The 922746-nt window shown below is 60.4% G+C and carries 839 protein-coding genes, 13 tRNA genes, 2 other RNA genes, 3 pseudogenes and 2 riboswitches; of the genes and pseudogenes, 468 read left to right on the top strand and 389 right to left on the bottom strand.

Annotated features, from left to right (window positions below; genetic code table 11):
• Window positions 1–66 precede the first annotated feature (66 nt).
• Both ABDK06_RS04285 and ABDK06_RS04280 read left to right on the top strand, forming a co-directional pair.
• Window positions 67–714, top strand: a complete 648-nt coding sequence (locus tag ABDK06_RS04285) for a helix-turn-helix domain-containing protein (protein ID WP_394939260.1) — start codon at window positions 67–69, stop codon at window positions 712–714.
• 2 nt (window positions 715–716) lie between these two features.
• Window positions 717–914, top strand: coding sequence for a hypothetical protein (locus ABDK06_RS04280; RefSeq protein ID WP_394939258.1), 198 nt, complete (start codon window positions 717–719; stop codon window positions 912–914).
• A gap of 9 nt (window positions 915–923) precedes the next feature.
• Here the strand turns inward: ABDK06_RS04280 and ABDK06_RS04275 are convergent, their stop codons facing one another.
• Together ABDK06_RS04275 and ABDK06_RS04270 are read right to left on the bottom strand one after the other, a co-directional pair.
• The gene (locus ABDK06_RS04275; RefSeq protein ID WP_394939256.1) at window positions 924–1406 is read right to left on the bottom strand and encodes an Lrp/AsnC family transcriptional regulator; all 483 of its coding nucleotides are present in this window, start codon (window positions 1404–1406) and stop codon (window positions 924–926) included.
• 119 nt (window positions 1407–1525) lie between these two features.
• Window positions 1526–2527, bottom strand: coding sequence for a nitronate monooxygenase (locus ABDK06_RS04270; RefSeq protein WP_394939254.1), 1002 nt, complete (start codon window positions 2525–2527; stop codon window positions 1526–1528).
• 28 nt (window positions 2528–2555) lie between these two features.
• On the opposite strand from ABDK06_RS04270, the gene ABDK06_RS04265 reads away from it, so the two are divergent.
• Window positions 2556–3473 carry an N-acetylglucosamine kinase gene (locus ABDK06_RS04265; protein WP_394939251.1) on the top strand — a complete coding sequence of 306 codons (918 nt, stop codon included), beginning with the start codon at window positions 2556–2558 and terminating at the stop codon, window positions 3471–3473.
• 35 nt (window positions 3474–3508) lie between these two features.
• Here ABDK06_RS04265 and ABDK06_RS04260 read toward each other — a convergent pair whose 3' ends face one another.
• Complete coding sequence (locus ABDK06_RS04260) at window positions 3509–4489, bottom strand: pirin family protein (RefSeq protein ID WP_394939249.1); 981 nt, start codon at window positions 4487–4489, stop codon at window positions 3509–3511.
• Window positions 4490–4580: 91 nt separating this feature from the next.
• Here ABDK06_RS04260 and ABDK06_RS04255 point away from each other — a divergent pair, with 91 nt between their 5' ends.
• From ABDK06_RS04255 to rsgA (ABDK06_RS04245), 3 genes are all read left to right on the top strand, one after another.
• Entirely contained in the window at window positions 4581–4760 is a 180-nt protein-coding gene (locus ABDK06_RS04255; protein WP_394939247.1) for a hypothetical protein, read from the top strand.
• 123 nt (window positions 4761–4883) lie between these two features.
• Window positions 4884–5357, top strand: coding sequence for an NUDIX hydrolase (locus ABDK06_RS04250; protein ID WP_394939245.1), 474 nt, complete (start codon window positions 4884–4886; stop codon window positions 5355–5357).
• A gap of 151 nt (window positions 5358–5508) precedes the next feature.
• Window positions 5509–6564 carry a ribosome small subunit-dependent GTPase A gene (rsgA, locus tag ABDK06_RS04245; RefSeq protein ID WP_394939243.1) on the top strand — a complete coding sequence of 352 codons (1056 nt, stop codon included), beginning with the start codon at window positions 5509–5511 and terminating at the stop codon, window positions 6562–6564.
• A 77-nt stretch (window positions 6565–6641) separates the two neighbouring features.
• Here the strand turns inward: rsgA (ABDK06_RS04245) and ABDK06_RS04240 are convergent, their stop codons facing one another.
• The 6 genes from ABDK06_RS04240 to ABDK06_RS04215 form a co-directional block, all read right to left on the bottom strand.
• A complete protein-coding gene (locus ABDK06_RS04240; RefSeq protein WP_394939241.1) occupies window positions 6642–10598 on the bottom strand; it encodes a LamG-like jellyroll fold domain-containing protein in 3957 nt (1318 codons plus the stop codon).
• A 227-nt stretch (window positions 10599–10825) separates the two neighbouring features.
• Window positions 10826–11827: an ABC transporter permease gene (locus ABDK06_RS04235; protein WP_394939239.1), complete on the bottom strand. Its 1002-nt coding sequence runs from the start codon at window positions 11825–11827 to the stop codon at window positions 10826–10828.
• On the bottom strand, window positions 11824–12798 hold the full coding sequence (locus ABDK06_RS04230; protein ID WP_394939237.1) for an ABC transporter permease: 975 nt from the start codon (window positions 12796–12798) through the stop codon (window positions 11824–11826). The genes ABDK06_RS04235 and ABDK06_RS04230 overlap by 4 nt, the downstream gene beginning before the upstream one ends.
• The gene (locus tag ABDK06_RS04225) at window positions 12782–14371 is read right to left on the bottom strand and encodes a sugar ABC transporter ATP-binding protein (protein ID WP_394939235.1); all 1590 of its coding nucleotides are present in this window, start codon (window positions 14369–14371) and stop codon (window positions 12782–12784) included. The genes ABDK06_RS04230 and ABDK06_RS04225 overlap by 17 nt, the downstream gene beginning before the upstream one ends.
• Before the next feature lie 70 nt (window positions 14372–14441).
• Window positions 14442–15512 carry an ABC transporter substrate-binding protein gene (locus ABDK06_RS04220; protein WP_394939233.1) on the bottom strand — a complete coding sequence of 357 codons (1071 nt, stop codon included), beginning with the start codon at window positions 15510–15512 and terminating at the stop codon, window positions 14442–14444.
• Between the two features lie 185 nt (window positions 15513–15697).
• On the bottom strand, window positions 15698–16618 hold the full coding sequence (locus tag ABDK06_RS04215; protein ID WP_394939231.1) for an aldose 1-epimerase family protein: 921 nt from the start codon (window positions 16616–16618) through the stop codon (window positions 15698–15700).
• A 331-nt stretch (window positions 16619–16949) separates the two neighbouring features.
• Between ABDK06_RS04215 and ABDK06_RS04210 the strand changes: the two genes are divergently transcribed.
• From ABDK06_RS04210 to ABDK06_RS04185, 6 genes are all read left to right on the top strand, one after another.
• Window positions 16950–18017 carry an ABC transporter ATP-binding protein gene (locus tag ABDK06_RS04210; RefSeq protein WP_394940794.1) on the top strand — a complete coding sequence of 356 codons (1068 nt, stop codon included), beginning with the start codon at window positions 16950–16952 and terminating at the stop codon, window positions 18015–18017.
• A 1-nt stretch (window position 18018) separates the two neighbouring features.
• Window positions 18019–18708: an ABC transporter permease gene (locus tag ABDK06_RS04205; protein WP_394939229.1), complete on the top strand. Its 690-nt coding sequence runs from the start codon at window positions 18019–18021 to the stop codon at window positions 18706–18708.
• An 8-nt stretch (window positions 18709–18716) separates the two neighbouring features.
• Window positions 18717–19484, top strand: a complete 768-nt coding sequence (locus ABDK06_RS04200; RefSeq protein ID WP_394939226.1) for an ABC transporter permease — start codon at window positions 18717–18719, stop codon at window positions 19482–19484.
• On the top strand, window positions 19481–20434 hold the full coding sequence (locus tag ABDK06_RS04195; protein ID WP_394939224.1) for an ABC transporter substrate-binding protein: 954 nt from the start codon (window positions 19481–19483) through the stop codon (window positions 20432–20434). Before ABDK06_RS04200 ends, ABDK06_RS04195 begins: the two co-directional genes overlap by 4 nt.
• Window positions 20435–20592: 158 nt before the next feature.
• On the top strand, window positions 20593–21810 hold the full coding sequence (locus ABDK06_RS04190) for a pyridoxal phosphate-dependent aminotransferase (RefSeq protein WP_394939222.1): 1218 nt from the start codon (window positions 20593–20595) through the stop codon (window positions 21808–21810).
• 69 nt (window positions 21811–21879) lie between these two features.
• A complete protein-coding gene (locus tag ABDK06_RS04185) occupies window positions 21880–22734 on the top strand; it encodes a polyphosphate kinase 2 family protein (protein ID WP_394939220.1) in 855 nt (284 codons plus the stop codon).
• A gap of 52 nt (window positions 22735–22786) precedes the next feature.
• On the opposite strand, the gene ABDK06_RS04180 is transcribed toward ABDK06_RS04185, so the two are convergent.
• Entirely contained in the window at window positions 22787–23011 is a 225-nt protein-coding gene (locus tag ABDK06_RS04180; protein ID WP_394939218.1) for an exodeoxyribonuclease VII small subunit, read from the bottom strand.
• Entirely contained in the window at window positions 23008–24321 is a 1314-nt protein-coding gene (gene xseA / locus ABDK06_RS04175) for an exodeoxyribonuclease VII large subunit (protein WP_394939216.1), read from the bottom strand. The genes ABDK06_RS04180 and xseA overlap by 4 nt, the downstream gene beginning before the upstream one ends.
• A 167-nt stretch (window positions 24322–24488) precedes the next feature.
• Here xseA and ABDK06_RS04170 point away from each other — a divergent pair, with 167 nt between their 5' ends.
• The gene (locus ABDK06_RS04170) at window positions 24489–25319 is read left to right on the top strand and encodes a hypothetical protein (protein ID WP_394939214.1); all 831 of its coding nucleotides are present in this window, start codon (window positions 24489–24491) and stop codon (window positions 25317–25319) included.
• 72 nt (window positions 25320–25391) lie between these two features.
• A complete protein-coding gene (locus ABDK06_RS04165) occupies window positions 25392–26477 on the top strand; it encodes a 4-hydroxy-3-methylbut-2-enyl diphosphate reductase (protein ID WP_394939212.1) in 1086 nt (361 codons plus the stop codon).
• Between the two features lie 13 nt (window positions 26478–26490).
• On the opposite strand, the gene ABDK06_RS04160 is transcribed toward ABDK06_RS04165, so the two are convergent.
• Window positions 26491–27627, bottom strand: a complete 1137-nt coding sequence (locus tag ABDK06_RS04160; protein ID WP_394939210.1) for a DNA recombination protein RmuC — start codon at window positions 27625–27627, stop codon at window positions 26491–26493.
• 221 nt (window positions 27628–27848) lie between these two features.
• On the opposite strand from ABDK06_RS04160, the gene ychF reads away from it, so the two are divergent.
• Window positions 27849–28934, top strand: a complete 1086-nt coding sequence (ychF, locus tag ABDK06_RS04155) for a redox-regulated ATPase YchF (RefSeq protein ID WP_394939208.1) — start codon at window positions 27849–27851, stop codon at window positions 28932–28934.
• A gap of 201 nt (window positions 28935–29135) precedes the next feature.
• On the opposite strand, the gene ABDK06_RS04150 is transcribed toward ychF, so the two are convergent.
• Window positions 29136–30230, bottom strand: a complete 1095-nt coding sequence (locus ABDK06_RS04150) for a type I restriction endonuclease (RefSeq protein ID WP_394939205.1) — start codon at window positions 30228–30230, stop codon at window positions 29136–29138.
• Window positions 30231–30810: 580 nt separating this feature from the next.
• Here ABDK06_RS04150 and ABDK06_RS04145 point away from each other — a divergent pair.
• A complete protein-coding gene (locus tag ABDK06_RS04145; protein ID WP_394939203.1) occupies window positions 30811–32589 on the top strand; it encodes an ABC transporter family substrate-binding protein in 1779 nt (592 codons plus the stop codon).
• A gap of 53 nt (window positions 32590–32642) precedes the next feature.
• On the opposite strand, the gene ABDK06_RS04140 is transcribed toward ABDK06_RS04145, so the two are convergent.
• Window positions 32643–33233 carry a PH domain-containing protein gene (locus ABDK06_RS04140; protein ID WP_394939201.1) on the bottom strand — a complete coding sequence of 197 codons (591 nt, stop codon included), beginning with the start codon at window positions 33231–33233 and terminating at the stop codon, window positions 32643–32645.
• A gap of 182 nt (window positions 33234–33415) precedes the next feature.
• Here ABDK06_RS04140 and ABDK06_RS04135 point away from each other — a divergent pair, with 182 nt between their 5' ends.
• The 6 genes from ABDK06_RS04135 (at window position 33416) to ABDK06_RS04110 (ending at window position 42374) form a co-directional block, all read left to right on the top strand.
• Window positions 33416–35095, top strand: coding sequence for a peptide ABC transporter substrate-binding protein (locus tag ABDK06_RS04135; RefSeq protein WP_394939199.1), 1680 nt, complete (start codon window positions 33416–33418; stop codon window positions 35093–35095).
• 167 nt (window positions 35096–35262) lie between these two features.
• The gene (locus tag ABDK06_RS04130) at window positions 35263–36192 is read left to right on the top strand and encodes an ABC transporter permease (RefSeq protein ID WP_394939197.1); all 930 of its coding nucleotides are present in this window, start codon (window positions 35263–35265) and stop codon (window positions 36190–36192) included.
• Window positions 36182–37138, top strand: coding sequence for an ABC transporter permease (locus tag ABDK06_RS04125; RefSeq protein ID WP_394939195.1), 957 nt, complete (start codon window positions 36182–36184; stop codon window positions 37136–37138). Before ABDK06_RS04130 ends, ABDK06_RS04125 begins: the two co-directional genes overlap by 11 nt.
• Window positions 37135–38862 carry a dipeptide ABC transporter ATP-binding protein gene (locus ABDK06_RS04120; RefSeq protein ID WP_394939193.1) on the top strand — a complete coding sequence of 576 codons (1728 nt, stop codon included), beginning with the start codon at window positions 37135–37137 and terminating at the stop codon, window positions 38860–38862. Before ABDK06_RS04125 ends, ABDK06_RS04120 begins: the two co-directional genes overlap by 4 nt.
• 286 nt (window positions 38863–39148) lie before the next feature.
• The gene (typA, locus tag ABDK06_RS04115; protein ID WP_394939191.1) at window positions 39149–41074 is read left to right on the top strand and encodes a translational GTPase TypA; all 1926 of its coding nucleotides are present in this window, start codon (window positions 39149–39151) and stop codon (window positions 41072–41074) included.
• A 4-nt stretch (window positions 41075–41078) separates the two neighbouring features.
• The gene (locus ABDK06_RS04110) at window positions 41079–42374 is read left to right on the top strand and encodes a PIG-L family deacetylase (protein WP_394939189.1); all 1296 of its coding nucleotides are present in this window, start codon (window positions 41079–41081) and stop codon (window positions 42372–42374) included.
• Between the two features lie 42 nt (window positions 42375–42416).
• On the opposite strand, the gene ABDK06_RS04105 is transcribed toward ABDK06_RS04110, so the two are convergent.
• Window positions 42417–43238 carry a PfkB family carbohydrate kinase gene (locus ABDK06_RS04105; RefSeq protein WP_394939187.1) on the bottom strand — a complete coding sequence of 274 codons (822 nt, stop codon included), beginning with the start codon at window positions 43236–43238 and terminating at the stop codon, window positions 42417–42419.
• Window positions 43239–43457: 219 nt separating this feature from the next.
• Window positions 43458–43679, bottom strand: coding sequence for a putative acetyltransferase (locus ABDK06_RS04100; RefSeq protein ID WP_394939184.1), 222 nt, complete (start codon window positions 43677–43679; stop codon window positions 43458–43460).
• Between the two features lie 167 nt (window positions 43680–43846).
• On the opposite strand from ABDK06_RS04100, the gene fdxA reads away from it, so the two are divergent.
• The 4 genes from fdxA (at window position 43847) to ABDK06_RS04080 (ending at window position 47417) form a co-directional block, all read left to right on the top strand.
• Entirely contained in the window at window positions 43847–44176 is a 330-nt protein-coding gene (fdxA, locus tag ABDK06_RS04095; protein WP_394939182.1) for a ferredoxin, read from the top strand.
• Window positions 44169–45302 (top strand): succinyldiaminopimelate transaminase, encoded by a 1134-nt coding sequence (gene dapC / locus ABDK06_RS04090; protein WP_394939180.1) that lies wholly within the window; start codon window positions 44169–44171, stop codon window positions 45300–45302. Before fdxA ends, dapC begins: the two co-directional genes overlap by 8 nt.
• Before the next feature lie 106 nt (window positions 45303–45408).
• Window positions 45409–46692: a citrate synthase gene (locus ABDK06_RS04085; protein WP_394939178.1), complete on the top strand. Its 1284-nt coding sequence runs from the start codon at window positions 45409–45411 to the stop codon at window positions 46690–46692.
• A 113-nt stretch (window positions 46693–46805) separates the two neighbouring features.
• Window positions 46806–47417 carry a hypothetical protein gene (locus ABDK06_RS04080; RefSeq protein WP_394940793.1) on the top strand — a complete coding sequence of 204 codons (612 nt, stop codon included), beginning with the start codon at window positions 46806–46808 and terminating at the stop codon, window positions 47415–47417.
• A 128-nt stretch (window positions 47418–47545) separates the two neighbouring features.
• On the opposite strand, the gene ABDK06_RS04075 is transcribed toward ABDK06_RS04080, so the two are convergent.
• A complete protein-coding gene (locus ABDK06_RS04075; RefSeq protein ID WP_394939176.1) occupies window positions 47546–48418 on the bottom strand; it encodes a hypothetical protein in 873 nt (290 codons plus the stop codon).
• Window positions 48419–49408, bottom strand: coding sequence for a 2,3,4,5-tetrahydropyridine-2,6-dicarboxylate N-succinyltransferase (gene dapD, locus ABDK06_RS04070; RefSeq protein WP_394939174.1), 990 nt, complete (start codon window positions 49406–49408; stop codon window positions 48419–48421).
• 200 nt (window positions 49409–49608) lie between these two features.
• Between dapD and dapE the strand changes: the two genes are divergently transcribed.
• A complete protein-coding gene (dapE, locus tag ABDK06_RS04065) occupies window positions 49609–50700 on the top strand; it encodes a succinyl-diaminopimelate desuccinylase (RefSeq protein ID WP_394939172.1) in 1092 nt (363 codons plus the stop codon).
• Window positions 50701–50703: 3 nt separating this feature from the next.
• Here dapE and ABDK06_RS04060 read toward each other — a convergent pair whose 3' ends face one another.
• From ABDK06_RS04060 to ABDK06_RS04045, 4 genes are all read right to left on the bottom strand, one after another.
• Entirely contained in the window at window positions 50704–51594 is an 891-nt protein-coding gene (locus ABDK06_RS04060) for an amino acid ABC transporter permease (protein ID WP_394939170.1), read from the bottom strand.
• The gene (locus ABDK06_RS04055) at window positions 51591–52244 is read right to left on the bottom strand and encodes an amino acid ABC transporter permease (RefSeq protein WP_394939168.1); all 654 of its coding nucleotides are present in this window, start codon (window positions 52242–52244) and stop codon (window positions 51591–51593) included. Before ABDK06_RS04055 ends, ABDK06_RS04060 begins: the two co-directional genes overlap by 4 nt.
• 64 nt (window positions 52245–52308) lie before the next feature.
• A complete protein-coding gene (locus ABDK06_RS04050; RefSeq protein ID WP_394939166.1) occupies window positions 52309–53202 on the bottom strand; it encodes a glutamate ABC transporter substrate-binding protein in 894 nt (297 codons plus the stop codon).
• Window positions 53203–53255: 53 nt separating this feature from the next.
• Window positions 53256–54008 (bottom strand): amino acid ABC transporter ATP-binding protein, encoded by a 753-nt coding sequence (locus ABDK06_RS04045; protein WP_394939164.1) that lies wholly within the window; start codon window positions 54006–54008, stop codon window positions 53256–53258.
• A 167-nt stretch (window positions 54009–54175) separates the two neighbouring features.
• Between ABDK06_RS04045 and ABDK06_RS04040 the strand changes: the two genes are divergently transcribed.
• From ABDK06_RS04040 to ABDK06_RS04020, 5 genes are all read left to right on the top strand, one after another.
• Window positions 54176–54922 carry an LOG family protein gene (locus ABDK06_RS04040; protein WP_394939162.1) on the top strand — a complete coding sequence of 249 codons (747 nt, stop codon included), beginning with the start codon at window positions 54176–54178 and terminating at the stop codon, window positions 54920–54922.
• Window positions 54923–54978: 56 nt separating this feature from the next.
• Window positions 54979–55509 (top strand): DivIVA domain-containing protein, encoded by a 531-nt coding sequence (locus tag ABDK06_RS04035; protein ID WP_394939160.1) that lies wholly within the window; start codon window positions 54979–54981, stop codon window positions 55507–55509.
• Entirely contained in the window at window positions 55506–56081 is a 576-nt protein-coding gene (locus ABDK06_RS04030) for a DNA-3-methyladenine glycosylase I (RefSeq protein WP_394939158.1), read from the top strand. Before ABDK06_RS04035 ends, ABDK06_RS04030 begins: the two co-directional genes overlap by 4 nt.
• On the top strand, window positions 56068–57336 hold the full coding sequence (locus tag ABDK06_RS04025) for a hypothetical protein (RefSeq protein ID WP_394939156.1): 1269 nt from the start codon (window positions 56068–56070) through the stop codon (window positions 57334–57336). Before ABDK06_RS04030 ends, ABDK06_RS04025 begins: the two co-directional genes overlap by 14 nt.
• A 155-nt stretch (window positions 57337–57491) precedes the next feature.
• Window positions 57492–57659, top strand: a complete 168-nt coding sequence (locus ABDK06_RS04020; RefSeq protein ID WP_394939154.1) for a DUF3117 domain-containing protein — start codon at window positions 57492–57494, stop codon at window positions 57657–57659.
• On the opposite strand, the gene ABDK06_RS04015 is transcribed toward ABDK06_RS04020, so the two are convergent.
• Window positions 57639–59351, bottom strand: coding sequence for a S53 family peptidase (locus ABDK06_RS04015; RefSeq protein ID WP_394939152.1), 1713 nt, complete (start codon window positions 59349–59351; stop codon window positions 57639–57641). The two genes, ABDK06_RS04020 and ABDK06_RS04015, sit on opposite strands and share 21 nt — an antisense overlap.
• Before the next feature lie 51 nt (window positions 59352–59402).
• Window positions 59403–60035, bottom strand: a complete 633-nt coding sequence (locus ABDK06_RS04010; RefSeq protein ID WP_394939150.1) for an O-methyltransferase — start codon at window positions 60033–60035, stop codon at window positions 59403–59405.
• A gap of 136 nt (window positions 60036–60171) precedes the next feature.
• On the opposite strand from ABDK06_RS04010, the gene sigE reads away from it, so the two are divergent.
• The 3 genes from sigE to ABDK06_RS03995 are packed head-to-tail and all read left to right on the top strand — an operon-like array spanning window position 60172 to window position 61533.
• Entirely contained in the window at window positions 60172–60777 is a 606-nt protein-coding gene (gene sigE, locus ABDK06_RS04005; protein ID WP_394939148.1) for an RNA polymerase sigma factor SigE, read from the top strand.
• Window positions 60778–60790: 13 nt separating this feature from the next.
• Entirely contained in the window at window positions 60791–61111 is a 321-nt protein-coding gene (locus ABDK06_RS04000) for a hypothetical protein (RefSeq protein WP_394939146.1), read from the top strand.
• A 35-nt stretch (window positions 61112–61146) separates the two neighbouring features.
• Complete coding sequence (locus tag ABDK06_RS03995; RefSeq protein WP_394939144.1) at window positions 61147–61533, top strand: Sec-independent protein translocase family protein; 387 nt, start codon at window positions 61147–61149, stop codon at window positions 61531–61533.
• 167 nt (window positions 61534–61700) lie between these two features.
• Here ABDK06_RS03995 and ABDK06_RS03990 read toward each other — a convergent pair whose 3' ends face one another.
• Genes ABDK06_RS03990 through ABDK06_RS03980 form a run of 3 tightly spaced genes read right to left on the bottom strand, consistent with a single transcriptional unit; the run spans window position 61701 to window position 64748 of the window.
• Window positions 61701–62816, bottom strand: a complete 1116-nt coding sequence (locus tag ABDK06_RS03990; protein ID WP_394939142.1) for an Mrp/NBP35 family ATP-binding protein — start codon at window positions 62814–62816, stop codon at window positions 61701–61703.
• The gene (locus ABDK06_RS03985) at window positions 62813–63475 is read right to left on the bottom strand and encodes a DUF1003 domain-containing protein (protein WP_394939140.1); all 663 of its coding nucleotides are present in this window, start codon (window positions 63473–63475) and stop codon (window positions 62813–62815) included. Before ABDK06_RS03985 ends, ABDK06_RS03990 begins: the two co-directional genes overlap by 4 nt.
• Window positions 63468–64748 carry a magnesium transporter MgtE N-terminal domain-containing protein gene (locus tag ABDK06_RS03980; RefSeq protein WP_394939138.1) on the bottom strand — a complete coding sequence of 427 codons (1281 nt, stop codon included), beginning with the start codon at window positions 64746–64748 and terminating at the stop codon, window positions 63468–63470. Before ABDK06_RS03980 ends, ABDK06_RS03985 begins: the two co-directional genes overlap by 8 nt.
• A 173-nt stretch (window positions 64749–64921) precedes the next feature.
• Between ABDK06_RS03980 and ABDK06_RS03975 the strand changes: the two genes are divergently transcribed.
• Window positions 64922–65764, top strand: coding sequence for a YflT domain-containing protein (locus ABDK06_RS03975; RefSeq protein ID WP_394939136.1), 843 nt, complete (start codon window positions 64922–64924; stop codon window positions 65762–65764).
• Window positions 65765–65868: 104 nt separating this feature from the next.
• Here the strand turns inward: ABDK06_RS03975 and ABDK06_RS03970 are convergent, their stop codons facing one another.
• Window positions 65869–67428 (bottom strand): aminopeptidase P family protein, encoded by a 1560-nt coding sequence (locus ABDK06_RS03970; protein WP_394939134.1) that lies wholly within the window; start codon window positions 67426–67428, stop codon window positions 65869–65871.
• Window positions 67429–67528: 100 nt separating this feature from the next.
• Between ABDK06_RS03970 and ABDK06_RS03965 the strand changes: the two genes are divergently transcribed.
• The gene (locus tag ABDK06_RS03965) at window positions 67529–68374 is read left to right on the top strand and encodes a PHP domain-containing protein (protein WP_394939132.1); all 846 of its coding nucleotides are present in this window, start codon (window positions 67529–67531) and stop codon (window positions 68372–68374) included.
• 56 nt (window positions 68375–68430) lie between these two features.
• On the opposite strand, the gene ABDK06_RS03960 is transcribed toward ABDK06_RS03965, so the two are convergent.
• Window positions 68431–69153 carry a biliverdin-producing heme oxygenase gene (locus ABDK06_RS03960; RefSeq protein WP_394940792.1) on the bottom strand — a complete coding sequence of 241 codons (723 nt, stop codon included), beginning with the start codon at window positions 69151–69153 and terminating at the stop codon, window positions 68431–68433.
• 80 nt (window positions 69154–69233) lie between these two features.
• Between ABDK06_RS03960 and ABDK06_RS03955 the strand changes: the two genes are divergently transcribed.
• Genes ABDK06_RS03955 through ABDK06_RS03940 form a run of 4 tightly spaced genes read left to right on the top strand, consistent with a single transcriptional unit; the run spans window position 69234 to window position 73988 of the window.
• Window positions 69234–70961: an HtaA domain-containing protein gene (locus tag ABDK06_RS03955; protein WP_394939130.1), complete on the top strand. Its 1728-nt coding sequence runs from the start codon at window positions 69234–69236 to the stop codon at window positions 70959–70961.
• The gene (locus ABDK06_RS03950; RefSeq protein WP_394939128.1) at window positions 70948–72075 is read left to right on the top strand and encodes a heme/hemin ABC transporter substrate-binding protein; all 1128 of its coding nucleotides are present in this window, start codon (window positions 70948–70950) and stop codon (window positions 72073–72075) included. Before ABDK06_RS03955 ends, ABDK06_RS03950 begins: the two co-directional genes overlap by 14 nt.
• Window positions 72076–72078: 3 nt before the next feature.
• Window positions 72079–73128 (top strand): FecCD family ABC transporter permease, encoded by a 1050-nt coding sequence (locus ABDK06_RS03945; RefSeq protein WP_394939126.1) that lies wholly within the window; start codon window positions 72079–72081, stop codon window positions 73126–73128.
• Window positions 73125–73988 (top strand): heme ABC transporter ATP-binding protein, encoded by an 864-nt coding sequence (locus tag ABDK06_RS03940; RefSeq protein ID WP_394939124.1) that lies wholly within the window; start codon window positions 73125–73127, stop codon window positions 73986–73988. Before ABDK06_RS03945 ends, ABDK06_RS03940 begins: the two co-directional genes overlap by 4 nt.
• Window positions 73989–73995: 7 nt before the next feature.
• Here ABDK06_RS03940 and ABDK06_RS03935 read toward each other — a convergent pair whose 3' ends face one another.
• The 4 genes from ABDK06_RS03935 to ABDK06_RS03920 all read right to left on the bottom strand — a co-directional run bounded on the left by ABDK06_RS03935 (window position 73996) and on the right by ABDK06_RS03920 (window position 79908).
• Window positions 73996–74859 carry a DNA-methyltransferase gene (locus ABDK06_RS03935; protein ID WP_394939122.1) on the bottom strand — a complete coding sequence of 288 codons (864 nt, stop codon included), beginning with the start codon at window positions 74857–74859 and terminating at the stop codon, window positions 73996–73998.
• A 6-nt stretch (window positions 74860–74865) separates the two neighbouring features.
• Window positions 74866–76470 (bottom strand): DEAD/DEAH box helicase, encoded by a 1605-nt coding sequence (locus ABDK06_RS03930; RefSeq protein ID WP_394940791.1) that lies wholly within the window; start codon window positions 76468–76470, stop codon window positions 74866–74868.
• A 295-nt stretch (window positions 76471–76765) separates the two neighbouring features.
• Complete coding sequence (locus tag ABDK06_RS03925) at window positions 76766–78367, bottom strand: MinD/ParA family ATP-binding protein (protein ID WP_394939120.1); 1602 nt, start codon at window positions 78365–78367, stop codon at window positions 76766–76768.
• Window positions 78368–78405: 38 nt separating this feature from the next.
• Entirely contained in the window at window positions 78406–79908 is a 1503-nt protein-coding gene (locus ABDK06_RS03920; RefSeq protein WP_394939118.1) for an RNB domain-containing ribonuclease, read from the bottom strand.
• Window positions 79909–79988: 80 nt separating this feature from the next.
• Here ABDK06_RS03920 and ABDK06_RS03915 point away from each other — a divergent pair, with 80 nt between their 5' ends.
• Complete coding sequence (locus ABDK06_RS03915; protein ID WP_394939116.1) at window positions 79989–80609, top strand: ferritin-like fold-containing protein; 621 nt, start codon at window positions 79989–79991, stop codon at window positions 80607–80609.
• A gap of 93 nt (window positions 80610–80702) precedes the next feature.
• Here ABDK06_RS03915 and ABDK06_RS03910 read toward each other — a convergent pair whose 3' ends face one another.
• The 4 genes from ABDK06_RS03910 to ABDK06_RS03895 all read right to left on the bottom strand — a co-directional run bounded on the left by ABDK06_RS03910 (window position 80703) and on the right by ABDK06_RS03895 (window position 83575).
• Entirely contained in the window at window positions 80703–81005 is a 303-nt protein-coding gene (locus ABDK06_RS03910; protein WP_394939114.1) for a hypothetical protein, read from the bottom strand.
• Window positions 81005–81229 carry a DUF3107 domain-containing protein gene (locus ABDK06_RS03905; protein WP_394939112.1) on the bottom strand — a complete coding sequence of 75 codons (225 nt, stop codon included), beginning with the start codon at window positions 81227–81229 and terminating at the stop codon, window positions 81005–81007. Before ABDK06_RS03905 ends, ABDK06_RS03910 begins: the two co-directional genes overlap by 1 nt.
• A gap of 83 nt (window positions 81230–81312) precedes the next feature.
• The gene (locus ABDK06_RS03900) at window positions 81313–81924 is read right to left on the bottom strand and encodes a TetR/AcrR family transcriptional regulator (RefSeq protein WP_394939110.1); all 612 of its coding nucleotides are present in this window, start codon (window positions 81922–81924) and stop codon (window positions 81313–81315) included.
• A 265-nt stretch (window positions 81925–82189) separates the two neighbouring features.
• Window positions 82190–83575 (bottom strand): glutamyl-tRNA reductase, encoded by a 1386-nt coding sequence (locus ABDK06_RS03895; RefSeq protein ID WP_394939108.1) that lies wholly within the window; start codon window positions 83573–83575, stop codon window positions 82190–82192.
• A gap of 112 nt (window positions 83576–83687) precedes the next feature.
• On the opposite strand from ABDK06_RS03895, the gene hemE reads away from it, so the two are divergent.
• The 9 genes from hemE (at window position 83688) to hemL (ending at window position 93662) form a co-directional block, all read left to right on the top strand.
• Window positions 83688–84761, top strand: coding sequence for a uroporphyrinogen decarboxylase (gene hemE, locus ABDK06_RS03890; protein ID WP_394939106.1), 1074 nt, complete (start codon window positions 83688–83690; stop codon window positions 84759–84761).
• Window positions 84762–84832: 71 nt separating this feature from the next.
• Window positions 84833–86248: a protoporphyrinogen oxidase gene (hemG, locus tag ABDK06_RS03885; protein ID WP_394939104.1), complete on the top strand. Its 1416-nt coding sequence runs from the start codon at window positions 84833–84835 to the stop codon at window positions 86246–86248.
• 74 nt (window positions 86249–86322) lie between these two features.
• Window positions 86323–87048 (top strand): hydrogen peroxide-dependent heme synthase, encoded by a 726-nt coding sequence (gene hemQ / locus ABDK06_RS03880; RefSeq protein ID WP_394939102.1) that lies wholly within the window; start codon window positions 86323–86325, stop codon window positions 87046–87048.
• Complete coding sequence (locus ABDK06_RS03875; protein ID WP_394939100.1) at window positions 87045–88307, top strand: ferrochelatase; 1263 nt, start codon at window positions 87045–87047, stop codon at window positions 88305–88307. Before hemQ ends, ABDK06_RS03875 begins: the two co-directional genes overlap by 4 nt.
• Window positions 88300–89241: a hydroxymethylbilane synthase gene (gene hemC, locus ABDK06_RS03870; protein WP_394939098.1), complete on the top strand. Its 942-nt coding sequence runs from the start codon at window positions 88300–88302 to the stop codon at window positions 89239–89241. The genes ABDK06_RS03875 and hemC overlap by 8 nt, the downstream gene beginning before the upstream one ends.
• A 4-nt stretch (window positions 89242–89245) precedes the next feature.
• A complete protein-coding gene (locus ABDK06_RS03865) occupies window positions 89246–90196 on the top strand; it encodes a uroporphyrinogen-III synthase (RefSeq protein ID WP_394939096.1) in 951 nt (316 codons plus the stop codon).
• Window positions 90193–91170, top strand: a complete 978-nt coding sequence (hemB, locus tag ABDK06_RS03860; RefSeq protein ID WP_394939094.1) for a porphobilinogen synthase — start codon at window positions 90193–90195, stop codon at window positions 91168–91170. The genes ABDK06_RS03865 and hemB overlap by 4 nt, the downstream gene beginning before the upstream one ends.
• Window positions 91171–92289, top strand: coding sequence for an LLM class flavin-dependent oxidoreductase (locus tag ABDK06_RS03855; RefSeq protein WP_394939092.1), 1119 nt, complete (start codon window positions 91171–91173; stop codon window positions 92287–92289).
• A gap of 20 nt (window positions 92290–92309) precedes the next feature.
• Complete coding sequence (gene hemL, locus ABDK06_RS03850) at window positions 92310–93662, top strand: glutamate-1-semialdehyde 2,1-aminomutase (RefSeq protein WP_394939090.1); 1353 nt, start codon at window positions 92310–92312, stop codon at window positions 93660–93662.
• Window positions 93663–93720: 58 nt separating this feature from the next.
• Here the strand turns inward: hemL and ABDK06_RS03845 are convergent, their stop codons facing one another.
• The 7 genes from ABDK06_RS03845 to ABDK06_RS03815 all read right to left on the bottom strand — a co-directional run bounded on the left by ABDK06_RS03845 (window position 93721) and on the right by ABDK06_RS03815 (window position 102343).
• A complete protein-coding gene (locus ABDK06_RS03845) occupies window positions 93721–94266 on the bottom strand; it encodes a GNAT family N-acetyltransferase (RefSeq protein WP_394939088.1) in 546 nt (181 codons plus the stop codon).
• 63 nt (window positions 94267–94329) lie between these two features.
• The gene (locus ABDK06_RS03840; protein ID WP_394939086.1) at window positions 94330–96525 is read right to left on the bottom strand and encodes a phosphocholine-specific phospholipase C; all 2196 of its coding nucleotides are present in this window, start codon (window positions 96523–96525) and stop codon (window positions 94330–94332) included.
• A gap of 54 nt (window positions 96526–96579) precedes the next feature.
• Window positions 96580–98496 carry a hypothetical protein gene (locus ABDK06_RS03835; protein WP_394939084.1) on the bottom strand — a complete coding sequence of 639 codons (1917 nt, stop codon included), beginning with the start codon at window positions 98494–98496 and terminating at the stop codon, window positions 96580–96582.
• 350 nt (window positions 98497–98846) lie between these two features.
• Entirely contained in the window at window positions 98847–99611 is a 765-nt protein-coding gene (locus ABDK06_RS03830) for an amino acid ABC transporter ATP-binding protein (RefSeq protein ID WP_394939082.1), read from the bottom strand.
• Complete coding sequence (locus ABDK06_RS03825; RefSeq protein WP_394939080.1) at window positions 99608–100387, bottom strand: amino acid ABC transporter permease; 780 nt, start codon at window positions 100385–100387, stop codon at window positions 99608–99610. The genes ABDK06_RS03830 and ABDK06_RS03825 overlap by 4 nt, the downstream gene beginning before the upstream one ends.
• Window positions 100388–100476: 89 nt before the next feature.
• The gene (locus tag ABDK06_RS03820) at window positions 100477–101403 is read right to left on the bottom strand and encodes a substrate-binding periplasmic protein (protein ID WP_394939078.1); all 927 of its coding nucleotides are present in this window, start codon (window positions 101401–101403) and stop codon (window positions 100477–100479) included.
• Between the two features lie 253 nt (window positions 101404–101656).
• Complete coding sequence (locus ABDK06_RS03815) at window positions 101657–102343, bottom strand: 3'-5' exonuclease (RefSeq protein ID WP_394939076.1); 687 nt, start codon at window positions 102341–102343, stop codon at window positions 101657–101659.
• A gap of 391 nt (window positions 102344–102734) precedes the next feature.
• Between ABDK06_RS03815 and ABDK06_RS03810 the strand changes: the two genes are divergently transcribed.
• From ABDK06_RS03810 to ABDK06_RS03800, 3 genes are read left to right on the top strand one after another with little or no spacing between them, the layout of a single operon-like run.
• The gene (locus tag ABDK06_RS03810; protein ID WP_394939074.1) at window positions 102735–103139 is read left to right on the top strand and encodes an MGMT family protein; all 405 of its coding nucleotides are present in this window, start codon (window positions 102735–102737) and stop codon (window positions 103137–103139) included.
• A complete protein-coding gene (locus ABDK06_RS03805; protein WP_394939072.1) occupies window positions 103136–106354 on the top strand; it encodes an ATP-dependent helicase in 3219 nt (1072 codons plus the stop codon). The genes ABDK06_RS03810 and ABDK06_RS03805 overlap by 4 nt, the downstream gene beginning before the upstream one ends.
• Entirely contained in the window at window positions 106351–109683 is a 3333-nt protein-coding gene (locus ABDK06_RS03800; protein WP_394939070.1) for an ATP-dependent helicase, read from the top strand. The genes ABDK06_RS03805 and ABDK06_RS03800 overlap by 4 nt, the downstream gene beginning before the upstream one ends.
• Before the next feature lie 37 nt (window positions 109684–109720).
• Here ABDK06_RS03800 and ABDK06_RS03795 read toward each other — a convergent pair whose 3' ends face one another.
• Complete coding sequence (locus tag ABDK06_RS03795; RefSeq protein ID WP_394939068.1) at window positions 109721–110896, bottom strand: macrolide 2'-phosphotransferase; 1176 nt, start codon at window positions 110894–110896, stop codon at window positions 109721–109723.
• A 236-nt stretch (window positions 110897–111132) separates the two neighbouring features.
• Between ABDK06_RS03795 and nudC the strand changes: the two genes are divergently transcribed.
• Complete coding sequence (nudC, locus tag ABDK06_RS03790) at window positions 111133–112068, top strand: NAD(+) diphosphatase (RefSeq protein WP_394939066.1); 936 nt, start codon at window positions 111133–111135, stop codon at window positions 112066–112068.
• On the top strand, window positions 112068–114230 hold the full coding sequence (locus ABDK06_RS03785; RefSeq protein ID WP_394939064.1) for an ATP-dependent DNA helicase UvrD2: 2163 nt from the start codon (window positions 112068–112070) through the stop codon (window positions 114228–114230). The genes nudC and ABDK06_RS03785 overlap by 1 nt, the downstream gene beginning before the upstream one ends.
• A 34-nt stretch (window positions 114231–114264) precedes the next feature.
• Here the strand turns inward: ABDK06_RS03785 and ABDK06_RS03780 are convergent, their stop codons facing one another.
• Complete coding sequence (locus tag ABDK06_RS03780) at window positions 114265–114546, bottom strand: hypothetical protein (protein ID WP_394939062.1); 282 nt, start codon at window positions 114544–114546, stop codon at window positions 114265–114267.
• A 389-nt stretch (window positions 114547–114935) separates the two neighbouring features.
• Here ABDK06_RS03780 and ABDK06_RS03775 point away from each other — a divergent pair, with 389 nt between their 5' ends.
• On the top strand, window positions 114936–115547 hold the full coding sequence (locus tag ABDK06_RS03775; protein ID WP_394939060.1) for a M48 metallopeptidase family protein: 612 nt from the start codon (window positions 114936–114938) through the stop codon (window positions 115545–115547).
• Here the strand turns inward: ABDK06_RS03775 and ABDK06_RS03770 are convergent.
• Window positions 115496–116866 (bottom strand): zinc-dependent metalloprotease, encoded by a 1371-nt coding sequence (locus ABDK06_RS03770; RefSeq protein ID WP_394939058.1) that lies wholly within the window; start codon window positions 116864–116866, stop codon window positions 115496–115498. The two genes, ABDK06_RS03775 and ABDK06_RS03770, sit on opposite strands and share 52 nt — an antisense overlap.
• A 196-nt stretch (window positions 116867–117062) precedes the next feature.
• Between ABDK06_RS03770 and ABDK06_RS03765 the strand changes: the two genes are divergently transcribed.
• Both ABDK06_RS03765 and ABDK06_RS03760 read left to right on the top strand, forming a co-directional pair.
• A complete protein-coding gene (locus ABDK06_RS03765) occupies window positions 117063–118205 on the top strand; it encodes a YlbL family protein (RefSeq protein WP_394939056.1) in 1143 nt (380 codons plus the stop codon).
• An 83-nt stretch (window positions 118206–118288) separates the two neighbouring features.
• The gene (locus ABDK06_RS03760) at window positions 118289–121306 is read left to right on the top strand and encodes a UPF0182 family membrane protein (RefSeq protein ID WP_394939054.1); all 3018 of its coding nucleotides are present in this window, start codon (window positions 118289–118291) and stop codon (window positions 121304–121306) included.
• A gap of 226 nt (window positions 121307–121532) precedes the next feature.
• Here the strand turns inward: ABDK06_RS03760 and ABDK06_RS03755 are convergent, their stop codons facing one another.
• Entirely contained in the window at window positions 121533–121760 is a 228-nt protein-coding gene (locus ABDK06_RS03755) for a hypothetical protein (protein ID WP_394939052.1), read from the bottom strand.
• Window positions 121761–121826: 66 nt separating this feature from the next.
• Between ABDK06_RS03755 and ABDK06_RS03750 the strand changes: the two genes are divergently transcribed.
• The 7 genes from ABDK06_RS03750 (at window position 121827) to ABDK06_RS03720 (ending at window position 129359) form a co-directional block, all read left to right on the top strand.
• A complete protein-coding gene (locus tag ABDK06_RS03750) occupies window positions 121827–122180 on the top strand; it encodes a beta/gamma crystallin domain-containing protein (RefSeq protein WP_394939050.1) in 354 nt (117 codons plus the stop codon).
• A gap of 338 nt (window positions 122181–122518) precedes the next feature.
• Window positions 122519–122592, top strand: a tRNA-Met gene (locus ABDK06_RS03745).
• A gap of 1046 nt (window positions 122593–123638) precedes the next feature.
• On the top strand, window positions 123639–124007 hold the full coding sequence (locus tag ABDK06_RS03740) for a beta/gamma crystallin domain-containing protein (protein ID WP_394939048.1): 369 nt from the start codon (window positions 123639–123641) through the stop codon (window positions 124005–124007).
• Between the two features lie 922 nt (window positions 124008–124929).
• A complete protein-coding gene (locus ABDK06_RS03735) occupies window positions 124930–125295 on the top strand; it encodes a beta/gamma crystallin domain-containing protein (protein WP_394939046.1) in 366 nt (121 codons plus the stop codon).
• A 164-nt stretch (window positions 125296–125459) separates the two neighbouring features.
• Window positions 125460–125747, top strand: a complete 288-nt coding sequence (locus ABDK06_RS03730; RefSeq protein ID WP_394939044.1) for a hypothetical protein — start codon at window positions 125460–125462, stop codon at window positions 125745–125747.
• Between the two features lie 398 nt (window positions 125748–126145).
• Window positions 126146–127336 carry an SGNH/GDSL hydrolase family protein gene (locus ABDK06_RS03725; RefSeq protein WP_394939042.1) on the top strand — a complete coding sequence of 397 codons (1191 nt, stop codon included), beginning with the start codon at window positions 126146–126148 and terminating at the stop codon, window positions 127334–127336.
• Window positions 127337–127649: 313 nt separating this feature from the next.
• Window positions 127650–129359: a S8 family serine peptidase gene (locus tag ABDK06_RS03720; RefSeq protein ID WP_394939040.1), complete on the top strand. Its 1710-nt coding sequence runs from the start codon at window positions 127650–127652 to the stop codon at window positions 129357–129359.
• Window positions 129360–129461: 102 nt separating this feature from the next.
• Here the strand turns inward: ABDK06_RS03720 and ABDK06_RS03715 are convergent, their stop codons facing one another.
• Together ABDK06_RS03715 and ABDK06_RS03710 are read right to left on the bottom strand one after the other, a co-directional pair.
• Complete coding sequence (locus tag ABDK06_RS03715; RefSeq protein WP_394939038.1) at window positions 129462–130280, bottom strand: PspA/IM30 family protein; 819 nt, start codon at window positions 130278–130280, stop codon at window positions 129462–129464.
• 134 nt (window positions 130281–130414) lie between these two features.
• Window positions 130415–132559: a TPM domain-containing protein gene (locus ABDK06_RS03710; protein ID WP_394939036.1), complete on the bottom strand. Its 2145-nt coding sequence runs from the start codon at window positions 132557–132559 to the stop codon at window positions 130415–130417.
• A gap of 251 nt (window positions 132560–132810) precedes the next feature.
• Here ABDK06_RS03710 and ABDK06_RS03705 point away from each other — a divergent pair, with 251 nt between their 5' ends.
• A complete protein-coding gene (locus ABDK06_RS03705; RefSeq protein ID WP_394939034.1) occupies window positions 132811–134709 on the top strand; it encodes a S1C family serine protease in 1899 nt (632 codons plus the stop codon).
• A 75-nt stretch (window positions 134710–134784) separates the two neighbouring features.
• Here the strand turns inward: ABDK06_RS03705 and ABDK06_RS03700 are convergent, their stop codons facing one another.
• Together ABDK06_RS03700 and ABDK06_RS03695 are read right to left on the bottom strand one after the other, a co-directional pair.
• Window positions 134785–136164 carry an FtsX-like permease family protein gene (locus ABDK06_RS03700; protein ID WP_394939032.1) on the bottom strand — a complete coding sequence of 460 codons (1380 nt, stop codon included), beginning with the start codon at window positions 136162–136164 and terminating at the stop codon, window positions 134785–134787.
• A complete protein-coding gene (locus ABDK06_RS03695; RefSeq protein WP_394939030.1) occupies window positions 136161–136904 on the bottom strand; it encodes an ABC transporter ATP-binding protein in 744 nt (247 codons plus the stop codon). Before ABDK06_RS03695 ends, ABDK06_RS03700 begins: the two co-directional genes overlap by 4 nt.
• A gap of 167 nt (window positions 136905–137071) precedes the next feature.
• On the opposite strand from ABDK06_RS03695, the gene ABDK06_RS03690 reads away from it, so the two are divergent.
• Both ABDK06_RS03690 and ABDK06_RS03685 read left to right on the top strand, forming a co-directional pair.
• Entirely contained in the window at window positions 137072–137863 is a 792-nt protein-coding gene (locus tag ABDK06_RS03690; protein ID WP_394940790.1) for an electron transfer flavoprotein subunit beta/FixA family protein, read from the top strand.
• Window positions 137864–137876: 13 nt separating this feature from the next.
• Window positions 137877–138854 (top strand): electron transfer flavoprotein subunit alpha/FixB family protein, encoded by a 978-nt coding sequence (locus tag ABDK06_RS03685; protein WP_394939028.1) that lies wholly within the window; start codon window positions 137877–137879, stop codon window positions 138852–138854.
• A gap of 77 nt (window positions 138855–138931) precedes the next feature.
• On the opposite strand, the gene ABDK06_RS03680 is transcribed toward ABDK06_RS03685, so the two are convergent.
• The 7 genes from ABDK06_RS03680 to ABDK06_RS03650 all read right to left on the bottom strand — a co-directional run bounded on the left by ABDK06_RS03680 (window position 138932) and on the right by ABDK06_RS03650 (window position 144587).
• The gene (locus ABDK06_RS03680; protein WP_394939026.1) at window positions 138932–139696 is read right to left on the bottom strand and encodes a MerR family transcriptional regulator; all 765 of its coding nucleotides are present in this window, start codon (window positions 139694–139696) and stop codon (window positions 138932–138934) included.
• Between the two features lie 154 nt (window positions 139697–139850).
• Window positions 139851–140717: an anti-sigma factor gene (locus ABDK06_RS03675; RefSeq protein ID WP_394939024.1), complete on the bottom strand. Its 867-nt coding sequence runs from the start codon at window positions 140715–140717 to the stop codon at window positions 139851–139853.
• Window position 140718: 1 nt separating this feature from the next.
• Window positions 140719–141309, bottom strand: coding sequence for an ECF RNA polymerase sigma factor SigK (gene sigK, locus ABDK06_RS03670; protein ID WP_394939022.1), 591 nt, complete (start codon window positions 141307–141309; stop codon window positions 140719–140721).
• A 135-nt stretch (window positions 141310–141444) separates the two neighbouring features.
• Window positions 141445–142218 (bottom strand): class I SAM-dependent methyltransferase, encoded by a 774-nt coding sequence (locus tag ABDK06_RS03665; RefSeq protein ID WP_394939020.1) that lies wholly within the window; start codon window positions 142216–142218, stop codon window positions 141445–141447.
• Between the two features lie 3 nt (window positions 142219–142221).
• Window positions 142222–143031, bottom strand: coding sequence for a class I SAM-dependent methyltransferase (locus ABDK06_RS03660; RefSeq protein WP_394939018.1), 810 nt, complete (start codon window positions 143029–143031; stop codon window positions 142222–142224).
• A gap of 20 nt (window positions 143032–143051) precedes the next feature.
• Window positions 143052–143519, bottom strand: coding sequence for a tRNA (cytidine(34)-2'-O)-methyltransferase (locus tag ABDK06_RS03655; protein ID WP_394939016.1), 468 nt, complete (start codon window positions 143517–143519; stop codon window positions 143052–143054).
• Between the two features lie 174 nt (window positions 143520–143693).
• Window positions 143694–144587, bottom strand: a complete 894-nt coding sequence (locus tag ABDK06_RS03650; protein ID WP_394939014.1) for a J domain-containing protein — start codon at window positions 144585–144587, stop codon at window positions 143694–143696.
• 152 nt (window positions 144588–144739) lie between these two features.
• Between ABDK06_RS03650 and ABDK06_RS03645 the strand changes: the two genes are divergently transcribed.
• The 8 genes from ABDK06_RS03645 to ABDK06_RS03610 all read left to right on the top strand — a co-directional run bounded on the left by ABDK06_RS03645 (window position 144740) and on the right by ABDK06_RS03610 (window position 153213).
• Window positions 144740–145633, top strand: coding sequence for a diacylglycerol/lipid kinase family protein (locus tag ABDK06_RS03645; protein WP_394939012.1), 894 nt, complete (start codon window positions 144740–144742; stop codon window positions 145631–145633).
• The gene (locus ABDK06_RS03640) at window positions 145633–146127 is read left to right on the top strand and encodes a GNAT family N-acetyltransferase (RefSeq protein WP_394939010.1); all 495 of its coding nucleotides are present in this window, start codon (window positions 145633–145635) and stop codon (window positions 146125–146127) included. Before ABDK06_RS03645 ends, ABDK06_RS03640 begins: the two co-directional genes overlap by 1 nt.
• 66 nt (window positions 146128–146193) lie before the next feature.
• Window positions 146194–146490, top strand: a complete 297-nt coding sequence (gene gatC / locus ABDK06_RS03635; protein ID WP_394939008.1) for an Asp-tRNA(Asn)/Glu-tRNA(Gln) amidotransferase subunit GatC — start codon at window positions 146194–146196, stop codon at window positions 146488–146490.
• A gap of 20 nt (window positions 146491–146510) precedes the next feature.
• Entirely contained in the window at window positions 146511–148121 is a 1611-nt protein-coding gene (gene gatA, locus ABDK06_RS03630) for an Asp-tRNA(Asn)/Glu-tRNA(Gln) amidotransferase subunit GatA (RefSeq protein WP_394939006.1), read from the top strand.
• Entirely contained in the window at window positions 148121–149626 is a 1506-nt protein-coding gene (gatB, locus tag ABDK06_RS03625; protein WP_394939004.1) for an Asp-tRNA(Asn)/Glu-tRNA(Gln) amidotransferase subunit GatB, read from the top strand. Before gatA ends, gatB begins: the two co-directional genes overlap by 1 nt.
• Before the next feature lie 80 nt (window positions 149627–149706).
• Window positions 149707–150882: a Gfo/Idh/MocA family protein gene (locus ABDK06_RS03620; RefSeq protein WP_394939002.1), complete on the top strand. Its 1176-nt coding sequence runs from the start codon at window positions 149707–149709 to the stop codon at window positions 150880–150882.
• Between the two features lie 10 nt (window positions 150883–150892).
• Window positions 150893–151939: an L-threonine 3-dehydrogenase gene (tdh, locus tag ABDK06_RS03615; protein ID WP_394939000.1), complete on the top strand. Its 1047-nt coding sequence runs from the start codon at window positions 150893–150895 to the stop codon at window positions 151937–151939.
• 35 nt (window positions 151940–151974) lie between these two features.
• Window positions 151975–153213 carry a glycine C-acetyltransferase gene (locus ABDK06_RS03610; RefSeq protein WP_394938998.1) on the top strand — a complete coding sequence of 413 codons (1239 nt, stop codon included), beginning with the start codon at window positions 151975–151977 and terminating at the stop codon, window positions 153211–153213.
• A 278-nt stretch (window positions 153214–153491) separates the two neighbouring features.
• Here the strand turns inward: ABDK06_RS03610 and hutH are convergent, their stop codons facing one another.
• Window positions 153492–155051 (bottom strand): histidine ammonia-lyase, encoded by a 1560-nt coding sequence (hutH, locus tag ABDK06_RS03605; RefSeq protein WP_394938996.1) that lies wholly within the window; start codon window positions 155049–155051, stop codon window positions 153492–153494.
• A gap of 216 nt (window positions 155052–155267) precedes the next feature.
• Here hutH and ABDK06_RS03600 point away from each other — a divergent pair, with 216 nt between their 5' ends.
• From ABDK06_RS03600 to ABDK06_RS03555, 10 genes are all read left to right on the top strand, one after another.
• A complete protein-coding gene (locus ABDK06_RS03600) occupies window positions 155268–156023 on the top strand; it encodes an IclR family transcriptional regulator (RefSeq protein WP_394938994.1) in 756 nt (251 codons plus the stop codon).
• Window positions 156007–157755 carry a urocanate hydratase gene (hutU, locus tag ABDK06_RS03595; protein WP_394938992.1) on the top strand — a complete coding sequence of 583 codons (1749 nt, stop codon included), beginning with the start codon at window positions 156007–156009 and terminating at the stop codon, window positions 157753–157755. The genes ABDK06_RS03600 and hutU overlap by 17 nt, the downstream gene beginning before the upstream one ends.
• 199 nt (window positions 157756–157954) lie before the next feature.
• On the top strand, window positions 157955–159166 hold the full coding sequence (locus tag ABDK06_RS03590) for an allantoate amidohydrolase (RefSeq protein WP_394938990.1): 1212 nt from the start codon (window positions 157955–157957) through the stop codon (window positions 159164–159166).
• Window positions 159163–160458, top strand: coding sequence for a formimidoylglutamate deiminase (locus ABDK06_RS03585; RefSeq protein ID WP_394938988.1), 1296 nt, complete (start codon window positions 159163–159165; stop codon window positions 160456–160458). Before ABDK06_RS03590 ends, ABDK06_RS03585 begins: the two co-directional genes overlap by 4 nt.
• Before the next feature lie 134 nt (window positions 160459–160592).
• Window positions 160593–161786 (top strand): imidazolonepropionase, encoded by a 1194-nt coding sequence (gene hutI / locus ABDK06_RS03580; protein WP_394940789.1) that lies wholly within the window; start codon window positions 160593–160595, stop codon window positions 161784–161786.
• 209 nt (window positions 161787–161995) lie between these two features.
• Window positions 161996–162922 carry an SIS domain-containing protein gene (locus tag ABDK06_RS03575; RefSeq protein WP_394938986.1) on the top strand — a complete coding sequence of 309 codons (927 nt, stop codon included), beginning with the start codon at window positions 161996–161998 and terminating at the stop codon, window positions 162920–162922.
• Between the two features lie 9 nt (window positions 162923–162931).
• Window positions 162932–163927: an ROK family protein gene (locus tag ABDK06_RS03570; RefSeq protein ID WP_394938984.1), complete on the top strand. Its 996-nt coding sequence runs from the start codon at window positions 162932–162934 to the stop codon at window positions 163925–163927.
• A complete protein-coding gene (locus tag ABDK06_RS03565; RefSeq protein WP_394938982.1) occupies window positions 163924–164862 on the top strand; it encodes a 1-phosphofructokinase family hexose kinase in 939 nt (312 codons plus the stop codon). The genes ABDK06_RS03570 and ABDK06_RS03565 overlap by 4 nt, the downstream gene beginning before the upstream one ends.
• Window positions 164862–165701, top strand: coding sequence for a class II fructose-bisphosphate aldolase (locus ABDK06_RS03560; protein ID WP_394938980.1), 840 nt, complete (start codon window positions 164862–164864; stop codon window positions 165699–165701). The genes ABDK06_RS03565 and ABDK06_RS03560 overlap by 1 nt, the downstream gene beginning before the upstream one ends.
• Window positions 165702–165713: 12 nt before the next feature.
• Window positions 165714–166505, top strand: coding sequence for a DeoR/GlpR family DNA-binding transcription regulator (locus tag ABDK06_RS03555; RefSeq protein WP_394938978.1), 792 nt, complete (start codon window positions 165714–165716; stop codon window positions 166503–166505).
• A gap of 31 nt (window positions 166506–166536) precedes the next feature.
• Here the strand turns inward: ABDK06_RS03555 and ABDK06_RS03550 are convergent, their stop codons facing one another.
• The 5 genes from ABDK06_RS03550 to ABDK06_RS03530 all read right to left on the bottom strand — a co-directional run bounded on the left by ABDK06_RS03550 (window position 166537) and on the right by ABDK06_RS03530 (window position 171669).
• Entirely contained in the window at window positions 166537–166773 is a 237-nt protein-coding gene (locus ABDK06_RS03550; RefSeq protein ID WP_394938976.1) for a PLDc N-terminal domain-containing protein, read from the bottom strand.
• 56 nt (window positions 166774–166829) lie between these two features.
• Window positions 166830–168101: an iron uptake transporter deferrochelatase/peroxidase subunit gene (gene efeB, locus ABDK06_RS03545; RefSeq protein WP_394938974.1), complete on the bottom strand. Its 1272-nt coding sequence runs from the start codon at window positions 168099–168101 to the stop codon at window positions 166830–166832.
• Window positions 168102–169310 carry an iron uptake system protein EfeO gene (gene efeO / locus ABDK06_RS03540; protein WP_394938972.1) on the bottom strand — a complete coding sequence of 403 codons (1209 nt, stop codon included), beginning with the start codon at window positions 169308–169310 and terminating at the stop codon, window positions 168102–168104.
• The gene (gene efeU / locus ABDK06_RS03535; protein WP_394938970.1) at window positions 169303–170886 is read right to left on the bottom strand and encodes an iron uptake transporter permease EfeU; all 1584 of its coding nucleotides are present in this window, start codon (window positions 170884–170886) and stop codon (window positions 169303–169305) included. Before efeU ends, efeO begins: the two co-directional genes overlap by 8 nt.
• Window positions 170887–170985: 99 nt before the next feature.
• On the bottom strand, window positions 170986–171669 hold the full coding sequence (locus ABDK06_RS03530; protein ID WP_394938968.1) for a histidine phosphatase family protein: 684 nt from the start codon (window positions 171667–171669) through the stop codon (window positions 170986–170988).
• Window positions 171670–171702: 33 nt separating this feature from the next.
• Here ABDK06_RS03530 and ABDK06_RS03525 point away from each other — a divergent pair, with 33 nt between their 5' ends.
• The gene (locus tag ABDK06_RS03525) at window positions 171703–172470 is read left to right on the top strand and encodes a CPBP family intramembrane glutamic endopeptidase (protein ID WP_394938966.1); all 768 of its coding nucleotides are present in this window, start codon (window positions 171703–171705) and stop codon (window positions 172468–172470) included.
• A 98-nt stretch (window positions 172471–172568) separates the two neighbouring features.
• Here ABDK06_RS03525 and ABDK06_RS03520 read toward each other — a convergent pair whose 3' ends face one another.
• Window positions 172569–173213: a VOC family protein gene (locus ABDK06_RS03520; RefSeq protein ID WP_394938964.1), complete on the bottom strand. Its 645-nt coding sequence runs from the start codon at window positions 173211–173213 to the stop codon at window positions 172569–172571.
• A gap of 187 nt (window positions 173214–173400) precedes the next feature.
• Window positions 173401–173551, top strand: a riboswitch (SAM riboswitch).
• A gap of 63 nt (window positions 173552–173614) precedes the next feature.
• Between ABDK06_RS03520 and ABDK06_RS03515 the strand changes: the two genes are divergently transcribed.
• Window positions 173615–174934 (top strand): bifunctional o-acetylhomoserine/o-acetylserine sulfhydrylase, encoded by a 1320-nt coding sequence (locus tag ABDK06_RS03515; RefSeq protein ID WP_394938962.1) that lies wholly within the window; start codon window positions 173615–173617, stop codon window positions 174932–174934.
• Window positions 174934–176067, top strand: coding sequence for a homoserine O-acetyltransferase MetX (metX, locus tag ABDK06_RS03510; protein ID WP_394938959.1), 1134 nt, complete (start codon window positions 174934–174936; stop codon window positions 176065–176067). The genes ABDK06_RS03515 and metX overlap by 1 nt, the downstream gene beginning before the upstream one ends.
• A 34-nt stretch (window positions 176068–176101) precedes the next feature.
• On the opposite strand, the gene ABDK06_RS03505 is transcribed toward metX, so the two are convergent.
• Together ABDK06_RS03505 and ABDK06_RS03500 are read right to left on the bottom strand one after the other, a co-directional pair.
• Window positions 176102–176560 carry a hypothetical protein gene (locus tag ABDK06_RS03505; protein WP_394938957.1) on the bottom strand — a complete coding sequence of 153 codons (459 nt, stop codon included), beginning with the start codon at window positions 176558–176560 and terminating at the stop codon, window positions 176102–176104.
• Between the two features lie 80 nt (window positions 176561–176640).
• The gene (locus tag ABDK06_RS03500; RefSeq protein WP_394938955.1) at window positions 176641–177474 is read right to left on the bottom strand and encodes an SGNH/GDSL hydrolase family protein; all 834 of its coding nucleotides are present in this window, start codon (window positions 177472–177474) and stop codon (window positions 176641–176643) included.
• Between the two features lie 135 nt (window positions 177475–177609).
• Between ABDK06_RS03500 and ABDK06_RS03495 the strand changes: the two genes are divergently transcribed.
• The gene (locus ABDK06_RS03495) at window positions 177610–178329 is read left to right on the top strand and encodes a hypothetical protein (RefSeq protein WP_394938953.1); all 720 of its coding nucleotides are present in this window, start codon (window positions 177610–177612) and stop codon (window positions 178327–178329) included.
• 12 nt (window positions 178330–178341) lie between these two features.
• Here the strand turns inward: ABDK06_RS03495 and ABDK06_RS03490 are convergent, their stop codons facing one another.
• Both ABDK06_RS03490 and ABDK06_RS03485 read right to left on the bottom strand, forming a co-directional pair.
• Complete coding sequence (locus ABDK06_RS03490) at window positions 178342–179529, bottom strand: MFS transporter (protein ID WP_394938951.1); 1188 nt, start codon at window positions 179527–179529, stop codon at window positions 178342–178344.
• A 187-nt stretch (window positions 179530–179716) separates the two neighbouring features.
• A complete protein-coding gene (locus ABDK06_RS03485; protein ID WP_394938949.1) occupies window positions 179717–180535 on the bottom strand; it encodes an MBL fold metallo-hydrolase in 819 nt (272 codons plus the stop codon).
• Window positions 180536–180624: 89 nt separating this feature from the next.
• Between ABDK06_RS03485 and ABDK06_RS03480 the strand changes: the two genes are divergently transcribed.
• The 9 genes from ABDK06_RS03480 to ABDK06_RS03440 all read left to right on the top strand — a co-directional run bounded on the left by ABDK06_RS03480 (window position 180625) and on the right by ABDK06_RS03440 (window position 190760).
• Complete coding sequence (locus ABDK06_RS03480) at window positions 180625–181899, top strand: cysteine desulfurase family protein (protein ID WP_394938947.1); 1275 nt, start codon at window positions 180625–180627, stop codon at window positions 181897–181899.
• 28 nt (window positions 181900–181927) lie between these two features.
• Window positions 181928–183040 carry a tRNA 2-thiouridine(34) synthase MnmA gene (gene mnmA, locus ABDK06_RS03475; protein ID WP_394938945.1) on the top strand — a complete coding sequence of 371 codons (1113 nt, stop codon included), beginning with the start codon at window positions 181928–181930 and terminating at the stop codon, window positions 183038–183040.
• 7 nt (window positions 183041–183047) lie between these two features.
• Entirely contained in the window at window positions 183048–183446 is a 399-nt protein-coding gene (locus ABDK06_RS03470; RefSeq protein WP_394938943.1) for a DUF1801 domain-containing protein, read from the top strand.
• Between the two features lie 229 nt (window positions 183447–183675).
• On the top strand, window positions 183676–185313 hold the full coding sequence (locus tag ABDK06_RS03465; RefSeq protein WP_394938941.1) for an ABC transporter substrate-binding protein: 1638 nt from the start codon (window positions 183676–183678) through the stop codon (window positions 185311–185313).
• Window positions 185314–185398: 85 nt separating this feature from the next.
• Window positions 185399–186499: an ABC transporter permease gene (locus ABDK06_RS03460; RefSeq protein WP_394938939.1), complete on the top strand. Its 1101-nt coding sequence runs from the start codon at window positions 185399–185401 to the stop codon at window positions 186497–186499.
• A gap of 1 nt (window position 186500) precedes the next feature.
• Window positions 186501–187541, top strand: coding sequence for an ABC transporter permease (locus ABDK06_RS03455; protein WP_394938937.1), 1041 nt, complete (start codon window positions 186501–186503; stop codon window positions 187539–187541).
• Window positions 187534–189210, top strand: a complete 1677-nt coding sequence (locus tag ABDK06_RS03450) for a dipeptide ABC transporter ATP-binding protein (protein ID WP_394938935.1) — start codon at window positions 187534–187536, stop codon at window positions 189208–189210. Before ABDK06_RS03455 ends, ABDK06_RS03450 begins: the two co-directional genes overlap by 8 nt.
• A 181-nt stretch (window positions 189211–189391) precedes the next feature.
• On the top strand, window positions 189392–189766 hold the full coding sequence (locus ABDK06_RS03445; RefSeq protein ID WP_394938933.1) for a chorismate mutase: 375 nt from the start codon (window positions 189392–189394) through the stop codon (window positions 189764–189766).
• Entirely contained in the window at window positions 189759–190760 is a 1002-nt protein-coding gene (locus tag ABDK06_RS03440; RefSeq protein ID WP_394938931.1) for a uroporphyrinogen decarboxylase/cobalamine-independent methonine synthase family protein, read from the top strand. Before ABDK06_RS03445 ends, ABDK06_RS03440 begins: the two co-directional genes overlap by 8 nt.
• A 74-nt stretch (window positions 190761–190834) precedes the next feature.
• Here ABDK06_RS03440 and ABDK06_RS03435 read toward each other — a convergent pair whose 3' ends face one another.
• The 7 genes and pseudogenes from ABDK06_RS03435 to ABDK06_RS03405 form a co-directional block, all read right to left on the bottom strand.
• Window positions 190835–191542, bottom strand: a complete 708-nt coding sequence (locus ABDK06_RS03435) for a DUF4166 domain-containing protein (RefSeq protein WP_394940788.1) — start codon at window positions 191540–191542, stop codon at window positions 190835–190837.
• A 207-nt stretch (window positions 191543–191749) separates the two neighbouring features.
• Window positions 191750–192361 (bottom strand): annotated as a pseudogene (locus tag ABDK06_RS03430) (phosphotransferase); the annotation flags it as partial.
• 178 nt (window positions 192362–192539) lie between these two features.
• Window positions 192540–193832: a DUF58 domain-containing protein gene (locus ABDK06_RS03425; protein ID WP_394938929.1), complete on the bottom strand. Its 1293-nt coding sequence runs from the start codon at window positions 193830–193832 to the stop codon at window positions 192540–192542.
• Window positions 193833–193843: 11 nt separating this feature from the next.
• Complete coding sequence (locus tag ABDK06_RS03420) at window positions 193844–194911, bottom strand: AAA family ATPase (protein ID WP_394938927.1); 1068 nt, start codon at window positions 194909–194911, stop codon at window positions 193844–193846.
• A gap of 4 nt (window positions 194912–194915) precedes the next feature.
• A complete protein-coding gene (locus ABDK06_RS03415) occupies window positions 194916–196184 on the bottom strand; it encodes a DUF4350 domain-containing protein (RefSeq protein WP_394938925.1) in 1269 nt (422 codons plus the stop codon).
• Window positions 196181–196858, bottom strand: a complete 678-nt coding sequence (locus tag ABDK06_RS03410; protein WP_394938923.1) for a DUF4129 domain-containing protein — start codon at window positions 196856–196858, stop codon at window positions 196181–196183. Before ABDK06_RS03410 ends, ABDK06_RS03415 begins: the two co-directional genes overlap by 4 nt.
• Entirely contained in the window at window positions 196855–198246 is a 1392-nt protein-coding gene (locus ABDK06_RS03405) for a glycerophosphoryl diester phosphodiesterase membrane domain-containing protein (RefSeq protein WP_394938921.1), read from the bottom strand. Before ABDK06_RS03405 ends, ABDK06_RS03410 begins: the two co-directional genes overlap by 4 nt.
• A gap of 175 nt (window positions 198247–198421) precedes the next feature.
• Here ABDK06_RS03405 and mtrA point away from each other — a divergent pair, with 175 nt between their 5' ends.
• The 7 genes from mtrA to secA all read left to right on the top strand — a co-directional run bounded on the left by mtrA (window position 198422) and on the right by secA (window position 208693).
• On the top strand, window positions 198422–199096 hold the full coding sequence (gene mtrA / locus ABDK06_RS03400) for an MtrAB system response regulator MtrA (protein ID WP_394938919.1): 675 nt from the start codon (window positions 198422–198424) through the stop codon (window positions 199094–199096).
• Window positions 199097–199100: 4 nt separating this feature from the next.
• Window positions 199101–200831 (top strand): MtrAB system histidine kinase MtrB, encoded by a 1731-nt coding sequence (gene mtrB, locus ABDK06_RS03395; RefSeq protein WP_394938917.1) that lies wholly within the window; start codon window positions 199101–199103, stop codon window positions 200829–200831.
• Complete coding sequence (locus tag ABDK06_RS03390) at window positions 200821–202560, top strand: LpqB family beta-propeller domain-containing protein (protein WP_394938915.1); 1740 nt, start codon at window positions 200821–200823, stop codon at window positions 202558–202560. The genes mtrB and ABDK06_RS03390 overlap by 11 nt, the downstream gene beginning before the upstream one ends.
• Before the next feature lie 75 nt (window positions 202561–202635).
• Window positions 202636–203562, top strand: coding sequence for a ComF family protein (locus ABDK06_RS03385; protein ID WP_394938913.1), 927 nt, complete (start codon window positions 202636–202638; stop codon window positions 203560–203562).
• Window positions 203563–203744: 182 nt separating this feature from the next.
• A complete protein-coding gene (gene hpf / locus ABDK06_RS03380; RefSeq protein WP_394938911.1) occupies window positions 203745–204449 on the top strand; it encodes a ribosome hibernation-promoting factor, HPF/YfiA family in 705 nt (234 codons plus the stop codon).
• An 86-nt stretch (window positions 204450–204535) separates the two neighbouring features.
• The gene (locus tag ABDK06_RS03375) at window positions 204536–205759 is read left to right on the top strand and encodes a winged helix-turn-helix domain-containing protein (RefSeq protein ID WP_394938909.1); all 1224 of its coding nucleotides are present in this window, start codon (window positions 204536–204538) and stop codon (window positions 205757–205759) included.
• A gap of 150 nt (window positions 205760–205909) precedes the next feature.
• A complete protein-coding gene (gene secA / locus ABDK06_RS03370) occupies window positions 205910–208693 on the top strand; it encodes a preprotein translocase subunit SecA (RefSeq protein ID WP_394938906.1) in 2784 nt (927 codons plus the stop codon).
• A gap of 14 nt (window positions 208694–208707) precedes the next feature.
• On the opposite strand, the gene ABDK06_RS03365 is transcribed toward secA, so the two are convergent.
• Both ABDK06_RS03365 and ABDK06_RS03360 read right to left on the bottom strand, forming a co-directional pair.
• Window positions 208708–209199, bottom strand: coding sequence for an Rv3235 family protein (locus ABDK06_RS03365; RefSeq protein WP_394938904.1), 492 nt, complete (start codon window positions 209197–209199; stop codon window positions 208708–208710).
• Window position 209200: 1 nt separating this feature from the next.
• Entirely contained in the window at window positions 209201–210025 is an 825-nt protein-coding gene (locus ABDK06_RS03360; protein ID WP_394938902.1) for a LysM peptidoglycan-binding domain-containing protein, read from the bottom strand.
• A gap of 93 nt (window positions 210026–210118) precedes the next feature.
• On the opposite strand from ABDK06_RS03360, the gene ABDK06_RS03355 reads away from it, so the two are divergent.
• Window positions 210119–210691 carry a hypothetical protein gene (locus ABDK06_RS03355; RefSeq protein WP_394938900.1) on the top strand — a complete coding sequence of 191 codons (573 nt, stop codon included), beginning with the start codon at window positions 210119–210121 and terminating at the stop codon, window positions 210689–210691.
• Window positions 210692–210698: 7 nt separating this feature from the next.
• Window positions 210699–211157, top strand: coding sequence for a MarR family winged helix-turn-helix transcriptional regulator (locus tag ABDK06_RS03350; protein WP_394938898.1), 459 nt, complete (start codon window positions 210699–210701; stop codon window positions 211155–211157).
• Between the two features lie 26 nt (window positions 211158–211183).
• On the opposite strand, the gene ABDK06_RS03345 is transcribed toward ABDK06_RS03350, so the two are convergent.
• Window positions 211184–211402 (bottom strand): helix-turn-helix domain-containing protein, encoded by a 219-nt coding sequence (locus ABDK06_RS03345; protein WP_394938896.1) that lies wholly within the window; start codon window positions 211400–211402, stop codon window positions 211184–211186.
• Between the two features lie 139 nt (window positions 211403–211541).
• On the opposite strand from ABDK06_RS03345, the gene ABDK06_RS03340 reads away from it, so the two are divergent.
• From ABDK06_RS03340 to ABDK06_RS03325, 4 genes are all read left to right on the top strand, one after another.
• Entirely contained in the window at window positions 211542–212177 is a 636-nt protein-coding gene (locus ABDK06_RS03340) for a hypothetical protein (RefSeq protein WP_394938894.1), read from the top strand.
• On the top strand, window positions 212174–213394 hold the full coding sequence (locus tag ABDK06_RS03335) for an AAA family ATPase (protein WP_394938892.1): 1221 nt from the start codon (window positions 212174–212176) through the stop codon (window positions 213392–213394). Before ABDK06_RS03340 ends, ABDK06_RS03335 begins: the two co-directional genes overlap by 4 nt.
• Before the next feature lie 109 nt (window positions 213395–213503).
• Window positions 213504–218423: an NAD-glutamate dehydrogenase gene (locus ABDK06_RS03330; protein ID WP_394938890.1), complete on the top strand. Its 4920-nt coding sequence runs from the start codon at window positions 213504–213506 to the stop codon at window positions 218421–218423.
• Window positions 218424–218435: 12 nt separating this feature from the next.
• Window positions 218436–219896: a sensor histidine kinase gene (locus tag ABDK06_RS03325; protein WP_394938888.1), complete on the top strand. Its 1461-nt coding sequence runs from the start codon at window positions 218436–218438 to the stop codon at window positions 219894–219896.
• A 90-nt stretch (window positions 219897–219986) separates the two neighbouring features.
• Here ABDK06_RS03325 and ABDK06_RS03320 read toward each other — a convergent pair whose 3' ends face one another.
• Window positions 219987–220235: a WhiB family transcriptional regulator gene (locus ABDK06_RS03320; protein WP_394940787.1), complete on the bottom strand. Its 249-nt coding sequence runs from the start codon at window positions 220233–220235 to the stop codon at window positions 219987–219989.
• Window positions 220236–220484: 249 nt separating this feature from the next.
• Here ABDK06_RS03320 and ABDK06_RS03315 point away from each other — a divergent pair, with 249 nt between their 5' ends.
• The 6 genes from ABDK06_RS03315 to ABDK06_RS03290 all read left to right on the top strand — a co-directional run bounded on the left by ABDK06_RS03315 (window position 220485) and on the right by ABDK06_RS03290 (window position 226443).
• Window positions 220485–220916: a hypothetical protein gene (locus ABDK06_RS03315; protein ID WP_394938886.1), complete on the top strand. Its 432-nt coding sequence runs from the start codon at window positions 220485–220487 to the stop codon at window positions 220914–220916.
• Between the two features lie 176 nt (window positions 220917–221092).
• Window positions 221093–222277, top strand: coding sequence for a UDP-galactopyranose mutase (glf, locus tag ABDK06_RS03310; RefSeq protein WP_394938884.1), 1185 nt, complete (start codon window positions 221093–221095; stop codon window positions 222275–222277).
• Window positions 222274–223140 (top strand): ABC transporter permease, encoded by an 867-nt coding sequence (locus ABDK06_RS03305; protein ID WP_394938882.1) that lies wholly within the window; start codon window positions 222274–222276, stop codon window positions 223138–223140. The genes glf and ABDK06_RS03305 overlap by 4 nt, the downstream gene beginning before the upstream one ends.
• Window positions 223137–223871, top strand: coding sequence for an ABC transporter ATP-binding protein (locus ABDK06_RS03300; protein ID WP_394938880.1), 735 nt, complete (start codon window positions 223137–223139; stop codon window positions 223869–223871). Before ABDK06_RS03305 ends, ABDK06_RS03300 begins: the two co-directional genes overlap by 4 nt.
• Window positions 223872–223913: 42 nt before the next feature.
• Entirely contained in the window at window positions 223914–225551 is a 1638-nt protein-coding gene (locus ABDK06_RS03295) for a glycosyltransferase (RefSeq protein ID WP_394938878.1), read from the top strand.
• Window positions 225541–226443: a glycosyltransferase family 2 protein gene (locus ABDK06_RS03290; RefSeq protein ID WP_394938876.1), complete on the top strand. Its 903-nt coding sequence runs from the start codon at window positions 225541–225543 to the stop codon at window positions 226441–226443. Before ABDK06_RS03295 ends, ABDK06_RS03290 begins: the two co-directional genes overlap by 11 nt.
• A gap of 259 nt (window positions 226444–226702) precedes the next feature.
• On the opposite strand, the gene ABDK06_RS03285 is transcribed toward ABDK06_RS03290, so the two are convergent.
• Entirely contained in the window at window positions 226703–228751 is a 2049-nt protein-coding gene (locus tag ABDK06_RS03285) for an acyltransferase family protein (protein WP_394938874.1), read from the bottom strand.
• A gap of 186 nt (window positions 228752–228937) precedes the next feature.
• On the opposite strand from ABDK06_RS03285, the gene ABDK06_RS03280 reads away from it, so the two are divergent.
• The gene (locus ABDK06_RS03280; protein ID WP_394938872.1) at window positions 228938–230959 is read left to right on the top strand and encodes a DUF6541 family protein; all 2022 of its coding nucleotides are present in this window, start codon (window positions 228938–228940) and stop codon (window positions 230957–230959) included.
• Window positions 230960–230974: 15 nt separating this feature from the next.
• On the opposite strand, the gene rfbA is transcribed toward ABDK06_RS03280, so the two are convergent.
• Window positions 230975–231838, bottom strand: coding sequence for a glucose-1-phosphate thymidylyltransferase RfbA (gene rfbA, locus ABDK06_RS03275; protein ID WP_394938870.1), 864 nt, complete (start codon window positions 231836–231838; stop codon window positions 230975–230977).
• Window positions 231839–231955: 117 nt separating this feature from the next.
• On the opposite strand from rfbA, the gene ABDK06_RS03270 reads away from it, so the two are divergent.
• Entirely contained in the window at window positions 231956–233053 is a 1098-nt protein-coding gene (locus tag ABDK06_RS03270; RefSeq protein WP_394938868.1) for an acyltransferase family protein, read from the top strand.
• A 169-nt stretch (window positions 233054–233222) separates the two neighbouring features.
• Here ABDK06_RS03270 and ABDK06_RS03265 read toward each other — a convergent pair whose 3' ends face one another.
• Genes ABDK06_RS03265 through ABDK06_RS03250 form a run of 4 tightly spaced genes read right to left on the bottom strand, consistent with a single transcriptional unit; the run spans window position 233223 to window position 236392 of the window.
• Window positions 233223–234317 carry an NAD-dependent epimerase/dehydratase family protein gene (locus ABDK06_RS03265; protein ID WP_394938866.1) on the bottom strand — a complete coding sequence of 365 codons (1095 nt, stop codon included), beginning with the start codon at window positions 234315–234317 and terminating at the stop codon, window positions 233223–233225.
• Window positions 234318–234341: 24 nt separating this feature from the next.
• Window positions 234342–235226, bottom strand: coding sequence for a glycosyltransferase family 2 protein (locus ABDK06_RS03260; protein WP_394938864.1), 885 nt, complete (start codon window positions 235224–235226; stop codon window positions 234342–234344).
• Window positions 235227–235679 carry a DUF2304 domain-containing protein gene (locus ABDK06_RS03255; protein WP_394938862.1) on the bottom strand — a complete coding sequence of 151 codons (453 nt, stop codon included), beginning with the start codon at window positions 235677–235679 and terminating at the stop codon, window positions 235227–235229.
• Window positions 235679–236392, bottom strand: coding sequence for a glycosyltransferase family 2 protein (locus ABDK06_RS03250; RefSeq protein ID WP_394938860.1), 714 nt, complete (start codon window positions 236390–236392; stop codon window positions 235679–235681). The genes ABDK06_RS03255 and ABDK06_RS03250 overlap by 1 nt, the downstream gene beginning before the upstream one ends.
• A 232-nt stretch (window positions 236393–236624) precedes the next feature.
• On the opposite strand from ABDK06_RS03250, the gene ABDK06_RS03245 reads away from it, so the two are divergent.
• From ABDK06_RS03245 to ABDK06_RS03235, 3 genes are read left to right on the top strand one after another with little or no spacing between them, the layout of a single operon-like run.
• Window positions 236625–237788, top strand: coding sequence for a glycosyltransferase family 4 protein (locus tag ABDK06_RS03245; protein WP_394938858.1), 1164 nt, complete (start codon window positions 236625–236627; stop codon window positions 237786–237788).
• A gap of 56 nt (window positions 237789–237844) precedes the next feature.
• Window positions 237845–238822, top strand: coding sequence for a GDP-mannose 4,6-dehydratase (locus tag ABDK06_RS03240; RefSeq protein ID WP_394938856.1), 978 nt, complete (start codon window positions 237845–237847; stop codon window positions 238820–238822).
• Complete coding sequence (locus ABDK06_RS03235) at window positions 238819–239841, top strand: GDP-mannose 4,6-dehydratase (protein ID WP_394938854.1); 1023 nt, start codon at window positions 238819–238821, stop codon at window positions 239839–239841. The genes ABDK06_RS03240 and ABDK06_RS03235 overlap by 4 nt, the downstream gene beginning before the upstream one ends.
• On the opposite strand, the gene ABDK06_RS03230 is transcribed toward ABDK06_RS03235, so the two are convergent.
• A complete protein-coding gene (locus tag ABDK06_RS03230) occupies window positions 239825–241090 on the bottom strand; it encodes a hypothetical protein (protein WP_394938852.1) in 1266 nt (421 codons plus the stop codon). The genes ABDK06_RS03235 and ABDK06_RS03230 overlap by 17 nt on opposite strands.
• A gap of 137 nt (window positions 241091–241227) precedes the next feature.
• Entirely contained in the window at window positions 241228–242895 is a 1668-nt protein-coding gene (locus ABDK06_RS03225; RefSeq protein ID WP_394938850.1) for a GH25 family lysozyme, read from the bottom strand.
• Between the two features lie 186 nt (window positions 242896–243081).
• Between ABDK06_RS03225 and rfbB the strand changes: the two genes are divergently transcribed.
• The 5 genes from rfbB to ABDK06_RS03200 all read left to right on the top strand — a co-directional run bounded on the left by rfbB (window position 243082) and on the right by ABDK06_RS03200 (window position 248823).
• Window positions 243082–244080: a dTDP-glucose 4,6-dehydratase gene (rfbB, locus tag ABDK06_RS03220; RefSeq protein WP_394938848.1), complete on the top strand. Its 999-nt coding sequence runs from the start codon at window positions 243082–243084 to the stop codon at window positions 244078–244080.
• A complete protein-coding gene (locus tag ABDK06_RS03215) occupies window positions 244080–245492 on the top strand; it encodes a sugar nucleotide-binding protein (RefSeq protein WP_394938846.1) in 1413 nt (470 codons plus the stop codon). Before rfbB ends, ABDK06_RS03215 begins: the two co-directional genes overlap by 1 nt.
• A 297-nt stretch (window positions 245493–245789) precedes the next feature.
• On the top strand, window positions 245790–247031 hold the full coding sequence (locus ABDK06_RS03210; RefSeq protein ID WP_394940786.1) for a CpaF family protein: 1242 nt from the start codon (window positions 245790–245792) through the stop codon (window positions 247029–247031).
• On the top strand, window positions 247031–247885 hold the full coding sequence (locus tag ABDK06_RS03205; RefSeq protein WP_394938843.1) for a type II secretion system F family protein: 855 nt from the start codon (window positions 247031–247033) through the stop codon (window positions 247883–247885). Before ABDK06_RS03210 ends, ABDK06_RS03205 begins: the two co-directional genes overlap by 1 nt.
• Window positions 247882–248823 carry a type II secretion system F family protein gene (locus ABDK06_RS03200; protein WP_394938841.1) on the top strand — a complete coding sequence of 314 codons (942 nt, stop codon included), beginning with the start codon at window positions 247882–247884 and terminating at the stop codon, window positions 248821–248823. Before ABDK06_RS03205 ends, ABDK06_RS03200 begins: the two co-directional genes overlap by 4 nt.
• 167 nt (window positions 248824–248990) lie before the next feature.
• On the opposite strand, the gene ABDK06_RS03195 is transcribed toward ABDK06_RS03200, so the two are convergent.
• Entirely contained in the window at window positions 248991–249449 is a 459-nt protein-coding gene (locus tag ABDK06_RS03195) for a hypothetical protein (protein WP_394938839.1), read from the bottom strand.
• Window positions 249430–249912 (bottom strand): hypothetical protein, encoded by a 483-nt coding sequence (locus ABDK06_RS03190; protein WP_394938837.1) that lies wholly within the window; start codon window positions 249910–249912, stop codon window positions 249430–249432. Before ABDK06_RS03190 ends, ABDK06_RS03195 begins: the two co-directional genes overlap by 20 nt.
• 818 nt (window positions 249913–250730) lie before the next feature.
• Here ABDK06_RS03190 and ABDK06_RS03185 point away from each other — a divergent pair.
• Window positions 250731–251633: a hypothetical protein gene (locus ABDK06_RS03185; protein ID WP_394938835.1), complete on the top strand. Its 903-nt coding sequence runs from the start codon at window positions 250731–250733 to the stop codon at window positions 251631–251633.
• 42 nt (window positions 251634–251675) lie between these two features.
• Window positions 251676–251915: a hypothetical protein gene (locus ABDK06_RS03180; RefSeq protein WP_394938833.1), complete on the top strand. Its 240-nt coding sequence runs from the start codon at window positions 251676–251678 to the stop codon at window positions 251913–251915.
• An 83-nt stretch (window positions 251916–251998) separates the two neighbouring features.
• Here the strand turns inward: ABDK06_RS03180 and ABDK06_RS03175 are convergent, their stop codons facing one another.
• The 17 genes from ABDK06_RS03175 to ABDK06_RS03095 all read right to left on the bottom strand — a co-directional run bounded on the left by ABDK06_RS03175 (window position 251999) and on the right by ABDK06_RS03095 (window position 268238).
• Window positions 251999–252469: a hypothetical protein gene (locus ABDK06_RS03175; protein ID WP_394938831.1), complete on the bottom strand. Its 471-nt coding sequence runs from the start codon at window positions 252467–252469 to the stop codon at window positions 251999–252001.
• Between the two features lie 8 nt (window positions 252470–252477).
• Window positions 252478–253854: a hypothetical protein gene (locus ABDK06_RS03170; RefSeq protein WP_394938829.1), complete on the bottom strand. Its 1377-nt coding sequence runs from the start codon at window positions 253852–253854 to the stop codon at window positions 252478–252480.
• Complete coding sequence (locus tag ABDK06_RS03165) at window positions 253854–255854, bottom strand: phage tail protein (protein ID WP_394938827.1); 2001 nt, start codon at window positions 255852–255854, stop codon at window positions 253854–253856. The genes ABDK06_RS03170 and ABDK06_RS03165 overlap by 1 nt, the downstream gene beginning before the upstream one ends.
• A gap of 170 nt (window positions 255855–256024) precedes the next feature.
• A complete protein-coding gene (locus ABDK06_RS03160) occupies window positions 256025–256312 on the bottom strand; it encodes a hypothetical protein (RefSeq protein WP_394938825.1) in 288 nt (95 codons plus the stop codon).
• Window positions 256313–256335: 23 nt separating this feature from the next.
• Entirely contained in the window at window positions 256336–256746 is a 411-nt protein-coding gene (locus ABDK06_RS03155; RefSeq protein ID WP_394938823.1) for a hypothetical protein, read from the bottom strand.
• Window positions 256747–257172, bottom strand: a complete 426-nt coding sequence (locus ABDK06_RS03150; protein WP_394938821.1) for a hypothetical protein — start codon at window positions 257170–257172, stop codon at window positions 256747–256749.
• A gap of 5 nt (window positions 257173–257177) precedes the next feature.
• Window positions 257178–257519 (bottom strand): hypothetical protein, encoded by a 342-nt coding sequence (locus ABDK06_RS03145; protein WP_394938819.1) that lies wholly within the window; start codon window positions 257517–257519, stop codon window positions 257178–257180.
• Window positions 257516–257830, bottom strand: a complete 315-nt coding sequence (locus ABDK06_RS03140) for a hypothetical protein (protein WP_394938817.1) — start codon at window positions 257828–257830, stop codon at window positions 257516–257518. Before ABDK06_RS03140 ends, ABDK06_RS03145 begins: the two co-directional genes overlap by 4 nt.
• 2 nt (window positions 257831–257832) lie before the next feature.
• Entirely contained in the window at window positions 257833–259266 is a 1434-nt protein-coding gene (locus tag ABDK06_RS03135) for an HK97 family phage prohead protease (RefSeq protein WP_394938815.1), read from the bottom strand.
• A complete protein-coding gene (locus tag ABDK06_RS03130) occupies window positions 259263–260396 on the bottom strand; it encodes a phage portal protein (RefSeq protein ID WP_394938813.1) in 1134 nt (377 codons plus the stop codon). Before ABDK06_RS03130 ends, ABDK06_RS03135 begins: the two co-directional genes overlap by 4 nt.
• 195 nt (window positions 260397–260591) lie before the next feature.
• The gene (locus ABDK06_RS03125; RefSeq protein ID WP_394938811.1) at window positions 260592–261992 is read right to left on the bottom strand and encodes a hypothetical protein; all 1401 of its coding nucleotides are present in this window, start codon (window positions 261990–261992) and stop codon (window positions 260592–260594) included.
• Between the two features lie 34 nt (window positions 261993–262026).
• Window positions 262027–262287, bottom strand: coding sequence for a hypothetical protein (locus ABDK06_RS03120; RefSeq protein ID WP_394938809.1), 261 nt, complete (start codon window positions 262285–262287; stop codon window positions 262027–262029).
• A 190-nt stretch (window positions 262288–262477) separates the two neighbouring features.
• The gene (locus ABDK06_RS03115) at window positions 262478–262753 is read right to left on the bottom strand and encodes an HNH endonuclease (RefSeq protein WP_394938807.1); all 276 of its coding nucleotides are present in this window, start codon (window positions 262751–262753) and stop codon (window positions 262478–262480) included.
• Complete coding sequence (locus ABDK06_RS03110) at window positions 262750–263196, bottom strand: M23 family metallopeptidase (protein ID WP_394938805.1); 447 nt, start codon at window positions 263194–263196, stop codon at window positions 262750–262752. The genes ABDK06_RS03115 and ABDK06_RS03110 overlap by 4 nt, the downstream gene beginning before the upstream one ends.
• An 852-nt stretch (window positions 263197–264048) precedes the next feature.
• Window positions 264049–265170 (bottom strand): AAA family ATPase, encoded by a 1122-nt coding sequence (locus ABDK06_RS03105; protein ID WP_394938803.1) that lies wholly within the window; start codon window positions 265168–265170, stop codon window positions 264049–264051.
• 989 nt (window positions 265171–266159) lie between these two features.
• The gene (locus ABDK06_RS03100; RefSeq protein WP_394938801.1) at window positions 266160–266636 is read right to left on the bottom strand and encodes a hypothetical protein; all 477 of its coding nucleotides are present in this window, start codon (window positions 266634–266636) and stop codon (window positions 266160–266162) included.
• Window positions 266637–266699: 63 nt separating this feature from the next.
• Complete coding sequence (locus ABDK06_RS03095; protein ID WP_394938799.1) at window positions 266700–268238, bottom strand: recombinase family protein; 1539 nt, start codon at window positions 268236–268238, stop codon at window positions 266700–266702.
• Between the two features lie 167 nt (window positions 268239–268405).
• Between ABDK06_RS03095 and ABDK06_RS03090 the strand changes: the two genes are divergently transcribed.
• The 11 genes from ABDK06_RS03090 to ssrA all read left to right on the top strand — a co-directional run bounded on the left by ABDK06_RS03090 (window position 268406) and on the right by ssrA (window position 277344).
• Window positions 268406–268813 carry a TadE family protein gene (locus tag ABDK06_RS03090; protein WP_394940785.1) on the top strand — a complete coding sequence of 136 codons (408 nt, stop codon included), beginning with the start codon at window positions 268406–268408 and terminating at the stop codon, window positions 268811–268813.
• Window positions 268794–269369 carry a hypothetical protein gene (locus ABDK06_RS03085; protein WP_394938797.1) on the top strand — a complete coding sequence of 192 codons (576 nt, stop codon included), beginning with the start codon at window positions 268794–268796 and terminating at the stop codon, window positions 269367–269369. The genes ABDK06_RS03090 and ABDK06_RS03085 overlap by 20 nt, the downstream gene beginning before the upstream one ends.
• Window positions 269366–269806, top strand: coding sequence for a pilus assembly protein TadG-related protein (locus ABDK06_RS03080; protein WP_394938795.1), 441 nt, complete (start codon window positions 269366–269368; stop codon window positions 269804–269806). The genes ABDK06_RS03085 and ABDK06_RS03080 overlap by 4 nt, the downstream gene beginning before the upstream one ends.
• A 41-nt stretch (window positions 269807–269847) precedes the next feature.
• Entirely contained in the window at window positions 269848–270963 is a 1116-nt protein-coding gene (gene prfB / locus ABDK06_RS03075) for a peptide chain release factor 2 (RefSeq protein WP_394938793.1), read from the top strand.
• 202 nt (window positions 270964–271165) lie between these two features.
• Window positions 271166–271909, top strand: a complete 744-nt coding sequence (gene ftsE, locus ABDK06_RS03070) for a cell division ATP-binding protein FtsE (RefSeq protein WP_394938791.1) — start codon at window positions 271166–271168, stop codon at window positions 271907–271909.
• Complete coding sequence (gene ftsX, locus ABDK06_RS03065; protein ID WP_394938789.1) at window positions 271906–272820, top strand: permease-like cell division protein FtsX; 915 nt, start codon at window positions 271906–271908, stop codon at window positions 272818–272820. Before ftsE ends, ftsX begins: the two co-directional genes overlap by 4 nt.
• A 1-nt stretch (window position 272821) precedes the next feature.
• A complete protein-coding gene (locus tag ABDK06_RS03060; protein ID WP_394938787.1) occupies window positions 272822–274222 on the top strand; it encodes a peptidoglycan DD-metalloendopeptidase family protein in 1401 nt (466 codons plus the stop codon).
• Window positions 274223–274285: 63 nt separating this feature from the next.
• Window positions 274286–274756: an SsrA-binding protein SmpB gene (gene smpB, locus ABDK06_RS03055; RefSeq protein ID WP_394938785.1), complete on the top strand. Its 471-nt coding sequence runs from the start codon at window positions 274286–274288 to the stop codon at window positions 274754–274756.
• On the top strand, window positions 274757–275647 hold the full coding sequence (locus tag ABDK06_RS03050; RefSeq protein WP_394938783.1) for a cytochrome c oxidase assembly protein: 891 nt from the start codon (window positions 274757–274759) through the stop codon (window positions 275645–275647).
• The gene (locus ABDK06_RS03045; RefSeq protein ID WP_394938781.1) at window positions 275644–276927 is read left to right on the top strand and encodes a glycoside hydrolase family 3 N-terminal domain-containing protein; all 1284 of its coding nucleotides are present in this window, start codon (window positions 275644–275646) and stop codon (window positions 276925–276927) included. The genes ABDK06_RS03050 and ABDK06_RS03045 overlap by 4 nt, the downstream gene beginning before the upstream one ends.
• A gap of 49 nt (window positions 276928–276976) precedes the next feature.
• Window positions 276977–277344: a transfer-messenger RNA gene (ssrA, locus tag ABDK06_RS03040) on the top strand.
• Window positions 277345–277446: 102 nt separating this feature from the next.
• Here ssrA and ABDK06_RS03035 read toward each other — a convergent pair.
• Together ABDK06_RS03035 and ABDK06_RS03030 are read right to left on the bottom strand one after the other, a co-directional pair.
• Entirely contained in the window at window positions 277447–278787 is a 1341-nt protein-coding gene (locus ABDK06_RS03035) for a lipase family protein (RefSeq protein ID WP_394938779.1), read from the bottom strand.
• A 144-nt stretch (window positions 278788–278931) separates the two neighbouring features.
• Window positions 278932–279690, bottom strand: coding sequence for a hypothetical protein (locus tag ABDK06_RS03030; protein WP_394938777.1), 759 nt, complete (start codon window positions 279688–279690; stop codon window positions 278932–278934).
• 132 nt (window positions 279691–279822) lie between these two features.
• Here ABDK06_RS03030 and ABDK06_RS03025 point away from each other — a divergent pair, with 132 nt between their 5' ends.
• Both ABDK06_RS03025 and ABDK06_RS03020 read left to right on the top strand, forming a co-directional pair.
• Window positions 279823–281235 carry an MFS transporter gene (locus tag ABDK06_RS03025; RefSeq protein WP_394938775.1) on the top strand — a complete coding sequence of 471 codons (1413 nt, stop codon included), beginning with the start codon at window positions 279823–279825 and terminating at the stop codon, window positions 281233–281235.
• Window positions 281236–281288: 53 nt separating this feature from the next.
• Window positions 281289–281768: a YrdB family protein gene (locus ABDK06_RS03020; protein ID WP_394938773.1), complete on the top strand. Its 480-nt coding sequence runs from the start codon at window positions 281289–281291 to the stop codon at window positions 281766–281768.
• On the opposite strand, the gene ABDK06_RS03015 is transcribed toward ABDK06_RS03020, so the two are convergent.
• From ABDK06_RS03015 to ABDK06_RS02965, 11 genes are all read right to left on the bottom strand, one after another.
• Entirely contained in the window at window positions 281655–282038 is a 384-nt protein-coding gene (locus tag ABDK06_RS03015; RefSeq protein ID WP_394938771.1) for a fluoride efflux transporter FluC, read from the bottom strand. The genes ABDK06_RS03020 and ABDK06_RS03015 overlap by 114 nt on opposite strands.
• Entirely contained in the window at window positions 282035–282454 is a 420-nt protein-coding gene (locus ABDK06_RS03010) for a fluoride efflux transporter FluC (RefSeq protein WP_394938769.1), read from the bottom strand. Before ABDK06_RS03010 ends, ABDK06_RS03015 begins: the two co-directional genes overlap by 4 nt.
• Window positions 282451–283182: a metal-dependent transcriptional regulator gene (locus tag ABDK06_RS03005; RefSeq protein ID WP_394938768.1), complete on the bottom strand. Its 732-nt coding sequence runs from the start codon at window positions 283180–283182 to the stop codon at window positions 282451–282453. Before ABDK06_RS03005 ends, ABDK06_RS03010 begins: the two co-directional genes overlap by 4 nt.
• 34 nt (window positions 283183–283216) lie before the next feature.
• On the bottom strand, window positions 283217–284518 hold the full coding sequence (locus ABDK06_RS03000; RefSeq protein WP_394938767.1) for an Nramp family divalent metal transporter: 1302 nt from the start codon (window positions 284516–284518) through the stop codon (window positions 283217–283219).
• 220 nt (window positions 284519–284738) lie between these two features.
• A complete protein-coding gene (locus ABDK06_RS02995) occupies window positions 284739–284972 on the bottom strand; it encodes a putative acetyltransferase (protein WP_394938765.1) in 234 nt (77 codons plus the stop codon).
• Between the two features lie 156 nt (window positions 284973–285128).
• Entirely contained in the window at window positions 285129–285893 is a 765-nt protein-coding gene (locus tag ABDK06_RS02990) for a class I SAM-dependent methyltransferase (RefSeq protein ID WP_394938763.1), read from the bottom strand.
• A gap of 43 nt (window positions 285894–285936) precedes the next feature.
• The gene (locus ABDK06_RS02985) at window positions 285937–287310 is read right to left on the bottom strand and encodes an aminotransferase class V-fold PLP-dependent enzyme (RefSeq protein ID WP_394938761.1); all 1374 of its coding nucleotides are present in this window, start codon (window positions 287308–287310) and stop codon (window positions 285937–285939) included.
• A 39-nt stretch (window positions 287311–287349) separates the two neighbouring features.
• Window positions 287350–287462, bottom strand: a riboswitch (SAM riboswitch).
• A 115-nt stretch (window positions 287463–287577) separates the two neighbouring features.
• Complete coding sequence (hisN, locus tag ABDK06_RS02980; RefSeq protein ID WP_394938759.1) at window positions 287578–288390, bottom strand: histidinol-phosphatase; 813 nt, start codon at window positions 288388–288390, stop codon at window positions 287578–287580.
• 84 nt (window positions 288391–288474) lie between these two features.
• On the bottom strand, window positions 288475–289527 hold the full coding sequence (gene rsgA, locus ABDK06_RS02975; protein ID WP_394938756.1) for a ribosome small subunit-dependent GTPase A: 1053 nt from the start codon (window positions 289525–289527) through the stop codon (window positions 288475–288477).
• Complete coding sequence (gene aroA, locus ABDK06_RS02970; protein ID WP_394938754.1) at window positions 289527–290831, bottom strand: 3-phosphoshikimate 1-carboxyvinyltransferase; 1305 nt, start codon at window positions 290829–290831, stop codon at window positions 289527–289529. Before aroA ends, rsgA (ABDK06_RS02975) begins: the two co-directional genes overlap by 1 nt.
• Window positions 290828–291364, bottom strand: a complete 537-nt coding sequence (locus ABDK06_RS02965) for a DoxX family protein (protein WP_394938751.1) — start codon at window positions 291362–291364, stop codon at window positions 290828–290830. The genes aroA and ABDK06_RS02965 overlap by 4 nt, the downstream gene beginning before the upstream one ends.
• Before the next feature lie 140 nt (window positions 291365–291504).
• Here ABDK06_RS02965 and ABDK06_RS02960 point away from each other — a divergent pair, with 140 nt between their 5' ends.
• A complete protein-coding gene (locus ABDK06_RS02960; protein WP_394940784.1) occupies window positions 291505–292269 on the top strand; it encodes a sigma-70 family RNA polymerase sigma factor in 765 nt (254 codons plus the stop codon).
• Window positions 292266–292526: a mycothiol system anti-sigma-R factor gene (gene rsrA, locus ABDK06_RS02955; RefSeq protein WP_394938749.1), complete on the top strand. Its 261-nt coding sequence runs from the start codon at window positions 292266–292268 to the stop codon at window positions 292524–292526. The genes ABDK06_RS02960 and rsrA overlap by 4 nt, the downstream gene beginning before the upstream one ends.
• A gap of 67 nt (window positions 292527–292593) precedes the next feature.
• On the opposite strand, the gene ABDK06_RS02950 is transcribed toward rsrA, so the two are convergent.
• The 7 genes from ABDK06_RS02950 to ABDK06_RS02920 form a co-directional block, all read right to left on the bottom strand.
• A complete protein-coding gene (locus ABDK06_RS02950; RefSeq protein ID WP_394940783.1) occupies window positions 292594–292668 on the bottom strand; it encodes a 50S ribosomal protein bL37 in 75 nt (24 codons plus the stop codon).
• Window positions 292669–292743: 75 nt separating this feature from the next.
• Entirely contained in the window at window positions 292744–292875 is a 132-nt protein-coding gene (locus ABDK06_RS02945; RefSeq protein ID WP_394938747.1) for a hypothetical protein, read from the bottom strand.
• A 1-nt stretch (window position 292876) separates the two neighbouring features.
• Entirely contained in the window at window positions 292877–293497 is a 621-nt protein-coding gene (locus ABDK06_RS02940) for a PadR family transcriptional regulator (RefSeq protein ID WP_394938745.1), read from the bottom strand.
• Window positions 293497–294318: a DUF4097 family beta strand repeat-containing protein gene (locus tag ABDK06_RS02935; protein WP_394938743.1), complete on the bottom strand. Its 822-nt coding sequence runs from the start codon at window positions 294316–294318 to the stop codon at window positions 293497–293499. The genes ABDK06_RS02940 and ABDK06_RS02935 overlap by 1 nt, the downstream gene beginning before the upstream one ends.
• Before the next feature lie 32 nt (window positions 294319–294350).
• Window positions 294351–295133 carry a DUF4097 family beta strand repeat-containing protein gene (locus ABDK06_RS02930; protein WP_394938741.1) on the bottom strand — a complete coding sequence of 261 codons (783 nt, stop codon included), beginning with the start codon at window positions 295131–295133 and terminating at the stop codon, window positions 294351–294353.
• A 232-nt stretch (window positions 295134–295365) separates the two neighbouring features.
• Window positions 295366–295965, bottom strand: a complete 600-nt coding sequence (locus ABDK06_RS02925; RefSeq protein ID WP_394938739.1) for a GDSL-type esterase/lipase family protein — start codon at window positions 295963–295965, stop codon at window positions 295366–295368.
• Between the two features lie 111 nt (window positions 295966–296076).
• A complete protein-coding gene (locus ABDK06_RS02920; RefSeq protein WP_394938737.1) occupies window positions 296077–299895 on the bottom strand; it encodes a multifunctional oxoglutarate decarboxylase/oxoglutarate dehydrogenase thiamine pyrophosphate-binding subunit/dihydrolipoyllysine-residue succinyltransferase subunit in 3819 nt (1272 codons plus the stop codon).
• 294 nt (window positions 299896–300189) lie between these two features.
• Between ABDK06_RS02920 and guaB1 the strand changes: the two genes are divergently transcribed.
• From guaB1 to ABDK06_RS02890, 6 genes are all read left to right on the top strand, one after another.
• Window positions 300190–301665, top strand: a complete 1476-nt coding sequence (gene guaB1, locus ABDK06_RS02915) for a GMP reductase (RefSeq protein ID WP_394938735.1) — start codon at window positions 300190–300192, stop codon at window positions 301663–301665.
• Between the two features lie 242 nt (window positions 301666–301907).
• Window positions 301908–303233, top strand: a complete 1326-nt coding sequence (locus ABDK06_RS02910) for a hemolysin family protein (RefSeq protein WP_394938733.1) — start codon at window positions 301908–301910, stop codon at window positions 303231–303233.
• Entirely contained in the window at window positions 303230–304273 is a 1044-nt protein-coding gene (locus tag ABDK06_RS02905; protein WP_394938731.1) for a hemolysin family protein, read from the top strand. The genes ABDK06_RS02910 and ABDK06_RS02905 overlap by 4 nt, the downstream gene beginning before the upstream one ends.
• 99 nt (window positions 304274–304372) lie before the next feature.
• Complete coding sequence (locus ABDK06_RS02900) at window positions 304373–305314, top strand: metal ABC transporter solute-binding protein, Zn/Mn family (RefSeq protein ID WP_394938729.1); 942 nt, start codon at window positions 304373–304375, stop codon at window positions 305312–305314.
• A gap of 45 nt (window positions 305315–305359) precedes the next feature.
• Window positions 305360–306169 (top strand): metal ABC transporter ATP-binding protein, encoded by an 810-nt coding sequence (locus tag ABDK06_RS02895; protein ID WP_394938726.1) that lies wholly within the window; start codon window positions 305360–305362, stop codon window positions 306167–306169.
• Window positions 306166–307065, top strand: a complete 900-nt coding sequence (locus tag ABDK06_RS02890; protein WP_394938724.1) for a metal ABC transporter permease — start codon at window positions 306166–306168, stop codon at window positions 307063–307065. The genes ABDK06_RS02895 and ABDK06_RS02890 overlap by 4 nt, the downstream gene beginning before the upstream one ends.
• Window positions 307066–307116: 51 nt before the next feature.
• Here the strand turns inward: ABDK06_RS02890 and ABDK06_RS02885 are convergent, their stop codons facing one another.
• The gene (locus tag ABDK06_RS02885) at window positions 307117–307548 is read right to left on the bottom strand and encodes a Fur family transcriptional regulator (protein WP_394938722.1); all 432 of its coding nucleotides are present in this window, start codon (window positions 307546–307548) and stop codon (window positions 307117–307119) included.
• Between the two features lie 143 nt (window positions 307549–307691).
• On the opposite strand from ABDK06_RS02885, the gene ABDK06_RS02880 reads away from it, so the two are divergent.
• Window positions 307692–308348 (top strand): MBL fold metallo-hydrolase, encoded by a 657-nt coding sequence (locus tag ABDK06_RS02880; protein WP_394938720.1) that lies wholly within the window; start codon window positions 307692–307694, stop codon window positions 308346–308348.
• A gap of 17 nt (window positions 308349–308365) precedes the next feature.
• Window positions 308366–308836, top strand: a complete 471-nt coding sequence (locus tag ABDK06_RS02875; RefSeq protein ID WP_394940782.1) for a GNAT family N-acetyltransferase — start codon at window positions 308366–308368, stop codon at window positions 308834–308836.
• A 12-nt stretch (window positions 308837–308848) separates the two neighbouring features.
• On the opposite strand, the gene cds1 is transcribed toward ABDK06_RS02875, so the two are convergent.
• Window positions 308849–309934: an L-cysteine desulfhydrase Cds1 gene (gene cds1 / locus ABDK06_RS02870; RefSeq protein WP_394938718.1), complete on the bottom strand. Its 1086-nt coding sequence runs from the start codon at window positions 309932–309934 to the stop codon at window positions 308849–308851.
• 49 nt (window positions 309935–309983) lie between these two features.
• Here cds1 and ABDK06_RS02865 point away from each other — a divergent pair, with 49 nt between their 5' ends.
• From ABDK06_RS02865 to ABDK06_RS02855, 3 genes are all read left to right on the top strand, one after another.
• Window positions 309984–310835 carry a sulfurtransferase gene (locus ABDK06_RS02865; protein WP_394938716.1) on the top strand — a complete coding sequence of 284 codons (852 nt, stop codon included), beginning with the start codon at window positions 309984–309986 and terminating at the stop codon, window positions 310833–310835.
• A gap of 391 nt (window positions 310836–311226) precedes the next feature.
• On the top strand, window positions 311227–312276 hold the full coding sequence (locus ABDK06_RS02860) for an NAD(P)-dependent alcohol dehydrogenase (RefSeq protein ID WP_394938714.1): 1050 nt from the start codon (window positions 311227–311229) through the stop codon (window positions 312274–312276).
• A 76-nt stretch (window positions 312277–312352) separates the two neighbouring features.
• On the top strand, window positions 312353–312781 hold the full coding sequence (locus tag ABDK06_RS02855; RefSeq protein WP_394938712.1) for an HIT family protein: 429 nt from the start codon (window positions 312353–312355) through the stop codon (window positions 312779–312781).
• A gap of 19 nt (window positions 312782–312800) precedes the next feature.
• Here ABDK06_RS02855 and hrpA read toward each other — a convergent pair whose 3' ends face one another.
• Both hrpA and ABDK06_RS02845 read right to left on the bottom strand, forming a co-directional pair.
• On the bottom strand, window positions 312801–316748 hold the full coding sequence (gene hrpA, locus ABDK06_RS02850) for an ATP-dependent RNA helicase HrpA (protein ID WP_394938710.1): 3948 nt from the start codon (window positions 316746–316748) through the stop codon (window positions 312801–312803).
• 198 nt (window positions 316749–316946) lie between these two features.
• Entirely contained in the window at window positions 316947–317927 is a 981-nt protein-coding gene (locus ABDK06_RS02845) for a helix-turn-helix transcriptional regulator (protein WP_394938708.1), read from the bottom strand.
• A gap of 95 nt (window positions 317928–318022) precedes the next feature.
• Here ABDK06_RS02845 and ABDK06_RS02840 point away from each other — a divergent pair, with 95 nt between their 5' ends.
• Complete coding sequence (locus ABDK06_RS02840) at window positions 318023–318223, top strand: helix-hairpin-helix domain-containing protein (RefSeq protein ID WP_394938706.1); 201 nt, start codon at window positions 318023–318025, stop codon at window positions 318221–318223.
• 70 nt (window positions 318224–318293) lie between these two features.
• Here the strand turns inward: ABDK06_RS02840 and ABDK06_RS02835 are convergent.
• The 4 genes from ABDK06_RS02835 to ABDK06_RS02820 all read right to left on the bottom strand — a co-directional run bounded on the left by ABDK06_RS02835 (window position 318294) and on the right by ABDK06_RS02820 (window position 321303).
• Window positions 318294–318366, bottom strand: a tRNA-Arg gene (locus ABDK06_RS02835).
• 56 nt (window positions 318367–318422) lie between these two features.
• Complete coding sequence (locus ABDK06_RS02830) at window positions 318423–319931, bottom strand: FAD-dependent oxidoreductase (RefSeq protein ID WP_394938704.1); 1509 nt, start codon at window positions 319929–319931, stop codon at window positions 318423–318425.
• Window positions 319931–320824, bottom strand: a complete 894-nt coding sequence (locus ABDK06_RS02825) for an FAD:protein FMN transferase (protein WP_394940781.1) — start codon at window positions 320822–320824, stop codon at window positions 319931–319933. Before ABDK06_RS02825 ends, ABDK06_RS02830 begins: the two co-directional genes overlap by 1 nt.
• Window positions 320825–320832: 8 nt before the next feature.
• Complete coding sequence (locus ABDK06_RS02820) at window positions 320833–321303, bottom strand: FMN-binding protein (protein WP_394938702.1); 471 nt, start codon at window positions 321301–321303, stop codon at window positions 320833–320835.
• A gap of 176 nt (window positions 321304–321479) precedes the next feature.
• Here ABDK06_RS02820 and ABDK06_RS02815 point away from each other — a divergent pair, with 176 nt between their 5' ends.
• The 25 genes from ABDK06_RS02815 (at window position 321480) to ABDK06_RS02695 (ending at window position 348247) form a co-directional block, all read left to right on the top strand.
• Window positions 321480–322715: a CynX/NimT family MFS transporter gene (locus ABDK06_RS02815; RefSeq protein WP_394938700.1), complete on the top strand. Its 1236-nt coding sequence runs from the start codon at window positions 321480–321482 to the stop codon at window positions 322713–322715.
• Between the two features lie 137 nt (window positions 322716–322852).
• Complete coding sequence (locus ABDK06_RS02810) at window positions 322853–324247, top strand: HNH endonuclease family protein (protein ID WP_394940780.1); 1395 nt, start codon at window positions 322853–322855, stop codon at window positions 324245–324247.
• A 156-nt stretch (window positions 324248–324403) separates the two neighbouring features.
• Entirely contained in the window at window positions 324404–326065 is a 1662-nt protein-coding gene (argS, locus tag ABDK06_RS02805; protein WP_394938698.1) for an arginine--tRNA ligase, read from the top strand.
• A gap of 2 nt (window positions 326066–326067) precedes the next feature.
• The gene (lysA, locus tag ABDK06_RS02800) at window positions 326068–327528 is read left to right on the top strand and encodes a diaminopimelate decarboxylase (RefSeq protein WP_394938696.1); all 1461 of its coding nucleotides are present in this window, start codon (window positions 326068–326070) and stop codon (window positions 327526–327528) included.
• A complete protein-coding gene (locus ABDK06_RS02795; protein ID WP_394938694.1) occupies window positions 327525–328871 on the top strand; it encodes a homoserine dehydrogenase in 1347 nt (448 codons plus the stop codon). Before lysA ends, ABDK06_RS02795 begins: the two co-directional genes overlap by 4 nt.
• Window positions 328872–328877: 6 nt before the next feature.
• On the top strand, window positions 328878–329978 hold the full coding sequence (gene thrC / locus ABDK06_RS02790) for a threonine synthase (protein ID WP_394938692.1): 1101 nt from the start codon (window positions 328878–328880) through the stop codon (window positions 329976–329978).
• A 9-nt stretch (window positions 329979–329987) separates the two neighbouring features.
• Window positions 329988–330962 (top strand): homoserine kinase, encoded by a 975-nt coding sequence (gene thrB / locus ABDK06_RS02785; protein WP_394938690.1) that lies wholly within the window; start codon window positions 329988–329990, stop codon window positions 330960–330962.
• A gap of 253 nt (window positions 330963–331215) precedes the next feature.
• Complete coding sequence (rho, locus tag ABDK06_RS02780) at window positions 331216–333258, top strand: transcription termination factor Rho (RefSeq protein ID WP_394938688.1); 2043 nt, start codon at window positions 331216–331218, stop codon at window positions 333256–333258.
• Window positions 333259–333409: 151 nt separating this feature from the next.
• Entirely contained in the window at window positions 333410–334483 is a 1074-nt protein-coding gene (prfA, locus tag ABDK06_RS02775; protein WP_394938686.1) for a peptide chain release factor 1, read from the top strand.
• A gap of 26 nt (window positions 334484–334509) precedes the next feature.
• Window positions 334510–335394, top strand: a complete 885-nt coding sequence (gene prmC, locus ABDK06_RS02770) for a peptide chain release factor N(5)-glutamine methyltransferase (protein ID WP_394938684.1) — start codon at window positions 334510–334512, stop codon at window positions 335392–335394.
• Window positions 335391–336224 carry an L-threonylcarbamoyladenylate synthase gene (locus tag ABDK06_RS02765; protein ID WP_394938682.1) on the top strand — a complete coding sequence of 278 codons (834 nt, stop codon included), beginning with the start codon at window positions 335391–335393 and terminating at the stop codon, window positions 336222–336224. The genes prmC and ABDK06_RS02765 overlap by 4 nt, the downstream gene beginning before the upstream one ends.
• Window positions 336221–338029 (top strand): glycosyltransferase, encoded by a 1809-nt coding sequence (locus ABDK06_RS02760; RefSeq protein ID WP_394938680.1) that lies wholly within the window; start codon window positions 336221–336223, stop codon window positions 338027–338029. The genes ABDK06_RS02765 and ABDK06_RS02760 overlap by 4 nt, the downstream gene beginning before the upstream one ends.
• A gap of 131 nt (window positions 338030–338160) precedes the next feature.
• Complete coding sequence (locus ABDK06_RS02755) at window positions 338161–338349, top strand: hypothetical protein (RefSeq protein ID WP_394938678.1); 189 nt, start codon at window positions 338161–338163, stop codon at window positions 338347–338349.
• Window positions 338350–338547: 198 nt separating this feature from the next.
• Window positions 338548–339651 carry an MraY family glycosyltransferase gene (locus ABDK06_RS02750; RefSeq protein WP_394938676.1) on the top strand — a complete coding sequence of 368 codons (1104 nt, stop codon included), beginning with the start codon at window positions 338548–338550 and terminating at the stop codon, window positions 339649–339651.
• Between the two features lie 198 nt (window positions 339652–339849).
• Window positions 339850–340305 carry a hypothetical protein gene (locus ABDK06_RS02745; protein ID WP_394938674.1) on the top strand — a complete coding sequence of 152 codons (456 nt, stop codon included), beginning with the start codon at window positions 339850–339852 and terminating at the stop codon, window positions 340303–340305.
• Window positions 340298–340612, top strand: a complete 315-nt coding sequence (locus ABDK06_RS02740; protein ID WP_394938672.1) for an AtpZ/AtpI family protein — start codon at window positions 340298–340300, stop codon at window positions 340610–340612. The genes ABDK06_RS02745 and ABDK06_RS02740 overlap by 8 nt, the downstream gene beginning before the upstream one ends.
• A gap of 103 nt (window positions 340613–340715) precedes the next feature.
• Window positions 340716–341516 carry a F0F1 ATP synthase subunit A gene (gene atpB / locus ABDK06_RS02735; protein ID WP_394938670.1) on the top strand — a complete coding sequence of 267 codons (801 nt, stop codon included), beginning with the start codon at window positions 340716–340718 and terminating at the stop codon, window positions 341514–341516.
• Window positions 341517–341597: 81 nt separating this feature from the next.
• On the top strand, window positions 341598–341804 hold the full coding sequence (locus ABDK06_RS02730; RefSeq protein WP_394938668.1) for a F0F1 ATP synthase subunit C: 207 nt from the start codon (window positions 341598–341600) through the stop codon (window positions 341802–341804).
• 53 nt (window positions 341805–341857) lie between these two features.
• A complete protein-coding gene (locus ABDK06_RS02725; protein WP_394938666.1) occupies window positions 341858–342427 on the top strand; it encodes a F0F1 ATP synthase subunit B in 570 nt (189 codons plus the stop codon).
• Window positions 342427–343242, top strand: a complete 816-nt coding sequence (locus ABDK06_RS02720; protein WP_394938664.1) for a F0F1 ATP synthase subunit delta — start codon at window positions 342427–342429, stop codon at window positions 343240–343242. The genes ABDK06_RS02725 and ABDK06_RS02720 overlap by 1 nt, the downstream gene beginning before the upstream one ends.
• A gap of 64 nt (window positions 343243–343306) precedes the next feature.
• Window positions 343307–344944, top strand: a complete 1638-nt coding sequence (atpA, locus tag ABDK06_RS02715; protein ID WP_394938662.1) for a F0F1 ATP synthase subunit alpha — start codon at window positions 343307–343309, stop codon at window positions 344942–344944.
• 144 nt (window positions 344945–345088) lie between these two features.
• On the top strand, window positions 345089–345982 hold the full coding sequence (locus ABDK06_RS02710) for a F0F1 ATP synthase subunit gamma (protein WP_394938660.1): 894 nt from the start codon (window positions 345089–345091) through the stop codon (window positions 345980–345982).
• 59 nt (window positions 345983–346041) lie between these two features.
• Window positions 346042–347496, top strand: coding sequence for a F0F1 ATP synthase subunit beta (atpD, locus tag ABDK06_RS02705; protein ID WP_394938658.1), 1455 nt, complete (start codon window positions 346042–346044; stop codon window positions 347494–347496).
• A 1-nt stretch (window position 347497) separates the two neighbouring features.
• Entirely contained in the window at window positions 347498–347788 is a 291-nt protein-coding gene (locus ABDK06_RS02700) for a F0F1 ATP synthase subunit epsilon (RefSeq protein ID WP_394938656.1), read from the top strand.
• Between the two features lie 27 nt (window positions 347789–347815).
• On the top strand, window positions 347816–348247 hold the full coding sequence (locus ABDK06_RS02695) for a DUF2550 domain-containing protein (protein WP_394938654.1): 432 nt from the start codon (window positions 347816–347818) through the stop codon (window positions 348245–348247).
• A 222-nt stretch (window positions 348248–348469) separates the two neighbouring features.
• Here the strand turns inward: ABDK06_RS02695 and ABDK06_RS02690 are convergent, their stop codons facing one another.
• The 3 genes from ABDK06_RS02690 to nucS all read right to left on the bottom strand — a co-directional run bounded on the left by ABDK06_RS02690 (window position 348470) and on the right by nucS (window position 350852).
• Complete coding sequence (locus ABDK06_RS02690) at window positions 348470–348673, bottom strand: cold-shock protein (protein WP_045074651.1); 204 nt, start codon at window positions 348671–348673, stop codon at window positions 348470–348472.
• Between the two features lie 258 nt (window positions 348674–348931).
• Window positions 348932–350161: an N-acetylglucosamine-6-phosphate deacetylase gene (locus tag ABDK06_RS02685; protein WP_394938651.1), complete on the bottom strand. Its 1230-nt coding sequence runs from the start codon at window positions 350159–350161 to the stop codon at window positions 348932–348934.
• Window positions 350162–350165: 4 nt separating this feature from the next.
• Complete coding sequence (gene nucS, locus ABDK06_RS02680; RefSeq protein WP_394938649.1) at window positions 350166–350852, bottom strand: endonuclease NucS; 687 nt, start codon at window positions 350850–350852, stop codon at window positions 350166–350168.
• Window positions 350853–350884: 32 nt separating this feature from the next.
• Here nucS and ABDK06_RS02675 point away from each other — a divergent pair, with 32 nt between their 5' ends.
• Complete coding sequence (locus tag ABDK06_RS02675) at window positions 350885–351208, top strand: hypothetical protein (RefSeq protein ID WP_394938647.1); 324 nt, start codon at window positions 350885–350887, stop codon at window positions 351206–351208.
• A gap of 66 nt (window positions 351209–351274) precedes the next feature.
• Complete coding sequence (locus ABDK06_RS02670; RefSeq protein WP_394938645.1) at window positions 351275–352060, top strand: alpha/beta hydrolase; 786 nt, start codon at window positions 351275–351277, stop codon at window positions 352058–352060.
• A gap of 45 nt (window positions 352061–352105) precedes the next feature.
• Here the strand turns inward: ABDK06_RS02670 and ABDK06_RS02665 are convergent, their stop codons facing one another.
• The gene (locus ABDK06_RS02665; protein ID WP_394938643.1) at window positions 352106–353344 is read right to left on the bottom strand and encodes an AI-2E family transporter; all 1239 of its coding nucleotides are present in this window, start codon (window positions 353342–353344) and stop codon (window positions 352106–352108) included.
• Between the two features lie 217 nt (window positions 353345–353561).
• On the opposite strand from ABDK06_RS02665, the gene ABDK06_RS02660 reads away from it, so the two are divergent.
• From ABDK06_RS02660 to ABDK06_RS02625, 8 genes are all read left to right on the top strand, one after another.
• Window positions 353562–355256: a hypothetical protein gene (locus tag ABDK06_RS02660; RefSeq protein WP_394938641.1), complete on the top strand. Its 1695-nt coding sequence runs from the start codon at window positions 353562–353564 to the stop codon at window positions 355254–355256.
• Between the two features lie 17 nt (window positions 355257–355273).
• A complete protein-coding gene (locus ABDK06_RS02655) occupies window positions 355274–356242 on the top strand; it encodes a co-chaperone YbbN (RefSeq protein WP_394938639.1) in 969 nt (322 codons plus the stop codon).
• Window positions 356243–356307: 65 nt separating this feature from the next.
• Window positions 356308–357414 (top strand): NADH:flavin oxidoreductase/NADH oxidase, encoded by a 1107-nt coding sequence (locus ABDK06_RS02650; RefSeq protein ID WP_394938637.1) that lies wholly within the window; start codon window positions 356308–356310, stop codon window positions 357412–357414.
• Window positions 357415–357474: 60 nt separating this feature from the next.
• Window positions 357475–358248 (top strand): ABC transporter ATP-binding protein, encoded by a 774-nt coding sequence (locus tag ABDK06_RS02645; protein ID WP_394938635.1) that lies wholly within the window; start codon window positions 357475–357477, stop codon window positions 358246–358248.
• Window positions 358233–359807, top strand: a complete 1575-nt coding sequence (locus ABDK06_RS02640; RefSeq protein WP_394938633.1) for a transporter — start codon at window positions 358233–358235, stop codon at window positions 359805–359807. The genes ABDK06_RS02645 and ABDK06_RS02640 overlap by 16 nt, the downstream gene beginning before the upstream one ends.
• Window positions 359808–359909: 102 nt before the next feature.
• The gene (gene nagB / locus ABDK06_RS02635; RefSeq protein ID WP_394938631.1) at window positions 359910–360692 is read left to right on the top strand and encodes a glucosamine-6-phosphate deaminase; all 783 of its coding nucleotides are present in this window, start codon (window positions 359910–359912) and stop codon (window positions 360690–360692) included.
• 70 nt (window positions 360693–360762) lie between these two features.
• Window positions 360763–361065, top strand: coding sequence for a DUF3039 domain-containing protein (locus tag ABDK06_RS02630; protein WP_394938629.1), 303 nt, complete (start codon window positions 360763–360765; stop codon window positions 361063–361065).
• Window positions 361066–361110: 45 nt separating this feature from the next.
• Window positions 361111–362907, top strand: a complete 1797-nt coding sequence (locus tag ABDK06_RS02625; protein ID WP_394938626.1) for a DEAD/DEAH box helicase — start codon at window positions 361111–361113, stop codon at window positions 362905–362907.
• Between the two features lie 60 nt (window positions 362908–362967).
• Here the strand turns inward: ABDK06_RS02625 and ABDK06_RS02620 are convergent, their stop codons facing one another.
• Together ABDK06_RS02620 and ABDK06_RS02615 are read right to left on the bottom strand one after the other, a co-directional pair.
• A complete protein-coding gene (locus tag ABDK06_RS02620; protein WP_394938624.1) occupies window positions 362968–363597 on the bottom strand; it encodes a nicotinamidase in 630 nt (209 codons plus the stop codon).
• An 8-nt stretch (window positions 363598–363605) separates the two neighbouring features.
• Window positions 363606–364919: a nicotinate phosphoribosyltransferase gene (locus ABDK06_RS02615; protein ID WP_394938622.1), complete on the bottom strand. Its 1314-nt coding sequence runs from the start codon at window positions 364917–364919 to the stop codon at window positions 363606–363608.
• A gap of 36 nt (window positions 364920–364955) precedes the next feature.
• On the opposite strand from ABDK06_RS02615, the gene clpS reads away from it, so the two are divergent.
• The 6 genes from clpS to rdgB all read left to right on the top strand — a co-directional run bounded on the left by clpS (window position 364956) and on the right by rdgB (window position 369211).
• Complete coding sequence (clpS, locus tag ABDK06_RS02610; protein ID WP_394938619.1) at window positions 364956–365258, top strand: ATP-dependent Clp protease adapter ClpS; 303 nt, start codon at window positions 364956–364958, stop codon at window positions 365256–365258.
• A complete protein-coding gene (locus ABDK06_RS02605) occupies window positions 365251–365898 on the top strand; it encodes a DUF2017 family protein (RefSeq protein WP_394938617.1) in 648 nt (215 codons plus the stop codon). The genes clpS and ABDK06_RS02605 overlap by 8 nt, the downstream gene beginning before the upstream one ends.
• Entirely contained in the window at window positions 365895–366839 is a 945-nt protein-coding gene (gene murI, locus ABDK06_RS02600; protein WP_394938615.1) for a glutamate racemase, read from the top strand. Before ABDK06_RS02605 ends, murI begins: the two co-directional genes overlap by 4 nt.
• Window positions 366840–366885: 46 nt before the next feature.
• A complete protein-coding gene (locus ABDK06_RS02595; protein ID WP_394938613.1) occupies window positions 366886–367683 on the top strand; it encodes an MBL fold metallo-hydrolase in 798 nt (265 codons plus the stop codon).
• Between the two features lie 131 nt (window positions 367684–367814).
• A complete protein-coding gene (gene rph, locus ABDK06_RS02590) occupies window positions 367815–368576 on the top strand; it encodes a ribonuclease PH (RefSeq protein WP_394938610.1) in 762 nt (253 codons plus the stop codon).
• A gap of 2 nt (window positions 368577–368578) precedes the next feature.
• Window positions 368579–369211 (top strand): RdgB/HAM1 family non-canonical purine NTP pyrophosphatase, encoded by a 633-nt coding sequence (gene rdgB / locus ABDK06_RS02585; RefSeq protein WP_394938608.1) that lies wholly within the window; start codon window positions 368579–368581, stop codon window positions 369209–369211.
• 48 nt (window positions 369212–369259) lie between these two features.
• Here rdgB and ABDK06_RS02580 read toward each other — a convergent pair whose 3' ends face one another.
• Window positions 369260–369979: a VTT domain-containing protein gene (locus ABDK06_RS02580; RefSeq protein WP_394938606.1), complete on the bottom strand. Its 720-nt coding sequence runs from the start codon at window positions 369977–369979 to the stop codon at window positions 369260–369262.
• Between the two features lie 103 nt (window positions 369980–370082).
• Complete coding sequence (locus tag ABDK06_RS02575) at window positions 370083–371963, bottom strand: Na+/H+ antiporter (protein WP_394938604.1); 1881 nt, start codon at window positions 371961–371963, stop codon at window positions 370083–370085.
• Window positions 371964–372106: 143 nt separating this feature from the next.
• Between ABDK06_RS02575 and ABDK06_RS02570 the strand changes: the two genes are divergently transcribed.
• On the top strand, window positions 372107–372859 hold the full coding sequence (locus ABDK06_RS02570; RefSeq protein WP_394938602.1) for a hypothetical protein: 753 nt from the start codon (window positions 372107–372109) through the stop codon (window positions 372857–372859).
• Here ABDK06_RS02570 and ABDK06_RS02565 read toward each other — a convergent pair.
• A complete protein-coding gene (locus tag ABDK06_RS02565) occupies window positions 372789–373217 on the bottom strand; it encodes an NUDIX hydrolase (protein WP_394938600.1) in 429 nt (142 codons plus the stop codon). The genes ABDK06_RS02570 and ABDK06_RS02565 overlap by 71 nt on opposite strands.
• A gap of 134 nt (window positions 373218–373351) precedes the next feature.
• On the opposite strand from ABDK06_RS02565, the gene ABDK06_RS02560 reads away from it, so the two are divergent.
• Genes ABDK06_RS02560 through ABDK06_RS02550 form a run of 3 tightly spaced genes read left to right on the top strand, consistent with a single transcriptional unit; the run spans window position 373352 to window position 375401 of the window.
• Entirely contained in the window at window positions 373352–373753 is a 402-nt protein-coding gene (locus ABDK06_RS02560) for a GntR family transcriptional regulator (protein ID WP_394938598.1), read from the top strand.
• The gene (locus ABDK06_RS02555) at window positions 373750–374715 is read left to right on the top strand and encodes an ABC transporter ATP-binding protein (protein WP_394938596.1); all 966 of its coding nucleotides are present in this window, start codon (window positions 373750–373752) and stop codon (window positions 374713–374715) included. Before ABDK06_RS02560 ends, ABDK06_RS02555 begins: the two co-directional genes overlap by 4 nt.
• Window positions 374712–375401, top strand: a complete 690-nt coding sequence (locus ABDK06_RS02550) for a hypothetical protein (protein WP_394938594.1) — start codon at window positions 374712–374714, stop codon at window positions 375399–375401. The genes ABDK06_RS02555 and ABDK06_RS02550 overlap by 4 nt, the downstream gene beginning before the upstream one ends.
• Window positions 375402–375468: 67 nt before the next feature.
• Here the strand turns inward: ABDK06_RS02550 and ABDK06_RS02545 are convergent, their stop codons facing one another.
• Window positions 375469–376056 (bottom strand): HAD family hydrolase, encoded by a 588-nt coding sequence (locus tag ABDK06_RS02545; RefSeq protein ID WP_394938591.1) that lies wholly within the window; start codon window positions 376054–376056, stop codon window positions 375469–375471.
• A gap of 63 nt (window positions 376057–376119) precedes the next feature.
• Between ABDK06_RS02545 and ABDK06_RS02540 the strand changes: the two genes are divergently transcribed.
• Complete coding sequence (locus ABDK06_RS02540) at window positions 376120–377085, top strand: exonuclease domain-containing protein (RefSeq protein ID WP_394938589.1); 966 nt, start codon at window positions 376120–376122, stop codon at window positions 377083–377085.
• Here the strand turns inward: ABDK06_RS02540 and ABDK06_RS02535 are convergent.
• Window positions 377082–377969: an SDR family NAD(P)-dependent oxidoreductase gene (locus ABDK06_RS02535; protein WP_394938587.1), complete on the bottom strand. Its 888-nt coding sequence runs from the start codon at window positions 377967–377969 to the stop codon at window positions 377082–377084. The two genes, ABDK06_RS02540 and ABDK06_RS02535, sit on opposite strands and share 4 nt — an antisense overlap.
• A gap of 239 nt (window positions 377970–378208) precedes the next feature.
• Here ABDK06_RS02535 and ABDK06_RS02530 point away from each other — a divergent pair, with 239 nt between their 5' ends.
• Window positions 378209–378793: a DUF4395 domain-containing protein gene (locus tag ABDK06_RS02530; protein WP_394938585.1), complete on the top strand. Its 585-nt coding sequence runs from the start codon at window positions 378209–378211 to the stop codon at window positions 378791–378793.
• Between the two features lie 84 nt (window positions 378794–378877).
• Here ABDK06_RS02530 and ABDK06_RS02525 read toward each other — a convergent pair whose 3' ends face one another.
• Window positions 378878–379930: an ADP-ribosylglycohydrolase family protein gene (locus ABDK06_RS02525; RefSeq protein ID WP_394938583.1), complete on the bottom strand. Its 1053-nt coding sequence runs from the start codon at window positions 379928–379930 to the stop codon at window positions 378878–378880.
• 94 nt (window positions 379931–380024) lie between these two features.
• On the opposite strand from ABDK06_RS02525, the gene ABDK06_RS02520 reads away from it, so the two are divergent.
• From ABDK06_RS02520 to ABDK06_RS02505, 4 genes are all read left to right on the top strand, one after another.
• Entirely contained in the window at window positions 380025–381002 is a 978-nt protein-coding gene (locus ABDK06_RS02520) for an MIP/aquaporin family protein (protein WP_394938581.1), read from the top strand.
• Window positions 381003–381054: 52 nt separating this feature from the next.
• The gene (locus ABDK06_RS02515) at window positions 381055–382209 is read left to right on the top strand and encodes an exonuclease SbcCD subunit D (RefSeq protein WP_394938579.1); all 1155 of its coding nucleotides are present in this window, start codon (window positions 381055–381057) and stop codon (window positions 382207–382209) included.
• Window positions 382206–385292, top strand: a complete 3087-nt coding sequence (locus ABDK06_RS02510) for an AAA family ATPase (RefSeq protein ID WP_394938577.1) — start codon at window positions 382206–382208, stop codon at window positions 385290–385292. The genes ABDK06_RS02515 and ABDK06_RS02510 overlap by 4 nt, the downstream gene beginning before the upstream one ends.
• Before the next feature lie 144 nt (window positions 385293–385436).
• On the top strand, window positions 385437–386786 hold the full coding sequence (locus ABDK06_RS02505; protein ID WP_394940779.1) for an MFS transporter: 1350 nt from the start codon (window positions 385437–385439) through the stop codon (window positions 386784–386786).
• Here ABDK06_RS02505 and ABDK06_RS02500 read toward each other — a convergent pair.
• Complete coding sequence (locus ABDK06_RS02500; protein WP_394938575.1) at window positions 386778–387512, bottom strand: IclR family transcriptional regulator; 735 nt, start codon at window positions 387510–387512, stop codon at window positions 386778–386780. The genes ABDK06_RS02505 and ABDK06_RS02500 overlap by 9 nt on opposite strands.
• A gap of 181 nt (window positions 387513–387693) precedes the next feature.
• Between ABDK06_RS02500 and ABDK06_RS02495 the strand changes: the two genes are divergently transcribed.
• The 4 genes from ABDK06_RS02495 to ABDK06_RS02480 all read left to right on the top strand — a co-directional run bounded on the left by ABDK06_RS02495 (window position 387694) and on the right by ABDK06_RS02480 (window position 391739).
• Window positions 387694–388215, top strand: coding sequence for a flavin reductase family protein (locus ABDK06_RS02495; RefSeq protein ID WP_394938573.1), 522 nt, complete (start codon window positions 387694–387696; stop codon window positions 388213–388215).
• Window positions 388216–388292: 77 nt separating this feature from the next.
• Window positions 388293–389747, top strand: coding sequence for a 4-hydroxyphenylacetate 3-monooxygenase, oxygenase component (gene hpaB, locus ABDK06_RS02490; protein WP_394938571.1), 1455 nt, complete (start codon window positions 388293–388295; stop codon window positions 389745–389747).
• Between the two features lie 124 nt (window positions 389748–389871).
• Window positions 389872–391005, top strand: coding sequence for a Gfo/Idh/MocA family protein (locus ABDK06_RS02485; RefSeq protein ID WP_394938569.1), 1134 nt, complete (start codon window positions 389872–389874; stop codon window positions 391003–391005).
• Window positions 391002–391739, top strand: a complete 738-nt coding sequence (locus ABDK06_RS02480) for a ThuA domain-containing protein (RefSeq protein WP_394938567.1) — start codon at window positions 391002–391004, stop codon at window positions 391737–391739. The genes ABDK06_RS02485 and ABDK06_RS02480 overlap by 4 nt, the downstream gene beginning before the upstream one ends.
• Here ABDK06_RS02480 and ABDK06_RS02475 read toward each other — a convergent pair.
• The 7 genes from ABDK06_RS02475 to ABDK06_RS02445 all read right to left on the bottom strand — a co-directional run bounded on the left by ABDK06_RS02475 (window position 391736) and on the right by ABDK06_RS02445 (window position 400137).
• Entirely contained in the window at window positions 391736–393070 is a 1335-nt protein-coding gene (locus tag ABDK06_RS02475) for an MFS transporter (RefSeq protein ID WP_394938565.1), read from the bottom strand. The two genes, ABDK06_RS02480 and ABDK06_RS02475, sit on opposite strands and share 4 nt — an antisense overlap.
• A gap of 234 nt (window positions 393071–393304) precedes the next feature.
• The gene (gene hpaD / locus ABDK06_RS02470; RefSeq protein WP_394938563.1) at window positions 393305–394411 is read right to left on the bottom strand and encodes a 3,4-dihydroxyphenylacetate 2,3-dioxygenase; all 1107 of its coding nucleotides are present in this window, start codon (window positions 394409–394411) and stop codon (window positions 393305–393307) included.
• Window positions 394408–395964: a 5-carboxymethyl-2-hydroxymuconate semialdehyde dehydrogenase gene (gene hpaE, locus ABDK06_RS02465; RefSeq protein ID WP_394938561.1), complete on the bottom strand. Its 1557-nt coding sequence runs from the start codon at window positions 395962–395964 to the stop codon at window positions 394408–394410. The genes hpaD and hpaE overlap by 4 nt, the downstream gene beginning before the upstream one ends.
• On the bottom strand, window positions 395961–396938 hold the full coding sequence (dapA, locus tag ABDK06_RS02460; protein ID WP_394938559.1) for a 4-hydroxy-tetrahydrodipicolinate synthase: 978 nt from the start codon (window positions 396936–396938) through the stop codon (window positions 395961–395963). Before dapA ends, hpaE begins: the two co-directional genes overlap by 4 nt.
• Window positions 396935–397633 (bottom strand): GntR family transcriptional regulator, encoded by a 699-nt coding sequence (locus tag ABDK06_RS02455; protein ID WP_394938557.1) that lies wholly within the window; start codon window positions 397631–397633, stop codon window positions 396935–396937. The genes dapA and ABDK06_RS02455 overlap by 4 nt, the downstream gene beginning before the upstream one ends.
• A complete protein-coding gene (locus tag ABDK06_RS02450; protein WP_394938555.1) occupies window positions 397630–399132 on the bottom strand; it encodes a fumarylacetoacetate hydrolase family protein in 1503 nt (500 codons plus the stop codon). The genes ABDK06_RS02455 and ABDK06_RS02450 overlap by 4 nt, the downstream gene beginning before the upstream one ends.
• 153 nt (window positions 399133–399285) lie before the next feature.
• Complete coding sequence (locus ABDK06_RS02445; RefSeq protein WP_394938553.1) at window positions 399286–400137, bottom strand: serine/threonine-protein kinase; 852 nt, start codon at window positions 400135–400137, stop codon at window positions 399286–399288.
• A 222-nt stretch (window positions 400138–400359) separates the two neighbouring features.
• Here ABDK06_RS02445 and ABDK06_RS02440 point away from each other — a divergent pair, with 222 nt between their 5' ends.
• Together ABDK06_RS02440 and ABDK06_RS02435 are read left to right on the top strand one after the other, a co-directional pair.
• Window positions 400360–401985, top strand: a complete 1626-nt coding sequence (locus ABDK06_RS02440) for an alpha/beta hydrolase (RefSeq protein WP_394938551.1) — start codon at window positions 400360–400362, stop codon at window positions 401983–401985.
• Between the two features lie 89 nt (window positions 401986–402074).
• On the top strand, window positions 402075–402512 hold the full coding sequence (locus ABDK06_RS02435; RefSeq protein WP_394938549.1) for an LppA family lipoprotein: 438 nt from the start codon (window positions 402075–402077) through the stop codon (window positions 402510–402512).
• A gap of 51 nt (window positions 402513–402563) precedes the next feature.
• Here the strand turns inward: ABDK06_RS02435 and ABDK06_RS02430 are convergent, their stop codons facing one another.
• The 6 genes from ABDK06_RS02430 to ABDK06_RS02405 form a co-directional block, all read right to left on the bottom strand.
• Entirely contained in the window at window positions 402564–403361 is a 798-nt protein-coding gene (locus ABDK06_RS02430; protein WP_394938547.1) for an alpha/beta fold hydrolase, read from the bottom strand.
• A 3-nt stretch (window positions 403362–403364) separates the two neighbouring features.
• Window positions 403365–403694 carry a biotin/lipoyl-containing protein gene (locus ABDK06_RS02425; protein WP_394938545.1) on the bottom strand — a complete coding sequence of 110 codons (330 nt, stop codon included), beginning with the start codon at window positions 403692–403694 and terminating at the stop codon, window positions 403365–403367.
• A gap of 2 nt (window positions 403695–403696) precedes the next feature.
• Window positions 403697–404686, bottom strand: a complete 990-nt coding sequence (locus tag ABDK06_RS02420) for an alpha-ketoacid dehydrogenase subunit beta (RefSeq protein WP_394938543.1) — start codon at window positions 404684–404686, stop codon at window positions 403697–403699.
• Window positions 404679–405761 carry a thiamine pyrophosphate-dependent enzyme gene (locus tag ABDK06_RS02415; protein WP_394938541.1) on the bottom strand — a complete coding sequence of 361 codons (1083 nt, stop codon included), beginning with the start codon at window positions 405759–405761 and terminating at the stop codon, window positions 404679–404681. Before ABDK06_RS02415 ends, ABDK06_RS02420 begins: the two co-directional genes overlap by 8 nt.
• A 105-nt stretch (window positions 405762–405866) precedes the next feature.
• On the bottom strand, window positions 405867–407255 hold the full coding sequence (locus tag ABDK06_RS02410; protein ID WP_394938539.1) for an amino acid permease: 1389 nt from the start codon (window positions 407253–407255) through the stop codon (window positions 405867–405869).
• Window positions 407256–407434: 179 nt separating this feature from the next.
• A complete protein-coding gene (locus ABDK06_RS02405) occupies window positions 407435–408406 on the bottom strand; it encodes an alpha/beta hydrolase family protein (RefSeq protein WP_394938535.1) in 972 nt (323 codons plus the stop codon).
• Window positions 408407–408643: 237 nt separating this feature from the next.
• On the opposite strand from ABDK06_RS02405, the gene ABDK06_RS02400 reads away from it, so the two are divergent.
• Genes ABDK06_RS02400 through ABDK06_RS02380 form a run of 5 tightly spaced genes read left to right on the top strand, consistent with a single transcriptional unit; the run spans window position 408644 to window position 414515 of the window.
• Window positions 408644–409414, top strand: a complete 771-nt coding sequence (locus ABDK06_RS02400; RefSeq protein WP_394938533.1) for an NUDIX hydrolase — start codon at window positions 408644–408646, stop codon at window positions 409412–409414.
• Complete coding sequence (gene nadA / locus ABDK06_RS02395; RefSeq protein WP_394938531.1) at window positions 409411–410718, top strand: quinolinate synthase NadA; 1308 nt, start codon at window positions 409411–409413, stop codon at window positions 410716–410718. The genes ABDK06_RS02400 and nadA overlap by 4 nt, the downstream gene beginning before the upstream one ends.
• On the top strand, window positions 410715–412382 hold the full coding sequence (gene nadB, locus ABDK06_RS02390) for an L-aspartate oxidase (protein WP_394938529.1): 1668 nt from the start codon (window positions 410715–410717) through the stop codon (window positions 412380–412382). The genes nadA and nadB overlap by 4 nt, the downstream gene beginning before the upstream one ends.
• Window positions 412383–412432: 50 nt before the next feature.
• Window positions 412433–413323, top strand: coding sequence for a carboxylating nicotinate-nucleotide diphosphorylase (gene nadC / locus ABDK06_RS02385; protein ID WP_394938527.1), 891 nt, complete (start codon window positions 412433–412435; stop codon window positions 413321–413323).
• 34 nt (window positions 413324–413357) lie between these two features.
• Entirely contained in the window at window positions 413358–414515 is a 1158-nt protein-coding gene (locus ABDK06_RS02380) for a cysteine desulfurase family protein (RefSeq protein WP_394938525.1), read from the top strand.
• 1 nt (window position 414516) lies between these two features.
• On the opposite strand, the gene ABDK06_RS02375 is transcribed toward ABDK06_RS02380, so the two are convergent.
• From ABDK06_RS02375 to ABDK06_RS02335, 9 genes are read right to left on the bottom strand one after another with little or no spacing between them, the layout of a single operon-like run.
• Window positions 414517–415008: a GtrA family protein gene (locus tag ABDK06_RS02375; protein ID WP_394940778.1), complete on the bottom strand. Its 492-nt coding sequence runs from the start codon at window positions 415006–415008 to the stop codon at window positions 414517–414519.
• Window positions 415009–415057: 49 nt separating this feature from the next.
• A complete protein-coding gene (locus tag ABDK06_RS02370; RefSeq protein WP_394938523.1) occupies window positions 415058–415792 on the bottom strand; it encodes a DUF1684 domain-containing protein in 735 nt (244 codons plus the stop codon).
• A gap of 51 nt (window positions 415793–415843) precedes the next feature.
• Window positions 415844–416752 carry a MurR/RpiR family transcriptional regulator gene (locus ABDK06_RS02365; RefSeq protein WP_394938521.1) on the bottom strand — a complete coding sequence of 303 codons (909 nt, stop codon included), beginning with the start codon at window positions 416750–416752 and terminating at the stop codon, window positions 415844–415846.
• On the bottom strand, window positions 416745–417680 hold the full coding sequence (locus tag ABDK06_RS02360; RefSeq protein ID WP_394938519.1) for a metallophosphoesterase: 936 nt from the start codon (window positions 417678–417680) through the stop codon (window positions 416745–416747). The genes ABDK06_RS02365 and ABDK06_RS02360 overlap by 8 nt, the downstream gene beginning before the upstream one ends.
• Window positions 417677–418570, bottom strand: coding sequence for a phosphonate ABC transporter, permease protein PhnE (phnE, locus tag ABDK06_RS02355; protein WP_394938517.1), 894 nt, complete (start codon window positions 418568–418570; stop codon window positions 417677–417679). Before phnE (ABDK06_RS02355) ends, ABDK06_RS02360 begins: the two co-directional genes overlap by 4 nt.
• On the bottom strand, window positions 418567–419394 hold the full coding sequence (gene phnE, locus ABDK06_RS02350) for a phosphonate ABC transporter, permease protein PhnE (protein ID WP_394938515.1): 828 nt from the start codon (window positions 419392–419394) through the stop codon (window positions 418567–418569). Before phnE (ABDK06_RS02350) ends, phnE (ABDK06_RS02355) begins: the two co-directional genes overlap by 4 nt.
• Window positions 419391–420227, bottom strand: coding sequence for a phosphonate ABC transporter ATP-binding protein (phnC, locus tag ABDK06_RS02345; RefSeq protein WP_394938513.1), 837 nt, complete (start codon window positions 420225–420227; stop codon window positions 419391–419393). Before phnC ends, phnE (ABDK06_RS02350) begins: the two co-directional genes overlap by 4 nt.
• Window positions 420227–421261, bottom strand: a complete 1035-nt coding sequence (phnD, locus tag ABDK06_RS02340; RefSeq protein WP_394938511.1) for a phosphate/phosphite/phosphonate ABC transporter substrate-binding protein — start codon at window positions 421259–421261, stop codon at window positions 420227–420229. Before phnD ends, phnC begins: the two co-directional genes overlap by 1 nt.
• A 6-nt stretch (window positions 421262–421267) precedes the next feature.
• Window positions 421268–421999, bottom strand: a complete 732-nt coding sequence (locus ABDK06_RS02335; protein ID WP_394938508.1) for an HAD family hydrolase — start codon at window positions 421997–421999, stop codon at window positions 421268–421270.
• Between the two features lie 118 nt (window positions 422000–422117).
• Between ABDK06_RS02335 and ABDK06_RS02330 the strand changes: the two genes are divergently transcribed.
• Together ABDK06_RS02330 and ABDK06_RS02325 are read left to right on the top strand one after the other, a co-directional pair.
• A complete protein-coding gene (locus tag ABDK06_RS02330; RefSeq protein ID WP_394938506.1) occupies window positions 422118–423479 on the top strand; it encodes a M20/M25/M40 family metallo-hydrolase in 1362 nt (453 codons plus the stop codon).
• A 9-nt stretch (window positions 423480–423488) separates the two neighbouring features.
• Window positions 423489–424292 carry a transglutaminase-like domain-containing protein gene (locus ABDK06_RS02325; protein ID WP_394938504.1) on the top strand — a complete coding sequence of 268 codons (804 nt, stop codon included), beginning with the start codon at window positions 423489–423491 and terminating at the stop codon, window positions 424290–424292.
• A gap of 54 nt (window positions 424293–424346) precedes the next feature.
• On the opposite strand, the gene ABDK06_RS02320 is transcribed toward ABDK06_RS02325, so the two are convergent.
• On the bottom strand, window positions 424347–424793 hold the full coding sequence (locus ABDK06_RS02320; RefSeq protein ID WP_394938502.1) for a MarR family winged helix-turn-helix transcriptional regulator: 447 nt from the start codon (window positions 424791–424793) through the stop codon (window positions 424347–424349).
• Complete coding sequence (locus tag ABDK06_RS02315) at window positions 424790–425881, bottom strand: CE1758 family FMN-dependent luciferase-like monooxygenase (protein ID WP_394938500.1); 1092 nt, start codon at window positions 425879–425881, stop codon at window positions 424790–424792. The genes ABDK06_RS02320 and ABDK06_RS02315 overlap by 4 nt, the downstream gene beginning before the upstream one ends.
• Before the next feature lie 118 nt (window positions 425882–425999).
• Between ABDK06_RS02315 and ABDK06_RS02310 the strand changes: the two genes are divergently transcribed.
• Both ABDK06_RS02310 and ABDK06_RS02305 read left to right on the top strand, forming a co-directional pair.
• Complete coding sequence (locus tag ABDK06_RS02310) at window positions 426000–427469, top strand: MFS transporter (RefSeq protein ID WP_394938498.1); 1470 nt, start codon at window positions 426000–426002, stop codon at window positions 427467–427469.
• A gap of 88 nt (window positions 427470–427557) precedes the next feature.
• Entirely contained in the window at window positions 427558–429135 is a 1578-nt protein-coding gene (locus tag ABDK06_RS02305; RefSeq protein WP_394938496.1) for a hypothetical protein, read from the top strand.
• Here the strand turns inward: ABDK06_RS02305 and ABDK06_RS02300 are convergent.
• The 4 genes from ABDK06_RS02300 to ABDK06_RS02285 form a co-directional block, all read right to left on the bottom strand.
• Entirely contained in the window at window positions 429132–432332 is a 3201-nt protein-coding gene (locus tag ABDK06_RS02300; protein WP_394938494.1) for an efflux RND transporter permease subunit, read from the bottom strand. The genes ABDK06_RS02305 and ABDK06_RS02300 overlap by 4 nt on opposite strands.
• Before the next feature lie 51 nt (window positions 432333–432383).
• Window positions 432384–433871 (bottom strand): malate:quinone oxidoreductase, encoded by a 1488-nt coding sequence (locus ABDK06_RS02295; protein ID WP_394938492.1) that lies wholly within the window; start codon window positions 433869–433871, stop codon window positions 432384–432386.
• A 107-nt stretch (window positions 433872–433978) separates the two neighbouring features.
• On the bottom strand, window positions 433979–435640 hold the full coding sequence (locus tag ABDK06_RS02290; protein WP_394938489.1) for an ABC transporter substrate-binding protein: 1662 nt from the start codon (window positions 435638–435640) through the stop codon (window positions 433979–433981).
• A gap of 146 nt (window positions 435641–435786) precedes the next feature.
• Window positions 435787–436455, bottom strand: a complete 669-nt coding sequence (locus tag ABDK06_RS02285) for a fasciclin domain-containing protein (protein ID WP_394938487.1) — start codon at window positions 436453–436455, stop codon at window positions 435787–435789.
• A gap of 222 nt (window positions 436456–436677) precedes the next feature.
• On the opposite strand from ABDK06_RS02285, the gene ABDK06_RS02280 reads away from it, so the two are divergent.
• Entirely contained in the window at window positions 436678–438435 is a 1758-nt protein-coding gene (locus ABDK06_RS02280; protein ID WP_394938485.1) for a cytochrome c biogenesis protein DipZ, read from the top strand.
• 27 nt (window positions 438436–438462) lie between these two features.
• Window positions 438463–439203, top strand: coding sequence for an SGNH/GDSL hydrolase family protein (locus ABDK06_RS02275; protein WP_394938483.1), 741 nt, complete (start codon window positions 438463–438465; stop codon window positions 439201–439203).
• Window positions 439204–439228: 25 nt separating this feature from the next.
• On the opposite strand, the gene ABDK06_RS02270 is transcribed toward ABDK06_RS02275, so the two are convergent.
• The 4 genes from ABDK06_RS02270 to bcp form a co-directional block, all read right to left on the bottom strand.
• Window positions 439229–440113, bottom strand: a complete 885-nt coding sequence (locus ABDK06_RS02270) for a dihydrodipicolinate synthase family protein (protein ID WP_394938481.1) — start codon at window positions 440111–440113, stop codon at window positions 439229–439231.
• A gap of 123 nt (window positions 440114–440236) precedes the next feature.
• Window positions 440237–440749: a hypothetical protein gene (locus tag ABDK06_RS02265; RefSeq protein ID WP_394938479.1), complete on the bottom strand. Its 513-nt coding sequence runs from the start codon at window positions 440747–440749 to the stop codon at window positions 440237–440239.
• 123 nt (window positions 440750–440872) lie between these two features.
• Window positions 440873–440954: transfer RNA gene (locus ABDK06_RS02260), tRNA-Leu, on the bottom strand.
• 32 nt (window positions 440955–440986) lie between these two features.
• The gene (bcp, locus tag ABDK06_RS02255) at window positions 440987–441460 is read right to left on the bottom strand and encodes a thioredoxin-dependent thiol peroxidase (protein WP_394938477.1); all 474 of its coding nucleotides are present in this window, start codon (window positions 441458–441460) and stop codon (window positions 440987–440989) included.
• A 175-nt stretch (window positions 441461–441635) separates the two neighbouring features.
• Here bcp and ABDK06_RS02250 point away from each other — a divergent pair, with 175 nt between their 5' ends.
• Both ABDK06_RS02250 and ABDK06_RS02245 read left to right on the top strand, forming a co-directional pair.
• A complete protein-coding gene (locus ABDK06_RS02250) occupies window positions 441636–442847 on the top strand; it encodes an acetyl-CoA C-acetyltransferase (RefSeq protein ID WP_394938475.1) in 1212 nt (403 codons plus the stop codon).
• 27 nt (window positions 442848–442874) lie between these two features.
• Window positions 442875–445070 carry a 3-hydroxyacyl-CoA dehydrogenase NAD-binding domain-containing protein gene (locus ABDK06_RS02245; RefSeq protein WP_394938473.1) on the top strand — a complete coding sequence of 732 codons (2196 nt, stop codon included), beginning with the start codon at window positions 442875–442877 and terminating at the stop codon, window positions 445068–445070.
• Between the two features lie 6 nt (window positions 445071–445076).
• Here the strand turns inward: ABDK06_RS02245 and ABDK06_RS02240 are convergent, their stop codons facing one another.
• On the bottom strand, window positions 445077–445667 hold the full coding sequence (locus ABDK06_RS02240) for a helix-turn-helix domain-containing protein (protein ID WP_394938470.1): 591 nt from the start codon (window positions 445665–445667) through the stop codon (window positions 445077–445079).
• A 95-nt stretch (window positions 445668–445762) separates the two neighbouring features.
• Between ABDK06_RS02240 and ABDK06_RS02235 the strand changes: the two genes are divergently transcribed.
• Complete coding sequence (locus ABDK06_RS02235; RefSeq protein WP_394938468.1) at window positions 445763–446461, top strand: class I SAM-dependent methyltransferase; 699 nt, start codon at window positions 445763–445765, stop codon at window positions 446459–446461.
• Window positions 446462–446543: 82 nt separating this feature from the next.
• Here ABDK06_RS02235 and ABDK06_RS02230 read toward each other — a convergent pair whose 3' ends face one another.
• The 4 genes from ABDK06_RS02230 to ABDK06_RS02215 are packed head-to-tail and all read right to left on the bottom strand — an operon-like array spanning window position 446544 to window position 451719.
• Entirely contained in the window at window positions 446544–447542 is a 999-nt protein-coding gene (locus tag ABDK06_RS02230) for a carbohydrate ABC transporter permease (protein ID WP_394938466.1), read from the bottom strand.
• Window positions 447542–448549 carry a carbohydrate ABC transporter permease gene (locus ABDK06_RS02225; protein WP_394938464.1) on the bottom strand — a complete coding sequence of 336 codons (1008 nt, stop codon included), beginning with the start codon at window positions 448547–448549 and terminating at the stop codon, window positions 447542–447544. The genes ABDK06_RS02230 and ABDK06_RS02225 overlap by 1 nt, the downstream gene beginning before the upstream one ends.
• 9 nt (window positions 448550–448558) lie before the next feature.
• Window positions 448559–449929, bottom strand: coding sequence for an ABC transporter substrate-binding protein (locus tag ABDK06_RS02220; RefSeq protein ID WP_394938462.1), 1371 nt, complete (start codon window positions 449927–449929; stop codon window positions 448559–448561).
• 59 nt (window positions 449930–449988) lie between these two features.
• Window positions 449989–451719, bottom strand: a complete 1731-nt coding sequence (locus ABDK06_RS02215) for a glycoside hydrolase family 13 protein (RefSeq protein ID WP_394938460.1) — start codon at window positions 451717–451719, stop codon at window positions 449989–449991.
• Between the two features lie 132 nt (window positions 451720–451851).
• Between ABDK06_RS02215 and ABDK06_RS02210 the strand changes: the two genes are divergently transcribed.
• Together ABDK06_RS02210 and ABDK06_RS02205 are read left to right on the top strand one after the other, a co-directional pair.
• Window positions 451852–452859 (top strand): LacI family DNA-binding transcriptional regulator, encoded by a 1008-nt coding sequence (locus tag ABDK06_RS02210; RefSeq protein WP_394938458.1) that lies wholly within the window; start codon window positions 451852–451854, stop codon window positions 452857–452859.
• 133 nt (window positions 452860–452992) lie between these two features.
• A complete protein-coding gene (locus tag ABDK06_RS02205; RefSeq protein ID WP_394938456.1) occupies window positions 452993–455206 on the top strand; it encodes a right-handed parallel beta-helix repeat-containing protein in 2214 nt (737 codons plus the stop codon).
• A 157-nt stretch (window positions 455207–455363) separates the two neighbouring features.
• Here ABDK06_RS02205 and ABDK06_RS02200 read toward each other — a convergent pair whose 3' ends face one another.
• Window positions 455364–455516 (bottom strand): hypothetical protein, encoded by a 153-nt coding sequence (locus tag ABDK06_RS02200; protein WP_394938454.1) that lies wholly within the window; start codon window positions 455514–455516, stop codon window positions 455364–455366.
• Between the two features lie 103 nt (window positions 455517–455619).
• Window positions 455620–456126 (bottom strand): hypothetical protein, encoded by a 507-nt coding sequence (locus ABDK06_RS02195; RefSeq protein ID WP_394938452.1) that lies wholly within the window; start codon window positions 456124–456126, stop codon window positions 455620–455622.
• 311 nt (window positions 456127–456437) lie between these two features.
• Here ABDK06_RS02195 and ABDK06_RS02190 point away from each other — a divergent pair, with 311 nt between their 5' ends.
• Window positions 456438–457685: an MFS transporter gene (locus ABDK06_RS02190; protein WP_394938450.1), complete on the top strand. Its 1248-nt coding sequence runs from the start codon at window positions 456438–456440 to the stop codon at window positions 457683–457685.
• 242 nt (window positions 457686–457927) lie between these two features.
• Here the strand turns inward: ABDK06_RS02190 and ABDK06_RS02185 are convergent.
• Window positions 457928–458003, bottom strand: a tRNA-Lys gene (locus tag ABDK06_RS02185).
• A gap of 242 nt (window positions 458004–458245) precedes the next feature.
• On the opposite strand from ABDK06_RS02185, the gene ilvD reads away from it, so the two are divergent.
• From ilvD to metG, 6 genes are all read left to right on the top strand, one after another.
• Complete coding sequence (gene ilvD, locus ABDK06_RS02180; protein ID WP_394938448.1) at window positions 458246–459961, top strand: dihydroxy-acid dehydratase; 1716 nt, start codon at window positions 458246–458248, stop codon at window positions 459959–459961.
• 416 nt (window positions 459962–460377) lie between these two features.
• Window positions 460378–462285 carry an acetolactate synthase large subunit gene (locus tag ABDK06_RS02175; protein WP_394938446.1) on the top strand — a complete coding sequence of 636 codons (1908 nt, stop codon included), beginning with the start codon at window positions 460378–460380 and terminating at the stop codon, window positions 462283–462285.
• Between the two features lie 3 nt (window positions 462286–462288).
• Window positions 462289–462801, top strand: a complete 513-nt coding sequence (gene ilvN / locus ABDK06_RS02170; RefSeq protein ID WP_394938443.1) for an acetolactate synthase small subunit — start codon at window positions 462289–462291, stop codon at window positions 462799–462801.
• Between the two features lie 65 nt (window positions 462802–462866).
• Window positions 462867–463892: a ketol-acid reductoisomerase gene (ilvC, locus tag ABDK06_RS02165; RefSeq protein WP_394938441.1), complete on the top strand. Its 1026-nt coding sequence runs from the start codon at window positions 462867–462869 to the stop codon at window positions 463890–463892.
• A gap of 111 nt (window positions 463893–464003) precedes the next feature.
• Window positions 464004–465611: a phosphoglycerate dehydrogenase gene (gene serA / locus ABDK06_RS02160; RefSeq protein WP_394938439.1), complete on the top strand. Its 1608-nt coding sequence runs from the start codon at window positions 464004–464006 to the stop codon at window positions 465609–465611.
• A gap of 63 nt (window positions 465612–465674) precedes the next feature.
• Window positions 465675–467222: a methionine--tRNA ligase gene (metG, locus tag ABDK06_RS02155; RefSeq protein WP_394938437.1), complete on the top strand. Its 1548-nt coding sequence runs from the start codon at window positions 465675–465677 to the stop codon at window positions 467220–467222.
• Between the two features lie 85 nt (window positions 467223–467307).
• Here the strand turns inward: metG and ABDK06_RS02150 are convergent, their stop codons facing one another.
• The 4 genes from ABDK06_RS02150 to ABDK06_RS02135 form a co-directional block, all read right to left on the bottom strand.
• Window positions 467308–469755: an ABC transporter permease gene (locus ABDK06_RS02150; RefSeq protein WP_394938435.1), complete on the bottom strand. Its 2448-nt coding sequence runs from the start codon at window positions 469753–469755 to the stop codon at window positions 467308–467310.
• Window position 469756: 1 nt separating this feature from the next.
• Complete coding sequence (locus ABDK06_RS02145; RefSeq protein ID WP_394938433.1) at window positions 469757–470527, bottom strand: ABC transporter ATP-binding protein; 771 nt, start codon at window positions 470525–470527, stop codon at window positions 469757–469759.
• A 128-nt stretch (window positions 470528–470655) separates the two neighbouring features.
• Window positions 470656–471381 carry a response regulator gene (locus tag ABDK06_RS02140; protein ID WP_394938431.1) on the bottom strand — a complete coding sequence of 242 codons (726 nt, stop codon included), beginning with the start codon at window positions 471379–471381 and terminating at the stop codon, window positions 470656–470658.
• A 39-nt stretch (window positions 471382–471420) separates the two neighbouring features.
• The gene (locus tag ABDK06_RS02135; RefSeq protein WP_394940777.1) at window positions 471421–472605 is read right to left on the bottom strand and encodes a sensor histidine kinase; all 1185 of its coding nucleotides are present in this window, start codon (window positions 472603–472605) and stop codon (window positions 471421–471423) included.
• A 225-nt stretch (window positions 472606–472830) separates the two neighbouring features.
• On the opposite strand from ABDK06_RS02135, the gene ABDK06_RS02130 reads away from it, so the two are divergent.
• From ABDK06_RS02130 to ABDK06_RS02110, 5 genes are all read left to right on the top strand, one after another.
• The gene (locus ABDK06_RS02130) at window positions 472831–473886 is read left to right on the top strand and encodes a 3-isopropylmalate dehydrogenase (RefSeq protein ID WP_394938429.1); all 1056 of its coding nucleotides are present in this window, start codon (window positions 472831–472833) and stop codon (window positions 473884–473886) included.
• Between the two features lie 106 nt (window positions 473887–473992).
• Window positions 473993–475105 (top strand): branched-chain amino acid aminotransferase, encoded by a 1113-nt coding sequence (locus ABDK06_RS02125; RefSeq protein WP_394938427.1) that lies wholly within the window; start codon window positions 473993–473995, stop codon window positions 475103–475105.
• A 186-nt stretch (window positions 475106–475291) separates the two neighbouring features.
• The gene (locus tag ABDK06_RS02120) at window positions 475292–476062 is read left to right on the top strand and encodes a fumarylacetoacetate hydrolase family protein (protein ID WP_394938425.1); all 771 of its coding nucleotides are present in this window, start codon (window positions 475292–475294) and stop codon (window positions 476060–476062) included.
• A gap of 77 nt (window positions 476063–476139) precedes the next feature.
• Window positions 476140–477630, top strand: a complete 1491-nt coding sequence (gene gltX / locus ABDK06_RS02115; RefSeq protein WP_394938422.1) for a glutamate--tRNA ligase — start codon at window positions 476140–476142, stop codon at window positions 477628–477630.
• 8 nt (window positions 477631–477638) lie between these two features.
• The gene (locus ABDK06_RS02110) at window positions 477639–478364 is read left to right on the top strand and encodes an HAD family hydrolase (RefSeq protein ID WP_394938420.1); all 726 of its coding nucleotides are present in this window, start codon (window positions 477639–477641) and stop codon (window positions 478362–478364) included.
• Between the two features lie 128 nt (window positions 478365–478492).
• Here ABDK06_RS02110 and ABDK06_RS02105 read toward each other — a convergent pair whose 3' ends face one another.
• The gene (locus ABDK06_RS02105) at window positions 478493–480205 is read right to left on the bottom strand and encodes a hypothetical protein (RefSeq protein WP_394938418.1); all 1713 of its coding nucleotides are present in this window, start codon (window positions 480203–480205) and stop codon (window positions 478493–478495) included.
• Window positions 480206–480541: 336 nt separating this feature from the next.
• Between ABDK06_RS02105 and ABDK06_RS02100 the strand changes: the two genes are divergently transcribed.
• The 4 genes from ABDK06_RS02100 (at window position 480542) to ABDK06_RS02085 (ending at window position 482553) form a co-directional block, all read left to right on the top strand.
• Window positions 480542–480613 (top strand) — tRNA-Gln (locus ABDK06_RS02100).
• A 28-nt stretch (window positions 480614–480641) separates the two neighbouring features.
• Window positions 480642–480714 (top strand) — tRNA-Glu (locus ABDK06_RS02095).
• Between the two features lie 806 nt (window positions 480715–481520).
• A complete protein-coding gene (locus ABDK06_RS02090) occupies window positions 481521–482084 on the top strand; it encodes a hypothetical protein (RefSeq protein ID WP_394938416.1) in 564 nt (187 codons plus the stop codon).
• 52 nt (window positions 482085–482136) lie between these two features.
• Window positions 482137–482553, top strand: a complete 417-nt coding sequence (locus ABDK06_RS02085; RefSeq protein ID WP_394938414.1) for a hypothetical protein — start codon at window positions 482137–482139, stop codon at window positions 482551–482553.
• Between the two features lie 40 nt (window positions 482554–482593).
• Here the strand turns inward: ABDK06_RS02085 and ABDK06_RS02080 are convergent, their stop codons facing one another.
• Window positions 482594–483133, bottom strand: coding sequence for a DUF1697 domain-containing protein (locus ABDK06_RS02080; protein WP_394938412.1), 540 nt, complete (start codon window positions 483131–483133; stop codon window positions 482594–482596).
• A 33-nt stretch (window positions 483134–483166) separates the two neighbouring features.
• Between ABDK06_RS02080 and ABDK06_RS02075 the strand changes: the two genes are divergently transcribed.
• Window positions 483167–483763, top strand: a complete 597-nt coding sequence (locus ABDK06_RS02075) for a dihydrofolate reductase family protein (RefSeq protein WP_394938410.1) — start codon at window positions 483167–483169, stop codon at window positions 483761–483763.
• Window positions 483764–483777: 14 nt separating this feature from the next.
• Here ABDK06_RS02075 and ABDK06_RS02070 read toward each other — a convergent pair whose 3' ends face one another.
• Window positions 483778–484497, bottom strand: a complete 720-nt coding sequence (locus tag ABDK06_RS02070) for an IclR family transcriptional regulator (protein ID WP_394938408.1) — start codon at window positions 484495–484497, stop codon at window positions 483778–483780.
• A gap of 124 nt (window positions 484498–484621) precedes the next feature.
• On the opposite strand from ABDK06_RS02070, the gene leuC reads away from it, so the two are divergent.
• The 6 genes from leuC to ABDK06_RS02040 all read left to right on the top strand — a co-directional run bounded on the left by leuC (window position 484622) and on the right by ABDK06_RS02040 (window position 491156).
• Window positions 484622–486064 carry a 3-isopropylmalate dehydratase large subunit gene (gene leuC / locus ABDK06_RS02065; RefSeq protein WP_394938406.1) on the top strand — a complete coding sequence of 481 codons (1443 nt, stop codon included), beginning with the start codon at window positions 484622–484624 and terminating at the stop codon, window positions 486062–486064.
• Between the two features lie 32 nt (window positions 486065–486096).
• Window positions 486097–486711 carry a 3-isopropylmalate dehydratase small subunit gene (gene leuD, locus ABDK06_RS02060; protein ID WP_394938404.1) on the top strand — a complete coding sequence of 205 codons (615 nt, stop codon included), beginning with the start codon at window positions 486097–486099 and terminating at the stop codon, window positions 486709–486711.
• 212 nt (window positions 486712–486923) lie between these two features.
• Window positions 486924–488261 (top strand): UDP-N-acetylglucosamine 1-carboxyvinyltransferase, encoded by a 1338-nt coding sequence (gene murA, locus ABDK06_RS02055; protein WP_394938402.1) that lies wholly within the window; start codon window positions 486924–486926, stop codon window positions 488259–488261.
• Window positions 488258–489022, top strand: a complete 765-nt coding sequence (locus ABDK06_RS02050) for a lysophospholipid acyltransferase family protein (RefSeq protein ID WP_394938400.1) — start codon at window positions 488258–488260, stop codon at window positions 489020–489022. The genes murA and ABDK06_RS02050 overlap by 4 nt, the downstream gene beginning before the upstream one ends.
• The gene (locus ABDK06_RS02045) at window positions 489019–490041 is read left to right on the top strand and encodes an NAD(P)H-dependent glycerol-3-phosphate dehydrogenase (protein ID WP_394938398.1); all 1023 of its coding nucleotides are present in this window, start codon (window positions 489019–489021) and stop codon (window positions 490039–490041) included. The genes ABDK06_RS02050 and ABDK06_RS02045 overlap by 4 nt, the downstream gene beginning before the upstream one ends.
• Window positions 490038–491156 (top strand): D-alanine--D-alanine ligase family protein, encoded by a 1119-nt coding sequence (locus ABDK06_RS02040; RefSeq protein WP_394938396.1) that lies wholly within the window; start codon window positions 490038–490040, stop codon window positions 491154–491156. Before ABDK06_RS02045 ends, ABDK06_RS02040 begins: the two co-directional genes overlap by 4 nt.
• A 180-nt stretch (window positions 491157–491336) precedes the next feature.
• Here ABDK06_RS02040 and ABDK06_RS02035 read toward each other — a convergent pair whose 3' ends face one another.
• The gene (locus ABDK06_RS02035; protein ID WP_394938394.1) at window positions 491337–491825 is read right to left on the bottom strand and encodes a DUF3515 family protein; all 489 of its coding nucleotides are present in this window, start codon (window positions 491823–491825) and stop codon (window positions 491337–491339) included.
• Window positions 491826–491921: 96 nt separating this feature from the next.
• Between ABDK06_RS02035 and ABDK06_RS02030 the strand changes: the two genes are divergently transcribed.
• Genes ABDK06_RS02030 through rsmD form a run of 4 tightly spaced genes read left to right on the top strand, consistent with a single transcriptional unit; the run spans window position 491922 to window position 496861 of the window.
• Window positions 491922–493025 carry a thiamine-phosphate kinase gene (locus tag ABDK06_RS02030; protein ID WP_394938392.1) on the top strand — a complete coding sequence of 368 codons (1104 nt, stop codon included), beginning with the start codon at window positions 491922–491924 and terminating at the stop codon, window positions 493023–493025.
• Window positions 493015–493995 (top strand): DAK2 domain-containing protein, encoded by a 981-nt coding sequence (locus tag ABDK06_RS02025; protein WP_394938390.1) that lies wholly within the window; start codon window positions 493015–493017, stop codon window positions 493993–493995. Before ABDK06_RS02030 ends, ABDK06_RS02025 begins: the two co-directional genes overlap by 11 nt.
• Complete coding sequence (locus ABDK06_RS02020; protein WP_394938388.1) at window positions 493982–496243, top strand: ATP-dependent DNA helicase RecG; 2262 nt, start codon at window positions 493982–493984, stop codon at window positions 496241–496243. The genes ABDK06_RS02025 and ABDK06_RS02020 overlap by 14 nt, the downstream gene beginning before the upstream one ends.
• A 27-nt stretch (window positions 496244–496270) precedes the next feature.
• Window positions 496271–496861 carry a 16S rRNA (guanine(966)-N(2))-methyltransferase RsmD gene (gene rsmD / locus ABDK06_RS02015; protein ID WP_394938386.1) on the top strand — a complete coding sequence of 197 codons (591 nt, stop codon included), beginning with the start codon at window positions 496271–496273 and terminating at the stop codon, window positions 496859–496861.
• Window positions 496862–497017: 156 nt separating this feature from the next.
• Here rsmD and ABDK06_RS02010 read toward each other — a convergent pair whose 3' ends face one another.
• Complete coding sequence (locus tag ABDK06_RS02010) at window positions 497018–497773, bottom strand: spermidine synthase (protein WP_394938384.1); 756 nt, start codon at window positions 497771–497773, stop codon at window positions 497018–497020.
• Window positions 497774–497778: 5 nt separating this feature from the next.
• Complete coding sequence (locus tag ABDK06_RS02005) at window positions 497779–498975, bottom strand: aminotransferase class I/II-fold pyridoxal phosphate-dependent enzyme (protein ID WP_394938382.1); 1197 nt, start codon at window positions 498973–498975, stop codon at window positions 497779–497781.
• A 107-nt stretch (window positions 498976–499082) separates the two neighbouring features.
• Between ABDK06_RS02005 and coaD the strand changes: the two genes are divergently transcribed.
• From coaD to smc, 6 genes are all read left to right on the top strand, one after another.
• Entirely contained in the window at window positions 499083–499562 is a 480-nt protein-coding gene (coaD, locus tag ABDK06_RS02000; RefSeq protein WP_394938380.1) for a pantetheine-phosphate adenylyltransferase, read from the top strand.
• 167 nt (window positions 499563–499729) lie between these two features.
• Entirely contained in the window at window positions 499730–500230 is a 501-nt protein-coding gene (locus ABDK06_RS01995) for a YceD family protein (RefSeq protein ID WP_394938378.1), read from the top strand.
• A 63-nt stretch (window positions 500231–500293) separates the two neighbouring features.
• The gene (gene rpmF, locus ABDK06_RS01990) at window positions 500294–500497 is read left to right on the top strand and encodes a 50S ribosomal protein L32 (protein ID WP_179388368.1); all 204 of its coding nucleotides are present in this window, start codon (window positions 500294–500296) and stop codon (window positions 500495–500497) included.
• A gap of 37 nt (window positions 500498–500534) precedes the next feature.
• The gene (gene rnc, locus ABDK06_RS01985) at window positions 500535–501245 is read left to right on the top strand and encodes a ribonuclease III (RefSeq protein WP_394938375.1); all 711 of its coding nucleotides are present in this window, start codon (window positions 500535–500537) and stop codon (window positions 501243–501245) included.
• A complete protein-coding gene (gene mutM / locus ABDK06_RS01980; RefSeq protein ID WP_394938373.1) occupies window positions 501245–502210 on the top strand; it encodes a bifunctional DNA-formamidopyrimidine glycosylase/DNA-(apurinic or apyrimidinic site) lyase in 966 nt (321 codons plus the stop codon). Before rnc ends, mutM begins: the two co-directional genes overlap by 1 nt.
• A gap of 115 nt (window positions 502211–502325) precedes the next feature.
• Window positions 502326–505916 (top strand): chromosome segregation protein SMC, encoded by a 3591-nt coding sequence (smc, locus tag ABDK06_RS01975; RefSeq protein ID WP_394938371.1) that lies wholly within the window; start codon window positions 502326–502328, stop codon window positions 505914–505916.
• A gap of 132 nt (window positions 505917–506048) precedes the next feature.
• On the opposite strand, the gene ABDK06_RS01970 is transcribed toward smc, so the two are convergent.
• Window positions 506049–513602: a choice-of-anchor G family protein gene (locus ABDK06_RS01970; protein WP_394938369.1), complete on the bottom strand. Its 7554-nt coding sequence runs from the start codon at window positions 513600–513602 to the stop codon at window positions 506049–506051.
• A gap of 237 nt (window positions 513603–513839) precedes the next feature.
• On the opposite strand from ABDK06_RS01970, the gene ABDK06_RS01965 reads away from it, so the two are divergent.
• The 4 genes from ABDK06_RS01965 to ABDK06_RS01950 all read left to right on the top strand — a co-directional run bounded on the left by ABDK06_RS01965 (window position 513840) and on the right by ABDK06_RS01950 (window position 517842).
• On the top strand, window positions 513840–514592 hold the full coding sequence (locus tag ABDK06_RS01965) for a LuxR C-terminal-related transcriptional regulator (protein ID WP_394938367.1): 753 nt from the start codon (window positions 513840–513842) through the stop codon (window positions 514590–514592).
• Window positions 514593–514665: 73 nt separating this feature from the next.
• On the top strand, window positions 514666–515844 hold the full coding sequence (gene ftsY, locus ABDK06_RS01960) for a signal recognition particle-docking protein FtsY (protein WP_394938365.1): 1179 nt from the start codon (window positions 514666–514668) through the stop codon (window positions 515842–515844).
• Between the two features lie 304 nt (window positions 515845–516148).
• Window positions 516149–517507: an ammonium transporter gene (locus ABDK06_RS01955; RefSeq protein WP_394938363.1), complete on the top strand. Its 1359-nt coding sequence runs from the start codon at window positions 516149–516151 to the stop codon at window positions 517505–517507.
• Window positions 517504–517842, top strand: a complete 339-nt coding sequence (locus tag ABDK06_RS01950; RefSeq protein ID WP_394938361.1) for a P-II family nitrogen regulator — start codon at window positions 517504–517506, stop codon at window positions 517840–517842. Before ABDK06_RS01955 ends, ABDK06_RS01950 begins: the two co-directional genes overlap by 4 nt.
• 84 nt (window positions 517843–517926) lie before the next feature.
• Here the strand turns inward: ABDK06_RS01950 and ABDK06_RS01945 are convergent, their stop codons facing one another.
• Window positions 517927–519354, bottom strand: coding sequence for a glucose-6-phosphate dehydrogenase (locus tag ABDK06_RS01945; protein WP_394938359.1), 1428 nt, complete (start codon window positions 519352–519354; stop codon window positions 517927–517929).
• Window positions 519355–519441: 87 nt separating this feature from the next.
• Between ABDK06_RS01945 and ABDK06_RS01940 the strand changes: the two genes are divergently transcribed.
• The 19 genes from ABDK06_RS01940 (at window position 519442) to ABDK06_RS01850 (ending at window position 534264) form a co-directional block, all read left to right on the top strand.
• Window positions 519442–520038: a GNAT family N-acetyltransferase gene (locus ABDK06_RS01940; protein WP_394938357.1), complete on the top strand. Its 597-nt coding sequence runs from the start codon at window positions 519442–519444 to the stop codon at window positions 520036–520038.
• Between the two features lie 105 nt (window positions 520039–520143).
• Entirely contained in the window at window positions 520144–521718 is a 1575-nt protein-coding gene (gene ffh, locus ABDK06_RS01935; RefSeq protein WP_394938354.1) for a signal recognition particle protein, read from the top strand.
• Window positions 521719–521824: 106 nt separating this feature from the next.
• Window positions 521825–522733, top strand: coding sequence for a VOC family protein (locus tag ABDK06_RS01930; RefSeq protein WP_394938352.1), 909 nt, complete (start codon window positions 521825–521827; stop codon window positions 522731–522733).
• Entirely contained in the window at window positions 522726–523154 is a 429-nt protein-coding gene (locus ABDK06_RS01925; protein ID WP_394938350.1) for a hypothetical protein, read from the top strand. Before ABDK06_RS01930 ends, ABDK06_RS01925 begins: the two co-directional genes overlap by 8 nt.
• Window positions 523155–523321: 167 nt before the next feature.
• Complete coding sequence (locus ABDK06_RS01920) at window positions 523322–523678, top strand: VOC family protein (RefSeq protein WP_394938348.1); 357 nt, start codon at window positions 523322–523324, stop codon at window positions 523676–523678.
• Window positions 523679–523902: 224 nt separating this feature from the next.
• The gene (rpsP, locus tag ABDK06_RS01915; RefSeq protein ID WP_394938346.1) at window positions 523903–524328 is read left to right on the top strand and encodes a 30S ribosomal protein S16; all 426 of its coding nucleotides are present in this window, start codon (window positions 523903–523905) and stop codon (window positions 524326–524328) included.
• Window position 524329: 1 nt separating this feature from the next.
• Window positions 524330–524572, top strand: a complete 243-nt coding sequence (locus ABDK06_RS01910) for an RNA-binding protein (RefSeq protein ID WP_394938344.1) — start codon at window positions 524330–524332, stop codon at window positions 524570–524572.
• 133 nt (window positions 524573–524705) lie between these two features.
• The gene (gene rimM, locus ABDK06_RS01905; RefSeq protein WP_394938342.1) at window positions 524706–525233 is read left to right on the top strand and encodes a ribosome maturation factor RimM; all 528 of its coding nucleotides are present in this window, start codon (window positions 524706–524708) and stop codon (window positions 525231–525233) included.
• Window positions 525234–526010 carry a tRNA (guanosine(37)-N1)-methyltransferase TrmD gene (gene trmD / locus ABDK06_RS01900; RefSeq protein WP_394938340.1) on the top strand — a complete coding sequence of 259 codons (777 nt, stop codon included), beginning with the start codon at window positions 525234–525236 and terminating at the stop codon, window positions 526008–526010. It begins immediately after the preceding gene.
• Between the two features lie 219 nt (window positions 526011–526229).
• Window positions 526230–526592 carry a 50S ribosomal protein L19 gene (rplS, locus tag ABDK06_RS01895; protein ID WP_394938338.1) on the top strand — a complete coding sequence of 121 codons (363 nt, stop codon included), beginning with the start codon at window positions 526230–526232 and terminating at the stop codon, window positions 526590–526592.
• A gap of 25 nt (window positions 526593–526617) precedes the next feature.
• A complete protein-coding gene (gene lepB / locus ABDK06_RS01890) occupies window positions 526618–527298 on the top strand; it encodes a signal peptidase I (protein WP_394938336.1) in 681 nt (226 codons plus the stop codon).
• Entirely contained in the window at window positions 527298–528257 is a 960-nt protein-coding gene (lepB, locus tag ABDK06_RS01885) for a signal peptidase I (protein ID WP_394938333.1), read from the top strand. Before lepB (ABDK06_RS01890) ends, lepB (ABDK06_RS01885) begins: the two co-directional genes overlap by 1 nt.
• A gap of 3 nt (window positions 528258–528260) precedes the next feature.
• Window positions 528261–528968 (top strand): ribonuclease HII, encoded by a 708-nt coding sequence (locus ABDK06_RS01880; protein ID WP_394938331.1) that lies wholly within the window; start codon window positions 528261–528263, stop codon window positions 528966–528968.
• 7 nt (window positions 528969–528975) lie between these two features.
• The gene (locus tag ABDK06_RS01875; RefSeq protein WP_394938329.1) at window positions 528976–529302 is read left to right on the top strand and encodes a DUF2469 domain-containing protein; all 327 of its coding nucleotides are present in this window, start codon (window positions 528976–528978) and stop codon (window positions 529300–529302) included.
• Window positions 529303–529419: 117 nt separating this feature from the next.
• Window positions 529420–529776: a YraN family protein gene (locus ABDK06_RS01870; RefSeq protein ID WP_394938327.1), complete on the top strand. Its 357-nt coding sequence runs from the start codon at window positions 529420–529422 to the stop codon at window positions 529774–529776.
• Entirely contained in the window at window positions 529773–531311 is a 1539-nt protein-coding gene (locus tag ABDK06_RS01865) for a YifB family Mg chelatase-like AAA ATPase (protein ID WP_394938325.1), read from the top strand. Before ABDK06_RS01870 ends, ABDK06_RS01865 begins: the two co-directional genes overlap by 4 nt.
• Window positions 531308–532555, top strand: coding sequence for a DNA-processing protein DprA (dprA, locus tag ABDK06_RS01860; RefSeq protein ID WP_394938322.1), 1248 nt, complete (start codon window positions 531308–531310; stop codon window positions 532553–532555). Before ABDK06_RS01865 ends, dprA begins: the two co-directional genes overlap by 4 nt.
• A gap of 116 nt (window positions 532556–532671) precedes the next feature.
• Window positions 532672–533598, top strand: a complete 927-nt coding sequence (locus ABDK06_RS01855; RefSeq protein WP_394940776.1) for a tyrosine recombinase XerC — start codon at window positions 532672–532674, stop codon at window positions 533596–533598.
• Between the two features lie 162 nt (window positions 533599–533760).
• Complete coding sequence (locus ABDK06_RS01850) at window positions 533761–534264, top strand: DUF3145 domain-containing protein (protein WP_394938320.1); 504 nt, start codon at window positions 533761–533763, stop codon at window positions 534262–534264.
• Between the two features lie 113 nt (window positions 534265–534377).
• Here ABDK06_RS01850 and fabF read toward each other — a convergent pair whose 3' ends face one another.
• The 6 genes from fabF to aceE all read right to left on the bottom strand — a co-directional run bounded on the left by fabF (window position 534378) and on the right by aceE (window position 542526).
• Window positions 534378–535613: a beta-ketoacyl-ACP synthase II gene (gene fabF / locus ABDK06_RS01845; RefSeq protein WP_394938318.1), complete on the bottom strand. Its 1236-nt coding sequence runs from the start codon at window positions 535611–535613 to the stop codon at window positions 534378–534380.
• Between the two features lie 142 nt (window positions 535614–535755).
• On the bottom strand, window positions 535756–536001 hold the full coding sequence (locus tag ABDK06_RS01840; RefSeq protein ID WP_394938316.1) for an acyl carrier protein: 246 nt from the start codon (window positions 535999–536001) through the stop codon (window positions 535756–535758).
• 130 nt (window positions 536002–536131) lie between these two features.
• Window positions 536132–537190 carry a beta-ketoacyl-ACP synthase III gene (locus ABDK06_RS01835; RefSeq protein ID WP_394938314.1) on the bottom strand — a complete coding sequence of 353 codons (1059 nt, stop codon included), beginning with the start codon at window positions 537188–537190 and terminating at the stop codon, window positions 536132–536134.
• On the bottom strand, window positions 537190–538143 hold the full coding sequence (locus tag ABDK06_RS01830; RefSeq protein WP_394938311.1) for an ACP S-malonyltransferase: 954 nt from the start codon (window positions 538141–538143) through the stop codon (window positions 537190–537192). The genes ABDK06_RS01835 and ABDK06_RS01830 overlap by 1 nt, the downstream gene beginning before the upstream one ends.
• A 135-nt stretch (window positions 538144–538278) precedes the next feature.
• Entirely contained in the window at window positions 538279–539469 is a 1191-nt protein-coding gene (locus ABDK06_RS01825) for a PucR family transcriptional regulator (RefSeq protein WP_394938309.1), read from the bottom strand.
• Between the two features lie 303 nt (window positions 539470–539772).
• Entirely contained in the window at window positions 539773–542526 is a 2754-nt protein-coding gene (aceE, locus tag ABDK06_RS01820) for a pyruvate dehydrogenase (acetyl-transferring), homodimeric type (protein ID WP_394938307.1), read from the bottom strand.
• A 290-nt stretch (window positions 542527–542816) separates the two neighbouring features.
• On the opposite strand from aceE, the gene ABDK06_RS01815 reads away from it, so the two are divergent.
• The 6 genes from ABDK06_RS01815 to gndA all read left to right on the top strand — a co-directional run bounded on the left by ABDK06_RS01815 (window position 542817) and on the right by gndA (window position 547669).
• Complete coding sequence (locus ABDK06_RS01815; RefSeq protein ID WP_394940775.1) at window positions 542817–543236, top strand: DUF3052 domain-containing protein; 420 nt, start codon at window positions 542817–542819, stop codon at window positions 543234–543236.
• A complete protein-coding gene (locus tag ABDK06_RS01810; RefSeq protein WP_394938305.1) occupies window positions 543233–543694 on the top strand; it encodes a redoxin domain-containing protein in 462 nt (153 codons plus the stop codon). Before ABDK06_RS01815 ends, ABDK06_RS01810 begins: the two co-directional genes overlap by 4 nt.
• Window positions 543691–544650: an NAD-dependent protein deacetylase gene (locus ABDK06_RS01805; protein WP_394938303.1), complete on the top strand. Its 960-nt coding sequence runs from the start codon at window positions 543691–543693 to the stop codon at window positions 544648–544650. Before ABDK06_RS01810 ends, ABDK06_RS01805 begins: the two co-directional genes overlap by 4 nt.
• Before the next feature lie 30 nt (window positions 544651–544680).
• Window positions 544681–544756 (top strand) — tRNA-Val (locus tag ABDK06_RS01800).
• 293 nt (window positions 544757–545049) lie between these two features.
• Window positions 545050–545787, top strand: a complete 738-nt coding sequence (locus tag ABDK06_RS01795; protein ID WP_394938301.1) for a hypothetical protein — start codon at window positions 545050–545052, stop codon at window positions 545785–545787.
• A gap of 445 nt (window positions 545788–546232) precedes the next feature.
• On the top strand, window positions 546233–547669 hold the full coding sequence (gndA, locus tag ABDK06_RS01790; protein WP_394938299.1) for an NADP-dependent phosphogluconate dehydrogenase: 1437 nt from the start codon (window positions 546233–546235) through the stop codon (window positions 547667–547669).
• 178 nt (window positions 547670–547847) lie between these two features.
• On the opposite strand, the gene epsC is transcribed toward gndA, so the two are convergent.
• The 3 genes from epsC to msrA form a co-directional block, all read right to left on the bottom strand.
• Complete coding sequence (epsC, locus tag ABDK06_RS01785; protein WP_394938297.1) at window positions 547848–548435, bottom strand: serine O-acetyltransferase EpsC; 588 nt, start codon at window positions 548433–548435, stop codon at window positions 547848–547850.
• A gap of 3 nt (window positions 548436–548438) precedes the next feature.
• Window positions 548439–549374, bottom strand: coding sequence for a cysteine synthase A (cysK, locus tag ABDK06_RS01780; protein WP_394938295.1), 936 nt, complete (start codon window positions 549372–549374; stop codon window positions 548439–548441).
• A gap of 99 nt (window positions 549375–549473) precedes the next feature.
• Window positions 549474–549998 (bottom strand): peptide-methionine (S)-S-oxide reductase MsrA, encoded by a 525-nt coding sequence (gene msrA, locus ABDK06_RS01775; protein WP_394938293.1) that lies wholly within the window; start codon window positions 549996–549998, stop codon window positions 549474–549476.
• Between the two features lie 83 nt (window positions 549999–550081).
• Between msrA and ABDK06_RS01770 the strand changes: the two genes are divergently transcribed.
• Together ABDK06_RS01770 and ABDK06_RS01765 are read left to right on the top strand one after the other, a co-directional pair.
• Complete coding sequence (locus tag ABDK06_RS01770) at window positions 550082–550984, top strand: Nif3-like dinuclear metal center hexameric protein (RefSeq protein ID WP_394938290.1); 903 nt, start codon at window positions 550082–550084, stop codon at window positions 550982–550984.
• 47 nt (window positions 550985–551031) lie between these two features.
• Window positions 551032–551766, top strand: a complete 735-nt coding sequence (locus ABDK06_RS01765; protein WP_394938288.1) for a zinc ribbon domain-containing protein — start codon at window positions 551032–551034, stop codon at window positions 551764–551766.
• 22 nt (window positions 551767–551788) lie between these two features.
• Here ABDK06_RS01765 and ABDK06_RS01760 read toward each other — a convergent pair whose 3' ends face one another.
• Entirely contained in the window at window positions 551789–552580 is a 792-nt protein-coding gene (locus ABDK06_RS01760) for a YaaA family protein (protein ID WP_394938286.1), read from the bottom strand.
• 177 nt (window positions 552581–552757) lie between these two features.
• On the opposite strand from ABDK06_RS01760, the gene ABDK06_RS01755 reads away from it, so the two are divergent.
• The 5 genes from ABDK06_RS01755 (at window position 552758) to rnpB (ending at window position 556878) form a co-directional block, all read left to right on the top strand.
• On the top strand, window positions 552758–553831 hold the full coding sequence (locus ABDK06_RS01755) for an alkene reductase (RefSeq protein ID WP_394938284.1): 1074 nt from the start codon (window positions 552758–552760) through the stop codon (window positions 553829–553831).
• Window positions 553832–553966: 135 nt separating this feature from the next.
• A complete protein-coding gene (locus ABDK06_RS01750; protein WP_394938282.1) occupies window positions 553967–555412 on the top strand; it encodes a glyceraldehyde-3-phosphate dehydrogenase in 1446 nt (481 codons plus the stop codon).
• Window positions 555413–555539: 127 nt separating this feature from the next.
• A complete protein-coding gene (locus ABDK06_RS01745; RefSeq protein WP_394938280.1) occupies window positions 555540–556274 on the top strand; it encodes a GAF domain-containing protein in 735 nt (244 codons plus the stop codon).
• A 13-nt stretch (window positions 556275–556287) separates the two neighbouring features.
• Window positions 556288–556470, top strand: a complete 183-nt coding sequence (locus tag ABDK06_RS01740) for a hypothetical protein (protein WP_394938278.1) — start codon at window positions 556288–556290, stop codon at window positions 556468–556470.
• A gap of 30 nt (window positions 556471–556500) precedes the next feature.
• An RNA gene (rnpB, locus tag ABDK06_RS01735) (RNase P RNA component class A) lies at window positions 556501–556878 on the top strand.
• Window positions 556879–556919: 41 nt separating this feature from the next.
• Here rnpB and ABDK06_RS01730 read toward each other — a convergent pair.
• The 3 genes from ABDK06_RS01730 to ABDK06_RS01720 form a co-directional block, all read right to left on the bottom strand.
• Entirely contained in the window at window positions 556920–557225 is a 306-nt protein-coding gene (locus ABDK06_RS01730) for a chorismate mutase (protein ID WP_394938276.1), read from the bottom strand.
• A 171-nt stretch (window positions 557226–557396) separates the two neighbouring features.
• Window positions 557397–558113, bottom strand: coding sequence for a S1 family peptidase (locus tag ABDK06_RS01725; RefSeq protein WP_394938274.1), 717 nt, complete (start codon window positions 558111–558113; stop codon window positions 557397–557399).
• Between the two features lie 513 nt (window positions 558114–558626).
• Window positions 558627–559364 (bottom strand): trypsin-like serine protease, encoded by a 738-nt coding sequence (locus tag ABDK06_RS01720; RefSeq protein WP_394938272.1) that lies wholly within the window; start codon window positions 559362–559364, stop codon window positions 558627–558629.
• Between the two features lie 713 nt (window positions 559365–560077).
• Here ABDK06_RS01720 and ABDK06_RS01715 point away from each other — a divergent pair.
• Both ABDK06_RS01715 and ABDK06_RS01710 read left to right on the top strand, forming a co-directional pair.
• On the top strand, window positions 560078–560656 hold the full coding sequence (locus ABDK06_RS01715) for an HNH endonuclease family protein (RefSeq protein WP_394938270.1): 579 nt from the start codon (window positions 560078–560080) through the stop codon (window positions 560654–560656).
• Between the two features lie 52 nt (window positions 560657–560708).
• Window positions 560709–560891: a hypothetical protein gene (locus ABDK06_RS01710; RefSeq protein WP_394938268.1), complete on the top strand. Its 183-nt coding sequence runs from the start codon at window positions 560709–560711 to the stop codon at window positions 560889–560891.
• Between the two features lie 27 nt (window positions 560892–560918).
• On the opposite strand, the gene ABDK06_RS01705 is transcribed toward ABDK06_RS01710, so the two are convergent.
• The 5 genes from ABDK06_RS01705 to orn all read right to left on the bottom strand — a co-directional run bounded on the left by ABDK06_RS01705 (window position 560919) and on the right by orn (window position 564315).
• Entirely contained in the window at window positions 560919–561746 is an 828-nt protein-coding gene (locus ABDK06_RS01705; protein ID WP_394938266.1) for an acyltransferase domain-containing protein, read from the bottom strand.
• 4 nt (window positions 561747–561750) lie between these two features.
• Entirely contained in the window at window positions 561751–562323 is a 573-nt protein-coding gene (def, locus tag ABDK06_RS01700) for a peptide deformylase (RefSeq protein WP_394938264.1), read from the bottom strand.
• The gene (locus ABDK06_RS01695) at window positions 562320–563483 is read right to left on the bottom strand and encodes an acyl-CoA dehydrogenase family protein (RefSeq protein ID WP_394938262.1); all 1164 of its coding nucleotides are present in this window, start codon (window positions 563481–563483) and stop codon (window positions 562320–562322) included. The genes def and ABDK06_RS01695 overlap by 4 nt, the downstream gene beginning before the upstream one ends.
• Window positions 563484–563583: 100 nt before the next feature.
• Window positions 563584–563659: transfer RNA gene (locus ABDK06_RS01690), tRNA-His, on the bottom strand.
• A gap of 23 nt (window positions 563660–563682) precedes the next feature.
• On the bottom strand, window positions 563683–564315 hold the full coding sequence (gene orn, locus ABDK06_RS01685) for an oligoribonuclease (RefSeq protein ID WP_394938260.1): 633 nt from the start codon (window positions 564313–564315) through the stop codon (window positions 563683–563685).
• A gap of 130 nt (window positions 564316–564445) precedes the next feature.
• On the opposite strand from orn, the gene mptB reads away from it, so the two are divergent.
• A complete protein-coding gene (gene mptB, locus ABDK06_RS01680) occupies window positions 564446–566011 on the top strand; it encodes a polyprenol phosphomannose-dependent alpha 1,6 mannosyltransferase MptB (RefSeq protein WP_394938258.1) in 1566 nt (521 codons plus the stop codon).
• Here the strand turns inward: mptB and ABDK06_RS01675 are convergent.
• Window positions 566008–567228: a glycosyltransferase 87 family protein gene (locus ABDK06_RS01675; protein WP_394938256.1), complete on the bottom strand. Its 1221-nt coding sequence runs from the start codon at window positions 567226–567228 to the stop codon at window positions 566008–566010. The two genes, mptB and ABDK06_RS01675, sit on opposite strands and share 4 nt — an antisense overlap.
• Window positions 567229–567317: 89 nt before the next feature.
• A complete protein-coding gene (locus ABDK06_RS01670; RefSeq protein ID WP_394938253.1) occupies window positions 567318–567980 on the bottom strand; it encodes a DNA alkylation repair protein in 663 nt (220 codons plus the stop codon).
• Between the two features lie 63 nt (window positions 567981–568043).
• Here ABDK06_RS01670 and map point away from each other — a divergent pair, with 63 nt between their 5' ends.
• Window positions 568044–568811, top strand: a complete 768-nt coding sequence (gene map, locus ABDK06_RS01665) for a type I methionyl aminopeptidase (protein WP_394938251.1) — start codon at window positions 568044–568046, stop codon at window positions 568809–568811.
• Between the two features lie 28 nt (window positions 568812–568839).
• Here map and ABDK06_RS01660 read toward each other — a convergent pair whose 3' ends face one another.
• Together ABDK06_RS01660 and ABDK06_RS01655 are read right to left on the bottom strand one after the other, a co-directional pair.
• Window positions 568840–569394, bottom strand: a complete 555-nt coding sequence (locus tag ABDK06_RS01660) for a mycothiol transferase (RefSeq protein WP_394938249.1) — start codon at window positions 569392–569394, stop codon at window positions 568840–568842.
• A 122-nt stretch (window positions 569395–569516) separates the two neighbouring features.
• A complete protein-coding gene (locus ABDK06_RS01655; protein WP_394938247.1) occupies window positions 569517–570413 on the bottom strand; it encodes an SDR family oxidoreductase in 897 nt (298 codons plus the stop codon).
• 96 nt (window positions 570414–570509) lie between these two features.
• On the opposite strand from ABDK06_RS01655, the gene ABDK06_RS01650 reads away from it, so the two are divergent.
• From ABDK06_RS01650 to ABDK06_RS01640, 3 genes are all read left to right on the top strand, one after another.
• On the top strand, window positions 570510–571109 hold the full coding sequence (locus ABDK06_RS01650) for a TetR family transcriptional regulator (protein ID WP_394938245.1): 600 nt from the start codon (window positions 570510–570512) through the stop codon (window positions 571107–571109).
• 229 nt (window positions 571110–571338) lie between these two features.
• Window positions 571339–571596, top strand: a complete 258-nt coding sequence (locus tag ABDK06_RS01645; RefSeq protein WP_394938243.1) for a PLD nuclease N-terminal domain-containing protein — start codon at window positions 571339–571341, stop codon at window positions 571594–571596.
• A 110-nt stretch (window positions 571597–571706) separates the two neighbouring features.
• Window positions 571707–571779: transfer RNA gene (locus ABDK06_RS01640), tRNA-Arg, on the top strand.
• A gap of 118 nt (window positions 571780–571897) precedes the next feature.
• On the opposite strand, the gene ABDK06_RS01635 is transcribed toward ABDK06_RS01640, so the two are convergent.
• On the bottom strand, window positions 571898–572857 hold the full coding sequence (locus ABDK06_RS01635) for an NADP-dependent oxidoreductase (RefSeq protein WP_394938241.1): 960 nt from the start codon (window positions 572855–572857) through the stop codon (window positions 571898–571900).
• A gap of 93 nt (window positions 572858–572950) precedes the next feature.
• On the opposite strand from ABDK06_RS01635, the gene ABDK06_RS01630 reads away from it, so the two are divergent.
• The 6 genes from ABDK06_RS01630 (at window position 572951) to ettA (ending at window position 578297) form a co-directional block, all read left to right on the top strand.
• Complete coding sequence (locus ABDK06_RS01630; protein ID WP_394938239.1) at window positions 572951–573523, top strand: TetR/AcrR family transcriptional regulator; 573 nt, start codon at window positions 572951–572953, stop codon at window positions 573521–573523.
• Between the two features lie 176 nt (window positions 573524–573699).
• Window positions 573700–574323, top strand: a complete 624-nt coding sequence (locus tag ABDK06_RS01625) for a single-stranded DNA-binding protein (protein WP_394938237.1) — start codon at window positions 573700–573702, stop codon at window positions 574321–574323.
• Window positions 574324–574582: 259 nt separating this feature from the next.
• Window positions 574583–575488: an MFS transporter gene (locus ABDK06_RS01620; RefSeq protein WP_394938235.1), complete on the top strand. Its 906-nt coding sequence runs from the start codon at window positions 574583–574585 to the stop codon at window positions 575486–575488.
• A complete protein-coding gene (locus tag ABDK06_RS01615; RefSeq protein ID WP_394938233.1) occupies window positions 575473–576033 on the top strand; it encodes an MFS transporter in 561 nt (186 codons plus the stop codon). Before ABDK06_RS01620 ends, ABDK06_RS01615 begins: the two co-directional genes overlap by 16 nt.
• 4 nt (window positions 576034–576037) lie before the next feature.
• Window positions 576038–576541 carry a DUF6993 domain-containing protein gene (locus tag ABDK06_RS01610; RefSeq protein WP_394938231.1) on the top strand — a complete coding sequence of 168 codons (504 nt, stop codon included), beginning with the start codon at window positions 576038–576040 and terminating at the stop codon, window positions 576539–576541.
• 73 nt (window positions 576542–576614) lie between these two features.
• On the top strand, window positions 576615–578297 hold the full coding sequence (ettA, locus tag ABDK06_RS01605; protein ID WP_394938229.1) for an energy-dependent translational throttle protein EttA: 1683 nt from the start codon (window positions 576615–576617) through the stop codon (window positions 578295–578297).
• 195 nt (window positions 578298–578492) lie between these two features.
• Here the strand turns inward: ettA and ABDK06_RS01600 are convergent, their stop codons facing one another.
• Window positions 578493–579377 carry an acyl-CoA thioesterase gene (locus tag ABDK06_RS01600; protein ID WP_394938227.1) on the bottom strand — a complete coding sequence of 295 codons (885 nt, stop codon included), beginning with the start codon at window positions 579375–579377 and terminating at the stop codon, window positions 578493–578495.
• A 191-nt stretch (window positions 579378–579568) separates the two neighbouring features.
• Here ABDK06_RS01600 and ABDK06_RS01595 point away from each other — a divergent pair, with 191 nt between their 5' ends.
• Entirely contained in the window at window positions 579569–580252 is a 684-nt protein-coding gene (locus ABDK06_RS01595) for a hypothetical protein (protein ID WP_394938225.1), read from the top strand.
• Here ABDK06_RS01595 and ABDK06_RS01590 read toward each other — a convergent pair.
• Entirely contained in the window at window positions 580249–580707 is a 459-nt protein-coding gene (locus ABDK06_RS01590) for a globin (protein WP_394938223.1), read from the bottom strand. The two genes, ABDK06_RS01595 and ABDK06_RS01590, sit on opposite strands and share 4 nt — an antisense overlap.
• A 2-nt stretch (window positions 580708–580709) precedes the next feature.
• Window positions 580710–581393, bottom strand: a complete 684-nt coding sequence (locus ABDK06_RS01585) for a mechanosensitive ion channel family protein (protein WP_394938221.1) — start codon at window positions 581391–581393, stop codon at window positions 580710–580712.
• 73 nt (window positions 581394–581466) lie between these two features.
• On the opposite strand from ABDK06_RS01585, the gene ABDK06_RS01580 reads away from it, so the two are divergent.
• Window positions 581467–582477 (top strand): NAD-dependent epimerase/dehydratase family protein, encoded by a 1011-nt coding sequence (locus tag ABDK06_RS01580; RefSeq protein ID WP_394938219.1) that lies wholly within the window; start codon window positions 581467–581469, stop codon window positions 582475–582477.
• On the opposite strand, the gene ABDK06_RS01575 is transcribed toward ABDK06_RS01580, so the two are convergent.
• Together ABDK06_RS01575 and pepN are read right to left on the bottom strand one after the other, a co-directional pair.
• Entirely contained in the window at window positions 582447–582923 is a 477-nt protein-coding gene (locus tag ABDK06_RS01575; protein ID WP_394938217.1) for an OsmC family protein, read from the bottom strand. The genes ABDK06_RS01580 and ABDK06_RS01575 overlap by 31 nt on opposite strands.
• A 183-nt stretch (window positions 582924–583106) precedes the next feature.
• Window positions 583107–585665 (bottom strand): aminopeptidase N, encoded by a 2559-nt coding sequence (gene pepN, locus ABDK06_RS01570; protein WP_394938215.1) that lies wholly within the window; start codon window positions 585663–585665, stop codon window positions 583107–583109.
• An 85-nt stretch (window positions 585666–585750) separates the two neighbouring features.
• On the opposite strand from pepN, the gene ABDK06_RS01565 reads away from it, so the two are divergent.
• The 4 genes from ABDK06_RS01565 (at window position 585751) to ABDK06_RS01550 (ending at window position 589000) form a co-directional block, all read left to right on the top strand.
• Entirely contained in the window at window positions 585751–586545 is a 795-nt protein-coding gene (locus ABDK06_RS01565; protein ID WP_394938213.1) for an aspartate dehydrogenase domain-containing protein, read from the top strand.
• 21 nt (window positions 586546–586566) lie between these two features.
• Complete coding sequence (locus tag ABDK06_RS01560; protein WP_394938211.1) at window positions 586567–587574, top strand: hypothetical protein; 1008 nt, start codon at window positions 586567–586569, stop codon at window positions 587572–587574.
• A 62-nt stretch (window positions 587575–587636) separates the two neighbouring features.
• Entirely contained in the window at window positions 587637–588119 is a 483-nt protein-coding gene (locus tag ABDK06_RS01555; protein ID WP_394938209.1) for a ribose-5-phosphate isomerase, read from the top strand.
• Window positions 588120–588130: 11 nt separating this feature from the next.
• Window positions 588131–589000 (top strand): Fpg/Nei family DNA glycosylase, encoded by an 870-nt coding sequence (locus ABDK06_RS01550; protein ID WP_394938207.1) that lies wholly within the window; start codon window positions 588131–588133, stop codon window positions 588998–589000.
• A 36-nt stretch (window positions 589001–589036) separates the two neighbouring features.
• On the opposite strand, the gene ABDK06_RS01545 is transcribed toward ABDK06_RS01550, so the two are convergent.
• Window positions 589037–589110, bottom strand: a tRNA-Gly gene (locus tag ABDK06_RS01545).
• Between the two features lie 144 nt (window positions 589111–589254).
• On the opposite strand from ABDK06_RS01545, the gene ABDK06_RS01540 reads away from it, so the two are divergent.
• The 7 genes from ABDK06_RS01540 to ABDK06_RS01510 all read left to right on the top strand — a co-directional run bounded on the left by ABDK06_RS01540 (window position 589255) and on the right by ABDK06_RS01510 (window position 595361).
• Window positions 589255–589327: transfer RNA gene (locus ABDK06_RS01540), tRNA-Pro, on the top strand.
• A 62-nt stretch (window positions 589328–589389) separates the two neighbouring features.
• Window positions 589390–590799: a trigger factor gene (tig, locus tag ABDK06_RS01535; RefSeq protein WP_394938205.1), complete on the top strand. Its 1410-nt coding sequence runs from the start codon at window positions 589390–589392 to the stop codon at window positions 590797–590799.
• Window positions 590800–591203: 404 nt separating this feature from the next.
• The gene (locus tag ABDK06_RS01530) at window positions 591204–591797 is read left to right on the top strand and encodes an ATP-dependent Clp protease proteolytic subunit (protein WP_394940774.1); all 594 of its coding nucleotides are present in this window, start codon (window positions 591204–591206) and stop codon (window positions 591795–591797) included.
• A gap of 15 nt (window positions 591798–591812) precedes the next feature.
• On the top strand, window positions 591813–592511 hold the full coding sequence (locus ABDK06_RS01525) for an ATP-dependent Clp protease proteolytic subunit (protein ID WP_394938202.1): 699 nt from the start codon (window positions 591813–591815) through the stop codon (window positions 592509–592511).
• Window positions 592512–592645: 134 nt separating this feature from the next.
• The gene (gene clpX / locus ABDK06_RS01520; RefSeq protein ID WP_394938200.1) at window positions 592646–593929 is read left to right on the top strand and encodes an ATP-dependent Clp protease ATP-binding subunit ClpX; all 1284 of its coding nucleotides are present in this window, start codon (window positions 592646–592648) and stop codon (window positions 593927–593929) included.
• A gap of 27 nt (window positions 593930–593956) precedes the next feature.
• On the top strand, window positions 593957–594592 hold the full coding sequence (locus tag ABDK06_RS01515) for an RDD family protein (protein ID WP_394938198.1): 636 nt from the start codon (window positions 593957–593959) through the stop codon (window positions 594590–594592).
• A gap of 127 nt (window positions 594593–594719) precedes the next feature.
• The gene (locus tag ABDK06_RS01510) at window positions 594720–595361 is read left to right on the top strand and encodes a mycothiol-dependent nitroreductase Rv2466c family protein (RefSeq protein ID WP_394938196.1); all 642 of its coding nucleotides are present in this window, start codon (window positions 594720–594722) and stop codon (window positions 595359–595361) included.
• Window positions 595362–595480: 119 nt separating this feature from the next.
• Here ABDK06_RS01510 and valS read toward each other — a convergent pair whose 3' ends face one another.
• Complete coding sequence (gene valS, locus ABDK06_RS01505; protein WP_394938194.1) at window positions 595481–598117, bottom strand: valine--tRNA ligase; 2637 nt, start codon at window positions 598115–598117, stop codon at window positions 595481–595483.
• A 245-nt stretch (window positions 598118–598362) separates the two neighbouring features.
• Here valS and ABDK06_RS01500 point away from each other — a divergent pair, with 245 nt between their 5' ends.
• Complete coding sequence (locus tag ABDK06_RS01500) at window positions 598363–599217, top strand: DUF559 domain-containing protein (RefSeq protein ID WP_394938192.1); 855 nt, start codon at window positions 598363–598365, stop codon at window positions 599215–599217.
• 72 nt (window positions 599218–599289) lie between these two features.
• Here ABDK06_RS01500 and ABDK06_RS01495 read toward each other — a convergent pair whose 3' ends face one another.
• Complete coding sequence (locus tag ABDK06_RS01495) at window positions 599290–599901, bottom strand: short chain dehydrogenase (protein ID WP_394938190.1); 612 nt, start codon at window positions 599899–599901, stop codon at window positions 599290–599292.
• A 163-nt stretch (window positions 599902–600064) separates the two neighbouring features.
• On the opposite strand from ABDK06_RS01495, the gene ABDK06_RS01490 reads away from it, so the two are divergent.
• Entirely contained in the window at window positions 600065–600835 is a 771-nt protein-coding gene (locus ABDK06_RS01490) for an SDR family oxidoreductase (RefSeq protein ID WP_394938188.1), read from the top strand.
• A 3-nt stretch (window positions 600836–600838) separates the two neighbouring features.
• Here the strand turns inward: ABDK06_RS01490 and ABDK06_RS01485 are convergent, their stop codons facing one another.
• A complete protein-coding gene (locus ABDK06_RS01485; RefSeq protein WP_394938186.1) occupies window positions 600839–601825 on the bottom strand; it encodes an endonuclease/exonuclease/phosphatase family protein in 987 nt (328 codons plus the stop codon).
• 272 nt (window positions 601826–602097) lie between these two features.
• Here ABDK06_RS01485 and ileS point away from each other — a divergent pair, with 272 nt between their 5' ends.
• From ileS to trpS, 5 genes are all read left to right on the top strand, one after another.
• The gene (gene ileS, locus ABDK06_RS01480; protein ID WP_394940773.1) at window positions 602098–605463 is read left to right on the top strand and encodes an isoleucine--tRNA ligase; all 3366 of its coding nucleotides are present in this window, start codon (window positions 602098–602100) and stop codon (window positions 605461–605463) included.
• Window positions 605460–606815 (top strand): bifunctional folylpolyglutamate synthase/dihydrofolate synthase, encoded by a 1356-nt coding sequence (locus ABDK06_RS01475; protein ID WP_394938184.1) that lies wholly within the window; start codon window positions 605460–605462, stop codon window positions 606813–606815. The genes ileS and ABDK06_RS01475 overlap by 4 nt, the downstream gene beginning before the upstream one ends.
• Before the next feature lie 109 nt (window positions 606816–606924).
• Window positions 606925–607356, top strand: a complete 432-nt coding sequence (locus ABDK06_RS01470) for a DUF4233 domain-containing protein (RefSeq protein WP_394940772.1) — start codon at window positions 606925–606927, stop codon at window positions 607354–607356.
• 48 nt (window positions 607357–607404) lie between these two features.
• Window positions 607405–607836 carry a nucleoside-diphosphate kinase gene (gene ndk, locus ABDK06_RS01465; protein WP_394938182.1) on the top strand — a complete coding sequence of 144 codons (432 nt, stop codon included), beginning with the start codon at window positions 607405–607407 and terminating at the stop codon, window positions 607834–607836.
• A 537-nt stretch (window positions 607837–608373) separates the two neighbouring features.
• Window positions 608374–609414, top strand: coding sequence for a tryptophan--tRNA ligase (gene trpS, locus ABDK06_RS01460; protein WP_394938180.1), 1041 nt, complete (start codon window positions 608374–608376; stop codon window positions 609412–609414).
• Between the two features lie 22 nt (window positions 609415–609436).
• On the opposite strand, the gene ABDK06_RS01455 is transcribed toward trpS, so the two are convergent.
• Window positions 609437–610066, bottom strand: coding sequence for a vitamin K epoxide reductase family protein (locus tag ABDK06_RS01455; protein ID WP_394938178.1), 630 nt, complete (start codon window positions 610064–610066; stop codon window positions 609437–609439).
• A gap of 339 nt (window positions 610067–610405) precedes the next feature.
• On the opposite strand from ABDK06_RS01455, the gene ABDK06_RS01450 reads away from it, so the two are divergent.
• The 12 genes from ABDK06_RS01450 (at window position 610406) to ABDK06_RS01395 (ending at window position 622067) form a co-directional block, all read left to right on the top strand.
• A complete protein-coding gene (locus ABDK06_RS01450) occupies window positions 610406–613297 on the top strand; it encodes an Rne/Rng family ribonuclease (protein WP_463401500.1) in 2892 nt (963 codons plus the stop codon).
• A 310-nt stretch (window positions 613298–613607) separates the two neighbouring features.
• Window positions 613608–613916: a 50S ribosomal protein L21 gene (rplU, locus tag ABDK06_RS01445; RefSeq protein ID WP_394940771.1), complete on the top strand. Its 309-nt coding sequence runs from the start codon at window positions 613608–613610 to the stop codon at window positions 613914–613916.
• Window positions 613917–613959: 43 nt separating this feature from the next.
• Entirely contained in the window at window positions 613960–614211 is a 252-nt protein-coding gene (rpmA, locus tag ABDK06_RS01440; RefSeq protein ID WP_394938173.1) for a 50S ribosomal protein L27, read from the top strand.
• Window positions 614212–614335: 124 nt separating this feature from the next.
• The gene (obgE, locus tag ABDK06_RS01435) at window positions 614336–615943 is read left to right on the top strand and encodes a GTPase ObgE (RefSeq protein WP_394938171.1); all 1608 of its coding nucleotides are present in this window, start codon (window positions 614336–614338) and stop codon (window positions 615941–615943) included.
• Window positions 615933–617063: a glutamate 5-kinase gene (proB, locus tag ABDK06_RS01430; RefSeq protein WP_394940770.1), complete on the top strand. Its 1131-nt coding sequence runs from the start codon at window positions 615933–615935 to the stop codon at window positions 617061–617063. The genes obgE and proB overlap by 11 nt, the downstream gene beginning before the upstream one ends.
• 50 nt (window positions 617064–617113) lie before the next feature.
• The gene (locus tag ABDK06_RS01425) at window positions 617114–618454 is read left to right on the top strand and encodes a glutamate-5-semialdehyde dehydrogenase (RefSeq protein ID WP_394938169.1); all 1341 of its coding nucleotides are present in this window, start codon (window positions 617114–617116) and stop codon (window positions 618452–618454) included.
• Between the two features lie 70 nt (window positions 618455–618524).
• The gene (locus ABDK06_RS01420; RefSeq protein WP_394938167.1) at window positions 618525–618770 is read left to right on the top strand and encodes a hypothetical protein; all 246 of its coding nucleotides are present in this window, start codon (window positions 618525–618527) and stop codon (window positions 618768–618770) included.
• 10 nt (window positions 618771–618780) lie between these two features.
• Window positions 618781–619401, top strand: coding sequence for a nicotinate-nucleotide adenylyltransferase (gene nadD / locus ABDK06_RS01415; protein WP_394938165.1), 621 nt, complete (start codon window positions 618781–618783; stop codon window positions 619399–619401).
• 33 nt (window positions 619402–619434) lie between these two features.
• Complete coding sequence (locus ABDK06_RS01410) at window positions 619435–620871, top strand: hypothetical protein (protein WP_394938163.1); 1437 nt, start codon at window positions 619435–619437, stop codon at window positions 620869–620871.
• Window positions 620872–620887: 16 nt separating this feature from the next.
• Window positions 620888–621250: a ribosome silencing factor gene (rsfS, locus tag ABDK06_RS01405; protein ID WP_394938161.1), complete on the top strand. Its 363-nt coding sequence runs from the start codon at window positions 620888–620890 to the stop codon at window positions 621248–621250.
• The gene (locus tag ABDK06_RS01400; protein ID WP_394938159.1) at window positions 621247–621918 is read left to right on the top strand and encodes a histidine phosphatase family protein; all 672 of its coding nucleotides are present in this window, start codon (window positions 621247–621249) and stop codon (window positions 621916–621918) included. The genes rsfS and ABDK06_RS01400 overlap by 4 nt, the downstream gene beginning before the upstream one ends.
• A 76-nt stretch (window positions 621919–621994) precedes the next feature.
• Window positions 621995–622067: transfer RNA gene (locus tag ABDK06_RS01395), tRNA-Ala, on the top strand.
• A gap of 304 nt (window positions 622068–622371) precedes the next feature.
• On the opposite strand, the gene ABDK06_RS01390 is transcribed toward ABDK06_RS01395, so the two are convergent.
• From ABDK06_RS01390 to ABDK06_RS01365, 6 genes are all read right to left on the bottom strand, one after another.
• Window positions 622372–623616: an MFS transporter gene (locus ABDK06_RS01390; protein WP_394938157.1), complete on the bottom strand. Its 1245-nt coding sequence runs from the start codon at window positions 623614–623616 to the stop codon at window positions 622372–622374.
• Entirely contained in the window at window positions 623613–624902 is a 1290-nt protein-coding gene (locus ABDK06_RS01385) for a phenylacetate--CoA ligase family protein (protein WP_394938155.1), read from the bottom strand. The genes ABDK06_RS01390 and ABDK06_RS01385 overlap by 4 nt, the downstream gene beginning before the upstream one ends.
• Entirely contained in the window at window positions 624895–627402 is a 2508-nt protein-coding gene (locus ABDK06_RS01380) for an acyl-CoA reductase (protein ID WP_394938153.1), read from the bottom strand. Before ABDK06_RS01380 ends, ABDK06_RS01385 begins: the two co-directional genes overlap by 8 nt.
• Window positions 627399–628571: a LuxE/PaaK family acyltransferase gene (locus tag ABDK06_RS01375; protein ID WP_394938151.1), complete on the bottom strand. Its 1173-nt coding sequence runs from the start codon at window positions 628569–628571 to the stop codon at window positions 627399–627401. Before ABDK06_RS01375 ends, ABDK06_RS01380 begins: the two co-directional genes overlap by 4 nt.
• Window positions 628568–629710 (bottom strand): hypothetical protein, encoded by a 1143-nt coding sequence (locus ABDK06_RS01370; protein WP_394938149.1) that lies wholly within the window; start codon window positions 629708–629710, stop codon window positions 628568–628570. Before ABDK06_RS01370 ends, ABDK06_RS01375 begins: the two co-directional genes overlap by 4 nt.
• A 347-nt stretch (window positions 629711–630057) precedes the next feature.
• A complete protein-coding gene (locus ABDK06_RS01365) occupies window positions 630058–631185 on the bottom strand; it encodes an FAD-dependent oxidoreductase (RefSeq protein WP_394938147.1) in 1128 nt (375 codons plus the stop codon).
• 83 nt (window positions 631186–631268) lie between these two features.
• Here ABDK06_RS01365 and ABDK06_RS01360 point away from each other — a divergent pair, with 83 nt between their 5' ends.
• The 3 genes from ABDK06_RS01360 (at window position 631269) to ABDK06_RS01350 (ending at window position 633380) form a co-directional block, all read left to right on the top strand.
• Complete coding sequence (locus tag ABDK06_RS01360) at window positions 631269–631940, top strand: TetR/AcrR family transcriptional regulator (RefSeq protein ID WP_394938145.1); 672 nt, start codon at window positions 631269–631271, stop codon at window positions 631938–631940.
• A 150-nt stretch (window positions 631941–632090) separates the two neighbouring features.
• The gene (locus tag ABDK06_RS01355) at window positions 632091–633038 is read left to right on the top strand and encodes a helix-turn-helix transcriptional regulator (RefSeq protein WP_394938143.1); all 948 of its coding nucleotides are present in this window, start codon (window positions 632091–632093) and stop codon (window positions 633036–633038) included.
• A gap of 120 nt (window positions 633039–633158) precedes the next feature.
• Entirely contained in the window at window positions 633159–633380 is a 222-nt protein-coding gene (locus tag ABDK06_RS01350) for a hypothetical protein (protein ID WP_394938141.1), read from the top strand.
• 116 nt (window positions 633381–633496) lie between these two features.
• Here the strand turns inward: ABDK06_RS01350 and ABDK06_RS01345 are convergent, their stop codons facing one another.
• Entirely contained in the window at window positions 633497–634411 is a 915-nt protein-coding gene (locus ABDK06_RS01345; RefSeq protein ID WP_394938139.1) for an alpha/beta hydrolase, read from the bottom strand.
• Window positions 634412–634576: 165 nt separating this feature from the next.
• Between ABDK06_RS01345 and ABDK06_RS01340 the strand changes: the two genes are divergently transcribed.
• Both ABDK06_RS01340 and ABDK06_RS01335 read left to right on the top strand, forming a co-directional pair.
• Window positions 634577–635248 (top strand): GDSL-type esterase/lipase family protein, encoded by a 672-nt coding sequence (locus tag ABDK06_RS01340; protein ID WP_394938137.1) that lies wholly within the window; start codon window positions 634577–634579, stop codon window positions 635246–635248.
• Window positions 635249–635410: 162 nt separating this feature from the next.
• Complete coding sequence (locus ABDK06_RS01335; RefSeq protein WP_394938135.1) at window positions 635411–636541, top strand: class I SAM-dependent methyltransferase; 1131 nt, start codon at window positions 635411–635413, stop codon at window positions 636539–636541.
• 70 nt (window positions 636542–636611) lie between these two features.
• On the opposite strand, the gene ABDK06_RS01330 is transcribed toward ABDK06_RS01335, so the two are convergent.
• On the bottom strand, window positions 636612–637496 hold the full coding sequence (locus ABDK06_RS01330) for an aminoglycoside phosphotransferase family protein (protein WP_394940769.1): 885 nt from the start codon (window positions 637494–637496) through the stop codon (window positions 636612–636614).
• 148 nt (window positions 637497–637644) lie between these two features.
• Here ABDK06_RS01330 and ABDK06_RS01325 point away from each other — a divergent pair, with 148 nt between their 5' ends.
• Window positions 637645–638847: an ROK family transcriptional regulator gene (locus ABDK06_RS01325; RefSeq protein WP_394938133.1), complete on the top strand. Its 1203-nt coding sequence runs from the start codon at window positions 637645–637647 to the stop codon at window positions 638845–638847.
• Between the two features lie 204 nt (window positions 638848–639051).
• Here ABDK06_RS01325 and ABDK06_RS01320 read toward each other — a convergent pair.
• Window positions 639052–640690: pseudogene (locus tag ABDK06_RS01320) on the bottom strand (AMP-binding protein).
• Window positions 640691–640809: 119 nt separating this feature from the next.
• Here ABDK06_RS01320 and ABDK06_RS01315 point away from each other — a divergent pair.
• From ABDK06_RS01315 to ABDK06_RS01270, 10 genes are all read left to right on the top strand, one after another.
• Entirely contained in the window at window positions 640810–641817 is a 1008-nt protein-coding gene (locus ABDK06_RS01315) for an AAA family ATPase (RefSeq protein WP_394940768.1), read from the top strand.
• A gap of 4 nt (window positions 641818–641821) precedes the next feature.
• Window positions 641822–642709, top strand: coding sequence for a DUF58 domain-containing protein (locus tag ABDK06_RS01310; RefSeq protein ID WP_394938131.1), 888 nt, complete (start codon window positions 641822–641824; stop codon window positions 642707–642709).
• Window positions 642696–643169: a hypothetical protein gene (locus ABDK06_RS01305; RefSeq protein WP_394938129.1), complete on the top strand. Its 474-nt coding sequence runs from the start codon at window positions 642696–642698 to the stop codon at window positions 643167–643169. The genes ABDK06_RS01310 and ABDK06_RS01305 overlap by 14 nt, the downstream gene beginning before the upstream one ends.
• Window positions 643160–644143 carry a vWA domain-containing protein gene (locus ABDK06_RS01300; protein ID WP_394938127.1) on the top strand — a complete coding sequence of 328 codons (984 nt, stop codon included), beginning with the start codon at window positions 643160–643162 and terminating at the stop codon, window positions 644141–644143. The genes ABDK06_RS01305 and ABDK06_RS01300 overlap by 10 nt, the downstream gene beginning before the upstream one ends.
• A complete protein-coding gene (locus ABDK06_RS01295) occupies window positions 644140–645162 on the top strand; it encodes a vWA domain-containing protein (RefSeq protein WP_394938125.1) in 1023 nt (340 codons plus the stop codon). The genes ABDK06_RS01300 and ABDK06_RS01295 overlap by 4 nt, the downstream gene beginning before the upstream one ends.
• Window positions 645159–645941, top strand: a complete 783-nt coding sequence (locus ABDK06_RS01290) for a tetratricopeptide repeat protein (RefSeq protein ID WP_394938123.1) — start codon at window positions 645159–645161, stop codon at window positions 645939–645941. The genes ABDK06_RS01295 and ABDK06_RS01290 overlap by 4 nt, the downstream gene beginning before the upstream one ends.
• A gap of 32 nt (window positions 645942–645973) precedes the next feature.
• Window positions 645974–646387: a DUF1304 domain-containing protein gene (locus tag ABDK06_RS01285; protein ID WP_394938121.1), complete on the top strand. Its 414-nt coding sequence runs from the start codon at window positions 645974–645976 to the stop codon at window positions 646385–646387.
• 233 nt (window positions 646388–646620) lie between these two features.
• Window positions 646621–647607: a methylenetetrahydrofolate reductase gene (locus tag ABDK06_RS01280; protein WP_394938119.1), complete on the top strand. Its 987-nt coding sequence runs from the start codon at window positions 646621–646623 to the stop codon at window positions 647605–647607.
• A complete protein-coding gene (gene metE, locus ABDK06_RS01275) occupies window positions 647604–649925 on the top strand; it encodes a 5-methyltetrahydropteroyltriglutamate--homocysteine S-methyltransferase (protein WP_394938117.1) in 2322 nt (773 codons plus the stop codon). Before ABDK06_RS01280 ends, metE begins: the two co-directional genes overlap by 4 nt.
• Before the next feature lie 77 nt (window positions 649926–650002).
• A complete protein-coding gene (locus ABDK06_RS01270; RefSeq protein WP_394938115.1) occupies window positions 650003–651376 on the top strand; it encodes an aldehyde dehydrogenase family protein in 1374 nt (457 codons plus the stop codon).
• A 147-nt stretch (window positions 651377–651523) separates the two neighbouring features.
• On the opposite strand, the gene ABDK06_RS01265 is transcribed toward ABDK06_RS01270, so the two are convergent.
• A complete protein-coding gene (locus tag ABDK06_RS01265; RefSeq protein ID WP_394938113.1) occupies window positions 651524–652498 on the bottom strand; it encodes a LysR family transcriptional regulator in 975 nt (324 codons plus the stop codon).
• Between the two features lie 133 nt (window positions 652499–652631).
• On the opposite strand from ABDK06_RS01265, the gene ABDK06_RS01260 reads away from it, so the two are divergent.
• From ABDK06_RS01260 to ABDK06_RS01155, 22 genes are all read left to right on the top strand, one after another.
• Window positions 652632–653924: an NAD(P)/FAD-dependent oxidoreductase gene (locus tag ABDK06_RS01260; protein ID WP_394938111.1), complete on the top strand. Its 1293-nt coding sequence runs from the start codon at window positions 652632–652634 to the stop codon at window positions 653922–653924.
• On the top strand, window positions 653912–654691 hold the full coding sequence (locus tag ABDK06_RS01255; protein WP_394938109.1) for a DUF1365 domain-containing protein: 780 nt from the start codon (window positions 653912–653914) through the stop codon (window positions 654689–654691). Before ABDK06_RS01260 ends, ABDK06_RS01255 begins: the two co-directional genes overlap by 13 nt.
• Complete coding sequence (locus tag ABDK06_RS01250; protein ID WP_394938107.1) at window positions 654688–655965, top strand: class I SAM-dependent methyltransferase; 1278 nt, start codon at window positions 654688–654690, stop codon at window positions 655963–655965. Before ABDK06_RS01255 ends, ABDK06_RS01250 begins: the two co-directional genes overlap by 4 nt.
• Window positions 655962–657188: a class I SAM-dependent methyltransferase gene (locus tag ABDK06_RS01245; RefSeq protein ID WP_394938105.1), complete on the top strand. Its 1227-nt coding sequence runs from the start codon at window positions 655962–655964 to the stop codon at window positions 657186–657188. Before ABDK06_RS01250 ends, ABDK06_RS01245 begins: the two co-directional genes overlap by 4 nt.
• Window positions 657189–657580: 392 nt before the next feature.
• The gene (gene nrdH / locus ABDK06_RS01240; protein WP_394938103.1) at window positions 657581–657835 is read left to right on the top strand and encodes a glutaredoxin-like protein NrdH; all 255 of its coding nucleotides are present in this window, start codon (window positions 657581–657583) and stop codon (window positions 657833–657835) included.
• Between the two features lie 79 nt (window positions 657836–657914).
• Window positions 657915–658331: a class Ib ribonucleoside-diphosphate reductase assembly flavoprotein NrdI gene (gene nrdI, locus ABDK06_RS01235; protein ID WP_394938101.1), complete on the top strand. Its 417-nt coding sequence runs from the start codon at window positions 657915–657917 to the stop codon at window positions 658329–658331.
• A complete protein-coding gene (gene nrdE, locus ABDK06_RS01230; protein WP_394938098.1) occupies window positions 658325–660541 on the top strand; it encodes a class 1b ribonucleoside-diphosphate reductase subunit alpha in 2217 nt (738 codons plus the stop codon). Before nrdI ends, nrdE begins: the two co-directional genes overlap by 7 nt.
• Before the next feature lie 172 nt (window positions 660542–660713).
• Window positions 660714–661691 (top strand): class 1b ribonucleoside-diphosphate reductase subunit beta, encoded by a 978-nt coding sequence (gene nrdF, locus ABDK06_RS01225; RefSeq protein WP_394938096.1) that lies wholly within the window; start codon window positions 660714–660716, stop codon window positions 661689–661691.
• A gap of 450 nt (window positions 661692–662141) precedes the next feature.
• A complete protein-coding gene (locus ABDK06_RS01220) occupies window positions 662142–663728 on the top strand; it encodes an amino acid adenylation domain-containing protein (protein ID WP_394938094.1) in 1587 nt (528 codons plus the stop codon).
• On the top strand, window positions 663725–665113 hold the full coding sequence (locus ABDK06_RS01215) for a citrate/2-methylcitrate synthase (RefSeq protein WP_394938092.1): 1389 nt from the start codon (window positions 663725–663727) through the stop codon (window positions 665111–665113). Before ABDK06_RS01220 ends, ABDK06_RS01215 begins: the two co-directional genes overlap by 4 nt.
• Window positions 665110–667620, top strand: coding sequence for an aconitate hydratase (gene acnA / locus ABDK06_RS01210; protein WP_394938090.1), 2511 nt, complete (start codon window positions 665110–665112; stop codon window positions 667618–667620). The genes ABDK06_RS01215 and acnA overlap by 4 nt, the downstream gene beginning before the upstream one ends.
• Window positions 667617–669008, top strand: coding sequence for a DUF6025 family protein (locus ABDK06_RS01205; RefSeq protein ID WP_394938088.1), 1392 nt, complete (start codon window positions 667617–667619; stop codon window positions 669006–669008). The genes acnA and ABDK06_RS01205 overlap by 4 nt, the downstream gene beginning before the upstream one ends.
• Entirely contained in the window at window positions 669005–670015 is a 1011-nt protein-coding gene (locus tag ABDK06_RS01200) for a mandelate racemase/muconate lactonizing enzyme family protein (protein WP_394938086.1), read from the top strand. The genes ABDK06_RS01205 and ABDK06_RS01200 overlap by 4 nt, the downstream gene beginning before the upstream one ends.
• On the top strand, window positions 670008–670979 hold the full coding sequence (locus ABDK06_RS01195) for a D-2-hydroxyacid dehydrogenase family protein (RefSeq protein WP_394938084.1): 972 nt from the start codon (window positions 670008–670010) through the stop codon (window positions 670977–670979). Before ABDK06_RS01200 ends, ABDK06_RS01195 begins: the two co-directional genes overlap by 8 nt.
• Window positions 670980–670992: 13 nt before the next feature.
• Entirely contained in the window at window positions 670993–672327 is a 1335-nt protein-coding gene (locus tag ABDK06_RS01190) for an LLM class flavin-dependent oxidoreductase (protein ID WP_394938082.1), read from the top strand.
• A 21-nt stretch (window positions 672328–672348) separates the two neighbouring features.
• Window positions 672349–673581 (top strand): ATP-grasp domain-containing protein, encoded by a 1233-nt coding sequence (locus ABDK06_RS01185; RefSeq protein ID WP_394938080.1) that lies wholly within the window; start codon window positions 672349–672351, stop codon window positions 673579–673581.
• 34 nt (window positions 673582–673615) lie between these two features.
• Complete coding sequence (locus tag ABDK06_RS01180; RefSeq protein ID WP_394938078.1) at window positions 673616–674899, top strand: ATP-grasp domain-containing protein; 1284 nt, start codon at window positions 673616–673618, stop codon at window positions 674897–674899.
• A 26-nt stretch (window positions 674900–674925) separates the two neighbouring features.
• Complete coding sequence (locus ABDK06_RS01175; protein ID WP_394938076.1) at window positions 674926–676131, top strand: MFS transporter; 1206 nt, start codon at window positions 674926–674928, stop codon at window positions 676129–676131.
• On the top strand, window positions 676118–676630 hold the full coding sequence (locus ABDK06_RS01170; RefSeq protein WP_394938074.1) for a flavin reductase family protein: 513 nt from the start codon (window positions 676118–676120) through the stop codon (window positions 676628–676630). Before ABDK06_RS01175 ends, ABDK06_RS01170 begins: the two co-directional genes overlap by 14 nt.
• A 63-nt stretch (window positions 676631–676693) precedes the next feature.
• The gene (locus tag ABDK06_RS01165; protein WP_394938072.1) at window positions 676694–677170 is read left to right on the top strand and encodes a DedA family protein; all 477 of its coding nucleotides are present in this window, start codon (window positions 676694–676696) and stop codon (window positions 677168–677170) included.
• Window positions 677171–677180: 10 nt separating this feature from the next.
• Window positions 677181–677972 carry a thioesterase family protein gene (locus ABDK06_RS01160; RefSeq protein WP_394938070.1) on the top strand — a complete coding sequence of 264 codons (792 nt, stop codon included), beginning with the start codon at window positions 677181–677183 and terminating at the stop codon, window positions 677970–677972.
• Between the two features lie 35 nt (window positions 677973–678007).
• Window positions 678008–678709, top strand: a complete 702-nt coding sequence (locus ABDK06_RS01155; RefSeq protein WP_394938068.1) for a lipoate--protein ligase family protein — start codon at window positions 678008–678010, stop codon at window positions 678707–678709.
• Between the two features lie 11 nt (window positions 678710–678720).
• Here ABDK06_RS01155 and ABDK06_RS01150 read toward each other — a convergent pair whose 3' ends face one another.
• Window positions 678721–678984 carry a mycoredoxin gene (locus ABDK06_RS01150; RefSeq protein WP_394938066.1) on the bottom strand — a complete coding sequence of 88 codons (264 nt, stop codon included), beginning with the start codon at window positions 678982–678984 and terminating at the stop codon, window positions 678721–678723.
• A 61-nt stretch (window positions 678985–679045) separates the two neighbouring features.
• Complete coding sequence (locus tag ABDK06_RS01145; RefSeq protein ID WP_394938064.1) at window positions 679046–679549, bottom strand: GNAT family N-acetyltransferase; 504 nt, start codon at window positions 679547–679549, stop codon at window positions 679046–679048.
• Window positions 679550–679784: 235 nt separating this feature from the next.
• Here ABDK06_RS01145 and ABDK06_RS01140 point away from each other — a divergent pair, with 235 nt between their 5' ends.
• Window positions 679785–680081, top strand: coding sequence for a hypothetical protein (locus ABDK06_RS01140; RefSeq protein ID WP_394938062.1), 297 nt, complete (start codon window positions 679785–679787; stop codon window positions 680079–680081).
• A gap of 1 nt (window position 680082) precedes the next feature.
• On the opposite strand, the gene ABDK06_RS01135 is transcribed toward ABDK06_RS01140, so the two are convergent.
• Window positions 680083–681072: a helix-turn-helix transcriptional regulator gene (locus ABDK06_RS01135; RefSeq protein WP_394938060.1), complete on the bottom strand. Its 990-nt coding sequence runs from the start codon at window positions 681070–681072 to the stop codon at window positions 680083–680085.
• A gap of 70 nt (window positions 681073–681142) precedes the next feature.
• Here ABDK06_RS01135 and ABDK06_RS01130 point away from each other — a divergent pair, with 70 nt between their 5' ends.
• From ABDK06_RS01130 to ABDK06_RS01115, 4 genes are all read left to right on the top strand, one after another.
• Window positions 681143–681973: a DinB family protein gene (locus ABDK06_RS01130; protein WP_394938057.1), complete on the top strand. Its 831-nt coding sequence runs from the start codon at window positions 681143–681145 to the stop codon at window positions 681971–681973.
• On the top strand, window positions 681958–682641 hold the full coding sequence (locus ABDK06_RS01125) for an alpha/beta fold hydrolase (RefSeq protein WP_394938055.1): 684 nt from the start codon (window positions 681958–681960) through the stop codon (window positions 682639–682641). The genes ABDK06_RS01130 and ABDK06_RS01125 overlap by 16 nt, the downstream gene beginning before the upstream one ends.
• A complete protein-coding gene (locus ABDK06_RS01120; RefSeq protein WP_394938053.1) occupies window positions 682638–683216 on the top strand; it encodes a GNAT family N-acetyltransferase in 579 nt (192 codons plus the stop codon). The genes ABDK06_RS01125 and ABDK06_RS01120 overlap by 4 nt, the downstream gene beginning before the upstream one ends.
• Window positions 683217–683403: 187 nt before the next feature.
• The gene (locus ABDK06_RS01115; RefSeq protein WP_394938051.1) at window positions 683404–685794 is read left to right on the top strand and encodes an ATP-binding cassette domain-containing protein; all 2391 of its coding nucleotides are present in this window, start codon (window positions 683404–683406) and stop codon (window positions 685792–685794) included.
• A 124-nt stretch (window positions 685795–685918) separates the two neighbouring features.
• Here the strand turns inward: ABDK06_RS01115 and ABDK06_RS01110 are convergent, their stop codons facing one another.
• Window positions 685919–686848, bottom strand: coding sequence for an endo-beta-N-acetylglucosaminidase H (locus ABDK06_RS01110; protein ID WP_394938049.1), 930 nt, complete (start codon window positions 686846–686848; stop codon window positions 685919–685921).
• A gap of 322 nt (window positions 686849–687170) precedes the next feature.
• On the opposite strand from ABDK06_RS01110, the gene ABDK06_RS01105 reads away from it, so the two are divergent.
• The gene (locus ABDK06_RS01105; RefSeq protein WP_394938047.1) at window positions 687171–688199 is read left to right on the top strand and encodes a phosphatidylinositol-specific phospholipase C; all 1029 of its coding nucleotides are present in this window, start codon (window positions 687171–687173) and stop codon (window positions 688197–688199) included.
• A gap of 74 nt (window positions 688200–688273) precedes the next feature.
• Here the strand turns inward: ABDK06_RS01105 and ABDK06_RS01100 are convergent, their stop codons facing one another.
• Window positions 688274–689296 (bottom strand): VOC family protein, encoded by a 1023-nt coding sequence (locus tag ABDK06_RS01100; protein ID WP_394940767.1) that lies wholly within the window; start codon window positions 689294–689296, stop codon window positions 688274–688276.
• 240 nt (window positions 689297–689536) lie between these two features.
• Here ABDK06_RS01100 and ABDK06_RS01095 point away from each other — a divergent pair, with 240 nt between their 5' ends.
• The gene (locus ABDK06_RS01095) at window positions 689537–690445 is read left to right on the top strand and encodes a LysR family transcriptional regulator (protein WP_394938045.1); all 909 of its coding nucleotides are present in this window, start codon (window positions 689537–689539) and stop codon (window positions 690443–690445) included.
• 114 nt (window positions 690446–690559) lie between these two features.
• Here ABDK06_RS01095 and ABDK06_RS01090 read toward each other — a convergent pair whose 3' ends face one another.
• From ABDK06_RS01090 to ABDK06_RS01080, 3 genes are all read right to left on the bottom strand, one after another.
• Entirely contained in the window at window positions 690560–691717 is a 1158-nt protein-coding gene (locus ABDK06_RS01090; protein ID WP_394938043.1) for an FAD-dependent oxidoreductase, read from the bottom strand.
• A 24-nt stretch (window positions 691718–691741) separates the two neighbouring features.
• Window positions 691742–692503, bottom strand: coding sequence for a TetR/AcrR family transcriptional regulator (locus ABDK06_RS01085; protein ID WP_394938041.1), 762 nt, complete (start codon window positions 692501–692503; stop codon window positions 691742–691744).
• 85 nt (window positions 692504–692588) lie between these two features.
• Window positions 692589–693239, bottom strand: a complete 651-nt coding sequence (locus ABDK06_RS01080) for a maleylpyruvate isomerase family mycothiol-dependent enzyme (RefSeq protein WP_394938039.1) — start codon at window positions 693237–693239, stop codon at window positions 692589–692591.
• A gap of 807 nt (window positions 693240–694046) precedes the next feature.
• On the opposite strand from ABDK06_RS01080, the gene ABDK06_RS01075 reads away from it, so the two are divergent.
• Window positions 694047–694568, top strand: a complete 522-nt coding sequence (locus ABDK06_RS01075) for a M23 family metallopeptidase (protein WP_394938037.1) — start codon at window positions 694047–694049, stop codon at window positions 694566–694568.
• Window positions 694569–695600: 1032 nt separating this feature from the next.
• Window positions 695601–696749, top strand: coding sequence for a S1 family peptidase (locus ABDK06_RS01070; protein ID WP_394938035.1), 1149 nt, complete (start codon window positions 695601–695603; stop codon window positions 696747–696749).
• A gap of 308 nt (window positions 696750–697057) precedes the next feature.
• Here ABDK06_RS01070 and ABDK06_RS01065 read toward each other — a convergent pair whose 3' ends face one another.
• A complete protein-coding gene (locus ABDK06_RS01065; protein ID WP_394938033.1) occupies window positions 697058–697249 on the bottom strand; it encodes a DUF4177 domain-containing protein in 192 nt (63 codons plus the stop codon).
• A gap of 25 nt (window positions 697250–697274) precedes the next feature.
• Window positions 697275–697760, bottom strand: a complete 486-nt coding sequence (locus ABDK06_RS01060; RefSeq protein ID WP_394938031.1) for a hypothetical protein — start codon at window positions 697758–697760, stop codon at window positions 697275–697277.
• A gap of 46 nt (window positions 697761–697806) precedes the next feature.
• On the opposite strand from ABDK06_RS01060, the gene ABDK06_RS01055 reads away from it, so the two are divergent.
• Window positions 697807–698493 carry a Pr6Pr family membrane protein gene (locus ABDK06_RS01055; protein ID WP_394938029.1) on the top strand — a complete coding sequence of 229 codons (687 nt, stop codon included), beginning with the start codon at window positions 697807–697809 and terminating at the stop codon, window positions 698491–698493.
• A gap of 192 nt (window positions 698494–698685) precedes the next feature.
• Here the strand turns inward: ABDK06_RS01055 and ABDK06_RS01050 are convergent, their stop codons facing one another.
• Window positions 698686–699471: an SDR family NAD(P)-dependent oxidoreductase gene (locus ABDK06_RS01050; protein WP_394938027.1), complete on the bottom strand. Its 786-nt coding sequence runs from the start codon at window positions 699469–699471 to the stop codon at window positions 698686–698688.
• A 97-nt stretch (window positions 699472–699568) separates the two neighbouring features.
• Here ABDK06_RS01050 and ABDK06_RS01045 point away from each other — a divergent pair, with 97 nt between their 5' ends.
• Window positions 699569–700099, top strand: coding sequence for a MarR family winged helix-turn-helix transcriptional regulator (locus ABDK06_RS01045; protein ID WP_394938025.1), 531 nt, complete (start codon window positions 699569–699571; stop codon window positions 700097–700099).
• 134 nt (window positions 700100–700233) lie between these two features.
• On the opposite strand, the gene ABDK06_RS01040 is transcribed toward ABDK06_RS01045, so the two are convergent.
• Window positions 700234–700851 carry a nuclear transport factor 2 family protein gene (locus ABDK06_RS01040; protein ID WP_394938023.1) on the bottom strand — a complete coding sequence of 206 codons (618 nt, stop codon included), beginning with the start codon at window positions 700849–700851 and terminating at the stop codon, window positions 700234–700236.
• 124 nt (window positions 700852–700975) lie between these two features.
• Here ABDK06_RS01040 and ABDK06_RS01035 point away from each other — a divergent pair, with 124 nt between their 5' ends.
• On the top strand, window positions 700976–701449 hold the full coding sequence (locus ABDK06_RS01035; RefSeq protein ID WP_394938021.1) for a MarR family winged helix-turn-helix transcriptional regulator: 474 nt from the start codon (window positions 700976–700978) through the stop codon (window positions 701447–701449).
• 668 nt (window positions 701450–702117) lie between these two features.
• Here the strand turns inward: ABDK06_RS01035 and ABDK06_RS01030 are convergent.
• Together ABDK06_RS01030 and ABDK06_RS01025 are read right to left on the bottom strand one after the other, a co-directional pair.
• Window positions 702118–702876, bottom strand: coding sequence for a hypothetical protein (locus tag ABDK06_RS01030; RefSeq protein ID WP_394938019.1), 759 nt, complete (start codon window positions 702874–702876; stop codon window positions 702118–702120).
• Between the two features lie 313 nt (window positions 702877–703189).
• Entirely contained in the window at window positions 703190–703750 is a 561-nt protein-coding gene (locus tag ABDK06_RS01025; RefSeq protein ID WP_394938017.1) for a DinB family protein, read from the bottom strand.
• Window positions 703751–704036: 286 nt separating this feature from the next.
• Between ABDK06_RS01025 and ABDK06_RS01020 the strand changes: the two genes are divergently transcribed.
• The 4 genes from ABDK06_RS01020 (at window position 704037) to ABDK06_RS01005 (ending at window position 706832) form a co-directional block, all read left to right on the top strand.
• Window positions 704037–704915 carry an EamA family transporter gene (locus tag ABDK06_RS01020; RefSeq protein ID WP_394938015.1) on the top strand — a complete coding sequence of 293 codons (879 nt, stop codon included), beginning with the start codon at window positions 704037–704039 and terminating at the stop codon, window positions 704913–704915.
• 50 nt (window positions 704916–704965) lie between these two features.
• Window positions 704966–705751 (top strand): alpha/beta fold hydrolase, encoded by a 786-nt coding sequence (locus tag ABDK06_RS01015; RefSeq protein ID WP_394938013.1) that lies wholly within the window; start codon window positions 704966–704968, stop codon window positions 705749–705751.
• 64 nt (window positions 705752–705815) lie between these two features.
• The gene (locus tag ABDK06_RS01010) at window positions 705816–706673 is read left to right on the top strand and encodes an aminoglycoside phosphotransferase family protein (RefSeq protein ID WP_394938011.1); all 858 of its coding nucleotides are present in this window, start codon (window positions 705816–705818) and stop codon (window positions 706671–706673) included.
• 3 nt (window positions 706674–706676) lie between these two features.
• The gene (locus ABDK06_RS01005) at window positions 706677–706832 is read left to right on the top strand and encodes a zinc transporter permease (RefSeq protein WP_394938009.1); all 156 of its coding nucleotides are present in this window, start codon (window positions 706677–706679) and stop codon (window positions 706830–706832) included.
• Window positions 706833–706949: 117 nt separating this feature from the next.
• On the opposite strand, the gene ABDK06_RS01000 is transcribed toward ABDK06_RS01005, so the two are convergent.
• Together ABDK06_RS01000 and ABDK06_RS00995 are read right to left on the bottom strand one after the other, a co-directional pair.
• Window positions 706950–707330, bottom strand: a complete 381-nt coding sequence (locus ABDK06_RS01000; protein ID WP_394938007.1) for a hypothetical protein — start codon at window positions 707328–707330, stop codon at window positions 706950–706952.
• A gap of 80 nt (window positions 707331–707410) precedes the next feature.
• Window positions 707411–708055: a TetR family transcriptional regulator gene (locus ABDK06_RS00995; protein WP_394938005.1), complete on the bottom strand. Its 645-nt coding sequence runs from the start codon at window positions 708053–708055 to the stop codon at window positions 707411–707413.
• Window positions 708056–708196: 141 nt separating this feature from the next.
• Here ABDK06_RS00995 and ABDK06_RS00990 point away from each other — a divergent pair, with 141 nt between their 5' ends.
• The 4 genes from ABDK06_RS00990 to ABDK06_RS00975 are packed head-to-tail and all read left to right on the top strand — an operon-like array spanning window position 708197 to window position 714379.
• Window positions 708197–709537, top strand: coding sequence for an ABC transporter substrate-binding protein (locus tag ABDK06_RS00990; RefSeq protein ID WP_394938003.1), 1341 nt, complete (start codon window positions 708197–708199; stop codon window positions 709535–709537).
• Window positions 709534–710436, top strand: a complete 903-nt coding sequence (locus tag ABDK06_RS00985; RefSeq protein ID WP_394938001.1) for a carbohydrate ABC transporter permease — start codon at window positions 709534–709536, stop codon at window positions 710434–710436. Before ABDK06_RS00990 ends, ABDK06_RS00985 begins: the two co-directional genes overlap by 4 nt.
• Entirely contained in the window at window positions 710433–711311 is an 879-nt protein-coding gene (locus ABDK06_RS00980) for a carbohydrate ABC transporter permease (protein ID WP_394937999.1), read from the top strand. Before ABDK06_RS00985 ends, ABDK06_RS00980 begins: the two co-directional genes overlap by 4 nt.
• Window positions 711308–714379 (top strand): glycoside hydrolase family 2 TIM barrel-domain containing protein, encoded by a 3072-nt coding sequence (locus ABDK06_RS00975; RefSeq protein ID WP_394937997.1) that lies wholly within the window; start codon window positions 711308–711310, stop codon window positions 714377–714379. Before ABDK06_RS00980 ends, ABDK06_RS00975 begins: the two co-directional genes overlap by 4 nt.
• An 11-nt stretch (window positions 714380–714390) precedes the next feature.
• Here the strand turns inward: ABDK06_RS00975 and ABDK06_RS00970 are convergent, their stop codons facing one another.
• On the bottom strand, window positions 714391–714819 hold the full coding sequence (locus tag ABDK06_RS00970) for a VOC family protein (RefSeq protein ID WP_394937995.1): 429 nt from the start codon (window positions 714817–714819) through the stop codon (window positions 714391–714393).
• Window positions 714820–714878: 59 nt separating this feature from the next.
• Here ABDK06_RS00970 and ABDK06_RS00965 point away from each other — a divergent pair, with 59 nt between their 5' ends.
• The gene (locus ABDK06_RS00965; protein ID WP_394937993.1) at window positions 714879–715325 is read left to right on the top strand and encodes a hypothetical protein; all 447 of its coding nucleotides are present in this window, start codon (window positions 714879–714881) and stop codon (window positions 715323–715325) included.
• A gap of 101 nt (window positions 715326–715426) precedes the next feature.
• Window positions 715427–717151 (top strand): ubiquinone-dependent pyruvate dehydrogenase, encoded by a 1725-nt coding sequence (gene poxB / locus ABDK06_RS00960; protein ID WP_394937991.1) that lies wholly within the window; start codon window positions 715427–715429, stop codon window positions 717149–717151.
• A gap of 65 nt (window positions 717152–717216) precedes the next feature.
• On the opposite strand, the gene ABDK06_RS00955 is transcribed toward poxB, so the two are convergent.
• Window positions 717217–718056: an NmrA family NAD(P)-binding protein gene (locus ABDK06_RS00955; protein WP_394937989.1), complete on the bottom strand. Its 840-nt coding sequence runs from the start codon at window positions 718054–718056 to the stop codon at window positions 717217–717219.
• Window positions 718053–718478: a nuclear transport factor 2 family protein gene (locus ABDK06_RS00950; RefSeq protein ID WP_394937987.1), complete on the bottom strand. Its 426-nt coding sequence runs from the start codon at window positions 718476–718478 to the stop codon at window positions 718053–718055. The genes ABDK06_RS00955 and ABDK06_RS00950 overlap by 4 nt, the downstream gene beginning before the upstream one ends.
• 91 nt (window positions 718479–718569) lie before the next feature.
• On the opposite strand from ABDK06_RS00950, the gene ABDK06_RS00945 reads away from it, so the two are divergent.
• A complete protein-coding gene (locus ABDK06_RS00945) occupies window positions 718570–719160 on the top strand; it encodes a TetR/AcrR family transcriptional regulator (protein ID WP_394937985.1) in 591 nt (196 codons plus the stop codon).
• Here the strand turns inward: ABDK06_RS00945 and ABDK06_RS00940 are convergent.
• The 4 genes from ABDK06_RS00940 to ABDK06_RS00925 all read right to left on the bottom strand — a co-directional run bounded on the left by ABDK06_RS00940 (window position 719157) and on the right by ABDK06_RS00925 (window position 722467).
• The gene (locus ABDK06_RS00940) at window positions 719157–719882 is read right to left on the bottom strand and encodes a siderophore-interacting protein (RefSeq protein ID WP_394937983.1); all 726 of its coding nucleotides are present in this window, start codon (window positions 719880–719882) and stop codon (window positions 719157–719159) included. The two genes, ABDK06_RS00945 and ABDK06_RS00940, sit on opposite strands and share 4 nt — an antisense overlap.
• A gap of 93 nt (window positions 719883–719975) precedes the next feature.
• Window positions 719976–720980 (bottom strand): sugar phosphate isomerase/epimerase family protein, encoded by a 1005-nt coding sequence (locus ABDK06_RS00935; RefSeq protein ID WP_394937981.1) that lies wholly within the window; start codon window positions 720978–720980, stop codon window positions 719976–719978.
• Between the two features lie 130 nt (window positions 720981–721110).
• The gene (locus tag ABDK06_RS00930; protein WP_394937979.1) at window positions 721111–721836 is read right to left on the bottom strand and encodes an SRPBCC family protein; all 726 of its coding nucleotides are present in this window, start codon (window positions 721834–721836) and stop codon (window positions 721111–721113) included.
• Between the two features lie 16 nt (window positions 721837–721852).
• A complete protein-coding gene (locus ABDK06_RS00925; RefSeq protein ID WP_394937977.1) occupies window positions 721853–722467 on the bottom strand; it encodes a winged helix-turn-helix domain-containing protein in 615 nt (204 codons plus the stop codon).
• Window positions 722468–722594: 127 nt separating this feature from the next.
• Here ABDK06_RS00925 and ABDK06_RS00920 point away from each other — a divergent pair, with 127 nt between their 5' ends.
• A complete protein-coding gene (locus ABDK06_RS00920) occupies window positions 722595–723113 on the top strand; it encodes a sigma-70 family RNA polymerase sigma factor (RefSeq protein WP_394937975.1) in 519 nt (172 codons plus the stop codon).
• The gene (locus ABDK06_RS00915) at window positions 723110–723838 is read left to right on the top strand and encodes an anti-sigma factor family protein (protein ID WP_394937973.1); all 729 of its coding nucleotides are present in this window, start codon (window positions 723110–723112) and stop codon (window positions 723836–723838) included. Before ABDK06_RS00920 ends, ABDK06_RS00915 begins: the two co-directional genes overlap by 4 nt.
• On the opposite strand, the gene ABDK06_RS00910 is transcribed toward ABDK06_RS00915, so the two are convergent.
• Window positions 723835–724566, bottom strand: a complete 732-nt coding sequence (locus ABDK06_RS00910; RefSeq protein WP_394937971.1) for a 2-phosphosulfolactate phosphatase — start codon at window positions 724564–724566, stop codon at window positions 723835–723837. The two genes, ABDK06_RS00915 and ABDK06_RS00910, sit on opposite strands and share 4 nt — an antisense overlap.
• Window positions 724567–724673: 107 nt before the next feature.
• Here ABDK06_RS00910 and ABDK06_RS00905 point away from each other — a divergent pair, with 107 nt between their 5' ends.
• Window positions 724674–725093: a DUF3054 domain-containing protein gene (locus tag ABDK06_RS00905; protein ID WP_394937969.1), complete on the top strand. Its 420-nt coding sequence runs from the start codon at window positions 724674–724676 to the stop codon at window positions 725091–725093.
• 9 nt (window positions 725094–725102) lie between these two features.
• Window positions 725103–725384, top strand: a complete 282-nt coding sequence (locus ABDK06_RS00900; protein ID WP_394940766.1) for an Lrp/AsnC family transcriptional regulator — start codon at window positions 725103–725105, stop codon at window positions 725382–725384.
• A gap of 45 nt (window positions 725385–725429) precedes the next feature.
• On the opposite strand, the gene trpD is transcribed toward ABDK06_RS00900, so the two are convergent.
• Complete coding sequence (gene trpD / locus ABDK06_RS00895; protein WP_394937967.1) at window positions 725430–726485, bottom strand: anthranilate phosphoribosyltransferase; 1056 nt, start codon at window positions 726483–726485, stop codon at window positions 725430–725432.
• Window positions 726486–726639: 154 nt separating this feature from the next.
• On the opposite strand from trpD, the gene ctaE reads away from it, so the two are divergent.
• From ctaE to qcrB, 4 genes are all read left to right on the top strand, one after another.
• On the top strand, window positions 726640–727278 hold the full coding sequence (ctaE, locus tag ABDK06_RS00890) for an aa3-type cytochrome oxidase subunit III (protein ID WP_463401499.1): 639 nt from the start codon (window positions 726640–726642) through the stop codon (window positions 727276–727278).
• A gap of 78 nt (window positions 727279–727356) precedes the next feature.
• Window positions 727357–728145 (top strand): cytochrome bc1 complex diheme cytochrome c subunit, encoded by a 789-nt coding sequence (qcrC, locus tag ABDK06_RS00885; protein WP_394937963.1) that lies wholly within the window; start codon window positions 727357–727359, stop codon window positions 728143–728145.
• Window positions 728146–728227: 82 nt separating this feature from the next.
• The gene (gene qcrA, locus ABDK06_RS00880; RefSeq protein ID WP_394937961.1) at window positions 728228–729271 is read left to right on the top strand and encodes a cytochrome bc1 complex Rieske iron-sulfur subunit; all 1044 of its coding nucleotides are present in this window, start codon (window positions 728228–728230) and stop codon (window positions 729269–729271) included.
• 2 nt (window positions 729272–729273) lie between these two features.
• Window positions 729274–730989 (top strand): cytochrome bc1 complex cytochrome b subunit, encoded by a 1716-nt coding sequence (gene qcrB, locus ABDK06_RS00875; RefSeq protein WP_394937959.1) that lies wholly within the window; start codon window positions 729274–729276, stop codon window positions 730987–730989.
• A 69-nt stretch (window positions 730990–731058) separates the two neighbouring features.
• Here the strand turns inward: qcrB and ABDK06_RS00870 are convergent, their stop codons facing one another.
• The 3 genes and pseudogenes from ABDK06_RS00870 to ABDK06_RS00860 form a co-directional block, all read right to left on the bottom strand.
• Window positions 731059–732099, bottom strand: a complete 1041-nt coding sequence (locus tag ABDK06_RS00870) for an SDR family oxidoreductase (RefSeq protein ID WP_394937957.1) — start codon at window positions 732097–732099, stop codon at window positions 731059–731061.
• Window positions 732100–732521: 422 nt separating this feature from the next.
• Window positions 732522–732803: pseudogene (locus tag ABDK06_RS00865) on the bottom strand (YdcF family protein); the annotation flags it as partial.
• A gap of 22 nt (window positions 732804–732825) precedes the next feature.
• On the bottom strand, window positions 732826–733722 hold the full coding sequence (locus tag ABDK06_RS00860) for an alpha/beta hydrolase (protein ID WP_394937955.1): 897 nt from the start codon (window positions 733720–733722) through the stop codon (window positions 732826–732828).
• Between the two features lie 41 nt (window positions 733723–733763).
• On the opposite strand from ABDK06_RS00860, the gene ABDK06_RS00855 reads away from it, so the two are divergent.
• The gene (locus ABDK06_RS00855) at window positions 733764–734240 is read left to right on the top strand and encodes a MarR family winged helix-turn-helix transcriptional regulator (protein WP_394937953.1); all 477 of its coding nucleotides are present in this window, start codon (window positions 733764–733766) and stop codon (window positions 734238–734240) included.
• A gap of 49 nt (window positions 734241–734289) precedes the next feature.
• Here ABDK06_RS00855 and ABDK06_RS00850 read toward each other — a convergent pair whose 3' ends face one another.
• Window positions 734290–734862, bottom strand: a complete 573-nt coding sequence (locus ABDK06_RS00850; protein WP_394937951.1) for a TetR/AcrR family transcriptional regulator — start codon at window positions 734860–734862, stop codon at window positions 734290–734292.
• A gap of 61 nt (window positions 734863–734923) precedes the next feature.
• On the opposite strand from ABDK06_RS00850, the gene ABDK06_RS00845 reads away from it, so the two are divergent.
• Together ABDK06_RS00845 and ABDK06_RS00840 are read left to right on the top strand one after the other, a co-directional pair.
• Window positions 734924–735850, top strand: coding sequence for an SDR family oxidoreductase (locus tag ABDK06_RS00845; RefSeq protein WP_394937949.1), 927 nt, complete (start codon window positions 734924–734926; stop codon window positions 735848–735850).
• Window positions 735851–735948: 98 nt separating this feature from the next.
• Window positions 735949–736386: a VOC family protein gene (locus ABDK06_RS00840; protein WP_394937947.1), complete on the top strand. Its 438-nt coding sequence runs from the start codon at window positions 735949–735951 to the stop codon at window positions 736384–736386.
• 6 nt (window positions 736387–736392) lie between these two features.
• Here the strand turns inward: ABDK06_RS00840 and ABDK06_RS00835 are convergent, their stop codons facing one another.
• From ABDK06_RS00835 to ABDK06_RS00805, 7 genes are all read right to left on the bottom strand, one after another.
• Entirely contained in the window at window positions 736393–737181 is a 789-nt protein-coding gene (locus tag ABDK06_RS00835) for a GntR family transcriptional regulator (protein ID WP_394937945.1), read from the bottom strand.
• A 155-nt stretch (window positions 737182–737336) separates the two neighbouring features.
• Complete coding sequence (locus tag ABDK06_RS00830; RefSeq protein WP_394937943.1) at window positions 737337–738026, bottom strand: hypothetical protein; 690 nt, start codon at window positions 738024–738026, stop codon at window positions 737337–737339.
• Window positions 738027–738870: 844 nt separating this feature from the next.
• Window positions 738871–739272 (bottom strand): cytochrome c oxidase subunit 4, encoded by a 402-nt coding sequence (locus tag ABDK06_RS00825; protein WP_394937941.1) that lies wholly within the window; start codon window positions 739270–739272, stop codon window positions 738871–738873.
• Between the two features lies 1 nt (window position 739273).
• The gene (ctaD, locus tag ABDK06_RS00820; protein ID WP_394937939.1) at window positions 739274–740995 is read right to left on the bottom strand and encodes an aa3-type cytochrome oxidase subunit I; all 1722 of its coding nucleotides are present in this window, start codon (window positions 740993–740995) and stop codon (window positions 739274–739276) included.
• Window positions 740996–741007: 12 nt separating this feature from the next.
• Window positions 741008–741880, bottom strand: a complete 873-nt coding sequence (ctaC, locus tag ABDK06_RS00815) for an aa3-type cytochrome oxidase subunit II (protein WP_394937937.1) — start codon at window positions 741878–741880, stop codon at window positions 741008–741010.
• Between the two features lie 229 nt (window positions 741881–742109).
• Window positions 742110–742484 carry a HesB/IscA family protein gene (locus tag ABDK06_RS00810; RefSeq protein ID WP_394937935.1) on the bottom strand — a complete coding sequence of 125 codons (375 nt, stop codon included), beginning with the start codon at window positions 742482–742484 and terminating at the stop codon, window positions 742110–742112.
• A gap of 60 nt (window positions 742485–742544) precedes the next feature.
• Complete coding sequence (locus ABDK06_RS00805; protein WP_394937933.1) at window positions 742545–743972, bottom strand: dipeptidase; 1428 nt, start codon at window positions 743970–743972, stop codon at window positions 742545–742547.
• 64 nt (window positions 743973–744036) lie between these two features.
• Between ABDK06_RS00805 and ABDK06_RS00800 the strand changes: the two genes are divergently transcribed.
• Window positions 744037–744627: a DUF3043 domain-containing protein gene (locus ABDK06_RS00800; protein WP_394940765.1), complete on the top strand. Its 591-nt coding sequence runs from the start codon at window positions 744037–744039 to the stop codon at window positions 744625–744627.
• A 59-nt stretch (window positions 744628–744686) separates the two neighbouring features.
• Here ABDK06_RS00800 and ABDK06_RS00795 read toward each other — a convergent pair whose 3' ends face one another.
• Window positions 744687–745754, bottom strand: coding sequence for a quinone-dependent dihydroorotate dehydrogenase (locus ABDK06_RS00795; protein ID WP_394940764.1), 1068 nt, complete (start codon window positions 745752–745754; stop codon window positions 744687–744689).
• Window positions 745755–745835: 81 nt separating this feature from the next.
• On the opposite strand from ABDK06_RS00795, the gene ABDK06_RS00790 reads away from it, so the two are divergent.
• The 3 genes from ABDK06_RS00790 to ABDK06_RS00780 are packed head-to-tail and all read left to right on the top strand — an operon-like array spanning window position 745836 to window position 749562.
• Window positions 745836–747494 (top strand): FAD-binding dehydrogenase, encoded by a 1659-nt coding sequence (locus ABDK06_RS00790; RefSeq protein WP_394937931.1) that lies wholly within the window; start codon window positions 745836–745838, stop codon window positions 747492–747494.
• A gap of 5 nt (window positions 747495–747499) precedes the next feature.
• Window positions 747500–748525: an alpha/beta hydrolase gene (locus ABDK06_RS00785; protein ID WP_394937929.1), complete on the top strand. Its 1026-nt coding sequence runs from the start codon at window positions 747500–747502 to the stop codon at window positions 748523–748525.
• Window positions 748522–749562, top strand: coding sequence for an alpha/beta hydrolase (locus ABDK06_RS00780; protein ID WP_394937927.1), 1041 nt, complete (start codon window positions 748522–748524; stop codon window positions 749560–749562). Before ABDK06_RS00785 ends, ABDK06_RS00780 begins: the two co-directional genes overlap by 4 nt.
• Window positions 749563–749588: 26 nt before the next feature.
• Here the strand turns inward: ABDK06_RS00780 and ABDK06_RS00775 are convergent, their stop codons facing one another.
• From ABDK06_RS00775 to leuA, 4 genes are all read right to left on the bottom strand, one after another.
• The gene (locus tag ABDK06_RS00775; RefSeq protein ID WP_394937925.1) at window positions 749589–750404 is read right to left on the bottom strand and encodes an isoprenyl transferase; all 816 of its coding nucleotides are present in this window, start codon (window positions 750402–750404) and stop codon (window positions 749589–749591) included.
• Window positions 750405–750410: 6 nt separating this feature from the next.
• A complete protein-coding gene (gene recO / locus ABDK06_RS00770) occupies window positions 750411–751166 on the bottom strand; it encodes a DNA repair protein RecO (protein WP_394937923.1) in 756 nt (251 codons plus the stop codon).
• A gap of 131 nt (window positions 751167–751297) precedes the next feature.
• Window positions 751298–752482 carry a hypothetical protein gene (locus ABDK06_RS00765; protein WP_394937921.1) on the bottom strand — a complete coding sequence of 395 codons (1185 nt, stop codon included), beginning with the start codon at window positions 752480–752482 and terminating at the stop codon, window positions 751298–751300.
• 258 nt (window positions 752483–752740) lie between these two features.
• Window positions 752741–754489, bottom strand: a complete 1749-nt coding sequence (gene leuA / locus ABDK06_RS00760) for a 2-isopropylmalate synthase (RefSeq protein WP_394937919.1) — start codon at window positions 754487–754489, stop codon at window positions 752741–752743.
• 297 nt (window positions 754490–754786) lie between these two features.
• Between leuA and ABDK06_RS00755 the strand changes: the two genes are divergently transcribed.
• Entirely contained in the window at window positions 754787–756748 is a 1962-nt protein-coding gene (locus tag ABDK06_RS00755; protein WP_394937917.1) for a M13 family metallopeptidase, read from the top strand.
• Between the two features lie 114 nt (window positions 756749–756862).
• On the opposite strand, the gene ABDK06_RS00750 is transcribed toward ABDK06_RS00755, so the two are convergent.
• The 5 genes from ABDK06_RS00750 to ABDK06_RS00730 all read right to left on the bottom strand — a co-directional run bounded on the left by ABDK06_RS00750 (window position 756863) and on the right by ABDK06_RS00730 (window position 762305).
• Window positions 756863–758437, bottom strand: a complete 1575-nt coding sequence (locus ABDK06_RS00750) for an LCP family protein (RefSeq protein WP_394937915.1) — start codon at window positions 758435–758437, stop codon at window positions 756863–756865.
• Between the two features lie 101 nt (window positions 758438–758538).
• Window positions 758539–759480 (bottom strand): GTPase Era, encoded by a 942-nt coding sequence (gene era / locus ABDK06_RS00745; protein ID WP_394937913.1) that lies wholly within the window; start codon window positions 759478–759480, stop codon window positions 758539–758541.
• On the bottom strand, window positions 759473–760807 hold the full coding sequence (locus tag ABDK06_RS00740) for a hemolysin family protein (RefSeq protein ID WP_394937911.1): 1335 nt from the start codon (window positions 760805–760807) through the stop codon (window positions 759473–759475). Before ABDK06_RS00740 ends, era begins: the two co-directional genes overlap by 8 nt.
• Window positions 760804–761277, bottom strand: a complete 474-nt coding sequence (ybeY, locus tag ABDK06_RS00735) for an rRNA maturation RNase YbeY (protein WP_394937909.1) — start codon at window positions 761275–761277, stop codon at window positions 760804–760806. Before ybeY ends, ABDK06_RS00740 begins: the two co-directional genes overlap by 4 nt.
• A complete protein-coding gene (locus tag ABDK06_RS00730; protein ID WP_394937907.1) occupies window positions 761274–762305 on the bottom strand; it encodes a PhoH family protein in 1032 nt (343 codons plus the stop codon). The genes ybeY and ABDK06_RS00730 overlap by 4 nt, the downstream gene beginning before the upstream one ends.
• 359 nt (window positions 762306–762664) lie before the next feature.
• Here ABDK06_RS00730 and ABDK06_RS00725 point away from each other — a divergent pair, with 359 nt between their 5' ends.
• Entirely contained in the window at window positions 762665–763492 is an 828-nt protein-coding gene (locus tag ABDK06_RS00725; protein WP_394937905.1) for a GerMN domain-containing protein, read from the top strand.
• Window positions 763493–763516: 24 nt separating this feature from the next.
• Here ABDK06_RS00725 and ABDK06_RS00720 read toward each other — a convergent pair whose 3' ends face one another.
• The 3 genes from ABDK06_RS00720 to hrcA all read right to left on the bottom strand — a co-directional run bounded on the left by ABDK06_RS00720 (window position 763517) and on the right by hrcA (window position 766564).
• On the bottom strand, window positions 763517–764290 hold the full coding sequence (locus tag ABDK06_RS00720) for a 16S rRNA (uracil(1498)-N(3))-methyltransferase (RefSeq protein WP_394937902.1): 774 nt from the start codon (window positions 764288–764290) through the stop codon (window positions 763517–763519).
• A 93-nt stretch (window positions 764291–764383) separates the two neighbouring features.
• Window positions 764384–765514, bottom strand: a complete 1131-nt coding sequence (dnaJ, locus tag ABDK06_RS00715) for a molecular chaperone DnaJ (RefSeq protein WP_394937900.1) — start codon at window positions 765512–765514, stop codon at window positions 764384–764386.
• Window positions 765515–765553: 39 nt separating this feature from the next.
• Window positions 765554–766564 carry a heat-inducible transcriptional repressor HrcA gene (gene hrcA / locus ABDK06_RS00710; RefSeq protein WP_394937898.1) on the bottom strand — a complete coding sequence of 337 codons (1011 nt, stop codon included), beginning with the start codon at window positions 766562–766564 and terminating at the stop codon, window positions 765554–765556.
• Between the two features lie 149 nt (window positions 766565–766713).
• Between hrcA and ABDK06_RS00705 the strand changes: the two genes are divergently transcribed.
• Window positions 766714–767586: a DUF3097 domain-containing protein gene (locus tag ABDK06_RS00705; protein WP_394937896.1), complete on the top strand. Its 873-nt coding sequence runs from the start codon at window positions 766714–766716 to the stop codon at window positions 767584–767586.
• 112 nt (window positions 767587–767698) lie between these two features.
• A complete protein-coding gene (locus tag ABDK06_RS00700) occupies window positions 767699–768055 on the top strand; it encodes a DUF4870 domain-containing protein (protein WP_394940763.1) in 357 nt (118 codons plus the stop codon).
• Here the strand turns inward: ABDK06_RS00700 and hemW are convergent.
• Both hemW and lepA read right to left on the bottom strand, forming a co-directional pair.
• Window positions 768044–769273 (bottom strand): radical SAM family heme chaperone HemW, encoded by a 1230-nt coding sequence (hemW, locus tag ABDK06_RS00695; RefSeq protein WP_394937894.1) that lies wholly within the window; start codon window positions 769271–769273, stop codon window positions 768044–768046. The two genes, ABDK06_RS00700 and hemW, sit on opposite strands and share 12 nt — an antisense overlap.
• Before the next feature lie 33 nt (window positions 769274–769306).
• A complete protein-coding gene (gene lepA, locus ABDK06_RS00690) occupies window positions 769307–771169 on the bottom strand; it encodes a translation elongation factor 4 (RefSeq protein ID WP_394937892.1) in 1863 nt (620 codons plus the stop codon).
• Window positions 771170–771238: 69 nt separating this feature from the next.
• Here lepA and ABDK06_RS00685 point away from each other — a divergent pair, with 69 nt between their 5' ends.
• On the top strand, window positions 771239–771655 hold the full coding sequence (locus tag ABDK06_RS00685; protein ID WP_394937890.1) for a type II toxin-antitoxin system PemK/MazF family toxin: 417 nt from the start codon (window positions 771239–771241) through the stop codon (window positions 771653–771655).
• A gap of 173 nt (window positions 771656–771828) precedes the next feature.
• Window positions 771829–772092 carry a 30S ribosomal protein S20 gene (gene rpsT, locus ABDK06_RS00680; protein ID WP_394937888.1) on the top strand — a complete coding sequence of 88 codons (264 nt, stop codon included), beginning with the start codon at window positions 771829–771831 and terminating at the stop codon, window positions 772090–772092.
• Between the two features lie 334 nt (window positions 772093–772426).
• Here rpsT and holA read toward each other — a convergent pair whose 3' ends face one another.
• Complete coding sequence (holA, locus tag ABDK06_RS00675; RefSeq protein ID WP_394937886.1) at window positions 772427–773428, bottom strand: DNA polymerase III subunit delta; 1002 nt, start codon at window positions 773426–773428, stop codon at window positions 772427–772429.
• Between the two features lie 171 nt (window positions 773429–773599).
• On the opposite strand from holA, the gene ABDK06_RS00670 reads away from it, so the two are divergent.
• Window positions 773600–774820 (top strand): endo-1,4-beta-xylanase, encoded by a 1221-nt coding sequence (locus ABDK06_RS00670; RefSeq protein ID WP_394937884.1) that lies wholly within the window; start codon window positions 773600–773602, stop codon window positions 774818–774820.
• 77 nt (window positions 774821–774897) lie between these two features.
• On the opposite strand, the gene ABDK06_RS00665 is transcribed toward ABDK06_RS00670, so the two are convergent.
• Window positions 774898–775866, bottom strand: a complete 969-nt coding sequence (locus ABDK06_RS00665; protein WP_394937882.1) for a ComEC/Rec2 family competence protein — start codon at window positions 775864–775866, stop codon at window positions 774898–774900.
• A 33-nt stretch (window positions 775867–775899) separates the two neighbouring features.
• Between ABDK06_RS00665 and ABDK06_RS00660 the strand changes: the two genes are divergently transcribed.
• Entirely contained in the window at window positions 775900–776442 is a 543-nt protein-coding gene (locus ABDK06_RS00660; protein ID WP_394937880.1) for a hypothetical protein, read from the top strand.
• A 417-nt stretch (window positions 776443–776859) separates the two neighbouring features.
• Here ABDK06_RS00660 and ABDK06_RS00655 read toward each other — a convergent pair whose 3' ends face one another.
• The 3 genes from ABDK06_RS00655 to leuS all read right to left on the bottom strand — a co-directional run bounded on the left by ABDK06_RS00655 (window position 776860) and on the right by leuS (window position 781177).
• Entirely contained in the window at window positions 776860–777618 is a 759-nt protein-coding gene (locus tag ABDK06_RS00655) for a ComEA family DNA-binding protein (protein ID WP_394937878.1), read from the bottom strand.
• Window positions 777619–777709: 91 nt separating this feature from the next.
• Window positions 777710–778654, bottom strand: coding sequence for a DegV family protein (locus ABDK06_RS00650; protein WP_394937876.1), 945 nt, complete (start codon window positions 778652–778654; stop codon window positions 777710–777712).
• Window positions 778655–778666: 12 nt separating this feature from the next.
• A complete protein-coding gene (gene leuS, locus ABDK06_RS00645; protein WP_394937874.1) occupies window positions 778667–781177 on the bottom strand; it encodes a leucine--tRNA ligase in 2511 nt (836 codons plus the stop codon).
• A gap of 453 nt (window positions 781178–781630) precedes the next feature.
• Between leuS and ABDK06_RS00640 the strand changes: the two genes are divergently transcribed.
• A complete protein-coding gene (locus tag ABDK06_RS00640) occupies window positions 781631–785095 on the top strand; it encodes a bifunctional proline dehydrogenase/L-glutamate gamma-semialdehyde dehydrogenase (RefSeq protein WP_394937872.1) in 3465 nt (1154 codons plus the stop codon).
• Between the two features lie 268 nt (window positions 785096–785363).
• On the opposite strand, the gene glpK is transcribed toward ABDK06_RS00640, so the two are convergent.
• The 3 genes from glpK to ABDK06_RS00625 all read right to left on the bottom strand — a co-directional run bounded on the left by glpK (window position 785364) and on the right by ABDK06_RS00625 (window position 789529).
• Entirely contained in the window at window positions 785364–786878 is a 1515-nt protein-coding gene (gene glpK / locus ABDK06_RS00635; protein WP_394937870.1) for a glycerol kinase GlpK, read from the bottom strand.
• A gap of 44 nt (window positions 786879–786922) precedes the next feature.
• Window positions 786923–787675: an MIP/aquaporin family protein gene (locus ABDK06_RS00630; RefSeq protein ID WP_394937868.1), complete on the bottom strand. Its 753-nt coding sequence runs from the start codon at window positions 787673–787675 to the stop codon at window positions 786923–786925.
• An 81-nt stretch (window positions 787676–787756) separates the two neighbouring features.
• Window positions 787757–789529, bottom strand: coding sequence for a glycerol-3-phosphate dehydrogenase/oxidase (locus tag ABDK06_RS00625; RefSeq protein WP_394937866.1), 1773 nt, complete (start codon window positions 789527–789529; stop codon window positions 787757–787759).
• Window positions 789530–789571: 42 nt separating this feature from the next.
• Here ABDK06_RS00625 and ABDK06_RS00620 point away from each other — a divergent pair, with 42 nt between their 5' ends.
• Genes ABDK06_RS00620 through ABDK06_RS00605 form a run of 4 tightly spaced genes read left to right on the top strand, consistent with a single transcriptional unit; the run spans window position 789572 to window position 793445 of the window.
• Window positions 789572–790588, top strand: coding sequence for a sugar-binding transcriptional regulator (locus tag ABDK06_RS00620; RefSeq protein ID WP_394937864.1), 1017 nt, complete (start codon window positions 789572–789574; stop codon window positions 790586–790588).
• A gap of 9 nt (window positions 790589–790597) precedes the next feature.
• The gene (locus tag ABDK06_RS00615) at window positions 790598–791431 is read left to right on the top strand and encodes an aldo/keto reductase (RefSeq protein ID WP_394937862.1); all 834 of its coding nucleotides are present in this window, start codon (window positions 790598–790600) and stop codon (window positions 791429–791431) included.
• Window positions 791428–792366, top strand: a complete 939-nt coding sequence (locus ABDK06_RS00610) for an alpha/beta fold hydrolase (protein WP_394937860.1) — start codon at window positions 791428–791430, stop codon at window positions 792364–792366. Before ABDK06_RS00615 ends, ABDK06_RS00610 begins: the two co-directional genes overlap by 4 nt.
• Window positions 792363–793445 (top strand): glycosyltransferase family 4 protein, encoded by a 1083-nt coding sequence (locus ABDK06_RS00605; RefSeq protein WP_394937858.1) that lies wholly within the window; start codon window positions 792363–792365, stop codon window positions 793443–793445. The genes ABDK06_RS00610 and ABDK06_RS00605 overlap by 4 nt, the downstream gene beginning before the upstream one ends.
• Window positions 793446–793467: 22 nt before the next feature.
• Here the strand turns inward: ABDK06_RS00605 and ABDK06_RS00600 are convergent, their stop codons facing one another.
• Window positions 793468–794037 (bottom strand): TetR/AcrR family transcriptional regulator, encoded by a 570-nt coding sequence (locus tag ABDK06_RS00600; protein WP_394937856.1) that lies wholly within the window; start codon window positions 794035–794037, stop codon window positions 793468–793470.
• Window positions 794038–794084: 47 nt separating this feature from the next.
• Here ABDK06_RS00600 and ABDK06_RS00595 point away from each other — a divergent pair, with 47 nt between their 5' ends.
• Window positions 794085–794948 carry an SDR family oxidoreductase gene (locus ABDK06_RS00595; RefSeq protein WP_394937854.1) on the top strand — a complete coding sequence of 288 codons (864 nt, stop codon included), beginning with the start codon at window positions 794085–794087 and terminating at the stop codon, window positions 794946–794948.
• A 42-nt stretch (window positions 794949–794990) separates the two neighbouring features.
• On the opposite strand, the gene ABDK06_RS00590 is transcribed toward ABDK06_RS00595, so the two are convergent.
• Entirely contained in the window at window positions 794991–795419 is a 429-nt protein-coding gene (locus ABDK06_RS00590; protein WP_394937852.1) for an EVE domain-containing protein, read from the bottom strand.
• A gap of 28 nt (window positions 795420–795447) precedes the next feature.
• Window positions 795448–795816 carry a VOC family protein gene (locus tag ABDK06_RS00585; RefSeq protein WP_394937850.1) on the bottom strand — a complete coding sequence of 123 codons (369 nt, stop codon included), beginning with the start codon at window positions 795814–795816 and terminating at the stop codon, window positions 795448–795450.
• A 59-nt stretch (window positions 795817–795875) separates the two neighbouring features.
• Between ABDK06_RS00585 and ABDK06_RS00580 the strand changes: the two genes are divergently transcribed.
• On the top strand, window positions 795876–796334 hold the full coding sequence (locus ABDK06_RS00580) for a MarR family winged helix-turn-helix transcriptional regulator (RefSeq protein WP_394937848.1): 459 nt from the start codon (window positions 795876–795878) through the stop codon (window positions 796332–796334).
• Between the two features lie 7 nt (window positions 796335–796341).
• On the opposite strand, the gene ABDK06_RS00575 is transcribed toward ABDK06_RS00580, so the two are convergent.
• From ABDK06_RS00575 to ABDK06_RS00545, 7 genes are all read right to left on the bottom strand, one after another.
• Window positions 796342–798375 (bottom strand): primosomal protein N', encoded by a 2034-nt coding sequence (locus ABDK06_RS00575; protein ID WP_394937846.1) that lies wholly within the window; start codon window positions 798373–798375, stop codon window positions 796342–796344.
• A 97-nt stretch (window positions 798376–798472) separates the two neighbouring features.
• Window positions 798473–799684: a methionine adenosyltransferase gene (metK, locus tag ABDK06_RS00570; protein WP_394937844.1), complete on the bottom strand. Its 1212-nt coding sequence runs from the start codon at window positions 799682–799684 to the stop codon at window positions 798473–798475.
• 44 nt (window positions 799685–799728) lie between these two features.
• Window positions 799729–800973 carry a bifunctional phosphopantothenoylcysteine decarboxylase/phosphopantothenate--cysteine ligase CoaBC gene (gene coaBC / locus ABDK06_RS00565; RefSeq protein WP_394937842.1) on the bottom strand — a complete coding sequence of 415 codons (1245 nt, stop codon included), beginning with the start codon at window positions 800971–800973 and terminating at the stop codon, window positions 799729–799731.
• Window positions 800974–800987: 14 nt separating this feature from the next.
• Window positions 800988–801266, bottom strand: a complete 279-nt coding sequence (gene rpoZ, locus ABDK06_RS00560) for a DNA-directed RNA polymerase subunit omega (protein ID WP_394937840.1) — start codon at window positions 801264–801266, stop codon at window positions 800988–800990.
• Between the two features lie 24 nt (window positions 801267–801290).
• Window positions 801291–801869 carry a guanylate kinase gene (gene gmk / locus ABDK06_RS00555; RefSeq protein WP_394937838.1) on the bottom strand — a complete coding sequence of 193 codons (579 nt, stop codon included), beginning with the start codon at window positions 801867–801869 and terminating at the stop codon, window positions 801291–801293.
• On the bottom strand, window positions 801869–802204 hold the full coding sequence (mihF, locus tag ABDK06_RS00550) for an integration host factor, actinobacterial type (protein ID WP_394937836.1): 336 nt from the start codon (window positions 802202–802204) through the stop codon (window positions 801869–801871). The genes gmk and mihF overlap by 1 nt, the downstream gene beginning before the upstream one ends.
• A gap of 230 nt (window positions 802205–802434) precedes the next feature.
• Window positions 802435–803427 (bottom strand): helix-turn-helix transcriptional regulator, encoded by a 993-nt coding sequence (locus tag ABDK06_RS00545; protein ID WP_394937834.1) that lies wholly within the window; start codon window positions 803425–803427, stop codon window positions 802435–802437.
• A gap of 106 nt (window positions 803428–803533) precedes the next feature.
• Here ABDK06_RS00545 and ABDK06_RS00540 point away from each other — a divergent pair, with 106 nt between their 5' ends.
• Both ABDK06_RS00540 and ABDK06_RS00535 read left to right on the top strand, forming a co-directional pair.
• Window positions 803534–803992 carry a VOC family protein gene (locus ABDK06_RS00540; RefSeq protein ID WP_394937832.1) on the top strand — a complete coding sequence of 153 codons (459 nt, stop codon included), beginning with the start codon at window positions 803534–803536 and terminating at the stop codon, window positions 803990–803992.
• 330 nt (window positions 803993–804322) lie between these two features.
• A complete protein-coding gene (locus ABDK06_RS00535) occupies window positions 804323–805801 on the top strand; it encodes an MDR family MFS transporter (RefSeq protein WP_394937830.1) in 1479 nt (492 codons plus the stop codon).
• Between the two features lie 103 nt (window positions 805802–805904).
• Here ABDK06_RS00535 and pyrF read toward each other — a convergent pair whose 3' ends face one another.
• The 7 genes from pyrF to pyrR are packed head-to-tail and all read right to left on the bottom strand — an operon-like array spanning window position 805905 to window position 814765.
• Window positions 805905–806750 carry an orotidine-5'-phosphate decarboxylase gene (pyrF, locus tag ABDK06_RS00530; RefSeq protein WP_394937828.1) on the bottom strand — a complete coding sequence of 282 codons (846 nt, stop codon included), beginning with the start codon at window positions 806748–806750 and terminating at the stop codon, window positions 805905–805907.
• Window positions 806747–810055 carry a carbamoyl-phosphate synthase large subunit gene (carB, locus tag ABDK06_RS00525; RefSeq protein WP_394937826.1) on the bottom strand — a complete coding sequence of 1103 codons (3309 nt, stop codon included), beginning with the start codon at window positions 810053–810055 and terminating at the stop codon, window positions 806747–806749. Before carB ends, pyrF begins: the two co-directional genes overlap by 4 nt.
• On the bottom strand, window positions 810055–811329 hold the full coding sequence (gene carA, locus ABDK06_RS00520; protein WP_394937824.1) for a glutamine-hydrolyzing carbamoyl-phosphate synthase small subunit: 1275 nt from the start codon (window positions 811327–811329) through the stop codon (window positions 810055–810057). Before carA ends, carB begins: the two co-directional genes overlap by 1 nt.
• Window position 811330: 1 nt before the next feature.
• Window positions 811331–811852, bottom strand: coding sequence for a PH-like domain-containing protein (locus tag ABDK06_RS00515; protein WP_394937822.1), 522 nt, complete (start codon window positions 811850–811852; stop codon window positions 811331–811333).
• Entirely contained in the window at window positions 811852–813171 is a 1320-nt protein-coding gene (locus tag ABDK06_RS00510; RefSeq protein WP_394937820.1) for a dihydroorotase, read from the bottom strand. The genes ABDK06_RS00515 and ABDK06_RS00510 overlap by 1 nt, the downstream gene beginning before the upstream one ends.
• Window positions 813168–814172: an aspartate carbamoyltransferase catalytic subunit gene (locus tag ABDK06_RS00505; protein ID WP_394937818.1), complete on the bottom strand. Its 1005-nt coding sequence runs from the start codon at window positions 814170–814172 to the stop codon at window positions 813168–813170. Before ABDK06_RS00505 ends, ABDK06_RS00510 begins: the two co-directional genes overlap by 4 nt.
• Window positions 814169–814765, bottom strand: a complete 597-nt coding sequence (pyrR, locus tag ABDK06_RS00500) for a bifunctional pyr operon transcriptional regulator/uracil phosphoribosyltransferase PyrR (RefSeq protein ID WP_394937816.1) — start codon at window positions 814763–814765, stop codon at window positions 814169–814171. The genes ABDK06_RS00505 and pyrR overlap by 4 nt, the downstream gene beginning before the upstream one ends.
• A 133-nt stretch (window positions 814766–814898) precedes the next feature.
• Here pyrR and ABDK06_RS00495 point away from each other — a divergent pair, with 133 nt between their 5' ends.
• A complete protein-coding gene (locus ABDK06_RS00495) occupies window positions 814899–816536 on the top strand; it encodes a PrsW family intramembrane metalloprotease (protein ID WP_394937814.1) in 1638 nt (545 codons plus the stop codon).
• A 99-nt stretch (window positions 816537–816635) separates the two neighbouring features.
• Here the strand turns inward: ABDK06_RS00495 and nusB are convergent, their stop codons facing one another.
• The 13 genes from nusB to rpsD all read right to left on the bottom strand — a co-directional run bounded on the left by nusB (window position 816636) and on the right by rpsD (window position 827899).
• Window positions 816636–817085 (bottom strand): transcription antitermination factor NusB, encoded by a 450-nt coding sequence (gene nusB / locus ABDK06_RS00490; RefSeq protein WP_394937812.1) that lies wholly within the window; start codon window positions 817083–817085, stop codon window positions 816636–816638.
• Window positions 817085–817645 carry an elongation factor P gene (gene efp / locus ABDK06_RS00485; protein WP_394937810.1) on the bottom strand — a complete coding sequence of 187 codons (561 nt, stop codon included), beginning with the start codon at window positions 817643–817645 and terminating at the stop codon, window positions 817085–817087. The genes nusB and efp overlap by 1 nt, the downstream gene beginning before the upstream one ends.
• A 109-nt stretch (window positions 817646–817754) precedes the next feature.
• The gene (locus tag ABDK06_RS00480; protein ID WP_394937808.1) at window positions 817755–818270 is read right to left on the bottom strand and encodes a tetratricopeptide repeat protein; all 516 of its coding nucleotides are present in this window, start codon (window positions 818268–818270) and stop codon (window positions 817755–817757) included.
• Window positions 818267–819358: a 3-dehydroquinate synthase gene (aroB, locus tag ABDK06_RS00475; protein ID WP_394937806.1), complete on the bottom strand. Its 1092-nt coding sequence runs from the start codon at window positions 819356–819358 to the stop codon at window positions 818267–818269. The genes ABDK06_RS00480 and aroB overlap by 4 nt, the downstream gene beginning before the upstream one ends.
• A complete protein-coding gene (locus tag ABDK06_RS00470) occupies window positions 819355–819909 on the bottom strand; it encodes a shikimate kinase (protein WP_394937804.1) in 555 nt (184 codons plus the stop codon). Before ABDK06_RS00470 ends, aroB begins: the two co-directional genes overlap by 4 nt.
• Window positions 819906–821105: a chorismate synthase gene (gene aroC / locus ABDK06_RS00465; protein WP_394937802.1), complete on the bottom strand. Its 1200-nt coding sequence runs from the start codon at window positions 821103–821105 to the stop codon at window positions 819906–819908. The genes ABDK06_RS00470 and aroC overlap by 4 nt, the downstream gene beginning before the upstream one ends.
• 31 nt (window positions 821106–821136) lie before the next feature.
• A complete protein-coding gene (locus tag ABDK06_RS00460; RefSeq protein ID WP_394937800.1) occupies window positions 821137–821997 on the bottom strand; it encodes a shikimate dehydrogenase in 861 nt (286 codons plus the stop codon).
• Window positions 821988–823169 (bottom strand): endolytic transglycosylase MltG, encoded by a 1182-nt coding sequence (gene mltG / locus ABDK06_RS00455; protein ID WP_394937798.1) that lies wholly within the window; start codon window positions 823167–823169, stop codon window positions 821988–821990. Before mltG ends, ABDK06_RS00460 begins: the two co-directional genes overlap by 10 nt.
• Window positions 823170–823213: 44 nt before the next feature.
• Entirely contained in the window at window positions 823214–823744 is a 531-nt protein-coding gene (gene ruvX / locus ABDK06_RS00450) for a Holliday junction resolvase RuvX (protein WP_394937796.1), read from the bottom strand.
• A complete protein-coding gene (alaS, locus tag ABDK06_RS00445; RefSeq protein WP_394937794.1) occupies window positions 823744–826434 on the bottom strand; it encodes an alanine--tRNA ligase in 2691 nt (896 codons plus the stop codon). The genes ruvX and alaS overlap by 1 nt, the downstream gene beginning before the upstream one ends.
• Before the next feature lie 19 nt (window positions 826435–826453).
• Window positions 826454–826675, bottom strand: coding sequence for a hypothetical protein (locus ABDK06_RS00440; RefSeq protein WP_394937792.1), 222 nt, complete (start codon window positions 826673–826675; stop codon window positions 826454–826456).
• 17 nt (window positions 826676–826692) lie between these two features.
• Window positions 826693–827070 (bottom strand): DUF948 domain-containing protein, encoded by a 378-nt coding sequence (locus ABDK06_RS00435; protein ID WP_394937790.1) that lies wholly within the window; start codon window positions 827068–827070, stop codon window positions 826693–826695.
• 202 nt (window positions 827071–827272) lie between these two features.
• Entirely contained in the window at window positions 827273–827899 is a 627-nt protein-coding gene (gene rpsD, locus ABDK06_RS00430) for a 30S ribosomal protein S4 (protein WP_394937788.1), read from the bottom strand.
• Window positions 827900–828267: 368 nt separating this feature from the next.
• Here rpsD and ABDK06_RS00425 point away from each other — a divergent pair, with 368 nt between their 5' ends.
• Complete coding sequence (locus tag ABDK06_RS00425; RefSeq protein ID WP_394937786.1) at window positions 828268–828912, top strand: hypothetical protein; 645 nt, start codon at window positions 828268–828270, stop codon at window positions 828910–828912.
• Here ABDK06_RS00425 and ABDK06_RS00420 read toward each other — a convergent pair.
• The gene (locus tag ABDK06_RS00420) at window positions 828886–830259 is read right to left on the bottom strand and encodes a replication-associated recombination protein A (RefSeq protein ID WP_394937784.1); all 1374 of its coding nucleotides are present in this window, start codon (window positions 830257–830259) and stop codon (window positions 828886–828888) included. The genes ABDK06_RS00425 and ABDK06_RS00420 overlap by 27 nt on opposite strands.
• Before the next feature lie 70 nt (window positions 830260–830329).
• Here ABDK06_RS00420 and ABDK06_RS00415 point away from each other — a divergent pair, with 70 nt between their 5' ends.
• The gene (locus ABDK06_RS00415) at window positions 830330–830992 is read left to right on the top strand and encodes an acVLRF1 family peptidyl-tRNA hydrolase (protein WP_394937782.1); all 663 of its coding nucleotides are present in this window, start codon (window positions 830330–830332) and stop codon (window positions 830990–830992) included.
• Window positions 830993–831007: 15 nt separating this feature from the next.
• Window positions 831008–831427 (top strand): GNAT family N-acetyltransferase, encoded by a 420-nt coding sequence (locus ABDK06_RS00410; RefSeq protein WP_394937780.1) that lies wholly within the window; start codon window positions 831008–831010, stop codon window positions 831425–831427.
• A 196-nt stretch (window positions 831428–831623) separates the two neighbouring features.
• Here ABDK06_RS00410 and aspS read toward each other — a convergent pair whose 3' ends face one another.
• Together aspS and hisS are read right to left on the bottom strand one after the other, a co-directional pair.
• Window positions 831624–833417, bottom strand: coding sequence for an aspartate--tRNA ligase (aspS, locus tag ABDK06_RS00405; protein WP_394937778.1), 1794 nt, complete (start codon window positions 833415–833417; stop codon window positions 831624–831626).
• 154 nt (window positions 833418–833571) lie between these two features.
• Window positions 833572–834921 carry a histidine--tRNA ligase gene (gene hisS / locus ABDK06_RS00400; protein WP_394937776.1) on the bottom strand — a complete coding sequence of 450 codons (1350 nt, stop codon included), beginning with the start codon at window positions 834919–834921 and terminating at the stop codon, window positions 833572–833574.
• A gap of 195 nt (window positions 834922–835116) precedes the next feature.
• On the opposite strand from hisS, the gene ABDK06_RS00395 reads away from it, so the two are divergent.
• The 3 genes from ABDK06_RS00395 (at window position 835117) to ABDK06_RS00385 (ending at window position 838113) form a co-directional block, all read left to right on the top strand.
• Window positions 835117–835926 carry a peptidylprolyl isomerase gene (locus ABDK06_RS00395; RefSeq protein WP_394937774.1) on the top strand — a complete coding sequence of 270 codons (810 nt, stop codon included), beginning with the start codon at window positions 835117–835119 and terminating at the stop codon, window positions 835924–835926.
• Between the two features lie 10 nt (window positions 835927–835936).
• The gene (locus tag ABDK06_RS00390) at window positions 835937–837382 is read left to right on the top strand and encodes a DUF349 domain-containing protein (protein ID WP_394937771.1); all 1446 of its coding nucleotides are present in this window, start codon (window positions 835937–835939) and stop codon (window positions 837380–837382) included.
• 92 nt (window positions 837383–837474) lie between these two features.
• Complete coding sequence (locus ABDK06_RS00385; RefSeq protein WP_394937769.1) at window positions 837475–838113, top strand: hypothetical protein; 639 nt, start codon at window positions 837475–837477, stop codon at window positions 838111–838113.
• A 17-nt stretch (window positions 838114–838130) separates the two neighbouring features.
• On the opposite strand, the gene ABDK06_RS00380 is transcribed toward ABDK06_RS00385, so the two are convergent.
• The 9 genes from ABDK06_RS00380 to pdxT all read right to left on the bottom strand — a co-directional run bounded on the left by ABDK06_RS00380 (window position 838131) and on the right by pdxT (window position 848144).
• The gene (locus ABDK06_RS00380; RefSeq protein ID WP_394940762.1) at window positions 838131–840419 is read right to left on the bottom strand and encodes a RelA/SpoT family protein; all 2289 of its coding nucleotides are present in this window, start codon (window positions 840417–840419) and stop codon (window positions 838131–838133) included.
• A 227-nt stretch (window positions 840420–840646) separates the two neighbouring features.
• Window positions 840647–841675, bottom strand: coding sequence for a protein translocase subunit SecF (secF, locus tag ABDK06_RS00375; RefSeq protein ID WP_394937767.1), 1029 nt, complete (start codon window positions 841673–841675; stop codon window positions 840647–840649).
• Window positions 841675–843453 (bottom strand): protein translocase subunit SecD, encoded by a 1779-nt coding sequence (gene secD, locus ABDK06_RS00370; RefSeq protein WP_394937765.1) that lies wholly within the window; start codon window positions 843451–843453, stop codon window positions 841675–841677. Before secD ends, secF begins: the two co-directional genes overlap by 1 nt.
• 105 nt (window positions 843454–843558) lie before the next feature.
• Window positions 843559–844002 (bottom strand): preprotein translocase subunit YajC, encoded by a 444-nt coding sequence (gene yajC / locus ABDK06_RS00365; RefSeq protein WP_394937763.1) that lies wholly within the window; start codon window positions 844000–844002, stop codon window positions 843559–843561.
• Window positions 844003–844125: 123 nt separating this feature from the next.
• Entirely contained in the window at window positions 844126–845256 is a 1131-nt protein-coding gene (ruvB, locus tag ABDK06_RS00360; protein ID WP_394937761.1) for a Holliday junction branch migration DNA helicase RuvB, read from the bottom strand.
• On the bottom strand, window positions 845249–845911 hold the full coding sequence (ruvA, locus tag ABDK06_RS00355; protein WP_394937759.1) for a Holliday junction branch migration protein RuvA: 663 nt from the start codon (window positions 845909–845911) through the stop codon (window positions 845249–845251). Before ruvA ends, ruvB begins: the two co-directional genes overlap by 8 nt.
• Before the next feature lie 180 nt (window positions 845912–846091).
• Window positions 846092–846676: a crossover junction endodeoxyribonuclease RuvC gene (ruvC, locus tag ABDK06_RS00350; protein ID WP_394940761.1), complete on the bottom strand. Its 585-nt coding sequence runs from the start codon at window positions 846674–846676 to the stop codon at window positions 846092–846094.
• Between the two features lie 46 nt (window positions 846677–846722).
• Window positions 846723–847481 (bottom strand): YebC/PmpR family DNA-binding transcriptional regulator, encoded by a 759-nt coding sequence (locus tag ABDK06_RS00345; RefSeq protein WP_394937757.1) that lies wholly within the window; start codon window positions 847479–847481, stop codon window positions 846723–846725.
• A gap of 15 nt (window positions 847482–847496) precedes the next feature.
• On the bottom strand, window positions 847497–848144 hold the full coding sequence (gene pdxT / locus ABDK06_RS00340; protein WP_394937755.1) for a pyridoxal 5'-phosphate synthase glutaminase subunit PdxT: 648 nt from the start codon (window positions 848142–848144) through the stop codon (window positions 847497–847499).
• Between the two features lie 179 nt (window positions 848145–848323).
• Between pdxT and asnB the strand changes: the two genes are divergently transcribed.
• The gene (gene asnB / locus ABDK06_RS00335; protein WP_394937753.1) at window positions 848324–850990 is read left to right on the top strand and encodes an asparagine synthase (glutamine-hydrolyzing); all 2667 of its coding nucleotides are present in this window, start codon (window positions 848324–848326) and stop codon (window positions 850988–850990) included.
• A gap of 120 nt (window positions 850991–851110) precedes the next feature.
• On the opposite strand, the gene ABDK06_RS00330 is transcribed toward asnB, so the two are convergent.
• Window positions 851111–851296 (bottom strand): YegP family protein, encoded by a 186-nt coding sequence (locus ABDK06_RS00330; protein WP_394937751.1) that lies wholly within the window; start codon window positions 851294–851296, stop codon window positions 851111–851113.
• Between the two features lie 142 nt (window positions 851297–851438).
• Here ABDK06_RS00330 and ABDK06_RS00325 point away from each other — a divergent pair, with 142 nt between their 5' ends.
• Both ABDK06_RS00325 and ABDK06_RS00320 read left to right on the top strand, forming a co-directional pair.
• Window positions 851439–853472 carry a M3 family metallopeptidase gene (locus ABDK06_RS00325; RefSeq protein ID WP_394937749.1) on the top strand — a complete coding sequence of 678 codons (2034 nt, stop codon included), beginning with the start codon at window positions 851439–851441 and terminating at the stop codon, window positions 853470–853472.
• A gap of 21 nt (window positions 853473–853493) precedes the next feature.
• Window positions 853494–854177: a GNAT family N-acetyltransferase gene (locus ABDK06_RS00320; protein ID WP_394937747.1), complete on the top strand. Its 684-nt coding sequence runs from the start codon at window positions 853494–853496 to the stop codon at window positions 854175–854177.
• Between the two features lie 77 nt (window positions 854178–854254).
• On the opposite strand, the gene ABDK06_RS00315 is transcribed toward ABDK06_RS00320, so the two are convergent.
• Window positions 854255–854515 (bottom strand): Txe/YoeB family addiction module toxin, encoded by a 261-nt coding sequence (locus tag ABDK06_RS00315; RefSeq protein ID WP_394937745.1) that lies wholly within the window; start codon window positions 854513–854515, stop codon window positions 854255–854257.
• Window positions 854516–854518: 3 nt separating this feature from the next.
• Window positions 854519–854776: a type II toxin-antitoxin system Phd/YefM family antitoxin gene (locus ABDK06_RS00310; RefSeq protein WP_394937743.1), complete on the bottom strand. Its 258-nt coding sequence runs from the start codon at window positions 854774–854776 to the stop codon at window positions 854519–854521.
• A 387-nt stretch (window positions 854777–855163) separates the two neighbouring features.
• Here ABDK06_RS00310 and ABDK06_RS00305 point away from each other — a divergent pair, with 387 nt between their 5' ends.
• The 4 genes from ABDK06_RS00305 (at window position 855164) to ABDK06_RS00290 (ending at window position 861650) form a co-directional block, all read left to right on the top strand.
• Window positions 855164–856915 carry a type I restriction-modification system subunit M gene (locus ABDK06_RS00305; protein ID WP_394937740.1) on the top strand — a complete coding sequence of 584 codons (1752 nt, stop codon included), beginning with the start codon at window positions 855164–855166 and terminating at the stop codon, window positions 856913–856915.
• Entirely contained in the window at window positions 856912–858117 is a 1206-nt protein-coding gene (locus ABDK06_RS00300) for a restriction endonuclease subunit S domain-containing protein (protein ID WP_394937738.1), read from the top strand. Before ABDK06_RS00305 ends, ABDK06_RS00300 begins: the two co-directional genes overlap by 4 nt.
• Window positions 858118–858219: 102 nt before the next feature.
• Window positions 858220–858537, top strand: coding sequence for a hypothetical protein (locus ABDK06_RS00295; RefSeq protein ID WP_394937736.1), 318 nt, complete (start codon window positions 858220–858222; stop codon window positions 858535–858537).
• Window positions 858534–861650 carry a type I restriction endonuclease subunit R gene (locus tag ABDK06_RS00290; protein WP_394937734.1) on the top strand — a complete coding sequence of 1039 codons (3117 nt, stop codon included), beginning with the start codon at window positions 858534–858536 and terminating at the stop codon, window positions 861648–861650. The genes ABDK06_RS00295 and ABDK06_RS00290 overlap by 4 nt, the downstream gene beginning before the upstream one ends.
• A 128-nt stretch (window positions 861651–861778) precedes the next feature.
• Here ABDK06_RS00290 and pdxS read toward each other — a convergent pair whose 3' ends face one another.
• The 4 genes from pdxS to thrS form a co-directional block, all read right to left on the bottom strand.
• Entirely contained in the window at window positions 861779–862687 is a 909-nt protein-coding gene (gene pdxS / locus ABDK06_RS00285) for a pyridoxal 5'-phosphate synthase lyase subunit PdxS (protein WP_394937732.1), read from the bottom strand.
• Between the two features lie 166 nt (window positions 862688–862853).
• Window positions 862854–863474, bottom strand: coding sequence for a phosphatidylinositol phosphate synthase (gene pgsA, locus ABDK06_RS00280; RefSeq protein ID WP_394937730.1), 621 nt, complete (start codon window positions 863472–863474; stop codon window positions 862854–862856).
• 2 nt (window positions 863475–863476) lie between these two features.
• Window positions 863477–864028 (bottom strand): HIT family protein, encoded by a 552-nt coding sequence (locus tag ABDK06_RS00275; RefSeq protein ID WP_394937728.1) that lies wholly within the window; start codon window positions 864026–864028, stop codon window positions 863477–863479.
• Window positions 864025–866034 (bottom strand): threonine--tRNA ligase, encoded by a 2010-nt coding sequence (gene thrS, locus ABDK06_RS00270; RefSeq protein ID WP_394937726.1) that lies wholly within the window; start codon window positions 866032–866034, stop codon window positions 864025–864027. Before thrS ends, ABDK06_RS00275 begins: the two co-directional genes overlap by 4 nt.
• 210 nt (window positions 866035–866244) lie before the next feature.
• On the opposite strand from thrS, the gene ABDK06_RS00265 reads away from it, so the two are divergent.
• On the top strand, window positions 866245–866763 hold the full coding sequence (locus ABDK06_RS00265) for a gluconokinase (RefSeq protein ID WP_394937724.1): 519 nt from the start codon (window positions 866245–866247) through the stop codon (window positions 866761–866763).
• Here the strand turns inward: ABDK06_RS00265 and ABDK06_RS00260 are convergent, their stop codons facing one another.
• Complete coding sequence (locus tag ABDK06_RS00260) at window positions 866764–867162, bottom strand: hypothetical protein (RefSeq protein ID WP_394937722.1); 399 nt, start codon at window positions 867160–867162, stop codon at window positions 866764–866766.
• A 42-nt stretch (window positions 867163–867204) separates the two neighbouring features.
• Here ABDK06_RS00260 and ABDK06_RS00255 point away from each other — a divergent pair, with 42 nt between their 5' ends.
• The gene (locus tag ABDK06_RS00255; protein ID WP_394937720.1) at window positions 867205–867834 is read left to right on the top strand and encodes a peptide deformylase; all 630 of its coding nucleotides are present in this window, start codon (window positions 867205–867207) and stop codon (window positions 867832–867834) included.
• 11 nt (window positions 867835–867845) lie between these two features.
• Here ABDK06_RS00255 and ABDK06_RS00250 read toward each other — a convergent pair whose 3' ends face one another.
• Window positions 867846–869900: a S9 family peptidase gene (locus tag ABDK06_RS00250; protein WP_394937718.1), complete on the bottom strand. Its 2055-nt coding sequence runs from the start codon at window positions 869898–869900 to the stop codon at window positions 867846–867848.
• 264 nt (window positions 869901–870164) lie between these two features.
• Here ABDK06_RS00250 and ABDK06_RS00245 point away from each other — a divergent pair, with 264 nt between their 5' ends.
• Window positions 870165–871067, top strand: a complete 903-nt coding sequence (locus ABDK06_RS00245; RefSeq protein ID WP_394937716.1) for a putative RNA methyltransferase — start codon at window positions 870165–870167, stop codon at window positions 871065–871067.
• On the opposite strand, the gene yczE is transcribed toward ABDK06_RS00245, so the two are convergent.
• Window positions 871015–871695 carry a membrane protein YczE gene (gene yczE, locus ABDK06_RS00240; RefSeq protein WP_394937714.1) on the bottom strand — a complete coding sequence of 227 codons (681 nt, stop codon included), beginning with the start codon at window positions 871693–871695 and terminating at the stop codon, window positions 871015–871017. The genes ABDK06_RS00245 and yczE overlap by 53 nt on opposite strands.
• Window positions 871696–871788: 93 nt before the next feature.
• On the opposite strand from yczE, the gene yczR reads away from it, so the two are divergent.
• The 4 genes from yczR (at window position 871789) to ABDK06_RS00220 (ending at window position 875252) form a co-directional block, all read left to right on the top strand.
• Window positions 871789–873198 (top strand): MocR-like transcription factor YczR, encoded by a 1410-nt coding sequence (gene yczR / locus ABDK06_RS00235; RefSeq protein ID WP_394937712.1) that lies wholly within the window; start codon window positions 871789–871791, stop codon window positions 873196–873198.
• A gap of 114 nt (window positions 873199–873312) precedes the next feature.
• A complete protein-coding gene (locus ABDK06_RS00230; protein WP_394937710.1) occupies window positions 873313–873804 on the top strand; it encodes an NfeD family protein in 492 nt (163 codons plus the stop codon).
• Between the two features lie 33 nt (window positions 873805–873837).
• Window positions 873838–874791, top strand: a complete 954-nt coding sequence (locus ABDK06_RS00225; RefSeq protein WP_394937708.1) for an SPFH domain-containing protein — start codon at window positions 873838–873840, stop codon at window positions 874789–874791.
• Window positions 874792–874898: 107 nt separating this feature from the next.
• Entirely contained in the window at window positions 874899–875252 is a 354-nt protein-coding gene (locus ABDK06_RS00220) for an RNA polymerase-binding protein RbpA (protein WP_394937706.1), read from the top strand.
• A gap of 99 nt (window positions 875253–875351) precedes the next feature.
• Here the strand turns inward: ABDK06_RS00220 and ABDK06_RS00215 are convergent, their stop codons facing one another.
• From ABDK06_RS00215 to ABDK06_RS00190, 6 genes are all read right to left on the bottom strand, one after another.
• Window positions 875352–876080: a polyprenol monophosphomannose synthase gene (locus tag ABDK06_RS00215; RefSeq protein WP_394937704.1), complete on the bottom strand. Its 729-nt coding sequence runs from the start codon at window positions 876078–876080 to the stop codon at window positions 875352–875354.
• 403 nt (window positions 876081–876483) lie between these two features.
• Window positions 876484–878106: an amidohydrolase gene (locus ABDK06_RS00210; RefSeq protein ID WP_394937702.1), complete on the bottom strand. Its 1623-nt coding sequence runs from the start codon at window positions 878104–878106 to the stop codon at window positions 876484–876486.
• A 36-nt stretch (window positions 878107–878142) separates the two neighbouring features.
• Complete coding sequence (locus tag ABDK06_RS00205; RefSeq protein ID WP_394937700.1) at window positions 878143–880989, bottom strand: DEAD/DEAH box helicase; 2847 nt, start codon at window positions 880987–880989, stop codon at window positions 878143–878145.
• A gap of 62 nt (window positions 880990–881051) precedes the next feature.
• Entirely contained in the window at window positions 881052–881846 is a 795-nt protein-coding gene (gene tatC / locus ABDK06_RS00200; RefSeq protein WP_394937698.1) for a twin-arginine translocase subunit TatC, read from the bottom strand.
• 47 nt (window positions 881847–881893) lie between these two features.
• Entirely contained in the window at window positions 881894–882190 is a 297-nt protein-coding gene (gene tatA, locus ABDK06_RS00195) for a Sec-independent protein translocase subunit TatA (RefSeq protein WP_394937696.1), read from the bottom strand.
• Between the two features lie 27 nt (window positions 882191–882217).
• Window positions 882218–882643 carry a hypothetical protein gene (locus ABDK06_RS00190; RefSeq protein WP_394937694.1) on the bottom strand — a complete coding sequence of 142 codons (426 nt, stop codon included), beginning with the start codon at window positions 882641–882643 and terminating at the stop codon, window positions 882218–882220.
• A 29-nt stretch (window positions 882644–882672) separates the two neighbouring features.
• On the opposite strand from ABDK06_RS00190, the gene cycA reads away from it, so the two are divergent.
• On the top strand, window positions 882673–884097 hold the full coding sequence (cycA, locus tag ABDK06_RS00185; protein ID WP_394940760.1) for a D-serine/D-alanine/glycine transporter: 1425 nt from the start codon (window positions 882673–882675) through the stop codon (window positions 884095–884097).
• Window positions 884098–884166: 69 nt separating this feature from the next.
• Here cycA and ABDK06_RS00180 read toward each other — a convergent pair whose 3' ends face one another.
• From ABDK06_RS00180 to ABDK06_RS00125, 12 genes are all read right to left on the bottom strand, one after another.
• On the bottom strand, window positions 884167–886140 hold the full coding sequence (locus tag ABDK06_RS00180) for a helix-turn-helix transcriptional regulator (protein ID WP_394937692.1): 1974 nt from the start codon (window positions 886138–886140) through the stop codon (window positions 884167–884169).
• A gap of 58 nt (window positions 886141–886198) precedes the next feature.
• Entirely contained in the window at window positions 886199–886594 is a 396-nt protein-coding gene (locus tag ABDK06_RS00175) for an FKBP-type peptidyl-prolyl cis-trans isomerase (protein WP_394937690.1), read from the bottom strand.
• 57 nt (window positions 886595–886651) lie between these two features.
• A complete protein-coding gene (locus tag ABDK06_RS00170; protein ID WP_394937688.1) occupies window positions 886652–887638 on the bottom strand; it encodes an FKBP-type peptidyl-prolyl cis-trans isomerase in 987 nt (328 codons plus the stop codon).
• Window positions 887639–887764: 126 nt separating this feature from the next.
• Window positions 887765–889132, bottom strand: coding sequence for a Pup--protein ligase (pafA, locus tag ABDK06_RS00165; RefSeq protein WP_394937686.1), 1368 nt, complete (start codon window positions 889130–889132; stop codon window positions 887765–887767).
• Window positions 889133–889234: 102 nt separating this feature from the next.
• Window positions 889235–889963 carry a proteasome subunit alpha gene (prcA, locus tag ABDK06_RS00160; protein ID WP_394937683.1) on the bottom strand — a complete coding sequence of 243 codons (729 nt, stop codon included), beginning with the start codon at window positions 889961–889963 and terminating at the stop codon, window positions 889235–889237.
• A 1-nt stretch (window position 889964) separates the two neighbouring features.
• The gene (gene prcB, locus ABDK06_RS00155) at window positions 889965–890789 is read right to left on the bottom strand and encodes a proteasome subunit beta (RefSeq protein WP_394937681.1); all 825 of its coding nucleotides are present in this window, start codon (window positions 890787–890789) and stop codon (window positions 889965–889967) included.
• A 6-nt stretch (window positions 890790–890795) separates the two neighbouring features.
• Window positions 890796–890996: a ubiquitin-like protein Pup gene (locus ABDK06_RS00150; protein WP_394937679.1), complete on the bottom strand. Its 201-nt coding sequence runs from the start codon at window positions 890994–890996 to the stop codon at window positions 890796–890798.
• 82 nt (window positions 890997–891078) lie between these two features.
• Complete coding sequence (gene dop, locus ABDK06_RS00145) at window positions 891079–892689, bottom strand: depupylase/deamidase Dop (RefSeq protein WP_394937677.1); 1611 nt, start codon at window positions 892687–892689, stop codon at window positions 891079–891081.
• Between the two features lie 52 nt (window positions 892690–892741).
• The gene (gene arc, locus ABDK06_RS00140) at window positions 892742–894478 is read right to left on the bottom strand and encodes a proteasome ATPase (RefSeq protein WP_394937675.1); all 1737 of its coding nucleotides are present in this window, start codon (window positions 894476–894478) and stop codon (window positions 892742–892744) included.
• Window positions 894479–894648: 170 nt separating this feature from the next.
• The gene (locus tag ABDK06_RS00135; protein ID WP_394937673.1) at window positions 894649–895686 is read right to left on the bottom strand and encodes a tRNA (adenine-N1)-methyltransferase; all 1038 of its coding nucleotides are present in this window, start codon (window positions 895684–895686) and stop codon (window positions 894649–894651) included.
• Window positions 895687–895749: 63 nt separating this feature from the next.
• Window positions 895750–896937, bottom strand: a complete 1188-nt coding sequence (locus tag ABDK06_RS00130; protein WP_394937671.1) for a site-2 protease family protein — start codon at window positions 896935–896937, stop codon at window positions 895750–895752.
• Window positions 896934–897695 (bottom strand): HAD family hydrolase, encoded by a 762-nt coding sequence (locus ABDK06_RS00125; protein WP_394937669.1) that lies wholly within the window; start codon window positions 897693–897695, stop codon window positions 896934–896936. Before ABDK06_RS00125 ends, ABDK06_RS00130 begins: the two co-directional genes overlap by 4 nt.
• A 126-nt stretch (window positions 897696–897821) precedes the next feature.
• Here ABDK06_RS00125 and ABDK06_RS00120 point away from each other — a divergent pair, with 126 nt between their 5' ends.
• Complete coding sequence (locus tag ABDK06_RS00120) at window positions 897822–898712, top strand: PAC2 family protein (protein WP_394937667.1); 891 nt, start codon at window positions 897822–897824, stop codon at window positions 898710–898712.
• A gap of 47 nt (window positions 898713–898759) precedes the next feature.
• Here the strand turns inward: ABDK06_RS00120 and mshC are convergent, their stop codons facing one another.
• Both mshC and ABDK06_RS00110 read right to left on the bottom strand, forming a co-directional pair.
• Window positions 898760–900013, bottom strand: a complete 1254-nt coding sequence (mshC, locus tag ABDK06_RS00115) for a cysteine--1-D-myo-inosityl 2-amino-2-deoxy-alpha-D-glucopyranoside ligase (protein ID WP_394937664.1) — start codon at window positions 900011–900013, stop codon at window positions 898760–898762.
• Entirely contained in the window at window positions 900010–900846 is an 837-nt protein-coding gene (locus ABDK06_RS00110; protein ID WP_394937662.1) for an undecaprenyl-diphosphate phosphatase, read from the bottom strand. Before ABDK06_RS00110 ends, mshC begins: the two co-directional genes overlap by 4 nt.
• A gap of 72 nt (window positions 900847–900918) precedes the next feature.
• Between ABDK06_RS00110 and ABDK06_RS00105 the strand changes: the two genes are divergently transcribed.
• The gene (locus tag ABDK06_RS00105; RefSeq protein ID WP_394937660.1) at window positions 900919–901848 is read left to right on the top strand and encodes an aldo/keto reductase; all 930 of its coding nucleotides are present in this window, start codon (window positions 900919–900921) and stop codon (window positions 901846–901848) included.
• Between the two features lie 122 nt (window positions 901849–901970).
• On the opposite strand, the gene ABDK06_RS00100 is transcribed toward ABDK06_RS00105, so the two are convergent.
• Window positions 901971–902246, bottom strand: coding sequence for a hypothetical protein (locus tag ABDK06_RS00100; RefSeq protein ID WP_394937658.1), 276 nt, complete (start codon window positions 902244–902246; stop codon window positions 901971–901973).
• 39 nt (window positions 902247–902285) lie between these two features.
• Here ABDK06_RS00100 and ABDK06_RS00095 point away from each other — a divergent pair, with 39 nt between their 5' ends.
• Window positions 902286–902552, top strand: coding sequence for a DUF5703 family protein (locus ABDK06_RS00095; protein WP_394937656.1), 267 nt, complete (start codon window positions 902286–902288; stop codon window positions 902550–902552).
• 40 nt (window positions 902553–902592) lie between these two features.
• Here the strand turns inward: ABDK06_RS00095 and ABDK06_RS00090 are convergent, their stop codons facing one another.
• On the bottom strand, window positions 902593–903765 hold the full coding sequence (locus ABDK06_RS00090) for an acyl-CoA dehydrogenase family protein (protein WP_394937654.1): 1173 nt from the start codon (window positions 903763–903765) through the stop codon (window positions 902593–902595).
• On the bottom strand, window positions 903765–905069 hold the full coding sequence (locus ABDK06_RS00085; RefSeq protein ID WP_394937652.1) for a M20/M25/M40 family metallo-hydrolase: 1305 nt from the start codon (window positions 905067–905069) through the stop codon (window positions 903765–903767). Before ABDK06_RS00085 ends, ABDK06_RS00090 begins: the two co-directional genes overlap by 1 nt.
• Before the next feature lie 156 nt (window positions 905070–905225).
• On the opposite strand from ABDK06_RS00085, the gene ABDK06_RS00080 reads away from it, so the two are divergent.
• Window positions 905226–905308, top strand: a tRNA-Leu gene (locus ABDK06_RS00080).
• Window positions 905309–905384: 76 nt separating this feature from the next.
• Here the strand turns inward: ABDK06_RS00080 and ABDK06_RS00075 are convergent.
• From ABDK06_RS00075 to ABDK06_RS00050, 6 genes are all read right to left on the bottom strand, one after another.
• Window positions 905385–905903 carry an SRPBCC family protein gene (locus ABDK06_RS00075; protein WP_394937650.1) on the bottom strand — a complete coding sequence of 173 codons (519 nt, stop codon included), beginning with the start codon at window positions 905901–905903 and terminating at the stop codon, window positions 905385–905387.
• Between the two features lie 4 nt (window positions 905904–905907).
• The gene (locus tag ABDK06_RS00070; RefSeq protein WP_394937648.1) at window positions 905908–906252 is read right to left on the bottom strand and encodes an ArsR/SmtB family transcription factor; all 345 of its coding nucleotides are present in this window, start codon (window positions 906250–906252) and stop codon (window positions 905908–905910) included.
• Between the two features lie 79 nt (window positions 906253–906331).
• Window positions 906332–907576 carry a kynureninase gene (kynU, locus tag ABDK06_RS00065; RefSeq protein WP_394937646.1) on the bottom strand — a complete coding sequence of 415 codons (1245 nt, stop codon included), beginning with the start codon at window positions 907574–907576 and terminating at the stop codon, window positions 906332–906334.
• Between the two features lie 116 nt (window positions 907577–907692).
• Window positions 907693–908604: a MaoC family dehydratase gene (locus ABDK06_RS00060; RefSeq protein ID WP_394937644.1), complete on the bottom strand. Its 912-nt coding sequence runs from the start codon at window positions 908602–908604 to the stop codon at window positions 907693–907695.
• Window positions 908601–909968 carry a 3-oxoacyl-ACP reductase gene (locus ABDK06_RS00055; RefSeq protein WP_394937642.1) on the bottom strand — a complete coding sequence of 456 codons (1368 nt, stop codon included), beginning with the start codon at window positions 909966–909968 and terminating at the stop codon, window positions 908601–908603. The genes ABDK06_RS00060 and ABDK06_RS00055 overlap by 4 nt, the downstream gene beginning before the upstream one ends.
• 1 nt (window position 909969) lies before the next feature.
• Window positions 909970–911385 (bottom strand): acetyl-CoA C-acetyltransferase, encoded by a 1416-nt coding sequence (locus tag ABDK06_RS00050; protein ID WP_394937640.1) that lies wholly within the window; start codon window positions 911383–911385, stop codon window positions 909970–909972.
• A 105-nt stretch (window positions 911386–911490) separates the two neighbouring features.
• Here ABDK06_RS00050 and ABDK06_RS00045 point away from each other — a divergent pair, with 105 nt between their 5' ends.
• Together ABDK06_RS00045 and ABDK06_RS00040 are read left to right on the top strand one after the other, a co-directional pair.
• Window positions 911491–912252: a TetR/AcrR family transcriptional regulator gene (locus tag ABDK06_RS00045; protein ID WP_394937638.1), complete on the top strand. Its 762-nt coding sequence runs from the start codon at window positions 911491–911493 to the stop codon at window positions 912250–912252.
• The gene (locus tag ABDK06_RS00040; RefSeq protein ID WP_394937636.1) at window positions 912245–914329 is read left to right on the top strand and encodes an acyl-CoA dehydrogenase family protein; all 2085 of its coding nucleotides are present in this window, start codon (window positions 912245–912247) and stop codon (window positions 914327–914329) included. Before ABDK06_RS00045 ends, ABDK06_RS00040 begins: the two co-directional genes overlap by 8 nt.
• A 208-nt stretch (window positions 914330–914537) precedes the next feature.
• Here ABDK06_RS00040 and glgA read toward each other — a convergent pair whose 3' ends face one another.
• Complete coding sequence (glgA, locus tag ABDK06_RS00035; RefSeq protein ID WP_394937634.1) at window positions 914538–915749, bottom strand: glycogen synthase; 1212 nt, start codon at window positions 915747–915749, stop codon at window positions 914538–914540.
• Window positions 915750–915849: 100 nt separating this feature from the next.
• Between glgA and glgC the strand changes: the two genes are divergently transcribed.
• Together glgC and ABDK06_RS00025 are read left to right on the top strand one after the other, a co-directional pair.
• Window positions 915850–917226 (top strand): glucose-1-phosphate adenylyltransferase, encoded by a 1377-nt coding sequence (gene glgC, locus ABDK06_RS00030; protein WP_394937632.1) that lies wholly within the window; start codon window positions 915850–915852, stop codon window positions 917224–917226.
• Window positions 917227–917309: 83 nt separating this feature from the next.
• Window positions 917310–918788: an SDR family NAD(P)-dependent oxidoreductase gene (locus tag ABDK06_RS00025; RefSeq protein WP_394940759.1), complete on the top strand. Its 1479-nt coding sequence runs from the start codon at window positions 917310–917312 to the stop codon at window positions 918786–918788.
• Window positions 918789–918891: 103 nt separating this feature from the next.
• Here ABDK06_RS00025 and ABDK06_RS00020 read toward each other — a convergent pair whose 3' ends face one another.
• The 4 genes from ABDK06_RS00020 to ABDK06_RS00005 form a co-directional block, all read right to left on the bottom strand.
• On the bottom strand, window positions 918892–919272 hold the full coding sequence (locus ABDK06_RS00020; protein WP_394937630.1) for a hypothetical protein: 381 nt from the start codon (window positions 919270–919272) through the stop codon (window positions 918892–918894).
• A 438-nt stretch (window positions 919273–919710) separates the two neighbouring features.
• Window positions 919711–920148, bottom strand: coding sequence for a hypothetical protein (locus ABDK06_RS00015; protein ID WP_394937628.1), 438 nt, complete (start codon window positions 920146–920148; stop codon window positions 919711–919713).
• A gap of 1850 nt (window positions 920149–921998) precedes the next feature.
• Window positions 921999–922322 (bottom strand): hypothetical protein, encoded by a 324-nt coding sequence (locus tag ABDK06_RS00010; protein ID WP_394937626.1) that lies wholly within the window; start codon window positions 922320–922322, stop codon window positions 921999–922001.
• A 42-nt stretch (window positions 922323–922364) separates the two neighbouring features.
• Window positions 922365–922746, bottom strand: a 382-nt coding sequence (locus tag ABDK06_RS00005; protein ID WP_394937624.1) for a polymorphic toxin type 50 domain-containing protein, incomplete at its 5' end; no start/stop codon positions are given.

Raw genomic sequence — 922746 nt, 5'->3', positions numbered from 1 at the left:
TGTGGTCTCCCTCACAATTGCAAAGAAACGTTTGCAAAGAAATCTTTGCAATGCTAGAGTGGTCCTATGAGCGAGATAGAACACCAAGAGACCGAGGCGGCTGATTCAGTTGCCCGTGATCTGGATGTCAGCTCGCTCAAGGCTCTGGCTCATCCGATGAGAGTGCAGATCCTGGACAGCTTGACTCGTTATGGAGCGCAGACCGCTAGCAGCTTGGGGGAGTTGCTCGGTGAGTCCAGTGGTTCGACGAGTTATCACTTGAGGCAGTTGGAGAAGCATGATTTCGTCCGCTGCATCGAGGGTAAAGGCACTGCTCGGGAACGCTGGTGGGAGCGTTCTCCGGGCCGGCTCAGCTTCGGTGGACGGGAACAGTACCGCAATCCGGAGACGGCCGAAGCGGTGCGAATTATCAACCGTGAGTTCATCAGTAATCGTGCCGCCTATTTAGAGGATTATCTGAGCCGGGGAGATGAAGTGCTCACCGATGAATGGATCGATGCAGGTGCACTGAGCACCATCACGGTTCAGATGACCGCCGAACAGCTCGCTGATTTCAACCAGAAGATCGATGACTACGCCCAGCGACTGGTGAACGAGATCAAAGGCCGAGGGGAACTCCCTGAGCAGCGAGCCGTGCAAGTGCACATCGACGCCTTCCCGATCCTGGATTCCAGGCTAGACAAAGACCAACCCGATACCGCATCGAAGGAATGACCATGAACACCTCAGAAGAACGTGTACCCCGTAACCGCCGTAACATGATCGCTGCGCTCGTCAGCCACGCTGGAGTTGCTTTGCAGGAGTGGGCTGATCGCCGAGATCGCTCGCACATCAGCAATACCATCTACCGGGAGCGCGTCGACCAGGAGACCGAGCTGCACCGCACGCTGCTCAAGCACAACGCGATGCGCTAAAACGCAGAACTATCCGGCCAACGGCCCGGAGTACCCCGGTATCCGTTCGAAGACCAGGGTGGTCTCGGTATGGCCAACCACGGGATCAGTGGTGAGATTGTCCAGTACCCAATCACGCAGGGTGTCAGTATTGGCCACCGCGATATGCAGCAGATAATCCACCGATCCGGAGGTGTGGAAAGTGGTCAGCACTTCCGGTAGCTGAGGCACCGTCGAGGTGAAACGATCGATCTCCACCCGATCATGGGCTTTGAGTTGCACAGCGACCAAGGCCTGTACAGCCCGGCCGACCGCCGACATACTCACCGAGGCCTGAAAACCCACCAGGATCCCGCGTTCCTGCAACGAACGAGTCCTGGTCAGCGCGGTTGACGGCGCAATGCCGACGGCATCAGCCAGATCCCGGTTAGTGATCCGGGCGTCCTGCAGCAACAGGTCGATGATCTTGCGGTCGATGATATCCAGACCGTGTGGTTCAAGTGCTTGAGTCACGGTCTCACTATAGACGTTCCGGCATCGTACAAGGCGAAGGAATCTCTAAGAATTCTTGGCCGGAGCCTGCTCCGAACTCTCCCGCCGGGGCTTCCAAGCGACCAAGCCAGCCAGCCGATTCATCCGGCCAATTCCGCCAATAAATCCGCCAGCGGTGCGGAACGTGCCTTGCGGAAAGCCGTTCCAGCCCAGAGATTCACCCCGTGCGGATCTGCCGCTCTGGCTGCGGCGGCTCGCAACGGGCTCGTCAGATGATGGATCTGGGGATAACCCTGCGGTGCATCCTGATGTTCCCGGAGGAATCTGTTCTCCAAGCCCCTCGCCCAACGCCCGCTGAAAGCGCGGGTGCGCGCGGTGCGAGTGAAGCCCGGATCGCTGAGCGCTGTTCGGTGCACTTCGCGAGTGCCCGCCTCATGCGCTCGCAGGAAGGCAGTGCCGAGTTGCACCGCCGTCGCACCCTTTTGCAGGGCTTGAGCTATTCCAGCGCGATCGCCGAGACCTCCTGCGGCGATCAGTGGCAGTGAGCTCGCCTGCCTGATGCTGCCCAGCAGCTCATGGAGGCTTCCGGTCCAGGGCCGTTCATCAAGATGCAGGAAGGCTGCCGAGTGCCCGCCCGCATGAGGGTGCTGCACAATCAAGGCATCGACTCCGCGCGCTGTCGCCGCAGAAGCCTCTTCCGCCGTCGTCACGGTGGCTAGCAAGGTACTGCCTTGGCGGTGCAGCTCTTTCACGATGCCCGCTGATGGCAGTCCGAAGGTGAAACTCAGATAGGCTACTGGCCGCTCGATCAGGAGTTCTATCTTGGCCTCCCAATCGTCGTTATCCGCTGTTGGCGGCACCTCCGGAAGCTCTATTCCATACCTGATCGCTTCGCTGCTCAGTTCTTGCCGGTAAGCCAGCAGCGCGGCCTGATCTGCTGCGCGATCATCGGGCACGAAAATATTCACCCCGAAATCGCTCGACTCGATGTGAACCGCGGTGATCTGCTGGGCGAGCTCCACGGCCGTTTGATACCCCGCCGCCAGAAAAGCCAGGGTGTCTTGCTGAGCCGCTGCGATCACCAATTCGGGGCTGCTCGGGCCACCTGCCATGGGCGCCACGATCAAGGGTGAACTGAACATTGTGATTCCTCCAACTATCCTTAGGGACGTGAGTTCAACTCCTGAATCCCCCTCGACCCCTGTGGAAACCATCATCGGCCTTGATATCGGTGGTAGTAAAACCCGTGGCATCCTCTGGCGCAATGGGGAGGTGCTCGCTGATCGAGAAACCGGTAGCGCAAACGTGCAGAACGTCAGCGTCCAGGAAGCCGCGGCGAATCTGAGCGCGCTCTTCGAAGGCTTCCCGGAGCTTCCCGTCGATCAGGTGTTCGCCGGTGCCGGCGGCATCGATACCGAGGCAGATGCCGAGGCACTCGCCGCTCTGATCAGACCGAATGTTCCCGGTACACCGGTCACCGTGGTCCATGACACCAGGCTTTTACTGGCTGCAGGGCACGCCAGCACCGGAGTGGCGGTGATCGCGGGAACCGGTTCGGCGGCCTGGGGCATCAATCAGGACGGCGATCAGGCGCGAGCCGGCGGCTGGGGGTATCTACTGGGCGATGAGGGCAGTGGATACTGGTTCGGGCGTGAAGCGGTCAGGCACAGCCTGCACCGGATGAATCTGGGCCTCGAGCCGGACGTCCTGACTCAGGCTCTGTTGGAAAAATGCGAACTCAAAGAGCCCGGGGAACTCATCGCGCATTTCCACTCGGGCACCTCGCGCCGTTACTGGGCCGCTATGTCGCCATTGGTTTTCGATGCCGCACGAGTCGACCATCAAGCCAGTTTGCGGATGATCGCCCGGGCTGGGAAAGACCTTGCCGACCTCGCCGCGCAAGTGGCGCATCAACTCGACCTCGAGGGGCCGATCGTGCTCGGCTCCGGGTTGGGAATGCATCAGCCGCCCCTGCAAGAAGTCTTCCGGGAACAACTCGCGGCTCACGGCTTACACCAGGTCCGGGTACTCGATCAGGATCCCATCTTCGGAGTGCTGGACCTCGCCCTGCAAAGCCGTAAGGCTTAGCCGTGCTGTTTAGTTGCGCTGCTTAGCCGGACTGTTTAGCCGCGTCTGCGCGGAGTCAGCCTGACATTGGGCAGCGGCGGGGCCGGGATTCTCCCGGCTTCCGCTCCCGCCTCCGGGCCGTGCCCGGCGACGGCGGGAAATCTGCCGGACTGAGCTTCCCAGTCCTGGCGGGCGGCTTCGATGTCTTCCTGACTGCGGGCCACGAAGTTCCACCACATCACGAGTTCTTCGGTGAAGGGCTCGCCGCCGATCAACACGAAGCGACTGCCGGTCTCCGCCTCGAGTGATAGCTCGTGCCGACCCGCGCCGAGAAAGGCCAGTGGCCCGGGGGCGATGTCCTGGCCGTCGATCCGCAAGGAACCGTCCAGCACCAACAAGGCGTGCTCGAAACTGGGTTCAAGGGGAAGCATATTGACGCCGTCCGTGGTCGCCGAGATCTCCGCGCCCACCAGCGGGGAGAACGTAGTTGCCGGAGAGCGATGACCGGCCAGTTCCCCCAGCAGCACTCTGATCCTGAGACCGCCGCTATCGAAATCCGGAAGCTCGCGATGCTGCTCGAAAGCAGGCTCGTCATGCCTTGAACTCTCTGGGAGCGCCACCCAGAACTGCAGACCTCGCATCGGTTCGGCACTGGAAGAATCCTCCAGCCAGGAGAATTCACTGTGCGCTATACCGTTTCCTGCGGTCATCAGATTGAGTTCGCCTGGCCTGACCAGAACATCCGAGCCGAGTGAATCCCGGTGCCGGATTACCCCGGAAAGCGGCCAGGTGACGGTTTGCAAGCCGATATGCGGGTGCGGCAGCACCGACATCTCGGGCTCTGCCGGGCCGAAACTGTCCAGAAAGCACCAGGCGCCGACGGTGGGCAGGCCCCGTTGCGGCAAAGTCCTCGATACTGAGACGCCGCGGACCCCGCCGAGTGGCACCTCGCGCGCGGGCCAGAGCTGAACGCAAGGGCCATGCGCCGTCGCGGCCGGGCAGGTGATGGTTTCGGGATTTTCCTCCGCATTGCTCACCGCTTAACCGTCACACGCTTGGCGGGTGGTGGCAAACCTCCTCGTCATGTATTCAACCTCGGCACTGCCGTTCTCGAGGAGTTGATCGCCGATGGCCCTTACTGCATCAGACCCGCGAAAAAGTCTGTTCTCCTTGATCCAGCGGGCCAACGACAACCACGAAGCCATCGAGATTCTCTCCAAAATTGGCACGTCAATGACCGGGCCCAGCTCAGACGAATCAACGAGGAGCACCGGTGGGGTGACGCCGTCGAGGTGGACCGGCTGGTGAATATCGCTGCTCGTGACGAGCATTGATCTCGGAAATCGGCGGGGTTTTATCCGCGGATGAATTGCCCGGAGCGTTTCACTTGTCATGACAAGGCCGGCACTCGCCGTCCTCTAGGCTGGGAGCATGCCTCTGAGTTTCGATACCCGGCCAGCCGCTTACGCCGTCATCGTCAAAGATCATCAGATTCTGCTGGCTTACTGGTCGGAGAACGGTCAGGAAGGCTGGACGATGCCCGGGGGAGGGCTGGACCTTGGCGAGCATCCGGTGGACGGAGCGATCAGGGAAGTCTTCGAAGAGACCGGATACCACGCCAGGGTCACCCGGATGCTGGGCATTGATGTGATGTTCTGGCCAACGGACGAGAGGGCAGAGGCTTCAGCGGCTTCGGAAAAACCTTTTGAATCTTTGCGCTTCCTCTATCAGGCAAGTATCACCGGCGGTGAGCTGACAGCGGAGCAGGACGGCACCACGACGCACGCGGCGTGGATCCCGCTGGAGGAAGTGGCTTCTCTCAACCGAGTTTCCCTGGTTGACATAGCGATCAAGCTCTGGTTGCAAAAACCCGATGATGGAAAGCTGCTCGATTTCCGGCTATGATTTCTTCAACCGTGATCGAAGGAGGTGAAGACGATGACTTTATTCAGCGTGTGCGCATGCACCCAGAACTCATCCCCGTCATATTCTTCTGCCTCGATCACTACGCGCCATTAAGGCTGCGCACTGCGGGGCATGACCCCGAGGTTTAATAATGAATTCTTCGTCCTCTGACGAGCTTCTTTCCTATGGCTTTACACCCCGTATCGCTGAGCTTTATCGTCATTTTCCGCAGCTGGAGCCCGCCAGAGTGGTCCGGGTGGATCGCTCCCATCTGCAGATCATCACCGCTCGAGGCCTGATGCTGGTCAAACCAGCATTTTCCTGTGCCACTGGCGATTGGCTTGGTCTCAAGCAAGCCGAATCGGGGGAGATCGTCATCGATCTTGTGCTGCCCCGCTCTTCACAGTTGGTTCGCAAGGCGGCTTTTGACCAATCCACTGAGTCGCAGGTATTGGCTGCGAACGTGGATCTGATCGGCGTCGTGGTGCCGATCGACCGGCCGCATTCTCCAGGACGTCTGGAGCGCATGCTGGTGGCCGCCTGGGATTCAGGGGCCACTCCTGTGGTGATCCTGACCAAAGCGGATCTGGCGGACGGCATCAATGGCAATCAGGACGTCGTCTCCGCAGTGCTCGAGCAGGCCGCGGGGGTTCAAGTGATCACCACCAGCGCGGAGCACGGCGACGGAATAGAGGCTCTGCGGCAGCAGATCCCAGCCGGCGCCACTTTGACCTTTCTGGGACCTTCAGGGGCGGGGAAGTCGAGCCTGATCAATGCCCTGATCGGAACCCGGGTACAGGACACCGGAGCAGTCCGAGAGGGTGACTTCAAGGGTAAGCACACCACCACTTCGAGAGAACTGCTGCCGCTGCCAGGCGGTGGGGTGCTGATGGACTCCCCGGGAGTTCGCGGTTTTGAGGTGGTGGACGCCGGAGAAGGAGTCACTAAGGTCTTCGGCGATATTGAAATGCTTTTCGAGAACTGCCGCTTCAGGGACTGCCAACACCGCTATGAACCCGATTGCGCCGTGCAGCAGGCGTTAGCCGAAGGCGCACTGGAACTGCGTCGTTGGGAGAGCTATCAGAAAATGCAACGGGAAATGGCGCGGCTGACGAAGCGAAAGGACGTCGCTCAGCAGCGGGGTGAATCAAGGGCTGCGGGCAGAGCGTATCGATCCTTCAAGAAGATTCAAGGCACCCGAGGCTAGAACTTCAGTTGAGCAACGCCGTAGCAGCGGCGGTGCTGTTCTCGCTGGGGCTCAGCGAGAACAGCACCGCTCTGCCGCTAACGGCGCAGTACGGTGAGCACTGTGTTGGCAACGGCCTGTGATTGCTGGCCGATGGCCCGGACTTGGTACTCGCCGGGAGCGGTCCGGAACGGGATGGTAATCGACAGCGGCCAGCCGTATTGTGACTGCGGTGTGAAGCTGACGGTCTTCAGCGGCGTCAGACCCGCGGGACCACTGAGGCTGAGAGTCACCTTTTCTCCCGGAGGGAAGCCCTTGAGCGTGACACGGGTTGAGCTTCCAGCCTTCACCTTGTCGGGCTGCAGGCTCACGCTGGCGGAATTCACTACGAAAGTCGCGTCGCACTGTTTGAGGATCGCGGTATTCGAAGCTTTGAGTCGAGCGATATCGATTTTCGTCACTCTCCGGTCGTACGTCATCAGACCATTGATCTCGCGCTCCACATCGGTGGTCTGAGTGTAGACGCTGCCAGACATATAGCACTTCGGCGAGTTGTAATCGAGCAATGACTTATTGTTCGCCTCAATACTCGCGGTGATATCCGTCGCCAGGCTGTAGATCACCCGGAGGTTTTCCCAGGAGTGACCCGGAACATAATAGGAGTATCCGCCGTGCTCGCCATCCATGAAGGCGCGCCGATCGTCCGGGCGGCCCAGAGCCGGCCCCGAGTACTCATGCCGGTCGACAAGTTCACCAGCATTGATGGGGTTCCCCTTGCCGTCCCCGATGAAGCCGATGTCGGTGCGACCAGCCACGTTCTGCCCGGTGTGCGGCAGGATCAACCGACTCGGATCCCAGCTCGCTATGATGCGCACCATATCGGCTGCCTCTGCGTTCGGTGGCGTACCCCAACCCTCATTGAAGGGCACCCAGGTCACGATCGAGGGGAAGAAGGAGAGATCCTTCACCACGCGCTCAGCTTCAGCCAGATAACGGATCTTTGCCAGCGGGGTGAGGCTGTTGCCAGTGCGGGAGGTCGGCATGTCCTGGAGCACCAAGAGCCCTAGCGCGTCCGCATCGGCGTACCACAGATCGGGTTCGGTCTTGATGTGCTTGCGGATCATGTTGTATCCCATGTCCTTTTGCTGGCTCAGATCGAACTTGAGTGCCTCAGGGCTAGGCGCGGTGTATAGCCCATCGGGCCACCAGCCCTGGTCCAAGGTGCCGACCATGAAAGTGGGCTTGCCGTTGAGTTTCACCCGGGTGGTACCGCTGGGATCCTGTCCGACTTCGATCTTCCGCAAGGCGAAATAGGAGTGCACGGAATCGTTGCGAGTGCTGACCTTGAGCTGATAGAGATAAGGGTTCGACGGCGACCACAGCAAAGCGTTCGGCACCGGGATGGTGAGCTGCTGGCCGGTCTTGCCTTGAGCCTTGGCAATGAGCTTCCCCGCGCTGTCCAGCACCTCGACGCTGGCGTTGGTCGCCGTACCGGAGGCCGCAACGGTGAGTTGCACGGCGGCCTTGCTCAGGGCACCTGAGGTCTGCTCGAAGCTCAATTCAGGGGTGACCGCGAGATAATTCACCGCCTTCTCCGGACGCGGCTCCGCCCATACCGTCTGCCAGATTCCGGAAACGGTGGTGTAGTCGATGCCATTGGCAATTGTGTTTTGCTTTCCGACCTGCTGATCCTCGAGATCTGTGGTGTCCTCGACCTTGAGTACCAGTTCCTGAGGTCCGCGGCCCTTCAGATAATCGGTGACATCGACGCTGAAACCTGCGTAGCCCCCGACGTTATTGGGAGTCCCCGAGTGCAAGGGAGTGGTGTCCGGCATCGGTGTGCCGTTTTTGGTATAGGTGTCCGAAAGCTTGACTCGCTGACCATTGACGTAGATCCAGGTGGCGAAATCTACGGCGCCGAAATTGATGAAATAGCGATTTCCTTTGCCGATGCACCAGCTGGAATCAACGCTGAAGTTCTTCCGGTAGAGCGAGTAGTCATGGTGATCCGCGATCCGGGACAGTGCCGATTCCATCGGGTAGGGAACCACGATGGTGTCGTTGAGCTTCTGCGCGCTGGGCACGACTGCGTCCTTGCTGGTGGCCTGGAATTCCCAGATGCCGTTGAAGTTCGCCCACTGCTGGCGTTGCAACTGCGGCCGGGGGTAGGCATCTTTATAGGGCTTGTGGCTGCCGTTGAGCTGCGTCTCGCTCAGCTTGGAGACTTCTTCACCCCACGTCGAATACAGCGGCGCTGAGAAGTCTCCGATTCGGTTGACCGTAGTGCTGACCGGGCCGCTCAGGATCACGGTGAGCGCGATGCGGGGATTGACCGCGGCCGCCGTGGTGACTCGCAAGAGCGTGGAATCCTTAGGATCAGTGCTGATCGCGGTCACCGCGAGCGGATTCGCCGTGTCATTGCCGACGAGCACCTTGACATTGTCCTTGGTCAGGCTGCCGGGAACCGCTCCGTCCAGTCGAACCTGGATGGCTTTGCCCTGATCCAGAATGCGCAGCCGGTCATCATTGGAAATCGGGTAGCTGAAAGCGCTGTTTGGAACGCTCGAGTGCTGCTGGCTCGGGCTGGACCAATTCAGCACAAAGCGGTCGTTGCCGCCAGATTCGGTGACCGAGGCTCCGAAGGTGGCTTGGACGGCAACCGGCCGATGTGCGATCAGCCCGGAGATCTTCACCGGGTTCCCCGGCACGATGGTGACGCCGTTAATGGTCACCGATCCGCTTTGAGCATTGTTCGCCAGCAGTTCGAAGGTGTAGTCCTCTGAGTACTTCGGAGTGAGCAGGCCTGAGGCGCTGATGCTGCCGAGGTTGTTTCCCAAAGCCGCAAAGACCCCCGAGTTGGTCGGATAATTCAGATTCGCCGAATCAGCCAGTCCTTTGCTCCCGGTGCTGATCAGCAGACCGGGGGACTGCGAGGTCTCATTGCCGGTGAGTGCCTTCACCGTGACCTGGAAGCTGAACACCCGGGTCTCGAGCCCGAGTTTCAAGGTTGCCGTCAGAGTTGCTTTTGCATCGGCCTGGCCTACTGCGGGTCGATGAATAAAGCCCGAAGGCTCAACGACGGCGGGGTCGGAGCTCACCCAGGAGATGTCGCTGCCTCGCTCCGTGGTGGAAGGCAGGTTCATCGAGGTGGTCCGGACTACGGATGAGCCATAGGTATCCTTCAGTACCTTGAGATCTGCTTCCACGTTCTCACTTCCGTGATTGCTCATCAGGTTGGTTACTTCCGTCGCGCTCAACGAGCGATTGTAAATTCTGAAATCATCGATCCCTCCTTGCAGGGAAGGGTCCGGCCAGACGGCTTTGCCGAGATAATTTGCGTCGGTAAGCCCCATGTCCTTGGGAGTGGCCGAGAAGTTCTCGTTCGTCCCTACCAATCTGCCATCCAGGTAGAGCGCCGCTTTGGTGCCGCTCAGCGTGAAGGAGACATTCGACCAGACGCCGACCTTGAGATCGTCGGCGTGCGCAGCGGATACTCGTTGTTCGCTGCCGGTAGCTGTTTTGAGCACCACGCCCACCCCGGAACCAACGGGCTGATCCGCGCTGGAATGCATGATGAAATACGTCGTCGGGCTGCCGCTGGCGGGTTTCACCGCGGAGGTGAACAAGGTCTGCCAGCGGAGCAGCCGATCCGGTTTGACCCACATCGAGACTGAGAAGTCAGTCAAATTCGACATCAGATTGGACGGCAAGCCGACGTAGTCGTTATCACTGCCTTTGAGGCTCACAGCGTTTCCGCCGTCGACGCCCTTCCCCCAACTGCCATTGCCGATCAGGGTGCCGTTCGCGGGGCCGCCGGGAACGCTCTGGGCCACCGAGGTGCCCGCTGTCTCGTTCAGCGCATAACCGGCGAACAGACCATCGGTTTCGGCCGCTGAACTGGCCGGGGCGATCGCTAATCCGATCATTCCCAGCAGGGCCAGAGCGGCCGTGACTTTCGACGTCGTCCGGCTCACGGATGGCGGAAGGCCCCAGTTCTTTGGGCCGGCTTGCTTCGTGGCAGATGCGTGGTGGGAAAGTTTTTTTCTGAGGTGCATCTCAACATCCTTGGTGAGGTGAAAGTAACAAAATCAATCACTATAGAACCTAATGGAACATAATATCTCGCAAACTTTCGCTCTGTCTATGGAAATTCACAAGCAGTAGTGCACTTTAAAGGCGTTAGAACCTCTGGTTGCGAGGGGTGCTGCCCAGCACTCAGTCACCGGTAGCGGAACACTGCCGGTGACTGAGTTCCCAGGCTTCAAGACGCCCTGATCTGCGGTTAGATTCGCTGGGTGCGGGCCAGTATGGTCTGGATGATCACCACGATTGCGAGGAAGCCTCCCGAGACCAGAGCTTGGATCGAGGAACTGAGTGAGCCCACCTGATTGATGAAATTCTGGATCACGCCGAGTAGCAGCACACCGGCCGTGGTGCCGATCAGATTCCCTTTTCCGCCGGTCAGCAGAGTGCCTCCGATTACCACTGCCGAGATGATGGTCAGCTCCAAGCCGACCCCCACGGTAGGTACTCCAGAAGAGGAATAGCTCGCATTCAGGGCACCGGCAAAGCCCGCGCAGAGGCCACTGATCAAATAGACGCTGAACTTAGTTCGGTTCACCGGTAAGCCCATCAGACTTGCGGCATTCTCTGAGCCGCCGATCGCCAGCAGGCCCTGAGCGCCGCTCAGCCGGGAGAGCAGAACGCTGCCGATCACGATCAGTGCCACTGCGATGACCACGGTCCAGTGAATTCCGAGAAACCCGCCCTGACCGATCGCGACGAAGGCCGCGTCATCGATCAGAGGCGTATCTTTGCCGCCATTGGTGATCGCCAGAACCACCCCGCGTACCCCCAGCAGACCGGCCAGCGTAACGATGAAAGGAGCCATCCGGGCATAGGCGACGAGGAGGCCTTGTAGAGCGCCGATAGCCCCGCAGACCAGGAGCGGCAGCAGCAGACCGCCGAGCAGGCCGAAAGCACTGCTGCCGTAAGCCGCCAGCACCCCGCCGAGAGCGAAAACTGAGCCGACGGAGAGATCGATTCCGCCGGTCAGGATCACCATGGTCATCCCAGCGGCGATGATCAGCAAGAACGAGGACTGAGTGGCGATATTGGAGAAATTCGTTGCGGTCGGGAAAGCCGGGAAGACGATACTGCCGATCACCAACATGATCGCCAGCACGATGGCGGCCCCGTAGCTCTGCGCGAAACCGGCGAGACGTTCCCTGCCGAACTTTTTCTCCGGCGTCCTCACCGGATCGGCCAGCTCCAGCTGTGTCATCGGACGAAGACCTTTCCGCGTTGAATGTAGACCGCGAGCAAAATAATGACCGCCTGAGCTATTTGCGAATAGGAATCAGGGACATTGTGCTTGATCAAGGTCGCACTGATGATCTGCAGCAAGAGCGCCCCTGCTACGGTACCGACGACCCTGATCTGACCTCCGCTGAGCGGCGTTCCGCCGATCACGACGGCGGTGATCGCGGAGAGCTCGATCAGGTTACCCAGCGTGGAGGGCACCGAGGCGCCAAGCCGGGCGGTGCCGATCAACCCGGCGATCCCGGCCAGCCCGGCGCACAGGATATAGGTGGTCAACAGGACCCTTCGCACCGGCAGCCCGGCACGGCGTGCCGCGACCCGGTTCCCGCCGATCGCCACGAGTTGCTTTCCGAAGGTGGTTTTCCCGACCAGGAAGATGACGAAGACCGTGAGTATCAGGGCGATCAGCACACTGTAGGGGATGCCGAGCAGGGACTCCCTGCCCAGGGCCAGGATTCCTGGATTGGTTACCGGCTGGAGCTGCTCATTGGCCACCAGGAGCGCGATTCCGCGGCCTGCCACCATGAGCGCCAGGGTGGCCACAATGGGTTGCACCCCGATCAGGGCGATCATGGTTCCGTTGATCGCGCCGATCAGGCAGCCGGCGAGCAGCGCGAAAATCGCCGCCGGCAGGGCACCGTAACCGATGTAGAGCGGGATGATCGCCGCAACCAGGGCCATCACTGCGCCAACCGAAAGGTCAATGCCCTCGGCCCCGATCACCAAGGCCATTCCCAGCGCTACGATCAGCACCGGCACCACTTGGACTAATTGGGTGCGGATATTGTCCACCGAGAAGAAGTTCTGAGTGAAGCACAGATTGAACAGCAGAAGCAGCAGGATGGCGAGATAGACGCCGTATTTCTGCAGAAAAGCCAGTGCGTTCAGTCTGACCGGCGAGGCAGAGCGGAGTCGGCTAGTCTGAGTGCTCATCCTGGGTTCCTTCCGGGATCGATGATGAATTGCCAGCCACATTGCCTGCCAGCGCGGTCATTAAGACCGCTTCATCCACTTGTTCGGCGACCAGTTCCGTTTCTATTCGGCCATCTTTGAGCACCAAGATGCGGGCCGAGCCCTCCACTACTTCTTCCAGCTCGGAGGAAACCAGGACAATGGCGAGGCCCTCCTCTGCGAGTTCATCGATCAGCTTCTGCACCTCGGCTTTTGCGCCGACATCGATTCCTCGAGTCGGCTCATCCAGGAGCAGCACCTTCGGGCTCATCGCGAGCCAGCGGGCGATCATCACCTTCTGCTGATTGCCACCGGAGAGTTCGGAGACCACCTGATCCGGGCTGGAGGCCTTGATCTGCAAGCGTTCCATGAAGATCTTCACCACCGCGTCCTGACGGCGTCGCGAGGTGAACCCCCAGCGGGAAAGCCGGGGCAAGGCGGCTAAGACGATATTGTCCCGGACCGAGAGGTAGGGGATGATCCCCTCGATCTTGCGGTCTTCGGGGACCATCACGACGCCGCTTTTGATGGCAGCCGGGATCGATCCGCTGCGCAATGGCTTTCCAGCGACGCTGATCTCTCCCTGATCCAGCGGCATCACTCCGGAGAGTGCTTTGAGGGTCTCGGAGCGTCCCGAGCCGAGCAGGCCACCCAGCCCGAGCACCTCGCCGGGACTGATGCTGAGATTCATATCGCTGATCTGATGCTTCCTGCTCAGTCCTTTGGCTACTAGCACCGGCGGAGCTGCGCTGGCTTCGGTGTTCTTGAAAGACGTGGCACCCTTGCGTTTGACCTGGGCAACGTCCCGTCCCAGCATGAGCGAGATCAGCTCGAGCCGGGAGAGCGCCGATAGCGATCCGGAATGCACTGATTTTCCGTCCCTGAGCACTGCGACGGATTCACAAACCCGGTAGATCTCCTCCATCCGGTGGCTGACATAGACGATGGCGATGCCTTCGGCTCGCAGCGCGGCGATCACCCGGAACAGTGTTTCAACCTCGCGGGCTTCCAGTGAGGACGTCGGCTCGTCCATGATCACCACTCTGGCATTGATGCTCACAGCACGGGCCAAAGCCACCATCTGCTGTGCTCCGAGGGCCAGCGCGCGCAGCGGCTTCCTGACGTCCAGCTGGATGCCGTACTCGTCGAGCAGCGCTGCGGCGTCCTGGTTCATCTTGCGAAAGTCGATCAGCCCCCAGCGGGTTTTCGGCTCTCGACCCAGATAGATATTCTGTGCCACTGACATCAATGGAATCAGGTTGACCTCTTGGTAGATGGTCGAGATTCCTGAACGCTGAGCTTGCAGCGGCTGGCTGAAGGTCACGGTCTCGCCAGCCAACCGCAGCTCCCCTTCATCGGGTTGATAGACCCCGGTCAGCAGCTTGATCAGCGTTGACTTCCCGGCGCCGTTCTCACCCATCAGGGCGAGGCTCTCACCCGCATGCAGGGTGAAGTCAACGGAGTCCAGGGCGGTGACTCCGGCAAACCTTTTGCTGACCTTGACTGCCTGCAAAACGGGCACAGCCGGAGAGCCGCTTGATCCTTGCTGGGTCACGCGCGGGCCTTTCCACTATGTATCTCGATAACGGGAGGAGGGACGATTGTCCGGGGATGCGTGCTGATCCTCAGTAGGCGGAATCGACCTTGCTCGCTGCGTTATCGGGAGTGTATTCAGAGTCCTCAATCACGATCGACTGGCCCACCGGCTCACCGGAGAGGAAACTCTTCAGGGTGGAGAAGGCGAGCGGACCGAAACGTGGATTGGATTCGACGACTCCGTTATACGCCCCGGCCACGATCTGCGATACCGCGTTCTTAGTGCCGTCCACTGAGTAGATCTGAATGTCCTTACCCGGCTGCTTGCCGGCCGCGATGACCGCTGCCTGAGCGCCGAGCCCCATCTCATCGTTTTCTGCGTAGATCGCGCTGATGTTCGGGTTGGCCTGGAGCAATTGCTCGGTCACGGACTGTCCCTTATCGCGGGCGAATTCACCGGTCTGCTGCGCGACGATCTTGATATCAGGGGCTTTTGCGGTGATCTGATCGATGAATCCCTTGGTGCGATCAGTGGTCACGCTATTACCGGAAGAGCCCAGCAGGATCGCCACGTTCCCCTTGCCGCCGGTGCCCGCGATCAACTGATCCGCCGCTCGCTTACCCTGCGAGACGAAATCGGAACCGAGGAAGGATACGTAATCGGAGCACGCCTTGGCGTTGAGCTGACGATCGATGGTGAGCACCGGGATGTTCTTTTCGCGCGCTGTCTTGAGGGCCGGTTCCAGGCCGTTCGAATTGAGCGGAGCGACGATCAGCACCTGGGCGCCCTGAGAGATCAAATCCTGAATATCTGAGATCTGCTTCGACAGGGTGGACTGAGCGTTCGTTTTGATCAGCTTCTTCACCCCGATCTTCGCCGCTTCGTCGGTGATGGACTGGGTCTCCGCGATGCGGAAGGGGTTGTCTTCTTTTTCCGACTGAGAGAATCCGACCACGGCGTCCTTCAAATCGATCTTGGGACCTTTGTAGTCGGAGAGACTGCACGTCGGTCCAGTTGCCGCTTTGACGGACTGAGTGGCCGGTGCCGCATTGGAGCTGCCTCCCGTGGGAGCGCCGGTATTGGTGCACCCGGTGAGGGCAAGCCCTATGGTGGCCAGACCGGCCAGCACTCCAAGTGATAGGCGAGGCGAGAGCTTCATGAGCGAGGACCAACTTCCTTGTCGATTCTGAGCTGAAATCCACAGCTAGGGACTATTCGATCAAAATAGCTCATTTTCGACCAAATACGCAAGAGGTATTTGTTACTAAAGGTTCTTTAACGCTTCTCGGCTCGGTTGGCTATGAGGGCTCGTTGCAGCCGGGAAGTGCCGGAATGCCAGACTCTTCAGCTGACTACAGCGCTGATCGTCCAGGATGTTTGATCGCTCGCCCCGGGGAGGAGCTCTATGAGATCAAGCCCGGAGTTGAAAGCGTCCGGAGGGCAGGTCATCGGCTCAATCGCCAGGCCGCGTCTGCTCTTGAGCGGATCGGGCAGATCTGCGGTATGAATCTGTACCCAGGGGCACTTTGCGTCCCAGCTGACTCTCACGCCGTCGCCATTGCGGTCTTTCACCGTTGCGCTGGGGGCCTTGTCTGCTGGAAATCCGGAGAAAGCGTGATCGATCTCGATGCCGCGCAGTGACTTTGCCGACGCAAAATCGAACAGGGAACCCGGAGCGATCTCAACGATCTCAGTAGGGATCAGCCTGTCCGGGGTGACCAATTGCAGCTGGGCTGCTTCGAATTCCAGCTCCCAGTCGTCGACGACGCCTTCGCCCGCCACCAGATATGGGTGGGATCCGGCGCCGTAGGGCGCGGTCTGATCGGAAATGTTGGTGGTCTCGATCATCACGTCCAAGCCCTGCGGCGTCAGTGAGTACTCAACCGCGATGCTTAGGCGGTAAGGATAGCCCTCCTGAGGGACGAGCACGGTTTCCAAGCGGGTCCGCCCAGCTTCTTGCAGCACCACATCCCAGTCCTGCCAGGCGACCAAGCCGTGCAGCGCATGCCCTCGGCCAGGCTCGCTCAGCGGCAATTGATACTGGTTGCCCTGAAAACTGTAGCGACCATCGATCACCCTATTCGGCCAGGGAGCCAGGATCGCACCGCGATAGACCGGGCGGAGTTCCTCGGCTCGATAGGAAACGATCAGTGGACGATCGGCGAAGCTCAGTGATCTCAGCGACGCCCCCACACTAGCGACGACGGCGTGATACTGCCCCGACCGAAGCTCGATATCAATTCCACTCACCGGAAGAACGCTCACGAGTTACCACCTTTCGCACAGTCGCCCAGGAAGGAGGCAACGGATCAGGCAATAGATTACCGGTTCGGCCGGGTCATAATTCTACTTCTCCGGACACAGGGGAAAACATTCTCAGCTTTCCGCGGTTCTGGCGCAGGCAACGCGCCGGGAAACCGAAGGCAGGCTCCGAGCAGACTTCATATTGTCGGTGGTGCTGGCTAGACTCAACAGAACGTCGGTGAGAGCCGACCAGAAGGCTAGAGAATGCTCGACCGCCCAACGATGACGACGGCGCCGCCTACAGTGAGGGACCATCATGGCACCAGCACACTCCGCAATTACCCCTGAGCCGATGATCGTTTTCGATTCCGTCACTAAACGCTATCAAGCAGGTCAGGGCGGATTAGCAGCCGTTGATCATCTCTCGATGACCATCGACAAGGGTGAGATCACCGTTTTCGTCGGCCCTTCCGGTTGTGGCAAAACCACCTCACTGCGGATGATCAACCGAATGGTCGAGCCTACTGAGGGCCGTATTACGGTTGATGGCCAGGACATCTCGGGAGTGCCGGCTCCGGCCCTCCGCCGCTCAATGGGTTACGTCATGCAGTCCTCAGGGCTGCTGCCGCACCGCACCGTGATCGACAATGTGGCGACCGTGCTAAGGCTCAATAAAGTTCCGAAAGCCAAAGCCGAAGCACGGGCACACGAGTTGCTCGACGTCGTCGGGCTTTCGCAGTCCTTCGCCAAGCGCTACCCCGCCCAGCTCTCCGGTGGTCAGCAGCAGCGCGTCGGCGTGGCAAGAGCCTTGGCCGCCGACCCGCCGGTGCTGTTGATGGACGAACCGTTCAGCGCCGTCGATCCGGTGGTGCGCGCTGAGCTTCAAGAAGAACTGCTGCGGCTACAGCGAGATCTGGCAAAGACCATTGTGTTCGTCACCCACGATATTGATGAAGCGACCATCTTGGGCGATAAAGTAGCCGTCTTCGCGGTCGGCGGACATCTAGCGCAATACGCCACCCCGGAAGAGATCCTGCGGGCTCCGGTGGATGATTTCGTGGCCAGCTTCGTCGGCCGCGACCGAGGCTTCAGGCACCTTTCCTTCAGCGAAGGAACTCAGTTGCAGATCCATCCGGTGGAAACCCTCACCGAAGCGCAGCCAGTCTCGGACTGGACCCTGCTGGTGTCGGCTGAGCGGCACCCGCTGGGCTGGCTTTCACCGAAACGACCGACTGAAGTAGTGGCCGGTGGCTCGCTCTTCCGCGAGGGTGACTCGCTGCGCAGTGCCCTCGATGCGGCGCTCTCCTCTCCCGCTGGCCTCGGCGTCACCATTGACGACGACGGCGTGGTCAGTGGTGTGGTGAAGGCACCGGAGGTGCTTGCGGCCATTGAACAAGCCCGGATAGCTCGCGAGGGTTGAGATGGCCTGGTTCATTGCAAATCTAGGATCGATCCTCGGCAACGCCGGATTGCATCTTTATCAGGCGCTCTTGCCCCTCGTGCTGGGGCTCATCATTGCGATTCCGCTGGCCCAGCTGGCCCGGGTCAGCAACATCGCGCGCGGCATTATCCTGTCGCTGGGATCACTGCTCTACACCATTCCCTCCTTGGCGCTTTTCGTGGTGCTACCGGTCGTGCTGGGCACCCAGATCCTGGACCAGACCAATGTCATCGTGGCCCTGACGATCTACGCGGTGGCGCTCCTGGTGCGCACCACGGTGGACGCGCTGAACTCAGTCGATAACGACGTGAGGCAGGCCGCTGTGGCGCTCGGCTACAAGGCAGTGCCGCGGTTCTTCGCGGTGGATCTGCCGCTTTCAGTCCCGGTGCTTTTCGCCGGTCTGCGCGTGGTCTCGGTGAGTAATATCGCCTTAGTCAGCGTTGGGGCGGTGATCGGGGTGAAGAACCTGGGCTACTACTTCACCGACGGCCTGCAGCGAGATTTCTTGGTGGAGATCCTGGTGGGCATCATCGGCACGCTGGTGCTCGCGGTGCTGATGGACGTCATTCTGGTCTTGCTGCAGCGTCTTCTGACGCCCTGGTTGCGCAGCGTCGCCGGGCCGGAGAAAGCGATACCGGCTGCGGAGCCGGAGACGGCGGTGGTGCACTGATGCTGGCGATGACTGAATACACCACGAACGATCCGATCAGCCAGGGCATTCAATGGCTCGGTGACGCGCAGAACTGGCAGGGCGCCGATGGCATTCCGAGCAGGCTGGTGGAACATCTCGGATACAGTGCTTTGACCTTGGTGATCTCGCTCGCCATCGCCGTGCCGATCGGTCTCTACGTCGGGCACACCGGACACGGCCGGGTGGTGATCGTCTCGATTGCCGGGATGCTGCGGGCCTTGCCGACGCTCGGCATGATCACGCTGTTCGCTTTGCTCTCCACGCTGGGTCTGATGCCCGCGATCTGGGCTCTCGTGCTGCTGGCCATCCCACCGCTGCTCACCGGGGTCTATGCAGGGATCTCCTCGGTGAACCAGGGTATTGTCGATGCCTCCCGGAGCATGGGAATGACCGAGTGGCAGATTCTGTTCCGAGTGGAGGTGCCCAACGGCCTGAAAGTCATGCTCGGCGGGTTCCGTGGCGGGGTGTTGCAAGTACTCGCTACTGTTGCTGTCGTGGCGTATTTGCCGCTCGGAGGCCTCGGCCGGTACCTGATCGACGGATTGAGTGCCAATGATTACGGCCAGGTTTTTGGTGGCGCTGTGCTGATCGCCGTGGTGGCGATCCTCATTGACGGACTCTTAGCTCTGCTGACCCGTTACTCGGTTTCGCCGGGTTTGCGGGTCAGCTCTCAACCCACTGCTCAGAACTCGGGCAATGGGATATCAAAGGCCAGCGGCGGAACAGCCGTTGGTGTACAAGGAGGAACATCATGAAGCTAGCTGGATCGACATTTGCCAGGCGCGCCTTGCTCCCAGCGGGTGCGCTGATGGCAGCTGCCCTCACGCTGACCGGGTGCGGCGGCAATCCTCTCAATAATTCTTCGTCCTCGGCTGCATCCGGCGGAGCTTCCGGCACGGTGACCGTGGGATCCGCCAATTTCCCGGAGAGCCAAGTGATCGCGCAGATTTATGCCGGAGCCCTCGAAGCCGCCGGGGTGACCGTGACACCGAAACTCAATATCGGTTCACGTGAGGCGTATGTCGGCGGCCTCAAGGACGGCTCGATCGACTTGATCCCCGACTACACCGGTAACCTCTTGGGCTACCTGGACAGCAAGAACACCCTTTCGGACAAGGACGAGATCGTCAAGGCACTGCCGGCGAAGCTTTCGCCCCAGGGCCTTGCCGTACTGGATCCGGCTGCTGCCGAGGACAAGGACGCCCTGGTGGTCACCAAAGCAACCGCGGCTAAGTACAACCTCAGCTCCATTGAGGATCTGGCCAAGGTCTGCGACAAGGTTGCCCTGGCCGCGCCTCCGGAGTTCTCCGCCCGTAATTACGGTCTGCCCGGGCTCAAGAGCAAGTACAACTGCGTGCCTTCCAAGTTCCAGCCGATCACCGATGGTGGTGGCCCGCTGACGGTCAAGGCCCTGATCGGAGATCAAGTGCAGGTGGCCGATATCTTCACCACCAGTCCGGCGATTCAGGACAACAACCTGGTGGTGCTGAGCGATCCGAAGAACAACTTCCTGGCTCAGCAGGTGATCCCGCTGTACAAATCCGATAAGCTCTCGGACGCTGCGAAGCAAGCCTTGAACAATGTCTCGAAAGTTCTCACCACCGATGATCTGGTCAATCTGAACCGCCAGATCTCCGGCGATCAGAAGCTCGATCCCAAGGACGCCGCTCAGCAGTGGCTCAAGGACAAAGGCATTGTGAAGTAAGACGAGCTAGAGCACGTGGGGCTTTCGTGCTTTTGCGGCAGCCCCACGAACTTGAAGAGGAAAGGTACGTCGGTCAGGCGCCACTTATTGCGTATTGGCCTGCGTGCCTTTCCTCTTTTTGTTGCTGATCCGGGCGGCTGATGTGCCATTCTTGAGAAATGTCAGATTTCTCGCAATCCTCGAAACTCGCCAGCGTTCGTTATGACATCCGTGGTCCCATCCTGCAACGAGCGCAGCAACTCGAGGCGGAGGGGCATCGGATTCTCAAGCTGAACATCGGCAACCCGGCGCCCTTCGGTTTCGAAGCGCCGGACGCGATTTTGGTGGATATGATTCGGCATCTGCCCACCGCGCAGGGGTACAGCGATTCGCGAGGGATCTTCTCGGCGCGCACCGCCGTCGTGCAGTACTACCAAACCCGGGGCATCGACAATATTCACGTCGATGATGTCTATCTCGGCAACGGAGTCAGCGAGCTGATCCAGATGTCCCTGCAAGCGCTGCTCAATGACGGGGATGAAGTGCTCATTCCCACTCCTGACTATCCGCTGTGGACCGCCTGCGTCAGTCTCTCCGGCGGGAGACCCGTGCACTACCTCTGCGATGAAGAGCAGGATTGGCAGCCCGACCTCGCTGACCTGGAAGCGAAAATCACCCCTCGCACACGGGGCATGGTGATCATCAACCCGAATAATCCCACCGGTGCGGTCTACCCTCAGGCCACCGTGGAGGCGATGGTGGAACTCGCCCGCAAACACGGCCTGGTGATTTTCTCCGACGAGATCTACGAGAAGATCCTCTACGACGATGCCGTGCATTACAACACCGCCCTGGCGGCTCAGGACGATGTGCTGTGTCTGACCTTCAGCGGGCTCTCCAAGGCTTACCGAGTCTGCGGTTATCGTTCAGGCTGGCTGGCCATCTCCGGCCCTAAATCCAAGGCCAGCGACTATCTGGAAGGCATCAATCTGCTCTCCAATATGCGGTTGTGCGCCAATGTTCCTGGTCAGCATGCGATTCAGACGGCGCTCGGCGGCTACCAGAGCATCAACGATCTGATTCTGCCCGGCGGACGCTTGCGCGAGCAGCGGGATACCGCGTATCGCTTGCTCAATCAGATCCCCGGGGTCTCCACCAGGCAGGCCAAGGGAGCGCTCTATCTGTTCCCCAAACTCGATCCGGAGATGTACCCGATCAAAGACGACGAGAAGTTCATTCTCGACCTCCTGCAGGAACAGAAGATCCTGCTTTCGCACGGCAGCGGCTTCAACTGGATCAACACCGATCACTTCCGGCTGGTGACTTTGCCCAGTGTGCCCGATCTGGAAGAAGCGATCGGTCGGATCGGGGAGTTCCTCAGCCATTACAAACCCTGATCGGGCGCGAAGCCGGTCTTTCTAGTACGGTTGTGATGATGTGACCGACGTCTGACGAAGGGGCCGACCATGGCATCCAAACACGGCTTTAAGAAGAGTCCCCGGGATTTGCTGGTGGTCGGGCAGGATTTTCAGCTCGACCGGGTGGAGAGCTCTGCAGCTCCCGGATTCAGCGGGAAAAAGCGTGACGCCGAGCAGCTTTTGGCGGATCGCGCGCGACGGCTTGGGGTGCTTCAGGAACAGCTCTTCGCGGAGAGCAAATTCGGCGCGGAGAAATCCGTGCTGCTCGTCTTGCAAGCCATGGACACCGCGGGCAAGGGCGGCATCGTCTCGCACGTGGTGGGTTCGGTTGACCCGCAGGGGGTGCAATTGCACGCTTTCAAGGCTCCCACCGATGAAGAGAAGAGCCACGACTTCCTCTGGCGAATTCAGAAGGAAGTTCCCCGGCACGGCATGTTGGGGGTTTTTGATCGCTCGCACTACGAGGATGTACTGATCCACCGGGTGCACGGCTGGGCGGATGAGGCAGAACTGACCCGGCGCTATGCGGCTATCAACGACTTCGAGGCAGGCCTGAACGAAGCCGGAACTAAGATCGTCAAGGTCATGCTGCAGATCAGCCCGGAAACTCAGAAAGAGCGGCTCAGCGCCAGGCTCGCTGATCCGATCAAGCACTGGAAATACAGCCCCGGAGATCTCACCGAGCGGGCTTTCTGGCCACAATACATGGAGGCCTATCAGAAGGCCTTCGAACAGACCTCGACCGAGACTGCACCGTGGTACGTGGTTCCCGCGGATAAGAAGTGGTACGCCCGGTTGGCGGTTCAGGAGCTGCTCATCGACGCCTTTGAATCCATGAAGCTCGACTGGCCGAAGGGCGATTTCGATCTCGCGACAGAGAAGAAACGCCTAGCTGCTTCCTAGGCCTCGTTGCTTTCTGGGCCTCGTTGCTTTCTGGGGCCTTTGGCCGGTGGCCTTATGCAGAGTCGCCGCTCTGGGCCCTGGCTTTAGCGGTATCGAGTCGCTGTTGCACGCCATCCAGCCATTGCTCGCAGCGGGACGCCAGAGCTTCGCCGCGTTCCCAGAGTGCAAGCGAATCCTCAAGACTCGCACCACCGGCTTCTAACTGCGCCACGACGGAGACCAGTTCTTCACGGGCCTGTTCATAACTCAGTTCTGCAATATCGTCTTGGTTTGTCATATTCGTTCCGTCTTTCCTCGGCTTTCCGGGTTGGCGGCTGCTACGCCGTCCTTCAACTGCTTAGTTGACTCCGCGCCTAGCATTCCTTGAGCCAGCCGGATCTTCAGGGCCGTGCCGGGTGGGGCATCGGCTGCCGAACGTAGCACCCGACCGTCGTCGAGCTGAACGACAGCGTAGCCCCGGTCCAGGGTCTTCTGCGGTGACAGTGAACGCACCTGGGCCAAAAGGTGTGACAGCGAGTCACGGTGCCGCGTCGTCATCAGGGAGATCGAGCTAAAAGCTCGATCCTGCAGTCGCCTCAGATCCTCCGCCCTGACCGTGATCATGCCATCTGGATTCGCCAGTACCGGGCGGGAGCGGAGCTGGGCTAGCCGCTCGCGTTCCCGATCCGCGAGAAGCTCGATGCCCCGACGGAGCTGGTTCCTCATTCGCTGCACACCGTCCAGCTCTTCCCGCAGATCGGGCACAATTCTCTTGGCAGCATCGGTGGGCGTCGAAGCCCGCAGATCGGCCACCTCATCGAGTAAAGGGCGGTCCGCTTCGTGCCCGATCGCGCTCACCACCGGGGTTTGCGCGGCCGAAACCGCACGCACCAAGGATTCATGGCTGAAACCGAGCAGATCCTCCAGGGAACCGCCGCCGCGAGCGATCACGATCACATCGATTCGCGGATCGGGGTCGAGCTCGGCCAGCGCGCCGATGATCTGGGCGACCGAGTTGACGCCCTGCACCGGGACCTCTCGAACTTCGAACTGCACGGCAGGCCAGCGTAACGCGGCATTGCGCAAGACGTCTTTCATAGCATCTGAATCTCGGCCGGTGATCAACCCGATTCGCTGGGGGAGCAGCGGCAGCTTCTTCTTCCGTTCGGCGGCGAATAGTCCCTCCGCCGCCAGGGCTTGTCGCAATGCCTCGATCCGGGCCAGTAGCTCGCCGAGGCCGACCGCCCGGATGTGCTTGCCCTGCATCGATAACCTGCCGGTTTTCAGCCAAAAATCGGGTTTCAGCTGGGCGACTACACGCGCCCCTTTCTCCAGCGGAACCTCCAGCGAATCCAAGGTTGAACCGAAGAGAGTAACGCTCAGTGAGATTTCCGCATCGATGTCCCGTAAGGTCAGATAACTGACATTAGCCCGGCGATTCAATTCGATGATCTGCCCCTCAACCCAGGCAGCGGGAGCTCGATCGATATGTGCCTTGAGTTTCTCGGAGAGCAATCGAAGCGGCCAGGGCCGGTCTGCGCTGGTTTCGGCGGCGGTTGCGGGAACCGAGCTGGATTCCGGGCTTGCTGCTGACAGCTCCTCGCTCATTGCTGGTTCCACCTCTCTCGGCCGTGATTGAACTCCTGCTGCTCACTACTGGTCGATAACAGCCTACCCAAGCCAACAGACAAACTATGCGAGAATCGTCCAGTCTTCTCTTGGCGGTTGCACAGGACAGCTCGCTAAAGTTGGCTCGAATAACCTACAGGAGACATATGCGCAGCTTCTTCTCTGCCGCTGCCGCGGTAGTGGCCTTGGTCCTGGCGGGAGTCTCGGTCCCGGCTATTTGGGCTGAGCGAACGGTGATCAATCAAGACGGCTTCCTCGCGATGGCCACGCCCCTGGGCAATGATCCCAAGTTCCAAGCCGCCCTGGCCGCAGCGACCGCGAAAACTGCTACTTCTAAGCTGGACGCCGTTCCCGGGCTGGTGACTGCAGCGGCCCCGTTGATTGAAAGCGCGGTGAAAGATCTCGCCAGCGATCCCGAGTATCCGGCGGCCTGGGCAGAGACCTTGCGGCGTAGCCATGAACTGACGCTGGTCAATCCGGCGGCCAATGCAAATGACCAGGGGGTGCTGAATCTTGACGTCGCCCCGCTGTTGCAGCTCGTGCTCAAGAAGGTCGGCAGCAGCCTGGGTCAGCAAGTCCAAAGCCCGGCTCAGGTGTTGATCACTCTGGGCACCAAGAGCCAGCGAGAGGTGCTGGTACATTTGCGAGAACTCGCTCCGCTGGGGGCCTGGGGAGCTATCGGAGCCGGTTTGGCTGCGGCTCTGGCACTCTTGATCGCGCGTCGCAGATCAACCACTCTCGCTCTACTAGGCCTGGGCGGTCTGGTGATTGTCGCGGCCTGGAAGGTGCTGCTCAACCTGGTGTCGCAGAGCGTGCTGAATTCCTCGGGTGGTAATCCGGTCGCGGATCTCTTCAAACAGGAATACGTCGGGGTGGCCGGGGGCAGCTTCGATGTGTGGATCCTGGTCGGAGCCATCGCCGCGGGTGCGCTGCTGTTGATCGGGCTGAGCGGCAGGGTAGCGACTCGCCGACGCTGAGCTCTGAGGGCGAAGATCTGACAAGGGGCTGCGCGGTGAGACCGTTTAGAGGGCTGGACGTAGAATAGAAGAATGACCAGCACCGCAGTGTCCGTACCGATGCCAGCCATCCCTCGTAAGCGTCGCAGTCCAGAGGAGATCGAAGCGGCGGCTCCGGTCAGCGTGCAGAAAAAGGTCCTGTTGGCTGCTCCGCGCGGGTACTGCGCCGGTGTTGACCGGGCCGTGATCGCCGTCGAAAAGGCTCTGGAGCACTATGGCGCACCGGTGTATGTGCGCAAGCAGATCGTTCACAATGTGCACGTCGTCTCATCGCTGGAATCCAAGGGCGCCATCTTCGTCGAAGAGAACGACGAGGTTCCCGAAGGCGCTCTGGTGATCTTCTCGGCTCACGGGGTTTCGCCCGCCGTCGTGCAATCTGCGGCTGATCGAGGCCTGCGAACCATCGACGCGACCTGCCCCCTGGTCACCAAGGTCCACCGGGAAGCGGTGCGCTTTGCGCGCGATGACTTCGACATCCTGCTGATCGGGCACGAGGGTCACGAGGAAGTCGAAGGCACCTCGGGGGAGGCTCCGGAGCATATCCAGATCATCAATGGCCCGCACGAAGTCGATCAAGTCACGGTGCGTGACCCCGAGAAGGTGATCTGGCTTTCACAGACCACCCTGAGCGTCGACGAGACAATGGAAACCGTGCGTCTGCTCAAGGACCGGTTCCCCACTCTGCAAGACCCGCCGAGCGACGATATCTGCTATGCCACCACCAATCGCCAGGTGGCGATCAAGAAGATCGCTCCGCAGGCCGATTTGGTGATCGTGGTGGGTTCGGCGAATTCCTCGAACTCGGTTCGGCTCGTCGAAGTGGCCCTGGAGTACGGTGCGAAAGCCTCCTACCGGGTGGACTTCGCCAATCAGGTCGATGAGTCCTGGTTCGAAGGGGTGTCCACCGTCGGAGTTACTTCCGGGGCATCGGTCCCTGAGGTCTTGGTCAAGGATGTACTCGCGCTGCTATCCGACTACGGCTACGGCACCGTGGAGGAAGTGGTGACCGCCGAGGAAGATCTGCTCTTCTCCTTGCCCAAGGAACTGCGCGCCACCCTGAAACAGGCGGGGGATTCTTCCAGGGCGCTTGGCGGTCGCGGCGCACGGCCGCAGAACTGACGTTTCCGTCACTCTAAGGTCTTTCGAGGAGCTCGGGAGCGCTGAGTGAACGAGGCTGCTGCGGAATCGCCTGCGGATCCGGTAACTTCTCGGGGTCCAGGCTGTTGAGTTTTCGAGCGGTGGGCAGCACCCGGCTCTCCAAGGAGCCGACCAGGGCGTTGTATTTATCCACTGATGACCTGATCGAGCCACCCAGCTTCTCAACGTGCTCACCTAATTTAGAGAGCCGTTCGTAGAGCTGGTTCGAGGTTTCGAAGAGTTCTTTGGCGCTTTCGGTCAGCACGTCTTGCCGCCAGGAGAAAGCTACCGCTTTCAGCACCGCGAGCAAGCTCACCGGTGAGGCCAGCACGACCCCCTTGCTGAGCGCATAGTCCAGCAGCTGGGCATCGGCGTTCAAGGCCACGGACAGAATCGATTCGGCGGGTAGGAAGCAGATCACCACCTCCGGGCTGGTTGAGGAACCGTTCCAGTATCTTTTGCCGGCCAATGCATCGATGTGGACTCGCACCGCCTTGGCATGGCGTGACAGCGCGCTCGCGGTGGCAGCTTCATCGTCAGTTTCTTGGGCCTCCAGAAAAGCGCTCAACGGCACCTTGGCGTCCAGCACCAGTTCCTTGCCGCCCGGAAGCCTGACCACCATGTCCGGGCGCTGCATTCCGTGTTCAGCGAGTTGCTGGACTTGCTCCGTGAAATCGACGTGGCTCAGCAGGCCCGCGGATTCGACCACCCTGCGTAACTGCACCTCGCCCCAGCGGCCGCGGGCGCTCGTGGATCGTAGGGTGGACGCTAGGGACTGAGTGGTCTGTAGCAGCAGGGCATCAGAGGCCTTGGCGTCTTTGAGCTGCTGGGCCAATTGGCCGTACTGTTCCATCCGGTCGCGTTCCAGGAGAGCCACCTGGCGTTGCACATCGCTGAGCTTTTCGGCGACCGGGCTGAGCGCGCGCAAGACCGAGGAGTCCTGTTGGCTCTGTGCGGTCAGCAGCCGGGATTCTGCCTCCGCCGCGGCCAGAGCCGCATTCGCCTCGTTCAGCCGGGCTGAAGTCTCGGTGAGATCTTCCTGTAACTGTTGCTGGCGACGTCGTAAGAGCAGATAGGCGCAGACCATCCCTACCGCCAAACCGATCAGCACGCCGAGAAGAATTCCGTCCATAAGCTCAGCTTTGCACGAGGCACCGACAAAAGGTTGCAGGGGTTGTGGTTTGTCCGTGATGCGGGTGGAGTGGGAGCTGAGCCGTGAGTCGTGAGCTCTGCCCACTGAATCGGCGCATTCAGTGGGCTAAGCCGTTCCAGCCCAGTGAAACGGTGATTCGGTGGGGTGGGGTAGCTAGTTCGTTCCTCACTGCTAGGCACCTGCCGCTAAACTTAGTTCCCGTGGCTCTTACTATTGGCATTGTCGGACTGCCTAATGTCGGCAAATCAACCCTTTTCAATGCGCTGACCCGCAATAACGTGCTCGCGGCGAACTATCCGTTCGCCACCATCGAGCCCAATGTCGGCGTCGTCAACCTTCCGGATCCCCGGCTCGGCAAGCTTGCCGAGCTGTTCGGTTCAGCACGGTTGCTGCCCGCTGTGGTGTCTTTCGTCGATATCGCGGGCATCGTCAAGGGTGCCAGCGAGGGGGAAGGTCTGGGGAACCAGTTCCTGGCCAATATCCGTGAAGCGGAGGCGATCGCCCAGGTGATCCGGGTGTTCGACGATCCGGATGTGGTCCACGTTGACGGCAAAGTCGATCCGCGTTCCGATATGGAGACCATCAATACGGAACTGATTCTGGCCGATCTGCAGACCATTGAGAAGGCTTTGCCCCGCTTGGAGAAGGCGGTCAAGCTCAAGCAGAAGGAAGCTGCGGAACTCGCCGCGGTGCAGGCTGCCCAGCAGGTTCTGGAACGCGGAGATACCATTTTCTCCTCGGTGGCCAGTGACAAGCTGGAACTGGAGTACTTGAAAGAGCTCAGCCTGCTCACCGCGAAGCCTTTCATCTACGTCTTCAATGTCGACGACGCCGTGCTGGGCAACCCCGAGCGGCAAGCCGAGCTGCGGGCCCTGGTGGAACCCGCTGACGCGATCTTCCTGGATGCCAAATTGGAAGCCGATCTGGTCGAGCTCTCCGAGGAAGAGGCCCGGGAGATGCTTGAGATGAACGGCCAGGAAGAATCGGGCCTCGACCAACTTGCCAGGGTGGGTTTCCACACCCTCGGCTTGCAGACCTACCTGACGGCGGGTCCCAAAGAGGCCCGAGCCTGGACGATTCGCCAGGGCGATACCGCTCCGGTGGCGGCCGGCGTCATCCACACCGATTTTCAACGAGGATTCATCAAGGCCGAGGTGGTGCACTTCGAGGACCTGGTGGAAGCTGGCTCGATGGCCGAGGCCAAAGCCAAAGGCAAGGTCCGGATCGAAGGCAAGGACTATGTAATGGCCGACGGCGACGTGGTGGAGTTCAGGTTTAACGTCTAGCAACCTGCAGGGGAACGTTCCTTTGGCCAACTAAGTTTTGGATAGTAGGTTTTGGCTTAGGATCTCCGGATTGGCTCCTGGAATTGAGTATTTTTCGGAGAAATCACAAGAGACATCAGCTTTGCAGCAGCGGCGATAGCTATCCAGGAAACGAGTAGGCCTTGGCTGCTGTGCGAAGGCCCGCTCGTTTCATACAGAGATTTACTGATAGCGGCGTACTGCCTCTCGGATTTCCTCAACGAAGGTATATATCTCTTCAAGCGAGTTGAGGGGATGTCTGGTTTCATTCTTGTCTTCATCCAGAAGCCCCAGATATTTTTGGCGTGCAGAGTTGAAATGAAGACGAGCGATCGGTTTCCTGTTGTTATCGTCCAGCAGGATTGCGAAGTAACTCTTTGAGTCCCGGTGGGTGATCCGTTGAGGCTTGACATCTGCACAAGCGATGGCTTTGACAATCTGGTAACCCTCGAGCTCCTCAAGAGTTGTTTCGATTTCAGTATCTCGATCGAGATCGCGTTCGGCAACGCTTCCACTATCTACGGAAGCGTCGGATGGGGATTCTGCGGACGGCACCTGGGTTCCTGCGCCAAGTGCGGTTTTCAACCGGTCGTTTACTTGGTCTGTCAGAAACTGCTTCGCGGCCTTCGTGACAAGCACAGAAAATTGTTCACGAACACGCTGCGTGAATAAACCGTCATAGACGCGAGTTGCAATAAACCTTACGAACTCATCACTAGGTTCACGGAACTGCGCAGCGATCTCTCGTTTAAGCGCACCGACATATTTCAGCTCTTCCGCAGTGCTGATGATTGACTCCAGGTTGAAGTCGTCTTTGCTAAGTTTTTGGATCTCGGGGATTAATATTTCGTCGATGTCGCTGAGATCGAGTACCAGGAATGGTTTCGAGTCCATTCGATTCGGCGCGTCAAGATCGGTGTAGAACTGCCAGATGATCCCGTTCGTAAGGGCGGCTATCCTGGCATTGGTGACTCCGAAGTATCGGTACAGCTGCGAGGCATTCTCTAAGGTGAGTGCTGACTTCGATGTTTTACATTCAATGAGGATTTGCACTTCTCCTTCGCGCATCACTGCGTAGTCGATTTTCTCCCCTCGTTTTGTGCCGACGTCAGCTGTGAACTCTGGTACGACCTCTAGAGGATCAAAGACGTCATAGCCCAGGATGGATGAGATGAACGGCATAACGAACGCATTCTTTGTCGCTTCTTCTGTCGCGATGGCCTCTGCCTGATTGCCGATTTTCGTACCAAGTGCCCGAAGGCGTTCATTGAATTCCATCTGCACTCCTAAGGTGTGAATAGTGCCTTGACGCTAACACGATTCCATAGTGAAATTGCTGCTCATCTTAACTAGTGCCTCAGATATCATGCCGGGAGATGCTAGCTTCATGACAAATGAGATCATGGTTTGGTCTTATTGTCAGTGGGGTCTACTCGATGAGGCATGCTGATTAGGTAGCTGACAGAGAGTAAATGAACCAGGAAGAAACTGTTCTGCTCGGGGGCTTAGAGGGTCTGAAGTGCTAGCTTTAGGCTTTGTAGGTGACCTCGGGTGCTGGTCTTCGCTTCTGGCGTTTCTGGCCCACGGCGACGTCGTCCAGTTCAGGTTTAACGTCTAGTCCCCTTCCGTTCTGAGCACTCCTCTCCCTTCGAGTGTGGAGATCTGCACCTAAAAGAGCCTCAAAACGTGTGGATCTGCACACTCGATGCGTTCTTCCTGCTTTACTCCTTCGCACTGGCAGGTATCTTGGAGTAGGGGTTCCTCGCTAATATCGTTGGCCGCATCGGAGCGGTCAGCAACTTGAATGATTCTGGCGAGGTGCGATGGGGGCGCCGTTGAGCGCGAGCTAGGAGGCATAATGCGGGTGGGTCGTGCCGTTAAGGCGCTGGGTCTGACGACGATTGTCGCGATGGCTTTGACCGGTTGCGAGGGGAGTACGAACAACCTAGAGAGTCCCGAGATCAGTGAGCTTCAGGGCGGAACCGTGACTGTCGCTGAAGCCAATAGCTTCAGCAGCTTCAATTCGAACACAGCGCACGGCAATCTGGACATCAACTCCAAGGTCTCTTATGCCACCCATTCAGGATTCGGCTACCTCGACCAGAACCTGAACGTGGTGCTCAATGATAAATTCGGAAAAATAGAGAAGATTTCCGATTCTCCCTTGACCGTGAAGTACACCATTAACGACGACGTCAAATGGTCAGATGATGCTCCGGTGGATGCCAATGACCTCATTTTGGAATGGGTGGTCTCCTCCGGTTATTTCAATGATCGGAATGAGGCCTCGGCCAAGGGCACTAACTATTTCACCTTTGCGGGGGATACCACTGGTCTAGCGCTCTCGGACTTTCCCGAAATTGGCAATAACGGGAAAAGTATCACGCTAAAATACTCGCAACCCTATGCGGATTGGCAGACCGCCCTGGGGTTTCCCACGGTTTCTGCGCCCTCTCATGCACTGGCTCAAAAAGTAGGGCTAAAAGATGCTGCAGCCTTGACATCTCTTTTCAAGAACACTCCTCGAGGAAATCCACAATCTCCCGCCCCGGTCAATCCTCAACTGAAAAAGGTTGCCGATTTCTGGAATACCGGATTCGATGCTCAGACCTTGCCGACGGACACTTCCCTGTTCCTTTCCAACGGTCCATATGTGGTCAAATCCATCGGATCTGATCAGTCCATGACCTTGGTGAAGAACCGTGACTACAGCTGGGGACCGGCGGTGCATCTCGATCAGATCAACATCCGGTATATGCCCGATGCCTCGGCTCAAGTGGAAGCTCTGAAGGAGGGGCAAGCGGATATTGTGGTGCCCGCGGCCTCCGCTGAGGTGATTAACCAGATTGACTCGATGACAGGCAGCGGAGTCTCGATGGTCAAGGGTGAACAGCTTTCCTACGAACACCTTGATCTCGACTTCACCGGTGTGTTCGCGAATAAGAACACCAGGCTGGCCTTCTTGAAAACCGTGCCACGTCAGGACATCGTCAATAAATTCATCAAGCAATTGGATCCGGAGGCGAAGCCGCTTGATTCTCAGCTATTCGTGCCAGCTCACGCTAAATACCAGGATTCAGCGGCGAATAATGGATCTGCCCAGTTTCAGGTGCCCGATATTGCGGGAGCCAAAAAACTCCTAAACGGAGCGAAACCGAAAGTCAGGATCCTTTTCGACCGAAATAATCCGAGCAGGTATGACATTTTCAGGATTATTGCCAGCTCTGCTGCGCAGGCCGGTTTCGAAGTGCTTGACGCCAGCCTGCCAGGGGACGGTTGGTCCAAGGCGCTCGGCGGAGATTCTTACGACGCCGCCATCTTCGGCTGGAGTAATCCGGGAATTGGCGTGAGCGATGTGCCGCAGATCTTCAAAACCGGCGGTGAAACGAATTTCAATCAATTCAGCGATAGCAAAGTCGACGAGCTGACCAAGACTTTGATCACCACTTCGGATGCGACCCAGCAGGAAGACCTGAAGCTCCAGATTGACAAGCTGATCTGGGACGACGCCTATGGATTCCCGCTCTTCCAATGGATCGGACTCAATGTCTTCAGCAGGCACGTCACCGGAATCAAATACAACCCGACTCAGCTAGGAGTCTGGTGGAACGTCTGGGACTGGGCCGCTCGCGCATAACCGAATTGGCCCGGCGTCCGTTGGTCCGGCGTTCGTGGGTCCTGTCGAGGAAGCTATCTGACGAAAAGGGCGCAAAGAACGATCGCCAAGACCAAGCCGAGAGCGATTCCGGTCTGTAACCAGTTGACCTCAGTGCTGACTTTGTCGGCTTTGAAGCCGTGGTGAGGTGAGTCCTGGTGCGCCGAAGTGCCCAGTACCGGCGTCGAAGCTCGATTTGAGGACGCCGAAGAGGCGGTTTCGCCGAAAGCTTTCCAGCGCGCTCGTACCGCGAGCACCGCAGGTGTCTCGGGATCTTTACGGCTGGCCGCGCCCGGCGCAGGAGCAGCCCAAGCGCTGTACTTTCCTGAATCGGTGACCAGGGTGAGGGAGTATTTAGTGCCCAGCGAGCGTAAGGCAAGCCAGGGGACTGAAGCGGTTCTCACCGGATTGACCACCAGGATCCCCTGGTCGGTCACGGTCACCACCGGGAACCAGAACAGCCAATAACCGCTATAGGCGACCAGTGCGAGTACCGGCAGGCTGAGCACTAGATCGCGGGCCGCAAAACCACTCAAAAATGCCAGGAGCAGCCCGGCCACCGCGATCACATAGAGCACTATGGCCATAATTTTGGCGCTGCGTGGACGAAAATGCTCAATGGGCATGGGTCCATGCTGTCAGATTTCCTGTTGGAAGCTAACTTTTAGCTAACGAAAATACCCAAAATTACCGTTAGCGGGCCACGGGTATTAGTCTGTACCCAGTGTTTGTTGCGTGCGTCACCTTCGCGCGCAGGAATATTGCCGGGTGGAACCCGGGACCTCGCACAACAATCCTAGGAGGCGGAATGCGTTTCTCGCGCACTTCCAAAGCAATCGGCGTTGCGGCCATCGCTGCACTCGCTCTGACCGCGTGTGGCGGTGGGGGCGGGGGAACGTCTTCATCCGGCTCGAACGCGTCAGGTAACGCAGAAGCCATCGTTTCAGCCTTTGGCGGCGAACCGCAGAAGTCTTTGATCCCCGCTAACACCGGTGAAGTTTTCGGTGGCCGGGTCGTGGAGTTGCTCTTCCAAGGCCTGCTCAGCTATGACGCCAGTGGCAAGCCGGTGAATGAGCTCGCTGAATCCATCGATAGCTCGGATCAGCAGACCTACACCATCAAGATCAAGACCGGCACCAAGTTCACCAACGGTGAAGACGTCACCGCCAAGACTTTCGTGGACAGCTGGAACTTCAGCGCTTTGAGCACCAATGCACTGACTAACTCGTCGTTCTTCGCGCCTATCGAGGGCTATGATGACGTCAGCGCAACCACTGGTGAGGGAGATGCGGCTAAGCCGGCTCCCAAGGCCCAGACCATGAGTGGTCTGAAGGTTGTTGACGACTCCACCTTCACCGTCAAACTGACTGCGCCGAACTCGGACTTCAAGCTGGGCCTCGGCTATTCGGCCTTCGATCCGATCCCCTCGGCTGCCATCAAGGATCCGAAGACCTACGGTGAGAAGCCGGTTGGCAACGGCCCCTACAAGATGGGCCCCGATGGCTGGCAGCACGATAAGTCCATCTCCTTGGTGAAGAACCCTGATTACAAGGGCCCGCGCGAAGCCAAGAACGGTGGCATCACCTTCAAGATCTACACCGACACCGCTGGCGCTTACGCAGATGCTCAGTCTGATAACGGCAACTTGGACGTGATGGACGGTGTTCCTGGAAATAACCTGACCACTTACCAGAACGATTTCCCGGACCGCAATCTGAACAAGTCTTCCGCGTCAAACGCGAGCTTGAACGTGCCTAGCTACGTTCCCGGGTTCAGCGGTGAAGAAGGCACGCTGCGCCGTCAGGCCATCTCGCTCGCCATCGATCGCGCTGAAATCTGCAAGGTCATCTTCAGCGGTACCCGTTCCCCGGCACAGGGCTTCACGGTCAGCACGCTGCCTGGCTTCGATGCCAATATTGCGGGATCCGACGTCCTCAAGTTCGATGCTGCCAAGGCCGCCGATCTGTGGGCTCAGGCCGATAAGATCAAGCCGTGGGATGCTTCCAAGCCACTGACTATTGCCTATAACACCGATGGTGCCGGCAATAAGGAATGGGTTGACGCGGTTGCCAACCAGTTGAAGAACAATCTGAAGATCAACGCTGAGGGTAAGCCTTACCCGAAGTTCGCGGCCATGCTGGATGATCGTCAGAAGCAGAAACTGACTGGCCTGGTTCGCGCCGGCTGGCAGTCTGACTACCCGTCGATCTACAACACGCTGAGCCCGCTGTTCTCCACCGGCGCTTCCTCCAACTACGAGAAGTACTCGAACCCGCAGGTTGACCAGTTGCTCCAGGATGGGCTGAAAGCTGGTTCCGCCGATGAGAGCGCTAAGAAGTGGAATGAAGCTGAGGCGATCCTCTACAAGGACCTGCCGAACCTGCCGCTCTGGGACACCCAGCAGCAGGCGATTTGGGGCACCAAGGTCAGCGGCGTCGATCTCGATTGGCGCGGTGCGATCATCTACAACCAGATCGTCAAGAGCTAATCTGAACACCCTGAAGTACTAAGCGGTGGGGCCCGGTCCGCGGACCGGGCCCCACCGCTTAGTACTTCAGGGTGTTCAGATTANGACCGGGCCCCACTCGCATGACTGCTGGAGAAACGAATTAAGATGCAAACAATAAGACAGACGCAGAAGGGGGTGCTCGACTAGTGCTTCGCTATATTTTGCGACGTTTGCTGCAGATTATCCCGGTGTTCATTGGTGCGACCTTATTGGTCTACTACTTAGTCTTCGCCCTGCAAGGTGACCCTATCCGTGGTCTCTTTGGCGAGCGGCAGCCCAGTGAAGCAGTGATCAATGCGCTGCGAGCCCAATACAACCTCGATCAGCCTTTCTTCATTCAGTATCTGCTGTTCTTGAAGAACGTCGTTACTTTCAATCTCGGCGTGGACTTCACCGGTCGGCCGATCGCCGACATCCTGGCCTCGATCTATCCGGTGACCGCGCAGCTTGCCGTGATGGCTCTGGTCATTGAATCCTTCTTCGGAATCATCTTCGGCCTCTTCGCCGGACTCCGTAAGGGAAAGATCTTCGACGCCACGGCGCTGGTGGCCTCTTTGGTCGTGATCGCCGTCCCCACCTTTGTCATCGGCTTTGTCTTGCAGCTGGTTTTCGGCGTAAAACTCGGCTGGGTGAAACCGACGGTCGGCGTCACAGCCGATTTCAACTCTCTGCTGCTGCCGGCCATCGTGCTGGCAGCGGGTTCCTTCGCCTATATTCTGCGTCTGACCAGGGCCTCGGTCGCTGAAGGGATGAACGCCGATTTTGTGCGCACGGCTACAGCGAAGGGCCTCAGCAGGCCTCGCGTGGTGACAGTTCACATCCTGCGGAATTCGCTCATCCCGGTAATCACTTTCATCGGGGCGGATTTGGGGAACCTGATGGGCGGGGCGATCGTCACCGAAGGAATCTTCAACGTTCCCGGCGTCGGCAATAAACTTTTTCAGGCCGTGAATCGCGGTGAGGGAGCGACGGTGGTGGCAATCGTCAGCGTTCTGGTGATGGTCTTCGTGATCGCCAACCTCCTTGTCGATCTGCTCTACGCCTGGCTCGATCCGAGGATTCGATATGTCAAATAAGAGAAAGATTGAACATTTTGTCGCGCCGCTAGAGGAGACTCCGCTTCAGGCAACCGATAGCGCGGTGAGTGATGCAGCCCCCGCCAGCTTATGGCTGGAGGCCTGGCGCAATCTGCGTAAAAAGCCGTTGTTCATCATTTCTGGCTTATTGATTTTGCTGATCATCCTGGTTTCGCTTTTTCCGCAGCTTTTCTCTCCTGTGGACCCCACCGCTCTGGACGCCTGCAAGCTAGGAAACTCTTTGCAGCCGCCGAGCCCGGGCCACATCCTGGGGTACAACAAACAGGGCTGCGATATCTATGCTCGGGTGATCTATGGAACCAGGGCTTCGGTGTCGGTGGGCATCCTCTCGACCATCGGCGTGGTTCTGATCGGTGGCATCCTGGGTGCTCTAGCCGGTTACTTCGGTGGCTGGCTCGATGCGATCATCGCTCGACTCGGTGATATTTTCTTTGCCCTGCCGCTGGTCCTGGGCGCACTGGTTGTTGCCCAGCTGCCGTACTTCCGCGAAAATCCGGGCGTTCTTGCCGTGGTTGTTATTCTGGTGACTTTCGGCTGGCCCAATATCGCCAGAATCACTCGAGGCGCGGTGATCGAAGTCAAGAACAATGATTTCGTCACTGCCGCTACTTCCCTGGGTGTTTCCCGCTTTGGCAGCCTGATCAAACATGCCATTCCCAATGCCCTGGCGCCGATCATCGTGGTCGCCACGGTGAGCTTGGGCACCTTCATCGTCGCGGAAGCCACGTTGTCCTTTCTGGGCATCGGTCTTCCGGGAAGCGTGATGGCCTGGGGACAAGATATCTCCACAGGTCGAGAAGTTTTACGCACTAATCCCGAGGTGTTGATCTACCCCGCCGCCGCTCTGTGCATCACGGTGCTGAGCTTCATCATGCTCGGCGATGCGGTCAAGGATGCTCTGGACCCGAAAGCGAGGAAGCGATGAGTCACGCAGCTCAGAATCCGCAGCAAGTGCGGATCGTAGAAGATACCCAGGGCCAGGATGTGCCGCTGCTGGATATCCGTGATCTTGACATCACCTTCAACACCGCAACCGGGCCGTCAAAAGCGGTACGTGGTGCGAACCTGACGGTGATGCCCGGTCAGACTGTGGCGATTGTGGGCGAGTCGGGTTCCGGCAAATCCACCACGGCGCTCGCCGCCATCGGATTGCTCGCGGGCAATGGCTCGGTCACCAACGGACAGATCCTGTTCGACGGCGAAGACCTGGCCACTGCCGGGAGCAAACGAATCGTGGCTCTGCGCGGCAATTCGATCGGCATGGTTCCGCAGGATCCGATGTCCAATCTCAACCCGGTCTGGAAGATCGGTTTCCAGGTCAGGGAGACCCTCAAGGCCAATGGTTTGCCGTCTTCCAAGGCCGACGTCGCCCGGGTACTCTCCCAGGCAGGGCTGCCCGACGCCGAACGGCGTGCCGCGCAATACCCGCACGAGTTCTCCGGTGGTATGCGACAGCGTGCACTGATCGCGATCGGTCTCTCCTGCCAGCCCAGATTGCTCATCGCGGACGAGCCGACTTCAGCGTTGGACGTCACCGTGCAGCGGCAGATCCTCGATCACTTGGATAAGATGACCAAGGAACTGGGCACCGCGGTGCTGTTGATCACTCACGATCTGGGTCTTGCTGCTGAGCGGGCCGAGAAGGTCGTGGTGATGTACAAGGGGCAGGTAGTCGAATCGGGCCCCGCGCTTGAGCTTCTGCAGAACCCGCAGCACCCCTACACGAAGCGATTGGTTGCCTCGGCGCCTTCCTTGGCTTCACGCCGCATTGAGGTTGCCAAGGAAGCCGGTGAAGAGGCCGATAATCTCTTGGCCAGCACAGCCGAGCAGGTCAAAGCCGCTGACGAGATCATCGAGGTGAAGAACCTCAGCAAGGTCTATCAGTTGAGGCAGGGCGCACTCGGTCGCAGCGTTGGGTTCAGTGCGGTTGACGATGTGTCCTTCTCCGTCAAGCGGGGCACCACCACGGCAGTGGTGGGGGAGTCCGGCTCGGGTAAGTCCACGGTGGCCAAAATGCTGCTGAACCTGGAGAAGCCCACCAAGGGAAATATTATTTTCGACGGCGTGGATATGACCGCGCTGGACCGCTCACAGCTGTTCCATTTCCGGCGTCGGGTGCAGCCGATCTTTCAGGATCCGTACGGTTCCTTGGATCCGATGTACAACATCTATCGGACCATTGAAGAACCGCTTCGGGTCCATAAGGTGGGCGACAAGAAGTTTCGTGAGGCCAGAGTCCGGGAGCTCTTGGAACAGGTCGCTTTGCCGGCTTCCATGATGCGCCGGTTCCCGAACGAGCTCTCGGGTGGTCAGCGTCAGCGTGTGGCCATTGCCCGGGCGCTCGCGCTTGAGCCCGAGGTGATCATCTGTGATGAGGCGGTTTCCGCGCTTGACGTGTTGGTGCAGGCTCAGGTGCTGAACCTGCTCGCGGATCTGCAGTCACGACTCGGCCTGACTTATGTCTTCATCACCCACGACTTGGCGGTGGTGCGTCAGATCGGCGACAACGTCTGTGTGATGGAAAAAGGCCGGATCGTGGAGACCGGAACGACCGATGAGGTCTTCGAGAATCCGCAGACCGAGTACACCAAGAAGCTCTTGGCCGCTATTCCAGGCCGCGATCTGGAACTGCACTCAGAGGCTTCGTAGCTCTAAGGAATGATGGATTAGGGGTGTTGGGCTTTCCCAGGGAAAGCCCAACACCCCTAACATTTAATCTGCTTCTCCGCCTGAGGCATTATCAGTCTTCAAAAGCCGGTGATGCTCAGTAACCACCCGCTGCCTAGCTGGTTCGCCCACTCCTTTTAGGCCGCATCGCGCAAAGCGACTAGAATAGTGATGTACTCCGCCCGGCGCGCGGTCGCGCCGTTACCTGAGCTGCACTAGAGTCCGCTCCGGACGCACCCACTGGAAACAGGAAACGAGATCTTCAAGCATGTCCAATAACACCGCCTCGCGCAGCGACCTGCGCAACGTAGCCATCGTCGCGCACGTTGACCATGGCAAGACCACTCTTGTGGACGCGATGCTGAAGCAGACTCACTCCTTTGCCGAACACGGCGTGGTGGCCGACCGGGTGATGGATTCCGGTGACCTGGAACGCGAAAAGGGCATCACCATCCTGGCGAAGAACACCACGGTGGCTTACAACGGTCCCTCGTCCAACGGTGAGACCGTCACCATCAACGTGATCGACACCCCTGGCCACGCCGACTTTGGCGGCGAGGTGGAGCGCGGCCTGTCCATGGTGGACGGCGTCGTACTCTTGGTGGACGCCTCTGAAGGCCCGCTGCCGCAGACCCGTTTCGTGCTGCGTAAAGCGCTCGCCGCGAAGCTTCCGGTGATCCTGCTGGTGAACAAGACCGACCGCCCGGACGCCCGGATCGACGAGGTCGTCCACGAGTCCATGGACCTGCTGCTCGGCCTGGCCAGCGATCTAGCCGACGAAGTGCCCGATCTCGATCTGGACGCCGTGCTGAACGTGCCCGTGGTCTACGCCGCCGCCAAGGTCGGCGCCGCTTCGCTCGACCAGCCCGCCAACGGCAGCGCTCCGGACAACGACAACCTGGAACCGCTCTTCAAGGCGATCCTGGAGCACATCCCGGCTCCCACTTATGACCCCGAGGGAGTGCTTCAGGCCCACGTGACCAACCTGGATGCTTCTCCCTTCCTGGGCCGTCTCGCGCTGCTGCGCATCTTCAACGGCACCTTGCGCAAGGGGCAGACCGTCGCTTGGGCACGTCACGACGGCAGCCTGAAGAGTGTCAAGATCACCGAGCTGCTGGCCACCAAAGCCCTGGAACGCGTTCCCGCCGAATCCGCTGGTCCCGGCGAGATCGTCGCCGTCGCCGGTATCGAAGACATCACCATCGGCGAGACGCTGACCGATCTGGAGAACCCGAAGCCGCTGCCGCTGATCACGGTTGACGATCCGGCGATCTCAATGACCATCGGCATCAACACCTCCCCGCTGGCCGGTAAGGTCAAGGGTGCCAAGGTCACCGCGCGTCAGGTGAAGGATCGCCTGGACAAAGAGCTGATCGGTAACGTCTCGCTTCGCGTGCTGCCGACCAGCCGTCCGGATGCCTGGGAGGTCCAGGGCCGTGGTGAGCTCGCGCTCGCCATCCTGGTCGAGCAGATGCGCCGCGAAGGCTTCGAGCTCACCGTCGGCAAGCCCCAGGTGGTCACCAAGACCATCGACGGCAAGGTCAATGAGCCGATGGAACACATGACCATCGACGTCCCCGAAGAATACCTCGGTGCCGTCACCCAGTTGATGGCCGCTCGCAAGGGCCGGATGACCAATATGGCCAATCACGGCACCGGCTGGTGCCGGATGGAATTCATCGTCCCGGCCCGTGGCTTGATCGGTTTCCGCACTAAGTTCCTCACCGACACCCGCGGTGCCGGCATCGCCTCCTCGATCGCCGAAGGCTACGAGCCGTGGGCCGGACCGATCGAATACCGCACCAACGGATCACTGATCGCCGACCGCTCGGGTGTTGTCACACCGTTCGCGATGATCAAACTGCAGGAGCGCGGCTCGTTCTTCGTGCAGCCCACCTCTGAGGTCTACGAGGGCATGATCGTCGGCGAGAACTCTCGTGCTGACGATATGGATGTCAACATCACTCGCGAAAAGCAGCTCACCAATATGCGCGCCGCTTCTTCGGACAGCTTCGAGAACCTCACGCCGCCGCGCGTACTGACCCTTGAGGAATCCTTGGAATTCGCTCGTGAAGACGAGTGCGTCGAGGTCACCCCGGAATCGATTCGAATCCGTAAATTGATCCTGAACGCCGGTGACCGCGTCAAGGCCGCCCGGGCACGTAACCACGCCTCGGCAGCGAGCAACTCCTAAGCCAGTGATCCCTCCGGGATTCTTGCCAGCCGCCCCGGCATCTGCGGACGGCCGGTACCGGCTGCTGTTCGTGCACGCTCATCCCGATGATGAGTCGATCGTCAGTGGCGCCACGATGTCCTACTTCGCCCGTTCCGGGGCGGAAGTCACGCTGCTGACTTCCACCCGGGGCGAGCTGGGCGAGGTGATCCCGGATGAACTCAAGCACCTTGAGCAGGGGCTTCCGAATTCCGTGCGCGACGGCGGTCAAGGACTCGCCAGAGTGCGTGCCGCGGAGCTGGAGCAGGCCGCTGCCGCCCTGGGCGTAAAGCAGCGATACTTTCTCGGTGAAGGTTTGGCTCTGAGCCCGGGCAGCACCGATACCGTCTATCGGGACTCTGGGATGTCCTGGGGACCTGATGGCAGAGCCCAGGCTTCGGCAACCGTGCTGCCGGGGTCGTTCTCCCGAGCTCCGCTGGAGGAAGTGGCAGCGCATACCGCAGCTTTGATTCGAGCGCTGCGACCAGACGTCGTGGTGACCTATGCTCCGGACGGCGGCTACGGCCACCCGGATCACGTCCGCACCCACCAGATGACGATTGCAGCGGTGGAACTCGCCGCCGCAGCGGGGGATTCACGCTCTGCGGCATGGAATGTTCCGCTGACCCACGCCATTCTCTCGGATCGCCCCGAACAGCCACACGATCCGGCTGCGCCGGTGTTCTGGATCGATGGTGATCTGGCGGCTAAGCGCGAGGCGATGCGTGCTCATCAAACCCAGATCGTGGTAGAGGAAGATCGCTTTGCGCTGAGCGATTTGGTCTTCCGACCGCTCACTGGAAGAGAGGGATTTCAGCTCTTCAGGGTTGCCTTGACCCCCTTCGGATTCCAGCCGGTCAATCCACTAGCAAAGACCCCACCGGCCAAGCGAACTTTTGTCGACTGGCTCGGCTACACCTCATCCGCGGTCTTTGCCGGAGTGCTGGTGGCGGCGCTGGGCACCATGCTGCATTCCCGGACTAGCGCCATCGGATCCTGGCAGGCACCCTGGGGAGCACTACTGGCGCTTCTTCTGCTGGCCTCCAGCATGATCTTGCTGAGGGCTTGGTCGAGGTCAGTTTCAATGGCGTTGGTGCTCGGAATTATTTCATATGCCACATGCGTTATGTTTTCTTTTCCGCATGGCCAGGTTGCCCTGATCATGGGTGATCTGCCGGGCTCCCTATGGCTCTATGGGATTGCCGTGGTGCTACTGCTTTTCATGGTGCAGGCCTTAATCAGCACTTGGTTCAAAGCGGTTAAGCGGCGTCCACGGGTCTGAGGGTCCCGGGCTGAGCTTGTGAAGTCTGGGTAGACGCGGGGACTAGCTAGCGCCTTGCCAGACGGCGTCGAACGGGGCGTGAGAACCGAGCCGGGACCGGATCGCTTGAGTGACGAAGTGCTTTGCGGCACGTGCGGCGTCCAGAGCGGAGGCCCCTTTGGCCAGTTCGGCCGCAACCGCGGCCGCCAAGGAACAGCCAGCCCCGGAAACAGCGACGTCGCCGACCTTGGGACTGCTGAGCACTTCGAGGACTGAACCGTCGTAGAAGACATCGACGGCCTCGCTGCCCACGAGTCTCACCCCGCCTTTGGCGAGCACCGTGGCGCCCGACGCATCGTAGATGCGCTGCGCAGCTTCTTTGAGCTGGCCAACGCTGCTGATCTCGTCCATGCCGGAGAGCGAAAGCGATTCGAAGTGGTTGGGTGTGACGAAACTCGCCTGAGGCAGGATCTCCCGTTTCAGCGCCTGATCAGTGTCCAGGGCGGCCCCTGGTTCCTGCCCTTTGCAGATCAAGACCGGGTCAAGCACCACATTCTTCCAGTCACGGCTTGCCAGGGCCTCGCTCACCGTGGCAATTGTAAGAGGAGTTCCCAACATACCGATTTTCACGGTATCCAGTTGATCTGGCTGATAGGCGGCGGTGATCGCTTCAAGCTGATCGGAGATCACTTGTGCCTCCACCGGTACGAAGCGGTGATTCCAGTTCTGTTTCGGATCAAAGGAGACGATGCAGCTCAGTGCCACGATGCCGAAGACCCCGAGCTGCTGAAAGGTCTTCAGATCGGCTTGCGCTCCCGCCCCGCCGGTGGCCTCAGAACCGGCAATGGTCAGCGCAATGGCGGGATTGTTCTGTGTGGACGTCATGACACCACTTTACTGTTCTGGGCTCACTTCATGGTTTTGCTCTTTGGCTCGGGACAGTCCTGCGACGTCTGCCTAGTCCTGCGACGTCGGCCTAGTCCTGCGACGTCGGGATAGCGCACCGCTGGCCGATTGGGCTATCCCGACGATACGGAGCTATCCCGGAAAGGAAGCGGAAAGGATGCAGCATGCGGTTCCGCTCCGAGCGCCCTAGCAAACCTGCTAGGCCCGCTGTGCACGACGTCGCGCGGCTGCTGGGACTGCTTTTGCCGCCACAATATCCGAACTCCGGATCACCACGACCCCTCGTTTGGTCTGCACGCTGATGCTCTCTGCGTCCTTGGACAGCAGCACCCCGAGGGCATCGGTGAGTGGCAGCGGCCCGTCGATTCGGTACCGCACCACGATCCTGCTGCCCGGCTCAAGGCCTTCAGGAAGAGTCATCCCCTCATGCTATGGCCTGGCGTGATCAAAGCAGATGATCGTGAGCGGGAGGCTCGAAGATGTTCGCAGCAGGTGACGGAAAGCACTGCGCGATGAAAGAAGGAACCACCTCGGTGGGGGATAATGGATTTATCTGCTCTCAGAGCGCAGGATGGAAAGGTTGGGACGTGACGTACGTAATCGCACAGCCGTGCGTGGATGTAAAAGACAAGGCATGCATCGATGAATGCCCAGTTGACTGTATTTACGAAGGCGAACGATCGCTCTACATCCATCCTGATGAATGCGTTGACTGCGGAGCTTGCGAACCGGTCTGCCCGGTTGAGGCGATTTATTACGAAGATGACGTTCCCGACGAATGGGCTGACTACTACAAGGCCAATGTCGAGTTCTTCAACGAGCTAGGATCCCCGGGCGGAGCCGCGAAGGTCGGGAACACCGGCTACGATCACCCCTTCGTCGCTGCTTTGCCGCCGCAGAATCAAGACCATGCCTAAAGCATTCGGCTTGCAGCTTCCCGAGTACCCCTGGGAATCGGTGGCCCCCTACGCCGAGCGGGCCGCTCAGCACCCAGGTGGCATCGTCGATCTGTCCATCGGAACTCCGGTGGACCCCACCCCGCTGCTGATCCAGGACGCGCTCAAAGCCGCCACCGACGCCCACGGCTATCCCACCACTCAAGGGCCGGTGGAACTGCGTGAAGCCATTGTCCAGTGGTTCGCGCGGCGCAGGAATGTGCCAGGGCTCTCCGCTGAACAAGTTCTGCCCACCGTGGGCTCCAAGGAAATGGTGGCCTGGCTGCCGTTATTGCTCGGCCTGGGGCCCGGCGACGTCGTAGTGCGGCCTGCGGTGGCTTATCCCACTTACGACATGGGTGCTGTTTTCGCCGGGGCTACTTCGGTTGCTGCGGATTCGCTGAGTGAATTGGATGCTCAGACCCGTTCCAAAGTCCGGTTGGTCTGGGTGAATTCACCCGGCAACCCCACCGGCGAGGTGCGCGGCAGCTCCGAATTGGCGGCTCTGGTAGCCGAGGCCAGGGAACTCGGCGCGGTGGTCGCCTCAGACGAATGCTATGCCGAGCTCGGCTGGGGGCAATGGGAATCGGGAGTGCCCAGCATTCTTGACCCGGCGGTGACTCAGGGCTCTTTCGATGGGCTGCTCGCCCTGTACTCGCTTTCCAAGCAGTCGAATCTCGCTGGCTACCGGGCGGCTTTTATCGCCGGTGATCAGCAGCTTGTACTGAACCTGCTCAACAGCCGTAAGCACGCCGGAATGATCGTGCCGGGGCCGGTACAGCAAGCCATGCGGATCGCCCTGCACGACGACGCGCATGTTCAGGCGCAGAAGGGTCTCTACCGAGCCCGTCGGGAGGCCTTGCGCCCTGCCTTGGAATCCTTCGGCCTGGAGATCCACGGCTCAGAAGCAGGACTCTACCTCTGGGCGCGGCCCGCGCAGGATCAGCCGCCCGCTGATTCCTGGGCTACGCTCGGCCGGTTCGCTGATCGAGGCATTCTGGTGGGGCCCGGAGTTTTCTATGGCGAAGCCGGCCAGGGTTTCGTCAGAGTGGCGCTCACCGGGAGCGACGAACGCATTGCGGCCGCCGTCGAACGCCTCCTCCGCTAGCGACCACCCGGTGAGCGGATTAGTGCTCTGGGCAACTGGGCGGTAGTTTCTTAATGCGACTATTTTTGGAATGTATCAAAGCCGCGCGATACCGAAAGGGATCTTCATGACTGAAGCAACGGGCGCCACGCTCAATTTCGAGGGCGGGCAGCTGGATCTGCCCCGAGTTAAGGCCGCCGAGGGCAATGACGGCTACGACGTCTCCAAGCTGCTTTCAAAGACCGGTGTGGTCACCTATGACCCGGGGTTCATGAACACAGCGGCGACGACCTCCGCCATCACCTACATTGACGGCGACGCCGGAATTCTGCGCTATCGGGGTTACCCGATCGAGGAACTGGCCAAGCATTCCAGCTTTCTGGAAGTCTCTTACCTGTTGATCTACGGCAATCTTCCGACGCCGAGTGAACTGAGTGCTTTCGATGAGCGAATCCGCCGGCACACTCTGCTGCACGAGGATCTGAAGGGCTTCTTCGCAGGATTCCCGAGGGACGCGCACCCGATGCCGGTGCTCTCTTCAGCGGTTTCGGCGCTCTCCACTTTCTACCAGGACTCCCTTGACCCCTTTGATGAGGATCAAGTAGAGCTTTCGACGATCCGCTTGCTCGCTAAGCTGCCGGTGATCGCAGCTTATGCGCATAAGAAGTCCATCGGTCAGGCCATGCTCTATCCGGACAACTCGATGAACCTGGTGGAGAACTTCCTGCGGCTCTGCTTCGGCCTGCCGGCCGAGCAGTACGAACTCGACCCGGTGATGGTCAAGGCACTCGACCTGCTGCTCATTCTGCACGCGGATCACGAGCAGAACTGTTCAACCTCAACGGTGCGCCTGGTCGGCAGCTCGAACGCCAATATGTTCGCCTCTATCTCGGCGGGCGTCAATGCGCTTTTCGGTCCGCTGCACGGCGGCGCCAACGAGGCGGTGCTGAATATGCTCCGGCAGATCCAGGCCAGCGGCGAACCGGTTGAGAAGTTCGTCGAGCGGGTGAAGAACAAGGAAGACGGCATTAAGCTGATGGGCTTCGGGCACCGGGTCTACAAGAACTACGACCCGCGCGCCAAAATCGTCAAGGCCACCGCGAACGAGATCCTCTCCCGGCTGGGCGGCAATGATGAATTGCTGGATATCGCGATGAAACTAGAAGAAACCGCCCTGACGGACCAGTACTTCGTCGATCGCAGGCTTTATCCCAATGTGGACTTCTATACCGGCGTGATCTATAAGGCGATGGGCTTCCCTGAGAAGATGTTCACCGTGCTGTTCGCCATGGGCCGACTGCCCGGCTGGATCGCGCAGTGGCGTGAGATGATCCAGGATCCGGCCACCAAGATCGGCCGTCCTCGCCAGCTTTACACGGGTGAGCAGGAACGAGCTTACCCCTCACGCTAGAAGGCAGCGACACCCTGTTTTTCCACACTGGACCCGGTTTCGGCGAAACCGGGTCCAGTTCTTTTCCGCTGAGAGTATTCTGGTGGCGGGAAGCGTTTCAAGGAGGCGGCACTATTCATCACACGGGTGGCCCTGGCTGGCGGATCACGGTGGATGCTTCTGCACCGCTGATGATCGCTCTTTACCTCCGAGACGCTTCCGGGCTGATTGGCGCCGGTATGCCGTCGATTTCTGCTATTCACCCGCCGATTAAAGCCGTCGAGCCCCATCAACTGACGTCTCAGGTGGGCGGGATGGAATCATTGCGCTTCGAATGGGAGCAGTGGTGGGCCCAGTTACTCGGTGTGTTCCCGGGCCGACCGCCACAACTTACGGCACCGGATTTCCAAGAGTTCGCCGGGCATCCGGCGCTGCAACGGGTGGTACAGGCGCACTTCGGGGCGGCCCTCGACTGGACCAGGCAGCAACTGGCTCAGTACGAACTGATGGCGGCTCAGCGCGAGACGATGGGGGACCTGAAGATCCTGGCCCAGCTCGTTCAGGACCGGGAATTGGAACTCGGGCGGAACGCCCGGGATTTCAATCTCAGCATTCTCGAACTGCCCATCGCCGAACAGCGCGCCTGGTTTTTAGAACCGAATAGGATCGTGATGAGTCAGCATCTGCTCGACGATCCGGAAGTCTTCAGGAGCTATGTGCAGCCCGTGGTGGAGATGCTGGTCTGACGACTCAGGATGACTCAGGATTCCATATTTCTAGTTGGTTTCACGAGCCACCTGTGGCGGCGAAGCCAACATAGCTGGCTCGTGTCCAGGGATGGAAGATGCGCACATTGTGCATCACGTAATCGAGATTAACCCTTGGCCTGCAAGACGATCGTCACTTGCTGGCCGCTCGCGCTCTCAGCGCTCTGCCAACCGCGGTTTTCTGCGCCGTCATTGTTGTTCCGCTGCCAGCTCTTCCCGGCGAAGCTGACCTGGGTGATGCCGAGCGCATCGGCATTGGCCACCGCCCACTGTGCAAAAGACCACCCGGCGGCGTCCTTCGCATTGATCCGCACCGTTGATCCCTGCTGGCTCGCCCCGATTGGCCCGAAAGCGTTCTGCAGTTTGCTGATCACGGTTGCCGGATCGCCCGGGGCGCCGGGCTGGTTCAGGGTGCAATTGAGCGCTGCCGGGGAGTACCCGGTAAGCGCAGAGGCAAAAGCCCGGGCCATTGATTCGTGTTGTCCATAAGCCTCAGGATAGGCCGAACGCTGCACCGCTTGCCCGGCGGCGGTGACGGTCATCTGCTGGTACCCGGGAACGGTGATCAGCACATCGTAGAACGCATTGGTGGCGTAGACCGGATCCATGATCTGTTCCGCGGTTCCCCACTCCTGTGAAGGCCGCTGTTGGAAAAGGCCCAGTGAGTCGAGGTCCCCGTAGTTGATATTGCGCAGCTTGGACTCCTGCATGGCGACCGCGATGGCAATCGTCGCGGCCCGTGGAGGCAGCCTGCGCCGCTGCGCAATAGCGGTGATCAGAGCAGCATTCGCGCTCTGGTCGGTGGCCAGGGAATAGTGATTGGAGTCGAGCGGAGCGGTGCAGGCGATGATCAGGGGTGCGGGTGCCAGCTTGAAGGCGTTCACCGCCCAGGCACCCGCGGCCACGATCAGCACCACGGCGAAGAGCAGCGAGAACAGCCAGATGAACCCAGCCCGGATTCTCGAACCTCGTCGACTCATCTAGTTAGCGTGCAGATCCAGATTGAGTTCCACCGTCTGACCCTTGCGGTGCAATGCCTCAACCTCGCCAGTGGTGGAATTGCGGCGGAAGAGCAGATTTGGCTGAGCGGAGAGTGCACTTGCTTTCACGATCTGCCAGGTGTCCTCGCCATCGGCGTTCTTCGGCCCCGGCACTCGGACCCGGGTACCGGCGGTGACGTAAAGCCCCGCTTCAACCACCGAGTCATCGCCGATGCTGATTCCGACGCCGGAATTAGCCCCCAGCAAGACCCTCTCACCCAGGGTGATCCGTTCCTTGCCACCGCCGGACAGAGTGCCCATGATCGAGGCTCCGCCGCCCACATCGCTGCCGTTGCCGACCACGACGCCGGCTGAGATCCGGCCCTCAACCATTGAGTTTCCGAGGGTCCCGGCGTTGTAGTTGATGAAGCCCTCGTGCATCACGGTGGTGCCATCGGCCAGATGAGCCCCTAGCCGCACCCGATCGGCGTCAGCGATCCGGACGCCGGTGGGCAGCACGTAATCGACCATCCGGGGGAATTTATCGACGCCGAAGACTTCTACCGGCCCGCGACGACGCAGCCGAAGCCTGGTCTTTTCGAAATCCTGGGGGGAGCAGGGACCGAAATTGGTCCACACCACATTGGGCAGCTTGCCGAAGACGCCGTCCAAGTTGATGCTGTTCGGCGTCACCAGGCGGTGTGAAAGTAAATGCAGGCGGAGATAAGCGTCCGCGGTGTCCTCGGGGGCAAGGTCGAGGTTGATCTGAACGAAGACCACCCGCTGGCTGGTCTGACGGTCCGGATCCGTGCCGGTTTCAGCGAGGGCAGCGAGCTCGGTGTCGGCCTCTGGGGCTTGACCCAGCGTCTCAGCGGCCACCCCCAAGGCTGGGGCGGGATACCAAACATCCAAGACAGTGCCCTCGTCGGTGACGGTGGCCAGACCGAAAGCGTAAGCGGCGCGAGCAGGATCCAAGGTTGTTTGAGTCATGATTCCATCTTGGCCTAGGTGGACCCTCAGGGGCAATGTGAACATCCCCGTGTGATCCAGCCGTCCCACTGAATGTTGCTGATGGTGCGTATGTTGCTTTCACAACGCCTCATTTGCAACAACTGTCACATTCAGTGGGATAGCTGGTCTCGGATCGAGGGATTGGGGTTGGCTGGGGTTGAGGTGGATAGGCTAAGAGGATGGGACTGGACTTGAAAGCCGATGTGGCTCTGCTGACCGCCGCGTTACTGGACATTGAGAGTGTTTCCGGAAATGAGAAAGCGCTCGCCGATGCCGTTGAAGCTGCGCTCGCTGATTGCTCACATCTGAGGGTGACCCGCGACGGCGATTCGCTGATTGCACGTACTGAATTGGGCCGCGCCGAGCGAGTCATCCTGGCCGGGCACCTGGACACCGTTCCGCTGCCGCACACCCCGGGCTCCCGCGGCACCGTGCCTTCACAATGGGATGCTGATCCCGAGAGCCCAGCAGCGTTGCTCTACGGTCGCGGCGCCACCGATATGAAGGGTGGTGTGGCTGTGCAGCTCGCGCTCGCCGCCTCGCTGACCGATCCGGTGCGGGACATCAGCTTCGTCTTCTACGACCACGAAGAAGTGCAGGCCGAGTTAAGTGGCTTAGGCAGATTGGCCAGGAACTATCCGGAGTTGCTGAGGGCCGACTTCGGCATCCTGTTGGAACCCACCGACGGGGTAGTGGAGGGCGGCTGCAATGGAACGATGCGTTTTGAAGCCCGTACCTCCGGTCTTGCGGCGCATTCCGCGAGAGCCTGGATGGGACACAACGCGATTCACGAACTGGCGCCGATCCTGCAGCGGCTGGCTGAATACCAGCCGCAGACCGTTGAGGTGGAAGGTCTGGAATATCGTGAGAGTCTCAATGCGGTGAAGATCAACGGCGGTATCGCCGGAAACGTGATTCCGGATCAGGCGGTAGTGGAGATCAACTACCGCTTCGCCCCAGATAAGACGATCGAGCAAGCCGAAGCCGTGGTCCTCGAACTGCTCAAGGGTTTCGACGTCGTCCGCACCGATGCCGCGCCGGGAGCCAGGCCCGGCCTGGATCAGCCAGCTGCCAAGGCCTTCGTCGACGCGGTGGGCGGCGCACCCAAACCGAAATTCGGCTGGACCGACGTCGCCCGCTTGGGACAGCTGGGCATTCCTGCGGTGAATTTCGGCCCGGGGGATGCGCTCTTGGCGCACAGCGACAACGAACACGTCAGCGGCCAGGCAATCCGTGACTGCCTGGCCGCTTTGACACGCTGGTTGAGCTAGCGCCTAGGCATTGCCGCCTGCGCCGAAGTTTCCGCCATCGAGGTTGCCCGCTCCGGGAACGCCCGGGGTGTTCTTACTCGATACCTTGGGACTGCGGTGCATCCGGCCCTCCAGATACTTCGCCAGCCCGGCCAGTACCAGGCAGCAGCCGACGTAGATCGCGCCGCCGACGATGGCCGCCGGAATGATCGGCGTCTGGTAGCTGGTCTGCGAACCGAGGTAGTTGATCTGGTAGAGCAGCTCCTGATAGGTGATGATGAATCCGAGCGCGGTGTCCTTGAGCGCCACCACGAGCTGGGCGATGATCACCGGCAGCATAGTACGCACCGCCTGAGGGAGCAGGATCATGGTCATCACCCGGGTCTTGCGCAGCCCTAGAGCGTAGGCGGCTTCGCCTTGCCCCTTAGGTACGGCCTGAATGCCTGCCCGGAAGACCTCGGCGAGCACTGAGCCGTTGTAGAGGATCAGTCCGACCACCACGGCGGTGAAAGGAGTGATTCCCTTGACCCCGATAGAACCCAGACCGTAGAACATCAGCGCCATCAGAATCAGCAGTGGGACCGCACGGAAGAGCTCGGTGAACCAGCCCACCGGCAAGCTGATCCAGCGTCGTTCGGAGAGCCTGCCGACCGCCAGGATCATCCCCAGCAGCAAAGACCCGACGGCGGCCACGCCGAAGGCACTGAGCGTCGCACCGAGGCCCTTGAGGATGTTTTGCTGCACCAGCGGGAAAGTGAAGAGCTGCCATTTCTTTTCGGAGAACTGGCCGCTTTCGGCGAATTTGTAGATCACGAAGGCCAGGATCGCGGCAAGCACGACGACGGTGATGACGCCCAGCCAGCGGTTCCGGCGGATCGCTTTTGCTCCGGGAGCATCGAAGAGCACTGAACTCATCGGGCGCCACCAACTTTCCATTTCTTTTCAAACGCGCGTTGCACGAGGCTCAGGATCAGCACCAGAATGATGAAACCCAGGGCGACCCAGAGCAAACTCTGCATCGCGGGATAATTCCGTTCCGAGAGGTAGGCGCGGATCGCTCCGGCTTCGAGCACCGAGAAGCCCGCGGCAACCGTGGTGTTCTTCAGCAAGGCGATGAACACGCTCATCAGCGGCGGCAGCACCGCCCGGAAGGCCTGAGGCAGGATCACCAGGCTCATCGTCTTAGCAAACGGCAGGCCGATTGCGCGAGCGGCCTCGGCCTGGCCGATCGGCACGGTATTGATGCCCGCCCGGATCGCCTCGGAAACGTAGGTCGCCGTGTAGAGCGAAAGAGCGATAATCGCCAGTATCACGAAGCCGGGGTTCGGGAACCCGAGCCGGGGGTAGCCGAAGACAAAGAAGACGAAGATCAACGTCAGCGGCGTATTGCGGACCACATTGACGTAGAAGGTTCCCAAAGCCCGCATCGGCGTCACCGGCGAAACCCGCAGAGCGGCAACCACAGTCCCCAGGATCAAGGCGAAGACGGCTGAGAAGATGAAGAGGATCAGAGTGTTTTTAAAGCCCTCGGCGAAGATGTCGAGGTTATCGGTCAGAGTGTTCACTGATTGATTCGCTTTCGCTTAAAAGAAGTGGTGGTACCCGGCAAGCGGGTACCACCACTGACCGTCAGTAGTTATCGACGGCGGGCTGCTCCAGCTTGAGACCAGATTTTCCGAGGTTGTTGTCGTAAAGCTTGGTCCAGATGTTCTTACCATTGGTCAGTACATCGTTCAGGAACTTGCGCAATGCGCCATCGCCCTTCTTCAGGCCGATGCCGTACTTCTCCGTGGTGAAGGGTTCGCCGACCACCTTCAGGTTGTCCGGATCCTGCGCGGCATAGCCGGCGAGGATCGGCTGATCGGTGGTGACGGCATCTACCTGACCGTTCTTCAGCGCGTCAACGCACTTGGAGTAGACATCGAACTCAGTCGTCTTGGTCTCCTTGTACTTGTCCTTGATGTTCTGAATCGGAGTGGAACCGGTGGCCGAGCACACGGTCTTGCCAGCCAGATCCTTATCCGAGTTGATGGTCGTATTGTCTTTTTTGACCAGCAGTGCCTGGCCGGTCACCAGATAGGGACCGGCGAAGTCGATCTGAGCTTTGCGCTTATCAGTGATCGAGTACGTGCCGATGTACAGATCGATCTGACCATTGACCAGTGCTTGTTCACGGTTTGCTGAGGCGATGGCCTGGAAAGTGATCTTATCGGCGGAGAGACCGAGGGAAGCCGCCATCCAACGAGCGGTGTCGATATCGAAGCCGGAGTATTCACCGGTTGCCGGATCCTTGAAGCCCAAACCGGGCTGATCTTCTTTAACTCCGATGGTGATCTTGCCATCGCCCTTGACCTTGTCGAAGGTCGGGCTGCCACTCAGTGAGACGTTGTCCGCAACCTTATAGGGGGCGTCTGCGCCGGAGGAAGAATTGTTATCAGTAGAGCCACCACCACAAGCGCTCAACGTGAGCGCCGCGACGATCGCGGTCGCTCCGAAAACAGCAGCTTTTTTAGTGAATCTCATTATTGCCTTTCAATTGTGTGATCTTGTCAGACGTGCGTGCGAGGTTGTTGGAACTAGTGGGTCAGGATCTTCGAGAGAAAATCCTTGGCGCGATCGCTGCGGGGCTGAGTGAAGAACGTCTCGGGATCGGCGTCCTCGACGATCTGCCCATCCGCCATGAAGACCACGCGATCCGCTGCTTTTCGGGCGAAACCCATTTCGTGAGTGACCACGATCATGGTCATGCCTTCATGAGCCAACTCCACCATGACATCGAGTACTTCATTGATCATTTCTGGGTCGAGCGCCGAAGTGGGCTCGTCGAACAGGATGACCTTTGGCTTCATTGCCAAAGCCCGAGCAATCGCCACGCGTTGCTGCTGGCCGCCGGAAAGCTGTGCCGGCAACTTCGCCGCCTGCGCTCCCACGCCCACCCGTTCCAGCAGTGCCATGGCTTCTTTCTCGGCCATCTCTTTTGCCGTTCCCTTGACCTTGATCGGGCCCAGGGTGACGTTTTCCAGAATGGTCTTATGAGCGAACAGGTTGAATGACTGGAACACCATGCCGACTTCTGCGCGCAGCTTGGCAAGGTCCTTGCCTTCTTGCGGCAGCAGGTTGCCATCGATGCGGATCTCACCGGTGTCGATAGTCTCCAGACGATTGATCGCCCGGCACAGCGTTGACTTCCCCGAACCGGAGGGCCCGATCACCACCACCACTTCACCTTTGGCGACGCTCAGATTGATCTCCTGAAGTACGTGCAGTGCACCATAGTGCTTATTGACCGACTTCAAATCCACCAAAGGGGCAGCATTTTGACTACTCATGACAGAACCTACTCGATACCATGTATTGAACCTACCTAATGTTTCCCTGTTATTCAGCAAGTATTTGAATATGAAGCTGATCGTGATCAAGGTGTGACCGTTGTCATATTCTCAGATCGGCACTGCGAATGCCGAACTGTTAAGTTGGGGTGCCGTAGCCTGTTTCCATGAGCTCTCCAACCGAGAAAAACTTGTCCACTCCCTCCCGGCATCGCGGCCCGGTGGAACTCCGGAGGGATCTAGCCAAGGGGTCAACGGCTGACCAGCATTTGCTGGATTCTCGCTCACCGGGAGATTTCACCAGCACCGACCCCTGGCGAGTGCTGCGAATTCAGGCGGAATTCGTGGAAGGCTTCGGAGCTCTGGCCAATGTGGGCCCGGCGGTCAGCGTCTTCGGTTCAGCTAGAACCCGGCCTGGCAGTGCCTTCTATGAGATGGGTGTTGACGTAGGACGCCGGCTCGCCGAGGCCGGTTTCGCGGTGATCACCGGCGGTGGTCCCGGATCGATGGAAGCGGCGAACAAAGGCGCCGTAGAGGGCCACGGACTGTCGATTGGCCTGGGCATCGAGTTGCCCTTCGAGCAGGGGATGAACCAATGGGTGGATCTCGGAGTCAACTTCCGGTACTTCTTCGCTCGCAAGACGATGTTCGTGAAATACGCTCAGGGATTCATCGTGCTGCCCGGCGGCCTGGGCACGCTGGATGAGCTCTTTGAGGCCATGGTGCTGGTGCAGACCCATAAAGTGACTTCTTTCCCCATCGTGCTGATCGGCAAGGAGTTCTGGGGCCCGATGGTTGACTGGATCAAACAGACCCTGGTCGCGGATGGCCTGGTATCCGAGACGGACCTGGACATCATCTCCCTGGTGGATAGTCCTGAGGAAGCGGTCCAGCGGCTCATCGCAGGGGTGTAGCCGCTGACAACCCCGCGTGGTCGACCAAAAAAGAGTTGATCTGAAAGGATGGGGAAGTGGCATATTTACTGGTCTTCCTCGCGGTGCTTCTCGTCGGTGCCGTTGCGCTGTTCCTGATCGGCCAGCGGCGACGCGAGGTCAATGGCGAGACCATGGGCGCGGAGGTGTTTGACCCCAGTTTGTCGAATGCTCTGCTGGATGACGGCCTGGCCGCTCCGGTGCCTCATCTGCCTCCTGTACTGCTTCCAGAACGGCCGAAGGCCGAAGACATCGACCGGATCAGATTTTCACTGGGCTTGCGCGGCTACCGGATGGATCAGGTGGATCAGGTGCTGGACCGGCTGAGTGCCGAACTGACTCGGAGAGATCAGCGGATCGCTGATCTGGAAGCCCGAGTTGAAAGCTTCCGGCCGGTCTCGGCTGGATTGCTGCTCTCTGCCGCGGAACAGCCCCCGATCGGATCGGCGGAGCCAGCTTCTGCTGTTCCTGCTGGCTCTGAACCGGCGAGCACCGATCACCAAGCCAGCGAGTTTGAGACTCCGGATCAGGGTGATTCCGGGCAAGGCCTCACGGGGGAGTCGCGATGAGCGCGCAAAAAACTTCCGCCGACGATCTGGTTCGCTGCGAGTGGCCCGGACTGGCCGGTAACGAGTTGTATCAGAATTACCATGACTTCGAATGGGGTCGTCCGGTCTCCGGGGAGGCCAAGCTCTTTGAACGATTGAGCCTGGAGGCTTTCCAATCCGGGTTGAGCTGGCTGACCATCCTGCGTAAGCGAGAGGCCTTCCGGGCCGCTTTTGCGGAATTTGAGCCGGCTAGAGTTGCCCTTTTCGACGCGAGCGACGTCGAGCGACTCATGAACGATGGGGGGATCGTGCGCAACTCGCTCAAGATCAATGCCACCATCACTAATGCTCAGGCGATGGTGAATCTGCCCACCGGGGTGACCTTGGGCTCTCTTCTGGAGGAGCATCGTCCGGCACCCAGGGCTTCAGGAACTCCGGTTCCGGCCTCGACGCCTGAATCGGTGGCTTTGGCCAAGGCCCTCAAGAAACACGGCTTCCGCTTTGTCGGGCCGACCACGGGCTATGCCATGATGCAGGCGATCGGCCTGGTCAATGATCATCAAGCTGATTGCTGGGTTCGTGCCGAAATCTGATCTCGCCGGACCGACTGAGCCGGGCTCTGCGCTGAACAGTGCGCTGTGGCGGGGAGTGCGCCGGGGCATGGCCCCAATCATTCGCTCGCCGTGGTGGTTCCGGATCGGCTTGCTCTATGTCCTGACCCGGTTCATCAGTTATCTGATTTTCGCGGCGGCGGCCCTCCACCAGGGAGCCAACCCCTGGTTCGAGGCTTCCCCGGGATACCTGAACTTCATAGATATCTGGGATAGCCAGTGGTATCACCGGATCTTTGACGATTTGTATCCCCAGCAGTTGCCCCGAGCGGAAGACGGTTCTCCGCAAGAGAACACCTGGGCTTTTTACCCGCTCTTCCCTCTGCTGGTAAAGGCTCTGGCGAGTCTTACCGGCGGGAGCTGGGGAGCCCTTGCGCCCTTGGTGGCGACCCTGGCTGGCCTGGCGGCAAGCCTGATGAGCTATGCCTTGTTCCGGCTTTTCGCCAGCACCGTCACCGCGACCTGGGCAGTGGCTTTTCTGCTCACCTTCCCTATTTCGCCGATCTTGCAAGTGCCCTACGCGGAGTCGTTGAATCTCTTCTTGCTCGCCGCTGCTTTATACCTAGTGATCAAACACCGCTATCTGCTGGCGATGCCGGTGGTGCTGCTGAGCGCGCTTTCCCGCCCGGTAGGACTGGCCTTTGCACTGTTCTTCTTCTTGCATCTGTTGTTGCGGATGTTGCCCGCTAAAGACTTCGAGCCACGCAAGCCCCAGCTCTCGGCCACACAATTGCTCAGTGCACTCGCCCTGCTCCTGGTCAGTGCACTGGCCGCTTTTGCCTGGCCGCTGATCGCCTGGTGGGTCACCGGCGACGTCGCGGCCTACACGGGCACCGAGGCGGCCTGGCGTGGTGGCGGACCCCTCGTGCTCTTCAAGCCCTGGCTTGATTCCTCGACGTCGCTGCTCGGCTCGGTGCTGGGTCCGGTGGCTCTGTTGCTTCTCATCGTGGCTTTTGTGCTCTATTTCAATTCGCGGGCGGTGCGCCGGATCGGTATCGACCTCAGGCTCTGGAGCCTGTCTTATCTGCTCTACCTCTTTGCCGTGCTGCATCCTCAGACCAGTACGTTCCGGTTGCTGCTGCCGCTCTTTCCCTTCGCCTTGGCAACCGCTTTCATCTCCCGATCCAAGGCCTTCCGTTCCGCGGTGGTAGTTTTTTTCATTCTCTTGCAGATCGTTTGGGTGGTCTGGCTCTGGGCCTGGGCGCCGCTGCCCGGGGGCGGGGATTACCCGCCCTGAGCGAGTTTCCCCGCCCCGCAGCAGCGACCTTTCACGGGCAGACAGTCGCTGCCGGGCGCTGTGAATGATGGTCGTCAATTGGCTCAGGGGTGTGATCTACGAGATAATGGACTCAGCGATCATTCGCTTGAGCAACTTGTAAAGGGGTTTACCTGATGGCGGCCATGAAGCCCAGAACCGGTGACGGTCCGATGGAGGTCACAAAGGAGGGGCGTAGTCTGATCATGCGGGTTCCCTTGGAAGGTGGCGGGCGTCTTGTGGTGGAGCTGAACGCCGACGAGGCCACTCGCCTCAAAGATTGCTTACTGGGCGTCACCGAGTAACCGAGCCTCTTGCGTGGCCCGTGCGGCCGTCCCGGCATCCTTGGTCGCCAAACGAGCGAGGAGTTCCGCACCGTTGGGAACGCCTAATCCGGTGCAGGCGTCCCATCCGGTATGTGCACTGTAAGCCCCATTAGTGCCTTTGACGATGTCTCGAAAACCGGCGGGAATTTCACCGGCAGCAGCGGAGCCGTAGATCAGCGGTTGCAAGAGGCCGAGCCCCTGACCGCGAGCCTGCACCAGACGCGCGATGAGTGCAGCCCAGAGCGGAGAAACCGCACTGGTTCCGCCGATGACGGTGTTTCTGCCATCGACCCTGACCAGATAGCCGGTTTCTGGATCTGCCACCGCCGCTACATCGGGCACACCTCGCCCGGAGATTCCTTCTGGTGCCGGCACCCCCGCAGAACCTTGCCACTGCGGTAGGCCAAAAGCCCTGCTGACTCCGCCGCCCGTGGCGCCGCCACCGGGGCCGTTGTTCCATACCGTCTCGGAGGTCACTTCTCCGCTACTAGGATTCGCTTCCAGGCGAGTCCCGCCGCAGGCCAGTGCGTGTGGACTGGATGCAGGGAAGTCCACATGAGACTTTCCATCAGGAGCACGGTCGGTAGAACCGTCGTCGCCCGCCGCCGCTGTTACGGTGATTCCCAGCAGCGCAGCATCGGCCAGCGCTTCATCGAAGGCCTTCCTGGCCTGCGCCGTCCAACCGTCCTCGCTCTGCCCCCAGGAGATGCTGATCGCGGCCGGAGCGGGAGTGGCGTGCGCCGCGGCGCTCACCGCATCGACAAAACCGGCGTCGGTGTTGGGTGCGAAATAGACCAAGATCTCTGCCCCGGGAGCCATTGCGCCGGCCACTTCAATGTCCAGCATCACTTCGCCGTCCGGCCCATTGGGGTTGCCATCAGGCCGATTCGAGCCTCCGTCTACCCCAATGCCCTTAATGACCGGGGTCTTGAGCCCCAGGTCGTGGAAGTAGCTGTCCAGATCTGCCTGCACAAAGCCACCGCCGAGTTCGATAATGGCGATGCTCTGCCCAGAACCGTCGTACTCCTGGGGGAAATTGTAGATGGTGCCCAAGTGCACCGGGGTGTAACTCACGGTTCGAGCGGCAGCCGGAACGAAGCGGAACAGCGTGCGGGATTGCGGGCGGTCATCCAAGCCGAGCACCGCGGTGACGATTCCCGCTAAGACCGCCGGAATGGAGAGCTCGCCGCTACGGTGACGGAAAGTGACTTCGCTGCCCGCGGGGTCAAGTGTGCTGTGAGTTTGCAGCTCGGTGCCGAACACCTGACTCATCAGCTTGCTGGATCCGCTGATCCGGACCCGACGGCTCGCTGCCTCGGAGGACATCACGCTAATCCCCAGTCCAGCCAAGGTCGATCGCACCAACTCCAGATCAGCGGGGTCGGCACCGTACTTTTCCGCCAGCTCCTGAACGCTGTGTGGCTGTGCGAAGGACCCGGCCTCCGGCTCGGCCCTCCGCCTCAGAATCAAGGTGGCTTCTATATTAGCGTCGTCGGATAACTGAGGTGCGGCAGCTGCCGAAAAACCGCTGAAGGGAGGTCTGCTGCTGCCTGGCAGCGGAACGAGCTCCAAATCCGCGATGCCGTGCTGAGCCTCACGGTGGGACTGAGACTGAGACTGAGATTGAGCTCTGGAGGGCTGATCAGCGGGGGATTCATCTGAGTGCTTCATATCTCAGGTTTATCACTGACCCCCGACAGCGCGGCCCCCAGCGTGGGGGGCTTAGCGTTTCACCGCGAGCAGTATCCCGGCTCCGGTAGGCACCAGTGAAGAAACCAGATCTTCGTTCTCCCTGATGGTCTTACCCACTTGCCGCAGCACTACGGTGCTCGGCTCGCGTACCGCGGGTTCGGCCACCCGATCTTGGTCGAGGGCATCGTTGATCACCAGCAAGCCGCCTGATTTCAGCAAGCGCACGGCCTGTTCGACGTACAGCGGATAGGCGGCTTTATCAGCATTGATGAAAACCAGGTCGTAGGCGGCATCGGTGAGCCTTGGGAGCACATCGCTGGCTCGGCCACTGATGGTCCGCGTCCGGTTCGCCGGGAAACCCGCCTCCACAAAGGATTCGCGGGCTGCTTTCAAGTGCTCGATATCGCCGTCGATACTGGTCAGCACAGCCTGCGGGGAGAGGCCGCGGAGCAGGTAGATCCCGGAGACACCGGTGCCCGCACCGATTTCCACCGCGGTCTGCGCCTTGGAACTGGCAGCCAGCACACTGAGCAGCGCGCCGGTGGCCGCTCCGATGGCTGAGACGCCGAGTTCGTGAGATCTCTCCCGGGCACGCAGCAGGATCTCATCCTCTACAGGCAGCCCTTCGGTATACGACCAGCTGTTAGATTTGTCGGCGCTCATGACTTCAAGCCTACTGCGAATCCTTGCGTAACCTTTATCAGCTGGGCAGCTGTCCTTATGCTCTGCGCTAAATGCCGCTGAAACACAGGAAACTTACAGTCGAATCTGTCATGATAAATGCTTACTCGATCAGGGGGTGGGGCAAATGACCGCAGAGGTGGAAAGCACGGCTGTCGATTGGGTCATGCCAAGTTGGGAAGAAGTGGTGCAGAACCACTCGGCCAAGGTATTCCGGCTCGCCTACCGGCTGACCGGCAATAAGTACGACGCCGAGGATCTCACCCAAGAGGTATTCGTCCGGGTCTTCAGATCGCTGGCGAACTTTACCCCGGGAACCCTCGATGGCTGGCTGCACCGGATCACCACGAACCTGTTCCTCGATCAAGCACGCCGCAAATCCCGCATCCGCTTCGACGCTCTCGCGGAAGACGCCGAATCCCGCTTGCCGGGGCGCGAGCCTGGGCCCGAGCGCAGTTTCGAGTTCAATAACCTCGATCTTGATATCCAACAGGCTCTTGACGCTTTGCCGCCGGACTTCCGGGCCGCTGTGGTGCTCTGCGATCTGGAAGGTCTGTCCTATGACGAGGTGGCCGAGGCGCTGGGCGTCAAGCTCGGCACAGTCCGTTCTCGGATCCACCGCGGACGGACCATGCTGCGGGAATCCCTGGCTCACCGGGCACCACGCTCTTTCGGTTCCAAGCTGCCCAAGTTGAAGATCCCTCGGATCGCTGGACTCCACTAGAGCTGAGGTTCCAGTGCCAGAGATCCCTCCGAGATACAGTGAGGATTTGGCGGCCCGGATCCTGCAACGGACCGAGGGCCTTCAAACCAACTGCGCAGAGTTCTTGCAACTTCCTTACCGGGCAGGCCAGCGGACCAGAATTCTGCTGGCCGGTACGATGGCCTTTGTGGTGATCAGTGGCCTGCTCGGCGGAATCTATCTGATCGGCGTCCCGGATCAGCGGGACCTGCGGACCGAATCCCGGCAGTCGGTGATTCAGGACCAGGATTCGTCCGCCATGAAGCACGATATGATCTCTTGCTTTTTCCGAGGCTTGCATCGCGTTCTCGGTTAGCGTCGGGGTGAAGAACAGGTAACCTATCTCTAGCTATGTTTAACATCAATGGGTATGAGTTCCTGATCCTGGGCATCATCGCGGTGCTGGTGATCGGTCCTAAGAGGCTGCCCGAATACGCGCAGAAGTTCCGCAACTTCGTGAAAGAAGCCCGGCGGATGGCCAGTGGTGCGCGCGACCAGCTCAAAGAGGAGTCCGGAGTCGACCTGAGCACCATTGACTGGCAGAAACTAGACCCGCGCCAGTACGATCCCCGGCGGATCATCCGAGAAGCCTTGCTGGACGACGAACCCGGGCAGCTCGCGGTCGGTGCAGCAACGCCCACTCCGCCGATGCCGGAAGTGCCGCCGATGATGCCGGTCCGTGAAACAGTGCGGCTCAGCCAGGGCCAAAAGGCTCCCTGGGATACCGAAGCGACCTGAGTTATTTCCAGCTGTCCCATTCAGTGGTGCAGAAGTGTAGAGAAGTGCGGCGGAAATAGTCACTCCAGTAACTCTGGTAACACTCAGTGGGACAGCTGGCTAAGAAAGAGCGGGATAAGCGAGGACGAGGCCGCCCGCAGATGAGTGCCAACGCTCCATTCGGTGGGTCAGAGCGGCTCGACGCTCAATTTCAGCCCGGCCAAGCCTCTAGGGCGCTTGAGAAGTTTCTCCGCGATGCTCCAGAGCGCAAGAGCACCCGGAGACTCCGGATCCGAGAGCACAATCGGCAGCCCGGCGTCCCCGCCCTCCCGTAGCGCTATATCCAAAGGAATCTGGCCCAGCAAGGGTACCGCCGAACCGACCGTCTGGCTCAGCCGAGCAGCCAGCAATTCACCGCCGCCGCTGCCGAAGAGTTCTATTCTGCTGCCGTCGGGCTGTTCTAGCCAGGACATGTTCTCCACCACTCCGAGCACTTGCTGCTGGGTCTGCAGGGCGATCGCCCCGGCTCGCTCTGCGACTTCTGCCGCGGCGGATTGCGGAGTGCTGACCACCAGGATTTCGGCTCGTGGAAGCAGCTGGGCAACCGAGATCGCGACGTCTCCGGTGCCCGGTGGCAGATCCAAGAACAAGGCATCCAGATCGCCGAAGTAGACATCCGTGAGGAACTGTTCGAGGGCCCGGTGCAGCATCGGCCCGCGCCAGGCCACCGGCTGGTTACCCGCGACGAACATGCCGATGGAAATGACTTTGACGCCGTAGCCGACCGGCGGCAAGATCATCTCGTCCACCCGGGTGGGCTGACCGGTGATCTGCATCAGGCCGGGCACCGAGAAACCATAGATATCGGCGTCAATAATGCCCACTTTGAGCCCTCGAGCGGCCAGCGCGCAGGCCAGATTGACGGTCACCGAGGATTTGCCGACGCCGCCCTTGCCGCTCGCCACAGCATAGATCCGAGTGAGCGAGTCCGGCCTGTTGAAAGGGATGCCACGGACCGGCCGTAGCTGTGCTTTGAGTGCTGTGCGCTGTTCCGGCGTCATCACACCGAGCTCAACCGAGACTCCGGTGACCTCGGGTAGCTGCCGCAGCGCGGCGGTGGCATCGGCCACGATGGTGTCCCGTAGCGGGCATCCCGCTATGGTGAGCAGCACCTTGACGGTGACCTGGCCGGCGTCATCGATGACGACGTCCTCAAGCATGCCCAGTTCAGTGATCGGCAACCGCAACTCCGGATCGATCACGGTGGCGAGTGCAGTTCGCAGAACTGCCAGCTCGACGCTCACGAGCTAGGCGGTGGCTGGCGGTCGAGCTTCTGTACTTTGGGTTTGGCGGCACCCGTCTTGACCGCGGAGACTTTCGGCAGAGCCTGGGTTTTAGGGGAGCCCTTGGAATCGCGGGATTTTTCCCGTCGCTCGAGCTCACCTTCCTCCGAGTCACTGGCCAAGATGAGATCTTCCAGGAGCGACTTCAATTCGGAGCGCACGAAATCTCGGGTGGCGACCTCACGCAAGGCGATCCGCAGCGCGGCCAATTCGCGGGTCAGGTACTCGGTATCGGCGAGGTTCCGCGCCGCGGTCTGCCGATCCTGCTCGATGGCAACCCGGTCCCGATCATCCTGACGGTTCTGGGCGAGCAGCAACAGGGGAGCAGCATAAGAAGCTTGCAGGGACAGGATCAGGGTGAGCAGAGTGAAGTTCAGGGCCCGGGGATCGAATTGCCAGGCTTCCGGTGCCAGGGTATTCCAGCTGAGCCAGGCGGCACAGAACAGCGTCATGTAGAGCAGGAACTGCGGGGTGCCCATGAAACGGGCGAAGCCTTCGGTGAGCCGGCCGAAGGAATCCGGGTCAGCGGAGAACCGGGGGAAGAGCCTGGAGCGCAACTCCAGCGGAGTGTCTAATCCGCTGTTCTGACTCCGCTGCCGCTCGGTAGATTTCTCAGCCAACTCTGCCTCCTAGTTTCTTCAAGGGCTCACCGTCTTCGTGGGCACGCCAATCATCGGGCAGTAACTGGTCAAGGAGGTCGTCGACTGTCACCGCCCCGACCAGGCGGCCGGCGTCGTTGACCACCGGTAAAGCCACCAAGTTATAAGAGGCCATCACATGGGAAACCTCGCTCACGCTCGCCAGGTCGGAGACCGGCTCAAGATTTTTATCCACCAGACTGCCCAGTTTCTCGGGCGGGGCGCTGCGTAGCAACTGCTGGATATGGACGACGCCGAGGAATCGCCCGGTCGGAGTCTCCAGCGGCGGGCGGCAGACAAAAATAGCTGAGGCCAAGGCGGGCGAGAGCTCTTCGCTGCGAACATGGGCGAGCGCTTCTGCCACGGTGGCTTCGGGCGGCAGGATCACCGGCACCGGGGTCATCAGACCGCCGGCGGTGTCCTCCGCGTATTGCAGCAGACGACGCACATCGTCGGCTTCCTCCGGTTCCATCAGCAGCAGCAGTTCCTCGGCCTTGGCGCTCGGCAGGTCGGCGAGCAGGTCGGCTGCATCATCCGGATCCATCTCTTCCAGCACATCCGCCGCTCGTTCATTGTCGAGCGAAGAGAGCAGCTGCACCTGATCGTCCTCGGGGAGCTCTTGCAGGACGTCGGCGAGCCGCTCGTCCTGCAGCTCGGCGGCCACCTCGAAGCGCCGTTTATCGCTCATCTCCTGGAGCGCGTCGGCGAAGTCAGCGGGTTTCAGATCCTCATAGCTCGCTACCAGTTGGCTGGCGCCCTGAGGTTCGTGCTGAGCGTCGTGCAAGGCTTCTTCCCACTTGATCAGCAGGGTGTGACCCCGGCGCAGTCTGCGCAGCCGCGAGGTGGAGTCCCCGCGCCGCACGAAGAGCTTACTGACCAGCCAATCGCCGCTGCGCTGCTGATCGAGCGCCACGTCCTCGACGATCGCACTGCCCGAACCATCGGCCAGGCTGACCTTCCGATCAAACAGCTCCCCGACCACGAGCTGTTCTGCGCCGCGCTGCTCGAAGCGGCGCAGATTGACCAGGCCGGTGGAGATGATCTGGGTCTGATCCATTGAGGTGAGTCGGGTCATCGGCACGAAAACCCGTCGTTTGCCGGTCACCTCGACCACGATGCCTACCGCATGGGGGGCGTCGCTGCCTCGTGAATGCACCACAACATCACGTAATCGGCCCAGGCGGTCACCAAACGGATCGAAGACGTCCAGGCCGATCAGGCGCGCTACGAAAACGCGAGTTGGATTTGTATTCACACCTCAAGGCTACTGTTTTAGCCGCCGGGGGTGAAACAGTGTCTCAGGCGGTTCGCTGTGTGACCGCCGCCGGACCAGCTCCAAATGGCTTTTAGGCCTTCACTCAAGCGGTCAGGGTTCACCCGCAGCGATACTCCGGCATCATTGTCGCCCCGATGCGGGAGAATGGAAGTATGTCAAACCTTTTTGGATCGGCCCGTGCTCTTGCAGACCTGCGCAGCGTCCCCGACGGCGATACGGTGGGGAGCTACGTCTCCTACTTGGATGCTCAGAAAGCTGTGGATTACCTTGCGGACCAGCAGTTCCCGGTTCAGCTGGTTTCCATTGTGGGCAATGACCTGAAAATGGTGGAACGCGTCACCGGGAAGCTGAGCTACCCGCGCGTGGCTTTGAACGGAGCGATGACCGGTGCCTGGTTCGGTCTCTTCGTGGGGCTTTTGCTCTCCTTCATAGGAGCCAGCCCGGCCGGTTCCTTGCTCGCTATCCCGATCGCCATGCTGCTGGGTGCTGCTTTCTGGATGCTCTTCGGCATCGTGACCTATGCCGCGCAGCGTGGCAAGCGGGACTTCACCTCGACGTCCCAGGTGCTGGCCTCCAGCTATGACGTGATCGTGGCCCGGGAAGCCTCGGGGGAGGCGCGGCGACTGCTGCAGAATCTGCCGATGGCCGCCAAGCCCGCAGCGCAGGCGTACCCGACGCAGACCCCGTACCGTCCCGCTCAGCAACCGGAGCAGCCGGCTGCACCGCAACGTCCCGAAGGCTGGAGCGACCCCTACGGAGAGCCTGCCGCTACCCCGGCCGCAGAGCCTGAAGCCGCATCGGTGGCCGGAGTGAGCGCTACTAAGCCCGGATCTTATTCGGATTTGCCAGATGGCCGCCCGCAGTACGGAATCCGCGTGGACCACTCGACGTCGGAAACCCAGCAGCCGACTGCAGCTCCGGAGAGCCAGGCCCCAGAGAGCCAGTCGCCCGGGAGCCAGTCGCCGGGGCGCCAGCAGCCCGGCCAGCCTGAATAGAGTTTCAGTCCGCTCCTGAGTTCATCGGTAGCTCTCGGATTCGCTCGTCATGACGAGCGAATCCGAGAGCGAACCGCTGACTTGCAAGGGGGAGTTGCGGCGGCTCAGCCCTGTTCGTAGATTCCTGCCATCCAGGACTCAACGTCCTCCGGGCTGCGTGGCAGCGCGGCGCTGAGGTTCCGGTTGCCGTCAGCGGTGACCAGGACGTCGTCCTCAATCCGGACGCCGATGCCCCGGTACTCTTCCGGCACCGCGAGATCGTCGGCCTTGAAGTAGAGGCCGGGCTCGATGGTGAAGACCATACCCTCCTCCAAGACCCCGTCGAGGTAGAGCTCAGCCCGTGCTTGTGCGCAGTCGTGCACATCGAGGCCGAGGTGGTGACTGGTGCCGTGCGGCATCCAACGGCGGTGCTGCTGGCCTTCCGGTGCCAGCGCCTCTTCGGCGGAGACCGGCAAAAGGCCCCAGAGCGCGAGCCGGTCCGCCAGGACGTTCATCGCCGCGGCGTGGATCTCACGGAACTTGACGCCCGGCTTGGCCACCTTGAAAGCGGCATCCGCGGCGTCCAGCACCGCTTGGTAGACCTTGCGCTGCACCTCGGTGAAAGAGCCGTTGACCGGCAGTGTGCGAGTGATATCGGCGGTGTAGAGCGAATCCGCTTCAACCCCGGCGTCCAGCAGCAGGAGCTCCCCGGACTTCACCTGACCGTTATTAGTGATCCAGTGCAGCGTGGTGGCGTGGTCGCCGGCTGCCGCGATGGTTTCGTAGCCGAGGCCATTGCCCTCTTCACGCGCCCGGGCGGCAAAAGCACCCTCGACCACGCGCTCGCCGCGGTGGTGCGTGATGGCGCGGGGGAGAGCTCGAACCACTTCGGTGAAGCCTTCGATAGTCGCCGCCACGGCCTTTTCGAGCTGCTCGACCTCCCAGGCGTCCTTGATCAGCCGCAGCTCGGAGAGCGCCTCGGCGAGCTTAGCGTCCTGCGCATCGGCCTGGCTGAGGTCAGCGGTCTCCGGGTTGAGCGCGGTATTGATCCGGGCGGTGTCGATCAGCGCATCGACCTGCGGATCGACATCACGCACCAGGCGGACCTGCATGCCGCCGATTTCGGCTGCGCCGATATTCTTGGTCAGCGCGATTTCTGCCTCCGCCAAGTCCGCGGTCTCCAGGGCCAGCTCGGCGCGCAACTCGGCGAGAGTCGGGCGTTTGCCGATCCAGAACTCACCGGAGCGGGCATCCGAGTAGAACTCCTTGGTGTCCCGGCCGGCCAGTGGACGGAAGTACAGCGTCGCCCGGTGGTGGCCACCGTCGTCGCCGGTGCCGTCGTCCACCGGCTCCAGCAGCAGAATGGCCTCGGGCTCATGGTCGACACCGAGGCCGGTCAGGTGGGCGAAGGCGGAGTGCGGGCGGAACATGTAATCGGTGTCGTTGGAGCGGACCTTGAGCGGCCCCGCCGGGATGATGAGCCGTTCACCTTTGAACTGTTCACTGATCGCACGACGTCGTCGCGCCGCGTGTTCGGCCACCGCCGATTGGGCGGGAAGCTGCTGGCTGGAAGGCGCCCAATTGGCGCTCATGAATGACCTGAAGGCATCCGAATCGGGGCGAAGAGAGCGGTTGTTCACGCGTTCTTCAAGGGGCTGTTCTGAGTTTTCTGGGGTCTGCGTCACAGCTCAATCCTGCCACCGCTGCCGGAACGCCGCCAGTTCAGGGGACTCAGGCCACCTAATGGCGGCAACGACTTCGCTCAGCTGCGCATAGGCTAGGCAGGTGAGGATTGATTTGCACACCCATTCCAATGTCTCCGATGGCACGCAGGCCCCGGCTCAGCTGATGGACGCCGCCCGGGATGCACGCCTCGATGTCGTGGCCATCACGGATCACGACTCCACGGGAGGCTGGCAGGAAGCCAGCGTTCGGGCGCGGATGCTCGGACTCTCACTGGTTCCTGGAATGGAGATCTCCTGCCGGACCTCTTCCGGGATCACGGTGCATCTACTCAGTTATCTGCATGATCCAGAGCACCCTGGCCTGCTCGAGGAAATCGGCAAGTCGAGAGATGCCCGACTCAGCAGAGCCGAGCGAATGGTCGATCGTCTTTCCGAGGACTATCCGCTGAACTGGGACGATGTGAGTCAGCACGTCGCTCCTGGGGCCACTGTCGGCAGGCCGCATATCGCTGACGCTCTAGTGGCGGCCGGAGTTGTCGCGGATCGCTCCGAAGCCTTTGCCAGCATTCTCACCTCTCGGAGCAAATACTGGGTTTCACACTATGCACCGTACCCCGTGCTCGCGGTTTCCCTGGTCCGGCAGGCCGGTGGAGTGCCGGTCTTTGCTCACCCCATGGCTTCCGCCCGGGGCCGGATCGTGGAACCTGAGGTCTTTGAGGAACTCATCGAAGCGGGCCTGGCCGGCGTCGAGGTGGACCATCGCGACAACCCTGAGCCAGGCAGGGAATTCTTGCGCTCGCTGGCTCGGCGACATGATCTGATCATCACCGGCTCTTCTGACTATCACGGCACGGGTAAACCTAATCGCTTAGGTGAGAATCTCACCTCACCGGAAGCGCTCGCTCGGATCGAGGAACAGGGCACTGGCAGCAGCGTGGTTCGCTGAGTGAGGGGCCCGGTCTGACACGGTCCGAGAGGACTGATGCCTTTTCCCTGGTGGGCTCAGGCGACGTCGACCTCGGCAAGCACGGGTGCAGCGCGCTTCGCGGTGCTCTCGGGTGTTGAGACCGTGCCCTCTGCAAGCTCGTGGAAGAGGGCTTTGTTGAAACCGAAGGCCAGCCGCACTTCATCCAGCAGCTCCGCGGTGTGCTGTGGATTCAGCCGCAGCTGATTGAGACTCTCGCGATACTGATCCTTATAGGGTTTGAGCTTGCCGAGGGCGGAGAAATCCCAGGCGCTCAGAGCCGCTGCGCCGGCCCCGTAATTCTGCTGCATTTTGCGGGCTAGGATCTGTCCGCCCGAGAGATCCCCCAGATAACGCACATAGTGATGCGCCAGATAGCGGTGCGGTGCCTCTGCTGTGACCTGATGAATTCTGCTCACATACTTCACGATGGCCGGGCTCTGCTCCGCAGGTGTGCCGCCCAGTAAATCCAGATCGGCGAGGATCAAAGCACTGCGGTCTAGGCGGGGATCGAGCAACTGTGTGAAGCGTTGCTGGCTCCGCAAAATCGCCGCTGAACTCTCCAGGGCGGTATAGAGATGGGCGTATTGCGCCAGCAGGGCACAGTAGTGATCCAGGCTGAGCCCACCCGACATCAGATCGGCGATGAACGAGCTGTTCTCCGCATCTTCGTGATCGGCTTTGCTGGATTCCCGCATCAGATCTGCGAGGGGGTGAGGTGTCGTGGTCACGAAAGCTCCGCTGTCGATTGAGGTGTACATCACACAGAATAGCTTAAAAAATAAGGTGAGGCTAACCTAATTAAGGCTTACCTTATAAAACACTGATTGAAGGGTTTCTGATGTCTACACTTCGAAGGCAGCTGGTACGGATACCGGCACTTCTTCTGGCCGCACTCTTGGCCATCCTGAGTCTTAGCTTCGCCCCGAGCGCCAGCGCCGCAGTGGTTCCTTCGGTCTCTGCTTCGGAGATTCCCTTGGCTGGCGGTACCGTGACGGTGACCGGTTCCGGGTTCTCGACCTCGCCGGGGATCTATCTTGCGCTGGGCGAGCAAGGCCTGGCCGGTCTGTACGAGGGCTTCGGCCTGGGCAAGATCTCGATGGCCGACACGGTGTTCTTGGCTCCCGGGCAAGTCGATGCCGTCACGGACCGCGGTCGGACAGCTCCGATGAACGCCGACGGTTCCTTTTCGGTGAAGATCCAGGTTCCGGCGAAGGCTGCGACGGCGTGGGCGGTGTATACCTCGAAAGCTCACGGCCAGGGGATGAGCGATAAATCGCAGAACACAGTGACCAACCTGAACTATGCGGCACCGGTTCCGGCACCTGCGCCATCGACCAAGGCGCCCGAGGTGGCTCCTCGCGCGGCAACGCCTTCGGTCTCTGCTTCGGAGATTCCGCTGGCTGGCGGTACCGTGACGGTAACCGGTTCCGGGTTCTCGACCTCGCCGGGGATCTATCTTGCGCTGGGCGAGCAGGGGCTGGCCGGTCTCTATGAGGGCTTCGGGATCGGGAAGATCACCATGGCGAACACGGTGTTCTTGGCTCCAGGCTTGAGCGATGGTTCGACGGCTCAGGGGCGGACGGCTCCGATGAACGCGGATGGTTCCTTTTCGGTGAAGATCCAGGTTCCGGCGAAGGCTGCGACGGCGTGGGCGGTGTATACCTCGAAAGCTCACGGCCAGGGGATGAGCGATAAATCACAGAACACAGTGACCAACCTGAAGTACACGACGGCGACCACCACCCCCAAGCCCACCCCGACGCCTCAGCCAAATGTCACTCCGCGGCCCAGCACCCCCGCGAAGCCGGTGGTGCGGCCAGAGGTCAAGACCCCGGCCGTCGCGCCCTCGGCCCAGGAGCCCAAAGCTGCTGCGGCGTGCACTGTGCGGCAGATCGCTTCCGGCAATCTGCAATGGGGCCTCAAGTCTTCTTTTCGCAGCTATATCCGCAGTGGAATCGCCAAAGGGAACTGGACGCTGGACGCCGCTAGCTACAACGGCAACGCCTTCGTCTTCAACGCCAGTTCCGGCGTCTACGATCCGGCGAGCAAGACCGGTAACTACGCCTTCTCCGGCAGCGTGCATTTCACCGGCCACGGCGGCGTCCTCGACCTGCAGCTGAGTAAGCTGCGCATCTCGCAGACCTCCGCTACCACGGGCGTGCTAATCGCCGATGTGCTCTCCTCCGATATGAGCGGCAAGAAATCCCAGCACGCCGGAGTCGAGTTCGCCACCTTGAATCTCTCGGGTCTCGCAGCGAGCAATGACTCTCTGCGGGCAGCCGCAGCGCCGGCGACGTTGACGGCAGCCGGGGCGACTGCTTTTGCCGGTTTCTATTCCGCGGGTACCGTGCTCGACCCGGTCAGCCTGAGCGTGCAGTTGGGAGCTGCCGCTGACTGCAAGGCCTTGGGCATCGACCCCGCGGCGAATCCCGGAGGCGCTTCGGTCGCCGGTGCATTGGCCAATACCGGGGTCGACGGTCTCGGTGTGATCGGTGGCTCAGCCGCCCTGCTGCTTCTGCTCGGCGCCCTCGCGGTGGCTGCGACTCGACGTCGTGCCTCACATTAGTATTTACCGCTTCAGCAGGCTGACCGCAGCCGCCCTGGCAGCTGCGTTGGTGATCGGGCTGTCCGCTTGCGCAGCGGGCAGCCCATCAGCCAGCTCTCAGCCGGCGACGAACGTCTCGACCATCGGATCCGCTGCTTCGACGCAGCTCCCTGATCCACGAAAGATCCAGGGCCAGAGCACCGCGGAGAGCGTGCCGGAGGTGCAGCCGCTGGCAGCTCACTTCACTCAGCAGCTGCCGGCCTCGGTCAATGATTTTGAGCACCGTCAGGTCATCGTTAAAGACACCAGCCGGATCTTGGCGCTCGATCTCTACGGCACCATCGCCGATACCGTGCTGGCTTTCGGGCTGGGCAAGAATCTGATCGGACGTACCGTCTCGAACACCAATTCCTCGATGGCTGAGTTGCCGGTGGTGACGCAGAACGGGCATGAACTCAATGCCGAAGCCATTCTGCAACTCAAACCCAGCCTGGTTCTCGTGGACTCCACCATCGGCCCGCCGGAGGTGCTGGAGCAGATCCGGGCCAGCGGAGTGACCGTGGTGAGCTTCAATCCGGATCGTTCGGTAGCGCTGATCGCGCCGGGAATCACCGCGATCGGTCAGGCGCTCGGCTTGACGGATGCCGCCGTCGAACTGAATCGGCAGGTCGCGGCGCAACTCCTGGAAACCCAGGAGTACATCAAAACGCTCAGCCCGGCTGAAGAATCCCGGAAACCCAAGATCGCCTTTCTCTATGTGCGAGGTAAGGCCGGGGTGTTCTTCATCCTGGGCTCTGGTTCCGGCGCGGATGACCTGATTCAGCAGCTAGGCGGGATTGATGTGGCTGCTCAAGCCGGGGTCAAAGACGTGAAACCGGCCAATAGCGAATCTCTGGTCGCGCTCGCTCCTGAAGTTCTGCTGATGATGAGTTCGGGTTTGGCATCGACCGGCGGTATCGAAGGCTTACTGAAACGTCCGGGGGTGGCCGAAACCCCGGCGGGAGCCGCGCACCGGGTGGTGGAGATGGCTGATGGGCAGATCCTCTCCTTCGGCCCCAATTTCCCCGCTGTGCTCCGCAGCCTGGCCAAGGCGATCTACGACCCGCAGGGTAGTGTTCCGACGGGTAAGGGCTGAGCATTGCTGCAACGTTATCGAGCGAAGAGCCACGGAAGTCGGGTCGCCGTGCTGAGCCTCAGCCTGCTGCTGGTGCTGCTGACACTGGCGATCCTCTCGGCCGGTCTGGGCCAGTTCCCGGTGCCCCCGCAGGAGATCTTGGCCGCCATAGCCCGGAAGCTCCATCTGCTCGGAGGAGGACCCGGAGACGCCGATGGCACACTGTGGAACGTGCGGTTCCCCCGACTCGTGATGGCGGCCCTGGTCGGCGCGGCGCTCGGTCTTTCCGGTGCTGTCATGCAGGCGGTCTTCGGGAACCCGCTCGCTGAGCCCGCGGTAATCGGCGTCTCCGCGGGCTCAGCGGTGGGCGCTAGTGCGATGATCGTCTTCGGCGGTGCCAGCGTGGGGCTCTTCGGCCAGCCGCTGGCCGCTTTCCTGGCCGGGCTGATCACCACGATTCTGGTCTATCTGCTGTCCCGGGCCAACGGTAAGGCTTCGGTGCTCACCTTGGTGCTCACCGGGATCTCGATCAATGCGCTCGCCTCGGCGGGCATTGCCTTCATGGTTTTCCTGGCCGATACCCAGAGCCGCGAGCAGATCGTCTTCTGGCAGATGGGCTCCTTGAACGGTTCCACCTGGGAGGCGGTGCTCTCGATCCTGCCGCCGATCGCTCTGGGCATGGTGCTCAGCCTGCTGCTCAGCAGCCGCCTGGACGTGCTGGCCCTGGGGGAGCGCGCTGCTGGTCACGTCGGTCTCTCGGTTGAATGGGTTCGTATGCTGGCCATCGTCGCGGTGGCTCTGATGACCTCGGGTGCGGTGGCCCATGCCGGAATCATCGGCTTTGTCGGCTTGATCGTGCCGCATCTGATGCGGATCACTGTCGGACCCTCGGCAAAGGCTCTGCTGCCGTTGAGCATGCTTGGCGGAGCGCTCATGGTCTCCTTGGCCGACCTCGCAGCGCGTACCATGATCCCCTTTGCAGATCTGCCGATCGGCATCTTCACGGCACTGGTCGGAGCTCCCATTTTCTTCTTATTACTGCGCAGGACGCTCAAGAAATCAGGTGCACTATGAGCGGCGAAACGGTGATCCGTGCGGAAGGCGTCAATTTCGCCGTCGCCGGACGACAGATCATCCCGCAGCTTTCACTCACGGTGCGCGCCGGTGAAGTGCTCAGCTTGGTGGGCCCCAACGGAGCTGGGAAATCCACTCTGCTCGCGCTGCTGGCCGGTGATCTGAAACCCACCGAAGGAAGAATCACCTTGGACGGCAGGCAGCTCAGCGAATACAAACCCAGGGAACTGGCCCGGCGTCGTGCTGTGGCACTGCAAGATTCCAGGGTCAGCTACGCCTACACGGTGCAAGAAGTGGTCCGGATGGGCCGAACTGCCTGGCGGGGCAGCGATCAGGAGTCACGGGATGAAGAGCTCGTGCGCAGTGCGATGCGGCGCACCGAGCTCAGTGAATTCGCACAACGCGAAGTCACCACTCTCTCGGGAGGCGAGATGGGGCGCACCACGCTGGCCAGGGTGCAGGCTCAGGGCGCTGAGCTGGTACTGCTCGACGAACCGACCGCAGCGCTCGACGTGCGCCATCAGCAGACGGCTTTGCAGCTTTGCCGGCGGATCGCCAGCGAGGGCGGCGCCGCTGTGGTGGTGCTGCATGACCTGGACCTGGCCGCCAGCTATTCCGATCGTATGGTCTTGTTGGAACACGGCAGGGTAATCGCCGCTGGGCCTCCTGAGCAGGTCTGCCGGGCAGAGCTGCTCAGCCGGGTGTACCGCTCGCCCATGGAGGTCTTCGCACACCCGAAGAACGGAAGGATCGTCGTGTTACCGGGCAGGTCCATTGAACCCGCTGATGATTTTGAGCAGCATGAACCGGGGAATTCCGGGAACCGGCTACGGTCAGCGGAGGAGATCAGCGGGTCCTGAATGAGGGTTAGGCTTCCTTGGCCACGATCTCAGCGAACTCACCCAGTCGCGCGGCCATGATGCCAATGGCTTCCGGGTTCTGATCCACGCAGACAAAACGCCGATCCAGAGCGGCTGCTACCGAGCCAATGGTGCCTGAGCCGGCAAAGAAGTCCAGCACCCAATCACCCGGCCTCGAAGAAGCGGTCACCACCCTGCGCAAGAGGCCTTCGGGCTTCTGGGTCGGGTAACCGGTTTTTTCCTTGCCGGTCGGGGAGACAATGGTGTGCCACCACACATCGGTGGGCAGCTTACCGCGGGCCGCCTTTTCAGCGGTCACCAGACCGGGGGCCATATAGGGTTCCCGGTCCACCGCTGCGCTGTCGAAATGGTATTTCGAAGGATCTTTGACGTAGACCAGAATATTGTCGTGCTTGGTCGGCCAGCGGCTCTTCGCCCGGGCACCGTAGTCATAAGCCCAGATGATCTCGTTCAGGAAGCACTCCCGGCCGAAGATGGCGTCGAGCATCACCTTGGCGTAGTGCACCTCGCGGTAATCCAGGTGCAGATACAGCGTGCCGTCTTCGCGCAGCAAACGCCAGGCCTCGATCAGCCGAGGCTCTAGAAAGGCCCAGTAATCGGTGAAGGCGTCGTCATAGCTGTGCAGCGAGCCCTTGACTGTCTCGTAGTTGTGCCCGGCGAAGCCGGTACGCGTTCCGGTGGCACTACGCACCATCACGGTGTTCTGCCGAGACTGCACCCGCCCGGTGTTAAAGGGCGGGTCCAGATAGATCAAGGAAAAAGAAGCATCAGGCAACTCGGGCAGAAAGTCTGAGTTCTCGGCCTGCACCACTAAATTGGGGCCCTGCGGGCTCCAGATCCGGGGTTCCATCGATGCTTAGGCGTCAGTCGACGGCTGGCTGTCCTTAGTGACGACTTCACCGTTCCGACGCCGGGTGCGGCTGCGCTGGCTTCTGCTCCGTGCGGGCTGTGCTTTCTCAGCGCCGCTCGTCTCTTGGCCGTCCCGACGCTCCGAACCGGACTCGCGGCGACGTGGCGAATCGCCATCGCTACGACGTTCGGACCTCTTCCGATCGCCGCCTCGCCGGTCATCGCGCCCCTGGCCGCCACGGTCGGAACCGCGGCCCGAGGATCCTGAGGACGCGGTATGACGCTTGCCGGTCTCGCCGAGATCTTCGATCGTTTCGGCGGCCAAGCCGGCGTGCGTGCGCTGGCTGCGCGGCAGTCTGCCCTTGGTGCCTTCTGGGATGTCCAGATCGCTGTAAAGGTGCGGGGAGGACGAATACGTTTCAATCGGCTCATTGAACGGCAGGCCGAGGATCTTATTGATCAGGCCCCAGCGCGGCATATCGTCCCAGTCGACGAAAGTGACAGCGGTGCCCTTGTTCCCGGCCCGGCCGGTACGCCCGACCCGGTGCAGGTAGATCTTCTCGTCTTCAACGCACTGGTAGTTGATCACGTGGGTGACGTCGTCGACGTCGATGCCACGAGCGGCGACGTCGGTGGCGACCAGGACGTCGACCTTATTATTGCGGAACGCGCGCAGCGCTTGCTCCCGGGCGCCCTGCCCCAGATCGCCGTGGATCGCGGCGGCGGCGAAACCGCGCTCTGTCAGCTCATCTGCGACCTTGGCCGCGGTGCGCTTGGTCTTGGTGAAGATAATGCTCCGGCCGCGGCCGCGAGCCTGCAGGATCCTGGCCACCACTTCGATCTTGTCCATGCTGTGCGCCCGGTAGACCAACTGGCGGATATCGCGCTTGGTCAGGCCCTCGTCGTCCGGATCGGCGGCCCGGATATGAGTCGGCTGAGTCATATAGCGCCGTGCCATCGCGACGATCGGTCCGGGCATGGTGGCCGAGAACAGCATGGTCTGGCGCACCGGGGGAGTCGCGGCCATCAGGGTTTCGACATCGGGCAGGAAGCCCAGGTCCAACATCTCGTCGGCTTCGTCGAGCACCACCATCTTGACGTTCTTCAAGTTCAGGTGGCGTTGCTTGAAGAGGTCGATCAGCCGGCCCGGGGTGCCGACTACGATCTCGACGCCCTTGGTCAGGGACTCGATCTGCGGCTCAAAGGCCCGGCCACCATAGATCGTGGTGATCCTCGCGCCGCGCTTGCGGGCAGCTACTTGCAGATCATTGGCGACCTGGACGGCGAGTTCGCGGGTAGGCACCACGATGAGGGCTTGCGGAGCACCCGGCGTGGGGAGCGCATCGTAGCCTTCGTCCTTGGGCGCCACTACGCGCTGCAAGACGGGAACGCCGAAGCCGAGAGTCTTACCCGTTCCGGTCTTGGCCTGACCGATGATGTCGTGGCCGGAGAGCGCCACCGGCAGGGTCATCGACTGGATCGGGAAGGGGTGCACGATGCCGGCATCGGCGAGGGCCTCGACGATATCGGCGCGTACTGAAAAGTCTGCGAAGGTCTCTTTAGCCTCGTGGTGCGGATCTTCAGTGGTGGTCAGTGAGGCGTCAACGACGATCTCGTTATCGCCGTCTTCAGCGAGCAGGTGGTTATTATCAACGGTCAAGAGTGCGTACTCCCTTTAAGGTGCCGCCTGTTGCTCGACGTCGGCCATCTAGGGCTCGATTGACGGAACGAAAGGGCGGCACAGCTGGCGGAAGCCGATCGCGGGTTTGCGTGCGGTGCTGAATCGATCAGCGCCGCTGGATTGACCGCCGTTTTTCGAAGCGGTCCGGGAAAGTCATTGCATGAACGACCGGGCATCCAGTTCTACCCGCTCAGTCTATCCGATAGGCGACGGATCGCTGCTATTGCTAGTGGTAGCCGTCTACGATGGCGGCCGCGATTTCCTTATAGGCCCGCCGGGTCTGCGGGCGCAGCGTGTCAAGGGAGATCTGGTCGCCGTCGGCCACTCCACGGTCGTGTGGTACCGCGATGAGCTGCTTGCAGTGCCCCGCGAGTTCGGCGTCGATGGCGCGTTTATCCACTCTCGAGGAGACCTCGTCTTTATCGGTGATCACCACAATGGCATTGCGTGCCAGCTCGTGATAGCCGTGCCCGGACAGCCACTCCAGAGTGCTGCGGGCTCGTTTGGCCCCGGAAACCGCGTACCCCGCAGCCACCACCAGATTGGTTGCCGTGGAGAGGATGCCGGACATCGCCGGATGCGAGACACCGGTGCCGCAGTCGGTCAGGATCACCGAATAATACTGAGCGATCAGCTCGCGGATCCTGAGGTATTCTTCGGCGGTCAGCGCATCGGAGAGCGCGGGATCCTGTTCTCCAGCCACCAGGTGCATGCGGTTTGCGTGGTGCATATAGCGGGAGAGCTCGGTCAGCGTCCTGATCGAGTCAATCTCCCGGATCACATCGCTGATCGTCCGAGAACCCTCCGGCTGGTAAAGCAATTCACCCAACGCCCTTTCGGCCAGATCTCCGGAATCTGGGTTGGCGTCGATCGCGCAGGGCGGATCGCCTCGGTACTCGGCGAGCATCATGCCGACCCCGACAGTGGTGGAGGTTTTGCCGATGCCGCCTTTGAGCGAGAGCACTGCGGTGTTGTAACTGCCCGGGAGTTGCCGGGCGATCCGGGATTCCAGTTCGGCCTCTTCGCGTTCCCGGGGGCTCTTGCCGAGATTGACGGTGCCGCCGCTCACGCTGTAGACAGCGCGCCGGATTCCCTGGGTGGGGCGATCCTTGGGCGGCCTGACGAATTGCCGATTGGCCATCCGGCTACCCGCGACGGCGGGCTGGGCGCTGGGCATTGCAGGGATTGCTGCTACCGGCCGGCTGTTCGGCCACTCCGTGGTTTCGAGGTTCCCGGGTCTCTCAGGATTGAGGAGCTGTTCCTGGGCCGGGATCTGACTGATCGGGGCGGCGGGCTCGATTGTGGCACGGAAGATCCCTGACATCTGCGCGGCTTCCGGGCCGGGAACCGGCGATGGCTCAGGCAGGTCTGCCTCTCGGTAGCGGGGGCGCTTCCGGGTGATCTCGAGATCTTCCGCACCGGAGATCGCTGGTTCCGAAGGACCGTATTCCGGCTGCTGCGGGTAGCTGATCGGGGCTTCGTGAGCGAATTCCATACCGTCCGAAGCACTGGCAGCAGGGTTGGCAATGGCAGCAGGATTGGCAGTGGCAGCAGGAGCGCTGACGCCGTGCGCGCTGACCTGCGGGCCACTGAAGGCGTCAAAGACCTCTCCCCGACTATCCACGAAGAACCAGCTGATCTCGCCATTGCGGTGATCCAGGGCCTTCGCCAGCACACGCGACTGGTGATGAGCTGCTTGTCCGGCGAGCAGTGCGACCGCTGCCGCATAGCTATCGGAATGCCCGTGCGCGTCCACCGGCTGACCGGCTACCGAGATCCGGCCGTCGTGGAAGACCTCGACCAGAACGAATTCATTCAGTTCCGACATCTCAATCTCACTCCGATCTCTGGATATGCTCATTCAGTCTAGTCAGCCGCCGTCATCGGGGCGGGAAGCAACTCGAAGAGCACGGTACGGCTGCTCATATCGGCGGTCACTAAGCTGACCCGTACCGAGCTGCCAATGATGAGCTCGCCCCGGTACTGGCATTGCGCGGAGACCGCTGGCTGCTGAATCTGGATCGTGCAACGTTGTAGGCCATCTGAAGCAGCGCTTGAGGCCTCCGCCGTCGAAGAGGTCTTGCGTGGGCCGGCTATGACGACGGCGTCGAACTCCTCACCGAGATGCGAGCTGAGCAGAGCTGCCTCCACGATGTCCAGGGCTGCCCGCTCGATCTGACCGCTCAACTGGTCCGACGCCGTCATCAGTGCGGGAAGCTCTGGAAGCGCCTTCCGGGCCCATTCCGGCACTTCCTGGCCTGCACTCAGGGCAGCGCATACGGTGAGCACGAATCGGTCAACCAGGCGGCGCAGTGGTGCGGTGGTGTGAGCGTAGGGAGCGGCTACTGCGGCTTGTGTGCTCTGGGCGGGTAGCTCGCCGTCGAAGCTGGTGTAGGCGGCACCGCGGAAGAGCGAGGTGGCAGCGTGCATCAGAGCGAGTTGCCGTGGATCGGAGACATCCAGGGTGCGCAGGAATTCGCCGTAGGCGAGTTCCTGCGGCCATGGCTTGCCGAGCGCGACTGCCTGGTTGCGGAACTTCTCCAGGGCGGCGGGATCCGGTGGCGGCATGGTGCGCAAGAGGCCGACCTTGCCATCGAGCATGATACGCGCCGCGGCCATGCCGGTGAGCAGCGAGATCTGCGCATTCCAATCCTCGATTGCCAGGGCAGGCCTGAAGATCAGACGATATTCGCCGTTCTCGTGTGCGACCTCTTGCTGCGGGGTGTTCAAGCTGGCGCCCCCGCGCTGGCGCTCCAAGTCGATTCGCTTGAGTCCGATCTCTTTCAGGAGTCGCAGAATCGGAAGATACTCCGAGGCGGTCTGAGCGTCCAATTCGTTTTGGGCTTGCTGGTAACCGAGCTTCGCGATCGAGCGCACTCGCGCCCGGGACACCGAGGCCGAAATCGTCGCCCCGGAGGTATCCAGCACGATTTCCCAGACGAAGGCACTGCGCAACTGTCCAGCCAGTAAGCTCGCGGCGGCTTCGCTGATTTCTGCCGGATGCAGTGGAATCCTGCCATCGGGGGTGTAGACCGTCTGGCCGCGCCGTCTGGTCTCGGCGTCCAGGGCACCGCCCGGCGTGACGAAGGAGGGCACATCGGCGATCGCGTAGCGCACCAGATACCCGCTTTCCCGGCGTTCCAGCTGCATGGCCTGATCGAGATCCATCGACTCAGGCGGATCGATCGTGATGAAGGGCAACTGGCTCAGATCCTGCTCAGGCAGCTGATGGTGCTGCAAGGAGGCAGTGACCTCGGCCAGCACTTCAGGGCTGAATTGTTCGGTGAGCTTGAACTCCGCTCTTAAGCCGGCCAGGGCTTCTCTTAACTGAACGTCGCTGTCCGGCAGCACAATCTGAGAGTGAGGCACTCGATTAGCCTATCTTGATCCGAAGGCGTCGCTTCAAGATTCGCTGCCTCTGTGGAATCTTGTGGAATAAGGTTGCTCTCATGACTGATCGTTTTGTGTTCGAGCTGCTGGGCGCGATGGCCTACGGCGAGTTATCGGCCTTTGAAAGGCTCTCTTCGGACGCCCGCTTCTCGCCGACTCTGCAGGACAGGGCGGCGCTGGGCAGGATGGCCGTCGCCGAGTTCCGGCACTTCGAATTGGTCTCCGACAGGTTGGCGGATCTGGGGCATGACGCCGAGGCGGCAATGCGCCCTTTCCAGGTCTCGGTTGATGCCTTCCACGATCGGACCAGGCCCGCTGACTGGTACGAGTCGATTATGAAGGCCTATGTGATCGATACTATTTCAGCAGATTTCTACTCTGCGGTGAGCCAGTTCTTGGACGCACCGACCCGCGACCTGGTCGCCGAGATTCAGGATCCGGAGGAGTCTTCAGTGCTTCAGGCTCGGTTGCGCGGCATGGTGCGGGATGATCCGCGGCTGGCCTCACGGTTGGCTCTATGGGGTCGTCGCTTGGTGGGAGAAGCACTGACCCAGGCTCAGCGGCTCAGCCTGGAAGGTGGCTTCCTGCCCGAAGGGGTGGCCTCTTTCCAGGGGCCTCTGATGGCTGAACTGACCAAGAACCATTCTCGTCGGATGAGTCAGCTCGGCCTGACGGCGTAGCGAACTCTGCGGCGCGTGGAATGATCCAGGATGAACGCGAACGGTCCCCGCGAGACTATCGCGGGGACCGTTCTGCGACCTTGATCAGGTTGATCAGCGCTTGAGGATCGCGGTCAGCTGCGCGGTATCGTAGTTGCTCCGGTTGCGGCTCAACAGCAACGAAGCCAGGGTGGAGAACAGCACCGCGGCCACCAAGGAGGCGATCCAGGGCACCCAGGTCCAGCCGGGGTTATAGGAAAGCCCGGCGGAGACGGTGATGATCCAGGTCAGTGCGGCAGCGATCACCGCGATCGCGGAGGGTAGCAGAGCGCCGTACTTGTGGTGCTTCTTATCGGCTGCCCAGACAATGGCTCCCAGGCCTGCCGCGATCAGTGCGATAACGACCAGATCAACCATTAGAGTGCTCCGAAACCGACCCGGCGGGATTCTTCTGCGCCGAGTTCCACGTAGCCGATGGAGTTGCCGGGCACGATCACCGTGCGGCCTTTTTCGTCGCTGAGTCGCAGTTCGCTGCCCGCTGAGATGGCTTCCGAGACCAATTTCGAGACGGCGTCAGCATCTTGGCTGGACTCCAGTACGATTTCCCGGCCAACGTTTTGAATACCGATCTTTACTTCCACCGTGGATGCTCCTTCTCAAAGTTATCGTCAGGCTGATATCAGCTTGTGAGGCTCTTGCTTCTAGCTTAGGACTCTTCGATCATTTACTGCTTGGGGAAATTGCTAATTCCGCGCCAAGCTAAACGGTAGATCACTTCTTCGGCGACCTCCCGGTCGAGTTCACCGCCGGTTTCCAGCCAGTACCTGGCGCTGACCTGCGACATTCCGGCGAGCCCGCGGCCCAGCAAGGTGGCTTCCTGTTCACTGAGCTCGGTGTTCCGGGCGATCGTCTGAGCGATGGCATTGGCGTAGGTCGCATTGAAAGCTTCGATCTTGGCGGCGACTTCTGGATCGTTGATCAAATCGTTTTCGAAGACCAGCCGGTGTGCTTGATCGCCCTTGGCGATGAACTCGAAATAGGCGCCGATAGTGGCTTGGACGCGTTCTCGGTTGTCCTCGGTGGAGGCGATCACGGTCAGCATGCGCTCGGTGAGCTCGGCCAATTGCACGTCCAGCAGGGCGATATAAAGCTCCCGCTTGGAAGGGAAGTGCTGGTAGAGCACCGGTTTGGACACCGAAGCGGCCTCAGCGATTTCGTCCATCGCCGCGGCGTGGTAGCCGTTGGCCACGAACACTTCAGTGGCTGCTGCGAGCAACTGGGCTCGTCGCTCGTCCCGGGGTAACCGGATGGGGCGGATGCGGGTGTCCTCTGTCATGGCGTCTCCTGTTGGGCTCTCTAGCTTTGCCCATCTTACGGCGCCCCGGGCCGATGGTAGACCGATTGCGGCGCGAATCAGGCCACTAAGATTTCAGGCCAGCAATCCGCACATAGTATTCCCAGAGAGTCCCCGTGTCTTACAGACGCTTATGCCTCCCGTCCGGGCGGCGGATGCTCGGGCCTAGACATCGGGATCGCTCCCCGGGCCGTGAGCAAGTTATCGCGGAGCCGGCGGACTATCCCGCCCGGAAAGCGCGGAGACGCTATGCGGTGCGTTCGTGGTCGACCGGGCAGGCCGGAGCGACCTCGACCGGCGGCATCCCGGACTGGACCGAGGCGGGCCCGGTGGACTCGGACCCAGTGGAATCAGGCCCAGTGGAATCAGGGCCGAGCGGAGTTGCCGATGTGGTTCCCGGAGCGGAGACCTCAATGCCGTAAAGTGCCTGCAAACCAGCGAGATACTGGTCTTGCTGACCCGCTGCAGCGAGTTCCCGGCCGCGTACCGTGGGCACATGCAGCAGCTGTTTGACCATCCGACGTAGGGCGAATTCCACCTCTTCGGCGGCGGCGGTGCAGCCGTGCTGCGCCCGCACCCGTTCCAGCTCGACGTCCAGCACGGAGAGGGTGTGCTTGCGTAGCGCGACAATCGCACTGTCCACGCCACGGGCGGCCAGTTCTGCTTCGAAGCCCGCGGCGGCGTTATCGACTATTTCGCGGGCTTGCTGCACAGCGGATTCCTGTTCTTCCGGAGCGGCGAGTCGCACGGACTCCAGGGTGAGCAATTCGACATTCTCCAGCTCTACGACGGCGGGGTCGAAGTCCCGGGTGAGTGCCAGGTCGATCACGGTGAGCTGCAGAGCCGAACTGCCGGATTGCTGCCGGGTCTCTCGGAGGAAGTCAGCGGACACCCGGGCATCGGAACCGCTGCAGCCGATCACCAGGTCAGCGCTCCCGAGAGCCGCTTGTAGCTCGGTACGGCTGGTGATCGCCCGGCCGCCCCGGCTGGAGACGAATTCCGGAGCTCGCCCGGAGGAGGAAAAGACCGAGATGTCTTGCGCTCCGCGTTCCTTGAGTAAGGCCATCGTGGCGCCTGCATAGGCTCCGGTGCCGAAGAGCAGCACGGATCGTTCGGCCCAGCGCAATGCGGAGGAGTCCGCTGCGAGTTCCAAGGCCACCGAGACGATGGAACGCCCCTGGCTGCCGAGTGCGGTCTGCGAGCCGACGTCCTTGGCGGTTTTCGAGGCTTTCTGGAAGAGCCGCACCAGGGCTCCTGGTACCGCATAGCGGGCTTGAGCATCGCTCAATGCGCGGCGTACCTGGCCGGCGATCTCACGTTCCCCGACTACTGCGGAATCCAGTCCCGAAGCGACAGCGAAAAGGTGTTGGGTGACGGCCTGACCGGTCAGCGTGACGAAAGCTCGGCGGATCAGCTCCAGTGGCAGCTCCGAGGCGCGCTGAATGCGGCTTGCGATTTCCTCGCGCAGCTGCGGGATCTGAGCTTCGGAGTCAGCGACGGCGTAGATTTCGAAGCGATTGCAGGTAGCCAGTACGACGGCGGAGCTGGATACGGCGGAAGAGCCGACGCTCAACCGGGCGACGGTTTCCAGATCGAGATCTGTATGAGTTGCAATCAATGAGAAGAGAACCACAGCACGCCCATCCTATGACTTCTATGCTCTGTAGAATAGGAAGGCATACCTCAGTAGAAAATTGACAGGGTGTCGCTATCTGAGCGCCCCGCTAAAAGGCAGAATCGACTGTATGACGCTGCAATCCAGCCATCCCCTGAACGACGGACGCACCGGTGATTCTCCGCTGATCGCCGCCTATCGTGGGCGTGTGCCCAAGAGCGCTTCGGCCAGCCGCACTCCGATCTGGTTCATGCGCCAGGCGGGGCGCTCCCTGCCTGAGTACCGTAAGGCCCGTGAAGGCATCTCCATGCTGGATTCCTGCCTGCGCCCGGAGCTGGCCAGTGAGATCACTCTGCAGCCGGTGCGACGGCACGATGTGGACGCCGCGATCTTCTTCTCCGATATCGTCATCCCGCTCAAGCTGGCGGGCGTGGCAGTGGATATCGTGCCCGGCGTCGGCCCGGTGCTGGACCGCCCGATCCGCAGCCTGGCCGACGTCCAGGCCCTGCCGGTGCTCACCGAGGAGGCCCTGCAACCGATCCGCGACGCGGTGGCCCTCACCGTAGAGCAGCTGGGTGCTACTCCGTTGATCGGCTTCGCCGGTGCTCCTTTCACGCTTGCTGCCTACATGGTGGAGGGCAAGCCCTCGCGTGATCACCTGGGGCCACGCAGCATGATGCACGCTGACCCGCAGACTTGGCAGGCGCTGGCGAACTGGGCCGCGGATGCTTCGGGACGGTTCCTCAAAGCGCAGCTCGAAGCCGGTGCGAGCGCTGCTCAGCTCTTCGACTCCTGGGCCGGTTCGCTCGGTGTGCAGGACTACCAGAATCACGTTGCAGAGGCCTCCCGACGGGCCCTCGACCAGGTGCGCGGGCTCGGTGCGCCGCTGGTGCACTTCGGCACCGGAACCTCCGAGTTGCTGCCCGCGATGCGCGATGTCGGAGTTGATGTGATCGGCGTCGATTACCGGCTTCCGCTCGATGAAGCCAACCGGCGGCTCGGCGGCAGGACCCCATTGCAGGGAAATATTGATCCTGCACTGCTTGAGGCGCCGTGGGAGGTCTTGGAAGCACACGTTCGAGACGTGCTGCGCCGTGGGCGGAGCGCACCCGGTCACGTGGTGAATCTGGGTCACGGCGTTCCGCCGCAGACCGATCCGACGGTGCTGAGCCGTATCGTTGAACTAGTACACAGTGATAACTAGTACACAGCGATTCAGCGCAGAACAGCGAGCCGGTGCACCGTGCCGGGTGACAGATGGGCAGGAGAGCAGGGATGACTGAAGAACAGCGCTCGACGGCGGTCGTCATCGGCGGTGGCATGGCCGGGCTGGTCGCGGCTAGAGAGCTGGCGCACGCTGGCGTCTCGGTGACCCTGCTGGAAGCTACTGGGCAGGTCGGTGGAGCCGTGGCGGCTCATGAAGTCGGTGGCCTCGTGCTCGACGCCGGAGCTGAGAGCTATGCGAAACGCAGCAAGGCCTTTGAGGAGCTCGCCTCGCAATTGGGACTGACCGAGCAATTGGTCGAGCCGAATCCGGTCGGCGCCTGGCTGGCCTATGCGAATAGCAAGGGCCAAGCCCGTACCTCGTCGCTGCCCAAGGGGGTCCTCGGGATTCCACTCGATCTGGATGCTCCGGAGCTTCGCGAAATCCTCGGTCGCAGCGGTACGCTGCGCGCTAAATTAGATGTCAATCTGCCCAAGGGTGTCGGGGTGAAATCTCGCAGCCTGGCCGATATGGTGCGGGCCCGGATGGGTCAGCGTGTCGTTGACCGGCTGCTGGCTCCCGTGGTGGGCGGCGTCTATTCGGTGAGCCCGGAAGAGTTGGACCCGGATCTGGCGGTGCCCGGTCTGAGGGATGCCCTCCGCGAGCATGGTTCGCTCTCCGCGGCGGTCACCGCGATCAAGGCCAAGAACTCGGGAAAGAAATCGAAAAAACCTGGTTCTGCGATCGGTGGCCTGCGTGGTGGGGTCTATCAGATCGCCCAGGCGCTGCGCACTGAACTCGATGAACTCGGCGTCGAACTGAACGTGAACACTCCTGCTCTGGGCCTCAAGCGAACCGGTACGGCCTGGCATGTGACCACCCCTGAGGGCCTCTTGGAGGTGGATAAGGTGGTGCTCGCCACCGAGGCCAGTGCTGCGGTAGGGCTCTTGGAGGGAGTGCTGGTCGAAGCCGCGGATTTCGCTCAGCCCGATGCCTCGAGCGTGCAAGGCCGTGAAATCGCGCTGCTGACCATTGTGGTGGATCTGCCCGAGCTCGACGCCATGCCGCGCGGCACCGGCGTCCTGGTCGCTCCGCAGCTCGCCGAGATCAAGGCTAAAGCGCTCACCCACGCCACCGCGAAATGGCCCTGGCTGGCCGATGAGGAAGGGCCGGGGACGCATGTGCTGCGGCTTTCCTACCCGGAAGAGGCCTTGGCCGAAGGCGAACCAGGGCTGACCCAGGCCCTGCAGGACGCGAGTGCTCTGCTCGGTGTCACGGTGCAGGCCGACGATGTGCTGGACTGGGATCTGGTGCGCTGGCGCAGTGCCGTTTCCAATGCCAGCCTCGGTCAACAGACCAAGATCGACGCGCTGCGCGCAGCGGCCGCGAAGATCGACGGCCTTGTGGTGACCGGCGCCTGGCTGGCCGGGAATGGGCTGGTCTCCGTGATCGCCGATGCTCAGGCACAAGCGCGGAACCTGGTGTGATCTTAGTAACTTCTACGTGTCGTAGAAGTATTTCATTTTGGTAATCATTCCCTTCAAGGAGCAGACTGTTAGATATGAGCGACACTTTGGCTGAATCTGTCAGTAAAACAACCGCGTTTGACGTCGTTGACCCCTCACAGACCCCTTTCACGCTGTGGACCGTGGTGAAGCGAGTCGACCAGCCGACTGCGGGAAACGATGAAGATAAAGCCCTTGCTTTTGAAGCGCTCCTTGAGCAGCTCGCCGAGCAGAGCATCACGTTGCGCGGCAGCTACGACGTCTCCGCGATGCGCAATGACGCTGATGTCATGCTGTGGCTTGTCGGTCCCACTGCGGAAGGCTTGCAGCAGGCCGTCCGCGAGCTGCGTCGCAGCGAGCTCTTCGCCAATACCGAGATCGCCTGGTCGGCGATGGGGGTGCACCGCGAAGCCGAATTCGCCAAGAGTCACATCCCCAGCTATATGCGCCCCGGGCTGGAACCAAAGCAGTGGCTCTGTGTCTACCCGTTCGTGCGCTCCTATGAGTGGTACATCCTGCCCGACGAAGAACGCGGCCGAATGCTCCGCGAACACGGTTTGATGGGCCGTGATTTTCCCGGAGTGCTGGCCAATACGGTGTCCTCCTTCGCGCTCGGCGACTGGGAATGGCTGCTCGGCCTGGAAGCTGATGATGTGCTGGAACTGGTCGATCTGATGCGGCATCTGCGAGCCACCGACGCCCGGATGCACGTCCGCGAAGAAGTCCCCTTCTACACCGGGCGGCGGATCAACGCTGCTGAGATCGCTGAGGTACTGCGATGAACAGCTCTGCGATGAGTCTGACCACCGAGGCTAACGCCAATGCCGTCAACCCGGTAACCGAGCGCGGCCGGATGGCTCCCAAAGAGTACGACGCGATCCTGCTCGCCTCCTTCGGCGGCCCGGAGGGGCAGGACGACGTCATTCCTTTTCTGCGGAACGTCACCCGTGGTCGCGGCATCCCGGATGAGCGCCTCGAAGAGGTCTCACATCACTACCGCGCCTTCGGTGGGATCAGCCCGATCAACGAGCAGAACCGGGCCCTGAAGGCCGCATTGGAAGCCGAGCTCGCGAAGCGCAATATCGACCTTCCTGTGCTTTGGGGAAATCGCAACTGGGATCCTTATATTCCAGAGGTCCTGCAAGAGGCTTATGACGCCGGCTATCGCAAGCTGCTGACCGTCACCACGAGCGCCTATTCCTGTTATTCCTCCTGCCGGCAGTACCGCGAAGACCTCGGCATGGCCCTGGTGGAGACCGGTCTCGACGGTAAGCTCGAAGTGGATAAAATCCGTCAGTACTTTGACCACCCTGGCTTCGTGGAGCCTTTCATCGAAGGCACCGCGGCGGGCTTGGCCAAAGTCCGTGGCGAGTTGGCCGCTGGCGAGAAAGTCCATGTGCTCTTCGCCACCCACTCGATTCCGACCCGGGACGCCGAGGCAGCTGGCAACTCAACCGAAGAACCTCGCGAATTCGCCGAAGGCTCGGCCTATGTGGCACAGCACCTAGCTGCTGCCGCCGCGGTGATCGCGCGGGTCGACGCGGCTGGTGATTCCGCTGGTGCGAACGATGAGAACGGCCAAGATGACCAAAAGACTGAGAGCGGCACTCAGTGGTCATTGGTCTACCAGTCTCGCTCCGGTGCACCGCACGTGCCCTGGCTGGAACCCGATATCAGCGACGCCATGGAAGAGCTGGCCGCCCAAGGCGTGCGCGGCGTCGTCGTGGTGCCGCTGGGTTTCGTCAGCGACCATATGGAAGTGGTCTGGGATCTGGACACCGAAGCCAAGGAAACCGCGGAGCGGCTCAATCTGGCCTTTGACCGGGTGCCGACTCCGGGGACTCATCAGAAATTCGTTTCCGGCTTAGTGGATTTGATCTGCGAGCGGACCGTTTCGAACAATATCGCGGACCGCCCCGCAATGACCCCGCTGGGGCCTTGGTACGACATCTGCCGCCCGGGTTGCTGCGCCAATTTCCGCGGTGAGAAGCCGACCATTGCGGGAGCGGATACCACCGTCGGATCGGTGGCCGGTGCCTGAGGTCTTCCGGCTGGGAACTCGCGGCTCGCAACTCGCCCGCACCCAGTCTCAGCAAGTGGCGGACCAGCTTTCGGCGATCGGCGGCTTCGACGTCGAACTCGTGGAGATCCGCACCGATGGTGATGTGCTGACCGGTCCGTTGTCTCAGATGGGCGGCACTGGGGTCTTCGTCACCGCACTGCGTGAGGCGCTGCTCAGCGGCCGCATCGATCTCGCGGTGCACTCCTTGAAGGATCTGCCTACTGCGGCGGCTCCTGGCTTGCGGCTGGGGGCGATCCCGCTGCGTGCCGACGTCCGGGATGCGCTCTGCGCGCGCTCTCACCGGACGCTGAGCGAGCTGCCGGACGGTGCGAAGGTTGGCACCGGCTCACCCCGTCGGGCGGCTCAATTGCGGGCTGCCCGAGCCGATCTCGAAGTCGTCGATATCCGCGGCAATGTGGACACCCGGCTGAGCCGACTGGAAAAAGATCTGGACGCCGTGGTGCTCGCCGCCGCCGGGCTGGGCCGGATCGGCCGCTCGGTGGCGATCTCTGAGCTCTTCGACGCCGAAGTGATGTTGCCAGCCCCCGGGCAGGGAGCGCTCGCACTCGAAGTGGCCCACGACGTGCCAACCGCGCTCGGCGCCGCGCTCGCCGCTTTGGACGACGTCAATAGCCGCTTGGCGGTCACCGCCGAACGGGCCCTGCTGGCCAGGCTGGAAGCCGGTTGCAGTGCGCCGGTGGGTGCGCTGGCCACGGTGCAGGACGATACAGTGCAGGACGATACGGTGCAGGGCAGCGTGCTGCGGCTTGAGGCCTGCGTCTGCGCTGTCGATGGCAGCCGTATTATCCGCCAGGTCAAGGCCACCGACGGCCTCACCGAGGTGGCTGCCACCCTGCTCGGCATCGAGCTGGCCGAAGCGATGCTCGCCGATGGCGCCGCCGAATTGATCTGATCCGATGCGCACCGGAACGCCGCAGCCCTCGCACGCTGATCCGAATCAGCAAATCGCTTCGGCTCAGTTCGAGGCGAAGCTGCCGTCAGGACTCTCGGTTCTGGTGACCCGCAGTCCGGATCGTTCGGCGGTTCTGGTCGAGGCCCTAAGAGAGGCCGGGGCAGAACCTCTGCTGCTGCCCTTGATCGACTTCGAGACCGTTGAATTCTCGGTCGACGCTTTGCAGACAGGGGGGTACGACTGGCTGGTGGTTTCTTCGATCACTACGGTCCGCGCCTTGAAGAACGCCGCTCAGCAGCGGGGTGTGCCGCTCAGTTCTTTGATTCCGCCGAGCACCAAAGTGGCGACCATCGGCCCGTCCTCACGCCGGGTGCTCGAGCAGGAGGGCATCGAGGTCACGCTGGCTCCCCAAGGTAGCCAGTCCGCAGCCGGGCTGGTCGCCATCCTGCCGGAGCTCGGTGGTGCCCGAGTCTGGTTGCCGCAGTCCGATATCGCCGGGTCAGCTTTGGCCGACGGGCTGCGGGCTGCCGGAGCAGAGCTCACCGTCAGCACCGCTTACCGTACCGTTGACTATCCGGCGAGCAATCGGCTGGTGACCGACCTCGCCGTGGGGCTCCCCGAGCCGCAGGTCCGGGTGCTCTCCTTGTCGGAGGCGAGAATCCGGATCGACGAGGGACGCCTGCACGCCGTGGTGGCTGCCTCACCGAGCGCTGCCAGCCGGATCGCGCAGACCTTGGCGCCGCTGGGAAGCACCGCCTTCATCGCGATCGGGCAGCCCACCGCGCACCAAGCCCTGGCGGAAGGCATCGAAGTGGCGGCAACCGCCGAGCAACCGACGCCCCAGGGGATCGTTCAGGCTTTGCAGGGTATCTACCGAACTGGCACTGACCGAATTGACACTGGCCGAACTGGCACCGGCCGAAATAGCAGCATGACCGGAAGGAATCAAGAATGAGTTTCCCCTCGCATCGGCCGCGACGGCTGCGAAGCACCCCAGCGATGCGGCGTCTCGCGGCTGAATACCGGGTGCACCCCGCCGATCTGATTCTGCCGCTCTTCGTCAAGGAAACGCTCAGCGAGCCTCAGCCGATCGCTTCAATGCCCGGAGTGGTGCAGCACAGCTCCGACTCGTTGCGCCGGGCCGCCGCTCGAGCGGCTGAGCTCGGCCTCGGCGGCATCATGCTGTTCGGGATTCCCGCCGAGCGCGATGCGGTGGGCAGCGCGGCGCTCGAGGAAAACGGCATCCTGAACCGGTCGATCCGCGAAGTCCGAGCCGAAGTCGGCGAAGAGATCGTGGTGATGAGCGATCTCTGCCTTGACGAGTTCACCGATCACGGCCACTGCGGCGTGCTGGATGATCAAGGCCGGGTGGACAACGACGCGAGCCTGGAGATCTATGCGCAGATGGCCGTGGCCCAGGCTCAGGCCGGAGCGCATCTGCTCGGACCTTCCGGCATGATGGACGGACAAGTTGCGGTGATCCGTCAGGCTCTGGACGCCGCCGGATTCCAGGAGACCGGAGTGCTGGCCTACGCCGCGAAGTACGCCTCGGCCTTCTACGGTCCCTTCCGGGACGCCGTCGATTCGAGCCTCAAGGGAGACCGCCGAACCTACCAGATGGATGCCGCCAATCGGCGTGAGGCACTTCTGGAGGTTGAGCTGGACCTCGAAGAGGGTGCCGATCTGGTGATGGTGAAACCGGCGATGAGCTACCTGGACATCTTGGCCGATGTTGCCGCAATGTCGCCGGTGCCGGTTGCTGCCTACCAGATCTCCGGTGAGTACGCGATGATCGAGGCAGCCGCGGCCAATGGCTGGATCGACCGCCGGGCGGCGATTCAGGAATCCGTGCTGAGCATCAAGCGCGCCGGAGCCGATTCGATCCTCACTTACTGGGCCGTTGAACTGGCCGAATGGCTGGCTGAGTAGATGACCAACGAGATGACAGAGGAGACGAATGTGCCGGTGAACCCCACCGCGCCCGTGGCCGCGGATCAGATCCTGCTCGGGCTGAACACCTTCGGCGATATCGGGCTCGATGAGCAGGGTCAGCCGCTGCCCGCCGCCCAGGTGCTCCGGCAGTTACTGGAGCAAGCCGAATTGGCTGATGCCCTGGGCCTGCAGTCCTTTGGGGTGGGGGAGCACCACCGGGCGGATTTCGCGGTTTCAGCCCCTGAGGTCTTCTTGGCTGCTGCGGCAGCCCGTACCGAGCGGATCCGGCTGGGCTCCGCCGTCACGGTTTTGAGCTCGGATGATCCAATTCGGGTCTTCCAGCGTTTCTCCACCGTCGATGCGCTCTCCGATGGCCGGGCTGAGGTGATGCTGGGGCGGGGTTCCTTTATTGAATCCTTCCCGCTCTTCGGCCTCGACCTGGACGATTACGAGTTGCTCTTCGAAGAGAAGCTAGAGCTCTTCGACCAGGCCCGTTCGCAGAAGCCGATGCACTGGGAAGGCCGGAGCAGGCCGGGGATCAGCGGTCTGAAAGCCTACCCGACCCTGGAGAAGCATCTATTGCCGACCTGGATCGGCGTCGGCGGCACGCCTGAATCGGTGATTCGCTGCGCGCATTACGGTTACCCGATCATCTTCGCCATCATCGGCGGTCAGCCTCGGGCCTTCGCCCCTCTGGTGGAGCTCTACCGGGAGGCGATGAGCAAATACGGTCACCCGATGCAGCAAATCGCCACTCACTCGCCGGGATATCTGGCACAGACCGACCAGCAGGCGCGGGATGAGTTCTTCCCGCACTGGATCCTCAGCCGGAACAAGATCGGCGCGGAACGCGGCTGGGGCCCGGGCAGCCGGGCGGATTTCGAGGAGATGTGCGGCCCGGAAGGCGCGCTCTATGTCGGTTCCCCGGAAACAGTGGCGCAGAAGATCGCGCTGCTGAAACGGAATCTTGGTGTCGATCGCTTCGATCTGAAGTACAGCAACGGCACCTTGCCGCACCAAGCCATGATGCGCTCAATCGAGCTCTTCGGCAGCCAGGTGGCACCCCGGGTCGCCGAGCTACTAGCCGCGGATTCGCCCCGCCCAGAGCCGAAATAGAAGAAGGACACAGAACACCCATGAGCAGAACTTCTACGACCAAAACTTCTACGACCAAAACTCCTACGACCAGTTCAGCAGAGCTTTTCGCCCGTGCCCAGACCCTGATGCCCGGCGGGGTGAACTCCCCGGTGCGCGCCTTTGGCTCGGTCGGCGGTACTCCGAGGTTCATCACGTCGGCGCGAGGTGCCTATCTGCACGACGCCGACGGCCGGGACTACGTCGATCTGGTCTGTTCCTGGGGCCCCGCGCTGCTGGGGCACGCGCACCCCGAGGTGCTGGCCGCGGTGCACGCCGCGGTGGATCGCGGACTCTCCTTCGGCGCTTCCACTCCCGATGAAGCCGAACTCGCTGAGCTGGTCCGGGGGCGGGTCTCCGCCGTCGAAAGGCTCCGGATGGTCTCCACCGGCACCGAGGCGACCATGACGGCGGTGCGGCTGGCCCGGGGCTTCACCGGGCGCGAGCTGGTGGTGAAGTTCGCGGGCTGCTATCACGGCCACGTGGACGGCCTGCTGGCCGCGGCTGGCTCAGGTTTGGCCACGCTGGCAATGCCGGGCTCAGCTGGGGTGACGGCGGCCACCGCCGCGGAGACCCTGGTGCTGCCCTATAACGATCTGGACGCCGTGCGCGAGGTCTTTGCGGTGCACGGCCCGCGGATCGCCGCGGTGATCACCGAGGCGGCTCCGGCGAATATGGGCGTGGTGACTCCGGCTGCGGGTTTCAATGCCGGGCTGGCCGAGATCACCCAGGAACACGGCGCGTTACTGATCCTCGACGAAGTGCTCACCGGGTTCCGGGTCGGTCCAGCTGGCTACTGGGGCTTGAGCAGCGCCGAGGAGGGCGGTTGGACGCCGGATCTGCTCACCTTCGGCAAAGTGATCGGCGGCGGACTGCCCACTGCCGCACTCGGGGGACGGGCCGACGTGATGGAGTACTTGGCTCCGCTCGGCCCGGTCTATCAGGCAGGGACACTGAGTGGGAACCCGGTGGCGATGGCGGCCGGAGTGGCGACGCTCAAAGCGGCGACCGCGGAGGTCTATGCCACCGTGGACGCTCGCTCCTTGCAGCTTTCCAGTGCGCTTTCTGAAGCTCTGGACGCGGTGGGTGTGCAGCATTCGATCCAGCGGGCTGGCAATCTCTTCTCGGTTGCTTTCGGCGTCTCAGAGGTGCGGGACTATGCCCAGGCCCAGAGCCAGCAGGCCTTCCGCTACGCGCCGTTCTTCCACTCCATGCTCGACTCCGGAGTGTACTTACCGCCCTCGGTGTTCGAAGCCTGGTTCCTCTCGGCGGCGCACGACGATGCCGCGATGAACCGGATTATTGAGGCGCTCCCGGCAGCCGCTGAGGCTGCGGCATCGGCGCTGGCTGCTTAGCGGGTTTCAGGCATCCGAGTGACTCACCCTCGGCGGTCATCCAGCAGCCAGAGGTCCTTCAGAGTTCTAACTCGTAAACGATCTCCAGGCCATCTTCTTCGTCCCATTGCTCGCCGACTTTCACTAAGCCGTACTGGCTCACTAACCGGTAGGAGGCTTCGTTCTCCGGAGCGATAGTTGCCCGGAGTACCCGGACCTCGGGCTCTTCCCGAGCTCTTTGCAGAAGCTTTTCGAAAGCGGCTCGGGCGTAGCCCTGGCGCCGCAATTCGACGTCGATCTCGTAGCCAACCTCCACCATGCCGTGTTCGTCCGGCGGGCCATGATAACCGGCACGGCCCACCGCAAGCTGGCGTTCGACGTCCCAGATCACTCCGGTGATCCACCCGGCAGAGGCGGGATCTTCGAGGATCTGCCGGCTGCGCCGCTGCCAGACTGTGTTCTGCCTGCCGGCGTCCTGGTTCGTCGAGACGAAGAAGGGGCCCAGCGGCACCGGTGAATGCCGGTTCGCGGCTTCCAGATCGTTCGCGGCCAGAGCCGCCAGCGCAGCGGCATTCAGTTGGACAATCTGGACAGCCCGAGATTCAGGCTTCGGTTCTGGGCTCAAAGCGGCCTTTCAGCAGGACGATCAATTCAGGGCCGCCAGCTGTGCGCAACTGACTGTGCGGATTCAGCTGGCGTTGCCCGCGAAGCGGTAGCGGAAGCTATTCCCGGTGTTTGCGGTCACGATCACATCGTAGTACCCGTCGAGCAAGGTCCAGTCCACGGTTTTGTTGGAGCCGCCCGCCACCCAGATCTCCTCCTGACGGGTCACGAAGTCATTGGCTTGCAGCGTGAACCTGACCCCGGGGGTGCCCGAGTTGGAGAGCGTCAATCGCAGCCCGCCGCCGGGCAGCAGCTGCGCATTGACCTGCGGCAGCGGGATATCCGTCGCGGTCCCGGAGACCACGGTGCCGGCGAATCTGCGAATGAAGCGATCAGGGCCATAGACGCTCAGATCGTAGCGACCATCGGTGCTCGCGGCGGGCCAGCTGTAGTTACGCGGCTTGCCTTTGACGACGTCGAAAGGAGTCGCCTGGAAAGGCAAGCGGACATTGGGATAGACCGCCATGGAGACTGCGCTGGAACCCTCATTGCTCAGCGAGACATCGATCACTCCGGTGGCCCGGTTGATCTGGATGGTGGCATTCTGCGCATAGGGGATAGGCCGCCGGTGCTTTTTGCCTGACTCCTGTGAGGGCATTTGCTGCTGCCCTGTGGCGGGGATCTTGATGCCTGGTTTGCTGCGATCCGCGTCAGCGGCAGCCACCAGCGGTGCGGTATCCGGCAGCTCAGGGATCTTGAAATCCGGGTTCTTGAAGTCGAAGCAACTGCTCAGATCGCCGCAGATGGAACGCCGCCAGGCTGAGATGTTCTTATCCTGCACTCCGCTCCAGGTCTCCAGAAAGCGGATTACTGAGGTGTGGTCGAAGACCTGTGAATTGACCCAGCCGCCGCGGCTCCACGGCGAGACTACCGTCATAGGCACTCGGACGCCCAAGCCGATCGGCAGTCCTTGGACGAATTCATCGGGTGTCCCGGCTTCCGGCATCGGCGGCACAACGTGGTCGAAATAGCCGTCGTTCTCGTCGTAGTTGATCAGCAGTACGGTGTTGCGCCAGGTCTGGTCGTTGCTCAGGATGGCTTGCACTACCGCGTTGGTGAAATGCGCTCCGTAATCCGGGCTGGCAGCGGGGTGCTCGCACCAGCCATAGGGCGCCACCACATAGCTGACCTCGGGGAGGGTTCCTGCGGCGCAGTCCGCACCGAAATCGCGGAGCAAATAGTTGACGTCCAGTCCCTTGCCGGAGTCGGCTTTCCAGCCATCGTGCAAGCCACCGTGTTCCGCGAGCTTGCGCTTCGCCGGATCCGAGGAGTTCAGCGAGTCGTGGTAGGCCTGGAACAGCCACAGCGGGTTGTCACCGTAGTCGCCGACATAGGGGTGCAGACCTGAATCGCCCACTTCGTCATTGGCGTAGGTCTTCCAGCTCTTACCGGCTTTTTCGAGTTCCTCGCCGTAGGTGCCCCAGGAGTAGACCGCGTTGTAGTCCGCCGGGTTGCTGATCGCGGGGCCGCCCTTACCCCCGGCGGCATTGACGGTGCCCGACCATTGGTAGAGCCTGTTCGGCGTGGTGGGGCCGGTGACAGAGCAGAAATAGTGATCGCAGATGGTAAAGGAATCCGCCAGCGCATAGTGGTAAGGCAGATCGTCCCGAGTGAAGTAGCCCATGGTCTGCGGTGATTTGCTGTCCACCCAGCGGTTCCAGGCCCCCTTATTCCAGGCCGAATGCCCGCCTGACCAGCTGTGGTCCAGCCCTCCGGCGTTTTGCGCATTGTATTTTGACGAGTCCAGGTGGAAAGGCAGTAGAGCTCCGCCGTCGGAGCGCGAAGCAGCCGGCTGATTGAAGACGCTGCCACCTTTGAACGACCCTGCGGGAGGCAGCTCGAGGCCCTGCTGATCGCTGAAGCCCCGGACGCCTGCCAAGCTGCCGTAGTAGTGATCGAAGGAGCGGTTCTCCTGCATCAGGATCACCACGTGCTTGACGTCCTTGAGGGTTCCGGTCAGCGGGGCGGTCTGCGGGCCAGCGGCGCTGGAAACTGCGGCGCCGGACACGGCAGCATCGGCGGGCGAGGCCTGCTGGATCGCTTGCACTCCGGCGACCCCGGCGGAGATCGCCGCCGCGCCGAGCGCGAGCAGTGAGCGTCGGCTGACTCCAGTGGGGACGTCGGTGTCATGGGTCAGCTCGGGGGCCAAGGGGGGCGCCGCCAGCGGTTTCTCCGGCCAGCTGATCTTCGGATTGCGGTGTTCGGGCTTTTGCTTGCTCATAGTCTCTGGGCTTTCTTGATCGGCGGGTTGAGCAACGGTGAAGAGGGGCAGCGGCTAGTGGGAGCTCCGGGGATTGGACGCCGGAGCGGGCTTGGTGCAGCCCAACTGGAAACTCGCCACTACCGCCGCATGGTCGGAGATCCAGGAGTTGTTCAGCACCTCCGGCAGTGGCTTCGGGAAGCCATCCACCAGGGTGTGCGATTCAAGGACTTGCAACGGTCCGGCCGACATCAGGTAGTCGACCCGGTCGGGCACGGCGGCATTGCCGACGACGGCGTTGCTGAGTCCTGGCTCGCTGGCTGGGTCGGGATTCAGGGTGCGAAAGGCATCCTTGAGCCCGGCGCTGCTGAAGGTGGCGGGAACCGGCCAATTCACCGCGCCGACATCGCAACGGTTGATCGCGGCAGTCCAGTCACTAGCGCTCGGTGAAGCCAGCGAACCGAACAGGATCAGCGGTTTTTTAGCGGCCAGTTCAGGAGCCAGTGCGGTTTTCACCAACTGAGCCTGCGCGTATCGCTGGGTGGTCTTTTCCTTGGCCACCAAGCCAGCTGCGTTCGGTGCATCTTTTCCGCAGGCGAGAACCGGACCACTAGCGGTTTCGTCCAGCGCGGTGGACCAGAGTGAGATGCTCCGGCCCGCGACTTTTAGGCTGGCGTGCGCGGCAGGCAACTCGACGGCGGCTGACCGAGCTGCCGGTGACTTAGTAGCCGGTGAATTGATCGTCGAGGCAATGCTCTGTAGCGGAAAATGACTCAGGAAGGCTGAACCAGCGGTTTCTGCGGTTGAGTTCCAGCCCAGTCGCCCGGCGACTTTAGCAGCCAGGCCAGACGATTCCTGAAGGGCCAGCACATCGATTCGATTCAAGAGGATCGTCTTCACCAGCTTTTCCACTGGGTTGCTCACATGGCTGCCGCCGTCCCACGCGTTGAGAGTCGCTGTTTTCAGCGGAGGCTGCTGCCGAGTGACCGGAACATCGACGCTCAGCGGGGAGGCTGTGCCGTCCGCGGCGACTGCTGTCAGCTCAATTCGATAAGGCTCTTCCCTCGCGGCAGGGGATGTCCCAGTGATGACTCCATCACTGCCCAGCGAAAGCCAGCCGTCCCCTCCGGTTTTGCTCAGCACCGGGGCGGCCACCGGCTTATCGTCTTTGCCGAACCACAAGCCGGAAACAGGAATTGAAACCGATGAGCCTGGACTCACCGGTGCAGCGGTGAAGGCATCGGTGACCCAGTGCGGTCCGCTCGGACCGCCGTCAAAAGGAGGCTGCGGTTTGAGTTGGAAGATCACCGGCGGGGCGAGCCAGCTGTAGCCGTCGTTATACAGGAAATAGGCGGCGACGTCGTGGCCGTCACTGAGTGCACCGGAAGGGATCGTGATGGTTCCGGAGGCCTCGGGCGCGCGCAGCCAGGTAGTGGAGGCGGCATGGAACTTCTGATCGCTGGGGCCGCCGCTGGCCGGATCGTAGAGACCGATCCAGTTCATCGGATTCGGCCGGTCCGTGTGGTAGCTGAAGGTCAGGCCATCACCGACTGCTGGGCTCGGCGTCGAGAGCGCTAAGCCGCCGGTGGCATTCGGGTAGCTCAACCGGAAGGTCACCGGCGGGGCGAGCCAGCTATAACCGTCTTTGGCCAGGAAATAGGCCACCACATCGTGGCCAGCGGTGAGCTTCGCGCTGCTTATGCTGAGCGTTCCGGAAGCTTCGGGCGCGCGCAGCCAGGTGGTGGAAGGAGCGTGATACTTCTCATCGCTCGGGCCGTCGGAGGGCTTGTCATAGAGCCCGATCCAGTTCAGCGCATCCGGCGAATCCGTGGTGTAGGAGAATTTCAGTTCATCTCCGGCCCAGAGCACTTGATTCTGTAGCAGCAAAGTGCCGCTACTGGCTGCCCGGGCTGGTTCCGCAATCAGATTGGACAGAATAAGGCTGGACAGCAGGACCAGCAAGGTCGTCAGGGCTAGGGAAAAGCGACGCATCAGTGCCTCTCAAATCACCGGATCGGAATGCCTGAGCCTTGTCGTATCTGCTCGACGTCAACTCGCGGGCCGACGTCGAGAGCCCCAAAGGGCCTCAGCTCATTCCTCAGCCCTGAATATACTCATCGATGCTGAAGCTAAACCGCTCTTGTTTACCAAAGATCCCCGGAAATACAAGCTTTTTTGCTGCTGGGCTTGAGCGCATATTCATCTGGTTTTCACCGAATGGTTACTCAGCGCGATTTTGTCGGCTCGATGGATGGCGCTGATCGCCGGGCACTGGCATTTCCGACACCGCTGGCCTCTTGGATGCTCGGAACGGCAATCTGCCGCTCCGAGCACGAGCGGATTTAAAGCACGTCTGAGAGGAAACCTTTCAACCGGTCCGTCTGCGGATCGGTGAAGATCTGTTCGGGCGTTCCGGTCTCTACGACCAGCCCGGCGTCCATAAAGAGCACCTGATCCGAGACGCTCCGGGAGAAGCCCATCTCATGGGTCACCACGACCATGGTCATCCCTGATTTCGCCAGGTCGGCCATCAAGGCCAAAATTCCCTTGACTAGCTCCGGGTCCAGTGCCGAGGTGGCTTCGTCGAAGAACATCACTTCGGGTTTCATCGCGAGTGCCCGGGCGATGGCTACCCGTTGTTGCTGGCCTCCGGAGAGATTGCCTGGCCTGGCTTCGGCGCGATGCTTCAGACCGACCAGATCGAGCTGCACCAGAGCTTCTTCTCGGGCCTGGTCCTTGGAGAGCTTGCGGATTTTGCGTAAGGCGAGCGAGACATTGTCCACCACGGTTTTGTGCGGGAACAGATTGAACTGCTGGAAGACCATCCCGATGCGCTGCCGGAGCAGATTGGGATCGTCCTTCAACACCGATTTGCCGTCCAGCAGAATATCGCCGCTATCCGGTTCATTGAGCCTGTTAAGCACCCGCAGCAGCGTCGATTTTCCTGAACCTGAGGGGCCTACCACTGAGGTCGCGGTGCCGCTTTGCACGGTGATGTCGATGCCGCGCAGCACGTGATTGGTTCCGAAGGAGAGGTGCAGCTGGCGCCCTTCCAAGGTTCCGCCATTGTAGTGGTGGGCAGCTTGTGTCTGAGTTTCCGTGCTCATCGCACCGGGCTCCCTTCAACTGATACCGGGGCCTGGCCCTGCTCCGGCTGATTCTTTTCAGTGTTCTTTTCGGCGCGACCGGTGCGCAGGCGCTTATCGATGTAGTTGACCAGATGGGTGAGCGGGATGGTCAGGATCAGGTAGAGCACTCCAGCGGCCACCAGCGGGGAGATGTTTCCTGAATTGGCCTGGGCGTCATTGCCGATCCGGAAGATTTCGCGCTGGCTGGCCAGCAGGCCGAGGAAGAAGACCAGTGAGGAGTCTTTGATCAGCGCGATGAACTGGTTCATCAAGGCAGGCAGCACGCGCCGGACGCCCTGCGGGATGACCACGAGCCGCATCGAGGAACTGTAGCTGAAGCCGAGCGCGCGGGAAGCTTCCAGCTGTCCCTTTTCAACGCTCTGGATGCCGGAGCGAAAGATTTCCCCGATATACGCGGCGGCCATCAATGACAGCGCCAGAATGCCCATCGGGTAGGGGCTCTTGCCCAGGATCGGAGAGGTCAGGGGGCTCAGCCCGATGCCGATCAGCAGCATGATCAGCGCAGCCGGAAGCCCGCGGAAGATATCCGTGTAGATCCGGGCCAGGTATCTGGGCAGACGATGCTTGGAAATGCCCATCACCGCGAGCAGCAACCCGAATAAGGTGCCGAGGATTCCCGAGGAGATCGCGAAGATCAGGGTGTTTGGCAGCCCCACGAGAAGCAGCTCGGGAGCGACTTCCGCCATGGCATTGAAATCGAAGAATGTTTTGAGGAATTGCTGAAATGCGTCCATACCGCTTGTCCTTCAGATAGTTCGGGCTAACGCTGCAAAGGCGGTGCGGAACATCTCAGGGACGTTCCGCACCGCCTTGAAGCAGGGTTTTAGCCGAGTTTTGACGCCTTGCTGCCCGGCTTCCAGGTCTTCGGGGTCTCCCGGTCCGGGTACCACTGCTTGGCGAGCTTGCTCCAGGTACCGTCAGCCACCACGGCATCCAGCCCGGAGTTGAGTGCGTCGATGAGCGGCTTGTTCTCGGAGTTGACCGCGTAGGCGGTGAAGTTCTGGGTGTTGATCACGCTTTCCGCGATGGTGGTGCCATCACCGGGCTTGACCTGCCCGGTGGCCTGCTGCGAGGGGGCGACCCAGGCGTCGACCTGGCCGTTCTTCACATTGGCGAAGACGGTGTTGTAGTCCTGGAAGCGCACGGGCTCCAGTCCGAGGGTATTGGTCACGTAGTCGTCCTGCACGGTTCCCTGCACGACGCCGATCCGCACATCACCTTTGAGATCCTTGAACCCCTTGATGGCGGAGTCGCTCTTCGCCACGACGGCCATATAACCGAAGTCATAGCCATTGGTGAAGCCGACGTTCTGGCGTCGCTTATCAGTGGTCGAGATGGACGAGGATCCGACGTCGAACTGCTTGTTCTGCACCTGTGAGAGCAGTGCGGCGAAGTCGGTGGCGACGAATTCGGTCTTCAGCCCGAGTTTGGCCGCGATGGCACGCAGCAACTCGTTATCGAAACCGGTGAAGACGCCGTCCTTGAGGAAGATGTTCGGCGGAGCGTCTGAGAGAGTGCCGACCCGAAGCACGCCGTCCGTACCGAGACCCAGTTTTGACTTGTCAATCTGATCCAGCGGCGTGACATCTGCGGTGGTGTACTTATCGGTGGAAGCCTGGTCGGCGCCGGCCAGGGCAGCCGTGGAATTGCCGCTCGAAGATGAGCCAGCCGCTCCGCAAGCGGAGAGCGTCAGGGCCAGCAGGGAGGCCACTGAAGCGGCTTTGAGCCAGGTGAGTGACTTCAATTTCATGGGTGCATCTCGTTTCTCTCAGCATGTTCGCCGAACTTTCAGTCATCACCAGAACTCGCCGCTCACGAGGGCGCGCTGGGTGAGAAAAGCTCGCAGATAACTGCAGATAATTATCCCATGAACGGATTTTCTCGACTTACCTCGAACTTTCAACGTAATAAAAGTGCTAGGGCCGAATATCTGAGCCTAAAGGTGCTGAATTGCAATGCAATTGACAGGAATTTCCCAGTTTTCACCTAAGTAACGCGCTCGGCTACCGTTTCACCGGCCATGTGCCATCGATCACAGCGTCAATTTTGCCCTGGCTTCGTAGATATTCCTGGAAACTCGCGGCCTGCTCCGCTGCCCAGCGGATCTGTGCCCGGTGCAGTTCCATGGCGTTGAGTTGCAACTCCGGATATTGCTCGATCATCACCGCGGCCAGCCGAACCGTGGCTAAAGCATCGGCGGCGGAGGTGTGCGCGTCGATCAGCGGCACTCCGTAGTGCTGGCAACTTGCCTCCAGCGTCCTCTTGCCCTTGCGGAAGCGGTCCACTTGCTTGTCCATGATGAAAGGATCGGTGACCGGCGCGGCTTCGAGCTGGCGCAGGCCGTGGCGAGCCGCCTCCAAGGCCAGCACGGTGAAATCGTAGGAGGCATTGAAAGCGGTGACTGGGAGGCCCCGGGTGAAATAGCCTGCCAGCACCTCAAGGATGCCGGCGGTCACCTGAGCCACTGGACGGCCCTCGGCTTGGGCGCGTGCCGTGCTGATGCCGTGGATCTGCGCCGCCTGCAGGGGAATCTCCACTCCGGGGTCAGCCAGCCATTCATGGCTCTCCAGAATGCTCCCGTCCGGATCGACCAGCACGATCGAAGCGGTGACCAACCGGGCGTCAAAAGGGTCTCGTCCGGTGGTCTCGACGTCGAAAGCCGCCCTCGGCGCTGCTAGCCAGTTGCTCATGAGTCAAGGTTATCCTTCGATACCGACGCCAACCGGCCCCTGCCCTGATCCCCCTGCTTCTTAATCCAGTTGTCCCATCGAGTGTTACTGGTGGGGCAGGAGTCCAGTTATTTTTGCCTCATGGGTAACAACTGCATCACTCGGTGGGACAACTGGATAGCGCCTATCGTTCTGCCCCTCAGTGAGTTGTGAGGGGCCCGTTGGCGGCTTTTTGCCGGCGGGAAGCAACGAATGCTCGCGGGCTCGGCGTGGGGACCCCTGAACTGGGCCCACGGGCCGAGGGACCCGAAACGAGGAACGAGCTTTGGGAAGGCATGGGGATAGCGCCTATCGTTCTACCCCTTCGCCTCGCGGGCTCGGCGTGGGGACCCCTGAACGATAGGCTTAGAGGATGCGGAGCGAGTATATTGAGGCGGTTCTTGAACTCGCCGCTTTGATTCCTCCTGGCAAGGTGCTCGCTTACGGGGACCTTGCGGAATTGCTCGGTGACGGCGGACCTCGCCAGGTGGGCAGCGTGATGTCCCACCAGGGCGGAGCGGTCGCCTGGTGGCGAGTGCTGCGTTCGAGCGGGCAGCCATTGCAGGGGCACGACCAAACTGCCCTCACCCAGTACCGCCTTGAAGAGACTCCGCTGCGCGGCAGGACCACGGGCCAGGATGCCTCCTGGCGGGTTGATATGCCGCGCGCTCGCTGGCAGCCAACCGAAGCTGAATGGCAGCTGATCGATGCCATCGCCGGCAAACTCGAACCCCGTTTCCGCATGGTGTCTGAGCCCGATGAGATAACTGCTCCATGAGCACGCAGATCCCCTCGCTCCGCCTGGTTCCTCCGGCGTCCGGGCAGCGTATCGTGCCTGAATTGAACGCTGAGCAGCGAGCCATCGTGGAACTCCCGCCGGGCAGCGGCCCTCAGCTGATCTGGGGTGGGCCGGGAACCGGGAAATCGATGCTCTTAGTGGAGGCCGCGGTTCACCGAGTTGAAGAACTAGGCATCGAGCCCGACAGGCTGTTGCTCTTGACCCCGAGCAGGCTCACTGCCGCCCGGCTCCGAGATGAATTGAGTGCCAGGCTGCAGGGCACCATGAGCAGTTCTCCGGCGCGCACCTGGGCCTCCTACGCCTTCGATATACTGCGTCGTGCTCAGGTCGAAAAGGTCCTGCCGAGTTCCGCCCCCGAACGTCCGCCACGGCTGATCAGCGGTCCGGAGCAGGATCTGCTGATCAAGGAATTACTGCAAGGGCATCAAACCGGATTGGCCCCTGGCCCGCAGTGGCCCGAAGAACTGCGGGAGGCCCTGGGCACAAGAGGCTTCCGGCAGGAGGTCAGGCAGCTCTTCGACCGGGTGAACGATAACGGGCTGAGCCCCGAGGACCTCAACGAACTGGGCCTGCAGAACGACCGGCCCGATTGGCAGGCTGCTGCCAGACTGTTCAGTGAGTACCGCGATCTGATCGAACTTCAGGACCTGGGACAATTCGATCCGGCCGGGATGATCCGTGCTGCGAGCGAGGTTCTGGAAGACCACCCGCAGTGGCGCGAGCAGGAACGACAGAGATTCGATCTCATCCTGATCGACGACGTCCAGGAACTGGGCCGAGCGACCCACCAGCTCTTGCGACAACTGGTGACCGGGAAGGACGCCTTGATCACCGCCTGCCCAGACGTCGTCGTCCAGGGCTTCCGCGGTGCCCGGCCCGATCTGGTGGGCGAGTTGCGCGATGAGCTGGAAGCGGAGGAGGCCGTGCTGAGCGGTTCTTTCCGGCTGAGTGCCCCGTTGATTGCGGCCTGGCAGCGAGTGGCAGAACGGATTGCGCAGAGCAAAGGCGGCCACAAAGCTCGTCAACTGGCGGTCTCGGATGAAAAGTTGAGTGAGCCCGCAGGAGCAGCCTTGCCAGCCGGAGAACCCGCGGTGAGTTGCGCCCTGCTGAGTTCAGAAGTGCAGCAGCGCAGGTTCATCGCTGAGCGGATCCTGCACTTGACCCTCGACGGCGGGCGTTCGCTGACCGAGCTCGCGGTGATCGTGCGCACCGGAGCCCAGGTGTCGGCCATTCAGCGTTATCTGGTCTCGCACGGCATTCCAGTGCGCGTTCCGGCGGCTGAGACGCCGATCCGGGATGAGCCAGCGGTACGCCCCCTGCTCGCCGCCTATCAACTCGCCCTGGACCCGGAACTGCTCGACGCGGAGCGTGCGGTGGAACTCCTCAGTTCCAGGATCTGCGGGATGAGCTCAGTGCAACTCAGACGGCTTCGTCAGGCATTGCGGGCCGAAGAGCTAGCCGCTGGCGGAGGGCGCAGCAGCGATGAATTGCTGGTCGAGGCTCTGGCCCGGCCGGCTCAATTGACAGCGCTCGGATTGGATGGGCGGACGGCGGCCCGGATCGCCCGGGTACTGCAGGCTGGCCGGGAAGCCCTGAACAAACCCGATGCCAACCCGCAGAGCATCCTGTGGGCGCTCTGGGACACCGCAGGGCTGAGCGAGGAATGGGCGGTCACGGCACTGCGCGAAGATGCTTCAGGCGCCCGTGCTGACCGTGATCTGGATGCCATGATGGCTCTTTTCCAGGCGGCGGAACGCTATGTCGACCAGGCTCCGGCAGCCAGCCCGCGGGCTTTTCTGGAGTATCTACTCGGCCAGGAACTGCCGATGGACACGCTAGCAGCGCGAGCTCAATCGGGCGAAGCGGTAGAAGTGCTGACTCCCGCCAGCGCAGCTGGTCGTCAGTGGCCGGTGGTGATCGTCGCCGGGGTTCAGGAAGGCATCTGGCCGAACAACCGCTTGCGCGGAGAATTATTGGGTAGCCAGTACCTGGTCGAAGTGCTCGAGCTGGGGTCTGCTGGAGCCCGCCAGCTGAGCGCTGCCCAGCGGATGAGGGATATCCGTTATGACGAGCTGAGGAGTTTCTCAGCGGCGATCTCCCGGGCGTCCCAGCAATTGATCTGTGCAGCGGTCTCCTCTGAGGATGAGCAGCCCTCGAACTTCCTCGACCTGGTGGATCCCTGGCCGCCCAGTGAGGCTCAGCCGAGTCGTCCGCTCACCGAAGTACGCCGTCCCAAGAATCTTCGCTCTTTGGTGGCGGAGCTGCGACAAGCCAACGAGAGCAACCGGGACGCCGCCGAGGCTGCCCAGGTTTTGGCGGCTCTGGCCGGCGAGGGTGTGCAGGGCGCCGCTCCAGCCCAGTGGTGGGGGTTAGCTCCGCTCAGCTCGACCCAGCCGGTGCTGCCCGCCGAAGACGTAGTTCCGGTCTCTCCGTCGAAGATCGAAACGGTGCTGGGCTCACCCTTCAACTGGTTCATTCAGGCGGCGGGCGGTGAAGCGGAACAGGACTTTGCCCGCAGTCTTGGCACTCTGATTCACAGCATCGCCCAGGACCTTCCTCACGCCACGGCTGGTGAGTACCTCCAAGAATTGGAGCGGCGCTGGCCGAGCCTCGGGCTGCGTAAGAACTGGCAGGAGAAGCTGGATAAGAAACGAGCGGAGAAAATGCTCGGCAAGCTCGCCAGCTATATTGCCGCAATGTCGGCAGAGGGGCGATCCCTGCTCGCCGTGGAACAGGGGTTCGCGGTGCAGATCGCGGGTGCGCGGGTGGCAGCGCTGACCGGGAAAGTCGACCGGTTAGAGCTCGATGGGCAGGGCCGCTTGGTGGTGATCGACCTGAAGACCGGGAAGAGCAAGCCCAGGGCCGATGAGGTGGCGGAGCATCCGCAGCTGGGTGCCTACCAGGTGGCGGTTGCCGTCGGCGCCTTCCAGGAGCTGAACCGCTCAGGGGAGCAGGCCGAGCCTGGAGGAGCGGCCCTGGTGCAACTCGGTGGTAACACGGTCAAAGTATCGGTCCAGGAACAAGAGGCCCTGAAAGGCGATCAGGACTGGGCGACTCCCATGGTGCAGCAGGCCGCTGTGCTGATGTCCGCGGCGGAATTCGCGGCGATCCATGACCCGCAGCGCGATGGCGGGCGTTCCTGTCCCTTCCCCGAGATCTGCCCGCTGTGCCGGGGTAAGCAGGTAACCGAATGAGCCAGGAAGCGGCGCAGCTTAGAGGAACCCGCCAACCAACCGAGGAGCAGCGACTGATCATTGAAGCGCCGCTCGAGCCGATGCTGGTGATCGCCGGGGCAGGTTCTGGGAAGACCACCACGATGGCTGATCGGGTGGTGTATCTGGTCAGCCATGAGCTGGCCCGTCCGGAGGAGATTCTCGGAGTCACCTTCACCCGCAAAGCAGCCGGTGAGCTGGCAGCCAGAGTGCGCCTGCAGCTTCAGGAACTGGCCAGGGCCCGCGGCCTGAGCTTCGACCTGGAACCCGAGATCTCCACCTACCACTCCTATGCCAAGACCATTGTGAGCGATTATGGCTTGCGGCTCGGCGTGGAGAAAGACGCCGTGGTGCTCGGCCCCGCGCAGTGCTGGCAATTGGCGGCTCAGCTGGTCGAAGCTTATGACGGCGACCTCACCGACAGTTTCGACGGTGCCGCTTCGACGCTGGTACAGGCCGTGATAGCGCTCGCGGGGGAGTGCTCGGAGCATCTGCGGCAGCCTCGTGAGGTCGAAGAACTGCTGGATGGCTTAGCGGATCGCTTCGCGGAACTGCCCTATCTGGAGGGCAGCAGCAGGTCCAGCTCTCTGGAGGCCAATAAATTACAGGCGATGTTCCGTACCCGGGCGCGAGTCGCCGAGCTGGTCAACCGTTATCAGCTGGCCAAGAATCAGCGAAACGCCCTGGACTACGGTGATCTGATCGCCTTGGCGGCCAGGATCGCGCAGCAGATGCCCGCGGTCGCCGAACAGGAGCGGGATCGTCATAAAGTGGTGCTGCTCGATGAATTCCAGGACACCTCCCATGCCCAATTGAGTCTGTTCTCCGCGCTCTATGGTCAGGGTCACCCGGTCACCGCGGTCGGCGATCCACACCAGTCGATCTATGGTTTCCGCGGAGCCTCAGCGGGTCAGCTTTTCCGCTTTCCGGAGATCTTCCGGCGTCGGGATGGCCAGCCAGCCAGGACGGCGGCGCTCACCGTGGCCTGGCGCAATTCCTTGCACGTACTGGAAGCAGCCAATGTGATGTCGGCTGAACTCAACCGCCGGGCCGAAGAACAGCACGCAGGCTCCGCCGTCCCCTTGCTTCCCTTGCGGCCCCGTCCGGCTGCTCCCCGCGGCGAGGTGGAACTGGCCAGATTCGGAACCGAGGCTGAGGAGGCCGAAGCGATCGCGGAACGCATTGCACAGCGGCGCTCAGCCGCACTCTCGCAGCGAACTCAGCCGTCCAGCATCGCGGTGCTATGCCGTCGTCGTACCCAGTTCGAAAGCCTTCAAACTGCTTTCGAAGCTCGGGGAATCGGCTACGAAATCCTTGGCCTGGGCGGCCTCTTGGCCACACCGGAAGTGATCGATGTGGTGGCCACGCTGCGGGTACTGGTTGACCCCGGTCGTTCCGATTCACTCATGAGGCTGCTCACGGGCGCTCGGTGGAGGATAGGAGTCAGCGATCTTGCGGCGTTGGCCGATTGGTCGAAGTACCTCGCCCGGCGTCACCGTCGGTCGGCTCAGTCCGCGCGCGTTGTGGAGGGCGAGAGTCAGGCACCGCCGGGCGGAACCCAGGATGAGATGATTCAGGACACCGTGGAGGCCGCCAGCCTGGTGGAGGCGATCGATGCGTTGGAGCCGGAGTTCTGGCCCGCTGCGGCCCGGCAGCTCAGCGCCGAAGGACGACGCCGGCTGCTGCTGCTGCGCGACGAACTGCGCTCGCTGCGTGCCCTGGTCGGTGAGGATCTGCTCAGCCTGATCAGCGAGGTGGAGCGCAGCATGCTGCTGGATATCGAGCTGGCGGCGCGACCCGGCACCAGCTATCACCGTGCCCGCCACCACCTGGATGCTTTCGCGGATGCCGCCGCCGGATTCCTGCAGAGCGCCGAGCGGGTGGATGTGCTGGCTTTCCTCTCCTGGCTGGAAACCGCCGAACAGGAAGAACGCGGCCTGGATCTGCAATCCATCGATGTCGATCCAGGGGCCGTGCAACTGCTCACGGTGCACGCCGCCAAGGGCCTGGAGTGGGATGAGGTCTATGTTCCGGGCGTCTCGGCGGGAGTCTTTCCGAGTGCGCGCATCGACCGGTGGAGCAAACGCTCGCATTCCTTACCCTGGCCGCTGCGGGGCGACGTCGCCGATCTCCCGGAGTGGGATCTGGACGGTTCAGATCAGAAGTCCTGGCTCACCGCAGAACAGATCTTCGCCGATGAAGTCCGCGTGCACAGCGAGGACGAGGAACGCCGCCTAGCTTATGTGGCTTACACCAGAGCTAGGGATTTCCTGATGGTTAGCAGCTCGAAATGGCTGGGTAGCGCAGCCACGCCTCGCGAGACCTCGGCCTTTATCGAGGAGCTACGGCAGACCGATCAGTTCTCTGCTCCGCCCGGAGTGGAACACCCCTGGCCAGAGGACCAGGAGCTTCCCGCCGAGAACCCCGGGCTGGCCATGACGACCAGCGCGCAATGGCCTTATGACCCTCTTGAAGGCCCTCTGCTCACGGTGGGCGAGAAGATTCAGCCTGGATCGACCAACCGCCGGGCCGCAGTGGAAGCCGCCGCCGAACGGGTTGCGCACGCCTGGCAACATCCGGTGGCGGATCTCTGGCAGCGCAGTCTGCGCTGGGGAGCCGAAGCCAGGGGGCTGCTGGAACGACGGAAAACAGCGAAAGAGACCCTTGAGATCGAACTTCCCGGGCATCTTTCGGCTTCCACTCTGATGGAATTACGGGCCAACCCAGAAAGCGTGATCCGACAGATCCGCCGGCCGGTGCCGCGCAGGCCAGGTTCGGCGGCGAGGAAGGGGACGGCCTTCCACTCCTGGGTAGAGCAGTTCTACGGTGCAGCAGGCCAGCTGGATCTAGGAGACTTCTTGGCAGCCGCTGATGAATTTGTGGAGGACAGCTATCAGCTCTCGGAGCTGAAAGACAATTTCGCCGCCTCGGAATGGGCGGATCGGCAACCCGCTTATGTCGAGGTGCCGATTGAGACTAAGGTGGCAGGTATTGTGGTGCGAGGCCGGATCGACGCGGTCTTCCAGGACACCCCAAACAGCCCGGACACTCCAGACACTGAGGACAGTCCAGAAGGCGATTGGGAACTGGTGGACTGGAAGACCGGTAAAGTGCCCAATGCCTCAGAACTCACGGTGCGGGCCGTGCAGCTGGCGATCTACCGCCTGGCCTGGTCGAGGCTCAAAAAGGTGCCGGTTGACCGGGTGCGGGCGGCCTTCTACTACGTCGGCCAGAACAAGACCATCCGGGTCAACGACCTCGCTGGGGAGGAAGAGCTGGAACGCATCATCACCGAGGCCTATCGCGCCTGAGCGCTGCCCAGCCTCTGCTGAACCGAACCGGGAGCGCTCAGCCCGGCTGACTGGGTGAAACCACCTTGAGCGCCGTGGTGTCGGTATCGTCCTGAGCCGGGCTCGCTTCAGAGGCAGCATCAGCGGATGCTGTCTGTTCGGTAGCTGTTTCAGACTCCTGGGAATCCACCTCAGCTGCTTCAGCCTGGCTCAGCGGAATGGACTCGACGGTGACTTTGGAATCAGTGCTTCCGGCCTCCGATGAATCAAAGGCAGCTGCTGAAGCTTTCAAGGGCTCTTCAACGCTGATCGGCTGCCCACCGTACTGGGTGATATCCGCCTCCAGAGTGTGCAGCATCTGCTCTGCTTCGTCAACCATCTGCTGATCCCCAGCGGAAACGCCGCGCACCAGCCATTGAGCCAGCGCGAACTCGGCGGAGAGCGCGGCCCGGCGATTCAAATGGCGATCAGGGAGTTCATGCCGGGCTGCCGCATAGCTCTCCTGAACGGCGGTCACGAAGTCCTGGTTTTCGATCGCGGTCAGCCAGGCGAAATCATCCGAAGGGTCTCCGACGCGCAGATCGGTCCAGCCGGTGATCGCAATGAGCCGCTGATCCTGCATCAGGATATTGTCCTCGTGGAGGTCGCCGTGCACCACGCTCGGATTGAATTTCCACAGTGCGACATCCTCCAAGGCGTGTTCCCAGCGCCGCAGCAGAGCAGCTGGAATCTTGCCCGTCGTGGCCGCTTGATCCAGCTCATTGAGCCGACGCTGCCGGAACTCATTGGCGGAATAGACCGGCAGATCGGCCCCCTGGACCAGAGTGATGGGCAGGTCGTGGATCGCGGCCATCGCAGCACCGATCTCCGTGGCGACAGCTCGGCCGCCCGACACCAGGTCCTCGACGGTCTCCACCCGGCCAGCCAGATGGGAGTATACGAAAGTGGTGAGTTCGCCGATCCGCAGAGTCCCAGCGACCGTTGGCAGCAGAAAGGGCAATTCGGCCCGCACCGCCGGTGAGAAAGCGCGCAGTACTTGAAGCTCGGTCTCTAGCCGAGTACTGGCCTCGAGGTGCTTGGGGGCACGCACCCGCCATCGCTTGCGATCCGCATCCAGGAGCACCGCGGAGTCAAAGTCAGCGGCGTCGTCAGGTTGATAGGCGGCAGCCGTCAGGGTGAGGCCGGGCACGGCAGCGCTCGCGACGGCGGCAAGTTCCATAGGTGTACGTCTCACCTTTCCACCGTAAGGCGAGGCGTCGGAATAGCCGAGAGTCATTGCGGCGAGTCGCGCGAACTCACCTGATTCATTGATTTCTTTGTAAGAGACCGGCTGGGATTTCGTGAGTATCCTGTGATTCGCCACTGCTGGAAACTCCGCGAGTAGAGCACCGCAGAAGTTGACCCTCAATGAGTCTCCTTCGAAAAGCGCATGGAATATCAATTGTCGGCCCGAATCAGTACGGTAGGACTATGACTCCCCTTGAGGCATTGTCCTGGCAGCAATCCGTGATCGACCGAGGTAATGAACGGCGTCAGGACCCAGGATTCATCAGCTCTCTGAGCGCGGATCCGGCCACCCGGGTACTCGTCGTACACGAAGGTAAAGTCCTGGTGCACGACGCCGCTCTGGTTTACTCTCCGGTCGAGGTTCTGAGCAAGAGTGATTTCTCCGTCTACCTCGGCTCAAGTCTGGTCGACTCGACGCTGCCCGCGGGGACGGAACTGCTCACCATTGAACTCCGCGAGGCGCTCAGTCCCGAGGACCTGGGCGCCCCAGCAGATGCCCGATGGCTGAATTTCCGTCAGGTAGCGGCGCAACTCACGCTCGCCGATGCGCAGTATCTGATTGAGGCCAATGCCATTCTCAACTGGCATCGGGTGCACACCCATTGCCCGCGCTGCGGTGTGCCGACCAGCATCGAGGTTTCGGGTTGGGTGCGGCATTGCCCTCAGGATGGTTCCGATCATTTCCCGCGGACCGATCCGGCGATTATCGTGGCGGTCGTCGGCGCGGACGGACGACTTTTGCTCGGCGGCGGTGCCAGCTGGGAAGAACACAGGTATTCCACGCTGGCTGGTTTTGTCGAGCCGGGGGAGTCTCTGGAACAGGCCGTGGTCCGGGAGATCGCTGAAGAGGTCGGGGTGCGCATCCACTCAGTGAATTACCTGGGATCTCAGGCCTGGCCCTTTCCGGCCTCGCTGATGCTCGGCTTCATCGCCTCTACGGACGACGTCGAGCCGAAGCCGGATGGTGTTGAGGTCACCCGGGCTCGCTGGTTCAGCAAGGAGGAGCTGGTGGCCGCTGTGAACAGCGGTGAAGTGGTCATCTCACATCGGGTGTCCATCGCCCGGGCACTGATTGAGCACTGGTATGGCGGGCGCATCGAGGATGCGCCGGGTAAGTAATGAGCGGGCAGATTCATTCCGAGCTGAAGGAACTGAGCCTCGAAGAACGGATTCTGGCAGGTTTGGACGAGGATCAGCGGTTGGTTGCCACCACGCTGAGCGGGCCGCTCTGTGTGCTGGCGGGTGCTGGAACCGGAAAGACCCGGGCCATCACCCACCGAATCGCCTACGGCGTGCACAGCGGGGTGTACCAGCCGCAACGTTTGCTCGCAGTGACTTTCACCGCCCGGGCCGCCGCTGAGATGCGCAGCAGATTAAGAGATCTCGGTGTCGGGTCGGTGCAGGCCAGAACCTTTCACGCCGCTGCGCTGAGGCAATTACAGTTCTTCTGGCCGCAGGCGATCGGCGGCGAACTCCCTCAACTGCTCGAGCACAAAGCGGCAACCATCGCGGAAGCGGCACGCCGTCTGCGGCTTAATACCGACCGAGCCACGGTGCGAGATCTGGCGGCTGAGATTGAATGGGCCAAGGTCTCGATGCTCACTCCCGAGACCTACCTGAGCCACGCCCAGCAACGCGGCAATCCGGCGGGCTTTGATTTGCGCACCATCGCCCGGGTCTTCCAGTCCTATGAAGACGTCAAAACCGATCGTCATTTCATCGACTTTGAGGATGTCTTGCTGATCACCGTCGGCATTTTGCAGGAGGACGCCCGGGTAGCAGCCACCGTCCGCGAGCAGTACCGGCATTTCGTGGTGGACGAGTACCAGGACGTCTCACCTCTGCAACAGAGGCTTCTCGATCTCTGGCTGGGCGGTCGAGAAGAGATCTGCGTGGTGGGGGACGCCAGCCAGACCATCTATTCGTTCACCGGGGCCAGTTCGAAGCACTTGCTGGAATTCGGCCGGAAATACCCCACTGCTGAGTTGGTCAAGCTGGTGCGGGACTACCGTTCCACTCCGCAGGTGGTGCACTTGGCCAATCATCTGCTGGCTGCTCGCCGTCCCGCTGGAAAGGGCGCCGATGCCGCCTGGTCTGAACCCCTTCAACTGATCGCGCAACGGCCCGCGGGGTCGGCTCCGAGTTTCACCGAATGCGCCGACGATGAATCTGAGGCGGCCAGTGTGGCCAAGGGAATCCGGGCGCTGATCGAGGCCGGCGTCCAGCCCGCTGAGATTGCGGTGCTGTTCCGTACCAACGGTCAGTCCGAAGCTTATGAGCAGGCTTTGAGCGCCGCCGGAGTGGGTTATCAGCTGCGAGGAGGGGAACGGTTCTTCGCTCGCAAGGAAGTCCGCGATGCGATTCTTTCGCTGCGCGCGGCCTCCCGTGCCGACGCCGATCCGGAATCGGGTGGTGAGCCCGCCCCGGCTCTCCCTCAGCAGGTTCGCGATGTGCTGGCCAGCCTGGGATACACCGAGCAGCCGCCCTCCGGCGGCGGTGCGGTCCGTGAACGCTGGGAGTCGCTGGCCGCCCTGGTGTCGCTGGCCGATGAACTGGCGAGCTCACGCGGCGGTGAGTTCCGGCTCGTCGATTTCGTCGCTGAGCTACAGGAACGTTCCGCCGCTCAGCACGCCCCGACCGTGCAGGGCGTCACTTTGGCTTCGCTGCACTCAGCCAAAGGCCTGGAATGGGACGCGGTGTTCCTGGTCGGGCTGAGCGAAGGACTGATGCCGATCAGCTTCGCCGATACCGCTGAAACCATCGATGAGGAGCGCAGGTTGCTCTATGTGGGCATCACCCGTGCCCGGGAGCACTTGGCACTCAGCTGGTCCCTCTCGCGGACTCCCGGCGGACGAGCCCATCGTAAGCCCTCCCGATTCCTGGATGGCCTGCGTCCTGGAACCTCTGCTCTCGCGCGCAGCCGACCAGGCGCAGCGGCGGCGAATTCGCGGACCGCCAGCCGTAAGCCTCCGGCGCTCTGCCGGGTCTGCGGGAAGGCTCTGAACAGCGGAGCGGAGCGGAAGATCGGCCGTTGCTCCGACTGCCCGGCCAGTTATCAGGAAGCCACTTTCGAGGCGCTGCGCGCGTGGCGGCTCGAAGAAGCCCGGAGCGCTCAGCTACCGGCCTTTATGATCTTTACCGATGCCACTCTGGTGGCTGTTGCCGAGATCATGCCGAGTTCGCTGGAAGAACTCGCCGCGGTGGCGGGCATCGGTCCGAGTAAAATAGAGCGCTATGGCGAGGCCGTGCTGGCGATTCTGAGTGCTCAGCCGCAGAACTGAGCCAGCAGTCCTGCTGGCTCTCCGAAGATGATTTTTAGATGCAGACCACCTGGGTGCCGAACAGAGTCCAGATCATCTGAGTCGTGCAATTCTTACCACCGCCACCGTCGGACGCCGGGGGAGCAGCCGGGGCTGGTGCCTTTTGCTGGGCTGCCTGTTGCTGGGCCGCTTGTTGGGCTGCTGCCGCAGCCGCGGCTTGCGCTTGTGCGGCGGCGACCGCTGCTGAGTGGGATTTAGCCGCTGCTTGGCAGGCGGTTGCTGCTCGCGCGGCGGCAGGGGAAGCAGCGAGCGGCTTTTTCCTGCTTGACCTCGGCAAAAGTGCTGGTGAGCGTCGCCAAATCGGTCTTCACGGCACTCGCTTCAGCATCGTGGGACTACTGCATCAGCTCTGCCCAGGCCCCGAAAGCTAATCCTGTTATCAGCAGAGTGGCGACAATCGATGGCATCGTCATCATGACTCTTTGTCTTTTCTCAGAAGTGAGTGCTCTTGGGGCGGAGGGGCCGGACTGTAGATTATGCAATAAATTATCTTTTTAGTTTCTTGGGGGTCATCCCCACTGAATCCGGGTTTCACTGGGCTAAACCGTCCCACGCCCACTGAAACCTCCATTCGGTGGGCGTGGGTAGCAGCATCCTCCTGCCGTCCCCTTAAGCTCAGGGGATTGCTATTCGTAACGCACAGCTTCGGCCGGGTAAAGTCAAATGGTGCCCGACGATATCGCTACTGGTCTGAGCACCGCGGATGGATTCCCGGTGTACGTGCGCCGCTCCGCGCGACGACGTCGAACCGTCAGTGCTTTCTGGCAAGAGGGCAAGGCGGTGGTAGCTGTGCCCGCGCATTTTTCAGCGAGTCAAGAGCGCGAATGGGTGGCCAAGATGGTGCAGCGCCTGCAGTCCAGCGGGCAGCGCCGTCGTCCGGCCCAGGGCGATGCGGAACTCTTGCTGCGAGCTCAGGAACTGTCCAGAAAGTACCTGGCCGGACGCGCGCAACCGGTCTCCGTACGCTGGGTGAGCAATCAGCGCAGCCGCTGGGGCTCGGCGACCCCGGCGGAAAAGAGCATCAGGCTTTCCGAACAGCTCAAGGGGATGCCCGGCTGGGTGGTGGACTATGTTCTGCTCCACGAACTCGCGCACTTATTGGTCGCCTCACACAGCCCGGAATTCTGGCGGGAGCTAGCAGGCTACCCGCACACCGAGCGGGCTAAGGCGTTTCTGGAGGGTGTGAGTTTCGCCAGCACCCGTGGCCTCAGCGCAGAGCCCGAGGCTTATTTAGGGTCTTCCGGAGGATTGCCGGAGGAATCATCATCAGAATCGTAGCCACCGTCCAGCAGGCGCTCCAGCGCTTCATCCACCGCTGAGTCCGAAGCCTCAGCCAGTTCGCGTCGCGCACTGAATCCACTCGGATCGTCCAGATCCTCCGCGGTGGGCAGCAGATCGGGGTGCTTCCAGATCGCGTCTCGGCCCGCAATGCCGCGCTGCTCCTTGAGCGCGGCCCAGAGCGTCGCTGCCTCGCGCAGCCGGCGCGGACGCAATTCCAGGCCGACCAAGGAACCAAAGGCGTGCTCTGCCGGACCACCGGTGGCCCGGCGACGTCGTACGGTTTCACGCAGTGCCGCGGCCGAGGGGAGCTGCGCGGCAGCTTCGAAGGTCAGTTCGTCCACCCAGCCTTCCACTAGGGCGAGAGCCGTCTCCAACTTGACCAGGGCGGCGTCCTGAGCGGCGGTGCGTTGCGGCATGAAGACGCCCTGAGAGAGCGCCTCCCGGATGCCTTCCGGATCGGCGGGGTCCAGATCGCGGGCCAGTTCTTCGATTTTTGAGGTGTCGATATGAATGCCGCGAGCATAGGCTTCAATGGCTCCTAGCAGGTGCCCTCGCAACCAGGGGACCTGGACGAAAAGCCTCGCATGAGCGGCCTCGCGGAGCGCCAAGAAGAGTCGGACCTCATTCTCCGGCAGGTCCAGACCCTCGCCGAAGGCCGCGACATTGGCAGGCAAGAGCGCCATTTGCAGATCGGCCAGTGGCACTCCGATATCGGTGGAGGACACCACCTCCTTGGCGAGTGCTCCCACCGCTTGCCCTAGCTGCATACCGAAGAGCGCACCACCCATGTTCTGCAGTGCAGAAGCCGCACCGCCCATCATCGACTTCATCTCTTCGGGCAGTTGTTCTTGAAGCGTGGTGGAAAGGGCCAGGGCGATGCTGTTCGCCACTGGCTCGGTCAACCGCTTCCAGGTACCCAAGGTTTCCTCGACCCATTCGGCGCGTGACCAGGCCTTGCCGATCAGTCCCGTGCTGGGCAGGTCGGTGACCGGATCCAGCCACAATTCGGCGAGCCGCAATGCCTCGTCGACCTCACGGTTCTGCGCAGGAGTCACCGAAGGATCCCCGCCGGCTGCGGCCTGGCGCGCATTGTCGTGCGCCAGCTGCCAGTTGACCGGTCCCTCTGAAGGCGAGTTCATCATGTTCTGGAACTGAGCGAACATCTGCTGCATCACCTGCGGGTCATTGGGCAGCCCCGCGGCCTTGGCGAGTGCCGCCGCGTCGATGCCCTCCAGACCGCGGCCGCCCATCAGCTGAGCCAGGATCTCCTGTAACGGATCCTGATCGTCGTCGTTTTTAGCTGGGTCGTTGGTCATCGCGAGTCCTTGGCTGGGCTGACTGTGGAACTTATACCTTTCAAGCTACCTTTGCCGCCGCCGCTTGTCTGCGCCAGAAGCCTTCCGTTCGCTCTAGGCCAAGCCACCGAAAGCCAGGTACACAGCCAGACAACGTAGGCTAGAGCCAAGGTCAAAGCAGATTTAAGCACTGTTGAAGCACTGCCAAGGAGTCGATTTGAGTCAGGCGCACACCGATACCCCTGCGCCAGGGAGCTTTCCACCGCCCTCCGGGAACCTGAGTTACTACGCAGCGGCTCCGCAGCGGCCGCGTGATGGCCGCTTCGTGGCGATGGCTGTCTCCGGTGTGCTGGCTCTGCTGCTGGCATTGCTCGCGGTGGTGCTGCCCGCCCCTTATGTCATTGAGTCCGCTGGCCCCACCCTGAACACCCTGGGCAGCGAAGATGGCAAGCAGATCATTTCGGTGAGCGGTCACCAGAGCTATCCGGCCACCGGCCAGCTCGATCTGGTGACTGTCTATCTCAATGGTGGTCCGCAGAGCCAGGTCAGTCTTTTCGATGTCTATCGCTCCTGGTTGGACCCCCAGCAGGCGGTGTACCCGGTGGAGCTGATCTATCCTCCGAGCGCGACCAAGGATCAGATTAACTCGCAGAACGCCGCGGACATGTCCTCTTCTCAAGATCTGGCCACCGCGGCGGCGCTGGGGCAGCTGAAGATTCCTTACCGTCAGGAGCTCTTTGTCTCCTCGCTCTCCGACGGTTCGCCATCCGCTGGTAAATTACAGCCCGGTGACGCCCTGAAGACCATCGACGGCCAGCCCATCGTCGACCAGGCGAGTCTGCAGAAAGTGCTGGCTGATGGGCAGGGTAAAGCCGCCGCCCTCGGTGTACTGCGCCAAGGTGCGCCGGTCACCGTGATGATCACTCCGCAGAAGCGTGAGGACCGTTATTACCTGGGGATTCTGCTGACCTATAAATACACCTTCCCCTTCGACGTCAAGATCTCACTGGAGAACATCGGTGGGCCCAGCGCGGGCATGATGTTCGCCTTAGGGATCATCGACACCCTGACGCCGGGAAATCTGACCGGTGGTAAGCACTTCGCGGGTACCGGGACCATCGATGCCGCAGGCAATGTCGGAGCGATCGGCGGCATTCCGCAGAAGATGGTCGGTGCACGCTCGGCCGGAGCCTCGGTCTTCCTGGCACCGGCGGCAAATTGCCAAGAGGTGGTGGGCCATGTTCCGGAGGGTCTGCAAGTGGTCAAGGTGAGCACTCTCAAAGAGGCTTATGACGCCGTCACCCTGGTCGCGAGCGGGAAAGACGCCTCCGGCCTGCCGACCTGCACAGCGGGTGGCTGAACCGTGGAACCCTCGCTGTTCGCCATTCGTGGCATAACCAGACTCTTTTTTGATTCATCCATCAGCTACGACAGAGGTTCACTGTGACATCCGGCCAAAGTACAACCGCACCGCAGCGGCGACGCGGCGCATTGCTGCCCACCCTGATTATCCTGGTGTTGGCGGTGATCGCCTTCGTCTTCTTCGCCAATGTCTATACCGAGATCCTCTGGTTCAATCAGCTGGGGTTCCAGGATGTCTTCTGGAAGACCAATATCTCCAAGGGCCTCATCTTTCTGGCGGCCTTTGCGCTGATGTTCGTTGCGGTCTTCATCTCGATCCGGATCGCCTACCGTTCGCGGCCGGTGTACGCTCCGGACAATGAAGCGCAGAGCAATCTGAACCGTTACCAGCAGCAGCTGGAGCCGGTGCGCAAGGTGATGATGATCGGCGTCCCGCTGGTCTTCGCGCTGTTCGCCGGAGTGGCCGCATTAGGGCAATGGCAGAAGGTGCTGCTGTTCTTCTACCAGCAGCCTTTCGGCCAGACCGACCCGCAATTCGGCTTGGATATCGCCTTCTACACCAATACCTTGCCGTTCCTCGGCTTCCTCTCCGGCTTGCTCATCTCCGCGGTGCTGATCTCCGGCATCGTCGCCTTGCTGACGCACTATCTCTACGGTGCGATTCGGATTCAGGAGCGGGGCATCTTCGCCTCCCGCGCCGCCCAGGTGCAGCTCGCCGTGATGGCGGGTATCTTCTTGATCCTGCTCGGCTTCAATTTCTGGCTGGATCGCTACAGCACCCTGCAGGATAACGGTGGCCTGCGTTCCGGTGCGATGTACGCGGATGTCAATGCGGTGATCCCCACCAAGGCCATTCTGGCGATCGCCGCCGGCATCGTCGCTGTGCTGTTCATCCTCAGCGCCGTGATCGGTCGCTGGCGTCTACCGATCATCGGCACCGCGATGCTGATCATCACCGCGATCGTGGCCGGTGGGATCTATCCCTGGGCTATTCAGCAGTTCCAGGTCGGCCCTTCCGAAGCAAGCCTGGAAACCCCCTATATTCAGCGGAATATTGATATGACACGCTCCGCTTACGGGCTCAGCGATGTTCAGGTCATTCCTTATGCGGCAACCACGACGGCGACGCCGGGCGCTTTGCGCAAGGATGCCACCACGGCAGCCAATATCCGTCTGCTGGACCCGAACCTGGTCTCCACGACGTTCCAGCAGCTGGAGCAATACCGGGCATACTACGGCTTCCCGAAGACGCTCAATGTCGATCGCTATACGATTGACGGCAAGGTGCAGGACACCGTGATCGCCCTGCGCGAGCTGAACCCCGGCGGTATTCCGGTGGCACAGCAGAGCTGGGTTAATAAGCACCTGGTCTACACCCACGGCTACGGCGTGGTGGCTGCCTATGGCAATACCGCGACGGCCGACGGCAAACCGGTCTTCCTGCAATCGGGGGTCCCCTCGAATGGCAAGCTGGGCACCGACACCAGCTATCAGCCGCGCATCTACTTCGGCCAGAACACCACCGATTACTCCATTGTGGGAGCTCCGGACGGTGCGAAGCCGATCGAGCTCGATCGCCCGCAGGCTGGGGATGACAATTCCAATTCGCTCAACACTTTTGATGGCAATGGTGGGCCCGACGTCGGCAATTGGTTCAACCGGTTGCTGTATTCGATGAAGTTCCAGTCCACCGATCTGCTGCTCAGCGGCAGCGTGACCGATAAATCCCAGATCCTCTACGACCGGACGCCGGTGCAAAGAGTCCAGAAGGTCGCTCCGTATCTGACGATCGATGGCAATCCTTACCCGGCCGTGGTGGACGGCAAGGTGAAGTGGATTGTCGATGGCTACACGACCTCCAGTGCTTACCCCTATTCACAGCAGCAAGCGCTGGACTCTGCCACCACCGATTCGTTGACCGCGAAGACCGGCTCAGGGGCCCTGGGCTCCGGGTCGATCAACTACATCCGTAACTCGGTTAAGGCCACCGTCGATGCCTATGACGGTTCGGTGACGCTATATGCCTGGGATGATAAGGACCCGATCCTGAAGACCTGGGAGAATATCTACCCGACCACGGTGAAGCCGATCTCCGAGATGTCGGGCGATCTGATCAGCCATGTGCGCTATCCCGAGGATCTGTTCAAGGTGCAGCGCGAATTGCTGAGCCGCTACCACGTGACCAACGCCAGCGAGTTCTACAACAATAACGATGCTTGGAGCGTGCCCAACGATCCGGCTGAGGCCAATGGTCAGGTCAAGCAGCCGCCGTACTATCTGTCGTTGCAGATACCGGGGCAGGACAAACCCGCGTTTTCGCTGACCTCGAACTTCATTCCGCAAACCGCCCCGGGGGCCGATGCCCGGAACGTGCTTTATGGCTATCTGGCGGCTGACGCGGACGCCGGTAATAAGGACGGGGTGAAGGCTGACTCTTACGGCAAGCTACGCCTGCTTTCCTTGCCGACGGATACGCTGGTGCCGGCTCCAGGGCAGGTCTTCAACAGCTTTGTTTCAGATCCCACGATCTCTAAGGACCTGAACCTGCTCAAACAGGGACAGTCCCAACTCAAGAACGGCAATCTGTTGACCTTACCCGTCGGCGGGGGGCTGCTCTATGTGCAACCCGTCTATATCCAGGCGACGGGAGAGGGCAGCTATCCGACGCTTCAGCGAGTGCTCGTGGCCTTCGGCAATAAGGTTCAGATGGCTCAGACGCTGGACGCTGCTCTGGACGCGCTCTTTGGCGGCGACTCAGGAGCTAAGGCAGGGGACAGCGGGAACACCGGCACCAAGCCAGCTAGCCCGGGTGGCACGCCTCCGGCCAAGGGCGAGAACCCGACGGCGCGGGCCGCTCTGACCCAGGCCCTGCAAGACGCCAGCCAGGCGATCAAGGACGGTCAGGCAGCGCTCGCCAAGGGAGACTTCGCGGGTTATGGCACGGCGCAGAAGAAGCTCAGCGACGCATTAGCAGCAGCCTTGGCAGCCGAGGGCAAGCTAGGGGTCGATACGAGTACCACACCGTCTAACGGTGCGACGCCGCCGCCCAGCTCCACGCCCACGCCGTCCAGCTCGGCCTCGTCGAGTCCTTCCAGTTAGGGCGAGGGTCCCTAGTTAGCTGAGTTTATTCTGTGCTGCCGACCGGGGCAGAACCACCCAAGGAGATAGCGAGATCCGCGATTCTCTGAGGTCGTGGTTCTGCCCCGGTTGTTTTGGCCGCAGTTGCTTTACTGACCTTATGGTGAGTCGCTTGATCATTTTTGCAGCTGTTCGTTGATTCTTGCTCAGCTTGAACTGCCCAGAATCGCCTCAGTGGAGGGCGTTCTCAAGTATTCCGGACCAGATGTTCAATCGTCCGCTGGCAGACCTCTAGCTCATCAAGCCTCCCGGCGCCTCGAAATTTTCTCAAAATATCCTGGCAGCTTCCTGAAAATTTCATCAAAAATGGAAGTCTTAAATTTATAAAAATAAATAAAACGCAAAAGTCCATTTTTTCAGTTGACGCTTGAAGTAACCCTTCATATACTCTTGGTGGCAAGGTAAAAGCTTGCATGAAATAAATATTTCAGCTAAATAAATGCTTATTTTTATTACTTAAATCTTTGGGAGAAAGTTCAAGATGAAGTTCACAATGAAGAGCGTTGCCAGTAAAGTCGTGGTTTCTGGTGTACTCGCTGGTGCCGCCCTGGTTGCTATCCCTGCCGGGGCTGCTACCGCCAACGAGGTTCCTTGTACTGATGTCAATTTCGTGTCCATCGCCTGGCACAGTGACTTCGGTGGAAGGGGAGAATCCTGCTACGCGAACAAGAGCGAAAATCACGTGAACAATGTGTGGATGGATTCACTCTCCACTGGAAACAACGACGTCGTCTATGAAGACCTGAATGGCGCGCTGGTGAATTTCCCGCGTGGTACTTACACCATCTGGCCCGATGGGCAGGAGCCGCACATCAATACCATTTGGATCCTCTAAGAAATTTTTACTCACCGAAGATTACGCATAATTTTGTGCGCTGGGGGATTTGTGAGAATGCTTGTCCAGTGAGACCGAGCACCGCCTGATGGTGGTCTTGAACGGGAGATGTACCCGTTCAAGACCACCATCACGTTTAACCATGAATGCTGGGCGCAGCCGCATGGCTCACTGAACATCAGCTCGACCTCGTCGGGCGGCAAAATTCGTCAGTTCTCAATCGCAGCCTGCCTCAGGCACCACCCCCCCCAGTAGTTGGGCCTGAATCGTCGTCCAAAGAAGAAACCGGACCTTCGATTTGTTTCTGAAGCGGAGAGCCGGTAATGTTGATATAGCGCCGCGGGGTGGAGCAGTTCGGTAGCTCGCCGGGCTCATAACCCGGAGGTCACAGGTTCAAATCCTGTCCCCGCAACGAGAAAGTGGTCCTGACCAGCAGAAATGCTGGCCAGGACCACTTTGTTTTAACCCGAGTTCGCCACGAGCTCTCTGAACTCGTCCGAGGAGTGAACTGAGCACTAAGTACCTCCGAGACCTGCTGAGCAGGCTGGTGCGACTGGCTGGTCGAGTTCAGCGGGCAAGAGGGCTGATGGCAGAGAATCATCCCGGAGGGGTTGTCCTGCCCCTCCGCGGGAGGAAACTTCGCTGAAGTCACCCGGGGTGATCTGGCCTCCGCTTCGTGGCCGGACTCCAACGCCTTGGAGCGGGGGCATTTCTAAAAATCGCGCGCTCTCAACTAATGCGTTAAGCAATCACTATTAAGTGAAGGTATTTTTTGCTACCTTCTCACCGGCTATTCGGAGCGAAAGGTTCGATCTGAACTCATTTATGACTTTTATTACGTCCAGCTTATTCTCAGCTTATTTACATGTTTTTCGGAATTGCGGATTTTATTACTCAAGGGTAATTTATGAGGATAAGACTGCCTGCTCTGGGTGGAATCCGCTCTGTTTTTCACAAGAGAATTTCAGGTTGCTCAAGGGCTGGTGTCCTAGATTCTGTGAGGTGCCCGTGAGGGGATTTTTTCCCGGTATGACGGGCATTTGCTTGAAGTATCAACTAAAGAAGGGGTGCCTCCGCCCGCCTGATGCCTTGGATTCCTGGGGGCTTGACTGCGCGTGCTTGACGTTGCCGACCTCCTCAGTCGCATCGGTTCCAGCGGTCACTAAAACCGGTTTAGTTCGACCGAAAATCTCAAAAATACTTCAGAGTAACCTTATGGCAACCTGAATTAATCCTGAAAATTCCCGCAAAAATGAAAGTTCTAAATTCCAATAAATAAATAAAACGTAAACAGCGATGATTTTTTGTTGACGCTTGAAGCAAGTGATTCGTATGCTCTTCGTAGTGGATAGCTCAAGCACTTACGGCATGAAAAGTCACACTATGTTTTTGTTATTTTGCAAGTCTCACTGTTCTACATAGATCATTAATTAAATTTTTTTTCGGAGGAAATTTATCATGGGATTTGATTTCAAAAAGGTTGCACGGAAGACGCTGGTCGCCTCTGTTGTCGCCGGTGCTGTACTGGTCGCTGTTCCGGCTGTTGGAGCTGCGCCTGCTTCAGCGAACGAAGTTGGTTGCACCGATGCAAACTTCGTGCACCTGTACTGGCATGACGGCGTCGCCGGCCCCGCGGGTCGCAGTGGCGTTTCCTGCTATGCCAACCGTGGAGACAACCAGGTTCTCGCTGTCTGGGCCGACCGGATCACCACGGGCAATAACAGCATCACCTACACGGATGCCAACGGCTCTAAGGTCGATATCAACGCCTGGAATGACGTGACCTACAACAACAAGCCGCAGCTCACCAACATCTACATCAAGTAGTAGTTCGCTCGGCAGTCCGCCGAATCATAGCCCTTAATCTGCGCTGATCACTTCGGCGTCCGCTTGGTCCTGCTGATCGCTGATCGTGGTGCCTAGCCCGAGAGCTGTGTGATTAGTTGCTCAGAAAGTGGTCCTGGCCAGTAAAAATACTGGCCAGGACCACTTTGCTTTTAAGCGAGAGCCACCGGGTGCGGCCAATTGCTCCTTCGGTGACCTGGCACAAGTGAGGAGATGGATCTCTGCTGTGATCCTGGCGGAAGTTCTCACTACGATGCTTGGGGGAGACATTGAAGGATGACGATCAGTTTTAAACCATCCGAGAAGATTGCTTACTGACAGATACGCTGCTCGGCGCACTCGCGAATAGTGCGCTGTGAAGCCCTCTGGAGCCATCCATGATCGCTGATAGCCCTTCCGGCGTCGTGATCGTCTGTGCGGTGGAGGGGCAAGCCAGCGACGAGTGGTGAGTGGCTGATCGAAGTCCGGTCCTTGGCGGGTCGCCGTGTTCCACGGTGACCCGGGTTCTTGGCAGGCTCGCCCACAGTACGCTGATTCTTGAATGTCCGAGACCTTATTTCATTCCTCAAGCACCGCCGTGCCCATCCGGTCGATTGCCGGTTCTAAAAGTTGAGTGGCGTAAAATCGGCGCTTCTTCCCAGGTAAAACATTTTCTCATCATGGAATTCTCCGAAATTGATTAGAACAGCCAGGTATTTATCTCAAAGAGTCCTGAAAATATCCTCAAAAATGGAAGTCATTATCCCTTTGGCTAGTATTTATTTTTTGTTGACTTTTGAAGCAAACTATTCATATGCTCTTCTTAGCGAGTGAATATCACTTGCAGCATGAAAAGTTTCACTGATTTATAAGTTTCGATGTTGAGCTAAATCGTTGAATATAATTTTTTCGAAGGAGTATCATTATGGCATTTGATTTCAAGAAGGCTGCTCGTAAGACCTTGGTTGCGTCCGTTGTCGCTGGTGCTGTGCTGGTAGCCGTTCCGGCGGTTGGAGCCTCCACCGCCTCGGCGAACGAGGTCGGTAACTGCTTCGATAAGAACTATGTTCACCTGTACTGGCACAGCGACTTCAACGTCTATGGCGAGTCATGCTATGCGAACCGTGGTAACAACGACATCAATGCTGTCTGGGCAGACCGTATCACCACTGGAAATAACAATATCCAGTACCGTGATTTCAACGGTTCATACGTCGATATTGATGCTTATCACGATGTTTCTTGGGCTGATGGGCACGAGCCGCATCTTCTTGGTCTCGCCATCAAGTAGTGAGAAAATGATTTGTTCTGGGTTTACTTCTTTTTCTTTACGAGAGTGGAGTTATGCTCAGGATTTCAGGGATGAAGCGGTCAGGCCGCTGATTCTTCTGCCGGAGTGAAAAGTTCTTGAAAGAATTCACGAAGGCGGTGTTAGAACGTTCTCATAAAGCGGAGATGAGCGATCATCTCGGATATGAAACCGGTGATCTGGCCGGTTACGGGAGTGGGAACTCTCGTAACCGGCAGGACCCGGAGAACGGTGCGGACCAACCAGGCTCGGTCAGTTCAGAGGCCCATGGCGGCCGGACCGAGACCCTCGCCCTGATCATGGTGCCGCGGACTCGACCGGATCGAGAACCTGATCCTGCGTTGCGGCGAGCCAGCGGGCTTCCTGAGTCCGTGAACGAGATCCACCCGAAAAACGTGATTCACTTGCGATGCGTCTGCTGCATTCAGCGATGAAATACTTCTCTTACCTAAATACTTCTCTGGCTTAATTATGTCTCTGGCCCAGGCGCTCAGGCGGCGGCCCGGGACATCCCCGACTTACTGAGCTGTGAACCCTCAAGGCTGGCGGGGCAGAACCATAGGTCTTCGCCGCGGAGTGAGGGGCAGGGCGCCGGCTGGCCCAGTCCTCAGCGAACTAGTCACCCATTTTCCCCATTGGCTGTCCCTCTCAAAACAAAAACCAGAGCTTGCAGCCACAGATCGATGCCCGGGTTGGCGTCGATTCAGCCTTCAGCAGGACCGTCTCGCCTGCGGCCAAGTGTTTACCCATAGATCATCTCCCGGTAGGTTCCACTCGGTAGCTTTATGCCTGACCCCAAGTCATCAATTCAAGGAAGAATGGATCGATCTCAATGAGAAAAGACTTTGTTCAACGGACGCTAGCGCTTCTCGCGGCAACCGCCACCTTATCGCTGACCCTCGCGGTACCCGCTCAGGCAGCGCCGCCAGCTGGTGCGGCGTGGGCGGTCAGCGTGGGCGACTCCTATATCTCAGGCGAGGGAGGGCGCTGGGCAGGGAACTCCTCGGACGCCTCTCAGGTCGACGCTCTAGGCGACAGCGCTTATTGGGACGCCGGCAATGCCGAACAGATCGAACGATGCCATCGCTCAACCTCCGCGGAGATCAAGATCACCGCCAATGCACTCAACCTGGCGTGCTCGGGTGCGAAGACCGCGACCTCCATCAATTCCAAGGGCTATTTCAAACCGGGCCTCGACTTCTACGATGACGGCCAGGGCAATCTGGGACAGGCCAAAATGCTCCAGGACTTCGCCTCAAACCACAAGGTGTCCCTGGTGGCTGTCTCGATCGGCGGCAATGATCTCAACTTCGAAGACATGGTGACAACCTGCGTCACCGACTTCCTGACGTCTTTCTCCTGGGCGCCGAAGTATTGCAAGGACGACAGCTCGGTGCAGAGCAATTTCAGCTCGGGAAATCTGACCTCGGTGGCTGCCAAGATCGCTACCGGCCTGAGGAACATCGCTACCGCCATGAGCAATGCTGGCTACTCGGCCTCGGACTACAGGATCATCTTGCAGAACTATCCGCAGCCGCTGCCCGAGAGCTCGAATATCGCGTATTCGCAATCGGGATACAGCAGGCAGAGCACTTATGGCTGCGGCTTCTGGGACAAGGACCTGGACTGGGCCGCGCAGACTATTTTTCCTTCGGTCAACTCCACCGTGCAAACCGGTCTCAACCAGGCAGGGCTGAGCAATGCCAGTCTGCTCAATATCTCCGGGCTCTTTGCACAACATCTGCTCTGCAAGACCGGAACCAAGAAACTCAATGACACCAATCTGAGCAGCTGGCAGTCGCCCGGCGCCGTCGATGTGAGTGAGTGGATCAACGAGATCAGGACCGTGAGCACAGCGGTGAGCGATTACTACATCCAGGAATCGCTGCACCCTAACTACTGGGGACAGCTGGCCTTGCGCAATTGCCTTCGCCAGGCCTATCAAGCCGGAGGCGGTGGAAGTTGCAGCTCCACAGGAACCGGACTCACCTCCAACGGTGAACCCCAGGTGACACTGCACTAGACGCTTCGCAGGCAGTTCGCGCCAGAGTCTCCCGGAGCAGCGACTCAGCGACGTGAGATCTCACAGAGAGCCAGGCCTTCCCAGGCCTGGCTCTCTGTGCTTCAGGAGTGATTGTTTCTCCGCATGACACCCGCGGCAGGCTATCGTCTGCTCTATTTTCCCAAGTATTTTGGGCTATTTGCTCAAAGTCCCAGATATTTTCAGGATTTTTTGCGCATATTTCCCGAAAATCTCCTTAGACTGTGTTCCACTCGGCGCTCAGCACTGTTCAGAAGAGCGAGCCAAGGTCAATGGACTGTACAGAGAGGCACATGTGGAATCGCAATGGAAATCATGGGCGGCGCGAGGAATCGTCACCGCAGTCACCGCGGGATCTTTGGTGCTGGCAGCCGGGGTCACCCCCGCCGCAGCCACCGATAGCGCAGCAGCAGGTTCACCGCAGGCCTTGTCCTCGGTGCTGAAATCGGTGATCGGACAAGCCCTGGCGGAGTCATCGCAGAAGATCTCGGCCAAATCGGTGAACGGAGTGAGTGTTCCGCTTGAGATCTCGGTTGCGCCGGGGAAGCTCGAATCGGTCAAGGCCGCGCTGCTGAAAGCCGGGCTGAGCGATATCGATGCGATGTCGGAAGGCCCCTTGCCGACGATTTACGGCAAGATCAGTGCATCAAGCGTGCAGAGTCTGACTAGCATTCCGGGCATTCGTCGGATCAGCCCGGCTAACTGGGGCTCCTTCACCGACGTCGGAACCGCGCTGTCTCAGGGAGACTCCGTCGTCCAAGGACCTTCGGTCCGGAATGGTGGCGGCCCGAACGGTGCCGGGGTCAAGATCGGGGTGATCTCCGATTCGATCAACAAGGTCGGCAGCGGCGTCGCCGGCTCTCAGTCCACCGGAGACCTGCCCGCATCGGTCAGTGTGCTGACCGATGGCCCGAGTGGATCCTCGGATGAAGGCCGAGCAATGGCCGAGATTATCTTCGACGAAGCGCCGGGCGTCAGCAGCATCGCCTTCTCAAGTGCCAGCTCACAGAAAAAAGCCCAGGCGATTCGCCAATTGGTGGCCAGCGGCGTGAAGGTCATCGCCGATGACATCTACGACATCACCGCCCCGGTGTATCAGAACGGTCCAGAGGCCATCGCCGTGGAAGACGCTGTTGCCTCCGGCGTCACCTATTTCTCCTCGGCGGGTAACCGAGGGGCGCAATCCGCCTGGGAATTCGCGCCTAGCTTCGTGAAGAACGCCAGCACCGGAGTTGAATATCAGGACTTCGGCAGCGGCGTCACCAAGAAGAAGATCGCCACCCTGGCAGCCGGCAAGGGCCAGTACTTCGATATTCAGTGGAAAGAAGCCTGGGGGAGTGCCAGCTCCAACCTCGACGTCCAGCTGGTGGATAGCTCGGGCAAGCTGCTCACCCAATCGAATGACGATAATGTTTCCTCGGGGATCCCCCAGGAGGGGCTCTCCTATACGAACTCTTCTGCCACTTCATCGAAGGATGTCTACTTGCAGGTGACTCATAAAACGGGCACCAGCATCCCCAGCGCTCTGCGAATCCGTTCGAATGGCAACCTGGTAGCGGGCCTGGGTAATGTCACCACAATCAATGCGGGTGCCAGCTCCTCAGGGGCCTCCTTGGCGGTGGCGGCGTCCGACTGGTCGGCTCCGACGGTGCCCGAGACCTATTCTTCGCGCGGTGCGGTAACGCACTACTTCGATGACAACGGCAATACCCTGGCCCAGCCGTGGGTGATGCCCGGTCCAGCTGTGATGGCCCCGGATTGCGTTGCGACCTCGGTCAAGGGCTTCAGTGCCTTCTGCGGTACCAGTGCTGCGGCCCCGGCCGCCGCCGGGGTAGCGGCGCTGGCGCTTTCCGCGGTACCGACGGCGACGCCGAGCTCCATTCGGGCTGCGCTGGCCAGCGGTAACGCCACCGTTCCGGCTGCTGCTGGTTACGGCGTCGAAATCGTGGGTTCTGGTCTGATCCAGGCGGATAAGCTGATCGCCGCGCTGCAGAGCGCAGGGTAATCCACTCCGGTTGAGTCAAATCATCACAGTGAGGGGCGGTTCCGGGAAATCCCGAAACCGCCCCTCACTTGTCGTGTTCAGTTAGTTTGTGCTCACTGACGATCAGAGGTTCTTGAAATCGTCCTCATTGACCACCGGGGTCGCCGCCGGTGCGGCTGCCACGGGATTTGCCGCCGGGGTAGCCGGCGAGGCATTGATCGCTGCCGGGGAACCACCGGCCTTCAGCGCAGCGAGTCGAGCCTCTACCTCGGTCTGCTCGCCAAGGTCTTCCAGGCTGTTGAACTGTGAGTCCAGGCTGGAAGCGGCCAGTTCTTGCTGGCCGCGCACCTTTGCCTCTTCGCGACGGATCTTGTCCTCGAAGCGGCCGACCTCGCTGGTTGGGTCCAGGATATTGATGCTGCCCAGGGCATCGTTTACCTGGGACTGTGCCTGAGCCGTCTTGGCACGGGCTACCAGCTCATTGCGCTTGGAGGAGAGCTCGCCCAGCTTGCCCTTCATCTGGTTCAACCCGGTCTTCAACTGCTCGACCACGGCTTCCTGAGACTGGATGTTCGGCTCCGAGGCCTTGGCTTCGTTCTCCGAGGAGATCTGCCGCTGCAGTGCGACCTTTGCCAAGTCATCGAACTTCTGGGCATCGACGGTATTGCCCGCAGCGCGGAACTCGTCAGCCTTACGGCTGGCAGCCAGAGCCTTATTGCCCCAGTCCTGTGCGTTCTTGATGTCCTCGTTGTAGTCGTCTTGCAGCATCCGTAAATTGCCAATGGTCTGCGCCACCGCGGATTCAGCTTCGGCGATGTTATTGGTGTAATCGCGAACCATCTGGTCGAGCATCTTCTGCGGATCCTCGGCCTGATCGAGCAGGGCGTTGATATTGGCCCTGGCCAACTGCCCGATGCGGCCAAAGATTGACTGCTTTACCATCGTGATACCTTTCGTCCTGCTTTATTTTTGGGTCAAACTTCTGGATCGAAACGCCCCATCCGACCTGGCTGGGGGTGTCTTATCTAGGTAGATTGTCAAAGTTCTACCGTCTTGGCTAGAGCCGATGAACTGAATCAGAAACTTCCATCTCCACCGGAGTCGCCACCGAAGCCACCGAAATCGCCGCCGCCTCCACCATCGAAGCCGCCGCCTCCTCCACCGCCGTCGCTCCAGCCGCCGAAGCCACCGCCACCCCAGTTGGAGTTGTGATGGCCGCCTCCGGAGAGCATGCCCCCCAGAATGCCGCCCAGGATCGCACCGCCGAAACCACCACCGAAACCGCCCCCGCCGCCATAACCGCCCCCGCCGCCATAACCGCCCCCGCCATAACCACCGCGGCCGTAACCGGTGTCGGCGTAGCCGAAGCCGCTGACATCCGACTGAGCGTATTGTGAGGCTTGCTGAGCGAGAGTGACGGCTTGATTGGCGTAGGTCAGAGCACTCACCGGATCAGAGGACTGGATGGACAAGGCATAGTCCAGGTTGCGCTGAGCCTCCGCGATCCGGGTCCGAGCCTCCGACCCAACACCGCCCCGCCGAGCGGCGATATAGTCCTGCACCGCGGAAATCTGAGCTTGAGCACTGGAAATGGCATGCTGCAGAGCTGCTTGGGCTCGTTGCGCCTGCTGCTGCTGATCACGGATTCCGGTGAGTAACTGGTCGAGGTTATTGTGCGCGGTCTCGACCTGCTGCAAGAGGGCGGTGGGATCGATCTTGCCCGCGGCGGAGACCTGAGCCTGCACTTGATTCAGCACGGCTTCGACGGCGGCCACCTGGCCGCTTGCCGCGGTGTTCTGCCCGGCGGAAACCATGGCCTTGGCTTGGAGCAGGTCGTTATTGGCATCGCTCAAGGCGGCAGGAAGCTGAGCCGCCGCGGTTTGCAGATCGGCGGCAACTTTGGCGATGGCGTCTTCCAGGACTTTGGCTTGATGCAGCGATTCCTCCGCAGCTCTGACCGCCACCGCAGCCGCCGCGGCGTCCGAGGCGCTGAGCTTCTGAGTGGCGTTTTGCGAGGCGGTGTCCACGAAGCTCAGGCGCTCCTGGGCCTGAGCGATATTGTCTTTGATGGTCGCGGTCGCGGAATCCGCATAGCGGCTCTGCAGATCGTTGAGAGTGCTTTCCGATCCGGCAAGAGCGGCGCGCAGCCGCTGTGCTTCAGTGCTCACCGAAGCCAGCGCCTGCGGTGCGTTCTTTTCGAGTTCACGCAGCGAATCGAAGCTTTGCTTCTGCTCGGCCAAGGCCTTATTAGCGTCTTCCGAGCGGCGGATAATCTCGCCGTACCAGGCACGCTGCTGCTCGATGGTGTCGGGGATCTCATCATCGAGCTGCTGCTGCAGTTTGAAAGATTCGTTGAGGTGGTTTTTCGCCTCCGCAAGGGCTGCTTGGAAGGGCTTCACCGAGTCATCGCCATAGGCGGCCTGCGCAAAGCTGATTTCCTGCTCACTCGACTTGATCGCGTCATCGGCGGCGATCAGCAAGGAGCCTGCCCGGGACTTGAGCTCTTCGACACTGGTACCGGCCATCGGATCGAGTTGTTCACCGCGCGGTCCGATCCCGCTGGCGGTATCGGCGATGGCTTTCTGCTTCTTACGACGTCGGAACACCATAAAGGCCACTACCGCTGCCGCGACCAGGACCAGGAAAATCACTGTGCCCACAATTCCTCCAGTTGGGTTGGGTACAGAACCGCTGCCGCCACCGGCTGCGTCGCCGATAGCGGCCGCAGTGTCAATCGCCGCCTGGGCGAAATCTTTCTTTCCATTGGCCAGATTCGGGTTGATCGCATTCTGGATGATGCTGTCTCGCTGGGCATTGGTGATCTTCGAGTTCTTCGCCTTCTGCAGGGTGAATTTCCCCTGGTCGGTGGCCACGGCCAAAACCAGGTCGAAATTGCCCATCCCCTTGGTCTGCGCGACCTGGGTTGCCCATTCGGTGGCGGTGCTGGGATTTTCGAAGGTTTTGACCGTGACGACGTAGAAGTTGTACTTTTTGTCGTTCAGCAGTTTGGTGATTGCGGCCTGCACATCGGCCTTGCGATTGCCGAGCACTCCTGCGTTGTCGACGATGTTCTGGCCGGACGGGATGGAGACCGGTGATTCAGCGGGCACCACGGCGGCCTGGGCACTCACAGCGGGTAGGGTGAGCATCACGGCGAGGCCCAGTGCGGGAAGTATCTTGCTGAATATTTTTTTAGCAGATAGGGCCAATGGTGATCGCATGGACATCCTTCGTCGGTGCGGGTTCGCCGCGGCCGAATGGCTCGTGCATCCCGCTGTTAACGCTTTTTTCCATCCTATGGGTGTATCTGACAGACCGTCCAACCCTGGAGCTATGCTGTTGGCGAAACACAGCTTCGGCATAGGGTTTCTCACCAGCTTTCTCACAGTTAGCTTCCAGGGAAAATACCTGATCGGCTTAAGTGCCTGGCACATAGTGGATACAAGATCAACCGAGCAGAAGCAGGATGAAAATGTCAGATCACCAGCCAGGGGCAGCCTCCGAATCACAGCCGGAGAGCCCGCAGAATCCATCAGCAGCCGAATCCACTGAAGCCGCCCAGCCGCAGGGCTGGTGGGCGCGAAAAGATGATGAGGCACAGCCAGCTTCGGGGGTTGCGGAAGCCGCTCAGGCTCCGACCGAGCAGTTCGGCCAGCCTGAACCGGTGCAGAACCTGACTGGTCAGAATTCAGCGGACCAGGGTTCAGCATCCCAGAGTTCAGCGGCCCAGTACTTCTCTTCGGCTTCGCAGGCTGCGGCAGATCAGCAGCCCGGCGCGAGTCAGGCGGCGGACACTGAGACTTCTCAGCAAGCCGGGACCCATTCGGCGGGGTTCAATGAGACGCAGCCTCTTGCCGCTCAGCCCAGCACCCAGCCGCTGAATTCGGCCCAGCCGAGAACCGATTACCCAACTCCGAATTACCAGGCGCCAAGCCAGCAAATACCGAGCCAGCAAATACCAGGTCAGCAGGCGCCGCTGAGTTCGGAACGCCCACAACCCCGCTACGGGCAATACGCTTCAACCGGTTCCGCCCCCAGTGGTTCGCCGCAGTACGGGCAGCAGAACGGTTATCAGGGTGCGGGCTCGGGGGCCGCCTTCGGCACCCCGACCCCGCTTCCCGGAGATCCGGCAAAGACGGCTCAGAAGCCCAAAAGACGTTTTGGTACCGGTGCCGTGGTCAGCGGCATGGTGATCGCGGCGCTGATCGGAGCAGGCGCTTCGCTGGGTACTACGGGTCTGCTCAACAGCGACCAGTCCTCGGCCGGTTCGGTGCAACAGGGGCAGAACTCCCCGGTGATCGTGAACAACACCGATTCGGTGAATGCCATTACTGCGGCCGCTGCCAAAGCCTCACCCTCCGTGGTGACCATCGGCGTGACGTCCGGTAGCTCGGGTGGCACCGGCTCGGGCATCATTCTGGACACCGACGGCCACATCCTGACCAATACCCACGTGGTAACGCTGGATGGAAAGGCCGCGAACCCGACGGTCCAGGTCAAGCTCAACGATGGGCGGGTTTTCACCGCCAAGATTGTGGGGACCGATCCGCTCAACGATCTGGCCGTGATCAAAATCGATGCGCCGAATCTGCAAGCCGCTGAACTAGGCGATTCGAGCAAGGTCAATGTGGGGGACACTGCGATCGCCATCGGCGCGCCGCTCGGTTTGAGCGGGACAGTGACCGACGGCATTGTCTCCACGGTGAACCGCGCCATCTCGGTGGCTTCTTCGGCCGTTCCAAAACAGCAGAGCGATTCTTCGCAGGACAATAACGACGGCGGCAACGGTGGCTACAACTTCGCTCCGCCGGACGGCTCTTCGCCCAGCTCCAATGCTCAGGGATCGGTCAACCTGAATGTGATCCAGACCGATGCCGCGATCAACCCCGGTAATTCCGGCGGTGCGCTGGTCAATTCATCGGGTCAGGTGATCGGCGTCAACGTCGCCATCGCGGGTACCGGTTCTAGCTCCAATGAATCCGCCGGGGGGAATATCGGCGTCGGATTCTCCATCCCGATCAATACCGCCAAACGGATCGCCCAGGAGCTGATCGCCACTGGCAAAGCCAGCCACGGTCAACTCGGAGTGAGCGTGCAGCCCAAATCTTCCGCCGGCGGAGACCAGCAGCAGTCCAGTTCCTTCTCGGTCGGCGCTGCGGTCGCTGAGGTGACCAAGGGCTCAGCGGCGGATAAGGCGGGGCTCAAAGTGGGTGACGTGATCACCAACTTCGGCACTCGGGTGATCGACGACGCTTCCTCGCTCACCGCCGCGGTTCGGGAACAAGCCGCTGGCAGCACCGTCAAGGTGACCTTCTTGCGGGGCGGTAAGTCTCAGTCCGCTGACGTCACTCTCGGGGAAGCCAGCAGCTAAGACGCTGACAGAGGATCGTTCCGGTGGCACCTGAGCCCACCGGAACGATCCTCTCTCATTCCTTAGGTCGATTCCTTAGATTCGTTCCGGCGAGCGAAGCACAGCCGAGACCACCGGCGTCGTCGCTTTCAGGCTGAGCCAGACCAAGCTGATCCCACCGGCCAGGCAGCCGAGCACCATCAGCACAGTGGCTGGATTCATCAGCAGCGACATTGCGGTGAGTGGAAAGACCACTACGGCCGCTATCAGCGCTGAGCCCAGGGAGACGATACGCAAGGGCGACATCACCGCTCTGCTGCGAGCTGCTTCCATTATGCTCAGCGGGGCCCCCAGCCGATCCATGCTGACCAGTACATCAGCGCGATCCAGAACCTGCGACGCCTGGTTGACGCCGACTGAACAGGCGACCATCAGGAAGGAGATCACCAGGGTGATGATCACGCCGGTGCGCAGATCGACCATCAGGTAGGCCTCGTCGCTGGCCGCATCACCGGGATTCATCTGACCCACCAAGGCCAGACCGACTCCGCAGAAAACAGCCATGAAACTGGTCATCGCGACGCCGGAGACCTGCCGCCAGGCGGCTTTGGGTGATTCCAGGATCTGCCTGCTGGCCAGTAACCGGACGGGAGTCTTCGCCCGCTTCCACTGCCGGCGTGCCAGCATTCCGATCACCGCCGGACCCATCAGATTGAGTACGCCGATCACGCCGCCGAAGCCGACGAGCAGCACGACGGAGATCGCCGTCCACGAACCGAAGGCAGCGACATTGGACATCAGCAGGTAGACCACCGCTACCCCGGCCGCTCCGATCACGATTCGCTGCCAGGCGACGCTCGGCGGATTCTGCCGGGTGCGAACCCCGAGCGGAGAGATATTTACTCTGCGTAGACCGATCACCGCGCTGATCGCGGATAAGAGCATCACACCGAACACCACCGCCAGGACGAGCAGCGGATTGAGCCAGAGCGCGCTGGCTCCCAGGGCTTCACCGCGAAAGGGGATCAAACCGACTAAGGGAACCAGTACCAGGTAAAGCACGATGCCCGCCAGGGCGCCGGTCAGTGCCAGGGCACTCGATTCCAGCACGGTCATTGAATTCACCGTCGCCGGGGTGGCCCCTAGAAGCCTGAGCGTGGAGAGCTTATCGTCCCTGCGGCGGGCGGAGAGCCTCGCCCCTGAGCCGCCCAGGGCGACCAAGGGCACCGCGAGCAGCGCGACCGCGATGATCGCCAGCATCTGGTAGGTTCCGGCGTAGAGATCATCCCAGCGGAAGAATGACAGGGTTCCCGCTAACACAATGAGCAAGAGCGCCGTGGTGAGCGCGAAAGCGACCACCGGAAGCACCAGGGTGCTTCGGCTGGCTCCGCCACGCGCGGTGAGCCAGCTCAACCGGGTAACTGTGAGCAGTCCGGTGCTTTGCTTCAGCGGCGCTACTGCGAGGGCTGCGCTCATTGGGTCACCTGAGCTGGACGCACCGGCGCGGTGAAGGCCTCGGTCGGCTGAGTGGTCGGTGAGCTATCGTGGATCACTCGTCCATCGCGGACCTCCACCAATCGCCCGCAGCGTGCAGCCACCGCCGAGTCGTGGGTCACCAGCACAAGCGTTTTACCGAGACCCACGGTGCTTTTCAGCAGGGCATCCATCACCTCTGCCGAGGTGCTGGAGTCCAAGGCTCCTGTCGGTTCATCGGCGAAGATCACGTTTGCCCCGGTGACCTGAGCCCGGGCAATGGCCACTCGCTGGGCCTGGCCGCCGGAGAGTTCTCCGATCCGGCGCTGTTCCATGCCCGCCAGGCCGAGGCTGGCCAGCCATTGCTGGGCATATCCCTCGGCCTGAGCCCGTGCTGTGCCGCTGAGCATCAAGGCCAAGGCTACGTTCTCCAGCGCGGTCAACTCGGGGAGCAGCAGCCCTTGCTGAAAGACGAAGCCAAAAGACTCTCGGCGCAAACGGGAACGTTCCGTTTCTTTCATTGCGGAAATGGTCTGCGCACCGTGCGGGCCGGCGAAGCCGACCATACCGGCATCGGGGGTGATGATTCCGGCCAGGCAGTGCAGCAGCGTGGTCTTACCTGAGCCGGAAGCTCCCATAATGGCCACTGACTCACCGGTGCGCAGATCGAGATCGATGCCCGCGAGGGCTACGGTGCTGCCATAACTCTTGTGCAGGTTGCGAATGCTGAGGATGTTTGTCATATCTATAGCTTGCTCGGCTCAGCGGGTTGCCGGCATCGCCCGCTGGCAGGATTCCGGCGCCCGATGACTCATACTGTGGGTTGACCCCGGATTGATCAACTAAGCTCCAAGACAGAGGTAGTCACAAACGAAGGAGTGTGAAAGTGAGCGATTCTGAATTGTCTCCGCTGACGATTGCCGTACTGGTGAAGTACGTTCCGGACGCCCAGTTCGATAGGCATCTGACGGGACAGAATTCGAACCTGGACCGAGCTGAGAGCATCCTGTCCGAGCTGGATGAATACCCGCTCGAAGCTGCACTGCAGCTGGCCGAAGCGCGCGGCGGAGAAGCCGCGGGCAACCGGGTGATCGCAGTGACCATGGGGCCGGAGAGTGCGGTCGGAGCGGTCAAAAAAGCTTTGCAGATCGGTGCTTACGAAGGCGTGCACCTGAGCGACCCGGCGCTCGCCGGTTCTGATGTTCCGGGCACCTCTCTCGCACTCTCGGCGGTGCTGAAATCACTCGGCGCGGTGGATCTGGTGCTGACCGGAATGGCTTCCACTGATGGGGAGACCTCCCTGGTGCCGGCGCAGCTAGCGGCTAGGCTAGGGCTTCCGCAGGTCACTTTTGCCTCTTCCCTGGAGGTGGCGGATGGGGTGCTGACTGCGCGGCGCGATGGCGATAGCTACGCCGAGGTGATTGAGGCTTCCCTGCCGGCTCTGGTCTCGGTGACGGATCAGATCAATCAGCCGCGTTACCCCAATTTCAAAGGCATTATGGCGGCCAAGAAACGCCAGATCTCGGTGGTCTCACTCGCCGATATTGGTCTCGACGCCGCCCAGGTCGGCCACGCTGGTGCCTGGACCAAAGTGCAAGAGGCCGTGCCCAGGCCGCCACGCAGCGCGGGAGTGCTGATCACCGACGAAGGTGATGCCGGTGTGAAGCTGGTCGATTTCCTCGCCGAACAGAAGCTGCTTTAGGAAGGTCATTGAAATGAGCACAGTAGTTGTTTTTATTGACCGCCTGAATGATGGCGGAGCTGAGGTCGCTGAAACGGGACTGAGCAAATCTAGCCGGGAGTTGCTGACCCTGGCACGCGGCGTGGGGGAGCCGGTGGCAGCGGTGGCGGGGGCGCTTTCCGACGTCGTCCGGCGCGAACTCGGTGAGTACGGTGTGCAGCGAGTACTGCACAGCGAGCAGGCTGAACTCGGGGATTATCTGGTGGTACCGAAAGCGGAATTCCTGGCCGAAGCTGCTAAAGCGGTTTCCGCCACGGTGGTGCTGACCGAGAATTCCAGCGAAGCCAAGGAGATTGCGGCCCGAGCGGCTCTGCTGCTCGAGGCCGGAGTGATCTCCGATGTAATCGGCTTGACTCCGGAGCTGCAAGCTGAGAAGTCGGTGCTGGCCGGGTCCTACCTGGTCTCTGTGGGGGTTTCCTCGGCTGGCTCGGTTTTCGCGGTGAAGGGAAATATCCTCGAAGCGCTGCCGACGGAGAATCCGGCCGTCCCGGAGGTCCAGGAACTGAGCGTTGAGTTCTCCGCGGCTGCTCGCGGTGCCAGGATCGTGCAGCGCACGGCCCGTGCGGCGAGCAGCCGCCCTGAGCTGACCGAGGCCCGGATCGTGGTGGCCGGAGGCCGTGGGCTGAACGGTGATTTCGCCCCGGTGGAGGCCTTGGCCGACGCCCTGGGGGCCGCCGTCGGTGCTTCGCGAGCCGCCACCGACGCGGGCTGGATTGACCACTCCCTGCAGGTTGGACAGACGGGGAAGACGGTGTCACCCCAGTTGTACATTTCGGTCGGAATCTCCGGAGCGATCCAGCAGAAGGCGGGGATGCAGACCTCCAAGTTGATCGTGGCGGTCAATAAGGACCCGGAATCCCCGGTCTTCGAGATCGCCGATTTGGGGATTGTCGGAGATCTGTTTAGCGTGCTGCCGCAAGCCGTCGAGGAGATCAAACGCCGTCGGAGCTGAGATCCATCCAACGCTGTGACACCTAGAGTCGGAATGAAGGGTTCAGAACGACTCTAGGTGTCAGCGTTGCGGGTGAATCAGAGCTTTTCAGCGGCGTAGATCCTGATCGCTTCCAGCAGGTACTCAGGACTCACTCCGGCTTTCTCGTAGAACTTCCGGAATCGCTCGTCGTCGACATATAGTTGGGCGAGACCCGGGTAGCTTGCGGCGTCCGGGGTCCAGCCCAGGGCGATCCAGCGGTAGTGGCGTTCGACGGCGGCCTGCACCCGCGCGTCGTCGGCGGTCAAACCGAGTTCCTGGCAAGCCGCCAGTTCCTGGTTGATCGCATCCGCTTCGGCCATCATCGCTTGGCGTCCTTCCTGGCCCAAAGCCGACCAGCTGGCATTGGCTTTCTGCACGGCGTCCTCGCCCCAGCGTTCAATCGCTTCGGCTTCGTAGGGGTTTTTATCGAATCCGCTGAAGATCTCTTCGGCTTTCATGGTGCCTCCCTTGCTATACGCTTTCCCCTCGGACAAGGACGCCATAGTGGATTGCACGGTCTCGGCGAGTTGCGACATCCGATCCCGCTCAGCGAGCAGCCAACGGTGATGAGTGCGAAGTGCTTGCAACTCGTCGGTCTGGCCGCGCAGTACTTCGGCGATGGTCTCAAGGCCCAGGCCCAATTCACGGAGCAGCAAAATGCGCTGCAAGCGAATCAACTCCGCCTGCTGGTAGTAGCGGTACCCATTGTGCGCCGTCCAAGCCGGCTTCAAGAGACCGATCTGATCGTAGTGCCGCAGAGTTCGTGAGGACACTCTGGAAATTTTCGCCACTTCGGAGATCGACCAATCGGTTTCCGGCATTTTGACCCCGCTTTCAGGCCGTAGTCCTTTGAGGAATGACGTGTGTTCGGACTTTCCGAACAGTAGAGAGCCTAAAAGTTGACGTTACGTTAAGGTCAAACCGCTGTCGAGCATCATTGATCAGAGCTCTCCGACGCGTCCAGCTCTTGACGCGTTAGAGATTGATGGCTGAAACCATCACGGGAGCAGAACTCGGCTTATCGGATCCCCCAGAAGGCTCCACGGTAATCGCCAAAGCCTCGCCGTTTTTCAGATTCTTCACCAGGGTTGGTTTGCCCAAATCAGCTGCCGAACTCATCAAACCCAAGGATGCTGGATCCCCACCGTTGGTTGGAACCAGCCATAGCTGATAAGTCTTACCGGCCTGAGGCGCAGGTACCTCGCTCATCTGGAGCACCGCTGCCTGCTGCGAACTGGAAAGTTTGATGGTGGCTTCGCCACCGCCTTGCACCGGTACGACTTTATTTTGCACATCGGAGGCGGTGATCACCTGATTGACCGGATCCTGACTCTGAATGAAGGAGTTCACCCCGAAGGAACCGGCAACGACGATCGCGGCCGCTGCCACTGCACCCATCAGCCAGCCACGTACCGTGCGGGCACGCGAACGGCTGGAAGCTGAACGCTCAGAACCCGAGCTCTCGGAACGCTGAGCCTGCCGCTGCTGGCGGCGAGCTGAGAGTTCGTCGCCAGGCACGACGGCGAGCTCCTCGGAGCCGAGGGCTTGAGTCGGCTGCGCCGATTGCTCGGTCTGAACTGAGATTTTTGATTGAATGGCTTCCCAGAGCCCGGCGGGTGGCTCCTCCTCCACCGTGGCATAGGCCTCGGCGATGGTTTCCCGGATATCCCGTACTCGCGCGGAGAAATCCCGCTGCACCGGTTCGGGTGCAGCGCGCAGATACTCCTCGATCTGGGCACGCTCCTGATCATCGACGGCGTCCAGCGCTACTAATTCGGCCAACTCGAGAACCCGGCCTTGCGCGAGGTCTCCGCGGATGTCTTCAGAAAAATCTTCATTCATCTCAGTTCACCTCCAAACATGATTTGAGTCGTAAAAGCCCGTCTCTGATTCTTGATTTCACCGTCGGCACGGCTGCCCCCAATTTTTCCGCGACTTCTCGGTAAGTCAGGCCGCCGTAATAGGCCAACCGGACTGATTCTTGCTGAGTCTCCGTCAGGCTGCCCAGACACTTCACGACCGCTTCGGCATCGAGCTTGTCATTGACGGTTTCGGCGACCTCGTCGTGATCCATCGACTGGCTGCTCGCGCCATAGCGGGCCTCTCGGTCGGTGGCACTCTGACTTGACCGCACCTTATCCACCGCACGGCGGTGCGTAATGGTCATTAACCAGGCCATTGCGGAACCCGATTCGGCACTGAACCGATCGGCGTTTTGCCAGATCTGCAAATACACCTCTTGGGTGGTGTCCTCTGCGAGGTCGGGATCGACCAGGACCCGACGAGCCAGGCCATATACCCGGCGCGAAGATCGCCGGTAGAGCTCCTGGAAGGCCTGTTCATCGCCTAGAGCGGTTGCCTCGATTAAGCCCGCCAGACTTGCCTGGGCTTGATCCGAACTTTCGGCAGCGTCAATTTCCTGAGGTGTATCCATCGCCCTTAAGCTTAGGCGCATAGAACTGCGCTGAGTCAGAGGGCGCGCACTATCCAGCATTAATGCCATCAGACCGCTCCCAGCTCCTCGTCATCCTCATACCTGCTATTCGGAGCGGCAAGCTGTTTGGATGGCTCAGTGAATCCCGACGCCGATCAGGGCATCGGCGTGCAGCTCCATACCCTGCACCGAAGCCCGGATTCGGCTGCGGATTCTTTGTTGAGCAGCTGGTTCAGCGGGTAACGCAGCCCGCAGCAGGCTTCCCTGCACGAAGTGCCAAGCGGAATCTGGGGTCAGCGGCACTCGATAAGGGACCGGCTGAACCCGGAAGTCCTGTAACGAGCATGCTGCCGCGAGCGCTTGCAGTTTCTCCGCTGAGTTCAGCTTGCCAATGTTCCGGGCTTCAGCTGAAGCCTTGGTCACCACTCCTTCTTCCGCGCAAGCGGCCAGCACCGTGCTGACGAGCGGTTCAAAGGGCCGGTTCTGCCAGCAGCTGAAGGCGAGGCGTCCGCCCGGTCGCAGTCGAGAGCAGAGTTGTTTGACGGCGAGTTCCGGATCGCCGAGGAAGAACACCCCGAACCCGCAGAGCACCAGATCGTAGCGAAGCTCGGAGCGCCATTGCGAGATCTCCGCAACCGCGTAGCTCAGTTGCGGCAGTGCCCTGCTCTGATACTCGGCTTGCCGGATCATCGCCGGAGAGACATCGATCGCGTCAACCCGGCCCCTCGGGCCAACCGCACGAGCCGCCGGAATCGCCGAGGTGCCATTGCCGCAGCAAGCATCCAGGACCAGTTCCCCGGGAGCTGGTTGCGCTTCTGCGACGAGCAGATCAGCTAACGGCTGCCAGAGCTGCTCACGCCAACTGCCGAAGTCGCTTGAAGCGCCGTCCCACAGCGAAGTCATGGCCATCGTTCAAGCCTTGATCGCCTTGGCCACCAGGGTGTCCGAATTGAAAGCCACCGGTTCACCGAGGGCCATCACAGAGCCGATGAACTCGTGACGCACCCGGGAGATCGCCTCCGGATCACGCGGCAATAAGGTGCGCCAGCCGCTGCCCATCACAAGAGCCCACGCCATTTCGGCGCTCACGCTCAATTGCAGGGGGTGCGTGCTCACCTCGACCGAGCTGAGCCCGCTGCGCAGCAGGAAGTCCTTCAGCAGCTCAGCGTTCGAGATCAGTTCCATATTCTGATTCGCTAGCGGCACCACCTTGGCTAGCCGAGGACGTTCGGTCACCGCGGCCTGCAGAATCAATTCAGCCAAGGGGGAGAGCGCACCCTGGACCCAGGTATTGAGCACCAGACGTCCACCGGGCCGAAGCATTGAGGCCAGATGCGCGACTCCTTCGTCCATAGCCGAGAAGAAGAACATCGAATAGGAGCAGAGCACGGCGTCGAAGGTGCGGTGGCCGCGCCATTGGGTGACATCCGCGTGAGTCAGGGTGGTGTTCAGAATGCGTTCGGCGGCCAGCTTTTTCCCGGCTAAGGCCAAAAGGCCCGAGGAGAGATCCACACCGTCAACGGTGCCCTGCGGGCCCACCGCGTGGGAGGCAGGGAGCGAGACTGCGCCTGAACCACAGCAGGCGTCTAGGACTTTTTCACCGGGTTGCAGGTCGGCGATCTCCACGATGGTGCGAGCTGCCGGGTCCCAGAGCGCCTCGGACCAAGCTTCGAACTGCAGAGCCCCGTCGGTGAAGGCGAGGCCCGGATCTCGTGCTGACATGCTCCCTCTTCCTATCGAACTCAATGCTGCGCACCTCGGAAGCCGTTTTGCCGCCAGGCCTCATAGACCGCGATAGAAGCGGAGTTCGCCAGGTTGAGCGAACGTAAGCCCGGCAGCATAGGCAACCGCACACGTGCGGTGATCTGCGGGAGCCGCTTGACCTGCTCGGGGAGGCCCACCGATTCGGGGCCGAACATCAAAACGTCGCCCTCCCGATAGGCCAGTTCGGTGTACGATTCCTCGCCGTCCGAAGTGAAGGCGAAGACTCGCTCGGGCTCGAGGGCACGCCAGGCGCTCTCCAGGTCGGGATGCACCCGAAGCACTGCCAGATCGTGATAATCCAGGCCTGCCCTGCGTAATTTGGAATCCTCTAGGTCGAAGCCGAGCGGTTCCACGAGGTGCAGCTCTGCACCGGTAATAGCCGCCAAGCGAATGGCATTGCCGGTGTTGCCGGGGATCTCTGGGGTGTAGAACAAGATGCGAAACACCCATTCAGTCTATGTCTCCCACCAGCTATCCCAGCCATTCCGAACCAGCCATCCCACCGAATGTGACTGGAGTGAGAGATCTGGCTGGAATGACAGCACTTCTGCCCCACGGGTAACACTCAGTGGGACGGCGGATTCGGGTTTGGCTGGCTTGGGCTAGTACATCCCGAGCAACTAGTACATTCCGCCGAGCAGCCGGGAGAGCAACTGAAGGTCAACCACGTTGGGGGTTTCTCCAACGGCCAGGAAAGAGCCGAGGTCACGCCCTAACCGCGCAGCCCCCACCAGGTTGAGCCCGGGGCCGCCGTCGGGTTCATTGCCCCGGGTGTAATCGATCACCGGTTGATAAGGATTGCCGCTCGGGCTTTGCACCACGATCCAGCCAGAGACCGTGCATTCCGGGAAGATGCGACCCAAGGCATGGACGGCGGAGAGAATCTTGGGCGGTTCGACGCCGCGGCTGCCGTGCACCAGGGTGCTCCCGTTCCAGCGATAGGCGCCTTCGGGGACCATCATCGACCCGATCACGGCCAAGCGATACCCCATCATCACCACATGGTCCAGATAGCTATTGTCGACGGGGGAGTGCAGACCATTGAGGATCCGGGCAGCGGGGTAGCGGTTGAGGATCTGCTGCTGTACGAGTTCAATGGTGCGGGCTTCTCTGACCAAGCGCGCCTGTGCTCCGAACAAGCCGCGCTTCCGCGGGGCACCGTGAATCTGACGGCTCGCCAGTTCAAGCGAAAGCACCGGCGTCGTCGAACCATCAAAAGCCGGCACGAAGACCGGTAATTCGCTCGCGCTACTGGTTTGAGCGGTGGGCCGCGGAGTACTGAATCCGGCGCTGGGGCTTCCCGCTGAGGCGTAGGAACGATCATAGGCCTTGCGCAAAGCCGGATCTATCAGGGTCTGATAGGCCTCGCTCACCCGACGGAAATCTTCCGCACTGCCGCCGTGGTCAGGATGCGCGGTGCGCACGGCGCGTCGATAGGCTGCTTTGACCTGCTGGCTGGTGGCAGTAACCTCGATCTGCAAGACCTCGTAATGCGTGCGATACTGACGGCTCACAAACGGCCTTTCCACACGATGGCTAAGCGGGTCTTCTGCCCGTAATATGGTGCGTCATTGAAGGTGAGCTTGGCAATTTCCGCTCGGCCCGGTTCATCGGCCCGATGAGCTGAGTAGCTCTCGGGTGCCCGGCAGGTCTGGAGGATGGATCGATGAAGATCGCGGTGGCCGTCAATCCACAAGCCGCTTTTGGCAGCAGTAAGGCCAGCGGAGATAAGGTGCGCGGGCTGCTGCAGGCCGCTGGGCATCAGACCGTGCTGCTTCGGGAAACGAGCTACCAGGCTCTGGCCGGGCACGTTCGAAGAGTGCTCATCGAAGGTGTTGATGCTCTGCTCATGGTGGGTGGGGACGGAATGGTTCACCTAGGCGTCAACGCGCTGGCAGCCGATGGGGTTCCGCGAGTGCCACTGGGGCTGATTCCGGTGGGCACCGGCAACGACGCGGCCCGCAGCCTGGGTATTCCGTTGCGAGACCTGCCTGCCGCCGTCGACCGTTTCCTTGCCGGGGCCGAGCAACCGCGCACCGTCGACCTGGGCAAGGTGACTTCCGGGCAGCGCAGTCAGTTTTTCGCGGTATCCCTTTCGGCGGGCTTCGACGCGAGAGTGAACGAAAGAGCCAATAGCTGGAGCTGGCCGAAGGGCAGGCAGCGTTATAACCTCGCTATCGTCCGTGAACTGGCCACTTTCCGGCCGATTTCCTATCGATTAGTAGTCGACGGCGAAACCCAAGACCTCGAAGCCATGCTGATCGCGGTGAGCAATGGGCGTTCCCTGGGCGGCGGTATGAAGATCACCCCGGATGCGGAGATGGACGACGGCGAATTGGACCTCTTCGTGGTCTCACCGATGTCGAGGCTGCGTTTCATTGCGCTCTTCCCCAAAGTGTTCTCGGGGAAACACACTGGAGAGGCCGAGGTCAGCATCCGGAGGGTCCGCTCGGTGAGCATTGCGGCCAGCGGTGTGGTGGCTTACGCCGATGGCGAGCGGATCGACGCATTGCCGTTACAGATTGAAGTGCTGCCCAAAGCTCTGACACTGTGGATCTAGTGATCAACTTTCGCCCCGCCCAGCCCGAGGATTACGACGAGATCGCCCGGATCACCCGTGATTCTTATTTAGCCGCTGGGTATTTCGATTCCGCTGAGCATCCTTATATGCGGCAGATCGAGCAGGTAGAACGGCGTGCAGAGGCTGCTCAACTCTGGGTCGCCGAACGTGCTGACCAGGTGGCGGGGGCGGTGACTCTGGCCCGACACGGAGAGCGTTTCGCCGATATTGCGCTCCCCGATGAATTAGAGATGCGAATCCTGGTGGTCGACCCTGCTGCTCAGCGCTCCGGTATCGGCAAAGCTATGGTCATGGCCGTGATCGAACTCGCCAGGACGCTCGACGGCATCGAAGCGGTCAGCCTGACCACCGGGAAGGACTGGCACTCCGCGCACGCGCTCTACCGGAGCCTGGGATTTTCCCGGGTGCCCGAGCGGGACTGGCCAGTGCCGGATACCGAGATCTGGTTACAGGTTTACCGGCTGGAGCTCTGAACGCTGTTCCGCGCTGGGCATGGATAGACTAGAGGGCAACCACTGATGTTTTCTCCAGGGAGTCCCATGACTGAAATCAATCGTGACGACGTTGCGCACCTCGCGCAGCTGGCTCACATTGAGATGTCCGACGCCGAATTGGACCGGATGGCGGGCGAACTCGCCGTCATCGTCGATTCGGTGAAAACCGTGAGCGAGATCGTCGGCCCCGAGGTGCCCGCGACCTCACACCCGATTCCGCTGAGCAATGTGCTCCGTGAGGATGTGGTGGGGCATGTGCTGAGCCAAGAGCAGGCGCTCTCCGGCGCTCCGGATTCCGAAGATGGCAGATTCAAAGTTCCGGCGATCTTGGATGAGGACTGATCCCAATGACTCATATTCCGATGACTGAGCACGATGCAAGCTCATTGATCAGGCTTTCCGCCGCTGCTCTGGCTGCCAAACTGGCCGCCGGTGAACTGAGCAGCGTTCAGCTGACCCAGGCTTATCTGGACCGGATCGCTGCCGTCGACGGCCAGCTCAACGCCTTCCTGCACCTGAACGCCGAAGAGGCGCTTCGGGTCGCCGCCGAGGTCGACGCCGACCGGGCCGCGGGCAAAGAGCTTCCGGAACTGGCCGGGGTGCCGATTGCGATCAAAGATCTGATCGTCACGGTCGGCCAGCCGACCACCGCCGGTTCGAAGATTCTGGAGGGCTGGGTCAGCCCCTATGACGCCACCGTGATCGAGAAGATCCGCGCCGCCCGGATGCCGATCCTGGGTAAGACCAACCTGGATGAGTTTGCGATGGGCTCTTCCACCGAGCATTCGGCCTTCGGTCCGACCCGTAACCCCTGGGATCTGGAACGGATCCCCGGTGGCTCCGGTGGTGGCTCAGCGGCCGCCGTCGCGAGCTTTGAAGCTCCGCTGGCGCTGGGCACCGATACCGGCGGCTCGATCCGGCAGCCCGGCGCGGTCACCGGAACCGTGGGCGTCAAGCCCACTTACGGCGGCGTCTCCCGCTACGGGGCGATTGCTATGGCCTCCTCGCTTGACCAGATCGGACCGGTGAGCCGGACCGTGCTCGACGCGGCACTGCTGCACGAAGTGATCGGCGGGCACGACCCCAAGGACTCCACCTCGCTGCCCGACCCGGTGAACGGTCAGACCGGCTGCACCGGCTTGGCGGAGGCTGCCCGGCTGGGTGCCGGTGGTGATCTGAGCGGGGTGCGGATCGGCGTGGTGAAGGAACTCGGCGGTGAAGGCTACCAGGAGGGCATCGAAGCCCGGTTCCGGGAGTCTCTGGAGCTGCTGCGCGGCGCGGGTGCCGAGATCGTCGAGGTCTCCTGCCCCAGCTTCAGCTACGCGCTGGGCGCTTACTACCTGATCATGCCCTCGGAGGCCTCCAGCAACCTGGCCAAGTTCGACGGCGTCCGGTTCGGCCTGCGCACCCTGCCTGAAGAGGGGCCGCTGACCATCGAGCGAGTCATGTCGGCTACCCGGGCCAAAGGCTTCGGCGACGAGGTGAAGCGCCGGATCATCCTGGGTACCTACGCGCTCTCCGCGGGCTACTACGACGCCTACTACGGTTCCGCTCAGAAGGTGCGTACGCTGATCCAGCGTGACTTCGCCGCGGCCTTCGAAAAGGCCGATGTGCTGATCTCGCCGACCGCGCCGACCACGGCCTTCAAGTTCGGCGAGAAGATGGACGACCCGCTCGCCATGTACCTCAACGACGTGGCGACTATCCCGGCGAACCTCGCCGGCGTGCCCGGCATGTCGCTGCCCAATGGCCTGGCCGATGAGGACGGACTGCCCTCCGGCATCCAGATCCTCGCCCCGGCCCGGGAGGACGCTCGGATGTACCGGGTGGGTGCTGCCCTGGAAGCGCTGCACGAGGCGAACTGGGGCGGGCCGATCCTGGACCGCGCGCCAGAATTGAACCCTGCTGAAGCCAGCCTCGGCGAATCGGGACCCGGCGAATCGAGCACAGTTGTTGTGGAAGGAACGAAATAATGACCGACACTCTGGTTCCCTTCGACGAACTGCTGGAACGTTACGATCCGGCGCTTGGCTTCGAGGTGCACGTCGAGCTCAACACCGTGACGAAGATGTTCTCCTCGGCGCCGAACGCCTTCGGCGATGTGCCGAACACCAATGTCAACGAAGTCGATCTGGGCCTGCCCGGGGTGCTTCCCACGGTGAACAAAGCCGCGGTGGAGAGCTCGATCAAGATCGGTCTGGCGCTCAACTGCAAGATCGCCGAGTTCTGCCGTTTTGCCCGGAAGAACTACTTCTACCCGGACACCCCGAAGAACTTCCAGACCTCACAGTTCGACGAGCCGATCGCCTACGACGGCTACCTCGACATCGAGCTGGCCGACGGCACGGTCTTCCGGGTGGAGATCGAACGTGCCCATATGGAGGAGGACGCCGGTAAGCTGACCCACCTGGGTGGTGCGACCGGCCGGATCCAGGGCGCCGACTACTCCTTGGTGGACTACAACCGGGCCGGGGTGCCGTTGGTGGAGATCGTCACCAAGCCCATCTTGGGTGCCGGGGCACGCGCCCCAGAGCTGGCCAAGGCCTATGTTGCGGCGATCCGCGAGATCGTGAAGAACCTCGGCGTCTCGGACGCCCGGATGGAGCGCGGCAATGTGCGCTGCGATGCTAACGTCTCGTTGATGCCGAAGGGCAGTGACCAGCTCGGCACCCGCACCGAGACCAAGAACGTGAACTCGCTGCGCGCCGTGGAACACGCGGTGCGCTTCGAGATGGAACGGCACGCCGGGGTGCTGGACGCGGGCGAGAAGATCGTCCAGGAGACCAGGCACTGGCACGAGGACACCCGTTCCACCACCTCGGGCCGTCCCAAGTCCGACGCCGATGAATACCGTTACTTCCCGGAACCTGATCTGGTGCCCGTGGTGGCCTCGCCGGAGTGGGTCGAGGAACTGCGTGCTCAGCTGCCCGAGCCGCCCGCCGAGCGCCGTAAGCGCCTGCAGGCCGATTGGGGTTATAGCGATCTGGAGTTCCGGGACGTGGTGAACGCCGGGATCCTGGATGAGATCGAGGCGACAGTTGCCGCCGGGGCCTCGGCTGCGGTGGCCCGGAAGTGGTGGATGGGCGAGATCGCCCGCCGTGCCAAGCTGGCCGACGTCGAACCCGTGGAACTGGGCGTTAGCCCGGCTGTGGTGGTCGAGCTGCAAGGGCTGATCGACTCCGGCAAGATCAACGACAAGCTGGCCCGCGAGGTGCTCGACGGCGTGCTGGCCGGTGAGGGCTCGCCGAGCGAGGTGGTGGCCGCTCGTGGACTCGAAGTGGTCTCCGACGACGGTGCGCTGCAGAGCGCGATCGACGAGGCGCTGGCCGCGCAACCCGATGTGGCGGACAAGATCCGTGGCGGAAAAGTGCAGGCCGTCGGGGCGATCGTGGGAGGCGTGATGAAGGCCACCCGTGGTCAGGCCGACGCCGGGCGAGTGCGCGAGCTGATCCTGAAAACCCTGGGAGTCGAAGGCTAGTTACACATCGAGTGTGCAGATTTACACCTTTTAGAGGGTTCAAAACATGTAAATCTGCACACTCGGCGAAGGGCGAGGGCATGAGCGAAGAAGATCTGCGCGTCGGGATTGTGGGCTTTGGCCTGCGCGCCGGGCTGTGGCGGTACCTGGAGAGACCCGGTGAGGGTTCCCGGGTCAGCGTGGTCTGCGATACCAGCGAACGCGGCCGGGCGGATGCCGCCGCCAAGCTCCCGGGCGCGAAAGTGACCGAGAGCCTGGCCGAGCTGATCGCCGAGGGTGTGGACGCCGTCGTCGTCCTCGTACCCGACTTCGCCCACGCCGAGGTGGTGATCCCGCTACTGGAGGCCAGCATCCCGGTGTTCTGCGAGAAGCCACTGGAGATCTCCCTGGAAGCCGCCGACGCGATCCTGGAGACCGCCTACCGCACTAAAACCAGGCTCTACCTCGGCCATAATATGCGGCATATGCCGGTGATCCGGCAGCTGCGCGAGGTGATCCAATCCGGCCGGATCGGCGAGGTGAAAGCGATCTGGTGCCGGCATTTCGTCGGCAACGGCGGGGACTACTACTTCAAGGACTGGCACGCCCAGCAAGCCAAGGTGAATTCCCTGCTGCTGCAAAAGGGCGCTCACGATATCGATGTGATCCACTGGCTGGCCGGTGGTTACACCCGGCAGGTTTCTGCCATCGGTTCGCTCAGCGTTTACGGGGGAGTGGCTTCGCGGCGAGACAATACCGACCGCCGGATGGCGGATTGGTTCTCGAAAGACAACTGGCCGCCCACCGCACAGACCGAGCTGAACCCGGCGATCGACGTCGAGGACCTCTCGATGATGCAGATGGTGCTCGACAACGGGGTGCTGGCCTCTTATCAGCAGTGCATGTTCACCCCCGATTACTGGCGGAACTACACCGTGATCGGCACCGCTGGACGAATCGAGAACTACGGAGATGGCCCCGGCGGCACGATCAAGGTGTGGACCTCCCGTTCGATTTCGGGTTTGCCTGAAGCCGACGAAACCCTTGAGATCGCCGGTGACGACGAAGGCCATGGTGGAGCTGACCCCGCGCTGATCGCTGAGTTCCTGCGCTTCGCTCGCTCCGGGGGCGTCACCGAGACCAGTCCGATCGCGGCGCGGCAGGCGGTGGCCGCCGGAGTACTCGCGGCCCAGTCGCTCAGATCCGACGGCGGAGCCCGGCAGGTGCCGGAATTACCGGCCGATCTAGTGGCGTATTTCGAGGGCGGGCAACGGTAGAGTTATTGCCGTGAAAGCACTCTTCAAACCCGGTCCACAGGCCGGTTTCGAACTCGTTGACCGTCCCGAACCGCGAACCGGTGAATTCGACGTCAAAATCCGGGTCGCCACCACCGGGATCTGCGGCACCGATCTGCATATCCAAGCCTGGGACGCCTGGGCGCAGTCCACAGTCAGCGCGCCGCTTATCCCGGGACACGAGTTCTATGGCGAAGTCGTGGAGATCGGCGACGGCGTGCGGGACGTCAAAGTGGGGGACAAGGTCTCCGGCGAAGGCCATATCGTCTGCGGCACCTGCCGCAACTGCCGGGCCGGTCGCCGTCAGATGTGCATCCGCACGCTCAGCGTCGGAGTGCAGCGCGACGGTGCCTTCGCCGAGTACGTGGTGATCCCGGAGACCAATGTCTGGGTGCACCAGGATCCGGCGATCACTCCAGAACTCGGTGCGATCTTCGATCCGCTGGGCAACGCCACGCACACCGCGCTGAAGTTCCCGCTGCTCGGGGAGGACGTGCTGATCACCGGGGCCGGGCCGATCGGGCTAATGGCGATCGCCGTCGCCCGGCACGCCGGAGCCCGCAAGATCGCGATCACCGACGTCTCGGCCCCTCGGCTGGAACTTGCCCGCAAGCTGGGCGTGGACTTAGCCATCGACGTCTCGCAGATGCGGATCCGCGAAGCTCAGGCTGAACTCGGTATGCGCGAGGGCTTCGACATCGGCCTGGAGATGTCCGGCCACCCCACCGCGCTGCCCGAGATGATCGAGAACATGAACCACGGCGGCCGGATCGCGATGCTCGGCCTGCCCGCCGCGCCGATCGACATCGACTGGGCCAAAGTGGTCACTCACATGCTGACCCTGCAAGGCATCTATGGCCGGGAGATGTTCGAGACCTGGTATGCGATGAGCGCCATGCTGATGTCCAACCCGGTACTGCACGCCGGGATTTCCTCGATTGTCACCGACGTGCTGCCGGCTACCCAGTGGGAGGCCGGTTTCAACGAGGCGAAATCCGGCGTGGGTGGCAAAGTCGTGCTCGACTGGTCGGTCTTTTAGTTTTCTGGTTCAAGCGTAGTTTTTAGGAGATTCCGATGTACTCAAGCATCAAAGACCAGCTCGGCGCCGAACTGGGTGAAATCCGCGGCGCGGGGCTGTTCAAAACAGAACGGAAGATCGCCTCAGCGCAGAGCGCGCATATCGCCGCCGGGCCGCTGGACGGTGGTACCCAGCAGGTGCTGAACTTCTGCGCCAATAACTACCTCGGCCTAGCCGACCACCCCGCGCTGATCGAGGCCGCAAAGCAAGCGCTGGACGAGCGCGGCTTCGGGATGGCCAGTGTGCGCTTTATCTGCGGCACCCAGGACCTGCACCTGGAACTCGAAGCAGCTGTCTCCCAGTTCCTGGGCACCGAGGACACCATTCTGTTCTCCTCCTGCTTCGACGCCAATGGCGGGGTCTTCGAATCGCTCTTCGGCCCGGAGGACGCGATCATCTCCGACGCCCTGAACCACGCCTCGATCATCGACGGCATCCGGCTCTCCAAAGCGGCCCGCTACCGCTATGCGAACCAGAATATGGCCGATCTGGAAGCCAAACTGATCGAAGCCTCGGGGCAGAACGGCGGTGCGCAGAACGGTGCTGGTCAAGAGAACAGTGGCGCACGCCGCAAGATCATCGTCACCGACGGCGTCTTCTCGATGGACGGCTACCTGGCACCGCTCGAGGCAATCTGTGATCTGGCCGAGAAGTACGATGCCCTGGTGATGGTGGACGACTCGCACGCCGTCGGTTTCATGGGGGCCACCGGAGCGGGCACGCCCGAGCACGCCGGGGTCTCCGAGCGGATCGACATCTACACCGGGACCTTCGGCAAGGCCCTCGGCGGGGCCTCCGGTGGCTATGTCTCCGGCCGCGGCGAGATCGTCGCAATGCTGCGGCAGAAGGCCCGGCCCTACCTGTTCTCCAACTCGCTGGCTCCGGCTATCGTGGCGGCCACCTTGAAGGCTCTTGAACTGGTCCGCGATTCGGCTGGGCTGCGCGAGAAGCTCTTCGAGAACGCTGCCTTGTTCCGCCGGCGGATGTCCGAGGAGGGTTTCGAGCTGCTCGACGGCGAGCACGCCATCGTCCCGGTAATGTTCGGCGACGCCGTGCTGGCCGCCAAAGTGGCCGACGCCATGCTGGAGCAGGGCGTCTATGTCACGGCCTTCAGCTTCCCGGTGGTGCCGCGCGGTGCGGCGCGGATCCGGGTGCAGCTCTCCGCCTCGCATTCCACTGACGACGTCGAAACCTGCGTTCGCGCCTTCGTCGCGGCGCGGCAGCAAGCCGCCTGAGCGGACGCCGAATCAGCGCAAGGCTGAATCAGCACAAGGTCTCAAGGGCTCTCGGCCCTCACCGCGAATCAGCACAAGACAGAATCAGCGCCCTCAGGGCGTGCTATGCCTCTCAGTTGTGCCCCCATCCACTCCTGTGAAACCAGCTGTCCCACTGAGTGTTGCAGATGTTACGGATGAGGCCGGATTTTTGCCACATCCGCACCACCCGTAACATTCGGTGGGATGGCTGGACGAGATTCAGCGGGACAGCTGAAAGAGGGGTACTGGGCTTTGGGCTAAAGCAGCGGCTTTTCCAACCTCGACTCGGCCGCGGCCAGCAGCGAGCCGTCGTCGACCAGCACCCGGACCGCTTCGATCTCGGGCGCCAGGTACCTATCGGTTCCGGGGCCTGCGACATGCTCGCGGATCAGCGCGCGCGCCGCGGTGGTAGCGGGGGAGCCTTTGGAGCTGGATACTCCGCCGTCGCGGAAGTCCATCGCCCGGGCGGAGGTGAGGATCTCGATGGCCAGCACCCTGGTGAGCCCGTCCAGGGCGCGGCGCAATTTCAGACCGGCAGCCCAGCCCATCGAGACGTGGTCTTCCTGCATGGCCGAGGACGGGATGGAGTCGACCGAGGCGGGAGCGGCCAGTCGCTTCAGTTCGGAGACGATGCCGGCCTGGGTGTACTGAGCGATCATATGCCCGGAATCGACGCCCGGATCGTCGGCCAAGAAGGCGTTGAGCCCGTGGTTCCGGGATTTATCCAGGAACCGATCGGTGCGGCGTTCACTCATCGAGGCGACATCGGCGACGGCGATAGCCAGGAAGTCCAGGGCGTAACCTACCGGGGCGCCGTGGAAGTTACCGTTGGATTCCACCCGGCCGTCCAGGGTGACCACGGGATTGTCCACCGCTGAGGAGAGCTCATAGCCGGCCACCGATTCAACGTGACTTAGCGTGGCCCGGGCGGCTCCGTGCACCTGAGGGGCGCAGCGCAGTGAGTAAGCGTCCTGGACCCGGGTGAAGGAACCCTCCGCGCGGTTCTCGGCGATCAGTGCCGAGCCTGCCAGTACGGCGCGGATATTGGCCGCGGAATCGCGCTGCCCCGGATGCGGGCGCAGCGCGTGCAGATCCTCGGCGAAAACCGAGTCGGTGCCGAGCAGCCCTTCGACGCTCATCGCGGCGGCTAGATCGGCGATAGCAAAGAGGCGGTGCAGATCGTGGGAGGCCAGGATCAACATGCCAAGCATGCCATCGGTGCCGTTGATCAGCGCGAGGCCCTCTTTTTCGCGCAGTTCGATGGGCTGCAATCCGGCGTTGGCGAGGGCCTCGGCGGCGGGCAGTGTGACGCCGTCGCGGTCGCGCACCTCGCCCTCACCCATCAGGGCGAGTGCGCAGTGCGAGAGCGGCGCCAGATCCCCGGAGCAGCCCAGTGAGCCGTACTCGCCGATCACCGGGGTGATCCCGGCGTTCAGCAGCTCGACATAAGCTTGCGCCGTACTGGGGCGGACGCCGGTGCGGCCGGTGGCCAGGGTGGAGAGCCGGTTCAGCATCAGCCCGCGCACCACCTCGCGGTCCACCTCGGCCCCCGAGGAGGCGGCGTGCGAACGGATCAGCGAGCGTTGCAGCTGGCTGCGCAGCTCCACCGGGATGTGCTTGGTGGCGAGTGCGCCGAAACCGGTGGAGACGCCGTAGTGCGGTTTGCTGTCGGTGACTAGCTCTTCGATCACCGCGCGGGAAGCGGTCATCGCGGCGACCGACTCCTCGCTGAGCGACACCTTGGCATCGTGCCGTGCCACCGCGACTACCTGCTCGGGGAGCAGTGCGCCGACGCCGATCTCTACCTCGGTGTTCATAGTGTTCCTTTCGAGCGAAGCAGACCCCATCGAATCCGGGGTTTCGGTGGGGCAAGTCGTGCTTACCCCTGAAATCTCGATTCAGTGCGGAAGGATACTCAAAGCCCTTGCCAATTGATGAAATACACGTTTCAATAAGTGAAATACATTCCTCGGCCGAATGCAAGGGATGCATGACATAAGAAGCAGATCGTTCCAACGGCAGGAGGTCGGGTCATGGCGGAGGCGCACGCTGCCCCCTCAACAAAAACCGTTGAACGCGCGCTTAACCTGCTCGGCGTGGTCTGTGACCGCGGCAGTGTCTCGCTCGCCGAGGCGGCTCGCGACGCCGAGCTTTCGGCGTCCACCGCTTTGCGGCTGCTGCGCACCATGGAAACAGCTGGTTTCGTGCGCAAGGAGGACGACGGCTACCGGCCAGGGATGCGGATCGTGCAGCTCGGAGCTCAGGCCCTGGCCAATGAATCCCTGGTGTCGATGGCCCAGGAGTCGATGCGACGCCTGGTCGCGGCGACCGGCGAATCCGCTTATCTCAATGTCAGGTCCTCCGCCGCGGGAGACAGCCAGAACGGCATCTATATCGCGGTTCAGGAAGGCACCCACTCGGTGCGCCATTCGAGCTGGGTGGGCCGCAGCATCCCGCTCGAAGGAACCGCCGCCGGGGCCGCGCTGACCGGCCTTGGGTCGGAGGGCGGCCTCGGCTCGAAGGGCTACATTGTGGTGACCGACGGAGTGGAAGCCGATGTCACCGCGATAGCGTCACCCGTGGTGGTCGGCGGTCGAACAGTGGCGGCGCTCAGCGTGGTGGCTCCCAGCTACCGGATCAGCGCGGTCGACGCCGAGCGAATCGGTGCCCTGCTGGCGGCTGAAGCCAGCTCCATCTTGAACCCCGATCTTCAGTCAGCAACTAGCTCCAAAGACCGATCAGATCCGACAGATCAATCAGAAAGGCCGAGAGATGTCTCCCGCCGCTAATTCCAGTTTCACTCAGCACGACCCGTCCCGTTACAGCAATGGCAACACTATCCGGGCTGCCCGCGGCACCGAGCTGAGCGCCAAGTCATGGCAGACCGAAGCACCGCTGCGGATGCTGATGAACAACCTCGACCCCGAAGTCGCCGAACGGCCCGAGGACCTCGTGGTCTACGGCGGCACCGGCCGGGCGGCACGCAGCTGGGAAGCCTATGACGCCATCGTCCGCGCGCTCACCGAGCTGGAGAAGGACGAGACGCTGCTGGTGCAATCCGGCAAGCCGGTCGGCGTCTTCCGCACTCACGAATGGGCGCCTCGGGTGCTGCTGGCCAATTCGAACCTGGTGGGTGACTGGGCCACCTGGCCCGAGTTCCGCAGGCTCGAAGCCGAGGGGCTGATGATGTACGGCCAGATGACCGCCGGTTCCTGGATCTACATCGGCACCCAGGGCATTCTGCAAGGCACCTTCGAGACCTTTGCCGCCGTCGCCGCCAAGCTGTTTGCTGAAGGCCGGATCGAGACGCCGACCCTGGCCGGCACGCTGACCCTGACCGGCGGCTGCGGTGGGATGGGCGGCGCCCAGCCGCTCGCCGTCACCTTGAATGGCGGAGCCTGCCTGATCATCGATGTCAGCGAGGAACGACTGCGCCGTCGCCTGGGCAAGCGTTACCTGGACGACGTCGATACTGATCTGGAATCCGCGCTCGCCAAGGTACTCGCCGCCAAAGCGGAGAAGCGGCCGCTCTCGGTCGGCTACGTCGGCAACGCCGCCGAGGTCTTCCCCGCCCTGCTGGAACGCCACCGGGCGGGCGAGTTCCAGATCGACGTGGTGACCGATCAGACCAGTGCGCACGACCCGCTGAGCTACCTGCCAGAGGGAGTTTCGCTGGACGAGTGGCAGCGCGAGGCGCAGGGCGACCCCGAGGGCTTCACCAAGAAATCCCAGGTCTCGATGGCCCGGCACGTCGAAGCCATGGTCGGCTTCCAAGATGCCGGGGCCGAGGTTTTCGACTACGGAAACTCGATCCGCGACGAGGCCCGCAAGGGCGGCTACGAGCGGGCCTTCGCCTTCCCGGGCTTCGTGCCCGCCTATATTCGTCCGCTGTTCTGCGAAGGGCTCGGCCCGTTCCGCTGGGTGGCGCTCTCCGGCGACCCGGCAGATATCGCGGTCACCGACGCGGCGCTCAAGGAGCTGTTCCCGGAGAACCAGCACCTGCACCGCTGGCTGGACGCAGCTGCGGAGCACGTCGAGTTCGAGGGGCTGCCCGCCCGAATCTGCTGGCTGGGCTATGGCGACCGAGCCAAAGCGGGGCTGCTCTTCAACCAGCTGGTGGCCGAAGGCAAGGTCTCCGCGCCCATCGTGATCGGCCGCGACCACCTGGACTCCGGTTCGGTGGCCTCGCCCTACCGGGAGACCGAGGCGATGGCGGACGGCTCGGATGCGATCGCCGACTGGCCGCTGCTGAACGCGCTGCTCAACACTTCCTCCGGGGCCACCTGGGTGTCGATCCACCATGGCGGCGGAGTCGGCATCGGCCGCTCGATCCACGCCGGACAGGTCTCGGTAGCTGACGGCAGCGCGCTCGCCGCCGAGAAGCTGGAACGGCTGCTCACCAACGACCCGGGAATGGGCGTGATCCGGCACGTCGACGCCGGTTACGCCCGGGCCAGCGAGATCGCCGCGGAGCGCGGTGTGCGAGTGCCGATGTCTTCCTCTGAGGCACAGGAGCGGTAAGGCGGATCGTCGAAAGTGCAACTTCAATGACCGAGCAACCCCGGCTGGATGCCGGTGCGTGGATTTTCTGTAGGCGAGTTGGATTTTTCGCGCTTCTCTCACCACGAGGGTTGAAACCAAAGGTGAGCGCGCGGGAAATCTTTGCCGAGCCGGGAAAATCTTCGCTCCGGCAAGCCGACTTGAACGAAAGGCAGCAACGATGAGCACGGTCACCTCACTGCTCGGAGCGATCTCCGACGTCGGACGGGACGCCAAGCGCGGTGGCTACAGCCGCCCGGTGTACTCGGCCGCTGAGCTGGACTTGCGGTCGTGGTTCATCGCCGAGGCCGAACGCCGTCAACTGGAGGTGCAGACCGACCGGAATGGCATTATCTGGGCCTGGTACGGGCCGGAGCAGGACGGCTCCCTGGTCACCGGCAGCCACCTGGACTCGGTGCCCGGCGGCGGAGCCTTCGACGGGCCACTCGGAGTGTCTGCCGCGCTGGCCGCCGTCGACGAACTTCGAGCGCGTGGCGTCCAGCCGGGGCAGCACGGTAAGCGTTCGCTCGCGCTGACCGTCTTCCCCGAGGAAGAAGGCTCCAGATTCGGCATCGCCTGCCTCGGCTCCCGGCTGCTGACCGGTGCCATTGACGCCGATCGAGCGCGCAGCCTGAAGGATGCCGAAGGCAAGAGCTTCGCTGAGCTCTCCGCCCGGAACGGAATAGCCCCAGAACAGCTGGGGGCTGACCCGGAGGGGCTGGCGCGGATCGGCCAGTTCCTGGAACTCCACGTCGAGCAAGGTCGCGGGTTGATCGACATGGCAGCCCCGGTAGCGGTGGCCGGTTCGATCCTGGGCCACGGCCGCTGGAAGTTCACCATCTCCGGGCAGGGCAATCATGCCGGGACCACGCTGATGGCCGATCGGGCCGATCCGATGATCGCAGCTGCCCAGATCGTGCTCTCCGCCCGCAAAGTCGCCGCGGCGCAGAACGATGCCCGGGCCACCGTGGGCAGACTGCAACCCATCCCCGGAGGCACTAACGTGATCGCCTCCCGGGTGGAACTCTGGCTCGATGTGCGCCACCCGGACGACGCCGTGACCGCGGCCGTGGTGCAGAAAATCCACGGCCAAGCCCAGATCGCCGCCGCCAACGAGGGCTGCACGGTGACCCTTACCGAGGAGTCCTTCAGCTCCACCACGGGTTTTGACTCGGGCCTGCAAGCCGAGTTGCAGAGGCTGCTGCCCGGCGCCCCGGTGCTGGACAGCGGAGCCGGGCACGACGCCGGAATTCTGGCGCCCTACCTACCCGCGGGCATGCTCTTCATCCGCAACCCCACCGGTATCTCGCATTCGCCCGAAGAAGCTGTGGAAGACTCGGACGCCGACTACGCCGCCGTCGCGCTCGCCGATGTGCTGGAAGGCCTGCTATGAGCGGCGCGGTTGACCAACCGCCCGCTGAATCACGGGCAACTGAGCCGCTGAGCTATTGGTTTCCGCCCGCCGTCAACGCTCACTCGCACGCCTTCCACCGAGCACTGCGCGGCAGGACCCATGACAGCACCGGCGATTTCTGGTCCTGGCGGAGCCAGATGTACGCCGCAGCCGCTGCGCTCACCCCTGAGCTCTACGAGCAACTGGCCACCGCGGTCTACGCCGAAATGGTGACAGCGGGCTACGGTGCGGTAGGGGAGTTCCACTATCTGCACCACCACGCCGATGGCAGTCGCTATCCGCATCACGAGATGGAGTTCGCCCTCGCCCGAGCGGCGCAGAACGCGGGGATCCGGCTGACTCTGCTCGACACCTGCTACCTCGACGGCGGCTTTGAGCTGAGCGATACAGCCAAGGGTGCCAGCCGGATCCCGCCGAACCCCGTGCAACGACGGTTCAGCGACGGCGATGCCTCGGCTTGGCTGAAACGTCTCGATTCACTGCGGAACGCCATCGACGGCGAATTCGATCCGGAATACGTCCAGATCGGTGCCGCTGTGCACTCGGTCCGCGCCGTCTCGCCAGCTCAATTGCGCATCATTGCCAAGGAACTGGACCCTCAGCTTCCCTTGCACGTCCATCTCTCCGAGCAGCCGCAGGAGAACGCCGACTGCCTGGCAGCGACCGGGCTGACTCCCACCGGTCTGCTGGCCAAAGCAGGGCTGCTCGCGCCGCGGCTCTCTGTAGTGCATGCCACTCATCTCACCGAGCAGGACGTGGCCCTGCTGGGTGAGGCCGAGGTGACAGCGGTGATCTGCCCGACCACCGAAGCCGATCTGGCGGATGGCATTGGCCCGGCACTCGAACTGGCACAGGCCGGGGCGCGGCTGGCGATCGGCAGCGACCAGCATGCCGTAGTGGACCCTTGGCAGGAGATCAGGGCGCTGGAATACGGCGAACGATTGCGCAGCGGGGTGCGAGGCCGCTTCAGCCCTTCGCAGCTGCTGGAGATCGCCCATCAGGGAGGTCTGCGCTCGCTGGGACGTTCCGAAGACGACCCGATAACAGACACTCAGCAGCTCTCCGCTGACTCGGTGCGCACCGCGGGAAGTCATTCAGCCCAGCTAGTGATGAGCGCCACCGCTCAGGATGTACTGAGCGTGCGAATCGCGGGTCGGGAAAGGGCTGTGCAGGGCATTCATACGGAACTGGGCGATCCCGCGAAGCTGCTACGGGAAGCATTGAAAGCACTGGATCGGGCCCAAAATCGAACCCAGGAGGGCATCAGATGAGCATCGAATCAGCGGCGGGGCCCGGAAGCCCTGGGAAGTCCGGAAGCGCTGGGAAGTCCGGAAGCGCTGCGAAGAGAAGTACAGCGAAGAGAAGTACAGCGAAGAGTTGGCTGCTGAGCAATATCGGTGAGCTGATGACCCAGGACCTGGGCAACCCGGACGCCGAGGACGGTGTGCTGCGCAACGCCGCCGTGATCTTCGAAGGGGAGCGGATCAGCTGGATCGGCGCGGCCAGTGAAGCCCCGGCAGCGGATGAGATGTTCGACGTCGCAGGCCGGGCGGTGCTGCCCGGTTGGGTGGACTCGCACAGCCACCTGGTTTTCGCCGGTGACCGGACCGCCGAGTTCGAAGCCCGAATTTCAGGGGGTACCTATGCTGCTGGCGGCATAGCGGTCACTGTGGACGCCACTCGGCAGGCCAGCGATCAGTACTTGGAGGAGCTGGCTCGCGCTCGGGTCGCCGAAGCACTCAGCCAGGGAACCACCTACCTGGAGACCAAGACCGGCTACGGCCTCGACGTCGAGAACGAGCGCCGTAGCGCGCAGATCGCCAGCCGGGTGGCTGATCAGGTGACCTACCTGGGGGCGCACCTGGTGCCCGCCGGAGCGGATGCCGAGGAGTACACCGAGCTGGTCTGCGGGCCGATGCTGCAAGCCGTGCTGCCCTGGGTGCAGTGGGCCGATGTTTTCTGCGAGCGAGGCGCTTTCACCGAAGCCCAGTCCCGGCGGGTGCTGGAAGCCTGCCAATCGGCGGGACTCGGTCTGCGGGTGCACGGAAATCAGCTGGGACCGGGAGCGGGGGTCCGCTTGGCTGTCGAATTCGGCGCTGCGAGCGTCGACCACCTGAACTACCTGGACGACTCCGAGATCGAGGCGCTCGCCGGGTCCTGGTCCGGCTGGGATGGCTCGGCCGAATCCGCAGGCACCGTTGCCACCTGTTTGCCGGCCTGCGATCTCTCCACCCGGCAACCGCTCGCCCCGGGCCGTCGACTTTTAGACGCCGGAGTGCAGCTCGCGCTCGCCTCGAACTGCAATCCGGGCACCTCCTTCACCACCTCGATGCCGTACTGCGTGACCACCGCGGTGCTGCAGATGGGGCTCAGCGTGCGGGAAGCGGTGCGGGCGGCCACCTGGGGCGGCGCACTCGCGTTGCGCCGTCACACCGGTCAGGACGCCGACGGGCAGCGAGCCGTTGGGTCCATTGCGGTGGGGCACCGGGCTGATCTGCAAATGCTGGAGGCTCCCTCCGCGACTCACCTGGCGTACCGCCCGGGCGTTCCTTTGACCAAAGCGGTGTGGCGGGCCGGGGAGCTGGTCTGGGAGCGCTGAAGTGAGCCCTGCTCAGCAGGGAACTCCTCAAGTTTGATCACAAAAGTGATTGATTGAAGCTGTAGATTGATTGAAAACTACTTATATTCGTCAACTTATATCACTTGGTGATAGGCTAGCGATAACGTTTCGCCGCTCTGCCACGGCCTTCGAACCGGCGGGTGAGCGGCTCGGTACGACTTCTGGTTTCAACTGAGGAGAAGGTCTTTATGACGGAACAGCTTGCCCGAGGTGGGGTCTTCATGGAAGCTGAATTGCGCAGTCAGCCCGAGGTCTGGCGTCAGGCTATTGCGCAGTCGCGGGTTGAGAACACCGATCAGCAGCGACTGTTGCCCGCAGATGGCGCGCGGGTCGCCGTGATCGGCTGCGGCACCTCCTGGTTCATGGCGCAGAGCTATGCCGTGGCCCGAGAGTCCGCGGGGCTGGGCGAGACCGACGCCTTCACCGCTACCGAGGCCTTCCTCGATCGCGGTTACGACGCCGTGATCGCACTGACTCGTTCCGGCACCACCACCGAGGTGCTCGCCGTCCTTGAACAGATCAAGGGCCAGATCCCGAGCACGCTGATCGTAGGAGATGTAGATTCTCCGGCTGTGCAACTCGCCGACTCCGTGGTCAAGCTGCCCTTCGCCGATGAGCGCTCGGTGGTGCAGACCCGGTTCGCCACCACCGCGCTGAGCTACCTGCTCAGCAGCCTCGATATCGACCTCGACGAAGCGATCAGAGATGCTGAAAGCGCTCTGGCGGAGGAGATCCCGCAGGAGCTCATCGCAGCTGAACAATTCACTTTCCTCGGCCAGGGCTGGACCAACGGCCTGGCCCAGGAAGCGGCCCTGAAGATGCGTGAAGCGGTGCAGGGCTGGACCGAGTCGTATCCGGCCATGGAGTATCGGCACGGCCCGATCTCGATTGCCGCACCGGGCCGGGTGACCTGGATGCTCGGTACCCCGCCCGTTGGCTTGTCCGAAGAAGTGCAGCGCACCGGTGCGAGCTTCATCGCCCGGGCCGAGCACCCACTCGCCGAGCTGGTGCTGATCCACCGGGTCGCCCTGGAGCGGGCCCGGGTTCGCGGTCTTGATCCGGACTCACCACGAAATCTGAGCCGTTCGGTCATTTTGGATGATCAGCGATCATAGACTTTTCGCATGACCATCCAAAAAGCTGAATCTGCTGTGCTGGCCTTCGACGTCGGCGGTACGGACACCAAAGCGGGCTTGGTTCTACCGGCCTCGCGGGGTGAAATTCCGGAGATCCTCGATATTGAGCGCTTTCCCACCGCGCTGGACGCCGAGAACCCCGGTGACGTCCTAGTGGAGTTCCTCGCCGGTCTGGTGGATCGCTATGCTGCGGCGCATCCGGCGTATCGCCTCGATGCCTTCGGGGTGAGCGTGCCGGGACTCGTCGACGAGGCCCGAGGCCTCGGTATTTACGCGGCCAATCTGGGCTGGCATGACTACCCTTTCAAAGCTCGCCTGGAAAACAGGCTCGGTAGGCCGGTGGCTTTCGGTCATGACGTCGCAGTGGCGGGAGATGCCGAGGTGGCCCTGGGCGCTGGGCAGGGCGCCCAGAACGAGATGATCTTGGTGGTCGGCACCGGAATCGCCGCAGCCCTCTACGTGGATGGCAGACGATTGCAGGCCGGTGGTTATGCCGGTGAAGTGGGGCACGCGATGGCTCCCGCTCCAGGCGGTGGCCTGAACATTATGGAAGCCACTGGTTCAGCCGGGGCGATTGCTCGCAGATACGCTGAAGCCGTTCCTGGGTTTTCCGGCGGAGCCAGGGAAGTGCTGCACTTGAGCCAGCGTGGAGATCTGATGGCCCAGCAAATCTGGGCCGATGCAATCGCCGCTTTGGCCTTTTCCATCGCACAGACCGTAGCGATGATCGGCATCACGAAGGTCGTCATCGGCGGCGGCCTGGCCGAAGCCGGTGCTGCGCTCTTCGAACCACTCGCCGAGCAAGTCGATCGTCTGCTGACCTTCCAACCTCGGCCTTTGCTGGTCAAGGCGACGCTGGGGCAGAACGCCGGGCTGATCGGTTCGGCGCTCAAAGCACAATCCCTGATTGCCTCTCAGATTCAGGGCAATGATCGGCGTGCAGCCGGGTCTGCAACGGCCGCTGAATTGAAACCAGCACTATGATCCTCACCCTGACCCCCAACCCCGCCATCGACCTGACCTACCGGGTCGCCGGAGTGACCCTGGGCGAAACGCATCGAGTGGATCAGCCGCTGAGCAGGGCGGGAGGCAAGGGCATCAATGTCGCTCGCGTTTTACACGCCCAGGGCTTCACAACCATGGCGCTCGCCACGTTCGGCGGTGAGACCGGGCAGCAACTGGCCCAGCAGCTGAGCGCGGACGGGCTTCAGCAACGGCTGATCCCGGTGGCAGCAGCCACGCGGCGTTCGATCGCTTTGGTCGATGAACTCAAGGCGCAAACCAGTATTTTCAATGAGCGGGGTCTGAGTCTGCTGCCGGCGGAATGGCAGGCCCTGGCCGCGGCGGTGGCCGATGAACTGCAAGGCGCGGCGCTCTTGGTCGCTTCGGGATCACTGCCGAGCGGTGCCCCAGCGGATTTCTACCCTGGAGTGGTGGCGCTCGCCAAGCACGCGGGGGTGCCAGCCATTATCGACACCTCAGGAGCCGGGCTGCTTTCCGCCGCGAGCGCCGGAGCCGAGTTGCTCAAACCCAATCGGGCAGAACTCGTCGAGGCCACAGGAGAACGAGAACTCACCGCAGGAGCTCGTGTGCTGCTGCGGTTGGGAGCCAAGCAGGTAATGATCAGCGACGGGGAGCTCGGGTTGATGCTCTTCATCGCCGGGCGGCCCGGTTATCTGAGTGCCAGGCTACCTGAGGCCCTGGCCGGTAACCCTACCGGAGCCGGTGATGCAGCGGTGGCGGGGGCCGCCGTCGTGCTGGCCGAGGCAAGAGAGAGCTCAACTGCCGTTCAGCCCGAGAAGCTGCTGCGCCGCGCTGCTGCCTGGGGTTCCGCCGCCGTGCTGATGCCCGCGGCCGGAGAGATCTCTGACCGTTGGAAAGAACTGGAAACCGCCCTGATCCTGGAGGAACACCCCTAATGCCGCTCGTACCGACCCGCGAAATCATGGATGCTGCGATCACCTCGGGCTACGGCCAGGGTGCTTTCAATGTGCTGCATCTGGAGACCATCGAGGGCTTGGTCCGTGGTGCGGAACTAGCGGGACTGCCGCTCATCCTGCAGATCTCTGAGAATTGCGTGAACTATCACGGTGCCCTCGAACCAATCGCTGCCGCGACGCTCGAAGCCGCTCGGCTGGCCAGTGTGCCGATCGCTGTGCACCTGGACCACGCGGAATCCGAACAATTGGCGATGGCGGCCATCGACTATGGCTTCGGCTCGGTGATGTACGACGGCGCCACCCTGGAGTACCGGGACAACGTCGCGGCGACCCGCCGAGTCGCCGATTACGCGCACGCTCACGGAGTCTATCTGGAAGCTGAGCTGGGTGAGGTAGGAGGCAAGGACGGAGCCCACGCTCCGGGGGTGCTGACCGACCCTCAAGAAGCTGCCGCCTTCGTCGCCGAAACGACCGTTGATGCGCTCGCGGTGGCGGTGGGCTCCTCGCACGCGATGACCGAGCGGAGCGCTGCACTGAATCTGCGGCGCATCGAGGAGCTTCGGCTCGCTCTTGCGGTTCCGCTGGTGCTGCACGGCTCCTCGGGCGTCGCCGATGACGTTTTGGTGCAGGGGATCGCCGCAGGAATGCGTAAAATCAATGTTTCCACCCATTTGAACGGGTTCTTCACCCGGGCTGTCCGTGAATACCTCGCGGAACATCCGGAAACGGTGGACTCCCGGAAATATCTGGCAGCGGGTCGGGAAGCTTTGATCCCCGAAGTCGCCAGATTGCTAACCATGTTTCAGAGAGTTTCATGAAAGAGGCATTCGATGATTCGAAGTGAGCGCTTGACGGCAATTTTGGATCTGCTGGCGCAAACCGGACGGATCGAGGTCGAAGATCTGGTCGAGAAACTTGGAATCTCTCCGGCGACGGCGCGGCGTGATCTGGATTCGCTGGCTGGTGAGCGGCTGCTGAGCCGCACTCGGGGCGGCGCGGTCGCCGGTTCGGTGTCCTACGATCTACCGGGTCGCTATAACCGGGATGACCACGCTCAGCAGAAGCATCAGATCGCTCTCGCGGCGAGTGAATTGATTCCCCGAGGCGCCGTTATCGGGCTGTGCGGCGGCACCACTTCGACGGCACTGGCCCAGGTGCTCTCGACCCGGGAGGACCTGGCGGAGCCTTCCAATAAGCCCACTCTCACGGTGGTCACTAATGCGATCAATATTGCGGCTCAGCTAGCGGTCAGGCCCAATTTCAAGATCATGGTCTCCGGAGGCATCGTGAACCCGCGCTCCTACGAGCTGGTTGGCCCCTACACCGACATCATCTTGCAGAAAGTCGCCCTTGACTTCGCCTTCATCGGAGTGAACGGCATTGATCCGGTGGTCGGCCCGACGATCACCGATGAGGGCGAGGCCACGGTGAACTCCCTGATGGCGCGCCGGGCCGCCGATGCCTATATGCTGGCGGATTCCTCGAAGATCGGGCAGCGGGCCTTCGCCACCATGGAGGGATACCATTTCCGGCGATTGATCACCGACTCGGGAGTCACAGCCGAGCAGATCGCCGCTTTCGCTGCTCATGACATCGATGTTCTGGTAGCTCCGGAGGTTTGAGCCCGCTGAAGGCGACGGAGGCTTGGGCGGATCAAGACCGGGGCAGTGAGCCCTGCTGCCAGCGACGTCGCCCCGCGAGCCAGATCAGACTGCCGAAAACCGGCAAGATCAAGGCCAGGAGAGCCCAGAGCAGTTTGAACTGAGCGGGGATGGAGCTGCGGGCAATGCTGAGCCAGGCCCAGACCAGCAGAACCAATTGCACTAAGCCGAGCACGAGGAGCCCGGCATCCCAGCCGTTCGGGACTAGGGGATTGATCTCGGCGTCCATCCACAGATCATCTCATAACGACCTGAGCGTCCGGCTGCCCTGACTCGGCGACGGGCTTATTTAAAGAACTCCTGGCCGAAGTACTTACCCGCTTCCGGGAGCCCTCGCGGCACAGCGAAGAGTGCTGAGCCGACGTGCCTGATGTATTCATTGAGCCGGTCAGAGGCGCCGAGTTTGGACTGCAGGGCGATGAATTGCTGAGGGTCTTTCTGGAAACTCAGGAAAAACAGCCCGGCGTCCAGCCGCCCCACGCTATCGATGCCATCGGTGAAGTTATAGCCCCGGCGCAGCAGCTTTACTCCGCCGTTGTTCTCATGAGCGGCCAAGGCGATATGCGAATCCGGGGCGATCACTGGCTGCTGATCGGCGCCTTTGGCGGTGAAATCCGGCACATCGTGCTCGGCTTTGCCGGTGAGCGGGGCTCCCTCGACTTTGGTGCGGCCGAAGACGGCGTGCTGATCGCCGATGTAATCGGCGTCCCAGGTCTCAATCAGCATATGGATCTTCCGGGCCACCAGGTAACTGCCGCCGTCCATCCAGGCCTGATCGGAGTCCTTCACCCAGACGTGCTCGGCGAGGTCCTCGCTGGAGGTGATGTTCCGGGTGCCGTCCTTGAAACCCATCAGGTTCCTTGGCGTGCTCTGATTGGCTCCGGCAGAGGCGCGGCCGAAACCTAGCACTGTCCAGCGGGTCTTCACCTGAGTGCGGGCCATTCGGGCCAGATTGCGTACCGCATGGTAGGCCACTTGCGGGTCATAAGCACAGGCCTGAATGCATAGATCCCCGCCGACATAGGCGGGGTCGAGGGACTCGCCGGCCATCGCTGGCAGGTCCTTGAGCAGTTTCGGTTTGAATTTCGCCAGTCCGAAACGCTCGTCGAACAGCGAGGGGCCGAAGCCCAGGGTCAGGGTGAGGCCCTGGGGGCCCATGCCGATGGCTTCCCCGGTGTCCACCGGAACGGCCTGCTCGCGGGCGGGTTCAGCGCTGCCAATCGCTTCGCCACCGCACATCTGAGCCATCGCCGCACTCCACTTGGCCAAGACCAATTGCACATCGGTGACGCTCGCGGTGGTGAAGTCGAAGGACATGAAGACCAAGTGGTCCTGTGGAGGAGTGGCTATTCCGGCCTGATGAGCGTCATAAAAGGGGTAGCGCAGTTCGGAGATCGGCGGAGCGGGCTTTTGCTCGGAGCGCAGGGCATTAGCCGCGGCAACCCCGCCGACAGCGCCTACGGCCAGAGCTCCGGCGGCCGAGACCGCTGCTCCGGCACCGAAAAACCTCCGACGGGAGACCCCGTCGGAGGTTTCTTCAGGTTCCTGAGAACTCATCTAGGCGGTGGCGACTTTCTCCGCGATCTTGGACAGTGGAGCCTGCAGGGACTGGATCAGCTGGGTCAGCTTCTTGCCCTCAGCGGCCTTGAAAGCCGCGTCATAGAGCTTATAACCGCCGAATCCTGGGCCTTTATAACCATCTAGGGTTTTGTTCACTTCGTCGAACTTCGCGCTGATCGTCTTGGTCAGATCCGCATCGATTTTGGTCAGAGCGGGCCGTAGATACTCGAAAGACTGCTGCGAGCCTTCGACGTTGGCCACGAAGTCCACCATGTCGATGTGGCTGTATGCCTCTTCTTCCCCGGTGATCTTCGAGGACTGTACCTCTTCCAACAGGCCGGAGGCACCATTGGCCAGTTCCTCGGCCTTGTACTTCAGGCCGGTGGTCAAGGTCTTCAGCTTGGCAACATCCTGCACCAGGCCTGCCGCGAGCTTCTTGGTGTTCTCCGTGATCACCTTGGTCTCGAAGAGATCTTTTTCAATCGGGTGGAAACCCGTCCAGGGGGTTCCTGGCTTCACATCGGCGATCCGCAGATCGATCGCCGGATCCAGGTCAGGGAAGCTCTCAGCCACCGGTTCGATGCGCTCGTAGAAGGGGCGGCTCCGAGCATACATATCCTGGGCGTACTCGAGGGTGCCCTGATCGATCAGCTTCTTCAGCAGACCCACCGAGGTAACCAGCTGGTCGACCTGATTGTCGACGTACTTGGCATAGCCATCGGTGCCGGTTTTGAGTTCATCCGCGAGCGAACTGCCGGCACTGGCGGCGTCTCCGATCACCGTGAAAGTGGTGTTCTCCTCATTGGCGCCTGGGCAATACAGCTGGTATGTCCCGCCGGTCAGATTCACCGTGAAGCTGGAGGGGTCCAGGCCGGGGATCACGTTCTCACGTTCGCCGAGGATCCGCTTACCGTCGAGCAGTTCTACTTCGCTCACCATGATGGCGTTCGTATTGGAGGTCTCAAAGGTAACAGGTCCGGCCGGTGCGGAACTGTAATCCAGCCTGCAGGAATCCCCGCCATTGATGTTCTTGATCTGCACTTTGACCTGAGCTGCCCCATTGGATACCGGTGCGGTGCCTGAGGAACTGACGTTGGAAGCCGAGGGGGTGCTACTGCCACCGCAGGCGGCCAGGGAGATCGCGACAATGACGCTCAGCCCGGCGGTCAAGGCCGAGGGGAGGAGGGCAGAACGAGGTTTAGACACGGAGAGGTCCCTTCGATACTGAATGTGTAGCTACTGTTGGAGTTTCTGAGCCGCCGGAGGATGACCGGATGACCGTTTCTGGCCGACGAAAAGATAATAGGGCAAAAATCAGCCCGGCGGTTAACAACACCGCGGGCAACCAAAGGCCCCAGAGCAAGCTTTCGTCTCGCCGCTGGGAAGCGGTTTCGATGGCGCTGGCAGCCGAACTCACTCCGGCCCGAACCGCTTGCCAGCTCTCCGCCGGCTGATCGATGGGGATGCTGCGGGGAGTGGGCAGTCCGCCACCGCTGAGCGTCAGATCCGTGCCGGAAACTTTGCTGGCGTCGAGCAGGGCGCCTTCGGCGATCCAGACCTCGAGTTTCCCTTGATTGTGCCAGGAGGCTTCAAAGGGGCCGGGGTTACGCTGTGCACTGATGCCCACCGGGAGTCGACCGGAATTCAGAGTGACGAGTTGTTGCAGGCTGAGCTGCTGCGGCTGGCTGCCCTCGGCGGGAATCTCCAGGCTGAAATGCTGAGCCTTGACCCCGGCATGATCCGCCGTCTCAAGCGGCTTTTCGGGGAGCCGATAATCTGTAGGGCCTGTTGCGGTGCTCAGGGTTAGCAGTTCTCCGTTCAGCGTCAAGGAGCCTTGCTGGTCGGTGCCAGAGCTCAAGGGCAGGGACGCCGTGCTCGGGCCGGGCTGGGAAATTAGCGCGACCGTGATCGCCAGTACGATGGCGGCAGCGGCCAGCGAAGCACCGAGAATCCGACGGAAGCGAGGCAGTGCGGCGTCGCTGATCTTGTGCTTTTGCGGCCAGAGCACGAAAAGCAGCATGGGCACCAGGTAGAGCGCCCAGCCCAGTACTTCGATCAACTTCGGATCGGCGGGAATGCCTAGCACACCGGTCAGCAAGGCTGACTGAGGGGATCCATTGGGCGCCAGCCAAGAGAGATTGACGGTGTTGTCCTGGCCAACTGAGATCCAACCGGCTTCGTGAGCGGTGCGCAGCGACATCAAGACCAAGCCGGCTGCCACCAGGACCAGGAAGACCCCGGTGACCCGGAAGAACCGAGCCATATTGAGTTTGACGCCGCCGCGGTAAATCCCGTAACCGATGGCGATCGCAATGGCGACTCCGATCACCGCGCCGAGACCAGCGCTCAGCGCATCCCTGGACGATTGAAAGGCCGCCAGCATGAAGACAGAGGTTTCCACGCCCTCGCGCAGCACTGCGAGGAAAGCCATCACAGCGAGCGCCAGGGTGCTGCCGTTCCGCACAGCTCCAGCTGCCTGAGTCTCTAACTCGCCCTTGAGCGTCCTGGCATTTTTCGACATCCAGAAGATCATTCCGGTGACCATCACGACGGCGATCGCGCCGATGATGCTCTCCATGCCCTCTTGCTGGCTCTGCGGAAGCGAGACGGAGATGAGTTCCAGGGTGACCCCGACGCCGATGCTGATCGCCACCGCACTGACCACTCCGAACCACATAGCGCCCAGGCTCTTGCCATTGCGCTTCAAAAAGGCTGCGATGATGCCGACGATGAGTGCGGCTTCCAGACCTTCACGTAGGCCGATGACGAGGGTGGCGAGCAAGGACGGACTCCAGGGACAAGAGCAATGGGGGTATGTAGAACCAAGGTAAGGCTACCCTCAAAACTTGAGAACCGACTAATTAAGTCAGACGAATATTAGCTATTGCACAGCGCTTCTGGGGGCGTCCAGCACCGTCTGGCTCGGCGTCACGTGCTTCCACTGCTTGAAGCCGGGGCTGAGTTGATAATGACCGCTCTCTCCCCGTAGCAGGGTGCGCAACTCGGCGTTCTCTGGATTGTTGAGCGATTCGAAGTACTCCACCGACCAGTGGAACCAGCGCATGCAGAACAAACGCATGGTGAGTCCGTGGGTGATCAGCAAGGTGTTGGGTGCGTAATCCGGGCGGCTCCAGTGCCGGTAGAGGGTCTCCAAGAAGGAAGAGATCCGGTCGAAGACATCCGAACCTGACTCGCCGTCCCTGAACCGGTAGAAGAAGTGACCGTAGGCGTTCCGCAGTTCCTTTTGCTCCGCGATATCGGCCGGGTCCTGGAAATTGGCCCAGTCCTGTTCGCGCAGTCGGGGCTCCTCGAAGATCCGGTCAACGCTGTCTCCTAGACCCAGCGCTTCCAGGGTCTGATAAGCCCGGAGGTAGGGGGAGACGTAGACACACACCTTTTCACCGGCCAACTGCGCACGGATCTCCTCACCGGCCGCTCTGGCCTGTTCGAGCCCGAGTTCAGTGAGCGGAATCCGGTAATCCGGAATCCTGTCGTAGATGGTCTGATCCAGATTGGCCTCCGACTGTCCGTGTCGCAACATGATGATCTGACGAGGCGCACTCATGGTCTTGAGTGTAATGGCTGTTTAATGTCAGTCATGGGAAGAGTTGCTGGACTGGCACGCCGTTGGCGAGCAGAGATCTTGATCGTGCTGGGGCTCTCCCTGGGGCAATCTGCTGTTTACGCCGTCGTCAATCTGATCGAGAATCTGACCCGCGCGCCGATCTCGCAAGCTACCGCGCAATTGAATACGCCCAAGATCAACCGCGAGTACTTCGATCTGACCTATCAATTGCTTGATAACTTCTTCGCCCTGGTACCGGTGGCCCTAGCGCTCTACCTGCTGTGGAAACCCGCCCGCAGCGGATTCCAGGCCATCGGATTCACCATCAGCCGCCCGTGGCGCGACCTGCTCTGGCGCGACTTATTAGGGGGAATCGGCCTGATGCTGCTGATCGGGCTGCCTTCGCTGGGTCTTTATGCGCTGGGACGCAGCCTCGGGGTGACCGCCCAGATCGTGACCAGCTCACTTCATGATTACTGGTGGACCATTCCGGTGCTGATCATCTCCGCGCTGCGCAATGCCGTGCTCGAAGAAGTGATCGTCGTGGGGTTTCTGATGACCAGGCTGAAGCAACTCGGCTGGCAGCCCTGGTGGACGATTGTGGCCAGCGCTCTTTTGCGTGGCAGCTACCACCTCTACCAGGGCTTTGGGCCGTTCGCCGGCAACTTCGTGATGGGGTTGATCTTCGGCTGGCTCTACACCAAGACCAAACGGGTGATGCCGCTCGTGGTGGCGCATTCGCTGCTGGACATCGCGGCCTTCAGCTTCGGCCCGCAATTGGGTTTCGGCCAAGGCTCGTGAGCTGCCCTTTCCCTCGCAAGCCCGGGCGGGGAACCCTGCTCGCTCGCTGACGGCACTCCGTCGCCCTCAGCATCAGAGCGTTGAATATTGGCTGAGGTTCAGACCGTGACTTCGCCGTGGGCGGTTTCAAAGGTGACGCTCATGATGCCCGGAGTGCCCTTAGGGGCGACCCACTCAACCGCGACATCCTGCAGTGGCTTATCCACGCACTCTCCCAGCCACTCAGTCACTCGTTCGGCAGAGCCCGCGATGGTGAGCTTGGCGAGTTTGACGTCGCTCGGCTTGGCCAGTGAAGGGTGCAGTGCGGGATCGCCTTCCCATTTGAGCAAATAAGGTACCTGGGGGTCGGCGATCAGACCTTTAATGCCGATCTGCTGCCAGATCAGTTCCTGGCCATCCGGAAATTTCCGGTTTCCGGGAACTGCGCTGCGTCCCAGCCGTTCTTCAAAGGGGAGCAGGTCGTCAACCTCGACGCACCAGCCCATCCAGCCGCCACCGGCAGTTGACCGGGCGCGCACGGCCTGACCGAAGGGAGCTTTGTCTGAAGCTGGGTGATCCAGTACTTCGACGATTTCGAGATAGTGATGATTGGTGAGCGGAATGATCATATTCCGCGTGCCGAAGCGGGGGTGCACCCCGCCGCGGACGGCCTTGATTCCTAGAGCGTCAGAGATCCGCTCGGTGGTGGCAGCCAGTCCATCCGGTTCACAAGCGTAAGAAACGTGGTCCATGCGCATGCCCATATCCTCGCACTTTGTGACCCGCCTCTCGACTAAGGTCTACCTAAGTTGCGCTGTGCGTTGCGCGCTTCGCGCACCATGAATCCGCTGTGAGATTTCCTCCGTAACCTCCGCGCATCGCGGGAAATGCAGCGTCACAATAGCTCCCTGACCTTGCTTAGCCTCCGGTGCGGACTGCACACTTTAAACAGGTCATGAGTGCCAGCAAAGTTCCTTGATCCCGTGTCACATCTGAGGTCGGAACGCCTGCCCCGGCTTGCTGGACGGCAACCCTCCTCCGCGGTGGGGTGCCCCGGGTGACGACCGGGCCCTGGTCAATAGATCAGGTGCAAGCGCGGGTTCCTCTGCCCGGTAACCGCCTTCATCGCGGCGACCTTGAGGACCCTTGAAACAAGGAGTCTGAGATGAGCAACGGCTGGTCATTCGAAACCCGGCAGATCCATGCGGGCCAACAACCCGATCCGAGTACCGGTGCGCGAGCACTGCCGATTTTCCAAACCACTTCCTTCGTCTTCCCCAGTGCGGAGAGCGCTGCCAAGCGCTTCGCGCTCGCAGAACTGGAACCCATCTACACCAGAATCGGCAACCCGACCCAGGACGTGGTCGAACAGCGGATCGCCAGCCTGGAAGGCGGCGTCGGGGCTCTGCTGCTCTCTTCCGGGCAGGCCGCGGAGACCTTTGCGATCCTGAACATCGCTCAGGCGGGAGACCACCTGGTGGCCAGCCCCAGCCTCTACGGCGGAACCTATAATCTGCTCGCTCACACGCTCAAGAGATTCGGCATCGAGGTCACCTTCGTAGAAGACCCAGATGATTTGGAGCAGTGGCGAGCCGCGGTGCGCCCGAACACCAAGCTCTTCTTCGGTGAAGTGGTTTCCAATCCCCGTCAGGACGTGCTCGATCTGGAGGGAATCAGTGCCGTCGCCCACGAGGCCGGAGTGCCGCTCGTCGTCGATAATACGCTTGCGACGCCGTATCTGGTGCGGCCGCTGGAATGGGGGGCGGATATCGTGGTGCATTCCGCGACCAAGTACCTCGGCGGACATGGCACCGCGATCGCCGGCGTGATCGTCGATGGCGGTCGCTTCGACTTCGCCAAGGAACCGGAGAGATTCCCGGGCTTCAACACCCCGGACGAGAGCTACAACGGCCTGGTCTACGCCCGGGATCTCGGCGTCGGTGGTGCCTTGGGCGCTAATCTGGCCTATATCCTCAAGGCCAGGGTGCAGTTGCTGCGCGATCTGGGCTCCGCGGTGGCGCCCTTCAATGCTTTCTTGATCGCGCAGGGGCTGGAAACTCTGAGTTTGCGGGTGGAACGGCATGTCTCTAATGCGCTGGAGGTGGCGAACTGGCTCACCGAGCATGACAGTGTGGAATCGGTGGCCTATGCCGGGTTACCCTCCAGCCCTTGGTACCAGCGTGGGCAGAAATACGGCCCGCGGGGGATCGGTGCCGTGGTGGCCTTCAATATCAAGGGCGGTGTGGACGCCGGGAAGCGCTTCGTGGACGCTTTGGAACTGCATTCCCATGTGGCCAATATCGGTGATGTGAGGTCGTTGGTGATTCACCCCGCCTCCACCACGCACTCTCAGCTCACCGAGGCCCAGCAGCTCAAAGCCGGAGTCACTCCGGGGCTGGTCAGGCTCTCGGTGGGACTGGAGAACATCACGGATATCCTGGCGGATCTGGAGGCTGGTTTCAGGGCGGCGAAATCCGCGCTGTGATGACGACGATCTCAGAATTATCGGAGCAGGCTTTGCTGGGTGTCGACCCCAGCCAGCTGCGCTTTCAGTCGCTGGGCGAACTGGCTCTGGAAACGGGCGAACGGTTACCGGAGACGACGCTGGCGTATGAGAGCTGGGGCAGGCTCAATGCCGGAGCTTCCAACGCCGTCCTGGTGCTGCATGCCCTGACCGGTAGTTCTCACGCCGCTCAGGGAGAGTCGGAGCAGGCCGGTTGGTGGGATGGCTTAGTGGGCCCGGGAAAGGCGATCGATACCGAGAGGTTCTTCGTCGTCTCGGTGAATATCCTAGGTGGCTGCTATGGCAGCACCGGACCTTCCTCAACCGCCCCGGACGGCAAACCGTGGGGCTCGCGCTTCCCCTTCCTGACCCTGCGAGACTCGGTGCGGGCGGAGGCCTTGCTCGCCGATGCACTCGGGATTACCCGGTGGCATGCGGTGGTCGGGGGATCGATGGGCGGTGCCCGTGCGCTGGAGTGGGCGGTGAGCTACCCGGAGCGGGTGCGCCATGCCGTGGTGCTCGCGAGCTGCCCGGCGAGCACTGCGGAACAGATCGCGCTCGCGCAAACCCAGCTGCTGGCCATTCGTCAGGACCCGGCTTTCGCGGGCGGTGACTACTACGGTTCGGCGGCACCCCTGGAGGGTCTTGGCCTGGCCAGACGGATCGCGCATATCTCCTATCGCTCAGAGGCCGAGCTGGGACTGCGGTTCGGCCGCTCAGCGCAAGAAGGGGAAGCTCCGGTATCAGCTGAGCGTGGTTCCGAAGCCTGGCGGCAGCGCTATCAGGTGGAGAGCTATCTGGATCATAAGGCCGCGAAGCTGAACCAGATCTTCGATGCGAATAGTTACATCACCCTCACCGAGGCCTTGATGAGTCACGATCTGGGCCGCGGTCGAGGCGGCCTGAAGCAAGCCCTGAGGAGAGCGTCGGGGGTGAAATTCAGTCTGGCGGCGGTGACCTCGGACCGGCTCTATCTGCCCGAGCAGACCGTGCAGCTAGCCGAAGCGCTGAGCGAACCCGTCGAGGTGTACTGGATCGACTCGGCGATCGGTCACGATGGGTTCCTCACTGAGACGGCGCAGATCAGTGACTTGCTGAGCCAGAACGGGCTCTGAGCACAGCCCCGTGAAGCCGAGGGCGGGCGATCGCTTAGCGGTTCCGGAAGATCGCTTCGCGCTCGGCGGCATACTGTTCAGCGCTGATCTGCCCCGAACGCCGCCGCTGGTCGAGTTCAGTGAGCAGCCGTTTCAGCTCCTGCTCGGCAGCCCAACGAGAGGAGGCGAAGCCCGAGATACCGGGAGTCGGTTGACTCGGCTGTGCGGGTTTCCGCCAGTCGGCTTTGTCCGGCAGTGGCCGGGCCGGGACCGGCAGCGGCGGAAGGGCGTCTTGTTGTGACTCCGGGTAATGAAAGTCGGACGGTGGCTGGTACCCGACGCTGAACACACTGGGATTCTGCTGGGATGGCGGAAGCTGCTCTGAGTCCTGCTGCTTTTTGCGCACCCAACTGATCACGCGGCCGACCGAAAGCAAGATCATCAACCCGAAGAATAACCACGGGAAAAGACTCACATCGGAATGTGAAGCAACCGGTTGCAGGGCGCTGATCATGCCCCCAGATTACTCTGTTTACCCTTACTTACCCTTTACTCTGCTCATACTGCGCGGGCGGGATCGGCTTGTGCCGAAGCTCAGTCGCCGAGGGAGCTGCGCTGCCTCGGCGAACTGCTTCGTGCCGGCCCGCTGACCGGTCCCGGCGTGGGGCGTTTGGCGCTCACGCCGTCACCCGATGACTGATGACGGATGCGGCGCAGCACCCAGGGCACCAGGAACTCACGGGCCCACACCAGGTCCTCACTGCGAGCCTCCCGCCACGTCCGCACCGGCAGGGGAGGAGGATCCAGGGGCTGCAGCTGATGCGGCACATTGAGCGAATCCAAGGCCATCATGGCGATTCGGTGATGCCCGAGCGGGGAGAAGTGCAGCCGGTCGTCGTCCCACATCGCGGGAGCTGAAAGCTCCCGCAGCGACCACATATCCGCGATGACGGCGTCATGACGCGCTGCGATGGTACGCAGATTCTCGTTGTAGATGGCGACCCTCCCGCGGACCAGGCCCAGTACCGGGGTGTCCCGGATATCCGGCCCGTTGAACAGCAGCACGGTGGCACCGGCAGCGGCCATCGCGCCGACGGCGGTATCCAGCGAAGCGGCCAGAGCGTCCGGATCGGAGCCCGGACGGATCAGATCGTTGCCTCCGGCGGAGATCGAGATCAGATCCGGGTTCAGAGCCAGTGCGGGGTCGAGCTGTTCGTCCAGGATCTGTTGCAGCAATCTGCCACGGATCGCCAGATTCGCGTAGGCGAAGTCCTGATGCCCTTTGCTGAGTTCCTCGGCTACCCGATCTGCCCAGCCGCGGTGCCCGCCGGGGCTGGTCGGCTCAGGATCGCCGATTCCCTCGGTGAATGAATCGCCCAGAGCGACATAACGGCTCCAGGGGTGTTGTTCGGATTCGTTAGTAGCCACCCCCCTATCCTGCTCCTGCTCGGACCCAATATGCCAACTCGTATGTCAACTCGGCAGCAGCCGACGTCGGCTGTGCTTGATACTCTAGGGGCGTCAGAGTGAGCCAGCTGTGGGAGAGTCATGCGAGGGAGCGGGATGCCCGGTCACCGGCCACGGGCTGCGGGAGTATTCCTGTTCGGCCTGTTAGCGGTGTCGTTGTCGGCCGCTGTGAGCGGGTGCAGCTTCACTCTTAAAGTTCCTCAGGACACTTCGACGATTTCGCCCAGCCCGACTCCCAGCTACGCTGCTCCCACGGTGACCCCGGGGCATAACGCGGACGCCGTCGCCGCCAAGGACATGACCTGGGCGGCCGGGAACACGCTCTCTGCGGGGGTGCCCGTGGGGTGGGGCGACCAGCTGTTGCAAGCTGATGTGGTCAATGGCAAGACTCCGCCGCCGAGCTGGAAGCTGCTTCGCAGTAATCAGGCGGGCTGGACACAATATCAGCACGGCAACGGCTGCCAATTGAGCTACTGGCAGACCATCAATCAGCAGGGACTGATGGTGACCAATGATGATAGAGCCTCGACGCTGGCGCTTTTCAAATACTTGGTGCCATCGATTTTGCCGGAGACTTTGAAGGTCACCACGATGCGCTGGGCGCGTCAGCTGGATAAGCCCTCGCCCAAAATCGAACTCCTTTCCTTGCGCACTCCGGCCCAAGGAAAGTCCCCGGCCAAGCTCTATAGCGCCAGGATGTTCAATCGGGCCGGGTCGGGGATCGCCTTCAGCCTCAGCTGCCCGAACGATGCCCTGCTCGATGCGACCTTCAACTCGGTGCAGAGCGGGCTTGCCGTGCTGCCGCCGCAGCAGTGAGCGCCAGGGGCACTAGCTGGCTGCTGCGGTGGCCCGATGTTCTGCGGCCTGCTGAGGCACCAAGGGCGCGGCCAGCAGGGGAGCCACCGCGATCAGCGCGAAGGTCAAGGGGAAGCCGCAGAGCCCGATGAATCCACCGATCGCCGGCGGAACGATCGCGGAGATCAGGTACTGCCCGGTGTTCTGGACACCGAGAGCCCGCCCCGACCAATAGGGGCCGGAGACCTCGGCTACCGATGTGAAGGCCAGACCGTTATCGGCCACTGTGACGACGGAGGCCAGCACGAGCAGCGCAACGGACCACGGGGAATCCAGCCAGTCGGTGAGTGCCAGCAGCCCCATCGCGAAGCCCGCCGCTAAGGCCACGATACGCAGTGGAACCACCCGGGAGCCGACTCGGTCAGACCAGATGCCCACCGCGATGCGGCCCAGGGCGCCGGTCAGTTGAGCGAGCGCAATAACCAGCCCCGCCAGAGGGGGCGATAGCTGCCGGTCACCGATCAACCAGACCAGCGAGAAGGTCCAGACGGTGAATTGCGGGATCACCAGGACGGCGGAAACCAGATGGATGCGGAGCAGGAAGCCGCTCTGCCGGTAAGGGTTCTCCTGCAGGGGGTCAGCGCGCCGGGCCCGCCGGGCCGGATTGCTGATCCCTAGCCAGCAGGCCACCGTGACCAGGCCAGCGATGGCGGTGACCACCCAGAGCGAGTCCTGCAATCTGCCATCGGCGGCAATGGCCGGAAGTAACAGCGAAGCCACCGAGACCCCCAGAGGCTGCGCCATCTGGCGAATTCCCATCGCCAGGCCACGTTGTCTCTGCGGAAACCAGCCGACCACCACGCGCCCGCCGGCGGAGTTGGTGCAAGCGGTGGCAGCGCCGGCCAGGAAGAGGAAGACACCCAGCAGAAGGGGCGAATTGCTGAGCGCGGCGGCGCAGATGAAGACCGTGGTGGACGCGAGGGCGATGCCCAGTGAGAGTTTTTCCCCGATTCTGTCGATAATCGCACCCCAGATGATCAGGGTGAGCATGGTGCCCGCTAGTGGCATGGCGATCAGAAGCCCGGAGCCGAAAAGATCGAGCCCCCATTGATGATTCATCTGCGGTATCAGGAAAGCCATTCCGTTGACCACGATTGAGCTGGTGGCCTGGGCCAGGACGGCCAAGCCCAGCATTAACCAGCGACTCGGTTTCTGCGGCATCGGGAACTCGCCACCTCCCCGTCAAAGTCTCATATTGTGAGATTCTATTCTCGAATAATGAGAATATTGCCAGCATAACCAATGCCCGGTCACCGTGAGCTGACCGTCCACGGAATGGACATCAGAAGGGTAACTCAGGGGCACTCAGATCAGTGCTGCTCACAGAAGGCCCAGCGAGTGAGCTGGCTCAGCAGAGCTGATCGTTCTCCCCGGAAGCCCAGGCTGCATAGCGTTCCGCCGATTCATTGATCACGGCCTTGGCATTGCGCGGGATGACGTTGCCGAAATTGCCGTGAATCCGATCAAATTCCAGGGTGGAGACCCGCGCCGCGACCCGACGGACTATTGCGGGGGAGAGCGGCAGGTAATTCGGGTAGCTCCGCATGAAGCTCACCCAGCCCGAAGGCACCGGAAAGATGGTATCCCCGGTGAGCAATACGCCTTCCCCGGCGGCCCAGTGCGCCACCGCGCTGCCGGGGAAATGACCGCCGGTCTGCAGCAGACTCACCTCGGGCAGCAGCTGCAGCCGTTCGGACCAGAGCTGAATAGCAGGGCCAGTGCGCTGCAGCCACCGCTGATCCGCCGCGGCGACATAGACGGGAGCATCCGAGAACGCAGCTGACCATTCGAGTTGCAGCCCGAACATATGCGGGTGGCTCGAAGCGATGACGGCAATTCCGCCTAATTCCTGAACTCGCGCTATTGATGCCGGATCGATAGAGGCCGGCGGGTCCCAGAGCAGATTTCCGCTCGAGGTGCGAAGCAGGATCGAGTGTTGCCCGATACCCAGCCGGGGCTCGGGCTGGATCTCCCAGAGGCCTGGATGGACTTCGCGGAAACCCAGCCGCTGATCTCGTTCAAGTAATTCGCCCAGCGTGATCCAAGACTGCCCGGAAGGCGGCAGGTACTGCCGATCATCCCGGCAAATCCGGCAGTCACCCGCTGTGAGAGCTTCGGTCGAGTGTTCAACGCCGCAGCTCTCGCACAGAATCAGGGAAGTATCCATAACTCAATTCTGAAACCTCGGGTGTTGTTCAGGTCAAGGGAGATTTCAAACAATCTGCGAGCTGAGCCGCCGGGAGGTAGAATTGTCCGGTGCCCGTGTACTTCGATCATGCGGCAACCACGCCTCTTTCTGAGCCCGCGTTGGCCGCACTCACCCAGCAACTCAGCCGTAGCGGCAATCCTTCGTCGCTGCACGGCTCAGGACGTCGCGCCCGCGCCGTGGTGGAAGAAGCTCGGGAGAACCTCGCCGCGGCTGCCGGAGCGCATCGTTCCGAGGTGATCTTCGTCTCGGGTGGCACCGAGGCGGACAACCTCGCCGTCAAGGGACTTTACTGGTCTCGCAGAGAAGCCGATCCGCAGCGAAAGCGCATCCTGGTCTCGGCCGTTGAACACCCGGCAGTGCAGGACACCGTGGAGTGGTTGGAGAAACACGAAGGTGCGGAAGTGAGCTGGCTTCCGGTCGACGACGACGGGCTGTTGCGTTTGGACGCTTACCGGGAAGCGCTCGATGAGGACCCAGAGTCGATCGCGCTGGTCTCCGTGATGTGGGCCAATAACGAGGTCGGAGCGATCCAGCCCATTGCGGAGATCGTAGCGCTGGCTGCCAGCTACGGCATCCCGGTGCATTCCGACGCCGTCCAGGCCTTTGGCTCGATTCCCTTAGATTTTCATGCTTCCGGTCTGGCAGCCATGTCGATCAGCGGTCACAAGATCGGAGGACCTGTCGGGGTCGGCGCCCTGCTCTTGGGCCGAGCGATCAAACTCACTCCCGTGCAGCACGGTGGAGGACAGGAGCGAGACGTTCGATCCGGAACCCTCGATACTCCTTCGATCGCTGCCTTTGCCGCCGCTGCGGTGGACGCCGTCGACAAGTTGCCCGAGGAACTGTCGAGACTTTCAGCGCTTCGAGACCTTTTGATCGAACGGATCAACTCGCTGATCCCCGAAGCGGTGCTCCGCGGACCCGGGCCCAACACCGGGAAGAGGCTGCCCGGCAATGTGCACTTCACCTTCCCAGGGTGCGAGGGGGATTCTCTGTTGTTCTTGCTCGATATGGCGGGAATCGAGACCTCAACCGGCTCCGCGTGCACCGCCGGAGTGCCCCGGCCCTCGCACGTGCTACTGGCGATGGGGCTCAGCGAGGACGAGGCGCGAGGGGCGCAGAGATTCAGCCTGGGGCATACAACCGGGCTCGCGGACGTTGAAGCGCTTATCGCCGCTTTGCCGGCGGCCTACGCCCAAGCGAGGCAAGCCGGGATGGCCGGTCACGAATCGACCATCCAGACAGCAGCAACTGTCGCTAAGGCTACTGCTCTGGTCAAAAAGGCTTCGGCAGAGGCCTCTCTGACGGAGGAAAAGGTATGACAGTGGAACACAATATAAGGGTGCAGCTATGAAGGTTTTGGCCGCTATGAGCGGCGGAGTGGACTCCGCCGTCGCTGCCGCGCGAGCAGTCGACGCGGGACACGAAGTGGTGGGAGTACATCTCGCGCTCTCCCGGATGCCCGGCACCCTGCGCACCGGCAGCCGAGGCTGCTGCACTATCGAGGACTCCAACGACGCCTGGCGGGCCGCGGATAAGCTCGGCATCCCCTATTACGTGTGGGATTTCTCCGAGCGTTTCAAAGAAGATGTGGTGGACGACTTCATCGCCGAGTATGCCGCCGGACGCACCCCTAACCCCTGTATGCGCTGCAATGAGCGGATCAAGTTCGCTGCACTGCTGGAGAAGGCACTGGCCCTGGGCTTCGACGCGGTCTGCACCGGGCACTACGCCCGGGTAACCCAGGACGCCGCGGGGAATTACGAGCTGCATCGCGCCAATGACTGGGCCAAGGACCAGTCCTATGTGCTCGGCGTACTCACCCACGAGCAACTGAAGCATTCGATGTTCCCGCTCGCCGACGCAGCCACCAAGGCTGAAGTCCGCGCGGAAGCGGAACGCCGTGGGCTCTCGGTGGCGAAGAAGCCCGATAGTCACGACATCTGCTTTATCTCCGACGGCGACACCCGCGGCTGGCTGGCCGAGAAGATCGAGATGCAGCCCGGCGTCGTGGTTGATGAGACCGGGGCTACCGTCGGTTCGCACCAGGGTGCCAACGCCTTCACCGTGGGGCAGCGCCGTGGCCTGAAGCTCGGTACCCCGGCAGCCGACGGCAAGCCGCGTTTCGTGCTGGAGATCCGGCCGAAGGAGAATACCGTGGTGGTCGGTCCGGAACGGATGCTGGCGATCGACGAGATCCGCGGGATCAAGATCTCCTGGGCCGGTGAGCCGATTGCTGAAGTGGGTGAAGGCACCGAATTCGACTGCATGGCTCAGGTGCGCGCGCACGGCGAGCCGGTGGCTGCGCGGGCTCGGGTGGAGGACGGCTCGAGCCTCGTGGTGACCTTGATCGAGCCGATGCGGGGCGTCGCCCCCGGGCAGACAGTGGTGCTTTACCAGGGCACCAGAGTGCTCGGGCAAGCGACGATCGACGCCGCCCGGTCGCTGGAGCGAGCGGTCTGACCGCTGGATGAGCTACCTGGCGGACCCCCGAGTCGATCAGTACATCGACGCGCTTCCGGCCTGGCAGCAGTTGATCTGTCGGCGCGTGCGCGAGTTGGCGCACGCCGCCGATCCTGAGGTGACGGAAACGATCAAACGGACGGTGCAGCCTTATTTCGTCGCGGAAGGAAATATCTGCGCCTTGCTGGCCGCCAAAGATCACGTCAATGTCTTTGTTTACGACGGCGGAATCGTTCCCGATCCGGAAGGAATTATCACCGCCGGTCAGCAGAACAAGACGGCGAGAACCATCGCCTTCCGAGAGGGCGAGAGGATCAATGAATCCGCTTTGGTGGCGATGTTCCGGCAGATCATCGCCAATAATCGGGCCGGGGGCTGGCGGAAGCTCAAGGCCGCACGAGAATAAGCCAGGAACATCCCGAGCCGAGTCGCTACGAGGGGCGAGACCGGGAAGATTGTCGATGATTCCGTGCCGACAATATCGTGGTCAGTCGATAACTAACTGATTGCAACTTTGCTTTTCGGTAGGAAAAACCCCTTTGTCTCTGGTAGAAACAAAGGATCATGATTGTGCGCTGACTCACACCTGCGGGGGCAGGGACAGCGTAGATCACTCATCGAAAGAAAGTTCTCGGATGGCTAAGAACACTTCCAAACTGCGTTATGTCGTGGCTTTTGCCGGCATTTCCGCTCTGGCACTGACCGCTTGCACCACCCCAGCCAGCAATACGGGTAGCAATAACTCGGGCGCTTCGGGTGGCTCACTGACCATCGGCACCACCGATAAAGTCGTCGCCCTCGATCCGGCTGGATCCTATGACAATGGTTCGACGTTCATGGAGACGCAGGTCTATCCGTATCTGGTGAACATCAAGCCGCAGAGTAATGAGGTCGAACCAGATCTGGCGGAGTCCGCGTCCTTCACCAAACCCAATGAGTACACGGTGAAACTGCGTCCCAATTTGAAGTTCGCCAATGGCCACACCCTGGACTCGAAGGACGTCAAATTCAGCTTTGACCGGATCCTGAAGATCAATGACGAGAATGGTCCGGCCTCGCTGCTGACCAATCTCGCGAGCGTTGCCACCCCGGATGCCAATACTGTGGTTTTCACGCTCAAGCAGCCCAATGATCAGACTTTCCCGGGTGTGCTCACCTCCTCGGCCGGCCCAATCGTCGATGACGAAGTCTTCCCCGCCGATAAGCTGATGACCGATGAGGACATCGTCAAGGCTCACCCCTTTGCCGGTGTCTACGATGTGACCAGCTACAAGAAGAACGAACTGGTCAGCCTGAAAGCCAACACCGGCTACGTCGGACTGGTGGAGAAGGCCAAGACCGATGTGGTCAACGTTCAGTACTACGCCAATTCCAATAACCTCAAGCTCGACATCCAGACTAATAAGATCGACGTCGCCTGGCGCAGCCTGAGCGCGACCGACATCGGAGACCTGAAGAGCAAGGACAACGTGGCCGTGCATACCGGCCCCGGTGGTGAACTGCGTTACATGGTCTTCAACTTCAATACGATGCCCTTTGGCACCAAGACTCCCGAGGCGGATCCGCAGAAGGCACTCGCGGTGCGTCAGGCGATCGCCGATCTGGTGGACCGCAAGGCCATCTCCGAGGGCGTCTACAAGGGCACCTACACCCCTGTCTATTCACCCGTGGTGAGCGGCCTGCCCGGTGCCACCGAGCCGCTTAAATCGCTCTACGGTGACGGCAGTGGTGCGCCCAGCCTGGAGAAAGCCAAGAAGCGGCTTTCCGATGCCGGAATAAGTGGCCCGGTCACCGTCAATCTGCAGTACAACCCGGACCACTATGGACCGGGCTCGGGCGATGAATACGCCAAGGTCAAGGATCAGCTGGAGAAGTCCGGTCTGTTCAAGGTGAACCTGCAGTCCACTGAGTGGACCCAGTACTCCAAAGATCGGAACAAGGACCTCTACCCGGTCTACCAGCTCGGCTGGTTCCCTGATTACTCGGACGCCGACAACTATCTGACCCCCTTCTTCGTGAAGGACAACTTCCTGCACAACCACTACGACAATGCGGAAGTGCAGAAGTTGATCACCGAGCAGCAGGGCACCAATGACAAGGCGAAGCGCGCAGATCTGATCGGTCAGATTCAGGAGCTGGAAGCCAAGGATCTCTCCACTCTGCCGCTTTTGCAGGGTAACCAGATCGCGGTTTCCGGAAAGAACATCGATGGCGTGGACACCACACTGGACGCCTCGTTCAAGTTCCGTTTGGCCGTAGTTTCAAAGAAGTAATGATCACTTGGGGCAGGGCGCGTAGCGTCCTGCCCCAAGCCATGCCCCTCGGCTGATTTTCGAGCGGGCGCTAGCAAAGGTACACATGACTGCTCTAGTAGAGACAAACCCTGAGGGCGGGCCCGCCGGGGTCAAGTCCCCGGCGGCCAAACGAGCCAAGGGGGGCGGCGGCGGACTGGGCCGCTATATCCTGGTGCGTTTCCTGCTCATCATTCCTACCATCTTCATCCTGGTCACCCTGGTCTTCTTCCTGATGCGGGTTACCGGTGATCCGATCACCGCGGCGCTGGGCGGCAAATTGCCTCCGGACCAGCTCGCCGCCCGGATTCACGATGCCGGCTACGACCGGCCCGTTTTCATCCAGTATTTCGAATACCTCGGTCAGATCTTCACCGGGAACTTCGGCAGTACGCTGGATAATCAGCCGATCACCCAGGTCCTGGTCACCTATGGCTCGGCAACCTTGGAGCTGGCTTTCTTCTCACTCATCGTGGCGCTGCTGATCGGCATTCCGCTCGGTATGGTCGCCGCGAAGTTCCGCGATAAATGGCCCGATGCGGTGCTACGGGTCTTCGCCATCCTGGGTTATGCGACCCCGGTGTTCTTTGCTGGCCTGCTGCTCAAGCTGATCTTCTCGGTGTGGCTCGGCTGGTTCCCGGTCGCCGGGCGCGCCGATACCGACAACGCGCTGGCCCTCCAGCAGCTCAACGCCCCCACTGGGATCTACTTCTTAGACGCGCTGCGCAGCGGCAATATGGCAGCCTTCGGCGATGTGCTGCAGCACGCCGTACTCCCGGCCGTCGCCCTGGGCCTGCTCACCGGCGGTGTCTTCCTGCGTCTGGTCCGTACCAACGTGATCGGCACCCTGAGCCGTGACTACGTCGAAGCCGGGCGCTCCCGCGGCGTCAGCGAATTCCGCTTGGTCACCAAACACGCCTATAAGCCAGCACTCATCCCGATCATCACCGTGATGGGTTTACAAATCGCCATGCTGCTGGGCGGCGCGGTGCTCACCGAAACCACTTTTGAATGGAAGGGGCTCGGCTTCCAGCTCGCGCAGTATCTCGGCAGCCGAGACTTCGTCGCGGTGCAGGGCATTGTCGCGCTGCTGGCAGTGATCGTCGCGGTGACCAACTTCATCGTCGATGTGATCGCTGCGCTCATCGATCCCCGAGTGAGGTACTGAGATGACTGCATTGGAAACTCCGGTGAACACACCGCCGGTCAAAAAAGGCTTCTTCGGGCGGCTGCCCATTGTCTCCCATCTGAAGATCAGCATGGGTTTGCAACGCGGCATGCTGATCGTCGGCAGCGCGCTCACCGCTATTTTCGTGCTGACCGCGATCTTCGCCCCGTTGATCGCCCCCTATCGCTTCGATCAAATCAGCGATGCCCACGGCGATTTCCCCACCCAAGCGGCTCCCTCCGCGGAGCATATCTGGGGCACGACCGTTGGCGGCTACGACGTCTTCTCCCGGACTATCTGGGGAGCGCAAACCGCGGTCTCGGTGATCGTGATTGCGGTGCTGCTCTCGATCTTCCTCGGCGTCATCCTCGGCCTGATCTCCGGGTACATCGGTGGCTGGCTGGATCGAGTGCTCGTGGTCATCGCGGATGCCATTTTCGCCTTCCCTTCCCTGCTGCTGGCGATCGTGATGTCGATCATCATCAGCGGCGGTCGCTCCGATCTCTGGGGCGGAATCCTCGCGGCGGCGATCTCCATCACGGTGGTCTTCGTGCCGCAGTACTTCCGGGTGATCCGCGCCGAGACCGTCAGGCTCAAGGCCGAGCCCTTTGTGGAATCCGCCAAGGTGGTGGGGGCCTCGACGTGGCGGATTGTCAGCAGGCACATCTTTAAGAACGCCACTCGGACGCTGCCGCTGATCTTCACGCTGAACTCCTCGGAAGCGATCCTCACCCTGGCGGGCCTGGGCTTCCTGGGCTTCGGCATCGAACCGACGTCAGCGGCTGAATGGGGCTTCGATCTGAATAAGGCACTCGCCGATACGACCAGCGGCATCTGGTGGACCGGGGTATTCCCCGGCGCTGCCATCGTGCTCACCGTGCTCGGCTTGACCCTGGTGGGGGAGAGCCTGAACGATCTGAACGATCCCAGGCTGCGCGGCCGGCGTCGTGCCGGAAAGAACCGCTCTCGAGCAGGAAAGCAGCCAGCGGCTGTCCAAGCCGCCGCCAAAACGACGCAGCAAGCAGAGGCGAACCATGAGTGACAAAGTCCTAGATATTGAACACTTGAAAGTCACTTTCGCGACCGACGGCGGAGACGTCAAAGCCGTCGACGATGTGAGCCTCTCGGTCGCTCCGGGCGAAGTGGTTGCCATTGTCGGGGAGTCCGGTTCGGGCAAGACCGTGACGGCGAAGACCATCCTCGGCTTGCTGCCGGAGACCGCGGTGAGTTCGGGCGCGGTGCTGGTCAGCGGCCACGATGTGGTGTCGATCTCGCATCGAGAACTGCGGGCGGTGCGTGGCCGCGATGTGTCCATGGTGTTCCAGGAGCCTTCGACGGCGCTCAACCCGGTGTATAGCGTTGGCTGGCAGATCGCCGAAGGACTGCGCGCCCATCGGGCGAAGGACGGCGGCAAGATCTCCCGCAAAGAGGCCAAGGCCGCTGCCATTGAGGCCTTGCGAAAGGTCGGCATGCCCGAACCGGAGAAGCGGGTCGATTACTATCCGCATCAGTTCTCCGGTGGTCAGAAACAGCGAGTGGTGATTGCCGCAGCGCTCGCGCTGAACCCTTCGCTCATCGTGGCCGATGAGCCGACCACCGCGCTCGACGTCACGGTGCAGGCCGAGATCCTGGAGCTACTGCGCGATGTGCGCGATAAGTTCGGCACCTCGATCGTGTTGATCACTCACAATATGGGCGTCGTCGCCGACCTGGCCGACCGCGTGGTGGTGATGTACAAGGGGGATGTGGTGGAGGAGGCTTCTGCCAAGCAACTCTTTGCCGCTCCGCAACAGGAATATACCAAGAACCTGCTGGCCGCGGTTCCTCACCTCGGACGGAACTCAGCCTCCCAGGGGCAGACCGTGCGGGCCCACCAGGACGCCGAGATTCTGGTTGAAGCTCGGGATCTGGTGATTGAATACCCCGGTAGGTTTGGACGCTCGGGCTTCCGCGCCGTCGATCAGGTGAGTTTCACGATCTCCGCCGGGGAGGTGTTCGGCCTGGTCGGAGAGTCTGGCTCAGGCAAGACCACCATCGGCCGGGCGATCGCCGGACTGAACCGCACCACGGGCGGATCGCTGAAGGTGCTGGGCTATGAGATGCTGGAGTTCAAGGAACGCAGCTTCAAACCGCACCGCAAGGATATCGGTTTCGTCTTCCAGGACCCAGCGGCCTCCTTCAATCCTCAGCTGAAAATCGGTGAGTGCGTCGCCGAACCCCTGCTGATTCACACCGCGGACTCTCCGGTGCAGGTGAAGAAACGCGTTGCGGAGCTATTGGAGGCCGTGCAGCTACCTGCCTCCTACGCCGATCGCTATCCGCATGAGCTCTCCGGCGGTCAGCGTCAGCGCGCTTCGCTGGCCCGGGCGCTGGCACTCAATCCGAAACTGCTGATCGCTGATGAGCCGACCTCGGCACTGGACGTCTCGGTGCAGGCCAAGGTCTTGGAGCTGTTCCGTGAGATCCAGAGCGAGTTCGGTTTCGCAGCGCTCTTCATCAGCCACGATCTGGCAGTGGTGGACATGCTCTCCGAATGGGTGGGAGTGCTCTATCAGGGCAAACTGGTGGAGGAGGGCATTGGTTCTCAGGTGATGAGTGCTCCTCAGCACGACTACACTAAACGGCTGATCGCCTCGCTGCCGGTTCCCGATCCGCAGCAGCAAGCGGCGCGTCGTGAGGCGCATCGCGCCCTGCTCGGCTCATCGGACTGATAGCTCAGCTAGATACTGTGGTGAACGGTTCGGGCCTGAACCGTTCACCACAGCGTCTATTTCACCCAGTTGGACTCGAATCTGCACTCAGATGTTTCACGACGTCGCCCAGCACTGTGGAATAACGGCAACACGTGGGCACTTTGAAAAAGCCTCCCCGACCGCATGAGAGACTGGCATCATGAGTTCGCCGCATGAAATCTTCGACCCCACCGCAAGCTCGCTCGCTGGGCAGGTAGCCCCCGAAGTGATGGCTGAGCTGCTGGCGGTACGGTCCAGTATTGACAATTTCGACGCCGCGCTGGTGCATCTGCTGGCCGAGAGATTCAAAGCCACCCAGCGGGTGGGAGTGCTCAAGGCCCGTTATCAGCTTCCTGCGGGTGATCCTGATCGCGAGACCGCGCAGATCGAGAGGCTGAAGGGGCTGGCCGAAGAGGCTCAGCTGGACCCCGAATTCGCCGAGAAATTCCTCAATTTCATCATCTCAGAAGTGATCCGCAATCATCGTGCCATCTCTCAGACCCAGGGGCCGGAGGCAACGGACCTCGATGGTTAGAGCCAGCGCCCTGGGCTGCTGGCCGGGCAGTGATTCGCTCGAGGCACAACGAATCATCCTAGGTGAGCTGGGCAGCCCGCATCTGCCATTTTTAGCGCAGTTGCCGGAACGAGGCCCCGGGGCAGACAGGGTGGGTAGATCCGCGGCCCTGCTCACCGAGCTCCCCGTAGATCTTCAGTCATTCGGCTGGCGATTCGTGCAACGACCCGGAGCGGATCTGCGTCGCGCACACAGCTTCCTGACCTCTGATCTCAATGTCCTGGCCGACGTCGTAGGAGCTCAAGATTCGGCGGTGCCCGAATTGAAGATCCAGATCATGGGTCCGCTCAGCCTCGCTGCCGGAATCCACCTGCCCCTGGGTGAGAAAGCTCTGATCGACTACGGGGCGCGCCGAGACATCGCGGATTCCTTGGCCGCCGGAATCTCGGAACATCTCAAAGCGGTCCGTGCTGCGACGCCCGGGGCACGGTTGACCGTACAGTTCGATGAACCGGAACTGCTTCGGGTGCTGCACGGCACGATTCGTACGGTGAGCGGCTACCGGAGCATCCGAGCCGTGTCAGAGCATGAAGTGCGGACGCTCTGGTCGATCGTCATGGGAGCGGTACGGCTCGCCGGGGCGTCAGAGATCGTGCTCGCCGGGCCAGCTGATTCGCTGAGCGAACTGCTCGTCTCGGAGGCCGATGGTGTGGCCGTTCCGGAGACCGGATTCGGCTCTGCCGAGTGGGAGGCGCTCGCCGCCGCAGTGGAATCCGGACGGCAGCCTTGGCTTGGCATCGACTCGATCGCCGATCCGCAGCTGAGTACCCGTCACCGCGCGGAACGACTCTGGCGTTCCTGGCGAACCATCGGCCTGCCTGGTGAGGCTCTGTCCAGTCTGCACCTCACCGAGGGCCGTACCCTGCTCACTGATTCACCCGGTGCAGCGCGAGCAGTGCTGGGCAGACTTACCGATTTGTCCGAAGCGCTCGCCGAACTGGCGCAAGCCGAATAACGCAGAGGTCGAATCATTCCGAGGCTGAGTCATCCCGAGGCCGGGAGACGACATCCGGTCTTTACGCTGGCGTTCTAAGTACGGACTTCCCAGCGCTGGGGCAGCACGGGGTGTGGCAGCGAGGTCGGCACCCCGTGAGCCGCAGCTTCATGAGCCGGGTAGCGCACTAAGCGATAATCGAAGCCGCCGGCATAGACCAGCAGGACGCCGAGCTGCCGGTGGATCACCTTGACCTGAATCCTGTGTTGGGCGGCATCTGCGTCCCACCACTGCAAGGCATAGGCCTTTGCCTCCACGACGGCGGGCAGACGGAGCTTCAGCTGCCGGGTGAACAGTCGGCCGTGATCTGAAACAGCCCGCAGGGCTCCATCGGGGGCTATCGAAGGCGTCAGATCAGTGACCAGACGCCGGTGCTTGCCAAGGTAGTCGACCAAACGTCCGTCTACCAGGCTGCTGGTGCTCTCAAAGATCCGGTTTCGCCCGGGAAATGACAGGCTTCGGCGAGTCGTGAGACTGGCTCGCCCGAAAGGGTCCAAATGGGCATGATTTTCTATCTGGAAGGGAATCCGCTCTCCGTACTCGGGGAAGAAGGCCTGCTCGGCGGCAGCCGTCCTGATCAGCGGGCGCAACCAAGGCTGGGGGCAGCCGGCGACGTCGAAGACACCGATGCCGACTCCATAGAAACCGGACCCAGGGAGCAAAGAGAAGTACTCCTGTACTTCCGGCTGCAGCTTCCGGAAATCCTCGCCCAACGCTTGAGCGTAGATGCCTTGCCCCGTCATAACGCCCTGCGTTCGATCAGCCAATCGAGAATCATCAGTGCACTGTATCGCCCGTGCGCCCGAAGCCTCGGGCTTGGCTGCGGAGTAGAGGAAATAAGCGGCCAGTATCGCCAGCCAACAGTCGATGTGATCAGCTGTCGCGCTGGAGCTCAACGCGGAGTCATGCAACCAGGGATCGACGTCCAGACCACCGTGACGGGAATAGCTGAGCATCACTACCCAGTCCGCCCAAAGCGGCCCGTAGCTCAGGAAATTCCAGTCACAGAACAGCACCCGATCCCCCTGAATCAGGATATTGTCCGGGCGGAGGTCATTGTGTTGCAAGCTGTCACCCGAAAGCGCTTCCGGTGCCAGCTCGACGAGCCCGGCCAGTTCTGCGGCGGCCGAGGCGGAGAGCTTGGGGGCAAAAGCGGGCAGCGGCCTCCTGAACACCTGGCGGAGAGTTCTGCTTCCGCCGAAGTCGGCTCCCAAGGAGTCGAAGCTGAGTTCAGGCGGCTGGGCACTGAGCGCCCGGTCAGTTTCTATCAGGGCTCGCTCGATGCCGGCTAAGTCTGACTCGGTCCACGGCATTCCCGGCATCCGGCCAGGGACCGCCGAGAAGATCAGCAGCTGCCATTCGACGTCCCCCGCTGAAATAACCCTGGCCTCGTTCAGTTCCGGAGCAGGTACTCCCGCTGGCAGAGCGGCGTGCACCTGGGCCTCTCTGGCATAGGAGTCGAAGATCCATTGCTCGGCGCTGGAAGCGGCCTTGACGAACACTTCCCGTTCCTGGGATCGGACCACCCCGGCGAACCCCGGGGTGAAGCCACCCGGAGCCATATCGACCTGCGTTACCGCACCTCCGAGCTCGGCCTCGACGGTCGTCCTCAGTTGTTCGGGCAAGCTCCGCCAGGGCACCCTCTGGGCTGTGGAGGAGTAATCGAACATCTTCTCAGAGTATCCCAGCCTGCCGGCCTCAAGAGCTCTGGGATGCGATGTCTCAGGCAAGCCGAGGGGTTCAGAGCCTCCCGGCGGCCTTGAGCCGAATATACATATCGGCTAATTTGGGCGGCAGCTCGGCTGGAACAGCGTCGACCACTTCGGCTCCCGCTTGTTTCAGCTGCGCGCTCACTGCGGCGCGGTCCAGGATCGCGCGTTCCGCGGCGGCCGCCTGATATACCTCGGTGCTGGTGCTCCGCCGACCACGCAACTCAGCGAGCACCGGGTCTTGAACCGCGGCGACCACCACCACATGATTCTGGGCCAGCTGGTTCACCATGGGCAACAGCCCTTCCTCAGCGGCCCCCGAGTCCAGCGAGGTCAGCAGCACTACGAGAGAGCGGTGCGCGGTGATTGCTCGGACCTGGCCTGGAATCTGGGTCCAGTCCATCTCGATCAACTCGGCGTCCAAAGGAGCTATTGCCTGTACCAGCGAGGAGAGCAGATTGCCTTTCTGGCTCGAGGCAACCCTCGCTCTGACCCGCCGGTCGAAGGCCAGGAAATCGACCCGATCACCACCTCGATCCGCCAGCACGGCGAGCAGCAGCGCCGCTTCGATCTCGGTGTCCAGGCGTGGCTCATCCTCGATCCGGGCAGCCGAGGTGCGCGAGGTATCCATCACGATCAGTACACGACGGTCGCGCTCCGGTCGCCAAGTCCGCACCACCACTGCCTGCCGTCGGGCGGTGGCTCGCCAGTCGATCGAACGCACGTCATCGCCTCGGACATAGTCTCGCAGTGAGTCGAATTCCGTACCGGCGCCACGAATCTGGACGGCGGCCCGGCCATCCAGCTCACGGAGCCGTCGTAGTTTGGAGGGCAGATGGCGCTTTGAGCGGAAGGGTGGCAACACCCGCAGCATCCCGGGCACCTCCACGGTGAGCTGCCGGGCCGCCATCCCGAGTGGCCCTAGCGAGCGCACCGTGACCTGCTTACTCCTTAGATCACCACGACGCCGGGGCCGCAGCGTCATGCTCAACCGGCGTCGTTCGAGCCCGGGGACATCCAACCTCTGCCGAGCATCCCGGGCACCGGCCGAGGGCTGCCAGCCGTCGCGCAGGGTGCCGCGCAGCCGCCGCGCGCCGGTATTGGCTATCGTGAGACGCGAGCTACAGGATTCGTCGAGTCGCACTGAAGCCGGTAACTGTCGCGCGAATCGCAGCTTCCGAGGGGAAGCCGCCAGTAGCAGATCGGCTATCAGGACCAAGAGCAGCAGGGCAGCCCAAACCAGCATGGTGAGCGGGGCCGGGTAGAAGAAAAGCGGAATCAAGCCGGCCAGCGCCAGTAGAACGAATCTTCCGGTGATCACCACAGGCCGAGCACCTAGCGGGGCACCGGGACGGTGGCCAGAATGCTGGCCAGCACATCGTCCACCTGAACGCCATCCATCTGAGCCTCCGGTCGTAGCCCGACGCGATGCCGCAGCGCGGGCAGCGTGAGTGCTTTCACATCATCGGGGGTGACGAAGTCACGGCCGGACAACCAGGCCCAGGCTCGAGAGGTGTTCAGCAGGGCGGTCGCCCCACGCGGCGAAACTCCGAGCTGGAAGGACGGTGCCGATCGGGTCGCGCGTACCACGTCAACGATGTAGGCCAGCACCTCGGGGGAGATCTCGACGCCGGAGATCGCTGCTCGTGCCAGATCCAGTTCCGCGACGCCGGCCACCGGATGGACTCCGGCAGCCGCTAGATCGCGCGGGTCGAAGCCCTTGCTGTGCCGACGGACCACTTCGATCTCTTCCTCGCGGTTGGGCAGCGGCATGCTCAGCTTGAGCAGGAAGCGATCGAGTTGCGCTTCGGGGAGCGGGTAGGTCCCCTCGTATTCGACGGGGTTCTGGGTTGCCGCGACGATAAAGGGCGCGGGCAGCGGTCGGGTGACTCCATCGACCGACACCTGGCGCTCCTCCATCGCTTCAAGCAGTGAGGCCTGGGTCTTAGGAGGGGTTCGGTTGATCTCATCGGCGAGCAGGATATTGGTGAAGACCGGTCCTTCACGAAAGGTGAACTCCGAGCTGTGCGCATCGTAGATGAGTGAGCCGGTGACGTCGCCCGGCATCAGGTCAGGGGTGAACTGAACCCGTTTGGTGTCGAGGCTGAGTGCGGTGGATAGCGCTCGCACCAATAAGGTTTTGGCCACTCCGGGGACGCCTTCCAGAAGCACATGGCCCCTGGCCAGCAGCGCGATCAGAATCCCGGTGACGGTTGAATCCTGGCCGACCACGGCTTTCGCTACCTCCGCCCGCACCGCGAGCAGAGCTGCCCGGGCCGGGTCTGGGGCAGTGACCGGAGCCGCAGCAGGTACTGGCTGTGGTTGGGCCTGATACTCATTCGGAGCCTGCGGCGTTTCCTCCGACCAGGACTGGCCCGGCTGAGGATAGGGCTGTTCACTCATCGTTTTAGTAGTCCCTCTCTAGATCCTTTTCCAAATTTTCCACATCTTGTGACCAGGCCAGTAACTGGGCCTCGCTGGTCGGTTCAGTGAGCAGCAAGATACGGCGCACATCAGTCTCCGGACGCTGGCCGTGCTGGGCGGCCGCCAGCACAATGGCCTCGCGACTAGCCGAGGATCCCAGACGCAGCTTTCTGCTCAGCCGCTGCAGCGCTGCCGCTCGCAGACTCGCGGTAGCGCGATCCAGGGCTCGGGCGTCCTGATAGAGCCTGGCCCGCCCGGTGGCCGTCTCGGAGGCTTTCACGATCACCGGCAGCGGCTCCTCGACCAGCGGGCCATCCCGGCGTCCTTTCCAGAGCATCGCCAGCAGCGCCACCACCAGCAGCCAGACGCTGACCGGAACCAGCCAGCCGGGTTGCAGTGCGCTGAGGTTCGGGCGCTGGTACTCGACCGGGAGATCCTTGGCCGAGGGCAGATACCAGACGAGTTGCTCGCTGTGACCGAGTAAGCGAAGCGCCAGCGCCGCATTACCGCTCTGAGCCAGGCGTTCATTGCTGAAAATACTGGCATTGCCCACGACTGTCAGTTTGCCGTCTTTAGTCTGGGCGAGCTGGCCGATCGGCTTTCCGCCCTGCTCTCCGCTCGGAAAGCAGGTCACCGGCCCGGAGTAGAGGGTGGCTTCGGCCCCGTCGATCTTTCCCGCGGCTACAGCGTCTGGAACATCGCACTGTGCTGAGATCTCATCGTTCTGGTTCTCTTCGTTCACTTTATAGGAGCCGGCTGACTGAATCTCCGGGTCGAGAGCCTTGAGATCCAGCGGACCAGGCCTCACCACGACGATCCGGGCACCACTGGCGGCCAGTTTTCGAAGCTGCTCAGGGGAGAGCAGCCGGGTCCTGTCATAGAGGAAAACGGTCGAAGAGCCTGATCCCTTGGCCTGTACCGCGGCCAAAGTGCTCTCTAAATCATTGCTGGCCTTAACCTGGACGCCTTGCTTTTCGAGGATTTCGGCGGTTGCCATTGCTCCCGCGGGCGCGGGGTTGTTCGAGGCCAGATTAGCGGTCGAGCCGGGCCCTGAATTCAGCACGCTGATCAAACCGACGACTACGACCAGCAGAAAGACTCCACCGATGATCAGCCAGAAGCGGGATCTACGCAGCCAACTCAGAAACCGTTGTTTTGTGGTATCGGGCAGGGGAGTGTCGAACTTCTCGGGAAGTTCTTCGCCGGAATCCGAAAATGCGGAGTCCGGCTGCGTGATGGGCTGCTGCGTCATCGGGGTCCAACCCATTCGAGCTGGACGTCGTCTGCTGCGGGCTTGAGCTCTTGCAAGGATTCGTCAAGCCTCAGTAATTCCTGATAAGCGGCCTCCGTCGCAGTGGCACGACCCGATTTCTGCACCGAATAACGAATTCGGTTGAACAGCAGGGCGGCCTGCCATAGGGCCTGCTGCTCCTGAGCGAAGGCAGCGGCCAGTTTCCCGGTCACCTCGTCCGCGGTACGCCCCGGCTGGGGATCGATCACCACTCGTTCTTCCGCACTGCGCACAATGGCGCGGAAAAGTTCGGTCACCGCGAGCGAGAAATCTCCGGTTTTCGCGGCTCCCTGAGCTCGAGCACGATGGTCCTGGGCGGAAAGCGAACTGTCTGTCTCGAAGACCTCGGCGTCGGCTTGCTGACGCGTGAGTAATCTGGGCCTCACCAGATAGATGACCAGGCCGATGACGAGCAGCGGAACCACTACCAGAATGATGCCGACGACGCCGCTATCGATGTGCGTGGCATCCGATAGACCACCCAGCAGATTGCTGAAGAACTTACTGATTGCCTCGAGGATCTGCTGGCCCAGGCCGGGTTTAGCCTCCTGATACTGGCGCTTCGCGAGTTCTTCGATGGCCCACTGCCGGGCTTGCTCGGCGTCGGGATCAACCGGTACGTCGAAGATTCTCATGGAGCAGTCCAGCCAGTTGACGCCGTCGATATCGGAGCGCCCGGGATGCCGTCAGGGTTCTCCTCTGTGGCGGTTTCCAAATCCTTCAGCAGCAGGAGGTCGAAGCCTTCTTTCCGAATTCTCAGATCGGTGTAGAGCAAGGCCAGCACTCCGGTCTGGAAGGCATAGGCGACGGCTGCCACCACGTTCGTCAGCAGGTAGGCCAGGCCCTGTGAGATGAGCAAGATAGTGATCCGCTCTGAATCGGTGGGGTGCGGAAAGGCCAAGGGGACCAGTAAACCGAGCAACATGCCGATCGGGAACGAGATCACGCTGGAGATCGTCCCCACGATCAACTGTGCCAGGAAGTAGGTGCCAAAAGTTCGCCACCAGTGCCCATTACTGAGCTGCCAGGAGCGTTTCATCGCGCCGAATACTCCCAGGCCTTCGATGACGATGACCGCTGGAGCGAGCAGCAGTTTTGCTCCCACCCAGATCACCAGTACAGCGAGCCCGAGCCCGAGCAGCAGAGCGAGCGGAATGCTCACCAGGCCGATTGAGGCTGCCAGCAGTACCACGATGGTTGCCAGCACCCCGATGACTGTCAGGGACACCACGACATAGAGCAGGGCCAGCAGCACGAGCGTCCAGATCTTTGCTCTGGCCAGCCGCCACATCTGCTTGAAGGTGGTGCGGCGGTTCACCGTGGATCGCAGCACCGGAATCGCCAAGACGCCTTGTAGAACCACGGTGCCGATCACGGAGATCGAGGAGGATACCCCGATTCCTACTCCGATCGAGACGAGGAAGTCGGCGAGAGCACGGGTATCGGAGCGACCAAAGCTCGTCGTGCTGGTGCTGAACTGAAGAAAGGCGCCGAGACTGTCTCCTGCTGCCAGCAGGATGGCGAGCAGACTCAATACGGTAGAGCCCGCCTGGACCAGTAACGCTGAGCCGAACATGGCTTTTCCGTTCCGGCGTGCGGCTTGGAAGGAGCCGTCGAGGACTTCACCCAGGTTCAGGGGGCGCAGCGGAATGACGCCGGGTTTGGGCGGTGCCACATACTGCTGAGCCACCGCTTGCTGGTTCGGGGTCTGTGCATTCCACGGCGGCTGTCCGCCCCAGGAAGGTTGTTGTCCCCACTGCGGTTGCTGTCCCCACTGCGGTTGCTGTCCCCATTGGGGCTGTCCGCCCCAGGAAGGCTGTTGTCCCGTCTGGGGCTGTCCGCCCCAGACGGGCTGCTGGTTTGCTGCTCCGTTCCATGAGGCGGAATCGCCAGCGGAGTGCTGAGACCCTTGAGGTTGCCCGGTTGATGGAACTTGTTCCGTCGCCGGCGGTAACTGCTCTGCGGAATCTGGCTGCTCACCGTGAGAGGGCAGCGGGGCGGGTGGAACACTCTCATCGGACATCGCTGGGTCCTCCCGCTTCTACGATCTGCACGCCGCCCGCAACGCTGTGCATCGCCTGGTCATTGGTCACTAGCCTACCTATTAAGCCTCCTGATAGCGCTAAGCCTGCAGAATTGACGATGGCTTTGGGCAGGTCGATAAGACAGAACTCCACTCGGTAGGCGAATATAGAGATATGAAGGCACGTATTTTGGTGGTTGACGACGACGAGGCCCTTTCCGAGATGATCGGCATTGTCTTGCGTAACGATGGATTCGAACCTTTTTTCTGCGCTGATGGCAGCCAGGCACTCGAAACCTTCAGAACGGGCAAACCGGATTTGGTGCTGCTCGATTTGATGCTGCCGGGAATAGACGGCATTGAGGTCTGCCGCCAGATCCGTGCCGAATCCGATGTACCGATCGTGATGCTGACCGCTAAAGCCGATACCTCGGACGTGGTGCGCGGACTGGAATCTGGAGCTGATGATTACGTCCCCAAACCCTTCAAGCCTGCTGAATTGGTGGCCCGGGTGCGCGCCAGACTGCGGCCCGGGGACGTCAAGACGCCGGAGACCCTGACAATCGCAGATATCACCATTGACGTCGCCGGCCATCTGGTCACCCGAGGGCAGGAGCGCATCTCCCTGACGCCCTTGGAGTTCGACCTGCTGGTCGCATTGGCCCGGAAGCCCTGGCAGGTTTTCACCCGAGAGCTTCTGCTCGAGCAGGTATGGGGCTATCGGCACGCGGCGGACACCCGTCTGGTCAACGTGCATGTGCAGCGGCTGCGTTCCAAGATCGAAATAGATCCAGAGGCGCCGGAAGTAGTCCAGACAGTGCGTGGAGTGGGATACAAGGCCGGTCAGTAGATCGGTGAAGAAGGACGGAATGCTCGCTCGGTTGACGGCCGCCGCCAAGCGCGGTTGGTCTGCGTTGCTCACGCTGCTCGGCCGCGAATACGGCGCTGGCATAGGCCACTGGCGGCGTTCATTGCAGGTTCGGACGATTTCCGTGACTCTGCTGGTGACTTTTCTGGCGGTGGGCGGCGTCGGCATTTTTCTGTCCAACCAGATCGCCAACGGCCTTTTCCAGGAGCGTCTGGTGCAGGCCACCGCTGAAGCGAAGCGCAGTATCGACCGGGTGCAGGGTTCCTTCGACGGCGTCAGTGTGGGCCCGGGCACCGATAAGGCGAAACTGGTCGGCATCGCTCAGGGCATTTTGAAAAACCTGAGCGATGACACCTCAGAGAGCAGCCGTGGCTACCTGCTGGTTCTGGTGCCCAATCAGAACAGTCAACTGGCGATCGTGAGTTCTATCACCAGCGCGGATGACGGCAGCATCACGCCATCGATCATGCCCGATGATCTGCGCTCAGCCGTGCGAGAGAGCTCAGGATCAGAGCTGTTCTGGAGGTCGATAGCACTGCCGGTCGACGATAAAGGCAGCCATCCCGCCCTCGTGATGGGCAAAAAAGTGACCTTGGTAGACACTAATTACGAGCTCTACTTGGTGTACGACCTCTATAAGACGCAAGACACCCTGAACTACATCCAATCTGTTCTGTGGATCTCCGGGGCCGCGATCTTGCTCTTGATCGGCGGAATCACTTGGTACGTCACCCGCAATGTGGTGCAGCCGGTGAGTCAGGCTGCCCTGGTCGCGGAGAAGCTCGCCGCGGGGGAACTGCAAGAACGGATGAACTCGCGCGGCGAGGACGAGATGGCCCGTTTGGCTCACTCTTTCAATAAGATGGCCACCGCCTTGCAAGAGCAGATCACTCAGCTCGCTTCGCTCTCCGAGATGCAGCGGAACTTCGTCTCCGACGTTTCCCATGAACTGCGCACCCCGTTGACCACTGTCCGGATGGCCGCGGAGGTGCTCTACGAATCCCGGGATTCCTTCGACCCGGTGAACAAACGTTCGGCGGAGTTGATGTACCACCAGGTCGAGCGATTCCAGGCGTTGCTGGCGGATCTCCTGGAGATCTCCAGGTTCGACGCCGGTGCCGCCGTGCTGGATTGGGAGTCTCAGGATCTCTTCGGCGTGGTCGACCGGGTGCTTGACGCCGCTCAGCCGCTCGCCGATCAGATAGGTTCGACCATGACGGTGGTCTCCGCTGTGCAAGGGGATCACTGTGTGGTGGAAATGGATCCGCGGCGCATTGAAAGAATCCTGCGCAATCTGATCGTCAATGCTCTGGAACACGGGGAAAAGAGGCCCATTGAGATCTTCATTGCGGCTGACGCCGAGGTGGTGGCAGTCGCGGTGCGTGATCACGGCATCGGGATGACCGAGGAAGCACTGAGTCGGGTCTTCGACAGATTCTGGCGCGCTGATCCGGCACGGGCCCGCACCACGGGCGGTAGCGGCCTGGGGCTGGCGATCGCCACCGAAGACGCCCATCTGCACCATGGCAAACTGGAAGTCTGGGCACGCCCAGCGGAGGGCTCCTGCTTCAGGCTGACACTGCCGCGCAGAAGGGACCTCCTGGTCGACCATTCTCCGCTGAATCTGCCACCCGATACTGCACGGGAACAGTCGGTCGCGGCGGCTCCGGAGTTCGATGAGTCCTTGAAGAATGCGAGCACCTCAGATGAGAACTAACGTCAAGCGATTCATCGGCATGTTCGCTCTCTCCGCCCTCTTGCTCTCCGGCTGCGCCAGCATTCCCACCGGCGGGGACGTCGGCAAAGTGCAAAACAGCCCCGGCTCCACGTCCGATGATTTTAATATCGGTTACACCGAGCAACCGCCGGCACCCAACGCCAGTCAGCAGGATATCGTGCGAGGTTTCCTCGACGCGGCGACCGGCGTCGGCAATAACTTTCAAGTCGCTAAGAAATATCTCACCGATGCAGCCGCGGTTTCCTGGGACAGCAGCGAACGCACCGTGGTCTATCAGGGCACTCCGGAAATCTCTGCAACGGGCGGTAACAGTGCCTTCAGCGCGAAGCTCCAAGTCCAGTCGATCGTCGACGCCAGCGGAATTCTGACACCAGCACCGCCGAGGAGCACCGAATCCCTGAAGTTCGGCCTGACCAAGGTCGATGGACAGTGGCGGATCAATAGCTTGCCGGACGGTATTGCGCTCGCGACGAATATCTTCACCGATCTTTTCAGACATCAGACGCTGTATTTCTACGATCCGGGCTTCAGATATCTGGTGCCGGATGTCAGATGGCTGGCCGGTAAAGGAGGTTCTGCCGCGGTCGGCGTAGTGAATGCCTTGCTCAATGGGCCCGCACCGTATTTGAAAGGAGCGGTGGCGAGCGCTTTCCCAGACGGCATGCGGCTGGAGTCACCCACGGTGCCGATTGAGAACTCGATAGCCACGGTAGATCTTTCGGCCAAGCCTTTACTCGATGCTTCTTCGACGGCTCGCTTGCAAATGCAGACCCAGCTATTGGCCACCCTGCAAGGTGGCCTGAACACCGTGACCGGCGTTCAGATGCGAGCTGGTTCCGATCAGATCGCCCTGGGATCAGCGCCGCAGCCCGCGGACGCGTTGCGGCCTGCCGCCGTGAGCAGCAGGTTGATCGGCGTGGCCAATAACGATCTCGCCTATCTCGATGGAAATGCGGTGGGTCCCATCGCCGGTCTGGCTTCGGTCGCCCAGCTGGGCCCGCGAAGCCCCGCGCAGACCTATCAGCTCTTCGCGGAAGGGGGAGCGGTGGCTTTTCTCGATGCCGCTCAGAACAGTCTCTACACCATTGCGCCCGGGCATACGGTGGTGAAGCCGGTCACCGGACAGAAACTCACCCCGCCCTCTTTCTCACCCCGGAACTGGGTCTGGACAGCTGAAGGAAATGGCAGCGGCAATGTCTATGCGGCCCATCCGGGAGGGCAGAACACTCTACAGACCCCGGTGGTGTCCTTGAACGTGGATTGGCTCAAAGGCAGGACGGTTACTTCTTTCAGGATTTCTCGGGATGGCACCAGGGTCCTGATCGCCTCGAGCAGCAATGGTCAGACCCAGCTCCAACTGGCCGGAATTCTCCGTCAAGACAGCACAGACAACAGCGCGCCGCGTGATCTCACCCCGCCGACCACCATCTACTGGGGTAGCTCGGCGGCTTCCCTCGCGTATTGGGCGGGTGAGAACAGCATCGTGCTGTTCTCACCCGGAAACGGTGACGTGGCTCCGATGGATATCGAGCTGGCCAAGGATTCCGATCAGCTTCCCGTTCTCGCCGCCATGCAGCAACTCAGCGTAGGCAATAGTCCCACTGACCTTTATGCTGTGGACGCCAAAGGTAAGCTCTTCAAATCCTCATCGAGCGCTTGGTCCGAGTCTCCTACCAAAGGCATCCAAGGCCTGGCTTTCTCCGGTTAGCCCGATTTCTTCACAACCAGCCATCGATCTGGGACTTCAGCTGATTTCCTCCCGGAGGATCTGCAAGCTGAAAAGATGCCGGAAACGACGTCAACCAGTTCCTCGATCACCCCTCTAACCGCCCTGCACCGGGCAGCACCAGAGGCCCCTTGGCATCGCTGCTGGGACTATTCGCTGCGGCTCTGGAACGAATTCTTCTCCCTGATTTTCCCAGCCGAGTGCGTGATCTGTGGCAGCTCGGAGGTTGTGCTATGCCGAGCCTGCACCAGGGAACTCAGCGCGCTGACCCGGCAGCCCCTTCGGGCGGAATCGGGGGCTGTCGCACTCAACGACGTCCGAGGTGTCGCCTTGCTACCTGTTGTGGCGGCAGGGGTTTACCGCGGGCCGTTGGCCAAGGCTGTGCTGGCCTTTAAAGACCATTCGGCGCTCTCGCTGGCAAGGCCGCTTTCAGCTGCTCTGTGGCGCGCCTATCAGCACTTGCTGCTGACCGGCCAAGGTGCACAAGACCAAGATATACAAGGCCAAGATGCACAACAGGTGGGGCTGCGGCGCCTGGACGCTGAGTTCGCAATGCCGCTGTGCGTTCCCGTGCCGGGTAGCGGCTCGGGGTACAGGCGACGTGGCTATCACCCGTTGCAGATCCTCTTGACGGCACTGCAACGCAGGGCCGGGAACTCCCTGCCGGCGGCCAGGGTTCTCAGATTGCGCTGGCGGCTCGGCCGGCTCAGAAGGCCGCAGAAGACGCTCTCCGCGGCTGCCCGGCGTCGGCAGTTGCGTCACAGCATGTACGTGCCGGCCCGCTATCGGAGGTTATGGCACGGTCGGGAGTGCATCCTAGTGGACGATGTGCTCACCACCGGAGCCACCCTCGCAGAGGCTCACCGCGCGCTCCAGGAAGCCGGATTACGGGTGAGGGGCGGCATCGTGCTTGCCGCAGTGCCTAAAAAATTACAAAAGACTAACAAAGTTGAATCATCGTGGAATGCCAATCAGGGGTGGTAAAACACCGTGATGAAAATACAGAGGATTCCTAGAAAAATAATTCGCCTTTGAGGGTGAATAACGACGCACTTTGAACTAACGTGAGTAAACGGGTACCCCTTAAAGGACCAAGACCCGTCGGCGGTCTGCTAGCAGTACCAAAAGCCGACCGCCGCGTCACTTTTCGTCACGTGGAGGGCACTATGGAATTCATGATCAGCGGCCGCAATCTCACCGTCTCAGACCGGTTCCGGGAATACGCATCGGAAAAGATTTCCAAACTTGAACACCTGACCGAGAAGGTCCAGCGCATTGATGCAAAAGTGTCCAAGCAGACCAATGCAAGGACTGCTGATCCTCAGCTCACGGTAGAGCTGACCGTCCAGGGGCGCGGTGCGGTGATCCGCGCTGAAGCTCATGGGTCGGATAAATTCGCTGCCTTTGATATCGCCTACGGGAAGCTCTTGGAAAGACTTCGCCGGGTGAAAGATCGAAAGAAGATCCACCACGGGAGACACACTCCGATTGCGGTCAGCGAGGCAACCGCTAGCCTGCCCACGGTCGGCACCGGGCCCATTGCGCTGGTGACCGAGGAACCAAAGGCAGACACCCGATCACCCTATGAAATTGAAAACGACATTCCCGCGGGAGACTCTCCGGTGCTGATTCGCCGCAAGGTTTTCCCGGCTGCCACGATGGGAGTGGATGACGCCGTGGACAATATGGAGCTCGTCGGCCACGACTTCTATCTTTTCGTCGATTCCGAGACCAACGCGCCCTCCGTGGTGTACCGCCGTCGTGGTTGGACCTACGGAGTGATCACGCTGGACGCCGATTGCACAGAAGAATCGGTCCCTGCGGAACAGATTCTGGCTTATCGTTCAGACGATAGGACTGTCGCTTCTTAAGCTGCTCCTCGTCAAGGACACCTTAAGAAAGCATCGCGGGGCTATTGCGGACTTTAGTAGTCCGCAATAGCCCCTAAGCTTTTTTCATGACCGAACGCGCTCCCCGGAGTTCTCTCAGCCTCGCTCAGGCTCGTCGTATCGCCATTGCAGCTCAGGGCCTGGCCAAGGGGAAACCCGCGGCCCCCGCCAGTAGCAGGGCCATCAGCAAGACTTTCGAACGGCTGCAACTCGTACAGATCGATTCGGTGAATGTGCTCTCCCGGAGCCACTATCTGCCGTTCTTCGCCCGGCTGGGGAACTACGACCGAGCTGCACTGGACCGGCTCTCTCAGCAGCACCCTCGCAAAATGGTCGAGTACTGGGCGCATGAGGCCAGTTTCATCAAGCCCGAGCATTTCGCCGATCTATTGCCCTGGCAACGTCGTAACTGGTTCGGCGATGACTCGCGCGCCGGCATCGAGGAAAGGGAACTCGCGCGACGAGTGCAGCAGCTGCTGAGTTCCTCGAACCCACTGACCTCCCGCCAGATAAGCCATAAGCTGGGTGATCAAAGCCGGGCCGCCCAAGAGAACTGGGGATGGAACTGGACTCCGGTCAAACTGGTTCTGGAGAGGCTCTTCATGTCTGGGCAGCTCAGCGTGGCCGGACGTAACGAGCAGTTCGAACGGCGGTATACCAGCGTGCAACGGGTGTACCGGCAGCTCCCGCAGAGTCCCGCTGAAAGCCAGGGAGCTTTGAAGCGGTTGATCGAGGCCTCTGCGAGAGCTCACGGCATCGGCACGGTCCGCTGTTTCGCTGATTATTTTCGTTTGCCCGTCAAAGCAGCGCTATCGGCAGTAGGAGAGCTAGAGCAAGAAGGTGTCTTAGAGGCGGTGCAGGTGGCTGGCTGGAAAGCGCCGCTCTACCTCCATCGGGAGGCTGCCGTTCCGCGGATCAGTCGGGGCCGTGCACTGCTGAGTCCCTTCGATTCCCTCGTCTTTGAGCGGCGGAGACTACTGGATCTCTTCGGTTTTCATTATCGGATAGGCATCTACACCCCGGCTGAGAAGCGTACTCATGGTTATTATGTCCTGCCCTTCCTGCTCGGTGATCGCTTAGTGGCCAGGACGGATCTGAAGGCCGATCGACTGGGACGGCGATTGCTAGTGCGCACCGCATTCGCTGAAGCAGAGGCGCCCGTGGAGACCGCGCGGGAGCTTGCGGCCGAGTTGCAGCTGATGGCTCGCTGGCTGCAGTTGGACGACGTCGTGGTGGAACCGGTGGGTGATCTGGCCGGGGAACTTGCCCGCGAAGTTGCCCAGCTCAATTGAGCCGCAAAATCAAGGTATTCAAGGATTTAAAGCACAGAATACGCTGAACGGGAACCTGTGCGCTCGCTGGCGCGTGACTCACGTAGACTATGCATGCTGGAAACTGTCCAGGTTTTCAGAAAGCTTCCGAAGCACACAGGAGTATGGAAAGTGCCATCACTGCTTGAAAGAGTTCTCCGCACTGGCGACCGAAAGATTTTGAAGCGCCTGCATGTCTATGTCGACGCAGTCAATGCTCTGGAGGAGTCCTTCCAGACTTTTACCGATGCTGAGTTGCGTGAAGAGACCGACAAGCTGAAAGCTCGCCATGCCGACGGTGAGTCGCTCGATGATCTGCTTCCGGAAGCTTTTGCTGCCGTGCGTGAAGGTTCCTTCCGAACCCTGGGGATGCGTCAGTTCGATGTTCAGCTGATGGGTGGTGCGGCTCTGCACCTCGGGAACATCGCTGAAATGAAGACCGGTGAAGGCAAGACCTTGGTGGCCACCGCACCGGCGTACCTCAATGCACTCACTGGCAAAGGCGTTCACGTGGTGACCGTCAACGATTACCTGGCGGGCTATCAATCGGAGCTGATGGGCCGTGTGCACCGCTTCATGGGACTCACCAGCGGCTGCATCCTGGCTCAGCAGGAGCCCTCGGTCCGCAAGGAGCAGTACGCCGCGGACATCACCTATGGAACCAATAATGAATTTGGCTTCGACTACCTGCGGGACAATATGGCCTGGAGCGCCGAGGAACTCGTGCAGCGCGGGCATCACTTCGCCATTGTTGACGAAGTCGACTCGATCCTGATCGATGAAGCCCGGACCCCGCTGATCATCTCCGGTCCGGCGAGCGGCGATGCAAACCGCTGGTACAGCGAGTTCGCCAAAGTGGTCTTGCGCCTCGATATCGAGGACGACTACGAAGTGGACGAGAAGAAGCGCACGGTGGGTGTGCTCGAGCCGGGAATCGAGAAGGTCGAGGATTACCTCGGCATCACGAACCTCTACGAGTCCGCGAACACCCCGCTGATCGGCTTCCTGAACAACGCCATCAAGGCCAAGGAACTCTTCAAGCGAGACAAGGACTATGTGATCCTGGACGGCGAAGTCCTGATCGTCGACGAGCACACCGGCCGTATCCTCGCGGGACGGCGTTATAACGAGGGAATGCACCAGGCCATCGAGGCCAAAGAAGGCGTTGAGATCAAGGCCGAGAACCAGACCCTGGCGACGGTCACCCTGCAGAACTACTTCCGTCTCTACGACAAGCTCTCCGGCATGACCGGTACCGCAGAGACCGAAGCCTCCGAGTTCATGGGCACTTACGAACTCGGTGTAGTGCCGATTCCGACCAATAAGCCGATGATCCGGATCGATCAGCCGGACCTGGTCTATAAGAACGAAGTGGTTAAGTTCGACGCCGTCGTGGAGGACATCGCTGAGCGTCACGAGGCCGGACAACCGGTTCTGGTGGGTACCACGAGCGTTGAGAAGAGTGAATACCTTTCCAGGCAACTGGCCAAAAAAGGCATTAAGCATGAGGTGCTGAACGCCAAGAACCACGCCCGTGAAGCCGCGATCGTGGCTCAGGCCGGGCGTAAGGGCGCCGTGACCGTGGCGACCAATATGGCCGGCCGTGGCACCGACATCATGCTCGGTGGCAACGCGGAGTTCAATGCTGTCGCCGAACTCGCGAAGCGAGGCCTGGACCCCGAGGAAACCCCCGAAGAGTATGAGGCAGCCTGGGCCGAAGCCTATTCGAAGGCTAAGGAAGAGGCTGAAACCGAGCACGAGGAAATCGTGGAGCTCGGTGGTCTGTACGTGCTCGGCACCGAACGACACGAATCTCGTCGTATCGATAATCAGCTGCGCGGGCGTTCCGGTAGGCAGGGCGACCCGGGTGAGTCCAGGTTCTACCTTTCGCTGACCGACGATCTGATGAGGCTTTTCAACTCCGGTGCGGCCGAGCGGCTGATGGGTCGCTCGGTGATGCCCGATGATGCGGCCTTGGAGTCGAAACTCGTCTCCAAGGCGATCGCCTCGGCTCAAGGGCAGGTTGAAGGCCGCAATGCCGAGCAGCGCAAGAACGTTCTCAAGTACGACGACGTCTTGAACCGTCAGCGCGAAGCCATCTATGGAGATCGGCGTCGGATCCTGGAGGGGGATGACCTGCACGAGAAGGTGCAGCACTTCCTCGAGGACACGATTGATGACATCATCGACAGCGCCACTGCGGAGGGGCACAGTGAGGAATGGGATTACAAGGCGCTGTGGAGCACCTTGGGCACCCTCTACCCGGTGAGCGTGACCGTTGATGATATCGCTGAGGAAGTCGGCGATCGGTCGGCGATCAGCCAAGAAGTGTTGAAGACTGAGATCCTCTCCGATGCGCGCCTGGCTTACCAGAACCGTGAGGAAACGCTCGGTTCTGACACCATGCGTGAGCTGGAGCGCCGTGTGGTCTTGTCAGTGATCGGCCGTAAGTGGCAAGAACATCTCTACGAAATGGACTACCTGAAGGAAGGTATCGGTCTGCGGGCAATGGCGCAGCGTGATCCCTTGGTGGAATATCAGCGTGAGGGCTTCGCCTTGTTCCAGACCATGATGGGCGCCATCCGTGAGGAGAGCGTCGGATTCCTGTTCAACCTGGAAGTACAGGTCGAGCAAGCCCCAGCAGCGAGCGTCGGAGTACAGGCCGAACAGCCCGCCGCACTTCTGGAGCGCGTCTCGGGAGATACCGAGGAAGCCGCTGAAGAACCGGCGAAGGCGGTCATTTCGGCGCCCGGCCTGGAAGCTCCTGAGCGGCCCAGCCAGCTTCAGTTCACCGCTCCGGATGCTTCGGGTGAGGCTGAGACCCATGTAGAACGGCAGTCCAGCGGGAGTACTACCCCGGCTGCGGCTAGGAAGACCCCGAGTAAACCGGCCGCTAAGCGGAAGAAGCGCCGCTAAACCTGAGGGCCAGGTCAGCCGATCTGCAAAACTGTAACGAGCCATCTGCCTTGAATCTGCTCGATCCTCAAGGCCATTGCCCGGTATCTTTGCCGATCCATGATCACCACGCTGATCTCATAGATGCCGGGTGCTACCCGGCAACTATGCGCTGATCGGATCTGTGGACGCTGGTACAGAGCTGGCTGAACATTCGGTACCGACGCTCTTTGGGCGGATCTGGCTTTCTGAGTCAGATCCGCCCTTCGTTCTAAAAGGCTAAAGGCCTCCTGGCTGAGTAGACGGGAGAGTTGTCGAGCTTGCCGTGTACCCGCCAAGGTTTCCAAACTCGCTTTGGCCACACTGGCGGCCAGTTGACGGATCTTGACTACTTCTTGCGCCGAGGAGGTTGGAAGCCGGGTGACCGCCGAGGTCCCTGCGACTGGAAGAGCAGACCGTGCTTCGCCTGGAATTCTTCCTTGCGGGCTCAGGGTAGCTGCCGGGTATCCGGAAGGGCTGAGGCTCATCTCAGTTCCTCTCTGGCGCCATGAGCAGCTGGCCCGCTAGTACGAAGTCGGGGTCCGGGCCGATCAGCTCACGATTGGCTTGGTACCAACGAGGCCATTCTTCGGCGATCTCCAGGTCTGTAGCTCGGGGTCCCAGCACTCGTTTGACTAGCTGCCAGAGACACTCGCCGGGCCGGACGGTTTGAAAGCGATCTTGTCCGGAAAGGGCTTGCCTCGGTGCGGGCGCGATGAGCAAACCAGGCTCCACAGGCCGTCGGGTCTGAGGTTTCGGTGCTGGCAGCGGGCTGATTGCTGATTCCGGTGGCTCGGGCAGCGGTTCTGGTTGCCACCGGGGATCTATCGGCGCGGAGGCTGGTTGCTGGGGTGGCTCCGCTGACTGTGCGGCCAGGCCCTGGCTCGCGGTGGAAATATTCAGATAAGCGCTGATCAGCAGTGTTGCCAGAGCGGTGAAGAACCTAGGATAGTTCGCTGCCGCTCGAGTTGGCCGGTGCGCGCGAACTCTTGAAGGGGAGCACGCCGATTCGGCCAGAAGCCTCGACCGTAAGCCCACGAGCAAGGCGAGTGCGAGGCCGCAGAACCACCAGAGGATAAGCAGAGCTCCAAGAGACGCCGCTACTAAGGCGATTGCGGCATCGAATTCAGCATTTACTGAAAAAACCGAATGCACTGAATCAGCCCAAGCGAGCTGCGAGAACTCGGTGAATCCAGAGCACAGTAGCAGGGTTCCCAAGCCGAGGATGCTGAGCCCGCAGCAGATCTGGAAAGCGGAAGCATCACCTTGATCTTTAGTATCTTTTGATGGCTTTAGGGTAGTTTTGATTAACATAGAATTTATTTAGCATCTTTGGGAATCTTTGTCTAGGGTTATCGGAATATCTGTACTCTTGACCGCGGTAAAAGCTGAACATACGCTGTCCCCGTGCGATGGGATGCGCTCTTTGCCGATTTGCAGGTGCAGTTTGCCGCAGCCGAGCAGCGGAAACTGGACCAGGAGATTTCCGAGCGGGCCAAAGTGGAGGCCTCCGCTATCGGACTCCCTGATCGGCTACGTGCCTCGATCGGCCGGGAGGTTTCCATCACGGTGAAACCAGAATTGCGTTTTTCCGGCACGCTGGGGTTTGTCGGCTTGGATTGGGTGCTGATCAATACCCCGGCGCACTCCGCGATCATTCCGCTCCGGGCCATGATGAGTATTGAAGGACTGACTCGGCTGGCTCTTTCGCCGTCAAGCCGGATTCAGCAGAGCCTGAGTTCCGCGATTCGAGCACTGGCCAGCAGCAGGGCCGAAGTGACCTTGTGTCTCTCCGGAGCGGACGGGGTTCCCGGCACGCTCTCCGGAGTGATTGTCAGGGTGGGGGCCGATCACTGTGATCTGCTGCAATTGCCGGATCGTGATTCATTTCCTGAGACCGAGCGGAAAAAGCTGAGCGTTCCATTTAGGGCGGTGCTCGCTGTCGCGTCTTGGCAGGTGGAAGCGCGATGGAGGTTATGATCTTTGAGTGGTAGAACTGCACTCTCGAAGCTTGCTTTACGAGATCTGGCTTTTATCGGCCAGTACTCAGATGATCCTTGATCGGCTAGGCGCACCAACGGGGGTTTCGGCGGATGAGACGGCGGTGCTGGCCACACTCAGATTCACCGGAGGAGCTTCCCAGAAGCAGATCTCAGAGCTCACGAGCATGCGGCGCAGCACGCTGTCGATGATGCTCGGCAGGCTGGAGAGAGCCGGACTGGCCAGTAGGACTACCAACCCCCTTGATGCCCGATCAAGAATATTTGCGATTACCGCAAAAGGTGATCAAGTCCTCGACATCCTCGAAGAGAGCATCTTCCGGATTGAAGGCGCTTATGGTGCTGAAGCCGCTATGAAATGGGAAGATTCAGTGTCAGCTATCCGGCGGCTGCGTGAGGAGATCCTCAGGTACGGCAAGGCCGAAATCACGAGAGCGGTTCCCTGAAGTACTGCTCTGAAGTGGCGATTATTTCAGGATTCAGAGGCGCTGTTGAGCTGCGATCGGAGCCGTTCGGCCTCAGCGTACCGCTCTTGGATATAGCGTTCCAGCATGCTTTCCTCGATGCGCCATTGCCCGCGGCCGCCGACCTGAATAGCCGATAGCTCTCCGCTGCGCACCAGGGCATAGGCGGCTGGGGCTGAGATTTGGAGCTGCTCGGCGACGTCTGCGAGGGTTAAAAAGCGTGGCATTGACCCATTTTGTCACTCTTTGAACCGCTTGGGTAGCTGATCGAAAGTTATTCACAAATGGCTCCTGCCCTCTTATCTTCGGTGAATTTAGGCATTATTCTGTCTGAACCAGATTCATTGATCGGGCAAAGGAATCACTATGGTCGCGAGTATGCCGGATAACCGATTGCGAAAACCGTCCTGGAAAGATCCACGATTGATGATCGGCGTTTTACTTGTTTTGGTATCAGTGGCTGGAGCGGTGTTATTGCTGGGATCCGCGGATCAGACCACTGATGCTTATGTCAGCCAGGGAAACATCGCGGTAGGGCAAAAGATCGAGCAGTCAAAACTCAATCGGGTCAAAGTTCGGCTCAATGACGTGCAGTCCTCCTATTATCTGGCGAATGAGGTTATCCCGAAGGACGCCGTGGCGGTGCAATACATTCCTCAGGGGCAGCTGATCGCGAAGCACAGCGTGGCACAAGCCGATTTGCTGGGTCGTAAACCGGTGGCCATCGATCTCGAACAGGAGCTTCCGCTCTCCGCAGCAGCCGGTGATCGGGTCGATATCTGGATCGCCGCGGCGGATTCCTCGCCCGACGCTGTGCCAAAGCTGCTTTTGCCGAACACCGAGATCGCTGCTTTGCACAAGGGGAAGAACGGGCTCTCCGGAAACACCCCCGATGTGCTCTATGTCCTGGTTGACGATCAGCACTTGCCGGTTTTACTTGCGGCGTTGAGTAATAAGTCCAGAATCTCGGTGGTGCTCAACCTCGCTGGAAGTCAATCATGACCGTCTCGGTTGCTGTGTTCGGTGCGAGCGGCGGCCGGCTGATAACGGAACTCGAGCGCTTGCACAGCTCTCTCACCGTCGTGCGGCACTGCCTGGAACTGAGCGAATTGGTGGCAGCCTGCCAAAGCGGGCTGGCGCAGGTGGCGATAGTCACCGAACAGCTTGATCAGCTCAACGCCGCGCTGCTCGAGCGATTGGCAGCTTTCGACGTGATGGTGCTGGCGCTCAGTGACGACGACGATCTGCGGCAGAGACTCTCCGCGCTTGGTGTGTGCGTACTGCCTGGGCAGTCCAGCTCAGAAGAACTGCTCAAGCAGATCACGGGGAAGATCAAGACCGACGGGAGGATTCTCGGCATCGGATCGGCAAACGGTGCGGTAGATCCAGACAGCGGATCAGCGAAAGCCGGTACAGCGCATCGTTTAGTAGCTGTCTGGGGCCCGATCGGCTCGCCGGGCAGGACCACTGTCGCGGTCAATCTGGCGGCAGAACTGGCTGCTGCCGGTCGACGGGTGATGTTGGTGGACGCGGATAGCTATGGGGCCAGCATCGCTGCCACCCTTGGCTTGCTCGATGAGTCGGCTGGTATAGCTCAAGCCGCTCGCTTGGCTGATCAAGGCCTGCTCGACGAAACCAAATTGCTGGAGATCGCCCCCGAAGTAGGGCTTGGCCCTGGAAAGCTCCGGGTTCTCACGGGATTGACCAGGCCGGATCGTTGGATGGAGCTGAGGGCCTTGTCTTTAGCAAAGGTCTTCGAGCACTGCCGGGAAACTTTTGAAATCACGGTTGTGGACTGCGGATTTTCGCTTGAGTCGGATGACGAATTGAGCTTTGACAGCTACCTCCCGGGCCGCAATGCGGCCACCCTGACAGCCTTTGCCGCCGCCGATCAGATCTTTGCCGTCGGCAGTGCGGATAGCCTAGGGGTGCCCAGGCTCATTCGAGCCCTGCAAGAACTCGATCAAGTCCTTCCCGAGCAAAGCATCACCGTGGTGCTCAACAAAGTCAGGGCGACCGCAGCTGGCCGGCGTCCGGAACGTGCGCTGCAAGAGGCCTGGCAGAGGTTCGGGCCGAGGCATCCGATCAGTCATTTCCTGCCCTGGGATCCTGAAAGCAGCGATCGTGCTCTGCTCGCGGGACAGGTGTTTTTAGAGGCGGCGCCGGAGGTCTCGCTCCGTAAGAAGCTCTGCGGATTAGTTGGTGCATTTGCACAGTGATTTTGCCAAACTGCTGTGCTATCAACCACAGCAGAAGAGAGCGTTTTCAAGCTATTCTCATGGGGGGCCGCAAAGATGCGGCGAGTAACTGCTACGGAGGCGCATTTAGATGTCGAACGGGTTCGAAGAGACCGGGATCAGCGGGAACACCACCGCGACAACGAAACTCAGTGAACAGACTATCGACAGCTTCATCGCCGATTATTACGAGCAGATCGCAGAAGAAGATCGCGCCAAGTACGAGGTCAGCACGCTTCGTCAACGTGCTCTGACCCATCGGGCTCTCGCTGAGTACAGAGCCAACGGAACCTCTAAGGTTGCAGTGGTCGACGAAAGCGATGAGACCCGGCACCATAAAGAGTCCGTGGTCTATATCGTCACCGACGATATGCCCTTCCTGGTTGATTCGGTCACCGCCGAGATCGCTCGGCAGAACGCCGCGATCACTCTTGTGGTGCACCCGATGTTCGTGGTCACCCGGCAGCAGGCGAATGACGAATTGGTGAGCGTCTCCAAGGTGCCGGCATATCTCGGCGTGGCGAGCGGGGATACCGCCGCAATGCCTGATCTCTCGCACCTGATCTCCGGTGGCGATCAGTCATCCCACATGGAATCCTGGATTGCCATTGAAATCGGCCAGCTGAGTGACGAGGGCCGTCAGAAACTTCTCGAGGGTCTTGAGCGCATCCTCGATGACGTCCGAGTGTCGGTTCAGGACTGGCAGGCTATGCGGCAGAAGGCCGTGGCCTGCGCGGCGAATCTTGCCAAGGTGCCGGGAAACGACCAAATTGCTGATCTTCAGGAAGCCGAAGAACTGCTGAACTGGATGGACGCCGGAAACTTCACTTTCCTCGGCTACCGCGAGTATGACCTGAGGAACGAGGACGGCGAAGACGTGCTGGTCAATCGGGAAGGCAGCGGACTCGGGCTGCTCCGTGAATCCCGGGTGGCGAAGCAGGTGCAGCATCTGACTTCCGCCGGGCAGAAGAAAGCACGAGAAAAACATGCCTTGGTGATCACCAAGGCCAATTCACGCTCAACCGTGCATCGTTCCGGTTATCTGGACTACATCGGCATCAAATCATTCGATTCAGCCGGAAATGTCAATGGCGAGCAGCGCTTCATCGGACTCTTTGCCTCAGTGGTCTATACCGGCTCGGTACGCAGCATCCCGGTGGTGCGCGAAAAGGTCAATGCCGTGCTGCGGCACTTTGGGTTCCCACCGGATTCGCATTCGGGCAAGGATCTCTTTGCTGTTCTGGAAACCTATCCGCGCGACGAGCTCTTTCAGATCGAGGTCGATGACCTGATCGATATTGCGGAGGGAATTCTGAGGCTGCAGGAACGACGTCGCACCAGGCTCTTCCTGCGGCCCGATATCTACGGCCGGTTCATGTCTGCCTTAGTTTTCATCCCGCGTGACAGATACACCACTGCGGTCCGACGTCGGATTGAGAGCGAGCTGACGCGAACTTTTGACGCGGTAAGCATCGATTTTGAAGCACGGATGAGCGAATCGACCTTAGCTCGACTGTTCTTCCGGATCAGGCTCCCCAAGGGAGCCGATGTGAACGATGTTGATACCAGCACCCTCGAAGAGCGACTGGTCACTGCCGCACGCTCCTGGTCGGAGGGGTTGCGAGAAGTGCTCGGCCAAGCCTTGCCGATGGATCAAGCAGGAGTGCTGGGGAAGCAATGGGCAGAGGCCTTCCCGGCGAGCTATCGGGTCGATTTCGAAGTCGAGGATGCCATCGAAGACATCCGTCGTTTCGAAGAATACGATCTGAAATATCGTGCTGCCAAGCAGCGAGATCCCGAATCGGTCTGCAGCCCCGGGCTCAAGGTCTACGTTCCTCAGGGCGTCCAGGACGAACTCGAAGAGGATGCCAGGGTCAAGCTCTATATGGCTCACCCCAAGAGCCTCAGCCAGATCCTGCCCTTTTTCCACAACCTCGGTATTGAGGTCCTCGACGAACGTCCTTTCGAGATTCAGACGGCTGATAAGCGAGATTTCTTCCTCTATGATCTGGGATTGAAGTACCCCGCGGGGATCGATCCGATCCAGACCTCAGAGCTCCTGGCGGCCGCCTTCGGCGCGGCGATCAGCGGCGCCAGCGAATCGGATGCGTTTGACCGACTGGTGCTTCGCGAAGGCATGGACTGGCGTCAAGTGGTCATCCTGCGCAGCTATGCGAAGTATCTTCGCCAGATGGGGAACAGCAACTCCTACGGTTTTGTCGCGGACACCCTGCTGAGTAATGCCGTCGTAGCCAAAGCCTTAGTGGGGCTTTTTGAGACCAGCTTTGACCCTGAGCTTCCGGACCAGCAGCGTCCCGCGCTTCTGGAGACAGTGCGCGCCCAGCTGTCCGAGGGGCTCGAGCAGGTTCCGACACTGGACGCGGACCGGGTGCTGCGTACTTTGGCACAGCTGATTGAAGCGACCCTGCGGACCAACTATTTCCAGTTCAAGCCCTATCTGAGCGTCAAGCTCAATCCGTCGGCTATTGAAGGCCTGCCGTTCCCTCGCCCGATGTTCGAGATCTGGGTCTATTCGCCCAGAGTGGAGGGCGTGCACCTACGCTTCGGCAAGGTCGCCCGTGGCGGGCTGCGCTGGTCCGATCGACGCGAGGATTTCCGCACTGAGATCCTCGGGCTGGTCAAGGCCCAGACGGTCAAGAACGCGGTCATCGTGCCCACCGGCGCCAAGGGCGGGTTCTTCGCCAAAGCACTGCCTGACCCCAGCGTGGATCGAGCGGCCTGGATGGCTGAAGGCATCGAGAGTTACAAGACGTTCATCCGCGGCCTGCTGGATCTCACCGATAATCTGGTCACCACCGATGAAGGGGAGAAGCTGGTTCCTCCCGTCAAGGTGATCCGTTACGACGGTGACGACTCCTATCTTGTGGTGGCTGCCGATAAAGGCACCGCTTCGTTTTCCGATATCGCCAATTCCATCTCCGCTGACTACGGCTTCTGGTTGGGCGATGCCTTCGCCTCCGGCGGCTCGGTGGGCTATGACCACAAAGCGATGGGGATTACCGCTCGGGGAGCCTGGGAGTCGGTCAAGCGTCATTTCAGCGAGTTGGATCTCGACACTCAGACAGAAGACTTCACCATGGTCGGAGTCGGTGATATGTCCGGAGACGTCTTCGGCAATGGCGCTTTGCTCTCGGAGCACATCAGGTTGGTCGCGGCCTTTGACCACCGACATATTTTCCTTGACCCGAACCCGGACCCCGCGGTCTCTTACGCCGAGCGGCGGCGGATGTTCGAGCTGCCGCGCTCTTCCTGGGATGACTACGATAAATCCTTGATCAGCGAAGGCGGGGGAGTGTACCCCCGGCAGGTGAAGACGATCCCGATTTCAGAGCACGTCAGAGTCGTGCTGGGCCTGCCGGAAGGCACGGTGGCGATGACCCCGCCCGAGCTGCTGAGGGCTATTCTGCTGGCCCCGGTGGACCTGCTCTATAACGGTGGAATCGGCACCTATGTGAAGGCCAGTTCTGAGACTCACGCCGAGGTCGGCGATAAAGCCAATGACGCGATCCGAGTCGACGGCCGGGAGCTGCGAGTCAAGGTGATCGGAGAAGGCGGCAATCTGGGGATGACCCAGCGTGGCCGGATCGAAGCCGCGCTGCACGGCGTCATTCTGAACACCGATGCGATTGACAATTCCGCTGGCGTTGACTGCTCAGACCATGAGGTCAATATCAAGATCTTCGTCGATCGAATGGTGGCGGCCTGCCGCCTCTCCGCAGAGGAGCGCGCTGATTTCCTGGCCGAAATGACCGATGAGGTCGGCAGGCTCGTGCTGGAAGACAACGTCGATCAGAACGTCCTGCTGCTCAACGACCGGATGCGAGTGGTCGAATGGAGCCCCAGTTATGAGCGACTGATGGATTGGCTGGAGATCCACGCTGACCTGGATCGGGAGATCGAGGCGCTGCCCAGCACCCAGACGTTGCGAAGCAGGCTCGACGGTGGCCAAGGCCTGACCTCTCCTGAACTCTCAGTTTTGGCTGCCTACGCCAAGATCGAACTGGCCAACGCTTTGCGAGACAGTGATCTGGCAGATGACCCATGGTTCCGTAAGACCTTGAGGCAGTATTTCCCGAAGCACCTGGCTGAACGCTTCGATGCCGAACTCGATTCTCATCCGCTGCGCCGTGAGATCATCGCCACCGTGGTGGCCAATGACATGATCAATATCGGTGGCATCACCTTCGCTTTCCGGGCGATGGAAGAAACCAACGTCAGCGAGGCGGTACTGGCCCGGGCCTTCGTCGCGATGCGGGAGATCTATCAGCTCGATCAGGTGACCGAGGCACTCGCCGCTTTGCCGCCGTCATTCTCTACCGAGCACTGGTGCAATATCCACTTGGATATGCGTCGTTTGCTGGACCGTGCAGTGCGTTGGCTGATCAGCCACTCCGCGGTCTCCGAACCGATTTCTGAGGTCGTGGCACGGTATCAGCCCATTGTGAGCTCGTTGCGAGCCGATCTCTTCGGCTACCTCGCCGGGGTGGATCGCGATCGGGTTGAGGGCTGGCGCAGCATGGCCGAGGGCTGGGGCGTCCCGGCCGCGCTGAGCAGCCGCTGGTCGGAGATGTTTGAAAGCTTCGCCCTGCTGGATATTGCCAGAGTGAGTCACCAGATCACCGAGCCGGTAACTCAGATCGCTCGGGTCTACTACGCCATCTTTGCCCAATTCGGTGTGGATGGCCTGTTGGGGCGGATCTCTTCTTTGCCGAGGAAAGATCGCTGGCAGGCGCTGGCTCGCGGTGCTCTCCGGGATGATCTGTACTCCACCGTGGTCGATCTCACGCTCGCGGTGATGCAGGCGACTCCGCAGACGCCGGGAGAAGCGCCTCAGGGCCCGGATCAGCGAATCGCCAGTTGGACCGAGCAGAATGCCGAACAGCTTGAACGCGTCAAGGCGATGTTCGAGGAAGTGAACCAGCTCGAACAGGACGATATGGCCTCACTTTCGGTTGCACTACGCTTGCTCCGTTCGATCGTTCGTCGATAGGCCCGGGCAGCGATGGCAATATTTACTGATCCGATCCGGGAACACGCCGATTTCGGCCCCGGAGACGCGGAGTGGCTGCACTTGCTGGTGGGGGACTGGCAGCTGATTGCTGACCTGGCCTTCGCGGATCTGGCGCTCTGGTTCCCGGATCCGGAAGGTAACTACTTAGCGCTTGCTCACGTGCGTCCTTCAACCACGCACACCGTGTTCCACAAGGACTTCGTCGGCGAGAAACTGCGAGCAGATCTCGTGCCCTTGGTGCAGCGGGCCTGGCATAGCCAGCGTATTGAACGCGCGGGTGAGGCCACCTGGAACTCTGAGATGGCCGTCCGAGTGGATGCTGTTCCGATGGTCCGCAATGGCAGGAGCCTGGCCGTGGTGACTTCTCACATGGACGTCTCCTCTTCTCGCCTGCCCTCTCGATTGGAACTGACTTACCGGCAGAGTGCCTATGACCTTCTGGGCATGGGCACTCTGGGCTTGTGGCCGGATTTCGCCTCGCCAACCGGCTCGCGTCGCGGTGCGCCTCGGGTGGGCGACGGGTTCATCAGGCTCGATGCGGAAGGCCTGGTGCAGTACGCGAGCCCCAATGGGGTCTCAGCATTCCGGCGTCTCGGCGGCGCTGACGCACTTGAAGGTCGCTCACTGGCCGAGGTCACGGCCGGGCTGCTGCACGACCGCAAGATGATCGACGAGACGCTGCCCCTGGTGGTCACCGGCAGGATGCCCTGGCGCACTGAAGTCGAATCACGGGGAGTCAGCCTGTCCTTGCGAGCGATTCCCTTGCGCGACGCCGAGCGGCGCTTCGGTGCCATTGTGCTGTGCCGTGACGTTACCGAGTTACGACGTCGTGAGCTGGAATTGGTGACTAAAGATGCCACCATCCGCGAAATTCACCATCGGGTGAAGAATAACCTTCAAACTGTGGCCGCACTGCTCAGAATGCAATCTCGTCGGATGCAGTCGGAAGAGGGCAAACACGGATTGGAACAGGCTATGCGCAGGGTTTCGACCATTGCGCTGGTGCACGAAACCCTTTCCCAGGGCCTCACGCAGAACGTTGACTTCGATGAACTGATCGGCAGGCACTTCAGGCTGGCCGCAGAGGTCGCCTCACCGACTCAGCTGGTGCTCACCGAACGCGAAGGTGAGTTCGGCGAGTTGCCCAGCGATTTGGCGACCCCCTTGGCGTTGGTGATCAATGAATTGGTGACCAACGCGGTTGAGCACGGTCTAGAAGACCGCGGCGGCACAGTGCGGCTGACGGCGGAGCGGTACAGCAATGAGGACGGTTCCGAAATGCTCCAGGTCGAGGTCGCCGATGACGGCGTCGGACTACCCACTACGCCCATTGCGGAGGGGCTGGGCCTGCAGATTGTCAGGACCCTGGTGACCAGTGAATTGAACGGCTCGATTAAATGGAAACCCGGAACTACTTCCGGAACCGTGGTGGTGATGGAGCTTCCGCTCTAAGCCACGATACGGAAACCGATAGCGCTGAGGACGCCGGCTCCACCGACTTCGGATGATTCGGAACCGGGTCCCTCAGCGAACGCGGCAGTCTCAGCTGGCGCGACGGGCGCGAGCTGCTCGTCGCTTGAGTGCGCGGCGCTCGTCTTCGCTCATGCCGCCCCAGACACCGGCATCCTGACCTGACTCGATGGCCCATTGCAGGCAAGTGTCGATGACCTGGCAGCGACGGCACACGCTCTTTGCTTCCTCGATCTGGAGCAATGCAGGACCGGTATTCCCCACCGGGAAGAAAAGTTCCGGGTCCTTATCCAGACAGGCAGCGCGGCTACGCCAATCCATGCTGATCACTACACTCAACTCCTTTGAAAAGATATCTACATTGCCTTGTGAAAATATTCACGAGCAATCACACAAAAGAGGGGCCACAGTCTTTCCAGCGGGCCCCTAGGTCTCTGTCGTTAAGCGTTTCACGTTAACTGTATGTAAACAAGGGGTAAAAGCCCTCAAATTGCTGGGAAGGATGAGCGGTTCGTCACATTTTTGCCAGAGTTCTCGTCGTGTGATGAATATCTCCGGTAAGGTGCCAGTGTGTCAAGCCCTACCGAGCAGTATCAGCCTGAGTCTTTGCCCATCCGGACCTGGGGGGTCTGGGTGGTTTCATTGATTGTAGGGCTGGAAGCTTTGGCTTTGCTGATTATCGCGATATTTTTTCTGGTGAGTCTCTTTACCGCTGAGCCGAATTCTTTGAGCGGCGCAGTTTTCCTCACCGTGATGCTTTTTGCCTTGGGTAGTGGACTTTCCGCAGTTTCCTGGCAATTGTTCCGAGGTTATCGCTGGACTCGAGCCGCGAGCTTAGTCTGGCAACTGCTTATGCTGGCAATAGCGGTACCGACCTTGCTCGGCGGACAGATAGGTCTTGGCTTGCTGATGTTGCTTCCGCCGCTCGCTGTGCTGTTCCTGCTTTTCACCCCCAATGTGGTGGCTTTCACCTTGCGTCAGGGGAATTCAGCGGCGCTCTGAGAGCGGGATTCGGAACTGTCCGCAGTCCCAGTCCAGGGCCTTCAGGGGCGGCTCCCGAAAACCCGGGTCTTTGCTGTATCGGGCGGAGCAAATACGGGGATCAAGAGGCCAATCGGGTAACCTTGGGATGACCAGGTGCGCGTTTTTGCGCCCAAAATGCTGAACCAGGAGTTTGAGTGAACGCTGATCTTGTCATTGTAGGGTCGGGTTTTTTCGGTCTGACCATTGCGGAACGGGCGGCGCGGGAACTCAATCTTAAAGTGGTGGTGCTCGATCGCCGTCACCACATCGGTGGAAACGCCTACAGCGAGAACGAAGCTCAGACCGGCATCGAGGTGCATCGCTATGGTGCGCATCTGTTCCATACTTCCAACGAAAAGGTCTGGGACTACGTCAATCAGTTCACCAAGTTCACCAACTATCAGCACAAGGTCTACAGCAACCACAAGGGCGAGGTTTACCCGCTGCCGATCAATCTGGGCACGATTAACCAGTTCTTCCGGTCTTCCTACGGCCCCGGGGAGGCCAAGGCGCTGATTCAGGAGCAGGCCGGCGAACTGGCGGGCACCGACCCGCAGAATCTCAATGACAAGGGCATTCAACTGATCGGGCGCCCCCTCTATGAGGCCTTCATCAAGCATTACACCGGCAAGCAGTGGCAGACAGACCCCAAGGATCTGCCCGCCGGAATCATCTCTCGGCTTCCGGTGCGCTATAACTACGACAATCGTTACTTCAACGACACCTACGAAGGCCTGCCGCTCGATGGCTATACCGCCTGGATCGAGCGGATGGCAGACCACCCCAATATTTCGGTGGTGCTGAATACCGATTTCTTCGACGACGGAGAATTCTCACGTTCCGCGGTACTGGGCCAAGTACCCGTGGTCTACACCGGCCCGGTGGACAAGTACTTCGACTATGCGGAGGGTGATCTGTCCTGGCGCACCATCGACCTGGAAGAAGAAGTCCTGCCGATCGAAGATTTCCAGGGCTGCTCGGTGATGAACTATCCCGATGATGACGTGCCCTATACCCGGATCCATGAGTTCCGGCATTTCCATCCCGAACGTGATTACACCAAGGACGCCACGGTGATCATGCGGGAATTCTCCCGCTTCGCACAAAAGGGAGATGAGCCTTATTACCCGGTGAACACGTCGGAAGATCGGCAGAAGCTACTGGCTTATCGCGATCTGGCTAAGGGTGAACCAACGGTGCTGTTCGGCGGGCGTTTGGGTACCTATAAATATCTCGATATGCACATGGCAATCGGGTCCGCGCTGACCATGTTTGAGAATAAGATCAAGCCGCATTTCTCCGGCGGCAGCAAGCTCGAAAGTGGGGGAGTGGACGCATGAGTAATGTGGCTCTGGAATCACCCGGAGGGGGCGGGGGGCTCCTTGACGTCTTCAGACGTCGGTATCTGCTGAGGCTCATCGTCAGAAAAGAACTCAAAGTACGCTACCGAGGGTCGTTTCTAGGACTCCTGTGGTCTTATGTAAAGCCCGGTGTTCAGTTTGTAGTGTTCTATTTTGCACTGGGTGTTTTCCTGGGGATGAACAGACAGCCTAATTTCGTGCTGTATATGTTCTCGGGGATCATTCTGGTGAACCTCTTTTCCGAGTCCCTGGGTCAAGCAACACGATCGGTGGTGGGGAATGGGGCGCTGGTAAAAAAGATATATCTTCCGCGAGAGCTGTTCCCGGTATCCTCGGTCTGGGTAGCGATCATTCACTTTCTCCCGCAGTTGCTCATATTGGTCGTCGCGTGCTTGTTCTTTGGCTGGCAACCGAGTCTTCTTCAGATACTTGCGGCGATCGCCGCGGTCATAATGATCGTGATTCTCTCGGTTGGTCTCGGCCTGATTTTTGCCGCAGCAAATGTGATGTATCGAGACTCGGAGAATATCGTTGATTTGATTCTCATGGTGGCTACCTGGCTGTCGCCGGTCCTCTATGTTTGGACTCAGGTAAAAGATTCCCTAGGGTCGACTTTCTACTTCTTCTACCAACTGAACCCGATAACTGTTGCCGTTGAAGTGTTCCACTATGCCTTCTGGTTCCCGACCCAAGCGGTTCAAGCCTCTACTCCTATCCCGCCATTGCCTGACCGTCTATTGATTCTCTGGCTTCCGATCGGCTTTGTCATCTCGCTGGCAATATTGTTTATCGGGCAGTTTATTTTCAGGCGCTTAGAAGGAAGGTTTGCACAGGAACTATGACAAACAATGAGGCGATCTTAGTTTCGAGTGTATCCAAGAGGTTCAGCCTGCGGCACACGCGGTCACTCAAGGAGACAGTGGTCTGGCTGCTAAACGGTCGCCGCAATGATCTCAAGAGTACGTTTCTTGCTCTAGATGATGTCGATGTGACGGTTAATGTAGGCGAATCAGTGGCCTTATTGGGGCTCAACGGATCTGGAAAATCAACCTTACTCAAACTCATTTCTGGGGTGATGAGCGCGGACTCCGGTGAGATCATGACTCGGGGAAAGATTGCTGGATTGATAGAGGTGGGGGCCGGGTTCCATCCTGATCTCACTGGTCGCGATAACGTGTATCTCAACGGCGGGATCCTCGGTATGACCGAAGCTGAGATCGATGCGAAGTTCGACGATATCGTAGAGTTCTCCGAGATTGAAAAATTCATCGACACCGAGGTGAAGTTCTATTCCTCAGGAATGTTCCTGAGGCTCGCTTTCGCTGTCGCGATCCATACTGATCCTGATGTTTTTCTGATCGATGAGATACTCTCCGTGGGCGATGAGCCATTTCAGAAGAAATGCCTTGCGAAGATCCAGCAACTACGCGAGCGTGACTGCACGTTGGTCGTTGTCAGCCATGACCTGGAGCTCGTCAAGAAGGTTTGCGACAGGGGAGTCGTGCTGCAATCCGGAAAGAAAATAGCCGATGCCCCGATTGACGAAGCTGTGGAAATATTACGAGCGGGCTAGTGAGTAGAAAACTTTTTGTGGGGCGAGGAGTCCAGGAATTTCATGAGTAATCTTAATAATTTTTTTACTGTCATCGATGATGGCGGCTCGGGACTGTCAAACCCTGAGGGGGTTCTCTCTGACCGAGAGCTGGCGCTTTTGCGCGGCAGCTTGAACTATTATTCTTTTGCGTATCCCCGGCGGGATTTTCGCGTCGTGGTTCTTCGTGGACCTGATGGCACGATGCCGAAGCTGACTGATCGTTCTAATCACTTCCTCGAGTGGGAACCGGATCGCATCGCCATGTGCACCGTCGCAATCCGCAGCATGGTAGGCGAGGAGTTGCCGACTAGGGGTTCGGTTTTAGAGCTCGTTGTCGACCTCGGCGGGAAAGCCACAGACGAAGGTCTTCTCTCGACGAAACGCCGTGGGCTCGTCGGGCAAGCCGCAAAGCGGGTCAGAATCAAGGCTCCTATCGCTTTTGACGTAGTCCGTCAGGGCCTGACCGACGTTTACGAAGCGAAAATCACTCCTCGCCGTCGAGCCACTCCGCACGATATTGTTTCTCCGATAGCTTCTACCCGGGAACTTGAGCCCTCCGAGAATATGCCGCCGAAAGCTATTCTGTTCGGTCTGCACTGGTTTGAGATGGGCGGGGCGGAGCGCTGGGCGCTCGACGCGATTCAGGCAGCGGTGGATCTAGGATTCGTTCCAATCGTCATCACCGATCGCGATTCCACACATCCTTGGATCTGCCGGCCCGAGTTGGACAGCGCGTTGATCCTGCCTCTGACGTTCCCTTTGAACGACAACGAAGAGTCGTTAATGCTGGCGAATCTCTTATCGGCATACACCATTGTGGGTGCTCACGTGCACCATTCGCGATGGCTCTATCATCGATTGGCTTGGCTGCGTGCTGTCAACCCTGGAATCCGTATTATCGACTCCCTTCATGTTGTTGAATGGCGAACGGGTGGTTTCGTCGAGCAGAGCGTGAAGTTCTCCAGTGTTATTGATTTGCATCATGTGATCTCGCCGGCATTGCGTGATTACCTGATCTTTGAGCGGAAAATTCCCAGGGCACGCGTCATGCTTGCTCCCTTGCATCAGCTGACCGCCTCAGCTGATAATTCGGTGGTTTCAACCCGACATGAGGTATTTACGGTTTCGTTTATTGGACGATTGACTCAGCAGAAGCGTCCGTATTTATTCTTGAAATTCGCTCAAAAACTGCATCGTGCACTGCGTGGGAATGTACGTTTCATTGTGCACGGCGATGGTATCTTGACCAAAGAAGTTCACAACCTGGTGAATAAATTTGGACTTCAAAGTTGCATTGATCTTCGTACCCCTCCTTTCTCTGTAGATGAAACGCTGAAAGAATCGGATCTTTTAGTCATTTCTTCGGACAACGAAGGGCTGACGCTAACAACCTTTGAGGCTACCGCTCATGGCGTTGCCGTGATCTCGACAGATGTGGGTTCCCAGGCGAGCTTGGTCTCGTCGAACGGGCTGGTTGATCGATTGCCGTTGGCATTTATTAAGCAGGCCACAGCCTTAGCGGTACGAATAAGTCACGATGAAGACTTCAGGCGTTCTCTCATCATCGATCAGCAGGATAAAATCGCGAAACTTAAGCAGCTCCCTGAGGCGAAGAACTGGGTCGCAGGCATTTACAGAGGATGGAATAGTGGACGATAAAATTGCCGCCGTTGTAGTTACTTACAATCGGGTCCAAAAATTAGGGCGTGTTTTGGACTCGATTCTTGGGCAGAGCCGTTCGGTGGATCGTCTGGTCGTTGTAGATAATGCAAGTACCGACACTACAAAGCAGTTGCTCAAAGAATACGAGGGGGATCCACGTCTCGATATTGTGACGCTGGAAACCAATTCCGGCGGCGCAGGTGGTTTTGCAAAGGGTATGGAGCGGGTCTATGAGCTGGGCCTCGATTGGGCTTGGATCATGGATGACGATTGTTATCCAGAGCAGGATGCTTTGGAGAAATTGCTCGCCGGGCACGCTGCATCAGAAGAGTTGCTCGGGTACGACATCCCCTATAGCTGTTCGGCTGTTCACTTCACGGATGGAACGATTTGTGAGATGAATAACCCGGGAACCACCTGGGACTGGGGACGCCTCATCGCCCAGGGGCAGAATTCCGTCTTGATAACGAATTGTTCCTTTGTCTCTGTGCTTATCCCACGAAGGACGATCGCGAAGTACGGTCTTCCGCTTGAAGAGTATTTCATCTGGTTCGATGATATGGAATACACCCTCAGAGTGAGTTCTGAGGGCCCGGGAGTGCAAGTCCTCGATAGTGTCGTAGTCCACGATATGCCAGAAAACAGGGGGGTGAACTTCGGCGATCTCCGGGCGAACAATGCCTGGAAATTCTCCTACGGTGCTCGCAATGAGTCCTCCTACAGGTGGCACCATGACAATAAGCTCGCCTGGGTTTCCTTCGTTCTGCGCACCTGGATCAGCATGCGGCGAGGGAATGTCAGCAGGCGCCTCCAGGTAGCTATGGCTAAGCAGATACTCACCGGCATCCGGTTCAACCCGAAGCCGAGAAAAGTGCGCACCGTCTTCTGAGGAAGAAGGCATAGTTCCGTCAGAGGAGCGCTAGCCGGCTAGCGGAATCTTCTCCTGGAATCGCAGGCGCGCCGATCCGGCGGGTATTGAATTGAGCTTAAACATTGAGTGGCCTCAAAGATCTTTGAGGCCACTCAATGTTTAAGCACGAAGAACATAATGATCCTGCTTAAGGAACCGCCGTGGATTGCTTGAATATTCAACTAAGTCCACTCGGTTTTATCGGCGGATACTTCCGTCTCCTCCGATCCCAGTTTCGCTACTTCCCCCAATTCATGGCAGCTAGGATCTTCTGCTGGAGTAGAGGTCCCAGGGTGACCGAATAGTCTTTTGTCAGGTGATTGTCATCAAGATAGACAAACATATTTCCGACTACGCCAGGGCAAACCATAGGGGTGCAGATGAAGTCCGTCAGATCTATCGTGTGAAGGTTAGCGGGCATGGGGGTGATTTGCTCCAATGGATTGACATCAGCCATCACTGAAGCTCGACGCGGGTTGCATTCCGCGTTCTTTGCCCCCTTATTAAGGACGCACTCCGCCATATTGAAGTTGAAGCGTGGATTGTCTCGAACAGCTATCATCTGTATTCCTGCCTTTTCGAGAGCATTCGTGGCATCCAAGAATCCCGGTAGTACGACTTCTTTCGGACTCGAGGCCGCGGAGGCGGTGCCTATAGTGAACACAGCATCAGGTTTTCGCTCGAGGGCGTATTTCATCACCTGACGGTTGAAGACGCTGCAGCTGTCCTGGCGCGTTTTATCCGGGACGGAAAAAGTGCAACCACCTTTGAGGATGGAAACCAGCTGCCAGTTTTCCGCTTTTGCCGTGTATTCGAGTGCTGGTAACAGCTGTTCGGAGTGAGAGTCACCGAGTACCAGAATAGTCTTGCTGGGAGCACTGGCTGCTGGAGCTGTTGCAACGCAAATTTTCCCGATCACGGGGTCTGAAGTCGCCCACTTCCCCGTGCATTTGGAGCCCAGGGTTGCGAATTGATTCGGCAGATCGGCTGGTGCTGGAACCAGAGGTGCCTTGGGATTACCAGTCTCAACGAATCCCGGGACCAATGCCGCGGCTCCCGGATTATCTTGAGGAGGACTATTCAAGGCATTGTTGATCTGTGTCTGAACTGAAATCTGCCAACTGATCAAAGGAGTTGCCGCGACAAGTAGGCAGAGCAAAACCACGAGGGCGGATCGATACCACTTCAGTTCGACCCAGGGGATCTTCCGCAGCGGGCGTTCAATCAACTGCGTGGAGACAACCGCTAACACAAGAGCCGCCAGAATAATGGCTGAGCCGGCGAGCCAGCCAACAGATTCCCGCTCCTGCCAGACCAGGAACAGGACTAAAATCGGCCAGTGCCACAGGTACAAACCATAAGAGTTACCTCCCATATAGACCAAAGGCTTGGAGCTCAGAAGCCGGTCGGCACCCCACGGTGATGACGTGTTACCGGCGAGGATCACCATTCCCGCCGCTAAAGTTGGCCATAGCGCCAGATACCCCGGGAACTGACGATCAACTTGCAGGACCAGGCCGCAGCTGATGATCAGCACGACGCCGCCCCAGCCCATGAAGATTCTTAGCAGGCGGGGAAAATTAAGATAGGGCAGCGCTAACGCGAGCAGTGAACCGAGCGCAAATTCCCATAGCCTGGTGCGCAGGTCAAAATAGGCAAAAGCTTGGTCGGTGGAGGTTTCCCAGATTGAAAAGGCGAGAGAGACCACAAAGATGGCCCCAAAGACGATCAGCATGATGAGCTTGTGGTTCCAAGCAAAACGACGCCTGAGCCATGAGATGCCAAGAAAAATGAGTGGCCAGATAATGAAGACCTGGCCCTGGATGGACAGGGACCAGAAGTGCTGGAAGGGGCTTGCTGCACTGTGATTGGCGTAGTAGTCGACAGCATTCGCGGCCAAGGTCCAATTTTCAAAGTAGAAAAGTGAGGACCAGCCCTCGGCGATAGTTGCAGGCCATCGATTCTCCGGAATCAACAGCCAGCTCATAAGAGTCGTTGCGACGATGACCAAGACGGCGATAGGCAGCAGTCGCTTCAAGAGATGCAGCCAGTGCTTCCCCAAATTGAAGCGCTCGGCTCGCTCGATTCGACGAGTGAACTGCATTGTCATCAGGAAGGAGGACACCAAGAGGAAGATGTCCACTCCACCTGAGACTCGCCCTAGCCAAATGTGGTACACCACAATGAGGAGCACAGCGAAGAAGCGCAGGCCCTCTATCTCCGGCCGAAATGTCCGATTCTGGTTTTTCGAAACTGCTCCGGTGAGGGCTTGACGCTCTATGCTCACGTGATGTATCTCCTAAAAACGCTGTTAGTGCGTTACATACGGTACCAGTTGAGGCATTGATTCCACTGAGTCTGAGGTGTGGACCGGGAAATGGGGCTTCTAATTCGGGTAGGATCTGACAGGATGCTTCAGGCGCTGATTCGGTCTGTGGTGTATCTGACCGACTGGTTGTGTGGAGGTTGATTTATGTCCTGGTGGTCCGTGGTTCCACTTCTCGCCGTAGCTGTGATGCTTTTCATCTTGCCCGGAGGCATCGTCGCCTGGTGCTCGGGGGTTAGAGGATTCACTCTCTGGGCCATAGCCCCGGTGGTCTCGGTCGCTGTGATCTCCGTTTCAGCGGTGCTGGCCTCATTCGTCGGTCTGAGATGGTCTTTTATCCCGGTCGCGGGACTCACCGTGGTGGTAGCGGTAGTGGCCTTCGTGATAGCTCGGTTGATTAAACGAGGTAAGTCCAGGGCAGCGGATGAGCCGCCCATTCAGCTGAAGAACTGGTCCTATCGGATTCCCCTGCTGGAACTTGCTGTGATGCTGCTTGCCGCAGCGCTGATCGGACGAAGGGTGGTCTTTGCCTTCGGGACGCCGGACTCTTTTTCGCAGCTTTTCGATGTCGTCTTCCACCTCAACGCCATCCGATATATCCAAGACACCGGGTCGGCATCTTCCCTGACCCTGGGAAGCATGACAGGGGGGACTATCACCGGCTTGGATGTCTACCCAGCAGCGTGGCACGACGTCGTGTCTTTGCTAACCTCAATCACCGGTGCTGGCATCCCCGTTGCGGTTAACCTGGTGAACCTTGTGATTGCCGCCGTGGTCTGGCCGCTCGGTACCATCTTCTTAGTACAGCAAATCTTCGGGCGCAGGCCAGCGGTTACCGTCGTGGCGGGCATTCTTTCAGCCGCTTTCGGGGCTTTCCCGCTGCTGATGCTCGCTCACGGAGTGGTTTACCCCTATTATCTGGGGCTCAGCCTCCTCCCATCGCTGTTGGGGTTGTCCTTGCAGGTCTTGGGCCTGGCAAAGGAGAAGGTCCTGCCGCCGCTGATTGCCTGTTTGTTGATTCTGGTTGGCCTCGCCGGCCTGGGATTGGCTCACACCAGCTTGGTGGTTCTTTTCTTCGGTCTGCTGACCCCGCCCATGCTCTTTGTCTGGGTGAGTTCTCTTCGTCGTCGGTGGCGAGTCCGCCGCTCGCTGTGGCATCCCCTTGTCTCTCACTTACTTTTGCTGATACTTGGTTTGGGGGTACTGCTTGTTCTTTGGAAATCGCTGCGTCCGCCGGCGGATCAAGCTTTCTGGCCGCCGATCGAATCAGCAGGCCAAGCCGTGGGTGAGTTCTTAACTTCAGCACCGTTGGGCGCGCCGGCTTCCTGGGCCATCGCATTGCTTGTGGTCGTTGGCCTCTGGGCGTTGATTTTCAAGTGGAGAAAAATCTGGCTGGTTGGAATGTTCGGCCTCATCGCAATTCTTTTTGTGGTCGCTACGTCACAGCCCATCGGTGCCTTACGAATGTTCATGACAGGAGTCTGGTACAACGACCCTCCACGCCTGGCAGCTCAGCTCCCCTTAGTTCTTCTGCCGGTGGCTGCCGCTGGTGCGCTCTATCTTTTTGAAGTCCTCAGATCTTGGGCCAGTTCGAAGCTGGCGAACCGGCAGAGCACAGGCAAGCCCAGGGATTTCGTCAGTTTGTTAGGAAAGTACGCGACACCGGCCATTGCGGTGGTCGCCATCGCTGTATTAGTCGTCGTCACTCAACAAGCCAATATCCGAGCTGCAGCAATCGTCGCTTCTCGCACCTATCAGTTGAAGCCAGACTCCTGGCTGGTCAATACGGACGAAATGAAACTCATCCAGCGCTTGGACAAGGATGTTCCCGCCGGTGACCTGATGGTGGGGAATCCCTGGAACGGCAGCGCTCTGGCCTACGCATTCTCAGATCGCAAAACCTTGCAACTGCACATGTTGTCAGCGATCAGTCCAGATCTGCAGAAGGTCATCACTCATTTGCACGATGCGAAGAAAGATCCTTCGGTATGTGAAGCAGTCCGCCGGCTTAATGTGAGTTTTGTCTTGGATTTCGGCACCCAAGAAGTGCCAGGGAGGACCCAGGACTACTCTGGGCTGAGTGGTCTCCTTCAGGCAGGAGTGGCAACCCTTGTTGATCAGCAGGGCGAGGCTGCGAAATTGTACCGGATCACTGCCTGCGGGATGTGAAGCCAGGCTGCTGAACTATTGGCTCAGAAGCCCGAGAAGATACTGGCCATAACCACTCTTAAGGAGAGGTTCGGCGCGCTCTCGCAATTCTTCGTCGCTCAAAAAGCCAAGACGCCAGGCAATTTCTTCGGGTGCGCCAATTTTTTGGCCTTGACGATTTTCCACGGTTCTAATGAAGTTGGAGGCATCGTTCAGATCGCCAAAAGTTCCGGTGTCCAGCCACGCTGTGCCGCGAGGTAGCACATCGACTCGAAGTTTTCCTTGGCTCAAATAAGCTCTGTTGATATCAGTGATCTCGAGCTCCCCCCGAGGAGAGGGCTTGAGATCCCGTGCGATCTCGATCACCTGGTTATCGTAGAAGTAGAGTCCTGGGACGGCGTAATGGCTTTTGGGCTGCTGAGGTTTCTCTTCGAGTGAGATCACTTTGCCCGCTTCGTCAAATTCCACCACGCCGTAAGCCTGAGGATCCTTGACCCAGTAGCCGAAGACCGCTCCACCCTCGACGTCGTTATGTTTACGTAGCTGGGTACCCATGCCCTGCCCGTAGAAGATGTTATCTCCGAGGACTAGAGCAACCGTGTCGTTGCCAATGTGGTCTGCACCCAGGATGAAGGCCTGGGCCAGACCGTCAGGACTTGGCTGCTGCGTGTAGCTGAGATTGACGCCGAACTTTGAACCATCGCCCAATAAACGATGGAACTGTTCCGCGTCGTGCGGTGTGGTGATGATCAGAATGTCCCGAATGCCAGCCAAAATAAGGGTGGACAAGGGGTAGTAGATCATCGGCTTATCGTAGACTGGCACAAGCTGTTTGCTGATCCCCAAAGTGATGGGATGCAAACGCGAACCGGTCCCTCCAGCAAGAATTATTCCACGCATGTGTCAATCTTCGTCTACACTCGGAGTTTGCGGCAAACTGGAGTGAGAAGTGGGATCCTTTTCAACGGGTAAATCTCCGATGAAATTCGAGAATCTGACAGAACAAAGGAACTGAGATTGACTGCTACTGCTGTTAGCGCTGAGCGATCACAACGGCTCTTGGTGGGCAAAGCTCTCGACCCTCGCAGCAATAGTCTGAATCTCATTCGCTTGATTCTCGCGTTGCTGGTCTTATTCGCTCATAGCTGGTACATCGTAGGCGACGGAGTTGGGCCACATTTTCGAGGTGAAAATCTCGGTGGTTGGGCGGTCGCTGGGTTCTTTGGCATCAGCGGGTATCTGATCACCGCGAGCAGGTTCGGCAATCGAATCGGTGTCTACCTCGTCCATCGGATCGCTCGGATTTTTCCAGCCTTCGTCGTTTGCCTAGTGGTCATGGCCTTCGTCTTTGCGCCGATCGCCTACCTCATCCAGCATGGCTCGTTGAGCGGTTTCCTCAGCACACCCACAACTCCGATCAACTCGATCATTGCTAATCTACCTCTGCGGATCGTCAGCTACGATATTGCGGGCACCCCGGTCGGAGTACCTTATCCGGGGGCATGGAACGGATCCCTCTGGACGCTTTATTTTGAGTTCATTGCGTACTTGATCATTGGTTTCGTGGGTTTTTTTGCGCTTGCTAAGAAGTCGCCCTGGCCGATTATCCTGCTCTTCGTTCTGAGCGTTGTATTTTGGGCAAATATGGATGCGCTCATGCCGTATTTTCAAGGCAATCCAAATGTGGCGCTTGCAGCTCGTCTGATTCCATTCTTCTTAGGTGGAGCAGTCGTGCAATCATGCAGTTCATGGCTGGGATTCGGCAACCTGCCCGGTATCGCCTCTATCTTATTGGCGGGGTTGATCGTTTTCTTCGTGCATGGATTTGGCCCGCAGCTGGCCGCACCGTTTATCGCTTACGGGATTTTATGGATTTCGACCTGGCTGAAGCAACCTAAGGTCGTGGGTAAGAACGATATCTCCTATGGTGCTTATATCTATGCTTTCCCAGTTCAGCAGTTGCTCGCTGTCTTGGGTGCTTACCACTGGGGTGTGTGGCTGTTTACGATCGCTGCCTTGGTCTGCACCGTTCCCTTTGCTCTCCTGAGCTGGTTGCTCGTCGAGCGCCCGGTGATGCGTAGAGCCAGGAAAACCGTCTATTCCACGCCTAGTTGATCCCGTCGTGAGAGCTGGAAACTCCGCTTGATGACATGGATCTAGCGCAAATTCGAAGCCTTACGGCGAAGACTCTTCGGCGCGACGGTCTTTGATTTAGCCTTGAGGCTCAGGCCCGACGTCGGTCACCCGGACTGAGCCTCAAGGCCAGGAAATACTCCTGAACGGCCTAAGCCGGCTGAACATTCGGCTGGGCATCAATCCAATGAGCGAGCAGCTCAATACCTTCGGCAAGGCTGTAACGTGGCTGCCAGCCGAGCACGTCTCGGGCCGCGTCAATATTCGCCCAAGCATGCCGGACGTCCCCTTGACGATACTGACCTGTGACATGAGGCTCAGGGGCGCCATAATGATTCGCTATCAAACGGGCCGCAGTGCCGATGGTCTGAAATTCTCCGGAACCAATATCGATAGGATCAGCCTGCACGGTGGGGGAGGTTGCAGCGGAAACAATCGCGGAGGCAACATCGTCGATCAAGATGAAATCACGTCGAACTTCGCCGTCCTCGTAGAGCGGTATGGATTTTCCACCCATCGCCATCCGGCAAAACAGGCTCATGATCCCCGTATAAGGATTGATCAGGGACTGGCCAGGACCATAGACATTCTGTAAGCGAAGAACGGCGGTTTGCACGTTATAAGAATTGGCCCAGGCCTGGAGAATATGTTCTTGAGCTAGTTTCGTCGCGCCATAGACGCTCACCGGCGAGGGGAAGATCTCTTGTGCATTCATCTCCACCGGGGTGCTGTTGGGAAAGTCCCATTCGCTCTTATCCAAGGTGTCGCTGGTGCGTTGGCCAGGATAGTAGAGTCCGCCGTCCGAATTTTTCCAGGCGCCCTCCCCGTAGACCGCCCGGCTGGAGGAGAGCACGATTCGTCTCGGCAAATTTTTATGACGGTTCAGTCCGTCGAGCAACTGAGTGGTGCCAACAACATTCGTGAGCGCATGACGAGATGACTCTTCAAGCGACTGGCCTGTGCCGGTTTCCGCGGCAAGATGAATGACGACATCCGGAGACAGCCCAGGAAGCAAAGCATCCCAGGTGGCTGGCTCAGTAATATCGGCGATGACCAGTTCGGCTTCCTCGGCAAGCGCGGCTGGCCGGGCGCCGTCAGAATGGATTTGCGGATGCAGTGAGTCAACGACGACCACCCGGTCAAATGCTTCGACCAAACTGGCCGAGATCGCGCAGCCGATGAAGCCTGCGCCCCCTGTTACTAATACAGTTCCACCAGAGTGAGGAGCTTGTTTGCTATTAATCATGAGTGACCTTTCGAAACGGACAGCCTATTTGCCGAGGGAGTGTCGGACGAGGGCTTTAAGGGCGGCGCCATTTCGCGACAACAGAGCCTGAGGTAATAAGGAAGCGGCGTGTGCACGCGAGGTGAGCCGCCACGAAGCAGCTCGTGCTGTGCGATTCCATCCGAGCGTCTTAGCTTGTTCAGCGGCCAAGGCGAAGTATTCTCGCTCTCCAGCAAACCGAGAACCATCGACAAGTTTGGAGGATGAGGCGCTGTTGGAATGACGGCGATATTGGAAGCATACTGTGGGGTCCAGCAGCAGCTGATCCCCTCGGTAGATCATGTCCATCACCAGAGCCAAATCTTGGATGATGGGGAATCCATCGCGGAACGCGACTTCTCGTAAGCTGTCAACGCGGAAGGCGAGAGAGGGCCAGTAAAGCCAATCACCATGCATCAGATTTGTGCTCAACGATTCACCCGAGAGTATCTTCGGCTTGCCTCCCGAAGGTTTTACTACGTCCTTAATCGAATCGGCCAAGGTTCGCACCACTGTTCCGTTTTGATCGATTACCTGAACTCCGGGCTGAATAATCGAGGCCTGAGGGAATTTGCGGTGCGCTTCCAGCACAGTAGCGACATAATTAGGCAGCAGGACATCGTCGCAGCCTAAGATCACCATCACATCCTGTGTCGCCATGGACACACAGGTTCGATAATTCTCGGTGATACCGGCGTTTTCGGCTTTCCGCAGATAGGAAACCCTGGGGTCCTGGATCCCAGAGACGAAATTTTCCACGGTTCGGTCGGGATAGGCATCGTCAACGACGGTCAAGAGCCAGTCGTCGTGGTCTTGAGCTAGCACGCTCTTGACCGTTTCTTTCATGTAGCCGGGGTCACCCCAATAGGGAATGAAGATATCTAGAGGCATTTATTTCGGGGTACTTTCGTTGACCGGATCGTGAGGAACCGAATCCAGGTGAGTCGGGTTTGTCGAGGGGGTCTCATTCTCTTCCGTTGCTGTCTCGACGGAGCTTGTTTGGTGGGCCCGATCGATCTTCTCCACTTGCGCACGCAAAATCGCTACTTCTTCGGCGAGGATCCTGGTTTCATCTTCGACGACTGAATTCTCCCAGGACAGGTGCAGGCAGACGCCGACGAGGAGGAGTATGCCGATGGTAAAAAGCAAGTTGGACGGTATCTGGACGCCGACGAAACTAGAGACAGCTCCCAGCAACCCTGGGAAGGCTGCGAGGATCGCAGTTCCGATACCGAGGATCAGCCACAAAACCGCGTATTTTTCTCGCAGCTTTTTTACTCGAAGCATTTGCACGATCACGCCGACGATCAGCAGCGCCAAAACCAGGGCAGCAAGGTTTCCCATTAGTTAGATACCGCCGGTTCATTTTGTACGAGGTTGTGTGAACGCCGACGAGTCAGCGCGAAAAGCAGGGCGAAGATCGAGCGCCCCAGGTACAAAGCAGACTTGAAAGGATTGTGGCTGGGCTTTCCGCCTTGGCGAACCCGCATCTCTACGGGCACCTGTACCACTGTGCACCCGGATCGAATGGCGACGACGAGCGAATCGATGGTGTCACCCAGGTATTCAGCTGGATAGTGATCCAGATACTGGCTAATTCCCCGACGATTTGCCGCACGGAATCCGCTGGTTACGTCGGTCAGCCTGGTCTTAGCGAGTCCAGAAATCGTCTTGGCCAGGATAACCATGGCCCATCGCCTTGGACCCTTGACCTCATACTGCCCTTGTTCGGCGAATCTGGCACCGATTGATATGTCCGCTTTAGCTAAACCGGCCACCACGTCATCGATGTTTTTAGGGTCATGCTGACCGTCTGCGTCGACCTGGATCACCTGAGAGTACCCGAGCCTGCTTGCGTACTTGAAACCCGCACGCATCGCTCCACCTACTCCAAGGTTAAAGGGAAGATTCAATACCGTCGCCCCGGCTGCCTCCGCTTGGCCCGCAGTGTCGTCGGTGGACCCATCATTGACTACGAGAACATCGTAGGTGTCGTTCGTGGCAAGGACTTCTCGCACAGTGTTGCCTACAACCTCGGCTTCATTCCAAGCTGGCATGATGATGAGTAATCGCGCAGGGTTTATCGACTCCATGATGGACCAACTATATCAATCATGGCTGTCTTCGCCCTACATCCGCCCCAGCCTTGACTTCGCGGTTTCGGAAGATTCCTGGTTCGGGAAGACGGTATCAACTGTCGAATCGGACAGGGGCTCTTCTCGATAGTAGTTATTGTCGATTGCCCTCGATTGCTTTAGGGATCTTGCGATCCCGCTGAAATCATCAACAATGGATCTTGAGGATAAGATTTCAGCTATGACTTGGCCTGAAGACCATTCCGAAGACCTCTCGACCGAAGGTTCCCCACCGCTCAAGGTGGCAGTTTCCATGCTGACGTTGGTGCCCGGCGGTATGGGTGGGAGTGAGACCTATGCTCGCCAGCTATTAGAGAGCCTGGGTACCTCACCATCGACCAAAGCAACTGCTTACGTCAGCAGCTTTGCTGAGAATTTCACCGCTGCTGTTCCCGAAGTGGTCTGCAGCGAGGTTTCCGGGGGGAAAACTAATGTCGCTCGGATCAAAACCCTGGTTCAAAGCTTCATCCACCGTGGTCGGCTGCTGAAGCGTATGCGCGGGTCGGATGTTTTTCACGTGCCTTTCACTGTCCCGCTGCCCAAGCCCTCGCGAAGACTACCCTTTGTGCAGACGTTGCTTGATATGCAGCATATGGACCTGCCTGACCTTTTCACTCCTTTCGATAAGGTGTACCGAAAGTTCTACTACGATAGAGCGGCTAAGAAGGCGGACGTCGTCGTCACTATTAGCGAGTTCGCGAAACAGAGCATTATCGACCACCTGGGGATAGCTCCGGAGAAGATTTTCGTTGCTCACCTTGGTGTTGACGCTGCTGAATTCACCCCAAACCTTGGATCTCGGGAGCGATTCATCCTCTATCCCGCGCGAGGCTGGAAGCATAAGAATCACGCCAAGCTTTTTGAGGCCATGCGGATTCTCCAGACGACGAACCCGGATTTGCGATTGATTTTGACCGGTGGTGCTCTTGAGACCTTAACGGACGTGCCGTCAAACGTCGAGGTCCGGGGTCTGGTGTCGCTTGCTGAACTGCGTGAACTCTACCGCCAAGCGGCATGTATGGTTTTTCCGAGTCTCTATGAGGGCTTCGGCCTGCCTCCTCTGGAGGCTATGGCCTCCGGTTGCCCGGTGGCCAGTTCTACCTCCGGATCATTGCCTGAGATCGTCGGAAATGCCGCGGTAACCTTTGACCCTTTGAAACCACAAGATATCGCAGCGGCCATTCTGCAAGCGATCGACTCAACTGAGGAGCTCCAGGCAGCAGGTCTCGAACAAGTTAATAAGTTCACTTGGGCTCATTGCGCGGAAGTTCATGAGCAGGCCTACCGTTATGCCTACCGAAGTCGTAACCAGATATAGTAAACGTAATCTCGTTGTCACCTAGCTTGAATGCCTGATCACCAAGGAACGGACACATGCCCCGCGCGCTTATCACCGGAATAACCGGCCAAGACGGTCTCTATCTGGCCGAACTTCTCAACTCAAAGGGATATGAAGTCTTCGGTCTCATCCGTGGTCAAAACAATCCAAAGTTTGCTCTCGTCCAGGAAACCATTCCGGGGATCACCCTGCTGACGGGTGATCTCACCGATGTTTCTTCTTTGGTCAGGGTTTTGAGTATCGCCCAGCCGGACGAAGTGTATAACCTCGGGGCCATTTCATTTGTGGCGTACTCGTGGGAGAACGCTTCTTTGACCACGGATGTCACCGGCAAGGGCGTCTTGAATATGCTGGAGGCTACCAGGCTCTACGCAGCTGGTGATGTCTCCAAAGTGCGTTTCTACCAGGCCTCCTCTTCCGAGATGTTCGGTAAGGTGCAGCAGGTTCCGCAGCGGGAGGAAACCTTGCTTTGGCCGCGCTCGCCCTATGGGGTGGCAAAGGTTTTCGGTCATTATATGACCATCAACTATCGCGAATCCTATGGGATGCATGCCTCCAGCGGAATTCTCTTCAATCATGAGTCCCCCCGCCGTGGGCCGGAGTTCGTTACCCGGAAAATCTCTCAGGCTGTGGCGCGTATCAAGCTAGGGCTGCAAGACGAAATAGTATTGGGCAATTTGGATGCTAAGCGTGACTGGGGTTTTGCTGGCGACTACGTCGAGGCTATGTGGCTCATGCTCCAACAACCTGAAGCAGACGACTATGTGATCTCTACGGGTGAAACCCACTCGATCGAGGATCTTCTCGAAGCGGCATTCGATGCGGCCGAAATCGCTGACTGGCGCAAATATGTCCGTCAAGATCCGCGCTTTATGCGGCCAGCCGAAGTCGATCTTCTGATTGGCGATTCAGCAAAGGCCGAACGAGTTCTTGGCTGGAAGCCAAAGGTTTCTTTCAAAGAGTTGGTAGCAATGATGGTGGAGAGTGACCTAGCTGAGCAATCGGCTCGATGACTGCGGAAAATCTCCAGAAGGCGCCCGAAAGAACAGCTCTGATCACTGGGGCAACCGGCCAGGATGGCTCCTATCTTGCGGAAACGCTGCTTGATCAAGGTTGGGCAGTGCACGGTTTAGTGCGTCCTTCGGAGGGTTCGCTGCCGAATGATGAAAATCAGGTGCCGGGCCTGATAGGGCACGCTGGCGATTTGGCCGATATTCGGCGTCTTGAATCGCTTTTTGCCGAGTTGCAGCCAGATGTGGTTTTCAACTTGGGAGGAATCAGTTCGGTTCATCAGTCTTGGCAGCAGCCCTATCAAACCACCGTGGTCTCTGGGTCTTCTGCCGTGGCATTACTTGAATGCGCCTGGAGACTGCAAGAAAACTCAGGCAAGCAGGTACGTTTTTTTCAGGCCTCGAGCGCTGAGATTTTTGGTCACGCTGCAGTGGTGCCACAGAATGAGTCTGTCCTGATCAGGCCGGTATCTCCCTATGGGGCGGCAAAGGCGTTGGCTCACCATGCCGTTGATATCTATCGGAATCGTGGGTTATTTGCGGCCTCGGCGATTCTCTACAATCACGAGTCAGTGCGCAGGCCGGTGACGTTTGTGACCCGAAAAATCACTTCCGGGGTCGCTGCCATAGCTCGCGGCCAGCAGCAGAAATTGCGCCTGGGAAATCTTGACGCCATCCGGGATTGGGGCTGGGCACCTGACTTCGTGGAAGCGATTCAGCAGATCGCAAGCGCGAAAGAACCAGCCGACTTCGTCGTCGCAACCGGTGTCTCCCATTCGGTACGCGATTTCGTCGCTCAGGCTTTTAGCGCTGCAGGCATCGATGACTGGGAGCCTTTTGTCGAGATAGATCCGGCTTTTTCGCGACCCTCAGACGCACCTGAGATGCGCGGTGACATCACCAAGATCACTTCGACACTGGGGTGGCGTCCACGGCTTGGTTTTGAACAGATTGTGGAGACGATGGTCCGGCACGATCTTCAACTGCTCGACGAGGAGAGCACCTTTACTTCGGAAGCCTGACCAGAGCTATCAGGTGCGTGAGTATTCCGATGATGGGTCCGACGAGCAGGGAAACGACGGCTCTTGTATCGGTCTCCAAGGGGAGCCAAAGGCCAGCGAAGGTTGCTACGGTGGCCAAGATCCAACCGAGCGAAGAAACATTATGACGTTGAACGGCAAGGCACATGCCGCCGGTGATGGTGAGTATCGCCAAGGCTGCCGCAGCTAGAGTAAATCCGGCAAGAACAATTCCTGGCACGAAGTATGCGGGCCCGAAGAGCAACTCCATGAGCCAAGGCCCAATCAAATAGGCGAGAAATCCACCGACGACCCCGATCCCGCTGAGTATCAGCACTATTGGGCGTAGCGCCGCCAGCCCTTTTTCCCTATTACTGGTGAAATGTGAGATGGCCACACTTTGAAACGCGCCCAACGGCACCATAAGAGGGGCCCGGGTTAACATAATTGCCAACAGCAGAGGGGCCGAACTTTGGTAAGCCTCTTCGGAGGAGGTGAGCCGAAACAGAATCGGAAAACCTACCATGAGCGCTGAACTAGCCGCAGTGGAAAGGCTGGCATGACCGACGTTGCGCAGAAAGACTTTGGTCGGTATGGTCAGCCGCAGTGAAAAGGAGCTACGGTACTTTGGGTTCACTAGGATCAGAATGATCCAGGCAAAGGCTGCGGCTCCGGCCGCGATGGAGAATCCTGCGAGAGTTGCCGCTAGCCCGAAAGCTACTATCACCAGGACAAGGCGTAGCGTCGATTCGCTGGCGATCAGGAGGGCGAATCTATTCCATTGACGCGACCCGCCTTGTACTCCGACCAAGGTGGAATGAATGGTGAAACCGGCAATTGCTAGGCCAAGAACGAATGCGAGCAAGCCCCAGTTCTCGCCAAGAACGCTCGGACCCCAGAGCCAGGCAGTTAGCAGGACGAGCAACGCCGCTCCTAATGCCATTGCAGAGCTCACTCCGAAGAGCCGGGGGCCGACGAATCGCGTTTTTTCTGGACCTTCTTGAGCGCCGCCCAATTCGGTCACGGTGATGAGCCGGGTTACCTCTGCTTGGATGCCATTGATCACACCAAAAAAGAAGAAGAGCGTGGACCAGAAGGTGAGAAATTCTGCGTTGGACGCAGGAGACAAGCTCTTCGAGACAATCCAAATCACCAGATAGCCAGCGATTGCAGAGACAATTGATGCTAGCCCTACGACACTGGCCTGGCCTTTTGCCAGACTGGTTGAAGGCTTCTGATCAGGATCGGTCATTTAGACTCCGAGCATGGTGTAGACGGAAAGCGATTTCGAAATGAATGTGGGATGATCTTCGACGGCGAGTGCTGTCTCGTGGTGAGTAAGCTTTCGAAACATCTCGACCATCGGTGTCTCACTGCGACGTCGATACCTTATTTCCATATCTGATCGACAGTCAGCGTTGAGAGGTTGTTCGTCAGTTGCCAGACTGCACCGCGGACGATGCCGACTGTGTCTGAACCGTTTCCATCCCAATCACCGGTAACGGGTGTATCGGATTTCAAGCCGTACCCGAAGTACCTGTCCACAGTGTTGAGGCTGTTCGTCAGCCAGAAGGTGCCACTACGCCAAATACCGAAGGTGTCCTTCTTATCGCTATTCCAGTCACCTATGACGGGCACGTCCGTGGCAATACCGAAGTTCGTCGAGGTTTGGACAGGGGGGCGAGCAGCTGAGGAACTTGTGATCTGCCAGCTACCTCCCCGGAATATTCCGATATCGGTTTTGCCATCGCCATTCCAATCACCGGTAATGGGTGTGTCACTGCCGATGCCATAGCTTTGAACTCGGTCTACAGTGAGCTTGTCCACATTGTTGCTCAACTGCCACACAGCATTGCGGACGATTCCTATCGTCGTTCGGCCATCCCCATCCCAGTCACCCACAACTGGCTTATCGCTGGCGACGCCGAAGTAGAAGCATTTCTTAGACACTAACGAGGTCTGCAGGCACCAGTAAGCGTCCTTCACCCAGCCGGGATAGGTCTTTCCATCTCCGGTCCACTTGCCGGAAATTGGGATAGCTCCGCTCGGCATATTGAGCGCACTCAGATCGGGTGTGGTCACAATCTTGCGCAGTTGATCGAGGCTTCCGTTGAAGACGTTCTGATCTCCCGGGAAAGTTGCATAAGTCGTTTGGCTGGAGTCTGAGTATTGATTGGCGTACTGCCAAAAACTGTATTGGTTCCAGCCGCCGGGCAAGAGCGGGGAGGAAGCATAGTAAGCCGCGATCCACAGGGGGCTCGAAGTGCTGAGCATGGCACTTCCGCCTAGACAATCTTGCCAAAAGTAATAGCCGGTGTAGAGCACCGGGTACTTATTCGTAGCGGCAAGATACGTGTCAGAAAAATCTTTGGCCCAATTCGCCAGTTGGGTCGGCGTCATGTTGTAGCAGCGATTGGCACCCGAATAGGGGTTGTCTTCAAGGTCCAGAGCACCGGGTAACGTGATGCCGTCCGCCGTCCAACCGCCGCCAGCGGCAATCATGACCCTGGCTTGCTCTGCGCCGCTTGAGAGATTCGGACGTGCGAAGTGATAGGCCCCGCGGAGCAATCCGTTGGCGGCGGAACCGTTGTACTGCTGGGCGAACTGATCGTTGAGCGCCCACATTCCTTCAGAAGCTTTGATATATGCGAATTGCGCGCCATTCTTTTTTACTGTCGCCCAATTGACGTTGACTTGCCAACCGCTGACATCCAAGCCCAGAGGTCGTCCTTGCGTGCCAGACGGCTGTTCGGGGACGGTGGGACTTGCCTTCGGGGCCAGCTCGGGGGCGTTCTTTGCGGGTGCAAGCCTGGGAGACTGATTATTCGACGAGCTGATTTTCCCGGCTCCGCCCATTACCGCACCGGCGTTCTTCGGCTTGCCATCTGGGCCGACCGAATCCGGGGCGATCTGCACTTGCTGACCCAGCGCGGAGGGGGGAGACGAAGGTGCTCCAGGAGAATTCGTGGTCTCTGCTGTTGCCATCTGCACACCGCTCAGCATGGTGACCACCAGGGCGGTGACGATTGCGCCGATGGGGAAGATCGTGGGCTTCACATCAATCTCGATTTCTCTGCGTCGCGAATGAATATGCTTTGAGAGGGGCGGTATCAGAGGACAGCAGGTGGTTCCTTAGTGTCATATTCACTGTAGTCGATGGTCACAGTATCTTGTCTGAGACACAGTGCTGGACTACTGGGTATCTTGTGCATAAGGAGGGGTGCACCGGGTAGCGTGGTAAACATGCAGAATCTTTTAGTCACCGGTGGTGCAGGTTTCATCGGCTCCAATTTTGTGCGGTACACCTTGGCTCATACGGATGCCAAGATCACTGTGCTGGATAATCTGACCTATGCTGGCAATCTGGCTTCTCTAGATGGTTTGCCCACTGATCGCTTCAGCTTCGTCAAAGGGGATATCTGCGATGAGTCCCTGGTTGATGGGCTGGTAGCTGCACACGACGTCGTGGTGCATTACGCCGCGGAATCGCATAACGATAATTCCCTGCATGACCCGCGTCCTTTTTTGGACACCAATATCATTGGCACCTATACCCTGATCCAGGCTGCACGGAAGTACCAAAAACGTTTTCATCACATCTCGACTGATGAGGTGTACGGCGATTTGGAATTGGATGATCCGCAGCGGTTCACCGAGAACACTCCGTATAACCCCTCCAGTCCATATTCATCGACGAAGGCTGGTTCGGATCTCCTGGTCAGGGCATGGGCACGTTCTTTCGGTTTGCAGGCGACCATCAGCAACTGCTCGAATAACTACGGCCCGTACCAGCACGTGGAGAAGTTCATTCCTCGCCAGATCAGCAATGTCATTGACGGTATCCGGCCGAAGCTTTACGGCAATGGGGAAAATGTGCGGGACTGGATTCATGCCGACGATCATTCCTCAGCGGTGCTTGCCATTATCGATCGCGGGGAAATCGGCGAAACCTATCTCATCGGTGCTGATGGCGAGAAGAACAATAAAGAAGTAGTGCAGTTGATCCTGAGCCAGTTCGGATTGGTCGAAGATGCTTTTGATCAGGTAATCGATCGTCCTGGCCACGATCTGCGATATGCGATCGACTCCAGCAAACTGCGTCGTGAACTCGGATGGTCTCCGCAATTTTCCAATTTCGAGGCCGGCCTCGCAGACACCATCGCGTGGTATCGGGAGAACGAGGCGTGGTGGCGCCCGCAAAAGGCGGCAACTGAAGCAAAGTACCAAGAGCAGGGACAGTAATGGAATTTTCAAAACCGCTCGGCGTCACTCATACTTCCATTCCGGGCCTGCTGTTTTTTGATCTGCCCGTCCACGGTGACAACCGTGGCTGGTTCAAAGAGAACTGGCAGCGCGAAAAAATGCTGGCTCTGGGGCTGCCCGACTTCGGCCCGGTGCAAAACAACATCTCGTTCAATGAGAAGGCTGGCACCACTCGAGGCATTCACGCCGAACCCTGGGATAAGTACGTTTCAGTGGCAGCCGGGAAGATCTTCGGAGCCTGGGTTGATTTGCGCGAGGGCCCTTCTTTCGGAGCGGTGTTCACCGCTGAACTGGATCCCAGCCAGGCGGTCTTTGTGCCTCGTGGAGTTGGCAATGCCTTCCAGACGCTCGAGGACGGCACCGCCTATGCCTATCTGGTCAATGATCACTGGTCAGAGGCCGCCCAGGCTCAATACACCTTCCTCAATCTGGCGGATGAAACCGTGGGCATCAGATGGCCGATCCCGCTTTCGCAAGCCGAGCTTTCCGCGAAGGATGAGGCTCACCCGAGGTTGTCCGATGTGGTGCCGATGGCAGAGAAGAAGATTCTGGTGCTCGGTGCGGACGGCCAGTTAGGCAAAGCGCTGAGAGCCTTTTATGCGAGTGATTCCCGCGTTGAGTTTGCTGGGCGCGCTGAATTCGATCTCCGAGACGCTCAGAGCTTCTCCGGGCGCCGGTGGCAGGACTACTCGGTGATCATCAATGCAGCTGCCTATACCGCAGTGGATGCTGCCGAGCATCAGGAAGGCAGGGCGGACGCCTGGGCCATTAACACCGGAGCGGTCGCCTCACTGGCAAAATTCGCCTTGGAGCACGATGTCACCCTGGTGCACGTTTCCAGCGACTATGTTTTCGATGGCACCGCTGTAGAACACCATGAGGATGAAGCCTTTTCTCCCTTAGGCGTCTATGGTCAAACCAAGGCTGCCGCGGATGCTCTGGTCTCCGTGCTTCCTCGGCACTATATTGTGCGCACCAGCTGGGTTGTCGGAGAGGGAAAGAACTTCGTTCGCACTATGGCGAATCTGGCCCGGCAAGGCATCCAACCGGCCGTCGTCGATGATCAAATAGGCAGGCTCAGTTTCACGGACGAGCTGGCACGAGGAATTGCTTTCTTGCTCAGCGAAGCTGCGCCCTTCGGCACTTATAACCTCAGTAACGACGGGCCCCCCAGTTCCTGGGCCGAGCTTGCGGCCGCAGTTTACGAGGGGCTCGGGAAGAGCCGCACTGAGGTGCGAGGAATCAGTAGCGAAGAATACGCCGCGGGTAAGCAGCTGGCGCCACGGCCGATTAACAGCACACTTTCGCTGGACAAGATCAAAGCTTTAGGTTTTGAACCGAGAGACCAGCGCGCAGCACTCGCGGATTACCTGAAAAATCTTCAGAACTGATCAGCGGGGCGGTTCTGGAACCAAGACCTGGTATTCAAGCACCTGCACTGATGAGCTGGATCCCTCGGTGAAATAGCCGGGTCCTGCATGACAAATGCGCAGGATTGGAGGCGCAGCCGCAATCCTCGAGGTTCATCGCCAGTGTGTCATAGCAATCGGACGTCGCTGACTTTGCGGGTCGCTGCGGCTGGTGTTTGCTGAGTTAAATTGATGTGAATTCGATTAATTATCCACAATGTTTAAAACCTCTTGGCCTTTATCGATAAGAGACTTAGGATTATGCGCAAGATTGCCTGAATAGTGAAGGGCCTGCAATTGGGCGCAATTCAGATTCTTGAAGATGAGGTTCGCGAACTGGTGAGACGCGCCGGGCTTGACCCAGCGAAACAATCGTCGGAAGTCAGATCGCTCATCGGTGCGGCCATTCGTGATTATGATGAGCGAGCACTATTAGGTTCCGTGCCCCGGCTGGGATCGGTTGAAAAGGCTCAGCAGATTCTTTTTGACACGATTGCTGGCTTGGGTCAGCTCCAGCCGTATTTAGATGATCCGGAGGTGGAGGAAATCTGGATCAATTCGCCGAGGGATATCTATATAGCCCGAGCAGGTGAATCCGAGCTGACTCCGCTTCAGCTCACCACAGAGCAGGTGCGGAATCTTGTTGAAAGAATGCTCAAGGCCTCTGGCCGACGTTTGGATCTCAGCACCCCATTCGTCGATGCTTCGCTGGCTGACGGTTCTCGGCTGCACGTGGTGATTCCCGAAATCACCAGAGAGCACTGGGCGGTCAATATTCGCAAATTCGTGGTGCGAGCCAGCCGCTTAGAGCATCTTGTCGAGTTGGGGAGTCTGAGCGTCCAAGCAGCTCGCTTTCTCGGTGCTGCGGTCACTGCCGGTTTGAATATCCTAGTGTCCGGCGGCACTCAGGCCGGGAAGACGACGATGCTCAATTGCTTATCGGCCAGCATCGGTCCCCGGGAACGCGTCGTCACGGTCGAGGAAGTCTTCGAGCTCAGATTGCCGCTCCGAGATGTCGTGGCCATGCAATGCCGCCAGGAGAACCTGGAAGGTCAAGGGGAAATTCCGCTGCGGAAATTGGTCAAAGAAGCTCTGCGAATGCGTCCTAATCGCCTGATCATAGGGGAAGTCCGAGAGGCTGAAAGCCTGGATATGCTGATCGCCCTCAATTCCGGTATGCCTGGGATGTGCACAATCCACGCGAATTCCGCCCATGACGCAATAACTAAGCTCTGCACTTTACCTCTCTTAGCCGGCGCTAATATTTCCTCGGAGTTCGTGGTACCCACGGTGGCTTCGTGTATAGATCTCGTGGTGCATTGTCAGCGATCTGCCACCGGGCGTCGTCAGGTGAGTGAAATCATGGGAATAGGACGCCGAGTGGAGAACGGCGTCATCGAAACCTCGCGTATCTTCGGAATGCGGGACGGAATGTTTCAGCTATTGAGCAAATCAGTTCCGGCGGCTGATAAGTTCTCCGCGGCCGGGTATCAGATCAACTCGCTCTTGGCGGCGAACTAATGGCAGCGATCTTAGGCCTGGCTCTCGGAATCGGACTCTTCATGGTCTGGTGGTCCTGCTGGTCTGAGCCTTGGCGGGGAATGAAGTTACCGGGCAGCCAAGCTGCTGAACAGCTGCTCCGCCGGGCCGGCATCGAGAATCTGAGTGTTTCGGGCCTGTATGCCTGTTCATTGATCCTTGGCCTGCTCTGCCTTTTCGCGACCTCCCTGATCTGCGGATCCTGGTCTATTGCCTGCTGTCTGGCGGTCTTGACTAGTTGGCTACCGATCGCTGCTCTTCGTACCCGCGCGCGCCGTCGATCAGCTAAATTACGCCAGCTGTGGCCGGATGTGCTGGATCACCTTCGCTCAGCGGTCAGGGCAGGCCTCGGACTCCCGGAAGCCTTGATTCAGTTGGCGGAGAAGGGACCAGCCGAGTTGCGAGAGTCATTCGGCAGATTTGCGAGCGACTATCGGGCTGGTAGTCACTTCGACGTCGCTCTGGACCGGCTCAAGGCTCAGCTGGCCGATCCTTCGGCAGATCGAATGATCGAGGCGCTCCGGTTGACGCGGGAAGTCGGCGGCTCGGAGCTCGGCAGGTTGCTGGGCACCTTGAGCCAATTCCTCCGTGAGAGCTTGCAGACGCGGGCCGAATTGGAAGCACGTCAATCCTGGACGGTCAATGCTGCCCGGCTGGCGGTCGCGGCACCTTGGTTGCTGCTCTTGGTGCTATCCACTCAGCCCAAGACGGTAGAAGCCTATAACTCAGGCACCGGATGGATGCTGCTAGGCGCCGGACTGGTGGTTTCGGCTATCTGCTACCGATTGATGCTGAGAATCGGGGCATTGCCCGAAGAACGGCGGATATTACGATGAATGCCAAACTGTTGGGGCAGGCGATAGCTGTTGGCAGCTGTTTAGGAGCTGGGCTCTGGCTGGTACTGCTCGGTATTCCCTGGATGCGGCGTCCGAGATTCTCTGATCGGATCGAACCTCAGCTGAGAGCCGTGACCACAGGATCCAGACTGCTGATCCGAGCCGAGAAGCCGGCGATCTTTGAGCCCTTGGAAAGCTTGGCGCGGTATCTGATCCGCTTCTCCTCCGGATGGTTGAGGAAGACCGATGTGAGCGGGAGAGCCCTTCAGCGCAGATTGGAGCGTGCGGGAAAGAGCCGTTCTGTGCTCAACTTTCGAGCGGAGCAGATTGCCTGGGCCATTCTTGCGGCGCTGCTTTCCGGGCTCTGCATGATCTGCTTTGCCCTGATCGGCAGCTATAGTCCGCTGTTCGCTGTGGTGTTCGTGGTAGCCGCCGGATTCCTGGGATTTCTAGGGCGTGATGCCCTGCTGAATCGCAGGATAAGGCAGCGCGAGGCCCGGTTGCTGGCTGAGTTCCCGGCGTTGGCGGAGCTCCTGGCCTTGTCCGTAGCCGCCGGGGAAAGCGTAGCTGCCGCTCTGGAACGGGTCTGCCGAATCTCCCGAGGCGAACTCGCTCAGGAATTTGAAGGCATTCTGGCGCAGAGCCGCAGCGGGGTCCCACTCGTGAACGCTTTGACGAATTTCTCTCAGCGCAGCCAGCTGGCCCCTTTGGCGAGGTTCGCCGACGGCCTGGCGGTCGCCGTCGAACGCGGCACCCCGCTGGCCGAGGTCTTAAGAGCCCAGGCTCAAGATGTTCAAGAACACGCCAAACGCCAGCTCATTGAATCCGCAGGCAAGAAGGAGATCGCCATGATGGTTCCCTTGGTCTTCGGCATTTTGCCACTGACCGTCATCTTCGCGGCCTTCCCGGGGCTGCAACTGCTCAGTGTGAATTTCTAATCCGATCTGGAAAGGGCACAGCATGAAACGACTGATCGCATCGAACCCTGGAATATCGCTCCGGCTGATCTGGTCCGCCGGGAGCAACTACTGGACCAGCCTGCTGCAGCGAGCCCGTTCATCCGATGGAAATGAGCGCGGTGACGTGCCCGGTTGTCAAGGAATATTTAGATACCTAAGTCGAATCTCATCATATCTTCAAGTTTGTCCCGTGTGCTGGTGTAAAGCTCAATTTCAGAAGATGATAGTTCTTCCTTAGCTCTGAGCTTGGTTAGGCAAGTCATCGTGATATGACGGTGATCACTATAAAGATTCTGGATGTGTTTAGGAGCAATAAGCCGAAATCTCGCCGCGCTCTTCTTCATAAGAGGGTCACGTTCGAACGCGGCAGATTTTAGTGAAAATTTCATTCCAGTAATGAGAAAACTAATTTGAGTAACCATGCTCATGAGTTGACTGTAAACTTCGGTCTTCTCGTTCCTGATCCATTGTTGATGTTCTGTGGTCTTTCCAAGCTTCGCACCCAACCAAGAACCACCGAGAGCGAAGGCTCCCGTAAGAATCGGCACAACAAGTAGCCACCACCACTGACCACTTTTTAGTAACTCATCCATTTTCTGGATCACTCCTCACACCTGCTAGTTCGTTGCGGATGATGTCGATAGTTTTTATTAGCGACATCTCCGCATGTTGTTGGAAGGTAAGAGACTCTTCACCCGATGGAGTAAGTCCTATCCAACCTAATTGCAGCCCCCTTAGGACTTCATCTGCATACTGACTAACTTCATTTGGAGCAAGAAGTCTGAACTTTGTTCCAAGGAGTCTGTCATAGGTAACAGCATCTTTGAACTCAGCTTTTAGTATTTCTTCTCTTATGGAATCACGAGTACTTGCTACAGCTTTAAGGAGGCGTTCTACTGCTTCAATGTATGCTTCGTATCGCCGTTCAAGAAGCCATTGCTCTCGTTGGTGCCACCGAGCGTCGGCTACCCCTTTGCGAGCCACCCAAGCGGCAATCCCGGCAGCACCAAGTCCGACTACGCCGGTGATACCTACCGAGATGAGCAATCTCCATGTCTCTGCGTCCAAGGTCACTCCCAAACAAAGGAGTGCCCCCGCCATTGCTGACGGGGGCACGATTACTACTTACTTATTACGACCTGCGCCGTTTCGGCTTCGGTCAACTAGGACAAAAGTTTGTCCCGGTTTTGGGGTCGGGGGGAGAGGGTTGCCCTGAATTCCAGTGCGTTCCTCGCCGGTCCTTCCGCCACGCGGACCGATGATCTCATACTGTCCCGAATAAGGAGTTTCCTCGCCCGGCTTATAGTTGTGAACCATGATTATTCACCTTTCTGTACGCACGCGGTTACGCAGCGACACAGAAGGCAGAACAAGCTCGGTGCTTGTCAACCAACTTTCGTCGGTGTAGGTTTTCATTATCTTGGCAGATGCTGAAACCCCAGTACGTAACGCGCCCAACGCGACCTTCGTGCTGGGGCTTTCGTGCTTACAGGATGATTTTATCGGTCGTCGATGGCATTGGAGAAGTAGTAACTACACCTTTGTTATTTTGACCTCTTGTCGGCTACCTTAGTCCACTTCAAGTTTCCCGGAATCTCGGGGTTTTTAGCATGTTGAACGCATGTATCGGATACAAAAATATTCGAGTCTACCGGCGTGTCGCGATGCCCTTTGCGTGATTTGTGCAAGAATCAGCAATTTTATTTTATTTAAACTAAAAACTTTCAGCGATTGGGTGTCTGGGTGTCTGATTCCGAGTTGCTTCGCAAGTCGAATTTCACAGTATCCGTAATTGTTTCGTTACCGAATTACCAGCAAACGTCCAGCTTTCACTGAGAGTCTTGAAAAGCAGTTAATCCACACTGCGTATTAATTGAAAGGTTGTCATGAAGGTAGCAAAATTTGTAGGCAAGGTGCTGGCGATTGGTATGACTACAGTCATAGCATCTGTTGCGTTAAGTGGAGTCGGAGTAGCACAAGCTTCTTCAATCCCTGATAAGTCGACTCCTGAAAGCGCGCTTACTATCGTAAACAAAGTTACTCAGAAGTCTCCCGAAGTTTTGCCGAAGAACGCAGTTACCTCCAATCAGCAGACAATCGTTGGAGCTTTGACGCTTAAAAGCCTTTCGAAGCGCCCTGAGGATGTTCCTTTGGCCGGAATCGCGGCTGTAGATAAGCAAAATTCTGTTATTGCTAAAGGCAGCGACGCCCAGAGTTTGATCACGGTCCTTCACAGCGGAACCTCTAAAGCCGACTTTAAAATCAGCATCCCGAATGGATTTAAACCCTCAATCAATGCTGATGGATCAATTAAGTTAGTAAACGGGCCAGTTTCCATGCCGTTCGTTAAAGCGCCTTGGGCATTGGACGCCACCGGTAAGAAGCTTTCCACCTCTTACACGGTTTCAGGCGACCTCATCAGTCAGCACGTTGATACAACCCACGCGACATTCCCAATTGTTGCAGATCCCAGCATCCAATGGATTCCTTATCCCATAGTTGCTATGTGGGGATACCAGGCTGAGGCAGTAGGGCGAGTCGTTGGTACGATCATGGCTTCTAGTGTCGGTGGAGGCTGTGTTCTTTCGATGGTCGGCGGAATACCTGGGAAAATCTTTTCCATCGTCTGTGGTCTGATCGGTGCTGGCGGAGCAAAGGACGTCATGCAGGCCATTGGCAATCTATGGTCCAAGCAGAGTCACTACAGCCCGTACACTTGCTACGGATTCCCAATCTACAACCCTTGGGGAGCAGGCGTTACCGTTCAACCAATGCCGGACTGCCAGTAATTTGGCTAGTTTGGTACGCTAGAGCTAACGAAAGGGTCAATCATGAAAAGTATCCGCTATATTTACGGCGCGATTTTCATCGCCGGAGTCGTTTCTATCAATATTATGGATGCAACCCCTCTATGGGGGCGAATCCTTTATTCGGCGTTTCTTCTTGTTCCTCTCGTTATCAATGAGTATCAAATATTCAAAAAGTCAGCGATGGCCAAACAAGAAGCTAATTTGACAAATAGTGTGTCAGATAACGTTCTTCACGAGTATCGTGAGTCTCACAGAATCTAGAGCCTGTAGAATTAGATATATACAGTAATAAATCTAAGTTAGTAAAATAGTCCCCCGGCATCTTACGGTGTCGGGGACTATTTTTATCCGTTAGCGGTGGTGTCGGTGAATTGGATTGCGTGCCAGGCGACTTGAGTAGTGCCTGTGCCGCCACCAGGACCGTAATACATGGTGATTTTGCATCCGTCTTTGGTGACCGCTTCGGCGTATACGCCGTGGTTCGCATTGGTGCCGGTCTGCCTGGTGACCATTACTATCGGTGGCACAGTGAATCGTCCTGGAGGGAAAGTCACGTTTATCGATCCGTTAGTTCCAGACACGGTAATTGTGCCGGACCCGGCTGCCTCGCGTCGTGGGGTGCGGTCGCGGATCGTCTCCAGATTGTTCAGGCGAGTGAGGATCGCAGTCACATCAGGGTTACCCGGTGGGACATTGGCATCCTTCAGAGCTTGCTCATAGCGCTGAGCTTGCGCTTTGGATGTCGCCGGGATCGTGGTTATTTGATCTGATGGTTCAATGTAGGGGAACTGGTAGTACGGTGTGTTAGCGGGCATGATAATTCCTAAAATCCTGGGTCTTCTGTGTCGTAGCTCCAGGTGTTTTTGTAGGGTTGGGTGACGAAATTAAGGTCTGTGCAGCGAACCGATGGGTCGAAGTCTGCGAAGGTCGGCGGCGTATTACTGTTAGAGGTATCGACCAAGGTGTCCCAGGTTCGTACCTTCGGTAGGAGCGCACCCCAATCAATACCCATGCGCGAGAAGTTCTCTTGTAAATCCCAGCCGGTTTCCGAGTAGCCGATAGTCCCGCCAATGCGCTCATATAGGGGTATGTAGCGGCTGAGATTGCCGTGAATCGATCCAGCTAGATAAGTGTCCCAATACCCACCGACGGGCTTTAGATGAGCGAGCATATGACGCTCATTAAGAAAAGCGCCGTCCTGCACATGCCAAGTGGCATTCTCTAGAATCCAGTTATCACCCTGAGCTTCAAGAGCCTTTCGATAGGTGTTACCTAGAGCTTCCTGATTCAGCTCAAGCACAGACGAAGAGGCGTAGGTACGTGAGCCAATATTCGCCGAACCAGGCATATTTACCGGAGCAACATAGACTTGCGGATCGTTAGAAAAGCTAGACCAGGAACTTGCTTGCACCTGTGTTACAGCGTCGTCCTGGGAGCGACTCAGCACACCGGATGACTCATAATCTGCGGCTTCGGAGTACTGCCAAGTGTTAATGACGTTGATCGTAGAGGGACGAATCGCTTTTACTTTTCCGTCCGCTGGGCTTTTCCAGAGGGCTATCCCGACGGTGTATTTGGCTGTGGGGATATCGAAGTCTCGGAGTGAATTGTCCTTAGCGTCGAAATAGATTCTGCGGGGTACGGACTCATACATCTGCGTAATCATGTCCAGCACGGATGTGTTGGCTGAAACTGGTTTTACTCTTGTGGAACTACCTAACGCAGTTGTGTCAAAGCTCAGATAACCGGCGGGAATCATACCCCGAATACGCACGGCTCGGGCATCTGAGGTCTCATAGGCGATAGCCGCTGACGTGAAATAGTTGCCGAGTGAGCCGAGACGATCCAGGGCTGAGATTGTCACGAAGTAACCTTGCTGGTTGGCTGCCTCAGTGCCAATATTGCGAGGCGTCATGGTGACGTTCGTGATGTTCCCTCGCCAGATAATACGGTTTCCGGTTTCCCAGCGAATGCCGATCTCTAGCTGAGCGCCGGGTAGATCTCGCTCGGTCGTCCAACTACCTGTTGGGTCGAGCAATCGGATGTTGGCTCGGGATGGTGAGGGTGAATCAAGGGGCTTGTCAGCACCCCAGTCGATACCGAAGTCGCGCAGAGCGAGGACGGTTCCGTTGTCGGCCGCGAGGGATGCGGGAATCTCGTTGCCATTAATCAGGAAGTACGGTTTTGGATGAAGAACCATTAGAAACCACCCCCGGCAGGGTTAGCACCGATAGAGCGGAAGTAGGTTTTCTGTGCCTCTATCACGGCTTTGCCTACAGCTTGCGGGTCGTAAGCATTATTAGCCTCGATAGTGATGCTGTAGTTGTTAGAGACAATGGTTGGAGCTGCTGAGCTGCCCACTGTTAGTGAAGGTGTTAATAGGAAGCCGGAGCCACCGACTCCCGCAGGACCAGCAAGGGCGTGCTGCATTGTCGCGGTTACACCGAAACTCGCACCGCCGTGTCCGGAGAGGAAATTTCCGACAGCTCCAACAGCATCTCCGATGCCGTCGAAGATGGATTTGATCCAAGCTGCCGTGTTTCGGGCTGCATCAATTAATCCGTTAAAGAAGCCTTTTATACCGTCAATGATTGCGCCGACGAAGCTAGATATCGCGTTCCAGGCGGCGTTCCAGACGGTTGACATTGCGGTGGTAATGACGGTCCAAACCGCAATTATTGTTCGGATCACGGCTACGACCGTGGCGATATAGTTGCGGACGATGCTAACCACGAAATTCCAGACAGCTGACCAAGCTGCCTGGATAACAGCGATAGTACTATTCCAGCTATCCGAGATCGCTTTGAAGACTGCCAGGATCACGACAGCGGAGGCTTGGATAGCCGAGCCGATGAAATCGGTCATAGCTTTCCAGGCGTCCTGAAAAAAAGTTGTCTGCGTCGCCAAGTAGACGATCCCGGCGACAAGTCCGGCTACCAGGGTAATGATCAAACCAATTGGGTTCGCTGCTAGAGCAATGTTCAAGATTGCCTGTGCCACTGCCCAAAGCTTGATTGCTCCGACGACTACACCGATAGTTACTGCTAGGGCTGTGAAGGCTTGAGCATTATCTGAAATAAAGCTCAGGAATGGCGTCAGAATGTTAGCTGCGGTTTGTACAACGCCGACTAGCCCCCCAAAGGCACCCTTGTTTTTTACAATGACGTTGCTAAGCGTGGTTAGAACTGCTCCGGCTAGCTCGCCTGCAATTCGCATGATCTGGGCGAAGGGTGGTGCAAGAGTCTGGAGTGCCTGAGCAACGGGTCCAAGTGCTTGGCTGAGACCGGCGAAGGCATCCGATGCACCCTGAAAGAGGGTTGTTAGGAAGCCCTGAAAAGCTGGAAGATTGATGAGGTCGGCAATCGTTTTCAATCCGTTGGCGAATCCGCCAAGAGTCAACCCGCCTACAGCGTTCGCCGCGTCGTAAATGCCTTTCAAAGAACTGCCGACGCTGACAATTATTGACCCTAGGTTCTTGAGTGCGGTAATACCACCCTCAAGCCATTGGGTTAGCTCGCCTGATTTGGCGGCGTACTGGATAAAGCCGTTGAAGCTAGTAGCAACGTTGGCGACCCAGCTACCTAACCTTGGTAGAACTGTGGAGCCGACTTCACCAAGGGTCACGAAGGAGGCAACAAGGGGTTGAACTGCACCTTTGGCTAGGTCAATTCCTTGCGCAAGGCGGGAGAACATCACACCAATATTTGAGGAAGCTGCAACGTTTTTGATGCTCGTAGCGAGCTGACCAAAAACTGAACCTAGCGAGGTGGCAACGTTGTTCAGTCCGCCACGGAGACGGGGGAGCAGATCGCCGACCATTGATTTGATCGGGGTGGCTGCTTGCGCCCAAAAGTTCGCTGAGATTGACTTTTGTACGTCCTGGAAAGCTGGTGCCAATGACGCCAACACGGTCTTTGCGTCCTTGAGGGCTGCAAACAGAACACCGCCAGCAATCGCCATGCTTGTAAAGAGAGCCGGGATCGCCACCCCTAGCCCTGCCAGTTGGGTTAGGGAACCTGCCAAAGTAGTCGCATTTTTAGCGGCTACTAGTAAACCTGCTGATGCTGCGGTGAATTTTGTGAATGCTCTAGCTGAGCGTGAGAAACTGGCAATCGCGTCAGAAGAATTTTTAAGGGCACGTCGAAGATCACGATTATCGCCAACGATTTTGACTGATAAAATTGAACTTTTTGCTGACATGATTTTTCTTTCTTTCTTACTTACGTTTTTTGAGTTGCTTTTGGTTCTCTTCGTATTCCTCTTGGATGATTTGGAAGTAGCATTCGATAATCTCGTCATCCTCCTGGAGGAGGATTGATACTGGTGTATTCATACGTAGGGATAGAGCGCAGAGCTGGTATGTGTATGAATTACGCGGAAATTTCATCGTCTGTTTCTTTTGGAGCATCTGAGCTAAGAGCTTCGATGGAGTCGCAGAACTTGGTGAAATCAGTGTTTGTTGGGATTCCACCGGTCCGAATCAATGCACAATAAATTAAGACTGCTGATCCTTCGATGGAATCATTGGTGATCGCTGCGAGTCCTGTTTTACGGGCTAGATGTTCAGCCCTGATCATGTCCGCGAAAATTGGTTTGATCGATAGTTCTTTGCCGTCTATTAGAAGAAGTTCAAAAGTGGGAAAAGTGTTGACTGGCATTATTTTTCTTTCGTTAGTGTTGGCTATTTTCCGTGTATTATTTTGAGAATCTTGTTGATTCCCTCGAAATATTGCGGTGCCCAAAATGGCTCTGAGTCGTGCACTGCGTTGACGAGCCAAGGTTGTGGTTTTACATCCCAGAGCTTGCCGATACGGCTGTGGAATCCGGCTGGTGTGCCCCAGTGGATTGCCCCGGCATAAGGTGTTCGCAGGTTGCCGAATCGGATGTAGGCGGCTGTTGCTGTGCCTGAGGATCGACCAGTAGAAACAAGTGCACCGGTTTCGTTTGGTGTGGAGAAAAGAGCGAAGGGGAGAGCCTCAGCGGCAATCTTTTTGTGAAGAGCTTTCAGGTCTTCAAGATCACCGGCAGCCTCCTTCAAAGAGGCTCGAAGCTCTCTCGCCCCTTCGACCTTTATTCCAATATTGGCGACCATTTAGGCGATTGGTGCAAAGGTTGGAGTGCCTAGAATGGTGAACTCGAAGTCGGTTTCTACCGGGGTGTTGTTGTCTTCAACGTCGCCGCCGATTTGGGCGACCGGTTGCATAACAAGCTGCCCGGTAATTTTTTTACCGTTACTGGTGCTAGGCACGAACTCGAAATTTACTGTTGTACCTGCTGCGGTGTAGCTGTATTCAACGATTGAATTAGGCTGTCCGAAATCTTGTAACAGAGTGCCGGTTAGTTTCGAATCGTACGATGTTCCACCGACAATTTGCTCGCCGCTAAGGACGTGGATTTTCTCGCCGGTATTGGTCTCGGTCTCTACTTGGCATGAGCGTACTTGTGAGGACCAGTTCTGGTAGCTGCCGCTAGGACCGATATTTAAGGTTCCAAGCATTGTGACTTTTTTTATAGTCATGGTTTTTAATCTTTCGTTACTGTGAAATATAGGGAAGTTTTCAGGGCAGGGTAATGTCCTTGAGTGAGGGGAAGGGTTATGGCTTCGACCGAGCGGATGTCGTTAAAAGCGATAAGCTTTTCAAAGAGTGCATCTAACGCTTTTAGCGCTTCATCAGTGCTTTTATGAGCAACTATTAAATACACGTCGCAGGTCAAACCTGTTGCGTCAGCACCTAGACGATCAAATGCATAACTCGCGGGAAGAATCAGAGCACAAGGGGTATCGACTTTTGACGGATCGGATACTGCGTGGATTCCGTTATCTTTAAAAAGAGAAACGACTTCTTCCATAGCCTGGGCGATCATACGATCACAGGCTTACGGTAGTCTCCGAGATGCAGAAGCATGTCTACTTGTTGATCCCAGCGAGGAATATATGTAGGTCCTGTTTCGCCAAAATTGTTGACGCCGCTAGGCTGAGACTTGCGGGCGTAAAGCTTTCCAGCAATCAAAAGCGCACCTAGTTTTGTTGTGCCCTTCCAAGTGCCGTCGGTCTCTTTATCGATGTTGGGTAGGCTGCCGACATATGTATTTACGGCGTCAGCAATCGCCGGAAGCGCGTCAACATTCTCCGGATTAATCTGAAACCAGTTCTGTATATCAGCAGCCGTCAACATGTTTAAAGTCCGGCTACGTTAGTGAATTTAAGAACGGCTTTTGGATCGTTCACTAACAGAGCGTTGGCTTTGATGAGCGCGATATCGTATGCGCCATTTGCGACAGCAACGGCGTTCAGACGAATGTCTTTGGACTCGTAGAATGTAAATGATTTTCTATCGCCAACGAGCATTGTTTTAGCTGGCAAGTAGTCACCAACACGGAAGCTAACACCTGCTGTAGCACGGGTGTTCGCTAGGTCTACAGTGGCTCCGCCAAGGTTGAACCAGAACGGAACGTCAGCGGTTTTCGCGTTGACCAAGGTTGTGTAAATGTCGCTGGATACAACGACAAAATCCAGGTTCGCGCTGATGCCGCGTAGAGTTTGGGCTGCTTTGTCAACCGCGTTCACAATGGTGAAGGCACCGGTAGCAGCAACTGCCTCAGTGGACAATGAGGTGAAGACTTTGGTTTCAGACTTAGTTAGGTAATCTTCTACGGCGCTTTCGTAGAGATCGCCGATAATATCATCGGAACCGAACCACAAATATTCGCCTGGCACGCGAACTGCACCAGCCATTAGCTTGGCCTCAGCAGAAACAAGTGAATTAGTGTAGGTGCCGCCTGAAGGGATTTCTGTTGCGTTTCCCTCCCAGTCAGCTACGCTCATTTGACGCTCTTTGCGTGTACCAGTAACAAGTAAGCTTGTTAATTCTTTGTTTTCTACAGAGTCAGTGATCGGGCGGGACACAACTTTTTTAGATGACCAGATTTCACCGACTTCTTGTTTACCTAGGACGGCTGCACCAGGGGTAGTAATGTCAATTTGTGCTAACGCGAAGTTCGCGCCTTGTACGTCACCATTTTTTAGTGCAGTGAATACCGCTGGTGCTTGGTCTATAGGACCAGAGAATGAAGCTGCGGGAGCTTGTACGGGAGCAGAAACAACCTCAGTTGTCTCTGCTGGAGTTGTTTCGTTTTCCATTTGGATACTTTCGTTAGGTGCTGCATCTTCATCGAGTGAGAAGATTGCAGCTGATTTAAATGCAGGCTGAACCACGGCGGCACAACCGGTAAGAACTGCGGCAGAGATTTTGCCGAGTTGAACAATCGGGTCTTTGACCTCGACGGAGAAGGACTTTCTGAGCCCTTCTTGGATTTCTTGCAGCAAGTCGGTGCCTGCTGAAGTTTTTGCAATGCGGAAGGAAGCAAACAGTCCTTCGGCGCGCTCTTCTAGTGATGTGCAGGTGCCTACTGGGCGGTGAGCATCGTGCTCGATATTGAGCTTGATGCTCGCTGCATCAGCGGGAAGGGTTATTGAGCCGGCTGAAAACTCAGCGGCACCAGCTGAGCCGTAACCAGTCTCGCCAAAAGGCAGTATCAGACCAGAGATCGTACGATCTTCCTCAGAGAACTCGACGGTCTGTGGATCGAAAGAAAAGTTATAGGTGTTCATTTGGCTACCTCCTCGGCAGCGGGAGGGTTTTGGGCAGGGGTAAGCGGCTCTTGAAGCTCAGGGAGACCTTCGAGAACTCGGATTTCATTTGTGGTCATGAAGCCCGCACGCAACGCTGTTTCGTAGTTGCTGAAGCGGGTAGCTTGGTCGGGCTTCAATAGGTCGGCCGTGTTGAAGGAAACGGTCTGACCGTTAGGCAGATACAGGGAAAGGGCGCTTGTAATCGCGTTCATGAAGGGCTGAACTGCGCCTATCTGGTCAGAATTACGGCTAGCGGCATTCTGATAATTAAGGGACTGACCGGTGAGCGTTGCATCGACCAGGTGAGCTGAAAGATTCAGCAAACGAGCAATGGACACAGCCATTTGGTTCTTGCCCGCAATGAGCAGGGCGTCAGTGTCTCGACCAGGAAAATCAATCTCAAAATTGCTGTTTAGATAGGTGATTCCGTCTTGGCGACGAGCTTGGCGATAGTCAGAGAGGACTTGTAGAATTTCTTCCTTGTCAAGTTCATTTCCGGAAATATTTTTCAGAATGGTGTGAGGTGTTGGGTTGGAGCTGAACTCGGCTATGACCTTCTCAAGATTGCGTGCCCGGTTCAGAACTTGTCGTCCTTCGGTGAGGATTCCCTGAGTCAGACCATCGATGAAGATCACGTCATGAGGTGCTACGGGTTGCCCGAATGCGTGCGTTAACCAACCATCTTTGGTGGTTTCTTCGTTTCTTGGAATCCAGGTAATAAATGTGGGATAACCGGTGAAATCACGGGAATCTACACGCAAAAAGCAGTAGCCGTAGAAGATGAGCGAATCGACAATGTAGCCGATGGTCTGGAAATTTGAGTAGCCCTGAGAGAGCTGTCTGAGCAAAGAAGGTTGCGTGACTAGCGGATGCCCGGCTACGTCAAGAGCTTGTAGGGGTAGGGCTGTGATTGTGGATTTGATGACCTGTACGCCACGGTTAACGGCGTCTAGCTGGATAGCCTCAGCGCGAGTGAGGGGAGCATCATCGGAGCTAAATCCAAGTAGATTTGAAACTATTAGCTCTTCAAGAGGGGACTGCCAAGGGCTGGAATAGGCTGGAGCAGACTTGTGCTCAACTGCCTTCTGACGCTTGGCGAAAATACCCAATATGACTCCATGACAAATACGCTTATATGATTTGTCATTTCGTCTTTACTTCTTTTGGAAAAGGTGCCCGGCAGGATAGAGATCAGGAGGGAAAGAATCACCACCGGGCACCTCTGAAAGGAAATTGCAATGAAACGAATTTCACCAGAAGAAGCAATTTTAATTATATCATTTGTTTTTATAGGGTGTGCATTACTAATTTTTATCGTAAATGCTCTGATAACCACTTGCTGGAGCTTCTTGAAGTGCTTTAATTGCGACTGCTGCGGCAATTACTTCTGGCTCGGACTCATGTGAGAGCTTCCACGAATCGCCAAGCTTCGATGTCTTAGCAGTGGAGATAGCTCGCTGCATAGCTAGGTCACCGTCGAAGACGATTCGGTCCTGCTGATAAAGGCTCTTGAACGCTATAGAGGCAGTACCGTACTGCTTCGTACTCAGCAAATAAGTCTTCTTACCCTTGTGCGTCAGCTCATCGTTGACCGTTAGATTCTGCGGTGTGGGATCGGAAGCAAGTGTCTTGATTCGCTTAGTCGCATCGGACTGAAGTAGGGGAGTGAGCCATTCAGCGCCCTGACCGGATTTGATAATCTTGACTGCGAACTTGTCGTCTTCAGTTCTCCAGGCAGCTACTAGGGCGCTCCTTTCCCGGTCAGATCGAATCTCGTAAGCCAGCACCACATCACGACGGCGGGCAGGAGAACTCTGGGACGAGCTGTCCTTAAAATGACGCAGAGGTAGTAGCTCATCCTTAGTTAAAGTGACGACATTGGCGAAGGCGCGTGTAAATTCGCCCTCGGTTAGCTGCTCTCTAGCGGCAAGGATGGTGTCATAACTGATACGACCAGAGGCTAATCCGGGATGGAAATCCCAGGAAGCTCTGTCATCAATGCTGAGAGAATCCGCCATGCTCCATTCTGTGAAGCAGACTGAAGAGTCTGGCTCTTCAAGTGAATCCTGACCACGCTTCAGCTGCTTGTTAAGAAAGTGTGACTCGGCTGTGCCCTTCGTTGAGCAGATAACCAGCTGCGCTGTGTCAGCGTAGTTGGACATTGCCGGTGTTAGGTTACCGAGAAGACCGTTAGCCTGCTCCTCGGTGTAATCAAAAACCTCGTCAAGCACCACTAGACCGGAGAGGGATAGACCGTGTGCATTTGGATCGGGCGGGATAGGTCTAACTCGTGAATTATTGCGGAGCTTCAACCCAGGGTCCATATGAGATTTACGGGATTCGCCATAACCACCTAGGGCGGAACGTTCAAAATCAGTGCCCAGCTCAGCAACGATTACTCTCCAAGAATCCTTGTAGGTCTGGCAGGTGTAAACGCTTTGCGCCTTCTTCTGCTGCAAAGACCGAGCAAGCAGCAGTAGTTTGAGAAGGAAGGTTTTACCCGTCTGGCGGGAGATGGTGAGGATGATCGTTTTGAAACGATAGGTGCCTAGGGCTGTTCTCTCAGTAATTAATCGGACCCAGAATCTCTGCCAGGGGAGCAGCTCGACGCCCAAGACTCGGGCAACTTTTTCGACGGCGGGCAGGTCAGAGCGTGCCCCTGCTGTGATTCGGGAGGAGAACTTAGGTACTGCGGTACCCAGCATGGCAAGCCAGGCTTCATGCGTGTCCTCGGTGGGACTAGTTATCACTGAGTGAATCTACAAAATCTTGTAACTCGTCGGCAGGCTTCTCAGGAACTTTAGGCAGGCTGTCGAAGACCGCTCGAATCTGGACAGCGACGTTAGCGCTTTGAGATAGATTCGTAGCTTTAGGAAGCTGCTCAACCAAATACTCAAGCAGGGCAACCTTACCTGCGTGCTCATCTGTCAATAAGCCCTCATCAGTGAGGAATTTGATTGTTCGAGTTGTTTCTAATTCGAGTTTGGATTTATCTGCCATAGTTAGCCTAAATAATAGATATGTTTACCTCTATTTTAACGTACAATTTCGCACCTATGACGAAAGGAAGAATTTCAAAAGTTTTGAGAAGCCCAGAAAATAAATCGACTTGGCGCGGGCTGTCAGGCAGGTTTTGCACAGAAAAAACCGCCCCTGACCTGCGGTTATATCTATTCATTTCAGCGCATATTTATTGAATATTATTCCACCAAGACAAGTTGTTCGAGTAATGAGATCGAAAGGTCTCAATCGACCTGTTGCCCCTGGAGAAGTTGCAAGACTTGTGACTGATTCGAAGGTTATCTAGATCATGCGACAGTTCGGGAGCAGTTGATCTCGGGATGAGGTGTTCAACGCTTAGCTCATCAGGTGCGCACGGCTCTCCGCAGAGCACGCAGAGATTGCCATGCTCAGCGAGCAGTACAGGCAGATATTTCTTGGTGTCGTTGCCGGACCATGCACTCATAGTGCCCCCTCAATCAGGGGCACGGGATCAACGAAACATAGGTAGGGTCCACTGAAATCAAGGGGCACGGGCATAACCGAGAAGTGTAGATGAGCACCGGTTGTAAGCCCTGTATCGCCACAGAGACCTATGAGTTGACCGGCAGTCACCTGATCATCCTTAGTGCAGTGCAGCTCGCTCAGATGGCAGTACATTGTTAGGTAGCTACCGTGATGCAGGATCACTGATAGACCGCCTTGAGAGCCTACTAGGGGCTCTTCGGCACCGTCCCCTGAGAACCACACTTTCCCGTCCGCAGCGGCAAGCACAGGGCTGGAATAGGGCACTGCAAAGTCGATGCCGTAATGCTTTGAATTATATTGAGCGTAGGTCTGTCGATAACGCTCATCATCAAAGTTCTGAGTTATCTCGACATCGCCGTGGAATGGTTTTATAAATTTCATGATTAACCTAATTCATGCTATAATTAGTAGGTAATCAATTAACTATTGATAGCATTAAAAATATATCGAAATTGTCATTTCGGATCATCCCTCTAGTAACCGCTAGGGGGATTTTCTTTACCCCAGAGGTCCGTCACCATCGGTTTCAGCTTCTTGGGGCTTGTCGTGCGGCAATTTTGATTCATCAGTATCTTGAATGGTCTTTTTCGTGACTCTAGTAGCTAGCCATGCCATTACCACTCTATAAACAAGAAAGAGGATGGTAATGAATACCACCCACTCGCTTGGTATGACACTGAGAATCGAATTTAAGGAGTCCATCTGGATTCCTTTCTCAAGTGCCAGTATTACTATTCAATTATACCTTACTGTCTTTTAGATACTGTTTCCCTCAGCTCTACTGAGAGGCGTTTTAAGCGCCTCAAATGCCATGCACCGATCAGGGCTAAGGTGAGGAAGAATAAGCCGCTCATTAGTGCCCCCTAGGTATGTGAGTACAACCTTCAGGGTTGGTTGTTACACAGTTGTAGCAAGTCTTCACCCAGTAGTAGTTGTAGAGCAGATCGTCACCTCGTGGACCGTCGGGTAGTTTTTGATAATCTACCCAGGTAGGTTCTAGCTTCACTCCGATGTAGCCGATGTATCCTCTAGGTCGATATTTTTCGTCGTCATAGGTGAATTCGGGGAATTCGGGAAATCTTGGATCGAAGGGTCTTGTTTTCATAGTTCATTCCTTTGGTAGTTGTTTTTTGGAATGTCACTACGTCATTGCGTCGTTTTTTGTATCTCACCATTGACTGGCTGCACTGATGCACACACCTAAAGGTGTGTGTGCAGGTGCAGCAGCCAATCTTATGGCTGCACAGTGGCTGCATTTGGCTGCACACTAGGTAATGGTGCAGTCGAATAGTGGGGGTGGTATGTAGTCCCTCCTTTGATCAAAACCCCTGAGTTTACAAGGGATTTGAGGCGTGCAGCTACTTTGTTGCGGTTCATATTTAGGCTCTCCGAAATTTTGGCTGCACTGTAGTCACCTGCCATCACTCGTGCAGCCACAGCTTGTTCCTCTTCAGCAACCTTTTGTGCAGCCAAATCATTCGCTGAGGCAACGTTTTTCAACACGTCAAGGAATACGCTTCTACCGCTGCCGCCCTGGATATCCACATGTTCGATATTGAACAGGATTGGTTGCTGAGGCTTCGCCATGCCCTTGACTTTTTCGAAGTGCAGTTCTCGCTGCCCACCTTCATTCCTAAGCCCTAGCACAACATCCATCACGCCGAATTGAGCGCTAGCTCCACGTCCTCGGCTCTTGTCATGCCCGGTGTGGTGCACCAAGATCGTCAAAGTATTTGAAGAGTCAGACCAAGCTTTTAGCGTGGTCAGCACCTCCATGAGATCCACATTTGAGTTCTCGTCAATGCCTGCAAGAACATTGATCTGAGGATCAATGACAACCAGGGCAATATCTTCTTGTCCCGCTAGTTGCTGCATTTCTTGTACAAGGCGGCTCATTCCGTGTTTTGTTGAGTCTTTCTCAGCTGAGAGGATCAATCGGTCTGCTTCGCCGCCGTCTAGGACGTGCAGCCTTGTAAGGTCTGCGCCGGGGTGTACTTCTAGCCAGCCTTCTACTGCATCCCAGAAGACTTGCCCGCCTTCGGCTGCGACATAGACTACGTGTTGCGGACCTTGGGTTTCTAGCGGCTGTCCCATCCACTCATCTATTCCGGCGCAGACGCTGAGAGCTAGATCAACGGCTACAAAGCTTTTTCCGGTGTAGCTAGGACCGTACAACTGTCCCAGCCCTCTACGAGGCATGTACCCCTTAATAAGAGCTTGCTCAGGTTTACGATGTTTGAGCCAGTCCACACCTTTTAGACGGTTGGGGTAGTCCCGCCAGTAGGCATCTTCTGCTGTTTGCTCTGCTGCGAGAATCGCTAGTTCTTCGGCTTCTTGCTGGTCTTCTAGGCTCATCACTTACTCTCTCCTGCCTCTAGGACGGAGAGCTTCAATCGAGCTTCTGCTAGGCGCTGTGCGTGGTTCTGTATTTCCTTATAGTGGCGTGTCTTCATACGCTCCGCGCCGGTCTCCAAATGGCTAACTACGAGCCTTGCTCTTTGCAGTTCAGACCATTTTCCCCTAGGTTCTCTAGTTGTTTCTTTCATTGCTTTTCCTATTGATAGTAAATGATTTTTCGCATATATCTATTATATCAGATAAAAACAATAGGTTGCATTGTTATATTACTTTATGAATTATTTTAGTCTAAATGTTTTTGATACGAAAAAACCCCCAAGTCCGAAGACTGGGGGTTAATTTCGATTACTACTACTCACAAGTATGGGTTCGTATGACTTTGACTTCAATCTGAGGCTGATCTTGTCCTTCAAGGTGTGAAATCTCCCAACGCTTACCTAGTGATAGTTGCTTTTTTGAGAATCCGAGCGTGTAGCCCCCGCCGTAATTTTTTTCTCCATGTGTTATGACCAAAGCCATTAATAATTCGTCAGCTGTATACTGGCTATCTTCCATTATTTTTACCATTCTCTAGTTTCTTGACTTCCTGTTTTAGCTTTTTGATTTTCCTGCGCCTCGTGTGCATCTCTGTGTTCATATTCCAGAGTCTTTGTTGAGCATATGTTGCGTTGCGTCCTCCGCAGAACATCTCTATATCTCTAAAGGACTTCATGTAATGCTCTATGAGAATATTTGACCCCTCATTCTCAATCTCAAGATGTTCTATCTCAGTTTTCTTTGAATTGATAGCTCGGTCCTGCTCGGTCTTAATGTATGTCATCATTTTCCTTTCATTAGTTATCTAGTATGAATTGGGCATAAAAATACCCCCAAAGCATTCGCCTTGAGGGTTGATGACTAACGTTTTACTGTCGCTCTTCGAACTCTTTCTGTTGAATGTCTTTGTGGAACACGACTTTACCTTAGTGGAGTCGAATTGTCAATACTTAGTTGAGATTATCTAAATGGTACTGCATATCTACTGTCAAATCTTCGTGCGGGTTAGTGTATTTGAGCACTTTGCCTATTAATGCTGAACGTGCCTGTTTTATTTTTTTAGTGGCTAGCTCATCCGCTTGTTGCGCTGAAATAGCAATAGCTCGGCGAATCTTCCACGAGTTCGGTTCGAACAGTACAAAAACTGCTACATCAAATTCAAAAGAGCTGAATGCTCCAAATGGTTTTGAGCTGCCCTCTACCCGACGACACTTCACCTGCACCCTTCTCCCTCGTCCATCTATGAGATCGTAAGCGTCTTTAGATAGCCTAGAGAGGTTTCCTCCAAGGGTCTTCCAGGTCAAATACTCTGCAAGGTCTGCGGCAGGATTATTCCGTGTGCGGATGATTTTTCGGCGCGTTAGCTCATCCAGGATGGCATCGTAAGCGCGTAAAAGATCAGAAGAGGGCGAATCGCTAAAGTTCAAGCTGCTCTCCTCTTCCTCTCGTAGTTGCATTGTGTGGCCAAATAGTTTATCATACGGTGCATTTTAAGTCAATGGTGGGGGAGGTGTATACCCCTCCATGAAGTCCCTACCTTCGCGCCGCCCCTTGGAAACCTGTGGTTTCATTGCCTCCAGCTCAGCCTTAGACCACCGGCAAGCAAGCTCCTTGCCCAACTCCGTATACTCATACCTCACTCGGTCAACACTGAACCGTTTGCCCTGCCCCGCCCTGGAGACGTTCACAGCTTGGAAAAGCGATTTCAGTAGGTCTCTGCGTGACTTTAAATTCACTTCTCGCCAACCCGCCAGGTTCCGCTCTATATTGCTTTGCTCAGGGTCGAGTACCGAGAAGGCTGGAAAAATTGAGGTTCGCAAGTCCTCGTTGATCTTGAAAATTTCTGCGTCAAGCTCAGCAACTCTCTTGGAATGCTCAGTCTCTCGCATAGCAATAACCGAAGGTCTCAGCCCTGCCTCAGCGGCTTCTCGAACCCAGGTGTCATGTGCTGTCTGAGATACCCGCTTCTCATCCATCAGAGCCGATAGATTCTGGGAGGCTTCCTCTGACTGAGCTGTCAGGTCATCATGGTGCATCAGCAGATTGAGTGCGTGCAGAGCGACAGTGTTTTCTAGAGGCTCAGCGACGGTAGATTGATGCTTCGGAGTCGGACACTTATAAGCCTTGGTGTTGGACTTTCCGCCTCGGTATGAGACCACCATTCCTCGCCCACAATCGCCACATCTGACGATGCTAGTTAATAGGTGTGTGTCAGCTCGGCTCGTCGAGACTCCGCGTTTACCTGTTCGCTTGCTAGCGATTAGGTTTTGAAGCTGGTTGAAAGTCTCTTCATCAAGTAGGGGAATCCAGTCTTTGAGTGGATATCTGGTGCCGTCGTAGTCTTGGTAGCCAATCAATCGGGGACGTTGAAAAAACATATTGACTGTCCCGCTAGTCCATTCGCGCCCGCCTTGCTTGCCGGTAGCTGGCGTGATTAAGCCTGCTGCGTTCCAGATTTTCGCTGTCTCATAGAAGCTCTGTTCGCCACTGGCAATCTTCTTTGCTGCCTCTATAACTGCGCTGGCTTCTGGCTCGATCCAGTTACCTTTGCGGTCTTGTCCGAAGGGGCGGATCGAACCCCTATATTTACCAGCCTTCGCGTCCCTGAGCGTGGCAAGCTTCTGGAACTCAGATTTCTTCTCACCTTCGGCAGCGTCAATCACAGATCGAATAAGGGTGAGCATTGTGGCGTCAGCGGACGAAAAATCGACCAACCCGCCGTCCGTTAAGTAGCCGGTGACCTTCGCGGTCTTGAGCCTTAGCGTGTCCATCACGTCACGCGATAGCCGAGAGCCACGGTAAGCAACCACGATCTTAGGGGCATCAATTAAGAGCTGTTCGAACTTCGGGCGTGGTGCACCAGAGGTAGCTGAAATATCATTCTCGGCATAGATTTTTCCTATAGTCCAGCCCTTAGACAGTATGAAGTCCTTGCACTCGGCTATCTGGGCTTCAACGGTTTTGCCTTCTTCGTCGGTGCCGAGGCGCTTGTCTTGGCTGAGGCGAGCATAGATCGCTGCGGTTGTCATACAACAAGGGTATCTAAATATATCAACTTGGGTGATGGTGACCTTGATGTCCGCGGTGCTAGTGGCTGCGTTGCTGGCCATCGCGGCTCCGGCGCTCACCAATATGTTCAATGACGCGATGAGTCAGGTTGGAAAGTAGCCGGTCCGCTGGCTGCTCCGTGCCTGAGATGAGGAAACCGCTGCCGTTTGAGTCAGATGCTCGTGCGGTTTCTCAGCGCGGCTCGGCAGTGGTTGATTTCGTCTTGGTGGGTGCCCTGCTCACCCTGATTTTCCTCTCCGTGCTGCAATTAGCTCTGATTCTTCATGTACGCAACACCTTGATCGACGCCGCTGCTTCAGGAGCCCGGTTTGGCACCCTGGCTGACCGCTCACCCGAGGAAGCTGTGAACAGGACCAAGGCGCTCATCGATGCCTCGCTCAATCCGACTTTCTCGCAGCAGATCAGCTATTCGGAGCAAGAGCTGAACGGAGTGGATACTCTCACCATCACCGTCCGAGCTCCCTTTCCGGTGATCGGATTTCTGGGTCTTGAGCAGAGCCTGGAGGTGACAGGGCATGCGGTCGTTCAGCGATAATCTCTCCGCCGAGACAAATCTCCCCGCTGAGACAAATTTCCCCGTTGAGACAGCGCTCTCCCCTCCAGTCCCGGGCAAAAAACCTCCGCAGAAGCCGCAGAAGCCGCAGAAGCCACAGAGGCCGCAACAGCGGCTGGGCCGGGAATCCGAGCGGGGGAGCGCTGTGCTGGAATTCATCTTTCTCGCCACCATCCTGCTGATCCCGGTGAGCTATCTCATCCTCACCCTGGGACAGTTGCAAGGCGGGGCATACGCCGTGACCGGAGCAGCCGATCAGGCGGCAAAGGTCTATGTCTCCGCTGATTCCCTCGCCGAAGCGCAATTCACCGCCGAGCAAGTCGTGGCCATCGCGGTCAAGGACTACGGCTTCGAACCGGAGTCCGCGCAGCTCACCATCAGCTGTTCCGAGGATCCTTGTCTGACCGCTGGCTCAACGGTGACCGTTGCCATTCAACTCGAGGTGCCGCTACCTTTGCTGCCGGTTTTGCCCGTGGGACATGCCACGGTCTCGGTAGTGCGAGCTGAATCCAGCCAAGTGGTCAGCAGGTTCAGATGATCGAGCCCCAGCGCAGTGAGGAAAGCGGGCAGATCATGGTCTTGGTGATCGGCTACGTTCTGCTGACCCTGCTGGTGGTCTGCGTGGTGACCGCGGTATCCGCCGTGTACCTGGAAGCCAAAAGGCTGCTCTCGCTTGCGGATAGTACTGCGGCAGTTGCCGTTGAAGGAACTCAGCTGACTTCGGACGGCGCTGCGCCACACCTGAGATTGGACAATGCGATGGTCACGGCTGCTGCTGAGCTCTATCTCGAGCGCGCCGAGGTGTCCGAACGCTTCGACCAGCTGGAAATCTCGACTCTGACCGGCAGCCCGGATGGTCGGAGCGCACGGGTGGTGCTGACTGCCGTCGTGCATCCGCCGCTGATCAGTTTCCTGCTACCGGAAGGGATCCAGATCAGTGCGGAGAGCGTCTCCAGACCCCAGCTGAGCCGCTGAGCCAACCTGGCAGTGCTCGCTATGCCATAAGCTAGGTGATCATGGCAGATATAGATTTTCCGGCAGAGATCCGCACCTTGCGTGCCACCTACGAATCCATCGAGCGGGTGGTTGATGCTGCGTCGTTGCGCGCGGAAATCGAACAACTCTCCGCTGATGCCGGGGTGCCTGACCTCTGGGACGATCCGGCGAAGGCCCAGAAAGTCACCTCTAGGCTTTCGCACGCCCAATCGAAGCTCGAGCGACTGGAAACCTTGGAATCCCGGATCGACGACCTCGAAGTCCTGGTCGAGCTCGCCGAAGGGGAAAGCGACAGCGACGCGCTAGAGGACGCAGGTAAAGAACTCAAAACGCTGCGTAAGTCATTGCAGGAACTCGAGGTCACCACCTTGCTCGCGGGGGAGTACGACGAACGCGAGGCCGTCGTCACCATCCGCTCCGGCGCGGGTGGCGTGGATGCCGCAGATTTCGCGGAGATGTTGCTCCGGATGTATCTGCGCTGGGCGGAGCGTCACGGTTACCCAACCCAGGTTTTGGACACGTCCTACGCCGAAGAGGCAGGACTGAAATCTGCCACCTTCGAAGTGAAAGCCCCCTATGCTTTCGGCACGCTGAGCGTGGAGGCAGGCACTCACCGCCTGGTGCGGATCAGTCCCTTCGACAACCAGGGCCGCCGGCAGACATCTTTCGCGGCGGTTGAAGTGATTCCGCTGATCGAGCAAACCGACAGCATCGAGATTCCGGAGAACGACATCCGGGTCGATGTCTTCCGTTCCTCCGGCCCGGGTGGTCAATCGGTGAACACCACGGACTCCGCAGTGCGCCTCACCCACCTCCCCACCGGAACCGTGGTCTCGATGCAGAATGAGAAATCCCAGTTGCAGAACCGGGCCGCGGCGCTACGAGTCTTGCAATCCCGGCTGCTGCTGCTCAAAAAGCAGGAGGAGGACGCCGAGAAGAAGGCGCTCGCGGGCGACGTCAAAGCTTCCTGGGGCGATCAAATGCGCTCCTACGTGCTGAATCCCTACCAGATGGTGAAGGATCTGCGCACCGAGCATGAAGTCGGCAACACTTCTGGGGTGCTCGACGGGGAGATCGACGACTTCATCGACGCCGGGATCCGCTGGCGCGCGAATCAGCGGAACGCTGCGGAGTAGCCGGTTTCACGACCTCACCGTTTTTCAACGCCTGAACCCGGTTGAACCTCTCTGTCAGCTCGCTGTGATTGGCAGCTAATTCGCCGACACACCGCGCCGAGTCCCAGGAATAGCCGGGTAGTGGTGCCTATAGTCGAAAAGCCGGTGGACACTTCCCCGATCCCTGCCCAGCTACCGGCTAAGAACTGGGTGAAAAAGAGCCATGATTCGTTTCGACAGCGTCACCAAGGTTTATGACCGGAAAAGCCGTCCCGCGCTGGACAAGGTTTCTCTGGAGATCGACCGTAGCGAATTCGCCTTCCTAGTCGGCGCGTCCGGCTCCGGAAAATCGACGTTTCTCCGTCTGGTCCTCAAAGAAGACAGGGCTTCCAGCGGAGCCGTCTATGTCGCCGGTCAGAACGTCGCTCAGATCTCTTCCTGGCGAGTGCCCAAGCTGCGGCGCGGCATCGGCGTCGTCTTCCAGGACTTCCGCCTGCTCCCACAGAAAACCGTGTTCGCCAATGTGGCCTTTGCCATGCAGGTGATCGGCCGTAATCGTAGCGTGATCCGGGAGACTGTCCCCGAGGTGCTCAAAACCGTCGGCCTCGAAGGCAAAGAGAACCGGATGCCCCATGAGCTCTCCGGCGGCGAGCAGCAGCGAGTGGCGATCGCCCGCGCCGTGGTGAACAAGCCCGGCATCCTGCTGGCCGACGAGCCCACCGGAAACCTGGACCCGGAGACTTCGCTGGGCATTATGAAGGTGCTCGATAAGATCAATCAGAACGGCACCACCGTGGTGATGGCCACCCACGACGACGACATCGTCAATCAATACCGTAAAAGGGTGATTGAACTGCGCAACGGAGTGATCGTCCGCGATGAGGCGAAAGCCCTCTACACCTCGATGATCCCGAAAGTGGAATCAACCGAGGACGCTGCCCGCGCTGAAGCGGAGGGCGAGAAGTGAGACTGGGTTTCATACTGGGCGAGATCGGCTCAGGCTTGCGTCGAAATCTCTCCATGGTTTTCTCGGTCATCTTGGTGACCCTGGTGTCGCTGAGCTTCGTCGGTACCGCCGGTCTGCTACAAGCCCAGATCGCCCAGATGAAGGGTTACTGGTACGACAAAGTCCAGGTCTCCATCTATCTGTGCAACACAAATTCCGGAACTCCGGGCTGCGCCGCAGGAGCGGTCACCGAGGAGCAGCGGAAAAACATCGAGAACATCCTGGGCTCCGGCACGGTGAAACCCGATGTGAAGAGCTTCAGCTATGAGAGCCAGCAAGAGGCGCTCCAGCACTTCCGCGAGCAGTTCAAGAACTCGCCCATCATCGACTCGGTGACTTCGGATCAATTGCCCTCCTCTTATCGGGTAGCCCTGGTGAATCCCGAGCGCTTCCCGGTAATCAGGGAGAACTTCTCTTCGGTGCCCGGAGTGGATCAGGTGGTTGACCAGCGTCAGATTCTGGAGCCCTTCTTCAACGCGATGAACATCGCCACCATCGTCTCGATCGGCGTCGCGGCTCTGATGATTCTCTGCGCGTGGTTGCTGATCGCTACCACGATCAGGCTCTCCGCCTTCAGCCGGCGAAGGGAGACCGGCATCATGCGTCTGGTGGGTGCTTCCAAGGCGGTGATTCAGCTGCCGTTCATTCTGGAAGGGGTGATCGCCGCGCTGATCGGGGCCGCGCTCGCCTGGGTGGTCACCTGGGCGGTGGCGCAGTTCTTCATCGGTGGTTATCTGACCAATACCTTCAGGGATATCGGCTTCATCTCCGGTGTGGACGTCTGGTGGATCGGACCCAGCCTGGTGCTGATCGGCATCGTTCTGGCGGTTATTTCCTCTTGGTTAAGCCTCAGGAAGCACTTGAAGGTTTAGGATGGCTGCAAGAGACGATCGGCTGGGAAGGCTGGACATGCTCACCACTGAAAGCAAGGCACGTACGACGACGGCGCTGCGTCGGGTGCTCAGCCTGAGCGTCACCGCGGGACTCACCGTCGGGCTGATCGTTCCGGTCTTTTTCTCTGCGGTCCCTGCTACCGCTGACAACCTGGACGATCAGGCTAATCAATTACAGCAGCAGGCCGATCAGGTGCAGTCCTCTCTTGAGTTCGTGGACGCCGGAATCGCCAAATCAGCGGCAAACCTCACTCTTTACTCGGGTATGCTGCCAGGCGCTCAGCAGGCACTCGCCGCAGCGCAGAGCCGAGTGGCCACTGCCACCGCACAGGTGGAAGCGCTCGCTGCCAGAGTGGACTTGGCTGAACAGAGCAAGGACAAGATCACCGCCCAGATCGCCGCCGATGAGCAGAAGGTCAAGGAGTCGAAGAAACTCATCGGTCAGATCGCCTCGCAGTCCTATAAAGCCGGGGGGCTCTCCACCAATTTTGCTCTGCTCTTCAGCGCCGGATCCGGTAGTAACCTGGTCAATGGCTTGAGCCTGGCCGATCAGGCGATGCGCAGCCAGACCGCGACACTCAATAAGCTTTCCGAGCAGAATGCCACCAATCTCAATTCTCAGGCTCGGTTGGCCGCGGTGGAAGAAGAGATCAAAGATCTCAAATCAAAAGCCGATGCCGCCTTGATCGCCGAGAAGAACGCACAGGATGAAGCGGCGGCGCAGAAGGTCAAACTGGACAAGCTGGTCGCCGACACCACGGCCTTGAGCAAGGAGCTCAACGCGAAGAAACCGCAGATCCAGGCGAAACTCGCGGCGGTGAAGGCTCAACAAGACAATGTCGCGGCGCAGATCGCTGAACGCGCCCGCAAAGCCCGTGAGGCAGCGGAGGCGGCGGCAAAAGCAGCGGCGGCGGCTCAGGGGAACAACAATTATCAGCCACCGCCCCCCGGCAATCCTTCCGCCTTCGGCTTGGTTTCACCCTTCGCGGGCTTCCCCATCACCTCGGGCTGGGGCTGGCGTTTGACGCCGCCCGGAACCATTGATTTCAATGGCACTGGCTCGTATCTGCATACCGGAATCGATTACGGGGTGCCCTGTGGAACCCCGGTGCGAGCACCCGCGGCAGGGACCGTCGCGGTGGCCGGCTGGCTGAACAACGGCGGCGGCTTTACCGTCCACATCGACCACGGCGTGGTTCAGGGCAATGCTCTGACCACCGTTTATTATCACAATTCCTCGGTGGCGGTCTCGGTCGGCCAGCAGGTCAACCGGGGTGACATCATCGCCTATAGCGGTGGGACTGGTAACTCCACGGGCTGCCACGCTCACTTTGAGACCTGGGTGAACGGCCAACCCGTTGATCCGGCAGGGCTGCTCTGAGCACCTATCCTGTGAGCTGGGAGTAGACTGGTTAATCCATCCGTGAAATGAAGGAGTTCTGCTGTGCCAAAGGAAAGTGGCCGTAAGGTAGTGGCCACCAATCGCAAGGCGCGGCACGACTACCTGATCGGGGATACCTACGAGGCTGGCCTGGCCCTGATGGGGACCGAAGTGAAATCGCTGCGTGAAGGCAAAGCCAATCTGACCGACGGCTTCGCGACCTTCTACGGTGACGAGCTCTGGCTTGAAGCAGTGTACATTCCGGAGTACCTCAACGGTTCCTGGACCAATCACTCGGCTCGCCGTCGTCGTAAATTGCTCTTACACCGCGCCGAATTGATTAAGATCTCGCATAAAACTCGTGAGTCCGGATTCACCATTGTGCCGCTTCAGCTCTACTTCCTGGACGGCCGGGCCAAGGTGGAGATAGCGCTCGCCAAAGGCAAGCGCGAATACGATAAGCGGCAGGCTCTGCGTGAGGCTCAGGATTCCCGCGAAGCCCAACGGGCGATGCGAGAGAAGAACCACGGCTAAATGCCTTCCCTGACGGAGTTCCTCGGTGCCTGGACCTTCGATCCATGGGCCGTTGCCACCGCTCTGATTCTCAGTTCGCTCTATCTCTGGGGAGCCATTTCGCTGAAAGGCCGTTGGCCATTGCGTTCCACCGCGATGTTCCTGCTGCTTGGCGTCGGATCCTACCTCTGGGTCAATTGTGGTTTTCTGGGTAGCTACGCCGTCGAACTACGTTGGGCTTTTTCCCTCAAGCTGGCCTTGCTGCTCTTCGTCGTCCCGCTTTTATTGGCCCTCGGCAAGCCGCTCGGCCTGGCCAGGGCAGCGATTCCTCAGGGGGCGTTGCGTTCCCGGCTCGCTGCATGGTGCCGCTGGCCCTTCAAGATCTTCAGCAATGCCGTGGTGGCGCCACTCCTGGGACTATTGTTGTTCTCCGCCATGCTCACTCCGCTGTCCGGCTTCGTGCGACTCAACTTGCCGCTGGACAATGCGCTCACCGTCTTGATTCCCCTGTTGGGCTTGCTCATGGTACTGCCGGTTACCGAGATCGGCGGCCGGGCGGCGAATGCGCTCATCGTGGTTGAGCTGCTCTTCGCCTTCATCGAGCTTCTGCTGGATGCCATTCCAGGAGTCTTCCTCAGGCTTTCCGGCACCGTGCTGGACGGCGCTGGGCTGGTTTCGGGACAGCACCCGAACTGGTTCCCCAATCCGCTGCGTGATCAGCAATTGGCGGGGGACTGGTTATGGTTCATCGCCGAGGCGGCGGATCTTCCCCTGTTGATCTTGATGTTTATGCGATTCTCTCGAATGGACCAGCGGGAACGCAAGGTTCTCGACGAACTCAGCGACGAGGAGATGGACGCTTTGAATGCCGAGCATTTGCAGCGCTTCCATGGTTCTCAAGGAGCTAAATGACCCGCAAAAGACTTTGGTTGATTATTTCGGCAGCCGTGCTCGCCGTGCTGGTGGCGTTCGCCGTGATCTTCGGGCTGAATGCTTCCGGAATGCTCGGGCCGAACCCGGCAGCGAGCAACAGCGGTTCTTCCAGCAGCCCGGCGCTCAGCCCTTCTTCGCTTCCGGTGAGCAGTTCCGCAACCGCTTCCTCCAGTACGAGCACTTCCAGCGCTCCGACCTCCAGCGCTCCGAGTCAGAGCCCAGCGCAGCTGGCTTTGGCGAAGCTGACCCTGGAGCAAAAAGTAGGCCAGGTGCTGATGGTGTCCTCTCCGGTGGGTGGGGCGGATGCTGACACTCTGGCTGCGCTGCAGACCATGCACATCGGGAATGTTTTCCTCAAAGGCCGCAGCTACGCCGGCAGCCAGGCTGTGGCAACGGTGATCGGTCAACTCAAGTCCACGGTGAACGCCGAGACCACCGGCGGCATCAAGCAATTCGTGGCCACCGATCAGGAGGGCGGCCTGGTCCAGATCATGAACGGTCCGGGTTTCTCCGCGATGCCCTCGGCAATAGAGCAGGCCGCGCTCGGCCCGGTCCAGCTCAAGGCAGAGGCTACTGTCTGGGGCAAGCAATTGGCGGCCGCCGGGGTCAACGTCAACTTTGGTCCGGTGCTGGATACCGTGCCTTCCGCTGCTTTCGCTCCGCAGAACGCGCCGATCGGTCATTTCGGCAGGCAGTACGGTTATACCCCGCAAGCGGTGTCCGGGGCTGGGGTGGCTGCGGCCCTGGGCTTCGCCAGCGGGGGAGTAGCGCCCACCGTCAAGCACTTCCCCGGCTTGGGCAGGGTGACAGCGAACACCGACGTCGCCAGCGGCGTGACCGATTCGACCACGAGCCGGAACGACCCTTATCTGCTGCCCTTCAAGGATGCGGTGAAATCGGGGGTGCGCTGGGTGATGGTTTCCAATGCCCTTTATCCGCGAATCGATGTCAATAACATTGCGCCTTTTTCGCCCGCGGTGATCAACGGAATGCTGCGAGGTGACCTTGGGTTCAGCGGAGTCGTGGTCTCCGACGATATCTGTGACGCCGTGCAGCTCTCTCCGTATCCGGTGAGCGCACGCGGAGCGAACTTCATCGCTGCCGGAGGGACTATGGCGCTGTGTACCAATCAGTCCCTATTGCCGGAGATGTATCAGGGAATTCTGCAACGATCGAAAACCGACCCGGCCTTCGCCAAGCTGGTGGACGCCGCGGCACTGAAGGTGCTGGAAATAAAAGCGCAATCGGGCTTGCTATAGAGAGTGGCTGCCCTGTGGGGTAGAGTTGATTACCTTGATAAATACATAGGGGGATGACAGGTTTCGACGATGTTTGTCGCGACAGGTGAAGCGGGCCGAGGATGCAGGGTTATCTCGTAAACGCTCTCTGTAAACCAATAAGTGCTAACTCAAAACGCACTGACTTCGCTCTCGCTGCCTAAAGTAGCTTGACGGTCCGTCAAACCGGGAATGCTCTCTACCCGGATCTTGGCGTCATTTAGAGAGCCACTGCTTTGTATTGTTGTCGTTGCAATGCAAGGGACTTTTAGACGACTGGGCTTGGCAGCAACTCGTTTGCAAGATTGCTGGAGCCAAGTAGACCGAACGCAAACTGCGCCCGGAGAAGCCCTGACAACACGACATCGGACGGGGGTTCAATTCCCCCCATCTCCACTAAAGAAGGCCCCGGAATCCTCAGGATTCCGGGGCCTTCTGTGTGCTCTCTTGCAGCGGTAACGGCTAGTGAGCAGCGGAAACCGGGTGCACCTCTCCCCGGTGTTACGGCGCCACTTGCTCCGGGGCCAGCGAGTTACCCGGCGCAATGGAGCCGCAGTTATTCGGTGCGCTGGTGCCGGCAAAGCGCTGATCAATCCAGCTCAGTGCTTTGAGATACCAGGGCACCGCTCCGGTGAAGTGCGAGAGCAAGGAGTACTGATCGTATTGAACGGTCGTCCCATCCGCGCAGAACTGCCGTGCCAGGGTTCGCACATCGCCAGCGATCATTACGCCGTCGCCCACGCCGAAGCCAGCTGTACCTTCCAGCACGCCATTGCTGCCCTGCGCGATGAACATTGGGATGGTCGGCGAAGCAGCCTGACCTCGGTTGACCTTATTGACGGCGTCCACGAAGATCTGGATCCGGTTCGGGTTGCTGTACTCCGGCTTTGCCATCTTCTCCCACGTCAAACCCGGGTACTGGGCCAGAGCATTGGAGATCGAAGCGTATTTGAGCTTGGCAAAGACCTGCTGCCCGTAGCTGCTCAAATAGGGAGTGAAGTCGAGATTCATCGCTCTGGCAACCCCGATGATCGCCATTGGTGCCACGCCCGCCCAGACTAAGCTGCCCGAGACGTACTTCAGGTTGTGGGCGGGAGCCACCAGCAGGCCGCCCTCGGCCGCGCCAACCAGATTCTTATTGATATCCGGGGCGTAGCTCGGTGCGAGTTGCGCGGCCCAGCCGGTGGCGATCGCGCCACCCGAGTAGCCCAGCATGGCGATCTTGGTGGTGGATTTCAAGCCCGTTGAAGCGGATTTCAGCGCGGCCCTGGCGGAGTCCAAAGTATAGGTTCCATACGCCGGTCCCGCCGCGAAAACAGCGTCGGGCCCCTCGGTATCCGGCACGATGACGGTGTAGCCCTGAAGCAGCGACGGCGTGATGACGGCGGTTTCACCACTCGCGATCAAGCCGCCCAGGCTGACATCGCCCGCAATGGAACGGGAGGGGCTATCCGCTGGATTCAAGGAATCATAGGCCGATTGATATGAGATGGCCTTGCCTTTGCCCTTACCGGTGTTCAGCAGCGGCGGTTTGATCACCGAGGTCACATTCGCCGAGGGATTGCCGTTGAGATCGGTAGACCTATAGAGCAGTTGTACCGCGGTCAACGGGAGCGGGATGCCCACCGCGTGATAAGTGATCGTCCGGGTCTTCAGGATCGCTCCGGGCGCGAAGGATGACAGTGGGGTGCTACCGGTATAGCTATAGAAAGAATCGGTTGCCGCCGCTCGCGGCATGGAAACGGGGGTCGCTGCGGTTGCAGTGGGAGCTGCTAGGCTGAGAAGCCCGGCGGTTATTCCCAGGCTGGCGAGCACAGCAAGAGGACGAAATGTGAACTTCATTGGTCATACTCCGTGATCATCTGGCTCTGTGATCTAGTTCACAGAGCCTGTGTCAGCGATGTTACTTGTGAGTACGTTGTGTGGCAATGCTCTCTGGCGTGGCGCTTGCTGTGAATGTTCGACGTCGTTCTCTGATCAGCGCCGCTAAACCCCGGTCTTCTCGAACACCTGGTTGACCAGGGCAGTGAGCACTTGCGCCGCCGATTCGTCAACGGTTTCGGCGATCTTGACCGCACCGACGCTGAGATTCCCCTTGACTCCGGCGACGCTCAGAATGGTCAGTGTCTTGCCATTAGGCAGCGATTCGGTGACGATTCCGGCGCTCGAAAGCTCTCCGTTGGTCTTCACCGTAAGTCGTTTGACCGTCGCGTCGATCTGCTGGCCGGCAACGGAGATGCTGAAACTCGGGCAGCTCTCCAAGGAACCCTGAACTTGGCTGACAGCCTTGCTCAGCTGAGCGGCGTCCTTGAAGGACACCGCGGTGATCACGCTGCCATCACTGGCGGAAACCCCACCAGCGAAGCTGCTGCCGGGAACGATCTGACTGTTTTGATTGAGCAGTTCCTGGCATTCCTTGGGGCTCACGACGGTGCTCGCCAGCTGCTGTTTGGCCTGCTGGATTCCTTGATTGAGCTTATCGGTGGGGACGACTTGGAAAGGATTGCCGTTAGCATCCCGCAATGTCGGGATCAGGGCATTGAGCTGCTGGGTGCTGAACAGCTTGTCGGCGGCTGTGGAGGGTGCCTGAGTGCTGCTTCCAGCTGTGGAGGAAGAGGTTCCCTGGGAAGTGGATGCTGAGCTCGAGTTCGAATGCGAGGAGCCTGCCGGATGCTCGGGTGCACTACAAGCGGCTAAGCCCACGATCACTAGGAGCGTCGAAGCGACGACTGCTATTTTTCTCATCTGAATCCTTCGGTCGAATCTGTCCTCAAGGACAGTCTAAGCAGATTAATGCCGTGTCAGTGCAGGCCTCGAAGGTCACCGGACTAGTGCTGAGCGAGCCTTTTGTCATCGCTAAGGGGTAACTTTGTTGACATGCCTACCCCCACATCGCCTCTGACCGGCTATCAACGCAGTGTGCTCTTCGTGGCGATTCTGGCCTCTTTCGTCTCGCTGCTGGATGGCAGCGTGGTGAATCTGGCATTACCCGCCATCACCAGGGAACTAGGTGGCGGGCTGAGCGCGCAGCAGTGGATCGTCGATGCCTATATGCTCACTCTCGGCTCGCTGATTCTGGTCGCGGGCAGTCTCTCTGATCTTTTTGGCCGGGTGCGAATCCTGATCTGGGGGTTGATCGGCTTTGGTGCCACCTCCCTGGTGTGCGGCATCGCCACTAATGACGTGATGCTGATTCTGGCTCGTGGGCTACAAGGAGTTGCTGGTGCTCTTCTGGTTCCCAGTTCGCTGGCTTTGATCATCGCTGCCTTCTCCGGCGCCGCGCAGAGCAAGGCAATCGGGCAGTGGACGGCGTGGACCGGCGCCTCGACACTGATCGCCCCCTTGATCGGCGGAGTGGCAGTGGATTATTTCTCCTGGCGCTTCGTCTTTCTGATCAATATTGTGCCGATCGTGATCTGCCTGCCCATGCTCTTCAGGCTCCGGGGGACAGATGCGCTTCGAGACCGCACCACCAGGGTGGATTACCTGGGGGCCGTGCTGGCGGTCGTCGGGCTGGGCGGCGTGGTGTACGCCATGATCGAGCAGGGCAGCTTCGGTTGGGGCAGTCCCTTGGTACTGCTTCCGCTGGTGATCGGGGCGCTCGCTCTGCTGGGCTTTGTGATTCATGAGCGTCGGACCGCGCAGCCGATGATGCCGCTGGCCCTGTTCTCGATCCGCAATTTCTGGGTGGGCAATATCTCTACCCTCTTCATTTACGGGGCGCTCTCCCTGGGTTTCTTCGCGCTAGGCCTCTATCTGCAGCAGGTGGCCCAGCTGAGTGCCACCATCGCTGGAATCGCCATGCTTCCTTCGACCGTGCTGATGCTCTTGCTCTCCTCGTGGTTCGGCGCTCTCGCTGGACGCTTCGGGCCGCGGCTCTTCATGGCGATAGGGCCGATCGTCGCGGGTGGCGGATTTCTCTGCCTGCTGAGCCTTTCCGAAGAGTTCAACTACTGGTGGCAGGTGCTTCCTGGAATCCTGCTCTTCGGCTTGGGTCTCGCCATCACGGTGGCTCCGCTCACCTCGGCGATCCTGGGCTCGGTAAGCGCCGATCGGGCGGGAATCGGCTCGGCGGTGAACAACGCCGTCGCCCGGATAGCCGGTCTGGTCACCGTCGCTCTCGCGGGTGCCCTGATGGGGGGCATGTTGAGTACCGAGAGCACCAGGCTGGTCAGCGTGGTCACTGCAGCGCTGCTGATCGGCGGAGGGGTGATCTCGGCGATCGGCATCCAGAACCAGAGGTCCGGGAAGCAGTTGTCGGACTCTCCTCAAACCATTCCTCCGGAATAGCCGGTATTCCAGGTTGGAAAGGAGTCCTCCGCAGGGTTGCTAGGATTTTAGCTATGCAGAAGCCAGGGGAGCGGACTCAGGTGAACCAAGCCTTGACGGGGATCAATGGCGTGATCGCCTTCATCCTTGAGGTGGCGATGCTCGTTGCGTTCTTCTTCTGGGGATTCCGCAGTTTCCCCGCGCCGTGGGGAGTGTTGCTCGGAATCCTGGTTCCGCTCGTGGTTGTGGTTCTCTGGTCCTACCTGATGGCCCCTAAGGCGAAACGGCGGCTTTCCTGGCCTGCCCAGCCCCTACTGGCTCTGCTGCTCTTCGTACTGGCTGGACTCGGGCTGATCGTGGTGAAACTGACCCTTCCAGGCGTCATCTTGATGGTCTTGGCTGTGCTCAATGCAGCCCTGAGCTTCTATCTCCACCGGGGCTCAGGAACCCAGCAGCAGCCCCAAGTAGGCAAAGCCAAGCCCGAGCAGCACATTCAGCGCGACGTTCAGCCCGGCGACGATTCTGCGGCCCTCCCACCAGAGCCCAACAGTTGAGACCGCGAAGGAACTGAAGGTGGTCAGACCTCCGGCGAGGCCGGTGGCAATGGCGGTGTGCCATTCCTCGGACAGCCCGGAGTGTGCTGCCAGCCCGCCGGCCAAGCCGATGATGAAGCTCCCGACGGCGTTCACCAGCAGGGTAGCTAGAGGTAAGTGCTGAGGGCTCCCGGGAGCAAAACGCCCGATATGAGCGAACACGGTGTCCGCGCAGAAGCGCAGCAGAGCCCCGATCATGCCCGCTAGGCCGACCAACAGCGCCGTCGTCATGCTCGGCTCCCTTCGCTGCGCGGCCAGCGCTCTCCCAATCGCAAGCCAAGCCAGGCCGCGAACAACCCTGCCAGCAAGGTCAGACCCAGATAGAGCACCCAGAGCGTGGTCTGCCCCGTTGCGGCGAAATGATCAATGGCATAGACCACGGCGGAGAAGGTGGTGAAGGAACCCAATAGACCCGGGCCGAATGCCGCCCGGATCCACCAGCGAACTGTGCGTCGAGCCCAATATCCGGTCAGCGCGCCGAGACTCAGCGAACCGACGACATTGATCAGCAAGGTGGTGAAGGGGAACGACGTGGCGCTTTCCGGAAAGATCAAACCCAGGGAATAGCGAAGTTCGCTGCCGATGATTCCGGCGATCGCCACACTGAGCCAGGCGGAAAACGGCGGCCAAGGGGTTGGTGAAGTCATCGAGTCGGAGCCGAACCTTCATCCACCGTGCAACCGTCATGCACTCCAACGTCCTGCACCCACAGGGCTTCGCCGATTTCGTCGCTCAGATCGAGCTCCCTGTGCTGCGCCGAATCGCCCAGTCGGACGATCAGCGAGCCGCCGAAGGGTTTGCGGCCCACCACCTCCACCGCGGCGTCGAGTTCAATGCGTTCTTCATCCAGGTACCTGAGCAATTGGGGGTTTTCATCACTGATCCTGATGATTTCACCCCGATGCCCGGCGTCGAGTTCGACCAGTCGGTGCGCCTGCGGCAAGTTGATCTTGCCGTCCGGACCGGGAATCGGATCGCCGTGCGGATCGCGGGTGGGGTGCCCGAGCTTCTCGGAGAGCCGCTCGATGAAGGTATCGGAAACAGCGTGTTCCAGAAGTTCGGCTTCGTCGTGCACCTGATCCCAGCGATAGCCCAGTTCTTGGGCCAGGTAAGTCTCCAGCAGTCGGTGCCGCCGCACCATCGCGAGAGCGAGGGAGAGCCCTTGAGAGGTCAAGGTGATGCTGCTGTAGGGCTGATGATCAACCAAGCCCAGATCTTTGAGCTTGCGAACCATTTCGGAGACCGAGGAGTTCGCCACCCCGAGACGAGTGGCCAGCTGGGAGGAATTGATGGGTTTGTCCTGCCACTCCGTATAGGCGTAGATGACCTTCACGTAGTCTTCGACACTCGAGGAGGTGGGCTTCACAACTTCCACAATACCTGGCCTTAGTAGCTGTTTTGAGCTTGAACTATTCCGCGCCGCTCAGGGTCAAGTAGATCAAGACCAGGTTGAGTGCCACGATCAGCACCGTGCTGAGAATGGCGGCCAGCCGTAACGGCAGGCCATCCCGGTGCTCGCCCATCAGCTTCCGGTCCGAGGTCAATCTGAGTAGCGGGATCAGCGCGAAGGGAATGCCGAAGCTCAGCGCCATCTGACTGATCACCAGGGCCCACGTGGGATCAACTCCAATGCTGAGCAGGACCAACGCAGGAATCAGACTGATCACTCGACGCAGTAGCAGCGGGACCTTGAACTTGAGCAGTCCGGACATCACGGTAGCTCCTGCGTAGCATCCCACCGAGGTTGAAGCCAGGCCGGAGGCGAGTAGGCCGATGCCGAAGACCGTGGCGACCACCGGCCCCAAGGAATGGGAGATGGCCTGGTGCGCGCCCTCGATGGTGTCGGTGCCTTCCACTCCGCGAAGCGTGGAAGCTGCCAGTAGCAGCATGCCGATATTGACTGAGCCGGCAAGCAAAAGAGCCACCACGACATCGACCCGGGTCGCCTTGATGAGGCGGCGCAGCAGATTCGGGCTGAACTCCTCAACGGCTGAATGTCCGTCGCTGCCAGAAGGGCTGAGCTTCAACGGGCGGTGCCGATCCCGAGCCAGTGCGGAATGCAGATAGATGGCGTGCGGCATCACGGTGGCGCCGAGCATACTGGCGGCGAGCAGCACCGATTCCGATCCCTCAAAGCGGGGGAGCAGGCCAGCTGCGGCGTCTGCGGGATTCGGTGGATTGATCACTAGTCCGAAGAGGAAGCCCACGGTGATCACCAGGAGCAGGAAGACGATGACCGACTCAAAGGGGCGTTGCCCGAAGCGGTTCTGCACCGCGAGCATGGCCATTGAAATCAGGCCGACGATCAACCCGCCGAGTGGCAGCGGCAGGTGGAACAGCAGATTGAGCGCGATGGCACCTCCGATCACCTCGGCCAGATCGGTGGCCATCGCCACCAGTTCGGCCTGCAGCCAGAAGGCCCTGCGGCCGAGCGGGCGTAGCCGTTCTCCGAGGATCTCCGGCAGGGATTTACCGGTCACCAGGCCCAGTTTGGCCGATTGATATTGGATCAGCATGGCCATCACATTGGCCGCTACCAGAACCCAGACCAGCAGGAAACCGAATTTCGCCCCGCTGGTCAGATTAGCGGCTACATTGCCGGGGTCCACATAGGCGATCGCAGCGACAAAGGCGGGGCCGAGCAGTAGAAGCAGCCGGGCTGAGCCGAACTTACTGCCGCCGAGTTTTGGCTGAGCCATCGCATTCGTCATATCGGGTCTCCTGTAGAAAAAGTTTCGGTCCACCTAAATAGTAGGATGTGCGGCGAGATAGCGCAATGGCTCAGCTTCCGGAGCTAGCCTCGTGTCCTCCGGATGAGAGCTTTCCGGTTCGCGATAGCCCAACGACATCGGGATACCTGATTGACAGCGCAATAAGGTATCCCAAGGTTGTAAAGCTATCCCGATAAGACAAATTGCGGGGCTGCGGGGCTCAGCTTGGCTGAGGACGACGTCGTGGTGTGGCTTGTGGAACATACTTGGCTGCCACGATATCCGCACACTGGATCACTACGACGCTGTGCTTGGTCTCCACCGTTATGCTCTGCGCATCCTTCGACAACAGCATTCCTAAGGCGTCGGTTAAAGGCCGCGTTCCGTTGATGCGATAGCGCATCAATGATTCTGCTGCTGGGTCCAAGGCTTTCGGGAAGAGGCGCTCCTTCATGCCTGTGTGCCTTTGTGCCTGTGGTCGGTTGTGCGGCTCTTTGCGGCGTTCGCGATGGTTCAACGACCTTGGGGATAGCCCATTGTAGGGTCAGAAAGCTATCGCGACGTCGTTGGGCTATCGCGGACCAAAGCTCCGGCATCGGCTTGGACGCCTTCAGACCTTATGAGCCCGCCAAGCCAGGGTGAGATAAGGCAGTTCCACGCTCTGGCCGTGGCGATAGGCCAGATGCTCGAAGAGATACCAGTCCAGGTTGTTCAGCACTCTGGCACGATTTTGCTCGGAGGCCCGCAAATAGTAGCTGCGTGACTTCACCAGCTCGATCAGTTCCGCCGGAGTCAGCTGCTGCGACCAATGGGATAAATGAGGTTCCGGGGCAGAGAATTGCTCGCCGAGAGCTGGCACCGCTTCGGGGCGATGCACATCGCCGGCATGCATGATCCGCGAGAGCCGGTGCACCCACGGTATCCGGACATCGAGTTGATTCCAGATCAGCCCTAATCTGCCGCCGGGGCGCAGCACCCGGCCGATCCGCCGACTTGCGGCTGGGGCGTCGAACCAATGCCAAGCCTGAGCGACGAAAACCGCATCGACGCTTTCCTCGGCCGCCGGGAAGTCCTCTGCGCTGCCAACGATGGTCGATACCTCGGGGAACCTGCTGTTAAGCTGCGCGAGCATATCCTCCGAGGGATCGACGGCGGTCACCTGCAGCCCGCGTTCCACCAGTCGTTCAGTGAATTTGCCGGTCCCGGCGCCGAGATCGAGCACTCTATGGGCGCTGCTGGGAATCAGCCAGTCCGCGGCATGCTGCGGATAGCCCGGGCGGACCCGCTCATAGAGCTCACCGCCGCTACGGAAGGCGGAGGCGAGCTCCTCTCGACGTTGCTGCAGCAGCTTGGGACCGTCGCTGGTTTTGTTCATGGGCACCTCCGGGACACCCCTCAAGAATATCCCGGAGGCTGCATCAATCCGTCACGATGCAGGGCGCCGCTCCTGCGGTTCCCGGGGTATTAGGCGCCCAGGAGGGGAAGACCCTGAAATCGTTGACCGGAACCCAGCGACCGCTCTCAATGAGATAGTCGCCTTGGGGCCCATCCTCGACCAGTTGGCTGATTCCGGTGATCAGCCGTTGCGCGTCCTCGATGCCGGAGCCGAGTCCGAAGCTGGCTCGCAGCGAGCCGGTGGGCAGCCCGAGGCGTCGCAGCAGGGGATGCGCGCAGAACCGTCCGTCCCGCACGCCTACCCCGAACTCGGCGGATAAATAAGCCGCCACCAAACCGGAGTCATAGCCGGAAACCGAGAAGTTGACCACACCGATGCTGCCGCTGCCCGGATAGCTCCCCGAATCGCTGAACAAATGATGCACTGTCACTCCGGGGATCCGTTCCAAGCCGTCGATCAGAAACTCTCGGAGCGTGCTTTCATGGTGCTGCCAGGTCTCTTGATCGAGCGAGGCAATCACTTCGGCAGCGCGGGCCAGCGTGGCTGCCCCCAGTACATTAGGAGTGCCACCTTCATGTCTCGCCGGACCTTCGGCCCAACTCACGGCGTCCAGTCGCACCTCCTTGACCGCTCCGCCGCCCAGCAGCAGAGGCACCCCGGAATCTAGCCAATCCGGGCGCCCCACCAGCACTCCGGAACCGAAGGGCGCGTAGAGCTTATGGCCGGAAAAGGCCAAGTAGTCGATGCCCCAGCCGCTGACGTCGATCGCCCGATGCGGGGCAAGCTGCGCCGCATCCACCACGATCCGAGCACCGTGCCGATGCGCCAGAGCAGCGAGTTCGGCGACCGGCAGCACTTCACCGGTGACATTGGAAGCGCCGGTGACCGCGAGCAGCGAGACACCGCCGAGCTCGAATTCTTCTTCTAGGATCTCCAGGGTCTGTGCGATCGACTCGCCCGCTAAGACGCTTCGGTGCGGCACGTTCTGCCAGGGCAAGAGGTTAGCGTGGTGTTCGATATCGAGATACAGCACGTCGCCTTGGGCCGGAAGGCAACGGGCTAGCAGATTCAAGGCGTCCGTGGTGTTACGGGTGAAGATCACTGCGTCGTCGGCCCTGGCACGGACGAAGTTCCGCACGATGTGCCGGGCGTTCTCATAGACCGAGGTGCTGATCTGGGAGGAATAGCCCGCCCCGCGGTGAACGCTCGCGTAGTAGGGCAGGATCTCTTGGAGATAATTGGCCACCGCCGAGAGCGCGGGAGCCGAGGCAGCATAGTCTAGATTGACGTAGCGGACGTCGCCACCCTGCACCAAGGGAGCCCGGAGTTCGGCACCCACGACGGGCAAAAGGGCCTGCAGCGATTTTCTAGGGGTGATATACGTGACAGTGCTCATCTGATCCTCCACGAAGAGGACCCCGGTCATCACAACGGGAGTCCGCGCTTGCCAGAATCTTTTGATCTGGCCAGGTCGTCACCCGGGGCACCCCACCGCGAATGGAGGGTTGCCGGCCAGCAAACCGGGGTTTAACGCTGGCACTCGTGACCTCTTTCAAGCCTAGGCCAATTCGGCAGAGCACCGTGCTGTATTACGTAATACAGTTGGGCCGTCAGAGTAGCTGGGATGCCGGCGGCGCTTCGCCCCCCCCGTCGGAGGCAAGGATCAGAGTAAATCGTCCAGCTCGGGGTTGAGTAAGCGCAGGGTCTCCGAGTGCAGGATGCCGTTGCTGGCCAGAGCATTGCCGCCGAACGGCCCGTCAGCCCCTTCCAGAGAAGTGAATCGCCCGCCCGCTTCGGTCACGATCGGCACCAGCGCTGCCATATCGTAAAGGTTCAGCGATGGTTCGCAGGCGATGTCCACTGCGCCTTCAGCCACCAGGCAGTATGACCAGAAATCACCGTAAGCCCGGCTGCGCCAGGTGGCGTCTAAAAGCTCGATGAACTGCTCCAGATTGCCGCGCTCTCTCCAGCCGCCGAGCGAAGAATATGAAACGGACGCATCTTGCAGCCGGGAGACGTTTGAGACCCTCAGCCGGCTGGCGGCGGCGAGTGATTTACCGGTGAAGGCCCCGGTGCCCTTCGACGCCCACCAACGTTTACCCAGTGCTGGGGCACTGACCACTCCCACGACGGGCACACCTTCATCGACCAGCGAGATCAGAGTCGCCCAGACTGGAACTCCGCGAATGAAGTTCTTGGTGCCGTCGATCGGGTCGATGATCCAACGCCGTGCGCCGTGCCCAGTGCTGCCGAACTCTTCGCCCAGTACCGCATCGCGGGGGCGGGCCCGGGCCAGCTGGTTCCTGATGGCATCCTCTGCGGCTTTATCGGCATCGGTCACCGGAGTGAGGTCCGGTTTGGTCTCAATGGTCAGATCGAGGGCTTTGAACCGGCTCATGGTTTGCGCGTCCACGGAATCGGCCAGCACATGAGCCAAACGAAGATCGTCGTTATAGCCCTGAAGGTGCATTGTCATGCCAACACGCTATCCCGAGATGCCGAGGATTTGCCGTAAGCCAGCCGTAACGGGGCAGGATTGGCTGGCTTTAAAGCGCTACGACTACTGAACCGCCCGGATCGCGCTGAGCAATCGACGATAAGATTCCAGCCGGGCAGCGCCGCCTTCGCCCGCTCGTCCGCTGTCAACCCAGAGGTCCAGCCCGCACTCCGGAGCGGCTTCGTCATGGCGGCAGCCTCGTGGGCAGTCCTCGATGCCGGGCTCCAGATCCTGAAAGGCCTGCAGAATGCGGTTCGGATCGACGTGGGCCAGCCCGAAGGACCTGATGCCCGGAGTGTCAATGATCCAGCTGCCCGGCTGGGCGTCCTCAAGGCGCAAGGCCAGAGCCGAGGACGAAGTATGCCGGCCACGCCCGGTGACCGCGTTCACCCCGCCAGTGGCGCGCTGCGAGCCGGTGAGCGCGTTAACCATGGTTGATTTGCCGACGCCTGAGTGACCCACCAGCACCGAGACCTTGCCGTCCAATTCATCCCGCAGTTGCTCGACGGCGTCGTTCACTAGATTGGCCGAGCCCGCCGCCTCAGATTGTTCAAGCGCGGTCCGACTCAGCAGGATCTTCAACTCCAGCTGCTCATAGTGGGCCAAGAGATCTGTGGGTTCTTTGACATCGGTTTTGGTGATCAGCAGCAGCGGTTCGATTCCGGCGTCGTAGGCGGCGACCAAGGCCCTGTCGATGAAGCCGGTGCGGGGTTCCGGGTTCGCCGCGGCCACCACGATGACCAATTGATCGGCGTTGGCGACCAGGACCCTTTCCACCGGATCTGAGTCATCGGCCGAGCGGCGCAGCACGGTGCGGCGCTCTTCGATTCTGACCAGCCTGGCCAGGGTATCGGGTTCACCGGAGACATCGCCGACCAGCGCTACGAAATCGCCCACCACGACGGGGGAGCGGCGCAATTCGCGAGCCCGGGCCGCGATCAGCAGTCGTTCCTGAGGCGTCGCCTCATCCACGATCGCGGTGTAACGGCCCCGGTCTACCGTGATGATCCGGCCGATGATCGCCTCATGATGAGCGGGACGGTCCTTGGTTCGGGGCCGGCTGCCCTTTTTATTCGGCCTGATCCGCACATCCGATTCATCCCATTCGCGCGGCATCAGCTCACTCGCTCAGCGGGGGAGAGCCCCAACATACGCTGCCACAACTGGGGAAACTCAGGCATGGTCTTCGCTGTGCTGCCGATATCGTCGATTTCGACGCCGGAAACAGCCAAGCCGATGATCGCGCCCGCGGTGGCCATCCGATGGTCCGCATAGCTGCGGAACAGCCCGCCGTGCAGCGGTTTGGGCCGGATGATGAGCCCGTCGGCGGTTTCTTCGACGTCGCCCCCCAGACCGTTGATTTCGGTCGCGAGCGCCGCCAGCCGATCGGTTTCGTGGCCACGCAAATGTGCGATGCCGGTCAAGCGGCTTGGCGAATCAGCCAGGGCGCAGAGCGCGGCGACGGTGGGAGCTAGCTCCGAGGTGTCGGCGAGCTCGACCCCTTTGATGTTTTCGCCACCGGTTACCACCAGAGTGTCTCCCTCGAGAGCGACCTGAGCGCCGAAGGCGGCCAGGATCTCCCGCCAGGCATCCCCGACCTGGGTCGTACCGCTGGGCCATTGCGGGATCCGAACGGTCCCCTTGGTCACCAGTGCGGCGGCCAGGAACGGGCCCGCATTGGAAAGATCCTGCTCAACCTGGATCTCGAAGCCGGGGATGGTTCCGGGCGAGACGATCCAATGATTCGGCACCGAGTCATCGACGCTGATTCCAGCCTCACGCAGCAGTTTCACGCTCATCGCAATGTGATCGAGACTGGGCACCGGCTTGCCAATGTGCTCGAGGTGCAGCCCCTCTTCAAAACGAGGTGCGGCCAGCAGCAGGGCGGAAACGAACTGCGAGGAGCCGGAGGCATCCACCGCTACGTACCCTCCCTTGACGCCTCCTGCGGCGTCCATCGTGAAGGGCAGCGCGGCGGCGCCCTCGCTGAACTGGACCCCCAGGGCTGCCAGGGCTCCCAGCACGGGCGCCATCGGTCGCTTTCTGGCGTGCGGGTCGCCGTCGAAGGTCACGGTGCCGTGTACCAGGGCGGCCACGGGAGGAACGAACCTCATCACGGTGCCGGCCAGTCCGCAGTCGATCGCCGCTTCCTCGCCGAGCCGGTATGCTGCCGGAATCGGAGTGACCCGAAGATCCTGCCCGTAACTTCCGCTGCCAGGCACTTCCTCGATCTCCGCACCCAGGCTGCGCAACGCTTGAATCATCAATGCAGAATCCCTGGAGTGCAGGGGAGCTTTCAGCAAGGAGGGTGAATCGGCCAGCGCCGCCAGGATGAGGTAGCGGTTAGTGAGCGATTTCGATCCGGGTACCGTTAAACGCGCATCGAGCGGCCCGGAGGCGATTGGAGCTGCCCAGGTCACTGAACGTGCACCGCGTCGGCAATCTCAGAGGCAGTTTTCTTGACCGTCTTGCTTGCCGCTTTCAGCTGCTTTTTGCTGGCCTTCTTGGTGGCTTGGACGGCCGAGTCGGCGAGATGCTCGGCACGCCAGGCGAGGCCGGGCTTCCCTGCGGTATCCACCGAGGCGAGCAGCACGCCGCCCAGAAGTGAAACGTTCTTCAGCAGCTGGGCACGCTGCCAGCTACGCCCCTCGGCGGTAGTGGTATCGGCGGCGCTGAACTCGGCGACCGTATTGAGACTCGAGGTGATGGTGAGCAGGAAACCAGCGAAACGCGGTAATTTGCCGATGGCCAGCAGTAGACCGGCGCCGAGTTGCACGCCGCCGAAGGCCTTAGCCAGCAGCTTCTCGTCGACATTGGGGATTGAGTTCGCTACCGGACGCAAGACCGCGCCAAGGCTCTGCGCTGTCTCATCCGAATGCCTGATCCGTTCGACTCCAGCAACAATAAAAGTTGAAGCGAGTAACGGACGGGCGATGGTGCGGATGAATGACATAGCTAACTCCTCTGGATGGGTATTTCCTAGCTGCAGCTTCTAGTCTGGCACTTTTGCGGAATAATTTCGCTTTTCGCGGGGTTCCGTGAGTGAAGCAAAATACAGAAGAGGACGGTAAGCATCTGATGGCTGTGTTGTTAATGGAGGCTGCACCGGTTGTGAAGAACCCGGTGGACGCCGTGGACGATTTGCGCCTCAGACTAGACTTGAAGGCAATGAACACTGCAGACAGCACCAAGCCTTCAACCGGGACTTCCGCGATCGTGGAAGAGCTGATTGACCCGACCACAGAGACGCTCGAGCAGCGGCGGATTCGCTTTGAGCGTGACGCCATGCAGTACGTGGATCAGCTGTATTCGGCGGCGATGCGGATGGCCCGGAATCCCTCTGATGCCGAGGACTTGGTGCAAGAGGCCTACACCAAGGCTTTCTCGGCGTTTCATCAGTATCGCCCCGGCACTAATTTGAAGGCCTGGCTCTATCGGATTCTGACCAATACCTATATCAATCTGTACCGTAAGCGGCAGCGGGAGCCCCAGCAGTCCGGTGCGGACCAGATCGAAGACTGGCAGTTGGCACGTTCCGAGTCGCATACCTCCTCGGGGTTGCGCAGCGCGGAATCAGAGGCTCTGGATCACTTGCCGGATTCGGATGTGAAGAGCGCCTTGCAGTCGATTCCGGAGGAATTCAGGCTTGCCGTGTATTTTGCCGATGTTGAAGGCTATGCCTACAAGGAAATTTCAGACATTATGAACACCCCGATTGGGACCGTGATGTCCCGGCTGCATCGTGGACGCAAGATGCTGCGTGACTTACTCTCCGAGTACGCCGCAGAGCGGGGCTTCAGAGCTGCTCAGCATGGCAGCGAAACACCGGCTAAGGAAGATATGAGGAGCGCGAAATGAGCGACTGCCAGAGTTTGGGTGATTGCGACGACAGCAGAGTGCAGAAGATCTACGAGTATTTGGATCAGGCGCTCTCCGCCGATGATCTTGCCGAGATCAAGAAGCACCTCGACACCTGCCCGGAGTGCGCCGGTGAATACGATCTGGAGTGCGTGATCCGTTCAGCGGTGAAGCGTTCCTGCACCGAACTCGCTCCGGAGAACCTGAAAGCTTCTATCCTGGAGCGCATTCACGCGATGAAAGCCGCCGAGGTTTAGCAGAGACCACGGTTTGAGGCTCCATCGAGAAAGACCCCCGGCGCCGGATGGCTCGGGGGTCTTTTTCTTAGGTGTTGGGGCGCTTACTGTGGTTAGCGCCGCCACGCTTCCGGTCACGACGCTTGCGTGCACGCTTGGACATAGCAGCCTCCATTCTTCAAAAAGATTCCGGTTAAGTCTGTCACACCTTAGGCCGGGTACCTAACCGAACCAACTCTCAATGCGTGAGCTGCTGGGGGAAGAGCGCTTCGACAGAGTTGATTTCCGCCGGACTCAGCGGTTTGCGACGGCGTGAAGCCAGTACTTTGCGAACCTGAGCGGGCGGTTGGTAGCTCCAGTGAATGCGCATCTCACGCTCCTGAGCCCGGCCCGCGCAAGGTGGTCCTGACCGCGATTTTTGCTTGATCCAGAACGGTACGGATAGTCTCCAGCGTGACCTCGCTGAGCACATCCTGACGCGCTCGCTGCCTGAGTTCCACTCGCATTTCATCGCGGAAAGCCTGTAAGAGCATCTCCGCTTCCTTGAGCATCCTCTGATTGCTAGGGGAGTAGCGGCCGGCATCCGGCATTTTTCGAGCCGCACTCCTGGCCGCTTCCGCGGTCACCGCGAGATCGGCGCGCAAGCCCTTCATATTGGCCCGGATATCGGAGCGCAGATCGTCGGCGAGCCGTCGGATCGACGCTGAGATGTCCTGTTCGACTTCGTTCAGCTCGGCTCGCCGGTCATTGAGTTCCGCCAGCCCGGCATCGGTGATCGAATAGATGGTTCGCCGCCCGTCCGTCGTTGTGCTGACCAGGCCTTCTTCTTCTAGTTTTCCCAGCCGGGGATAGACCGTGCCGGCACTGGGCGAATAGGTTCCGCCAAAGCGATCACTGAGCGCCCGGATCACATCGTAACCGTGCTTCGATCCTTCTTCGAGAAGCGCCAGCAAATAGAGCCGGAGTGCACCGTGTGCGAAAACCGGAGGCATTACTGTACCCCCTCTTGCTCGTGCCGACTCAGCCGATTGAAGACGGTGATTGAACCGGAGACTGAATTCACTGAGATCTTCACCATGGGCTGCTTCGGATCGCCGAACTGACGCGTCGTGCTACCGATCACCTTGATGCTTTCCTCATTGACATTGATACTTCCAGAGAGGGAATTCGCCAGCACTTGGCAGCTGAGTTCCTCGGGCAGCCTGAGCAATACGCTTCCGGAAACTGAGTTGGTGCTGACCGTTCTGATCGGTCCTAGCACGTCGAAGTTCAAGTCTCCGGTGACCGTGCTGGCCTTGATGCTTTCCAGCCAGCCGGAGGCGGTAATTTCCCCAGAGACCGAGTTCGTGGACAGTGCGCCCTGATGATCTTTGACAATCGCTTCGCCGGAGATGGTATTGACACTCAGTGCACCCTTGGTGGCGTCGGAGACGATGGATCCGGAGACCGAGGAGACCTTGACCGTTGAGTTCAGGCCGGTCACGAGGCCTTCGCCGCTTACGGTTTTCGCATCAATGACGGTTTGTGCTGGGACTTCCACGGTGATCACCAAGTGGTTTCTTGAGCTGAGTGGATTGTCTTTGGTCAGCCACACCATTGCGTCGGTTTTGCCATGTTTGATGTCCAGCCGTTCGGCAGTGTTCACGATCTCCAGGGGGTCGCCGGTGATCTCGCTGATGGTCAGTCGAGTGACCGTTTCAGCGGGGTCTTGGTGGGCGATCACATCGAATCTGCCGCTGATCGCGAGCAGTCTGAGATTTCTGACATTGTCGATGTCCAGGGTCTGTGGAGAATCAATAGTCCAGTTGTTCATCACTAGGGTCCTTTGCTTGCTGGGCGCTGCGCTTAGCGCTGACGGATGATGGAGATATTGCCCGAGACGGATTTGCTCTGAACCTTGATCTGCGGGGATTCCGGGCCGCTGGTGGTGTGCACTTCCTGGCCGGTACCCGAGTAGCGCTGGTTGTCGAGGACGATATTCCCGGACACTGTTTTAGCATCCAGGGCGATTCCCACCTCGGCGGGTAGCCGGACGGTGAGCTCACCGGAGACCCCATTGCTGGAGAGCTTTTCTGGGTTGCCTTGAAGGTCGAAGCTCAGATCGCCGCTGACCGATTTGGCCTGCACCGTGGGTAGCTCGCCGGAGGCCGTGATTTCACCGCTGACGGTTTTGGCATCTAAAGCGCCTCGATGGTTCCGGACAATGATCTCGCCGCTCACGGTATCGACAGTGAGCGCGCCCGAGGTATCGTCTGACATGAGTGAGCCGGAGACGGTTTTAATGCTGGTCCGGGCGCTGGTGCCGCTCACCAAGCCGTCCCCGCTCACCGTATTGACGACTACCTCGATACCGGCCGGGACGGCGATGCTCAGCACCGCATGAGGGTTCTTCAGCCCGGTCAGCCTTTGCAGCCAGCCGCCGAGGTCGCCATCGCGATGCCCAATGCTCAGTACGCCGTCCTGAAAGCTCACGTCGAGCGGGATGTCGTTGATCTCGGCCACCTCGATGCGGGTAGTCGCTTCCTGATGTGTGATGACGTCGAGCCTGCCGCGAACGATGGCGGCATGGAGTTTGGTGACGCCGTCGATGTCGATGGTCTGCGGAGCGCTGATCTCCCACTGGTCCATAATTCCTCCTCTAGATGCGATATATCGCGTTGATATATTCAAGATATATCTCGATGAGGAAGAGGTCAAGCTATATCGCGTTTAATTTTCACAAAACCTCTAGTTAGTGAAACGCAGGCCTGGGTCCATCTCGCGAGCAGTAAGATTCGGCGAAAAGCGTGCCGAATCCATCCTCGCTACGATAAACCAAGGCCTGCATGAGGAGAACAGCAGGTTTGCGAAAGACCGGGTCTTAGTTGGCCTCGGGAATACCCATCCACTGGAACCAGCCGCGATGCAGCACGAGCCAGGCCATCAGGCCGTAGCCGGCTTGCCCGGGGCGGCCGCCGTTTGCCGCCAGATCAGTGCGCCACTGCTCGTGGTTGAGCAACGGGGAGAAGGTGTCCACGTAGACGTGCCGGCGCCTGGTGGTGACATCCGCGAAGGCAGTGTTGAGCTCACTGAGTTTTTTATTCACCGCGGGATCGAGCCCAGGAGGCGGCCCGACGACGAAGACCGGCACACTCAACTGGGCCGCGCCGTCGAGAATATTCGCCAGGTTGAGCCGGCTACGGGCAGTCGAGAGCTCGAGTTGCAAGTCCCGGTCGGAGAGGCCAATGACTAAGCGGTTCTCGTGGAAATCATCGAATCGCCGGCCAGCTTCGGCGAGCCAGCGGGCGGCCAGGGCTTCGGTGCCTTCTTGCGGGCAGGCCAGGCTGAAAGCCTCCAGGGAGAGCTCTTCCTGCGGGGTCCTGGCGAGCACCCGGCCGAGCCAGCCGAGGGCTCGCGGATCGCCGATTCCAGCTAATAACTCGTCGCCAACAGCGGCCAGCCGAATCTTTCTCTGTTCCACTGCCTAGCCTTCCTTGCTTGATCTTCAAGTAAATCTTTACTCTTCGAAACAGTACCCGCCCAGACACGCCGATGCCCAGTCCGTTTCAAACGGACTGGGCATCTAAGGGATCTAGCGGGCGAAAACCTTGGAGATCAAGGCTTCCTGCTCGACGGCGTGACGCTTCGAGGAACCGGTTGCGGTTGACGCCGAAGCAGGCCGCGAGACCGGGCGGATCGCTTTGCCGAGTGCTGGCGGCAGGATCAGGCCCATGATCGGCCACGGGCCCTGGTTAGCCGGCTCGTCCTGTGCCCAGACCACTTCCGCGTTCGGGTACTTCGCCAATTCAGCGGCAATCTCCTCGACCGGGAACGGGTAGAGCTGTTCAACCCGGACCAGGGCCGTCGAGGTGTCCCCGGACTTAGTCCGGGCAGCCAACAGGTCGTAGTAGAGCCTGCCGGAAACCAGCACCACCCGATCAACATTGTTCAAAGCGGCGTTATCACCGATAACGGGCTGGAATTCACCGTTGGTGAGATCCTCCAAGGGCGAGGCCGCAGCCTTCAAGCGCAGCAATTGCTTCGGGGTGAAGACAATCAGCGGTTTACGTGGCCGGCTATAGGCCTGGCGGCGCAGCAGATGGAAATGCGAAGCCGGGGTGGTCGGCTGAGCCAGGATCATATTGTCCTCAGCGCACATCTGCAGGTAGCGCTCGATATGCGCGGAGGTGTGCTCCGGTCCTTGCCCTTCATAACCGTGCGGCAGCAGCATGACCAAGGAAGAGCGCTGACCCCACTTTTGTTCCGCCGAGGAGATGAACACATCGATCATGGACTGCGCGCCGTTGGCGAAGTCGCCGTACTGCGCTTCCCAGAGCACCATGGCGTCGGTGCGCTCCACCGAGTAGCCGTACTCGAAGCCCAGGGCGCCGTACTCGCTCAGCGAGGAGTTGTACACCATGAAACGAGCCTGAGTCTCGGAGAGTTCTTGGTAAGGCGCCCACTCTGCGCCGTTCTTGCGGTCGTGAAGTACCGAGTGCCGTTGCGCGAAGGTGCCGCGTTGAGTGTCTTGGCCGGTGAACCGGATGGGCACACCTTCGATGGCCAAGGAGCCGAGCGCCAGCAGCTCACCGAAGCCCCAATCGATATTGCCCTCACGTGACATCACTTCACGCTTGCGCAGCAGCGGTTCGATCTTCGGGTGCAGAGTGAAGCCCTCGGGCGGGGTGGTCTGCACGGTGCCGATATGGGCGATCATTTCGGCGCTCACCGGTGGGACGGAAAGGGCCGAATCCTCCTGGCCACGCTGTGCCACCGGACGTTCCAGATCGGAGACTGCTTTTCTGTCCTCGGTGAGGATCGGGATCGGCGAGGTCTGCGCAGCGTGGGTTTCGGCGAAGGCGCGTTCCAGCCGCTCCTGATAGTCGCGGAGCAATTGCTCTGCTTCCTCACCGGTGATGTCTCCACGACCGATCAACGCCTCGGTGTAGAGGCGGCGGACCGAGCGTTTCGCTTCGATCAGGTTGTACATCAGCGGCTGAGTCATCGAAGGATCGTCACCTTCGTTGTGGCCGCGCCGACGGTAGCAGACCAGATCGATCACAATATCGGCGGCGAACTTCTGCCGATACTTGAAGGCGAGCTGAGCTACTCGGACCACAGCTTCCGGGTCATCACCGTTGACGTGGAAGATCGGGGCCTGAATCATCTTGGCGACGTCGGTCGAATACACCGAAGAGCGAGAGGAACTCGGGGAGGTGGTGAAACCAACCTGGTTGTTCACCACCACGTGGATGGTGCCCCCGGTGCGGTAACCGCGAAGCTGCGAAAGGTTCAACGTCTCCGCCACTACGCCTTGGCCCGCGAAGGCAGCGTCGCCATGGATCAGCAGTGGCAGCACGTCGAAACTCGCCCCGTTGGTATCGAGCACGTCCTGCTTGGCACGCACGATGCCTTCCAGCACCGGATCAGCTGCCTCGAGGTGCGAGGGGTTGGCGGCAAGGTAGACCTTGGTCTGGTTGCCGTTGATGGAGGTGAAGGTGCCCTCGGTGCCGAGGTGGTACTTCACATCGCCGGAGCCCTGCACACTACGCGGATCGTCATTGCCTTCGAACTCACGGAACACCTGGCCGTAGGTCTTACCGGCGATATTGGTGAGCACATTGAGCCGACCGCGATGAGCCATGCCGATGGCGACCTCATCGAGACCTTCGTCGGCTGCATCCGCGAGGACCGAGTCCAAGAGCGGAATCAGCGACTCTCCACCTTCCAGGGAGAAACGCTTCTGGCCGACGTACTTGGTCTGCAAGAAGGTCTCGAAGGCCTCTGCGGAGTTGAGCTTGGAGACGATCCGAATCTGCTCTTCGCGGCTCGGCTTGGAGTAGGGGTGCTCCAACTCATCCTGGAACCACTTGCGCTGTTCCGGGTCCTGCAGGTGCATGTACTCGACGCCGGTGGTCCGGCAGTAAGCGTCACGCAGCACACCGAGGATATCGCGGAACTTGAGACTGTCCTTGCCGCCGAAACCGCCGGTGGGCCATTCACGATCCAGATCCCAGAGCGTCAGGCCGTGGTTGAGCACGTCGAGATCGGGGTGCTTGCGCTGCACGTACTCCAGCGGGTCGGTATCGGCCATCAGGTGACCGCGCACCCGGTAAGCGTGGATCAGCTGTTGGATCCGGGCGACCTTGTTGATCTGATCGAAAGGATCGACCTGAACGTCCGGGCTCCAGCGCACCGGCTCGTAGGGGATCCGTAGCGATTCGAAGATCTCATCGTAGAAATCATCCGCGCCGAGCAGTAGCTGATGGACCAATTTGAGGAACTCGCCGCTACCGGCCCCTTGGATCACTCGGTGATCGTAGGTGGAGGTCAGCGTGATGACCTTGCTGATCGCGTTCTTCGCGATGATCCGCTCGCTGGTGCCCTGGAACTCAGCGGGATAATCCAGAGCGCCGACGCCGATGATGCTCGCCTGGCCCTTGGAGAGCCTAGGCACCGAATGCACGGTGCCGATGCCGCCGGGGTTGGTCAGCGACACCGTAGTGCCTGCGTAGTCGTCGGCGGTCAGCTTGCCCGCGCGGGCTCGCTTGATCAGATCTTCATAAGTGTGCCAGAACTCTGAGAAGCTCAGGGTCTCGGCTTTTTTGATATTGGGCACTACCAGGGAGCGGCTGCCGTCCGGCTTCGGCATATCGATGGCGATGCCGAAGTTGACGTGAGCCGGCTGCACGGCGACCGGTTTGCCGTCCTGCTCGTCGTAGTGCACGTTCATTGAGGGGAACTGCTTGAGCGCCCGAATCACGGCATAGCCGATCAAATGAGTGAATGAAACCTTGCCGCCACGGGCACGGGCCAGGTTGGAGTTGATCACCAGCCGGTTGTCGATCAGCAGCTTAGCCGGAATAGCGCGCACGCTGGTCGCGGTGGGCACCTCGAGACTGCTCACCATATTGGCGGCAATCGCTTTAGCGGGGCCGCGCAGCACGCTCACGACGTCTTCCTCAGGTGCGGAAGTGTTCTTGGCCGTCGGCGGCAGCTGGGCGGGGATCGGCGTCGTGGTGGTCTTGGGGGCGCTGGCCGTGGGGGCCGGGGTCGCGGCCGGAGCTGAGGCTGCTGCAGCTGTTGGCGCGGCGGCCGGAGCCACTGCCTGGGGCGGCGTCGCGGGCTGAGCAGCTACCGGTGCGGCGGCCGGAGCCGTGGCCGGCCGAGCGGGGGGAGCAGCTACCGGGCTCGCCGCCTGGCTTACCACGGGCAGCGGTTGAGTCACCGGGCGAGGAGTGCTTCGGGCATGTCTGCCGTTAGCAGAGTCGGCGTCGAGGGAGGCGAATAAAGGCCACCACTTCTCGTCCACCGAGTTCTTGTCCTGCCGGTACTGTTCGTAGAGTTCGTCGACGAGCCACTCGTTTCCACCGAATTCTTCGGTCAAACGGTGGAGGGATTCATCTGGCACCTGAAATACGCCTCTTCCATGAGTTCAAGACATTGCCGTCCGCATGCCAGTCTAGTGATGCCAGGGCCATGCAAGCCAATCAAAACTTCATGTTTTTGTGTTCTGTGGCGTAGCCCACACCTCGTTCCGGAATCAGCTGTCCCAGGGGGTGTTACTTATGGGACAAAAGTTCTCTCAGAAAAGCCTCAGCTGTCACTTGGCAACATTCAGTGGGACGACTGGTTCCGGAACGAGGGAGGCTGAGGGGACGAGCGGGCTCGGGGGAACGGACGGGGCCGAACTAGACTGGAAAGCATGCGATTCATCAATGCCGAAAACCAGCGCAACGCCGAGTTGTCTTACCAGGCCGATCTGACCTATTCAGATGTTTTCCTGGTGCCTTCCCGCTCGGAGGTGATTTCCCGCTTGGACGTCGACCTCTCCAGCGACGATGGCACCGGGACCACCATTCCCTTGGTGGTGGCCAATATGACAGCAGTTACCGGTAAGCGCATGGTGGAGACGCTGGCCAGACGGGGTGGCCTCGCGGTGCTGCCCCAGGATGTGCCGCTACAGGTGCTCCGCGAAGTCACCGGCTGGGTGAAATCACGATCCGCACTTTTCGAGACCCCCGTGACGCTCGGTCCCGGCGATACCGTGATCGATGCGCTGCATCTGATCGACAAACGAGCACACGGCGCCCTGGTGGTCGTGAGTTCCGATGGACAATGCCTCGGTGTGGTCAGCGCCGCTGACTGCGAGGGTGTTGATCGATTCACCTCGCTCGACGCCGTGATGAAGCAGGTGCCCATCATCGACGCAGCGCTTTTCGACGCCGACCGCCCCGCCGCCCTGCGGCAGGCCTTCGAGCTGCTGGACGCTACCGCGGGCGGCTTCGCTCCGGTGACCAGGGATGGGAAGCTTCTCGGTGCGATGACCCGGACGGGTGCCCTGAGATCGACCATCTATCAGCCCGCTGTCGACAGTGAGGGCAAGCTCAGGGTGGCCGCCGCGGTGGGTATCAACGGCGATGTGCGTGCTAAGGCCGGAGAGTTGCTGGACGCTGGAGTCGATTGCCTGGTGGTCGATACCGCGCACGGGCATCAGCGCAAGATGTTCGACGCGCTCGCCGCGGTGCGCTCCCTTGACCCGCAGGTGCCCATTGTGGCGGGCAATGTGGTGAGCGCAGAAGGCGTCCGCGATCTCATCTCCGCCGGTGCTGACATCATCAAAGTGGGAGTTGGGCCCGGCGCGATGTGTACCACCCGGATGATGACGGCGGTCGGCCGCCCGCAGTTCTCCGCAGTGCTGGAGTGCGCCAGCGTGGCCCGTGAACTGGGCAAGACAGTGTGGGCCGACGGCGGAGTGCGTTACCCCCGTGATGTGGCGCTCGCCCTGGCGGCGGGTGCCAGCCAGGTGATGATCGGCTCTTGGTTCGCCGGTACCTATGAGAGTCCCGGTGACCTGCTGGTCGATTCCACCGGGCGCAAATACAAGGAGAGCTTCGGGATGGCCAGCGCCCGTGCGGTGCAGAACCGCACGCAGCAAGAGGGAGCCTTCGATCGAGCTCGCAAGGCGCTCTTCGAAGAAGGCATTTCCTCCTCCAAGATGTACCTCGATCCGGCTCGCCCGGGAGTCGAGGACCTGATCGATATGATCACCTCCGGGCTGCGCAGTTCGCTGACCTACGCCGGGGCCGGAAACCTGGCCGAGTTCCGGCAGAACGCGCTGGTGGGGGTGCAGTCGGCGGCCGGGTATGAAGAAGGCAGACCGCTCCCGCAGAGCTGGTAAGCCCTCGGCGTAACGCCGCCGGGTGCCGGGAGACGATCTGGATCCGTTAGACTGGTGGAGCTATGGACCATCACTCTAGGAGCCGGCGCTCCACCGCTCAGGTGGATACTGCCGCCGGCGCACCCAGTCCCGAGGTACTGTCTTCCGGTGCGACTCCCAGCGAGTCATCAGCCGAAGACCAACCCCCATCACTCGCAGCGCGTTGCGCGCAAAGACCAGATTCTTCGGCGGTGAATCGCTGAATGGAATGGCTATTGCTCCTGGTGGGCTTTCTTTTGATCATCGGCACCGGATTCTTTGTCGCGGTGGAATTCTCGTTGGTTGCAATCGACCAGAGCAGTGTGCAGCGCGCCGTGAACGAGGGCGACAGCGGAGCCGAACCCCTGCTGCGCTGCCTGAAGACCCTCTCGACTCAGCTTTCCAGCTGCCAGCTCGGGATCACGCTGACTACCTTGCTGACGGGTTTCGTGATGGAACCCTCGTTGGGAGCTCTGCTCGCCGTGCCACTGCGGGCTATTGGCATTGACGGCGGCTTGAGCAGCACGATCTCGCTGATCATCTCGATGGTGCTGGCCACTTTGCTCTCCATGCTCCTGGGCGAGCTGGTGCCGAAGAACATGGCGATCGCCAAGGCCTTTGACATCGGCAAGCTGGTGGCTCGCCCTCAGCTGGTCTTCACAGCGGTTTTCAAACCGGCCATCGTGGTGCTCAACGGCTTCGCCAACCGAGTGCTGAACGTCTTCGGTTTGGAGGCCAAAGAGGAGATCTCCGGCGCACGTTCACCCTCCGAGCTGGCGTCTTTGGTGCGCCGTTCGGCAGAGCTGGGCACCCTCGATGCCGGCACCGCCAACTTCCTGGCGCGTTCGCTGAGCTTCTCAGACCGCACCGCAGCCGACGTCATGACGCCGCGGATCAGGGTGGAGACCATCGATATCGACGCTCCGCTCACCGATGTTATCGACGCTGCCCGGCGCACCGGGTTTTCCCGGTTCCCGGTGATCGGAGACTCCGCTGACGACGTGCTGGGCGTGGTGCACGTCAAGCGGGCCATTGCGGTGCCCACCGAACGTCGCATCGGCTTGCAAGCCGGAACCATTAAAGAAGACGTGTTGCGGGTACCGGAGACCATTCACCTGGATGCCCTGCTGCGCGAGTTGCGCGCCGGGAATCTGCAACTGGCGGTAGTGGTCGACGAGTACGGCGGCACCGCTGGAGTGGCCACGCTGGAGGACCTGGTGGAGGAGATCGTCGGTGAAGTCGAGGACGAGCACGACGTCACCACGCCCGGCGTCTTACAGAGCGCCGACGGCGATTGGCACTTCCCTGGTCTGATGCGGCCCGATGAGATCACCGATCAGATTCCTGGCTTGCGGGTCCCCGGCGGGGCCAGCTATGAAACCGTAGGTGGTTTCGTGATGTCCGAGCTCGGCAGATTGCCCGAGCTGGGGGATGCCGTCGAAGTTTACGGCGGACGGCTCGAAATCGAGCGGATGGACGGTCGCAGGGTCGATCGGGTCCGATTCGTCCCGATGGCTGAGGCCGCGAATGAAGGCGGTGAGCAGCGATGAGCGACTGGGCAGGTATTCTCTGGCTAGTCGTCCTGCTGCTGGTCAATGCCTTTTTCGTGGGCGCCGAGTTCGCCATTATGAGCGCTCGCCGCAGCCAGATCGAGCCGCTCGCGGAAGCCGGTTCTGCGCGGGCTCGTACCACGCTCTACGCCATGGAGAACGTCTCACTGATGCTGGCCTGCGCGCAGCTGGGCATCACCGTGGCTTCTTTGCTGATCTTGAATGTCGCCGAGCCGTCGATCCATCATCTGCTTGAGGTTCCGTTGCACGCCATCGGCGTGCCAGAGGCGGCGACCGGCACGGCGTCCTTCATCATCTCGCTGGTGCTGGTCACCTTCCTGCACGTCACCTTCGGCGAGATGGTGCCGAAGAATATCTCGGTGTCGGTGGCGGATAAGGCGGCCCTCTTCTTGGCCCCGCCGCTGGTCTGGATCTCCCGGGTGGTACGGCCGGTGACCGTCAGCTTGAATTGGCTCGCCAACCACATCCTCAGGGTGTTCCGGATCGAGCCGAAGGATGAGGTGACCTCAAGCTTTACGCTGGAAGAGGTGCAGTCTATCGTCGCTGAATCCACCAAGCACGGCCTGGTGGACGATGGCACCGGGCTGCTCAGCGGTGCGCTGGAATTCTCGGACCGTACCGCGGCCCAAGTCATGGTGCCGCTGGACTCGCTGCACACCCTGAGCACTCATGCGACGCCCTTGGATGTTGAGGCGGCGGTGCGGCAGACCGGTTTCTCTCGCTTCGTCCTCAAAGACGATCGGGGGGATCTCACCAGCTATGTGCATATCAAAGACGTACTGATCGTGCCGGAGGACGAGTATGAAATGCCGCTGGCCGAGTCTCGACTGCGTACCCTGATCAACCTAGCGGAGGACGAAGAGGTCGAAGACGCGCTGCGCATCATGCAACGCACCGGCTCTCACCTGGCTCGGGTGATCGACTCTGCCGGGGTCACCACGGGTGCGCTGTACCTTGAGGACGTGATTGAAGAACTGGTCGGTGAAATCAGGGACAGCGAACGGCGTGATAGCCGCTGAATCACGGTTTTTTGCGAATGATTCCAATTAGCAATATGCTGGTTTATGCATATCATTCTCAATAGAATACGCAGCTCGCTGCTTAGAACTGAGGCCTTCATGCGGTTTGTTTCCGCCATTTCCTCCCGCCCCGCCAAAACCCTGCCCACCCTCGCCGTGACCGCCGTCGGGCTGGGGCTGCTGCTCACCGGTTGTGGTGGCAACTCCAGCCCCAGCTCTTCTAACGCTACGGAAACCATCGACGTCGTCGCCGTCACCAATGTCTACGGTGACATTGCCGCCAAGATCGGTGGCGACCAGGTCAAGGTCACCTCGATCATTGCCAATACCAGCCAGGATCCGCACTCCTACGAAAGTACGGCCCAGGACAAACTCGCAGTGAGCAAGGCCGCAGTGCTGATTGAGAACGGCGGCGGTTACGACGATTTCTTCAGCAAATTAGCCGAGGGGCAGGACCGCTCTAAGCTGATCGACGTGGTCGATCTCTCCGGACTGAAGACCGCGGCCAACGCCGATGAATTCAATGAACATGTCTGGTACTCGCTGCCCACGATCAGTAAGTTGGCCGACGAACTGGCCAAGAGATTCGCGTCAATCGACGCCGCTCATGCCAACGAGTTCAAGGACAACGCCCAGAAGTTCAAAGACTCTGTCTCTGGAATCGAAACTGCTCTGGCCAAGCTGAAGACCAGCTCCGACGGACAGCCGGTGGCGATTACCGAGCCGGTACCGCTGTGGATGCTGCAGTCGGCAGGACTGGTCAATAAAACTCCCGAGGCCTACAGCCATGCCATTGAAGAAGGATCGGATGTGCCTCCTGCCGTGCTGAAAGCAGCGACCGATCTGATCAGCTCCAAGAGCGTCAAGTTCCTCGCCTACAACGATCAGACCGAAGGACCGCAAACCGAGGCGCTGAAGAAAGCCGCTGATTCCGCGGGAGTTCCGGTGGTTAATTTCACGGAAACTCTGCCTGAGGGTAAAGATTATCTAGGTTGGATGCAGCAGAACGCAGACAACATCGCCAAGGCCCTGGCGAAATAAGCTAAATAATCTCAGTCTCCGGCTGGTTAGTTGAAGAGAGTTTCCGTGCCATCAAGTGTGCTCGAACTACGCGACGCCGCCTTGAGCTACGGTGACCGTACTCTGTGGACCGGGCTGGATCTTGAGATCCAGCCCGGCGAGTTCTTTGCCGTGCTCGGGCCCAACGGCAGCGGTAAGACCAGTTTCCTGAAAGTGCTCCTGGGCCTGCAGAATCTGAGCGCGGGGGAGCTCACAATTTCTGGCAAGGCCGCTAAGCGTGGCAATCGAGCGATCGGCTATGTGCCGCAACAGAAGGGCTTCGACCCGCAGACCCCGTTGCGCGCTCGGGATCTGGTCGGCCTGGGGGTGGACGGCGATCGCTGGGGAATCCGCTTGCGTGCGGCAGGGTACCGACAATGGGTAGATGAGCTGCTGGATCAGGTGGGTGCCCAGGACTACGCCAATGTTCCGGTCGGGTTGCTCTCCGGAGGCGAGCAGCAGAGGCTGCGGATCGCTCAAGCCCTGGCTACCCGGCCCGAGCTGTTGCTCTGCGATGAGCCTTTGCTTTCGCTCGATTTGCAGCACCAGAGAGCAGTGAGCGCTCTGGTCGGTGAGCAGGCTCATCGGCACGGCACCGCAGTGGTCTTCGTGACCCACGAAATCAACCCGATCATTGAGCACGTTGATCGGGTGCTCTACCTCGCGGGAGGCAAGTTCCGGATCGGTAGCGTAGACGAGGTAATGACCTCGGAAGTGCTCTCCGAACTCTATGGAACCCCGGTGGACGTGTTCCGCAGCAATGGCCGGATCGTCGTGGTCGGCCAACCGGACTCCACCACCCATCACCACCCTCAGGAAGGAGCACACAGCCGATGAACTGGCAGGACTTCCTGAGCACGGTGTTCAATTTCGCCAACTACGGTGAGCTACTGCCGCTCTTCCGCGATTCGATTCTGGCCGGTGCCGTGCTCGGCGTCGTGGGCGGGCTGATCGGTACTTTCGTGATGATGCGCGACCTGGCCTTCGCTGTGCACGGCATTGCCGAACTCTCTTTCGCGGGGGCGTCTTTCGCCCTGCTGATCGGCGCAGATGTGATCGGGGGATCTCTGGTCGGCTCGGTGGTGGCGGCGGTATTGCTGGGATTGATGGGAGTGCGGGCAAGGGATCGGAATTCCATTATTGGTGTGCTGATGCCCTTCGGCCTGGGGCTGGGCATCCTCTTTCTGTCCCTCTATCAAGGGCGTGCCGCGAATAAATTCGGGCTGCTCACTGGCCAGATCGTCTCGGTGGATTCCACCCAGCTCACCGCTTTGGTGGGCACTGCGATCGTGGTGATCATCGCGCTGCTGGTGCTCTGGAGGCCGCTCACCTTTGCCAGCATCGACCCGGACATCGCACAGGCCCGTGGCGTGCCGGTCCGTGGCCTCTCGATTGTTTTTATGGTGTTGCTCGGCATCTCCGTTGCGCTGTCGATTCAGATCGTCGGAGCGCTTTTGGTACTCGCGCTGCTGATCACTCCGGCCGCAGCGGCCATGCAGGTCGCCGCCTCGCCCCGGCTGGTGGTGCTGCTCAGCGTGCTTTTTGCCGTTGTCTCCACGGTGGGCGGGATCCTGCTGGCGCTGGGCGGCAGTATCCCGATCAGCCCCTATGTCACCACATTGTCGTTCGTGATCTACCTGGTCTGCAGACTGATCGGGCGACGGCGTCGGCTATCCGGCCGCAATGGTTCGCGGGGAAACAGTGGAGCACAGCCCCGACTGAGCTCATCGTAGCTCAGCAGCCTGAGGACGCTCGCCGCTCACTTCAGCGGGGCGAAGACCTGCTCACTTCACTGACTGAGCCTTGGCAGCAGTGCACTCGGGGCACAATCCGATGATCTCCACCGTATGGCTCGGCTCGGTGTAACCGTGCTGCGCCGCGATATCGGCAGCCCAGGTCTCAACCGTAGGCGCTTCGATTTCCACGGCTTTGCCGCAATTTCGGCACAGTAGATGGTGGTGGTGCTCAGCTGCTGCGCAGCGGCGGTAAACCGCCTCGCCATCGGGATTGCGCAGGACGTCCACCGCGCCGTCTTCAGCCAGCGATTGCAGGATTCGGTATGAGGTCGCCAATGAGACCGAGACCCCGCGCTCGTGCAGGATCCGGTGAAGTTCTTGAGTGCTCACGAAATCATTCAGCTCATCCAGGGCAGCACTGACCGCGAGCCGCTGTTTGGTGACTCGCTGTTCTTTGACCGGGGTGCTTATTTCAGACATTTTGACTCCTTAACACTCTCCTCAAGGCTATCAGTCGGTGACTTATTCCAGCGCTGAGACGCCCGGCTTGGCTGACGGGCTGGCACTGTCACTCCGACTTAAAACGCGTGCTTCGGGCCCGGGAGGTGACTAATGTTGTTGGTATGTTGCTGACGAAATTCACCCATGCTTGCGTTCGGCTGGAAAAAGACGGTTCAGTCCTAGTGATCGATCCTGGATCATTCTCCGAAGCCGCTGAGGCGCTGAGCGGAGCGCACGGCATTCTGATCACTCACGAGCACGTGGACCATGTGGACGCGGCGGCGATTTCGACCGCGTTGCAAGCCTCCGGTGAGCTGCAGCTCTACGCCCCGGCCGGCGTCGCAAGGACCCTGCGGGAGGAAAACGCCGAGGCCGCCGCGCGGATTCACGAAGCGCTGCCCGGAGAGTCTTTCGAACTCGCGGGTTTCGCGATCCGCGCCTTCGGTGGTCAGCACGCTCTGATCAACCCACAGATCCCGGTGGTTGCCAATGTCGGCTACCTGGTGGACGAGAATGTTTTCCATCCCGGCGATTCGCTGATCGTGCCCGCGGGCGTGCAGGTGCGGAACCTGCTGGTGCCGATCCATGCACCATGGTCGAAGACCTCCGAAGTGGTGGATTTCGTCTGCTCGGTGCGTGCGCCGAAGGCCTACCAGATCCACGATGCCCTGCTCTCCGAGCTCGGCCTGCAATTCATCGAGTTGCAGATCGGCAATCTGAGTGCGCCGTACGGTGTGGAATTCCGGCATCTGACAGTGCGTGAGAGCGTCGAGCTTTGAGCACTAAAGATCAGGAAATGCTGATTTCCCTCGAGACTCCCGGCCGGCAAGACGTCCGGGAGCTACTGGCAGAACATCTGGCCGAGATGCATTCGACCAGCCCCGCCGAGAGCGTGCACGCCCTGGACCTCAGCGCATTGAGTGTTCCGGAGATCACCTTCTGGACGGCCCGGGACGGGGAAACACTACTTGGCTGCGGGGCTTTGAAGAGGCTCTCCGAAGCTGCTGGTGAGATCAAATCGATGCGGACGACGTCGAAGGCGCGCGGAAGGGGAGTGGCCGGTGCGGTGCTTGAAGGCATTGTGGCAGAGGCAACTGCTCGGGGTTATCGCGATCTCTACCTGGAGACCGGAGTCGAAGATTATTTCGCGCCTGCCCGCAGGCTGTATCAAAAATTCGGGTTTGTGGAATGTCAGCCGTTTGCGGATTATCGACCGGACCCGAATAGTGTCTTTATGGTTCGCCGACTGAGCGGAATAGCAGTTTAGCCGCGTCGATCTTTAGCTGGGCCAGGTTCCGGTGGCGAAGAAATTCTCAAGAGTTGCGGTGTGCTCCCCGGGGGCCAATCCGTGCTCGACGAGCCAGCCGTCATCGTAGTAGCTGGTCAGATACCGGTCGGCACCGTCACAGAGCAGCGAGACCACGCTGCCACGTTCGCCCCGGGCCAGCATCCGGGCCACCAGCTGCCAGACACCCCAGAGATTCGTCCCGGTGGAGGGCCCGGCGTGCAGCCCCGCCTGTTTGCTCAACTGCTGCATCGCGGCGACCGAGGCGGCGTCGGGCACCTGGATCATTTCGTCGATCACGCTCGGCACGAAGCTCGGCTCGATCCGTGGTCTGCCGATGCCTTCGATCCGCGAGGCCATCCCGGTGCTGAACTCAGCTAGTCCCTCTTTCCATCCGGGATAGAAGGCTGAATTCTCTGGATCGACGACGGCGAGCTGCGTGGGGTGCGAGTGGTAGCGCAGATAACGGCCGATGGTGGCACTGGTTCCGCCGGTGCCCGCGCCGACCACGATCCAGCGTGGTACCGGATGCTCTTCCTTGGAGAGCTGTTCGAAGATCGACTCGGCGATATTGTTGTTCCCGCGCCAGTCGGTGGCCCGCTCGGCGTAGGTGAACTGATCCATGTAATGGCCGTCGGTCTGCGCCGCGAGTTCGCTCGCCGCGGCATAGACCTGGGAAGAATTCTCGACGAAATGGCATTGCCCACCGTAGTCCTCGATCAGCGCTATTTTCTCCGGGCTGGTGCTGCGCGGCATCACGGCGATGAAGGGCAGGCCGAGCAGGCGGGCGAAGTAGGCTTCGGAAACCGCTGTACTGCCGGAAGAGGCCTCCACGATGGTGGTGCCCTCATGAATCCAGCCATTGACCAGGCCGAAGAGGAAGAGCGAGCGGGCCAGCCGATGCTTCAAACTGCCAGAGCGGTGAGTCGATTCGTCCTTGAGGTAGAGCTGGACGCCCCATTCTTCGGGCAGGGGGACCGCGTAGAGATGGGTATCGGCCGAGCGGTTGTTCTCTGCCTCGATTCTTCGGAGTGCTTCATCCGCCCAGCGGCGGGCCGGGGTGCATGCTGTGAAGTCCACTCTCTCAGCTTAGCTGGGAGCTCAGCCGGGCTGCGTTTAGCATGGGATTATGACCTCTCCCTCTGAATCATCTGAATCGCAGATCCTGATCGATATCGCGGCGCTCCAAGCTCGTTTAGCTGCTGGAAAGCGCACCGTATTACTCGATGTGCGCTGGGCCCTGGGAGATCCGCACGGCAGGCAGCATTATCTTGAGGCTCATCTACCGGGGGCGGTTTATGTGGATCTGGACGCCGAATTAGCGGGTCACGGAACACCTCAGGACGGCCGTCACCCGCTGCCGGCTCAAGCCGACTTTCAGCGGGCTGCGCGCTCTTGGGGGATCAACCAGGACGATCTGGTGGTGATTTACGACGACGCTGGCAACACCTCGGCGGCCCGAGCTTGGTGGTTGCTCCGCTACGCGGGCTTTGAAACGGTTTCACTGCTCGACGGCGGTTTGAAGGCTTGGCGTGATGCCGGTCTGCCCCTGGAGCCGGGGGCGGCTGAGGCTGAGCCCGGCGCCGTGGCCTTGGTGTACGGGGCGATGCCGGTGATCTCGCTTCAGGACGCCGCAGCCTGGCCCTCGCACGGGCCCCTGCTGGACGCGCGGGCTGCGGAGCGGTACCGCGGGGAGGTGGAGCCGGTAGATCCTCGGGCCGGTCATATTCCGGGAGCGCTCAGCGCGCCTACCATGGCGAACCTGGCCGCGGACCTGAAATTCCTGAACTCCGATCAGCTCCGTGAGCGTTTTGCCGAGCTCGGAATCCAGCCGGGCGCCGAGATTGCGGTGTACTGCGGCTCCGGGGTGACTGCCGCCCATCAGGTGGCCGCACTGGAAATCGCGGGCTTCCGGGCGGCGCTCTTCCCCGGCTCCTGGTCAGCATGGTCACAGCACCCGGAGCTATCCGTCGAGCTCTGAGTTCTGTCCCACTCCGCGAATTCGCGGTTTAGTCGCGGATGCGCGGGTAATAACGGGTGAATCCGAGACTTTCCGACGAACTCAGAGATGAGGTTCAGGCTGGGGCCACGCGTCCGAGGGACCCGAAGTGAGGGCCCACGGTCACAGGGGCCCCTTGGCGAGCTTGCGAGCCGGAGGGAGTGGACGGGGAGTACGAGCTTTGGGAGGACGTGGGGATAGCGCCTATCGCCTTCCCTAAGAGAATTGCGAGGGGCCCGTTGGCGGCTTTTTGCCAAGGGGAAGCGATGAACGCTCGCAGGCTCGGCCTGGGGCCCTCAGGCTGGGGCCACGCGTCCGAAGGACCCGAAGTGAGGTACGAGCTTTGGGAGGACGTGGGGATAGGCTTGGTTCTATGACTGTTGCTAAAGCTTATGCCGCCTTGTCCGCTACGACCGGGCTCGAACCTATTACCATCGATCGCCGGGAACCCGGCGCTCACGACGTCGAAATTGATATTGAATTCTGCGGCTTGTGCCACTCGGACGTGCACTCGGTTCGCGGAGAATGGGGCAATACCCACTGGCCACTCGTCCCGGGCCACGAGATCGTCGGAACGGTTGCCCGGGTGGGCGCCGAGGTCAGCGAGTTCAAGACCGGTGACGCTGTCGGCGTCGGCGTCATGGTTGACTCCTGCCGTGAGTGCGAATCCTGTCAGGAGGGTTTCGAGCAGTACTGCGAGGTCGGCATGGTCGGAACCTATGGTGCGGTCGATAAGCGCAATGACGACAGCATCACTCAGGGCGGTTACTCCAGCTCTGTGGTGGTCGATGAGAACTATGTGCTGCGCATCCCCGAGGGCTTGGATAAGGCCGCTGCTGCTCCACTGCTCTGCGCTGGAATCACCACCTATTCGCCGCTGCGTTACTTCGGCGTCGAAGAAGGAGACGCGGTCGGCGTCGTAGGTTTGGGCGGTCTGGGACATATGGCGGTCAAACTCGCCAAGGCGATGGGCGCCGAGGTCACCGTTTTCACCACGAGCCCCTCGAAAGCTGAGGCCGCGCGCGCCCTGGGTGCCGATAGAGTCGTGGTCTCCAAGGACTCCGAGCAGATGAAAGCCGCTCGCAACTCGCTGAACCTGATCATCGACACGGTAGCCGCCGATCATGACATCAACACCTACCTCAAGACCCTCAAGCGCGACGGCGCCCTGGTGCAGCTCGGCTTGCCCGAGCACGCTATGCCGCCGATTGATCCGGGCCAGCTGATCCGACGCCGACTGGCCTACGGCGGTTCGATGATCGGCGGCATCGAAGAAACCCAGGAAATGCTGGACTTCTGCGCCGAGCACGGCGTGGTCTCCGATATTGAAATGGTCGACGGCGAAGGCATCAACGAGGCGTACCGCCGCTTGGTAGCGGGCGACGTCAGATACCGTTTCGTGCTGGACACGGCGACTCTCTAACGGATCCCACGCCGCTTCCGGGGCGACCCGGAACGCCGGTCTTCGAGAAGAATTCGACAAGAAAGCGGGGTAGCTCGTGGCCACTCTTTTTAGCAGGATCATCGATGGAGAGCTGCCCGGGCGTTTCGTCTGGAAGGACAGCGAGGCGGTGGCCTTTTTGACCATCGCCCCGCTGGTTCCAGGCCACACCCTGGTGGTGCCGCGGGCCGAGGTGAACCGCTGGACGGACGCTCCGGCAGAGCTGATGCATAAGCTCACTTCGGTGGCGCAGACCATCGGTCAGGCTCAGATCGAGGCTTTCTCCTCGGAGCGCGCCGGGCTGATCATCGCGGGTTTTGAGGTCGAGCACTTGCACCTGCACGTCTGGCCGTCGAATTCCATGGCTGAATACGATTTCGCCACGGTGGACAGCACTCCGGATCCGGCTGCGTTAGACGCCAGCGCGGAAAGCCTGCGGGCTGCGCTCCGGGCGGCCGGCCACGGCGAGTTCGTCCCCGAGGCCTAAATGTTCATAGGGGGAGGGACTAGACGCTGAGGGCTTGGGCCAAGGCGGTGCGGATCCGCTTTTCCGAAACGCTGTAGGCGGTGCCCAGTTCCACCGCGAACAGCGACACTCGCAGTTCCTCGAGCATCCAGCGCACTTTTCGTAACGCCGCCGGAACCGGGCGACCGGCAGTCAGCGCCGCTACGGCGTCGTCATAGTCGTCTTCCAGCCGCTGCACCACCGCCATCTGAAGTCCGTCGCGCTGCACATTGCTCGGCAGCTTCTCCAGACGGCGTTCCATCGCGGCCAGGTACCGAGGTAACTGGCTCAACTGGGTATAGCCGGTCTGGGCTACGAAACCGGGGTAGACCAGGCCCTCAAGCTGAGCCTTGAGATCGTTCAGCGCACTGATCAATGACAGAGAACTCGTGGTTTTCAGATGCTGCTGCACCCTCCGAGTGGAGGACAAGATCTTTTCCACCACTGCGACGACTGAGAACACGGTATCGATCAGCTCAGCCCGGCTTTTTTCATACAGCGCGTCGAAAGCGGCCTGGTCGAAGGGCAAGTCCTCAGGCAGCAATTTGTCGATGGCTGCCAGCGTGCAGTCGGCGATCAGCTCACTGACCGAGCCGCCGCGTCCACCGTTGCCGCTATTGACCAGCGGGTTCTGGCTGAAGGTCAATTTCTCGGTATTGCTCAGATGGTCCAGTACATAGCGATCAGGGGAGGGCAGCCGCAGCGCGAGCAAACGAATCACGCCACCGCGCATCGCACTGAGCGCCTCGTCCTCGGTCTGGAAGATCCGCAGCCCCGCTGAGCTTCCTTCATCGACCAGGGCCGGGTAGCCGGTCACGGTGTGGCCGCGAACTTGCCGCTGCACCGAGCGTTCCAGGGTGCCAACACTCCAACTGCTCAGCCCGCTTTGCTCTTTGACCGGCGAACCGTCATCGCTGGACTCGGGCTCTGCTGAAGCGGCGGCTCGACTATTCGGGCTTTTAGCCGCAACTGTCTTGGGACTAGCGCCCAGCGACTCGGCGATGGCGCGCCGGGTGGCTCCGGCTAGGGACTCCTGAAGCGCGGCGAGATCCTTGCCCTCGTCGAGCACCTTCCCCGCGGAATCGACGACCTGGAAGGTCATCCGCAAGTGCACCGGAACCGCGGCCCAATTCCAGGACCCCGGCGGTATGACGTGCCCTTTGAGACGGCGTAGCACCAGTTCCAGAGAGGCCTCTAGCTCGTCGTGTGCCGGGTCGAAGTCTTCGGTCAGCGCGGTGACTGCTTGCCGGGCCACATCCGGGGCGGGCACGAAGTTCTTCCGCACCGCTTTGGGCAGCGATTTGATCAGGGCACTGACTAACTCGGCGCGCAGCCCGGGAATCAGCCAACGGAACGGTCCGTCGTCGAGCTGATTCAGGAAGAGCACCGGAACCTGCACCGTGACGCCGTCGGATTCATTGACCGGCAGGCCGGGGGAGTTGGGCTGGAACTCATAGCTCAAGGGCAGGGTGAACTCGCCCTGCTGCCAGGTCTTCGGGAACGCCGACTCATCCAGTTCTTCGACCTCGGCCATCACTACATCGGGGTCGAAGTCCAGCAGCGTTGGATTCTCGTGCCGGGCGTGCTTCCACCATTTATCGAAGTGCCGTTCGGAGACTACCTCGGCACCGACCCGGGCATCGTAGAACTCGAAGAGCGCCTCGTCGTCAACCCGCAGATCGCGACGTCGCATCCGGGTCTCCAACTCCTCCACTTCGGCGAGCAGCGCTCGGTTCCGGTGGAAGAACTTATGGTGCGTCCGCCAGTCGCCCTCCACTAGGGCATGCCGAATGAACAGCTCCCTGGAGAGCACGGCATCGATTCTGCCGTAGTTAATCCTGCGTTGCGGCACGATCGGCACACCGAAGAGGGTGACCTTCTCATAGGCCATCACCGAACCGCTGCGCTTGGACCAGTGTGGCTCGGAGTAGCTGCGCTTCACCAGATCGCCGGCCACCTCCTCGGCCCAGAGCGGATCGATCTTGGCATTCACCCGAGCCCAGAGCCGGGAGGTCTCCACCAGCTCGGCGCTCATCACCCAGTCGGGCGATTTCTTGAACAATGCCGAGCCCGGGAAGATGGCGAAACGCGCATTGCGCGCTCCGGTGTACTCGCGCTTGCGCTCGTCGTAGAGACCGATATGACTGAGCAAGCCGGCCAGCAGGCTCTGATGGATCTGGGCGTGCAGGCCGACCGGGTCCACCTCGCCCACCGCCAGGGTGAGGTTCAACGGCTTGGCCAGCTGCCGCAATTGGGCAAAGAGATCCTGCCATTCCCGAACCCGCAGATAGTTGATGAACTCGGCCTTACAGAGCCGCCGGAAAGCGGTTCCGGAGAGCTCTTTCTGCTTTTCCTGCACGTAACGCCACAGGTTCAGGTAACCGGTGAAATCGGAGTTCTCATCGTTGAAGCGCTTGTGCTTCTCATCGGCCTGCGGGCGCTTCTCGCTCGGCCTCTCCCGGGGATCCTGGATGGTCAGTGCGGCCGCGAGGATCATCACCTCGCGGGCACAACCACGCTGACCGGATTCCACGATCATCCTGCCCAAGCGCGGATCGACGGGGAGCTGGGCGAGCTGACGGCCGATCGTGGAGATCACCGTGCTCTGCGGGTTACCGGCTGTCTTATGGCTAGCTGCGCTGAGTGCACCGAGTTCGCGCAGCAGGGCCACGCCGTCGGCGATCGCCTTCTCATCCGGAGGTTCCACGAAGGGGAAGTCGGAGACATCCTTGGGCCCTTTAGCTACACCGATGGAGATCATCTGCAGGATCACTGCGGCGAGGTTGGTTCGCAGGATCTCCGGATCGGTGAACTCGCGGCGGGAGCGATAGTCCTCTTCCGAGTACAACCGGATGCAGATGCCGTCGGAGACTCGGCCGCAGCGCCCGGCGCGCTGATTGGCGCTCGCCTGGGAGATTCGTTCGATCGGCAGCCGCTGCACTTTGGTGCGATGTGAATAGCGCGAGATCCGGGCGGTGCCGGTGTCGATGACGTATTTGATGCCGGGAACGGTGAGCGAGGTCTCGGCCACATTGGTGGCCAGTACGATTCTGCGGCGGGTTCCCGGGCTGAAGACGGCGTGCTGCTCGGCGAGCGAGAGCCTGGCGAACAGCGGCAGGATCTCGGCTTCTCTGAGCCGTGGGTGATGCGCAAAACGTCCTCTGAGGGCTTCTGCGGCGTCCCGGATCTCGCGTTCCCCGGAGAAGAAGATCAGCACATCTCCTGGGGCTTCGGCAGAGAGTTCCTCGACGGCGTCGCAGACTGCGTCGAGCGGGTCCCGGTCCTCGGAATCCGCATCTTCTGCTTCGTCGTCGTCGCTTGCCGCCTCCAGCGGGCGGTAGCGGATCTCCACCGGGTAGGTGCGTCCGGAGACTTCTAGCACCGGTGCGGACGCGCCCTGCTGCGCGAAGTGCTTCGCGAAGCGTTCCGGGTCGATGGTTGCCGAGGTGATGATGATTTTCAGATCGGGTCGCTGGGGCAGAATCTGCCTCAGATAGCCGAGGATAAAGTCGATGTTCAGACTGCGTTCGTGGGCTTCGTCGATGATCAGAGTCGAGTAGCGGCGCAGCAGTTTATCGCGTTGAATCTCGGCCAGCAGAATGCCATCGGTCATCACCTTGACCTTGGTCTGACGGCTCACCTCACCGGTGAAGCGGACCTGGAAGCCGACGTCCTCGCCGATTCTGACGTCGAGCTCGGAAGCGATCCGTTCGGCCACCGTGCGGGCGGCCAGTCGGCGCGGCTGGGTGTGGCCGATCAGTCTTGGCTTGCCGTCTTTGCCGGGCTCGGCGAGCCCGAGTTCTAGGCACATCTTAGGAATCTGAGTGGTCTTGCCCGAGCCGGTCTCTCCGGCGATAATCACCACTTGGTGGTCCCGGATGGCCGCCATCAACTCGTCTCGTCGGGCCGAGACCGGCAGCTCCGGCGGGTATGTGATGGTCAGGCTCATAGCCCATCCAGTCTATTTGATCGCACTGGCATTCCTTCATTCAGACATCGAGCCAAAGCCCTTCCCACCATCTCGCCCCCATCCTCCCTCTCACTTCAATTTCAAGCCAGCCGTCCCATTGAGTGTGGCTAAAGTTGCGGATGTTCGGCCAAAATCGACACACCAGTATCATCTGCAACAGTCAGTGGGACAGCTGGTTCAGGAAATGGGGTTTGGTGGGGTGGTGGGACCGACTGCCCGCTGCAGTCTCCGGGCCATCGACTCGGCACGCTGACGCAGTTCTGCCGGTTCCAGGATGTCGAAGTCCAGGCCGCTCGCGGCCAGCAGACCCAGGGGGACGTCGAGAGAGTCCCAGCCCAGTCGCATCATGGTGCTCTGCGGACCTTCAGCTTCCAAGATCGCTGTGCTGGTGGAGAAGTGCTCAGAAACCGTGGACGCCGGAGCCTGCACCCTGATCAGCAGATCATAGCGGTAGGGCGATCGGGTGATCGCTCGGTGCACATATTCGCCCAGATCCTGGGCCGGTAGCGGTCGTGAGGTAAAACGGGCGCGTTCCGAAGGCCTGCCGATGATCCGGTCCACCCGAAAGGTCCTCCAGTCTGCTCGTTGGGTGTCCCAGGCGACCAGATACCAGCGACTGCCCGAGTCCACCAGCCGACAGGGCTCAAGCAGCCGCTGGCTGAGTTCCCCATCGTGCTTCTGGTATTTCAGGCTGAGCGTTCTACGGTCGGAGATGGCGGTCGAGAGCTGGGTTAACAGGGCGGGGTCGACGGCGTCGATCGGCGAAGCGATACGGCTGATCGCGGTCTTCAGCGAGTTGAACCGAGGACGCAACCGGGGCGGCAGGACCTGCTCGAGCTTGCTCAGCGCGCGCACCGAGGCTTCTCCGATGCCTGCCACCGGGCCCACCGCGACGGTACTTAGCCCCAGCGCCACTGCGAGAGCCTCCTCGTCATCGAGCAGTAGGGGAGGAAGATCAGCTCCGGCGCCCAGCTGATAGCCACCAGCCACCCCGGGAGAGGCATGAATCGGATACCCCAGGTTCCGGAGCTTATCGATATCTCGGCGCACGGTGCGCTCCGTGACGCTCATCCGCTCTGCCAGAGCTGAGCCGGTCCACTCACGGCGAACCTGGAGCAGCGAGAGCAACCGGAGAAGCCGAGCCGAGGTCTCAATCATGGCTACAGCATAGTTCTCATCCCGGACAATAACTGTCCTGGATTGAAGTGCTGCGCTGGGTTTCCCTCAAGCCGCCGGTTGATTAAGCTCGACGAATGGAGCAAGAAGCGGACATCGCACTGCCGAGAATTGGTGGCCCTGCCACTAGAGCGCTCGCCGATGCCGGATACACCACGCTGCAAGCTCTGCATGGCGTCTCTGAGCGAGAACTGCTGGCCTTGCACGGCGTCGGCCCGAAGGCGATCAGAATCCTCAAGCCGGTGCTTGAAGAGCGCGGGTTCAGCCTGAGCGATTGAGCCTCAAGGGAAACAAAAGATCGGCCGAATGCCGATCAACGACGCCGCAATTAGCAGCGGACTGTAGAAGTGCCCTCGATAGGATTCGAACCTACGGCCTGTTGCTCCGGAGGCAACCGCTCTATCCCCTGAGCTACGAGGGCAAGGGACTCATCGAGTTTAGCAGCTAAGCACCGCTGAAGAGCAAACCAGCCCCCGGCTAGTAGCCGAGGAAGCTGTCAGTATGCACTTTTCGGGCTCCTGCGCGGTGGCCGATGTGCTTGGCGTGCGCCACAAAAGCTGGGGAACCCGAGGCATAGACCCTGCGCTGAGCGATATCGGGTACCGCATGGCCGAGCTGTTCCACGGAAGGATAGCCTGTCGCGAGGTACTCGCTGACTCCTGGGTTTTGCGGGGCGCAGAGCAGCAGGCGAATCCCCTCCGCAGCGCACAATTCCAGGATTTCATCACGGTAGCCGAATTCTTCGATGGAACTCAGCACATAGACCAGAACCACATCACGATGCTCTGCCGGGCGGTGATGCAGTGCTCGCAACTGGCTCAGGAAAGGTGTGATGCCCACTCCTGCGGCGAGCAGGAGCAGTGGATGATTCCCGGTGGGAAGCACAAAATCTCCCCAGACCCCGGTGGCAGTGATGGTGGATCCGGGCTTGAGGGAATTGAGTTCCTTCTTGAAGCTGCTGGAAGGCTCGGCGAGCCGCAGGCCGAAAGCCACCCGGCTGCCGTCATCAGGATCGGTGGTCAGGCTGAAGACGCGGCGCATGCCGCGTAAATCGGCGCGACGATGAGGCAGTGACAGTTCCATGTACTGGCCCGCGGCGAATCGTGCGGGCCGGGGCAGTGAGAAACGGTATTCCCGGCTCGTCGGAGTGAGCTCGCGCGAGCCCCGGAAGGTCAGCCGCAGTCCGCTACGCTGGCTCACGGCGAAGGCCAGCAGGTTGCCGATCAAGAGTGCCAGCTCGGGGCTTGAGAAGACGATGCCGAAATGGAAAGGCACCGAGAAAAGCACCGCGACGACGGCGGCCAGGAGCCACTGCTGATAACGACGGGGTGGCAGCGTCAGTGGTTCAGAGAGCATGAAACCGGCAAAGAACAGGACGGGCAGTGAGGAGAAGGGTTGGCTGAGCGCGGCGCCGAGATCCGAGCCGCTGAGCAGTAGTCTCCCGGTGATGATGGCTTCCGCGATCACGATGAAGATTCCGGCGAAGATCAGCTTTGAGGTGCGGTAGAGCACAATAAATGCCGCTGGCACCAGGACCCAGAGCATCGCGGGGGTCGCCGTCCACCAAGTACTCAGATTGAGCCCGGTGAAGTAAACCACAAAGGCCCCGATAGCCGCCGGATTGAAGATATGACGACGTCGGTAGGCGAGCAGGAACTTGGAAGCTCCGGCGATCGCTGCGGCCAAGGCGATTCCCGCCAGCTCGCTGGGAACCAGCGTCGGCCAGAACAGGAAGTAGATCAGCAAGCCGGTGATCAGACTGGATTCCAGATGAGCCCTGACCCTGAAGAGACGTGCCAGCAGCCAGCTCACCGCGGTGCAGACCAGGACACTGAGGAGCAAGCTGACCAGCATGGCAGGAATGCCGAAAGTGAGCCAGCCCAGCAGATCGAGCAGCAGGGAGTACCCGGCCAGCACCAGGAGTACGACCAGGACCAAGCGATACATCGTGAAACGGCCGAGCACGCCGTCAAGCCAAGCCTTCATCAGTTGCTGCCTTTCAGGAAGATCTCACCACGAAAATTGGCTGAAATCTCAGCTCGGCCGTCGGAGAACAGCCGGACGCTGGAGAAGTCGAATTCTTCGGCGAGGGTCTCGTGGTCAGTGAAGAAAAGCGCTGTTGCCAGGGCATCCGCTCGCAGCGCCGCATCGGCTAGGGCCCAGCTCGCCACCACTGTCTGCACCGGTTTGCCCGTCGTGCCGTCGAGAACATGATGCAGTCCATCCCCCCAGGCTCGCCGGTTCGAAGCCGAGGCGCACAGCGCTTGATCACCGAGCTCCAGTACGCCGATCGCTGAGGAAGGATCGTAAGGATGTTCCAGCGCCACTCGGAAGGAATCGGGGCCACAAGCGATCAGGTCCCCGCTGGCATCGATGATGAAGCTTTCGAAGCCGTGCTCTTTTAGCACCACAGCCAGTAAATCGACCAGCTGCCCCTTGCCTGCAGCGCCGAAATCCAGCACCACTGCTTGTTTGGTGTGCAGCGTGCTGCCCTGCCATTCGATCGACGTGGCCCAATCGGGAGCCGGCAGGAAACCGGGGGCTGCGCGCAGCCGGTAGCCGGCGTCATAGCCCAAGTGCTCCAGCGAAGCGGTGACCAGCGGCGTCATTGCGCCGTCGGTCAGACGGTGCAGCGCACGGTAGACAGGTTCGAGTTCTGCTGCTGCCGCAGGCAGTTGATGCACGCCGGGGTACCTGCCCGCTTGGGCGACCAGAGAATCGGAGCGAAACCTGGAAAAAGCCCGGTCGTAGTCTTCGATCACTACGGTGAGCGCTGAACGGGTGTCTTGATCGATTTCCCTCGCCGTGTCGATCTGCCACTGGGTGCCGATCGCCTGGAATCGGTAGCTGGCGGAGAAGGCGGCTTCGCTCTGCGCCATGGCCACGACTACTTAGCTGCTTCCTTCTTGATCTCGTCGATGGCCTGGTTGAAACCGCCACTGGTGAGCGAAGAGCCGGAGACCTTAGAGACGTTCAGCTCATCGATTTTCTTGCCGACCACCAGGGCATTGACGCCGGAGATGAACTCTCCCTGGAATTTCTGGGTATTGGGATTTGACGGGTGCGGGGTCAACTGCAGATCACTGACCACGCCTGAAGCGAGGGTGACCTTGACCCCGATGGTTTCCTCACCATTGGGTGAGGTGTAGTGACCATCCGCGCTGTAGCTGCCGTCCTGATAGGAACTGCCGGCAGCGCTGGATGCGCTGCTTGAAGAGCTCGGCTGTGCGGTATCACTGTTTGCCTCAGAGGCACTGGGGCTGGATGGGCTGCTCGCTGGAGCGCAAGCTGTCACTCCTCCGAACAGGGCGATGCCCGCGGCCGAGATGAACATGGTCTTGCGGCTGGCGTTCTTCATAGCTCCTCCTGGGTTGCTTGGCTGTCATTCTAGGAGACGTTGCCAGCGCCGGAAGAGTTCAGGAAAACCACCTTGAAGTTCGCTGTGAACTCGCCTGGAATGGCTGTGAGGAAACCGACACTCATTTCGGGTCATATTCGAATGACCTGATGAGGCCTCGCTGGTACCGTGGGTGAGTGGTGAAAACGGCGTCTTTCAAGGGCAGAACTCTCGCGCTCGTCGGAATTCTGCTGATCGCTGCCACTTTGCGTTCCGCGGTCACCGTAGTGCCTCCGGTGGTTTCCGATATTGGCAAGGACCTACCGGTAGACTCCCTGACTATCGGCCTGCTGGGCATGCTGCCCACCCTGGTCTTTGCTTTCTTCGGTTTCTTCACCCCCTTGATGATGCGCTGGACCAGCCTGGAAAAACTGCTGATCGGTGCCATGGCCATTGCGATAGTGGGCCAGCTAGCCAGAGTGGTGGCACCGAATACTCCTTTGTTCCTGATCTTCACGGTGATCGCCCTGGCGGGGCTCGGGGCCGGAAATGTTCTGCTGCCGCCCCTGGTGAAGCACTATTTCCCTGATCGGCTGGGCTTGGTGACAGCGCTCTACGTCACGATGCTCAGCGTCGGCACCGCCTTGCCCGCCCAGTTCGCCGTCCCGGTTGCCTCCGCGGCCGGATGGCAGACTTCTCTGGCGGTCTGGGCTGGTTTCAACTTCGTGGCGGCCATTCCGTGGATCGTGACGCTTTTCAGTGATTCACGACGATTGGCTCAGACACCGGCTGAGGTCCCCGCGAGTGCTGTCGAGGGAGAGACCGGGCAGCTGAAAGAGCCGACGAAGAAGATCAGCGTCTGGCGATCCTCGATGGGGCTCGGCCTGACCCTGATGTTCGGCTGTACTTCGCTCAACACCTATGCCATGTTCGCCTGGATGCCCCAGATTCTCACCGAGGCCGGGTTGAGTCCAGCGGCGGCGGGCTCGATGCTGGCGCTCTTCGCTGCCCTCGGACTTCCACTGAGTCTTGTGGTCCCGCTGTTCGCCAGCCGGATGCGCAATCCGATGCCGGTCGTGGTGGTGCTGCTGATCTGTTTCGTCGCGGGGTACCTGGGCCTGCTGCTCAGCCCCGGCACCGCTACCTGGCTCTGGGTGACGCTCGCCGGTATCGGGCCGGGCACCTTTGCCCTGGCCTTATTGCTGATCAATCTGCGGACTCGTTCGCAGCAGGGAGCCGGTGCTCTCTCCGGTTTCAGTCAGGGCGTTGGTTACGCTCTGGCCTGCATCGGACCTCTGCTCTTCGGCATTTTGCATCAAGCAACCGGTAATTGGATCACCGGTTTCGGCTTCCTTTTCGTCACATTGGCGCTTTTGGGCATCGGGGCGTTCTTTGCCTGCAGGCCGAACTTCCTGGAAGACCAGCAAGCCTAGGCTGGTAATAGTTTTCCAATGGGAAACGGTTTGGTAATACTCTGCCAATTTTCAGGAAACCGAGCTAGCCTCCTTGAAGGAGTGAATATCGGCGATCTGAGAGTTGTTCGGGGAAGAGTGTGAATCGGAAGTTGTCAGTGGAGGTGGAAGGCCGTTCTCGCAGTAATGCGGGAGACCAGCCGCCCAAATCGAGATTCTGGGTTTTGCTTTCGGTGTGGGTTATTGCCATCGTAGCGATCCTCGGCGTGGGCGGGGCGCTCAATGGTGTGCTCGCGAGCCCGATTTCGGCCGCTTCGCAGAGCACCGTCAACCCGGCGACCATCTCTGTCACCCTGCCGCCCAGCAGTACCGCCTCTTTGGATCTTCCCCCGATCGAGCCGGTACCGGACTCCACGGTGATCCCAGCCGGAGTGCGAGCACCGCACCCGGAACCGCCATCCCGCACTCTGGCCGTCGATCTGCTGGGACGCTTGCCGATCAAGGCAGCGCTGCCGAAGACCGGCTATTCGCGTGCTCAGTTCGGACCGGCCTGGCCCGATGTCGATCACAATGGTTGCGATACCAGGAACGACATCCTGCGACGTGATTTGAGCAATGTGGCGTTCGCCGATGGCAGCACGCACTGCGTAGTGCGGTCCGGGGAGCTGAGTGACCCCTACACCGGAAACAAGCTCGCTTTTGACCGGTCAAAATCAGCGATAGTTCAGATAGATCAAGTGGTCTCGCTATCGGATGCCTGGCAAAAAGGTGGACAGAAACTCACCGAGGCGCAGAAACTGGCATTCGCCAATGACCCGCTCAATTTGATGGCCGTGGAAACTCTGAGCACCATTTCCAAGGGATCGAAGGACGCTTCCTCCTGGCTACCGAGCAACAGCGATTACCGTTGTTATTACGTTGCCCGGCAGATCAGTGTCAAGGCTACCTATGGTCTGTGGGTCACCCAGACGGAGCACGATGTACTGGGTGCCGTTTTGCGGAATTGCCCCGGAATCTTCGTGCCGACAGATGATTCGAAGCCGCACCAGCCCGGCATCCAGATTCCCGATCTCTCGAGACCTCAGAATTCTTCACCCAGTCCGGTGAGCTATCCCGCGGAATCAGGGGAAGCCGAGAGCACGTCCTCGGCTTCAAATCCTTCGGCTTCGCCTTCACCGAGTCACGGAAAATCAGAGCCGTCGACCAGTTCCTCGCCGGATCCCACCACAACCGACTGCCCTCCTTCGCTGCTCATCCCCACCGACCCACCCACTGACCCACCCTCGCAAGAGCCGGGTCCCGGCCCGACGCCCACTGAGAGCCCCAGCCCGACCAGCTCCACTCCTAACCCGAGTGACCAGCCCTCGAGCCCGCCATCCTCCTCACCGCCGACTTATGGCCCACCACCCACTAGCAACCCAACCGACGGCGCGACTAGCAGCCCGACAAGCGCTCCAACGACTGATCCCACTCCCTCGGGCGATTCCTCTGCCGATGGCAGTCCGGTGGTTGTTGAGGCCAGCCCAGCACCCTCAGCCAGCCCAACTCCCTAAGACGGGGAAATCATCAAGAGCTGCACGTGTGGAACTCCAGTCGTTGCTGCCATCGGCAGCACGACAGCAGCACGAAACTATTGCGACGAGCTATTGTTGCGTTGCTCTTGAACGGTCGTCTTGGGGAGGCCAGCCGCTTCGAACTATGCTTGAGCGGTGACTCCTGATGAACTTTCCCTTGCTCTGACCGCATCCCTGCGGGCCGCCGTGGCCGCGGGCGAACTCGCCCTGGCCGAAGAAGCGATTCCGGCCCTGGTGAAGGTCGAGCGACCTAAGAACCGGGAACACGGCGACTGGGCCACCAATATCGCTCTGCAACTGGCTAAACCGGCAGGACTGGCGCCACGCGCCGTCGCCGAACTCTTGAAGGGCAGGCTGGAAGCGATCGCCGGGGTCTCTTCGGTCGACATCGCCGGACCGGGGTTTTTGAACATCACCCTGGAGGCTGCTGCCGCTGGCGCGCTCGCGAAGAACATCGTCGAAGCAGGAAAGCACTACGGCGAGAACAAGGCTCTCGAGGGCCAGGTCATCAACGTGGAATTCATTTCTGCCAATCCCACTGGACCCTTGCACCTGGCGCATACTCGCTGGGCAGCGGTGGGCGATTCGCTCGCTAGGCTGCTGAGGGCCAGCGGCGCGACGGTGAGCACCGAGTACTACATCAACGACGCCGGTTCGCAGATGAATAATTTTGCCGCCTCGGTGCTCGCCTCGATCAAGGGCGAGCCGACTCCTGAGGGAGGTTACCCCGGAGCCTATATCGACGAGTTGGCGCATCTGGTGATCAACGATCACCCCGCGATCAAGGAACTCACCGATGAGGCCGCGTTGCCGGTGGTGCGTCAGGCCGCCTATCAGGCGCAGCTCGCCGATATCAAGGAAACCCTCGCCGATTTCGGCGTGGACTTCGATGTTTTCTTCTCCGAGCAGCAACTGCACACCAGCGGAGCCATTGAGGAAGCCGTCAATCGCTTGCGTGAGCAAGGCCACGTCTTCGATCAGGACGGTGCGGTATGGTTGCGCACCACGGACTTCACGGATGACAAGGATCGCGTGCTGATCCGGGCCAACGGTGAACCCACTTACTTCGCCGCTGACGCCGCCTATTACCTCTCCAAAAAGGACAGGGGTTTCGAGCAGAAAATTTATCTGCTGGGCGCAGATCACCACGGCTATATCGGACGACTCAAGGCGATAGCCGCCTGTGCCGGTGACGACCCGGAGCACAATATCGAAGTGCTGATCGGCCAGATGGTCTCGGTCAACGGGGCCAGGCTGTCGAAACGAGCTGGGAACATCGTTGAGCTGCGGGATCTGCTGAATTGGCTGGGGGCTGACGCGCTGCGCTACTCCCTGGGCAGGTCACCGGCGAACTCCCCGCTCTCGCTGGAACCCGAGGAGCTGCAAAAGGCCAGCAACGACAACCCGGTGTTCTACGTGCAGTACGCCCACGCCCGCACCAAGGCCGTCGACCGCAACGCTGAAGCGGCCGGGGTGGGTGTGGTCTCTGCGGACTTCCCCTTCGACGCTGCCTTGCTTGACCACCCCACGGAATCCGCGCTGCTCGCCGCCCTGGGCAGCTTCCCCTCGGTGGTCGCCGAGGCTGCTAAGTTCCGTGAACCGCACCGGGTGGCTCGGCACCTCGAAGTCATCGCTGGGGCATATCACCGCTGGTACGACGCCTGCCGGGTCACTCCGCAGGGCGATGAGCCGGTCACCGATCTGAATCGCACCCGGCTCTGGCTCAATGACGCCACTGGTCAGGTGCTGGCCAATGGTCTTGAACTGCTCGGGGTCTCCGCTCCGGAAAGGATGTAGTGATGGCTGTTTCAGCGCTCGCGCCGGAATGGCTGAGCTTTCCAGCGGATGGCAATGCCCTGCGCGCCCAGGAGTGGGCCCACGACGTCGTCCGTCACCCGGCGGGTGAACTTGCCATCGACGGGGTGAGCGTGCACCGTTTGGCCGAGGAGTTCGGCAGCCCGCTGTACGTTATCTCAGAAGCCGAGTTCCGCCGTCGGGCACGGGAGTTCAAGGATGCCTTCGACATTGCGTTCGCGGATATCTGCGGGGGAGTGGACGTCTACTACGCGGGGAAGTCCTTTCTGTGCACCGAAGTCGCCCGCTGGGTGATCGATGAGGGGCTGCGGTTGGACACCTGCTCCGGCGGAGAACTGCTGGTCGCCGAACGGGCCGGAGTGCCAGCCGAGAGCCTGGGCTTGCACGGCAATAACAAATCGGATGCTGAGTTGCGCCGTGCCTTGAAGCTGGGCGTGGGCAGGATCGTTGCCGATTCGCTCAGCGAGGTGGACCGGATCGAAGCTCTCGCGGCGCAGCTCGGGGTGCGAGCCAAGGTGATGCTCCGGCTCACCCCGGGAGTGCACGCTCATACCCACGAGTTCATCGCCACCGCGCACGAGGATCAGAAATTCGGTCTTTCGCTCGCTGAGCAGCGAACCGCCGAGGGCAATAATAGTGCGAGCGTTGCGGAGTTGGCCGCCCTAGCGGCGCACCGAGCCGAGCACATCGATCTGCTGGGCATTCACTGCCATATCGGTTCGCAGATTTTCGATGCCGAGGGCTTTTCCGAGGCTGCCCGGCGATTACTCACCTTCAGTGCGCAATTGCGGGACCGGCACGGCATCGACCTCGCCGAACTGGACCTGGGCGGTGGCTATGGCATTGCCTACACCGAAGCCGATTCCCCCCGGCCCGCCGCCGAGATCGCACAGGCGATGGCCGCTGTGGTGGCCGAGCAGTGCGCTGCGCTCAATCTCACCCCGCCGCGGATCTCCATTGAGCCCGGTCGGGCGATCGTCGGGCCCAGCGGCTTCACGCTCTACAGCGTGGGCACCGTGAAAACCGTGGTGGTGGATGCGCCGGAGAGCTCCTCTCCGAGCGGTTCAGCGCGGCAAGCCGAGCGTCGTTATCTCTCGGTGGACGGCGGTATGGCTGACAACCCGCGGCCGGTGCTCTACGACGCCGACTATTCAGCGGTACTGGCCAATCGGGCCAGCCACGCCGAACCGGTGCTCAGCCGGGTGGTGGGTAAACACTGCGAGAGCGGCGATATCGTGGTTCGGGATGTGTACTTGCCCGGTGATGTCGGCCCCGGCGACCTGCTCGCGGTTCCGGCTACTGGCGCCTACTGCTGGTCGCTGGCCAGCAACTACAACTACTTACCCCGTCCGGCCGTAATCGCCGTCCGGGACGGCGTTCCGCGGATTATCGTGCGGGGCGAGACCGAAGAAGACCTACTCGCCCGCGACCCAGGAGCTCAATGACCACCCCCTTGGATACCACTGATGTCAAAGCGCCGCACCGGCCGCTCAAGGTCGCGCTCTTGGGCTGCGGCAACGTTGGCTCACAGGTGGCGAGAATCCTCTTAGAAGACGCCGAAGCCCTGGCCGCGAGAACCGGGGCGTCTCTCGAGTTGATCGGTATCGCGGTGCGCCGCTTGGACGCGCCGCGTGAAGTGCCGCTGCCTCAGGATCTCTTCACCACGGACGCCGAATCCTTGGTCAAGGACGCCGATCTGGTGATCGAGCTACTGGGTGGGATCGAACCGGCCCGGACTTTGATTCAGACCGCTATCGCTCACGGTGCCTGCGTGGTGAGTGCTAATAAGGCCTTGCTGGCAGCCGAAGGGCCAGCGCTCTACGAGCAAGCGGATGCCGCAGGAGTGCAGCTTTCCTATGAAGCGGCTGTCGCCGGTGCGATTCCGATCCTGCGGCCCATCAGGGATTCTCTGGCTGGCGATAAGATTACCCGAGTGCTCGGCATCGTCAACGGCACCACCAATTTCATCCTCGATCAGATGGACACCACCGGGGCGGAGTTCGCCACAGCACTCGCCGAGGCCCAGCGCCTCGGTTACGCGGAAGCCGATCCGACGGCGGATATCGAAGGGCACGACGCCGCAGCTAAGGCCTCGATTCTGGCCTCGCTTTCCTTCCATACCCGTTTCGCCTTGCAAGACGTGCACTGTGAGGGGATCACCTCGATCAGTGCCCGCGATATCGAAGCTGCGCGGGAAGCCGGTCTGGTGATCAAGCTGCTCGCCATTGCTGAGAAAACCGTTTCCCCCGAAGGCCTCGCCGGGGTCAGCGTGAGGGTCCATCCCACTCTGCTCTCCCGTGAGCATCCGCTCGCCGCTGTGCGCGGTGCTTTCAACGCGGTCTTCGTCGAGGCGGAGTATGCCGGTGAACTGATGTTCTACGGCCAGGGGGCGGGTGGCACGCCGACCGCTTCAGCGGTGCTCGGAGATCTGGTCTCGGCCGCTCGGCGGATTGTGTTGGGCGGGCCCGGCCGGACCGAGACCACCACCGGGCAGGTACCCGCCCTGGGCATTGAAAGCGTACAAACCAGTTACTGCATCGGGCTGACCGTGACGGATCAGCCCGGGGTGCTCGCTCAGCTCACTCAGATCTTCGCCGATCACGAGGTGTCCATCGAGACCATGCGGCAGACCATTCACCATGGATCTGAAGGTCAGCAGGCTTTTGCTGAGCTGCGCATCGTCACCCATCGGGCTCTTGAGTCGGCACTGGCCCGAACCGTGGCCGATATCCGTGAGCTTCCGGTGACCACCGAGATCACCTCCGTCCTCCGAGTAGAAGGAATCTAAGCAGCAATGGCTCAGCAATGGCGCGGAGTAATCCGCGAGTACGCGGATCGCTTACCGATTACCGAAAGCACCAGGATCATCTCGCTGGGTGAAGGCGGAACCCCCCTGGTTCCAGCTCGGGCGCTCTCCGAGCTGACCGGTTGCTCAGTGCATTTGAAGGTCGAGGGGATGAATCCCACCGGCAGTTTCAAGGACCGCGGCATGACGATGGCGATCACCGCTGCGGTTGAGGCCGGAGCCAAGGCCGTGGTGTGTGCTTCGACCGGGAACACCTCGGCTTCGGCGGCTGCCTACGCCACGGCGGCGGGTCTGACCTGTGCCGTACTGGTGCCGGAAGGCAAGATCTCAATGGGTAAGCTGAGCCAGGCCGTCGCCCACGGCGCAACCTTGCTGCAAGTGGATGGCAATTTCGACAACTGCTTGGAGGTCGCTCGCAAGCTCGCCGACTCTTACCCGGTATTCCTGGTCAACTCGGTCAACCCGGCGCGGATTCAAGGTCAGAAAACGGGATCCTTCGAGGTCGTCGATGCGCTAGGCGACGCCCCGGATATCCACGCGCTGCCGGTCGGCAACGCGGGGAACATCACCGCCTACTGGAAGGGCTACCAGGAGTACGCCGCGCCTTTCGCCACCGAGCACGGCGAGCTGCCCGCCGTCTCGACCAAGACTCCGGCGATGTGGGGTTTCCAAGCAGCCGGGGCGGCTCCCATTGTGGCCGGTTACCCGATTGACGAGCCGGATACGATCGCGACTGCGATCCGAATCGGCAACCCTGCCTCATGGGAGCAGGCGATTGCCGCCCGGGACGAGTCCGGGGGAGTGATTGAGGCGGTCAGCGATGAGCAGATCCTTGAGGCGCATCGCTGGCTCTCCTCCCGCGAGGGTGTTTTCGTCGAGCCCGCCTCGGCAGCGGGGGTCGCCGGAATCCTGAAAAAGTATCGCGCCGGTGAATTGGCCGCTGGGCAGAGCATTGTCATTACGGTGACCGGGCACGGACTAAAAGATCCGGACTGGGCGCTCAAGAACCTCGACGGCAGCCCGGTGCAGCCCGAAAAGGTGGAGTTCGACGTCGTCAGCGTGGCTCGCGCGCTCGGCCTGGAAGCGTAGCCGGACCAGATGGATACAGCTCATTTACCCAGGATCGCTGCCGGCCAGACGGTTACCGTGCGGGTTCCCGCGACCAGTGCCAATCTGGGGCCGGGTTTTGACTCCCTGGGCCTGGCTCTGAGCCTCTACGACACCTTGACGGTGGAGACCTTGGAGGGCGATGAATTGCTCTTCGAACTTAGTGGTGAAGGCTCGGACTCGCTGCCTCGGGATGCCTCGCACCTGACGGTGCGCAGCATCGATCAGGCGCTCACCTCACTCGGTTACCGGCGAGGCGGGCTGAGGATCGTGGCGCAGAACGTCATTCCGCACGGCAGGGGACTGGGCTCTTCGGCAGCTGCCATCGTGGCGGCGCTACTGGCTGCTCAGGCTCTCCTTCCGGCTGAGGCTCAGCCAGGCACCCGGTGGGTCTTCCAACAGGCTTCTGAACTGGAAGGGCATCCGGATAATGTTGCACCGGCTCTTTTCGGAGGGCTGGCCGTCTCCTGGCAAGAAGATGACGAGTATTGCAGCGCCAAGGTACCGGTGAACTCAGGAGTTCATCCGGTGGTCGCGGTCCCTGGCCATGAATTATCCACCGAAGCCGCCCGTGCCATGCTGCCGTCCTCGATCTCGCATCAGAGTGCGGCCGCGAATTCCGGCCGTACCGCGCTTTTGATCCATGCCCTGGCGACTGCTCCCGAATACCTTTTTGCGGCTACCGAGGACTATCTGCATCAGGGTTACCGAGCACGTGCCATGGCCGATAGTGCTGAGCTGCTGGAAACACTGCGGGAAGCCGGGCTGGCCGCGGTGATCTCCGGGGCCGGCCCCACCGTGCTGGTGCTCACCGGAAACCCCGATGAATTGAGTTCCGCGCTGCGGCTCGTCGAGCGCGAGACGGCGGCGGATCCGGGCGATTTTGCCGCGAAAATCTCCTGGCGTGTTCAGCAACTCGAAATTGACCACGATGGTGCTAAAATAGAATTGCATCGGTGGTTATAACCACTAGTCAAATTGCCCGGAGACATATTCACTGGCACTATTTGCAGATGTAATCTTCCCGCAATGTCTCTAAAGTCGCGGGAGATGTTTCATCCATCAGTTCTAAAGTTGCGCAATGCGGCTTTGCTGAAAATCAGAGCGCCGGAATCGGCTCGCCAGCGTCAAGCTGACTGGCCAGACTGCCTGTGAACTGACATCAACCAATGCGATCCCATGGACGCCATGGATCGGTATCGAGGGGGAAGGATCCTTCGTGACAGAAACCACCAGCCTGGCGACAGGCGTGGACAATGCACAGGAGCCCGCAGGCAATGCCGCAGCTCCAGCAAAAAGTAACGGACTTGCCAGCCTGAAACTGGCACAATTACAGGCTCTCGCGGGTCAGCTGGGCATTACCGGCGGTTCCCGGATGCGTAAAGGCGATCTGGTCAGTGCGATTTCCGCTCATCAGCGAGGCTCTTCGGTAGCCGATCGCGATGCCAAGAATGGTGGCGCCAAGAGCACCGAAGACAGCGCTCCGAAGGGACGCCAGCCCAAAGCCGCCGCTCCGGCGAGCGAACCAGCCGAAGCCCCCAGCGAAGCAGCGAAAGCTGAAAGCGCCCCGGCCAGCAGCGGTCGTGGCCGTGGACGCAGCCGTCGTGCGGCGAGCGATGGAGTGATCAGCACCGAGGCTGCTGCCGTAGAGACCTCAGAGGTCTCCGCTGAGCAGCCCTCGACCGAGGCATCGAGCGACACCAATGACGGTGGGCAGCGTCGTCAGCGCGGTCGTAATCGCCGCGACAACAACCGCAATAACAATGCCGCCGAGTCGACTGAGCAAGCAGCTGAGCAGCCGGAAGGCTCCGCACAGGGCCAGGAGAACGGCCAAGGCCGTAACGACAATCGCAATGACAACCGTCAGGGCCGCGACAACCAGCAGCTTCGCGCCGAAAAGAACGACGCTGATGACCGCGGCAACCGCAACGACCGTCGTCGTCAGCGCAATGGCCGTAACGATCGTGACAACGGCGGCGCCCCGGGAAATGACCGGAACGACCGCAGCAACAACCGCAACGACCGCTTCCGCGATCGTAACGACCGACGTCGTGGACGCAATCAGGGCCCCGACGTCGACGACGTAGAGGTCACCGAAGACGACGTGCTGCTGCCGGTGGCTGGCATCTTGGATGTGCTGGAGAACTACGCCTTCGTGCGCACCTCCGGGTACCTGCCGGGGCCGAACGACGTCTACGTTTCGCTGGCTCAGGTCAAGAAGCACAATATGCGCAAGGGCGACGCCGTGGTCGGCGCCATCCGCGCCCCCCGTGAGGGCGAAGATCGCAACCAGAACCAGCGGCAGAAGTTCAACGCCCTGGTGCGGGTGACCAGCGTCAACGGCAAGAACCCCGAAGAGCTCAAGGACCGCGTCGAGTTCAATAAGCTGGTTCCGCTGTACCCCACAGAGCGTTTGCGTTTGGAGACCGATCCGAAGAAGATCGGCCCCCGAGTGATCGACTTGATCGCCCCGATCGGCAAGGGCCAGCGTGGCCTGATCGTTTCGCCGCCCAAGGCCGGTAAGACGCTCATCCTGCAGTCCATCGCCGAGGCGATCACCACGAACAACCCCGAAGTTCACCTGATGATGGTGCTGGTTGACGAACGGCCCGAAGAAGTCACCGATATGCAGCGCACGGTGCGCGGCGAAGTCATCGCCTCCACCTTCGACCGCCCGGCCGACGATCACACCCAGGTGGCAGAGCTGTCCATCGAACGGGCCAAGCGCCTCGTCGAAATGGGAATGGACGTCGTCGTACTGCTTGACTCGATGACCCGGCTGGGCCGCGCCTACAACAACTCGGCGCCGTCCTCCGGACGTATTCTCTCCGGTGGTGTGGACGCCGCCGCGCTCTACCCGCCGAAGCGTTTCTTCGGTGCCGCGCGGAACATCGAGAACGGCGGTTCGCTGACCATCATCGCGAGTGCTCTGGTGGAGACCGGTTCCAAGGCTGACGAAGTGATCTTCGAGGAGTTCAAGGGCACCGGCAACTCCGAGTTGCGGCTCTCCCGCTCGCTCGCGGACAAGCGGATTTTCCCCGCGGTGGATGTCAACGCCTCCAGCACCCGGCGCGAAGAGAACCTGCTGTCCCAGGATGAGGTCAAGATCATGTGGCGGCTGCGTCGCGTGCTCTCCGGCCTGGAGCAGCAGCAGGCTCTTGAGCTGCTCACCTCCAAGCTGCGCGAGACGCAGAGCAACGTGGAGTTCCTGATGCAGATTCAGAAATCCACGCTGAGTTCCAAGTCCGACGACGATAAGTAGCTATTGAACCTTGCTATCTGGTGCGCTGCGCCAGGTAAGGGGCTGTGCCCGCTCCGCGGTGCCCACCACACCGCAGCCCCTTACCTGGCCTCCGCGCTAGCGCGTTTTCAGGGTGAGAATAGAACTAATCGTCGTCGAAAGAGGTATTGAGATGTTTGAGTCCATTCACGGGCTTTTGGAAGAGCATGCTGAGTTGCAGCTCAAGTTGAGTGACCCGGCGGTGCACGCCGACCAGGGCTTAGCTCGTAAACTCGGACGGCGCTATGCCGAGCTGAGCAATATTGTTGAGGGCAATCATCAGGTTCAGCAGCTTTCCGATGACTTGTCTGCCGCCCGTGAAATGGCCTCAGAAGATCCAGAGTTCGCCGCCGAGGTTCCTCAATTGGAGGAGCAGCTCGCCGCGGCTCAGGAAAAGTTGCGCCGTCTGTTGATCCCGCGTGATCCGGACGACGCTCGCGACGTCATCCTCGAGGTCAAGGCCGGTGAAGGTGGCGACGAGTCGGCGCTCTTTGCCGCTGATCTGGTGCGGATGTACACCCGTTATGCCGAGACCAAGGGCTGGAAGACCGAGATCATCTCGTCCACCGAATCGGACCTGGGTGGTTATAAGGATATTTCCATTGCGGTCAAGGGGCGTTCCAACGATCCCGCTGAAGGAGTTTACGCTTCGCTCAAGTTCGAGGGCGGCGTGCACCGGGTGCAGCGGGTCCCGGTGACCGAATCGCAGGGCCGGATCCACACCTCCGCGGCCGGCGTCCTGGTGCTTCCCGAAGTGGATGAGCCCGAAGAAGTCGAGATCAACCAGAACGATCTCAAAATCGATGTTTACCGCTCTTCGGGCCCCGGTGGACAATCGGTGAACACCACCGACTCAGCGGTCCGTATTACTCACTTGCCCACCGGCATCGTGGTGGCCATGCAGAACGAGAAATCTCAGTTGCAGAACCGCGAAGCCGGTATGCGAGTGCTGCGGGCCAGGATCCTGGCTCATCAGCAGGCCGAGATCGACGCCGCGAACTCAGCGCAGCGCAAGTCCCAGATCCGCACGATGGATCGTTCTGAGCGAATTCGGACGTACAACTTCCCGGAAAACCGCATTGCTGACCATCGCACCGGTTACAAGGCCTATAACCTCGACGCGGTGATGAACGGTGATCTGGAGCCGGTCATTCAGTCCGCCATCGAAATGGACGAGCAATCCCGATTGGATGCGCTCGGCGACTAGCCTTCCGACAACGACTGAGGCAGCTCATGGACGAATTGGATCTAGCCGGTGCTCTGCGAAGCGCTGCCGCGCACTTGGCCGAGGCCGGGGTACCGAGCCCCCGGGTCGATGCCGAGTTGCTGGCAGCTCATCTGCTGCGGCTCTCTCCCGGTGAACTGCGGGCTGCCGCGTTGCGCGGCGTCGAGGTGCCGGAGGGCTTCTGGGAACTGGTGACTGAGCGAGCTCGGCGCATCCCTTTGCAGCATCTGACCGGTAAAGCCTCTTTCCGGCATCTGGAATTGGCTGTCGGACCGGGAGTTTTCGTGCCGCGCCCGGAGACCGAAGGCGTTGCCCAGCTAGCAATAGATGTGGCTGCTCGTTTGACTCACCCGATCATCGTCGATCTCGGCACCGGCTCGGGCGCGCTTGCCGCTGCCCTGGCCTCCGAGGTGAGGGACGCGAAGGTCTACGCCGTCGAACTTTCCGAACTCGCCCATGCCTGGGCTGCCCGCAACCTCGCCGAGCACTCGGTTGAACTCAGATTGGGTGATTTGCGGACCGCCTTTCCCGAATTGAATGGGCGAGTCGACGTGGTGGTGAGTAATCCGCCCTATATCCCCGCCGAGGCGGTACCCCATGAGCCCGAGGTCGCTGAACACGATCCGGAGATCGCGCTCTACGGCGGCGGCGCCGACGGCCTTGAGCTGCCGGCGGCTGCTCTGGCCACTGCGGCCAGGTTGCTCAAACCGGGTGGATATTTCGTGATGGAACACGCCGAGGTGCAGGCCGCCTCCATTGAGAGACTTTTCCAGGAAGCCGGGTTCCGCTCCGTCAGGGGGCACCGGGATCTGGCTGATAAAGACCGGGCGACCAGCGGAATCCTGGCTGCTGAGAGCGAACTCGAGGCGCAAGATGAAAGAATGGCCCAGTGAGTACCATCGTTTATGACTGCACGATCGAATCCCAGCGCGCTGAGGGACTGCAGCACGCCCAGAAGGCGATCGCCCAGAAGCAGACCATCGTGATGCCGACGGATACCGTCTATGGCATTGCCGCCGATGCTTTTTCTCCCGTGGCGGTGGCCACGCTGCTGGCCGCCAAGGGACGAGGGCGTTCGATGCCCCCGCCGGTGCTGATCCAGCGGATCCAGACCATGGATGGCCTGGCCACGGATGTCAGCGAGGAGGCGCGTAAGCTCGCTGAGGCCTTCTGGCCCGGCGGATTGACCCTGATTTTCCATGCGCAGCCTTCGCTGGACTGGGACCTCGGCGACACTCTCGGCACGGTCGCGCTCAGAATGCCCGATGACGCCCTGGCTCTGGATCTGCTGACCCTCACCGGTCCGCTCGCGGTCTCTTCTGCAAACCGTACCGGGCAGCCCACGCCGGCCACCGTGGCGGGTGCCCGGGAACAGTTGGGCGACGTCGTCGAGGTGTACTTGGGGGAGGGGGAACGCCCTCGGAAGACTGAAACGGCTGAGCCTCTCGAGAGCTTGCCCTCCACGATTGTCGATGCGACCGGGGAGCAGCTGCGAGTGGTTCGAGCCGGGGCGATCAGCCTGGAACAATTGCGGGCCGTAGTGCCCGGGGTGCTCGATATCGGTGAAGAGCCGAAGGCTGAGCCAGCTGAACAAGCTGCGGAACAAGCTGAAGAGCACGCCGCTGCGGAGCCGTCCGTGGATTCCGAAGCCGCCGCTGAGACAGTGGAGGCGCCGAGCGCTGAAGGGCAGGAAAACACCACGAATTCGAGTGGGATCGCATGAGTTCTGCCCGCGTGGTGGCGGTTTTAGTCAGTTTCAACCGGGAGGCTCTGCTTCGTAAGGCCATTGAGGCGATCGTTGCCGCGGAGCGGACCCCCGAAGCTCTTGTCGTGGTGGACAACGGCTCCAGCGACGGCTCGGTGGCTTATCTGCGTTCCCTCCGGCTTCCTTTCGACCTCGAAATCGTCGAACTCGCGAAGAACACCGGTGGTGCTGGCGGCTTCACGGTGGCAATGGCCCATGCCCTGGCCCATCATCGCCCAGATCTGCTCTGGCTGATGGATGACGATACCGAACCGCATGCTGATACTTTGAGCGAAGCTCTCAAGCTCTGGGAGAGCTTTCCGGCCGATGCTGCTCCGGCGCTGATCGCCAGCCGGGTGCTGTGGACCGATGGCCGCGATCACCCGATGAATTCCCCGCGCACCAGACCTGGAATCTCGGCGGCCCGGAAGAAACGGGCGGAACGGCTTGCCGCCCGCGAGGTCCGCTCGGCGTCCTTCGTCTCGCTTTTCGTCTCCGCAGAAGCGGCTCGGCGGAAAGGCTTGCCGATTGTGGACTACTTCCTCTGGAACGATGACTTCGAATTCAGTGCACGGCTGGCCAAAGATCAGTTGGCTTTGGCCAGCGAGACCTCAGTGGTCAGCCACCACACCAAGGTCTTCGATTCGAATACCGTAGATATCGGGGAGCGTTTTTACTTCGAGGTGCGCAATAAAATCTGGATGTTCAGCAGATCTCCCGCGCTCAAAGCGGGGGAGAAGCTGCTCTATGGGGGAGCCACGCTCAGAAGGTGGCTCTCCATGGTGCAGCGCAGCTCGTCTCGCTCGCTCGTGCTACGCGCCGGTTGGCGAGGGCTCCGGGAGGGGCTGTTCAGCAGGCCACGCAGTAATGATGAGGCGTTGGCTGGCATTCATTCGCTTCCTGACTGGAAAATCAGTGAGCCTGAGCGGGCAGCAGCTCAGGAGTTCTCGGTCTTACTTCCGGTCTATGCAGGGGACGACGCCGCCAAGGTCCGCCGGGCGATTGACTCAGTGACTATCGAGCAGAGCAGGCCACCGGCTGAACTGGTGATCGTGCAGGACGGGCCAGTTTCGGCCCGGATCGCTGAAGAACTGCTGAAGACCGAGCAGCGGTTCCCCAGCACCAAGGTGTTGAGATTCGATCAGTCCGGGGGGCTGGCTCAGGCACTGGACGCCGGGCTGGCAATCTGTAGTCACGAGATCGTGGCCAGGATGGACGCGGACGATGTCTCGCTTCCGGAGCGCTTTGAACTCCAGCTTCCCTACCTGGAATCCGGCTATGACCTGGTGGGCTCGGCTCTCGAGGAGATCGGCGAAGACGAAACTGAAGTGCTCGCCTATCGTCCGGTACCGTTGGACCAATCCGAGATCCTCGCCGGATCGAGCTTCCGAAGCCCCTTCCACCACCCTTCGGTGGTATATCGCAAATCCGCCGTGCTTGAAGCCGGCGGCTACGGTGAGATGTCCGGGGTTGAGGATTACTGGCTCTGGCTGCGCCTCCTGCACCGCGGCGCAAAGGTCAGCAATCTGGCTCAGCCGCTACTCAGATACCGGGTATCTGCGGGTGCCTATCACCGCCGGGGCGGAAAGAGCATGTTGGCGGCGGAACTGAAACTGCAGGGCAAAATGCTGAAAGCCGGTTATATCGGACCGCTCAGCTGGGCTCGCAATGTGCTGGTGCGTGGGGGGTACCGGCTGGTACCGACGGCGCTGCGCAAAGTGGGCTATCGCGGAGCTTTCACCCGGACGCCGGATGGCAGTTCTGCGGCCCGGGAAGAGTCTTAAAGGGGTCCGGATTCGCTTCTTCCCGGGGACGATTTTTAACTTCTCATTCTGTGGAACTTTCGGTAATATTTTTATGGATTGATAAAGCAATCATCTCGAAATATTAATCTCTAATGGGAAGGACAAAGCTCATGAAGACCATTAAACGAACTCTCGCCATTACCGTGACCGCCGCTCTTGTAGCAATCGGGGGCGCGGTGGCAGTAGCTCCCTCGGCAGAGGCCTTCACTGCGTATTGCAAGCAAGGCAATCGGTACATCCAGGACGGCAAAGGGCGCGCGGTTGTTTATGGTTCGGCGCTGTGCCGCACCGGCAGCTGAACTCACTCAATAATTTTTAGCGAGTAATAAATCTGCAGTTTTGCCCGGCTTCCGAGGGGTCATCCGACTCACCGGAAGCCGGGCAAATTGTTTTGAGCCGGATCAATGGGAGAATTGAGCCATGACGTCAGTTGCCTGGTTGCCCCTCGGAGGCAATGAGACCAAGGCCAGGCAACCACAGCTTGGAGTTTCTGCCCGATGACCATCTATCTATTGATGATGGCGCTGGCCGCCGTGCTCTCTTATTTCGCTACCTGGGGAGCCCGTCGCCTGGCGCATCAGTTCAAGGTCTACACGCCGATCAGGGACCGGGATGTGCATTCCGATCGGGTTCCCAGGTTGGGCGGGCTAGGCATCTTCCTCGGCTTTGCTTTGACCTTGCTGGTCTCCTCGCAGACGTATTTCGTCAAAGGGATCTTCAAGGACACCTTTGCTCCCTGGGGGGTGCTGCTCGGCGCGATGATCGTGGTCGCGGTAGGTATTATCGACGATATCGTCGATCTGCGTTGGTGGGTGAAGATGCTCGGGCAGATTGCCGGTGCCCTGGTGGTGGCTCTGTGGGGGGTGCGGATCTTCGTCTTTCCCTGGCCGGGCGGTCCGGTACCGATCGAATCCAGGCCACTACAGATTTTCTTGACGGTATTTTTTATCGTGTTGGTGATGAACGCCTTTAATTTCATTGATGGCTTAGATGGCCTGGCTGTCGGGGTTGCCGCGATTGCGGGGCTGGCTTTCTTTATTGGTTCCTACTGGGTGCGTCGTAACTCCAGCACACAAGATTGGTCCGACCTCTCTACGCTGCTGATGGCTCTCTTGGTCGGTGCTTGTGCAGGTTTTCTCTGTCACAATTGGCACCCTGCAAAGATCTTCATGGGAGATTCCGGCTCAATGCTGATCGGCTTGTTGATGGCCGCAGGCAGTGTTGGCGCGCTCGGCCAAGGGCGTAACGCTTTTTACGACCGCATTGGCGGTGTCTCAGCCATTGTCCCCATTGTGCTGCCGATCGCCATTTTATTGATCCCCTTGCTGGATCTCGGTCTCGCCGTCGTGCGACGTACCGTGGCGGGGCGTTCGCCGTTCTCTGCTGATAGGGGGCACTTGCATCATCGCCTGCTTGATCTCGGCTACTCGCACCGTGGCGCGGTGATCTTGATGTACTCCTGGACCTTCGTTCTGGCCTTTGGCGGAATCGCCTTTGCCTTCTTCCCCTGGCAGTGGGTCATCATCGTCGACGTCATAGCCGCTCTGGCGATGGCTTGGATCACCATCAAGCTCGCGAAGGGGCCGGTAAAAGCCCAGTAGAGCTAGCAGAGGCGGCCTGTTTGGCCGCTTAACCGCTCTTGTGGCGACGGTCAAGAGCACTGTTCTATCTCGTGTAGAATTTATAGTGCATTGCTAGCTAGCTCTCAGCAAAGCTTTCCTGTTTCGCTGGCTTCCAGACCAAAGCCTGAACTAGATTGGGTTCCAATGAACGACTCCCACACCCCAAGCGGTGCTTCCATGCCCGCCTTGGTTGAGTCGTCTGGACCCACTGAATCCCCTTGGCTTCGCATTCTGATCCAGTGCCTGATCTGGACCGGCTCCGCTGTTGTGCTGATCGCGGTAATTTCGCTCTTCCCGGCGGGGGAGTCTGGCTTATTGAGCGCGATCTTCGGCGGTGGCATCGTCGTCGTCTTTTTTTCGATCTCCCTGCTGATCGGCCATTTTATCGGGCGTAAGAACCCCACCGGTGCGCTCAGTGCCTTCGCGGTCGGCTATGTGGTGAAGTTCGTCGGGTTCGCGGCCCTCTTCATTATTCTCGGCGCACCTGATTGGCTGAACCGGCTCTGGTTCTTCGTCGCTGCGCTGGCTTCCGTGGTGATCTGGCAGGCCGTCGAGGTAGTGGTCTTCTCGCGCACCCGGCAGCAGATCTTCAGCGATTCAGGTGAGCCGGAGGTGAAGTCGAGCAATGGCTAAGAAGCCCCGCGACGCCGGTCAGAAGGCCGAGCAGCCCCGTTTGATTTCCGCAGCCGCTGGTGGCACCGACGCTGCCGAGGGAAGTAGCACCTACAACGCTGGAATGACGGTTTTTAGCTACATTCTTGGCGGAATCGTGGTCTGGAGTTTGATAGGGTGGGGGTTGGACGTTTTGTTCAAAACTCATTGGATAGTGCTTGTCGGTGCTCTCGTTGGGCTAGCCGGAGGGCTCTACCTTTCCTTTGCTCCGAGATTCCGTGGCCGACAAGTCAAAGACGACGTTGACCACGAAAGCGATCGGTCGTAATGGAACAGTCTTATCTGGCACGTTTTGAAAAATCCATAACTGAATGTTGGTCTACAACGCTCAGGATCTTGCCCAATGAAGGACACTGCAGAGAGGAAACGCGTTGATCGCGCTTACGCTCCCCGCCGAAGGATCGTCGAACGGCGAATTCAACCCACCGGGAATCGACGATGCTGGCTTGCCCGGCGCTTGGTTCGCCTGGGATGGCATCGGTAAATATCATGTCTTGATTGTGCTCTCGGTCGTGGTGATTGCAGCATTTTTCTTGCTGGCAGGCCGCAAAAAGCAACTGGTGCCCGGGCGCCTGCAGTTCGCTGGGGAAATAGCCTACGGTTTCGTCCGTAACTCCATCGCCAAGGACATCATTGGCGGTAAGGACTTCATCAAGTACGTTCCGATGCTGTTCACCTTGTTTTTCTTCATCGTGGTGAACAATATGTTCGGCGCTATCCCGATTTTGGAGATCCCGACTTTCTCGCACGTCGGCGGAGCTTATGCGCTCGCCGGTGTGGTGTATCTGACCTGGATCATCTTGGGCATCAAGAAGAACGGCTTCCGCTACTTCAAGCTTTCAGTGGTCCCCTCCGGCGTCCCCGGCTATCTGCTGGTGATGGTGGTTCCGATCGAAATCATCTCGAACTACTTGGTTCGGCCGATGACCCACTCCTTGCGTCTTTTTGCCACGATGCTCGCTGGGCACATGATCGTGCTGATGGCGGGGTACGGCACGGAGTTCTTGATCATGCAGGAGAATGTGCTGCTGAAGGGAACCTCGATCTTGGTGGTTGCAGGATTCTTGGGCATGTACTTCTTGGAACTCTTGATCATGTTCCTGCAGGCCTACGTCTTCACTCTGCTGACTGCAACCTACATTGAAGGTGCTATCCACGCGGATGCGCACTAACGTTCTACCTAAACAAGGATTCCCGACCGGGATATCTCCAACAACCTACCGTCACCGTGGCGGTATCTTGAAAGGAAAATCATGACTGGCTCTCTCAACATGATCGGTTACGGCCTCTCCGCTATCGGTGGTGGTATCGGCGTGGGTCTGGTATTCGCCGCCTATGTCAGCGGCGTTGCTCGCCAGCCGGAAGCACAGCGTGTACTGCAGCCGATCGCCTTCTTGGGCCTGGCCTTCACCGAAGCGCTTGCAATCCTCGGTTTGGTTTTCGCGTTCATCATCAACTAAGTCCAAGGTCAATGCCGTTGGACTTAGTCCATGCAGATAAGGAGAGGTAGCAGGTGATTAACCTCAACATCGTCGCCGCTGGCACTGAAGAAGGCGTCAACCCGATCGTTCCCAATGTTTGGGATATGGCTCTGGTGCTGCTCGGCTTCGTGATCCTGCTCTTCATCGTGGTCAAATTCATCGTCCCGATGTTCGAGAAGACCTATGCTGAGCGCACTGAAGCCATCGAAGGCGGCATCGCCAAGGCAGAGCAGGCACAAGCCGAAGCAACTGCCGCACTCGAAGAGTACAAGCAGCAACTTCTCGATGCCCGCACCGAAGCGAACCGTATTCGTGAAGAAGCACGTGCCGAAGGCGCTCAGATCCTGGCTGATTTGAAAGAAAAGGCCGCCGCGGAATCCGCGCGTATCACCGAGCAGGCTCAGGTTGCCATCGCAGCAGAGCGTCAGGCCGCGGTTGTTTCCTTGCGGACTGAAGTCGGTAGCCTCGCCACCACCTTGGCTGGACGCATCGTGGGCGAGTCGCTCGATGACGATGCTCGTGCAGCTCGCGTGGTTGATCGCTTTCTGGCTGATCTGGAAGATCACAGCTCGGCGAGCAATACAGAAGGTGCGAAGCAATAATGGCCGGAGTATCGAGCGCTTCTGAAGCCAAGGTTCTGGGAGAACTGGAGCCATCACTGGCTACTGCTTCACTGTCCTTGGCGGAGGAGTTGTTCTCTGTGCTCAGCACCGTGGATTCTTCCGCAGCATTGCGCCGCGCGCTGACCGATCCGTCGAGGGAAGCCTCGGCGAAGAGCGAGCTACTGGCATCTTTGGTCCGCGGCAAGGTTTCCGAGCCCGCGCAGCAACTCGTCAGTTCGCTGGCGACTGAGCGTTGGGCGGCACCGCGTGATCTCGGTGACGCCTTGGAAACCGTGGCTGCCACGGTGACCATCGCGGTGGCTGAGAACTCAGCGGCCGGTGCAACGGGGCTGGAGAAACTGGAGAACGATCTGTTCTCCTTCAATCAGCAGGTTGAATCCAGTCACGAGGTGCAGCGGGCTTTGAGCGCTCCGCAGGCTTCTGTTGAGGCGAAGGTCAAACTGGCCTTCGCCCTGGTTCCGCAGGCCGGGGATCCGGCCAAAGTGCTGATCAGTCAGGCGGTGAGCAATCCCCGCGGAGTCCGCCCGGCCAAACTGATTGAACGGTTCGCGACCCTAGCGGCTCGCCGTCAGGAACGCTGGATCGCCACCGTCACGGTGAGCCGTCCGCTGAGCGAAAGCCAGCAGAGCCGGTTAGAAGCAGGGTTGAATAATCTTTATGGACGCGAACTCAAGGTCAATGTCAGTGTCGATCCGGCACTCATTGGCGGAGTCCGCGTCAAAGTAGGCGATGAAGTGGTGGATTCCACAGTGATCGCCCGTCTAGCAGAACTTCGCCGGCAATTAGTCGGTTGAGAGCAAGTACACAAAGGCTGTCGCAGCAAGTGACGGCCATGATTGAGGAGAGCAGGGACTGCAGATGGCCGAATTGACCATCAACGCCGACGACGTGCGTAATGCGTTGAACGAGTTCGCGGCGTCCTACGAGCCTGGCAACGCAGAACGTGTCGAAGTTGGCCGGGTTACCACCGCCAGCGACGGCATCGCCCGGGTCGAGGGACTTCCCTCGGTCATGGCGAACGAGCTGCTGCGCTTCGAAGATGGCACCCTGGGCCTGGCCCAGAATCTTGACGTTCGTGAGATCGGCGTGATCATCCTGGGTGACTTCACCGGGATTGAAGAAGGTCAGGAAGTTCACCGCACCGGTGAGATCCTGTCCGTTCCGGTGGGCGATGCCTTCCTGGGCCGCGTGGTTGACCCGCTAGGGCAGCCGATTGACGGCCTCGGCGAGATCAAGGCCGAGACCACTCGTGCTTTGGAACTGCAGGCCCCCGGAGTGACCCAGCGTAAATCCGTGCACGAGCCGCTGCAAACCGGTCTCAAGGCGATCGACGCGATGATTCCGATCGGCCGTGGCCAGCGTCAGCTGATCATCGGTGACCGCAAGACCGGTAAGACCGCGATCGCCGTCGATACCATCTTGAACCAGCGTGCCAACTGGGCTTCCGGGGACGTCGAGAAGCAGGTTCGCTGCATCTACGTCGCGATCGGCCAGAAGGCTTCCACGATTGCTGAAGTCCGACAGACCCTCGAGGACAACGGCGCGCTGGAATACACCACCATCGTGGCATCTCCGGCATCCGATCCCGCTGGCTTCAAGTACCTGGCGCCTTACGCCGGGTCTGCTATCGGTCAGCACTGGATGTACGGTGGCAAGCACGTTCTGATCATCTTTGATGATCTCTCCAAGCAGGCTGAGGCCTACCGTGCTGTCTCGCTGTTGCTGCGTCGTCCTCCGGGCCGTGAAGCTTACCCCGGTGATGTGTTCTACTTGCACTCCCGCTTGCTGGAGCGTTGCGCGAAGCTCTCCGATGAACTGGGCGCTGGCTCGATGACGGGTCTGCCGATCATCGAGACCAAGGCCAACGACGTCGGCGCCTTCATTCCGACCAACGTCATCTCGATCACCGACGGTCAGATCTTCTTGCAGTCCGATCTGTTTAACGCTAACCAGCGCCCCGCTGTTGACGTCGGCATCTCGGTGTCCCGCGTCGGTGGTTCGGCACAGGTCAAGTCGATGAAGACGGTCTCCGGTACTTTGAAGCTGGATCTGGCCCAGTACCGCGATATGCAGGCCTTCGCGATGTTCGCCTCCGATCTGGACGCCGCCTCGCGTCAGCAGCTGACCCGTGGCGCTCGGCTGATGGAACTGCTCAAGCAGCCGCAGTACACGCCCTTCCCGGTGGAGGATCAGGTCGTTTCGATCTGGGCTGGCACCAAGGGCTACCTTGATGATGTGCCGGTCGAGGACATCAGCCGCTTCGAGGCAGAGTTCCTGGAGCATCTGCGTCACACCTCCGGAGTGCTCACCACTCTGGCCGAGACCAAGAAGCTCGATGATGACACCGTTGAGGCCCTTAAGACCTCGATCGTGGACTTCAAGCGCGGCTTCTTCGGTGAGGGCGACGATCACTTGGTCGGTGCCGGGCACGAGGAGTTCAACTCGCTGTCGGAATCCGATGTCGATCAAGAAAAGATCGTCAAGCAAAAGCGCTGACAAGAGTAGTAGGACGCACCCTGAGGCCTTGCTTCCTGGAGTCGCAGAATCACTGCGGCTCCAGGAAGCAACTCCAGGGGTGGTTGGATCAGAGAACGCTGCGTTCAAAGATTCGAAACAGCAGACTTTTAGGAAAGGACAAGAATGGGAGCCCAGCTTCGGGTCTACCGCCAGAGGATCAAGTCGACGCAGTCGATGGGGAAACTCTTCAAGGCGATGGAACTGATCGCCACCTCGCGCATCGGTAAAGCACGTGCGCGGGTTGCGGCCTCGCTGCCCTATGCCAATGCGATTACCCGTGCTGTTTCGGCGGTAGCCTCTCAGTCGGAGATCGATCATCCATTGACCACCGAGCCAGAGCAGATTCGGCGTGCTGCGGTGCTGGTGATGACCTCAAACCGCGGTCTTGCCGGCTCATACTCCGCCAGCGTGCTGAAGCAGCTTGAGCAGCTGACCAGCCTCTTGCAGGCCGATGGCAAAGAAGTCAAAACCTATCTGGTAGGGAACAAGGCTCAGGCCTATTTCCAGTTCCGTAACCGCGAATTCGAGCGGTCCTGGACCGAGCCGACGGACGCCCCGGAATTTTCCGTGGCCCAAGAGATCAGCAAGGTTCTGCTGGCTGATTTCGCCAAGGACTACGAGGAAGGCGGCGTGGACGAGATCCACGTCGTTTACACCCGTTTCAAGTCAATGGTGGTTCAAGAACCAACGGTGATCCGCCTGCTGCCCTTGGAAGTTGCCGAGGAAGAAGTCACGGATTCCTCCGAGCTGCTCCCGCTGTATGAGTACGAGCCGGAACCCGAGGCGGTTCTGGACGCCCTCTTGCCGCGTTATATCGAATCCCGGATCTTCAACGCCATGTTGCAGGCAGCGGCCAGCGAACTGGCGGCTCGCCAGCGCGCGATGAAGTCCGCTAGCGATAACGCCCGCGACCTGGTGAAGAAGTTCACCCGATTGGCCAACACCGCTCGACAGGCTGAGATCACCCAAGAGCTATCCGAGATTGTCGCCGGCGCGGACTCGCTCAGCGCGTCCTAAGCCGGAAGAAGTAGTACACCATGAGCACCACGCCATCTACACCAAGTGAAGTGAGAGAGATGACTGCCACAGCAACCGAACAGGAAGCCACCACCGCTGGCGCTACGGGTCGTATCGCCCGCGTTATCGGACCGGTTGTCGACGTCGAGTTTCCGGCTGACGCCATCCCCGGTATCTACCATGCCCTGACCGCCGAGATCACCTTGAACGGCGCCACCCACACCGTGACCTTCGAGGTCTCCCAGCACCTGGGCGACAACCTGGTCCGTGCCATCTCGCTGCAGGCCACTGACGGCCTGGTGCGTGGTGCGGCGGTCACCGATACCGGTGCTCCGATCTCGGTTCCGGTGGGCGACGTCGTGAAGGGCCATATCTTCAACGTCTTGGGTCAGCCGCTCGACGTGAAGGAATCGGAGCTCGAGATCACCGAGCGCTGGCCGATCCACCGCAAGCCACCGAGCTTCGATCAGCTCGAAGGCTCCACGGAGATGCTGGAGACCGGCATCAAGGTGATCGACTTGCTCACCCCGTACATCAAGGGCGGCAAGATCGGACTCTTCGGCGGTGCGGGTGTTGGTAAGACCGTTCTGATCCAGGAAATGATCACCCGTGTGGCTCGTAACTTCGGCGGTACCTCGGTCTTCGCCGGTGTGGGGGAGCGTACCCGTGAAGGTAATGACCTGTGGGTTGAAATGGAAGAAGCCAACGTTCTGAAGGACACCGCCTTGGTGTTCGGCCAGATGGATGAGCCGCCGGGAACGCGTCTTCGCGTGGCGCTCTCCGCGCTGACCATGGCGGAGTACTTCCGCGATGTGCAGAACCAGGACGTGCTGCTCTTCATCGACAACATCTTCCGCTTCACCCAGGCAGGTTCCGAGGTTTCCACCCTGCTGGGCCGGATGCCTTCAGCGGTGGGTTACCAGCCCAACCTGGCCGATGAGATGGGCCTGCTTCAGGAGCGCATCACCTCGACCCGTGGTCACTCGATCACCTCGATGCAGGCCGTTTACGTGCCCGCCGATGACTACACCGACCCGGCTCCCGCGGCGACCTTCGCCCACTTGGATGCGACCACGGAACTTTCCCGTGAAATCGCTTCTCGTGGTCTGTACCCTGCTGTGGATCCGCTGACCTCCACCTCGCGCATCCTCGACCCGCAGTACGTGGGCAAGGATCACTACAACACCGCGACCCGAGTGAAGCAGATTCTGCAGAAGAACAAGGAACTCCAGGACATCATCGCGATCCTGGGCGTTGACGAACTCTCCGAAGAAGACAAGATCGTCGTCTCCCGGGCACGTCGCATTCAGCAGTTCCTCTCGCAGAACACCTACACTGCTAAGCAGTTCACCGGCGTCGAAGGCTCCACGGTCTCCATCAAGGACACCATTGAGGGCTTCAACGCGATCTGCAACGGCGATGTAGACCACATCGCTGAGCAGGCCTTCTTCAACGTGGGCGCCCTGGACGACGTCGAGCGTCAGTGGGCTAAGATCCAGGAATCGACCAACTAAAATGGCCGAACTGGAAGTTGAGATCGTCGCGGCGGACCACTTCGTGTGGTCCGGTGCGGCGAGCATGGTGAAGGCAAAGACCTCTGACGGCGAGATCGGCATCCTGCCCGGGCACGCCCCGGTGCTGGCCATCCTGGCCGCTGGTGAATTGGCTATTGAGCCGATCGAGGGCAGCCGTATCGAGGTTACTGTGGATGGCGGATTCTTCTCCGTTGACAGCAACCGGGTGGTCATCGTGGCTGATAACGCGCAACTTCAGGATGCCCAGGCGTCCTCTGCAGGGACTCGATAGCCAAGCGGCGATGAGCGAGTTGCCTGAATGAGCGATTTGGGAGCTCCGTTCCTCGTGATTGCTGCTCTTTTCCTGGTAGTAATTTTCTCTCTGTGCCTTTTCGGTGTCCGGCGTTTTCAATTGCGCCGGGCACTGGGCACGGTCGATGCCTCCATTCGCCTCGCGGACAACCGCTGGCGGATGGGGGTTTGTCGTTATCAGGACAAAGATCTGGAGTGGTTCAGGCTGATCTCGCTCAGCCCACGACCGCGCTTCACCTTCCGGCGGAGCACCCTGGAGGTGCTGGGCCGCCGGACCCCGACTGAGACCGAACGCCCGCTGGTGCAGCCCGACGTCGTGATCGTCACCTTGCGCTACGACGGCAAGGAATTCTTGATGGCGATGAAGTTCGACGCCTATGCAGGATTGAGTTCCTGGCTGGAAGCTGGCCCGGTGATCGGCGTCGGCACCTGGCGCTAAGACATCACCCCTGCTTTTTGAACCAGCTGTCCCACTGAGTGGTGCCCACGTGACAGCTGAGACCAAAATCTTGTCACATCTGCCTCATCTGTAACATTCAGTGGGACGGCTGGTCTCGCGTCAGGCTGAAGGGAAGGGTGCAGAAAAGGGTAGAAAAGGGTTTAGAGAAGCAAGAAGGTCCCCCGGCAAAAGCCGGGGGACCTTCTTTGAATCGAAGCTCGATTAGAGGACGATAACGCCAGTGGCCTGAGGGCCCTTTGCGCCTTGTCCGATTTCGAATTCTACGCGCTGATTCTCATCCAGGGTACGGAAACCCTTGGTCTGAATCTCCGAGTAGTGAACGAAAACGTCACTATCCGAATCATCAGGAGTGATAAAGCCGAAGCCCTTTTCAGCGTTGAACCATTTGACGGTTCCCTGAGCCATTTATTGTTCTCCTCGTGGTGAAACGTTGTGAAGCTACACCCAAATGTGTAACTCCCCAGTTACTGCGCGAGAAGAATCCTGAATAACGATATTCGTTAGCCCGGGCGCTTCACGCTCGCAACTTGTCTTGCGAGCATGAAAAACACGTACACAAAGACTGCTCTAAGCATTCCATGTGCATCCTCGTAGGTCAATGTAGAAAGCGTAAAAGAATCGATAAGTTAATCTAAACTTCGTTTTTTGACCTTAAACCAGGGGCTAATCGGAGATTTTCAGCCACTTTCCAGCGCGCATGACGGACTGCAACTCGCCTTCGGGGCTGACCACGACGGCATCAGCGCGTAACCCGCGCCGCAATCCGCCGACCTCATCGGAGAGTCCCAGCACCCGTGCCGGGGCCGCCGTGGCGCTGAAGACCGCTGATTCGAGGGCGACGCCGGCCGCTGCGGTGCGCAGCACCACCTGCAGTAGCGTCGAGGTGCCACCGGCGATCGAGCCGGTGGCGTCCAGGGTGGCGATTCCGCCGTTCACCGTGACCGCTGCTGGGCCGAGCTTGTAGCTTCCATCGCTGAGGCCGGTAGCGGCCATCGAGTCGCTCACCAGCAAGATGTTCTCGGCTCCGAGCAGCTCGAAGACCGTGAGTACGGTCTGAGGATCCAAGTGGGTGTTGTCCGCCACCAATTCGACCGCTGCCTTGCCCGCACGGGCGAATCTCAGGCAGGCGGCGACCGGGCCGGGGGAGCGGTGGTGCATCGGCGGCATCCCATTGAACAGATGCGTGATGGTGGGTCGGCCCGGATGGCCGTCGAAGCCGGTGGCAGCCAGGCCTTCTCGAGCTTGAGCGAGCGAGGCGGCCGCCGTCGCGGCATCGGAATCGGTGTGCCCCAGCGAGGGGGTGATGCCGTGGCTGGTGAGCAACTCGATCAGCGCTGCGGCACCTTCCAGCTCGGGGGCATAGGTCATGGTGACGATTTTGCCTTGGCCGGCGTCGATCAGCCGCTCGGTGAGCTCGAGATCAGGTGCCAACAGATAAGCCGGGTCTTGAGCGCCGCAGCGAGCTTCGGAGAGGAAAGGTCCCTCAAGATGAATCCCGGCGATCAGCCCTTCTTCGCTGAGCCTGACATAGAGTTCGATGCCTCTGAGTAGATCGGCTTCCGAGGCGGTGACCATCGAGGCCAGCAACGTGGTGGTGCCGTGGCTGTGCAGGAAGTCGATGGCCTTGCGGGCGGAGTCCTCCTGGCCGCCCGGGAAATCTCCTCCGGCGGCCCCGTGAGTGTGCAGATCGATCAGGCCCGGGAAAATAAAGCTCCCAGCGGAGAGGACGGTTTTCTGCGCTCCCTCCGGGGGACTGAAGGACGCCGCCGGTCCCGCATAGCTGATCCGGTCGCCGTCGACCGCCAGAACGCCGTCGTCGATCCGTTGACCGTCGGTGATCAGGGTTCCATAAATCGCTTGAGGTGAATTTTCACTGGGCGCAGCAGAAGTCATGTTCTCAGAATAAACGGGATGCGCTGTCATCGACGCCGCGCATCGCGTCATAGTCCAGAGTCACGCAGTCAATGCCGCGGTCCTTGGCCAGCACCCTGGCCTGCGGCTTGATCTGCTGGGCGGCGAAAATTCCGCGGACCGGGGCCAAGAGCGGATCCCGATTGAGCAATTCCAGATACCGGGTGAGCTGTTCCACGCCGTCGATATCACCACGTCGCTTCAGCTCGATGGCTACCGTGGCTCCCTGGGAGTCTCTGGCCAGAATATCCACCGGGCCGATCGCGGTGAAGTACTCGCGCCGAATCAACGAATAACCCTCGCCCAGGGTCTCGATCTGAGCCGCGAGTAATCTTTGTAGATCAGCTTCCACGCCGTCTTTAATCAGCCCCGGGTCAGTTCCCAGCTCGTGAGCGGTGTCGTGGATCTTTTCCAGCAGATTGATCAGCAGCCGATCATCGGTTTTGGCGGATTGCACCACCCACTGCTCGATCACGCCGTCGTCGAGACCGTCCTGCAGCACCCGCAGGGTCGCCGGCGGGCTCATCCAGTTCAGCGGCTTATAGGAGCCGCCGTCTGAGTGAATGAGCACCGAACCATCGGCCTTGACCATTAATAAACGGGTCGCCTCAGGGAGATGGGCCTTGAGCCGGCCTTCGTAATCAACTGAGCAACGAGCAATCACCAAACGCACAGCAAAACTCTACCCTGCGGCAGAATAGAAGCATGCCTCGTTCTAATCGCCCGCGCCGCCCGAGAGGCAGAGCCAGCCAGCCCGCAGAACATGAGGCTCTCGATGCCGACCGGGTGCTGGGCGGCATGGCCAGGGTGGAAAGCGCCGGTGATGGCGAGTGGATGGTGCGTTCGGTGAGTGCGGCCGCGGCTCGCAAAGAATACAGTTGCCCGGGCTGCGGGCGTGCCGTGCCGCCGGGGAATCCACACCTGGTGGTCTGGCGTGAGGATTGGATCTTCGGCGAGGCCGACGCCATCGCAGCTCGCCGTCACTGGCATACCGCCTGCTGGCGCGGTCGCAGCTTTCAGAATCGCTAGCCGCCGTCAACAGCGAGCTCCACAAGGGGCTGCTGGAGCTGAGGCAGGGGCGGATAGGATGGTCCGGTGACTTTCGATCCAGCAAGCTATCATTTCGTCGACTCTGGCACCCCGGAAGAAATCAGGGCCGCCTCCGTGCTGCCCGCGCGCCGGGAGAACATCGAGCTGCACACCGAGGACGGGCTGACCCTGGTGGGTGAGCTGGCGTTGCCAGAAGACGATGAGATCAGGGCGACCCTGGTCACTCTCCACCCCTTGCCGACGCACGGCGGGTTCATGGATTCCCATCTCTATCGCAAGGCCTCTTTCCGGCTGCCAGCGCTCGCCGGAATTGCCGTACTGCGGTTCAATACTCGGGGCACGTCCTCACCCCGGGGCACCAGCGAAGGGCGCTTCGAAGAGGGCGAGGGTGAGCGTTTCGACGTCGCGGCGGCGAGTCAGTTCGCACTTGACCGGGGTCTGCCGCATCGTTGGCTGCTCGGTTGGTCCTTCGGCACCGAACTCGCTTTGCGTTACGGTGCGATCACCCCGGTGGCCGAGCAAGTGGAGGGAGCGATCCTGCTCTCACCTCCGCTCAAGCGCGTGGCTGACACTGATCTGGACCGTTGGGCGGCCAGTGGTAAACCCCTCACCGCGTTGGTGCCCGAATTCGATGACTATCTGCGCCCCGAAGAGGCCAGGGCGCGATTCGCCAGGGTGCCGCAAACCAGGGTGGCTGGAATCCAGGACGGAAAGCACCTCTGGGTGGGGGAGAAGTACGTGCAGCGCGCGCTCAATGAAATCTCTTCCACTGTGCTGGGCGAGCAAGTGAGCTTACCCAGCCACTGGCAGGGGCCGATGGCTAAAGCCTGAGAACCTCAGGCTAGGCAGCTGCCGGAGGACTGAGCTTCATCTGAGCTACAACTTGTCCTGCCGGGTGATGAAGATCTCCCGGATCAGCAGCATAATCGCGGCCGCCGTCGGGATCGCTATCAAGGCGCCCAGCACGCCCAGCAGAGTGCCACCGGCGATTACCGCGACCACCACCACAGCACCCGGAACCGAGACAGCGCGCTGCATAATGCGCGGCGAGACGAAATAGGCCTCGAACTGCAAGTAGACGGCGTAGAGGACCAGGTAGATCACCGCGGTCTGCCAGCTGTCGGTCAGCGCTACCAGGCTCACCAAGACGAGCGCGATGACTCCGCCGACCAGGGGGACGAAGGCGAAAAGCGCCACCAGGAAGGCGAGCAGAATGCTGAAGGGGACGCCCAGGATCGACATCACGATGAAGGCGAAGATCGCGTTCAGCACGGCCACCGCCGCCTGGCCGATCACGTAGTTGCCCACGGACTGGGTGATCTGCTCACTGAGCTTCTCGACCCGCGGACGCCGCGACTTAGGCGCCAGCTGATAGGCCCAGCCCTTCATCGCGGGCAATGAAGCCAGGAAGTACAGGCTGAGCACCACAACGATCAAGGTGCCGAACAGCCCATTGGCCACCGTGCTGCCGACATTGAGAACTCCGCCGAAAACGCCGCCGACCGCCTGTGTATTGCCGAAGAACTTCTGCACCTCGTCATTGAGCCGATCACGGAGCTGGAACTGGGTGTCGATTTGCTTGAAGAAGTCCGAGTTGAGGAAATCTTGGATCCAGCCCGGAGCGCTCTGCACCAGCTGGCTGGTCTGATCGACGATGGTGGGGATCAAGGTGGCAAAGAAGCCGCCAACAGCGGCGATCAGCACCACCAAGGTGATCAGGATGCCTGCGGGGCGAGGGATCTTCCGCGCCTGCAGGAAACGCACGACGGGATCCAGGCCAAGCGCGATGAACAACGCGGTCAGCATCCAGATCAGCAACTGGCTGACGCTGGAGGCGATGAAATACAGACCAATCGCGGCCCCGACTCCGAGCGTCAGCATGAAACCGAAGTAGATCGGTCGCTGAATCACGCTCTGTGCTTTAGCGGTGGTGGTGGCGACGCCGCTGCCCGCTTCGGCGCTCGGAGCTTTGCTCTGGGTCTCTTGTTGGGTCTCTTGTTGCGGTTTAGCTAGCTTATGCATCAATTTGCCCAAAGGCCCGGTCTTGGATTCTTCCGTCGGCGTCTTGGGAGTCGAGTTTCCCCCGGCATCTTCGACGTGTTCTTCGGTACTCACTGCCGCCCGCTTTCAGCGTTGTCTGATAACTACTCAAGTTAGCCAAACCATATCAGCCCGGCGCCGTGCCAGCCTGGATCCACAGCGTTCCTGTGTGTTCGAATGACCGGGAAAATCTCAGACCCGGTACCCTTGAAAGAGCTCAAACAGTGAAAAGGCTGATTCAACCGGGAAGTGCTCGGGGGAGCGGCCAGAATGAAACCTGAGGATTTACCCCGTGCTACGACGACTCTCTTGGCTACCCCCGCTGATCCTGATGGTGATCGGCCTGCTCATCCTGGGCTCAGGCATTGCGCAGCGCACCATCTGGCAGCCTCCGGCCACGGTGACCGCTCAGTTGGACACCGCGGCCCTGTCCTCGGGGCAGAATGCGCCTTTGACGATCCTGGAATCCAAAGCGCTCTCCCAGCGCTCCGGCCCGGTGCAGTTGAAGATTAGCGGGGATGGGCCGATCTTCCTGGCTCAGGGGCGAGCTGACGACGTCGAGGCCTGGGTGGGCAAGACCCCGCATTTGGTGGTGGACAGCGCCAAGGACGACTTCAGCGGGCTGAACGCCAGTTTCGTTGACGGACAAGATCCCACCGCGAATCCGGCAGGTTCTGATCTCTGGACGAGCGAGCAGTCCAGCAGCGGTGAGCTCAGCTATGACTGGCAGTCTCCGAGCGACGGTGACTGGTCCTTGCTGCTGGCCTCCGATGGCAAAGCCGCTGCCCCGCAGCGGATATCGATTACGGTGCCCAACGACGATTCCACGCCGTGGGCCATCCCGCTGATGGTGATCGGCGGCGTCCTGCTGCTGCTCGGCGTCTTGCTCTGGCTGTTTCTTGCCAGGTTCAAGAGACCCCGTAAGGGCGGCTCTTCCGGTCGGCGGGCCGCCGGCGTCGCCGCCACGGTGATCATCGCGCTGGGCGCGATGACGCTCAGCCAGCTGAACCCTCCTTCCGCTTCAGCTGATGACAGTTCCTCCGCTTCGCCGAGTTCGAGCGGCTCAGGCGCTCCAAGCTCGGACTCGGCGAGCGAAGGCCCAGATTCGCCACTGATTCCGGTGCTGAGCGACGATCAATTTTCCCGGGTGCTCGGTCTGGTGGCGAAAACCGTGGCTAGCGGAGATGCCGCGAAGAATGCCAATCTGCTCACCAGCCGGGTGGACGGTGCCGCTTTGCAGGAACGTACGGCGAACTATAAGATCCGAGCTGCCGCGCCCAGCTACGCGGGACTCGAAGCCGTGACGGACAACGCCTTGAAGGCTAAGTTCATCTCCTCGGCTCGGCAATGGCCGCGCAGCGTCGTCGCGGTGACCCAGGGCACCGCCAATAAAGTGCCGCAGTTCCTCACCTTGGTGCAGGCCACGGCGCGAGATAACTACAAGCTGACTGCGACGGCAAGAATGCTCCCCAGCCAGAGCTTCCAGCCAAAAGACGGCCCGGCAGTTCCACTGCCCCTTGATTCGAAGGCTGATTTGAATGATTCGCCGGCGGGGGCGATGTCTTCTTTCGCCGCTCTGATGAGCGCCCCGGACGGCAATCTGAAGAGCAAGTTCGCTGATTCCGCCTATGTCAACGACGGCAAGCAAATTCAGACGAACCTGATCAAAGACAATAAAGACGCCGCGACCTTCAGCTTCAAACGAGCGGTCAAGCCAGGATCGGTGATCGCCTTCCCTACTGGTGACGGCGGTGCCGTGGTGCTGGGCGTGGTGGATTTCAGCATCGATGCCACCACCAAATCCAATGCAACCCTGGAAAAGCTCGACGACGGTACGAAGGCGCTGGCCGGTGGAGATTCAACCCAGAAGGGCTACAAGCTCAGTTACGGAGAACAGGCGGTGCTCTACCTGCCACCGGCAGCGGCTAATAAACCGATCACCGTATTGGCCGCGGAACGCGGCCTGATCGCGGCCTCCTTCAAATAGCTCGATAAGCTGAAGACATGACTGAACCTGTTGCACAGCCCGCCCATGCCGCGGGTGCCCCTGAAGGAAAACCTGAAGCAAAGCTGAGCGGAAATCTGCGTGGTGCGGTTGATCTTTCTGCCTTAGGCAAGTCAGCACCGAGCGCTCAAACTCAGCCGTCCTCCGGCCAGCAGAGTTATGCCGTGGATGCCACTGAGGCGAGCTTCCCGGAACTCGTGCAGCTCTCCTCGGAGGTGCCGGTCGTGGTGTCCATGTTCGCCAGCTGGTCGCCGCAATCTCAATCGGTCACAGCGACCCTGGAGCGGCTGATCTCCGCTTATGTCGGCAGATTGCTGCTCGCCAGGGCCAGCATTGAGAGCTTCCCGCAGCTCGCGCAGGCCTTTGGAGTACAGGGTGTTCCCGCGGTGGTAGCGCTCGTCAAAGGCCAACCGGTGCCGCTGTTCAACGGTGAGCTCTCCGAGGCTGAGACCCGTCGTTACCTGGACGAACTGCTCAAGGTGGCCGAGGCGAATGGCGTCAATGGCACGTTGGGAGAAGCCGGAGCGGAACCGGAGGAAGCTCCTTTGCCGCCACTTCATCAGGAGGCCTTAGAAGCGATCAATCGGGGTGAGCTGGCTGCCGCCGAGGCGGCTTATCGGAAAGCGCTCGCCGAGCGTCCTGCGGATGCCGAAGCCAAGGCCGGGCTCGCCCAGGTGCAGTTGATGCAGCGCACCGACGGACTCGATGCCGCCGCCGCTGATCAAGCCCGTAGCAAAGCCGCCGAGGCCCCCGACGACGTCGAAGCGCAGCTCGCGGTGGCGGATCTTGATCTGATGGGCGGCCACGTCGAAGATGCCCTGAATCGAGTGGTCTCCTTCATCGCAAGCCACTTCGGGCCGGAGCGAGAGGTTGCCAGAGTGCGGATTCTTGAGCTCTTCGAAGTGGTCGGCAGCACCGATCCACGGGTTGCAAAAGCCCGGCAGGCCTTGGCCAGGGCACTTTTTTAAGCCATCGCTAAAACTTTGCCGAGGCCACCGGGAATGTTCCGCTGGTTCTTGGAGTTGCGCTCAGAGTGAATAGCCTCTTTGACCCGATATCCCTCCGTGGCCTGGAGCTCAGCCATCGCGGCTGGGTCTCCGCAATGTGCCAGTACTCCGCCGAGCCCTTGGAAGCTCCAGGGGAGCCCAATGACTGGCACCTCATGCATTTGGGACAGTTCGCGGCGGGCGGTGCCGCGCTGATCATTACCGAGGCTACCGCCGTCGTACCCGAGGGCCGAATCTCGCCTCGTGATACCGGTATCTATACCGATGAACAGCTGAAAGCGTGGCGGAGAATCACCGATTTCGTGCATCGACACGGCGCGGTGGACAGCAAGATCGGCATCCAGCTCTCCCACGCCGGACGTAAGGCCAGCACCTGGTGGCCGTTCTCCGGCCAGCGGGGATCAGTGCCGTTCGCTGAGGGCGGCTGGCAGACGGTCGGCCCCAGCGATCAGGCTTTCAGCGGTTACGCTGAGCCACGGGCGCTGACCGAAGAAGAGATCCACGGCGTGATCGAGGCCTTTGCGCTGGCTGCCCGCCGTTCGGTGCAGGCGGGCTTTGACACCATTGAGCTGCATGCCGCGCACGGTTACCTGCTGCATCAGTTCCTCAGCCCGCTGGTCAACACCCGGACGGATCGCTGGGGAGGCGATGAGAGCGACAGATTCCGGCTGGTGCTCGAGGTCGTGGACGCGGTACGCGCCGAGATACCGCAGGAGATGCCCCTGTTGCTCAGGGTTTCAGCCACCGACTGGGTGACCGAGCCGCAGCCGGGGCTCCAGGTGGACGCTCTGGCCCGGCTCGCCGTGCTCGCCAAGCAGCGTGGGGTCGATCTGATCGACGTCTCCAGTGGCGGCGCGGTAGCCGGTACCAGCATTCCGGTAGGCCCCGGTTATCAGACCGAGTTCGCTCAGCAGATTGGGCGAGCCGCTGAGCTTCCGGTCGCCGCCGTCGGGATGATCACTGACGGCGTGCAGGCTGACCACATTATTCGCAGCGGGCAGGCCGATGCCGTGTTCATCGCTCGGGCTGCCCTGCGCAATCCGCACTGGTGGCAGCAAGCGAGCCACGAACTGGGTGCTGAACTGCCCTGGGTGCCGCAATACGAACGTGCGGGGACCCGCGGAAGGTTCTGATCGGCGGAATTAGTCCACAGGGATGACCTTTCTGAATCCCAGACGTAATAGCGTTGAGGGATGACCGACAATGTACAGTCGATACCCTCGGCGATGAGCCTTCGCGGATTGTTCAAACGATTCGGTGACAAAATCGCCGTCAATGGAGTGAGCTTAGAAGTTCCACGCGGTTCCTTTTACGGTTTGGTGGGCCCCAACGGAGCGGGTAAGACGACCACCTTATCGATGGCCACCGGGCTGCTGCGACCCGACGGCGGCGAAGCTTGGGTGCACGGAGTCAACGTCTGGCAACAGCCTTTGGACGCCAAGAAACTGATGGGGATCCTGCCCGATGGGGTGCGGCTCTTCGACCGGCTGAGCGGCGAGCAACTGGTGAGCTATTCCGGTCTTTTGCGCGGTATGGACCGCGAGACCGTGGAAAGCCGAGTCAAGGATCTGCTGGACGCGCTTGATCTGAGCAAGGACGCTGGCACCCTGGTGGTGGATTATTCAGCGGGGATGACCAAGAAGATCGCCTTGGCGTCCGCGCTGATCCATGCTCCCCGGGTGCTCATTCTGGATGACCCCTTCGAATCGGTGGATCCGATTTCAGCGGCCAATATCCGGGACATTCTCAGTGACTATGTCAGCTCAGGCGGCACCGTGATCGTCTCCAGCCATGTGATGGATCTGGTGCAGCGGATGTGCGATCACGTTGCGGTGATCGCCGCCGGCAACGTGCTCGCCGCCGGAACCGTGGACGAAGTGCGTGCCGGGCAGAGCCTGGAGGATCGTTTTGTCGAGTTGGTCGGCGGACGCAATCACGGGGAGGGGCTTTCGTGGTTGCGCACCTAGTCCGGCTCAAGCTCAGCATTCTCCGGAATTCTCTGAAACGCAGCACGGCTCAGCTCGTCGGGGTGATCATCGGCGGTCTCTACGGCCTGGGTATTCTGATTTTCTTGTTCGCCGGGTTAATCGGCCTGGGTTTCGTGCCGCTGGAGATCGCCAGGACGACGATCGTGCTGGCCGGGGCCGCCCTGATCCTGGGCTGGCTGATCATCCCGCTCTTCACCTCCGGCCTGGACATGACATTGGATCCGGAGCGTTTCGTCACGTTCGCCGTACCGATGCGGCAGCTGCTCACCGGCTTGGGGCTAGCGGCGGTGGTCGGAATCCCAGGCATCATCACGCTGCTGGCCTCACTCGGCACTGCTTTGAGCTGGCTGAGAAATCCGCTGGCCGCCGTCGTAGCGATCATCTGCGGTCTGCTGGGGGTTGCCATCTGCGTGCTGGGCTCGCGGGCTCTCACATCGCTCAGCAGCAATCTGGCCGGTTCCCGGAAGTTCCGTGATCTCAGTTTCCTGGTCTTGCTCATTCCCTTGATGTTCCTCGGCCCGATCATCACCGGGCTCAGCCAGGGGGTGCGCAACTTCGGGCAGTTCCTACCGGGTTTTGCAGATGCCGTCTCGTTCACCCCGTTGGGGGCGGTCTGGGCGGTGCCAGCGGATATCGCCGCCGGAGATTGGTGGCAAGCCGGAGTGAAGTTCCTGATCGCGCTCGCGACCGCCGGGCTGCTCGGTTGGCTCTGGAGAATCAGCCTGGCGCGGGCTCTGGTCACTCCGGTCCATGCCGCGGGTAAACGCCGTGCGGCCGGTAAGCTCGGCTTCTTCCGCCTCTTTCCAGCGACGTCGTGGGGAGCCGTGACGGCGCGCAGCCTGACCTACTTCTTTCGGGATCCGCGCTATCTGGGCAGCTTGGTGGTCGCCCCGATCCTGCCCGTTGTGCTGATCGTACCGGGGCTGTCCTCCGGTGGCGGCTGGGGAGTTGCTGCTTTTGGCGGAGCAGTCGCCGTCTTTCTGCTGGTCTGGTCCCTGGCCTCGGACACTTCCTACGACAACACGGCTTTCGCACTCCATGTAGCTACCGGCGTCTCCGGACTGGCGGATCGCCTGGGTCGCGCCTTGGCGTATTTCGTAGTCTCGTTGCCTCTCGGAGTGATCTACGCTCTGCTGGGGGCGGTTCTGACTGATGGTTGGGAGGGCCTGCCCGCTCAGCTCGGGCTGGTGATCGGAATTACCCTGAGCGGGCTCGGGTTGGGTTCGGTGATGTCCGCGATCTGGATCTTCAATGTTCCGGCGCCGGGCGATAATCCGTTCAAGTCGCGGCCCGGAAACAACTTCGCCTTCGCCATGCTGCAACTTGCGGGCCTGTTGGGATTGGCCGTGCTGGTGCTCCCGGAATTCATCCTGACCATGATGGCGACGCTGGGAGATCAGCCCTTCCTGGGCTGGATCTCATTGCTGATCGGAATCTTGCTGGGCGGTGCACTGCTGGTCCTCGGGCTGTGGCTCGGTGGACGAATTTATGATCGCCGAGCACCCGAATTGCTCGTAACCTTGACAGCGCAAAAGTAAACATCAGCCAAACTGGCTGGAGTATTCGTGCTGTAATGCGCACAATAGGATCTGGCCGTTTGGCTGAGAATGACTGTGAAGGTTTGTGGAAGGCAGGGCTGCGTGGAAGTTGTTATCCTCTCGGGCAAAGAAGAGGCCGGCGTCGTTGCCGCAGATGCCATTGAAGCTCTGTTCAGAGCGAAACCGCAGGCGGTCTTGGGCCTGGCAACCGGTTCTTCACCGTTGCCGATCTACAACGAACTTGCCCGGCGGCACGATGAAGAAGGCTTGAGCTTCAGTCAGGCGCAGGGCTTCGCGCTCGATGAGTACGTGGGCCTGCCAGCCGGGCACCCCGAGTCCTATCGCGAAGTGCTGCGACGGGAGTTCACCGAGAAGGTCGATATCGATCCTGCCCGCGTGCATGCCCCCAACGGTGCGGCAGAGGACGTGGTAGCAGCCTGCGCCGCTTACGAAGCGGCGATCAAAGCGGCTGGTGGGGTCGATCTGCAGATCCTGGGCATCGGCACTGACGGGCACATCGGTTTCAATGAACCGATCTCTTCACTGGCTTCGCGGACTCGGATCAAAACCTTGACCGAGCAGACCAGACAGGACAACGCCCGCTTCTTCGACTCGATCGACGAGGTGCCCCACCACGTGGTGACCCAGGGGCTGGGCACCATTATGGAGGCCCGGCACGTCGTCTTGCTGGCCACTGGCGCGCAGAAAGCAGCAGCCGTGCAAGCCCTGATCGAGGGGCCCGTCGCAGCGGTCTGCCCCGCTTCGGTCTTGCAACTGCATCCCCACGTCACGGTGTTGATCGACGAAGCCTCTGCGGCGGAGTTGAAACTCGCCGATTACTACCGGCACACCTGGGCCAATAAACCGCACTGGCAAGGGCTTTAAGGGCGCTCAGCGCCGAGCTTCGGAGAAGTGCTCCAGGATTTTCTGTGGCCGAGCCGGTAGGATGGAGGCTATGAGTTTGCCTCCTGACCCCTTCGAAAACGACCCCGGTAGCAGTTCTCCCGGGGGTTCGACGGCGACCCTCGAACGCACCGAGCAGCGCGAGGAACTGGAACCCGGGGATAGCGAGCGCTTCGCGCATTACGTGCGCAAGGAGAAGATCCTCGAGTCCGCGTTGAGCGGCGAACCCGTGATCGCGCTGTGCGGCAAGGTCTGGGTTCCGGGTCGCGATCCGAATAAGTTCCCGGTCTGCCCGGATTGCAAAGCGATCTATGACGGATTGCGGCCGGGAAAGTCAGACAAAGACAAAAAGTAAGCTAACCGTGCCGCTCCTGGGTGGCCGAAAGCTCGAAAGCAGCAAGTGACTGAAACCCTTTTTGGGCCCGATTCTTCCGGCTCGGGCTCCACTGTGCCTGAACCTGTGCTGCCCCCCGCGTATCCAGATCGTGCGGCGTGGGGAACCGCGCAAAAACTCCGTGCCTGGCAGTCAGAAGCTTTGCAGAAGTACTTCACCGAGGCGCCACAGGATTTTCTCGCGGTGGCTACTCCCGGGGCGGGGAAGACGACTTTCGCGCTGACCGCTGCCCGGACACTGCTCGACGGCGGTCAGATCAACCGGATCACCATCGTCACCCCCACTGATCATCTGAAGCGGCAGTGGGCCGATGCCGCGGCGCGGGTGGGGATCGCGATCGACCCGAACTTCAAGAACGCTGATGGCAGGCACGGCCGGGACTTCACCGGGGTCGCGGTGACCTACGCTCAGGTGGCCTCCAAGCCGGCACTACACCGCGCCAAGACCGAGGCCGGCAAGACTCTGGTGATCCTCGACGAGGTCCACCATGCCGGTGACGCGCTCTCCTGGGGCGATGGCATCCGAGAGGCCTTCGAGCCAGCGCAACGTCGTCTGGCGCTCACCGGAACCCCCTTCCGCTCTGACACCTCACCCATTCCCTTCGTGGAATATGTCGAGGACCGCGACGGTATCCGGCGCTCCCGCTCCGATTACAGCTACGGCTACGGCGAGGCCTTGAAGGACCATGTGGTCCGGCCGGTGATCTTTATGGCGTACTCGGGTCAGATGCGCTGGCGGACCAGCGCGGGAGAGGAAGTCGCTGCAACGCTCGGAGCCGCGGTGACCAAGGACGTGACCGCTCAGGCGTGGCGCACCGCGCTCAATCCCGGGGGAGAGTGGATTCCAGCGGTGCTGGCCGCCGCTGATAAAAGGCTTTCAGAGGTACGCCGCACGGTGCCCGATGCGGGTGCTTTGGTGATCGCCACCGACCACGAAGACGCCAGAGCCTACGCCGGTCAGCTGAAGAAGCTCACCGGGGAGTCTCCCACCGTGATCCTCTCCGACGACACCCGCGCCTCCAGCAAGATCGAGGAGTTCAGCGCCGGTAGCAAGCGCTGGATGGTCGCGGTGCGGATGGTCTCGGAAGGTGTTGACGTGCCGAGGCTCGCCGTCGGAGTCTACGCGACCTCGACCTCCACTCCGCTGTTCTTTGCCCAGGCCGTCGGCCGCTTCGTGCGCGCCCGGAAGCGCGGTGAGACGGCGTCGATCTTCCTGCCCTCGGTGCCCCAGCTGATGGGCCTAGCCAACGAGCTGGAACTTGAGCGGGATCACGCCCTGGACCGGCCCGAGGCCGATTCGGATGGCTTTATCGCCGAGGACGCCGAGATGCTGGAGGCCAACCGGGAGGAAAAAGCCTCGGACGGCTTACAGAAGTCGGCCTTTGAGGCTTTGGAATCCCAGGCGTCCTTTGACCGGGTGCTCTTCGACGGCGGCGAGTTCGGCCACGCGGGTGAGATCGGCAGCGAAGAGGAACAGGACTTCCTCGGCATCCCCGGACTGCTCGACGCCGACCAAGTGGCGACCCTGTTGCGGCAGCGGCAGGCTGAGCAGCTCAGCCGTCGGCGGGCTAAACCTCAGGCCCAGGCCAGCGCAGCGGTACCAGACCACCGCCAGCTAATGGATCTGCGCAACGAACTGGCCAAGAGCGTCTCGGCCTGGTCAGCCCGGACCGGAACCCCGCACGGCGTGGTGCACACCGAACTGCGCAAACTGTGCGGTGGACCAGCCGTGGCGCAGGCGAATGAATCCCAGCTGCAAGAGCGGATCAAACGCCTGCAGGGCTGGTTTATCGGCAAAAAATAGCCTGCTAAGACAAGCTTTGAGCCAAAGCTGAGGGAAGTCGGAAAGCTAGCGAAAACGCGCTCAAGGCTCGATCTTGACGCCGGCCTCGGCTAATTCGTCTAGCGCGGCCTGGCTCCTTGCTTCGTCGATTCCGGCGCACAGCTCGCTCAGCAGAGTCACCTCATAGCCAGCCGCAATGGCGTCCAGGGCAGTGGCCCGCACACAATAATCGGTGGCCAGCCCGACGATGCTGATCGAATCGACTTCGTGGTCCTGCAACCACTCATCCAGGCTCGGGCCGAGTGGCAAGGATTCGGATCCCTCGGTGTCCCGGGGACCGGTGGGCACCTCGTCCTCGGGGGCCAGCACACCCTCGAAGCCGGAGTATGCCGCCTGGTACTGACCCTTGTGAAAATAAGCATCGATATACTCGGTGTCCAGGTTCGGGTGCAGCTGGGCACCCTTGCTGCCAGCGACGCAGTGCACCGGCCAGGAATCGATGAAATCCGGGGTAGCAGAGAAATGCGCACCCGGGTCGATATGCCAGTCTTGGGTGGCCAGCACGAAGTCGAAATCCTGCCCTTCCACCCCGAAGGCGGAGTCCAGCAGTTCGGAAATTCCGTTGGCCACCTCCGCACCGCCGTCCACGGCGAGCGACCCGCCCTCGCAGAAATCATTCTGCACGTCAACGATAATCAGAGCATTTGGCATGGCATCTCCTACGCTTCGTACTGGGTGGGAATAACGGCTTCGCCCTTTTGCAGTCGTCGCCACGCGCTGGGCAGCTCAGCGGTTGAAGCACGGTGGCGTTCCACCGCGCGAGTTACCCCTTCGGCTCCGGTCCAGCCAGCTTGCAGCGCGCCGTCGATCACGAAGTCTTGCAGCAGTGGACGGTCATCGCCGTCGTCCTGCGGGCGATGCCCGATACCGACCAGTTCTTGGACGGCTTCGCCCGCGCTGGAACGGCGGCGCAGAGCGTATTTGCGGCCACCAACACTGGCCTTGTTCTTCGCGGCCTTGGCCACCGAGACGAATTCGCCGTGGTCATCGGTGCGGCTGACCAGTTTGTACACCATGCCGGCGGTCGGTGCTCCGGAGCCGGTGACCAGCGAAGTGCCGACCCCGTAGGAATCCACCGGGGCCGCAGCCAGCGCGGCGATGGCGTATTCGTCCAAATCAGAGGTCACCACGATCCGAGTGTTCTCATTGCCGAGCGAATCCAGCAGGGCCCTGACCTGGTGAGCCTGAACGATCAGATCGCCGGAGTCCAGTCGTACCGCCCCGAGTTCCGGCCCGGCCAGCTCGACCGCGGTGCGCACCGCATTGACGACGTCGTAAGTATCGACCAGCAGCGTGGTACCTAGCCCCTGGGACTCCAACTGAGCTTGGAAGGCTTCGCGTTCTGAATCGTGCAGCAGGGTGAAGGAATGCGCCGCGGTACCCACCGTGGGGACTCCGTACCGCAGCCCCGCCTCCAGGTTGGAGGTGCTGGTGAAACCGGCGATGACGGCGGCCCTTGCGGCGGCCACGGCGGATTCCTCGTGGGTACGGCGAGAGCCCATTTCAATGCAGGGGCGCTCTCCAGCGGCCGAGGTCATCCGGGAGGCCGCCGAGGCAATGGCACTGTCGTGGTTCAGTACCGACAGGATATAGGTTTCCAGAACGCAGGCCTCGGCGAAGCTGGATTCCACGATCAGGATGGGGGAATGGGGAAAATAGACCTCGCCCTCGGCATAACCGTAGATACTCCCGGAAAACCGGAAGTCGGCTAGGAAATCCAACGTCTGCTGGTTGACCACTCGCTGCTGTGCCAGGAAATCCAGTTCGGTCTGGTTGAACCGGAAGTTCATAATCCCTTCGAGGAGCCGGCCGGTACCGCCAACCACCCCGTAACGGCGGCCATCGGGAAGCCTGCGGGCGAACGCCTCGAAGACGCTGGGACGGCTGGCACGACCCGAGTGCAGGGCCGCCTGCAACATGGTCAGCTCGTAACGGTCGGTGAACAGTGAGATGCGCGAGTTGTCGGAGATCACAGCAGTACTCTAACCGGGCTCGCCTAGAATAGGCAGATGAGTACTAGCACTTTATCCGAGGTCGCCGAGGAAACTTCCGCGGCTGAGCAGACCTCGCCTGCACTGCCTTGGCAGGTTGTGGTCTGGGATGACCCGGTGAACACCATGGACTACGTGGAGTACGTCTTTCAGAGTTATTTCAACTACTCGCGCAGGCGTGCTCATACTCTGATGCTTCAGGTCCATCAATCCGGCCAAGCCGTGGTGGCTGAGGGATCGCGCGAAAAAGCTGAAACGGATGTGATGGCAATGCACTCTTTCGGTTTGCAAGCCACTGTGCGGCAAGGCGGCCATGAGTAAGGCTTTTATCGTCGGTCCGGAAGGCATCGTCGGCGGCATCGGTGAAACCGAACGTCGGCTTTTTCAGGGAATCTTCAGTTCGGTGATCGATCTGCTGGAGCCGGAGGAAGCCGAGTCAGCAGATCCGCTTGAGGCGCTGATCGGCTGGAATCACGAAGTCAGCGTTCCCACCGACCCCGCGCTGCGCAGATTGCTGCCGGACGCCGTCGCGGAGGACGACGACGCCGCGCTGGAGCTACGACGGCTCACCGAGCGCTCGGTGCGGCAGAGCAAAGTGGGCGCTCTGCGGGCAGCCAGCCTGATGTTCGATTCCGAGGAATTGCGGCTCAGCCTGCCACAAGCCGAGTTGCTGGTCCGGGCTCTGAACGATGTGCGGCTGGTGATGGCTGAACGACTCGGCTTGGATACCCCGGAAGCCGTGGAGAGCCTGCACGAGGGAGCGGAGACTTCCGAGGAGGACGAAGACTTTCTAGCCATCGTCTATCGCTTCGCCTCCGCGCTGCAAGGCGCTCTGGTGCACGCCATGCTCGCCTTGCGCAAAGCCGAGCGGAAGCAGGCAAAGCGTGAGGGGCAGCAGGCCGTTCAGCCGACTACAGACGCCGAGGATCCGGGAGCTGAGAGCCCGGAGGCCGAGAAATGAATTCCGTTAACGGAAGCTCGGGATTTTCTGATTCCGCCACACCGGGAGCTTCCGTCGCTCAGGCGCCCATCGGGATTTTTGACTCGGGGGTGGGCGGACTGACTGTTGCTCGCGCTGTGATCGATCAGCTGCCCAATGAAGCGATTCTCTATGTCGGAGATACCGCGCACGCGCCCTACGGCCCGCTGCCGATCGCGGAAGTTCGGGCCAATGCGCTGGGCGTGATGGACGAATTAGTGGATTCGGGCGTCAAGATCCTGGTCATCGCCTGCAATTCGGCCACCGCTGCGGTGCTCTCCGACGCCAGGGAGCGATACACCGCGAAGGCCGGAATCCCGGTGGTCGAGGTGATCCAGCCCGCGGTGCGCCGAGCCGTTGCTGCGAGCCGGAACGGCAAAATCGGCGTCATCGGCACTACCGCCACCGTCACTTCCCGCGCTTATGAGGACAACTTCGCGGCCGCTCCGCACCTGGAGATCACCTCGGTGGCCTGCCCGGAATTCGTCCGCTTCGTGGAGTCCGGGATTACCTCTGGCCCGGAGCTTCTGAGCACCGCAGAGCAGTATCTTGCCCCGCTCAAAGCGGCCGGGGTGGACACTCTGATTCTTGGCTGCACGCACTATCCCTTGCTCACCGGTGTCATCTCCTATGTGATGGGCGACGGCGTAACTCTCGTCTCCAGCGCGGAGGAAACCGCCAAGGACGTCTACGGTGCCCTGCTCCGGCATCGGCTGGAGCGCACCGAGCAGGCAGCTCCTGAGCATCGTTTCGTGGCCACCGGGGATGCTCAGAGCTTTGAGACCCTGGCCCGGCGTTTCCTGGGGCCTGAGGTGATCGCGGTGGAGCACGCCGCCCATGTTTCGGCGCACTATCCGACCGGCTCGCTCGCCCGGATCACCCCCGAGATGATCTCCGCCGCGCAGCAGAGGCGGGCCAGATGAACAAGCTGAGTCGCTCGGCTGAGGCGCCGAGGATCGGCGGGATTTCGTGAAACTGACCATCGTCGGCTGCAGCGGTTCCTTTCCTGGGCCGCAGTCACCAGCTTCTTGCTATCTGCTCACCGCCAATGACGGGGAACGGAACTGGCGGATCCTGCTCGATCTCGGCAGCGGGGCTCTCGGTTCGGTCCAGAAATACCTGGATTTACACGATATTGACGGCATCTTCCTGAGCCATCTGCACCCGGATCACTGCATGGATCTGTGCGGGCTGCACGTCGCGGTCCGCTGGGATCCAGCGGGCTGGAACACCGGCCGGATCCCGGTCTGGGGGCCATCCGCCACCGCCGAACGCCTCGCCACCGCTTATGGCTTAGATCCAGAGCCTGGAATGAGCGAGGAATTCGACTTCAGGACCTGGAAGGAGCGGACCCCGGTTGAACTGGGGCCATTCACGATCACCCCTTACACCGTGAACCACCCGATGGAAGAGGCCTATGCGATCAGGGTCGAGGCTAAGGAATTCGATGGCAGCGGAGTGGACCGGACAGTAGTGCTGAGCTATTCGGGGGATACCGATTCCTGCCCGGCCCTGGTGGACGCGGCGCGGGATGCGCATTTCTTCCTCTGTGAGGCGGCCTTCCAAGAAGGCCGTGACGACGCCGTGAAAGGCGTTCATCTGACCGGAAAACGAGCCGCCGAAGCGGCAGTCGAGGCCGGTGTGCGGCGTCTGCTGCTGACCCATCTGCCGGTCTGGACCGAACCGAACGTCGTGGTGGCCGAGGCCAAGGCGGTTTACCCCGGCGACGTTGCGGTCGCCGTCGCGGGTGTGCACTACAACATCTAGCCCCCAACCCCTCCTTCATCAACCAGCCGTCCCGCTGAGTGTTACGGATGATGCAGATGAGTAGTCAAAACTTTCACTCCTGCCACTCTGGTCACATTCGATGGGACGGCTGGATTCGATAGGGTAGGGGTATGGCATTGAGTTCAGCAGATTCACCTTCAACCCCCTTAGCGCTTCGAGCCGACGGCAGGACTGACGACCAGCTGCGAGACATTTCGATCACCCGAGGCTGGTCAAGCCAAGCCGAGGGATCGGCGCTCATCGAATTCGGCAATACCCGGGTGCTGTGCACCGCCTCGCTCACTGAGGGAGTGCCGCGCTGGTTGCGAGGCGAGGGCCGAGGCTGGGTGACCGCTGAATACGCGATGCTGCCGAGGGCGACCAACACCCGCTCGGATCGCGAGTCGGTCAAGGGCAAGATCGGGGGCCGCACCCATGAGATCTCCCGGCTGATCGGGCGTTCCTTGCGTTCGATCATCGACCCCAAGGCGTTGGGGGAGAACACCATCGTTCTGGATTGCGATGTCTTGCAGGCCGATGGCGGCACCCGCACCGCAGCGATCACCGGAGCCTATGTGGCACTCGCTGAGTCGATCCGTTTCGCCCGGGAGAAGAAACTGATCTCCGCTTCCGCGCAGCCCCTGCTGGACACGGTTGCCGCGGTTTCGGTGGGAATCATCGACGGCGTGCCGATGCTCGACCTAGCCTATGTTGAGGACGTTCGGGCCGAAACGGATATGAACGTTGTGGTCACCGGCAGTGGCAAGTTCGTCGAGGTCCAGGGCACCGCAGAAGGCGCCCCCTTCGACCGGGATGAGCTCAATGCACTGCTCGATCTCGCCTTGCAGGGAACTTCTCAGTTGGCGCAGATCCAGCGCGACACCCTGGGCTGAGGATGACGCAGCCAAGGCTGGTACTGGCCACTCACAATCAAGGAAAACTGGGTGAACTGCGGGAGCTGTTGCGCGGGCAGATCCCCGGTGTGGACGTCGACACCCAGGTGATCGATGCGGCCTCGGCGGGAGCTCCCGACGTCGCCGAAACCGGGGTCAGCTTCGCTGAGAACGCCCTGCTGAAAGCCCATGCGGTGAGCGAGGCAACCGGTCTGCCCGCAATCGCGGACGACTCGGGGCTGGCCGTCGATGTGCTGGGCGGTGCTCCAGGGATCTTCTCTGCCCGCTGGTCGGGAAAGCACGGGGACGACGCCGCGAACCTGGCGCTTCTGCTGGCTCAGCTCGGCGACATCGCAACGGAACACCGGGCCGCCCGGTTCATCTGCGCCGCGGCGCTGGTCGCGCCCGGCGTCGAACTGGTTGAACCCGTCGAAGTGGTTGAATTGGGCGAGCTGCGGGGTACCCTGCTGACCGAGCCGCGAGGGAGCAACGGCTTCGGTTACGACCCGATTCTGCAGCCTCTGGGGCTGGACCGCTCCTGCGCAGAATTGGAATCAGCGGAAAAGAATCGGATTTCACACCGCGGTCAAGCGTTCCGGAAACTGCTTCCCGCCGTGGTTGCCGCACTGAGTTAAGCACTGAGTTAGAACTCCACAGCAAAGCTCGGGGAAGCTGAGAGCGTATTAGCCCTGCTTGGCTTGCTTGTTCCGGGCGCGCCAGCCGCGGAACAGCTCAATCAGGATCGGAATCACCGAGATCAGCACGATGATGATGAAGATCAGATCCAGGTTCTGATTGACCCACGGAACCCGGTCGCCCAGGATGAAGCCGAGCAGGGTGACGCCGCCGGCCCAGAGCACTCCGCCGATGATGTTGAACAGGGTGAAATGCTTGCGATCCATTTGGGCGACGCCGACGATCACCGGAACGAAGGTGCGGATGATTGGCACGAAGCGAGCCAGGATCAGCGCTTTGCCGCCGTGCTTTTCAAAGAATTCGTGGGCTTTGGTGATGTTCTCCTGCTTGAAGAAGCGGGAATCCGGCCGGTTGAAGATTGCTGGCCCTGCCTTCGCCCCGATCATATAGCCCACCTGGTTGCCGACGATGGCGCAGATCACCAGAAGCAGTATCAGGAACCAGATATTGATCGGGAGCTTACCCGCAGCGGTCAAAAGGCCAGCGGTGAAGAGCAGTGAATCCCCCGGCAAGAAGAACCCCAGCAACAAGCCCGTTTCGGCGAAGATGATGCCGCAGGCAATCACGATGACCCAAAAACCCAGGGCCGGATTGTCCAAGATATTGATCGGGTTGAGCCAGTCGGGCAGCAGGCCAGCTCGCACCGGCCCCGCTTGAAAGGCCGGATGAAAGTCAGTTGGCAGCACGCCGGAGAATAAAGAAGTCACCCCTCAAGGGTACGGCACCAGGTGTTGGCCAGGGTCGAACAGCGGTGGGCGAGCCTGTTGTCCAGTGGCGCGGAGCACCCCTTCCCGAGCCTACTGTGGAGTCTTAGCCGAGCAGTTCATCTGGATAGCACCAGCGCCAGCTCTCACCAGTTTCAACACTGCGCATCACCGGATGCCCGCTGAGCCGATAGTGTTTATCGGCATGCCGCCCCACCGAGGAGTCACAGCAAGCCACCTTGCCGCAGCTCAGACACATCCTCAGATGCACCGGAGTGGTGTTCTCATCGATGCAGTCCTGGCAAACCGGATCCTCAGGTACCGGGAGGTCTTGCGCGGCCTGCAAGTGCTCGCAACCGCCTTCAGAGACCGTGGGCTCGGTGGGATCATCGAATTCCGGGTCCTCCAAGGCGCTTTCCAGCATGGACTCTTCGACGTCGAGCCTTTCGAGGACCTCGCCGAGCACTTCGTGCGGGTATTCGCCGCTGCGCCGCAGGCTGAGCACTTCGTCGCGTTCCGCAATGAGCATTTCCTGACGCAACTGAGCGTAGCGCTGCGAAGGGGTCATGGCCTCGGTGCCGGGCCTGCCGAGGCGTTCCCAGGCGGCGAGGCCTCGTTCCTGGGTACGCCGTTTGAGCATGGCTAGCACCTCCGGTGGGTCATCATCGGTGGAGATCTCCCGCAAACGACTGACGCCGGCCGCGGTGGCCCGTTGCATCACCGCGGCCTCGGAGAGCAGATCCTCACGCCGATCCGGTCCTCGGACTTTGAGCGCGCGCACCAAAGGCGGCAAAGTGAAACCTTGGAGCGCCAGGGTGCCACCCACCACGACGAGCGCAGCGAGGATCAGCACGGCCCGGTGCGGCAACTCGATGGGCAGGGTGAGTGCCGCTGCCAGGGTGACCACGCCACGCATTCCGGCCCAGGAGATGATCGCGGGAGATTGCCAGCCCGGTGAAGGGTCATTGCGGCGCACCGCCGGGATCAGCCAGCGTGGCAGATAGGTGGCGGGGAAGACCCAGATCGGCCGTAGCACGAGGACCGCGACCAGCACGGCGAGGCAGCCCCACCAGATGGTATCCAGCCCGAGATCGTCCTTCTGGACCTCTTGGATGATGGTCTTGGCCTGTAAACCGATGATCAGGAACACCGAGTTCTCCAGCAGGAACTGCACGGTGGTCCAATTGCTGCGCTGGCTCATCCGGGAAGCCCCGCCCGGCATTGCCGGACTCTTGAAGCCCATCAGCAGCCCGCAGACCACGACGGCGAGCACACCGGAGGCGGGCATCTCGAGGACATGTAGTTCTTCAGCGGGCAGATAGGCCAGGAAAGGCGCTGCCAGCGACATCGAGGTATTGATCGCCACGTTGCGCACCCGGATGCGGATCTGGGTCAGGATGATCGCCATTATCACCCCGATCAGCACGCCACCACCGGCAGCCCAGAGGAATTGCACCCCGGTCTCCCAGACCGAGATCCCGCCGGCCGTGGCGGCAAGAGCCGCTTTCAGCGTCACCAGGGCGGTAGCGTCATTGACCAGAGATTCGCCCTCCAGGATGCTCACCACTTGGCGGGGCAGGCCAACCCGGTGGGCGATCGCGGTGGCCGCCACGGCGTCCGGGGGAGCGACCACCGCCCCCAGAGCAATTGCCGCCGCCAGCGAGATCCCGGGGAAGACCCAATAGGCGATCAGTCCGACTCCCAGAGCGGTGAAGATCACATAGCCCACTGAGAGCAGGCCGATGGAGCGCTTATTGCTGCGGAAATCGACCAGGGAGGTTTGGAAGGCCGCAGCGAAGAGCAAGGGTGGCAGCACTGCCACCAGAATGATCTCCGGGTTCAACTCGATGTTCATCGCGGGGATGTACGAAGCGAGAGCGCCGACCACCACGAGCAGCAGCGGCGCTGAGACATTGATTCTCTTTCCCAACGCGCTCACCGCGCAGACGACGATCACGATCGCCAGTAAGACCCCAATGAATTCCATCTCATTATTCTGTCAGTTCCTGTAATGACTCGCTGGCAGTTGAGCGATGAGGAACTGAGAATCCGCTTTCTAGCGGCTCCAAAGGATGACAAAAGTCATTGAGGGCGGTGCCGCATCATGACAGGATGAAGAAGTGATGTGCTGTGAATGATGTCGGACAGGTGCTCGGGTGGGTAGGGGATCACTGGTGGTTCATCTTCTTGCTGCCGGTTTTTGCCGGGATTATTCGCTCTACTTTTCGCTGGGATAGGCGGTACCGAAGGCGAGCCGATCGCCGTGCTGAGGCTGCGGGGATTCCTCAGGCTGCTCAGCAGCAGCCTTCTGGGCTGCCTGATCAAGGGAGCCAGCGCCCCAGCGAAGCCGAGAGGCTCGTCGCTGATCATGACGCGGTCAATGCCCGGTGGCTGGACTACGAGCTCGACGTCGGGAAGCTCATTGACTATCCGATGATGTCCGACGTTCGGGAACCGCTCACCGTTGATTTCTTGCGTGCTAAACGACTTGCCGATGGGATGCGGCCCGATCATGCGGCGGAACTGAGCAACGATGCTCAGCTGGCCGAATACCGCCAGGCGGTGAGGAACTATGAGGTCAGCTTCGATATCGCCGAGCGTGAAGCCAAACGGATCAAGGATCAGCACTTCAGCGAACCCGAGCGGCAGCGGCTCAAAACCGCTCGGAAGTTGCTGCCGATGGCGGTCGATGAGGCTTCGACTCAAGCTGAACGGCAGCTGGCTTATACCCGGACTCGCAAGGAACTCGACGGTTTGATCGTGCTGCCCGATGAGGCGCTGGCCGCTCTGGAAAAGCGGGTGCAGGCCGGGATCAGTGCACGGAACCCGGATATCGCGGAGGGTCAAGCTTACGTAAAAGGGGCAGCAGGAAAAGAGAAGTAAGCGGCGCCAGGTCTTCGCTGGGCTCCGCGTGCACCGAGATCCAGCGCAACTCGGCGATTTCCGCCTGGGCCACTGCTTCGTGATGTCTCGCCGCCAAATACACCTGAGCGCTCACTGAACTGGCATCGGAATTTGCTGCCGGACCTTCCCAATGCCCTAGATGCCGCAGATCTGCGGCATCTAGCTGTACGCCGACTTCTTCGAGGACTTCGCGAAGAGCTGCCTGTTCGAAGGATTCGGTCCCCTCGGGTTTACCACCCGGAAGCTGGAATTTCGCGGTGCCTCGTTTCCGCACGGTGAGCAGCTCACCGTGCTCATTGAAGATCGCCACCGCGCTGACATGAACCGTTGTGTGCACCGCTCAATCCTCTCCCGCTCGCTGATTCCACGCCAAATGGTTGACAGGAGGAAAATCAGAGCTTAGGTTAGTTACATAAGTAATGAACCGGCTAACCGAGTAACCAACCTGGTCGGTTCAGAAAAGAGGGATTCATGATCGACAATGACAAGCCGATCTTCCTGCAGATTGCGGAATTAATAGAGAACGAGATCGTGGAAGGCACTTTCGCCGAGGAAACTCAGGTGCCTTCTACCAATGAATTCGCAGCATTTCATCGAATCAATCCCGCCACTGCGGCCAAGGGGGTCAACCTGCTGGTCGACGACGGCATTTTGTACAAGCGACGAGGAATAGGCATGTTCGTCGCAACCGGAGCGAGGGACACCTTGATAGCACGCAGACGCGAAGAGTTTTACCAGCAATTCGTCCAGCCACTGCGGGTGGAAGCCCGCAAATTAGGCATCGATACTACGCAATTGGCCGAGATGATCACCCGTGACGGGGGTCTGCCGGAAAAGCCGCTGGATGCGGCAGAAAGAGCAGCGAAATCATGACCAGAACAGCCAACGCTGGCACAGCACAGCAATCCAGCCCGGTGGTCAGGGTCCGGAACCTCACCAAAAAATATCGGGACTTCACTGCCTTGGACTCGGTCAGCTTCGAACTCGAGCCGAAGAAGATCTACGGTCTCTTGGGACGCAACGGGGCCGGTAAGACGACCATAATGTCGATTCTGACGGCGCAAGGCTTCCGTTCCAGCGGGGACATCGAAGTCTTCGGCGGAGACCCCTATGAGAACGACAAGATCCTCAGCAGGATCTGCTTCATCAGGGAATCGCAGAAATACCCCGATGATTTCCGGCCCAAGCACGCCTTCGCCTCGGCCAAGCTGTTCTTCGAGAACTGGGATCAGGAGCTGGCGGATCGCCTGGTGGAAGATTTCCAGCTCCCACTCAACCGGCGGATCAAGAAGCTCTCCCGGGGCCAGCTCTCGGCGGTCGGCGTGATTATCGGTCTGGCTTCACGAGCCGAGCTGACCTTCTTCGATGAGCCTTATCTGGGGCTGGATGCGGTGGCCCGCCAGCTCTTCTACGACCGGTTGGTCGAGGACTACTCCGAATTCCCGCGCACCATCGTGCTCTCCTCCCATCTGATCGACGAGGTGTCCAACCTCTTGGAGCATGTGATCGTGATCGACAAGGGGAGGATCATCATCGACGACGATGCAGAGAACATCCGCGGCGGGGCCGTCACGGTGGTTGGCCCCGCGGTAAAGATCGAGGGCTTCCTCGCCGGGCGCGAGATACTGCACCGAGAGAACTTCGCCTCGCTGGCCTCGGTCACCATTGACGGCCAGCTGAGCCCGGAAGAACGCGCCGAGGCACACCAACTGGGGCTGGAACTGGCTCCCGTCTCGCTCCAGCAGCTCGTGGTGCGAAAGACCATCAATTCAGCGGCCGAGGATTTCACCGAAAAGACAGTGGAGAGCGAATTCGCCAAGGAGGCACGTCGATGAACAAGGTAATCAACGTCGTCAAAATGCAATTGACGAACAAATGGACCTTTCTAGGAGTCCCGGCGATGATCCTCACCGGCTGCTTCGTGCTCAGCCTGGCGATTTTCGCGCTGATCCCCAATAGCGTCGACTTCAAGTTCTCCGGGGCAGGCCAAGCGGTGATCTGGTACTTTTTCGCCCTCGGCCTGCAAGCGCTCACCCTGACCTTTCCCTTCTCTCAGGGCCTGAGCATCAGCCGCCGGGCCTTCTATCTCGGCTCCATGTTGCTCTTCGGCAGTGTGGCACTGGTGATGGCGTTGATCTACTGGGTGATGGGCCTGATTGAGAATGCTACTGATGGCTGGGGGATGAAGGGGCATATGTTCTATCTGCCCTGGGTCTCCGACGGTGCTTGGTACGCCACGATCCTGTTCTTCTTCTCTCTCATGCTGTTCCTCTATCTGTTCGGCTTCTGGGCGGCGACCCTCTACAAGCGCTGGCAGGTCAACGGAGTGCTCGTGGTCACCATCGGTTTGGGCGTGCTGCTGGTCGGCTTAGCTGCGCTGCTCAGCTGGCAGGGCTGGTGGCTGAACTTCTTCGGCTGGTTCGGAGAGCAGACGAATCTGAGCATGGCCGGCTGGCTTTTCGCGCTCTGCGCCTTGCTCGCAGGCGGTTCCTATCTGACCCTGCGCAGGGCGACGCCCTAGCATCCTGGATTGAGGAACGCCTTGAGCGCTGGTGCCCGGTAACTGCCGGGCGCTGGCGCTCAGCGCCTTAAGCCAGCTTGAGCTCGGCGGCCAGATCGGTGCCCTGGGTATGCAGTACGGTGTGGAACCCCAGGGCGGCAGCCGCGTCGAGGTTCTCTTGCCGGTCATCGATGAAGGTCACCTGTTCAGCTGACACTCCGAGTTCGTTTAGCACGTACTGAAAGATCTGCCGATCTGGTTTGATCAGTCCGAGCCGACCGCTGAAGAAGAGTTGGCTGAAGAATCGTGGCCAGACGCCGGAAGCCCCTAGTTCCTCGGCTAGTTCTAGTGGCATATTCGATAGCAGCGCGAGCCCGGCGCCGGTCGAATCGATGGCCTCCAGCACATCGAGGGTCTCGGTGTTCAGATGAGACCAAGCGCGTACATCCAGGGCGTGCAATTGAGCTAGCTGGCCCTCGGAGACCGGCCGACCCAGCACCGATGTCCAGTACTGCTCGGCATTCAACTCTCCGGCGTCGTAGCTTTCCCGATGCCGCCAATAGGTGCTGTCCTCAGGCTCCGCCGGGAGCCCGATGGCTTCCTCCAGAGCCGCCCAATCTGTCGCCGTCGGCGCTTCCGAAATGACCATGCCGTAGTCGAATAAGTACCAGCTCATGCTTCTTAGCCTATCCGGCATGCCGTGCCGCCGATGATCCCCGGACGGCGCTAACCTTGAGGGGTGAGTTTGGATTTCACGGCGATCGATTTCGAGACGGCCAACGGATTTAGGGGTTCACCCTGCGCGGTGGGGCTCAGCCGGGTGCGGGATGGCCGGATCGTCGAGGAAGCCTTCTGGCTGATGCGGCCGCCCGTGGGACACGATCATTTCGATCAGAGAAATATCCAGATTCACGGTGTCACTCCGCAGCAAGTAGCCACTCAACCGCGCTTTGCTGAGGTCTTCGATGAAATCACCGGCTTTCTGGGCGATGACATCCTGGTGGCGCATAACGCTGCCTTCGACACCGGAGTGATCAAGGCCGCACTGCAAGCCAGTGCACGCTCAGGACCGGGGTTCTCCTACGCCTGCACGGTGATCCTGGCGCGGCGCAGTTACTCGCTGCCTTCTTATTCCTTGCCTTTCGTCGCCGAGGCAGCGGGCGTGCCGCTGATCCATCATCATGACGCCATTGAGGATGCCCGGGCCTGCGCCGGAATCTTGATCGACATTGCCGCTCGGCAGAATGCGGACTCCCTCGAAGATCTCTATCAAAGGCTGAATCTAGCGCTTCCGGTGATGCCCGCCTTTGTACCGGACCCGGATCAGCCGGTTGCGCAGGCCGCAGCTTCGGCCTCGAATTGGTTTGGCTGGCCGGAAGAGGGCCCCAATCCGGAACCGAATCCCGCTGCGGACAGTAACCATCCGCTCTTCGGGCAGACAGTGGTTTTCACCGGGAACCTCCAGATCTCTCGCGGCACCGCTAAACAGCGAGCCGCCCTGATGGGCGCTAGGCCAGCCAGCAGCGTGACCGCCAAGACCACCGTGCTGGTGGTGGGGGACGGGTTCATCGCCGCTGATCTCAAGCTCGGTAAGACGACGGCCGGTCGGATCACCGCAAAGGCCCGCCGGGTACTCGAACTGCATGAGCGGGGCCAGAAGATCGAAGTGCTCTCCGAGGGCGAATTCATGCAGATGATCGGTTAGAACTCGAAGTCGACGCCGCTGAGCTCCACCGAGAGATCCCACAGCCGACGCGCCGCGGCTCGCTGATAAGCGCGAGCCGCCGCCCGCTGCGAAACAGGTTCCCCCGCCAGATGAAAGATCCCGGAGGGCCCCCAGTAGGAGCCTCCCGGTACGCCGACCGCCGTCGCCGCGTGCACGATCGGCCAGGCTCCGGCGTCCTTTCCCTGCGAGATGGCGCTTCCCAGTGCTCGCAGGGCCGCCGGTAACCGCGTGCTAGCCGGCAGCCCAGGGCGTTGCGGAGTGAATTGCTCCGGTGCGCTGCCGGGATGCGCCACCACTGATTGCACATCGATCCGGTGCTCGCGCAATCGCCGGTCCAGTTCAAAACCGAACTGCATCACGGCGAGCTTGGAGTTCTGATAATTGGTGAACCAGCCATACTGACCCGGCTCGCCGAGCACCGGTCGAGCCCACAGATGTGAGATGCTGCCGAGGTGCACGATCCGGCTACCCGGATGCTTGCGAAGGGCGGGGAAGAGTCTGGCTAATAGGGCAAAATGACCCAGGTGGTTAGTGCCGAAGAACAGCTCAAAGCCGTCTGACGTGCGATTGAGCCCCTGCTGGTGCACCACTCCGGCGTTGGCGATCACGGCGTCGAAAGCTTCGTGATCGAGAAGTTCTCCGGCCGCTTCCTGCACCGAGGCCAGTGAGCCAAGATCGAGCTGCTGGAAGGTGAGCGCTGCCTCCGGCGTCCGCCGCTGGATCGCCGAGATCGCGGCCGCGGCACGGTCAGCGTTGCGTGCCGCAATGGTGACCCGATGCCCGGCAGCGACAAGCTGCTCGACGATGAAGTAGCCAATGCCGCTGCTGCCGCCGGTGACCAGGAAGTTCTGCCGGATAGTCATGCTGCCAGACTACCCTCAGCCTTCGCTGGCCTTCGGTGTCTGGGGCCCTGAGCGTCTGAGACCTGGGGACCCTTGGCCTGAAAACCTTGATTCGCCCGGTTTCACAGGACAACCCGTTTCACAGGACAACCGGTTCCATAGGCCAACCGGTTTCACAGGACAACCGGTTCCATAGGCCAAAAGGGACTTAGTTCGACACAATGCTTGGTTAGCCTGAAGCCCAAATCTAGGCTAAATAAATGGTACAGCTACCAGATTCATCAGGTTCACCTGGCTTCCCAGCGGAGGCACTGCCGGCTGAGCAACGGGTGGTTCTTCGTGCGGGTCGCTGGAAACGCATTTTCGCCTTCCCCAATCCGGTCAATGAATACGCCGCCAGGTTTACCGCGGGCCTGGTGGTGGTGCTCGCCCTGGTCACCCTGCTGACGGGCTGGGCCTGGGGTCTGGTGATCCTGGCCATCGGTTTTGTGCTGCGGGTGCTCTTCGGGCCTCGCATCTCCCCTTTCGCGCTGCTCTCTGTCAAAGTGCTGGCGCCCCGGATCGGAGCGCCGAAACTGGTTCCCGGTCCGCCGAAGAGATTCGCCCAGGGCATCGGCGCGGTGATTTCGATCGCCGCGGCGGTCTGTTACTTCGCGGGTATCCCCTTGGCTGCCTGGGTGCTCTTAGTGCTGCTCATCGTGGCGGCGTCGCTGGAGTCCTTCCTCGGCTTCTGCTTGGGCTGCGCGATCTTCGAGGTCTTGCAGCGCATCGGGCTGATCCCGAACTCGGTCTGCGAGGCCTGCCATCAGATCGGCTTGCGCTCGGCGCTCCATCCCAGTCACTAAGGTCTCAGTCAGTACAGCCTCAGTGGCTAGAGACCCAGACACTGAACCCCAGCCATCAGGGACCCGATCGCTAAGCGAGGACTGTTATGCGCTGACTCGCACCAAGTTATCTGCCATCGTATAAATGACGTCGGGCGCTTCCGCGAGTTTCAACCAGGAGTCCGGCAAGCACTCCTCGCCATAGAATGCGCCTACGATGCTTCCGGTCAGGGAAGCAGTTGAATCCGAATCTCCCCGGTGATTGGCGGCCAGCCGGACCGCTGTCTGGAAATGCTCGACTGGATTGCCGGCATCGCGCTGGGTAGCCAGAGCGGCGTAGATCGCGATCGCCAGTGCTTCATCGGCGAGCCAGCCTTCGCCCAGCGCTTCGGTCAGCGCTTCACCCCGCAGAACCGCTGAGCCAGGGGTGCTGCCCCATCGCACCGCAGCCTCGAAGCGGCCGAGCAGGTCCGGCTCGGCCGGCAACTCGCGAAGATAGTGGTGGGTCGAATCAAGAGCCTCAGCCAACGGAAGCTCTTGGACAGCAAGCTGGTGGATCAGCCAGCTCAGTGCCGCGGAAGACTGTAATGCCGCCGGATGACCGTGAGTCAGCGCGGCACCCTCCCTGCTCATCCGGGCCGCATCCGCCGCTTGCAGATAACGGACCAAACCGAAAGGAGCTGATCTCATCACCGATCCGCAGCCTCGGGCCCGCGGATCGATCGGCTTCTTGACGGTGCCCATCTCTCCACTCAGCAGCGAGTTCAGACAGGCCTTACCCGGCCCCCGACGATGCTGCAGCACGGCTTGCTGATCGATCCAGCGGCCCGGTGGCTGAGGGGCGTTCTCCGGAATCGTCTCACCCTGGCTGCGCAGCCAGCGCAGATAAGCGAGCCAGAGGCAAGCCAGTGGGTCTGCCGAGACCCCTTGATTCGCCCATTCAATGGCTTCGACCAGCCCATCCACGGTGAAAAGCGTCAATTGGGTGTCGTCGGAAAAATGTATCTCCGCCGTGCCCTGAGAGAGCTCGAGCAGGCCTTCAGCGCCGTAACGTTGCTCAATGGTTTCCAGATCCGCCAGTTCAATCAGATACCCGAAGGAATCACCGAGAGCACCGCCCATCAAGCAGCCACGGACCCTGGAAGAAAAGTTCATCATCCTAATCTACTTGCTGATCCGCAGAGCCTTCACAGACGTCAGCCCGCTTCACCCGGTACAGTAAAGTGCGGATAAACCCCCAAGCTAAAGGAACATGATGTCCCAGGAGAGCACAGTCAGCAGCGAAGCAGTTGCCGACGTCGAAATTGTTGAAACTAAGAAGCCTTCGATATGGGCCCGGCTCGGAGCTGAGGTACTCGGTACCTTCATCCTGGTCTTCGGCGGCCTCGGTGCCGCGCTCTGGGGCGGCATGCAAGGCGCAGCCCAGATTCCTTCGGCGCTCGCTTTCGGCCTGGCGCTCGTGGTGGCGGCGATTGCCTTCGGGCAGGTTTCCGGCGGGCATTTCAACCCTGCTGTGACTCTTGGTGCGGCGATCGCGGGTGGCATCAAATGGCTACACGCGTTGTTCTACGTGGTGGCTCAGCTGATCGGTGGCTTCTTGGCCGCGCTCGTGCTCTATGTCACCTTGGTGCGCCTGCCCGCATTCCAGACTGCCACTGAGGGCGGCGGACTGGGTACGGTTTTCGGTCAGCTCGCGAATGGCTTCGAGGAGCACTCCCAGGTCAAGTTGCCGATGATCAGCGCTGTGCTGATCGAGATCATCGCCACCGCGGTCTTCGTCTCGGTGATCTTGGCCGTCGGCCGCTTGAAGAGCAGCAAATCCACTGGCCCGTTCGCGATCGGTCTGAGCCTTGCGGTGTTGCTCACGGTGCTCGGCCCGCTCACCAACGGCAGCTTGAATCCAGCGCGCTCCACCGCCGTGGTGTTCTTCACCGATAGCTGGGCCTTCGGCCAGCTCTGGGTGTTCTGGGTTGCGCCTCTGGTGGGTGCCGCGCTCGCCGGCCTGGTCTACCGAGGCTTCATCGTCACCGACGGTGACGCCGCTGCGGCCGTTGCTGATGCCGCGCCGCTGGAGACCGAGGACGAGGAGAAGACCGAGGCGGACGAGTCGGTAGTCGCCGAGGCTGCCCCTGTGGTCTCCGAGGCCAAGGCCAGCGAGGAGGCTCGCGAATTCTTCGACGGCGCCGGTGACTCCAAAGCCGAGCCGGAAGCCAAGAACAAAGAGAACTAAGGAGTTCCTAGGGGCTGGTACCGATGTCGGTACCAGCCCCTAGGCTTGTCCCATGAGATTGCTGCACACATCGGATTGGCACCTGGGCCGGTCTTTTCACGGGGTCGGGCTACTCGCCGCGCAGCGGCGTTTTATCGATCAGTTGCTGCAGACGGTGCATGAACAGCGCATCGAGGTCCTGCTCATCTCGGGAGATGTGTACGACCGGGCGCTTCCTTCGGTCGACGTCGTCCGGCTGTTCAGCGATACCCTCAGTCGCCTGAGAGAAGCCGGTGTCACGGTGGTGCTCAGCAGCGGAAATCACGATTCTGCCAGCCGCTTGGGCTTTGCTGCCAAGGTGCTCAGCCACGGCGGAGTTCATATTGCTGCCAGTGTGCAGGATCTGGACCTGCCAATCATCATCGACGGAGTGGCGATTTACGCCGTGCCGTATTTAGAACCACGACTGGTGGCCGAAGAGCTGGGAGTTGAAGACCCCGATCACCGTACTGTCCTAGCCGCCGCACTGCAGCGAATCCGGGAAGACCTAGCACTCCGGCCCGGGATGCCCTCGGTGGTGATGTCACATACCTTCGCCTCGGGAGGGGTGAGCTCCGGTGACGACGACGAACGGGTCCTCAGTGGAATGCGCGCGGGTGGCATCGGCGCGGTGCCACTCGATCTCTTTGAGGGCTTCGACTACGTAGCTCTCGGTCATCTGCATCGCCGTCAAGAGTTGAGCACAGCGGTTCGATATAGCGGCTCACCGCTGGCTTACTCCTTTTCCGAGACCGGGCACTCCAAGGGCGGTTGGATTGTCGAGCTCGAGGCGAGCGGGTTGAGCGCGGTGAAAGCTGTGGATTGGCCCCCGGAACGTCAGCTCGCGGTACTGCGAGGCAAGCTGACCGAGTTGCTTTCCGACCCGGCGTTGAAAGACGCCGAAAGTTCTTATTGCCAAGTCACCTTGACCGATACGCAGCGTCCGAGCCGTGCCATGGAGCAGCTACGAGAGCGTTTTCCGCACACACTGGTTCTGGAATACGTCCCAGAGGTTCTTTCCACTACCCAACAACTCAGCTACGCCCAGCGGATTGCCGCCGCTCAAAGCGATCTGGAGATCTGTACCGGGTTCCTCAGCCACGTCCGGGCGAAGAGCGCCAGCGCACAGGAAGAAGCCGCGCTCAACTCGGCCCTGGACTCGGTGCGTGCTTCCGAGGTCGCTGAATGAGAATTCATCGCCTCGAGATTCAGGCATTTGGCCCCTTCGTGGAACGCCAGGTCATTGATTTTGATCGTCTGGGGGAGCAGGGCCTTTTCCTGCTCAACGGTGCTACCGGTGCCGGGAAGACCAGCGTTCTGGATGCTATTTGCTTCGCTCTCTACGGCGCGGTTCCCGGGGCACGGCAAGACGGGAATCATCTGCGCAGCGACCATGCTCTGGCGGAACTCGAGCCCTTGGTGGTTTTGGAATTCAGTGTTTCCCGCCGGCTGTTCGACGTCGAACGCAGCCCGGCATGGCAACGACCGGCAAAGCGTGGCAACTCCACCGTGACGGAACAGGCCCGGACCTTGCTGCGGGAGAAAGTCAATGGCCGCTGGCAGGTTGGCTCCTCGCGAAGCCAGGAAGTCGGGGCTGAGATCGCGGCTCTTCTCGGCATGAACCGTGAACAGTTCACTAAGGTCGTGATGCTGGCCCAAGGCGAGTTCGCGGCCTTTTTACGGGCTCAGGTCAAGGACCGCAAAGAACTATTGCAGAAGCTTTTCGGCACCGACTATTTCGAGGCTGTAGAGGAACAACTGAATCGCCATGCTGTGGCGGTGCGCACCGAGCTGAACCAACAAGAAGCGGTGCTCGGCAAGCTACTCGAGGACGCTCGAGAACAAGTGAATCATTTCCTCCCGCGGCTTCCCGAGGCGGCCGAACTCGATTGGCTAGGGTTCGCTGTGCGGTCCGCCGAAGAGCGGCCGGGGGTTGAGCAGGCACTCTCGGAGCCTGCTTCGCAGAGCGGCCTAGAGCAACCCGATTTCGCCGATCTTCAAGAGTGGATGCGGCGCGCTCAACAATACTTAGAAGCGCAACTGGGGGCTGCGGAATCAGAGGCAAGCAGAGCGAAGGAGCAGTTGGAAGCGGCCAGGGCACTCAGCCAAAGGCATCAAGCACTGATCCTTGCCGAAGCTGCGGTCGAGGAAGTGGCTGAGGGCCTTCCCGAACAGCGAAATCGGCAGCAGCTGGTGGAGCAGCACCGAGCAGCTCAGGGATTTGCCAGTGAATCCACCCGATTGCAGCAGGCCGAATCAGAGGTGCAGAAAGCTCAGATCGTGGCCAAACGCGCCCAACAGGCGCTCCCGGCAGCTCAGGCGACCAGTGACGCCGCGGGCTGGGAGGCTGCCAGTCGTGCGGCAGCTGCTCAAGCGACCTTGATCAAGGCGCTGCTGCCTGAGCAGCGGCTCTTGGACCAAGATCTGGCCAAGCACGCTGCGGGAGTGGCGGAACTCAGCGAATGTCAGCGCCGGGCAGCGGACCTCGATGAGCAACTCAGCACTCTCCGCCAGCAGCAGGACGCCCTGTCTGAGGCCCGAGAGACCACCGAACAGGCCGCTAGCAAGTTCGAACTCACTGCGCAAAATCTGGCTGACTCAGCAGCCACCCTGGAAGCTGTCCGAGAGCATCAGAAATTAGCCCAGAAACTCTCCGGACTCAGCGAGGAGTTGCAGGCAGCAAAAACTCAGCAGCTCGAAGCAAAAGAGCACTGGCTCGCTCTTTTAGCGGAGCGGTTGGAACGCTCCGCAGCGGAACTCGCCGCCGGATTGCAGCCCGATCAGCCCTGCCCGGTCTGCGGTTCACTGGAGCATCCCAGCCCAGCTCCTGGGCAGCACGGAGACGCCCAACTAGCCGTTCGGGAGGATGCGGCGCGCAAGAAGCACGAAACACAAGAGCGTTTGGCAGCGCTGGCCACCGATCGGCACGCTCAGGCTCACACCGAACTAGCCGCTCTAGCCGCACGCGGCGGAAACGAGGATCTCGAAACGGTCCAAGCACAGCATAAACTCCAGGCGCAACTGCATCAGCGAGCTAAAACGGCTCAAGGAGAGCTGGAACGGTTCGTCGAACAGCTCGGTGAGTTGCGGACCGGAATCACCCGCCTGGAGGAAACTGCCCAGCACGTGCATCATCGAGAGCTCGAACTGGGAGTTCAGCTCAGTTCGCTCGAGGCATCGATCACGCAACGAGAAACAAAGCTCAACGAGCATCTGGAACCCGGTGATTCGATGGAGCGCAAACTCCAGGAATGCGAAACCACCGAAAGACTGCTCCACGAAGCCATCGCCAGCCACCGGGCTTTAGGACACGCCGAAGCTGAATTGGAGAAGGCCACCGAACTGCTCGAAGGAAAGCTGAGCAGCAGCAGCTTTAGCAGCGCCGCTGATCTTGAGTTGGCGCTGCGCTCAGAGGCTGAACTGCAGGAACTGGAAGCGGCCATGACTTCCTACCAGGAAGCCGATATTCGGGCGAAACAGGCCTTAGCTGCGGACCCTGTCCAAGAGGCGCTGCGAGAAAGAGCGGCGGGAGCGGCGCCAGCTACTCCGGAACAACTCGCCGAGCTCTTGGCCTTCAGCCAAAGAGCGGACGGCAAAGCGAAGGACGCCGCGATTCAGCGGGCGCTAGCCGCGCAGCTCAGCGACACGGTACAAACGTCGGCTCAGCGCTTCGCTGCTCTAGAAGAAAAACTGCTTCCGCAACGCGAAAATAGCCAAATGCTCACCGAATTAGCCGATACTGCCCGTGGTTTGGGCAATAACAACTACAAAATGCCGCTCAGCGCCTATGTGCTGGCAGCTCGGTTGGAGCAGGTGGCGGCCGCAGCAACCGAACGATTGCTCACCATGAGCGGCAGGAGATACTCGCTCGAATACACCGATGCTCTGGCTGGCCGTTCCAGAAAATCCGGTCTTGGCTTAGAAGTGATCGATGGCTGGACCGGAAAACGCCGGGACACCTCGACGCTTTCCGGCGGGGAGTCCTTCATGGCCTCCCTAGCGCTCGCCCTCGGCCTGGCCGACGTCGTACAGCAAGAATCCGGTGGCATGCAGATCGAGACGCTTTTCGTCGATGAAGGATTCGGCAGCTTGGATGAGGAGTCTCTCGATCAAGTGATGACATCGTTGGAAAATCTGCGGGATAGCGGCCGCACGGTAGGGCTGGTCAGTCATGTCGCTGAGATGAAGCTGAGGATTCCGATGCAGCTCGAGGTTACCAAAGGGCAGCACGGTTCTACTTTGAAGACTCGTTTGCTCAATCAGTTAGAATAGAGGGGTAAACGGGTCGGGTGCATCGGGCGGAGGGACGATGCACGCTTTGATACGTACCCGAAAGCAATTATTGTGACCCACTCTTCGAGGGCTACTCAGGGGAGCTCCCCTCAAGCCTCCAGCACTTCTGAAGCCCACTCCGTTGTGGCGGCGTCCTCCGCACCCGAATCTTCCCCTTCTGCGTCTTCCCCTTCCGGGGGGCGCTTCTCTCGTATCCTGGCGCTTTCCGGCAGGGGATTCGTGCCCTTAGGGCTATTCGCCCGTTTGCCTTTGGCGATGCTCAATGTCGGCGTCCTCACCTTGGTCACTGCGGTGAGTCACTCCTATGCCATCGGCGGGTTTGCTGCGGGAGCTGTCGGCATCGGTTCGGCAATGGGCGCCCCGCTGTTGGGTTTCGCCGCCGACCGAATCGGCCAAAAACCGGTCCTGATCACGGCCGCCATCGCCAATGCTGTGTTGCTCGCCGGGGTCATTGCCCTGAGTTATGTGATAGCGGGCAGTGCTGAAGGCTTCACCGGCCAGAATGTCGTTCTACTTTTACTAGCGGCTTGGTTGGCCGGTGCCAGCTCACCCCAGGTGGGGCCGCTAGCTCGGGTCCGCTGGATGGCTCTGGTGCGCAAAGTCCCTGAGCCTCGACGGGAGGGTGCGCTGGATACCGCGCTCTCTTATGAAAGCACCGCAGATGAGTTGACCTTTGTGATGGGCCCGGCTCTGGTCGGTATCGTCGCTTCGCTGATTACGCCGTGGCTGCCTTTGGTGATCGCGGCTGCTTTGACGCTAACGTTAGTTACCGCCTTCGCACTGCACCGCACGGTACATGCGGTAAACGCGCAACGCGGCGGAAAGACCGCTCCGAGCACAGCAGAGCCGAAGGATCGCTGGATCTGGCTAAAGATTGCGGTGCCTGTGCTCGGCATGGTCTGCATGGGCACTTTCTTTGGCTCCACGCTCACCGCACTGAGCGCTTTCACCGGTTCGGTGGCAGCCAGCGCGGGAGGCTCAGAGTTAGCAGGCCTGCTCTACGCCGTGATGGGACTGAGCTCTGCTGCTGCGGCGCTTTCTGTTGCTTATTGGCCCGCAAAGTTCCCGCAGCGCTGGCGCTGGGTGGTGCTCGCCGCCGCAATGTTTATTTTGGTTTGTCTGCTCCTAGTGCCGGAGAGCCTGCCGCTGATGATTCTGGCGCTGTTCTTACTGGGGCTGCCGGTGGGTCCCACAATGGTCACTATTTTCAGCATCGGTGGAACCGTTGCGCCGCGTCGCTGGCTGGGCACCGTGATGACGGCGCTCGCCAGTGGAATCGTGGCCGGAACCGCGCTCGGTTCCTCAGTCGCTGGCTCGCTAGCCGAAAGCCAGGGCTATCATCAAGCCTTCCTGGTGCCGGTCGTGGCGGCCGCTCTACTTTTTGTGCTGGGCTTGGTTACCGCGCTCTGGCTGCGCGCCAAGAGCCCGGCGTCTTCGACAGCTACTTCAGCGGTTGCTGAGCGCTTAGGCTAGCAGCGAAGAAATTTGTGCAGCGGCTTTCGCCAAACTGTTCCCGATGAACTCTTCGGTCAATTCGCTGCGGATATAAACCACGGCAAGAGCCGCAGGGTGAGCTCCTGGCAGGCTGATCGGTGCCGCCATGGAACTTAGCCCGGGAATGACTTCATCGTGACTCAAGGCATAGCCGGTGAGCTTCGCCTTTTCTGCCTCTGGCCGATAGGGCTGCTCCGGCGCTAACTGATGCCAGCGTTCGGCGTCCATCGCTGATTGAATCGCGATACCTGGAGCGCCCAGCGAAAGCGGGTGCCGGGTTCCCGGGCGCTGCGCCACCGTCGCTCCGGTGTGCTGGGGTTCCACGGTGACCAGGGTGACGCAATCCTGGCGGTCCCAGATACCGATGAAAGCCGTCATGCCGAGTTCATCAGCGAGTTTTTTCAACTCGGGCATCGCAACGCTCTGCAGGTCCCTGGAGACCGAGCGCGCCAGAATGGCCAGCCCGGCACCGGGGGAGACCTTGCCCGCTGGGTCGCGATGGACTAGAGCGTGGTCTTCCAGGGTCCGCAGAATGCGGTAGGCAATCGAGCGGTGTACGCCCAGTTCGACGGAGATCTCAGCGATGCTGAGAGCTCCGGGCGCCTGAGCGAGGATCTCCAGTACGCGGATGCCCCTGGAGAGGGTCTGCGAGGGGCTGGTTTGCTCGGCGCCCTGATTCGTCTTCGTGGCTTTAGCGCTCTTCATTGATACCCGCTCTGTTGTGGCTTGACTCACACTCGGATAGAATTCATTATTAGCACAGAGTGTTCGATAATAGAACTCAAAGCTGCAATTCACCCGGGGACTTCAGCTGACGAAACCGTGGTTCAGCATCGGGTGCTTTTCTTTCGAAGAAGATTCGAAGAAGAAAGGTCAAAGGGGAGAGATGACCGAGTCAGTTGAGTATCAACCGCGGGCGATCCGGCCGCGAGAGCATCATTTCCGTGGTTCCCTGGGCCGTTTCGCCACCGGCGTCGCGATTGTCACTTTCGATGGAGCCGCCAAGCGACACGGTATTACGGTCAATTCCTTCACCTCGGTCTCCATGGAGCCCCCGCTCGTGCTGGCCTCGATCGCCAGAACCGCCAGATCGCACGATGAGTTGCAAGGCAAGCCTTTTACCGTCAATATCCTGGGTGCCGAGCAACAGGCACTCGCGATGCACTTCGCCGGGCGTCCGCAGGCCACCGAGCCGCTGTGGGTCGAAGGCCGCGTAGCTCCTCGGCTGAGCAATGTGCTCGCCTTCTTCGAATGCACGCCCTGGGCTGCTTATGACGGCGGCGATCACACCCTCTATCTGGGAGAAGTAGTGGACTTCAGCTATCGAACCGGGGATGCGCTGGCCTTCGCCAACTCACGGTTCACCACGATTCCGGAGAGCCAGCTCGGCGTCGAAGATTTGCTGTAGAACCTCAGCGGAAAGCGTTCAGTTCATCGTTGTCTTGATCGTTTTCCGTCGACAACAACACGAAGAAAGCAGGGACCATGGGTATCCGTACCGGTCAGCAGTACTTGGACAAGCTCAATTCAATGCGCCCGCACGTGGTGATCGACGGCGAAGTCGTCAGTGAGAACATCGCCGAGCACCCCGCATTCAGGAATGTGGCGAGGACCTACGCCAAATTATTCGATCTGCAGCACGACCCCAAGTATCAGGATGCGCTGACCTATGACTCGCCGACGAGCGGGGAGAAGGTCAGTGCTTCCTTCCTGGTGCCGCGCAGTCAAGAGGACCTGGCACACCGTCGTGCCGCGATCTCCACCTGGGCCGAATACTCCAACGGCTTCCTGGGCCGCACCGGGGACTATATGAACTCCTCGCTGACCGCACTCGCCGCCGCTGAGAAGTGGTTCTCCAAAGCCGACCCGCAGTTTGGCGAGAACATCCGGAACTACTACGAGCACTGCCGGGAGAACGACTTACTGGCCACCCATACCCTGATCCCACCGCAGGTGAACCGCTCGGTGTCCGGCTCGGAGCAACTGGGCGGGCAGCTCGCGGCGCGCATCGTCGAAGAGCGCGAAGACGGCATCGTGGTGCACGGTGCCAGGATGCTGGCCACCATCGCCCCGATCGCCGATGAGCTGCTGGTCTTCCCCTCCACCGTGCTGCGCGGCACCCCGGAGGACGCACCGTATTCCTACGCCTTCGCACTGCCGAATGATGCTGAGGGTTTGCGCTACCTGTGCCGGACCTCGCTCTACACCGGTAAGAGCCTGCATGACGAGCCGTTGGCTGGGCGCTTCGAGGAGATGGACGCCGTCGTCATCTTCGATCATGTCTTCGTGCCCAAGGAGCGCATCTTCATGCTGGGGCATCCGGAGCTCTGCAACGCCTTCTACTCGGAGACCGGGGCCGGGGCGCTGATGACCCACCAGGTGGTGACCCGCACCATTGCGAAGAGCGAGTTCTTCCTCGGTCTGGCCTCTGAATTGGCGGCTTCTATCGGCATCGACGGCTTCCAGCACATTCAGGAGGACCTGGCCGAGTTGATCCAGACCGTGGAAATCGGCAAGGCCCTGATGCGGGCCTCCGAGGCGGATGCTGTACTGACCGAGGATGGCGTGATGCTGCCCAAGTGGACCACGCTGAATGCTGCGCGCAACTGGTACCCGAAGGTGGCGCAGCGCTTCCCGCAGATCATCAGGAAGTTCTCCGCCTCGGGTCTGATGGCGCTGCCCGGAGAGGCCGATGTGCACTCCGAGGCGCTGCCGGACATTGAAATGTACCTGCAGGCCAAAACGCTGACCGGCCCGGAGCGAGTGCGCTTGTTCAAACTCGCTTATGACGCGTCGATTTCCGCTTTCTCTGGCCGGCAGGCCTTGTATGAGTACTTCTTCTTCGGCGATCCGGTAAGGATGGCCGGTGCACTGGTGAACTCCTATGACGCCGAGCCGGTGCGTGCCAGGGTCCGGGAGTTCTTGGAGCGTGAGGACTGAGCCGGGTAACGACAAAAAACTTCTGTCGATTTTTGTGCAAAAGCTGACTATTTTCCCCCAACTTATGATTATCTAGACTTCGTATGGATGTCTCAAGGTCGAGAGTCTTGGAAGGGCTGGGGGAATGAGCAATCGCGCTTCGCGTTTTGCAGGAAATCAGAAGGGAAAGTTGCGCGCCGGAGTCGTCGGGATCGGCTGGGCCGGACAAGCGCATATGGCGGCCTATCAGGAGCTGGACGGCGTCGAACTGGTCGCCATCGCCGGGATGGAAGAGGACGTTCTCAGCAGATTGGGAGAGGACTACGGCGTCACCCGGCTCTACCGCGAATGGCAGGAGCTGATCGATTCCGGTGAACTCGATGTGCTGAGTGTCGCGGTGCCGACCTTCCTGCACGCTCCCATTGCGATAGCCGCTTTGCGGGCCGGGATCCACGTCCTGAGCGAGAAGCCGATGGCCCGCACAGCGGCCGAGGGCCTTGAAATGACCGAAGCGGCGAGGGACGCCGGGCGAGTACTCGAGGTGGCATTCAACCATCGGCGACGCGGCGATGTCACCGTGTTGAAACAGGCTATTGACGACGGCGAACTCGGCAGGCCCTATCACGCTCGAGCTTTCTGGCTGCGGCGGGCCGGGATCCCGATGCTCGGCAGTTGGTTCACCAACCAGAGCATGTCCGGCGGCGGACCGCTGATCGATATCGGCGTCCACGTGCTGGACTACGCCCTGCACCTGATGGGCGAACCGGAGGTGCACTCGGTGTCGGCGGTGACCCACTCAGAGCTGGGAGTTCGGGGCCTGGGCGGTTCTGAGGGCTCGGATCGACGCAGCTTGGACTCCGCCTACGAAGTGGAAGATCTGGCGAGCGCGCTGATTCGGTTCAGCAACGGATCTTCCCTCATCCTGGAGACCTCCTGGGCGGCCTACCGACCGAACGGAGATGAATTCGGCATCACGCTGTACGGCACCGACGGCGGCGCTGAACTGCGGGTGGTCGACTACGATTCGGACGTTCCGGTCAAGATCTTCAGTGGTGAGGGCACAGACCTCAAGGACTATGAACTGGCGCCGTTGCAGAATGGCAACCACCCCGCTGTGGTCCGGAGCTTCATTGAGCACGTTCTGGATGAGCCGAATTGGGCGGCTCACGACGGCTCTCTCGGTTTGAAACGTGCCGCCATTATCGATGCCTGCTATCTTTCGGCGTCGGCAGGGCGCGAGGTAGTTCTGGATGCGGCAGCACAGAAAGTGGAGCGATGAGCCTCAGAGTGACGGTGTGGAACGAGAATGTCCACGAAACCACGCAACCCGAGATTGCCGCGATCTATCCGCGCGGCATCCACGGTGCGATCGCCGAGGGCCTGGCCGAGTTGCTGGGCGAGGCCGCGGAGATCCGGACGGCGACGCTGGCCGACGTCGAGCACGGACTGAGTGAGGAAGTGCTGCGGCACACCGATGTGCTGCTCTGGTGGGGGCATATCGCGCATGATCAGGTCTCCGACGAGGTGGTGGAGAGGGTGCAACGGCATGTGCTGTCCGGCATGGGTATTCTGGTGCTGCACTCCGGGCACTTCTCGAAGATCTTCAAAAAACTGATGGGAACCACTTGCTCCCTGGCCTGGCGGAATGAAGGGGAGCGCGAACTGGTCTGGACTGTTGCACCGGCCCATCCGATCGCCCAGGGCATCGAGCAGCCGCTCGTGGTGGAGCAGCAGGAGATGTACGGAGAGTTCTTCGACATCCCAGTGCCGGAAGAACTCGTCTTCATCAGTTCCTTCAGCGGAGGAGAGGTCTTCCGGTCCGGTGTGACCTACACCCGCGGGCGCGGCAAGGTGTTCTATTTCAGCCCCGGGGACCAGGATTACCCGGTCTACCAGCAGCCGCAGATCCGCAGGGTACTGGCCAATGCGGTGCGCTGGGCCGCGCCGGTGGCCGCCGAACGGCGACTACCTGAGGTCAGCAACCCAGCGACCGGCTGGTTCCTGGAGAGCTAACCGACCTCGGCGACTCGTAGACGTGCGCCTCGTGGTTCTTTGACCAGTGAGACGCCGATCAGTGAAATCAAGCACAGGCCGATCATGTAAAGCGCGATGCTGCCCGACCAGTGGGTGTTATCCAGCAGCGACTGGGAGATCAGCGGAGCGAAAGCACCGCCCAGAATAGCGCCCAGAGCGTAGCCGATGGACACCCCTGAGTAGCGCACTTCGACGGGGAACATCTCGGCGTAGAGCGCCGACATCGGGCCATAGGACAAGCCCAGACCGAAACCCATTACCAGCACCGCGATCAAGAACAGCCAGCTATTGGTGCTATCGATCAGCAGGAACATCGGCACCATCCAGACGATCAGCGCCAGATAGCCGATCTGGAAGGTGCGCACCCGGCCGATCCGATCGGAGAGTGCGCCACCGAACATGGAGAACACCAGCCAGCTGAGCGCCCCCGCCATCACGATTCCCAGTACCGTGCCGGTCGGCATTTTGAGGGTTTTGGTCGCATAGGAGGAGAAGAAAGCGATCAGCAGATAGCCCACGGCGTTATTGCCGATGAAGATCAGCGCGGTCAGCACCACTTCCTTGGTGTTGCTGCGGAACAGTTGGACGAGAGGTGCCGAGGATTCCCTCTTACGCTCAGCCAGTTCCTTGAAGACCGGGCTCTCCGCGACTGCTCGGCGAATCAGATAGCCGACGGCGATCAGCACCACCGAGATCAGGAACGGCACTCGCCAGCCCCAGGCCAGATATTGCTGCATGCCCAGGGCCGTGGTCATCACGAAGATCACCGAGGAAGCCAGGATCAGTCCTACCGGAACACCGATCTGCGGATACGACCCCCAGATTCCGCGCTTAGGGGTCGGCGCGTGTTCCACCGCCATCAGCGCCGCGCCGCCCCACTCGCCTCCCGCCGAGAAGCCCTGGAGAACCCTCAGCAAAGTCAGCAGCAGGGGAGCCCAGACCCCGATCTGAACATAGGTCGGCAGCACGCCGATCAGCGCTGTGGAAGCACCCATCATGATCAGGGTGAGTACCAGCATGGCCTTCCTGCCCACCCGGTCACCCAGGTGTCCGGCGACGATGGCGCCGAGCGGTCGGAACAAGAAGGAGATTCCCACCGAAGCCCAGGAGAACAACTGGGCAACCGGTGAATCCGCCGGGCCCAGTGGTGCGAAGTAGAGCTGGGCGAAGACCAAGCCAGCTGCCTGGGCATAGATGAAGAAGTCGTACCATTCGATCGTGGTGCCGACCAGGGTGCCAGCCAAAACCTTACGGTCCTCGGACGACATCTTGCTGCGAGTGTTTGCGGTACTGTCTGCGGTACTGCTCATCTGAACTCCTTTGTTCATCATTTTCGAGGGGTAACTTAGCTAATTCGGTGCGCTACGCCGCCATCACTCGCTGTGAAAAACATCGGCTGCGGTATGGAATCAGTTAGTCGTCTTAGCATTGTTGTGGACTCCCTGGATGCGCGGAGGCCGGATTTGGGGCTGCGGTGTGGTGGGCACCGCGGAGCGGGCACAGCCCCAATCCGGCGGAGCGCTGCCCCCATCGCGGGGCCCTCGCTAGAGTTGCTGGCCGAGTTTGAACCCTACTTCCTCGCCGGGCTCCTCGAAGTTCCCAGTCTGTCGAGTGTAGGAGAAGCCGTCCGCACCGACCGTGACCGCCATTTCGGACTTGTCCTCCCGGACGATTATGGGCTGTGGGTTCCCGTCGAGGTCCAGCACCGGTGAGGCCTCGGTGTACCAGCTCGGCACGACGGCGTTGCCCCACCAGTCGCGGCGCTGGTTATCGTGCACATCCCAGGTGACCGTCGGGTTGTCCGGGTCCCCGGTGTAGTAGTCCTGGGTGTAGATCTCCACCCGGTGCCCGTCCGGGTCCAGGATGTAGAGGTAGAAGGCGTTCGAGACGCCGTGCCGCCCCGGGCCGCGTTCGATCCGGTCGGAGATTCGCAGCGCCCCCATTTTGTCGCAGATCTGGATGATGTTGTGCTTCTCGTGGGTGGAGAAGGCGATATGGTGCAGCCGGGGCCCGTCACCGCCGGTCAGCGCGGTGTCGTGCACCGTCTGCTTGCGATACATCCAGGCGGCATAGGTGACGCCGTCGGAATCCTTAATGTCCTCGGAGACCTTGAAGCCCAGGTCCTCCAAATAGGCCCGGCCCTTGGGTACATCCGGGGTGACTTGGTTGAAGTGATCCAGCCGCACCAGCTCGCCCGCGTTGTACAGGTCGTAGCGCTGGGTGAGCCGTTCCACGTGCTCCACCTGGTAGAAGAACTCGTAGGGGAAGCCAAGTGGGTCTTCCACCCGGACCGAGTCTCCAACGCCCTTGGTGAAACCTTCCCGACGTCGTTCGGTGCGGCAGCCGCGTTCGGCGTACCAGGCCTCGGCCTTGTCCACGTCCTGCGGCGTCCGCACCCGGTAGGCGAAGGCCGCGGCCGCCGCCACCGGACCCTTGCGGAGCACCAGATTGTGGTGGATGAACTCCTCGAAGGAGCGCAGGTAAATCGCCTCGTTGTCCTCCTCGGTGACGTGCAGCCCGAGCAGATCGACGTAGAACGCCCGGGAAGCGGCCAGATCGGTGACCACCAGGTCCAGATAGGCGCAGCGGACGATGTCCGGTGCCTCTGCCATATATTCCTGAACCTCGGTCTGGTCAACAGGAGCACTCATTTGCTGGCTCCAAACTGTGCTGTTTTAGCGGGAGCAGGCTCAGTAGCTGTTGCTCCGAACCGGGGTGTGTGCACCGCGCCGAGAGTGATGTGCACGGCTTGCTGATCGGTGTAGAAGTCGATCGAACGGTAGCCGCCCTCGTGGCCCAGGCCGGAGGCTTTGACGCCACCGAAGGGGGTGCGCAGATCACGTACGTTATGCGAGTTGAGCCAGACCATGCCGGCCTCGACGTTCTGCGCGAAATTGTGCGCCCGAGTCAGGTCCTGGGTCCAGAGATAGGCGGCCAGCCCGTACTTCACACCGTTCGCCAGTTCGAGCGCCTCCTCGTCGGAGTCGAAAGGGGTGATCGCGACCACCGGACCGAAGATCTCCTCCTGGAAGATCCGCGCCGTAGGGGCGACGTCGGCGAATACCGTGGGGGAGACGTAGCTGCCGTTCTGCTGCCCCTCGGGTAAGTTCTCTGGCCGTCCGCCTCCGGCCAGCAGACGCCCTTCGGTCTTGCCGATCTCCACATAGGACATCACCTTGGCGTAGTGCTCCGGGTGCACCAGCGCACCGACCTCGGTGGCTGGATCGTGTGGGTCGCCGACCACGATGTTCTTGGCCCGCGCCGCGTAGCGCTCGCAGAACTCGTGATAGACGCTGCGGTGCACCAGGATCCGGGAACCTGCGGTGCAGCGCTCGCCGTTGAGCGAGAAGACACCGAACAGCGTGGAGTCGATCGCGGCGTCCAGATCGGCGTCCTCGAAGATCACCGCGGGGGATTTGCCGCCTAACTCCATGGACAGGCCTTTGAGATGTTCCGCGGCGTTCCGGAAGATGGTCTGCCCCGTGGTGGTCTCCCCGGTGAAGGAGATTAGCGGCACGTCCGGGTGCTTCACCAGGGCGTCGCCAGCCTCCTCCCCCAGACCGTTGACCAGGTTAAACACGCCGTCGGGCAGCCCGGCTTCCTTGAAGATGGTGGCCCACAGCGAAGCGGAGAGCGGGGTGAACTCGGCGGGTTTGAGCACCACGCAGTTGCCGGTGGCCAGCGCCGGGCCGAGCTTCCAGGACTCCAGCATGAACGGGGTGTTCCAGGGCGTGATCAGCCCGGCGACGCCGATCGGCTTCCGGTTCACATAATTGAGCTGCGAGCCGGGGACCTTCATCGCGTCGTCGAACTGGGCGACGATCAGATCGGCAAAGAATCTGAAGTTCTCCGCGGCGCGCTGGGCCTGACCACGCGCCTGTTTGATCGGCAGGCCGGTGTCGAAGGTCTCCAGCTCGGCCAACCGGTCCTCTTGGGCCTCCACTGCGTCGGCGATCCGGTTGAGCACCCGGGCCCGCTCACGGGCCTTCATCCTCGGCCAGGGACCATTGACGAAAGCCTCACGAGCGGCGGCGACGGCGGCGTCGATATCCTCTTTCTGCCCCGCGGCCGCCGTGGTGTAGGCGGTGTTGGACACCGGGTCGAGCACCTCGAAGGTCGCGCCGCTGATCGAATCGACGAATTCGCCGTTGATGTAGTGCTGGATCTTTTCCGGCAAATTCTCCGGAATGTAATGCTGGCTCATGCTTTTGGCTCCACAGTGTTGACCGGTGTCAGGTAGTCCTTGCCCGCTAAGAGCAGGGAATTGATGGTTTTCAGGCCGCCTTCGGTGGGCCGGATCAGCGGCGGACGAACGTAGTCCGAGGCGATCAGCCCGCGCTGCGCCATCAGCCACTTCGCCGGGGCCGGATTGGTCTCCGCGAAGAGCAGATCGACCAGCGGGTGCACCCCGTAGTGAATGCGCTGCGCGGTCTCCAGATCCCCGGCGATCCAGGCGTTGTACATCTCGGCGGAGGCCTTCGGCGCGATATTCGCCAGTGCGGAAATGAAACCCACCCCGCCGAGCGCCATCAGCGGCAGGCAGAGCAACTCCAGTCCGCTCCAGACCAGCAGATCCTTTCCCGCCTCGTTGACCTTGCACTCGTGCAGCACCCGGGAGAAGTGCTCGAAGTCCTTGGTGGTCTCCTTGATACCGACAATGTTCTCGAAATCGCGGAACAGTCGTCCCACCGTCTCCGGGGTGATGTCCACCGCGGTGCGGGAGGGCACGTTGTAGATAATGAACGGCATACTCGGGAACTCCCGGGCGATGGTCGAGTACCACTGATAGAGCGCTTCCTGGGTGGGGCGGGCGTAATAAGGCGTGATGATCATCGAGGCGTCGACGCCGGAGTCAACCGCGACCTGGGTCAGTTCCAAGGTTTCCGGTAACTGAGCGGTGCCGGTTCCGGCCAGGAAGGGCACCCGGTCGTCGACGGCGGCCGCAACGGTGCGGATCGCCGCGGCGCGCTCCGCAACCGATTGCGCACCCGGCTCGCCGGTGGAACCGCCGATGGTGACGCCGTGCGATCCCGAGTCGATCTGCCATTCGACCATGGCGCGCAGCGAGTCGTCATCGACTGCGCCGATCTCGCCATGGCCGGCGGGCTCCGTGAAGGGGGTGAACATGGCGGCAAAGGAGCCGCGCAGCTGCGCGGCGGGATCGGATCGGAACTTCACTGATTACTCTCCTTTGGGGCTACTTGTGCCAGCTGGGCCGGGTCCTCAGCTGGCGTGAGATAGGCGTTCAACGTTGCGCTGCGGTGAGCGCGAGCGGCGCGTTCGACGTCGTCGGCGCTGGCTCCGGACTCAATCAGCTCGAGCAAGGCTTGATGCTCCTCCACCGACTGCGCGGCGCGGCCGGGAATGTAGTTGAAGGTTGAGCTGCGTAGCGCACTGAGCCGGTTCCAGCCGCGATGCACCAGATCCAGTAGGTGGGGGTTGGGGCAGTTGCGGTAGAGCACCTCGTGGAAACCGTGGTTCAGCTCGGTGAACCGCACCGGGTCGAAGCGTTCCAGACACTTTCGCATCTCGGCATTGAGCCGGTGCGCTTCAGTGAGCTCTTCGCGGCCCAGGGCTGGCACCGCCAAGGCTGTGGCCGCGCTCTCTACGATGCTCAGGGTCTGCATGGTGTAGAGGTATTCGTTTCTGTCGATTCCCGCCACGGTGGCACCGACATTGTGCTCGAAGGTGAGCAGGCCTTCAGCCTCCAGCCGGCGGATCGCCTCGCGCACCGGGACCACACTGATATCAAGTTCCTCGGCGAGCCGGGAGAGCACCAACCGGTGCCCAGGCGTGTAGTCACCGGAGAGGATGCGCTGCCGGATCGAATCATAAGCCAGTTCGGATTTACTGCTGCTGACCGAGATGTTCACGCCTGGTCCAGGGCAGATTGACTCGGGCCACAGGGATGCTGCTCGAGGGGGTGCTGCTCAGCCCAGAGCTGATAGCGCTTCCTCCATTCGGCATTCATCGGGTACAGCCCGTCCACCCCATGGCCTTCCCGCACCATCTGGGCGATGAAGCCCTCTTCGTGCTCCTGTTGCAAGGAATCATCGGCGAGCTCTTCAGCCAGGGCGGGCGGAATGACCAGGATTCCATCGGCATCCGCCACGATGATGTCGCCCGGTTGCACGGTGGTGCCGCCGCAGGCCACTGTTTCATCGACCGACCAGGGGACATGTTTGCGGCCCAGCACCGCGGGGTGGGGATTTGCGGCATAGACCGGGAGGTCAAGTTGGGCCACCGCGGTGTAGTCCCGGACGCCGCCGTCGGTGATAATCGCGGCAGCACCGTTCTGCAATGCACGCAGCGCCAGAATGTCGCCCAGTGTGCCGGTGCCTTTTTCACCGCGTGCCTCCATCACCAGCACATCGCCTTCGCTCAGCGTGTCGATGGCCCGCTTCTGGGCGTTATAGCCACCGCCGAATTCCTTGAACAGATCCTCTCGGTTCGGTACATAGCGCAGCGTCCTGGCTGTGCCAACCACTTTCTGACCCGGCGTGGTCGAGCTGAGCCCATCGATAGAGACATTATTCAGGCCACGCTTGCGCAGCTGGGAGCTGAGGGTCGCGGTGGCGACTCTCTCCAGCTTTCCTTTCAATTCCGCGGTGAGCACCGGCGTCTTCGGCGGGGTCTCGATGCCCCAGGCCTCGGCGCGTTGCAGATCATCGGCTTTGGGTTGAGCGCCATAGCCTGCCAGTGGAGTGGTTCCGGCAAGGACTTCGGTACGCAGTCGCCCGGAGCTGAAGTGGCCAGCGGGTGATCCACCACTCACCTCGATTTCGACGACGTCGCCGGGCACCGCGACCGAGGCACCGGCGGGGGTGCCGGTCAGGATAATGTCCCCGGATTCCAAGGTGAGCAGCTGGCTGAGATCGGCCACGAGTTGGGCGAAGGGGAAGAGCAGCGTGCTGCTGTCATCGTCTTGGACCAGTTCGCCATTGACCCAGGTTCGAATGCGCAGGCCAGCGGGGTCGACGTCGTGCGCCGGGATCAGTTCCGGGCCGAGCGGGGTGAAGCCGTCGGCACCCTTGGAACGCAGATTGGAGCCTTTATCGGCGTAGCGCAGATCGTAGACCCCTAAATCGTTGCTCGCGGTGACCCACTGCACGTGCTGCCAAGCCTGCTCGGGGAAGACGCGTCGAGCCGGCGAGCCGATGATCAGGGCGACTTCGCCTTCATAGCCGAGCAGCTCGCAACCGGCCGGGCGTTCCACCTGAGCCGAGATGCTCAAGGAACTGCTCGGTTTCAGGAAGTACGAGGGGAATTCCGGGGTGCGGCCACGCTGGGCGGCCCGTGAAGGATAGTTGAGGTGAACCGCGATCACTTTGCCCGCGGCTTTGAGCATCGCTTCATCGACGTATTGCGCCATTGCACTCCTCGATCTGAACAACGAGTTTCACGAGATATGAAATCGTATACGATCAGCCTAAGGTGGGGGACTCACCCCGTCAAGGACTGCGCCGCCCCTAAAAACACCCTCGCTTATCCCGCCGAGTGTGCAGATATACATCTATAGAGGGCCTCAAAACATGTAGAACTGCACACTCAGCGGGTGCGCGGGGACTTGCAGTTGCAGTTCGAAGAGAACTTGTCCGCATTCGGCGGCGTCGGGCCGGTTCAGCGGATTGCGCTCGGTCATCGCGGTCAGTAAAGGCTGCCAGCTGCCCTCCAGGGACTCGGGAATTACCGGATCACGGAGCAGCCGGGCGAGCGAGGCCTCTAGAGCGGTACCGGGAAAGGCTTTCTGCCCGGTCAAGCACTCCAGCAGCACCAGGCCCAGGGAGTAGATGTCCGCGCTGGGATGCACCGCCTCTCCCAGCGCCTGCTCCGGGCTGAGGTAGCTCGCGGTACCGATGGTCTGCCCCGGGCTGGTCGCCTGGGCCGAGTCGTGCAGTCGAGCAACGCCGAAATCGCACAGCACCGGCAACTCGGAACGTCCGATCAGAATATTCGCGGGTTTGACGTCCCGGTGAATCACACCGGCGGAATGCACCGCTGCCAGCGCTTCTGCCAGCGCCCAGCCGAAGCGGGCAACCTTGGCCGGCCTCAGACCGCCGATCACTGAGCTTTCGGCCAGTAACACCCGTAGATCCTGACCGTGGATCAACTCCATCACCATATAGGCACGTGGAGCATCGAGCGCCGTTTCATAGATGCCGCAGTCAAAAAGGCTGATCAGGAAGGGGTGTTGCACTTTGCTCAGGGCACGAATCTCTTGCTCTTGGCGGCGCACATCGGCTGAATCGGCGGAGAAGATCTTGACCGCGACCTCGCGGCCCAGCTTGAGATCATAGGCGCTGAAAACCGCGGCACAGGCACCAGCACCAATTCGCTCGCTCAGGCGATAGCGCCCGCACAAAACTTGCTGCTCCATTGCGTTCCTCAAAAGAGTGGGAAGTGAACACATCCGGCTGTCAAACAGTGTATTCCCGCGAGCTCTACAGCCCCGGGCAATAGCGGTTTCGTGGCGAGTCTCAGGTTGTGCACAGGGACTCTCAGCGGCCGGTTGGGGCCAGGGGAGAACTCCCCATCGACGGTTCCCCGAAATTTACCTAGTGTTTGTTCTAACATTCTGATCCGGATCAAGGAGCCATCGATGGTCGACTCAATGCTCGGGGCCAGCCCAGAGGAGCTGAAGGGCCTGGCGAAGTACGTCGACTCCACCTCGCAAGATCTCAGCCGCACCACGGCCACCCTTGAAGCGGTGCTGAACGGCCAGATCCGCTGGTATGGGGCGGATGCCTCGGGCTGCCGTCGGCACTGGGCCGGCTCGATGAGGCCCGCGCTCAACCAGGCGATCTCGATGCTCAGCGAGGTCTCCAAGGTGCTGGTGCGGAATGCTGAGGAGCAGATCAAAGCCAGTGCCGTGGAGGGCGGCGGTAGTTCGGGGCGCACTCCGGGCAGCACCGCGGGCTCGCTCCCGGCTCTGCCACCCGAGGGATCTGACCCGCGGAGCGTGAATGACTGGTGGCAATCGCTCAGCCCTGAGGAACAGGCCCGGTACATCGCTGAGCACCCGGAGCGGATCGGCAATCTGGACGGCATTCCGGCGTCCGTGCGCGACCAGGCCAACCGGTTACGGCTGGAGACCGAAGAGGCTGCCTTGCGCCGCGAACTGGCTTCCTTAGGGCCGGACGAGGGCGATCGGCGCGATCAGATCAATCAGGCACTGGGCACCATCGACCAGATCAGGAAATCCGTTGAGAAGGTGGAATCGAGCGGGGAGCAGGCCCAGGTGCTGCTTTTCGACGACTCGCTCCAGCCGCCGCGTGCCGCGGTCGGCGTGGGCAACGCCGATACCGCCGATAACGTCGGGGTTTTCACCCCGGGCATCGGCTCTGAGCCGGACACCTCGCTGAGCGGGTATGTGAACGATATGCTCGCCCTGAAGCGGCGTACCGACCGTCTCAATATGTCGGAAGGCAATGATCAGAGCACCGCGCTGATCGCCTGGATCGGCTACGACGCGCCCTCCGGCCCGGATCAAGGAGTCCGCGTTGTCGAAGCCGCCAGCCCGATCAACGGCATCGAGGGCGGCCGCGGCCTGGCCCATTTCGCCGAGGGCTTGGACGCCGCCAATCGCGACTCCAATCTGACCGCCATCGGGCACTCCTATGGTTCCTTCGTCACCGGGGAAGCCGTGCAGCACACGGACGTCTTCGACAATATGGTGGTCTTCGGATCGCCTGGTCTGGGAACCAGCGACGCCGGAAATCTCCGGGTACCGGAGGGGCACAGGTTCGTGCTGGAAGCGAAGGGCGATGCGGTGGCGGATCTCGCTGCCTTCGGCGATGACCCCAACCAGCTGTCCGGGATCGAGGATCTCTCCACTTCCAGCTCATCTCACGGCTCGGCTTCGAGCGGGCACAGCCAGTATCTGCAAACGGATTCCACCAGTCAGTACAATATCGCCACGGTGGTGGCGGGTCGTCCGGATCTGGCGGTGCACGGTGAGAACGCCGGGGCGGGCGATGCGCTTCGCGGCGGCATTGGCCTGATCACCGGAGTGGATCCGATTCGCGGCGGGGTGGAAGGCCTGATCGACGGCGGCCAGCACGGCGGAGATGTCGGCGAGAGCATCGCCGGCACCCCGGGCCGGATCGTCGGCACCGTGACGGGTGGCATCATTGGTGGGGTGGATGGTGCTGTGGATTCGGCGGTGGACGACGTCAAGGGCCTGGTCAGTGGCACTGTCGGTGCCGTCAAAGGCCTGTTCGATTGATCCGAAGAATCAGTTCCCTCGTTCTGGCGATAGCACTCGCCGTCATCAGTGCCGTAGTGCTCAGTGGTTGTTCCGGAAAGGCTGAAAGCATGTCCTCCATAGATTTCAATTCCCGGCCGAGTCTGCAGGCCGTCGTCGATAAATACGATTCGATGCTCGAACGGATGAAGACCGAGCTCTCGGCAGCCTTCGACGGTGTGCAGTGGACGGAATTCCAGCAGGGCACTTCGATCGACGTCGCCGTCCCGGGCGCTCCTGGTCAGGCGGTGAACTATTCAAGTGCCGCCTGGGTCGCCGAGCTGCCCTTGCAGGGCGCTGATCGGGATAAGGCGTTGCAGATCCTCTCGAAGGTCGGAGCCGACTACGGTTTTGCCGCCCCGCAGACCATGCAGAGCAATGAAAGTCATATCGAGGTCACGGGAAGCGATGCTCTTGGAGCGCGTTACGAACTCAGCAGTGGCAGCAAGACCACGTTGAGCTATCTGAGCGGTTTGCATCTGGCCCAAAAGCTCAAATCCGCTGATTGAGAGTGCTCGCCCAGCGATCCCGGGCCGGGGCACCGGATCGCTGAAGAACCGTTAGTCGCTCAGGAATCGCAGGGCAGCTTCTTTGAAAGCCCGAGAAGTCACCGCATTCGCATGGCTCCGTGCTGGTAACAACAGTTGCTCAGCGGGTTCTTCCGCGCCGTGGCTGGCGATCAACTCCGCAAGCCGCGGCATGGTCTCCGCCAGTTCGTCGCGCTCACCAGCCACCAGCAGCACCGGCCTCCGGGGAATCGCTTCCGTGGCGTCGAAGGGCTCGGTTTTGATCGCCCTGACCAGGCTCAGCAGGGCGAACATATTATTGCGCGGTACCAGCATGGCCAGGTTCATCAGATCGGCTGTCACAGGGTCGACGATGGGTTCTCCCGAGCTGACGAATCGTTCAGCGGCCAGCAGATCGAAATCGGCCAGCGGATCGATCGCAGCGGGCCCGCCGAGCACCAGACGGTGCACCAATTCCGGCTGAGCCGCTCCGAATTCCCAAGCCAGCCGAGAGCCGAGTGAGTAGCCGATGATATCCACCCCTGAAGCAGGTTCGGCCGGGTCCAGCGGCTTGGTGCCGAGATCGGAGAGCAATTGCAGGATCTCCGCGCGGATCCTGCTCGGCGTGTATTCATCCAGTGCTTCCGGTGCCGCGCTGCCGCCGTGCCCCGGCAAATCGACCGAGATCACTCGGCGGCCCGCTGCCTCCAGCGCGGTCAGCCAACCGGTCTGCGCCCAATTGAGCTCGGTGGAGGAGGCAAAACCATGGATCAGCAGCACCGGACGACCCGTGCTCGGGCCGAAGAGGTAGCTGCTCAGAGTCGAGGAGCGTCCCTCCACGGAATGGGCCACGGCCTAATCCTCGTCCAGGCTGAGCGAGAGCTTGACTCGTCGCTGCGGGGCTTCCTCGCGGGGCACGGTGCCCACGATACCGGCGGTGTCATCAGGTACCTCGAAGATGATCAGCGGCTCGCCGACATTGATCGTCTCGCCGGGTTCGCCGAAGGTCTTGACCACTTTCCCGGCTTGCGGCGAGGGCAGCTCGACCGACGATTTACTGGTCTCCACCTCGACGAGAGGTGTGTTCCGTTCGATCTGGTCGCCCTCGGCCACCAGCCATTCCAGCACGGTCGCCTCAATCAGGCCTTCACCGAGATCCGGAAGGGGAAAGGAAATCTCAGCCATCTCTATGCTCCAAGCTTTTTGTAGGTCAATACTCGCTGGATACCGAACAGGATCCGGTCCAGATTGGGAATGTACTCGTCCTCCAGGTCTCCTGAGGGATACGGTACGTCGAAGCCGGTGACCCGTTCAACCGGTGCCTTGAGGGTATCGAAGCAGGCGGCGCTCACCCGGGCCGCGATTTCCCCGCCCAGACCTGCGGTCAGCGGGGCCTCATGCACCACCACGGCACGGCGGGTCTTCGCCACCGAAGCCGCCAGCGTCGCGGTGTCGATCGGCTTGAGCCAGCGCAGATCCACCACCTCGACCTCGATCCCGTCCTCGGCGGCGAGCTCGGCCACCTGCAAGCAGCGGGCCACCATGGCACCGTAAGCGATCAGCGTGACGTGTTTGCCCTCCCGGGCAACTCTCGCACCGCGCAGCTCGCCGGGACTGGCGACGTCGACCTCGGCCTTCTGCCAGTAGCGCGGCTTAGGCTCCAGGAACATCACCGGGTCGGGCAGCTGAGCAGCCAGCCTTAAGAGATGGTAGCCCTGCTGAGGATCCGCGGGAGAGACTACTTTGAGCCCGGGCACGTGGGCCAGCATGGCCTCCAGGCTCTCGGTGTGCATCTCGGGAGCGCGCAAACCGCCGAAACTCGGCATCCGTAAGGTGATCGGCATCGGCATAGTGCCCCGGCTGCGGTAGTTCATCCGGCCGATCTGACTGATGATCTGATTCACCGCGGGGTAGGCGAAACCGTCGAACTGCACTTCGGGGATCGGGTGATAACCGGCGAGCGCGAGCCCCACGCTCATGCCCAGAATGCCCGACTCGGCCAGCGGGGTGTCGAAGACGCGAGCTGAGCCAAACTCCTTTTGCAGTCCGTCGGTGACCCGGAAGACGCCACCCAGGGTGCCGACGTCCTCACCTAGCACGAGAACCTTGGGGTCCGCGCGCAGGGAATCTGCGAGAGCCTGGTTGATGGCCTTCTGCATCGAGATGGTCTCAGGCATCTTGGTTCTCCTGGTAAGCGGTTTCCTGACGCCAAGCGGCCGCTTGAGCTTGCACTTCGCTCTCCGCCTCGGCATAGACGAAATCGAACATCTCCCGGCCCGGACGCGGCCCCAGGGCGATCACTCCGGCTCTGAGCTGCTCTTCTTCTGCCTTAGCCGCTTCACATGCCGTGGTGAAGAAGGCCTCATCAGCTATTCCGGACTCGCGAAGCTTTTGCGCATAACGGTCTACCGGGTCTGGACCGCCCTCCTGGCGTTCTTCTTCCAGACTGCGATAGCGGCCTGGATCATCACTCGTTGAGTGCGGTCCACGGCGGTAGGTCATCGCCTCGATGAGCACCGGGCCGCGCCCCGCTGCGGCATGGGCGCGGGCGGCTTTGGTCGCGGCATAGACGGCTTCGACGTCGTTGCCGTCGATCTGAACCGCAGGAATTCCGTACCCAGCAGCGCGGCCAGCCACTGATCCGCCGGCCACCTGCCTTTCGGTGGGCACCGAGATGGCCCAGCCATTGTTCTGCACGAAGAAGATCACCGGAGCTTTGAAGATCCCGGCGAAGTTCATCGCTTCATGTACGTCTCCCTGGGAGGAAGCGCCGTCCCCGAAGTAGCTGATCGCGACGCCGGTCTGCCCGCTTGGATCAGCGCTCAGCGTTTGGCCATGAGCCCAGCCCACCGCGTGCAGCACCGAACCGGCCACCACCGCCTGGATGGGCGCGAAGCGGCTGGCCACCGGATCGTAAAGCCCGCCGTGCCAGCTGGCCTTATGGGTGGCCAGATAAGCCACCATGTCCACGCCCCAGGCCCGGGCGACGCCGAGCTCTCGATAGGTGGGGAAGATGAAGTCCCGCTCGCGATCCATGGCGTAGGCGCTGCCTACCTGTGCGGCTTCTTGGCCGCGTTCCGGAGCATAGCCCGGCAGGATGCCCTGGCGCTGCCAAGCGATCGCGGAGACATCCAGGTAGCGCACAGTTTCCAGCAGCCGGTAGAGTTCTCGCCGCTGTGTGCTGTCCAGTTCCGCTTCGGGAACCGGGAGGGTGGACGCCGTACTGAGGCGTTCATTACGGGCTTGGGTCATGGGCTTGAGCCTATTCAGAACATGATCGCTGTGCAACAAGAGCAGTAGAAACCGGCAGTACGGAAAAAATTGCTTATAAATTCGTTCTTTTAATAGGCAGTTTGACTAGTTTTTGCTGATCAAAGTTTCAGCCTGGGACTTCTTGCCACGCAGCGCTAGCCAGCTCGCCAGGGCGATTATCGCGGTCAATGCGAAGGTGCTCAGCAATTGGATTCGCACATTGGTATCCAGGAATCCTAGCAGCATCACCAGCACGATCAGCAGCATGGTGAACCATGAAAGATAAGGGAATCCCCACATCCGTACCGATAGCTTTTCACCCGCGGCGTCCGCCCGGCGTCGCAGGATGATCTGCGAGACGATGGTGGCCAGCCACATCATCAGGGCCGTTGATCCCAGTAATTGCAGCAAGACGCTCAGCACATGCTCGGGGTCGATGAAATTGAGGATTACCGCCACGAAGCCGAAGAGCACCGAAGCCAGCACGGCAGCGGCTGGTACATGCTTAGCGGTCACTGAGCTGAGGAATCTGGGGGCCAGTCCGCGTTCACTCAGGGAGAAGATCATCCGCGAGGCTCCGTAAAGATTGGCGTTGAGCGCGGAGAGCACCGCAACGGCGATGATCAAGGTGGTGATTTCTTGGGCATAGGGAAGATGGGCTTCCGCCAGGACCGAGGCGAAGGGGTTGGTGACGGCGTCCGAGTTCCAGGGCAGGATGACCACCATGACGAAAACCGAGCCGATATAGAACACCAGGATCCGCCAGAGCACCGAACGGATTGCCCGGCCGACATTGTGCTCGGCGTTCTCGGTCTCGGCGGCTGCGATGGTGACGAGTTCGGTGCCGCCGAAGGCGAAGACCACGATCAGCAAGCCTGAAGCCACGCCGGCCCAGCCGGTGGGCAGGAATCCACCGTGATCGAAGAGGTTGCTGAAGCCGACTCCGCTACTCGGGATCACTCCGACGATCAACAGCACGCCGACCACCAGGAAAACCACGATGACGAGGACTTTGAGGATGGCAAACCAAAACTCTAGGGAACCGAATTTCTTGACTCCCAGCAGGTTGATCACGGTGAAGATCACCATGAACACCAGCGTCAGTAACCACTGCGGGAGGGTATTCCACAAGCTGTTCAGAATAGCTGCGGCGCCGGTTGCCTCGGCGGCCACCACCACAACGTTCTGGATCCACCACAGCCAACCGACCGCGGCCCCGGCGACCGGGCCCATCGCTTTTTCCGCGTAGTAGGAGAAAGCGCCGCTATTCGGGTGGGCGGCGGCCATCTCACCGAGCATCCGCATCACGAAAATCAAGATAGTGCCGGCGATCAAGAAGGAGATCAGCACAGCCGGGCCAGCCACTCCGATGGCTTTGCCGGAGCCGATGAAGAGTCCGGTGCCGATGGAGGAGCCCAGGGCCATCATGATGAGTTGCCGGGGTTTCAGACCCCTGCTGAGGGATCGGGTGTCCTCGTGGACTGGATTAGCCATGGAATGCCTTTGATGGTTCGGACGGTGCTGAGACACCCATCATATTGTCAGGTGATTTGGTTTCTGATGAAAGGCTGAGTCCTTCTTCAACGATAAGCGGAGGAAGGGGGATGACCTGGATGCCGACTCGGAAGACTGCTTTTTCAGGCCGGGTCCAGCCATCCGGCGAACACATCGTATTACTTCTCGTTAAGCCAATTGATGGCGAGCTGCGCGATCTCCGCATTGTTGTTCTCCACCAAGAGCAAATGAGAATTGCCGAAGATCTCTGCCTGCGGTAGATCGACTATTGTCACCTCGGCTCCGTGGTCACCGGACTGAGCGAAATACGCGTCGGTTTTCCCACGGATTATCGGCCAGCGATTGTCACGATCAAGGTAGTCTCCGTAGATGGCTAGCACCTTGGTGCTGCGCATTGCGGAGCCGTCTCCGAGCCCGGCCTGTGCGGGTTCAAGAGCGATGATCGACGTGATCAGTTCTGGCTGTTGCTCGGCGAGTTGGAAGGCAAAAGCCGCCCCCTGAGAATGAGCGCACAGCGTCACTGGGCCGATCAGCTCGATCAACTCGCGATAAGCGGATAGCACGATCTCATCGGTGCCCGTCCAGCGGGGCACCAGTCCCTCAGCGAACCGCTGGAAATAGTGCAGAGGAAACCGCAGGCCGGGATAAGCTGCTTGCTCCAGAGTGGCTGGTTGAGCGTCTTCAACTGGAAGGCCCAGCCGGAATTGCTGGAAAGCATCCTCGGCTGTTCGCAGGATGGGCCGTTCTTGGAAATGCGGATCTCGTGGATTCCAGCCTGAGCGGCCTCGTTCCACCGCATCGGCGTTGTAGCAATGAAAACCTGCTCGCAGGAAATGTTGGAGCCAGCCGTCCCGTCCATCGGGGGTGTGCTCCCAGACCGCGCCGCTCATCGAGCCCCCGTGCATGAAGAGCACGGGTTCCTTGGACCGAGGCTTGCGCTGCCGGAACTCCTGGACGTACATCCCGCCGGTCCGGTAGGTGCCATTCGGATTGATGGTCACGGGCACGCCTGCTGCGGCGAGGACATGCTGCTCGGGTTGCTCGCCGTCGATAGCGAGGGGCCTGGAGCCAAGGAAAAACGACCGATAGGACTGCAAGTCGAGCTGTTGAGAATCTTGCGCGTCATCCATGGTCCAGCTTTCCTCCCGGTGGAGATGGGTTCTTCGGTGCAGTGGGTGGTATCCGGAGAGAGTTTACCGGTGGTCTTCCTGTTGGCTGACCAGGCTGCCGAGCAGGTGATTTTGAGATCGGATGATCGAGGTCTATGATTAGTTATAGTCAAATTGACCATAACAAGTTCGCGGCGCTTATCTAGGGAGTACACCATCGAGACCCAGCAGCCAGTGTTCCGGGACACCGGAGTGACGGTGACTGGTTACCCTAGCGGGGCCAATGTCTCCGAACGATTGGCTGCACCGCCGTCATTGGCGATTTCAACGGTGATCTTCGCGCTGCGCCCCAGCGAAAGCTCTGGCCGCCCCTCGCTGTGGCTGCCCCTCGTCCGCCGGATCCGGGAACCCTTCAAAGGGCAATGGGCGCTGCCGGGAGGCCCGCTCAGCCGGGAGGAATCCCTGCAGGGGGCCGCAGGCCGCAATCTTTACGAAACAACGGGTCTCAAGCCCCGCTTTCTCGAACAGCTCTACGCTTTCGGTGGCTTGCAGCGTTCGACGTCGCAGGGCATTTCCGCGCAGCGCGTCGTCTCCATCGTCTACTGGGCGCTCGTGCAAGCCACCGAAGCCGCTCTAGCCAAGGACGATCCCAATGTCAGCTGGTTCCGCGCGGAGCAACTTCCGGAACTCGCTTTCGACCATCGGGAGATCGTGGAATACGCGCTCTGGCGACTGCGGAACAAAATCGAGTACGGCTCCATCGCTTACCACTTCCTGGGCGAGAAATTCACCCTGGCTCAGGTTCGAGAGGTCTATGAAGCGGTCTTGGGCAAACAACTCGACCCGGCGAACTTCCGCCGCCAGCTCAAGGCAACAGTGGATATCGAAGCCACTGAGGAATACCTGCAAGGCGGTAAACACCGCCCGCCCCGGCTGTACCGCTACACCGGCGACACAGAGATTTTCAGTCAGAACCGCTCAATGCAGCGAACTAATTCAACCCAGCCTAATGTCGAGGGAATATCGTGAGCTCAGTCAATACTGCCATTCAACTTTCAGTTCGTGGGAATTCCTCGGATTCCACCTGCGGCACCGACCTCGCTAAAGGGCCCTGGGAATTTGATCTCACGGCGGCTCTCGACGGCGTTCCGAGCTATGGCCCGGGGGCCTCGCTGGCTGATACCGCGCCGCCGAGCACCCCCAGGCAAGGCCAGATTCCACAAGAGTACAAGGATGCTACGGACCAGGAACTAGAGGCCAGGATCCTGGCAGCTAAGGCCGCTCTGGGAGAACGAGTGGTGGTGCTGGGGCATTTCTATCAGCGCGACGAAGTGATCAAATACGCCGATTTCGTCGGTGACTCCTTTCAACTGGCCAACGCTGCGAAGTCTAAACCCGAAGCGGAAGCGATCGTGTTCTGCGGAGTGCACTTCATGGCCGAGACCGCTGATATGCTTTCCGGTCCCCAGCAATCGGTGATCCTGCCCAATCTCGCCGCTGGATGCTCAATGGCGGATATGGCTGATATCGAGTCCGTTGAGGCCTGCTGGGCTCAGCTGGAGGAGATCTACGGCGATATGACAGCTCAGGACGCCGAGGGTCGGGTCCCGGTGATCCCGGTGACCTATATGAATTCCTCTGCGGCGCTCAAAGGGTTCTGCGGTGAGCACGGCGGTATCGTCTGCACTTCCTCGAATGCCAAGACCGTGCTGGAATGGGCTTTCCAGCGTGGCCGCCGGGTGCTTTTCTTCCCGGATCAGCACCTGGGGCGCAATACCGCCAAGGCAATGGGGGTGCCGCTCGAGCAGATGCCGATGTGGTCACCGCGCAAGCCCTGGGGCGGCACCGACGTCGAGACCTTGAACGAGGCGCGGGTGATCCTCTGGCACGGCTTCTGCTCCGTGCACCGCCGCTTCACCGTGGCACAGATCGAGCAGGCCCGGGCCGACTATCCGGGCGTGCGGGTGATCGTGCACCCGGAGTGCCCGATGCCGGTGGTGGACGCCGCCGACGAATCTGGTTCCACTGACTACATTGTGAAGGCGATCCAGGCCGCTCCCGCCGGAACCACCTTCGCTATCGGCACCGAGATCAATCTGGTGAATCGCCTTGCCGAGGAGTACCCACAGCACACCATCTTCTGTCTGGACCCGGTGATCTGCCCCTGCTCGACGATGTACCGGATTCACCCGGGTTATCTGGCCTGGGTGCTGGAATCGCTGCTCGAAGGACCTGGGCGCAAGGGAACAGTGGAGAACCGGATCAGCGTGCCCGAACAAGTCGCCCGTCCCGCTCGAGTGGCCCTTGAGCGGATGCTCGCCGCCCGGCCATGAGCGAGAACTCCATGAGCAGCACGTCGCTGAGCGATGAAGATCGCCGGCAGGGCACGGCCCGGGGAACTCCGAAGCTCCGAGTGGTCATTGTGGGCAGTGGCCTGGCCGGACTCACCGCGGCCCTGCACTTGGTGGCCTCGGAGGCCGCCGAAGTGCTCCTGCTCACCAAGGCGGAACTCGGCGAAAGCAACTCACGCTATGCCCAGGGCGGCATCTCGGCGGTGCTGCCCAGTGTGCCGGGGGCTTCCTTCGGAGGTTTCGCGAGGTTCGCTCAGCCGAGCCCAGGCGACTCGGTGGCCGCCCATATCAAAGACACCCTGATCGCCGGTGCCGAGGTGAACGACCCGGCGGCCGTTGAGCAGCTCTGCACCGCGGCAGCCCAGGTGATCGCTGATCTGGTCGACCACGGTGTGCGGTTCGATACGGTTCATGATTCCGAGACGGGGCAAGAACACTGGGCACTCGGCCTGGAGGCGGCGCACAGCTTCCCCCGGGTTCTGCATAGCGGAGGGGATAGCACCGGAGCCGGAATCATCGACGCGTTGAGCCAGGTGATTCGCGAGCGCGCAGAGCACGGCAAACTCGAGTTGCGAGAGCGTACCGAGCTGTTAGAACTGCTGCTGGACGCCGGACGGGTTCGGGGTGTCAGCGTGCTGAACGCGGAGGGCGAGCAGGAGCGGATCACCGCCGATGTGGTGCTGCTGGCGACCGGTGGCGGAGGTCAGATCTTCTCGCACACTACCAACCCTGAGGGTGCCACCGCCGATGGCCTGGCCGTCGCGTGGCGAGCCGGTGCGGTGGTGAAGGATCTCGAGTACTACCAATTCCACCCCACCCTGCTGGTGCACGAGCGGCCCTTTATGATCTCCGAGGCGGTACGGGGCGAAGGCGCGGTGCTGCGCAATGAACTGGGCGAGCGCTTTATGACGGCGGTTCACCGGGACGCCGAACTGGCCCCTCGCGACGTCGTCTCGCGCGGCATAGCCCAGCAGCTGGACCGCGGCGGATCGGTCTATCTCGATGCTCGCGGCATCGTGGCTGAAAAGGGCCGGGGCTTCCTGGCTCGGCGTTTCCCGGGAATTGACGCAGCATTGCGTGCCCGGGGCCTGGACTGGGAGAACGATTTGCTCCCGGTGAACCCCGGTGCTCACTACTGGATGGGCGGAGTGGCCAGCGATCTGGCGGGCCGGAGTTCCTTAGCGGGGCTTTACGTGGCCGGAGAACTCGCCTGCACCGGGGTGCACGGCGCCAATCGGCTCGCCTCGAACTCGTTGCTGGAAGCCGCGGTCTTCGCTGCCAGGGCGGTACACGCCATGCTCGGCTCGCCGGACGAATGGCCAGAGTCGTCGCAGTTCGAGGCCGAGCCCTTGGAACTGTCGGCCCCGGATTCTGCTGGTCGACAGCTCGTCGATCTGAAGCAACTGGGCGAACTCATGATGAACCAGGCCGGAGTACTGCGGGATGCCGCAGGCCTGGAGCTGGCAGCCAAGCAGCTCGCCCAGTGGCGTGCCGACGATCCGCAGAGCGATCATCTGCTGCTGGCCGCTGAACTGTTGGTGAGTGCTGCGAGCAGGCACCAGGGCTCCTTGGGAGCGCACTGGCGTTCCGATTTCAGCGAACGCTCCGGAGTGCCCAGCCGAAGTTTCGTTAACCAGCGCCCCTAGAGCGCTGGTTCCTCAGCCCCCGTTCTTCCGAGAAGCCCGAAAGGCCCCCCATGACAGAGATTCTGCCGCTGAGCCGCAGTCAGATTACCCCCGCTGTGCTTGCAGCCCTGGCTGAGGACGCCCCTTACGGCGATCTGACCTCGCAGCTACTGATTCCGGAAGCCGCCCGGGTGGTAGCGGTGCTGAATGCCCGGGAACCCGGGATCTTCAGCGGCACGGCGGTCTTCGATGCTGCTATGGAACTCACGGATCCCGCGATCTCGGTGCAATGGCAGCTCGCCGACGGCGAGGAATTCGCCTCCGGAGCGGAACTCGCCGTGGTGGAAGGGCCAGCGCGCTCGGTGCTCACCGCCGAGCGGGTGGGACTCAATCTGGTGCAGCGGATGAGCGGGATCGCCACGCTGACCGCGCAGTACGTCACAGCGGTGACGGCGGTGCCGGGCAATCGCTCCAGGGTCGTCGACACCCGTAAGACCACCCCCGGGCTGCGGGCGCTGGAGCGCTTCGCGGTGCGCTGCGGGGGCGGGCATAACCACCGCTACAGCCTCTCCGACGCCGTGATGGCCAAGGACAACCACCTGGCGGTGCTCAGCCAAGGTGATCACCGGAAATTGACGGCGGTGCTCTCCACGCTACGGCCACGCCTGTCGCACACCACGCATATCGAAGTAGAGGTGGACAGCATCGCGCAGATCGAGCCGGTACTGGCCGCCGGAGTGGACACCATCATGCTCGATAACTTCAGCCTCGAGGAGTTACGCGAAGGGGTACGGCTGGTCGCGGGTCGGGCCCTCGTGGAGGCCAGCGGCAACGTGCGCCTGGAGACCATCGCGCAGATCGCGGCGACCGGCGTCGATATCATTTCGGTGGGCGCACTGACCCACTCTGTCCGCGCGCTCGATCTCGGGCTGGACGTGCGATTCGGTTCGGAAAGCCGATGAACCACCGGGACGGTGTTTCGGTAGTGAGGGCAGCATGATCTTCCTAGACGCCGCGGCCACCACCCCGGTGCGCCGTGAGGTGATCGAGGCGATGTTCCCCTACCTGACCGGGGACTTCGGCAATCCCTCGAGTCATCATGAATTGGGGGAGCGGGCGGCCCTCGCGATCGGACGAGCCCGAAGCGATATTGCCGAGTTGCTCGACTGCCGCCCCGGAGAGGTGGTCTTCACCTCGGGAGGTACCGAGGCCGATAATCTGGCGGTCAAGGGCATCGCGCTTGCTCGCAGGGCGGCCAGAGCCTCGCGGAATCGAGTGCTGATCAGCGCCCTTGAGCACCCCGCCGTCCAGGAATCGGCGGAATACCTCGCCCGGATGCACGGATTCCAGCTTGAGACGATCCCGGTGGATCGCAGCGGGCTGATCGACGGCGACATTTTCAGTTCGATGTTGGATGATGACGTGGCGCTAGCCAGCGTAATGTACGCCAATAACGAGATCGGCACTGTTCAGCCGATTGCTGAGCTCGCCGCGCTCGCAGCCCAGCACGGGGTTCCGCTGCACAGTGACGCCGTCCAGGCCAGCGGCTGGCTGGCACTGAAGCTGCCGGCCCTTGGGGTGCATGCCCTGAGCATCTCCGGTCATAAATTCGGTGCCCCCAAGGGCGTCGGGGCGCTGATTCTGCGCTCCAGGACGCTGGCCGAACCGGTGATCCACGGCGGCGGTCAGCAGTCCGGGCTGCGTTCGGGGACCGAGAACGTTGCCTTTGCGGTGGCCTTGGCGAAAGCCCTCCAGCTCGCTGAACAGGAGCGGGAGGCTGCTTTCGAACGAGTCTCCCGGCTTCGGGACGATTTCATCGACTCGGTGCTCAGCAGGGTGCCGCAAGCCGTGCTCACCGGGGCACGGGGGGCGCAGCGGTTACCCTCGATAGCTTCCTTCTGCTTTCCCGGAACGCACGGCGAATCCGTGCTGCTCGAATTGGAACGACAGTCGATCATCTGCTCCTCGGGCTCGGCGTGCGCCGCGGGTTCTTCGGAGCCCTCCGCGGTTTTGCTGGCGATCGGGCTGTCCGCTGAAGTGGCGCAGAGCGCTGTGCGGTTCAGCTTGCCCTCGGCGGTGAGCGCTGAAGAACTCGCTCAGGCGGCCGACGCCGTGGTGGCTGCGGTGCGCAACCTGGGTCGCTTGGGGCGGTGATTCAGTCCTTTGCGCGAGTCCGTACCCGGCGGAAAATCCAGTAGCGCAATAAGAGGAAGCGGCTTACCGCAGCGAGCACATTGGCTGCCGTGATGGTCAGCACATCTTCCATCACTGTGGGGTTCGGATTGAAAGCGTGTAAAAGCCAGAGGCTCGAGCTGGTCAAAGCCAAGGCCAGCAACATCACCCAGAGACCGCGCCGATGATCCTGGAACCAGTGCTGACGATCCTGGATCGACCAACTGAGCCTGCGATTGAGTTCGGTGTTCAGGATCGAGGTGAGCACCAGGGCAATCAGATTGGCCCATTGAGTGCCGGTCACCGGTCTCAGGCCCGCGAAGATGCCCAGCGAGGCAGCAGTGCAGATGGCGCCGACCACCAGAAAACCGCCGATCTGCTGCCACAGTCCGGCAGCCCGCCGAGGGCTGCGCGGAGTGGAGGGTGCGAGGGGTGCCGAGTTCAGCTTCACACCGCTCACACCCGCTTTAGTCATCACCGTTAAACTCTGACACCTTCCCCGGCCTGAGCCAAATATGCCTTACTCAGCCGGCCAGCAGTTCACCGACCGGAATCTCGATGCTCAGCCGATTAGCCGGACCGGGCAAGGGACAGGCCCAGCGTTCGTCATAAGCGCAAGAGGGGTTGTAGGCGAAATTGAAATCGAGGATCAGCCGGGCTGGGTCGCCATCCATTGCCGTTTCCTCGCCCAGGTAGGCGCCTTTGATGCTGTCCAGCAGGTAACGGCCGCCGCCATAGCTTCCACCGGGTCGCCCCGAAGTGGCGTCTCGGAAGGGCAGGAAGAGCCCGCCGCCGTAGCCCAGGTGCCGCCACAGCGCTAATTCAGCTGGCTGATGAGGCGCTGATCGATCAGGCCCTTCGTCCGAACCGAGCTGTACAGTCTGCCCGGTTATCCCGGTCTGCCTCCCTCGCCGGTCAGGACCGCTGAAGCGCAGCGTACCCAGGCATTCGAAATCCACTACACCGTCGGTGCCGGTGGGCACCGAAAGTGTTGTTCCCCGGCCGCTTTCCGAAAGCTCTGCCTGGAAACGGTAGGCGGGATCGTAATCGGCCACCACGAGCCCGTTGAACCCGTCCTGAACGGCGGGGCTGAGTGCGGAGGCAGCATGCTCGCGAAAGAGCCGGTTCCGCTCGGTGATCCAGTAAAGGTGGGCTTCGCGGGCGTCCTGTGCGGCGAGCCGGCGCACCTGAGCATAGAGCTCGAAGGTTTGACGTCGCCAGTCAGCGGTGGCTAAGGCCTTGGAATAGCTGGAGTTCATGAGCTGGCCCTCTTCGTCGGTGCTCTTGAATTCTAGCGCTCGGACTCAGCACTATTCGCCGAGGTTATCGCCAATCACTTCCAAGGCCATGGTCTTGGCGCGTGCCGCGACCGGGCCGAGTTCCGCGGCCACCGCAGAGACCAGGGCCTCCACCAGGATGGTCTGCGGAATCCGAGTGGTCACGGTGACCTCTTCTCGAAAGGTCAGTTCAGGCATTCCCACCACGAGATTCAGCTCAGCGAGAGCCGCCAGGGGAGACCTGGAAAAGGCCGTGATGGCCAATACCGTGGCACCGGCCAGCTGAGCCGCCTGGGCGACTTTGAGGCTGGCGGTATTCGCTCCGCTGCCGCTGATCACCAGCAGAACGTCATGCTCACTGAGCAGCCGCGCACCGATTTGCTGGCCGATGGCGTCGAGTTGGAACTCAGCGGCTCGACCGATCGCGCTGAGCCGAGAGGCGGTGTCCATCGCGAGTGCGGCCGAGAGCCCGTTACCGGCCACGACCAGCCGTTTGGCTCGACTGATCAACTGCACGGAGCGTTCCACGTCGGCCGGAGCCAGCAGCGCTGTCATCGAGGTCACGGCGTCGCGCACCTGGCTGAAAGAACTGTTCACGATAAAGGAACTGCCAGCCAGCTCCGGTGCTTCTGGTGCCGGGCCGGTGGCTGCGGAATAACCTGAGTCCCGGGCCAGCAGTACCCGGAGTTGCTGATAGCCGCTGAAACCCAGGCTCTGACAGCTGCGCACCACGGTGGCTCGGGAGGCTCCCGCCAGATCGGCGACTTGCTGGGAGGAGAGTTCCACCACTTGATCAGCGCGCTCTAAGAGCACGGTGGCCACCGCCTGCTCGGCGGGCAGCATAGAGGGCAGGATCGAGCGGATACTAGCCAGAATCTGCCCGGGAGCATGCTTCTGCCCCGGAATGTTCTTCTGTTCTGGAATGTTCTGGAGCTCAGCCACGGGCTGCCTCCCCGGCGTCGAAGGCGTCGAGTTCGGCGGGCTGCACCGAGATCTTCGCGGAGATCTCAGCGACTTGCTGCGGATCCAGGTCGAAGACCGGGGCCTGATTCGCCAAGTACAGCGGCAAGTGCCGAACCCTGGCCAGCGGCGCCGAGGCGGGTGCGCTGAAGAGCGTCACTAATTGAGCCCCGCTGCTGCGCAGCGCCCGCTCATGGCCTTCCGGGGCCAGTACGTCATTCACATTCACCACGCCGGGAGCCACCAGCACCGGAATGAGCTGCTCGCCGACCGGCAGCGAATCCCCGAGTGCATGGTGATAGTGGCCGGAGAGGATCAGCCGCACATCGCTGCCGTGCAAGACCTCCGCCAACTCCTCAGGATTCTGCAACTCGATTCCGTCGTGCAGCGGGGTGACCGGTTCCACCGGCGGATGGTGGACCACCAGCAGGGTTCCCGCTTGAGAGGGGGTGCTGAGCTCTTCGGCCAGCCAATCGAGCTGGCCGCGGTCGAGGAAACCATGAGTTCTGCCGGGAACCGAGGAATCCAGGCTGATCACCCGGAATCCACCCAGTGTGCTGCTGCCGTAGATCGGCAGCTGGCCGCCGTCCTCTTCGACCGGGGCACCCGGGTGGCCGTTTCCCAGCACCTGCCAGAAGCCTGGCCGCCCGTCGTGGTTCCCCATCGCATAGAGGACCTGAGCGCCCCGATGGTGAGCATAGTCAGTCGCCAGTTCGCGGACCGCCTGATAGGAGGCGACGCTGCCGTCATCCGAAACATCTCCCGAGATAACCAGTAAGTCGAGCGTATCGACGGCGAGCAGGCCGCGCAGCGCGTGCAGCAGGGCATCCCTGGCGTCCACCACGCCGGAATGCAGCCCTCTGGCCAGCAGATGGGTGTCGCTCAAGTGCAGGATGTTCAGCGTGCTCATGTTGATATTGTCTCCCGGCGGACCGACAATTCACTGTTTCTGTCTGCGGTCTGTCGACGCGCGGGCGTGCCATTGACAATGCGCTGTCGCACCGCGCCGGAGAGCTGATCGATCAGCACGGTCACCGCGACCACGACGAGAAGCAGTATGCCGACGGCGTCCCAATTCCGGAACTGCACATTGTCCTGCAGCATCTTCCCGATTCCGCCGGCACCGATCAGGCCCAGGATGGCGGAAGCCCGGACGTTGATCTCAAAACGGTAGAGCCAGAAGGAGAGCACATCCGGTGCCGCCGAGGGCCAGATTCCCCAACGCATCAGATCAATCCGAGAACCACCGGTGGACCGCACCGCTTCGAGCGGGCCGGGGTCGACTCCTTCAAAGGCCTCGTATCCCCACTTGCCCAGGGTGCCGATCGATCCGATGCCGAGCGCCAGAGCCCCGGTGAACGGGGTCAGCCCGGTGACCGAGAGGATCAGGATGGCGATCACCACTTCGGGGACCGCGCGGATCACCGCGAACAGTCCGCGCAGCGGCCAATTGACTAGTCGTGGGGCCAGGCCCCGAGTGGCCAGGAAGCTCAGCGGGAAGGAGACCACGATGCCCAGCAGGGTGCCGATCCAGGCCATCTGTACCGAGAGCAGCATGGCGGAGAGCGCTTCGCCGAATTTACTCCAATCCGGGGGAAGGAAGAGCGCGCCGAAGTACTTGGCTGCCTGGCCCGGGAAATCAGCCAATGAAGCTCCATCGATTTTGGCGCCCCAGAAGGCGAGCACCACGAGCAGCGAGCCCAGTAGCCAGGCCAGGCTTCTTCCCCCATGGCGCGGTTTAGCGGGACGGCTCACCGCCGGGCTCGGTTCGCCCAGGCCAAAGGGACTGGGCGAACTCATACCAGTCTCCTTCGCAACCAGGCCGAGATCGATTCGAGGACGACGACCATCACCAGGATCTCCAGGATGATCATCGACAATTCGTGGTATCGGAAAAAGCTCCGCACATTGTCGATCAGCACGCCGAGACCGCCCGCTCCGACCAGGCCGATCACCGCCGAAGCCCGGATATTGATTTCGAAGGTGTAGAGCGCTTGTGAGGCGAAGGCAGGGAGGATCTGCGGCAGCATGGTGGCTCGGTTCGCGCCGAACCAGGTGGCTCCGGCGGCCAGCGCAGCCTCTTGTGCACCCCGGTCTTCACCATCGAGAGCCTCGGAGACCAATTTGACCATAATGCCGAGGTTGAACAGCAACAGGGCCATGATTCCGGAGAGCGCGCCGACCCCCACCACAGCGACCAGAATCGCGGCATAGAGGATGTCGGGAACTGAGCGAATCAGATTCAGCACGGTGCGCACGATGAGCAGCAGCGGAGTGTTCGGGTTGGTTGCCCGGGAGGCCAAGAAGCTCAGTGGCAGGGAGATGATTGCCCCCAGGGAGGTGGCGATCACCGCCATATTGAGGGTTTCCAGCAGAGCGGGGAAGGTCTTCGGAAGGAAACCGTAGTCGGGTTGCGTCAGTTTGAGTAGATTGCCCCAGGCATTGCCGAAATTGCTGAAGATCGCCGGCAGATCGACCTGGATCCCGAAGCCGGCCCAGAGCGTGAGGGCTGCCAGGATCGCCACGATGACGGTATTGCGCAGTGCGTGCTGTGGTTTCAGCGGGCGGGATCCGGCGGCTGGGAGGCCGTCGAGTGCAGCGGTGGGGAGGGGGCCAGCAGTCATATCTGCGGTTTCGCTTCCAAAACGTCCTCGGCGGTTAGCGAACGGCCGTAGATGCTCTCGAAGACCGACTCGTCGGCGTCCGCTCCTGAGCCGTCGAAAACCACTTCACCCGCACGCAGGCCGATCAGCCGATCGCTGTAGCGCCGGGCTAGGTCAAGGAAGTGCAGGTTAACCACGACGGTGATGCCGAGCTCGGTATTGATCCGTTGCAGATCCCGCATCACCACGTGAGAGGTGGGCGGGTCGAGGGAGGCCACCGGTTCATCGGCCAGGATGATCCTAGGTTTTTGGGCCAGGGTTCGGGCAATGGCGACCCGCTGTTGCTGCCCACCGGAGAGGCTAGAGGCCTTTTCGTAGGCCTTCGCCACGATCTCCACCCGCTCCAGCGCCTGCATGGCTAGTTCGACGTCGTCCTTTTTCCAGGCCGAGAGCAAGGATCGCCAGGCCGGGGTGTCGTGCAGTCGCCCGACGAGCACGTTATTGAGCACCGTGGTGCGCTTCGCCAGATTGAAGCTCTGGAAGACCATGCCGATCTCGGAGCGGAGCTCGCGCAAGGTGGATCCGCGCAGCGTGGAAAGCCGCTGGTCCGCTACCGTGATCTCACCGCTGGTGATCGGCACCAGGCCGTTGATGCTCCGGATCAAGGTTGACTTGCCCGCTCCGGAAAGTCCCACGACGCCGACCATCTGCCCCGAGGGGATCTCCAGGCTGATGTCCTTCAGCCCGGTGTAACCATTGGGGTAGCGCACCCCGACCCGTTCGAAGCGGATCGGCGCGCCCTGCCGTGCCAGGCCAGTTGATTCAGCGATCCCGGATGATTCCGCTGCTGGCACTAGCCGAGACCGATCGATCGGGCGGCGTCCTGCGTCTTCTTCAGGCTCAGCGGATCTGCGGCTTGCAAGCCGGTGATCTGGTAGATCGCGGTGAGCGCGCTGACGCCTTCCGGGGTTTTCGCATAGTCGAGCATGGCGTCGGAGACCTTCTGCTGCCATTCCGGGCTGAGCTTTGAACTCAAGGAAACGCCGTCATTCGGTATTTCGTCGGTCAGCGCGAAGACCACGACTTTATTGCCGATATCGGGGTTGTCCTTCTTCACCACCTCGCGGGCATCCCAGTAGCTGAACCCGACCTCGGCATCGCCTTTGTAGACCGCGAGCACCGAAGCATCATTCGCGGTGACCTTGATGGGGGAGAGGTCTTCCACCGCGAGGCCCTGAGCCTTCAGAGCCGCCACCGGGAAGATGTAGCCCGCGGGTGAGGCCGAGGAGAGCATAGCGACCTTGGCGCCCTTGACCTTGGTGATCTGGTCGAGTCCGGCGGGCCCATTGCCGCTCGCAGTGCCATTGCAGTACAGCATCCCGTTGGGTCCGGCCACCGGAGTGTCCTTGCAGTACTTCCCCGGATCATTAGTGAATAACTGAGCGGCATAGCTGGATTTGGACTTGCGTTGCGTCTGCAAGGCGGGCTTGGCTCCATACTTATCGCAGGCCTGGCTCATCTGCAGCGAGGGCAGCATGCCAATTTGCGCCTGGTTCGAGCCGATCGCTTCAACCGCCGCCTGATAGTCGGCGGTGATCACTCCGTGGACCGGAATTCCGAGTCGTTGGCTGAGCGCCGCTTCGAGGGGCTTGACGGTGTCCACTAGTTTCTTGGCGTCTCCGGAGGGCACCAGGGCCAGGGTCAGCTCGGTCGGAGCGGCCGCTCCCTCAGTGCCGCTGCCGGTACAGGCCGCGGAGGAACTGCCGGAGGGGGCTTCATCGGCATCCTGACTGACGCCGCAGGCCGAGAGCGCGAAACTGGTGACCAAGGCCAGGCTGGCCACGGCGCCGACGGTGAATCGGGATTTCTGGGAAATTCTCATCTTCATGGTGGACTACCTATCGGGTGGTGAGTGCGGGAGGGAGTGATGAAGCTGGAAGGCGACAGGATCTTGAGCCCATTCCTGAATGCCCGGGTAGAGCTCTTCTATGGTTTCGGCACGCAGATGGGCGGGCCCGGTGTGGAGATCGAAGCGGTCGATAAAAGCCGTCGAGCACCCGGCGTTCAGGGGGATCTCGATATCGTTGGCCCAGACATCTCCGACGCTCAACAGGTGAGCTGCGGGGCGGCCATCCAGTAAATCCGGAAGCTGCTGAGCGAAGCCGAGAGGCTTCCGGGCATTCGGTACGACGTGATCGATCAACCCGTTCAGCCCCAGCCCGATCAGGCTCTCGGTGACGCCGGCCAGCGGGGCGTTGGTGAAGAGCAGGCGTTCGGCGTAGCCGCTCACTTCCCGGAGAAAATCAATCAAGCCTTCCGGGGCGTGCACTGTCACTTCGCCTCGAGCGATGGCCTGCCGGCTTTCGAGATAGGCGGTGCTGCGCTGTTCCGGGCTCAGCGTGGTTTCACTCAACCGGGCCACGGCGTCGTAACCGTCCTTGAATACTCGCTGGCTTTCGCCGGCCAGGAACTGATCGACTTCGGCGAGGAGGGCCTTGGCTGCCTGCTCGGGAAGCTGGTCAGCCACCGCCTGTGCATAGGCCAGGACCGGCCCGTCACCCAGCGCGACGGTGCCGTCGAAATCAAGGACGAGGAGTGGTGCTTGGCTGGAGGCGTTCGGGATCACAACAACACGGTATCCCGCTAAGAACTAAGCGTCCATGAAAAATTTACTTATGAAACAAGTGTTCACGGAGTATTAACCTTCGCCCGCCGATCCGCTGACATCGCGATACACTCCCGTCATGACTTCACCGAGTTCAAAGATGCCGGACGTTCAATTGATGCAGCGAGCCGTGCGGAACCTGAGTGAACTCATCAGCTTCGAAACGGTGGCTCATCCGGAGCGCGATCGGCAGGACCAGAGTCAGTTCGAAGCGCAGATCCGAGCTCTCGAGCGTTTGTATCCCGCGGTGCACAGAACCCTGCAACGGGAACGGATTGATCAAGGCGGGGTGTTGTTCCGCTGGGCTGGTACCCAGCCGCAGGGCAGGGCGGTGGTTCTGATGGCCCATCTGGATGTTGTGCCGGTCGATCCGGATGACGAGTGGAAGTACCCCGCTTTTTCCGGAATTCAAGCCGAGGGCTATGTCTGGGGTCGCGGTGCCCTGGACGATAAGGGCAGTGTGGTGGCCATCCTGGAAGCGGTCGAATCGTTGCTGGAGCAGGGTTTCAGCCCGAGCGAGGACATTTATCTCTCGTTGGGCGGTGATGAGGAAGTCGGCGGGCGCGATGCCGCGAGCGTTGTCAGCCGACTGGCCGAGCGAGGGGTGCGCCCCTGGCTGGTGCTCGATGAAGGAGGGGCGGTGGCCAGCGAGGCCTTCCCGAGGATGGGCAGGGGAGCCGCCATGATCGGCCTCGCCGAGAAGGGCTCGATGACGGTGGCGTTGAAAACCCGTGACGCCGGTGGTCATTCCTCGACGCCGACCAGCGGCGGCGCAACCGCCCGGCTAGCCGCGGCCATCACCCGTCTTGATCGGCGTCCTTTCCCGGTCAGCCTGCACCCGGTGAGCGCCAGGATGCTCGAACTGTTCGCCGCTGAGATGAAAGGGATCCGGAAATTCTTGCTCGGCCGGGCGGGTCTGTTGAAAATGCCGCTGGCTTTCATCCTGCCGGTCTTCGGGCCGGAGGCCAACGCTGTGGTGCGCACTACGGTGGCGGTCACTCAACTCAGCGGCAGCAAGGCGGCGAATGCGCTCGCGGCTCAGGCCAGTGCGACGGTCAACCTGCGCATTGCGATCGGCAGCAGCGTGGCGCAGACCCTGAGCCGACTAGAACGGATCATCGACGATCCCACGGTGCGGATCGAAATTTTGGACAGCGCTGAGCCCTCTGCCGTTTCGTCATCCGACGGTCCGCAGTTCGAGGTTCTCGCAGAGACCATCCGCGAGATCTTTCCTGATGTCGCGGTGGTTCCCTACCTGGCGATGGCAATGACCGATTCGCGGTATTTCTGCGCGATCAGCGACGCCGTCTATCGGTTCACGCCCTTCCGGATGAGCGGTGAGGAGAGAGCGGCCCTGCACGCCGCCAACGAGCGCATCTCGGTGCAGACGCTCTCGGAAGGCATCAGTTTTTACCGATCTTTGCTCGGCAAACTCGCATAGACTGTTGCGGTGCAACGTACCGTTTCCGCCCAGCTGATTTTCAGCACCCAAGCGAAGACTTCCATAGTGCTCGCGATCGCGGTGGCCAACCGAGGGTACACCTCGGTGGAAGAGCAGATCAGCATTGAAACCGCCGGGCGGCAGCTGGCATACCGGGAACTCGAAGATCTGCACAACGGCAGACTTTTTGCCCTGGAACTCGCTGAATCGAGTGAGGTCAACGTACAGTACCGGGCCGTGGTGGAAGGCCAAGCGACTCCCGAGCTCACCAGCGAGACCGAACTCATCCGCTATGTCCGGCCGAGTCGTTACTGCGAATCTGACCGATTGCTGCCCACCTCTTATGCTGAATTCCCCGGCCTGCGCGGACTGGCCTTGGTGGAGGCGGTGCGCCACTGGGTAGCTCAGGAACTGAGTTACGTCAGCGGTTCTTCCAGCCCGACTGACGGTGCTGTGGAAGCCCTGCTGGCCCGTCGCGGGGTCTGCCGTGATTTCGCGCACCTCGCGGTCTCTTTGCTGCGGGCCAAGGACGTGCCAGCTCGGCTGGCCGCCGTCTATGCCCCGGGGCTGACCCCGATGGACTTCCATGCGGTGGCTGAAGCCTGGGTGGAGGGCGAGTGGTATGTGCTCGATCCCACCGGCCTGGCCCCCCGTGCTTCGATGCTGCGGATCGCCACCGGGCGAGACGCCTCAGACACCGCTTTTCTTTCCACCGTGGGCGGCTCGCTGACTCTCAAAGAGGTCAGAGTCAGCGCAACCGTGACCGGCGACCTGCCGGTGGAGGACCCCACTGCCCGGATCACCCTGCGTTAGCCCGGCGTCGTCCGCTGTCGTTGAATGGCCGCTCCAACCGGCCCGGCTGAAACGCTATTCCTGCTGGCTCACGGCCGATTCGAGCTTATTGCTCAGCCTGATGAGTTCTCGCATCTCCTCGGGGGTCAGGCTAGAGGAGAAGAGGCAGTGAATATCCCTGGCGTGCTCTCGGCCCACCGACTTCTGCAGCTCCTGGCCCTGCTCGGTCAGTCCGATCTCCACGCCACGGCGATCTTCCTCCGCGATCCTCCGCTGAATCAGACCCCGGGCTTCCAATCGCTCAACCAGCCGCGAAATGCTCGGCTGGGTGAGCATCACCCGACGATTGAGCTCATTGAGCCGCACCCAGCCGGTGGGACAGCTGGAAATCGTGTACAGCACGTCGTATTCGCGCAGGCTGATCCGCTTGAAAACCGGATCTCGCTGTAGCTGTTGGAGCACCCGGACCTGGGCCCTGAAGAAGGATTCCCAGCTTTGCACGCTGAGCCGAAGGTCGCTCATGATCCCACAGTGGCTTTCTCAGCCGCTGCCCGGCGGGAGGCGAAGGTCGGGCCGTCGGGAACATGCGCCGGTTTTCTGGCCGCGAACTCCTTGCGCAGGGTAGGCAATACGTCCGAGGCGAAGAGATCCAACTGTTCAAGAACGGTCTTCAGCGGTAGTCCAGCATGATCGACCAAGAACAACTGACGCTGATAATCACCGAAGAACTCGCGGAAAGTCAGGGTTTTCTCGATCATCTCCTGCGGACTGCCCACGGTCAGCGGGGTCTGCGAGGTGAAATCCTCCATGGACGGTCCGTGTCCGTAGACCGGCGCATTGTCGAAGTAAGGTCGGAACTCCCTGACCGCGTCCTGAGAATTGGGCCGGATGAAGAACTGACCGCCCAAGCCCACAATGGCCTGATCGGCTGCGCCGTGCCCGTAGTGCTCGTAACGCTCCCGGTAGAGGCCGATGAGCTGCTGATAGTGCTCTTTGGGCCAGAAGATATTGTTCGCGAAGAACCCATCACCGTGATAAGCCGCGATCTCCGCCACCTGAGGAGTGCGGATCGAGCCGTGCCAGACAAAGGGGGCGACGCCGTCGAGCGGCCTGGGGGTCGAGGTGAAGCCATTGAGCGGGGTACGGAAACGACCCTGCCAGTTGACCACTTCTTCATCCCAGAGCTTGCGCAACAGAGCGTAATTTTCCACCGTCAATTCCACGCTGTCCTGCATGCTCTTGCCGAACCAGGGATACACCGGTGCGGTGTTTCCGCGCCCCAGCACGATGTCCACCCGGCCCTCCGCCAGATGCTGCAGCATCGCGAAATCCTCGGCGATCTTCACCGGATCGTTCGTAGTGATCAGCGTTGTGGAGGTGGAAAGGATGATGCGCTCGGTCTGCGCTGCGATGTAGCCGAGCATCGTGGTGGGTGAACTCGGCACGAAGGGATGGTTGTGATGCTCACCGGTGGCAAAGACGTCGAGCCCCACCTCTTCGGCGTGTTTGGCTATCGTTGTCATCGCTTTAATGCGTTCGAATTCGCTGGGGGTGGTGTTGTTCGTGGGGTCTGTTGTAACGTCACCCACAGTGAAGATGCCGATTTGCATGATTCGGTCCTCTTTCCCATATAAATAAATACGTTTGCATCTATTATCCATGGAAACCGGACTCGCACCGGTTGTATTCCCGCTGTTTGGGGGTGGCGAATACTATGAGGAGATTTTTGTGAAGACTCGCTTGAAGGGGACTGCGGGACTGCTCGGGGGAGCAGGGAGTATCGTCGGTTTTCTGCTTCTCGTTGAGCTGACCTCTGGCGTTTTGCAGGGCTACTACACGCCGTTGTTCACCGATATTGCGCGCCATCTGAAGATTCACGACGCCGATGTGAACTGGTTCGAAGCCGCCCAGCTGCTGGTCAGCGCCTTGGCGGTGCCCTTGCTCGCCAAGCTCGGTGATATGTTCGGGCACCGCCGGGTGCTCTTGATTTCGACGGCGCTCACCGCCCTGGCCTCCTGGGGCGTTGCGCTGGCCCCGGATTTCTGGACCTTCTTGCTCGCCTGGGCGCTCCAGGGCTTTTATGTCGTGTGGTTGCCCTTGGAAGTCGCCTTGATCTACTCGCACAGCCAGGCCAATAACAACCCCGCGGCCCTGACCAGGAGAGCTTCCGGGATTCTGGTCGCGGGATTGGAGCTCGGCGTCATCCTCGGTGCGCTCTCCGGAGGCGCCCTGGGTGAGGTGCTGGTCGGGAAGATCTCGTTGACCCTGATGGTCCCGGCGCTGTGCGTCACGCTGTGCCTTTGGGTGATCTGGCGCGGTGTTCCGGAGTCACCGCTGCGAAGCGGAGGCCGGCTCGATCTCAAGGGCTTCGGATTGATCAGCCTTTCACTGCTGCTGATAACCACTGGACTGATCTTCATGCGGATCAACGGGCTGCTCACCTGGTGGGCCTGGGCTGCGGTCTTGCTGGGGGGTCTTGCCCTGTGGGGCTTTGCACGCTTCGAGTTGCAGCAAGCCGATCCGATCGTGGATATCAGATTATTGCGGATGCCGGGTATGTGGCCGGTGCAGTTGACCGCTTTCCTCTTCGGGCTTTCAGTGCTCGGAGCCCAGGTGCCGCTCTCCACTTTCGCCAGAACTGACCCGGCTCAGCTCGGCTATGGTCTGGGCGTCAGCTCGGGGCAGGTCTCGGTACTGATCGGCGTGTATGTGCTCTCGCTCTTGGTGGGGGCGCTGCTTTTCCCCTGGGTGGCGAAACGCGCAACGCCTCGAATCAGCTTGATCAGTGCGGCGAGCTTGGTCGGCGTCGGGTATTTGCTGTTCTTGCCCTTCCACGGGGTGCTCTGGCAGGCCATGCTGAACATGTTCGTCGCAGGTCTGGGCTCAGGGGCTTTGGTAGCCGCTTTACCCGCGGCTGCGGCGGCGATCGCGCCGTTGAGGCACACCGGGATGGCCACCGGATTGACCAATGCGATCAAGACCCTGGGCGGCTCTTTTGCCTCGTGTATCTTCGGTTTGGCTCTCGCCAGTCAGGCTCTGCGCGCCGGGGCCGCCGGCTCGCCGACCGCTGGATCGCTGAATGGTTATTTGCTGGTTTGGATGGTCTGCGGCATCTCTGGAATACTGGCGGCGGTCGGACTTTTCTTCGCACCTAAATCGGCTTTTGAAAGCACTATTCCAATCCTCGAAAAGGCCTAGTGATTAAGAGTCTGACGTGCGTATGATGAGGCCCTAATAAAATACAAAACCGCCTAGGGGGAGGGCTTTGTACCCTGGAGGTAATGCGATGGTTAAGAACGGTCAGCAGCTTAGCCGAGGCATGAAAGGCGGTGCCGCGCTGCTCATCGGCGTGGTTTTGCTCGCGGCCTTGGGTCTTCCCGCGGTTCCGGCTCAAGCCTCCGTGATCGCCCCCCAGGGAGGGGTGGCATATTTACAGGGCTGGCGGCAAGGCCAGTTGCTCTGCTCAGGGGCACCCTTTCAGAACAAACTCAAAGAAGTTGTCTTGGAGCCATTCGCCTTCGGGGTTTCTTTACCGGGCGATTGCAATCTAGCTGAAATGAAAGTCGCCAATCCGCAGACCAAATTCCTGGCGTATGTGGACGTTGCCGCGAGTCGGGAGAAAACCCAGGGCCTCGGTGATTGGAGCGAATTCCAGCCCGATTGCGTGGATGCCCCAGACAGCGCGGCTGATCCGCGAGCATCGCTCTTCGTGCAATCTGGGTCTGCGGCCTTGGCCAAGGCGAACGCCCTGGTGAAGATGGGCGATAAAAGTTTCGTCCAGTACCCCGATCAAGGGCTTTTTGTCGCCGATATCAGCTCTCAGCTCTATCGGGCCAACTGTGCTAACCGGCTCAAGAACATTCTGACCACACCCTCTAGGCCCGGCAGGAACGGTGAGCCGGCCGCGTACTTCGATGGGGTATTGCTCGACGACGTGAACGTCTCCCCGCAGCACGGCATCAATATCGAAGACGTAGGCGGCTATGGTCCCTGGACCACGAGTGCGCAATACGGCGATGACATGATGTCCATGGTCAATTACCTGGCGCGGCAGACCAAAGCCACGGCGGGCCGAGATGTGCTGGTCTGGGTCAATATGGGTGTCGACCCGACCAGCACCAAGACGCTGCTGGGAAAGCCCGCGGTGGCCGGTGGTTCCCCCTTGCCCAGCACCGAGTCGCAACGCGGCTTGCGGCTGATTGACCAACGGTTGCTCGCGGGCGCGGCGGCCAGTACGCCGCCTTTGATCGATGCGGTGTTGCGGGAATACAGCGTGCAGTGGGCGGACGGTGGCTCAATGAGCGACTCCGAGATGAAAGCCGGTGCGAACTTCGCGGCCGAGATCTCCCGGCGTGGTTCGGTCCCGATCATGCACGACTACAGTGTGGACCTGCGTAAGACGAGCCTTTCTAACTACAGCCAGGGGGCAGTGGTGCCCTGGGATGCTCCTTGCCTTTCGGACGACGACTTCGGTGCCTGGTTCGTGGCTCAGTCGGCGAGTGGCCGCCGCACCGCAGATCAGCGGATGAGCCTGGGCTGGACGCTGCTCAATAAGAGCTCTGACGCGAAGCAGATGGTCGGTGCTGTGGCCCAGGCACAGCCGTTCTGCCAGAACCTCGCCAACGGCTACGAAAGCGTGGACACGGCGAGCGTCAACCTGCAAGACAGCATGGTGCAGAAAATGCTCGCCCTCCAAGTGCCGACGGTTTACAGCACGACGCCGATCACGCAGAACGGGCAACTCAGCTCACGGCTGCTGAACAACGGGCTGACGGTCTTCGTCAACACGGGGAACAGCACAGCGACTTTCATCTACAAAGGTTGGATCTACTTCCTGCAGGGCCGGGACTCGATGGTGCTTTAGTTGCTGGCCCGCCGTCCGCGGACCTTCGGGATCGCTCCGGTGGTCCAGTCCTGGGAGGACGCCGGGGCGTCTGCGGCCGCAGCAGCGACCTCGGGAACGGTCTGCAGTTCCTTGAGCAACTGTCGGCGCTCCCGTCGGCCCTCCACCAGCCGGTAGAGCACCGGTACCAGGATCAGGGTCAGCACGGTGGAGGAGATCAAGCCGCCGATCACCACAATGGCCAGCGGCTGGGAGATGAAACCGCCGCCTCCGGTGATTCCCAGCGCCATCGGGGTGAGCGCGAAGATGGTGGCCAGAGCGGTCATCAGAATGGGTCGTAGCCGGTGCCTGGCGCCGTATTCAATGGCATCTGCTACCGAGAGCCCCGGCTTCTGCTCAGTGCCGCGCCTGGACTGGTTGATCAAGTCGATCAGCACAATGGCATTGGTCACCACGATGCCCACCAGCATCAGCATGCCGATCAGCGAGGGCAGACCCAGCGGGACACCGGTGAGCAGCAGCAAGCCGATCGCGCCGGTCGCCGCGAAGGGGATGGAAACCAGCAGCAGCAGCGGCTGGATGAGTGATTTGAAGGTCGCCACCATAATCACGTAGACAATGGCGATCGCGGCGATCAGGGCCAGGCCGAGTTGCGCGAAGGATTCGCGTTGCTGAGTAGTGGCTCCGCCCAGAGCCGCGGTGGCCCCGGCGGGCAGCTTCAGTTCATCGAGCTTCTTCTGCACCGCACCGCTGAGTGCGTTCAGATCGTTGCCGCTCGGCGTCAGCGAGACCTTGGCGCTGCGCTGGCCATTCGAAGAGGTGATCGAGGAGGGGATGTTCACCTGCTTGACGCTGGCGATCGCCGAAAGCGGTACCGAGCCTGAGCCGGTGGGGATCGGTGCGTTCCCCAGGGCTTCGATCGAGGTGAACTGGGTTCCTTTACCGATTTGCACCCGGTAGTCGGTGGTATCCAGACGAACCGTTCCCGCCGGAATGGGGCTCACCGTGGCGGCCAGAATACCGGCCACCTGCTGTTCGTTCAGTCCGGCTGCTACGGTCTTGGCCCGGTCGATGCTGATCTGCACCACGGGGTTCGAAGCGGAGAGGTTGCTGGTGATATCTGAGGTGTCGGGGGTATCGCGTAGCGCTGAGAGCACGGCGTCGTTGGCGGTCTGCAGATCGTCGCCATTGCTCGCCTTGATGTTCACATCCACGGTGCTGGAGGTGCCGAAGCCGCTGCCGCTGCCGCTCATCGTGATGGTCCCGGCGTCCTTCACGCCGTCCAGAGCCTCTTGGACCTTCTGCTGCAGCTTGCTCTGATCAACCTTCTCATCGGTGACCACCTGGAAGCTCGCGCTGGAGGCTCCAGCGGAGAGCAAGGAGGAGAACCCGCCGCTAGCGTTGCCCACGGTGACCTGGATGTCCTGCACGCCTTCTATGCCGTGCAGCGCATCTTCCACCTTCTGGGCGGCCTGGCTGGTCGCATCCAGGCTGGTACCGAGTGGCATGGCCTGGGTGATTGAGATCGAGTTCTGCCCCGAATTGCCCAGCAGGTTCTGCGGCAGTAAGGGAGTCATCGCGAGAGTCGCCACCAGGATCAGGAAACCCGCGGTGACGGTCCAGACCGGGTGCTTCTGAGTGCCGCGCAGAATCGGCAGGTAACCGCGTTGCAGCCAGCTCTTGCGTTCCTTCTCCTCGATTTCGGCGAGTACCTCGGCGCTCGGCGTCGCGGCGTTCTGCGGGGAGCGCAGGAACCAGTAGGCGAGAACCGGCACGATGGTGAGGGAGACCAGGAGCGAGGCGATCAGTGCAATGGTCACGGTGAGCGCGAACGGCCGGAACAGTTCACCCGCGATATTGCCGACGAAGGCGATCGGAGCGAAGACCGCGACAGTGGTCAGCGTCGAAGCCGTGACGGCGCCGGCTACCTCCTTGATCGCGTTGGTGATCGCACTGAGCTTGTCCTCACCGTAGGTCAGATGCCGTTTGATGTTCTCGATGACCACAATGGAGTCGTCCACCACCCGGCCGATCGCAATGGTCAGCGCGCCGAGGGTCAGGATATTGAGCGAATAATGCGTGGCCCACAGACCGATGAGCGTGACCAGCAGGGAGAGCGGAATCGAGATCGCAGTCACCAGCGTGGAGCGCACCGAGAGCAGGAAGATCAAGATCACGATGACGGCGAAGCCCAGGCCGAGCAGGCCTTCGGTGCCCAGGTCTTTGATCGACTTCTCGATGAAAGGGGCCTGATCGAAGACAGTGGTGAAGCTTGTATTTGAACCGAGCTCGTCCTTGAGCTGGGGCAGCAAGTCGTTGATCGCATGGGAGACGCTGACAGTATCCGCTTCCGGGGTCTTGGTGACCGACAGAGCCAGCGTCGGCTTGCCATTGGTCCGGGTGATCGACGTCGTCGGATCATCCTGCAGCGAAACCGAGGCGACCGAGGCGATGGTCACCGGAGGCTGCCCGGGCTTACCACCGGCTAAAGGCAGGCCCTTGATCGCATCGAGTGAATCGATCGGGCTGCCGATCTGTACCGAAAGAGACTTACCTGAATCGGTCATTGTGCCTGCGGGCACCAGCGAGCCATTGTTCTTCAGCGCATCGGAGATGGCGCTTACCGGCACCCCCGCTGCTGCCAGCTTGCCGGGATCTGGCTGAATCTCGATGTGCTGGCCATTGGCGCCGGTCACATCGGCACCTCGCACGCCATCGACCTTGAGCAGTTTCGGTACCGCAATACGCTGCAGGTCCGAGTTCAGTTCCGAGAGCGATTTATCCGAGGCAACCGCGAGATACAGAATCGGGTAGTCATTGATGCTACCGGCTACCGCCTGTGGCTCGGCATCGGAGGGAAGCTGATTCCGGGAATTGGCGATGGCTCGATCGATCTGATTACGAGCCCGGTCCAGATTGGTCCCGTAGGCGAAGGTCAGACTGATCGTCGACACTCCGCTGCGAGAAGTGGAGCTGGAGGAATCGAGATTCTCGACCGCGTTCAGCGCGGTTTCCAACGGCCTGCTGACCTGGGCGTCAATCACCTCGGCGGAAGTGCCGGGCATCGAGGTCACCACGGTGACTTGAGGGAATTCCAGCGAGGGAATGAGCTCCTGTTTCAAGGAACTCATCGAGATGACGCCGAAAATGGCGACGAAAACCGTCACCAACGCGATCAGTGCGCGATTGCGCAGGGACAGGGTGGCCAGACGGAACATCGGTCATCTCCGAAGTAGACAGTAACTGGTGAGTCAAGCAGGTGGTGCGGACTAGCTCAGTTGCAAGGTCGCTGCGGTCTTGGCCATGGTCTCCGCCGCGAGATCCGGATTGTCATTGAGCTTGACACCGAAGGTGGGGATCATTTCCTTGATCTTCTCTTGCCACTGAAGCTTGAATTCCCGCGGGAAGCAGCGCTGTAAAAGTTCCAGCATAATCGGTACCGCGGTGGAAGCCCCCGGGGAAGCCCCCAGCAGTGCCCCGATGGATCCATCGGAGGAGGTGATCACTTCGGTACCGAATTGCAGAACGCCGCCTTGTTTGCGGTCCTTCTTCATGATCTGTACACGCTGACCAGCGGTGATCAGTTCCCAGTCTTCGCCATTGGCTTCTGGGAAGTACTCCTGCATGGTGCTCACCTTCGAGGAGCGGGACTTCAACACCTCGGTCACCAGGTATTTGGTGAGTCCCAGGTTGTGCACCCCGGCGGCCAGCATCGGGTAGATATTCGAGGGGCGGATCGACAAGGGCAGATCCCAGAGCGAGCCTGCTTTGAGGAAGTTCGTGGAGAACCCAGCGTAGGGTCCGAAGAGCAAGGACTTCTTGCCGGCTACGTAGCGGGTATCCAAGTGCGGAACGGACATCGGCGGTGCGCCCACTGAGGCCTGGCCATAGACCTTTGCGCTGTGCTGAGCGGCGATTTCTTCATTGGTGCAGCGGAAGAACTGGCCGGAAACCGGGAAGCCGCCGTAGCCCTTGCTCTCAGGAATGCCGGAGCGCTGCAGCAAGTGCAGGGCCCCGCCGCCGCTGCCGATGAAGACGAAACGGGCTTTGATACTGCCGGTTTCCCCCGAGCTCTTGTGCTTGAGCTTGATCACCCATTTTCCATCACTGCCGCGCTGCACATCGGTGACGTCGGTGCCGAAATTGACTTCGCCGCCCTGCCCAGAGAGGAACTTCACCAGGTCCTTGGTCAGTGCGCCGAAATCGACATCGGTTCCTTCAGCCGCGCGAGTCGCCGCGAGCCGACCGGAACCCTGACGGCCCTTGATGATCAACGGTGCCCATTCGGCGATCTGATCGCGGTCCTCAGAGAACTCCATGGAGGAGAACAGAGCGTTGGGCTTGAGGGCTTCATAACGAGTGCGCAGATAGCTCGAATGATCCTCGCCCATCACGAATGACATGTGCGGCACGGTGTTGATGAAGGTCTTGGGGGAGCCGATCTGGCCCTCGGTGACCAGATGCGACCAGAATTGCCGGGAGAGCTGGAACTGCTCATTGATAGCGAGCGCTTTATCGGCGCTGACCGTGCCGTCCTTGGCCGCGGGGGTGTAGTTCAACTCACAGAGCGCGGAGTGCCCGGTTCCCGCGTTGTTCCACGGTCCAGAGGATTCCAGCCCGAGTTCATCGAGCCGCTCGAAGAGCGCGATCGACCAGTTCGGTTCGATTTTACTGAGCATGGCCCCGAGGGTAGCGCTCATAATGCCGCCACCGATCAGAACGACATCGGCTTCTTTGGTCTGAGAGATAAAAGTCACTGGTATTTCTCCGGTAGCTGCTGACGGTGCAAAGCGCTCTAGAAGCGTATCGCGCAGCGGCTAAGTTCCTTAAATCAGCGAGGCGGCTCCGCCCCCTTTTCAGCTGTTCAAGAGCTCAGGGTGATCTTGTTAAAGACTTCGTTGAGCACCGGGCTGACCGGGTAGCTGGTGACCCTGGGGGAGAGCGCCAGAGAGGAGATGGGGAAAGCGATCGGCACTGCGGGGATCGTCTGAGCAATATCGGAGTTGATCGACTGATAGGCCTCGTTGCGTTCATTCCCATTGGGCAACGCCTTGGCTCTGTCGATTTTTGACGTCAGCTGTGCATCCGCCGGTCCGAACTCGGAGTTCGTTGCACCGAAAAGCGGCCCGACGAAATTATCGGGATCGGAATAGGACCCATTGAGACCGAGCAGATGGAATGCATGGTCTCCCGGGGAGGTGACCTTGCCGAGGTAGTTATCGGACCAATCAACCGGAACGGGTTTGATATTGAGCCCGATCGCGATCAGCTGAGCTGAGATATCGGCGTAGATTTTCTCCGGCGTCGGCATATATGGGCGGGTCACATCAAGCGGGTAGTAGAACTTGAGCTGCTGACCCTTGTAGCTCGACTCGGAAAGCAGCTTGCGGGCTTCCTGGGGGTCGTAGCCGGCGCTGGGAACCTGGTTGTTGAAGCCGCTCAGTTTGGGCGGGATGAACTGATTCGTCGCGGAACTGCCTTCGGCGAAATAGCTCCGGATCAGGGCATCTTTATCAATGGCCTTTGCGATGGCTTGCCGTACTTTCAGATCCGCCAGAACGGGGATCTGCTGGTTGATGCCCAGATACATCACCGAGAAGGGGTCGCGCTGCTGCACTTGCTGGCCGTTCTTGATCAGAGCGTCGAAATTGTCCTTGGTGACGAAGTCATAGCCGTCGATCTTACCGGTCAGGAGGGCCCGCAATCTGGCCTGAGACTGGGTGTAGGTGACGAAATGAATGGTTTGAATCTGCCCTTTATCGCCCCAGTACTCCGGGTTCTGCACCAGGGTCACGGTGCCGTCTTTCCAGCTGGAAAGCTTATAGGGTCCGGTGCCCACGGGCTTCAAAGCAAATTTGGAGACAGCATAGGCACCTTGCTTCTGGTCCAGCAGATTGGCGGTTTCAGAAACCAGGGCGGCCGGTGAGGCGATGCTGAAAGCGGGCTGAGTCAAGGCCGCCAGGAAGCTGGTGAGAGCCAGGTTCAGGGCAATCGTCACCTTGAATTCACTGTTGGCAGTGCAGCTTTTGAAGAATGAGTTCTTCGCATCATTGGAGAAGGTACGAAAAAGATCTTTGAACGCCGAAGGAATGCTGCCCGGCGATTTCTGCACCGGGTAACTGAACCAGCGGTTGAAATTGGCGCAGACCGCAGCAGCATTAAAGGGCTGACCATCCTGAAAACGGACGTTTTCGCGCAGTGTGAATTCATAGCCCAAGCCGTTGCTGAGTGAGTTCCAGCTAGTGGCCAGAGCGGGGGCGGGGTCGCCGGTGACCGGGTCCACGGTGACCAGGCCTTCAAAGATCTGCCGCACGACTCGGTTTGAATCGACATCGGTCACCAAAGCCGGGTCGAGCCCGGCCGGGTCGGAAGTGGTTCCGAAAGTGAAGGTCCTGGATGCTGTGCTGGTCGATGGCGACGGAGTCGGAGCGGGATCTGCGGTGCAGCTCACCAAGGTCAGGACCACGACGAGCGCCGTACTGAGAGCAGAAACCCCGGCTTTGACAGGGCTCAATCGTCGTGGCACGTACTACTCCAAGCTCGCGGGTGAAGGATAGTGATCCTCCCCAGTGTAATCAGCGCAGCTATAGAAGTGTGGGAAGCACTGAGTGGGCGTCTCCTCAGGAGACGCCCACTCAGTGGTCAGTATTCAGATCGGGTAGAGCTTGAGGCTTATTTGGGCATCAAGACCGAATCGATCAGGTAAACCGTCGCATTTGCGGTTTTGACGCCGCCGCAGATCACCTTTGCGCCGCCGTCGACGGTCAGGTTGTCGCCGCTACCGGCAACGGTCACGCTTCCGCCTTCCACGGTCTTGTGGGTTCCGACGATCTGAGCCGGGCTCAGCTGGCCGGGAACCACGTGATAGGTGAGGATCTTAGAGAGGGTCTTATCATCGGTCTTCAGCGAGTCGATGGTGGCTGCCGGGATCTTGGCGAAAGCGGCATCAACCGGAGCGAAGACGGTGAACTCGCTGCCATTGAGCGTGCTGACCAAATCCACCTTGGGGTTGAGCTTTCCTGAAACCGCGGCGACCAAGGTCTTCAGCAAGGGATTGTTCGATGCTGCGACTGCAACCGGATCAGCGGCCATGCCGGTGATCGAGCCGGGACCGCTAGGAACCTGGCTCGCATAGGCCGAGCAGCCCGGACCGACCATATCGGCTGCTGAGGTCATTGCAGGAGCGCTTGAGGTGCTTGGGGCAGCGCTTGAGCTGCTGGGTGCCGGAGCAGCGCTTGAGCTATTGCCGGAAGAGGATCCACCTCCGCAAGCCGAGAGGGTGAGTACCGCTGCGGCCGCGACCGAAAGTACGGTGATGGAAGTGTGTTTTGCGAGTTTCATCGGAAAATCTCCTTCGAGTTCGTCCATCAGCCGATTGGCCGATGTCTCACAGCAAGTTCGTTGGATGTTCCAGCCTGGATGGGTCGATTTCCCGGAAAACTTTTCTCAGCGTCTGCACCAAGCTTTTTCCCTCGGCGCGACGAAGTACTGCTGAACCCTAAATGACGACCGCTAGGACGTCGGTTCCCCAGCGAACGCTTTGGGCAAACTTTCGGAGGAATCATGCTTCAACTCGCACTCATAGGCCTGATCGGTGGCCTGATCACTGGAATATCGCCGTGTATTCTTCCGGTGCTGCCGGTGATCTTCTTCTCCGGAGGTGTCCAGTCCGCGCTCCCGGACACCACTCAGACGGATGCTCAAAAGAGCGAAGCCCGGAAAGACGAAGCTCGGAAGAAGAAGGAGGGCCGTTGGCGGCCCTACCTGGTGATTCTAGGTCTGGTACTGAGTTTCAGCGTCTTCACATTGCTGGGCTCCGTGCTGCTCGCGGTGCTTCATCTTCCGCAGGACCTGCTGCGCTGGGTGGGCCTGGTGGTTTTGGTGCTGATCGGCCTGGGGCTGATCTTCGAACGCTTTCAGCACATTCTGGAACTGCCGTTTTCCTGGATCCCGCAGAAGCGGGTCAACAATCAACGCGGTGGATTCGTCCTCGGCATAGCTCTTGGCGCGGTCTATGTTCCCTGCGCGGGGCCGGTGCTGGCCGCCATCGCGGTGGCCGGGGCCACCGGGCAAATCGGTGCTGACACTCTGGTGCTGACCCTGACCTTCGCCGTCGGCGCGGCGCTGCCGCTGTTGATCTTCGCCCTCGCGGGACGCCGGGTCGCTGAGCGGGTGAAGAGCTTCCGCAAGCACCAGAAGGGCATCCGGATCACCGGAGGAATTCTGATGATCGCCTTGGCGATCGGCCTGGTCTTCAATCTCCCGCAGTATTTGCAGCGATTGATCCCGGATTACACCACGCCGCTGCAACAGCAAGTGCAGCCCGAGGAGCAGATTCAGCAGCAACTCAACCTTGGCGGCTTGGTCAACGATCAGAACAAAGATCTCAGCAAATGCAGCAATGGCGGCAAGCAGCTTGAAAGCTGCGGAACAGCGCCTGATTTGAAGGGAATTCAAAGCTGGTACAACACTGAGAACAATCAGCCCGTCGATTTGAAGTCTCTGCACGGAAAGGTCGTGTTGATCGATTTCTGGGCCTATTCCTGCATCAATTGCCAGCGTTCCATTCCCAATGTGGTCTCCTGGTATAACAACTATAAGGACGCCGGGCTGGAAGTCATCGGGGTGCATTCACCCGAGTACGCCTTTGAGAAGGTGCCCGCTAACGTGATGAACGCGGCCCAGCAGCTCGGCATCAAGTACCCGGTGGCGATCGATAACAATCTCGATACCTGGACCAACTATCGCAACCGCTACTGGCCAGCCCACTATCTGATCGATTCAACCGGCACGGTGCGGCATATCCAATTCGGTGAAGGCGGTTATCAAGATACCGAGAACCTGATCCGGCAGCTCCTGACAGAGGCCAAACCGGGAGTGCAACTGCCGGCCGCGAGCCAGCCCATCAATGCCGCGCCGGAAGCGGGCTCCACCACCCAGGAGACATACCTGGGGGCCAATAAACGAGTCAATTTCTCCGGAACTGAAGCTTATGACACCGGTCAAGCAAGCTTTGCTTTCCCCGCCAATCAGGCGAACGACAGCTTTGCCTTGCAGGGCAAATGGAATTTACAGAGTCAGTACATCACGCCTACTGCGGCTTCTGCTCAGATCAAACTCAACTATCACGCGAAGAATGTCTTCATCGTGGTGGCCGGGGAAGGTACTTTGGGGGTTGAACAGAACGGCACAACACAGCAGATCAAGATCAGCGGTGTACCGACGCTCTATCAGATCGTGAAGAAGGACTCGATCGAGCAGGGGCAGCTCACTGTGAATCTTCCCAGCGGTTTGCAAGCGTATTCCTTCACCTATGGATAAACCGAAGTCTTGGGTTAGCTTTGGAAGGTGAGACGTGAACTGCGGTACCGGAAAGCTCTGCTTGGAGCCTCTTCGTTAGCAGTAACAGCAGTCATGCTGAGCAGTTGCGTCGGTGATTCCGGTGCCGCGGTGACCGTGGCACCGGAAGAGCTGATCGGCCCCGGTGAGGTTTCATACACCGTGGTGGTGATCGGTGATTCGATCAGCACGGGTTATCAGACCTCCGCTGAAGACGCCTGGCCGACCAGGCTCGAACAGAAGATGACCGCTCAGGGGATTCCGCTGACCTTGATCAATGCCGCCGAAGACGGCGCTGGTTATCTGGTGGAAGGCAGTGGCGGAAAGACTTTCCAGCAGCAGGCCGAAGCCTCGGTGCCCAGCAACGCCAATGCGGTGATCGTCTACGGTTCGGAGAACGACATCGGTTACCAGCTCGGCAAGATCAACCTCGAGGTGGAGGCCACCGCGGCGGCGGTGAAACAGCGAGCACCGCAGGCCGATCTGCTCGTGGTGGGCCCGGCGTCGTACTCCAGTGAGGTGAACCCCGATCTGCTGACGATCCGGGATCAGATCAAGCAGGGTGCGCAAAGCGCCGGAGCGGATTTCATCGATCCGATCGCCGAGCGCTGGATCATGGACGACGAGTCCGAGCTGATCGGTCCGGACGGCGATCATCCGAGCATCGAAGGGCACATCTACCTTGAACAGAAGTTTGAAGCCCTGCTGCAACCGCTTTTGCACCCCATCGGAGAATCGACCGGGGACTAGCCAGAACAGCGCGGACGAGTCGGTATCAGCGGCTCAGGGCGGTTTCCAAGGCGGCGGCGAGCAGCTTTTCCTGGCCGCTGTCCAATGGCAGGATCGGACGCCGCGGCCCGGCGGTTCTGACCCCGCGCAGCCGAGCCAGACTGTGCAGGGTACTAGCCTTAGGCAAGCTGCCGAGAACCGCGATGAACTCCGCTAGCGGCCGGGAAGCAGCTTCTATTGCTCCTGGTTCGCCTCGCTGTACTGCACCGCGCAGCGCCAAATACAGCTCCGGAACCAAAGCCGCCGGTCCGCTGTGCCAGGCCGTGGCAGGTGTTCCCTGTGCAATCATGGCATCCCCGCTCAGCCCATGCGAGAAATCCTCAGGAACTTTGCCCGCCAATCCCAGTTGACGCCCCCTGAATTCCTGGACCGAAAGAGCATTGTCCTTGAAGGCCACGATATTCGATACCGCAGCCAGCTCCGCGACGACCTCGAGAGAGAAGGCATACTGGGTGGTCCTAGCGTTCTGATAGAGGCAGAGCGGCAACTCCGTGGCAGCGGCAGCGGCCTCGCCTAAACCGATCACTTCGGAATCGCTCAGTGGATTGTAGGACTGCGGAGAGAGCAGCAGCCCGGCAGCTCCAGCACTCTGCGCATCGGAGATATGCTCCAAGACTTCGCGCAGGCCGATGGCACTGATTCCCGCCACGATCGGCACCCGGCCAGCAGCGCTTTCGACGGCGACTTTGATCACCTGAGCCCGCTCCTGGCGGTTCAAATAGGCGAAATCACCCGAGCTTCCCAAGACCGAGATCGCCGAGACCCCGCTCTGTGCCAGGGTTTCACTATGTCTTCCGAGGGATTCTAAATCTGGTCGGCCGTCCTCCAGGCTCGGCGTGATGGGGTAGGCGAGCAAGCCATTGAAAATCATGAAACCACTGTAATCCCAGGTGCTCTCGACTCCGCAGCCGTGCCGGCTATCTGCGCTTTCATGACGTAGTCGCAGCTTTCAGGAACCGCGCTGGCTCATTTCTGTTGGCTCATTTCTGCTGGCTCATTTCTTCTGAAATGCCGGAGTATCAGCGCTGCAGCTGACCGGCTCGCCGGGCTTAGCCGTGTTCTTCGAGATTTCACGAACTCCATCCAGCAAGATCCTGCAACTGGCGATGGAACCCGGCTGCGCCGTCCCAGTGACCGCTGCGCGCTTCTGAGCGGTGACCTGGGCCTCGACCTTCCAGACCGCGCTGTCCTTGGAATCCGCCAGCTTGGTAGTGCTCACATCTCCGGCTGTCACGGAGGAGGAGTCCTCACCTCGAGAGGGCGCCTTGTCGTAACTGACAGCTCCGATCAGCTCGGTTGAAGTCCCCTGAACCTCGATCTCATAGGTCACTGCCCAGGCATCCGCCGTCTGCTTCGAAAAGCTGTCACAGCCCGTGAGCGTGAGCATCCCGCCGAGCCCCAGGATGCAGGCGATTGCGGCTGTAGCCGCCGGTTTAGCCCGGGATCTCAATACTGCGGCCTTTGCCGGGGAACTTGCTGGGACTGATGACAAGGAAGGGTTTTTCATCCTTTAAGCCTGCCAAGACCCGCTGGCCGAAGCATCAACCGGTGGTCGGAGATGTCAATCAGCGGGCTCATTCCTCAGGCTGAGGCTGCGAGCATCGAGAACGAGAGAATCCAGAGGAGACGGTGCGCGAGGCGGGACTTGAACCCGCACGTCCGAAGACACCAGAACCTAAATCTGGCGTGTATACCAATTTCACCACTCGCGCAGCGGCCCTTCGTGAAGGGCCGAGAACCTATCTTAGTCCAGACCGAGGTCCCGGCGCAGCTTTGCCACGTGCCCGGTGGCACGAACATTGTATTGAGCCAGTTGGATGCGGCCTTCCTCGTCCACCACAAAGGTTGAGCGGATCAGTCCTTGATAGGTACGCCCGTAGTTCTTCTTCTCACCCCAGGCCTGGTAAGCCTCAGCCACAGCGTGCTCAGGATCGGAGAGCAAGGGGAAATTGAGTGACTCCGCAGCAGCAAATTTTGCCAGCGCCTTGGTCTCATCGGGTGATACCCCCACCACGGCGTATCCCGCTGAAGCCAGGGAATTCAGGTTATCCCGGAAGTCGCAGGCCTCTTTGGTGCAACCCGGAGTTGAGGCCGCGGGGTAGAAATACACCACGGTCTTGCGGCCGCGGAAGTCTTTGAGTGAGACTTCCTGACCGTCGGCATTGCTGAGCGTGAATTCGGGAGCAAGGTCGCCGGGGGCGAGGCGGTTGTCAGACATGACTTGAGCATATCGCGATGATCCTCTGCCCGGGGAACCGTGCTTTGGGTCTATTGTCTCGAGGGCTGAAACGAATTTAGACTGAGCGAAGCACAGCCGGTGAGTGGTTAGCATCAAAGTCGATGTTCGACGAGGCCTGAGTAAGCGGCCAGGCTCAAAGGCAGGAAAGGCCGGAATGGAAAATCAGGCGTATATCTTCGATGCGCTGCGCACTCCGCGCGGTAAGAACCGAGACGGGGCCTTGCACGGCAGTAAACCGATCGACCTTGTGGTGGGACTGCTCAATGAATTGGGGCCGCGGAACCCTCAGCTAGCTCTCGAAGTGATTGACGACGTCATTCTCGGTGTGGTCTCGCCGGTGGGGGAGCAGGGCGGGGACATCGCCCGGGCTGCCGCGCTGGTCTCGGGACTGCCGGAGAGCGTCGCGGGCGTCCAGGTCAACCGGTTCTGTGCCTCTGGCCTGGAGGCCGTCAATATGGCGGCGGCCAAGGTGGCCTCCGGCTGGGACTCTCTGATCGTGGCGGGCGGTGTCGAATCGATGTCCCGGGTGCCCATCGGGTCCGACGGCGGAGCCTTCGCCCAGGACCCGGCCACCGCCTACGACACTTATTTCGTGCCGCAAGGGATCAGCGCCGATCTGATCGCCACGCTTGAAGGCTTCAGCCGGGAGGATGTCGATGAGTTCGCGGTCTTCTCGCAGCAGAAGGCGGAGCAGGCCTGGGCTGAGAGACGTTTTGAGAAGTCCATTGTGCCGGTGCGTGATCTCAACGGGGTGCTCTTACTCGACCACGACGAGCACCGCCGTCCCGGCTCTACGGTGGAAACCCTGGGGAAACTGAATTCGGCCTTCGCCGGTTTGGGGGAGCAAGGCGGCTTCGACGCCGTAGCGCTACAGCGCTACTTCTCGGTGGAACGGATCAATCACGTGCATACCGGGGGCAACTCCTCGGGAATCGTGGACGGCGCCGCACTTACTCTGATCGGCAACGAAGAGGCAGCTCGTACCCTGGGCTTGCAACCGCGTGCCCGGATCGTGGCGACCGCCGTGGTCGGCAGCGAACCCACGGTGATGCTCACCGGCCCCACCCCGGCGACTCAGAAAGTGCTGGCCAAAGCGGGTCTTTCAGTAGAAGATATCGATCTCTTCGAATTGAACGAGGCCTTCGCCGCTGTGGTTCTCAAGTGGATGAAAGATCTCAATATTCCGCCCGAAAAGGTCAATGTCAACGGCGGGGCCATCGCGATGGGCCACCCGCTGGGCGCTACCGGGGCGATCATCCTGGGTACCGTGCTGGACGAGCTGGAAAGGCGCCAGCTGAGGTACGGCCTGGTGACCCTCTGCATCGGTGCAGGCATGGGCATCGCCACCATCATTGAACGTCTCTGAGCGGCTTGCGGGAAGGGCTACAGACCTATGACTACGAACACCACGACTGAAGAACAGCAACTCGACTCCCCGGCGGTGCACTGGGCGAAGGACGACGACGGCGTCGTGACCCTGACCATCGACGATCCGCAGGCCTCGGTGAACACCATGAACGAGATCTATATCCGTTCGATGGCTGCTACCGTGAGCCGGCTGGAGGAAGAACGGGAGTCCCTGAGCGGGGTGATCCTCGCGAGTGCGAAGAAAACGTTCTTTGCGGGAGGTGATCTCGCACTGCTGATCCAGGGCAGCCCGGAAACCGCGGAGCAGCAGACCGAGATGACCAATGAGGTGAAAAGCCACTTCCGCCGTCTGGAAGGGCTCGGGGTGCCAGTGGTCGCGGCGATCAACGGCAGCGCCATCGGCGGCGGCTTGGAGGTTGCCCTGGCCGCGCACCATCGTATTGTGCTCGATCTGCCCGGAGTGCAGATCGGCTTGCCCGAGGTCACTCTCGGCCTCTTGCCCGGCGGTGGCGGCATTACCCGTACGGTTCGAATGCTCGGACTCCAGGAGGCGCTGACCAAAGTTATCCTGAGCGGTACTAAATACTCTCCGCGCGACGCCCAGGCCCTGGGATTGGTGGATCAGCTCGTCGACTCAGCTGCTGAGCTGATCCCCGCGGCCAAAGCCTGGATCGCGGCCAACCCCGGGGCAGTCAAGCCCTGGGACGTCAAGGGGTTCAAAATCCCCGGCGGTTCGCCGAAGAGCCCAGCCCTGGCCTCGTTGCTCCCCGCTCTGCCGGCTAATCTGCGCAAACAGATTAAAGGCGCTCCGATGCCGGCTCCCCGGGCCGCGATGGCCGCGGCGGTCGAGGGGGCAATGGTCGACTTCGATACCGCCTCGTTGATCGAGACCCGTTACTTTGTCAGCCTGGTGGTCGGCCAGGTCTCAAAGAATATGATCACCGCCTTCTTCTTCAACCTTCAGGAGATCAATTCCGGACGCAGCAGGCCGCAAGGTCCGGCGGTCTGGCAGGCCAGCAAGGTCGGCGTCATCGGCGCCGGAATGATGGGGGCGGCGATCGCCTATGTCTCGGCTAAAGCTGGAATCGAAGTGGTGCTCAAAGACGTCACGCTGGAGGCCGCCGAGCGCGGTAAGGCATATTCCGTGGCGCTCGAGCAAAAGGCTTTGCAACGGGGTAAAACCACAGCGCAGAAATCCGAGGCGCTCTTAGCCCGGATTCACCCGACCGCCGACGATCACGATTTCGAGGGTGTCGACTTGGTGATCGAGGCGGTCTTCGAAAATGTCGGAATCAAGCAGGAAGCCATTCAAAGAGTCGTGTCAGTGGTGAGTGAGCGGGCGGTGCTGGGCACTAACACGTCTACTTTGCCCATCACTGAGATCGCCTCGGGTATTTCCCGAGGCGCCGATGTGGTGGGCATTCACTTTTTCTCCCCGGCCGAGAAAATGCCCTTGGTGGAATTGATCAGGGGTGCGCAGACCTCCGATGAAGTGCTCGCAAAGGCTTTCGACTACGTCCGGCAGATCCGCAAGACCCCGATTGTGGTCAATGATTCCCGCGGCTTCTTCACCTCCAGGGTGATCGGCAGGTTCGTCTCCGAAGCGGTCGCCATGGTGGGGGAGGGCATCGAGCCGGTCGCCATCGAGCAAGCAGCCCTGCAAGCTGGATATCCAGCTGGGGCGCTGCAGCTTCTCGATGAGCTCACCCTGACGCTGAGCCAGAAGATTCGTTTGGAGACCAAGGCAGCTGAGGAAAAGCAGGGCAAGCTCTGGTCTGCGCACCCCAGCGAAGTCGTGATCGACCGGTTGATCGAGGAGTTCGGCAGGAAAGGCCGCTCCAGCGGGGCAGGTTTCTATGAGTACCGGGATGGCAAGCGCCTGGGGATCTGGCCCGGGCTACGGGAAGCTTTTAACTCGAGGAGCACTGACGCGACGCTGATCGAGATGCAGGAACGAATGCTCTTCTCCGAAGCCCTCGATACTGTGCGGTGCTTAGATGAAGGAGTGCTCAGCTCGGTGGCGGATGCCAATATCGGCTCGATCTTCGGAATCGGCTTCCCAGCATGGACCGGTGGTGTCTTGCAGTACATCAATCAGTATCAAGGGGGTCTGGCAGGGTTCGTGGCACGGGCCGAGGAACTCAGGGCACGGCACGGTGCGCAGTTCAGCCCGCCTGAATCGCTCGTGCAACTCGCCGAAGCGGGCGGAAGCTATCGTTAGCGGTTATTAACTCTTCTGTTTCGGTGCCGCTCGAATGTGTGCGCGCTGGCCTTGTCTGCCCACCAGGCTCAGGAACTCGACCGGTCCGGCGCTCGTGGCGCCGAACCAGTGCGGGGTGCGGGTGTCGAACTCCGCTGCTTCGCCAGCCTTGAGGAGCAGGTCGTGATCGCCGATGATCACTCGTAGGCTGCCGTTGAGCACATAGACCCAGTCGTAGCCCTGGTGGGAGCGCAATTTCGGTTCCTGCCGACTGCTGCTGCGAGGCAGGACGAATTTATAGGCTTGAATGCCTTCGGGGCGGCGGGTGAGCGGCAGGATCATCGCCCCCTCCTGACCCGCGATAGGGCGTAGATTGATCCGAGGGTCTCCGGTGAGTGGCGCGTTGACCAGCTCATCCAAGGTGACGCCGTGGACTTTCGCGAGCGGCAGTAACTGCTCCAGTGTTGGGCGGCGCAGGCCTGCTTCAAGCCTGGACAAGGTGCTGGTGGAGATCCCGGTTTGCGCGGCCAGTTCAGCGAGCGTCACTCCGCGCTGGAGTCTGAGTTCTTTCAGCCTGAGGCCGACGGCGTCGAGTGCTCGTGCTGCTTCATCGCTCATCGTCTTATTTTCCATTTGGCAACGCTGATTGCCAATAGATGTCTCTTGCCGCCACTCTGGGTGAAGCTGATCGCCACGGGAGAGGACCGATTGAGATGCCAGAGAAGCAGGAACAGGCCAAGCACGGCAGCAGACAACGGGAAGCGCCTGAGCCGGGAGAGCAGACAGCTCACGCTTTCGACAAGGGTTACTGGGAGCGACACTGGGATCAGTCCTCTCCGGCGGCTCACGGAACCCGCAGCGCGCCACCGAATCCATACCTGCTCGCTGAGACTCGAAATCTTCCACCGGGCAGCGCCTTGGACGCCGGATGCGGAACGGGGTCTGAAGCGATCTGGCTGGCCTTGCAGGGCTGGCACGTCACCGGAGCAGATATCTCCGGTAATGCCCTGGCTCTGGCTGCGAAAGCTGCCCGTGAGGCCGCGATCGCCGATAGGGTGAGCTGGATCGAGACTGACCTGACCACGTGGAGCCCGCAGGATCGCTGGGACCTGGTGGTCACCAGCTACGCGCACCCAGGGGAGCCGCAACTGGCGTTCTATCAGCGCATCTCCGGTTGGGTGGCGCCAGCTGGTTCGCTCCTGATCGTGGGCCACCGCGCTCAAGCTTCCCACGGGCACGGGGAGCAGCACCCACTCGAGGCGACGGCCACACTAGCTGGGATCAGTGCGCTCTTGAGCCCCACTAAATGGCGCATCGAGAGCGCAGCAGAGCATCGCCGTACGCTTCCTGCCGCCAATACTCAGGCGGTGCTGCACGACGTCGTGGTGCGCGCCACTCGGTTGGCTCGGTGAGCGGCCTCGGCGGCGTTCGCTCTCGGAGCCGTCCCCGTCGGAGAATTCCACCACTCCGAGAGTGCTGAGAGCGCACTGAGCGTCATCCCTTCAGTGCGCCTCCGAGGCCCGCCGAGTTTAGGAACATCTTTTGGAAGACGATGAAGAGCATCACCGGAATGAGTGTCGAGATCGCGAGTGCTGCGAGGAACACGTCGAGTTCGGTGGTGGACTGGATACTCGGCAGCCGCACCGAGAGCGGCTGAAGCTGAGGGTTAGGGAGCACCAGGAGCGGCCAGAGGAAATCCTTCCACGAGTTAATCACGGCGAAGACGGAGACGACTCCGAGGATCGGCTTCGACATCGGCAGCACCAACGACCAGAAGATCCGGAACGGTCCGGCTCCGTCGGTGGAGGCGGCTTCGAAGACCTCTCTCGGCAGCGAATCGAAGAAGCGCTTGACCAGGAGGATATTGAACGCGTTCGCGCCGGCCGGCAGCCAGACCGCCCAGTACGTATTGATCATCGACGTTCCGGTCAACGGCGGGTTGAGGATCGTCAGGTAGAGCGGGACGAGCAGCACCACCGCCGGGATGAAGAGCGTCGAGAGCACCATAACCTCGAGGACCCGAGCGTAGCTGGGCCGAAGGATCGAGAGCAGATATCCTCCGGTCGTCGCGACGAGGATCTGGATCGCCCAGGCCCCGACAGCGAGGATCGCGGTGTTGCCGAAGTACAGGCTGATGTGGATGTCATTCCAGGCGGCTGAGAGATTCTCCCAGTCGATGCCGTGCGGAAACAGCGCCAATGGCGTCCGGAGGGTGTCCTGTGTCGGAGTGATGGCCGCCTTGGCGAGCCAGAGCATTGGGCCGAGTCCGAGTCCGATCAGCCCAATCAGCAGCAACCCGTTCATCGATATCAGCGAGGCCCGGACGGACTTGCGGCCGCGGTCGGCCCGGGAGATGATGCCACGCGTGGTGCTGTCGGCCGACGGCTGGTTGCGCCGTGCCGTGCGGCGGAACTGCCGGTGACCGGGGACGACGTCGGCTCCGTCCGAGTCCTCCGATCCGAATGTCTGGGCAGTAGGGACGGTCGAAGTCATCAGATACTCCACTTCTTAGTGAGCCCGAAGTACAGTCCGCTCATCGCAGCGAGGACGAGAGCGAGCATGATGCTCAGAGCTGTTGCCGATCCGTAGTCGCCCCCGGTCGAGTTCGCGAAGGCGTAGTTGTAGATCATCAGCAGGATCGTGGTCGTCGAGTTGTTCGGACCGCCCCCAGTGAATAAATACGGTTCCAGGAACACTTGCGCGGTGCCGATGATCTGCAGGATGAACGTGACGAAGAGGACGCCGCGCAGCTGCGGCAGAGTGACATGCCAGATCTTCCGCCAGATCCGGGCGCCGTCGACCTCGGCGGCGTCGTAGAGCTCCGGTGACACCGAGAGCAAAGCGGCCAGGTAGATGATGACCGTACCGCCCGCAGCGGCCCAGGTCGCCTCGAGTCCCAGCGAGGGCATCGCGGTCCCGGCATTCTGCAGCCAGGGCTGCGGCGGGATGCCGACCGAGCCGAGAATCGTGTTGAAGACACCGGTGGCACTGCCGTCGTAGAAGAACTTCCAGAGCAGTACAGCCACCACCGGTGGGACGACCACCGGCAGATAGACCAAGGCGCTGAATAATCCTTTCGCGCGACGCAGCTCGCTCATCAGCACAGCCATGAAAAGCGGCAGCGGGTACCCGAACACCAGGGCGAGCAGTGCAAACCAGGCGGTGTTCGCGATCGCTGTCGGCAGCAATGGATCGTGCAGTACATCGGCGAAGTTCTGCCAGCCAACCCAGGCCGGTGTCGTGACCAGATTGGTCTGCTGGAAGGACATCACCGTTGCTCGGACGATCGGCCACCAAGAGAACACTCCGAAGATCACGATGAGCGGCAGGGCGAAGAGCAGGGTGGAGAGGCCCCCTGAACGCAACCAGGTTGCGGGGGTCCGCCGCCCGGCTGGTTGTCGGTGCGGGCGGGTGGTTCGCTGCGGGCGGGCGCCTGCATCGTCTGGAACAGCAGAGGAGCTCGGGTTCGAGTCCCGCAGTCCGGTGGTGTCGGTGGTCATCTCAGGAACTCACTTGCCTGAGTCGAGTTTGGCCTGGATCTGCTGCTGAGCGTCGGAGAGCAGTTTCGCCGGGTCAGCGTTCTCGTTGGTCAGCACGGCTTGGACCACGGGGTCGAGCAGCCCGTAGAGCACCTGCGTGCTCTTGGCTGGCTCGGGGATGATCGTCTGATCGAACTGCTGATCCGTGTAGGGCTTCATCTGCTCTACTGGGACGTTGATCCATTCCTTGGTCCACTCGACGGTCTTCTGATAGGTGGCCTTGTCGAAGACGGGGACCTGGGGCGCGCCGACGGGCTGGCCGGAGGCGGCGAGGGTCTTCGCGTCGCGCTGTGCATCCGCCTGATTGAACAGCTTCTGCATGTAGTAGAAGTCGATCCACTTGACCGCCGCTGCCTGCTGGTCCGGCGTTGCCTTAGCACTCACGGCGGCTAGAGTGCCGCCGCCGAGGGCGCCGGCGTCCTCACCGGTCAGCGGCAGTACCGTCTCGCCGTAGGACTTCGGGTCGATCTGGTTCTGAGAGACGAGCGAACCGTAGTTGCCGCCGCCGGAGACGTACATGCCGATCTGCCCTGAAGCGAAGGCCTGGTTGATGCCGTTCCAGTCGTAGAGGAAATTTCCGCCCATCGAGTTGTCTTTCCAGCGCATATCGTGCAGCAGCGTCAGCGCCTTCTCGAACGGCGCAGTAGCGACCGTTGCCTGAGTCTTCTCACCGCCATCGCTCTCGGCACGGCCGCCCATCGCATAGGCGAGCGTGGTGAGGATCCAGCCCCCGGTGTTCGACTGAGTCATCGTCGCGTAACCGGCCTTGCCGGTCTTCTCGGCGATCTGCTTGGCATCGGCGCGGACTTCATCCCAGGTGGTGGGCGGGGAATCCGGGTTGAGTCCGGCCTGCTTGAACAGATCACGGTTGTAGTGCAGCGCTTGACCGTAGGCGGCGATCGGCACCGCCTGGATCTTACCGTCGGCGTTCTCGCCGTTCTTCACCACGTTCGGATTGAACTTGTCCGCATAGGGTAGCTTCGACACCAGTCCTGAGATGTCGGCGATCTGCTGCTGCTGGATCAGGGATTTGCCATCGGTGAACGGAATGGTGAACACATCGGGAAGTGTGCCGCCGGCGAGTTCGGCGGCGAAAGTCGTCCCAGTCCAGGTGTACTCACGGCTGGTCACCGTGATGTTGGGGTTCGCCTTTTCAAACGCGGTGACCTGCGTCTGGAAAGCGTCTTTGGCGGATTGCTGGAGACCGGTGTCGATGGCGACGACGATCTTCGTCTTCCCATCTGAGGAGCCGGTGTCCGATCCTGCGCCGCAGCCGGTGAGGAGGCCGGCAGCGGAGATGGCTGCGATCGCGGCGTACACGATCTTGGTGCGAGACTTCATTGTCAGGGTCCTTCGGGTCGTGCAACGAGGGTTGCTGTTCGGGTGGGGGCGGGCGGGTATCAATCGGAAGGGATCGCGAGCCAGATGCTCGTGTTAGCGGGCAAGGAGTCATCGGTGAGCGGTCCGCTGGCGAGCAGTACCGTGCCGTCGGGTAGCGGCAGCGCAGCGGAGCCGCAATTCGTCAGATGGAGCAGCGAGCCACGGCGGAAGGCGATGACATCGTCGGGAGCTGAGGCCCAAGCGAACTCGCTGTGCTGCCACGCGTCCTCTCGGCGGAGCGCGAGGATGCGGCGATAGAGCGACAGAGTTGAGTCAGGATCGTCCTGTTGCGCCGCTACTGAGCGCCCGGCCCAGTCTGTCGGTTGCGGGAGCCAGGGCCGAGCCGTCGTGCCGGTGGGACTGAAGCCAGCGGTTTCGGGATCAGTCGTCCAGGGCAGCGGCACGCGGCACCCGTCACGGCCCGGATCGACGCCTCCGGATCGGAAATGCATTGGGTCCTGCAGCCGGTCAAGGGGAATGTCCTCGACCTCGGGCAGCCCGAGCTCGTCACCCTGATAGATGTACAGCGTGCCGGGAAGTGCTGCTGCGAGCATCGCCGCTGCCCGGGCTCGCTGCGCGCCGACAACGAGGTCGACAGACGTGCCGAACCGCTTCGTCTCGAAGGAGAACCGGCTGTCCTCTCGGCCGAAACGGGTCACCGGGCGGGTGACATCGTGATTGGAGAGCACCCAGCTAGCGGGAGCGCCGATCGCGCCGTATACGGCGAGGGTCTCTTCGATCGCAGCGCGAAACTCTCCGGCACTCCAGGGGCGGGCCATGAAATCGAAGTTGAAGGCGCTGTGGATCTCGTCCGGGCGGAGGTACAGAGCGAATCGATCGAGGTCGGCGAGCCAGACCTCGCCGACAAGCACCCGGTCGCCGGGGAGGCAGGCATCATCTATCGTGGCGCGCTGGGTATATGAGTCTGCGATAGCGCGCCAGCTCCGGTAGATATCGTGCACAGCGTCCCGATCGAGATTGGGGTGCTGCCCCGGCGGGTACTCCCCGCTGATCTCCGGAAGCTCTGGATCTTTCACGACGAGCGCAGCCGAGTCGATCCGGATGCCGGCGACGCCGCGGTCGAACCAGAAGCGGAGGACGTCCTCGTGCTCCTGCCGGACCTCGGGATGATCCCAATTGAGATCGGGTTGTTCGGGAGTGAACAGGTGAAGGTACCACTGTCCTGGCGTGCCATCAGGGTTCGTCGTCCGGGTCCAGGTCGAACCGGAGAAACTGGATGGCCAGTTTCCCGGCGGAAGGTCTCCGCCAGGTCCCAGTCCGTCGCGGAACCAGAAGCGCGCTCGGGCCTCGCTCCCCGGCTCGCTGGCCAGAGCCTCGCGGAACCAGCGGTGCTGATTCGAAACGTGGTTCGGAACGATGTCGACGATGGTGCGGATGCCGAGTGCGGCGGCTTCGGCGATCAGCGCCTCGGCCTCCGCGAGGTCGCCGAAGTCCGGGTGGATCGCGCGGTAGTCCTCGACATCGTATCCGCCGTCGGCGAGCGGTGAGCGGTACCACGGTGTGAACCAGAGGGCGTCTACACCGAGGTCTCGAAGGTATCCGAGGCGGGCGCGGACGCCGGCGAGGTCGCCGACCCCGTCGCCGTTGCCGTCAGCGAAGCTCCGGACGTAGATCTGGTAGATCGCGGCGGTGCGCCACCAGTGTCGGCTTCCGGCGGTCAGCGCTTCGGCAGCGTGCGGAGACTGGCGTTCCGTCGTCGCGGCTGCCTCACGGACGGGGCTGAGCGTCATCGATCGGATCCTTCCGTTTCTCAGTGTCAATCCCTGAGGTCAAGGTTCATTTAGCGTTATACTACGTGTTTGAGTGACAATAGGGTCATTAGACGACGGGTGTCAACACCCGCTTGCAGGTAGAGGACGATAATGCGGGTCACGCTCAAGGACATCGCCGCCGAGGCCGGGGTGAGTGTTATGACAGTGTCGAATGTGATGAACGGCAATCGCGACAAGGTATCCGAAGCGACGATCGAACGGGTCCATGCGATCGTGCAACGTCGCGGATACGTCGCGAATGCCTCGGCACGGAGCCTCGCGGCGAAGACCTCGCGCCTGGTCGGCCTTATCGTGCCATCGGCGGATGAGGACGTGCTGGTGCTCAGCCCGCACAACGTCGCAGTGTTCGGGTTCCTCGAGCGGCACCTCCGGGAACGCGGATACCACTTGCTCTTCCGAGGGGTCACCGAAACAGCGGAGGTTGACGTCGCCGTTCGTTCCTGGAATCTCGATGGGGCCGTCGTGCTGGGTTTCCTCGACGAGGAGGTCGACGGATTCGCTACCTCGAGCGCGCCGATTCTCGCGCTCGACAGTTATTCGGCGAACCCGTGGACGAGCGGGGTACGCTCCGACGACCGCGAGGGCGGCCGGCTCGCGGCCGAGCATTTGTTGTCCTTGGGGCACCGACGGATCGCCTTCGCCAGCCCGACGTTCTCCGACGTCGGTCTGGTTCGCCAGCGCTTCGACGGCTTCCTTCAGGCGCACCACGACGCCGGCGTCGAATGGCATCCCAGTGACCTGATCGGAGTCGATCCGACCTGGGAGGTCGGCGTCGAGGTCGGTCGGGCGCTCCCCACTGAGCATCCTGACGTCACCGCCGTCTTCGCGACGGCCGACATCCTCGCGGTTGGCATCATTGAGGGCCTTCGAGCGGTCGGGCGCAGCGTTCCTGATGATCTCTCAGTCGTTGGATTCGATGACATCGACCTTGCCCACTATGTCACCCCGAAGCTCACTACCATCCGTCAGGACGTCGCAGCGAAGGGGTCGATTGCCGCGAAGCTGCTCCTCGCCGAGATTGAAGGCGGGACGATGCCGGGGGATCCGGTGGTCATTCCGGTGGATCTCGTAATACGCGGTTCGACAGCCGCGCGTTAATTCACTGTTAGCCCTTGCGCTCCGCCCGTGGGTGGTGTCTACTATTTTGGTATAGCGATAAACTAGCTGCTGCTTCCGCTGATCCCGGTGGCGAAGCGCCGTCCCGCAATGACGCGGAGAATGGAGTATCCAGATGCAATCAGGACAAAACTTGCAGTTGTTCGAGCGTGACTCAAGACCTCCCCAAGCGAGGCGGCACCGCAGCAGAACACTGATCGCTGCTTCAGTCACGGTGGCGATCGGCGTCGCGGGTCTTATCGTGGCTTCGGCGGCCCCCGCTTCGGCTACATCGACTCAGTATGAGGCCGAGCAGGCGACGTTATCGGGAGGTGCCGTCGTTGCCACGGACCATACGGGATACACCGGCTCCGGCTTCGTCGGCGGCTATACCGATGCGAACCGGGGTACGGCCACGACGACCTTCGCCGTCTCGGCCGCCTCGGCGGGCACCTACAGCGCGACGCTGCGCTACGCGGATGGCACCGGAAGCACCAGGACATTGACGCTCACGGTGGATGGACAATCCCAGCAGATCTCCCTGCCCGCTACCGCCGACTGGAACAGCTGGGCCAATTCGACCGTGAACATTTCACTGGCGGCGGGATCGCACACCATCGCCTACTCCTATGGAACCGCCGACAATGGCAACGTCAATCTCGACTCGCTGACCGTCGCTACTGTCAGCGCGCCTCCAGTGGTCGATCCGCCACCGGCACGGGGCGAGGGGGCGAGCGTTCCTTACGACGAGTACGTCGCGGCTACCTCCGAGACGACCGGGACCGTGCTGGCACCGAGCCGTACCTATACGACAATCGCCTCCGAGTCGACCGGACGCAGTGCCGTCCAGCTCACCGCGACCGGGCAATATGTCCGCTTCACCCTGCAGCACGCCGCGAACTCGGTCGTCGTCAGGTACTCACTGCCGCCGAAGGCCGACGGATCGCCGAACACGGCGACGCTCTCCCTCTACGCCGGGTCAACCCAGGTGAGCGATCTGCCCCTGACGACGAAGTTCTCGAACCTCTACGGCAACGGCTACGACACCGATCAGCACGTCCCGAATGGCAACCCGGCGCATCACTTCTACGACGAGGTCCGCGCGATGATTGGGGACCAGCCGGCCGGTACCGTGATCACGCTGAAGAAGGACGCCGCTGATACTGCCTCCTCGTACACTATCGATCTGATCGACACCGAACAGGTCGCCCCAGCCTTAGCGATGCCGGGAGGATACCGATCGATCACCGATTTCGGCGTCACACCGAGCAGCGGCAGTGATGTGACAACCGCTATCAGCTCGGCGCTGAATCAGCTCCAAGGCACCGGCACCGGCCTTTGGTTCCCCGCCGGAAGCTACCTCACCTCGAGCCCACTCAGCTATTCCGGCGTCAACATCCGTGGCGCCGGAATGTGGTGGACGACGCTTCAGGTCGCCGGAACAGATACCAGCGGAGGTCTCCGCCCGCAGGGCGGCACGGTGACGATCGCGGATCTCACGATCAGCGGCAGCCAGACGCATCGTGACAACAGCGCCGACGCCGCGGGGATCGAAGGGGTCTTCGGCACCGGTTCGACGATCAGCAATGTCTGGATCGAACACACGAAGGTCGGCATTTGGACAAACCAAGGCACGAACGGGCTGTCGATCACGGGAGCACGGATCCGTGACGTCTGGGCCGACGGTGTGCACTTCAACGGCGGCACCTCGAATTCCTCGGTGAAGCAGTCGGTGTTCCGCAACCTCGGAGACGACGCGATCGCGGTAGACACCGAGACCTTCAACGGTGGGCAGACCTCGGTCACCGGATCCGTGGTCGACCACAACACCATCGCCAACATCGTCCAGGCGAACGGCATCGGCGTCTACGGCGGCGGTGACACGGTGGTTTCGAACAATCTGGTGACCGATTCCATCGCCTTCGGATCCGGCATCACTGTCAGCAGCCGGTTCGGCACGTCCTTCACCGGAAAGACCACTGTCAGCGGCAACCGTTTGCTCCGCACCGGAGGCGCAGGCCCCGGCTACGAAGACCAGATCGGCGGCATCTGGATTGTGGCGGACCATTATCAGCTGTCCCAGACCATTGAAGTGAGCAGCAACGTTGTTCTCGACAGCACCTACGCCGGCGTGAAGATCTCCTACCCGAACCAGGTGGCCGATCTGCGCCTGTCCGGAAATACGATCAACGGGGCCGGGACCTACGGCATCGAGGTCCGCGCTACCAGCGGGCAGGCCGTGGTCAGTTCGACCACGGTGACCGGCGCCACCAACGGTGGCCTGCACAACGGGAACCCGAGCGGCTTTACCGTGCAGGACGGCGGAAACAATACCGGCATCACGTTCTGACCGAAGAGCGGGGATGGGAAGGCAAGTGGCATTCCCATCCCCGCTCTGGTTTTCCAGCCGAATCGGAGGAGTTTATCTACGCTGCGATCGTCAGGAGCTACGGTTACGTTTCGACTCGGCCAGGTGCCATCAGCTGGGTCAAGATTGTTGAATACGCTTAGGGCTGCAGGCTGGAAATCTGACCTGAACTAATCCCATGCCCTTCGCTGACCGGGCCTCCTTCTTCCTGGGCGCTGGCCGTCGCCGGCAGTAGCACCAGCGAAGCTACGGCAACCAGGGCGGCTGCTGCTGTGTTGATCTTGGTTTTCATTCTGCCTCCTTGAGTCCCCAGCATTTACCGAGGTTAAATACATGCTACTCACAGAAAGCTGAGAATCCGCTAAGAAAGAGTGAAAGTGGTTTTTGCGGAACCATCAGCCAGAGGGAGTGCTATTAATATCCATCTCCGGTTGGCTGATCTCGCTGATAGTCAGTGACCAAAGATCACTACTTTTGACATTAACCGTGAATTTTTCTGATGCAGGAATGTGCGAGGTATTGCGAATTCCTGGCTCGCTGTCATCCGGTGAGCAGGTAGAGGTGTATCCAGCGCTTCCGGGGATTGATACCTCGATATCGCCCTTGCCCACGCAGTTTATATAAACGGCGATAAACCCGGTTCGTGTCGAATAAGGACCTACGGTCATAGCGGTGTGCTGGGAGGTAAAAGAGGCGATGAGTTTCTCTTGAGGAGCCCATGATGGTGGGAGCGCCGAAGGCTTATCGTGAGATTTGCTCGAGATCTTTGGGGGATCGGGGTAAACCGAGGAGGGTTCCCCGGTGTGACCGGAGAGCATCGGCGGGGCTGCTATGGTGCAGGAAGTCAGCGCCAGAGAGATCAAGATGACCACTGTCATCGCAGCGCTTGTCGGCAATTTCATTCCCGGCCTCCGTGCTCAATGCGAATGTTCAGTGAGGAAAAACATACCTCGCACTGAACTCGGAGTGTCCGGTTGTTACGAGAGGTGATGATTCGAGCTGCGCCGATATCACGAATGGCTGAGGTATATTCCGAGATGATGGGAATTGAGATGGAGTTTGAGAGGTGGATTCCGACTAGGCGTCGACCCAGGCAACATGAGCCTCTCGGAGTATCCAGCCGGCTCATGCATCTTCGCTTATTCGCTGATCGTTCAAGGTCTTGACGCCGAAACCTGGCGAAAATATATGGCAAAGCTCTCCGGCGGTGGTCATGCGTAAATGGGTTCTCATTCAGTTCGCCGCCGTGACCGCAGTGGCCGAGGCTCTGCAACTCGTAGCTTTGCTGTGGTCAACCTTATCGCTGAGTGGCAGTCCGGTGATGGTGGGTGTCGTCAATGCCTTCGCTTTCATTCCCGGGGTGGTAGCCGGGGTGACACTCAAACGTGCCTTCGATCGAGGCAACCCCTTAAACAGCCTGGGACGCACCAATTGGGTCAACGTGATTTGCTCAATAGGCTTGGCCATCGCTGTGCTGTTGAGCCTCGCTCCGGGGTTTTTGGTCGTGGGATTTTGCCTGTCCCAAGCAGTGATGAGCGTTGCCAAGCTGGCCAATAAATCTGCGATGGCTCGCAGTCTTCGGCTCTTGGTCGGGCGAGACGAGTTGGCAACGGTTCAAGGGCGAATGTCATCCGTCACCATTGTGGGTGGTCTTGTTGGCAGTGGATTAGGCGGCGTCGGTCTTGCCCTGCTCGGCCCCGGGTGGTGTTTCGTGGTGGCAAGTCTGCTCTATGTCGCCAGTGTTTTGCTGGTGAATACGGCTCGTCGCTATGTTCCGCAAACCTCCGTTGTCCAGACGGCGGGCGTTGTCCAGATGGCGGTCACTGGAGGTGCTCCGCTGGCCCAAGAAGCCCAAGAAGCCCTCCCTTCGGGGTCATCGAGGCTTAAAGTGTCGGACGGTCTACCCGTCCTGGCGTTGGTCCTCATCGTCTCCATCCCCAGCAGCGGTGCTTTGCAGTTCGTGACGGCCCTTCTGCCGAGCTACGCTGACGCACTCGTGCCCAAAACAGCGCCTTTCTACTCTGTGCTTGATATCGCAGCGATGGTCGGGGGTGTGTTGGCAGGTCTAGTGGTTGGAATCTCGCCAGCAATGCGGCGATTCATCTACCGATACGCCTTAGGCATCAGCGGTGTGCTGTGCCTTGTGACGGCGATCGTATCCTGGCCGATTGTGGCGGTGGGCCTGGTAGCTATTGTCTCGCTGTCGATCACAGTCCACGTCGTCTCTATGCAAGTGGCGACGAACCAGATGGCCCCGGAAGGCAGCGTCGGGCGATATATGGCACTGAGGAATGCTGGTGTGGGTATAGCCAAGACAGTATTCTCTCTTGCAGCCGGATGGTTGGCGCAGTTCGCCGATGCTGAGTTCGCATGGTTTGCCTTGGGGGCTTTTCTGGTGCTTGCTTCTGCTGCTTTCTGGTGCAGTGGCAGCTGGCGCAAGATGGCGAAGATGGAGCAATGATCTGAAGCAAGATTTCATTGCTTGGCTGCGTATGCGGAGAAGTTCATTGGTGGTTCCCGGGACTCATCTCGAGGAAGCCCTCCAGATATTGGGATTGGATGAGGGAGCGCTCGACGATTGGGCGAGGTCACGTCGTTCCCTCGTGACAACTCCACACGCGAGTCCAGGCATTGGATATCGGAGTCGTCCTCGACTGGATTCTTAACGATAAAAAGCCCCCACCTTCAGGTGGGGGCTTTCCCTGGTGCACCCCCCGGGACTCGAACCCGGAACCCATTGATTAAGAGTCAATTGCTCTGCCAGTTGAGCTAGAGGTGCAACTATTTTGCTCTCGATTTCATCACCTTCAAGAAGGCGAATCCGCGATGCGCAACGACATGTAATGTTACATGGTTTTCGGGCCGCTGTGAAATCGGCCAGATCTTCTCGCGCACAGCGATGTCTCTGGCCTCAAATATACATGCCTGATAGGGAATGTAACAGGCTCCGTTGATGACTAAAGCCCGTCATCAACGTGTCCGAGGTTCGCTCGTTGCCGGAGGCAGTCATAGACTCAGGATATGAGCGTGGAGACTGCTAAAACAGATAAACCAGACATCAAACCTCGCAGCCGTGTCGTCACCGACGGCATTGCTGCCGCCCCCGCCCGCGGCATGCTTCGGGCTGTCGGCTTCGGAGATGAGGACTTCGCCAAACCGCAGATCGGCGTCGCCAGCTCCTGGAACGAAATTACCCCCTGCAATCTTTCGCTCAACCGCTTGGCCCAGGGCGCTAAAGAAGGCGTGCACGCCGGTGGTGGTTTCCCCATGCAGTTCGGCACCATCTCCGTCTCCGACGGTATCTCGATGGGGCACGAGGGCATGCACTTCTCCCTGGTCTCCCGCGAAGTGATCGCCGACTCGGTGGAAACCGTGATGATGGCCGAGCGGATCGACGGTTCGGTGCTGCTCGCCGGCTGCGATAAATCCCTGCCCGGCATGTTGATGGCCGCTGCGCGGCTCGATCTGGCCAGCGTCTTCCTCTATGCCGGCTCGATCATGCCCGGCTGGGTCAAGCTGGAAGACGGCACCGAGAAAGATGTCACTCTGATCGACGCCTTTGAAGCCGTGGGTGCTTGCGCGGCAGGCAAGATGTCGGTCGGCGATCTCGACCGGATCGAACGCGCGATCTGTCCCGGCGAAGGTGCTTGCGGCGGGATGTACACCGCCAATACGATGGCCGCCATCGGTGAGGCACTCGGCATGTCGCTACCCGGTTCGGCGGCGCCGCCCAGCGCGGACCGGCGTCGTGATGCCTTCGCGCACAAATCCGGCGAAGCAGTGGTCAACCTGCTGCGGCTCGGCATCACCGCGCGGGACATCATGACCAAGGAAGCGTTTGAGAACGCCATTGCTGTCACTATGGCCTTCGGTGGCTCGACGAACGCCGTGCTGCACCTGCTCGCCATCGCGCGTGAAGCCGAGGTCGATTTACAACTCGAAGACTTCAACCGGATCGGTGACAAGATCCCGCACCTAGGCGATCTCAAGCCCTTCGGTCGCTACGTAATGAACGACGTCGACCGGGTCGGCGGCGTGCCGGTGATCATGAAGGCGCTGCTCGACGCCGGGCTGCTGCACGGTGATGCCCTCACCGTCACCGGTAAGACCCTGGCGGAGAACTTGGCGGAGATCAATCCGCCGGATCTGGATGGCAAGATCCTGCGCGCCCTGGATAATCCGATTCATAAGACGGGTGGTCTGAGCGTACTCAAGGGCTCCCTGGCTCCCCAGGGTGCCGTGGTGAAGACCGCGGGTTTTGACGCCGAGATCTTCGAGGGCCCGGCTCGGGTCTTCGAGCGTGAGCAGGGTGCACTGGAAGCGCTCAAGGCTGGCGAGATCCAGAAGGGCGACGTCGTGGTGATCCGCTACGAAGGCCCCAAAGGCGGGCCCGGAATGCGGGAGATGCTCGCCATCACCGGCGCCATCAAGGGCGCCGGGCTGGGTAAGGACGTATTGCTGCTCACCGACGGACGGTTCTCCGGTGGCACCACCGGCTTGTGTATCGGTCACGTCGCCCCGGAAGCAGTGGACGGCGGCCCGATCGCTTTCGTGCAGGACGGCGACCGGATCAGGGTCGACATTCCGAACAAGAGCTTCGACCTGCTGGTCGATGAAGCGGAACTGGAATCCCGCAAAGAAGGCTGGCAGCCCTTGCCCGCCAAGTTCACCAAGGGTGTGCTGGCTAAATACGCCAAGCTGGTGCACTCGGCTTCCGAGGGTGCGGTCTGCGGGTAGCCTGTTCGGGATCGGCTCGAACAAATTCAGCCGAGCCTGAGGGCGGGGCCGGGGGAACCCGGCCCCACCCCGCGGGTCCAGGCCGAGCAAACCAGTGAGTGTCCACTAACTGGACGCCATGTCCATATAATGAGACGAGAGGGTCTCCGGTTGACACTCTCTACGAACAGAGGGAACACTACAAGTATGCAGATCGGAATCCTTGTAGTACTTGCCAAGCGCGTGACGGATTAGCCCACAAGGCACCCCGTCCGACTGGTAACAGTTCGAGCTGCACAGCACGCGCAAACCCCTCGCAGAGCCCACCGGCTTGAGGGGTTTTTTCATTTTCATATTTGTTGACGGAGCAATCTCCACCTGATGCGACACCGGATCATCGCCACGCTGTTCGGCGGTGAAAACGAAAGAAGAGTCTCATGAGTAAAAGTACGACCACCAGTCCGGCGGCGAAAGCCACCCCGGCACTGCTGGCCAACACCCATCTGCCCATCAAAACTGAGCTGACGAAGACGTCCTCGGCCAAGGTCGGGGCTGCCGCGGTCTCTCTCGTTCAGGGGCCTAACAGGGTGATCGCTCCGGTTCAGATGATCGGTTCGCAAGCGATTGTGCGCTCCCTGGAGGAGCTCGGTGTCACCGATATCTTCGGCCTGCCCGGTGGGGCCATCCTGCCGACCTACGATCCACTGATGGCTTCAGAGATGAACCACGTGCTGGTGCGCCACGAGCAGGGTGCCGGGCACGCTGCCGAGGGTTACGCCATGGTGACCGGCCGAGTCGGCGTCTGCATCGCCACCTCGGGGCCCGGGGCCACCAACTTAGTCACCGCGATCATGGACGCTCATATGGATTCGGTGCCCCTGGTCGCGATCACCGGTCAGGTGGCTTCCGGAGTGATCGGCACCGACGCCTTCCAGGAAGCGGACATCGTTGGCATCACGATGCCGATCACCAAGCATTCCTATCTGGTCACCGATCCCAATGACATCCCGAGGGTTCTGGCAGAAGCCTTCCACCTCGCTTCCACCGGGCGTCCCGGGCCGGTATTGGTCGATATCGCCAAAGACGCCCAGCAGGGGCCGATGACTTTCTCCTGGCCCCCGATCGTCGATCTTCCCGGCTACCACCCGGTGTTCCGCGGCCACTCCAAGCAATTGCGGGAGGCCGCCCGGCTGATCGCCTCGGCGAAGAAGCCGGTGCTCTACGTCGGTGGCGGCGTGGTGAAAGGCCATGCCTCCGAAGAACTGCTGGAACTCGCCGAACTGACCAAAGCACCCGTGGTGACCACGCTGATGGCGCGCGGTGCTTTCCCCGATTCGCACCCCCAGCACGTCGGCATGCCAGGGATGCACGGCTCGGTCTCCGCGGTCACCGCCTTGCAGCAGGCCGATCTGCTGATCACCTTGGGAGCCCGCTTTGATGACCGGGTGACCGGCGTGTTGGCGAGCTTCGCTCCTGGCGCGCGGGTGATCCACGCCGACATCGACCCCGCGGAAATCTCCAAGAACCGCACTGCCGATGTGCCGATCGTGGGTTCCGTCAAGGAGATCATCCCCGATCTGGTGGAGGCCTTGCAGACCGAGTTCGAGGCCTCAGGAGCCCCGGACCTCACCGAGTGGTGGGCCTTCCTGGATAACCTCCGCACCACCTATCCGCTGGGCTGGACCGAACCCGAAGACGGGCTCACCTCGCCGCAGAAGGTCATCCAGCGCATCGGTGCCTTGACCGGCCCCGAGGGGGTCTATGTGGCTGGCGTCGGGCAGCACCAGATGTGGGCGGCTCAGTTCATCAAGTACGAACGCCCTCATGCCTGGCTCAACTCGGGTGGAGCGGGCACCATGGGGTACTCGGTGCCCGCTGCGATGGGTGCCAAGGTGGGCAACCCCGACCGTGTGGTCTGGGCCATCGACGGAGACGGCTGTTTCCAGATGACCAACCAGGAACTCGCTACCTGCCGGATCAACAACATCCCGATCAAGGTCGCGGTGATCAATAACTCGTCCTTGGGCATGGTGCGGCAATGGCAGACGCTTTTCTACGAGGGTCGCTATTCGAATACCGACCTGAACACCGGGCACGATACGATCCGGGTGCCGGATTTCGTCAAACTCGCAGAGGCCTACGATTGTGTGGGATTGCGCTGTGAACGTGAAGAGGATATCGACGCGACGATTCAGCAGGCCCTGGCGATCAACGATCGCCCGGTGGTGATCGATTTCGTGGTGAGCCCGAACTCGATGGTCTGGCCGATGGTGCCTTCCGGAGTTAGCAACGATCAGATTCAGGTGGCTCGAAACCTGACCCCGCAGTGGGAAGAGGAGGACTAAACCGTGGCACGTCACACGCTTTCCGTTCTGGTCGAGGACAAACCGGGTGTACTCACCAGGGTGTCCAGCTTGTTCGCCCGCCGCGCCTTCAACATCAACTCGCTCGCCGTCGGCCCGACCGAACTGCCCGGGGTCTCCCGGATCACCGTGGTGGTCGAGGCGGAGGGGGATCTGATCGAGCAGGTCACCAAACAACTGAACAAACTGGTCAACGTGATCAAAATCGTTGAACTGGTCTCAGACTCATCCGTGCAACGCGACCACATCCTGGTCAAAGTGCGTGCGGATGCGGCAACCAGGCTGCAGGTCACCCAGGCCGCAGATCTGTTCCGGGCCGCGGTAGTGGATGTCTCACCAGACTCGCTCATTATCGAAGCCACCGGGCATCCGGAGAAGCTCACTGCGCTGCTCAATGTGCTGGAGCCCTTCGGGATCCGGGAAATCGTGCAATCGGGTACCCTCGCCATTGGACGAGGTGCTCGCTCGATGAGCGAACGCGCTCTCCGTAGCGCCTGACCCTCCCTAAATCTTCAGAAATATCAACGACAATCTTTTGATGTCTATACCAAGGAGTATCTAACGTGACTGAGTTGTTCTATGACGACGACGCCGATCTGTCCATCATCCAGGGTCGCACCGTCGCCGTCATCGGCTATGGCAGCCAGGGCCATGCGCACGCGCTGAGCCTGCGTGATTCCGGCGTCGATGTGCGGGTCGGTCTGGCCGAAGGATCGAAGTCCCGGGCCAAAGCCGAGGCCGAGGGCCTGCGAGTGCTCAATGTCGCCGACGCCGTGGCCGAAGCCGATCTGATCATGGTGCTCACCCCGGATCAGGTGCAGCGGCACGTCTACGCCGAATCCATCGCGGCCAATCTGCAGGCCGGAGACGCACTGTTCTTCGGTCACGGCTTCAATATCCGCTACGGCTACATCAAGCCCCCGGCCGACGTCGACGTCGCCCTGGTGGCCCCCAAGGGCCCCGGCCACATTGTGCGCCGCGAGTTCGAAGCGGGCCGTGGGGTACCCGACTTGATCGCAGTCGAGCAGGACGCCTCCGGCAACGCCAAGGCGCTGGCGCTGTCCTACGCCAAGGCGATCGGCGGCACCCGGGCCGGCGTCATCGAGACCACCTTCACCGAGGAGACCGAGACCGATCTCTTCGGCGAGCAGGCGGTGCTCTGTGGTGGGGCTTCGCAGCTCATCCAGTACGGTTTCGAGACCCTGACCGAAGCGGGCTACAAGCCCGAGGTCGCCTACTTCGAGGTGCTGCACGAGCTCAAGCTGATCGTCGACCTGATGGTGGAAGGCGGCATTGCCAAGCAGCGCTGGAGCGTCTCCGATACCGCTGAGTACGGTGACTACGTCTCCGGCCCGCGGGTGATCGATCCGCACGTCAAGGACAATATGAAAGCCGTGCTCGCGGACATCCAGTCGGGGGCCTTCGCGAAGCGCTTCATCGACGATCAGGATGCCGGAGCCCCCGAGTTCAAGGCGTTGCGACTCAAGGGCGAACAGCATCCGATCGAGACCACCGGCCGGGAACTGCGCAAGCTGTTCTCCTGGATCAAGAACGAAGACGATTACACTGAGGGCTCAGTAGCCCGCTGACGATGGCGATCAGGCCGAGCCCGCACGTCATAGTGTGGGCTCGGCCTCGTCTGCATCAATAGACTGCTGGTAACCCTTTTCTTAACCTTTCGACTGATCCTAGGAACCCCTGTGACCGACAAGCCCGTAGTGCTGCTCGCTGAAGAACTTTCCCCCGCCACCATCGAAGCTCTCGGCCCGGATTTCGACATTCGGCACACCGACGGAGCCGATCGTAGCCAACTGCTTTCCGCTATCGTCGATGTCGATGCCATCCTGGTGCGTTCCGCGACTCAGGTGGACGCCGAAGCGATCGCCGCCGCCAAGAAGCTCAAGGTAGTGGCCCGGGCCGGAGTCGGGCTGGACAATGTCGATATCAAAGCCGCCACCCAAGCCGGGGTGATGGTGGTCAATGCGCCGACCTCCAATATCGTCTCCGCCGCTGAGCTCACGGTGGGGCATATTCTGAGCCTGGCCCGTCACATCCCAGCAGCTAATTCAGCGCTCAAGGCGGGGGAGTGGAAGCGTTCCAAGTACACCGGCACCGAGTTATATGAGAAGAAGATCGGGATTATCGGCCTGGGCCGGATCGGCGCGTTGATCAGCGCTCGGCTGCAAGCCTTCGAGACCCAGATCCTAGCTTACGATCCCTATGTCACGAGTGCCCGGGCAGCTCAGCTCGGCGTGCAGCTGGTCAGCCTGGACGAACTGCTCGAACAGAGTGATTTCATCACCATCCACATGCCGAAAACTCCTGAGACGCTCGGCATGATCGGCCCCGAGGCTTTCAGGAAAATGAAGAAGAGCGCCTATGTGGTCAATGTGGCCCGCGGCGGTCTGATCGATGAAACCGCGCTCTACGAAGCCCTGCAGAGCGGTGAGATCGCGGGCGCCGGCATCGACGTCTTCGTCACCGAGCCCAGCACCGATCTGCCCTTCTTCGGACTCGATAATGTCGTGGTGACCCCGCACCTGGGAGCCTCCACCGACGAGGCGCAGGAGAAGGCCGGCATCTCGGTGGCCAAATCGGTTCGGCTGGCTCTCGCCGGGGAACTCGTGCCCGACGCCGTCAACGTCGCCGGCGGGGTGATCGATAAGGACGTCCGCCCCGGTATTCCGCTGATCGAGAAGCTCGGACGGGTGCTCACCGCGCTCACTCAGGCTTCGCTCACCCAGATCGACGTCGAAGTCGCCGGTGAGATCGCCAGCAAGGACGTCAAGGCCCTTGAATTGGCCGCGCTCAAGGGCGTCTTCACCGATGTGGTGAGCGAGCAGGTCTCTTACGTCAATGCCCCCGTACTGGCCGAGCAGCGTGGTATCAACGTGCGGTTGATCACCACCGAAGAGGTGACGGACTACCGTAATGTGCTGACGCTGCGCGGTGCACTCTCCGACGGCACCCAGATCTCGGTCGCCGGTACTCTGACCGGGCCGAAGCAGATTGAGAAGCTGGTCGGCGTCAACGGCTACGACGTCGAAATCCCGATCAGCGACCACCTGATCGTGCTGATCTACCAGGATCGCCCCGGCGTGGTGGGCACAGTGGGTGGCATCCTGGGGGAGAACGGCATCAATATCGCCGGAATGCAGGTCTCCCGGGCCGCCGATGGGAACTCCTCGGTGGGCCGTCAGGTGCTCTGCCTGCTCACCGTCGACAGCGCGGTTCCGCAGCAGGTTCTGGAAACCGTGCGGGCCTCAATCGACGCCAGCACCGCCCGCGAGGTCGATCTGGAAGACTGACCGCGGTGCGGGAAAGGCTGTAACGATTTCTTAAGCTCCCGCCGCTACCGGTATTTTCAAGGGGTGACTGTGTCTTCTGAAAAACCTCTGTTCTACCTGACCACCGCGATCACCTACCCCAATGGTGTGCCGCATATCGGTCACGCCTACGAATACGTCTCCGCCGACGCGCTGGCTCGTTTCAAACGCCTTGACGGCTTTGAGGTTTTCTACCTGACCGGCACCGACGAGCACGGCATCAAAGTGCAGCAGACCGCGGAGAAGGAAGGGATCAGCCCCAAGGAGCTGGTAGACCGCAACTCCGCTGCGATCCGCGAGGTCCACCACTTGGTGAACAGCAGCTACGACCGCTTCATCAGGACCACCGACGCCGACCACTTGGTCGCCGCTCAAGAGCTCTGGCGCCGGATGGAAGCCAACGGTGACATCTACCTGGATAAATACGTCGGCTGGTACTCGGTGCGTGACGAGGCGTTCTACACGGACGAGGAGACCGAGCTGCACGAAGACGGCTTGCGCTACTCCAAGGAGACCGAAACCGAGGTCACCTGGACCGAGGAGGAGTCCTATTTTTTCAGGCTCTCGCAATACCAGGACAAGCTTCTGGAGCTCTACCAGGAGCAGCCTGAGTTCGCTGCCCCGCAGTACCGATTCAATGAAGTGATCAGCTTCGTGAAGTCGGGCTTGCAGGATCTCTCGATCAGCCGGACCTCGTTCAACTGGGGCGTCCCGGTGCCGGGCAATGAGAAGCACGTGATGTACGTCTGGGTCGATGCGCTGACCAACTACCTGACCGGGACTGGTTTTCCCGAGGAGAACTCTCCGCTGCGCAAATTCTGGCCAGCCGATGTGCACATCATTGGGAAGGACATTTCCCGCTTCCATGCGGTGTTCTGGCCCGCCTTCCTGATGAGTGCCGGCATCGAACTGCCGCAGCGGGTGATGATCCACGGCTTCCTGTTCAACAACGGCGTCAAGATGTCTAAATCTCTGGGCAATGTGGTGGCGCCGGCCGACTGGGTGGCCGAATACGGTAGGGACGCGGTGCGCTTCTTTTTCCTGCGCGAAGTCTCCTACGGCCAGGACGGGAACTACAGCCACGAGGCCATCGTGGGGCGCAAGAACTCCGATCTGGCGAACAACCTGGGCAACCTGGCACAGCGCTCGCTCTCCATGGTGGCGAAGAACTGCGAAGCCAAGGTGCCGCAGCCGGGTGAGTTCAGCGAAGCCGATACGGCGATCCTGAACCAGGCGCGAGCGCTCTTGCAGCTCAACCGCGCCGCCTACGATGTGCAGGAGTTCCATCGGGCGTTAGAAGCGATCTGGACCGTGCTCGGTGAGACGAACGCTTACTTCGCCGAGCAGGCGCCCTGGGTGCTGCGCAAGACCGATCCCGCGCGGATGAACACCGTGCTCTATGTGACCTTGGAAGTGCTGCGGATGGTGTCCCTGCTGATCCAGCCTGTGGTACCGGAATCGGCGGAGAAGCTGCTGGACCTGCTCGGGGTGGCGGCCACTGATCGCGAGTTCTCATCCTTCGACACTCCGCTGCTCGCAGGAACCGCACTGCCGGCTCCCGAACCGGTTTTCCCCCGCTACGAAGAGCAATAGCAAAGCGCCATGACAGAGGACGTCGCTATGAAAGGTTCATAGCGACGTCCTCTGTCATGGCATTGCCGGTTTTAACCGGCTTGGCTCAGTCGGTGGCGAGTCCTTCCACCGGCGAGAGCCTGGCCGCTCTGCGTGCCGGGATGATCGAAGCGAGCAGGCCAGCCGCCGCCGCGATCAGCAAGACCACGAGCAATTGCAGCCACGGGAAGCTCGGAGTCACCGCCTCTCCTAGGCCACCCAGAGCAGCCTGCGCACCGAGCCAGCCATACAGGCTGCCCAGCACGATGCCGATGAGCGCCGCGACCCCCGCGATGAGCATCGCCTCCAAGGCGAGCATGCCCCTGAGTGCCCCTCTGGTCAGGCCGAGTGCTCGGAGCAGAGCGTTCTCCCTGGTCCGTTCCAGTACCGAGAGTGAGAGCGTATTGGCGACGCCGATCAAGGCGATCAGCACCGCGATGGCGAGCAGACCGGTGACCACCAGCAGCAGGATGTCGATCACCTGGTTGTAGGAGGCCTTGACCAGTGCTCCGCCCTGTACTTGATAGTCCTCGACTCCTAGGACGCTGGCGATCTTCTTCTGCAGTTCCACCAGCTGGCTGGTGTCCTGATTGGGTTTCAGCTTGATCCAGACCTGCTGCTCTACGCCAGCGGGGGCGGGGAAGGTGGAGAGGCTGACCATAGCGGGCAGATAGTTCACGGTGGCCTGGCTTATCGGAAGTTCCTTCGTGGCGGAACCCTTAGCGGAGACCGGGAGTGATTTCTCTACGGTGCCCTTGGGCATCAGCAGCTGACCGTCCTGTACGCGATTCTGCTCGGTGTCGAGCAGCTGGGCGGCGTCCGAGGTCGAAATACCATAGACCAGCTGTCCGGAGTACTCGCCGCTCAGCACGCCCACTTGGGGTACAGAGGCGCTGAAGGCCACGCCTTCCAGGTTCTTCACTTCAGCTAGTTGCTGAGAGCTGTATTTACCGTCCTCCACCAGCACGTCCACCGGATAGTGCTGCTCCAAGCTGGAATCGAAGGCGGTTCTGGAGGTCGCCGCTCCGGTGAGCATCATCGAGACCAGGGTGACGCCGATCAGCAGCGCAGCCGCCGTCGTCGTCGTCCGGCCGGGATTGCGCACCGCGTTCAGTGCCGCAAGCTTACCGGGCACCCCACGGGGGGCGACGATTTTTCCGACGCCGGAGACCAGCCGCGGGATGAAGAGATTGGCACAGAGCAGCAGGCCGATGAAGCTCAAGGCCCCTCCCGGTACCGCGATCAGCAGATTCGACATCAGGGCCCCGCCGATCAGTGCCAGGGCACCGATCACGATGAACGCGCCACCGATGATGAGCCTGGTCCGGCCGCCGCGATTACTCAATGAGGCGTCTTCCGCAGGGCGCATCGCCGCCAGCGGTGCTACCGCGGTGGCAGCACGAGCCGGCATCAATGCGGCCGCTATGGTGAGCAGTACACCGACCAGCAGGCCAATCAGGCCGGTCTGCCAGTTACCCGAGAAGGTCGCGAAGCGATAGTCGGGGATGCTGCTGAGCGCGCCGACCAACGCCGCCATGCCACCGAAAGCCAGGGCGAGCCCGATCAGCGAGGAGAGCGCGCCGACCACCAGGGCCTCCAGCAGCACCGAATTGCGGATCTGGCGGCGATTGGCTCCGAGGCAGCGCAGCAGAGCCAATTCGCGGGTGCGCTGTGCCACCAGCACCGCGAAGGTGTTGGCAACCACCAGGGCGGCGACGATCAGGGCGATGGCCGCGAAAGCGAGCAGCACATAGGTCAGCACATCGGTGTCCCCGGTCATCCGCTTCATGATGTCGGTGGTCTGCTCATCCGGAGTCAGCACTTTGAGCTGATCGTATCCGGCGGCCTCTAGGGCCTGAGTCAGCGAAGCGCGGCTGTTTTCGTCCAGCGGTTTATCCAGCTTGAGCTGAATGGTGCCATAGGAGAGCGGTACGGTGGCGAGTGGAGTGACCGTCTGGGTGCTGGCGAGCAGCTGCGCGGCCGCGGAGGCTTTCGGATCATTGCTGGGTTGCAACAGGCCGGTGATGGTGGCTTGCTGCTGCTGCCCGGCCTCGTTGCTCAGGGTGACTTTGCCACCGATCGCCAGCTTCTGGTGATCTGCTGTCTTCTGATCGAGGGCCACTTGATTCGGGGCACTGGGGAAGCTTCCGGAGGCCAGCGCTTGGGATTGCAGCGAGAGATCCTCAGCGAGGTTCTGCAACATCGCGTTGAAGGTGACATCGCCCGCCTTTACCTTGACCGGGGCTTGCAGCAGCGAGTAGCTTCCCTTGACGCCGGGAACCTTCTTCACGGCGTCGTAGGCGCCCTGATCGAGCGGCTTACTGACGTTGAGGGTGCTGATCACGACGTCGGCCTTGTTGAAGGACTGGCCGACGCTCGCCTTGAGAGTGGCCTGCGTCGAGCTGCTCACCAGCAAGGTGGCAACCAGGAAACCGACGGCCAGCATGACCGCCAGGCCGATGGCGATGAATCGCCTGGCATGGGTTTTGACTTGGGCTAGGGCTACCTGAAGCATCTCAGGCTCCCAGCTTGGTCAGTGAAGCAATCACGGTCTCAGGCGTCGGATTGTTGAGATCTCCGGCCAGCAAGCCGTCCCGCAGCAGCACTACCCGGTCAGCGTAGGAGGCCGCGATCGGATCGTGGGTGACCATGATGATGCTCTGCCCCATTTCCTGGGAAGCCCGACGCAGCATACCGAGTACTTCTGCGCCGACCCGAGAATCGAGATTACCGGTGGGCTCGTCCGCGAAGATCACCTCGGGTCGGGTGAGGAGGGCCCGAGCCACCGCGACACGCTGCTGCTGGCCACCCGAGAGCTCATGCGGCCGGTGACTGAGCCGATCGGCCAAGCCTAGGGTCAAGGTCACGGAGTTGAACCAGTCTCGATCCACTTTTCCGTTCGCCAGAGCCACCGGAAGGGTGATGTTCTGTTCAGCGGTCAGGGTGGGTACCAGGTTGAAGGCTTGGAAGATGAAGCCGATGCGATCACGTCGCAGCGTGGTGAGCTGGGTGTCGTTGAGCTGAGTGATGTCGGTTCCGCTGAGCATGATGCTGCCGGAGTCGACGCTATCGAGACCCGCAAGGCAGTGCATCAGGGTGGACTTGCCGCTGCCCGAGGGGCCCATGATGGCGGTGAAGCGCCCGGCCTCGAAATCGATATCAACATTGCGCAATGCGGCTACTGCGGTTTCACCCCGGCCGTAGTTCTTGTTCAGACCGCGAGCGGAAACCGCGGTGCCTTGGCGAGTATTCTCGGCCTCGAAGGAAGAGTTAGTCAAAGTGGTCATGATTCCAAGCTACGCGGTGACTGAAGTCCTCGGAATCGGGCCAGGGCATGATTCTGGCTGCGCTGCGAGGCCCCGGACTACGACCTAGGTATGAGGTCTAGCTAGGCCTTGGCTTGAGCTCAAGGCCTCTAGCTCGCAGAGACGGCTCCGGTCTCATAAGCGATCACCACGATTTGCACACGATCCCGGGCATTGAGTTTGCTCAGGATGTGCCCGACGTGCGTTTTCACCGTGGCTTCGGAGAGGAAGAGTGAGGAGGCGATCTCCGGATTCGAATAGCCCTGAGCGATCAAGAGGAAGACCTCGTGCTCACGAGCCGTGAGGCTGCTCACCGACTCCTGGTGCTTGTCATTCGCCGGGCTGGGCGCACTGAGCATCGGCGCCACATGGTCGAGCAGGCGTCGAGTGGTAGAGGGGGCGATTACGGCGTCTCCTCGATAGACGGTGCGGATCGCCTCGAGGAGTTCCTCGGGAGGTGCGTCCTTGAGCAAGAAACCGCTCGCCCCGGCCTGAATCGCGGCCAACGCGTACTCATCCAGGTCGAAGGTGGTGAGCACCACGATCTTGAGCCCGGAGAGCCGTGAGCCCGGAGTGGCAGCCCGGACCCGCTCCATCAGCTTCCTGGTGGTTTCAATACCGTCCAAGCCGGGCATCCGCACGTCCATCAGGACCACGTCGGCCGCGGTGGCGGCCAGCTCGGTGAGGGCTTCCCTGCCGTCTCCGGCCTGAACCACGACCTCCAGATCGGCCTGGGAGTTGATCAGCATGGTGAAACCGGAGCGAACCAGCTGCTGGTCGTCCACCAGAGCCACCTTGATGGTGGAATCGGATGAGTTCTCTGGGGTCTCAGTCATCTGTGCCTCTGTCTCAAATTGTTTCAAATGCTCTGCTGATCATGCTTCGGTATAGGGGATGAATGCGCTGACGCGGAAACCACCGCCCGCCTGTGGCTTGGCCTCCAGGCTTCCATCGTAGAGCTTGATCCGCTCGGTCATCCCGCGTAAGCCATTGCCGCCACCGGAACCCGGCGGGTCGGCGGCAGCTCCGCGGCCGTCATCGACGATCTCAAGGTGCAGCCCTCGGGACTGCCAGCTCAGCGTCACCCGGCTGTTGGCCTTGGGCCCGGCGTGCTTGAGCACGTTCGTCAGGCCCTCTTGGACAATGCGGTACGCGGTGAGTTCCGCCCCCGCGGGCAGCTTGCGCCGGGGCTGACCTTCGGTGCGGAATTCCACGGTGAGACCGGCTGAACGGATACCCAGAATGAGCTCGTCAAAGTCGTCCAGCCCGGGCAGTGGCCGGGTCGAAGCCTCCTCATCGCCCCTCAGCACGCCGAGCAATCTCCGCATCTCACGCAGTGAGTTCCGTCCGGTATCGGCGATGGTCCGCAGCGTCTCGGTGGCAATCTTCGGGTCTTGCTCGGCGGCGTAGCGTCCGCCGTCCGCCTGGGTGATGATGACCGAGAGCGAGTGGGCCACGATATCGTGCATTTCCCGGGCGATGTGCGCACGTTCATCGCTCGCCGCCAAGGCGCGCTCTTGTTGTTGTTCGATTTCCAGGCGCTGGGCTCGATCCTCCAGTGCCTGTTCACGGAGCCTTCTGGTGCGGGTCAGGTCTCCCAGCGTCCAGGCAAAGAGCACCAGGCACCAGACCAGGATCACCAAGATTGCGTTGTAGGGCAGACTGGCCAGCGTGAAGCTGCTCTCTTCCAGCCCTAAAAACAGGTAGTACCTGCTGACCAGCATGAGCCCGCCGAGCAATGCGAGCCCCAGGCCGCTCAGGCTGGCCCAGCGCGGGCCGAAGGCCGCCAAGGCATAGACCACCAGGATCACTCCGAGGTCAGCGGGCATCGGTGGCACGGCAAAAGCCCATTGCACGACGGCGGTACCGGCGATGATGCTGCCCGCCAGGACCGGCTTGATGCGGCGCCAGATGAGCGGGATGATCAGCAGGGTGGCGAAGGTCATGGTGAGGCCGAGGTTGCCGCTCGGGAAGAAGGCCAGGGCGAGCCAGATCAGACCAGTGACCGCGGTGTCCACCACGAAGTGATGAGTGCGGAACCACTCGTAGATCCTCTGCATGACCATGTTCCGACTTTACGGCTCGATCGAAGCTGCTCGCATCCCGCCACGGTCTGATTTTTTCCGGGTGCCTTCTGACCGCCGGGGAGGTGGAGGATCGGTGAGGGCTCTGGCAAGCTCGTGACAGGGCGTCTTGGGGCGGCCTTTGGCTCGGAAGCCTGACATGAAATGTCCGCGAAGTGAGACGCTTTGTCCAGCATTCGGATGAGTGCTTAGGCTGGAAGCATGAGCTCTTCAATCAATCTTGCAGTGATCCCTGGCGACGGCATTGGACCCGAGGTGGTGACCCAAGCGGTCAAGGTGCTCCGTAAAGTTTGTCAGGACGCCGACCTCGGGCTGAATCTGACCGAGTACTCTCTGGGCGCCCAGCACTGGCTGGAAACCGGGGAGAGCCTCTCGGAGGAAACCCTCGCCGCGATCAGGACCCACGACGCGATCCTGTTCGGAGCGGTGGGCGCTAGTCCGGGGGATACCAGCATTCCCTCGGGGTTGATCGAGCGAGAGCTGCTGCTCAAATTGCGCTTCAGCCTGGATCACTTCGTTAACCTGCGACCATCGAAACTCTATCCTGGAGTCCCCAGCCCGTTAGCTCAGCCGGGTGCGGTGGACTTCGTGGTGGTCCGGGAGGGCACCGAAGGTCCTTATGTCGGCAACGGCGGCAGCCTGCGGACCGGCACCGACCAGGAAATCGCCACCGAGGTCTCGGTGAACACCGCCTTCGGTGTGCAAAGGGTGGTCCGCGATGCTTTCCGGCGAGCGGCCAAGAGTGAGCGCAAGAAACTGACGTATGTCCATAAGCACAATGTCCTGGTCTATGCGGGGCATCTCTGGAAGCGCACCGTGGAAGCGGTGAGCGCTGAATATCCAGAGGTGACGGTGGACTATTTGCACGTGGACGCGGCAACTATTTTCCTGGTCACCGATCCGGGCCGCTTCGACGTCATCGTGACCGATAATCTGTTCGGCGATATCCTGACCGACCTGGCCGCCGCGATCACCGGCGGGATTGGCCTGGCGGCATCCGGGAATCTCAATATGGATCGCACAGCGCCCAGCATGTTCGAGCCGGTTCACGGCTCCGCACCCGATATCGCCGGTCAGCAAAAGGCGGATCCCACCGCTGCGATTCTTTCTGCGGCCCTGTTACTCGACCATTTGGAGCAGGCTGAACTTGCGGCCCGGATCGAGCGAGCTGTGGAAGCCGATATCGCTGAGCGGGGCAGCATAGGGACACGTACTACAGCGCAGATTGGTGATGCCATCCTGGCTCGCCTGAGCTAAGGCCACCTTGCTCGCGGTGGACATCCCCAGGACCGGCTTGGCGCGGTACAGTTAATGAAGAATAACTCAGTTTGGCTATAACGATCCGCATCCTTGGAGGACAACGATGACTCAAGTGTCGAGCGAATTGGATTTCGCCCAGCGACTGACTGATACCCCGAAGTCCGCTGCTGAGCGGGAGGCGATTCTTGCCAATCCAGGTTTCGGTGATCATTTCACCGACCACACCGCCGTCGTCGATTATCGGGTTGACGCCCAGGGTGAGGGCGGTTGGCACAACGCCCGGATCGAGCCCTATGGGCCGATCCTCTTGGATCCCGCGGCAGGAGTGCTGCACTACGGTCAGGAGATCTTCGAAGGTCTCAAGGCCTACCGTCACGCTGATGGCTCGGTGTGGACCTTCCGTCCCGAGGCCAATGCTGCCCGACTGAATCGTTCGGCTCAGCGTCTGGCATTGCCACAACTGCCCGAGCAGGTCTTCTTGGACGCCGTCACCGGTCTGGTGCAGGCCGATCAGGCCTGGGTTCCCTCCGGCGACGGCGAGAGCCTTTACCTGAGGCCCTTTATGATCGCCACCGAGGCGTTCCTGGGAGTCCGGGCCGCCCGGGAAGTCTCCTTCAGGGTGATTGCCTCTCCCGCTGGAAACTACTTCGGCGGGGAGCTCAAACCGGTTTCCATCTGGATCTCTCGCACCTACGCCCGGGCCGGACGCGGCGGCACCGGTGCCGCCAAATGCGGTGGTAATTACGCCGCTTCGCTCTTACCGCAGCTCGAAGCGGAAGCCCACGGCTGCAAGCAAGTGCTCTTCTTGGACCAGGAGAACGATAACGCGATCGAGGAACTGGGCGGGATGAACGTTTTCTTCGTCTTCAAGGACGGTTCCCTGGTGACTCCCGCGCTCTCCGGAAGCATCCTGGAAGGCGTGACGCGCTCCTCGGTGCTTCAGCTGGGCCGTGACCGCGGACTGAACGTCCAGGAGCGCAAGATCACCCTTGATGAATGGCGCTCCGGCATCGCTTCCGGAGAGATCGCTGAAGTCTTCGCCTGCGGCACCGCTGCTGTGATCACCCCGATCGGCCGCTTGATGGATGAGAACGAGGAGATCGGTTCCGCTGAGGCTAAGACCGGTGAGATCACCATGAGTATCCGTGAGGAGCTGCTCGGCATTCAGACCGGTACGGTGACCGACCGGCACGGCTGGCTGCGTCGCCTGGCCTGATCCCCACGTCCTCCCAGACTTCGCAGGCTCAGCCTGGGGCCCTCGGACGGCGGGGCCCCACCCACGTCCTCCCTACGCTCATGCTTCGCGTCGAGGCCCTCGGACGGCGGGGCCCCACCCACGTCCTCCCTGGTGCGAGAGCTGGCTGGGAACCATGAAGCCGCTAAACCATGAAATAGTTGGACTATGCGTATAGCCCGATTTGTAGTGGATGCCGAGCCGATGTACGGAGTGGTCGATGATGCGGCCGAAACCGTGCATGTCATCAAGGGAGACCCCTTCTTCAACGGGGTTGAAACCACGGGGCAGAGTCATGCCCTAGAGGACGTCAGGTTACTGGCTCCGATCATCCCTCGCTCCAAAGTGGTGGGCATCGGCCGGAACTACGCTGATCACGCCAAGGAACTCGGCAATGAGGTGCCCACCAGCCCGCTGATGTTCCTCAAGCCGAACACCGCGGTCCTCGGCCCCGGAGACCCGATTGCGCTTCCGGAGTTCTCCGAGGAGGTCTCCTATGAGGCCGAGTTGTGCGTCGTGATCGGACGGATCTGCAAGGACGTTCCCGAAGATCGGGTCGATGAGGTGATCTTCGGCTACACCTGCGGTAACGACCTGACCGCCCGGGATGTTCAGCGCACCGATAAACAATGGGCTAGGGCCAAGGGCTTCGACGGCTCGGCGCCGCTCGGGCCGTGGATCGAAACTGAACTCGATGTCGAAGATCTTGCCGTCCGCGGGCGACTGAACGGCTCCCTGGTTCAGGATGGCCGAACCAGCGAGATGATCTACGGAGTCAGGCAGCTGGTCTCCTATGTCTCCCAGGCTTTCACTCTGCTGCCGGGCGACGTGATCATGACTGGGACGCCGGCCGGCGTCGGGCTTCTTACCGAGGGCGACCGCTTCGAGGTGGAGATCGAGGGGATTGGCAAGCTGGCCAATCCGATCGTCCGCCGCTGACAGCCGGGCGAGCATCATCCGCTGCCGCTTCCCACGCTGACAACCTTCCCTGCGAACACACTTAAGATAGAAGCATCATGACCATTCCTGAAGTTGATTCAAACACGCCCGTCCGGGTGCGATTCTGCCCTTCGCCCACCGGAACTCCGCACGTCGGCCTGATCCGCACCGCGCTCTTCAACTGGGCCTATGCCCGGCACACCGGCGGAAAACTGATTTTCCGTATTGAGGACACCGACGCCGCACGCGATAGCGAGGAAAGCTACCAGCAGCTGCTGGAGGGCTTGCGCTGGCTCGGCATCGACTGGGATGAAGGCGTCGAAGTTGGCGGCCCGCATGAACCTTACCGCCAGTCCAAGCGCAGCGAGATCTACCAGGACGTGATCGACAAGCTGCGCGAGGGCGGTTTCGTCTACGAATCGTATTCGACTCCCGAGGAGATCGAAGCTCGGCATAAAGCCGCCGGACGCGATCCTAAGCTGGGGTACGACGGATTTGATCGCGAGCTCTCCGATGAGCAGATCGCTGCTTTCAAGGCCGAGGGACGCCAGCCCGCTCTGCGCCTGCGGATGCCGGATGAGGATATTACCTTCACCGATCTGGTACGCGGTGAGATCACCTTCAAAGCAGGGTCGGTGCCCGACTTCGCCGTGGTGCGACCTAACGGTGCACCGCTCTACACCCTGGTCAACCCGGTGGATGACGCCCTGATGGGGGTCACCCATGTGCTGCGCGGCGAGGACATCCTGTCCTCCACACCACGCCAGATCGCGCTGTACCGCGCGCTACACGCGGTGGGGGTTGCCGAGTACCTGCCCCGGTTCGGCCACTTGCCCTACGTTATGGGGCAGGGCAATAAGAAGCTCTCCAAGCGGGATCCGGAATCCAGCTTGTTCTTGCTGCGCGACTGGGGATATATCAAGGAAGGGCTGCTGAACTACCTCGCTCTGCTGGGCTGGTCGCTGAGCGCCGATGAGGATATCTTCACGGTGGATCAGCTAGTGGCCGCTTTTGATGTGAAGGACGTGCTGGGGAACCCAGCTCGTTTCGATCTGAAGAAGGCCGAGGCGATCAACGGAACTCATATCCGCTTGCTCTCCGCAGAGGACTTCCGGGAGCGCCTGGTGCCGTATTTGCAGGCTGCTGGCCTGGTCAGTGAGGAACTGACCGAGAGGCAGCAGGTCATCCTGGCCGAGGCGGCTCCGCTGATTCAGGAGCGCGTGCAGCTGCTGGGTGAGGCTCCCGAGATGTTGCGCTTCCTCTTTGTCGGCGATGACGACGTCGCCCCCGCCGAGGATGCGCTCAAGGGTCTCCCGGAGAACTTGGATGAAGTGTTGAAAGCCGCGATCGCTGCTCTGGAAACGTTGAATGACTGGGACGCCGAATCTCTTCAGGCAGCCTTGCGTACGGCACTCGTCGATGGACTGGAGGTCAAGCCGCGGCTTGCCTTCGGTCCGGTACGGACGGCGATCTCCGGTCGCCGGATTTCCCCGCCGCTCTTCGAATCCATGGTGATCCTGGGCAAGGAGTCCTCCTTGAACCGGCTGCGTAGCTTCTCGGTCAGCTAGGGAGTGTTGTGACGGGTGTTTTCGGCTGGCCGATCCGCGCGGTGCTGTTCGATATCGACGACACTCTGGTGGATCTGCGGACCGCGATGGAGATCGCCGTCCGAGCGGTGAGCGCTGAGTACCTTCCGGAGCTCTCCGAACCGCAGTGGCAGGAGGTGCATCGTGAGTTCCGCGAGGACCGCGGTGGCCATTACGAGGCTTTCCTGCGCGGTGAGATCGGTTTTATCGAACAGCGGATCGCCAGGGCGCGTCGGGCTCTGGCGGTTGCCGGGGGAGCGCTGCCCGTGGAGCGGGCGGAGAGCTGGAACGCTTGCTATGAGGTTGAGGCTCAGCGGAACTGGCGAGCCTATCCCGATGTTGTAACGGCTCTGGATGAGTTGGACGCAGTGGGCGTGGTTTACGGCGCGGTGAGCAATAATGTCGAGGCCTATCAGCGCCGGAAGCTCGATCTGGCCGGGCTATCCAGGATCTCGGTGCTGATCGGAACGGATACCGTGGGGGTGCCGAAGCCGGATCCGGCGATTTTCCACGAGGGAGTCAGAGAGCTGGGATTCAGTGCTGCGGAGACTCTCTATGTTGGGGATAATCTGCTGATCGACGCGGTGGGGGCCAGCGAAGCGGGCTTAGCCGCGCTCTGGCTCAATCGCGAGGATCGGTCGCCGGAGTTGCCCGGAGGCCGGCGCTGGGAAGGAGCGCAGCTGAGTGGGCTGGCTGGGCTGAGTACGTTGTTGTAGGTGCTTGGCCGTAGGAATTTTCTCGGAGACCGAAAGGGAGGGTGGTTCTCGATATTGTCGAGAACCACCCTCCCTTTTCGTGTGCTCTGTGTCGCTGCCGCCCGGCTAGTTTGGGGTCAAGCCAGGGGTTAGGAGATAACTCCGCGACGTCGTAGCACGATCGAGAGGACGCAGCCGATCAGGATAATTGCGCAGATAATGATGCCGATCAAACCCACCGCACCACCGGGACTGACGTTGGTGACCTTAGTTTGCAGTTCGTGGGCGCCGTCGTTGAGCTTCTGCGAACCGGCGAGCAAGCCGTTTTCCGGATCGGGGTTGTGCATACCGTCCTTGAGCTTGTTCATGCCGTCGGCCAGCATCTTGGTCCCTAGTACGACGCCGGGGTCGTTGGGATCGGTGTTGTTGAGCTTCCCATCCAGTGTGACGAAACCGGCTTTCAGTTTCTGGCTACCGGTATCGAGTTGTTTGGTGCCGTCGGCGAGCTTGGACGAACCCGCGAGGAGACCGTTATTCGGGTCGGGGTTCATTACGCCGTTGAGTAGTTTGGCTGCGCCATCGGCGAGTTGTTGTGAACCGGGGGCAAGGCCTGGCTGTGAAGGGTCCTCTGGATCGTGATACATGCCATTCAGGAGCTGTGATGCACCGTCAGCTAGTTGCTGAGTTCCTGGTTTGAGTCCGTCTTTAGCATGATTCTCTGGGTCGTGATACATACCGTCTAGTGCTTGAGCAATGCCAGGTTTGTATTGATCTAATCCGTCGGACAGTGCTTTGCTGCCTGCAAGAATTCCTTGATGTGGATTTGGATTGTTAATTCCTGCTTGAGCTTGGCTCAGCCCATTTGCAATTGATTGTGCTCCTGCGACCAGTTCAGGGGTGCCAGTCGCAAGCTTCTGTGTGCCGGCCGCAAGCTGCTGTGTGCCGGCCGCAAGCTGCTGTGTGCCGGCCGCAAGCTGCTGACTGCCATCAGCAGCCTGTTGGGCACCTGCCGCAAGTTGTTGGATTTGAGATTTAAGAAGCGAGACTGGCACGAGGCCCTGGATCGGGTCATTAGCAGCAGCCAATAACTTCTGAAGTCCTTGAGAGAGGGCGGCAAGCCCCGATCCTTTAGTGGGATCGCCGTTAGCGCCAGGGACTCCAGCTAGTTGTTGTGCGCCAGAGTTTACCTTTTGCATTCCTGAATTAATTTGCTGTGTGCCAGCGTTGACTTGCTGAATTCCTTCTCCAGCTTGCTGGGCCCCTAAGCTTAGTTTTTTTGCTCCGTCAGTAAGTTCGTTGATACCTGGCGCCAGTTTGCTGTTAATGCCCTCATACAGCTGATGTGCCCCTGCTTGGAGTTCTGCTGCACCGTTGTCGAGCTTTATGAGTCCAGGTTCTAAGTGGACTTTGACACGGCTGGCAATAGTCGCTGACCCGTCTTCTAGCTGTTGTGCGCCGTTGAGAACTTTGCCATTCAAGCCGCTCGCCAGCTTATTCGCCCCGGTACTCAGCTGTTGTGCGCCGGGTGCCAAATCGTTGCTGATACCCGCGTTCAACTTCTGCGCCCCTGCGTTCAGTTGCCCCGCCCCGTCCGCGATCTGCCCTGCCCCGTCGGCGAGGTTCATCGGATCCTTACCGGAAGAACTCGGAGTCAGTGCGCCGGAAAGCTGCCCCGCGCCGTCAGCGAGCTTCTGCGCCCCTGCCTGGGCCTGATCGATACCCGGGGCGAGTTGATTGGTCACCTTGTCTTTGAGCTTCTGGGTGCCGTCGGCCAGCTGATGGCCGCCATCCGCAGCTTGGGAGGTGATAACGGCAAAGAGAATCAGGAGGCCTAGAACGAGCAGGCCCAGAATCGCAATCACGATATTGTGACGACGTGGATTCGGTGTGGGTCTAGCGACTCTGCTAGTTGACACGGGCTATTCCAATCAGAAGAACGAAGCTTGTACTGTGATGTAGGTAACACCATTGCTACCAATGAGTAACCTACCGTAGATTCACATCCTGCTGTCAAGAGTGGCGCGCTAGTTTGTGGACATATTTTGGCTGAGTCAGGAGCTGGGTCAGGATTTGCGAGCCTATAGAGTCTGCTCCGATCCCGGTTTGGCCGATAAGGGATTCTCGGGTAAAGTTATATCCCGGCGCTTGAGCCGTTCGGAGAGTCTTCGGATGAACTGAACGTGCCAGGCAAGAGCCATTGGGATATGGTGTAATTGGCAACACAACGGTTTCTGGTACCGTCATTCTAGGTTCGAGTCCTGGTATCCCAGCGCTGACAGCTGTTGCTGAAAGCAGTACGGCCCCATCGTATAGCGGCCTAGTACGTCGCCCTCTCACGGCGGTAACACGGGTTCAAATCCCGTTGGGGTCACATGAAAGACTTCCTCCCTGCGGAAACGCAGGGAGGAAGTCTTTTTTATGTCTGCATTCATTGCAAGGCAGCATTTACGCACCAAAAACAAGTGATCAAGGGCTTGTCACTGAGGTCTCTTCTTGGCGGGTTGCCTCTCATCTGGCCGACCGAAACGAAACAATCCAGTCTGAAGACTTTGACTACGTCGCTGCGGGGATGCTCTCGAAGGCCAAGTATCCGACGAATGATAGCTCATCCAAGTCAAAACAACTCAAATATAAGAAGCACCCCTCACTTTCAACTGAGGTGTGCTTAGTCAGTCTTATGCGGAAGGTGCTTTTGTGGTCTTTTTGCAGTGAAGCTTTGTAAAGCACCTCAATGATGCTCCCCGGGGCAAGCTCGTGAGCCTTTGTTTTGAGGGCGGTGGTTGCTTTGGCGCTAAACAGGTGCAGATTTTCGTCCTTGGCTAGAGCGTAAGTTACCGGAGGGGAGCACCTGTGGACGCGCCTGAGAAGGTTGCGAACCGCCTCGTCTTAGTCGGTTGCAATAATTGCATCCCCTTGTTGATATCGCTCTCTGCAAAGAATTTTTGACCCTTTTTGGCGGACATCAACTTACCAACCAAACTGCTTCTCATCGCCTATTTACCTTACTTATTTTCCCGCCTTCTGTAGCTTTCACCGAACTCGTTGATCATGCGACTCACAGGTACTGGGATCTTTCCGTTATCGGATCATCAGGATTCTTCCAGGTTGGACTGATCTTGTTGAGGCTTCGACACGAAGGAATTTGGTATTTCAGAACTACGAGAAGATGGAGTGAGTATGAAAATCCTGTCCCAAGGAGCAGCGAAAAGACTGACGAGGAATTTGGCTATTGGCGTTGTCGCAGTTGGGCTGCTCGCAAGCTTTGCGCCTGCTAGCGCAACAGCTAAACCTATTGGAGGCGACGATACCGTCACCGTGGGCGAGAAGCACATCAAAACATCCTCAGCAGAATCTGGCGGCACGCCTGAGGACGCCTGGATTTGTACTGCGTTGCAGAAAGTTGATCTCCCGCACATTTCTTCAACTGCCTCTGTGCGGGCTGTTCAGGCTCACGGTGCATGGAATAAGGGTGATTGCCAGTCCGACGCTGCTGTGGTGACGACACAGATAGATAGGCAGGGGTTCCTGAATAACTTCTTCGCGGTGGGAACACAAGGGAAAGGTACCTTGCAGTCCACCAACGGTATGCCTAGCGGTTCGAATAACCGTGTAACTGCTCAGTATGTGTGTCAGGGAACCGGACAAGGAAGGTTTCGTGCCTGGACTGACGTGGATGTGATTGGTATCGCTGACTTACCGAATAAGGTCTATTCTGCGGAAACGAACATTGCGTGCGGCTAAGCTGAAGCTCGTCCCGTGCTTATTTGTAGCGACGTTGTTATTGGTGGGGTGTATGAGCTCTAACGATCAGGAAGCAGCCGTACTAAAGGCTACCCAAGAAGGCTATTCCAGCTATATGAAGTGGAGTCAGGAAGGCTTTCCAAAGCCATTGCCGGAGAATCTGAAGTCCCTTCTGACGGATAACGCGCTTCAGAAAGTCCTCGCGGATGCTGAATGGTACGGAGGGACGGGCGTTCAGGTGCATGGTGATCTAGAAATTACTAATATCCAGGCGTTGAGCGTGAATGGGAAGAGCGCCGTCGTGCAGCTCACGGCTAACGATGACGCCATAACGTTCACTGTCGATGGGAAGCCTCGTGAAAAGCTGAAAAATGACACGCGAACTTCAAAAGTTCAGCTTGTCCATGACGGGTCGTGGAAAATCGACACCATCACTGAAGTGGAGTCGCATACAAGTACGAGTCGCTGAGATCCAGTTTTGATGAACCGTCGATGGTGGCTTTAACAGCTCAGCCCCTCAACTGCGCGCAGGCTTCCTTGAGTTTGATCAGCGTCCGCAGGTTCCGGGTGGTCGTCGTCGACTTATAAACCGCCCGCGCCGTGAGCTTGCTCATCGGGGCATCCAAGGTCCCGCCCACCGGTGCCAGCCAAGCCAGCGCCTCCGGGCCCAGCAAAGTCATCTCACCCTCGAACTGCTTCGCCTCCTCCACCAGCCGGCTGAGCGCCTCGGCATCGGAGGCCAGGGTGACGTAGCTGTGCTGCTCCGCTGAGTCCGCGGGGTAGGGGCAGGCCTCGACCAGTTCGGTGACGCGCTGCGCGGTCAGAATCACCACCCAAGCCTGATAGTTGAATCGCTCGGCCAATGCGGATTCGATGCGGCTCTTCAACTCGGCCAGCGAGAGCTCGCTGTTGAGCACCACGTTCCCGCTCGCCAAAAGCGTCTTGACCTGTTTCACCGGCAGGCTGGCCAAGCATTCCTTCAACTCGGCCATTTTAATATTGATGCCACCCACATTGATGCCCCGTAACAGCACGGCGAAAGTTTCCATGCCAAGAGCCTACTTCGGGATTAGGCTAAGCCCATGGGTATAGTCACCGCTGATTTGGCAATCTCCTTGGACGGTTTCGTCGCGGGTCCGCAGCAGAGCCTGGACAAGCCGATGGGTGAGGGCGTCGACAATAGACTCCACAACTGGATGTTCGACGAACCCGAGCAGAACGCCGACGCCCTTGCGGGAATGCAAGCCGCCAAAGCCTACGTGATGGGGCGGAATATGTTCGGCCCGATTCGGGGTAAATGGACCGGTAACTGGGAAGGCTGGTGGGGTGCTGAACCGCCGTACCACGCACCTGTTTTCGTGCTGACTCATTACCCCCGGGAATCTCTGACGATGGAAGGCGGCACGAGTTTCACCTTCGTGACCGACGGCATCGAGTCCGCACTGAACCGGGCGCTCCAGGCGGCAGGTGACGGCGATGTGGCCATCGGAGGGGGCGCGCAGACCGTGCGGCAATACCTAGCCGCGGGACTGATCGACGAACTGCGGCTGCACCAAACCCCCGCTGTGCTCGGTGCCGGTGAACGGCTTCTCGACGGTCTGACCGGTCTGCAACTCGAACTCCTCGCGGTCACCGGCAACCACCTGGTCAGCCACCAACGCTACCGAGTCGTCAAGTAGACAGCTGAAGCGCGTTATTCATTGCTCTTCTTGAGTGATTCGCTCAGCGTGCGAGCCGCGGCGCCGACCACCTCAGCGTGCAAACGGCCGGGCTGCCTGGTGAGCCGTTCGATCGGTCCGGAAATGGAGACGGCGGCGATCACCCGGCCGGAAGGCCCGCGCACCGGAGCGGAGACCGAGGCGACGCCCATCTCCCGTTCGCCCAGGCTCTGAGCCCAGCCACGACGTCGTACGCCGGCCAGCACTGTCGGGGTGAAGCGGGCGTTCTGCAACCCTTCCAAGAGCCGTTCGTGGTCTTCCCAGGCGAGCAGTACCTGTGCCGCGGATCCGGCTTTCATACTGAGTTTCGTGCCGACCGGAATGGTGTCCCGCAGGCCGATCGGACGCTCCGCCGAAGCCACGCAGACCCGCCAGTCACCCTGTCTGCGGAAGATCTGCGCTGATTCGCCGGTAGCATCCCGCAGCTGGATCAAGACCGGCCCGGCCGAGGCGATCAGCCGGTCCTCGCCCGCGGCCGAGGCGAGCTCCACGAGTCGGCCGCCGAGTACAAAGCGTCCGTGGATATCCCTGCTGACCAAGCGGTGATGCACTAGGGCCTGTGCCAGCCGGTGAACGGTGGGCCGAGCCAGGCCGGTGGCAGTCACTAATTGCGCGAGGGTGGTGGGCCCTGCTTCCAAGGCATCGAGTACCTGAGCAGCCTTGTCGATCACGCCGACGCCACTAGAATTGTCCATAGAGTGATATTAGCGTCTCATTATTTGAGATGCACATCGAATCGCTGGCATCCCTCAAACACCGCTGTCAGAGTAGATAGCAGCAGGTAAGAAGCACGGACAGTATTCAGCACAGGAGCCGATCGTGAGCAGTAGTATCCCCAAGACTTTGGCCGAGAAGGTCTGGGCAGATCATTTGGTGCGCAAAGGTCAGGACAACGAACCGGATCTGCTGTTCATCGATCTGCATCTGCTGCATGAAGTCACCTCTCCGCAGGCCTTTGAGGGCCTGCGACTCGCCGGGCGGCAATTGCGCCGGGTTGATCTGACCATCGCTACCGAGGACCACAACACCCCGACCCTGGACATCGATAAACCGATCGCCGACCCGACCAGCCGGATCCAGATCGAGACGCTGCGCAAGAACTGCCAGGAATTCGGCGTCAGACTGCACTCGCTCGGTGACGCCGAACAGGGCATCGTGCACATCGTCGGCCCCCAGCTGGGGCTGACTCAGCCCGGAATGACGGTGGTTTGCGGCGATTCACACACGTCCACCCACGGTGCTTTCGGAGCGCTCGCCTTCGGCATCGGCACCTCCGAGGTGGAGCACGTGATGGCCACCCAGACGCTACCGCTGAAACCCTTCAAGACGATGGCCATCAACGTGGAAGGCACGCTCCGCCCAGGGGTCAGCTCGAAGGACATCATCCTCGCGGTGATCGCCAAAATCGGCACCGGAGGCGGCCAGGGGTATGTGCTGGAGTACCGCGGTTCGGCGATTCGCAGCCTGTCCATGGACGCCAGGATGACGATCTGCAATATGTCGATCGAGGCGGGTGCCCGGGCCGGCATGATCGCCCCCGATGAGACCACTTTCGAATACCTCAAGGACCGCCCGCACGCCCCGCAGGGCACGGATTGGGACGCCGCTGTCGAATACTGGAAGTCACTGCACACTGACGACGACGCCGTTTTCGACGTCGAAGTCGACCTGGACGCGAACACCCTGGAGCCTTTCGTCACCTGGGGGACCAACCCGGGGCAAGGCGTATCGCTCAACGACAGGGTCCCGGCTCCGGAGGATTTCGGCGATGAGAACGCCAAAGCGGCCTGCGAACGGGCGCTGAGCTATATGGGCCTGGAGGCCGGCACCGCGATGAAGGACATCCGGGTTGACACGGTGTTCCTGGGCTCGTGCACGAACTCCCGGATCGAAGATCTACGAGCTGCTGCGCAGGTGATCCAAGGGCGGCAGAAAGACCCGGATATCAGGATGCTGGTGGTACCGGGTTCGGCCCGAGTGCGGCTGGAAGCGGAAGCCGAAGGACTGGACAAGATCTTCAAGGACTTCGGTGCCGAATGGCGCTTTGCCGGCTGCTCGATGTGCTTGGGAATGAACCCCGATCAGCTCAAGCCGGGGGAGCGCTGCGCCTCCACCTCGAACCGCAATTTCGAGGGCAGGCAGGGCAAAGGCGGCCGGACGCACCTGGTCTCGCCAGTGGTGGCTGCGGCAACAGCGGTGCGCGGCACCTTGAGCTCACCTTCAGATCTCATCGCGTCCTCGCCCGCCCTGAGCAACGCCTAGCCAAGCGCTGAATCAAACTTTAAGGAAAACAGATGGAAAAGTTCAGCACTCACACCGGCATTGGCGTCCCGCTGCGCGAGTCCGACGTCGACACCGATCAAATCATTCCCGCCGTGTACCTCAAGCGGATTACCAAGACCGGCTTTGATGACGCGCTTTTCGCCTCCTGGCGGAAGAACGAGGATTTCATCCTCAACCGCGAGCCCTTCAAACACGGTTCAGTGCTGGTGGCCGGGCCGGACTTCGGCACCGGCTCCTCCCGGGAACACGCGGTCTGGGCTTTGCGCGACTACGGTTTCAAAGCCGTGCTCTCCTCCCGCTTCGGAGATATCTTCCGAGGGAACTCCGGAAAACAGGGACTGTTGACCGCGCAAGTGGACCAGGCGGATATCGAACTGATCTGGAAGGTGCTGGAAAACGCACCGGGAACCGAGGTCACCGTGGACCTGCTGAGCCGCACGGTCAGCTGCGGCTCCGTGGTCGCAAGATTCAGCATTGACGACTACATCCGCTGGCGGCTGCTCGAGGGACTGGACGATATAGCGTTGACCATGGTGCACGAACAAGATATTTCAGAGTACGAAGCGGCTCGCCCGGCCTTCAAACCGACGACCCTGCCGGTTCGAGTGGAATCCGCCCTGAAATAGAGTCCAAAGAGCGCTGTCCAGATCACACCGTCTAAATAACCCTGACGCAAGAACGGCAAAGGGGAGAGGCAGCAGACGGCCCGGCCGGCGGAAAGCCCGCCGAACACGCTGCGGAACCGCCGATTTCCCCGTTTAGCTCGGTCGAGAAACTATGCTTGAGTGCTGGGTACAGAAAATCTGGACATAGTGCTTTCAGCGAGTAAGTTGGTGTAATGAGCAGCGTATTGACGGTTCGTGGCGGCGTGCCCTTATCCGGACGGATCTCGGTGCGAGGAGCCAAGAACTTGGTTCCCAAAGCCATGGTGGCGGCGCTCCTGGGTGATGCTCCCTCGGTGCTGCGGAATGTCCCTGAGATCAAGGACGTCGAAGTAGTCACCTCCTTGCTTCAGCTTCACGGGGTCTCGGTACTCAAAGACCCTGCCAGCGGAGATCTCACCCTCGACCCGCAATTCGCCACCACCGCGCTGAGCAGCGAGATTGACGCTCACGCGGGGGACTCCCGAATTCCCATTCTGCTCTGCGGCCCGCTGATTCATGCGATCGGTGAGGCTTTCATCCCCGACCTGGGCGGCTGCAAAATCGGTGATCGCCCGATCGACTTCCATCTCAATGTGCTCCGACAGTTCGGCGCCGTGGTGGAGAAACGCCCCGGTGGCATCCACATCTCAGCGCCCAGGGGCTTGCACGGCGCGAAGATCTCGCTTCCTTACCCCAGCGTGGGAGCTACCGAGCAGGTTTTGCTCTCCGCCTGCCGGGCCGAAGGGATTACCGAACTGATCGGCGCCGCAGTGGAGCCCGAGATCATCGACCTGATCGCGGTGCTGCAGAAAATGGGTGCGATCATCAATGTGCAATCCGAACGGACCATCCGCATTGAAGGCGTCAAGAGTCTCGGCGGCTACGTGCACCGGGCACTGCCCGACCGCAATGAAGCAGCCTCCTGGGCATCGGCCGCGCTGGTCACCCGTGGCGATATCTATGTGCAAGGGGCTGCGCAACGCGACATGATGACCTTCATCAACACTTTCCGCAAGATCGGCGGTGGAATGGATATCGAGGAAGACGGCATTCGCTTCTACCATCCGGGCGGCAAACTGAGCCCGCTCGTGCTGGAAACCGACGTGCACCCCGGCTTCATGACGGATTGGCAGCAGCCCCTGGTGGTTGCGCTCAGCCAAGCCGACGGCGTCTCGATCGTACACGAGACGGTCTACGAGAACCGGTTCGGCTTCACCAAGGCGCTGAACCGGATGGGCGCGAATATTCAGGTGCACCGCGAATGCCTGGGCAGCACCCCCTGCCGGTTCGGGCAGCGCAACTTCCGGCATTCAGCGGTGATTTCAGGGCCTGCGCCGCTACGCGGCACCGACATTGATGTACCGGATCTGCGGGGTGGGTTCAGCCATTTGATCGCGGCGCTCGCCGCCACCGGTACCTCACGAGTCACCGGCATCGATGTGATCAACCGCGGATACGAGCGGTTCACCGACAAACTTGCCGTACTGGGCGCCGACGTCGATCTGAGCGTGAGCTCGGGAGCCTCGCGATGAAAGAAGCGCAACCTCTCGGGATGCGGGTGATGTTCCATATCCTGGCCGATACGCTGCGCCCGGCGATGAACCTCATGATGGGCAAGGAATGGCGGAACCTGGAAAAACTGCCCAAGGACTCCGGGTTCATCGTCTGCCCCAACCACTGCACGGAGATCGACCCCATTCTGGTGGGGCAGATGCTCTACAGCAACGGCCACCCGCCGCACTTCCTGGCCAAGGCCTCGCTGTTCAAGATTCCCGTGGTGGGCAAGGTGCTGGCCGGCTCCCTGCAGATCCCCGTCGATCGGGCAGGGCCCACCGCGCGCCGTTCCCTTGAAGTGGCCCAGAAAGTCTTTGAGAACAACGGCGCGATTGTGATCTACCCCGAGGGCACCCTGACCAGGGATCCCGAACTGTGGCCCATGAAAGGGCACACCGGAGCCGCTCGGCTCGCCCTGCAAACCGGTGCCCCGGTGATCCCGGTAGCGCACTGGGGTGCGCAGGAGGTCTTTCCCCGGTATGCCAAAATGGTAAAGATCTTTCCTCGGAAGAAAGTCCGCATGGTCATTGGGGATCCGGTTGATCTGGATGAATTTCGAGACCGGCCGATCGACAAATTCCTACTTGACGCAGCAACGGAGAAAATCCTGGACGACATCACCAGCCTGCTCGCTGGACTACGCGGCGAAACCCCTCCCACCGAACGCTGGGATCCTAGCCAGCACAACCAGACAGCACGAGGCCGACAGATCGATAAGGACGCCGGAGAGCAGCGATGAAGCGCGAAGCGCGGCTAGCGGTCTTAGGCGCGGGCAGCTGGGGAACCACCTTCGCCAAGATCCTCGCCGATGCCAACCCTGGACTCACCATCAGGCTATGGGGACGGCGCACCGAGGTTGTCACCGAGATCAACACCGAGCACCGCAACTCGAGCTACCTTCCGGGAATTGAATTGCCCGGAAACATCGTGGCCAGCGACAGCGTGGCAGAGGTGCTCCACGAGGCCACCCTGGTGGTGCTGGCCGTTCCGGCGCAGTCGCTGCGGCCGCAGCTGGCACTCTGGCGAGAGCACCTGGCCGAGGACGCCGTCGTGGTCTCTCTGATGAAGGGGCTGGAACTCGGCACCGACGCCAGGATGAGCGAAGTGATCGCCCAGGAGCTAGCGATCCCCGCGGACCGTATCGCGGTGGTCTCAGGCCCCAACCTCGCGATGGAGATCGCCCGCTGCGAGCCCACTGCCTCAGTGGTCGCCTGCACCGACCAAGCCGTTGCGAGCTGGGTGGCTTCGCTCTGCACCCCGCAGTATTTCCGGCCCTACACCAATACTGATGTGATCGGGGTGGAGATCGGCGGCATCGTGAAGAACGTGATAGCGCTCGCAGTGGGAATCTGCGAGGGCAAGGAAATGGGCGATAACACCAAGGCCTCAGTGATCACTCGTGGGCTGGCGGAAACCACCCGGCTGGCCCTGGCTCTCGGCGGAGAATCAGACACCATGGCCGGGCTGGCCGGGCTGGGCGATCTGGTGGCCACCTGCTCCTCGCCGCTGAGCCGCAACCATGGAGCCGGCCGATTGCTTGGACAGGGTCTGAGCCTGGCGGAGGTGAACTCACAGATGACGCAGACTGCCGAAGGCATTAAATCGGGACGAGCTGTCCACGACTTGGCCAGCAAACTCGGCGTCGAGATGCCGATCACCGCCGCGGTGGTCGCGGTGCTCGATGGAAAACTCAGCGTCGACGGGCTCGGCCCGTTGCTATTGGCCCGTGAACTCAAATCAGAAGGAGAGTCTGCGTGACCGATAAAGCGCATAGACCGCGAATCGCCTTGCTCTTCGGCGGTCGTTCCAGCGAGCACGCCGTGAGCTGCGTGACAGCGGTGGGAGTGATGGGCGCGATTGACTCGGAGAAGTACGATGTGGTGCCGATCGGCATCAGCAAAGAAGGCCGCTGGGTGCTGCCCGGCGAGGAGGCCAAGCACTGGAAGATCGAAGCGGGCAAGCTGCCTGAGGTGGATTCCAGGGCCCAAGCCGTCACACTTTCGCCGTCGTCCACCGGGACCGAGCTGCTCACCAGCGAACCCGGCCAGATCCCTCAGCTGCTCGGCGAAGTCGATATGGTTTTTCCCTTGCTGCACGGCCCCTTCGGAGAAGACGGCACCATCCAGGGCCTGCTCGAGCTCGCGGACATTCGCTACGTGGGGGCCGGTGTACTGGCCTCGGCCGTGGGCATGGACAAGGAGTTCATGAAGATCATCTTCGCCTCGGCCGGACTCACCGTGCACCCTTATCAGGTGATTCGCGAACGCGATTGGCAGCATGACCGGGCCGAGGCACTACGGCGGGTTGAAGCCTTGGGCTGGCCGGTTTTCGTCAAGCCCGCTCGGGCCGGTTCGTCCATGGGAATCAGCAAGGTGAACGGACCTCAAGAACTTGAGGCGGCCATTGAACTGGCGCGTCAACACGACCCCAAGGTGCTGATCGAAGCCGCTGTGCTGGGACGGGAGATCGAATGCGCTGTGCTCGAGGCGCGGGACGGCAGCTTGCCCCGCACATCCTTCCCCGGTGAGATAGCGACCTCGGGAGAACACGATTTCTACGATTTCCAGGCTAAGTACGTGGAGGATTCCGGTACCGAACTGAACTGTCCTGCCGATTTGCCTGAGCACATTACCGAGCAGATTCGTGCCGCCGCGGCCCGAGCCTTTGAGGCGATTGGGGCTGAGGGGCTTTCCCGGGTCGATTTCTTCTACACCCCGGACGGCGAGATCGTGATCAATGAGATCAATACCATGCCTGGATTCACTCCGCATTCGATGTATCCGCAGATGTGGGCTGCTAGCGGACTGAGCTATCAGGAGCTTGTCGAGGAACTCATTCAGTTGGCTCTGCAACGGAAGATCGGGCTGCGCTGACGCGGTCTTGCCCCTAACCTCGCAGGCTCGGTTGGGGGAGTCCTCCCCACTGAATGCGGGTTTTGGTGGGGTAAGACGTTCCTGCCCAGTGAATCGTTGATTCAGTGGGGCCTACTTTCGGCTACCGCCCCTCACTTATTCGGCGAGGTGCTCGCCGACGCAGCCTTCCGGCGTCGTACCCTACTTGGCTGAGGGGCTTGCTGAAGAGGCGACGTCCCCGGGGCCTACGCATTTGTAGCTCTGCGGAATCTTGGCCATTGCGGCGGCTAGCTGAGGCAGGATCGTGCTGGAAGCGACGTTCTTCTGACTGAACAGTATTTCGGTGGCCGGAATCCGGCCATAGGTGGTCAGAGTGAAGACATCGTCCTTCTGCTTCACTAGCCAGTCGATGCCGTTCACGCCGAGGCAGGAATCGGCGGTGGTTCTGGGCGGAGGTGTCACCCCGCAACGCAAGACCACCACTGAGGGATTGCCCCAGGCCGCTGTGCCCTGTGAGCTGGTTTCTCTGAGCGGCGCATCCGCCAGGGTATCGGGCAGCGCAATCATCATCGGTGCACAGGACGGATCGGCGGAATCCTTGGCCGGTGCCACCTCCACCGCCGGGGTACAGGAAGTCAGCAGCACACCCAGAATCGCAAAGGCAGCAAAGGGGAGCAGACGGCGACGCATGCTTTTCAGCTTAGCCGAGATCGCCGGAGCATCAGCCGGTCGACTCCACAGGCGAGGCTGCTCAGTACTGTCGGCGAGAAGGGTTACCGTTGTTAGATGGCTGAAAACACAAGTGATCTATCGGCGGCAGTGCCAGGCGCAGCCGATCAGCCGGAGACCTTCGACGAGCCACGCCATGCGGATCGAGCCAAGACAGTCGGCCAACTGAGCGAGGCGGAACTGCTCGCTGAGATCTTTCCGCTGCTGAGCGGTTCCTCATCTTTGCTACTAGGGCCGGGGGACGATGCCGCGATTATCGCCGCGCCGGATGGCAGGACCGTCATCTCCATCGACACTCAGGTCCAAGACCAGGATTTTCGCTTGGCCTGGAACAATGGCTACTCCTCCACGGGATTCGACGTGGGCTGGAAGGCTGCAGCGCAGAACCTCAGCGATATCAATGCGATGGGGGCGGTGCCCAGCGGGCTGGTGGTGAGTCTCACGATGCCGCCGCAGACCTCGGTGGAGTGGGTGAAGGATCTTGCTCGCGGGCTGAGCGAGGCGATCAGGGAGCTGGGCGCGGATCGTTGCGCGGTAGCCGGAGGCGATCTCTCCGCGGGCCGGGAACTGGTGATCACCGTCGCAGTCCTGGGGGATCTGGAAGGTCGGAGCCCGCTACGACGCAGCGGTGGTGCAGCGGGGAACCAGTTGGCTGTCGGCGGAGTGCTGGGTCGAGCCGCGGCAGGCTGGGCGTTGCTGGAGAGCGAGCACCCGATGTCGTCGCTGAACGCTGATCAGCTCGCCTTAGTAAACTCTTTCCGCTGCCCTAGGCCACCGCTTTCCCTCGGTCCGCTCGCGGCGCGTGCCGGGGCGACCGCCATGCTGGATATCTCCGATGGCCTGGTTCGGGACGCCGGTCGGCTCGCTCAGGCGAGTGGTGTGCTAATCGATCTGGACCCTCTTGCACTTCGGGCTTTCATCGAACCGCTGAGTTCTGCGGCACAATTGCTGGGCTGCGAGGCGAGGGATTGGGTGCTCAGTGGAGGAGAAGATCACGGATTGTTATGCACATTTCCGGGCGACATCCCCCTACCGCCTGGATTCACTACGATAGGCTCGGTACGCTCGAAAGCAGACACCGCATCAGCCGAGCCCGAGCTTTGGGTCACGGTGGGCGGTCAACGCAGCGATACCGTCGGATGGGATCATTTTGCAGATTAAGATCGCAGCCAATGCCGGAGCGATCCGGCGCTGGCTGGCCAGGTGTGAAGAGACCCTGGGCAATCACAGTGATCGACTCAACGCGATCAATATTTTTCCGGTGGCGGACGGGGACACCGGGACGAACCTCTATTTGACGATACGCGCCGCCAACCGCGCTGCCCAGGAGAACGACAGCTCCGATATCGGAGTGTTGTTGAGCGCTGCTTCCCAGGCCGCGATGGAAGAAGCCAGGGGTAACTCCGGCACTTTGCTGGCCGTCTTTCTCGCCGCGATGGCCGAGCCGCTGCACGGTGCGGTTCGGCTGAACGCGCCCTTGCTCGCCGCGGCGCTTCGACGGGCCCAGATCCGTGCTTGGTCAGCTCTAAGTGACCCGATTCAAGGCACCATGCTCTCGGTCCTCGAGGTCGCTGCCGAGGGTGCGGCCACTGCCGATGACGCATTGAGCGGCGACGACAGCAATCGTGCCCTCTCCATCGCCTTGGACGCCGCGGTGGAGGCTGCCCTCGCCGGCGTGGTGAAAACCGAACATCAGCTCAGCGAACTGGAGCGCGCTCAGGTAGTGGACGCGGGCGGCGTCGGCCTGCTGCTCATTCTGGACAGCCTGCGCGCGGTGATCCTGCATCAGGAGTTACAGAAAGACCTGCTCGACGGCTTGGCGGGTTACGACGTGCACAAGACGCACATCCATGAATCAATGCCCGTGGTGGAAGGGGTCGAGGTGATGTGCACGATCAGCCTCTCCCCTCTGGACGCCGCGAGCCTGCGGATGAAGCTCGACGAATTGGGTAACTCCGTGATCATGAGCCCCATGGTGGAGTCAGAAGCGCAAGAGACCTACCGCTGGAGGGTCCATGTGCACGCTGCGGAGCCCGAGGCGACGCTGACCGCTATCCGTGCACTAGGTGAGCCGAGCAATGTAACGGTCTCAGAACTTCGCGCAGCGACTCACGATCATGCGGACGACTGAGGGAACACTGCCGCTGGAGCGACTGCTGGGAAAGGCTTCTGCGAGCACCATTGAAAAGCATCTCGGTCTGAGCACTGTTGCCGAATTGCTCAATTACTTTCCGCGGCGCTACCTCAACCGGGGAGAGCTGACGCCGATCAGCGGGCTGCCTTTCGACGAAGAAGTCACCTTGATCGCTAGAGTGCTCAGTGTTAGCAGTCGCCGGATGCGGCAGCGTAAGGGGAGCATCACGGACGTGATGATCACCGATGACACTGCGGGCGGAGCGGGTTCACTGAAAATCAGTTTTTTCAACGGCTGGCGAGCGGAGAAGGAATTACGTCCGGGTGTGCGGGCGATGTTCTCCGGCAAGGTGGGCTTCTTCAACAGATCTCTCACCCTGACCAACCCGGATTATGTGCTGCTCGACCACGACGGCAGCGATGAGCAAATCGCCTTGGCACCTATTCCGGTCTACCCCGCAACCGCGAAGCTGCCCAGCTGGAAGATCGGCAACGCCGTTTCCGCTTTGCTCGACGCGGTTGATCTCGGCGAACTAAGCGACCCGCTTCCCGCAGAAATCGTGCGCAGGGAGCGTTTTGGTGCCCTGGATGATTCCTATCGGATGATCCACCGTCCCGCAGACCCCGGCCAGTGGAAGCTCGCGCAAGCCCGATTCCGCTACCAGGAAGCCCTGGTCTTGCAAACCGCGTTGGCACGTCGCAGAGCTCAAACCATGGCGCAATACGCGGTAGCCCGTCCGGGTCGTCCGGATGGTTTACTGACTGCTTTCGACGCTGAGCTGCCATTCACCCTTACCGCCGGGCAACTCACCGTCGGAGCGGAGATCTCCCGTGAGCTGGCGGCTCAGGGTGGGCCGGGGCAAAGTGGGCCAGAGCAAAGTGGGCCGGGGCACGGGCCGATGCACAGGCTCTTGCAGGGTGAGGTGGGCTCAGGCAAGACCCTGGTGGCTTTGCGCGCTATGTTGCAGGTCATCGATTCCGGTGGGCAGGCCGCCCTTCTCGCACCCACTGAAGTGCTCGCCGCCCAGCACTATCAATCGATCCGGCGCACCTTGGGCCCGCTCGCCGAAGGCGGCATGCTCGGTGGCTACGAGGGGGGCACCCAAGTAGCGTTGCTCACCGGCACCATGAACACGGCCGCCAAGAAACAGGCCTTACTCGCTGCCGCTTCAGGGGAGGCTGGCATCGTCATCGGCACCCACGCGCTGCTCTCGGATCAGGTGCAGTTTTTCGACCTGGGCCTGATAGTGGTGGACGAACAGCACCGTTTCGGGGTGGAACAGCGAGATGCCTTACGGCTCAAGGCGGCACAGCCGCCGCACCTGCTGGTGATGACGGCGACCCCGATTCCCCGGACGGTGGCGATGACCGTCTTCGGAGATCTGGAGACCTCGGTGCTCAGGGAGCTACCCGCTGGGCGCGCCCCGATCTCCAGTCATGTTGTAGGACTCGCGGAGAACCCCGGCTGGGCGCAGCGGATCTGGCAGCGCAGTCGAGAGGAGATCGACGCCGGGCACCAGGTCTACGTGGTGTGCTCGCGGATCGGCGAAGCCGAGGGAGTTGAGGCTCCCAGCGGAGACGAACCGTTGCTGCTCGATCAAGGTCAGGCCGAAGCCGGGCAGGACCCGCGAGAACTCAGCTCCGTGGTTGAGGTGCTGGACCAGCTGCGTCGCGAGCCTCTGCTCGCGGGATGCCGAATCGAGGCGCTGCACGGAAAGCTCGACCCCGCTGAGAAGGCGTCGATCATGCGTGACTTCGCGGAAGGGGAGATTCAGCTCCTGGTCTCCACCACGGTGATCGAAGTGGGTGTCGATGTGCCCAATGCGACGCTGATGGTGATCCTGGACGCCGATCGCTTCGGCATCTCGCAGCTTCACCAATTGCGCGGCCGGGTGGGTCGAGGCGGACTGCCGGGGACCGCCCTCTTAGTCACCGAATTGGAGCCCGAGCATCCCTCTCGGCGCAGACTGGATGCGGTCGCTGCGACGACCGATGGATTCGCGCTATCTCAAGAGGACCTCAAACTACGCCGGGAAGGCGATATTCTGGGGGCCAGTCAGTCGGGAGGGCGTTCGACGCTCCGGCTGCTCCGGGTGGTCGAGCACGAGGAGATCATCGAGCGGGCCCGGGCCGATGCTTCGGCGATTGTGCTCCGGGATCCGGAGCTGAGGGAGCATCCCGAGTTGGCGGCTGCGATAGACATCTCACTGAATCCGGAGAAGGAGGCCTTTCTTGAGCGCGGCTAAAGGTGTCCCGTCTGATCGGAGAACTCAATGAGCAGGATCATCGCGGGGATCGCCGGCGGGCATCATCTCGCTTCAGTACCCGGTTCCGGTACCAGGCCGACCACCGACCGGGTCAAGGAAGCGCTGTTCTCCCGGCTCGAAGCGATGGAGGTTCTGCAGGACGCCCGAGTGCTGGATCTCTACGCCGGTTCGGGGTCGCTCGGAATCGAAAGCGCCAGCCGGGGAGCGCAGAGGGTTGAACTGGTTGAGAGCGATGCTAAGGCTGCCGCGGTCTGCCAGAGCAATGCCAAGCTGGTCAATAAGCTGCTGAGGCACGATGCCGTCTCGGTCCACCGCGCCAAAGTGGAAACCCTGCTGCAACGTTCCGCTGGGCCCTGGGATCTGGTCTTTCTGGATCCGCCGTACCCTCTGAGCGAAACTGAATTGAGTACGGTGCTCACCTTGCTGAGCCCGCAGCTCGCTGCTGGCGCCGTCGTGGTGGTCGAGCGTTCTTCGCGCAGTCCGGAGCCTGCCTGGCCAGCGGAACTTGAACGCTTTTCAGAACGCGGTTACGGCGAGACCAAGCTGTGGTTCGCTGAACCCGTTGAAGGCGTTGCACCCAGCGACGGTGCCGAATGAAGTCGATCTCGCGGCGTCCAGTGGAAAAGCCCAGGACCCGATAGCCCAGGACCCGGTAGTACAGGACCCGAGAACCCGAGGCCTGAGATCCCAGGACCCGAGAACATAAAGAGTGGTCACACGCTGTCTGAGCGGCTAGGACACCACTGATCGGCTTCAGCTGAATTGATCGAGATCGACGCCGTCCAGCACCTTGCACGGGTGCGGCCCGGCTGCCAGCAGCTGCTCCTTGATCTCGGTTGGCCAGCTGGTGCCGGTAGTGGCAGCCAGGATCAGATTACCCGGGTAGCGTCCGCTGAACATTCCGCTTTCCCCGGTCAGCAGAGTGGCCGGCAGCACGGAGCGCAAGGCTCTGCACTGGCTGCGTACCAAGCTGAGACCAGGTTCGTCGCCCACGTTCACCAGCAGCACACCGAATGGGCTGAGCAAGGCAGCGGCCTCGGCGTAGAATTCCGCGGTCGCAATGTGCTCGGGAGCCTGTGGTCCGGAGAAAATATCCAAGACGACGGCGTCGAAAGGGGCTTGAGCGGCCAGCTCCGGCAGCGCCCACCTGGCGTCTCCGATCAATGTTTCCAAGCGGCTGCCAGCCGGCATCGGCAGATACTCGAGGACGAAATCCAGGAGCTCGCGTTCCAGCTCAACGGCGAGTTGCTTCGAGCCTGGCCGCCGCACCGCGAGATAGCGGGCCAGGGTGAGTGCGCCGGCACCGAGGTGCAGCACCGTGAGGGGTTCTCCGGCGGGCCGGATGAGATCCAGCACGGTGGCCATCCGGCGCAAGTACTCGTAAAAAATATTTCCCGGATCCTCGAGATTGACCTGCGATTGATCGGCTCCGGCCACGCTCAGCACGAAGGAACCGGGAACGAATTCATCGGGACGGATCTCGGCGTGCGCACCAAGCCCCTTGAGCATCCGTTTCAGAGTAAGTCCCTGAGCGTCGAAAGCCTCTCAGAAGCCTCGTGCAGCACCGGAAGGCGCTTGCAGAAGGCGAAGCGCAACAGGCTTTGATGTCGCTTTGCTCCCTCCGGATGGCAGAACACCGAGATCGGGATGGCGGCCACCCCGATCAGTTCCGGAAGGCGGCGGGCCAATGCTGCGGCGTCGTGAACCCCGAGCGGAGCTGCGTCGGCGTTGACGAAGTAGCTGCCCTGCGGCAGGTAAACTGCGAACCCCGCTTGTTGCAGTCCAGCGGCGAGCACATCGCGCTTTTCTTGTAGCGCTGTGGCGATGCCCTGGTAGAAGTCATCCCCCTGGTCCAGTCCCCAGCCGATCGCTGCTTGAAACGGTGTGCCCGAGGAATAGCTGAGGAATTGTTTGACGGTGCGCACCGCGGCGATCAATTCAGCAGGTCCAGAGGCCCAGCCGATCTTCCAGCCGGTGAAAGAAAAGGTCTTACCCGCTGAAGAGATGGTGATGGTTCGCTCGGCGGCTCCGGGCAGGGCAGCGATCGGCTGATGGGCGATGCCGAAGGTGAGGTGCTCATAGACCTCATCCGAGATGATCAGCGCGTCGTGACGGTTCGCTAGCTCGACGATCTTCTCAAGAACTTGCTGGCTGAAGACTGCGCCGGAAGGATTGTGCGGATTATTGAGCAGCACGATCCGGGTACGCGCCGTGAAAGCGGCCTCGAGCTCTGCAAGATCTGGCTGGAAGCCAGGGGCTGAGAGCCCAACGGTGGTGTGCCGTGCGCCGGAGAGCCGGATCATCGCACCATAGGAATCGTAGAACGGTTCGAAGGTCAGCACTTCATCATCCGGAGAAGCGAAGGCCAGGATGCTGGCCGCAATGGCCTCGGTGGCGCCGGTGGTGACCAGCACTTCCTGCTCTGGGTCGACCTGCAATCCGTAGAAACGCGATTGATGCCGGGCGATCGCTTCACGCAATGAGGCGATTCCCTTACCCGGAGCGTATTGATTCGCACCATCGAGCACGGCTTGCCGCACTCGGTCCTTGATCTCTTCTGGGCCGTCCTGATCCGGAAAACCCTGTCCGAGGTTGATTGCTCCGGTGCTGCCGGCCAGGTTCGTGATCTCCTCGAAGATCGTGACACCCAGGCCGCCGTCCGCCGATAACAGATTGGCGCCCTCAGCGGTGCGCTGCCACGGTGTGCTCATCCCACCAGCCTAATCACTCAGCGGCCCAGCAGTGGAAAGCGAAGTCTTTTCTGCAACATTGCGAGATGGAGCGGCGCAGGCCGGTAAAGAGAGGATAGATTAAATGCATGCGCCGAGCCGTCTGCCCCGGATCTTTCGATCCGATCCACAATGGACACCTCGAGGTGATCGCGCGCGCCGCCGGTCTCTTCGATGAGGTGATCGTGGCGATCTCGACGAACTATTCGAAGAACTATCTCTTCACCCTCGAGCAGCGCCTTGACATGGCTCAGGAGACCTTAGCCGCATTGCGGGGCATTGTGATAGAGCCGATGGGGCAGGGACTGCTGGCCAGCTATTGCCGTCAACGCGGGGCCAGCGCCATCGTCAAAGGATTGAGATCCTCTTCTGACTTCGACTACGAGGTTCCGATGGCGACGATGAATCGGCAGCTCAGCGGCGTTGAGACGATTTTCCTCGCGGGGGAGGCCCGCTACTTGCACCTGTCCTCCACCATGATCAAAGAAGTGGCTTCGCTGGGCGGTGACGTCTCCGACTATGTGCCGCGTGCCGTTCAGCGGCGTTTAGCGGAGCTAAAAAAAGACTGACGAAACGCCGAGCGCGGCGACAGTTTGAGGGCGGGGAGGCTTTCAGGCTAAGATAATACGTCGGTCATATGTTTTCTTCAGGAGTTCTTATCAACGCGAGCCAACGGTCACATCCGGGTTCACCACTGGTAGTTGCAATCAAGGATATTGCGCGCAGCCCAGGCACTATGAGAACCCTGGTGGAAGCCGTGCCAGCGCCGAGTGATCTCGAGCTTGCATTGATCGGGGTTCAGGAAGGGTCAGAGATTGATCTGGAGTTGAGCCTGGAGTCCGTACACGAAGGAATCTTTGTTTCGGGAAGCGCGCAGGTCCACGTTGTGGGCGAGTGCAGCCGATGCCTAGATCCCCTTGCGTATGACCTCAGCGTCGATATTCAGGAGATGTTTTTCTTCGAAGGCCTCGCCCCGGTGCGAGCAGCGAAGGAAGACGACACCGAGACTATGGACGACGAGCAGCGCCTGGTTGAGAACGACACCATCGATCTCGAACCACTGCTGCGGGATGTGGTAGTCACTGCACTGCCTTTCCAGCCGGTGTGCCAAGAGAATTGCAAAGGCCTGTGTTCCGAATGCGGAATCAGACTGGCGGATAATCCTGGTCACCACCACGAGGACTTGGACCCTCGTTGGGCCGCGTTGAGCGATCTGACAAAGAATCAAGACAACTAGTTTTAGCCGTAACTGCGCCACCGGATCAAGAGTCCGGAGCGCGAAGAGAGAAAAGAGTTCGCCGTGGCTGTTCCCAAGCGGAAGATGTCCCGTGCCAATACGCGCGCCCGTCGTGCCCAGTGGAAGGCCACTGCGCCTAACCTGGTCAAGACCGTCGAAAACGGTCGGGTTACCTACTCGCTGCCTCACCAGGCAAAGGTAGTCACCGACTCTGCGGGCACCGCACTGTTCCTGGAATACAAGGGCCGCAAGGTCGCTGACGTCTAAACGACTGCTGCCATTTAGACAGCAGTCTTAGGTCAGTATGCCTTCGTCTCATCGATCTGTAGCACCAGAACATCAAGAGCTTCTGAAGCGTCTCGGCGTCCATATCGACACCGAGACGCTTCGTCTTGCCTTAACGCATCGTTCTTATGCCTATGAGCACGGCGGTCTGCCCACCAATGAGCGCCTTGAGTTCTTGGGTGACTCCGTGCTGGGCTTCTCCGTGACCGACGCCTTGTTCAGGGATCACCCTGAGTTAGCCGAAGGCGAGCTGGCAAAGCGCCGTTCAGCCGTGGTGAGCACCCGTGCGCTAGCCGCCGTGGGCCGAGAACTCGGCATCGGTGATTTCATTCTGCTCGGCCAAGGCGAGTTGCTGACCGATGGAAAGAATAAAGCCTCCATTCTGGCCGACACCATGGAGGCGCTGATCGGCGCCACCTATATTTGCCAGGGCATCGAGGTGGCAAGGAAGCTCGTGCTCAGACTGGTCGGTTCGCTCTTGCAGGACGCCGGGGCCCTGGGGGCCGCGACCGACTGGAAAACCAGTATTCAAGAGTACGCAGCCAATAACGGGCTCGGTCAGGTGCGCTACGAGGTGGTTGGTGACGGTCCCGATCACGCGCGCACCTATCAGGCGACTTTGCTCATGGGCGCAAGCCGTTATTCCAGCGGCATCGGGAATTCCAAAAAAGAAGCCGAGCAAGAGGCTGCCGCTAATAGCTGGCGCGAACTTCACAGCAAACAGAGCTAATGCCTGAGCTCCCCGAAGTTGAAGTGGTTCGCCGGGGTCTGGAACGCTGGGTTGCCGGCCGTCAGATCACCGACGTCGAAGTCCTGGATCCGCGGTCGATCAGGCGACATGTGCTGGGAGCCGAGGATTTCAGCGGGCAGCTTCTCGGCGCGCGCGTCGATTCAGTGGTGCGACGCGGAAAGTTCCTCTGGCTACCGTTGAGCGATCCCGCTCCGATCTCTCAGGGCTCCGCCACCCCTCTCAACCGAGTCGCCTTGATGGCTCACCTCGGAATGAGCGGCCAACTGGTCTTGCAGAACACCGGACAGGTCGATGAGAAGCATCTCCGGGTGAGGCTCCGGCTCGACGGCTCAGAACCAGCGGAGCTGCGGTTCATCGATCAGCGTATTTTCGGCGGTCTCTTCGTCACTTCATTGATTCCTACCACGGATGGCCTGCCCGGCGGCGAACAGGGCGAGCACTCAACCGCTGAGCCCTTGATCGCCGCCGAAGCCGCGCATATCGCACGTGATCCGCTAGATCCAGCCTTTTCACTCGCAGCCTTCCAGAGCGCCATTAAGCGCCGTAAAACCGGTTTGAAGAGGGCCCTGTTGGACCAATCGCTGATCTCCGGGATCGGTAACATCTACGCGGACGAGGCGCTTTGGGCCAGCAAACTGCACTACGCCAGAGCCACTGAGACGCTGCGTGATCGCGAACTGGCTGAATTGATTGACAACGCGAAAGCCGTGATGCTGCGGGCGCTAGCTGCCGGAGGCACCAGCTTCGACTCGCTCTACGTCAATGTGAACGGCTCCTCGGGTTATTTCGAGCGCTCGCTCAATGCCTACGGCAGGGAGAACGAGCCCTGTCAGCGCTGCGAGTCAGCAGGCGTACTGACCCTGATTCGACGGGATACCTTTATGAATCGCTCCTCCTATTTCTGCCCGAGCTGCCAGCGCACTCCGCGAAATGGACATTGGTGATCTTCACTCCCGCCAAATAACGCGGTTTCGGTTGCTAAACCAGTAGATTATTGCCCATAAGCTTTAGTGATGGTGCAGACGTTCAGGAAACACTTTGAGTAGAGACGGGTCTTAAGTGCATTTGAAGAGCCTCACGCTCCGAGGCTTCAAGTCCTTTGCCTCCGCAACGACCTTTGACTTCGAACCCGGGGTAACCGCCGTCGTCGGCCCGAACGGTTCGGGCAAGTCCAATGTGGTGGATGCTCTGGCCTGGGTGATGGGCGAGCAGGGTGCCAAAACTCTGCGTGGCGGGAAGATGGAAGATGTCATTTTCGCTGGTACCGCCGGGCGTCCTCCGCTGGGCAGAGCGCAAGTCTCACTCACCATTGACAACGCCGATGGCGCGCTGCCCATCGACTATAGCGAGGTCACTATCTCCCGGACGCTCTTCCGGACAGGGGGCAGTGAGTATGCGATCAACGGGACGACCGCGAGGCTGCTGGACATTCAGGAACTACTCTCCGATTCCGGGCTGGGCCGGGAGATGCACGTCATCGTCGGCCAGGGGCAGCTGGACAAGGTGCTGCACGCCACCCCGGAAGATCGCCGTGGTTTCATCGAAGAGGCCGCTGGGATCCTGAAGCACCGCCGTCGCAAAGAGAAGACCCTGCGCAAGCTCGAAGCCATGCAGGCGAATCTGACCCGGTTGAGCGATCTAACCAGCGAGATCAGGCGACAGCTCACTCCCTTGGGCAAACAGGCCGAAGTGGCTCGCCGGGCGCAAAGCGTGCAATTCGAGGTGCGGGATGCGCGGGCCAGGTTGCTCGCGGATGATCTGGTGCAACTGCGAAGCACTCTGGAACAGGAAGTCGCCGACGAAACCGCGCTCAAGGCCCGCCGTGCCGAGGTGGAAGCGGCACTGGAACAGGGGCGCACCCGGCAGGCTGAGTTGGAGCAGCTCGCCGCTCAGGCGACGCCTCTGCTCAACGCGGCCAGGGAGACCTGGTATCAGCTTTCTTCGCACCGTGAGCGGCTGCGTTCCTTAGGGAACTTGGCTGCGGAACGACGTCGGCTGCTGGGTTCCTCAGACGTCGCCCAAGAACCTGGACGCGACCCGGAGAAACTTGAGCAACAGGCAGCGAACGTTCGCGCTGAAGAAGCCGAATTGAAAAGCGAGTCGGCAGCTCGGCGTGAAGAGCTCGCTACCAGCGTGGCCAGCCGTGCCGAGGCGGAAGCAGCGGCGAAGGCAGAAGAGCAGCGACTGACGGCCATTCTGCGGGCCGCCGCCGATCGCCGCGAAGGGCTGGCGCGACTCGCTGGGCAGGTGGGGGCCGCCCGCTCCCGGGTGGAGGCCGCTGAGGCGGAACTCGGCAGGCTCCACGAGGCGCAGTCCGCGGCAGAGCAGCGCAGGGTCACTGCGCAGCAAGAATTTACCGCCCTAGAATCTCAGATTGCCGGGGTTGAGGAAGGCGAGGAGTCGCTGGACTCCGATTATGAGGAGGCCAGTGAGGCGCTCGAGGAGATCACTGGAAAAATAACCGAGCTGACCGCTCGACAGCAGGCCGCCGAGCGAGAACGCGAGTCCCTGATCGCGCGTCGTGACGCTTTGCGCATTGGCTTGCAGCGCAAGGACGGCGGTGAACTGCTGCTCGCCGCCGGGCAGCAAGGGGTGCTGAGCAGCGTCTCCGAGCTGATCTCGGTGACACCCGGTTATGAAGCGGCGATTGCCGCAGCCCTCGGCTCATTGGCCGACGCCGTTGCGGTGGCAGATCTTCGGGCCGCAGCCGGAGCAGTGGCCTGGGCCAAGGACCAGGACGCCGGCCGGCTGGAACTACTGCTCCCCGGGGCGGCGGCAGGCAGGAAATCCGCCAGCCCGAAAGCCGTGGACGCCGTCCCTGGAGCGGTCACCGCACTATCGGTGGTCACGGCGCAGCGTAGCATCGAGGCCGCGATCAGCAATGCCCTGCACGCCGTGGTGATCGTCGAGGATCTAGAGCAGGCGCAGGCGGTCATCTCTCAAGCTGCCGAACTGACCGCGGTGACCACTGCGGGCGATGTCTTCACCGCGCTGATCGTACGAGGCGGCTCGACCTCCGCTCCCTCGCAGCTGGAGCTACTGGCCTCCGTCGAAGAGGCCGAAACGCGGATCGAGGAACTCACCGCACAGCTGGAAAGCTGCGGTTTCGAACTGGCCGGGGCTAAAGCGCAGCATGATTCGGCTCGGGCCAATGCGGAGGCCGCTCTTGAAAGGCTGCACGAATCTGATGCCAGACTGGCCTCGGTCGCCGAGCGTCTGGGGCACCTGGGCACCACGCTCAGATCCGCGGTGGCTGAGAGCGAGCGCAGCGATCAGGCGATCGAGCGGGCGAAGAGCCATATCGCAGAAGAGCAGAAGAGCTTGGAAGAGATCTCCCAGCGTCTGGCTGCTGCGCAGAACGCACCGGATGAGGAAGAGCCCTCGACGACTTTGCGCGACGAACTCGCCGCCGCGGCCACCGCTGCTCGAGCAGCCGAAATGGAGGCCCGGCTGGGCTTGCGCAGCGCGGAGGAGCAACTCACTAGCACGGCGAACCGGGCCGCCTCGCTGGAACGAGCGGCCAGAACCGAACGGCAGGCCAGAGCCCAAGCCGCCGAGCGCGCCAAACTCCGCCAGTTTCAAGCCCGGAAAGCCGCCGCCGTGGCTCAGGCCGTGGCGCTGGCGCTCGCCCACGCCGATGTTTCGATCGACTCAGCAGGGCGGGAGCGCGACGCCGCAGAGGAGATGCGTGCGCTGCGCGAAGCCGATCTGAACACGGTGCGCACTCAGAACGACGCGCACTCCACCGAGTTGGCCGAGCTGACCGATTCGGTGCACCGAGACGAGCTGGCTCGCACGCAGCAACGCCTGCGGATCGAAGCCCTGGAGAACCGAGCCATTGAGGAACTCGGGCTCACCGCGGAGCATTTGGTGACTGAGTACGGCCCGGACACCCTGGTGCCCCTAGGTCCGGGCGAAGTGACCGATAAATGGGCTGCACTCAGGGTCCCGGTTGACGAAGCAGGCCAGGCGATCCGGGAAGGCACCCCCTTTGACCGAGCGGAGCAAGAGAAACGGCTCAAGCGGGCGGAGCGAGATCTGGCCGCACTGGGCAAGGTCAACCCCTTGGCTCTGGAAGAATTCGCGGCTCTGGAGGAACGTCATCAATTCCTCTCCAGTCAACTCGAGGACCTCAAATCAAGCCGCAAGGATCTGCTCGATATCATCCGTGAAGTCGATGAACGGGTAGAGCAGGTCTTCAGCGCCGCCTACGCCGACACCGCGGCTCAGTTCGAAAGGGTCTTCGGCAGACTCTTCCCGGGCGGCGAAGGCCGACTGGTGCTGACAAACCCGGAGGACATGCTGACCACAGGCATCGAGGTCGAGGCCCGTCCGGCGGGTAAGAAGATCAAACGTCTGTCGCTGCTTTCCGGCGGTGAGCGCTCACTTACGGCGGTGGCCCTGCTGGTGGCGATCTTCAAGGCTCGCCCTTCTCCCTTCTATGTGATGGATGAGGTTGAGGCTGCCCTGGATGACACGAACCTGGGGAGGCTCATCACCATTTTCGAAGAGCTCCGTGAATCCAGCCAACTGATCGTGATCACCCACCAGAAGCGCACCATGGAAGTCGCCGATGCTCTCTACGGCGTCACGATGCGCGGCGACGGCGTTTCCACGGTGATCAGTCAACGGCTCGTCGTCGACGCCTGAGTGACTGTCGCCGTCCCCCTTGCCTGCCCCGAGCGTTACCAGCTCTCTGAGATCGTTCAGCTTTTCAGTGGAAAGGGCTGTGGCACTCACCTTCCGATGAGTGCCACAGCCCTTCGATCAGCTAGCCGACGCCTAGCTGGTGCGGCGCCGGTTCATCAGCAGCGTTGCACCGCCCAGGGCGAGGATCGCCGCGCTGATGGTGAGCAGGATCGCCAGCCCGGCTACGCCGGTGTTCGGCAACTCACCGCCGGGCAGTTGGCCGCCGGGAACATTCCCACCGGGCTTCACGACCGTCGGCTTGGCCACGATCTTCACCGTGGTCACCGCCTCGGTGGCTGAGACCGGGCCGATTGCGGAGATCTGAACATCACCCAGCGGGTAGTCTCCGGGAATGCTCAGCGGCGGATCGAAGCTGCCCTGCGCGTCGACCGGAACATTCGACACCGTGACCGGTCCCGAACCGCCCTTGGCCGGCAGCGTGATGGTGAGCTTCTCACCGGCGGCGAAGCCGGAACCATCGATCTCGGTCGTGCTGCCCGGAGTGAGAGTGCTCGGGTTAGCCGTGATCTTCGGTGCCCAATTGCCCTTCACCACATTGATCTTCGCGGTCGGGCTCGGCGTGATTTGAGGGTTCGTCGCGGTGACGGTGACCCCCTGCTCGAGCGGATGGTTCTGGGGCACTCCCAGCGCCGCTTCGAACTGTCCGGCCGAGTTCGCCGTCCCTTCGACAGTGCTCGCCGCGGCCGGTGCAGCCGCGGGGAGAGCGATCCTGACCAAAGCCCCGGCCTTGAAGTTTCGGCCGTGAATCTTGGTGGAGGCGCCCTGCGGAACATCTGCCTGATCGCTGCTGATAACTGGGGCACCGGCAGCTTCCACCGTGATCGGGGCGTCGCTAGCCGTCTGCGAAACATCACCGACCGCGCTCACCTCGGCTGCTCCGAGCGGGTAATCCGTGGGAACAGTCAGCAGCACTTCCGGCAGTGAGCCGTCAGCCGCGACGACTCCGCTTCCGGTGACCGGACCGACCCCATCCTTGGCGGGCAGAGTCAGCTCGACCGTTTCACCGGCCGCGAAGCCCGTTCCGGCAACCGAGGTGCTAGCACCTTGCGGAACCGCGGAGGGTGCTGCAGTGACGCTGATCGCCCAATCACCCTTGGTGATCTCAAAGGTGGTAGAAGCGGTGCTATCCGCGTCACCGGCAGCGGTCAGGGTGAACGACGGACCCGTCGGGTGATTCTTCGGCACCTCGAACGGGACGCTGAAGTTACCTGCCGGATCCGCTACCGCATTCACGGTGACGGCTGCGGCTGGAGCATCAGCTGGCAAGGTGAGGACAACATTCTCGCCGGGCTTGAAATTCGTCCCGGCGACCTGCGTGGTGCCGCCTTGAGACACTGCCGGATCGGTGGAGATGCTCGCCGGCCCGGCGGCAGCTACGGTGATTTCGGCACTGGCAGGGGTATCGGAGACCGATCCGACGGCGCTGAGCGTTGCGGCTCCCTGCGGGTAACCAGCCGGAACGGTCAGTGAGGCGCTGAAGGTGCCGTCTTCGGCCACGGTAGCCGTTGCGGTGACCGGGCCGACACCTGCTGCCTCGGGTAGCGTCACGGTGACTGTCTCAACGGCAGCGAAGCCGGTTCCACTGACCGTTGTCGCGGTTCCTTGAGGCACCTCAGCCGGGTTGCTGCTGACCGTTGGCGACCAATCACCCTTGGTGACGTCGATCGTGGCATCAGCCTGGTGATCAGCGCCGTTTCCGGCGATCTGGACGCCCGTGGCCACCGGATGGTTCTTCGGAACCGTCAATGAAACGCTGAACGTTCCAGCACTACTGGCGGTCACCGGAACCGTTACGGCCGCCGCGGGAGCGGCTGCCGGCAGGGTCACCGTGACAACTTCGTTGCCGCCGTAGTTCACACCGTTCAGAGTCACCTCGGTTCCTTGCGGGACCTGGACGGGGGTGGCGCTGAGCGCCGCCGGTCCGCCGGGAACCACATTGATTCCAGCGTTCGCCGGGGTATCGGAGACCGGGCCGGCCACGTTGATCGTGGCATTACCCTGCGGGTAGTTCGCCGGAACGGTCAGCGCGGCACTGAAGCTGCCATCGGCGGCGACCGTGACATCCGGCACCACGACCGCTGCGGCATCACCGGCTGCAGGCAAGGTCAGGGTAACCTTCTCACCCACCGCGAAGCCGCTGCCGCTGACCGTCGTCGGGCTGTTCTGCGGCACATCAAACGGTGTCGCGGAGACCGCGGTATTCCAGCTTCCCTTGGTCACCTCGAGGGTCGTCTCAGCCTGATGGCCGGGACCATTTCCACTGACTATGACACCGCTGGCCACCGGGTGGTTCTGCGGAATTGGCAGCGTCGCGGTGAACTTCCCGGCGCTGTTCGCCGTCGCCGTCACGCTGCTCGCCTCCGCCGGATCCGCGGCCGGAATGCTGACTGTGATCTGCTCAGCTGGGCCGTAGTTGGTACCGTTGACGATCGTACTGGAGCCCTGCGCCACCGAGCTTGGGTCTGCACTCAAGCTGGCCGGTCCGCCGGGAACCACATTCAGATCGACAGTCGCCGGGGTATCCGAGACCGTACCGACCGCGCTGAGCGTTGCCGTTCCCTGCGGGTAGTCGGCCGGCACCGTGAGCGAACCGCTGAAAGAACCGTCGCCGGCTACCAGCAGATCCGGCACGGTCACTGGACCGACGCCGTCCTTGGCGGGCAGCGTCAGGGTGACTTTCTCACCCACCGCGAAGCCGCTGCCGCTGATCGTGGTCGCCGTGCCCTGCGGCACATCGAGGGGATTCGCGGTCACCGCGGTAGTCCAGGTGCCCTTGGTGACCTCGAGGCTGGTCGCGGATTCCGCGCCCTGATCGCCAGTGGCATTGACCGGGAACGAAGCTCCCACCGGGTGATTCATCGGCACTCCGAGAGCGACGCTGAAGTTACCGGCCGGATCAGCGGTGGCATTCACCGTGACCTCGCTCGCCGGATCAGCTGCCGGCAGTGTCAGGGTGACATTTTCACCGGCGGTGAAATTGGTGCCGTTGAGCTGAGTGCTGCCGCCTTGCGGAACACTGGCCGGATCGGCACTGATACTCGGCGAACCAGCAGGCAGCACACTCAGCTGTACGGTGGCCGGAGTATCCGAGACCGGTCCGAGTACGCTGACCGTGGCCGGCCCTTGCGGGTAGTTCGCAGGAACCGTGAGCGGAGTGCTGAAGCTGCCATCAGCGGCGACCGGAACATCGGCGATGACCACCGGTCCGACTCCGGCAGCTTCGGGTAGCGTCACGGTGACTTCCTCACCCGCAGCGAAGCCGGTGCCGTCAATAGTGGTCGGAATCCCCTGAGGAACACTGACCGGAGTCGCGGTGACCGCGGTGTTCCAGCTGCCTTTGGTGACGTCGATTGTGGTCTCAGCTGTGCTCGCCTGATCTCCCGTGCCACTGATCACGATGCCGCTGGCCACTGGGTGGTTCTGTGGCACGGTCAGAGCGACGGCGAACTGGCCCGCGCTATTAGCCGTGGCGCTGAGCGTCACCGCGTTCGCTGGTGTCGCTGCTGGCAGCGTCACCGTCACGTTCTCACCGGCTTTGAAGTTCGTTCCAGCGATCTGACTGCTCTCGCCCTGCGGAATCGAGGCAGGAACCGCGCTGAGGGCCGGTGCTCCGGAAGGGGCAACCGTAGCCTCGGCGGTGGCCGGAGTGTCGGAGACCGATCCGGCGGCACTCAGGGTGACCGCACCGAGCGGATAGCTCTGCGGAACCGTGAGATCGACCGGAGCCAGGGTGCCGTCCGGAGTGACAGTGGTGGTGGCGTTGACCGGCCCCACTCCGTCCTTCTCCGGCAGGGTCACCGTTACCGACTCGCCGGCGGCGAAGCCGGTGCCCGATACCGTGGCCGCGGAGTTCTGCGGCACGGTGGTGGGGGAGAGGCTGATGGTCGTCGCCCAGTCACCCTTGGTGACGTCGATCGGGGTCTCCGCTTGATGGTCGGGACCATTGACACTCACCGTCACGCCGGTTGCTACCGGATGGTTCTTCGGAACCGTCAGTACCGCACTGAACTGCCCGGCGCTATTGGCAGTGACCGGAAGGCTCACGGCTGCTGCGGGATCTGCTGCGGGCAGCGATACAGTGAGTGCTTCACCCGCGCCGTAACCGGTGCCGGTGATCGTGGTGGAGGCGCCTTGTGGCACCTGAGCCGGATCCGCGGTGATGGCGGCGGGCCCGGAAGCGACAATCTGGATTGGCGTGGTGGCCGCGGTGTCTGAAACAGGCCCTTCTGCGGTGATGTCCGCCGAGCCCAGTGGGTAGTTGGCTGGCACGATCAACGTCGCGTTGAAACTGCCGTTCTCACCCACTTGCACGTTCGGCACCGTGATCGGTCCAACCCCGTCTTTCTCGGGAAGGGTGACCGTGACGGCTTCACCGGCCCCGAAACCGGTACCGGAAACCGTCAGTTCACCGCTTTGCGCCACCTCGCTGGGCGTGGCGGTGATAGCGGTGTTCCAGGTGCCTTTGCTGATCCCGATATTCGTGGCCGCTGCCGAGTCCTGATCACCGCTTGCAGTAATCGGGAAAGTGGCACCCGTCGGATGGTTCTGCGGCACCGTCAGCGGAATGCTGAAATTACCGGCGGAGTTCGCCGTGGCATTCACCGTGACCGCAGCAGCCGGTGCCGAGGAGGGCAAGGTGATGGTGACGTTCTCTCCGGCCTTGAAGTTCGTTCCGGAGACCTGGCTAATGCCGCCCTGTGGAACCGTAGCCGGAGCAGCACTCAGGCTCGCTGGACCAGCTGCCACGATGTTCAGCGTGGTGGCCGCCGGAGTGTCGGAGACCGGGCCGCTCGCCGAGATATCAACGCTGCCCAGCGGATAGTCGCTGGGGACCGTCAGCGCGGTGCTGAAGCTGCCATCGCCGCCCACCAGAACATCGGTGGCATTCACCGGTCCGACCCCATCCTTAGCGGGCAAGCTCACGGTGACGCTTTCACCCGGCGTGAAGCCGGTGCCGCTCACCGTCGTGGTCGAACCCTGGGGAGCGGTCGCGGGGGTCGCGGTGATCGCGGTGTTCCAGGTGCCCTTGGTGATGGCTAGATCGGTTGAGGCAGCTGAGCCCTGGTCGCCAGTGGCATTGACCGGGAAGCTGGCACCCACCGGGTGGTTCTGTGGGACCGTCAGGGTAGCGGTGAAGTTACCCGCGGAGTCCGCAGTGGCATCCACCGCTGATTCAGCTGCCGGAGCCGCTGCTGGGAGGGTGAGGTGGACGTTCTCCCCGGCTTGGAAATTCGTGCCGGAGATCTGTGTGGTCCCGCCCTGCACGACCGAGACCGGGCTGGCGCTCAGTGCGGCCGGACCAGCCGGGACGACGCTCACCTGTGCGCTCGCCGGAGTGTTCGACTCATCCCCGACACCCGTAATGGTCACGGATCCGAGCGGATAGGTTGCAGGAACCATCAGCGGCGTGCTGAAGGTCCCGTCGCCGTCAGTGGTGATGCCACCAAGCTCTACCGGGCCGACGCCGTCCTTCGCGGGCAGGGTCACCGTGACGCTTTCACCCGGTGCGAAGCCGTTTCCGGAGATCTCCGGGAAGCTGCCCTGCGGGATGGCCTGCGGTGTCACGGTCAGCGATGTGTTGTAAGCAGGTCCGGAGATCGTCACTGGAATGCTGGCGGGAGTTTGCGAGACGCTGCCCTCAGCGGTGATCGTGGTCGGACCCTCCGGGCAGCTCGCGCTCAGCGCGACCGGAACCGTGAACGAACCGTCCTGACCGACGGTGACCGTGACAGCGGGCACCACGCAGGGGCCCGAGACGGTGACTGTTTCACCCGGTGCATAGCCGGTGCCACTGATCGTGGTGGTTCCGCCCTGCGGCAGGGAAGCCGGACTAGCGGTCAGCGAGGTGTTGTAAACGTGCTTGATCACGGTGAGTTGCACCGTCGGATCAGCGGTGACATTGCTATCGGTGGGGTGAACCACCACGGTGACCGGGCCGAGCGGATAGTCAGCGGGGACCGGCAAACTCACCGGCCCGAGATTTCCGCTGGCATCGGTGGTAGCGCTCAGCACTGTCGCTGGAATTCCGGGGGCAGCGGGCAAGGTGACGGTCACCGTATCACCTGGAGCGAACCCGGTACCGGTGATCTCTGTAGTGGCATTCTGCTCGACGGTACTCGGATTGGCCCCAAGCTGCGGATGCAGTACGGCTACCGCTGTGCCGTGCACTGTGGAGGATGCGAAATTGACGGCAGCCAGATTGAGGATGCCGATTTCCAGGGCACGCACGGTGAAGCTGCCCGCTCCTAGATCACCGACTCCGGGCTGCACGTTGGCCCGCACCGGAACCAGTTGATTAAGTGCGCTCAGGATGGGGGCGACCAAGGCGGAGGCACCATTGATGATCGGTTGGATCACCGTGGTTTGAATATTGTTCACCGTGGTGAGAAGTGTGCTGACGGCGGGCCGAAGCAGCGGCTTGAGCAGAGTGTTCAGCACTCCGAGGTTCAGGCCGGCGACGTTGCCGGAAACGATCACCGAGGTGTTGTCCTGAATCTGAGCCAGAGAGCCGTCAATCGCGACGGTGCCCAGGGTAGTGCCCAGGCTCGAGATGGTCAGCGAACCGGTGACCCGAATCGAATTGACAGCAGCGGTCAGCCGCTGCACCGTGCCCTGCACAATATCGGTCAGCGTCGAGGTGATCCCGGTGGCGATGGCGTTGGCTATCGGTCCGGTGAACAACTGTGAGTTCGGCGGCAGATTGTTGATGTCGATGCCGTTGGCGGTGAGGATCTTGGCCAGATCAACGATCACCGCTCCCGTCGAGAGATTGATGGAGATCCCGTTGTCGACGTTGCCGTTCACGAAACCGCTCGGCAGCACCGTGGAAAGGTCGGGCAGCACCGTGCTGACCGAGCCCTGCGCACGTAGCGCGATCACATTCAGATCGATATTGATCGCGGTGAGTGCGGTAGCGAAGGCTTGCAGGGCCTGTGAGGTGGGTGCCACCACCTGATCACGCAGGGTGCTGTAGATATTACCCAGGGCAGGGGAGGTGAGCTGCACTTTCAAATCAGCGAGAGTGTACTGGCTGGTAGGCGGGGCTCCACCGATCTGCTGAGCTTGAGAGGCCAGAGCTCCGACGTCGACTCGTGCGGTGGAGAGAATTGCTTTGAGGGCCGGCACAGTGTCCAGCACGGGCCCCAGATCGAGATGTGCGTCAGCCGGGGGAGTGCCGGGGGCACCCACCGAGATAGCGCCCTGATCACTGACCGCGCCTGAGGCGGCGACCGCGTCACCATTATTTGCGGCTTTGGAGTATTGCGCGGCCGGGCCGACCGCCAAAAGCGGATTGACGCCGCCTAAAAGATTGAGTGCCCCGCCGAGGCTCAGATTCAAGCCCAGTGCGGAGACACTCAGTTGGTTATTGGGTCCGAGCGGATGAGCCCCGTTCGGATTGTCGGCCAGAGAGCCATTCAGAGCTGCGATGCTGTCGAGATTGACCCCCAATACTTGGCCCCCGAAAAATTTCCCGAGTGCCTGAGAAACAGTTGGGCCAGCTGCCTGAGCTGGCGAAAGTGGTAGCGCTATCAGCGCCGCGGTGGCTACCCCCGCCACCAAACGTCCGATCCAAGTCTTTCGACCGGTGCGGACCTCCCCAGTTTTTCCGATGGTTTTCACCGTCATTCCCCTCATTGGCGTGAATATTAAATTGGCTAATTTACAGCGTGTCATTGGGGGAGTTCGAGGTTCCTAACCATGCGGATACAGTTCTCTAGCCACTTGGACATATTCAGGGGCCAAAACTAACCGATAGTCTTAACTCATTACGAGTTGATAACCATCTGGTGAAAGAGTCGGATATACCAGTACGCTGTTATTTGTACCGGTATTCCGTTGGGGGCCAAACGTTAAGGAGCTGTCGTGGGCCTTCAGTCTGCTCCTCGTTCAGTCGGATCACCGGCTGATGAGGATGCTAAAGCGCACGAGCCCGCTCTTGAGTTAGGACCGATAAGGGTCCACATCGCGGGCGGTAATTTCTTGACCAGACTCGGCCTCGGGCAGCTCTTTGCAAGTGCGGGTTTTATTGAAGTAAGCGGCATTAGCCGCACTGAAACCGAAGCAATCCGTCGTCTTCAGATGGAACGGCCCGATATTGCGGTGGTCGATACCGAAATAGGAACGGAATCCTGTCACACCGTTCTACAGGCTCTCAAATTATCCGGCGCCAGAACCCGCGTCATTATTCTGGCTTCTCTTGAAGCTTTGAGCACTATGGACTCTTTTGTTGAGGCCGGAGTGAGCAGTTTTTTGGATAAGCGCTGCATGCTGGAGGACATTGCCTCGATAATTCGAGTGGTTAATGCCGGAGGAGTGGTTTTCTCTTCTCCTCCGCAGAATGTTCGCGGTAGTTCAATACATCGCGGAACAACTCCGCAATCAGAGCGATTCCACGCGCTTAATGCCCGTGACCGGCGCATTGTGCAGGCTATTGCCAGCGGGCTCACCAATGGCCAAATCGGAAATCTGCTCCACATCAGTGAAGCCACGGTCAAAGCTCATCTGGCCCAGATCATGCGCAGCGTGGGGATCGACAATCGAGTTCAGCTCGCCGTTGCCGCCGACAACGCCGGGCTTTTCGACGTCACCGAGGTTGCTGACCCGGGAAGCGCCTGAGCATTTTCACCGTCTGAGGTCCACGATCCAGCTGCCGCAGCGCGCGAGCTGCTGGCTGTGAGAAGCTAGAAGGGTGAATGAGACCTGGCTTTTAGTCCTCTATATCGTTGTTGGCATCGCGGTGATCGGCTCCCTGCTGACGGTCTTCTTGAAGACCTCAAGAAATCGCAGCAAATATAGCGATACCCGCGACCTCAACGATCCTGCCCCCGGGAGCACGGTTCTTGATGAGCCCGTGAGCGGCAGTGACCTGCTTGAGGACATCGCTTCAGCTGAGGACGAGGCCCCGCAAGGCCCCGCCGTCACAACGCCCACCCTGGATCGTCCGGAACCTCCGGCTGGCCGCCTGCAGAGGTTACGCGCCAGATTGGCCAAGTCCAACAGCTCCATCGGCAAGGGCCTGCTGGCGCTGCTCTCCAGCGATAAGATCGACGAATCAGTCTGGGACGAGGTCGAAGAGACCCTCTTGCTCGCCGATATCGGCACCGAGCCAACCACCCAGCTGGTTGATTCCTTGCGTGAGCGCGTCAAAGTCATGGGCTCCCGCAACGCCGAAGAGGTCCGTGGCATGCTGCGCGAGGAGCTGCTGGCGCTGGTCGATCCGGGTATGGATCGTTCGCTCGCCGTCCAACGGCACGATAACCGCCCCGCGGTGGTGCTGGTGGTCGGAGTCAATGGCGTGGGCAAGACCACGACGGTGGGCAAGCTGGCACGGGTGCTGGTGGCAGAGGATAAGGATGTCTTGCTCGGTGCCGCCGATACCTTCAGGGCAGCCGCGGCTGAACAGCTCTCCACTTGGGGTGCCCGGGTAGGCGTGCCCACGGTGAAGTCCGATGTGGACGGCGCGGACCCGGCGTCGGTGGCCTTCGAAGCGGTCAAGGCCGGAATCGAGCAAGAGGTCGATGTGGTGATGATCGATACCGCCGGTCGCTTGCAGAACAAAGTCGGTCTGATGGACGAACTCGGCAAGGTCAAGCGGGTCATTGAGAAGCAGACCCAGGTTGATGAAGTGCTCCTGGTGCTGGATGCCACCACAGGCCAGAACGGCCTGAACCAGGCCAAGGTCTTCAGCGAGGTCGTCGATATCACCGGCATTGTGCTCACCAAGCTGGACGGCACGGCCAAGGGCGGCATCGTAGTCGCCATTCAGAAGAGCATGGGCGTTCCGGTGAAACTCATTGGTCTGGGGGAGGGCGCAGACGATCTGGCTCCCTTCGACGCCGAGCAATTCGTCGATGCGATCCTGAACTAAAACCCCTTCCAACCCACCCCTCTTCTTCCACACCCAGCTATCCCATTGAATGTTGTGGGAGTTGCTGACGTGACGACTTTCAGTGAACTCCTGTCCCAGCAGCAACACTCAGGGGGATAGCTGGATTGGTAACCTGCTCGAAACTTTGTGGTGACCTGGGTTTTACTCGACGGGTTTTCTTGTAACAATCTGGAAATCTAGAACCTTTCCGGGTGAAACATGCCCCTATCAGAATCTTCAGTACGAGTAGATTGCGTTGCTTCTCGCAATCACTGACGCACGAGATGAGAGAGTGGGGGTATTCATGGATACCGGTGATACCGCTTGGGTGCTAGTCTCCGCAGCACTAGTTTTGCTGATGACCCCGGGGCTGGCGTTCTTCTATGGGGGCATGACGCGCGCTAAAGGCGTGCTGAACATGATGATGATGAGTTTCGGTGCGATCGCTCTGGTGACCGTGCTGTGGGTGCTCTTCGGCTATTCAATGGCCTTCGGCACCGATGTCTGGGGCGGCCTGCTGGGCAACCCCTTTGAGAAATTCGGTTTGAACGGTGTGTTGGGCACCGGCGACAACGCAAGCTTGGCTGGCACCATTCCGGAAATCGCCTTTGTCGGTTTCCAGGCGGTATTCGCCATTATTACCGTGGCTCTGATTTCTGGCGCGATCGCCGATCGGGCCAAGTTCGGCGCTTGGATGCTGTTCTCCGGCATCTGGGTAGTGCTGGTCTACTTCCCGGTGGCGCACTGGGTCTTCGACTTCAATAAGGACGCCGATGGCAACAACATCGGCGGTTGGATCGCCCAGAATCTCCAAGTGATCGACTTCGCCGGAGGTACCGCGGTACACATCAACGCCGGTGCGGCAGCCCTCGCTCTCGCCTTGGTGCTGGGCAAACGACTCGGCTTCGGCAAGGATCCGAGCCACCGCCCGCACAATCTGCCCTTCGTGATGCTCGGTGCCGGTCTGCTCTGGTTCGGCTGGTTCGGATTCAACGCCGGTTCTGCTCTGGGCGCGAACCCGACTGCGGGTTTGGCCTGGATCAATACTCTGGCTGCTCCGGCGGCGGCAATCCTGGGTTGGTTGATCGTGGAGAAGATCCGCGACGGTCATGCCACCTCTCTAGGAGCGGCTTCGGGTGCGGTGGCGGGCCTGGTGGCGATCACCCCCGCGGCGGCGGCGCTCACCCCGGGCTGGTCGATTGTGCTCGGCGTGCTGGCCGGTGCGGTCTGCGCCTTGGCCGTCGGGCTGAAGTACAAGCTCGGCTACGATGATTCGCTCGACGTCGTGGGCGTCCACCTGGTGGGTGGTTTGCTTGGCACTTTGTTCATCGGTCTGGCAGCCAACCCCGAGTCCCCTTCGGGAGGTAACGGTCTGTTCAGCGGGGGCGGTTTCGAGCTGCTCGGCAAACAGGCGCTCGGATCAGTGGCCGTGATGGTTTACTCCTTCGTGGTGGCCTTCATCGTCGGCTGGATTATCAATAAGACGATGGGCTTCAGGATCCCTGAGGAGCACGAGGTGAACGGCATCGATATCTCGGTGCACGCCGAGACAGCCTATGAATTCGGTGGCCGGGTCGGTAGCGCCTTCCATCCGCTGGATGAAGCGTTGCGTTCGCGGCATGCCGCCTCTCAGCCTGAGACCCAGATTAAGGTGGAATCATGAAGCTCATAACCGCGATCATCCGGCCGGAGAAGTTCGACGACGTGCGTGGCGCTTTGGAGAGCTACGGCGTCCAAGGTCTCACGGTCAGCGCAGCCAATGGCTATGGTCGGCAGCGTGGGCATACCGAGGTCTATCGGGGTGCTGAATACGTGGTCGATCTGCTGCCGAAGATTCGGATCGAGGTCCTGGCGACCAACGAGCAAGTTGACGACATCGTCGATGTGCTGATCTCCAGCTCCAACACCGGGCGGGCTGGTGACGGCAAAGTCTGGACGGTCAATGTGGATGAGGCAGTTCGGGTTCGGACCGGGGAACGAGGCAACGCCGCGGTGTAGTCGTCTCCGCTAGAGACCATCGAGTGTGCAGATCTACACCTTATGACCAAGGTTTAACGTGTAGATCTGCACACTCGGCGTCGTTTAAAGGTTGGTGTCCCAGCCCGCTGGTCCGGCTGAGCCGGCCGGATAGCTCTCCAGCGGAACCTTATCGGCCTTCCAGGCCTGGAGCGTGGGCTCCACGATCTGCCAGCACAGCTCGGCGGTATCGGCACGGACCGAGAGCAGCGGATCTCCGTTCAACACGCCGTCGAGCACTTCACCGTAGGGCAGCAGCGGATCACCGGAGAGATCGGCTTCCAGCTTTACCCGATTCAAGGTGAACAGATCGCCGGGACCGTTGACATCCAGGTCGAGTTGCAGGGTGTCCGGTCCGAAGCCGATATGTAGCCGGGTCGGGCTGTCACCGCCGCGGAATCCGGTGGGCAGATGCGGCACTGGCTTATAGGTGATCACCGCTTCCTTGCGGGCTTTGCCGAGCGCTTTCCCGGAACGCAGGATGAACGGCACCCCAGCCCAGCGCCAGTTCTTGATCTGAACCTCGACCTCAGCGAGTGTCTCGGTGTGGTTCTTCGGATCGATACCCTCTTCCTTCTGGTAGTCCGGCACAGAGCGGCGTCCGATCTTTCCGGCCGCGTACTGCGCCCGCCGGGTACTCCGGGCGAAATCCGGGTCGATGCTGCTGGCTCGCAACACCGAGGCGATGCCGTCCCGGACGTCCTGTTGCCCGAGCGTGGCCGGGGCCTCCATGGCGATAATCGCCATGATCTGCAAAAGGTGGCTTTGGATCATATCGCGCAGTGCACCCGCATGATCGTAGTACCGGGCGCGATTCTCCAAGGTCAGATCCTCGTCGAAGATGATCTCCACCTTCTCAATATGATCTGCGTTCCAGAGCGGCTCCAGCAGCCGATTGGCGAAGCGCAGCCCCAGGATATTGAAAACCGTGGATTTGCCCAGGAAATGATCGACCCGGTGAATATGGTCCTCGGGGACCAGCGCGGCGAGGGTCTGATTGAGCGAATGAGCCGATTCTGCTGAGGAACCGAAGGGCTTCTCCATCACCAGGCGGGTCTCGGCCGGAAGGTCCTTCGCGCTGAGCTGCTCACAGGCCAGTTGGCTCACTGCGGGTGGCAGGGCGAAGTAAACGGCCACCGGACCCTCGAGCTCTGCCAGCAAGCCCGCGAGCTGGTCCTTTGCGGTGACATCCAGTTGACGGTAAGAAGTACCGGCTTTGACCTTCTTGAGCGCGGCTTTACCCGCTGCCGTCGCAGCTTCGGCGGCCTCGGCAAATACCGATTCGACACGATCTAGCCACTGTTGGTCGGTCCAGGCGTCGTTGCCGGCGCCCACCAGGGTGAGGTCGTGGGCGCGGCCCGCCGCGATCAGGCGGGCGACGCCGGGAAGCAGCAGCCTGCCGGTCAAATCACCGGAAGCCCCGAGGATGAGCAGTGTTCTAACAGTTTTAACTGATTTAACTGACTTGACGGTTTTCACGTTTTTCTTAGACACGGTCACCTGATCAGCATGCCACCAAAAAGCCCGTGGTGGCAGCGGGCACGCCAGTTTTAGCCGCGGGGCTGGACTAGAATCCGTCAAATGAGCAATGCACCTTTCGAGCCGTTTCAGGCTTCGCCGCGGCTTCTTTCGGCCTCAAGTCAAGGGTTCAGCCCACTGACCCTTCGCTTTGTTGAACTCGACGACGCCGCTGAGTTGGCGGAGAGCTACCGGAGAAATAAGGAACACCTCAAGCCCTGGGAGCCGAGCCGTCCGGCTGAATTCTTCACCGAAGCTGGGCAGCGTGCCGCGCTGCGCCTCAAGCTCGATGAACTGGAACGTGGCAGCGTGCTGCCCTGGCTGATTATTGAAGATCACCGGGTGATTGGCACCATGACGGTGAGCGGGATCGTGCGGGGACCATTCCTGAGTGGCAATCTGGGTTACTGGGTGGATGCAGAACGGCAAGGAACCGGAATCGCCAGCCGCGCCGTCGCAGAAGTCTGCCGCCTGGTCAGCGCGGAGCACGGCCTGCATCGTCTTCAAGCCAGTACCCTGTTGACGAATGTCGGCTCACAGCGAGTACTGAAACGCAACGGGTTTACAGAGATCGGAAGTGCGCCTGACTACTTGAAAATCGATGGACGCTGGCAAGACAATTTGCTCTTCCAACGGATTTTCCCGGAGTCCGACGGATAGCCAGTTACGCTTCCCGCAAGATCGACGGGTCCGCGCCGCCAGGCTTGCTATTCTTAATAGCTGATGCTCCACCCACTCCAGACTTCTTTCGAAAGATGATCACAGGTGTTCAATTCTCTCTCCGACCGGCTGTCCGCGACCTTTAAGAACTTGCGTGGCAAGGGGCGGCTCTCCGAAGCCGACGTCGACGCCACCGTTCGGGAAATCCGCAGGGCGCTGCTCGACGCCGATGTCGCGGTGCCTGTGGTCCGCGAGTTCACCGCCAAGGTCCGCGAACGCGCACTGGGTGCAGAGGTCAATGCCGCACTGAACCCGGCGCAGCAGATCGTCAAGATCGTCAATGAGGAACTCGTTGAAATCCTCGGCGGGCAGACCCGGCGGATTCGCCTGGCGAAGAACCCGCCGACCGTCATTATGCTCGCTGGTCTGCAGGGCGCCGGTAAGACCACTCTGGCTGGCAAGCTCTCCAAGTGGCTCAAGGGTCAGGGGCACTCGCCGTTGTTGGTGGCAGCCGATCTGCAACGCCCGAACGCGGTCAAGCAGCTCCAGGTCAATGGCGAGCGGGCCGGGGTTCCGGTCTTTGCCCCGCACCCGGGAGTCTCCTCAGAATTCGAAGCTGCTACCGGCGATCCGGTGGCGGTCGCGCAAGCCGGTCTTGCCGAGGCCCGCGCTAAGCTTCACGACGTCGTGATCGTCGATACCGCCGGACGCCTCGGCGTCGACGCCGAGCTGATGCAGCAGGCGGCGAACATCAGGGCCGCAATCTCTCCGGACGAAGTGCTCTTCGTGATCGATGCGATGATCGGCCAGGACGCGGTTGCCACCGCTCAGGCCTTCAACGAGGGCGTCAACTTCACCGGTATCGTGCTCTCCAAGCTCGACGGCGACGCCCGCGGCGGCGCTGCGCTCTCGGTGGCCACGGTGACCGGTAAGCCGGTGATGTTCGCCTCTACCGGTGAGTCCCTTGACGACTTCGAGGTCTTCCACCCGGACCGGATGGCTTCGAGAATCCTCGATATGGGTGATGTGCTCACCCTGATCGAGCAGGCCGAACAGGCTTGGGACAAGGATGAAGCTGCCCGGATGGCGAAGAAATTCGCCGATCAGGAAGACTTCACCCTGGACGACTTCCTGGCGCAGATGAACCAGATCCGCAATATGGGATCGATGAAGAAAATGCTGATGATGATGCCGGGTGCAGCGGGCATGCGTCAGCAACTGGAGCAGTTCGACGAGCGAGAAATTGACCGGGTGGAAGCCATCGTTCGCTCGATGACACCGCACGAGCGAGTTGCGCCGAAGATCATCAACGGCTCCCGCCGCGCTCGTATCGCTCGTGGCTCGGGCGTGCATGTCTCCGAGGTGAACGGCCTGCTGGAGCGTTTCGGCCAGGCTCAGAAGATGATGAAGAAAATGGCCGGTGGCGGGATGCCCGGAATTCCGGGGATGACCGGGCCGGGCGCTGGTGGCAGCCGCAAAGCTGGTAAAAACTCCCCCAAGAAAAAAGCTCGCTCTGGTAACCCAGCCAAAGCTGCTCAGCAACTTCGGGAAGCCGAAGAGAAACGCGCTCATCGTGGTTCTGCGGCACCCACCGGAGCAGCTTTTGGTGCGCAGGGTCAGGATTTCGATCCTTCGGCGCTGAACCTGCCCAAGGGCTTCGATAAGTTCCTGGGTAAATAGTTTCCTGAACTGAGAGGCTGCCTCCCGGTTCAAGAACACTTGCTTCCCCGCTGACTCTTTGTGGCAGAAATGAGCAGGAATAAATTGTAGCTTCAACTAATTAGCTATGGTTATGACCATGAACCAGGACCTTTTACCCGCTGGGCTCTCGATGCGTACGGTGACTCTCAAAGTAAGAGATCTGACCGTGATGACCGGTTATTACCATCGCGCTTTGGGCTTGCAGGTGCTCAGCGAGAGTGCCGAGGGGGTCGAACTGGGGCGTGGGGAAACCGAGCTCGTGAAGCTTAGCCCAGCCAAAGACCTGAAGCTCCCTGCCCAGGGCGAGGCCGGGTTATTTCATACCGCTCTGCTCTTTGAGGATCGTGCGGCTTTGGCTGCGACATTGGCCAGCGCGGCTCAATATGATCCGCTGCTCTATCTCGGCAGCGCAGATCACTTGGTCAGTGAAGCTTTTTATTTTAGCGATCCAGAAGGTAACGGTATCGAACTTTATCGAGACCGTCCTCGAGAAGTTTGGAACTGGGATAGTGGCGCTGTTCAGATGGCAAACGAAGCACTTAGCCCACAGCAATTCTTAACCGAAAACCTCAGCGTTGACTGCATCATCAAACAACAAGAAGCAGCTGCTGCGGTTGGTCATGTGCATTTACAAGTTGGCGATCTGAAAACCGCTGAGGAATTCTATGTGCGCACTCTCGGCTTTGAAAAGACAGCCAGCTGGCAGGATGAAGCGCTTTTTGTCTCTGCTGGCGGGTATCACCACCATATGGCGATGAACGTCTGGAATAGTCGCGGAGCCGGCCCTCGCCGGGACACCCTGGGCTTAGCTGAGGTGAGAATTGCCTTGCCTTCCTTGGACGCATTGGGGGCGCTCGAGGAGCGTCTTAAGGACCGTGGAGTGGAGAGCGGAAACGATGGGGCGGAACTTTTCTTCGACGATCCCTGGCGAAACCAAATCCGGGTTACTGTGGAGGCAACTGTTGAGAGAACCGAAAGGGATCCCGATGCCTAAGAACCAGCTTTTTATCGCAAATCACCGGCAGGCCAGTGATTACGCCAGAGGCCGAGGCGCGCAGCCCGCCGATCTGATTGAATTCGGCGAGGTCACTGATCTCGAGCTGGAGATCCTCGCTGGATTGGCGGCGAAAAAGGTTCACGCCACGGGAATCGAACCCGAGCTGGGCATGGTCGACGTCGATCTTGACCAGCTGATGGTGGTCCCGGACGCGGTGACCGAGGTCTTTGCTGAGTTGCTCAGCCTGGAAGATCCCGAGGAACTCCAGGAACTCGCCGAGGAATGGGCAGCCACCGAAGAATTCGAGGAAAGCCCAGAAACCGCTTCGGCGCTGCTCTCAGGGATCGCCGCTTTCGCCGTCAAGATTGTCAGTGCTGATGAGGATGCCAGACTGGGACTGTATTTCCTGATCGACTGAAGATCCCCTGAGGCTTTACCGGGTTCCGGTCTACGGCTCGTTGTGTGATCACCAAGTCATCAGATCACCCGTTCACCAGGTCACTATCGGGACGCTGAGGGGAGAACCCACCATCCGGCTGTCAATCAGGACGCTAGCTGTCCGGAAATGCCTGTAGCGTTCCGATTATGACTATTGCACGCCTTCCCACTGTGGTTCTTGACTGTCCCGAGCCTAAGGTTCTGGCGGATTTCTACGGCGCCCTGCTCGACTGGAAGATCCAGCTAGACGAGGACTGGGGGACCATCCTCTCCGAAGATGGCGCTTCGCTTCACTTTCAGCAGGTCGATGACTTCAGGCCACCGCAGTGGCCCGGTCAGGACGTGCCGCAGCAAATGCATCTCGATTTCACGGTCGATCACCTAGACGCCGCCGAGGCAGCGGCGCTTTCGCTGGGTGCCACCAAACATGAGTACCAGCCCGGCACCACGTTTCGGGTGTTCCTTGACCCTGTCGGTCATCCGTTCTGCTTGTGCGTGGGCTGACCGCTCGCACAGCAAGCCGGGTTGCCAGTTTGGTGTCGTTGCTTGATGAAGAGTGTCGAGTTCGCTTGAAGTACCGGAATCTGGCATAATGAACGGGTACTCGATCCGCACGGCCCCTCTCTCCGTGCGCGCATTGTGTCCTTGAGAACCCTTCAGAATCGGCCCGCCCCACGGGAGCGTGATAGAGGGTTCGACCCGTTTCAGAAACAGGAGTGACCACAAAAGTGGCCGTTAAAATTCGTCTTAAGCGCTTCGGCAAGATGCGCGCACCGTACTACCGTATTGTTGTCGCCGACTCACGCACCAAGCGTGATGGCCGTGCGATCGAGGAAATCGGCAAGTACCACCCCACCGAGGAGCCCTCGTTCATCGAGGTCAACTCCGAGCGGGCTCAGTACTGGCTTTCCGTGGGCGCTCAGCCCACCGAGCAGGTTGCCGCGATCCTCAAGATCACCGGTGACTGGCAGAAATTCAAGGGACTCACCGGTCAAGAAGGCCGTTTGAAGACCAAAGTCGCTAAGGATGCCTTCGTGGTTCCCGAGAAGTCTTCCGTCATCGTGAAGGAAGCCATCACCTCGAAGAAGAAGGCCGAGGAAACTCCGGCTGAAGAGGCTACCGAGGCAGCAGCAGAAACCACCGAGGCTGAGTAAGTTGCTGGCTGAAGCTTTGGAGCACCTGGTCCGCGGTATCGTGGACAGCCCGGATGATGTGCAGGTCGCGCTGCGCAATAACCGACGTGGCGAAACCTTGGAAGTCCGGGTTCATCCGGAGGACCTGGGCCGCGTGATCGGTCGTCAGGGGCGGACAGCTCGCGCATTGCGCACTGTGATGGGTGCCCTAGCTGGTGGCGATCAGGTTCGGGTCGACGTCGTCGATACCGATCGGCGTCGCTAAGCGTTTCTTTCGCCGCTGAACTCCACTGACTGTGGGGTTCGCAGAGGCTCAAGCTAAGATTGTGGCTCCGGCAGTATGCCGGAGCCCTTTCTTTTTAATGCTCGTTCGATCAGTTGCTCAGTTCAGGAGAATAATGCAGGTCCAGGTCGCCAGAATCGGCAAACCACACGGGATTCGCGGCGAGGTGACGGTCGAGGTCTTCACCGATGCGCCGGAGGACCGTTTTGTGCCCGGAACCGTCTTCAGCGCTGAAAAGCATGGCGAACTGACCATCTCCAGTGCTCGCTGGAACAAAGACATCCTGCTGCTCGGCTTCGACGAGGTGCCGGATCGCAATCGCGCCGAAGAACTCCGCGGTACCCGGTTGTTCTTCGACACCGAGGAAGTCGAGGAGTCCGACGACGAAGGCTGGTACGAGCACGAATTAGTGGGACTGGAAGCCAGAGTCGGCTCACAGAAGGTCGGTACAGTGAGCGCCTTGACCGTGATGCCCGTCCAAGATCTGCTCACCATCACCAGCAACGCCGGGGAAGAGGTGCTGGTGCCTTTCGTCGAGCAGATCGTCCCCGAAGTGGATATTGAAGCAGGCTATCTTCGACTCACGCCTCCGGACGGCCTTTTCGAGGTCAATCAGGAGTCCTTCGAGGGGAATGAGAGCTAAATGCGTCTGGATGTGGTAAGCATCTTTCCAGAGTATCTCGCTCCACTGGAACTCAGTTTGATCGGTAAGGCCAGGGTGGATGGCCTGCTGGATCTTAGAGTGCATGATTTACGTGATTTCACCACTGACCGGCATCGCACGGTGGATGACACACCCTACGGCGGTGGTGCCGGGATGGTGATGAAACCAGAACCCTGGGCGCAGGCTCTGGAGCCACTGCTCTCCGGGCCGGAGAGACCGGTGCTCATCGTCCCTTCGCCGGCGGGGGAGGTGTTCAGCCAGTCCATTGCGGAGGAGCTCGCCGCCGAGCAGCAATTGGTCTTCGCCTGTGGCCGCTACGAGGGCATCGACGAACGGGTCATCGAGTGGGCGGCCCAGCATTTCAGGGTTCGACCGATGAGCTTGGGAGACTATGTGCTCAACGGCGGCGAAGTAGCGGTGCTCGCCATGGTTGAGGCGGTGGCGCGGCTGCTGCCCGGCGTGATCGGCAATCCGGATTCCCTCGTCGAAGAATCCCATCAGGACGGCCTGCTGGAGTATCCGGTCTACACCAAGCCTTCTGCTTGGCGAGGACAGGAGATTCCCGAGGTGCTGTTGAGTGGCAACCACGCCAAGATCGCGAGGTTTCGCAGAGACCAGCAATTGCGCAGGACCGCGCAACGCCGCCCTGATCTGCTGAGTCGGCTGGATCCGGAAAAGCTCAATCGAGCGGATCTACAAGTGTTGCGTGAATCGGGTTATCGGATCATCGACGGGCACCTGCTGAGCACCGACTGAATTAGCCCATTGAGCCCGTGATATGGCAGAATAGGAGGCTGTGCCCGCCGAACTTTTCCTGCCATAGGGGGAGTCAGTTCAATAGGCTGGCACGCCGGCTCTGCAATCCCGCATTTGAGCCGGAAAATCACACTTCGACGGTCATCATCAACCCTGAGGGGTTGCTCTGACCGCCGCGATAAAAGTGAATGACCTGTGGCGTTCACCAGGAGTTGCAACATGCACATCCTTGACAGCATTGACGCCGCGAGCCTGCGTAGCGATGTTCCGGACTTCCGTTCCGGCGACACGCTCAAGGTTCACGTCAACATCATCGAAGGCAACCGCTCTCGTGTTCAGGTTTTCCAGGGTTTCGTGCTGGGACGCCAGGGCAAAGGCGTCGGTGAAACCTTCACCGTTCGTAAAGTCTCTTTCGGTGTCGGTGTGGAGCGTACTTTCCCGGTGCATTCCCCGATCATCGAGAAGATCGAGCTCGTCACCCGTGGCGATGTCCGCCGGGCCAAGCTGTACTACATGCGCGAACTTCGCGGCAAGGCAGCCAAGATCAAAGAGAAGCGCGACAACGTCAGCGTCAGCAAGTAACAACAGATATCTTTAGGTGTCTCAGTTGAGCAGTAAGGCAAAGCGTCAGCCCAGGCGACTGGGGTGGCGCTTTGTTTTGCTCGCGGTTCTTTTGGTCGTGCTGCTCAGCTCCTTGATCCGGGCCTTGCTGGTCGAGGTCTACTACATTCCTTCCGAGTCGATGAACCCGCAATTCCTCAGTGGAGAACGGGTAGCGGTCTCCCGCACCGATTTCAGCTTCGGCCCGGTGAAACGTGGCGATGTCGTGGTTTTTGATGGCCGTGGCTCGTTCGATCCGCTCGACTCCGGGCGTGGCCCCATCCTTGATGCCGTCTTCGGTCTAGGTCAGTTCCTCGGCCTGGTCGGCAGCGATACGGTGTACGTCAAACGGGTCATCGGAATAGCCGGTGATGAAGTCAAATGCTGTGCCTCAAATGGCAAACTCACAGTCAATGGACAGGCTCTTGATGAGCCCTATTTATATCCTGGCGACGCACCGAGCAGCACCTCCTTTGATGTGGTGGTTCCGGAGGGTAAGTTGTGGCTGATGGGAGATCATCGCTCCATCTCAGCTGATTCCAGATCGCTTCTGGGGGCAGCCGGGGGTGGCTTGATTTCTGTTAATAAAGTCATTGGTCGTCCCATCCAGATACTTTGGCCGCTAGACAAAATTGGACCGGTTCCCAGAACCTCGATCGGTCCTGAAACACAGAAAGGCGCACAGTAATGTCGCAACCGACGCCTGAACCGGCTGAAGAATCTCCTATCGAGGGGCGCGGCGCACGACGTCGTGCCGATGCTCAAGCCTCCTCAGCAGCCGATACCGATCATGCCTCGGAAGCTCAGCCGTCGAAGAGCCGATCGAATGACTCTACGGAGGCAGCCTCACTCAGTGCCGCTGCCTCAGCGGAGTCTGAGGACATCGCTCAGGACACCAAGAAGGCTAAGAAGGCGAAGAAGCCCAGCGGCCCGTTTTCCTGGCTCAAGGAGATCGCGATCGTCATCGTGATCGCCCTGGTGCTCTCCTTCCTCCTGAAAACTTTTCTGTTCCGGGCTTTCGTGATTCCTTCGGGATCCATGGAGAATACCCTCGAAGTGAATGACCGGATCTTCATCAATGAACTGGTGCCGCGGCCCTTCGCGCTACAGCGCGGCGATATCGTGGTCTTCAAGGACACCCAGGGCTGGCTGGCTTCGGAGCAGACGCAGGCCGCCGCTCAGGCGAGCAACTGGTTCAAAGACGCTCTGGTGTTCATCGGCCTGATGCCTGATGAATCCCAACAGCATCTGGTGAAGCGAGTGATCGGTCTGGCCGGGGATCATGTTATTTGCTGCGATGCGCAGAATCGGATCACCATCAACGGCCAGCCGCTCGACGAGCCCTATCTGTACCCGGGCTCCGATAACGCCTCCGGCCCGAACGCTCTCTTCGATGTCGTGGTTCCTGCCGGGAAGATCTGGGTGATGGGCGACCATCGGAACAACTCCGCAGACTCTCGCTGGCACCGCGAGCTGCCCAGCCAGGGCTTCATCGACCTGAACGACGTCGAAGGAACCGCCACGGTGATCGCCTGGCCGCTCAATAGGTGGACGATTCTGGGGAACTACCCAGATACTTTCAGGAATGTGCCGGCGCCCTCCTCGACGCCGGTCAGCAATCCCTCTCCGGTGCCCACGGGGAAATAGCGGATGGCCCAATCCACGCCGACACTCAGCGTAGAGCGTTCGTTGATGCAATCCGGTTACCGCTTTGTGGCAGGCGCTGATGAGGTCGGACGTGGCGCTCTGGCTGGTCCGGTCAGCGTCGGCATGGTAGTGATCGATGCTTCCTCGCAGAAGCCTCTTGCCGGGGTGAAGGACTCAAAGCTGCTCAGTGCTGCTGATCGCGAACGGTTGGTGCCATTGATTAAGCAATGGAGTGTAGGCCACGCGGTAGGGCATGCTTCGGCGGATGAAATCGATGCACTGGGACTGATGGCAGCGCTCCGCTTAGCCGGCACCCGCGCCTGGCAACAGCTTCTCGACGTCGGTATCCGCGCCGAGGTCGTACTGCTCGATGGCAACCACAATTGGCTCTCCGAGCAAGAGCAGCGGAGCATTTTCGACCAAGAACTCGGCCTGGAGAGCAGCGTGGACGTCCCGGTTCAGACCATGGTCAAAGCTGATCTGCAATGCCTGAGTGTCGCGGCAGCCAGTGTGCTGGCCAAAGTGGAGCGGGATGCGATCCTGATTTCACTGGATCAGCAGCATCCGCAGTTTGGCTGGAAGGTCAATAAAGGCTATGCGACGTCCGGGCACCGCGAAGCTATAGATCGGCACGGACCGAGCCCCTGGCACCGGACCAGCTGGAGGCTGGGCAGTAGCGGGGGCGTAACGAAGCCCGTGAGTAAGGCATGATAGTTGAATGAGCGCTGAAGATCTTGAGAACTATGAGACCGATATGGAGCTGCAGCTCTATCGTGAATATCGCGATGTGGTCGGATTGTTCAGCTATGTGGTGGAAACCGAGCGTCGCTTCTATTTAGCTAATCACGTGGATTTGCAAGCCAGATCCGCCGATGGCGAGGTGTACTTCGATCTGACTCTGCAAGACGCCTGGGTGTGGGATGTCTATCGTTCGGCGCGGTTCGTGAAAAACGTCCGGGTGATCACCTTCAAGGACGTCAATGTCGAGGAACTCACAAAGAACGACGATCTGGAACTGCCGAAGGAATCCGATCTGGGCAATTGAGCTCTAAAGACTGGTCAGAGCATCGGCTGATCAATGAAATCGATCGATTTCCTCACATCCGGCTGGAGATTCTTCTCATCGCTGTGAAGCGGAGTGTTCTGTCGGCACGATAATACTGTGCTGACAAAACAAGAACTGGGTAAAGCCGGCGAAGATCTGGCCGCTGATTTCCTGAGTCGGCGTGGCTTCGAGGTGGTCGATGTCAACTGGCGATGCGCGCGGGGCGAAATCGACCTTGTGGCCCTCGACGGAGACATCGTGGTCGTCGTGGAGGTCAAGACTCGCCGCTCGTTGCGCTATGGGCATCCCTTTGAAGCGATCACCGACACCAAGCTCCGTCGGCTGAGGACTCTGGCGGTGCTCTGGGCCAGGCATCACGGCTATCTGAGTTCGAGAATCCGGATCGATGCCATCGCGGTGCTGGCCCTGCGCGGAGATGAGCCCTCGGTGGAACACCTCAGGGGCATTGGATGAGCGGTCTGGGCAGGACATTCTCGGTGGCCTTAGTCGGTCTTAACGGCCATCTGGTGGAGGTGGAAGCAGATATCGGGCAGAGCCTTCCTGCCTTCCAATTGCTAGGGCTGCCGGATCTTTCCTTAGTAGAAGCCAAGGAAAGAATCCGTTCTGCCGCGAAAAACGCCGGACTGCCGCTGAGCAATCGGAAGCTCACCATCAACCTGCTGCCCGCTTCACTACCCAAGCACGGTAGTTCCTTCGACCTGGCGATGGTGATGGCGGCGCTGGCGGCAGCCGGAGACATCCAGAACACCGCGGGTACGGTTTTTCTGGCAGAGCTGGGACTTGATGGCAGACTGCGCCCGGTCGCGGGGGTGCTGCCCGCGGTTTTAGCCGCGGTGAAACTCGGACACCCCCGAGTAGTGGTGGCTCCGGCGAACGCCAAGGAAGCTGCCATGGTGAACGGCGCCGAGGTGAGTACCTTTGCCTCCCTGGCACACGTGGCGCTCAGTTTCGGAGCCTCCGAGACCGATCTGAACCTGCAGGCCGCCCCGATCGAGGAAGTCGGTGAATTGCCCGCTCGGAAAGATCAGCGGTTGGATCTCAGCGATGTCGCAGGGCAAACCGAGGCCAAGGCAGCGCTCGAGGTAGCAGCCGCGGGCGGGCATCACCTACTGCTTTTAGGGCCGCCGGGAGCGGGGAAAACCATGCTCGCAGAAAGGCTACCGGGGCTATTACCGGATCTCAACGACGTGGAGGCCATGGAAGTGACAGCCGTGCATTCTCTGAGTGGTCTCAGCAGCAGCCGCACTGAGCTGATTCGAAGGCCACCCCTTGAAAGCCCGCACCACACAGCAAGTTCGGTGGCTATTATTGGGGGCGGCAACGGCTTACCACGGCCAGGGGCGGCATCGCGAGCCCACCACGGAGTGCTGTTCCTCGACGAGGCTCCGGAATATGATCGCCGGGTCTTGGATTCTCTGCGGCAGCCCTTGGAGAGCGGAAAAATAACCATCCATCGGGCCGCGGGTATCGCTTCCTATCCGGCGCGGTTCCAGCTGGTGCTAGCGGCAAATCCCTGCCCCTGCGGTAAAGCGGTCGGCAAGGCCAGGGATTGCAGCTGCACCCCCAGCGCTCGGAGAAGATATTTCAGCAGGCTTTCCGGCCCCCTGCTGGATCGAGTGGATATTCAGCTGACCGTCAATAAACTCTCCTCCGCCCAGCTTGCCGGTCAAGGCACGGGAGAGACCAGCCATGTCGTTGCGGCGAGGGTAGTCCAAGCCCGGAACCGGGCAGCGGAGCGACTGGCTCCCTTCGGCCATTCCCTCAACGCCCAGGCCACCGGGCAGCTCTTGCGGGGTAGTCTGCGCTTAGCGGCACCGACCACCCGGATTCTGGATCTTGCTCTGGAAAATGGCAGGCTGACCGCCCGAGGCTACGACCGAGTACTGCGTCTAGCCTGGACCCTGGCCGATCTGGCAGCCTGCGATCGACCCGGCGATGAGCATATCGGTCGGGCCTTGGCGATGCGGACCAGAGGCCTGACCCCATGAACGACCAAGCTTCCCCAGCTTCTTCAGAGCCCGAGGCCAGACGCCGTCCGCCACCCTCTCGCGGCCTGGTATTGGCGCGGGCGGCGCTCAGCAGAATCATGGAACCATCAGACCTGCCGGGCATGGCCCTGATCAAGACGCTAGGCCCCTGGGACAGCATGAGAGTGATCACCGGTCATCTTTCGCTCAGCAATGAACAGCAGGGCGAGATTGCGCAGTTGCTCGAAGTCGCCGCCGGGAAAGAATGGCACGGACCGGAGGAGCCTTTACGGCGTTGGAGGCCACGATTGCCTGATTTGGCTCCTGAACGGGATCTGCGGGTGATAGCCTCTCTCGCCGGTGGCTTGCTGATCCCGGAGTCCGAGTACTGGCCCAGCGGGTTCCACGATCTAGGCCTGAGCGAACCGATTGCCCTCTGGTATCGCGGCAAGGCGCTTCAAGCTGGGAGCGCATTGCCGGAAAAACAGCAATCGATTGCTCTCGTGGGATCACGAGACGCCAGCGGCTACGGAGAAAATGCCGCTGCCGAGCTCGCCCAGGAACTGGTGCTGAAAGGCAAGACGGTGATCTCCGGTGGAGCTTATGGAATCGATGCCGCAGCGCATCGAGCAGCACTTGCCGCTCAGCCCACCGGTCGGTTTCCCACCATCGCGATGATGGCTGGTGGACTGGACAGGCTGTATCCCGCGGGCAACGAAGATTTGCTCCGTGCTGTGGCCGACAGTTCTGTTCTGCTCGCCGAGGTGCCTCCCGGCTCCAACCCGACCAGGTACCGCTTCCTGCAACGCAATCGCCTAATTGCTGCCTTGAGCGGGGCAGTGGTAGTTGTAGAAGCCCGATGGCGCTCCGGAGCCTTGAGCACGGCGCACCATGCGGCGAATCTGGGCCGCGAGGTCGGCGCGGTGCCCGGCCCCATCAGTTCGCCGCAATCTGCTGGCTGTCATCGGCTGCTGCGTGAAGGCGCTGCCTGCGTCACCGATGCGGATGAAGTGCTCGAACTTGTGGCGCCGCTGGGTGGACTTACCGGGCAACGCGCTCGGACCGCCGAAGGGGCCGGACTGCCCGTTGAAGATCTGCTCTTGCTGGATGCCCTGCCTCTCTATTCGACGACGACCGTGCAAAAACTCGCTAGGGTTGCCGGGCTCAGCGAGGCAGAAGTGCTGGCGGGGCTCGGCAGGCTCGAATTGCAGGAGTTCGCGCAACGGCGGGGGCAGGGTTGGTGCCGGGACCATCCACAGCGATGATCGGCACCGCTGTGGACGATCAGTACTTCCGGATCGTAACTTCTGCGCTGCTTTCGGCGATTCTTCTTGATTGTTCCAGCAGCTGGACGCACAGTGGGAGGGTGCCAGAAACCGAGGTGCCCGAGATCGAGCTTCCAGAGGCCTTCGCCGATGCCCTCAAGGGTTTCGAGCGTTATCTGGTCGCGGAGCGTGCCCGTTCCGCGCATACCGTGCGCGCCTATCTCGCTGATCTGCAGGCTTTGAGCTATTTTGCGATCACCCAGGGTGCGAAAACCCTGAAGGACATCGACCTGGCGACTTTGCGGCAGTGGCTGGGGGAGCAGAGCACCGCTGGGCTAGCCCGTTCCACCCTGGCCCGGCGGGCCGCTGCTGCTCGCACTCTGATGGGCTGGGCGCTCCGGGAGGGCCTCATCGAGGAGAACCCGACGTTGCGGCTCAAGGCGCCGAAACAACAAAAGACCCTGCCCGGCGTCCTGCATCAGGAACAACTGGAGCGGATGATCAGCGAGTTGGAGAGCCAGGCCGAGGAGGGCGGGGCCATCGCACTCCGGGATCAGGCCATGGTCGAATTACTGTATGCCGCGGGGCTGAGGGTTGGTGAATTGGCCGCTCTGGATATTGATGACATCGACTTTGAGCGGCGAACCGTCCGAGTGCTCGGTAAGGGCAATAAGGAGCGAACCGTCCCGTTCGGAGCGCCAGCGGCTCAAGCCATCCAGAACTGGTTGCGGGGTGGTAGAGCAGCGCTCTATCAACCGGTCAGCGGCTTTGCGCTGTTTCTGGGAGCCCGCGGCGGACGGGTCGATCAGCGGCAGGTGCGTTCCGTCGTCGCCCGTGGCTTCAAGGCACTCGGCGATACCTCGGCGACCAGTCCGCACGCCCTGCGGCATAGCGCTGCTACTCATCTGCTCGACGGCGGGGCGGATTTGCGTGCGGTGCAGGAGATCTTAGGGCACTCATCGCTTGCCACTACCCAGATCTACACCCATGTTTCGGTGGAGCGTCTGCGCTCGAGCTACCGGCAGGCCCATCCACGCGCCTAGTACGAATTTCATTGACGAAATTCCACCGTAGTAACTAATTCTGGTGTTATTCGGCTAAGTACGGCACAATGAATTCAGAACTAAAGAAAACTAAAGAAAAACAGCCATCCTTCCGGTGCGCAGGTCGTTGGGGAAGACGTACCTACAGCTATGGAGGATGGAATGTCTGTTGCAATGGCACGTGGAGTGCTTTTCGTGCACTCCGCTCCTACTGCTTTGTGCCCTCATGTCGAATGGGCCATCGGTTCTTTGCTCGATGCTCGCATCGACCTCGAGTGGACCCCTCAGCCCGCCGCGCCCGGAATGTTCCGCGCCGAGCTCTCCTGGACCGGACCTCAGGGTACCGGATCGATGCTCGCCTCCGCGTTGCGAGGTTGGGCGCATCTGCGCTACGAAGTGACCGAGGAACCGAGTGCCGGCGTCGACGGTGGCCGCTGGTCCCATACCCCTGAGCTGGGAATCTTCCACGCCGTGACCGATGTGCACGGCAATATCATGGTCTCCGAAGACCGGATCCGCTACGCCTATGAAACCGGAGCGGGGGACCCCGCCAGGGTCTACCACGAGCTTTCCCTCGCGCTCGGAGAAGCCTGGGATGAGGAACTCGAAGCTTTCCGTCACGCTGCAGAAGGCGCGCCGGTTCGCTGGTTGCATCAAGTCGGTTAGGCTTTTCTTCGCGGTTTTCCATAGCAAAAGGCTTCGGGTGGTGAGAAAGTGTTCTCACCACCCGAAGCCTTTTAATGACTCAACCGGAGGGCTACGCTCCGGTGATCGAGTTCTCAGTAATTACGCACCACGATCACGGCGTTGTGACCGCCGAAGCCGAAGGAATTGCTGAGTGCGACAATATCGCCCTTCGGCAGATCGCGCGCCGTGGTCACTACGTCCAAGGGGATCTCCGGGTCCTGGTTCTTCAGGTTGATCGTGGCCGGAGCCTTCCGGTCTACGACGGCCATCGTGGTGAGCACTGCTTCTACGGCGCCAGAGGCACCCAGCAGGTGACCCATTTGCGATTTAGTGGCAGAGACTGCCACATTTTCCACATGGTTGCCGAGAGCAGCGCGCAAAGCGGTGTATTCAGGCTTATCGCCCACCGGAGTGGAGGTGGCATGAGCATTGACGTGCACGACGTCCTCAACCTGCGCCCGAGCGTCGAAGAGTGCTGCCTTGAGCGCCCGGGTGGCCCCCAGACCCTCCGGATCAGGTGCGGTGATGTGATAGGCATCCGCGGTGACCGAAGTGCCAGCCAACTCGCCGTAGATCCGGGCGCCACGGGCCAGAGCATGTTCCTCGGCTTCCAGGACCAATGCTCCCGCACCCTCGCCCATCACAAAGCCGTCACGGTCCAGATCATAGGGACGTGAGGCTCCTTCCGGATTGTCGTTGCGGCGGGAGAGAGCCTGCATCGAGGCGAAGGAGGCCAAAGTCATCGGGTGAATTGCTGCTTCGGTGCCACCGGCCATCACGACGTCGACCTTGCCGGAGCGGATGAGTTCAAGGCCCTGATGTAGTGCCTCGGTGCCGGAGGCACAAGCGGAAACCGGGGTATGGGCGCCGCCGCGGGCGCCTAGATCGAGGCTCACTGCAGCCGCGGCTCCGTTGGGCATCAGCATCGGAACGGTCATCGGTAGTACCCGTCGCGGCCCGCGGTCACGGAGTGTGTCCCAGGCGTCAAGCAAGGTCCAGACGCCGCCGATGCCGGTGGCGAAGGCTACTGCGAAGCGATCGTGGTCCACATCTTCGATCGCGGCGTCCTGCCAGGCTTCACGTGCCGCGATCACAGCGAACTGGCTGGAAGGGTCGAGGCGCTTCGCCTCAACCCTGGTCAGCACCTCGTTTGCCGGGTTGGAAACCCTGGCCGCGAAGGTCACCGGCAGTTCGTATTTTGCGACCCAGTCATCGGTAAGGGTGTGTGCCCCGGAGACGCCGATCAATGCGTTCTTCCAGGTCGTTTGGACATCGCCACCGATCGGGGTGGTCGCGCCCAGTCCTGTGATGACTACTTTGCGGGACATGTTTTCTCTCTCATTAAAGGTTTGAAGTTTCGGCTTGCGGCGGCAGAGTGCTCGCCGCAAGCCGAATGATCGCTTCCCCCAAAGCGGAGCCAAATGACACCCGGTCAGCGACTCCGAACTGACGGCTTGCTGTTTCGGTGCCTTAGTTCTGTGCGTTGGCGATATAGCTGACGGCGTCCCCAACGGTCTTGAGGTTCTTGACCTCTTCGTCTGGGATGCGCACATCGAACTTTTCCTCAGCGTTGACCACGATGGTCATCATGGAGATCGAATCGATGTCCAGGTCGTCGGTAAAAGACTTGTCCAGCTCCACGGCCTCGGGAGCCAAACCGGTCTCCTCGTTCACGATCTCGGCCAAGCCGGCCAGGATTTCTTCGTTGCTAGCCATTAGAGGCTCCCTTTCTACGGTGTTTGCCCACCAGGATTCGTGAGTGGGCAGTGTCGATCAAACCACGATTGCGGTCTGAATGGCGAACTTTCTCCGCGTTTTGCAGTGAAAGCGCGCAAAAACTATGAATTTATGGCAGAACCACTACTTGGGCGCCGAAGACCAGGCCCGCGCCGAAACCGATTTGCAGCGAAAGACCGCCGCTGAGCGCAGGATTTTCCTTGAGTAAACGCGCTGTGGCCAAGGGGATGGAGGCCGCAGAGGTGTTTCCGGTGTCTTCGATATCCCGGCCGACCACCACGTGCTCTGGAATCTTGAGTTCTTTGACCAGCGAGTCGATGATCCGCATATTGGCCTGGTGCGGCACGAAGGCCGCTAGATCGTCAGCCGTGACGCCGGCAGCTTCCAGGGCTTGCTTGGCCACTTTCGCCATCTCCCAGACCGCCCAGCGGAAAACCGTCTGACCATCTTGCCGCAGGGTCGGCCAAAGGTTCATCCCCGCGGAGGCCAGCGCCTCATCCGGCCCCGTGTCGGTGCGAGCAGCGAGCGAGAAATCGCGGACCTCGAGCAAGGAGTGAGTCATCCCGATGGCATCCCATTTGCTGCCGTCCGAGCCCCAGATCGTCGGCCCGATGCCCGGGCTGTCGGAGGGGCCGATCACCGCCGCACCGGCGCCGTCGCCGAGTAGGAAGGAGATGGTCCGCTCGTGATTATCGATTACATCGGAGAGCTTTTCCACGCCGACCACCAGGACATAATCGGCTGTTCCGGAACGCACCAGCGCATCGGCTTGGCCGATACCGTAGCAGTAACCGGCGCAGGCCGCGGAGATATCGAAGGCAGGCGCCGGAGTGGCACCCAGGCGATCGGCCAGTAGTGCCGCAGCCGAAGGGGTGGCGTACTGATGGGTTACCGTCGAGACGATCACGGCGCCCAGCTGGGAGGCATCAATACCGGCGTTACTGAGTGCTTCACGAGCAGCAGCCTCTGCCATATCGACGACGCCGACCTCCTTGGGGGAGCGAAGCCGGGTGACGATGCCGGTGCGCTGCCTGATCCATTCATCGGAGGAATCGATCCACTGGCACACATCATCATTGGTCACCACGAGCTCGGAGCGGTACGAGCCCAGCCCGAGAATACGGGTGTTCTCCCGTAGAGCGGTCTGTTTCAGGGTCGGAGTGGTCACTACAGTCCTTTCGCTGCGTCTGCGGGTGCAGCGCTTGCCATCAGTTCGCGGGCAGCTTCGAGGTCCGCGGGTGTCTTAACCGCTACGCTAGCAACTCCGGGCAGAGCGCGCTTTACGAGTCCGGTCAGAGTCCCTGCCGGGGCGAGTTCAATCGTGGCGGAAACCCCGAGGGCGCTCATCTTATTCATGCAGAGATCCCAGCGCACCGGGCGGGAGACCTGGGCGATCAGGCTCTCCAGCGCTGTGAATCCGTTGCTGACCGGCTCGCCGTCGAAATTGGAAAGCAGGGTGACCGCCGGGTCGTTGGGGTGAAGCTGTGGCTTGAGTGATTCGAGCACGCTCACCGCGGCTTGCATATGGGAGGTGTGGAAGGCGCCGGCGACTTGAAGTGGAATGACCCGGGCTTTGGCTGGCGGGTTCTCAGCGAGGACAGCGAGCTGCTCCAACGTCCCCGCAGCCACGGTTTGTGCAGCGCTGTTCATATTCGCTGGCGTGAGCCCGGCGGCAGCGATGGCGGCCTGCACTTCGGCGGGATCGCCGCCCACCACGGCACTCATTCCAGTGGGGGTCACCGCGGCCGCTTGTGCCATGCTGTTTGCTCGCTCACGGACGAAAGTAGCTGCCTCGGTCTCGCTCAGCACTCCGGTGAGGGCCGCAGCGGTAATTTCTCCCACCGAGTGCCCAGCCACCAGGGCTGCTGGATTCTCCGCAGCCAATAATTGCTCGCCCAATAGCGCCTTCGCCGCTACCAGTCCGGCAGCGACGATCAACGGCTGGGCGATCGCGGTGTCTTTGATCGTTTCAGCGTCTGAAGTAGTGCCGTGCGCGATTAAATCGATCCCGGTGACTTCGCTGAGGGAAGCCAGTTGCTCGCCGACACCCGGCAATTCGAGCCAAGGGGAGAGGAAACCGGGGGACTGGGCGCCCTGTCCAGGGCAGAGAATTGCAAACACGTTATCTAGCTTTCCAAAAAGTACGAGGATTTCCGGTGTTTTCCGGCACCAAGCTGCGAGCGGCATCTTGTAGGTAATCTACAAAGACATCCCGATGTTTAGCGAAAAGGGCCTCTGGTTTTAGTCGGTTATCTCTTATTGTGCCTTGATCGAGCGGGAGAGTCTGCCCACCGCGAGGGCGGTTTGCAGCACAAAAGCCTCTCTGGGCAGCAGCGGATCCCAGCCAGTGACGTCGGTGACCCGGCGCAATCGGTAGCGCACCGTATTGGCATGGACGAAGAGTTCCCGCGCCGTGGCCTCCAGGGAGTGGCCGAGTGAAAGATAGGCGCTCAGGGTTTCGATCAGTCCATTGGAAGCCGCTAGCAGCGGCCGATAAATCGCCCGTACCAGAGCGCGCCGAGCGTCGTCGTCACCGTTCATCACTCTTTCCGGCCAGAGGTCATTGGCCGCGACCGGGCGAGGGGCTTGCGGCCAGGCTCGTACTGCAGCCAGTCCGGCGAAGGCGGCGCGCGCCGAGTAACTGGCTTCCACGAGCGAGGCAGCCTCCGGGCCGTAGACCACAGGGCCCGCTCCGAAGAGCTCGCTGATCCGGAAATAGGCGCTTTCCGAATCGTTTACTCCGCCGAGCACCACGATCAGCCGATCGCCCTGGATTCCCACCAGGGCGTCCTCGGCGTGTCGACTCGCTGCCCTGCGCAGATCGTTCACGAACCCCTGGCCCGCCGATTCCGGGGCTGAGCCGACCATCACAGTGAACCTGTCATCTGACTTCCAGCCGAGAGCAGCGATCCGTGAGCGCAGCACATCGGTGTTCTCGCCCCGCAGAATGGCATCGACGATCAAGGATTCCAGCCGGGTGTCCCAGGCGCCGCGGGATTCAGCGGCCCGGGCATAGACATCCGCGGCGGCAAAGGCAACTTCTCTGGCGTAACGCAGCACGGCTTCCCTGAGGGCTGGCTCGTCTCCGGGGGCAGCGAGTTCTGGAACTTGGTCTTCTACCGTCTGGACCACGATGCGAATCACTTGGAGAGCTTTTTGCAGGCTGATCGAACTGGCCAATTCGGTGGGAGCATTTCCGAAGACGTCGGTGAGCACCCAGGCCGGTGAAGAGGGTTTTTCGTAGTAGCTGACGAAAGAGGCGATGCCGTTCTGCGCGAGCAAGCCCAGTGCGCTGCGTTCTTCCGCGCCGAGCCGCCGATACCAGGGCAGGGAGATGTCGAGTTGTTTGGCCGTCGTGGTGGACAGGGTGCCAATGCTGGCTCGAAGTTTTGCCAGGGTCTGAGTATTGCTGTGCGCAACGGCTTTGGCGGGCTTCAAAGAAGGCATGCCTTGAGTCTAGGCCTTCAGCTTGTAGGAACTAAACAACGGAAGGTGCCTTTGGCATGAAAAATGCGCCGTGGTTTGTGGTTATTCCACAAGTCACAGCGCATTTCGGCTTCATATGACGAGCCAGCACAAGCCTTCCCAACTGAAAGCGCGTTTCACCGGGGTCAGACGTCCCTGCCCGCTGAAACTGCTATTCAGTGGGCAGGAACGTCCAACCAGCAAAAACCTCTCTGGGAAGCAGCAAGTGGGCCCACGCGCCCGAGGGCCCCGCAGCGAGGTACGAGCTGTGGGAGGGCGTGGGGACTAGCTGTCGCCGCCGGCGTTGCCGGTGGTACCGGCGTTCACATCGAGCAGACGGTACTTCTCAATCGCCTGAGCGGGGGCTTGCCAGTCGACTTCGCCGCGGCGAGCCAGCATCTCCAGGGCGCGCACTACAACGGAATGCGAATCGATCTTGAAGAACCGGCGTGCGGCTGCTCGGGTATCAGAGAAGCCGAATCCATCAGCACCCAGGGTGGCGAACTCGTTGGGTACGAACTGACGGATCTGATCCGGCACCGCCTTCATATGGTCGGTGACCGCGACAATCGGACCGGTTGCTCCGGCGAGTTGCTGCGTGACAAAGGGGATCCTGGCCTGTGCTGCCGGGTTGAGGAATTGCTCCTCTTCCGCGGCCAGGCCGTCGCGGCGCAACTCAGTCCATGAGGTGACAGACCAGACATCGGCGGAGACACCCCATTCCTCGGCGAGGATCTGCTGAGCTTCCAGCGCCCAGGGCACCGCTACACCGCTGGCGAGCAGCTGAGTGCGAGGGCCGTCGATCTTGGCCGGAGCCAGCAGGTAGATGCCCTTGACGATACCTTCGACGTCGACCTCTTCGGGAGCTGCGGGTTGCAGGATCGGTTCGTTGTAGACGGTCAGGTAGTACATCACGTTCCGCTGCTCTTCGGTGAGCGAATCGCCCTGGCCATACATCCGCTCCAAGCCGGAGCGGACAATATGACCGATCTCGTAGCCATAAGCGGGGTCATAACCGATCACCGCGGGATTGGTGGAGGCGAGCAGCAAGGAGTGCCCATCGGCGTGCTGCAGGCCTTCACCGGTCAGCGTGGTACGGCCAGCAGTAGCGCCGATCACGAAACCGCGGGTCATCTGATCGGCGGCGGCCCAGAAGGAATCGCCCGTGCGCTGGAAACCGAACATCGAGTAGAAGACATAAATCGGGATCAGTGGCTCGCCGTGCGTCGCATAGGAGGTGCCAGCTGCAGTGAACGCGGCGACCGAACCGGCCTCGTTGATCCCCGCGTGCACGATCTGCCCGGCAGGAGATTCTTTATAGGCCAGGACCAATTCACGATCCACCGAAAGGTAGTTCTGCCCCTTGGGGTTGTAGATCTTCGCGGTGGGGAAGAAGGAGTCCATGCCGAAGGTGCGGGCCTCATCGGGGATGATCGGCACAATACGCTTGCCGAATTCCTTGTCCCGCATCAGGTCCTTGAGCAGCCGGACAAAAGCCATCGTGGTAGCCGCCAGCTGCTTTCCGGAGCCGCGGTTGGCGACTTCATAAGCTTTGTCGCCGGGGAGCGCGAGCTCAGTGTGCTGGTGCCGACGCTCGGGCAGGAAACCGCCCAGGGCGCTACGGCGCTCCATCAGGTACTTGATCTCCGGCGCGTCCATCCCCGGGTGGTAGTAGGGAGGGCTGTAGGGATCGGCTTCGAGCTGCTCATCGCTGATCGGGATCCGCAGATGATCGCGGAAGTCCTTCAAGTCCTGCAGGGTGAGTTTCTTCATCTGGTGGGTCGCATTACGGCCCTCGAAGTGAGTGCCCAGACCGTAGCCCTTGACGGTGTGCGCCAGAATCACCGTGGGCTTGCCCTTGAATTCGACGGCGGCCTTATAAGCGGCGTAGACCTTGCGGTAGTCGTGGCCACCGCGCTTGAGATTCCAGATCTCCTCATCGGACATATTCGCGACCATTTCCTTGGTCTGCGGTGATTTGCCGAAGAAGTGCTCACGGACGAATCCACCGGATTCAGCCTTATACGTCTGGTAGTCGCCGTCGACGGTGGTGTTCATGATATCGACCAGCGCGCCGTCGTTGTCTTTGGCGAGCAGGTCATCCCACTCGCGGCCCCAGACCACTTTGATCACATTCCAGCCGGCACCGCGGAAAAACGCTTCGAGTTCCTGCATGATCTTGCCGTTGCCACGTACCGGGCCATCGAGGCGCTGCAGATTGCAGTTGATCACGAAATTGAGGTTGTCGAGCTTGTCATTCGCCGCGAGTTGCAGCAAGCCGCGCGATTCCGGCTCGTCCATTTCGCCGTCGCCTAGGAAGGCCCAGACCTGCTGGTCAGAGGTGTCTTTGATGCCACGGTTTTCCAGGTAGCGGTTGGACTGCGCCTGGTAGATCGCGTTCATCGGGCCGATGCCCATGGACACCGTGGGGAACTCCCAGAATTCCGGCATCAGACGGGGGTGCGGGTAGGAAGAGAGGCCGTGCCCTGCTTTGGACTTTTCCTGGCGGAAGCCGTCGAGGTCTTCCTCGCTGAGCCGTCCTTCCATGAAGGCGCGGGCGTACATGCCGGGGGAGGCGTGCCCTTGGAAATACACCTGATCGCCACCGCTGGCGTGGTCCTTGCCGCGGAAGAAGTGGTTGAAGCCCACTTCATAGAGCGTCGCGGCACCGGCGTAGGTGGAGATGTGACCGCCGACGCCGATCCCGGGTTTCTGAGCCCGGTGCACCATGATCGCGGCATTCCAGCGAAGCCAGGCGCGGTATTTGCGCTCGATCTCCTCATCGCCCGGGAACTCTGGTTCCTGGTCCACCGGAATCGTATTGACGTAGTCCGTGGTGGTCACCATCGGCACGCCCACGCTCTGCGCTCCGGCGCGTTGCAATAGCGAGCGCATGATGAATTGCGCCCGCTCAGTGCCTTGTTCCTTGATCAGAGAATCGAGGGACTCGATCCACTCAGCTGTTTCTTCCGGATCGCGGTCAGGCAGCTGATTCGTCAACACGCTCAGAATGTGAGAATTTTCTTCCCCAGCAGTCACGTTCAACCTCTCTTATGAAGCATGGTTTTGCAACAGTATTGTGAAGCAATCGTGGGCATAACCCACCGTCCACTCTAGACCGCTGTGGCCCTAGATGCGTAGCTGGCTGCTCCACTGTGAAGAGTCATCGGCAGATGTTTCAAACTTTCCACGTTCCGGCGGATTCTTGAACGAGAAGTGGCGTACCAGGGCGAAACCGGTTTCGATTCAGTTAAGGGGACTTGAAGCTGAGGGGTTTAGGGTGTTGTCTTGTGATGAAACACATACTGCAGAAAGGTTCGGGAGACACCGTGAGCGAGGCCGACGCCGGCATATCCACGAATGTGGCGGCACGACTTGGGTTCAAAGAAGGTGAGTTGATTCAGGAATTCGGGTACGACGAGGATGTTGATTTTGATCTTCGCGACGATATCGAAGACCTGATTGGCTCTGAGCTTCTGGATGAAGACGATCATGAAGTGGTGGATGCTGTTTTGCTCTGGCATCGCGCAGACGACGGTGATCTAGTAGATACTCTGATGGACGCTCTGACCTCTCTCGAGGAGGGCGGCGTGGTGTGGGTGCTGAGCCCGAAGCCAGGACGAGAGGGCTATCTTCCGCCGTCAGAGATTCAGGAAGCTGCGCCGACCGCTGGTCTGCACGTGACTTCCACTGTCGGAGTTTCCGAGGATTGGGCAGCCACCCGGCTGGTACCACGCCGCAATAAATGACGATTCCCGTGATCGGCCAACCAGCGCCGGATTTCGGCTTGCAGAATCAGTACGGCGAAGTGGTCAGCTTGCAGGGACTACGAGGTAGCCGAGTGCTGCTGAATTTCTATCCCTTCGCCTTCTCCGCGACCTGCGGCTCCGAATGGCTGGAACTCAGGAACCGCTCTGCCGAACTCTCAGGAGTCAGGGTTCTAGGGATTTCCGTGGATAGTAAGTACGCGCTGCGGGCCTATGCTGAAAGCGCGGGTTTACCTTTCGAGCTCTTGAGTGATTTCTGGCCGCACGGGAAGGTCTGCCAGGCCTACGGGATCTTCGACGCCGAACGGGGTATGGCGGAGCGAGGCAGCTTTGTCTTGGATGAGTCGGGGACCTTGCGAGCCAGTTTTTTTGCGCAGACCGGGGAAGCTCGGCCTTGGAGCGCTTATCAGGCGGCTTTGGCCGCCCTGGAAACGTCATGACAGTGCCATCGCAGCCGAGGCCTGGACTCGGACTGACGGGTTTCGCCTCGACGACTACGGAAGGCGCGCCGAGTGCCTTAACCGCAGAGCACATCGCCATGCTCGACCAGGCGGTTCAGTTGCTCGGCGGAAATCCGGTAGCTTTGCTGACCGGAGCCGGGCTGAGCACCGATTCGGGCATCCCGGATTACCGAGGGCCCGGTGCTCCGGTCCGAAACCCGATGACCTACCAGCAATTCACCGGTGATCAGGCTTTACGACGGCGGTATTGGGCACGCAATCAGCTGGGCTGGCGGCATCTGCACAGGGCATCACCGAATGCCGGGCACCTGGCGGTCGCTGCCATGCAAAAGCGCGGATTGCTGAGCGGCGTCATCACCCAGAATGTCGACCGACTGCATGAGGACGCCGGGGCTACCCAGGTGATAGATCTGCACGGACGATTCGACCGGGTGATTTGCCTGAATTGCCATACCGACTTCAGCCGTGATCGCATCGCCACCTTGATGGATGAGGCGAATCCTGGCTTCGTCGAACGCGCTGAGGCGAGCGGTCCAATTGATCTGGCCCCCGACGCCGACGCGGAATTGGATAGTGCCGAGCTGATCGATTCTTTCAGGATTGCGCCTTGCCCGGTCTGCGGCGGAATGCTCAAACCGGACTTTGTCTTCTTCGGTGAGAACGTGCCGAAGGAACGGGTGGAGCGCAGTTTCGACATCGTCGAGCGAGCCACCACACTTCTGGTTGCCGGGTCTTCGCTCACCGTGATGAGTGGTTTGAGATTTCCGCGTCGAGCGGTGAAAGAGGGCAAAGCCGTGGTGATCATCAATAGGGGTGCCACCCGGGGAGACGATCTAGCGACCCTCAAAATTGAGGCAGGAGTCAGCGAAGCTCTGAGCTATCTGGCCGAGAAATTGCCGGATTTGCGGGAGCACCCCCTCTCTCGGGTAGAGTAGAACTTCGTTGTCGTGTTGAGCGGCAATCATGGGTCTTTAGCTCAGCTGGTAGAGCGCCACGTTTACACCGTGGATGTCATCGGTTCGATCCCGGTAGGACCCACCACCGAAGAAAGCCCCGTTTTCAAGGAAACTTAACCTTGCAGAGCGGGGTTTTTTAGTACAGGGCAGTTGCGGACTTGGTATCAATGAGATAAGGCTAAGATCGCGCCAGGTCATCAGGGCGTCCAGGCGCTACGAATGCCGATTTTGCCAGCGGAGCTCTTCGCCCCGGAAAAGGCACCTTCTTGTAAAATGAGATATTATTTCTCATTTACTGATTTCCTTAGTGCTGTTGGACTCGCAGGCCTTTCTGGCTGCTGGAAGACGGCTCTACCGGCTCATCTTAGAGAAGGTCAAATGTCTGAAACTCCAGGGACTCCTGAACCACAGCAGCCATCCGGCTATCGGCCCCCTCAGCAACCTGCTCCGTCGATCCAGACGCCTGGGTACCCAACGGACGGGCGCCAGCAGTCGGGATATCCGCAGGGCTATCAGCCACCGACGCCGGCCGGAAAAGCACTCCCCGTCGTAGCGCTGGTCCTGGGTATCCTGGCCATACTGCTCTGCTGGATTCCGTTCATCGGATTGGTCAGCGTTTTGCTTGGCCTGGGAGCGGTGATCTGTGGTGCGATCGCTCTCTCACGCCGAGACAGCTCCAAGGTGATGCCCGCTATCGGCGGTTCCTTGGGTGTGCTTGGCCTGGTGGCCTCTATTGTGGTGTCGATGATCGCCTTTACCGCCGTCAGCAATGCGTTCAAAGAGGATCTCAATAAGATACCCACCGAATTCTCCAGTGGCTTCCCGAGTATTTTGCCTTCGGATCTGGATAAAGAACACACCTTCAAGCTGGTCACCTCGTCCGCCGCGGATGCCGTGGTGAAATACGCGGTGGGTGAGCAAGCTGATTCCAATGTTCCGATCAAGGGCAACTGGGAGAAGGAGATCACTGGAAAAGCTGCTCTCGGCTTGGCCTCGCTCTCCGTCTCCTCATCGGCGGCCAACCAGGTGAGCTGTGAGATCTTCATCGACGGCAAGAGCGTTGTGAAAAGATCTGGGACGGGCTCCGTCTTCTGTTTGGGCTCGGTAAGAGGTTAAGCGCCGGGCTAGCAAAATAAAAGACTCCTGATCGTCGTTATTGGGGGATACGACGATCAGGAGTCAATATTTATCATAGTCGGGTGAGACCCCGATGCAAAGTTTCTATGACAGTTTGCCTCATTTTTTCGCAGGATTTTTTTGAAGATCCTCAACCGCTTTGAATCGAGAATGCGGAGTCGTCTCGATACCCGAAGTGCTGCGTCCCGCCAGCGCTGAGACGCTGGCCCCCGGGAGGTTAAATGAAAAGGTCTTCTGCGCTGACTATTGGGGGATGCCAGCGCAGAAGACCGAAGACAAATGTACAAGCATTTGCACGTTAAACAAAATCCCCCGAGGCTAGCCCAGTCCAGTGATCTGAACGGCGCCGGCGTCAGCATGAGCAATGCCATCCGAAGGGCACTAGGCTTCATAGTGTTAGGACTTTTATGACCCTGGAGGAAGAATGTCTGCACAGATCGGCGTTACAGGCTTGGCGGTAATGGGTGCCAATTTGGCGCGTAATCTGGCCCGGAACGGATTCACCGTGGCCTTGCACAACCGCTCAGCGAGCCGAACCGATGAACTTTTGGCCAAACACGGCTCGGAAGGCGATTTCATTCGCACTGAGACCCTCGCTGAGTTGGTCGCCGCCCTAGAGAAACCACGGCGGGTGCTGATCATGGTCAAGGCCGGTGCCCCGGTCGACTCTGTGGTCGACCAGCTCGTTCCGCTGCTCGAAGAGGGCGACATTGTGATCGATGCCGGGAACTCACATTTCGCGGACACTCGGCGCCGAGAAGCCGCACTGGCTCAGCAGGGCCTGCACTTCGTCGGCATCGGGGTCTCCGGTGGCGAAGAAGGAGCTCTGAACGGCCCTTCGATCATGCCTGGTGGCTCTTACGAGTCCTATCAGGCTCTCGGTCCGCTGCTGGAGAAGATCTCAGCCCAGGTGGACGGTCAGCCCTGCTGCGCCTGGATCGGCACCGATGGTGCCGGACACTTCGTGAAGATGGTTCACAATGGCATCGAGTACGCGGATATGCAGGTCATCGGCGAAGCCTATGATCTCTTGCGCAGCGGGGCAGGTCTCGAGCCCGCTGAGCAGGCGAAGGTCTTCACCGAATGGAATAAGAGCGAGCTGGCGTCCTTCCTGATTGAGATCACCGCAGAGGTCCTGGGTCACGTCGATGCCAAGAGCGGCAAGCCTTTTGTCGACGTCGTGGTTGATCAAGCAGGCCAGAAGGGCACCGGCCGCTGGACGGTGATCTCGGCTCTGGAACTTGGCTCGCCGACCTCGGGCATCGCCGAATCGGTATTTGCCCGCGCTTTGTCCTCCAAAGCCGCGCAACGGGTAGAAGCGCAGACGACGTTGGCCGGTCAGGAAGCTCAGGTCAGTATTCCCGAGGGCTTTGTGGACGATGTCCGGCAAGCGCTCTACGCCTCCAAGCTGGTCAGCTATGCACAGGGCCTGGATATGCTCACCGGGGCGGCGGAGGAATACGGCTGGGATTTGAAGCTCGACGAGATCGCTTCGCTCTGGCGGGGCGGTTGCATTATCCGGGCTGAACTCCTCAAGGAGATCACCCAGGCCTACGCTGCCGAGCAGAAGCCCGCGAACCTGCTCTTCGCCCCAGCCTTCGCGCAGGCCATCGCTGAGGCACTGCCCGCCTGGCGTCGGGTAGTCTCGATCGCTGTGCAACTCGGTATCCCAGTGCCGGTGTTCTCGGCGTCCTTGGCCTACTACGACGGCCTGCGCCGTAAGCGCCTGCCCGCGGCTTTGACCCAGGGGCTTCGGGATCTCTTTGGTGCTCATACCTATCATCGAGTGGATGCCGAAGGCACTTTCCACACGCTCTGGGGTGAAGATCGCTCCGAGATTGAAGCCGTAGACAGCCACTAAGTTCTCTCGGGAGGGTTCGGATTTGTCGAAGCGAAGATGGATTCAGCACGTTTTTCGCTGAATTGTTGCTCGCGAGACGGGTCCGAACCCTCCAGCGGATCAGGGCTCGGGAAGCGTCAGCTCGTTTTCGCTGAATTACTGCTCGCGAGCAAAGCCCCTTCGAGGCAGCCATATTGGCTCAGATGTACATCGCCGGGTCAATATACTCGGCGGGATCGACCGCGGGAGCGGTTTCCCGCTTGGCGTCCCGGTGTCGCCAGGTCGCGGGGATGCCGGTCACGATGGACTCCGCGGGGGCGTCCTTGACCACCACTGCGTTCGCCCCGATGGCGGTATCGGAGCCGATCACCACGGGCCCGAGCACCTTGGCTCCCGCACCCACCGTCACCCGGTCACCCAGGGTGGGATGACGCTTGACTTTAGCGAGTGATCGGCCACCCAGGGTCACGCCCTGATAGAGCATCACATCGTCGCCGATCTCGGTGGTCTCTCCGATCACTACGCCCATGCCATGGTCGATGAAGAAGCGGCGCCCGATAGTGGCTCCAGGATGAATCTCGATCCCGGTCATTGACCTGGCCAACTGCGATAGCGCCCGAGCCGGGAATCGCAATCCGGGATGCTGCCACATCTTGTGAGTGAGGCGATGCACCCAGATCGCGTGCAGACCTGAATAAATGAAAAAGTTCTCTGCCGTGCCACGGGCTGCTGGATCGTGAGAGCCAGCAGCCGTCAGGTCTTCGCGCAGCCTGGCGAAGAATGTCATCCCTTAGCCTCGAATATCGTCGTACAAAACAGTGGAGATATAACGCTCCCCGAAGTCGCAAACCACGGCGACGATCAGTTTTCCGGCGTTTTCAGGTCGCTTGGCCAATTCCAGAGCGCCCCACACGATAGCGCCGGAGGAGATACCCCCCAGAATACCTTCTTGAGTGCCCAGTGCTCTGGCTACCGCAACCGAATCCTCCAGAGAAGCGTCGAGCACCTCGTCGTAGATTCCGGTATCCAATACTTCGGGGACGAAGTTCGCTCCCAGACCCTGGATCTTATGCGGTCCGGGGGAGCCGCCGTTCAGAATGGGGGAGTCTTTGGGCTCCACGGCGATCACCTGAACACCGGGCTTGCGTTCCTTCAGCACCTGACCTACGCCGGTGATGGTCCCGCCGGTGCCGACGCCCGAGACGAAGATGTCCACGGCGCCGTCCGTATCGTTCCAGATCTCCTCGGCGGTGGTGGCCCGGTGCACCGCTGGATTGGCCTGATTAGCGAATTGCTGAGCCCAGATGGCGTTCTCCGTGGCGGCCACGATGTCTTTGGCTTTTTCCACCGCGCCTCGCATGCCTTCAGAACCCGGCGTCAAAACGATCTCGGCACCATAGGCCCGTAGCATCACCCGACGCTCAGTGGACATGGTCTCCGGCATGGTCAGAATGACCTTGTAACCGCGAGCCGCGCCGACCATGGCGAGCGCAATACCGGTGTTCCCAGAAGTGCCTTCCACCACGGTACCCCCGGGCTTGAGCGCACCTGAGGCTTCGGCTGCGTCGATGATAGCCTTGCCGATCCGGTCCTTCACGCTGTTCGCCGGATTGTAGAACTCAAGCTTCACGGCCACCGTCGCGGCCAGGCCCTCGGTCAGCCTATTGAGTTTCACGAGCGGAGTGCGTCCAACCAATTCGGTGACGTTCTCATAGATCGCAGCCATCGGATTCCTATCTGAGTCGCTTCTGGGTCGGAGCCTTTGGGGGGCTTGAGGGATTGCTAAAAGTCCTTGCAAATCCTAGTCAGCGTGAAGCTCCGAAATCTAAGCTACCAGCCACGAAGAGTAATATTTTCGGGCTTTGGCCAACTTGGGATTGATGATCACCTGACAATAACCCTGTTCGGGATGCTTAGCGTAGAAATCCTGGTGGTATTCCTCAGCCCGATAGAACTTCGGCAACCGTGTCACTTCGGTGACGATCGGGTCCGACCACAGTGCCTGGGCCCGCTCAATCGCTGCCTGGAAAGCAGCCTCCTGCTCGGCGTCAAGGTAGAACATCGAGGAGCGATACTGGGTGCCCACATCGTAGCCTTGACGATTCAAAGTGGTGGGATCGTGCGAAACGAAGAAGAGATCGAGGATCACTTCCTCCGGGATCACTGTTTCATCGAAAGTCACGGCTACTACTTCGGCGTGCCCGGTGACGCCTGAAGAGACCGAGTCATAATCGGGGTTGGTGGTGTAGCCACCGGTGTACCCGGAGACGACTTCAGTGACACCACGGGTTTTTTGATAAATGGCATCGAGGCACCAGAAGCAGCCGCCGCCTAAGATAAAAGTCTTCACGCTCTTTCAATGTTCGGAACGGGCAGAAGATTCCCGAGGCGCTCTCGGGCAGGGGCGACAGAAGCGCGACATAGGATGGGGCTATGGACCACAGTGAGCCAGCAACGGATCAGACGGTTGAGGAAGATGAGCGTGACACAGGTCAACCGGCGACACTCGCCGAAGTGCTATTAGCGGTTGAGGAACTGTGGCCCGAATCATTGGCTGAGGACTGGGACGCCGTCGGTTTGGTGGTCGGCCGGCCCGCCAATCCGGTGCAGAAGATCCTTTTTGCGGTTGATCCGACCCTTGAGGTCGTGCAAGAGGCCCTTGACTGGGGTGCGGATCTGCTGATCTCCCACCACCCCTTGATGCTGCGGGGGGTCACCTCGGTGGCGGCGACGAGCGGGAAGGGCAAAGTTGTGCACGCCCTGATCGAGGGTGGTTGCGCCCTGCTCGCGGTGCACACCAATGGTGACTCTGCGGTGGGCGGGGTCTCCGATGTTATCGCGGATGCTCTTGGCCTGGAAGAGGTCAAGCCGCTTCAAGCCGCGCGTCATGGTTTGCCTGAGGAAGGCATTGGGCGGATCGGCGAGCTGCCGCAGGCCATGCAGCTGGGGGATTTCGCGGCTTTGGTCTTCAGCGTTCTGCCCGCTGTCGCGGGTGGAGTCAAAGTGGCCGGGGACCGGCAGGGGCTGGTCCGTCGCATCGCGGTCTGCGGAGGTGCGGGGGATTCCCTGCTCAGTGCGGTACAAGCCGCCAACGCTGATGTTTATCTGACCGCTGACTTACGTCACCACCCGGCCTCGGAAGCCAGGGAAGGACGACCAGACGGACGCCCCTACCTGATTGATTTTTCCCACTTCGCCTCGGAATGGTTATGGTTGCCCGCCGCGGCCGAAGCTTTGGGAAATGTCTTGGGAGATCAGGGTTTTGACGTCGAGTTGAGGGTGAGCCAGGTCAATACCGATCCCTGGGATTTCATTTTGACCCCCGGTATGGCTTAAGTGGCCGTAGGCTTGGACAATAGGTTTTTACTGAGAAGAGGGTACTGATGGCGAAAGCTGCTCCGGCTGAGCAACTGAGACTACTGGATTTGCAAGCGCTTGACGGTAAGCTCAAGAGCCTGGATAAACAGGCCAAGACGCTACGGGCAGACCCTCGGCTCAGCCAGTTGCAGGGTGAGCTTTCCGAGGCGCAGGCGGCTTTGGGCCAGTTGAGCATCGAACTCGCCGATACCCAGCTCGAACTCAAGCGTTCAGAGGACGACGTCGCCCAGGTGGTCAGCCGGATGGAGCGCGATGAAGCGCGGCTGAACGCGGGTGGTCTATCCAAAGATCTGATGGCGTTGCAGGCAGATCTGGCTTCATTGGCCAAACGCCGTTCCGATTTGGAGGACGCGGAACTCGAGGTGATGGAGCGCTTGGAAGAGGTCTCCGCTCGTCGGGCAACCCGGCAGTCGGTAGTGCAGGGTCTGGAGGGCCAGCTGGACTTGGTGCAGAAGGAGGTCGATGCTTCGCTAGCCGATGTTTTGGCGGAGCATCAAAGCACTCAGGCCAAGCGCTCTGCACTCGCGGAAAGCTTTGAGGACGGTCTGCTAGCGGTCTACGAACGTACTCTGGAACGGCGTGGGATCGGCGCGGCCCGCCTCTTCCACGGCACTTCGGAGGGATCTGGGATGCAGCTCAGCCCCGGGGACCTGGCGGATATTTCAAAAGCGGCGGCAGACGAGATCGTCTTCTGCCCCGATTCCGGCTGCATTCTGGTGCGTTCTTCCGAGTGGACTTAGCTCTCGCGAGCAGCCCGTCGCGTTAGACTTTCGACTTTGCGAAACTGATGCCTTTCTCCAGCACAAGGTTCAAGCTCGAGGGCCGCTTGGCCGTTCCAGGCACTAGTTCCGCGGTGAAATGCTGCTGAGCGACTTTGAGCAGCTGCTGCGGATTCGTCGGGGCCGCGCCACGACGTCGTAACAGCAGCCCAGCGAGTTCGCCGCGGGTGTGCTTTGCGAAGTGGGAGACCACGGTTCGCTTCCCTTGCCGCTCTTGGAAGACGTTCACCTCGACGGTGCGCTCGGCGGGCGGCGTCCAGGCGGCCGAGTAGGTGCTGGAACGACAATCGACGATCAATTGCTCTCCGGCTGCCGCGCTCAACGATTCGTTGAGGTGTGGCTTCCAGAAGGCGGCCAGGCGACCCAGCTTTGGCAGGCCGACCGACATCGACAATCGATACGCCGGGATTCGGTCTGTCAAGCGCACCGCTCCCCAGAGCGCTGAAATCACCACAATGGACTCTTCGGCCCGGCGTCGCTGAAGCGGGGTCATTCGTGAATAGCCGAGTGCGTCGTAGAGCACCCCACTGTAGATCGAAGATGCGGGTGCCGCAGGCTCCTCCTTGAGCCGGGTATTCCGAGCGATCTCCGCCACGAGCGAAGCACCAACGCCGAGCTTGTCCAAAGCCTCAGGATGCGCGGAGACTTCGCTGAGTGCCTCCAGTACCTTCAGCCGGGGTTCCAAAAGCCCTGGAAAAGCCAGCTCTGTTAAATTCATAGCTGTTCCGGTGGGGGCAGCGGTTTTACCTTCTGAAGGCGGCAATAAGATCAGCACGGAACGAGCATAGCGGTTCGGGCCTCCCACTGATTCCGGGAAAGCCTGCCGATGTGAGTCAGATCACCGGAATAGCCGGCGTGATGGTGCTGTTGCCGTCAGACGAAGACCAAAGCACTCGAACTGCTGAGGAGCCCGGACATCTCCGGACCCCCGCCTCGTAGAAAGTTCTGATGAATGAATATTTTCACGCCCGTCACCCTCGGCGCTCTGACCTTGCCGAACCGTGTAGTGATGGCCCCGCTGACCCGCTTACGTAACGGTGAAGACGGGGTTCCGGCAGAAATTCTGGCCGAGCACTACGCACAACGTGCGGGGCTCGGACTGATCGTGACCGAGGGCACCTACCCCAGCCATGAATCCCGCTCCTATATTGGGCAACCAGGAATCGTCACCGAGGCTCAGGCCGCGGGCTGGGCCAAGGTCGCCGAAGCTGTGCATCGCGCCGGTGGCCGGATCTTCATGCAGATCATGAACGGTGGAAGGACCGGGCACTCCAAGATGAGTGGAGTGGATCGCACGATTGCGCCGAGCGCCATTGCGATCTCCGGTGAGGTTCGGGTAGGAGCTGAGAAGCTCCCTCCGCAGGTGCCCCATGCGCTGACCATCGAAGAGGTGGGTGTAGTGCGGGATGAGTTCGTCGCGGCCGCTCGCCGAGCCATCGACGCAGGGTTTGACGGCGTCGAGATTCACGGGGCGAATGGTTACCTGGTGCATCAGTTCCTTTCCCCGGTGTCGAATGTGCGTGAGGACCGTTACGGTGGCTCACCCCAGGCTCGGGCAAGCTTCGCAGTAGAGGTGCTCAGGGCAGTGGCAGCGGAGATCGGCGCTGAGCGAGTCGGCATCCGGCTTTCGCCAGAGCACAATATCCAGGACGTACTGGAAACGAATCCCGAGGACGTCAAGGCGACCTACCATGCCTTGCTGGAGGGCGTTTCAGATCTTGAACTGGCCTATCTGAGTGTTTTGCACCGGGATCCGGCGAGTGAGCTGGTGCAGGGGCTGCGCAGCAGCTTCGGCGGCGCCTTCATGTTCAACAGCGGCTTCTCCACACTGACCTCTCGCGAGGAGGCAGCGGGGGTCCTCTCGGATGAACTGGCCGATCTGATCGCGGTGGGACGCCCGGTGATCGCCAACCCGGACTTGATTGAGCGCTGGGAAGCCGGGCATCCAGAGAATGAGCCGAATCCTGCGACTTTCTATGGCGGCGGTGCGGAGGGGTATAACGACTACCCGCGGTTGAGCGCCTAGCAGCGCTGTGGTGCCTTCCTACCAGGGGTGAGATTGACCACGATGGTCGATAGCTCGGTGTCAGCCACTTTAGAATTGATCTCGGCTTTTGAATCAAAAGTGTTCTGACTGACTTCAATGAGGAAGGCACCATAAGTGACTGTGAACCCCGACACCGCCTATTCGAGCTGGGCGAAACGGGAAGCGATGGCAGAGGCGATGATTCCTCTGGTCGGTCAGCTTTACCGCGAAAACAACGTCATCACCAGTGTTTATGGGCGTTCGCTGATCAATCAGTCGGTGGTGGATCTGTTGAAGGCACACCGCTGGGCACGCCAGATCGATGAGGTGGAGCTCCCGATCGAAGAGACTTTACCGCTTCTGCAGGGACTGAGCCGCCTTGAGCTGGGGGCCGCTTCGATTGATCTGGCCAAACTGAACCAGCGTTTCAAGACGCAGCAAGGGGAGCTCGACGCTTTTCTGCGCGCTGAATTGGCTGAGCTGATCGACCAGCGCGGCCGCGATGACCGACGAAGCACCGATGTGGTGCTCTATGGCTTTGGCCGGATCGGACGCTTGCTTGCCAGGATCCTCATCGAGCATTCAGGTGGCGGCAATGGGCTGCGGCTGCGCGCCATCGTGGTGCGGAGAGGCTCCGAACAGGATCTGGTAAAGCGCGCGAGCTTGCTGCGGCGCGATTCGGTGCACGGGCCCTTTAACGGAACAATCACCGTCGATCAGCGGAACAACACCATTCTGGCCAATGGCACCCTGATTCAGGTGATCTATGCGGATAATCCCGCCGCGGTCAATTACACGGCATACGGCATCAGCGATGCCTTGGTGGTTGATAACACCGGTCGTTGGCGCGACGCTGACGGGCTGGCGCAGCATCTACAGAGCCAGGGGGTGGCGCGGGTGCTGCTCACCGCTCCCGGTAAGGGAGATCTGAAGAACATCGTGCACGGCATCAACCACGCCACGATCTCAGAGAGCGATCGGATTATCACCGCAGCTTCTTGCACTACCAATGCCATTACTCCCGTGCTCAAAGTGATTAACGATAAATTCGGTATCGTGCACGGCCACGTCGAAACAGTGCATTCATTTACCAATGATCAGAACCTGACGGATAACTTTCATAAGGGTGATCGAAGAGGTCGTTCCGCGGCACTCAATATGGTTCTGACGGAAACCGGAGCAGCGAAGGCTGTGGCAAAAGCCTTGCCAGAATTGCTGGGTAAACTCACCGGGAACTCGATCCGGGTGCCAACCCCCGACGTCTCAATGGCTATTCTCAATCTGAATCTTGAGAAGGAAACCACCAAAGACGAAGTCAATAACTACCTTCGGGAGATCTCCCTGCACTCGGAGCTGCACCGGCAAATCGACTACATAGATTCACCGGAAGTGGTCTCCACGGATTTCGTGGGCTCCAGACGAGCAGGAATCGTTGATGGTCTTGCCACCATTTCGACGGGGAAGAACCTCGTGCTGTACCTCTGGTACGACAATGAATTCGGCTATAGCTGCCAAGTGGTGAGGGTTATGGAGGAGATGGCGGGAGTTCACCCGAGAACTTTTCCTCGCTCTTCCGACTGAGTTCGGACGCCGCTATTCTGTCGGTGCCCCGAAATAGCCTTAATACATGGTGGCTCCGAGAACTGAGATAACGAATCGAGCCCAAGCATTTTCACGATTCGCTGCAGGCTTAGCAGCAACGGCTAAAGTGCTGAGTTATATTGCGCCGGCAGCGGCCACTGTGTTGTTTTTCTGGGCTCGTGATTACCTTTCGTTATTCTGGGTGGCGGTAGGCATTTTGCTCTTGAGCTTGCTGCTGCAGCTGACCAATTCGGCCTGGGAGCGGCGTCTGGCCGCCAGGCAGCTGGTGAGCAGCAATGCGCTCAATACGCATATCTCGCAAATGGCTTCAGCGGTGGCTCAGATGCCGAGTCAGACCGAATCGGAACGATTGGGTACTCTCAACGAGCTGGCGCGTTATGCAGTGACAGCCTTGATCAACGTCTTTCATGACGCCAAGGATGCGCGCGCCATCGCCTATGCTCTGACGCCGACGAGTGATCGGCTTGAAGTCTTCAGATACGCCGGGGTTCGTCAGCCCACGGGTGCCTTCGTCAACGGCGATCAAGGACGGGGTGAGAAAGCCCTGGAGTTTCTGCGCAGCTCTCCTTCGTCCTACCTTTTCATCCCCGATCTGAAGAAGGAAAAACCTGAAGATTATGGTGGCAGCGGGCGAGGCTACCGAACTTTTATCTCGGTACGGATCAGCAGTGCGAGCGAGGTCCATGGAATGCTCACTCTCGACGCCGCAGATGCCGGTGACCTCACCGAAGATGACGCTCATGTAGTGGAGATGTTTGCGAACATCCTGGCCATTGCCTTTGCCGAGACGATGCACCCCAAGTACGGACAAGAACCTGTTCGATCGGTAGAATGGATCTGAGGGAGGCGAGAATATGACATCTGTTCCTTTCGGCACGGTAAAGGCAGTTCATCCGCGCTCAGCGAAGCTTCCGGACCTTTCGGACCCGCGAGTGGTGGCTGAGATCTATGCTCATGCGGAAGAATCAGCTAAAGCTTCTCGGCGGAGGCGTCGTTTCTGGGGTCTGTTCGCCAGCACCAAGCCCGTTCGGGGCTGAGCTACTGAGCAGCTAGACTTGAAGCTCGGATGGGATAGCTAGGCGATCGCGCGTTGCTGGTGTTAAGCGCCAATAACTCGAGGAACGTCCGGGCTCCGCAGAGCGAGGTGGTGGGTAACGCCCACTCGGGGTAACCCGCAGGCCAGTGCCACAGAAAACAGACCGCCTCGAAAGAGGTAAGGGTGAAACGGTGGTGTAAGAGACCACCAGCCGTCCAGGTGACTGGACGGGCTCGGTAAACCCCACTTGGAGCAAGGCCAGACAGGTCACGTTTGAGGGCTGCTCGCCCGAGTGCCCGGGTAGGCTGCTAGAGGTCATCGGCAACGATGACCGTAGATGGATGATCGTCGCGACGGAATTGGTAACGGTTCCGTCGAACAGAACCCGGCGTATCGGCTATCCCATCCGTTAGCTGTCCGATTGCTGCCGGAATTACGGCTCGCAGGCGATCACGAGGAAAGCATTTCTTCGCCCTGATGCTTCAGATGGACCGATAACTCGATGTCGATAAAAGCCGCGATCATGCTGCGATAGCTGCGTTCTACCACCTCTGGATCCGCCTCGAACTCCGTGGCCAGTCCCCGAACCTTGGCGATAACTTTCTCCACGCGATCTGGGGCTTGGACGGCGGTCCGATCAGTCTTCAACTTACCCGCTTCGACAACCCACTTCTGCCGCTGGGCGATGAGCTGAACGATCTGCCGGTCCAGTGCATCGATCTCACCACGGATGCTTTCGATAGTGAATTCAGTCATCTGACCATTCTATTGAGGCCTTCAGCAGGTCCCTAAAGTCTCGAAGACGGATGACGGCACCGGATCGTCAAGCAATGGGCCGGGCGCTTTTCCAGTTATTCCAGAAGAGCACCCGGCCCATTGACCGAACAGCACTGAAGGCGGTTTTCGTCTTCAGCCAACTGATCAGAGTTAGCTTGCGTTCACCCCGGAGATCGAGGCGATCCACGATGCTCCGTTAGGCACAGAGGTGTAGTTGGAACGTCCCTGGGTATCGGTTCCCCCGCTGCCGCTGGTGGATGCAACGCCAACGACTTTCCCGTTGATCACCAAGGGGCCGCCGGAGTCGCCCTTCCAGGCCTGACCATCAATGCCGTTATGCGCGATGGCCACGCCACCATAAGCATCGGTGCTCAGCCCGACAACCTTGACCCGCGCGGTCTTCAGATTGGGAGCCGCCGGGCCGGTCGGGGTTTCACGGCCCCAGCCATAGATATTTCCGGTGGTATTCCGGCTCGGGTTGGTGGCTCCTAGCGAGGCGAAAGTGGTGTTGTAAGGCTGCGAGAGCTCAACCAGAGCCAGATCGCCACTGCTCCAGGTCACCACTCGCTTACTCGAAATCAAAGTTCCCTGGCCCAAGGTGCCGCTGCCGACGCGGACGCTGACCGTGCCATCGACGCAGTGCTTGGCGGTCAAGACCCAAGTGGATGAGATCAACGAAGAGCTGCAGTTGAACTGGCCATTCAAGTAGAGCTGGGTGGCGAAAGGAACGCTGCTGAAATTCGCGACGCTGCCGCCCACGATCTCCGGAGCCGGCTGGATGGCTTGCGCTTGGCTTGCAGTGCTCAATCCGCCAGCGGCCAGCAGGCCCACCAGGGCCGTAGCAGTTAAAATCTTGGTGATCTTCATGTATCTCTCCTTGGGGGTGCTGAGAACAGAAATAGATATAAACAACCGGGTGGGTTGTTTATAGTCTGGAAGTGTAATGGGGTGTCAAAGCGCAAAACCGAATGTCAGCGAATTCCCAGCATTTCGGATGCTTTTATTCAGAATTCCGTCGCATTGCTCAATATGAGGGCTTCTCACTTCGACCTGTTCCCGGAGGAAGAGTTCCCCGCCGTTCTCGGGCTACCGGTGTTCAAGGCGATTTCGAGTCACTGAAGATCTTTTTTCGGTGAATAAAGATTACTGAGTGTTTCCCAGTGTTAAGAATTTGTTTCCGGCACTTTCGGGCTGCTCGATCGGTGGCTGTCGCCACTTCATCACGGCGAGGAGCGCTAGCTGACGCAGCAGAGAGCGTCCGCCTTTGAGACCGAGAAATCAGAAAACGTATCGGGCCAGTGCTCACCGCAAATCAACGGTGAGCACTGGCCCGATACGCCGCCGAGCCGCTGAGGGCTCTCTGCTGGCCTAGAGAGATGATCAGTTAGTGCGTACGCCAGAGGTCGCGGTGATCCAGGAAGCTGCGGGAGCTATCGAAGCATAGTCGGCCAAGCCGTTTTTCTTGGTGCCGCCGGAGTCACTGGTCGAGCCCACGCCCACGATCACTCCACCGACAACGAAGGGGCCGCCGGAATCACCGGTCCAGGCCTGTCCGTCAACACCCTCGACGACCAGGGACTCTCCGATTCCCTGCCCAACCTTGCCATCCGTGCCAAGGAGCTTCACCTTAGCGGTCTTCAGTGAACTGGACAGTGGGCCATTTGCGGTCTCGCCGCCCCAACCGTAAATATTTCCAATCGCTCCTTGAGCCGGGTAGTTCTTCCCGACATTGGGCACGGTAGTGATGTACGAGGTGGTGAGCTCCACGAGCGCGATATCGCCGCTGCTCCACTGCACGACGCGTTTCGGCTTTGCCACGGTACCTTGACCCAGGTTCGCATTACCGAACCGGAACGTGATGTCGGCGACCTTGACATTATTGGTGCAGTGCTTGGCGATCAGAACCCAGGTGGGTGAGATCAGCGAAGCCGTGCAGTTGAACTGACCCTTGATAAAGAACTGAGCAACATAGGGTGCTGCGCTGATATTGGCTTTGCTTCCGCCGACGATCTCGGGTGCCGGCTGCTGTGCGGCTTGCGCGGGAGCTACGCCGCCTAGTGCCGCAGTGGTGACTAGGCCGACCAAAGCCGCTACCGTGAAAAACTTCGCTATTTTCATGATTATTCCTTGAATTCTGAAATATTTGAATAAACTACCGAAATTCGGGTGTTCATCAATACCCTATGCGCGGTTAAACACTTTAAATGTCATTTTCAGCTAATTCTCAGCAAGCCAGCTGCTGTTATTCAGACTCGTCGTCTCAATTGTGAAATATTTGGATTTTATCGAACTGTTGGTGTTTCATCTGCGGCGCTCGGGAAAGTTGGTATGAATCGTTCAACGGCAGCATTTCAATGGTTTTTATTTAGTGGGCCTCTCGTTTTTCAGACTTTTACGAATAATTTATTTGCCCGTCCTTGTTTCAGGCGTATTCAGCTGTTCCTCGATCCGGGGGAGGGGACGAGTACTGCTTTGGTCTGAGAGACCCCGTTTTATCCACATCTGGGGCCAAAGTATTCCGGAAACCGTTTCACGACGGCGTCGCTGAGTAGCCTGAGGACATGTTCTCAGAGACTTCGGCTCCTCGTTCGCGGAGCGCTGCTTTGCGGGTATCTCCTGCGCGGCGGTGGCTGACAGGGCGGTGGGTGACATTCGGTATCTGCACTCTGTTGGGTGCATTGCTGGGGTGCTGGCAAGTATCTGGTGAAGCCGCTCGATGGTCCGCAGCGCTGCGGGCTCCCGTCCATTCAGTAAGACAGCCGGGTTCTGGTGCCGGTCCGGTTTTCAGTATTGAGCCCACCACGGCTTTGGCGCTGATGCAGACTCTGCGGGTGCAAGCCGGTGCGCCGAAGGCCGGTTACCTCAGGACGGCTTTCGGTGAAGCTTGGGCAGACCTGGACAAAAATGGCTGTGATACTCGCAATGACATACTGCGCCGTGATTTACGTGAGGCGATCACGATGAAGGATTCTCATTGTCTGGTGGCTTCAGGAGTACTCGCCGATCCTTATACCGGCAAGGAGCTCCGGTTCCGTCGCGGGGCTGAGACCTCCAAGCTGATTCAGATCGATCATCTGGTAGCGCTGAGTGATGCTTGGCAAAAAGGAGCTCAGTCGCTGACTCAGCAGCAGAGGCTCGCTTTGGCCAATGACCCGTTGAACCTCATCGCGGTGGATGGGGCGAGTAACCAGCAGAAGAGCGACAGCGACGCCGCAGCTTGGTTACCGAAGAATACCCGGTTCCGTTGTGAATACGTTGCGCGACAGATCTCGGTCAAGGCGGCGTATGCGCTGTGGCTCAGTCCGACAGAGCGTACGGCGATGCTCGCGGTGTTGAAGTACTGTCCACAGCAAAGTTCTTATTCTTCCGTTTTACTGCCGGTGGCCGACGTCGTGCGAGCTTCACAATGAAACAGGATGTTAAATACTGGATACAAATAGGAAAAGAGGCCATTCTTTAGCCATGGAAAAGATTTTGAACCCCGTCGAACTGGCAGAGAAGAACCTCAAAGAAGCAGAGCGTCAATTGCGCAAGGCTCAATCCGACCATGAGAAAGGCGAGATCAGCGAAGAGCGGCTTCAGCAATTCGAGCACTTGCAAGAACTCTGCGCAACAGATTTGCAGCGAGTCATCAGGGAAAACTGATGAACGGGGATACCTGAAGCACTGGAACTAAAGCTTCAGGTATCCCTGGCCAACTCGCCAGTGATCGCCGTGCTCGATTCGTTCCAGCACGACGCGCTGCAGTAACGTTTCGCGGGGGAGTCCTTGAATATTGTCTGAGTCTCTGCTGCGAAAGGTGAAATACACAGCATCGCTCGGAGTGTCCAGGAGTTGCCCGTATAGCGTGAAAAGCGAAGCGAACTGAACGATATTCGATGAAGTCGGCAGTTTCTCGAGGAGATAGGGGTCCAAGAGCCAAGAGATGCAATGGGCGAATCGCACCGGCTGATCGCTGAAATACTCGTTGAAGAAATCCTTTGCCAGGGAGATCGCCTGTTGAACAGCCCCCGGAGTGATCGGGCTGTGCCGGATCTCTGGAATATGCAGGCCTAGAATTGCTTCTTCAGTGGCCAGCCCCGGGATCTCTCGGGGGCCGGGCTGAATTTGAAATTGCAATCGACCGAGCTGATAGAGAGTGCCGGTGGCATGTTCGGTCAGCCATTTCCAGGTTTCAAGACCAAAGCCGCCGGTGGTGACTCGAGAGATTGCGATCTGTCGTCCGATATCAGCCGTGGTGGCCAGCGCAATGCCCGAGGGGATGCCCCGCTGCTGATACCAGTTGAACTGTTCGGGCAAGAACCTCAGTAGCGCGCTCATCCAGGTGAATTCATCGAAATCGCTCTGCGGAGCTGCTTGCCCGAGCAAGCCGAGCCGGCTTCGGAGTAAGGCCATTGCCTCTAGCACCGGGGCGGAAGGTGGCTCTTCAAGCAGTGCCAAAACCTCCTGACGGTCGGTCGGCTGGATCGCGGCTGCTGCGAGTAGCTCCTGAAGGTCCATGGCTTCAGTGACCGAAGGGATCGGGGTCCACTCCGGGAAGCCAGCTCAGACCAGGGACCCCCCAGCCGTTGTCCTTGGCCGAGCGGCGCGCCTTTCGCTGATAACGATCCACCAGCCGATCGACGTACAACTTGCCGTCCAAATGGTCGTACTCGTGCTGCATACAGCGGGCAAACCAGCCGGTTGCCTCGAACTCCACTTTGTCGCCGAACCCATCGAATCCGCTGACTCGAACCCATTCAGCTCTTTTCAGCGGAAAGTGGTCCCCGGGAACCGAAAGGCAGCCTTCTGCCTCCTCATCGGGGTCAGGGGCGTTTCCGGAGATCTTTCCCAAGACCAGCGTCGGGTTCACCAGCACGCCCTGCGGGGGCACGCCGTCGTCGTTCTCCATGGCGTAGACAAAGACTCGTAGCCCGATATTGATCTGCGGAGCCGCAAGACCTACACCGTTGGCTGCTTCATTGGTTTCATGCATATCCGCGATCAAAGTCCGGAGGGCATCATCGAATTCCCTGACTTCAGCAGCACGACGGTGCAACGTCGGCTCTCCTTGAACCACAATGGGATGAACTGTCATCGTTGGCCACCCGAGAGGTTCCGGCCAATCAGCTCCCGCATGATCTCACTGGTGCCGCCGAAGATGGTCAGCAATCTCGAAGCGAGGAAGGCCTGCGCCACCGGATACTCCAGAATATAGCCGTAGCCGCCGTGCAATTGAAGACAACGATCGGTAATCGACTTGACTCTTTCGCTGGCCCACAGCTTGGCCTTCGCGGCGCTTACGGCATCGAGCTGACCGGCATTGAAAGCCAGGATGGCTTGGTCAACATAGCTCTCAGTGACTTCGACTTCGGTCTGAATATCGGCCAGCGAGAAGCGGCTGTTTTGGAAATCGATGATCCGTTCGCCGAAGGCATTCCGGTCCTTGGTGTAGCCAACGGTGGCTTCGAAGATCGTACGGGCGACGGCGGAACTCGCCACCGCGATCGCCAATCGGCCCTGAGGCAGCTGGGCAGCAGCATATTCAAGGCCGCGCCCCAGCTCACCGACCAGATCGGCTCCGGGAACACGGACATTGTCGAAGAACAATTCAGCTGTGTCAGAGGCCTTGAGCCCCATTTTGTCCAGCTGCTTACCGGTGTTGTAGCCCTCGCCCTTACTGACCATGAAGAGTGAGAAGGAATCATTGGCGCCATGGCCGCTTCCGCCATCGGTCCGCGCGAGCACGAGGGCGGCGTCCCCAGAGATACCGTTGCCGATGAAAGTCTTCTGACCGCTAATCAGCCAATCGTCCCCATCTTTCACGGCTCTAGTTCTGATGCCACGCAGATCTGAACCAGCCCCCGGCTCAGTCATCGCGATGGAGGTAACGATTTCCCCGGAGACCATTCCCGGTAACCAACGCTGCTTCAGATCTTCTGAGCCATAGGCCAAGAGATGGGGGAGCACCATATCGTCGTGCAGATGGAAAGCTAGCGCGACCGCTAGATGATTGGCCCGGGCGAACTCCTCATCCAAAACGGCGCGGAACCGATAGTCAGCCATGCCCATTCCGCCGTACTCTTCGGGAACGGCCAGGCCGAGCAGCCCCTGTTCGCCGGCAGCGGTCCATAAGCCGCGGTTCATCATATGATCGGCATCCCACTGGGCGTACTGCGGAGCTACCTCGCGATGGTTGAACTCCTGAGCGACTTCACGGAACAGCTCGTGATCTTCTTCGAAAAGCGAGCGCTTCATCTCAAAGGGCCTTTCAAATAGTTCAGGCAGTTGTTGTTCAACACGAAGGCCGCATCGGTAAACCGATGCGGCCTTCGCTTGAGAATGCTTTCGCACTCCTTGGGGTGAGATACGGGACTTGAACCCGCGACCCTCTGAACCACAATCAGATGCTCTACCAACTGAGCTAATCCCACCAGGTGCGTTCCCGCAGCGACAATTAGTCTACAGGCTTCGTGCCGGTGCTCATAACCGAAGCGGAAATCTGCTGTGCCGTCGCGGTATCCGGGCCCGGTGCAGGTACGAAAACCGCCTCGCGGTAGTAGCGGAGTTCATTGATGGAATCAACGATATCGCCTAGCGCGCGATGCCCGCCGAGCTTGGCAGGGGACTGGAAATAAGCGCGGGGGAACCAGCGGCGAGATAGTTCTTTGATGGTTGAGACATCGATGATGCGGTAGTGCAGGTGCTCAATCACCCTTGGCATATCGCGGGCCAGGAATCCTCGATCTGTGCCGACTGAATTGCCGCCCAGCTGGGCTTTGCCGGCGTCCGGTACGTATTCGGTGATGTAAGCCAGGACCTGATCCTCAGCTTCCTGCATAGTGATGCCATCAGGGAGTTCATCGAGCAATTTCGACGTGGTGTGCATCTGCCGCACGAAGTCATTCATCTGCGCCAAGGCTTGATCGCTGGGCTTGATCACCACGTCCACGCCTTCCCCCAGAATGTTTAAATCGGAGTCGGTGACGAGTACTGCGACCTCGATCAAAGCGTCCACGCCAAGATCGAGGCCGGTCATTTCGCAATCGATCCAGACAATGCGGTCAGCAGAAACAGAAGAATTAGCCACCTGACTAATGTACCGTGCAATGAATAGGCTGCAGTTCTACCGGACTGGTCTAAAATAGGTTGAGCTTCATCGCGTTCCTCACGCTAGCCTGCGGGGGAGCAACGCAAACTGCCAGATCGGAAATTGCCCTATGACAGCGTCTAAGCCAACAACCGGAGTAGGGCAACGCCCTAAAGGCGAACCGTCGAAGGATGTTTCCGGGCAGGACGAGACTGCCTCACAGGATTACTGGAAGCCACTGGCCGCAGGCTTCGTAGGTTCTTTCTTGCTGATGATCGGCTCGGTGGGGCTCGGCTGGTTGGCTCAGTCCTCCGCTCTCCGAAGGAATGTCTTCTTCATCTGGATGCGGGTTGAACCGGTTAACATCGTCATTTGCGTCGCGTGCATCGCGATCGGCGGTATGGTCCTGGTCCGGGCCTGGTTGCGTTTGGGGCAGCGCTTCAAGAAATGGCCGCCGTCCTCGGGCAAGGTGGTCAGGAAAGCCATTCTGTTCTGGTCGTTGCCGCTCATGTTCAGCATCCCGTTGTTCAGCCGCGATGTGTACGCCTATATCGGTCAGGGGCGGTTGATGCAGGCGAATCTCGATCCATATGTGAACGGCATCTCTGCGCTCTCCAATTGGTATCAGTTAGGCGCAGACCAGCTGTGGGCCGAAGCCCCTACGCCTTATGGGCCGGTGTTCCTCTGGATCGAGCAATTCGTGGTGACGGTGAGCGGGGGGAATCCCGAGATCTCGGTTTTCCTTTTCAGGGTCTGCTCCGCCATCGGGGTGTTGCTCTGCACGATCTATGTTCCCCGCCTGGCGGTGCTGCACGGCGTCAACCCGAATCGTGCGCTCTGGCTGAGCGTCGCCAATCCCTTGTTGCTGGTGAACTTCCTGGCTGCGGTGCACAATGATGCTTTGATGATCGGCCTGGCTATCGCGGGGCTGTACTACAGTGCCACAAAGCGCAATGTACTGGGGATCGTGCTGGTGACCCTGTCCATCGCGATCAAGCCGATCACCATCATACTGTTGCCGTTCATCGGCCTGCTGTGGGCTGGGAAGAAGGCGAATTGGCCGCGAAAATTCCTCTATTGGGCCATGACGGCGGCGATCTCCCTGGGGATTCTCGCGCTCTTCGGCTGGATCAACGGCTTCTGGTTCGGCTGGATCAACGGCTTGTCCGCGCCCGGCAGCGTGTGGATCTGGTATGCCCCGGTGGGCGCCATCGGCTGGGCCATCGCCGGGTTGGTCAGTTCCTTCGGGTGGGATGGCTGGGCGGTTACCCGGGAATTCTGGCTGGCTACTAAGGTCGTTGCCATCGGCATTGTGGTCTGGCTGATGTTCCGAGGCAGCTATGACCGGATCTTGCGCCGAACAGCACTGGCGCTGGGCGCCGTCGTACTGCTCTCCTCAATGATTCAGAGCTGGTACGTTGTCTGGCTGATTCCGCTGTTCGCGATCACCGGGATTCGCAATGACTGGCAGGTCAAGACGCTCTACTTCGTGCTGTCGTTCTTCATGATCTATGCGATTTCCGATCAACTGAACGTCTACCCTTATCTGCAACAGGGCGAATCATGGATCAACCTGGACAGCGCTCGTTTTGCCGCAGCGATTATCGCTCTGGGCTTCGCGATCTACGTCGTTTTCTTCGATCGCAAGACCAGAGAACTCTTTCTGAGCAACAACTCCCAGCACGAGATTATCTAGGCGGCATGTTGCCTGACGGCTCTATCTGATCTGGCCAATACGATCACTTCACGAATCGCCCAGCCCAGCAGCACCAGCAATCCGAGGTTGCGCAACGTCAGAACAATCGCGATAGCGGGATTCAATTCATAGAGCTGGACATAGAAGATTGGGTACACCAGGGTGGTCAGTAAGGCGATAGCCAGCATCAGGTAGCCCGGGAAGCGCCAGCCGCTGCGATTGACGTACAGGCCGACAGCGACGATGGCCACCAGCCACAGTTGAAACTGCGGAGATCCGACTTTGTTGAACACGATGAATGAGGCCACCAAGGCCAGCGAACCGGCCACGATCAGCTGACGAACATCCGCGCCGCGGCGCAGTGCCCACAGCAGTAAGACCAAGATGACGACGGCGGAGAGCGCCAGTAGCGGATTCATGATCGCACCGATCGCCTCGCTCATCCCACCGCGCACTTCACGGGTGTTGATCACCACGTCCTCGAAGACGTAGGTGTCGCTCAGATGCAGGATGGCTTGCCAGAGGCCGGGAGTGGTGAAGGGGGCTTCGAGCTGCATGCCGCGCCCGCCTTGCGCGTTCAGAAAGCCCAAGAGGTATTGCAGGCCACCGCCCAGAGCGGTGATCGCGACTACCACGGCAGTGACTACGATTCCCGAAAGTATCACCTTGATCCGGTGCTTGCTGGCCACTACGACCGCGAAGAGCACCGCCGCCGGCCACACTTTGATCCAGGTCGCCAAGCTGAGCAAGGCAGCGGCAAGATAGGGGCGGGCAGCCAGGATGAGCAGGGCGGTGATCACCATGGGGGCAGTGAGGCCATCGATCCGACCGACCGCGACGGTGCCGAGGATCGCGGTACCGAGCATCCACCAATAGGCGGCGTAATACCCCTGAGGAGCAGCTGATTTCGTCAGCACTCGCACCGCCATGAAGTTCAAGGCTGTGAAGAGCAAGAACCAGGCGAGCTGGTACAGATAGGAGCCGAAGACCGCGCTGATTACGATCGGCAGCAGAGCGCCCACTGGATAAACCCAGGCCTGGGTGATGCCCTGCCAAACGCCATGCTGGATTCCCTCAAAGGCCCAGGACCGGTAATAGGAGATATCGCTCAGCACCTGACCGCTGAAGATGAGCGGGCACAGTAAGGCAAGAATCACCAGGTGGAGCACGCCGAAGGTCAGCCAGAGGGCCCGTGGTCGATGGAATTTTTGCTGCAAAGTGTCAGTCAAGCGACGGCCCTACTACTGGGTGGTGAATGCTTCAGGAATACTAGGAAGAATAACATCGTCGCTCACCGAAGGAGCCGCTAAATCAGATGTTTGAGTGCTTCCCGGCGGGAAAGCGGGCTGAGTAGACCCGATCGGAGATCGACGAAGTTCAGCACCCAGAGCGGATCGGTCCTGGCGTAATCCCGGAGTGCCCAGCCAATGGCTTTGCGAACGAAGAATTCCGAATCCGCCATATTCACTTCGATCACTTTGGTGAGCAATTCCAGATCGGTCTCATCCTTGGCCTGCAACTGGCTGATGATCGACAATCTGCGGAACCAGAAATTCTCGTGCACGCTCCAGTCGATCAAAAGCGGGGCGAGCGTACCGGGATGGGCGTGCAGGAGGCCCCGGATTCGATGAGCTACCCAGTCGACGTAGTCCCACCAGGCGCCAGATCTCACCATCTCTTGGTACAGCGGCAGAAAGTCGAGATTTTGTGCTACTTCTTTTACATCGGTGAGAGCCAGTGCGACATACCGTTCTTCCCGATAGTGAGCTGCCCGCCAGAAGAATTCCGCGGTTCGCAATAGCTCGGCCGCGTTCTCGAAGGGCCGCTCGCGCACCGCCGTCGTCGTTATCTTCCGAACTTGCGGCATAGTCACCCCGAGATAGGGCATTGAGGATTTCATATAAGCCTGCATCTTTGGCGCACGGAGTGGATCTGCGGCGTTCCGCAGCTCCTGCTGAATCTGGCTCATGAGCGCATGCTGGGGCATCTGCCCATATAAACATGGAACGAGGCCAATGCGTAGAGTAGTTTCATGGTCGTCTTGAAATCCATCGGTGAAGTTCAAGCTCTGCGGGAAGCCGGGCGCGTTGTCGCCCAAGCTTTGGCCGCCGTCCGTAGCGTCGCAGCGGTGGATGTTTCACTCAGGGAACTCGACGACGTCGCCGCCACAGTGATCGCCGAGGCGGGAGCCACGCCGGCCTTCCTGAATTATCACCCCCGCTGGGCACCGACTCCCTTTGCCGGAGTGATCTGCGCCAGTGTCAATGACGCCATTGTGCACGGCGTGCCCAATGATGATCGGATCGCGGACGGCGATCTGGTCTCCATTGACTGTGGGGCCTTCCTGGACGGCTGGTGTGGGGACTCCGCGGTGAGTTTCATCGTCGGTACCCCCGATCCGGCGGACCAGGCCTTGATCGACGTTTGTGACGCCGCACTCGCTCGAGGTATTGAGCAAGCGAGAATAGGTCATACGATCGGCGATATCGGCTATGCCGTCAGTGGAGTAGCACGGCGCGCCGGTTATGGGATCCTCGATGATCACGGTGGGCACGGGGTGGGCCGGGCGATGCACGAAGAGCCTCATGTTCCCAATGAAGGCCAACCGGGACGCGGTTTGAAGCTTGAGGCCGGCCTGGTGATCGCCATCGAGCCGATGTTGATCGCTGGTGGCTCAGGAGCTTATCGGCACGATGCCGATGGCTGGACGCTGAGGTCTCCGCACGGCAGGCGTGCTGCGCACAGCGAGCACACCATTGCGGTGACTCAAGACGGTCCGCTCATCCTGACCGCCTTGTGACTGGACTCGGCTTGAGCGGTGCAGTTGCTCACCAGCTGAACCCGGTGGGCGGGTCTTCACCCACCGAACCATCGATTGATTCCCTGAGCAGGTCGGCATGGCCATTGTGCCGGGCGTACTCATCGATCTGATCGACGATGATTCTGCGAAGATTCGCGTGATTTCCATCCTCGTCGGCAATGTGCACCGGCTGCCCTAGGTCACCGGTCAGCAGGGCGCCGGCCAGGGCTGTTCGGGAGCGCTCAACCGCTTCGGACCAGAGTTTCTTCAACTCTTCCGGGTAGTTCTCTGCCGCAGACGTCCATTCCCAGTCGGGATTCGCCCGCCAGTCGACGGAGTCCCAGGGTGGGCTCGGCCGACGTCCTGAGAGCTTCCAGCCGAAATTCTGCTCTTCGACCCACGCCAGATGCTTGAGTAAGCCACCAAGGGTCACTCGGGATGAACCGAGAGTGCTGTTCAAGCCCGTGCTGGAAATGCCCTGGCACTTCCAGGCGAAGACGCTGCGAGTTCTTTCCAGGACGCCGATCAGCACTTCGGCTTCGGTCCCGGAAAGCGGTGGTTCGATGAATCGAATGGTTTCCATAGGGCCACCTTAAAGGCAATTCAGGACCGTTGAAGTCCTGAATGCCAGAAATTCTCCTGCTACTGATCCTGGAAGTGTGGCACGTCGGAGTGAGGAACCGGAAGGCCCTGGGGCTGTCCTGATCAGGCCTCGGCGTAAGCACCGTTGAGGATGTCCTCCGCAAGTGTTGGCCCGGTGGGGTTCCAGGAGAACGATGCGCGGGTCTGCGCATTCGAGGCCCTCATCTGTGTGCCGAAGAGCCTTCCGAGGAATCCGAAGTGTTCCACGGCGTCGTCCGGGGAGATCGAGGTGACCGGCAGATCGAAGGCTTCGCCGATAGTTTCAGCGATGGTGCGAGAGCGAATGCCCTGCTCTGCCACGGCATGCAGGCGGGTCCCGGCAGGTGCCTGCTCCAGGCCGAGGCGAATCAGCCGAGCCGCATCGGTGCGGTGCACGGCTGCCCACTCGGCGGAACCATCGCCGATATAGCAGGAGACGCCGTGGCGACGTGCCGCGGCGGTGATCAAGGCGATGAAGCCATGGTCGCCCAAGCCATGAACCGTCGGCGCGAATCGTGCGGCAATGCTTCGGACGCCCCGGGTGACGTAGTCGAGGGCCAGATTTTCACTTCCGCCGCGCAGCGAGCCCGGGCCGGACTCCGGGTGGTTGTCCGTTTCGAGAGTGAGCCCTTCGTGGTCGGGCTGAAAAAGGCCGGATGCCAGCACGAAGGGGCGATCTGAGCCCACCAGCGTCTCTGCAATGGCTTCCACGGCGGCCCGCTCCGCACGATTGGATTCAGCGGGATCATTCCAATCGTGCTTATTGGCCAAGTGGATGACGCCGTCCGACTCGGCAGCCCCACGACGTAGCGTCTCAAGATCATCCAGGTTCCCGAACAAGACCTCGGCATGCTTTGCCTGAAGCTCGGCAGCGGCGGTTTCTGATCTGACCAAGCCCACCACCTGATGACCCGCATTCAGCAGGTCATCGACAGTGGCGGATCCGATCCAGCCGCTGGCGCCGGTGACGAAGACTCGCATAAGTTTTACCTCCTCTGGCCGTGAAGGCCTTAATGTCAGTTACTGTCATGACTATATCACTATGATGTCAGTCTCTGTCGTGAGTAGAATGGGAAGATGGCGAGATGGCAACCGGGATCAGCTGAACGATTGCGGAATGCTGCCCTGGAGCTTTTTGAGACTCGCGGTTTCGACGGCGTCACAGTTGCCGAGATCGCGGCGGCGGCGGGGCTGACCGAGCGCACTTTCTTCCGCTATTTTGCCGATAAGCGAGAAGTGCTTTTCACTGATCAGGCTCGCTTCGAGCAGTTCTTCCTCGATGGATTGGCGGGTGATTCCGATGCTTCCACTGAGCTCGAGCTCGTCGGCTCGACTGATGGGGTGATGAAACTAGTCTTTGCTGCGCTCGAGGGCGCCGCCATGCTTTTTCCTGAGGAGCGGCGTAACTGGTCGGCTATGCGGCAGCGAGTGATCAACGCTCATCCTGGCCTTCAGGAACGCGAACTGATCAAGCTTTCCACTCTTGCGGAGACGATGGCGGACGTGCTCAGGCAGCGGGGCGTCGATACTGTGACGGCCACGCTTGCGGCGGAGAGCGGCGTCACAGTTTTCCGGGCCGCTTTTGCGATCTGGATCGCAGCCGAGGAACCGCGTGGTTTCAGCGAGGTCCAACATTCAGTGTTCCAGCAGCTGCGCACGCTCATTGCGGCCGGTTAGCTTGCCGGTCTGATCCAATACGCTCCACGGATATGTTCTGCCGGGGGCCCGGAGCGCGCGCGGGGAGAGGGTATCCGAGGTGATGCTCATCCCTTCGGATGATGGTCTTTAAGACCCAGGGCGGATCCCTTCAGTGAGCTTGGATGCTTGACTAGGGGAGAGCTAACCGCTGTGCGGAGCTAAATCTCAAGCAACGAGGAGTCATAACAGTATGCAGAATTTGTCCAGCATGATCGCTGAGCAAAGCACCATCACCCCGGAACAAACCTCAGGCGTCGTACTGATAATCTGCCTGCTAGCTTTCTGCCTGGGACTTGTCATCTTCTTTATCAGCGCCCTGATCTCCGTGCTGGGCTCGAGCAATCTGACCGCTGGTGGTAAAGCCCTGTGGATCCTGGTTGTTTTTGCTTTTCCGTTTCTCGGTCCGCTCGGCTGGTTCATCTGGGGTCGCCAGAAGGGCACCTATCGAACTGATGTCGGTTCGTAGCATTGGAGCTGTCTTGTGAGCTGTCCTGAGCGGCTGGTCGAGATGTCGGGGAGGATTATTGGACAAGATTCGGTAGAGTAGTAGCGTGTTTTGCCCGATGGGCAGCACCCGCCTCGGTAGCTCAGCGGATAGAGCAGGAGCCTTCTAATCTCTTGGTCGCAGGTTCGATTCCTGTCCGGGGCACTCAACGCGCAAAGCCCGAACTCTGGCCCGACGAATCAGGGCTAGGGTTCGGGCTTTGCCTGCTTTCACTAACCAGCTGGATAGTGAAAGCGGTTTCCCCGGCTTCTTGGGCGAAGGTCTAGAGGTCGATGACGATTTTGCCGTGGACGTGGCGGTTGGATTGCTGTTCGACGGCGGTGCGGATTTGTTCGACGGGGAAGCTGGCTGCGATGGGTATCCGGAGTTGGTTGCTTGCGACGAGGCGGGCGATTTCTTGGATGGTTTCCCGGCTGGTGTTGGCTCCGTTCGCTGGGGTGATTCCCTCGACTCGTGCGGCGATGGTGGTGATGCGTTCGTCGGGCACGCCGAGATCTCGTGCGATCTGCGCGGTGTCTGTGCCGTAGAGGTCGATGGCTGCGGTGATGCCGTGGGGGGCTAGGGTGCGGAGCCGGTCGGCTAGGCCTTCTCCATAGGTGACTGGTTCGGCTCCTAGTGCGCGCAGGGCATCGGCCGAGGTTGCCGATCCTGTTCCGATCACTCGTGCACCTGCGAGGCGAGCGAGTTGGACGGCGAACACGCCCACTCCGCCTCCTGCGCCGCCGATCAGTAGTGTGTCGTTTGGTTTCGGGTTGACGACGGCGATGGCAGCGGCGGCGGTTCGTCCCGCGATGGTCAGGATGGCGGCGGTGCGGTCCTCGAGGCCGTCGGGGGTGTGGTGTGCTTCGCCGCCGGCCGGGATGGTGCCTGCGATGTCTATGACGAGGTGGTCGGCGATCGCGCGGGACATGGCGCCGCCGAATACTCGGTCGCCGACAGCGAACTCACTTACCCCGTCACCGATCTGGTCAACCACACCGGCATAGTCTGTGCCGAACCCGGATGGCAGGCTGAGGCCGAATCGGGCGGCGGTGTCAGCATCGGAGGTCATGAACCAGTCCATCGGGTTCAGTCCGGCGGCGGTGACTCGCACACGGATCTGCTGCGGACCGGCTTGTGGTGTGGGGACCTCGCGCAGGTGCAAGGCCTCGTGGTCGCCGAATGCTTCGAGCTGGACTGCTCGGCTTGTGGGCGTCGATGTGCTGATGCTCGGTTCTTGCATGCTCGCGTGTCTCCTTGTGACGAAGAAAAGGAGCAAAAGTGGACTATGCTCCATTTATAACACCAGCGTAACACAATCGGAGCGTGATCCGTTTTGGAAGATTCAGCCATTCGCGAGCTACGAGCGGATGCCACTCGTAACCGCAAGCAACTTCTCGAAGCGGCGACTCGAGTGTTCATTTCTGCTGGCACTGAGCCTTCTATGCGGGCGATCGCGCGTGAGGCCGGCGTCGGCATCGCGACGCTCTACCGGCACTTTCCCTCTCGTGAATCGTTGGTTGACGCGGTCTACCGCGATCAGGTCGCGCGGCTCACTTCTGGTGCCCGTGAGTTACTCAGCGAGCTGCCGCCGTCCTCGGCGCTGCGAGGCTGGATGGATTTGTTCGGGGACTGGATCGCCGCCAAGAATGGCATGCTCGACACCTTGCTTGTGATGATCGAATCGGGCGAGATCGCCCACGCTCAGACCCGCGATGAGCTGCTCACGGCCATCGACGCCCTCCTGGACGCGGGCCGAGCGACCGGTGAACTCCGCGCTGATGTGAGCGCTGAAGACATCGCTGCCAGCTTGATCGGCATCTTCACCGTGGCTCATCCGCACGAACACGACGCTAGAGCAAGCCGCCTGCTCAACATTCTGATGGACGGCCTCCGAACCACACTCTGAACTACTCAACCAGCAGTGAAAGTGACTTTGACCTTCCATCAACATCTCCTCCTCAAGGCAGGATTTTGGACGGTTTCCTCACATCGGGAGGGCGAGCCATGTGCCAATCCGATGTTACGAGAAATGATCTTTCCTAAGGTGCAGTGCACCGGAGAGATCATTGAAAGGCGGAGGAAATGAATGACCTTGTGACAGTTCGTGGATTTGTAGCGAGCGAGATCAGAAGCAATTTGACGGAGTCGGGATGGCCAGTCGCCACTTTTCGTCTCGGTTCGACCGAACGTCGTTTTGACCGGTTGAAAAGCCAATGGGTGGATTCGGGGACCAATTGGTACACGGTCTCCATGTTTCGAGGCCTGGCTCAAAACGCAGCGTGCAGCGTGCTCAAAGGCGAACGGGTGATCGTCACCGGAAAATTAAAGCTACGGCAGTGGGCCAAAGGTGAGCGCCGAGGGATAGCGCCGGAGATCATGGCAGATGCTGTCGGCCACGATCTAGTGTGGGGCACCGCGAGATTCAAACGGGCAAGCCAGAATCTTGATCTTTCGGAGAACAGAAGCTCAGAAAACAATGGTTCCTCATCACTCCAACAGGCCTCCTTAGCCACTCAGTCCTCAGACGCTGTGACTGAATCAGGGGAAGAACTCGAGGTGAGAAGCAAGGACAAGCTCGCTGCGGATGGCGAATCACCCGGCTGGTTCATCAATCCTGCTGAGGGGCTGCAGTTTAGCGAGGTGGTCACCGAACAGAGCGATGCAAATCCAGGTATCCCCGAAAAAGACGTGGAGCCTGTTTTCTAGACCACCCTGCCATCGGCGGTCTTTAGTCAAAAGGAAGGGAGCCAGATAGCTGGGAACTGAAGCTGGAGTATGACGGCGAAAGCAGCGCACGCTTGGAGAAGATGCCAGCTGAGGCAATGAATCAAAGTGAGTAAATCAAGTCAGCAAATAACGCAGGAAGAGGCGAATCCTAAGCCGAAACGTGCTGAAAGAGCGGCGATGGTGCTGAAGAGATGCGTGAGCTTGACCTCAACTTCAGTTGAGGTTCTAGATTTCTTGTGTGGATATTGATGAGCGGGTAGCGAAGATTGATGAGGGCGTAACGGTGACTAAAGAATCAGTGTGGTCGTCCAGGTATTTGATGACCACGTTGGGGATCTTTTCCATTGTGGTGCTGACCGCATTTGAATCCCTCGCTGTCACCACGATTATGCCTGCGGTGAGCAGGGATCTCTCTGGTGATGCGCTGTACGGCCTGGTCTTCGCCATGACCTATGCAACCGGCGTCATTGGTATGGTTGCCGCTGGCTCTTGGTCAGATCGTCGAGGGCCGAAGGCGCCTCTGCTTCTTGCTATGACCGTCTTTGCTGTGGGCTTGCTTTTGGCAGGAACCGCAAACTCGATGTTCCTGCTGGTTGCAGCCCGTGCTGTACAGGGGATTGGCAGTGGGGCGATCAGCGTGGTGATCTACGTCCTGCTCGCCCGGATCTATCCTTCGGTGTTACTGCCCAAGATCTTCGCTGCTTTTTCGGTGGCTTGGGCTGTGCCCTCAGTGGTCGGTCCATCGATCGCCGGGCTCATCGCTGATCATCTTCACTGGAGATGGGTGTTCTTCGGGGTTCTGATCCTGTTGCCGGTGGCCTTGCTCATGACACTGCCTGGCATCCGAGCCAATGCTTCTGAGATGGGGCCGGGAAATCCCGAAAACCCTTGGGGCAGGAGGTTGCTCTGGGCTTTTGCCGCCGCTGCTGCAACCTTGTGCCTTGGCATGGCTGCGCAGTTCTCCAGAATGATTGCGATTGCCTTTGTCGTGGTCGGGCTCACCGGGCTGCTCCTGTCCATACGACACTTGGTGCCGTCGGGAACCCTGATCGCGAAGCGCGGACTGCCCAGCATTATTCTGCTGCGCGCCTTGATCTCCGGCGCTTTTTCAGTGCCGAGGTTTATCTGGTGTTGGCCTTGGTAGATCATTACGGCCTGACGCCGTCCTTGGCTGGAATCGCGCTCACGGTTGGCGGGGTTTCCTGGACCGTTGCTTCGGTGGCCCAATCTAGATTGACGGATCGGGTCTCCCACCCGCTAGCGGTGCAGAGCGGGACAATATTGCTCTGCTGCTCTTTACTCATGGTGCTCCTCGCTCTCCTGGTGAACTTGCCCGCTGCTATCCTCATGGTGGCCTGGGTGCTGGCCGGTACCGGCATGGGATTCGGACTGGCCCGATTGAGCACCATGGGACTCAGCCAAGCATCGCGTAGTACCCAGGGCGCAGTGTCATCCGCGTTGTCAATGGCTGATTCAATAGGATCTGCTATGGCGCTCGCCGTGGTCGGTGTGCTTTTCGGAGCTATCTCAGGAGCATCTTTGGAAGGCATCGACCAGCAAAGCAGCTTTCCGTTGATCGTGACCCTAGGCATTTCCGTGTTGCTTGCCACTGCTGGAGTCGTCGTTTCTTTCCGGACCAAGGCTCAAGCACTGCGAACCGTTGCGCAGAACCAGCTCATGGCAGAATGAATGAGTGACTAAGATCCAAGCAGCCCCGCAACCCGGCGTCCGGCAACCGCGGAGCCACGAGTTGCCAAGACTTCGTCCGCTTTCCCGGATGCCGCTGAGTCTCGGGCTCGCTCTTGCGCTGGGCCTGGCTCTGTCAGCTTGCACCAATCACACGCCGTCAACGGGGGAGACCACCGCACCCGCTGCATCTCAGCTAGCCAGTGAATCACCGGGTCCTGTCGGTTCCATGGTGACAAAGCTCAATCAGGCCTTGACTGCGCTCGCTGCAAAAAGCCCTCAACCCAGCCAGGACCAGCTTCGCAGCACCCTACAAGGTCTGGGGGTAGCGGCTAAGGACGTTGAGGTCTCGATTTCGAAAACTCCGACAGGGCTGGACGTCGACGCCATCCAAGGTTCGGTCAAAATAGAGAAGTCCTGTGTCATTGGCCAAGTCAGAGAAGGCAAAGTAGCCGTCACTCTGCAGCCAGTGCTCAGCACCGGCAAATGCTTCGTGGGGGATCAAAGCTGATCTCGGTGAGCTTATTCACCGAGAATCCGTTCCCCGTTGGGAGATAGCCCCCTCCACCCACTAGCCTGGAAGCATGGCGGAATTCATTTACACCATGACCAAGGCCCGCAAAGCTGTGGGCGATAAGGTCATCCTCGACGATGTCAGCATGTCTTTCTTCCCCGGAGCCAAAATTGGCGTAGTGGGGCCGAACGGTGCTGGTAAATCGACCATCCTCAAAATCATGGCGGGTCTTGACACGCCCTCCAATGGCGAAGCCCGGCTGAGTCCTGGCTACACGGTGGGCATTCTGCTCCAAGAGCCCCCCCTGAACGAGGAAAAAACCGTACTCGGCAATGTCCAAGAAGGCGTTGGTGAGATCTACGGAAAGATCCAGCGGTTCAACCAGATCTCAGAGGAGATGGCCAGCCCGGACGCGGATTATGATTCGCTGCTGGAGGAGATGGGCAAGCTTCAGGAGGCCATCGACGCCGCTGACGCCTGGGACCTGGATTCGCAATTGGAACAGGCGATGGACGCGCTGCGCTGCCCGCCCGGCGATGCCGACGTCACGGTTCTCTCCGGCGGCGAACGCCGCCGCGTGGCGCTGTGCAAGCTGCTGTTGCAGAAGCCCGATTTGCTGTTGCTCGATGAGCCCACCAACCACCTTGACGCGGAAAGTGTGCTCTGGCTCGAGCAGCACCTTTCCAGCTATGCAGGCGCCGTCTTGGCGGTGACGCACGATCGTTACTTCCTGGATCACGTCGCCGAGTGGATCGCTGAAGTTGATCGCGGTCACCTGTATCCCTACGAGGGCAACTACTCCACCTATCTGGAGAAGAAGCGTGCTCGCCTTGAGGTGCAGGGCAAGAAGGATGCCAAACTTGCCAAGAGGCTTTCTGAGGAACTCGATTGGGTTCGCTCCAATGCCAAGGGACGACAGACCAAATCCAAGGCTCGTCTGGCCCGCTATGAGGAGATGGCCGCTGAAGCGGACCGGACCCGCAAACTCGATTTCGAGGAGATCCAGATTCCGCCGGGACCGCGTCTGGGTTCCCTTGTGCTGGAGGCCACCAAACTCCAGAAGGGCTTCGGTGATCGTGAGCTGATCAATGGGCTCTCTTTCTCCTTGCCACGCAACGGCATCGTCGGGGTGATTGGACCCAATGGCGTGGGAAAGACCACGCTGTTCAAGACCATCGTCGGGCTGGAACCGCTCGACGGCGGTGAGTTGAAGATCGGTGACTCGGTTCGGGTCTCCTATGTCGATCAGAGCCGTGGTGGCATCGACCCGGAGAAGAATCTCTGGGAGGTCGTCTCGGACGGACTCGATTTCATCAAGGTCGGCAATGTCGAAATGCCGTCACGGGCCTATGTTTCGGCTTTCGGATTCAAGGGCCCGGATCAGCAGAAGAAGGCTGGTGTGCTTTCCGGTGGTGAACGCAACCGGCTGAATCTGGCGTTGACTCTGAAACAGGGCGGTAATCTGCTGCTGCTCGATGAGCCCACTAACGATCTGGACGTCGAAACTCTTTCCAGCCTGGAAAACGCCTTGCTTGAGTTCCCGGGCTGCGCCGTGGTGGTCTCGCACGATCGCTGGTTCCTCGACCGAGTCGCCACTCACATCCTGGCCTATGAAGGCACCGAGGAGAACCCGGCGAACTGGTACTGGTTCGAGGGGAACTTCGAGTCCTACGAGGAGAATAAAGTCGAGCGACTGGGCGCTGACGCCGCTCGCCCGCACCGGGTGACTTACCGCAAGCTCACCCGGGACTAGGTTTTCCGGCCGGTCTTTTGATGGTCTGCTGAACCCGCAATAGTCCCCACGTCCGCCCAACGCTCGTGATTCGCGCTGGGCGGACGTGCGGGCTCAGATGTCGGATCAGTGGGCTATCGTCGTCTCGGAGCCATCGTGAGCAAGACTTGAGGAGCAGAGAGCCTAACGCTCAGCCTTGGGCTTGAGTCCTCGGGGTCAAAGCCGCGGAACCCGGATCATTCCCTCTTGGGCTACCGAGGCTACCAGCACCCCCTCGCGGGTGAAGAACTTGCCGATATTGAGCCCGCGTGCCCCAGAGGCACTCGGTGAGGCGGAGACGTAGAGCAGCCACTCGTCCACCCTGGCCGGGCGGTGCCACCACATCGCGTGGTCCAAGCTCGCTACCGACATCCCCGGAGTGGTCCAACTCAACCCGTGAGGTCTGAGTGAAGGCTCCAGCAGGGTGTAGTCACTGGCGAAGGCGAGAGCCGCCCGGTGCAGGTTCGGGTCATCCGGAAATCTGTCCACGGCTTTCATCCAGACAGCTTGATAAGGCTGCCGATCGCCTTCATCGGGCGTGAGGTAGAGATTGCTCCCCACATGGCGGACGTCGAAGGGACGGCGAAAGGTCGCTTTTGCCAGCGGATGGTTAAGACCCGCTAAAAGCTGAGCAGCGCTCGGCAGAGTCTCTGGGTCGGGAATACCCGCGGGCATTGAGTCCTGGTGATCGATGCCGACATCCGGTTCCTGAAAGGAAGCGATCATCGACAGAATAGGCACCGCATTTTGGTAGGCATGAATTCTGCGCGCCGAAAAAGACCTGCCGTCCCGGAGTCGTTGCACTCCGAAGGTGATCGGCAGATCGGCGTCCCCGGCTCGCAGAAAGTAGCCGTGCAGGGAGTGCACCGCACGGCTTTCCTCGACCGTTCGGATCCCGGCGATCAGGGACTGAGCCAGAACCTGACCACCAAAGACACGTTGCGAGTATTGCCGTTGAGAGCTTCCCACGAAGATGTCTTCGTCAGTTTGGGCTCCGCCGGCATTACTGAGGTCTAAGAGCTCCAGAAGGTTCTGCACTGAGCTTGGCGCGTCATCGGTCATAGTTCTAAGCCTAACTCGGGGTGTCCTCCGAGCAGATTTCGGTGAAGCTTCCTGAAGCTGCGATCAGTCTGCCTGGAGTCAGCGCAGGCGGGCGGCTCGCGTGGAACACTTCACGCAGTCATGAGCGGTTAAAGAGCCGTGTCTTTGAACACACTTTTTGGTCTGACTGCTGAGCTTTGCGAAGATGGGGCATGAGCAGTCTTCGCTTCAGCGATCCCCAGACAGTCGCGGATTTTCGCACTTTCGTCAGTCGAGCGCGAGCCGCGGACGACGGCGCAATCCGACTGCAATCCAACGGCACAGTGCTCGCAGCCTGGGTGTGCTCGATGCGGCCACGGCTGCTCGGCGAAGGAACTCCCACCATCCTCGGGTTACGCACCATGGCCCTCGTTGAACACATCAATGCTGGACCGACTGATTCGGAGCAGAGCGATATCGGGCTGGATTGCACAGTGCCTCTGGCAGCGGTCGCCGATCGACTCGCCAGGTTGCATGAGACCGACACCGAGCTGCCGATCCCCACCGTGACGGTCAATGAATCATGGGCGGCGCTCAGCGCTCCTCGGGCCGATTGGCGTCCGGAGATTGAGCTTGCCGCCGATCAGCTCATTGCTGTCGCCAAAGAAGGTGTCCGTGAGATAGCACAAATCATCCCGGTCAATCCGGGCGCGCTCATTGTCAATAATGCGCGGGCCGCGGTCTGGGGCCGCGATATGCCAGGGTTATCGGGTCTTCCCGGGGGGGCGGCCTTCGCAGGTTACGCACTGGGTTTCTGGCGGTCCGGGGAGCACATCACCTTTTACCGCTCGGGTCGCTGGATCAGACTGAGCAGTGCCCACGGACACGTTCTGGTGAGACCGCCGAGCACGCTCTAAGCCGAGTTGACCATGGAGTGCGCAGCGCGATCCAGATAATCCCAGAGGGTGGCGTCCTGCAAAGGGGGTAATTGAAGGGTGTCGAGCGCCTCGCGCATCAGTGTGAGCCAGCGATCCCTGGCCTCGGGCGTGATGGTGAAAGCGGCGTGACGCATCCTCAACCTGGGATGGCCGCGCTCTTCCAGATAGGTGCGAGGACCGCCCCAGTACTGTTCTAGGAAGAGCAGCAGTCTGCGTTCCGCCGGAGCCAGATCCTCTTCCGGGTACATCGGGCGAATCAACTCATCCGTTGCCACCCTGAGATAGAACTCGTGAACGAGTTTTTCGAAGGCCTGGTGGCCGCCTACCTGCTGATAGAAATTCTCCGGAGGAGCCTCGAAGCCGCCCACCGGGGTCAGCCGCGCCAAAGGCTCGCCGAATCGGGAGGGAATCGGGATGTCGTTCGCTTCGCTCATCTTCAATCGCCTGCTCGTTGACCGGGATGCTGTTTTGAAGCCTCTTCACTGTCAGTTTGTGGCCGACCAGTGCTGGAAGCCTGTGGTGCGTTGTCCGATGCCTCGGCCGGGGGCTGATACTCGCCTTGCGAACGGTTGCCGACTCGGAGGATTTCACCGTTGCGCAAATACCAGATAGCGCCGTCCTCACCACGGACTGTGGTGATGCGCAGCCCTACCGATTCCACCTTGCCCACGACTTCAGAGGTTTCAATGACATCGCCGATGCCGTACTGATCCTCGATGGTGATGAAGACGCCGGCCAGGAAGTCTCTAATGAGCTGCTGGCAGCCGAAGCCCACCGCCACACCGACGATTCCGAAACTCGTGAGCAGCGGCCGGACATCTACATGAAAACTGAGCAAAATATAAATGGCGACAATCACCACTATGACGAAGCCCAAGAGTGAGGTCAGAATAGAACCGATGGTTTTCGCCCGTTGAACCTTGCGTTCCGAGTCCCAGGGGCGCAGTACGGGCTCAGCCCAGCGGAAGCCCCGTCGCCGAAAAAGCGAGCTGCCTTGAATCAGCCGGCCCACTGTTCGACGAATGATAAACCTACCGAGCAACCAGAAAATCAAGCCAATCACAATGCAGATGGCCGAACTTATCCAGCTGGTCAGTGCGGGGTCGTCGGTCCAGGTCATCTCAGTCGGCGCTCCTCTCAGGGCGGAATGGATCTCGCGCTTTTACCATTCTTGCAGCATTACGCTGGGTACTATGCGACTTCTTATTCTTGGCGGCACGATGTTCCTCTCTCGTACGGTTGCCCGGCTGGCGGTAAAACGTGGGCACCAGGTCACCGCCTTGGCCCGCGGCAGCCAGCCGGTACCGCGCGGCGTCGAACTGGTCCGCGCGGACCGGAACGACGGCGTCGCCGCCTATCAGACCTTGCTCTCCGACGAGACGCGGAACTGGGATGCCGTGCTGGAGGTCTCTCGCGACCCCGAGCAAGTGAACTCGGCAGTGCAGGCTCTGCGTGGCCGCGTAAAGCACTGGGGATTCGTCTCTTCTGTTTCGGTCTATGCGGATCAATCCCAGCCGGGTGGTGATGAATCGGCTGAGCTGTTGCCCGAGTGGCAGCCCGGCCAAGATCTCCTGGAGCACTACGGCGAGGCTAAGGTGCGCTGCGAGAACATCCTCCGAGAAGAATTTGGTTCCCGGCTGCTGATCGCCAGGCCGGGGCTAATCGGTGGTCCAGGGGACCCGAGCGATCGCTATGGGTACTGGCCCGCTCGCTTCGCTCGCGATGATTCTCCGGTGCTGGTGCCGGATCTACCGGCCGCGCAGAGCCAGTTGATCGACGTCCGGGACCTGGCCTCCTGGCTGCTGGATGGTCTGGAGCGCGAACTGAGCGGTATTTTTGACGCTGTGGGTGCGCAGGTGCCTGTGCAGACCGTCCTTGGCGCAACGATTGAGCTCACCGGATATCGAGGGGAGATCCGGCTGGCTTCGCCAGACTGGCTAGTGCAGCAGGGGGTGGCCTATTGGGCTGGTCCGAGATCGCTGCCGTTATGGCTTCCCGAAGAAGCTCAGGGTATGTTGCAGCGGAAAGGGGAAGCCGCACAACAAGCCGGATTGACGCTGCGGCCCTTTGACGAAACCCTGCAAGCGGTCCTTGCCGATGAGCGATCCCGCGGTCTGGACCGTGAACGCGGTGCTGGCCTGAGCCTCGCTGAAGAAGCCGAATTGATCGCGCTTCAGGAGGCCGGGAGCACCAAGGGTTCGTGATGCACCGGAAAATTCACGCTCCTAGCGATGAAACACTTCTGCGAAGCCTCTCGATGAAGCTCCTGGGCTAATGATTCCTGCGCCGGATCAGCCAATCCAACCCTTGGACGCAGCGTGACAGACTCGAATTGGCCGCTGCCATCCGCATTGAGAATCATGGTGCCGACGGCGTCGTCGGAGTAGCTGATAACTCGCACATTGTGAAGCACCGCGACGTGTAAGTAGGAGAGCATATGGCACTCACTGAGCGCTCCGAGCAGTAGTAATTCAGGATTCCAGCGGGTTTTGTCACCGTGAAAGGTCGGATCGGCAGAGCCCAGCAACTCGGGCAGGCCGGGTGCATTGATCGTATGGTCCCGACCGTAATCCCGGTAACCGGAGGTCCCTGTGCCGCGGTTTCCGGTCCATTCCACGCTGAGTCCGTAGTGGTGTTCATTGAGGCCCATAACGCGATCTTACCGTCCGTTCTTTTCCTCATTCTCATTATTGCGAGCAGCCGCAAGCTGAGCGAGATCCCACTAAAACGGCAGGTACTGAGGCATTGAGTTGTGTTGCCGCGGGGTCTTTAAAACGCTGAAGGCAGAGCCCGGTCCAGTGCTGGGGCTCCGCCTTCAAACGGTCAGCTGGCTTTAGCGATCGGCGGCTTGCGCCTTCAATGCACGCAGCACGCCGTCACGGCTTTCTACTATCAGGCGGCGAAGCGCTGGCGTTTCCTGGCCGAGCGCCGCCAAGAATTCATCGGTGGCGTCCAAGGTGTCCTGGGAAACTAATCCACTCGGGTAGAGTCCGTTGACGATACTGGACGATATCTCGTGCGATTTCTCCGCCCAGATCCTTCGAATAGCACCGAAGTACTCGGCGACGAAAGGCTTCAGCAGTGAGTTGTCATGCACTCGGTTGAAGCCAGCGATCGTGGCGTTCAATGCTGCATTCGGAAGCTCGCCGTCAACCACGACCTGCTGCCATGCCCGCCGCTTTGCCTCCGGAGTGGCCAGCGCCGCGGTGGCGGTCGCTGCGGCGAGCTGACCGTTTTGAGTGGCATCCCGCTCCAGTTCCGCGGTGATATCGGCTTCACTTAGCCGCCCGCCCGCGGAGAGCGAGGTGATGAGCGCCCAGCGCAGATCCTGATCGATCTCCAGTCCTTCCACCCGGTAACTCCCGCTGAGCAGATCCGCGACGATATCGAGATGCTCAGCGCTCTGTGCCAAGATGGCGAAAACCCGGGCGAACTGCAACTGGGAATCCGAGCCCGGAGCTGCCGCCGTCAAAAGTGACCACAGCGACTCAGCGGCTGACAGCTTGGTTTCGTGCTGGAACTCAGGGGCCACGTAGAAGGCGAGAGTGCTCTGCAATTGATTGAGCAGCACAGTGACAACTGAGGAGTCAGATTCGGAACCGATATTGGCCAGCACCAGGTCGACGTACTCCCGTGCCGGGGTCTCGCCATCGCGCGTCGCGTCCCAGGCCGAGGCCCAGACCAAGGTGCGTGGCAAGGAGTCCGCGAAGTCCTTCAAATGGGCTTTGGCCGTTGCCAGGGAGAGCTCATCGAGACGGATCTTCGCGTAAGCCAGGTCGTCGTCGTTGAGCAGAATCAGCGCGGGGCGCTGCAAGCCAGCCAACTCGGGGACCTCGGTGCGTTCGCCCGCGACGTCGAGCTCTACTCGGTGGGTGCGCACCAGCTTCCCGGCGTCGTCCAGATCGTAGAAGCCGACGGCCAGACGATGTGGCCGGATAGTCGGATACTCCGCAATCGCGGATTGCAGAATCGCGAAACCCTCGATCGTGCCCTCGACGTCGGAGATCTCAGCGCGCAGCGTGTTGACGCCGGCTGTTTCCAGCCAGAGCTTTGACCACTCCTTGAGATCACGGCCGCTGGAAGCTTCGAGTTCGGAGAGCAAATCGTGCAATTCGGTGTTGCTCCACGAGTGCTTCTGGAAATAGCTCCGCACTCCGGCCATGAACTCTTCTTGACCAACCCAGGCGACCAGCTGGCGGAGCACCGATGCGCCTTTCGCGTAGGTGATGCCATCGAAATTGACCTGAACGTCTTCCAGATCACGGATCTCCGCGACGATGGGGTGAGTGGAGGGCAACTGATCCTGCCGATAAGCCCAAGATTTCTCCATCGATGCGAAGGTAGTCCACGCCTGCACGAATTCGGTGTTCTCGGCGGCCGCCAGAGTCGACATGAACTCGGCGAACGACTCGTTGAGCCAGAGGTCGTTCCACCAGCGCATGGTGACCAGATCGCCGAACCACATATGGGCCAGCTCATGCAGAATGGTGATTGCGCGACGCTCGATAAGCGCTTCGGTCACCTTGGAACGGAAGACGTAGCTCTCCAAGAAGGTGACAGCTCCGGCGTTCTCCATCGCCCCGGCGTTGAACTCCGGGACGAAGAGCTGATCGTATTTGCTGAACGGGTAGGGCTTGCCGAACTGCTTTTCGAAGAACTCGAATCCTTGACGGGTGAGGCTGAAGACGTTCTCGGCGTCCAGATGCTGCATCAAGGACTTCCGGGCAAAGACGCCGAGCGGGATGATCCTGCCGTCCGCGCTGGTCAGTTCGCTCCGGACGCTCTGGTAAGGGCCAGCGATCAGCGCGGTGACGTAGGAGGAAAGCCGCGGGGTCGGTTCGAAGGTCCAGGTGCTACGAGCGCCGCCCTCGGTGTCCGAGCCGTCTTCCACGGGCACCGGGGTGGGGGAGTTGGAGATCACGTCCCAGTGCGATGGAGCGGTCACCGTGAAGCTGAAGCTCGCCTTGAGATCGGGCTGCTCGAAGACCGCGAACACCCGGCGTGAATCCGGAACCTCGAACTGGCTGTAGAGATAGACTTCCTGGTCGACAGGATCCACGAAGCGGTGCAAGCCCTCGCCGGTATTGGTGTACAAAGCATCAGCGACCACGACGAGTTCGTTCTCGGCGGCTAACTCGGGGAGCTTGATGTAAATGCCGTCTGAGACGTCCGCGGGGTCCAGCTCCGCGCCATTGAGAGTGACCGAGTGGACTTTGTCGGTGATTGCGTCAATGAAGCTGCTAGCTCCGGCCTTGGCGCTGAACCGGACGGTCGTGGTGGAGCCGAAGACCCGAGCTCCACGAGTCAGATCCAAGTGAACGTGGTAAGAATCTACGCTGAGCAATTCCGCGCGAGTGCGCGCTTCATCCCGCGTCAGGTTCATTCCTGGCATGGTGAGCCTTTCAAATGAGGGCAACGCCCGGACTTTACCGGGCAGCTATGGGGCCATTCTTTCATCATGCTGACAGACTGGAGTAATGGCACTTAACCTGGCAATCATCGGCGATGGCTCCATCGCCTCGGATCTGCGCGGCTATCTGCGAGATCACTCGGAGATCAGGCTTCTCGGAGCGGTGAGCCGCCATGAACTTTCCGCGCAGAGCGTAGCGGAGGGGGTGCGTCGGCTGGAGTTCGAGGCGGCTTTGAGAGATTCCGACGTGATCGTGGAGGCCGCTGGGGTCAATGCGGTGGGAGAGTATGGCTCGCGCATCGTAGCTGCCGGCAAAGATTTTCTGGTCACCTCGATCGGGGCCTTTGCGGATCCTCGACTCAGGAAGACGGTGCTGGACGCAGGTCCAGGAAGAGTCTTCCCCACCACCGGGGCGATCGGCGGCCTGGACCTGCTTGCCGCGGCGGCAGCGAGTGAGGGGATCGACCGGGTGCATCTACAGACCCGGAAGAAGCCTGCCGCTTTGCTCCAGGTGTGGATGAGTGACGCGGAACGGAAACAGCTCCTGAGCTGCGAAGACGAACTCGCCCTCTTCCAGGGTTCTCCCGCTGAGGCGATTAGCAGGTACCCGGCTTCGCTCAATGTTGCGGTAGCCCTGGGCCTCGCGGTGGGGGATCTGGAGAAGGTCTTAGTGACCCTAACCGCTGATCCGGCCGCTGAATTGACGGAGCACATTATCTCTGCGGAAGGCGATTCAGGGAGTTACCGCTTCGAGATCCGGAATCAGCCCAGTACCCGGCAGCCGAGTAGCAGCGGTCTCACGGCACGCTCGCTGTTAGCCGGGCTGCTGCGGCTCGTGCATCCCGCAGGCAGGTTCATCTGAGCTTGAAGGGAAAGCAGATTGATGAGTGATCACCGCTTTGATCGCAGATTTCTCAGCTTCGGGCTGGGCTTCCCCTGGGCTGTGGCTCTGTGTTTCGCCGTTCTTGCGCTGCTCTTCCGCAGTGCGGTACCCGATCCACTCGGCATCCACTGGGACGGCGAGCACGCCGATCTGACCTTGAGCTTCCCGGTTTTCGTGCTGCTCAGCGCGCTTTGCATAGGGACTCTGGGGTCGATCTGCGGCGTGCTGGCCGGGCTGCGGTTGTCCAGACGCTGGCTGAGACGATTGCTGATGGGACTCGCGGTCTCGCTGAGCCTCTTGCCGGCCTCCTTCGCTGCGGCGTTGCTGATCGGGCAACGAGGTCACTCCACCGCTGAGGACGGGGCAGCGGATTCGGTGGTTTTTGCGCTGGGGTCCGGTGCCGCTCTGGCGCTGGGGGTGATCATGATTTTCGTGTATCAGCCCTTGCCCCAATGGACTGATCGGGACGACAGAGCCTTGGCCGCGGAGCAGGCAGCACTCGCAGGGGAGGGGGAGCTGAGCTATTGGCTCAGCGCACGGAGCTCAACTTTTGTGATGCTCGCGATGCTGGTGTTCTTGCTGGGCGGACTATTGCTCATCCTCTCACCGTGGTGGTCGCTGCTTCTGCTGATTCTGGTGCTTTTCCTGGCCGTGAATCTTTTCGCCAGGGTCTCCATTGACATTGACGGAGCTTCACGGGAGGCCGGAAGGGTGAGCCGGTTACTGCGGGTGAGGATCGCCGGATTGCTGCCGGTGCTCAGCTTCCGGCTCAGTGAACTCAGCACACTGGAATCGGCGAGTATCGGGCTCTGGGAAGAAGGTGGACCCGGGCTGCGAATGCATGCTGGTCAGGCGCAGTTTGTGGTGCGGGACGGCGCCGCTCTCCGGCTGGATTTCGGTACCAGCGGTTCCTTATTGCTCGGCGTCCCGGACCAGCAGCGGGCCATGGACCTGCTGGAAAATCTCCGGCGCTCTCGCCAGAAACCACAGGAAGAAGCTGATTCCTGAGTCGGATTTCTGAGATTTTCAACAGCGCGGAAAACTCTTCTCATCGCGGTAGGCTGGTGTTCATGACCACCCCGCGCATTCATCTTGGAACCGATCACGCCGGCATGGAGCTCAGCGCTCATCTGATTCAGCATCTCACCGCCAGCGGCTACCAGGTCGTCGACCATGGGCCGAAGAGCTACGACGCCGAGGACGACTATCCGGTGTTCTGCATCCACGCCGCGCAGGCCGTGATGCAGGATACTGAGGCGGGCGTTTTTGCTCTGGGCATTGTGCTGGGGGGCTCGGGCAATGGTGAGCAGATCGCCGCCAACAAAGTGAAAGGCATTCGTGCCGCGCTGGTGTGGAATCAGGAGACCGCGAAATTGGCCAGAGAGCACAACGATGCCAATGTGGTCGCTGTTGGAGGACGCCAACACAGCGTTCAGGAAGCAACCGAATTGATCGAAACCTTCCTCCGGGAGCCCTTCAGCGAAGCGGAAAGGCATGTTCGCCGGATCGCAAAAATCGCGGCTTTCGAGCAAAGCGGAGAAATCTCCGACTAGAACGCCAGCCAATGCCTGAGGGACATACGATTCACCGATTGGCTCGTCAAGTCAATGACGTTTTCGGTGGCCAGAAAATCTCAGCGAGCAGCCCGCAGGGCCGGTTCGCCGCCGGTGCTGAAAAGATCGACGGCAGAATTCTGGAGCGCGCTGCCGCCCATGGTAAGCAGCTCTTCCTGAGCTTTGAACACGAACTGACTTTGCGCGTGCATCTGGGTCTGTATGGCGCCTGGGATTTCGGCGGCGATGAGAACTTCCGCGGTGCGTCCAGCATCGGTGCGCCCCGCCGAATCGGAGAGCGCGAGCTCCTTGGCCCGGCGGAAAGCTATGCTGGACCGCCGACTCCGCAGGGAGCGGTTCGCCTGCGGTTGACGACTGAGCACGGCTGGGCTGATTTACGCGGGCCCAGCGCTTGCGAGCTGTTGACTCCGGAGGGCCTATCAGCTCAGCTGGCTAAACTCGGCCCGGATCCGCTGCACGGCGAAAACGTCGGCGAGGCCGTTTTTATCGGGGGAGTGAGCGCGAAGCGGACTCCGATCGCGAGCCTGCTGATGGATCAGACGGTCGTCGCGGGGATCGGAAACATCTATCGAGCCGAGCTGCTCTTCCGAAACCAGATCGACCCCTGGACGCCGGGAAATAAGCTTGATCGGTTGACGTTGCAAAAGCTCTGGAAGGACGCCGGAGTGCTACTGCGCCGCGGTGTCCAGGACGGTAGGATCATCACTACCGAGCCGGCCGATCGGCTCAGCTCCGGGGAATTGCACTACGTCTACAAGCGCCAGGGTTCGCAGTGTCTGCGTTGCGGAACTGGAGTGCTGCTGGTCGAACATGCGGGGCGCAAACTCTACTACTGCCCTGGTTGCCAGCAGCCTCAATGATTCGATACTCCGGAGCTTTCGCTCCAAGGGGGAAATTGGAGGGGATGACGGGAATCGAACCCGCGTAATCAGTTTGGAAGACTGAGGCTCTACCATTGAGCTACATCCCCGAAGGACAGAGATAACTACATCATACTTAGCCGCTAGGCTGTCAAGCTGAGAGCCGCAACGGGCGTGTTGAACGGCTAAATCTTCATCCTTTTGAGTCCCAATGTGCACAGTGGGCGCTTAGGCCGTAGACTTGTCGAGCGTCACGGGGCGTAGCGTAGTGGCTAGCGCGCCTGCTTTGGGAGCAGGAGACCGCAGGTTCGAGTCCTGTCGCCCCGACACAGCAGTACCAAGCAAGTCCACATAGTTGAAATCAACATCCATCTCAGGAGTAATACTCAGTGAAGAGCGCTGTCGAAAACCTCTCGCCCACCCGGGTCAAACTCGACGTCGAAGTTTCGTTTTCGGAACTGAAGCCGAGCATCGATGAGGCCTACAAGACCATCTCGGAGCAGGTTCAGATCCCGGGCTTCCGCAAGGGTAAGGTTCCTAACCGGTTGATCGACCAGCGCGTGGGCCGCGGTTACGTGCTGGAAACCGCCGTCAACGAAGGCCTCAACGGCTGGTACCAGAGCGCTGTGGAGGAGACAGGCATCCGCCCGTTGTCCCGCCCAGAGGTGGAGATCACCGAGGTGCCTGATCCCTCCGCCACCGAAGGCGAACTGAAGTTCCAGGTTGAGGTGGATGTTCGCCCCGAGGTTGAACTCCCCGATTACTCCGGCATCGCCGTCGAGGTCGCTGCGACCGAGAAGTCCGAGGCCGATGTGGAGAAGGCCCTTGACGATCTGCGTGGTCGGTTCGGCACCCTGGTGCCAGCAGATCGCCCCGCCGCCAACGATGATTTCGTGACGATTGATATCACCGCCAAGATCGACGGCGAGGAAGTCGACTCGGCAACCGGCCTCTCTTACCAGGTGGGTGCGGGAACCATGCTGGAAGGTCTCGATGAGGCCATCACCGGTCTGAGCGCCGATGAAGAGGCGATCTTTGACACCAAGTTGGTCGGTGGCGAGCACGCCGGTGAAGAGGCCCAGGTGACCGTGAAGGTCACCGCCGTCAAGGTCCGCGAATTGCCGACCGCCGATGATGACTTCGCTCAGCTGGCCAGTGAATTCGATACCCTGGCTGAGCTCCGTGCCGACCTTGAAAAGCAGGTCAGCCAGTCCAAGACCGTTGAGCAGGGTGTTGAGGCCCGCGATAAGGTGCTCGAGAAGCTCGTCGAACTGATCGAGGTTCCGGTACCGGAATCCGTCGTCGAAGAGCAGCTCGAGCAGCACTTCAACCCGGCCAACTCCCACGGTGAGGAAGAACACGACACCGAAGAGCACCGCGCGGAAGTGCGCGAGAACGCAACGCGTTCCTTCAAGAACGAGATCATCCTCGACGCAGTGGCCGATCAGGAAGAGATCACCGTCTCGCAGGCTGAGCTCATTGATTACATCGTGAATTCCGCCGGTCAGTACGGCATGGATCCGAACCAGTTCGCTCAGATGCTTGACCAGTCCGGGCAGGTTCCCCTGGTGGTCGGCGAAGTTCGGCGACGTAAGGCACTGGCCGTGGTGCTCGGGCAGGCCAAGGTCACTGACGCCGAGGGCGCCGAGGTCGATCTCTCAGAGTTCGTGAAGCCCGCCGTCGATCCTGATCTGGAAGCCGCTCTGAACGAAGCCGCCGGGGTGGCTGGCAGTTCCGAGGGACCGGAAGATGTCCCGGTCGGTCCGGCCGGCGACGATCCGGGTGCTGCGCGCTTCTAAGCGCAGTCTTTAGCTATTTATTCAGCCGCCGTCCTACTCCTCCGAGTAGGACGGCGGCTGGTTTTGTCGGTGCTGCTGGCTAGACTTTCGCCATCCCGCGTCGAATGCAGTCTGTCGTAAAGCTGGGTTTACCTTGCTGGGCCGCTGTCGATTTGAAGACCCGGAAGGAAGATGGATCGAGAGCAACGACTGGGAATTCCGAGCTTTCGGTCGCTGACTCCTCCGGCTATTCAGCCAACAGCAGTATGGGTGCGCCGTCAGCGAACAGTGCCGTTTTGCGGAAGATATCAGCCCCGGAAAAGGCTACTGTCCATGTAGCGATACAGGTCCAATGAGATGAGTGAGAAACCATGACTGAACTGGTAAATACTGAATTGGTAAATTCCGTTCCCGCGGCGCCACGAATGGCTGCTGAACTGGGAGGTCAAGATGACTATGTTTACAATCGCCTGCTCAAGCAGCGCACAATCTGGCTGGGTTCCGAGGTCCGTGACGACAATGCCAATGTGATCTGCTCGCAGTTGCTTTTGCTGGCTTCTGAGGACCAGGAAAAGGACATCTACCTTTACATCAACTCACCCGGTGGATCAGTGACGGCGGGCATGGCGATCTATGACACCATGCAGTTCATCCCGAACGACGTCGTCACCGTGGCCACCGGCCTGGCCGCCTCGATGGGGCAGTTCCTGCTCTCCTCGGGGGCCAAGGGCAAGCGCCACGCCACGCCTAACGCGCGGATTCTGATGCACCAGCCCTCCGGCGGTATCGGCGGCACCGCCTCCGATATCAAGATTCAGGCTGAGCTGATCCTGCACATGAAGAAGGTGATGGCCGAGCTGACCGCTGAGCAGACCGGGCAGACCGTCGAGCAGATCCTCAAGGACAACGATCGAGATAAGTGGTTCACCGCAGAAGAAGCCCTGGAATATGGATTCTTCGATAAGATCAGCGCCCATGCCGGCTCAGTCGCCGGTGGCGGCGGAACCAACGCGAAGTAGAGCAGAGAGAGAATCATGACGACCAATTTCACCGCAGCCGGCTCGCCCACGATGTGGGCTCAGGGCATGGGCGGAGCAGCCCAGAACCTGCCTACCTCGCGTTATGTGCTCCCGCAGTTCGAAGAGCGCACTCCCTACGGGTTCAAGCGCCAGGATCCCTACACTAAGCTCTTCGAGGATCGGATCATCTTCCTGGGAGTCCAGGTGGACGACGCCTCCGCTGACGACATCATGGCCCAGCTCCTGGTGCTCGAGTCCACCGATCCGGATCGCGATATCACCCTGTACATCAACTCCCCGGGTGGCTCCTTCACCGCGATGACCGCGATTTACGACACTATGCAGTACATCCGGCCTGAGATCCAGACCGTCTGCCTCGGGCAAGCGGCCAGTGCGGCGGCTGTTCTGCTCGCCGCAGGAACTCCGGGAAAGCGGCTCGCGCTGCCCAACGCTCGGGTACTGATCCACCAGCCCGCTCTCTCCGGCGGTCAGGGCGGACAGGCTTCCGATCTGGAGATCCAGGCGAATGAAGTGATGCGGATGCGCACCTGGTTGGAAGAGACTCTGGCCAGCCACTCCGGACGGACTCCCGAGCAGCTCAATAACGACATTGAGCGGGATAAGATCCTGACCGCGGCTGAAGCATTGGATTACGGCCTGATCGATCAGGTACTGGAATCCCGGAAGCTCAAGCCGGCGGCCATTACGAAGTAATTTCATCCTGAGTTCGGCGACGCACAACGCCGGGGTAGGCCATATTTCTGGCTCACCCCGGCGTTTGACGTCGCATCGGATGAAATTTGCCCTAGAGTGGAAATCTGTAAGCGGTAATTGCGAAAGGGAATGTGATGGCTCGAATGGGTGAGAGCACTGATTTGCTCAAGTGCTCTTTCTGCGGAAAGAGTCAGAAGCAAGTACGTAAGCTGATCGCCGGACCCGGCGTCTACATCTGCGACGAGTGTATTGAGCTGTGCAACGAGATCATCGAGGAAGAGCTCGCTGAGGTCGCCGATCTGGGTAATTTTGAGTTGCCCAAGCCGAAGGAGATCTTCAACTTCCTTCAGGAGTACGTGATTGGCCAGGAACCAGCCAAGCGTTCGCTGTCGGTCGCCGTTTACAACCACTACAAGCGCATCCAAGCCGGTTCCAAAGGCCAGGCGCTGGCCGACGGTAGCCATCACGACGACGTCGAGATTGCCAAGTCCAATATCCTGCTGATCGGCCCCACCGGCTGCGGCAAGACCTATTTGGCGCAGACCCTGGCTCGCCGGCTCAATGTGCCCTTTGCGGTCGCCGATGCGACCGCACTGACCGAGGCCGGTTATGTGGGCGAGGACGTTGAGAACATCTTGCTCAAGCTCATCCAGGCCGCTGACTACGACGTCAAAAAGGCAGAGCAGGGCATTATCTATATCGATGAGATCGATAAGATCTCGCGGAAGAGCGAGAACCCTTCGATCACCCGGGATGTCTCCGGTGAGGGCGTTCAGCAGGCGCTCTTGAAGATCCTGGAAGGCACTGTAGCTTCGGTGCCACCGCAGGGCGGACGCAAGCACCCGCACCAGGAATTCATCCAGATCGACACCACTAATGTGCTCTTCATCGTGGCCGGCGCCTTTGCCGGTCTGGAAGAGATCATCGGCGCCCGAGCCGGAAAGAAGGGCATCGGCTTCGGTGCGCCGCTCGGCACGCTGTCCGGGGAAGAGATGAGCTACGGCGATGTGATGCCGGAAGATCTGCTGAAGTTCGGTTTGATCCCGGAATTCATCGGACGCCTGCCGGTGATCACCACTGTTTCGCATCTCGACCGCGAGGCGCTGATCCAGATCCTCACCGAACCGAAGAACGCCCTGGTCAAGCAGTACCAGAAGATGTTCCATCTGGACGGCGTCGAGCTCAGCTTCGAGGACGACGCGCTCGATGCGATCGCTGACCAAGCCCTGGAGCGAGGCACCGGAGCCCGCGGCCTGCGCGCCATCCTGGAGGAAGTGCTGCTGCCGGTAATGTTCGAATTGCCGAGCCGGGACGATATCGCCTCCGCTGTGGTGACCGCTGAAGTGGTTCGTGACGGCGGCCAGCCGACTCTCATCCCGCATGATGTAGTGGCCAAGCGCCGTAATAAATCGGCCTGAGCAGGGCTTTAAACGGATCGGAATACCATGAGTCAGCAACCCTACAACGGGCCAGCCGCTGCTCAGTCTGCGATGCACCCGAACCAGCCTTACCCGCAGTTTTTCGGTTCGCCGGCGCTTACGGGAACCAGAGCGACCACCGCAGGGCAGCAGATCCTAGTCTGGCTGCTCGACGGATTGATCTTCGGCATTCCGCTTGCCATCCTGTCCTTCCTCGCTTTCTTACCGTTGCTCTTCAAGATCGGAGAACTGAGCAGGGTCAAGGTGAAGAGGTATAGCGCCCGAGCCAGCGAGGCCCAGTTGAACGAGATTCTCGTCCTGGTATTTCTGGGGATCGGCATTGTCATAGTGCTCTCGCTAATTTACTACTTCATCTACTGGTGTCTGATCGCCACTCGGGGGCGCACTCCTGGAATGTCCATCTTGGGGCTTCGGCTGGTTTCCTGGGACACCGGACAGCCCATCGGTTGGGGTCAGGCTTTTCTGCGGGGAATCATCGTAGTTTTCGGCTCTTATGTCACCGGTGGAATAGTCGGTCTCTTGTTCTGGCTTTCGCCGCTTTTCGATTCGACCACCGGCTGGGCGCAGAGTTGGCAGGACAAGCTCGTCAAGGCCGTGATGATCGATACTAAGAACGGCCGCGATCCTTTTCTGCAGCCCTAATCTCAGAAATTCCGAATCATCGGCTCAACTTTGCTGCGAGAGCCGATTATTCGGATCGCTGAAGAGGAATGTCTTGATCCATTGAGTCGTTGTGCCTATCGACAATCGTTCAATAAGGAGCTAAAGCATGTCTGAACTCGGTCGCGCAAGCGATGAAATCAACACCCCCAATAAGGCGGACTTTTGGTTTGATCCGCTTTGTCCCTTTGCCTGGGTGACCTCGCGATGGATCGGCGAGGTGGAGAAAGTACGAGGCATTGAAGTCAGCTGGCATGTGATGAGCCTGTCGGTGCTGAACGAGAACAGAGATGAACTCTCTGACTTCTACAAGGATTTGATGCAGCGTGGCTGGGCACCGGTGCGTGTGGTCATCGCTGCGCAGCAGCTGCACGGCGATTCGGTGGTCAAACCGCTTTACGACGCACTGGGCAAGCGAATTCACAATGAGGGCATCGAAGACTTCCGTGAAGCTATCAAGGGTGCTTTGGCGGAGGTGGGATTGCCCGCCGAGCTGATTGACTACGCTGATAAAGACACCTACGACGAGCAGTTGCGCGCCAGCCATGAGGCGGGCATTTCTCAGGTGGGCCAGGAAGTGGGAACCCCGGTGGTGTCCTTCAATGGCACAGCGTTCTTCGGCCCAGTACTGACCAGGATTCCCCGGGGCGAAGACGCCGGAAGGATCTGGGATGCTGCTCTTACCCTCGGTGAATTCCCTTCGTTCTTCGAGCTCAAGCGCACTCGTACCGAAGCTCCGCAATTCGACTGAGTTCGTAGGCCGTCCAATGCTGAGAAACCTCGGGATGGCGAGAAGTTAAACCAGAAGCCGGTGGCCGCTCTCCTCGGAGAGCGGCCACCGGCATTGTCGTGCTACTAGGCCTGTGTTTACTAGATTTGGGCGGGCTCTTCAGCTTCCGCGAGCACGACGTCGGAAACAGTCAGTTCCGCGCCCTCGCTCAGCTCGATGTCAGCGGCATTGGCCGCTGCTTTCAAATCGGCCAGGCCGTTCTGCAACCGCAGCAACTCTTCCGCGGGAGCACTGATCCGAGCACTCAGCACCTCGGTGCGCTGCTTCACCTTTGCTTCGGATTTAGCTTTACGCAAGCCACTCAGTGCGCTTCCCAGCGTGCCGAGCATCTGGGTGTCGCCGCCGTCGTAGTGAACCGCCGAAGGCCAGGCTGCCTGGTGCACTGAACCGCTGCGCCACCAGGACCAGACCTCTTCGGTGGCAAAGGGGATGAAGGGGGCGAAGAGCTTCAGCAGAGTGTCCAGCGTGGTGGCCAGGGCAGCCAGCACGCTGGCCTGTTCGGCCTCTCCGGCGGCGCCGTAAGCCCGGTCCTTGATCAGTTCAACGTAGTCGTCGGTGAAGGACCAGAAGAAGCTCTCCGCGATATCCAGTGCGCGGGCGTAATCGTAGGACTCGAAAGCCGCGGTCGCCCGTTCCACCACCTCGGCCAGCTGAGTCAGCAGTGCGAGGTCCAGGGCGTTGCCGAGCACTTCGCTGCGCCCGGCATCACTGAGCACATCGGCTTCGCTAGCGCCGAGATTCAGCACGAACTTCGAAGCGTTCAGCAACTTGATCGCGAGCCGACGGCCGATCTTGATCTGACCGGTATCGAAGGCGGTGTCAACGCCCAGCCGAGCCGAGGCCGCCCAGTAGCGCACGGCGTCCGCACCGAACTGCTCCAAGGTGTCGGTGGGCACCACGACATTGCCCTTGGACTTGGACATCTTCTTACGATCCGGGTCAAGCACCCAGCCTGAGATCGGTGCGTGCCGCCAGGGTGTGGCACCCTGCAGAGCATCGGCTCGGACCATCGAGGAGAACAGCCAGGTGCGGATGATCTCGTGCGCCTGCGGGCGAAGGTCGAAGGGGAAGACGCTCTTGAAGAGCTTCTCGTCCCTGCTCCAGCCGCCGACGATCTGCGGGGTCAGTGATGACGTCGCCCAGGTGTCCAGAACATCCGGGTCACCGGTGAATCCACCGGGCTGGTCGCGCTGTTCCTCGCGGTAGCCCGGAGCGGGTTCCGCGGCTGGATCGACCGGCAGGGCTTCGTCAGCGGGCAGAATGGGGTGATCATAATCCGGTTCACCCGCGGAGTCCAGTGGATACCAGGCCGGAATCGGAACACCGAAGAAGCGCTGCCGGGAGACCAGCCAGTCTCCGTTGAGTCCTTCAACCCAGTTCTCATAGCGGGCGCGCATAAAGGCCGGATGGAATTCCAGTTCCTTGCCACGCTCGATGAGCTTTTCCCGGCGCGCTTCGTCCCGTCCGCCATTGCGGATGTACCACTGCCGGCTGGTGACCACCTCGAGGGGCTTATCGCCCTTCTCGTAGAAGTTCACCGGGTGAGTGATGGCTTTCGGCTCGCCGTCCAGTTCACCGCTGTCGCGCAGCAACTGAACGATGGTCTCTTTGGCGCTGAACGTGGTCTTACCGGCGAGGGCCGCGTAATGGGTCACGCCGGTGCCAGTGATCCAGGCGGGCGTATCGGCGATGATCCGACCGTCGCGGCCGACAATGGGCCGGGTGGGCAGTTGTAATTCACGCCACCAGGTGACGTCGGTCAGATCACCGAAGGTGCAGACCATCACTAGGCCTGAGCCTTTATCCGGCTTGGCCAGCGGGTGTGCCTTGACCTCGATCTCCACCCCGAAGAGCGGCGAGGTCACGGTGGTGCCGAAAAGGGACTGATAGCGTTCGTCATCGGGATGCGCCACCAAAGCGACAGCAGCTGGAATCAGCTCGGGACGGGTGGTCTCGATATATACCTGATCGGCGGTGCCTTCCGGCAGCCCGGTGCGGTGGAAGGCGACCCGGTGGAAAGCTCCTGGGCGTTCCCGGTCCTCCAATTCGGCCTGGGCGACAGCGGTCCGGAAGGTGACGTCCCAGAGCGTGGGGGCCTCAGCCATATAGGCGTCGCCCGCGGCGAGGTTCGCCAGGAAGGCGCGCTGGCTGATCGCGCGCGAGGCCTCGTCGATGGTCCGGTAACTCAGATTCCAGTCAACGGAGAGGCCCAGGGTGGTGAAGAGATCTTCGAAGACTTTCTCGTCCTCCACAGCGAGTTCCTCACAGAGCTCGATGAAGTTGCGCCGCGAGATCTGAATGAAATCGCGTTCGTTCTTGGCGGGCTCAGCGGGAGCACTGAAGGCGGAGTCGTAGGGAATCGAGGGGTTGCAACGCACCCCGTAGTAGTTCTGCACCCGTCGCTCGGTGGGGAGGCCGTTATCGTCCCAGCCCAGTGGATAGAAAACATTCTTGCCGCGCATCCGCTGGAATCGAGCGATGACGTCGGTCTGGGTGTAGGAGAACATATGCCCGACGTGCAGCGAGCCCGAGGCGGTCGGGGGCGGGGTGTCGATGGAGAACACCTCTTCGCGGGAGGTCTCCGCGTTGAACAAGTAGGTTCCCTGCTCTTTCCAGCGAGCGGAGAGCTTACTCTCGAGGCCCTCCAGGGCGGGCTTGTCGGGGACGTTGTTGAGGGAGTTTGCGGGCGTGTCTGTACCCGGAATGTTTTCAGCCATACCTAGATTGTTTCACGGACCGACAACTCCCAAGCCCCACCTAGCCCCTCTCAAACCAGCCGTCCCATTGAATGTGACAAAAGTTGCCAGTGTGAAGCTAAATCCGAAACATCTGCAACTCTGGTAACACTCAGTGGGACAGCTGGATGTGGAGTGACCTCCTCCACAGGAGTTGGGGGCGGGTTTTCCCCACAATTGCCAGACCGAAGCTGTCGACTCGGACTTTTATTGCAAAAGTGAAAAGCATGGATGAAGTAGAACGTATGATGACGAAGAATCACGGAATCTGCCGATTCAGTCATCTCAGAGGTTTAGGTTTGACCCGGTACCAAATTCGAGATCTCGTGGACGCCGAATTTCTGCGAAAAACTGCTCGTGGCACCTATTCGCTTCCGAATGCCGACCCTGTGCTGGTTAAAGTAGCCGGTCTGAATCTCTCAGTGACCTGCGTGTCCGCTGCGACTTATCACGATTTATGGGTACTTAGAGCGCCAGTGCAGATTCACGTCGTCGTGGACAAAGGCCGGCATGTTCCGGATTATGTGATGCACCGAGGTCATAGAAACTCCCGGCAGTTGGTGGCTCCGGTCCTTGACACAGTGGTTCACGCCCTACGGTGCCTACCTGGTCTCGAAGCTCTGGTGATTGCGGAATCCGCCGTCATCAAAGGTGCTCTGGACCTCGCAGAATTACTGATGATGTTTTCCGGTGAGCGAGATTGGAAGATCAGGCAGCTAATAAATCAGCTAGACCTCCGATCAGGATCGCCGATGGAAACCGTCGCGAGGGTACTGATGCTCAATGCCGGTTTTGCGATTGAGGTTCAAAGGTTCATCAGCGGTGTGGGCAGAGTGGATTTTCTGGTGGAGGGGACCCTGGTTGTCGAGATTGACGGCTATGACTTTCACTCATCAAAAACTCAGTTCGACAATGATCGACGCCGCCTTAACGCGCTCAGTCAGATGGGTATCCCCTTGCTGCGCTTTTCAGGCAAACAAGTGATATCCGCTCCGGAAGAGTTCGTTCAACGGATTAGGGACACGCTAAAAACAGCAAACACCCTGAAAAGCAGGCCAACTGTCCCACCGAATGTTAAGTGAGTGACAGATGTTAAGGACTTTTGGTGTACATCTGCATCTTCAGCAACACTCAGTGGGACAGCTGGAACAGAATTACCAGACTTTGATGACCTGACCGGTTTCAATGCCTTCTATTGAGCGGATAAACGCATTGGCGACGGCGCTGGCTGGCACCGGTACGGCGCCCGGGAAAGCCGGGGCGTAGGCTTCCCAGGATTCCTGCAGCACGGTGGGGCTCACCGCGTTGATCCGAAGTCCACGGGGGAGCGCTCCGGCAGCATTGCGGACAAAGCCTTCGACGGCGGCGTTGGCCACCGAGGCGGCGGTACCGGTTGGTACCGGGATCTCGGAGAGCACCCCGGAGATCAGGGTGATGGAACCACCGTCGCTCAACAGGGGAGTGGCGGCTTGCGCTACGGCGATCTGCCCCAGTGCCTTGGCGTTCAGGGCCTGCCCGAAATCTTCCGCACTCAATTCTGCCAGCGCTTTGAAGGGCGTGCCGCCAGCAGCCACCACCACGGCGTCGTACCGATTTTCGGCTGAGGATCGCTCGGCGAAGAAGCTGCTCACCGAGCGCAGATCCGAGGTGTCCAGGGCCGGGCTGCTAGTGCGGCTGACGCCGGTCACCTGATGGCCGCGTTGCAGCAGCAAGGATTCAACTGCCGAGCCGACAGTGCCTGAATTTCCGACTAATAGAACCCGCATTGATTCCCTCATGCTCGATGATTGGACGTCCTCCTCGCAGAACCGGGCGGCGTGCACAATAATTCCCGTCCTTGAATTCCTGCTCTTAATTTCCGTCCATATCTACCGGGATGTTACGTCCCGCAGCATACGGTTTTGACCCAGCGAGCACTAGGCTTATTCCGTGAATCCAGCTGAGAACGCAGAATCAGTACGCAGTGCTCTGGTGACCGGTGCCAGCACCGGAATCGGGGCGGCAACCGCCCGAGCGCTGGCCGAGCAGGGCTGGCGGGTCTTCGCCGTCGCCCGGCGGACCGAACGACTCCAGGAACTGGCTGAGCAGAGCGGTGTGATCCCGATCACCGCGGATATCACCGAGGATGCGCAGCTCGCGAAGCTGCTCACCGAAGTCACCGAAGCCGGCGGGATCGATACCTTGATCAATATCGCTGGTGGAGCACGAGGGGCAGATAAACTCGCCGAGAGTAAAGCCCAGGACTGGGACTGGATGTACCGGGTCAATGTGCTCGGCACCATGAAGCTCATCCAGGCTTTCTTACCGATGTTGCGCGCCGGGCGGCGGGGCACCGTACTCAACCTGACTTCGACGGCGGCGCTGGTCGCCTATGAAGGCGGCTCCGGCTACAACGCGGCTAAATTCGCCGAGCGAGCGCTCACTCAGGCACTGCGGCTCGAAGAGGTCGAGCACAATCTGCGGGTGATTGAGGTGCTGCCGGGCATGGTGCGGACCGAGGAGTTCGCACTGAACCGTCTCGGCGGCGATCAGCAGGCCGCAGCCAAGGTGTACCGGGGCGTGGCCGAGCCGCTCAGCGCTGACGACGTGGCCGACGTCGTACGCTACGCGGTGACGCTGCCGCACCACGTGAATCTCGATGAGATCGTGCTTCGCCCGGTAGCCCAGGCGGCGGCCCATAAGGTGATCCGCGAGCCCTGATGGTTACCCGCAATGCTCGGAGACTTTGAGGCTGCTGAGCACCGCTGCGTGATCGCTTCCTTTCACGCTCTGCACCTGATAGTCCGTCGCGCTGAGCGTGGGGCTGATGGCTAGATGATCCAAGGTGCTGAGCGGCGGCAGCCAGGGGAGCAACGAGAAAGTCGGGATGAATCGCTGCCCGCTGATCGTGCCGACGTCACTCAGCTCGCTAGAGGCGAGGAAGGCACGGAATTCAGCATGATCAACACTGGCGTTGAAGTCTCCGAGGAAGAGCCGGTTCGCACCATTCGAAGGTAAGCCGGCCAACGCCTTGAGATCCGCTCTCCAGCGCTCGGCGCTTCTAGAATCCGGGATCATGGTGTGGACATTGGTCAGCTCAACCACTGGCTTGGCCGGAAGCGTGGTGAGAGTGAGCCTGGCCCTGATCATTTCGTGGGGTGTGCCGGAAACCGCGGGTAACTGTTCCAGTGGGTACTTTGAATACAGCGCGCTACCGCCCGGGCCGCGGACCGTGCTGCTGAGCTGATAAGGCAGTAATTCGGTAATACCGGCCGCGTTCAGCCGTTCCTCAAGATCGCCGCCAAACTCCTGTAAAGCCAGTAGCCCCGTGCCTTGTTTCCGCAACAGATCCACAATCTGAGCAGCATCGGCTAAACCGTAACGGGCGTTCAATGTCATCACGGGCAGCACAGTACCGGCGGCCTGCTGGCAATCTTGACCACGATTAGCATCCAGCGGGAAGAGCCAGAAAAGCTGGGCGAGCAAAAGCAGGGCGCTGAACGCGCTGACTGCCCGCTGTCTGCTCCAGAGTGCGAACCCCAGAGCGAGTGCAGCAGGGATCAGCAGCCAGGGTAAAAGCGCCAGCACCATGATCGCAACGCTTGGCAGTTCCCAGGGAAGCGCGCTTAAGACACTGGGTATCAGGACCAGGCCGCTCAAAACCCAGGCGATGATCAAGGTGCGACGTCGAGATTTGGGTTGAACGGGCATCAGCACATTCTATGAGCAGAACTTATGGCTTAGACTGAGAGCACAAGCTTTGACCCGGCTATCACCGGAGAGCTTCCGGAAGAACGCCATCCCGACTAAGCTTCGGAATTGGTCAGTAGAACCGGACGGGTAAGCCCGTGACAGCAGTCAAGAGCGGTGGCTGATCCGGGGCGAACCGGAGCGGCTGCAAGCGAGGTGGTACCGCGGTGCGAGTTCCCAGAGGACTGGCGCCGTCCTTGCATCCTGAAACCGAACTACCGCAGGGTGTCACGATGCCGCATTATCCGAAGTCCTCATTCGTCCAGTCTTCGCTGAGCGATTCCAACGCCCAGGAACAGCACGGCGTGCCCGCAAATGTTTCCTTTCCCGCAGTGGAGGAACGCATCCTGAAATATTGGGGTGAAGACGGCACCTTCCAGGCGAGCATCGACAACCGTGCTGCGGGTGAGCGCGGTTCCAACGAATTCGTCTTTTATGACGGCCCGCCCTTTGCGAACGGCCTGCCGCACTACGGCCACTTGCTGACCGGCTATGCCAAGGACCTGGTCGCCCGCTACCAGACTCAGCGCGGCCGCCGGGTGGAGCGTCGTTTCGGCTGGGACACTCACGGGCTGCCCGCCGAACTCGAGGCGATGAAGCAGCTCGGGATCTCCGAAAAATCCGAGATCACCGAGATGGGCATCGATGCATTCAACGACGCCGTCCGTCAGTCAGTGATGAAATACACCAAGGAATGGCGAGAGTACGTCAACCGGCAAGCTCGCTGGGTGGATTTCGACAACGACTACAAAACCCTCAATGTCGAGTACATGGAATCGGTGATCTGGGCCTTCAAGCAACTGCACGAAAAGGGTCTGACCTATAGCGACTTCCGGGTGCTGCCCTATTGCTGGAACGACGAGACGCCGCTCTCCAACCACGAGCTCCGGATGGACGACGACGTCTACAAAATGCGCCAGGACCAGACCGTCACGGTGGGCTTCCCGGTGCTGCCAAACGGCGTCGAACTGAGTTCCGCGCTGGAAGGCGTTCAGCTACTGGCCTGGACCACCACGCCCTGGACCCTGCCGAGCAACCAGGCCCTCGCGGTGGGCCCTGAGATCACTTATGTGGTAATACCGAAGCTGGCGGAAGGGGCACCCGGTCAGAAATACCTGCTCGCTGAAGCCCTGCTGGCCGGCTATGCCAAGGAGCTGGGGTATGAGTCCGCCGAAGTGGCAACTGAAGCTGTGCTGAACCGCTACCTCGGGAAGGATCTAGCAGGCCTGGAATATCAGCCGCTCTGGCCAGATTTCAGAGATTATTTTGCTGAGCTCGAAGGCCCGGTACCGGCTCAGCACGTCGGCGCGACTGCGCGACGCGTGGCGAATGGCTTCAAGGTCCTGGTAGATGACTTCGTCACCACCACTGACGGCACCGGCATCGTCCATATGGCGCCCGCCTATGGTGAAGAGGATCAACGGATCTGTTACCAGCACGAGATCTCGGTGGGAGTCTCCGTTGACGACGGCGCCAGGTTCCTCGGTATGTTCGCTGGCGGAGCGCTCTCGGAGATCGTCGGTCTCCAGGTCTTCGAAGCCAATAAACCGATCATCAAGGTGCTGCGCGACTCCGGGCGGTTGCTCCGTGAAGCCAGCTATGAGCACAGCTACCCGCACTGCTGGCGCTGCCGCAACCCGCTGATCTACAAAGCGGTTTCCTCGTGGTACGTCGAAGTCACCCAGTTCAAAGACCGGATGATCGAACTGAACCAGGAGATCAACTGGATTCCCGGCAATGTCAAAGACGGGCAATTCGGCAAATGGCTGGAGAACGCCCGGGACTGGTCGATCAGCCGTAACCGCTTCTGGGGCAGCCCGATCCCGGTCTGGCAATCGGACGATCCGAATTACCCGCGCACCGACGTCTACGGTTCGCTCGCCGAGCTGGAGGCTGATTTCGGCCGGCTGCCGCTCAATAAAGACGGTCAGGTCGACCTGCACCGGCCCTTCATTGACGAGCTGAGCCGGCCAAACCCGGATGACCCGACAGGGGCGTCCACCATGCGCCGCGTGGAGGACGTCTTGGACGTCTGGTTCGACTCCGGCTCGATGCCTTATGGCCAGGTGCATTACCCCTTTGAGAACGAGGAGTGGTTCAACACCCATCACCCGGCGGACTTCATCGTGGAGTACATCGGCCAGACCCGCGGCTGGTTCTATATGCTGCACATCCTGGCTACCGCGATCTTCGACCGCCCCGCGTTCAAGAATGTGATCAGCCACGGCATCGTGCTCGGCTCCGACGGGCAGAAGATGTCCAAGAGCTTGCAGAACTATCCCGATGTCTCAGAGGTGCTGGATCGTGATGGTTCCGACGCGATGCGCTGGTTCCTGATGGCCTCGCCGATTCTGCGCGGTGGCAATCTGATCGTCACCGAGCAGGGGATTCGCGACGGCGTCCGTCAAGTGATCCTGCCGCTCTGGAACGTCTACAGTTTCTTCACCCTCTACACCAATGCCGCGAATGACGGTGCGGGCTACGAGGCGAAGCTGCGCTACACGGGATACCAGGACAGTCTGGACCGCTATTTGGTGTCCAATACTGCGGTGATGATTGAAAACCTCACCAAGGCCCTGGACAGCTACGAGATCTCCGATGCCTGTGACGTGCTGCGGGATTATCTCGATATGTTGACCAACTGGTACGTCAGACGCTCCAGGCAACGATTCTTTGATGAAGATCAGGATGCTTTCGATGCGCTCTACACGGCTTTGGAGGCTCTTTGCCGGGTTGCTGCTCCGCTGCTTCCATTGGTGACCGAGGAGATCTGGCGTGGTCTGACCGGCGGACGTTCAGTGCACCTCACCGACTGGCCGGTGGTCGATGGCTCGGGTGCCGAGCACTTCGACGCCGACGCCGAGCTGGTGTCGGCGATGGAAGTGATCCGTCAAGTTTGCTCAGTGGGATCATCCTTGCGTAAAGCCGCCAAACTTCGGGTGCGGCTGCCGCTTCAAGAATTGACAGTCGTTGCGCCCTCCGCTGCTTCCCTGGAGCCTTTCGCTGAGATCGTCGCCGAGGAATTGAACCTCAAAAAGGTGCGGTTCCAAGATGCTGCGGAAGCTTCGCTCGCCGAGTTCGGCATTGAACAGCGGCTTGCCGTGAATGCTAGGGCAGCGGGACCTCGGCTCGGCAAGGATGTGCAGCTGGCGATCAAGGGCGCCAAGAGCGGCGACTGGTCGATCGATGAGGCCGGGCGAGTGGTCGCCGGCGGCCTGGCCCTGGAAGACGGCGAATACAGCCTGGAAACCGCCGTCTCTGAGGAACAGGGAGGCAACTCCTCGGTCGCGCTGCTGCCAGGAGGGTTCGTGGTGCTCAACACCGAGCTCACTCCGGAGCTGGAGGCGGAAGGTGTGGCTCGTGACCTGGTGCGCAGCATTCAGCAAGCCCGTAAGGACGCCGATCTGCAAGTCAGTGATCGCATCGTCACCACGGTCAGCGCGCCGCAGAGCGTGATTGATGCCCTGCAGGCCAACGCCGCATTGGTGCGTTCGGAAACCCTCTCGGTGCGCTTGGAACTGGTTCCCGGCGATGAAGAGACAGTGATCACCGTCTCTCGAACCGTTCACCAAGATCTCGTAGAAGGTGCACACTCATGATCGATGAATATTCGGTGGAAAGCGTCTATGCCGAGTTGCTCAGCAGGGCTCCGGAGAACAAGATGGAGCCCCGGCTGGCGCCGCTGTACCGAGCGATGGAGGTGCTGGGGGAGCCGCAGAAGGCTTATCCGGTGATCCATCTGACAGGGACCAATGGCAAAACCTCAACGGCCCGGATGATCGAAGCCGGGCTGCGTGCGCACGGTCTGAGCACCGGAAGATACACCAGTCCCCATCTGACCTCGGTCACCGAGCGGATCAGCATCAACGGCGAGTCGGTCTCTGACGAGACCTTCGTCCGGATCTGGGATGAGATCCACCCCTATCTTCAGATCGTCGATGCCGAACTGGAAGCCGAGGGGCAGCCCCGGCTGACCTACTTCGAGGCGCTGACCATTCTCGGGTTCGCGATCTTCGCCGATCAACCGGTCGACGTCGCGGTGATCGAGGTTGGCCTCGGTGGCATCACCGATGCCACCAATGTGGCCGATGGCACGGTAGCGGTGGTCACCCCGATCTCGCTCGACCACACCGAGCTGCTGGGTGATACTACCCGCGATATCGCTTTGGAGAAGGCCGGCATCATCAAGCCGGGAGCTTTCCTGGTCAGCGCCGCGCAGCCCAGTGACGCGGCCCAGGTTCTGCTGGAACAGGCCCAGCAGGTGGGCGCCGAATTCCGGTTTGAAGGAGTGGAATTCGGAGTGGAGGAGCGTTCCGTCGCGGTGGGCGGCCAACTGATCTCGGTCCAGGGCTTGGCCGGCCGATACCCCGAATTGCTGTTGCCTTTGCACGGTCCGCATCAGGCTGAGAACGCCGCTGTGGCGGTCGCCGCACTGGAGGCTTTTCTGGGTGGCGGTGAGCGCGAGCTCGATCTCGCGGTGCTTCAGGAAGCCTTTAGCACGGTGTCCTCACCAGGGAGACTCGAAGTCCTGCGCACCGCCCCGACGGTGGTGGTCGACGCCGCGCACAACCCGGCCGGGATCAAAGCCAGCGCCGAAGCACTCGAGGAGGCCTTCAGTTTCAGCAAGCTGGTGCTGGTGCTCGGTGTGCTACGGGAGAAGGATGCCCTGGGGATCCTGGAGCAACTGCGGGAATCCCTGGGTGAGTTCGCCGAGGAGATCTGCCTGACCCAGTCCGATTCTCCGCGCGCGATTCCTGCTGGGGAACTCGCCGAACTAGCGCTCGACGCCGGGTTCGAAGCCGAGAACGTGCATATCGCGGAGAAGTTGGATGACGCCCTGGAATGGGCGGTGGAGCGAGCAGAATCCAATAATGACCTAGCCGGTGCTGTGCTGGTGACCGGCTCGATCACTCTGGTGGCCGAGGCCCGGATCTTGCTGGGGAAGAGCTGAGATGGCAGAGCAGAATCCGCAGCAGGGCCCGCAAGCTCCGAGTCAGCAGGTTCCCTTGAGGCAGACTCCGCTGAGGCAGACCAAAGCACAACGCGAGTGGCGCCCAGGAATGCCCAAGAAGCGGCGGTCCACTAAGATCATGTTCGCTTCGACGGTGCTCAGCTTGGAGGCGTTCGTCGCCTTTTTCGCCACCCTGGTGATCTTCGGTTTGCGGGCCAAGGAAATTCCGGCCTTTGCGATTCTGATCGGCGGAGTGCTGCTTAGCGTCGTACTGATCGGCACCTGTGCTTTTCTGAGCAAGAGGTGGGCGCTCTGGCTCGGTTGGGCGCTGCAGTTGGTGCTGATCGCCCTAGGCTTCTTCGAACCCATGATGTTCGTGGTGGGGCCGCTCTTCACCATTGCCTGGTGGTACGCCTTGCGTACCGGGGCCCGGTTGGATCGCGAGAATGCGGCGCGCGACGCCGCGCAGAAAGCCTGGGAACGGGAACACCCGGACGGCGTCGCTGAGACAGGGTCCACGGACTCGGGCGCTAGCAGCTAGCACGTAGACTAAAACCAGACCACTCTCACACTTTTCAAGGAGTTACCCATGAGCGCAGCAGCATCGAACAGCGTTGAACGCACCCTTGTCCTGGTCAAGCCGGACGGCGTCTCCCGCAATCTCTCCGGAGCCATCCTGGCCAGGGTCGAGGCGAAGGGCTACAAGCTGGCCGAGCTGAAGAGGACCCAAGCCAGCAGGGAGCAGTTGGAAGCTCACTACGCCGAGCACGTTGGCAAGCCCTTCTACGAACCGCTCGTCGAATTCATGCTCTCCGGCCCCGTGGTGGCTGCGATTTTCGAAGGGGAGCGCGTGATCGAAGGTTTCCGCTCTTTGGCTGGCGCCACTGATCCTACTGTCGCTGCTCCGGGCACTATCCGTGGGGATTTCGGTCGTGACTGGGGTCTGAAGGTTCAGCAGAATCTGGTTCACGGTTCCGACTCGGTGGAATCTGCAGAACGCGAAATCGCCATCTGGTTCTAGCGGGCCTTTGGCTCCCTCACTTCATTCTTCGGTGGGGGCCCTCGCCAAAGGACCCTTGGCGCACTCCCGTGGTGTCGCGTTCGCGAACTGCCCTTCCCCTCGCAAGCTCGGGCAGGGAACCCGGTTCGCTCTCTTAGCCGCCACGACGGGGCCCTCCCCGGCATCTCCTAAGCTTCGCAAGCTCAGCTCAGGTTCCTCGATGCCGGGGGCCCAGTGCAGCACTCTATCTTTGGCTCCCTCACCTCATTCTTCGGTGGGGGCCCTCGCCAAAGGACCCTGGGTGCACTCCCGTGGTGTCCTTCAAAGAACTCTGTGACAGGGAGGGTCGCTGCAAGCCGCTTGCAGCGACCCTCCCTGTCACAGGGCCTGGCGTGGTGCTACTCTAAAACCATGGAAACCTACAGCGGAGCGTGGCGGCTGCACTAGCAGCCCGGTTTCGTCTTCCTAAACCACCTCAGGGCTGCCTTTGCAGCCCTTTTTTATGCCCGGATCCCGGTGCGCAGGACTGCGGGCAGCTCCTTACTCTAGGAGCACATCGTGGATTCATTGAGCACTACCCAGAGCAATAGCGAACGGTTGGCCCGCGCCGTCGTCGAGCGTCCGGAAGCCTACCGGGTGCTGACCGGGGATCGTCCCACCGGGCCGCTCCACCTGGGCCACTACTTCGGCAGCCTTGCCGAACGGGTCCGGCTGCAGCGGCTCGGCGTGGAAATCGTCGTGGTGATCGCCGACTATCAGGTAATCACCGATCGGGACACTGCGGGCAACGTCCGGCAGAACGTACACGAGATCCTCTTGGATTATCTTGCCGCTGGTCTTGACCCCGAAGCGTGCACGATTTTCACCCACTCAGCTGTTCCAGCGCTCAACCAGCTGATGCTGCCCTTCCTGAGTCTGGTGAGCGAAGCAGAATTGCATCGAAACCCCACGGTGAAGGCAGAATCAGCAGCCTCCGGGCGCGCTCTCAGCGGCCTTTTGCTGAGCTATCCGGTGCACCAAGCCGCCGACATCCTGTTCTGCCAGGGGAATGTGGTTCCGGTGGGGAAGGACAATCTACCTCATATTGAGCTCACCCGACTGATCGCCCGGCGCTTCAACGAAAGATACGGTGAGGTGTTCCGGTTACCTGAGGCACTGCTCAGCGAGACACCGGAACTGCCAGGACTTGATGGCAGGAAGATGTCGAAGAGCTATGGAAATGGCATTGCACTGCGGCTCAGTGCCGAGGAAACCGCGGCCCTGATCCGCCGGACGCCGACCGACAGCGAACGGCGGATCAGCTACCAGCCGGCCACTCGGCCTGGCATCTCCGCGCTGCTCGATACGGCGGCGGTCTGCCTGGGGCTGAGCCCGCGCCTACTGGCTGAACGGCTCGCCGATAGCGGGGCGGGGAAACTCAAGGAACTCACCACAGAAGCCGTCAACGAATACTTCGCTCCCTTGCGAGCACGACGCCGTGAACTGGCGAAGCACCCCGAATTGCTCAGCGAGGTCCTGCAACGCGGTAACGCCAGGGCCAACCAATTCGCGGAGCAGACCCTGGAGCGAGTCCGATCCGCGATGGGAATGGTCTACTGAGCCCGGGCAACGGAAGCTCTACTCAGGCGTTGCTCGCGAAGAACAGGTGAATGAAGCGGAAGAAGATGCTGGCGATCACGGCCAGATAGACCAGGATGACAATGGTCCAGCCCCAGTTGGAGAGGAATCGCACTAAACCAGCTGGAGCGGGGATGACGCCGTGGACCAAGTTCCGAATCGTGGTCCACAGGAAGAGCGGGATCATCATCGCCCAGACCACCATGCACCAGGGGCAGAGAATGGCGATCACATAGAGTGCCTGGAACCAGAGCCAGCAGATGAACACCATGCCAAGAGTGATCCCGATCTGGAAGCAGATCCAGTACCAGCGCGCGAATTTCGCACCAGCCAGCAAAGACATACCCACCGCGAAGACAATGCCGAAGCAGACGATGCCGATGAAGGGGTTCGGGAAGCCGAAGACCGCTGCCTGGGGCTGTTCCATCACCCTGCCGCAGGAGACGAAGGCATTGAAATCACAGGAGAGCTTCGCGCTGGAATCTTTGTAAAGTTCCAGACGATCCAGGATCAGCGCGGCAGCCGCAAGAAAGGAGATGAAGCTCGTGATGAGCAGAAGATAGCCGAAGGGCCTATCTCTGGTGATCCAAGGCTTTTCGGTCTTCGCTGTGCTGGAAATACTGGAGGATGGCATGGGGCCGATTCTAACCCGAGAAACTGAACGCGAGGCACAGCCTGCGCGCCGAATCCCCCGTCCGGAGGATCCGTGTGAGAGAATGTCATTGGCTGAAGCTGTTCCACAGGCAGCGTTCGGTCCGGCTGTTCGTTCTCCTGCCGCCAGGTGTTGATGCAAAAGCATCCACTGTATTTTAGGAGGGAACCTGTAGCCGGCATTTCAGAGATGCTGCACCCAACGGATGGTGCCACCTGGAATGTAATCCACTGATTTCGGTCAATGCCCGCGGGTGTTGACAACTGGACCCCGGTCCGTGCTGATTGTGGCGGTGCAGCCGGGGTTGGAGCACAGCCATATATGGAAATTGAAGAAAACGAAGCAAGCGTCGTAGCTAGTGCTGTCGAAGAGCAAGCTCCCAAACGGGCGCGCCGTCGGAGCCCCAAAAAGGTCGAGGTTCAGGAGCCGCTTCCGGTTGAAGAACCGGCTGGGAAAAAGCCGAAGCGCGCCAGCCGCAGCAAAAAATCGACGCCCCTGCCGCTCAGTGCAGAGCCCGCGCAGGAGGAGGCACTCCAAGAAGCACCCTCATCAGCGGAGCCCGCGGCCGAGGCACCCGTTGAAAAGGCTCCGAAGCGTGCAGCGCGCAAGCGCGCAGGAAGTCGTAAGAAATCAGCTGAGCAGGATGCTCCGGCGGACAGCGCTGAGTCCGCAGAAAATGCTGAACCTTTGGAAAATGCTGAGTTGGCGGTGCCAGCCGTAGCAGCCGAGTCGGACGAAGCGCCGAGTTCAGCGTCCGCTCAGGACGCCGAGACGACCACTACTACCGAATCCGCCGGTGCCTCACCTTTCGGCCTGTTCCTGGAACCGGTGGCCGCGGCGCCTACTTCTTTGCTTTTCCACGCACCGGATCTATCTCTGGCAGTTCCGCAACGCGTTTCGAACGATTTAGCTGAGGCTGAAGAAGATGAGTCGCCGGAGGACGCCGGTCGGCGACGTCGTTCACGCGGCCGCCGTGCTAAGAGCACTGAGATTGAAGCCACTGAGAGCGCGTCGGACGAAACCGAAGGCGCAGCCGAGCTGCCCGAAACTGGCAGTTCACGCCGTCGCCGTCGCCGCCGTCGTGGGGACGCCGATCTGGAACTCACTGGTGGGGGAGAAGACGACCCGCCCAATACAGTCACTCGGGTACGTGGACCGCGGCAGCCCTCAGAGTCCAGCTCGAATCGGGTGACCTCGGTCAAGGGTTCGACTCGTCTGGAGGCGAAGAAGCAGCGCCGCCGTGAGTCCCGCGATACCGGTCGGCGTCGTCAGGTGATCACCGAGGCCGAGTTCCTTGCGCGCCGCGAGTCGGTCGACCGGGTGATGGTCGTCCGGCAGCGTGATGAGCGGATCCAGATCGGAGTCCTGGAGGACGGCATTCTGGCCGAGCACTTCGTTTCGAAGACCCAGCAGGATTCATTAATCGGCAATGTTTACCTGGGCAGAGTGCAGAATGTGCTGCCCAGCATGGAAGCCGCGTTCGTCGATATCGGACGGGGGCGCAATGCCGTACTGTACGCCGGGGAAGTCGACTGGGACGCTGCTAATCTCGACGGGCAGCCCCGTCGGATTGAGCACGCGCTCAAGAGCGGCGATTCGGTGCTGGTTCAGGTGACCAAGGATCCGGTAGGGCATAAAGGTGCCCGGCTCACTTCGCAGATCTCCTTGCCGGGCAGGTACCTGGTCTACGTCCCCGGCGGATCGATGACCGGAATCTCCCGGAAGCTTCCCGATGTGGAGCGGAATCGGCTCAAGCGGATCCTCAAGGACAACCTGCCCGAGAACGCCGGCGTGATCGTCCGCACCGCGGCAGAAGGCGCCAGCGAAGAAGAGCTGACTCACGACATCAACCGCTTGCGCGCACAGTGGGAGAACATCGAAGCGAGGGCGACGTCGACGAAGACTCTGGCCCCCGAACTGCTGTATGGGGAGCCCGACCTCACTATCAAGGTGGTTCGCGACGTCTTCAATGAGGACTTCAGCAAGCTCATCATTTCCGGTGAGGAAGCCTGGGACACCGTTGAGGCCTATGTCACCTACGTTGCCCCGGATCTGCTGGACCGGCTGCAGAAATGGGACAGCAGCGAGGATATCTTCGCCGCTCATCGGATCGACGAGCAGATCTCCAAGGCCCTGGAACGCAAGGTCTTCCTGCCCTCGGGCGGTTCACTGGTGATCGACCGCACCGAAGCAATGACAGTGGTAGACGTGAACACCGGCAAGTTCACCGGTTCGGGCGGAAACCTCGAAGAGACGGTCACCAAAAACAACCTGGAAGCCGCCGAAGAAGTGGTCCGTCAGCTGCGGTTGCGTGATATCGGTGGCATCATCGTGATCGACTTCATCGATATGGTGCTTGAATCGAACCGGGATCTCGTGCTGCGCCGCTTGGTGGAGTGCCTGGGCCGGGATCGCACCAAGCACCAGGTGGCCGAAGTGACTTCGCTGGGCCTGGTGCAGATGACCAGGAAGCGGATGGGTACCGGGCTCCTCGAGGTCTTCGGCGAGCAGTGCGAAGCCTGTGCCGGACGAGGCGTGGTGACTCACGCCGAACCCGTAGAGCACCGCTCGACGCACAGCGCAGCCGCTGAACACCACCACCCGCGCGCTGAAACGCAGCAGCGTCCCAGCCGGGGTGAGAAGAAGCGAAATCGTCAGCGTCAGCAGAATCAGCCCGAGCCCGAGGTCGTTGAGGAGCTCAGCGAAGAAGAGCGGGCCGCTAAAGCCTCGGCGGCCCGTGTGGCGTTGGCTAATATAGCCGCGGCCGCGATGGCTGCTCATCACGAGGAGACCGACACCGACACCGAGAGCGAGATCGCTGAAGCCCGGGCTGCTTCCCAGGAAGCCGCCGCTGCAGTGCTCACCTTCGGCGAGGAACAAGTTGAACTGCCGCAGGGTTCGCAGCCCGAAACCGTGGAACCGGCACCAGCCCTGACCTTGGACTCCCTGCAGGATGTCTTCGATCATCTTGCTCCGCCGGTGACGACGCCGGAGGTTTCGCAGACCGCTGCTGCCCGCAGGCCTCGTACTCGGAGGCACCGCGCCGCCGGGCGTGCCCAAGGAGCAGCCAACAGTACAGCGGTGAAGTCCATCGAAGGCGAATCAAGCGGTGGCGTGGTGAATTCGCTTCCTCAGCAAGCTGCTCAGCAGAAGGAAACCGTCAGTGCCGAGCCGATGATCCTGGGCGTCGGGGTGCCTGCTTCCGATCTTTAGCCGGTGCAGCCTCACTCAGTCAGGAATATCGCGGCACGCGGTGGGCGTGGCGGGCTTGGTACCGGCTGATCGAGTGGTTAGAATCGATAGGCACGGTTCATCGTGCCGCTGCGCCAAACCATGAGTTCAGCATTTGCAGCACAAGCGCTTTATAGCGTATCCTAGACTGTCGGTGCATACGCCGTTGGTGGGTTGTGTCTGGAAATTGTTTCTCAGCACGTAGGACCTCAGGCGAGTGGCACAGCGGAGCCTGTTCCGCAGATAAATTTTTTGCAAGTTAGATATAACGTCGAGAGAAGTGAGTTCCCCAGTGGTGTACGCGATTGTCCGCGCAGGCGGCCGCCAAGAGAAAGTTTCCGTAGGAGACTTCGTTACCCTAAACCGCGTCCCCGGTGGGGCCGGCAGCACCATTGAGCTGCCCGCTGTGCTCCTGGTCGACGGTGAGAAGATCACTTCGGATGCGAAGGACCTGGCCAAGGTCAAGGTCACCGCTGAGATCCTCGAAGATCTTCGTGGCCCGAAGATCGTTATCCAGAAGTTCAAGAACAAGACCGGTTACAAGAAGCGCCAGGGCCACCGCCAGGCACTGACTAAGGTCAAAGTAACTTCCATCGCTTAAGGCCCTCCAAGGCCCGACCACAACAGACTAGACAGGTAGAAGAATGGCACATAAAAAGGGCGCAAGCTCCACTCGCAACGGTCGCGATTCAAACGCTCAGTACTTGGGCGTGAAGCGTTTCGGCGGCCAGGTCGTCTCCGCAGGTGAAATCATCGTTCGCCAGCGCGGCACCCACTTCCACCCGGGCAACGGCGTCGGCCGTGGCAAGGATGACACCTTGTTCGCCCTGGAAGCAGGCGCAGTCGAGTTCGGCAGCCGTGGCGGCCGCCGCGTTGTGAATATCGTCGCAGCGTAGTAACTCACAAAATACTTTGCGGTGGGGCGGGCCAGACGGCTCGCTCCACCGTTGTTTTTAACACAAACTAGAATGGAAGCTGACTCACCTAGCCATATGTGAGCATTCCAGTCAGGAGAAATCAGTGGCAAACTTCGTCGACCGGGTGGTGCTCCATGTCTCGGGCGGAACGGGTGGCCACGGCTGCGTTTCGGTCAAGCGGGAAAAGTTCAAGCCCCTGGGCGGGCCCGACGGTGGTAACGGCGGTAATGGCGGCGACGTCATCCTGCGCGTTTCGCATCAGACCACCACCCTGCTGGATTACCACCACGCACCGCACCGGCACGCCGGAAACGGCGGTCCCGGGATGGGGGACTGGCGCGCCGGAAAACACGGTGAGACGCTGATTCTCACGGTGCCCGACGGCACCGTGATCAAAACCAAAGACGGTGAGGTGCTCGCTGATCTGATGGGCGAAGGCACGGAGTACGTCGCGGCGGCCGGTGGTCAGGGAGGCCTGGGTAACGCCTCGCTCTCCTCGCAAAAACGTCGCGCTCCTGGTTTCGCACTGCTCGGCATCGAAGGTGATGAGCGGGATATTGTCTTGGAACTCAAGAGCATCGCCGATATCGCCCTGGTGGGCTTCCCCTCCGCCGGCAAATCCTCTTTGATCGCTGCGATGAGTGCGGCACGGCCCAAAATCGCCGATTACCCCTTCACCACGCTGATCCCGAACCTCGGAGTAGTAGAAGCCGGTGAGGTGCGATTCACCATCGCCGACGTTCCCGGTCTGATCGAAGGCGCCTCTGAAGGCAAAGGCCTGGGTCATAACTTCCTGCGGCACGTGGAGCGCTGCGCTGCGCTGGTACACGTGCTGGATTGCGCCACCCTGGAGTCAGATCGCGATCCGCTCTCCGATTTGGCCATTATCGAAGCCGAATTGGAGAAGTACGCCGTCGATATGAGCTATGCCGGTGTGGACGGTGAAGTCGTGCCGCTCAATCAGCGTCCCAAGCTGGTCGCGCTGAATAAGATCGACACCCCCGATGGCAAGGACATGGCCGAATTCGTCAAGGGCGAGTTGGAAGAGCGAGGCTACCGGGTCTTCGAAATCTCCGCGGTCTCCCACGAAGGGCTGCGGTCGCTGTCCTTCGCGATGGCCGAACTGGTGACGGAGGCTCGGGCCAAGGCGGCCGTGGCTCCGACCACGGTGACGCCTCAGGTGCTGCGCCCCCGGGCGGTGAACCGCAAGGAATTCGTCATTCGCGCGGAGGAGCGGAACCTGGAACCGCTGTACCGGGTGCTGGGTGATAAGCCGGTGCGCTGGGTCAAGCAGACCGACTTCACCAATGAGGAGGCGATTGGTTACCTCGCCGACCGGCTCGCCAAGCTCGGCATTGAGGAGCAGCTCTTCAAAGAGGGCGCCAAGCCCGGTGACACCGTGGTGATCGGCGAAGACGGCAAAGACTCGGTGGTCTTCGATTGGGAGCCCACCATGATGGGCGGTGCCGAACTGCTGGCTGGGCCGCGCGGCACCGACCTGCGCTTCGCCGATATCGGTGATCGACCAACGCGTGAGCAGAAGCGTGAAGAGTATCAAGAGCGCCGGGACGCCAAGGCTGCGGCCCGTGCCGAGCTGGAGGCCGAGCGTAAAGCCGGCGTCTGGACCGAATCAGTCAGCGGTCGCCGGGCCGCGCATACAGCTGTGACGCCGCACTCCGATGAGGAGTCGAACAACGGTGATGAAAGCTAGTCGCCTGGACGGGCGGGAGGCTTTAGCTCAAGCTTCTCGAATAGTGGTCAAAGTCGGTTCCTCTTCACTCACCTCGCTCAGCGGGGGTATCTCCGAGGAGGCGCTGACCGGCTTGGTCAGGGTACTCGCCGAGCGCAGTAACGAGCACGGCACAGAGATCATCTTGGTCTCATCAGGAGCGATCGCCGCTGGCCTGGCCCCGCTCGGCTTGCTCCGGCGTCCTAAGGATTTGGCGACCCAGCAGTCCGCTGCCAGCGTGGGGCAGGGCTTGCTGATGGCACGCTACACCGAGGCGTTCGGTGCGCACGGCGTCACGGTGAGTCAGGTGCTTCTGACCGCTGATGATCTGACCCGGCGAACCCAGTACGCCAACGCCTACCGGGCGCTGGAACGCCTGCTCAACCTCGGTGTGCTGCCCATTGTGAACGAGAACGACACCGTGGCCACTCATGAGATCCGCTTCGGAGACAACGACCGTCTGGCAGCCCTGGTCGCTCATTTGGTGAAAGCCGAGGCAATGCTCTTGCTCTCCGATGTCGATGCGCTCTACGACGGGCCTCCATCGGCCGGTGCGCAACGCATTGAGACGATCTCCGATCCGACCGAACTTGAGAACATCAGTATCGGACAGCCCGGGGGAGCCGGTCTCGGCACCGGGGGGATGTCCACCAAGGTCCAGGCTGCCAGCATCGCCGCAGGCTTTGGCATTCCGGCGCTGATCACTTCGGCAGCGAATGCCGCGCAGGCTCTGGCGGGGCAGGACATCGGTACCTGGTTCAGCGTGCATGGCGAACGCAGACCGATCCGCTTGCTCTGGCTCGCGCATCTGGCCAGCATTCAGGGTCGTTTGACGCTCGATGATGGCGCTGTACGAGCCATCCGGGAGCGACACACCTCTCTTTTACCCGCCGGAATCCGAGCTGTTGAGGGCGCGTTCGAGGCCGGGGACGCCGTCGAACTTGTCGATCTGCAGGGCCGCCCTTTCGCTCGCGGGCTGGTCAATTATGACGCCGTCGAGTTACCTAAGATTCTAGGACGCCGTACCAAGGACCTCGCGGAGGAACTGGGCAGTGAGTACCTCAGAGAAGTCGTGCACGTCGATGACTTGGTGCTGCTCTGATAATTCGCAGCGAATCTGACCCGCTGGGATGTAGAGACTAGAATAAGGCCATGACGGAGCTGGTTGAGAACGCCGAGGTGGTCGCGGAGAGACTGTCCGCTGAGGAATCCCCCCTTGAGCAAATGCCTCTTGAACAGGTGCGGGCTGCGGTGCATTCGATTGCTGACCGTGCTCGCGCGGCTTCCCGTATTCTGTCTCGAGCGAACCGGGGCTGGAAAGACCGGGCGCTGCTGGCAGTCGGCGCTGCTTTGCTGGAGCATCGCGATTCCATTCTGGCCGCGAATCTGAAAGACCTGGAAAAGGCCGCAGCGGAGGGCACGACCGCCGCTCTGATCGATCGGATGCGGCTCGATCCTGAGCGGGTCAATAAACTGGTTGCCGCTTTGGAGAACCTGGTGTCGCTTCCCGATCCGGTGGGTACTGTGGTGCGAGGCCAAACCCTTCCCAACGGCCTGCGGCTACGGCAGGTTCAGGTTCCAATGGGCGTGGTGGCGGCAATCTATGAAGCGCGCCCCAATGTGACGATCGATATCGCTGGTCTGGCGCTGAAAAGCGGCAACGCGGTGATCCTGCGCGGTGGCAGCGCTGTGGCGCAGACCAATATCGCGCTGCTCTCGGTGATCCGCGATGCCCTGGACTCGGTGGGATTGCCAGCGGACGCCGTGCAGAGCGTCGACGCCTATGGGCGGGCTGGAGCTGCCGTGCTGATGAAAGCCCGCGGGCGAGTCGATGTACTCATTCCGCGTGGAGGGCATGAGCTCATCCAGGCCGTGGTGAACGAATCCTCTGTCCCGGTGATCGAGACCGGCGAGGGCAATGTGCACATCTACCTTGACCACTCGGCCTCGCTGCATTCCTCGATCGACATCGTGCTGAATTCTAAAACTCAGCGTCCGAGTGTTTGCAATACCGTGGAAACCCTGCTGGTACATACCGAATTCAAGGGGCTCGGAGAGCTGCTCAGGGCGCTCAGCGATGCAGGTGTGCGGTTGCACGGCGATTCTCGGGTGCTCTCCCAGCTGCCCGCCGGGGTGCAGGCAGTGCCAGCCACTGACGAGGACTGGGCACGAGAATACATGGATCTCGATCTCGCGGTGGCCGTGGTGGATTCGATGGACGAGGCGATCGAACACATCCGGCGCTGGAGCACGGGGCATACCGAGGCCATTCTGTCCAATGATCTGGCCAATACTGAGCGCTTCGTCGCGGAAGTCGATTCCGCGGCGGTGATCGTGAATGCTTCGACTCGTTTCACCGACGGTGGGGAGTTCGGACTGGGTGCTGAGGTGGGGATTTCCACCCAGAAACTGCACGCCCGGGGGCCGATGGGGCTCAGCGAACTGACCACTACTAAGTGGATCGTGCATGGCGAAGGCCAGGTCCGCGGCTGATCCGCGTAACATAGAGACGAAACAATAACTTCAATCTCGTTCACTGACGGATTCTTTAGGGAGAGACAATATGCTGAGCCAGCTCGCCGGGGCCGCTACCGCCGCTACTGAACACGAAGCTCCGGCCGAACTGTTCATGCCGTTCTGGATGTTCGGTGTCTCGATCTTCGCCATTTTGCTCATCCTGATGCTGATCACTGCTTCCTTCACCAACCTCGGCAACCGTCACGAAGCCGTGGAGGAACCGGTTGACCCCAATAAGCAGCACACCAATAAACACGATCACGGCCAGGCGAAGGCAGCCTCCCATCACTGAACAGGCTCTCGTGGGTGAGCCCTTGCGAGCACCCGGCGACCGGCGGTTCCGGCTCGGTGTGATGGGCGGTACTTTCGATCCGATTCATCACGGTCACTTGGTGGCCGCCAGTGAGGTCGCCGCGCGATTCGAGCTCGACGAAGTGGTTTTCGTGCCGACCGGGCAGCCTTGGCAGAAGACCCGGGATCCGGCGAGGCAGGTCAGCCCGGCTGAACACCGCTACCTGATGACGGTGATCGCGACAGCGGCCAATCCGCGTTTCACCGTGAGCCGGGTGGACATCGAACGACCTGGATTGACCTACACCATCGACACCTTGCGGGACTTGCGCAGGCTTCGCCCCGACGCAGATTTGTTCTTCATCACCGGCGCGGACGCTATGGCTCAGATCATGTCATGGAAAGATAGTGATGAACTCTGGTCACTCGCGCACTTCGTGGGAGTGACCAGGCCGGGGCATGTGCTTGATGATGCCGGGCGCAAGGACGTCAGTTTGCTCGAGGTTCCCGCTATGGCGATTTCCTCGACGGACTGCCGGAACCGGGTCGCCTCACGTCATCCGGTATGGTATTTGGTGCCGGACGGGGTAGTTCAGTACATCGCGAAATATGGCCTGTACCAAGATCGATAATGGTTAATCAGAACAGACAGTGAAAGACGCAGAATGAGTCAGGACGCCGAGCAGCCCCGCAGCCGTAAAGAGCTGCGGCGTCATCAGGGTTCAGCAGCTTCGGGTGCAGAAGCGGAGAAAGACTATCCTTCAGTGCCGCTGCTCTCTGTGCCCTCGACCGAAGATCCGGTTGCCGGCAAGCCCGTTAAACCTGTGCTGCGAGAACGTGGCGTGCACTCCGCACCAGCCCAGCTGACCAGGCAAGCCCTCAAGGCCGAGGAACGGGCCAGGCTCTCTGCTCTCGCCGAGCAACGACTCGCAGCTGAGGCCGAAGCGGCCCGGCAGACAGCGATACCTGATGGACCTGCTCAGCCGGATAGCGAAACCAGCAGCGCTGCGGCTGAAGAGCTGCCGAGCAGACAAGCACCAGTACCTGCTCAGCAAGAATCCGTGCGCAGTCGCCGGGCACTGATCACCGAACCAGACGGTCCTGTGGAACCACGGGCGGAACGCAGATCCCAGATCAGAGCTCGTGACCGGGCGGCTTTGCGTGCTTACCGGGAGGTCGCTGAGCCGCCGAAACCGGAAGAACCTCTGCCCTCTCGTCGCCTCTTGCGGCAGCAGATGCTCGAGGCGGAAAAAGCTCCCATCACCAATGCCAATCAGGTGGTACCGGCCAGAGCAGACCAGGCTGAAGCCGCTGATCCGGCGAAGCTCAGTGTTGCCGAGGCCCTGCAAGCCCGGGACGCGCAGTCCTTGCGCGCGAAGGAGGCGCGGATCGATGAAGCAGAAACTCCTGAGTCGGTCGCGCGGAATGAGCTGCTCGCCGAAGCCCTGGAGCACACCGGTTCGATACCGCCGGTCGAGGATCCGCTGAAGGTCGACGTCGAACTACTGGCTCAGCAGAAGGCGCTGGCTGAACGCGCCGCTATTCTCAATGAACGCGCGCAGGCCCGGGCGAAACTCGCTGAGGAGAGTCTGGGGGCCAGACAACAGCTCAATGATCCGACGACGGCGCATAACCTGGCCATGGTGACACCCCTGCAGTTCGTCAAGGTGCCGGGGATCGAGCGGCCCGTGCTGCGCCCACCGACCACCTCGCACGTGCCGGTGGTAACCCGTTCGACCCCTGCGGTGCTGCCGCCCCCGGTACGTCCGCCCTCGGTTCCGCCGCGCGGCACGGCGGCGGCGCCGTTCACCGGAGCCACGGGCCTTCCCGGAACCACAGCGGTATTGGGATCTCCTGGGCAGGTGCTCCGCCGGGCGGAGGAAGTCGCTCAGCTGCGGCCTCGTGCCGCTAAGCCGGGAGAAGAGGCTGAGGTGATGCCGATGCCGGCCAATAGTGCTCACGGACTGGAGCCACTGGACGCTGTGACTGCGGGGCTCGGTAGAATTCGTAGGACCAGACTGTGGCAATGGGGGATCGGCGTCGTAGGCGGGGCCGCCCTGATTGCAGGATTGATCATGATCATTACAACCACGGCTCGTTGAGCCAAGTAGGAGCACATTGACTGCCACCGAGAGTTCTCTCACCCTAGCCCGGATCGCTGCCCAAGCGGCTTCGGAGAAATTAGCCGAAGACATTATCGCGCTCGATGTCAGCGAGCAGCTGGCCATCACCGATATTTTCTTGATCGCTTCGGCCTCCAGCGAACGTCAGGTCAATGCGATCGTCGACGGCATCGAAGAAGAGCTGTTGAAGCACGACCTGCGTCCGGTGCGCCGGGAAGGGCGTTCGGAAGGCCGCTGGGTGCTGCTGGACTACGTTGAAGTGGTCATTCACGTGCAACACGAAGAGGACAGGGTGTTCTACGCTCTGGAACGCCTCTGGAAAGACTGCCCGGTGGTGGATCTGCGCCTCGATTCATGAGGCGTGTGCTGTTCTGGCGACACGGCCAGACTTCCTGGAACAAAGCAGGTCGTTTTCAGGGTCAGACCGATATCGAGCTGGATGCAGTAGGGCATGAGCAGGCTCGGCGTGCCGGCGAATTGTTGGCATCTTTGCGCCCTCAGGCCATTCTCAGTTCCGATCTGCTGCGTGCCCGGCAGACCGCGAGCTATCTTGCCGAGGCCACCGGCCTGACCCCTGGCACGGATGCCCGGCTGCGAGAGACTTTCGCCGGTGACTGGGAAGGGCTGACTTTCGCGCAGATCGATGAGCGCTTCCCCCGGGACTCCGAGGCTTGGAAAGCCGGTGCGGTCAATACTAGGCCGGGTGGGGGAGAGAGCCGCGAAGAGGTCGGAGCGCGGGTTTCGGACGCCGTCACCGAGGCCGTGCAGCCGCTGGGCTCGGATGCTCTCCTGGTGGTGGTCACGCACGGTGGTGCGGTGCGTTCCGGACTGGCCGCTCTATTGAATCTGCCCGAGAAGTACTGGGGTGTGCTTTCCGGCACGGCGAATTGCCATTGGTCGGTCATCGAAGAGCATCGTGGTGCATTCTGGGGTGGATCAGATGGAACCGGCGGGCAGCTGAGCTGGCGATTGACCGAGCACAACGCGGGATCGTTGCCTGAACCAGTGCTCGCCCCGGAGGGCTGAACGGGCTAGCGGGCGTGTCAATTTGGCAAGCTTCTCAAGCTGTTCTAAGATAGACAAGTTGCTTCGGCAATGGAACGGGGCTGTGGCGCAGCTGGTAGCGCACCTGCATGGCATGCAGGGGGTCAGGGGTTCGAGTCCCCTCAGCTCCACCGACAAAATACCCCGAAACTCCCGTAAATACGCGGGATTTCCGGGGTATTTTCATGCCTGGGGTCTGAGACGGCGATCACTTTGATAGGGCCTGATATGACATCAATTCCTCCCCCAAACCTCCCCCGATTCCGGAGCATCCTATGAAAAGAAACTCCCCATCGTCGCGATCAGCATCCGTGCACTCTCAGTATCTTCCGGCTGTGAGCCACCGGTCAGTATTGCTGCTGACCAGCCGTTCCTGCAAAAGCTGAAGCCAGGTCGCACCGGCCGGTATCGGCACGCTGTCCCGGCAGTTCTTACTCAGCCGACGGCCGGAGCAGCATCGGCTTTCGTCACCGCGGTCTGGGGGTCGCGACGCGGAGCCAGGGCAACCGCGACCAGGGCTAGGCCGACGGCCTGGGCGACGCAGAGCCACTGCGGGGACACCGTGTCGCCCAGAACGCCGAAGAGCACGAACGCTACCGGGAACGTGGCGCTCATCGCCGCGGTCAGGATCGCAAAGAACCGGCCCTTACTGCCGTCCGACACCACCCGCTGGAACAGCGCCACGAACTTCACGTTGGACACCCCGAGACACAACCCGGCGAGCAGCAGAACCACCGCGTACACCAGGGCTGACGGGACCACACCCGGTATTCCGAGGAACAGGGCGAACCCAGCGATGCAGACAGCACCGAATTGGGTGGTCCGGCCGGGCACCCGAATCCGGGCGGCCAGGAACGCGCCGAGCAGCAGGCCCAGCCAGAGGGCCGCTTCGAGTGCGGCCAGGGTGGCTGGCCCCTCGTGCAGCACCGCACTGGTGTAGAGCGGCAAGATCAGCAGGGTCGGTGCGGAGAAGAAATTGGCTGCAGCGAAGCAGGCCAGCAGCGGGCCGACGCCCGGTAAGGAGCGCAGGAACTCGCGGGTGCTCTGCCGGGCCGCGGGCGCCTCGCCCGGGGCGGGGCGCTCGGCAGCGACGGAGCGGAACCGCGCTGCGACCAGGAATCCTGCGGCGACCGCGTAGCTCGCTGCGTTCAGGATGATGACCCCGGTAAAGCCCAGTGTGCCCATCAGGGCTGCACCGAGTGCCGCACCGGCGACGTTGGCCACCGGCTGGGTAGCGGTCTCGAAGCCGATCGCCCGTTCGATATCCGCCTCGGCGACCAGTTCCGGGGTGGCCTTGGTCAGGCAGGGATCGACGAACGACTGGCAAGTCGCGACGATCAGGCCGACGACGTAGACCGCCCACACCGGCACGGCGTCGTGTGCGGCGAACGGGATCAGCACCGCGACCGCCACCCCAGCGGTGACTTCGGCACGCAGCAGCACAGTGCGGCTCGGCACAGAATCCAGGATGCGACCGATCACCTTCATCAGCAGCAGGCCCGGCAATGCGCCGACCACCAGGAAAGCCCCGCCCGCTAGACCACGGATGTCATCGGGCAGCTGGCTGAGCAGCCACCACAGCAGCGCGATCTGATAGACGCGGGTGCCCGCTTGGCTGAGCACCTGGCCGAGCCAGACCAGCGTGAAGTTCCGGTTCCGGCCGATCAGGGGCAGGTTCATACCGTGGTCTCCGGCGCGGCGCGCTCGTCAAGCAGCCGGATCAGCTTGCCGGTTCGCGGGTTGACCAGCAGAGCGTCTGCCTCGATCCACTCAACCGTCAGCGGATGGATCAGGCTGCGTGCGACGTGATCGGCGAACATCGGGCGGGTGCTGTCCAGCCGGGCGGCCAATGCGGTGGCGAACCCGTCCGGATCGGCTGCCTGGCCGACGAGCCGGAGGATGAGCCGGTCGCGCTCGTCATGGTGGCGCAGCACGACCTGCATGCCGCTGACCACACCGTCGGTATCGGTCGCCGAGACCATGCCGCGCAGGTCGTCCAGGTACACCGTGACCGGCCCGACGCGAGCGCCCTCGTCGGCCCTGCCCAGCAGTCGCAGCCGTCGGGAGGGGAAGTCCACCCACTCGGCGAGGTCGCCGACGGGGTAGCGGATCACCGGCATCAGCCGGCGCACCAGGTCGGTGGCCACCACCCGGCCGGGCCGCCCGACGTCCTCGATCGGCTCGCCGGTCTCCGGGTCGAGGATCTCTACCAGCTTGTCGGGGGTGAACACCTGGTGCACCCGCGGATCCTCGTCGTCGAGCACCGGACCGGCCAGGATGCCCGCGTCGACGCTGGCGTAGCCGATCGAGCGCACCTCGATGCCGGGGAACGCCCTGCGCAGCAACGCTTGCTGGTCGGGGTAGCAGGCTTCCCCGCTGAACAGCGCGAGGCGCACGGTGGGCAGCGTGCCGATGGTGTCGATGACATGCCGGGCGAGTGTGCACAGCGAGGTCGGCGGCGCGGAGAGCACGGTGACACCGAAGTCCAGAACGGCCTGCGTGATGTACTCCGGCGAGGCACCACCCGCAATCGGTAGCTGCACGGCCGGGACGGTCGACTCCTGCAGGGTGTTGAGGGTGAACACGAAGCTGGAGTACAGCTCGCCGGCGTAGAACAGGTTGGCCACCCGGTCTCCCGGCCGCAGTCCGGCTTGTGCTAGACCGGCGCCGAAGGTGCGGCTCATCGTCAGCCACTCTTCGTTGGTGTAGAAGGAGACTCGGGGCGCGCCGGTGCTGCCGCCGGTTTTGAAGATCAGCCCATCCCGGTGCTCAGCGGTGATCAGCTGATTGTCGTCGAGGGTGTTGGCTGCCCAGAACGCGGTGTGGTCGACGATCGGCAGCTCCTCGAGACCAGCGTCCTGGGGGAGCCCGGCGTAGAACTCACGGTAGAACGGTGAATTGGCCCGGGCGAAGCTGATGAGTTCTGACAGATCAGGCAGTCCAGGCAGTTCCGACAGTTCAGACATTGCGCACCCGCCGATCCACGACCGAGCGGAGCTTGCCGCTAGCCGCCGTCCGTTCGAAGCGCTCCGGAGGCACCGTTTCTACGGCGAAGCTGAGCACGCGTTCCCGCTCGACGGCGTCGGCCAGATCCCCGTACCCGGCGAGGAAGGCTCGCTCGGCGTCGTCGGGCACCAGGCCCTGCTGGAGACGCAGCAGCAGCGACTCGCCTCGATCGGAAGAGTCCAGTACGACCTGGACGTCGCCGGCGTAGTCGAAGGCGTCCTGAGCCGTGGTGACGAAGCGCTGGTAATTCATGAAATAGCTCCCGATCCGGAAGATGTCGCCAAAACGCCCCAACAGTTCGAAGCGCGGCGTACGGCGGCCGCAGCCGCAGCCGCCCTCGATCCAGCGGCCGAGATCGCCGATCTCGTAGCGGTCCAAGCGCTGTCCGCGGCGGGTGTAGGAACTGAAGACCAGTCGTCCCGTCTCACCCGGTGCGGCTGGGCGGTCGGCGTCCATCGCCAGGATCTCCAAGGTCTGGACGTCGGTGAACAGGTGGTGCACGCGCGGTCCGGAGTGCGGGCATTGGTAACCCAGCGGGCCAGCATCGACGCTGCCGTAGGCTCCGGAGCGGATCAGCTCGACGCCGAACTCCTCACGCAACCAGCGTTCCTGACCAGCAGCCAGGTGCTCGCCACCGTAGAAGATCTTCCGCACCCCGCGATAGCGGCGCAGTACTTCGGCGCCCTCGGTGAACACCCGCAGTAGGTAACTGGGCATGCCAAGCAAAGTGTTCACACCGTTGGCGACGATCGACTCGGCGACGGCGGCGTGGTCGTCCTGCGCGGCCATCGGGAACTGCACGGCTTCGAGTGTTTCCAGCACGGAGAAGAAGCTAGAAAAGCCGCCGTAGAGTCGGCCGCCGAAGAACAGGTTCATTGATCGGTCGGTGCGCGGGTCGAACCCCGCGGCGAGCAGGCCTTCGGCTCCCGAGCGCATGTGCTCGTGGTAGTCGGCCCAGCTGAACATCGACAGCTTGGGGGCACCGGTACTACCGCCGCTGCGGAAGAACACCTCGGCTACGTTCGGGCCGTCCTGGAACGAGTCGAAGTCGTCCTTGGACGTCACGGCGCCCGGCGGTGGCGGCAGAACAGCGACCGCTGCCAGGTCGTCCAGGCTGGCGTCGGCGGCGAAACGCTCGTCGAGCTGAGCGTCGATCCGGCGGCTGTAGCGCTGCAGGGCATAGACGCCGTCGTGCGGCTCGCCGTCGTAACCGCCGAGCATCTCACCCGGCAGGGTGATGCGCTGCACGCCCGCGGCGAAGAACGCCCGGCTGAGCACTGCGGTATCCGGGCGGCTGGCAGCCAGACCGGTGGTCTGCAAGTAGCGGCGCATCGGCCGTAGCGTTGCGACGATCTTCTCGCGCGGCAGCGGCTTCACCCAGATCGTGCGATACAGGGGAGAAGCCTGCAACGCCGAGCGGGTGTCGGCGAGCACGCGCCAGGAGCCGTCCGGTGCGATGAGCACCTTGGTCAGCCCGAGGTGCTGCTCCTGTTGAGCAACCAGTACGGTGTTGCTGATCTCCGCCCACTCCTGCAGGCCGGGCTCCCGGATCTCTGTCTTGGGGACGACCCCGGCGAGCACAGCGGCGAACCGTTCGGCGAAGCTGAACAGCTCCGCGGTGTCCTCGGTATCGAGGTAGATGACCTGCGGGCTTGAGCAGGCCTGCTGGTCGAGGCGGCAGACGTCTTGCGCGAGGTTGACCAGGGTGTCTTCATCTGACCAGGTGTCAGCGGTGAGGTAGCCGAAGGACAGCTTCGGTCCCCAGTCGACCAGACGTGCTCCGGGCCGCAGCAGGTTGGTGATCCCGGTCAGCGCCTCTTCTCCGCCCCACACCGCGATCGCGTCGGCTGGCTCGCACATCTTGGCCAGCCACTCGGTGCGGCTTGAGGAGAAGTTCAGCACGATGAGCCGGGCGGCGATCGCACCGGTCGGGTCTTGCGCGGCCAGTGCAGCGAGCAGATCTTGGGTGACCTGGCCGTCCCCGCCGCTGGCCTTGATGATATTGACGTTGCCGGTGAGCAGGCCCTCGACTACGCTGAGCGCGCCAGCCGCGGGTGCGTTCCCGGGGGCGACGTGCGCGAGCAGCCCCACCGGCGCCCACGCCTCGAACACCGTGGCACGGAAGTCGAACCGGGCCAGCCGCTGCGGGGTGACGCCGCCGAGCTCACGGACCAGTTTGCGCTCCAAGGACTTCCGCTGCAGTGCAGCGGCGATGTCGCTCAAGGTCTGAGACACCTCGTGGTCGGAGATGCCGAGCTCAGCCAACCGGCTGGCGAGCCCGGTGCGGACGGCGTGGTCCTGATCGGTGAGTACGCCGCTCAGCCGGTCGCAGGCTGCGATCACCACGAGCGGATTCAATGGCTCGACGAGCACCCGGGGAACCCAGTCCTCCAGTGCGTCCAGTCGCAGGGCGGCCTCGGTATCGGTGATCAGCTCACCTTGCCAGTAGTGCTGTGTCACGATTTTCCTTTGAGTAGTTCGGAGGCGGCGACGGCGCAGCTGCGGTTTCTGCTGACTCCGGCCCGGCCATGGACGGCGAACCACGGCGTGGCCAGCCCGCAGCCGCACTCCTCGGCCGCGTGCAGGGACGCGAGGTCACCCATCAGTACGCTCTGCGCGGGCGCGGAGGTGATGTAAGGGGAGACGAACTGCAGGTAGCCCCGCTCGCCGAGCGGCAGTGGCGCCAGCGTGCGGACATCACGGATGAGCACGCGGGACCAGGTGGGCACGTGCAGCTTGTGCCGCGAGCACTCCATGTACAGCACGGAGTGCTCCACCGCGCCGAAGCCGTCGCGGATGCGCTCGTCGGGGATGCCGAGCTGGTCGTGGATGCGGCCGTAGAGGTCCGGTTTGGTCAATTGCTTATCGGCGTTACCCTTCCAGCCGCCGCCGAAGACGATCAGCGAGTCGGGGTGCAGCTGGATCGGTGGTAGCCCGAGGGCGCGCATCCGGTCCAGGGTGAAAGACAGGAACGCGGGGAAGCCGAAGATGCGCACGGGTGCGCCCTCCTCGGCGAAGCGCAGCAACGAGCGGATGCAGCCGAAGACGTCGAACTCGTGGCCGCCACCGGTGTTGGGCAGACCGTACTCCACCGAGCGCACTGGGGCGAAGTCGCACAGGTAGTCGTCGGTGAAGGAGGTCCCGAGGTTCAGACCCGGTCGCGGCTGATAGCCGTAAAGCAGATAGTTCACCGGCTGGGAGCTGTCTATCCAGCCGTAGTGGTCGAAGATCCTGGCTACCATCCGCTGCCCGTTGCGCAGCGTCCAGTCGTCGAAGAACATCTGCGACTTCTGCCCGGTGGTACCCGATGACGTAGCGTGCAGTGCGATCTGCTCCTTCGGCACCGAGACAACCTCGTGCATCTTGAAGAAATTGGCGTGCACGAAGGGCTGCCGCTCGAGGTCGGTGATCGACTCCCAGATGACTGCGCCGCCCGGCGCGTCGTGCCAGAGCCGGTCGAAGAAGCTCGAGCGCGCGGCGTGCCAGGCATTCGACTCGTTCATGGCCTGCACGAACAACTCGTCGGTCTCGGCGTCGTGTCGGTAAGCATCGGTGAGGTCGCCGAGCCGCTGGAGGTGCTTGAGCACCTCGGGATCGGGCACGCTCACCGGGGCGAGGTACTGGTTCACTGGAACACTCCACGGGTGTTGAGATATTTGTTCGTCCACAAATCGATGTACTGCTCGGCGAACGGGCGGAAGGCGGCGTCCATGGCTAGCCCCTGGAAGTCCAGCGGTTGCATGGTGCGCGCCATCACCACGTAGTCGCGATAGTCGTCGCCGTCACGGCGCATAGCCGGATAGGCGGCGGCGGGGAAGAAACCGTGCTCGAGCAGCACGCCCAGCTCCTCGAAGGCGTCCATTGGCACCAGGGTCTCCAGATAGGATGCACCGAACCCGGCGAGATGGGCGATGAGTTGGTCTAGGTGCTCGCTGACGGCCATCGCGTTAGGCGATGAACCGATCAGCGTGCAGTAGCCATCGGAGCGACTGAGGTGCGCGTAAACCTCGAACTCACCGTTCTCCGGTGCGATCATGATGTCGGGGGTGTGGAACGGGTAGAACCGTCGTGCGGGATCGGTCACCATCTCGTTGAAGCGGCGGAGCACGAACTGCGGTGCGTCGATCAGTTCGAGTGCTGCCGGTGAGAGCGACGCGGACTTCAAACGTGGTTCGTTCGGTACCCGCTCGGAGAAGGTCGGCGTGCCCAGGGCGGTGTCGACGGCCTTGGCAATCCGGTCCAAGCCGACCGGGATCCTCGGTACCGGACGCCGCTGCTCGATCACGCCGTCGCGATAGCGCACTAACAGCACCATCGTCTCGTGCCGGTTGGCTTTGCGCAGGTTCGGGAAAATACCCAGCGCGCGGAAGCCGTTGCTCAGGCAGGTCCGCTGCGGGGCGACAGATGTCGTACGGGCGGTGCCGTAGACGGAGTCGACAGGTTGATCGGAGGCGAGCACTGCCTCGCTGAGGGTGCCGACGGCCTGGCTCGCGACGCCGCCGCCGCGGCTGTCCGGGTGTACCACGAGACCCTGCAACTTGCCGAGCCGGTCTGCCACGTCGACGGTGGCCAGGATCGAGGCGACGACCTTGCGGGTGCCGGGCATTCGGCCGACCAGCCAGGTCGAATCCGCTGCGGTGATCTGGGCAGCCATCACCTTCGGATCGGTGCCCAGGGGCAGTGCGTAAGACCGGCCGTACACGGTTCGGTAAAGCCTCAGCAGCTCCTCGACGTCGTCGACTTTGGCCTGTTCGAAGACGGCCTCCATGGAATACTCCTGGTTCTCTTGGTTCGCGGCGGCACTTTCACCGGCGTTGAGGGAAGATGGTTGCGCGAGTGGGCGCCCACTGCTGACCAGAACGCGCTGAGCACGACTCAGCAAAGCAAGGAAGAGGATTATCGATTCGGCGATCACTACCGGTTACGTTCGCGTTACTGTCCAGCACACGTCGGTGTGTTCCGCAATTAGCTCTTAGGCTAGCGCACGTTTGACTGGCTCCTGATCGCCAAGAGCGTTGACCAGCATATTCATTGCTGGGGGTGAGAGAACTCACAGCTTATGTCTCTCAGCTGACGGTTACGGGCGCTGGAAGAGGCGGAGTCGTCCGCGACTCTTTACTCGGCTGCCGCCTCAGTGAAGAAGTCCACGAATCCATTCGGCGACTGCTCCCCAAGGGTCAAGCCGAGCACCAATTGGGACAGCTCGGCGGCTGCTTCGCTCCGTGAGAACATCCCTTCTTCGTACAGCGCGAAGGCTTTCTCTGCGTCATCGGGGTGTTCGGCGATCAGCCTGCCGAGTTCGGCCCCGTCGAACATCGCCAGATTGGCGCCTTCGCCGGCCGGCGGCATCAGGTGCGCGGCGTCGCCAATCAATGACGCTCCGGCTACTCGTCGGTATCGGAACCCATCCGGCAGACCGTAGATCATCCGTTTCACGGGGCTGCCCTCGCCCTCGGTGATCAAAGCTGTGAGTTCAGGCGCCCAGCCTGCGAATTCAGCGGCGACTCGGGTGATCGAGTCGCTGCCTTCGCTAAAGTCGAGTGCGTCAAACCACTCGAGAGGCCGTCTGAGCTGGATATAGCTGTGAATGATGTCGTTGGCTTCGCGATGCCCGACGATTCCCTGCCCCGGCGCAAGCGCGAACATCACGCCAGAACCGACGGCTTCGGCGGTCGCGACGTGCCGTCTATCGACGTCGTGCAGATAGGTCTCGATGTAGCCGAGGCCCGCGTACTCTGGCTTTACATCTCTCAGCAGAGCCCGAACCTTCGACCAGGCGCCGTCGGCTCCGACCAGAAGCTCACTGGTCACGGTCGCTCCGCGAGCGAAGTTCAGTTCGTGCCGGCCATCGCCCAGCGGACGGAGCCCGGTGAGCTTCATGCCCCACTGAATGGTCCCTGTAGGCAGCGATTCGATGAGAATTCGGCGCAGATCGCCTCGCAGCACTTCGGGGCGGCCTCCGCTGCCTTCATCGGTTTCCTGATAGCGCAGCGCTCCGTGCTGATCGAGTATCCGGGTGGCCTCGCCTCCGGGGTGGATAATCGAGCGGAACTCCGCGGTGAGAGCCGCCGCCTCGAGCGCGAGCTGGCCGTTCTCCTCGTGAATGTCGAGCTGGCCGCCCTGAGTGCGCGCCTCCGCTGAGGGGTCCGACTCATAGACCGTTACCGGGATGCCTCGCACGTAGAGCACCCGGGCGAGAGTGAGGCCGCCCAGGCCCGCTCCGATGATCGTGACTGGTTTCATGATGGCTCCTCTCAGCGAAAGATTGGAACATTGTTCCACTAGCGATATTGGAACAATGTTCCAACTATGTCAAGATGGTGCTCATGGCAGCGAAAAGACCTGGATCGGAGCGGCGCAGTGACGCCCTTTCCAAAGAGCGGATCATTGAGGCTGCGATCCAGATCCTGGACGCCGAGGGGGAGGGGGCGTTGACCTTCAGGACGCTCGCCGCTCGACTCGCCACCGGAAGCGGGGCCATCTACTGGCATGTTGCCAATAAGGACGAATTGCTCGCTGCGGCGACCAATGAGGTGATCGGCCGGGTAGCCACCGAGCTGCTCGGAGACGTCGAACCGCGGGAGGCGATTCGGTCTTTTGCGCTCGGCGTGTTCGATGCTATCGATGCCCATCCGTGGGCGGGGACTCAGCTTTCTCTCAAGCCCTGGCAACCGGCGATGGTCAGTATCTTCGAAGGGCTTGGCGGGAGGCTCCAGGCGCTCGGGGTTCCCCCGCAGCTGCAATTCAATGCCGCCTCCGCGCTCCTGAGTTATCTCCAGGGCCTCGCCGGGCAGTATGCGGCGGCGGCTCGACTGATCGCACGAGATGCCGATCGCGCTGATTTCCTTGGCGACGTCGCCAGTCAGTGGGCGCAGCTGGATCCAGTGGAATATCCTTTTATCCGCCGAGTGGCAGCGCAGCTACCTGATCACGACGATCGTCAGCAGTTCCTGGCCGGTATCGACCTCATCCTGGCGGGGATAGATACAGTTCGTTAGTGAACGTGCTTGGCTCGATATTTTTCGGCTCCGAGCCATCGCGCTATCCGCTCGGCTAAAGTGGTCCAAACGACGGAATTCGACAGGGCCTCCTCGGTCAGAATCAGGCTCGGCACAGCTTGCAGGCACCCTGTATCGGGGCGATAGGAGGTGATCGGTCTGTCACGGTCTCAGCTTTCCGCCCGGGCGGTGAATGCGCTTCGTCACGCTGATCTGCGAATCAATACGGCCAGTCGCGGCGATACCGGTTTGCGGTATGAGGCGTGTCTGCTGGCGATGAGCTGCCTTTCCTTGGTCGATAGCTTTTACGTGGGCATCTACGAATCCGCGATGACGCTCCGAATCGATTACATTGCGGAGAGGGGAGTCCGGCTGGCTGGGCACTCGATTCCCTTCGGTGAGTACGGGCTATCCCAGCGGATGAAAACGTCGGCGCGGCCCTATCTCTGGAACGAGGACGAAGGCCAGTTGCTGCACCGGGGGCTCAAATTCGGTGATGAATCGAGAATCTCCCGGGATGCGCTGGTGCTTCCGCTGCTCGACCACGACGGCGTGTCCTACGGGTTCATGGCCTTTTTGAGTTACCGGGAAAACGCCTTCGATCAGCAGTGCCTGGCGGTCGGAGAGTGGCTCGCCACCGCCCTCGCGATCAGCCGGGAGAACCAATTCAACAGGGAGCGCCGTCTCGCCCTCGATGTGCTCTACCCGGAGTGCGAAGTCACGCTGGGGGCGGTGGCGGATAGCTATGTTCGCAGTATCGAGAATCTTCTGGTTCCTTTAGGCGAGAATTTAAAATTAGCGCACCAAGGAATTGAGATCCCGAGAAATTTAAAAAGCGCTTTGGAGATTCACCGGGAAATAGTGGAAATCACCAAGATATCCCGGGTAAATGCCACGAATGGTTCGATGGGGGAGTCCCTGAAGCTGACCGAGCGGGAACGCGAGATCGCGGCTCTGGTCAGTGAAGAACACCTATCCAATGCCGAGATCGCGGCCAGGCTTTTCATCTCTGAACGCACCGTTAAGGGCCATATGACCAAGATTATGGCGAAGCTCGGTGTTCACGGTCGCCATAATATCGTCCTGACAGCGGGTTGATACCTTTGCTGATACCCCTTTAGTACCGGAAATAGTACTTGACGATATTTTGCGGATTCGGCAAAGATTCACATATCCGTCGAAACCCGATGGTGGATAGAAAATATCGAGGAGTACTTTATGCGCAAATTGATGGCTACAGCTACGGTCATAGCGGCGCTTTCCATTCCGCTGATCACGGCGTCCACCGCAAATGCCGTATCGGGTGGCAACTACAGCACGCAAGGCCAGTGCAACCAAGCGGGTAAAAACATCGTCGACCACCCCAACTCTGTCTACAGTTCCTGGACCTGTACACGCACTTCCGGATCGGCACCCTGGCATTTGGATCTCAAAAAGTAACTAGCTGCGGGTTTGGTGGGCTGGTCAGGACAGCCCACCAAACCCGCTTTGTCGTTCCGGCCGCGGGCAAGCAGCTCTTCGTGAGCTTCTTGAATTCCGTGTTAGCGGCCTCGTTCTCAGCCCGCCGCGAGTGCGCGCTTCACCCCGGCGACCGCGTCGTCGAGAGCTTTCTTGCCCTGTGGCCCGATCGCGGGATCCTTGAAGAACTGAATGAAGCCGTGCTCCACGCCGGGGTAGACCGCGAACTCCACCGGCACTCCGGCGGCTTCCAGGGATTCCGCATAGGCCCGGGCATGATCTCGCAGGGGGTCCAGTTCGCCGATCAGTACGATGGACGGCGGCAGGTCCTTCAGCTCTCCGTTCAGCGGCGAGATCATCGGATCAGTGGCGTCCTGTCCCTGGGGAACATAGGCTCGCTCAAAATAGGGCATGATTCCGAGGGTGGGGAAATGATCCGCGCCGAGTTCTTTCCAGGACTGGCTGTCGGTGGCGAAGGTCAGCAATGGATAGAGCAGCAGCTGAGCGCGGACCTGCTTTCCCCCGGCGTCGCGAACTCTAGTGCTCGCCGCAATCGCGAGCGTGCCGCCAGCGCTGTCCCCGCCGATCACCAGACGATCGGGATCGCCGCCGAACTCCTCAGCATGGTCGGTGAGCCAGCTGAGTGCTGCGGAGACGTCATTCAGGCCTGCCGGGAAAGGGTGCTCGGGTGCCAAACGGTAGTCGATGGAGAACAGCAATGCGCCGATTCCATTGGCCAGCGCCCGGGCGAGCACATCATGGGTGTTCAAGCTGCCGGAGGCGAAACCGCCGCCATGGATATACAACATGACCGGGGCTTTCGCGTCCAGGTTTGCTGGCCGGTAGAGCCTGAGGGGGATGCTGCGCTCCGGGTTTTTGGCCGGGATTTCCAGGGAGAGCACCTCCGCCACCGGATCCGCTGCCCCGGCATTCGGGATCATTGACTCATAGAAGGCCCTCTGCTCGTCAACGAATTCTCGTATCGCCTGTTCCTCTGTCGTCTGTTCTTCCATCTTCTCGCCTTCGGTAAGTGACTCAAGCTGCGGTATCACCGCATCGGTAGCAACAAGCTCGGAGCGGCTTTATTCCGAGCCTCAAAAGCTTCGGCAGGGAGCGGGGCAAGGCAGGTTATGATAGTTGATGTCAATAAAAAGGTACTATCAAAGAGGAAGTATCCCATGACCGCCAACAGGATCCGGGTGAACCGCTTCGCGGCCGCCTTGCAGCGAGGGCTCAATAAACTGCTGGAACCGCTCTCAAAGAGCAGAGTCACACAGTTCGAAATCCTGCCGGCGGTCGAGGCAGATCTGGTGATGCTCGGTGACAGCATTACGGAGCAGGGGGTCTGGAATGAATGGTTCCCCGGAAAAATCGTTCTGAATCGCGGTATCAGCGGTAATACGACGACACAGGTCCTCGCCCGGATGCATGCGGCTGGGCTGACCCCCAAGACCCGTGCTGTGTTTCTGCTGATCGGTACGAATGATCTGACCCAGGGCTATCCGCAGGAGACGATCGTCGCCAATGTGACTGAGATCTTGCGCCAGATCAAACAGCTTGCTCCGGAAGCCAAGGTCGTTCTGCAAAGCGTGATGCCTCGCAAGGTCTCCTACGCGGAGGCGGTCATGCAATTGAATCTTGCCTACCGTGAGGTGGCCGAGACGCTCAAGCTTGAATATCTCGACCTCTGGCCCGCTCTGGCCGATGACGATCGAGGGATCATCCAGGAGCTTTCCTTCGACAAGCTCCACCTCAATGGCCGGGGTTATCGAGTCTGGTTCGAGGTTCTGCAACCCGTGGTCAAGGCTATCTGGGATGCCGATGGCGACAGGGCTCAGCCGGGGAGCTGAGACGTTCCAAAGCCTTCCCTTTTCAGCTGCTTCATCTGCAGGGTGCGCCGCCCGTTGGCGGACAAGGCGCCTCAATGATTCGGGATCGGCGACGGCTCCGGGATCGGCCTCTCTGAGGATTGAAGAATATCGATTCCGAGCAGCGGAGATTAGGCTGGGGCGATGGAGACGAGCTTCCCCTTCGAGCGCCTGCGCCGTGCCCCAGACCTGGAAGCCAGCAATTTATTCGCCTGGGATGCTTCGGATCTCTTGCTGCTCGATGAGGCCCGGGCCTATCAGCAGCTGATGGGCGACCCCGGTGTGGTGGTCATCGGCGATAACTACGGTGCGCTGAGCCTCGGCTTGGTTTCTCGGTTCCGGCTTCCCGGCCTCCGGGTGCATCAGGATCTGATCACCGGTGAGCAGGCTCTGCGGCTGAATGCCGGGCGGCTTGGCCTGCCCGAGGTCTTCGAGCAATTGCCGCTAGGCGAGAAACTGCTGAGCGGTGCCCGGCTGGTGATCATGCAGCTTCCCAGGTCCTTAGCCGAGTTGGAGGAGTACTGCCAAGCCATCGCCCGCTTCGCCGGAACAGAAACCGTATTACTGGCCGCTGGCCGGGTGAAGCATATGACCCTTGCCATGAACGCGGTGCTGGAAAGATATTTCGGGGGAGTGCAGGCCGGTCTGGCTCGGCAGAAATCGAGGCTTTTGACGGCTAGCCGACCCAGCCTGCCGAAGGAGGTTCCGGAGTTTCCGCGGTCCGGTTATCTCAGCGAACTCGACTTGCAATTGCGTGTTCACGGAGCGGTGTTCTCCGGTACGAAATTGGATATCGGCACACGCTTCCTGCTCGAGCAATTAGAGCCGGAACTGCCTGAGGCGGGGGTCACCGCAATAGATCTGGGCTGCGGCAGCGGCGTTCTGGCGGCGACGCTAGCACGAAAGCACCCACAATGGAGGGTGATCGCCACCGATCGTTCGGCGGCTGCCATTGCCTCTGCGCGAGCTACTGCCCAGGCCAACGGGCTGCAAATGGAAGTACTGCAGGACGACGGCGGCGCCAGCCTGCCCGCGGGCTGCGCTGATCTGATGGTGCTCAACCCGCCCTTCCACGCGGGGGCCGCGGTTCACTCGGGGGTGGCCCTCAGGCTCTTTGATGCGGCCGCTCGATTACTCACAAGCAAGGGTCAGCTGTGGACGGTATATAACCGACATCTGGGCTATCTTCCGCAATTGCGCCAAGCGGTGGGGGACACCGAACTGGTGGCTCAAAACCTGAAATTCGCGGTGACGGTTTCGCGACGGCGGGATTGATCCACCGGAATCGGTGCAGGAAGATGCGGTGAAGGAGTGGGGAAGCTGCTAACTGGCAACTAAAAGGTTTTCAGAGCGGACGATCATCGAGCACCGCGCTCAAGGTGTGCTGGCCCAGGGCCAGGAATTCCGGACTGTCGTCAGATTGCGTGAGCATCACGGTGGCGAGGTGCAGGGCCCAGCCGCGGGCCCTTCCCCAGAGTGCGGGATTCGGACCGATTCTCGCTTCAACCAGGGAGTGGAAGCGTCTCCGGTCCTGATCTTCGAAGAGCATCCAGGCCGCAGCCAGATCGATGGCAGGATCGCCGCAGCCCAGATCGCCGAAGTCGATGATCGCGCTGAGCTTGCCGGCTTTGATCAGAATATTGGCTGCGTGCAGATCCCCGTGGAACCAATATGGCTCACGCTCCCACTCCGGCAGAGCCAGTGAAGCCTGCCACGCGTTCAAGATCTCGGCGTGCCGCTCAAAACGAGCCGGGGCTAAGCGATCGCGAAAGGCTCGATCCCTCAGCCGCAGCGGGACGCCCCGGACCGGGTTTCGTGGTGCATTGGTCGGTGCCGGCAGATGAATCGAGGAGACGAAGTCGGCCAGTTCTTCCACCAGTCCGCCGTGCTCGCGAGGAGCTGAAAGGATAGCCGCTTCGCCGTCAAACCACTCCGTAATGCTCCAGGGCCAGGCAAAAAGCTCGCTGGGGACGCCTCGGCGAAGAGGCACCGGTACTTTCAGACTGGTCAAATCGGCGATCTGAGGAATAAATTGTTGCTCATTGCGAATGAGTTGCACGGAAATCTCTCGCCGGGGAAGCCGCACAACGAAATCTTTTCCGAGTCGAAAGACCCCGTTATCCCAACCATTCGCTAATGTGTGAATTGGCAGATGTGCAAGATCCGGGTGTTGTTCCCGAAGTAACTGGGTTACCAGTGTTTCGTTGAGCTCCACTTCGGCAGCTGGCATATTGGCCACAGAAAATTCCTATCAGTCGCTACACCGACTGAGAATACCCTGCCGCAGTAACGCACAGGGGTTCCGTTGAATTAAGGACAAGGTTAGATTGCCAGAAGCCAAGGCATTGATTCGTAGGCGCGGTACCAATCTTCCGCGCATGGGTGAGTTTAACTTTTCGGTGATCCTGGATGCTATCCGTCGAAGTCCAGAGGGTCTCAGCCGGGTTGAACTCGCCGGAATAGTCGGCCTGGCCGCGCAGACCGTCTCGAACATCTGTCGCCGTCTGCTGAATCAAAACCTGATTGTCGAGGCGGGTAAGTATGGCAATGGGCCAGGGAAACCGCGTACCATCCTGAAGCTCAATCCGGCGGGAATGTACGCCGTCGGGGTTCACCTGGACCCGGTGGAGACCAATTACGCTCTGCTCGACCTGACCGGAGCCGTGGTGATTCATCGCACCCTGCCGGCCGATCCAGAGGGAGAGCCGGCCCAAGTCGTTCAAGCGATGGCCTCGGAAATTGATTCAATCATCGCGGAAGCGGGAATTGAACGCTCCAAGGTCGCCGGGGTGGGCGTTGCCGCTCCAGGACCGATTGACGGCGCGACCGGCGTGGTGATCAACCCCCCGCACCTGCCGCGCTGGGGTCGAGTGAGCCTGCGCGAAGATCTGCACCGCGAACTCAAGCTGCCGGTGCTCTTGGACAAGGACGTCACTGCCGCAGTAGCGGCGGAGATCTGGGCCGGTGGCCGTTCTGGAACCGGAAGCTTTGCTTTTATCTACATGGGTACCGGCATCGGTGCGGGCATCGTGCTCGACGACGACGTGATCCGGGGCAGCTCGGGCAACGCCGGCGAAATCGGCCATATCATTGCTGATCCCGACGGGCCGCCCTGCGATTGCGGCCGACGCGGCTGCATCAAGGTGAGCTGCATGCCCGAGAACATCCTCGAAGAAGCCCGGAAAGACGGCGTCAAAGCGGTTACTAAGCTCAAGGGCGCAACGCTCCAGGAGAGCATGGCAGCGCTTGCCGAAGCGGCGGCCGAGGGAGATTCTCAAGCGAATGCCCTGCTGAACCGGGTTGCTGAGCGCTTTGGTACGGCTGTTTCCGTGCTGACCAATCTGCTCGATGTCGATCATGTGGTGTTCGGCGGGCCCTTCTGGAAGCATTTCGAAGAGAAGTTCCTGGACGCCCTTCCCGCTCTGCTCAATGAGCTCAGCGTGATCTCTGAGGTGCACGGCCTGGAAGTCGTGGGCACCAGCGTGAGCCACGACGTCGGCGCTGTGGGTGCCGCCTGCCTGGTGCTGGAAGACACCTTCGGCCCGAATGCCAATAGCCTGGTGCTCGCCGAAGGCGAATAGACCCGATTTTCGGATGGCTTTGAGCCGGCACTGACTGCTGGCTCAAAGCCCCCCGAATCTCTGAAGAACTCTTCCAGAACTGCCTCAGAGACCGAGGGCGACCATGGTTGTGGCGACTTTCGGAATCGCTAGCTTTGCTTCGCAGCCGGCCAGGCAGCTCACCCGCCCGAGCAGCTCACCAGCCAGCTCAGCTCACCAGCCAGCTCAGCTCGATGGGTTGAGCCCGAGCAGCTCGAGGGAAGTTGCTCGCATTTCCATCTTCCGCACCTTCCCGGTCACCGTCATTGGGAAGTCATCCACCAGAAGCACATAGCGCGGGATTTTCTGGCGAGCGATTCTGCCCTCGCAGAAGGCCGCGATGGCAGCTTGATCCACGGCTTCCGCGCCGGGCCGCAGCCTGATCCAGGCGCAGAGCTCCTCGCCGTACTTCTCATCGGGAACACCCACCACCTGGACATCGGCGATCGAGGGGTGCGCGTAGAGGAATTCCTCGATTTCCCGCGGGTACAGATTTTCGCCGCCGCGGATCACCAGGTCCTTGATTCTGCCGACAATATTGACGTAACCGTCCTCGTGCATCTCGGCGAGGTCTCCGGTGTGCATCCAGCGAGCTGAGTCGATGGCTTCGGCTGTCTTGTCCGGGTTTTCCCAATAACCGAGCATGATCGAATACCCTCGGGTGCAGAATTCTCCTGGTGTGCCACGCGGCACGGTGAGCCCGGTGTCCGGGTCGATGATCTTCACCTCCAGATGCGGGTGCACTCGTCCCACCGTCGACGTGCGGTGCTCCAGATCATCCTCCACCCGGGTCTGCATTGAGACCGGTGAAGTCTCGGTCATCCCGTAGGCGATCGAGACCTGCTCCATATGCATCTCGCTGATGCAGCGCTTCATCACCTCCACAGGGCAGGGCGAGCCGGCCATGATCCCGGTCCGCAAGCTGGAGAGGTCATAGGAGGAGAACTCGGGCAGATTCTGTTCCGCGATGAACATGGTTGGTACCCCGTAGAGCGCCGTGCATTTTTCGTCCTGCACCGCTTGCAGAGTGAGTGCCGGGTCGAATGTGGGGGCCGGGATGACGATGGCGGCGCCGTGACTGGTGGCACCCAGATTGCACATCACCATGCCGAAGCAATGGTAAAAAGGCACCGGAACGCAGATTCGATCTGTCTCGTTCAGCAGAATGGTCTCGGTGACGAAGTAGCCATTATTGAGAATATTGTGGTGGCTGAGCGTGGCTCCCTTGGGATAGCCAGTGGTTCCCGAGGTGTACTGGATATTGATCGGCTCATCGGCGCTTTGCCCCGTGAGCCGCTGTTCCAGAGTCTCGGCACTCACCGCCTGGCCGGCGTCGATCAGCCGCTGCCAGCTCGGATCAGCGATGTAGATGACCTCTTGCAGTGCGGGGCATTCCGGCTGAACCGCCTCGATGAGCTGCCGGAAGGCCGAGGTCTTGTATTCGAGCTGGGACACTAGCAGCCGCATTCCGGATTGCTTGATGGCGTAAGCCAGTTCGTGCTGGCGATAAGCCGGGTTGACGGTGACCAGAATGGCGCCGATCTTCGCGGTGGCGTACTGGACCCAACACCCACTCGGCGCAGTTGACCGCCCAGATGCCCACCCTGTCGCCTTTGACGACGCCCTGGGCGATCAGCCCTTTGGCCAGCTCATCAACCTCCCGATTGAGTTCTGCGTAACTCCAGCGACGCGCTGAGGCTACTTCTACCAGAGCTTCGGAATCGGGATATTGCTGTGCAGTCCGTGTGAAGTTCGCTCCGATGGTTTCGCCCAGAAGAGCGGTCTGGGAGACTCCGGAGGTATACGAAAGCGCCGTTGCTGTCATAGTCCACACGCTATAACGCCCGTGCCGAGATGGGTAGTGCTCCCCATTGCACGGAAGGCCTGTGATTGGATTGGATGAGTGTGGATGCACCCGATCAGCAGAAAGCAGTGGAACAGTACGTGAATCAAATGACGGCCGCAGCGCGAATCGAAGCCCCGGATTTGCAGGGGGCTCAAGCACTGCTGGCAGCGATTTCGCGCAGTTTTGAGAACAAGGTCGTCGGCCAGGTGAGGCTTCGGGAGACGCTGCTGATCGGGCTGATGACCGGCGGCCATATTCTGCTGGAAAGCGTTCCGGGACTGGCGAAGACCACTGCCGCGCAGACCCTGGCGGATACGGTCAGCGCCCAGTTCCATCGGATTCAGTGCACTCCGGATCTGTTGCCCAGCGATATTGTCGGCACCCAGATCTACGACGCCGCGAAAGGTGTTTTCAGCACTCAGCTGGGCCCAGTGCACGCCAATCTGGTGTTACTCGATGAGATCAATCGTTCGAGCGCCAAGACCCAGAGCGCGATGCTTGAGGCGATGCAAGAACGCCAAACCAGTATCGGAGGAGTCGTCTATCCACTGCCCGATCCGTTCCTCGTGCTGGCCACCCAGAACCCGATCGAGCAAGAGGGAACCTATCTGCTCCCTGAAGCGCAGATGGATCGCTTCATGCTCAAAGATGTGCTCGACTACCCGGCCCCCGCGGAGGAAGCGGAGATCATCCGCCGGATAGACGCCGGGGTTTTCCTCGCCGAGGCGAAGCAGACAGCGGTCGCCAGCCTCGACGACGTCCGGCGGCTTCAGCTGTTGACCCAGCGGGTCTACATCGACCCGGCCATTGTGCGCTACATTGTCGGGCTGGTTTATGTCACCCGACACGCCGCACAGTACATCGACCCTCAACTCGCCGAGTACATCGAGTTCGGGGCCAGCCCGCGAGCCAGCATCGCCTTCTCTCAGGCTGCCCGGGCGCTGGCCCTGCTCAATGGCCGGGACCATGTGATCCCGGAAGACGTTAAGGCCCTAGCCCATCGAGTGCTGCGCCATCGGATTATCCTGGGCTTCGCGGCAGTGGCCGAGCAGGTTCAGGTGGAAACCGTGATCGAGGCGATTCTCGGCTCAGTGCAGACACCCTAAGCCGATGCCTCAGCTTCTGCAAAAGGTGAAGTCGAAGATGTTCATCTTCGCGCATCGTAAGGCCCGTGGCATGTTGGACGGAGAATACGATGCGATTTTCCGCGGCCGCAGCTTGGACTTCGACGATCTGCGCGGCTATGTCCCCGGTGATGAGATCCGCGATATCGATTGGAAGGCCAGCGCCAGGCACGGCTCCCCTCTGGTAAAGCGCTATGTCGCGATTCGCAAACAGACAGTTCTGCTGGTTGCCGATACCGGACGGAATATGGCCGCAGTGGCGGGCGGCGGCGAACCGAAGAAGGACATCCTGGTGATGGCCCTCGGCGTGATTGGCTATCTTGCGCTCAAACACGGGGACTCGGTCGGCCTGGTCCATGGTGACGCCGAGCGCACCACCGCCGTGCCGGCTCGTGGCACCGAGGGGCATCTGGAATCCTTGTTGCAACGGGTGAATTCGTCTATCGGCTTGGACTCGGCTCGTTCTGATCTGACCGCTCAGCTCAGCTATATCGCAAAGAACGTCCGGCAGCGCAGGCTGGTCTTCGTGGTGGCTGACGAGCATCCGATCAGCGCTGAGCAGGAGCGATTGTTGCGCAGACTGTGCGCGCAGCATGAGGTGCTCTGGCTGGTGATCTCCGATGCGGATCTGGCCAGTGGGGAGGCGCTCAGCCGTGAAAGCATCGACGTCGACCAACTGGACACCGTGGTCTCGATGCTCGCTAAGGACCCTCGGCTGGCAACCGAATATCAGCGGGCAGTGCAGCAGCGCCGACTTCAGATAACGAATGCCCTGGCCCGTCGGAACATCCCGATGGAATGGCTCGGACACAGCAACGACGTGATGGCAACCTTGTTTTCTCTGCTGGAGAGGCAGCGCCATGCACAACGATAGTCATGGCGAGGGATTCTTCCCGCCCCTGGACTACGCGGCGTTCTGGTGGGTGCTCGGGGTGCTGCTGCTCCTGCTGATCGGCGTCTGGTACTTCTCCGCCTGCTATGCCACCCGGGCCAAGCCGCAGACCGGTGCCATTCCGATGCCTCCGAAAAGAGTGCCTGCGTTGCGAGCGGAATACCTTGCCCGGATCGATCAGCTGGTGTTCCGTCATCACGCAGGGGAGCTCAGCGCGCGCGATGCCCATCAAAAACTCAGCCTTCTGGTTCGTGGCTTCGTGCAGGAACTGACCGGAGTGAGAACCGAAAGGATGACGCTCGCGGAGCTGCGAACGGCCGGACTGCCGATGGTGGGCGACGTCGTCGAGGTTTTCTATCCCGCCGAATTCGGAGTGCAGGACGCCGAGAGTCTCGGGCATTCCGCCGATGCGGCCCGGCAGCTGGTGGGCACATGGTCTTGATTCTGTGGTGGCTCATCCCGCTCGTCCTGCTCTGCCTCGCGGTAGTGGCATATTTCGCGCTGCGCCGCCCGAAAAAGGCGCCAGAGCGGCTTCTGGTGGCGCATGCTGAGCGACTCACCTCTCTTCCCGGGTATGCAAGAGCACTGGCGAAGCGGCGGCGGTGGACCCTGGTAGCCCTGGGATCGTTGGGGGTGCTCATCGTGGCCGGGGTACTGGCTGCTGCCCGGCCAGCTGAGCAGAGCAGCATCAGGCCAGAGCAAAGCAACCGGGACATCGTGCTCTGCCTGGATGTCTCAGGTTCGATGATCGACACCGATGCCAGGCTGGTGGACGTCTTCACTCAGCTCGCCAAAGACTTTCACGGAGAGCGGCTCGGCATGGTGATCTTCGATTCCTCAGCCGTGCAGGTTTTCCCGCTGACCGACGATTATGACTTCATCAATGAGCAACTCATCGATGCCGGTAACTCCCTGCAACGGCAGAGTAATTCCAGTGGGTTCTTCGAGGGCACCTACAGCGGCAAGGGCTCTTCACTGATCGGCGATGGCCTGGCCACCTGCGTCAACAGCTTCCCCAAGCTGAGCAGCGAGTCTCGCTCTCGGTCGATCGTCTTCGCCACCGATAATGTGCTGGTTGGAAAACCTCTATTCACGCTGCCGGAAGCCGCGGATTTAGCGAGCAAGAACAATATCCGGATCTATGGGATCAATCCGAACGGTCCGCAGGCCTCAGCTACCCGGCTCAAAGCGGGCCAGCAGATGAGCGAGGCGGTGAAAGGCACCGGCGGCGAGTACTACGTGCTGGGCGATGACGATGCGGCGAGCGATATTGTGGCCAAAGTTCAGGCCACTGAAGCCAGTAAGTTACAGGGCCGTCCGCAACTGGTCTCCTACGATAGGCCTGAGGTCTGGCTGCTGATGGCGGGACTTGGGCTGCTGGGTGTGCTGTTCGCCGCTTGGAGGTTGCGCCGATGAGCTTTGCACCGGTGATCTTCTGGTGGCTGCTGCTGCCACTCGGTTTGTTGCTCGTGGCGGTTTGCGTTTGCTTGGCTTGGCGCGGGGCGGAGCGCATACCGTGGTTGCGGCGGGCCGGGCTGGCGCTGCTGCTGACCGTCAGCCTACTGCGTCCTGGAGTGGGCAGTGCTGATCTTTCTGCGGCCTCAGCCCAGCTCGATGTCTTCTTCCTCGCTGACACCACGAGTTCGGTGATGGCTGAGGACTATGCGCAGTCAAAGCCCCGACTAGAGGGCATGAAAGCGGATATGCTCGCGATTGCCAATAAACTACCCGGTGCGCATCTTTCGCTGATTAGCTTCGATCAGGATGCCGTGGTGCGGCTCCCGGTGACGAGCGATCAGAACGCTTTTGAGAACGCCGTCGAGATCCTTGGTCCGGAAATCACCATGTACTCGCGGGGCTCATCCGTCACGGTGGCCGCTAAGACGTTACTGAGCAGATTGCAGGCCGCCCAAAAAGCTCATCCGGAGCGGGCCAGAGTGGTCTTCTACCTGGGAGACGGAGAGCAGACCGCGAGTACCGCACCACAGCCTTTCCAGATCTCCCAGGGACTGATTTCAGGTGGCGGAGTGCTGGGCTATGGAACCGCGGCGGGAGGCCGAATGAAGCAGAACAGCGGCTTCGGCGCGGATCCCGGACCGGGCTATATTCAGGACAACTCTTCCGGTGGCGACGCGATCTCGAAGATCGACGAGAAAATGCTGAATCAAATCGCCCAGCAACTCGGCGTGCCGTATCAGCATCGCTTCGCCGGTGACGGCGTGGACGGCCTGCTCTCTCCAGCAGCCGGCGCTGCCAGCAAACTCGAGGGAACATCGAGTTCCAGGGCACAGTACGAGCTGTACTGGGTTTTCGGTCTGGGTGCGCTGGCGTTGGCCGGCTGGGAACTGTTCGATACGCTACGACAATGGCGTCAGCTTCGGCCGAGCCGTAAGCGGCCAGCGGTACCAGAAGCCAGCGGAAGGAGGAGCGCATGAGTTCAACGCTCATTCCTGAAAAGGTGCCGCGGCCGGAAGCTCCGGCCACGGCGTCGACTTCCGTTGCCTTGCCCGCCAGGCTGCTGTTACGGCGCAGAATGCTGCTCTTCTCGATCCCCGTGGTGCTGCTGACCCTGCTGATCGCCGCTAAGTTCCTGAGCGTCTCGATAGCTTCAGATCAGCTGAACACGGCCTTCGCCAAGGGAGATGCCGGGGGAGTGCACGCCGCAGCGAGTGTTTTGAAATTCGCTAATCTGGTGGAGCCCTATAAAGCTTGGTTCAATGACGGTGATGGCTATGTTCTGGAGGGCAACTTCCAGGCGGCCAGAACTCAGTTTGAGCAGGCTCTCGCACTGGCCCCCGAGAAGGATTCTTGTAAAGTGCGGGTTAATCTGGTGCTGACCCTGGAGAAACTGGGGGACGCTAAAAAAGCCGCGGGTGATGAATCCGGCGCGAAAGCGCTGTACGACTCGGGGGTGAAGGTCTCCGATGAGGCTCCTGAGGGCTGTTTCCAGAAGGGCGGCGACGGCAATCAGCAGGGCGAGGGGGAGAGCCTGCAGGATTCAAAGGAGCGGTTGAGCCAGAAATCGAAGGACGCCGATCCGGGGCAGCTGGATCCGCAGCAGTCCGGGCAAGCACAGAGCGGCTCTACGGACCCCTCCAAGCTGGAACAGCTCAACCAGCAGCAGAAGGACGCCCAGAAGGACCGCAATGACGGCAAACAGGGCAGCGGCGACGTCGGAAATCTTCCGGATGACTCCAACGGCAAGCAATGGTGAAGTGATTTACTGAGGCAGCGTATTCTGGGGGCATGACTGCACTTTCCTTGCCGTGGGTGACCGTGATCTTCGCTGTTCTTGCCGGGCTAATCCATGGCTACTTCTGGTTGCTGGAGTCCGTGCGCTGGCGGCAGCCAGCAGCCTGGAAGCGCTTCGGCGTCAAAGACCAGGGTGAAGCGGATACCCTCGCTGAGATGGCTTTCAATCAGGGCTACTACAATCTGGTGATCGGTCTGGGCAGCATCGTCGGGGCTATTCTGCTCTGCACCGGGAACCCCACCGCTATGCTGCTGGGCGCGGGCCTTGTTCTGTTGGCTTGCTTGACGATGCTGGTGGCTGCAGTGGTGTTGCTGATCAGCAAACCCGGTTTTATTCTTCCGGTGCTGATCCAAGGCGTTGCACCGATCATTGCATTATTCGGATTTTTCGGCTTGCATGCCGCCTAGTCCGTATTTATTAATCTTTTTCTGCGTAAGACTTTGTCTTAATTCGGTCTTGGTTTGTTTGGCCGCCAATAGTTTCCTAGAGTTGAGCACATAATACTTGTCAGCGACCCCCTCAACCGGGGGTGTGGGTGCCCCCGTGTGGGTCTGACATTTGCCCCGTTGAGCCGGTGGACCAGCTAATGCTCCAGCCGCTCTTGCCGACTTGACTCGCGTCAAGAAACTAAGGAATGCAAATGTCCCCACCCAGTATTCTCACCGACCCTCTGGAACGGGTCTCTGCCGATCACCAGGCGCCGGTGGCGCTCTCCTATGAACTCTTTCCGCCTCGGACGCCTTCCGCCGTCGACGGGCTATGGGCTACCATCCGCGAGCTGGAAAGCACCAACCCTGATTACGTCTCGGTTACCTACGGTGCGAGCGGCTCCAATCGGGATACCGCTGTGGAACTCTTACACCGCCTGCTGAGCGAGACCAGTTTGCGGCCGCTGGCTCATCTGACCTGCATCGGTAATACTGCCAATGAACTGGCGGCGATCATCGCTGAACTATTGGACGCCGGGGTTCGCGGAATCCTTGCGCTCAGGGGAGACCACCGCACTGATGGCAGCGAGGAACACCCTCCCGGAGCATTGAACTATGCCCAGGACCTAGTGGAACTGATCCGGCGGGTTGAACAGCGCCGCTCGGCGATGCTTGCCGCTGGCAAGGTCGCCATCGGGGTCGCTGCTTACCCCACTCGGCACCCTGAGTCGCCGAGTGAGCAACACGACGTCGAAGTGCTGCTCGCCAAGCAGCGCTCCGGTGCCGATTTCGCGATCACCCAGGTGTTCTTCCATCCTGAGCAGTACGCAGATCTGCTCAGCCGGGCGAAGCGGGCCGGGGTCAGCATCCCGATCATTCCCGGAGTGATGCCCTTCACCAGCGTCAAACGGCTGGAGCGGCTCGCGCAACTCACCGGAGTGCAGCCCGCTCCCGAGCTGCTCACCGCCTTGTCGCACGCGCAAGACGACGGCGAACGGCGCCGGGTAGGGGTCAGAGCTACCACCGAGCTGGCTAAAGCCGTTCTGCAGGTAGGTGCTCCCGGACTCCATCTCTACACCTTCAACCAGCATCAGGCGGCCCTCGAGGTACTGGACCGCCTCGACCTTCCTCGCCCCACTCGGCCGGCTGGACGATCGTCTCAGCAGCCCAGCCAACTTCTCTCAAAGGACCCCTCATGACTGAAACCAAGACTTTTCCCGCCGCCTCGATCCTCGGTTACCCGAGAATCGGTCGTCGTCGGGAGCTCAAAAAGGCCGTTGAAGCCTACTGGGCAGGGAAGATCAGCCTCGCCGCTCTGGATACCGCGGCCAAGGAGGTGCAACTGACCACCATTAACCGTCTGCGCGATCTGGGCCTCGTCGAGCCCCATGCGGTGCCCGGCAGCTTCTCCTACTACGATCATGTGCTTGATACCGCCGCCCATCTGGGCGCCATCCCGAGCAGGTTCGGTCAGCTGCTCGATGACGACGGTCAGTTGAGCCTGGATGGTTACTTCACGCTGGCTCGCGGCAGCGCTCAGCAGCAACCACTGGAGATGACCAAGTGGTTCGATTCGAACTATCACTACCTGGTGCCGGAAATCTCCCCGGACATCCGCTTCTCCATCACCTCCAACAGGGCGGTGGAGGAGTTCGAATTCGCGCTGGCCAACGGTGTGCAGACCAGGCCTTATCTGGTCGGGCCGGTCACCTTCCTGCTGCTCAGCAAAGCGGCGGACGACGCCCCGGCCGATTTTTCACCGCTCAGCAAGCTGGAGGAGTTGCTGCCGGTCTATCGTGAACTGCTGCGACGTTTCGCAGCGGCCGGAGCGGAGTGGATCCAGCTCGATGAGCCGGCCTTGGTCGTCGACGGCGAAGTACCCGCCGCGGAACTCGCCGAGGCTGTGCGATTGGCTTACCGGGTGCTCGCGGAAGGTCAAGATCGGCCGGGCATCCTGCTCAGTTCCCCCTACGGCACTCTCGGTGATCTGCTGGAGACGGTTGCGGCCCTGCCCGTTGAGGCGCTCCAGATCGACCTCTTCAAAGGCGCGCTGCCCGAAGATCTTTCGGCGCTGAAAGCTGCCTTGGCGGATAAGACCTTGGTCGCCGGGCTCGTCGATGGGCATAACATCTGGCGGAACGATCTCGCCGCCTCAGCCCGCAAGATTGAGGCGCTGCGGAGCGCCGGAATCAAGCCTGCGATCTCCACCTCCACTTCCACCTTCCATGTACCGCATGACGCCGATGAAGAGACCCAGCTCGATGAGCAATTGCGCAGCTGGTTGGCCTTCGCCGATCAAAAAGTCACCGAAGTGATCACTCTGGCGAGGTACGCGACCGATCCCGCAGCGGCGGCAGCGGAGATCGCCGAAGCGAGTGAGATTATTGCCACCAGAGCACAGGCTCCAGGGGTGCAACGCAGTGAAGTGCGCAGCAGACTGGCTGCTTTGGGCCCAGCAGACTTCGAGCGCGAGGATTACGCGATACGCGCCCGAGCCCAGCAGGAAGAACTCAACTTGCCGGTGCTGCCGACGACGACTATTGGTTCCTTCCCCCAGACTAAAGAGATTCGTTCGGCCCGGGCCAGAGCGAACCGGGGCGAACTGAATGCCGAGCAGTATCAGCAGCTGATGCGGGAGGAGATTCAGCGGGTGGTTGACCTGCAGGAAAACCTCGGCTTCGACGTCCTGGTGCACGGCGAGCCGGAGCGGAACGATATGGTGCAGTACTTCGCCGAGAACCTTGAGGGTTTCGACGTCACGATTCACGGCTGGGTGCAGTCCTATGGCAGCCGGTGTACCCGCCCCTCTATTCTGTGGGGGGACGTCACCAGGAGCTCCGCGATCACCGTCGAATGGGCGGCCTTTGCGCAGTCGCTGACCGAGAAACCGATGAAGGGTATGCTGACCGGCCCGGTTACCATCCTGGCCTGGTCTTTCGTCCGCGACGATCAGCCATTGCAGCAGACAGCCAACCAGGTGGCGCTGGCCCTGCGTGATGAGATCGCCGATCTGGAGACTGCCGGAATCAAGATCATCCAAGTCGATGAACCCGCTCTGCGCGAGTTGCTGCCGCTGCGCAAGGCGGATCAGCCCGAGTACCTGGACTGGTCGGTCAAGGCCTTCCGGCTGGCCACCTCGGGAGCGGCCAGCGGCACTCAGGTGCACACTCATCTGTGCTACTCCGAATTCGGCGTGGTGATCGATGCTATCGACGGTCTGGACGCAGATGTCACCTCGATCGAAGCGGCCCGATCCCGGATGGAAGTGGTCAATGACCTGGAACATCACGGCTTCGGACGAGGCGTCGGGCCCGGGGTCTACGATATCCACTCGCCACGGGTGCCGGGAGAGGCAGAGGTCACCGAGTTGCTGCGCACCGCCGTCAATCATGTGCCGGCCCGGCAGCTCTGGGTCAACCCTGATTGCGGGTTGAAAACCCGGGGATACGCTGAAACCGAGGAGTCACTGCGTAACCTGGTGGCCGCCACTCGTGAGATGCGCGCCGAACTGGTCTAGCTCACTAGGTGAAGAGCCACAGCCCTGAAGCATCGCGGGGCTGTGGCTCTTCACCTTTCTCGGAGTATCTTGGGGCTATGAGTAACGGCGCCGTGGAAATCGCAAGAGCACTCTTCACCTCTGGAATCACTCACGATGTCGGCTGGCGGCTTCAGCGCCTCGAAGCGCTCCGCAACATGCTGACCGAGCGGACTGCTGAATTCACTGCGGCATTGGCCGAGGATCTTCGTAAGCATCCAGACGAAGCGTGGATGACCGAAATCGGTTTCGTCTGCTCTGAGATCACCCATGCCGTGAAGAACCTACGGAGGTGGCTGGCTCCTGAACGAGTACCGGTTCCGATCTCCCTGCTGCCTGCCAGCGCCAAGGTCGTTCGCGACCCGCTCGGCGTGGTGCTGGTGATCGCTCCCTGGAACTACCCGGTGCAACTGTCTTTAGTCCCGGTTCTGGGTGCTTTGGCCGGTGGCAACACGGTGGTGCTGAAACCCAGCGAGCTCGCACCGGCGACTTCCTCGGCGCTTGCTAGATGGCTGCCGGAGTACCTCGGTTCTGCGGTCCAGGTGGTGGAGGGCGGGGTGCCGGAGACCACCGAGCTGCTCAAGGAGCGCTTCGATCACATCTTCTACACCGGCAATGGCCAGGTGGGCAGGATCGTGATGACGGCGGCCGCCGCGCACCTCACGCCGGTCACCCTGGAATTGGGCGGAAAATCTCCCGTTTACGTCGACGATTCGGTAGATCTGCGTGCTGCCGCTCAGCGCATCGCCTGGGGAAAATACCTCAACGCTGGGCAGACCTGCGTCGCTCCCGACTATATTCTCGGCACCTCGGCGGTACTCGACGAACTGGCCAGAATTCTGCCGAAGGCCATTGAGGCGCTCTTCCGAGGCAATCCCAAGGCGAGCGCTGACTACGGACGGATCGTCAACGAACGGCATCTGAACCGACTCAGCAGATTGCTTGAGGAAGCCGAATTGGTCACCGGGGGAGAGCACGATGCCGCCGAAAGATATCTGGCTCCCACGGTGCTGCGTGCCAAAGCTCAGGACGCCGTGATGCAAGAGGAGATCTTTGGCCCCCTCTTGCCGCTCGTGGAAGTACCCGACGAGGCCGCCGCAATCGACTTCATCAATCAGCGGGATAAGCCACTTGCGCTCTATGTATTTAGCGAAAATCGGCAGACCAAGGAGAACTTCACCGAGCAGACCTCCTCCGGGGCACTGTGCTTCGGCGTGCCCGCAGCACACCTGCTGGTGCCGGGGCTACCCTTTGGCGGGATCGGCGCCAGCGGGATGGGCGCCTATCACGGGGAGCATTCGCTCGATACCTTCACACACCGCAAATCGGTGCTCGACAAGCCGCTCAAACCGGACACCATGAAGCTGATCTACCCGCCCTTCAACGGGCTAAAGCATCAAGTGATGACCAGGGTGATCGCTCCCTCGGGCTGAGTCCAGAGTAGCCCCGGAGTATCGGCTGGATAAGCGGTCCCCGATGAATCGAGGGATTCGACGGGAGGGGCGATCAGGGCCCATTAAAACCTGGGATTCGCGGGGCAGGAGTGCTTATCCTGCCCCGTTCACCACTCATTGAGAGCCTTATTCAGGCTGAACGGCCGGCGGGGTGATCGCCTCGGTAAAGGCCTGACCAAGCAGTTCAACGAAGAGGCTGAGGGTGGCCGCATTCTTTCGGCTCGGGCTCTCGGGGGTGATCTGCGGCCTAGCCGGTGCCGATTCCTGGGGCATCAAGGCGAACACCGTCCTGGCCAGCCTGATCTCAGGCACGTCGACCACGACGAACTTTTCTCGACTGTGCCGGAGCACCAACTCGGGGACCAGCGAGGCTCCCAGACCTGCCGCCGTCAAAGCCAAGCCAGCATTGAAGTCATCGCTGTATGCGGCTACCTGGGGATGTAGATTGCAGGAAGCGAAGAGCCTCTCGATCACGGTGGCGTCCGGGGTGCCCGGATGGTGCATGATCCAAGGCATCTCGGTGAGTTGCGAAGCCGACATCTGAGCGCCGTCCCGAATGCCCCAGCCTGGCGGGAGCACCACCCGGAAGAGGTCATCCGCGACCCATTTGCGATTGAGGGTCTGCGGCCACGCCAGGCCGCTCTGCCCCACTTGGTAGACCAGCGCGATGTCCAGTTCCCCTCCGCTGCGCAAGCCTTGAATGGTTTGCGCGGGTTCGCCGACCCAGAGTTTCAGCTCCAAGCCCATGTCCCGCCAGGCTTTGGTCCGCAGCACCCGGGGCAGCACGTAGTTCGCCAGCGAGGGGAAGATGCCGAGTCTGAGTTCCTCGGAGGCACCGCCGGGAGCTCTGGTGGCTGCTGCCATCAGAGCGTCCAGATCGGTGAGTACCTTGGCGGCGTGCCTGGCCATCACCTGGGCGGCTTCAGTGGCTTGCGCCGCTCGTGCCGACCGCTCAAAGAGCAGCACCCCAGTTTCCCGTTCTAGAGCCGCCATCTGCTGGGACACCGCCGAAGCTGTGTACCCCAGTTGACCTGCGGCAGCCGCGAAACTGCCACGACGGGTCACTTCCAGCAAAGTGCGCAGATGCACCGGATTGACCATGGTTGCGCTACCTTTCTGGGCGATTCGGCGAAGAGCGAATGCTCTTTCGATTCTAGGCGGTGCGCACCCATCCAAGGACGGAGCGGTGCCGAATGAGTTACGAGAGTTCAATGATCTAAGGAGGACTGTGTCGGTGGTTGATCAGCAAGATGGTCAGCAAGGACAGCGCTCGATTGCGGTGATCGGGAGCGGAATATCCGGCCTGCTCGCCGCTTGGGTGCTCAGCGATTCAGCGCGAGTGACTCTCTTCGAGGCCGATTCGAGGCTTGGCGGGCACGCACACACCCACGAATTGCCAGACGGCACGGCTGTTGACTCGGGATTCATCGTTTTCAACGAGAAGACGTACCCGACCCTGATCCGACTCTTTGATCAGCTGTCAGTGCCGACTAAGCCCACCACCATGTCGATGTCTGTCAGCTGCGCCGGCTGCGGGCTGGAGTATGCCGGGGCCAAGGGATTCCAGGGATTGTTCCCCAGCTGGCAGGTGCTGCGGAGACCTCGTTATCTGCGTATGCTATTCGAAGTGATCCGTTTTCACCGCAAGGCCAGGGCCCTTCTGGAAACGTCGGGGCAAGGGATCACTCTTGGCGAGTTCCTCGCTGCGGAGGATTTCAGTGACTATTTTCGGAGTCATTTCATCACCCCGGTGGTCTCGGCGGTGTGGTCTTGTGATGCGAGCACCGCACAGCGGTATCCCGCACGATACCTCTTTGAATTCCTCGCTCATCACGGCATGCTCGGCATCAAAGGATCCCCGCAATGGCGGACCGTGGACGGCGGCTCGCGGGAGTACGTTCGAAGGATCGCCAAGTCAATCACCACCGTCAAACTGCAGGCCGCGGTTCGCTCGGTGATCGAAGTGGCCGACGGTGTGCACCTGGGCTGGACGGAAGATGGCGGTGCACAGAGCGGGATTTTCGACGCCGTGGTGATCGCTACTCACCCGGATCAAGCGCTTCAACTCCTGGGCGATGCGGCTACTCAACAGCAGCGCGAGGTACTGGGTGCATTCTCTTACTCACGCAATGAGACCTGGCTGCACAGTGACGCATCGGTGCTGCCAACCTCAGCGAAAGCCGCTGCCTCCTGGAATTACTATCTTCCTGCATGTCGTGCCACACCGGAGAACGTCCTGGTCAGCTACGACCTGAGCCGCCTGCAATCTCTTGATCACAACGCGGGCCGTTTAGTGGTGAGCTTGGGGGAATCCGGCAGAATCGCCGACTCCGCGGTGATTGAGAAGATGATCTATCACCACCCGCAGTACTCGCCGGATTCGCTGGCCGCGCAGACCAGATTGCCTGAGATCTGCACCGAGCGGATGGTTTTTGCCGGGGCTTATCACGGCTGGGGCTTCCATGAGGACGGTGCTTTGTCCGGCTGGCGAGCAGCCCAGAGATTGGGTGGACAATGGCCTCGGTAAACGCGATCTATGCCATCACCGTCCGGCATGTCCGCCGTGAACCGGTGCAGAATGCTTTCGCCTATCGGAGCTATCAGTGGTTCATCGACCCGGAAAATCCTCCCCGCTTGCCCTGGTGGCTCGCACCGTTCGCGCGGTTCCGGGCTGGTGATCATTTCGGAGATCCCGAGCAGAGCATCGGTGAGAATGTTCGTGACTACCTGGCCGCGCAAAACATCCAGGCCGAGGGCCGGATCAGCATGCTGAGCAATGCCGCCGTTCTTGGTTACGTTTTCAATCCGCTCTCGCTGTTCTGGTGCCACCACGCCGATGGTTCGCTCGCTTGCATTATTGCGGAGGTGCACAACACCTACGGGCAACGGCACCTGTATTTGCTCGGGGTTGAGGACGCAGCGCAGATCAGGGTCAGCAAGGAGTTCTATGTTTCTCCTTTCTATCCGGTCGATGGCGAATATTTGATGAGCCTGCCGGAACCGGAGGAGAAGGTCAGACTCTCAATCGTTTTGGAGCGCGCGGCAGAGAAACCCTTCGTGGCCACGGTACTGGGCGACAGATTGCCCGCTACACCTCGTAATATCAGGCATATGTTGCTGGATATTCCTTTAGCGCCGCTGCGGGTCAGCCTGCAGATCTTCTGGCAGGGGATGAAACTCTGGTCGCGGGGGCTCCCTGTGCAAACCAGACCGCAACACGCTCCACAGCCCGAATATCAACCCGCACGGCAGAAGAATCAGCCAACTGCAGCCGTCCAGGAGGCGCGCAAATGACCCACACTGTTCCCGCTGAACAAACCGACCTCTCCGGCAAAATCAATGCCGAGCTGTGGCCGGATATCGCTCGCTCGCCGTCCTCGGCCCGAGCGCAGCTCGGCAGCCCGATCGCTGGCTCCCTGTTCCGGGCGGCGGTGAGAAGGCTGCCTCTTCAGGTGGCTTTCCCCGATGGCACGGTGCTTGGCCTGGGTGGCCCAAGGATGGATGTCCTCGAGCCAAAGAGCTTTTATGCCCGCCTTGCGCACAATGGCCTGATCGGGCTCGGCGAGGCCTATATGGCCCGGGAATGGGAAGCCCAGGATCTTTCCGGGGTGATGACGGTTTTCGCGGCCAGAGTCTCCACCTTGATCCCGCAGCCGTTGCAGACCTTACGCGGCGCGATCCTGCCGCACCAACCACAGCGCGAACGCAATACCGTCAATAACTCCAGGAACAATATCTCCCGGCATTATGACCTCTCCAACGAGCTATTCGCCGAGTTCCTGGACCAGACGATGAGCTATTCCTCAGCTTATTTCGCGAGTCTCGACGAACCGACCTTCGATCAGCTCGCTCCAGCGCAGCAGGCGAAAATCGATCGCCTGCTCGATCTCGCCGGGGTCGGTCAGGGGTGCAGGCTTCTGGAGATCGGCACCGGTTGGGGGGAGCTGGCCCTGCGGGCTGCCCAACGTGGCGCTCAGGTTTATTCGGTGACGCTCAGCAGCGAGCAAAAGGACCTAGCCGAAGCGCGCATTGCGCGGGCTGGCTTCGCTGATTCGGTACGAATCGAGTTGCTTGACTACCGGAAGGTGCAAGGAACCTTCGATGCCATTGTCTCGGTGGAAATGATCGAAGCGGTGGGCTTCGAATTCATGCCCGAGTACTTCCGCACTTTGGCTGCCCATCTGAAGCCAGGCGGTGCTATCGGCTTGCAGGCCATCACGATAGGTCACGAGCGCATGCTGGCGACTCGCAATAGTTACACCTGGGTGCACAAGTACATTTTTCCGGGCGGCATGATTCCTTCTGCCGAGCTGATCGCCGAGCAGAGCGCTCTGAACGATCTGACCATTGAGAACAGGATGGCTTTCGGCCAGCACTACGCTCAGACGCTGCGGCTCTGGGACGAGCAATTCAGCCGTCATGAAGCGGAAGTGGAAGCCCTGGGTTTCGATGAGACCTTCCGCAGGATGTGGCATTTCTACCTCGCCTACTCCCGTGCCGGGTTCGCCTCGGGCTATCTGGACGTTCAGCAGTTCCAACTGCGCAAGGCCAAAGCGAGCAGCCGATGATCGCTGAGCAGCTCGCGCGCGTGCTGGAACCGCTGGTGGGTGGTGAACTGCCGGTGCGGATCATCGCCTGGGATGGCTCGTCGACGCCGGAACGAGACGCCGATGATCGGCCCGTGGTGCGCCTGAATTCGGCTGAGGTATTGCGGCGTCAGCTCTGGGGGCCGGGAGAACTGGCTCTTTCACAGTCATATGTGCTGGGCGAGCTGGAAGTGTCTGGCGAGCTTTATCCGGCGTTGCGTAAGGTCTGGGATGTGGTTCGCGAAAGGGAACTGAGCGCCGTCAAGATCACTCCGCTGCTCTTAGCGAGACTCACCGGATTAGCTCGTTCGGCCGGAGCGATCGGGCCGAGGCTCAAGGCGCCGGACTCACAGGCGAAGTTGTTGGGGCGGTTGCACTCAAAGCAGCGTGATAGGCGTGCCATCAGCCATCACTATGACCTCTCCAACGAGTTCTACGGTTTGATCCTCGATGAACGGATGGCCTATTCCTCTGGCTATTGGCAGCGCGGCGCCAGCACCCTGTTCGAGGCGCAGGGGGCCAAATGCCGGTTGGTGGGCGAGAAACTCGCCTTGAAACCGGGGATGCGGGTGCTGGATATCGGCTGCGGCTGGGGTTCGCTTTCGATTGAGCTAGCTGAGCAGTTCGACGTCGAAATGGTGGGAGTGACGATCTCCGCCGAGCAGCGTGCCTTTGCCGAGCGACGTGCTCAGGACCGCGGTGTCGCCGGGCACGTGGAGATTCGCTTGCAGGACTATCGCGAGATCACCGGCGGGCCTTTTGACGCAGTGGTCTCGCTGGAGATGGGGGAGCACGTTGGCCAGCAGAACTACGCCAGCTATGCGACCGCGATCAGGGAGAACCTCAAAGCCGGCGCTCCGGCTCTCGTGCAGCAGATGTCCCGGCGCGGTAAGCACCCCGGCGGCGGCCCCTTCATCGAAGCCTTCATTGCCCCCGATATGCATATGCGACCGCTCGGTGAGACCCTCGACTTTTTCGAGGACGGCGGCTTGGAAGTGCTCGGTGTGCAGTCTCTGCGCGAGGACTATGTGCGCACTATCGCCGCGTGGCGGGAGAACTTCGAGCAGAACTTCGACCGCGCAGAGTCGATGATGGGGCCGGAGATCACCCGGGTCTGGGAACTTTATCTAGCCGGCGGTGAGCTGAGCTTTGCACAGGGGCGGATGGGCGTGGATCAGATCTTGATGCGCCGTTCAGTGGTTTAGCCGGAGCCTTGATTCAGGGTGCCATCGGCAGAGCTGGTGAGGCGTCAGCGGGACCACTAGACGCGACACGCCGATTCGATTGTGACACGCCCGGAAATTTAACTGACTAAGTACTCCACACCCTGTGGACAGGGTGGCTTAAAAGCACGGATTTTCGGGGATTTTTTCCTTCTTGCCTGTGGACTATTGGTGCATAAAATGACATACTTGTAATACATCATCTTGGGGTCCAAGCAATTAGCCTCCACTATATGTAGTATCGACTTACGGATCTGGATCGGAAAGCTAACTGTTCAAAGCATCGCGGAGGACAGGGTTGAAGAGTCAGCAAAGTGATACGTAAAGGAAGACAAGGCAGCCAGTTATCTGGGTGCGTGAAGGGGACGAAGATCATGACCGTCACGGTTTACACCAAGCCAGCATGTGTGCAGTGCAACGCAACGTACCGGGCTCTGGATAAAAAAGGCATCACCTACCAGAGCGTCGACCTCTCTCAGGACCCCGAAGCACTGGAGCGGGTGCGTGCACTCGGCTACCTGCAGGCTCCAGTCGTCGTGACCGAGCAGGATCACTGGTCAGGGTTCCGCCCCGACAAGATCGAAGAACTCGCCCAGGCCGCCGACGTCAGCGCCAGCTCGGTCGCCTAGTCCATTCAGTCGCTGAGCGCGACAGTGTTGCTATGGATGATCCGCAGCAACGCAGGCCGTTGAAGCGGGTGAAGGAATCATGACTCCAACCACCAGCAACGTTATTTATTTCTCGTCAGTCTCCGGCAATACCCACCGCTTCGTCGACAAGCTCGATGTCAGTGCGGCCAGGTTGCCGGTGATGACCAAGGATGAAACTATTCTGGCGCTCAACCCCTATGTGCTGGTCCTGCCGACCTATGGCGGAGACTCAGGGCACGGAGCGGTGCCGAAGCAAGTGATCAAGTTCCTCAACGTCGAGCAAAACCGATCACTGATCCGCGGTGTGATAGCCGCCGGAAATACGAATTTCGGGGAAACCTACTGTTTGGCCGGTGACATTGTCGCCAGCAAATGCCGGGTACCCCTTCTCTATCGATTTGAACTCATGGGCACAGCGGAAGATGTGGACCGGGTTCACCAGGGATTGGAACAGTTTTGGACACAACCATGGTAGGCACAGCAGAGACAGTGACTTCGCTCTCCGAGGGCGAGGCCGTGGATAATGCTCCCGGCCAGCACGCGGTTAAAGCGGGCAAGCCGGAGCTCCCCAAGGCCTATCAGGGCCTCGGATACCATGAGCTCAACGCGATGCTCAACCTTTACGACGCCGACGGCAAGATTCAGTTCGACGCCGACCGTGAGGCCGCGCATCAGTACTTCCTGCAGCACGTGAACAACAACACGGTGTTCTTCCACGACTTGGAAGAGAAACTCGACTACCTGGTGAAGAACCAGTACTACGAGCGGGAGACCCTCGATCAGTACACGATGAACTTCATCCGCGAACTCTACAACCGCGCCTATAAGAAGAAGTTCCGTTTCGAGACCTTCCTGGGCGCCTTCAAGTTCTACACCTCCTACACGCTGAAGACTTTCGACGGCAAGCGCTTCCTGGAGCGCTATGAGGACCGGGTCTGCATGGTAGCCCTGCACCTGGCCCGCGGCAATGAAGATCTCGCCACCAAGCTCGTCGACGAGATCATCGACGGTCGTTTCCAGCCGGCCACCCCGACCTTCCTGAACGCAGGCAAGGCGCAGCGCGGCGAATTGGTCTCCTGCTTCCTGCTGCGCATCGAAGACAATATGGAGTCAATCGGCCGCTCGATCAACTCCGCGCTACAGCTCTCCAAGCGCGGCGGCGGTGTGGCCTTCGCCCTGACTAATATCCGCGAGGTCGGCGCGCCGATCAAGCAGATCGAGAACCAGTCCTCCGGCGTCATCCCGGTCATGAAGCTCCTGGAGGATTCCTTCTCCTACGCCAATCAGCTCGGTGCCCGTCAGGGTGCCGGTGCGGTCTACCTGCACGCGCATCACCCGGACATCAACCGCTTCCTGGACACCAAGCGGGAGAACGCGGACGAGAAGATCCGGATCAAGACCCTCTCACTCGGCGTCGTCGTCCCGGACATCACCTTCGAGCTCGCTAAGCGCGACGAGGACATGTACCTCTTCTCGCCGTACGACGTCGAGAAGGTCTACGGCATGCCGTTCTCCGATATCTCGGTGACCGAGAAGTACTACGAGATGGTCGACGATTCGCGGATCAAGAAGACCAAGATCAAGGCTCGTGAGTTCTTCCAGACCCTCGCGGAGATCCAGTTCGAATCCGGTTACCCGTACATCATGTTCGAGGACACCGTGAACCGGGCGAATCCGATCGAAGGCAAGATCATCATGAGCAACCTCTGCTCTGAGATCCTGCAGGTCTCCAAGCCCACCGTCTACAACGACGACCTCTCCTACGCCGAGACCGGCAAGGATATCTCTTGCAACCTCGGCTCGCTGAACATCGCCAAGACGATGGATTCACCGGACTTCGGCACCACCATCGAGACTTCGATCCGGGCGCTCTCCGCCGTCTCGGATATGTCCGATATCAAGTCGGTGCCGTCCATCGCCCTGGGCAACGCGGCATCGCACGCCATCGGCCTGGGCCAGATGAACCTGCATGGCTACCTGGCTCGGGAACGCGTGCACTACGGCTCCGAAGAGGGCTTGGATTTCACCAATATCTACTTCTACACCGTGCTGTTCCACGCATTGCGGGCCTCCAACCTGCTGGCCATCGAGACCGGCCAGAAGTTCGGCGGCTTCGAGAACTCCAAGTACGCCTCCGGTGAGTTCTTCGATAAGTACACCGATCAGGAATGGCTGCCGCAGACCGAACGCGTCCAGGAGCTCTTCGCCAAGGTGCACATCCCCACCCAGGACGACTGGCGGGAACTCAAAGCCTCCGTCATGGAGCACGGCATCTACAACCAGAACCTCCAGGCGGTGCCGCCGACCGGCTCGATCAGCTACATCAACAACTCGACCTCCTCGATCCACCCGGTGGCCTCGAAGATCGAGATCCGCAAGGAAGGCAAGATCGGCCGCGTCTACTACCCGGCGCCGTACCTGACCAACGACAACCTGGAGTACTACCAGGACGCCTACGAGATCGGCTACGAGAAGATCATCGACACCTACGCTGCGGCAACCCAGCACGTCGATCAGGGCCTCTCGCTGACCCTGTTCTTCAAGGACACCGCCACCACGCGCGATATCAACAAGGCGCAGATCTACGCTTGGCGCAAGGGCATCAAGACCGTCTACTACATCCGGCTCCGCCAGCTCGCGCTGGAAGGCACCGAAGTAGAGGGCTGCGTTAGCTGCATGCTCTGATCACGACGTCGGCCCAGGCAGTTGGGACGGGCAGGCAGTCTCGCCCGTCCCCACGATCTCCCAAAACTCGCAAGCTCGTTTCGGGGCCCTCGATCGCGTGGCCCCATCGCACCGCAATTAAGTACTTGCCCGCCCGCTTCGGAGCAACACATAGACAGCACGAGGAAACAAGATGACACCCGATAAGCTCAAATTGGTCGATCACGTCCAGGCGATCAACTGGAACCGGATTCCGGACGAGAAGGACGTCGAGGTCTGGAACCGGCTGGTGAACAACTTCTGGTTGCCCGAGAAGGTGCCGCTCTCCAATGATGTGCAGTCCTGGGCCACGCTGACCCCGGATGAGCAGCAGCTCACCATGCGGGTGTTCACCGGGCTGACCTTGCTGGACACCATTCAGGGCACCGTGGGGGCGGTCAGCCTGATTCCCGATGCGATCACCCCGCACGAGGAGGCGGTGTACACCAATATCGCCTTTATGGAGTCGGTGCACGCCAAGAGCTACTCTTCGATCTTTTCCACGCTGTGTTCCACCAAGGAGATCGACGAGGCCTTCCGCTGGTCAGTGGAGAACGAGAACCTGCAGAAAAAAGCGCAGATCGTGATGGATTACTACCAGGGCGACGATCCGCTCAAGCGCAAAGTCGCCTCCACTCTGCTGGAGTCCTTCCTGTTCTACTCGGGTTTCTATCTGCCGATGTACTGGTCCTCGCGGGCCAAACTGACCAACACCGCCGATCTGATCCGCTTGATTATCCGCGATGAAGCGGTGCACGGTTACTACATCGGCTATAAGTTCCAGAAGGGTCTGGAGAAGGTCTCCGAGGAGAAGCGCGAAGAGATCAAGGCCTACACTTTCGATCTGCTCTACGAGCTCTACGAGAACGAAGTGCAGTACACCCACGATCTCTACGACTCGGTCGGCCTGGCCGAGGACGTCAAGAAGTTCTTGCACTACAACGCCAATAAGGCGCTGATGAACCTGGGCTACGAGGCGATGTTCCCGGCCACCGTCACCGACGTGAATCCGGCGATCCTCTCGGCGCTGAGCCCGAACGCTGACGAGAACCACGACTTCTTCTCCGGCTCCGGATCGTCCTACGTGATCGGCAAGGCCGTGAACACCGAAGACGAGGACTGGGACTTCTAAACCCGCTTAACCATTCAATGGCTGGCTGCTCTGCTCTCGCAGGGTGGCCAGCCATTGGTGCGTATAAGGCAATACTCCAGCCCATTGAATGCCCAGTTTCACCGGGCTGCACCGGTTTGGCCCAGTGAAACCCCGTTTCAGTGGGCCAAACCAGTGCAGCGCGCCTGACCAGCAGGTCTGGTCTTCACGACTCGTCTATCGAATGTGACGGCTGAAGTCCCAGCTCAGCGCCGAATCCCCAGGGCCAATTCAAGCTCGGAAAAACAAAGTGTGATTCAGGGCACAAATTCAGGTGAGTTTTGCTATGCTACTTTCGTTTCACCTGACTTCCTGACAGTCATCGTGGATATCCGCATGAGAACCTCAAGTCCTATTGGGCGCGCGCCTCATGAATCGCTATTCGATGGAGAAAGGTCGGTTAGGGTGATGCTGCAAGCTATGGAGAAGCCATTGTCTCCACCCCATCAGGTATCGACATTCAGCCCCCTCGGCGCCGGTCTCTTTCAACAAGCCTCAGTTCAGCAGCGTACCGAGGCTTTGCGGCTGGGGGAGACGAGCTATTCGTATGGCAGGCTCGCCGCTACCGCCCTGCGTTGGGCCTCAGCGTTGATTTCAAGAGCCGATCGGCCCCTCCGCAGAGTGGGCATCCTGGCTTACCGCAATGAGGTCTCCTATATCGGAGTGGCGGCCGCTCTCGCTGCCGGAGCGGCCTTTGTGCCCTTGAATCCCAAGTACCCTGTGCAACGCACTAGGGCCATGGTTGAAGCCGCAGATCTCGATGCCATTCTGGTCGATGCCTTGAATGTGGAGCTGCTGAGCGAGCTTTCCGACGTCGTCAAAGCTGGTACCGTGATCGGCTTCCCGCAGAGTTCCGCATCTCAACTCAGCGGCGTTCAGCTCGGTGACGCCGTTCTGCTCGATGCCGCCGCACTTCACTTCGCTACTCCCTTACCGCAGCCGATCTCCGCGGAGCCAGATGATCTGGCGTACCTGCTCTTCACCTCCGGGACGACCGGAGCCCCGAAGGGCGTGCCGATCAGCCATCGCAACGTCCGGGCGCATCTTTCGGTCAACCAGCGACGCTACCGGATCAGCACAGATGACCGGCTTTCGCAGACTTTCGAGCAGACCTTCGATCTTTCGGTTTTCGATATGTTCATGGCCTGGGAACACGGGGCTACGCTGTGCCCGGCGGACCCGATTGAACTCCTCGACCCGGCGAGCTACGTGGCCCGGCATGGTCTCACCGTGTGGTTCTCCGTGCCGTCGGTGATCACCGCGGCGGAGCGTGCTTCGGGGCTCAAACCCGCCTCGATGCCGAGTCTGCGGCTCAGCCTGTTCTGCGGTGAAGCACTGACCGAACACGGCGCCACGGTGTGGCAAGCCGCTGCTGCCAACTCGATCCTGGAGAATCTCTACGGCCCGACAGAACTCACCATTGCTTGCTCCGCCTATCGTTGGGATCCCGTGCTTTCACCTCAGGAATGCGTACGAGGCAATGTCCCGATCGGTGAACTTTACGAGGACATGGTGGGTTTCGTGCTCGATGAGCGAGACCTTCCGGTCAGTCCTGGAGAGGCGGGGGAGCTCTGCGTCACCGGCTCCCAGATGACCGCGGGCTACTGGCGTGCTCCGCAGCTCGACGAAGGGCGTTTCGTCGAAGTTCAGGGCCTACGGTGTTACCGCACCGGAGACCTGGTAGTGGCCCGCAGCGCGGGATTGATTCACCTGGGACGCCTCGACCATCAGGTGCAGGTCGGAGGACATCGGGTGGAGCTGGGCGAAGTCGAAGCGGCCATGCGTGCCGAGGGCTGCCTGCAAGCGGTCTGCGTTCCAACCTCGGATGGAGCAGCTCTCCACGGATTTGTGATCGGGGAAGTACCAGCGGATGCTTTTCGCCGCGGTCTGGCTGCACGGCTGCCCAGCTATATGGTGCCCAGAACGATCAGTTATCTCGAAGAGTTTCCACTCAATGCCAATGGCAAAATCGATAGGGGTGCCCTCACCCGCATGCTGAACGGGGAAAAACTGGCATGACCACCGTCAACGAGGTGATTGCCCAGGCGCTGGGCATCAAACCGGCTGAGGTCAAAGACGATCTCGCGTATCAATCCTTCCCCGACTGGGATTCTCTCGGGCATGTGAACATCATGAGCAGTATTGAGACCGCCTTCGAACTCGAGATCGCTCCCGAGCTGGTGCACCGACTCCGGACGGTAGCGGATATCAAGGGCTTCGTGGCGGCAGGCGGGCGACTCATCGAAAATGATGCACCTTCTGCTCCTGATCATCGGGTGCACCGAGGCCTCGACGGAGTGGAATTCGATCACTCAGCGATCACCCGGATCGATGGCGAGCTCGGTGAACTGGAGTACCGCGGCTTCAGCATCCACGATCTGGTGGAGAGGGCGAGCGCCGAAGAAGTCATGCATTTGCTGATCGAGGGTTATTTACCCTCGGAGCATGAATTGCAGGTGCTGCGGGCAGCCCTCCTCACCGGAATGACCTTGCCGGATTCCATCGTGCAGCTGATCGGCATGCTTCGGGCAGCCCATCCGCTCGAGGTGCTGCGCACCGCGGTTTCCGCCCTCGGAGCGCTCTCCCCGCTGCACGCACAGGGGGTCTTCGATGAGACCATCGATGAGGCGAGGGCGCGAGGGCTGATGCTTCTCGGCAGTGTGCCGATGATCCTCGCTACGCACCTTGCGCTCCGGGACGGCCGGGCAATTCCCGACCCAGGCGAAGGGGCATGCTATGCGGAGATCGTCCTGAAAGCCCTCACCGGTGAGAGCCCTGATGAAATTGCGGTTCGGGTTTTCAATCGTGCGCTGATCATCCACGCCGATCACAGTTCGAATGCTTCGACCTTCACCGCTCGGGTGGCCACCAGCACGGAAGCCGGCATGATCAACGCCATTACTGCCGCCATTGCCACCTTCACCGGACGCAGGCACGGCGGCGCTTCCGAAGGAGTGCTCGACGTCTTCGATGAACTCAGTCAGCCGGAGGAAGCGGAGAGCTACGTGGCCAGGAAACTCGCGGCAGGGGAACCCGTGATGGGTTTCGGGCACCGGGTCTATCGGGTGGTCGATCCGCGGGCGGGGCATTTGCGGGAGTGCGTTCTGGAGCTCTCCGAAGCCCGCCGCGATGACCGGCGATTGAAAATTCTCGACGCACTGGCCGCCGCCATGGCGCCGCGCGCCAGGCACGGCGTGGCCCCCAACGTCGACCTGTACGCCGGGCTAACTTACCGGCTTCTCGGCATCCCGGACGACGTCGCGGTCGCTATCTTCGTGCTCGGGCGCTTGCCCGGCTGGATCGCGCACGTCCTGGAGCAAAGAGCCAATAATGTGCTGATCCGTCCCCTATTACGCTACAAGCAGCCTGAATCGCTGCTCACGGTCGGAAAGGGCCAGCAATGAGTCGTGCAAGCTATGAATTCGCGGTTGATCTGCGCGAGGTGCTCCGTCAGGCTGAGCGCACCGCGGATCGGATTCCTTATACCAAGCGATTGCTCGCGGTGAACCTGCTAGCCCGCGGTGAGCAGGCAGCGGCGCAGCGACTGCTGGAGCCGGGCAATGAATCAGAGCTTTTCGAAGTGTCTATGCAGCCGACGCGAATGGTGATGCAGGACTACACCGCCGTTCCCATGCTGGTTGACCTTGCGGCGCTCCGGGACGTGGCCCCGGAACCTGGCCTGGTGAGTCCCTTGGTGCCCATCGACGTCGTGATCGATCACTCCGTGCAGGCCGAGTGGACAGCAGGACCTCTTGCCTTGGCACGCAATGAATCAACCGAGCTCGAAAGGAATGCCGAGCGGTTCGCCTTCCTCAAATGGGCCGCGACCGCCTTCAGCCGGGTGACCGTGCATCCGCCCGGAGCGGGCATCGTGCATCAGATCAATATCGAGCGGCTCTGCACCCTCGTCGTGGAGGGGGAGCACGGCTGGCTCCCGGAGACGGTGCTCGGTACCGATAGCCACACCACTATGATGAACGGGCTCGGCGTGCTGGGCTGGGGCGTCGGAGGAATGGACGCGCAATCGGTGGTGCTCGGCGAGCCACTGACGTTTCGGATGCCCCGGTTGGTCGGTGTACGGCTCAGCGGCGCGCTCTCCGAGACTGCTCAGGCCAGCGATCTGGCGCTGGTGATCGCTCAGCGAATCAGAGAAGCCGAACTCGGCCCCGCCATGATCGAGTTCTGCGGGGCAGGAGTGGGCACCCTGACGGTCGCCGACCGCTGTACCGTGGCCAATATGGCTCCCGAATACGGGGTGATCTCCGCGCTCTTTCCCACCGATGCCCAGGTCCTCGATTACCTCACCCTCACCGGACGATCGAAGGACGTCGTAGAAGCGGCTCGGACGGTTCTCGAGAGCATGGGATTGCTGCACGATTACGCCGCCGGTGCGGTGCCGGTCTTCGAGGAGATTCTCGAGATCGATCTGTCCGCGATTTCCGCGAGCCTTGCCGGGCCTTCCCGCCCTGACCAGCTGGTGCAACCGGCCAATCTCGGTGCTTCCTTCACCGAAGTCTGTGCGGAGCTGCCGGATGCCACCGCCCGGCAGCGGCTCGCCCCGGGCGCCGTGGCCATCGCCGCGATCACCTCGTGCACCAATACCGCGAACCCCGCCTCGATGATCACCGCCGGGCTGCTCGCCCGGCGGGCTCGGCAGCGTGGCTGCACGGTGCCTTCTTGGGTGAAAACCAGTCTGTCTCCCGGCTCGCCCTCGGTCACTAGGTATCTCACCGATTCAGGATTGCTCACCGATTTAGAGCATTTCGGTTTCCACGTCGCCGGCTACGGCTGCATGACCTGCAATGGCGGTGGTGGGGGGCTGCTGCCGGAGGTCAGCGAAGCCATTGCAGAGCACGGGTTGCCGGTGGCGGCCGTGGTCTCCGGTAACCGCAATTTCCCGGGACGAGTGCACGCCGATACCGCTGGCAGCTATCTCACCTCTCCCGCTCTCGTCGTCGCCCTTGCCATCGCGGGAAACGTCGCGCTGGATCTCGATCATGAGCCACTGGGCTTCGACGCGGACGGCGAACCTGTCATGCTGAGCGAACTGTGGCCGAGCCGGCGAGAAATCTCGGAGACGGTGCGCAACTACGTCACTGCCGAGGCGCTTTCCCAGCGTCGTCAAGAACATGAACTGTGGCAGACCCTCCAGATGCCCAGCGGCCCTCGGTATCCCTGGTCGGAGAAATCGACCTATCTCCGCTCACCTTCCTATGTCACCTCAAGAGCGCAGGAATTCACCTCGCTGCGGGGCTTCCGAGTGCTTCTGGCGCTGGGCGACAATGTCACCACCGACGACATCTCCCCGGTCGGGAGCATTCCGCTCTCTTCGGTGGCTGGCAGGTACTTGCGCGAACAAGGTGAAGCGGTGATGAATTCCTTCGGATCCCGTAGGGGAAATCATGAGGTGATGGCCCGTGGTGCCTTCACCAACTCCAAATTGCGCAATGCGCTCACCCCCAATAGTCCCGCGGGGCTCACCCTCCATCTGGATTCCGGCGAAACGATGCCGATCTTCGACGCCGCGGCTCGTTACCGGGCGTCGGAGACGCCGCTCGTGGTGCTTGCCGGGCGGCGGTACGGCTCCGGCTCGTCGAGGGACTGGGCGGCGAAGGCTCCTGGCCTGCTCGGCGTCCGGGCAGTGCTCGCGCAGAGCTTCGAATCGATCCACCGGAACAACCTCTGCGCTATGGGCATCGCACCTATCGTGCTCCCTTCCTCCTGGCAAGAAATAGGCCTGACCGGAAAAGAGACGCTGGAACTGCTGCGCGGCGAGGACGGCGGCTTGCAGCTGAGCAGCTCGGAAGGGCATTCCGTCCCGGTCCAGCTCGATGTCCGTACCGAACGCGAGCGGAAGCTGCTCGCCAGCGGAGGGGTCTTTGCCACGTTCCTTGAGGAAATCGGGGCATGACCGTCAACACGCACACACTGATTGAGGCATTGCAGCTTGAGCGCACCTTCGGAGCCAGCGAAGTCGCAGCCGCCCGCCGATCAATAGCCGCGGTGCATCTAGGGCTCGGTGAAGTCAGCATCGGCGAAGCCCTCAAGCTGATGGAGGCTGATCAGAGCCTGACCCCGCCGCGCACCGGTCACCTGGGCAACTGGTCTGATATCGCGGCGACCCGGGCCGGACCCATGGATTTCAATTCCACGATTTGCGGACAGCGCTATGGCTATCCGCTGATCTACGGCTTCACCCGGACTGAAGCGGCGGCGCCAGGCGGCGATGAGGCTTATGCTCCCGGATCGATCATCGATCAGGGACGGCGCATCGAGCTTCCGATCTACACCTGGAACGGTCAGCGTTTCGTCCGCAGGGAAAGGGCGGAGCCGCTCTTCTGCCCGCTCGTGCAAGTGGAACATGCGGGTTCGATCCAGCCTCTGGCAACGCTGCAGTGGCAGCGCATGGTGCATGAAGCGCCCTATGCTTTTACCTCCTGGGCGGCGGTTCTGCTGAGGAATCGTACCCTCGTCGCGGCCTTGCTCACCGAACTCATCGGCCGTGCAGCGGCCCAGGGACGCAGCCAGGCCTTTGATGAGATCATCAGCCATGCGGTGGCGCTCGATGGCACGGTGGATCGCGGTGCTCTAGTGCCCGAAGGGTCAGGATTCAGCTTGGCCGGGTCGTATTACCCTGATGCCAGCAGCGTGGCCGAAGCCGCCCTGGAACTCGTGTCAGCGCTTGTCGAACCAGAAGCATTTTTTGATCGCATCGGCTCAGTACCTCAGCAGCTTCCAGTGATCTCTTTGCAGTGCACCAATGTGCTCTTCGCCCTGCTCAGTACTCATCGCCATCGAGGGGAAAGGGGGCCGGTCGCCGAATCGCCTTATCAAGTGCACCTGCATTGGGGTGCGCGGGCGATGGCTGGTGCGCCGCCGCTGCGCAGCGGGTACCTGATCCGGACCACCGCCCAGCGCAGTCTTCGAGCCCTGCTCGACCCCTTGCTGGAAGGCTATCCCCAGGTCCAGCGAACCGTGATCGCGCTGCTGCCGGCCGCTGTTTTCATGCTTTGTCCCACCTCCAGGGAGCCCCGAGACGCCGAACTGCTCAGCGAGCTTTTCTCCGCCACCGCGGGTCTCGGTGCCGAGCATGCGGGGGAGAAAGCCAGGGCCTGGTTCGTCGAGCACGCAGAACAGCTCTCATCGTATTTGCGGGGTAGATTCCTCCCGGGCTCCGGGGTGCCTCGGGAAGGTGCTCCGCTGCCGGAAGCCTGCTCCGTAGAACCTGAGGGATTCCGGAAACTCGGCATTGCTGAAGCCTGCGCGATCGTCGCGGCCTTCGAGGAGGGCTCAGCATGATCGAAGCGACAGTGGAGTCATTCGAGCTTCCGCTGGCCCTGCCGTTCCGCAATTCTCAGGGCGTTACCACGGCGGTGATTCAGCCGCTGCTGGCGCTCAGCGAAGACGGCGTCACCGGTCACGGCTCGGTTCGTGGGGCGCCGGTAGAGCAGCTGCGCACCGCGGCCACCCTGATCGGCTCCCGCTCAAGTGAGGAAACCGAACTCATTCGCTGGCAACTCATTGAAGCCGGCTACGATGCCGCGGTCCGGGCCAGCATCGATATGGCTCTGCAAGATCTGCGCGGACGCAAGCACGGGCTGAGCGTCCGCAGCATGCTGGGGCTCGAGGGGCTTAACTGCGCTCCGTCTGCTCTTTCCCTGCCGGTCGCCACTCCCGACGAGACAAGGCAGGCCGCGCGCAACATGCGCTCGGTTCCGATCTTGAAGCTCAAGGTCACCCCGGAGACTGCTATCGCCTCGGTTGCGGCGATCCGCTCGGTGTACAGCGGCGGATTGCGGATTGATGGTAATGGTTCATTCACCGCCGATCAAGCCCTGTTCGTCGCGGAGAAGATCGCTGGGCAGGTCGAGCTTTTCGAGCAGCCGACTCCTGCCGCTGAGCTGGAGGCGTTGGCTCGAGTGCATACTGACTCGCCGGTTCCGATTGCTGCCGATGAATCAGTGGTGAACACGGCGGCGATCATTAAATTGGCGGGAAAGGTTTCCTGCGTGAATCTCAAGATGCTCCGGATCGGAGGCATCGGGGAGCTGCTGACGGCTATCGGGATCGCTCGCACGCTCGGGCTGCGGGTGATGCTGGGCAGTAAGCTGGAGAGCTCGCTCGGCCTGACCGCGATTGCTCAGCTGGCCGGGCTGGCCGATGAAATAGATCTCGATGGTTCAACCTTGCTGGCCGCCGATTTTGCCCGCGGGCTCAGCTTGGATAACGGGACACTGAAGATCCCTTCGGGCCCCGGACTCGGCTGCCAGATCGACACGAAAAAGATAGGAGGAAGCCATGACTGAACGCTTACGATGCGTGGTGCTCGATGACTTCCAGTCAGTGGCACTGAGCAGTGCAGACTGGTCACCGGTCACGGACGCCGTCGAGGTGCTGAGCATCACCGAGCACCCGACCTCTGAGGACGAGCTGGTGGCTCTGATCGCTGAAGCGGAGATTGTCGTAACGCTGCGCGAGCGAGTGGAATTTCCACGGAGCGTTTTCGAGCGGCTGCCCCGGCTCCGGTTGCTGGTGGCCACCGGGATGCGCAACACGGCCATCGATATGGCGGCCGCGCGAGATCACGGCGTAGTGGTCAGTGGTACCGCGAGCAGCCTCACCCCACCGGCCGAACTCACCTGGGCCCTCATCCTCGGCCTGGCGCGGCACCTGGTGGTCGAGGACGCCGTCGTACGTTCGGGTGGCTGGCAGAGCACCGTGGGTCTGGATCTGCACGGGCGTGCCCTCGGGGTGATCGGCCTCGGCAGAATCGGGACCGCGGTGGCCAAGGTCGGTTTGGCCTTCGGTATGGAGGTGCTCGCCTGGAGCACCAATCTCACGGTTGAACAATGCGAGCAGGCGGGGGTGCGTCACGCTGGTTCGCTGCAAGAACTGCTCTCCGGCAGCGATGTGGTCACTGTTCACCTCAAACTCAGTGAACGCAGCGCGGGGCTGATCGGCGCGGCGGAGCTGGCTCTGATGCGCTCTTCGGCGCTGTTGATCAACACCTCGCGATCGGCCATCATCGATCAGGAAGCGCTCCTGAACGCTTTGCGCGGGGGCAGTATCGGCGGGGCGGGGATCGATGTCTTCGATCACGAGCCGCTCCCCGCTGACCATCCGATGCGGAGTGCACCGCGCACCCTGCTCACTCCGCATCTGGGGTATGTCACGGAAGAGAATCTGAACACCTACTTCAGCCACGCTGTCGAAGACATCGCGGCGCTGATCACAGGTACTCCGGTGCGAGTGCTGAATCCGAGCAATTGAGAGGCTGCTAATCATGACGAAGAACCGCAGAATGGCACTGGGAGCCTTCCTTCCTGCCCCCGGCCATCACTTGGCGGCCTGGCGGCACCCGGATTCCTACCCGCAGGGGGGTCTGGAGTTCGACTACTACCGAAAGCTGGCTCTGGCGGCGGAACGTGGCATGTTCGACCTGATGTTCCTCTCCGATGGTGCCGGGGTGCGCACCGCGTACAAAGACGCGGACGAACTGAGCCGTCAGGGAAGAATGGTCCACTTCGAACCGATCACCTTGCTCTCGGCCCTGGCGACGCACACCACGCACCTCGGGTTAGTGGCCACCGCCTCGACCTCCTATAACGAGCCTTTCAACATCGCCAGGAAGTTCTCCTCCCTAGACTTCCTCAGCGCGGGAAGAGCCGGCTGGAACGTCGTCACCTCGGCGACCGATGCCGAAGCCCGGAACTTCAATCTGGACCGGCAGGCGCCGCACGCGGACCGCTACGCCAGAGCCCGTGAATTCATGGAAGTCGTCACCGGACTGTGGGACAGCTGGGAAGACGATGCCTTCCTCTACAACAAGGAGTCAGGCCGCTTCTTCGATCCGGAGAAGCTCCATATTCTCGATCATCACGGAGAGCACTTCTCGGTGCGCGGCCCGCTCAACCTGGCCCGCTCTCCTCAGGGTCACCCCGTCATCGTGCAGGCCGGTGCTTCACCGGATGGCAAGGATTTTGCCGCGCACTGGGCCGAAGTGGTGTTCACCGTGCAGCAGAACCTCGACGCCGGCCGCGAGTTCTATCGCGACGTGAAGCAGCGGACGCAGGACGCTGGCCGGGACCCCGAGCAGGTCAAGGTGCTGCCCGGGGTGTTCACCGTGGTCGGCAGGACCCGCGGTGAAGCGGAGGATAAATACGAGCAGCTGCAATCGCTGGTAGACCCGGTGATCGGGCTCGGTATGCTCAGCTACCAGCTGGGCATGGTGGACCTCAGCGGCTATGACTTGGATGGGCCGCTGCCTGAGATGCCGTCGATTGAGGGCAGTACCAGTAAGCAGGACGTCGTGGTGCAGCACGCCCGGGACAATAACCTGAGCATCCGCCAGCTCTACTTGTCCATCGCTGCGGGGCGCGGTCACCGTTTCCTGCTCGGCACCGCAGAGGAAATCGCCGACCAGCTGGAGGAGTGGTTCGTCGAAGGGGCTGCTGATGGTTTCAATGTGATGCCCGATATGCTGCCGCGGGGCTTGGATGACTTCTCCGATTTGGTGGTGCCTGTCTTGCAGAAACGCGGATTGGTGCGCACCGAGTATGAGGGAACCACACTGCGTGAGAACCTGGGTCTGCGGCGTCCTGAGAACCGCACAGCGTGAGATGGCGGATCGAGAGTGCCCATGAGTAAGCCAGCAGGAAAAGTGCTGCTGTTCTCCCGGCAGCCGTTGCGTTCCCGTCCACTGCACGACTGGTTGGGGTCGGAGCTCACCGCGGAAACGGTGCTGCTGACTTCGCCTTCCTCGGTTGAAGGAGCGGATCAGGCCACCCTGCGGCTTTATGCGCACGTCGAGGTCGTTGACGAATACCAGGGCTGGGCGACCGAGCTCAAGGCTGAGGAGCTGGCTCGGCGGTTCGGCGTCAGGGCGATTGCGAGTACGAGCGAGATGGATGTGCTGCGAGCCGCCCGGCTCCGCGAACGACTGGGACTTCCCGGGCAGGGAGTGCACAGTGCAACCGCCTACCGGGACAAGCTCGTGATGCGTCAGATACTCCGCGAAGCTGGAATTCCGATCCCGAATTTCTCGGCGCTCGATAGCACCACCGATCTGCTGGAATTCTTCGACCAGACCGCTGGCCCGGTGGTGGTCAAGCCCAGACTCGGTTTCGCGGCCAAAGCTGTCAGCATTCTTCGCGAAGAACGCGATGTTGAGGAGTTCCTGAAGAGCGAACCAGCCAGTCCTCTGCCATTCCTGCCCGGTCAATGGATGGTGGAGGAATACGTGAGCGGGGCGTTTCATCACGTTGACGGATTGATGCGCGGCGGCACGGTGCTGCATAGCCATCCCAGCCGGTACAGCGGTGGACTCGCCGAACGGGTGAGTGAGAACTCGCATCTCGGCAGTCTGATGCTCGACCCGCAAGATCCCGATGCGCTCGCTCTGCAGAGGCTGGCGCAGCACACCGTTGGCGCGCTGCCGCCAGCACCGGATACCCTGGCTTTTCACCTCGAGGCCTGGATTCGCGACGACGGTCAGGCCCTGGTGTGCGAGATCGCCAGCCGAGCGGGCGGCGGCCCGATTGTCCAGGGCTATCAGCGCTCCTTCGGAGTGCAGCTGGCACGTGCTGGATTGCTCTCGCAGTTCGGGGATGAGATTCACCCACCACTCGGCGATGCGCTGCCTGAACCTGTCACGGGTTGGCTGATGTTCTCCGGTGATGGGGGAGTGTTCGACCCACCCGAGGGGGACTGTCCGGTACCCGGAGCGGAGCTCACCTTGCAGCTCAACCGCGGTGAGCAGACCTCGCGGGCCGCGGACTCCGGGGCCGCGGTGGCTACCGCGGTGGTCAGCGCTGCGGACCATGCCGAACTCGCCTTGAAGCTCGAGGAGCTCGAGCGATGGTGGGAAAACTAAAGTAGACGTGGGTTGTCTGAGAAAGGGATGGATTGTGAATCAAGGAACGGGGCAGGCCGGCGAACATGTGCTGGTCCTAGGGACCGGGCGGGACGCTCCGGCGATGCTTCGTGCCGTCGAAGGGGTGAGGACCAGCATGATGAGCCAGGTGGGCTTTGTGCATAAAGTTCGTCAACCTGCACTCAATTCACAGGTGCTCGCACTGCCTGCTGATGCTCCGGATGAGGCTTGGATCGCCGTCGCGGAAGCGGTTCATCAACACGATCCCTTCACTCGGATCGCGGCCTTTGGCGAGCGCGATCAGAACCGTTGCGCTGCCATTGGCGCTGCGCTGGGACTGCCCACCCACTCCGTGGAAACCATCAGACTGGTTCAGGACAAGCTCGCCATGCGAGCCGTATTGCGCGAGGCCGGGCTCGACTCCACCCCGGCGGCGGTTGCCGAACAGGAAGCGGACGTTCATGCGTTCGTCTCGAAGCACGGTCTGCCCTGTATTGTGAAACCACTCGGAGGCTCAGGCAGTGTCGGGGTATCGAGAATCGATGAGCTCTCCCAGATTCAGCACGCCTTTGCCTTGGCGAGCGGAACCTACAGCGATCTGGTCAGACCCGGCGTCATCGTAGAATCCTTCCTGGTCGGTCCGCAGTGCAGTGTCGAGGCTTTCAGCGAGGACGGCGAACATGAGATCCTCTGCGTGACGCAGAAGTTCTCGGATGCCGTGACCTTCGTCGAACTCGGTCATGTCGCACCGGCCCAGCTGCCCGAGGCTACTGAGGCCGCGATTCGTGAGTTGATACCGGCCGTGTTGGACGCTCTCGGCATCCGATTCGGCCCGAGCCATACCGAGATCGTGCTGACCGTGAACGGACCGGTCATCATTGAAACGCATACCAGGGTCGGAGGGGATGAGATCCCGGAACTCGTGGCCGACGTCACGGGTGCGGATCTCCTGCAACTCGCGGTGTCCCAGGTTCTGGGCGTGCGGGTGCTCCCGCAGCTCCGTGAGCGTTTGGGACGCCCGGGACCGGCAGCAGCATCGGCCATCTGGTTCGGCGCGGCAGCGGTGGAAGGTCAGCTCTCGGCGCTGCAAGGCCTGGAGGATGCTCGCCGGATCGAAGGCGTCACCGAGGTAGAAGCACTCGTCGCCGAGGGTTCAACGGTCGAGCGCCTCGCTTCATCACGTTCCCGAATTGTCTCCGCACGAGCCACTGGGGAGGATGCGGCCTCCGCGATTGAGCGAGCTCGGCACGCCGTGGCCAGCGTTCGCGCCACCATTACGACGGCGACCGTGCCGGCAGATTCCACCGCGCTGCTGTGAAGCTTTCCGGGCGTCTGACTGCGCTGTTGCCACCCGCGGGCACGACCGGAGCGATCCTGACGATCGTCACCATGGTGCACACTCTCGGGCAGGGCATGTGGTTAGCGCTCAATGCCGTGTACGTCACCCAGATCATCGGCTTGAACGCTGTGCAGTTCGGTCTGGGCGTCAGCACTGCCGCGGCGGTCACTCTGGCGCTGTCCGCGCCAATGGGGCACCTCGCTGACCGGCTGGGGCCCCGGAAGGTGCAGGTGGTCTCCTTCCTGATGCTGGGCCCTGCCATGTTGCTCCTGCTCGTGGTGAGTGATGTCTATTCGTATATCGCCGTGATGGCCTACTACGCCTTAGCCTATTCCGCGTCCAGAAGTGCCAGGAAAGCGATGATCGCTGGGGCGCTGCCGGCCGAAACCCGGGTCGCCGGCAGAGCCTATTTGCGCGCGGCGAGCAATGTTAGTGTCGCGGTGGGAGCGGCTTTCGCAGGCATCGTACTGGCCATCAACGACACTGCGGTCTTCAGGGTCGCTATTGTGCTGATCGCGGCGTCTTTTCTGGCCACCGCGCTGGTCTCGCTGCGCTTGCCGCTGGTGCCGGGGCAAGCCAAGAAACCGGGGGCTTCGATCGCGGTGCTACGCGATGGTCGTTACCTGGCCTTCTCCATTCTCGACGGGCTGCTCACCTCCCATGCGATGCTCTTGGAAATCGCCATCCCCTTATGGATTGTGGCGCATACCGATGCGCCAGCCTGGATGATCACCGTCGTTTTACTCGTCAATACTGCCATCGTGGTTTGTTTTCAGGTCAGGGCCTCTCGCGGTATCGACGGCCCTCGCAGCGCAGCCAAAGCCGACCGGCAGGGTGGCCTTTTGGTTGCTGCGGCCTGTCTGGTGCTGGCGATCACCGCGGGCACCAGTGGTGCCATCACGCTGGTGATCCTGATTGCCGGCGCCCTGGTGCACGCGATGGGAGAACTGCGACAAGCAGTGGGAAGCTGGGGTGTCTCCTTCGATTTGGCTCCGCCTGAGCAGGCGGGGCAGTACTTGGGCACTCATGCGATGGGGGCGGATATTGCGAAAATGATCGCTCCCGCGGTGATCGCTTGGGCTGTGCTCGATCATGGAGCAGTGGGTTGGCTCTGGCTCGCTGTTTTCTATGCCCTGTGCGCCGTTGCCATTCCCTTTGTCGTGGGGCATCAGCCGGTCGGGGGATCGGAGAATCACAATGCTCAGGCGTGATCTGGATGCGGGTGTGCTCCGCGAGGCTTTTGCTCGGTTCCCCTCTGGCGTGGTGGCGCTCTGCGCGATCATCGACGGCGTCACTCAGGGGCTGATCGCTTCGAGTTTCACAGTCGGGGTGTCCCTGGAGCCGGCGTTGGTCTCCTTCGCAGTGCAGAACACCTCCAGGACCTGGCCCATCCTGCGTACCGCTGAGCGACTCGGTGTTTCGGTTCTGGGCGCAGAGCACCACAGCGCATGCCTGCAGATTGCGGCTAAGGACGGTGATCGCTTTGCCGGACTCGAGCTGACTCCTAGCGAGAGCGGTGCCCTGTTCCTGGATCGGGCCGCGCTCTGGATGGAAGCCAGCGTCTATGCCGAAGTGCCCGCTGGAGATCATCACGTCGTGCTGCTCGAGGTCCATGGCGTTTCCACCCACGGTGGTCAGCACGCGCCGCTGATTTTCCACGATTCGGCTTTTCACGATTTACCGAAGATCCCGGGGGCCTCGGCGTGCTGAGCCTCACTCAGCCTGAGCTAACTGAAATGTGAAAAGATAAAAGTCACGGCGACCGGAGAGGGCATGATGGAGTTCTTCACCTCTCTGCCTTTCGGTCTAGCCTTCCTCTCGCTCTTTTGCATCGTGATGGCGCGGGCCAATGCCACTTATTGGCTTGGCAGGGCAGCTGCGGCCGGAGGCCGGAAGACCAGACTGAAAAAGCACCTAGATTCAGCGGTGATGGCCAGGGCCGAGGCGATCATTGCACGCTGGGGAGCACCCGCCGTGGCACTGTGCTTTCTCACCGTAGGCTTGCAGACGGCGATCAACCTGGCCGCCGGGGTTGGCAGGATGCCTTATCCGAGCCGCTACCTCCCCGCGGTGGTCACCGGCTCGGTGATCTGGGCGCTGCTGTACGCCACCGTTGGACTCGCCGTGGTCGACGCCGCGATCGCCGCGTTCGGCGGAGAACCGATGGCACTATTGCTCTTGCTGGGCCTCGTCGTAGTGATCGTTCTCGTGCTGCTGATCCGGCGTAAAGCCACCGCGCAGAAGAGGTAAGATCGGTCAGGTGCAGACTGAGGACAACGCCTATTACCTTCCGCTCGGCAATAGCCGCTACCGTTCCACGATCCATGCGCAAGGCGCGTGGAATCCGCAGGAGCAGCATATGGCTCCAGCTTCGGGGATCCTGGTCCGGGAGCTCGAGGCCTTTGCTCCGCGCCCCGATCTCCGGATGGCTAGCATCAGCTTCGATATCCTGGGCTTGATCCCAGGGGGCGAGTTTCTCGTCGAATGCAAGACCTTAAGGCCGGGCAAGACCATTGAACTGGTGCAGGCTGAGTTGATCGCGGAGGGCCGGGTCGCCGTTCGTGCCACGGCATGGCGGTTGCAGAAATCCGATACCGCGGCGGTTGCCGGGCTGGGAGATATTCCGATGCCCGAACTGGCACAAGCCCTGGGGGCAGAGCAGATGACCGCCTGGGAGGGCGGTTACATCCGGTCGCTTGAATTCCGCGCTTTAGCTGGCTTGCTACCGGGCCGCGGACAAGTTTGGCTGCACACCGAGCATGAGATGGTGGCCGGCGAAGAGACCTCGGACCTGGTTCGATTGATCGGTCTGGTAGACACGGCCAATGGTGTTGCGCCGCGGATCGACCCCGGTGAGGGCAAGTACGTTTACCCCAATACCAATCTTTCAATTCAGCTGTACCGAGAGCCTCGCGGTCAATGGCTGGGACTGGATACGTCGGTGACTTTCGGCAACGACGGCATCGGCCTGACCTCTTCCGTGCTCAATGACGAGGAAGGCCCCTTCGGCCGGGCAGAGCAGATCCTGACCATCCGTGCCACCCAGTCCTGAATGGAGCCGATGGGCAGTGCTTGGAAGGCGGCACCGTGTCAGCACTTGAACTGATCAGAGTCCAGAGCTCCCAGGGTGCTGAGGCTGATCTTGAAGGCGGGCTCGAATTGCTTCGGCAGGTGCGCACCGGTGAAAGGGGCGCCACCCTGAGGATCTATCGCCCCGAACCTACCATGGCCTTCGGGCAGCGGGATGCGAATCTCCCAGGTTTCGCCGCCGCCGCGGAGGTCTCAAGAGAGCACGGCTTTGAACCCCTGGTGCGCCGGGCCGGTGGCCGGGCGATGGCTTACCATCAGGGCTGCCTGGTGATCGATCAGATAGCTCCGGATGACGAGGCGATACTCGGCTCTCGACGTCGGTTCAGCGAATTCGGTGAGCTGTTCGCACGAGTACTGCGCACCCTGGGCGTCGATGCCGCGGTGGGTGAGATTCCGGGGGAGTACTGCCCCGGTGAGTTCAGCGTGCACGGGAATCTTGCCGCCCACCATGCATCATCTTCGGAGAGTCGGCAGATCAAACTCGTCGGCACAGCTCAGCGGGTGGTTTCAGGTGCCTGGCTCTTCAGTTCCGCCATCGTCGTGCAGAATGCCACTCCGCTGCGTTCAGCACTGATCGACGTCTATCGCGAGTTGGGTTTGGAATGGGATCCATCCACCGCTGGCGCAGCAGAAGACCTCCAACCCGGGCTCACCGTTGAAGCGGTCGAGACTGCCGTGTTGGAGGCCTACGCGGTTTAAGTGCCCTGTGCTTAGACGGCGATCCGCTGCTTGACCTCGGCTAGCGAGGGGTTGGTGGCTGAACTGCCATCCGGGAAGATCACCGTGGGCACTGTCTGGTTGCCGTTGTTCAATTTCTCAACGAGTTCAGCGGTGCCCGGCACCTCTTCGATATTGATCTCGGTGTAACCGATACCAGAAGAATCCAACTGGGACTTCAAACGTCGGCAATATCCGCACCAGGAGGTGGAAAACATCGTGATGCTGCCGGTTTCGGGGGTATATTCTTCAGCCATTTCGCTCCTTCTTAGAACTCTCACCACTCTTAACCAGTTGAGCCCGCGGGCTATTCCTGATTCAGTCTTCCTGTTCGGCGTCCCAACGCTGGAAGTCGAGTGAGAGGTAAAGTGCCAGCGCGGCCGAGTTGCTCTCTTTGACCCGGACTGCCACTTCCCGGTAGCCCAGGTTGAAGAGCTTATCGGCGGAGGTGATGACGAGCCGTTCGGCTAGGCCTTGGCGCCGGTGATCCCTATCCGTGAACAGCTCAATCAGGAAGGGTGCGTCCGGAGTGCCGTCATAGCTTGAGCGCTCTACCACCAAAACGCCAGCCACGATGTTTCCGTCGTCATCGAGCGCTACCTGGGAGGCGTCCGTCAGCAGTTTTCCGTATTTCCCGTCAAAACTCGCTGCGATATTCGCGGTTGCTTCCTCAAGGGTCTGTTCCGCTAGGCCTTTATCGTAGGCATCGAAATACAGTTTGCCCAGCGTCTCAATGTCGTCAGCGCTGAGGGACCGAGTATTGATATTCAGTTCCAGTTGCAGGGGAGAGGTCCGCGCAATAAGGATGACTTTGCCGCTCATGGATCACTCCTTCGTCTAAGATCTTGCTGCTTGGCGGTCGCGCGTACTCGAGATCGCCTGAGCGCGCCCCACCGAACTCTACTGCCATGCTAGACGGGTTTGGGGTGTCGGTGCTACGTGATGACTTGGAAACTAGCTGGGAAAACGCTGGGTAAAAATAGTGGACTTTTCCACATTTCGAATATATATTCGAATAACTGTAATTGCTGATGGGTCGAAGGGGCGGCGGCGTAGCGTGGGCACTTTTAGCGAATCAATAACCGTGCAAAGCGGCGCGGGATGCCGTCCTGTAGAACTCATCTGGCGCGGTGAAAGCTACCAGGTGGTTTCGGGGCGACGACGGCTTTTTGCGCTTTCCGGCTACCTGAATGCCGGGGGAGCGGGCACTGCGGAATACGAGCTCTGGGAACTTGAAGTCACGCATCCTGAGCATTCCCGGCGGAGGATGAGCCTCACTCATCGAATCGGCGGCGGTCAGTGGAGATTGCTTAAGATGAACGATGCGCGGTTTCCGCTGGAGGCTCTGCACTAGCTCACTGGGTTCTCTCCATCGATTCGATTCCTTGACTGTTGTGCTGAGCGGCGGTGAAGCGTGAAGCAATTTTTTCCACTTCAACTAGGAGCTCGGGGCTCTCTTCGAGATAAAAGCTGAAGGGGATGCTGGCCAGCCATTCCTGGGCGTACATGGCGGGATTGCTCGTGCTGCCGATCAGGATGCAATGCCCGTGTCGTTTTTCGAGTCTGCCCATGGTGGGTCGTATCCAGTGCCTCACTTCGCTCAGCGGCGCATCGAAGACCACTCGAGTGGGAAACTCCCAGCCGAGTCCTAGATGTTCTTCCAGGCTCGCCACGGGGTCCAGATCTTCAGGCGGCTGAAATCTCTCTGCACGTCGCTGGACGTGCAGAATCCGATCCAGTCGATACGTGCGGACCGCATTCGAACGATGGGAGCGGCAGAGTAAATACCACCGACCATAGCGGACCACCACAGCCCAAGGGTCAACTGCGCCGGTCCATTCTTCTCCGGATTTAGGTCGATAGCTGATCTCGGCACACTGCCGCGCCGAAACCGCTGTGATCAATGAGCTGGTGACGGCGGGATCCACCCGGTGCGATGTTCTCTCGGGAGTGGTCGAAGCGTGTTCTCGCAGCGCCCGGGCCTGACGAGCAATTTCCTCGGGCAACACCTTGATGACTTTGTCCAGGGCTGCGCCGATCAGATCATCGGGATCGCTGGCGGCGGGGTTGCTGTCCAAAACGGCCATCACTAGGCCCAGCGCTTCGTCCTGGGTGAAGCTCACCGGAGGAAGCTTAGCTGCCTGCCCCAAGCGATAGCCACCATAAGGGCCACGTGCCGATTCCACCGGGACGCCGGCCTCTCGCAGGATCTCCACATAGCGGCGTGCCGCTCTTTCGGAGACGCCCAGTCGTTCGGCGAGTTCGTCGGCGGTTGCCCCGGGGCGGGCCTGTAAGAAATTCAGGGTCCGCAGGGCGCGGGCTGTGGGACTCAGATCCGGAGGCACTCGAACAGGTTATCGAAGTTCTTTTTAAACCGGAAGTAAATCGTCCGGAATCGTATCTACGATGAGTTCTATGACCGAATTTCGAGATCAAAACCTCAGCGAGACACGATTCGAAGAAGTGAATCTGGACAAGTCAGTTTTCAGCCGAGTCAGTTTAAAAGACGCCCGGCTGCGCAATATCAACCTCAGCGGGGCCGAGTTCCGCGCTGTATTGATTGAACACAGTGTGTGGAGCGGTGTAGAGCTCAAGGATGTGAGGATCAGTGGTGAGCTGATCAACGTCGTGGTGAACGGCGTCGATATCGGACCCTTGGTGGATGCTGAGTTGAACCGTAGGATGCCGGAGCGCGCGAAGATGCGGCCTGAGAGCAGTGAAGGCTTCAGGGAAGCCTGGGAAATCCTCTTACGCTTATGGGCTGGCACCCTGGAAAGGGCAAAGGCGCTCCCAGAAGAACTGCTGCACCAGTCGGTCGACGGTGAATGGTCCTTCATCCAGACCCTGCGCCACCTCAACTTCGCCAGCGCAGCCTGGATCAACCGGATGGCCCTGGGCGAGATCTCCCCCTGGCACCCTTTGGACTTGCCCTGGGACGAAGCTCCTGGCTGGGAAGGCATTCCCTGGAACCGTGAAGCTCGTCCCTCACTGGAGCAGGTGATGGCGGTCCGAACCGAGCGCCAGGGCAGAGTTGGAGCGTTCATCAAATCGCTGACCGAGGAGCAACTCGGTTCCGCGGTGACGCGGACTGAACCCGGTTGGCCGAGGCTGGAAGGGTTTCCGCTCAAGGAATGCCTGAATACCGTGCTCAACGAAGAATGGGAGCATCGGCTCTACGCCGAGCGCGACCTAGCAGTGCTCGAAACATTACAGAAGAGAGGGAACTCATCATGGACATCATTCTGATCGCTGGTCTGTGGCTCGACGGAACCGCTTGGCAAGAAGTCGCCGCCGAACTGAAAGCCCTTGGTCATCGGCCCCTGCCGTTAACCCTGCCGGGGCAAGGCGACGGAGCCGCCTCAGCGACACTGGAGGAGCAGCTCGCTGCAGTCGTCGACGCGGTGGACCAAGCCTTGGGAAATCCGCTGGTGGTCGGGCACTCTGCTGCGTGTTCGCTGGCTTGGCTGGCGGCCGATCGGCGGCCGGAAAAAGTCGCTCAAGCCGTGCTGATCGGCGGTTTCCCCTCTGAGGACGGAAAGGCCTATGCGGATTTCTTTGAGCCCACGGACGGCGCCGTACTCTTCCCCGGCTGGGAGCCTTTTGACGGTCCGGACGCCGCTGACCTGGACGAAGAGACCCGGCAGCGCATCGCAGCAGCTGCGGTTCCCGTTCCGGCGGCGGTGACCAAGGGCACGGTGCGATTGCAGGATGAAAGGCGCTTCGAGGTGCCAGTGGTACTGGTATGCCCCGAGTTCAGTCCGGCTCAGGCCCAGGAGTGGATCGATGACGGCGAAGTGCCCGAACTCACTCGGGCCAAGCAGCTCAGCTTCGTCGATATCGACTCCGGGCACTGGCCGATGCTGAGCAAGCCCGGGGAACTTGCCCGAATCCTCGCAGCTATCGCGGAGTCATGATGACTCAGCAGCTATATACGACTCGCCCACTCGACGCCTCCACCTGGAGTGCTTTTGCGGAGCTCGTCGAGCGGAATAACGGAATCTTCGGCGGTTGTTGGTGTATTGGGTTTCACCCCGAGCGCAATGCGGGAGGTGATCATCGTATGCTCAAGCAGCAACGAGTGCTCACCGATCGGGCTCATGCCGCTCTGGTCTTCGACCAGGATGGCCTCGCCCAGGGCTGGTGTCAGTTCGGCAGCCCGGAAGAGCTCTCGGAGATCAAACACAAACGTGAATACCTCAAGGACGCACCGCCCGTCCCAGCGTGGAGAATCACTTGTTTCTATGCCGATCGAAAGCACCGCGGCCAAGGCATTGCGAAGCTCGCCCTGGAAGGTGCCTTGGAATTGATCGCTCGGTCGGGTGGTGGACTTACCGAAGCGATCACTGAGGTGACGCAGGGGCGCCAAGCTCCGGGGGCTTTCCTCTTCAGCGCGACGGTCGAGCTCTTTGAACAGTTTGGTTTCAGCCGGAAGCGGCAGGTCGGCAAACACGCCTGGATCGTCAGCAAGGTGATCGATCCAGTGACCTGATGAGCACCCGGTGAGCTGGCTCCGCAGTTCAGCTCACACGAGGTCCCTTGCTGACCCGGGAGTAAATCAGCCTCAAAAGGTCAGGAATGGAGAAGCGCTGGCTAGCGAGCCACGGATAGCATGAGGGGTATACACAGCGTCGCTGACGGAATCCCGGAGCGGGGTTTCGCCGAGAGAAAAGAGACCTATGAGCAAGCAGAACGGTACAGAGGCCTCCTCAACCACGCAGCATATTGCGGACAGTCACGACTTGATTCGCGTGCAGGGGGCGCGCGAGAACAATCTCAAGGACATCAGCCTGGAGATCCCGAAACGACGGCTCACCGTTTTCACCGGGGTTTCCGGTTCAGGCAAGAGTTCCCTGGTCTTCGGCACCATCGCTGCAGAGTCGCAGCGGATGATCAATGAGACCTACAGCGCCTTCGTGCAGGGGTTCATGCCGAACCAGGCACGTCCGGACGTCGACGTCCTGGACGGTCTGACCACTGCGATCCTCGTCGATCAGGAACGGATGGGAGCCAATACGCGCTCCACGGTGGGCACCGCAACCGACGTCAACGCTATGCTGCGGATCATTTTCAGCCGCCTTGGTGAACCGCATATCGGCTCACCGCAAGCCTATTCCTTCAACGTCGCCTCGATCAGCGGAGCCGGCGCGGTCACTCTGGAACGCGGCGGCAAGACGACAAAGGAACGCCGCAGTTTCAGCATCACCGGTGGGATGTGCCCGCGGTGCGAGGGCCGTGGATCGGTGACCGATTTCGATCTGACCCAGCTCTACGATGACAGCAAAACGCTCAATGAGGGTGCCGTCACGATTCCCGGTTACAGTATGGACGGCTGGTATGGCCGGATCTTCCGGGGCAGTGGCTTCTTCGATCCGGACAAGCCGATCAAGGACTTCAGCAAGCGTGAGTTAGAGGATCTGCTCTACAAGGAGCCGACAAAGATCAAGGTTGACGGGATCAATCTGACTTATTCAGGGCTGATCCCGGGCATTCAGAAGTCCTTCCTCTCCAAGGACGTCGAGGCGATGCAACCGCATATCAGGGCCTTCGTCGAGCGCGTGGTGACGTTCACCAGCTGCCCGGAATGCGGTGGTACCAGGCTCTCTGAGGCAGCGCGCTCCTCGAAAATTGAAGGAATCAATATCGCCGACGCCTGCGCCATGCAGATCAGTGATCTGGCTGACTGGGTCCGCGGGCTCAAAAAGCCATCGGTGGCACCGCTGCTGGCAGTTCTGCTCGACACCCTGGAATCCTTCGTGGAGATCGGGCTCGGCTACCTCTCGCTGGATCGCCCGGCGGGCACGCTCTCCGGAGGCGAGGCGCAGCGGACCAAGATGATCAGGCACCTGGGCTCCTCGCTCACCGACGTCACTTATGTCTTCGATGAGCCCACTATCGGCCTGCATCCGCATGACATCGAGCGGATGAATCAGCTCCTGCTGCGCTTGCGGGATAAGGGCAATACGGTTCTGGTGGTAGAGCATAAGCCTGAAATGATCGCGATTGCTGATCACGTCGTCGACCTCGGCCCACGGGCAGGGGCGGCAGGCGGCAGCATTTGCTACCAGGGAACACTGGAAGGCTTGAGGGCCAGTGATACCTTGACCGGTCGGCATCTCGATGATCGGGCGACCCTCAAGGAGACCGTGCGCAAAGCCACCGGGGCCCTGGAAATCCGCGGCGCGAAGGCAAATAACTTGCAGAACGTCGACGTCGATATTCCGCTCGGTGCCCTCGTGGTGATCACCGGGGTGGCTGGCTCGGGCAAGAGTTCGCTGATCCATGGTTCGGTCTCCGGACGAGAAGGCGTGGTGGCTATTGATCAGGGTGCCATCAAGGGCTCTCGACGCAGCAATCCAGCAACCTACACCGGCTTGCTGGAACCGATCCGTAAGGCTTTCGCAAAAGCCAACGGTGTTAAACCGGCTTTGTTCAGCGCGAATTCCGAGGGCGCTTGCCCCAACTGCAACGGTGCCGGGGTGATCTACACCGATCTTGGCGTGATGGCGAGCGTTTCCACACCCTGTGAGGTATGCGAAGGCAAACGATTCGATGCTTCTGTGCTGGAATACCACCTGGGTGGCAAGGACATCAGTGAAGTGCTCGCCATGTCGGTGGCCGAAGCCGAGCAGTTCTTCGGCGCTGGTGAGGCCAAGTTACCTGCCGCGCACGCGATTCTGAACCGGCTTTCCGACGTCGGCCTGGGGTATCTCAGTCTGGGGCAGCCGCTGACCACGCTCTCCGGCGGTGAACGGCAGCGGCTCAAGCTGGCGACCCATATGGGGGAGAAGGGCGGGATCTATGTGCTCGATGAGCCGACCACCGGTTTGCACCTGGCAGATGTTGAGCAACTGCTCGGGCTGCTCGATCGGCTCGTCGATTCCGGTAAATCGGTCCTGGTGATCGAGCATCACCAAGCCGTGATGGCGCATGCCGATTGGATCATCGACCTGGGGCCGGGCGCCGGTCACGACGGCGGAAAGATCGTTTTCGAGGGTACCCCCGCCGATCTCGTCGCCGCTAAATCCACGCTCACCGGGGAGCATCTGGCCGCCTATATAGGCCGATAGCCACCGGAATGAGAATTTTTGAGGGCGCTTTTGTTCAGCAACCGCCGAGCAAAAGCGCCCTCAAACGTCCCGCCAACCCCGCCAATAACACTCACGGATGGGCAGCGAAGAAGAGCCCAGCTGATCAGGGAGTGTAGCTGGCGGAACTGCCATATAGCTTCTGAGTGAACGACGAAATGTAACTGCTCGAATTTCCGCCGCCCAGGTCATAGGTGAGGTAAACGCCGTAGCCTTCGTTCACTGTGCGCTGGGCGAAGTTCGCGGCCGTCGTCGTGCTGGTGGAATTGATCTGCACAGCAGCGGGGGAGCGCCGGGACTTAGAACTCGGTCCCCTGGGATCGGACCAGGTGCCGTAGTAGGGATTCCAGGAGTAGTCGAAGGTGTCGGCGATGCTGTTTCCGGCGTAGCTCAGGCGATCCGCGGACGGCCCGATGTCGTAGAGGGTGATCAGCTTCCCGCTGCCGAGTTTATTCCGCAGCGCTGTGACGAGATAGTAGAAAGAACTGGCGTTCGGCTGACCGGTTCCGTTATTGCCGTATTCGGTGTATTCGTCGTCGAAATCGATGCCATCCAGTCCGTAAGTGGTGACGGCGTTCGCCAGCTGGTCAGCGAAATCCGCGGCTGCGGCCTGTGAGGGGAAGTTGGCGAATCCGGCACCCTGGTGGTTTCCAAGGATCGAGAGCAGGACCTTGATGCCCTTGTCCTGAAGCGGTTTGATCTGGTTCTGCGCGTCGTTCAGGACGGCAGTCACCTGGTCGTTGAAGTACAGGTAGGCCTTTTGAGTCGAGGTGTTGTAGTTGATGTTGGCGGCGAAGATCACGGCGACGTCGAAGACCTTATCGCCGCCGTTACTCAAGGTGTACTTGCCCGCATTCAGCATGCTGTTGTTGTTTACTTCGATGTAAACCACGCTGGTCGGTCCAGATTTCGCGGTGACAGCGCCGGCGGCGCTGGCTGTGGCTGGCTTGATCACTGCCGCGCCGGTGGCTGCCACCGCTGCGGTGGCGCCGATCATCGACAGCAAGGTCCTTCGTCCGATGTTCTGTTTCGTCATTGAAGCTCCTTTTTCGAATGCGGGGAGAACTCACGTTGCTAAACCGCTTAAGTCATAAGATAATCTACGACTAAAATCCACCCTGTCAAGGGCTGCAGGCTGAGAAGCCGTGAGAGATCCCGCTCTGCAACCGCCTGAAAGTGGTTTTGGCCAACGGTATCACCCAGACTGCGATGCGTTCTGGTGGGGGATGCGAGACGATTTTCTGGCCAATCCGGCGTCGCCAATAATCTTCAGTAAATTAGTTTAAAAATTGCTTGCCCTCAATAGGTCTAGAACCTAATGTTCTAACTGTCCACATTCCGAATAATCGAAGGTTGTCATGAAAAAAATTGTCCGTAGAACCTTCACTTTGGGTATTGCTGCTCTTCTTGCAACTTCTGTCTCCGTGACAATAGTTGATACCGCTCAGGCAGCGGATGGCTCTTATCAGAGCATTGATGCGGCCCATAATCCGGCGTGGATGGCACAGATTCCTGATTCGCGGCTGCTTTCCGAGCTGTCCATCCCGGGAACTCATGAGACTATGGCGGTTCATGGTGGCGATGTCACCCAAACCCAAGAATTCTTTGGGGATAGCGGCGGCACATTGGCTCGCCAGTTAGAGGCCGGTATTCGAGCGATCGACATTCGAGCGAAGGTCAATGCCGGCAACACCTTCACGATCCACCACGGAGCCGTCTATCAGTCGGCCAATTTCGACGACGTGCTGACAAACTTGCGTGACTTCCTCCGGAATCATCCAACGGAAACGGTTCTCATGCGGTTGAAGCATGAGTGCACTGGCGAGACCTTCTCCTGTAAGGACGATGATGGACAGGCGGACTTCCTGACCATCTTCCGGAGCTACGTCGATAAGTACCCGGATCTCTTCTGGAAACCATCCGTCGATGAATCGCAGACCGCAAGCACCCCGAAACTCGGTGACGTACGCGGAAAGCTAGTGCTCGCCGTCCTGAACGGGGTCCAGGGGGAGTGCTACCAGCATTACGGCCTCTTCCAGACCTACGGAATCCCCGGTTCTGAGTGGAAGGACGGTTCTTCGGAATACGTTCAAGACAATTACACGGTGGGTACCGTCTTTAATATTCCGACAAAGCGCGATGATGTTCGTCGTTTTCTTGATAAGACCAATGCCGGTGACAACACGAAGATGTATTTCAATTTTTCTAGTGGCTCAGGTGCAGGTGCATTTCCTAATGCCGTAGCTGGGGGAGCCCTCGGCGTGCAAGGGGTGAATCCTTTTCTGCTCATCTATATGAATGAGGGGCATGATCTTCACCGTACCGGTGCGATCATGATGGATTTTCCCGGGGTGGATCTGATTAATAAAATCATTTCATATAACTAAACTTCCGAGCTGGCAGCCTCGAATGAGGCTGCCAGCTCGTCTGCTCAGATCAACGGGTGCGTCGTCCTCGCGGCTTACTTGGCGCTAGTGGTGGTCGCCCACGGGTTGATAAGTTCCTCGCGCAACTCATCCGGTGCACCCTGTTCAGTGGCTGTTTTACCAACTGCCGCTGGGAATGCTTCCATCATCGAGCTCGGCATGTTCCAGTTCCGGAAGAAGCTGTTAGACCCATCGGAAGGCTTCCAGGTGCGAGGCTTCCAGTCCGGAATGTAGTTGCGGTATCCACCCGAGTTGAGTTCGACGCGCAGAGTGCTGGGGTCACGGAAATAGAGGAAGTGCTGCTCACCGATGCCGTGCATGGACGGTCCGTATTCGATCGGGACGCCGTTTTCGGTCATGATTTCGGCGGTGCGGACGAGGTCCTCGGGGTGATCGACCCAGAAGGCGATGTGGTGCACCCGGCCCGGCGTCTTGGAGGTGTCGAGCACAATACCCAGATCATGCGACTTTTCATTGTTGGTCAGCACACCGAACACATGAATCGGAGCTTCTTCCAAGACGGTATACGCCATAATCCGGAAACCAAGCACCTCCGAGTACCACTCGGCGAACTTCTTGACGTCGCTGGCAGCGATTGTCACGTGATCGAGGAAGCGAGGTGCTGCGGCGTGCATGCTGCGCTTTTCCGGTCGGTCGGGGAAGACCGATTGATGCTCCGGGTCAGCTTCATAGCTGTCAATCTCCCAGAGCAACGTCATATTGTGCCCGAAGGGGCCGACAAAGCTATAAGCACGCCCGTGGTTCTTGCCTGAGCCGGACCAGAGACCCTTTGCGCCAGCGGCTTCGATACGCTCTACTGCTTCCTCTAGTGCGGCATCGCTGGTGGTGCGCCACGCCATGGTCTTCAGTGAAGCGTCAGCTCCAGGGCTGATCACCAGGCTGTAGGGGTAGTGATCTCCCCAGCATCGGAGGTAATAGGTGTCCCCGACTTGGTCGACAAGACGCATACCGAACTTTTCCTGGTAGAAACGGGCGGAGGCGGTCGTGTCGGGGCTGCCGATTTCTAGGTAAGCAATGTGGCTCAACGTGGTTGTCATTTTCTTTTCTTTCTTTCTAGGGGTGATCAAGAGGTCGACTGCTTGGTCCAGCACCTCAGCGGCAGCGAGTTCACCGATACCGGCATCCGCCACGAGGTCCTTCCCGACAGTCATCCCGAATCCTTCGTTATGGGTTGAACGGTTGTTGTTCACCTCCACGGTATGCATCGAGGGGGGACGAGATCCACGCCCTAATCGGGATAGGATTCATCAATAGAATCGATACCACAAGGAGATGGCGTGGAGCTCGCGAGTTTTGACCTGAATCTGCTGGTCGCGCTGGACGCGCTTCTCGCGGAGCAGAGCGTTAGCCGTGCTGCCGAGAGGCTTCACATCGGCCAACCCGCCATGAGCGCAACCCTGGCCCGGTTGCGTTCTTCGCTCGGCGATCCCTTGCTGGTCAGAGCCGGGCGTAATCTGCAGATGACCGCATTCGCCGCGTCTTTGCAAGAGCCGCTTTCAGAGATCCTCAGCGAGGTGGAAAGGCTTTTGCATTCGGGGGCCGCTTTCGACCCGGAGACTGCTCGACGAAGCTTCACGATCCTGGCCAACGACTATGCTTCCCTGATACTGCTGCGGCAGCTCATTGAACGGCTCGAGAATATCGCCCCGAGCGTCAGCGTGCGGGTGGCACCGGTCGATGATGGCCTGATGGAGCAACTCCGCCGAGGGCTGGCGGACTTGGCGATCTATCCGGCTGAAATGCTCCCCACTAACATTCCCTTCCAATCCGAGACCTTGTTCGAAGAAGACTTCGTCTGTGTCACTGATTCAGCCAATGACGTGGTCGGCGAGACGATTACCGTCGAGCAGCTCAGTTCGCTGCCGTATCTCGCCGCGAACCAGGGCCTGCTCGCCTCACTGGCGGACCAACGACTCGATGAGGCACATATTCCGCGCAATGTCGCGATGGTGGCGCAGTCATTCGTTGTCGCACCATTTCTGCTCCCCGGCACACGGATGTTCACCATCATCCAGCGTCGCCTCGCTCAGCTGCTCATGTCCGATGCTCACTTCAAGATCCTGGAACTCCCGCTCCCGATTGTCTCGGTCCATGAGCAAATGATCTGGTCGCCGAGGCGAGGTGCCGATCCCGGGCACACCTGGTTGAGGGAGCAGATGCGGATCACCGCGGCACTTGTCTCCTAGGGTCCTAGCGATATGTTGACGGTGCTCATCAGATCACCGCACTAGGCCGAGGGCAGCGTTAGCGACGACCTGAACCGGGCGGTGACGTTCCGGATCGCGGACCGGGGGAGTGACTTAGGCGCTCTCCGACTGCTGGTGCTGAAAGCCCTCGAACATTTCAACCAGGGAGCCGGGGGCCTCGGCCGCGAAAATCACTTCCAGGCTCTCCGCCGACTCCCGAGCGGAGTTCTCTGCACGGCTGAACATCGTGGTTTCGTAGACGCTCAGGGCGGTCTCGGCGTCGTCCGGGTGCGCGATCAATGCCAAGGCCAGTTCTGCGCCGTCGATCATCGCGAGGTTTGCGCCCTCCCCGGCAAAGGGTGACATGACATGAGCGGCGTCACCGAGCAGAGTGACGCCTGCTACCCGGCTCCAGGAGTGCCCGACCGGCAGCGCGTGGATCCGGCGTGCCACCAGGGGTGCTTCGGCCTCTGCGATCAAGGAGCGGAGTCCTTCGTGCCAGCCTTCGAGCAGTTCAAGGGCCGCGGCTCGCGAGGCTTCCGGATCAGTGAAGTCGATGCTGTCGATCCAGCCTTCTTCCGCACGGTGGCCGAGATAGCTGTGCAGGGTGCCATCGGTCTCCCGGTGGCCCAGCAGACCAGTATCGCCGCCGAGCGCGAATAGCATGCCCTGGCCCATGGCGCTGGCGGCTTGTGGGTGACGCGCGTCGGCGTCGACGACGTCGGCCTCGATGAAAGAGATCCCGGTGTAGGCAGGGGCGGCCGCGGAGAGCAAGGGTCGCACCCTCGACCAGGCACCATCTGCCCCGATCAGCAAGTCGGTCTCTAGATGCTCTCCATCGGCGAGTTCCAGTACCCATCGATGGCGGTTTTCATCGCGACGTACGGCCACTAGCTTGCGTCCCCACTGCACTACGGAGTCGTCGAGGGCGTTCAAGAACAGATTGCGCAGATCTCCGCGATCGACTTCGGGGCGACTGAAGCTATTGTCATCCGTTTCGTTGTAGCGGATGACACCATGTCGGTCCATGATTCGCATCGCCTCGCCGCCATGGTGAACGATGGCGCGGAACCCGTCTGTCAGTCCAGCCGCTTCGAGAGCAGCCTGGCCGGTCTCCTGATGAATATCGAGCATGCCGCCCTGAGTGCGGGCAGAACGGTCTTGTTCCAGCTCGAGCACCGTCACCGGCAGGTGATGGCGGCTGAGCACTGCGGCGGCAGAGAGTCCGCCGAGGCCGGCTCCGACGATGACTGTGGGAAAGTAAGTGGTCATGGTGCTTCCTCAGGGTGAGATGGTTCAGTGGTCTGTGAGATCGGACGCCGAAGCTTTGACGTCGGTTTCTGCCGGGCTGGTGTTCTCCAGATCGGCGGGCAGGGGATTGCTGGTAGCTCCGAGGGCTAAGGCTTGTATCGCCCAGCGGAATCGTTCCCTGCCGCTTCCAGCGAGGATCAAAGAAGCATGTGCCGCCACGTTCGGCGCTGTGCTGGGGTCCACCTGGCGGGTCGCGGCGGCCAACTCATTCTGGTGGGCGATGGGATCAACTGGTGCGTCCGCATCCACTGACTCTGCCGTTGAATGCTCTGCGGCAGAAGCAGTCGTGAGCAGCAATAACCAGTCGGTCGCCCAGGCCGCCCGGCCTGGCTCCATACCGCCGTCGAGCAGGACGCCGAGAACGAGGTCGAAGAGACGCAGCGAGTTGCTGCCGGTTGGGCGCATCACCAGCGCAGATCGGGCGAGGCCCGGATGCTCCATCAGGATGCCCTGATATTGTTCGAGCACCCACTCCAGCCTTGTCGTGCCATCGGATGCCGGTGTGGGGGCAGTAATCGGCGCCAGCAATTCGTCGAGCACGGCGGCGTGCAGTTCCGCGGTATTGGCGAGGTAGACGTAGAGCGATGACTGTCCGGTATCGAGTTCTGCAGCGACCCGGCGCATCGTCGCTTTAGCCAGGCCCTCCCGCTTGACGATCTGGATTGTCGTCTCGACGATCCACTGCCGTGACAACGGGCGCTTTGCGGGACGGCTGCGCCGATCTATCGGATTTTTCGCTGTGCTCATCTCTGAAATATATCACGAACAGGTTCGTTACGAACATGTTCGTGATCGGCATCTCTGGAATCTTTGCTGGCCAGGGGAGCGGCGGTTAGCTGGGCCTTGCCATAAGGCGTGCTCGCAGAGTTTGCGCGCCGGGGCCTTGAAGATGGTCGAGGTAGGCTGTGCGACCGGCCATTGTCGTCACGAGGGCGAGGGTCGGGCCGGTGACCAGTGGTCCGGCGCCTGCGGTGAAGGGACCATCGCTGGCCTTTAGATGGAGGTCTTTGACCTGGGTGCGGCTGGGGACGGCGAAATCGCGCTGCGCGTAGAACTCTGCAACGGCGGTCAGGGCTTCGACACTGGGCTGATGGGGGAGTCCGAGCGGCTGACGGATGTCCTGAGCGTGCACCACGATTTCCCCGAGATAGGCGGGAGTGTGGGACGACGGCGCGCGCCGGCTATTGATGATGGCGCGGAACTGATTCAGAGTCTCGGCCGGAGTGCTGCCCAGATGCTCGGCCAATCGACGCTGGTTATGCACCCCGGGCCGGAAGCCCGCGCCCAGCATACTGCGCACCCACTGCCATTGGTTCAGGCTGGCTGCGGCGGTGAGGTGAGCGACGACTTGCTCGACATTCCATTCGCCGCAGAGCGTCTCATGGTGCCATTGCTCTGTGCTCAGGCCTGCGAGATCCTCGGCGAGCGCGGCGCGTTCGATATCTGCCAGGGCCCAGAGCCCGTCGTCGGAGGATTTTGCCATCTGCCTGTTTTCTCTCGGCTGGGTTCACGCTGTGATCGGCTCATTTCGGCAGCCATTCCAGCTACCGATACTCCTTCATTCTGACACGTTCATTCTGATACGCCGGATGATCGGCTGTGCCAGAATTCTGACGTGTGCGTGGCGTGTTCCTGGCGGTGCCTTCGCTGTAATTTGCTCTGCCGGAATTTATGGTTCGCTCGTGACCCAGTCGAACGCTGATTTTCGAACGCTGGTTCACGAAAATCAATGAGGCCTTGCTGTTCGCTGTTATGACGTTGCTAAGCTTGCGGGTCAGCGCTCTTGGCATCTTCAATATGGAAGCTTCAGGGCGCCGCCTGCTGGTTTTCGGGAGCACAGACACCGAGAGTTGCTCGACACTGAGCACATCAAGTGGCACTCGTTGCCTTCGTCAGCAACGGTAAGTAAATTGCCGATAATCTACATTATGTAAACTTGAATAGGCATTATTGATGTGAGGGGTCTGAGTAGTCGATCCAGGCGCCGTTGATGCGCTGAAGCAATGATGTGCCGCTGTCTCCACTTCTGAACCAGCTAAGTGCCATCTGCAGCGCAGTCTGTGCCGGCTATTCTGCCTGCACGACCACCGCCTAGCACGGGCGCCTGGCGGGTCGGGCGAGGTAAACGATTGATTGTTGTTCAACTGTGCTGATATAAAAGCTCGTAGGTTGATCCTTTTCGTGAGAATATCGTCCGCGAAATATTTCCCGTCGTCAGTCCTATGCAAACTATTAGCTATGCTCGTCTCATTTGTTTCGACTACTTTTTCCATCGATAAGGAGAAGAATAATGATAGAACGGCAAGAATCCTTCGCACTGCCGGGCCGACGCGCCATTCTCAGCAGTGGCCTCGCAGTCGCCGGACTCACTATTGCAGGACTCGCGACCGCCCCGTCCGCTCAGGCCGCTAGCTACGTTCGACCCGTACGGGACCCTTCCAAACACCCGATCACAGCACAGTGGAGGCAACCAGGCTCATGGGCCGCCGGATACCACACCGGAGTCGACATCGGCTGCCCCGTCGGCACCCCTGTTTACGCGACGATAGGCGGCGACGTTCGCACCGGCCGGGCAAACTGGGGATCCGCCTACGGCACAGTGATCCTTATCAACGACAATGTCGATGGCTCTGACTGGGGCTACTGCCACTTGTCGCGCTCTCTCGTGAAAGATGGCCAAAGTGTTGCAACAAACCAGTTGATCGGGTACTCCGGCAACACGGGAAATACCACGGGCCCACACCTTCACCTAGAGCGACGTCCACGTTATGGCGGATATGGCTCGGACAAGAACCCCAATCTCTGGCCATAAAACTTGCTGCGGCTTCCAGCAGCGCCTCCCCTCAACGGCGGTGCTCGGGCCAAGACGTTAGTTATTCGTCACTCACCCCAGCAATCCTTCGCGAAACGCTTTTCATGGGATGCCAAGTCCACTGCATGAAATTTGCTTTCAGGCTACGCAGGAATATCGCGAATGTTCCTGCGTAGCCTTTTGCGGTCTCCACCTGAGTTACTCCTCCCACGCTGCGTTGGCGGCGATGAGGGAGAGTGCACTCGTATGACCAGTAACGGTAAATGTGATTGATGCAGTGAACTCAGGTGCACGCAATCTGCGAATGCTATCGTGCCGCGAAGCGAACCGCCGTCACAAAGTTGCCTCCCCTGCCCTAACACTTGCCTGCATAACACTTTGCCTGCCCTAACACTTTGGAGCGAGTCGGGAAGCGTCGGAATATCGTAGATGCCCTGTCAATCTGGCTATGGATTTACTCAGGTTCTTAGAAGATCTGCTAAATCAGGCAATCAAGGAACTAGCGTTGAGTAAATGGACGGAGTCCAGCTTGCATGGACCACGAGGCAGTGGCAGGAAAAGAAAGCCACTGCAACTTCGCTCCGCCACATTCTCGCCGGAACTGCACTTCCAATGTCAGCCCTCTCCCCCAACAATCCTGACCACAGGTCAATCGAAGCCTCCGTTGTCGAGCCAGCCGAAATACTCACGGCTGAGATGGAGGTTCAATAGAAAAGATTGCGCGCTCTGGGGCTTGAAGAGCTCCCCCAACTAAGTCTCATACTCTGCGAAATTGCTCACAATGGTGAAGCGAAACAGGCCTAATCTGTCTCTGCTCAAAAGATTCGCCGAGATGTAAGCCAGGCATTATTTGATGAACATATTAGTGGCCGTGGCACGGTTCATAGGAGCAGTTGAATGCTCTTATCAATTTACATTTTCATCAACCTGATGCGCCAGATATTTTTCCTGGGTTACCCTACATTATTTTCACCTAGAATCATAGTATTTACTACTAGTTTTAAATGTTAATCGAATACTGGAGCTATTTTAATGAAATCTTTAAGACTTTTAGCATTATTATCTATTTCGTTATTTACCGTAAGTGCTTGTTTCACTTTTGCTTCCCCGGCTTACGCAGTGAGAGGCGGAACTGTTGCCGAAGCAGGACAAATGCCTGCTTTCGCCGGCCTCTTTAAAGCAGAAAATGATGGCGGTTATGATTGCGGTGGCGTACTAGTGGCTTCCGATAGAGTGCTAACTGCCGCGCATTGCGTCGATGACAAGAACCCAAAGTATATAAGTGTCGGAGACAGAAGTATCGCCCAATTAAAATCCTGGTCAGATCAGAATCCTTACGGAATTACCGGGATTGTTCATCTACCCAATTATAAGATTCTGAATGAAGGAAATCAACAGACTGTCCAAGACGATATGGCGGTCCTGCGACTAGAACGCCCGGTCGAGGGTGTTTCAGTGGCGCAGATCAGTGATACCCCTATGAAAGTAGGGGCAATTTATCAGGCATTCGGGCATGGCGTCACACAAGGCGACTCGCCTGCACTCAGTGACCCTCTCAAGACTTTGAAGCTGCGCAATATAGATTCGACTACCTGCTCGGCAAAGATGCTTCAAAAAATACCGGGCGGAATGGAATGTTTTCAACCCGAACGAGTGGCAAGTCAAGACTCTGCCTGTTCTGGTGATTCAGGTGGTCCGCTAGTTGATGCGAAAGGCAACGTTGTCGCGGTGGCTTCTTGGGTAAACGCGACTGAAGAGGAACCTTATTGCGCTGACCCGTTAAATCCGGTTCAGGCCTTTCAGGACGTGGTTCAGTATAAGCAAATGATTTTAGATCCGCATCTTTTTGACCTCATCCCGACCACCATCAACTCGCGTGTTCCTGTAACTACTGTTATCGCAGATTCATCATTGTCGAAACCCATAGTGTGCAGGTTAGCTAACGGCGAGGTTCCTGAGAGATGGAAAGTTTCTATTTCCGGTGGTGACCCACGTGGTGCCTGGATAGGGAAAGGGAATAAAAAAGACAATCCTGACGGAAAAATATCAATCTCCGCCGATATCATTCCTAAGCTCAAGCCAGCCGATTCGGGCAGATGCGATGTACTTCAAACCCAAGTACCCGGAGCTCCAACCGGATACAAAACCGTATCGTCTGTCGGTTTTGTCAAATACTTCTAAACCACCTTGGCGAGTAGAGACAGTCTAGCCTTTTGGGCGGTGCTCTCTTGATCCCGAGGGCAGGGTCTTATCTTGAGAGCATCGTCCAAAAGTCCATATCGCCGCAGATCACAACCCGCGGTAACCCATCCTCGAGAACGCTAGTCGTGCACCATATCCGCTCCAGCGACCCTCCAGTACGAAGATTAATCAGTTCCCCACTGAAATTCTCCGACGATAGTGCTCGGGAGAAGTTCTGCACTTGGTAATGCCCGGCGCTCTTGCTGCTCGACGCTTCCGCGCGGTCAAGATCTGGGAGGCAAGGGCGGCTATCCGGAGACCTTCTTCAGCATGACGGCAAGTTCTATTGCTTGGCCGGCGCCGAAGCTGGGTGCGAGGGTGCTGAAAGCCTCCCAGCCCTCTTGCCCCAAGCCATCGAGATCCTGTTCGATTTGCTTGTAGTCGAAGCCTTTCATGGTGAGTTTGTAGGTCAGCACTTTGTAGTTCCACTGCTGAGTCATGATGTTCTCTCCTGATGGTTGGTGTTTAATTGCAGATCTTCCAGGGGCTTTTCTGGTTGATTCCCGCTGCTTGATTCCAGGTGCCCGAAGCCTGCATGCTGAGAAGCCTCTCCCCCGCGCGCTTGAGGACGTCGAACTGGGCCACGTTGTCAACCTCCTCGAGCGTGACTCGAATGGTGTGTTCGGCATGCGCTGCCCCGCCTGACAGCTCCGAACCTGGCTGAGACAGCACTGGATAGCGCTCCCAAAGGTCTCGAATGACGGGGATAAGCCGCTCAGTCACTTGATCTCTGGTGTTTTCACCTGCATCGGCGGGTAGCCGAGCAAATTCCGGTATCCCCAGTACGGTGTCACCACCGAATGCATTGCCGTAGACACTGCTGTCGCGAGTGCTGCGACTACCTCTGTCGCTAATACTTGCAGGTCGTTCGCTATAGTTCAATCCGGGATCAGCTAAACCCAGGATCAACAATACAGCTAAGCTGTACCCTTCCGGGTGTTGCTGGAGCATTCAAGTTTTCAATTTCTGAGTTACACCGCAGTAGTAAGGGAATATTATGACGAGTTACCGAACCAATGCCGAAAGTGAGACACAACTTTTGCTCCCACGAATCTGGTATTTTTCAACATTTGTTGTCGCACTAACTGGCGCCATCTTAGGCCTAATCGAAACATTTTCGAGCGCGGAATTCGGTCAGAATCCTTTATTCTCTTTGGGAAATTACATTGGGTACTTTACTAATATTAACGCATGGCTGATGGTGATTATCTCTGCTATGCTCACTTTGCATCCGATGAGAAAAGGGGGTCGGCTCTGGCCATCCTTGAGACTGTTTTCTGTTGTCAGCGCAACAGTGGTGTGGTTTATCCAGAATTTTATACTCAATTACGTTCCGGGGCATCAACCACCGCAAGGCTTGGGAGTCATTAGCGATCCTGCAGTACATATCATTGGCCCTCTAATGGTGATGCTTGGTTGGCTCCTTTTTTCGTCGAGAAGATTGAATCGGCTCGCGAATGTTCCGGCACTTCTAATTATCCCGATAATTTACTTGGCGTACACGGTATGGCGCGGAATTACGATCAACTGGTTCCCCTATCCTATTGTCGATGCAGATGTCCTTGGTTGGCCTCAAACAGTGTTGAATATTGCGCTTGTAGGCTTGCTGTTCCTCATTCTAGGTTATATTTATTTCTTCTTCGATCAAGTATTGAGTCGCTTCAAGCGGAAATCAATAAACTAGTTTTCTAGTCTAGGGATCCTGATAAAATGACTGGAATAGGTTACATTCATGATCGGCTAAATAATCCATCGAGATTACCAGCCCGGCAATCAGTAGCGGGTAAGTATTGAGCATCCACAACAATTCGCGAGCCGATGGCGAAACATTGCCTGTAATAGCGCTCAGGGAATTCTGACGCCACCACCAAGTGGCTCAGAGGATGGTCGGGAGGACCCCTCCATCTGCTCGCAATGCGGCCCCATTGGTGGCCGAGGCGAGCGGACTTGCCAAGTACGTCACGAGATGAGCGACCTCCGATGGATCGAGGAAGCGCTGAATGAGTGAGGTATGGCGCACGAGTGCCTCCTTTAACTCCTCCACTGACGTCGACTGCGCTGCTGCGATCTTCTCGACCGTTTCGGCGACGCCATCGGAATAAGTTGGTCCGCCGAGCACGGTATTGACGGTTACCGCGGTGCCGCGGGTGAGTTTCGCAAGGCCGTTGCTGACTGCGAGAGCTGCTGCCTTGGTGGCTCCATAGTGAATCATATTGGCGGGTACATCGACTGCTGATTCGGTCCCGATAAAAATAATGCGCCCCCATCCCCTTTTCAACATGGCTGGGAGCAGCTGGCGGGAAAGTCGGACGCCGGCGAGAACGTTGACTTCAAAGTAACGCATCCACTCATCGTCGCTAAGGTCGGTGAATTCTCCGAGACCGAACAGGCCGACATTGTTGATCAAGACATCTACTTCTTGAAGTTTTTCCAGTAACGAAGCGGCCTCCTCGCTCTTCGAGAAATCAGCGGCGATTCCGCTGAGATCAGCATCTGGAATTGTCATCCGTAGGCGCTCAATCGCCTTCTCAACGCTTAGCTGGGTGCGCCCGTTGATGACAACCGAGGCACCTTCGGAGAGGAGCTTCTCCGCCACTGCATAGCCAATCCCCTGCGTTGAGCCTGTAATGAAAACCTTCTTCTGGGCGAGGTTGAGATCCATGCTTCATGTCCTTATCCGCTGCTCAGGCAGCCATTAACTTGCTTGAGCAAGTAATTTTAGATTAAATCACTTGCTTAGGCAAGTAATCGGCTAGGCTATGGTCATGGATGCACAGGAAAGATTGACTGAGTTTGATCGAGAAGAACTTCGAGTGTGGTCTGCGTTGGCCACCCTCTTGGAGTGGTTGCCAGCAACGCTTGACGCTCAGCTTCAGCGAGACTCAGAGCTAAGTCATTTTGACTACGGGGTGATGTTCGCACTTTCTAAAGCTCCATTGAGCACGCTTCGACTCAGCGACCTCGCGGAGTACGCCAATAGCACTCTCTCCAGACTGTCTCGATCAATAACTCGACTAGAGAAGCCTGGGTGGGTGGTTCGATCCATTGACTCGGAGGATGGTAGGATCACTCGCGCCACGCTGACAGTCCAAGGGCATCAGATCGTTTCTGACGCCACTCCCGGGCATGTTCAACTGGTCAGAAGTATAGTTTTCAATGCTCTGACAAAGGAGCAAAGCAGTCAGCTATTCTCTATCTGTCGAGGAATCACTAGTGCCATTCGCGAGGGCGGAGAATGGTCACCTGACCCGGTCCCGCGATCTTCCAGGAATCGTCAGACCTCAAGCTGAGGGAGTTGCTGTCGATGGCGCATAGTGTTAATTCCTTGGGATTGAACCGGGATAGCCGTCTCGTTCAAAGGCAATTTCCGCCCTGCGATCAAAGGGTTTTTCTCGGGATCTCAGTCGGCCAGGAGGCCTGGCAGCTACAGGTTCGAGTGGGCGCTCTGGGGTTCTGCTTCTAACCACTCTCGGAGTTCGTCGTAGAAGAGTTCCACTCGCTGCGGCTCGTCGTCGCCCAGTAGATCATCCTTCACGTCGTATCCCTGGCTCCGGAGATAGTAGGCCAGTAGGGCGTAGCTGGGCCGGTACTTGGTTGCTTCTGCTTTGTCGATCTGCAGTTGATCCCCCGGAAATGCTGGAGTGAGGGTGTCACGTTCGTAAATCGCATCGAATTGAACCACCTTCCACCCGGCGGCTTCTTGATGCAGGCGATAGTTCAGTCGAGCGTAGGAGATTAAATGCGCTGGAATACCATGGATCTCCACTTGGAGCTCGACTCCGCAGGATAGTTCCGCGATCGCGCGAGCACCCTTCAGGTGGATGGATGGAGGAGAGAGCCGGTGAACGGCGGTGTCCCCCGCGCCGCTCATGCGTTCCGAGCTGGTGACGAAACCGGGACCGTCTCCCCTGTACCAAGAGATCTTGACCGCTGAATCAAGGGCGAAGGCTTCGCGCATCTGCTGCCACCAACCACGGTCCCGTCCCTGCCTCTCGTGCAGGATGAGTTGGCTGATCTCGGTGATTTCATCACTGCGGCTCATTGGATCTGCTCCTCTGCGGATGAGCCGTTAAAAATTCTTGCATTCTCGATAGTTGTCATCATTTCATCTCCTAAGTATCTTTTACGAAAGGTATCATGAAAGTAATTTGACATAAAGTAGTCCTATGAATGAGATGCGTGAAGTGGCAGCCCTCTCCCTGGCTCAGCACACCGCGAGATTGCAAGCTCTGATGGAACGGCCCATTGCTAATGCACTGAATCCGCATGGGCTCTCGAGTGCTGAACTGGATGTCCTCGGTGCGCTGATGAGTCATAAAGAGGGCGGGATCCGGCCCGGAGAACTCTCTTCCAGATTGCTGCTTACTACCGGAGGGCTCAGTAATATTCTTCGTCGCCTGAAGGCTGATGAACTCATCGAGCGACGAGTTGATGCCCGCGATGGGCGTAGCTATACCATCAGTCTGACGTCTAAGGGCAGAGTGGTGGCTCGTGAAGCCGGCTTGGCCGTGAATGCCGTGATTGACCAGCTGTTGGAAGATGTTGATTCTGAAGTGCTGCAATCAGCCTCTCAGTTGATGCACCGCGTGCTCGCTGAACTTGGTGAAGACTTGCCCGTGCATTATCACTCACGTCGTTGAGCTGAGAATTCGCGGAGGCTTCTTCTCTCCAAGGTTTAGAGCGGCTTGCAGTAGTGATTCCCGAGGGATGTTCTCGAAGGCATTCAGCTTGAGAAAATGTTGAGTAATCGTCAACCCAGGAACACTGCTCACTGCAAGAATGGCGCGCAACTGAGCAGCTCCGTCATTTAATAATGTGGCGAAATCACGGACTCATCCATCAAGGAAGTTCCGCATTCCGGGCAAGGACAAGATGGCGGTGCATAAATCGAGCCCAACACCGAGCCATCCCCGACCGTCGTGGCATCCTGCCCTCTCCTGCCGGGTCCGCAGGCCAGACTGCGGTTGCGTACCAGCTCGGTCAGGAGCGACTCAAAACATGACACGCGTTAAGGGTCCAGTCGAGATGCTCATTAAATCAAATAATACAAAACTGATTAAGGATATTTTTTTTCCGTAAGCTAGATCGCTGATCTCCTGAAATTATCTGAATTACCTTCTTGGTCTTACTATGCGGCATTCTTGGCTTGTTGGCCAGGTTGAAGAGACTGCTGGAAATATGCTTTGTTTCAGGGCAGCTGGAAGGGCTCAGGACCGTATACCAGATACCTCGGTGTTGGGGGCCGTCAGATCATGTGACGGCCCCCAACACCGAAGATTAGGTCGAGATATTCAGAGCACTCGACTGATTAAGGGCGGAATTTAATAGAGAGAATAGTAGCTTCCGATGAGATGGCGCTGAGTCCTTGTAGTGGAACGGTACTCATGGGTTTTCCACAGTTTTTATCGGTATATGCAGTTAATATTCCCGTCCCGACCGTGGTTACAAGAACCGCCGTGGCTCCGAGATTCGGGTTATCGTTTGAAAAACGATTCTGGGAAACCTGTATGCAGTCGTTGAATACGGGCTTAGTCAAAGTCAGCACTAGAAAGTTGATAATAACTTTAACGGTTGCTGTTGATCGGTTGAGGGTCGGCTGAAGTCCGAGGTCAACGAGCGGAAGGACTACCTGAGGTTTCTGGGTAAATTTTACCGCTCGGAAGCTCCGCTGGGTTGAGATTTGATCGCCTTTTGAAGCGGAAATGCTTTCAGAGGGAACCAAGCATAACGAATCCTGATATAGCGTGAGAAAGTAGTTATTGGAGAAATTTACAACGCTATTATAGGCGTTCCCTTTCTGATAAGCGCTAGCGTCATAGCAGAAATCAGAATAAGGGTTATGTACCGTAATAGCACTTTCCGAAGATGCCCCTGGTACTGTCTTGTAGCCAGCGGTAAAATACGCTTCTTTGCCACCTGGTCCAGGGACATGATTCCCAGTGGCGGCGGCGTTTGCGGGTATAGCGACAATCGGTAGGACCATGACCGCTGAAATCATTGCGGTGAGAGCAATAGCGAGTGAACGACGTCGAGGCTTTGAGCGAGGACGGTGGATTACAAAAAGCATAACACGCACCCTTCAAATTTGAATAGCTCAATGAACGTCAAATAAAATGACAATTTTAGTTTGCACCCAAGTTCACTTACCGTCAATGATTTTTACATTGATCCTTTAAAAAGATGCATAGATATGGGTAACCGACGGTATCTAGAAAGCTGTTTTGCTTAGAAAAGTGCTCAGCGGAATTGAGCTATCTTCACGCTGCCAGAGTTTCCGCTAATCTATCGGAAGCAATGGACCAGACCCTTAATCCCGGTAACGCTCGTTCACGGTTCGCCCCCAGGCATTCTGCCGAATAGCCGACCGAACTTCTGGCCTCTTATTGGCCGACTCTGCCATCCACGCACTCGCGCAAGAGATCGGCGTGCCCGCAATGCCTGGCGTATTCCTCAATCCTGTGCACCAAGAGTTCCCGAATAGCGATCTGGTGCTCCCCCACCCGCTCGTTCAGATCAGGGTGCTTGGCCAAGGCCGCATCGGTGGATGCCTGCTCCCTCGCCAGATCGGCATAGGCGGCGTCAACCTGAAGCTGTTCGGCCGCGGCTTCATCGAAGTCAGCATCGCGTTTGCCGTAGAGCTTAGGCAGCGGATCCTCGTCCCCGATCCAGTTATGCCAGTCTCGTTCCACCTCGGCGAGATGGCGAAGTAAACCGAGCAGGGACATGGTCGACGGCGGAACCGAACGTAGAGCCAGTTGCCCTGGATTCAACCCTTCGCATTTCATCAGGAGGGTCATCCGATAACTCGTCGTGTAATCCTGCAATGTCGGTAGCTCGCCGTCCGGGCTAGGGCCTTCGCTATTGCGTGGGTCCTTCTCCGGATCGGCCCACATATCGGGGTAAACGGTTGCTTCGGTCCATCGCGCGGGCTGTTCGTTCATGGGTTCCATCCTGACCGATTAGCAGCTGGCTGACTAGGGAAAGTAGATTTGTCGTTAGCTTGCCCAAGATGCGTATGCTGTCATTTTTTGCCGCCTCGCGGCGCCGAGAAGATATAGTTTCAGCATGCATCCGATGAGCAATCTGGGCTGCAGCGCCCGCAGAGGACCTTCCGGTATCCGCTGACCGGTACCGCTGATCCCTCCTGATTTCTGAGCGGCTACCCGTCGCAAACCGACCCATTCATCTCATGGCCGGTGCCTCCGGTCTGCTCGGAAACGGATATTTATGCTGCTCAACCACTCCCCCAGAATACGTGCCTCCTTGGGTGCGCTCTTCGTGCTCATCGGCTCGATCAGTATTCAGCTGTCGTCGGTGCTCTCCAGTACCGTGTTCTCCACGGCCGGGACCATCGGTACCAGCGGACTCCGATTGACGATGGCCGCCGTCGTGCTGCTCGCAATCGCTCGCCCCAGAATCCGCGGACTGAGCAAAAAGACCTGGCGTGGGATCTTGCTCTACGGGATAGCGATGGCCGCGATGAATGTGCTGCTGTACAACGCGCTTGAACGTCTTCCGCTGGGAACAGCTGTCACCTTGGAGTTCCTCGGTCCGCTCGCGGTGGCATGTTTCGGGGCGAAAGGACGCCTCGAAAGATTCTTGCCCCTGGTGACCCTGCTCGGCGTCGCCTTGGTGACCAACCCGGGCGGCAGCTTCGATCTTCTAGGAATCTGCTATGCACTCGGCGCCGCGGTGGCGTTCGCCGCATACACACTGATGGCGGGTCAGGTGGGCGAAAGCAGCGAGGGCATCCAGGGACTCGCGCTCTCCGTCAGCATTGGCGCACTCCTGCTCACACCGTTCTCGATTCAGGCCGCACCTAAGTTACAGGTCCCTGACTGGCTCGCTGTCCTTGCCTCCGGTCTGCTCGGCGTCGCCTTGGCCTTCACCTTGGACTTTCTGGCGACTAAGCTGACCTCGCCGCGGATCGTCGGAACCCTGTTCGCCATCGATCCGATGGCGGCCGCGATCACCGGTGCTCTTACGTTGCGGCAGTCGCTACCGCTCCAGGTGGTGATCGGGATCTTCTTGGTGATCATCTCAGGAGCCGTGATCATCTGGCGCAGCGGCCGGACGAGAACCGAGGGCGTCCCGCGGCCGGACTGAGCCGGAGCGCCCGGAAGACCCAGGGAGTTGCCGCTGTTAAGCTGGCGACTATGACTGAAGCGAACGACTTTGAGGCGGCAGGGCCGGGTTTGTATTCTGAATGGCATGGCGAGCAGCAGCCGGATCGTCGGCCGCTGCTGTTGATTCACGGTGGTGGTTCGACCATTGAATCGAACTGGGGTGCACTATTGCCCGAGTTGTCAGTATCCCGGCAGGTGCTCGCCGTTGAATTGCAAGGTCATGGGCACAGTAGCGAGGGAGATCGTCCGGCTTCATTCGAAGGCTCAGCGGACGCAGTTGCCGCTGTACTGCGTCAACAGGACGTCCCATCCGTTGATGTCCTGGGCTTCAGCAACGGCGGCCAGGTCGCCCTGCAACTCGCCATCCGTCATCCCCTGCTGGTGAAGCGGCTTATCGTCGCTTCTGCACCGTTTCGTCGTGACGGCATGATCGAAGGTTTCTGGGCGGGGATGGAAGCTGCGACGTTCGAGAGCCTCCCACAGCTCTACAAGGACGCCGATTTCAAGGCCAGTGGTGATCCTGGGCACGCCGAAAGGATGTTCTCCCTTGACCGCGAACAGATGCTCATCGGGTTCAAGGACGTCCCCCGCGCCGAACTCCAGCGAATCGAGGCGGCCACTCTGGTCATCTCTGCCGATCACGACGTCGTCAGGCCGGCCCACGCACTGGAGCTCGCTGAGATCATCCCGAACGCCAGGCTTCTGATCCTGCCGGGCAACCATGGTGACTACCTCGGCGAAGTGATGGCTGCCGCCGGTGACCTCAGTGCGATGCGGCGCACTTTGCCGATGATCCTCGCTTTCCTCGACGGCTAACTCCTCCCGAACCGTACTGAGCCATCGCTTCTGCCGAAGTGTATGGCAGAACTAGGCTGGTGCTGTGGAAGAAGAACTCAGCGGAGGAAATATGAACACCGTGGTTCGAAGCGGGAACACCGTTCGCCGCCCCTCCGGGCCATGGACGCAGACGATCCATGCGCTGTTGGAGCATCTCCATGATCACGGCGTGAACTGGGTACCTCGGCCACACGGTCTGGATGAACAGGGCCGGGAGATCCTCGACTTCCTGCCGGGAGAGGTTCCTGCCTATCCCCTGCCGTCTTGGGTGTGGAGCGATGAACTCCTGCAGAATTCAGCTCGGGCTCTGCGGCAGTTTCACAATGCCACGGTAGATTTCGCACCGCTGGCTGCCCGGTGGCAGTTACCTCCGCACGGTCAGCAGGAAGTGATCTGCCATAACGATTTCGCACCTTATAACTTTGTCTGCCGGAATGGCGGGTTTGTGGGATTGATCGATTTCGACACCGCTTCTCCAGGTTCTCGGCTCTGGGATCTGTGCTATCTCGCCTATCGTCTGGTTCCGCTGGCCTCGCCGGAGAATGTCGACGCCGCTCCCGGGAAGCTCATGAGCAATACCGGCCGACGAATCGACCTGCTGCTGCAAGCCTATAGCTGGGATTTCACTGCCCAGCAGCTTGTCCAGGCCGTCATCGCCCGGCTTGAGGATCTAGCGGAGTTCAGCACGACCCGTTCAGAGACTGGTGGAAGGCCCGAGCTGGCTGAGCACGCAAAGACGTATCTGAAGGATGCCGCTTATCTGCGAGCAGGCTGTGCTGAGCGAGCGGACAGGCCGGATCTATTGCAATCCACTCGAACGGGGCATCATGATGGAGAGCAAGGTGATTTCTTTTTCACATCAGATTCCGGAAGTCGCCTCGAGAACACAAGGGAGAGATGAACGATGAGTACAGAACATCAAGCGGCCGAGCACAGTGTGCAAGAACATCAGCATGGCACCGATTGCGAGCACGAGGCAGTGCAGCACGAAGACCATGTCGACTATCTTCACGATGGTCATAAACACCATCAGCATGAAGACCACTACGACGAGCACTAAAGCCAGATTTTTTCGAGGGGGCGGACGGTCAACGTCTGCCCCCTCTGCTTATTCCGTCGACTGACGCCTCCCAATACCGGATCCCTGGGTTGGCTCACTGCACCCAGGCGGCAGCGATCAGACTTGCCGGTCGGCCAGGAGGATGCCGTTGCCGCTCGCCGCTACCCGGATCGAATTGATCGCTTCTTCGAAGACCTTCTTCGTCTTGGCGTAACCGATGGCGCCGCCCTTGACCGCGCCCAAGGCGCCGTCCGAGTCGAAACGGAAACAAGAATTTCCGTGCTCGTCGATGCGGAAAACGAAGGTGAAGGAGACATGGAATTTGCTGCCCGAGAGGGCGCCGAAGGCGAGGGTCATGCCCATGCTTCCCCGCTCGACTTTAACGACGCCGGGCTGGGTCGATGATGCCTTGAAACCGGCGTTCTTTAGGCTGGAGATCACGAAGGGGATGGAATTTTCCAGACCACCGGCGATGATGAGTTCGGTACTTGCTGCCATATTCGGACTTCTTCCTCGGAGTTTCCTTGAAATCAACTGAAAATCACTTTATCGGAGAGGCTATCGAAAATAAAAGAGCTTCAGTCGGAAACCAGGATGAGGTCGAGGAAGATCGATAGCTGCGCAACGACATCCACGGTTTTCGGCTCGAGTAACCATTGCAATTGCAGGCCATCCCAGAGTGCAACCAAGGAAATCGCGGTCAGCCGGGGGTCGAGCCCGGGGCGTAACTCGTCACGATCCCGGAGCAGCTCCAGGACTCTGCTGTAGTCCCGCCGAACCACCGAGAATCGGTCGATGAAGTAGCTACGCGCTGGATGATCGGGAGTGGTCGATTCGGCCGAGAGAACTGAATAAAGGCCGATCAGCGCGCTGGACTTTTCATTGGCCTTGGCCTGATTGAGCACTTGCCGTCGGAAATCCGCGGCAGTGCGCACTGAGTGAAGACTCACCCCATCGGCGTCTCGTTGCTCCAGAGTCGCCATCAGGATCTCTTCTTTGCTAGCAAAGTGATGCGTCAGAGTGGAGAGGCTCATCCCCGCTTTGGCTGCGATCTCACGCAATGAGCTGCCGTAATAGCCGTATTCGGCATAGACCTGAGCCGCCGCTTCCAGGATTTTGCGCTGCCGGCTCGCGGTTTTCGCGTAGGGGCCGCGCTTGCGCAACCTTTGGAGTTCCAGCTCAAGGGGAACCTCGCTGGAAGCGTTAAGCTGTTCCTTCTCCATCTTGCTCCTCGGTGCGTTGTACGGCGGCGTCGAACGAATTCTTCTAAATTTAGGTCAGTTGTTCTGAATTCATGTTATCTTCGTCTCATTGCTTTGGCGGTACGCCAGGCAGCAGATTGTTCACACGACGAAGTGGTTCATATGTCCTCATTCACTCGACGGAGCGCCATCGCACTCGGTCTATCCGCGGGCACCGCTGCTCTGCTGAGTGCCTGCGCAACTCCCGGTTCGGTCTCGGCCAATACCAAACCGACCATCGCCCCGGCCGCCTCAGGTGAGAAGATCACCCTCACTTACTGGGCCTGGCTCAAGGATCTGCAAAAGATCTGCGATATCTGGAATGCTCAGCACCCCAATGTCCAGGTCGAAGCGGTCTGGACCCCCGGCGGAAACGCCGGAGGCTATCAGAAGATGTACGCCGCACTGGCCGCCGGTGGCGGTCCGGACCTGGCCCAGGTGGAACTGCGCTCGATCCCCGAATTCATGCTGGTCAACGGCCTGGTGGATCTCTCACGCTACGGCGCCAAACAGTACGCCGACCGCTATGACCAGACGCTGTGGAACCAGGTCAGCTACCTCGACGGGGTCTATGGGATCCCCCAAGATTCAGGGCCGATGGGGCTGTACTATCGGCCGGACCTCTTGAGCAAAGCGGGGGTCGACGTTCCTAAAACGTGGGAGGAATGGGCCGATGCGGCAGCTCAGTTACGGGGCATCGGCAGCTATATCGATTGCTTCCCGCTCTCGGACGCCGCGTGGTTCTGCTCCTTGGCCTGCCAAGCCGGAGCTTCCTGGCTCAAACCAGACTCCGCCGGCTGGACGATCAATCTGACTGACCCGGCCACGCTCCAGGTCGCTGAGTTCTTCGACCGTGTCATCGATCAAGATCTGATGACCACCGCCTACGCTCCTTATTCCGCTCCATGGTTCGCCGCCGTCGGCTCGGGTCAGCTGGCGAGTCTGATCGGAGCCAGCTGGGGTGACGCGCTGCTCGAAGGAGTCAGCGGAGCGGCGGGCAAATGGCGGGTCGCCGCACTCCCCCGGTGGGGCGATGCAGGGTTCGGGTCCAGTTACAACGGAGGTTCCACTGCCGCTGTCTTCGCCAACAGTAAGCACCCCAAGGAAGCGCTGGAATTCGCGGTCTGGATGACCACCAGCAAGGAAGGCATCGACGCGATGATCAATAACAGCGGCATCGGTTGGTCACCGGCTGTCGACTATCTCGGTGCGGCCCGGCAGAAGCCTTCAGAGTTCTTCGGCGGGCAGAACTACAACCAGGAGATCTTCTCCCCGGCCAGCAAAGAGCAGAATCCTGCATGGTCCTGGTGGCCACTGACTCAGCAGACCTTCGAAATCATTTCGGATGGATTCCGGAAGAAGGCCAACGGGGTCTCTCTGGTGAGTTCCCTGAAGCAATCAGAGCAGAACGTCATGGCCGCCTTCAGAAACAAGGGCCTCACGATTCGGAAGGTCAATTCATGAGCACGATCAAGACAAAGCGCCTCAATCTGGTCCTGGCGCCCTGGATTCTTCTGGCCCCTTTCCTGCTGCTCTTCCTCTTGACCTTCGTGCTCCCCATCCTGGTCGCGATCGGCAATAGCTTCACCAAGGTGACCCGGCAGGGAACCTTCGGAGAGCAGGGCGTGCACACCGACTTCGCCTGGTTCAGCAATTATGCGCAAGCCTTGGCCAACGGCAATTTCATCGCCTCCATCGGCAGGATGCTGCTTTTCGGCGTCGTACAGGTCACCGTGATGATCGCGCTGTGCACCTTGCTGGCTCTGCTGTTGGAATCCGCTTCGGCACGCTGGCCCGGATTCTTCCGAGCTGTTTATTTTCTGCCGTACGGAATCCCCGGAGTGATTGCGACCATTCTGTGGTCCTTCCTCTACGTTCCGGGGCTCAGCCCGCTGATCGATCTGGGCAAGGTCTTCGGTCTGCAACTCGATTTCCTGGGCGCCGGAAGTGTGCTCTGGTCCATTGCCAATATCGTCACCTGGACCTACACCGGCTACAACATGATGATCATCGTCGCACAGTTGAAATCCATTCCCACCGATGTCTACGAAGCCGCCAAGGTGGACGGCGCGAGCGCTTGGCGGGTAGCCCGGAGCATCCAGCTGCCGCTCATCAGGCCGGCCTTGGTGCTCACCACGGTGTTCTCGATCATTGGCACTCTGCAACTCTTCGCGGAGCCTCAGGTACTCAAGAGCTCAGCCCCGGCGATCGACAGCGAGTACACGCCTAATCTCAGCGCTTACTCGACGGCTTTCGCCTATAACGACTACAACGTGGCGGCCGCCCAGGCAGTTCTGATCGCCCTGGTGGCCTTCTTGCTGTCTTTCATATTCCTTCGGATCACGAACAGGAAATCCCGATGAGCGCTAGCCGGGTCAGCACGACTGACCGATCCGCCGGAAAATCCAGGTCCTCGGCCATTCTGGTCACCGCGATCCTGGTCCTGGTGGCAATCTATTTCCTGGTGCCCGTCTACTGGGTGGTGGTGGCCTCCACCAAGAGCACCCAGGACCTCTTCGCCAGCAACGGCTTCCTGCTCGGCGGGACCTTCTCACTGTGGCATAACCTGAGCCAGGTACTGAGCTACGATAACGGCATCTTTCTTCGCTGGTTCCTCAACTCGGTGCTCTATGCCGGGCTGGGCTCACTGATCGCGACCTATCTGGCGGCGGCCGGTGGCTATGCGCTGGCGAAGTATCAATTCCGGGGTCGTCAGCTGATCTTCGGCACCGTGCTGGGTGGCGTGCTAGTTCCGGGCACCGCTACGGCGCTGCCGCTCTTCTTGCTGTTCAGTCAGCTGGGCCTGGCTAACACCTACTGGTCCGTTCTGATCCCTTCTCTGGTCTCTCCGTTCGGGCTCTTCCTCTGTAGGATCTACGCGGATTCCACGGTTGACACCGCCTTGATCGAGGCCGCTCGGATCGATGGAGCCGGTGAACTGCGGATCTTTCATACCCTCGGCTTACGGATCCTGTCTCCAGCCCTGGTCACGGTCTTCCTGTTCCAGCTGGTCGGGATCTGGAACAATTTCTTCCTGCCTCTGATCATGCTCTCCGATAACTCTCTGTATCCGATCACCCTGGGATTGAATAACTGGCGGAGCCAGGTGGACCGGTTGCCCGAGTTCTACGAGCTCACTACCGGCGGTGTTCTACTGTCGATTATTCCCTTGGCGATTGCTATGGTGGCGCTGCAACGTTTCTGGCGAGGCGGGCTCACCGAAGGAGCAGTTAAATGACCTACTTGATCGACCGTGGCCCAGGCCGCGGAGCTCGCACCCCGGCACGAGCCAGATTGCTCAGCAGCGCAGCCAGCCAATCCTTGAACGGCGATTGGAGCTTTCGGTTGCTGCCGTGCTCCCCCGATAGCTGGATAGGCGAAGGCGTGCTACCCGCGGGAGAAACCTCGGAGGATTTTGCCGGGCTTCACTACTCCGACAGCGGCTGGGACACTCTTCCGGTACCCTCTCACTGGGTGCTTCAAGGCGACGGCAAATACGGACGGCCGATCTACACCAATGTGCAGTACCCCTTCCCGATCAATCCGCCTTTCGTCCCGGATGATAATCCCACAGGAGATTATCGACGGCGCTTCGATCTTTCCGCCGAATGGTTCGGCGACACGAAAGTGTTGCTGCGTTTTGACGGCGTGGAATCCACCTATCGGGTCTGGCTCAACGGGCAGGAGATCGGCGTCGGCAAAGGCAGCAGACTGGTGCAGGAGTTCGACGTCACTACGGCCCTTCGGCCCGGGGAGAACCTGCTCGCGGTTCGTGTTCACCAATGGTCGGCTGCGAGCTACTTAGAAGATCAGGACCAGTGGTGGCTGCCCGGCATCTTCCGTGATGTGACGCTGCTGCTGCGGCCCGCAGGAGGACTCGACGACGTCTGGGTGAAAGCGGACTACCGGGATGGCAGAGGTTCGGTCGACGTCGAACTCTCCGAAAGTGCCACTTTCCCAGTGCGGTTCAGCGTCCCGGAGCTCGGCGTGCAGACCACCTGGCGTCATCGCGATGAGGTGCGACCCTTCGAAATCGATGTGGTGGAGCCGTGGAGCGCCGAATCACCGAAGCTCTATCAGGCTGAGGTGTCGAATCAGGCGGAGACGGTGAGCCTCCGGGTGGGGTTCCGGACCGTCGAAATCATTGGTGATCAACTCCTAGTGAACGGCCGACGAGTGGTTTTCCACGGGGTGAATCGGCACGAAACCCACCCCGTGCGCGGCAGGGTTTTCGATGAAACCCATGCCCGGGCGGATCTGGCTCAGATGAAGCGCTTCAACATCAACGCGATCAGAACGAGCCACTACCCACCGCACCCTCGTTTGCTCGACCTCGCGGATGAGCTGGGATTCTGGGTGATTGACGAATGCGATCTGGAGACCCACGGCTTCGAGAACGGCGGCTGGGCGGATAACCCCAGCGATGATCCGAAGTGGCGGGAGGCTTACCTGGACCGGATCGAACGGACCGTGGAGCGGGATAAGAACCATCCCTGTGTGGTGCTCTGGTCTTTGGGCAATGAGTCGGGCACAGGAGCCAATCTGGCTGCGATGTCCTCGTGGGTGCACCGCCGGGATCCTGGCCGACCGGTGCATTACGAAGGCGACTACGCGGGGGCTTATACCGATGTTTATTCGCGGATGTACGCTTCGGTCCCCGAGGTGATTTCGATCGCCGAGGGCAGCAGCGAGGCGCTGCTGGGCTGCCGCCCGGCAGAAGCCTCCCGGCAGCGGAGTAAGCCCTTCCTGCAGTGCGAATACGTGCACGCGATGGGCAATGGCCCGGGAGCGATCGATCAATACGAGGAGCTGTTCAGGAAGTACCCCAAGCTGCACGGTGGCTTCGTCTGGGAATGGCGCGATCACGGCATCCTGACGCATACCGCCGAGGGAGTGCCTTTCTACGGCTACGGCGGCGACTTCGGAGAGGTGCTGCATGACGGCAACTTCGTGATGGATGGCCTGGTGCTCAGTGATGACACTCCGAGCCCGGGGCTGCACGAGTTCAAGGCCGTGGTCCAGCCGCTCCAGCTGGAACGCCTCGACGATCGCATCGTGGTGACCAACCTCAGGCATTCAGCTGATACCTCGGACCTCAGCTTCCGCTGGAAGTACGAAGTGGATGGTGAAGCGATCGCCCACGGTGAGCTGATCAGTGCGCCGATCCAGGCTGGGGACACCGCGGAGCTCACGCTGCCTGAATTGCCGGTAGTGCAGAACAGCGAAGCCTGGCTCACCATCTCGGCGGTACTGGCCAAGGACCAGCCCTGGGCAGCGGCCGGTCATACCGTGGCCACCGCCCAATATTCCATCCAGGGCGAGCCTCCGGCAGCCCCTGCGATCTCCCGCACTTCGTTGAGCTCTCAGCCCTCGGGGCTCTCCCAGGATCGAGCTTGTACGACGTCGGCTGCGGAGAACGGCGAGCTTCCCGCGGTCTTCGCTCTCGGTCCGGCGGTTTTCGAACACGGCCGTCTGACCAAACTCGCGGGGCTGGCGGTTCGCGGACCGCAACTCGAATTATGGCGTGCCCCAACGGATAACGATGAGGGCGACGCTTCCGGCAACTACGACGCCGCTGACCCCTGGGCCAGCAACGGTGCCGGGGCTGCGGGCCCTACCCTCGCGGATTCCTGGCGCCGGGAAGGCCTGGATCGACTGACCCACCGGGTGGAATCCATCGAGCTCGGCCATCATGAACTCCGTACGATCACCGTATCGGCGGCGGCGAATAGCCGGGCCACGGTGCGGACCACTACCTTATGGCGCCTTGTGACCCTGGACGGTGAGGAACAGTTGCAGCTCACCATCGACATGGAACCCTCCAAGGGCTGGAACACGGTGTGGCCGCGATTGGGGGTGCGCTTCGAGTTGCCGACAGCGGTGGACGGCGCCCGCTGGTTCGGGCTGGGCCCGGAGGAATCCTATCCGGATAGCTTCCGAGCTGCCCGGGTAGGGCGTTTCGAACGCACGATCGAGGAGCTCTCGGTCGACTACGCGCGACCACAGGAGACGGGCCATCGTTCCGCGCTGCGCACCCTGGAACTGCTGAGCGCCGGGCAGCCCGCGCTTCGCCTGCAAGCCTATGCCGATCAGCGGGGCCGCTTGCCCGGATTCACCCTCTCGCCTTACACAGCTCAAGAAATCGCGGCAGCGGAGCACCCCTTCGAGCTTCCGACGTCGTCCGCGAGCTACCTGTATCTTGACGCCGCGCAGCACGGTCTGGGTTCAGCCGCCTGCGGCCCTGATGTCTGGCCGAGCTTTGCACTCCGCCCGGAGGCGCGGAGCTTGAGCTTCATGGTGGGCTGACGGCGGAGCTTTCACGCTCCGAAACGACCTCTGGCTTCTAGCGGTATCAGTGGCTTCTCGGCGCGTACCTTGAGCTCTTGAACCGCCCAAGTATTGCCATCCGGGTCTGAGAAGCCGAAGAACGTTCCGCCGTCATCGGGACTGAACGACATCAACTCACTGGCTTCGACGCCGCGCGAGATCAGTTCGGCGCGTGCTGCCTTCGCGTCCGAGACCACCAACTGCAGTCCACGAAGCGAACCGGGGGCCATTTCGTTTTGAGCGGGTAAATCACCGATCACGATCGAGCACCCGGAACCGCGAGGGGTGAGCTGGGCAACGTGCATATGCTCGTTCTTGGTGTCGTGATCGAGGTTGAAACCCACCTGATCGCGGTAGAAAGCTATTGCGCGATCGAGATCACTCACCGGTACGACAACGACTTCCAGAGTCCAATCCATTGGCCTTCTCCTTTGAATCCTGTGAATGGCAAACCTTCTCAAGGCATCCTAAGCTGGCCATGCCGTCGCTGTCATCCATCATCGACCCTTCGGGGAATCTGGGCTTCCGGCGCGGACTTCGACTCAGATTGCTCGGTCTGAGCGACCAGGCAGAAACCGGCTTCTTCATTCGGGCCCTGGAAAGAGAGGGTCTTGGCACTGGACTCGATGAGCTGACGATTCGGCAGCTGGGCTTCTTCGTCTGCCGGGCTGATTTGGAGGAGGAGCTGATCAGGTCTCTGGCGCCCACGGGGGTCGAAAAACTGATCGCCCAGCAAGGAGATTCACGCTCCTGGAAGATCCTGCAGAATCAGCCGGCTCAGCGGGAGCGCAGCGTCCACGAGCAGCTTCATCGCTTTATGGGAACCACCAGCGGGCGCAAAGAGCACTATGCGAGGGTGATGGCCGAAGCCCTTGAACTCAATGAGCTTCCGAAACCCCTCAAGGAACTACTGCAAGCCATCTGAGCTCGAAGCGCATTCTGGATCCATCGCCGAGAATGTCCGGTAGCTCACAGCGCGGCAACACCCGATGTCCATAGAATCGAAGAAGTCTAGGAGAGGACAGTATGAGCAACGTCGCAGATACCATCGTGGAAACCCTGGCCGCCAGCGGAGTGAAACGGGTTTACGGAATTCCCGGTGATTCACTCAACGGCTTTACCGATGCACTCCGTACGAGCGAGTCGGTGGAGTGGGTTCACGTTCGACACGAGGAAGCTGCTGCCTTTGCCGCAGCAGCAGAAGCCGAACTGACCGGTGACCTAGCGGTCTGCGCCGGTAGCTGCGGGCCGGGCAATCTGCATCTCATCAACGGGCTCTTCGACGCGCAACGTTCCCGGGTCCCGGTGCTGGCCATTGCAGCGCATATCCCCAGCTCTGAGATCGGCACCGGCTATTTTCAGGAGACGCATCCCCAGGAACTCTTCAGGGAGTGCAGTGTCTACGTTGAGCAGGTTTCAACGCCGGAGCAGATGCCCCGGGTCTTGAATATCGCAATCCGTGCCGCGATTGAAAAACGCGGGGTCGCCGTGATCGTGATCTCCGGTGATGTCGCGCTGGCGAAAGCCACTCACCAAGCCGTCAGTCGAATTGAGCCGAGCCGCTCGGAAACTGTTCCAGCTCACGCTCAGCTCGAGCAGGCGGCCTCGCTTCTCAACGATTCATCGAAGGTCACCATTCTCGCTGGGGCCGGAGTCAACGGGGCACACGACGAAGTGGTCGAGCTGGCAGGAGTGCTGCAGGCGCCGATCGTGCATGCCCTGAGAGGCAAAGAGTTCATCGAATACGACAACCCTTATGACGTCGGCATGACCGGACTGCTCGGTTTCGCCTCGGGGTATCGGGCGATGGAATCCTGCGACACACTGCTCGTGCTCGGTTCAGATTTCCCCTACCCACAGTTCTACCCGGATCAGGCGCAGATCATCCAGATCGATATCCGCGGCGAGAATTTAGGGAAACGGGCACCGATCACCCTGGGTCTGCGCGGCGGCGTCCGAGAGAGCATTGCCTCGCTGCTGCCCTTGCTGAAGGCCAAAACCAAGGGCAAGCACCTTGCCGCCGCATTGAGTCATTACTCGAAGACTCGTCAGAAACTGGATGATCTGGCCACTCCCCGGGGTAAGAATCAGGCAATCCACCCGCAGTACCTGGCCCGCCTGATCGATGAACTCGCCACTGAGGATGCGGTCTTCATTCCCGACGTCGGCTCCCCCGTGGTGTGGGCCGCCCGATATCTGAGCATGAACGGGCGGCGTAGACTGATCGGCTCCTTCAATCACGGGAGCATGGCGAATGCTCTCTCTCAGGGGATCGGAGCTCAGGCCTCGCAGCCGGATCGGCAAATCATCGCTCTTGCCGGGGATGGCGGCCTCACGATGCTGCTGGGAGAGTTGATCACTCTGACCCAGAACAAATTGCCGGTCAAAGTCGTCGTTTTTAATAACTCCTCCTTGAATTTCGTGGAGCTGGAGATGAAAGCGGCGGGATTCGTCAACTATGGAACCGAACTCAAAAATCCCGATTTCGCGGCTGTCGCCGAAGCCATCGGTCTCAAAGGCATCAGGGTTGAAGATTCCGCAGACTTGGAGGGTGCTCTGGCTGAAGCTTTTGCCCATGACGGCCCCGCCTTGATCGATGTGGTCACCGAGCGGCAGGAGTTGTCAGTGCCGCCTGCGATCACCGCGGAACAGCTCAAAGGCTTTGCGCTCTATGCTTTGAGGACGGTGATGTCGGGTAAAGGCGATGAGCTAGTCGATCTGGCGAAGAGCAATATTCGGCAGATCCTCTGACTCCGGGTGTTTTCACGTCGATGAAAGCGCTCCGGAAGAAAGCCCTGAACGGAGCTGGAGCCCGCTCACGAAGCTCTGTGCTGGAGCAAGGCACGTAGGCTGCGTGGTGCGCGGCCGGTGATGCGCTGCACGGTATCGGTGATTCGGTCCTCGGATCCTTCGGCGATGCTGCGATCCATTCCAGCCAGCAGCGAAGCGAACTCCAGCGGAAGTGAGGCGGCGATCCGATCCCTCATCTGCTGATAGGACAATCGGCGGTGAATCACCGGATGGCCGATGGCGGCTGCGACGATACTTGCGACGTCGTCATAGCTCAGGGTTTCCGGGCCGGTGAGGATGAGATCGGTATTCAGTGATGGTTCATCAAGCAGGGCGCGTACCGCGACTGCCGCAATATCGGCGGCGTCGATAAACCCGACCCGCCCGTCATCGGTGGCGCTCCAGATGGTTCCCTCCTCACGAATGCTGAGTGCGTGCGGATGTGCCTCAATGAAGTTCTGCATGAACCAGGAAGGTCGCAGGACGGCCCACTCTTCGAAGATCTCGGGCAGCGCCTGGTGCACCAGCCCGACCGCGGGACCGCCCGGTTCCACCGCGGATGCGCTCAGCAGAACCGCGCGTTGCACACCGGCTTCCTGGGCTTGCGCCAGGAAGGGCAGCATCACTGCGGCGGGGTCGTTATCACCCACTGGAGGTACCAGATAGAGACGTTTGACGCCTTTGAGTGCTGCGGTGTGGGTTTCGGTGTTGTACCAGTCGAATTGAACCGCCTCCGTTCCGGCAAGAGCGGTGCCTTTACGACTAGCCGCCCTGACGGGAAGCCCCAGAGCGGCTAGATCTGCGGTGACCCGGCTACCAGTGTTCCCGGTCGCCCCGACCACCAGGGTGAGATTCTTGGTGGTCACTGGGCAGCTCCGGAGAGATCGACCCCGGTGGTCATAATGTTCAGAGGGTTCCAGTAATCGCGATACTGGACGATCTGCTCGTTCCGCACCGTCACCACAGCGATATAGCGCATATCGTAAGGCGCATCGCTCTCCACTAGCCTTCCCACGGCACGCTGTTCAACGATGATGGTCTCGGGATCCGTGCTCTGGTGAATCCGGACCTCGGGAAAGTCAGCGAGATCGATCTGATCAGGGTAATCACGCATATAGTCTGCGACGGCGGCCTTGCCGTTCAGTCTGGTGGGCCAGCCGGGCGGCGCGAAGGGGAACTCCATGACGGCGTCCTCGGCCCACAGATCGACCCAGGCTGAGATGTCTTTTTCAAGCAATAACTTCAAGCTTCCTCGGTAGAGCTCTTGGGGAGATCGGATGGCGGTCATGGAATTCCTCCAGGTCTGTAGCAGAATCTGTTGAGTAAGTCTGACTAAAATAATACGGACTGACGGTCCGGATTGTAAAGTGAGGTGTGGTATGCCTGAGCGCAAGCCGCGCAAGGACGCAGTGAACAACCGGAAGCTCGTGCTGGCCGCTGCGGACGCGCTCTTTGCCCGCCGCGCGCGGCCCCAAGAGGTCACGATGGACAGCATTGCCGCGGAGGCCGGGGTTGGCAAGGGGACGCTTTTCCGCGCTTTTGGTGATCGGACCGGCTTGTTGCGAGCGGTTTATCAGGCTCGACTTGAACCGATCATGCTCTGCGTTGCGAGCGGTTCTGGTCCATGGGGTCCTGAGGTTCCAGCGCGCGAGCGGATCCCAGCACTGTTGGACGCCCTGCTATGTTTCAAACTCGACAATCGCAGCCTGATGCTGGCCCTCGAAGAGGCTGATAGTGCGAGTCTCTATCTGTCGGCGCAGTACGGTCAATGGCATGATCTGCTGCGGGGGTTGCTGGCGCAGCTTCCCGGCACAATTGACAGCGCTTTTACCGCGCATGCTCTGCTCGCAGCCGTTCGTGCGGACCTCGTGGAGCACCTGGCGAGTGAGGAAGATTTCTCGCGCGAAGATCTGCGGGAGCAGCTGGCGGTTTTTATCCGAACCGTTCTCAGTGCTCGAACCGCAGTCTAAGGTTCTTGATCGACCTTTCCACCCATCGATTTACCTCGGGTCCAGTAACCTCGCGCTTTTAGCAGGCTCTTTGAGGCTCCTCGTTCGAGAACAATGCGCCTGAGCTGTTTCACAGTATGGCTCTCGGCGGCAATAAAACACGCCCAGTGATCCAGCCGCAGATCCCCCAGTGCTTCGATGACCGCAATGCCACCGGGGCTCTGGGCAACCCATTTCACCTCCGTGGCGGTCGGCAGTCGGCGGTCCGCTTCGTTAGCCGCTTCCAGAATCACGGTGACCGGACCTTCGATGCTGGCGCAGATCTCGTTGATTGCCGGCAGCGAGGTGGGGTCCCCGATCAGCAGGGTTTGCGGAGCCTTCCCCGGAGAGAAGGCGTCTTTACCGGTGTAGAGCGTCGCGCTCAACCGATCCCCCGCACTGGCCTGCTGTGCCCAAGCCTGAGCCAATCCGGGCCCGCCGTGCAAGTAGAACTCGATGGCGAAAGTATCGTCGGCGTGATTTAGCTCGATGGCGGTATAACCGCGCTGATAGCGACCCTTATCCCCCGGAATCCAGAGTCGCAGCCAGACTCCCGGGTGCAGCCCCTGCCGGGACATGAATTCGGCGCAGTGAAAGCGAACTTTCCGCAGATTCTCAGCCACTGCCTCATTCGACAGCACCTCAAGCTCAAAATCCGCGGCCCGATAGGCCTTGAGCAGCGCCCGTTCAAATCGTTCCGCCATGCCCATCCCCTGAATAATGTTAAGTAAGGCTAACCTAACATTACTCAGGGTCTTCGAGGAAGGCTCTTGGTTCTCCGGAATCCGTGAAGGATCTTATTTGGTCGAGAATGCCGCGTCGAAGGATGCTGCGCTGGGAGTGATGGTGGCTAGTTGCTTCACCAGGGACAGGGATTCCGGTGCGCCCACCAAGCGGTCCATGCCAGCGTCCTCCCATTCGATGCTGGTCGGGCCAACGTAATCGATCGAGTTCAGCATCCGGAATACCTTGCCCCAGGGCACCTCACCGTGGCCGGCGGTGACGAAGTCCCAGCCTCGCCGCGGATCACCCCAGGGCAGTAAGGAGCCCATCCGGCCATTGCGGCCGTTGAGCTGGGTGACTGACTCCTTCACGTGCACGTGATAGATCCGGTCTTGGAAATCCTGCAAAAAGACTAAGGGATCCAGGTCCTGCCAGATGAAGTGCGAGGGATCGAAGTTCAAGCCGAAGCCCGGGCGGTGATCGATCGCCTCCAGCGTCGCTTTGGTGGTCCAGTAGTCAAAGGCGATTTCTGAAGGATGCACTTCCAAGGCGAAGCGCACCCCGACTTCGTCGAAAACGTCGATGATCGGATTCCAGCGATCCGCAAAATCCTGATAGCCACGCTCAATCATGCTTTCCGGCACCGGCGGGAACATCGCAACGGTCTTCCAGATGGCTGAACCGGTGAAGCCGGTCACGGTCTTGACGCCGAGCCTCGCTGCCGCTCGAGCCGTCATTTTGAGCTCTTCGGCCGCGCGCTGCCGCACTCCTTCCGGCTCTCCATCGCCCCAAACCCGAGAGGAGACGATTCCCTGATGCCGTTCGTCGATGGGGTCGTCGCACACGGCTTGCCCGTTGAGGTGGTTTGAGATGGCGAAGACCTGAAGATTGTTCTGCTCCAAGATGTCGAGCCGAGTCTTCAGATAGGCGTCATCCTCCACGGCGCGCCAGACATCCAGATGATCTCCCCAGGAGGCGATCTCCAGGCCGTCGAAGCCCCATTCCCCAGCGCGGCGCGCCACTTCTTCGAACGGTAGGTCTGCCCACTGGCCGGTGAACAAAGTGATTGGACGCGCCATGAAAAACTCCTCGATTGCTGGTGCCTTCGACGCTATCGCCGTGGTTTCGGATTATCAACTCTTAACCGCGGAAAGCCGCCGAGAGAATTCGGCGGCTTTCCGGGTGAGATTCGGAACTGACCTAAGCTGCTCAGTCGCTGGTCGGGTAGAGGCTGTTCAGCCAATCCTGCCAGCTGGCTTCTGCCGTTTCACCCTTGAACTGGTGGATTGCCAGGCCGACCACGGAGCCAAAGGCATCGCGGCCGAAGAAGCGATAGAGCGCCTGTTCGGTGCGAATCCCGGCAAAGTGCTCAGTGGAATAATCAAGTACTCCGCTGACCTCGCCCTTCCCCGGCACGGTAAAGCTCACCGCTTCGCCAACCGATGCTTCCGAGGCTCCGATAGCTCGCTGCAAAAGAGTGAAGGACCCGGCAGTGGCTGAGCTGGCCGGTCCCTGCACATCTGCGTACTCGGCCTGCTGGCCCGCGAAGTGCTCAACGTATTCGGCCAGCGTGTGCTGATAGAACTCGGTATGCTTCAGTACGCCGTCGTATTGATTCGCCCACGCCGAGTCATCCATATCCTGTAAGAAGATACCGGCGTGCATATAGCGCACCCAAGTCTTGCCATCGGAGCGTTCTTCGATCTGATAATCCAGAGTGTTATAGAAGCCACCTTCGCCTTCCATGTGATTGGCGTAGTGTGTGGGAGGCTCCCAAGCGGTCACCACGGCGCCCCAAGGGCCTGTTCCCCCGAGTTTAGGCTCCATCTCAACCGGCCAGAGCCAGCCGGAGTTGCCGGTGGTCACGGCATCCCACACTTGCTCGGGGGTGCCCTCAATGGGGGTTTCAGCGTGGACTTCGAATTTCCTGCTCATCTTCTTACTCCTGTTTCTATGGTTGAAGTTCGATGTTTTTAGTGCTGTCCGGGGTTTTCAGGCTCGGATGAAGCGCAAATACCATCCGGTGACGGCGCCCGCCAGGGCTTTCGGCGTCGTGATACTTCTCCGCCAGAGCAGCCACCTGCTGGCTCAGCTCCTCGATGAAGGCCGCTCGGCTGGCCAGACTGGCAAAGCGGACCTCGCCGTCCAAAGCGAAGGTTGCGAGTTCCTGCCTAGCGGCCTTTGCTCCTTTCAGCAGGCTGCCGACATCGTGAATCAAAGTGGCAGCCAAGGAGATCAGCCAGCGAGCGGAGAAGTGATCGGGCAGCTCCCCGGGGTTCGGGCGAAGGCTGTCCAGGGCCTGCGGCGAAATCACGAAGCTGGCGGCCACGGCTTGCAGCAGCCGCTCATTGGTGTTTCCCTTGCGTCGTTCCTCAATGAGCTCCACTAAGCCGTGTTGTTCGAGCATCTTCAGGTGGTAATTCACTTTTTGTCGTGGCAGCCCCAATCTCTTGGCGAGCATGGTCGCGGAAGTCGGTTCGCGCAGGCCCGCTAAAAGGGCTGAACGGATCGGGTCCAAGGTGGCTTCCGCCGCCGCTGGATCATCGATAACCGCGAGCTTTTCCATGCTCTCCATTCTGCTTCCGACAAAATATATTGTCAAGAAATATTTATATTTCGGTTGGATGAGGGATCTAGAGTTTGGGTATGAACCTTTTTCCCTGTCACTTCGTCATAAGGCTGTGGAGGGGGAAATGAATTCATCGAGCCTGGACGCTCAGCAGCAGTTGCTGCATGCCCTCTATGAATCCCATGCCGCCGACCTGGAGCGTTTCGTCACCCGGCTCACGGGAGATCATAAGCAGGCCGAGGACATCATCCAGGAAGCCCTGTTTCGGGCATGGCAGCGTCCCGAGGTATTGGCACGGCCCGAAGCTGCGGTGCGAGCCTGGCTATTCACGGTTGCCAGGAACCTCGTGGTAGACCATTGGCGAAGCGCCAGGAATCGGCATGAAATCGGCACCGACCAGCCTCCGGAGGAGAGCCAGACAGACGCCACAGACCGAGTTCTGGACTCCTGGCTGATCTCCGAAGCGCTTTCCGTGCTTTCCGCTGAACATCGCCAGATCCTGCTTCACGGCTACTATCGCTCGCTCTCAGTCCGGGAGATCTCGGCCGAACTGGGCATTCCCGAGGGCACCGTCAAATCCAGAATGCACTACGCCTTAAGGGCCATGAAATTGGCCCTGCAAGAAAGAGGGGTGACCCAATGAGCCAGCAAGAGCCCGTGGGTCGGCATAATGATCGTTTTGCTGAATGGGATGCCGCCTATGTGCTGGGCAGCCTCTCCCCCAAAGACCGACATGATTTCGAAGAGCACCTCTCGCTCTGCGGATCCTGCCGGAAGGCCGTCACCGAGCTAGCGGGCCTACCCGGCATCCTCGCCGCGCTGCCTGTCGGGCAGGCCGAGGAATTGCTCGCTCCGCCGCCTCCGCCGCACCAGAGCGCAGCTGAAGTGCTGCCTTTACTCGCCGATCGGGTTCGCCGGGACAAACGGCGTAAAAGACTCTTCACCGCGGTGGCAGGCCTGGCAGTCGCTGCCGCAGCCGTCGCGGTCACCGTGGTGGTGGTGCCCAGGGAGAGCCAGGCTCAGACTCAGCAAGCTCTGGCGGTTCCGCTCAACTTCACCGCGGTGGATGCCGCTAACTTCACGGTGACCGGCAAAGCTTTGCCGGTGGCCTGGGGAACCCAGCTCGAATGGGTCTGCAAGCATTTCGACGGCGGATCCGGACAGCCCTATTATGGCTCCGGTTCTAATTCCTATCAGTTAGTGGTCACCGATAAACAAGGGCAGGAAACCGTGGCTGCCAGCTGGAAATCGACCAAGGACCCGGAGATCTTCCCGGTGGCCACCATTATGGTTCCGGTGAGCCAAATCGCGAAGATCGAAGTTCGCTGGGCGGACACCGGAGAGGTTGCTGTTCGAGCTCAGCTCTAGACCGCCGTGAAACTCGAGCTGCTTGGCCGATAGTGGGTTACCACGTTGCTGACGTCGAGCTGGCAGGCGAGTTCGACGTCGTCCATGAATCCCCGTTCGATCAGTTCCTGGCCGCTGGGCGAACGCTGGATTACCGCCGGAATCTCCTCTTCTACCGCCTGCAGGCTGGCGAGTGAAAGACGCGCTGCATCGGAAAGGGTCAGGGCGCTGCCCCTCGAGCTGGAGAGCGCGCTGATCAGCCTGGCAGCGCCGATCAGATCCTCGATGGCGGGCCGGTAAGTGCCATCTGGCCAGTACTCCCCCGCCGCAATGCTGACCACTCGTGGTGAATTCAGCCCTACCAGGTATTCGGCCGTGGCCAGCGAATTCCGTAAGCAAGCCGCAAACACTTCGGTACCGCGGTCGGCTAGCGCCGCACTGATGGTTGCACCATTCGGTGATGGCAGGACGAGTCGGGCCGGCAGCGGTTCAGCTGCTCCGGCGATCGAGGAAGGTGAGAGCGTCAAGCTCTCGCGTTGCTGACGTGAGCCGGCCAGCGAGGCTCGCTGCTGCTTAGCGTAGTCCGCTGCGCCCGCAGAGCGTGAAGGATAGGGAAGTACTTCGATACCGCGCTGCACTGCGATCTCCACGGTGGTGGAGAAACTCAAAATGTCGTGTACCACAGCGATGCTGTGTGGCTCACAGATGGCTAAGGCTCCGCTGAGACCCCAGGCAAAATCGATCTGCACGCTCGTTCCTCTCCTGGTCTGATCTTGGCCCGGATCCGCAGCTCGCTAGGAACCGGCTGGCTCGGCGGATTTGCCGAGCCAGGGTGTTGCACTGCTAGCCTGCGAGGATGGCATTCACCCCCGGCACCCCTCAGTCTGCCAGCACTGCGCCTCAACGAGGCTTGATCGGCTACGCCTTTCTCGCGGACCTGATTCTGGTCTTGGTTTTCGCCGCCATCGGCAGGGCCAGCCATCAGGAAGAGAACCTGGTACTCGGAGTGCTGCTCACCGCATGGCCTTTTGTAGTGGGGGTATTGCTCGGCTGGTTAGCGGCTCGGCTGTGGCGCGCTCCGCTCCGGCTGTGGCCCCACGGGGTCTGCCTCTGGCTGATCACAGTACTCGCCGGAATGGTCTTGAGGATCCTCAGCGGGAAAACCGCTGAACTGAGTTTTATCCTGGTCGCCGGGATTGTGCTCGGGGTGTTCTTACTGGGGCACCGGGTGATCGCCGGTTATCTGACGCGCCGCAAAACTCGTCGCTTGGGTTAGTCTGGGATGGTGATTACCGCATTCGTTCTGATCAAGACCCGTGTCGACCGGATTCCCGAAGCAGCTCAGGAGATCTCCGAGATCGAAGGTATCAGCGAGGTCTACTCGGTGACCGGGGAATGGGATCTGATCGCCGTGGCCCGGGTGGCTCAGCATGAAGCGCTGGCTGATGTGATCGCGGATCGGCTTTCCAAAGTTGAGGGCGTTCAGGCTACTACCACCCATATCTCGTTTCGAGCTTATTCCAAGCACGATCTTGACGCCGCGTTCTCACTGGGCTTCGAGCACTGATTTCTCAGCGCGGTCAGTCCAACTGAAAGGGCCTGAGCACTCGGCTTAGTTCTGAGCGCTGAAAATAGCCCAGCGCTCAAGCGCTGCCTGGGCCTGGCCGCCGTCGATAGCCGCTTCCGCTCTGCGTAAAGCAGCGGCTAGTCGATCTTCTAAGTTGCCCTGGTCTTCCGGGTCGAAGGCCACCAATCCGGCGGCCGCATTGAGCAGCACGGCATCTCTCACCGCGCCCTTGGCTCCGGCGAAAGTCTCCTTGGCGACCCGGGCGTTAAACTCCGCATCCTGCCCGCGTAGCTGGTCGATGGTGGCCCGCGGAATCCCTAGATCCAGAGGATCCAGCCGTGACTGGTGGACTTCGCCGTGCCGGATTTCCCAGATCGTCGAGGCGCTCGTGGTGGTGAGTTCGTCCAAGCCGTCTTCTCCCCGAAATACCAGGCCACGACTGCCATGGGCCGCCAGTACCCCGGCTACTAGTGGCGCCATCCTGGCATCGGCGACTCCCACCGCGGAGGCTGCCACCCGGGCCGGATTAGTGAGCGGACCGAGGAAGTTCAGCGCTGTGGGGATCGCCATCTCACGCCGTGGCACCGAGGTGTAGCGGAATGAAGGATGGAAGACCTGAGCGAAGCAGAAAGTGATGCCGACTTCTTCGACGGCGCGCGCCACGGCGTCGACCGAAAGATCCAGGCGGACGCCGAGCGCTTCCAGGACATCAGCCGAACCGGCAGCGGACGAGGAAGCCCGGTTGCCGTGTTTGACCACCCTGACACCGGCACCCGCACAGACCAGGGCGGCCATCGTGGAGATATTCACAGTGTTCAGCCGGTCGCCGCCGGTGCCCACGATGTCGAGCGCCTCACCACTGACTTCGAGCGGCTTGGCGTGCGAGAGCATCGCCTGAGCCAATCCGGAAATCTCACCGATGGTCTCGCCCTTTGCCCGAAGTGCTACCAGGAACCCGGCGATCTGTGCGTCGCTGGCGTTTCCAGCCATGATGGTGTTCATCGCCCATTCGGTCTGCTGAGAGCTCAAATCGTGCCCGTTGATGAGCTCGGTCAGCAGTAGCGGCCAGCTCGGATGCGGGGTATTTTCGGGAACCATCACGTGACGATGCTACCGAGGTCTGAGCGTGAGCGGCCAATGTGACCATCCGATGGAGTTGCGGAACTTCCGTGAGTTTTCGCACGTTTGTAGAAAAAGATGCGTTCATAGGCATTTTGCATTGGGCACTGAGCAGTTTTATAGACATAATGTCTATGTGACGTCTGTGACCCAAAACCCAAGCGCCCCGGCACACCCCACGCTGAACCGTCCGAACATGGTTTCCGTGGGAACCGTCGTCTGGCTTTCTAGCGAGTTGATGTTCTTCGCCGGGCTATTTGCCATGTATTTCACGCTCCGCTCCACCTCGGGCCAGTTGTGGAACGAGGAAGCTGCCAAGCTGAACTTCCCCTTCGCGCTGATCAACACCATCGTGCTGGTCTCCAGTTCCTTCAGCTGCCAGATGGGCGTCTTTGCCGCAGAACGATTGCAGGCCCGCCGTACCGGCGGTCTGTTCGGCTTCGCCCGCTGGGGCATGGTCGAGTGGTTCTTCCTGACCTTCATCCTGGGCGGCATCTTCGTCGCCGGCCAGTCCACTGAGTACGCCATGCTGGTCAGTGAGCACGTCACGCTTTCATCTAACGCTTATGGCTCGGCCTTCTACATGACCACTGGCTTCCACGGGCTGCACGTCCTCGGTGGCTTGATCGCCTTCCTGTTCATCATCGGACGTGCTTACGCGGCCAAGAAATTCGGTCACTTCGAGGCCACCAGCGCAATCGTGACCTCGTACTACTGGCACTTCGTTGACGTGGTCTGGATCGGCCTGTTCCTCGTGATCTATGTGCTCAAATAAGCTCAGTTTTCCACCAGCGGAAGAATTCAAGCCCCGGCTCATGGAAGCCAGTCAGACCAGAAGTAAAGGAAGCACCCGGTGAAGGCACTTTCACAGAAAAGACGGCATCCACTAGCCGTCCTCGCACTACTGTTGATGGGCTTGTTGCTCACCGGTGGTCTTTACACCCTGGCAACCTCGGTCAATCAGGCCAAGGCGGAGACCACCAGCTACAGTGCGGACGAGGTGAAAGAGGGCGAGAAGCTCTTCATCGCCAACTGCGCCACCTGCCATGGGATGGGCGCAAGCGGCTCTGCCGCCGGACCGTCCCTGGTCGGAGTAGGCGCCGCTGCCGTTGACTTCCAGGTGGGAACCGGCAGGATGCCGCTGCAGGCCCAGGGCCCGCAGGCGCAGCAGAAGCCAGCCCAGTTCAACGAGGAGCAGACCAAGCAACTCGCTGCCTATGTCGCTAGCCTGGGCGCTGGCCCTTCGGTGCCATCCGCTGAATTCCTCGATGGCAAGGGCGATGCCGCTGAGGGTGGCGAGCTGTTCCGGGTGAACTGCGCAATGTGCCACAACGCTGCCGCCGCCGGCGGTGCGCTGACCCAGGGTAAGTTCGCGCCTTCGCTGGCCGGAGTGACTCCGAACCATATCTACGAAGCCATGATCACCGGCCCGCAGAACATGCCGGTGTTCAACGATGCCAACATCACTCCCGAGCAGAAGCGCAATATCATCACCTTCCTGGAGACGATTGAGAAGAACGGCTCCCCCGGCGGTAACGATCTCGGCGCCCTGGGCCCGGTTTCTGAAGGCTTGTTCGTCTGGATCGCCGGTCTGGGCCTGGTTATCGCCTTCACTATCTGGCTGACTTCACGCACTTCCTAAATTTTGGCCCGAGAGATCGGGTCTATTTCGACTGAATTATTAAGATTTCCCAGATAACGGGACGACAGAAGGGTCAGGGACAATGGGCGACCATAGTGACGACCATCCGGCAAAGCCGGAAAGCACATCGGAGGTCGAAGCTAAGGCTGGTCAGACGGTATTGCAGAAGTTCGAAGATCCTGGACTTCCGCCGCACCGCCCCCGGCTAGCTGATACTAATCCTCGCGCTGCTAAGCGGGCCGAGCGCCAGGTTGTGGTGCTCTTCCTGATCTCGGTGCTCGGTACTTTGCTCTTTTTCTTCGCGTACTTCGGCGTCCATCTGGATCAGTCCATCGGCGCGTTGCGTTTGCAGAATATGCTGCTCGGCCTCGGCACCGCCTTTGCCATGCTGGGCATCGGCACTGGCATCGTGCACTGGGCCAAGTCCCTGATGCCCGATCATGAGGTCACCGAGGAACGCCATGAGCTGCGTAGCGAAGCAGATCGCCGCGACGCGGTGGAGATCGTTGAGACCATTGCGGAAGAGAGCGGCATCAAGCGCCGTCCGTTGATCCGCAACACCCTGATCGGCGCGATTGCCCTGGCTCCGCTGCCGGCCATCGTGATGTTCCGTGATCTCGATCTGAACCCCGATGTGAACAAGCTTCGCCACACCATGTGGAAAGAAGGCACTCGCCTGGTCAAGGACCCCACCGGAACCCCGATTAAGGCTGCCGATGTCACTATCGGTTCTGCCTTCCACGTCATCCCGGATGGTCTGAACGAACTCGAAGAAGGCAAGCTCAACGAAAAGGCCAAGGCCGTTGTGTTGCTAATGCGCTTGAACCCTGATGAACTGCATCCCTCCCCCGGGCGTGAAGGCTGGGGATACAACGGCATTGTCGCCTATTCCAAGATCTGCACGCACGTCGGCTGCCCGGTTGCTCTCTATGAGCAGCAGACCCACCACTTGCTGTGCCCTTGCCATCAGTCGACCTTCGATCTCACTCAAGAGTGCAAGGTGATCTTCGGTCCCGCTAAGCGGCCGCTTCCGCAATTGCCGATCACCGTGGATTCAGAGGGCTATCTGGTTGCGCAGAGCGATTTCCATGAACCTGTTGGCCCGAGCTACTGGGAGCGTGGCTAGAGATGAGTAACGCAACAATAAGCCAATCAGCGACCACTGAGGCGCCCTTCGTTCCGGCGACCAAAGTCGGCAGGATCACTGACTTCGTCGATCAGCGGGTTGGCGGCTCCGGGATCCTCAAGGAATTCGGCCGCAAGGTCTTCCCCGATCACTGGACCTTCATGTTCGGTGAAGTCGCCCTGTATTCCTTCATCATCCTGCTGCTCTCCGGCACCTTCCTGACCTTCTTCTTCGATCCTTCGATGGCAGAGACCCACTATCAGGGTTCCTATGTGCCGATGAAGGGCCTGGAAATGTCGGTGGCGTACAACTCGTCATTGAATATCTCCTTTGATATCCGTGGTGGTTTGTTCATCCGCCAGGTGCACCACTGGGCGGCCCTGCTCTTCGTGGCCTCAGTCGCCGTTCACATGCTCCGGGTATTCTTCACCGGTGCCTTCCGGAAGCCCCGCGAGCTCAACTGGGTGGTGGGCGGTACCCTGGTCATTCTCTCGATGGCCGCCGGTTTCACCGGTTACTCCCTGCCCGACGACCTGCTCTCCGGTAACGGTCTGCGGATTATCGACGGCGTGATTAAGTCGATCCCGATTGTCGGCTCTTATATCTCCTTCTTCCTCTTCGGCGGAGAATTCCCGGGAAGCGCCATTATCGGCAGGCTCTATGTGCTGCACATCCTGCTGATCCCGGCGATTATCCTGCTGATGATCGTGATCCACCTCTTCATGGTGGTGGTGCACAAGCACACCCAGTATCCTGGCCCTGGCCGCAGCGACAATAATGTCGTGGGCTACCCCTTGGGCCCGGTTTACGCCGCAAAGGCCGGTGGCTTCTTCTTCATCGTCTTCGGCATCATCGCCCTGATGGCGGCGTTCTTTACGATCAACCCGATCTGGAACTACGGGCCCTATGATCCTTCACCGGTTTCCGCGGGTACCCAGCCTGACTGGTATATCGGCTGGGTGGACGGCGCATTGCGGTTGATGCCTGGCTGGCTCTGGGACTTCCCCTTCGAGTGGAACATCCCGCTCCCCTGGGGTACCAATACTCTGACTTTGAACGTGCTCTTGCCGGCATTGATCCCGGCTGGAATCGTCTTCACGGTCTTGTTCACCTACCCCTGGATCGAGCGTTGGATCACCAAGGACGATAAAGAGCACCACGTTCTGGACCGTCCACGGAATGCCCCGACTCGCACCGCGATCGGCATGGCCGGATTCACTTTCTACTGCGTGATGTGGGCCGCGGCTAGCTCCGACTTGATCGCAACCCATTTCCACGTCTCGCTCAATGATGTGACTTACTGGTTGCGTACCCTGTTCTTCATCGGCCCGATCATCGCTTTCCAGGTCACCAAGCGCATCGCCTTGGCCCTGCAGCGCAAGGACCGTGAGATCGTCTTGCACGGCCGTGAAACAGGTCGGATCATCCGACTGCCCCATGGCGAGTACAAGGAGAAGCACGAGCAGCTCGACAAGTACAAGATGTACCGTTTGGTCAGCTTCGACTCCAAGCGTGTGCTGCCTGGCCAACCGAACGAAAAGGGCATTGTGGTGCGCAAGGAAAAGCGCCGAGCCTGGCTCTCCCGCTTCTTCTTCGAAGACCGGGTTGCCCCGCCGACCCCCGCTGAGCACCGAGCAGCTCTGGAGCACGCAGCTCATGAAGAGCACGCCGATCACGAGGCGCTCGAAGGTCACGGCGATAAGTCGCTGACTCACTAGCTGAGAAAAGGAATGGGTGCTGTCTCCCTAGGGAGACAGCACCCATTCCTTGTGCAGAATTGGCCTCAGCTATTCAGAGACCACTCCCAGCTTCAATAAGCTCTCCGCCGTCGCCAGCACAGCTTCCTCGGGAGTGTAGGCCGCGGGACCGAGGATGCGCCGAGCCTTTTCGACGTTGATCTTCTTGATGACCCCCAGATCCGCGGTCATCTCCCGGAGCCCTTTATTGAAAATCGCCGCGAACCGCAGCACGAAGCTGGGAATCGACCGGTGAGGAACCCGGCTGGCTTGTGCGCCGAAGTGCTCCCTGAGCAGCAGGCAGATCTGCTTCATACTGAGACTCGATCCACTTCCAATGATCAAGCGCTCACCTGCGGCTTGTGGGCTGGTCATCGCCCGAACATGGGCCTTGGCTACGTCTCGTACGTCGACGATCGGGAACCAGAAGTCTGCGTAGCCCGGAAGTTCCCCGACGAGCAATCTGCGGATGACATCATTGCCTCCCGAGGTGCTCTTATTGAAGAGCGGGCCGAAGACCGCGACCGGATTTAACACGGTGAGTTCCAGGTCTCCACCCGAATTGGCGAGGAAATCCCAAGCCGCCCGCTCCGTCAAGGTTTTGCTCTTGTTGTAGGTGCTGATTCCCGGGCCGTCGAGCCGGCTCCAATCCGCCTCGGTGAATTCATGATCCGTTCGGCCGTAACCAAAGCCGATCGCATGGAAAGCCGAGGTGAGCACTACCCGCTTCACTCCGGCGTCCCGAGCTGCTCGGAGCACTCGCAACGCGCCCTCACGGGCCGGAACGATCACCTCGTCTTCGTTTTTCGGCTCTCCATGGGGCAGCGGCGAGGCAACATGCAGTACGAAGCCGCAATCGGCTACAGCTTCAGACCAGCCAAGATCGCTTTCCAGATCGGCGACTACAAAGCTCAGGGCGTCACCGGGCTGCTGGCCGGCAAGGCTGAGCATCGATCTCAGCTGAGCTTCGCGTTCGGCGGAACGGACCGTGGTACGCACTAAATAGCCCTCCTGGAGAAGCTGCATAATGCAGTGGATACCGATGAAGCCGGCTCCCCCGGTGACCAGGACGCGTTGCTGGGATGTGCTCATTCTTTACTCCGGTGTTCGATGACGATCAAGGCGGATGTTCAGTACCGCACCTCCAATACTCCGCTCCTCCATGCCTGCGCACCAGACCCCGGTGTTCCTAGGAGTGGCAGGGCCATGCAGCACTGAATCGGCTCACGGGAATCAGCGTCGATTACTCTTTGCGGTTAGAACAAGGCAGACCGTCATTGAGTTGCTCTTGAACCGAGAGAAGCTCCTGCTCACCGGGAAAGTCTCATGCTGGTGATGTATCACGCCGTGGCAGCTAGCACGGACGCCGATAAAATGGCGCTCCTGGGTTCGGCTACTTCGTCTCTGACTCAGCAGATCAGGCCTGGTGCCCGTTAATCAATTCCTTTCAGGCACTCTGCCGGTTCAAGGCATGATAGTAATCTTCAATGCCCCATATTGTGGCGACATTGCTATCAGAAGCGAGGATGTAACAGGATCTCTGCGCGCCGCAAATGCGAGGAGCCGGAGATCAGGGTGTAGCTTCTGATATTTGGGCCGCGGTAGAGGATCTCCATCGACAGAGTCGCATTGATCGGAGTGCCCGTAGCCTGATTTTCCATTGAGATACGACTCTCTTTGATGCCGTGACCCAGCAACCAATCATGCATCACAGCAGCCTCGGTACGCCCGTTCTGAGAAACCCCACCGGTGACTATTATTCGCGAGTTCGGGCAGGCGTCTAAACTCGCCTTCGCGGCTCCGAGCCTGCCGAGAAACTCAGCCGAGTCGCTGCTTCAAGAAAAGCGCGGCGCGGTCCAGTGCCTGATCGGATTCGTCGAGAACACCGACGAAGGACTGGAAGACATGTGGCACTCCGGCGGTGAAATCGAGGATCACGTCGACTCCGGCGTCTCGCGCTCGTTCGGCAAAGCGAGTCGAGTCATCGAGCATCATTTCGTTGCCCCCCACTTGCATCAAGACCGGTGGGAAACCGGTCAGATCCGCAAGCGTCACCGGACTGAGGAGTTCTTGATGGGGGTCTTGCCCGGCCATGTAGAGCGATCCGTTGTACATGAGTCCCTCCTTGGTGAAGAAAGGGTCCACATCGGCTTTGGTCTCCACGCTGGCTCCCGAACGCGTGTGGTCTAAACCGGCAGAGAATGTCAGCACGGCAGCTGGCATCGGCAGACCTGCCGACCTGGCTGCCAAACAGGTGGTGACGGACAAGCCGCCTCCTGCTGAATCTCCGGCGAAAACGATTGAGGAAGCCTCAATACCGCTCTCCAGCAACGCGCGGTATGCGCTGAGAGCGTCTTCTATGGCCGCCGGGAAGGGGTGTTCCGGAGCCAGCCGATAGTCCAGGGAGATCGCACGATAGCCGGTTCGGGTGACCAGATTGGCGGTGAGTCCCATCGCGGTTTCCGGAGAGCCGAGGAGGAACGAACCGCCGTGAAAGTAAAGGATGGTTCCCGGTCGAGCATTCTGCTCCGGCTCGACGAGCACCGCATCCCGATCTCCCAGCGTCGTCGGGGTTTTCTTCACGTCAGTGGGCACTGCCATGGTGGCCATCATGGCGGCGAAGCTGCTTCGCATCTCCTCCATTGGCTGCGGTCTGAATCCTTGCGGGGCACTGCGTAACATCGCGTCGAGTGATTCTCTTTGTTGCTTGCTCATCAGGGGTCTCCTCACGTTGTCTTTCTGTTAAAGTATATGCCATGGCATCTAGTTTAAGTCTAGCTGAAGAGAACGTCGTGCAATTTTTCGACGATCTGGTGCGGTGTGAGACCCGTCTCTACAATGCGCTCAACGATCGGCTCCGAGAACTGCACGGCGTCGTCACCTCGCAGCTTGAATTCCTCCGCTATCTCCAAAGGCACCCGGATTGTCGAATCGCCGATCTCGCGGGCTATTTTGCGGTGGGGATAGGCGCCACCAGTAAAGGTATTGATCGCCTAGAAGCCCGAGGATGGGTGCAGCGCTTGCCGAACCCTCACGACCGACGCTCCTCATTGCTCTCACTCACCGCCGAGGGGCAGCAATTCCTGGATAGCGCAGAGCGTACCTTTGTGGATCAAACGCATGAACTCATTACCAGTGTTCTCAGCGCCACTCAGTTGACGGCTGCGGCCGATGCACTGTCTGTATTGAGGAGCGCTTTGCAGAACGGGCAGATCGGTGTTCCTATCGGCTAGATCCTGAACCTCAGCCTTGTTTGCGCGCGAGGGCGTGGAGCCTGGAGTCTCAATCGAGCTCGGTGAAAGCGATGCGGAGTCGCTGCACAGCAGCCCGAAGCAATTCGTTGAGTTCCTGCTGGTTGTCCTTCTCGATCCAGCGCTCATAGGCGTCGTTGAAAGCGAGAACCCCCACTTCGGCGGCGAGCCGAGCTACCACCTCGCGCACCCCTCGCTTGCGCAAGGCCTCGCTCATCGACGTGGCGAACCCCAATTGCTTGAGCTGATAGCGCTCCCGGAGTTCGACGCTGCTCTCCACAATAGCGTGCAGCTGCGGCCCCAGTTCCCGGTTGAAAGGAGTCAGGTTGCTCGCGGCGAGTTCTAAACCTGCGATCACCGCGGTCAGTGCGGAGCTCTCCGGTGGCGCTGAGGAGATGCCCTCATGAAGGAGCCTGGAGAGGGTCTCTTGCCCGGCAGCCAGAACTTCTCGCTTATCGGGAAAGTGCCTGAAGAAGGTGCTCCGGGTCAAGCCGGCCTGTTTGGCGATCTCGGCAACCGTCGTGTTGTCATAACCTTGCTCCGAAAAAAGCTGCAGCGCGGAGGCAACAAGCCGTTCACGGCTATCGGGCTCCCAACGTGGCATGGTTCAAGTCTAGCAATCATCGGCAGTGATGGGACTTGTGTCCCATCAGGGTGCTATAGTGATGGGACACAAGTCCCATCACTATCAGGAGTTCATCATGCGAGTATTCGTCACAGGCGCCACCGGTGGAATCGGTTCCGCCGTCGTCCCCGAATTGATCGCCGCAGGTCATCAGGTTCTTGGTTTAGCGCGTTCCGATCGCTCTGCCCAGGCGCTGACCGATCTTGGCGGTGCCGTGCTGCGGGGCGATCTGAGCGATCCGGAAGTCCTGCGCCACGGAGCAGAGCAGTCCGATGGTGTGATCCATCTGGCGTTCAGTAATGATTTCGAGAATTTCGATCGGGCGATGGCGGAGGAGACTCTCGCAGTAGAAGCCTTCGCAGCCGCCCTCAGAGGCACCGATAAGCCTCTGGTCATCGCCTCCGGAACTCCGGCCGTGCCGGGCAGAGCATCGACGGAAGACGATCCGATGTCCACCGACGGCCCTTTGGGAGGCCGTGGACGCAATGCCAGGACCGTGCTGGAACTGGCGACCGAGGGCGTCCGTTCCTCGGTAGTACGGCTGCCGCGTTCGGTGCACGCACGAGGCAAAGGGTACGGCTTCGCCTCGATACTCATTGACGCCGCGCAGCGCACCGGGGTCTCCGGTTACCTGGGCGACGGCAGCCAGCGCTGGCCAGCGGTGCACACCCTCGACGCCGCTCGGCTCTTCCGACTCGCCCTGGAGGAAGCCGCTCCCGGTACGGTGCTGCACGCAGTGGCCGATCAGGGCGTGACCATGATCGCCATGGCTGAGGCTATCGGCCGGAAACTCGGAGTTCCCATTGAGGCCGTGCCCGCAGAGAGCTTCGGCTTCCTCGGTGCCATCTTTGCGGTGGATCAGCCCTCCTCGAGTGCAATCACCCGGCAGAAATTCAATTGGCAGCCCACACACCCCAGCCTGATCGAGGAGCTCGATGCCGGAGGTTACCCGACTCTTTCGGCCTGACTCCCCGGTTCTCATCCTGCTCCGGGACGAAGGTCTATTGCACCGGCTGACGGCCGAGACACTGGAGTTAATCGCTCTGTCTTGGTAGCTTTCACCGTATGGCCATCAAACTTGAGAATGTCGGAATCGCCGTTCGCGATCTCGAAGCGACCATCGCCTTTTTCACGGATCTCGGTCTGACTGTCATTGGCCGTGACACGGTGAGCGGTGAGTGGACCGACACCGCCGTCGGGCTGGATGGAAACCACGCCAAGATCGCGATGCTCCAAACCCCGGACGGTCATGGTCAGCTTGAACTCTTCGAGTACATCCATCCTGAAGCGATCGAGACAAAGCCAGCTCTTCCCAATGATATTGGGATGCACCGGGTGGCGTTCTCGGTAGACAATATCGATCAGGCCCTTGAGATCGCTGCAAAACATGGATGCTATCCACTACGAGGTGTGGCTACCTACTCCGACATCTACAAGCTCACCTATCTTCGCGGTCCGAGCGGAATCCTGGTGATGTTCGCCGAAGAACTGAGAAAAGCCTGAATTGAATCAACGACGTCGGGCATAGGGCCTTGCCGCACGAGCGCCGGGTCGCTGCAGCGGGACCCATAACTTATAGCGGTCTGCCCGATAGTAGGAGACTGAATAGTCCACTACGATGCCTGAGACGAAGGCATGCCGTTGAATCTTCAAGAGCGGGGCACCGTTCTCGACCTTGAGCAGTCTGGCAATGGTGGGTGCCGCTGCGGCGGCTTCGATCATATCTTCGCCCCACTCCATCACCAGTCCGTAGCGCTCCCCCAGTACGTTGTACAAAGAGGTCGGTGGCGGGCCATCGGTAATCCCCGGCACCCGGTAGCCGGGGATGAAGTTCTCGTCCACGCTCATCGGTGCTCCATCGGCGAGCAGCAGCCGCCTGAAGCGCACCACGAGCTGGCCCTCTTGGAGCTGGAGTTCGCGGGCGATGCCAGCTCCGGCCGGAACCAGTTCGAAATCCAGTACCTTGGCGTCCGGCACCATGCCGCGGCGTTGCATTTCTTCCGAGTAGGACGTGAGTTTGACCTGAAGGTCGACTTTGCTGCGATGCACAAAAGTTCCCAGTCCCACTACCCGGTCCAAGACCTCTGCTGCGACCAAAGCATCAATGGCCTGCCGAACGGTCATCCTGGCCAGTCCGAAACGAGCCGCAATATCTCGTTCAGAGGGGATCGGAGTGGTCTGGGTGCCTCGCTGAGAAACATAATCACGCAGGATCGCCATCAGTTGCTGGTAGAGAGGCGTCTTCGACTCACGGTCGATCTCACCCGAAATAGCATCAGCTGATGCAGCCAACGTCATTCCTCTCCTCTGCGATTGTAATAACTCAAGCCTAACTGCAAGGAACAGCACAGCACCTAGGCACTGAGACATCAAGACAGCGGGCCCAGCGACTTTCTTTCAGATCTCCTGATAAAGTTCGCCGAGCCCGCTGCTGTCTTTCGTTCTATATCCGGTTAGTGTCCTCCGGAGGGGCTGGTGCCTGCTTTGAGTCCGAGGTTGTGTCGGATAGTGCCACCGGCACCGGCCGTCCACAGACCAGTATCCGACTGGAAAGCGACCCGATAGTCGTTGCCTACTGCGGTCACAGAGGGGCTGGTACCCGCTCGGATTCCGAGTCCCCAGTTTTTGACGCCGTCAGGACCGACAGTCCACAAGACTCCGTCAGCGGACTGGAAAGCGGTAATTGTTGATCCATTGGCCAACGTGGTGTTGGAGGGGCTGGTGCCTGCTTTGAGTCCGAGGTTGTGTCGGATAGTGCCACCGGCACCGGCCGTCCACAGACCAGTATCCGACTGGAAGGCGATTTGGTAGTCGTTGCCTACTGCGGTCACAGAGGGGCTGGTACCCGCTCGGATTCCGAGTCCCCAGTTCTTCGTGCCGCCGGCGCCTGTGGTCCACAGTTGTCCATTATTGGATTGAAAAGCAATGATGTATTGGCCATTGGCGAGTTTTGCGAGAGAAGGACTAGTACCGGCCATCATGCCTAAACCGAGATTCTGAATGCCCGCTGGACCGGTCGACCAAAGAATGCCGGTATTCGCCTGGAAGGCGATCGTGTCGACACCTAAAGGAGTGCCGCAATTCTGTCCGGTGAAAGTGGTACCACTCCAAACTCCATTAGTACCAGGACCCTCAGAGGGCATATCTGGAGCACCACAGATCTGAGTTCCGTGGGCTGAGTCAAAGGGAATGCCACCTTCAACCGCAGCAGGGCACCCGTGTGATGACCAGGTCTGTAATTGGATGCTCGCAATACCGTTGTTTCCTACCTGGCCAGCGGAAGCTACCGTGCCAAGCTTTTGGCCAGCCGAGACAGCCGAGCCAGGACTCACCAAGTAATTGAGGTATCGTAACTGAAAGCTCCTACCAGAATCAGCATTGACGCAAACGGACCCATCATCGGAGTTGGTCGAGTAAACCGTGCCGCTTTCCGGAGCTCTTACTGCTTTGCCGGTACTGCTTGAGGCATTGCAAGTTGAACCGAAGGTCAACCTTATTGTGTAAGAATAAACCGCTGTTTCACCTGGATAACCTTCACAAACATTCCATGTTTCACCGACGGTAAAAGGCGGGAGAATATTTCCAGCAGCCGCGTTTGCGTTTGCTGGTGCGATCAGAAGTCCAGTAAAAGCAAGTATCGCGGTGGCTAATGTGATTAATCCCTTTTTTAAAGGTATTTTTTGCTTTAATTTATTTGACACTAATCCAGCCTTCTTTGTAAATGAGAAATAAGTTTCTTTTTAGAACTCCATTCGATTATATCTTCTCTTTTTAATGTTTCGGGGGCTTAGTCGAAGCTTCCAACAACTTCCAACAAAATTTCCAACAAAACTTGACTAACCACCCTTCAGACAGAACTGAAGAATCAGTACTAGGAGCATTTTGCGCTGGATTCAAGCAGGTTTGAACCTACCGAGAAGCAGATATTAACATCTGTTAAATGCGGGAGGGGCAGACAAATGTCTGCCCCTCCCGCATTTAACTAACTTAGTGTGCGTGATCTCCGCGGCTGTATTCGAAAACCCAACCGACCAGAGCGATCACTGCCATACCGGCAGCGATGAAAACAATCCACCAGCCGACGGCCAGGCCGAGGAAAGCGGTAGCGCAGGAAGCACCGAGTACCAGCGGCCACCAGCTCCAGGGGCTGAAGTGGCCCTGCTCCCCCGCGCCTTCATGGATTTCACCGTTATTGCGGTCCTCAGGGCGCATTCCGACCCGACGAGCCGTGAACGCCAGGTAGAAACCGATCATGCCGGCCAAACCACCGACTAAGAGGATACCGAGGATGCCCACCCACTCATCCCAGTTGGTCAGGAAGCCATAGATGACCGCCACTGGGACGAAGAAGAAAGCACCGATTCCGAAGAGTCGCGATTCCAGTTTCACTTTATGCGTCCTTCTGGTCAGCCGGTCCGAACACGGCGGCCACCGGAGTATTGGGAGTATAGGCCTGAGACAGCTCCGGATGGTGCAGGTCCAAGGCTGGCCGCTCTGAACGAATTCTGGGAATCGAGGTGAAGTTGTGCCGCGGTGGCGGGCACGACGTCGCCCATTCCAGTGAAGCCCCGAAGCCCCACGGATCATCAACTTCCACCTTCTTCTTGGAGCGCCAAGTGATGTAGACATTCCAGAAGAACGGGATCAGCGAAGCGCCGAGCACGAAGGAGGAGATGGTGGAGAACTGGTTCATCCAGGTGAAGCCGTCTTCGGGCAAGTAATCCGCGTAACGGCGGGGCATGCCGAGCACGCCGAGCCAGTGCTGGATCAAGAAGGTGCCGTGGAAGCCCAGGAAGAGCAACCAGAAGTGAATCTTGCCGAGCCGCTCGTTGAGCATCTTGCCGGTCCACTTTGGCCACCAGAAGTAGAAGCCGGCGAACATTGCGAACACCACGGTGCCGAAGACCACATAGTGGAAGTGCGCGACCACGAAGTAAGTGTCCGAGACGTGGAAGTCCAGTGGCGGTGAGGACAGGATGATGCCGGTCAGACCGCCGAAGAGGAAGGTGACCAGGAAGCCGATGCTCCACAGCATGGGCGTTTCGAAGGTCAATGAACCTCGCCACATGGTGCCTATCCAGTTGAAGAACTTCACCCCGGTCGGCACCGCGATCAGCATGGTCATGAAGGAGAAGAAAGGCAGCAGCACTGATCCGGTGACATACATGTGGTGCGCCCAGACGGTCACAGAAAGGGCGGCGATGCCGATCGTGGCGTAGACCAGGCCCTTGTAGCCGAAGATCGGTTTTCGGCTGAAGACCGGGAAGATCTCAGAGACGATGCCGAAGAACGGCAGGGCGATGATATACACCTCGGGGTGACCGAAGAACCAGAAGAGGTGCTGCCAGAGGATCGCACCACCGTTTTCCGGGTCGAAGATATGCGCGCCGAAGCGTCGATCGGCACCCAGCGCGAACAACGCGGCAGCCAACGGTGGGAAGGCCATCAGCACCAGGATGGAGGTGACCAGAACGTTCCAGGTGAAGATCGGCATCCGCCACATCGTCATACCAGGGGCTCGCATACAGATCACCGTGGTGATGAAGTTCACCGCACCCAAGATGGTGCCGAAGCCTGACAGCGCTAGGCCGAAGACCCAGAGGTCGCCGCCGATACCCGGTGTGAAGGTGGTATTTGAGAGCGGCGCATAAGCGAACCAACCGAAGGAAGCCGCACCCTGTGGGGTGATGAAGCCCGACACCGCGATGGTGCTACCGAAGAGGAAGAACCAGAAGGCCAGAGCGTTCAACCGCGGGAAGGCGACGTCAGGGGCGCCGATCTGCAGTGGCATGATCGCATTGGCGAAGCCTGCGAACAGCGGAGTAGCGAACATCAGTAACATCACCGTGCCGTGCATGGTGAAGAGCTGGTTGTACTGCTCTTTGGTCTGCAGGATCTGCATCCCCGGTTCAAAGAGCTCGGCACGGATCAACAGTGCCATCACACCGCCGAAGCAGAAGAAGATGAACGAAGCGATCAGGTACATGTAGCCGATCGTCTTGTGATCCGTTGACGTAATCCAATTGACGACAACGCGCCCCTTGGAGATCGGTACAACACGTTCTTCGCTCGGCGATTCTTCAATCGCTGGGCTTTCGTAGGTCGTAGTCACCTGTCCGGACCCCTATTTCTTCTCGTTCAGATTGGGATTGCGGTCGTACTCGCTACCGAGGCTACCGGTGTATCCAGCTTCTTTAAGTTGCTTCAGATGAGCCTGGAACTCCTCCTCGGTGACCACCTTGACTCGGAAGAGCATTTCCGAGTGGTACTCACCGCAGAGTTCAGCGCATTTACCATCGAAGGTTCCCAACTGAGTGGGAGTGAAGTTGATGTAGTTCGTCTTGCCGGGGACCATATCCCGCTTTTGCAGGAAGGCCGGAACCCAGAAAGAGTGAATGACGTCGCGAGAGTTCAGCTGCAGTTCAACGCTCTGGTTGATCGGCAAATACAGAGTAGGCAGCTTGTCCTTGTCAATCGGATCGCCGTTCAGATGTGCCTGAACGCCGCCCTCGTAGACGGCTTCTTTGACGTCATTGCCGGCCAGATAGTTGAAGTCCCAGGCCCACTGCTTACCACGCACATCGATGGAGACACCGGGATTGTCCACCCGGGCATCGAGCTTCTGCTGATCCTGGTCGGTGAAGAAGAAGAACACCAGAACCATGAAGAGCGGAATGGTTAAGTAAAAGATCTCCAGCGGAAGGTTATAAGAAATCTGCTTGGGGTAACCGGTGGTTCCCTTGCGACGACGGTAAGCAATGATGCACCAGATAATCAGGCCCCAGGTGATCACGCCAACCGCGAGGGCTGCGATCCAGGAATTCACCCACAGGGTGATGACTGTACCGGTATGGTTCGTGACACCCGGCTCTGTCGGCAACCAGCCGTTTTTCATCTCCGGGGTACATGCCGACAAGACCAGTGCGCTAGCGATTCCCACTGCTGAAACAGCGAGGACTTTAGCGCGTCGGCTGCCGGTTCGGTGCTGCGAACTCACAGACGGCCCTTCCTTTTATAGCTGGCCGGGCGTTGAATCCGCAGCCGCTTTCTGTGCTCATTACCGTACTAAATCTTGTGCTCTACTACTGCGTGTAGAGAGTATTCCCTTAGAGCTTACCGCGCTCGGGAACTTTTTGCGCACACTGTGTCTGGCGCGGCGTTCGAACCGGCCAAGACAGCAGAATGGCCCGGTTAAACCGGGCCATTCTGGGTGCTGTTATTTGCGCTTAGTGGAACGAATCTCCGCAGGCACAGGAGCCGCTGGCATTCGGATTGTCGATGGTGAAGCCCTGCTTCGAGATGGTGTCCTCGAAGTCGATGCTCGCGCCTTCCAGATAAGGAACGCTCATCTTGTCCACCACGACCTCGACGCCGTCGAAATCTCGAACGGCGTCACCGTCGAGGATGCGCTCGTCGAAATAAAGCTGGTAGATCAGCCCTGAGCAACCGCCGGGCTGGACTGCGACGCGCAGACGTAGATCGGTCCGACCTTCCTGCTCGAGCAGGCTGCGGACCTTGTCCGCGGCCACATCGCTCAACGCCACTGCGTGGGTGGGCAGCTCAGCTGCCGTCTCTGGAGAGGTTTCAGTTGTGGTCGTCATAGTGTCCATAATACTCTCAACCCGCCTTCCCCCGGGGATGTTCCCGGAACGCTGAATGATTCAGCTCAGATTCAATCTGCTGAGCAGCAGTGCTTCTGCGAGCACGGCTTTTTCAAAATCCCCCAAGTGCAGCGATTCATTGGCGCTATGCGCCCGTGAATCAGGATCCTCCACCCCGGTGATCAGGATCTGCGCGGCGGGAAACAGCTCCGTGAGATCTGCGATAAAGGGAATCGAACCGCCCATCCCGGACTCCACTGGAGCGACGCCCCACGAGGTACCAAGAGCCCACAACATGGCCTGTGCTACCGGTGCTGAGGTATCAGCGGCAAAAGCACTCCCCTGTTCTCCCGGGATGAGAGTCACCTTGGCCGTCGAGGGCGTATGGCGCTCCAGATGACGGCGCACTGCCTCCATCGCCTCGGCTGGATCCTGGCCGGGAGCCAGCCGCAGACTGAATTTCGCCGTTGCTCGGGGCTGGATGGTATTGGAGCTGGTGGCCACTGGAGGAGCATCGAATCCGATGATGGACAGTGCCGGTTGCGACCACAGCCGACTCGAGATACTCCCGCTGCCGGCCAGCGCAAGGCCTTCGAGCACCGAAGCATCAGCCCGGAAATCTGCTTCCGGGTATTCCAGCGATGGCTCATTCGCCGTGTGCAATCCTTCGATTGCCACCGCACCCTCCTCGGTGTGAAGGGTCGCGATCAGCCGGGCCAGCTGGGTGGGAGCGTCCAGGATCGGACCGCCGAACATCCCGGAATGGACAGCATGCTCCAGGACCTGAACTTCAATGCTGCCGTCCACGAGGCCGCGCAGGCTCGTAGTCAGGGCTGGAACACCGACTTTCCAGTTGCTGGAATCAGCCACCACAATGACATCCGTACGAAGCAGATCCTGATGTGCGGTCAGGAAATCGTGGAAGGTCGGGGAACCGGCTTCTTCCTCACCTTCGATGAAGAGCGTCACGCCGACGCCGAAATCTTCGCCCAGCACCTTTGTCACCGCACGCAGTGAGGCGATGTGCGCGAGCACCCCAGCCTTGTCATCGGCCACTCCGCGACCCCAGAGCCTGCCGTCCTTCTCGACCGGCATAAAAGGACTTGAGTTCCAGAGAGCTTCTTCGCCGGGCGGCTGCACATCATGATGGGCATAGAGCAGCACTGTCGGCTTTCCGGCCTTGGCGAGCTTTCGAGCGACCACCGCCGGGCCGCCCGGGGTGCCGTCGGCTTTCTGCTCGCGCAGGATCTGTACTTCATCGACACCCACGGTACGAATCAGTGCCGCGACCGCCGCAGCGCTGCGGTCCAGTTCAGCGGCGTCAAAAGCGTCCCAGGCGATCCCAGGGATTTTGGCGAGTTCGATCAAATCACTCACCGTCTGCGGGAAATCTGAGTGGACCTCATGTCGCAGAGCGGCAATGGTCTCACGATCGGGCTGATTGGCAACGATGGCTGCTAAACCATCAGAAAAAGGATTGCTGGTCATGGTCCGAACCTTACCGCCCGTTCTCGATGAGTCCAAGGCGCTGCGCAACGGGTATCCTGGAGAGGTGTTTGGAAGAAATAAAGAAGCAACCGAGACCGTAGCGGATCAATCAGCGAAGTCGACTGAGAAAGCAGATCCGCGTGCGGGTAAGGGCGCGCCCACTCCTAGCCGTAAGGAGCAGGAAGCCGCACGCAAGCGCCCGCTGGTGCCCAATGACCGTTCAGCTGCACGGGTAGCGGACCGGGAAGCCCGCCGGGAGGCTCAGCTGAAGACTCGTGCCGCGCTGGATACCGGCGACGAGAGGTTTCTTCCGTTCCGGGACAAAGGCCCGCAAAAGCGCTTTGCTCGTGATTTCGTCGACGTCCGCACTAATCTGGGCGAATTCGTGATGTTCATCGCCCTGGCCATTGTGGTGCTGACCCTTTTCTTCCCCGATGCCTCTTTGGTCTCGGTGACCTTCATCATCTTCTGGCTGATGGTCGTCGCGGTGGTGATCGACTCGATCTTCATGGGTCGCCGGCTCAAAAAGCGGCTGATCGCGAAATTCGGCACCGTCGATCAAGGCGTCGTCTGGTATGCGACCATGAGATCCCTGCAGTTCCGCCGTCTGCGGTTGCCCAAACCGCAAGTCAAGCGCGGCCAGAAGCTCGACTGAAAAACTGCTCGAACGCGCTGAGCGCCTCGCCTGTTTTCGCTGGTTTTCCGGAGGGCTGGCTACTTGCGGAGCTTGAGTAGATCTCGGTTGATCTTCGAGACCCAGAACGGCCCCTCGTAGAGGAACGCGGTGTACCCCTGCACCAGAGTCGCCCCGGCGTCCAGCCGCTGCTGAACATCTTCCGCCGTCTCAACTCCGCCGACGGAGATAATGGTCAATGACTCCCCCGCCGCTGCTTTCACCCTGCGCAGCACGGCCAGGGAACGGGCTTTGAGCGGTGCTCCCGAAAGACCCCCGACGCCGAGTTCCATCACCTTCTCTGGCTCGGTGCTCAGCCCCTGCCGGGTAATGGTTGTATTGGTGCAGATGATCCCGTCCAATTGAAGCTCAAGAGCCAACTCGGTCACCGCATCGATATCCGCATCGGAGAGATCCGGGGCTATCTTCACCAACAGGGGAACCCGGTGTCCGGCCGCTTCCAGCGCAGCGTTACTGACCTCGCTGAGCAAGGGCCGCAACGATCGGACATCTTGCAAGAGTCGAAGGCCGGGGGTGTTCGGAGAGGAAACATTGACCACCAGGTAGTCCGCAATGGCAGCGAGTTCCCGGGTACTGACTAAATAGTCCTCGACAGCATCGGCAAGATCCACTTTCTTGGTCTTACCGATATTGACGCCGATCACCGGCCGTGCTTGCCGGTAGCGGCGTTCCAGTACCTGTTTGGCGTGCCGCAAGCGCGGCGCTACCGAGGCCGCGCCGTCGTTGTTGAAGCCCATCCGATTGATCAGCGCCCTGTCCTGCACCAAGCGAAAGAGCCGTGGCTGCGGGTTCCCTGGCTGGGCTTGCCCGGTGATGGTCCCCACTTCGACGTGCCCGAAACCAAGATTGGCGAGAGCCGGGATGCCGTGCCCCTCTTTGTCGAAGCCTGCGGCCAGTCCGAAAGGCGAAGGGAAGACCCGGCCGAGTGCGTGCACTCGAAGTTCTGCTGAAGGCTTAGTGAGTTTTCTCAGCACTCCACCTGCCCCCAGCCGATCTGCCAGCCTGACCATGCCGAAGCCGATTCGATGGGCACGTTCGGCATCCATTCCGGAAAAGACCACACGGAAGAAAGTGGGGTAAAAGCGCATGGTCTTCATTTTCCTGCCCCTGAGCGGCATCGCCAAACCGGTGGTGACTTCGCGAACCGCCGAGCGGGGTTAGCATGAAATATGGCAGCCACTCAGGACTCAGCAGATCTCATTGTTATTGGCGCAGGATTGGCCGGCATCGTCGCGGCCTGCGAGGCCTATAACGCCGGACGCAACGTTATTTTGCTCGATCAGGAGCCCGAAGCCTCGCTTGGCGGCCAGGCATTCTGGTCCTTCGGCGGAATGTTCTTAGTAGATTCCCCCGAGCAACGGCACCTGGGCGTCAAGGATTCCGAGGAACTCGCTTTGGCGGACTGGTTTGGCACGGCGGACTTCGATAGGCCCGAGGATTATTGGCCACGAGAGTGGGCCAAGGCCTATGTGCATTTCGCGGCAACCGAGAAACGCACCTGGCTGCATTCGCTGGGCGTCCGGTTCTTCCCCTTGGTGCAATGGGCTGAACGAGGCGGCTATGACGCTGAAGGACACGGCAATTCGGTTCCTCGGTTCCACATCACCTGGGGCACCGGCCCCGGTATTTTGGCACCTTTTCTGATTAAGCTCGCCGAAGGGGTCAGCGAAGGAAAAGTTCGAATACTCTATCGTCATCGTGCCACGGAGCTCGTCTCCGTCGCCGGGCGAATCAGCGGCGTACGGGGAGAAATCCTGGAACCATCCGATGTCGCTCGGGGCGAGCAGAGCAGCCGCAAGGTAGTCGGTGAATTCGACGTCTCCGCTCAGGTGGTTCTGGTCACCACCGGTGGGATCGGCGGCAATCACCGAAAGGTCAGGGAGCAGTGGCCCGAGGGCAAAGCACCTGATTACCTGATCTCTGGAGTGCCAGCCTCAGTCGATGGGGAATTCCAAGACGCGGTGGAATCAGTCGGCGGCACCCTGATCAATACCGATCGGATGTGGCATTACCCAGAAGGTATTCACAACTGGGATCCGATCTGGCCCAAGCATGGGATCCGTATCTTACCGGGGCCCTCCTCACTGTGGCTGGACGCCACGGGAAAGAAGCTTCCGACGCCACTCTTTCCGGGGTTTGACTCGCTCGGCTCGGTCAGGCACATCGTGGCGAGCGGCTATCAGCATTCCTGGTTCGTGCTCAATAAAACGATCATCGGCAAGGAATTTGCGCTCTCCGGTTCGGAGCAGAACCCCGATCTGACGGGTAAAGACATTCCCGCCCTCGCGAAACGCGCGATGACCAGTGTACCTGCTCCGGTACAGGCTTTCCTCGATCACGGAGTCGATTTCTTGCAGGCTGGCACTCCGGAGGAGTTGGCGGTCAAAATGAATGCCTTGATCGGCGAAGAGCTGATCAGCGGGACCAGGCTGCGGGAGATGATCGAGGCACGGGATCGTCAGGTGGCCACCGGTTTAGGAAAGGACACCCAGCTCAATGCGATTCGAGAGGCTCGACGATTCGCCACCGACAAGATCATGCGCGTGGTGCCACCCCATCAGATGCTCGCCAAAGAACACGGCCCACTGATCGCGGTCAGGCTCTCGATTCTGACCCGTAAGTCCTTGGGCGGAATCCAAACAAATCTCGACGGCCAGGTGATCGGAACCGATGGAGATCCGATTGATGGTCTCTATGCCGCTGGTGAGGCCGCTGGCTTCGGAGGCGGTGGAGTGCATGGCTATCGGGCTTTGGAGGGCACCTTCCTAGGCGGTTGTCTCTTCTCCGGGCGCACTGCGGGACGAGCTGCCGCCCGAGCCTGCGGGTGAGTTGAATGACTGAACTTCGCTGGGAGCAGGACGTGCTCGGTCCCGGCTACGAATCCACCGTGCTCGATGTTGGACGCGACGGCGCTGAACATGAGATCGCCACCCTGGTCAGGCATTTCCCGGAGTCGCAGCCGGCACTGCCTCACCAGGCGGTGCTTTTCATCCACGGCTGGAGCGATTACTTCTTCAATACCGAATTGGCTGAATTCTTCACTGAACTGGGAGTCGCCTTTTATGCGCTTGACCTGCACAATCACGGACGTAGTCTTCGGGATCACAGCGTCGGCGGATTCGTCGCTGACCTCGAGGATTACGATACGGAATTGAGCAAAGCGCTCAAGGTCGTCGTCGAGGATTTGCATGAGCACTATGGCCGGTCAGATCAATCACCTCAGGTCGCGCTGATGGGGCATTCCACCGGAGGCCTGGTCGCGGCGTTATGGACCAGCCGGTTTCCGGAGACAGTGAGCCATCTGATTCTCAATAGCCCGTGGCTGGAAATGCATGGAAGTTCCTTTGTGCGTTATGGCATGTATTCCATGGTGGAACCGCTGGCCCGCTGGTGGCCGCAAAGCCGGATCAAGGCACCCGAAAGGAATTTTTACTGGCGTTCCATCTCCTCGCATGCCGAGGGTGAATGGGATCTCGATGACCGCTTACGCCCTCCGCTGGCCTTTCCGATGCGCTGGGGCTGGATGAGCGCTATTCTGGCCGGCCAGGCCCAAGTGGCTCGCGGTCTGGACATTCCCGTGCCTATCCTGGTGATGATGAGTGCTCGTAGCTTGAATGGACCGCGCTGGCGTGAAGGCATGCGCAGCGCCGATGCCGTACTCGATATCCAGACCATGGCAGCCCGTGCGATCACGCTGGGGCAGAGCGTCAGTATAGAAAAGATCGACGGCGGACTGCACGATGTGCTGCTCTCCGAAAGACCAGTGCGCGAAGAGGCTTATGCGCGACTGCGGCGTTGGCTGCAAGGTTATATGCTCGTCCCGGATCCCCGAGATGAGAAGAATGGGAGTGCAGGATGACGGTGGAGACGGCTACCCGTGCTCAGTGGGAGCAGGATTTCCTGGGTCCTGGCTATCAAAAACTGACTCTCGACTTGGACTCAGATGAAGAGGGCCCGGTCGTCGCCACCCTGGTGCGGCACCGTCCGAAGCGCAAACCCGTACCCGATAGGAGCTGGTGGCAGCGAGTTGTCGAGCTCAAGCCCAGCGAATCCTCGCATCCCGAGGAGGTCGTGCTCTACCTTCATGGCTGGGCGGATTATTTCTTCCAAACTGAGCTCGCTGAATTTTTCACCGAACGCGGGATCAATTTTTATGCACTGGATCTGCGCAAATACGGCCGCAGCTTACGAGAAGGACAGTCTGAGGGTTTCACTGAAGACCTGGCGATCTACGATGAGGACCTAGCCGCCGCCCTGGAGGCGATCGGCGCGGATCTGGGTCACGACTGCCGAATCCATCTGCTCGCTCACTCGCTCGGTGCTCTGATCGCCACGCTCTGGGCCGATCGGCACCCCGGAATCTTATCGTCCCTCATTCTCAACGGACCGTGGCTGGAACTGCAGGGCAGCCGTTTTCTGCGGCAGATCGCCACCCACCTGGTGGACCCCTTTGTCCGTTCAGATCCGAAGCGAGTCTTCAATCATCCGGATATGACTGCTTATTGGCAGTCGGTGAGCAGCACGGCGCACGGTGAATGGGATCTCGATCCCCGCTGGCGCCCGGCTAACTCATTCCCGTTCCGAGCGGGCTGGATCAAAGCGGTGCTGAACGGCCATGCCCAGGTCTCAAAGGGGCTCAGCATTCAGGCTCCAATTCTGATGCTGCTCTCCGAGAAAACCCTTATTCAAGCGGATTGGAGCGAGCAGATGCAGGGAGTCGACGCTGTGATCGACGTCCAGCAGATGGCCAAGCTGGGCCTGCAGATCGGGCATCGAGTGATGGTCAACCGCTATTCCGGCGGGCTCCACGACATCTTCCTCTCGCGGCAGTCCGTCAGGGACGCCGCTTACGCCGATATCGGTCACTGGATGCGCGCCTACGGCCCGGAGAACTAGCCGGTGATGAATTAGTCGGTGATGACCTAGCCGGTCACCGCAGAAGCATCGATCGCGCCGCCATAGCGGCGGTCTCGGCGGGCATAGATATCGACTGCCTCCCAGAGAGTTCTCCGATCGACATCCGGCCAGAGGGTGTCCAGGAAGACGAACTCGGCGTAGGCACTCTGCCACAGCACGAAGTTCGAAAGCCGTTGTTCACCGCTGGATCTCATGAAAAGATCGACGTCCGGAACATCGGGCAGATAGAGATGCTTCTGAATGGTGCGTTCAGTGATCGCCGAGGCTTTGAGCCTACCGGCTTCCACTTCTCGGGCGATCGAGGAAACCGCATCGGCCAGTTCCGCTCGGCCTCCGTAGTTGACGCACATGGTCAAGGTAATGGTGTCGTTGTCCTTGGTCCGCTCTTGGGCGATCTCAAGCTCTTTGATCACCGAGCCCCAGAGCCGGGGTTTCCGCCCTGACCAGCGCACCCGCACACCCCAGGCGTCCAGCTGATCCCGCTGCCTGCGCAGCACATCACGATTGAAGCCCATCAGGAAGCGCACTTCTTCCGGGGAGCGCCGCCAATTCTCCGTGGAAAAGGCGTAGACAGTGACGTATTTGATGCCCAGTTCAATCGCACCCGCCATGACGTCGAGCAATGCGGGCTCCCCCGCTTTGTGCCCTTCGATCCGGGTCAGGCCACGCTGATTAGCCCAGCGTCCGTTGCCGTCCATCACGATGGCGACGTGCTGCGGGATCAACTCAGCCGGTATTTGTGGTTTGACGGCACCTGATGGGTGCGACCAGGGAGCCTGCACCTCTGGTTTAGCGGTGCTTCGGGTGGATCGTCGAGCCATTATTTCTCAGTTTCTCTCTACCAGACGCAACGAGCGCACATTGCGCTCCAAATGCCACTGCACAAAGCTGGCCACCAGTCCGGCGGCCTCCCGCCGGTTTGCCGGTTCAGAGACATCTGCCACTGCCCAATCTCCGCTGAGCAGCGCAGCCAGCAGCCGCATCGTTTCCACGGAGGGCGAGGGTGAGCCAGGAGGCCTGCAGTCATGGCACACCGCACCTCCGAGCGCGGCTGAGAAGGCTGTGTGCGGGCCGGTCGCGCCGCAGCGAGCACAGGCATCAAAACTCGGTGCCCAACCCGCCGTGGCCAAAGAACGCAGAAGATATGAATCGAGAATCAACTCGGCGGCATGGTCGCCGCGAGACAACGCCGCAAGAGCTCCGACCAGCAGCCGGTACTGCGCTCCCGCAGACTCAGAATCTGCGTCTGTGAGCTTCTCAGCTGTCTCTGCCATCGCGGTGGCGACAGTATAGCGGTCATAATGGGCAGCGATCGATTGCCCATAAGAGCTTTTAGTGACTGCCTGGGAAATGATATCGAGAGTACGTCCGGCGACTAATTGCAGATCTGAGACCATAAAAGGCTCCAACCGGCCACCGAATTTACTGGAAGTCCTGCGGACTCCCTTAGCGACAGCGCGAATCTGACCATGATCACTGGTCAGCAAGGTGATGATCCGATCAGCCTCTCCGAGCTTATGGGTGCGCAACACAACGGCGTCCACCCGGTAGGTGCGCGCTGCGAAAGAAGAGTGTGCGGCCACCGCTTCATTCTGCCACCTCAGCGGCCCAAGACCCCGGATTGACCGGCCGAACTTTAACGTTGAAGGTGTGGCCCCCGACGCCGGGAACCACACCTTCAACCCTCAGTCATCAAGACAGGAATGAGCCGGTCTCAGTGACCCGGCAGAACCCCGACCTTCAGATTGTCCCAATCGGACTTCGTCAGCTCGTGTTCGGTGTGCTCCACCGAGGAAGGCGTCCGGGATTCTGCCAGGCTTCCCGAGCCGCCGACCGAGCCACCACCGAACTGGATGCTGGCCCAGTTATTGGAGGAGCCCAGTGTGCTCTTGCCGCCGCTCTTATTGATATCGCTCGACACGCCGCTGGTCAGCGAACCGTTGCAGTTCCAGTCGATCGGCTGGCTAGCGTTGACCGCGGTAGTTCGCGCGGTCTTATCCGGGCAGAACCAGGTGGTCTTCCACGCTGAAGCCGAAGCACCCAAACCGTTGGATTCATTGAGACTGTTCTCGTTCAGCGAGCCCGGGTTCACACTGGAGTATCCGAAGTAGGAGGTGCCATCGGCCTTCGGCACCCCGCCGAACTGGAAGGTGTAGTTCATCACCGAAAGGTAGTTGGGCTTGTAGTTAACGCTGTCATTGCCGCCGTGGGTGAAGCCCAGGGTATGGCCGAACTCGTGGACGAAAGTGCCGACCTGCATATCCTGAGTCACCGTCCAGCCACACCGCGGTCCCATCGTGACCACGAAGGTGTCGTTGGGGATCGCGAAAGCGTTGCCGCTACTGCAGCTGCTGTCGTAGTCATCCGCCCAGAGCATGTAATAGAACACCGCGGCCCGCTTCGAATCGAAGTTCGCCGACTTGATCGCATTGGTCTGTGAAAGCACCGGGCTCAGATTGGAATCATAGGGGACCTGATTGCCGCCGCCCAGGTTGTAAGTGCCGCCACCGGCGACGCCGGCATCCAGGTGGAGCTTGATCCCGCTCACCCCATCGGGGTTGCTGATCGGTGAACTGGCGAAGACATCGACGATCCGGTCGAAGGCCACCGTGCTGCTCGGCAGACGGCCCGCCATATAGTCCATCTCCACAAAGAGGTCTTTGTGGTTGGGATCCGCGCCCATCGCTGGAAGGTCGACGTCGATTACGCCGTCTCCATTGGCATCGTAGCCTTGGGTTTCCCAGATATCTGGCAATGTATCGCCATCGGTATCGGCCAAGGCTGCGGGAGCCGCATTGGCCGACGTCGCGAAGATCGCGGTCGCTCCGATGCCGCTCAAACCAAGTGTGAGGACGGCTGTGGCCGCCAGAAACTTGGCCCGTGAAGATTTATCTGACATGGTGAAGACCTTTCCTGAAGAGGGCTTTTGCCTTTGCCAGAAATCCGCTCCGCTGAGTGGCACGTCTTTATGCCACTCAATCTGAGAGGTTCCGGGTGCCTAAGCACCCTCACAGGAATACAGGTATTTGCTGAAAATTACCTGGGAATGAGCTTTTTAATTCTTTCAAAGCTGTGTACGGACAGCTCGTGGGTGGTCTCACCCGACGGTTCAAAACCGCGTGAAACCACCCGCGAAATCCACCTCGAAACAGAGGCTCTAAGCTGCGCGAGTATCTCGAATCGCTCTGTTGACAGCGGAGATCACTGCCTTGAGGGAGGACGTCGTGGTGTTCGGATCGATTCCGACGCCCCACAGTACGCGATCCCCCACAGCACATTCCACATAGGAGGCCGCCTGTGCACTGCCGCCCTCGGAAAGCGCGTGCTCGGTGTAGTCGAGCACCCGCAGATCCACGCCGTCTTCCCGGAGGATGGTCAGCAGCGCGGCGATCGGGCCGTTTCCGGTGCCGGTGCGCCGCTGCTCCACGCCGTCGATCGTCATGGTGGCACTGAGCGTCGTCGAACCGTCATCGCCGGCCTCAACGCTGGTAGAGCCCAGCGCATAACGCCCCCACTGCCCCGCTGCATTGGTATCCGGGCTGGGCAGGTACTCATCGATGAAGGCATCCCACAGCTCATTGCCGCTCACCTCACCGCCAGCGGTGTCCGTGCGCCGCTGAATGACCGAGGAGAACTCGATCTGAGCACGGCGCGGCAGGTCGAGGTTGTGCTCATTCTTGAGCAAGTAAGCCACCCCGCCCTTACCCGACTGAGAGTTGACTCTGATCACGGCTTCATAGCTGCGGCCCAGGTCTTTGGGATCAACCGGCAGGTACGGAACCGCCCAGACTGCATCCTTGACCTCTACCCCAGCGGCCGCGGCGTCCCGTTCCAGGGCCTCGAAGCCCTTCTTAATGGCATCTTGATGTGAGCCGGAGAAAGCGGTGAAGACCAGATCTCCGCCATAAGGCATACGTTCCGGCACCGGGAGCTGATTACAGTACTCAACGGTGCGCCGGATCTCGTCGATATCTGAGAAATCAATCATCGGGTCCACACCCTGGCTGAACAGGTTCAGGCCGAGAGTTACTAGATCGACGTTCCCGGTGCGCTCTCCGTTACCGAAAAGACAGCCTTCGATGCGATCCGCGCCAGCCAGGTAACCCAATTCCGCCGCCGCGACGCCGGTGCCGCGGTCATTATGGGGGTGCAGGCTCAGGATGATGCCTTCCCGCGGGTGCAGATGACGGCTCATCCATTCAATGGAATCCGCGTACACGTTAGGAGTGATCATCTCCACGGTGGCAGGCAGGTTCACAATCACTTGATTGTCCGCGGAAGCTTCGAAAATATCGGCCACGGCGTTGCAGACCCGGACCGCATAGTCCAGCTCGGTGCCGGTGAAGGATTCGGGTGAATACTCATAGGTGATCTTGGTATCGCCCAAGGTCTCCTGATACTTCTTGCAGAGCAGCGCGCCCTGGGTGGCGATCGCCATCACGCCGTCCTGATCTTCATTGAAGACCACCCTGCGTTGCAGCACCGAAGTGGAGTTGTAGAGGTGCACGATCGCTTGCTTGGCGCCCATCAAGGATTCATAGGTGCGTTCAATCAGGTGCTCCCGAGCCTGGGTGAGCACCTGGATGGTGACGTCCTCGGGAATGCGATTGCCTTCGATCAGCTGCCGGACGAAGTCAAAATCCGTCTGGGAAGCCGAGGGGAAACCCACCTCGATCTCCTTGTAACCCATCCGGACCAGCAATTCGAACATCTTCAGCTTGCGTGCCGGGCTCATTGGATCGATCAAGGCCTGGTTGCCATCGCGCAGGTCGACGGCGCACCAGCGCGGAGCCTTAGTGATCCGTTTCTCCGGCCAGCTCCGATCGGGTAGCGAAACCTCGATCTGCTCGTGGAACGGCAAATAGCGGTGGATGGGCATTCCGGAAGGTTTTTGAGCGTTTCGCATGGCGGCAGGCCTTTTCTCTGGGTTCTGGTGATTTCCGGGCCGGGGTACAGCAAAACTCCGCGGCGAGGAATCGGCCTGTCCAAGAATCGACTCGCTCCAGGGAGCGGGATTAGCGGGTTATGACCTCGCCGCGGCAGCTAAGAAGAAGAATTCCAGCGCGCACAAAAGTAGCCTAGCACGGCGCGTAGGATGAAAGTGAACCAGGTTACATCGGCGGATCGGCGCGTTTTTAGACGCTCCAAAGACCCTTCGTCTCCTGGTAGTCCGATATCCCAGAACTAGCTGAAAGAGACATCGATGACGCCGTCAGGCACCTCCTCAGATATCGACCAGAGCACTTTTGACCCTCAGAGCAGACCCCAGGACGACTTGTTCCGTTACGTCAATGGAAGATGGCTGGACTCTCACGAGATCCCGGCGGACCGATCATCCGCGGGCTCTTTCATGGATCTTCGGGATGAGTCCGAGCTGGCGGTCCGTGAACTGATCGAAACCGCTGCTGGTAAGACGGACGGTACCGCCGAAGAGCGGAAGGTCGGCGATCTTTATGCGAGTTTCATGGACGATCAAGCTGTTGACGCCGCGGGAATCAGCCCGCTGACCGACACCATCAGGGCGATCTATGCCACCCAGAACGCGGAAGACCTGCTAGCGCTGACCGGGAAGTTGCAACGCGGCGAAACCAGCGGTCCGATTGGCTTCTATGTCTACAACGACCCGGGCGATCCAACGCGTTATCTATTCCAGATCGGCCAGAGCGGGCTTGGTCTGCCGGATGAGGCCTATTACCGGGAAGAGAAATCCGCCGAGCTGAGGCAGAAATATCAGCAGCATATCGCCAAGATGCTGGCCCTAGCAGGGGTCGCAGAAGCAGCTACCGCAGCCGAGCGCGTGATGGCTCTGGAGACCGCCCTGGCCTTAGGGCACTGGGATAAGGTCACCCTGCGGGACCCCCAGAAGACCTATAACTTATTGAGCCACAGCGAAGTCCTGGAACTGATGCCGAGCTTCGGGATCTGGCTTGAAGCGCTAGGAGTCTCCGAACAGCAGACCGCCGAGATCGTGGTGAGTACCCCTGATTTCTTCAGGACGTTGCAGCAGTTACTGCAAGCGCAGCCCCTTGAAGCCTGGCAGGACTGGCTGACCATGAGAGTCATCTCTTCGGCGGCTCCTTATTTGTCTTCGGACGTGGTGGCGGAGAACTTTGCCTTCTACGGCACCGCACTCAGCGGAGCCACCGAGATCCGCGAGCGTTGGAAACGCGGTGTGGGGCTGGTGGAGAACTGCCTTGGCGAGGCTGTTGGGCAGCTTTACGTAGCCCGGCATTTCCCAGCTTCCCACAAGGCACGCATGGAGAGCCTGGTGGCCGGATTGATCGAGGCCTACCGTGTCTCGATCAAGGAATTGGACTGGATGAGCGAGCAGACCAAGGCTCGGGCCTTGCAGAAACTCGACAAGTTCGTTCCTAAGATCGGTTATCCCAATGTCTGGCAGGACTATTCGGCCTTGCAGATCTCAGCGGACGATCTGCTGGGGAATGTCCGGCGAGCCCATCTCTTTGAGCTCAATCGCCAACTGGCCAGAATCGGTCAGCCGATCGACCGTGAGGAATGGCTCATTACGCCGCAGACGGTCAACGCCTACTACAACCCGACGATGAACGAGATCGTCTTCCCGGCCGCTATTCTGCAGCCTCCCTTCTTCGATGCTGACGCGGACGACGCCGCGAACTTCGGCGGCATCGGGGCGGTGATCGGTCATGAAATCGGTCATGGGTTTGACGATCAGGGATCGCAGTTCGACGGAGATGGTGCGCTGAACAATTGGTGGACCGATGCTGATCGGGAGGCCTTCGAGGCCCGGACCGCGAAACTCGTCGAGCAATATAATGCGCTGAGCCCGCTCGACGCCCCCGATCATCCGCTCAATGGAAAACTCACCCTGGGCGAGAACATCGGTGATCTAGGTGGGCTGAGCATCGCTTTTGCGGCCTGGCAGAGTGCGCTGCAGGGCGCCGATTCGCCAGAGATCGGTGGGCTCAGCGGTGGCGAACGGTTCTTCTTCTCGTGGGCAGCATGCTGGCGCGGCAAAAATCGACCCGAAGAAGCCATCCGGAGGGTTTCGATCGATCCGCATTCCCCCGGGGAATGGCGTTGTAATCAAGTGGTGAAGAACATCGATGCCTTCCACCAGAGTTTCCACACCGAGCAGGGCGATGGACTCTGGCTTGATCCCGCCGATCGGGTGAGAATCTGGTAAAGGCTAGCTGAAGTCAGCCTACATAGCCTCGGCAAGGGCGCAGGGAACGGAAGCCCCTGGCGGTCTTGCCGAGGCTATCTCTTTCAGGATCGCTGAGCATTCAGTACGGCAGGATTAGTGCGGCAGATCATTGACGTCTTGGCATTGAATAGGTTGATTTGCAGTGCCTGCCACGATATCCGAGGGTAAAGCGACTTTGCCGATCTTATGGCCCGAACTGAAATCGGCACCGACGAGTAACTGCACACCGTTCATGGCGGGAGCGGGCGCCAAGGCACTCGCGGGAAGGCCGAAGAGCTCTGCCAGATCCTGGGCGACGTCGGCGAAGCCACTGCCATAGAGCAATTGGGTACTCGCCTGCTCGGGTACCGCTTCACCCTGCGCGGAATTGGTATACCCAGCGCTGCTGAGTAATTGCAGTAACTCCGCAGCCCTGCTCGGAACTCCTGAAGCATTGCTGACGATCACCGGCTGAAGCGCTTTGTTATAGGCTGTGGCCGGCGGTTTGGCGGCGCTGCTGGACGGCGTCGCGCCCTGGGCCGGACTGGATGCCGCGGAACTGGACTTCGGGCTTGCGGTCAAAGGGGTATCGGACTTGATCGCCTGGAAGAGCTGCCCGGCGGCAGGTTCACTGAGTACCAGGCGATTAGTGTCTAGAGCGTCCGCACCCGAAGGAACGGTGACAAAGGCCACCTGGGAGAGATCGACGTCCTTAAGCCGGCTAGCCATGCTGATCAATGCAGCCGGGTTGGAAAGCCCGGAGTCGACCGTGAGATTTCGAGTGACGATATCTGCGATGTTGTACAGTTTCGGTAAATCGGTCAGTGTGCCTTCGCTTTTGATTTTGCGCGTCATCGAGGCCAGGAAGGCTTGCTGAGCCTTGATCCGATCGGTGTCTCCCGCATTGCCGAAGGCGTGCCGAGTGCGCAGGAAAGCCAGCGCCTGGTCACCGGCGATGCTGGATTTCCCGGCGGGCAGATTGAGCCCCGAAGCGGCGTCTTTGACTTCCTTGCTGACGCAGACCTCCACCCCGCCCAAAGCCGTGGTCAGATCCTTGACCGCTTTGAAGTCCGCGAGCATGAAGTGGTCGATAGTGAGTCCGGTGAAGGCATTGATGGTTGCCACCGTGCAGCCCGGACCACCCATCGCCAATGCAGAATTCAGCTGAATGCTCTGCTGGGCTGGCAGCGGATCGCTGCCCTTGGGGTTCTTGCAACCAGGAAACGGCACCATCAAATCGCGCGGAAAGCTGACCACCGAGACGTTTTTCCGGTCGGCTGAAAGATTCATCAGCATCATCACATCTGAATTGCCGTAACCCGAAGAATCCGATTCGCTGCCGTACGCTGAATCCTGACCGGACCTGGTATCGGTCCCCATAATCAGGATCTGGATCGGGTCATGATTGTCATCCGCGACGGGCGCAGCACTGCCCAACCCAGCGTTGAGATCGTCGGTCTTGATATTCCCCTGCAAGTGCAGGAAGAGATAGGCAGCGAAGCCTACGCCCGCTACCAATACCAGGCTGAGCCCGGCTGAGATGATCTTGATCCATAGCGGCACTCTGCGTTCTCGTAGATGCCGGGGCTGCTTGTTTTTCCGCACGGGCTCAGTGGGAGTGCCGGTGGAATCAACATACTGGCGTTCTGAGGAGGCGCCATTGCCCCGATAAATACGGCGACCGCTCATTTAGCAGTACCCTTCGTCGATGACAGAACTCCCTATTCTACTGGAAGGACGCCCAGACAGAGCCAAGTACCGGCTGGGAAGCCGCTGTGCCCGGCACCCGCTCAGAAGCCGAGCTTACCCAATTGCTTGGGATCCCGCTGCCAGTCCTTAGCTACTTTGACGTGCAGATCCAGATAGATCCGAGTACCCAGCAGCTTCTCAATTCCCAAGCGCGCGTTACTACCGACTTCGCGCAAGCGGGAACCGCCTTTGCCGATGATAATGGCTTTCTGCGACGGACGCTCGACATAAAGATTGACGTGAACATCCAATAAGGGATTGTCCGCGCTACGGCCTTCACGCTCCTGGATCTCATCGACGACAACCGCGAGTGAATGCGGGAGCTCTTCGCGGACGCCTTCCAGCGCGGCTTCCCTGACCAGTTCGGCGACCATCACGGCGACCGGTTCATCTGTCAGTTCGCCCTCGGGGTAGAGCGGCGGTGACTCGGGCATATGACCGGCCAGTACCGCCGCGACGGTATCGACCTGGAAGTCCTCGGTAGCGGAGACAGGCACGACGTCGGCAAAGCCCTCGCCGCCCAGCACCTGCTGACCCAGCGCAGATACCGCGAGCAACTGCTCGGTGAGAACTGCCCGACTCACCAGATCGGTTTTAGTGACCAGGGCGATAATGGGTTTGCGTTGCAATTGCGAGAGCTGGTTAGCGATGAACCGGTCCCCCGGGCCGATCTTCTCGTTAGCAGGCAGGCAGAACCCGATCACATCGACCTCGGACAAAGTGCCGGCCACCAGATCGTTCAGCCGCTGCCCCAGCAGAGTGCGCGGGCGATGCAGGCCAGGGGTGTCGACCAAGATGAGTTGGAATTCCTCGCGATGCACAATGCCCCGGATAGTATGCCGCGTGGTCTGCGGTTTCGCCGAGGTGATGGCGACCTTCTGCCCCACCAGGGCATTCGTGAGAGTGGACTTCCCGGCGTTCGGTCGCCCCACCAGCACCGCGAAGCCCGCTCGATAAGGCTTTTTCGTCTCGTTCTCAGTCATGTTCTTCTACTTTCTCGGATAGCTCAGCCTCGTCGTCATCACGATCGTCATCCTGATGAATCAATCTACTCGCGATCAGATGGCTGACCCGGTTACGGCGGCCCTCAAGTCGCTCGGCTCGCAATTCGATACCATCGACTTGCACTTCGCTGCCGACAATCGGCACTTTCCCTAGGTGCTTGGAGAGCAGACCGCCGACCGTATCCACTTCGTCGTCCTCAAGGTCGACGTCAAAGAGCTCGCCCAGATCGTCCACACTCATCTTGGCACTGATCCGATAGGTATTTGGCCCGATTTCCTCGACCTCAGGATCCTCTGAGTCATATTCATCGACGATCTCGCCGACGATCTCCTCGATCAAGTCCTCAAGGGTGACCAATCCCGCGGTTCCGCCGTATTCGTCGATCACGATCGCCACGTGGGTTGATTCACGTTGCAGTTCTCTGAGTAAATCTCCAACAGCCTTGGAATCCGGGACGTAGCGCACTTCGCGACTCAGCAATTCCACCGAGGGGGCTGCTTCATCCCGGCCGAGTCGTTGCTGAGTGGCCACTACATCCTTGAGATAGAGCACTCCGAGTACCTGGTCCGAGTCCTCACCGATCACCGGGATCCTGGAATAGCCGGATCGGATGAACAGCGCCAGAGCCTGCTTCAGCGTGGAACCGCGTTCGATGCTCACGATATCGGTTCTGGGCACCATGACCGCCCGGACCAGCGTGTCATCGAGTTCGAATACACTCTGGATCAGCTCGGCCTCATCGTCTTCGATCATGTCCGATTCGCTGGCCCGATCGACGAATTCACGGAACTCCTCTTCCGAGGCGAAAGCTGTTTCAGCTCTGGGAGCACCGGGGGCGAACACATTGCCCACCCTGATCAGCCAGCGTGGGATCGGGCCCAGAATCCAGCAGAGCAAGCGAATCAGCCAGGCGGTGGCACGCGCTACCGATAAAGGATGGAGTCTGCCGAATTGCCGGGGCGAAACTCCGACCAAAACGAATCCGATGGCGGCCATCACCGCGGTGGCGAGCAGACCCGCGATCCAGATGTTATCGATCAGGTTCAAGAACAACATGGCCACCGCCACGGCGGCGGCCATCTCGAACCAGATTCGCCAGAATCTCAGGGCATTCTGATGCGCCACCGGATGATCCAGGATGGTTCGCAGACTGGCTTGGCGATTCCGTCGAACCGGATCGCGTTCCTCCTGGATGGTCTCAACCTCATGACGGGGCAGGAAGTTGAGCGCAGCCTCCGACATGGTGATGACAGCAGCGATGACGATAAAAGCAAGGGCCATTGCCGTCAAAATGGCAGTGATCACGCGGTAGTCTCCGCTGGGGCATCCCGACCGAGGAATCCACTCAGCAGTTCACGCTGCAAGCCGAACATCTCGGCTTTTTCCTCGGGCTCGGCGTGGTCGTAGCCCACCAGGTGCAGAATGCCGTGCGTGGCGAGCAGCAGAATCTCATCCTCAACGCTGTGACCGCCAGCAGCGGCCTGTTCCGCGGCGACCTGCGGGCAGATCACGATATCACCCAGCAGACCGTTCGGAGCAGGTTTTGCCGAGGTGCCCGGTCGCAGCTCGTCCATCGGGAATGAAAGCACATCGGTGGCCCCGGGCTCGTCCATCCACTCCAGATGGAGCTTCTCGATCGCTTCGCGATCGGCCAAAATCACTGAGAGCTCGGTCTGCGGGTGCAGATAGAGATGATCGAAGATATACCGCACTAAGCGGACGATCTCCTCCTCATTGGCCTCGACCCCGGATTCGTTATTGACTTCGACACTCATGATTTTCCGTTCTGCTGAGCCTGTTCGTTCCAGCGGGCATAGGCGGTGACGATATCCCCCACCAGCCGGTGCCGAACGACGTCGGCGGCTTCCAGGTTGGCGAAGGAGATGCCGTCGATCTGCTGAAGAATGCCTTCGACGACCCGCAGCCCCGAGCGAACGCCTCCCGGCAGATCAACCTGCGTAATATCGCCGGTGACTACCATTTTGGAGCCAAATCCCAACCGGGTAAGGAACATCTTCATCTGCTCGGCGGTGGTGTTCTGGGCTTCATCCAGGATGATGAAGGCGTCGTTGAGCGTGCGTCCGCGCATATAGGCCAATGGTGCGACCTCAATGGTGCCGGCGGCCATCAAACGGGGGATGCTCTCCGGGTCGATCATGTCGTGCAGAGCGTCATAGAGCGGGCGAAGATATGGGTCGATCTTGTCGCTGAGCGTTCCGGGCAGGAAGCCCAGCCGCTCCCCCGCCTCCACCGCGGGTCTGGTCAGAATGATTCGGCTGACTTCCTTCTGCTGCAGCGCCTGCACCGCCTTCGCCATTGCCAGATAGGTTTTACCGGTGCCAGCCGGTCCTATTCCGAAGACAATGGTATTGGCGTCAATTGAGTCGACGTAGCTTTTCTGATTCAGTGTCTTGGGGCGGATGGTCCGGCCTCGGCTGGTCAGAATATTATGGGTGAGGACGTCGACAGGATTCGCCGGGGCCTGCGCCGCCAGCATGGTCACCAGCTGTTCCACGATCTGCGGAGTGATGACGGTCTGACGCACCACCAATGCTCTGATCTCGTCAAATAGCCTGACAATTCGACGCACCTCGACCTCCGGTCCGGAAACCGAGAGTTCGTTGCCCCGAGCATGAAAATCGATTCCCGGGAAGCTCTTTTCAATCGCGCGCAATGCCTGATCTTCACCGCCCAGCGAGGCAACCATCTGTTCCGGAGAGTCAAAGGTAATGGTCTCGGTACGCACTCCTGCGACGGTCCGCGGGAAGGCGGTCGAACTGAAACTTGCAGTTGATTCAGTCATAGCATCGGCCATACGGCCTTGTGCTCGCTTTCGTTTAAAAGGGCTAGCGGTCTCCTATATCTTAACGTGATTAATCGTTTTCAGGGCACGATGCATTCCAGCAGACCCCACTGTCTCAGCTCTATCTCAAAACTATTTCGATCTGGTTGCAGTTCTTGATCGAGCGCTCAAACTCGGCGTTTCAGTGGTTTCACTATGCCAAGCTGTAAGACGTGCCCATGCACAGACAGCGTCAGATTTGTTAGAGGAGACGAAAGATCAGCCGGAAAATACGCCAAAAACACGCGCGATTACGGTGGACAGCACTGCTGTGCGCCGTAGCTTTCGTGTTTTCACTGGCAGCCTGCACGGCTAATTCGATGAGCACCCAGGCAAGTGATCTTCCCGATACTTCCTCCTCTGAAAGCGGTGCCTTCGGCTCAGCACCGTTGGAGACCGCTCAAGCCAGCACCAAAGTACCGGTGTACTGGATTGGCCGAGTCGACGGAAAATCAGCCCTTTACCGAGAATTCCTGCCCGCCGATCCCGGCAGCGACCCTATTCAATCGGCTTTGCAATTAATGACCGGCGGTAAACCCCTTGATCCGGACTACTCCACGCCGTGGTCGAAAGCCAGCAAAATCGCCACCTCCATTTCAGCGAAGAACGTCATCACCGTGGATCTCTCCGCGGACGCTTTCGCCAAGCAAACCGACAACGCCACCGCGCAACTGGCTATTCAAGAGCTGGTTTACACCGCAACCGGTGCCGCAGCCAATGCCGGTTTGATAGATTCCGATCAATCCATTCAGGTCTCGCTGCTCGTTGACGGCCATACTAATTTCGCGGCCTTCGATCAGGTCAAATTGGATCGCCCGATCAGCCGAAACCCCTCCACCCAGGCACCGATCTGGATTATCGATCCACAGCAGGGAATGGTGTTCAGCGGCGGCAGCATCACCGTTGACGGTCTCGGTCCGACCTCCAGCCAGAACCTGCAATGGAGTGTCCAGCGAGTAGAGCCCGCCGGTGGGAAAGTGAACTATCAAAGCGGCACGACGCCGATAAAGCCCAACGCCCAGGGTGGAAATTTTGAGTTCGTGCTGAACCCTCCACCGGGCAATTATGAACTTCTGGTGTACCGTAGCGACCCCAGCGGGAACGACGCAATGCTCGATCTGGATAGCAAGGCCTTTACGGTACGCTGAGCTGCCATATCGTCCGGCCCTGGGTCACCAGCGGCCGAGGCGCTCGCTCAAGAGTGCAATGGCCACCGGGCCGGCCGTTGAGGAACGCAGCACATGAGCCCCCAATCTGAGTTGCTTGGCTCCGACGCTCGCAAAGAGTTCGAGTTCTCGGGCAGAAATGCCGCCCTCAGGCCCGACGATCAACAATAAGTCCTCGGCGTCCGTCAGCCCGGAGAGTTCCTTGACACCGCTCGAGGCTTCTTCATGAAGCACCAGCAATTGCCGTGAGGCAGCGATCCCTGAACCAGCCTGATCCGAGTCGGACAGCTTGGCTAAGGCTGTGCTGTCCTGTAGTTCGAGCACCTCCGGTACCCTGGCCCGGCGTGCTTGTTTAGCGGCTGCCTGCACGGTTTTACGCCATTTAGCCAATGCTTTTTCGGCCCGCTCAGCCTTCCAGCGGACAATAGAGCGATCCGCCTGCCAGGGGACGATAGCGTCAACCCCGAGTTCTGTCGCTGTTTCGATAGCGAGTTCATCTCTGCCATCCTTGGCCAGCGCCTGGACCAAAACCAACCGGGGCTCGGCGACCGGTTCCACTAGCCGCTCCTCAATACTGACCTCCAGCGCGCCCTGCCCCACGCTTGTCACGGTACCCCGCAAACGCAATCCCTTGCCGTCCACCAGGTCGATGGCTTCACCCGGCGTCAAGCGTTTCACCGTGGCGGCGTGATGCCCCTCGGTGCCGCCGAGCTCAAAAACCTCGCCGACGGTCAGCTCGCTGACTTCGGCCGGATCAACAAAAAAGATTGGATTCGTCACGATCTGAGTTTACGGGCTGCGCCGAGCTCAGCGGACAGCACGGACGGTGCCCCGGATCGCTCCAGAACCCCGTCCGTGCAGTTCTTGCAGTTCCTAGTGACCGCCGAGCTTATCGCGCAGCTTGGCGAAAACCCCACCGGAAGCGGTCAGCTTGCCCTCGGTGAACTGCTCGCCGCGGAGCGCCGCGAGCTGCTTGAGCAACTCTTCCTGGGCCGCATCGACCCTGGTCGGCGTCTCAACGTTGAGTTCGACTTTCAGATCGCCGCGGCCCTGTCCACGCAGATGAGTCACGCCCAGCCCGCGTAACGTGAGCACTTCACCGGACTGAGTTCCGGGTTTGACGTTGAGCTGCTGAGGACCGTCAAAAGTTTCGATGGTCAATTCGGTGCCCAGCGCAGCCGCGGTCATTGGTACATTGACGCTGGCCTGCAGATCGTCCCGCTCGCGAGAGAACAAGGTATCGCGGTTGACCCGCATCTCGACGTACAGATCGCCCGCTGGGCCACCCGCCGGGCCAGCCTCGCCCTGAGCGGCCAATTGAATCCTGGTTCCGGTGTCCACCCCGGCGGGCACCTTGATGGTCAGCGAACGCCGAGAACGCACTCGACCCTCTCCCATGCATTCATTGCAGGGCTCCGGGATCACGGTGCCATGCCCCTGACAGGTGACACAGCTGGCAACCGTCATCACTTGGCCCAAAATGGAACGCACCGGGCGCTGCACCTGACCACTGCCATGGCAGATATCGCAGGTCTGCTCCGTGGTGCCCTCGCGGCAGCAGGACCCGTGACAGGTCTCGCAGAGCACCGCAGTGTCGACCTCGATTTTCTTATTGACGCCGAAGACCGCCTCGCGAAGCTCGATGCGGACGCCGATCAAGGCGTCCTGACCACGCTGCTTGCGTGGAATGGGCCCCTGTCCCTGGCCTCCCTGACCGCCGAAGAAGCTCTCGAAAATATCCTGGAAGGCAAAGCCCTGACCCGAGAACCCGGCCCCGAAACCGCTATCGGTGCCGTTTTCATTGCCCGTGGTGTCATAGACCCGGCGTTTTTGCGGGTCGGAAAGCACCTCGTAGGCATGAGAGACATCCTTGAACTTCTCCTCAGCATCCTCACCCTGGTAGACATCGGGGTGGTACTGACGGGCAAGCTTACGATAGGCCTTCTTGATTTCCTCACCGGTCGCGTCGCGGGCAACCCCCAACACCTCATAGTGATTACTCAATGTCGCTCTTTCTCTTTCTGTCGGAGTCTGACGACCGGCTTAGCCGGCCAAAATTCGGGAGAGGTACCGGGCAACCGCGCGCACCGTCGCCATGGTATTCGGGTAATCCATCCGGATCGGGCCGAGCACGCCGAGCTTGGCTGAGCTAGCACCATAGGCGGTGGCCACCACGGATGCTTCGGAGAGAGAGTCGTAAGAGTTCTCTCGGCCAATGCTGACCGCGACGCCGCGAGCGTCCTGTGCCATCTCGGAGAGCAGCCGAAGCATCACGACTTGCTCCTCCAAGGCGTCGAGGACCGGGCCGATGCTGAGCGGGAAGTCGACGTTCGAACGGGTCAGGTTGGCGGTCCCAGCCACCATGAAGCGTTCCTCTTTGGCGGATTGCGCGAGGGCCGCCAGGCCGTTGGCGAGCACCTGAGCGGCTGAGCTCAGCACAGCCGGGGTCAGCCCGAGAACGGCTTCGAGGACGAGCGGCAGCTGGTTCACCGGAGCGCCTACCAAGACGGAGAGGAACTGATGCCGCAGCCCGGAGAGCTCCTCCGAATCGACTTGCTGACCCAAGTCGAAGACGCTTTGCTCGACCTTGCCATTGTCCAGGATCAACACCACGAGCGCCTGATGAGCCGCTAATGAGACAAATTCGACGTGGCGGACCGAGGCATTGGACGACGTCGGATACTGCACTACCGCGACCTGATTGGTCAGCTGAGCTAGCGTCCGCACCGTTCGTTCCAGGACGTCGTCCAAATCTGCCGGACCACTCAGTACCGCCTGGATAGCGCGTCGCTCGGCGACGGAGAGCGGCTTGACCTCGGTGATCCGGTCGACGAAGAGGCGGTACCCCTTGTCGGTGGGAATCCGGCCAGCCGAAGTGTGCGGGGCCGTGATCAGCCCTTCTTCCTCGAGTGCCGCCATATCGTTGCGGATCGTCGCACTGGATACTCCGAGGTGATGCCTGTCGACCAGGGCCTTGGACCCTACAGGTTCACGAGAATTGACGTAGTCTTCCACGATGGCACGAAGGACCTCGAGTTTGCGCAGCTCGCTCATCCTTACCTCCTTGCCGAACGCCTGATTCCGAGTGTCAATTAGCACTCACCTCATCCAAGTGCTAAGTCTAGTACGTCATTTCATCCGATGATTCCGGCTGGCAGGCGTGTCAGCCCTCGGCGAACCAGGGCATAGTCCAAACTTGAAGAGTGACTTCCTCCTTTGATTACGGCTCCTGGGGCCCGGGCCAGGCTCTGACGAAACCGGCTCGCGCACAGCTGCCTCAGGTTCCTGCTTCGCGAGGCACTGTTTTCGAGGATGTACAGAGTGGCTGGGTTGGTGCGGTAGTCCGCATAGAGAAGTCCGGCGGCATGCACATCATGGTGCTGGAGGACCGTCGCGGCAAGACGAAGTCCTTCCAGCTGGGTTTTGGTTTTCTGGTTGACGGCGTGCCGGTGGAGGCGGTCGCTCCGCAGCAGGCGGCCAGCCCGACGGGTTCGACGGCGCAGCGTACCGCTTCTGGCTCCGTGAAAGTCAGCGGTCTCAGGGCGAGAACAGCACGCGCCAGCCGGATCTGGGTGGAAGGCAAGCACGATGCCGAATTGGTTGAGAAGGTCTGGGGTGATGATCTTCGTCTAGAGGGCATCGTGGTAGAGCCGCTGGGAGGGATCGACGAGCTGGCGGCGGCGATCCGAGATTTTCAGCCTGGTCCGCACCGTCGACTGGGCGTGCTGGTGGATCATCTGGTTCCGCGTTCCAAAGAATCCAGGATCGCTGCCGAGTCGATGGCGCTGCCCGGTGCAGCGGGGAACGTGTTGATCGTCGGGCATCCCTATGTCGATGTTTGGCAGGCGATCAAACCCCAGGCGCTGGGTATCGATGCCTGGCCCGTGGTTTCTCGGGACACTGAATGGAAGATCGGCATCCTCCGTGCTTTCGGCTGGCCGCACACCGAACAAGCCGATATTGCTCAGGGCTGGAAACGTCTTCTCGGAAGAGTCACCACTTACGCCGATCTAGAACCCTCGCTTTTGGCTCGGGTTGAGGAAGTCATTGATTTCCTTACGGCTGAAGTATCCTGAAGTAAGTATTTCTTTTTGACCGTGAACTGAGCGAGGACAGGTAGTGATTTTTCCTGAGGGTGAGGATGACGCCGGGCAGCAAGCCGAACGTCACACCCAGCAGTTTGAGCCGATGTCCGCCCGCGCGCTTCCGCTGACCGCTACCGAGGACCGGCAATTCGCCTTTCTGGCGCACTGCGGTGGCATCCTTGGCTGTTTTCCGGCGCTCGTCATCTACTTGATCTTCAAAGATCGAGGACCTTTTACCGCTCAGGAATCGAAAGAAGCACTTAACTTCACCTTGCCGCCCACCGCGGTCGCGATCCTGATGAATGTGCTGGCGATGACAGTTCCGGTGATCGGCAGCCTGTTCGCGATCATCGCTGCAGCCATCTGGGCCACCCTCACGGTTTTCTCGGTGATCGCCGCCATCCACGTCAATCGTGGAAACCCTTACCGCTACCCCTTTAACCTGCGGCTAATCCATTAGCAACTCGCGGATCACTCCGTCCGCGAGCAACCTGCCTTTCACCGTCAAGACCAGCTTTCCGCGAAAAGCGTCTTGCGGTTCGATGAGTTCACGAGCGATCAGCGAGGGGACGGCTCTCTTGCCGTTCGCAGCGAGAGAATCGATCGGCAAACCTTCTGCCAACCGAGCACCTAGCATGACGTTCTCCAGTTGCCTGGTCGGCTCGTCGAGTACTTCTCTGGCGGCTGCGGGTGAGGCACCGCTTTGCAGTCTCTGGGCATAAGCGATGGGGTGCTTCACATTCCACCAGCGCACCCCGCCGAGATGGGAATGCGCTCCAGGGCCAACGCCCCACCAATCGTCACCCCGCCAATAAGCGAGATTGTGCTGGCAGGCGTCTTCAGGGGTGCGGGCCCAGTTGCTGACTTCGTACCAGTTCAGACCGCCCTGGGAGAGCAATTCCTCGGCGAGTAAATATTTCTCGGCGTGATCGTCGTCGTCGATCGTTGGAACTTCACCGCGTCGGATCTGGGCAGCGAGCCGGGTTCCCTCTTCGACAATGAGCGCATAGGCGGAGAGATGGTCCGGCGAATAGCTCAGCGCTTCCTCAACCGAAACCCGCCAATCCTCCATGCTCTCCCCTGGCGTGCCGTAAATCAGGTCGATACTGACCTTGAGGCCTGCTTGTCGCGCCCAAGCGACCGCTTGGGGTACCCGTTCCGGGCGGTGCGTCCGGTCGAGCACCTTCAGCACGTGAGGCACCGCTGATTGCATGCCGAAAGAGACCCGGGTGAAGCCAGCCTCAGCGAGCTGCTCCAGACTCTGCGGGGTCACCGAATCCGGGTTGGCCTCGGTGGTGACTTCAGCCTGAGCCGCTATTCCCCAGTGATCTATTGCGGACCTCAGGATGGCGGCTAGATCCGATGCGGGTAACAGGGTCGGCGTCCCTCCGCCGAAAAAGACAGTGCTTAACGGGCGGGCCGGAATGCCCGATGCGTTCAGGGCCGCTGCCGCGAATTCGATCTCCTGGATCGCGGTGCCAGCATAAGCAGCCTGCGAGGCCCCACCGCCCAGCTCGATCGCGGTATAGGTGTTGAAATCGCAATAGCCGCAACGCACCGCACAGAAAGGAATATGCGCGTAGAGACCAAAACGGCGTTGCAGAGCCCCTTCGGAAGCCTGCAGCGGTAGCACACCGTCCACCGGCGCCGGATCGCCCTCAGGCAAGGTGCTGGGCATGCTTCACTCCTGAGCTCTTTGGGCCGGTCGCTGTTATTTCTTCGCCTTGTCTTTGCTGTCTTTGCTCGATTCGGAGGAGAGCGCGGCGATAAAAGCCTCCTGAGGAACTTCTACCCGGCCCACCATCTTCATCCGCTTCTTGCCTTCTTTTTGTTTCTCCAGAAGCTTGCGCTTACGGGTGATATCGCCGCCGTAGCACTTAGCCAGCACGTCCTTGCGGATAGCTCGGATATTCTCCCGGGCGATGATCCGGGCGCCGATAGCAGCCTGGATCGGCACTTCGAATTGCTGGCGGGGAATCAATTCGCGCAGCTTGCCGGTCATCATCACACCGTAGGCGTAGGCCTTATCGCGGTGGGTAATCGCCGAGAACGCGTCAACCTGTTCGCCCTGCAGCATGATGTCGACCTTGACCAGATCGGCGACTTGATCGCCGTCGGCCTTCCAGTCCAGCGAACCGTAGCCTCGGGTTCTGGACTTGAGGATGTCGAAGAAGTCAAAGACGATCTCGGCGAGCGGGAGCCGATAGCGGATCTCGACGCGATCCTCTGAGAGGTAATCCATTCCTCCCAGAATGCCGCGGCGGCTCTGGCATAGCTCCATAATGGCACCGACGAACTCATTCGGAGCCAGGATGGTGGCCGAAACCATCGGCTCTCGGACCTCGGCGATCTTGCCCGTGGGGTATTCGCTGGGGTTGGTGACATGGATGACCTTCTTGTCCTCCAGGGTCACCTCGTATTCCACGTTCGGAGCGGTGGAGATCAAGTCCAGGTTGTACTCTCGCTCCAGGCGCTCCCGGGTGATCTCCAGGTGCAGCAAACCGAGGAAACCGACGCGGAACCCGAAGCCCAGCGCCGCGGAGGTCTCGGGTTCATAGATCAGAGCGGCGTCGTTGAGCATGAGCTTTTCCAGCGCATCGCGGAGCACCGGATAATCGGTTCCGTCCAAGGGGTAGAGCCCGGAGAAGACCATCGGCTTCGCCTCTTCGTAGCCGCCGAGCGATTCCGAAGCCGGCTTATTGAGGGTGGTGACGGTGTCGCCCACCTTGGACTGGCGCACATCCTTCACACCGGTGATCAGGTACCCGACTTCTCCGACCCCGAGGCCCTTTGACGGCGTCGGCTCAGGCGAGCTCACACCGATCTCCAGAAGCTCGTGAGTGGCACGAGTGGACATCATCTGGATCTTCTCACGGGGCGACAAGTTGCCGTCCACCACGCGCACATAAGTCACCACACCACGGTAGGTGTCGTAGACCGAGTCGAAGATCATCGCGCGAGCGGGGGCATCGGGATTTCCCTTCGGGGCCGGCAACTCGCGGACGATCTGATCCAGCAAGGCCTCGACGCCGACTCCGGTCTTGCCGGAGACCATCAGGACGTCCTCTGGCTTGCCGCCGATCAGGTTGGCCAACTCGGCGGCGTACTTCTCCGGCTGAGCAGCCGGAAGATCGATCTTATTGAGCACTGGAATGATCGTGAGATTGTTTTCCATCGCAAGATAGAGGTTCGCCAAGGTTTGGGCTTCAATGCCCTGAGCAGCGTCCACCAGCAGAATGGCGCCTTCGCAGGCTGCCAGTGATCGGGAGACCTCATAGGTGAAGTCGACGTGACCGGGCGTATCGATCATATTCAAGCAGTAAGCCTGCCCATCCATTTCCCAGGGAATGCGCACCGCCTGAGACTTGATGGTGATGCCGCGTTCGCGCTCAATGTCCATCCGGTCCAGGTACTGGGCTTTCATATCCCGCTGCTGGACGACGCCGGTCAGCTGCAACATGCGGTCCGCGAGAGTGGACTTCCCGTGGTCGATATGGGCGATGATGCAGAAGTTCCTGATGATCGCCGGATCGGTCGCGGCAGGCACCGGTGCGGTGCGGGCCATGGGTGACACAGAGTTTCCTTACTGTCGGGGCGCTCCCCTATCAACGGAGCAGATTCAATTCTCCCATATGCTTATGCTGTGATCGACGTAGCACCGGATTATCAGGGCAGCGGTGTCGTGCGTTACGCCCCGCAACCCGACGGAGAACCGGATCCGGGTGAGATCGTCTGGACCTGGGTGGCCTTCGAGGACGACCCTGAGTTGGGCAAAGACCGTCCGGTGCTCTTGGTGGGCGTCGACCACGAATGGCTGCTGGGCTTGATGATGACGACTAAAGACCATGTCCACGGCAGCGAAGTCGATGAACGCACCCAGAGGGATTATGTGGACGTCGGTGCTGGTCCTTGGGATCGAAAACGGCGTCCCAGTGAAGTCCGAGTGGACCGTATTCTTCGGATTGCTCGACAGCGAATTCGCCGTGAAGGGGCTGTGCTCAGCGCAGAAAAGTTTGAATTAGTGGCGGCCGCCCTGCGGGAGCGACACGGCTGGCAATAACCCTGCATACTTGCGGCTAAAACTCTGCTAAAATTTATTGCTGTGTGTCCGCGCAGGTCGGCGGGCACGACGAATCAGCCGGACGTTCACCTTAATCGAGCATCCCCACGCCGCTGTCAATGGCTGATTCAACGCCCTCTAGACCATTTCCGTTTTATACAGAGAGTTCATACGTGGCTAATATCAAGTCCCAGAAGAAGCGCATTCTCACCAACGAGAAGGCACGTCAGCGCAATGTCGCTGTTAAGTCCGAATTGAAGACCGCTGTTCGCGCGGTCAACGAAGCTGTCGAGGCCGGCGATAAGGAAACCGCTAGCACCGCACTGGCCACCGCCAGCCGCAAGCTGGACAAGGCTGTCAGCAAGGGTGTCATTCACTCGAACCAGGCTGCCAACCGCAAGTCTGCGATCTCCAAGAAGGTCAGCAAACTGAGCTAGGTTTTTCTCTTGATGGCCGGTTCCCCTGGGAGCCGGCCATCAATGTTTTAAGCTCAGCGGCAAAACTGTTCAACTTGGGATTCAGTCAGCACTGGCTTCCAGTGCTTAGGTTTGTGTCTTTGCCGGGGGCCGGAGCATCCGCATCGGGAGTTGCCCGGGTGAGCAGAGCTCAACCAAAAACGAGTTTCACTGGGATGAACGGCATAACCCAGCGAAAACGTGCTTCAGGGATGCCATCCGTCCTTCGGTCGATAGGGGTCAGCGTCGTTTTGCCGGCTTCATTACCCCTGGCTTCATTACCCCCGGCGCTGAGTTGCCGTCGTGCAAACCGTCACTAGCGCCCGCCCGCAGCGGTGGCGATAATCGTCACGGCTCGTTCGACGGCGTACACCGGGTCTCTGGAGGCGCCTTTGACCTGAGCGTCGGCTAGAGCAAGGGCGCGAATTGCTTCCGCAAGTCCTTCTTCGCTCCAGCGTTCTGCCTCGCGCCTCGCCTGGTCGACTTGCCAGGGTGCCATGCCGAGCGATGTGGCCAGCACGGCTGAGCTTCCCCGGGCGCCGTGCACTTTGGCCACCGCTCTGACCTTCATCGCCAACGAAGCCACCAGTGGAACCGGATCGACACCCGTGGCCAGGGCATGCCGCAGGCTGGAAAGCGCCACCGCTGCATTACCGGCAACTGCGGCATCAGCCACTTTGAACGCTGTGGCTTCGACTCGACCGCCGTAATATTTATCGATCAAATCCACGGTGATCGTGCCGTCTGAATCTGAGATGAGTTGGCTGCACGCAGCGGCTAACTCGGAGAGCTGTGAGCCCACCGCAGCAACCAGGGAACGAACGGCCGGAGCTTCGATCCGGCGGCCCGCTGCCTTGAACTCCTGAGTGACAAACTCGGCTTTTTCGGAGTCCTTCTTGAGCGGAAGGCATTCGACGACCGGAAACCCCGCTGTTTTGACGGCGTCCAGCAGCTTCTTGCCGCGGGTTCCCCCGCTGTGGTGAAGCACCACGATGCAATCGGTTTCGGGAGCCGGCAGATAGTTCAAAGCCTCGGCCAGAAAGGCATCGGTCATGGATGCCAATCCGCTGACCTCAATCAGTTTGTTCTCACCGAACAAGGAAGGGCTGGTCGCCATAGCCAGCTCTCCGCCGGAATATTGCGAGGCATCAAGACGGGTGAGTTCGGCGTCGGGATGGGCGGCACGCACCTCCCGACGAATCGCTTCCAAAGCCCGGTGCGCAATGTACTCCTCGGTTCCTTGAACAAGGATCAACAATGCCGGTGGGATGGAACGCCAACTGACTTTGTTCCCGGTGGAAGTTTTTGCTGCAGGCACTCCCCTAGCTTGCCATGTGGCGAGGACAATCAGAAGTTTTCAGCTTTACGTCGTTAGCAATAACATATCGTTATTACTGATGAACCCGGATGAGTGTTGGGAGCACAGTGACCCAATACCCGCTCATGATGACTGAACGCTCCCCCGTGGTGAGCAGCGAAAGGATCGATAATGGCTGAACCCACTCACCCAGCGAGGCAGGATGGAATGCTCTCGCGCCGACGCGCCCTGGGCTTGATTGGAGCTGCTGGGGCGATGGGGAGCGGGCTGATCATGCCTAGCAGCGCGAAAGCCGCTGAGTCCGATTCGCCTTCTGGCCCGCCCGGCCCCTCAGCCATTGCCCTCGCCGCCTGGGAAGCGGGGGTGCTCTTCGGCCTCACTGAGGACAGCTGGTTTGACAGCCCGAATGGCGATGCCTTGCGCCAGCTGGTGCTTCAGGAGGCGCATATTTTTGCCTCCGGAAATTCCTTCAAAGACGAGGTGTTGCACCACGATCTGGACACCTTCGATTGGTCTTCACCAGACCAGATGATGCAGTACGCCAAAGACAGCTACATGCCGATCCATGCCCACAATCTGGTGTGGAATGACAATAACGCCGAATGGATGAAGCAACTTAGCGGCAACGAACTCAGGTATCAACTCGACCGTCACCTGGATACCGTGGTGGAACATTACCTCAATTTCTCTGCGTATTTGCCTCCCGAGAAGCGGAAGCAGAAAAAGTGGATCGTGGTCAACGAACCCATTGCTCCGTGGGAGAGAGAGGAGCCGGACCCCAAATTTAGAAAAGGGCCTTGGTACACCGCATTTGGCAAGGACTACATCGCTAGGGCCTTCCGGCGAGTTAGAGCTATCGATGGTGAGGCGAAGCTGATCCTCAACGAAGCGAATACCGAGCGCGACGACTCTACTGGCCAGGATGCGCGGTCATTGCTCCTGCAATTGGTCGATGAGTTACAGCAAGAGCAAGTGCCTTTTGACGTCGTCGGATTACAAGGCCACCTGCTGATAGACCGATCGACGTTCGCGGAGAATGCTTATGCGGATTTCCTGGCCGAGCTGGCAACTAAAGTCCCCGAAATCCATATCACCGAGTTCGACGTCGATGACCGGGGTTTCGTCGACGACATTGATGAACGCGACGCTCAAGTCGCCAAGCAATACTCCGTTTTTGCAAAGACTGCCTTGGCAAACACCTCGGTCAAGGAGTTCATCGTTTGGGGTGTGGACAATCAGCATAGCTGGTACAACCGTCTGCCCGCCGGACAGTCCACTGGACGCCCGGCTCGACCCTTGCTCTTCGATGACTCCTTGCAGCCGACGCCCGCTTATCTGGCTCTGCTGGATGCTTTCAAACATGCTCCTGAGCGGGTGAGAAACCCGTTGTAGGCAGAGAGACCTCGGACAGCCATTCATGCCGGGTTCGAGCCGGGATCTGAGTCTAAGTCGCTGCTTCATTCAGGTAGCTAGGGTGGTAGTGCGTAGACGAGTCGGAGGAGTAACTGTGAAAGCGCCCAGCTGATGACCGCGAGCCCCAGACCGAGCCCGGTATTCAGTAGCGTTCTTCGGAGCCGGGCATCAGGCAGTTGCACCCGGCATTTCTGCCTGACCAGGGCAAGGTATTTCCTGCGCTCGGCGAGCAGAAAAACCAGCGTGAAACTGCCCGCCGAAAGCAGACACATCAGGCTCACTCCCCATGGACCATCCGGCCAGGGCAGCATCGCTCCGGGTAGGACTGCGAAAAACCGCGCGATCAAAGCTACCCAGGCGACGCAGAGACCGGACAAGGTCAGCAAGACCATGGCTACCCCCGGCAAAAGCGGAAGAACCGGCAGGGCAAGCGTGCCCAGGATCGTTGTGCAAGCAACCACCGGTGCAACCAGAAGATTGGCTGGAAGAGCATAGATCGTCAGAGCTGGATTGAGCAGCACGATAATCGGCGCGCAGCTGAGCTGAGCCGCTAAAGGAATCGCTAACCCAGTGGCCAGCCAGTGAGGCAAAATCCGGGCAAGTTTGCTCTGCAAACCAGGTCCCAGCACGATCAATCCGGCTGTTGCTGCCACAGAAAGCGCGAAGCCGAAACTCAGGGCAAGACTCGAGTCGAAAAGCAGCACAAGAATTACCGTGAAACACAACAGCGAGATCAGCTGCTTAGGCCGTCCGCCGAGCATGCTGAGCAGCCCCAGGCTTCCCATCAGTGAGGCCCTGATAACGCTGGGATCGGGACCTACAACCGCGATGAACAGCACAAGGAACGCTCCCCCGAAAGCGCTTGCGAAATACCGTTGAATCCTCAAAAACCGGGCGGCCAGAATCGTGCCGAAGAGTACAACGCCGCAGTTCATGCCACTTACCGCGGTCAGATGGCTCAAGCCGGTGGTCTTCATTGCCTGGGCCAGGTCAACCGGCAATTGAGAACGATCACCGATTGTCATCCCAGGTAACAACGCCGCAATATCAGTTGAACGGTGCTGCCAAACCGCGTCAGTGCTTTCCCTGAATTCTTGCCGAAGTCCGCTGAGGAATCGCGTCAGTACCGGAGGCTCACCTTGGATTTTCGGCCGACCACTGGGGATGAAGTGCGCCGCAGTGAAGGGAGTTTCTGCGGCCTTGAGCCTCCCAGCCGAGCTCAGCCGCACCCCCTGCGTGAGGGACTCCCAGCTTGGCCCTGGCGCGATCCTCTCGATAGTCGTCTGCCCGTCACTAAGCTGCCCGTCACTAAGCTGACCGGCGTTCTGGCGGGCCGCATCCTGGTGATCAGCATCCTGGTGGGCAGTATTCTGTCGAGCAGTCTCAGGCGCCGTCTGAGACTGCTCGATTCTCATCTGCACTCGAAGTCCAGTCCGGACGACTTTCCCACCGAATTCGATTTCCTCAAGTCGTGCCGAAATCAACGTCCCAGTCCCGTTCGGGCCGGAAACCTCCCGAGGGTCCTCGATCAGCACGAGCTGCGCCGTCACAAGCAAACCTTGATCACCCGCCTCTGCGAGGAAGGCTGGCATCTGTTGTAAGGCCGCGAGGCCGCCTAAGAGGAACATCACTCCCGCCACACCGATGCTGAGAGCCGACTGAAGGAGCCCTGCTTTGGCCCGCGCGAGAAAACGAGATCTTGTCAGCTGCCATAGGAGCGTTCCGATCACAAAGAGGCAAGTTCCCACGACCCAGCTCACGCCGAGAGGTGCCGTCAAGCGACCCGCTCCGGCAGCAAGCCAGGATGCGATAGCCATCGGCACGAGTCGGATATCCAGAGGAGCTCGGTATTGCGCCTTACTCAGTGGTGCAACCCGTGCCTCAGCCCTTCGTCGAATTGCCGCCACCCAGGCAAGGAGCTGTTTCCCCGGATTGCCTCCGTGCCTGGGTAGCGGCAATCCGGCATACGCATCCCGGGTGGCAGCCGATTGGAAATACCGCCAATCTCGACGCAATGGCTAGACCGAGACGAGAGGACGAAGGGCCTCCAACAACTTGCTGCCTATTCCCTCCACAGCGTCCAGATCATCGATTGAGCCGAACTTCCCGTGCTCGGTTCGCCAGGCCACAATCTTCTTCGCCAGCACCTCGCCCACTCTGGGCAGACCGACGAGCTGCTCCGAGCTGGCCGTATTCAGGTTGACCTTAGTGGCAGTGCTTGCGGCACTGCCACCACTACTCGCGCTGGAGGGCGGGGTCGCCGGCATCGCTCCAGCTGTCAGCCGGTTGGCGGCGAGAACTTGTTGCTTGGTGGGGATCATGATCTGTTGGCCGTCTTGCAGCACAGCGGCAAGATTCAAGCCCGAGAGTTCCGCTGTTGATTGTGCACCTCCGGCAGCACTGATCGCCTGGAAAGCGCGACTTCCCGAGGGTAGGCTGACCACCCCAGGGCGTGCAACAGCTCCGATCACATGAACCACTAGCTTCGTATCCTCAGCTTTCGGGGAAACCGGATTCAGCGACGTCGGGCTGGCCGCCAAAGGCGGCACTTCAAGAGCGCTAGCACCGGGCGGGGCCACGGGGTTCTGTGCCGCTGCCCCGCCACTGCCCCACCAGAAAAGCACCGCAGCTAAAGCCACGATCATCAGGGTAGTGATCGTTACTGTTGCGCTCAGCCGCCATCGCAGCCGCTTCCTGGGAAAGGAGGAAGCGGCTGCCTCAGGGAAGAGCTCGGTGAGCCGCACTGAGCTGGCAAGGTGTCTGTTGTGACTCGGCATGCATTGAGCATAGGGAATTCGGCACACCCCGGAGCCGACGAAAACCAGGATGTGGGGAAAGGACTTATTGGCCCCCACTGTGCAGGAGTAGTTAGGCCGGAAGCCTCGCGGAAATCACCACGGCCAGCACGCCCAGTCCGACATGAGCACCTAGTACCGGTGGAACTTCGGTGATGAAGGACTCGGCCGGTGGCACTGCTAAAGCCTGGAGTCTGATCAGCAGTTCCTCGGCCTGCTCCCGATTGCCGAAACTGTGGATGGCCACACTGCTCGGCTGACCACGCACAGCGAGTTCCGCGGCGACGAGCTCGTCCAAGCGGGAGATCGCTTTTGGCGCGGAACGAATGCGCTCCAGAGGCACGATCTGACCATCGGCAACGCTCAGGATGGGCTTAATAGCGAGCATGGTGCCAATCCAAGAGGCAGCCGCCCCGATTCGGCCGCCTCGGCGAAGCTGCTCAAGGGACGGCACATAGAAAAACACCTTTGAAGAATCCAAAGCAGCGTGAGCTGCCAGTACAGCTGCGTCCAAGGAGTCCCCTCGTTCAGCGGCCTGTAGGGCAGCGCGGACTCCGAAGCCCTGGGCCATCGCCACGGTGCGGGAATCCATCACCTCAACAGGGATCGCTATTCGCTTCGCGGCCAGCTTTGCTGAGTCCACGGTGCCGGAAAGCTCAGCCGAAAGATGGATCGACAAAATGGCTTGGAAACCGCGATCGGCAAGGGACTGATACACCCTTTCGAACTGCCCGGGCGAAGGCCGTGAGGTTTTCACGTCCTTCCCTGAGGCAAGCGCAAGACTGAGCGCCGTCGAAAGCTCTTCCTCCCCCTCAGCGTAGATCTCGCCGTCCACCATAATCGGCAGCGTCAGGACCTCAAGCGAAGCCGAGGCAAAGTCCCGGGGCAGTGCAGCCGCGGAATCGGTGACGATGGCGATTCTGGGCGCCGCATTTTCAGCGAGCAACTCAGCAGGTGAATCGCGACGTCCGACCAGCTTGGCCAGCCAGCCGGACGCACCCTCAGTCAGCTTCTTCACGGCATCAACAACCTAAGCAGGGACGATGTTGACCAGCTTAGGAGCCCTGACAATCACGGTCCGGATATCCCGCCCGTCCAGGAACTTCTGCACATTTTCAGCGGCTAAGGCCAATTCGCGCAGCTCATCTTCGGTGATATCCGCAGGAACCTCCAGCCGCTCCCGAACCTTGCCTTGGATCTGCACGACGGCGGTCACCGTCGAGCGCACCAGCAGGGTTTCGTCGACAACGGGCCAAGCTGCACGGGCGACAAAATCCTGCTGCCCGAGCTGCTCCCACATATCGTCCGCGGTGTAGGGCGCGAACAGACTGAGCATGATCGCTACTGCCTCCGTGGCCTCACGGACCGCCGGATCGGCTGCTCCAGCCCCCGAATCGATCACCTTGCGGGTGGCATTGACCAATTCCATGATCTTGGCGATCACCACATTGAACTTATGCGCATCCAAGAGCTCGGCCGCTTCAGCCACGCTGCGATGGGTCTGCTCACGCAGAGCTCGATCGCCCTCAGCGGCGGAAACCCCAGGACTGCTCGTGATGTCCCTGGCCAGACGCCAGGCCCGAGCCAGGAACTTGGTCGCGGCGGCCGGGGAGACATCGGCCCAATCGACGTCGTCCTCGGGCGGGGAGGCGAAGACCATGGTGAGCCGGACGGCGTCCACACCGAACTGATCGAGCTGCTCGGACAGGTCGATCCCATTGCCCAGCGACTTGCTCATCGCCTTGCCGCGGTTGATCACCTGGCCTTGGTTGAGCAGGGCGCCGAAGGGCTCCTGGACCGGCACCAGTTCCAGATCATAGAGCACCTTCATAAAGAACCTGCTATACAGCAGGTGCAGAATGGCGTGCTCCACCCCGCCGACGTACTGCGCGACCGGCATCCAGTTCTTCACGGCTTCGGCGTCGAAAGGAGCCTGCTCATCATGGGGTGAGGTGTAGCGCAGGAAATACCAGGAGGAGTCCACGAAGGTGTCCATGGTGTCGGTATCGCGCTGCGCAGCGGCACCGCAGCGGGGGCAGGGAACATTGACCCACTCCTGTGCAGCGGCCAGCGGCGAGGTGCCTTTCGGAGCTAACTCCTCGCCGCGCAGGTTCTCAGGCAGACGGACCGGCAGCTGTTCATCGGGTACCGGAACTTCACCGCACTCCGGGCAATGAACGATCGGAATCGGCGCCCCCCAGAAACGCTGACGGCTCAGCAGCCAGTCCCGCAAGCGGTAATTGATGGTTTTCTTGCCGCTCTGGTTGGCCTCCAGCAGGGCGATCGCTGCGGGAATGGCCTCCGTTTTGCTCAGTCCGTCGAGACTGCCGGAATTCGTCAGCTTACCTTCACCGGCAGTGGCGATTCCAGAGACCTCCGGGTCTTCCTCACCGGTTTCCACCACGACCTTGACCGGCAGCCCAAAGGCCCGGGCAAAGTCCAGGTCACGCTGATCATGGGCAGGCACCGCCATCACGGCGCCCGTGCCGTAGTCAGCGAGCACATAGTCAGCCGCCCAGACCGGCATCCGTTCGCCGGTCAGCGGGTTGCTGGCATAACGTCCCAGGAAGACCCCGGTCTTCTCCCGCTCGGTGGCCTGGCGCTCAATTTCGGAGAGCTTCTTGACTTCTTCCTGGTACGCCTCGAGCTCTGCACGTTGCTCTTCGGTCACCAGCTCGGCGGCCAACGCGGAATCAGCCGCCACCACGAAGAACGTAGCTCCGTACAAAGTATCGGGCCGGGTGGTGAAGACCGTGACCTTGTGCCCGATGCCCTCGATGGCGAAATCGACGTGGGCGCCTTCGGATCGGCCGATCCAATTGCGCTGCATGGCCAGCACCCGCTCGGGCCAATGGCCCTTGAGCGGTTCCATATCGTCCAGCAGGCGATCAGCGTATTCGGTGATCTTGTAATACCACTGGTTCAGGTTCTTCTTGGTGACAATGGTTCCGCAGCGTTCGCAGGCACCGTTGACCACTTGCTCATTGGCCAGCACGGTCTGGTCTTTGGGGCACCAGTTAACCGGGGAATTCTTTCGATAAGCCAGCCCCCGCTGATAGAAGCGCAGGAACAGCCACTGCGTCCAGCGGTAGTACTCGGGATCAGAGGTGTGCAGTTCACGAGACCAGTCGACACTGATCGCATAGCGCTTGAAGGAGCTGGCCTGAGTGGCGATATTGGCATAGGTCCACTCTGCCGGGTGGGCATTGCGTTTGATCGCCGCATTCTCAGCCGGCAGCCCGAAGGAGTCCCAACCGATCGGGTGCAGTACGTCAAACCCTCTGAGCTTCAGATAGCGTGCGACGACGTCGCCCATCGCGAATGCCTCGGCATGCCCCATGTGCAGGTCACCAGAAGGGTACGGAAACATATCGAGCACATAACGACGTTCCTTGGAGCCGTCGTCCGCGGGTTCGAAGAGTTTCGCTTCTTCCCAGCGAGGCAGCCATTTGGCTTCCACCGACGCCACATCGTAGTTGCTCGCGCCCTCTTCTGCTGCCTGATGACCTGAGGCCCCTTGACCCATTGTCTGCTGGCTCATCGCCTTGCCTTCCATGACCGAAAACTCTGCCTCGCTTGGACATACAAAAGCCCCTCGTGGCGCGCAAGCAACCTGGCAAGGGGCAGACCGTACAGCTGAAATCCGAAAGCTGTACGGCTAAATAAGCAATCCGTGACGGGGGCAGGAAAAATACATAAGTTCAACCTTAGCGCATCCTGGCCGCCAACCAGGTCGTCCTCAGCTGACCGGGCCTCCCGCTGAATATTAAGTAAGGGCCAGAATGAGAGATTCCGGCAACATCAGCCGTACTGACGGCGGTGAGCGTGCCGGCAGGCCGAACAGCTCGGCAGTGGGTTATTTACCGTGCTCTCTTGACGATATCCTTATGCTTGAATGCCTTGCGCATTCGTGCCGAGGAGGAGTGCTCCCACGGCCGATCGGTCACCGTCGATCCAACGCACGGCTGGCCCGTCATTTGATAGGTCTTCTCATATGCCTCAAATGTTTGCTCCAGTAAACCCACGCCCCAGCGAATTGGCCGATGACGCCGTCGCCCTGGTTCGAAAATGGCTCGAAACACCCGTCTCAAGTTCGGCCAAAAAAGCAGCGAGTTCCGCCGCCCTGCTGGCCGAAGTGCTCAAAGATCAAAACGGCCTAGATTTCACCATCGGTTTCGTCGATCGCGTGGTGCGGCCCGAGGACCTCGGGGTCGCGGCCCGCAATCTGTCGTTGCTAGCCCGCACCACCCCGAAGTTCCTGCCCTGGTATATGAAGGCCGGGGTTCGGTTGGGCGGTGTGGCGGCCCCCTTACTGCCCTGGGCGGTAGTGCCGATCGCCCGGAGCATTCTTCGCCAGATGGTGGCACATCTGATCGTGGATGCTCGCCCTCGCCAGCTCGGTGCAGCCATCGCCAAGCTCAAGCACGATCACACCCGGTTGAACATCAACCTGCTCGGCGAAGCCGTCCTCGGTAATAAGGAAGCCGATGCCCGGCTGGCCGGAACCAAGGAACTGCTGGCCCGCCCTGATGTCGACTATGTCTCCATTAAGGTCTCCTCCGTGGTGGCCCAGTTGAATATGTGGGCCTTCGAAGAGAGCGTTCTGAAGATCACCGAGCGGCTGGTGCCGCTCTATCAGGACGCCGCAGCTTCGGCAGTGCCCAAGTTCATCAACTTGGACATGGAGGAATACCACGATCTGGATCTCACCGTCGAGGTCTTCAAGCGGATTCTCGATCGACCTGAGTTACGGAGCTTAGAAGCCGGCATCGTGCTGCAAGCCTACCTGCCAGATGCTTTGGCAGCCCTGCAGGATCTGACGCAGTGGGCTCAGGCACGCCGGGCCGCAGGCGGCGCAGGCATTAAGGTCCGCTTGGTCAAGGGCGCCAATCTGGCGATGGAAAAGGTCGATGCCACGATCCACGGCTGGCAACTGGCTACGGTGGCTTCCAAACAGGACGCCGATACCAATTACAAGCGCTGTCTGGACTGGGCATTACAAACGGAGAACACCGCGGCCGTACGACTCGGCGTGGCGGGGCACAATCTTTTCGACATCGCCTTTGCACACTTGCTCGCTGAACGACGCGGTGTCTCCGGCCAGGTCGAATTCGAGATGCTGCTCGGCATGGCCGAGGACCAGGCGGACGCGGTCCGCCAGGACGTCGGCTCGCTCCTGCTCTACACTCCCGTGGTCAAACCGCAGCAGTTCGACGTCGCGATCAGCTACCTGATCCGGCGGCTCGAAGAGAACGCTAGCCAGGACAATTTCATGTCCGCGGTGTTCGAGTTGACGACGAACCCGCAACTGCTGGAACGCGAGACCAAGCGCTTCCTGGATTCGCTCGCCGCCCTGGATAGCACTGTGCCTCAGCCCAACCGTGCACAAAAAACAGATCGTGCACCGGAGTCGCTCGAGGGCGGGTTCCGCAACGCCGACGATTCGGATTCTTCACTGCCGAATATTCGGGCCTGGGGGCGCGAGGTGCTCTCCAAGGTTTCCTCCTCCCAGCTGGGAGTGGAACTGGTGGCGGCGTCCTCCTTCGACAGCCGCGAGGCGGTTGACGAACTGATTGAACGCGCCGTCTCAGCTCAAACTGCTTGGGCAGCGCAGGGCAGCGCAGGCCGAGCCGCAGTGCTGCGGAAGGCCGCCGTCGAACTCTCCTCACGCCGTGGTCAGCTGATTGAAGTCGCGGCGAGCGAGACCGGGAAGACCCTCGGCGAAGGCGATGTGGAGATCAGCGAGGCGATTGACTTCGCGAATTACTACGCGATGAACGCGGTGAAGCTCGATCAGGTGCGAGGGGCCCGATTCATCCCCTCAAAGCTCACCGTGGTCACCCCGCCGTGGAACTTCCCGATCGCTATCACCGCCGGTTCCATTCTGGCCCCGCTCGCCGCGGGCAGCTCGGTGATCGTCAAACCGGCCCCGCAGGCAAAACGCTGTGCCGCCGGAGTGGTTGAGGCGCTCTGGGCTGCTGGCGTGCCCCGGGATGCGCTGATCTTCGCCGATGTCGCGGAAGGACCGATCGGTCAGCATCTGATCTCGCATCCTTCGGTGGATCGGGTGATTCTCACCGGCGCTTATGAGACCGCGAAGCTCTTCCGTTCCTGGCGGGCCGATTTGCCGCTGCTCGCCGAGACCAGCGGCAAGAACGCGATCATTGTGACGCCGAGCGCCGATCTCGATGTGGCTGCCAAAGACGTGGTGAAATCAGCTTTCGGACACGCCGGGCAGAAGTGCTCAGCGGCTTCGCTGGTGATCCTGGTCGGTTCGGTAGCCGCCTCGGAGCGCTTCCGGCATCAGCTGGTTGATGCTGCGTCTTCTCTCAAGGTCGGTTTCCCCGACGATCCTGAGACCGAGATGGGTCCGATCATTGAATCGGCGGCAGGCAAGTTGAAAACCGCATTGACCACACTCGGCGAAGGGGAATCCTGGCTGGTCCAGCCTCGTCAACTCGATGCAGAAGGTAGGCTCTACTCCCCCGGAGTGCGCACCGGAGTGCAGCCCAATAGCTACTACCACCTGACCGAATTCTTCGGTCCGGTACTCGGCATTATGACGGCGAAGACCCTGGAAGAGGCGATTGAACTGCAGAATGCCTCGGCTTATGGGCTGACCGCGGGCCTTCACACCATGGACGCCGCCGAATTGAGCCTCTGGCTGGACAAGGTTCAGGCCGGCAACCTCTACGTCAATCGAGGTATCACCGGTGCTATTGTGCAGCGTCAGCCCTTCGGTGGTTGGAAGCGCTCATCGGTGGGTGCCGGTGCTAAAGCGGGCGGCCCCAACTACCTGATCCACTTGGGTTCCTGGGAGTCAACTCCGATAGCGGACGTGGAACCGGGGACGTTGAGGCCCGCCGTCGAACAAGCGGTTAAGGCTCTTTCGGCAGAGCTTTCCAGCGCCGAGCTTGATTTCCTGAACCGGGCTCTCGCTGATGATCTCCGGCAGTGGCAAGAGGAGTTCGGGGTCTGCAGGGATGTCTCCGGACTGGGCGTGGAGCGGAATGTCTTCCGTTACCTTCCGGTGCCGGTGGAGGTGCGCTGGTCCACTGACTCTGCCGGTTCCGTTGCTGAGTTGCTGCGCGTCGCCGCGGCGGGATATCAAGCCGGCGGCTCAGTGAACATCTCGCTGCCTCAGGAACCGACGACTCCCCTGCGCAATGCGCTAATCCAACTCGGAGTGCAGGCCCTGGTGGAGACTGAGGCCGATTGGGTGGCCCGGGTTACTGCTCGCGGTGCGATCCGAGTGCGGCTGGTGGGCGACGTCAACCGTACCGCTGAGACCGCACTCCTGGATGCGAGTGAGGGCAGCCCGGATATCGCCATCTACTCCGGTGCGGTCACCGAGGCGGGACGGGTCGAGCTACTGCCCTTCCTGCACGAGCAAGCGATAGCGATCACCGCGCACCGTTTCGGCAACCCGGATAACATCTCGCACACCGTGTTCGGCTAAAACGAGCGGGTCAGATGTCTTGCAAACATCTGACCCGCCCCGCCAGTTTATTAAGTCCTTTGTCCCACTGAGTGTTTCAGAAGTTGTGAAAGTTCATCTGAAACAGTCACTTCCGTAACTCCAGCAACATTCAGTGGGACAGCTGGTCTGAGACGGAGGAGCACACAGCCATAGGCCCTAAGAGAGCGACAGGGGCCGAACAGCTAAGAGTGGGGCGCGAGGGCCCCGACGTGGCGACGCAGTCGACACTTCGGGAGCGCCCCACTCGTCAGCGGACGTCTTCGTCGACCCAGTCCATCGACTTGGTGACGGCCTTCTTCCAGAGCCGCAGCTGACGATCCCGCTCGGCATCTTCCAGCTGCGGCTCCCAGCGCTTGTCTTCGGCCCAGTTCGAGGAAAGCTCTCCCAAACCGTTCCAGAAGCCGACCGCTAGCCCAGCAGCGTAGGCAGCACCCAGCGCGGTGGTCTCAGTGACCCGGGGACGAATCACCGGGACACCGAGAATATCGGCCTGGAACTGCATCAGCGCATCGTTGGCGACCATCCCGCCGTCGACCTTCAACTCGGTCAGTGGCACACCCGAATCCGCATTGACCGCATCCAGCACCTCGCGGGTCTGGAAGGCGGTAGCCTCCAACGCAGCCCGGGCGATGTGATTGCGATTGACATAGCGGGTCATCCCGACGATCGCACCACGAGCATCCGAACGCCAGTACGGTGCGAACAAACCGGAGAACGCCGGAACGATGTACACCCCACCGTTGTCCTCCACAGCAGCTGCGAGCTCTTCTACTTCGGGCGCGCTGGAGATCATCCCCAGGTTGTCCCTGAGCCATTGGATCAGTGAACCGGCGACGGCGATGGAGCCTTCCAGCGCATAGTGCGTCGGTGCGTCGCCGAGCTTGTAGCCGACGGTGGTCAGCAAGCCGTTCTTCGAACGAACGATCTCTTCGCCGGTGTTGAAGATCAGGAAGCAACCGGTGCCGTAGGTGTTCTTGGCCTCGCCGGCCTCGAAAGCAGCTTGGCCGAAGGTCGCGGCCTGCTGGTCACCGAGGATTCCGGCCACCGGCACCTCACGCAGCAACTGCGAGGTGTGCACCGTGCCATAGACCTCGGAAGAGGACTTGATCTCGGGCAGCATCGAGGCTGGAACCCCGAAGGCGTCAAGGATCGACTGATCCCAGGACAAGGTCTCCAGATCCATGAACATGGTCCTGGAGGCATTAGTGACGTCGGTGATGTGCACCCCGCCGTCCACGCCGCCGGTCAGGTTCCAGGTGACCCAGGAATCGGTGTTGCCGAAGAGCAGGTCCCCGGCCTCGGCCCGTTCCCGGGCACCTTCGACATTGTCCAGGATCCACTTGATCTTGGTGCCGGAGAAGTAAGTGGCCAAAGGCAGCCCGACTTTGTCCTTAAATCTCTCGACGCCGCCCTCGGCAGCGAGCTGATCCACGATGTCCTGAGTCCTGGTGTCCTGCCAGACAATCGCGTTGTAGACAGGCTCACCGGTCTTCTTGTCCCAGACCACCGCGGTTTCCCGCTGGTTGGTGATGCCGACCGCGGCAATATCGTGCCGGGTCAGGTTCGCCTTCGACAGAGCGCTGCCGATCACCTCTCTGGTGTTGTCCCAGATCTCTGTGGCATTGTGCTCAACCCAGCCAGCCTTCGGGAAAATCTGCTCGTGCTCCTTCTGGCCGGTAGAGACGATATTGCCGTCGTGGTCGAAGACGATGGCCCTGCTCGAAGTGGTTCCCTGGTCAATGGCTATAACGTACTGCGGCATGATGAACTCCTTTGTCGATGCCTGTGATTGCGGAAGTGGTGTTGCTACTTAACCCAGACAGAGACCAAAGGAGCGGCCACCGCGGCGATGGCGCCACCGATCAGCGGGCCGACCACCGGAATCCAGGAGTAGCTCCAGTCGCTGGAACCCTTGCCTTTAATCGGTAAGAAAGCGTGAGCAATACGCGGGCCGAGGTCACGCGCCGGGTTGATCGCGTAACCGGTGGGCCCACCGAGCGAGGCACCAATGCCCACCACCAACATGGCAACGGCAAGCGGGCCGAGCTCGGTCGGGGTTCCTGCGAACAGGATAATCACGAAGACCAGCACGAAGGTAGCGATGATTTCGGTCACCAGGTTCCAGGCCGTGTTCCGGATCGCCGGACCGGTGGAGAAGACTCCGAGCTTATTGGCGGCTTCCGGCTCGGCGTCAAAGTGCTGCTTATAGGCGAGCCAGCAGAGCACCGCGCCGATAATAGCACCCAGCAACTGGGCGATGATGTAGAGCGAGATGGTTCCGGCGTTGATATCGACGCCTTTGACGAACTCGTGGTCGCCCTGCATCAGCTTATTGATCGCGACGCCGACAGTCACCGCTGGGTTCAGGTGCGCTCCGGACTTAAAAGCGACATAGACACCGGCGAAGACCGCCAGGCCCCAGCCGAAGTTGACCATTAAGGTGCCACCGGCGTTACCTTTGGTCCCTTTCAGCGCGACATTGGCCACCACGCCGGTGCCCAATAGGATCAAAATGGCGGTGCCGAGTAATTCGGAGAGGAATATCTCCAGTAGATTCATCGTCTTTGACTCCTCAGTACGTGTCTTGCGCTGGCCTCAGGTGAACACCAGCGTTCTTGATGCTTCGACCCCCAACGGCCTTCAGGCAACCAAGTCCTGCACCTGAACCCGGTGGAAGCGGTCCAGGACAAACTCTGCGTGCTTGATCTCGAACTGTACCCTTTCGGCACTCCAATCCAGCGGGCCACGCAGAGCTTCGGCCAGTTCGGCCAGCAACTGCTCGGTGACCAAGCCTCGGAAGGCCAAAGAGGTCCGTCGAATCAGCACATCCACCAAATGTCCGAGCTGTTCGTGCTCCGCCATATAAGTCAGCTCACGAAGGCTCAGTTCATAGGTCGAATCTAGTACTTTGTCGGTGCCCGCCTCAAGGTACTTGATCACTTGCTCAGCTCTTGAGCCGTAACGGGTCAGCAAGACAGCCGCTCGCTCCGCGCTGATCTGCGCACTGGTGTGATCGAGGATCCAGCGCTCGACGGCGGCATCGCTCGCTGGGAAGCCGACCCCGCCGCCGATGGAGAGCTTAGCGGTGGAGACCTTGCGCTCCTTGCCGATCAGGGCGAGTACGTCGTTGCTCAGGTGCTCGCTGAGCGCGCGGAACGTCGTCCACTTTCCGCCGACCAGGCTGAGCACCGGGATGGAACGACCCGCCACCGAGCGATCGGCGCGTTCGATCCGGTAGTCCCGCGAGACGAAGCCGGGCTGAGTCGCATCGTGCTTGGGCAGCGGTCGCACCCCGGCGAAGGAGTAGACGATGTGCTCGCGCTCGACCTTGATCGACGGGAAGACGTGACCGACCAGATCGAAGAAGTAATCGATCTCGTCTTCGGTGCAGATCGCGTCCTCGCTCATATCGGCGTCGACGTCGGTGGTGCCGACCAGCACCCGATCCCCCATCGGATAGATCAGCACGATGCGGCCATCGGTGTGCTCGAAGAAGATCTCCCGCCCAGCGCAGGCGGCGAGCAGCTCGGGGTGATCCAGCACGATATGAGAGCCTTTAGTCCCGCCCATGAAGGAAGTCGCGGACCCCATGGCGGCATTGGTTTCATCGACCCAGGCACCGGTGGTGTTCACGATGAGATCCGGGGTGAAGCTGAAGCTCTCACCGGTCAGCTGATCGGTCAGTTCGACGCCGTCCTCGGAGATCTCCGTGACCGAGAGATAGTTGCTGGCTCGTGCCCGCGATTCCTCAGCGCGGACTCCCCCGGAACTGTTGCCTGCCTGCACGCCATCGCGCAGTACATCGAGGGTGAGCCGCTCCGGATTGTGCACCGAGGCATCGAAGTAGGTTGCGGCATATTTGATACCGGAGTTCAGCCGGGGCAAGGTCGCCAGGGCTTTTTTACGTCCCTGGAACTGATGCCGCGGAACATTGCCGCCGTCGCGGGAGAAGGAGTCATAGAGGCTGAGCCCTAGTTTGATCAGGAAGGCACCGCGCTCTTTTGGCTTTCCCTGCTGCTTATGAGTCAGGAAGCGCAGCGGTGCATTCAGCACACCGGAAACAGTGGAGAAGATCGGAATCGTCGTCTTGAGCGGCTTGACGTAGTGCGGAGCGATCTTCAGCAGGCCATTGCGTTCCTGCACCGATTCCTTGACCAAGCGGAATTCGCCGTTTTCCAGGTAACGGATCCCGCCGTGGATCATATGCGAGGAGGCTCCCGAGGCTCCCTGGCAATAATCGCCGCGTTCCACTAAGGCGACATCCACGCCTTGCAAGGCCAGATCACGGAAGGTTCCGACGCCGTTGATGCCACCTCCGATCACCAAGACTTGCGCCCGCGGGCGCTCGCGAAGAGCACGGACGTCGTCCCGCTCGGTGCTGAAAGGAACTGCGATGTTCTGTTGCTCGGTCATAAGCTCTATTCTTTAAAGGTTCTGAAATTTCAGTCAAGTCAGATGCACAAACGTGCAGAATGGTTGTGTCAGATGCCCAGGCACCCCTCTTTGAGCAACTCCGATAGCCTGCGCGCTGCTCAGATGTACTATTTGCAGGACCTCACCATGGACGCCATAGCGCATGAGCTGCGCACTTCTCGCTCCACCGTCTCGCGGCTGCTCGCAGCGGCGCGGAACAGCGGCCTGGTGCAGATCCAGATTCGCTCGCCACGCGAGATAGCCCCTGAATTGGAGCGACAGATCCGTTCCCGCTTCCACGTCGATGCGCACGTGGTACCGGTCCCGGACACCCTCAACGAAGGCGAGGTGCTGGACCGGGTGGCACTGCAAGCCGCCAGAACGATCACTCCGCTGGTGGATTCCAACGCCGTGGTGGGGGTGGCCTGGGGCTCCACTCTCAGCGCGGTAAGCCGTCATCTGCGGCAGAAAACCACTCATGATTGCACAATCGTGCAGCTCAATGGAGCAGGAAACACCCGGACCAGCGGCATCACCTACGCCTCGGAGATCCTGCGCCGCTTCGGTCACGCCTACAGCGCGAGAGTGGAGCAGTTCCCGGTGCCCGCCTTCTTCGATCGCCCGGAGACCAAAGTCGCGATGTGGAATGAACGCAGTGTGCAACGGATCCTGCAATTGCAAGAGCGGATGACCATGTCGGTTTTCGGTGTGGGTTCGACCGATGCCGATGTGCCCAGCCATGTTTACTCCGGCGGATACCTGGACGAAACCGATCTTGATGAGCTGGCCGCGAGTTCGGTGGTGGGCGATGTTGCCACGGTGTTCTTCCGCGCAGACGGCAGCGATGCTGGCATCGCCATGAACGAGCGGTCTTCCGGTCCGCCGCTGTCCTTGCTCCGCCAGGTGCGGCGCCGTATCTGCGTGGTCTCCGGGGTATCCAAGATCAACGGTCTGCGCGGTGCCCTGGCCGCCGGACTGGCCACCGAACTGATCCTCGACGAGGCCACGGCACGCCGCCTGGTCGAAGAGAGCACTCCCATCTCAGAGCTGAGCCGGTAAAGTCGAACCATGACCTCCCCGCTGCTGACGCTCAATTCCGGTGCCCGGATTCCAGCCCAGGGCTACGGCGTCTACAAGGTGCCGCCCCAGCAGACCCGGACGCTCGTCCGGCAGGCCCTCGAAACGGGTTACCGGCTGATCGACACCGCCGCTTTCTACCTCAACGAAGAGGGCGTAGGACAAGCCGTCCGAGAAGCTATCGCCGACGGCCTGGTGAACCGGGAGGACCTGTTCATCACGAGCAAGCTCTGGAATGACCAGCAGGGCTACCATAAAGCGCTGCACGGCTTCGATGAGTCAATGGCACGGCTCGGCCTGGACTATCTGGATCTCTTCTTGATCCACTGGCCAGCGCCCCAGCAAGACCTCTACCGCGAAACGTATCAGGCTTTCGAGAAGCTGCTCGCTGATGGCCGGGTTCGCGCTATCGGGGTGAGCAATTTCTTGCCCGAGCATCTCGAACGATTGCTGCAGGACAGCTCGGTCATACCCGCTGTGAACCAGGTGGAAATGCACCCTTGGTTGCAGCAAGGGCCGCTGCGCGCTTTCCACGCGCAGCACGGCATCCTCACTCAGGCTTGGAGCCCGCTGGCCAGGGGCAAGCTGCTCGAGGATCCGCAATTGCTCTGCCTCGCCCAGGAATTGCAGATCAGCGTTGCCCAGCTGGCTCTCTGCTGGCTGCGGGATCTTGGGGTGAGTGCGATTCCTAAGGCCTCCAGCCCGGAACGCATGAAGCAAAATTTCGAGCTGCCCGCGGAGGCGCTCTCCCCGCAGATACTGGCACGGATCGCCCAGCTCGATCGGCATCAGCGAGTGGGTTCCGATCCGAGGACGGTCGGATGAACAACTACTCCCCTCGGCTCTCAGATCGGGTTCAGGAGCATTCGCTCGAATTGCCGAACGCCACCATCCGTTACTGGGATTACCGCGCCCTACCCGCAGATGCAGCCTCAACTGAGTCCGCTCCGATCCAAGAACGAACCATTGTCGTAGTGCACGGATTCCGCGGCGATCATCACGGCCTGGAACGAGTGGTTGAGGCCTTGCCTCGTCACCGGCTGGTGATGCCCGATCTGCCCGGTTTCGGTGAGTCCACGGCGTTCCGCGGGCGTGAGCACAATATCGCGAGCTACTCCGAGTTCCTTGCGGAGTTCCTCGATGCTCTCGGCTTCGGCCAGGAGGTGGTCTTGATCGGTCATTCCTTCGGCTCTATCGTGGCGAGCCATTTCGTCGCCGAGCACCCCGGACGGGTCTCGGAACTGATCCTGATCAATCCCATTGCTGCTCCCGCACTGGAAGGCCCGCGCGGCGTGCTGTCCAAACTCGCTCAGTTCTATTACTGGGCTTCGGCCAAGCTACCTGAAGGCCTTGGGCAGGCACTGTTACGCAGTGGCCTGATCGTGCAGGTGATGAGCAACACTATGGCGAAGACCAAAGACCCAGAGCTGTTGCGCTTCATTCACGCCCAGCATCACGCCTATTTCAGTTCCTTCGCTAACCGAGACATGTTGCTCGAGGCCTTCAAAGCGTCGATCAGCGGCAATGTACGGCAAGTAGCACAGCAGCTCAGCCTGCCCACCCTCTTGGTCGCCGGTGAAAAAGACGAAATAGCCGCCCTGCCCGCCCAGCAGCGGTTGCTCGCTCAGCTGCCGCACGGCGAGCTCACGGTGATTGACGACGTCGGGCATCTCATTCACTACGAGACGCCGGGCGAGGCCGCTCAGGCGATTGAACGATTCTTGACCGAACATCCGCACCCCTCGAAAGCCGATGCATGAAAATTGTGATGGACGCCCGGTTCACCCGCACTGATTTTCACGACGGCATCAGCCGTTATGGATCCAGCCTCATCGAGGCGACCGCCAAGATCGCCGATGTCACCATGCTGATCAACGATGAGCGGCAGCTCCAGCTGCTGCCCGAGGTGCCCTGGATCAAGGTCAATAGCCCGCTGTCTCCGATGGAATTGTTCGTCTCCCGGAAAGTCAATCCGCTCAACCCGGACGCGGTCTTCACTCCCTTGCAGACCATGGGTTCCTGGGGCAGGAAGTACGGCCTGATCTTGACCCTGCAGGATCTGATCTACTATCAGCACCCCGAGCCACCGGGGTTCTTGCCGTTGCCCGTCCGCGTGCTGTGGCGGCTCTATCACAAGGCCTACTGGCCTCAGCGGCTCTTACTCAACCGGGCAGACCTCGTGGCCACCATCTCGTGGACGTCGAAACGGCTGATCGAGGAATTCCGGCTCACCCAGCGGCCGATTCGAATCATCGGCAACGCCCCGCAGCCCGGGAAAACCCCTCGCGATCCGGTGATATCACCGGAGAAAACCCTGATCTATATGGGCTCCTTCATGCCTTATAAGAATGTGGAGACCATGCTGAAGGGAATGTCCGATCTTCCGGATTTCTCCTTGCACCTGCTGAGCCGGATCACTCCGGAGCGTCGCACCGAGCTGGAAGCACTGATCCCTCAAGGTGCCCGGGTGATCTTCCACAACGGGGTCAGCGATCAGGAATACGACGATTTAGTGCTGCGAGCCACTGCCGTGGTGACGCTCTCCAAAGCTGAAGGTTATGGCCTCCCCTTGGTCGAGGCAATGACCTTGGGCACTCCAGTCGTCGTGGCGGATACCGAGATCTTCCGAGAAGTGGGCGGAGACGCCGCGAGTTACGTCCCAGCAGAGGACCCAGCAGCCTTTGCCCGCGCGGTTCAGGCCCTCGCCGAACCCGAGGAGTGGCGACGTCGCTCCGTGGCTTCACTGCAGCGCGCCGCCAGCTACAGCTGGGAGCGTTCAGCCCAGGCTCTGCTCTCAATGGCCGAGGAAGCAGCTCAACTCCATCGAGTGAGGCGCTGACCGCCAATTTCGAAGGTCGCCATTAGTTGGTGAACCGCTGAACGATTAGCTCAAGAAGCTCATCGCCGGTGACGCCCCACTTTTCGCTGCCGAGGTGCCCGGCACGCTCTATACCGGCGATGCCGTGCGTCGTCGAGATGAGCAAGGCGCCGATCTTTCGCGCATCCGCTCTGTTCACGCTTTCGGCGATGATCGCCAGGAACAGCTCCTGGGCGTTCGAGGCCGCTTGCAGCAGAGGCTCGGGATTGCTCTGGGGAGTGCTGAACATCAAGGCATACAGATGTGGCTGCTCCCGCGCGACGCTGAGCATCATGGCCAGGGCGCGCTGTAGTCGCTGCGGGGCTGGCACCTCAGCAGCGGCCTGAAATTGCTCGAGCCATTCACTCACCCGGAGCCATCCCTCGACGGCCAATGCGGTCAGCAGCTCTTCCTTATTCTCGAAATGTCCATAAGGGGCGCCGCGTGAAGTACCGGCCCGCGCACCGACGGCGCGCAGCGTGACGGCGTTCGGTCCGCCTTCATCCAGGAGCTCTGCCGCAGCACCGATCAGAGCCCGGCGGGTAGCAGCCGCGGTCTCGGCCCGAGTAGTCATACGAACAGTTTACTTGACACTGTCACATAGAGTGTTAGCATTTTCATATGTCAACGTCATATGAAAATGAAGTGATCGTCATCAGCGGCGCATCCACCGGGCTAGGAGCGGCAACCGCCAGGCTCCTGGCAGAACAAGGCTTTCATGTCCTGGCGGGGGTACGGCGAGAGCAGGACGCCGAGCGACTTCGTCGGCCTGGACTGGAGCCAATACTGCTGGACGTCACCGAGCCCAGCCAGATCGCTCAGCTGGTGGAGAGAATGAACACCCTAGGGAAACCCCTGCGCGCCGTGATCAACAACGCGGGCTTTGCAGCGAACGCCCCCGTGGAGACCATGCCCCTGGAGACCTGGCGGAAGGTCTTCGACGTCAATGTCTTCGGGCTGATCGCTCTCACCCAGGCGCTACTGCCATCCCTGCACCGCAGCAAAGGTCGAGTGGTGAACATCTCTTCAGTGGGCGGACGGGTTGCACTGCCCGCCTTCGGGGCGTACTCAGGCAGCAAATTCGCAGTGGAGGGGATCAGCGACGCGCTTCGTCAGGAACTCGCGCCGCACGGCGTGCAGGTCGTGGTAGTCGAGCCGGGCGGAATGCGCACCGATATGGCGGTCCGCGGCGAAGAGATGGCTCACAGCCTGCTCGAGCGAATGACGCCGGAGCAGCGCTCCCGCTACAACGACACCATGCAGACATTCCTCAGCTATACCGCGTCTATGGAGCAAGCCGGGGTTAGCTCGGAACAGGCGGCAAAGACAGTACTGCGAGCGGTCACCGCCGAGCGCTCCCGCCCGAGATACACCATCGGGCGGGACGCCGCCGTGATGAGCCGGCTGATTCGCTTCCTGCCCGATCGCCTACTCGATCGAATGATCGCCTCAACTCTGCGCAGAAGCTCCAAGGCCGAGCGCTGATCAAAGCCCCGGCAAGGCTACGGACGAACTCGATCAGAGACTTCAGGCCGGCTGGCCGACCGCTCCACCCTCCATCATGGATCGCAGGAGATTCGCATCGTGCTCATCCAGGGGAACGATATTGCGCCGCAATTGATAACCCCAGTTCGCTTCAGCTGTCAGATGCAGTTGATTGCGAACCGACGCCAGCTCGACAGGCGCGGTATCGAGATAGCGGGCCCGACGTCGAAAGGGCTTGAAATCGCCTTCATCAGCCTGCCAGATCTCGTCATCGGCGATCTCCGCGATAGCGGTGAACTGCTGCAAAGGCGTTCGATCTCCGATTCTTTCGACGGATGAATAGTAGATCAGCGTGTCACCGGCGTGCATGCGGAGCAAGCCTGCGCGCTTTCCGTGCCCTATTTGAGCGATGCCGAGGCTGACCGCCCGACGGACGTGCTCGAAAGAAACCACACCCAGCCAGGCACTCACCCCAGAGCCCCTGACTTCTCGAAACCACTCATTCGCCGTCGTGGATGGTCACTCGATAACCATCCGGATCGGCAAAAGTGAAGGTTCGGCCGAAGGGTCCATCGATGGGTGCTGAGATGATCTGCACGTCGGCGGCCTTCAGTGCGTCGTGGAGCTGCTGAGCGTTCTCGGCGAGCAGCCAGATCCCAACGCCCTCCCCTAGCTGAGAGACCCCCTCCAGATCGGTTCCTGGCAAAGCATCCCGCACCGCAAAGGCGATCGGCCGGGTATCGAAGACCACCGCGTGGGGCGGGCTCACCTTAGCCCGGCTCAGGCCAAGCAGTTCCTGATAAAAAGCTGCTGAACGCTCCAGATCACGCACTTGCAGGGAAATAAAATCGGGGCCGATTGTCGTCATGGCAGAATCTCCTTCTATGTCAATATCCTGACATATCTAATATATGTCAAAATACTGACATGAGTCAAAGCGGCAACAGAGTGAATCTAAGAAGCTCGGTGGGATACACCCTCAAGCAGGCGACCAGCTCGCTGCGCTCAGCCATGGACGCGGTATTGCGCCCGCTGGGGATGACGGTATCGCAGTACTCCTGCCTCGAGCATCTGGCTCAGCGGCCGGGACTGTCGAATTCCGAGCTGGCCCGAGGAACCTTCGTCTCGCGGCAGTCAATGAACGTCCTGTTACAAGCCCTCGAACGCGATGGCCTGATCACCCGGCCCGAGGCAGCCCCGGTCGGACGGGCCTTGCCCGCTCAGCTCACTGCACTCGGCCGAAAAAAGCTGACGGCGGCCAGCCGCGCGGTTAAATCCGTGGAGGATCGGATGCTTCGAGATCTCGATGCAACTGAGCAGGAATCTCTGATGAGCCTGTTGACCAGCTGTATCGCTGCCCTGTCAGAGCCGATGTCGGCCAGTTAGCTCGTGGTCACAATACATCGACTCCATCGCAGCGGATCTGCACCGGTTCCGGGTGACGAGAAGCCGAAAGGCTGGCCTTGACCGCCCGGATCTCCGCTAGCAAGCTCTGCGCGCTGGCATAAGGGATGAAGACCAGCGTGCGATATTCGGCGTCCTCGGGCTCACTAGCAGCTGCGGGTAAAGCGATCAGAGTCGGTCCCACCACCCGAACCGCTGGATGCTTTTGCGGAATCTCCAGGCGTGCGACAAAGTCCTTAACCGCTAGGACCGATCCGGTGACCGCCACCAGCCTGACCGCCGGTGGCAGTCCGAGTTCTGAGCGTTGCGCGAATTCCCGCTCTGCAAAACCCGCTGGATCCCAGCGCACCATGGCGGCGGCGGCTTCGCTCTGAGAAGCCGTGAGTACCACGGTGCCACCCTCCTCCGCAGAACGGACCAGAGCAGCGGCAGAGAACCAGCGCCGTGCCGCTTCCTCTGCCGCGCGCAGGTTCTCACGCCTCATCAGGGTGTCCCCGTCCAGCAGCAAAGCTGCCGCATAACCCTGAGGAGCCACCGGTTCGGCTCCCACCGTGGCCACCACGAGCGCCGGTTTATCCGGAACAGCGGCTTTGACATGATCTCCTGCCGATGAGATCACCTGGGCTTGAGGGAAAGCCCTGCCCAATTCCTCTGCGGTACGCCCAGCTCCGCTGACCGTACGACGGAGTTGCTGCCCGCCGCAGTGCTGGCAGTTGAAGTTGTTCTCCGGGGTGCCGCACCATCGGCATTGCACCTCAGCACCAGCTTGGTTCTGCCCCAGTGGACCCGCGCAGTGTCGGCAACGAGCCGATTGCCGGCACGTCTCGCAGGCCATTGCCGGAAGGTAGCCACCACGGGCCACTTGGACCAGCACTGGACCGCTGAGCAGCCCTTGCTGAGCGATCTCCCAGGCACGGTGCGGAAGCCTGGCCAGAGCCGCCAGCGGATCTCGCTCGGTCTCGAAGCTGTCGGTGGTGCTCACCACCCGGGCGGCGAGTTTTCTAGTGGTTGAGCGCTGGGGGGTGATCGACTGAATCCAGCCCGTCTTCAGCAGCCTTTCCACCTCGGTGCTACGAGAGAACGCAGCGAGTAAGAGCGCCGCGCCCTGCTGCTCAGCTCGCAGCAAGAGCACCTCCCGGGCATGCTGATAAGGCGCGCGCCTTTCGATCAGCAGATCGTCTCCGTCATCCCAGCAACACAGCAAACCGAGATTTTTCACCGGCGCAAAGGCGGCAGAACGAGTCCCGAGAGCGATTTTGCATTCTCCGCTGAGCAGCTTGAGGAAGCTACGATATCTGGGAGTGGGCCCGTCATCGGCGGTGAGCCTGACGTAGCTTTGCTCACCGAGTAACTCGCTGACTGCCGCACACAGTAGATCGAGATCTCGTTGATCAGGTACTACCGCGATCGCTCCCCTGCCGCTGCCTGCGCAGACCGCGATCAGCTGAGCTAGTTGATGGTGCCAGGAGGATTCGCCATAAGCCTTGAGCGCCGAAAGAGCCGCGCGCGGCGAGCCCCCGGCGGCCAGATGCTCCATAAAGGGCTGGGCTAGATGGTAGCCCCGGAAGAGCTCCGGGCGAAGCGGGAAAACCGGGGGCGCCACGTCCTCCACAGCGACGAAACCCTGTTCAGCTTTAGCCATCCGGGGCGGCACCGCGACCCGCAGCACATCGGAAACGGTGCCCGCATAGCGGGCCGCGACGCTGTTCGCCAAGTGAAGGATCTCCGGAGTGAGCACTCGAAGCGGGCTCACCACTTTGCTGAGCGGGGCTAGACGACGCTCCGTGCTGGCAGTGGCCGCTCTCTCCAGCAGGAAACCATTCAACTCCTGACCAGCGAATCTCACCTTGACCCGCACGCCGGGCTGGGCGGAATGATCGAGTTCAGGAGGTACCCGATAATCAAAAGGGCGGTCCAGATGCGGCAATGACGACTCTATGAGCACCCGGGCGATGGGTAATTGCCCGGCTGATAGCTCGGGCTCCGAGCTATCAGGCAACGGCAATAGTGCTTCGGTCGTCAAGGCACTCCTTAGCAGACGATGGTGCCTCTAGTTAATCACGTGGTCAGGACATTCTTCGTCGGCTTCATCCTGACGTTGGGCCCCCGGCAGCCATCGCTCAGGCGCCGAAGAACGCCTTCAGCGCATCCACCCGGTCGAGCTTTTCCCAGGTGAAATCGGGGTCTTCGCGGCCGAAGTGTCCGTGTGCCGCAGTTTTTGCATAGATCGGACGCTTCAGATCCAGATCGTTGATGATCGCCTGAGGCCGCAGATCGAAGACCTCCCGAATCGCCTCGCCGATCTTCGCCGGATCGACCGTCTCGGTGCCGAAGGTCTCCACATAGGTGCCTACCGGGCGGGCTTGCCCGATCGCATAAGCGATCTGGATTTCAGCCCGGCGCGCCAGCCCGGCCGCAACCACGTTCTTGGCCACCCAGCGCATCGCGTAAGCAGCCGAACGATCCACCTTCGACGGGTCCTTCCCCGAGAAGGCTCCACCGCCGTGCCGTGCCATTCCGCCGTAGGTATCCACGATGATCTTCCGACCTGTCAGGCCCGCATCCCCCACCGGTCCGCCGATCACGAAAGCGCCTGCCGGGTTGAGGATATTACGGGTCGCGGAGATATCCAGACCGGAATCGGCCAGGACCGGATCGATGACCAAACTGGCGAGGTCGGCGCGGAGCTGATCCAGTGAAGCATCTTCCGCGTGCTGGCTGGAGATCACCACGGTCTCCACGCTGACCGGCCTATCGCCGTGGTAGCCAATGGTGACCTGGGTCTTGCCATCGGGGCGAAGGTAAGCCAGCTCCCCGCTCTTGCGCACTTCGGAGAGCCGTTCGGAAAGCCGGTGCGCCAAAAAGATCGGGGTCGGCATAAACGTCGCAGTCTCATCCGAGGCATAGCCGAACATCAGTCCCTGATCGCCGGCGCCTTGCAGATCGTAGCTATCAGTGCTGCCGGCGCGTGCTTCCAGGGAGTTGAAGACGCCGTCGAAAATATCGGGTGACTGCTGGCCGATCGAAACCGAAACACCGCAGCGAGCTCCGTCAAAACCATTAGCCGAGGAGTCGTAGCCGATGTTCAGAATGGTTTCCCGAACGATCTGCGGGATCTCCACGTACGCTTCCGTGGTGACTTCGCCCGCCACATGGACCAGGCCGGTGGTGGCCAAGGTTTCCACGGCAACCCGCGAATCCGGGTCGGCTCGCAGCAGTGCGTCCAAAATTGAATCACTGATTTGATCACAGATTTTATCTGGATGGCCTTCGGTTACTGATTCCGAAGTAAACAGCCTGAGGCCGGATGAAGATTCATTACTAAAAGTCACGTGTTCACTCTAACTTCCGCGGCCGCAGATGATGACACCGGCCACTACAGGGCTACTATTTTGTTCACAATTCGTTGGATGACGGCGCGAGCCACAGCCTGCTTGGATCCCTCTGCCTTGATCGGTTCTGAACCGTCCTGATCGAGGATCAAAACCTGATTGGCATCCCGGCCGAAGGTGCGCTCCTGACCCTCGGACCCTTGCCCCACCTGATTGAGGACCAGCAGATCGCAGCCTTTGCGGGCTAGTTTCGCCCGAGCGTAATCCAGCACATCACCGCGGTCATCGCCGGTCTCAGCCGCGAATCCGACAATGAACTGAGTTCCGCCCTGAGCATTCCTCTGGGCTACCACCTCGGCGAGAATATCAGGATTCCGCACCAGGGTGATCACCGGATCGGCTGAATCATCACGCTTCTTGATTTTGCTCTGCTCAGTGTGGTCAGGCCGGAAGTCAGCCACCGCAGCAGCCATGATGAGCACATCGGCGTCCGCTACCGCTTGCTGCACCGCAGCCCGCAGCTGCAGGGCGGTCTCTACCCGGATCAGTTCGACGTCGTCCGGTAATTCGACCTCGACGTGCGCAGCGATCAGCGTCACCTCGGCACCGGCTTCTTGCGCTGCACGCGCTAAAGCCACTCCCTGCTTGCCTGAGGAGCGATTCCCCAGATAACGCACCGGATCGAGTGGTTCAAGGGTGCCACCAGCGGTGATCACCACGCGTCGGCCCGCCAAAACAGCGCTCGATACGCTGCTGTGCCCGGCGGATTCGGTCAGAGCCATTGCCGCTGCGTAGATCTCTTCGGGTTCGGGAAGCCTGCCCGGCCCGGAATCAGCACCGGTCAATCGCCCCACCGCCGGTTCCAGTACGTGCAAGCCACGAGATCTCAGCGTGGCGACATTCGCCTGTGTCGCTGGGTTGGCCCACATCTCCGAATGCATCGCGGGAGCGAACAGCACCGGACCGTGGGCCATCAGCAAGGTGTTCGTCAGCAGATCGTCAGCGTGACCGCCGGCCGCCCGTGCCAGCAGGTCCGCCGTCGCCGGAGCGACCACCATCAGATCCGCCTGATGACCGAGCCTCACATGGTTGACTTTCTCGACCTGATCAAACACGTCATTGCTGACTGAGTGGCCGGAGAGTGCCTCCCAGGTGGCCGCCCCGATGAACTTGAGCGAGGCCTCGGTGGGGATCACCGTGACCGAATGCCCTGCCTCGGTAAAAAGCCGGAGCAGCGAAGCCGCCTTATAGGCGGCGATTCCGCCACCGACGCCAAGGATGATGCGCATTGACTGCGAGCTAGCTACTCGGTGATTTCCACGGCTTCAGGAGCTTCAATGGGCTTTGCCACCAGAAGACCCTCGTTGACCTCGCGCAAAGCGATGGAGAGCGGCTTCTCATTCAGCTTGGTGTCGACCAGAGGTCCGACGTGCTCGAAAAGGCCCTCGTGCAGCTGTGCGTAGTAGGCGTTGATCTGGCGTGCGCGCTTGGCGCCGAAGATGACCAGGCCGTACTTGGAATCCGCGGCTTCGAGCAGCGAATCAATCGGCGGGTTAATAATGCCTTCGGCAGGATTAGACACAAATACTCCAAAAATTACTGGGCTTCAGCGCGGGGTTGCGCTGAGTCCCATGAGGGAAACGAGCTCGTCTGCTGCCCTTTGCACGCTGTCATTGACAATCGTGAAATCAAACTCGGGTTCAGCAGCAAGTTCCATTTTAGCGGTTTCTAAGCGACGTTGCTGCTCTTCAACGCTTTCCGTGCCGCGCCCGATCAGCCGACGCACCAATTCTTCCCAACTCGGCGGCGCCAAGAAGACGAATCGAGCGTCCGGAAGTGCAGCTTTGACTTGCCGAGCACCCTGCAGATCGATCTCCAATAGCACGGCTTTTCCCTCTTCGACAGCCGCGTCGACCGTGGAACGCAAGGTGCCGTACCGATTCTGCCCGTGCACTACCGCCCACTCGAGAAAAGCCCCTTCCGCGACCAGCCGATCGAACTCCTCGGCGCTCTTGAAGAAATAGTGGACCCCCTCGACTTCCCCTGGCCGTGGAGGCCGAGTGGTCGCCGAAACAGATAACCACACTTCGGGGTGGTGATCTCTGATAAAAGTGGAAACGGTCCCTTTACCGACGGCGGTCGGTCCGGCCAAAACAGTCAGGCCACGATGGTGGGGCTGTGACACTAGGAGCCAGCCTGACGTGGGCTGGCATCAATGAGTTCGATCAAAGCTTTGCGCTGGTGCACACCCAGACCACGCAGTCGCCGAGTGCTCGCTATTCCCACTTGCTGCATGATGGCGGCAGCGCGCACTTGCCCGATGCCGGGCAAAGACTCTAACAATTCAGTGACCTTCAAACGTCCTAGGGCTTCGTCTTGCGAGGCGGCGGCAATGAGTTGGGCAACGGTGGTCTTACCCGCTTTGAGTTTATTCTTTGCCTCTGCACGGACAGTACGTGCCTGCGCTGCTTTTTGCAAAGCCGCAGCACGTTCTTCCACGGTCAAAGGTCTTAAACTCACTGCGAACCTCGTCTAACCTCGCTTAAGCTCGCTGGAGCGTCGGCGACGACTAATAACTTTCCTTGAAACTTATCCGTTCCGGGCCTGCAAAATCAATCCCGGATCAAGGTTTCTTTGCTCCAGAACAGCGAAGTGATTGCTTTTCGCTCGGCTTTCCGAGCAATTCGCTGAGCGCAAGGACCCGGTGGCCATCCCCGGGGTGAAAAGCGGATCTGCCAAGGCGAGTCGCGCTAGGCCCGCAAAGCAGGCTGCGCTCCGGCTCGATCAGCAGCCGTAGCTGGTGCCGAGCCAGCGACGGCAAAACGATCGGCGAGTACCGCGATGGCAGCGCGCAACGGCTCCGGACCGACAACGCTGAAAGGTGCATCGAGCCGGGCGATGAAAGCGGCCAGCCCTGGCCATGACCAAGAACCGAGAACGACCCGGCAAGAGTGCGGGGTCAGTTCCTCGATCTGACCATCGCCGATCCACGGGACGATCTCCCGCGCCGATAGCTCCACGATGAACTCACCGACACATGGCCACTGGTCAGCACCCGCTGAGCCTTTGAACCGAGCCGAGAGAAAAGTGCCGGCGTCGGGGGTCGGCAACTGCCGACGCTGGAACAGCGGCCCGGCGGGAATGCGCGGGGTCATCCGATCGAGCCGATAAAGCCGCCAGTCCTCCCGAGCCAGGTCCCAACCGATCAGGTACCAGCGGCCGCCTCGCGCGAGAACCGTATGAGGCTCGGTGCGGCGAGGTGGAACATCTCCCTCGCCATAGTCGAAACGCAGGATTTTACGATCTCTGACGGCGGTGCTGACCGCCTCAAGCACCGCTGGATCAACCCGTTCTGCGGAATCGCTGCTGATGAATCGGATGCCGTCAAGACGATGCCGCAATGCTGAGGGCATCACTTGACGGATCGTCACTAAGGCGCGTTCCGCCGCCTCCTGGATCTCCATTCCGGAGGAGGATACGCCCTGCAGGGCGACCGCGATGGCAACCGCTTGTTCGTTGTCGAAGAGCAGCGGTGGCAGCTCCGACCCCGCTGCCAGCCGGTAACCTCCGTGAGGTCCTTTAACCGTGTGGATTCGATAACCGAGTTCCCGCAGCCGGTCGATATCCCGGCGCACCGTTCTGACCGTGACCTCGAGGCGCTCAGCCAATACCTGTCCCGGCCAGTCGCGCTGCCCCTGGAGCAGGGATAGCAGCGTCAGCATCCGCGAAGAACTTTCGATCATCTTTCCAGTATGCGTCAGAAGAGGACACTATATGTCCTCTTCCATTGTTTGAATTTAAGCACATCGGCACTTCAACCGATCATCAATCCGAGAAGAAGGACCTTCCATGAGCATCAAAACCACTACCCACCTGAACTTCCGGGGCACCGCGGAAGAGGCGCTGAAGTTCTATCAGAGCGTGTTCGGCGGCCAGCTGGAGATCGCGAGATACCGCGACTTCGGCATGCCGAAGGAGCTTCCCGACGCTGAGCAGGTGGTCTTCGGCCAGCTGGAAAGCGAGGACGGTTTCCGAGTGATGGCCTACGACATTCCGGGCTCCCAGGGCGGCGATCCTCAGCTCATCGCCGGTTCGACGCAGCGGCAGAACGGCATGACATTGACGGATCGGACCTTCTTTCAGTCAGTCCGGGCTGAGACTCTCGAGGAAGTGACCCACTACTGGGCCAGGCTCAGCCAAGGTGCAACGGTTCTGGAGCCTCTAGCGGCCTCGGCTTGGTCAGCTGGTTTCGGGATGCTCACCGATCAGTTCGGCGTCACCTGGATCCTCGACGTGCAGTCCTCCTGAAACAACGCTTCGGCTGGGTTCCCCGGTTTCGGCAACCCAGCCGAACGACGTCGTGATCGGCGCTTCTGAGCAACTCGGAGGCGCTTTTCGTCGTTTACCGGGTGACAAAGCACACACAACTATCGACATTTCGGGCTTCTTGCCCCTAGGGTTGAATGGTGAACATCTGATCTGCTGACCCAGCAGCTTTCTCAATGCGGCTTCCGCTTGCGCGATGTGCCGCCCGTCCGCCGAACCTCCCTCGAAAATCACTTCGAGGGGAATACCCTCCCCCAACAAGGCCGTTTGGTCATGGGGGCCTCAGTCCGAAGACGCCTCGTGAGGAGAAATATGCCTGAAACCCAGAACCACTCGCCCAATACCGAACTCCAGCGCAGAAACATGCAGGTCATCTATCTGTTGTTGGCCGCCACTTTCGTCGTCTTCCTGAATGAAACCATTATGAGTGTGGCGCTCACCCCGCTGATGAACGATCTGCGCGTCGACTCGAATACCGTGCAGTGGCTCTCCACTGCTTTCATGCTCACCATGGCCGTGGTGATTCCGATCACCGGTTTCCTCTTGCAAAGATTGAGCACCCGTCAGGTCTTCATGACGGCGATGATCCTGTTCAGCCTCGGGACTCTGCTCGCCATCGTCTCACCGGGCTTTGAGCTTCTGCTGATCGCCCGGATCGTTCAGGCCTGCGGCACTGCGATGATGATGCCTCTGTTGATGACCACTATCCTCCAGCTGGTGCCGGCCTCTTCGCGGGGCAGAACGATGGGCAATATCAGCATTGTGATCTCGGTGGCTCCGGCGATCGGCCCGACCATTGCCGGTGTCATCCTGAGCCTTGGCTCCTGGCGCTGGATGTTCGGCGTCGTGTTGCCGATCGCCCTGGCCATGCTGGCCATCGGTTATCGCTGGGTGCGCAATGTCAACGAGCCGACTAAGGCTCCGCTGGACGTCGTCTCGGTGATCCTCTCGGCCCTCGGCTTCAGCGGATTGGTCTACGGACTGAGTCAGCTGGGGCACAGCGGGGCCCAGAATTCGACCGGCGCCCTGGTGATCTCACTCAGCGTCGGTGCACTGGCGCTGACCGGGTTCGTGTTCCGTCAACTCGTATTGCAGCGCCGCGATGACGCGCTGCTCGATCTGCGGACCTTCCGCAACTCGTCCTTCACCGCCACGGTGATCATGATGCTGGTCGCCATGATGGCCCTGTTCGGCACCATCATCCTGCTGCCCATCTATCTGCAGAAGGTGCTGCATGTTGAGAATCTCTGGGTCGGCCTGATGCTGCTGCCCGGTGGATTGATCATGGGGCTTTCCGCGCCCATTGTGGGACGGCTTTTCGATAAATACGGTCCTCGACCGCTCATCGTGCCGGGCACCATTCTGGTCACCGCGGTGCTCTGGATGCTCTCCCTGGTGGATGCGAATACCTCGCCGTACTACGTGCTGGTGATGCACATGCTGCTCAGCCTGGGTCTCGGGCTCACTTTCACCCCGCTCTTCACCGCGGGGCTCGCGGCCCTGGAACCCAAGCTCTATTCACATGGCTCGGCCATCGTTGGCACGGTTCAGCAAGTGGCCGGTGCGGCCGGGACGGCACTGTTCATCGCGGTGATGAGTTCGCAGGCTTCGGTGCTGGTGGCGTCCGGGTCCACCGAGGAAGTAGCCACCGCCGCTGGAATCCGCTTGGCCTTCATGCTGGGAGCGATTCTCTTCACCGCGAATATCGTGATCGGCTTCTTCATTAAGAAACCGGCGGAGGATGCTGCGACGTCGGAGGCTGAGGAAGGCGTCGCCGCCCCGATTCACTGAACCAACTGAGCAGAATCAACCAAGCAGCGCTGTGACAGCCAGAGTCGGAAGAGGCAGCCCAGAACGACTCTAGCTGTCACAGCGTCAGGATTTTAATGCGGGTTTAGAGTTCGGCCAGAGTCGTTTGGGTGGCTTCGCGCAGGGCCTGCCGATCCGGGCCAGCAGCTGCGATCCCGCGGCTCGAGGTGGCCAGAACTTGCGGATAGGCCTCGCCGAAAACCCGACGGAGATCCGCTCCGGTGGCGCCCTGGGCGCCGAGCCCGGGAGCCAGGATCGGGCCGCGCAGGGCGCCGAGATCAATGCCCAGTTGCTCCAAGGCATCGTCGACGGTAGCCCCGATCACCAGCCCGGTGCTCCCCCAGCCCTCGGCGCCCTGCAGCGCCCTGGCGTTCTCCGCTGCCGCCTCCTGGACGATGCCCGCCGCTACCGAGCCGGTCATCTGCCCGGCCCCGATGTGCTGCACACTGGGACCCTCAGGATTCGACGTCAGGGCGAGCACGAAGACACCGCGCCCGGTGCTCTCCGCCAAATCCAGTGCTGGACGCAAGGAGCCAAAGCCGAGGTATGGGCTGAGCGTCACGGCGTCGGCGGCTAAGGGTGAACCGTCCTGCAACCAGGCCTCGGCGTAAGCGGCCATCGTGGAGCCGATATCGCCGCGTTTGGCGTCGGCGATGCTGAGCACTCCGGCGTCCTTCGCGGCCGCCAGGAGTTCTTCGAGCACCGCGATACCGGCGGATCCGAAGCGCTCGAAGAGCGCCACTTGCGGCTTGATCGCGGGCACCAAATCGGCCACCGCATCGAGCAGGGTGTGTGAGAACCGCTTGAGCGAGACGACGTCCTGGTCCAGCCCCCACTCGCGGAGCAGCGCGGGGTGCGGGTCGATGCCGACGCAGAGCTGACCCCGCTCAGCCATTTTGGCCCTCAGCCGTTGCCCGAACGATTCGCTCATGACTCTCCCGCTGCTACGGCTTGCAGCAGCGTTTCAGCGTGTTCTTGCAAGCTGGTCACCGACCATTCGAAGCTTCGCATCGCCTCAATCGCGAGCACCGCGACATTGAACTCCGCCACCGTGGTGATGCAGGGAATCCCGATCGACGTCGCGGCCGCCCGGATCTCATAACCGTCGCCGCGGGCTTCCCCACCGGAGGGAGTGTTGAAGACCATATCGATCTCTCCCGCCACGATCAGGTCGGTGATGGTGCCTTCGCCTTCCGCGCTGGTGCCTTCGGCGACCTTGCGCACCGTGCTGGAAGCGATGCCATTGCGCCGCAGTACATCGGCGGTGCCTCCCGTGGAGACGATTTCGAAACCGAAGTCCGCCAGCAGTTTGACCGCCATGATCACCGCCCGCTTATCCCGGTTGGCCACCGAGACGAAGACCTTGCCTTCGGTGGGCAATGAGTTATTGGCCGCCGCCTGGCTCTTCGCGAAAGCGGTGTCGAAATGCCGGTCAATGCCCATCACCTCACCGGTGGAGCGCATTTCCGGGCCGAGCAGGGAATCCACCACGGCGCCTTCCGGGGTGCGGAAGCGGCTGAAGGGCAGCACTGCTTCCTTGACCGCGACCGGCGCACCGAGCGGCAGCGAACCGCCGTCAAACCGCTCGGGAATCATGTGATAGGCGGTGCGCAGTTGGTTGATCGTGACGCCGGTGCCGATCAGCGCGGCGGCTTTGGCCAACTGAACTCCGGTGGCCTTGGAGACGAAAGGCACCGTCCGGGAGGCCCGTGGATTCGCCTCAAGAACGTAGAGCACATCAGAGGCCAGGGCGAATTGAATATTGATCAGCCCGCGCACTCCGACGCCTTCGGCAATCGCCTTGGTCGCTTTGCGCACTCGGTCGACCACGGTGGCACCGAGCGTGATGGGCGGCAGCACGCAGGCCGAGTCGCCGGAGTGGATGCCGGCCTCCTCGATGTGCTCCATCACGCCGCCCAGATAGAGTTCCTTGCCGTCGTAGAGCGCATCCACATCAATCTCGATGGCGTCCTCCAGGAACCGGTCGATCAGCACCGGATGATCCGGGGTGATCTCGGTGGCTCCGGCGATGTAGCGGGAGAGCTGCGACTCGTCGTAGACGATTTCCATGCCCCGGCCTCCCAGCACGTAGGAGGGCCGCACCAGCACGGGATAACCGATCTCATCAGCCACCCGTTTGGCGTCCTCGAAGGAGACCGCCGTGCCGTTCTTCGGCGCGATCAGGCCGGCGTTATCCAGCACCCGGGCGAACTGTCCGCGGTGCTCGGCCAAGTCGATCGCCTCCGGCGAGGTGCCGAGAATCGGCACTCCGGCATCCGCCAGCGCTTGCGCCAACTTGAGCGGGGTCTGGCCGCCGAGCTGCACGAAAACGCCCATCACACCACCGGTGCGCTCTTCGGCCGCGATCACCTCGAGCACGTCCTCCAGGGTGAGCGGTTCGAAGTAGAGCCGGGTGGAGACGTCGTAATCGGTGGAGACAGTCTCCGGGTTACAGTTCACCATCACGGTCTCATAACCAGCTTTGCGCAGCGCCATCGAGGCGTGCACACAGGAGTAGTCGAATTCGATGCCCTGACCGATCCGATTCGGCCCGGAGCCCAGGATGATGATCGAGGGCTTCTCGTGCAGCGCCACCTCGTCCTCCTGGTCATAGGACGAATAGTGATACGGGGTGTAGGCGGCGAATTCAGCGGCACAGGTGTCCACCGTCTTGTAGACCGGGCGGATGCCCAGCGCTTGCCGCACTCCGCGCACCACGCCCTCGCTATTGTGAGTCAGCTCGGCGATCTGCGCGTCCGAGAAGCCGTGGCGTTTGGCGTGTTGCAGCAGGCCCTCATCGAGTTGCGAGCTGCCCCGCAGCTCAGCGGCCACTTCATTGAGCAACTGCAACTGATCGAGGAACCACGGGTCGATCCCGGTGGCTTCATAGAGCTGCTCGATCGTGGCTCCACCGGCCAGCGCCCGCTGCACCTGGCCGAGCCGGTCGGTGGTGGGCCGCTTGGCGGCTTCGATCAGTTCCGGCACGTCGAGTTCGTTCACGCTGCCGAAATCGAGCTGAGTGCCCTTCTGCTCGAGGGAACGCAGCGCCTTCTGCAGGGCCTCGGTGAAGTTCCGGCCGATCGCCATCGCTTCACCGACGCTCTTCATCGTGGTGGTCAGCGTGGGATCGGCCGCCGGGAACTTCTCGAAGGCGAAGCGGGGCACCTTCACCACGACATAGTCCAGGGTCGGCTCGAAGCTCGCCGGGGTCTGCTGGGTGATGTCGTTCGGGATCTCATCCAGGGTGTAGCCGAGCGAGAGCTTGGTGGCGATCTTGGCGATCGCGAAGCCCGTCGCCTTAGAGGCCAGCGCCGAGGAGCGGGAGACCCGGGGGTTCATTTCGATCACCACGACGCGCCCGGTGCTCGGTTCCACCGCGAACTGAATATTGCAGCCACCGGTGTCGACGCCAACCTCGCGGATCACCGCGATCGAGATGTCCCGCAGCTTCTGGTACTCACGGTCGGTCAGCGTCATCGCCGGCGCCACCGTGATCGAATCGCCGGTGTGCACACCGACCGGGTCGAAGTTCTCAATGGAGCAGACCACCACGACGTTGTCGTTCTTGTCCCGCATCATTTCGAGCTCGTACTCTTTCCAGCCCAGAATGCTCTCCTCGAGCAGCACCTCAGAGGTGGGGCTGTACTGGATGCCGGCACCGGCGATCCGGCGCAGGTCCTCCTCGTTGTAGGCCAGCCCGGAACCCAGACCGCCCATCGTGAAGGAGGGCCGGACCACCAGCGGGTAGCCGAGATCTGCGGCGGCCACGAAGGCCTCATCCAGGCTGTGCACGATATGCGAACGCGCCGATTCAGCGCCGCAGCGCTCCACCACGCCCTTGAACTTCTCCCGGTCTTCGCCGAGTTCGATGGCCGCAATATTGGCGCCGATCAGTTCGACGTCGTACTTCGCCAGCACACCGTTCTTGTCCAGGGCAATGGCGGTGTTCAGCGCGGTCTGCCCGCCCAGGGTGGGCAGCACGGCATCGGGACGTTCCTTGGCGATAATCTTCTCGACCACCTCGGGGGTGATCGGCTCGACGTAGGTCGCATCGGCGAACTCCGGGTCGGTCATAATGGTGGCCGGGTTGGAGTTCACCAGGATGACCCGTAGGCCCTCCTCTTTGAGCACGCGAAGCGCCTGGGTGCCGGAATAGTCGAATTCCGCGGCCTGACCGATCACGATCGGGCCGGAGCCAATCACCAGAACCGATTTAAGATCGTCTCTTTTAGGCATTATTCGCTGACCTCCGTGGTCTGGTCGTCCGTGGTCTGGGCTGTCGTGGTCCGAGCTGTTGAGTCGGTTGATTCGGAGTCGGCAGTGCTGGCCATCAAATCGATGAAGCGATCGAAGAGATAAGCGGAGTCGTGCGGCCCGGCCGCAGCCTCCGGGTGGTACTGCACAGAGAAAGCTGGCAGGTCCAGGCAGTTGAGGCCTTCTACGACGTCGTCATTGAGGCTGACATGGCTGACTTCCACCCGGCCGAACCGTGATTCCGGGGCTTCACTCACCCGATCCTTGGGGGCGTCCACCGCGAAACCGTGGTTCTGCGAGGTGATCTCCACCTTGCCAGTGGCCCGGTCCATCACCGGTTGGTTGATCCCTCGGTGGCCGTAGCGCAGTTTATAGGTGCCGAAGCCGAGCGCCCGGCCCAGAATCTGATTGCCGAAGCAGATACCGAAGAACGGGATCTTGCGATCCAGCACCTCGCGCAACAGAGCGACTTGGCGATCCGCAGTGGCCGGGTCGCCCGGTCCATTGGACATGAAGACACCATCGGGATTGAGCGCCGCAATATCCTCGAAAGTACTCGTGGCCGGAAGCACATGGACTCGCACGCCACGTTCCGCAAAGCGCTGCGGCGTCATCGACTTGATGCCCAGGTCGAGAGCGGCGATGCTGAACAACGGCTCGGCTGAGCCATCCTGGCTCCCCGACCAGCCGTGCTCCCGAGGTTCTACGATATAGGCCTCACTGACGCTGACCTCTTCAGCGAGCTGCAGGCCTTCCATGGCTGCCTGCGCCTTGACCTCGGCTACTAGTTCAGCTTCGGGCCGCAGAGCGTCCTGACCGCTGAAGATCCCGGCCTTCATGCTGCCACGCTCGCGTAAGTGCCTGGTGATGGCTCGGGTGTCGACTCCCTGGATGCCGACGATTCCCTGTTTGACCAGTTCTTCGTCGAGGCCGCCCTGAGAGCGCCAGTTGGAGGGACGCCGGGCGGCGTCTCGCACAATATAGCCAGCGACCCAGATCTTGCGTGATTCGGCGTCCTCGTCATTCACCCCGGTATTCCCGATATGCGGTGCGGTCTGCACCACCAATTGCCGGGCGTACGAAGGGTCAGTAATGGTCTCCTGATAACCGGTCATCCCGGTGGCGAAGACCGCCTCCCCCAGGGCTTTGCCCACGGCGCCATAACCGATGCCGGGAAAGCTCCGGCCGTCTTCGAGTATCAACAGCGCTCTGTTGACCGACTGCGTGGCCTGTGTGCTCGATGAGAACTGTGTCATCTCAGCCATCCTTTTCTGTGCTGTTGAAGCTGTTGAATTCTTGAGTCGGGGCTTCTTGAAGGCCGGTCAGTAAAATGCTTCGATCCGCTGCTTTCCTGGTCCGGAAGCCGGTATCGAGTACTTGTTCGCCGAGCCGCCAGCTCAGCACCAGCAGGCCATCTTTTTCGACGAATTTACCGGCCATCCCGCTTTCCAAGCGGACTCCCTCGTAGTGCTCCTTGGCGATGAAGAGATCCGGGGCTCCGCTGCGTTCCAGCAGGATTCCCTCCCGGTGAATGCTCAGGATCGCCCTGGTGCGCAACCCGAGGCTGTGCACCGCGATCCGGTCGAGCCAATCCCCTTCGGTCGTCGTCGCGACGTACTGCCCTTGCACTGAGAGCGCCGGCTCGGAGAGCTCTGGCACCTCCGGAAGAGGCAGCGTATCGGCCTGACGGCGCTGGCGGTTGCGCCAGCCCAGCCAGATCAGCGCAAAGATCGCGAGCACCAGCACGCCCGCGAAGATCGTCGGTCCCAGCTTGTCCATTAGCGGCCTCCGGAGGCTGCTGCATCGACTGGCTGGGCGGGGGTGTTCAACTCACCATCGAGCACCGTGGGGTGCCCGTTGAGGAAGGTGGCGATCACCCGACCCGGCAGTTCCAAACCTGCGAAGGGTGAATTCCTGCCCTTGGTCGCCATCGCCTTCGGGTCAACCGTCCAGCGAGCCGCAGGATCCAGTAAGACCAGATGAGCGGATTCACCGATCGAGAGGGAGCCCCCCTGCCAGGGCAGCTGGCCGATCCTGGCCGGGGTCTGAGAGGTCACCTTGGCGACTTGCTGCCAGCTCATCAGCCCGGTTTCCACCATGGTGTGCTGAACCACTGACAGCGCTGTCTCAAGCCCGGTCATGCCCATCGCGGCCTGAGCCCATTCGCATTCCTTGGCCTCGCTGGGATGCGGTGCATGATCGGTGCCCACCACATCGATGGTGCCGTCGGCGAGAGCGAGCCTGAGCGCCTGCACATCTTCTGAGGTGCGCAGCGGAGGGTTCACTTTGAACACCGGATCGTAGCTGCGCACCAGCTCATCGGTGAGCAGCAAATGATGCGGAGTGACCTCCGCCGTGACTTTGACGCCGCGAGCCTTGGCCCAGCGAATGATCTCCACGCTACCCGCGGTGGAGACGTGGCAGACGTGCAGCCTTGAATCCACGTGCTGAGCGAGCAGCACGTCACGGGCAATAATGCTCTCCTCCGCAACGGCTGGCCAGCCTTGCAGGCCGAGTACCGCGGACACCGCACCCTCGTTCATCTGGGCGCCCTCGGTGAGCCGCGGCTCCTGAGCGTGCTGCGCCACCACGCCGTCAAAGGCTTTGACGTACTCGAGCGCCCTGCGCATCAGCACCGGATCCCAGACGCACATTCCGTCGTCGGAGAACAATCGCACTCTGGCTCGTGAGTCCGCCATCGCTCCGAGTTCCGCGAGACGCTGGCCGGCCAGCCCCACGGTGACCGCGCCGACCGGCCGGACTTCGGTCCAGCCGGCCTCCTGGCCAAGACGATAGACCTGCTCGACCACGCCGGCGGTGTCCGCCACGGGCATGCTGTTCGCCATCGCGTGCACCGCGGTGAAGCCTCCCTTGGCCGCGGCCTGTGAGCCGGTGAGCACCGTTTCGGCGTCCTCCCGGCCGGGTTCCCGCAGATGGGTATGAAGATCCACTAAACCGGGTAGGGCGACCAGGCCTTCGGCGGATATTTCGGTAGCCCCCTGAGATTCCTCTAGTGGCGCGAACCGCCCGTCGACGATCAGCAGATCGGCGCTTTCGCCACCCAATACGGCGGCGCCCTTGATCAGATATTTACTCATGATTTCTTCCGTTCCGAGCTTTCCGGCCCGGTGGATTGCGCCGGGCTGCCGCTGAGCAGTAAGTACATGGTCGCCATGCGGACGGCGACGCCGTTGCGCACTTGATCCAGCACGGTCGAGCGCGAGGAATCAGCTGCCGCCGAAGAAATTTCCAGGCCACGGTTCATCGGGCCCGGGTGCATCACTATGGTGTCTTTCAGGCCGAGCGCATCCAGTTTGGCCAGCCGCCCGTCGTCGAAACCCCAGCGCCGGGAGTACTCCCGTTCGGAGGGAAAGAAAGCGGCGTTCATCCGCTCACCCTGCACCCGCAGCATCATCATGGCATCAACTCCAGCTTCGAGGGTGGCGTCCAGATCGTAGCTGACTTCGACCGGCCAGTCATGAACACCGAGCGGCAAGAGGGTGGGCGGGGCTACCAGGGTGACGGTGGCGCCGAGAGTCTTCAGCAACCAGACGTTCGAGCGCGCCACCCGTGAGTGCAGTACGTCCCCCGCAATGGCGACGCGCAGTCCGGTCAGATCTGAGCCTACCGAGCTGATCCCACGGACCTTCGCCCAGTGCCGTCTCATCGTGAAAGCATCCAGCAGGGCCTGAGTGGGGTGCTCGTGGGTACCGTCCCCCGCATTGATCACGGCGGCGTCGATCCAGCCGGAATCGGCGAGCCGCTGCGGTGCCCCGGAGGCGCCGTGCCGGATCACCACGGCATCAGCGCTCATCGCTTCCAAGGTCTGGGCGGTGTCTTTGAGTGATTCGCCTTTGGAGACCGAGGAGCCCTTGGCGGCGAAGTTGATCACATCCGCGCTCAGCCGCTTGGCCGCGGCTTCGAAGGAAATCCTGGTGCGGGTGGAATCCTCGAAGAACAGATTGACCACGGTGCGGCCGCGCAGGGCAGGGAGCTTCTTGACCTCCCGCTCAGTGACCGCCGCCATCTCCTCGGTGGTGTCCAGAATCTGAAGGGCGTCAGGCCGGGAGAGCTCCTGAGTTGACAGCAGATGCCTCATACCGGGTCACCCTCCCCGCTAGGACCTTCGATCATCACCTGGTCAACGCCGTCGTCGATCTCAGCTAACTGCACGCGAACCCGTTCGCTCGAAGAAGTCGGCAGGTTCTTGCCGACGTAGTCCGCGCGAATGGGAAGTTCCCGGTGCCCCCGGTCGACCAGCACGGCGAGCCGGATGAACTTCGGCCGGCCGAGGTCGACGACGGCGTCCAGTGCGGCGCGGATGGTGCGCCCGGAATAAAGCACATCGTCGACTAAGACCACTACCCGGTGGTCGATGCCGGAGGCGGGCAATTCGGTGCGTTGCGGAGCTCTGGTGGGCTGATGGGCGAGGTCATCACGAAACATCGTGACGTCGAGCTGGCCCAGGATCTCCGAGGGAGTGACTTTGGGCTCCGCGAGGGCTATTTTTTCCGCCAGTCTTCGTGCCAAGGGGAAACCCCGGCGCGGAATACCGAGCAGTACGAGCTGTTCGGCACCTCGATTAGCTTCGAGGATTTCATGCGCAATACGCGTCAGTGCACGGTCGATGTCCGCACCACTCAAAACCACTCGGCCGTTGCCAGCCTGCGTGGATTGAACAGAGTTGTTCATGCCGATGCCCCCTTCCCCGCCTCACAGGACGGAATTAAAGTGGATCGTTGCAGTTCAAAGCTATCACAGCAATATCGCCGTCGATTAGTGCAACTACTTGGATTCAGCAGCTGCCGCCCCGTAAAGTATGGCTATGAGCACCCCCTGGCATGACCCGAATAATCCGCAGCACTGGCCGCAGCCGGAAGCGCAGCAATACGATCAGTATGGTCAGCCGGTCTACCCTCAGCAGGGCGCACAGCCAGCGGGGCACGATTATTACCCGGAGAATCCGAACGGTTACGGCGCGCAAGCTCAGCAGCCCGGCTATGACCAGCAATCCGGTTACCAGCAAGCCAATCCTGCGCCGACGTATGATCAGCAGAATCCCTATGGTCAACAACCAGCAGCTGGGCAATTCGGCCAATTCGATCAATACGGCCAGCAGCTCTACTACCCCGAGCAGAATGCCTATACCGCGCAAGCACCGCAACAACAGCAGTTCATGGGTAACGGTGGCTTCTCAGCAGAGGGCTACTATCAACAGGCTTACACTCCGCTGAACCCCACTTGGATGGGGCAGGTCGAGCCGCAGAACTACACCCCGGCGCCCAATTACGCTCCCGTGCAGCCGATCCAGCCGGTGTGGACTCACCAGCAGGCCAAACGCACCGGGCGGACTCTGAACGTCGTGCTGATGCTCGCCATCACCTGCACCGTGGTGGCTCTGCTGCTGATCTTCCTGGTTCTGCCCAATCTCTATCGGTCGGCGGGCCCGGCCGGCATTATGGTCGGCTTCCTGCTTTCGCTCTTCCCGCTGGCAGCCGTGCTGCTCACCATTTACTTCATTGATCGCTGGGAGCCAGAGCCACGGTGGATGCTCGGCTTCGCCCTGCTCTGGGGAGCTGCTGGATCGATCGGCACTACGCTGCTGATCCAGCCCACCTGGGTCAAGCTCTTCATGCCGAAGGACCTCTCCAAAGCGGAGGCTTCGCAATGGCTGGCAAGCTTTGAAGCACCGCCCGTGGAGGAGTTCTCCAAGGGGCTGGGGATTTTGCTGATCGCGCTCTTCGCCAGGAAGTACTTCGATGGACCGGTCGACGGCGTGGTCTATGCGGCTACCATCGCCGCGGGTTTCGCCTTCACCGAGAACATTCAGTACTTCGGCCGGACTTTCGTCGATCCCGACGGCGGAGCGCTGAGTTTGAGCATCATGTTCATCATCCGAGGGATCTTCAGCCCCTTCGGGCATGCTCTCTATACAGCGTGTACCGGCGTCGCCGTCGGATACGCAGCCCGCAAGGGCAATGTCGGAATGATCATCGGCTTCTTCTTCATCGGCCTGATCCCGGCGATGATCTTCCACTACATCTGGAACAGTGCGCCCTCACTTTTCGAACCGACCGATATCGCCAGCTTCCTGGGCTCTGTCTTCCTGCAGTCCGTGGTGTACGAAGGTCCGCTCATTCTGCTCTGGGGCATCGGAATCTACTTCTTGCGTAAATCAGAGGCTAAGCTCACCCAGCGTCGTTTGGCGGAGTATGCGCAGAGCGGCTGGTTCACTCCGGAAGAAGTCAATATGATCGCTACTCCGGTGGGACGCCGTAATGCGCTGGCCTGGGCAAAGACCTACCGCCGGACTCAGCCGATGAAGGAGTTCATTCGGAAGTCGACCTCGCTCGCCTACACCCGGCAGCGCATCCTGGTGGGTGCCAGTCAGCGTCAGAACCAGCAGGACGAAAAGGAGCTGCTGGACGAGATCACCGCACTGCGGCCCCTCGTCCTGGGTTAAGCCCGCCTCTTAAACGCCGAGTGTGCAGATCTACATCTTAAAGCGTCGTTAAAAGATGTAGATCTGCACACTCAATAAGAGGATTGGGCGATGAGAGGACTAAGCCAGCAGCGTCGGTTTGAGCTGCTGTAGGCGTCCGAGCAAGCCATTGATGAACTGCGGGGACTCGTCGGTGGAGAGGGCCTTCGCCAGTTCCACGGCTTCGCTCACCGCGACCGCGTCCGGCACCTCGTCGTTGTATAACAGCTCCCAGGCACCGACCCGCAAGATGATCAGATCAACCGAGGGCATCCGCTCCAGGGTCCAGCCCTTGGCATAGGTCTGCAAGAACTCGTCAATGGTCTCTTGCCGAGCCGTCACTCCGTCGATCACCTGAACGGTGTAGTCACCGATGATCTGATCCGTGCTGTTCCTGCGCACCTGCAAGATCTCCGAGGCAGACATCTCCCGCTGGCCAGCCTCGAACAAAATATCCAGGGCCCGGCGTCGTGCTTTACTCCGGGAACGAGACCCGCTCGTGCCAACTGACCCTTTAGCCGCTGAATCCACTAGTTGACTCGACCCAAGTAGCTGCCGTCACGGGTGTCAACCTTGACCTTGGTGTTCTGCTCGACGAAGAGCGGAACCTGGATCTCGTAACCGGTTTCCAGGGTGGCTCCCTTGGTGCCCGCGGAGGATCGGTCACCCTGCAGGCCCGGCTCGGTGTAGGTGATCTCCAAGATCACTGAAGCGGGCAATTCGAGGTACAGCGGGGTGCCTTCGTGCAGCGCGATATTGACGTTCTGGTTCTCCAGCATGAAGTTCACCGCATCGCCGACGACGGCGGCTGAGACGGTGATCTGGTCGTAATCCTGGGTGTCCATGAAGACGAAGTCTTCGCCATCCTGGTAGAGGTACTGGTAATCGCGACGGTCAACGGTCGCGGTTTCGATCTTCAGACCCGCGTTGAAGGTCTTATCGACCACCTTGCCGGAGAGCACATTGCGGATCTTGGTGCGAACGAAAGCGCCGCCCTTGCCTGGCTTGACGTGCTGGAATTCGATGACATTCCAAAGCTGGCCATCGAGGTTCAGCACCGTACCGTTTTTAATGTCGTTCGTAGTTGCCACTGTGTCTCTTCCTGGAAGTTCAGTTTGGGATGTTCAACTTGTCAAAAAACCAGCACTCATTCTATCGCGTTTTTCGTGCTGCTCGATTCAAATTCGATTGAAGTTCTGTTCAGGCTACCGAATCGAAGCGCTCGGCCATATCTCTCGCACGTTGCAGGGCCACTGTGGAGGAATAGATCAAGGCCGCCGAAGCACCGGCGGCGACCCGCAGTTCCAGAGCGAGGGCATAACTATTGGCGGCCGCGTGATATTGCCCGGCGACGAAATAGGCCTTACCGAGGTGCTGACGGATCACCGCTTCGCCTTCGCTACCCCGGAATTCCGCACTCAGATTCTTCAAGCGCCGGATCGCCCGCTCGTTTTCGTTGACCGCAGCGGAGAGATCGGCTTCCAGAATCCGCAGCGGCAAGGAACCCGGCTCACGCAGTCTGGCTTCGGCGATCAACTCAGCCGCCGCGCTGTTCTCCCCTCTGGCGAGCAGCACGAAGATCTCCGCTGCGGCGTCTGAAGTGGTAGCTAAGGTGGCAGCGCAGAGCTCTTCGTCAATCACCTCGGGCACCAAGGTCTCGGGATTCGTTGCGATTCCGGGGAATCCGGTCAAGGGCCAGTCTGAATAATCTTTCATTCTGCAATCTCCTGATATGCGGCGAACAAGAGCGAGGTATCAGGGACATCCAGGATGCCGGGTTTGGCCAATCCATCGAGCACCACGAAACGCAGTAGGTCGCCGCGAGATTTTTTATCCCGGCGCATCCCATCGAGCAGCCCTTGCCAACGATCACGCCGATAGCTGGTGGGGAGCCCGAGCGACTCCAGAACGCTACGATGCCGATCGGCAACCTGATCACTCAGTCGGCCGACGCTGCGCGCCAGCTCGGCGGCGAACATCATGCCGACCGATACCGCCGCACCATGACGCCAGGAGTAGCGTTCCACCAATTCGATAGCATGACCCAGGGTATGTCCGTAATTGAGGAATTCACGCTGGCCGGATTCCTTCAGATCTGCGGAAACGACTTCCGCCTTGACCTTGATGGCTCTTTCGATCAGCTCGCGCAGCACCCCCGACGTCGGATCCTTGACGGCTTCAGGCGAGGCCTCGACCAGTTCCAGGATCCGGGGATCTGCGATGAATCCGCATTTGACCACTTCAGCCAGACCTGAGATCAATTCATTGGGCGGCAACGTAGCCAGGGCATCCAGATCGGCCAGCACAGCTGCCGGAGGGTGGAAAGCCCCCACCAGGTTCTTTCCCTCCGCGGTGTTGATCCCGGTTTTCCCGCCAACCGCTGCATCCACCATGCCGAGCAGGCTAGTGGGCAGGTGGATCACTTTGACACCGCGCAGCCAGGTAGCGGCGACGAAACCCGCGAGATCGGAGACAGCTCCACCGCCCACCGAGACCACGGCGTCCGAGCGGGTGAAGTCGTTCTGTCCCAGTACCTGCCAGCAGAAGGCGGCGACCTGAATATGCTTGCCCTCTTCGGCGTCCGGGATTTCCGCGGTCACCGCGGTGAAGCCCGCGGCGGCGAGTTCATCGCGCACCGTGTCCCCGGTCAGCCGCAAGGCTCTCGGATGCACCACAAGTACTCTGCGAACCCGCTCCCCCAGCAGCTCCGGAAGCTTCCCGAGCAATCCACGCCCGACCACGACCTGATAGTTCTCACTGGGCTGAGAGCCGGTTATCTTGATCACTGTCTCGGAGCCGCTCATGGGATTTCTTCCTGTTCTACATTCTTGAGATCGTCTAACTGCGCCAGCAATACCTTGGCCAGTTCCTGAGCATTTCGTCCTTTCACCGGCAGAGTCACCGTTGCCAGCCGCTGATAGACGCACTGCCGGGCCTCGGCGAGCTTCTGCCAGCGCTGTACGGCGTCCTCCCCCTGAAGCAAAGGCCTCGTGGTGGAGCGCAGAATCCGCGCTCTGACGTCATCCACGGTGGCTGAGAGGTACACCACGGTATGACCGCGCAACAACTGCTGAGTCCCGGTATCCAGCACCGCGCCGCCGCCCAGCGAGAGCACATAGGGCTCGGCGAGGGCCAACAGCCCAGCGATCGTCCGAGCTTCGACCTGCCGGAACCAGCTTTCTCCCCGGGAGGCGAAGATCTCGCTGATTCGCCCGTATTGCTTCTCGATCGCCTGGTCCGAATCGCGGAACTCACGATCGAGCTGACGAGCGAGTTCAGCGCCCAGCGTCGTCTTTCCCACCGCCATCGGGCCGATCAGCACGATGCTGCGTGGCTTTTGAGCAGATTCGATCACAGCGACTGCGAACCCAGTTCATCCGGAATATTCGCCAGGTAACCGGAGAGGTTCCGTTGAGTTTCCGCGAGGGAATCTCCACCGAACTTCTCCAGTACGGCTTCGGCGAGTACCAGGGCGACCATCGCCTCGGCGACCACTCCCGCGGCCGGAACAGCGCAGACGTCGGAACGCTGATGATGGGCTTTGGCCGGCTGCCCGGTGGCCACATCAACGGTACGGAGCGCGCGCGGCACGGTGGCGATCGGCTTCATGGCTGCCCGGACGCGGAGCACATCACCAATGCTCATACCGCCCTCGATACCACCAGCTCTATTGCTCACCCGGCGGATTCCGCCGTCCTCGGTCACTACGATCTCATCGTGCGCCGCTGAACCTCGACGGGCGGCGGTACGGAATCCATCGCCGACCTCAACGGCCTTGATCGCCTGAATCCCCATCAGGGCACCGGCGAGTCGCGAATCGAGCCTCCGGTCCCAGTGCACATAACTGCCCAGGCCCGGCGGCAAGCCATAGGCCAATACCTCGACGACGCCGCCCAGTGTCTCGCCCTCTTTATGAGCAGCGTCTACTTCAGCCACCATGGCGGCCGAAGTCTCACGGTCGAAGCAGCGCAGCGGGTCGGCATCCAGGGCAGCGACATCTGAAGACTCCGGAAACGCTGCTTCCTCGGGCGCGGACACCGTGCCGACCGCAACCGTGTGACTCACCAAAGAGATGCCCAATTGCTGCAAGAATCGTGAAGCCACCGCTCCCAGCGCCACTCGCATCGCGGTTTCCCGAGCGCTGGCGCGTTCCAGGACCGGACGAGCCTCGGCAAAACCGTATTTCTGCATTCCGGTGAAATCCGCGTGACCGGGACGGGGCCGGGTCAAGGGCGCGCTGCGCGCCTGCCCTGCAAGCTCCTCCTCGGCCACCACGTCGGCGGCCATGATCTGCTGCCACTTCGGCCATTCGGTGTTGCCCACCTCGATGGCCACCGGACCGCCCTGGGTCAAGCCGTGCCGAATGCCGCCCAGCAAGCGCACCTGATCTTCCTCGAACTTCATCCGGGCGCCACGGCCGTAGCCCAGACGACGGCGTGCCAGAGCAGCCTGCACATCTTGAGTACTGATTTCGATCCCAGCAGGAAGACCTTCAATGATCCCGGTGAGTGCCGGACCATGAGATTCGCCCGCGGTTAGCCATCGCAACATAGCACTATCCTGCCACTATCAGCCTCGCGACCTAGCGTCGAGGCAAGCCAATTGAGTCACACATCACATTCACTAAGCCGGTTCGGTCCTGGATGACGGAATCCGTGAAGATCTCCACCTGCTCCACCGCTTGGTAAAGCAGCATCTCAAGACCGGAAACCACGGTGCCACCGCCGAGTTGCCAGCGCCTGGCCAGTTCACTCGGCCAAGGGTCGTACACCACGTCGAGCAGATAGCCGCCGGGGACTGGAGAGATGGCGGGTGCCAGCTGATCAGCGCCGTGCGGTGGCAGCGTGCTGATCAGCAACTCCGGACGGGCTTCGGAGACCGAGGTGAGCGGACGAGTCCGCAGCTGCACTCCGAGGGATTCCGCCACCGGAGTCAAGGCTTCGGCTTTTCCCGGGTCTCTCAGGTAGAGTTCGACCGCAGTAGCGCCCAGCTGGCCTAAGGCGGCCAGCACAGCCAGTGCGGTGCCGCCGCCGCCGAGCACCACCGGGGCTGGCGCGCCGCTGGCCTGACCGCGATAGCCCGCGTGATTCAGGGCCTTCACAATGCCGATCACATCGGTGTTGCTGCCCTTCAGAGCGCCTTCAGAGGTCACTCGCACGGTGTTGAGCACACCGAGCGCGGCAGCGAGCTGATCAAGTTCGTCCATTTGTGCTCGAATAGCTGCTTTATGCGGCATGGTCACCGAGAGGCCTAGCCAGCCCGGTTCGGCACGAAGTTCCGCAATAAAACCAGCCAATTCGGAGGGCGCCAGATCAATAGCCCGGTAATCGATCTGCAGACCGAGCCAGTGGTAGGCAGCGTTGTGCAGTCGCGGGGATTTCGAATGCGAGATCGGATGACCGATCACGGCAGCTTTCAGCGTGCTCACTGCGACTACTGGCACTTCCCGGTATTCGCCTGGCACCAGGCCTGGTACTTCTTCACATTCTCCTCGTGCTGCGCAAAGGTGGTGGCATACAGCGTCTCACCGGTATCGAGGTTGACCGTCACCCAGAAGTAATAGTCATTTGCTTCCGGATGCGCCGCGGCGCTAATCGCCGCATTGCTCGGCGAGCCGATCGGACCGATCGGCAGGCCCGGATTGGCGAAGGTGTTGTACTTATTGGACTTATCCAGCTTCTGAGCATCGCTGATGTTATAGGTCTTCGTCCCCAGCCCGTAGGCGACCGTAGCATCGGATTCCAGGCGCCCCCGAGTCTCTGCATTGACGTTGTTCAAACGGTTTTCGATCGCCCCGGAGATCTTCGAGTAGTTCGCCTCGTTGCCCTCCGCCTCAATGATGCTGGCAATGGTCAGCACACGGAATTGCTCCTGCGGAGTAGTCACCCCGGCCTTCACCAGTTCATCCGTGGTCTTTTTGATCATCTGGCTCAAGATCTGCTTGGCGGTTAGCTCGATCGGGAACTGATATTGCCCCGGCGCCAGGTAGCCTTCGAGCGAAATCGCCTGAGCGGGCAAGCCGAAAACCCCTGGTGTCTTGGCCAGCGCGGCAAATTCGGCCGCCGGTATATCGGTGGCGGCAGCCAGCGCGGTGAAGACCTCGTCTTGCCGGAGATTTTGTTGAATCGGCGCGTAGTGGACCTTCTGCTTGCTGCTGGCGAGCAGAATCGTCACAGCGTCGGAAGCCTTCATCTCTTCCTTCAGGGGATACACGCCGGGCAACAGCAGGCTGGCCCCGTCGGCGGCATTCAGCGCGTCGATGAAGGCGTTTTCGCTGGCGACCACTTTCTTGCTCACCAGATCGGCTGCTACGACACGCGCAGTGGCCCCATCGGGCAAGGTGTAGGTGACATCCGCTCCGCCCGGTCCGGGATAGTCCTTGGCGGTGTTGAAATCGAGCATCGGGCCAATGGCCTGAAAAGCGAAATAGCCTCCGGTGGCGAAGAGCAGGACGATCAGGATAAAAATCACCGTACGACGACGTCGCCGCACCTTCCGAGAGGTCCGGGCAACTTTTCGGGAAGCCACCAGTGGCTCCTCCTGATGCGCAATGCTCCCGCTGTACGACGCCTGCTCGGGATGTTCGTCCGTGCCGTCGTCGAAAATCGGGCTCATCGGGCTGCCTCAGCCTGATCAATGCAGATAGTAATTTGCTGTCCTCACCGTCCGTTAACGTCGTGCTGCCCGCTGCGGGCAGTACCAACGCGAGCGGGAACCAGTTCCCCCACCGGACCGCTCGCGGACTTTTCCATCTCCAAGGCATGCTGCAAGATGCCAGCAGCTGCCACTTGATCCACTACTTTACGTTGCTCCCGCCCGGCCACGCCAGCCGCGCGAAGCTGCTGATGGGCGCTGACCGAGCTGAGTCGTTCATCGATCAATCGCACTTCGGTGGACAATCCCGCTTCGCTCAGCAACGCAGCCAAGGTTCCAGCCAGTTGCCTCGCTAATTCAGCGGAGCCGCTCTCCGTGCCGCGCAGTGTCTGGGGCAAACCGACATAGACGACAACCGCCTGAGACTCCAGGGCCTGGCGCACGATAACGCGCAAATCCGAGTTCTTCTTGGCGTCGCGGCTCAGCGTACGCCAGGGTGTGGCCAGGATTCCGTCCGGGTCACAGAGCGCTACTCCGACCCGGACGGTGCCGATATCGACTCCCAGTCGCACACCCTTGCGTTCCGCTGCCTCCATCAGAGCGCCAAGACCGCCTCGCGAACAGCTGCCAGGGCATCAGGAATCCGCGCACTGTCGCTGCCGCCGCCCTGGGCGACGTCGTCCTTGCCGCCACCGCCACCGCCCAGCACACTGGCTGCGACTCGCACCAGGACGCCGGCTTTAACGCCCGCGCTCCGGGCGGCTTCATTGGTGGCCACCAAAATCAGAGGCCGGTCGTTCGCGGTTCCGGCCACCGCGACCGTTGCGGCCGCAGAGCCCAGGCGCTCCCGCAGATCCAGGGCCAGTGAGCGCAGGTCGTCCGCGCCGCTCACCGCTCCGGCGTCGTGCGCGATCAACTGGCTGACGCCCACTTGCTGTGCGCTGCCGAGCAACTCGCCGGCAGCCGCTGCGAGCTGCTGTTTCCGGAGTTTCTCCAACTCTTTCTCGGCGGCACGAAGCTTATTCAAAGTGACAGCGATTCGCTCGCTGAGCTGAGTGGAAGGCACCTTCAGCAATTCGGTCAGCTCCGTCACCAGCGCCCGCTCAGCCGCAAGATGACGGAAGGCGTCCAGGCCGACGAAAGCTTCAACCCGGCGGTTTCCCGAGCCCACCGACTGCTCCCCGAGCAGGGTCAAAGAACCGATCAGCGCGGTGTTGTCGACGTGGGTTCCGCCGCACAGTTCACGTGACCAGGCGCCGTCGATCTCCACCACCCGCACCCGGTTGCCGTAATTCTCACCGAACAGCGCCATCGCGCCCAAGGCCTTCGCCTCATCCAGGGGCATCTCCGAGGTCTGCACCGTGAAATTGTTCCGGATCGCGATATTGGCGACTTCTTCGATCTCGGACCGAGTGGCTTGACTGAGCCCCTCACCCCAGGCGAAGTCGAAACGCAGATAACCGGCTTTATTGAAGGAACCCCGTTGCAGCGCCTCAGGGCCGAGGATCTGATGCAGGGCCGCGTGCACGATATGTGTCCCGGTATGGGCCTGTTCGGCAGCATGACGGCGCTCACGGTCCACTGCAGCCTTCACCAAGGCGCCCTCGGGCACTTCACCCTCGCGCACAATGGCCTTGTGCACACTCAGCCCCTTGACGGGACGCTGCACATCGAGCACCTCGACCACGAAGCCATCGCCCGTGATCAACCCGGTGTCCGCGGCCTGGCCACCCGCCTCGGCGTAGAAGGGGGTTTCCTCGAGAACCAGCTCGATCTCCTCGCCGATCCCGGCATTCGAAATCCGCTGGCCTCCGCTCAGCAAGCCGCGGATGGTCGATTCACCGTCCAATTCCTGATATCCGGTGAAGACGGTCTCGCCCTGGCTGAGCAGCTCGTTGAAAGCGCTCAGATCGGCGTGACCGCTCTTCTTCGCCCGAGAATCGGCTTGAGCGCGCTGGCGTTGCTCAAGCATCAAGTTCCTGAATCCGTCTTCATCCACCTTGATACCGGCTTCTTCAGCCATTTCCAGGGTGAGGTCGATCGGGAATCCGTAGGTATCGTGCAGCGCGAAGGCGTCGCTCCCGGAGAGCGGCAGGTTCTTGGCCTTGGACTCCACCACGGCCTCCTCCAGCCGCGCAGTGCCCGAGGCAATGGTACGCAAGAAGGCCTTCTCCTCCGCATAGGCGATGCGGCTGATCCGCTCGAAGTCCTCTTCGACGACCGGGTAGAAACCCCGCATAGCGTCGCGTGAAGCTGGCAGCAGCACGGGCAGGCAGGGCTTCTCGACGCCCATCAAGCGCATCGCCCGGACCGCACGCCGGATCAGTCGGCGGAGCACATAACCACGGCCCTCATTCGAGGGAGCGACGCCGTCGGCAATCAGCATCAGCGCGGAACGCACGTGATCGGCCACCACCCGAAGCCGCACATCATCGCCGTGATGCGGGTCCGCCGGGTCCTCCGCTGAGGTGTATTCCTTGGCCGCGAGCTCGGCAGCGGCGTCCAGCACGGGACGCACCTGATCCGTCTCGTACATGTTCTCCACACCTTGCAGGATCATCGCGAGACGCTCCAGGCCAAGGCCGGTGTCGATATTGCGCTTGGGCAGTTCGCCAGCGATATCGAAATCGACCTTACTGCGCACCGCGGAGAGCTGGTACTGCATGAAGACCAGGTTCCAGATCTCGATATAGCGGGTCTCGTCCGCGGTCGGGCCGCCGTCAAGACCGTACTGGGCTCCGCGGTCGTAGAAGATCTCCGAGCAGGGGCCACCGGGGCCGGGCTGGCCGGTGTTCCAGAAGTTATCGGCCTTGCCGGTGCCCTGAATGCGTTCGTTGGGCAGCCCGATCTTGTCCCGCCAGATCGACCTGGCTTCTTCGTCCTTTTCGTCGCCCTCTTCGTAGACGGTGACCCAAAGACGATCGGGATCCAAGCCGTAACCGCCCTGGTCCTGCGAGCTGGTCAGCAGCTCCCAGGCATAGCTGATGGCCTGTTCTTTGAAGTAGTCCCCGAAGGAGAAGTTGCCGCACATCTGGAAGAACGTGCCGTGCCTGACGGTTTTGCCGACTTCTTCGATATCGCCGGTGCGAATGCACTTCTGAACGCTCGTCGCCCGAGGCCACGGCGGGGTTTCACGCGCCGTCAAATAGGGAATGAAGGGCACCATTCCAGCGATATTGAACAGGATCGAGGGGTCGGAGGAGATCAGCGAGGCGCTGGGCACCACGGCGTGTCCCTTGGCGGCGAAGAAATCCAGCCAGCGTTGGGCGATTTCGTGGGTCTTCATAGGTGTAGCGATCCTTACGTTAGTTCTCGTGGTCCAAGCCCAGAGCCGAGCGCAGCTCGCCCTCTCGCTGGTTCATACCGTCCCGGACAGTATCGATAAAGTTGTGAACATCATCACTGAGCTGGCCAACCGCGCGGTTCAACCCCGCTGGGCCCAACGACTGCTGGGCCTGCCCCAGCTTGCGCACCGCGATGACGCCGATGGTGACGCCTAAACCAAGCCAGAAAATCTTCTTAATCATCTATGAACTCCTGAACCTTAACGGCTGCGTCGACCGCGATTGGTGCTCTTCTTCCGAGCACTGAAAGCCTGCCGCACACCGTAGGAGAAGGAAGCGACTTTGATCAACGGGGAGCCCACGGTGGCAGCGATCAACGATGAGAGCGCCGAGATGTTCGCGGTGGCATCTGAGACGTTGCTGGTCATGCCGTCCACCTTCTTGAGCTGCTCATTCGTCGTGCTGACCGTCGCGGTGACCTCGCCGATCAACGGCGTGGTCTCCTCGCTGAGCGAGCGAATGCTGCCGCTGAGTTCGTCGAAGACCTTACCGAGCTTGAAGACCGGCACCGCGAGGATGGCGACTAAAATTGCAAATACTCCAGCTGCGATCAGCCCGGCGATATCCCCACCCGACATGGGGCCTCCTGACGTTGATGTGGTTGATGTCTATCAGTACCTTACCGAGTTCTTCCGGCACTGGCGAAGCCGCGCACTTCACTGTGAATCGCTGGCCGGCGTGCACCCAATGCGGGTACGAAGAAGCCCGCGGCCATAAGCCGCGGGCTTCCTCTCGCTGAGCTTGCCTGAAGTTCTTAGCTAGCTAGCGTTCTCGGCGTGTTTAGCGTGCGTAGAATTCAACGACCAGCTGCTCTTCGCAGGTAACCGGAACCTCAACGCGCTTAGGACGGCGAACCAGTCGAGCCTGCAGGCTCTCCAGCTTAACGTCCAAGTAGCCGGGAACAGCGGGAAGCACGTCGCGATGCGCACCGGCGGCGGCAACCTGCAAGGGAGCCATCACTTCGCTGCGCGGGTGAACGTGAATCAGCTGGCCTTCGCTCACTCGGAAAGAGGGGCGGTCAACCCGGGCGCCGTCCACCATGATGTGGCGGTGCACCACAAGCTGACGAGCCTGGGCGATAGTGCGGGCGAAACCGGCACGCAGCACCAGAGCGTCAAGTCGCATTTCCAGCAGCTCAACCAGGTTCTCACCGGTCAGGCCCTTGGTGCGACGAGCTTCTTCGAAGACGCGAGTCATCTGAGCTTCGCGGATTCCGTACTGAGCACGCAGACGCTGCTTTTCACGCAGACGAACGGCGTAGTCGGAATCCTGCTTCTTACGGGCACGTCCGTGTTCGCCCGGGCCGTAGGGACGGCGCTCGAGGTACTTGGCGGCCTTGGGGGTGAGAGCAATGCCGAGGGCACGCGAAATGCGAACCGTCCGGCGGGCACGTGTGTTGTTAGCCACGGTGTCCTTCCAATTTCAGCAGCAGTGAAATTTCTGGCCTCCACTGTGGAGAGCTAGGGCTGCTACGGCCCATCGCTGCAACCGCCGGGCATACTCGCATCACCAAAAATTTTTGAGAATTGCTTGCGAGGCTGGAGCCGGGGCTTGCCAGTTTTGCATCTGTAGACAGTGCAGCGACCATTCTAGCATTTTTGCCGCTGATGGGGAGGCAGCCCGTTCATTCGCGCACGGCATGAGCCTGCTGCCCCGATCAAACTGAAACTCCAGCTGGAGCAGACGAATAAACAACTCGTAAAAAAACCTCCTCGATGCGTAGTGGATTCATAAAGCTTCATACCGGTTCCCGCCCACGGTGCCAGAGTTAAAGAATGTGCAGTCGAACATCTCAACTCATCGAAAACACTCGTCGCGAAACCAGTAGCGACCTCGATTCGGAGGGCGAATTTATCGCCTTGAATGACGGAGGTGAATTCAGTTATCACGCCTCACAACAGCGCTTGCTGGAAAGCTTTGAATATCCCGCAGAAGCGATCTGCATTATTGACCGAAACGGTTATTCCTATGGTCTGTGGATGGACGAGCAGCGGAGACTGCGACTCACCGCTCCTCGTGGCCGCGTTGAATTCCACAATTTACGCCAGGCCTGGCTTCGTACCCAGCGGCTTCGCCCGCAGAGTTACCCCTTGCACCGCTTGATGCCGGTGAGCTCGGCTTCTTTGATCAACAGCATGTTCGAAACTCTGCAACTCGAGCAGCAGCCCTCTGGCATCGGCTCGGAATGGACCCTGCATCTGGCCCAGACCACCAGTCATCCGTTCAGCCTCGCCATGGTCGATCATTACCTTGCTGAGCAGGATTCACTGGATCAGGTGATCGTCTGCGATCCCTTCGGGCATTCCTATCAGCCCGTTCGTCATCAGACGCATCGCTTCCTCGCCCCAGCCGCGGGTTATATCTGCTACGAGGAAATCGCCGTGCGGAAGCCCTTAGTCGCCGCGAATAATCCCGCGTAGCTTTTCCACTCTGGCTGCCAGTTCCCGCTCCAGGCCGTTGGAGGTGGGCAGGTAATAATTCTTGGCGGTCAGGTCATCTGGCGCGTACTGCTGCTGAGCTACGGAATGCGGCTCATCGTGGGCATAGATGTAGCCCTTACCGTGCCCCAATTGCTTGGAGCCAGGATAGTGGGCATCGCGCAGATGAAGCGGAATGGTGGTGCCTTGACCGGCCCGGATATCGGCGATGGCGGCATCGAGACCTAAATATGCCGCATTGGACTTGGGCGCCGTGGCCAGATGCACCACGGCTTCGGCCAGCGGAATCCGGCCCTCGGGCATGCCGATCAATTGAACCGCCTGTGCCGCGGCCACAGCGGTTTGCAGCGCCGTGGGGTCCGCCATCCCAATGTCCTCACTCGCCGAGATGATCAGCCGCCTGGCGATGAACCGAGGATCCTCACCGGCTTCGATCATCCTGGCTAGGTAGTGCAAGGCGGCATCGACGTCGGAACCTCTGATCGACTTGATGAAAGCACTGATCACGTCATAGTGCTGATCCCCGGCTCGGTCATAACGCACCGCGGCCGCATCGATGGCTCGTTCGGCGTCCACCAGTTCGAGTCTGGGCAGAGCAGGCTCGGCGGAATGCTCCAAACGCTCGAGTGCCACTCCGGCGGCGGCCTCCAGGGTGGTCAGCGCTCTGCGGGCATCTCCTGAAGCGAGCCTCACCAAGTGGTCCAAGGCCTCTTCCGAGATCTCCAATGAAGCGTCGAGACCTCGGGGGTCGAGCATCGCTCGTTCGATCAGGGATTTGATGTCTTCGTCTCCCAGGGGCTGCAGGGTCAGCAGTAAGGAGCGAGAAAGCAGCGGCGAAACCACTGAAAAGGAGGGGTTTTCAGTGGTCGCAGCAACCAGCACCACCCAGCGGTTTTCCACCCCGGGCAGCAGCGCATCCTGCTGGGCCTTGGTAAAGCGGTGGATCTCATCGAGGAACAGCACCGTGGTTCTGCCGTGCAGATCTCGCGCGGTGAGCGCTTCATCCATCACCCGGCGAACATCCTTGACCCCGGCAGTAATGGCTGAGAGTTCGACGAATGATCGTCCGGGACCGCGAGCGATCACGTGCGCGAGCGTCGTCTTGCCGGTTCCGGGCGGCCCCCAGAGAATGACGGAACTGGGCCCCGCCGCTGATTCGCTCGCCGCGTTCGCGAGCCGGCGTAAGGGCGAGCCCTCCCCCAGTAGATGCTGCTGGCCCACGACCTCATCGAGGCTGCGCGGACGCATCCTGACAGCCAGTGGAGCCCTGGCGCGCCCAGCGCGCGGCTGCGCCACCTCGTCATCGCTGAAGTCGAACAGATCACTCACACCCCTACGCTACCGTGAGGCTCCGACAAGCTGACAAACGATTCTCGCTCGGGGACGCTAACGTAGGAGGATGACCCGCAGCCAAGCTCCCGCAGCCCGCACCGCCTGGGTGACGGCGCAGCGGCTGAGCGGCTGGGTTCAGCGCTTTGAGGCCTCCCATGGCGAGCTGGCTTTCGACGCCGGTCAGCAGGCGCTGCGGATCACGGCCCAGGACGGCGCGGTCGCTGAATTGACAGCCCCGTGGCCGGTGGACGGACGTCCCGGCCGAGGCAGTGACGAGGTGACCCGCTTGGCCAGCCTGAGCGCTCAGTCTCGCACCCTGTTCCTGCTGCTGATTCGACGCGGCGGCTATGCTCTGGCGGTCTGCCGTGAGGGAGAAGTGCTCAATTCCAAGATCGGTACTCGTTATGTGCAGTCCCGAACCGCCGCGGGCGGTTGGTCGCAGCAGCGCTTTGCCCGCCGTCGTGCGAATCAAGCCGACGCCATGATCGAGGCGGTCGCCGCGCATGCCGCCAAACTGCCCAGCGCTGATTGTGAGTATCTGCTGCTGGGCGGCGATAAAGCGATGGCCACGGCGCTCCTTGCAGAGCCGGTGCTATCCGCCGTCGCCGCCCTGCCGCAGCTCGCCTTCCTGGATGTTCCGGATCCCAAGGCGAAAGTGCTGGCCGAGGCAGCGCGCAAGGCCTGTAGCGTGCGCATCCGGGTCAGTGATTCCGCCGTCTGCGCGCCCTGAGTTTAAGCTGAAACCATGCCGAGCGTTGAAATCGTTGCCGCCGAGAAGATCGGGCTCGAGGAACTGTTGTCGCTCTATCATGCTGTGGGTTGGCACGCTTTCGATCACGCGCCAGGGAAGCTCATGGAGGCACTGCGCAACTCCACCGCGATTGCCCAGGCACGGCATCAAGGCCAGCTGGTAGGACTCGCCAGAGTGGTTTCGGACCGGGTCTCAATCTGTTTTCTGCAGTCCCTCGCGGTGCATCCCGAGTTCCAGCGCCAAGGGCTGGGCAAGGCCCTGGTAGAGGCAATCTTCGAGCCTTTTCCGCTCATGGTGCGCGCTCTGATCACCGGGACCGAACCCGCACAGCGCGCCTTTTACGAATCGCTGGGCTTCAACGACCCGGAGAAGACCCTGCCGGAACCGTCAACTGTTTTTCTTCGGCACTACTGAGCTTGCACCGACGCTCGTCGGACTCTCATTCGTTCCTAGTGCTCAGGCCTACCGAAAGCCGGCCCACTGAACTACCCGAGCATGCCCAGATACCCTGGCCCATTGAAAACCGGTTTTACTGGGCCCGAATAACTATGGCCCACCGAAAGTCGATTTCAGTGGGCCATAGCGTGGCTGAAGCGCCGTCCGACGTCGCTCAGGCTTCGGGCTCGGCAGCTGGCTTAGGCTGCTTGACCGCGTCGATGCCAGCTTCCTTGCGCTGCTGCGCGGTGATCGCCGCGGGAGCCCCGGTCAGCGGATCGAAGCCGCCGCCGGACTTCGGGAAGGCGATGACGTCGCGGATCGACTCGACGCCGGCCAGCAGGGCGACTGCCCGGTCCCAGCCGAAAGCGATTCCACCGTGTGGCGGCGCGCCGTATTTGAAGCCTTCAAGCAAGAATCCGAAGGTCTCCTGCTGAGCGGTTTCGTCCAGACCCATCAGGGCGAAAACCCGCTCCTGAATATCCCGCCGGTGGATACGGATCGAGCCGCCGCCGATTTCGTTGCCGTTGCAGACAATGTCGTAGGCGTAGGCCAGGGCCGCGGCAGGATCCTGATCGAAGGACTCCAGGTACTCCGGCTTGGGCGAGGTGAAGGCGTGGTGCAGTGCGGTCCACTCGCCGCCGCCCACCGCAACATCACCGGAAGCAGTCGCTGCCGCTGCCGATTCGAACATCGGGAAGTCGACGATCCAGACAAAAGCGAAGTCATCGGGGTTGATCAGGCCGGTGCGGTGACCGATTTCCACCCGGGTGGCACCCAGGATCGACCAGGCGTCATCACGTTCACCGGCTCCGAAGAACACGCAGTCACCGGGTTTCGCGCCGACCGCTTCGGCGAGGCCTGCTTTTTCGCTGTCCGAGAGGTTCTTCGCCACCGGGCCGGTCAGTTCGCCGTCCTCCTGGATCAGCACATAGGCCAGGCCTTTGGCGCCACGCTGCTTGGCCCATTCCTGCCAGGCGTCCAGGGTGCGCCGCGGCTGTGAAGCGCCACCGGGCATCACCACGGCACCCACATAGGGAGCCTGGAAGACCCGGAAAGTGGTGTCCTTGAAGTAGTCGGTGAGCTCGGTGAGCTCCAGACCGAAGCGCAGATCGGGCTTATCCGAGCCGAAGCGCGCCATCGCCTCCCAGTAGGGCATCCGCTGGATCGGCGTCGGCACCTCGACGTCGATCAGCCGCCAGAGAGCTTTCACGATCCGCTCGCCGAGGGCGAGCACGTCTTCCTGATCCACGAAGCTGGCTTCGATATCGAGCTGAGTGAATTCCGGCTGGCGATCCGCACGGAAGTCCTCATCCCGGTAACAGCGGGCAATCTGGTAATACTTCTCGAAGCCCCCCACCTGAAGGAGCTGTTTGAAGAGCTGGGGAGACTGAGCCAGTCCGTACCAGTTGCCGGGAGCTAGCCGCGCCGGAACTACGAAATCACGGGCCCCGCCCGGAGTGGACAGGGTCATCGTCGGGGTCTCGATCTCCACGAATCCTTCATCGTGCAACAGCTCCCGCGCCACCCGGTTGGCTTCAGAGCGCAGTTTGAGGTTCTTCGCCATCGGCGCGCGGCGCAAATCGAGATAACGGTGCTTCAGCCGGGCTTCTTCACCCACCGAGCCATCGCCGCCGTGCTCGTCGAGCTGGAAGGGCAGCGCAGCTGATTCGTTGAGCACCGTCACGGTGTCAGCGATCACTTCGATCTCGCCCGAGGCCAGCGCCGGGTTCTCATTTCCCTCCGGACGCCGCTGCACGGTGCCGGTCACCTGAAGCACGAACTCATTGCGCAGGGAGTGGAAGTCGTCCTCATTGCGCGCCACTACCTGCGCCACGCCGGAAGCATCGCGGAGGTCGACGAAAGCCACTCCGCCATGATCACGACGGCGAGCAACCCAGCCGGTCAGGGTTACGGTTTGGCCGATCAACTCGGTGTTCAGGCTCCCGAGTTCATGAGTGCGCAGCACAGCGGTCCCTTTCAATGATGTGAATGAAGAAAGTAGAGAAAAGTAGAGAAAACAAGCCTAAACCGGTACAACCGGTATAGCTTGAGAAAAGTTTACAGTTCCTGGCCCTCTTCGCTGACAAGAAGATGCACTCCGTGACAGAAGCCCGCTGAACTCACTCGGTGAGGAGATTTCGTTGCACCTCTACGCGGCGGTCTTCAAGCGGTGGCAGCCAGTTCTCGGGGTCCGCCGGCAATTGCTCGCCGGAGCGAAGGTCCTTGACCTCGCTGCTGCCGTCCTCTTGAAGGAACCAGACGAAGGGGATCCCCCGACGATCAGCGAATTTAATCTGCTTGCCGAATTTCTCGGCCGAGACGGCGACCTCGGTGGGAACGCCCCGGGCCCGCAGACTCGCCGCGATATCCTGGGCGGCAGACCAGTCTTGGTCCGAGGTCAAGGCCACGTACACCGCCGTCGGGACCTGCCGAGAGGCGGTAGCCAGCTGCTGGCTGAGGATCCTGGCCACCAGACGGCTCACCCCGATGGAGAGCCCCACCCCGGGGAAGGTGCGATTGCCCTTGCGGGCCAGCGCATCGTAACGGCCCCCGGAGCAGATCGAACCCAGCGCCTCGTGGCCGACCAGCTCGGTTTCCATTACGGTCCCGGTGTAATAATCCAGGCCGCGGGCAATAGAGAGATCAGCGATCACGACGCCGGGTGCCCGGTTCATCGCCGCGCTCAACACCGTGGAAAGCTCCTCCAGCCCCTCGGTGAGCAGCTCATTCTGCACACCGTGTGTTTCGCACAGTTGACGGACCTGGGCCACGAAGCCCAGATCGGAGCTGCGGATCTGGGCCAGGGCCAAGGCCGCCTGGGCCTGGGTGTCGGTCGCCCCGAGTTCTTCGCTGAGCAGCTTGGCCACTGCGGTGGCGCCGATCTTCTCCAGTTTGTCGATATTGCGCAGCACCCCGGCGGTGTCCTCGAGGCCTAAACCGCGGTAGAAGCCCTCGGCGAGTTTCCGGTTGTTGACCCGAATTCTGAACTCCGGAATCGGCAGCGAGGAAAGCGCGTCAACCGCGAGCAAAACGATCTCGACGTCGTGCAGAAAAGGCAAAGTGCCGTCCCCCACCACATCGAAATCAGCCTGGGTGAATTCCCTGGCACGGCCTTCCTGGGGGCGCTCGCCTCGCCAGGCCTTCTGAATCTGATAGCGCTTGAAGGGGAAAGCCAGGTAACCGGCGTTTTCCACCACATAACGTGAGAAGGGCACCGTCAGATCGAAGTGCAAGGCGAGCGAAGGATCGCTCGCGCCCTCTTCGGCCTGCAATCTGCTGACCGCGTAGACCTCTTTGTCGATCTCGCCCTTCCGGAGCAGCTGCTCGACGGTTTCCACCGCACGCGTCTCGATCGAGGCGAAGCCGTGCAACTCGAAACAGGATCGCAACGAGTCGATGACATGCTGCTCAATCATCCGCTCCTGAGGCAGTAATTCAGGGAAACCGGACAGTGAGGCACTTCTTGCCATCTAACTCTGCTCCTTCGAAAGTCTTCATCATGGGTATGCCGGTGCTGCAAGCATGCACCGGCATCTACTAAGGTTCTCACAGGACAGCACCCGGACTCTTGGGTAAACTGTCTGAGGCAACCAGTTTAGCCAGTTTTGCCGGGCTGATCGGCTGGACTGCCTTCCATCACCGAAGGACGACGACGAGGAGCTGCATTGGCGGCGAGCAAGAACCAGGCGCGAGAGAACAAGAAGCGCATCGCGCAGATGGCGGCCAAGAGCGAGCTCCGCGAGGCGCAACGCAAGCGCCGACTGCGCGATAACATCGTCAGCGCGGTCGCCGTCGTCCTCGTCCTCGGGCTGGCAGTGCTATTGCAACTGACGGTCTTCAACTCCAATCCGACGGCTGATGAGGTGGCCCAGGCCAAGGCCGGACTCACCGACCCCGCCAGCACGAACAGCCCGAGTGCCACTCCGACGCCGACGGTCTCACTGCCGCCAGTGCCGAATCCTTCGGTGGCTGCCGGAAAGACCTTCACCGGGAATATGAGCCTCAATGGCAAGCCGCTGGGAGTCAGCATTGACGGCACCAAGGCACCTCAGGGCGCCGCCGCTTTCAAAGCCCTGACCGATAGCAAGTTCTATGACGGCAAAACCTGCCACCGCTTGACCACCGGCAGCTTCGCTGTGTTGCAGTGCGGCTCGGTCGATGGCACGAGTGCCGGAAACACCCCGAATTTCACCTGGGGACCGGTGGAGAACGCTCCGAAAAACAATGTCTACCCGGCTGGAACCATTGCCATGGCGCGACAGACCGACAACGGCAAGAGCATGGGCACCCAGTTCTTCATCGTTTACAAGGACACCACCATTCCGGCGGACTCAGCCGGTGGCTACACCGTACTCGGCAAGATCACCAGCGGGCTGGACGTGGTGAGTGATCTTGCGAAGGCTGGAACCGCCGATGGTTCAAGCGACGGAGCCCCGAAGACGCCAATCAAGATAGACTCGTTTACGCTCAAGTGATGCCCCGTCGATGGAAAGAGTTCTAGCGGTGACCGAACGTCAACAATCCGACGAAACAGTAAGCTCCACTCCTACCCCCAGCGCGGCTGCGCCCAGCGTGGTGCCCTCGCCCGCGGCTCTGGCGGCCCGGCCGAAGCCCCCGGCTTTAGCCGAGACGGCTAAAGGCAGCAGCGCACCGGTCGCTGCCCCTGTTGTCCAGGCGGCCAGTGCTGAGACGCTCCGTTTCGGACGCGCCGAAGACGATGGACACGTCTTTCTATTACTCGACGGCGAAGAGATTCCGGTCGGCCAATATCCCGGTGCCAGTCAAGAGGAGGCGCTCGGATATTTCGCCCGAAAATTCGAGGACCTGGTGGCTCAGATCGCACTGCTCGAACAGCGAGTGGACGCCAAGGCAGCTAGCACGGATATGCACAAGACCGTGACGCATCTGCGTGCCCTGCTCGCTGAGCGGAACGCCATCGGAGACGTGCGCACCGCGGAAGGCCGCCTTGATTCCCTCGATGAGCGGATCAAGGCCCTGCAACAGGCTGAACGGGCCGAGCATGAAGCGCTGCGCGCCGCTGAGCTGGCGGCGCGGGAATCGATTGTCGCCGAAGCCGAGGCCCTGGCCGCCCAGGATCCGGCGAACACTCAGTGGAAAAACGGCAGTACACGGATGAACGAGCTTTTCGACGCCTGGAAGCTGGCGCAGAAGGACGGCGTCCGGCTCGGCAAAGCGACCGAGGATGCCCTCTGGAAGCGTTTCCGGGCGGCACGCACCGTGTTCGACCGGCATCGCAGGGCGTTCTTCTCCCAGCTCGACAGCGCCAATGCGGTGGCCAAGTCCGCCAAGGAGAAACTGATCGAAGAGGCCGAGGCGCTTTCCACCTCCACTGAGTGGGGAGTCACCGCCGGTGCATACCGAGAGCTGATGGACCGTTGGAAGACCGCGCCACGGGCGAGCAAAAAGGAAGACGACGCGCTGTGGGCCCGCTTCCGCGGAGCTCAGGAGAAATTCTTCGAAGCACGGCAGCTGGCCAATGCCGCGATCGACGAAGAGTACTCGAAGAACCTGGTAGTCAAAGAAGCCCTGATCACTGAGGCAAAGGCCTTGCTGCCGATCAGGGATCTGACGAGCGCCAAGAAGGCTCTGCAGTCGATCCGTGATCGCTGGGAGGACGCCGGTAAGGTTCCCCGTGCTGATATGCAGCGCGTGGAAGCAGGTTTGCGGTCGGTGGAAGACGCCGTGCGCAAGGCCGAGGACGACCATTGGAAGCGCACTGATCCCGAGGCCAAGGCCCGGACCAATAGCGCATTGACTCAGCTGGAGGCGGCGATCTCCGCGCTTGAGGCTGATCTGGCGGACGCGAAGGCCAAAGGCAACGCCAAGAAGATCAAGAACGCCGAAGACGCTCTGGCGGCGCGGCAGGCCTGGTTGGAGCAGATCCGAAAATCTGCTGACGAACTGGGCTAGCCCACTCCGGCAGGGCCCCGGCGGCGCCGATGTTATCCACATCGGTGCCGCTGGGGCTTTTTTCTTAGCCGCCTTCGCGGCATTCTTCCACTATGAGTTCATCTTCCCTCACCGCGGCGCTGAATTACTCCCGCAGCGAATCGGCTCTGGGTCTGTTAGCTCCCGGGCGGCTTTTCAGCTGGGCTGAGCTCCAGGGGATGGCTCGGGACGGCGTGTTGCAGCGGGTTTTCGGTGCTTGCTATCTTCCCGCCGGAGCTCTCGTGCAAGCGGAGCATCGAGCGGTTGCCATGTCACTGCATTTTCCGCCCAATATGGTGAGCAGATTGGTCCTCGGCCGGTTCAGCGCGGCCTGGGTGCACGGCAGTACTTTCATGCCGCCGCGTGTCACTGCGCTGATCGACCACCGTCGACGCGCCGGTATGCTGCCGCCTTTCAGCCAACTACAGGTTCATGAGGTGAGGTTGGGCCGCTTCGACGTGATCGAGAGGTCCGGGGTGCGAGTCACCTCGGCACTGAGGACCGCCGTCGACCTCGCCTTCCAAGGCCGTCCGAGTGTTCCCGGCTGGGCTGATCCAGTCGAGATCCTCGGGCAACTCTGTGAAAACCCGGAGTTGGCTTGTCCGGCGTCCTTGGTGCGACGTGCCATCGAGTGCATGGGGCAGGTCCCTTATAAGCACAAGGCTCTGAAGAGGGTAGATTCCTTGGCCTCAGGAGCGGAACACGACCCTTGATGAAATGCCGGATCCGCTTAGCTGCGTCGTTGGCTTCCCGTGGTCCGATACACGTCAAAGACCCCGTCAATGCGTCGCACAGCGCTCAGAATGTGATTGAGGTACTTCGGGTCTCCCATTTCAAAAGCAAAGCGGGAAATGGCCAGTCGATCGCTCGAGGTCTGCACGGTGGCGGAGAGAATATTCACATGGTTCTCCGAAAGCACCCTGGTGACGTCGGAAAGCAGGCTCTTGCGGTCGAGCGCCTCTACCTGAATCTCGACCAGGAAGACGCTGGACTGGGTCGGAGCCCATTCGACGTCGACGATTCGATCGGGCTGATCGCGCAATTCGACGACATTGCGGCAATCACTGCGATGCACCGAGACCCCGGATCCCCTGGTGACGAACCCGATAATCGAATCGGGCGGCACCGGCGTGCAGCACCGCGCCAATTTGACCAGTACATCCCCTACTCCGCGAACCATCACGCCGGAGTCTGAGTGCCTGGGTTTAGGAGTGTGCGTGGTGGGGATCGAGCTGGCCTCGATCTCCTCTTCGGCGACGTCGTGTCCACCCAGCAGGTCAACCAGCTTCTCGACCACCGAGGCAGCCGAGACATGGCTGTCCCCCACCGCAGCATAGAGCGCTGAGATATCGGGGTAGCGCAGTTCTTCGGCAACCCCGAGCAGGGCCTCATGGGTCATCATCCGCTGCAACGGCAGATTCTGCTTGCGCATCGCCCGGGTGAGCAATTCCTTGCCCTTATCAATGGCCTCTTCGCGGCGTTCCTTGCTGAACCACTGACGGATCTTATTCCGCGCCCTGGGGCTCTTGACGAAGTTCTGCCAATCTTGGCTCGGTCCGGCTCCTTCGGCCTTTGAGGTGAAGACCTCGACCCAGTCCCCGTGGTTCAGTTCGCTATTGAGCGGCACCAGTTTTCCGTTGACCCGGGCGCCGATGGTCCGGTGCCCCACTTCGGTGTGTACCGCATAAGCGAAATCCACCGGGGTGGAGCCGGCCGGCAACGCCATCACATCGCCTTTGGGTGTGAAAACGAAAACCTCACGAGCATTGATCTCGAAACGCAAGGAATCCAGGAACTCCCCCGGATCCTTGGTCTCCTGCTGCCAATCGGCCAAGGTGCGCAACCAGCCCAGATCGCTGTCCCGGGTTTCCGCTGGTGCGGCCTTACTACCGGCCTGGCTCTTATACTTCCAGTGCGCGGCCACGCCGTATTCCGCTCGCTGATGCATTTCATGGGTACGAATCTGGATCTCCACCGGCTTTCCGCCGGGTCCGATCACCGTGGTGTGCAGCGATTGGTACATATTGAACTTCGGCATCGCGATGTAATCTTTGAAGCGGCCGGGCAGCGGGCTCCAGCGAGCATGCATGGCGCCGAGCGCGGCATAGCAGTCTCGTACCGAGTCCACCAGCACCCGGACCGCGATCAGGTCGTTGATGTCGTCGAAATCCTTGTCCCGCACGATCATCTTCTGGTAAATCGAGTAGTAGTGCTTGGGACGCCCGGTGATGGTCGCTTTGATTCTGGCCACCCGCAGATCTTCGCTGATCTGCGAGCGAACCGCGGTGAGGCTCTTTTCTCGTTCCGGGGTGCGATCTTCCACCATCCGGACTATTTCCTCGTAGACCTTAGGGTAGAGCGCAGCGAAGGAGAGATCCTCCAGTTCCCACTTGATCGTGTTCATGCCGAGGCGATGCGCCAAAGGGGCGAAGATCTCCAGAGTCTCCCGGGCCTTCCGAGCAGAGGACTCGGGTGAGACAAAACGCCAGGTGCGGGCATTGTGCAGCCGGTCAGCCAATTTGATGACGAGCACCCGGATGTCTTTGGCCATCGCGACAACCATTTTGCGGACGGTCTCCGACTGCGCGGCTTCGCCGAAGGTCACTTTATCCAGCTTGGTCACACCGTCGACCAGCATGGCGACTTCCGGACCGAACTCCGCTTTGAGCTGTTCCAGGGTGTAGGGGGTGTCCTCCACGGTGTCGTGGAGCAGCGCGGCGGCGAGCGTGGTTCCGGCCATGCCCAGTTCGGCCAGAATGGTGGCAACCGCAACCGGATGGGTGATGTAGGGGTCACCGCTCTTGCGTTTCTGCCCCTCATGGCTGCGTTCAGCGACCTGATAGGCGCGCCGAATCAGATCAAAATCTTCACGCGGATTATTGGCCCGCACGACTCGAAGCAAAGGCTCCAGAATCGGTGAGTGGTTGCTGCTACCGCGACCGGTCAGCCGGGCCAGTCGCGATCTGGTTCGTTCCCGCCGTCCGGTCGGCACGCTGATCCGTTGCACCGGGTTGGGCACCGCAGCGGCTTGCCCTTCAGCGGACGGTTTCCGGGCGGGATTGGAGGCTCTTTCACCTGATGAAGTAGCTGTGACGTTATCTTCCACGGTGCCCCCTTCCTAACCGCCTTCGGCATCGCCGAAATATAAAATCTACCCTAAGTCAACGCTGAGTTCATCTAGTCTATGCCCGCCAGATGCCAGTGATGACCGGCACCCAGGGGTGCCGGTCATCACCAGAGCAGCTTTTAGGCTTTGCTGGTCACAGGCTCCGCATCCGCCGTGGCACTCTGCGAGGCGATTCGTGCCTTGACCCGCTCGGCTTGCTTCACCAGATCGGGTTCGTTCTGGCGGAACAAGGCGTAGAGCGGTGCCGCGATGAAGATCGTGGTGAGACCGCCGACGATGATGCCGATGAACAGCGATAGCGACAGATCGCGCAGGGTTCCCGCGCCGAGGAGGAAACTACCGATGAACAGAATCGAGGCGACCGGCAGCAGAGCCACCATCGAAGTGTTGATCGAACGCACCAGGGTCTGGTTCACCGCGAGGTTGACTTCCGAACCGAAGGTACGGCGCGTGGAGGTCTTGATATCCGCGGTGTTCTCCCGGATCTTATCGAAGACCACCACGATGTCGTAGAGCGAGTAACTCAGAATGGTCAAGAAGCCGATGATCGCCGACGGCGTCACCTCGACATCGGTGACCGAGTAGATCCCCGCCGTGGTGATCTGCACGAAAAGCATGCCGATAATGGCGGCCAGCGACATCTTCCAGGTTCGGAAGTAGAGCGCCATCAGCACGGTGGCGAGCAGCACGAAGATGATCAAACCGATCAACGCCTGGTTCGTCACATCGGCTCCCCAGGTGGGTCCGACGAAGGTCGAGGTCACCTGGTCGTCTTTGACGCCGTATGCGGTCACCAGCGCGGCCTTGACCTTGAGGGTCTGGTCATCACTGAGTGTGTCTGTCTGGATCTGCATATTGCTGCCGGCGACGTTGGCCACCTTGGCGATCTTGCCACCGGTGACATTTGCGACAGCCTGCTCTCCGAGAGCTGTGCTGGTATCTTTCACGTTGGTCACGGTGAACTCGCTGCCACCACGGAAGTCAATGCCCAGGTTGAAGCCACCTTTGAGCACCGGAACCAGGATGGACCCGACGACCAGAATCGCGGCAATAATGAACCAGAGCCTGCGGCGTCCTACGAAATCATAGGAGCGTTTGCCGGTGTAGAGCTCATTGCCGAAAGTCGAGAAGCTGGTGAACTTAGCCATTAGTCGTTGTCCTTTGCTGCACTAGTGACTTTTGTTGCTTTGCTCGAAAGAGCCTCAGCCGATTCTGTGGTTTCGTTCTTTGCGGAGGCTTCGAGCTTTTCGGCCAGCCTGCGTTCCGCGATGGTCTGCCGACGTTCCGCTTCTCCCGCCGCTGCAGCGTTCTTACCCTTCACCACAGTGGGTCGATCAGCGGGCGTCCGGAGGCGTCCGGCGCCCCGATAGAGCGGCACCGCACCCAGACGGTCCGGAGAAAGACCCGAGAGCTTATGGCCCTCCCGGAAGAATTTCCGGGTGGAGAGCAGTTGCAGCATGGGATGGGTGAACATGAAGACCACGATGAGGTCGGCGATTGCCGTCAGGCCCAGGGTGAAAGCGAAGCCCTGCACGTTCCCGACCGCTACGAAGTAGAGCACGATGGCGGCCAGCAGGTTGACGGCTTTGGAAGCGAGAATGGTCCGCTTGGCGCGCTGCCAGCCATTGGCCACTGCGGCATTGAGGCTGCGGCCTTCGCGGAGCTCATCACGGATTCTTTCGAAGTACACGATGAAGGAGTCAGCGGTCTGGCCGATCGCAACGATCAAACCTGCCACGCCCGCCAGCGACAGGCGGTAGCCCATCCCCCAGCCGAGCAGGGCGATCGCCAGGTAGGTCAGGATGCCCGCCACCACCAGGGAGGCGACGGTGACCAGGCCGAGCACGCGGTACTGGAAGAGTGAATAGATCACTACCAAGATCAAGCCGATAGCACCGGCCAGCAGGCCCATCTCGAGCTGCTGGGTACCGAGCGTCGCGGAAACCTGCTGCTCACTCTGGATGGTGAAGCTAATCGGCAGCGCACCGAATTTGAGTTTATCGGAAAGGGCTTTGGCGCTGGCTTCGGTGAAGGAGCCGGTGATCTGAGATTTGCCGTCAGTGATCACTGCCATCGAAGACGGCGCTGAAATGACCTGACCGTCCAGCACAATGGCGAATTGACTCTTCGGATCCTGCGGGTTTGCCGTGTAGAAACCGTTCAAGCGAGTGGTTACGGCGCGGAAAGCGTTGGTGCCTTCACCGTTGAACTCGAGGTTGACCGCCCACTTATTAGTGGTGGCTCCCTGGGCTCCCTGCTGCAAACCGTAGCTGGCTCCGGAGATGTCCTTGCCGACCACCTCTACCGGGCCCAGGATGTACTTCATGCCAGTACCGGGCTCGCAGGCCACGGTGGCCTTCTTCGGATCGGCGTTCTCAATCGGGCTGGAGACCGGGTTGACGCAGGAGTAGCTCTCAAAGAGCTTGAAGACGTCCGGAGTGACATTGTTGTTGTCACTGCCGTCTTTCGGCGCAGCCGTGGGCTTCGGGATCTTAGCGTCCGGGGTCAGCTGCTCCTTGGGAGTCGCCACACCCTGCGCTGAGGTGATCACGGGGCGGAAGCTCATCGCTGCAGAGGCTTTGATCAACTCGCGCTGCTCCGCCGTCGGAGTGCCAGGCATGCTGACCACGACATTATTGCCGCTCTGCGTATTGATCTGTGATTCGGAGACACCCGAACCGTCAACCCGCTGGCGAATAATGGAAACAGCTTGCTGCAACTGCTCATCGTTGATCGATCCATTGCCTTCGACTTTGGGGGCAAGGATCATCTGGGTGCCGCCCTCTAGATCGAGGGCGAGCTTAGGTGCCCAACTGGCACCGCCAAACATCGCTCCGCCGCCTAGCAGCAGCACCAGAGCCACAGTGAGAGCACCCAGCCACAGAATTACCCTGCGGCCTTGTGATGCGGGGCCTTTTCGCGCCATATGAATTCTCGGTTCTTTCTCGCGTCCGTGAAAGTTCTAAATAACTGTTCAACATAACAACGCCGTCCAAACCTGAAGCCTGGACGGGCGCGTTATGAAAGAAGGTTACTTGTCCTTTTCGTTTTCTTTGTTGAGCCGAGCCAGCGTTTCCTCTGCGGTCTCGTGAGCAGCTTGATTGCTGCTGTCCTTCGCAGCGCTGCTGGAAATCTGAGCATCGGATTCTGCTGGCAAAGGACCGGTGAGCGAAGAAGCGTCATCGGGAACCACGGGAGCCTCTTCGGACTCGGTGGCCGGGGTGAGGATCTTGGTCACGGTCTGACGGTGCACGGTTGCCGTGTTGCCAGGAGAGAGCTCCAACACAATCTTGTTGTCCGCTTCATCCACTGACTGCACCGTACCGAAAAGGCCGAAGCTGGTCATCACGTCGATGCCCGGGCCCAGCTGAGCCTGCTGCTCCTGCTGAGCCTTCTGCTGCTTGCGCTGCCGCCAGAAGGTAAAACCGATGAAAATAGCAAAGACGGCGAAAAGCAGCACCATCGTAATATCCACAGCAAAAATCCATTCTAAGAACTATCGGGAACGCACACTCACCTTGCAAATGTGCGGAGCGTCATACCAGTCTAGAGTAGTTTTTCACGGATTTCTGTGGATCCACCGTAAACAATGGCCAATTCACCATCTTCCTACACCATCTCCGCCGTCATTCTCGACCTCGTCAGCGAGCTCAAGACTATCGAAAAGAGCGGGCATCTCGGTGGAAACCATTCCTTCCGGCAGCGGCAATCCGAGGTGCAACCAGGCTGCGGGCATCGCGATGCGGCCTCGCGGGGTACGGCCCAACAACCCTTCTCGCACGAGGAAAGGCTCGGCCACGGTCTCAACGGTCTCCATCTCCTCCCCAACCGCGATCGCCAAGGTCGAGAGCCCCACCGGACCGCCGTTGAACTTACCGATCAGCGCCTGGAGCACCGAACGGTCCAGGCGGTCGAGTCCCTTCGCGTCGATCTCATACATCTCAAGAGCGGCTGAGGCACTTGAAGCCTCGATCCTCTCCAGACCATGCACCAGAGCCCAGTCGCGCACCCGGCGCAGCAGCCGATTGGCGATGCGTGGAGTGCCTCTCGAACGACCTGCTATTTCGGCGAATCCTGCGCTGGAGAGCTTCAGGTCGAGCAACCCGGCGGAACGCCGGAGCACCAGTTCCAGTTCCTCCACCGAATAAAACTCGAGGTGGCCGGTGAATCCGAAGCGATCCCGCAATGGCCCGGGCAACAAGCCCGCCCTGGTGGTCGCTCCGACCAGGGTGAAAGGTGGCAGTTCCAAGGGGATGGCGGTGGCGCCGGCCCCTTTGCCCACCACGATGTCAACCCGGAAGTCCTCCATCGCCATATAGAGCATTTCCTCGGCGGGCCGGGACATCCGGTGGATTTCGTCGAGGAAAAGCACCTCCCCCTCGGTCAGCGAGGAAAGGATCGCGGCGAGGTCCCCGGCGTGCTGAATCGCCGGCCCCGAACTGATTCGCAGCGGGGCGTTCATCTCGGCGGCGATGATCATCGCCAGCGTGGTCTTGCCCAGCCCGGGAGGCCCGGAGAGCAGCACATGATCGGCGCTGCTGGCCCGCATCCGTGAAGCCTCCAGAACGAGTGAGAGCTGTTTGCGCACCCGCTTCTGCCCGACGAAGTCATCCAGGTTCTTCGGCCGTAGCGCGGCTTCGATCACCCGCTCATCGGGTTCCCCATCGGCGGAAATCAAGGTTCTCCCCGGCTCCGGCCTGCTTCCGGCGGAAAGATCTTCCTCAGCCATTCAGCCCTCGATTTCCAGCACCGGTGGTCGTGCGAGCGCTACGACGCGCGCCGTCCTGCCCCAACCACCGGAGAGTGGCTCGAAGGATTGCGGCAACATTTCCTTCAGCGCTGAGTGCGGGTTCGCCCTCAAGGGCTTGCTCAATGCTCTTCAACGCATCTTTCTCGCTCCAGCCCAGACTGGTCATCGCCTCAACCACCTGAGGTTTCCAGGCCGAGGAGGACCCGGAACCGGACACTTCCACCACGTTGCCGTGCGGAATCAGCTTGGTAGCCAGTTCCAGAACTATGCGTCCAGCGACTTTCGGCCCGACGCCGGGAACCGTGGTGAAGGTCTTGCTGTCACCGCTCGACGCCGCAACCCGGATGGCTTCCGGCTCGAGCACCGCGAGCACCGCAAGCGCGAGTCGGGGACCGATTCCGCTGACCGTGAGCATAATGTCGAAAACTTCGCGTTCATCCGCGCTCCCGAAACCGTAGAGCGTCATAGAGTCCTCGCGCACGATCATCGAGGTCATCAGGGTGGCTTCTTGACCCAGCCTCAGCCCGCCCAGAGTCTTAGGGGTGGCCTGCACCAGCATTCCCACGCCGTTGATATCAATCACCGCGCTGGAAAGACTCAGCTGAGCCACAGTGCCTCGGAGAAAACTGATCATCTACACGTCGCCTTCAGAGAAATTATCCGAACATATCTACGAATAGATTAGTGCCTCGGGCCCGGTCTGAACCACGCGCCACGCCCCAAAGCCCGATTCCAATCCAAGCTTGTGACAGATAACGCCGCTATCAGAGGCCGAAACCTGCTCTAGGTGGCATAGCGTTACTCGGTTGAGTACTCAGCGCCACTGCTGTTTGGCTTTTTCTGCGTTCTTCCGGGCCTTGGCCTCGGCTTCCAGCCAGAGCTTCCGCGCCGCAGTGAGCTGACCGGGGGCATCCGCTGAGCTGTTCGGCCCGGACCGCCAGGCGTGCGTGATGGCCAGAGCCAGCGCATCGGCCGCATCCGCAGGTTTGGGTTCCTGCTCGAGCCGGAGAATCTTGGTCACCATCTTGGTCACCGCTGTCTTATCGGCCCGGCCATTACCCGTTACAGCGGCCTTCACCTCACTGGGCGTGTGCATCGCCACCGAGACGCCGCGCCGTGCCGCGGCCGCCATCACGATGCCGGAGACCTGCGCCACCCCCATCACGGTGGAGACATTGGTCTGCGAGAAAACCCGCTCCACCGCGAGCACATCGGGCTGGTAACGTTCGAGCCACTGTTCAATCGCTTCGGAGATCACCAGAAGCCGTTGCGGCAGTTCCATGCTCGCCGAGCTGCCGACGACGTCGACCGCCACCATGCTCGCGGTGCGATTGGCGGCGATATCGACCACTCCCAGACCGCAGCGGGTCAGCCCGGGGTCGACTCCTAGAACACGCAGGGCACGGATCCTCTCAGCCTGGAACTAAGCCTGTTCAAAGCAGGAATCAGGCCTCTTCTTCCAATTGAGCCATCACTTCGGCGCTCATATCGGCGTTGGAGTAAATGTTCTGCACGTCGTCCAAGTCTTCTAAGGCATCATAGAGCCGGACAAATTTCTTCGCGTTCTCGACGTCGAGTTCCACCTGCATGGACGGCACGAAGCCGGCTTCGTCGTTCTCGTATTCGATGCCCGCCTCGGTCAGCGCGGCGCGAATCGCGGGGAGGTCCTGCGGTTCTGAGATGACCTCGAAGTTCTCGCCATCGTCCTTGACTTCCTCCGCGCCCGCCTCAAGCACCGCCATCAGCAGATCGTCCTCGGTCAGGTCGTTCTTCGGCAGCGAGACGATGCCCTTCCGAGTGAACATATAGGCCACCGAACCCGGGTCGGCCATGTTGCCACCGTTTCTCCCCACCACCAAGCGGACCTCCGAGGCAGCCCGGTTCTTATTGTCGGTCAAGCACTCGATCAAGATCGCGGTGCCCTGGGGGCCGTAACCCTCGTACATGATGGTCTGATAGTCAACGGCTTCACCGAGCTGACCGGAGCCACGCTTAATCGCCCGATCGATGTTGTCATTGGGCACCGAAGTCTTCTTCGCCTTGGTGACCGCCAGTTCCAAGGCCGGGTTGCCAGCCATATCTGGGCCGCCGACTCTGGCGGCAACCTCGATGTTCTTGATCAACTTGGCGAACGACTTGGCGCGCCGGGCGTCGATAACAGCCTTTTTGTGCTTGGTAGTGGCCCACTTGGAGTGACCGGACATACTCGCTCTTCCCTCTTACGCTTCTTGCTTCATCATTCGGATAAATAATTCGTGCACCCGCAGTTCACCGGGTGATTCGCCGTGGCCAGTGACTTCCGGGTGGAAAGAAGTGGCCAACAAATTCCCCGAGCGTACCGCAACAGCACGTTCCGCTCCATCGATTCTAACCGCGGCGAGGCTCTGCACTCCCGCACCGAGCTCTTCCACCCATGGCGCGCGGATGAAGACCGCGTGCACCGGGCGCTCGGCGTCCGTCAGATCGGTGAATTCCAGATCGGTTTCAAAGGACTCCCGCTGCCGGCCGAAGGCATTGCGCCGCACAGTGATATCCAGCCCGCCAAGGGTCTGCTGCGGCTGTCCCTTCAGATCAATCGCCGGATCAGTGATCCGATCGGCCAGCAGAATCATCCCCGCGCAGGAACCATAGACCGGATGCCCGCCCGCGATGAACTCCCTCAGGGTCTCAGCCAGCCCGAATGCCCGGATCAGCTTGTCCATGGTGGTGGACTCGCCACCGGGCAGAATCAGCCCGGCCACACCGGTCAGTTCCTCGGCGCGCCGCACCGGGACGGCCACGGCTCCACAGGCCTCGACCGCGCGCGCATGCTCCCGAACGTCCCCTTGAAGAGCCAGGACGCCGACACGCTGATTGCTCGAATTCACCGTTTCATCATATCGACGCCGTAGAGGCGGTTTGACCGGCTCAGCAAAATGCCCTTCGGAACCGCCCTCCGAACGAACTTAAGCGAGGCAATCTTGAGCCTCGCGGCCTGGCCGCCTCGGAACCACCGCGCCCAGCCAGTACGATTGAGGTTGGTCTTTCTTTCAGTGAGGTAGAGGTTATGTGCGGAATCGCCGGGTATTACGGCTACAGTGCGGACGAGGCAATGCTCAAGGTGATGAGCGATACGATTGCTCATCGCGGTCCCGATGGCGAGGGCTTCTACACCCAGGACAAGATCGGTTTCGCGCATCGCAGGCTGGCGATCATCGACGTCGCACACGGCCAAGAGCCGATGATCAGCCAGGACGGCAAGACCGTCCTGGTCTACAACGGCGAAACGTACAACTACCTGGATTTGCGCGCCGAGCTGGAAGCTCTCGGCCGCACTTTCGTCACCAACTCGGATACCGAAGTCGTCTTGCAGTCCTATGAGGAGTGGGGCGTTGAAGCCTTCGATCGCTTCAACGGCATGTTCGGCCTGGCTATCCACGACACGAAGAACAATCAGCTCGTGCTGGCCCGAGACCACTTCGGCATTAAGCCGTTGTACTTCGCGAAAGCCGGCACCCAAGAATCCCCCGCCCTGCTCTTCGGCTCGGAGATCAAACCGCTGCTCGCCTCGGGCAAGCTCGAAAGACAAGTCAACGAGCGAATCCTGTACCGCTATCTGCAATTCAGAATCCACGACGAAGAGGCCGAGACCTTCTTCGAGGGTATCGACAAGCTGATGCCCGGCGAGAAGCTGGTGCTGGACACCACGACCGGACAGCACGAGATCAGCATGTACACCCGGTTCCCGGAAGAGCTGAAAGAACTCGCTAAAATTGGCACCCCATATTCGCAAGAGGTGATCGAGGAGTACCGTCAGCGGTTCACCGAGGGCGTGCGGCTCCGGCTGCAATCCGAAGTGCCCGTGGGCACCGCACTCTCCGGAGGGCTGGATTCCTCTGCCGTAGTGGTCACCATCAATAAGCTGATGCAAGAGCAGGCCGCCGCCACCGACTCCCTCGGCGGCTCACAGCAGACCTTCTCCGCAGTCTTCCCGAACTCGATCAACGACGAGGAAAAGTACGCCGACGCCGTCTTGGAGCTCTGCCAGGGCAAGGTCACCAGCCATAAGATCCTGCCCAAGCCCGCCGAATTCGAAGCCGATCTGCTCGACTTCGTACGCACTCAGGAGGAGCCGATCATCTCTTCCGGCCCCTATGCCCAGTACCAAGTGATGCGCGAGGCCTCCAAGCACGTCACGGTGCTGCTGGATGGGCAGGGCGCGGATGAAATGATGGCCGGCTACATCCCCTATTACTTCGCCTATCTACGCCAGCTAAAGAAGAACGGCCAGTACACCAAACTGGCCAAGGAGATGCTCTCCAGCACGGACATCCTGTTCCGGCTGGCCCGTTTCCAGATCTTCGGAAAACTCAGCGCCAAGAAGTCACTGAGCATCTCCAGCCTGCTACAGAAGTCCTTCACCTCGAAGTACAAGAACGAGCGCTTCAGCAACGTGCCGGACAATCTGAAACTGCGCTTGATCGACGATTTGTTCCACAAGTCGCTGCCCTCGGTGCTGCGCTACGAGGACAAAAACACCATGCGCTTCTCCCTGGAAGGCCGGGTGCCGTTCCTGGACAAGGAGGTGGTGAAGTACCTGTTCAGCCTGAGCGATGAGTCGATCATCAAGGGCGGCTGGAACAAGCGGATTCTGCGTGACGCCACACGCGGGCTTTTGCCGTCGATGATCAGCAACCGGCGGAACAAGATTGGCTTCACCACTCCAGAAGCTGAGTGGTTCGTCTCGATGAAGGAGAAGCTCTACGAGATCTTCCTCTCCTCCTCCTTCGAAGCCCGGTCGTACTGGGATCAGGACGCCGTGATCTACGCCTTCGAGGAGTACCTCAGCGGCAAGTCGGCCGCTAACACCATGGTTTTCTGGCGGCTGCTCAACACCGAATTGTGGCTGCGTGAGTTCTTCGACGAGCCCGAGGTCAAGGCGGGAATCGAAGGCAAGAGCGACTACATTCCGAACGCCGATAAGCAGTTGGACATCACGGTTCCGGCGGACGGGGTGACCTACCGTCGCTACCCACTGCGCACCGAGGTCTTCTACAAGGAAACCGACCTCGATCCCGCACTGCTCAGCTACGTCAAGCGATTTGTCGATGGCCTGCCGCAGGCCGGCGCCGAGCACCAGAAGGCCACTGCCGACACCCCCTGGTATCTGTTCATCTCGGAGAAGATCGTGGCGATGACCCAGGGCCGCTCCATCCCGGTCTGGGACATCAAGGTGAGCAATGCGGCAAGGCTTTTCTCTCGCTTTGTGACCAGGAATCCAGGCGGAATCGGCCTGGCCAGCCCCTGGTCCATGCAACTGGCCATTGATGAAGTCGGCTTGCCCCGAATCGCTTACGCTTCCGCGCGTAGCGTGATCGGCAAGCTACAGGGCAAATCTGGCGTGTTCTACGAAGTCGTCGGCCACAATATCAATGCGATCGATGGCGCAGCGGGCTACCAAGTGGGCACCTCGACGCATTCGGTGAAGTACGCTCCGAAGGATCCGGACGGCGTCGCCCGCCGGCTCAGTGCCAAAGTGCGAGCCATGCTGCCGGAAGAGCTGGCGAAGAACTTCGCTGGCACCGCGATCATGGATGCCAATGACCTCGGCGTGGTCGCGCTGGGCCACGACACGGAGTTGAGCAAAGAGGTTCTGGAGGGAATCTTCAAGGACAACCCGCAGGGTCAGACCACGGAGACCACACCGATGTCGTTGGTCTTCCGGCAGGCCTAGTCCCCACGTCCTCCCCACGCTCATACTTCGCGCCGGGGCCCCCGGACGCGTGGCCCCCAGGAAAGTACGACGGCGGCCCGGAAGCAGCATTGCCTCCGGACCGCCGTCGTCGTTCAAGAATTATTCGGGCTTCTCAACTTCAACGACGGGAGCGTCCGCGTTCTTGCGCACGGATTCGATGCCGTTGAGGGCGCTGCTTTTGCTCTTATAGCCCTGAGAGGTAGCGATGACCTCGCCATTTCCGGCCTTGAGCCGGAACCGGAATCCGCCTGATTTGTCTTCGTAGAGCTCAAATTTGCCTGCCATAGCAACCTCTCTATCAGCGGGGCTTCAGCCTCGCATTCATTTCTGACGTGTTCAGTGTTACTCACCTGAGGACAGATGAGAAGACCTTCAGAAACACTGAGTCAAAGTTGTTTCGCCCTGCCCGGCATGGAAGAGTCGGTTCATGTCCATCAACACCGAGGAACTCTCAGAAAACCCGCTGCTCACGCAGAGCCCACTCCCCTATCGCCTGCCGGTTTTCAACGACATCCGTGCAGAGCACTACCTGCCGGCCTTTGAACAGGCCTTCGCTGAGCACCTCGCCGAAGTAGCCGCGATTCGCGATAGTCCTGTGCCCGCGGATTTCAGCAATACCGCTGAGGCGATGGAGCGTTCCGGCACCCTGTTGCGCCATGTCGCCTTGATCTTCTTCAACATCTCCTCGGCTGATACCTCCGCTGAGCTTCAGCAGATCGAGACGACAATCGCCCCTCGGCTGAGCGCCCATCAGGACGCTATTCAGCTGGACAGCAAGCTCTATGAACGATTCGCGCAGATCGACACCAGTGACCTCGACCTTGAATCGCAACGCTTGGTCAACGAGTATCTCGACGACTTCGTCAGATTGGGTGCCGCACTTTCGGAGCACGATAAAGCCACCCTGCGTGAACTCAATTCGAAGATCTCCGAGCTGAGCACCCAGTTCGGTCAACACAGCTTGGCGAATCTCAATACAGCAGCCGTGCTGGTGGAAGAAGCCGCGGATCTCGATGGGCTTTCCAGCGCCGAGATCGCGGCCGCAGCGACCGCCGCTGAACAAGCCGGTCACCCTGGGCAGTATCTGCTCACCCTGATTCAGCCCAGCGGGCAGCCCGCCCTGGAATCCCTCAACAATCGTGAGTTACGACGTCGGCTCTACGAATCCTCGATCAGCCGTGGCCAGGGCCAGTCGGACATTCGTACTCTGGATATCGCCGCTCAACTCGCCGTGCTGCGAGCCGAACGAGCACAGCTCCTCGGTTTCGAGACGCACGCTGCTTTTGAGACCGCCAACCAAACCGCTCCCTCTTTGGCGAGCATTGATGCCATGCTCGCTCAATTGGCACCCGCCGCGGTGCGGAATGCCACAGCGGAAGCGGAGGCCCTCGCTGAGGAGGCCGGCCACAGTATTGAGCCGTGGGACTGGTCGTATTACTCGGAGAAGGTCAGGAAGTCACGCTACGATGTGGATCTTGCCGCGCTCAAGCCATATTTCGAACTGGATCGGGTGCTCCAGGACGGCGTCTTCTATGCGGCCCAGAAACTGTATGGGTTGAGTTTCACCGAACGCCCTGATCTGCAGGGCTATCACCCGGACGTCAGGGTGTGGGAGATTCACAATGAGGACGGTAGCGGGCTCGGCCTCTTCCTCGGCGATTACTACACCCGGGACAGCAAGAACGGCGGTGCCTGGATGAATCCGCTGGTGGAGCAATCAGGGCTCTTCGGCTGGCAGTCCGTGGTGGTGAACAACCTCAATATCTCCAAGCCGCCCGCGGGCGAGCCGACGCTCTTGAGTTACGACGAAGTGGTCACTTGCTTCCACGAATTCGGCCACGCCTTGCACGGCCTGTTCTCTCAGGTGCGCTACCCGCGCTTCTCCGGCACCGACGTGCCTCGGGACTTCGTCGAGTACCCGTCACAGGTCAACGAGATGTGGATCCTCTGGCCCGAGGTCGTAGCTAACTACGCTCGGCACTATCGAAGCGGCGAAGCTTTGCCCTCGGAAACCCTTGAGAAGCTGCGCCTCGCCAAACTCTGGGGTGAGGGCTTCGCCACTACCGAGTATCTTGGGGCCACCTTGCTGGATCAGGCCTGGCATCAACTCAAGGCCGGAGTGGACCCCGGCGATCCCTTGGAGTTCGAGGCGAAGGCACTGAGAGAGGCCGGAATTGAGTTGGATCTGATTCCGCCCCGTTACCGCACTGGGTATTTCAACCACATCTTCGCCGGCGGCTACTCCGCCGGTTATTACGCCTATATCTGGTCCGAAGTGCTCGATGCCGAAACCGTCGAATGGTTCAAAGAGAACGATGGCCTGAGCCGGGCCAACGGCGATCGCTTCCGCCGGGAACTGCTCTCCAGGGGCAATAGCATCGATCCGCTGCAAGCTTTCAAGAACTTCCGGGGCCGGGAAGCCCGGATCGATCCGCTGCTGGCACGTCGCGGGCTGAACTGAATCGACCGGGTCAGCACTGTAGTGAGCGGCATTGCAGCGTGCGAGAGAGTGCAGGATGAGTTCTTTTCCGCGTCCGCGGTCTCCAGCGGCGGGCGGAACTTCAGCACGCACCGGATGAAGTGGAGCTGGCTCCCCGATTCAGCTGATCTGATCGCCAGGTTCCCCTCTGAGATCACTGCGTCGGGGCTGCGGCCCGCGCTTGCCGAAGGCGCCAGGCTGGGTGCCAAGATGGCCGGCATCTGGGTCAACTCAGCGGTACGCCAGGGGGAGCTTGCGAGCTTCGGCTTCATCAAGGGCTGGCAGCCCTGGTGGATGACGTGCCTGACGGACCAGCTGCCTCCGGCCCCTGGGCTGCCGGGGGTTGAGCTTGTCGCCCGCCAAGGCGAAGACCTTCCTGGAACCAGCTGGCAAGTTTCCGCTGTGCTGAGTTCGGGCCAGCGAGCAGGCCTGCAGCTGGGCAAGTGCCTGCTTTTCCCCAGCCCGACGACGCCGGAGCTCGGCGGGGTCTTCGAGATGGCGGTCCAGCCCGAGTACCAGCGTCTCGGCATCGGCACCGCAATGCTGCAGAAACTCGGCGAGATCGCCCGTAAAGCGGGAATCTCGCAGCTGATTCTGAACTCGACCCCCGTCGGCTTACGGCTCTACCAAGCTCAGGGCTTCCAGCTGATCGGCAAGGGGCAGACCTACTGGCTGGAACTGAGCTGATGACCAGATAAACCGCGGCTTCTTGACATTCAACTGCAACGACAGTTTTCTAGTAAAGTCCGAGTGCAACAGCTTGATCACCGCCCGTAGTGGTAACGGCAGGCCGCGATCCGGATTTCAGTTTCCGTAACCTTGTAAACGAGCCGGTGCTCATCGGTGATTCGACGTGACCAATACCCTGCGAAATCATATTTGAGCGGTTCGGGTTTTCCGAGACCCTCGTTCCCGTTTCTGCTGACATCCAGAATGAGCAGGTTAATGCGTTTCAATACCTTGCGATCTTGTGTCTGCCACCAAAGATAGTCGGCCCAAGCATTCTCATCCCAGATCAAGCGCATTGCTCACTCGACATCGATCAGGTCGTGTTCACTCCCTTGGCCGTCCTCGAGACGCTCCATAGCATCAAGGAGGCGTCGTGCATTCGCTGGTGAACGCATGAGGTAGGCCGTCTCTCGAAGTGACTCAAAATCGGCGAGCGATACAATCACCACGGGCTCATGGCCCGCACGGGTAATCACGACTTCCTCACGATCCGCCACAACGTGATCTAAGACCTCGGCGTAGCGCGCTCGCGATTCCGTATAGCTTAAGGTTTTCATCACCCCTCCTGTACAGAATATTGTACGTCACTAGGGGAGTTATGACAACCATGGGTCCCGATCAACAGATCCGCCCATCGCAATCACTCAGTATCGATTCACTCGTTGGCCAGCCGCGCTCAGCTAACCCATGCGGCTCCGGGATTTCCTCAACGTCGATGCCTAGGCCAAAATGAGTCTCCGGCGCGACGACATAGGACGACATAGATAGTGCGTTCATGCCATCGCCGAAATCAGTCATGACGTCATCGGCTAGATAGGATTATCCCTGTGTCACCGCAAGCCGTGTAAATAAATCGGTGCGAAGATCAGGCAATGTTCGGCGATACGGCCAGGTCTTTACCCCTGACCGAGCAGAATTGAAAAAACAGAGGTGAACGGAAATTCATGAGTAATTTGGGCAATTTCGTCTGGTCCATCGCAGACCAGCTACGCGGTGTCTACAAGCCGCACCAATACGGCAGTGTGATCCTGCCGTTCACTATTCTGCGCCGCCTGGACTGCATCATGGAACCCAGCCGCGCCGAGGTCCGCGTGCTGGCAGGCATGTATGACGGCGGCATACTAGACGCCCGAGTGAAGCAGAACACGGGCTTGGGTTTCTACAACACCTCTGAATATGACTTCGCTAAGTTGCTGTCCGACCCAGACGGGCTGCAAGCGAACCTGATCGAGTACATATCGAAGTTCTCCGAGAGCGTTGACGTGTTCGAACGCTTCAAATTCACACAGGAAATCGACACTCTCGCGGAGAAAGGTCGGCTGAGCCTGGTGGTCGCCAAGTTCGCCGAGGTAGACCTGCACCCAGACGCAATCCCGAACGCCGAAATGGGTGACCTATTCGAATATCTCATCTATAAATTTGCTGAGGCTTCAAATGAGGAAGCCGGCGAGCACTACACTCCCCGGGATGCCATCCGGCTCATGGTCGATCTGCTCTTCGCCGAGGAGACCGACGCGCTCCTTGAGCCGGGCGCAATCCGCACCATCTACGATCCCACCGCCGGGACCGGCGGCATGCTCTCCGTCGCTGAGGAACGTCTGCTGGAACGAAACCCGAGCGCCCGGCTGCGCTTGTACGGTCAGGAGATCAATGACCAGTCGTACGCGATCTGCAAATCAGACATGATTGCCAAAGGCCAAGACGCTTCCAATATTCAGCTCGGCGACACCCTGGCTGATGACCTATTCTGGGACAAGAAGTTTGACTTCTGCATGTCCAACCCGCCTTACGGCGTGGATTGGAAGTCCTCTGAAGCGATCGTGAAAGCTGAACGCGCGAAGGCCGGCCCCAACGGGCGCTTCGCTCCGGGACTGCCGCCGGTCTCGGATGGGCAAATGCTCTTCCTCACTCATTTAGCTTCCAAGATGCGGCCCGAACACGAAGGCGGCGGACGGGCTGGGATCGTTCTCAATGGCTCGCCGCTTTTCAACGGTGCCGCAGGTTCTGGACCATCTGAAATTCGGCGCTGGCTATTGGAGAACGACCTGGTCGAGGCGATCGTGGCGCTGCCAACAAATATGTTCTTCAACACTGGCATCGCTACATACATCTGGATCCTCGATAACACGAAGCGAGCCGACCGTCGCGGCCTAGTTCAGCTGATCGACGCGACCTCTTTCTGGATGAAGATGCGGAAGAACCTGGGAGCGAAAGGCCGCGAGATCGACGCCGCGTCTCGGGAACGAATCGTGAAGATCTACGACGACTTCGACGAGCAAACTAAGGAGAACGCCGAATATTCGAAGGTACTTCAGAATACCAACTTCGGCTACTGGACTATCACGGTCGAACGACCGTTGCTCGACGAAGAAGGGCAACCGATCATGGACACGAAGAAACAGACCAAACCCGATACAAAGAAGCGCGACACCGAGAACATCCCATTCACCTACGCAGAAAACACTCGCGGTGAAGTCGGAGCTGCCGAAACCATCAAGACCTACTTTGAAACCGAAGTCCTCCCCCACGTTCCCGACGCGTGGATTGACGAAAAGAAGACTAAGGTCGGCTATGAGATCCCGTTCACCCGACACTTCTACAAATACGTCCCGCCGCGGCCGTTAGCCGAGATCGACGCGGATCTTAACGCACAGATCGCGAAAATCATGAAGTTACTGGCGGAGGTGGAAGCGTGACACGATTTGGTACTGCAGTGGAGCGCATCAACGAGCGGATTCCCGGCATCGACCTTCCTCTATTGTCGGTGTCCCAAGTCCACGGAGTTATCCGACGCAGCGAACTCACGGACAAGCCTCAGCGTGCCGAGAGCCTGGATGCATACAAAGTGTGCAGGCTAAACGATATTATTTTCAATAAAATGAGTATCCGAGCCGGAGCCCTTGGCGTTGCGGGCGAAGACGGCTTGGTTACCTATCATTACGAGGTAATGCGTCCACGTTCAGATTCGGATCCGCGTTTTTTAGCATATCTCATGAGATCGGTTTGGTTCACCGAGGAACTTATCAAAAGAGAACGCGGTATCGGCGCTGGCGATCAAGCAAATGTCAGGACAACAGAGGTCCCATTCTCCGTCCTTCGTACTATTGACGCATGGATTCCGGCATGTGGTGAGCAGCAAGCAATCGCAGACTTCCTAGACCGCGAAACCGCCCGCATCGACACTCTCATCGACGAACAGCAGTGCCTAATCAAGACATTAAAAGAGCGTCGGCGAGCTTTTATAACACAGGCCGTTTCCTTGTCCGAGCCAAAATTTCCCCTTACCCGAGTGATTAACCGGATCCGTCAGGGGGCCAGTCCGAATTGCGAGCCATGGCCAGCGGATGGTGTCAGTGAGTGGGGCGTGCTCAAAGTCGGCGTTTCAAACACCGGACAATTCCGCCCAGAAGAGAACAAGCGACTTCCTGATGATGAGCCGCCGCGCTCAGATTTTGCAGTGCAACCGGGCGAACTCGTTATGTCCCGCTCAAACTCTAAGGAGCTCGTCGGATGTGCTTCTGTGGCCCCTGAAGGATACCCGCGACTCCTCCTCAGCGATCTGACTTATGGAATAACTTTGGCGTCCAATGCGGAGGCAGAGTTCGTTGCGCTGACCCTTCAAGGAGCTGTTGCTCGTCATACGATTTCGGCGATGTCCAAAGGCACTAGTCCATCGATGCAGAAAATTTCGCAACGGGATATCGGAAACATTCCGATATCCCTACCCAGCATCGCAGTTCAACGATCCATCGTCCTGGAAACAAACAGACACAATTCAAATATCGACAGACTTATCACAGAAACGGAGCGGTTCATCGAATTGGCCCAAGAGCGACGGTCAGCCCTCGTCACCGCCGCAGTCACCGGTCAGATCGACGTCCGAGAAGAGGCCATCTAAAGTGGTTCAGCATCGGGAAATCAAATTAGAACCCAGATACCGCAGCACGCCCATCGCCGCATACAGCCCAAGCTTGGTTAGCCTCGACAGTAAGATTGTCTAATGGCGACTCAACCGGAATCCGTAGACGAACTCCTTCTCGAGCAAATCATCGACGGCCTCAAATTCCGCGGGCAATTTGTGCGACATTGCGACGAAACGGACACCGATGAAGTTGCACGGATTCGTTCACTTGGTCGTCGCGCTGGACACAACCTCGGCTGGAAGATTATTACCTTCGCCTCCGATCCTGACCGTCGAGAAGATCGCAAAATCGTGGTAGTGGTGGCTGTTGAGGAATCTAACCCACTACATGAGGAACTAATGCGCATCCGTGGAGAGAAGACTATCCGCAAGATGTCCCATAAGAGGGAAGCATGATGGCCGGCCACAAAGAGATCGAGTTCGAGAACGAACTCTGCGACCACTTGGCAGTGAACGGCTGGCTGTACTCAAAGAACGACGCCGGCTACGACAAAGAGCGAGCGCTCTTCTCCGAAGATATGATCGGCTGGTGGCGGGACACCCAACCCGATGCGCTGTCCAAGGTATTGCCTGCCGATGCGGCAATTGACGGATCGCAGGCAGGAGTGCTGCTTGACCGCGTGGTGAAACAGCTTGAGACCCCAGTGGAATCCGGCGGTGGCACCTTGAATGTGCTACGCGGGGAGATCAAGCACGTTAACGCTCGGCTACGAATGTGTCAGTTCAAGCCGGAATCCACACTGAACGCCAAAACCGTTGAGGACTACGAGAAGGTTCGAGTGCGCGTCATGCGGCAGGTTTATTTTTCTCCTGCCGACGGACGTTCGATCGATCTGGTGCTTTTCGTGAACGGCCTACCGGTGGCGACGCTGGAACTCAAGACAGATTTCGTCCAGTCCATCGCGGACGCGGTCAAGCAGTACAAGATTGATCGCCTGCCAAAGGATCCCGGCACCGGCCGGGTGCATCCGCTGTTGACCGTGGGTCGGGGCGCACTGGTGCATTTCGCGGTCTCAAACACCGAAGTAGAGATGGCTACGAAACTCGCTGGCGATGCCACCCGCTTCCTGCCCTTCAATCGTGGCACCGAGGAAGGCGGAGCGGGGAATCCCATCAACCCTAACGGATCGCCGTCGTCGTACCTGTGGGAGCGTGTACTTGATCGAGACGCCTGGCTCGGCATCCTCGGCCGGTTCATGTACGTCAAACACGAAATCTCGACCGACCCGATCACCGGCAAGACCACGAAGTCGGCATCGATCCGCTTCCCACGCTTCCACCAATGGGAAGCCGTCACCCAGCTCACAGAAAAGGTGATCGAGGAGGGCGTTGGGCACAAATACCTGATCCAGCACTCGGCTGGGTCAGGGAAGACTGACTCCATCTCCTGGCTCTCGCACCGGCTCGCGCGTTTGCAGGTGAACAACGAGAAAGTCTTCGATTCCGTCATCCTAATCACTGATCGGACTGTGCTCGACGCCCAACTGCAGGACGCGGTCCGGCAACTCGACGGGGACCACGGTATCGTCGTGGCCATCGACCGCGAAACGGCAGTCCGCTCCGAGGCTAAGTCAAAATCAGGGTTGCTGGCGAAGGTGCTGGCGGACGGGAAGCTGATCATCGTCTGCACCATCCAGACCTTCCCCTTCGCACTAGATGAGATCCGAAAGAACAAGGGGCTCTCCGGCAAACGCTTCGCTGTTATTGCGGATGAGGCGCACTCCTCCCAGACCGGGCAAGCCGCCACTCAGCTCAAGGCCGTATTGACCGCTGAGGAACTCGAAGACCTTGCCGACGGCGGAGAGATCGACGTGGAAGCCGTTCTTGCTGCGGAGGTGACCGAGCGTGCGGCGTCGCAAAACATCTCCTACTTCGCGTTCACAGCCACCCCGAAAGCCAAGACGCTGGAGCTGTTCGGCCGTCGTCCCGACAACAATCCGGCTGAGATGCCGTTGCCTTTCCACGTCTATTCGATGAGGCAGGCGATCGAGGAGGGCTATATCATCGATGTCCTGCGTGGCTATCACTCCTACCAGCTTGCCTTCCAAGTCGGGCAGAAGGCCGAGACCGGTGGTGGCGAAGTGGATCAGTCCGAGGCGACCAAGCAGGTGATGCGATGGGTGAAACTACACGCGCAGACGATAGACCAAAAGGCCGGCATCATTGTCGAACACTTCCACGACCAAATCGCCGGGTTGCTAGACGGACATGCGAAGGCCATGGTGGTCGCGGATTCCCGCAAGGCCGCCGTGCGATACAAGTTCGCGATCGATAAGCACCTGCAGCGCCGCCAACTCGCCTACCAGACGCTAGTCGCGTTCTCTGGCTCGGTCAGCGACCCCGAGACCGGGCCAAAGGACTTCACCGAAGCGAGCATGAACCCGAGCACCTACGACTTGCGCACAACATTCAGTGAGCCCGAGTATAAGGTGATGATCGTCGCCAACAAGTTCCAGACAGGCTTTGATCAGCCGTTACTGTGCGCGATGTACGTTGATCGGAAGCTTTCGGGCGTCACGGCGGTTCAGACGCTTTCGAGACTTAACCGCACGTACGTCACACCAAACGGGCAGGTGAAGAGTGCCGTTGATACCCAGGTGGTGGACTTCGTCAACAATCCCGCTGACATTCGCGATGCCTTCGAGCCGTATTACCTCGGCGCATTCCTGGAGACTGAGACCGACCCCAATCTCGTACACGACATCTCCATTAAGCTCGATCAGGCGACGATCTACACGAAAGCTGAGATCGACGCCTGCGCCGAATCATACGTCAATGGCAGGGGCAACAACACCCTCGCCGCGGCCCTCAGTCCGGGTCAAAAACGGTTCTGGGAACGCTGGCAAGCAGCCTTGCTCGCGCATGGAGGCACTGGCGACAATGCGGAGATCAATACGCTGGAGTTGTTCCGCAAGGACGTTGGCTCGTTTGTCCGGATCTATGACTTCATGTCCCAAATCATCGACTATGGCGATGCCGAACTGGAGAAGAAGGCAATCTACCTTCGTCTCCTCTCAGCCCTTATCCGCGAAGGTGCGGACCGAGAGGAGCTCGACCTCAGTGGACTTGCCCTCACACATGTGAAGCAGGTCGACAGAGGCAAGGTCAACATCGGGATGGAAGGCGGAATTGGCCTGGCGGGCATGACTGCTGCCGGCACCGGTGCAAACCGCGACCCGAAGCTGGTGGCGCTGCGGGAAGTTCTTGAGCGCCTCAACGACCTGTTCGGCGACGAGGACTTCACCCCGGGTCAGCAGCAGTCCTTCATCGAAAGCTTGTTGCGAAACCTCCTGGAAAACGAGACTCTGGTCCAGCAAGCTCGCGTCAACACCACCCGCCAGTTTAGCGAGTCCCCAGACTTCGACGACGCCCTCAAGCTCGCCGTGTCGGACAACCAGGCAGCACACGCTAGAATGGCTGACTATTTCTTCTCCAGCGCGCCTGGACGACCAACACTTATCTCACTCATCGCTAGCGCCTTTCATGAGTTCGCTAAGACGTCTGTTTGAGACACGTCGCGGACTGAACTAACACCAGCACCGCTTTCTGCCCGCAAAGTGGAGCAGAAACGCCTCAGCACCACTTTCACCCTGGAAAGTGGTGCTGAGATACCGATCAGACGAGGGATGTACTGGATTTACCAGCCGCGTTCGGCCAGCCTGTGCGGTTCCGGGATTTCCTCGACGTTGATGCCGACCATGGCCTCGCCCAGGCCGCGCGAGACATTGGCGATCACGTCTGGATCGTCGTGGAAGGTGGTGGCCTTGACGATCGCCGCGGCGCGCTGCGCCGGGTTGCCCGACTTGAAGATGCCGGAGCCGACGAAGACGCCATCGGCACCGAGTTGCATCATCATCGCGGCATCGGCGGGAGTCGCGATGCCGCCAGCGGTGAACAGCACCACGGGGAGCGAACCGCGCTGGGCGACCTCCTTGACGAGTTCGAAGGGCGCTTGCAGTTCCTTGGCTGCGACGTAGAGTTCGTCCTCCGCCATCGAGCCCAGTCGCTTGATCTCGGCGCGGATCTGGCGCATATGGGTGGTCGCATTGGAGACGTCGCCGGTCCCCGCCTCACCCTTGGAGCGGATCATCGCCGCCCCTTCATTGATCCGGCGCAGCGCTTCACCGAGATTGGTGGCACCGCAGACGAAGGGCACGGTGAACTTCCACTTATCGATGTGATTGGTGTAGTCGGCCGGGGTCAGCACCTCTGACTCGTCGATGTAGTCCACGCCGAGCGATTGCAGAACCTGAGCCTCCACGAAGTGCCCAATCCGGGCCTTGGCCATCACCGGGATGGAGACCGCTTCGATAATGCTGTCGATCATGTCCGGATCGCTCATCCGGGAGACGCCGCCCTGTGCTCGAATATCGGCGGGAACCCGTTCCAGGGCCATTACCGCGACAGCTCCGGCGTCCTCAGCGATCCGCGCCTGCTCAGCGGTGACCACGTCCATGATCACCCCGCCCTTGAGCATTTCAGCCATGCCGCGTTTCACGCGGCTGCTTCCGGTCAGAGTTCCGGGCTGTTCGGGTGTTTCGGACATTTCAGCTCCTCGAAATACTGCGCTTGGCGCACATCACTATCAGCACCGATCCTAGCCATTCCGCAGCGATGAGCAGGCCAATTTCAGTCGATATTCCACTGTTAAGGGCCACAGGAATTTCTGTGGCCTGCTCACAGCGCACTGATTCAGCCTGTGATTTCGCGACTTATTCCGTACCTTCAAGAGCCATTGCCTGCGTCCGGACCACCCGTACTCGCTGAAAAATGGTGATCACGCTGGCTATCGCGAGCAGGATGAGCACAATGAACAAGACCACGGAGGGGATGCCCAGGCCCACTAAGCCGGTGGTGACCAGCACCACGACGAGGCGCTCGGAACGCTCAGCGATGCCCACGTTCGCGGTCAGGCCCAGGCCCTCTGCGCGAGCTTTGCTATAAGAGACCAGGGAACTCAGCACAAGGCAGATCAGAGCGAAAATGGCGATGGCCGGGTTCTGCCCACCGAGGAAGAACCAGATCACCAGGCCGACGAAAACGCTGCTATCCCCCACCCGGTCCAGATTAGAATCGACGAACGCCCCCCACGGGCCCTGGCGCTTGACTTCCCGGGCCATCAGGCCGTCGATGATGTCGGAGAAGACAAAGACCGTGATCACCACGGTGCCCCAGAAAAGCTGCCCCATCGGGTACCAAATCAGCGCCCCGGCCATCACTCCCAGAGTGCCGACGACGGTCACCAGATCGGGAGAGACTCCCCAGCCGACCAGGAGCTGAGCCACCGGCCTGAAAATCGCTGCGAACAGGCCTCTGGCATATTTGTTCAGCATTGTCAGTCCAGCTGTTCTGTCCAGGCCTGGGCGACTTGCTCTCGCACATCTCCCAGGGTTTGAGTGATCGCCTTGGTCTGGGCAATGATCGGCAGAAAATTACCATCGCCTCCCCAACGAGGCACGATGTGCTGATGCAGGTGCCCGGCAACTCCCGCACCGCCGGTGACCCCCTGGTTCATCCCGAGATTGAATCCGGAGGGCTTGGCGACCTTGCGGAGCACCTTCATCCCGCGCTGCGAAAGCGCGGCGAACTCAGCGGTCTCCTCAATCGTCAGGTCGGTGTAATCGGGAACGTGTCGGTAAGGGCAGACCAGCAGGTGCCCCGGATTGTACGGATACAGATTGAGCACCACGAAGCAGAGTTCGCCTCGGAAGGCAATCAGCGATTCTTCATCGCTGCGGCCCGGAGCCAGGCAGAAGGGACAATCCTCCTGCCCTTTGTTGAACTGCGCCTGACCACCTTTGATATAGGCCAGCCGATGAGGCGTCCAGAGACGCTGGAACGCATCGGGCACTCCGGCCAGTTCAAAGTCGTCAGTCGGCTCGCTCATCGCTGGCTGTCGCTCCGTTCCTTGACGATTCTCACGATCCGCTCAATCGCATCATCCACCGGCACCCCGTTGTCCTGGCTGCCGTCCCGGAATCTGAAAGAGACCGCCCCGGCCTCGACGTCGTCGCCGCCGGCGATCAGCACGAAGGGGATCTTATCTTTGCTCGCGGTGCGGATCTTCTTCGGGAAACGGTCCGTGGAGAGGTCTGCTTGAGCCCGGATTCCGGCCTTCCGCAGCCGGTCGATCAGCTCTGAGATGTAACCGTCAAAGGCCTCAGCCACCGGAATACCCACCACCTGAACCGGTGCCAGCCAAGCTGGGAAAGCACCCGCATAGTGCTCGGTCAATACGCCCATGAAGCGCTCCACCGAACCGAAGAGTGCACGGTGAATCATCACCGGCCGCTGACGGGAACCGTCTGCTGCCTGGTATTCCAGTTCGAAGCGCTCCGGCAGATTGAAATCCAGCTGAATCGTCGACATCTGCCAGGTTCGGCCGATAGCATCCCTCGCCTGCACCGAGATCTTCGGACCATAGAATGCCGCGCCTGCTGGATCCGGCACCAATTCCAGACCGGAATCGGCGGCGACTTCCGCCAGGGTGCGAGTGGCTTCCTCCCAGACCTCATCCGAGCCGACGTACTTATTCGGATCTTTGGTGGAGAGTTCGAGGTAGAAGTCTTCCAGTCCATAGTCCTTCAGCAGGCCGAGCACAAAATTCAGGGTGGAGGTGAGTTCCTCCTTCATCTGCTCCTTGGTGCAGTAGATGTGCGCGTCGTCCTGGGTCATGCCACGCACTCTGGTCAGGCCGTGGATCACCCCGGATTTCTCATAGCGGTAGACCGAGCCGAATTCGAAGAGCCGCAACGGAAGCTCCCGGTATGATCGGCCGCGCGAGCGGAAGATCAGGTTGTGCATCGGGCAGTTCATCGGCTTCAGGTAGTAGTCCTGGCCGGGTTTGCGCACGGTGCCGTCCTCGGCCAGCTCCTCGTCGACGTGCATCGCGGGGAACATGCCATCCCGGTACCAGTCGAGGTGCCCCGAGACTTCGTAGAGGTGCCCCTTGGTGATGTGCGGGGTGTAGACGAATTCATACCCGGCCTCGATATGACGGGCCCGCGAGTAATCTTCCATCTCCTTGCGGATGATTCCGCCCTTGGGGTGGAAGACCGGCAGCCCGGAGCCGAGCTCGTCGGGAAAGGAGAACAGATCTAGTTCGGTGCCGAGTTTGCGGTGATCGCGGCGTTCCGCTTCGGCGATCCGCTCCTGGTAGGCCTTGAGCGCGTCTTTGGTCGGCCAGGCGGTGCCATAGATGCGCTGCAGCTGCTTATTGGCCTGGTCGCCGCGCCAATAAGCCGCCGCACTGCGGGTCAGCGCATAGGCGTTGGAAATCAGCTTGGTGTTGGGCAAGTGCGGACCGCGGCAGAGGTCTTGCCAGACCACTTCGCCGTCCTTATCGAGGTTCTGATAGATGGTCAGCTCTCCGGCGCCGACCTCCTGAGCCGCGCCTTCGGCTGCCTCCGCGCTATTGCCCTTCAAGCCGATCAATTCGAGCTTATAAGGCTCGTCCTTCATCGCCTCAATCGCTTCGGTCTCGCTGACCACCCGGCGGACAAAACGCTGGTTGGCATTGACGATCTTGAGCATCATCTTCTCGAGTTGCTTGAGATCCTCGGGGGTGAAGGGCTCTTCGACATCGAAGTCAAAGTAGAAACCGTCGGTGATGTGCGGACCGATGCCCAGTTTGGCGTCCTTGCGGAGCTGCTGCACGGCTTGAGCCATGACGTGTGCTGTGGAGTGCCGGAGCACGTTCAAACCATCGGGTGAATCGATGGTCACTGCTTCCAGGGCGCTGCCGTCGATCAGTGGCTGATGCAGATCGCGCAACTCGCCATTCACCCGGGCTACCACCACGGTTCGATCATCCTGGTAGACCTGAGCAGCAGTAGTGCCCGAACTGAACTCTCTGGCTTCGCCGTCGACGGTGACTTTAACGAGTTCAGACATAGGTGCCTCCCAGGCGGTTTAAGGCGTTCTGACCATGGCATACGGGGACCACGGAAGCCTTCACTGATGTTATCGGCTAGGCCGGTGGAAAGTCATTTCGCCGCTCTGCTAGCGTTGGGATCAGTGCTGATGGAGCTCTTGAAACCCCAGGCGCACCTTGGCCACATTCATCGGCTTCGGCTTGATGATCCTACTTTCGGCGGTGATTAGATGAACGAGCATCCAATTCTCGTGGTGATGGGAGTTTCGGGCTCCGGGAAGACCACGGTAGCCGCGCTGCTCGCCGGGCAGCTGGGCTGGGACTACCTTGAAGGCGATCAGCTGCACCCGCCGGAGAACGTCGCCAAGATGTCAGCCGGCACGCCGTTGACCGATGAAGACCGCTGGCCCTGGCTCGAGAAGATCTCCGAATGGATCACCGAGCACGAGCGAACCGGACAGGCCGGCGTCGTCACCTGCTCGGCTTTGAAACGCCGCTATCGAGACCGGTTGAGACTGCCCAACGTCGTCTTCGTCTACCTTGCTGGGACTCGCGAAGAAATTTCAGCACGTCTCTCTGTCCGGCACGGGCATTTCATGCCCTCATCTCTACTGGATTCTCAGTTCGAGGCCCTGGAGCCTCCCGAAGATGACGAGCGCGCGCTGAGCGTAAAGATCAGCGGATCGCCGTCCCAGGAAGTCGCTGAAATCATTGAGCGACTCGGCCTGCTGAGCTCTCAGCCGGACTGATCAGTTCACACCCCAGGGGCCGAGTATGCCGCCGTTCCAGGGCAGCACCAGATAACCATCGCAGCTATCCTGAAGCGCTTCCTGCAGTTCAAGCATGGTATTGATCTCCTCAAGAGCCTCCTGTAGATCTGAGATCTGCACCAGGAAACGAGCTGAGCATTCTTTGAGGGGCTGCCACTGCTGCTCAGCGCCTGCTGCTTGGCTGGCCTCCGCAGCGACCTGTTCAGATTCCTCTAGGCTGACCTGGAAGCTCAGCCCTTCGGCTTCTACCGTAAAAGTGTTCTCCGTACTACTCGTCGCTTCAAGGTCATGGAGGGGCAGAGTCTCCTGGGCCTTGGCAAGAGTTGCCGCCCCGGAGCGGAAGTAGACAAAAAACCGATCCCGGTCTGAAGAGCTCATGATTCAGCTTACCGACCCTGCCCCAAGGCATAAACTCTGAACATGCCAGAAATGATCCGCAGCACGGTGCTGCAGCTTCTCGAAGAACATCAAGGCGACTCGGTGCCGCCCATCGTGCAGGCCGGACACCCCGTGTTGAGAGTCGTTTCGGCTCCCTGGGACGGGCAGCTCGAACAGGGCGAACTCGAGGCGCTCATCGAATTGATGCGCCGTACCATGCACGCCGCGCCCGGCGTCGGACTCGCCGCTCCGCAACTCGGTATTCCGCTGCAATTGGCGGTAATGGAAGACCTGCATCCGGTCTCCGAAGAAGTACGACTCACCCGGGAACGGCAGGAATTGCCCTTTTTCGCCGTCCTGAATCCCAGCTACCAGCCGCTCGGTGCTGAATCTGTGGATTTCTTCGAGGGCTGCCTGTCCATGTCAGGCTGGCAGGCCGTGGTCAGCCGTCACCGTTCGGTTGGCCTGAGCTTCATCACGCCGGAGGGCGAAAGCAACTACCGGGAATTCGCCGGCTGGCAGGCCCGGATCGTGCAGCACGAGACCGATCATCTCGCCGGGACCCTCTACATCGACAAGGCGAAAACCCGCTCGCTGAGCAACAATGCTGAATACGCGGAGCGCTGGGCCCAGCCGACTATCGATCTGGCGCGTGAAAGCTTGGGCTTCTAGATTTCTGGTTTCTAGATTTCGACGACGGCCTGGTTCTGTTCGGTGGGCAGGTAGCGACTCCACCAGCGCAGAATGTGCTCGAAGCGCTGTTTCCGGTGCTGCGGCAGCCCCGAACGGGATAGTTCATGGTTCTCCCCCGGGAAGATCAACAACTCAGTCTCGACGCCGAGCTTCTTGAGCCCGACGAAATACCGCTGTGCCTGCTCAATCGGGCACCGCCAGTCCTCTTCCGAATGAATCACGAAGGTCGGGGTTTGCACCTTGGCGAGGTGCGCCATCGGCGATTGCGCCGCTATCGCAGCGGCATCGGTTCCGTTGTATTCGCTGGGGAAGATCCAACCGATATCGCTCGAGCCGACAAAACTCACCGGGTCGAGGTATCCCCGTTCGACGATCGCGGCCCGGAAACGTTGGTCCTGGCTGATCGTCCAAGCGGTCAGATAACCGCCATAAGAGCCGCCCATCACGCCGAGCCTTGAGGAATCCAGCTGAGGGTATTCGGCGAGCGCTCCCTCCAAGAAGCCGAGCACATCGGCCAGATCGACAGTTCCCATCTGCCCCTTAATCGCCCGAGCATGCTGATAACCATAGCCACCCGAACCACGCGGGTTGCACATCACCACGGCGTACCCCGCGGAGGCATAGACCTGTGCCTCGTCGAAGAGTCCCCAGCCGTATTGCGCGAAAGGTCCGCCGTGAATGTTGAGCAGAACCGGGTGCGGACCTTCGCCTTCCGGCAGCAGCACCCAGCCGTGCACCGGGTAACCATCGGACGAGGAGAAGACCTGCTCTTCGGCCGGTATCAGTCCCGCCTGATCGCGGAATTCCCGGGAGAAATCGGTGAGTCGGTTCAGTCCTTGCCCGGTCAGTACCGCGAGATCACCGAAGCTCTCGCTGTCTGTCAGGCTGAGCACGATTGCCGGGTCATCGCCGTGTGCAGCAATCACCGCGTCCAGCCCGGTGATCAGCAGTTGCTCGTCCAGCAGATCCTCCAGTTCGCCCTGAGCGCTGATCCTGACCAGGCGTCCGGCGCCTCGCGAGCGTTCAACGGCCAGCACCGAATCCTCACCCCAGGGGATCAGATCGGGAGATTCACCGAAGTCACGGCTCGTGGCATCAGAGAGCCGTCGCCACGCACCAGACTCTGTGGCGAAAGGCTCTGTGGCGGAGCGGAGGTAGATGCCCACTTGACTCGCCACGAAATCCGTTCCGCTGCTGCTGAGCTCTTCTCCCAGCACGAATAACCATTTGCCGTCCTTCGACTCCACCGCGTTCATCACGGAGAACCCGTCGAAGGGCTGATTATTGAGCTGTGTCAGTTCATGGCCCTCAGCCGTCATCGAATACAGTTCGAGGCAGCCATCGGCGCTGTCCAGTCGCTCCCCGATGAAATAGATCCTCTCCCCCTGGGCGCTGTAGCGGGGTTGCGAGTGCGTCAAAGCATCGTCGGTGAGCTGTCTAGCCTCCGGGAAGGGTTTGAACGGCTCGTTCTCAGCGCCTTGCTTGGCCCGGCCCCTGGGTTCGAAAAGAGGTTCCGCCGTCTGCTGGGGAACCTCAAGTTCAAAGATCTGCGAGAGCTTATCGACGACGAAGCCCGCTCCGTTCAACCGGTATTTGTAGCCGGAGATGAGCCGCGGATCCTCGGCACCCGCAGCTACCCCTTCGACCGTGCCATAGCGCCCCTCCTGGGGCACCGCAGAGGCAAAGACGATGCGCCTGGAATCCGGCGACCAGCGGAATGACTCCACGCCGAGCTTCTGATCGGTCAGCTGCTGCGGCTCCCCGCCCTGAGCCTCCACCAGGTACAGCTGTGGAGCGTCTCCAGGATTAGTCCTCAAGAAGGCTAGAGCCTTGCCGTCCGGCGAGTACTTTGGCGCCGTGTCCCTGAAGCCCCTGGTGATTCGCCGTGGTTCCGCCAGGTCGTCCAACCGGACCTCCCACAGCTGGCCAAGATAACCATCCACACTCAAATCGGGGCGAGTCACCCCAATGACTGCACGGTTGCCATCTGGGTGCAAGGACGGCGCGGAAAGGGTTTTGATCAGCGGCAGGTGTTCTGGTTTCACCTTTCCGAGCCTACCTCTCCGGAAATGCCCTGTGCAGATGACCTTGTGCAGATGCCTTGGCAGATGGCTTGTGCAGATGCCCCAGTACAGATGACCCTGTCCGTTGCCTCCCCGCTTCATCAGCGACCAGGAGCTTTAGTCCATGCCCGAGCCGCACCGAGACCGGTCGAGTGGGTGAAGTCGCGACCGAAACAGCCCGACCGCTACGGGGCTAATGAGTAGAGGTCGTCTGAGACAGCGCCGTCTCAGAGCTAGGATGATGCAATGCGTCGGCTAAACATCTCAGCAACTGCTCTTGAGGCACTGCTCTGCCCGGTCTGCGCAGAGCAGCTCGGGTTGAATGAGACTGGGACGCCCGGGGCGGTGTGTGCATCCGGGCATCGCTTCGACTTCTCGAGGTATGGCTATCTGAATCTGCTCAGCGGAACACCGAGTAAGTTCACCCCGGAGAGCGCCGAAATGGTGCAAGCCAGAAGCGATTTTCTGAGTGCCGGTTACTTCGCTCCGCTGGCTGCGGAGCTCAGTTCGCTGCTGAAAAGGCACGCACCAGCTCAAAGGGTGGATTCGCTCCTGATCGATGCCGGGGTGGGCACCGGCTATTATCTGAGTCTGCTACGAGAATCATTCCCCGGGCTCTCAGCGATTGGCCTTGATCTATCCCCGCTAGCTCTGCGGCAAGCGGTGCGCAACAATCCCGAGACGCTTCAAGTGGTCTGGGACCTTTGGCGGCCTTGGCCACTGGCCGCGAAAACCGCAGATGTCATCACAGTGGTTTTCGCGCCGCGCAACGCAAGCGAGTTCCATCGCGTGCTGCGGCACGACGGCATCCTCATGGTGGTCACTCCGCTGGCCGAGCACCTGGAGGGTCTGCCGCTGTTCGCTGGCCGGCTGAGTCAGCAACCCGGAAAGCATGCAGTACTCCACGAAGGGCTCGCCGAGCATTTCGAACTCGCCGAGGAATCGGAGGTGAGGTTGAGTTTGCAGCTCGGCAACGAAGCGGCGAAGAGCTTGGTGATGATGGGTCCGTCGGGTCATCACCTCGAGGAGGAAGTGCTGCAGGATGCCCTCGACGCCGCTTCCTATCAGGTTCAGGCGGCCTTCAGGGTCTCCGTGTTCAGGCCGTTTCGCCTGGCAGCACAGCACTCGGTGTTGTCGTGGTCGAGATGACTGGCTGAGCACTCGGCTCTGGAGCGCTCAGATCGACCAGAAGGCAACGGAAGGCAATTTGCGTGATGGGCCCGATTCCGAGCGCGAACACCACTGTGCCCGCCCCGACGGTGCCGCCCAGCAAAAATCCCAACAGCACGACGGAGATTTCGATTCCGCTGCGGATCATCCAGACAGGTTTGGCGGTGCGTCGCACCAAACCTGTCATCAGCCCATCACGTGGCCCCGGGCCGAGTCGCGCGCCAACGTAAAGCGCGGTGGCGAAAGCCAGCAGCACCATCCCTGACAGGAACATCACTATCTGCCAGCCTAGTTCCCCAGGGCTCGGCAATACGGCCAGACCGAGATCGGCGAAAACCCCGATCAGCGCCACATTGACCAAAGTGCCGAACCCTGGCTTCTGGCGCAGCGGTATCCAGAGCAAGAGCACCGCTACCGATGTCAAGATGACGCACCAGCCAAAAGACAGACCGGTGGTTCGGGATACTCCTTGGGTCAGCACATCCCAGGGAGCCAGCCCAATATTGCCGTGCACCATAAGAGCTATCGCAAAGCCGTAGGCGAACAGCCCACTGAACAGCCGAAGCAGACGAACCGCGAGATTCCCGGTGCGGAGGAATGTTTTCATTTTTCAAGCATGGCGAAAATTGGCCTTTTGGCACATATCCAATTTCTTGAATCTGGCCTGTATAGCGGCCTTGAACTCGGCTAAAGTGGCCTTATGTCATCACAGATCTCCGCCCGCCGTCTTGCCCGTGATCTTGGCGAATGGCGCTCCCACCGCGCCGCGTACCTCGCCTTGGCAGATCGCGTTCGCGTGATGTTGATCGATGGCCGCTTGGCTAGTGGCTCGCGGTTGCCCGCTGAACGAGAACTCAGCTCGGCCCTCCAAATCTCACGCACCACGGTGGCGGCCGCCTACGCTCAGTTGCGCGAGGAACGTTATTTGCGCAGTGTCAGGGGCTCCGGTTCAACTCTGGCTCTGCCCGATGGTCAGCGCGGTCCGGTCCAGCTGACCCAGGAACTCCCGCTGGACTTCAGTAAAGCTGCGGCCGCCGCCTACCCGGGGCTCCCTGCGGCCTACCAGTTCGCTGTGGAGCAGCTACCGCACTATCTCAGTCATCAGGGTTTCGACATGCAGGGACTCCCCGAGCTTCGTTCCGCGGTGGCCGATCATTATTCGGAAAGAGGCTTGCCCACCACCCCCGAGCAAGTGCTGATTACCCTCGGCGCTCAGCACGCCCTCAGCCTGCTCACGCATACCTTGCATTCCCCGGGGGAACGGGTTCTTATCGAGCACCCCACTTACCCTCATGCGATTGATACCTTCCTGGCCGCCGGTGCCCGCCTGCTAGCCATGCCGGTCACCTCGGCGGGCGGCTGGGACATCACCGAAGGACAACTGCTGATCCGGCGTTCCGCACCCAGCCTGGGCTTCCTGATGCCCGATTTCCAGAATCCTACGGGCGCCAGCATGAGCGTCGAGGACCGACAGCGACTCGCCCGGATCGCCGCGCGGGAAGGCACCGTTCTGATCGCGGATGAAACCACCGCCCAGCTGGACATCGATCGCGGCCCGCTGCCGCCGATGGCGAGCTTCTCAAGCAGCATTGTGACCATCGGCTCGCTCGGCAAATTGGCTTGGGGCGGACTTCGAATCGGCTGGATCCGCGGGCCGAAGGACCTGATGGCCAAAGTACTCAGAAACAGGCCCGCTATGGATCTCGGCACTCCACTGGTGGAGCAACTGGCTTCTATTTATCTGCTGCGAGAAACCCAGTTGATGACCGCCAACCGCAGTCGAGAGCTACGGGGCGGCCGTGATTTCCTGGCCGCCGAGCTCACTGAGCACTTCCCGCAGTGGAAATTACAGCTTCCCGATGGCGGAATGTCACTCTGGATCAACACCGGCGACATCTCCTCTTCTGCGCTCGCGCTGGCCGCGCGGTCCGAAGGACTCGCCATTGTGCCAGGACCCAGATTCGGCCTGGAAGGCGCCTTTGAACGCTTCCTGCGCATTCCCTTCACTTATAGCCGTGAGGACCTGAAGGAGGGCGTCGGAGCTTTGCTGCGGGCTTCACACACCGCGGGGTCCATCCCCAGCAAACTCCCGCTACAGGCGGTCATCTGAGTTGCCCCGCCGGTAACGATTCACTGACATTCCGTGACTTACCCCCTGCCGAGCAGCATGCTCCGTAGTAGGCTGAAATTGTAGAACGGGTATTTCTAAAGTCAGGAGACTTCCATGTTCGAGTGGTTATTTGAAAATGGTTGGGCATTGTGGCTCATCGTTTTCCTGATTCTCGCTGGAATCGAGATCCTGACTCTCGACTTATTCTTCATTCTGATGTCGGTCGGCGCCTTCGCCTCGCTGGTTTCATATTTCCTGGGCGCTCCGCTCTGGTTACAAGTGGTGATCTTCTGCGTCGTGGCTCTGGCGATGATCCTCTTCGTCCGGCCGATAGCCCTGCGCCATCTGCACAAGGGGCCGCATGACTTGCGGACCAATGTGGATCGGCTGATCGGCCATCCGGCCACCGTCGTCGAACCGGTCAGTGTCGAGAGCGGGCTGGTCAAAATCGGAGGAGACACGTGGAGCGCAAAACTTCGAGGTGGCGGCGCCCTGCCGGTAGGGAGCAGCGTGATAGTCACCGAGATCGATGGTGCGACGGCGATCGTGGCCGCCGTGCCAGCCGCACCCACTCAAGGTTATCCGGCCGCTCCGGCCGGTCTGTAAAGTCCCGCTGAACAACGAGAAAAAGAGGAAAACATGGGTAACAGCGCAGGTGCTGTGGCTTTGACCATAGTGCTGGTGGTGCTGATCATCTTCGTGGTGATCGTACTGATCAGATCCGTCCGGATTATTCCGCAGGCACGAGCCGGAGTGGTGGAGCGACTGGGTAAGTACCAGCGCACCCTCAACCCCGGCCTGACCATCCTGATCCCCTTCGTGGATCGGCTGCTGCCCCTGTTGGACTTGCGTGAACAGGTCGTCTCCTTCCCTCCTCAGCCAGTGATCACCGAAGACAATCTGGTGGTCTCGATTGACACTGTGGTCTACTTCCAGGTCACTGACCCCCGGGCCGCGACCTACGAAATCGCCAATTACATCCAGGCTGTCGAGCAGCTGACCACCACCACCCTGCGTAATGTGGTCGGCGGTTTGAACCTGGAAGAAGCCTTGACCAGCCGCGACCAGATCAACGGTCAGTTGCGCGGTGTGCTCGATGAAGCGACCGGTCGTTGGGGCATCAGGGTCTCCCGGGTTGAGTTGAAAGCCATCGATCCGCCACTGTCGATTCAGGACTCCATGGAGAAGCAGATGCGTGCCGAGCGGGATCGTCGTGCTGCCATCCTGACCGCCGAGGGCACCAAGCAGTCGGCTATTCTGACCGCGGAAGGTGAGCGGCAATCCGCCATCTTGAAGGCCGAAGGCGATGCCAAGGCCGCGATCTTGCGCGCCGACGGCGAGTCTCAGGCCATTCAGAAGGTTTTCGATGCGATTCACAAGGGGAATCCCACCCAGAAGTTGCTGGCATACCAGTATTTGCAGACCCTGCCGAAGCTCGCCGAAGGTTCCTCGAATAAGCTGTGGATCATCCCCAGTGAGGTCGGTGAGGCGCTCAAGGGCATTGGCAATGTGTTGGGTCAGGTTAATCCAGGCCCGGATTCCGTCGATTTCGGCGATCCTGGGCAGGGCAGCACGGGAACCCATAGCGCTTAGCAAGTACTGCCATCCGGTATGATTGAAGCTCGCCTGAGTACCTCATGGAACACTAAGCGCCGTCATGGCGTTGAGATAAAGGCAAGCTTTTTAGCAAGGGAGAAATCATGAGTGATCGCAGTCTGCGCGGTATGCGCCTCGGTGCGCAGAGCATGGAGACCGAGTCCGGTGTTGAACCGGCACCCCGCCAGCGCGTGGAGTATCGATGCGAGGACGGCGAGCAAGTTTTCGTCACCTTCGCGGCTGAGGCCGAGATTCCTGCGGTTTGGGTATCCAAAACCGGTAAGGAAGCCGTTCTGGTCGATGGGGAGAAGCCCGTCGACTCCTCGGAGAAGCCGATCCGCACCCACTGGGATATGCTGCTCGAGCGGCGCACTGTTCCTGAATTGGAGACGATTCTGCAGGATCGTCTCGACATCCTCCGGGAACGCCGTGGCGAACGCGTGAAGAGCTCTAAATAAACTGAACACAGCAAAGAGAGGGCCAGGAACCTAAGTTCCTGGCCCTCTCTTCTATTCAAAGACTATGCGGTATTGAAGAACATTTTACCGCCTCAGGCGCTATTTTTTACCGGTGAGTTTCCGCCAGCGGGCGCTCAATCCCCATTTGGCCACATTGAGCATGGCCTCCTGGATGATATTGCCGCCCATCTTAGAGACTCCGTGCTCTCGCTCCACGAAGGTGATCGGAACTTCAACGACTTTCAGGCCGAGTTGCACTGTGCGCCAGAGCATATCGACTTGAAACCCATACCCCACTGAATCGACCTTATTGAGTTCAATGGCTTCCAGGGTTGCTCGTTTGAAGGCCCGGTAACCACCCGTGATATCTCGGTACTTCACTCCGAGCAGGATCCTGGAGTACAGGCTGCCGCCGAGTGAGATGAATTTCCGCTGCCAGGGCCAGTTCACCACCTGTCCGCCGGGGACCCACCGCGAGCCGAGCACCAAATCAGCACCTTGCTCGATGGCGTCCAGCAATAGCGGCAGTTGCTCCGGCTGATGTGAACCGTCCGCATCCATCTCCACCAAGACGTCGTAACCGGCCGCCAGCCCCCAGTTGAATCCGGCGATATACGCTGCGCCTAAACCCTCTTTGCCCTTGCGGTGCAGCACATGGACCTGCGGATCTTCCGCGGCGAACTGATCGGCGAGCTCCCCCGTGCCATCAGGACTGTTGTCGTCTGCGATCAGAACATCCGCGGTGGGCACGGCTTGACGCAGCCGCGCCAAGGTCAGGGGCAACGACTCCAACTCGTTATAGGTTGGAATGATAGTCAGAACGCGCACGCAGTGGCCTTTCTTTGCTTTTTGGCACAGAAAACCAGTATACGGGCAGAGAAATGGGTAGGTTCACGCGCCTTCGGGCCAATTTCGATGTCACCGTCACGATGCACCCAAACTGTTTTCTACTGACGCGTGAACCTACCCGTTACAAGAGCCACCAAGGCGCGTCATACGCTTGCCTTGCGGCGGCCAGGTCCGCTCTCAGCAATCCGCTGAGGAGAGCCGATATGGAACCCGTTGAAGTAACAGCCTACGTCCTATGCGCTGGCTGTCAATCCAGGGTTGACCAGCGGGTTTAGATGTTTCCGCAGGTCAGAATGGGTGTAGTTACCGCGAAGTTTTTTGAAAATTCTGAGTATTTTCCGCTTCCTCGGCGTGTCGTAGGAACAGAAGACCATCAGATGTCTTAATTCGCGAACCGCTGATCCCAGTAAAGCGCGCGGCCCCGATGAACCGTACCTAAGCAGCGTGGCGAATTTTCAGTATCCAGTGCGGGCAGCAAAGGAGTCCGGGAACGCGGATCGGTGCTCCAGGACTGCACCCGGTCATCAGAAACCTGCACCATGAGTTCATCGACCTCCCATACCGCATAGCTGGCTGGAGCACCCGGAGCCAGTTGGCCCATCATCGGGTTCGATTCCCTGGCGGCACGCCAGCCGGCCCTGCTGTGGCCGATAAAAGCCGCGCGAGCCGATACTCGCTGCGCCGGCTGATGATGTTCCAGGCAGGCCTTCACACCCGCCCAGGGGTTCATCGGCGTCACGGGAGAGTCCGAACCCAGCGCAACGGGAACCCCGGCGGCGAACATTGCGGCCAGCTGATTCATCCCGGCCGCACGGCCTCCCAGCCGCTGTTCGTAGAGCGAAGCCGAACCGCCCCAGAAAGCATCGAAAGAGGGTTGCATGCTCGCGGTGACTGAATATTCGGCCAAGGTCGCAATAGCCGCTGAATCAGCCATTTCAACGTGCTCCAGACGATGCTGTGCGGAGCGGAGCGCAGCAGCCCCCACTTTCTCAGCCGCGATCCTCAATCCGGCCACCGCAAGGTCCATGCCGGCGTCGCCAATCACATGGAACCCGCCCTGCACGCCCACTTCGGTGCAGGCCGCCAAATGCGCGGCGATCTGCTCCGCGGTGAGGTACTGGCTCCCCCGCTGCCCCGGCAGATCGCTGTAATCATCACGGAGCAGAGCGGTTCGAGAGCCGATCGAACCATCGATATTGAGATCTCCAGCCAATCCCAGCGGCTGGATCCCCAGGGCAGCAAGCTCGTCGAGCACTTCGCGGCCCTGCTCTGCGGAGGAGATCAATTGCGCCCAATAGGGCAGGATCTGAGGTCCCGCCCCTTCCTCCGAAAGCTTCATCAGCTGAGCCAGATCCTGCAACGCTTCCCCGCCTGGAATAGCCATCTCTGCCAGGGCTACATAGCCCGCGCGAGCTGCGGCGTCCAAAGCCAGCTGCTGGAAGTGGCGACGCCGTTCAGGGGTCAGCGTCCTTGCCGCTTCACGAGCTGCGATATGGGCGGCTCGCACCACGAAGCCATCGGCGGACCATCCATCGAGCGCAGCCAGACCGAGCCTGTGCGCAAGTTTGCTGGAAACGAGCGCGGAATGCACATCCACTCGTGCCAAGTAGACCTCGCGACCCTCCGTTGCACTGTCCAGCTCAGCCGCCGTAGGTAGCCTGCTCTCAGTCCAGCGGGTCTCATCCCAGCCAAAGCCGAGGAGTACCCCGGCCGATTGAGGCGCCGAGCTGAGCCTGGTGAGGAGTTCCCGAGCCGAACGCACCTCGCTGAGATCAATGCTTTCCAGCGCGACGCCGCTCTCGGTGAGATGCACATGGGAATCCACGAAGCCGGGGGTGATCAATGCCCCTTCTAGATCCACCACGCGCATCCGCGCATCGGCGAGCGAAGCTGCGGCGTGCTCTCCGCCCACCCAGGCCACCGTGTCGCCGTCGACCAGCATCGCAGTCGCCAGAGGGTCGGCAGCGCTGTAGACGGAGCCGTTGCGGTACAAGATCAGAGACATCTGAAAGTCCTTCGTGACATAGCGGGTGAGAGAAGCTCAGGCGGCCAGGGCGGAATAGGCGACGACGCCGCGGCGCACCCGTTCAATGGCTTGCAGGCAATTTCTGCGGATTCCAGGGGGCAGGCCCGGAACTCCGGCTAGCTGGTCCAAAAGATCAATGACCTGCTTCGTCCAGCGCACAAAGTCTCCGGCGGCGAGATCGGTTCCTTCGAGAACAGCCTCGAGGTGGCGCCCCCTGGCCCATTTGATCATCGGCCAGACCAAGCCCAGCTCCGGTTCACCCGTCAAGGGTAGTTTGGCTTGAGCTTCCTGATCTTCCAGCGCGGACCACTGCCGGATCAGAACCTCGACGGCGTTCTCCAGCGCGGCATTGGGCATCCGCGGTCGTAAGCCCCGTTCCTCGCGTTTGGCCTGAAAGACCAGAGCCGAGGCGAAGGCCGCCATGTCGTTGGGGTCGAGGTCATCGAATGCACCCTCCCGAAGGCACAGCGCGATCAGCAGGTCCTTGTCACCGTAGATTCTGCGCAGTCGCTGCCCCGCCACCGTCGGCCGAAGAGTCTGATCAGGGCCGGGCTCCAGGAAATCATAGGATTGCAGCACCTCGCAGACCCGATCGAAGGTCTTCGCTATGGTTCCGGTGCGCCCTTGAATCTGGCGCACCAGGGCATCGGTCTCCCGGCGCAGCCGCCACCAGCGCTCGGACCATCGGGCGTGTGCCTCCCGGTCCGAACAGCCGTGACAGGGATGCGCACGAAGCCGACGACGCAGCTCTGAGATCTTCTCCTCCTGAGCGGCATAGCCGCTGGACGAGAAAGCATCGCTACGCGGCACCGCACCGCTCTTAGTAGCCACCAGGGCGTGCTGCAGGGCGGCGAGCAGGTTCTTCCGGTCCTTGGGCTGGCGGATATTGAACTGTTTGGGCACACGCAGATGATTCAGGACGGTGATCGGGCCGTTCAGGTCTTGTCGGCTGAGCCTCCTAGTATCACGGTCCTCGGTCAGGACCGTGGGGCGAGGTTCGCCGACGTGGGGATCAGCGGCGACCACCACGGCATACCCCGGGGAACGTCCGTGTGTCACTTCAATGACATCTCCCGGGCGCAAGGCGGAGAGAGATTCATCGATCTCATCTCGCCTGGCGCGGCTGCGCTGCTGAGCGGCTGAGCTTTCCAGATCGCTGAGTTCGCGGCGAAGCTGGGCGTATTCGCTGAAGTCTCCCAGATGACAAGTCATCGATTCGCGGTACCCGGCAAGCGATTCTTCCCGGCTGCGTACTTGCCGCGCAAGCCCCACGACTGAGCGATCGGCTTGGAATTGAGCGAAGGAGGATTCTAGAATCTCCCGGGATCTGTTGCGTCCAAACTGCGCGATCAGGTTGATGCTCATATTGTAGGTCGGCCGAAAGCTTGAATTGAGCGGGTAGGTGCGCCGCGAGGCGAGGCCGGCCACGGCTCCGGGATCGGTACCGGGTTGCCACAGTACGACGGCGTGTCCCTCCACGTCGATGCCGCGTCGGCCCGCCCTGCCGGTGAGCTGGGTGTACTCCCCCGCGGTCACATTCACGTGGGATTCACCGTTGAACTTCTCTAATTTCTCCAGCACCACTGAGCGAGCCGGCATATTCACACCGAGCGCCAGGGTTTCAGTGGCGAAAACAGCGCGAACCAGGCCTTCCACGAAGAGCGTCTCCACGAGTTCCTTGAAGGTGGGCAACATACCCGCATGGTGAGCGGCAACGCCTCGTAAGAGCCCCTCCCGCCAGGACCAGTAGCCCAGCACCTCCAGATCATCGCTAGGGATGTCCTGGCTGGCCAGTTCGATCCGAGCTGAGATCTCCTGCCGTTCAGCCTCGGTGGTGAGCATCAAGCCGTGGTCGACGCACTGCCGGACGGCGGCGTCGCAACCCGCACGGGAGAAGATGAAGGTAATGGCCGGTAAGAGTTCGGCTCGGTCAAGCGCCAGGATGACCTGGGATCTGCTCGCGGTGCGCACCGGTGACTGGCCAGCCTCGGGCTTATCCCAGCCCGACTGCCCACCGCCTTTTCGGCGGGGCTGATTCCGGCCCCGCGCGCCGCGGCCACCGTGCGCGAAACGTCCCCGCAATCGGTTCTGCGCTTCCGTATGGGCCAATTGGGTGAGTTCCGCGTTGACAGCGGGAATGCCCCCCTGTTCCGCCGCAAGCTCATCGAAAGAGGTATCCCCGGCGAAAAGATCCACAATGTCTTTGCCGACCATCACGTGCTGCCAGAGCGGTACCGGGCGGTGCTCGGAGACGATCACCGCGGTGGAGCCGCGCACGGTGTCCAGCCAGGCTCCGAATTCTTCGGCGTTGGAAACCGTAGCGCTCAATGACACCACCTGGACTTCGCTGGGCAGGTGGATGATCACTTCCTCCCAGACCGCGCCGCGGAATCGGTCCGCCAGGTAGTGCACTTCATCCATCACCACGAAGGCCAGGTCGTCAAGGGCATCCGAACCTGCATAGAGCATATTGCGCAAGACCTCGGTGGTCATCACCACAATGGAGGCCTCCGGATTGATCGAGGAATCCCCGGTCAGCAAGCCGACGTCGCGTGCCCCGTATTTAGCGGAGAGCTCGGCATATTTCTGATTGCTCAGCGCCTTGATCGGAGTGGTGTAAAAAGCCTTCAGGCCACGGGCCAAAGCGAGATAGACGGCGAATTCACCGATGATGGTCTTTCCAGCACCGGTGGGCGCAGCAACCAGAACACCCTGACCGGCTTCGAGTGATTTGCAGGCGTCCATCTGGAATTCATCGAGTTCGAAATCGAAGGTTTCCTTGAAGGAGCCAAACTCGGTTCGGGATTCCGCCAATCGCTCCCTGGCTGCCTGGTAGCGTTCGGCCGGAGATTGTGTTGGCATAGTCCAAGCCTACGACCATGTGGCGATGAAATGAGCCAGGCACACGAACAGCTCAAGAGTCCTTAAAAACTCTCCAGATCGCTCAGCGGAGTGGCCGAGTCCGCGGTCTCCTCTGTTTCCTCGGCAAGTTTCTCGCGCCGCTTATCCCGTCGCTTGTCGAGCCAGACGCAGAGCAGCATAGCGCCGAAGTAGAGCAATAAGAGCGGGGCGGCCAATAAGAACATGGTGAAAACATCGTTGCCCGGTGCCGCCATCGCGGAAACCAAAGTCACTCCGAGTACCGTGAAACGCCAGCTCTTGAACATCGTCTTGCCACGCAAGACCCCGGCCATATTCACCCCTACCAGAACCACCGGAAGCAAGAAGGAGAAACCCATGAAGAGCATCAGCTGCATCACGAAGCCGAGGTAATCAACGGCGTGGATGATATTGGAGCCGCCATCTGGAGTGAAGGAGGTCAACGCGCGGACGATGTTCGGCACGAATAACCAGCCACAGTAGAGGCCCGCGAGAAACAACGGAATCGCGGCGAACATATAGCCGAAGGTGTAGCGACGTTCCTTGCTGGTGAGACCAGGCATGATGAAGGCCCAGATCTGATAGATCCAGATCGGTGATGAGATAATCGCGCCGAGAAAAAGCGAACCTTGAATCTGCAAATCAAAGGCGGTAGTGACGCCGTCGAAGTTAATCGAGGCACTTCCCGCCCGGCTATCATTGATCGCCCTGATCGGCGCGTCCAGAGCTTGGAAGAGTGGAGAATAGAGGAACCAGCCAGCAATCGCACCAATCACAAGGCCGATAGCAGCCTTGATCAGCCGATTGCGGAGCTCAACTAGATGCGATTTGAGGGACATCCTCCCCTCAGGGTTGGATTTACGCCCCTTGAAAAGAGCCACTTCTGCTAGACAGTGGTGCCGCCGGGAGGAGTCGTCCCGGTAGTGCTATTTCCAGTATTCTGCTGCGGATTCACCGGAGTGACGATGGTCCCTTCTACCGGACTCTCAGTTTTCGCTCCGGAGGCCTGAGCTGAAGCACTCTGATCCTGAGCGTCGTTCTTGGACTCCCGCACTTCTGACTTGATGATGCGGAAAGACTGCCCCAGACTGCGCGCCATGGCAGGAAGCTTGGGCGCAAAGAAAAGCAGAACGATAACTAGAACGATAATGCCGATGACCCACGGCTCTCTCAAAAATCCCACGGAGATTCCTTTCCTCTACGACTCATCCTACAGCGTCAAATCTGTTCCGGAGTGCCGCAGATCACTCAAAGACTGTGCTTGCCCTCGTTCGCGACGGCGCGCGATCCGCCGATCTCGCCGAACCGCCTTGCGATCCTGCTTGCCCTGAACGTACTCCGCCCTGAGTTCTGTGGGATTCCCGTGGATCGCCCACCCCGGTTCGCGGAGCTCGGCTGGCGCTGACGATTCGTTGGTCGCGGCCTCCCCCACGGCTTGCCGAAGCAGATCTCCAGAGGCAGCCCCACTCGGTGAAGCACCCCGGGACGGGGCGAAGGAAAGCCGCTCGCTGGCGTGCGATACCTCGCGGCCCAGCGCGACGAAATGCCGCCACAACTTGATTCCGAGCAGCACAACGTATAACAAAGAAAGGGCCACAAGTGCGACCCAGATCACGATCCATGACCACCAAGGCATGGATCCAGTCTAAAGACATCGAAGGAATCATGCCGACCAAACCCACAGTGCCCACCCCGAACGCAGCAATGCAACACAACGATCACGGCGAACAGCTCACCCGCGGCCTCAGCAACCGCCACATCCAGCTCATCGCCATCGGAGGGGCTATCGGGACCGGGTTGTTCCTCGGTTCAGGCAAAACCATTTCGGTAGCGGGACCGAGCGTGATCTTCGTCTACATGATCATCGGCTTCATGCTGTTCTTCGTGATGCGCGCGATGGGTGAAGTCCTGCTCTCCAACTCCGGCTACCGCAACTTCGCGGATTTCGCCGGTGATCTGATCGGCCCCTGGGCCGGTTTCATGGTGGGCTGGACCTACTGGTTCTGCTGGATCATCATCGGCATCGCCGACATCATCGCGATCTCCGGCTATGTTGCGGTCTGGGCCCCGGGACTTCCACTCTGGATCCCGGCGCTGCTAACCATCGTGCTCTTCCTGGTGCTGAACCTGGTCGCTGTACGACTCTTCGGCGAACTGGAATTCTGGTTCGCATTGATCAAGGTGATCGCGATCATCGCACTCGTGGTGACCGGCGTCGTGCTGATCGCCATCGCCTTTAAATCGCCCAATGGCGATACCGCCTCGCTCGCGAATCTATGGAATGACGGTGGCATGTTCCCCAAGGGCTTCATGGGTTTCATCGCTGGCTTCCAGATCGCTATCTTCGCCTTCCAGGGCATCGAACTCGCCGGCACCGCGGCAGCTGAGACCAAAGCACCTGAGAAAACCCTGCCCAAGGCCATCAATTCGATTCCGGTCCGGGTTCTGCTGTTCTACGTCTGCTCGCTGATTGTGATCATGGCCGTCACCCCCTGGCACCACGCCACAGCCGATAAGAGCCCGTTCGTCGAGATGTTCGCTTTAGCGGGGCTGGTCGGCGCCGCCGGCGTGGTGAATTTCGTAGTACTCACCTCGGCCGCGTCCAGCGCCAATTCGGGAATCTTCTCCACCTCGCGGATCATGTACGGAATGGCAGGCGATGGGGAGGCCCCAGAGACCTTCAACAAGCTCTCCAAGAACCATGTGCCGGCCCGTGCGCTACTGCTCTCCTGCGTCTGCCTGCTGCCCGGCGTCGCACTGCTCTACGCGGGTGACTCGGTAGGCCAGGCCTTCACCCTGGTCACCTCGATCTCCGCGATCCTATTCATCACCGTCTGGGGCTTTATCGTGGTGGCCTACCTGGCTTACCGGAAGAAACGGCCCGAACTGCATGAATCCTCGAAGTTCAAAATGCCCGGGGGCAAGGTGATGGCCTGGATCGTACTGGTCTTCTTCGCCTTGGTCATCGTGGCGCTGGGCTTCGCCGAGGACACCCGGATAGCGCTCTATGCCGCTCCGGTCTGGTATCTGATCATGATCGCCGCTTACTTCGGCCTGGTGCGTCGAGCTCAGCGCAAAATTACCGCCTAGCCCTCTATCGAGTGTGCAGTTCTACAGCTTTTGAAAAGGTTTTAAGGTGTAGAAGTGCACACTCGGCGACTAAGCGTAGTTGGCGACGGCGTCCCGCACCCAGTTCAGCGCTGCCTCGGAGGCTTGCTGGGGAGCCAATAGCCGGACGGCTCCGCCGTTTTGAGCGACCAATTGCGGCAACCAGTCCACATTACCCACCCGGATGGTCACCAAATACGACCACGGAGCCCCGTCGACGATCTGCTGAACCGATTGCGCCTCATAATAGTCAGCAACCCAGCTGGCTTCTGTTTGCAGCAGTAACGTCACCTCGGAGTCCTGGGCACCCGGAGTGAACAGGCTCTCCGGAAAGGCCGAATCCACTGAGTTCTCAATATTCCCGGCGAGTTCTGCTCCCCGGATCCGATCTATCCGGAAGATCCGCTGCGCCTCTGCGCTATGGCACCAGGCTTGCAGATACCAGGCCTGGTCATTGGAGAAGACCCGGATCGGATCCACCAATCGTTCGGTGATCTCATCGCGGTGCGGCACCAAGTAACTGAGTTTCAGCTGGCGCTTTTCACGCACCGCTTTCTGCAGCAGTTCAAGGCTATCGCCGTGCTGCATGGGAGCCAGCCGGACGCCGACCGTGCTGGTGATGCTGCTAGCGGCCTCACCGGTCGCCGCGCTGATCTTGGCCATCGCGGTTCGCACCGCGGATTCTCCGTCCAGGCCCGGTAGCGCGCTCAACGTCTCCAATCCGACCAGCAGGGCTGACGCTTCATCGAGACTGAATCGCACCGGCTGGGAGAGTTCCTCAGCATCGGCGATATAGACATGACCGTCGTCCCAGCTGACGTCCATCAGATCACCGTGCAGACCACCGGGCAAGCCACTGACCATCATCAAACTGAGATCGGCCTCCAGCTGTCGGCGATTGATCCCGAATTCAGCAGCAATCTCATCGAGATGCATGCCTTGATGGTGCACCAGAAATGGCACCAGATCGACGAGCCTGCGCAAATGATCCTGCGCGGTGGTCTTGCCACGGCTCTGACGGGGAGCCCGTCTCACTGCTTCCGCCGAAGGCACCGGAAGTTCCTCGGCCTCCAGCACGGCGGTCAGTTTGCTCTGCACGGCCCTGGCCAGCACCTCCGGCGTCCGAACCACGACCTGAGGGCCCCACCCCGCTAGCTCCGCAGCAAAGCCCTGGAGCGAGCTGTAGGAGAGTTTGAAAACATCCCAACCATCTTCAGCTCCCAGCTGCTCCCCTCGCTCCCGCAAGGCCTGCCCTCGAGACTGCCGGATCGCCACCTCCGCGCTCTGCTGCGCGGGGAGCTTCATGCCGTCCAGCACGTGGACCACCGAGAACTCGGCGGGGCGTTCAAAGCTCGTGTTGTTGAGAAATTCAATGGCACCGCTGATCCTGGAGAGCCGGAACACCCTCTGCTGCTGGCGGTCGATATCCTGGCCGACCAAATACCAGTGACCGTACTTCTGCCCCAGTCCCCAAGGCTGCACTCGCCGACGCCGTGGTTCTTGATCCGACGTGCCCTGATAATCGAAAGCTACCTCGACGCGGGCGGTGACGGCCTCTAAGAGCTCTTCGAAAGCGGGCTCTCTGGTGCTGACTCGCGGTTCGAGCAACGGCTCAACCGGAAAATCCTCTGGAAGGCCGCCGCGGGTCTCGATCTTGCGGACGGCGCGCGCCGCGGCTGTGCCCAGTGCAGCACGATCCCAGAGCCGGGCAGCCAACGAGAGCACAGCAGCTTCCTCAACGCTGAAGCGGATTTCTGGGAGTCGGTATTTGTCTTTGGGAATCCGGTAATGGGTGGTCGCCAGATCTTCTTCGAAGGCCCCCGGCTCGTGATAGGTCTCCAGCGGAATGCCCATCGCCCGCAGGTCGACCTTGTCCCGTTCGAACATTCGCTCAAAGGCCTCTTCAGAGGGCGACTCCCGATAGGCCTGGATATTACGGCGCAGGAACTCCTTGCTCCGGCCATAACGGGTTTCGAGCAGCGCGATCAGCAGGTTGAGTAAGCGTTCAGTACGGGAAGCGGACACGGCTCCAGCATATTAGAAAGCTGCTGGAGCCGTGCCCGCTCAGAGATCTTCCGCGTGTTTAGCGGATTCCGACCAGATCGACCACGAAGATCAGGGCTTCATCAGGGCCGATTGCGGCACCCGCGCCGCGCTCACCGTAGGCGAGGTGGGAGGGGATCTCGAGGCGACGCCGTCCACCGACTTTCATCCCGAGCAAACCCTGATCCCAGCCCTGGATAACCTGGCCGACGCCGACCGTGAAGTCCAGCGGAGTGTCGCGGTTCCACGAGGAGTCGAATTCCTCCCCGCTGGAAAAAGCAACGCCGACATAATGCGCCGAGACGGTATCTCCCGCTTTGACCTCGGCACCGCCACCGACCGAAAGGTCCTGGATGACCAGTTCGGTGGGTACTTCGTGCTCCGGAAAATCGATCTCCGGCTTCTCGCGGTCATAGTTACGTTGTCCGAACGACATGCTGCTCCTTCTCTGATTTCACTGGATTGACTGCTTATTCAGCCAAGATATTTCTGGCTAGGCCTTGGAGACGATATCGACCACAAAGACCAGCGGTCCGACCGGGCTCCCACTGCCCTCGGTGGCACTGGGGTAGGCCAGCGGGGTCGGGATCACCAGCAGAACCGTAGATCCTACCTTCTGCCCGGTCAGGCCCTGCGTCCAGCCGGCGATCACCTGGTTGAGCCCGAATTTGATCGGTGAGCCCTTGCTGTAGCTGGAATCGAACTGCTTGCTGTCCGACCAGGTCCATCCGGTGTAGTTCGCATTGATCGAGTCGGTGGCTTCCAGGGTGTCGCCGGTGCCCTCTTTGAGTACCTTGACGATCAGATTGTCCGGAGCGTCTCCGGAAGGAATCTTGACGCTCGGGACCTGCTTGGCATCGAAGCTCACCGTCGGCAGTTTGCCTTCGGAATCGAGCTTGTTCACTTCCTCAGGGCTGGCCTTGGTGGGCGCTGGCTTGGCGCTCTCGATCTGGTAGATCAGCAGCGAGGCAGGCTGCACCTGGCCATTCTGGCTCTGTTCCGGAGCGGCGTAGGCGATATAGGAACCAACCTTCGCGCCCACGAAGGCAGAGTAGTAAAGCGGGTAGTTCTGCTTGAAGTTCTGGTCCATCACCAAGCTGGTGGCCGGTTTAGCATAGTCGTCGCCGACGGCCTTACCGTCTTTGGCTGCGAAGGCGATGGAGTGGAAGGAAACCAGCTGGCCTTCGGTGACCACAGCTCCGCTGCCGGGAGTGACCACCTTGATTCCGGCCTCGGGCACCGCAAGAGGTTTGTTGAACTCGACGCTCGGTGCTTTACCCGCCGCTCCCGGCTTCACCTTGACGCTGCTGAGTAGCTGGGCGTTCGCCGCCGGTGCGGACGGGCTGCTGGTGCTGGAGCTATCGGAAGTGCTGGTCGGCGACGCCGAATTGCTTGATGTACTGGCTGCACCGCCCCCGCAGGCGGAGAGGAGCACGGTCAGAGGGATGATGGCAGCCGCTAAGGCCAGAGATCGGCGCACAAAAACTCAATTCTTCGTCTGGATACTTTGCCCGCTGAGGGCCGAGACTATCTTAGTCTGCCCAAGTTTAGCCGCGCAGCCTGAAAACCCGCTTTGGAACATACCCCCGGGCGTCACCGGGCGGAATCAACCATTCAGCGAATCAATCAGCTCATCCACTCGCTCGTCCTGATGACGGAAGGGGTCCTTGCAGAGCACCGTCTGGTGTGCTTGGTCATTGAGCTTCAGATGCACCCAGTCAACGGTGTAGTCCCGTCCCGCGGCCTGGGCTGCCCGGACGAACCGACCGCGCAGTGCGGCCCTGGTACTTTCGGGCGGCTCCTCGGCCGCTCTCAGCGTAGCCGCATCGTCAACCACCCGGGCAGCGCTGCCGCGTTGCTGCAGCAGGTAGAAAAGCCCGCGCTTTGGTGAGATGTCGTGGTAAGTGAGATCTATTTGGGCCAGCCGAGGCGAGTCAAATGGCAGCTCATGTCGTTTCTGGTAGGAATCAAGAAGTTTCTTCTTAATCGCCCAGTCGATCTCGGTATCGATGCCGCTGTAGTCCTGGCTCTCTATCGCATCCAGGGTTCGTGCCCAGAGATCCATGATCCTGGGCACCAGCGGAGTGTGCTCCCCAGCGGTCTGCAGGAACTCTGAGACCTTCTCAAAGTACTCTCGCTGAATCTGCAGAGCGGTCAGCGTCCGGCCATTGGCCAATTTGACCGGGACCTTACCGGTGAGATCCTGAGAGATCTCCCTGATGCTGCGAATCGGGTTCTCCAGGCGAAGATCCCGCATCACGGCACCGGCTTCGATCATTCGCAGGATCAGATCGACGCTGCCGACTTTGAGCAGTGTGGTGGTTTCGGACATATTGGAATCGCCGACAATGACGTGCAGCCGTCGGTAGAGTTCAGCGTCGGCGTGCGGCTCGTCTCTGGTATTGATGATCGGCCGGGAACGCGTGGTGGCAGAAGAGACACCTTCCCAGATGTGCTCGGCACGCTGCGAGAAGGAAAAGTGCATCTGAGCACCCACCGAGTGCAGCTTTCCCGCCCCCGCAATGAGCTGCCGGGTGACCAGAAAGGGAATCAGCACTTCGGCAAGCCTGCTGAACTCCCCCTTCCGTCCAATCAGATAATTCTCATGACTGCCATAGGAGTTTCCCGCTGAATCGGTGTTGTTCTTGAAGAGGAAAACTTGTCCTTTGAACCCTTCGAGGGAGAGCCGGCTCTCGGCTTCGCCGATCAATTCATTGAGGATCAGCTCACCCGCACGGTCGTGAGCAATGAGTTGCGCGACGTCGTCGCACTCGGCGGTGGCGTATTCGGGGTGCGAGCCGACGTCCAGATAGAGCCTCGAACCATTGGCCAGGAAGACATTCGAACTTCGCCCCCAGCTCACCACCTTCCGAAAAAGGTAGCGAGCGACTTCTTCCGGGGACAGCGGGCGGGAATCCCGGCTGGAGAAGGTGATGCCGAATTCAGTCTCAATGCCAAAGATTCTCTTGTCCATCGGTCTCCTTCTTAAGCTCTCGGCCGCTCTGCCGGGGATATCAGCTCAGCGAGCGCAGTTCAACGGTGGTTCAGTTCAACGGTAGGTCAGTTCAACGGTGGTTCAGGCCAGCGCCGCGCTGACCTCTTCCAGGGTGAGCCTGCGGAAGGCGCGTCCGCTGCCACGGTTGGTTTCGGAGTCACGATCGAGCACTGCGACCTCCAGCGTATCCGCGCTCAACTGGGCGGGCAGGCTTTCCTGCGGAGTCTCGCCGCTGCTCTGCGGGCCGGCGTTCAAGGCCCGCACCGCCAGTTTGATCACCGTGTCCAGGCTTTCCCCGGGCTGCCACGCCGCGGCGACCGCGGCGTGCACCGAATCGACTTGACCCCCCATCGCGATAAAACCGGGTTCATCCGCGATCGAGCCGTCGAAGGTCAGTCGATACAGATGATCGAGCTCCTGACGGGCTCCGACTTCGGCCACCGCGAGTTCCACTTCAAAGGGCTTTTGCTCCGCAGTGAACACCGCCCCCAAGCTCTGCGCGTAGACGCTGGCCAAACCGCGTGCGGTGACGTCTTCGCGGTCATAGGAATACCCTCGCACGTCGGCATACCGCACACCGGCCTGCCGGAGAGATTCGAACTCGTTGTACTTGCCTACCGCGGCGAAGGCAATCTTGTCGTAGATTTCGCCGATCTTATGTAAAGAGGGTGAGGGGTTCTCAGCGACCAGGGCGATTCCCTCGGCCGCGGAGGCCACCACCACCGAGCGGCCGCGGGCAATGCCCTTGCGAGCGAAGTCGGCGCGGTCCTTCATCACTTGCTCGGGTGAGACATAGAATTGCTGAGTCATCTCAGGCCTCCCTGCCGAGCTCGGCACGATGTGCGACCACTGCTTCGACGATAGTGCCGAGTTCTGCGCCTGGGATCTTTCGGGCCCCGCTTCCGGTCACTGTATAAACAACGGGCCACAAGCCGCGCACCAGGTCCGGGCCACCGGTCGCTGAGTCGTCATCGGCGGCGTCGAAAAGCGCTTCAATCGCCACCCGGATGGCTTCCTCCTCGGTCAGCCCGGGCTTCCAGAGTTTCTTCATCGCCCCCCGGGCGAAAACCGAGCCGGAGCCCACACTGTGATGTTCCAGCTCTTCGTAGCGGCCACCGGTGACATCGTAGGAGAAAAGCCGTCCCACCGAGAGGGCTTTGTCATAACCGGCGAAGAGCGGAACCACCGCGAGCCCCTGCAAGGCCATCGGCAGGTTTCCTCGCACCATGGCACCGAGGCGATTGGCTTTGCCCTCCAGTGAGAGCGTTGTTCCCTCAATTTTTTCGTAGTGTTCAAGCTCTACCTGGAAGAGTTTCGTAATGTCGATGGCGAGTCCCGCTGTGCCAGCGATGCCGAGCACCGAATACTGATCGGCGGGAAAGACCTTCTCAATGTGTCTGCTGGCGATCATGGTGCCCATGGTGGCGCGCCGGTCCCCTGCCATTAGCACACCGCCAGCGAAAGTCAGCGCGACAATCGTGGTGGCATGAGGGGTCTGCGGACTCGCCCCAGCAGGAAGGTTCTGCCCGAAGGGCAGCAATTCGGGCCGGGATTGCGCCAAATGCTCGGTGAAGGACGACGTCGCAGCCGCCGCCAGATCCCTGACCACTTGCTCGCCCTGGTTTCGGTACTGCATAGCGGCCTACTGTCCGCCCTTTTGGACGAAACCGCGAACGAATTCCTCGGCATTGGATTCCAGCACGCCGTCGATTTCGTCGAGCAGATCATCCAAGCCTTCGGTCTGCGCGTTCGCCTGTGGGGTGCTCGGCACCGGGGTGGGGACGTCGGGCAGTTCTTCCTCTTCGCCTCTCGGCTGGAAACTCTGCTGTTCTTGATTCGCCATCTCACGCTCCTGCTGATCTAGTTCTCTTCATCCTGCCATGATCTGCTGCTCACCGCTTGGGCCGGGTCGTCTCCGGTAATGCCTAGCCGCTGTTCAAAAGCTGCTGTAAGAAGTCTTCCAGATCCGCGTGTGCCTCAAAAAGCGGCCCCACCAGTTCCTTAGTACCGCGCAGGGGTTCCCGCGTGGGCACCTTTTGGATTCTGCGCTGCGCCGGCAATTGGAAGATCACCGAATCCCAGCTGGCCCCCACTACCTGCGAACCAAAGCGGCGGATCGCTTCACCCCGGAAATAGGCTCTGGTATCCGCGGGCGGCAGATTGACCGCGGCATCGATCGTACTCTGACTCACTAATTGCTCGAGTCGCCCACGTGCTTGAAGTCGATTGGCCAGTCCCTTGTCCAGACGTATATCAGCCCACTGCACATCGATTAGCGCGAGCCGGGCATCGTCCCAAGCCAGGCCGTCACGCTGCCGGTACTGCTCCAGCAGCCCAAGCTTGGCAGCCCATTCGACCTGACCGGCGACTGCCTCAGGGCCCTGGGCCAGGCCGCTGAGCGCCTGCTCCCAGCGTTGCAGCACCGTTTCGGTATGCCGATCCCTCTGCTCCGCCGAATTGCTGGCCGCTTCAAAGTACATCCACTGAATATCCAGCGCGCTGACCCGGCGTCCATCGATCAACCGATAGAGCCGCGTCAAACTCAGGTCATGGCTCACCGCGCGGAGCGCGTCAACCGGCTCCCACACTTCGATCTGAGGTGCCAGACCGCGTTCGATCAGATCGAGCACCAGGGCGGTGGTGCCGAACTTCAAGTAGTGCGAGACCTGGGAGAGATTGGCATCTCCGATGATCACGTGCAGCCTGCGATATTTATCGGCGATCGCGTGCGGTTCGTCGCGGGTGTTGATGATCGGGCGGCGGATGGTGGTCTCCAGTCCGACCTCGGCCTCGAAGAAATCCGCCCGCTGGCTAAGCTGGAAGCCGGGGCTTGAGGCGTCCTGTCCCAGCCCGACCCGGCCTGCTCCGCAGATCAGCTGACGAGTGACGAAGAACGGAGTCAGCCCCGAAACGATGTGACTGAAGGGCACCGTTCGCGGCATCAAGTAGTTTTCGTGGCTGCCGTAAGAGGCGGATTTGCTATCGGTGTTGTTCTTATAGAGCTGGATTTCCGGCAGCTCCGACTCTCCTGCCGCGCGGCGTCTTTCGAGGTCGGCCAGGATAGTGCGCATGACGGTGTCGCCGGCGAAATCCCAGATCAACGCGGCTTCCGGGTTCGTCACCTCTGGCGAAGAGTATTCGGGATGGGCGTGGTCGACGTAGAGCCGGGCTCCGTTCCCAAGCACCATGTTCATCACCATGGCTGAGTCCTGCACCGGATCGGCGGTGTCTAGCGGGCCATCCGGGCTATCCCAATCGGAAAGCGCGATGCCGGCTGCCGTCAGGATATCCGGTCGATCGGTCAGTTGTGAGGGATGGGCCTCAGAGCGCGGCATGGTCCAGCCTCGGGCGTCCGCCAACGGTGTCTCATCCGTATAGTCCCAAGGGGTTTCAGTGCCACCCGCCGCATGATCAGAGCTCAACAGCGCATAACCATGCACAACCTGCGAGGAAAGCCAGGTCGCGTTGAGACCGGGGGAAGTCGGCACGTGGATGCCGTATTCGGTCTCCGCTCCCATCACGCGGTTAGCCGTCATGATCCACCGCCACGAGAAGCCGTCGCCGCACTGGACTCATCGGTACCGATGCTCACAGGTATTGGCCGGTACTAGGCGCCGTCTCGATCGTCTTCCCGGGTTCTTGCCCCGCCTTGCCCTGCACGATGGTGCGGATGTAAGTGATCCGCTCGCCCTTCTTGCCGGAGATCCGGGCCCAGTCATCCGGGTTCGTAGTGTTGGGCATATCCTCGTGCTCGCGGAATTCATCCACCACGGCGCGCAGCATATGGTCGATCCTGATGCCCTTGTCACCTGTGGTGAGCAGATCTTTGATGGCGTATTTCTTCGCCCGATCCACCACATTCTGAATCACCGCACCAGAGTTGAAGTCCTTGAAGTACAGCATTTCGCTATCCCCGTTAGCGTAGGTGACCTCAAGGTACTCATTGGACTTATCGGTGGAGTACATCGCCTCGACGGTACGCTGAATCATCGCATCCACGGTGGCCTGAGCGCTGCCTTCGTGTGCGGCCAGATCATCCTGATGGAAGGGCAGATCGGCCGTCACATACTTGGCGAAGATATCCGCGGCAGCTTCGGCGTCGGGCCGCTGGATCTTGACTTTGACGTCGAGCCTGCCGGGACGCAGGATGGCCGGATCGATCATATCCTCGCGGTTGGAGGCACCGATCACAATGACATTGTCCAGCCGTTCCACCCCGTCGATCTCGCTCAGCAGCTGAGGCACGATCGTGGTTTCGACGTCGGAGGAGACCCCGGTTCCGCGGGTTCGGAACAGGGAGTCCATCTCGTCAAAGAACACCACGACCGCGCTGCCATCAGAGGCTTTCTCTCGGGCTCGGGCGAAGATCAAGCGGATCTGCCGCTCGGTTTCACCGACGTATTTATCGAGCAGCTCGGGGCCTTTGATGTTCAGAAAATAGCTCTTGGTCTCCTTATGCCCGCTGCGCTCGGCAGCCCGGGCGGCCAGCGAATTGGCCACCGCCTTGGCGATCAGCGTTTTACCGCAGCCTGGCGGCCCGTAGAGCAGAATGCCCTTGGGCGGTTTCAAACCGTGTTCCCGATATAGATCCGGGTGCAGGAAGGGCAGTTCGACGGCGTCCCGGATCTGCTCGATCTGCGGCCCCAGCCCGCCGATGTCGTGATAAGAGATATCAGGCACTTCCTCCAAGATCAGATTCTCCACCTCGGAGCGGGGAACCTTTTCCAGAGCGTAACCGGTGCGTGAATCCACCGAAAGCGCATCCCCCACCCGTACTTTCTGGCTCAGCAGTGCCCCCGAGAGTTTGAGAACCCTTTCCTCATCTGCACGGCCGGTGACCAGAACCCGGTCGGTGCCGAGCAGTTCTTTGACGGTCACCAATTCCCCGGTGCGTTCGAAGCCCAACGCTGCCACCACGGTCAAGGATTCATTGAGCAGCACCTCCTGGCCAGGGCTCAGCGAGGCGATATTGACCAGCGGGCTGAGTCCGACCCGGACCTTGCGTCCTTGGTAAGCCACATCGACGGTCTCTTCGGTGAGTGGATTGCCACCGGTAGCGCCGTGCTGGCGCTGGTTGATCTGCGTCAAAGTTGCGAAGCTATAAGGGGTTTGGCCGTCTTTTTCGAGGGCAGCTTTGAGCTTGAGGATCTCCGCTTTGGCGGTTTCCAACATGGAAACCATTCTGGTATTGCTCTGCGTAGCAGTGGAGAGCTGCTTATCGATCTGCCTAAGCTTGTCTCGGAGCACATTGAATTGGCGCTCTAATGCCTGGTAGTCCCGTTCCGTGGGGGCAGAGTGAAAATCCGACTGCGAGTCCTGTGCCATGTGATCAGCTCCTTTATTCCTATTTACCAATCTAGAACAGGAACCGCCGAAAACGGATTCGGGTCTTCACGCAGCCTCTTGAGTGTCGCGGACGGTTCCGCCCCTCCGATATCTCTGACGCGAGATTCCCGGCACCAGGAAAGCTCGTCGCCGAGCCGGGTGCTTCGACTTCAGTCTTCCGGCTCCACCGCCGGGGCGACGTGCCCACGGGTCTGGGTGGTGGCGACGGCGTCCCGAGCCGCTCTCCGCAGCTTCTTGTCCGAGACAGCGCGCTCCCCCACGGAGCCCGGCGTCCAGGCCTCGAGATCCTCTGCACTGAACTCGGTCTTCGAAGGGCGGCGCTTGAGACCCAGGGAGGTCACGCCATCGGCGAGCTTGCGGGTCACTAAGAGGAAACCGGTATGTGCCACCATCCGGTGGTTCGGTCGTACCGCGAGCCCTTCCAAATGCCACCCCCGGACCATAGACTCCCAGGACTCGGGCTCGGTGAAGCGGCCATCGGCCCTGATCGCCTCAGCGGTCCGGGAGAGCTGGGTCACGGTGGCCACGTAGTTGATCCAGACACCACCGGGAGCCAGCACGGTCGCTACCGCGTCCAGGCACTCCCAGGGGGCGAGCATATCGAGCACCACTCGGTCCACACTGCCGGGCTCCTCGGCTTTCACCACTTCGTCCTGGAAATCACCGAGCGAGATCTGCCACGCGGGGTGCGGGCCGCCGAAGATCGTCTCTACGTTCCCTTTGGCAATCGCGGCGAATTCCTCACGGCGTTCGAAGGAGTGCAGATAGCCTCGATCCCCTACCGCACGTAGCAGCGAGATGGACAGGGCTCCGGAGCCGACCCCGGCCTCCACCACCCGGGCACCGGGATAGATATCAGCCATCGTGACGATCTGGCCGGCGTCCTTGGGATATACCACCGCGGCGCCGCGGGGCATGGAGAGCACGAAATCACTCAGCAGGGGCCTGAGTGCTTGATAGAGCTGCCCCGTGGTGTTGGCCACGATCGAGCCCTCGGGCTGGCCGATTAACTCGGCGTGATTCAGGAAGCCCTTATGCGTGTGGAAAGCGGATCCCGGGGTCAGCGTAATGGTGTTCATCCGACCCCGCTCATCGGTGAGCTGAACACGCTCACCGGCCCGGAAAGGGCCGCGGCGGACGGCCGCACCGTGCGGCAAATCGTCGGCGTGAAGGTCCTGAGAAGTCATTGCGGTGTCCATCCTGTTGCTGCTGAAACGCTATCGGAAAGTCTGGAAAGTCTGAGGGCAGAGCTAGGAGTTAGGCAGGTTCTTACCGGTCACCGCGGCCACTACGACCTGCTGCCGGAGCAGCCCGGTGACCTGCCCTCGGGCGTCCACCACTGCGTACTCGCTGCCTGAGAGCTGTGCCAGGTACTGGATGAGTTCCTGCCCCGAAGCGGATTCGGGCACATAGCCTCCAGCAGCAAGCGTATGTGAAACAGCGGTCGCCGGGGTGGAGGCGGCCGCGGTCAATGGCACCGTGGCCAGGATCAATGGATCGACCAGATAGGCGGGGCGGCCGTCCTTCACGGTGAGCACAACGCAGATTCCGGCGTTGCGGGAGAGCATCGAGAGCACTTGAGCCACCGAAACATCGTCCGGCATACCGATCGCCGGGCTGCTGAGCTTTCCAGCGCTGATCTCCGGTAATCGCAAACGCATTCGAGCGGTGGTGATCGCTTGGCTGGCGCCAGTCCAGAGGAAGGCAGCGATCAAGAGGCTGAACAAGGCGGTCTGGATATTGAGCGCCTGGTTGAGCACGAAGGGCAAGCCCAGTGCGAAGATCAGGAGCACCACGACCACGACGCGACCCGCCCAACCGGCCGCCACGGTGCCTTTTTCCTGACTTCCGGTGAGCTTCCAGACGATCGATTCCACCAGGCGTCCACCGTCCAGGGGCAAGCCGGGCAGGATGTTGAAGGCACCGATCAGGAAATTCGCCCAGACGAAGATATTGGCCAGCGCTGTCACCAAGGCGGTGCCGATCGAAGTCACTCCGGGCAGGCTGATCACTAGCAGCCAGCCGAGCCCGGCCAGCACAAAATTCGCTACCGGGCCGGAGAACGCAACAATTAGTGAGCGCCCCGGGGTCGCTGTGAAGTTGTCGAACTGGGTGTGCCCGCCCCACAGATTGAGCACGATCTTTTGCGTCGGCCAACCGTAGACCTTGCCGACCAGAGCGTGTGCGAGTTCATGGATGAGTACCGAGAAGAGCAAGAGCAGCGCGTAGATGAAAGCGATCCCATAAGCCCAGAATCCCAGGGTGGGGAAAGTCAACGAAATCACCGGCCCGAAAACCAGCACGGTGAAGGCAGCGATGACGAACCAGGAGTAGGCCAGAATAATCGGGATTCCGGCGATCCGCCCCAACGGGATGCCCTCACGGCGCACCGGAGGCCCGGTTGGGGCACCCGCTGCGGACTCATTCAGATTACTCATTGACCAGCCTGCGCTTTCAGCAAAAACAAGTCCTCAGCATAGCGCTCTTGCAAGGTACTCCAGGTAATCCTCCTCGGATCCTCCGGCAAAGGCACGGTGTGCGGAATGCCGATGGTCAGCAGACCAGCGCTCAACGCGGACTGCACTCCGGGTAGCGAATCCTCCAGTGCAATGCAATTCTCCACGCCCAGCTCAGGGTCGCTCTGCGCCAAGTGCGCGATCGCTCGCAAATAGGGTTCCGGATGCGGTTTGCCCTGCTCCACCTGATCTCCGGTAACGGTGAATTCAAAGGTCCCGGCGGGCAGTGCGGCCACGACTTCTCGCACCAGAGGCGCTTCGCTCATGGTGACCAGTGCACAGCGAAGCTGTTTCTCTCGCAGGTCCGTCAGCAACTCCCGAGCACCGGGCCGCCAGGGCAGGCGAACACGGATTCTTTCAATCACCCGAGCGGTCATCTCGTCGATGATTTCGCGCTTGCTGAGCGCCACTCCGGCTTCTTGCAGCACCCCGGCGGAATGCCAGAGGGACTGCCCGACCAGAGCCATCGCTTGCTGATGGCTCCACTGGCCACCATATTCGGCGACCAAAGCGGATTCTGAGGCGATCCAGTACGGCTCGGTGTCAACCAGGGTGCCGTCCATATCCCAGAGCACAGCTTTGAGCTCGCCGGCCACGCCTTGCACGGGATCGGCGGCCCCGGTCACCGCTGGGCTTTCAAGGGGCCCGGGCAGATCTGACTCAGGGAGAGATGATTGCATGGATTCATTTTACCGGCAGCTCTTGGCCGCCCGTTCCAGTCGACTGAAGCTAAGCTCTCAGCGAATCGGCCATTACTGGGACTGTCATAGCCGGCAAGCGACTGCTGCGGGTCGTAGGGTGGTGGGGTGAGCAGATTTGACGACGCCGCCCAGCCGGGCCAATTCCTGCCCTCGCTCGCCGAGGGTGAACGGGTTACCGTGATGCTTGCGGCCTTCGAGGGGTGGAACGACGCCGGAGATGCGGCCAGTGATGCACTGAAGTACCTGCACAAGCACTGGGGCGCTAGCAAAGTGGCGAAGATTGATGCCGAGGAGTACTACGACTTCCAGTTCACCCGGCCGGTGATCAAAAGGAACTCGGAGGGTCTGCGCAAGGTCAAATGGCCTTCCACCAAGCTTTCCCGGGTTTCGCTGCCGAATAGCCAGGTGGACGTGGTCTTCGTGCACGGCATCGAGCCCTCCTATCGCTGGCGAGCCTATACCGAGGAGCTGCTGCAGCATGCCGAGCAGCAGGGTGTGGACAGCCTGGTGCTGGTCGGAGCTCTACTCGCCGATGTGCCGCATAGCCGACCTATTCCGGTAACCTCCACGAGCGATGATGACCGCTTCCGGGAGCGGCTCAATCTGGAGGCCCCGCAGTATGAAGGCCCCATCGGCATCGTCGGGGTGCTTGCTGACGCGGCTGCCCGGCGCGGCTTGCCGACCCTCTCGCTCTGGGCCGCGGTGCCGCACTACGTAGCGCAATCTCCCTCGCCCAAAGCTCAGTTGACGCTCTTGCACAAGATCGAGGAACTGCTGCAGGCGCCTTTCGAGACCACGGATATCGTGGAGGAGGCCGAGGCCTGGGAACGCGGCGTCAATGAGCTCGCCACCGATGACCCAGAGGTCGCCGCCTATGTGCGGCAACTCGAAGAAGCGAAGGACACCGCCGACCTGCCCGAAGCCACCGGTGAATCGATTGCCCGGGAATTCGAGCGTTATTTACGACGTCGCGGCAAAGATAAGGGCCAGGGCTAGCCGCTTCTTCTGCTGAGGCTTGTCGGCGCTCAGCCGAGGTAGGCGGGCTAGAGTGCGACGCCGAGCAATTGATCCACGGCGAGGCGGACCAAGCCGGCATCCGAGTCGCTTTGCGAGGCCTGCTGACCAGCAGCGTGCGCCCAACGATCAATCGCGGAGAGTGCCTCGGGAGCATTGAGATCGTCGGCCATAGCAGCCCTGAGCTCGGCGAGCAGTGGCTCTGCGGATCCCTTTGGCGCAGTGGAAAGCGCTTCACGCCAGGCCACCAGCCGAGATTCAGCCGCGGTCAGTAGCTCTTGAGTCCAGAACCAGTCGCTCCGGTAGTGATTGGCCAGCACAGCGAGGCGAATCGCGGCGGGTTCGACGCCGGAGGCGCGCAACGCTGAGACCAGCACCAGGTTGCCCTTCGACTTAGACATCTTCTCGCCGTCGAGGCCGACCATACCGGTGTGCGCATAGAATCTGGACATCGGCTGCTGGGTCAGTGCCCAGGCATGACCCGCACTCATTTCGTGATGCGGGAAAATCAGGTCTGAACCTCCGCCTTGCACGGTGAAAGGAGCGGGCAGGAAACGCCGGGAGATCACGGTGCACTCAATATGCCAGCCAGGGCGCCCCTCACCGAGGCTGCCACCGGGCCAGCTGGGCTCGCCGTCCCTCGCGGTTCGCCAGAGCAGCGCATCCAGCGGGTTTCGCTTCCCGAAACGCTCCGGGTCTCCGCCGCGCTCTGCGAAGAGCGGCATCATTTCGTTTTCGCTCAGCCCGGACACCTGGCCCAGCCACCAGGCTTCGGGGACTTTTCGCTGAGAGGCGGCTGCGACGTCGAAATAGATATCTCCGCCGGGAACCGGATAGGCCAGCCCTTCCACGACCAGCCGCTCAACCTCGGGGACTATCCATTCGATCGCTTCCACGGCTCCGATGTAGTGCTCCGGTGGCAGCACCTGAAGCGCTTCCATATCGGCGCGGAAGAGATCGGTTTGCGAGGCGGCGAGTTCTCGCCAGTCCACGCCATCACGATCAGCGCGTTCTAAGAGAGGATCATCGACATCCGTGACGTTCTGCACGTATTTCACGGTGGCCCCGGCGTCTCGCCAGGCCCGGCCGAGCAGATCAAAAGTCAGATAGGTAGCAGCATGCCCCATATGGGTCGCGTCGTAGGGGGTGATGCCGCAGACGTACAGGCTCACCTCGCCTTCCACGGGAAGCTGCTGTCTGCCCCGGCTCATGGTGTCAAAGATCTCCAGGGACTCCAGGCGTCCGGGCAGCTGCCTGAGTTCAGGGGACTTCCAGGCTCTCATGCGGGAGTGATCACGGAGAAGCCGAGCAGCACGAAGACCAGCAAGCCGAGGGCGATGCGGTACCAGATGAAGATCCGGTAGCTATTGTTCGAGATGAACTTCAAGAACCAGCCGATGATGAAGTACCCGACGATGAAAGCCACCACGGTGGCCAGCGCGGTCTCCGCGAAACCGAAGGGGCCTTGAACTCCTTCGCCCTTACCGAAGACTTTGTAGAGTTCGTAGAAGCCGCTGCCCAGCACTGCGGGGATCGCGAGTAAGAAGGAATACCGAGCCGCCGCCTCGCGGGTGTAGCCCATCAGAAGGCCTGCGGTGATGGTGCCACCGGAGCGGGAAACGCCGGGAATGAGCGCCAGGCACTGAGCCAGGCCGTAGAAGATGCCGTGTTTCACGGTGAGCTGGTCAAGGGTTCGCTGGTGCTTGCCCACCGCATCGGCGATCGCCAGAATGACGCCGAAGACGATCAGGCTGGTGGCCACCAGCCAGAGATTGCGGAGCGCTCCTTCGATGGCGTTCTGGAAGAAGATGCCGATCACGATAATCGGGATTGAGCCCACGATGACGAGCCAGCCCATTCGGGCATCCGGGTCCTGACGAGACATTTTGCCGACGATAGAAAGCCACCAGTGCTTGATGATCCGCACGATATCGCGCCAGAAAAAGACCACCACGGCGGCTTCCGTACCCAGCTGGCTGACCGCGGTAAAAGCGGCTCCGGGATCTTCCAAGCCGATCAACTTGCCGACGATAAACAAATGGGCGCTTGAGGAGATCGGCAGGAATTCAGTCAAGCCCTGTACGAGTCCTAAGAAGGCAGCTTCTAACCAGTTCACGTAGATGACTTTATGCCATTCACGCGACTGTTCGCTGCACAGGCGAACTTAAATGGCACGTAAACTTGGCTCATGCAACAGCGATTCCTTGGCAATAGCGGCCTGCGCGTCTCCGCGCTCAGCCTGGGCACCATGTCCTGGGGAACCACGAGTGATGAAGATCAATGCCGCGAGCTCTTGAAGAGCTATCTCGGCGCGGGTGGCACGGTACTGGACACCGCTATCAGCTACGGGGAAGGCAGCAGCGAAGCGATTCTCGGTGAGCTGATCGGAGATGTCGTGGCCAGGCCAGAGGTGGTCCTGGTCTCGAAGGCCGGAATCGAACGACGCGATGGCCAGCGAATGGTTGACTGCTCCCGACGCGGCCTGCTGGCGGGGTTGGATGCCTCCTTGGCCAGGCTGGGCACCGACTACCTGGATCTTTGGCTGGCGCACACCTGGGATCCCCATGTGCCGCTCGATGAGACGCTGGCCGCACTCGATTATGCGGTGGACTCCGGCCGGGTGCGCTATGCCGGAGTATCGAACTACGCGGGCTGGCAGCTGGCCAAGGCCGCCCAGCTCTCGGAGAACCCACTGGTGGCTAATCAGGTGGAGTACTCGTTGTTGAGCCGCACGGTAGAGGCGGAGGTGCTGCCAGCGGCTGAGGATGCCGGGGTGGGGCTGATGTGCTGGGCGGCTTTAGGCCGCGGTGTGCTGACCGGAAAGTACCGCGGTCAGATTCCCAGTGATTCCCGAGGCGCTTCAGAACGCTGGGGAACCTATGTTGAACCGTATCTTTCGGGCAAGCCAAGCAGGATCACGGAAGCTCTGATCACCGCGGCCAAGGGCCTTGATCGGAGCCCGAGCGATGTCGCGCTGAGCTGGCTCGTCGAACGACCCACTGTGGCCACCGCGGTGATCGGCCCGCGGACCTCGGCTCAGTTGGAGGCGTTACTCGCCGGGAGCCTGGAACCTCTGCCCAGTCAGATCGTCAGCGTGCTCGATGAGGTTTCAGCCTGAAGCTGGCTGATGCACAGCTGCACCGAGGAACACTTTTGAACTCGCGGCTGCTCCGGGTGGCCGGCGTTGTCAGCCGAAAGTTCGACCGATAAAAATCGACCGGTCAAGAATAGCCCGGTGACTTATTCGGATGTTCCGCGCTCATCGCGGCTGGGCTCTGCCTCGTCGTCCAGTTCGTCGTCGTCTTCATCGTCATCTTCTTCATAAATGACCAATGGCGTAACTTCCCCGTGGGCGTCGTAGAGCACTTCTTCGTACACTTCAAAAGCGTCTGCAATGGCCAGATAAGCGGCTTCCACGGCGGGATCGTCGTCACCGCGACGGGCAGTCGAGGCAGCTAAATGCTCCTCGAGCGCTGTGGTCAGGGACTGCAACGCGACACGCGGATCTATGCTCATGTATACGACGTTAGCCCTTAGGGACGAAAATAGGGAGTCATGGGAGAAGAATTTGAAGTGCGGCTCCCCGGTCGTGGCAACCGGGAGCAGTCCGGATCAGTTCGCCGAGAGCGCGATTACGCACGACAGTACGAGTACCTGGTTGTGACGGTGAGCCCGCGGGAGTCCATTAATGAGGCCCGTCAGCGACTCACTGAACACGCCGAGTACGGCAAATGGGAACTGGAACGCAGCAGGCTCTACGTCGGAGGCGGTCGACAGTTCTGGTTGCGGCGAAAAATTCTCCGCGTGGAACGCACCGCCTAAGCCCGCACCGCCTCAGTACCTGAGATCTGGCTGAATCTGGCTAAGCCGGGCCCAGCCAGGCAGTGGCGATGGTGTTGAGCGCCGAATCCTCGCTGGACGGGTGGAATTGCCCGGCCAAGACGTCGCGGTAAAGCCTGGCTAGTTCGCTGCCGGTGAAATAACTGGCCCCACCGCCGACCTTGATCGCCAGATCGACCACCTCACGGGCCGCTTCAGTGGAACGGATCTTGAGCCCTACCAGGCTGGCGAACCACTGTGCACCGCGGTCCACCCGCTGGTCGATGTCCCGGGCCACTGCGGCGAGTTGTGGGTAGATGCCGTCCATCAGCAGCGCTGCCCGGGCGACTCGCTGCCGCACCAGCGGATCGCTGGCCAGTACGGCGTCGTTCTTCTGGGAATGACGCCGTTGGGCTGCAAGTACCGCAAGTTGCACAGCGCGCTCCCCTATTCCGGCATAGACCGAGGCGATCAGGGTTTCGAAGCAAGCGAAAATCGCAAAGATCAATGGATCCCTATTCGGGCCGACCGGAAGCTTGCGGAAGATCCGTTCGGCAGGAACCAGCACGCCTTCCAGCAGCGTGGTATTGGACTGGCTGGCTCGCATACCGAGGGTGTCCCAGTCGTTGAACACCTGGTACCCGGAGCTCCTCCGGTCGATGAAGCCGTGCACCAGCTGCGGCTCGGCGGAACTGGCATCCTTGCCGAAGACGCCGAGCCTTGTCCAAGCGGGCGAGAGCGAGGTGAAGATCTTCCGGCCGGTAAAACGGTAACCACCATCCCCAGCGGGTTCTGCGAGTGTCGTGGAATCGAAGAGCACCGAATCATTGCCCGCTTCCGAGTTACCGAAGGCGAAGATCTCACCCGCCGCGGCCTCGTCGAGTACGAAGTGCAGCGAAGCATCCCCGCGTTCCAGGAGCAATCTGGCGACGCCGGTCCAGACCAGATGCATATTGATCGCCAGCGCGGTGGCCGGGGCAGCGGTGGCCAGTCTGCGCTGTGCAGCCGAAGCCAGCTCCAGACCACTATCAGTCCGGCAGAACAGTTTCAGATAACCGAGTTCCTGGAGTTCCTGCAAGTCTTCGGTGAAGAAGCGGTTCTCGGCGTCGTACTCGGCTGCCCTCCGCCGAAATCTTTCCAGCAGTTCATCGCTCAGCAGTTCAGCGGCCAACTGAGCCGTGCTACGCCGCTGATCCGGATCCTTCGGCTCCGACATCAGTAGGTGCTCAGCAATCTGTCGAGCACCCGCACTCCGAATTTCAGCGAGTCCACCGGCACTCGCTCATCCACGCCGTGGAACATTCCGGTGAAGTCCAGATCATTCGGCAGTTGCAGAGGTGCGAACCCGTAGCCGGTGATGCCCAGCCGGCTCAGCGCTTTATTATCGGTTCCGCCGGAGAGCGTATACGGCAGTACTTTGGCTCCCGGGTCCTCGCTGTGCAGCGCGTCGATCATGGCATCGATCAGATTCCCGGCGAAGGGTACCTCCAGATCGACGTCCTGGTGCGCGTAGCTGACCTCGATGCCCTCCCCGGCCAGCTCACGGACGATCTCCAGCACCTGTTCCTGCTGCCCCGGCAGGGTACGCGCATCGATGAGCGCTTCGGCGGTCCCCGGAATCACATTGTGTTTATAGCCACTGCGCAGCACGGTGGGGTTGGTGGTGTTCTGCAGTGTGGCTCCCACGAACCTGGCGACCGTTCCGAGTTCTTTGAGGATCTCCTCGGGATTGTTCGGATCGAATTCGACGCCGGTGAGCTCAGTCACGCCGTCGAGGAATTGCCGGGTCGTCTTGGTCAGTTCGATGGGCCACTCATACTGCCCGATCCGGGTCACCGCCGCTGCCAAGCGGGTGACCGCGTTATCGGTGTTGATCTGCGAGCCGTGGCCCGCCCGGCCATGGGCCAGCAAGCGCAGCCAGGACAGGCCTTTCTCGGCGGTTTGCAGCAAATAAGCCCGCTGGCCGCCGATCTCGGTGGAGTATCCGCCGACCTCGCTGATCGCTTCGGTTGCCCCAGCGAAGAGCTCCGGTTTATGGTTCACCGCCCAATGCGAGCCATAGGTGCCACCGGCTTCCTCATCGGCGAAAAACGCGAAGATCAGATCCCGCTCCGGCACCCGGCCCTCGCGAGCCATCGAGCGCAGCACCGAGAGGATCATGGCGTCCATATCCTTCATGTCTACCGCGCCGCGACCCCAGATCAGGCCGTCTTTCTGCTCGGCCGCAAAAGGATCCACCGACCAGTCTTCCTTTTGGGCTGGAACGACGTCCAGATGGCCGTGCACCACGAGGGCGCCTTTGGCGGGATCCTTGCCCGGCATTCTGGCTATCAGGGAGGTACGGCCGGGTAACGACTCGAAGATCGTCGTCTCTAATCCGACTTCTTCGATCAGCGCGGCAGTGTACTCAGCGGCGAGCCGCTCTCCCGGGCCGGTGTTATCGCCGTAGTTGGAGGTGTCGATTTGGATCAACTCCCGGCAGATCCGTACCACTTCATCCTGAGCCTTGGGATGTTCCACGAGTCACGCTCCAATCACCGTCAACATTGGGTATCTCTCCACCCTACCGCCGAGCGGATTCAAGTTTTCACCCAGAATCGTGTTACAGTTTTTCTCGCTGCTTTCATGACTTTTTGATACGCCGAAGGGCAATCTGAAGTCCACGGAAGTCCACCTGCGCGGGTGGCGGAATGGCAGACGCGCTAGCTTGAGGTGCTAGTCCTGGAAACGGGGTGGGGGTTCAAGTCCCCCTCCGCGCACGTTTGAAGAACAGCCCCTCATCTGACCTTTCGGCCGGATGAGGGGCTGTTTTTGTGGTCTTGGCTGGAAGCAGATTCAGGCTTGGGCTTCGGTGGTATCACGTCCGGCATAAGCGGCTCGAAGCTCATTGAAGGCCTCATTGTCCCAGCCGGCCGGCTGACCCGAGAGCGCCGGTATCAGGCGATCCAGGGAGTGATGCAACCCGAGAAGGTCGCCGCGTTCAAGAGCCAGGTCCAGATCTGGAACAAAGTAGGTAGCCAGCAGCCGGGTTCCTCGTTCGGTAGCTTCTAACTCCCAGCGCATCCATGAGCCGGGGCCAGTGTGGGTGTGTTCAAGCAGCGTCGGCACTTCTAGACGCACGATGGTGAACTCCATGCTCGGGAAGTCCGCGTCTGGCCAAGCGAAGACTATTTTGCCGCCTTCGCGGAGATCGACGGTGATATCCGCCGCCATCGGCGGCCACCAGTCAGCGAGACGATCAGGCTCAGTAATTGCCGCCCAGACGTCCTCCAGCGAGAAGGCGAGTAAACGATCGAAGCGAACGATGCCGCCGTCGGCGGTGCGCTCGATACTGCCAAGGCTACTGGGGTTCATAGCTTTACTCCTTTGGTGGGTGATTGTTCTCGACCGGAGTCGCGGTGCGCTCCAGATGACGTTCCAGAGCATCGAGTCGCTGAGACCACTCCTGCCGATACGGTTCGAGCCAGGCATCCAATTCTTTGAGGGGCTCTGCTTGCAAGCTGTAAAGTCGTCGCTGCGCAGCTACCCGAACTTTAACCAGGCCTGCCTCACGTAGCACCTTGAGATGCCGCGAGACGCCAGGTTGATGCATACCGACGATCTCGACCAGGTCACTGACTGAGCGTTCGCCGCCCCGAACAGCATCGAGGATACGCCGTCGAGTTGGCTCGGCGATCGCTTCCAGAACCACTGTTGATGTCATGACTTAAATATACATATCTTCATATATATGGGCAAGCGTATTAACAAATTTCCTTATTGGATCATCGTCCAAGGGCGCGTCAGGTAGAACTCAGCGCAGCCCGGATCGCATCCACACCGACCCACAGTTCCGAGTAGCTAGTGGAAAGCGGTGAAAGACCCAGCCGGATGCCGTTCGGGTTGCGGAAGTCCGGAATGATGCCCTGTTCCCACAGCTCAGCGGTGACCTGCTTGAAACTGGGGTGATCTACGGTGATATGCCCACCCCGCTGACCGGACTGCCGGGGAGAGGCCAGCTGTACACCGAGAGGGGCCAGCACGCCGTCGTAAAGCTCGATGGCGTATTCAGTGAGCGCCACCGACTTCGCCCGCACAGCGTCAATGCCGACCGACTCGATCAACGCAATCATCTCCCGCAGCGCAAGCATGCCCAGCATCGGCGGAGTGCCCGAGGTGAAGGCGCGGATTCCCTGAGCGGGCTGGTACTGCTCCCCCATCGCAAATGGCTCTTCGCTGCCCAACCAACCCTGGATGGGCTGACGCAATTCCTCTTGCAAGCCGGCCCTGACATAGCCGAAGGCCGGGGACCCCGGACCGCCATTCAGGTATTTGTAAGTGCAGCCGACAGCCAGATCAACACCCCAGGCATCGAGTTCAGTGGGCACTACGCCCACCGAGTGGCAAAGATCCCAGAGGATCAGGGCGCCCGCCCGATGCGCTATCTCGGTCAGCGCTGCAACATCCGCCAGATAACCAGAACGATAGGCGACGTGGCTGAGCAGCACGAGGGCAGTCTGCTCATTGACTACCTCGGCCAGCTCCTCGGCGGTCACCCCGCCGTCATAAGCCGGTTTGATCCAGCGCAACTCCAGACCGCACTCCGCGGCAATGCCCTGCATGATGAAACGATCGGTGGGGAAGTTATCGGTATCGAGGACGACTTGCCGACGACCGGGTTTTGCTGCAACCGCCGCACGGCAGAGTTTATAGAGCAGCACCGTAGTGGAGTCAGCAATGCTGAGCTGCCCCGGGGCGGCGCCGAGCATGCTGCGGCCCAGATCGTCACCGATCCGGGCTGGCATCTGCAACCATCCCTCATCCCAGCCCCGGATCAGTCGCCCGGCCCACTGCTCAGCGATGAAATCCCTGATCCGATCGGCGCTGGCTTGCAGCGGCCGGCCCAGCGAGTTCCCATCCAAATAGGCGACGACGGCGGGATCGTCACTGCCGATGAAGGCGTCCCGATACTGCTGCAAGGGGTCCCGCAGATCGCGGTTCTGGGCTTGGTCGAAACTCAGGGAGGTGGCTGTGGGGTTTACGCTCATGAGCCCAGCATATTTCAGCAGAGCCACGTTCAGAGCAGAGCGCCGCAGCCGCTCACATCAAGCTCTCAGCACTTTCCCCTTTCGGAAGGGCCTCAAGGTCACAGCCCAAGGAAAGCTTAGGAGAGCGCTTCCACCGTGCCGGAGAAATGCGGCTTCCCGTTCCGCGGGTTCCAGCCCTGGTAGCTGACCTGACCCTCGACTTCGTCGAAACGCACCGCAACGGCGCCGGGAATGAAGGTCGGAGTGGCGAACCGTGCTTCCCAGCGGAAGGCCTCGGTCGCCGCGGGCAAAGCACCGGTGAGAGCCTTGGAAGCAAGGTACATGCCGTGGGCTATCGCCCGGTTCATGCCCAGTGCCTTGGCGGTCAGCCCGCTCATGTGGATCGGGTTGACGTCCCCGGAGACCGCCGCATAGCGCCGTCCGATGTTGCCGGGCAGCGACCAGAGCGCATTGGCGTCGGGGGCCTGGAACGTCGGTCGTTCCGGCTCGTCGAGAGGCAACAGCCCAGCGATCCTGATTCCACGTGATAAATAAGTTGAAACGGAGTGCCAGAGAACTTCCCCGCTCTGCTCGGAGCTCAGCTCAGCGACGATCTCCACCTGGGTGCCCGCCCGGTGCTGCGCCGGGTTCTGCGACCAGACTCGAACCGCCAGGGTCTCCGCCGGATCGATCCGACGATAGTGCTGCACGCTATTGGCCAGATGAACTGAGCCGATCAGGGGCAGCGGGAAGCTGTCATCTGACATCAGGGCGATCGATGTCGGGAAGGCCATAGTGTGCACAAAGCCCGACGGCAGTTCATCCCGGTCGCTACCGTGCATCAGGCGATTGAAATCCCTTAGCTTCCGCCGATCCGCCCGCAAACCGTTCAGCCGGTATTCCAGCGCCGGGAAGCTGCGCGCCCGCTTCAGCAGACCTACCGCGCCAAGCGCTGTGGAACCTCCGGCTTTCGCGTAGAGCTTCCCGAGCGAAGGCGGCTCCTGGAGTGTGACGATGCGCCGGGGCTGCGAAGCCTCCGCCCTGGTCACTGCCCCACCATATTCTGCCCGCAGACCCGCAGCACATTGCCAGTGATACCACCCGCCGCCTCGCTCGCCAGGAAGGCAATAGTCTCGGCGACGTCCTCCGGGCGACCTCCTTGCAGCAGGGAGTTCAAGCGCCGAGCCACTTCACGGGTGGCGAACGGAATCTTCGCGGTCATATCGGTTTCGATGAACCCCGGGGCCACCGCGTTGATGGTTCCGCCGTGTTCAGCGAGCAGCCGAGCGCTGGAGCGCACCATGCCGATCACTCCGGCTTTCGAGGCGGCGTAATTGGTTTGCCCGCGGTTTCCGGCGATGCCGCTCGTCGAGGCCACCGAAACAATATGCGGCCGCTCTCCGAGGAAGACCTTCGAAGCCAGCAGGGCCTGATTGATCCGGAGCTGCGCGGCGATATTGACCGCGATTACCGAGTCCCAGCGCCCCTGGTCCATATTGGCCAGCAGCTTGTCGCGGGTGATGCCTGCGTTATGCACTACGATGTCGAGCTTTCCGTAGCGCTCCTCAGCATGAGCCAGAATGCGCTCACCGGCGTCTTCCCTGGTGATATCCAGTTGCAGCGCGGTGCCATGGACTTCATTGGCCACCCCGGCCAAGTGATCTCCGGCCTGCGGCACGTCGACCACGATGAGCTGCGCCCCGTCACGCGCCAGCGTCCTGGCGATCGCTGCCCCGATCCCCCGAGCGGCCCCGGTCACCACAGCAACCTTGCCGGCGAGCGGGTGTGCCCAATCCGCGGGCTGGGCTCCGCCCTCAGAGGTCACCGTGAGGAACTGTCCATCGACAAAGGCGGAACGCCCGGAGAGGAAGAACCGCAGTGCGCCCAGAGCGCTAGGTGCTGTGGTGGAAACTCCCTCTGCGAGCACTATCCCGTTGCCAGTAGCACCGGCTCGAAGTTCCTTTGCCAGCGAGCGGAGGATGCCATCGACGCCGTGCCGCGCAGCGGCGACCGCCGGTTCCTGATCAGCCGCAGCAGGCCGGGAAACGGTCACCACTCGACCGTTGGAGGACAAATCGCGAAGTGAGCTTCCCGCCGTCCGCAACGGCTCGGAGAGCTCGGTGGGATCTGCTAGCTCATCGAGCACCAGGATGATCGCACCGAGCTTCTGCTTCGGGGTGGCAACCCGGCGAACATCCAGCTTCCAGTCCAGGAGTGCACTGGCCAGTTGCTCAGCGCCCTCGGTCGAGCCGAGCACCAGGACAGGGCCGCTGATCAAAGGCTGGGCCGGATCGAAGCGACGGAGCACAGCGGGCTGCGGCAGGCCGAGGTTCTTCGCCAGATCCTTGCCGAAACCGTGGGAGACGAACTGGGTATACTTATCCGCTTTGATGCTTCTGCTGAGATTGGCCATCTTAGTTAACTCCCTCACCATCGGGGACATAAGCTTCGAGAATAGCCACGACGCCCTGGCCACCGGCGGCACAGACTGAGATCAGGCCACGAGCTGGCCTGCCGTCCACCGAGCCCTTTTCGTGCAGCATCTTCGCCAGGCTGGCGACGATCCGGCCGCCGGTCGCCGCGAAGGGGTGCCCCGCTGCCAGCGACGAGCCATTCACATTCAGTTTGCTGCGGTCGATCGAGCCGAAGGCGCCGTCCAGGCCCAGCCGCTCCCGGCCGAATTTCTCGTCCTCCCAGGCGGCCAGGGTGCTCAGCACGGTTCCAGCAAAAGCCTCGTGGATCTCGAAGAAATCAAAGTCTGCCAAGCTCAGGCCGTTGCGGGCCAGCAGACGCGGGACCGCAAAGGCCGGAGCCATCAGCAGGCCGTCCTTACCGTGTACGAAGTCAACAGCACCTGCTTCGCCGTCGACCACACTGGCCAGAATCGGCAGGTCCTTGGACTGCGCCCATTCCACCGATCCGAGCAGTACTGAAGAGGCCCCGTCGGTCAGCGGAGTCGAGTTGCCCGCCGTCATCGTCGCCTCGGCGCCAAGACGCTTGCCGAAGACCGGCTTGAGCTTGGCCAGCTTCTCCAAGCTGGTGTCGGCGCGCAGATTAGAATCCTTACTCAGTCCCTTATAGGAAGTGAGCAGATCGTCGAAGAAGCCCCGATTGTAGGCGGCAGCGAGTTTCTTGTGGCTGGCCAGGGCGAGTTCATCCTGTGCCTGCCGGGTGATTTTCCACTGCGCGGTGGTGATCGCCTGGTGCTCACCCATCGATAGCCCGGTACGCGGCTCCCCGGTGCTGGGGGCATTCGGCGAAAGGTCTTTGGGCCGGAGCTTGCTGATGATTTGCACCCGCTGGCCGAGGGTTTTGGCGCGGCTCAGATCCAGCAGCGCGGTGCGCAGTCCTTCGCTGACCGCGATGGGGGCATCCGAGGCGGAATCCACTCCACCGGCAATCGCGGAGTCGATGCGGCCGAGTTTGATCTTGTCAGCCAGTCCGAGCACCGCTTCCAGCCCGGTGGCACAGGCCATCTGCAAATCATAGGCGGGAGTTTCCGCTGACAGCGCCGAGCCGAGCACGGCTTCGCGGGCCAGGTTGAAGTCACGGGAGTGCTTGAGGACGGCGCCAGCGGCCACCTCGCCGATCCGCTCGTCTTGCAGACCAAAGCGGGCCACCAAACCGTCGAGGGCCGCGGTCAGCATGGAGAGGTTCGAGGCGTAGGTGTAGGCACCGCCGCTGCGCGCGAAGGGAATCCGATTTCCGCCGATCACCACAGCCTGCCGCAGCTGCTGTTTAGCCTCGGCCGTGCCCGCCGCGGCAGTCGCCGTCTTAGCTTGCGCGGTGGCACTCGCAGGGTTTCGGCTGGATCTATTCTGGGTGGCCATGGGGACTCCTGGTGAGACGGTGTTTGAGACATTGACCGCAAAGCTCAGTGCCTCAGCGAATAAAGGTGATTACTGATACCTAGCGTACCTGATACGCTGGGTATCGTGAACACCGCTCCCCTGATCACTGAGCAGCCCGTCGACGGCCGGTCGGCCCGCTGGGCCAGTCACCGTGAACAGCGCCGGATTGAGTTGATCAAAGCCGCCCGACGGGCCGTCCATCGACTGGGCCCAGACGCCTCAATGGACGACATCGCAGCCGCTGCGGGAACCTCGAAATCGGTGTTCTACCGTTATTTTGGTGATAAAGCGGGCCTACAGCAGGCGGTGGGTGAACTGGCGATCGGCCAGATGCAGACCGCGGTGCTCTCCGCCGCTAAGACCGCTCGCAGCCCGCAGCAAGGACTGCAAAACATGGTCTCCGCCTATTTGCATATGGCTCAGACCTCTCCGAATGTTTATGTTTTCGTGACGCAGAACCCGGTTGGCCCGCAGGCTGCTGATCCCTCGGGATCGTCGGTGCTGGCTCACCTCGATCCTCCTCGGCTCAAGCAACTCGACGGCGCACTGACCGAGAACGCACTGGGCGGCTTCTTCGACGCCATCATCCAGATGGTGAGCGCACCGATGCAGGAATTACTCGCCGGCGATCCGGCGACTGCACCGCTGGCACGCTACTGGCCCACTGCGGCCATCGGCCTGGTCCGGGCGGCGGGCGAACTCTGGCTGAACAGCCCACCGACCGGACCGATGGCCCGGCCGGACGCCGAAGAAATGTCCCGGCAGATCACCAGCTGGCTTTTCCAAGGCATAAATTCTCAACTCCCTCCACAAGAATCAAGCAGAATGAAGGACTCCGATGACTGAAACCCATGCCGAGACCTCCGGCGTTCAGGGCCAGCCGGCTCAGCTCGACCGGATCGACACAGCAGAACTCGGCGAGTTGCTTTTGGGCCAGTGGTCCAGCGTTCGCAAGCTCGCTCGAGAACTGGCAGTGCAGCCAGATGTACACAAGATCGAAGGGCTGACTCACTTCGAGCACCGGGAGCGGGCTTTCAACCAGCTCAAGCTGCTGGTCGACGTCAAAGCCGTGCACCGGGCCTTCCCGAAGCGGCTCGGCGGCGAAGAGGATCACGGTGGCAATATCGCGGGCTTCGAGGAACTGGTCACCGCCGATCCTTCCTTGCAGATCAAAGCGGGTGTGCAGTGGGGCCTATTCGGTGCTGCGGTGCTGCACTTGGGCAGCCAGGAGCATCAGGACAAGTGGCTGCCGGGCATTATGAGCATGGAGATTCCGGGCTCTTTCGCGATGACCGAGACCGGGCACGGCTCCGATGTGGCATCGATCGCCACCACCGCCACCTATGACGAGGCCACCGATGAATTCGTCATTCACACCCCCTTCCGGGCAGCTTGGAAGGACTACATCGGCAATGCCGCCACCGATGGCCTGGCCGCCGTGGTCTTCGCGCAGCTGATCACCAAGGGCGTCAACCACGGGGTGCACGCTTTCTACGTGCAACTGCGCGACCCGCAGACCCACGAGTTCATGCCCGGCGTGGGCGGCGAGGACGACGGCATCAAGGGCGGCTTGAACGGCATCGACAACGGCCGGTTGCACTTCAACCAGGTCCGGGTGCCGCGCACCAATCTGCTCAACCGCTACGGCAATGTCGACGAGGAAGGCAACTACAGCTCCCCTATCGCGAGCCCGGGACGCCGTTTCTTCACCATGATCGGCACCTTGGTGCAGGGCCGGGTCTCCCTCGACGGGGCCGCCGTCGCCGCTTCCAAGGTGGCGCTCAAGATCGCCATCCAGTATGCCTCCGAGCGCCGCCAGTTCAACGCCAGCTCGGACACCGAGGAAGAGGTGCTGCTCGACTACCAGCGGCACCAGCGCCGTCTGTTCAGCCGGCTGGCCACCACCTATGCGGCGAGCTTCGCGCACGAACAGCTGCTGAAGAAGTTCGACGACGTTTTCTCCGGAACACACGACACCGACGAGGACCGGCAGGACCTGGAGACCCTGGCGGCCGCTTTGAAGTCGCTCTCCACTTGGCACGCCCTGGACACCTTGCAGGAAGCCCGTGAGGCTTGCGGTGGTTCCGGCTTCCTGATCGAGAACCGCTTCGCCTCGCTGCGCGCCGACCTCGATATCTACGCCACCTTCGAGGGCGATAACACCATCCTGCTGCAGTTGGTGGCCAAGCGGCTGCTGGCTGACTACGCCAAGGAGTTCCGCAACGTGGACTTCGGCGTGCTGGCCCGTTTTGCCGCCAACCAGGCGGCCGACGTCGCGGTCAATAAGACCGGTCTACGTCAGGTGGCGCAGTTCGTCGCCGATACCGGCAGTGCGCAGCGCTCCGCCATCGCTTTGAAGGACGAGGAGAGCCAGCGCGCCCTGCTGAGCGAACGCGTTCAGGCCATGGTCGCCGAGGTCGGCAATGCGCTCAAAGACGCTGCCCGGCTGCCCCAGGCCAAGGCCGCCGCGATCTTCAACGAGCACCAGGACGAGCTGATCGAAGCCGCCCGAGCGCACGCCGAGCTGTTGCAGTGGGAGGCCTTCACCGAGGGGCTAGCCAAGGTCTCCGATCCGAAGACCAAGCAGGTGCTGACCTGGGTGCGTGACCTGTTCGGCCTTGGGCTCATCGAAAAGCACCTCGCCTGGTACCTGATGAACGGCCGGCTCTCCATGCAGCGGGCTCGCACCGTGGGCGATTATATCAACCGCTTGCTGACCAAGATCCGGCCGCATGCCCTGGAACTGGTCGATGTCTTCGGCTACACCCAGGATCATCTGCGCGCGCCGATCTCCTCCGGCGCGGAGAAGATCCGCCAGGACGAGGCAGCCGATTACTTCCGCAAACAGCGAGCTTCCGGCTCCGCTCCGGTGGACGAGAAGATCCTCTTGCTCAAGCAGAAACAGGCAGCTAAGAAGGGCTAACGTCGCGATCTGAGCAGCATCGAGGGTCCCGGCCAGGGAGTGGCTTCGGGCACCGCGGAGCGGGCGGGGCCGGGTGCCCGATGCGGCCTCACAACCTCACTCGGCCCCACTGAATCAAGCATTCAGTGGGGCCCGCTGAGTATGGCCCAGTGAATCCCGGTTTCAGTGGGGTCTGGTGCCAGGGGTTGCGGGGAGGCCCCGGTTCGGATTACAGCACGCTCTGGTAGACCTCGATGGTCTGCTGGCCGATGGCGTCCCAGGAGAAGTACTGCTCGGCCCGGGCTCGGCCCGCCGCACCCATCCGCTGAGCTCTCGCGGGGTCGGTGACGACGGTGGTCAGCGCCTCGGCGAAGTCCCGGACGAACTTCTCCTGATCCAGCGGCGTCCCGGTACCGTCACTGAGCTGCTCCAGCGGCACCAGCAGACCGGTCACGCCGTCGTCCACCACCTCTGGAATGCCACCGGTCGCGCTGGCCACCACTGCGGTGCCGCAGGCCATCGCCTCCAGATTCACGATGCCGAGCGGCTCGTAGATCGATGGGCAGGCGAAGACCGTGGCGTGAGAGAGCAGCTGCCGCAGCTCGGCGCGCGGCAGCATCCGTTCGATCACCACGACGCCCTCGGCACCTCGCTGCTCGCGCAGTCGCTCGATCAGCTGATTGACCTCCGCGCCCAGCTCGGGGGTGTCCGCGGCTCCGGCGCAGAGCACCAGCTGCACCTCAGCGGGGAGCAGGCTAGCGGCCCGCAAGAGATAAGGCACCCCCTTCTGCCGGGTGATCCTGCCAACCCAGAGCACCGAAGGACGGCTCGGATCAACCCCGAGTCCGCGCACCACTTCGGTGGTTTCGGCGTCGTCGGTGGCGGGCTGCCATTGAGTCACGTCGATGCCGTTGTGCACCACTTTGACCTTCGCCGGATCGACCGCTGGGTAACAGCGCAGAATATCGGCCCGCATCCCGGCGGAGACCGCGATGATCGCCGCAGCAGCCTGATAGGAGGTCTTCTCCGCCCAGGAGGAGAGCGCATAGCCACCGCCGAGTTGCTCGGCTTTCCAGGGCCGCAACGGTTCGAGCGAGTGCGCGCTCAGCACGTGCGGGATGCCGTGCAACAGCGAGGCCAAGTGACCAGCCATATTGGCGTACCAGGTGTGCGAGTGCACCAGATCTGCCCCGGCGATGTCCGGAACAATGCGTAGATCCAGGCCCAGAGTCTGCAGCGCAGCGTTCGCCTGCGCCAGATCGGAGGGCGGCTGATACGAGGAAACCTTGGCTCCGAAGTAGTCCTCGGGCCGCGGCGCACCGAAGGCCCGGACGCGCAGATCGAGCTGCGGAGCGAGCACTCTGGAGAGCTCGGCGACGTGCACTCCAGCGCCGCCGTAGATCTCGGGCGGGAATTCTTTGGTCACAATATCGATGCGCATGCTCATACGGTAGTGCTTCCTCTGGTTCGTGTTCTACTGTGAAGGTGTTCGACGTTGAACTCATAGCCCCAGTTCTGGGGAAAGGCGTGGTGAGAGCAGTATGGCGGTAACGAAAGTTCTGGCGATTGTGCTGGCGGGCGGCGAGGGTAACCGGCTCATGCCGTTGACCACCGACCGAGCCAAACCCGCGGTACCTTTTGCCGGTGGCTATCGGCTGATTGACTTCGCGCTCTCGAATCTGGTGAACTCCGGTTATCGGCAGATCGTGGTGCTCACCCAGTACAAATCCCACTCCCTGGACCGGCATATCTCCGAGACCTGGCGAATGTCGAACCTGCTGGGAAACTACGTCGCCTCGGTTCCCGCGCAGCAGCGGGTGGGTAAGAGCTGGTTCCTGGGCAGCGCCAATGCGATCTACCAGTCCCTCAACCTGATCCACGACGCCCAGCCAGACTATGTTGTGGTGGTCGGCGCAGATCACGTCTACCGGATGGATTTCTCACAGATGGTTCAGGCGCATATCGCCTCCGGTCTGGCGGTCACGGTGGCCGGGGTGCGGCAGCCGCTTGAGTTCGCGCCGTCCTTCGGGGTCATTGAAAGCGATCCTTCGGACGCCGGGAAGATCAAGGCTTTCGTAGAAAAGCCCGCCACCACTCCGGGCCTGGAGGAGGATCCCACCCAATTCCTGGCGTCGATGGGCAATTATGTCTTCACCACCGCTGATCTACTCGCGGCTCTGGACCACGACGCCGAGCAGCTCGACACCAAGCACGATATGGGTGGCGACATCATCCCCTACTTCGTGGAACGCGGCGAGGCAGGGGTCTACGACTTCAATCACAATGACATCCCCGGCGCGACGGACCGGGACCGCTACTACTGGCGTGACGTGGGCACCCTGGATTCGTATTTCGACGCGCAGATGGACCTGATCTCACCGCTGCCAGTCTTCAACCTCTACAATCTCGAATGGCCGATCTACACCCGGCAGTCCATCTCTCCGCCGGCCAAGCTGGTGCGCGGCGAGTCCTCCCCCGGTACCGCCGAGGATTCCATTGTGTCCAACGGTGTGGTGATCTCCGGCGGTACAGTGACCGGCAGCGTGCTGGGGCACGATGTGTATATCGCCGAGGGCGCGGTGGTGGAGGATTCGGTGCTGATGGACAAGGTGACCATCGGCCCCGGTGCCGTGGTGCGCAAGGCCATTCTGGATAAGAACGTGCGCGTTCCCGCCGGGGCGACCATCGGCGTCGATCCGGTGCAGGACGCCGCCCAGGGTTTCCGGGTGACCGAGTCCGGGATCACTGTGCTCTCCAAGGGGCAGGTCGTTCCGGTTCCCGTCGTTCCAGTTACTGAGCCGAAGCCGAAGGAGACTGCTGCCGTAACGGCGGCAGCTGGCTCTCGAGCGGTGCCGGACGCCGTGGCCGAGGGCGGGAGTGCGGGGACGACGTCGTCAGCGTCTAAAGTTGATGGGTGAGCACTACAGAGTCATTCAGCAGTCCTGAAGAAGCGGAGCAAGCCGAGGCTGAGGCCCAAGCCGAGCAAGCCCAGGCTGAACAGCTGAGCGCCGAGGAGATCGAGACCGCGCTCAAGGTGCTCGGCAGGGTGCACCTGCTGGACGAGGAGGACCCCCGGTACGTTGCGGTGCGCCGGGCCACCGGCAAGATGTTCAAAGCGGTCAAACGCTATCGCCGGGTAGTGAAGCGCGACGCCGTGGCCGAGGCCGACCGCGCGGTGATCGCGCTGACCGCGACGGCGGCTCCGGACCGGATCGACGACGAGACGCGCGGCAATAAGCTCTCCTCCTCGGTGAGCGGCGAGATCGCCGGGGTGCTGCAACGGCCCAGGCCCTGTTATATCTGCAAGCAGCCCTACACCCAGGTGGACGCGTTTTACCATCAGCTCTGCCCGGAGTGCGCGGCGTTCAACCACTCGAAGCGGGATGCCCGCACCGATCTGAGCGGCAAGCGGGCGCTGCTCACCGGGGGCCGGGCCAAGATCGGCATGTACATCGCACTCCGGCTGCTGCGAGACGGCGCACACACCACCATCACCACGAGGTTTCCGAGTGACGCCGCCCGGCGCTTCGCGGCGATGGAAGACTCCGCGGAGTGGCTGCACCGACTGCAGATCGTCGGCATCGACCTGCGTGATCCCTCTCAGGTGATCGCCCTGACCGACTCTCTTTCGTCCGAGCCCTTGGATATTCTGATCAATAATGCCGCGCAGACCGTGCGGCGCTCCCCCGGCGCGTACCAGCCGCTGGCCGACGCCGAGAACGCTCCGCTGCCCGCTGAGCTGAGCGAGGCGCAGGGCGGCCCCCGGCTGCTCACCTTCGGGCACGCTCACGATAAGCACCCGCTTGCGCTGGCCTCTTCGCTCGGTGAGCATCCGGTGCTGGCCACCGATGCTCTCACCTCTTTGGCACTGACCTCGCAGGCGTTGGCTAATCAGGCGTTGACCGATCAGGCCTTGCAGAGCGGTTCGGCTTCGCTGGAGCGGCATCTCGCGGGCACCGCGATCGACGCCGGCGGGCTGGTGCCGGATCTGGGGAACCTCAACTCCTGGACTCAAGTAGTGGAGCAGGTCGATCCGCTGGAGATGCTGGAAGTGCAGCTGTGCAATGTCACGGCTCCGTTCCTGCTGGTGTCCAGGCTGCGGCCAGCGATGCGGCGTTCCGCCGCGCGGCGTAAGTACATTGTGAATGTTTCGGCGATGGAAGGGCAGTTCTCCCGGGCCTATAAGGGGCCGGGGCACCCGCACACCAATATGGCGAAGGCCTCGCTCAATATGATGACCAGGACCTCAGCCGGCGAGATGCTGGAGAGCGACGGGATTCTGATGACGGCGGTGGACACCGGCTGGATCACCGATGAGCGGCCTTACGAGACCAAGATCCGGCTGGCAGAAGAAGGCTTCCACGCACCCCTGGACCTAGTGGACGGCGCGGCCAGGGTCTACGACCCGATCGTGATGGGCGAAGCCGGGGTGGATCTCTACGGGAGCTTTTTGAAGGACTATAAGGTGAGTGCTTGGTGAAGTGTTGTGGCCAGACTGAAGTTCTCAACGAACCAGCAGCTCGCCGGTAGCTCAAAATATTCGCTGTGGTTCAGCTAACCAGCCGAAGGCGAAGCAGTAAAAATCAAAAGAGTTCATAATTCGATAAATTGAGGTAAGAAAATTTTCCCTCTTCATCGGTCAGAGAAACTACGTCATCATCAATCAGATAGGACGAAACCACTACACTTCCCAACTCAATTCTCGACGCCTCCTCTCCTTTACAAACTAATCTGACTGAAGTTTCGCAAATTAGCAACCATCCAGATTCATGGGGAAAAAATATAATGATATCTTCATCAATAATGACTTCAATATGAACTACCTCTGAGGAGCAGATCAATATCAATTTCCTGGCTGTCCAGAGAAAAAGAACGGATCCAGATATGCCGAAGGGAGGATCCCGCCAAGAGTAATCTTCCGTCTCCCACAACTCTCCGCCATCTACTTGGACAGCTATCTTCATCGAGAGCTGTTCGGAGATTTCGGATGAAGAGATAAGGAAACGCCGACCCTCAATCAGCGTTTGGGTTTGCAATTTTCGAACACCCTCTCAAGGCAAAATCAAAAATCCACAAAAAATTATCCTTCACAATTAAATTTGCATGAAAATTATACAAGATTTATTCCTAGTTATTCTTCTAGAAAGCTCATGAAATAGATGCAAGCATCATTCTCGTTTTGGAATATTTTTTCCCCAGATCTACAGCCTCTTTCGGAGTAGTATACCGCCCAAGTCGATCTTCGATCTTCTAAAACGAACTTCTCGCTCGGTGTACCACCATCGACAGAATATAGATTTTCTGACACAAGGTTTTTATCGAGAATCTTTGACAAAAATTCAACATCCAACTGGAGACATCCAATCCAAGTATGTTATTAGATAACAAATTATATAATTCACTTATAGGATTCCAATAAATTTTCCAACTGTGACACCGGATCTTAGATCGACAGAAAATTCATGTGATCCATCGCTCTCAGGATCAGAGGTCCCTAAAATATTCCACCCAGATATACCGCTAACCTTAAATCCATCTATTGAAAGCCGCGGAGTCCTCCATATGAACCCATCGGGACCTACTCCAGTTATTGTCCACTGAGACCCTAAGAGCAAAATATTTTCCTTTTCCTCAAAATGCATCCAAACAATACCTCCATCAGAGTCAATCTCCCGGTAAGTCGCAGGATCCGTAGCATTGATGAGAAAAATTACCCCTTGCTGAATTATACAAAATATATTTTCTTCCGAGAAGCCGAATATTCCAGTAACGACTCCGGCAATCAGTGGCGATGAAGTCCCGATTTCTCCGAGCCATGACTGACCGTCACCAAAATTCACCTCTATTACCTCCCTTCGCTTAATAAATCTCTTCTCCTCAAAAAAGTAGTCAATTTTACGATTTGGGAATTCTTCTGAATATTCAACCTTGAAGAAATTATTGGAATGAACTTTACTGTTCTATTTCTTCATCACCTCTCCGGACGGAAGAATCTGTGTGTCATTAGCTACGTATTTCCATTCAAAGTCGGCCTGGTAAATATTTCATATATACCATTTTCTTCCATCTAGTGAACGCATCAAGCTCTAGTCCTACCTTCACACGATCAACCAGGGCCGACAGCTCGCCTGCAGTCAGCTCGCATCGTTGAAGTGCATCCAACTCCGGCCCCAAGGCCAAGAGCGGGCCACGGGCGCTTAGGCGGTCGTTGTAGACGCTCATGACAGAAGCCTGTCCTTGACGTGGACGATAGTTCTGTCCGATATGACCGTCGTCTTGGTGTAGCCGATGGTGGTTCCCGAAACTTTGGCGAGTCCCCGTACGAAAGGAGCTTTGGAGATTTCAACTTGCTGCAGTTGAGAGAAAGAATGTGCTCCGTTTTTAGATGTTTGCGCCCCAGCAACTACTTCTACTGCTAAGAATCCAGAACCTTTGATATTTCCTTTGACCAAGAGTTAAATTTCTCTATAAAATTCTTAATTAAATTCGCTCTAATCTCACACATTCGACGTATCTTCGTATCGAAGATACGTCCATCTCTCATCTACGCTGGTCATCCTATCTTCAGATATAGGGATCACTTTTGTACTGAATGAAACAGAAACAGAGGCATCAAAATCTGCTATACATTCAGTTTCCGAAATCGAAACTAGTTCTAATTCATCTAGCGTCGGAGCGGATTCATAAATGAACAGTGCTTTGATATTTTTGGCTCTATATTAACAGAAACACCACGAAGTGTCGGAGTCACCGCCTCCAATAAAGCGCATTGAATTGAGAGAAGCACTCTGACTCTAAAATCCATATTTTCCTCGCTCATCGTAAAGGCTTCCCTGGCACAATATGGAAACTGCCGTCTATCCTATAGTGAACTATCCCCACAGTCGTGGAAAAAGGACCCGCTTTCATCATCAAGGCCATGATCTGCCTCATCACCGCCGAAGTCCACTGACACTCAAGTTCTAGCGAGGAAAGTCCAACACACGCCATCAGTCGGGGAAATCTGCCGCTGAGCCCGCACGTCACACGAAGAACCCACCACGGTGTCGTTGCCAACCAATGCCTCAAGTTCGCTCAGATGCCGCTCATGTCGCCCTCATCTTCATCGGTGAACTCGGGATCGAAGGAGGCAAAGTCTGTCATCCTCAAATTCGCCCACTGCCCAGTAACGCTCTGGCAAGGCAGTCGATTCGAGAGCTGCACGAGCCTCGACGATCATCAGCTGGTCTTCGTTAGTCATATGTATAGCACCATATGAATGCCTGAACTGTATTTTCACCAATACAAGGATATGAGTCGCGAAATTCCTCAGCAGCCTGTTTACCCATCGACTGTAAATCAACAGCTGTAAGGTTCGCCTCGGAAGAATAGAACTCATCTTCAAGACGCCGACCTCCGAAAGCAACGTTGAGGCGATGCTGACACCTATGCGTCTACAAGTGCCGACTCACTTCGCTCCGGCCACTTCGTTCTTCCCCAACCAGTCCAAAGAACAACTGCAGCGGTTATGACATCGGAATCCACCTCATCTCCTCCAAAGCACAGCGGAAAATCCTGTATTGGGATTAATCGACGTTGCATTGGGATTAACCATTAGTGCTGGAAGCTCCAATCTATACCAAACGCTTCAAATAAATGCACTGTCTCTTTGAAAAATTCTTGCGTCAAAGTATTTGAAAGAACTCTAGCCTTACAGATTTGGGGTCCGTTCATGCCTAAGATAGACCCATTCGTTACCAATACTTATTATTCGATCTTTCGATGCGGGAATAACTTTAATATCGAAAGAAATAGAAACAGATTCATCAAAATCTGCAACAATTTGTGTTTCAGAAAAAGAAATCAACTCTAATTCATCCAATGTCGGAGTTGCTTCATAGATAAAAAGAGCTGTAATTTTTTTTAACCCGATTCCTACAGACACGCCTCGAAGACCCGGAGTTACTGCGTCCAATAGGGCACGCTGCATGAATAGAAGTACACTGATTCTAAATTCTTTTATTTCTTCATTCACCGTACTGGCCTCCCGGGCACAATATGAAAAGTGCCATCTATCCTATAGATGAACTATACCGACGGTCGTTGGCAAAAGTTCTCCATCTTTATCAGAAAAACTTCCAATCTTAAATCCAAAATCTATCCGTTCTCTAAAACCGGGCTGACCTCTAAGAGCGTTACCAACTGAGTTTCCGGAACCCAAATAATCAGCTAATTTTTCTGGATTTTCAGTAATTATTCCTTTACCCAAACCATAATTTGGGTGGCCAGGAAAATGCTTAGCCTGTTGTCCCCAATGCACCATTGCGGGTAAGCCTGGTCCGTTGGCGGCTTGTTGTGCTCCGTTCTTGGCAGCTTGGATTTTAGCAGCTTGGAGGCTGGCGGCTTGTTGTTCCTCGGCTCCGGCAATCTTTCCGCCGGCATTGCCCCAAGCACCACCA

The sequence above is a fragment of the Psychromicrobium ferritrahens genome (assembly GCF_043789415.1).
Lineage (GTDB): Bacteria > Actinomycetota > Actinomycetes > Actinomycetales > Micrococcaceae > Renibacterium.
The sequence above is the reverse complement of the archived record's forward strand: the minus strand, read 5'-3'. Positions and strand labels throughout refer to the sequence as shown.

Bases quoted from the DNA above. Each gene is read 5' to 3' on its own strand.
- ABDK06_RS04285 (WP_394939260.1), top strand. From the start codon at position 67: ATGAGCGAGATAGAACACCAAGAGACCGAGGCGGCTGATTCAGTTGCC.
- ABDK06_RS04280 (WP_394939258.1), top strand. From the start codon at position 717: ATGAACACCTCAGAAGAACGTGTACCCCGTAACCGCCGTAACATGATC.
- ABDK06_RS04270 (WP_394939254.1), bottom strand. From the start codon at position 2,527: ATGTTCAGTTCACCCTTGATCGTGGCGCCCATGGCAGGTGGCCCGAGC.
- ABDK06_RS04255 (WP_394939247.1), top strand. From the start codon at position 4,581: ATGGCCCTTACTGCATCAGACCCGCGAAAAAGTCTGTTCTCCTTGATC.
- ABDK06_RS04250 (WP_394939245.1), top strand. From the start codon at position 4,884: ATGCCTCTGAGTTTCGATACCCGGCCAGCCGCTTACGCCGTCATCGTC.
- rsgA (WP_394939243.1), top strand. From the start codon at position 5,509: ATGAATTCTTCGTCCTCTGACGAGCTTCTTTCCTATGGCTTTACACCC.
- ABDK06_RS04240 (WP_394939241.1), bottom strand. From the start codon at position 10,598: ATGCACCTCAGAAAAAAACTTTCCCACCACGCATCTGCCACGAAGCAA.
- ABDK06_RS04235 (WP_394939239.1), bottom strand. From the start codon at position 11,827: ATGACACAGCTGGAGCTGGCCGATCCGGTGAGGACGCCGGAGAAAAAG.
- ABDK06_RS04230 (WP_394939237.1), bottom strand. From the start codon at position 12,798: ATGAGCACTCAGACTAGCCGACTCCGCTCTGCCTCGCCGGTCAGACTG.
- ABDK06_RS04220 (WP_394939233.1), bottom strand. From the start codon at position 15,512: ATGAAGCTCTCGCCTCGCCTATCACTTGGAGTGCTGGCCGGTCTGGCC.
- ABDK06_RS04210 (WP_394940794.1), top strand. From the start codon at position 16,950: ATGATCGTTTTCGATTCCGTCACTAAACGCTATCAAGCAGGTCAGGGC.
- ABDK06_RS04205 (WP_394939229.1), top strand. From the start codon at position 18,019: ATGGCCTGGTTCATTGCAAATCTAGGATCGATCCTCGGCAACGCCGGA.
- ABDK06_RS04200 (WP_394939226.1), top strand. From the start codon at position 18,717: ATGACTGAATACACCACGAACGATCCGATCAGCCAGGGCATTCAATGG.
- ABDK06_RS04195 (WP_394939224.1), top strand. From the start codon at position 19,481: ATGAAGCTAGCTGGATCGACATTTGCCAGGCGCGCCTTGCTCCCAGCG.
- ABDK06_RS04190 (WP_394939222.1), top strand. From the start codon at position 20,593: ATGTCAGATTTCTCGCAATCCTCGAAACTCGCCAGCGTTCGTTATGAC.
- ABDK06_RS04185 (WP_394939220.1), top strand. From the start codon at position 21,880: ATGGCATCCAAACACGGCTTTAAGAAGAGTCCCCGGGATTTGCTGGTG.
- ABDK06_RS04180 (WP_394939218.1), bottom strand. From the start codon at position 23,011: ATGACAAACCAAGACGATATTGCAGAACTGAGTTATGAACAGGCCCGT.
- xseA (WP_394939216.1), bottom strand. From the start codon at position 24,321: ATGAGCGAGGAGCTGTCAGCAGCAAGCCCGGAATCCAGCTCGGTTCCC.
- ABDK06_RS04170 (WP_394939214.1), top strand. From the start codon at position 24,489: ATGCGCAGCTTCTTCTCTGCCGCTGCCGCGGTAGTGGCCTTGGTCCTG.
- ABDK06_RS04165 (WP_394939212.1), top strand. From the start codon at position 25,392: ATGACCAGCACCGCAGTGTCCGTACCGATGCCAGCCATCCCTCGTAAG.
- ABDK06_RS04160 (WP_394939210.1), bottom strand. From the start codon at position 27,627: ATGGACGGAATTCTTCTCGGCGTGCTGATCGGTTTGGCGGTAGGGATG.
- ABDK06_RS04150 (WP_394939205.1), bottom strand. From the start codon at position 30,230: ATGGAATTCAATGAACGCCTTCGGGCACTTGGTACGAAAATCGGCAAT.
- ABDK06_RS04145 (WP_394939203.1), top strand. From the start codon at position 30,811: ATGCGGGTGGGTCGTGCCGTTAAGGCGCTGGGTCTGACGACGATTGTC.
- ABDK06_RS04140 (WP_394939201.1), bottom strand. From the start codon at position 33,233: ATGCCCATTGAGCATTTTCGTCCACGCAGCGCCAAAATTATGGCCATA.
- ABDK06_RS04135 (WP_394939199.1), top strand. From the start codon at position 33,416: ATGCGTTTCTCGCGCACTTCCAAAGCAATCGGCGTTGCGGCCATCGCT.
- ABDK06_RS04125 (WP_394939195.1), top strand. From the start codon at position 36,182: ATGTCAAATAAGAGAAAGATTGAACATTTTGTCGCGCCGCTAGAGGAG.
- ABDK06_RS04120 (WP_394939193.1), top strand. From the start codon at position 37,135: ATGAGTCACGCAGCTCAGAATCCGCAGCAAGTGCGGATCGTAGAAGAT.
- typA (WP_394939191.1), top strand. From the start codon at position 39,149: ATGTCCAATAACACCGCCTCGCGCAGCGACCTGCGCAACGTAGCCATC.
- ABDK06_RS04105 (WP_394939187.1), bottom strand. From the start codon at position 43,238: ATGACGTCCACACAGAACAATCCCGCCATTGCGCTGACCATTGCCGGT.
- ABDK06_RS04100 (WP_394939184.1), bottom strand. From the start codon at position 43,679: ATGACTCTTCCTGAAGGCCTTGAGCCGGGCAGCAGGATCGTGGTGCGG.
- dapC (WP_394939180.1), top strand. From the start codon at position 44,169: ATGCCTAAAGCATTCGGCTTGCAGCTTCCCGAGTACCCCTGGGAATCG.
- ABDK06_RS04085 (WP_394939178.1), top strand. From the start codon at position 45,409: ATGACTGAAGCAACGGGCGCCACGCTCAATTTCGAGGGCGGGCAGCTG.
- ABDK06_RS04075 (WP_394939176.1), bottom strand. From the start codon at position 48,418: ATGAGTCGACGAGGTTCGAGAATCCGGGCTGGGTTCATCTGGCTGTTC.
- dapD (WP_394939174.1), bottom strand. From the start codon at position 49,408: ATGACTCAAACAACCTTGGATCCTGCTCGCGCCGCTTACGCTTTCGGT.
- dapE (WP_394939172.1), top strand. From the start codon at position 49,609: ATGGGACTGGACTTGAAAGCCGATGTGGCTCTGCTGACCGCCGCGTTA.
- ABDK06_RS04060 (WP_394939170.1), bottom strand. From the start codon at position 51,594: ATGAGTTCAGTGCTCTTCGATGCTCCCGGAGCAAAAGCGATCCGCCGG.
- ABDK06_RS04050 (WP_394939166.1), bottom strand. From the start codon at position 53,202: ATGAGATTCACTAAAAAAGCTGCTGTTTTCGGAGCGACCGCGATCGTC.
- ABDK06_RS04045 (WP_394939164.1), bottom strand. From the start codon at position 54,008: ATGAGTAGTCAAAATGCTGCCCCTTTGGTGGATTTGAAGTCGGTCAAT.
- ABDK06_RS04040 (WP_394939162.1), top strand. From the start codon at position 54,176: ATGAGCTCTCCAACCGAGAAAAACTTGTCCACTCCCTCCCGGCATCGC.
- ABDK06_RS04030 (WP_394939158.1), top strand. From the start codon at position 55,506: ATGAGCGCGCAAAAAACTTCCGCCGACGATCTGGTTCGCTGCGAGTGG.
- ABDK06_RS04020 (WP_394939154.1), top strand. From the start codon at position 57,492: ATGGCGGCCATGAAGCCCAGAACCGGTGACGGTCCGATGGAGGTCACA.
- ABDK06_RS04015 (WP_394939152.1), bottom strand. From the start codon at position 59,351: ATGAAGCACTCAGATGAATCCCCCGCTGATCAGCCCTCCAGAGCTCAA.
- ABDK06_RS04010 (WP_394939150.1), bottom strand. From the start codon at position 60,035: ATGAGCGCCGACAAATCTAACAGCTGGTCGTATACCGAAGGGCTGCCT.
- ABDK06_RS03995 (WP_394939144.1), top strand. From the start codon at position 61,147: ATGTTTAACATCAATGGGTATGAGTTCCTGATCCTGGGCATCATCGCG.
- ABDK06_RS03975 (WP_394939136.1), top strand. From the start codon at position 64,922: ATGTCAAACCTTTTTGGATCGGCCCGTGCTCTTGCAGACCTGCGCAGC.
- ABDK06_RS03960 (WP_394940792.1), bottom strand. From the start codon at position 69,153: ATGTACACCTCAATCGACAGCGGAGCTTTCGTGACCACGACACCTCAC.
- ABDK06_RS03955 (WP_394939130.1), top strand. From the start codon at position 69,234: ATGTCTACACTTCGAAGGCAGCTGGTACGGATACCGGCACTTCTTCTG.
- ABDK06_RS03940 (WP_394939124.1), top strand. From the start codon at position 73,125: ATGAGCGGCGAAACGGTGATCCGTGCGGAAGGCGTCAATTTCGCCGTC.
- ABDK06_RS03935 (WP_394939122.1), bottom strand. From the start codon at position 74,859: ATGGAACCCCGGATCTGGAGCCCGCAGGGCCCCAATTTAGTGGTGCAG.
- ABDK06_RS03925 (WP_394939120.1), bottom strand. From the start codon at position 78,367: ATGTCGGAACTGAATGAATTCGTTCTGGTCGAGGTCTTCCACGACGGC.
- ABDK06_RS03915 (WP_394939116.1), top strand. From the start codon at position 79,989: ATGACTGATCGTTTTGTGTTCGAGCTGCTGGGCGCGATGGCCTACGGC.
- ABDK06_RS03910 (WP_394939114.1), bottom strand. From the start codon at position 81,005: ATGGTTGATCTGGTCGTTATCGCACTGATCGCGGCAGGCCTGGGAGCC.
- ABDK06_RS03900 (WP_394939110.1), bottom strand. From the start codon at position 81,924: ATGACAGAGGACACCCGCATCCGCCCCATCCGGTTACCCCGGGACGAG.
- hemE (WP_394939106.1), top strand. From the start codon at position 83,688: ATGACGCTGCAATCCAGCCATCCCCTGAACGACGGACGCACCGGTGAT.
- hemG (WP_394939104.1), top strand. From the start codon at position 84,833: ATGACTGAAGAACAGCGCTCGACGGCGGTCGTCATCGGCGGTGGCATG.
- hemQ (WP_394939102.1), top strand. From the start codon at position 86,323: ATGAGCGACACTTTGGCTGAATCTGTCAGTAAAACAACCGCGTTTGAC.
- ABDK06_RS03875 (WP_394939100.1), top strand. From the start codon at position 87,045: ATGAACAGCTCTGCGATGAGTCTGACCACCGAGGCTAACGCCAATGCC.
- ABDK06_RS03865 (WP_394939096.1), top strand. From the start codon at position 89,246: ATGCGCACCGGAACGCCGCAGCCCTCGCACGCTGATCCGAATCAGCAA.
- hemB (WP_394939094.1), top strand. From the start codon at position 90,193: ATGAGTTTCCCCTCGCATCGGCCGCGACGGCTGCGAAGCACCCCAGCG.
- ABDK06_RS03855 (WP_394939092.1), top strand. From the start codon at position 91,171: ATGACCAACGAGATGACAGAGGAGACGAATGTGCCGGTGAACCCCACC.
- hemL (WP_394939090.1), top strand. From the start codon at position 92,310: ATGAGCAGAACTTCTACGACCAAAACTTCTACGACCAAAACTCCTACG.
- ABDK06_RS03840 (WP_394939086.1), bottom strand. From the start codon at position 96,525: ATGAGCAAGCAAAAGCCCGAACACCGCAATCCGAAGATCAGCTGGCCG.
- ABDK06_RS03835 (WP_394939084.1), bottom strand. From the start codon at position 98,496: ATGCGTCGCTTTTCCCTAGCCCTGACGACCTTGCTGGTCCTGCTGTCC.
- ABDK06_RS03830 (WP_394939082.1), bottom strand. From the start codon at position 99,611: ATGAGCACGGAAACTCAGACACAAGCTGCCCACCACTACAATGGCGGA.
- ABDK06_RS03825 (WP_394939080.1), bottom strand. From the start codon at position 100,387: ATGGACGCATTTCAGCAATTCCTCAAAACATTCTTCGATTTCAATGCC.
- ABDK06_RS03820 (WP_394939078.1), bottom strand. From the start codon at position 101,403: ATGAAATTGAAGTCACTCACCTGGCTCAAAGCCGCTTCAGTGGCCTCC.
- ABDK06_RS03815 (WP_394939076.1), bottom strand. From the start codon at position 102,343: ATGAGCAACTGGCTAGCAGCGCCGAGGGCGGCTTTCGACGTCGAGACC.
- ABDK06_RS03810 (WP_394939074.1), top strand. From the start codon at position 102,735: ATGCGGAGCGAGTATATTGAGGCGGTTCTTGAACTCGCCGCTTTGATT.
- ABDK06_RS03805 (WP_394939072.1), top strand. From the start codon at position 103,136: ATGAGCACGCAGATCCCCTCGCTCCGCCTGGTTCCTCCGGCGTCCGGG.
- ABDK06_RS03800 (WP_394939070.1), top strand. From the start codon at position 106,351: ATGAGCCAGGAAGCGGCGCAGCTTAGAGGAACCCGCCAACCAACCGAG.
- nudC (WP_394939066.1), top strand. From the start codon at position 111,133: ATGACTCCCCTTGAGGCATTGTCCTGGCAGCAATCCGTGATCGACCGA.
- ABDK06_RS03785 (WP_394939064.1), top strand. From the start codon at position 112,068: ATGAGCGGGCAGATTCATTCCGAGCTGAAGGAACTGAGCCTCGAAGAA.
- ABDK06_RS03770 (WP_394939058.1), bottom strand. From the start codon at position 116,866: ATGACCAACGACCCAGCTAAAAACGACGACGATCAGGATCCGTTACAG.
- ABDK06_RS03755 (WP_394939052.1), bottom strand. From the start codon at position 121,760: ATGCAAGCTTTTACCTTGCCACCAAGAGTATATGAAGGGTTACTTCAA.
- ABDK06_RS03750 (WP_394939050.1), top strand. From the start codon at position 121,827: ATGAAGTTCACAATGAAGAGCGTTGCCAGTAAAGTCGTGGTTTCTGGT.
- ABDK06_RS03740 (WP_394939048.1), top strand. From the start codon at position 123,639: ATGGGATTTGATTTCAAAAAGGTTGCACGGAAGACGCTGGTCGCCTCT.
- ABDK06_RS03735 (WP_394939046.1), top strand. From the start codon at position 124,930: ATGGCATTTGATTTCAAGAAGGCTGCTCGTAAGACCTTGGTTGCGTCC.
- ABDK06_RS03730 (WP_394939044.1), top strand. From the start codon at position 125,460: ATGAGCGATCATCTCGGATATGAAACCGGTGATCTGGCCGGTTACGGG.
- ABDK06_RS03725 (WP_394939042.1), top strand. From the start codon at position 126,146: ATGAGAAAAGACTTTGTTCAACGGACGCTAGCGCTTCTCGCGGCAACC.
- ABDK06_RS03715 (WP_394939038.1), bottom strand. From the start codon at position 130,280: ATGGTAAAGCAGTCAATCTTTGGCCGCATCGGGCAGTTGGCCAGGGCC.
- ABDK06_RS03710 (WP_394939036.1), bottom strand. From the start codon at position 132,559: ATGCGATCACCATTGGCCCTATCTGCTAAAAAAATATTCAGCAAGATA.
- ABDK06_RS03705 (WP_394939034.1), top strand. From the start codon at position 132,811: ATGTCAGATCACCAGCCAGGGGCAGCCTCCGAATCACAGCCGGAGAGC.
- ABDK06_RS03700 (WP_394939032.1), bottom strand. From the start codon at position 136,164: ATGAGCGCAGCCCTCGCAGTAGCGCCGCTGAAGCAAAGCACCGGACTG.
- ABDK06_RS03695 (WP_394939030.1), bottom strand. From the start codon at position 136,904: ATGACAAACATCCTCAGCATTCGCAACCTGCACAAGAGTTATGGCAGC.
- ABDK06_RS03685 (WP_394939028.1), top strand. From the start codon at position 137,877: ATGAGCACAGTAGTTGTTTTTATTGACCGCCTGAATGATGGCGGAGCT.
- ABDK06_RS03680 (WP_394939026.1), bottom strand. From the start codon at position 139,696: ATGCCGGAAACCGATTGGTCGATCTCCGAAGTGGCGAAAATTTCCAGA.
- ABDK06_RS03675 (WP_394939024.1), bottom strand. From the start codon at position 140,717: ATGAATGAAGATTTTTCTGAAGACATCCGCGGAGACCTCGCGCAAGGC.
- sigK (WP_394939022.1), bottom strand. From the start codon at position 141,309: ATGGATACACCTCAGGAAATTGACGCTGCCGAAAGTTCGGATCAAGCC.
- ABDK06_RS03665 (WP_394939020.1), bottom strand. From the start codon at position 142,218: ATGGCCATGACTTCGCTGTGGGACGGCGCTTCAAGCGACTTCGGCAGT.
- ABDK06_RS03660 (WP_394939018.1), bottom strand. From the start codon at position 143,031: ATGTCAGCACGAGATCCGGGCCTCGCCTTCACCGACGGGGCTCTGCAG.
- ABDK06_RS03645 (WP_394939012.1), top strand. From the start codon at position 144,740: ATGAAGATCGCGGTGGCCGTCAATCCACAAGCCGCTTTTGGCAGCAGT.
- gatC (WP_394939008.1), top strand. From the start codon at position 146,194: ATGACTGAAATCAATCGTGACGACGTTGCGCACCTCGCGCAGCTGGCT.
- gatA (WP_394939006.1), top strand. From the start codon at position 146,511: ATGACTGAGCACGATGCAAGCTCATTGATCAGGCTTTCCGCCGCTGCT.
- gatB (WP_394939004.1), top strand. From the start codon at position 148,121: ATGACCGACACTCTGGTTCCCTTCGACGAACTGCTGGAACGTTACGAT.
- ABDK06_RS03620 (WP_394939002.1), top strand. From the start codon at position 149,707: ATGAGCGAAGAAGATCTGCGCGTCGGGATTGTGGGCTTTGGCCTGCGC.
- ABDK06_RS03610 (WP_394938998.1), top strand. From the start codon at position 151,975: ATGTACTCAAGCATCAAAGACCAGCTCGGCGCCGAACTGGGTGAAATC.
- hutH (WP_394938996.1), bottom strand. From the start codon at position 155,051: ATGAACACCGAGGTAGAGATCGGCGTCGGCGCACTGCTCCCCGAGCAG.
- ABDK06_RS03600 (WP_394938994.1), top strand. From the start codon at position 155,268: ATGGCGGAGGCGCACGCTGCCCCCTCAACAAAAACCGTTGAACGCGCG.
- hutU (WP_394938992.1), top strand. From the start codon at position 156,007: ATGTCTCCCGCCGCTAATTCCAGTTTCACTCAGCACGACCCGTCCCGT.
- ABDK06_RS03590 (WP_394938990.1), top strand. From the start codon at position 157,955: ATGAGCACGGTCACCTCACTGCTCGGAGCGATCTCCGACGTCGGACGG.
- ABDK06_RS03585 (WP_394938988.1), top strand. From the start codon at position 159,163: ATGAGCGGCGCGGTTGACCAACCGCCCGCTGAATCACGGGCAACTGAG.
- hutI (WP_394940789.1), top strand. From the start codon at position 160,593: ATGACCCAGGACCTGGGCAACCCGGACGCCGAGGACGGTGTGCTGCGC.
- ABDK06_RS03575 (WP_394938986.1), top strand. From the start codon at position 161,996: ATGACGGAACAGCTTGCCCGAGGTGGGGTCTTCATGGAAGCTGAATTG.
- ABDK06_RS03570 (WP_394938984.1), top strand. From the start codon at position 162,932: ATGACCATCCAAAAAGCTGAATCTGCTGTGCTGGCCTTCGACGTCGGC.
- ABDK06_RS03565 (WP_394938982.1), top strand. From the start codon at position 163,924: ATGATCCTCACCCTGACCCCCAACCCCGCCATCGACCTGACCTACCGG.
- ABDK06_RS03560 (WP_394938980.1), top strand. From the start codon at position 164,862: ATGCCGCTCGTACCGACCCGCGAAATCATGGATGCTGCGATCACCTCG.
- ABDK06_RS03555 (WP_394938978.1), top strand. From the start codon at position 165,714: ATGATTCGAAGTGAGCGCTTGACGGCAATTTTGGATCTGCTGGCGCAA.
- ABDK06_RS03550 (WP_394938976.1), bottom strand. From the start codon at position 166,773: ATGGACGCCGAGATCAATCCCCTAGTCCCGAACGGCTGGGATGCCGGG.
- efeB (WP_394938974.1), bottom strand. From the start codon at position 168,101: ATGAGTTCTCAGGAACCTGAAGAAACCTCCGACGGGGTCTCCCGTCGG.
- ABDK06_RS03530 (WP_394938968.1), bottom strand. From the start codon at position 171,669: ATGAGTGCGCCTCGTCAGATCATCATGTTGCGACACGGACAGTCGGAG.
- ABDK06_RS03525 (WP_394938966.1), top strand. From the start codon at position 171,703: ATGGGAAGAGTTGCTGGACTGGCACGCCGTTGGCGAGCAGAGATCTTG.
- ABDK06_RS03520 (WP_394938964.1), bottom strand. From the start codon at position 173,213: ATGGGCATGCGCATGGACCACGTTTCTTACGCTTGTGAACCGGATGGA.
- ABDK06_RS03515 (WP_394938962.1), top strand. From the start codon at position 173,615: ATGAGCAACGGCTGGTCATTCGAAACCCGGCAGATCCATGCGGGCCAA.
- metX (WP_394938959.1), top strand. From the start codon at position 174,934: ATGACGACGATCTCAGAATTATCGGAGCAGGCTTTGCTGGGTGTCGAC.
- ABDK06_RS03505 (WP_394938957.1), bottom strand. From the start codon at position 176,560: ATGATCAGCGCCCTGCAACCGGTTGCTTCACATTCCGATGTGAGTCTT.
- ABDK06_RS03495 (WP_394938953.1), top strand. From the start codon at position 177,610: ATGCCCGGTCACCGGCCACGGGCTGCGGGAGTATTCCTGTTCGGCCTG.
- ABDK06_RS03490 (WP_394938951.1), bottom strand. From the start codon at position 179,529: ATGCCGCAGAAACCGAGTCGCTGGTTAATGCTGGGCTTGGCCGTCCTG.
- ABDK06_RS03485 (WP_394938949.1), bottom strand. From the start codon at position 180,535: ATGGATACTTCCCTGATTCTGTGCGAGAGCTGCGGCGTTGAACACTCG.
- mnmA (WP_394938945.1), top strand. From the start codon at position 181,928: ATGAAGGTTTTGGCCGCTATGAGCGGCGGAGTGGACTCCGCCGTCGCT.
- ABDK06_RS03470 (WP_394938943.1), top strand. From the start codon at position 183,048: ATGAGCTACCTGGCGGACCCCCGAGTCGATCAGTACATCGACGCGCTT.
- ABDK06_RS03465 (WP_394938941.1), top strand. From the start codon at position 183,676: ATGGCTAAGAACACTTCCAAACTGCGTTATGTCGTGGCTTTTGCCGGC.
- ABDK06_RS03460 (WP_394938939.1), top strand. From the start codon at position 185,399: ATGACTGCTCTAGTAGAGACAAACCCTGAGGGCGGGCCCGCCGGGGTC.
- ABDK06_RS03455 (WP_394938937.1), top strand. From the start codon at position 186,501: ATGACTGCATTGGAAACTCCGGTGAACACACCGCCGGTCAAAAAAGGC.
- ABDK06_RS03450 (WP_394938935.1), top strand. From the start codon at position 187,534: ATGAGTGACAAAGTCCTAGATATTGAACACTTGAAAGTCACTTTCGCG.
- ABDK06_RS03445 (WP_394938933.1), top strand. From the start codon at position 189,392: ATGAGTTCGCCGCATGAAATCTTCGACCCCACCGCAAGCTCGCTCGCT.
- ABDK06_RS03440 (WP_394938931.1), top strand. From the start codon at position 189,759: ATGGTTAGAGCCAGCGCCCTGGGCTGCTGGCCGGGCAGTGATTCGCTC.
- ABDK06_RS03435 (WP_394940788.1), bottom strand. From the start codon at position 191,542: ATGACGGGGCAAGGCATCTACGCTCAAGCGTTGGGCGAGGATTTCCGG.
- ABDK06_RS03420 (WP_394938927.1), bottom strand. From the start codon at position 194,911: ATGAGTGAACAGCCCTATCCTCAGCCGGGCCAGTCCTGGTCGGAGGAA.
- ABDK06_RS03415 (WP_394938925.1), bottom strand. From the start codon at position 196,184: ATGACGCAGCAGCCCATCACGCAGCCGGACTCCGCATTTTCGGATTCC.
- ABDK06_RS03410 (WP_394938923.1), bottom strand. From the start codon at position 196,858: ATGAGAATCTTCGACGTACCGGTTGATCCCGACGCCGAGCAAGCCCGG.
- ABDK06_RS03405 (WP_394938921.1), bottom strand. From the start codon at position 198,246: ATGTCCGATGAGAGTGTTCCACCCGCCCCGCTGCCCTCTCACGGTGAG.
- mtrA (WP_394938919.1), top strand. From the start codon at position 198,422: ATGAAGGCACGTATTTTGGTGGTTGACGACGACGAGGCCCTTTCCGAG.
- ABDK06_RS03390 (WP_394938915.1), top strand. From the start codon at position 200,821: ATGAGAACTAACGTCAAGCGATTCATCGGCATGTTCGCTCTCTCCGCC.
- ABDK06_RS03385 (WP_394938913.1), top strand. From the start codon at position 202,636: ATGCCGGAAACGACGTCAACCAGTTCCTCGATCACCCCTCTAACCGCC.
- hpf (WP_394938911.1), top strand. From the start codon at position 203,745: ATGGAATTCATGATCAGCGGCCGCAATCTCACCGTCTCAGACCGGTTC.
- ABDK06_RS03375 (WP_394938909.1), top strand. From the start codon at position 204,536: ATGACCGAACGCGCTCCCCGGAGTTCTCTCAGCCTCGCTCAGGCTCGT.
- ABDK06_RS03365 (WP_394938904.1), bottom strand. From the start codon at position 209,199: ATGAGCCTCAGCCCTTCCGGATACCCGGCAGCTACCCTGAGCCCGCAA.
- ABDK06_RS03360 (WP_394938902.1), bottom strand. From the start codon at position 210,025: ATGTTAATCAAAACTACCCTAAAGCCATCAAAAGATACTAAAGATCAA.
- ABDK06_RS03345 (WP_394938896.1), bottom strand. From the start codon at position 211,402: ATGCCACGCTTTTTAACCCTCGCAGACGTCGCCGAGCAGCTCCAAATC.
- ABDK06_RS03340 (WP_394938894.1), top strand. From the start codon at position 211,542: ATGGTCGCGAGTATGCCGGATAACCGATTGCGAAAACCGTCCTGGAAA.
- ABDK06_RS03335 (WP_394938892.1), top strand. From the start codon at position 212,174: ATGACCGTCTCGGTTGCTGTGTTCGGTGCGAGCGGCGGCCGGCTGATA.
- ABDK06_RS03330 (WP_394938890.1), top strand. From the start codon at position 213,504: ATGTCGAACGGGTTCGAAGAGACCGGGATCAGCGGGAACACCACCGCG.
- ABDK06_RS03325 (WP_394938888.1), top strand. From the start codon at position 218,436: ATGGCAATATTTACTGATCCGATCCGGGAACACGCCGATTTCGGCCCC.
- ABDK06_RS03320 (WP_394940787.1), bottom strand. From the start codon at position 220,235: ATGGATTGGCGTAGCCGCGCTGCCTGTCTGGATAAGGACCCGGAACTT.
- ABDK06_RS03305 (WP_394938882.1), top strand. From the start codon at position 222,274: ATGAGTAATGTGGCTCTGGAATCACCCGGAGGGGGCGGGGGGCTCCTT.
- ABDK06_RS03300 (WP_394938880.1), top strand. From the start codon at position 223,137: ATGACAAACAATGAGGCGATCTTAGTTTCGAGTGTATCCAAGAGGTTC.
- ABDK06_RS03295 (WP_394938878.1), top strand. From the start codon at position 223,914: ATGAGTAATCTTAATAATTTTTTTACTGTCATCGATGATGGCGGCTCG.
- ABDK06_RS03280 (WP_394938872.1), top strand. From the start codon at position 228,938: ATGTCCTGGTGGTCCGTGGTTCCACTTCTCGCCGTAGCTGTGATGCTT.
- rfbA (WP_394938870.1), bottom strand. From the start codon at position 231,838: ATGCGTGGAATAATTCTTGCTGGAGGGACCGGTTCGCGTTTGCATCCC.
- ABDK06_RS03265 (WP_394938866.1), bottom strand. From the start codon at position 234,317: ATGATTAATAGCAAACAAGCTCCTCACTCTGGTGGAACTGTATTAGTA.
- ABDK06_RS03260 (WP_394938864.1), bottom strand. From the start codon at position 235,226: ATGCCTCTAGATATCTTCATTCCCTATTGGGGTGACCCCGGCTACATG.
- ABDK06_RS03255 (WP_394938862.1), bottom strand. From the start codon at position 235,679: ATGGGAAACCTTGCTGCCCTGGTTTTGGCGCTGCTGATCGTCGGCGTG.
- ABDK06_RS03250 (WP_394938860.1), bottom strand. From the start codon at position 236,392: ATGCCAGCTTGGAATGAAGCCGAGGTTGTAGGCAACACTGTGCGAGAA.
- ABDK06_RS03245 (WP_394938858.1), top strand. From the start codon at position 236,625: ATGGATCTTGAGGATAAGATTTCAGCTATGACTTGGCCTGAAGACCAT.
- ABDK06_RS03240 (WP_394938856.1), top strand. From the start codon at position 237,845: ATGCCCCGCGCGCTTATCACCGGAATAACCGGCCAAGACGGTCTCTAT.
- ABDK06_RS03235 (WP_394938854.1), top strand. From the start codon at position 238,819: ATGACTGCGGAAAATCTCCAGAAGGCGCCCGAAAGAACAGCTCTGATC.
- ABDK06_RS03230 (WP_394938852.1), bottom strand. From the start codon at position 241,090: ATGACCGATCCTGATCAGAAGCCTTCAACCAGTCTGGCAAAAGGCCAG.
- rfbB (WP_394938848.1), top strand. From the start codon at position 243,082: ATGCAGAATCTTTTAGTCACCGGTGGTGCAGGTTTCATCGGCTCCAAT.
- ABDK06_RS03215 (WP_394938846.1), top strand. From the start codon at position 244,080: ATGGAATTTTCAAAACCGCTCGGCGTCACTCATACTTCCATTCCGGGC.
- ABDK06_RS03205 (WP_394938843.1), top strand. From the start codon at position 247,031: ATGGCAGCGATCTTAGGCCTGGCTCTCGGAATCGGACTCTTCATGGTC.
- ABDK06_RS03200 (WP_394938841.1), top strand. From the start codon at position 247,882: ATGAATGCCAAACTGTTGGGGCAGGCGATAGCTGTTGGCAGCTGTTTA.
- ABDK06_RS03185 (WP_394938835.1), top strand. From the start codon at position 250,731: ATGAAGGTAGCAAAATTTGTAGGCAAGGTGCTGGCGATTGGTATGACT.
- ABDK06_RS03180 (WP_394938833.1), top strand. From the start codon at position 251,676: ATGAAAAGTATCCGCTATATTTACGGCGCGATTTTCATCGCCGGAGTC.
- ABDK06_RS03175 (WP_394938831.1), bottom strand. From the start codon at position 252,469: ATGCCCGCTAACACACCGTACTACCAGTTCCCCTACATTGAACCATCA.
- ABDK06_RS03170 (WP_394938829.1), bottom strand. From the start codon at position 253,854: ATGGTTCTTCATCCAAAACCGTACTTCCTGATTAATGGCAACGAGATT.
- ABDK06_RS03165 (WP_394938827.1), bottom strand. From the start codon at position 255,854: ATGTCAGCAAAAAGTTCAATTTTATCAGTCAAAATCGTTGGCGATAAT.
- ABDK06_RS03160 (WP_394938825.1), bottom strand. From the start codon at position 256,312: ATGCCAGTCAACACTTTTCCCACTTTTGAACTTCTTCTAATAGACGGC.
- ABDK06_RS03155 (WP_394938823.1), bottom strand. From the start codon at position 256,746: ATGGTCGCCAATATTGGAATAAAGGTCGAAGGGGCGAGAGAGCTTCGA.
- ABDK06_RS03150 (WP_394938821.1), bottom strand. From the start codon at position 257,172: ATGACTATAAAAAAAGTCACAATGCTTGGAACCTTAAATATCGGTCCT.
- ABDK06_RS03145 (WP_394938819.1), bottom strand. From the start codon at position 257,519: ATGATCGCCCAGGCTATGGAAGAAGTCGTTTCTCTTTTTAAAGATAAC.
- ABDK06_RS03140 (WP_394938817.1), bottom strand. From the start codon at position 257,830: ATGTTGACGGCTGCTGATATACAGAACTGGTTTCAGATTAATCCGGAG.
- ABDK06_RS03135 (WP_394938815.1), bottom strand. From the start codon at position 259,266: ATGAACACCTATAACTTTTCTTTCGATCCACAGACCGTCGAGTTCTCT.
- ABDK06_RS03125 (WP_394938811.1), bottom strand. From the start codon at position 261,992: ATGCTGGGTACCGCAGTACCTAAGTTCTCCTCCCGAATCACAGCAGGG.
- ABDK06_RS03120 (WP_394938809.1), bottom strand. From the start codon at position 262,287: ATGGCAGATAAATCCAAACTCGAATTAGAAACAACTCGAACAATCAAA.
- ABDK06_RS03115 (WP_394938807.1), bottom strand. From the start codon at position 262,753: ATGAGTGCATGGTCCGGCAACGACACCAAGAAATATCTGCCTGTACTG.
- ABDK06_RS03110 (WP_394938805.1), bottom strand. From the start codon at position 263,196: ATGAAATTTATAAAACCATTCCACGGCGATGTCGAGATAACTCAGAAC.
- ABDK06_RS03105 (WP_394938803.1), bottom strand. From the start codon at position 265,170: ATGAGCCTAGAAGACCAGCAAGAAGCCGAAGAACTAGCGATTCTCGCA.
- ABDK06_RS03095 (WP_394938799.1), bottom strand. From the start codon at position 268,238: ATGACAACCGCAGCGATCTATGCTCGCCTCAGCCAAGACAAGCGCCTC.
- ABDK06_RS03090 (WP_394940785.1), top strand. From the start codon at position 268,406: ATGAGGAAACCGCTGCCGTTTGAGTCAGATGCTCGTGCGGTTTCTCAG.
- ABDK06_RS03085 (WP_394938797.1), top strand. From the start codon at position 268,794: ATGCGGTCGTTCAGCGATAATCTCTCCGCCGAGACAAATCTCCCCGCT.
- ABDK06_RS03080 (WP_394938795.1), top strand. From the start codon at position 269,366: ATGATCGAGCCCCAGCGCAGTGAGGAAAGCGGGCAGATCATGGTCTTG.
- prfB (WP_394938793.1), top strand. From the start codon at position 269,848: ATGGCAGATATAGATTTTCCGGCAGAGATCCGCACCTTGCGTGCCACC.
- ftsE (WP_394938791.1), top strand. From the start codon at position 271,166: ATGATTCGTTTCGACAGCGTCACCAAGGTTTATGACCGGAAAAGCCGT.
- ABDK06_RS03060 (WP_394938787.1), top strand. From the start codon at position 272,822: ATGGCTGCAAGAGACGATCGGCTGGGAAGGCTGGACATGCTCACCACT.
- ABDK06_RS03050 (WP_394938783.1), top strand. From the start codon at position 274,757: ATGCCTTCCCTGACGGAGTTCCTCGGTGCCTGGACCTTCGATCCATGG.
- ABDK06_RS03045 (WP_394938781.1), top strand. From the start codon at position 275,644: ATGACCCGCAAAAGACTTTGGTTGATTATTTCGGCAGCCGTGCTCGCC.
- ABDK06_RS03035 (WP_394938779.1), bottom strand. From the start codon at position 278,787: ATGAAGTTCACATTTCGTCCTCTTGCTGTGCTCGCCAGCCTGGGAATA.
- ABDK06_RS03030 (WP_394938777.1), bottom strand. From the start codon at position 279,690: ATGAGAAAAATAGCAGTCGTCGCTTCGACGCTCCTAGTGATCGTGGGC.
- ABDK06_RS03025 (WP_394938775.1), top strand. From the start codon at position 279,823: ATGCCTACCCCCACATCGCCTCTGACCGGCTATCAACGCAGTGTGCTC.
- ABDK06_RS03020 (WP_394938773.1), top strand. From the start codon at position 281,289: ATGCAGAAGCCAGGGGAGCGGACTCAGGTGAACCAAGCCTTGACGGGG.
- ABDK06_RS03015 (WP_394938771.1), bottom strand. From the start codon at position 282,038: ATGACGACGGCGCTGTTGGTCGGCCTAGCGGGCATGATCGGGGCTCTG.
- ABDK06_RS03010 (WP_394938769.1), bottom strand. From the start codon at position 282,454: ATGACTTCACCAACCCCTTGGCCGCCGTTTTCCGCCTGGCTCAGTGTG.
- ABDK06_RS03000 (WP_394938767.1), bottom strand. From the start codon at position 284,518: ATGACGAATGCGATGGCTCAGCCAAAACTCGGCGGCAGTAAGTTCGGC.
- ABDK06_RS02995 (WP_394938765.1), bottom strand. From the start codon at position 284,972: ATGAAGGAGCGCCTCTTCCCGAAAGCCTTGGACCCAGCAGCAGAATCA.
- ABDK06_RS02990 (WP_394938763.1), bottom strand. From the start codon at position 285,893: ATGAACAAAACCAGCGACGGTCCCAAGCTGCTGCAGCAACGTCGAGAG.
- ABDK06_RS02985 (WP_394938761.1), bottom strand. From the start codon at position 287,310: ATGAGCACTGTCACGTATATCACCCCTAGAAAATCGCTGCAGGCCCTT.
- hisN (WP_394938759.1), bottom strand. From the start codon at position 288,390: ATGACAATGCACCTTCAGGGCTATAACGACGATCTTCGTTTGGCTCAT.
- rsgA (WP_394938756.1), bottom strand. From the start codon at position 289,527: ATGCCGCGCGAATGGGATGAATCGGATGTGCGGATCAGGCCGAATAAA.
- ABDK06_RS02965 (WP_394938751.1), bottom strand. From the start codon at position 291,364: ATGTCATTCATCCGCACCATCGCCCGTCCGTTACTCGCTTCAACTTTT.
- ABDK06_RS02960 (WP_394940784.1), top strand. From the start codon at position 291,505: ATGGAGGCTGCACCGGTTGTGAAGAACCCGGTGGACGCCGTGGACGAT.
- rsrA (WP_394938749.1), top strand. From the start codon at position 292,266: ATGAGCGACTGCCAGAGTTTGGGTGATTGCGACGACAGCAGAGTGCAG.
- ABDK06_RS02945 (WP_394938747.1), bottom strand. From the start codon at position 292,875: ATGCGCATTCACTGGAGCTACCAACCGCCCGCTCAGGTTCGCAAAGTA.
- ABDK06_RS02940 (WP_394938745.1), bottom strand. From the start codon at position 293,497: ATGCCTCCGGTTTTCGCACACGGTGCACTCCGGCTCTATTTGCTGGCG.
- ABDK06_RS02935 (WP_394938743.1), bottom strand. From the start codon at position 294,318: ATGAACAACTGGACTATTGATTCTCCACAGACCCTGGACATCGACAAT.
- ABDK06_RS02930 (WP_394938741.1), bottom strand. From the start codon at position 295,133: ATGGACCAGTGGGAGATCAGCGCTCCGCAGACCATCGACATCGACGGC.
- guaB1 (WP_394938735.1), top strand. From the start codon at position 300,190: ATGCGATTCATCAATGCCGAAAACCAGCGCAACGCCGAGTTGTCTTAC.
- ABDK06_RS02910 (WP_394938733.1), top strand. From the start codon at position 301,908: ATGGAATGGCTATTGCTCCTGGTGGGCTTTCTTTTGATCATCGGCACC.
- ABDK06_RS02905 (WP_394938731.1), top strand. From the start codon at position 303,230: ATGAGCGACTGGGCAGGTATTCTCTGGCTAGTCGTCCTGCTGCTGGTC.
- ABDK06_RS02900 (WP_394938729.1), top strand. From the start codon at position 304,373: ATGCGGTTTGTTTCCGCCATTTCCTCCCGCCCCGCCAAAACCCTGCCC.
- ABDK06_RS02890 (WP_394938724.1), top strand. From the start codon at position 306,166: ATGAACTGGCAGGACTTCCTGAGCACGGTGTTCAATTTCGCCAACTAC.
- ABDK06_RS02885 (WP_394938722.1), bottom strand. From the start codon at position 307,548: ATGTCTGAAATAAGCACCCCGGTCAAAGAACAGCGAGTCACCAAACAG.
- ABDK06_RS02880 (WP_394938720.1), top strand. From the start codon at position 307,692: ATGTTGCTGACGAAATTCACCCATGCTTGCGTTCGGCTGGAAAAAGAC.
- ABDK06_RS02875 (WP_394940782.1), top strand. From the start codon at position 308,366: ATGCTGATTTCCCTCGAGACTCCCGGCCGGCAAGACGTCCGGGAGCTA.
- ABDK06_RS02865 (WP_394938716.1), top strand. From the start codon at position 309,984: ATGACCTCTCCCTCTGAATCATCTGAATCGCAGATCCTGATCGATATC.
- ABDK06_RS02860 (WP_394938714.1), top strand. From the start codon at position 311,227: ATGACTGTTGCTAAAGCTTATGCCGCCTTGTCCGCTACGACCGGGCTC.
- hrpA (WP_394938710.1), bottom strand. From the start codon at position 316,748: ATGAGCCTGACCATCACATACCCGCCGGAGCTGCCGGTCTCGGCCCGA.
- ABDK06_RS02845 (WP_394938708.1), bottom strand. From the start codon at position 317,927: ATGATTGAGACCTCGGCTCGGCTTCTCCGGTTGCTCTCGCTGCTCCAG.
- ABDK06_RS02840 (WP_394938706.1), top strand. From the start codon at position 318,023: ATGGAGCAAGAAGCGGACATCGCACTGCCGAGAATTGGTGGCCCTGCC.
- ABDK06_RS02830 (WP_394938704.1), bottom strand. From the start codon at position 319,931: ATGAAGGCTTGGCTTGACGGCGTGCTCGGCCGTTTCACGATGTATCGC.
- ABDK06_RS02825 (WP_394940781.1), bottom strand. From the start codon at position 320,824: ATGGCGCAGAGCGAAGCCGCCTTCTCCGCCAGCTACCGATTCCAGGCG.
- ABDK06_RS02820 (WP_394938702.1), bottom strand. From the start codon at position 321,303: ATGAAGAACGCCAGCCGCAAGACCATGTTCATCTCGGCCGCGGGCATC.
- lysA (WP_394938696.1), top strand. From the start codon at position 326,068: ATGGCTGTTTCAGCGCTCGCGCCGGAATGGCTGAGCTTTCCAGCGGAT.
- ABDK06_RS02795 (WP_394938694.1), top strand. From the start codon at position 327,525: ATGACCACCCCCTTGGATACCACTGATGTCAAAGCGCCGCACCGGCCG.
- thrC (WP_394938692.1), top strand. From the start codon at position 328,878: ATGGCTCAGCAATGGCGCGGAGTAATCCGCGAGTACGCGGATCGCTTA.
- thrB (WP_394938690.1), top strand. From the start codon at position 329,988: ATGGATACAGCTCATTTACCCAGGATCGCTGCCGGCCAGACGGTTACC.
- prfA (WP_394938686.1), top strand. From the start codon at position 333,410: ATGTTTGAGTCCATTCACGGGCTTTTGGAAGAGCATGCTGAGTTGCAG.
- prmC (WP_394938684.1), top strand. From the start codon at position 334,510: ATGGACGAATTGGATCTAGCCGGTGCTCTGCGAAGCGCTGCCGCGCAC.
- ABDK06_RS02760 (WP_394938680.1), top strand. From the start codon at position 336,221: ATGAGTTCTGCCCGCGTGGTGGCGGTTTTAGTCAGTTTCAACCGGGAG.
- ABDK06_RS02755 (WP_394938678.1), top strand. From the start codon at position 338,161: ATGAAGACCATTAAACGAACTCTCGCCATTACCGTGACCGCCGCTCTT.
- ABDK06_RS02750 (WP_394938676.1), top strand. From the start codon at position 338,548: ATGACCATCTATCTATTGATGATGGCGCTGGCCGCCGTGCTCTCTTAT.
- ABDK06_RS02745 (WP_394938674.1), top strand. From the start codon at position 339,850: ATGCCCGCCTTGGTTGAGTCGTCTGGACCCACTGAATCCCCTTGGCTT.
- ABDK06_RS02740 (WP_394938672.1), top strand. From the start codon at position 340,298: ATGGCTAAGAAGCCCCGCGACGCCGGTCAGAAGGCCGAGCAGCCCCGT.
- ABDK06_RS02730 (WP_394938668.1), top strand. From the start codon at position 341,598: ATGACTGGCTCTCTCAACATGATCGGTTACGGCCTCTCCGCTATCGGT.
- ABDK06_RS02720 (WP_394938664.1), top strand. From the start codon at position 342,427: ATGGCCGGAGTATCGAGCGCTTCTGAAGCCAAGGTTCTGGGAGAACTG.
- atpA (WP_394938662.1), top strand. From the start codon at position 343,307: ATGGCCGAATTGACCATCAACGCCGACGACGTGCGTAATGCGTTGAAC.
- ABDK06_RS02710 (WP_394938660.1), top strand. From the start codon at position 345,089: ATGGGAGCCCAGCTTCGGGTCTACCGCCAGAGGATCAAGTCGACGCAG.
- atpD (WP_394938658.1), top strand. From the start codon at position 346,042: ATGACTGCCACAGCAACCGAACAGGAAGCCACCACCGCTGGCGCTACG.
- ABDK06_RS02700 (WP_394938656.1), top strand. From the start codon at position 347,498: ATGGCCGAACTGGAAGTTGAGATCGTCGCGGCGGACCACTTCGTGTGG.
- ABDK06_RS02695 (WP_394938654.1), top strand. From the start codon at position 347,816: ATGAGCGATTTGGGAGCTCCGTTCCTCGTGATTGCTGCTCTTTTCCTG.
- ABDK06_RS02690 (WP_045074651.1), bottom strand. From the start codon at position 348,673: ATGGCTCAGGGAACCGTCAAATGGTTCAACGCTGAAAAGGGCTTCGGC.
- ABDK06_RS02685 (WP_394938651.1), bottom strand. From the start codon at position 350,161: ATGACTTCTGCTGCGCCCAGTGAAAATTCACCTCAAGCGATTTATGGA.
- ABDK06_RS02675 (WP_394938647.1), top strand. From the start codon at position 350,885: ATGCCTCGTTCTAATCGCCCGCGCCGCCCGAGAGGCAGAGCCAGCCAG.
- ABDK06_RS02655 (WP_394938639.1), top strand. From the start codon at position 355,274: ATGACTGAACCTGTTGCACAGCCCGCCCATGCCGCGGGTGCCCCTGAA.
- ABDK06_RS02645 (WP_394938635.1), top strand. From the start codon at position 357,475: ATGACCGACAATGTACAGTCGATACCCTCGGCGATGAGCCTTCGCGGA.
- ABDK06_RS02630 (WP_394938629.1), top strand. From the start codon at position 360,763: ATGAGTTTGCCTCCTGACCCCTTCGAAAACGACCCCGGTAGCAGTTCT.
- ABDK06_RS02620 (WP_394938624.1), bottom strand. From the start codon at position 363,597: ATGCCAAATGCTCTGATTATCGTTGACGTGCAGAATGATTTCTGCGAG.
- clpS (WP_394938619.1), top strand. From the start codon at position 364,956: ATGAGTACTAGCACTTTATCCGAGGTCGCCGAGGAAACTTCCGCGGCT.
- ABDK06_RS02605 (WP_394938617.1), top strand. From the start codon at position 365,251: ATGAGTAAGGCTTTTATCGTCGGTCCGGAAGGCATCGTCGGCGGCATC.
- murI (WP_394938615.1), top strand. From the start codon at position 365,895: ATGAATTCCGTTAACGGAAGCTCGGGATTTTCTGATTCCGCCACACCG.
- rph (WP_394938610.1), top strand. From the start codon at position 367,815: ATGGCATTGAGTTCAGCAGATTCACCTTCAACCCCCTTAGCGCTTCGA.
- rdgB (WP_394938608.1), top strand. From the start codon at position 368,579: ATGACGCAGCCAAGGCTGGTACTGGCCACTCACAATCAAGGAAAACTG.
- ABDK06_RS02575 (WP_394938604.1), bottom strand. From the start codon at position 371,963: ATGGAATTCATTGGGGTCTTACTGGCGATCGTGATCGTCGTCTGCGCG.
- ABDK06_RS02560 (WP_394938598.1), top strand. From the start codon at position 373,352: ATGATCGACAATGACAAGCCGATCTTCCTGCAGATTGCGGAATTAATA.
- ABDK06_RS02555 (WP_394938596.1), top strand. From the start codon at position 373,750: ATGACCAGAACAGCCAACGCTGGCACAGCACAGCAATCCAGCCCGGTG.
- ABDK06_RS02550 (WP_394938594.1), top strand. From the start codon at position 374,712: ATGAACAAGGTAATCAACGTCGTCAAAATGCAATTGACGAACAAATGG.
- ABDK06_RS02545 (WP_394938591.1), bottom strand. From the start codon at position 376,056: ATGAGCTGGTACTTATTCGACTACGGCATGGTCATTTCGGAAGCGCCG.
- ABDK06_RS02535 (WP_394938587.1), bottom strand. From the start codon at position 377,969: ATGACTATCCGGCAGAACTTCCTGGTCACCGGCGGCAGCAGCGGCATT.
- ABDK06_RS02530 (WP_394938585.1), top strand. From the start codon at position 378,209: ATGGTACAGCTACCAGATTCATCAGGTTCACCTGGCTTCCCAGCGGAG.
- ABDK06_RS02525 (WP_394938583.1), bottom strand. From the start codon at position 379,930: ATGATGAACTTTTCTTCCAGGGTCCGTGGCTGCTTGATGGGCGGTGCT.
- ABDK06_RS02520 (WP_394938581.1), top strand. From the start codon at position 380,025: ATGATGTCCCAGGAGAGCACAGTCAGCAGCGAAGCAGTTGCCGACGTC.
- ABDK06_RS02515 (WP_394938579.1), top strand. From the start codon at position 381,055: ATGAGATTGCTGCACACATCGGATTGGCACCTGGGCCGGTCTTTTCAC.
- ABDK06_RS02510 (WP_394938577.1), top strand. From the start codon at position 382,206: ATGAGAATTCATCGCCTCGAGATTCAGGCATTTGGCCCCTTCGTGGAA.
- ABDK06_RS02500 (WP_394938575.1), bottom strand. From the start codon at position 387,512: ATGAAGAGCGCTAAAGCCACGAAGACGAATCAGGGCGCCGAGCAAACC.
- ABDK06_RS02495 (WP_394938573.1), top strand. From the start codon at position 387,694: ATGACCGAGTCAGTTGAGTATCAACCGCGGGCGATCCGGCCGCGAGAG.
- hpaB (WP_394938571.1), top strand. From the start codon at position 388,293: ATGGGTATCCGTACCGGTCAGCAGTACTTGGACAAGCTCAATTCAATG.
- ABDK06_RS02485 (WP_394938569.1), top strand. From the start codon at position 389,872: ATGAGCAATCGCGCTTCGCGTTTTGCAGGAAATCAGAAGGGAAAGTTG.
- ABDK06_RS02480 (WP_394938567.1), top strand. From the start codon at position 391,002: ATGAGCCTCAGAGTGACGGTGTGGAACGAGAATGTCCACGAAACCACG.
- ABDK06_RS02475 (WP_394938565.1), bottom strand. From the start codon at position 393,070: ATGAGCAGTACCGCAGACAGTACCGCAAACACTCGCAGCAAGATGTCG.
- hpaD (WP_394938563.1), bottom strand. From the start codon at position 394,411: ATGAGTGCTCCTGTTGACCAGACCGAGGTTCAGGAATATATGGCAGAG.
- hpaE (WP_394938561.1), bottom strand. From the start codon at position 395,964: ATGAGCCAGCATTACATTCCGGAGAATTTGCCGGAAAAGATCCAGCAC.
- ABDK06_RS02450 (WP_394938555.1), bottom strand. From the start codon at position 399,132: ATGGCGCAATACGTCGATGAAGCGATGCTCAAAGCCGCGGGCAAAGTG.
- ABDK06_RS02445 (WP_394938553.1), bottom strand. From the start codon at position 400,137: ATGGAGCAGCAAGTTTTGTGCGGGCGCTATCGCCTGAGCGAGCGAATT.
- ABDK06_RS02440 (WP_394938551.1), top strand. From the start codon at position 400,360: ATGGTCGACTCAATGCTCGGGGCCAGCCCAGAGGAGCTGAAGGGCCTG.
- ABDK06_RS02435 (WP_394938549.1), top strand. From the start codon at position 402,075: ATGTCCTCCATAGATTTCAATTCCCGGCCGAGTCTGCAGGCCGTCGTC.
- ABDK06_RS02425 (WP_394938545.1), bottom strand. From the start codon at position 403,694: ATGGCTGAGATTTCCTTTCCCCTTCCGGATCTCGGTGAAGGCCTGATT.
- ABDK06_RS02420 (WP_394938543.1), bottom strand. From the start codon at position 404,686: ATGCCTGAGACCATCTCGATGCAGAAGGCCATCAACCAGGCTCTCGCA.
- ABDK06_RS02415 (WP_394938541.1), bottom strand. From the start codon at position 405,761: ATGACCCAAGCCCGTAATGAACGCCTCAGTACGGCGTCCACCCTCCCG.
- ABDK06_RS02410 (WP_394938539.1), bottom strand. From the start codon at position 407,255: ATGGCTAATCCAGTCCACGAGGACACCCGATCCCTCAGCAGGGGTCTG.
- ABDK06_RS02405 (WP_394938535.1), bottom strand. From the start codon at position 408,406: ATGGATGACGCGCAAGATTCTCAACAGCTCGACTTGCAGTCCTATCGG.
- nadB (WP_394938529.1), top strand. From the start codon at position 410,715: ATGAGCGAGAACTCCATGAGCAGCACGTCGCTGAGCGATGAAGATCGC.
- nadC (WP_394938527.1), top strand. From the start codon at position 412,433: ATGACAGAGATTCTGCCGCTGAGCCGCAGTCAGATTACCCCCGCTGTG.
- ABDK06_RS02380 (WP_394938525.1), top strand. From the start codon at position 413,358: ATGATCTTCCTAGACGCCGCGGCCACCACCCCGGTGCGCCGTGAGGTG.
- ABDK06_RS02375 (WP_394940778.1), bottom strand. From the start codon at position 415,008: ATGACTAAAGCGGGTGTGAGCGGTGTGAAGCTGAACTCGGCACCCCTC.
- ABDK06_RS02370 (WP_394938523.1), bottom strand. From the start codon at position 415,792: ATGAACTCCAGCTATTCCAAGGCCTTAGCCACCGCTGACTGGCGACGT.
- ABDK06_RS02360 (WP_394938519.1), bottom strand. From the start codon at position 417,680: ATGAGCACGCTGAACATCCTGCACTTGAGCGACACCCATCTGCTGGCC.
- phnE (WP_394938517.1), bottom strand. From the start codon at position 418,570: ATGAGTTCGCCCAGTCCCTTTGGCCTGGGCGAACCGAGCCCGGCGGTG.
- phnE (WP_394938515.1), bottom strand. From the start codon at position 419,394: ATGACTGCTGGCCCCCTCCCCACCGCTGCACTCGACGGCCTCCCAGCC.
- phnD (WP_394938511.1), bottom strand. From the start codon at position 421,261: ATGAAGATGAGAATTTCCCAGAAATCCCGATTCACCGTCGGCGCCGTG.
- ABDK06_RS02330 (WP_394938506.1), top strand. From the start codon at position 422,118: ATGACTTCACCGAGTTCAAAGATGCCGGACGTTCAATTGATGCAGCGA.
- ABDK06_RS02320 (WP_394938502.1), bottom strand. From the start codon at position 424,793: ATGAGCGACCTTCGGCTCAGCGTGCAAAGCTGGGAATCCTTCTTCAGG.
- ABDK06_RS02315 (WP_394938500.1), bottom strand. From the start codon at position 425,881: ATGCAAATCGGCATCTTCACTGTGGGTGACGTTACAACAGACCCCACG.
- ABDK06_RS02305 (WP_394938496.1), top strand. From the start codon at position 427,558: ATGGTTAAGAACGGTCAGCAGCTTAGCCGAGGCATGAAAGGCGGTGCC.
- ABDK06_RS02300 (WP_394938494.1), bottom strand. From the start codon at position 432,332: ATGTTCCGTCTGGCCACCCTGTCCCTGCGCAATCGCGCACTGATCGCG.
- ABDK06_RS02285 (WP_394938487.1), bottom strand. From the start codon at position 436,455: ATGAAACTCGCAAAACACACTTCCATCACCGTACTTTCGGTCGCGGCC.
- ABDK06_RS02280 (WP_394938485.1), top strand. From the start codon at position 436,678: ATGCTTCAACTCGCACTCATAGGCCTGATCGGTGGCCTGATCACTGGA.
- ABDK06_RS02270 (WP_394938481.1), bottom strand. From the start codon at position 440,113: ATGATTTTCAATGGCTTGCTCGCCTACCCCATCACGCCGAGCCTGGAG.
- ABDK06_RS02265 (WP_394938479.1), bottom strand. From the start codon at position 440,749: ATGAAAAACCCTTCCTTGTCATCAGTCCCAGCAAGTTCCCCGGCAAAG.
- bcp (WP_394938477.1), bottom strand. From the start codon at position 441,460: ATGTCTGACAACCGCCTCGCCCCCGGCGACCTTGCTCCCGAATTCACG.
- ABDK06_RS02250 (WP_394938475.1), top strand. From the start codon at position 441,636: ATGGAAAATCAGGCGTATATCTTCGATGCGCTGCGCACTCCGCGCGGT.
- ABDK06_RS02245 (WP_394938473.1), top strand. From the start codon at position 442,875: ATGACTACGAACACCACGACTGAAGAACAGCAACTCGACTCCCCGGCG.
- ABDK06_RS02240 (WP_394938470.1), bottom strand. From the start codon at position 445,667: ATGAGCGATGAAGCAGCACGAGCACTCGACGCCGTCGGCCTCAGGCTG.
- ABDK06_RS02235 (WP_394938468.1), top strand. From the start codon at position 445,763: ATGCCAGAGAAGCAGGAACAGGCCAAGCACGGCAGCAGACAACGGGAA.
- ABDK06_RS02230 (WP_394938466.1), bottom strand. From the start codon at position 447,542: ATGACTTCGACCGTCCCTACTGCCCAGACATTCGGATCGGAGGACTCG.
- ABDK06_RS02225 (WP_394938464.1), bottom strand. From the start codon at position 448,549: ATGACCACCGACACCACCGGACTGCGGGACTCGAACCCGAGCTCCTCT.
- ABDK06_RS02220 (WP_394938462.1), bottom strand. From the start codon at position 449,929: ATGAAGTCTCGCACCAAGATCGTGTACGCCGCGATCGCAGCCATCTCC.
- ABDK06_RS02215 (WP_394938460.1), bottom strand. From the start codon at position 451,719: ATGACGCTCAGCCCCGTCCGTGAGGCAGCCGCGACGACGGAACGCCAG.
- ABDK06_RS02210 (WP_394938458.1), top strand. From the start codon at position 451,852: ATGCGGGTCACGCTCAAGGACATCGCCGCCGAGGCCGGGGTGAGTGTT.
- ABDK06_RS02205 (WP_394938456.1), top strand. From the start codon at position 452,993: ATGCAATCAGGACAAAACTTGCAGTTGTTCGAGCGTGACTCAAGACCT.
- ABDK06_RS02200 (WP_394938454.1), bottom strand. From the start codon at position 455,516: ATGAAAACCAAGATCAACACAGCAGCAGCCGCCCTGGTTGCCGTAGCT.
- ABDK06_RS02195 (WP_394938452.1), bottom strand. From the start codon at position 456,126: ATGAAATTGCCGACAAGCGCTGCGATGACAGTGGTCATCTTGATCTCT.
- ABDK06_RS02190 (WP_394938450.1), top strand. From the start codon at position 456,438: ATGCGTAAATGGGTTCTCATTCAGTTCGCCGCCGTGACCGCAGTGGCC.
- ilvD (WP_394938448.1), top strand. From the start codon at position 458,246: ATGAGCGTGGAGACTGCTAAAACAGATAAACCAGACATCAAACCTCGC.
- ABDK06_RS02175 (WP_394938446.1), top strand. From the start codon at position 460,378: ATGAGTAAAAGTACGACCACCAGTCCGGCGGCGAAAGCCACCCCGGCA.
- ABDK06_RS02150 (WP_394938435.1), bottom strand. From the start codon at position 469,755: ATGCTTCAGGTAGCCCTAGCCCAAGTCAAAACCCATGCCAGGCGATTC.
- ABDK06_RS02145 (WP_394938433.1), bottom strand. From the start codon at position 470,527: ATGACCACTTTGACTAACTCTTCCTTCGAGGCCGAGAATACTCGCCAA.
- ABDK06_RS02140 (WP_394938431.1), bottom strand. From the start codon at position 471,381: ATGACTGAGACCCCAGAGAACTCATCCGATTCCACCATCAAGGTGGCT.
- ABDK06_RS02135 (WP_394940777.1), bottom strand. From the start codon at position 472,605: ATGCAGAGGATCTACGAGTGGTTCCGCACTCATCACTTCGTGGTGGAC.
- ABDK06_RS02130 (WP_394938429.1), top strand. From the start codon at position 472,831: ATGAGCTCTTCAATCAATCTTGCAGTGATCCCTGGCGACGGCATTGGA.
- ABDK06_RS02125 (WP_394938427.1), top strand. From the start codon at position 473,993: ATGACTCAAGTGTCGAGCGAATTGGATTTCGCCCAGCGACTGACTGAT.
- ABDK06_RS02120 (WP_394938425.1), top strand. From the start codon at position 475,292: ATGCGTATAGCCCGATTTGTAGTGGATGCCGAGCCGATGTACGGAGTG.
- gltX (WP_394938422.1), top strand. From the start codon at position 476,140: ATGACCATTCCTGAAGTTGATTCAAACACGCCCGTCCGGGTGCGATTC.
- ABDK06_RS02090 (WP_394938416.1), top strand. From the start codon at position 481,521: ATGAAAATCCTGTCCCAAGGAGCAGCGAAAAGACTGACGAGGAATTTG.
- ABDK06_RS02085 (WP_394938414.1), top strand. From the start codon at position 482,137: ATGAGCTCTAACGATCAGGAAGCAGCCGTACTAAAGGCTACCCAAGAA.
- ABDK06_RS02080 (WP_394938412.1), bottom strand. From the start codon at position 483,133: ATGGAAACTTTCGCCGTGCTGTTACGGGGCATCAATGTGGGTGGCATC.
- ABDK06_RS02075 (WP_394938410.1), top strand. From the start codon at position 483,167: ATGGGTATAGTCACCGCTGATTTGGCAATCTCCTTGGACGGTTTCGTC.
- ABDK06_RS02070 (WP_394938408.1), bottom strand. From the start codon at position 484,497: ATGGACAATTCTAGTGGCGTCGGCGTGATCGACAAGGCTGCTCAGGTA.
- leuD (WP_394938404.1), top strand. From the start codon at position 486,097: ATGGAAAAGTTCAGCACTCACACCGGCATTGGCGTCCCGCTGCGCGAG.
- murA (WP_394938402.1), top strand. From the start codon at position 486,924: ATGAGCAGCGTATTGACGGTTCGTGGCGGCGTGCCCTTATCCGGACGG.
- ABDK06_RS02050 (WP_394938400.1), top strand. From the start codon at position 488,258: ATGAAAGAAGCGCAACCTCTCGGGATGCGGGTGATGTTCCATATCCTG.
- ABDK06_RS02045 (WP_394938398.1), top strand. From the start codon at position 489,019: ATGAAGCGCGAAGCGCGGCTAGCGGTCTTAGGCGCGGGCAGCTGGGGA.
- ABDK06_RS02035 (WP_394938394.1), bottom strand. From the start codon at position 491,825: ATGCGTCGCCGTCTGCTCCCCTTTGCTGCCTTTGCGATTCTGGGTGTG.
- ABDK06_RS02030 (WP_394938392.1), top strand. From the start codon at position 491,922: ATGGCTGAAAACACAAGTGATCTATCGGCGGCAGTGCCAGGCGCAGCC.
- ABDK06_RS02020 (WP_394938388.1), top strand. From the start codon at position 493,982: ATGCGGACGACTGAGGGAACACTGCCGCTGGAGCGACTGCTGGGAAAG.
- rsmD (WP_394938386.1), top strand. From the start codon at position 496,271: ATGAGCAGGATCATCGCGGGGATCGCCGGCGGGCATCATCTCGCTTCA.
- ABDK06_RS02010 (WP_394938384.1), bottom strand. From the start codon at position 497,773: ATGCTCAAGGGGCTTGGTGCGCACGCCGAGATCCGTCCCGATGAATTC.
- ABDK06_RS02005 (WP_394938382.1), bottom strand. From the start codon at position 498,975: ATGAGCACACCGTGGCAGCGCACCGCTGAGGGCGCCAATCTGTTATCG.
- coaD (WP_394938380.1), top strand. From the start codon at position 499,083: ATGCGCCGAGCCGTCTGCCCCGGATCTTTCGATCCGATCCACAATGGA.
- ABDK06_RS01995 (WP_394938378.1), top strand. From the start codon at position 499,730: ATGAGAACCCTGGTGGAAGCCGTGCCAGCGCCGAGTGATCTCGAGCTT.
- rnc (WP_394938375.1), top strand. From the start codon at position 500,535: ATGCCTTCGTCTCATCGATCTGTAGCACCAGAACATCAAGAGCTTCTG.
- mutM (WP_394938373.1), top strand. From the start codon at position 501,245: ATGCCTGAGCTCCCCGAAGTTGAAGTGGTTCGCCGGGGTCTGGAACGC.
- ABDK06_RS01970 (WP_394938369.1), bottom strand. From the start codon at position 513,602: ATGACGGTGAAAACCATCGGAAAAACTGGGGAGGTCCGCACCGGTCGA.
- ABDK06_RS01955 (WP_394938363.1), top strand. From the start codon at position 516,149: ATGGATACCGGTGATACCGCTTGGGTGCTAGTCTCCGCAGCACTAGTT.
- ABDK06_RS01950 (WP_394938361.1), top strand. From the start codon at position 517,504: ATGAAGCTCATAACCGCGATCATCCGGCCGGAGAAGTTCGACGACGTG.
- ABDK06_RS01940 (WP_394938357.1), top strand. From the start codon at position 519,442: ATGAGCAATGCACCTTTCGAGCCGTTTCAGGCTTCGCCGCGGCTTCTT.
- ABDK06_RS01930 (WP_394938352.1), top strand. From the start codon at position 521,825: ATGGTTATGACCATGAACCAGGACCTTTTACCCGCTGGGCTCTCGATG.
- ABDK06_RS01925 (WP_394938350.1), top strand. From the start codon at position 522,726: ATGCCTAAGAACCAGCTTTTTATCGCAAATCACCGGCAGGCCAGTGAT.
- ABDK06_RS01920 (WP_394938348.1), top strand. From the start codon at position 523,322: ATGACTATTGCACGCCTTCCCACTGTGGTTCTTGACTGTCCCGAGCCT.
- rimM (WP_394938342.1), top strand. From the start codon at position 524,706: ATGCAGGTCCAGGTCGCCAGAATCGGCAAACCACACGGGATTCGCGGC.
- trmD (WP_394938340.1), top strand. From the start codon at position 525,234: ATGCGTCTGGATGTGGTAAGCATCTTTCCAGAGTATCTCGCTCCACTG.
- rplS (WP_394938338.1), top strand. From the start codon at position 526,230: ATGCACATCCTTGACAGCATTGACGCCGCGAGCCTGCGTAGCGATGTT.
- lepB (WP_394938333.1), top strand. From the start codon at position 527,298: ATGTCGCAACCGACGCCTGAACCGGCTGAAGAATCTCCTATCGAGGGG.
- ABDK06_RS01880 (WP_394938331.1), top strand. From the start codon at position 528,261: ATGGCCCAATCCACGCCGACACTCAGCGTAGAGCGTTCGTTGATGCAA.
- ABDK06_RS01875 (WP_394938329.1), top strand. From the start codon at position 528,976: ATGAGCGCTGAAGATCTTGAGAACTATGAGACCGATATGGAGCTGCAG.
- ABDK06_RS01865 (WP_394938325.1), top strand. From the start codon at position 529,773: ATGAGCGGTCTGGGCAGGACATTCTCGGTGGCCTTAGTCGGTCTTAAC.
- dprA (WP_394938322.1), top strand. From the start codon at position 531,308: ATGAACGACCAAGCTTCCCCAGCTTCTTCAGAGCCCGAGGCCAGACGC.
- ABDK06_RS01850 (WP_394938320.1), top strand. From the start codon at position 533,761: ATGTCTGTTGCAATGGCACGTGGAGTGCTTTTCGTGCACTCCGCTCCT.
- fabF (WP_394938318.1), bottom strand. From the start codon at position 535,613: ATGTCCCGCAAAGTAGTCATCACAGGACTGGGCGCGACCACCCCGATC.
- ABDK06_RS01840 (WP_394938316.1), bottom strand. From the start codon at position 536,001: ATGGCTAGCAACGAAGAAATCCTGGCCGGCTTGGCCGAGATCGTGAAC.
- ABDK06_RS01825 (WP_394938309.1), bottom strand. From the start codon at position 539,469: ATGCCTTCTTTGAAGCCCGCCAAAGCCGTTGCGCACAGCAATACTCAG.
- ABDK06_RS01810 (WP_394938305.1), top strand. From the start codon at position 543,233: ATGACGATTCCCGTGATCGGCCAACCAGCGCCGGATTTCGGCTTGCAG.
- ABDK06_RS01805 (WP_394938303.1), top strand. From the start codon at position 543,691: ATGACAGTGCCATCGCAGCCGAGGCCTGGACTCGGACTGACGGGTTTC.
- ABDK06_RS01795 (WP_394938301.1), top strand. From the start codon at position 545,050: ATGTCTGAAACTCCAGGGACTCCTGAACCACAGCAGCCATCCGGCTAT.
- gndA (WP_394938299.1), top strand. From the start codon at position 546,233: ATGTCTGCACAGATCGGCGTTACAGGCTTGGCGGTAATGGGTGCCAAT.
- epsC (WP_394938297.1), bottom strand. From the start codon at position 548,435: ATGACATTCTTCGCCAGGCTGCGCGAAGACCTGACGGCTGCTGGCTCT.
- cysK (WP_394938295.1), bottom strand. From the start codon at position 549,374: ATGGCTGCGATCTATGAGAACGTCACCGAATTGGTTGGACGCACTCCG.
- ABDK06_RS01770 (WP_394938290.1), top strand. From the start codon at position 550,082: ATGGACCACAGTGAGCCAGCAACGGATCAGACGGTTGAGGAAGATGAG.
- ABDK06_RS01765 (WP_394938288.1), top strand. From the start codon at position 551,032: ATGGCGAAAGCTGCTCCGGCTGAGCAACTGAGACTACTGGATTTGCAA.
- ABDK06_RS01755 (WP_394938284.1), top strand. From the start codon at position 552,758: ATGAATATTTTCACGCCCGTCACCCTCGGCGCTCTGACCTTGCCGAAC.
- ABDK06_RS01740 (WP_394938278.1), top strand. From the start codon at position 556,288: ATGACATCTGTTCCTTTCGGCACGGTAAAGGCAGTTCATCCGCGCTCA.
- ABDK06_RS01730 (WP_394938276.1), bottom strand. From the start codon at position 557,225: ATGACTGAATTCACTATCGAAAGCATCCGTGGTGAGATCGATGCACTG.
- ABDK06_RS01725 (WP_394938274.1), bottom strand. From the start codon at position 558,113: ATGAAGATCACCAAGATTTTAACTGCTACGGCCCTGGTGGGCCTGCTG.
- ABDK06_RS01720 (WP_394938272.1), bottom strand. From the start codon at position 559,364: ATGAAAATAGCGAAGTTTTTCACGGTAGCGGCTTTGGTCGGCCTAGTC.
- ABDK06_RS01710 (WP_394938268.1), top strand. From the start codon at position 560,709: ATGGAAAAGATTTTGAACCCCGTCGAACTGGCAGAGAAGAACCTCAAA.
- ABDK06_RS01705 (WP_394938266.1), bottom strand. From the start codon at position 561,746: ATGGACCTTCAGGAGCTACTCGCAGCAGCCGCGATCCAGCCGACCGAC.
- def (WP_394938264.1), bottom strand. From the start codon at position 562,323: ATGACAGTTCATCCCATTGTGGTTCAAGGAGAGCCGACGTTGCACCGT.
- ABDK06_RS01695 (WP_394938262.1), bottom strand. From the start codon at position 563,483: ATGAAGCGCTCGCTTTTCGAAGAAGATCACGAGCTGTTCCGTGAAGTC.
- mptB (WP_394938258.1), top strand. From the start codon at position 564,446: ATGACAGCGTCTAAGCCAACAACCGGAGTAGGGCAACGCCCTAAAGGC.
- ABDK06_RS01670 (WP_394938253.1), bottom strand. From the start codon at position 567,980: ATGAGCCAGATTCAGCAGGAGCTGCGGAACGCCGCAGATCCACTCCGT.
- map (WP_394938251.1), top strand. From the start codon at position 568,044: ATGGTCGTCTTGAAATCCATCGGTGAAGTTCAAGCTCTGCGGGAAGCC.
- ABDK06_RS01660 (WP_394938249.1), bottom strand. From the start codon at position 569,394: ATGGAAACCATTCGATTCATCGAACCACCGCTTTCCGGGACCGAAGCC.
- ABDK06_RS01655 (WP_394938247.1), bottom strand. From the start codon at position 570,413: ATGCGAGTCTTCGTCACCGGCGCCAGCGGCTGGATCGGATCCGCCACT.
- ABDK06_RS01650 (WP_394938245.1), top strand. From the start codon at position 570,510: ATGGCGAGATGGCAACCGGGATCAGCTGAACGATTGCGGAATGCTGCC.
- ABDK06_RS01645 (WP_394938243.1), top strand. From the start codon at position 571,339: ATGATCGCTGAGCAAAGCACCATCACCCCGGAACAAACCTCAGGCGTC.
- ABDK06_RS01635 (WP_394938241.1), bottom strand. From the start codon at position 572,857: ATGCAAGAACCGAGCATCAGCACATCGACGCCCACAAGCCGAGCAGTC.
- ABDK06_RS01625 (WP_394938237.1), top strand. From the start codon at position 573,700: ATGAATGACCTTGTGACAGTTCGTGGATTTGTAGCGAGCGAGATCAGA.
- ettA (WP_394938229.1), top strand. From the start codon at position 576,615: ATGGCGGAATTCATTTACACCATGACCAAGGCCCGCAAAGCTGTGGGC.
- ABDK06_RS01600 (WP_394938227.1), bottom strand. From the start codon at position 579,377: ATGACCGATGACGCGCCAAGCTCAGTGCAGAACCTTCTGGAGCTCTTA.
- ABDK06_RS01595 (WP_394938225.1), top strand. From the start codon at position 579,569: ATGAGCAGTCTTCGCTTCAGCGATCCCCAGACAGTCGCGGATTTTCGC.
- ABDK06_RS01590 (WP_394938223.1), bottom strand. From the start codon at position 580,707: ATGAGCGAAGCGAACGACATCCCGATTCCCTCCCGATTCGGCGAGCCT.
- ABDK06_RS01585 (WP_394938221.1), bottom strand. From the start codon at position 581,393: ATGACCTGGACCGACGACCCCGCACTGACCAGCTGGATAAGTTCGGCC.
- ABDK06_RS01580 (WP_394938219.1), top strand. From the start codon at position 581,467: ATGCGACTTCTTATTCTTGGCGGCACGATGTTCCTCTCTCGTACGGTT.
- ABDK06_RS01575 (WP_394938217.1), bottom strand. From the start codon at position 582,923: ATGGGCCTCAATGAACACCACTACGGACTCAGCGTGGAATGGACCGGA.
- pepN (WP_394938215.1), bottom strand. From the start codon at position 585,665: ATGCCAGGAATGAACCTGACGCGGGATGAAGCGCGCACTCGCGCGGAA.
- ABDK06_RS01565 (WP_394938213.1), top strand. From the start codon at position 585,751: ATGGCACTTAACCTGGCAATCATCGGCGATGGCTCCATCGCCTCGGAT.
- ABDK06_RS01560 (WP_394938211.1), top strand. From the start codon at position 586,567: ATGAGTGATCACCGCTTTGATCGCAGATTTCTCAGCTTCGGGCTGGGC.
- ABDK06_RS01555 (WP_394938209.1), top strand. From the start codon at position 587,637: ATGACCACCCCGCGCATTCATCTTGGAACCGATCACGCCGGCATGGAG.
- ABDK06_RS01550 (WP_394938207.1), top strand. From the start codon at position 588,131: ATGCCTGAGGGACATACGATTCACCGATTGGCTCGTCAAGTCAATGAC.
- ABDK06_RS01530 (WP_394940774.1), top strand. From the start codon at position 591,204: ATGGCTGCTGAACTGGGAGGTCAAGATGACTATGTTTACAATCGCCTG.
- ABDK06_RS01525 (WP_394938202.1), top strand. From the start codon at position 591,813: ATGACGACCAATTTCACCGCAGCCGGCTCGCCCACGATGTGGGCTCAG.
- clpX (WP_394938200.1), top strand. From the start codon at position 592,646: ATGGCTCGAATGGGTGAGAGCACTGATTTGCTCAAGTGCTCTTTCTGC.
- ABDK06_RS01515 (WP_394938198.1), top strand. From the start codon at position 593,957: ATGAGTCAGCAACCCTACAACGGGCCAGCCGCTGCTCAGTCTGCGATG.
- ABDK06_RS01510 (WP_394938196.1), top strand. From the start codon at position 594,720: ATGTCTGAACTCGGTCGCGCAAGCGATGAAATCAACACCCCCAATAAG.
- valS (WP_394938194.1), bottom strand. From the start codon at position 598,117: ATGGCTGAAAACATTCCGGGTACAGACACGCCCGCAAACTCCCTCAAC.
- ABDK06_RS01500 (WP_394938192.1), top strand. From the start codon at position 598,363: ATGGATGAAGTAGAACGTATGATGACGAAGAATCACGGAATCTGCCGA.
- ABDK06_RS01495 (WP_394938190.1), bottom strand. From the start codon at position 599,901: ATGCGGGTTCTATTAGTCGGAAATTCAGGCACTGTCGGCTCGGCAGTT.
- ABDK06_RS01485 (WP_394938186.1), bottom strand. From the start codon at position 601,825: ATGCCCGTTCAACCCAAATCTCGACGTCGCACCTTGATCATCGCCTGG.
- ileS (WP_394940773.1), top strand. From the start codon at position 602,098: ATGCCGCATTATCCGAAGTCCTCATTCGTCCAGTCTTCGCTGAGCGAT.
- ABDK06_RS01475 (WP_394938184.1), top strand. From the start codon at position 605,460: ATGATCGATGAATATTCGGTGGAAAGCGTCTATGCCGAGTTGCTCAGC.
- ABDK06_RS01470 (WP_394940772.1), top strand. From the start codon at position 606,925: ATGCCCAAGAAGCGGCGGTCCACTAAGATCATGTTCGCTTCGACGGTG.
- ndk (WP_394938182.1), top strand. From the start codon at position 607,405: ATGAGCGCAGCAGCATCGAACAGCGTTGAACGCACCCTTGTCCTGGTC.
- ABDK06_RS01455 (WP_394938178.1), bottom strand. From the start codon at position 610,066: ATGCCATCCTCCAGTATTTCCAGCACAGCGAAGACCGAAAAGCCTTGG.
- ABDK06_RS01450 (WP_463401500.1), top strand. From the start codon at position 610,406: ATGGAAATTGAAGAAAACGAAGCAAGCGTCGTAGCTAGTGCTGTCGAA.
- rpmA (WP_394938173.1), top strand. From the start codon at position 613,960: ATGGCACATAAAAAGGGCGCAAGCTCCACTCGCAACGGTCGCGATTCA.
- proB (WP_394940770.1), top strand. From the start codon at position 615,933: ATGAAAGCTAGTCGCCTGGACGGGCGGGAGGCTTTAGCTCAAGCTTCT.
- ABDK06_RS01425 (WP_394938169.1), top strand. From the start codon at position 617,114: ATGACGGAGCTGGTTGAGAACGCCGAGGTGGTCGCGGAGAGACTGTCC.
- ABDK06_RS01420 (WP_394938167.1), top strand. From the start codon at position 618,525: ATGCTGAGCCAGCTCGCCGGGGCCGCTACCGCCGCTACTGAACACGAA.
- ABDK06_RS01410 (WP_394938163.1), top strand. From the start codon at position 619,435: ATGAGTCAGGACGCCGAGCAGCCCCGCAGCCGTAAAGAGCTGCGGCGT.
- ABDK06_RS01400 (WP_394938159.1), top strand. From the start codon at position 621,247: ATGAGGCGTGTGCTGTTCTGGCGACACGGCCAGACTTCCTGGAACAAA.
- ABDK06_RS01390 (WP_394938157.1), bottom strand. From the start codon at position 623,616: ATGAACCTGCCCCTGATCGGCCGGAACCGGAACTTCACGCTGGTCTGG.
- ABDK06_RS01385 (WP_394938155.1), bottom strand. From the start codon at position 624,902: ATGTCTGAACTGTCGGAACTGCCTGGACTGCCTGATCTGTCAGAACTC.
- ABDK06_RS01370 (WP_394938149.1), bottom strand. From the start codon at position 629,710: ATGGAGGCCGTCTTCGAACAGGCCAAAGTCGACGACGTCGAGGAGCTG.
- ABDK06_RS01365 (WP_394938147.1), bottom strand. From the start codon at position 631,185: ATGAAACCAGTCACGATCATCGGAGCGGGCCTGGGCGGCCTCACTCTC.
- ABDK06_RS01360 (WP_394938145.1), top strand. From the start codon at position 631,269: ATGGCAGCGAAAAGACCTGGATCGGAGCGGCGCAGTGACGCCCTTTCC.
- ABDK06_RS01350 (WP_394938141.1), top strand. From the start codon at position 633,159: ATGCGCAAATTGATGGCTACAGCTACGGTCATAGCGGCGCTTTCCATT.
- ABDK06_RS01345 (WP_394938139.1), bottom strand. From the start codon at position 634,411: ATGGAAGAACAGACGACAGAGGAACAGGCGATACGAGAATTCGTTGAC.
- ABDK06_RS01340 (WP_394938137.1), top strand. From the start codon at position 634,577: ATGACCGCCAACAGGATCCGGGTGAACCGCTTCGCGGCCGCCTTGCAG.
- ABDK06_RS01335 (WP_394938135.1), top strand. From the start codon at position 635,411: ATGGAGACGAGCTTCCCCTTCGAGCGCCTGCGCCGTGCCCCAGACCTG.
- ABDK06_RS01330 (WP_394940769.1), bottom strand. From the start codon at position 637,496: ATGCCAGCTGCCGAAGTGGAGCTCAACGAAACACTGGTAACCCAGTTA.
- ABDK06_RS01325 (WP_394938133.1), top strand. From the start codon at position 637,645: ATGGGTGAGTTTAACTTTTCGGTGATCCTGGATGCTATCCGTCGAAGT.
- ABDK06_RS01310 (WP_394938131.1), top strand. From the start codon at position 641,822: ATGCCTCAGCTTCTGCAAAAGGTGAAGTCGAAGATGTTCATCTTCGCG.
- ABDK06_RS01305 (WP_394938129.1), top strand. From the start codon at position 642,696: ATGCACAACGATAGTCATGGCGAGGGATTCTTCCCGCCCCTGGACTAC.
- ABDK06_RS01300 (WP_394938127.1), top strand. From the start codon at position 643,160: ATGGTCTTGATTCTGTGGTGGCTCATCCCGCTCGTCCTGCTCTGCCTC.
- ABDK06_RS01295 (WP_394938125.1), top strand. From the start codon at position 644,140: ATGAGCTTTGCACCGGTGATCTTCTGGTGGCTGCTGCTGCCACTCGGT.
- ABDK06_RS01290 (WP_394938123.1), top strand. From the start codon at position 645,159: ATGAGTTCAACGCTCATTCCTGAAAAGGTGCCGCGGCCGGAAGCTCCG.
- ABDK06_RS01285 (WP_394938121.1), top strand. From the start codon at position 645,974: ATGACTGCACTTTCCTTGCCGTGGGTGACCGTGATCTTCGCTGTTCTT.
- ABDK06_RS01280 (WP_394938119.1), top strand. From the start codon at position 646,621: ATGTCCCCACCCAGTATTCTCACCGACCCTCTGGAACGGGTCTCTGCC.
- metE (WP_394938117.1), top strand. From the start codon at position 647,604: ATGACTGAAACCAAGACTTTTCCCGCCGCCTCGATCCTCGGTTACCCG.
- ABDK06_RS01270 (WP_394938115.1), top strand. From the start codon at position 650,003: ATGAGTAACGGCGCCGTGGAAATCGCAAGAGCACTCTTCACCTCTGGA.
- ABDK06_RS01265 (WP_394938113.1), bottom strand. From the start codon at position 652,498: ATGGTCAATCCGGTGCATCTGCGCACTTTGCTGGAAGTGACCCGTCGT.
- ABDK06_RS01255 (WP_394938109.1), top strand. From the start codon at position 653,912: ATGGCCTCGGTAAACGCGATCTATGCCATCACCGTCCGGCATGTCCGC.
- ABDK06_RS01250 (WP_394938107.1), top strand. From the start codon at position 654,688: ATGACCCACACTGTTCCCGCTGAACAAACCGACCTCTCCGGCAAAATC.
- ABDK06_RS01245 (WP_394938105.1), top strand. From the start codon at position 655,962: ATGATCGCTGAGCAGCTCGCGCGCGTGCTGGAACCGCTGGTGGGTGGT.
- nrdH (WP_394938103.1), top strand. From the start codon at position 657,581: ATGACCGTCACGGTTTACACCAAGCCAGCATGTGTGCAGTGCAACGCA.
- nrdI (WP_394938101.1), top strand. From the start codon at position 657,915: ATGACTCCAACCACCAGCAACGTTATTTATTTCTCGTCAGTCTCCGGC.
- nrdE (WP_394938098.1), top strand. From the start codon at position 658,325: ATGGTAGGCACAGCAGAGACAGTGACTTCGCTCTCCGAGGGCGAGGCC.
- nrdF (WP_394938096.1), top strand. From the start codon at position 660,714: ATGACACCCGATAAGCTCAAATTGGTCGATCACGTCCAGGCGATCAAC.
- ABDK06_RS01215 (WP_394938092.1), top strand. From the start codon at position 663,725: ATGACCACCGTCAACGAGGTGATTGCCCAGGCGCTGGGCATCAAACCG.
- acnA (WP_394938090.1), top strand. From the start codon at position 665,110: ATGAGTCGTGCAAGCTATGAATTCGCGGTTGATCTGCGCGAGGTGCTC.
- ABDK06_RS01205 (WP_394938088.1), top strand. From the start codon at position 667,617: ATGACCGTCAACACGCACACACTGATTGAGGCATTGCAGCTTGAGCGC.
- ABDK06_RS01200 (WP_394938086.1), top strand. From the start codon at position 669,005: ATGATCGAAGCGACAGTGGAGTCATTCGAGCTTCCGCTGGCCCTGCCG.
- ABDK06_RS01195 (WP_394938084.1), top strand. From the start codon at position 670,008: ATGACTGAACGCTTACGATGCGTGGTGCTCGATGACTTCCAGTCAGTG.
- ABDK06_RS01190 (WP_394938082.1), top strand. From the start codon at position 670,993: ATGACGAAGAACCGCAGAATGGCACTGGGAGCCTTCCTTCCTGCCCCC.
- ABDK06_RS01185 (WP_394938080.1), top strand. From the start codon at position 672,349: ATGAGTAAGCCAGCAGGAAAAGTGCTGCTGTTCTCCCGGCAGCCGTTG.
- ABDK06_RS01170 (WP_394938074.1), top strand. From the start codon at position 676,118: ATGCTCAGGCGTGATCTGGATGCGGGTGTGCTCCGCGAGGCTTTTGCT.
- ABDK06_RS01165 (WP_394938072.1), top strand. From the start codon at position 676,694: ATGATGGAGTTCTTCACCTCTCTGCCTTTCGGTCTAGCCTTCCTCTCG.
- ABDK06_RS01150 (WP_394938066.1), bottom strand. From the start codon at position 678,984: ATGGCTGAAGAATATACCCCCGAAACCGGCAGCATCACGATGTTTTCC.
- ABDK06_RS01145 (WP_394938064.1), bottom strand. From the start codon at position 679,549: ATGAGCGGCAAAGTCATCCTTATTGCGCGGACCTCTCCCCTGCAACTG.
- ABDK06_RS01130 (WP_394938057.1), top strand. From the start codon at position 681,143: ATGACCGAATTTCGAGATCAAAACCTCAGCGAGACACGATTCGAAGAA.
- ABDK06_RS01125 (WP_394938055.1), top strand. From the start codon at position 681,958: ATGGACATCATTCTGATCGCTGGTCTGTGGCTCGACGGAACCGCTTGG.
- ABDK06_RS01120 (WP_394938053.1), top strand. From the start codon at position 682,638: ATGATGACTCAGCAGCTATATACGACTCGCCCACTCGACGCCTCCACC.
- ABDK06_RS01115 (WP_394938051.1), top strand. From the start codon at position 683,404: ATGAGCAAGCAGAACGGTACAGAGGCCTCCTCAACCACGCAGCATATT.
- ABDK06_RS01110 (WP_394938049.1), bottom strand. From the start codon at position 686,848: ATGACGAAACAGAACATCGGACGAAGGACCTTGCTGTCGATGATCGGC.
- ABDK06_RS01105 (WP_394938047.1), top strand. From the start codon at position 687,171: ATGAAAAAAATTGTCCGTAGAACCTTCACTTTGGGTATTGCTGCTCTT.
- ABDK06_RS01100 (WP_394940767.1), bottom strand. From the start codon at position 689,296: ATGACAACCACGTTGAGCCACATTGCTTACCTAGAAATCGGCAGCCCC.
- ABDK06_RS01090 (WP_394938043.1), bottom strand. From the start codon at position 691,717: ATGACCACTTACTTTCCCACAGTCATCGTCGGAGCCGGCCTCGGCGGA.
- ABDK06_RS01085 (WP_394938041.1), bottom strand. From the start codon at position 692,503: ATGAGCACAGCGAAAAATCCGATAGATCGGCGCAGCCGTCCCGCAAAG.
- ABDK06_RS01080 (WP_394938039.1), bottom strand. From the start codon at position 693,239: ATGGCAAAATCCTCCGACGACGGGCTCTGGGCCCTGGCAGATATCGAA.
- ABDK06_RS01075 (WP_394938037.1), top strand. From the start codon at position 694,047: ATGATAGAACGGCAAGAATCCTTCGCACTGCCGGGCCGACGCGCCATT.
- ABDK06_RS01070 (WP_394938035.1), top strand. From the start codon at position 695,601: ATGAAATCTTTAAGACTTTTAGCATTATTATCTATTTCGTTATTTACC.
- ABDK06_RS01065 (WP_394938033.1), bottom strand. From the start codon at position 697,249: ATGACTCAGCAGTGGAACTACAAAGTGCTGACCTACAAACTCACCATG.
- ABDK06_RS01060 (WP_394938031.1), bottom strand. From the start codon at position 697,760: ATGCTCCAGCAACACCCGGAAGGGTACAGCTTAGCTGTATTGTTGATC.
- ABDK06_RS01055 (WP_394938029.1), top strand. From the start codon at position 697,807: ATGACGAGTTACCGAACCAATGCCGAAAGTGAGACACAACTTTTGCTC.
- ABDK06_RS01050 (WP_394938027.1), bottom strand. From the start codon at position 699,471: ATGGATCTCAACCTCGCCCAGAAGAAGGTTTTCATTACAGGCTCAACG.
- ABDK06_RS01045 (WP_394938025.1), top strand. From the start codon at position 699,569: ATGGTCATGGATGCACAGGAAAGATTGACTGAGTTTGATCGAGAAGAA.
- ABDK06_RS01040 (WP_394938023.1), bottom strand. From the start codon at position 700,851: ATGAGCCGCAGTGATGAAATCACCGAGATCAGCCAACTCATCCTGCAC.
- ABDK06_RS01035 (WP_394938021.1), top strand. From the start codon at position 700,976: ATGAATGAGATGCGTGAAGTGGCAGCCCTCTCCCTGGCTCAGCACACC.
- ABDK06_RS01030 (WP_394938019.1), bottom strand. From the start codon at position 702,876: ATGCTTTTTGTAATCCACCGTCCTCGCTCAAAGCCTCGACGTCGTTCA.
- ABDK06_RS01025 (WP_394938017.1), bottom strand. From the start codon at position 703,750: ATGAACGAACAGCCCGCGCGATGGACCGAAGCAACCGTTTACCCCGAT.
- ABDK06_RS01020 (WP_394938015.1), top strand. From the start codon at position 704,037: ATGCTGCTCAACCACTCCCCCAGAATACGTGCCTCCTTGGGTGCGCTC.
- ABDK06_RS01015 (WP_394938013.1), top strand. From the start codon at position 704,966: ATGACTGAAGCGAACGACTTTGAGGCGGCAGGGCCGGGTTTGTATTCT.
- ABDK06_RS01005 (WP_394938009.1), top strand. From the start codon at position 706,677: ATGAGTACAGAACATCAAGCGGCCGAGCACAGTGTGCAAGAACATCAG.
- ABDK06_RS01000 (WP_394938007.1), bottom strand. From the start codon at position 707,330: ATGGCAGCAAGTACCGAACTCATCATCGCCGGTGGTCTGGAAAATTCC.
- ABDK06_RS00995 (WP_394938005.1), bottom strand. From the start codon at position 708,055: ATGGAGAAGGAACAGCTTAACGCTTCCAGCGAGGTTCCCCTTGAGCTG.
- ABDK06_RS00990 (WP_394938003.1), top strand. From the start codon at position 708,197: ATGTCCTCATTCACTCGACGGAGCGCCATCGCACTCGGTCTATCCGCG.
- ABDK06_RS00985 (WP_394938001.1), top strand. From the start codon at position 709,534: ATGAGCACGATCAAGACAAAGCGCCTCAATCTGGTCCTGGCGCCCTGG.
- ABDK06_RS00980 (WP_394937999.1), top strand. From the start codon at position 710,433: ATGAGCGCTAGCCGGGTCAGCACGACTGACCGATCCGCCGGAAAATCC.
- ABDK06_RS00975 (WP_394937997.1), top strand. From the start codon at position 711,308: ATGACCTACTTGATCGACCGTGGCCCAGGCCGCGGAGCTCGCACCCCG.
- ABDK06_RS00970 (WP_394937995.1), bottom strand. From the start codon at position 714,819: ATGGATTGGACTCTGGAAGTCGTTGTCGTACCGGTGAGTGATCTCGAT.
- ABDK06_RS00965 (WP_394937993.1), top strand. From the start codon at position 714,879: ATGCCGTCGCTGTCATCCATCATCGACCCTTCGGGGAATCTGGGCTTC.
- poxB (WP_394937991.1), top strand. From the start codon at position 715,427: ATGAGCAACGTCGCAGATACCATCGTGGAAACCCTGGCCGCCAGCGGA.
- ABDK06_RS00950 (WP_394937987.1), bottom strand. From the start codon at position 718,478: ATGACCGCCATCCGATCTCCCCAAGAGCTCTACCGAGGAAGCTTGAAG.
- ABDK06_RS00945 (WP_394937985.1), top strand. From the start codon at position 718,570: ATGCCTGAGCGCAAGCCGCGCAAGGACGCAGTGAACAACCGGAAGCTC.
- ABDK06_RS00940 (WP_394937983.1), bottom strand. From the start codon at position 719,882: ATGGCGGAACGATTTGAACGGGCGCTGCTCAAGGCCTATCGGGCCGCG.
- ABDK06_RS00935 (WP_394937981.1), bottom strand. From the start codon at position 720,980: ATGGCGCGTCCAATCACTTTGTTCACCGGCCAGTGGGCAGACCTACCG.
- ABDK06_RS00930 (WP_394937979.1), bottom strand. From the start codon at position 721,836: ATGAGCAGGAAATTCGAAGTCCACGCTGAAACCCCCATTGAGGGCACC.
- ABDK06_RS00925 (WP_394937977.1), bottom strand. From the start codon at position 722,467: ATGGAAAAGCTCGCGGTTATCGATGATCCAGCGGCGGCGGAAGCCACC.
- ABDK06_RS00920 (WP_394937975.1), top strand. From the start codon at position 722,595: ATGAATTCATCGAGCCTGGACGCTCAGCAGCAGTTGCTGCATGCCCTC.
- ABDK06_RS00915 (WP_394937973.1), top strand. From the start codon at position 723,110: ATGAGCCAGCAAGAGCCCGTGGGTCGGCATAATGATCGTTTTGCTGAA.
- ABDK06_RS00905 (WP_394937969.1), top strand. From the start codon at position 724,674: ATGGCATTCACCCCCGGCACCCCTCAGTCTGCCAGCACTGCGCCTCAA.
- qcrA (WP_394937961.1), top strand. From the start codon at position 728,228: ATGGGCGACCATAGTGACGACCATCCGGCAAAGCCGGAAAGCACATCG.
- qcrB (WP_394937959.1), top strand. From the start codon at position 729,274: ATGAGTAACGCAACAATAAGCCAATCAGCGACCACTGAGGCGCCCTTC.
- ABDK06_RS00870 (WP_394937957.1), bottom strand. From the start codon at position 732,099: ATGAGCACATCCCAGCAACGCGTCCTGGTCACCGGGGGAGCCGGCTTC.
- ABDK06_RS00860 (WP_394937955.1), bottom strand. From the start codon at position 733,722: ATGAGCAAGCAACAAAGAGAATCACTCGACGCGATGTTACGCAGTGCC.
- ABDK06_RS00855 (WP_394937953.1), top strand. From the start codon at position 733,764: ATGGCATCTAGTTTAAGTCTAGCTGAAGAGAACGTCGTGCAATTTTTC.
- ABDK06_RS00850 (WP_394937951.1), bottom strand. From the start codon at position 734,862: ATGCCACGTTGGGAGCCCGATAGCCGTGAACGGCTTGTTGCCTCCGCG.
- ABDK06_RS00845 (WP_394937949.1), top strand. From the start codon at position 734,924: ATGGGACACAAGTCCCATCACTATCAGGAGTTCATCATGCGAGTATTC.
- ABDK06_RS00840 (WP_394937947.1), top strand. From the start codon at position 735,949: ATGGCCATCAAACTTGAGAATGTCGGAATCGCCGTTCGCGATCTCGAA.
- ABDK06_RS00835 (WP_394937945.1), bottom strand. From the start codon at position 737,181: ATGACGTTGGCTGCATCAGCTGATGCTATTTCGGGTGAGATCGACCGT.
- ABDK06_RS00830 (WP_394937943.1), bottom strand. From the start codon at position 738,026: ATGCCCTCTGAGGGTCCTGGTACTAATGGAGTTTGGAGTGGTACCACT.
- ABDK06_RS00810 (WP_394937935.1), bottom strand. From the start codon at position 742,484: ATGACGACCACAACTGAAACCTCTCCAGAGACGGCAGCTGAGCTGCCC.
- ABDK06_RS00805 (WP_394937933.1), bottom strand. From the start codon at position 743,972: ATGACCAGCAATCCTTTTTCTGATGGTTTAGCAGCCATCGTTGCCAAT.
- ABDK06_RS00795 (WP_394940764.1), bottom strand. From the start codon at position 745,754: ATGCGCTTTTACCCCACTTTCTTCCGTGTGGTCTTTTCCGGAATGGAT.
- ABDK06_RS00790 (WP_394937931.1), top strand. From the start codon at position 745,836: ATGGCAGCCACTCAGGACTCAGCAGATCTCATTGTTATTGGCGCAGGA.
- ABDK06_RS00785 (WP_394937929.1), top strand. From the start codon at position 747,500: ATGACTGAACTTCGCTGGGAGCAGGACGTGCTCGGTCCCGGCTACGAA.
- ABDK06_RS00780 (WP_394937927.1), top strand. From the start codon at position 748,522: ATGACGGTGGAGACGGCTACCCGTGCTCAGTGGGAGCAGGATTTCCTG.
- ABDK06_RS00775 (WP_394937925.1), bottom strand. From the start codon at position 750,404: ATGGCTCGACGATCCACCCGAAGCACCGCTAAACCAGAGGTGCAGGCT.
- ABDK06_RS00765 (WP_394937921.1), bottom strand. From the start codon at position 752,482: ATGTCAGATAAATCTTCACGGGCCAAGTTTCTGGCGGCCACAGCCGTC.
- leuA (WP_394937919.1), bottom strand. From the start codon at position 754,489: ATGCGAAACGCTCAAAAACCTTCCGGAATGCCCATCCACCGCTATTTG.
- ABDK06_RS00755 (WP_394937917.1), top strand. From the start codon at position 754,787: ATGACGCCGTCAGGCACCTCCTCAGATATCGACCAGAGCACTTTTGAC.
- ABDK06_RS00750 (WP_394937915.1), bottom strand. From the start codon at position 758,437: ATGAGCGGTCGCCGTATTTATCGGGGCAATGGCGCCTCCTCAGAACGC.
- era (WP_394937913.1), bottom strand. From the start codon at position 759,480: ATGACTGAGAACGAGACGAAAAAGCCTTATCGAGCGGGCTTCGCGGTG.
- ybeY (WP_394937909.1), bottom strand. From the start codon at position 761,277: ATGAGTGTCGAAGTCAATAACGAATCCGGGGTCGAGGCCAATGAGGAG.
- ABDK06_RS00730 (WP_394937907.1), bottom strand. From the start codon at position 762,305: ATGACTGAATCAACTGCAAGTTTCAGTTCGACCGCCTTCCCGCGGACC.
- ABDK06_RS00725 (WP_394937905.1), top strand. From the start codon at position 762,665: ATGAGCACCCAGGCAAGTGATCTTCCCGATACTTCCTCCTCTGAAAGC.
- hrcA (WP_394937898.1), bottom strand. From the start codon at position 766,564: ATGAGCGAGCTGCGCAAACTCGAGGTCCTTCGTGCCATCGTGGAAGAC.
- ABDK06_RS00700 (WP_394940763.1), top strand. From the start codon at position 767,699: ATGTCCGCCCGCGCGCTTCCGCTGACCGCTACCGAGGACCGGCAATTC.
- hemW (WP_394937894.1), bottom strand. From the start codon at position 769,273: ATGCCCAGCACCTTGCCTGAGGGCGATCCGGCGCCGGTGGACGGTGTG.
- ABDK06_RS00670 (WP_394937884.1), top strand. From the start codon at position 773,600: ATGGCTGAACCCACTCACCCAGCGAGGCAGGATGGAATGCTCTCGCGC.
- ABDK06_RS00665 (WP_394937882.1), bottom strand. From the start codon at position 775,866: ATGACAATCGGTGATCGTTCTCAATTGCCGGTTGACCTGGCCCAGGCA.
- ABDK06_RS00655 (WP_394937878.1), bottom strand. From the start codon at position 777,618: ATGCCGAGTCACAACAGACACCTTGCCAGCTCAGTGCGGCTCACCGAG.
- leuS (WP_394937874.1), bottom strand. From the start codon at position 781,177: ATGAGCCAGCAGACAATGGGTCAAGGGGCCTCAGGTCATCAGGCAGCA.
- ABDK06_RS00640 (WP_394937872.1), top strand. From the start codon at position 781,631: ATGCCTCAAATGTTTGCTCCAGTAAACCCACGCCCCAGCGAATTGGCC.
- glpK (WP_394937870.1), bottom strand. From the start codon at position 786,878: ATGCCGCAGTACGTTATAGCCATTGACCAGGGAACCACTTCGAGCAGG.
- ABDK06_RS00630 (WP_394937868.1), bottom strand. From the start codon at position 787,675: ATGAATCTACTGGAGATATTCCTCTCCGAATTACTCGGCACCGCCATT.
- ABDK06_RS00625 (WP_394937866.1), bottom strand. From the start codon at position 789,529: ATGACCGAGCAACAGAACATCGCAGTTCCTTTCAGCACCGAGCGGGAC.
- ABDK06_RS00620 (WP_394937864.1), top strand. From the start codon at position 789,572: ATGCACAAACGTGCAGAATGGTTGTGTCAGATGCCCAGGCACCCCTCT.
- ABDK06_RS00615 (WP_394937862.1), top strand. From the start codon at position 790,598: ATGACCTCCCCGCTGCTGACGCTCAATTCCGGTGCCCGGATTCCAGCC.
- ABDK06_RS00610 (WP_394937860.1), top strand. From the start codon at position 791,428: ATGAACAACTACTCCCCTCGGCTCTCAGATCGGGTTCAGGAGCATTCG.
- ABDK06_RS00605 (WP_394937858.1), top strand. From the start codon at position 792,363: ATGAAAATTGTGATGGACGCCCGGTTCACCCGCACTGATTTTCACGAC.
- ABDK06_RS00600 (WP_394937856.1), bottom strand. From the start codon at position 794,037: ATGACTACTCGGGCCGAGACCGCGGCTGCTACCCGCCGGGCTCTGATC.
- ABDK06_RS00595 (WP_394937854.1), top strand. From the start codon at position 794,085: ATGTCAACGTCATATGAAAATGAAGTGATCGTCATCAGCGGCGCATCC.
- ABDK06_RS00585 (WP_394937850.1), bottom strand. From the start codon at position 795,816: ATGACGACAATCGGCCCCGATTTTATTTCCCTGCAAGTGCGTGATCTG.
- ABDK06_RS00580 (WP_394937848.1), top strand. From the start codon at position 795,876: ATGAGTCAAAGCGGCAACAGAGTGAATCTAAGAAGCTCGGTGGGATAC.
- coaBC (WP_394937842.1), bottom strand. From the start codon at position 800,973: ATGCGCATCATCCTTGGCGTCGGTGGCGGAATCGCCGCCTATAAGGCG.
- ABDK06_RS00545 (WP_394937834.1), bottom strand. From the start codon at position 803,427: ATGATCGAAAGTTCTTCGCGGATGCTGACGCTGCTATCCCTGCTCCAG.
- ABDK06_RS00540 (WP_394937832.1), top strand. From the start codon at position 803,534: ATGAGCATCAAAACCACTACCCACCTGAACTTCCGGGGCACCGCGGAA.
- ABDK06_RS00535 (WP_394937830.1), top strand. From the start codon at position 804,323: ATGCCTGAAACCCAGAACCACTCGCCCAATACCGAACTCCAGCGCAGA.
- pyrF (WP_394937828.1), bottom strand. From the start codon at position 806,750: ATGAGCGAATCGTTCGGGCAACGGCTGAGGGCCAAAATGGCTGAGCGG.
- carB (WP_394937826.1), bottom strand. From the start codon at position 810,055: ATGCCTAAAAGAGACGATCTTAAATCGGTTCTGGTGATTGGCTCCGGC.
- carA (WP_394937824.1), bottom strand. From the start codon at position 811,329: ATGACACAGTTCTCATCGAGCACACAGGCCACGCAGTCGGTCAACAGA.
- ABDK06_RS00515 (WP_394937822.1), bottom strand. From the start codon at position 811,852: ATGGACAAGCTGGGACCGACGATCTTCGCGGGCGTGCTGGTGCTCGCG.
- ABDK06_RS00510 (WP_394937820.1), bottom strand. From the start codon at position 813,171: ATGAGTAAATATCTGATCAAGGGCGCCGCCGTATTGGGTGGCGAAAGC.
- ABDK06_RS00505 (WP_394937818.1), bottom strand. From the start codon at position 814,172: ATGAGGCATCTGCTGTCAACTCAGGAGCTCTCCCGGCCTGACGCCCTT.
- pyrR (WP_394937816.1), bottom strand. From the start codon at position 814,765: ATGAACAACTCTGTTCAATCCACGCAGGCTGGCAACGGCCGAGTGGTT.
- ABDK06_RS00495 (WP_394937814.1), top strand. From the start codon at position 814,899: ATGAGCACCCCCTGGCATGACCCGAATAATCCGCAGCACTGGCCGCAG.
- ABDK06_RS00480 (WP_394937808.1), bottom strand. From the start codon at position 818,270: ATGAAAGATTATTCAGACTGGCCCTTGACCGGATTCCCCGGAATCGCA.
- aroB (WP_394937806.1), bottom strand. From the start codon at position 819,358: ATGAGCGGCTCCGAGACAGTGATCAAGATAACCGGCTCTCAGCCCAGT.
- aroC (WP_394937802.1), bottom strand. From the start codon at position 821,105: ATGTTGCGATGGCTAACCGCGGGCGAATCTCATGGTCCGGCACTCACC.
- mltG (WP_394937798.1), bottom strand. From the start codon at position 823,169: ATGAGCCCGATTTTCGACGACGGCACGGACGAACATCCCGAGCAGGCG.
- ruvX (WP_394937796.1), bottom strand. From the start codon at position 823,744: ATGGAGGCAGCGGAACGCAAGGGTGTGCGACTGGGAGTCGATATCGGC.
- alaS (WP_394937794.1), bottom strand. From the start codon at position 826,434: ATGAAGACCCACGAAATCGCCCAACGCTGGCTGGATTTCTTCGCCGCC.
- ABDK06_RS00440 (WP_394937792.1), bottom strand. From the start codon at position 826,675: ATGATTAAGAAGATTTTCTGGCTTGGTTTAGGCGTCACCATCGGCGTC.
- ABDK06_RS00435 (WP_394937790.1), bottom strand. From the start codon at position 827,070: ATGTCGGGTGGGGATATCGCCGGGCTGATCGCAGCTGGAGTATTTGCA.
- ABDK06_RS00425 (WP_394937786.1), top strand. From the start codon at position 828,268: ATGTGCAGTCGAACATCTCAACTCATCGAAAACACTCGTCGCGAAACC.
- ABDK06_RS00415 (WP_394937782.1), top strand. From the start codon at position 830,330: ATGACCCGCAGCCAAGCTCCCGCAGCCCGCACCGCCTGGGTGACGGCG.
- ABDK06_RS00410 (WP_394937780.1), top strand. From the start codon at position 831,008: ATGCCGAGCGTTGAAATCGTTGCCGCCGAGAAGATCGGGCTCGAGGAA.
- hisS (WP_394937776.1), bottom strand. From the start codon at position 834,921: ATGGCAAGAAGTGCCTCACTGTCCGGTTTCCCTGAATTACTGCCTCAG.
- ABDK06_RS00390 (WP_394937771.1), top strand. From the start codon at position 835,937: ATGGAAAGAGTTCTAGCGGTGACCGAACGTCAACAATCCGACGAAACA.
- ABDK06_RS00385 (WP_394937769.1), top strand. From the start codon at position 837,475: ATGAGTTCATCTTCCCTCACCGCGGCGCTGAATTACTCCCGCAGCGAA.
- secF (WP_394937767.1), bottom strand. From the start codon at position 841,675: ATGGCTAAGTTCACCAGCTTCTCGACTTTCGGCAATGAGCTCTACACC.
- secD (WP_394937765.1), bottom strand. From the start codon at position 843,453: ATGGCGCGAAAAGGCCCCGCATCACAAGGCCGCAGGGTAATTCTGTGG.
- ruvB (WP_394937761.1), bottom strand. From the start codon at position 845,256: ATGGCTGAGGAAGATCTTTCCGCCGGAAGCAGGCCGGAGCCGGGGAGA.
- ruvA (WP_394937759.1), bottom strand. From the start codon at position 845,911: ATGATCAGTTTTCTCCGAGGCACTGTGGCTCAGCTGAGTCTTTCCAGC.
- ABDK06_RS00345 (WP_394937757.1), bottom strand. From the start codon at position 847,481: ATGTCCGGTCACTCCAAGTGGGCCACTACCAAGCACAAAAAGGCTGTT.
- asnB (WP_394937753.1), top strand. From the start codon at position 848,324: ATGTGCGGAATCGCCGGGTATTACGGCTACAGTGCGGACGAGGCAATG.
- ABDK06_RS00330 (WP_394937751.1), bottom strand. From the start codon at position 851,296: ATGGCAGGCAAATTTGAGCTCTACGAAGACAAATCAGGCGGATTCCGG.
- ABDK06_RS00325 (WP_394937749.1), top strand. From the start codon at position 851,439: ATGTCCATCAACACCGAGGAACTCTCAGAAAACCCGCTGCTCACGCAG.
- ABDK06_RS00315 (WP_394937745.1), bottom strand. From the start codon at position 854,515: ATGCGCTTGATCTGGGATGAGAATGCTTGGGCCGACTATCTTTGGTGG.
- ABDK06_RS00310 (WP_394937743.1), bottom strand. From the start codon at position 854,776: ATGAAAACCTTAAGCTATACGGAATCGCGAGCGCGCTACGCCGAGGTC.
- ABDK06_RS00305 (WP_394937740.1), top strand. From the start codon at position 855,164: ATGAGTAATTTGGGCAATTTCGTCTGGTCCATCGCAGACCAGCTACGC.
- ABDK06_RS00295 (WP_394937736.1), top strand. From the start codon at position 858,220: ATGGCGACTCAACCGGAATCCGTAGACGAACTCCTTCTCGAGCAAATC.
- ABDK06_RS00290 (WP_394937734.1), top strand. From the start codon at position 858,534: ATGATGGCCGGCCACAAAGAGATCGAGTTCGAGAACGAACTCTGCGAC.
- pdxS (WP_394937732.1), bottom strand. From the start codon at position 862,687: ATGTCCGAAACACCCGAACAGCCCGGAACTCTGACCGGAAGCAGCCGC.
- pgsA (WP_394937730.1), bottom strand. From the start codon at position 863,474: ATGCTGAACAAATATGCCAGAGGCCTGTTCGCAGCGATTTTCAGGCCG.
- ABDK06_RS00275 (WP_394937728.1), bottom strand. From the start codon at position 864,028: ATGAGCGAGCCGACTGACGACTTTGAACTGGCCGGAGTGCCCGATGCG.
- thrS (WP_394937726.1), bottom strand. From the start codon at position 866,034: ATGTCTGAACTCGTTAAAGTCACCGTCGACGGCGAAGCCAGAGAGTTC.
- ABDK06_RS00265 (WP_394937724.1), top strand. From the start codon at position 866,245: ATGAACGAGCATCCAATTCTCGTGGTGATGGGAGTTTCGGGCTCCGGG.
- ABDK06_RS00260 (WP_394937722.1), bottom strand. From the start codon at position 867,162: ATGAGCTCTTCAGACCGGGATCGGTTTTTTGTCTACTTCCGCTCCGGG.
- ABDK06_RS00255 (WP_394937720.1), top strand. From the start codon at position 867,205: ATGCCAGAAATGATCCGCAGCACGGTGCTGCAGCTTCTCGAAGAACAT.
- ABDK06_RS00245 (WP_394937716.1), top strand. From the start codon at position 870,165: ATGCGTCGGCTAAACATCTCAGCAACTGCTCTTGAGGCACTGCTCTGC.
- yczE (WP_394937714.1), bottom strand. From the start codon at position 871,695: ATGAAAACATTCCTCCGCACCGGGAATCTCGCGGTTCGTCTGCTTCGG.
- yczR (WP_394937712.1), top strand. From the start codon at position 871,789: ATGTCATCACAGATCTCCGCCCGCCGTCTTGCCCGTGATCTTGGCGAA.
- ABDK06_RS00230 (WP_394937710.1), top strand. From the start codon at position 873,313: ATGTTCGAGTGGTTATTTGAAAATGGTTGGGCATTGTGGCTCATCGTT.
- ABDK06_RS00225 (WP_394937708.1), top strand. From the start codon at position 873,838: ATGGGTAACAGCGCAGGTGCTGTGGCTTTGACCATAGTGCTGGTGGTG.
- ABDK06_RS00220 (WP_394937706.1), top strand. From the start codon at position 874,899: ATGAGTGATCGCAGTCTGCGCGGTATGCGCCTCGGTGCGCAGAGCATG.
- ABDK06_RS00210 (WP_394937702.1), bottom strand. From the start codon at position 878,106: ATGTCTCTGATCTTGTACCGCAACGGCTCCGTCTACAGCGCTGCCGAC.
- ABDK06_RS00205 (WP_394937700.1), bottom strand. From the start codon at position 880,989: ATGCCAACACAATCTCCGGCCGAACGCTACCAGGCAGCCAGGGAGCGA.
- tatC (WP_394937698.1), bottom strand. From the start codon at position 881,846: ATGTCCCTCAAATCGCATCTAGTTGAGCTCCGCAATCGGCTGATCAAG.
- ABDK06_RS00190 (WP_394937694.1), bottom strand. From the start codon at position 882,643: ATGCCTTGGTGGTCATGGATCGTGATCTGGGTCGCACTTGTGGCCCTT.
- cycA (WP_394940760.1), top strand. From the start codon at position 882,673: ATGCCGACCAAACCCACAGTGCCCACCCCGAACGCAGCAATGCAACAC.
- ABDK06_RS00175 (WP_394937690.1), bottom strand. From the start codon at position 886,594: ATGTCGTTCGGACAACGTAACTATGACCGCGAGAAGCCGGAGATCGAT.
- pafA (WP_394937686.1), bottom strand. From the start codon at position 889,132: ATGGACAAGAGAATCTTTGGCATTGAGACTGAATTCGGCATCACCTTC.
- prcA (WP_394937683.1), bottom strand. From the start codon at position 889,963: ATGACTCAGCAATTCTATGTCTCACCCGAGCAAGTGATGAAGGACCGC.
- prcB (WP_394937681.1), bottom strand. From the start codon at position 890,789: ATGCAGTACCGAAACCAGGGCGAGCAAGTGGTCAGGGATCTGGCGGCG.
- ABDK06_RS00150 (WP_394937679.1), bottom strand. From the start codon at position 890,996: ATGGCGAATCAAGAACAGCAGAGTTTCCAGCCGAGAGGCGAAGAGGAA.
- dop (WP_394937677.1), bottom strand. From the start codon at position 892,689: ATGACGGCTAACCGCGTGATGGGAGCGGAGACCGAATACGGCATCCAC.
- arc (WP_394937675.1), bottom strand. From the start codon at position 894,478: ATGGCACAGGACTCGCAGTCGGATTTTCACTCTGCCCCCACGGAACGG.
- ABDK06_RS00135 (WP_394937673.1), bottom strand. From the start codon at position 895,686: ATGACTTCTCAGGACCTTCACGCCGACGATTTGCCGCACGGTGCGGCC.
- ABDK06_RS00130 (WP_394937671.1), bottom strand. From the start codon at position 896,937: ATGAGTAATCTGAATGAGTCCGCAGCGGGTGCCCCAACCGGGCCTCCG.
- ABDK06_RS00125 (WP_394937669.1), bottom strand. From the start codon at position 897,695: ATGCAATCATCTCTCCCTGAGTCAGATCTGCCCGGGCCCCTTGAAAGC.
- mshC (WP_394937664.1), bottom strand. From the start codon at position 900,013: ATGAGAGCCTGGAAGTCCCCTGAACTCAGGCAGCTGCCCGGACGCCTG.
- ABDK06_RS00105 (WP_394937660.1), top strand. From the start codon at position 900,919: ATGCAACAGCGATTCCTTGGCAATAGCGGCCTGCGCGTCTCCGCGCTC.
- ABDK06_RS00100 (WP_394937658.1), bottom strand. From the start codon at position 902,246: ATGAGCATAGATCCGCGTGTCGCGTTGCAGTCCCTGACCACAGCGCTC.
- ABDK06_RS00095 (WP_394937656.1), top strand. From the start codon at position 902,286: ATGGGAGAAGAATTTGAAGTGCGGCTCCCCGGTCGTGGCAACCGGGAG.
- ABDK06_RS00090 (WP_394937654.1), bottom strand. From the start codon at position 903,765: ATGTCGGAGCCGAAGGATCCGGATCAGCGGCGTAGCACGGCTCAGTTG.
- ABDK06_RS00075 (WP_394937650.1), bottom strand. From the start codon at position 905,903: ATGAACCCCAGTAGCCTTGGCAGTATCGAGCGCACCGCCGACGGCGGC.
- ABDK06_RS00070 (WP_394937648.1), bottom strand. From the start codon at position 906,252: ATGACATCAACAGTGGTTCTGGAAGCGATCGCCGAGCCAACTCGACGG.
- kynU (WP_394937646.1), bottom strand. From the start codon at position 907,576: ATGAGCGTAAACCCCACAGCCACCTCCCTGAGTTTCGACCAAGCCCAG.
- ABDK06_RS00055 (WP_394937642.1), bottom strand. From the start codon at position 909,968: ATGGCCAATCTCAGCAGAAGCATCAAAGCGGATAAGTATACCCAGTTC.
- ABDK06_RS00050 (WP_394937640.1), bottom strand. From the start codon at position 911,385: ATGGCCACCCAGAATAGATCCAGCCGAAACCCTGCGAGTGCCACCGCG.
- ABDK06_RS00040 (WP_394937636.1), top strand. From the start codon at position 912,245: ATGACTGAAACCCATGCCGAGACCTCCGGCGTTCAGGGCCAGCCGGCT.
- glgA (WP_394937634.1), bottom strand. From the start codon at position 915,749: ATGCGCATCGATATTGTGACCAAAGAATTCCCGCCCGAGATCTACGGC.
- glgC (WP_394937632.1), top strand. From the start codon at position 915,850: ATGGCGGTAACGAAAGTTCTGGCGATTGTGCTGGCGGGCGGCGAGGGT.
- ABDK06_RS00020 (WP_394937630.1), bottom strand. From the start codon at position 919,272: ATGAAGATAGCTGTCCAAGTAGATGGCGGAGAGTTGTGGGAGACGGAA.